Source organism: Sphingomonas sp. GW822-FHT03G08, assembly GCF_058801135.1.
On sequence record NZ_JBXAMZ010000001.1, the window covers coordinates 2468644 to 3355868 of the forward strand.

Sequence of the window (887225 nt, forward strand, 5' to 3'; positions counted from 1 at the left end):
ACCATCTCGATCCGGACGAGGCCCGTCGGGTGATCGACGATCGCGAGACCAGCTATATCTCCTGGCCCAACTATCATTCGGGCGCGAACGGCGATTTCCAGGAGATCGCGATCCTCGGCGATGCCCATCCGGTGCTGCGCGACGATGACGCCCCCGGCGGCCTGATCCGCTACCTTCCCTCGCACCCGCATGAAGGCGCCGTCGGCGCGCCCGCGGACGATCCTTCGGCCCGCGTCGTCGCGATCAGCACCAGCAAGGTCAGCGGCAACGCATTCAACATCGCCGTCGCCTTCGAGCCTTCGGATCAGGGCGGCCCCGCCTGGGCGGAATCGACCTTCCATCATTTCGCCGATTACAATTGGGATCCCGCCAAGGGCTGCCCGACCTTCGTCAGCGAGGCGCCCGGCAATGCGCTGGCCGCATCGCAGGAAGCCCAGGCGTCGGTCCGCAACTATGTGCGCAACCTGGCGCTCTGGCTGGCGGGCCAGCTGCCGATCGACGAGCGCGCCCAGCAGCTCGACCGTGAGCTCGACGAAGCACTCGAGGAAAGCTTCCCCGCAAGCGACTCCCCCGCGATCTACTGATCCGCGGTTCTGCCCGGCGGCGCGACCGCGACCAGGAACGCAACCGCGCTGCCGATGCAGAGCTGGAACGGGAAGGCAAGATGCGCCAGCGCCCCGGGCAGGCCGATCGTGCCCGCGATCTTTGGCTGGAGCAGCAGCACCACGAAGAAGCCGGCGATCAGCGCGGCGATCACCGATTCGGTAGTCCCACGCGGCGTGAAGATCGCGGTCATGTAGACGCCGATCAGCCCGGCATAGGCGAACACCATCACCGACAGCGCGAATTCGAGCAGCCCGAGCTGGGCATAATGCTGCCAGTAGAAGGACAGCACCGCGACGATCAGCATCGCCACGCCGATCACGCCCATGCCGGCGCGCCCGGCCTGGACATAGTGATGCTCGGACACTTCGCTCCGCCCCGCGCGCCACGGCCGGTAGAAGTCCTCGATCAGCACCGACGACATCGCGTTGAGCGCCGAGTTGGTCGTCGCCACCGCCGCGGCGATGATCCCGGCGGTCACCAGCCCCCGCAGGCCGGGCGGCAGCTGGGTGAGGATGTAGTGCATGAAGATGCTGATCTTCTCGCCGCCAAAGGCAAGGCTTGCGCCCGCCGTCGCACCGCCCATCAGCTCGGGCCGGTCGTAGAAGACATGGAGCAGCAGCCCGATCGTGATGAACAGCGCCACCACCGGCACCGTCGCGATCACCGACCAGTACAGGCTGCGCGCACCGGTCTTCGCGTCCTTGCAGGCAAGCAGGCGCTGGGTGGTGTCCTGGTCGAGCCCAGAGGACGCGATGTAGAGCAGCGCGATGCCGGTCACAATCGCGAGCAGAGAGAAAGGCTTGGACAAGTCGGTGGTCAGGTCGAACAGCCGCAGCTTGTTGGCGCCGTCGGGCGCATGGGCAAGCCCCTGGAGGATCTCGGCATTGGTCGCCGGGATGCCCGAACGCAGATAGACCAGCACCGCGATCGCGGATCCGACGAAGATCACGAACTGGATCAGGTCGATCCACAGCACCGACTTGAGCCCGCCGACAAAGGTCGAGAGGAAGGCTGCGGCGACAAGCAGGGTGGCGGCGATGAAGATGCCCTGCGCGCTCACCGTGCCGGTCATCACCATCGCGATGGCAATGGCGGCAAGGTAGATGCGCGCGCCGCCCGCCAGCACCCGGCCGAACAGGAACATGCCGCCCGCCCAGCGCGTCGCCAGCGGCCCGAAGCGCTGGCCGAGCAACTCGTACACCGTCGTCACCCGCGCCGCGTAGAAGCGCGGGATCAGCACATGGGCGACGAAGATCGCGCCGATCAGCCCGCCCAGATTGGTGCCGAGATAGGTGAAGTCGCCATGGTAGCCGAAATCCGGCGCGCCGAGGAATGTCGCGGCGGATTGCGTGGCGGAAAGCACCGAGATCGCAGCCAGCCAGGCGGGGACGTTGCCGCCGGCGAGGAAATACTCCTTCGCCGTGCCGGTATGGCGCGGCGTGAACAGCCAGCCCCCCGCGATCAGCACCGTCAAGTAAAGGAGGATGACGACCCAGTCGGTCAGGCTGAAAGGCAGGTGCATCGCGGTCCTCAGTACAGCAGGTAGCGCGCGCGCCGCGCCTTGAAGCGGTTCAGCTCGGCTTGCCAGCCGGCGGCGATCTTCCTCGGGTCCATGCCCGCCTTGATCTGGTCGAGCACCGCGCGGTTGCGCAGCAGCCGGTCGACCTTCTCGATCTGGAAGGTGGCGCCATAGAGTTTCCACAAGGCGGCGACTGCCTCGACGCCCAGCGCCGGCGCGTCGATCCGGTCACGGTCGAGCAGCAGCACTTCGACGCCCTGCACGCGCTGGCCGGCAAAGGGATACAGCTTGTCGTTCGCCGGCACATAGGTGACCGGCAGGAAGCGCACACCGGGGATCGCCCGCGCGTTCAGATAGGCTGCCAGCTCGGTACCCTTGATCCAGGGCGCGCCGAAGCGGAGGAACGGGACCTCGCCCGGCCCCTTGATGTTGACATTGGTACCCTCGAGCAAGGCCGTGCCGGCATAGGCCGTGGCTTGCGTTATGCTGCGCAGGTTAGGCGAGGGGTTGATCCACAGCAGCCCGGTCTGGTCGTACCAGTCGGCGCGCTTCCAGCCGGTCATCCGAACCACGGTCAGCCTGGCGCCGATCCTGTCCTCCGCGTTGAACAGGGTCGCCAGCTCGCCCATCGTCATGCCCGGGCGCATGGGCTCGCTATGGGCATTGGTGTAGTCCTCGCGCCCCGGCGTCGAGACCGGCCCCTGCACCGCCAGCCCGCCCAGCGGGTTCGGCCGGTCGAGTATGATCACTTCCACGCCGTTCGCCGCACAGGCCTGGAGGAAATATTTGGTGAGCGTCTGGAAGGTCCAGTAGCGCACGCCGGCATCCTGCAGGTCGATCACAACAGCGTCGATCCCGGCAAGCTGCGCCGCGCTTGGCCGCTTCTCGGCATCGGTGCGGCCATAGAGGCTGACGATCTCCAGGCCGCTTGCCGCATCGACCTTGTCGTCGATGTCCATGTCGTCGGTCAGCGCATTGATGCCGTGCTCGCCGCTGAACAGCTTGGCGACCACCATGCCCGGCACCGCCGCCTGCCCCTTGCTGCGCAGCACGTCGATCGTCCGCCGTCCCTCACGGTTGACGCTGATCGGATTGGCGAGGATCGCCACCCGCAGCTTGCCGCCATGCCGCGCGGCCGCTTCCCGCAGCTGCGCGAAGCCGGTCTGCTGCAACACATCGATCCCGGTACGCACCTGTGCCGCTGCCGGCATCGCCATCAGCAACGCCAGCAGGACTAGCAGCCGCCTCACTTCGCCGCATCCAGCGCCGTCAGCACGGCGGTGTGGATCGCCGGCCGCGCCTTGAAGATCTCGGCATTGTTGCGGGTCGGGTTCACCCGGTTGGTGAGCAGGATGATGAACGCATCGCGGTCCGGATCGATATAGATCGACGTGCCGGTAAAGCCGGTATGGATGATCGCGCGAGGCGAGCCCAGCGGCCCCGTGAATCCCTTCTCCGAAGGCATGTCCCAGCCCAGCGCGCGGCTGCTCCCGGCGGGCAGGCCCTGGGGCTGCATGAACAGCTTCACCGTCTCGGGCTTGAGCAATTGCCGCCCATGCCAGCGGCCGTAATTGAGATAGAGCTGCCCGATCCTGGCCAGGTCCACCGCGGTCGAGAACAGCCCGGCATGGCCCGCAACGCCGCCCATCACATAGGCATTCTCATCATGCACCTGCCCGCGCATCAGCCGGTGACGGAACTTGTCGTCCTGCTCGGTCGGCACGATCCGGGACATAAGCTTCGGCGACGGGTTGAACCCCGTGTCCTTCATGCCGAGCGGCCCGAACAGCTCCTGCTTCAGGAACCTGTCCAGCGGCTGCCCGGCGATACGCTCGACGATCTCGCCGACCAGGATCAGGTTGAAGTCCTGATAGACATAGACCGTCCCCGGCGGGCTGCCGACCGGCATGGTATGGATCTGGCGCAGGATGCCGGCGCGGTCGCTGGCATTGCCCCACAGCACCCCAGCGGGTGCCTTGAACCCCGAGCTGTGGCTGAGCAGATGCCGCACGGTGATCGCCTCGTGCCCCGGCGTGCCGGCGAATTCGGGGAGGTAGCGCTGCACCGGCGCATCGAGATCGAGCCGCCCGCGATCGTAGAGCAGCGCCGCCGCGCTGGTCGTCGCCACCACCTTGGTGAGCGACGCCAGGTCGAAGATCGCATTGCGGGGCATCGCCGGCGCGCCCGCTTCGCTGTCGATATGACCGAACGCCTTCACGGCCAGCAGCTTGCCATGCTGACCGACCGCGAGCACCGCACCGGGAAACGCCTTGCCGACCCAGGCATCGACTTCGGCAAAGGCAGGGGCCAGCTGCACATGGCGCGCGGCGGCATGGGAAGCGGGGGACGGCGCGGGATTGGCCGCACCGGGCAGGAGCAGCGCGCCGGCGGCCAGCAGCGGCCAGTATCGTCCCGTCGCGGCCATCTTCTTCTCCCCAGCGTCCCGCATTTCGCGGCAGCATGGGGTGGGTGCGGGCACGGGGTCAAGGAACCGCGCCTTGCCCGCCTATAACCAGCGGGCAAGGCGCCAGTGCATCACTGCGCGGCTTCGTCCGCGTCGATCAAGCCATTCTTGTTGGCATCGGCCCGGTCGAACTTGGCGAGGTCCTCGGCCGCCAGCTCGTCGGCGCTGACACTGCCGTCGCCATTGGTGTCGAGCCGCTTGAAGCGACGATCGACCTTGGCCTGGTCCATCGTCTCGCCGCGCTTCTCGGCTGCCTTGGTCATGAACGCCAGCAGCTCCGCCGGGCTCGCCTTGCCGTCGCCATTGGTGTCGAGGTTCTTGAACTTCTTGGCCGATGCCGCCTGCGCCTCGGCGCGGGTCTGGCCGGCCTTCTGCGCCAGCGCCTGGCCCGAGATCAGCAGCGCACCCATGGTAATCGCGATCTTCAACGTCTTCATGTCCAACTCTCCTTGGTTTTTCTTCTCGATCAGAACCGGAACCCGGCGCTCGCGCGTGCGGTCACGCCCGATCCGCCGCTACCCGTCTCCCCGCGCACGCCCATGCCCAGGACGAAGCGGCCGACATTGGTGGAAGCATCGATCCGCCCGGTCACCACCGTGCGGCCGAACTGCGTCCCGCTCGCCTCGAAACCATTGCCGGTATCGACGAACTTGAACAGCCGCCGCGCTTCCGGATCGCCCAGATAGGAGCGCCCGCCCAGGTCGCCGCTCAGCGTCACGCCGTTGATCGTCGCGGTGCCGCGCACGCCGTAATTGGCCAGCGTCGTGGTGCTGCGCGCCTTGCCGGCGACCAGCGCCGCGGCGCCGCCCCATTCCTGTACCCGGTCGAAGCTCGCCGAGCTCACGCTGGCGCCGACATAGGGGCCGACGCGCGCGCCCTTGCCCATCGGCGCCATCCAGGCGAGCTCGCCGAAGCTGGTATAGCTATGGCCATCGCCGTCCGAGGTGAGGTGATTGGCAAGCCCGCCGAACGCGATCCGGCGATCGGTCGAGAAGGTATGCGCCGAATAGCCCGCGCCGCCCGCGATGCGCAGCCCACCCCAGCTATAGCCGAAATAGGCAAAGGCCGAATTGCTCACCAGCTGGCCGTCGCTCGCCCGCGCATCGAGGCTGATGTCGTTCTTCGCATAGCGATAGGAGAAGCCGTAGCGCAGCGTAGCGCCGGTCACTTCGATGCCACCCGAGATCACCTGGCGATCCGACTCGATGCCCGCCAGGCCATCGCGTGCACGCGCCTTGAGCTGGCCGAGGTCGCCCGCGATCCAGGCGGTCTTCTTCTGCCCGCGCGGCCCGTCGATCCGCCCGATCAGCTCGCGCGCGGTGTCATGCCCGTCGCGCCCGGCGACCGTCATGCCGACCGCGAACACTTCGCCCGAAAGCTGGTCGAACGCATTCCGCGCATCACCGGCGTTGAGCCCGATCACCGCGTCGAACACCTCGCCCGAGCTCCGCGCGCCGACCGCGGCGGCAACCGCGACCTGGTTCGGCGTCTGCGCCACCGCGCCCAGGCTCACATCGTTGCGCAGCAGCCGCAGCTGCACGCTCGCCGCGCTGTAGACCAGCGACGGCGTCAGGAAGGCGAGATCGGTGATGACGCTGCCGAACGTACCGGTCACGCTCGATCCGGACAGGATAGTGTAGGTGGTGAGCGGCAGGAAGTTGGTCGCCCCGCCGGTCAGCACCGAGACCGAGCCGCCATTGATCGTCACCGCGCCCGTCGCGATGATCTGGTCCGAGATGCCGGTCGGCGACACTTCGACCTGATAGGTCGATCCCGCCGCGAAGGTCAGGCTGCCCGCCACGTTGAGCGTGCCGATCGAATTGCCCGGCGCCACCGTGCCGGTGACGCTCAGCAATCCGGTCCTGCCGGATCCGCCCAGCCGCCCGTTCGCACCGATCGTCAGCGTGCCCGTCAGCGAGCCGTTCACCACCAGCAGGCCCTCGTTGATCGTGGTCGAGCCGGTGTAGGTGCTGGCGCCGTTCAGCATCAGCGTGCCGGCACCCGACTTGACCAGCCGGCCGGTTCCCGAGAGCACGCCCGAATAGCTCGAGCTGTTCACGCTGTTCACGGTCAGCACCGCGCTGCCGAGCGCGATGTTGCCGTCACCGGCCAGCCCGCCCACGGTCGTCGCGAAGTTGGCCAGGTTGACCGCGCCCGGCGCCGTCACGGTCAGCACGCCGCTGCCGAATGCGTTGGCGATGCCAGCGGCCAGCGTGCCGCCGGTCACGGTCGTGCCGCCGGAGTAAGTGTTGGCGGCGCCAAGCGTCAGCGTGCCGGTCCCTGTCTTCACCAGGCTGCCGGTGCCGCTGATCACGCCGGTGAAGCTGCTGTTCGTGGTGCCGCCCGCGCTCAGCGATCCGCTGCCGAGCAGCACGCGTCCCGCGCCGCTCAGCGTCCCCGCAGCTACAGTACCGCCATTGACGTCGAGCGTCGCGCCGCTCGCCACGCTCAACGCACCGCCGCCGGCGATCGAGCCGCCATCCAGCCGCAGCGTGCCCGCCGAGACATTGGTGGCGCCGGTATAGCTGTTCGCTCCCGCCAGCGTGAACACGCCGCTGCCCGCCTTGGTCAGCCCGCCGCTGCCGCTGATCGTCCCGGCATAGCGCGTGTCGGTGTTGCCGCCGCCGGTGGTCAGGCTGCCGCCCGAAAGCGTCACGCTGCCTGTACCCGCAAGGCCGGCAATGGTCTGCGAGGCAGCAAGGTCGAGCGTTGCGCCTGTCGCAATGGTCACGCTGGTGCCCGTCGGCAACGCCCCGCCCACCCCGGCACGAAGGATACCGCCCGCAACAATCGTCGCGCCGGCATAGCTGTTGACGCCGGACAGGATCAGCGTGCCCGTATCGAGCTTGTTGATCCCGCCATTGCCGCCGATCCCGGCGCTGATCGTCGCGGCCACGCCCGGATCGACACGGATATTGGTCTGGGCATCAGCCAGGCTCAGCGTCCCGGTGCCCGCCGCGATCACATAGCCGCCGGTCATGAACTGCATGCCGGTGGTGCTGATCGCGCCGTCGATCGTGACGGTCCCCGCCGGCCCCTGGAACACGGCGAAGCGCCCGCCCCAGCTGTCGTTCACCGCGCCATTGGCATCGGTCCAGTTGGTTCGGGCACTGGTCCAGCTTCCCGAGCCACCGCCGACCGCGCCATTCGCGCTGGTGCCGGCACCGTCCCAGAACTGAATCTCGGGGACGATATTGTCATAGACCAGGTTGATCTGGTTCCCGACCGAGGTCTGCAGGTTGATGTGCGGGACATTGGAACCCGCCGGCAGCGCGCCGATAGCCAGGCCATTGTCGGTGAGCGCGCCCGTATAGTCGATCAGGCGATAGACGCCGACGCCGAAGCCGCCGAGATCGGTAACGTTGAGCGTGCCGTCCAGGGTCAGGTCACCATTGACCTGGATCCGGTCGCTCACGCCCGCCACGTTCGGCGCACCCAGGCCCATGTCGAGCACGGAGCCGGTGGAAAGCACCAATCCACCGGTGGTCAGCGTCCCCGCCCCGGCGCCACCTGCCGCGAGATGCGCGCCGTCGGCGATCGTCACCACGCCGCCCGCGCTGCCCGATCCGCTCAGCGTCGCGCCGCTCGCGACATTCACCGCGCCCGCGACGCTGCCATCGAGCTGCAGCGTGCCCGCATTCACCTCGGTCGCGCCGAGATAGGCATTGGCGCCGCCCAGAGTCAGCGTGCCGGTACCCGTCTTGGTCAGCCCGCCGGAACCGCTGGCCACACCGCCGAAGTTGTCATTGGCGTTGAGCCCGCCGGTGGTGAGGTTCGCGCCGAGCAGCACGCCGCCGGCGCCGTTGAGCCCGCCGATGCTCTGGTCCGCACGGATATCCAGCGTCGCGCCTGCGGCGACATTGACGTTGCTGGTCGTCGGCAAGGCCCCGCCGTTCAGCGCGACCAGTGTGCCACCCAGCACATTGGTCGCGCCGGCATAGCCGTTGGTCCCGGACAGGATCAGCGTGCCGGCATCATTCTTCACCAGCCCGCCGCTGCCGTCGATGCCGGCGCTGATCGTCGCGGTCACGCCCGGATCGACGCGGATATTGGTCAGCGGGCTGTCGGCGCTCAGCGTGCCCGTGCCGGCGGCGATCTCATAGCCATCGGTCATGAACTGCGCGCCGGTGAACAGGATTGCGTCGTCCACCGTCACCGTGCCGGCGGCGCCGCCGAACACGCCGAATGCACCGGACCAGGCGCTGTTGTTGGTCGCCGCCGCGTCGGTCCAGTTGGGGAAGCTGTTGGTCCAGCTGCCGCTACCGCCCTGTGCGATGCCGTCGCCCGAATTGTCGGTGCCATCCCAGAACTGGATCGTGGTCGCCGCCGGCGTGCCGTAGATCAGGTTCACCTGGGTCGCGACCGATGTCTGGACGGTCATCAGGCTGCCATTGGCGCCGGCCGGCACCCCGCCAATCACCAGGCCGTTGTCGGTCAACGCGCCGGTATAGTTGATCAGCCGATAGACCCCCTCGCCGAACCCGCCGACATCGGCCACGTTGAGCGTGCCGTCGAGGATCAGGTCGCCATTCACCTGGATACGGTCGCCGGTGCCGGGCGCGGCGAGATCATAGTTGAGCACCGAGCCTGCCGAAAGGACCAGCCCGCCGCTGGTCAGCGTCCCAACCCCGCCGCTGCCGGGCGCCAGGATCGCACCGGATGCGTCAAGCACCCCGTTGATCCGGCCTGCCCCGGAAAGGCTGGTGCCCGCCGCCATCGTCACATTGCCCGACCAGCGGCCGGATAGCGCCACGCCGCCGCCGTTGATCGCCAGCACGCCGCTCGCCGTATTCTGGCCCGACAGCGTCAGCGTGCCACCGCCGACCTTGGTCAGCCCGCCAAGCTGGCTGACCACGCCGGAGAAGCTGGTGTCGCCGCCGAGCCCGCCGGTGGTGAGCGTAGCGCCGCTGGTGCTGCCGGTGTTGACGAAGCCGTCCCCCGAAAGGTTGCCGATCGTCTGGTTGTACCCGATCTGGGTGTTGCTTCCCGAGCTGTTCACGCCATTCAGGTCGAGCGTGCTGGTGCCGGTGACGATCACCGCCGAATTCGCCGAGAAGGCGTTGTCGAGCAGGCCGCTGCGCAACATGCCGCCACCGCTGATGATGGTGTCGCCGGAATAGTTGTTGGCAGTGGTCAGCGTCAGGTTGCCGGTGTTGACGAGCTGGAGCCCGCCGGTGCCGCTGATCGCGCCGAAGCTCTGCAGGTTGCGGGTGCGGTTCAGGATCAGCGTGCCGTTGTTGACGATCGCGCTGCGGACCTCGCCGCCGGTCGTGGCGTCGAAATCGTCGAGCCGCAGGGTCGCGCCCGCTGCGATCGTCGTGCCGAAGCGCGGCGTCTGGGTGTTGATGATGCCCCAGGTGCCACCCTGCACATTGAGCGTGTCGAAGCCGGTGGTGGAAACCAGCGTCTGCGATCCCGTGCCGGTCAGGTTCAGTATGTCGTTGGAATTGGTGTTGGTGGTCGCCGCGATGGTGCCGTTGATCGTCGCGCCGGTCTCGATCGTCAGCGTGTTGACCGTGCCCGCGATCGGCGAACCGCCGAAATTCACCGCATAGCCATTCGCGTTGGTGCCGGTGCCGGCACTGGTGGTGCTACCCGCAGCCAGCGTCACGCTGTTCAGATAGCTGTTGTTGACGACCAGGCCGGTGGTCGAGCTGACCGAATAGCCCAGGTTGATCCGGATCGCCTCGTTGGTCCCGCTGCCACCGCCGGAGCTGGCGATCGTCCCGCGGTTGACGATCGCGGTATTGCCCGTGCCGATGATCCCGTACAGGCCGGTGATCACGCCGCCGGCCTGGTTGGTAACGTCCAGCGTGCCGGCATTGTGACCGCGTACCGCTTCTCCCTGGGTCGCCGCGGCACCGTTTCCGGTGATCGTCCCCGAATTAGTCAGGATCAGCGCACCGGTGCTGACGATGCCCTGCGATCCGGTGATCGAGCCCCCGGCGCGGTTGACGACGTTGAGCGTGACGCGCGTGGCGGCAAGATCGATGCCCCGCCCCTGCACGGTCACCGCGCCATTATAGTCGATCCCGGTGCTCAGGATCGTGCCGCTGTTGTCGATGGTGACGGTGCCGGCGCTGTACCCGGCCGTGGTCTCGGAAAAGCGGATCGCGCTGTTGCCCGATCGGATCGTGCCGCGGTTGGTGATCAGGGTGGTGCGATCGGCGAAATCGCCGCTGCTGCTGATCCCGCGGCCGTTGCTGTTGGTCGAGGTCGCACCGGTTTCGAGCGTGCCGTCATTGGTGATCACCACGCCGGTGCCGGTGCTGGTGCCGTTGACGCTGATCGCCTGGTTGCCGGTAGGCGTCGCGATCGAGCCGGTGGATGTCACCGTCACCGTGCCGGCACCGCTCACATTCACGCCGGTGGTGCGCACCGTCGAGACCGTGGTCTGGGCATAGGCCGTGCCGGGCAGCGCCACGAAGCAGGCGGAAAGCAGCAGGCGGGTGCGCAGGCTGCGCGCGCGGATCGTTCTAGTCATGAGTCATCCCCCCATCGCGGCGCGTGCCGCATGGCCAAGTCCGGCGCGGAGCCGGGTTTCGCGATTTCTGGTGGGGCATGCGCGCGGCAGCGGCCGCGTCCCTACGGCCCCTCGTTGCGTGCGCTTATCTTCGCATCCGCATCCGGCATCTCTCCCTGGCAGCGTCCGGCTTGCCCGTGCATGCGGGTGCCGCTTTTGTCCTCAGGGATAAGGCCAGACCTTCAATCCGGAGTCAATAGAATGGTTAGTCCAGATTTGGCATATTGGTTCGTATACCAGTAAACAGACCAGTACGGCCGACTTGCATGCGAAAACGCGCGCCGCGGCAGGTGCCGGGCGCGCGCTGGAGTAGCGGTATCGAAAGGAGTCCGGTCGTTCAGCTCAGCTGGGCGCTGATCAGGAAGCGGTTGCGGCTTGCCTCGGCCTTGCGGCGCAGCTCCATGATCTCACGTTCTTCCGATGCCTTGAGCATCGCCTCGAGCAGCCGGCTGAAATGCTTGCGCATCGCCGTGCGCGCCGCCACCGAGTCGCGGTTCTTCAGCGCCTCGAGCACCGCGGCGTGCTCGTCATGCCGGCTGTCCTCGTCCTTGCTGCACACCGAGGCGTGGAGCGCGCAGATCTCCGGGATCTCGGTGCGCATCCGCCACAGGGTGGTGATCACGAACATGATCGCCTGGTTGCCCGATGCCCCGGCAATGGCGAGGTGGAAGGCGCGGTCCGCCTCGGTGGCGGCGGCGCTGCCCTCCTCGGCTTCGTCCATGGCGGCCACCAGCGATTCGAGCACCTGGAGCTGCTCGTCGCTGATCGTCGGCGCGGCGAGCGCGGCCGCCTCGGACTCGAACAGCGAACGCGCCTCGGTGAGCTCGAACGCGCTCACCACCGGCAGCTGGCCGACGCTCGGCTCGTTGCGATCGCAGACATAGACGCCCGAGCCGGTCTTGATCCGCACCAGCCCCTGGGCCTGGAGCGCGATCTCCGCCTCGCGGATCGTCACCCGGCTCACCCCGAGCCGCTCCGCCATCTCGCGCTCGCCGGGCAGCCGCGAGCCGGGAGGGAAAGTGCCCTCCGCGATCATCGCCGCGATGCGTTCGGCGATATCCTGGAAGAGACGGCGTTCGGCCATTGGGTCCTCGGGTAGCTTGGTCTGACGATCAGCAATGCCCCAGGCTGCGGGATTTTGGAATAGGCAATTGGTCCGCAGCCTGCTTCCGGTCCGCCTTAACGGAGACGAACGCGGAAGCTCAGGAAATATTGCGGGCCGTAATATTCCACGTTCCGGGTGCTGCCGACGACCGGCATATACTCGACGCGCGGCTCGTTGAAGATGTTCAGCGCCTGGAAGCGGATGTCCGCCTGCTTGTTGATCTTGTAGCTCATGTTCACGTCGAAGGTGTTGTTGCCCTCGACATAGCGCAGCTGGGTGTTGTCGCTGGTGAACGACTGATAATAGCGCGAGCGATAGCGATAGATGCCCTGCAGCGAGATCGGCCCGATCTCGTAGAAGGCCTGGGCCGAGAAGACGTGCTTCGAATAGCCGCTCAGCCCCGCCGCCGGGATCAGCCCGGGGATCACGTCGCCGGTCGCGCTGTCGATGATATCCCCATAACGAATGTCCTGCGTCTTGTAGTTCGACCAGGCGTAATTGTAGCTCAGCTTAACGCCCAGCCCGTCGAGCGGATGCGGCAGCCAGCTGAACCGGTTCGACGCAGTGAACTCGACGCCGTACAGGTCGGACTTGTCCTTGCTGTTGGTCGTCTGGGTGACCGGCACCGCATAATCCTGGCCGCCGATCGTGAAATTCTCGTCGGTCGTGATCGGGATCTTCCCGCCGGTGAAGCGCTTGTAATAGGCGGTCGCGGCGAACAGCGTGTCCTTGTTGGCGTAGTATTCGTACGCGAGGTCGGCGTTCCACGACATCACCGGCTTCAGCCGCGGGCTGCCGGTGGCGATGATCGAGTTGATCGCATCGGTGACCGAGGTGAAGCCGTTGCCCACTTCCAGCGTGATGTTGCGGCCGGCACCCAGCGCGCTCGGCGCGGGGCGCGACATTGCCCGGTAGATGCCGGTGCGGATGCGCGACTTGGGGCTCAGGTCGAAGATCGCGTTGACGCTCGGCAGCCAGCGCATCGAGCCTGAGGTGATCCGGGTCGGGGTGAAGCTGCCATTGGCGCGCAGCGAGATGCTGCCGTCGCTGTTGTTGATCACGTCGAGACCCGAGCGCAGGCCCTCCGCCGTCACCTGGGTATGCACCCCGCGCACGCCGAAATTGCCGCGCACCGCCAGGCCGCCGATATGGCCCGAATAGGTCGCCATCGCATAGCCGGCCCAGGTCTCCTCGGTGACGTCCGAATTGTCGACCGAGCGCAGGTCGCCGGTATTGCCGGGATCCTCGGTGCCCAGATAGTTGCGGAACTGGCAGAGCACGTCGAAGGTCGCATAGCTGCCGACGCTCGGGCTCGGCGCGTCGCCCAGGAAGCTGCGCTCCGGGAAAGGGGTGCGGCAGGCCAGGTTGACCGCGCGGTCCACCGCGAGGTCGTTCTGCTGGATGATCAGGTCGTTGCCATAGCCGAAGAAGGTCCGCTTGGCCCAGCGCCCGCCGATGTCGATCCGCTCGATGAAGCCGTCGAGCTTGTAGCTCGCGTCCAGCCGCGCCGAATGAATCTCGTCGTCGCGCCCGTCCTGCGATCGGGTCAGCTGCGCATCGTCGCTGAACGCCGTGTAGTCCGCCGGGTTGAAGCGCGAATCATAGGTGAAGACCGGCAGGAAGCTCTGCGTGAAGTCGACATGATAGGGGATGCGCTGGTTGTTGATCGCCGTGCGCACGCCGAAGATGTCGAGCGGATCGGTGCGCAGCCGCACGGTGCGCGTGATGTCGAGCCGCTTGGTGTGCGAATAGCCGTAATCGGCGCTCACCGTCAGCCGGTCGGTCGGCTTCCATTCGACATTGCCGCCAAAGCCCAGATACTTCTCGTCGCGCAGGAACAGGCCCGACAGCGTCTGCAGCGTCGCCGATCCGTCGGCCGAGAGCATCTGGTGGTTGTCGCCGATCACGACGTTGCGCAGATTGTAGCGCCCTTCCGCCGTGCCGAAGTCGTTGCGTGCCTCGCTATACTGGCGCCGCGAATATTGCAGGTCGAGATTGACGTCGATCGTCGGGCTCGGCTGCCACTGGACCGCGCCGAACACCGCGTTGCGCAGGTCCGAGGTGGTCATCTGGCGATAGAGGTACGAGTTGGACGCGTGGTAATAGGGCGTGCCCGAATTGCCCTGCTGGCGGGTCACTTCGGTGCAGTTGGTGGTCGAGACCACCGCCGCGTTGCAGGTGAACCAGGTCGAGCTGGTATAGAAGCGCTCGACCGGATCATTCACGTCGTTGCGCTGATAGCCGATCGAGATGCCGATCTTGCCCAGGTCGCCCGCGTTGAACTGGTCGATATAGCTGATCGTCGCGCGGTAGCCGTAGGGGCTCTTGCCGCTGATCCGGTCCTGATAGGGATTGTAGTTGCCCTTGATCTCCGCCTGGATGTTGCGGCGCTTGTAGTCGAGCGGCTTGCGCGTCTCGAGCTCGATCAGGCCGGCCACGCCGCCTTCGATCAGGTCGGCCTGCTGCGTCTTGTAGATCTTGATCGCGTTGAACAGCTCGGAGGGGAACTGGCCGAAATTCACCGCGCGGTCGCCCGAGCCGTTGGTCGCCTCGCGCTTGTTGAGCGTCGTCATGCTCAGGCCCGAGCCGAGACCGCGGATCGAGACTTCGGTGGGGCCGTAATTGGCGCGGTCGATCGAGGCGCCGGTGATCGTCGCGATCACTTCGCCGACCGACTGGCCCGGCAGCTCGCCGATTTCCTTGGAGGAAACCGAGTCCACGATCGCATCGGAATCGCGCTTGGACTGGATCGAGCTCTGGATCGTCTCGCGGATCGCGGTGACGATGATCTGGTCTTCCTGCTGCGTTTCCTGCGCCACTTCCGGCGCGGTCGCTTCGGCAGGAGCCTTGCCGGCGGGCGCCGGCTGCGTGTCCTGCGCCCAGGCAGGCGCCGCCGTCAGCGCCGCGGCGATCGACACGCCGGTCAGCAGGGCCGAGCGAGCGCGCATGCGCGCACGGATGGTGCCCAAAGCCATTCGAATCCTCCCCAATCTTCTTTTTATACCAATTCTAGGTACCACAGGTCCGAAGACTGTCAATGATATCTTGATACCAATTATCCAATCCGCTTAGTGCAATGCAGCAAAGCCACAGGGGAGGATTGGATGGCAACCGGACTAACCAGCAGCGGACCAGTACGGCTGATCGGCTTTGGCGAAGTGTTGACGCGGCTCGCGACCCAGGGTCGGGTACAGCTGCCCCAGGCGCAGAGCCTCGACGTGCATATCGGCGGGGCGGAGGCCAATGTCGCCGCCGCGCTCGCGGCGCTCGGCCACCGCACCGCGATGGTCTCGGCGCTCCCCCGGGGCGGCCTGGGCGACGGCGCCTGGCGCGCGCTCGCCGCCGCCGGCGTGGACCTGACCCGGAGCTTCCGCGCGCCGGGCCGCCAGGGCCTGTATTTCCTCAGCCCGGGCGGATCGTTGCGCGCCTCGGAGATCCTCTACGACCGCGCCGGCAGCGCCTTCGCGTCGCGGGACTGGTCCGCATTCGACTGGTCCGCGGCGTTCGAAGGCGCTGAATGGCTCCATGTCTCGGGCATAACCCCGGCGCTGGGTCCCGATCTCGCCGCCGCCACCGGCGCCGCGATGACGGCTGCCCGCGCCGCCGGCCTGCGCGTGTCGTTCGACGGCAACTACCGTGCGAACCTGTGGGCGAGCTGGGACAGCGATCCGCGCACGATCCTCACCGGGCTGGTCCGCCAGGCCGACCTGTTCTTCGCCAATCACCGCGACATGGCGCTGCTGCTCGACCATCCCTTCTCCGGCGATGGCGAAGCGCGACGGCGAGAGGCTGCACTGGCCGGGTTCACCGCTTTCCCCAACCTGAAGTGGATCGCCTCGACGGCTCGCCATGTCGAGACCAGCGACTGCCATCGCCTGGCCGCGCGCATCGACACGCCCGAGGCCGGCTTCCAGACCGCCGAAGTCGCGATGCCCGGCATCATCGACCGGATCGGCGGCGGCGACGCCTTTGCCGCCGGCGTGCTGCACGGCCTGGTCGAAGGTGCCTCGATCCCGCGCACCGCCGAACTCGGCCTGGCCCTGGCCTGCCTCAAGCACAGCGTGCCGGGCGACATGGCGCTGTTCTCCCGCGCCGATGTGGAGGGCTTCTCCGGCGAAGGCGCCGACGTGAAGCGCTGAGGGCCGGCCCAAGCCATATCGTCATGCTGAACTTGTTCGGCTCCCAAGGCTCCCCGGGCGATATCGCTGGTGGAGAATTGGACCCTGGAACAAGTTCAGGGTGACGATAGCTTGCAATGTAGGATTCCGCGTGCTCGGCTCACGCGGCCGGGCCACCACCCGGCCGCTCTTTCAATCTGCAGGAAAAATAGGATCACGCGCCCGCAACAATGTTGCGAGATGCAACGCGTTACCGAGAAAACAGGGAAAATAGCGGCGGCAGAAACCCGCTCTTGGACTGTACTTCGTGTACTTTGCCGAGTGACGGCCGCCGCCAATGTTGGAGCGCTAGAACCAGCCCCAGATCGGGTTCGCCGGATCGGCCAGCAGCTTCACCGTCAGCGCCGCCGAGAGAAGCACCAGCAACGGCCGAACGCCGCGCCCGCCGAAGCGGATCGCCAGCCGCGCGCCGATCTGGTTGCCCGCCATGTTCGCCAGCGCCATCGCGATGCCCAGTCCCCAGAGCAGCTTGCCGCCGGCGATCATCGCCAGCAGCCCGGCCAGGTTGGTCGACAGGTTGAGGAACTTGGTGTTGCCGATCGCCCGCACCAGCCCGAGCCCGGCCAATGCGACCAGCGCCGTAGTAAGGAACGATCCGGTGCCCGGCCCGAAGAACCCGTCGTAGAAGCCGATGCCGGTCACGATCAGCGTCAGACCCTTCGGCCCTATCCGGGCATGCCGGTCCGCCTCGCTCATCTTCGGCGCGAGCAGGAAATAGAGGCCCATCAGGATCAGCAGTACCGGCACAAAGGCGGCAAGGAAGTGCGAGTCGATCAGCTGCAGCGTCACCGCTCCGGCCGCCGCTCCGCCAAAGGCGCCCGCGGCGGGCAGCGCGAAGCGCTTGAAGTCGACATGGCCGGCCCGGGCATAGGTGAACAGCGCGGAGCCGGTGCCGCAGGCGCTCGCCAGCTTGTTGGTCGCGATCGCCGAGACCGGCGGCACGCCCATGGCCATCAGCGCGGGCAAGGTGATCAGCCCGCCGCCACCCGCCATCGCATCGACGGTGCCGGCAAGCAGCGCCATGGTGACGAGGAAAGCGAGGATGTCGGGGGTAAGGTGCATGCGGTCCCGTTAAGGCGATGCCGCAAAATAAAAAAGGAGGCGCGGCCGAGGGAGTCGGACCGCGCCTCCAGGGACGGAGTGGGTCAGGGCAGCAGCTGGCTGCTCAATTCGGGAACCGCGATCGCCAGGTCGTAGGCGACGATCTTGGCGAAGGCCTTGGCGCCGGCTTCGCCGACATGGGTATAGTCGAACTTCTCGACGATCCGGCCGCGCGGGCCGGTCTTCGGAAGCGTCGACGTGGGCGGCGATTCCGGCGCGGGGCGCGGGCGCAGCGTGGTGCCGGCCTTGCCTGCCGCCACTTCCTCGGGAAGCGGCTCGGCCATCGCCAGCTTCATCGATTCGACTGCGCCGAGCTGCTCGACCGCCTTCGCACTGTCGCGGTTCAGCTCGATCACCGGCGCCTTCATCTCGACGCCGATCTTGCGCACCGCATCGGCCCAGGCGGCGAGCGTGTTGTTGAGCTTGCCGCCCCGGAATTCGCGGCGCGACAGCGGGGTTACCAGCACCGGCACCGCGCCGGCGGCGCGGACGTCGAGCACCATCTGCCTGAGGTTCGACTGGAAGTCGGTGTTGAGGTCGGTCCAGCGCTCGGCCTTGGTCGACTGGTCGTTATGGCCGAACTGGATCAGGACGTACTTCTTGGCATAGCCCGGAACCGCAGCCTCGCCGAGCGCGATCTTCCACGAACCCTCGGCCTGGTAGCTGCGGGTCGAGCGCCCGCCCCGGCCCATGTTGAGGCAGGCGATGTTCGACTTCACATGATAGGCGCAGAAGGCAGATGCCCAGCCGCTGCCCGGCGCCATAGTGGAGTCGCCGACCAGGATGATCTTGTAGGCGGAGATCGGCGGCGCATCGGTCCGCTTCTCGCGCTTCTCGAGCGCAGGCTGGGCCTCCGAAGTCTGGGCGAAGGCCGCCCCCGGAACCGCCAGCAACGCTGCCAGCGTGATCGCCATTTTCAGCATGTGTAACCCTCCCAGTTGCGGCCTTCTGTCCCTCGATCAGGAGAAGGCGAGGCCGCCGTTGATGTCCATGTTGACGCCCGTCAGGAACGACGAGTCGTTCGAGGCGAGGAAGACAACCGCCGACGCCACTTCGTCCGGATGGCCCTCGCGGCGCAGCGGCGTGTTGCCGGCCACCGCCTTGCGGCCCTCGGGCTTGGAGAAGGTGTCGTGGAAGCTGGTGCCGATCAGGCCCGGGCACAGCGCGTTGACGCGGATGCCCTGCGGACCCAGTTCCTTGGCGAGGCCGCGGGTGAAGGTCATCAGCGCGCCCTTGGCAGTCGCGTAGATCGACGCGCCCGGCCCGCCGCCGTCCCGCCCGGCGAGCGACGACAGGTTCACGATCGCGCTGCCCTCGCCCAGGTGCGGCAGCACCGCCTTGGTGACGAGGAAGGCGGACTTGAGGTTGAGCTCCATGACATGGTCGAAGAACGCCTCGTCCATGTCGGCCAGCGTCTTGCGGGCGACCATGCCGCCGGCCACGTTGACCAGCACGTCGACGCGCTCGCCGAACGCCGCGGTGGTCTCCTCGACCAGCTTCGCCACTTCGGCCGGCTTGGTCACATCGGCCTGGATCAGGATCGCGGTGCCCCCCGCGGCCTCGATCTCGGCGACGGTCGCCTTGGCGGCGGCTTCGTCGCTGCGATAGTTGACCGCGACCTTGGCGCCCTGCGCCGCGAGCTGCAGCGAGACCGACTTGCCGATGTCACGCCCGCCGCCGGTTACGATGGCGACCTTGTCCTTCAATTTCATGCTGGATTCCGTTCTGGGGAGGTAGTGCCCTCGGCGCGCGGAAGCCCGCGACCGAGGAGCAGGATGGAGAGGAGCGCGAGCGGGACGATCGCCGCGGCCAGCGCGAAGATCGGCGCATAGCCCTGGGTGGTCATCACCGGCACGAGCCAGGTGGTGATGAGCGTGCCGGCCACGGCGGCGGTGCCGCTGATCCCGGCGAGCGAGCCCACCGCGCCGCCGGCGAAATAGTCGCCCGGCATGGTCTGGATGTTGTTGATCGCCACCTGGAAGCCGAACAGGATCACCGCGATCAGCAGCACCGCGCTGAGCGGCGTCGAGGCCTGGGCGGTAAGCAGCAGCGCCGGCAGCATGATGACGCAGCCGATGGCGATGGCGAGCTTGCGCGCCGACAGCGCGCTCCAGCCCCGCGCGATCAGCACGCCGGAGAACCAGCCGCCGCCCAGGCTGCCGAGCATCGCGCCGACAAACGGCACCCAGCCGAACATGCCGATCTGCTTCACATCGAAGCCGAAGGTCTCGGCCAGGTAGATCGGCAGCCAGGAGACGAACAGCCACCAGACAGGATCGAGGAAGAAGCGGCTGAGCAGGATCGCCCAGCTCTGGCGGTAGCGCAGCAGCTCGAGCATGCCCGGTGCGGGTGCCTCGGCTTCGGGCGCGTCGTTGGCGGCGGGGCGCGCGTTGATATGGGCGCGCTCCTCGTCGCTCAGCCAGGGATGGCGATCGGGATCGGCGCGGTAGACGAACAGCCAGGGGATCAGCCAGACAAAGCCGAGCACGCCGACCAGCACGAAGGTCGCCCGCCACCCGAACGCCCCGTAGAGCGCGGCAACAGCAGGCGCGGCGATGATCGCGCCGATCGCGGCACCGGCATTGAAGATGCCCTGCGCGAAGGCGCGCTCCTGCGGCGGGAACCACAGTGCATTGGCCTTGACCGCGCCCGGCCAGTTGCCCGCCTCGGCCACACCCAAAGTGACGCGCAGGCCGATCAGCATGCCCAGCGAGCGGACGAGTGCGTGTGCGCCGATCGACAGCGACCAGACCGCGATCGCGATGACGAAGCCGATGCGCGTGCCGATCCGGTCGAGCAGCTTGCCGAACAGCGACTGGCCGAACGCATAGGCGACCATGAACATGGTCACGAGCAGTGCATAATCCGCCTTGTCCGCGCCAATGTCCTTAGACACCGCCGGCCACATCACGGCGAGCGCGTTGCGATCGATATAGTTGATGACGGTGACCAGCCCGATCAGGCCGATCACGAGCCAGCGAAGCCCTTTGACCCTGGTCATCGGCTCAGTTTCCCTTGCCCGCATCGAAGCGCGCAAAATGGCCCTTCCAGTCGAGCTTCCTGCCATCGACCGTCGCCGAGTGCGCCGCATTGGCATCGGCCGAGAAGGCGATGGCGAGCGTGATTGCGCGGCCATCGGCGAGCTTGATCGTCACCACATCGGCATCACCGGTGCGGACATGGGTAAAGCCCTTCACCCGGCTGTTGCTCGCGGTCGTCTTCTCCTCGCCGGCGTCGTAATTGCCGTGCGGCTCGAGCAGGTTGACGAACTGGGCGTTGGTCGCCCCGGTCACGCGCTCGATCAGCAGCGGCTCGCGGCGCAGGTTGAAGCGCGGATCGTTGGCGCCGCTCTCGCCCAGGATCACGCTGGTGCCCGCCGGCGCGAGCATCCGGTAGGTGTAGAAACGGTTGTCGTTGATCCAGGTGACCGCGCCATTCTCGGCAGTCGGCGTACCCGTCGCATCGACCCAGATGTGCTGGTAACCCGCCGCCTTGCCGAGCACCGGCCGCTCGGCGGTGTTCGACTGGAGCGGGAAACCGATCGCGGTGATCTGCCCGGCATAGTGCAGCGGCAAGTCATAGGTGGCGGGCTTGTCGCCGGTCACGTCGAGCAGGTCGACGATCATCGGGCTCTCGACGCCGTCCACCGGCAGCTGGATCAGCGTGCGGCGATAGCGGACGCCGGGATAGGCGCCGACCATCTCGGCGGTGCTGACCGTCGCCTGCGGGGTACTCGCCCAGAAGAGCTGCTTGGGCGCGAGCTTGTCGCCCACCTTCCACTTGCCGCCGAAATTGCTGGTCTCGTTCACGACCAGCGTATTGTGGGCGACGGTCTGCTTCGCCCAGCTCTCATTTTCCTTGAGGTAGCGCCCGCCGTCCTTGCTCTCGACATTGAGGAAGCGCGCCGCGCCGTAATCGGTCACGATGGCGTGGCCGTTGTCGTAGAGAATCCAGTTCAGCTTGTCGAAATGGCCATGGCCCATGCCCATCGCGGCATTCTTGGCGACCAGTACCTGGTCCTTGTCGCTCGGCCCCGAGCGCATGATCGCCAGGCCGCCCATATCGCCCTTGGGTCCGTCGCTCAGGAACTGCGAGGCGAAGGGGAAAGGCCTGGCCTTGCCGGCCGCGAGATCGCGCGCGACCATCAGCCCGTCGGGCGTCAGCACAGTGCGGCCCTGCCACTGCGCGATCGACAGCAGCGCCGGATCCTTGGTCACTTCATAGCCGATCGCCACCGACTGATAGAGCTCGTCGGTCTTCAGGCTCTTGTCGGGCATCGCATCGTTGAACGGGAAGAAGAAGCCGTCATAGGTCGTCTGGATCGAGGTCCGGATCGCCTTCAGGAGCACGCCGCCGCGATGCTCGAAGATCTTCTGCTCGGGCTGGTTCGCCTGAATGAAGCGGGCGAACAGCACGAAGGGCAGCATCGCATAGCGCTGATAATAGGGCCCTTCGACATAATAGCCGTCGGGCGAGAACAGTTGGTCGATCTGCGCCAGGAAGCCGAACTTGCCGTCACGGCGCAGGCCCTTCAGCGCCACTTCGACAAAGTCCTTGTCGCGCAACGTATAGCCGATCATCCCGACCGCAGCGCAGGCCCAGGTCGCATGGTTGTGGATCTGGTCGAACTCCTCGGCCTGGCCGGCCGACAGGAAGGTCGCCATCGGGCGGAAGACCTTGTCGTCGATCGTCGCGCGATCGGCGGCGCTCAGGCTGTCGCGGATCGCGTCATAGCCCTGCACCGCATAGACCGCCCAGACGGCGTCGTTGAGGCTCTGCCAGAAGAGCCGGCCCGGCCGCTGGTCGCTCGCCGCGGGATGGTTGCCGAGCGTCGGATAGAGCCTGGCATATTCGAGCAGCTCGGCCTTGGCGAAATCGGCATAGCGCTGGTCGCCGGTGATGCGGAACAACAGCCCGGCGCCATAGATCGCCGTGTAGTTCCGCTTGTGCTGCTCATGCGTGTAGCCGCCACCCGGATCCTTGGGCTGGGGCACGATCACGCCGGCCTTGATCGCCTTGTCGACTTCGCGGCGGACGCGCTTCAGTTCGGCGTTGAACAGAGGATAGGCCGTGGCTTCCTTGGCCGTGGCCGCCATCTCCGATGCGCGGAACAGCGTGGGCTGGGTGCCGGGCGCGGTCTGCGCCAGAGCGGGCGTGGCGAGCAGGGCGGAACCGGCTAGGAGAAAAGCGAAACGAGTCATCAATTGCTTCCCGGAAGCGGCGAGGCCGCAGGCTTGACGTACCAGGAGACACCCGTCTCCTCGCGCGTGATGGGCTTGAGCGTGCGATCGGCACCGAGCTTGGCCAGCGCCGGATCGCTCGGATAGAGCAGGCCGTTGGCGGCGCGCTTGAGCGTCACCTGGCGGCGGTCGATCTGGATCGGCAAGGCAGCGGGTCCCGGCACGGACAGGACATTGCCGGTGAATGTGATCCCGGCGATGTCCGCCTTGGCGACAAAGGGATCGCCGCGCTTCGCGTTGACGAAGAGGTTGGCCACGAAGCGCGTCGAGACCGGCGGCAGCGACAGTTCGGCGTCCGCGCCATTGCCCAAAGTCACCGTCGCCGCTTCGATCAGGCTGTTCCGCTCGATCAATGCATCCTGCACCTGCTCGTAGCGGTTGATCGGCGAGTTTGGCACGCCGTTCATCAGCGAGAGCGCGCTGTACGACCCGTCGCCGGCCAGACCCTCGAGATAGTTGTTCCGCACCACCTGGCGCCGGTTGATCACGCGGATACCGCCGGTGCGCTTCACGCCATTGCCGAAGAAGACATTGTCCTCGATCCGGTTGCCATGGCCGTGGCGCATCACAAAGGCGCCCTGGCTCTCGACCACGACATTGCGGCGCAGGATGTTCGCGCCCGACTTGATCGAGACGATCTCGACCTCGCCGTTGCAGCGCTCGAAGAAATTGTCCTCGACGATCGTGAAGGAATCGCTCTGCGATTGCTGGCTGGTGCCAATGCGAATCGTCTCGCCGCCATTTTCCCCCAGGGGAGGCCGCGGGCCGAAGTAATTATGGTCGATCCGGTGGTGGTTTTCGCTTGGGCCATAGGCGGCGCGGACCACCACGAGCATCGCCCCGCCATGGACCTTGCCGGCGAAGTGCGAGTGATCGACGCGGTTGTTGCTGCCGTAGAGCGAGACCCAGTGATCGGTCTTGGCCTGTGTCGGCGCGCCATAGCCGTCGACGACGATCCCAGTCAGGCGCGAATTCTCGGCCCAGCGTTTGGTATCGAAGCGAAAGGCGATCAGATCCTCATCGGTGCCGCGCCCGTCCCTGAACACCAGGTTGGAGACGACCAGCCAGTTGCCCGCCATGCGCAGGCTCGAGGCACCGGTCAGGACAACCTTGCCCGGCGTCTCAGCGGTAAGCGTGATCGGCCTGGCCTCGCTGCCCTGGCCCGAGAAGCGCACCGCAAAGTCGCGCCACTCGCCATTGGCGAGGATGATCCGATCGCCCGGCGACAGCGCCTTCGCGGCCGCTCCATATTCCTGCTGATTATGGACAAGGGTGTCGCGCGCCGCCGCCGGACCGGCAGCCACCGCAAGCATCCCCATCGACAGCGCCCAGAGTCGCAACGAGTCCTCCCCACCGGCTCTTTTGGCCGATGTGGATGCCTACCAGTCGCATGAATTACGTGCAAGCCAATTTGAATACCAATTCACTGGACCAGAATTGGTAGAGTGGTTCTATACCAGATCAGCCTCGCGCGCTGCCTCCGAACAGCGGTGCCAGCGTCACCGCCACCGCGCCGACCAGGATCGCCGACACCATCGGATCGAGTTCGTCGGCCAGCCAGAAATAGCCGGCAACGCCCGCCACGCCGGCCAGTCCAACCGCCGCCAGCAGCGAAGCGGCGCGCACCAATGCGCCGGCGCGGCGCGGCCAGCCGTCGATGACGTGCCGTACGCGATCGAGCATCACGGCGCTGAGCCCCGCGGCTTCCGCCCGTGCGATCTCACCCGAATCGAGCGCCGCGCCGTCGAGACGATAGAGAATGGCGAAGCGCCGCAGCGCCTCCAGCCGGGCATTGGCGAGGCCGGATACCCGGCGCGAACCGAACAGCATGGCAGCGATCCGCTCGATCCGACTCGGCCCACGCAGCGAGACGCGACCATCGGCCTGAGAAAGCTGGAGCGTGCGTAGCTCGAGCGAGGTAAGCGCGGCTTCGGCCGAGACGGTGCCGGCGAGCCCTTCGAGCAGCCCCGCCCTGGTATCGAGATACGCCATGATGTCCTCCTTTTTGCAGCCGGGCATCTAGGCGCGTCGAACGCCGTTGATTAGCCGTGCGCGTGGCATCGCAAGGTTTCCGCAACTGCACCGATCCGCAGCGATGACGTTGCGGTTGTCCCGCTTCCGCATCTCGCCCGGCCGAAACAACCGGATATCCGAAAGTATGACTAAACAGGGCTTGATACCTTATATCATCACGGCTACCGCAGCGCAGCAAGTTCCATGGTTCGGGAAGATTCGTTGATGTTGTTGCGTCCGCTGTTGCTCGCCTCCGCCGCCCTGCTCGCGCTTCCCGCGCACGCCGAAGAGACTCCGGCCAACGGCAACACCGCCCCGGCAACCAGCAGCACCGAATCCAAGGCGCCGGCCACCAGCGACCAGGATCATGACCAGCCCGGCGCGCAGATCGTCGTCACCGGCACCCGCGCCCGCAACACCGCGGACGTACTCGGCGGCACCGCAGTGCTCGCCAAGGAAGAGCTGACCCGCGACCTGCGCCCGACGATCGGCGACACGCTGGCCAACCAGCCCGGCGTCTCGGCTACGTCCTTCGGTCCCAATGCCTCGCGCCCGGTGCTGCGCGGCTTCATCGGTGCCCGCGCCCCGCTGCTCACCGACGGCATCGGCAGCATCGACGTGTCCAACACCTCGGCCGATCATGCGCCGATCATCAACCCGCTCACCGCCGACCGCATCGAAGTGCTGCGCGGCCCGACCGCGCTGATCTTCGGCCCCTCGGCGATCGGCGGCGTGGTCAACGTCATCGACAGCCGCATCCCGCGCCACATGCCCGAGGAAGTGGTCCATTTCGACGGCATCGCCAGCTATGGCAGCGCCGCCGATGAGCGCTCGGTCTCGGGCACGGCGGATGTGCCGGTGACGAGCAAGATCGTCCTCCACGCCGATGGCAGCTTCTCGCAGACCGGCGACCAGCGCACCGGCGGCTATGTCCTCAGCCGCGAGCTGCGTGCCCAGGCGGCCGCGAGCGCCGATCCCGAAATCCAGGAACTGGCCGACCTCAAGGGCAAGGTACCCAACACCGCCGGCAAGACTTGGGACGTCGCCGGCGGCGCCGCGATCATCGACGGCAACAACAATCTCGGCTTCTCGGTCAGCCATTTCGACACGCTCTACGGCGTGCCCGTCCGCTATTCGCTCGATCCATCGGTCGAGGCCGAGCAGGTGCGCCTCCACGCCCAGCAGACCCGCGTCGACGTGCGCGGCGAGGTCAATATCGGCGACGGCTTCTTCAAGCAGCTCCGCACCCGCTGGGCCGCAGCCGACTACAAGCATAGCGAGATCGCGGAAGACGGCGCCGTCGGCACCACCTTCTACAACCAGGGCTATGAGGGCCGGCTCGAGATGGTCCAGTCGGGCCGCGGCGGCTGGGACGGCCTGATCGGCGGCCAGTTCTCGCTGCGCGACATGCACGTCGTCGGCGACGAGAAGTTCCTGCCCAAGAACTCGGCGCAGCAGTTCGGCCTGTTCACGCTCCAGTCGCTCGATCTCGGCGCGTTCAAGGCTGAGGCGGCGGCGCGCTTCGAGCACAACAATGTCAGCGCCCAGGCCGATGCCGACATCGGCAACCCGGCGTATAACCGCAACTTCAACAGCTTCTCCGCCTCGCTCGGCGCCAGCTATGCGGTGGCCGACGGCATGCGCTTCGGCGTCAACGTCTCACGCGCCGAGCGTGCGCCGACCCCGGAAGAGCTGTTCGCCAACGGCCCGCACGCCGGCACCCAGGCGTTCGAGATCGGCAACCCGAATTTCGGCACCGAGAAGAGCTGGGGCGTGGAAGCCACGTTCAAGGGCTCGGGCGACGGCTTCGCCTTCTCGACCGCAGCCTATTACAACTGGTTCAAGGGCTATATCTACGACTCGCCGACCGGCGCGACCCAGGATGGCCTGCCCGTCTTCCAGTACAACCAGGCCGATGCCCGCTATTACGGCTTCGAGGCCGAGGGCTCGCTCCGCCTGGCGACGGTGAAGGACTTCACGATCAACGCCACCGCGCTGGCCGATTACGTCCATGCCGAGATCGTCGGCACCGGCCCCGCCCCGCGCATCCCGCCGCTGCGCATCAATGGCGGGCTGGAAGCGACCTCAGACGCCTTCACCCTCCGCGGCGAAGTCGAGCATGTCTTCGACCAGACCCGTATCTCGGCCTTCGAGACGCCGACGAACGGCTTCACCTTCGTCAACGCCTCGGTCTCGTGGAAGCCCTGGGGCGCCGGCTCGAACACCAGCCTGCAGCTCTCGGCGAACAACATCTTCGACGTCGAGGCCCGCCGCGCCGCCAGCGTGCTCAAGGACTATGCCCCGCTTCCTGGCCGCGACATCCGCGTGACCGCGCGCATCCAGATCTGACCTTGCACCAATCCTCCCCCTCCCTTTGCGGGGGAGGATTGGATAGGGTCGACCGATGCACGCCGCTCCCGAAGCCCCGCCAGCCTCCCGCCGCCTGCCCTGGCCGATCCTCGCCGGCGCCGGGCTCGCGCTTTTCCTCCTCGCCCTGCTATGGTTCGGCCACGAACTTGCCGAGGGCGACGGCGCGACCATCGACCGTGCGGTCATGCTGGCGATGCGCGTCCCCGGCCATCCGCTCCAGCCGATCGGCCCCGCCTGGCTCCCCTCCGCGGTGCGCGACGTGACGGCGCTCGGCAGCACCACCGTGCTGAGCTTCATCGTGCTGGTCGCTGCGATCTTCCTCGGGCTCGCCGGGCGCCTGCGCACCGCCCTGCTCGTGGTCGGCGCTTCGCTGCTCGGCTCGATCGCAGTCGAGACGATCCGCGGCTTCGTCGCCCGCCCCCGGCCGCAGCTGACCGGCCAGCTGATGGAAGTGAACTCGGCCAGCTTCCCCAGCGGCCATGCCGCGATCAGCGCGATCGTCTATCTGACGCTCGCCACCCTGCTCTTCCCGGTGCTGCCCGACCGCCGCATCCGCGCCTTCGTGCTGATCGTCGCGCTGGCGCTTACCACCTCGGTCGGCCTCAGCCGCCTCTATCTCGGCGTTCACTGGCCGAGCGACGTCCTCGCCGGCTGGGCGTTCGGCGGGGTCTGGGCAATGCTCTGGTGGCGGATCGAGCTGGAACTGCTCGGCCGCGGAAAGCGGCGCTGAACCGTCAGCCCTGGCGCTCGGCGAGCTTGCGTTCCCAGGCAAGCGCGTCCTTGACGATCCCTTCCAGGTCGTCGTGCTTCGGCCGCCACGGCAGCGCCGCCAGGATCGCGCTGTTGTCGGCAACCAGCGCATCGGGATCGCCCGCACGCCGCCCCTCGAGCTTGCGCTCGATCGTCAGGTTGGTCACCCGATCCACCGCGTCGAGCACCTGCAGCACCGAGAAGCCGCGGCCATAGCCGGCGTTCATCGTGTGGTTCTCGGTCGGCTTCGCGATCAGCAGATCGAGCGCGTCGACATGCGCGGCGGCGAGATCGCTGACATGGATATAGTCACGCACGCCGGTGCCGTCGGGCGTGTCGAAATCAGTGCCGAACACCGAGACATGGCTGCGCTTGCCGGTCGCCGCCTCGGCCGCGATCTTGATCAGGTGGGTCGCACCCGCGGTCGACTGGCCGGAGCGACCCTGCGGATCGGCGCCGGCGACGTTGAAGTAGCGCAGCGCCGCATAGTTGATCGGATGGGCGGCGGCGACGTCCTTGAGCATGATCTCGGTCATCAGCTTGGACATGCCGTACGGGTTGATCGGCTGCTTCGGGCTGTCCTCGCGCACCGGCACGACTTCGGGGATGCCATAGGTCGCCGCGGTCGAGGAGAAGATGAAGTGCTTCACGCCCTCTGCCACCGCGCTCTCGATCAGCGAGCGGCTGGCGGCGGTGTTGTTGCGGTAATATTTGAGCGGGTCGGTCACGCTCTCCGGCACCACCACCGAGCCCGCGAAGTGCATGATCGCGATCACGCCGTGCTCCCGGATCGCGGCGCGGACCTTGTCGTCATCGGCGATGTTGGCGACCACCAGCTTGGCGCGCGGATCGACGGCCCAGTCGAACCCGGTGACCAGGTTGTCGACCACCACGACCTTCCAGCCCGCATCGAGCAGCGCCAGCACCGCATGGCTGCCGATATAGCCCGCCCCGCCCGTAACCAGCACCGTGCCTTCGCGCATACCAAACTCCGCATTGTTCTTCGCGCGTCCAATCCTATCTTTGCGCCGATAGCAAGGAGTTCGCGATGAGCATTGAAACCGCTACGCTGGCCGGAGGGTGCTTCTGGTGCACCGAGGCCGTGTTCAACGATGTGATCGGCGTCCAGTCGGTCGAAAGCGGCTATATCGGGGGCACCAAGGAAAACCCGACCTACAAGGAAGTCTGCTCGGGCACGACCGGCCATGCCGAGGCGATCCGGGTGAGCTTCGATACCGACCAGATCTCGTATGGCGAGATCCTCGACATCTTCCTGGCCACCCACGATCCCACCCAGCTCAACCGCCAGGGCAACGATATCGGCACCCAGTATCGCTCGGCGATCTTCCCGCATTCGGCGGAGCAGGAGCGCGAGGCGTTGGATGCGATCGACCGCGCCCGGCCGGACTGGCCCGCGCCGATCGTCACGGCGATCGAGCCGCTGGGCGAATGGTGGTCGGCCGAGGATTACCACCAGGAATATTGGCAGGGCGAAGGCCAGCGTAACCCATACTGCCTGGCGGTGATCCCGCCCAAGCTGCGCAAGCTCCGCAAGAGCTTCGCGGCGCGCAGCAAGGAAGGCGCGACGGCAGCCTGACCCGGACAATCCTCCCCCGGCATCGCCGGGGGAGGATCCTGGCCTATTCCGCGCCTCCCGGCAGCGCCGCGCCCTCGATCGGCGGACGCTTGCCCGCTTCGGCACCGAGCGCCTTGTAGACGAAGCCGCCGAGCAGCCCGCCGACGATCGGCGCAATCCAGAACCAGAGCAGTTGCTGGAGCGCGATGCCGCCCTCGAGCAGCGCCGGCCCCGTCGAGCGCGCCGGGTTGACCGAGGTGTTGGTCACGGGGATCGAGATCAGGTGGATGAGCGTCAGCGCCAGGCCGATCGCGATCGGCGCGAACCCGGCCGGCGCGCGGCTGTCGGTCGAGCCCATGATCACCATCAGGAACATGAAGGTCAGCACGACCTCGATGACCATTCCTGCCTGGAACGAGAAATGGCCGGGCGAATGTTCGCCGAAGCCATTGGAGGCGAGGCCGCCCGCATAGCCCGGCGCGCCGCTGGCGACGTACCAGAGCAGCCCCGCGCCGATCACCGCGCCGATCACTTGCGCGATCACATAGAGGGGGATGTCCCTGGCCGGAAAGCGTCCGCCGGCCCACAGGCCGAAGGTCACCGCCGGGTTGAGATGGCAGCCCGAGATATGGCCGATCGAATAGGCCATGGTGAGCACGGTCAGGCCGAAGGCGAGGCTGACGCCTGCCAGCCCGATGCCGACCTCGGGAAATGCCGCGGCCAGCACCGCGCTGCCGCATCCACCGAAGACGAGCCAGAAAGTGCCGATGAGTTCGGCGAGACCACGTTGCACATTGCTCATGCTGTTGCCCTCCTGCTGTGTACGGTCTCCCCAGCCCCAGACCTGCACGGATTTGTAGGTCTGTGCGACGGAAAAGCAAAGCCGGGCGGATGGCGGTTGCGGCGCTGCGGCGGCTGTGGTGAGGAGAAGCCGATGAGTCTCCCCAGTCGCAGCTTCGCCGCCTTCCTGTTCGACATGGACGGGACGCTCGTGAACTCCATGGCGGTGGTCGATCGCGTCTGGCGCGCCTGGGCGGCCCGCCACGGCGTCGAGACCGATCCGTTGATGGCAGCACTCCACGGTGTGCGCGCGATCGAGACGATCCGCCGCTTCGCGCCCGCCGGCGTGGATGCCGAGGCCGAGACCGAAGCGCTGACCCAGGCCGAGATCGACGATATCGAGGGGCTGGCCGAAGTGGGCGGCGCGGCGGCCTTCCTGGCGCGGATCCCCGCCGGGCGCTGGGCACTGGTCACCTCGGCCCCGCGCGCGCTCGCGCTGCGCCGGCTGGAAGCCGCCGGCATTCCCCGGCCCGAGGTCGTCATCACCGCCGAGGATGTCGCGCACGGCAAGCCGGCGCCCGATTGCTTCCTGCTCGGGGCCGAGCGGCTTGGTGTCGAAATCGCCGATTGCCTGGTCTGGGAAGACAGCCTGGCCGGTCTGGCCGCCGCCGATGCCGCGGGGGCTGCCGCGGTGGTGATCACCGAGACGCATCACGAGGTGATGGACACGCCGCACCCGCCACGAGTCGATTATCGCGGCCTCGACGTCGAGATCGATATGCATGGCTGGCTGAAGCTGGTCGCACGCTAGTCCGCGGCGGGCGCCATGCTTGCAATGTAGGATTTCGCCTGCTCCATACTGGTGGATGCAAGCCGGCGCCTTTTCCTCTCTGGCACACCCTCGCCGCACGCCGCCGCCCCGGGGTCCGAAAACCATCCCCCGTAGCGTAGCATATGCTTCGTAAACTTCCGTGCGCTTCAGGGGGCCGGTATCGGCCTGGGCCTGGTGCTGGCAAAGCCTCGCCTAGAAGGCGGCGCGGCGCAGGCGGTCGTTGATCGCCAGGCCGATGCCGCTGGCGGGGATCGGCGCCACGGCGATGGCGAGCGCGTCGCTCGCATCGGCGCGGTGGAGCGCGTCGAACAGGTTCGCGGCGGCTTCGGTGAGGTCACCGGTCGCGGAGAGAGTCTCGGTGCCGTGGATCGGGCCGAAGCCGATGAGGTACTCGCCGTTCTTCGCCTCGGTCGCGTGGAGGCGTACCGGCTTGGACGGGGCATAGTGGCTGTCGAGCTGGCCCGGCGCGATGATGCCTTCACCGTTCCCCGGCGAAAGCCGGGGCCCAGGGGCACCGGGGAACAACTCCGCCTGGGTCAGCGGCCCGGGCCGCAGGATCTGATTGCCCATCACGATCGTCGATTCCACCCCCGCCGGGGTCGCACCATCGTCGATCACCAGCGGGATGCGCCCGGCGAGGCTCTTCGCGACATGCTCGGCGCGGGTCGGGCTGATCGAGCCGCTGGCATTGGCCGAGGGCGCTGCGAGCGGCTTGCCCGACGCTTCGAGCAGCGCCTGCATCGCGCGATGGCGCGGCACCCGGATCGCGATCGTGTCGAGCCCGGCCGTGACCAGCGATGCGATCCCGGCGTCGGGGCGTACCGGCAACACCAGGGTCAGCGGCCCCGGCCAGAAGCGCGTCGCCAGGTCTCGCGCCTGCGGATCGAACACCGCGATACGCTCCGCGGCGGCGAGGTCCGGCACATGGACGATCAGCGGATTGAAGCTCGGCCGCCCCTTGGCCGCATAGATGCCCGCGACCGCGCGCGACTCGGTGGCGTCGGCGGCCAGGCCATAGACCGTCTCGGTCGGCACCGCGACGCATTCTCCGGCGCGAATCAGTGCCGCCGCCTCGGCGATCGCGGCCGTGCCGTAGGGTAAGATTCGCGGATTTGTCGGGCTCACTTTTCGCGAGCTATACGGCGCGAAACCAGACCACAAGAGAGGCCCCATGTTCACGCCAGCCACCGCCGATCAGCGCTTCGTGCTCGAGACCATCGTCCGACTGGGCGAGATCAGCGAGGAAGCCGCCGAAATGACCGATGCGGTGCTGGAGGGCGCGGGCCAGTTCGCCGCCGGCGAATGGGCGCCGCTCGAGCGGCTCGGCGACACCGACGGGCCGAAATGGACGCCCGAGGGCGTGAAGATGCCGGCCGGCTTCGCGGCGGCCTACCAGGCCTATGTCGAGGGCGGCTGGGGCACGATCGGTTCGCCGGCCGAGCATGGCGGCCAGGGGCTGCCGGTCAGCCTGTCGATCGCGGTTCTGGAGACGTTGGGCACCGCGAACATGGGCTTCGCGCTCGCCCCGATCCTGACGGTCGGCGCGGTCGAGGCGCTGATGCATCACGGCACGCCCGAGCAGCAGGCGCTCTACCTGCCGCATCTGTCGACCGGCACCTGGACGGGCACGATGAACCTGACCGAGCCGCAAGCGGGCAGCGATGTCGGCGCACTCAAGACCCGCGCCGAGCCGGTCGGCGACGGGACCTTCCGGATCAAGGGCACCAAGATCTTCATCAGCTTCGGCGACCACGACATGGCGGAGAACATCATCCATCTCGTGCTGGCCCGCACGCCGGGCGCCCCGGCCGGGACCAAGGGCATCTCGCTGTTCCTGGTGCCCAAATACCGCCTCAACGCGGACGGCACCCCGGGCGACTTCAACGACGTCCGCACTGTCTCGATCGAGCATAAGATGGGGCTGCATGCCTCGCCGACCTGCGTGCTCTCGTTCGGCGACAATGACGATTGCATCGGCGAGCTGGTCGGCCCCGAGCTGGGCGGCATCCGCGCGATGTTCACGATGATGAACAATGCGCGCCTCAATGTCGGCCTGCAGGGCGTGCAGGTCGCCGAGCGCGCCACCCAGCGCGCGGTCGCCTATGCCCGCGAGCGCGTGCAGGGCTATCGCGGCGGCGAACAGGTCGCGATCGTCGAGCATCCCGATGTCCGCCGCATGCTGTTGCGCATGAAGGCGCAGACCCAGGCGGCACGGGCTTTGGTCTACTATGCCTTCGGCCAGCTCGATCGCGCCCGTGCCGGCGATGCCGAGGCGGAGAAGCGTGTCGAGCTGCTCACCCCGCTCGCCAAGGCGCACGGCACCGATCTCGGCAACGAAGTCGCCAGCCTGGGCGTCCAGGTCCACGGCGGCATGGGCTATATCGAGGAGACCGGCGCGGCCCAGCATTTCCGCGACGCCCGGATCACACCGATCTACGAAGGCACCAACGGCATCCAGGCCGCCGATCTGGTCGGCCGCAAGCTGAGCATGGACAATGGCGGCACGCTGCTCGGCCTGATCGGGCAGATGCGCGGAGACGCCGAGGATACCGGCCTCGTCAACCTGATCGACGCCTGCGAGCAGGTCGCGCGCAACCTGCTGTCAAGCGAGGCGGATGACCGGCTGGCGGCGAGCTATCCGTTCCTGACGATGCTCTCAACCGCCGTGTGCGGCTGGCTGATGGAAGCGAGCGGGCGCGCGGCGGCGCGCAGCGAGGGCGATCCGGCGTTCCTCAAGATGAAGCAGGCGGCTTCGCGCTTCTATGTCGCGCAGATCGTGCCCGAGGCGCTGGGCCTGATGCCGGCGGCGATGGCCAAGGCGGAAATGCTCTACGCGATCGATGCCGAGGGCTTCGCCGCGTAGAGCTTCCCCCTTTTGAAGGGGCCAGCATAACAAAAGCCGGCGGGATGCCCGCCGGCTTTTACCGCCGAAACGGCTGGAATTACGCGATTAGTTGTAGCGGTTGCCGCCCGGATCGGCGCGGAAGCCATTGTCGGCGCCGCCACCCTGGCAGCGCTGGTCCTCGGGGTGCTTCTTGCAGAGCTTGCGCAGCTCCTTGCCTTCGCGCGCTTCCTTCTCGCGCATCTTGCGGCCGTAGTTGCGGTCGGCCTCGTCCTGGCTGGTCGTCGCCCAGTCGGCCGCCTGCGCACCGGCGCGGACCGGCATGGTGGCGACATCGACCACGGTCTTGGCGATGCAGCCGCCGCTCAGCAGCGGCAAGGCAATGATGATCGGCAGCAGAAACTTGCGCATAGAAAACCCTTATCCCCCCTTGTGCGCCCCCGCCGCAGCGTCGCGCGCCTCAACCCCAATATAGGGGAAATCGGTGAAGAAACCGTCCACGCCAAGCCCGATGAAATACAGGATCTCTTCTTTCAGGCGACCATGATCGGCCGGATTTGCGCCGGAACGGTAGCTGGGCAGGAGGAAGAAGTTCTCCGCCCGGAATGTCCAGGGATGGAGCTTGAGCCCCGCGGCATGCGCGTCGGCGATCAGCGTGGTCGCCGGGCCCGTGGCCGGCTGGATCATCGTAAGCTCCGGTCCGATGCCATAGGCATAAGCGGCAACTGCCTTGAGCCCCTCGGGCGTGATCATGGCCTTGTAGCTCGGCTGCGCGCCGTCCGCCGGCGCGCCCGCACCCGCCATCAGCTGGATCAGGCGGACCCTGGTCATCGCCTTGAGCTTCTTGAGGTTGTTCACCTCGAACGACTGGATGAACACCGGCGCATCGGCGCGGTCCCAGCCCGCCGCCTTGAGCTTCTCGACCAGCCGCTGCTCGAGCGGCAGCCCGATCGAAGCGAAATAGCTGGGGTGCTTGGTCTCGGGGTAGATGCCGATCGTCCGGCCGGTCTCCTTCGACGCCTTCTTGGCCAGCGCGATGACCTCGTCGAGCGTGGGCACTTCGGCCTGGCCATCGAACTTCGTGTTGTCCGGACGCAGCTTGGGCAGGCGCTCCTTGGCGCGCAGCGTCTTCAGCTCGGCGAGGGTGAAGTCCTCGGTGAACCAGCCGGTCATCGTCTCGCCGTCGATCATCTTGGTCGCCTTGCGATCCGCGAACTCGGGATGGCTGGCGACGTCGGTGGTCTCGGTGATGTTGTTCTCGTGCCGGGCGACGAGCACGCCGTCCTTGGTCGGCACTAGGTCCGGCTCGATGAAATCCGCGCCCTGCTCGATCGCGCGCCGGTAAGAAAGCAGAGTGTGCTCGGGGCGCTCGCCCGAGGCGCCGCGATGCGCGATGACGATAGGCTTGTCGGTCTTCCCGTGCATGGCGTGATCCTGCCCCAGCGCGGCGCCCGGCACCACCATCATCAGCGACAAAGCGGCAATCAGCGATCTCGTCACGAAACTCTCCACTCGTTACGGGGTTGGGCCTAGGCTGCGGATGTGACGGTTACGAGGCGATATGGCGGATAATGACAGCGTGCTCGCGGCGGCACGCGCCTGGAGGGGCGAAAGGCTGGCGCTGGCCACCGTCGTATCGACCTGGGGGTCGGCACCGCGCCCGCGCGGCAGCCATATGCTCGTCCATGCGGACGGGCGGTTCGAGGGCTCCGTCTCTGGCGGCTGTGTCGAGACCGATATCCTGCAGGCCGCCGCCGAGGTGATCGCGGGGTCGCCCCCGGTGGTGAAGACCTATGGCGTCGCCGATCCTGCCGCCTGGGAAGTCGGGCTACCCTGTGGTGGCCAGATCTCGGTGCTGGTGCAGGCGGTCTCCGAGGCCGGCTTTCCCCCTGCCCTGTTCGACGCGATCGATGCGGCGCGGAGCCGGGGCGAGACGCTGGACGTCGGCACGGACCTGGCCAGCGGACTTTCGGCCGAGGGGCCGGGGGCGTTCGTCAACCGCTATGATCCGCCGCGCCGGCTGCTGATCGTCGGGGCGGTGCAGATCGCCCAGACGCTTGCCGGCCTTGCCCGCGAACTGGGCATCTCGACGACGGTCATCGATCCGCGCGGGAGATTTTTGACCGCTGAACGGTTTCCCGGGGTGATGCTCGACGACCGCTGGCCAGACGAAGCCGTGACCGCGCTGCAGCCGGATCCGGCCACCGCGGTGGTGACGCTCAGCCATGATCCCAAGATCGACGATGCCGCGCTCATCGCGGCCCTCCGTGCACCTACCGGCTACGTCGCGGCGCTCGGCTCGCGCCGCAGTCAGGCCGCGCGGCTGGAACGGCTTGCCGCGGCAGGAATTGCCCCCACCGATCTCGACCGTATCGAGGGGCCCGCCGGCCTCGACATCGGCGCGATCGGCCCGGCCGAGATCGCCCTTTCGATTGCCGCCGCCATGGTGAGGAGATTCCATGCTCAAGCCTGACCAGGTCGCCCTGATCCTGCTCGCCGCCGGCCGTTCGCGTCGCTTCAACGATGGCGACAAGCTCGCCGAGCCGTTCCTCGACAAGCCGCTGGCCTATCATGTCGTCACCGCGCTGGAGCGGGTGAACTTCTGCGCGCGGATCGCGGTGGTTTCGGACACCGAGCTCGACTTCGCCGCACTTGGCTATGACGTGGTCGAGAATCCCGATCCCTCGCTCGGCCAGGCGCGCTCGCTTTGCCTGGGGGTAGCGCGGGCGAAGGCGCTGGGCGCCGAGGCGGTGCTGGTGGCGCTTGCCGACATGCCGCGCGTCACCGCCGCGCATATCCGCCGGATGATGGACGCCGCCGACGGGCCCGCGACGATCGTCGCCTCGTCCGACGGTACCCAGCCAATGCCCCCAGCGCTGTTCGGCAAGGACATGTTCGATACGCTGCTCAAGCTCGAAGGCGACCAGGGCGCCCGCGACCTGATCCGGCGCGGCCGCCACGTGATCGCGCCGCCGGCCGAACTGGTCGACATCGACACGCAGGAAGACTTGCGCGAGCTGCGCGAACTCTACGGGCTGCGCACCGATGGGCTGCCCGAGCTCCCGCCCGCGCTCGTCATTCGTGACGAAGCGCGTCGATCGGATTGAGGCTTGCCGCGCGCCGTGCCGGGAAATAGCCGAACACCACGCCGATGATCGCCGAGATCGCGAAGGCGATCACGTTGATCTGCACGTCGAACAGGAAGGGCAGCGAGCCCAGCCACGACATCAGTGCGACGGCAAATTGCGCGATCAGCAGGCCGATCACGCCGCCCAGCATCGACAGCACCACCGCCTCGACCAGGAACTGCATCAGCACCTCGCTCGCCACCGCGCCGATGGCCAGACGGATGCCGATCTCGCGCGTACGCTCGGTGACCGACACCAGCATGATGTTCATGATGCCGATGCCGCCGACGATCAGGCTGATCATCGCCACGGCGGCGACGATCTGGGTGAGCAGCGTGGTTGTGCCGGTCAGCGTCTGGCTGATCTGGGCGGTATCGAAAATGTTGAAATCGTCCTGCTTGCCGCCGGTGATGTTGCGCCGTTCACGCAGCAGATCGGTGATCGAGGACTGGATCTGCGCGCTGTCATAGGCCGGATCGGTGCCGACCAGCATGAGCCGGATATCGGTGCTGCCGGTGAAGCGGCGCTGGACCTGCTTGATCGGCATGATCACGACATCGTCCTGATCGCCGCCGAACCCGGCCTGTCCCTTGGTTTTGAGCACGCCGATCACGTCGCAGGAGATACCGTTTACGCGGATGCGCGAGCCGGTTGCGGCGCCACCGCGGAAGAGGTTGGTCTGGATCGTGGTGCCGATGATGCACACGGCCTTTCCGGCCTGCTCCTCCGCCCGGGTCCAGGTGCGCCCTTCGATCAGTGGCCAGGGCGATACTTCGAAATAGCCATTGGTGGTGCCGTTGACCGTCGTCGACCAGTTGGCACCGTTGTAGATCACCGTCGCGGTGGTCTGCGCTTGGGGCGCGACCGCAGTGACGCCGGCGACCTGGTCGCGTATCGCCGTGACGTCGGCCGGCTTGAAATCGGGTGGGCGCGGGCCGCCGCCGCCGCGGCCGAAACCCTGGCCGGGACGGATCTGAAGGATGTTGGTGCCGAGCGCAGAGATCTGCTGCTGCACCGCCGCCGTCGTCGCCTTGCCCAGCGTCACCATGGTGACCACCGCGGCGACGCCGATGATGATGCCGAGCGCCGTCAGGATCGAGCGCAGCTTGTGGCGCAGGATCGATCGGATCGCGAGGACGAAGGTCGTGCCGAACATTATTCCGCCACCGCCTGACCTGCATGGTGATTGCTGTCGATCCGCTCGACCAGCCCGTCCTTGAAATGGACGATCGTGTGCGCGAACGCCGCCATGTCCGGCTCGTGCGTGACCATCAGCACGGTGATGCCGCTGGTCTTGTTGAGGTCGGTGAGCAGTTGCATGATCTCCACCGAACGCTCAGAATCGAGGTTGCCGGTCGGCTCGTCGGCGAGCAGCACGTCCGGGTTGGTAACGATCGCGCGGGCGATCGCGACGCGCTGCTGCTGGCCGCCGGAGAGCTCGGCGGGGGTATGGTCCCACCAGTCCTTCAGCCCGACCTTGTCCAGCGCCGCCATCGCCATCTCGCGGCGCTGCGCCTTGGGATCACCGCGATAGAGCAACGGCAGCTCGACATTCTCAAGCGCCGAAGTGCGCGCAAGCAGGTTGAAGCCCTGGAACACGAAGCCGAGATATTTCCGCCGCAACAGCGCGCGCTGGTCACGCTCCAGCTTCTCGACATGCACGCCCTTGAACAGGAACTCGCCCGCGGTCGGCACGTCGAGGCATCCCAGGATGTTCATCGTGGTCGACTTGCCGGAGCCCGAAGGCCCCATCACCGCGATGAAGTCTCCGGCGTTGATGTCGAGATCCACGCCCTTCAGCGCCTGGAATGCCGTCGGCCCCTCGCCAAAGGTCTTCACGATCCCGCGCAGCCGGATCAGCGGCGCATCACTGTCCGCCACGCTGGCCTCCGGCACCCGAACCGCCCTGGCCGCCGCCCTGACGACGCTGCCCGCCCGAGCGGCGCGTGGCTGAGGCGCCATTGGCGAGCTGGCCGGTGATCACCTTGTCGCCGGGCTTGAGATTGCCGCCGGTGATCTCGGTGACGGTCCCGTCGGTGCTGCCCGTGGTCACATCCACCGCCTGCGGCTTGCCGTCGGCGCCGAGGATGTAGACGGTCTTCTGGCCGCCACGATCGCTGCCCGTCGCGGTCTTCTGCTGGCCGCTATTGCCGCGTCGCGGACGGCTGGGAACCAGCGCGCCGGCAATGCCGCTGTTGGAACCGCCACTGCCCGCGCCCTGCCCTGCCGCGGTGGGCGTGAAGCGCAGCGCCGCATTGGGGACCAGCAGGACATTCTGGCGCGCCATGGTCACGATATCCGCCGTCGCCGTCATGCCTGGGCGCAGCTGCTCATCCGCATTGGAGACCGAAAGATCGGCGGCATAGGACACGACCTGGTTCGCGGTCGTGCTGGTGCTGGTCGAAGACGAGGAGCTGGCGTCCTGGACCGACAGGTTGGAGCCGACCTCCACCCGCGTGATCTTCGCCGGGAAGGTCTTGCCCGGGAAGGCATCGACCGTGAAGCTGGCGAGCTGCCCCTCGCGAACCTGGCCGACATCGGCCTCGTCGATCGCGACTTCCAGCTTCATCTGCGACAGGTCCTGCGCGATCACGAACAGGGTCGGCGTGTTGAACGAGGCGGCGACGGTCTGGCCCGGATCGACCTGGCGCGCGAGGATCACGCCGGTGACGGGGGAGCGGATGATCGCCCGGGTTCGCTGGGTCTGCGCCGAGGAAAGCTGCGCGCGTGCCGAGGTGACGTTGGCATTGGCGGCATTGAGGTTGGCAAGTGCGCGATTGCGGTCGCCGATCGCGCTGTCCATTTCGGTCTTGGCCGGCACCTTGCCGCCCGAGAGCCGGCTGACTTCCTGATAGCGCGCCAGGGTGGCGTTGCTCTGCTGCAGCGTCGCCTTGGCCTGGCCGACCGCGGCGATGTTCGCCGCCAGCGTCGCCTCGGCCTGCTTGACCTGGTCGTCGAACTGCGAGGGGTCGATCAGCGCCAACGGCTGGCCGGCGGTTACGCGGTCGTTCACGTCCGCCAGCACCTTGATGACCTGGCCCGAAAGCTGCGAGCCGACGGTCACCTGGTTGGTCGGCGCCAGCTTGCCGGTGGCCGAGACCGTGACGGTCAGGTTGCCGCGCGCGACATCGTCGGTCGCGTATTTCACTTCTTCCTTGCCGCCGAGGAAATGCCAGAGCAGCAGCACAACGAGCAGCGCGCCAAGGCCGATCAGCCCCCATTTGAGCCAGCGCCGCCACCACGGGCGCGGGGGCGTGCCGAGAAAGGCGTCGAGATTCTGGTGGGGATCAGTTGCCATTCGTCGTGCCGCCTGTCGTGGAAGTCGTGGAGACGCTGGGGGTGGTGCTGGCATCCCAGCCTCCACCCAGCGCCTGATAGAGCTGGATCAGCGCAGTCGATTCATCCGACCGGGCCGAGACCAGGCCGTTCTTCGCCGAGATCAGCGAGGACTCGGCCTGGTTTAGCGTGGTGAAATCGGTGAGGCCCGAGCGATACTGCATGCGGGCAAGCAGCGCCTGGTTGTTCGCCGCATCGAGCGCGACGGCGAATTCCTGCTCGCGGCGCTGCGCCGTCTGCATCGCGACAATCGCGTTCTCGATATCCTCGAGGCTGGTCAGCACGGTCGACTTGTAGGCGAGGAAGGCGCCGTCCGCCGCCGCCTCTGCCGAACGTACCTGGCTGCGCCGCGTGCCGCCGTCGAAGATGGTCTGGGCGATGTTGCCGAACAACCGCCCGGTGATCACATCGAACAGCGAGGACAGCGCGCTGCTGCCCGAATCGATGCTGCCGCCGATCGACAGCGAAGGATAGAGCTGGGCGGTGGCGACGCCGATATTGGCGCTGGCCGCGGCGAGGTTGCGCTCGGCCGCGCGGACATCGGGACGCTGGCGCAGCGTGTCCGCGGGAATGCCGGCCGCGACTTCCGCCGGCCCCTTGGGGATCGGCTTCACCGCTTCCATCTCGGCCTTGAGCGCGCCGGGTGCCTGGCCGGTGAGCACGCCGAGCCGCGATACCGCGCTGTTGTAGCTTGCCTCCAGCGTCGGGATCGTCGCGGCGAGCTGCGCGCGGCTGGCGCGCGCCTGTTCCTGGTCGACCGAGGAGACGAGACCGGCCTGGACGCGCCAGCCGGCGATCTCGAGATTGTCGTCCGCGATGCCCAGGCTATCGCGGGCATTGGCGATCTGCGCCTGCGCCACCCGGGCGAGCACATAGTTGCGCGCCGTCTCGGCCTCGACCGAGATCAGCACCGTCGCATAGTCGAACCCGCTCGCTTCATAGGCGGCCCGCGCATTCTCGACGCCGCGGCGTACCCCGCCGAACAGGTCGACCTGATAATTGGCATCGCCGCCGATCGTGTAGCTGGTGCTGCCGCCCTGCGAGATGCTGGTGACGGTACCGTCCGGCAGGGTGGTCGTCCGCGTGCCGCCGCGCAGCGACTCGCTGTGCGAGACCCCGCCAGAGGCGCTGATACTGGGCAAGAGGTTCGCGCGCTGCTGAACGAGCCCTTCGCGGGCCTGGCGCAGCCGGACGACCGCTTGCGCGACATCCAGGTTGGCGGCCTGGGCGCGCTGGACGAGGCTGCCGAGCATCGGATCGTCGAAGCGCGTCCACCACTGGCTGAGGTCTTCCCGCGCCTTTTGCTCGGCGGAGACCGACCAGGCATCGGGAACGCCAAGCTCGGACGCCGCGCGCGGATGATAGTCCGGGCCCACCGCACAGGCGGCAAGCGGCAGGGCGAGCAACAGGCTCAGGGTCAGCGGACGGTTTGCCATGGCACTCTAGATGTTTCCGAAGCCGTTTCGGTTCCAGAAGAATATTGTCGCAATATGTCGCGGGTCATGCCGGATCATGCGCGGAATGGAGATTCTGCGCTTGGCGTGGCGCCTTCGCTTCGGCAGAGAGGCGCCAAATCAAAACGAGGAGCCGCAGCGATGAGCGATACCGTCAGCGTACACCCCGTGCCCGAGATCTGGGCGCGCACCGCTCGGGTGGATGCTGCGGGCTATGAGAAGCTCTACGGCATGAGCCTGGCCGATCCCGGCAGCTTCTGGCTGGAGCAGGCGCGCCGGCTCGACTGGATCAAGCGCCCCGAGATCGCCGGCGACTGGTCATTCGACGAGGCCGATTTCCGGATCAACTGGTTCGCCGACGGCAAGCTCAACGTCGCCGCCAATTGCGTCGACCGCCACCTCGCCAAGCGCGGCGACACGATCGCGATCATCTGGGAACCGGACGCGCCGGACGAGGAGCCCAGGCGCTTTACCTATCGCCAGCTTCATGCCGAGGTCTGCCGCCTCGCCAATGTGCTCAAGGCGCAGGGCGTCAGGAAGGGCGACCGCGTCACCATCTACATGCCGATGATCCCCGAGGCGGCGTTCGCGCTACTCGCCTGCGCGCGGATCGGCGCGATCCATTCGGTGGTGTTCGGCGGCTTCTCGCCGGAGGCACTGGCGGGCCGGATCACCGATTGCGATTCCAGCGTGGTGATCACCGCCGACGAAGGCCGGCGCGGCGGCAAGAAGGTACCGCTCAAGACCAATGTCGATGCGGCCGCGGCGCATGTCAGCTGCCTCGAAAAGGTCATCGTGGTGAAGGCCACCGGCGGCGACATCCCGATGCAGGAAGGCCGCGACCTCTGGTATCACGAGGCCGCCGCCGAAGTTCCCGCCGACTGCCCGGCCGAGCCGATGGGCGCCGAGGACCCGCTGTTCATCCTCTACACCTCGGGATCGACCGGCAAGCCCAAGGGCGTGCTGCACTCTTCGGGCGGCTATCTGCTCTGGGCGAGCCTGACGCACGAACTGGTGTTCGATTACCGGCCCGGCCAGATCTATTGGTGCGCGGCGGACATCGGCTGGGTCACGGGCCATAGCTATATCGTCTACGGCCCGCTGGCGAACGGCGGCACCACGCTGATGTATGAAGGCGTGCCCAACTGGCCCGATGCCAGCCGCATCTGGCAGGTGGTCGACCGCCACAAGGTCGAGATCCTCTACACCGCGCCCACGGCGCTGCGTGCGCTGATGAAGGAGGGTGACAGCTACGTCACCAGCACCTCGCGCAAGTCGCTGCGGCTGCTCGGCTCGGTCGGCGAGCCGATCAACCCCGAGGCCTGGCGCTGGTACTATGATGTCGTCGGCGAAGGGCGCTGCCCGATCGTCGATACCTGGTGGCAGACCGAGACCGGCGGCCAGATGATCACCCCGCTGCCCGGCGCCACCCCGCTCAAGCCGGGCTCGGCGACCAAGCCCTTCCCCGGTGTCGATCCCCAGGTGGTCGATGCCGACGGCAATGTCCTGCATGGCGCGACCGAGGGCAATCTGGTCATCGCGCGCAGCTGGCCGGGCCAGATGCGCACCGTCTGGGGCGATCACGAGCGTTTCTTCCAGACCTATTTCAGCACCTATCGCGGCAAGTATTTCACCGGCGACGGCTGCCGCCGCGACGAGGATGGCTATTACTGGATCACCGGCCGGGTCGACGACGTCATCAACGTCTCGGGTCACCGCATGGGCACCGCCGAGGTGGAGAGTGCGCTGGTGCTGCACCCCAAGGTGGCCGAGGCCGCGGTGGTCGGCATGCCGCACGACATCAAGGGCCAGGGCATCTATGCCTATGTCACCCTCAACGCGAACTGCCAGGCCGACGACGCACTGCGCGCCGAGCTGATCAAATGGGTCCGCACCGAGATCGGCCCGATCGCCACCCCCGATGCGCTCCAGTTCGCGCCGGGCCTGCCCAAGACCCGCTCGGGCAAGATCATGCGCCGCATCCTGCGCAAGATCGCCGAGGGCGACGTCTCGTCGCTGGGCGATACCTCGACGCTCGCCGATCCGAGCGTGGTGGATGACCTGGTGAAGAACCGGGTGGGATGAGCGCGGATCGCATCCAGATCATCGAGGGGGACATTACCCGGTTCGAGGTGGATGCGATCGTCAACGCTGCCAATTCGTCGCTGCTCGGCGGCGGCGGAGTGGACGGCGCGATCCACCGCGCCGCCGGGCCGGAACTGCTCGACGAATGCCGCAAGCTCCGCTCGCTCGGCGGGTGCAAGACCGGCGATGCCAAACTGACCAAAGGCTATCGCCTGCCGGCCGGGCACATCATCCATACCGTCGGGCCGGTCTGGCAGGGCGGCGGCAAGGGCGAGCCCGAGCTGCTCGCCAGCTGCTATCGCCGCTGCTTCGAGATCGCCCGCGCCGAGAGCTTCCGCACCCTCGCCTTCCCGGCGATCAGCTGCGGCGTCTATGGCTATCCGGTCGAGGCCGCGACCGGGATCGCGGTGGCCGAGACCCGCAGGGCGCTGGCCGAGAACCCCGATCTCCGGGTGATCTTCGCGACCTTCGGCGCCGAAATCACCGCCGCCTACAGACAAGAATTGTAACCCGAATCCCGTTGCGGGCGTTACTACCCGGCGTTACACTCGCCTAATACAGTCTTACGGGGGAATCCGCATAATGAAGATGAGCAACTGGGTGCGTCTGGCCGCCGGCGTGGCGCTGGTCGCCGTTTCGCCGGCGATCGCGCAGACCGCCAAGCCGGCGCCGCGCTATGGCAGCTTCGGCGTCGACCTGTCCGCGCAGAAGCCGAGCGTGAAGCCGGGCGACGATTTCTGGAGCTTCGCGAACGGGGGCTGGAACGACCGCACCGAGATCGCCGCCGACCGCGCCTCGGCCGGCTTCGGCACCCAGCTCTCGATCGAGGCGGAAGCGAATGTCCGCGCGATTCTCGACGACATGGCGAAGAACCCGTCGGCCTATGGCGCCAGCGGCAAGCAGGTCGGCGACTTCTACGCCAGCTGGATGGACGAGGCCGCGATCGAGAAGGCCGGCACCGCGCCGCTCAAGCCCTATCTCGCCACGATCGCCGGGGTGAAGGACCTCGACGCGCTGCAGGTGCTGTTCGCCACCACCGGCTATGCTTCGCCGGTCGAGCTCGGTATCATCCCCGACCTCGCCGACCCGACCCACTATACCGCGGTCACCGGCCAGGGCGGCCTGGGCATGCCGCGCGACTATTACCTGCTGGAGGGCGCGAAGTATGACGCGTTCCGCACCGCCTATCGCGCCTATGTCCAGAAGATCCAGGAACTGGCCGGCATCCCGGATGCCGCCGCCAAGGCCGATGCGATCGTCGCGCTCGAGACCGCGATGGCCAAGGTCCAGTGGTCGCCGGCCGAGAGCCGCGACATCGCCAAGCTCAACGATCCGCAGACGCTGGCCGGGCTCAAGGCCAAGGCGCCGGACTTCAACTGGGCGCTGATGCTCAAGACCGCCGGGCTCGAGAGCTCGCCTTCGGTGCTGATGACGCAGAACACCGCCGTCACCGCGCTCGGCAAGCTGATGACCGCGACGCCGCTCGCCACCTGGAAGGACTATGTCGCCTATCGCTTCGTCAGCGATCATGCGCAGTTCCTGCCCAAGGTCTTCGACGACACCCGCTTCGGCTTCTATTCGCAGACCCTGTCGGGCGTGAAGGTGCAGCGCGAGCGCTGGAAGCGCGGCATCCAGCTGGTCAATGGCGCGCTCGGGGAAGCGGTCGGCGCAATCTATGTCGCCAAGTATTTCCCGCCGGCGGCCGAGAAGCAGATGGCCGAGCTGATCGAGAACCTGCGCGGCGCATACAAGGACCGCATCACCGCCTCGACCTGGATGGACGACGCGACCAAGCAGAAGGCACTGGCCAAGCTCGCCGCCTTCGAGCCGCGCATCGGCCACCCGGACAAATATATCGACTATTCGTCGTTCAAGGTCGTCCGCGGCGACCTGCTCGGCAATGCGATGCGCTCGGGCGAGTTCCAGCACCAGCTCGAACTGTCGCGCTTCGGCAAGCCGGTCGATCGCACGCTGTGGGACATGACCCCGCAGACGGTGAACGCCTATTACAACCCGCTGTCGAACCAGATCACCTTCCCGGCCGCGATCCTGCAGCCGCCCTTCTTCGATCCCAATGCCGATCCGGCGGTGAACTATGGCGCGATCGGCGCGATCATCGGCCATGAGATGGGCCATGGGTTCGACGACCAGGGCAGCCAGTTCGGCCCGACCGGCAAGTTCGAGAACTGGTGGACCGACAGCGCCAAGAAGGCGTTCGGCGAGCGCACCGCCGCGCTGGTCGCCCAGTATGACGGCTATGAGGCTGTTCCCGGCACCAAGATCCAGGGCAAGCTGACGCTCGGTGAGAATATCGGCGACCTTGGCGGCGTCGAGGCAGCCTATGGCGCGTTCCAGAAGTACCAGGCCGAGCATGGCAAGGCCCCGGTGATCGGCGGGCTGACCGGCGACCAGCGCTTCTTCCTGTCCTATGCCCAGGCCTGGCAGACCAAGCTGCGCGAGGACACCGCCCGCCAGTACGCGCTGATCGATCCGCACTCGCCGGCCAAGTTCCGCGTCAACGGCATCGTCCGCAATGTCGACGCCTGGTACAAGGCGTTCAACATCCAGCCGGGCGACGCGCTCTATCTCGCGCCCGAGCAGCGCGTGCATATCTGGTAAGCCTTTCCGGTCTTACCGACACGAAGCGGCCCGGCAGCGATGCCGGGCCGTTTTCGTTTCCGGCATTGCCAGCCGGGCCCGGCAAGCGCCAAAGGGGCACATGACTCCACGCGAACTCATCGATACCGCGATCGTCCCCGGCGGGGGCGAGGCGCTGCGCCTGTTCCGGCGCGGCGGCGACTTCATGATCGTGCTCGATCGCAACGAGCTGATGTCGAGCCGGATGAGCGGTTCGGAGGAAGCGCTGGCAACGATGACCTGCGAGCGGCTGAAGACGAAGGCGCCGCATCTGCTGATCGGCGGATATGGCATGGGCTTCACCCTGCGCGCGGCCCAGCAGGTGCTGGGGCCGGACGCGAAACTGACCATCGCCGAGCTGGTGCCAGAGATCATCGAATGGGCGAAGGGCCCGATGGCCGAGCTGGCCGCGGGCTGCCTCGACGATCCCCGCGTCGAAGTGGTGCTCGACGATGTCGCCGCGGTGATCGGCCGGGCGCGCGCGACCTATGACGCGATCCTGCTCGACGTCGACAACGGCCCGGACGGACTGACCCGCGATGCCAATGACCGGCTCTATTCGCCGCGCGGGCTGCAGAAGCAATGGGAAGCGCTAAAGCCCGGCGGCGTGCTGGCGGTGTGGTCGGCCGCGCCCGACAATGCCTTTGCCCGGCGAATGAAGGAAACCGGCTTCCAGGTGGAGGAAGTCGGCGTGCGAGCGCGCAGCAACGGCAAGGGTCCGCGGCACGTGATCTGGTTCGGGCGGAAGGGCTGATTGCACAAATTGCAATCCACACCCTGATTCATTGCAGTTGCAGAAAGCGCATGTCCGAACCATTTCCGTCTATGTTGCATTGCAGCAAGCAAATGCACGCAGAAGGGTTTTCCGATGTTCTCGCTTATCTCGCTCTTCCTCGCCGCACGTCGCCCGGTGATGTTTGCGGTGCCGGCACCGGTTGCCGCCGCCCCGGTTGAGGAAACGGTCGAGCTGCGCCTCGCCGCCTGATCCGGCGCCGCGCACGACCGAAAGAGGGGGAGCCGCCGCGCTCCCCTTTTTTATGCCTGCCGTTGGTGGGGTAGCCGCCCAACAAAAAGGCCGGCGCTTTCGCGGCCGGCCTTTCCGTCATCTGCAATGCGGCATCGATTACTTCACGCCGTGCATCCAGTATTTCAGCGGCCAGCTCAGCAGCAGGAGCAGCACGCCGAGGATGATCGCGGCGATCGAGATCGTCGTGAACACCTTTACATAGACATCGAGGCTGACCTTGAGATTGGTCACCTGACCACCGACCGTGTCGACGCTGGCGAACTGCGCGATCACGCCGGCGACATACTGCGCCACCGAGATCGACAGGAACCACACGCCCATCATCAGGCCGACGATGCGCGCGATCGATAGCTTGGTGATCATCGACAGGCCCACCGGCGAGATGCAGAGCTCGGCCGCAGAGTGGATGAAGTAGAGGCCGGCCAGCCACCAGATGCTCACCTTGAAGCCGGCATCGGCATAGGCCGCGCCCCAGACGAGCAGCAGGAAGCCAGCCGCCACGCCGATCAGCGCGATGCCGAACTTGACCGGGATCGACGGCTCGAGCCCGCGCTTGGCCAGCGCCCCCCACATGATCGACATGAACGGCGCGAGCAGCACGATGAAGGCGGCGTTGAAGAACTGGGTCTGGCCGGCGGTGATCGTGAACAGGCCGAAGACCGAGAGATCGGTGTTGCGGTCGGCGAACAGGGTGAGCGACGAGCCCGCCTGCTCGAACAGCGTCCAGAACACGACATTGAAGACGATCAGCACCATCGCGGCGAGCATCATCTGGAACTCGGTCCTGCTGCCGGCGACGAACGACCAGATCAGGATCGCCGGCACGCCGAGCAGGAACGAGCCGAACAGCAGCTTGCCCATCAACGGCAGCGAGGCGACATAGCCGAGGAAGCCCGAGCCCTCGGCCGGCGCGGCCGAATGCATCAGGTTGACGTAGAGCAGGTAGAAGAGCGGCACGACGCACAGCGCCGCCGCATAGATGATCCACTGCTGCGAATTGACCTTGGGCCTGGCCGGAGGCTCGCCATAGCCGTTGAGCTTGCCGCCGTTGAACTGGATCAGCGCCCAGGAGATCATCATGCCGATCGCGGCGAGGCCGAAGCCCCAGCTCCAGCCATAGGCCACGGCCAGCCAGGGGCAGAGGATCTGCGAGAAGAGCGAGCCGGTGTTGATACCCATGTAGAAGATGGTGAAGCCGCTGTCTCGGCGCCGGTCGCCCTGTTCGTAGAGCTCGCCGACCATGGTGGAGATGTTGGGCTTGAAGAAGCCGTTGCCCACCGAGACCATCGACAGCGCGATGAGCAGCACCATCACATAGAGCGGGCTGCGGTCCGCGTTCGACTCGAACTTGCCCTTCTCGACCTTGCGCTCGACGGCGCCGGCATTGAGCAGGTCGACGCTGCCGTCGTCATTGCCCTTGATCTCGAGCTTCTTGCTGCCATCGACGACATAGCGGACTTCCTTGTCCGCCTGCTTCTCGATCGACACTTCGTAGCGCTGGCCGTCGATCGTCGCATAGGGCGTCGCCGTCGGGCCGCCGAAGCAGAGGATGGCATAGCCGAGTGACATGATGATCGCGCCGAACTTCACGGCGCGCTTCGAGCCGAGATACTGGTCCGCCAGATAGCCGCCGACCAGCGGGGTGAGGTAGACCAGCGCGGTGAACCCGCCATAGATGCCCGTCGCCTCGCGGTCGCCGAACATGAAATGCTGCGTCAGGTAGAGCGTGAGCAGCGCGCGCATGCCGTAATAGCCGAAGCGTTCCCACATCTCGGTGGTGAACAGGCGCGCCAGCTGGCGGGGATGCCCGAACCACGTCGCTTCCTTCGCAGGATTGACGTGGGTGATGTCCGGCTCTGCCGGACTATCGGCGGTTGGAGTGTCTACCATGCGGTGTAATGCCCTTTGAAATCGGTTCCGGGCTCATGGGCCCGGCGCATGGGCGGCCAAACTAGACGGAATGAAGCCGCTGTAAAGCATGCGCGATTCTGCGCAGCATGGCGCCCCGACCCGCCATCCGGCGAAAGCCGGGGATCGCTTCCGATCGGTCGCCAGCTTGGCGACGCGACCCTCGCACCCTAGATGCCCGGCATGACCTTCAACGACACCACTTCCCCGCTCGCACTGCTCCGCACCCGCCGCTCCGGCAAGCCGCGTGACCTGGGCGCACCCGGCCCCAGCCCCGAGCAGCTCGACGAAATGATCGCGATCGCCGCGCGCACCCCCGACCATGGCAAGCTCTTCCCCTGGTGTTTCGTCGTGGTGCCGGACGAGGCCCGCGCCGCGCTCGGCGAGAAGCTTGCGGCGATACTGCGCAGCGAGAAGGAGGGCTGCACCGAGCGTGACGAGGAAGCGGCGATCCAGTTCGCCACCCAGGCGCCGGCGCTGGTAGTGGTGCTTTCCGCGCCGGTGGTGCCGCACAAGATCCCCGTGTGGGAGCAGGAGCTCTCTGCCGGCGCCGCCTGCATGAACCTGCTCCATGCCGCGCACGCCATGGGATTTGCCGGCGGCTGGCTTACCGGTTGGGCCGCCTATTCGGACGCGGTGCGCGATCTGTTCGGCGGCGAAGGCCAGAAGATCGCCGGATTCGTCTTCATCGGAACCCCGGAGCGGCCGCTGGAGGAGCGCCCCCGCCCCGAATTGTCCGAAATCGCACATAGGTGGAATCCCGGGTATGGACCTGCCGCCTAATTGGTGTATTATAGCACCATGACAGCGCTAGAGCACGAGGACAGCCCGGTCTACCTCAAGCTGCGCGCCAGCATCGCCGCGGCGATCCTGCGTGGGCAATACCGGGCAGGGGATCAGCTTCCGTCGGTGCGCGCGCTTGCCGCCGAACATGGCGCCAATCCGCTGACGGTGGCCAAGGCCTATCAGAGCTTCCAGGACGATGGTTATGTCGAGGTCCGTCGCGGCGTCGGCATGTTCGTGCTGCCGGGCGCGGTGGAGAAGCTGCGTATCGCCGAGCGCGAGCGCTTCCTTACCGGCTACTGGCCGCGCGTGAAGGAGCATATCGCCCTGCTCGGCCTCGACGTGCACGAACTGCTCGACCGCGAAACCGCCTGAACCCGGCAATGACGCGCTGGCCCGGCGCGGCGGCGCTGCTGTTTCTCGCCGCGCTTTCCTGGCTGTGCCTCGGCGCGCATGAGCTGATCCACCATGCGACCGGCCGCATCATCTGCGGCGCCTGGGGCGGCATGACGCTTTCAACCTTCGTCCTGCCCGACAACTGCCCGGCCTCCGCCGCATGGATCGCCGCGCTGGCCGGTCCGGCGCTGAGCTGGGCGCTGATCTATGCCGGCGTCGCGCTGCGTGGGCCGATCGGCCTGCTCCTGATCTTCGCCAATCTGCCGCTTGCGCGGGTCGTCACCGTGGCGACCGGCGGCGGCGACGAGCGGATCATCGGCCGGGCGCTGTTCGGCGAGATGCTGGGCTATCTGGCGATGCTGGCGTTCACGCTCGTGCTGGCCGCGCCTCCGCTGATCCATGCCTGGCGCCATCTGCCACAGCGCCACCGCATCCTGGGCTTCGTCGCCCTGCTGGTACTGCCGTTGCTGTGGGACCTTTTCTTCAAGCGCATGCTGATCGGCGCAATGCTGCCCGCCGAACCGGCATGGAGCGGCGTGCCGGTGGCGATCTTCGCCAGCCACGCGATCGCGCTCCTGCTGCTTGCGCTGAGCTGGCACAACACCCGAGTGGAGTAACCCATGCTGATCATCACCGGCACCTTCCGCCTGCCCCCGGCCAATCTCGATGCCGCCCGCCCGGTAATGGCGGCGATGGTGGAGGGCAGCCGCGCCGAAGCGGGGTGCATCCATTACAGCTATGGCGAGGATGTGCTCGATCCCGGGCTGATCCATGTGACCGAGCAATGGGCGGACCGCACCACGCTGGAGGCGCATTGGGCGAGCCCGCATATCCAGGCCTGGCGCACCGCCTGGCCGGAACTCGGCATCGGCGAACGCGACCTGACTTTGTTCGAGACGGACGCCGGCGCGCCCTGCTAGGCTCCGCTTCCATGGCGAAGGCCGATCAGATCCCCATCCGCTTCCGGATCGTCATCGAGCAGCCGGTCGACGGCGTGCGGCACAGCCTGCAGGCGAAGGACGACATGCCGCTCGATCCGAAGACGTCGCTGGCGGGCGAAGCGCTGCATTTCGACTTCCCAGTGCGCTTCGAGCCCGGGCCCAAATTCTTCGGCGACCAGGTGCGTCGTGAAGGACCGGAACGGCGCTTCGTCTATATCCGCATCGGCCAGGCGGCTGGCGACCATGGCTCGCCCTGGTCGCGCCGGATGAAGATCGACATCCATGATATCGAACGGGCGCTGCTGGAGCAGGCGGCGCGCGGCGGCGTCCTCGAGATCACCGTCAACGGCACCGGCAAGGACGGCACCCCGGCCTGCGCCACCGTGCGCGCGAGCGGGCGGCGCGTCGTTCCGGCCTAGGCCCAGCTTCCCAGCATCTCCGCCACGGCGCGCAACACCTTCGGCTTCATCTGGACGAAGAGATGGCTGCTGCGCACTTCGATCGCGCGGCAGGCAGCACCCTCGCCTTCGCGGCAGATCAGCCCGTTCACGAACCCGTCGCTGCGGCTCCAGATCGCGGCGGAGGGCATGGGCAGCGGCCGCGCAGCTTCCCTGAGCCGGCCGACGACGACGGGATCGGTGATCTTCTCGCCGGTGAACAGCTGGAAGGGGCGCCAGACATTGGTGGCGCTGGGCAGGCCGGCAAAAGGCGAACTGATCGTCAGCACCGCGCGCACCAGCTCGGGATGCCGATGCGCGACGATGCGGCTCATCACCCCGCCCAGCGACACGCCGACCAAGGTGACCTTCTCGCCGGTCTCGCGCTGGATCTCCTCGACCCGCGCGATCAGCCGCTCGCATTCGGGGCCGACGGTGCGCACGCCGAAATTGCGGCCGAGCTTCCAGGGATAGGGGCGGTAGCCGAGCCGGCGCAGCATGGCGCGCAGCACGAAGTTCGAGCGATCGGTGTTGCACAGACCGGGCGAGACCAGCACCGGGCGGCCATCGCCCCGAGGAAGTCCGGCGAGGCGGAAACCCACGAGCTCGGCGATGTTGAGCGCGGCGCGCGCCGGCTCGATCGCAAGCGTGAGCCTGGGCGGCGGATCGGCGGCGGTCCTCGGTATCATAGCCACAGCATCACCCCCCAGGGCAGCGGCGTCCAGACCCCCATGCGCACTCCTGCCTTGCGCAGGCCCCGCCCGGTCCACTCGTTGCAGGTGTTGATAGCGCTATAGCCGCCCTTTGCGCTGTAGAAGGCGTCGCGCCCGCCATAACCGCGCACCACCGGCCCGGCCGCGAAGGTGCCGCGGACATATTCCACCAGCCGGCGATATTCCTCCTTGCTCAGCACCAGCGCGCGGACCGGCCCGCCGACGCGCGGCTCGGGGATATGCGCGACATGGAGCACGGTCGATCCGACCCCGGCCAGCGCCTTGGCGGTGCGCCACAGGTTGAGGTCGCTCCACCGGGCGGTGTGCAGATAGAAATCGCGATTGCCCCAGCCGAACGCCATGTACGGCTCGGCGCCGTAGCGCGGATCGGCGAGATGCTCGGGCCTGGCGACATCGCGGAAGGCGGCGGCGGGCAGGATCAGATCGGTATGCGCGCCATTGTCGGCGACATAGATTCGCACGCCCGCGGCCACCGGCTCGCGCCCGCCATTCACTGCCAGTCCGGCACCAAGTCCGGCGGCCGAGAGATAGAGCACGACCACCAGCACCAGCGCTCCCGCCAGCCGCAGCAATATCCGCAACACCGCCCTCCCCATTTCACGTCCGCCCCGCACCATGCTATGTCAGATCCATGGCGCAAGACACGCATGTACTCGACCGTCCGCCCGAAGGCGCGTCGGCAGACTGGACGATCCCGCAGAACTGGCAGGCCTATACGGCCGAGGAACACGCTACCTGGGACAAGCTCTATGAGCGCCAGGCGAAGCTGCTGCCCGGCCGCGCGAGCCAGGCCTATCTCAACGGCCTGGACGCGCTGCGCCTGTCCGAATCGGGCATCCCGAATTTCGAAGAGCTGTCCGAGCGGCTGATGAAGCTGACCGGCTGGCAGGTGGTGGCGGTGCCGGGCCTGGTACCCGACAATGTGTTTTTCGATCATATGGCCAATCGCCGCTTCGTCGCCGGCAACTTCATCCGCCGGCCCGACCAGCTCGACTATATCCAGGAGCCGGACGTCTTCCACGACGTGTTCGGCCATGTGCCGATGCTCGCCGATCCGGTGTTCGCCGATTATCTCGAAGCCTATGGCCGCGGCGGCAACCGCGCGCTCGAGCTGGGCGCGTTGAAGCAGCTCGGCCGGCTCTACTGGTACACGGTGGAGTTCGGGCTGATCCGCGAGGATGACGATCTGCGCATCTACGGCGCCGGCATCGTCTCATCCTCGGCCGAAAGCGTCTTCTCGCTGGAGAGCGCCAGCCCCAACCGCATCGGCTTCGACATGAAGCGGGTGATGCAGACCGACTATCGGATCGACGACTTCCAGCAGAATTATTTCGTTATCCCCAGCTTCGGCGAGCTGTTGCGTCAGACGGTCGAGACCGATTTCGCGCCGCTCTATGACGAGATCATCGGCAAGCCGGACATTCCGATCGCAGAGATCCTGCCGGGGGACGATGTCATCACCAGTGGCACGCAGGAATATGCGAAGGGCAAGGCTGCCTGATGGTCGGTTTCCTCAGGAAGCTGTTCGGCGGCGGCAGGCCGGCGCCGGAAGCGGAGGCGCTGCCCGAGCCGGACCTGACCCTTGCCCGGGCCGAGGAGGAGCTGAAGCTCAAGACCGAGTTCGCGATGGCGACCTGGGGCCTGGGCGAGGGCGGCACCTGGGAAGCCGATCTCGATGCCGGCACGATCAGCTTCACCAACGACAAGGGCTGGGAGATCACCGCGCCGGTGCAGGTGATCGGCACGTTCAACACGCTCGACGGCAGCTGGCTATGGGGCTGGGATCACCCGTCGGTACCCGAGTCGGCCTCGCATGACGCGCGGCGCGTGCTGGAATTCGGCGAGCAATATGGGCTGGCGGCGCTGACCACGCGCAAGATTCAGACCGACGAGACCGATGCCTGGACCTTCACCGCGCTGGCCTGCCACCTGGCCGGCGCGCAGGGCGGCTATCGCGGGCCGGCGGGCAGCACGCACGTGTTCATGACCTATGGCACCGTCTCGATCCGCAAGCCGGACGGGACAGACTCCAACTAACTGCTCCCCGGCGAACGCCGGGGAACCAGAAGGAATGCAGGTAGGCTAGCGTACTACCAGCTGCCGAAGCCCGGCGCCTCGCCCTTGCCGCGGCTGAGGCGGGTCACGCGCTCGGTGCCGTAGCGCACACGCTTGGTGAGCGTCAGCGTCGGCCAGTCGCCGCGATCGGTGCGGTTGACCAGGCGAAGCCCCTGGCGGCGATAGGCCTGGGCCACGGTCTCGGCCTGGGTCCCCAGCAGCCCCGCCAGGATCAGCGTGCCGCCCTCGGCCAGCACCGCACCCAGGCTCGGCGCCAGCTCGACCAGCGGGCCAGCGAGGATATTGGCGATGACGAGATCATAGGGTGCCCGGCCGAGCAGCAGCGGATGCTCGACGCCGGCGGCGGCTGCGAGCGCCAGTGCGCCCTGCCCGCCGCCGAGCGGCACGCGGTTGATATCGGCGTTCTCGGCCGTGACCTCGACTGCGCGCGGATCGATGTCCGAGGCGGTGGCATAGGCGCGCGGCCAGAGATGCAATGCGGCGAAGGCGAGCAGCCCGGTGCCGGTGCCGACGTCGAGGATGTTCTCGAAGCGCTTGCCCTCGGCCTTGAGCCGGTCGAGCGCGATCAGGCAACCCGAGGTGGTCTCGTGGGTACCCGTGCCGAAGGCGAGGCCGGCATCGATGCGAAACGTCTTGGCCCCGGTCGGCACCTTGCCCTTGTTGGTGGCGGTGTGGACATAGAAGCGGCCGGCCTGGACCGGCTCGATCCCTGCCTGGCTGAGCGTTACCCAATCGGCGTCACGGATCTTCTCGGCGACAGCCTTCACGCCTCTGGAGCTGGGCGCCAGCGACTGCACCGCGGCAAGCGCGGCGCTGTTCGGCTTGGAGTCGAAATAGGCCTCGAGTTGCCACGCAAGCGGATCGTCCGCGATCACTTCGCTGGTGAGCAGCACCGGCGACGGCTCGATCTGGAACACCGCCTCGTCATCGGCGTCGATCGCCTCGGCCTCGGCGCGGGTGCAGGGCAGGATGAGCTTCCAGCTCGACATCAATCAATCTCCACAGGGCGCGCGACGACCACCTTGAGGGCGGGAATCTCGATCGCGCGATATTGCAACTTGCGGCCCTGGCGCATCAGCAATGCGACGCGCGTCGGGCTCTGCATCCAGATCTTGTCCACCCCATCCAGGCCGGTGAGCAGGAAGGCCTGGCGCCCGGTGGCGAGATCGCCGACCAGCACATCCTCCTTGCCGCCCTGCGCGCGGACGCGGAACAGATAGTAAGCGAAGGGCGGCTCGGGCTTCTTCTGCGCCGCGTCACCGCCGGAGGCCCCGGCAAGATACTGGCGCTCGAGGATCCGCCGGCTGTTGTCGGGCAGAATCTTCCGGCTCGCGCCGCTGGCCTTGTCGAGCAGGATAACGTTGCGATCGTCCGCGGGTTCGCCGGCCGAATAGCTCCCGCCACCCCGTCCGATCGAACGCTCGGTCGCGATCACGATCTCGGTGAGATTGATGCCGCGCAGCGGCGTGACTTCCGAGACCGCGAACACTTCGTTGGCGGCCTTGGCCTCCACCTGCGCCGGCGCTTCCCGGTGGCGGGGGCCATCGTAGAACATCGCCACGGCCATCACGATCGCCAGCAACCCGACGATCGCACCGATCATCGCCAGCGCACCGATCACCAGCGCCCCCATCTGGCCGCCGAACGACGGACGCCACGGCTTGGGGGCTTCGACCGGCGGGCTATCGGACATAGCTGGCTCCGTTGATGTCGAGCACCGATCCGGTCATCGAAGGCGGCGCGGAAAGCGCGCAGAAGCGGGCGAGCACCGCCACTTCGTCGGTATCCGCCACCCGGCCGAGCGGGATGTCGGCGAGCAGCTTCTCGCCGCCGCGGCTGGCGAGATACTCGTCGGCCATGCCGGTCATGGTGAAGCCCGGGCAGATCGCGAAGGCGAGGATGCCCTGGCGCGCATAGCCGCGCGCGATGCTCTTGGTCATGCCGACCATGCCCGCCTTGGAGGCGGCATAATGCCAGTGCGCCGGGCTGTCGCCGCGATACGCTGCACGGCTCGCCATGTTGACGATGCGGCCGGGGCGCCCCTCGGCCTGCCAGTGGCAGATGGCGAGACGGCAGAGCTCGGCCGAGGCGGTGAGGTTCACCCGCATCGTCCGCTCCCAGTTCGCCACCCAGTCGTCGTGATCGATGTCGAGCGGGTTGCTCTCGAACACGCCGGCATTGTTGATGACCACATCGATCCGGCCGTCCAGCGCATCAAGCGCCTTCGCCCAAAGTGCCTGGGGGGCGGCGGGATCGGCGAAGTCGGCGGGCATGCCGCTTCGCGTGCCCTGGCCGATCAGGCGGACATTATCGTTCTTGAAGCTCTCGGCGATCGCGGCACCGATGCCGCGGCTCGCGCCGGTGAGGAGGATATGGGTGGCCATGCGCCTGCGTAGCGCTTCGCCCGGTCCCCGTCATCCCCGCGGAGGCGGAGGTCCAGAGTAGCAAGTGCTGTCCTGCTTGCCCCTGGATCCCTGCCTTCACGGGAATGACGAAGTTCTAGGCCGCTACGCTGCTGGAGAAGCTCTCCGCGGCGGTGCGCAGCTTGTGGAGGCGGTCGTCGACTTCGGCGACGTCCTTCTGGAGCGTGTCGATCTCGTGCGTCACCGACTTGGTGTCCTCGCGGATCGCGCCGATCGTGGCGGACATCGAGTCGGCGGCTAGCGCGGTCTCGTCCACTGCCGCGGTGATCGCAGTGACGGTCTGCGCCTGGATTTCCATCGCGCCGCGGATGCGGTTGGCACTTGCCTGGACTTCGCTGACCGTCGAGCGGATCGAGGCATTGGTCTCCACCGTGCTCTTGGTCGCCGACTGGATCGCCGCGATCTTGGCGGCGATGTCGTCGGTGGCGCGGGCGGTCTGGTTGGCCAGGCTCTTCACTTCCTGCGCGACCACCGCGAAGCCACGGCCGGCATCACCGGCACGGGCCGCCTCGATCGTCGCGTTGAGCGCGAGCAGGTTGGTCTGGCCGGCAATGTCGCGGATCAGGCCGAGGATCGATTCGATCGACTTGGCGTGGTCGCTGAGCGCTTCGCTCATGCCCACCGCATCGGTCGCCTGGCTCGAAGCCCGCGTGGCGATACCCGCCGCCGCTTCCACTTCCATGCGCGCGTCCTCGATCGCGCGGATCAGGCCCGCAGCGGTCTGCGCCGCTTCGCGCATCGCCACCGCCGACTGCTCGGCCGCAGCGGCGACTTCCGACGCCTTGCCCAGCATGCCGCGCGCCGAGCCCGAGGCGCCCTGCGCCTGCACCCGGATGCGGTTGGCGAGGCCGGTGGCCCCTTCGATCGACTCGGCGATGCTCGCCTTGAACTTCTGCGAACGGTCGCGGCGCGCCTGATCGGCATAGGCCGCGTCGCGCGCACCGAGATGGCCGGCCATCAGGTCGGCCTCGGCCATCGCCATGCGCTGGACGACGTCGCAGAGACGCCCCAGCTTCTCGGCATCGCCGGGCAGCGCCTCGCGCAGCGCGCGCATCGTCGCGCTATGGGCATAGGAGAAGGCAGCCACCACCGCCGGCAGCGGAATGCCCGCGGCATAGGTCTGGGTGGCATAGGCGCACACCATCTCGACCCATTCCTCGCTGAACGGCTTCTCGAACTTCACCGTGCCGTAGCGCGTGCCGTTGGCGACCTGCGCTTCGTAGAGCGCGGGATCGTCGAACACGTCGCGCATTGCCTGGCTCGCCGGCATCGCCTTGAAATGGACCCAGAAGCCCTCGGCGATCTCGCGCTGGCGATGGCCGATCAGCGTGACGATCTCGCGGCAGCCCGCTTCGATCGCACCATCCCAGTCATATTCGCGGCGATGGTCCTCCACCGTCCGCATGCCGCCGCTCCAGCGGCCGGGTTCGCGTGCAACTACCATCATGTCCTCCCCCTCAGGCCGCGACCTTGGCGATGAAATCGCTGGCGCTGCCCTTCAGGCTGCCGAGTTGCCCCTCGAGCGCGGCAAAGCCCTGGCCGACCCGGTCGATCTCGCTCGCCACGGCTTCGGTATCCTCGCGGATCGCGCCGATCGTGGCGGACATCGAGTCGGCGGCTAGCGCCGTCTCGTCGACCGCCGCGGTGATCGCGGTCACGGTCTGCGCCTGAACTTCCATCGCGACACGGATGCGGTTGGCGCTTTCCTGCACCTCGGTCACCGTCGAGCGGATCGAGGCATTGGTCTCGACCGTGCTCTTGGTCGCCGACTGGATCGCCGCGATCTTGGCGGCGATGTCGTCGGTGGCGCGGGCGGTCTGGTTGGCCAGGCTCTTCACTTCCTGCGCGACCACCGCGAAGCCACGGCCGGCATCACCGGCACGAGCCGCCTCGATCGTCGCGTTGAGCGCGAGCAGGTTGGTCTGGCCGGCAATGTCGCGGATCAGGCCGAGGATCGATTCAATCGACTTGGCGTGGTCGCTGAGCGCTTCGCTCATGCCCACCGCATCGGTCGCCTGGCTCGAAGCGCGCGTGGCGATACCCGCCGCCGCCTCGACTTCCATGCGCGCGTCCTCGATCGCGCGGATCAGGCCCGCGGCGGTCTGTGCCGCCTCGCGCATCGCCACCGCCGACTGCTCGGCCGCAGCGGCGACTTCCGACGCCTTGCCCAGCATCCCGCGCGCCGAAGCGGAGGTGTGGCTGGCCTGGACGCGGAGCTGCTCGCCTTCGCGCGAGGCGCGCTGGACGGTGCCGCCGATCGAATCGCGGAAATCCTCGGCGAGCCGGTCGCGCGCCGCCTGGGCGCTGTGTTCGCGGTACATGTTGTAGATCTCGACCGTGATGTCGCCTTCCAGCGCCGACAGCCGCATCAGCGTGTCGATCAGCCCGGCGAGTCGCGCATTCTCGGCGCCGACGCGGCGGATCAGGATCTCGAGCGCCGCCCGGTCGCTCGCGCTGATCATCGAAAGCAGCGCCATCGGCGGCACATTGGCGGCATAGGCAGCGGCGACCGAACGCTCGATCGACTCGATCCAGGCACGGCCTTCGGGATCGAGGAAACGGTTCTTGAGGAAGACCACGCCGACATCGATCATCTTCTGCGTGTCGTCGGGCGCCCAGTTGCGCTCATCGGCGAAGCAGCGCAGCCACTGATGCCAATAGGCTTCGGAAACCGCGCGGATCTCGGGCTCCAGCGCTTCCCAGGCGGCCCGACCGGAAGCGGTGAGCGATCCTTCGATATCGAAGATGCGCAGGCGCGCGCGCTCATCGATGCGGGCGGCTACGGTGCCCGGCATGGGCAGGTCTTCGGACGAAACGGCGTTGGTCACGGAACAGTCCCCTGTGCGGCCGCGGGACGATCGGCCACTTGCTCCGCGATATGCGGGCGAACTGGTTAAGACCGGGTTAGTCAAGGCCCGATGTTGCGCATGCCAGCTTGCATCCGGCGACATGCGGACTAAGGAGACGGGCACCGACCGAGGAAGGACTTCAATCTTGGCCAATGTGCGCAACACCGCGCGACCCCTGTCGCCGCATATGTCGATCTGGAAATGGGGCCCATCGATGGCGGCCTCGATCACGCACCGCGTCACCGGCAGCGGGCTGGCGACCGTGGGGACGATCCTGTTCGTCTGGTGGCTTGTCGCGCTGGCTTCCGGCCCGGCGGCCTATGCCTGCTTCCTCGACGTGTTCACGGTGAAGTCCGGCGCGCTCAACATCGTCGGCTATGTCTTCGGAATCGGCCTTACCTACTCCTTCTTCCAGCACCTGAGCACCGGCGTGCGCCACTTCTTCCTGGACCAGGGCGCCAATTTCGAGCTCAAGGCCAACAAGACGACCGCGCTGCTGACCTATGTCGCCGCGATCCTCCTCACCATCGCCTTCTGGGGCTTCATCATCTGGGGTAAGACCAATGGGTAACGGCACCAGCATCGGCAAGGTCCGCGGCCTCGGCTCCGCCAAGGAAGGCGCGCATCACTGGTGGCACCAGCGGCTGACCGGCGGCGCCAACCTGATCCTCACTTTGTGGTTCGTGCTCAGCGTCGCGCTGCTGCCGGCTTATGATTTCGAGACGGTCCGCCACTGGCTGGCCCAGACCCAGGTCGCGGTGCCGCTGATCCTGCTCGTCATCGCCACCTTCTATCACTTCCGCCTCGGCCTGCAGGTGGTGATCGAAGACTATATCCATGACGAAGTGCACATCGTGCTGATGGTGCTGCTGAACTTCTTCACGCTGACGACCGGCACGCTCGCCATCTTCTCGATTCTCAAGATCGCCTTCACGGCAGGAGCTGCGCTCTGATGTCCGCCTACAAGATCATCGACCACACCTATGATGCCGTCGTCGTCGGCGCCGGCGGTTCGGGCCTGCGCGCCACCATGGGCTGCGCCGAGGCCGGGTTGAAGACCGCCTGCATCACCAAGGTGTTCCCCACCCGCTCGCACACCGTCGCCGCCCAGGGCGGCATCGCGGCGAGCCTCGGCAACAACACGCCCGATCACTGGTCGTGGCACATGTTCGACACCGTCAAGGGCTCCGACTGGCTCGGCGACCAGGACGCGATCGAGTACATGGTCCGCGAGGCTCCGGCCGCGGTCTATGAGCTCGAGCATGCCGGCGTGCCGTTCAGCCGCAACGACAATGGCACGATCTACCAGCGCCCGTTCGGCGGCCACATGCAGAACATGGGCGAAGGCCCGCCCGTGCAGCGCACCTGCGCCGCGGCGGACCGTACCGGCCACGCCATGCTCCACGCGCTCTACCAGCAGAGCCTGAAGTATGACGCCGACTTCTACGTCGAATATTTCGCGCTCGACCTGATCATGGAAGATGGCGCCTGCCGCGGCGTGATCGCCTTGTGCATGGAAGACGGCTCGATCCACCGCTTCCGTTCGCATGCCGTGGTGCTCGCCACCGGCGGCGGCGGCCGCGTCTACCAGTCGGCGACCTCGGCGCACACCTGCACCGGCGACGGCAACGGCATGGCGCTGCGCGCGGGTATCGCGCTGCAGGACATGGAGTTCGTCCAGTTCCACCCGACCGGCATCTACGGCGCCGGCGTCCTCATCACCGAGGGCGCGCGCGGTGAAGGCGGCTACCTGACCAACTCCGAGGGCGAGCGCTTCATGGAGCGCTATGCCCCGTCGGCCAAGGACCTTGCCAGCCGCGACGTCGTCGCGCGCTCGATGGCGATGGAAATCCGCGAGGGCCGCGGCGTCGGCAAGGAGAAGGATCACATCTTCCTTCACCTCAACCATATCGATCCGAAGATCCTGCACGAGCGCCTGCCGGGCATCACCGAGACCGGCAAGATCTTCGCCGGCGTCGACCTGACCCGCCAGCCGCTGCCGGTGGTGCCGACCGTCCACTATAATATGGGCGGCATCCCCACGAACTATCACGGCGAAGTCGTCCGCAATAAGGACGGCGATCCGGACTCGGTCGTCCCCGGCCTGTTCGCGGTCGGCGAAGCGGCCTGCGTGTCGGTCCACGGCGCCAACCGCCTCGGCTCCAACTCGCTGATCGACCTCGTCGTGTTCGGTCGCGCCACCGGTCTCCGCCTCAAGGAGCTGCTCAAGCCCGGCATGAAGCACAACGAGCTTCCCAAGGGTTCGGAGGAGTTCGCGCTCGGCCGCCTCGATCACTTCCGCAACGCCAAGGGCGAAAAGCCCACCGCGCAGATCCGCGCCGACATGCAGAAGACGATGCAGCGCCACTGCGCCGTGTTCCGCGACAGCGCGCTGCTGGCGGAAGGCGTCGAGCACATGAAGGAAGTCTATAAGGGCTTCCAGGATGTGGGCATCCAGGACCGCTCGCTGATCTGGAACACCGACCTGGTCGAGACGCTTGAGCTCGACAACCTGATCGGCCAGGCCGTCGTCACCATCGAGTGCGCCGCCAACCGCAAGGAAAGCCGCGGCGCGCACATGCACGAGGACTTCCCCGAGCGCGACGACAAGAACTGGATGAAGCACACCGTCGCCACCTTCGAGGGCTGGGGCGGCAAGGGCGGCGCGACGAACATCGATTACCGCCCGGTCCACGACTACACGCTCACCGACGAGATCGAGTACATCAAGCCGAAGAAGCGGGTGTACTGATCCCTCGACAGCGGTTTCCGAAAGGGCCCGTTCGCCAGGCGCGAGCGGGCCCTTTTCTTGTCGTCTGCACAATAGCTCCTTTTGAACGGCGATCATGCACCGCCAGACTGGCTGCGACGCAATGGAGCGCGCCGATGCAGTCTTCCCCTTCGACATCGCCGGTGCCGCTCTCGGGCGCTTGACACCGCCCAGCCCCCCACGAAAGTGAACCAACAAGGGGGCACCAATGAGCGCATTCGAATTCATCTTCAGTTTCTTCGGGCTGCTGCTCGGCCTCGCGCTTGCCGAGGGGCTTGGCGGGCTCTCCCGCGCGCTCAAGGCCAGCCACAAGGTGCGGATCGGCTGGGCGACCATCCTGCTCGGGGTCTTCGTCTCCTGCGACGTCGTGTCCTTCTGGATGTATGGCTGGGCGTTGCGCGATCTGCTGCCGCTCAACTGGCCGGTGCTGTTCTGCGGTTTCCTGGTGACCGCGGTCTATTATGTCGCCGCCTCGCTGATCTTCCCCGACGATCCCGAGGAATGGGGCGATCTCGACCTTTATTTCGACCGGCACCGCGGCAAGGTGCTGTCCGCCGTGCTGCTCTGCAATATCGCGCTGATTGCGACGACGATCGGTTTGGCCGGCACAAAGGGCATGTTCACGTTCCGGCTCTTCGTCCTCACCTGGTCCTTCTTCCCGGTGATCCTGCTCGCGATCGCGGCGCGGGACCGGCGGATCGTCATCGCCTGCCTGGCCTGGCTGATCGCGGTCTATCCGCTCACCGCCATCTGGCATTGAGGCACGGCGCTCCCCAGATGGCTTGACACCGCTCTCGCACCCGCGAGAGTGGTCGTTAACTAAATCGGGGGTTCTCGCCTGCCCATGCGTATCGCGTTCGCCATGCTTGCGGCGGTTGCCGCGCTCGCCGTCACGCCCGCCGCCGCCCAGTACAAGGCGCCCGAGCACAAGGCGGACTGGCCGGGGATGGTCTCCGGGCCCGACGGCATCGAAGGGCTCGATCCCGGCCCCGAGCTCCAGCGCGGGCGCTCGGCCAGGGCGATGCTCGCCGATACCCGCAAGCTCAACGTCGCGCTCAACGCGCTCCAGCCGCAGCGCAAGACGCTGGTCGACGCCTATGTCGTCTCGGTCGCGCTCGACAGCGATCCGGTGTTCGGGCGCGAGGCGCGCGAGGCCGGCAAGGTGCTTTCGCGCCGCTTCGATGCCGCCGGCCGGACGATCGTGCTGGGCGGCACCGCCGGCGCCATGCCGAGCGAGCTGCCGAACGGGTCGCTGACCAGCCTGACCCTCGCCCTCGCCCGCATCGCCGAGGTGATGGACAAGGAGCAGGACGTCCTCGTCCTCTACACCACGAGCCACGGCGCCAAGGTTGGCATCGCTTATCATGACGGCGACGAGGGCTATGGCATCCTCAGCCCCCGGCGGCTCGAATCCCTCCTCGACGAACTCGGCATCAAGAACCGGCTGCTGATCCTCTCGGCCTGCTATTCGGGCATCTTCGTCAGCCCGCTCTCCAGCCCCACCACCGCGCTGTTCACCGCTGCGTCGTCCGACCGGACCTCGTTCGGCTGCCAGGCGGACAATGACTGGACCTTCTTCGGCGATGCGATGATCAACCATGCGCTGCGCAAGGGCCAGCCGCTCGAAAAGGCATCGGACGAGGCGCGCATGCTGATCAACGACTGGGAAAGCATGGCGCGCGTCATGCCGTCCAACCCGCAAGTGACGATCGGCGCGGACGTCGCGACCTGGCTCGCCCCGCTCGAGGCGCGCATGCCGCAAACGGATACCCCACCCGTCGGCCGCCCGGCGACCGACATGCTCAAACGCGGCGGATAGCATGGCAGCCGAGGAAACCCTTCTGGAGCGGTTGATCCCGGGCGATCTGGAACACCAGATCCCCGCGGCGATCCAGAAGGCGCTTCCCGGCGGCTTCCGCAATCGCGTGCTCCAGGTCGGGCTCGGCCTGCTGATCACCTTCGGCTTCGCCTTCCTGGTCCGTCGCTGGGTCGAGCGGCGCGAAGCTCGGCGCCGGGTAATCGCACCCCGGCCCGCGGCCCCCACGCTTCCGCCCGCGCCACTGGAACCCGATCCGATCGCGGAAGTTACCGCGGCGATGACCGACGCGATCGACTCCCCCGCCACCCCGCAGGACGACGGCCAGGCCGCGCGCTACCCGCTGCTCGCCCGTCCGCACGTCGCCCTGTCCGGCCCGGTCGACCAGGCGATGTATGCCAGCTTCCGCGAACAGCTCGCCGCCGCCCCGCGCGAAGGCAGCCTCGTCGTCTCGCTTTCCACGCTCGGCGGCGATCCCGAAGTCGCCCGGCTGATGGGCGACGAGATCCGCCTGCTGCGCGACTATTCTGGCCGCGAGACGCTCTTCCTCGGCAAGGTCGCCGTCTACTCCGCCGGCGCGACCTTCATGGCCGCCTTCCCCGCCGACAAGCGCTTCCTCACCCGCGGCACCCGGTTGATGATCCATGAGCGCCAGATCCAGTCGACGCTCGATCTGTCCGGACCGCTGCGCATGCAGGTCGCCAGCCTCAAGGCCAAGCTGCACGAGATCGAGGAATCGGTGCGGATCGAGGAGGAGGGTTTCCGCGCCATCATTGCCGGCTCAAGCGTGCGTTTCGAATCCCTCGCCGAGCGCGCGCCGGCCAACTGGTATATCGAGGCGGAAGAGGCCCGTTCGCTCGGTCTGGTGCTTGATATCATCTGAGAGGTTGAGCCCGGCGGTTCGATTGGCTATCGCGCGGCCAAGCATAAGGAACCCCTCGATGGCCGAATTCCGCCTTCCCAAGAACAGCCGCATCTCCACCAAGGGCAAGGAGCACAAGGCGGACCCGGGCGCGAAGAACGTCAAGAAGTTCAAGATCTACCGCTACGATCCGGATTCGGGCGAGAATCCGCGCTACGACACGTTCGAGATCGACCTCGACGAATGCGGCCCGATGGTCCTCGACGCGCTCATCAAGATCAAGTCGGAGCAGGACAGCTCGCTGACCTTCCGCCGCTCGTGCCGCGAAGGCATTTGCGGCTCGTGCTCGATGAACATGGACGGGCGCAATGGCCTCGCCTGCACCACCGCGATCGAGGACATCAAGGGCGACATCCGCATCACCCCGCTGCCGCACATGGACGTGATCAAGGACCTCGTCCCTGACTTCACCCACTTCTATGCGCAGTACGCCTCGATCAAGCCGTGGCTGCAGACCGTGTCGACCACGCCCTCGGGCAAGGAGCGCCTCCAGTCGCCGGCCGACCGCGAGAAGCTCGACGGCCTGTACGAGTGCATCCTGTGCGCCTGCTGCTCGACCTCGTGCCCGAGCTACTGGTGGAACAGCGACAAGTTCCTCGGCCCGGCGATCCTGCTCCAGGCCTATCGCTGGCTGGCCGACTCGCGCGACGAGATGACCGGCGAACGCCTCGACAATCTCGAGGATCCGTTCCGCCTCTATCGCTGCCACACGATCATGAACTGCTCGAACGTCTGCCCGAAGGGCCTGAGCCCGGGCAAGGCGATCGCCGAGATCAAGAAGATGGAAGCCGAGCGCACGCTCTGATCCTGTGAACCAGCCCGGCCCCGAACATTTCTTCTACGAAGATGATCCGGACCTGCCGGGCTGGAAGCGCTGGCAGATTCTGGACCAGGGCCGGTTCAACAGCTTCATCGGCTCACTTTCGGTGAAGGCGAGCGGTGAGCGCACTGCGCTGGTCCGCCACCGCTTCGAGCGCCAGCACTCCAATTTGCGCGATCATATCCATGGCGGCGCGCTGGCCGGCTTCATCGACATGGCGCTGTTCGCCGCCGCGCGCGGGCTGGGCGTACTCGCCGGCCCCGCCTCCACCGTCGACATGTCGATCCAGTTCATCGCCGGCGGTGCGATCGGCACCGATACCGAAGCCGAGATCGACCTGCTGCGCGAGACCGGCCGGATGCTCTTCCTGCGCGGCGTGGTCCGCCAGGGCGACGTGACCGTCGCCAGCTTCCTCGGCACCATCCGCAAGAGTTCGCCCCCGCCCAGATCATGACCAGCGTAATCGAGAAATACCGTGCCCTCGTTGCCGCGGGCGAGCTTCGCCCCGACCCCGAACAGGCCGCCGCCGCCGAACGGCTGAACAGCCTCGCCGGCGAACTGGAGGCGGTGCCGAAAAAGGGCAGCATCCTGTGGCGCGCACTCGGCCGCCTGCCCGAGCCGCCGCGCGGGCTTTACATCTGGGGCAGCGTCGGCCGCGGCAAGTCGATGCTGATGGACCTTTTCTACGAGACGGTGAACATCCGCCGGAAGCGCCGCGTCCATTTCCACGAGTTCATGCTCGAAGTGCATGAGCGGCTCAACGAAGAGCGCAAGAAGGACACGCGCGATCCCGTCGTCGCGGTCGCCGATGCGATGGTCGAGGACACCCGCCTGCTCGCCTTCGACGAGATGGTGGTCAACAACCCCGCCGACGCGATGATCCTCTCGCGCCTGTTCACCGAGATGATGGGCCACGGCCTCACCATGGTCGCCACCTCAAATCGGGCGCCGCGCGATCTCTACAAGGATGGGCTCAACCGCCAGCTGTTCATCCCCTTCATCGAGCTGATCGAGGCGAAGATGGACGTGCTGACGCTGAACGGCCCGACCGACTATCGGCTCGATCGCCTGGGGCGGATGGATACCTGGCTGGTGCCGAACGGACCAGAAGCGACCAGGCAGCTCTCCGAAGCGTTCTTCCGCCTCACCGATTATCCGGTCGAGGACCGCGCCCATGTCCCGACCTGCGAGCTGCCGGTGCAGGGCGGGCGCGAGCTGCACGTGCCGAAATGCCTGAAGGGCGTCGCCGTCTTCTCGTTCAAGCGGCTGTGCGGCGAGGCGCGCGGCGCCGCCGACTATCTCGCCATCGCCCGGCGCTTCCACACGGTGATCTTGGTCGGCATCCCCAAGCTGGGGCCGGAGAACCGCAACGAGGCGGCGCGCTTCGTTACGCTGATCGACGCGCTCTACGAGCACAAGGTCAAGCTGCTCGCCGCCGCCGATGCCGAGCCACAGGACCTGTACGAGACGGGCGACGGCCGCTTCGAGTTCGACCGCACCGTCAGCCGCCTGATGGAAATGCGCTCGGATACCTACCTGGCCGAGGGCCACGGCGAGCAATAGGGCGAGCATCCGTATGCAAGCCCCCCTCCCTTCCAGGGAGGGGGGCGGAGCAGAAGCAACCAATCCCGATATATTGGTCTGGCCGAATGGCCTGACCCGCGATAGGCTCCCCGCAAAAGCAAAATAGGGAGAGACTATGCGCCTGATCGGGTTCGCGCTTGTGGCGTTACTGGCACCCATGAGCGCTTCGGCGCAGACCCTGGTCGCGGCCGACCTTCGCCCGGGCCAGAGCCTGGACGGCGCCTGGCACTGGTCGGTCGATCCCTATCGCGATGGCGTCGCGGGCTTTCATGGCGGTCCGCCTTCGGAAAGCACCGCGCGCTACCAGGACAAGATCCAGGCCGAGGAAGCCGAGAAGCGCCCGACCGCGCTGTTCGAGTTCGACATGCAGCGCTCGGCGATCACGCACCTGCCCGGCAGCTGGATCGGTCATGCCCCGGAGATGCGCTATTATCAGGGCCTGGTCTGGTACCAGCGGACTTTCGACTACACGCCGGTCACCCCGGGCAAGCGCGTCTATCTGCGCTTCGGCAGCGCTGATTACGCCGCCAGCGTGTTCCTCAACGGCAAGCCGGTCGGCAAGCATGTCGGCGCCTTCACCCCCTTCGCCTTCGACGTGACCGACAGGCTGCGCCCGGGCAGCAACCAGATCACCGTGGGCGTCGATTCCGCCCGCACCGACAGCGACGTGCCGCCGCCGGTCACCGACTGGGAGACCTATGGCGGCATCACCCGCTCGGTGCGCCTGGTCACCGTGCCCGAGACGTTCGTGGACGATGCGTTCGTACGGCTCGGCAAGGACGGCCGCATCGCAGTCTCGGCGCAACTGCTCGGGTCGCAGGCCGCGAACGCACCGATCCGCCTCGCCATCCCCGCGCTCGGCGCCACGCTCGAAGGGCGTACCGATGGCGAAGGCAGATGGAGCGCCAGCCTGCCGACGCCGCGCGGGCTGCAGCGCTGGTCTCCGGAGAATCCGAAGCTCTACGACGTCGAGATCGCCTCTGGCGCGGACCGCTTCGCCGATCGCGTCGGCTTCCGTACGATCGAAGTGCAGGGCGACCGGATCCTGCTCAACGGCAAGTCGATCTTCCTGCGCGGCATCTCGATGCACGAGGAGGAGCTCGGCAAGGATCCCGTCCGTGCGATGAGCCCCGCCGCCGCGCGGGCGCTGTTCTCCGAGATCAAGCAGGGTCTGCACGGCAATTTCGTGCGCCTGGCGCATTATCCGCATGACGAGGGCACCACCCGCCTCGCCGACGAGATGGGCCTGCTCGTATGGAGCGAAGTGCCGGTCTATTGGCGCGTCGCCTGGGGCAATGCCGATACGCTCGCGACCGCGCGCCGGATGATCGCCGAGAATATCCGCCGCGACCGCAACCGCGCTGCGATCGTGCTGTGGAGCGTCGCCAATGAAACGCCGGTATCGGACGCCCGCAACGCCTTCCTCCGCACGCTGATCGGGGATGTCCGCGCGCTCGACGACAGCCGGCTCGTCACCGCCGCGCTGCTCAGCGATCGCAAGGGCAAGGAGATGCGGATCAACGATCCGCTGGTCGGCGATCTCGATGTGATGGCGATCAACACCTACAATGGCTGGTATTCGGATGACCCGCTCGCCGCGATCCCGAGCTTCACCTGGGCCAGCCCGGTGACCAAGCCGCTGATCTTCTCCGAGTTTGGTGCCGATGCGCTCTATGGCTATCACGACGGCGCCGCGGCCCCGCACAAGTTCAGCGAGGAATATCAGGCCGAATATTATCGCCGCACCCTGGAGATGGCGGCCAAGGTGCCGTTCCTGCGCGGCCTCAGCCCCTGGATCCTCAAGGACTTCCGCTCCCCGCGCCGCCAGCACCCGGTCTATCAGCAGGGCTGGAACCGCAAGGGGCTGATCTCGGAGACCGGCCAGCGCAAGCAGGCGTTCGGCGTGCTCGCCGATGACTATGCCGCGCGAGAGAAGGCGGAGCGTTAGGCCGCCAGCGCCGCCGCCAGCTCCTGCCCCTTCCTCGTCAGCGCATAGAGCGGCAGCGGCGGGTAGCGGTCCTCGAGCCGGCGGCGGACCAGTTCCTCGTCGATCACTGCCTTGAGCGTCGTCGAGAGGGCGCGCGGGGTGACCGGGGCCAGCCGCGCCTGGAGTGCGCCGAAGCGGGTCCAGTCCGGCCCCAACCCGGCAACCAGCGGCAGCGACCAGCGCGGCAGGTCGCCCGCCCCCAGCCGCAGCCGCGCCCGCGCTTCCTCGATCCGCCCGCACAATGCCGCGACCGGGCGGCCGGCATCGCTCAGCACATATTCGGGGCGCAGCGGATGGCCATGGCCGGGGTTGGGCAGCACCCAGCCGCATTCCCTGAGATACGCCAGACAGCGCGACAGGCTGTTGTGCGGCAGGTCGAACGCGCGTGCCATCACCGCGAAGCGCGCGCCCTGCTCGCGGTGGAGCAGGGCCAGCACCGGGATCGCCCAGCGATTGGACTCCAGGGTGCGCAGCAGCTGCGCGGGATCAGGGGGAATTGACTCCATCACCAAATTCATATCGACTATATAAATGTAACCATAGAGTCGGAGAATCCAGATGGCAACCACGCTTGAAGCCCCTGCCCGCGCCGCGCTCGGCTATGATGGCGGCCTGACCTGCGCAATCAACGTCACCGATCTCGACGCCGGCATCGCCTGGTATCGCGACGTTCTGGGGATGAACCTGCTCTACCGCGTCGATGAGATCGCCTGGTGCGAGTTCGAAAGCCCGGTGGCGCGCGTCAATGTCGGCCTTGCCCAGCGCGAGAGCGTGATCCAGGGCGGCGGCGCGACGCTCACTTTCGGGGTTGTCGACATCGAAGCGGCACAGAAGGTGCTCGACTCCGCGGGCGTGCGGCAGGATGGACCGATCCAGGATATCCCGGGCATGGTCCGGCTGCTCACCTTCTACGATCCCGACGGCAATGCGCTGATGCTCTACCAGGATCTGATGCAGGGCGGCTGAGCCCGATCCGCGGGGCCGGGGAAGCGCCGCGCGCCCGCGAGCAAGGCGGCGCAACCCCTTATTGCAGTTGCGAATTAGTTGCAAAGATAATCGCGGCCCATCCTTTTTCATGGGTTGCGACTCTCCTATTATGGGCCTAAGCCGCCACCGCTTTCACCGGCACGCCGGTACGTGCGTGCTGGTGTCCGGTTGAACCAGACCCATAGGGAGTATCCATGGCCCGCAAGAAGATCGCGCTGATTGGCGCCGGCAACATCGGCGGTACGCTCGCGCACCTCGCAGCACTCAAGGGCCTGGGCGACATCGTCCTGTTCGACGTCGTCGAAGGCGTGCCCCAGGGCAAGGCGCTCGACCTGTCGCAGTGCGGCCCCGTCGAGGGCTTCGACGCCAAGATCATCGGCTCGAACGACTATGCCGACATCGCGGGCGCCGACGTGATCATCGTCACCGCCGGCGTCGCCCGCAAGCCGGGGATGAGCCGCGACGACCTGCTCGGCATCAACCTCAAGGTCATGAAGGCCGTCGGCGAGGGCATCGCCGCCCATGCGCCCGACGCTTTCGTGATCTGCATCACCAACCCGCTCGACGCGATGGTCTGGGCGCTGCGCGAATTCTCGGGCCTGCCGCACACCAAGGTGGTGGGCATGGCCGGCGTGCTCGACTCGGCGCGCTTCAGCCACTTCCTCGCCGAGGAATTCGGCGTGTCGGTCAAGGACGTGAACACCTTCGTGCTCGGCGGCCATGGCGACACCATGGTCCCGGTCCTCGAATATTCGACCGTGTCGGGCATCCCCGTCGCCGACCTGATCGAGATGGGCTTCTCGACCAAGGAAAAGATCGACGAGATCGTCAAGCGCACCCGTGGTGGCGGCGGCGAGATCGTCGCGCTGCTCAAGACCGGCTCGGCCTTCTACGCCCCGGCGACCAGCGCGATCGCGATGGCCGAGGCCTATCTCTACGACCAGAAGCGCATCCTGCCGGCTGCCGCGCACCTGACCGGCCAGTACGGCGTCGACAATCTCTACGTCGGCGTGCCGGTGCTGTTCGGCAAGGACGGCGTGGAGAAGATCGTCGAGGTCAAGCTGTCGGACGAGGCCAAGGCCAATCTGACGGTCTCGGTCGATGCGGTGAAGGAACTGCTGGTCGCCTGCAAGGCGATCGACGGCTCGCTCGCCTGATCATGACTGCGCAGCGCTCCGGCCTGCTCGCGATCGCCGCGCTTGCCTGTGCAAGCGCGGCTTCGCTGTTGCCGGCGCCCGCAATGGCCCAGGAGGCCACGCCCACGGCGCCCGCCGAGCCGGTGCCGCTGTTCCAGGCCGCCTGCATCAGCGGCGCGGTGCGGCTGAGCAAGAGCGTCGCCGAGCCGATGACCTTCGCCTCGCTGCCCGCCGCCGCGCAGCGCGCGCTCGGCGCCGGCACCGTCGCGACGCGCGCCGAGGCCGAGAAGCTGCCCGCGCCCACCGCGGCGCAGGTGCCCAACACCATCTACCGGATCTCCGGTGGCCAGCTCTATCTGCTGCCGCCCACCGCCCAGCCCAGCCACACTCCGATCGGCGATAGCTGCATCGTGCTGTGGTACGCGCTGTCCGACGAGGATTATCCCGCCGCACGCAAGCTCGTCCTGCCGAACGAGGACGCCGTGCCGCTCTCCGCACGCCCCACCGCCAGCGCGGTCGGTGCGTCGGTTGCCACTTCCGCTCGCGAGGACGTTCGCGTGACCGCCGCCGCCTATGGCGGCTGGGTCGTGCTGCGCTCCTCCTCCCTAACCGAATCCAAAGCGCCTGGAGCCCAGTGAACGCATGAGCATCCTGATCAACAAGAACACCAAGGTCATCACCCAGGGGATGACCGGTGAGACCGGCACCTTCCACACCCAGCAGGCGCTCGCCTATGGGACGCAGATGGTCGGCGGTGTGACCCCCGGCAAGGGCGGCACCCAGCATATCGGCTTGCCCGTGTTCGACACCGTCACCGAAGCCGTCACCAAGACCGGCGCCGACGCCTCGGTCATCTACGTGCCGCCGCCCTTCGCCGCCGACTCGATCCTCGAGGCGATCGACGCCGAAGTGCCGCTGATCGTCTGCATCACCGAGGGCATTCCGGTGCTCGACATGGTCAAGGTGAAGCGCGCCCTTTCGGGTTCGAAGTCGCGCCTGATCGGCCCGAACTGCCCCGGCCTGCTGACCCCGGGCGAGTGCAAGATCGGCATCATGCCGGGCTCGATCTTCTCGAAGGGCTCGGTGGGCGTCGTCTCGCGCTCGGGCACCCTCACCTATGAGGCGGTGTTCCAGACCACCAATGCCGGCCTCGGCCAGACCACCGCGGTGGGCATCGGCGGCGACCCCGTCAACGGCACCAACTTCATCGACGTGCTCGAGCTGTTCCTCGCGGACGACGAGACCAAGTCGATGATCATGATCGGCGAAATCGGCGGCTCGGCCGAAGAGGAAGCCGCGCAGTTCCTGATCGACGAGGCCAAGCGTGGCCGCAAGAAGCCGATGGCCGGCTTCATCGCGGGCCGCACGGCGCCTCCGGGCCGCCGCATGGGCCATGCCGGTGCGATCGTCTCGGGCGGCCAGGGCGGCGCCGAGGAAAAGATCGCGAAGATGGAAGAGGCGGGCATCCGCGTCGCGGCCAGCCCGTCGGAGCTCGGCTCCACGCTGGTCGAAGTGCTCAAGGGCTGAATTGTAACGTGCGCGCTCCTATCTCCTTCACGGAATGGGAGCGCTAACACAGACTGGAATTGACTATGGGCTATGAGGGCCTGGACTTCGACGAGATCGCCGGCGGTGTGAGCCCCGCCTTCGTCGAGACGATGTACCGCCGCTACAAGGCGGATCCGACCGGCGTCGAGCCGCAGTGGCAGCAGTTCTTCGATGGCCTCGAGAATGCGGCCTCGGGCCCCAGCTGGGCGAACCCGCGCTGGCCGCTCGCCGAGACAGATGCCCTCACCGCCGGGCTCGATCCCACCCAGATGGAGCCCGCGCCCAAGCCCGCCAAGGGCGGCGCTGCCCCTGCCAAGCCGGCCGGCCCGGCCGCGTCGGAAGCAGACATCGCCCGCGCTGCCGGCGATTCGATCCGCGCGATGCTGCTGATCCGCACCTACCGGGTGCGTGGCCACCTCGCCGCTTCGCTCGATCCGCTCGGTCTGGCCCGCCAGGACCTGCCTGCCGACCTGACGCCGGAATATCACGGCTTCACCGGCGCCGATCTCGATCGCCCGATCTATCTCGGCGGCACGCTCGGCCTGGAAAAGGCGACCGTGCGCGAGATCGTCGCGATCCTGCAGGCCAATTACTGCGGCAATGTCGGCCTTGAGTACATGCACATCGCCGATGTCGAGGAGCGCCGCTTCCTCCAGGATCGGATGGAGGGCAAGGACAAGGCCATCCAGTTCACCGCCGACGGCAAGAAGGCGATCCTCTCCAAGGTCATCGAGGCCGAGGAGTGGGAGAAGTTCTGCGGCAAGAAATATGTCGGCACCAAGCGCTTCGGCCTCGACGGCGGCGAAGCGATGATCCCGGCGATGGAAGCCATCATCAAGTATGGCGGCCAGCTCGGCGTGCGCGAGATCGTGTACGGCATGGCGCATCGCGGCCGGCTGAACATGCTCACCAACGTGATGTCGAAGCCGTATCGCGCGATCTTCCACGAATTCTCGGGCGGCTCGTCCAACCCGGACGACGTCGGCGGCTCGGGCGACGTGAAGTATCACCTCGGCACCAGCACCGACCGCGAGTTCGACGGCATCAGCGTCCATATGTCGCTGGTCGCCAACCCGTCGCACCTTGAAGCGGCCGATCCGGTCGTGCTCGGCAAGACCCGCGCGATCCAGACGATCGCCAACGACCTGGAAGCGCATACCGGCTCGCTGCCCGTGCTGCTGCACGGCGACGCCGCGTTCGCCGGCCAGGGCATCGTCTGGGAGTGCCTCGGCTTCTCGGGTATCCGCGGCTACAACACCGGCGGCTGCCTCCACTTCATCATCAACAACCAGATCGGCTTCACGACGAGCCCGCAGTTCGCGCGCTCCTCGCCCTATCCGTCGGACGTCGCAAAGGGCGTCCAGGCGCCGATCTTCCACGTCAATGGCGACGATCCCGAAGCGGTCACCTTCGCCTGCAAGATGGCGATCGAGTTCCGCCAGACCTTCAAGCGCGATGTCGTGATCGACATGTGGTGCTATCGCCGCTTCGGCCATAACGAAGGCGACGAGCCCTCGTTCACCCAGCCGCTGATGTACAAGGCGATCCGCCAGCATCCGTCGGTCAGCGTCGTCTATTCGAAGAAGCTGATCGCCGAAGGCACGATCGACCAGGGCTTCGTCGATGAGAAGGTGAAGCAGTTCAACCTGCTGCTCGAAGGCGAGTTCGAAGCGGGCAAGTCGTACCTCCCCAACAAGGCGGACTGGTTCGGCGGCCGCTGGTCGGGCCTGTCGGTTCCGGGCGATGCCGAGACGGCGCGCCGCTCGGTCGAGACCGGCATCGAGAAGAAACTGTTCGACAGCCTCGGCCGCACGCTGACCGAAGTCCCCTCGGACCTCGAGATCCACAAGACGCTGGGCCGCGTGCTCGATGCGAAGCGTGCGATGTTCTCGTCGGGCGAGAATTTCGACTGGGCGACCGGCGAAGCGCTGGCCTTCGGCTCGCTGCTCTCGGAAGGCTATGGCGTCCGTCTCTCGGGCCAGGACGTCGGCCGCGGCACCTTCTCGCAGCGCCACGCGGTTTGGGTCGATCAGAAGGATGAGCATCGCTACATCCCGCTCTCGACCATCCCGCACGGCACCTTCGAAGTGCTCGATTCGCCGCTCTCGGAATATGGCGTGCTCGGCTTCGAATACGGCTATGCGCTTGCCGATCCGAAGACGCTGGTACTGTGGGAAGCGCAGTTCGGCGACTTCGCCAATGGCGCGCAGATCATGATCGACCAGTTCATCGCCGCGGGCGAGGCCAAGTGGCTCCGCGCCAACGGCCTGGTGATGCTGCTGCCGCACGGCTATGAAGGCCAGGGCCCCGAGCACAGCTCGGCGCGTCCGGAGCGCTATCTGCAGCTCTGCGCGGAAGACAATATGCAGGTCGTCAACATCACGACGCCGGCAAACTACTTCCACCTGCTGCGCCGCCAGATGCACCGCACCTTCCGCAAGCCGCTGGTGCAGATGACCCCGAAGTCGCTGCTCCGCCACAAGCTGGCGGTGTCGAAGGCCGAGGAATTCCTGGGCGACAGCCACTTCATGCGCATCCTCAGCGATCCGTCGGCTCCGGCGGATACCGAGGTGAAGCGCCTGGTGCTGTGCACCGGTAAGGTCGCCTATGACCTGATCGAGGCACGTGACGCCGCCGGTGACAAGAACACCGCGATCGTCCGCATCGAGCAGCTCTATCCCTTCCCGGGCGAGGCCCTGGCCAAGCGCATCGCGCGCATGACCAACCTCGAGGAAGTGATCTGGGCGCAGGAAGAGCCGAAGAACAACGGCTACTGGTTCTTCGTCGAGCCCTTCATCGAGGCCAGCTTGGCCGAGGCGAAGTGCAAGGTGCAGCGTCCGCGCTATGCCGGCCGCGCGCCGGCCGCTGCGGTCGCCACCGGCCTGATGAAGCGCCACCAGGCCGAACAGGGCGCGCTGATCGCAGACGCGCTTGGTCACAATGTCCGCGAAGAAATTCGCCGGACCCGCAACAACTGAGATCCCCAGGGAACGAGGAAAGACAATGGCAGACGTTAAAGTCCCGGTGCTGGGTGAATCGATCACCGAAGCCACGCTTGGTGAATGGCTGAAGAACCCGGGTGACCCCGTCGCGCTCGACGAGCCGATCGCGAGCCTCGAGACCGACAAGGTCTCGGTCGAAGTCGGCAGCCCGGTTGCCGGCGTGATGGGCGATCAGCTCGTCAAGATCGGCGACACGGTCGAGGTCGGCGCGGTGATCGCCGTGGTGACCGAGGGCGGCGCCGCCGCCGCTGCTCCGGCGCCCGCCGCGGCCCCGGCTGCCGCGCCGGCTCCGGCCGCCGCGCCTGCTCCGGCAAGCTCGGAAGCCGCTGCGCTGTCGCCGTCGGTGCGCCGCGCGGTGCTCGAGACCGGCGTCGATCCGTCGACCGTGCAGGGCACCGGCAAGGACGGCCGCCTGACCAAGGACGACGTGCTGACTGCGGCGAGCAACAAGCCCGCCCCGGCCGCCGCGCCGGCACCCGCCGCTGCTCCGGCAGCTTCGGCGAGCGGCCGCAAGGAAGAGCGCGTCAAGATGACGCGTCTCCGCCAGACCGTCGCCAAGCGCCTCAAGGAAGCGCAGAACACCGCCGCGATGCTCACCACGTTCAACGACGTGGACATGACCGCGGTGATCGAGGCGCGCGCCAAGTACAAGGATTTGTTCGAGAAGAAGCACGGCGTTCGCCTCGGCTTCATGGGCTTCTTCGTGAAGGCCGCCTGCATGGCGCTCAAGGACATCCCGGGCGTCAACGGCTCGATCGAGGGTGATGAGATCGTCTATCACGACTATTGCGACATCTCGGTCGCCGTATCGGCCCCGCAGGGCCTGGTCGTCCCCGTGATCCGCGATGCCGAGACCCTGTCGGTCGCCGGCATCGAGAAGACGATCGGCGACTTCGGCAAGCGCGCCAAGGACGGCACGCTCAAGATGGAAGAGATGAAGGGCGGCACCTTCACCATCTCGAACGGCGGCGTGTTCGGCTCGCTGATGTCGACCCCGATCATCAACCCGCCGCAGTCGGCCGTGCTCGGCCTGCACCGCATCGAGGACCGCCCGGTGGTCCGCGACGGCCAGGTCGTCGTCCGCCCGATGATGTACCTCGCGCTCAGCTACGACCACCGCCTGGTCGACGGCCGCGAGGCGGTGACCTTCCTCGTCGCGCTCAAGAACGCGATCGAGGATCCGACCCGTCTGCTGATCGACCTGTAAGAACTGAAACGCATCCCTATCTTCCGTTCGTGCTGAGCTTGTCGAAGCACCGCTCTTCTCGAACGGAAGACAGGCAGCCCTTCGACAAGCTCAGGGCGAACGGAGTGAAAAATGGCTGAGTACGATTTCGACGTCCTGGTGATCGGTTCGGGCCCCGGCGGCTATGTCGCGGCGATCCGCGCGGCGCAGCTGGGCCTGCGCACCGGTTGTGTCGAGGGTCGCGAGACGCTGGGCGGCACCTGCCTCAACGTCGGCTGCATCCCGTCCAAGGCGCTGCTCAACGCGTCGGAGAAGTTCGACGAGGCCGTCAACGGCACCCTCGCCAAGCACGGCATCAAGCTGACCGGCGTCGAGCTCGACCTGGTCGGCATGATGGCCGACAAGGACAAGGCCGTGAAGGGCCTGACCGGCGGCGTCGAGTTCCTGTTCAAGAAGAACAAGGTCGAGTGGGTGAAGGGCTACGGCACCTTCGTCGACGCGCACACCGTCCAGGTCGGCGACCGCACCGTCACCGCCAAGAACATCGTCATCGCCACCGGCTCCTCGGTCACCCCGCTGCCCGGCGTCGAGATCGACCAGAAGGTCGTCGTCGATTCGACCGGCGCGATCGCGCTCGACAAGGTCCCCGGCCACATGGTCGTCATCGGCGGCGGCGTGATCGGCCTCGAGCTCGGCTCGGTCTGGCAGCGCCTCGGCGCCAAGGTGACCGTGGTCGAGTTCCTCGACCAGCTGCTCCCGGGCATGGACGGCGACGTCCGCAAGGAAGCCGCCAAGATCTTCAAGAAGCAGGGCATGGAGATCAAGCTCTCCACCAAGGTGACCGGCGTCACCGTCAACGGCGGCAAGGCCACCGTGACGGTCGAGCCCGCCGCCGGCGGCGCCGCCGAGACGCTGGAAGCCGATGCCGTGCTGGTGTCGATCGGCCGCCGTCCGAACACCGAGGGCCTTGGCCTCGACAAGATCGGCCTCGAAGTGAACAAGCGCGGCCAGGTCGAGACCGACCACAGCTTCCGCACCAAGGTCGACGGCGTCTGGGCGATCGGTGACGTGATCCCGGGCCCGATGCTCGCGCACAAGGCCGAGGACGAAGGCATCGCGGTCGCCGAGAACATCGCCGGCCTCACCGGCATCGTGAACCACGACGTGATCCCCTCGGTGGTCTATACCCACCCCGAGATCGCCGGCGTCGGCCTGACCGAGGAGCAGGCCAAGGAGCGCGGCGAGGTCAAGGTCGGCAAGTTCCCGATGGCCGGCAACAGCCGCGCCAAGGCGATCGACGACACGGTCGGCTGGGTGAAGGTGATCGCCGACGCCAAGACCGATCGCGTGCTCGGCACCTGGATCATCACCTCGGTCGCCGGCACGATGATCGCGCAGGTCGCCCAGGCGATGGAGTTCGGCGCGACGTCGGAAGACATCGCCTATACCTGCCATGCGCACCCGACGCACAGCGAGGCGATCAAGGAAGCCGCCATGGCCGTGCTGGGCAAGCCGATCCACGTCTGACGGGAAGCGTCATCCCGGTGCAAGCAGGGATGATGGACAGAAAAAGCCCCTCCCCACCCGGGAGGGGCTTTTTTCTTGTCTCAGTGCACCGCCCAGGGCCCGCTCAGCTTCGGCCGCACGCGCAGCAGCGCAAAGGCGAGCACCGCGCTGGCGATCGGCGCCAGCCACAATGCCGTCCAGCCCCAGCGGCCATGGCTCGCCGCGCCCATCACCGCGCCGGCGACGAAGCCGAGCCACAGGAACAGATAGCGCGTCCACGCCCAGCGATCGGGATCGCCCATCAGCGCGCCCGCGAGCCCCTGCCCCAGCTTGACCAGCGATCCGGTCATATAGGTCACGCCCACCGTCACTTCGCCCTCGCGGTGGAGGATGCCGTTCTCGCAGCCCATAGCCATCGCCAGGAAGATCAGCACGAGCGGCCCCGGCATCAGGCTGGCGAGCGTCGCGGCGATCACCAGCAGCAGCGTCACCAGCGCCATGATGCTCTCGCGGAAGCGCGCCTGGCGCCAGCGCGTCACCACCGCGGCGAGGATCACGCCGCTGATGAAGCTCATCACCAATGCCCCCGCCACCGCCGCGACGCCGGGCATGTCTTTGCCCAGGCCCACCGCCATGCGGGTGGTGTTCCCGCTCATGAACGAGGCGAAGAAACCGCCCAGGCTGGTAAAGGCCAGCGCATCGACGAAGCCGGCAAGCGCGGCGAGGCAGATGGCGATGACGACGAGCGGGGACTCTGTACGCTGCATGGCAGCCCTCATGCCCCAGCCGCGCATTTGACAGCAAGCCGTTCCCAGCATGAAACATTGGTCATGGAAGCCGTAGACGCCGCCGCCCGGATCGGGCCGATCCTCCCCTGGCTCGATATGCTCGGCATCGCCGTGTTCGCCGCCACCGGCGCGCTGGCCGCCGCGCACCGCGCCCAGACCTTTGTCACCGCAGCCTTCTTCGCGCTGGTCACCGGCGTCGGCGGCGGCACGATCCGCGACCTGCTGATCGGCGCCCCCGTCTTCTGGGTGCATGACGCCACCGTCGCCTCGCTGATCCTCGCGGTCGCGGTGCTGATCTGGATCACCCCGCAGCGCTGGTGGAACGATACCACCTTCGCCTGGCTCGATGCCTTCGGCCTGGCCGCCTATGCCGCGTTCGGCGCCGCCAAGGCGCTGGGCTATGGCATCCCGCCGGTGCCCGCCGCGGTGATGGGCGTGGTCACCGCCTGCGTCGGCGGCATCATCCGCGACGTGCTCGCCGGCGAGCCCTCGATCCTGATGCGCCCCGAGCTCTATGTCACCGCCGCCGCGCTCACCGGCGTGCTCCAGGTGGTGCTGGCCCTGGCCGGCCTGCCGGTCTTCGTCGCCGGGCTGCTCGCGGCGAGTGCCGGCTTCGGGCTGCGGGCGGCGGCGATCATCTGGAAGCTCGGCCTGCCGGCCTATCGGGGAAGGCGCTGATGCTGCTTTCCCTGCTCCTCCTCGCCCAGGACCCGCTCGTCCCGCTCGATTACTGGCTGGGCAAATGCTGGCGCACGACCGAGCGCGGCCGCCGCGAGTTCACCCGCGCGGAATGAGCTAGATCGTCGCTTCCGGACTCTCGTGCGCGACACAGCCGGTCATGCCCCGCTTCCTTTCCTGGAAATCGGTGCGGAACTCCTGCTCCAGCGCTTCGATCTCCGCGCGCACCCGCCGATATTCCTCGACCGCGCGCGCCAGGTCCGGCGGGTGGAAAGCGCCTGCGGCCAGCTCCTTGCCGGTCGCGTCGGTCACGCTGAACGCCCAGTTCTGGGTCCGGTAGAGCGCCTGCAGGATCGGCCCCTTCGACAGGCCACCGCTCAAGCCGAACATCTTGCCATCCTTCCCGGTCGAGCGCCGCACCTCGCGCGCGCTGAACAGGCGCTGGCTCCCGACCGGGACGCCGTCACCCCGGAAACTGACCTGCACCGGCCCGACGACCCGGGTGTGCCAGGCATAGTTGATATGCACGTAATCGGGGCCGTCGCGCAGCACTTCCGCTTCGCTGCGCCCCTTGCGCCCGTTGTCGGGCTCGTCGGCGGGAGGGCCCTCCGGACGCGGATCGATCATCCAATAGGTGCCATGCGGTTCGTGATCATAGGATTGGATGAGATAGGGGTTGATCGTCCCGGACCCCTCGAAGTCGCGCAGTATGGTGACGGTTTCCCCCTCGACTTCGAACCGGCTCCAGCAACGCCAGCCCCATTCGGGCGCCCATAACCCCGAAGATGCGAGTCCGGACTGGCGCAGGCGCTGCGCGTCGGAAGAACAGCCGCCAAGGGCGAAGACGGCGGCCACCAGCGCCAAATCGCGGATCGGATTCGCCACCCTGCATCTCCCCCATGCCAGCATCCCCAGCCAGGCTAGTTCGCCGCAACCATCCTGTCTATTTTGGCGTCTCGCGCCCCGCAGCGGGAGTTCGTGCGGGTCCCGTAAGATCCGTGCAATTGCCTGCCCCCTCCACACCCCGCATACTCCGCGCATGGAAGAGTCGAGACGCGGCCAGCAATTGCTGTCCACGGGCGAGGCCGCCCGGCGAGACGGAGACACCGAAGCGGCACGCGCCGCCTTTTCGGAAGCGCTGCTCATGTTCCGCCGGGAAGGCGACTTGTCGGGCGAGGCGCTGGCGCTCACCCGCCAGTCGCAGATCGCCCGCGACACCGGCGACCTCGACTGGGCGCTGCACGACCAGGCCGAAGCCATCGCGCTCTATCGCCGCGCGGGAGACGGGCTGGGCCTGGCCAGGGCGCTGCGCCATGCCGGCGACATTTTCCTCGAGCAACAGGCGCTGCCCCGGGCCACCGCCTATCTGCACGAGGCGCTGGACATCTACCGCGCCGATATCGACACGCCGCCGCTCGCCATGGCCAACATGATCCGCAGCGTCGCGCTGCTGGCCACCGCGCTCGGCGAGACCGAGGCGGCACGGGACTATTGGACGGACGCCCGCGAGCGCTATGCCGCGCTCGGCCCGCTCTTCCCGGACGGCAATGCCGGCGTGCGCGAAGCGGAGCAGAGGCTGGCGGCTTTGGGGTAGGGAATGCTGGCTACAGGACCTTCGCAATTCCCCTCCCTGCAAGGGAGGGGTTAGGGGTGGGTTAGAAAAGGTCGGGCTCGATGCCCGGCCTTTTCTGTTTAGGGATGCCGTCTCATTGGGCGCCTCCGGAAGACCGGAGGCGCAACCCACCCCCGACCCCTCCCTTGCAGGGAGGGGAGAAAGAGCGGAACGCCCCTAAACCTCCATCAGCCACGCGATCGCGCTCTCGCGATCGTCGAATATGCCCAGGTCCGGCCGCACCTCGCGCAGCCGCTGCGCCTGCAGCCGGGCGAGCGCGGTGCTCACCACGAACGCGATCTTGCGCGCCCACAGCTTGCGCACCTCGGGATTGTCGAGCGTGTGCTTGATCAGCTCCACCGTCTCCTGCGGCACGACATGCACGCCGCTGCCGTCATAGAGCGTCACATGCTGCCCGACATGGGGGCCGAGCGTGCGGATCGCCGCGCGCAGCTCCTCGCCGATCCAGGCGGCATCCTCGGGGCTGATCAGCCCGCCTATGCGCAGGTCGATCAGCTTGCGGTCAACATCCACATGGATGCTGTGGGAAACGGAGTGGGGCATCTGGGACCGGACCACGCGTTTACTGGGAGACCGCGCCGATAGCGGTCAGCCCCCCGCATGCTCAATCCCGGACAATCCCCATATCGGCGAATTTGCGTGGTTCCACAGGGGGTACGCGCGGTTCGTTCAGTTCGCACTGCCAGAAACCGATATCGATCCACTGGCCATGCTTGAAGCCGACTTCGCGATAGACGCCCTGGCGACGGAAGCCCACCGCCTCGTGCAGCCGGATCGAGCGGTCATTGGGCAACGCGATCGTGCCGATGGCATGGACGAAGCCCTGCGCGCGCAGCGTGTCGACCAGCGCCTCGTAGAGCAGCCGCCCCACCCCCGATCCGCTCGACGCGTCGGTCAGGTAGATCGAAGTCTCGCAGACATAGCGATAGGCCGGCCGGTCGCGGAACTTGCTGGCATAGGCATAGCCGATCACCCCGGCATCCTCGCCGTCGCCGGTGGTGGCGACAAGCCACGGATAGAGTCCGTCGCTCGATGCCATGCGCTTGCGGATCTCCGCCTTTTCGGGCGGCTCGATCTCGAAGCTGGCGGTGCCGGTGAGCACGTGCGGCGCATAGATCGCCGCGATGGCGCCGGCATCCTCCGGCGTGGCTGCGCGGATACCGATCACAGCGCGAGCCGCGCGGCGATGGCGTCGAACAGCCGGGCATCGTCCAGGCTGCCGGTGGCGGGGCCGAAGCCGCCGCACTCCAGGCAGCGTGCCTGCACCGATCCGCCGCGGGCGAGCCGGCGCGCATCGCCGATCGCCTGGATCAGCAACCCGCGCTGGGCGATCGCGGTGCGGGCGAACATGTCCGCCCCCGCCGGCTGGTCGGCCCAGTCGCCTTCCTGGTCATTGTCGCCCAGGAAGCCCTCGATCATCTTCGCCCAGCCCGACGGCTCCTTCTCGAGATAGACCGCATGGACCTTGGCCGGATCGAGCTTGGCGAGGCGCGCCGCCTCGGCGATCGCGTCGTTGATCCCGCCGAACCGGTCGACCAGCCCGAGCTGGTGCGCGGTGCCGCCGATCCAGACGCGGCCCTGCGCGATCTCGTTGACCCGCTCGGGGCTCAGCTTGCGGGCACCGGCCACCAGCCCGATGAAGCGCGCATAGCCCGCCTCGATCGCCGACTGGAGCAGCTTGTCGGTCTCTTCATTGGTGCCGCCATACAGGTCGGGCTGGCCGCTGAGCGGGGTGGTCCGCACCCCGTCCACGCCGACGCCGATCTTGGCGAGCGTCTTCTCGAAGGTCGGGATCACGCCGAAGATGCCGATCGATCCGGTGATCGTGTTCGGTTCGGCGAAGATCGTCTTGCCCGCGGTCGATACCCAATAGCCGCCGCTGGCGGCCAGGCTGCCCATCGAGACGACAACCGGCAGGCCCTGCCCCTTGGCCTGCTCGATGGCCTGGCGGATCTGCTCGGAAGCGAGCGCCGAGCCGCCGGGCGAATCGACGCGGACCACCAGCGCCTTGAGCTTCTTGCTCGCAAGGCCCTTGAGCAGCGCCGCGCTGATCGTGTCGCCCGCCGCCTTGCCGGGGCCGGCCTTGCCGTCGACGATCTCGCCGGCGACGGTCAGCACGCCGATCGCGTCGCCGCCGGTCGGCAGCGGATGCGCGGCGACGAAGTCGGCCAGCTTGATCCGGTTGAAATTGCCCGCCGGCTTGCCGCTGGCGACGCCGGCGATCTCGGCGACGCGCTTGCCGAAGGCCAGCCGGTCGCCCAGCTTGTCGACGATGCCGAGCGCGAGGTTCGACTTGGCGATGTCGCCCTTGGCACCCGCCACCACTTCGGCCGGCTTGGCGATATAGTCGGCCAGCTTGGCCTTGGGCCGCGCCTTGGCGACTTCCGCCTGCCACTGCGCCCAGATCGGCTGGTAGATCGCGAGTTCGGCTTCCTTGGCCTCGGGCGACATGTCGTCGCGCATGTACGGCTCGACCGCCGACTTGAACTTGCCGACGCGGTAGATGTGCGCGTTGACCCCCAGCTTGTCGAGCAGGCTCTTGTAGAACAGGCGGGTGCCGCCCGGGCCGGTGAACATCGCGCCGCCCAGCGGGTTGACCCAGATCTCGCTGGCATTGGCGGCCAGCGCATAGCTGTCGTCGGTATAGGCGGTCGCATAGGCGAGCACCGGCTTGCCGCTCTTGCGGACTTCGCCCACCGCGGCGGCGACTTCGCTGATCGCGGCGGGGTAGCCGCCCATGAAGCGGTCGAGGTCGAGCACCACCGCCTTGACATGATCGTCGGTCTTCGCCGCGTCGAGCGCGCGGACCACGTCGCGCAGCCGCTGCTGCTTGGCGACATCGCCGCCGCCGAGCTTGGCGAAGGGATCGGCTTCCTCGGGCTGCTCGACCAGCGCGCCGTCGAGCGAGACGAGCAGCGCGCCGTCGCGGATCGCCGCGGCGTTGGGCTTGGCGGAGAGCGCCGCGAACAGCACCGTGAAGAACAGGAGCATGAAGACCAGGACCAGAAAGTCCTTGATCCCCACCAGGATCTTCCAGGCGCCTTTGACAAGCTTCACTTCGCCGCTCTCCCATGGAAATGCCGGTTCGGGCTACTAGATATGCGCTGTGGAGTAAACGCCCGTATTAGCGGACCAACACGCCCGTTCGGGGACTCCGAAAAAACGCACTTAACGCCCGTTGACGCCGGGCAGGGGCGCACTCATATGCCGCTCCGTTGGCAGTCGGCGAGTCCGAGTGCCAGAACCATAAACCATTGCATAGAGGATCACTCGCAATGAACTTCCGTCCGTTGCACGACCGCGTGCTCGTCCGCCGCGTCGAAGCCGAGGCGAAGACCGCCGGCGGCATCATCATTCCGGACACCGCTCAGGAGAAGCCGCAGGAAGGCGAAGTCGTCGCCGTCGGTTCGGGCACCAAGAACGACAAGGGCGAGGTCACCCCGCTCGACGTCAAGGCCGGCGACCGCATCCTGTTCGGCAAGTGGTCGGGCACCGAGGTGAAGGTCAACGGTGAAGACCTCCTCATCATGAAGGAAAGCGACATCCTCGGGATCGTCGGCTGAGACTTCGAATCCCTCGCCCTAGGCGGCGAGTTCCCATTTTTCGAAAGTGAAAGGGCAGTCAAATGGCAGCCAAGGACGTAAAGTTTTCGCGCGACGCACGTGAGCGCATCCTGCGCGGCGTGGACATCCTCGCCGATGCGGTGAAGGTGACCCTGGGCCCGAAGGGCCGCAACGTCGTGATCGAGAAGAGCTTCGGCGCACCGCGCATCACCAAGGACGGCGTCAGCGTCGCCAAGGAAATCGAGCTCAAGGACAAGTTCGAGAACATGGGCGCCCAGATGGTGCGCGAAGTGGCCTCGAAGACCAACGACATCGCCGGTGACGGCACCACCACCGCGACCGTTCTCGCCCAGGCGATCGTGCGCGAGGGCATGAAGTCGGTTGCGGCCGGCATGAACCCGATGGACCTGAAGCGCGGCATCGATCTCGCCGTCACCAAGGTCGTCGAGGACATCAAGTCGCGCTCGAAGCCGGTTGCCGGCACCAATGAAGTCGCTCAGGTCGGCATCATCTCGGCGAACGGCGACACCGAAGTCGGCCAGAAGATCGCGGAAGCGATGGAAAAGGTCGGCAAGGAAGGCGTGATCACCGTCGAAGAGGCGAAGGGTCTCGAGTTCGAGCTCGACGTCGTCGAGGGCATGCAGTTCGACCGCGGCTACCTGTCGCCCTACTTCATCACCAACCCCGAGAAGATGGCCGTCGAGCTCGCCGATCCGTACATCCTGATCCACGAGAAGAAGCTGTCGAACCTCCAGTCGATGCTGCCGATCCTCGAGGCGGTGGTGCAGACCGGCCGTCCGCTGCTGATCATCGCAGAGGACATCGAGGGTGAGGCCCTGGCCACGCTCGTCGTCAACAAGCTGCGCGGCGGCCTGAAGGTCGCAGCGGTCAAGGCGCCGGGCTTCGGCGATCGCCGCAAGGCGATGCTCGAGGACATCGCCGTCCTCACCAAGGGCGAAGTCGTCTCGGAAGACCTCGGCATCAAGCTCGAGAGCGTCACCCTGGGCATGCTCGGCACCGCCAAGCGCGTCACGATCGACAAGGACAACACCACCATCGTCGATGGCGCCGGTGAAGCCGATGCGATCAAGGGCCGCACCGAGGCGATCCGCCAGCAGATCGAAGTCACCACCAGCGACTATGACCGTGAGAAGCTCCAGGAGCGTCTCGCCAAGCTCGCCGGCGGCGTGGCCGTGATCAAGGTCGGCGGTGCGACCGAGGTCGAGGTGAAGGAGCGCAAGGACCGCGTCGACGACGCGCTGCACGCGACCCGCGCAGCCGTTGAAGAAGGCATCGTCCCCGGCGGCGGCACGGCGCTGCTCTATGCCACCAAGGCGCTCGACGGCGTCACCGGTGCCAATGAGGACCAGACCCGCGGCGTCGACATCGTGCGTCGTTCGCTCTCGGCCCTGGTGCGCCAGATCGCGCAGAATGCCGGCCATGACGGCGCGGTCGTCTCGGGCAAGCTGCTCGACCAGACCGACACCTCGTTCGGCTTCAACGCGTCGACCGACACCTATGAGAACCTGGTTGCGGCCGGCGTGATCGACCCGACCAAGGTCGTCCGTACCGCGCTCCAGAACGCGGCTTCGGTCGCCGGCCTGCTCATCACCACCGAAGCGGCGGTGAGCGAGCTGCCGGAAGACAAGCCCGCCATGCCCGCCATGGGCGGCGGCATGGGCGGCATGGGCGGCATGGACTTCTAAGTCCTTCGCTCTGCGCACAAAAATGGAAGGGCCGGGGAGCGATCCCCGGCCCTTTTCATGCCCGCCGACCCGGTGCGGGCGACGTTTCGATACTTTGCCGTAACATTTCTGATTTGCGGCAAACTGAACCGATACCTGCTTGACCCTCTTCCGAGGATCAGGGAGGTAGGCGGCCATAGACCATTGGGGGTGGTTACGTGATTAATTGGATTGCCGGGCGTGCGCGTTGCATCGGAGGCCGGCACGAACGTTCCGAGAAGCATGCACAACGCATCGGCGGGGACGACAAATACGTCAGCAAGTGCCGCTATTGCGGGGTCCACATGACCCGCCGCGCCAAGCGCGACTGGATCGTCACACCCAAGGCCGCGCGCTGATCGCCGTCATCGCGGCGTTTTAGGTCCACAAAACACTTTCCCGCGTTCCGAAACCGCGACAGACTGGCGCCTCTTGCAACGGCGCCGGCCTACAGGCGCGATTTCAGGGACTGGAAATGACCGACCTTACCCGCCGCGAAGCGCTGGCTGCCGCCGCCTTTGCCAGCGCCACCGCCGCCCTGCCCGCCTGGGCCCGCCAGGCCGCCGCGCCCGCCGGCGCCGAATGGGACCTGACCGAGCTCTATCCGAACGAAGCCGCCTGGGAAGCCGCCCGCAAGCAGGCGCTCGCCGCCGTGCCGGGGATCACCAGGTACAAGGGCCGCCTTGGCGAGAGCGCCGATGTGCTGGCCGAGGCGCTGAGCCTCCAGTCCGATCTCGGTCGGACGATCGCTCGCATCTACACCTATGCCAGCCTGAAAGGCGACGAGGATGTCCGCATCTCCGCCAACCAGGAAAAGCTCGCCCAGGCCCGCGATCTTTATACCGCGTTCGGCGAGGCCAGTTCCTGGGTCGCACCCGAGCTGCTGACGCTGGGCAAGCCGAAGATCGACAGCTTCCTTGCCGCCAGCCAGGTGCTGCGCACCCGCTTCGACTTCGCGCTCGCCGATGCGCTGCGCCAGGCCGCGCACACGCTTTCGGCCGAGAGCGAGGCGATCCTCGCCAGCGCAGGCTCGCCGCTCGACGCTGTCAGCGACATCGCCGGCCAGCTGCGCTCCTCTGACATTCCCTGGCCAACCATCACCCTGTCGACCGGCAAGCAGGTCCGCCTCGATTCTCAGGGCTATTCGCTCAACCGCGACGCCCCCAACCGCGAGGACCGCAAGGCGGTGTTCAAGGCATTCTGGACCGAGCACGGCAAGTTCCAGAACTCGTTCGGCGCCACCTATGGCGGCCAGGTCCGCTCGGACATCTTCTACGCCAAGGCGCGGAAATACCCGACTTCGCTCGCCCATGCGCTGGCGGGCAATAATGTCCCCGAGGCGGTGTACCGCACGCTGGTGGCTGAGGCGAACAAGGGGCTGCCCCAGCTCCACCGCTATTTCGAGCTGCGCCGCAAGATGCTCAAGCTGCCGGATATCGGCTATTACGACATCTATCCGCCGCTCGTCTCGATGGACCGCAGCTACACGCTCGACCAGATGCGGACGACGACGCTGGAAGCGGTGAAGCCGCTCGGCGCCGACTATCAGGCGCGCATCGCCAAGGCGACAGCCGCCAAGTGGATGGATCCCTGGCCGCGCCCCGGCAAGCGCCCGGGCGCATACATGAATCCCGGCGCGTTCGACGTGCACCCCTATCTGCTGCTCAATCTGAGCGACAAATATGACGGGATGAGCACCTATGCCCATGAATGGGGCCATGCACTGCACTCGCTGCTCGCCAACTCCACCCAGGTCTATGACAAGGCGGACTATCCGATCTTCCTCGCCGAGATCGCCTCGACATTGAACGAGCAGTTGCTCGTCGCCCACCTGCTCAAGGGCGCGAAGACCAAGGAGGAGAAGCTCTTCTACCTCGGCCAGCAGATGGAGAATTATCGCGGCACCTTCTTCCGCCAGACCATGTTCGCCGAGTTCGAGCTCAAGGCGCACGACATGGCGGAAGCGGGCGAGGGCCTGTCAGGCGAGAAGTTCACCAAGGTCTATGGCGAGCTGCTGCGCACCTATCACGGCCCGAAGATGATCCTCGAGCCCGAATATGCGAACGAGTGGGCCTATATCCCGCACTTCTACAACAGCTTCTATGTCTACCAATATGCCACCTGCATCTCGGCGGCGACGTTCTTCGCCCAGTCGATCCTGAAGGGCGGCACCAAGGAGCGCGACAATTATCTTTCGGTGCTTAAGGCAGGCGGATCGGACTATCCGACCGAAATCCTGAAGCGCGCCGGCCTGGATATGGCGAGCCCGGCCCCGTACCAGGCGCTCGTCGCCGACTTCAAGAATGTACTCGACCAGGCGGAAGCGCTGATCGGCTAAGCCTGTTTCCGCCGCGTCGGCGCATGGAAATCGGGCGGCTTGTCCGCGATCCATGCGACGAAGCGGCGGATATCCTCGCGCTCAAGCAGCGCGTCGAGCGTAGGATAGATACGCGCCAGCTCGGCATTGCTCGCGCTGGCGTGGATTGTCCGGTGGCAGATGGGATGGAGCGGCACCGTCTCGCGACCGCCTTCGCTTTTCGGCAGCACATGATGCCATTCGATCCGCCGGCCAAACGGGCGGGCACAAAGCGCGCAGGCTTCGGGCGGCGCAGCACGCGTGGCGGTTTCCAGCGCCGCCGCGACCTGCTTGCGCCGGACCCGCCCGCTCATCCCGCCAGCTGGCGCAGCAGCCAGGCATTGACCACGAGGTCGATCACCAGGTGCACGCGGGCCGTGTCGCCCGCATTCGTGACGCTGTGCGGATCGGCGAGGCGGAGATACCAAGCCTCTCCCGGAGCCATCGCCACACGCTCGCCATTCAGGCGGAAGTCTACATCCGCATTGGTCACGATCGGCACATGGATCCGCGCGAAGCCGTCGGCGACGTCGAGGTCGAGATCCTCATGCTCCTTGATCACCGATCCCGCCGCCAACCGCATCAGCCGCGCGGAACGGATCGGGCAGGCAAAGGCGTCGATCACCGCCGACACCCCCGGCATGCGCGCGCGCCACACCGTATCGACGAATTCGGTGACGCCCGGCGCGGCATAGATCAGCTGGATCGGATGGGAGACACCCGCCTGCGCGCGCAACGGCAGCGCACTCCATTCCCCATCATAATTCTGCTTCACGAAATGCTCGGTCCAGTCGCCCCGCTCGAGAGCCTCCACATCGGCGACGAGCGGCGCGGGATCGAAGGCAAGCGGCAAGCGCACCCGATCGGGCCAAGCGGATTGTGTGGGTGCCGTTGCCATATTAGCCTGACTGCTCCTTTCCAGAGACCCTATCCCAGCGCCCGATGATTGCAACGCCACCAACTCCGATCGAGGCGTTCCGCGCCGCAGTCATGGCCGACCCCGCTGCGCAGGCCCAGCTGGCGGAACCCTTTGACCCGGCCGTGTTCGAGGCACGGGCGATCGCCTGGGCCGCGGCACGGGGCATCCCCCTCACCGCGCAGGATCTGGCCGGATGCGGCCGCCCCGATCCGATCGGCATGTTCCGTTTCAGCGCGGCCCCGGTCATGCAAGCCGAATGGCCGCCCCAAAGCTGGCTCCCGGTCGGCTTCGTGCGCGGACCACAGCCCGCGATCCAGTGGTTCCACTTCGCCGGCATCTCGCCCAGCACGCCCTTCTACGAGGATGCGGTGCTCGAGGCGGGCGGGCGGCCGTTCAACCGCCTGTTCCGCACCGCCACGCCGCTTGAAGGCTTTGTCGGCCGGGCGGACTTGCGCGCGCCTTCGGGCCTGATCTTCCATATGTCGCGCTGCGGCTCGACGCTGGTCTCGCAGATGCTCGGGGCCGCGCCCGGCCATGTCTCGATCTCCGAGACTTCGGTGCTGGACGCGATGATCCAGCACCCGTTCGAGGATCCCGACACGCACGCCGACGCCCTGCGCGCGCTGGTCCACGCCTATGCCCGCGCCGCCGAGCATTTGTTCCTCAAGCTCGACAGCTGGCATACGCGCGCGCTGCCGCTGCTTCGCCGCGCCTTCCCCGACACGCCCTGGATCTTCCTCTACCGCGATCCGGTGGAGGTGCTGGTATCGCAGCTGCGCCAGCGCGGCGCCCAGACGGTGCCCGGCATCGTGCCGCTGGAATGGTTCGGCCTGGCGCCCGAGGACGCCTGGCTGCCCGAGCGCAGCTTCATCGCGCGCGTGCTCGAGCGGACCTGCCAGGCCGTGATCGAGCACGGCCAGGGCCAGGGATTGCTCGTGAACTATGCCGAGTTGCCCGGTGCCTTTTTCGATCGGATCCTGCCGCATTTCGGCGTGGCGCCGGAAGGACCGGCGCGGAAAGCGATGGAAGCAGCCGCTACACGCTATTCCAAGGCGCCGGGAACCCGTTTCACCGCCGACGGAGAAGCCAAGCAACGCGAAGCCGACCCCGAACTCCGCGCTGCCGTGGATCACCATGTCGCACCGGTCTTCGCCGAGCTGGAGGCCGTCCGCGCGGCAGGCTAGCCGCTCTTCTGCATCGCCTCGATGATCTTCTTCACTTCCTGGCTGCGCCCGCGCGGCAGCACCAGCACGTCATCGCCCGAGACGACCACGATCAGGTCCTCCACGCCGACCAGGGCGACGCGCTTGCCGCCCTCGGCACGCACCAGGCAATTGCTCGATTCGATCACCACGGCATCGCCGCGCACCACATTGCCGCCGGCATCGGCATGGCTGATCGCGTGGAGCGCGTCCCAGCTGCCGACATCGCTCCAGCCCATCGTGACCGGCACCACCGCCACGCGCGGCGCCTTTTCCATCACCGCATAATCGATCGAGTCCGAAGGGCTGGCGGCGAAACTGTCCGCATCGGGCCAGATCCGTGCGCCGTCGCGCCGGCCCTTTTCCATCGCCTGCTGCGCGGCCGCGAGCATTTCCGGCGCGTAGCTCGCCAGCGCTCCCAGATAGATGTCGGCGCGGAACAGGAAGATGCCCCCGTTCCAGGTATGCCCGCCATGGGCGAGCATCTCCTCCGCCTTCTCGCGCGGCGGCTTCTCGACGAAGCGCTCGACCCGGTGGACGCCGTCGCCGATCGCTTCGCCCACCTTGATCCAGCCATAGCCGGTCTCGGGCGCATCGGGCGTGATCCCGAAGGTGACCAGCCAGCCGTCGCGGACCAGCGGCAACGCCGCCTGGATCGCGGCATGAAAGGCATCGACATCGGCGATGACGTGATCGGACGGCATCACCAGCAGCGGCTCGGCCCCGCCCCCGGCGGCAATCGCGGCGAGCGCGATCGCGGGCGCGGTGTTGCGGCCGATCGGCTCGAGCACGAGCGCACGCGCCGTGCTGTCGGCGGCCGCGAGCTGCTCCTCGACCATGTCGGCATGATGCGCATTGGCGACGACGATCGGCGGACCGAACTGCTCCCCGGCGGCGCGGCGCGCGGTGAGCTGCAGCATCGTTTCCTCGGCGGTGAGCGAAAGCAGCTGCTTCGGCTTCTCCGCCCTGGACATCGGCCACAGGCGCGTGCCCGATCCTCCCGACAGGATGACAGGGACGATCGGTTGCGAATCCGACATGAGTTACGGACCTCCTGAGAAAATCTGATGTGGTGCTTTGCCCGCACAATCAAACACATGGCTTTGACCACAGTTTCGTGACGGCCTCCAGATTTTTCATCCCGCCGGCGTAACGTCCGCCATGTCGGATTTGTTTACACTTCGCCCGTACAAAAGGCGGCATGATCCGGCTGTTCAAGCATTACGTGCCCAATGCCGTGCTGCTGCTCGGCTTTCTCGACATCGTCCTGCTGGCGATATCGGGCGAGCTTGGCTGGATGCTGCGCGCGCATCAGCTGGGCATCGGCCTGCCTCCCGTCCAGGAGCGCTGGCCCCAGCTCGTCAGCTACGCGCTGTTCCTCGAAGTCGCGATGGTCGCGGTCGGCGTCTATGGCTCGGATGCGCTCCAGTCGCTGCGCTATGCGATGGCGCGCCTGATCGTCGCCATCTCGCTCGGCGTCATCGGCCTCAGCGTCCTCTACTTCCTGATCCCCGAAATCGGCTTCTGGCGCTCCAACCTGCTCTACGCGATGGGCTGCTCGATCGGCCTGCTGATCGCGCTCCGCATCCTGCTCGGCAAGGCACTGGGCAGCCAGGCGTTCAAGCGACGCATCGTCGTACTCGGCGCAGGCGCGCGGGCGCAGCGGCTCAAGGACCTGTCCAAGGCGCCCGGCGCCGGCTTCGTCGTGGTCGGCTATGTCGCGATGAGCGAAGCCAATCGCGTGATCCCCGAGGCGATCGCGCGCGATGCGATCTACAACCTCGCCGATCACGTCGTCGTCCTCAACGCCAGCGAAGTGGTGCTGGCACTCGAGGAACGCCGCAACGCGCTGCCGCTCAAGGACCTGCTGCGCATCAAGACCACCGGCGTCCACGTCAACGAGATCTCGACCTTCCTCGAGCGCGAGACCGGCCGCGTCGACCTCGACAGCGTCAATCCGAGCTGGCTGATCTTCTCCGACGGTTTCTCGTCGGGCCGCATGTTCTCGAGCATGTTCAAGCGGCTGTTCGACATCGGCGCGAGCGCGCTGCTGCTCACGCTGATGCTGCCGATCATCCTGCTCACCGCGATCCTGGTGAAGCTGGAGAGCAAGGGCCCGGCCTTTTACCGCCAGCGCCGCGTCGGCCTCTACGGCATGGGCTTCGACGTCATCAAGCTGCGCTCGATGCGTCAGGACGCCGAAGTGAATGGCCAGGCGGTTTGGGCCGAGAAGGACGACCCGCGCATCACCCGCATCGGCCGGATCATCCGCAAGACGCGGATCGACGAGCTGCCGCAATGCTGGAGCGTGCTCAAGGGCGAGATGAGCTTTGTCGGCCCACGGCCCGAGCGCCCGCAGTTCGTCGAGGACCTCGAGACCAAGCTGCCCTATTATGCCGAGCGCCACATGGTGAAGCCGGGCATCACCGGCTGGGCGCAGATCAACTATCCCTATGGCGCCTCGATCGAGGATTCGCGCCAGAAGCTCGAGTTCGACCTCTATTACGCGAAGAACTATTCGCCGTTCCTCGACGTGCTGATCCTGCTCCAGACCATCCGCGTCGTATTGTTCCCTGAAGGCGCGCGCTGATGGCCGCCCTGCTGCTCTGGCTGCACGCCCTGGCGGCGCTGCTGTTCGGGGCGCTCGCGCTCTGGGCATGGCGCGCCGACCTGGCGGGGCTCCCGCGCCGTCCGCTTGCCATTGCGCTCGCCGCCACCGCGCTCTGGGCGCTCGCAGTCGCCGGCATCGGCACCGCCGATGTCGCCAGCTGGTTCGCCGAGACGCTGCGCAACCTTGCCTGGCTCGGCTTCATGCTGGTGCTCCATCGCCGCGACGCGCAGTCGCGCCCGCCGATCGCACTCGGCACCGTCTATGGCGTGGTCGCGCTCGTCCAGGTCGCCGCGCTGATCCTGACGCTCATCGTCTATACCAATCCCGAGCCGGAACTGGCCGTCCCGGTCGCAAACGCCGCGCTGCTGATGCGGATGCTGGTCGCGGTCGCCGCGCTGGTGCTCGTCCAGGCGCTATGGTCCGCGCTCAGCCCCGGCGCGGGTGGGGCGCTGCGCACGCTGGTGGTCGCGCTCGCGGCGATCTGGTGCACCGAATTCGCGCTGTACACCGTCGCCTATGTCGCCGCGGAGTGGCGGATCGAGCCGCTGGTCCTGCGCGGCCTTGCCTACCTCGCCGTCGCGCTCGCCATCGGCACCGCGCTCCAGCGCAAGGGCGAATGGAAGATCGAGGTGTCGCGCGCCGTTACCTACCAGTCTCTCTCGCTGGTCGCGATCGGCGCCTATTTCGCCCTGCTGGCGCTCGCCACTTCGGCCATCGCCACGATCGGCGGCGCCAATGCCCGCGTGCTGCAGACCGCCTTCGTCCTGGGCTCCACGGCGGCGATCCTCACGCTGGTCGCCAATAGCTGGCTGCGTGCCTGGCTGAAGGTGAAGCTCGCCAAGCATCTCTTCCGTCACCGCTATGACTATCGCACCGAATGGATGCGCTTCACCGAGACGCTCGGCAATCCGCAGGGCGGCGCCGCGCTCGACGAACGCATCGTCAAGGCGATCGCCGACCTGACCGAAAGCCCCGCCGGCGTGCTGCTCGTTCCCGACGCGGGCGGGCTGGGCGTCGGCGCGAGCTGGAACTGGGACCGGGCGACCCTGCCGATCGCCGGCGACACGGCGCTTGCCGAACATCTCCGGCTGACCGGCCGTATCGTCGAGCTCGATGCGATCCGCCGCAACGAGGATCATCTCGACGCCGCCGCCGTCCCGCAATGGATGCTCGACCTGCCCGAGGCCTGGGCGATCGTGCCATTGCCGCACCTCACTGAGCTCGCCGGCGCGATCCTGCTCGCCCGCCCGACGCTGGACCGCGCGCTCGACTGGGAGGATTTCGACCTCCTCAAGGTCGCCGGCCGCCAGGTCGCCTCCTATCTCGCCGAAGCCCGCGCGCAGGACGCGCTCGCCGAGGCGCAGCGCTTCGACGAGTTCAACCGCCGCTTCGCCTTCATCCTCCACGACATTAAGAACCTTGTGAGCCAGCTGACACTGACCGCCCGCAATGCCGAGCGCCATGCCGACAACCCTGAATTCCGCGCCGACATGATCGCGACGCTGCAAAGCTCGGCCGAGCGGATGAACGGGTTGCTCGCGCGCCTTTCCCAGCATCATCGCAGCCGCCCCGAGGCACCGCACGCGATCGAAGTGGTCACGCTGGTCGAGCGCGTCGCGGCACACCGCAAGGGCCAGCACCCGGTGGTGACCGCCGGCGTGCGCAACGCCATCGCCAATGCCGATCCCGCCAGCCTCGAGCAGCTGCTCGCCCATCTGCTCCAGAACGCCATCGACGCCAGCCCGGCAAACGAGCCCGTGACCCTGTCGGTTTCGGCGGACGGCGAGCGGGTGGCGATCGACGTGGTCGATCAGGGCTGCGGCATGTCGCCGGCCTTCATCCGCGACAAGTTGTTCAAGCCCTTCGTCTCGTCGAAGGAAGGTGGGTTCGGCATCGGCGCCTTCGAGGCGCGCCAGCTCGCCCATGCCATGGAGGGCCGCATTGAAGTGACCTCGCGCGAAGGCCGGGGCACCCGCTTCCGCGTGATCCTCAAGGCCGCGCATCCCGCCGATCTCGGCACCCGGGGCGACAATTGGGGGCGTGCCGCATGAGCGACAGCCGCGCCCTGCCCAAGCTGCTCATCGTCGAGGACGATGCCGGCCTCCAGCGCCAGTTGCGCTGGGCCTATGACGGCTATGAGATCTTCACCGCCTCCACCCGCGAGGAAGCGATCACCGTGCTGCGCGCCGAGGAGCCGCCGGTGGTCACGCTCGATCTCGGCCTGCCGCCCGATCCTGACGGCACCACCGAGGGGTTCGCCACGCTGGAGACGATCCTGTCGCTGCGCCCCGATACCAAGGTGATCGTCGCTTCGGGCCACGGCGCGCATGAATCGATGCTCCGCGCGATCTCGCTCGGCGCCTGGGACTTCTACCAGAAGCCGATCGACATCGACGCGCTCGGCCTGATCGTCGCCCGCGCCTTCCACGTCCATGCGCTGGAAGCCGAGAACCGCCGCCTCGCCGAGCGGGTCGAGGCGGGCGCGGTGCTGGGCGGCATGCTCACCGGCGCGCCGGAGATGCTCAAGGTCACCCGCACGATCGAGCGCGTCGCAAGCGCCGACGTGTCCGTCATGCTGCTTGGCGCCAGCGGTACCGGCAAGGAGCTGCTTGCCCGTGGGTTGCACGATCGCAGCGGACGCAAGGGCCGCTTCGTCGCGATCAACTGCGCCGCGATCCCCGAGACGTTGCTCGAATCCGAGCTGTTCGGGCACGAGAAGGGCGCCTTCACCGGGGCGGTGAAGACCACCGAAGGCAAGATCGAGCTCGCCCAGGGCGGCACGCTGTTCCTCGACGAGATCGGCGACGTGCCCTTGCCGCTCCAGGTCAAGCTGCTGCGCTTCCTGCAGGAGCGCGTAATCGAACGGGTCGGCGGGCGACAGGCGATCGCGGTGGATACCCGCATCGTCTGCGCCACCCACCAGGACATCGACGCGATGGTCGCCGACAATCGCTTCCGCGAAGACCTTTATTACCGCCTCGCCGAGATCGTCGTCCGCATCCCGAGCCTCGCGGAGCGCCCGGGTGACGCGGGGCTGCTCGCGCGCCATTTCCTGCAGAAATATGCCGCGCAGATGAACACGACCGCGCGCAGCTTCGCGCCCGACGCGCTCGCCGCGATCGATGCCTGGGGCTGGCCCGGTAACGTCCGCGAGCTCGAGAACCGGGTGAAGCGCGCGGCGATCATGGCCGAGGGCAAGCATGTCACCGCCGGGGATCTCGATCTCGAGGCCCAGGCGGAGATCGAGCCGGTCAACCTCAAGGCCGCGCGCGAGCTCGCCGATCGCAAGGCGATCCGCCATGCGCTTGCCCGCGCCGAGGGCAATATCTCCGGCACCGCGCGCCTGCTCGGGATCAGCCGCCCCACCCTCTATGACCTGATGAAGGCCTATGACCTCCAGCCCTAGGCGCCGCCGGCGCTCCTCTTCCCGGGGCATTCCGCTCCGGCGCCTGCTGGTGATCGGCGGCGCGCTCGTCGTGCTGCTCGCCGTGCTGGCCGGCGGATGGTTCGCGCTGAGTCCCGGCAGGATGGGCACGGCCGAAGCGGCGGAAGCCACCACCCGCGCCGAGGCGATGCTCAAGGCCGACAACGCCACCGGCGCGCGTAACCTTGCCGCGGAAGCGGTGCGCGGCGATCCCGACAACGAGAACGCCCATATCGTTCTTGCCCGCGCGCTGCTCGCGCTGGGCGACGGCGTGGGAGCCGAGGGCGAGATCCAGCGTGCGGTCGATGCCGGCTATGATCCCAAGGCGGTGCCGCAATGGCGCGCCGAAGCCTGGGTGCTGCAGGGCAAGACCGACAAGGCCCCGGCAGAGGCAGATAAGGCCCCCGCCGCGATGCGCCCCTACGGACTTCGAATCCGTGCCCGCGCACTCACCGCCCAGAGCGATTTCGCCGGCGCCGGTGCCGCGCTGGACGAAGCGCTGCGCCTGGCCCCGGACAATGCCGGCGTCTGGATGGACATGGGACGCTATCGCTATGCGGCGGGCGACCTGATCGGTGCCGCCCAGGCATCAGACCGCGCGGTAAGGCTCGCCCCCGGCTATATCGACGCGCTGATCCTGCGCGGCGAAATCGTGCGCAGCCAATATGGCCTGGTCGCCGCCCTGCCCTGGTTCGAGCAGGCGCTGAAGCGCGACCCCGCCCGCCACGATGTACTGATCGAATATGCCGCGACGCTCGGGGATATCGGCCGTACCGTGGATGCTGTCACCGCCACCCGCCGCGCGCTGGCGGCGCGGCCGGGCAGCCCGCAGGCATTCTATCTCCAGGCGGTGATCGCCGCGCGCGCGGGCAATTTCGACCTTTCCCGCGCTATCCTCGAAAAAACCGGCGGCGCGATCAACGATCTGCCCGGCGTGATCCTGCTCGGCGGCACGCTCGCCCTGCAGAAGGGCGACTACGAACAGGCGATCGACAAGCTGGGCGACCTGGTCGGCATGCAGCCGATGAACATCACCGCCCGCAAGCTGCTCGCCTTCGCGCTGCTCCGCACCGATCGCGCCCGCAACGCGATCGACACACTGCGCCCGGTCGTCGCCCGCGCCGATGCGGACAGCTACGCGCTCACCCTGGTCGCCCGCGGCTTCGAGCGGATCGGCGACCGGGCAAGCGCCGCCCGCTTCCTCGATCGCGCCGCCTTCCCGGCTATCGGCGAAGCGAGTGCGTTCAGCGCGGACGACAGCACCGCGACGCTCGCCGCCGATGCCGACCAGCGCCCCGACGATCCCCAGGCGACGCTGCCGCTGATCCGCGCCCTGATCGCCAGCGGCGACAAGGGCGGCGCCCTCGCCCGCGCCCAGGCCATCGCGGCGAAGAACCCCGGCGCGCCCGCCGCCCAGGTCGTGCTCGGCGACATGCTGATGCTGCTCAATCGCCCGGCCGACGCCGTCGCCGTCTACAAGCGCGCGGCCGACCTGCGCTTCGACGAGCCGACCCTGCTCCGCCTGGTCGAAGCGCTCGACCGCAGCGGCAAGCGCGAGGACGCCGCCAACGCGCTCGCGCTGTTCCTGTCGCAGAACCCGGGCAGCATCGCCGCCCAGCGCATCTCGGCGCACTGGCAGCTCGCCGCCGGCGACTATGACGCGGCGATCGACACGCTGGAGGACATCCGCGCCCGGATCGGTGACGGCGACGCCGCGCTCAACGGCGAGCTCGCCGCCGCCTATGCCGGCGCCGGCGAAACCGGCACCGCGGTCGATTTCGGCGAGGCTGCCTATGGCCTGGCCCCGGCCAATCCGGCGGTGGTCGACGCCTATGGCTGGGCGCTGTTCAAGGGTGGCGACAAGGAAGGCGGGCTGGAGCTGCTCCAGAAGGCCGTGATCCTGGCGCCGAAGCATCCGGGCCTGCGCTGGCACCTCGCCCAGATCTACGCCGCGCTTGGCCGCAAGGCGGAAGCGAAGCAGAATGCGGCGGCCGCGCTTGCCGATCCGAGCTTTACCGAGCGGGCCGAGGCCCAGGCGATGGCAAACGGGTAACGTCCACCCGGGTATCCCAGCCGAGCATCGCGACCTCGGCGACGCCCTCCAGCTCGGCCCGGCCCGCGCCATCGCGCGCCAGGATCGACATGCCGCTCTGTACCGTCTGAACGAAGCGGGCGAGCGCATCGAGATCGACAGCAGCAGGGATTTCCCCCTGCGCGACGCCACGATCGAGACGGGCGCGTAGCCGTTCGAAGGTGATCGCTCGCGCCGAGCGCACCCGCTCGCCAAGTTCGGCATTGCCTTCGCTGCCCACCGCCGAGAGCGTGACCATGCAACCGCGCGGCATATCGGCAAGGCAGCCCGTCAACGCCGCGGCGCTATCCATCAGCAGCGAGGACACCGCACCGCGCGCCGTGTCCGCCGCAAAGAAGCCTGCCCAGACAAACGCCTCGTTACTGTCGCGATAATGGCCCAGCGCTTCGGCATAGAGTGCCTCCTTCGAGCCGAAGGCGGCGTAGAGGCTTGGCGCGCCGATCTCCATCGCCTCTGTCAGGTCGGCGATCGACGTCGCGGCATAGCCCTTTTCCCAGAACAGCCGCGTCGCCCGTTCGAGCGCACGCGCGCGATCGAAGGCGCGCGGGCGCCCGCGGGATCGGGTTTGCGTCTCTTCTCCAGAATTTTGCATCGATCGTTACATAATTCCCTTGACGCCCGCCTACAAGCTTCCCAGCTATTCTGTATCGATCACTATAGAATAAGGAACGGACGAATGACTGAGCTTCTCGGCAAGCGTGCATTGGTGACCGGCGCCTCGCGCGGCATCGGTGCGGGTATTGCGCTGGCGCTGGCGGACAAGGGCGCGGATGTCGCCATCACCTATGAGCGTTCGGCCGATCGCGCGGCCGAGATCGTGCGCGCGATCGAAGCGAAGGGCCGCCGCGCCATCGCCATCCAGGCCGACAGCGCCGATCCCGAAGCAGTGAAGCGCTCGGTGACGGAAGCCGTCGCGGCATTGGGCGGGCTCGACATCCTGGTCAACAATGCCGGCATCGCCCGCTACAGTCAGGTCGTCGACCTCAACCTCGAGGAGATCGACGCACTGCTCAACGTCAATGTCCGCTCGGCAGTGATCGCCACCGGCGCGGCGATCCCGCATCTCGGCGAAGGCGGCCGGGTCATCACCATCGGATCGTGCCTGGCCGAGCGCGTGCCCTTTGCCGGCTCGACGCTCTATTCGATGACCAAGTCGGCTCTGCTTGCCTTCACGCGCGGCCTGGCGCGCGACCTGGGCCCGAACGGAATCACCGCCAATCTCGTCCAGCCCGGCCCGATCGACACCGACATGAACCCGGCGGATGGAGATTTCGCCGACACGCTGCGCGGCCTCACCGCGCTTGGCCATTACGGCAAGCCCGAGGACGTCGCGGCAGTCGTCGCGTTCCTTGCCAGCCCGGCGGCGCGGTTCGTGACCGGATCGGTTGTCACCGTCGATGGCGGCATCAACGCCTGAGGAAACCCAGGCAATAGGTGCCGATAGGCAAGTTGGGGGTGAGCCGGCGGCGGCGCCACGCTATAGCCGCCCCCATGCACGAAGAAGTCCTTGCCCGCATCGCCGACGCACTCGACCGGCTGGCTCCGCCGCCGCCCCCGCCAGCCGACCTGGAGGCACATCCGGCCTATGTATGGCGCGGGCACGGACTCTCCCCGGCACGCGTGTTCGATCCGCTGCCGATCGAGATCCTTCGCGGCGTGGACAGCCAGCGCGAGGCGCTGGTCGGCAATCTCGCACGGCTATCGCAGGGCCATGCCGCGCAGGACGTGCTGCTCTGGGGCGCACGGGGCACCGGCAAGTCGGCGCTGGTCAAGAGCGCGGTCGCAGCGGTGCAGGCCGAGGGCGGCCGGCTGGCGCTGGTCGAGGCGGTGACCACCCAGCTCGATACGCTGCCCGAGCTGTTCGCGCTGCTCAGCACCACCGACCGGCCTTTCGCGATCTTCCTCGACGATCTCGGCTTCGACGGCGTCGGCGATGCGCGGGCGCTGCGCTCGCTGCTCCAGGGCGGGGCGGAGGCGAGGCCGGACAATGCCCGGCTGCTGGTCACTTCCAACCGCCGCCATCTCGTCACCCGCGACATTGCCGAGCAGGCGAGCGCGATCAATCCCCGCGATTCGGTCGATGACGGGCTGGCGCTGGCCGATCGCTTCGGGCTGAGCCTCGGCTTCCATGCCGTTGACCAGGATACCTATGTCGACATCGTCCGCGGCTATGCCGAGACGCATGGGCTGAGCTTCGATCCGGCCGAGGCGATCGGCTGGGCGACGCGGCGCGGCAGTCGATCCGGGCGCGTCGCCTGGCAATATGTCGTCGATCTCGCGGGACGGTCCGGCCGAAACCTCTGACCAGCAGAGGGAACACCGCCCGCCGCTGCGCGTCTCCTTTCGGATTCGCAACGATGGGAGACGGCAATGCACGATTTTCGGAAACTGGCAGTGATGATCCTTGCGCCGATCGCGGCGAGTTGGGCATTGCCGGCCCAGGCGCAGACCGAGTTCAGCGGCGCGGGCGAGAATTCCGAGATCGACTGTAATGGCGGCACCGTCCAGATCGAAGGTGCCAGCAACACGCTGACGATCCGCGGCGCGTGCACCGGTCTGAACCTGACCGGCGCAGGCAACCGGATCGTGATCGACCTCGCCACCAAGTCCACGATTCGGGTGGAAGGCGCGGATAACCAGATCCGCTGGCGTGCTCCCGGCGAGGCGCGGCCACGCATCAGCATGACGGGCGCCGGCAATCGGATCATGCGCGAGAAATGACCGAGAAGCCGACACCATGTCGTTGATTCGGCTTCACATAAACTAATCTGGATCAAAGCGACCGGCGGGAATGCTTGACTCTCGCCGGTGGCCGATGCCTCCTCCCTTCATGGGGCGAATAGGCGAAACCGATCTTGCCGACCGGCTGGCGCCGAGCGGGCGCGGCGCGTTGCTGGTGCAGCTGAGCTTCGGCCTGCTCATCACCGGGCTGGCCATTGGCCTGCGCGCGCTGATCGATGCGATCGCCCCGGCCGCCGGCCCCTTCTCGCTCGGCTTCCCCGCCGTCCTGATCGCCACGCTGTTCGGCCGCTGGCAGGCGGGCTTGCTCACCGGCGCGCTGACCCTGCTCTACAGCTGGTATTTCATCCTGCCCGAGCAGCACAGCTTCCTGCTAAAGAGTCCCGACGACATGGGCCGGCTGGTGCTCGCGACGATCAACTATGCCGCGGTGCTGCTGATCGCCGAGCTGTTCCGCCGCGCCGTGCGCCGTGCCACCCAGGAGCGAGATCGGGAGCTTGCCGAACGCGACCTGTTCCTTGCCGAATTCGACCATCGCGTGAAGAACAACTTCACCCTCGTCGCGGCGCTTCTGGACATGCAGCGGCGCCGTACGAAGGATGCGGAGACGCAGGAGGCGCTGTCCTCGGCGCTGACGCGGGTAGAGAGCATAGCCCGGGCGCATCGGCATCTTTATCGCGGCGGCGCGGCTTCGCCGGGCGATGTCGACATGGCGGTGTATCTCGAGGAGCTGAGCGCGGCGCTGGCCGAGGCGCTGTTCCTGCGCGGAGCGATCACGCTCGACTGCGTGTGCGACCATGCCGCCCTGCCCCGCGACCGCGCCGTCTCGATCGGGCTGATCGTCAACGAACTCGTGACCAATGCCGCCAAGCACGCCTTTGCAGGGCGCGAGAGCGGGCGGATCGAGATACGCTTCGAAACCGCAGCGCCGGGCTGGCTGCTTTCCGTGCGCGACGACGGAGTCGGCCTGCCCGCCGAGCCGAAGCCGCGCAAGGATGGAGGGCTGGGGCAAAAGCTCGTCGACGGCTTTGTCCGCCAGGCCCGGGGCACCGCGATTACGGAGACCGGAGCACAGGGTACGAAGGTCACCGTCGCGCTGGAAGCCTGAGCCTCAGCCCAGCGCCTCGACCATCTCGGCCAGTTCCAGCCAGCGCATCTCCGCCGCGTCCTTTTCATCCCGCAGCTTGCCGATACCGTCGCTGAGCTTCGCGAACTTGTCGGGATTCTTCGTATAAAGGTCCGGATCGGCCATCGCCGCTTCGTCCTTCGCGATCTGCGCCTCGATTTCCTCGATCCGCCTGGGCAGCAGGTCGTAGTCGCGCTGGTCCTTGTAGCTGAGCTTGGTCGCCTTTTTCGGCGCCTCGGGCGCAGCGGCGGCCTTGGGCGCCGCCTTCTTCGCATCCACCTTCGGGCGACGCTTGGCTTCCCAATCGGCATAGCCGCCGACCACCACATCGACCGTGCCCGACCCGTCGAGCCCCAGCGTCACCGTCACCGTGCGATCGAGGAAGTCGCGATCGTGGCTGACGATCAGCACGGTGCCTTCATAATCGGCGATCACTTCCTGGAGCAGGTCCAGCGTCTCGAGGTCGAGATCGTTGGTCGGCTCGTCGAGCACCAGCAGGTTCGAATGGCGGGCGAACTCGCGCGCCAGCAGCAGGCGCGAACGCTCGCCGCCGGACAGCGTGCCGATCTTCGCTTCCGCGATCGACGGATCGAACAGGAATTCCTTGAGATAGCCATGGACGTGCTTGCGCACGCCGAGAACGTCGATCCAGTCGCCGCCGTCCGCCAGCACGTCACGCACCGTCTTGGCCGGATCCATCAGGCTGCGCTGCTGGTCGATGATGACGCCGTTCAGCGTATTGGAGAGCTTGACCGTGCCCTCATCCGGCTGGATTTCGCCGGTTAGCAGCTTGAGCAGGGTCGACTTGCCCGCGCCATTGGCACCGACGATGCCGATCCGGTCGCCCTTGGTGACCCGGAAGGTCAGGTCCTTGATGATCGTCCGATCTCCAAAGCGCTTGGTGACGTGCTTGGCGTCGATCACCACCTTGGTGTTACTGTCGTCAGCGGCGGTGACCAGCTTGGCGGCGCCCTGCGGCCCGATCATCGCGGCGCGGGTGGCGCGCATTTCCTTGAGCTTTTCGAGGCGACCCTGGTTGCGCCGGCGCCGGCCGGTGACGCCGCGCTGGAGCCAATGCTCCTCGATCTTCAGCTTGGCGTCGAGCCGCTGGGCGTTGCGCTCCTCCTCGGCATAGACCTGGTCGGTCCAGGCTTCGAACCCGCCAAAGCCCACTTCGGCACGGCGAATCGTCCCGCGATCGAGCCACAGCGTGGAGCGGGTGAGGCGGGTGAGGAAGGTACGGTCATGGCTGATGACGATGAACGCGCCATTGAAGCGGGTGAGCCAGTCTTCCAGCCATTCGATCGCGGCGAGATCGAGATGGTTGGTCGGCTCGTCGAGCAGCAGCACGTCCGGGTTCATCGCCAGCGCGCGGGCGATCGCGGCGCGGCGGCGCTCGCCGCCCGAGGCGGTCTTCGCCTCGCGGCTGAGATCGATGCCGAGCTGGTCGGCGATCGCCTCCGCCTCGTGCCGGGGCGGCGCATCGCTGCCCGAAAGGACATAGTCGAGCAAGGTCGGGCAGCCCTCCATGCGCGGCTCCTGCTCGAGCAGCACGACGTGGGTGCCCGGCACGATGGTGCGGCGGCCCTCGTCCCCCTCGATCGTGCCGGCGATCAGCTTGAGCAGGGTCGTCTTGCCCGCGCCGTTGCGCCCGATCAGCGCCAGCCGGTCCCGCTCGCCGACATAGAGGTTCAGCCCGCGGAACAGCCAGCCATGGCCCTGGACGAGACCGAGATTTTCAAAGGAGAGAACAGGTGCAGCCATGCGGGCCACCTAGGGGGTGGGACGATGTCCGGCAAGTTACAGCCGGCTGACTGGCACGTTCAGGGGCTATTCAATGCCCGGACCCTATGCCATCTCGCATGAAGATGTTGGTGACGCCCATCCTTTGCGCCTGCCTGGCGGCATTCGTGCCTGCCGGGGATGCGGCTGCGCAAGCGAATTGGCGCCAGGATTCGGACGGACCGCGCGCCGCCCGGCGCCAGGGCCCACCGCTCTCGGTCCGCGAGATCGAGCGCCGGGTCGTGCCGCGCCTGCCGGGTGCCCAATATCTTGGTTTCGACTTCGATCCCGCGACGGAAGTTTACACGCTGAAGTTCCTGCGCAATGGATCGGTGATCTGGGTGGACGTCGATGGCCGCACCGGCGCGATCGTCCGCAAATCGGGCAGTTAGGCCCGCCGAGGGGAAACACATGCGACTTCTGATCGTCGAGGATGAGCCGACCCTGGGGCAGCAGCTCCGCAATGCGCTGGAAGGCGCGGGCTATGCGGTGGACCTCGCCACCGATGGCGAGGAAGGGCTCTATCTCGGCTCCAACGAGCAATATGACGCGATCATCCTCGACCTCGGCCTGCCCGAGATCGACGGCCTGACCGTGCTCGATCGCTGGCGCAAGGAAGGCAAGACCACCCCGGTGCTGGTGCTGACCGCGCGCGACAGCTGGTCGGACAAGGTGGCGGGCCTCGACGCCGGCGCCGACGACTATGTCGCCAAGCCGTTCCAGACCGAGGAGCTGATCGCCCGCCTGCGCGCGCTGATCCGCCGCGCCTCGGGCAACGCCTCGGCCGAACTGATCGCAGGCGACATCCGCCTCGACACCCGCTCGGGCAAGGTCACCAAGGCCGGCGAGCCGGTGAAGCTGACCGCGCAGGAATACAAGCTGCTGTCCTACCTGCTCCATCACAAGGGCAAGGTGGTAAGCCGCACCGAGCTGATCGAGCATATCTACGACCAGGATTTCGATCGCGATTCGAACACGATCGAAGTGTTCGTCACGCGCATCCGCAAGAAGCTGGGCGCCGACGTGATCACCACCATTCGCGGGCTGGGCTACAGCCTGGACGAGCCGGCCGACGCCTGAGTTGATGTCGAAGCTCGCCCAAAAGCTAGGCGAGCTGCGCCATCGACTGTTCGGCCGTTCGCTGACCGAGCCCGAGCCGGTCGCGCCCGGCGAGCCACAGCCGCGCCACTATACCCAGTCCACCGGATCGGTGAGCCGGCGCATGCTGCTGGTCGCTACCGCCTGGATCATGATCCTGCTGATCGGCGGCGGCGTGGCGCTCGACCGGGTGCTGGTGACCACGGTCACCAAGAATTTCGACGAGCAGCTCGACTATCTGCTCAAGGCGATGATCTTCTCGGCCGAACTCGACCAGAATGGCGAGGTGATGCTCAACCGCGAGCTCGCCGACCAGCGCTTCCTCGAATATAATTCGGGTGCCTATTGGCAGATCAGCGGCAAGGGGCATGAAGTGTTCCCGTCGCGCTCGCTGTGGGACCAGAAGCTCGCGGTCGACCAGCAGCACAACGACACCAACGTCCATGTCTATGACAGCCGCCAGCTGCCCGGCCAGCTGCTGCGCGTCGCCGAGCGGGACGCGACGCTGCCGGGATCGAATGTGCGCTGGCGCTTCCAGGTGGCGCAGAGCCGCGCGACGCTCGACGCGCAGATCGCCACGCTGCGGCGTACGCTGGTGCGCAGCTTCGTGCTGCTGGGGCTCGGCCTCATCATCATGGTGGCGCTGCAGACCTGGTACGGCCTGTTGCCGCTGCGCCGGGTACGCCAGGAGATCGCCCGGCTGCGCGCAGGCGAATCGACCCGGGTCGAAGGCAAGATGCCCGCCGAAGTGGCGCCGATGGTCGAGGAGCTCAACGCGCTGGTCGAGCATAACGACCGCCAGGCCGAGGAAGCGCGACTCCATGCCGGCAACCTGGCGCATGCGCTCAAGACGCCGCTCAGCGTGATCATGAACGCCGCCGCGGCGGGCCAGCCCGACCTCGCCCAGGCGGTGATCCGCGAGGCGCGGACGATGCGCCGCCAGATCGACCACCATCTCGCCCGCGCCCGCGCTGTGGGCCGGCGTGGTTCGGCGCACAGCCGCGCGGCGGTATGGCCGTCGATCGAGGCGGTCGAGCGCGCGGTCGCGCGGCTCTATCCCAATGTCCGCATCGATATCGACGGGCAGAAGGACCTGGTCGCGCATATCGAGCGGCAGGACCTGGACGACCTGCTCGGCAACCTGGTCGAGAATGCCGCCAAATATGGCGGCGGCAGCGTGTTCATCACCGCCGGCGTGCAGGCCGGGTTCGTCGAAGTGCTGGTGGAGGATGACGGGCGCGGCATTCCCGAGGCGGACCGGATCCGCATCTTCGATCGCGGCGTGCGGCTGGACAGCGGCAAGCCGGGCACAGGCCTGGGCCTCGCCATCGTGCGCGACGTGGCCGAGATCTATGACGGTACCGTCAGCCTCGAGGAGAGCGAGGATCTCGGCGGGCTGCTCGTGCGGCTGCGGCTGCCCGCGGCGAGCTGAGCCGAACTGCAACAAACTGAAATTCTGACGCGACGAACCGGACGCAAACCGTCCGGGAACTCGCGGATTGCCCTCTTAATGTCCGTCGGGTCGCGTGGCGGCGCTGGTTCTGGGGCCAGCGTCGCCCAAACGCGAGGGTTTGAATATTATCTTTCGTTTACAATATGTTAGCACTAATCTGCTAAACTACCCGCTGGGGATTGTAGACGCAAAGGGACCAGCATGACTTCCATTTCATCGTTATCGCAGCGCCCCGATCCGCGCGCGCAGATGGATGCGCGGATCGCCGCGGCGGCATCGGCCGGCACGATCGGCAGCGACGACCAGAATGCGCTGAGCAGCGCGCTCGACACGATCGATACGAGCCTGGCTTCGGATCGCGCCAGCGGCGGCAAGCCCGGCGACATGAAGGACAGGATCAACGGGCTGATCGACAGCCAGGTCGAGAGCGGCACGCTGACCGACGACCAGGCCGAGGAGCTGAAGAGCTTCTTCGCGCAAGGCCCCGATGGCGCCCAGGGCGGGCCCGGTGGCCCGCAGGGCGCGGGCGGCCCGCCTCCCGGACCGCCGCCCTCGGGCACCAGCGATTCGGACGAGGATTCGACCAGCGATACCGACACCACCACGCAGATCAGCGAAGCGGCGGCGCGCCAGCTCGAAGCGATGACCGCTTTCCTCCAGAAGCTGCGCGACGCGGCGGCATCGGGTTCCGCCACCTATGGCAGCAACGCGGGGACGAGCAGCAATGGCAGCTCGGCGACCGGCTGGGTGATCGACCGCCAGGCCTGATCGCTCGCGCCTGTGGCGCTGAGGCGCGGCGCCGTTCCGGGGGGATCGGCGCCGCGTTTTGATTCAGAGGCCGCGCATCGCCTCGGCGGCGAGGGTGAGGCTCTTCTTGCGCGCATCGTGATCGAACATCGCGCTGGTCAGCATCAGTTCGTCGGCGCCGGTGCGGGCGATGAAGGCGGCGAGTTGCTCGCGGACCCTGCCGGGCCCGCCGATCGCGCTGGCCGACAGCACCTGGTCGAGCATCGCATTGCCGTGCCCACCCAGGCTCTCGCGATAGCCGGGCACCGGCGGCGGCAACTGGATGCCCTTGCCGGTGGTGCGGATCGCGACAAACGCCTGTTGCTGCGAGCTGGCGAGTAGCTCGGCTTCCTCGTCGGTATCGGCCGCGAAGACGTTGAACCCGAGCATCAAATGCGGCTTGTCCAGCACGTCGGACGGGCGGAAATTGCGGCGATAGACGTCGATCGCCTGATCGAGCTGGCCGGGCGCGAAATGCGAGGCGAAGGCATAGGGCAGGCCGAGCATCGCGGCGAGCTGCGCGCCGAACAGGCTGGAGCCAAGGATCCAGATATCGACCTTCGCACCGGCGCCGGGGGTCGCGCGGATGCCGGTGCGGCCGTCATCGGCGAAATAGCTCTGCAACTCCGCCACATCGCGGGGGAACTCGTTGCCGTCGCTGTCGAGCCCGCGGCGGATCGCGGCGGAGACGCGCTGGTCGGAGCCGGGCGCGCGGCCGAGACCGAGGTCGACGCGACCCGGGAAGAGCGCATCGAGCGTACCGAACTGCTCGGCAACCTGAAGCGGCGAGTGATTCGGGAGCATGATCCCGCCAGAACCGATGCGGATCGTCGAGGTCGCCTGGCCGACATGCGCGATCACCACCGCGGTGGCTGCGCTGGCGATGCCGTCCATCCCGTGATGCTCGGCTACCCAGTAGCGGGTGTAACCGAGGCCTTCGACATGCCTGGCAAGGTCGGCGGCGTTGGCAAGGGCTTGCGATGCGGTCCCGCCCTGGATGATCGGGACGAGGTCGAGCAGGGAATAGGCTGTCATGCGCCGGGAGATGGGGAGCCCAGCCGCCGACTGCCATAAAGTTTTGGTCTTCCGTGACGAAGCAATCATCCGTCGCGCTCATCATATCCGTCATCCCGCCCCACAAGCGTCATCCAGGCGAAAGCCGGGATCTCAGGCGAAGGCGGGGGAGGCACCGCACGCGCTCCCGGCTTTCGCCGGGATGACGCTATGAATAAGAAACACTTGCTTGATAGCCGCGCCCGCTGGGCCTAACCGCGCGGCCATGACCCCTGCCCTGTCGCACGTCCGCAACTGGATCTTCGATCTGGACAACACGCTCTACCCGGCGAGCGCGAACCTGTTCGCGCTGATCGATGCGCGGATCGGGCAATATGTCCAGAACCTGCTCGGTCTCGATCCGGTCGCCGCGCACAAGGTGCAGAAGGGCTATTTCCATGCGCACGGCACGACGCTGGCCGGACTGATGTCCGAGCATGGCACCGATCCGCATCACTATCTGGCGGACGTCCACGATGTCGACATGAGCGTGCTCGAAGTGAACGCGGCGCTGGTCGAGGGGCTCGCGCGGCTGCCGGGGCGCAAGCTGGTCTTCACCAATGGCGACGCGCCCTATGCGATGAAGGTGCTCGACCGGCTGGGCATGGGCGAGACCTTCGAGGCGATCCACGACGTGCACGCCACCCAATATCGCCCCAAGCCCGATCCGCTCGCCTATCAGGGGCTGTGCGAGGCCTATGACCTCGATCCCCGTGCCAGCCTGTTCGTCGAGGACATGGCGCGCAACCTCGCGCCGGCCAAGGCGATCGGCATGACCACGGTGTGGATCGACAATGGCTCCGAACAGGCGCCGGGCGACGCCGATCTTAGCTTCATCGACTATACCACCAACGACCTCGGAGCCTGGCTCCACAGCATCCTGGAGACTTCCGAATGACCGACCTGCAGACCATTATCGACGCCGCCTGGGAAGACCGCGCCAACCTCGGCTTCGGCACTGAGGGCGCCGTGCGCGAGGCCGTGGCCGAGGCGCTGAACCTGCTCGATCGCGGCGCAGCCCGTGTCGCCGAGCCCGTCGAGGGTGGCTGGCAGGTCAACCAGTGGCTCAAGAAGGCGGTGCTGCTGTCCTTCCGCCTCAATGACAATGTCGTGGTCCAGGGCCCGGGCGGCGCCAACTGGTTCGACAAGGTGCCCTCCAAGTTCGCCAACTGGGGTGAGGAAGCCTTCCGCCAGGCCGGCTTCCGCGCGGTGCCCGGCAGCGTCGTCCGCCACGGCGCGCATGTCGCCAGGGGCGCGGTGCTGATGCCGAGCTTCGTCAATATCGGCGCCTATGTCGGCGAAGGCACGATGGTCGACACTTGGGCGACCGTCGGCAGCTGCGCGCAGATCGGCCGGAACGTCCACCTCTCGGGCGGCGTCGGCATCGGCGGCGTGCTCGAGCCGCTTCAAGCCGATCCGGTCATCATCGGCGACGGCGCGTTCATCGGCGCGCGCGCCGAAGTGGCCGAGGGCGTGCGCGTGGGCGAAGGCGCGGTGCTCTCGATGGGCGTCTATCTCGGCGCCTCGACCAAGATCATCGACCGCGCCACCGGCGAAGTGCATCGCGGCCATGTGCCGCCCTATTCGGTGGTGGTGCCGGGCACGATCCCGGGCGAGGCCAGCAAGCCGGGGCTCTACTGCGCGGTGATCGTCAAGACGGTGGACGCGCAGACCCGCTCCAAGACCGGGATCAACGAACTGCTGCGCGACTGATTTAGTATCCAGCGTTACCGCTTTCATCCGGGCGGCGAGATGGCGTAGGGACGGGTCATGACCGAAAGCATGACCTATGGACGCTATCTCGCGCTCGACGAACTGCTCGCCGCCCAGCACCCGCTGTCGGATCGGCACGACGAGCTGCTGTTCATCATCATCCACCAGACCAAGGAGCTGTGGCTGAAGCAGGCGATCGCCGAGATTCGCCTGGCGCTCGACCTGGTCCGCGCCGACAAGCCGGTGGAGGCGTACAAGAGCCTCGCCCGGGTCAGCCGCATCCAGGCGGTGATGACGCTGAGCTGGGAAGTGCTGACCACGATGACGCCGAGCGACTATACCCGCTTCCGCGACGTGCTCGGCGCCAGCTCCGGCTTCCAGTCCGACCAGTTCCGCGCGGTAGAGACCTTGCTCGGCGTGCGCGGTGGCGGGGTGCCGGGGCCGCTCACCACCGAATTCTCCGCCCTGCCCAGCCTGTGGGACGAAGCCAATGCCGCGCTCGTCCGCGCCGGCTTCGACCTGCCCGCCGAGGTGCTGGCGCGCGACTGGGCCCAGCCCTATGAACCCAGTCAGGCGGTCGAGGATGCATGGGCGCAGGTCTATCGCGAGACGGACAAATATTGGGAACTGTACCAGCTCGCCGAGAAGCTGGTCGATATCGACGACGCGCTGGCGACGTGGCGGCACAAGCACGTCCTCACCGTCAGCCGGGTGATCGGGATGAAGCCGGGGACCGGCGGCACGCCTGGCGTACCCTATCTCGCCTCGACGCTGTCGAAGCGCGCCTTCCCGGAACTGTGGACACTCAGGACGCAGCTTTGAGCTACAAGCACCTCTTCCAGCGCGCCCTGGCTGCGGCGCCCGAGCGGCTGCACTTCGCGGCGCATTCGCACCATCTCTGGCCCGATGCCTCCTATCTCGGCCAGCTCGCCGCCTGGGAAGACGGGGTACGTCTTGCCGATCGAAAATGGGAGCGGGTGATGGGCGAGATCTGGCCCGCCGCCCAGCAGCACGTCGCCGCCGAGCTCAAGCTGCCTGATCCGAGCAGCATCGTCTTCGCGCCGAACACCCACGAGCTGCTGCTGCGCATCGCCTCGGCCCGCCCCGGGCCGTTGCGCATCCTTGCCAGCGACGGCGAGTTCCACAGCTTCCGCCGACAGTCGATGCGCTGGGAAGAAGCCGGCAGCGCGACCGTGGAGCGGGTGCCGCTCGAGGCGATCGTCGAGCTGGCGAAGGCCGGCGACCACGACCTGATCTTCGTCAGCCAGGTGCAGTTCGGCACCGGCCATGTGTTCGACCGGATCGCCGAGCTTGCCGCGCTGGCGGCGCCGGGCGGCCCCTGGGTGGTGATCGACGGCTATCACGCTTTCATGGCGATGGAGGTCGACCTGTCGGCCGTGGCGGACAAGGTCTTCTACCTCGCCGGCGGCTACAAATACGCGATGGCCGGGGAAGGCTGCGCCTTTCTCCACGCCCCGCCGGGTTTCGGCATGCGACCGGAGATCACCGGCTGGTATGCCGAATTCGAGGACCTGGCGCTGCCGCCTGGCAGCATCGGCTATGCGCCCGATGCACGCCGCTTCCTGGGCGCTACCTTCGATCCTTCGGGCATCTACCGCTTCGTCGGGGTGCGCGACATGCTGCGACAGGAAGAACTGACCACCGCGAAGATCGCGGCGCATGTCGACACCTTGCGCGCGCAACTGCTGGCCGAGCTACCGATCGAGGCCGAGCTGCTCAACCGGGGCAGCCCCGCGCGCTTCCTCGCGCTACGCTCGCCCGATGCCCAGCGCTGGAAGGCCGAACTGGAAGCGGAGGATGTCATCACCGACGTGCGGGGCGACGTGTTGCGCATCGGCCTGGGCCTGTACCAGGACGGCCGCGATGTGACGCGGTTGATCGAGGCGCTTTCCTGGCTCCGCTGACAAAGCGACCGGGCACGCAATGCGCGTCGCGCCCGGCCGTGAGGGAGGTCATCGACGGGCGACCTGGGTGGCGCCCCAGCGCGCAGTGAGCTGGCGGGCGACGTCGCGCTGGACGCCGTCACGGCAGCGCTTGATCGCCACCGCCTCATCGGCGCCCGCACTCGCATAGGAACCGCAGACCTGCTCGGTTGCGACGGCGAGGCGACGATTGAGCTCGATGCGGCCCGCCTCGCTCTTCAGATCGAGATCGGCATGGCGGATGGCGACGCTGCGGTCCCCGGCCAGGGCCGGCGTAGCGAACAGCGTGGCGGCGGCGAGGGCGGCGATGAACTTGCACATGGGATGGCTCCTTTCCGTGGAATGCCGGCGTCGTTGCCGGATACCTCCTGATCGCCGGAAAGCCCGCCGGGCGAGAGGATGAGGAGCCGATGAAGAGCTGATGAAATGCCGATGATTCGCCGATAGGGTGGATTTCGACACTTGTTGCGGGGATGGGGGAAAGGTGGAGAGCCGCATCGACCTTGCGCATGAACCGGTATTCCGCCTCGGGCCGATCGAGGTGCGTCCCGCCCTGCGCCAGCTTGCGCGGGAGGATGGCAGCGAGGAAGTGCTCGAACCGCGGGTGATGCAGGTGTTGGTCGCGCTCGCCCGGGCGAACGGGGCGATCGTCAGCCGCGACGACCTGACCCGCAGCTGCTGGGAAGGCCGGGTGGTGGGCGAGGACGCGATCAATCGCGTCGTCTCGCGCCTGCGCCGCGCCGCCGAGGGGATCGGCCAAGGCGGCTTCCGGATCGAGACGATCACCAAGGTCGGCTACCGGCTGCTGCGCGAGGGCGAGGGCGGCACGCCCGCACCGGCGCCCGACAGCCCGCTCGCCCAGGCCCGCGCCGAGGCCGATCGCCTCCGCCTCGATCGCCGCGCGATGCTCGCAGGAGCCGGACTTGCAGTGCTCACCACGACTGGCGCGATCGGCTGGTATCGCTGGTCGCAGCCCCACAAGACTGTGCCAGATGATGTGAAGCCGCTGCTCGATCAAGCGATGGCCTCGATACGCCAGGGCACGCCGGAAGGGCTCAGCCAGGCAACCGGCCTGTTCCGGCGTCTGACCGAGCTGCACCCCGACCAGCCCGATACCTGGGGAGCACTCGCGATCGCCTATGCGATCGGTGCGGGTGGCGGCAGCCCCCGGAACGAAGCGGCGATGCGCATGCGTGCCGAGCAGGCCGCTGCCCGCGCGCTGCAGCTCAATCCGGCCAATCCCTATGCGCGCCTTTCACGGGCGATGCTCGATGCCGCAACCGACAGCTGGCTGCGGGACGAGCGGCTTTGTCGCTCGATCCTCACCACTCGCCCCGACATCGAATTCGCCTGGGGCATGCTCAGCGGCGTGCTGCTCTCGGTCGGGCGCTGCCGCGAGGCGGCCGACACATTCGTCCAGTTCTGGGGAAAAGGGCTCCCCGATCCTTCGCGCGCCTATACCCGTGCCGTGGCGCTTTGGGCCGCCGATCGGCTCGACGAGGCGGACAAGGCGATGGAGGAAGCGATGGCGCTGTTCCCCACCCATTTCGCGGTGTGGTTCACGCGCTTCTACCTGCTGCTCTATACCGGCCGCGCCGCCGATGCGCTGGCGATGTCGCGCCGGGCCGACCAGCGGCCCACCGGTATCCCGGCCGACAATTTCGCGATGATCGAGGACGTCGCCCAGGCGATGATCACCCGCGCGCCCGCCGCCATCGACCGGGCGATGGCGAGCAACCTGGCGGCGGCGCACAAGGGTGCGGGCTTTGCCGAAAACACGATGCAGTTCGCCGCCGCGCTGGGCCGGGTCGATACCGCATTCGAAGTGGCCGAGGGCTATTATTTCGGCCGGGGCTTCGAGGTCGGAGAGCTGCGCTTCCAGCCCGAGCAGCGCGTCTGGACCCGGCGGGCCAACCGCCGCACGCGGCTGCTGTTCATGCCCTCCACCGCGGCAATGCGCAGCGACCCGCGCTTCGGCAAGCTGGTCGAGGAGATCGGGCTGGAGCGCTATTGGCGCGAGACAGGATCCGTGCCCGACTACCGCAAGACCTAGTCCTGCTCGATCGGCGCGACGCCGAGCCGCGGGATCTCGATCGCCGGGCAGCGGTCCATCACAACCTTGAGCCCGGCCGCCTCGGCACGGGCGGCCGCTTCCTCGTTGATCACGCCGAGCTGCATCCACACCGCCTTGGCGCCCGCGGCGATCGCTTCGTCCACCGCCTCGCCGGCGGCCTGGGGACGGCGGAAGATATCGACCAGGTCGACCGGCTCGATCTGCGACAGGTCGCGGAACACGAACTCGCCGTGCACATGCTCGCCGGTGATCTGCGGGTTGACCGGGAACACCCGGTAGCCATGCCGCTGGAGGAAGGCCATCACGCCGTAGCTGGGACGATCGGGCCGGTCGGACGCGCCGACCATCGCGATGGTGCGCACGCTTTCGAGCAGCACCTTGATGTCCTCGTCGCGTGTCAGCGGCATGCCTCTATCCTTATCCTTTCAGCCAGTCGTCCACCTGCCCGGCCAGTCCTGCAAACAATTCGGCCTGCGTACCGTTCCCGGCAGCCGGCGGCTCGCCCGCGTCGGATGCCGTGCGGATCGCCATTTCCAGCGGTATCCGGCCGAGGAAGGGGATGCCCAATTTTGCCGAAATATCCTGGGCGCCGCCGGTGCCGAAGGGATTCGAAACGCCCTCGCAGTGCGGGCAGACATAGCCCGACATGTTCTCGATCAGGCCGATAATCGGCACCCCGGCCTTGTTGAACAGGTCGATCGCCCGCGTCGCGTCGATCAGCGCGAGATCCTGCGGGGTCGAGACGATCACCGCGCCGGCCGGCTTGTGCTTCTGGATCATCGTCAGCTGCACATCGCCCGTCCCCGGCGGCAGATCGAGCACGAGCAGATCGGTCTCGCCCCAATCGGCATCGACCATCTGGCCGAGCGCACCACCCGCCATCGGGCCGCGCCAGGCGATCGCCTGCCCCTCGGCAACCAGCCCGCCCATCGACAGCATCGGCACGCCGAACCGGGTCTGGACCGGCAGCAACACTTTATCACGCGCCTGCGGCTTCACCCCTTCGACGCCGAGCAGGCGCGGCTGCGAGGGGCCATAGATATCGGCATCGACCAGCCCGACCCTGCGCCCGCGGCGCTGGAGCGCGATCGCCAGGTTGGCGGCCACGGTGGACTTGCCCACCCCGCCCTTGCCGCTCGCCACCGCGATCAGGCGCCGGGTGCGCCGCTCGCTGGTCATCAGCACGCGCACTTCCTCCACCCCGGGGAGCGCGCCGGCGGTGCGGCGGATATCGGCTTCCAGCTCCTCGCGGCTGGCCTCGGCCAGGCCGGTCACGTCGAGGACGATGCTGGCGCGGCCGCCTTCGAGGCGGCCGGTGGCGCGGCCGGCGGTGATCGGGGCGAGCGCGGCGTTCAGGGCTTCGGTATCGGTCATCGCGTGGCAGATAGGCGCACAATCGCCGCGCGCCACTGTAAATCCGCGCGCGCCTGCTTATAAAGGTCGAATGGCAAACCTCTTTGGCTGGCTCAACAAGGCCGGCAACTTGCAGAACGAGGCTCCGAAGAGCCCCTGGGGCTCTGGCAGCGGCGGCGGAAATGGCGGCGGCGGCTCGGGCGATGGCAAAGGTGGCTCCGGCGGATCGGGCGGCTCGGGTCCCCGCAATCCCTGGTCCTTCCCGCCCGAGGGGCGGCGTCCCCGCTCCGGCGGCGGTGGCGGCGGAAATGGCGGCGGCAACGGCCCGTTCGAGGACCTGCTGCGCCGCATGGGCGGCGGCGGCCTGCCGGTGCCCCCGGGCGGCGCCAAGCTCTGGCTGCTCGTCGTCGGCGGCCTGTTGCTGGCCTGGATGGCCTTTACCAGCTTCCACGCGATCGGCCCGCGCGAGCGCGGCGTGGTCACCACGCTCGGCCGCTATAGCGGCACGCTCGGCTCGGGCCTGCAGTTCACCCTGCCCGCACCCTTCCAGATCGTCGAGACCGTCGATGTCGGCAGCGTGCGGACGCTGAAATTCCCCGAGAGCGGCGCCAACCTGATGCTGACCGGCGACCAGAACATCGTCGATCTCGCCTATTCGGTGAACTGGTACATCTCCGACGCCGCCGACTATTCCTTCCAGATCAAGGACCCGACCGAGACGGTGAAGGACACCGCCGAAAGCGCAATGCGCGCGGTGATCGCGACCACGACGCTCAACGAGGCGATCGGCGAGGGCCAGGGCCGCATCTCGACCGATGTCCAGGCCGCGATGCAGAAGATCCTCGACGAATATCATTCGGGCATCCGCATCCAGAGCGTCGCGCTGACCAAGGCCGCCGCGCCCGAGCAGGTCGACGACGCCTTCAAGGCGGTGCAGGCCGCGCAGCAGGGCGCACAGGGCGCCCGCAACAATGCCAATGGCTATGCCCAGCAGGTGATCGCTGTGGCGCAGGGCGAGGCCGCCGAGTTCGACAAGATCTACGAGCAATACAAGACCGCTCCCGAAGTCACCCGCCGCCGCCTCTATTACGAGACGATGGAGCAGGTGCTCGCGCGCACCAACAAGACGATCGTCGAGGCGCCCGGCGTCACCCCCTATCTGCCATTGCCGGGGATCCGCCCCGATGCGGGCAAGGCCCAGCAAGGAGAGCAGAAGTGAGCTGGCTGCGTAGCCCCATCGGCATCGCGGTTTCCGCGATCCTCCTGCTCATCGTCGTGATGAGCACCGTCGCGATCGTGCCCGAGACCAAGCAGGCGGTGATCCTGCGACTCGAAAAGCCCTATCGCACGGTCAATCAGTGGCGCGCGGGCGAGCAGTTCGGCCGCACCAATGCCGGCCCGATCCTGCGCATCCCGTTCTTCGACCGGATCGTCTGGGTCGACAAGCGGGTGCTCTCGGTCGACCTGCCCAACGAGCCGGTGCTCTCGACCGACCAGCTCCGCCTGCAGATCGATGCCTATGCGCGCTTCCGCGTGACCGATCCGCTCAAGATGGTCGTCACCATCGGCACCGAGGACCGCGCGCGCGACCAGCTCCAGCCGCTGTTCCGCTCGGCACTGCGCAACGAGCTCGGCAAGCGCCCCTCGGCGATCCTGCTCAGCCCCGAGCGCGGCCAGGTGATGGACAATATCCAGAACTCGCTGCAGCAGCTCGCCGCGCAATATGGCGTGTCGATCGTCGACGTGCGGATCAAGCAGACCGAGCTGCCATCGGGCTCGCCGCTCGACAGCGCGCTCGAGCGGATGCGCACCGCGCGCAACCAGGAAGCCAAGACGATCGAGGCCCAGGGCATGAAGGATGCGCAGATCATCCGCGCCAATGCCGATGCCCAGGCGGCGCAGATCTATGCCCAGGCATTCAACAAGGATGCGGACTTCTACAATTTCTGGCGCGCGATGCGGTCCTACCGGACGACGTTCCTGAACAACGATCCGGCAAAGGGCGAAACGTCGATCATCCTGAGCCCGCAGAACAGCTATCTGAAGGAATTCATGCAGCAACGATGACGCTGTCTATCCGTTCATATTCAATCGCCGTTCAGCATTTCGGCGCAAAAATCCGTTTCGAACGCTTTTCCTTCGTCTGAGAGGACTCACTCACGTGCGTTATGCCTACGCCCTGACCACCGCCATCCTGCTGAGCGGCGCCGCCGCCACGATGACGCTCAACCAGCCCGCGGGCGCCCAGACCGCGCAGAACGAGCCGGGCGCCATCCAGGCGTCCGCGCCCCGCGCCGGCGCGCCGATGAGCTTCGCCGACATGGTCGCCAAGCTGCAGCCGGCGGTCGTCAACATCTCGACTACCCAGCGCGTCACCACCAACGCCAATCCGCTCGCCGGCACGCCGTTCGAGGCATTTGGCGGCGGCAACCAGCCGGTGACCCGCCAGGCCCAGTCGCTCGGCTCGGGCTTCATCATCTCGGCCGACGGCTATGTCGTCACCAACAACCATGTGATCGCGGCCGGCGCGCAGGGCGCCACGGTCGAATCGATCACCGTCACCCTGCCCGACAAGCGCGAGTTCAAGGCCAAGGTGATCGGCAGCGACGTCCAGTCCGACCTCGCCGTGCTCAAGATCGAGGGCGCCAACCTGCCCTTCGTGAAGTTCGGCGATTCGGCCAGCGCCCGCGTCGGCGACTGGGTCGTCGCAATCGGCAATCCCTTCGGCCTGGGCGGCTCGGTGACTGCCGGCATCGTCTCGGCACTGCACCGCGTCACCGGGTCGGGCGGCGCCTATGACCGCTTCATCCAGACCGATGCCTCGATCAATCGCGGCAATTCGGGCGGCCCGATGTTCGACCTGAACGGCAATGTGATCGGCATCAACTCGCAGATCCTGTCGCCGACCGGCGGCAATGTCGGCATCGGCTTCGCGATCCCCGCGGAAGAAGCCAAGCCGGTGATCGACACGCTGATGAAGGGCCAGAAGATCGCCCGCGGCTATCTCGGCATCCAGATGCAGGACCTGACCGACGACATCGCCGACGGCCTGGGCGTGCCCAAGGGCCGCGGCACCGTGGTCGCGCGCACCGAGCCGGGCCAGCCGGCGGACAAGGCAGGGCTCAAGCAGGGCGACGTGATCGTCAAGGTCGACGGCAAGGACGTCACCCCGGACCAGACTTTGTCCTATCTCGTGGCGAACGTGAAGCCGGGCACCAGCATCCCGCTCGAGCTCTACCGCGACGGCAAGCCGATGAAGCTGACCATCACCGTCGGCACCCGCCCGCCCGAGGAGCAGCTCGCCCAGTTCGATCCGAACGACGAGAACTCGCAGGCGCCGGGCGCCGATTCGGACACGATGGCGGCCGCCTCGCTCGGCGTGCAGGTCACGCCGCTTACCCCGCAGATCGCGCAGAGCGTCGGCGTCAATCCGAGCACGACCGGCGTGGTCGTGGTCCAGGTGAACCAGGCCAGCGACGCAGCCGGCAAGGGCCTGCAGCGCGGCGACGTGATCACCACGGTGAACCGCGTGGCCGTGGCCAATGCAGGGGACGTCGCCAAGCAGGTTGCCGCCGCCAAGGCCGCGGGCAAGACCAACGTCCTGCTCTGGGTCCAGCGCCGCGCACTCGGCCGCTTCGTCTCGGTCGGCATCAACTAAAACCACGCCCAATCGGGCTGACGGATGCCCGTTTCTCCTCTATTCCGATCTCCCAACCAAGGAGATCGGACATGGCGGGAGAGACGGGCATCTTCATTGGCGCAGGTGCCGGCGGCGCAAATCCCCAGAGCCTGGTGCTCAAGCGCGCCAACCGCCACGGGCTGATCGCCGGCGCCACCGGCACCGGCAAGACGGTGACCATCCAGGGGATCATCGAGGGCCTGTCGAACGCCGGCGTTCCCTGCTTCGTCGCCGATGTGAAGGGCGACCTTTCCGGCCTGGCCATGGCCGGCTCCCCCACTGCCAAGACGCACGAGATCTTCAAGGCGCGCGCCGCCGAGATCGGCCTGGCCGACTGGGCCTATGCCGACACCCCGGTGCAGTTCTGGGATCTCTATGGCGAGCAGGGCCATCCGATCCGCACCACCATCTCCGAGATGGGGCCGTTGCTGCTTTCGCGGCTGATGGACCTCAACGAAGTGCAGGAAGGCGTGCTCACCATCGCCTTTACCGTCGCGGACAAGGACGGGCTGCTGCTGCTCGACCTGGACGACCTGCAGTCGATGCTCGCCCACTGCGCCGAGCGCGCGGACGAGCTGACCGCGACCTATGGCAATGTCTCCAAGCAGTCGGTCGGCGCGATCCAGCGCGCGCTGCTCCAGCTGCGCAGCCAGGGGGGCGCGAACTTCTTCGGCGAGCCGGCGCTGTCGATGGAGGATTTCCTCGGGCTCGACGACAAGGGCCGCGGCGTGGTCAACATCCTGGCCGCCGACAAGCTGATGGCGAGCCCCAAGCTCTACGCCACCTTCCTGCTCTGGCTGCTCTCCGCGCTGTTCGAATCGCTTCCGGAAGTCGGCGATCCGGACAAGCCCAAGCTCGCCTTCTTCTTCGACGAGGCGCATCTGCTGTTCGACGACGCGCCCAAGGCGCTGCTCGACAAGATCGAGCAAGTCGTCCGGCTGATCCGCTCCAAGGGCGTCGGCGTCTATTTCATCACCCAGAACCCGATCGACGTGCCCGACACGATCGCCGGCCAGCTCGGCAACCGGGTACAGCATGCGCTGCGCGCCTTCACTCCGCGCGACCAGCAGGCAGTGAAGGCGGCGGCGACCACCTTCCGCGCCAATCCCGATGTCGATGTCGAAAAGGCGATCACCGAGCTGAAGGTCGGCGAGGCCCTGGTCTCGGTGCTGCAGGACGATGGCTCGCCGAGCCCGGTGCAACGCACGCTGATCCGGCCGCCGGCATCGCGCGTCGGGCCGGTCACCCCGGTGGAGCGGGGCGTGCTGGTGCAGACCGATGCGATCGGGACGAAGTACGATCAGCTGGTCGATCGCGAATCGGCGGAGGAGCTGCTTGCCGCCAAGTCGGCCGAGGCGTCCGCCGCCGCGGCCGAGGCCAAGGCGCAGGACGAAGCCGAGAAGGCCGCGGCGGCCAAGGCCAAGGAAGATGCGCGGCTCGCCAAGGAAGCCGAGCGCCAGCGACTGGCCCAGCAGCGTGACGCCGATCGCCAGGCCCGGCTCGACGCCCAGGCCCAGAAGGCAGCGGAGCGCGAGGCGGCGAACAATCCATGGAACCGGGCGATCACCTCGGCGACGCGCTCGGCCTCCTCGGCGGCGGGCCGCGCGGTGGCGAACGAAGTCTCCAAGGCGGTGTTCGGCAAGAAGAGCGGCGCGGGGGCGAGCATCCTCGGCGGGCTGGTCCGCGGGGTGCTGGGGGGATTGTTCAAGGGACGGTAGGCGCCTCGCTCCCCTTTGCTTTCGCCGGGGAGCAGTCAGGTTTCGGATAGATTCGCTGCCGCCGGCGCCAGGAACTCCCGCCACAGCATCACCAGCACCGCCATCACCGCCGGGCCGATGAACAGGCCGAGCAGGCCGAGCGTCTCGACGCCGCCGAGGATGCCGATCAGCACCCAGAGGAAGGGCAGCTGGGTCGCCCCGCCGATCATCGCCGGGCGGAGGAAATGGTCGGCGATGAAGATGATGACGAGCCCGATCGCGACCACGACGATCGCGCCGACCACCGATCCCTGGAGCAGCAGCAGTATCGCGGCGAGCACGAACAACAAGGGCGCGCCGAACGGGATCATCGCGGCGATGGCGGTGGCACCGCCGAGCAGCAGCGGGTGCGGCACGCCGGCGACCAGGTAGACGATCGCCATCAGCGCGCCGACGCCGAGGCCGACCAGCACCAGCCCGTCGATCGTGCCGCGCACCGACCGGATCGCCTGCGTCCCTACCCGCTCGCCGGCCGGACCGAACAGCCGCGACACGGCGATGCGCCCCTGCGCGATCAACGCGTCGCGGTCGCGCAGCACGAAGAACAGGGTGAGCAGGGTGAAGCCGAACACCACCGCGCGGTGCGCGACATTGGCGCCGATCGCCCGGGAGTGGGTGAGCCACTCGCTGCCGCTCAGCAGGCGCAGCTGCTCGGCAGCATCCTCGGGCCGGGCGAGATGGGTCAGCCACCAGTCGCGAACGGCCTGGCTGCCGACCGGCAGGCGGGCGACCCAGTCGGGCACCGGCACGCCCTGCGCCTGCGCCTCGGCGATCAGCCGGGTGATGTCATGCGCCTCGCGCAGCGCCTGGCCGATGCCGAAGCCGAGCGGGATCAGCACCACCAGCGCCGCGAGCAGGGTGATGATCAGCGGGATGACGATGCGGTGCGAGCCGTGCAGCATCGCGCGCAGCTTGAGATGCAGCGGATCGACCGCGATCGTCAGCACCACCGCCCAGAGCAAAGCCGCGATGAAGCCATGCGCGACCCAGAGGCCAAGGAGCAGCAATGCGCCCACCAGCGCCAGGCGTGCGGCGCGCTGCGCCGTCTCGGTTCCCGTGTTCATTTCGCCAGCGTAGCGTCGCAACGCCCGATCGTTCAAGCGAGCGCGGCGGCAACCCCCTCCAGCCGATCGAGGAACTTGCCCCAGCCGAAGCGCGCGCCGCCATAGTTGCTGGCGTTGGTGAAGCCGCTCTGCTCCATCCGCAGGCGCGTGCCGCCCGCTACCGGCTCGAGCGTCAGCGTCACCACCGATTCGAAGCGCGGCATCGCTTCCTCGCCGCCGCCGGTATCCCAGCTATACGAGAGCTGGCGCCCCGGTTCGATCTCGCGCACTTCGCAGTCAATCCGCCCGCTCCAGCCCGGCGCACCGGGGCTCTGCAGCGTGAAGCGGTGGCCCTGCTCGGCAGCGAAGTCATTGGGCAGCAGCCATTCGGCGATCAGATGCGGCTGGGTGATCGCGCGCCACAGCTTCTCCGGCGGATGCGCAAAGTCCCGCTCCATCACCAGGGTGCGCGTCTCGGTCATTGATCCATTCTCCTGAGCAGGTCCTCGAGCCGATCGAAGCTGTCGGCCCACAGCGCCTCGTGCAGGCGCATCCAGTCGAGCAGCGGCGCGAGGCCGCGGGGATTGGCGCGGTAGTGCGTCTCGCGCCCCTGTGGCCGGTCGAGCACCAGCCCCGCGCCCTTCAGCACCGCGAGATGCTTGGACACCGCCGGCTGGGAGATTCCCGCCCCCTCGGTCAGCGCCCGCACCGTCAGCTCGGATCGCGCCAGCCGCTCGAACAGCGTCCGCCGGGTCGGGTCGCCCAGCGCGCGGAACAGCGCGTCGGCGGCGGAGTGGGCTATCGGCTCCATGCGCCAATCCATAACCATGTGGTTATTCAAATCAACCCGCCGCAAAAAATGCTGTCCTCGCCGAGCCTGCGGTGCCAGTTTCCCGCGATGACCGAACCATCCACTTCCGCTCGGCCGATGGCCGAGCTCACGCTCCGCGGCATCATCCTCGGCGCGCTGATCACCATCCTGTTCACCGCGGCGAACGTCTATGCCGGCCTCAAGGTCGGCCTGACCTTCGCTACCTCGATCCCGGCCGCGGTCGTCTCGATGGCGATCCTCAAGGCGTTCAAGAGCGGCACGATCCTCGAGAACAACATCGTCCAGACGATCGCGTCCGCCGCGGGCACCCTCGCCGCGATCGTGTTCGTGCTGCCGGGCCTGATCATGGTCGGCTGGTGGTCGGGCTTCCCCTATTGGACGACCGTCGCGGTGTGCATCACCGGCGGCGTGCTCGGCGTGATGTTCTCGGTGCCGCTGCGCCGCGCGCTCGTCACCGGAACCGACCTGCCCTATCCGGAAGGCGTCGCCGCCGCCGAAGTGCTCAAGGTCGGCTCGGGATCGGGCGCGGGCGACAAGGAGAATGCGGCGGGCCTGCGCACCCTGATCGTCGGCACGATCTTCTCGGGCGTGTTCGCGCTGCTCGGCAAGATGAAGCTGGTCGCCGAGGAAGCGGGCAAGAATTTCGCGGTCGGCGGCACCGCCACCGGCTGGTCGACCAGCTGGTCGATGCTGCTGATCGGCGTCGGCCATCTCGTCGGCATCTCGGTCGGCGCGGCGATGTTCTTCGGCATGCTGATCTCCTGGACGGTGCTGGTGCCCTATTTCGCCCATGGCGGCGACATCAGCGGCGGGATCGACGCGCTGGTCGGCTCGACCTTCCGCGGCCAGGTGCGCTTTATCGGCGCCGGCACGATCGGCGTCGCGGCGATCTGGTCGCTGCTCAAGATCATCGGGCCGATCATCGCAGGCCTGCGCTCCGCCCTTGCCGCCTCGCGCGCGCGCCAGGACGGCCAGGCGCTCGACATCACCGAGCGCGACATGCCGATCGGCGTGGTCGCCCTCATCACCCTCGCCACGCTTGTCCCGATCGCCTGGCTGCTGTGGACCTTCTCGGCCGGCGGGCCGGTGCACGATCATGCCTTTGCGGTGATCGGCGGATCGCTTGCCTATGTCCTGATCGTCGGCGTGCTGATCGCGGCGATCTGCGGCTACATGGCCGGCCTGATTGGTGCGTCGAACTCGCCGGTCTCGGGCGTCGGCATCCTTGCCGTGCTCGGCGCCTCGCTGCTGCTGGTGGCGGTGTTCGGGCATGAGGCCGATCCGTCGCGCACCAACGCGCTGATCGCCTATGCGCTGTTCACCACCGCGATCATCTTCTCGATCGCGACCATCTCGAACGACAATCTCCAGGACCTCAAGACCGGCCAGCTGGTCGGCGCGACGCCGTGGAAGCAGCAGCTCGCGCTGATCCTGGGCGTGGTGTTCGGCTCGCTCGCCATTCCGCTGGTGCTCGACCTGCTCAAGAACACGCTCGGCTTTGTCGGCATGCCCGGCGCCGGCCCCAATGCGCTGTCGGCGCCGCAGGCCGCGTTGATCTCGTCGATCGCCAAGGGTGTGCTCGGCGGCGACATCGACTGGAACCTGATCGGGCTCGGCGCGCTGATCGGCGTCGGCGTGATCATCGTCGACGAAGTGCTGGGCAAGACCGGCAAGATGCGCCTGCCGCCGCTCGCCGTCGGCATGGGCATCTATCTGCCGATGGGCCTGACCCTGCTGATCCCGGTCGGCGCGCTGATCGGCCATTTCTACGATCGCTGGGCCAAGCGCCAAGCCAACCCGGAATTCGCCGAGCGGATGGGCGTGCTGGCAGCGACCGGCCTGATCGTGGGCGAGTCGCTGTTCGGCGTGGCCTTTGCCGGCATCCTTGCCTGGGCCAACCGCAACTCGCCGATCCCGCCCAACGACGCACCGCTGGCGATCATGCCCGAGAGCTTCGAGAGCGTCGCGCTGTGGATCGCGCCGCTGCTGTTCTTCGGACTGATCGCGGTGTCGTACGCGATGACGCGCAAGCTGGTCAGCAAGACGCCGACGGGCTCGGGGCCGGAGACCCCGGCGGACGATATCGCCACCTATCGCTGAGGCATGAGCGCACCCGGCCCGGCCCCTATCCCGGGCCGGGTGCCCAATCGCAGAAGTACAGAAAAGCACTGGCCAGGAGTGGACTTAACCGTTCCCCGGCGAAGGCCGCGGCCCAGTCTCGGCCCATTATCGACGGCGCCGGAACCTCACGAACGACATTGGAACTGGGCCCCGGCCTTCGCCGGGGAACTTAGAGGTGCTCCGCTCCGGCCTCAGGCCATCTGGGCGAGCATCGAGGTGATCGGCACGAAGGCGAAGGCGACCGAGCTGTCCGCCACGCCGTACGGGATGAACAGCTTGTCGCCGTGCTTGATCGCGCCGCAGGTGTAGACGACGTTGGGCACATAGCCCTCGCGGTCCTGGTCCGCCGCCGCCAGCAACGGCTCGGCCGAGCGCGCCAGCACCTTGGACGGGTCGTTCTTGTCGAGCAAAGCCGCGCCGATCGAGTATTTGCGCATCGCGCCGACGCCGTGGGTGAGGATCAGCCAGCCCTCGTCGAGCTCGATGGGCGGCCCGCAATTGCCCATCTGGACCAGCTCCCAGGGGAATTTCGGCTTGATCAGCAGCTCGCCGCCTTCCCAGCTTGTGATGTCGTCCGAGGCATGGAGGAAGATGTTCTCGCCGTCCTGGCGCCCGAGCATCATGTAGCGGCCGTTCACCGTGCGCGGGAACAGCGCCATGCCCTTGTTCCGCGAGGCGCTGCCCGACATCGGCACGAGATCGAAGGTCCGCCAGTCGCGCGTGCGCAGCAGCTCGGACTGGATCACCGAACCGTTATAGGCGGTATAAGTGCCGATCCATTCTTCCTCGCCGTCGTCATGGCGGAAATGGGTGATGCGCAGATCCTCGAGCCCGTTCGACTGCGCCTTGGTGATCGGGAAGATCACCGTGCCCGACAGGGTCGAATCGCGGTGGCGATAGACGGTGACCGGTCCCTCGGGGATATGCGCCTCGTCCTCCTCGCGCGCGTCCGCCGCGGTGGCGAAGGGCGGCTCGGGCGCCAAGGCCAAGTCGTTGCCGTCGGTGATGATGCCTTCGCGGAAGGCGACCGAGGAGATATGCCCCTCCCCGACCGCGCGCAGGCTCATCAGGATGCGCAGGCTGCCCGGCGGCATGCCGGTCTGGTCATAATGCGGCACCGCGCTGGGGTTCATCAGCGCGGCGGCGGCATAGCTGTATTCATGGCAGAAATAGGCGCCGATCAGCTGGCGCTTCTCGTCGCCGATCTGGCTGCCGTCGAGCCCGAGCATCCCCTCGATCTCGTCATAGCGCGTCATGAACACGCGGCGCGTCTGCCAGTGGCGCGCCTCGAAATCCTTGAGCACGATCTCGAGCTGGCTGCGCGCCTCGCCCGGCGACATCGCCAGCACTTCGGTCACCAGCCGCTCGCTGCGGCTCGGGCCCGACCCGTTGGAGGTCCAGGCGATATGGAAAGGGCGGACCACAACACGCGAAGGATCGGCCTTCAGGCGCAGCGCATGATTGAAAATATCGAGCATCCGGCTCCCAGCCATTGTCCCCGCACCGGCGCGAAATCGTTACGCGACGGCGGCTCGCAACGGTGTTGCCATGTTTTCGGTCGCTTTTGAAAGAGCCGAAATCGCGCAATTCGCCAGCTGGAGTGCCAGAATCGACTCGGCGCCCTGATTCCGGTTCAAGCCGTGCGGCATCAGCCCGTCGAAACAGCCGCCATCCTGGGCGCTGGCGAGCGGCAACTCCAGATCATTGGCGCCGAGATACCAGCGATAGGCGCGCACCGCTTCCTCGACCCAGCGATTCTCGCCGGTAGCCTCATGGGCGGCGACACAGGCCTCCACCGTCGCCTGCGCCTCGAGCGGCTGCTGGTCGAACTGCATCGGCGCGGCATAGGCGCGGCCGAAGCTCTCGGTGCCGACGGCGCGGAAGCGTCCCTCGGGCGAGGTCTGCTGGGCGACGATCCATTCGAGCGTCTCCAGCCCGACGCTGGTGAACTCGCTGCGCCCCAGCGCCACGCCGGCGCGCAGCAGCGCCTCGGGCAGGCGGGCATTGTCATAGGCCAGGACGATCTCGAACCAGCTCCATTCCGGACGACGATTGCCGTCGAGCAGCTCGATCAGCTCCGCGCCGAAGCGAGTGAGGATCTCGCGGCTGCGGGCGTGGCCCGGATGCGCATCGAGCATCGCGGCGGCCCCCAGCATCGCAAAGGCGCGGGCGCGCGGGCTGCCCAGCTCGAGGGCGATGCCGGCCGTGGTATCGAACAGCGCCGAGGCCCAGTCGCGATGCTTCTGCGCTCTGGCATCGCGCGCGGTGACGCCAAGCGACCAGAGCGCGCGGCCGTTCGAATCCTCGGAGCCGACATCCTCGCACCAGGTGCGATCGAAGTTCATGAAGTTGCGGAAGCGCCGGAGATCCTCGTTCCAGGCATATTGGACGAAGGCGGCATAGACGCTGGTCCATTTGTCGCGCAGCGTCTCGTCGATATCGTCGATCTTCGACATCAGGATCAGCGCGCGGGCATTATCGTCGATGCAATAGCCATGGCGGCGATCGGGCACCGAATAGATCGAATGCTGGAGCATGCCGGTGGCGTCGCTCATCCGCTCCACCGCGGCGATATCGGGCTTGAGCGGACGCAGCTCCTGCTTCGCCCGGCCGACCCGGCGCGGGCGCGCGGCGACGATCCGGACCAGCGCATCCATCGCGGTTTCGGCAAGGCGCGGCCACAGCATCGTGCGGCCGCGGGCATAGGCGCGCTCGGCCAGCGCCATGCGCGCCGGCTTGTCGGCGAGCAGGCGGCTGATCTCGCGGGCGAAGGCGTCGCTGTCGCCGAAGCCGACCAGCACGCCGTGATCGTCGGCAAGGATTTCGGTAGCGTGGATATAGGGCGTGGAGACCACCGGCTTGCCGACCGCGACCGCATAGGAAAGCGTGCCCGAGGTGATCTGCGCGGGATTGGGATAGGGCGTCGCATAGACGTCCGCCGCCTGGAGATAATCGAGCAGTTCGTCCTGCTCGACGAACCCGTCGACAAAGGCGACATGGTCGGCCACGCCCAGCTCGGCGGTGAGCGCCTTCAACCGGTCGCGATAGGCTTCGCCTTCATGCGCGACGAGATTGGGATGGGTGGCGCCGAGGATCACATAGAGCGAATCGGGCCGCGCCCGGGCGATCGCCGGCATGGCGCCGATCATCGTCTCGATGCCCTTGCTCGGCGCGAGCAGGCCGAAGGTGAGGATCACTTCGCGGCCCTGCCAGCCGAAGCGCGGCTTGAACGCCTGCGGATCGGCGAACGGGCGATCGGGCACGCCGTGCGGGATCATCGCGACCTTGCGATCGTCAACGCCGTGGACGCGCTTGAGGATCTCGCGGCCCTTCTCGGCCATCACGATCACCTGCGAGGCGCGGCGCAGCAGCGCATTCATCACCCGGCGCTGATCGGCATTGGGGTTTTCGAGCACAGTGTGCAGCGTGGCGATCACCGGGATCGACAGGCGATCGAGCAGCGCGATCAGATATTCGCCAGCGGGGCCGCCATAGATGCCATATTCATGCTGGACCCAGAGCGCCTGGGCGCCCGAGGCCTCGATCACCCGGGCCGCGCCGAGATAGGCGGCACGGTCCTGCTCGGGGATCGAGGCGGTCACGGCATCGGGATAATCATATCGGCCCGGATGATCGTCCATCGCATAGACGTCGACCTTGAGGTCCGGGAAGCGCTGCCGGAGCGCGGCATAGGTATCGGTGGTGTAGGTCGCGAGTCCGCACTTGCGCGGGAGGAAGTTGCCGATCAGCGCGATGTGCTGGATATTCGGGGCTTTCATGCGCCGATCTTTCCTTTCGCTATCGCAAACTCAATTGCGTGTTGCCCCCACGCTCACCCTTCCAAACTCACTGTTTTCAATAAGGTTTCATCATGCTGCAACGCAGCACAATACGACTATCAAGTCGTCTTGTAAATCTGGCGTTCAGCCGCGGCCGCGATAGCCCGGAACGCCCTGATCGGGCACCCAGACACCTTCCGGCGGCGTGCCGGACTGCCAGAAAACATCGATCGGGATACCACCGCGGGGATACCAGTACCCGCCGATCCTGAGCCATTCCGGTTTCATCTCGTCGAACAGGCGCTGGCCGATGCCGACGGTGCAATCCTCATGGAAGGCGCCGTGGTTGCGGAACGATCCGAGGAACAGCTTGAGCGACTTGGATTCGACGATCGTGTCGCCGGGCACATAGTCGATCACCAGATGCGCGAAATCGGGCGCGCCGGTGATCGGGCAGAGCGAGGTGAACTCAGGTGCCGCGAAGCGGATGAGATAGCGGGTGCCCTTGCGCGGATTGGGCACATAATCGAGCTCGGCTTCTTCCGGCGTGGCGGGGAGAGTCGAGGTTTTTCCGAGATGCTTGGCGTCCATCCGGGCCATGTAGGCGTTTGCGCGCCGCTTTGCATCCTCCTAGGACATCCCGCCATGGATAGCCTCGTAACGACCGAATGGCTGGCCCGGGCCGACAATGTGCTGGTGCTGGACGCGACCTATACCTCGACGATCCCCGGATCGCCGCCGCGCGATCCCCGCGCGGAGTTCGAGGCCGAGCATATCGCCGGCGCGCGCTTCCTCGATCTCGATACGCTGATCGACGAGACCAGCCCGCTGCCCTCGACCGTGCCGACCGTCGCCAAGATCGCCGAGCGGCTACGCGCGCTGGGCGCGGATACCGAGACGCAGATCGTGCTCTACGACAATGGCCCGCACCACACCTCGTGCCGGGCCTGGTGGGTGCTGCGGCTCGCCGGCGTCGATGTCGCGCTGCTCGATGGCGGCATGGCCAAGTGGAAGGCCGAGGGGCGGGTCTGCGAGGAAGGCCTGCCATGGACCGAGCCGGGCGGCTTCGTGGTCCGCCCGCCACGTTCGCGCGTCCGCACGCTCGACGAGATGAAGGCCGAGACCGGGCAGATCGCTGATGCCCGCTCGGCGGCGCGCTTCACCGGCGACGAGGTGGATCCGCGCGCTGAAGTGGCGGCCGGGCATATCCCGGGATCGCGCAACGTCCCCTATCCCAAGTTCTTCAATGCCGACGGCACCTGGAAGGCGCCCGAGCATATCCGCGCGGTGTTCGAGGAGCATGGCATCGACCTGGGCCAGCCGCTGGTGACCACCTGCGGATCGGGGATCACCGCGGCGATCCTGGCGTTCGGCGCGCACCTGCTCGACAACGAGGCCGCACTTTATGACGGCAGCTGGACCGAATGGGGTAGCCGTCCCGAGACGGCCAAGGCATTGGGCCCGGCATGAGCAGCGAAAAGCACGACAAGACCAAGGTCGTTTCCGCCGGGCGGCGCAAGGAATGGACGCAGGGCATCGTCAACCCGCCGGTGTGGCGCGCCTCGACGATCCTCTATGACGATGTCGCGCATCTGCGGGCGAGCGGCGCGCGCGATACGCATCACCGGCTGTTCTACGGCCGGCGCGGGACGCCGACCCAATGGTCGCTGGCGGACGCGCTGACCGAGCTGGAGCCGGGCGCCGAGGCCACCCTGCTCTATCCGTCGGGCGTGGCGGCGATCGTCTCGACGCTGCTCGCGCTGCTGTCGCCGGGCGATCACCTGCTGGTGCCCGACAGCGCCTATGACCCCACCCGCAACTTCGCCAACGGGCTGCTCAGGCGGATCGGGGTGGAGACGACCTATTACGACCCGCTGATCGGCGAGGGCATCGCGGCCCTGTGCCGCGAGAACACCAAGGTGATCCTGCTCGAGAGCCCCGGCAGCCTGACATTCGAGGTGCAGGACGTGCCGGCGATCGTCGCGGTGGCGAAGGATCGCGGAATCGCCACGGTGCTCGACAATACCTGGGCGACGCCGCTGCTGTTCCCGGCGATCCAGCTGGGCGTGGACTATACGATCCTGGCGGCGACCAAATATGTCGTCGGCCATTCCGACGTGATGCTGGGGTCGGTCACCGCGGCGCAGGGCAGGTACCAGGCGCTGCGCGACACGACATACCAGCTGGGCCAGACGGCAAGCCCGGACGATGCCTGGCTCGGCGCGCGCGGCCTCAGGACCATGGCGATCCGGCTCGAGCAGCATGGCCGCGCCGCGCTGCAGATCGCCGAGTGGCTCAAGACCCGGCCCGAAGTGGCGCGGGTGCTCCACCCGGCGCTGCCAGATTGCCCGGGGCACGAGATCTTCCTGCGCGATTTCCGCGGCGCGTCGGGACTGTTCTCCTTCGTGCTGGACGGCGGCGGCGAGAAGGAGCGCGCGGCGCTGATCGACACGCTCGAGCATTTCGGTATCGGCTATAGCTGGGGCGGCTATGAGAGTCTGGCGCTGCCGGTAGACCCGCAGCGCTTCCGCACCGCGACCGAGTGGAAGGCCGAGGGGCCGGTGGTCCGTCTGCAGATCGGGCTCGAGGATCCGGACGACCTGATCGCGGACCTCGACCGCGGCCTCGCCGCATTCCGGGCGGCACGCGGATGATGCAGCGCTTCGGCGACTGGCTGGCGGGGCACAATCTGCCCTCGCCACCCGAGCTCACCGAAGCGGGGGTTGCCGTCGGCCTGGTCGTCGCGGCGCTCGGACTGGGCTGGATCGCCGGGCGCAGGATCGGGCCGCGGATCGCCGAATACTGGTCGCGCGACGCCGATCACGGGCCGTTGTTCAGCGGGCGGATCTGCGAGGTACTGCGCTACGGCGTCGCCACGCTGCTGCTGGGCGTCGTCCTGGCCGGCTGGGCCTGGCACCCGCTCGCCGCACTGGGGCTGGGGCTGGTCACCGGGACGACCGCGGCGATGTTCGCGGTGGCGGTGCTGCGCGGGCTGCACATGCCGCGCTCGGTCGCCTGGACCGCGGCCGCGATCGCCTTTGCCGCGATCTTCAGCCACGCGATCGGCGGGTTCGCCGCGACGCGCGAGACGCTGGAGCGGGTCGGCATCGACATCGGCACGCGGCGGCTGACGCTGCTCTCGCTGCTCAGCATCGGGGTGACCGTGCTGACCCTGTTCGCCGGCGTGCGGCTGTTCAACCGCATCCTCACCCAGTGGATTGCCGGCGCGCGCGGCTTCGACCCAACCCAGAAGCTGCTGTTCCAGAAACTGGCGGCGATCGCGACGGTGGTGATCGCCTTCTTCGTCGGCATCGACCTGCTCGGCATCGACCTGACCGCCTTCGCGGTTTTCTCCGGCGCCTTCGGCCTCGCCATCGGCTTCGGGCTGCAGAAGACGATCGGTAACCTGATCGCCGGGATCATCCTGCTGATGGACCGCTCGATCAAGCCGGGCGACGTGATCGTGGTGGGGGACAGCTTCGGCTGGGTGAACAAGATCGGCGTGCGCGCGGTCAGCGTAGTCACCCGCGACGGCAAGGAGCATCTGATCCCGAACGAGATCCTGATGACCCAGGAAGTGGAGAACTGGTCGTATACTGACCGCAACGTCCGCGTCCGCATCCCGGTGACCGTGTCGTACGACTGCGACCTCAAGCTCGCCCAGGAGCTGATGCTGCGCGCCGCCAAGGAAAGCCCGCGCGCACTCAACGACCCGCCGACCAATGTCCGCCTCTCCGCCTTCGGCGAGAGCGGGGTGGAGCACGAGATCCTCACCTGGATCAGCGATCCCGAGAGCGGCGTTGGCAACGTGAAGAGCGACGTGCTCAACCGGCTCTGGGCGATGTTCAAGGAACACGGCATCGCGCTGGCGCTGCCACAGCGCGAGGTGCGGCTGCTCGGGCGCGACGAGAAGCAACCTTAGGCCATTGCCCTAGATGGGGGGCCGTCCCTATCTTGCCTGCGTGCCCGCCTCGTCCGTGACCGCCCGCATCGCCGATGGAGTCAGCTCGATCCTGCCGGGCGACTGGGACGCGTGTGCGGGCAACCGCAATCCCTTTGTAAGCCATGCCTTCCTGTCGATCCTTGAGCGCTCGGGATCGGTGAGCCCGCGCGCGGGCTGGCAGTCGCTGCCGATCGTGATCGAGGATGGCCAAGGCCGCCCCGCCGCGATCGCGCCCGCCTATGCCAAGAGCCACAGCCAGGGCGAATATGTGTTCGACCATGCCTGGGCCGATGCCTGGGAGCAGGCCGGCGGCCAATATTATCCCAAGCTCCAGATCGCCGTGCCCTTCACCCCGGTGCCCGGACCGCGCCTGCTGCTGCGCGACGGGGCGCTGGCGCCGGGACTGATCGCAGGCATCGAGGCAGTGACCGACCAGAACCGCCTGTCCTCGGCGCACGTGACCTTCCTCGACGACGCGCAGCTGCCGCTGTTCGAGCAGGCAGGCTGGCTGGTGCGCGCCGGCACCCAGTTCCACTGGGCGAACGAGGGCTATGCCAATTTCGATGACTTCCTCGGCGCGCTCGCCAGCCGCAAGCGCAAGGCGATCCGCAAGGAACGCGCTGCCGCGATCTACGGCCTGGAGATCCGCCACCTGAGCGGTGCCGAGATTACCGACGCGCATTGGGACGCGTTCTGGAACTTCTACCAGGACACCGGCAGCCGCAAATGGGGCCGCCCCTATCTGACTCGCAGCTTCTTCACCCTGCTCGGCCGCGAGATGGCCGACAAGGTGCTGCTGATCTTCGCCTGCCGCGACGGCGTGCCGATCGCCGGCGCGCTCAACCTGATCGGCGCCGACACGCTCTATGGCCGCTATTGGGGCTGCACCGAGGAAGTGCCCTTCCTCCATTTCGAGCTCTGCTATTACCAGGCGATCGACGCCGCGATCGAACGCGGATTGCAGCGCGTCGAGGCCGGGGCGCAGGGCGAGCACAAGCTGGCGCGCGGCTATTCGCCGGTCACCACCTGGTCGGCGCATTACCTGCCCGATCCGGGCTTCCGCCGCGCCGTGGCCGACTATCTCGAGCGCGAGCGCGAGGCCGTGGCGCAGGAACAGGAATATCTCGGCGAGATGACGCCGTTCCGGCGGGGTGCTTGAGACAAATCGAGATTCAGTCTGCCGAATAGCTATCTCGCTCCCCGGCGAGCGCCGGGGAATCGCAATGGCTGAATGCCGTATGCCCTAGTGTTTTGCCTTCTTGTGCTTCGCCGCCTTGTGCGTCGGGCTGGGCGACGGCGTAGGCTCAGGCGTCGGCACCGGCGATTCGATCGGTTCGGGCACCGGGCTCGCCTCGGGATCGGGCAGGCGGCTTTCGCCGCCATGGCCTTCGCGCAGGATGATGTCGCGTTCCCAGCGCGGCACCGGCAGCTCGCCGGGCTTGATCACCGGCGCCGGCACCGAATGATCGATCTTGAACAGCGCGCTGGCGCCGTCGCGCCATAGCGGGATCAGGCCCTGCTCGAAGCGCGGATCATAGTTCGGCGTCTCGATCATCCAGACATAGTCGAACGCATCGCGCGGGAAGCGGGCCAGCGCCCAGGCGACCGGACGCCAATATTCGCGCGGGCACTGCACGTCGGTGACGATCTGCGAGGGATCATGGGCGAAGCGCTTGGCCGCTTCGTAGCGCACAGTGAGCAACTGGCCGCCGGCCATCGACCATTGGTCGTTGGTATAGGCGAGCTTGCGCTCCAGCGCGAGCGCGGGGACGTGCTGGAGGCGGGTCTGCTTCCACTCGTAGCGGCAGGTCTCGCCGACAAAGGTGATCAGGCGGGCGCCCTGCGGCAGATGCTCGAGCGCCTTCAGTTCGCGATCATAGGTGCCGCTGTAGAGCAGGAAGCTCCAGGTCGTCGCACCGATGCGGACGCAGAAGAACGCCATGCCGAGTGCCGCGACGGTGGCGGCGCCACGGATCGACAGGCCGGGCTTGGGCCGGATCGCAAGGATGCCGATCGCCAGCAGGAACGGCACCAGGCGCATGTCCGCATAGGCCGAGCCGAACACGACGCGCGGCAGCAGCGCATAGACCAGGGTCAGGAAGATCGCGGACAGCGCGAGGTTGCGCGAATATTGGATGTTCGGATCGCGCACCGCCTTGAACAGCAGCAGGAACAGCACGCCGACCGAGGCGAGGTCGAACAGCTGCCAGCGATCGCGGAAGACCTGGGTGATCCAGAGCATCTTCGCGCGCCAGTTGAACATGTCGAAGGTCTGGCCCGAGACATGATCGCCCGAGCGCCACAGGACCATCATCACGGCGGGCGGGACGAGCACGATGCACTGCAAGCCGGCAAAGAAGCAGGGAAGGATCCAGCCGCCAACGATATCCTTGTACCAGGGCAGCTCCGGATTGCGGCGCAGATCGTGCTGGCGGATCAGCTCGGCCGAGAAGGCGAGCACGCCGAGCAGGCCCCAGCCATAGGTGTGGCAGACCCAGATCAGCACCGAGACCGGCACGAACACCAGCGTGCGGAAGGTGAACTTGCCGAGCCGCGCCAGCCGCAGCCACCAGCCGAAGGCGAGCAGCGCGAACGCCATCGACAGCGCGAAATTGACGAAGCCGAAATGGAAGGGGAAGGCATAGGCGAGCGGCAGCGCGAACAATGCGGTCGCCGGGATCCGGCCATGCACTTCGCGTGCAATCCACAGCATGCCCGCCACGGTCATCGCCGGAATCGCGACGACGATGATCTTCACCGCCAGCTCGAGCCCGAAGACATAATGGAGCGGGATGACCAGCAGGTCGACGCCCAGATTGCCCATCAGGCTCCAGCGGAAGTCGTACCATTCCTGGAGGAAGGGATATTGGTCATAGGTGAACTGGACACGGTAGCGCCCCATGTGACCCGGCAGATCGACCAGCGGAGGGATGGTCGGCCAGATCAGCGGAATAATGGCTATGAAGGTGCAGAGCGCCACGAACCATCGTGTCTGCCACCATTGCAACGCGTCGCCCCTGTCCATCGTGGCTCTTTAGGCCGAGCATGGCCGTGCCTACAAGCCAGTCTTGTCCATGAATCCGATGGGAATCAGCGGTGCACCCGGTAGAGATGGTCGGTGCCGTCGCTCCAGACCTCCGAAAGCTCGGCCAGCACGCGCGGATCATCGATCTGCGGTTCGATCAGCCAGACATAGTCGAACCGGCCGCGCGGCAGCCCGGCGAGCGCGCCGCGCAGGTCGCGCAGTCCCGCTCCCGTTGCGCAGGGCCGGTTGGTGATCATCTCCGACGGATCCACCGCATAGCCCTTCACCCCCGGGGCGATGACATGCATCAGCCCGGTCGAGCCGAGGTCGAACTGGTCATTGGCGAACGCGCCGCGGCGGACCACGACCATGCTCGGCAGGTGGTTCTTGCGGAACAGCGCCCAGGGCGGCTTGCAATTGTTGGTGACGAAGCCGGCGACGCGGCTACCATAAGGGATGTGCTCGACCGCGGCGAGGTGGCGATCCCAGTCGCGCGCCTCGATCGTCATGCTGGTGAAGGTGCCGGCGATGCGGATCAGGCAGAAGACCAGGCCGATCATCGCCATCCGGCGCAGATCGTGCCGGCCCGCCTCGGCGCGCGGCACCACCGCGAGCAGCGCCATCATCACGCCATAGGGTGCCAGCCGGGCATCGGCATAGGCGGTGCCGAACGGCATCACGACAAAGGCGGCGCACAGACCGAGCGTCACCACGCCCAGCTGCGGCGCGAACCGCCATTTGGGCGAGCGGGCGGCGTGGTAGAGCAGCAGGCCGATCGTCGCGACCGAGGCGACGTCGAACCATTCCCAGCGATCGCGCAGCACCATGCCGATCCAGCCGGGCTTGAGCCGGAAGCTCTCCAGCCAGTCGCTGGTGCCGGCGCCGTCGCCGGGGGTCCAGCGCAGCAGCATGACGAAGGGAAGTGCGAGCGGCAGGCAGTTCAGGCCGGCCCACCAGATCGCCGCGATCCAGCCGCGCCCGGCGGCACGCTCGCGCATCAGGTCGGACAGGAAGGCGAAGCAGCCGAGCACCAGCCAGCCGAACAGGTGCGCCCCCCAGATGAGCCAGGCGATCGGCACGAACAACGCGGCACGCAGGCGGAAGCGCTGCTGGCGGCCGAGGCGCAGCCACAAGGCGAAGGCGTTGAGCGCCAGCGCCATGGCCAGCGTGTAGTTCAGGAAGCCGTAGAGAAAGATCATGCTGTAGGCGAGCGGCAGCGCGAACAGCGCCGCGGGCTGCACCCGGCCATGCGCCTCGCGCGAGACCCACAATAGGCCCGCCACGGTGAGCATCGGGATGGCGGCGACGATCAGCTTCACCGCCGGCTCGAGCCCGAGCAAGGGCGCGAGCAGGTACACCAGCACATCGACGCCGAGATAGCCGATCGCGCGCCAGTGGAACTCGAACCATTGGTTGAGCGTCGCGGCGTCGGTGCCGAGCATCACCCGGTAACGGGCCATATGGCCCGGCAGGTCGAGCAGCGGCGGCGGGCTCGGCCAGAGCAGTGGCACGGCAGCAGCCAGGATCGCGGCGAGCGCGAACCAGCGGGTCTGCCACCATTCCAGTTCGGGCCGTTCCATGTCGATCAATGCCGCGTGCCGATCCGGTAGATGCGCGGTGCGTCGCCCTTGTCGAGCGGCACCAGCCATTCGGGGATTACCCCGCGGCCAAGCTGCGCGGCAAGGCTCTCGGGCTGGGCGGATTTCGCCATATGGTCGAGGTCGCCGGGGCAGAAGGCGACATAGTCGACGCCCCATGCACGGGCGATCGCTTCGGACTGGGCAGGCTGGCGCATGAAGAAGTCGTACATGGCACGGTTCCCCTGGTTGTTGCGGTGATAGGGTGCGGCGATCACGCGGTGTGGCGTCGCGGCGAGAGCATAGGCACCGAGATCGAGCGGTGTGAGCAGGCGGCCGGGCGGAAGCGCGGCGAGCCGGGCAAGCGCATCGGGCGCGGTGCAGTTCGGGCCGGGTTCGACTTTCGGCGGGAAGAGCGCGGCGGCGGCGATCGGATAGAGGATGCCGGTGGCAGCGATCCAGGCACCGGCCAGCGCCAGGGCGTTGCGCGCGCGGGCCGCGGTGATCGTCACCGCCAGCGCGGGAGCCGCGAGCAGCGCGCCGGCATAGGCGCCGCGGAGCTGGAGCAGGGTGATCGCAAGGCTGGCCAGCTGGAGCGCGGCGAGCAGCCACCAGCCCGGCGCTCGTGCTTCCCAGGCGATGCGGGCGCTGGCGAGAAGGCCGACCAGCGCAAGGCCGGCATAGGCGATGGCGCTGGCCGGAGGGGCTGCGAACAGGGGCTGCGCCTCGCCGACCTCGGCCAGCCAGAGCCGGGCAAGCAGCGGATCGACCGCGCCATAGGGATGGAGGCATTGGGGGGCGAACGCCAACATCGCGACCAGGACGAACAGGCCGGCAATACCAGTGGCGATCAACCGTGCGCGCAGGCTGCGCGGAGCGGATATGGCAAACAGAGCGAGGCCGAGCGGCGCCAGTGCGGCGCACTGGGCGGCGCGCCATAGCAGGCCGGTGAAGCCGTCACAGGCGAAAACATTCCAGCCGCTGGTGCGGAATACCACCCCCGCCCCGACCAGCGCGAGCGGCAGGACAAGGCCGAAACCAAACAGGCGGCTGCCAGCACCGGGAGCGTCCGTGACCCATAGGATCACCATTGCGGCGCCGGCCACCGCGAGCAGCGGCACCGTCTCCAAACCGACGACCAGTGATGCGGTGATCGCCAGGGCCGCGATCATGCCGGCGCGGAAGCTTCCGGTGCCGAGCAGGGCATGGACCAGCAGCAAGAGCAGCACCATCTGCAGCGCATGGTGATCGATGCGGCCGGGCATGAACAGACTGATCGCCGGATAAGCCAGGGCAGCGAGCAGGATCGCGGTGGCCGACGGCGCGCCGAGGCGCCGGGCGATCGCGCCCGTCAGCACCAGCGCGGCGAAGAACAACAGGGCGGGCGAAACGGTGAGCGCCGCCAGCGTCGCGGCGTGCGCGCCCAGCAGCGGGGTGAGCGCGAGAATCAGCGCGGCGGGCACCAGGTCGGCGAGCCGCGACCAGTGCATCTCCAGCCCGGGCGCGGCGCCTAGGCGATGCTGGGCGAGATCGGCGAATGCCTGGCCGCCGAGCCAGTCGCGAACTTGTTGGAGCCGGACCATGTCGTCGGTATCGGGCAGGCGCAGCGCGGCGAGATCCTGCCAGTCGCGCAGCGCCCAGGCCACACCCAGCACCATAGTCAGCAGCAGCGCGACGCACAGGTCGCGCCACACTGCTCGGTGCGGGCTCGTTTCCATGCCCGCACGCTAGGCCGTTTTGGTTAATCGCGCGTTAGAAGCCGCTTCCGGGCCTCACGCGATCCGCACCTTGCCGATCCGGTTGATGCCCAGCTCGCTGAACCAGATGTCGCCGTCCGGCCCCTGGACGATACGGTGCATCACCGTGCCGCGCGACGGCGCGCGATAATAGCGGATATCGACCCCGCTCAGGTCGCCCCTCTCGGCATGGAGGATGTCGGCTGAGAGGCGGACGATATAGTCGTCGGCCACCGGCCCGGTCGGCGGCTGGCTGACATATTGCTGGACCCAGAGATTGCCCTGATCGTCAAAGGCCAGCCCCGCCAGGATGGCGTTCGCCGCAGTGAGCGGCACCGGGAATTCGGTGATCGATCCGTCCGCCTCGACCCGGCCGACCTTGCCGCCGGCTTCCTCGCTGAACCACATGCGGCCATCCGGCCCCGGAACGATCGCGATCGGGCGGCTGTTGGCGGTGGGAATGGCGATCTCGACCGGCGCACCGCCCTCCGCCGGGATGCGCGCTACCCTGCTGCTGGTCAGCTCGGTGCACCACATCGCGCCGTCCGGCGCCGCGGCGAGATAGATCGGCACCGCACCGAGAGTCGGCAGCGCATAATGGCGCACTTCGAAGCTGTGCGGATCGACGCGGCCCACCGTGTTGGTGAGCTTGCCGGTAAACCAAAGCGCACCGTCCAACCCGATGCCGAGCCCGTGCGGACGCGTGTTGATCGGCGGATCGATGCCGGGGCCGTGGAGGCGGACATCGAGGAGCTGGACGATGCTGCCGTCCGGATCGATCCGGGCGAGCTGGCCATGCCCTTCGAACGTCACCCAGAGCTGCCCGTGGAGATCGAACTTGATGCCGTGCGGCAGGCTGCCCTTCGGCATGGCGAAATAGGTTGCCTGCCCGTCGAGCGTCACCCGGGCGATGTGGTCGTAATTCTGGCCCGAGACCCAGAACACCTCGCCACCATGCCGCTGGTCATAGACCAGCTCATGCGTCGAACCGCCGCCCTCGACGCAGCAATGGGTGGAATCGGCGGCGGCGCAGCCGCTGGTCGGCGCGGCCCCGGGCCAGGCCAGCGGATATTCGATCACCTGTCGGGCGACGCACGGCGTCGTATCGATCGCCGCACCGTGATCCATGTGATCCATGCCGTGATGCATCGACATGTCGTGCATAGCCGTTCCCCCTGAAAGTCGCGGAGGAAGCTATGCCTGGCCCGATGATCGCACAATGCGCGGCCATCGGGAGAAGCATCGGTTTCGGCAATATCGCGGCCGTCAGCGCGACACGATCCAACGGCCATCGCGGAAGCGATACAGATTCGGCGAGATGCAGCGCTGCTGGCTGGCGCAATCCTCGCGCACCGTCTGCTTGAACTGCTCTAGCCGGGGTCCGTCGGGCATGCGGGCGACGAAGACCATGTCGTCCGCGACGACGGTGACGAACAACTCGGGTCCGGCGACATCGGCGATGGCACGCCAGGCCTTGGTGTCGGCAAGCAACGTGGCGAGATAGGGCTGCTCCGCGAAGAGGACCGGGTTCTGCGCCATGGCGGAAGGGCTGGGCAGCGCGGGAAGCCCAGCTCGGGTCTGCTGCCAGGCGCGCGCCCAGGCCTGACCGCGGGTGAGCTTGAGCGTGCCGAGCGCCTCTGGCGGCACCGTCGATACGCTGTCCGGGGCGTTGGACACCAGCACCGCGAACAGATCCTCGCCGATCGGCTCCGCGACGATCGCCGGGACGTGCCGCACATATTGCGCGTCGCGCACAGCGATCCGCAACGATTCCGGAGTCGGCGCCGGCGGCATCGGGTTCCGCAGAACCTTGTCGAGGAATTCGGTCCGCACCGCCGTGCAATCCGCGGCCGGAGCGTGGCGGCAATAGCCATAGACGCGGTGGAAGTTCAGCGTGCTTTCGGTCCGGCCGCCACCCTTGAGCGATACCGACAGCGGATCATCGCGCTGCACGACGGTGACGCCGGGTACCCGCTGCTGAATCTGCCGGATCATCTCGGCAACGAAGCGCTGCTCGTTGCTGACCTGAGCGCTGCATCCCGTGCCGGAGAGCAGGGCGCCGCACGCCCCCAAAACCGCCGTCCGCCGCCTGATCGCCATCTCGCTTCCCCTCGAATCGATGAGAACAAAGCGATAACAGAGTGCCGCCGGAACGGACGGGAACCATGTCCGAACCGGACATAGTTACGGCGGGCGCACCAAGGCGCCCGCCGCATATTGGGATCAGCCCTCGCGGCGACCCAGCAGGCGCAGGCGGAGCGCGTTGAGCTTGATGAAGCCCGCCGCGTCGCGCTGGTCGTACGCGCCCTGGTCGTCCTCGAAGGTCACGACCTTCTCCGAGTACAGGCTGTACGGCGACTTGCGGCCGGTGACGTTCACGCTGCCCTTGTAGAGCTTGAGGCGGACGGTGCCGGTGACCTTTTCCTGGCTATAGTCGATCGCGGCCTGGAGCATCTCGCGCTCCGGCGCGAACCAGAAGCCGTTATAGATCAGCTCGGCATAGCGCGGTGCCAGCTCGTCCTTGAGGTGCGCGGCGCCGCGATCGAGGGTGATCTGCTCGATGCCACGGTGCGCGAGGTGATAGATGGTGCCGCCCGGCGTCTCGTACATGCCGCGCGACTTCATGCCGACGAAGCGGTTCTCGACCAGGTCGAGACGGCCGATGCCGTGCTTGCGGCCGAGCTCGTTGAGCGCGGTGAGCAGGGTGGCCGGGCTCATCGCCACGCCGTTCAACGCCACGCCGTCGCCACGCTCGAAATCGATCGTGATAACTTCCGGCTCGTTCGGCGCGTCTTCCGGGTTCACCGTGCGCGAATAGACATAGTCGGGCACTTCCTCCCACGGATCCTCGAGCACCTTGCCCTCGGACGAGGTGTGGAGAAGGTTCGCGTCGGTCGAGAAGGGCGATTCGCCGCGCTTGTCCTTGGCGACCGGGATCTGGTGCTTCTCGGCGAACTCGATCAGCTTGGTGCGGCTGGTCAGGTCCCACTCGCGCCAGGGCGCGATCACCTTGATGTCCGGATTGAGCGCGTAATAGCCGAGCTCGAAGCGGACCTGGTCATTGCCCTTGCCGGTGGCGCCGTGGCTGACCGCGTCGGCGTTCACCAGCTTGGCGATCTCGATCTGGCGCTTGGCGATCAGCGGGCGCGCGATCGAGGTGCCGAGGAGATACAGGCCCTCATAGAGCGCGTTGGCGCGCATCATCGGGAAGACGAAGTCCTTGACGAACTCCTCGCGCAGATCGTCAATGAAGATGTGCTCGGGCTTCACGCCGGCCATCTCGGCCTTTTTGCGCGCCGGCTCGAGCTCCTCGCCCTGGCCAAGGTCGGCCGTGAAGGTCACGACCTCGCACTGATATTCCTGCTGGAGCCATTTCAGGATCACGCTCGTGTCCAGGCCGCCCGAATAGGCGAGCACGACGCGGTTGATCTTGTCTGACATGGGCGACTCCGAAGGATGTGCGGGAAAACCGGGGCGCTCTAGGGTCCATGCGCCGCTTCCGCAAGTTTTGTGGCTGGGGCATGCTCGACGGATACGACTCGGGAGGGGAAGACGCGCCCATGGCTGTATTGCTGCCGCTGCTATTCCTGGCTGCGACGCCCTGCCCTGGCGGCGAGCGGATCATGACCTGGCAGGGCATGACGATGCGCCGCCGCGAAGCCCCCGAGGGGATGGACGGCGTCACGATTTCCTTTTGCCGCGCCGGGCGCCTCGTCCGCCGGTTCGATCAACCGGACGCCCTGCGCTGGGATGGGTTCAAGGTGCTTGACCTGGATGGCGACAGACAACCGGAGCTGGCCAGCAGCTATTGGACAGGCGGCGCGCATTGCTGCTTCACGCAGGTCGTTTTCCGCACCAACGGCAAGGGCGGTGTGATCGCGACCCGGCTGGCGCAGGAGGACTATGGGGAATCGAGCTGGCGCCGCCTTCCCGGATATCCGCGCTCGGTGATGCTGCTCTACGACTTCAGCTCGGCCTATGTCTTTGGCGGCTTCGCGGAGACCGTGACGATGCCCTATTTGGTCGAGATCGGACCGCAGGGCTTCCGCCTTGCCGCGCAATTGATGCAGGCGCGCGAGCCTGGCTGGGGACCGGCGGCATTGCGGCACGGCCCTGCGGCCTGGGCCAGTTTCCTGCGCCGCAATGATGGCAACGATACCCGGCTGGCCAGCGTCCAGGCGCCCGAGAAGCGGCTGGAAGCGCTACACCGGCTCATGAAGGATGATCCGGGCAAAGGGGTGCTGCTCCGCGCCGCCGAGGAGCATATCAAGCTCTACTGCTATTATAATGCCCGGTGCGACGTGCCGAGCCTGATCCGCGCGATCGAAGGGCCACGACCCGGCATGCTGGGTGGCTTCCCGGAGCTGGTGAAAACGATGCGGGAATCGAACATCAGCAAGCTGCGCCGTGCGCCGGCAGGCTGGCGATAGGAGACGGGCAATGGCCGAGATCAAGACCAGGGCGACGGAAGTGAAGGTGGCGGATTTCATCGCCGCGGTGCCCGATCCCGTGCGCCGCGCCGATGCGGAGACCGTCTGCGAGATGCTGCGGTGGCTGACCGGCGAGGAACCCAGAATGTGGGGGCCGACGATCATCGGCTTCGGCAGCTACCGCTACACCTATGACAGCGGCCATTCGGGCGAGATGTGCCGGATCGGCTTCTCGCCGCGCAAGGCGGAGACAGTGCTCTATGTGCTGACCGGCCAGCCCGAGCAGGAACCGTTGCTCGCCAGGCTGGGCAAGCACCGGACCGGCAAGAGCTGCCTCTATGTCCGCAAGCTCGCCGATGTGGACCTGGCGGTGCTGGAGGAGATCACCCGCACCGCCATTGCCCATATGGACGTGACCTACCCCGCCTGACCGGCCTGACGGAGGGTCACCTTGTGCGGCTCGTGCAGCGCGCGCTCGCCCTCGAACATGTAATCGCGGGTGAGCGGCAACGCGTCGCGCGAGCGCGAGAATTGCAGCTGGTAGTTGACCAGGCCGCCATATTGGAAGCTGACATGGCAGCCGGCCAGGTAGAAGCACCACATCCGGTAGAAGCGCTCGTCGTACAGGCCGACGATCGCATCACGCGAGGCGACGGCGCGCTCGTACCAGTGCCGTAGCGTCTCGGCATAATGAAGGCGCAGCACCTCCACATCGGTCATGAAGTAGCGCAGCCCCTCATAGCCCTTGGCGATCTCGGACAGCGCCGGGATATAGCCGCCGGGGAAGATGTATTTGAGCGTGAACGCATCGGTGACGCCGGGGCCGCCGGCGCGGCCGATCGTGTGGAGCAGCATCACGCCTTCCGGCGTCAGCAGCTCGCGCACCTTGCGGAAGAAGGTGCGGTAATGCGGCGTACCGACATGCTCGAACATGCCGACCGAAACGATCCGGTCGAACTGGCCGCTGAGGTTGCGATAGTCGATCAGCTCGAACTTCACCTTGTCCGCCACGCCCGCATCGAGCGCGCGCTGGCGAGCGACCTTGAGCTGTTCCTCGGACAAAGTGACGCCCAGCACCTCGGCGCCGGTCTTCTGGTGGATGTAGAGCGCCATGCCGCCCCAGCCGCAGCCGATGTCGAGCACCTTCATGCCCGGCCCGATCGCCAGCTTGGCAACGATGTGCGCCTTCTTGTCGAGCTGGGCCTGCTCGAGGCTGATGCCCGGCCCACTGAAATAGGCGCAGCTATATTGGCGATCGGTATCGAGAAAGAGATCGTAGAGCTTGCCCGACAGGTCGTAATGATGCGCGACGTTCTTCTTAGAACGGTGCTGCATGTTGATCCGCCCGATGCGGAACATCAGCTTGTCCAGCACCGCCTTGAAGGCGCTGGGCGACAGGGCCGAGCTATTGTCCTCCCAGAGATTGTTCGCGGCGAACAGCACCACCATGTCGAAGATGTCGCCATGTTCGATGACCATGTCGCCGTCCATGAACGACTCGGCGGCACCGAGCGAAGGATCGCGCAGGATGCGACGCACCGCGCGCGCTCCGAAACGGACCGTTACCGGCTTGAGTGTGGCGTCCGGTTCACCGAAAACCCGTTGCGTGCCATCCGCGTGGATGACGGTCAGTTGTCCGCGCTTGATTGCGCGTGCGAAAAAACGATCAATCAACGCCATTTAGCCGTCACCACCATCCAGGGTTAACAGCCCCCCATAAGCACCTTAGGGATGTACGGGATTTCCGCAATATTTCCGCACCTGCGAAGAATCCGACACAATCAGATGCCGGCGTACCATTCATAGCCGGCGATATCCTCCCAGAAGCCGCCCTTGCCCCGGCCGATTCCGGCCAGGCTGGCCACCGCTTCGATGCGCATGACGTATTTTGCGTGCTTGTAGCCGAGCTGGCGCTCGACCCGCAGCCGCAGCGGCGCGCCATGCCCCACGCCCAGCGCCTGGTCGTTCATCGACCAGGCGAGGATGGTCTGGGGATGGAAGGCATCGATCAGGTCGATCGATTCGTAATAGGGGATATGGCGCTGGCCGAAGACATCGGCGCAGTGGAAGACGATGTAGCGGACGCCGTCCCTGAGGCCGGCGAGGCGGAGCACCTCCTCCAGCCGCGGCCCCTGCCATTTGCCGATCGCGCTCCAGCCCTCGACACAATCGTGGCGGGTGATCTGGGCGCGCTGGGGCAGCGAGCGGAGCTGGGCGAGGCTGAGCGACAGCGGTTGCCGGACCATCCCGCCCACCTGCAGCCGCCAGTCGGCGAAGCGATTGGCGGCGAGGGCGTTGTACTCGGGCGTGTTCGGATTGTTGGTGCCGTTGGTGCGGAAGCGTGGGCTGCGCTGCTCGGGACGGAACTCGGCGGCGAGCGCGCCGCGGCCGACCACCGCGCGCTGGAGATAGCGATGCGCTTCGTCGGCATCGAGCAGCACCGGGCTGCCCGTCCAGGCATCGCAGCCGGCGAGCAGGGTCGCACCGCCGGAGACGATCAGGCCTCGCCGGGTGATCATGCCGCTTCCTCCAGGTCCTCGGGCGTCTTCCACCAGCCGGTGATCATCGAGCGAACCTCGTTGACGGGACCGGCGAGGATCACCAGCGTCAAATGCACCACCGTGAACAGGCTGAGCAGCGCCATCGCGATGAAATGGAGCGAGCGCGCCGATTGCCGGCCGCCGAACATGTCGGCCAGCCAGGGCCACATGCCGGGTGCGAGCGCGAGGCCGGTGAAGATCAACAGGGGCAGCAGGATGAAGAGCACCCCGGCATAACTGGCCTTCTGGAAGATGTTGTACGCCTTCGGATCGGCGGGATCGTGGAAGCGCAGCTGCCAGTGTGCCTCGAGATCCTGCGCGAGATGCGCCGGCGCCAGCTCGGCCCTGCGGATGCGCAGGTCTCGCTGGATGTGGCGGTTGAGCAGGCTCCAGGACAGATAGACCAGCAGCGAGAAGGCAAGCACCAGCGCGAAGGCCAGGTGCCAGTGCCGCGCGCCGGCCAGGTCATAGCTGGAAGGCAGGGTCAGCCAGCCGGGCCATTGCGGCAGCTTGAGCCAGGCATGGTCGAAGTTCGCGCCGTAATTGCCCCAGTAGAGCCGGGGATGGGCGTTGAAGATCATCAGCCCGCTGGGGATCATCACCAGCACGGCAAGCGCGTTGAGCCAGTGCCAGAGGCGCGTGATCAGCCGGTGGCGATAGACCTGCATGGTCCCTCCCTAGCGCATCATCCGTAAGCGCGCATGAAGAAGACAATGGTGGTGCCCGCGGTCACCAGCAAGGTCCATATCCGCACCAGCCGGTGCGAGAGCTTCTTGCCGACCCAGGCGCCGAGCCAGCCGCCCAGGATCCCGCCGAGCAGCATCGGCAGGCAGGCGGTCCAGCGCACCATGCCCATGCCGATGAAGATGAAGGCCGCCGCGAAATTGGCGACGGCGAGCATCAGCGTGCGGATCGAGAAGAGCGAGCGCGGGTCAGCCGCTGCCAGCAGGCCGTAGACCGCAGTGGTGATCAGCCCCACCCCGCCGCCGAAATAGCCGCCATAGACGCCCAGCAGGCTCTGCGCGGTCACCAGGGTGCGCGGGCCGATGGTGACGCGGGCGTGCAGCCAGTCAGAGGCGCGCTTGCCGAAGAGCATCACCACCAGCGCGAACAGCAGCAGCCAGGGGATGATGAGGTCGAAGGCGCGGGTGGGCGTGAGCACCAGCAGCGTGCTCCCGACCAGCCCGCCGGCAAAGGTGATCCCGGCCAGCACGCGCACCGGCATGCCGCCGACCGGGGCCAGCTCGTCGCGATAGGCCCAGGCGCTCGCGCCTGCACCGGGAAGCAGCGCGACATTCGAAGTGGCGTTGGCGATGTTCGAGGGCAGGCCGAGCGCGATCAGCGCGGGCAGGGTCGCGAAGGTACCGCCCCCCGCCAGCGCGTTCATCGCGCCACCCAGCGTGCCGGCCACGGCGGCGAGGATCAGGTCGGAAAGGTCCAGCACAGGGCCCCCTTCCCGTGACGGTCGACGCTTGTCGAGGAGTTTCTAGGGCTGGAGCGGCAGATGCCAGTGCAGCGCGTCCGCCGCCTGAGTGCGGACAAAGCCATGGCGCGCGAAGAAACGGCCCGCCTCGGGATTATCGGCCAGCGTCTCGAGGCGAAGCGCGGACAGGCCCTGTTCGCCAGCCCAGGCCCGGGCTTCGCCGAGCAGGCATTGGCCCACACCCTGGCCGCGCCGGACGCGATCGATCTCGATGCGGCGCACTTCAGCCGAATCGCCGTCGCGGGTGCAGGCGATGTAGCCCGCGACCTGGCCATCGACCCGGGCCAGCGCCAGCATCCGTGCCGCGCGGGGCACCGCGAAGGCGTTGTCGAAGGGATAGGCCCTGCCCGACGGGTCAAAGGCGAAATCGCAACCGGCAAGCCATGCCGGATCGAGCGTCGCGACCCGTTCGATCGCGACGCTGGAACTCAACCGAGCGCCGCCATCTTTTCCTCGGCCTCGCGGTCGAGCTGGGCGCGGCTCTTCTTCTCGGCCGCGGTCTTGAGCTGGCCGCAGGCGGCGTCGATGTCGCGGCCGCGCGGGGTGCGGACCGGCGCCGAGATGCCTGCCTCGAAGATGATGTTCGAGAAGGCACGGACACGCTCGGGCGTCGAGGTGTCATAGGGCGCGCCGGGCCAGGGATTGAACGGGATCAGGTTCACCTTGGCGGGCAGATCATACTTCTTGAGCAGGCGGACCAGCTCGCGCGCCTCGGCATCGCTGTCGTTCTTGTCCTTGAGCATCACATATTCGAAGGTGATGCGACGGGCATTGTTGGCGCCGGGATAATCGGCGCAGGCCTGGAGCAGCTCCTCGATGCCGTACTTCCTGTTCAGGGGCACGATCTCGTCGCGGACTTCCTTGGTGACCGCGTGGAGCGACACCGCGAGATTCACGCCGATCTCCTCGCCGGCACGGGCCATCATCGGCACCACCCCCGAGGTCGACAGGGTGATGCGGCGCTTCGACAGCGCCAGGCCGTCGCCGTCCATGACGATCGACAGGCCATCGCGGACATTGTCGAAATTGTAGAGCGGCTCGCCCATGCCCATCATCACGATATTGGTGAGCATGCGGCCCTCGGGCTGGCTCGGCCATTCGCCGAGCGCGTCGCGCGCCAGCATCACCTGGCTGACGATCTCGCCGGCGGTGAGGTTGCGCACCAGCCGCATCGTGCCGGTGTGGCAGAAGCGGCAGTTGAGCGTGCAGCCGACCTGCGAGGAGACGCAGAGCGTGCCGCGGTCCGCATCGGGGATGAAGACCATCTCGTAATCCTGGCCGTCCGCCGAGCGGAGCAGCCACTTGCGCGTGCCGTCGGTGGAGACCTGCGCCTCGACCACTTCGGGGCGGCCGATCACGAACCGCTCTTCCAGCCAGGGGTGCTGCGCCTTGGCGATATCGGTCATCACCGAGAATTCGGTGGCGCCGCGATTGTAGATCCAGTGCCAGATCTGCTTGGAGCGCAGTTTGGCCTGCTTGGGCTCGAGCCCGGCATCGGCGAGCACCGCGCGCATCTGATCGCGGGTGAGGCCGATCAAGTCGGTACGGCCGTCCTCGCGCACCACCGCGGGGCGGGGTACGGGCACGGGGTCGATGTGCCCGGGAATGGGCATGGGGGCGGCCGAGACTGTCTGCATAGGCGCGCCATGTAGTGGATTTCGGCGCGGAATTCTACCTGTGGTGGTTTACGGACCCGCGCGGCGGGCACGGAGCGCCGCCGCGTCCGCGCGGATGTGGCGCCAGACCTCGATGCCGAGCAGCAGCAGGATGGCAGCAAGCAACAGCAATTCCAAGGGCTTGCCACCGGGTATCAGCGGGCGGCTTCCCCAGATTGCGCTTGCGACGATCATGACAAAGGCCAGAACCAGCATGCCGAGCCACAGCGAACGCGTCCGGCTGCCCGGGCGGGACCAATGCCGCCCCCAGGCTATGCTGGTGACCATGATCAGGAGCAGCAGGTCGGTGACGACATCGATCATGGCCGAAGCCTATCAGCTGCACCCCAGCCCCGCCAGCGTGACCCGCAGCGATTCGACCAGATCGGTGCGGGGTTCCTCGCCGAGAAAGGCGACCAGCTCGCGATTGTCGAGGCGCATGGGGTGGCGCCAGAAGGGGCGCATCTCGAGCAGCTCGCGGATCGTCGGGTTGAAGGGGGCGGCCAGCGGAAGCAGCGCCCAGGGGAGCGGCTTCGTCTTCACCTTGCGGCCAAGCGCCATGCCGATCGCCTCGACGAAGCCCTTGCCGTCGCCGTCCCAATGACCGGCGAAATGATAGCGGGCGAAGCGGGGCAGCTCGGTCTCGCGATCGAGCAGACGGGCGAAAGTCTCCGCTACGTCAGGGAGATAGGCCCAGGCGTGCCCCGCGCCCTTGCTGCCCGGATAGGTGACTGCGCCGACCGGCTTGCCGGGGGTAATCATGCCTTGGGAAAGCCAGCCATTGCCGGGCCGGGGGCCATAATAGTCGCCGGCGCGCAGGATCAGCGCGCGCACCCCCGAATCCTCGATTCGCGCCTCCATCGCCTTGCGAATCAGCCCCTTGCGGGTGGCCGGTTCCTGGGGCGAGTCGACCCGGGCGACCGGCTGTGCCGCGGGGTCGTAATTGTAGATCGTCCCCGGCAGGGCGAGCCGTGCATCATTGACCCAGGCGGCCTCGATGCTGCTCTCGATCATCGGCAGGACCAGCTTGCCCCAGTCGCGATAGCCCGGCGGATTGACCGCATGGACCAGCGCATCGACGCCCTCCGCCGCCGCCAGCACATCGGCGCGATGCATCGCATCCCCTTCGAACCATGTGATATTCGGGTCGAGCCCGGGGCGCAGACCGCGGACCAGCCCACGCACCTTCCAGCCATGCGCGAGCAGCGCCCGGGCGGTCTCGCCGCCTACCCCACCGGTCGCGCCGAGCACCAAAGCCGTCCTGTCCATTCCGTCCTCCATTGCTGCCAATGGTTGCGGGAGTGACCGAATCGGACCTTGAAGAAAATTGTCGAACCTTTGCATGTCGCCTATATAAAATTGATGAGCGAGGTGGATTGGGAGCAGCAGCGCGCCTTTCTGGCGGTGCTGGAGACGGGGAGCCTGTCGGGCGCGGCGCGACATCTCAACGTTGCGCAACCGACGGTTCGGACGCGGATATTGGCACTGGAGGCCGCGCTGGGCACGGCGCTGTTTACCCGATCGCCCGGCGGGCTCACTCCCACGGAGAGGGGACAGGCGCTGCACGAGCATGCCCGCGCCATGGCACTCGCTTCGGACGCTTTTGTTCGCACTGCCTCCGCCGCGCCCGACGAAGTGGCCGGCACGGTGCGGATCACCGCCAGCGAAGTGATCGCGGTGGAGGTGCTTCCCGCCATCCTGCGCGAGGTGCAGCGCCAACATCCGCGGCTGGTGATTGCGCTGAGCCCCAGCAACCGCAACGAGGACGTGCTGCGCCGCGAGGCCGATGTCGCGGTGCGGATGGTGCCGCCGAAGCAGGAAGCGCTGGTCGCCAGGCGCATCGGCGCGGTGCCACTGGGTGTGCATGCCCACCCCGATTACCTGGCCGGACGCCCCTTCCCCACAGGCTTCGAGGACCTGGCCGGGCACCGGCTGATCGGCCCCGAACGCGACTCGGCGATGCTTCGCCAGGTGCAGGAAGCAAACTTCCCCGTACGAATCGCCGACTTCAGCTTCCGCGCCGAAAGCGACCATGCCCAGCTCGCCGCGATCCGCGCGGGACTGGGAATCGGGGTGTGCCAGGTACCGATCGGCGCGCGCGACGGACTGGTCCGTCTCCTTCCGGACTTCGAACTTCCCCTCGAAACCTGGGTGGTCTGCCATGAGGATCTGCGCGGGCTGGCACGGGTGCGGACGGTGTTCGACGCGCTCGTAACCGGTCTCAGGACCTATCTCGGCTAGCCCCGCACAGGCCACGACACACCGCGCTTTGCTTGCGGCCATGCATCCCGGGACCCCAGCCTTGCGTTCCTGGGGGCGAGTTCTTTGTGTGTTTGGAGTGCTGTAATGAAGCTTATCGCCACGATCCTTGCCGGCACGACGCTGGCCCTTGCGCCGGCCGCCATGGCGCAGACCGCACCGCAGACGACCCCGGCCACGCCGGACGCCCCGGCTGCACAGACGACCGCTCCGGCGGCACCGGCAGCTACCGCACCGGCAACCAATGCGACGGTGACCGACGCCGAGGTCGGCCAGTTCGCCACCGCCGCGCTCGAGATCGAGAAGATCCGCAAGGACACCGCCACGCCGGAAGCAGACAAGGGCGCCAAGATGGCGGCCGCCGCTTCCTCGGCAGGCCTGAGCTCGGAGCGCTTCAACGCGATCGGCCAGGCGATGCAGGGCGACGCAGCGCTCAACCAGCGCATCCAGAAGGCGGCGACCGACAAGCTCGCGGCCTCGGGCGGCGGCGCCGCGGCGAAGCAGCCGTAAACGATTGTCACTACGGACACTGTGGCGGATCGCTTCCTTGGGAGCGGTCCGCTTTTTTCGTTCCGTCACCCCGGCCTTGCGCCGGGATCCCGCGTCTTCTTGGTTTGGGAGCAGGTAGCGGGACCCCGGCTCAAGGCCGGGGTGACGATGGCAATTCTGGTTTCTCCAGCTCAGCCTAAGGAAACCCGTCACCCTGAACTTGTTTCAGGGTCCAACGTGCCTCAGGCGGTATCCTTGATGGAGGGTTGGATGCTGAAACAAGTTCAGCATGACAGGGGATTATTCAGCATGACGGGGGATTATGAGGCCTCCCCGGAACCCCTGCCCTACCGCCCCGCGCAGCCCAGCGCCGCCGCGTCGATCGCGGTTGCCGCGCCTTTCAGCGCATAGCTGTCGGCGAAGGGCGCGCCGTTGGCGCCGACCGTCTCGACGCTCATGCTGCGGCCCGAACGCATCGCCACGACGATCGCAGCATCGGTGCGGGCATCGGGTGCCCAGGCATCGGCGTCGCCCGCCTGGAGCTCGAAGCGGCGCTCGCCGATCGAAAGGGTGACGCGGGCATTGCCGGCACGGGTGCGGCTCAGGCGGATATGGAGCTGGTTGCGCACCCCGTCGCGCGGCCAGCTGGCGATGCTCGCAAAGGGTTTCGCCTCGCGATATTTCTCGACCGGCTGGGCGATCGCGAAGCAGCGCAGCGGCGAGGAATCGCGGAAGGCGCCCCAGCTGTCGAACGTGCCGAGCGCGGTGCGCGTCTGCGCCTGCAACAGGAGAAGGAGCGCCAGCGCGCTCATGCCGGGGCGGCGCCGCGGCCGGTGCCGAGATGCACGACGGTTTCCACCCCGCCCTCGATCCGCACCACCGAGCCCTGCGGCAGATCGCGCGCGACGGGGGCGCCGAATGCGGGCGAGACCGGCAGGCCGGTCATCACCCCGCGCAGCACCCGGCTCGACATGCCGTGCATGATCACCAGCCTATCGCCCGGGTCTTCATCAGTGTCGGCGAGCCAGGACGAAACGCGCACCGCGATACCGTCATACCATTCGCCGCCCGGCGGCGGACGGGTGTAGAGGCCGTGCTCGATGTCGAGGAAGCCGGGGGCCTCGTCCATCAGATCGGCATAATAGCGGCCGCTCCATTCGCCCATGCCGATCTCGACCAGTCGGTCGTCATGCCGGGCCTGGTGCCAGTCGAGCTCGAGATGCTCGGCGATCACCGCCAGCGTCTGCAGCGCGCGGCCGGCGCTCGACGACCATAGGGTAAGCTTCGGCTTCGGCCCGAGGATCTCGCGCAATGCGGCACCCATCGCATCGGCCTGGGCGAAGCCGGCGCGGGTGAGCGGGGTATGGGGATGATCGCCCTGCATGCGCCGGGCGATGTTGAACACGGTCTCACCGTGGCGGGCGATGAAATCGCGGCCTTTGCGCTGGGTCGTCATCACTTGCTCACAAGCCCGCATGGCAGCGGAAAGGCAAGTGCCCAATTTGCGCCCCCTTTGGTTCATCTCCCGATCAGGTGCAGTAGCCCACTACCACACCAGCCCCGGTCGGGGCGCAACGAAAAGAGGGAGGTACCATGTCCAACACAAGCGACGCATCGGTCTGACCGCGCGACAGGCGCCTGACCTGTTGCCCGTAAGTCACGCTTTTTGTTGTTTATCTGGGGTTCATGAAACAGCGCGGGCCTCCCCCGGTTTTGAACCCTGCCCATGCCGGACAGCATGGGTGCGTACCCAAGGAGTTCCGTTATGCGTACCAAGTTCATCGCCGCCGCCGCGACCCTGCTCGCCGGCACCGCCTTTGCCGCTCCCGCCTTCGCCCAGAGCACCGATGCCGGCTTCACCGGCCCGCGTGCCGAAGCCGTGGTCGGCTGGGACCATGTGAAGGGCGACAATACGGGCGGCGTCGACGGCGCGCTCTATGGCGGCCAGATCGGCTATGACTTCCAGGCCGGCAGCGCCGTGCTGGGCGTCGAAGGCGAAATCACCGGCTCGACCGCGCGCCGCACCGAGAACAACGTGATCGTGGCCGGCGACAGCGCCCGGCTGAGCACCGGCCGCGACCTCTATGTCGGCGCGCGCGCCGGCTTCACCGTGGGCGGCAACGCCCTGATCTACGCCAAGGGCGGCTACACCAACGCCAAGCTCAACAGCCGCTACACCTCCGGCACCACCGACGTCCGCTTCGACGACAATGTCGATGGCTGGCGCCTGGGCGCGGGCGCCGAAGTGAAGCTCAACGACAAGGTCTATCTGAAGGGCGAATACCGCTATTCGCAGTACAAGAATGACGATGCCGGCATCGATGCCAAGCGCCACCAGGTGCTCGGCGGCGTGGGCGTGCGCTTCTAAGATCGCTACCACGACGCATTAACTACGCATTTAAGGTGTGAACTATAGGGCCGGAGCGCTTGCTCCGGCCCTTTTTACCGTTAAGGGTATGGTCCGGAAAATTCCCGCAAGCGGGTTCAGATTCGGGCGATAGCTGCCCCGGGGGTTCTTGATGAAGGCGACGATCGAACGCGCAACTCTGTTGAGGGGCTTGAGCCACGTCCAGTCCGTGGTCGAGCGGCGCAACACGATCCCCATCCTGTCGAACGTGCTGATCGAGGCACAGCCGGGCGGCGCGCTGCGCCTGATGGCGACCGACCTCGACCTGCAGATCGACGAGACGATCTCCGCTTCGGTCGACCAGCCGGGCGCGATCACCGTGCCGGCGCACACGCTGTTCGACATCGTGCGCAAGCTGCCCGAGGGCGCGCAGGTCGAGCTGACCGCTGCCGAAGGCCGTATCACCGTCAATGCCGGGCGCGCGCGCTTCACGCTGTCGACGCTGCCGCGCGACGATTTCCCGATGATCGCCGAGGGCGAGCTGCCGACGGTGTTCGAGCTGCCGGCCGAAACGCTCAAGCAGATCATCGACAAGACCCGCTTCGCGATCTCGACCGAAGAGACGCGCTATTATCTCAACGGCATCTATCTGCATGTCGTCGACGAGGCGACGCCTGTGCTGCGCGCCGCCGCCACCGACGGCCACCGCCTCGCCCGCGTCACCGTGGCGCGTCCGGACGGCGCCGATGCGATGCCGGGCGTGATCGTGCCGCGCAAGTGCGTGGGCGAGCTGCGCAAGCTGCTCGAGGAAGTCGACGGCTCGATCGGCGTGTCGCTCTCGGCCTCGAAGATCCGCTTCGATCTGGGCCAGGCGATCCTGACCTCGAAGCTGATCGACGGTACCTTCCCGGATTACACGCGCGTGATCCCGACGGGGAACGACAAGCTGCTCAAGCTCGATCCGAAGAGCTTCATGGAAGGCGTCGACCGCGTCTCGACCATCGCGACCGAGAAGACCCGCGCGGTGAAGATGGCGCTGGAGCGCGACAAGATCATCCTCTCGGTGACCAGCCCGGAGAATGGCGCGGCGGCCGAAGAGGTCCCGGGCGACTATGCCGCCCTGCCCTTCGAGATCGGTTTCAACAGCCGCTACCTGATGGACATCCTCAACCAGATCGAAGGCGATTTGGTGGAAGTCCATCTGGCCGATGCGGCAGCACCGACGCTGATCCGCGAGAACGACAAGTCGCCGGCGCTGTACGTGCTGATGCCGATGCGCGTCTGATCGCACGGCGATTGCGGACATGAAAAAAGCCGGTGCGGGACCATCCCGCACCGGCTTTTTCGTTTCAGGCCAGACGGATCAGGCGAACATGCCCCGGCGGATCGCCGCGACGATCGACAAGACTAGATAGATCGCCGTCGAGATCGTCATCAGCGTCCACAGGCTGACCTCCGCGACCAGGCCGAGTTTGGCGAGCGCCGCCCAGCCGAACAGGCCGAGCTGGGACAGCCAGAAGCTGGCGATCGATGCCTCGGCCAGCGCGGCACGGGTGAGCTCGTCGCTGTCACGCCGGATCCGGGCATTGAGCCAGACCTGGAGCGCGAGCAGTGCGGCAAGGCCGATCGCGACCGGGATCGCCGCATCGCCGGCATAGCCGAAGCGCACGGCGAGCGGCGGGGCGAGCAGCAGCGCGGCGCCGAGGAGCAGGCCGATGCCGTTCAGCCGCAGATAGCGCAGTACCGTGCCGTCGAGCGGATCGCCCTCCTGATAATTCTCGGCCATGCGGCGATAGAGCGCGCTGCTCGACGCGGCGACAAGCGCGAACAGGCCGAGGAGCAGCAGCAGCGCGGCGAGCACGGTCGAGGCGATGTCCTCGCCCGGCATTTGCGCGATCCAGTCGAACAGGCCGAACTGCCCGGCGGCGAAGCCGAGAACGAGACCGAACACGGCGCCGACCGCGGCGCGGACGAGCCGGCGGCGGGTCCCGGAACTAGCCATTGGGGAGCTCGGGCGGGGTCCAGTCGTCGAGGAAGATGACATCGATGGGCACTCCAAAGATCTTCGAAAGCCGCATCGCCAGCGGCAGGCTCGGGTCGTATTTGTCGGTCTCGACCGCATTGATCGTCTGGCGCGAGACGCCGAGCAGCCCGGCCAGGTCGCCCTGGCTGAGGCCGGCCTCGGCCCGCAGCACGCGCAGCCGGTTCTTCATGCGCGGTGTCCAGAACTCTGTACCATATGACAAGAGTTCTTGTCATAAGCCAGCAGCGGGTGTCAAGAACTCTTGTCAGCTCGGGTTTCCGCTACGGCAGCATTGATTCCCGGACCCGACTCCTGTATTGACACTCTTGTCAGTAAGGAATCGCATATGGCCACCCAGCCCGCTCCGCAGGTCTTCAACCCCGGCATCCCGATGAAGCGGGAATGGGGCACGGCGTTCCGTGCGCTGGGGCGGCTGCTCGCCAATGGCGACGATACCGAGCAGGTCTTCCGGATCATGCGCGCGCTCAACGGCGACGCGACGCAGAAGAGCTATCGCAAGCTGCTGACCATGCCCAATGGCGGGCGGATCGCGTTCCAGCATGTCGAGATGGCCGAGCGGCTGGGCGACCGCGCCTGGATCGAAGGCTTCGCCGAGGGCACGGTGGGCGCGGCCTATCGCAACTTCCTCGATTCGACCGGCTATTCGGCCGACGGGCTGGTCGCGGTGAGCATGACCGAGGGCGCGTTCCAGAACGCCGATATCCAGCACCCCTATGCCTGGATGGGCCGGCGCGAGCGCGACATCCACGATTTGTGGCACGTGATCACCGGCTACCAGGCCGACGAGCATCTGGGCGAGGCCTGCCTGGTCGCCTTCTCCTATGCGCAGACCGGCGGGCTCGGCTGGGGCTTCATCGGCATGGGCGCGGCGCTCAAGAGCATCCGCATCACCCGCAAGCTCGATTTCTTCAAGGCCGTGATCGAGGGCTATCGCCACGGCAAGGCCGCGCAGTGGCTGCACGGCGAGGACTACGAGATCCTGCTCGCCGAGCCGCTCGACCAGGTGCGCAAGCGGCTGAACATCGGCGATCCGGTGAAGTACCGGAAGGCGCAGGCCAGCCTGGAAGCGGCCGGCCTGAAGGGGATCTAAACCCCGCGCCCTTGCTTACGGCAGGTCCTTGATCGCGCCGCCGGCGTTCGGCTTCATCAGCGCGTCCATCGCACCGAAGATCTCGTCGGCCGACGTGACCGGCGCGGGCAGCTCGAAATGCTTGGCGTCGATCTCGGCGGTGTCGAGCGACTTGAACTCGATCAGCGGGCCGTCCTGCTTGGCCGCACCTTCCTCGATCGGCGTGACGCGCAGCGGCGTGCCCTTGGCGAACAGCTCGGTCAGACGCGCGGAGAAGCCGGTCTCCTCGGGGAACATCGCACCGAAGAAGCTGTTCACCGTGTCGATCGCGCGGCGGAACACATTGCCGACGGGCGTGAGCCTGGGGTCCGCGCTGACCACCATCTCGATATGCTTCTTCTTCGAAGCCTCGTCGCCCTTGAGCATCAGCAGCTTCCACGCCTCGCCCTGCTGGCCGGCGACGACCGCGGCGGTGCCCGGCGCGATGCCGAACTGGAACTCCTTGGCCTTGGGATCCTCGCTCTTGGGGATGAAGCCCTTGACCAGATCGACCATCGCCTGGAGCTCGAAGACCTTGGTGCCTTCCTTGTCGGTGACGGCGATATAGTCGACGCCGTCGCGGTGGATGATCGTGAACTTGCCGCCGACGTCGAGCCGCGAATTGCCCCCGTCATCGACTTCGATCACCAGCTCCTTGCCGCCGGCATTGTAGCGCGCGGTGACGTCGGCCAGCGCCGGCATCGGCGCGAGCGCCAGGATCGTGGCAAGGAACAGCTTGGTACGCATGGTGGAACCCCCTTATTCGACGCCGGCGATCATCCGCGATGTCGCGCGCGGCGGCAATAGCGGCTATCGGCGGGAAATGGCAGTGTCCCGCCTCGTCCTGACCGACTTCCGCAACCATGAAGACGCCGTGCTCGTGCCCGGGCCCGGCTTCGTGGTGCTGAGCGGCGAGAATGGCGCGGGGAAGACCAATGTGCTGGAGGCGCTCTCGCTGCTCGCCCCCGGCCGGGGCCTGCGCCGCGCGCCGCTGACCGAGATGGCGCGGCAGGGCGGCAGCGGCGGGTTCGGCGTGGCGGCGCGGCTGACAGCCCCTCCCGCAATGCCCAGGAGCGGCGCACTCGGTGAGACTTCCCCCACCCCCAACCCCTCCCCTGAAGGGGAGGGGCTTGTAGATATAGGCACCGGCACGCAGGCGAGCGCGCCCGAACGGCGGCTGGTGCGGATCAACGGCGCGACCGCCGCCGCCACCAGCCTGGCCGAATGGGTGAGCGTTCTGTGGCTCACGCCGGCAATGGACCGGCTGTTCGTCGATGCGGCGGGCGAGCGGCGGCGCTTCCTCGACCGGCTGACGCTGGCGCTGAGCCCCGGCCATGCGCACCATTCGACCCGATACGAAGCCGCGATGCGCGAGCGCAATCGGCTGCTGGCGGAGGATGCCGCGCCAGACCCCGACTGGCTGACCGCGCTCGAGGCGAGGATGGCCGAGCATGGCGCGGCGATCGATGCCGCCCGGCGTGCGCTGGTCGTGGCGCTGGCCGAGCGGCTGGCGGCGCAGCCCGAGGGACCGTTCGCGCGGGCGGGGCTGGCACTGGAAGGCTGGCAAGGCGATGCCGACGCGCTCGCCCGCGAGCTGGCGGCCGGTCGCCGGCGCGACGCGGCGGCGGGCCGCACGCTGGCGGGTCCGCACCGCGCCGACCTGCTCGTCACGCATCTGGGGAAGAATCAGGCGGCGCATCTCTGCTCCACCGGCGAGCAGAAGGCGCTGCTGCTTGGGCTCGTCCTCGCCCATGCCGAGCTGGTCGCCGAGCGCGTGGCCCGCGCACCGATCCTGCTGCTCGACGAAGTCGCGGCGCATCTCGACCCGGGCCGGCGTGCGGCACTGTTCGAACGGCTGGAAGGCCGCGGGCAGGTGTGGATGACGGGGACCGAGCCGGCCTTGTTCGAGGCGGTTCCCGGGGGTGCGACGCGGTATCGGGTCAGCGATGGGGCGGTTTCGGTCGAGTAGCTGAGGATACCAGGTGCTCCCCGGCGAAGGCCGGGGCCCAGGGTCACGAGCGACACGGCAGAGAAACCCTGGGCCCCGGCCTTCGCCGGGGAGCAGGTTAATTGGATAGCGTCAGTCCTGATTGCCGAGAACTGTCACCAGCTCGAACAGGAAGGCGCGGCCCGAATAGAGCGCGTCGACCGCGAGCCGCTCGTTGAGCCCGTGGGTACCGTTTCCATCCGGGTCGGAATAAGTGCCCGGCGGGCCATAGGAGGGGATGCCGATCGCCTCGAGGAACACGCCGTCGGTAGCGCCGGTGGACATCATCGGCACCAGCGGCACGCCGGGGCGATGCTTCGCCAGCAGCTTCTCGATCGGCTTGACGATCTTCGGATCGAGCGGCACCGGCCGGGCGAGCGGGCCGCGCAGCTCGGGCAGGGTCACCGTCATCCGGGGATCGGCGATCACCCGGACCAGTTCGTCGCGCACCGCTTCCGCCGACACGCCGGGGAAGATGCGGCAATTGATGTTGGCACCGGCGCGCTGGGGCAGCGCATTGTTGGCATGGCCGCCATCGATCAAGGTCGCCACGCAGGTGGTGCGCAGCATCGAGTGGAAGGCCTTGTCGGTGTTGACGATCGCCTCGGCCGCCTTGTCGCCCGGATTGGCGGCGAGCGCGATCATCGCCTTGCCCATGTCGTCACCGCGCGCCGCGCCGGCCCGGGCGAAATAGGCCTTGGTCGTATCGGTCATCATCAGCGGGAATTCGAACTCGCGGACCTTCACCAGCGCGTCGGACAGCTCGTAGATCGCATTGTCCTTCACCGGCGCGGAGCTGTGACCGCCGGGATTGGTCGCCTCGATCCGGTAGTTGACCGCGGTCTTCTCGCCGACATGGAGGTTGGCGGTGAGCAGCTTGCCCTTGCCGTCGGTGCGGCCACCGCCGCCTTCGTTGAGCGCGAACTCGGCGGCGATCAGATCGGGCTTGTTCTCGGCCAGCCACTTGGCGCCGTTGAACGCCCAGCTGGTCTCCTCGCCGCAGGTGAGCGCCAGCTTGAGCGTGCGCTTGAGCTTCGCCTTGCCGAGCTTGAGGCGGAGCATCGTGTCGATCCAGATCGCATCCAGCGCCTTCATGTCGGCGGTGCCGCGACCCCAGAAATAGCCCTTCTCCTCGACCAGCTTGTACGGATCGCGGGTCCAGTCCTCACGCTTGGCGGCTACCACGTCGATATGGCCGAGCAGCAGGATCGGCTTCAGCGTCTTCGACGTGCCGGGCAGGACGACGACCAGCCCGCCCTCCTTGGGATGATCGGGCACCGCGAAGCGGGTGATGTCGGCATCGCCATACCCCGCCGCGCGCAGCCGCACCTCGACCTTGTCGGCCAGCGCGGTGCAGCTACCGGTGGTGATGCTGGTGTCGGTCTCGACCAGTTCCTGATAGAGCGAACGCAGCGCTTCATTGTCCTGGGCCTGGGCCGGGAAAGACGCCAGCAGCACCGCAAGTCCCACCGCCAAACGCTTCATCGACCGCCCCTTTTCCGCCCCGGAATCTCGTCCACAATTCATCATGTTTCCCCGCGCGGGCAAAGCGCCATTTTGCTTCCGTTTCGTGACGCCAATACCTATATGCTGGGCATGGCAAGCGACGACACCACTCCCGAAAATACCCCGAACCAGAACAGCTACGGCGCAGACTCGATCAAGGTCCTCAAGGGACTGGACGCAGTGCGCAAGCGCCCCGGCATGTATATCGGCGACACCGACGACGGTTCGGGCCTCCACCACATGGTGTTCGAGGTCTCGGACAACGCGATCGACGAGGCGCTGGCCGGGCATTGCGACAAGATCATCATCCAGCTGAACGCGGACGGCTCGGTCTCGGTCGAGGACAATGGCCGCGGCATCCCGACCGGCATCCACAAGGAAGAAGGCGTCTCGGCGGCCGAAGTCATCATGACCCAGCTCCATGCCGGCGGTAAGTTCGAGAACACCAGCGACGACAACGCCTACAAGGTATCGGGCGGCCTGCACGGCGTGGGCGTCTCGGTGGTCAACGCGCTTTCCGAGTGGCTCGACCTCAACATCTGGCGCGACGGCGAGGAGCATTGGATGCGCTTCGCCTATGGCGACGCGACCGCGCCGCTCAAGGTGATCGGCAAGGCCCCCGAGGGCAAGAAGGGCACGCGCGTGACCTTCCTCGCCTCGACCGAAAAGGCCCCGGGCGACGGCGGCACCTTCCGCAACCAGATCGAATATGACTTCGACAAGCTCGAGCACCGCTATCGCGAGCTGGCCTTCCTCAATTCGGGCGTGCGCCTGTTCCTGCGCGACGCGCGGCACGAGGAAGTGAAGGAAGTCGAGCTTTATTACGAGGGCGGCATCGCGGCCTTCGTGAAGTGGCTCGACCGCAACAAGCAGCCGCTGATGCCCGATCCCGTGGCGATCGCCGGCACCCGCGACGACGTGACCATCGACGTGGCGCTGGAGTGGAACGACTCCTATTATGAGAACGTCCTCTGCTTCACCAACAACATCCCGCAGCGGGATGGCGGCACCCACCTCGCGGCGTTCCGCGCGGCGCTGACCCGCACGATCAACAGCTATGCCGACAAGAGCGGCATGCTGAAGAAGGAGAAGGTGACGCTCACCGGCGACGACATGCGCGAAGGCCTGACCGCGATCGTCTCGGTCAAGCTGCCGGATCCGAAGTTCAGCTCGCAGACCAAGGACAAGCTGGTCTCGTCCGAAGTGCGCCAGCCGCTCGAGAGCCTGATGGCGGACAAGCTGGCCGAGTATCTCGAAGAGAACCCGGCCAACGCCAAGACGATCATCCAGAAGGTGATCGACGCTGCCGCCGCCCGCGAAGCCGCCAAGAAGGCGCGCGAGCTGACCCGGCGCAAGGGCGTGCTCGACATCGCCAGCCTGCCCGGCAAGCTTGCCGACTGCCAGGAGCGCGATCCGGCCAAGTCCGAACTGTTCTTCGTCGAGGGTGACTCGGCAGGCGGCTCCGCGAAGCAGGGCCGCGACCGCCAGTTCCAGGCGATCCTGCCGCTGCGCGGCAAGATCCTGAACGTCGAGCGCGCGCGCTTCGACCGGATGCTCGCCAGCCGCGAGATCGGCACGATCATCACGGCGCTGGGCACCGGCATCCGCGACGACTTCAACATCGAGAAGCTGCGCTACCACAAGATCGTCATCATGACCGACGCAGACGTGGACGGCGCGCATATCCGCACGCTGCTGCTCACCTTCTTCTACCGGCAGATGCCCGAGATCATCCAGGCCGGGCACCTCTATATCGCCCAGCCGCCGCTCTACAAGGCGACCAAGGGCCGCAGCGAAGTGTATCTGAAGGACGATACCGCGCTCGACCAGTATCTGGTCGAAGGCGGCGTGGGCCTCACCCGGCTCGAGACGCATGAAGGCCCGATCTTCGGCGAGGAGCTGATGAAGCTGGTCGACCATGCCCGACGCATGCGGACCCTGATGCGCTACGTGCCGCGCCGCTATGCACCCGACATCGTTGAGGCGCTGGCGCTGGCCGGCGCGTTCGATCCGGACGCGAGCCGCGAGCAGCGCGACGAGCGGCTGGGCGCGGTGACTCGCCGGCTCGACCAGACCGACGAGGATGCGCGCTGGAGCGCCCGCGTGACCGAGGATGGCGGTTTCCACTTCGAGCGGCTGTGGCGCGGCGTGACCGATCACCACATCATCGAGGCGGCGTTCCTGGTCTCGGCCGAAGGGCGCAAGCTCCACACGCTCGCCGCCGAGCAGGCGCAGAGCTATGCGGTGCTCGCCAAGCTGGTGCCGGCAAAGACCGCCGCGACCGAGGAGGTTGCCGCGCCGGCAGCCGAGGATGGCGAGGAACTGGTCGCCGCCGCCAAGGGCGAGACGCTGGTCGCGCGCCCGAGCGAACTGCTCGACGCGATCCTGGCGGCGGGCCGCAAGGGCCTGTCGATCCAGCGCTACAAGGGTCTTGGCGAGATGAACGCCGAGCAGCTGTGGGAAACCACGCTCGATCCGGCAAACCGCTCGATGCTGGTGGTGCAGATCGACCAGGCCGATGTCGCCGACGAGATCTTCACCCAGCTGATGGGCGACGTGGTCGAGCCGCGCCGCGACTTCATCCAGGAGAACGCACTGAGCGTGGCCAACCTGGACGTCTGATCCGGGCCGGGCGCGGGCTGGAATCGCCCGCGCCCGCCTTGTGAAAATCAGCGCTCGCGCCCGGCCTCGTCGATGGTCTCGGCGATGGGCGACAGGAGATACTGGATGATCCGGCGCTCGCCGGTCCGGATCTCCGCCTGTACGGCAAGGCCAGGGCCGATTGGCATCTCCCGGCCCCCTATCGCGATCGTGCGACGCTTCAGGCGGACGCGCACCGCGTAGATCAGGCCGCGCTTCTCGTCCTCGATGGCGTCACGGCTGATCGACGCCACTTCGCCGTCGATCAGGCCATAATCGGTGAATGGGAACGCCTCCAGCTTCACCCGCACCGGCTGCCCCTCGCGGATGAAGCCGATGTCGCGATTGAGGATCTGCGCCTCGACCTCGACTTCGTCCGCCGACGGCACGATCACCAGGAGCGGCTGGGCGGGCTGGACGACGCCGCCCACGGTGTGGATCGCCAGCTGCTGCACCACGCCGTCGACCGGCGAGCGGAGTTCCTGATATTGCCGGCGCCGCAGGGTCTTGCGGATTTCCTCGCTCGCCACAGCGCCCTTGTCCTCGGCTTCGGAAAGGTCGGAAAAGGCCGCCTTGCCGAAGGTCTCGCGCAGCCGGGCGATCTGCGCATCGGTATTGGCGATCGCCGCGCGTGCCTTGGCGGCGGTGCTGCGCTGCACCGCGATATTCTGGACATGCTCGACGCGCAGCTGCTCATATTCAAGCAGCTTGAGCCGCGAATAATAGCCCTTGTCGGTCAGGGTGCGCCGCCCTTCCAGCTGCTGGTCGACCAGCGGCAGGGTCTGCAGGAGCTTGGCGAGCTCGGCATTGGCCGCGGCGAGATCGGCACTGCTCTGCGCGCGCGCTTCCTGGAGGCTGGCGCGCTCGGCTTGATATTCGGCGACCGCGGCCCTGGCGAGGCCGGCCTGCGTCGCCGCGACCGCCGCCGGCGTCCCCTCGGGCGGGACATAGGCCAGGTGCCCGGTCGCGAGGTAGCGTACCAGCGCATCGCTGCGCGCCTGGGTGAGCCGTGCCGAGAGCAGGCCCTGGCTCGCCTGGGCATCGTCCGCGCCGGCGAGCGTCGGATCCAGCTCGATCAGCAGCTGCCCGCGCTTCACGCGCTGGCCGTTGCGGACATGAATCGCACGGACCGCGCCGATCTCGATCGGCTGGATGATCTTGATCTTCGCGGACGGCACGACCTTGCCGGTGGCGACCGCGACGGTATCGACCTTGCCGACCCACGACCAGAGCAGCGCCACGCCGAACAGCGAGCACAGCAGCAGCATCAGCCAGCGCAGGCCGGGGCTCGGCGGCTTCTCGATGATCTCGAGCGCGGCGGGCAGGAACTCATGGTCGAGCTTCGGCCGTCGCCGCGCCTTTGCCTCGCTCTCCATCCGCCAGGCGGCGCGCAGGACCTGCCAGTGATGCGCGAGATTGGGGAAGCGCGCCGCGAGGCTCACAGCGCAACTCCCATCTGCTTGGCATAGAGCTGCGCGTAGCGCCCACCCGCGCGGATCAGGCTGTCATGATCGCCATCCTCGGTGAGCGCCCCCGCCTCGACGGTCACGATCCGGTCGCACTGGCGCACCGCGGACAGGCGATGCGCGATGATGATCACGGTGCGCCCCTTGGCGATGACCCCGAGGTTGCGCTGGATGATCTCCTCGCTCTCGGCATCGAGCGCGCTGGTGGCTTCGTCGAGGATCAGGATGCGCGGATCGGTGACGAGCGCGCGGGCGATGGCGAGGCGCTGGCGCTGGCCGCCGGACAGGTTGCCGCCGCGCTCGTCGATCACGGTGTCGTAGCCGTGCGGCAACTCGAGCACGAAATCATGCGCGCCGGCCATCTGCGCGGCGGCGATAACCTGCTCCATCGGCCGGGTCGGATCGGTGAGCGCGATATTCTCGCGGACCGAACGGTTGAACAGGATGTTCTCCTGCAGCACCACGCCGATCTGGCGGCGCAGCCATGCCGGATCGACCAGCGCCAGATCGACGCCATCGACCAGGACCCTTCCCTGCTCCGGCACGTACAGCCGCTGGACGAGCTTGGTCAGGGTCGACTTGCCCGATCCGGAGGGCCCGACAATGCCCAGCGTCTGCCCCGCGGCGATCTCCAGCGCGACTCCGCGCAGCGCCTCTGGCGCGTCGGGCCGATAGCGGAAGCGCACGGCATCGAAGCGAATGTCGCCGCGGATCGCCGGCAGGCTGGCGCGATTGGGATTGTGCTCGGGCTCGGCGGGCGCGTTGAGCACGTCGCCCAGCCGATCGACCGAGATGCGCACCTGCTGGAAGTCCTGCCACAGCTGCGACAGCCGGAGGATCGGCGACGCAACCCGCCCCGACAGCATGTTGAAGGCGACGAGCGCCCCGACCGACAGGTCTCCCGCGATAACCTGCTTCGCGCCGAAATAGAGGATCGCGACGGTGGTGAGCTTGGAGACGAGCTGGATGCCGTGGCTGCCCCAATTGGCCAGCGTCATCACCGAGAAGCCGGTCTGGGTGTAGCCGGCGAACTGCCGCTCCCAGCGCGCGCGCATCTGCGGCTCCACCGCCATCGCCTTCAGCGTCCCGATCCCCGTCACGCTCTCGACGAGGAACGCCTGGTTCTCCGCACCGCGCCGGAACTTCTCGTCGAGGCGCGCCCGCAGCGTCGGCGTGATCAGGATCGAGATCGCCGCGTAGAGCGGGATCGACAGCACCACGATCAAGGTCAGGATCGGGCTGTAGAGATACATCACCGCGAAGAACACGATGGTGAAGAAGAGATCGATGACCACCGTCACCGCGTTGGAGGTGAGGAACTCGCGGATTCGCTCCAGCTCGCGTACCCGCGCCACGCTGTCGCCGACGCGGCGCGCTTCGAAATAGGAAAGCGGCAGGTTGAGCAGGTGCCGGAAGAGCCGCGAGGAGAGCTCGGCATCGACGCGATTGGTCGAATGCGCGAACAGCCAGTTGCGCAGCGCAGACAGCGCCGTCTCCCAGGTCAGCACCACCGCCAGGCCGATCGCCAGCACATCGAGGGTGGACAGCGACTGGTGCACCAGCACCTTGTCGATCACCAGCTGGAAGAAGATCGGCGAGACCAGCCCCATCAGCTGTAGGAAGAAGGAGGCGATCAGCACGTCGCGCAGCGGCTTGCGATATTTGACGAGCGCCGGGATGAACCAGCTGATGTCGAACGGCCGGCCCGTGCCCGCGATCGCCTCGCGCGTGGTCATCAGCAGCAGGCGGCCGGTGAAGCCGGCGGCGAACTGGTCCTCGCTCCAGATCTCCGGCGCCGCTGCGCCGCCGCGCTGGACGAGCAGGCGCCGCTTCTCCTCGCTCTCGTCCACCTTGAGCAGGATCACGGCCTCGCCGTCCTCAAGCTCGGCGAGCGCGGGAAGCGGGCGCTTGATCAGATCGCGGATGGCGCTGGACTGGATGCGCGCGACGATGCCGATGCGCTTGGCGGCACGCGCAAGCCCTTCAAGGCGGAAGTCCGTCCCCTGCCCCTGTTCATGGGCAATCTGCGCAGGATCGGCGGGCACCCCCAGAAAGCGGGCGACAAGCACGAATGCATCCAGCGAAGCCGACGACGCGGCTTTCTCCCCCTCGATCACAAATCCCCCCGAACGCGTTACGCGCACAACATTTGAGTAGCGTCAGCTGGTTGTTCACTGCCCCCAGCGCCCTGGAACCAGGGTACGCAGCTATTCCTTGAGCTGCGCCGCGATCGCCTCGACCAGCCGGTCTCCCGCATCCGCCTCGATCCGCTGAACGGAGCGCAAGCCCGTCTCGAGATCGGTGCGGTGGAGATTGAAGGCCTGCCCGCGCAACGGCTTGGCAATGAGATCCGCGATCATGATCTCGAGATGGCGATTGGTCGCATCGGCGAAGGGCGCGACGAGATCGACCAGCCAGAGGCGGTCTCCTTTGCTCCATTCGTCCATGGTCAGCCGGTTCTCCGGCTCGATCATGCCGCGCTGCAGCTTGGCCTCGCCCTCCGCGGTGGTCCTGGCCCATAGCGCCAGGCCCACCGGCCGATCGCCGTCGCGGAAGATGTAGAACTGCTCGTTGAGCAACGCCGGCATCACCAGCCATTCGAGATCGCCGATCGCAAGGCCGCGATGCAGCGGCGACTGGGTGAGCAGCCAGGTCATCTCGCCCAGGAGGTGGCTGACGGTAGGAGGCGTAGTCATCTGTTCCATGGTCTTCTCTGTCATGCCGCGGTCGCGGCATAGAAATCATATGCCGGCGCAATACCGGCCCGTTCGAGACGCATCTCGGCGGCCGAGCCCGCGCCGAACCCGCCCATCGCTTGTCGCATCAACGCGAGCCGCGTGTCGAGCAGATCGGCGCCATCCCCTGCTTCTTCGCGCGACAGGCCATCCGGCGCATCCAGTTCCTGCGGCCATTGCAGATTCCGCGCGGGCACCGCGGACTGCAGGTCGGCCGAGGGGGAAAAGGCAAAGGCCACGTCGCCCATCGTGCGCGTCTTGCCGTTCTGCGTGAACAACGCCGTCGACATCAGGACGTTCGAGCCCATTTTCTGGTTCGCGACGCTGGTCGCGATGCCGCTGGTGCGGATCTCGGTGATGGAGAAGTCGCTGAGCGACCGGAGCTCCCCTTCGTCGCTGCGGCCATTATAGTTCGCGTCGAACCACACCTTGAGCTCGCCGAAGCGCGCGTCCGCCGCGGTGATCTTGCCGTCCTTGTTGCTGTCGAGCGCCGCCAGCCCCTCGAGATTGGTGCGGGCACCGGCCTTCTCGCCCAGGAAGGAAAGCTCGGCCCCGCTCGTGATCAGCCCGTCATTGTCGCGGTCGATGACCAGGAAGCCGTCTCCCCGGGCGACCCAGCCGGTGTTGTCGCGCACGCCGTTGCCGTCCATGTCGAACGATGCGTCCGAATTCACCTGGTGCTCGAGATCCATCCCGTCGCCGTCGAGATCGAGGACGAACGCGCCCAGCATGCCGATCGTCTTGTCGCGAAGGTGGATATAGGTCGCCGCCGCCATCGCGCCGGCGCCCGGATCGTACATCGTCGAGGCGTTGCGCGGGCGGACGATCAGCTGTCCGTTCGCCGCGCCGATGCGGGTCTTGCCCGATTTCCAGTCGAAACTGTCCTCGGTCATCGCCGGCTTCATGCTGGTGCCGGGATCATTGCCGGCATTCTCGAAGCTGAGCCCGGCGTCGAACAGCCTGCCGACCGTTCCGTTGCTCCGCATGAAATTTCCGATGCCATAGATCACATTGCCATTGGCGCCCGCCTGATCCGCAGCCGTCGCGCTGAGGTTGATCGAGACGATATCGGCCTCGGCCAGGCTGCGGATCTCGCCGGCATCGGAAACGCCGTTCGAGTTCGTATCGAACCACAGCTTGAATTCCGCGAAGCGCGCATCGAGCGCCGTCAGCGCGCCGTCGCCATTGCTGTCGAACGCCTTGAGGCCCTCGAGGTCCGTCTTCGCCCCGGCCAGGTCCCCGACGAACGAGATTTCCGAAATGCCGGAGATCTTCCCGTCGCCGTTGCGATCGAGCGCCAGGAACGCGTCGCCCGATTCGATCCATCCGGTTCGCTCCAGCGCGCCATCGCCGTCCATGTCGAAGCGCGTCGTGCTGCCGGCCAGCGATACCAGCCCGGCACCGTCCCCGTCGAAATCGAGGATCACCGGCGCCGCGATGTCCCGCGGCTTGGACGGATCATAGACGAGGAAGACGTCACCGACGGTTCCCGTCGTCCCGTCGGCGCGCAGATACTGCGTCGTGCCGTAGATCGTGTTCTCAACCTCGCCGGGCTCTGCCCCCGTCAGGTCGAGCGACAGGTTCATCTGGACGATACCCAGCTGCGCCAGGGTGAGGAGTTCGCTCGCCTGGCTGATCCCGTCCTGGTTGGCATCGCGCCACACGCGGAATTCGCCAAAACGCGCGTCGCCTGCATCGAGGAAGCCGTTCGCGTTGCTGTCGAACGCGCGAAGCCCCTCGAGGTCGGACATGGCGCCTTCGGCATCGGATGCGAACGAAATCTCGCTGGCGTCGTCGATGATGCCATTGCCGTTGCGATCGAGCGCCAGGAAGCCATCGTCGCTGCCCACCCAGCCGGTCTGGTCGCCGATGCCGTCGAGATCCATGTCGAAATAGATCGGCGAGTCCGGCGCACTGACCAGCTCGATGCCGTCCCCGTCCAGATCGAGGACGATCGGGGGAACGCTGTTGGTGTCGTGCTTGAGGAAGGTGATGGTCAGGTCGGTGGTGCCGACGGTGCCCGAGCTGTCCGTCATGACGAGCGTGAACTTGTAATCGAGATAGAAATAGCGCCGTCCGCCGAGCACCGGATGGTCGCGCACCCCGCCTTCCCATTCGCCGTCATTGGGCACGGTGAAGGAGAGGTGTCCGTTGGAAGTCACGAAGACGTCGGGATACCCGTTGTCGACATCCTCGCTGCTGCCCGACGAGATCTCGTACTCGCGCTTGATCAGGTTGGTGAGCTGGAAGGTGATGTTGGTGCTGCCATTGTCGGGGTCATAGGCGTAGAGCCAGCCGAAATCGCCTTCCGCCTGATCGTCGCGGATGGTGAAATGGTTGGGGCCGGACAGCACCGGCGCCTCGGGCTGGTCGGTGACGGTGATCGTCGCAATCGCGTTGCTGGTGAACTGACCGTCGCTGGCCGACACCTCGAGGTTGAAGACCGCCCGCGAGGGATCATTGCCCACGAAGACCTGCTGGGACTCATAGTGCCCGCCCGCGTCGGGATCCTCCACCCAGACATCGCGCCACTCATAGACCGCGATCAGGCTCTCATAGTCGACCGAGGCGTTCTTGAGGCTGATCTTGCCCGTCGTCGGATCGATGACGAACATCCCATATGCCTCGTCGCTGCCGTCCGCGAAGGTCCAGGTGATGTTGGGCGTGGTCGCATCGACATCGCTCAGCACCAGGTCCAGCCCGGCGATCGGGACGAGCGGCCCGGGGGATGCGCCCTCGGCCAGGAAGGTGGAATCCGAGGCGACGCTGTGGGCCTCGTTCCTGTTCTTCAGGCCGATCGTCAGCGTCGAGGTGACCTGATTATATCCCGCCCCACCCTGGTTGTCGCGCACGGCAACCGTATAGACGCCGGCCGACATCGTCTCGAAGTTGAGCGCCGCCGCGGTCTTGACCATGCCGGTGACCGCATCGATCGAGAAACGGCCATCGCTCGACGTGCCGCTCGCGACGCCGTTGTTCAGGAAGTAATAGCGCTGCTGCCCCGCCACGCTCGCGGGGCCGTCGATGTCGCTCGCAACCACCTGGGCGATATCGGTACCGATGGGCTCGTTCTCGAACACGTCCATCGCCAGCGCCGACGCCACGCTGTTGGCTTCGTTGACGTCGGCCAGCGCGATCGTGACCACCGAGCTGGCCTGCCGATAGCCGGCCGCGCCCTGATTGTCGCGGGCGATCACCGTATAGGCAGTCGATACCGGCCCGGTCTCGAAGTTCATCGCGGCAACGGTCTTGATGACGCCGCTGATGGCGTCGATCGTGTAGCGGCCGTCGCTCGAGGTGCCGCTCGCGGCGCCCTGGTCGAGGAAATAATAGCGCTGCTGGCCAAAGGCGGTGCCGGCCTTGTCGACGTCATAGGCCGAGACGGTGCCGACCACCGCGCCGCCGGCGAGGTTCTCCGCCACGCTCATCGCATAGGCGCCGGGCAGGCTGTTCGCCTCATTCACGTCGACGACGCCGATCGTGACGATGGAAGTCGACTGGGTATAGCCGGGGTTGCCCAGATTATCGCGCGCCGCGACCGTATATTCGCCGCTGGGAGTGCCGAGCTCGAAATCCAGTGCGATCGCGGTCTTGATGACGCCGGTGAGCGCATCGATGGTGTAGCGCCCATCATGGGAAGTCGCGCTGACGGTGCCGTTGTTCAGGAAGTAATAGCGCTGCTGGCCGAACGCCGCGCTCGGGCGGTCCACATCGCCAGCCGCGACCGTACCGACAGTGGTGCCGATCGCGAGGTTCTCCGCCACGCTCATCGCATAGGCCAGCGGCAGGGAATTGGCTTCGTTCGCGTCGGTGACGCCGATGGTCACCGTCGCCGTCGCCTGATTGTAGCCGGCCGCCCCCTGATTGTCGCGCGCGGCGATCATGTAGGAGGTATTCGCGACCGTCTCGGTCTCGAAATCGACCGTCGCCACCGTCCGGATCACGCCCGTCACGACATCGATCGCATAGCGCCCGTCATGGGAAGTGGCGCTCACCACGCCGTCCTTGATAAAATAGTAGCGCTGCTGGCCGAACATGCTCCCCGGGGCATCCAGGTCGCCGGCCTTCACCGTCCCGACGGTCGTGCCGCTCGCGACATTCTCGGCCACGTTCATCGCGTAGTTCGACAGGCTGTTCGCCTCATTGGCGTCGGCGATGGCGATGCTGACCGTCGAGGTGACCTGATTGTACCCCGCCGCGCCCTGGTTGTCGCGGGCGGCGACAGTGTAGGCGACGTTGGTCGTCCCCGCCTCGAAGTCGAGCCCCGTCTTGACCCGGATGACGCCGCTCAGCGCATCGATCGTGTAGCGATCGTCGAACGAGGTCGCGCTCGCCACTCCCTGGTGGAGGAAATAGTAGCGCTGCTGGCCGAACGGCATGCCGCTGCCGTCGATGTCAGTGGCTGCCACGGCGCCAACAGTCGTGCCGGCCGCAGTCCCTTCGACCACGCCCATCGCGTAGCTTTCGGGAATGGCATTGGCCTCGTTCGCGTCGGTGACGCTGATGGTCACAGTCGACGTCGCCTGGTTATAGCCCGCCGCGCCCTGATTGTCGCGCGCGGCCACGATGTAGCTCCGGCTTCCCGTCTCCGTCTCGAAGTTCATGGTCACCGCGGTCCGGATGACACCGGAGACCGCATCGATCGCGTAGCGCCCGTCCCCGGACGTCGCACTCGCGACGCCGTCGTTGAGGAAATAATAGCGCTGCTGGCCGAACAGGACGCCGACCGCATCGAGATCGCTGGCCACCACCGTGCCGACGCTGGCGCCGACCGGAACATTCTCGGCCACGCTCATCGCCAGCTCCGCCGGCAGGCTGTTGGCTTCGTTGAGGTTGGTCACATCGATGGTGAGCTGCGACGACGCCTCGTTATAGGGGCCGTTCCCCTGATTATCGCGCGCGACGACCGTGTAGGTCATGCTGGCCGGGCCGCCCTCGTAATTGAGCGCCGCCGCCGTCCGGACCGCGCCGGATATCGCGTCGATCGTGTAGCGCCCATCGAAGGACGTTCCGCTCGCCACACCGTCCTTGACGAAATAATAGCGCTGCTGCCCGAACGCGGTCCCCGCGCCATCGGTATCGGTGGCGTGCACCGTATCGACGAGCGTCCCCACCGCGACATTCTCGACCACGCTCATCGCCAGGCGCGACGACAGGCTGTTGGCTTCGTTGACGTCGTTGACCGCGATCGTGAAAGTCTGCTCGACATAGGCGCCAAGCTGGTCCGTCGCGCGGATGACGATCGTGTGCGAGCCGGCATTCTCGGAGTTGAGCAGGCCGTTGTTGGCGACCCTGAGCTCGCGGCCGAACAGCGCGAAACGCCCGCCCGCATCGTCCTTCAGCTCATAGGTGATGACGTCGCCAGAGTCCGGATCGACGGCGCTTACCATCCCGACCACGGTCGCGTTCGCCGCATTCTCGCTCACCGAGCCGGTGAAGACGAGGTTCGCCGGAGAGGCATTGATGGCGACCGTCGTCTGGACGGCATCGGACACCGCCAGCGTTCCGCCCTCGGACGCACGGGCGGTCACGGTGAGCAGGAGATCCTGGCTCCACCCGGCCGGCGCGATCACCTTCAGGCCATCGGCCTGGTCCGCCGGCAGCTTCCAGACATTGTCCACCGCATCGAACGCACCGGCGCTGAGCGCCACGCCCGCCGGTACGCCAGCAACCCAGATTTCCTGGGTCTCGGATCCGTCGGTATCGGGGAAATTGACGTCGATCGTGAGAGCGATCCCGCCCTGGCCCGACGTCCCCGACCCGCCGGAGAGAAGCGCGATCGTGGGCTTGTCCGCCTTCGGCTTGATGGTGAGCTGGAACTCCTCGGTCGACGTCACGCCGCCGGCATCCTTGGCGACGATCCGGATCGTGACCGTGCCGCTGGCATAATCCTTGGGCGAGATGGTGAGGGTGCGCTGGCCCTGCGAATTGGCGAGGCCGAGGACAAGCCCCTCGGGGTCGATCAGCGACTGGGTCCCGATCGCCTCGGCGGTGACCTGCACCCCGGCATCCGGGGTGAGATCATCCGTCGCCGTTACGGTGAGGGTCAGATCGCCGCTCTCGTTCATCTCCTTGTCGGGGATGGCCTCGATCACCGGCGGCGCATTGAGGCCCCAATAGGTGGCCCATTCCACCCGATAGTTGGAATCCGCCATCAGCGCATCGCGCTGGGCCACCGTGGTCGGCTTGGTCTTGGTCGCCATCAGGGCGATCAGCCCGTCGACGTTCACCTCGCTGGTATAGCGCACATCGGCGATGATGAAGTCGATCCGGTAATTGGCCCGGCTCTGCGCATCCGAGATCAGATACCAGTCCTTGATCAGCACGCTCGTCGTGGTGCCGATCACGCTGACCCGCATGTCGTCATTGACCTGCTCGAACCAAAGATCCTTGTCCTGGATGCGCACATTGTCCTGGAAACCCAGCACGTCGATATCGTCGCCCGACGGGTCGTAGTTATAGATCGTGTCGGCTTCGGAGCTCCGCGTGACGATGTAGGTGTCGTTGTCGTCCCCGCCATTGAGGATGTCGTTGCCCGCCCCGCCATCGAGGAAATCGTCGCCGCTCTCCGCGTAGAGCGTGTCGATGCCCGCGCCGCCGAGCAGCGTATCGTTGCCGGTGCCACCCCAGATGATGTCGTCGCCGTCTTCCCCGACCAGCATGTCGTCGCCGTCATCGCCGTACAGCGTGTCGTTGCCGGTGCCGCCCCGCAATGTATCGTTGCCGCCACGGCCGCGCAGCATGTCGTCGCCGTTACGCCCCCACAGCGTGTTGCTCTGGCCGTCGCCCAGCACCGTGTCGTCGCTGTTCGTGGCCATGACCGATTCGATGCTGTCGTAGACATCCCCGGCTGCCGAGCCGGCATTGGCGGCGTTGTTCTCGAGATCGACCACCAGCCCGGGCATGTTGACCACCCAGTCGCCATATTGGGCCGTGTCGTTGCCGGCGCCGCCGAAAAACTGGTCGGCACCATTGCCGCCGGACAGGAAGTCGTTGCCCGCGCCGCCATACATTATGTCATCGCCGTCGTCGCCGAGCAGCATGTCATAGCCGTCATTGAGGTCGTTGCCGTCGACGTTCCCGCCATAGAGGATGTCATTGCCGCGGCCGCCCATCAGCTGGTCGGTACCGTCGCCGCCATACAATATGTCGTTGCCGTCCTCGCCGGCAGCCCAGTCATCGCCGGCGCCGCCTTCGATCCAGTCGTTGCCCGCGTCGCCGAAGATGGAATCGCGGCCACCGAAGCCGAATATCCGATCCGCGCCGCTCTGACCGCGCAGCGTGTCGTTGCCGGTGGTGCCCTCGAAAATATCGGGCAGGTCCGCAATCGCTATATTCCAGGAATTGGCAATCTTGAACGGACTATTCACGTCCGTGGCCAGGATGGTCAGCCGGTAGGTGTTTTCCGACTCGAAATTCATCGCCGCGCCCATCTTCAGGCGCACGACATTTCCGACGATCTCAAACCGCTCATCCAGGATCGAATAGGTGTAGCTGTTGTTGGCCCCCTCGATGTCGGGATCGGTTACCGAGAGCGTTCCGATCTCGATCGCGGGCAGGGTCGTGTTGGTGGCGACATGGTCGCGTTCGGCCAGGCTGGTGATCGAAGGCGTGAAGTGGATCGCGGTCGGCGCCTCGTTGACATCGGTGATGACGATCTTGACCTGCGAGGTCGTCAGATTGGTGACCCCGGTATCGCCGCCATGGTCCGCTGCGGCCACGGTATAGGTCCTGGGGCCGGACTCGGTTTCGTAGTTGAGCGCGTTGAACAACCGGATATTGCCCACCGCATCGATCACGTAGCGCCCATCGGACGACCACAGGCTCCGCACGCCGTTGTTGAGGAAGAAATATTCCTGCTGCGCGAATACCGACCCGCCAAGATCGCCGTCGGTTGCCACTACCGTGCCGACGATCCCCGTCTGGTTCTCCGCGAAGCGCATTTCGATGTCGGCCGGCAGCCAGTTCGGATCGTTCCGGTCTTCCACCGTGATCGTGACGGTGCTGGTGGCCTGGCTATAGGCACCCTCGCCAAGATTGTCCCGCGCCACCACGGTGTAGGAAAGCGGCTCGGGCTCGGCTTCGAAGTCGATCGCCGCCGCCGTCTTGATCGCGCCGGTGATGGCATCGATCGTATAGCGGCCGTCGAGCGACGTGCCGCTCACCTCTCCATTGTTGAGGAAATAATAGCGCTGCTGGCTTCCGGCGCTTCCGGCACCGTCCACGTCACTCGCCGAGACCTGGCCCAGCGCCGTGCCGATATCGACATTCTCGGCCACGCTCATCGCGTAGCTGCCCGGCATGCTGTTCGGCTCGTTGGCGTCGGCGATGCCGATCCGCACGGTCGAGCTGGTCTCGTTATAGCCGGCAGCGCCCTGATTGTCGCGGGCAATGACGACATAGTCCGTCGGGGCTGCCTCCGCTTCGAAATCGAACGTCGTCGCGGTCGTGATGATGCCGGATACGGCATCGATGGTGAAGCGACCGTCGAACGACGTCGCACTCGCGACCCCGTCCTTGAAGAAGTAATAGCGCTGCTGGCTGAAGGCGCTGCCGCTGTGGTCCGGATCGCTCGCGACGATGGTGCCCACCTGCTTGCCGGGCGCATTGTTCTCGGCGACGCTCAGCAGATAGTCGGCAGGCAAGCTGTTCGCTTCGTTGCCATCCGCGATGCCGATCGTGACTGTCGTCGTTACCTGGTTGAAGCCGCTCGCGCCCAGATTGTCGCGTGCCGCGACGACATATTCGCCGCTGGCCATGCCCTCGAAATCGAGGACCATCGCGGTCTTGATGCGTCCAGTGGTAGCATCGATCGTGAAGCGGCCATCGAACGACGTCGCGCTCACGACGCCCTGATGGAGGAAATAATAACGCTGCCCGCCCAACGACACGCTGCCGATATCGGTGTCGCTCGCCAGCACCTCGCCGACCACCGTGCCGATCGCCTGGTTCTCGGCCACCTGCATCGCATAGCTGGATGGCATCGCGTTGGGCTCGTTCACATCGCCGATGTTGATCGTCACCGTCACCATCGCCTGAGCAAAGCCGGGATTGCCCTGGTTGTTGCGCGCCACAACCTTGTAGGCGCTGCTGGACTCGCCTTCCTCGAAGTTGAGGGGCGTTGCCGTGCTGATCGCGCCGCTGACCGCGTCGATGACGTAACGTCCGTCCGCGGAGGTCGCATAGGCCCCGCCGGAATAGTAGAAATAATAGCGGAGCTCGTCGGATGAGCCGCCCGGGCTGTTGAGATCGATCGCGGCGACCGATCCCACGGCGGCTCCCGCCGCGAGATTCTCGTCGATATGCATCGGCTCGACGGGAGCCATCGTCACGCCTTCGTTACCGTCGAGAACCGTGACCGTGAAATTCCGCGTCACGATCGCGCCGTTCGAATCGACCACGCGAACGCCGATGGCATGCGAAGGCACGGTCTCGAAATCGAGAAGCCCGGGGTCCCGCAGGATCAGCTGGCCGTCGCCGGTGATATCGAACCGTCCGCCGGCATCGTCGGTCAGCGAGAAGGTGAGCGCATCGCCTTCGATATCCGTCGCCACGAACCGGGCGATCGGGCTGTCGACCAGTGCGCCTTCGATGACTTCAAGGACTTCGCCCGCAACGAGCCGCACGTCGCGCGGGGCGTCGTTCACTGGCCGGACGACAACGGACACCGGCACTTCGGTCGTGTTGCCGTCCGCATCCTTCACCAGGATCGAGAAGCTGTCCTTGCCGGTGAAATCCGCAACGGGCGTATAGACGAACTGGCCGGTCTGCGGATTGAGCGTGACCTGGGCTTTGGCCGGCGGCGTGCCGAGCGCATAGCTGGTGATGTTGTCGTCGTGATCCACCGCCGCGACCGAAGTGAGCGCGGAAGCGCTGTCCTCGTCGACGGTCAGCGTGATCGGCGCAGCCTGAGGCCTGGCTTTGCCGCCGGCGTGCCAATATTCCCCGAGCATCGCGACGATCGACTCCGGCATCACCGCCGGCGGGGATGCCGCGGAGATCGCAGTCATCGCGTTTACGAGCGCCTGTGCGTGGCCGAGGAAGAGCGTATGCGTCTGTGTCGACACCTCTCCCATCAGGGTCGGCCAGGAGGGTGCGAAATAGTTCTGGAGCGTGACGCGGTCCGTCGTGCCGATCACGGTGATCTGCAGGTTGTTGCCGACCCGTGCGAACCAGAGCGTCTCGAGGCTCACTTCCGCAGCGAACAGGATCCGGTTCTGGCCGCCGAAATCGATGACCGTGTCGGCACCGAAGGCCGCTTCGAAGATATAGAGATCATCGCCGTCGCCGCCGGAAAGCGTGTCCGCGCCGGCACCACCCGAGATCGTGTCGTTGCCGTTGCCGCCATCGATCCAGTCGACGCCACCGCCGCCGCTGATGTTGTCGTCATCGTCTCCGCCGTAAAGGCTGTCGCTGCCTTCGCCGCCGGTGAGCACGTCCTCGCCGGCATCGCCATAAAGGGAGTCGCCGCCGTCCCCACCGGACAGCAGGTCCTTGCCGTCGCCGCCGTTAAGGTTGTCGCCGCCATCGCCGCCAGAGATGTTGTCGTCGCCCTGATCGCCGTAGATGTTGTCGCTGCCGCTGCCGCCGATCAGGACGTCGTCGCCGCCCCGGCCATAGATGATGTTGCTGCCATCGAGCCCGTCGATCACATTGGCGCTGTCGTTGCCGGTCAGCGTATCGCCGAATGCCGAACCCGTGAGGTTCTCGATGCCGACCAGGATGTCGCCGGCGGCATCGCCCCCGGCCTGGGCGGTGGTCTTGTTCAGGTCGACCCGCACCGCCGCCGTCGAGCGTACGTACCGGGCGGTGTCTCCCCATCCCTTCACGCTCGAGGCGGAGTTGCTGCCGCCGTCGAGCAGATCGGCTCCCGCGCCGCCTTCGAGCACATCGTCGCCGTCGCCGCCACGCAGGGTGTCGGCACCCGCCCCGCCGCTCAGCACGTCGTTGCCCGCGCCGCCATCCACCAGGTCGGCCAGTGCGCCGGCCTGGCCCATCATCAGGTCGTCGCCGGCAGTGCCGGAAAGCAGGTTTCCATCTATCGCGGTCAGGATGCTGGCCAGCGACACGGACAGGCCGTCGCGGAACTGGAGCGTCTCGATCCGGCTATTGGCGGTGAAATGGTCCTTGATCGTGACCTGGCTGGTCGCCAGGCCGCCAAAGCGGACGATGAGATCGCTGCCGCTGACGAGGAAGCTCAGGTCGCTGAGGCTGATCCCCGTGCCGAATTCGAGGATATCGTCGCCCGCATCGATCGCAGTATCGAAATGCGCACGTGTTACCTGCTGGCCATTGGTCCGGGCGAAGCCGCCGAGCCAGCCGGCCTGGTGATAGCTCGCCGGCTGGGGATCAGGCTGCGTCGCGCTCGCATTGTTCGGCGCGAAGAGATCATAGTCATATACGATCTCGCCGTTCGGGCCGGTGATCTGCAGGTGCCAGTAATAGCGGTCCTCATAGCCGGGCTGCAGGATGTCGGTCGCTTCCCACAGGGTCTGGGAATAGCCGCTGGCTAGCGCGCCGGCCGCGGTAACGGCTTCCTCCATGGCGAAGCTGGCGTCGCGGATCGTGTCGGCGCCGTCCCCGACATTCCAGATATAGCTGTCGTCGCCCGCGCCGCCCCACAGCGTGTCGTCGCCCTGGCTGCCGCTGAGCTCGTTGTCGCCCGCGTCGCCGCCGAGCAGGTCGGCACCGCCGCCGCCGCTCAGATTCTCGATGCTCGAATAGCTGTCGCCGGCGGCGTCGCCGATATTGAGTTCGGCATTCGCCAGATACGCCCGGACGCCCGCTCCGGCTGAAGCATAGGAGGCGGTATCGAACCCGGCGCCTCCCACCAGCACGTCCGCGCCGGTGCCGCCGTCGAGCACGTCATTGCCCGCGCCGCCGTATAGGACATCGTCGCCGACCTCGCCCTTGAGCGTGTCGGCTCCACTATTGCCTGCAAGGATATCATTGCCGGCACCACCGGCGATCACGTCATCGCCCGCGCCGCCGGTAATCCAGTCCGCCGCGGTCGAGCCCGAGAGCGGGGTGGCGGCGACGCCGTCCGCACCGTCGGTTCCCGCGATCAGATTCGTCGCGCCCGCGGAAATGTCGAGGATGCCCGTCTGATAGAAGGCCAGTTTCTCGATCTGCCCCGGCAGCGCATACCAGTCCTTGATGGTGACGCTGTCGGCGAAGGAAGTCGCGCTCGCGAACTCGGCATTCTCGCTTGCAATGGAGATGACCAGGTCGTTCGAACCGGCCGGCCGGAACAGGATCAGGTCCTGGATATCGATGCCCGGCGCGAATTCTATCGTGTCGACGCCGCTATTGGCCACGACCGGAGCGCCCGCCGGCGGATTGAACCAGCGCAGCGTGCCCGTATCGCTGTCATAGTCGAACCGGCCGACCCATTGCAGGTCGGGGAAAGCGGCGGTGCCGACATTCTTGCGCAGATAGGTGCCGCCCGGACCGGTGACTTCACCGGTCGCCGAGACATAGGCGAAGCCAGCCGCCGCATTCCAGTTGCCGTTGCTCCAGACAACGTCCCAGTTCGCCGAGAAATCATCGAACATCATGTCCCGGCCATCGCCGCGGGCATATTTGAAGGTATCGTTGCCGGCGCCGCCGACAACCTGGTCCCCGTCGCCGCGACCGCCCGACAGGATGTCGGCATCGTCACCGCCATAGAGATCGTCGCCGCCGCCATCGCCCGACAGGGCGTCAGCGCCCTTGCCGCCGATCAGCTGATCGACGCCGAGGCCACCGACGAGCAGGTCCCGTCCCGAATGCCCGGCGATCAGATCATTGCCGGAGCCGCCGTTCCCGATATCGTCGCCGCCGAGAAGGTGCAGCTGATCGTCGCCCTCTCCTCCATAGACGAAGTCATTGCCGTCCGTGCCGATCAGCACGTCGTTGCCGGCGCTGCCGACGATGAAGCTGGTGATGTCGCCGATGCGGACTTCGTTGCCGTCCATGAAGCGCAGCCATTCGATGCGCTTGAACGGGTTGGAGAACCAGTCCTTGACCGTCAGCTGCGTGCCCGAGAAGCTCGTCACGCCATCGACCGTCTGCATCACCCGGATGACGAGGTCGTCGCTGTCGCTGCTCGAGCGGAACAGCTGGAGGTCGCCGATGTCGATATCCTTGCCGAAGACGATCGCGTCCTCGCCACCACCGATCGTCGTGCCGTTCACCCCGGCGGCGTTGCCCACCCAGTTGCGCTTGACGATGCCCGAGATCAGATCGGCGAAGCGCTGGCTGACATAGTCGCCGCCCGACTGCGCCACCGGCGCGCCCGCGGCGTCTTCCTCCAGGACGTCCACGCCGTCGCCGAGGCGGACGATATACTGATCGTTGCCCGCGCCGCCGCCCATCTGGTCGCCGTCGCCGCCACCGCCCGCCAGGATATCGTCGCCACCGCCGCCGGTCAGGATATCGGTGCCGGCGCCACCTTCGAGCCAGTCCGAGCCCTCGCGCCCGCGCAGGATGTCATTTCCATCGCCGCCGTCGAGATAATTGCCGTCACCGCCAAGCCCGCCGGCCACCGCGCCGGCATCGAGCGTGTCATCGCCGTCGTCGCCGAACAGCCAGTCGTCGAGCCGGCCGCCATAGAGCGTGTCGTTGCCCGCACCGCCGAAGACGTTGTCGCCCAGGTCCGAGGCATGGACGACGTCGTTGCCGGCGTTCGCGAAGACCACCGCGGCGATCTTGATGTCCTGCCCGCCGAACATCTCCGTTCGAAGATCGATGAAATCGCCGGTCGCCTCGTCAGTGGCGCCGTTGACGATCGTCTGCTTGTCGATGGCGATGTCGTCGGTAAGCGTCCCGCGATAGCTGCCATTGCCGTTCGCGACGAACCACTCGCGTCCATTGGTCGTGAAGTTGAAGCGCATCTCGACGGCGCTGGCGGCAACCGAGACGTCGTCGAACCGGCCGTCGTTGAGCTCGTCGAGCCAGGTCGCATAGCCGCCGATCCAGTCGGTCGCGCCGCGCCGGTCGAGATGGAGATCCGCGGCCATCGCCAGCGTGGTCGCCCAGCCCAGCGCGAAATTGCTCTGGGGATCATTCGCGATCGCCGAGGCGATGACCTTCGCGTTCTCCGCGAACATCGCATAGTCGCGCGCCGTCGAGATGACCGCCACGATCTGCTCGACGCTGAAGTTGCCGGTCGCGTCGCCCAGCTGGCCGTCCACCACGCCGTCACTGGCGTCCAGCGCGCTGAACAGGGCGCGCTTCACAAAGACGTCGCCGCCCGCGGAACTGGCGACGATGTCCTTCAGGCCCTTGGCCGCGCCATAGGCGATCAGCGCATCGGCATCATGGAATCGCGCCTCGATCGCGGATTCCGACTGGGTGGAGATCGACCGGTAGACCCAATCCTTCTTCCGCATGCCATAGTTGCCGGCCTGCACGCTCTCCGGGGCGAGCAGCTTCGACTCGGTAGCCTGCAGCACCGAATTGTAGATGTTCGCCACTGCGTCCGAAACCGACTTGGCAGCGTCCTTGCTGCCGCCTTTACGGGCATAGGCGTTCGCGACGATGAACTGGTTGTTCGAAGCGTCCCATTCCACATCGGCGCCGGAGCGCGGCGTTCCCCCGAACACCGATCCGATCAGTCCGCCGACAAGGAAGCCGACGAACGCGCCCACCAGCGCGCCGACGGGACCGCCAACCGCCGTGCCAAGCCCCAGCGCCTTGATGGCGATGGCAGAGCCCGCAATCGCACCGGCGGCTGCGCCGATCGACGATCCGAGCTGGCCGCCGATCGTATCGAATTCGGCGATTTCGGAGGCCAGCGTGCTGCCGAGCCAGGAGGCGGCGATCGAAAGCGGATCGATGCCCTTGAAGACCGCACTGAAGCTCTTCGTTCCGGCAAGGAGCTCGGGCAAGGCCTCGATGGCCGCCGACAGATAGGCGCCGCCCACCGCCTGACCGAGCGCACCCGGCACGCCGCCGATACCGATGGCATCGAAGATCTCGCTGAGCAGGAACGAGGAAAGCGCGCCGGCGCCCGCGGACTTCAGGTTCTGGAGGAACTCGCTGCCGATATCGCGAAGCGCCTCGTCGACCTTGGTCGCCGCGCTCAGCGGGGTGACCCCGTCCAGTCCATAGACGTCGTTGAGGAGATCGTCCGCCAGCTCGCCGAGATTGCCACTGACCGTCGAAAGGACCGCGCCCAGCGCGATCTGCGCCGCTACGTTGTCGCCGGCCAGGTAGCGGCCGATGTTCGAACCGAAGATCGAGCCGAATTGCTCGAGCGTGAGGATGTGGTTCTCGAACTTGATGTCGACTTTGGGATCTACTTGGTCAATGGACTCGTGCGAGGGGGCTCGTTCGCGAACATAGGTCACGGTTGCATCGTCGCCAGTCCGCGTGACCGACGAATAGACAGTCGTGTCCTGCCCCTCGAATACCGTCTGCTTGGTGACCTGAACGATACGATCCCCGACACCGGTCGTGCCGTTGTTCAAGTGGAAGGTGGTGACCGCCTCCTTGGTCCCATCGGGATTGATGCGTATCTGGTACGTCACCGGGCCGTCAGGATCGATGATGTCCTTCAAGTCTATCGGCCGGCCCTCGTCGCCGCCCATTCCAATGAGCGCGTCGGCCCGACCGAGGATGCTCGCAAGCAGCTCTGGCTCGAGGCCCGGGATGTTATTGAAATCATTGGATGCCCATTGGCCCTGATAGGCGCCGCCGCTTAGAAACAGACCTCCGGTCCGTCCGACCACGACCGGCTGATCTGGAGCCACCTCGTAGTCATGCGATACGCCATTCTGGTCCACGAAATGGACGTTGACACGCTCCCCACTCGAATCCGTCGTCGATGTCGCGGTGAGCACATCGCCGTCGAGAAAGGATATCCGATAGCCGTTCCCCGAGCGTTCGAAATTGGTGATCAATTGCGCGCTTTCGACCACCAGAAGCGTGCGATCCGCTCCGTTTACAAAGGTGACCGCAGGCGTGTCTTCGATCGAATTCGTCAGGAAGGTGACGAACTGGCCGGAATCATGATCATATTTGACTACGCGGCGCTGGCCGCTTGTCGGCGCCGGGAGGCCGCCCAGCGAGTTGCCCCCGCTGACTTCGTTCGGCGTTCCTGCGGGCACTAGGAAGATCTCATACGGCGCGAAGGTGCGATCGCCGTAAATGAGCCGTAGATGCTCCGACGGGACATGCGCGTCCATCGCCGCCTGGCTGAGCGAAGTGTTCTGATCCGAATTGAGATGAAAGCCATGGGCCTCGAGCACCCGCCGGCTGTTTGTCAGCGCGTCATTCAGAAAATCGTTTCTGGCGTTGATCAGCTTTTCGTCGCGAGGCATGACAAGACTGTTTTGCCATGCATGGATGTCTCCCAGCCGCGACTGGAGCGCACCGACAAGGTCGAGCGATGCCTGCAAGGCCTTGTCGGTGAGCGGCACGGTAAGTGGGTCACCCTGCAACGCCGGCAACACATCCAGGATGCCCATAGCCGAGCTGAGCAGGCCTGAATTGTCGGTGAGCATCTGGGAGTAGAGCAGAACGCGCGCGCGCGTCACGTCCCGCTGATAATTGCCATCGACCACCACGTTTCCGTCGGTAAGTGCCAGCTTAACGGCCGCACCAACGAAATCTCCCCTGTCGAGAAGGTTATAGAGTTCGTGCCGATAATTGTCCTTGTCCGAGTCCGACTCGGACCCCGGACCAGGCAAGAGATATCCCTGATACCCTAGATCAAAGGCGACCGCTCGCTCTATGGAAGGCAGTAGGTTCGTGTAGAGTCTGTCAATTTTCTTTTCATAATCATCATCAATTACGGAAAAAAGACTCGCCGCCTGCCCAAGAGATATTGTTTTTCCCGTAAATACATCACGCATCAATGCGTTCATATTTTCCTGGGACAAACCCGACGCATTCTTTAACCTATTCAGAAGCGTCGTGTCACTTGGCAGATCCACTCCCGCCGCGACCAAATCATTATATAGACTTGCCCGGCGCTGATATGGATCATATCCAAATCCAAGAGCAGCATTCCCCTTGCCGTCGTTAGTGGTCCATCCTTTCCCTGTTCCGGTTGCAAGAGAAAGATCTTCAAGTGTTACGAGGAGAAATTTGAACTTGTCGTAGGTAGACCACCCTAGCGGCTCTATGGTTTGAAACCATTTACTCTTATACGGCTCGGCGTTCGAACCAAGATTGACGTTGCTCAAAATAGCATCGATGAGGATCTTCAGATCCGAAAATTCGATCGTGTTCAGATCCACGAAGCTGCCGAGCTTCCCACCCGAGATTAGACGCCGGCCCATTATCTACCCCCTTTGCAGGCACGCAGCCCGACTGCATCTTTTCCGGTATCGATGGCCGCGACAAATAGCGCGGGCCTTCCAAGAGAAATCAGGATGTAAGATCCACGAATACTGATGGAGAACTTCGCGGCCGGCGAGATTCGCCTCAACGCCGCGAGAGCATCGCCATTTATCGCCTGAGCGCGCTCATATTCGGTTCCGGTGGTGCCCAGCCGCAATTCACGCGCCTTCTGCCGCGCATCGAAGCCATCGCCGCGCCCCCAGACATTCTCGCCCCGGCTCGCGAGGAAATTGAGCACGGAGATGAAATTGCGGCTGAAATTATTCCCCTTCGGAAAGGGCTGATCGACGTCGTCCGCGTCGCGGAACGGGATCCTGGCCAGGTCGAGGAAAGGGAAGGTCGCCCCCATCGCGCGCTGGTGCTTGAGCTGCCGATGCGCGGAAAAGGGGTGATCGCTTACCGCGAACGGCATGCCCCATCTATGAAACGAATAGTCGGGCGCCACCTGCTTCGCCTCGACTTCGATTTCGACGTCGCGGAAGATCGTCGCCTCGATCTCGTCATAGACGGTCGCCGCGGAGCCAGCCTCCCTCGCCCGGACCTCGGCATAGCTGCCGGACACTCTTACCGGCAGCGGGCTCTCGTAGATGAAGTCGTACGACTGGAATTTCTTGAACCGCATCTCCTGCAGTTCAGCCTCGCACACGTCGTCCAGATAGAGGTCTGAAGCAAAATCGATAGGCCTGGCCACGTCCGGGCCGGGCTTTGTCGGCTGCGTTGCCTTTTCAGGCCGCGCCGATTGCGCCGCCTGATCCGAACGTGGCTCCACCGGCCCCGCGCGACAAGCGCCCAACGCAACCGTGGCGACACTCACACACAACAGAACCGATATGTCGCGCCCGAAGCTCATCGCCGCACGCGGCCCACGCGCAGCGCAGCCGCCAGGCTTCCGCGCAACGCGCCGCCTCCCTCCTGCAAGCTTCGCATGACACCCCCGACTGCGACCACTGAGTTCGTTATCGCATAGATCTCAGCAGCCTATGCCGCACTTCGCACAAGTCAATCGGTGAGAAAGGACCAATTCGGCGCCTTCCCCGTAACCCATTGGATTGCTGTTTTCACCGCCTGTGACTGGGGCATCTTTTTCCGCTCGGGCGAGTTCCCGACGCGTGGGCGATGAGAACTTTCCCCCAGACGTAAAGCCGCCTTGGGAGCAAGACATCGAACGGAAGCGGATCGGCCCTACCGCTCCGCCGGCACACCCCAGGCCGGGACCGCGTAACCGGGCGCATACATGTTCACCTTGGCCCCCGCCGCCTCGAACCACGCCTTCCACGCGGCACGGACAGCGGGCGTCTGGAGCACACTGTTCCTGGCACTCGCGAGCTCGAAATAATTCACCGTGACACCGCGCAGCAGGTCGGACGGGGGCGACGGCAACACGATCTTTCCGCTGGTGTAGATGGACGACGCCGGCGTGTTTTCGAGGCCGTCGGTCATTAGGTTCAGGATACGCTCCTCGCCACGCCACCCGATCGTGGGATCGTTCGCCGCGCGCAGGATCTGATCGGCGATCGGAGACTGGTTGCTCTCGCGCGGAACCGCGAGCTCAGCTGCAGCCTTGCTCAAGGGGGCGACGAAGCGCGTCTCATAGTCGCGCTGGAGCCGCACCGCCCCCTCGCTCAGCGTATCGGCCTCCGCTCCCTTGCCCGGCGAGCAGATGTCGAACGCCACGGCCAGGGGCTGGCCGAGGTCGCCGCCGAACGGAACGATCGTCAGGCGACCGTTGCGCGGCAACGTATCCCGCACATGGTTGATCAGCCGGGTGAAATGCTGGCCGGCGCCCGCCGCCAGCGCGTCGGTCTGGTCGAGCAGCGTCAGCTCCGCGCGCGAGGTCGGGCCCCGCAGGAGGCACAGGGTGGCGGGATCGCGCTCCGTCGCATCCCCCTGCTGCGCACCGCTTGCATACCAAGCCGCCATGCCCAGCAGCATCACTATGATGGCAGCGCCGGCTGCGATCAGCCGCCAAGGGGAAGGCCGGTCGCCGGGGAACGCATTCCAGGAGGCCTTCGGAGCGCTGTCGAAGCGGACGGATCGAAATGCCATAACCTATCTCCCTACCTGCCGAACCGAAGTATATTGTCGCCGCGACCGCGCGGGTTGCTGCGCGCCGCTTCCTCGGCCGCCGCGCCCATCTCGCCGATCCTGGAGATGGCCTCATCGGCCGCCGTCCCGATCTCGTCGGTCATGATCGGCATGGCGTCGCGGATCTTGGCGAGGCGCGCGACAAGGGCCCCCTTCGCATTGGTCTCGCCCGGGTCGATCGCGAGGGGCACCACGGCGATGCGCGGCGGATCAGCGTTGAAGCGGGTCAAGCTGCCGCGCTTGGGATGCACCATCTCGACAATTTCGCGATATTCCTGCTCGCGCGCGATGGCCGCATCCGCGATCGCATTGGCGTCGCCGAGAAAGTCGTCACGAATTTCCTGCGCCTTCGCAGTCAGCGCATCACCCTGCTCGACATGATCCTCCGCGACCTTGAGCAGCCGGTCGACCATGTCGAGCGCAAGGCCCCGCGCGGCATTGCACTGCGCACGCGCCCGCTCCTTGGCAGCCTCGAAGCGGGCGGTCGCCGTGGCCGCCGCGCGCTCGAGGCGCTTGAGGTCCAGGAACCCCCACATGGAGATCGACTTCCAGCAGACCAGCGCGAAGCCGGCGAGGTTGAGGATCAGATAGGGCATCAGCGACGTGTCGGTGAGCGGGGCGAACGGGGCGCTAGCCATCGTTGCCTGCGCCATTGCGGCGGCATCCGCACTCTTGTCGGCCAGTGCCTCGCGATAATGGGCGATTCCCAGCATGAAGAAGCCGACAACACCCAGCGCGATGGCGAACAGGCCATGTCCACCGATCCGACGCCCAAGCTGGGGCCTCCGGAATTGCGCCCAGCCGATACCCGCGGCAATGCCGATGAGCGCGATCGCCCCGCCGACCCCGAGCGCGAAGCCGAACGCGTCGCGAAATCCCATCTCCCCCTTGAACAGGTGCGCGTTGACCACCGCCTCCGCGAGCGCCGTCGCCAGGGTCGTGGCGAACCATTCGAGCGCCGATCGAGCAGTGGGGACATCATGGACGGCATTGAGCGCCTTGAAACCCGAGAGCGCGGATTCCGTCTGCACCTTGGCGCTTGCGAGGCCGGGCAACCGCCCCGACAGGCCTGTCAGCACCTCCGCGATGCGAGACGCGAGCCCGGCCTTGATGCGCTTGAGCTCGGCATCGCTCGCATCAATGGTCATGCCAAGGAGGCTTGCAAGAATGCGCCTAACCCTCCGGTTCGCACGACGCCGGCCGACCTCGATCTCGCGCCCATGGGTCGTCCGGATATCGAGCTCGATCGCGGTCGGGCGCAAATCTTCCGGCGCCGGCAGGCCTTCGCGCGCCTGCGGTACCGCGCGCTGCGGAATCCGGAGCTTCTTGGCAAGCGCGTCGCAGGTTTGCGAGACGTTGCGCCACAGGGCGGAGATGTCGAGCGCGACCCCCGGCCCCTCGAAGACATTGTACACCACCGAGACGATGCCCATCGTTAACCCCTTCTGCCTTCCTCCCCATTTTCAAATGGGCTGCAGGTTGGCTCTCGCGACCGCATCGAGGCCATTACCTCGAGCTTGGCACTAATTTAACCAATAATTGGCGATTCTTCTATCGACTTTATTATTAGATTATCCTAGCTGGGCCGATTTTTATCGAATCAATCTTCACGCAACGATCAGGTTTCCACGCATTACTGTGCGGCAATTTGGACAGTAGTGCTTGAAACTAGGTTCGCGATGCGAACTCGGGACTTCACCATGCGCCCGACTCCGGCGTGGTTAAGAAAAATGGCGACATTGATACGATTCTGCGTAGAACCGTCCGATTAGGCGTACGGGGGAACGCAATGTTGGAAGAGGAGGATGCCCAGGCAACTGGCGCGGGTGAAGTTACGATTGACGATAAGTCACTGATGGGATTGACGACACGTATCCTGAAGGCCGTCAATTCGACGAGCGACAGAAACCGGGTGAAGAAAGACGACCTTCCTGGCCTGACGGGCCTGACGCGCTCGCAAGTGAATGCAATTCTCAATCCGGACTCACAGCGCTCGACGAAGATCTCGCTCGAATCGATCGCGAAGGTGGTCGACTTCGGCCAGAAGTTCGCCGGCAAACACCCGGACGAAGGCGTACGAAACCAGGTGTCCACCTATTGCAGCGTCATCACGCAGCGCCTTCACGGCTATCTCGAGCGAGGCGGGTTGAACCCGACCGAGCTTGCCTTCGTGGTCAATCTTCAACTCGACGATGACCACAAGCAAAGGCACTTCAGCGAGCGCCATGCCGGCGTCTACGCCCTTGTCCGCCTCGATCGGGAGGGGCACATCCTGATATCCCGCCTCGACATCTTCCCGCGGGTCAACCGGCTCTGCCGCTTCGCGACGGACAGCAAACATCCGGGGACGCGGGAGCCGACGGTGGAGGGATTCGTATTCGCCGTCGATGACGTGGTCCAGGCGGTCGGCAGGCCGGACAATTCGGGCCGTCTTCGCACATCGATCCTGCGTTCGCGCCGGCATGAGGCCTCATGGGACCTTATGGGACTGCGGCTGGGCACCTCCGACTATGACGGCGGCCCCTATGCCTATCGCATCTACTGCCGGCGGATCGCGGGAGGCGAGCATGCCGGCAAGGAGCTGCCCGACTGGGCCAGGCTCTTCGGCGCCCGCAAGTTCGAGGCGATCGAGGACATCGAGCAGCGCATCCAGGATATCGGCGAGATCCTGAAGCTGCTGAAGGAAGAGGAAGACGAGGACACGCCCTGGGGAATCCGGATCCCCACGGGCATCATGTCGGACGACAATGCAGGGGCGGCCCCGGCCAGCATCGACGAGGACTGAGCCGGCCAGCCGCTCCCTCCCCCCCAACGGCGCCGCGATCAATAGACTTCGTGCCAGTTCTCCACCGACGAGGCGCTGCTGGCCAGCCCCCAGCAGATCAGGCTCGGGCGGCTGGCCGAGGCCTTGCCCCTGACCAGCCGATATTCGAGCCGGCGGCAGCGAAAGCCGTCGACGGTCTCCTCGCGGAGCAGCGTCAGCGTGCCGACCGAGGCCCTGCCCTGCCAGCGCAGGCTCTGCCCGACCGTCCAGGTGCCGACGCGCATCGCGCGCTCGTTATACTTGCCGCTGAATTCGTCGAACTCGAACTTCGGGCGGCCGTCCAGCTCGATCCCGCCCTCGCAATCGTTGCAACTGACTTCGCCGAACTTGTTGTACCGCGTCTTCTGGGCTTCCACGTCCGCCGGGACGGCAATGTCGCCGACATAGCGAACCGCCCTGGCGGCCGCAGGCGTTGGCGCAGGCTGCTCGTTACCACCGGCGTCGCTCGCCCCGGCATTGCCTTCGGGTGCCGCCTCGGGGTTGCGCGCGCGCTTGCGGCCGGCACCGTCCACGGCGCTGGTGACGCCCTGGCGCACCTTCTGCTCCGCCTCGCTCTCGGCATGACCCACGGCGCGTTCGGCGAGACGCTTGAGGAAGCCCTGGGCCTGCGCGGCCTGGGTCGTGGCGAGAAAGGCAGCGGCGAGCGCCGCCGCACGATAGAGATGCTGCATGGTCTACTCCTGATCGATGCGGGTGATGCGCGCGGTTACCGGACCGCCTTCATGCGGCGCCGGACGTCTTCCCAGTCGGTCATGAACATCGCCGCGGCGAGACGGGAGACCGGACGCTCGGGGCTGAGCCGGTCGCTGCGCAGATCGTCATTCTCCTGGGAATAGCTTGAGACATGCACGAGCAGCGGATGCACGCCCGCCGCGCCGGGCTGGTACCAGCTGCGATCCTGCTGCAGCTGCAGCGCGAGCGGCCGCGGACCCCAGGCATATTCCGCATCGGGATCATAGTCGGGCAGACGATCGGCGAGGTAGAGGCCATAGGCGGCGCCGGTGCGGACCTGGAGGCCACCGCCCCACAGCCCCTCGGCCTGGACCCGGCGGCGGGCCATCATGTCATAGGGGTTTAGGTGCACGTTGAGCACCGCGCCCTCTTCCGAGGGCGTGACGTAGCGGCCGTCGCGCAGCACCGTGTCGGGCTTGCCGGCGATGACGCTCTTGGCGCGGATGCTGAAGATCGCCGCGACCAGCCGCACGCCGTCCAGCGTCGGCACCACCGAGATGTTGATGTCCGCCTGGAGGCTGGTGCCGCGCACGTCGCGCAGCGAAGGCTGCCGCATCAGCGCCTCGAACGCGACCATCGCGCGGCGGCGCAACAGGTCGATCTCGGCCACCGGGATCCGCGCCAGATTGGCCGGCTGGTGGACATGGATGTCGGGCGTCTTCGAGGTCCAGCCGGGCAGGCCGGTGCCCGGATCGGCTGCGCCGGCGGTCCAGCGCTGGACCAGCTTCTTCGGGGCGCGGCTGTCGACGGGCGCGGCCAGGGCCGTCGGCACCGGCGCGGCGGAGGACGCCGCGAACAGGCCGAGCATGGCAAGGTTGAACATCTGTCTCATCCGTCCGGCTTTCACAAAGGGGCTCGGCTGCGCTTCGTGCGGCGAGGCGGGGGCAACGCGCCGAAGCCATTGCCGGACTCCGGACGGCGAAGAGCCGAGAACCGCGCTCCGCTAGGTCGGGCGTCCGGTGCTTTCCATCTGGGCTCGCCCAAGCCGGTCATCGGCGCTGCGGGCGAACCGCTTCGCGACGAAGCCAGCCGCATGCGCGACCACGCCGGACATCGCGCCGCCGCGCGCATCCTTCCGCCGCATGCGGCACAGGAGCGGACGGGCAAGCCCACCCGGCTCGCATCGGGTTTCATCGCCATGGCGGCGGGCCCCATCGCGGCAGCGCCCTGCCCGTCGCGCCCGCGCCTGCCCCGGCAATTTCCGGCGCGACAGCGAGCCGCGCCGGCGACAGCTGGCCGCAGCACCAACGGGAGTTTCCGGTATGATCGTCCTACGTACCTTGCCGGCGCTGGCAGCGGGCCTGATGCTGTCGAGCGCGACCGTGCCGGCAGCCGCAGGGATGAAGGCCGCGTCGGCGAAATGCACCAGCGGCTGGGTGGGCAACGTCCAGTACAGCCGGCACATCGCCAACAGCCAGGACAAGACGGTGGCGCGCGTATCGGGCAAGGGCACGGACACGACCAGCTGGTCGATGACCTATGACTATGCCGCGCAAGTGACGGTGCGCGCGACGGACAATCCGGACATCAGCCTGGGCCGGGCGAACATCAATCTGAAGTCGATCTCGACAGAGACCAAGGCGGCGCAAGACACGGACATGTGCATGCAGCAGCGCGTGTACCGCACGGTATCGGGCAATTTCGTCTCGAAGAGCGAGACGCGCGCCAATGGCAACGGGCTCGACGCCGACGTCAATATCGGGGTGGACAGCGAAGGTACCTACCGCGTCAGCGTGCGCCTGCCCGAGATCAAGGGCGTCGTTTCCGGATCGGAATCGGGCAGCTTCCGTGGACAGTGCAAGGCGAAGGAAGGCGCCAGCCGCACCATCGCCGACCTGCCGACGACGATCGACCCGGTGCAGTTCTCCAGCGACGGATCGGATCGGGTAGATCCGCGCGAGCCCGACCGGCTGACCGGCAGCCATTCCGAGACGCTTGCCGGGGCGACCGACACGCTGAGCTGGAACCTGCGCCGCTGCGGCGGGGCGCTGCGGCTGGTCGACCTCAAGTTCGAGGACATGCGCTTCCCGACCTGGGGCGCCTGGCGGAAGATCACCGAGCAGGTTGGCACGATCGACGGCAACCTGGTGCGGATCACCGCCACCGTCGCCAATGACGGCCCCGAGGAGAAGCTGGCGACGCTCAAGCTGCGCGAGACCTACAAGGGCGACAAATGGGACGGCGCCAAGCCGGACAGCACGCTGGACGAAGGCACGCTGAGCGTGCCGGCGGGCGAGCAGCGCGACATCACCTTCGAATGGGACAGCTCGGGTTATGCCTGGTACGACGATGGCCGCCCCCGGCTGGTCCAGCGCATCCGGGCCGAGGTGGAGGACAAGGGCAAGAAGGCCGACGAGATGACGCGCAACCTGAAGGTGGCGCCGAAGCCGGTCGTGCTCGTCCACGGCCTGTGGTCGAACTGGCAGGCCTGGGAAATCTGGCAGAACATCCTGACCACCAGCCATTCCTATGACTGGAAGGCGTTCCCGGTGGGCGAGAAGCCCGATCATGGCCGGATGCGGACCGGCGACGAGCCCGGCAATTTCGCGCCGACCAACACGATCGACGAAAATGCCGCCCAGCTTTCGCGCTATGTCGAATATGCCCAGACCGATCGCAACGCCTGGCATGTAGACCTCGTCGCCCATTCGATGGGCGGCCTGATCAGCCGGCGCTATATCCATGCGGCGATGCCGATCTATCCGGACGGCAAGCCGCAGGTGGGGCACCTGGTGATGCTGGGCACGCCCAACCGGGGCAGCAGCTGCGCCGACCTGATCAGCATCCCGCTGGAGCTGGCCGGTAAATCCATGGACGCGCTGCGCGAGCTGCGGCCGGTATCGGTGCTGCGATTCAACCAGGTGAACGTCAACCGCAAGGGCGTGCCCTTCTCGATCCTGGCCGGAAACCCGCTGCCGCCGGTGTGCAGGATGCTGGCGATGAACGACGGGGTGGTCGCCGAATCCTCCGCGATCTGGACGATCGAGGACCATGCGGTGGAGCGCACCATCCACACCAGCCTGACCGGGACATCGCAATTCTCGTCCTTCGTGAAGCCGCGCCTTGCCATCGGCCCAGGCAAGCAGGGCGCGCAGGGCAAGCTTGCCGCGCTGCTGCCGGGCGGCGGTGGCGGGCGGCTGTTCGAATTCGCCCGCGCCTGCCTGGAATTCCTCGGGCTCGCCGACCCGAAGGACCCGGATGCGGGCGATTTCTCCAAGATGGCGATGCTTGCACCTGGGCAGGTGATGGAGATCGCCATTCCGGTGGAGGATGCCCGGAATTTTGGAGTCACCTTCGTCGCCGCCAGCACGGTCTCCGCGACACTGGCCGACGACAAGGGCACGGCGCTGGGCAGCAACCTGGCGGGCAAGCCCGAGGCGAGCCAGCTGTTCCGCGGCATCCTGGTAGATCGGGCGATCACCCGCGCCACCTGGAAGCTGACGCTGCGCAACGAGGACAAGGTGGAGCGCCAGGTCGTGCTCTCGACCTGGTCGAACGCGCGCTAGGCGCGGGTGCGCGGGAAGCCGGCGGCGAGGTGGTCGATCAGCGCGCGCACCGCGGGCGGCAGCCCGCGGCGGGTGGTGAAGACCAGATGGACGATCCCCTGCACCCCGCGCCATTCGGGAAGCACGCGGACGAGACGGCCGGACTCCAGCGCATCGAAGCAGACATGATCGGGCAGGATCGCGACCCCCAGCCCGTCGATCGCGGCGCTGCGCACCGCCGCCATGTCCTCGCAGCCCAGGCGCGGCTCGACGCGCAACACATGGCTGCGCCCCACCTCCGTCTCCAGGTGCCATTCGAGATCATCGGCCGCGTCACTGGTCGCGAGCGCGGGCACTTCGCCGAGCTGCTCGATCGTCTCGATCCGGTTGGCCAGCTGCGGGCTGGCGACGACAATGCGGGTCGACTTGCCGAGCGAGCGCATCGTCAGCGCGGCATCGCTGGTCAGGCTGGCGCGGACCCGCAGCGCGAGATCGACGCGCTCGGCGATCAGGTCGACCGGGCGATCGGTCGCCACCAGCTGGAGCCGGACCTTGGGATAGCGCTGCAGGAAGGACGAGATCAGGCCGGCAATCGGCTCGAGCATGCCGGTGGGGCAGCTGAAGCGGATGCGGCCATGCGGCTCGGCCTGGGCCTGCAGCACCAGCGCCTCGGCCTGTTCGGCCTCCGCCAGTATCGCCCGGCAGCGCTCGTAGAAGGCCTGGCCGGTATCGGTGACGCGGAAGCGCCGGCTCGACCGCTCGATCAGGCGCAGGCCAAGCCGCGCCTCCAGCCCGGCGATGCGGCGGCTGAGCTTCGACTTGGGCTCGCGCAATGCCCGCCCCGCCGCGGCGAACCCGCCATGCGCGACGACCTCGGCGAAATAGGCATAGTCATTGAGATCCACCCGCATCATCGTTCCTCCAATGGAACGCTAAGTGCCATATTCGCCGACTACACGCATCATCGTTCACGCTGCATCTCAGGCGGGCAACGGCGCTTTGCCGAACCGAAGGAGACAGAAGATGGCGAACAAGTTCCAGGACAAGGTGGTGGTGGTGACCGGCGGCACGAGCGGCATCGGCCTGGCCACGGCCAAGGCATTCGTGGCCGAGGGCGCATCGGTGTTCATCACCGGCCGCCGCCAGGACGCGCTCGACGCCGCGGTGAACGCGATCGGCGGGCGAGTGACCGGGGTGCGCGGCGACATGGCCCAGCTCGCCGATATCGACCGGCTCTATGACGCGGTCCAGCAGCAGCATGCGCAGATCGACGTGGTGTTCGCCAATGCCGGCGGCGGCGAGATGGCCCCGCTGGGCGCGATCAGCGAGGAGCATTACGAGAAGACCTTCTCCACCAATGTGAAGGGCGTACTGTTCACCGTGCAGAAGGCGCTGCCGCTGCTCAAGGATGGCGCCTCGGTGATCCTGACCAGCTCGACCACCAGCATCTCGGGCACGCCGGCATTCAGCGTCTATTCGGCGACCAAGGCGGCGATCCGCAACTTCGCGCGCAACTGGATCCTCGACCTCAAGGACCGCCATATCCGGGTCAACGCCGTCAGCCCCGGCGTGACCGACACCGCCGGCCTGAACGAGCTGTTCGGCGGCGGCGAGCAGGCCGAGGGCACCAAGGACTATCTGGCGAGCCTGATCCCGGCCGGCCGCGTCGGCCAGCCCGAGGAGATCGCCAGGGCGGTGCTGTTCCTCGCCTCCGACGATGCCAGCTTCGTCAACGGCGTCGAGCTGTTCGTCGATGGCGGCCAGGCACAGATCTGATGACGGAAGCTCCCCGGGGTTCTTCCCCGGGGATGTCTCTAATTGATGGAGGACGAGATGGTACCGAACAGCGAATCCGCCGATCGCATCCGCGAACTGCTGCTGCGCAACCTCGAGGAAGTCTTCGGCGAGGGCGATTCCGGGCGCCGGCGCGCCGCGATCGAGGAACTCTGGGCCGAGGACGGCGTGCTCTATGCACCGACCGGGCCGGTCACCGGCCATGCCGCGATCGACGCGTTCGCCGGCACGCTACGGGCGATGCATCCCGACTTCGCCTATGCGCCCGGCAATCCGCAGATGCTCCACAATGCCGGGCGGCTCGGCTGGGGATCGGGACCCAGGGGCGAAGCGCCCGCCTATACCGGATGGGACTTCATCCTGGTGCGCGATGGCAGGATCGCCGCGCTCTATGTGTTCCTCGACGAAGGATCGGCGGAGTCGCGGCGCATGCGGGAGGCGGCCGGGAACTGAGCCGGGCGGGGCGGCCTCTGCGGAAAGGCCGCCTTGCTCCGATCCGTGCTTGCGATTGATAGTGAATCGCAATAATTGATCGCCAACGCTTTCACGGGGGCCGATCATGCGATTTCCGAAACTGATCCTGCTGGGCGCGCTCGGCGCGATCGCGCTGGGCAGCGCCGCCCAGGCGCACATGCCCTATCTGCTCCCCACCCTGTTCGACGTGGGCAAGGGCGATCATGTGACGCTCACCTCGGCGTTCGGCGAGGATCCGTTCGTGCCCGAGATCGGCATGAAGGATGCGCCCTTCCACTTCATCAAGCCGGACGGGACGCGCGGCGAAGTCGGCAAGCCGACCTATCTGCGCGACCTGACCGTGTTCGAGGCGGACCTCTCGGCCGAGGGCACCTATCGCCTCACCACAGGCCAGCGGCTGGGCCGGATGGGCGAGATGTATTCGGTGGGCGGCAAGTGGATCATCGCCGGCGAGGATGGCGCGCCGCCGGCCGGTGCCAGGGAAGTCGCGGTGCAGAGCACGACGCTGGCGGAGGCCTATGTGACGCGGGGTGCGGCGAGCAGCGGTGCGCTCAAGCCGATCGGCACCGCGCTGGAAGTACAGGCGATCACCCATCCGAGCGAGATCAGCTCGGGCAGCGATGCAAAGTTCCGGCTGTTCTTCGACGGCAAGCCGCTGGCGAACACCGAAGTCACGCTGTTCCGCGCGGCGGGCAATTATGACGGCAGGAAGATCGTCGCCACGACGACCTCCGATCCGCAGGGCAATTTCACCCTGAAGCCGAGCGATGCCGGCATCTATCTGATGCTGGTACGCCACCGCACCGAGGCACCGGCGGGATCTGCGACTCCCTATCGCAGCTATACCTACACCCTCGCCTTCGACGCGGCCTGACTAGCGCGGCGGTTGCGCGGTTCGTCGCCGCGCAACCACCATATGCCGCAGGATCGGCTCGCCGGTGTGGATTTGTTCACCGATCGGCGGCAGGCCGGCGCCGGGGACAACTGCAAGGCGTGGGTAATGGGGGCAAGATTTGAGCGGGTGCTGGCGATTGCCATTGCGGCAATGCTGCTTTCTCCTTGCGCGATCTCCCATGCCAATGCCCCCGGACTGGCACCCGAAGCCGCGATCGCCACCGGCGAGGCCAGCTATTATGCCGACCGCTTCGCCGGCAAGCGCACCGCCAGCGGCGAGGCCTATGACCCCAGCGACTTCACCGCCGCGCATCGCAGCCTGCCCTTCGGCACGCGGGTGCGGGTGACCGATGTCGCGAGCGGGCGGAGCGTGGTGGTGCGGATCAACGATCGGGGGCCGTGGGGCAGGGATCGGCTGATCGACGTCTCGCGCGCCGCCGCCAACGAGATCGGGCTGGCCCGTCGTGGCCGGGGTACCGTTTCGATCGCGCTGGCGCAGGACGACACCGACACCGAGGCCGCCCAGGACTAACGGAACGCCCAGCGCAGGGTGCTGGCGACGCCGCGGGTGCCTATGCGCACCGCCGGGGTGGCCAGGCCGGCGCTGGAGAGGCCGTGCATCGTCCGCGCCCAATCGGGCAACAGATCGACCGCCGCACCGAAGGTCAGCGCCTGGAAGGGCTTCACCGCCATGCTCGGCGCCGGCTGGTCGAGGACCATGCGGGCAACTTCCCGGGTACGCGCATCGACCAGCAGCTCGGCACGCATTTCCGCGATAAAATTATCCGCGTCGGCCCGACGGCGAGGGATTCGAACCGCGCCCAGCGCTTCGGCGATACGGGCGAAATCGGCGAAATACCGGTCCTGATCCGCGAGACTCATGCCCGGCTCGGCATAGCGGATCCACGCATCGAGAAAGCTCACCGCCTCCGTCACATGCACCCAGGCGAGCAGGTGCGGATCGTCCGCCGCATAGGGCGTGCCGTCGGGCAGCACCCCCTTCACCCGCGTATGCACGTCGCGGACCTTGTCGATCATCTCCTGCGCCTCGGCCGCCGAGCCATAGGTCGTCACCGCGATGAAGCGCGCAGTGCGGCGCAGCCGGCCGAGCATGTCGCCGCGGAAGGTCGAATGATCCCACACGCCCGCAAGCACCGCGGGATGGAGCATCTGGAGCAGCAGCGCCGCGACGCCCCCAACCATCATCGTCGTGACGTCGCCATGCACCCGCCACACCACCGACCGGGGACCGAACAGGCTCTCGTCCGGCTTGCGCTGGACCGGCTTCTCGCCGCGCGCCTGATCATTGAACACCGCGCGCACCTGCCCGATCAGCGCGGTGCGCAGCCGGTTCGCGATGCCGTCCGCCGGAGTCATGCACCCAAGTTAGGGTGTCCCGCACGCCGTGCAACCGCCCGGTTTTCGGAACGCCTCCGTGCTGATAGGATGTCATGACGTCATTCCCCCGGGGGCCCCAGCCTTGTTCCGATCGACGCGCTTCCGCGCGCTTGCCCTCACTACCGCCACCGCCCTGCTCGCCACCGCGGGCGCCGCGCAGATGCAGCCGATCGGCGACGGCACGGTGATGGCATCGGTGGAGCGGCTGCGGCCCGGCCAGTTCCTCTGGGTGCCCGAGATCGCCCCGAAAGGCCCAATGCTGGTGGTGGTCAACATCGCGACCCAGCGCGTGGTCGCCTACCGCAATGGGGTCCCCATCGCGGTCTCCACCGTATCGACCGGCAAGGCGGGCCACCGCACCCCGACCGGGGTCTTCACCATCCTGCAAAAGGCGAAGTGGCACCGATCGAGCAAATATTCGAACGCGCCGATGCCGTTCATGCAGCGGCTGACCTGGTACGGGATCGCGCTGCACGCGGGCAATTTGCCCGGCTATCCCGCCTCGCATGGCTGCATCCGCCTGCCGCATGAATTCGCGCGGCTGCTGTTCGACGAGACCGCGCTGGGGATGACGGTGATCGTCACCAACCAGGCGCCGGCGCTGCGGATCGGCGCCCAGCCCAATATGCCCGCCCTGCCCGCCGGCCCGGCGGTGTGGCGGCCCGAACTCTCGCGCTCCGGCCCGGTCTCTATCGTGGTGAGCGGCGCGGACCGGCGGATGGTGGTGCTGCGCGGCGGCGTGGAGATCGGATCGGCGCCGGTGGCGTTCAACGGCGTGATCGAGCGCACCCAGGCCTATGTGCTGCAGGACGTGACGGCGGGCCGGTATAACTGGAAGCGGCTGGCGCTGCCCGGCGAAGGCTATGCGGGCGGCAATGGCTTTACCGCGCAGGCGGACGGCTTCCAGGGCAGCGACCCGTTCCGCCGCGCGCTGGCCGAAGTGGTCGGCCCCGGCACCACCATGGTGGTGATCCCCGATTCGCTCGGCCTCGGGCCGGATCTCGCGCCGCCGCAGGAACCGGACGCGCTGATCGAGAATGATCCGGGGGTGGCGGACTGGATGGAGGATGCCAGCGTGATCGCGCGCTGAGAGTCAGTGCGTTCCGCTCCCCGGCGAAAGCCGGGGCCCAAGGTAACAGAGCGATCCGGCGGAGAAACCCTGGGCCCCGGCTTTCGCCGGGGAACAGCTTCCGGGGAGGCCGGCCTCGGAATCCCCCCTCAAGTCGCCGCAATCCAAGCGAAGAAGCGAAACTAAACGCACCCCCAAGCGCTTTGCCGTTGACCCCGTAACGTTTCGCAGTGCAGCAACGCGCCTCATGGCTAGCCTCGCAATCGCAAATAACGAGGATGTTCGCTTCCTCGGTCGGCTCCTCGGCAACGTGATCCGTGCCTATGGCGGCGAGGAGCTGTTCAAGCGCATCGAATATATTCGATCGACCTCGGTCGACCGGGCGCGCGGCGTGGCCGGATCGGGATCGGTCGATCGCGGGCTCGACCGGCTGAGCCTGGACGAGACGCTCGATTTCACCCGCGGCTTCATGCTGTTCTCGATGCTCGCCAATCTGGCCGAGGACCGGCAGGGCGTGGCGAGCGAGAAGGATGCCGATATCGCCTCCGCGCTCAAGCGGCTGGAGAGCGAAGGCATCGGCCGCGACGCGGTGATGGCGCTGCTCGACCATGCGCTGGTCGCCCCGGTGCTGACCGCGCACCCGACCGAAGTGCGCCGCAAGTCGATGATCGACCACAAGAACCGGATCGCCGAGCTGATGCTGCTGCGCGACCAGGGCGTGGCCGAGACCGAGGACGGCGACCAGGTGGAGGAAGCGATCCTCCGCCAGATCGCACTCCTTTGGCAGACGCGCGTGCTGCGCCGCGAGAAGCTGGGCGTGGCCGACGAGGTGGAGACCGCCCTCTCCTATCTGCGCGACATCTTCCTGCCAGTGCTGCCGGCGCTCTATGCCCGCTGGGACCGGGCGCTGGGCAACCGCACCCCGAGTTTCCTGCGCCCCGGCAGCTGGATCGGCGGCGACCGCGACGGCAATCCCTTCGTCACCGCCGATTCGATGCAGTTCGCGCTGGCCCGCGCGGCCGAGGCGGTGCTCGGCTATTATCTCGACGCGGTCCACGCGCTCGGCGCCGAGCTGTCGATCTCGACCGAACATGTCGAAGTGAGCGAAGCGCTGCTCAAGCTGGCCGAGGCCAGCCATGACGAAGCGCGCAGCCGCGCCGACGAACCCTATCGCCGGGCGATCACCGGCGTGTACGCACGGCTTTCCGCTACGCATGAGAAGCTGACCGGCAAGGCGCCGCCGCGCCCGGCCGCGATCGCCGCCGAGCCCTATGCGACGCCAGCCGAGTTCCGCGACGAGCTGGTGACGATCGCCCGCGCGCTCGCCGACGAGGGTGCCGGCCCGCTCGCCACCGGCGGTGCGCTGGGCCGGCTGATCCGCGCGACCGAGACCTTCGGCTTCCACCTCGCCACGCTCGACATGCGCCAGAACAGCGCGGTGCACGAACGCGTGGTCGCCGAGCTGCTCAAGGCCGGCGGCGTGGTCGAGGATTATGCGGCGCTTTCGGAAGACGAACGCATCGCGCTGCTCCGCAAGGAGCTCGCCAATGCCCGGCCGCTGACCAGCCCCTATGCCGAATATTCGGAGGAGACCGCTTCCGAGCTGGCGATCGTCCGCGCCGCGGCGCAGGCGCATGCGAAGTACGGCCGCGCCTGCATCACCCATTACATCGTCTCGATGGCGCAGTCGGTGTCGGACCTGCTCGAGGTCCATATCCTGCTCAAGGAAGCGGGCCTCTACATCCCCGGCGACGAGCCGCAGGCGCATATCATGGCGATCCCGCTGTTCGAGACGATCGGCGATCTCGAAGCCGCGCCGCCGATCATGGAAGCCTGGCTCGGCCTGCCCGAAGTCGCGGCGATCGCGGCGAAGCGCGGCCACCAGGAAGTGATGATCGGCTATTCCGATTCGAACAAGGATGGCGGCTATCTGACTTCGACCTGGCAGCTGTCGCGCGGATCGACCGCGCTCAAACCGGTGTTCGAGAAGGCCAATCTCGGCATGCAGCTGTTCCATGGCCGCGGCGGCGCGGTGGGTCGCGGCGGCGGATCGAGCTTCGCGGCGATCCTCGCCCAGCCCCGGGGCACGGTGCAGGGCCGCATCCGGGTGACCGAGCAGGGCGAGATCATCGCGGCGAAGTACGGCACGCGCGAGAGCGCGCGGACCAACCTCGAGGCGATGGCTTCGGCGACGCTGCTTGCCAGCCTGGAACCGGAGAAGCTGAACAAGGCCGATGCGGAGCGTTTCGCGGCGGCGATGGACCAGCTCTCCGACGCCGCGTTCAAGGCCTATCGCGGGCTGGTCTATGAGACCGAGGGCTTCACCAGCTTCTTCCGCCAGGCGACGCCGATTGCCGAGATCGCCGGGCTCAAGATCGGCTCGCGCCCGGCCAGCCGCAAGAAGAGCGACGCGATCGAGGACCTGCGCGCGATTCCCTGGGTGTTCAGCTGGGCGCAGGCGCGCGTGATGCTGCCGGGCTGGTACGGCGTCGGCCAGGCGATGGAGCAGTTCGAGGACAAGGGGCTGCTGCGCGAGATGGCGACGGCCTGGCCGCTGTTCGCCTCGACGCTGGCGAACATGGAGCAGGTGCTGGCCAAGTCCGACATGGAGATCGCCGCGCACTATGCCGCGCTGGTCGAGGATGCGGGCCTGCGCGACAAGATCTTCGGGCAGATCCGCGAGGGCTGGCAGAAGACGCATGACGGGCTGCTCCAGGCGACGCGCCAGACGCGGCTGCTGGAGAAGCACCAGGCGCTGGAGACCTCGATCCGGCTGCGGCTGCCCTATATCGAGCCGCTGAACCTGCTGCAGATCGAGCTGCTCAAGCGCCACCGCGCCGGCGAGGAGGATCCGCGGATCGGCGAAGGCATCCTGCTGTCGATCAACGCGATCGCGACGGCGCTGCGGAACAGCGGGTAAGGCAGAGCGCGGTTCTACTCTCGTCATGCCCGCGAGGGCGGGGATGACGGTAATTCCGGCTTCGGAATCCCTATCCCCGTCATGCTGAACTTGTTTCAGCATCCAACGCGCCTCAGGCCATATCCTTGGTGGAGCGTTGGACCCTGAAACAAGTTCAGGGTGACGGTGGTTCTGTGGCCGCCTCAGTCCAGGAACGGCGCCGCGACTTCGGGAGGCACGCGGATCAGGCGTTGCGTCGCGCGGTCGATGATCGCCCAGGTGGTCTTGGCTTCGACCCGCACCTTCCCGTCGGCGCCGGTGAACTTCATGTGGCGATCGAAGCGCGCGCCGCGCGGAGCCTCGGGAACCCAGGTCTCGGCGGTCACCGTCTCGCCTTCGCTGACATTGCCGCGATAATCGATCTCGTGCCGGGTAACGACCCAGAAATAGGCTGCCTCATGCTCGGGCGCGGCGACGGCATACCAATGCGCCACCGCCACGTCCTGGATCCACTTCACCCAGACGGCATTGTTGACATGGCCGAGCTCGTCGATGTCTTCGGGCCCGGCGGTGATCGTCGCGGTGTAGCTGGGCATCTGTCCTTCCGGCTTGATCGGGCGAGCTTCCCCCGCTTCGCCTTGCGCTGCAAGATGCCGCTGCACCCTATTCGGGATTCCTCGTCATCCCGGCTCAAGGCCGGGATGACGGTGTAGGGGCTGAGACGGGCTCAGCCGCGAATGGCGGTGCAGGCGATCGGCGGCTGGCCCGGCGCCTCGTACGACATGGCGTCGCCCTTGCCCTGGAAGGTCACCTGGCCGTCCGAATAGCGGATGCCCGAGGCCATGACCTGCTGCTGGAGCGTGACGCTGGTGCCGGCGCGGGTGACGACGGCGCTGCCCTTGTCGGGATCGAAGCGGGCGACGATGCGGACGCCGTCCATGCAGCGGAAGCGCGCGGTGATCGCCTTGCCCGTGCCCTTCGCGGGCGCCTTGTCGAGCGGCGCGGGCGAGGCATCGGTGGTGATGTTGGTCTCTTCGGCCTGCGCGGCGTTGACCGGTGCGGCGGGCTGCTGGCTGGAGCAGGCGCCGAGCGCGAGCAGGGCGATAAGGGGTAGGCGCATCGGGGAAATCCTTGGTTCGTTCGGCAGCGTAACGAACGCCCGATGCGCCCGTTCCCGTCAATCTTCCAGGGGTCGATTTCCGACAAAGCCGAGCTTGGTGATGCCCGCGCGCTTCACGGTCGCGAGCACGCCGTCGAACCGCTCATAGCGCGCTTCGGGATCGGTCTGGAGATGCAGCGCCGCCCCCGATTGCTGGAGCGCGGTCAGCCTGGCGGGCAGCGCTGCATCGGGGAGCGCGGCGCCGTTCCAGTAGAGCGAACCCTGGCGATCGATCGCGAGCACCGCGGGCGGCTGCGGATCGACGGTGCCGTGGCCGACGGGGAGATCGACCGGCACCTTGTGGCTGGCGATCGGGATGGCGATGATGATCACGACGAGCAGGACGAGCATCACGTCGATCAGCGGCGTGATGTTGATCGCGCCGATCGGGGCGGCATCGGGAAGACGACGGACACGGATTGCACGGGCCATGGCAGCTCTCCTCGTTATGATGATATACCGTAACACAACGAAGAAGGTTGGCAAGACCGGCTTATCGCCTCAGCAATTCTCGTATTTCCAGTTGCGGCGCTTGCCCTCGCGCATCCAGGCGACGGCCTCGGCGACGCGCCTGGCCTTGGTCTCGGGCCGCTTGGCCTCGGCGATCCATTCGCAATATTCGCGGCGGCAGCCGGGCGGGAAGGCGGTGAAGGCGGCATGGGCGGCGGCGTCTCCGGCCAGCGCCTCGGCGAGCTCGGGCGGGACTTCGGCCTCGCCCTTGGGGGCGGCACGGGGACGGGCGGGCTTCGCTTCGCCGAGCCGGGCCACCGCGTCGCGGATCAGCTGCTCGACCTCCTCGGCCGGCGGCAGGTCGGCGAGCGATTCGATGCGGCCGAACTGGCCCATCGCCTCGCCTTCCCTGCCGGTTTCATTCTCCTGGCGGTTCCAGAAGCCGAAGCTCGCATGCGCCTTGAACGCGGCCATGTTGGCGAGCGGCTTGCCGCCCAGGGTGAAGAAGGGGTGCGACCATTTGATCGTCTCCTCCACCTGCGGCACCGCGACGTGGAAGCGATCGCGCAGCCAAGTGAGGATCGGCCGCGCGAACTCGGCGCGGCCCTCGATATAGGCGTCCACCCTAGGGTCCCTGGTCATGGGGCGGCATGTTCCGCCGCTCCATGCCGCAGGTCAATACGGGGTTTCAGGGCTCGAGCGAGTCCTCGTCGGCATCGTCGAGATCGTCGTCATCCTCGAGCTCGTCCTCGTCGAAATCGTCCTGGACCTCGTCCTCGGAGATGGCGCGCTCGGTCTGCTCGGCCTCGTCATCCTCCTCGCCGATCTCGTCGTCGACCATGCGGAGGTCGTCCGCGTCGTCATCGTCGTCGTCGCCGAAATCGGGGGACAGGTCGGTCAGGATATCGCCGTCGCTCGGGCCGTCATTGGTCGCCTCGAGGATCTCGGCGCGCTGGCTCTCGTCATAGCCTTCCTCGTCGAAACCGTCGTCACCCGAACCACGTCCCGGAACCTGGTAACCGCCCATTGCCTGTCCTCACGTAACGCGCCCGCCACCGCGGCGAGCCTCGTGAGTGCGAACGGCGATGGCGCCCGAGCGTTCCCTAGCCGGGGCGGAACATGCGTCCGCGCTCGGTCACCGCTACTACCACGAAAGCGATGACCCCCATAAGCAGGAATCCGGCGTAGAGCGGCACGGTGGTGCCATCGAACGCCTGGCCGATCGCCGCGCCGATCACCGCCGAGCCGAGCGTAGTGACGAAGCCCTGGAGGCTGGACGCGGTGCCGGCGATCTCGCCCATCTTCTCCATCGCCATCGCCGAGAAGTTCGAGGTGGAGAGGCCGACACAGCCCATCATCAGCGCCTGGAGCACCGTGAAGCTCCAGATCGATTCGAAGCCGGCCAGGGCGATGGCAAGGTGGACCGCGGCAAAGGCGATCATGCCCGCCAGCGCCGTGTGCGAAATCCGGCGCATGCCGACCTTCATCACCAGCCGCGAATTGAGGAAGGAGCCGAGTGCCATGGTCGAGGCGACGCAGGGGAAGACCACCGCGAGCAGCCCGGGCGCGTGGAACACGTCCTCCATCACCTGCTGCACCGAGCCGATGAAGCCGAACATGCCGCCCGAGAGCAGCATGATGCCGATCGTGTAGCCCACCGCCTGGCGATCGCGCAGCATCAGGCCGTAATCGGCGACGATGCGCGCCGGGTTGAGCGAGAGGCGGCTCTCCTGGTCCAGCGTCTCGGGCATGCGCAGCCAGAACCACAGCACCACCGCGGCCGCGACACCGCCGATCGCCCAGAAGATCAGCCGCCAGGAACCGGCGTAGAGGATCAGCTGCCCCAGGCTGGGCGCGACGATCGGCGCCGCCATGAAGACGATAAAGGCCAGGCTCATCACCCGCGCCATCGCGCGGCCGGCGAAACAGTCGCGCACCAGCGCCACCGATACGACGCGTGCACCCGCCGCCGACGCGCCCATCGCGGCGCGGGCGATCAGCAACAGGGTGAAGCTGCCCGAGGCAGCGGCGACCACGCTGGTCACCACATAGGAAGTGAGCGCGATCGCCAGCACCGGGCGGCGCCCGAAGCGATCCGACAGCGGGCCATAGGCAAGCTGGGCGACGGCGAAACCGATCAGGAAGGCCGTGATGACGTACTGGCGATGATTGGGCTCGGCCACGCCCAGGCTGTGGCCGATCGCCGGCAGGGCAGGCAGCATCGAATCGATGCCGAGCGCGGTGAGCGCCATCATCGCGGCGACGAGGCTGACGAACTCGCCGAACGCGAGCGGCGCCTTGTTCTGGGCGCTTGCTGTGAGGTGCGGCTCTTCCATAGCCGCGCAAATGGCGCATCCTCGCCGCTACGTCACCCCCTGTTGCATTGCCGGCATGCGTCCGTCCTTGCGCCCAAGGTCGCCATTCCGGCGACCAGGGGCCCGCGCCCTGCTTGGTCGATGCCAGGGCCCATAGTAGCCCGGACGAAAGGTACATCGGGATCGCCGCGGCCAATGCGCCGGCCGACGCCAGACCTACCGCGTTCGAGGGAGCCGATGAACAAGCTGCGCCTTATCCCGTCCCTGGCTTTCGGCCTGATCCTCACCAGCGCGGCGAACCCGCCGGCACCCGCCGGAACGCCAGGCGCCGCCCAATGCCCCAGAGGATGGTCGGGGTCGGTCCAATTCACGCGGAAGCAAATGAGTACGCTGTCCAAATCCGCGCCACGGATCGCCGGCAAGGGCATCCAGACCTCCAATTCGACGACGAACTATGATTATTCGGCGCGGATCAGGGTGCGCGAGACGGCCGAACGGCGCGGCTACAGCGTCGCCACAGCCAATGCGAGCTCGCTGCTCAGCTTCTCCGAAAGCCGTTCGTCTACGGATCAGGCCGTGTGCAGCGGCGAGCGCCAGCCGCGGACGATGTCAGGCTCCTTCACCACGCAACGGGAAATCCGCGCCAGCACCCCCGGCGTCGAGGCGAACGTCAGCGTCACGATGAGCGCGAACGGCGCCTATTCGATCGGCATATCCGTGCCCGCGCTGCATTCGACCACCACCGGGTCGAGCTCGAGCAGCTACAGCGGCCAGTGCTATCCCAAGAAGGGCGGCACCACCAACGTACCGCCCGTCGAAGGCCGCACCGACCCCATCTCCTTCTCCACCGACGGCTCGCACCGGGTGCCGCTCTCCAACCTCGACCATCTGTCGGGCAGCTATTCGAAGAAGTATGGCAACGTCACCGATACGCTTGTCTGGGATCTCCGGCGGTGCGGCACGCCGTTGCGCCTGGTGGACCTCAAGTTCGAGGACATGAAGTTCCCGCTCTGGGAAGCATGGCGGGAGGTGACGCCCGAAACCACAACGGTCGACGGCAACATCGTGCGGATGCGAGCGATCGTCGCCAATGACTCGGGCGAGGACCAGTCGGCCACGCTGATGTTCAAGGACAGGGATCAGCCAGGAAAGAACATGCCGGAAGGCCCGGCCAAGCTGCTGAAGCAGGTCTCTTTCAACGTCCCGGCCGGCGAGGAGAAAACCGTCGATTTCCTTTGGGATACATCGGGCCACGCCTGGTACGATGACGGCCGCCCGAAGCACCGCCAGTCGATCAAGGCCGAAATCTGGGACAACAACAAGAAGATCGACGACCTCTCACGGAATCTGAATCTGGCGCCCAGGCCGCTCGTGCTGGTCCATGGCTACTGGGCCGATTGGTCGATGTGGAGAACCTGGCCCTCCATGCTCAACGAAACGCACTATGCCGGCTGGAATGCATTCGCGGTCGGCGAGAGGCCGGGCAATGGGAAGATGGACATGGGCGAGAGCGCGACGTCGCTGAAGCCCACCAAGACGATCAGCCAGAATGCCGCGGAACTGACGCGCTATATCCGCTATGCGCAGGAATTCTCCAATGCCTGGCACGTCGATATCGTCGCGCATACGATGGGGGGTCTGGTGGCGCGGCAATATATTCACCTGTCGATGCCGATCTACCCCGATGGCAAGCCGCAGGTCGCCCACCTTTTGATGCTGGGAACGCCGAATCTGGGCAGCCCCTGCGCCGACGTGATGAGCGCGCCCCTGGAGGCCATCGGCAAGCCGGTCGAGGCGTTGCGCGAGATGCGGACGGGCGCCGTCGCGCAGTTCAACAAGCATATTGTCGAGCGCAAGGGCGTGGAGTTCTCGGCCCTCGCCGGCACCCATGGCGTTCCCAGATGCTATTCGCTGGACTTCAATGACGGCTTCACCCCGGTGCCGTCGGCGCTCTGGACGATTGCGGACACCGCCAGGATGAACATCCTGTACGACGCCATGGCCAGCGGCGGCGTGTTTTCCGACTTCGTGATGCCAAGGATCGCGAAGGGACCGGGGGTTCGGCCGGCCGGGATCAAGCTGGAAGGCCCCAAATCCCGCACCCCATAGCGCCGGGCCAACTTTCAGGAATGACTATTGGCTGGCATGGCTCTTCCATCGCCGCGCCGCAGCGCCACGCCCTGTTGCGCTGCCGGCATGCTTCCGCTAGTGTGTTGCGTAGATAATACGCTGGAGACTGGTCGATGCGTTATTTGCCGCTGCTGCTCCTTCCCCTCGCGCTTGCCGCCTGCGGCGGCGAGGGTACCTCGATCTCGATCAACGCGCATTCGGACGATGGCGACAATGCTGTGTTCGCGATGAACAACGGCGCCGTATCGGTGAAGAGCGACGGCTTCGAGGGCAGCTTCAAGGTCCCGAACATCAAGATGACCGCCGAGAATTTCGACATGGACGGCGTGAAGCTCTATCCCAATTCGACGATCACCAGCTTCAACGTCGATGCTACGGACCATGCCGGCAAGCAGAAGGACGAAGGCAAGGTGACCGCCGCCTTCTCCAGCCCCGCCGACCTTGCCAAGGTGCAGGGCTGGTTCCGCGAGAAGCTGACCGACAAGGGCTTCAAGTTCAACGAGAAGGGCAATGGCTTCGCCGGCACCACCGATGATGGCGAGAGCTTCACCATCGATCTTTCGGCGGACGGCGGGGCGAAGACCAGCGGCAAGATGGTGATTGTCGGGAGCTAGAGCTGGGCGGTTCGCCGCCTGGCTGTTCCCCGGCGAAAGCCGGGGGCCAGGGTAACAGAGCGACACGGCAGAGAAACCCTGGGCCCCGGCTTTCGCCGGGGAAGCGGGTTGGGCGCATAGCGCTTTGACCCCGCGCAATTCGCGCGGCGGCCGATCGAGTCATGGCGGCGCCGGGGCGCCTCTTGTCGCGCCGGTATCGGCGGGTCTAACTGACCGCCAAGGAGACTCGATAAAATGGCTACTATTCTCGACGAGGTGCCTCTCGTCTCGATGGCCGAGCAGGCGAACGACCCTGAGGGGTTCGCCCAGAAGTTCGGCCAGTCGTTCCGCCGCTTCGGCTTCGCGATGGTCGCCGATCACGGCGTGCCGCAGGAGCTGATCGATCGCGCCTGGGCGAAGACCAAGGAATTCTTCGCGCTGAGCGAGGAAGAGAAGCGCCAATATCATATTCCCGGCGGCGGCGGCGCGCGTGGCCTGACGCCGTTCAAGACCGAGATCGCCAAGGGCGCGACGCATGTCGACCTGAAGGAATTCTGGCATATCGGCCGCGAGCTGGCCAAGGGCCACCGCTTCGAGGAGCAGATGGCGCCGAACATCTGGCCGCACGCGCCGGAAGGCTTCAAGGAGACCTTCCTCAAGCTGTTCCAGGCGCTGGACGATGCCGGCGACCGGCTGCTCTCGGCGATCGCGGTCTATCTCGGCCTCGAGCCGCACTGGTTCGACCGCGCGGTGAAGGACGGCAATTCGGTGCTACGCCTGCTCCACTATCCGCCGGTGCCAGCCGATGCTCCCGAAGTGCGCGCCGGCGCGCATGAGGACATCAACCTGATCACGCTGCTGCTCGGCGCCGAGGAAGCAGGCCTCGAGCTGCTCGACAAGGACGGCCGCTGGCTGCCGGTCAAGCCGCCCGAAGGCGCGATGGTGGTCAATGTCGGCGACATGCTGCAGCGGCTGACCAACCATTACCTGCCCTCGACGACGCACCGCGTCGTCAACCCGCCGGTCGAGCGCCGCGGCACGCCGCGCTACTCGATGCCCTTCTTCCTGCATCCGGCGCCGGACTTCCTGATCGAGACGCTGCCGTCGACGATCACGGACGAGAATCCGAACCGCTATCCGACGCCGATCACCGCGCACGACTATCTGTTCGAGCGGCTGGTCGAGATCGGGCTGATCAAGAAATAGTATCTTGAAAGCCCCTCCCCCTCGGGGGAGGGGCTTGGGGTGGGGCCTATCCGCGGGCGCAAGTCTCTGCGAGACGTCCCCCACCCCCAACCCCTCCCCTGAAGGGGAGGGGCTTTTCTTTTCGTGAGAGAGATAGATGACCGAACCGCTTCGTATCGCACTTGCTGGCCTTGGCACCGTCGGGGCGGGCGTGATCCGCCTGATCGACGCGAATGCGGAGCTCATCGCCCGCCGCGCCGGCCGGCCGATCGAAGTGGTCGCCGTATCCGCCCGCGACCGCGCCAAGGATCGCGGCGTCGATATCACCCGCTTCGACTGGGTGGACGACACCGCCGAGCTGGCGCGCCATCCCAAGGCCGATGTCGTCGTCGAGCTGGTCGGCGGGTCGGACGGCCCGGCACTTACCCTCGCCCGCGCCTCGCTCGCCGGGGGCAAGAGCTTCGTCACCGCCAACAAGGCGATGATCGCGCATCACGGGCTCGAGCTCGCCAATGCCGCCGAGACCGCCGGGCTGGCGCTCAAGTTCGAAGCCGCGGTGGCCGGCGGCGTGCCGGTGATCAAGGGGCTGCGCGAAGGCGCCGCCGCCAACGAGATCGCCCGCGTCTACGGCATCCTCAACGGCACCTGCAATTTCATCCTGTCCAAGATGGAGGCCGAGGGCCGCGACTTCGCCGAGATCCTCGCCGAGGCGCAGCGGCTGGGCTATGCGGAAGCCGATCCGAGCTTCGACATCGACGGCGTCGATGCCGCGCACAAGCTGTCGATCCTCGCCAGCCTGGCCTTCGGCACCCAGCCGGCGTTCGACCAGGTGGCGATCACCGGCGTGCGCCATGTGCTGGCCGCCGACATCGCCGAGGCGGCGTCGCTGGGCTATCGCATCCGCCTGCTCGGCGTGGCCGATGCCGGCAGCGGCGGGCTGTTCCAGCGCGTCCACCCGCACCTCGTGCCGCTGAGCCATCCGCTGGCGCATGTGACCGGCTCGACCAACGCGGTGGTGGCCGAGGGCAATTTCGTCGGCCGGCTGCTGTTCCAGGGTGCGGGCGCGGGCGACGGCCCGACGGCAAGCGCCGTGGTCGCCGACCTGATCGACATCGCCCGCGGCGAATTCGGTCCGCCCTATGCGATGCCGGCCGCGGCGCTTGCCGCGCCGGGTGCCGCCGACACCGGCGAGCGGACCGGCCGCGCCTATGTGCGCTTCACCGTGGCGGACAAGGTGGGCGTGCTCGCCGAGATCGCCGCGGCGATGCGCGATGCCGGCGTCTCGATCGAGAGCCTGATGCAGCGCGGCGCCAATCCCGATGGCAGCGTGCTGGTGGCGATCGTCACGCATGAAGGGCCGGAACGCGCGGTGGCGCAGGCGCTCGACAAGCTGCGCGGCTCGGCCAGCCTGACCGGCGAGCCGATGTGGATGCACATCCTGGGCGGTTAATCGCTCAGGCTGGTCTTCACCAGCGCCTTCCCCTTGCTCGGGCAGACCGGCGCACCGGTGGTGCCGCACGCCATGCCGGTGTTGCGCACCGCATCGCCCTTGGCATCGGCGATCTCGGTGCTGGGCAGCGGCAGGCGGTAGCGCTGGTTGGGATCGACCTTTACGATCGGGATCGCCGCCACCGGCCGGGCGCTGGCCGGGATGCGGGTGACCCGCGTCACCCGCGCCTTGGCCCGGCGGCGCTGCGGATCGATCGCGGGCGTGGCACCGGACAGGGTGAGGGCGACGAGCAGCAGCATAACAGGACTCTCCGAAGCGGGTTCATCGCGCCCAACGCACGTCCCGCCGTCCGGGTCCCTCAGGGGGCGAGGTCGCGGCGGACATAGCGCACGCCGCGCGCGCTGACCGTGGCGGTGACGCCCACCGATCCGCAGCGCACGGTGAAGGCGCCCTGGCCGCAGGGCAGGCTGCCATCGGCGCGATCGAACAACCGGTCGAGGCGGCCCTGATCGGTGTCCGGGCCATTATAGGTCGTCTCTAGCGGCACGCGGTACCGGTCCGCCTCGCGCCGCGAGCAGACGACGATCTCGCTCTCGTCGCGGGCACGCTGGCAAGCCGGATTGGCAGACCAGCGCTCGCGGTGCATCGCCAGCACCTCGGCGGGTGTCGGGGCATGGTCCTGGGCAAGCAACAGCAACGCGATCACCAGCATCTGCACGTCCTCCGCCCCCGGATTTCGTTACGCTAGCGCCATGTTGTGGCGGAATTGGGAGCAGTGCCGGCCTGACAACGTTAGCGGCATCGACAAGCGCCACGGCGCTGCCTAATCGCCGCCCCAAGTCCAATCACCGGGGTACCCCATGACTCAGCCCAGCCACGCCCTTGACCGTGTCCTCGTCCTCGAAATGGTACGCGTGACCGAAGCGGCGGCGATCGCCGCTTCCACCCTGGTCGGGCGCGGCGACGAGAAGGCGGCCGATGCCGCCGCGGTCGAGGCGATGCGCGACGCCCTCAACAAGCTCTATCTCGACGGCACCGTGGTGATCGGCGAGGGCGAGCGCGACGAGGCGCCGATGCTGTTCATCGGCGAGAAGGTCGGCGCGGCGCAGGGCAAGGGCCCGGCGATCGACATCGCGCTCGATCCGCTCGAAGGCACCACGATCTGCGCCAAGGCCGGGCCGAACGCGCTGGCCGTGCTGGCAGTCGCCGAGAAGGGCGGCCTGCTCAACGCGCCGGACGTGTACATGGACAAGATCGCGGTCGGCCCGGGCTATCCCGAGGGCGTGATCGACCTCACCAGGACCCCGACCGAGAATGTCTGCGCGATCGCCAAGGCCAAGGGCGTGCAGCCCCACGAGATCATCGCCTGCGTGCTCGACCGCCCGCGCCACGAGAAGCTGATCGCCGAACTGCGTGACATCGGCTGCGGCGTGGTGCTGATCGGCGACGGCGACGTGGCCGGCGTGATCGCCACCACCGATCCCGAGACCACGATCGACGTCTATATGGGCCAGGGCGGCGCCCCCGAGGGCGTGCTCGCCTGCGCGGCGCTGCGCTGCGTCGGCGGCCAGTTCAAGGGCCGGCTGGTGTTCCGCAACGACGACGAGCGCCAGCGCGCGCGCAAATGGGGCATCGAGGATCTCGACAAGATCTATGACCTGACCGAGCTGGCCAAGGGCGACTGCATCTTCGCGGCGACGGGTGTCACGGACGGCTCGCTGCTCGAGGGCGTGAAGCGCTTCGCCACCAAGATGACCACCGAGAGCGTGGTAATGCGCGCGCATTCGGGCACGGTGCGCTGGGTGAAGGGCGAACACCGGCTGTAAGGGCTGGCGGTTCGGCCGGCCCCACAGCTCCCTGGCTTTCGCCGGGGAGCCGGCAGGAGTGAGTCAGGCGCTCGCCACCAGGCCCTGCGCCACTGCGAAGGGTAGCCAGCTTGCCACGGCGGCATCCGCCGGCACCGCTTGCGCGGGATCGTCCGGCAGCAGCGCCAGCCAGTCATATTGCCAGGGCTCGAGCGGCAGGCAGGAAACGCGGTAGTTCGCCCGCGCCACGGCAAGCAGCGTCGGATCGGGCCTGGGCGGAATCGGCTCGCCGCCGGCGAGCATCTCGCTGAAGTCGAAGGGCAGTGCGAGCAGGCGCATGCTGTCCGGCCGGTAGAAGTGCCGGGTACCGGCCATGGCGAGCAGCTCCGCGATCGCCGGATCGATGCCGGGCCAGGCCGGTCCTGCGCCCTCCACCCCACGCGCGCGGTGCACTTCCGCCTTGGTCCGCTCGATCCGCGCAAGCGCGCCAGGGATCGCCTCTACCGCTTGGGGATTGCCCGGTGGCCGCGCCGCTTCGAGCCAGTCGGCGAAGCGGGCGCCGAAATCGTAAAGCGTGTAGCTGTGAGATGGGTATGCCGCGATATAGCCCTGGGCGAAGAGCTGGAACGCCGTCGGCCCGGCCAGCGCGGCGAGCAGCGGATATTCGCTCTCCAGGCACTCGACCAGCCGCTGGCGATAGCTGCGAGCATAGATATGGATGCGGTCCTCGGCGGTGAGGCGGTTGTCGCCGCGGACATGGTCGCGCGCGCCCTGGTCGGACGCGGCGAGGATCGCTTCCTGCATCCAGTCCTGGAGACCGGCAAACTCGGGTTCAGGCGGCAAGCGGCAGCCCTTCGCGCACGCGCCGCGCCTTGGCCAGTTCGCCTGCGACCACGTCGAAGGCCGGGATATTGGCATCCCACTCGACCATCGTCGCGACCGGGCCGCAGCGCTCCCAGACATGCGCATAGAGCGGCCACACCGCGTCGGGCACCGGCGCATCATGCGTGTCGATCAGATGGGTGCCATGATCGCTCGGCCCGGCGAGATGGACCTGGACGACATGGTCGGCCGGGATCGCGTCGAGATATTCGAACGGATCGAGCGCGTGGTTGAAGCTCGAGACATGGACATTGTTGACGTCGAGCAGCAGCCCGCAGCCGGTGCGCTCGCACAGCCGGGCGAGGAACTCCGCCTCGGGCATCTGGCTGGCGCGGAACTCGAGATAGGTGCTGGGGTTCTCGACGATCAGCGGGCGGCCGAGGAAATCCTGCACAGCAAGCACCCGATCAGCGACATGCGCCAGCGCCGCCTCGGTCAACGGCAGGGGCAGCAGGTCGTGGCTGTTCACCCCCTGCACCCCGGTCCAGCAGAGATGATCGGAGACCCAGAGCGGCCGGAAGCGCTCGGCAAGGTCGCGCAGCTTGCCGAGATAGGCCATGTCGAGCGGCGCGGTGCTGCCGATCGACAGCGACACGCCGTGGAGCACCACCGGCCGATGCGCCGCGACATGCTCGAACACGCGCATGCCCCAGCCGTGATTGTCGAGCAGGTTCTCGGTGATCGCCTCGAACCAGTCGATGCCCCAATTCTCCGGGGGCGTCGACATCAGATGCGGAAAATGCTCCTCGCGCAGCCCCAGCCCGTCGCCGGGATTGGGCAGGCCGAGCCGGGGCTGCGTCATCCTCCTGCAGCTCCTAGGTCGAGGGCGGATAGGCGAGGCGCAGGTCGTTCGGCGGCTGCTGGACCAGCCCCTCGACCGGCTTGTCCGGATCGCCATTGACCTTGAACGCCACCACCTTGGCAAACGCCTGGAAGGCGATGTCTTCCACCTTATCGCCTTCCTTGAAGTCGATCGTGGCGATCTTCTTCGAGGAAGGCGCGCCGCAGCCCGGGGGGGTGGGCGTCGGCGAAGGTGAAGGGGTACCGCACAGATTCTTGTCGGCCTGGGCCTTGGGCGCACCGCACAGCACCGGCTTCGAACTGCCGACCAGTGCCCAGACTTCCATCGTGCCCGACTTGGGATAGAGCTGCATTGCCGAGATCGGCACTGCGCAGCCGCCGAACCCGCCGCAGATATTGTCGCTGGGCGCCGTATACATCGGCCCGCTCGGCGTCGGGGTGGGCGAAGGCGAGGGAGTCGGCGTGCCGCACAGGCCGCCATAGGTCCGGATCGTCACCGCCGAGCAGCCGCCGCCCTTGACCGTGGTCGGCGTGCCGCAGCTGCCGCTCGCCACCGGATTGGCCTTGGGCGCGTTCGAGGTCTTCGAGGCGGAACCGCACCCGCTGCTCGCCCCGCCGCAGCTGCCGCCGCCACTGGTCAGCTGGACGAAGCCGCAGCCGCCCTGGCCCTTGCACAGGTTCGAGCCGCGGCAGGTGTGGTAGATCGAAGTCTCGGCGCAGGCATTGGCGCCCCATTTCCCGCTGGTTTCCTCGACATCGAGTCCCTGGCAGGCGTGGTTGACGATGTACTTGTCCGGCTCGCCGACGCCGACCGAAAGGTCCGGCGTCTTGCCGAATACCGCCCAGGCGGTCGACATGCGGTCGCCCGATCCGGCCATTGACGGGAAGGGGAAGGACACGGTGGCGCCGGCCGGGTTCCAGTAATTGTCGAGCACGGTGGTGACGCCCTTGATCGCGCCACACACCGCCTGGCTCATCTTCTGGAAATTGGCTGCGGCGTCGCCGCCATTGTTGAGCGCATTGAGCGCGCCGGCAATCGCCTCGGGCGTGGGCAGGCCATAGGGGTTGTCGTTCGGATCATAGCCTTCGGTGGTGAGATCCGCGGCGGCCCATTTGCCGACCTTGGGAGACTGGTTCCAGGTCTCGAGCCCGCCGCTGCCGCGGATATCCTCGATCTCGCGGAAGCGGGTATAGTGATCGACACCGTCATTGTCGGCACGCGCCGCAGCATCCGACGAGGGGATCAGCTTCCCTTCCATCGAGTAGCTCGGATAATCCGAGGCGAGGGCGTCGCGGTTCGGGCAATAGCTCGGGTTGACGTCGCCCTGGACAAGCTTGGCCTTCCCGTCATTGAGCCGCTGGCCCTTCTCGTCATAGCGGGCACCGAGCGTGGCGCCTTCGCCCTGATCGGTGATCGCGTTCATCATGTTGAGCGCTTGGCGGAGCGCGATCTCCGGATCGGTCATCGCGATCGTGGTCTCGAAGCCCATGAACTCGCGCATCGGATGGCCGGGAAAGCTGAAATTGTTGAACAGGTCGTTCTGCTGGCCGCCGGGGTTCATCACATGATCCCAGAGCCGCGTGCCGTCCGCGTAGCGGATCAGCAGATAGTCGCGGTAGCACTGGTACATATAGCCGATCGAGCCGAACATGATGTTGGCATCGAGCTCGGCCACCGTGTCGTACTTGAACGGCACCTTGGGGAAATAGCGGTCCTTGTTGCGGACGATATCCTGCTCCGCCGTTTCCTGCGGCTGCTCGATCGCGAGGAACAGCTTGATCCGCTCCTCGTCGAGCGGGCCGACATTGACCTTCACGTCCTTGAACCGGTTGGTGTCGGTCAGGTCGACAATGCCGGGGATCGCGGTGAGCGACGGGCCATAGCAGGTCCAGCCATGGTCGCCGCTCTGCAGCGTGGTCGCGGTGAAGCTGGGCACGGCGCCGATGGAGGTGGCGAGGTTCGCGGCCATCTGCAGGTGGAGCATCTCCTGGATGAACACCGAGAAGACGATGTTGAACGCCTTCTTGTTGCCCCAGCCCTTCTTGCCCGGCTTGTAGTCGGTGAAGGCGCTGGTCTTGGCGCCGGGCCATTGCCGGCCCTTGTAGAAGCTGTTCCCCTGGCTGGTGATCGGGTGCATGCCGGTGATCGAGTAGAGCGACGTCATGTAGAGCGGGATGGTGAACAGCTCGACATTGACCGCGGCCTGCGCGATCCAGCGCACCACCAGCTTGTCGGTTTCGAGGAAGGAAATAGGGCGCGCGGAAAGCTCGCCTGCCTTGTGCGTCAAATGCATGACAATATCCCCCAAGCTTCACAGATTACTGCGATGCCATTGGGTTCCACCAATGCAATTGCTCCGTCAATCGACGAAAGAACCGATATAGTTGGAAGCACTATTTGTTACGGTTGCTACTCGATTTACTTTCTACTTGCGTAACTTCGAAGAACTTGCCCCGCCGCCGCCACACGCTATCCCTGTTCGCATGGGCGGAGGGGGAATGACGCACGCGCTGATCGCGCCGGCACTGCTGGCGGTGTCGCTGGCGGCGCTCGCCTGGCTCCACCGGGGCGGCCGGCGCCGCTTCGATCGCTTCCGGGGGATCGAGGACAGCGCCGATCGCCGGCACACCTATCTGCGCTGGGCAGTGCATGGCTGCCTGAGCAATCTCGGCATTCCGCTGGTCGGCCTGGCGCTGCTCGGCCGGATCGACGCGATCTGGTCCTTTCCGGAGGAATTCGCCGCGCTCGCCTGGGCGTTGCCCTATTTCTCGATGGCCGACCCGACGCTCCTTCCCATCCTGCTGATCGGGCTGCCGCTGGGAAGCCTGTTGAGCATCTGGATCGCGCTGCGCGGTCCGTCGCCCCGCGCGCGGCAAGGCTATGACCTTACCCCGATGCTGCCGCGCAACCGCGCCGAGCTGCTGGCGATCCTGCCGCTGGTGCTCAATGCCGGGATCAGCGAGGAAATCTATTTCCGGCTCTACCTGCCGCTGCTGCTGGTGCTGTTCGGGGTTCCAGCCTGGGCGGCTTTCCTGATCGCCCTTGCCATCTTCGCCGCGGTCCATCGCTACCAGGGCTGGCTGGGGATCGTGCTGACCGGTGCCGGCGGCGCGGCGTTCACCCTCTTCTATCTCGGCAGCTGGGGCCTGATGCTGCCGATCCTGCTGCACCTGATGGCGAACCTGAATGCGCTGGTGCTGCGCCCCGCCGTGCGACTGCGCTTTCGGCCGCGAACCGATTGACAGCGGCAACACACCGATTACCCCCTCCCGCATTCGAGTTTCTTGGGGAGGTTAGCATGCGGTTGGTCAGTCTCTTTGCCCTGGCGGTCGCCGCCGGCACACCACTCGCCGCGCTTCCCGCGAAGCAGACCGCACCGGCTCCTGCGGCCCAGGCCGATGACGGTGCCTTCATCGTCGAGGAAGCGATGATCCCGATGCGCGACGGGACGAAGCTCCATACCGTGATCCTGCGCCCCAGGGGCCAGACCGGGCCGCTGCCGATCCTGCTCAGCCGCACGCCCTATGGTGCCTCGGGCCGCTCGCCCAGGACCGTGCCGTTCAGCTGGGCGGCGCTGGCCAAGGACAGCTATATCTTCGTCAACCAGGACATGCGCGGCCGCTTCGCCTCGGAAGGCGGGCCCTTCACCCTCTCCACGGAGATCAAGACCGGCAAGAACGCCGTCGATGAATCGACCGACGCCTATGATTCGGTCGATTGGCTGGTGAAGAATGTGAAGCCGAACAACGGCAAGGTCGGCATGTGGGGCGTGTCCTATCCCGGCCTGACCGCCGCGATCTCGCTCGCCCGGCCGCACCCGGCGCTCAAGGCGATCAGCCCGCAGGCGGCGTGGATCGATTACTGGAAGAATGACGACCTGCACCGCTGGGGCGCGATGCGGCTGACCTATGCCAGCGACTGGGTGAACAGCCTCCAGGCCGACAAGACCAATGACGGCATCGACCTGTACGACCGCTACGACACCTATGAATGGTTCCTCAAGGCGGGCTCGCCCGCCGATATCGAGGAGAAGTATTTCAAGGGCCGGGTGCCGCTCTACAAGCAGATGATCGAGCATCCCGATTATGACGAATTCTGGAAGAAGCAGGTCTGGTCGGACACGCTGAAGAAGACCACCGTGCCGACGCTCAACGTCGCCGGATATTGGGACCAGGAAGATCCCTGGGGCAGCTGGCAGATCTTCTACAAGCAGCGCGAGAACGACCCCAACAACCTGGCGCTGATGGTCGCCGGGCCGTGGAACCATGGCAGCTGGCGCTCGCCGGGCAACGCCGTGGGCCGCATCCCGTTCGGCGTCGATAGCGGCACCCAGTTCATGCAGGAGGTGGAGGCGCCGTTCTTCGCCTATTGGCTGCACGGCAAGGGCAGCAAGCCGGACTATCGGATGAAGAGCTTCCAGTCGGGCAGCTGGCAGTGGAAGACCTACAACCAGTGGCCGCTGGCCGGTGCCAGCCAGAAGAGCCTCTATCTCCACGCCGATGGCAGCATGTCGTTCACCGCGCCGGCGCAGGGCGAGGGTTGCCGCGAATATATCTCCGATCCCGCCAACCCGGTGCCGTTCCGTGCGCGGCCGATGTCGGCGACCTATGCCACGCCCGAATGGCGCTGGTGGGAAGCCGAGGACCAGCGCTTCGTCGAGTATCGCCCGGACGTGCTGAGCTATACCAGCGCTCCGCTCGATGCCGACCTGACCGTGACCGGCGCGATCACCGCCAGCCTGATGGCGGCGACCAGCGGGACCGACAGCGACTTTGTGGTCAAGCTGATCGACGTCTTCCCCGAGGATTACGAGAAGCCGCCGACGGCCGCGGGCGCCTATGCGCGCGGCCTCAACGGCTATCAGCTGCCGATCGCGATGGAAGTGAAGCGCGGCCGCTATCTCCAGTCGTTCGAGAAGGCGACGCCGCTGGTGCCGAACCAGGTGAACGACTGGTCGATCCCGCTGCGCGACCATGATCATGTCTTCAAGAAGGGCCACCGGATCATGGTGCAAATCCAGTCGAGCTGGTTCCCGATGATCGACCGCAACCCGCAAACCTTCGTGCCGAACATCTACAAGGCGAAGCCGGCGGACTACCAGAAGGCGACGCAGAAGGTGTGCTCGGGCTCGGCGATCATGCTGCCGGTGGTCGGCAACTAGGCGAGGACGCGCTCCCGATAGTGCTCGAGCACCGCATCGAGCGCATCGGGGGAGATGGAGAGGCGCAGCCCCTGGGCGGCGCCCTCCGCCGCGACCGCCGCGCGATCGGCCATCGCGGCCTCGTAGCGCGCCACTGCTTCCCACCCCTCATTCGAGAGCAACGCCTCGGCGAGGTCGGCGGCGTCGGCGAGCGCGAGGTTTACGCCCTCGCCGCTGAACGGCGACATCACATGCGCGGCGTCGCCGAGCAGCGTGACGCCCCGGCGGGTCTCCCACCGATGGCCGATCGGCAGTGCCACCATCGGCCGTATCGCCAGTGCATCGCCTTCGGCAATCAGCGCCTGCAGCTCGGGCGACCAGCCGGCGAATTCGGCCAGCACCAGCCCGCGAACTTCCTCGATCGGCAGCGCCTGCCAGGCCTGCACGGTCGCTTCGGGGACGCGCAGCCCGGCATAGCCGCGGATATGGCCGGCGCCATTGCGCTGCGCGATCAGCAGGCGGTTGTCGCCCGCCGCGAACATCTTGCCATGGCCGGTCAGCGCATCGACCCGAGGATGGCGCTCCACGTCGAAGCCGAGCTCGAACAGGGTTGCGCCCTCATAGGCGGGCACCGCGTCGGACAGCAGCGGCCGCACCCGCGACCAGACTCCATCGGCGCCGACAACCACGTCGAAACGCTGCGCCCTGCCGTCGACAATGACCTCCCAGCCCGCGCCCGACGGCAGGATCGCCTCGACCGGGCCACCCCAGCGCACCGTTCCCGGCGCCAGAGCGGCGAGCAGGATGGTGCGCAGCGCCGTGCGATCGATCTCAGGCCGGTCATGCCCGGCACCGTCATGGTCGAACACCAGCCTGCCGGCGGAGTCATATAGCCGGTCGCCCTGATCCTCGGGCCGTGCCTCGGCCATGAATTCGGCCTCGAGCCCGGCCAGCCGCATCGCGCGCTGGCCGGTTTCGGCATGCAGGTCGAGCGAGCCGCCCTGCGGGCGCGCACCGGCATGGGAATCGCGCTCGAACACAGTGACGGCACGGCCGCCCCGTCGCAGCAGCCGCGCCAGCATCAACCCGCCGGGGCCGCCGCCGATGATCGCGATCGAAGGATTGGTTGTCATGGTGAGTCGCTCCAGTTACATAGGAGCCTATACATTAAACATAGGATGCTATGCAATGCCCATCGACTTCGCCGCCGAAACGCATATGCCGGGCCATTACTTCAGCCGGATCGCGCGGGCGATGGCGCGGATCGGTGACGCGCGGTTGAAGCCGCTGGGCTTCGCCACGGCGCAGCTGCCGGTACTGACTGCATTGCGCGACGGATCGGCGAAGCCGCAGGGCGAGCTGGCGCGCTGGGCCAAGGTCGAGCAGCCGACCATGGCGCAATTACTGGCGCGAATGGAGCGCGACGGCATCATCCGGCGCGAGCCCGATCCGCGCGACCGGCGCAGCAGCCTGGTGTCGCTGACCGAGGAAGCCCGCGCCAAGCTGCCCGCCGGACGCAAGGTCCTGGAGGAGGGCAATCGCGACGCCACCGCCGGGCTTTCCGAGGCGGAGGTGGCGACGCTGGTCGGGCTGATGCAGCGCGTGCTGGCGAACCTCGACGCACTGGAGGCCTAGGCCGCCGCCTCGCCCCTGGCCGCGAGGATCTGCACCCAGGGATTCGGCTTCGCCACGCCGACCCGGTGCAGGGTATTGCGGTCATGATGGTCGAACGGCCCCTGCCCCTTCACTTCGAGCGTGGTGTGGATGTCGTAGCTCCAGCCACCATCCTCGGCGAAGGCGATGTCGATCGTATAGGCGTCGGTGCGGAAGGCATATTCGAGGAAGTCGGTCGAGCAGATGCCATAGCTGGTCTGCCCACGCTTCGCCTCGACATGGATCGTCCTGTCGCCTGCCGCGCCCTTGCCGCTGGCAAGCAGCACCTGGCCGCGCGGGATCGCCAGCGTCTGCAGGATCAGGCCGCTGGCCGGCTCCCACAGCCAATATCCCACCTGATCGTGGAAGGTGATGTCCTCTTCCTCGGTGGTGATGTGGATATGATAGCGCAGCCCGTAGAAGAGCTGCGGCCCGTTGGCCTGCGGGTCGATCGGCACGCACTCGATCCGCTCGATGAACTCGCGCCGCTCCGGCCCCTCGGCCTTGGGGTTGAGGTCTATGCCCTTGCGCCCCTCCCAGCGACCGGCGAGCGGTGCCAGGGGGCCCAGGTTGGCGAGCGTGTGGGGATCGACGTCCTCGGGCTCGGTGAAGATATCCAGCGGGAAAGGTGTCATCAGTTCTTGAGCCTGTAGCCGGTCCGGAAGATCGTGACGATTAGACCAAGGCATAGGGCCAGGAACAGTACGACAAAGCCCAGGCTCCAGCGCACGTCGATATCGCCGACATCGCCGAAGAACGCCCAGCGGAAGCCGCTGATCAGATAGGCCACCGGATTGAACAGGCTGACCGTGCGCCACGGCTCGGGCAGGAAGCTCAGCGGATAGAAGCTGCCGCCGAGGAAGGTGAGCGGCGTGAGGATCAGCGCCGGCACCACGTTCAGCTGCTCGAAGCCCTTGGCCCAGATGCCGATGATGAAGCCGAACATCGAGAAGCTGATCGAGGTGAGCAACAGGAAGGCAAGCATCGCCAGCGGATGATCGACGCGCAGCGGCACGAACAGCCCCGAGGTGAGCAGGATGATCAGGCCGATCACCATCGACTTGGTCGCCGCAGCACCAACGAAGCCGACCACCAGCTCGACCGCCGAGATCGGCGCCGAGAGCAGCTCGAACACCGTGCCGGTGAACTTGGGGAAATAGATGCCTATCGAGGCATTGGCGACGCTCTGGGTGAGCAACGACAGCATGATCAGCCCGGGCACGATGAAGCTGCCATAGGTGACGCCGTTGATGTCGGCGATGCGGCTTCCCATGCCGGCACCGAACACGATGAAATAGAGCGAGGTGGTGATCACCGGGGTAGCGATCGACTGCCAGAGCGTGCGCAGCGTGCGCGCCATCTCGAACTTGTAGATCGCCCAGATGCCGTGGAAGTTGATGCCGGTCATGCCGCGGCTCCCTCATTGGAGGTTTCGCGCTGTTCGACCAGCCCGACGAAGATATCCTCGAGGCTCGACTTGGAGGTATCGAGATCCTTGAACGCGACGCCCATCTCGCCGAGCTTGCGCAGCAGCGAGGGAATGCCCGTGCGCTCGGCCTGGGCATCGAAGGTGTAGCGCAGCCGCGTGCCCTCATCCTCAAGGCTGAGATGCCATTCCTCCAGCCCCGCCGGGATCGTTGCCATCGGCTCGACCAGGCTGAGATCCAGTTCGCGCTTGCCGAGCTTCTTCATCAGCTCGGCCTTGTCCTCGACCAGCAGCAGCTGGCCCTTGTTGATCACGCCCACCCGGTCGGCCATTTCCTCGGCCTCCTCGATGTAATGGGTGGTCAGGATGATGGTGACGCCGCGCTCGCGCAGCTTGCCGATCATCTTCCACATGTCGCGGCGGAGCGACACGTCGACACCGGCAGTGGGCTCGTCGAGGAACAGGATGTCGGGCTCGTGCGACAGCGCTTTCGCGATCATCACGCGGCGCTTCATGCCGCCCGACAGCTCCATGATCTTGGCATCGCGCTTGTCCCACAGCGACAGGTCCTTGAGGATCTGGTCGCAATAGTCCTGGTTCGGCGCCTTGCCGAACAGGCCGCGCGAGAAACGCAGTGCGCTGCCGACAGTCGAGAACATGTCGACCGCGATCTCCTGCGGCACCAGCCCGATCCTCGATCGCGCCTCGCGCGGGGAACGGATCGCGTCATGCCCATCGACCAGAATCGTGCCGGTGCTCGGCGTGACGATACCGCAGATGATCGAGATCAGCGTGGTCTTGCCCGCGCCATTCGGCCCGAGGAGCGCGAAGATCTCGCCGCGGCGGATCTCCAGGTCGACATGATCGAGCGCCTTGTGGCCTGAGCCATAGGTCTTGCTCACGCCGTTTATCGAAAGAATGGATGTCATGATGCCCCCGGCCGGGAAAGGACCCGCTAATTAGGCACGCAGATGCGGCGCGGCAACCGGTCGGTACAAAAATCGGATGACTTTAAATCCTCCCCCAGCGAGCTCGGGAAGGATTTATATCGTTACTTCTTCCGCGCCTCGGCCACCGCCGCCGCGAGGCCGGCATAATCGCGCATGCCGTAGAGCAGCTTGCCGCCGACCACCCAGCTCGGCGTGCCGGTCATCGCCAGCTTCTGGCCGAACTTGTGGTTGGCGATGATCTCGCCCTCGACCGCTTTCGATCCGATGACCTGCCTGGCCTTGGCCATGTCGAGCCCGGCCTTCCCGGCCGCCGCCTCGACATTGGCGGCGCTCGGCCCGTCCATCGCGAACAGCGCGTCGTGGAAGGCGCGGAACTTGTCCTGCTCGGCCGCGGCCAGCGCCCAGCGCGCCGCGACCAGACTGTCCGGCCCCAGCACCGGATATTCGCGGTAGACGACCTTCACATTGGGATCGCGTTTCAGCAGTTCCTCGATCGCCGGCAGGCTGGCGCGGCAATAGCCACAGGCATAGTCCATGAAGGCGACCAGCGTGACGTCGCCGTTCGGGTTGCCCGCCCAGGCGCCGGCATAGGGCGCTTCAAGCTTCGGCCGCTCGGCGGGGAGGAGCTTTTCCGCAGCCGCTGCCGCGTCGGCCTGAGCCTTCTCGGCATTGGCGCTCTGCTTCTGGTTGTAGCGCTCGACGGATTCGAGAAGCACTTCGGGATGGGCGAGTACCCAGTCGTGAATCGCGCGTTCGCTCGCGCCCCGCGCGCCTATTCCGGGGACCAGCGCCTGGATGCCCGCGAAGATGCCCGCACCGAGCAGCGCGCACAGCACGAACGCGCCGGCCAGCGCCAGCGGCGACCGCAGAAGCCGTTCGATCATTGCCTCTATCGGTCCTTCTTCTTTTTCCGGATTTCGTCCCAGGCGGTCTGCGAGACCATGTTGAGGTCCTGCGCGCGCACCCAGTCGGCCGAGCCCTGGGGCAGGCCCGACATCGCCGCGCGCGAGCTCATCAGCGCCGTGCCGACATCGCCCATCAGATGCGCGCGCTCGGCCGTGGCCAGCGCGGTGCGCGGCTCGTCGCCCTTGCGGTCATAGACCGTGCCCAGGTTCATCCAGGCAAAGGGATTGTCATTGTCGCGCGCCACCGCCGTCTTGAGCACGCGCTCGGCTTCTTCCAGATTGGCCTTGTCCTCGGTAGCGAGCAGCGCATGGCCGAGCGTGGCGGCGATCAGCGGCTGGTTGCCGGACAGCGACGTCGCCTCGCGCAGGGGCACGATCGCGCCCCTAGGATCGCCCGATTCGAGCATGATCTGCCCTTCGAGCTCGAGGAAATAGGGATCCTTGGGCGCGGCCTTGACCAGCGCCTGGGTCTCCGCGGCCGCCTGCTCGGGATAGCCCGACTTATGATAGGCATAGGCGCGGGCATAATGCGCCTGCACCGACTGGTCGCTCGTCGGATATTTGGTCAGCGTGTCCTTGGGATCGCTGACATAGCCGCGCAGCTTGGCCTGCACGCGCTTGAAGCGGCGCTCGAGATCCTGGTCGAGCGGCTTGTTCCAGCTCGGCGCGTTCATCAGGTCGGCCTTGAGCGTCTCCACACGGTCCTGCGACATCGGGTGGGTCTGGGCGAAGGGATCGACCTCGGGATTGGTGCTGTAATAGCCGTAGCGATGCATCTGGGCGGTGAGCTTGTTGAAGAAGCTCAGCATGCCCTTGCCGCTGATCCCGGCGCTGTTGATGAACCGGGCGCCGGCGGCATCGGCCGAGCTTTCCTGGACACGGCTGAACGCGAGATACTTGCCGATCGCGGCGCGCTGGCCGGCCATCAGGATGCCGGTACCCGCCTCGCCACTGCCCGCCGCCATCGCCGCGACGCCGAGCAACAGGCTGAGGATCGAGATGTTGGTGTAGCCGCCGTCATTCTGGAACACGGCATGGCCGCCGACGATATGGCCGATTTCGTGCGCGATCACACCCTGCACTTCATTGGCGCTGTCGGCCGCGTCGATCAGCCCCGAATGGACATAGACGATCTGGCCGCCGGCCACGAAGGCGTTGATCGAGCTGTCCTGGATCAGCACGACCTTGCCATTGGCGGGCGAGAGGCCGGCCGCGAGGAACAGCGGCTTGGCCATGTCGTTGAGCAGCGCCTCGGTCTCGGCGTCGCGCAGGACCGACTGGGCGACAGCCGGCTGGATCCAGAGCAGCAAGGCGGCCGAGAGCAGGGCGAGGATGCGCTTCATGGGGCCTCGTATCCTCCGAATTCCACCGGCGATCAATGGCATTGGCCGTGCCTGCGGCTCGATGAACCGCGTGTGAAGTCATGAAAAAGGGCGCCGGTCCCTGTCGGACCGACGCCCCTTTTTCTCAGTCCCTCGGATCAGGCGCCGAAGGTGCGCTGCCACCAGCCGCGACGCGGCGTGCCGTCCTCGCCTTCACCTTCGCCTTCCGCTTCGGCATCAGCCTCTGCGACCGACTCCGCCGGCGCGGCCTGCTCGGCAACCGGGGTGGCCTCGACTGCCGGGGCGGGTTCCGCCTCGACGGTCTCGACCTTCTTCTTGCGGGTCCGCTTCGGCTTGGCCGGCGCTTCCTCGGCGACCGGCTCGGCCACGACCTCTACCGGCGCTTCGACCGCAGGCGCGGCTTCGGTTTCGACGGCCTCGACCTTCTTCTTGCGGGTCCGCTTCGGCTTGGCCGGCGCTTCCTCGGCGACCGGCTCGGCCACGACCTCTACCGGCGCTTCGACCGCAGGCGCGGCTTCGGCCTCGACAGCTTCCACCTTCTTCTTGCGGGTGCGCTTCGGCTTGGCGGGCGCGGCTTCCTCGACGGCCGGCTCCGGCGCGACTTCGGCCGGCTCGGCGACTTCGGCCGCAGCCTCGGCCACGTCTTCGCCGCCGTCCTCGGCGCCCTCGGCACCCTCGGCGCGATCGCCACGGCGACCGCCGCGACGGCCACGACGGCGACGCTTGCGGTTGCCCTCACGGCCTTCACCCTCGGCGGCAGCGGAGGCTTCCTCGCCCTCGACGACTTCGCCTTCGGCTTCGACTTCCTCGCCGGCCTCGGCTTCACCCTCGGCGCCTTCGCCTTCCTCGCGACGGCCACGACCGCGGCCACGGCGGCGGCGGCGGCGCTTGCCACGGCCCTCGCCATCCTCGTCGCGCTCGCGGCGCTCGCCGCGACCTTCGCGACGATTGCCGGCTTCGGCTTCTTCCTCGAGCTCCTCTTCCTCTTCGTCGATCTCCTCGACGTAGTCGTCGTCCTCGGGCTCTTCGATCAGCTTCTCGAACTTCGGGGCATGCGCCGGCGGCGGGCCGGAGCATTCGACCGACATGCGCGCGCCCTCGAGCTCGCCGTCCGACAGGATCTCGACGGTCACGCCGTAGCGGTCCTCGATCTCGGCGATGTCGGCGCGCTTCTTGTTGAGCACGTAGAAGGCGGCTTCCTGGCTCGCGCGCAGCGTGATCACCGAGCCGCGGCCGCGGGCAGCCTCGTCCTCGATCATGCGCAGCGCCGACAGGCCGGCCGACGAGGCGGTGCGGACCAGGCCGGTGCCTTCGCAATGCGGGCACTGCACGGTCGAGGCTTCGAGCACGCCGGTGCGCAGGCGCTGGCGGCTCATCTCCATCAGGCCGAAGGCCGAGATGCGACCGACCTGGATGCGGGCGCGATCGTTCTTCAGCGCCTCCTTCATCGCCTTCTCGACCTTACGGACGTTCGAGCCATGATCCATGTCGATGAAGTCGATCACGACCAGGCCGGCCATGTCGCGCAGGCGAAGCTGGCGGGCGATCTCGTGCGCAGCTTCGAGATTGGTCGCGGTCGCGGTCTGCTCGATATTGTGCTCGCGCGTCGAGCGACCCGAGTTGATGTCGATCGAGACGAGCGCCTCGGTCGGGTTGATCACCAGATAGCCGCCGCTCTTCAGCTGGACGACGGGATTGTACATCGCCGAGAGCTGGTCCTCGACGCCGGCACGCTGGAACAGCGGCACCGCGTCGGCATATTGCTTCACCTTCTTGGCGTGGCTCGGCATCAGGAGCTTCATGAAGTCCTTGGCCTGGCGATAGCCGTCCTCGCCCTCGACGATCACTTCGTCGATGTCGCGATTATAGATGTCGCGGATCGCGCGCTTGAGCAGATCCGAATCGCCATAGACGAGCGCCGGCGCGGTCGACTTGAGCGTCTCCTCGCGGATGCCGTCCCACAGGCGCGCCAGATAGTCGAAGTCACGCTTGATCTCGACCTTGGTGCGCTGGAGGCCCGCGGTACGGACGATGCAGCCCATCGTCGGCGGCAGCTTGAGGTCCGCCATGATGCCCTTGAGGCGCTTGCGGTCGGCAGCCGACGAGATCTTGCGCGAGATGCCGCCGCCATGCGCGGTGTTCGGCATCAGCACGCAGTAGCGGCCGGCGAGGCTGAGATAGGTGGTGAGGGCCGCGCCCTTGTTGCCGCGCTCTTCCTTGACGACCTGGACCAGCAGCACCTGGCGGCGGCGGATCACGTCCTGGATCTTGTAGCGGCGGCGCAGGTTCATGCGGCGCTGGCGCAGGGCCTCGGCCGGGCTGTCCTCGCCGCCATTGCCCTTGCCGCGGCGCTTGCGCGAACGGCCGCCCTCGCGGGCTTCCTCGCCTTCGCCGGCATCGGCTTCGCTGTCGCCTTCGCCGTCCTCGTCGTCGACCGGACGCTCGAGCACTTCCACGCCGCCTTCGTCGTCATGGTCGTGGTCGTCGTCGCCATCCTCCTCGGCGCGCAGCGCGGCTTCCTCGGCCGCATGCTCGGCTTCCTCGCGGAGCAGCGCTTCGCGATCTTCCTTGGGGATCTGGTAATAGTCGGGATGGATTTCGCTAAAGGCCAGGAAGCCGTGGCGGTTGCCACCGTAATCCACGAACGCCGCCTGGAGCGACGGCTCCACGCGGGTTACCTTGGCCAGATAGATATTGCCCTTGAGCTGCTTGCGCTCGGCGGACTCGAAATCAAACTCCTCGATTCGGCTTCCCTTGACGACGGCCACGCGGGTTTCCTCCCGGTGGCGTGCGTCGATCAGCATACGCATGGTCATTTATGATTCTCCGGGCGCGCCGGCCCCAGCCCTCTGAATCTGGATTGCGGAGGGCTCGCGCAGGCGCGCGACATACAATGCGGCCCTGGCCGGCGGGTTCGCCGGCTGCGGTCTCGCGGGTTTCGAAAACTGCTGCTGCTCGCAGGGCACGCGCGAACCGGTGGTCCGCAGGCTCCGCCGCCATCACGCGACCGGCCGGTTCGGCCAATCGGTGCAGACGTTGCGGAAATTGCCTCATGTGAGCGTCAACCTGAACTGTCGCGACAAGATGTGGCCGCGAGAAAGGTCCGGCGCAAGGGCCGGGACAATGCTGCCTAGCATTACCGTAACGGCGCGGCAACCTTGGCTAAAAGCGGCAAACAGACCGGCAAGCCCTTGCCGCCTTGCCGGCAAAAATATGCCGAATCGAAAATTAACCGCACAATTTCACGGCGATTTGAGGCGCGCCCTCTAGTCCGGTCTCGTCAGGGCAGACGCGTAACTCAGAGTATCAATCTATGGTTTTGGGCTGGACCCCCAGAGCCCCGGCGCGGCATAGCGTCAGGGTGCTGTTCCTGCTCGCCTTGCTCTCCGGCTGGTTGACCGGAGTCCCCAGCTGGGCGGGCGTCGTGCAGGAAGTGCGCGTGAAGGGCGACCGGGTGATCGTCAGGTTTGACGCACCCGTTTCCCAGGCAAGCGCTTTCATGCTCGCTGGACCACAGCGTATCGTGCTGGACGCCAAGGGCGCCGAGCCGGGTGATCGCGCCTATGCCGAAGGGCCGGTGACGAGCATCCGACAGGGCTCGCAAGGCGCCGAGGGCGCGCGCATCGTGCTCGACCTGGCACGCCCGGCGATCGTGACCGAGGGCCGCTTCGGCAACGACGGCCGCACGCTCACGCTCCAGTTGCGCACCGTAGACGACGCGCAATTCGCCCGTGCCGCCGCCGAGCGCCGGATGAGCTTCCTGCCACCCTTCTCCTATGTGCAGCCCGCTGGCCACAGCCGCTACAGCGAGACGATCGCGCTGCCCCGGCGCGCGCCGCCGGCCGCGCTGCCGCGCGTCTATGGCGAGGCGGACCGCCCGCTCGTTGTGATCGATGCCGGCCATGGCGGGCACGACCCCGGTGCGATCGGCGCGAGCGGCCTGCGCGAGAAGGACCTCACGCTCAAGACCGCGCTGGCGATCAAGGACGCGCTGCTCGCCTCCGGCCGGGTGCGCGTGGCACTCACCCGCGAGGACGATCGCTTCCTGGTCCTCCAGGAACGCTATGGCCTTGCCCGCAAGCTGGGCGCGGACCTGTTCATCTCTGTGCACTGCGACAGCGCCGGCAACGGCGATGCCTCCGGCGCGACCGTCTATACCCTGTCCGAAGTCGCATCCGACAAGGAAGCGGCACGGCTGGCGGCGCGCGAGAACAAGGCCGACATCATCGCCGGCGTCGATCTCGGCACGCAGAATCCGGATATTTCCTCGATCCTCATCGACCTCACCCAGCGCGAGACGATGAACGCATCGGCGGGCTTTGCCCGGCTGCTCGGCCGCGAGGCCCAGCCGCTGATCCCGATCAAGGCGAACTTCCACCGCATGGCTTCGCTGATGGTGCTCAAGGCACCGGACATGCCCTCGATCCTGTTCGAGACGGGCTATATCTCGAACGAATCCGACGCCGCATTCCTCGCCTCGGACGAAGGGCGCAGGAAAGTGGCGCAGAGCGTGCGCAAGGCCGTGGAAATCCACTTCGCGACGCGCATGGCGTCACGGACTTTAGCTTCTCGGTGAAACCATCTCCTCAATCCCCTTGTGCCCTCATTATAGGCGGGTACGAGGGGAAGTGGTTTCACATTGGGAATAAACCCGTTTTGGGGCAATCACGGGCAATCCCCCTCCGCAACAGGGGCGTGCGGCGAGCCGCCAGACTCCCGGCTTCCTTCCCCGGCCAATCCTGCTAAACCGCGAGCCGCATGTCCGACGGTTCCACCACTTCCAGCGTAAAGATGCGCATCAAGCGCGAGATCGGGGGCTTCAAGGGGCTGTTCGGTCGCGTCCGCCACCGCTGGTGGTTCCGGATCCTCGCGGTGCTCGCGCTGCTCTCCGGCCTGTTCGTGTTCCTCGTCTGGCTTTTCATCGCGCGCAACCTGCCGTCGGTCGACACGCTGAAGAACTACGAGCCGCCGCTGCCGACCAATGTCCGCTCGGCCGAGGGCCTGCCGATCTACAGCTATGCCCGCGAGCGCCGCGTGCAGCTGAGCTTCCCCGAATATCCGAAGCTGCTGGTCGAAGCGTACATGTCCGCCGAGGACAAGACCTTCTTCGAGCATCACGGCGTCGATTTCCCCGGCCTGGTCCGCGCGGCCTTCCAGGGTCTGGTCAGCGGCTCCACGCCGCGCGGCACCTCGACGATCACCCAGCAGGTTGCCAAGAACCTGCTGGTCGGCAACGAGACGAGTTACCTGCGCAAGGCCAAGGAGGGCATCCTCGCCTGGCGCATGGAGGACGTGCTCACCAAGCAGCAGATCATGGAGCTGTACCTCAACTCGATCGAGCTGGGGCGCAACGCCGGCGGCGTCGAGGCGGCAAGCCAGGCCTATTTCGGCAAGGAGCTCGACCAGCTGACCCTGCCGCAGATGGCCTATCTGGCGATCCTGCCCAAGGGCCCGTCCAACTATGATCCCGAACGCCACACCCAGCGCGCGCTCGATCGCCGCAACTGGGTGCTCGGGCAGATGCTCGAGAACGGCTTCATCGACCAGGCCCAGCATGATTCGGCAGTCGCCTCGCCGCTCGGCACGGTGCCGCGCCAGACGCCGAAATTCGAGCGCGTCGGCGGCTATTTCACCGAGGAAGTGCGCCGCCAGCTGATCGACAAGTTCGGCGAGACCGACGAGACCGGCCCCTACAGCGTCTATTCGGGCGGCCTGTGGGTGCGCACCTCGCTCGACCCCAAGCTGCAGGAATATGCCCAGAAGGCACTGCGCGACGGTCTGCTGCGCTATGACCGCGGCCGTGGCTGGTCCGGGCCGATCGGCCATGCGGATATCGGCAGGAGCTGGCTCCAGTCGTTCCTCAACACCAATATCGGCCTCGACTACGAGAATTGGCGCGCGGGCGTGCTGATCGATCGTACCGGCGACAGCTGGCAGATCGGCTTCGATGACGGCTCGACCGGCACGCTGCCAAAATGGGCCGCGACCATGCCGGTGCGCGGCAAGGGCGGTCAGGCATTCGATGCGTTCAAGCCGGGCGACATCGTCGCGGTGGCGCCGGAAGCCGGCGGGCAATGGGCGCTGCGCTCGGTCCCCAAGGTCTCGGGCGGCATGGTGGTCGAGGATCCGCGCACCGGGCGCATCCTCGCCATGCAGGGCGGCTTCGATTCGCGCATCCAGAGCTTCAACCGCGCCACCCAGGCGCAACGCCAGCCGGGCTCGACGATCAAGCCGATCGTCTATGCCGCCGCGCTCGAGCAGGGCATGACCCCCGCCTCGATCGTGGTCGATGGCCCGTTCTGCGTGTGGCAGGGGGCCAGCCTCGGCCAGAAGTGCTTCCGCAATTTCGGCAATGCCCGCGGCGCCGGTCCCAAGACGCTGCGCTGGGGCATCGAGCAGTCGCGCAACCTGATGACGGTGCAGATCGCCAACCAGACCGGCATGGATCACGTCGTCGACCTGATGCAGCGAATCGGCGTGTCGCGACAGAAATTCCCGCCCTATCTCAGCTATGCGCTGGGCGCGGGCGAGACGACCGTGACCCGCATGGTCAACGCCTATTCGATCCTGGTGAACCACGGCCGGGCACTCAACCCGTCGCTGATCGACTTCGTCCAGAACCGGAAGGGCGCGGTGGTGTGGCCGGAGAACTGGCGCCCGTGCGAAGGCTGCAACGCGCCCGACTGGAAGGGCGGCGCGATGCCGCGCCCGGTCACCCGCGCCAAGCAGGTGCTCGATCCGCTCTCCGCCTATCAGATGGTTCATATCGCCGAGGGCGTCGTCCAGCGCGGCACCGCCACGGTGCTGCGCGACCTGGGCCGCCCGATGATGGGCAAGACCGGCACCACCTCGGGCCCGACCGACGTCTGGTTCGTCGGCGGCACCCCGCAGATGATCGGCGGCCTCTATATCGGCTATGACACGCCAACCAACCTGGGCGGCTATGCCCAGGGCGGCTCGATCGCCGCACCGATCTTCAAGCAGTTCGCGATTCCCGCCTTCGAAGGCATGGAGAAGGTTCCCTTCACCGCGCCGCAGGGCATCCGCATGGTCCGCATCGACCGCGCCAGCGGCAAGCCGGTGACCGGCGCCTGGCCGTCGAGCGATCCGCTTTCGGGCGTGATCTGGGAAGCGTTCAAGCCCGAGACCGACCAGCGCCGCGGCCGCCGCGACCAGGAAGAACAGCCCGAGGCCAAGGCCATCGAGAAGAAGGCCGCCCCCAAGAAGCAGGAAGGCGACAGCGACTTCTTGCAACGCGAGGGCGGAATCTACTAGCGCGGCACACTATATCGTCATCCCGGCGGAAGCCGGGATCTCAGGCGACGAGCGATCGGCCTGAGGCACGAGATCCCGGCTTTCGCCGGGATGACGTAAAAGATTTGGAGTTACTGATTATGCGCGCCGAAGCGCAGGCTCATGTCGACAACATCAAGGAGTCGCTCGCGCTGCTCCGCCGGTTCCTCGATTGGGATCGCGCGCTGCGCCGGCTCGACGAGCTCAATGCGCGCGTCGAGGACCCGACCCTGTGGAACGACGCCAAGAAGGCCCAGGACGTGATGCGCGAGCGTCGCCGGCTCGACGAATCGATCACCGCTACGCGTGCGATCGAGACCGAGCTCAACGACACCGCCGAGCTGATCGAGATGGCCGAGGCCGAGGGCGACGAGGACATGGCGGTCGAAGGCACCGCCAGCCTTGCCGCGCTCGCCGCGCGCGCCGAGAAGGACAAGGTCATGGCCCTGCTCTCGGGCGAGGCCGATGCCAACGACACCTATATCGAGATCAACTCGGGCGCCGGCGGCACCGAGAGCAACGACTGGGCAGGCATGCTCCAGCGCATGTACACGCGCTGGGCGGAGCGCCACGGCCTCAAGGTCGAGCTGATCGACTATCATGCCGGCGAGCAGGCGGGCATCAAGTCGGCGACGTTGCTGGTGAAGGGCGAGAACGCCTATGGCTATGCGAAGACCGAGAGCGGCGTGCACCGCCTCGTCCGCATCAGCCCCTATGACAGCGCCGCGCGCCGTCACACCAGCTTCTCCTCGATCTGGGTCTATCCGGTGATCGACGACAATATCGTGGTCGAGATCAACGAGAGCGAGCTGCGCATCGACACCTATCGCGCCTCGGGCGCGGGCGGCCAGCACATCAACACCACCGATTCGGCGGTGCGCATCACCCACTTGCCGACCGGCATCGTGGTGCAGTGCCAGAACCAGCGCTCGCAGCACAAGAACAAGGCCGAGGCCTATAACCAGCTGCGCGCCCGCCTCTATGAGCGCGAGCTGGCCGAGCGCGAGGCCGCGGCCAACGCCACCAACGCCACCAAGACCGATATCGGCTGGGGACACCAGATCCGCTCCTATGTGCTCCAGCCATACCAGCTGGTTAAGGACCTGCGCACCGGTGTTACTTCCACCGCGCCCTCGGATGTGCTCGATGGGGACCTCGACGCGTTCATGGCCGCCGCGCTATCCCAGCGGGTGACCGGCGAGACGGTCGAAGTGGAGGATGTCGATTGAGACGCGGCCCCGCGCTGTTCCTGGGACTGATGCTGGCGGCGTGCAGCGGCGCGCCGGTGGCGATCGACAACAAGGAACAGGGCGTCCCTGCGGCCAATAGCGGCTTCCCCGCTGCCGACCGGCCGGTGGCCGGCATCCTGTCACCGCGCTGGTCGACCGAGGAAGCGCGCGATCGTCTCAACGAAGCGGGCCAGGTGATGGACCTGGCCGGCATCAAGCCGGACATGACCGTGGCGGACATCGGCGCGGGCGAGGGCTATTACACCGTCCGCCTGGCGGCACGCGTCGGCGACAAGGGCCGCGTTGTCGCCGAGGACATCGTCCCCGAAACGCGCGACTATCTCGCCACGCGCGTGCTGCGCGAGAAGCTCGACAATGTCAGCGTCCGCCTCGGCTTGCCCGCCGATCCGCGCCTGCCCGAGAACAGCTTCGACCGCGTGCTCATGGTCCATATGTACCACGAGATCGAGAGCCCCTATGAGTTCCTCTGGCGGCTGCGCCCCGCGCTCGCCCCCGGCGGCCAGGCGGTGGTGGTCGATGCCAATCGCCCGACCCAGGACCACGGCACCCCGCCCGAGCTGCTCAAATGCGAGTTCGCCGCGGTCGGCTATGTCCTGGTCTCGATGAAGCCGATGCCCTCGGCCGGCGGCTATATCGCGATCTTCGAGGCAAGGGGCGAGCGCCCCGAGCCGAGCGCGATCCGCGCGTGCAAGAGCGGCAGGACCGCGACGCCGGCGGTGCTGCCCAAGGAAGAATCAAAGGAACCCTAGGCTGCGGAAACTGGTGGTGCCCTTAGCGGCGACCACCAGATGATCGAGCAGCCGCACGCCCAGCACATCGAGCGCGCGGGCCAGCCGGTCGGTCGCCTCGCGATCGGCACGGCTGGGGGTGGGATCGCCGCTCGGATGGTTGTGCGCCATCACCACGGCAAAGGCACGGAAAGCGATCGCGTCCGCCGCGATGTCGCGGATCGGCAGGCTGAGCCGGTCGCGCCAGGCCGAGCGGGCATGGCGCATGCCCAGCACCTGCTGGCTCCGGTCAAGATAGGCGAAGGCCATCACTTCCACCCGCTCGCCCGCCAACGGGGCGAACAGCGCGCCCGCCGCTTCGCTATCGGCCAGGCGCAGGGGTGGTTTCTCGGCACCGAACAGCATCCCGCCCGGGTGCCAGTCGATACCGCCCGCCCGAAGCGCGATCCGCTCCGGAACGGACCGTGGAGGAGAGGCGCGGTTTCTCCACAATGGATATGTCTCGCCCGCTTGGCCTCGCGCGGAGGCAGGGCTAGGCTGCGGCCCATGCAGCAGTACCTCGACTTGATGGCCCGTGCGCTCAACACCGGCGCCGAGCAGATGGACCGCACCGGCACCGGCACGCTGAGCGTGTTCGGCCACCAGATGCGCTTCGATCTCAGCCAGGGCTTCCCGCTGCTCACCACCAAGAAGCTGCACCTGCGCTCGATCCTGATCGAGCTGCTGTGGTTCCTGCGCGGCGACACCAATGTGAAGTGGCTGCAGGAGCGCAAGGTCAGCATCTGGGACGAATGGGCAGACGAGAATGGCGATCTCGGCCCCGTCTACGGCAAGCAGTGGCGCGACTGGGAAGCGGCGGACGGCCGCCATATCGACCAGATCAAGGAACTGATCGAGACGCTCAGGACCAACCCGGGCTCGCGCCGCATGGTCGTCTCGGCCTGGAACCCGGGCGAACTCCACGCCATGGCGCTGGCGCCGTGCCACTGCCTGTTCCAATGCCATGTCGCCAATGGCAAGCTGAGCCTGCAGCTCTACCAGCGCTCGGCCGACATCTTCCTCGGCGTGCCGTTCAACATCGCCAGCTATGCGCTGCTCACCCATCTCCTCGCCCAGCAGGCGGGACTGGAAGTGGGCGACTTCGTGTGGACCGGCGGCGATTGCCACCTCTATTCGAATCATCTGGAGCAAGCCCGCGAGCAGCTGAGCCGCACGCCCGGCCCGACCCCGCGGCTGGAGATCCTGCGCAATCCGGGCTCGATCGATGCCTATGAATATGAGGACTTCGTGATCCACGATTACGTCGCCCAACCGCACATCAAGGCGCCGGTGGCGGTTTAGGAGAAATCGTCACCCTGAACTTGTTTCAGGGTCCAACCCTCCCCCCGGGAAGCCGTAGCGCGTTGGATGCTGAAACAAGTTCAGCATGACGGGTTCCCATGCAGGGGCGCATCTGCTTCTGTCGCCGGATGCAGGTGATTTCCTTCCATCTTGCCCGTGCCGACAATGGCGTGATCGGCGTCGACAACCAGCTGCCGTGGCGCCTGCCCGCCGATCTCAGACGCTTCAAGGCGCAGACCATGGGCAAGCCGATGATCATGGGGCGCAAGACCTTCGACAGCTTCCCCGCGCCCCTGCCCGGCCGGCGTCATATCGTGCTGACCCGTGATCGCGGCTGGCAGGCCGAAGGTGCCGAAGTCGCGCATTCGCCCGAGGAAGCGCTAGCGCTTGCCGGCCCCGGCGACGTCGCGGTGATCGGCGGAGCGGAAGTGTTCGCGCTGTTCACGCCCGACAGGATCGAGCTGACCGAAGTCCATGCCGCTCCGGAAGGGGACGCGCATGTCCCCGCTTTCGGGGTTGAATGGCGCGAGGTTGCGCGCGAGGATTTCCCGGAAGAAGCGGGGCGCCCTGCCTACAGCTTCGTGACGCTGGAGCGGACGGGATGAAGAAGAAGATCCTATGGGGCGTATTGATCGTCCTCGTGCTGGCCGCGGTCGGCTTTTTCGGCTTCGCCCCGGGGATCGTCGAAGGCAGCATGAACAAGGTGGTGCCGACGAAGCTCGCCAAGCCGAGCGACGCGGTGAAGACGCTCCACGCCTCGCTCCAGATCGCCGACATGCATGCCGACACGCTGATGTGGAACCGCAGCCTGCTCGAGCGCTCGAACACCGGCCAGGTCGACCTGCCCCGGCTGCTCGAAGGCAATGTCGCGCTCCAGGTCTTCTCCTCGGTCACCAAGACGCCGAAGCACCAGAATTACGACGCCAATTCGGGCGACACCGACAACATCACCCTGCTGACCATCGCCCAGCTCCAGCCACCCAAGACCTGGACCTCGCTGCTCGAGCGCTCGCTGTTCCATGCCCGAAAGCTCGATCGCGCCGCCGCTGGCTCGAACGGCAAGCTGCGGGTGATCCATAATCCGCAGGAGCTCGACCAGCTGCTCGCCGATCGCGCGGCAGGCAGGAAAGTCGTCGGCGGCATGCTCTCGATCGAGGGGCTGCAGGACCTGGAAGGCCAGATCGGCAATTTGGACAAGCTCCATGCCGCGGGCTTCCGCATGGCGGGCCTCGCGCATTTCTTCGACAATGACGTCGCCGGATCGATGCACGGGATGAAGAAGGGCGGGCTTACCCCGCTCGGCCGCCAGGTGCTCGCGCGGATGGAGCAGCTCGGCATGATCGTCGACATCGCCCATTCGAGCCACGAATCGGTCGCCGAGATTCTCAGGCTGGCGAAGCGCCCGGTCGTCTCCAGCCACGGCGGCGTGCAGGCGACCTGCAAGGTCAACCGCAACCTGACCGACGAAGAGATCAAGGGTGTCGCGCGCACCGGTGGCGTGGTCGGCATCGGCTATTGGGACGCGGCGGTGTGCGGCACCGAGCCGGCCAATGTCGTCCGCGCGATCCTGCATGTGCGCCAGCTGGTCGGCGTGGATCATGTCGGCCTGGGCTCGGATTTCGACGGCGCGGTGACTACCGGCTGGGATTCGTCGCAGCTGATCGCGATCACCGGCGGGCTGCTCGATGCCGGCCTCTCCCCCGACGAGATCCGCAGGGTGATGGGCGGCAATGTCCTGCGCGTGATTCGCGCGGGGATCGTGCCGGGGAAGTGAAAACTCCTTCTCCCCTTGTGGGAAGAGGAATGGGCCCGCGAGGCGAAGCCGAGTGGGAAGGATGAGGGGGAGTGAGACACACTCCCCTGCCCCCTCACCCTTCCGCCGACTGCGTCGGCTCCCTCCCTCTCCCACAAGGGGAGAGGGAGAGTAGGTCAGCATGTTGGCAGACCCAATCCCGCCCCCTATAGCCCGCCTGATGGAGCGGCTTGACGGCGGCTCGGCAGTCCCGCCCCGCTATCGGGGCGCGATCGTCGCGCTCGGCAATTTCGACGGATTTCACCTGGGGCATCAGGCGGTGGTGGGCCATGCGGTGGCGCGTGCGCGCGCCGAGGGGCGGCCGGCGATCGTCGGCACCTTCGATCCGCACCCCCAGCGCTATTTCCGCCCGGACAGCCCCTGGTTCCGCCTGACCACGATGGACCAGCGCCAGCGCCTGCTCGCCGAAGCCGGCGTCGATGCGATGCTGGTCTTTCCGTTCAACGCCGAGCTGGCGGCACTCAGCGCGCGCGGTTTTGCCGCGGAGCGGCTGGTCGAGCGGATCGGCGCCGGCGGCGTGGTCACCGGCGGCGACTTCACCTTTGGCAAGGGCCGCGAGGGCGATGTATCGACCCTCGCCGCGCTCGGCGCCGAACTCGGTTTCTCGGCCGAGACGGTGGCGCCGGTGCAGCTCGACGGCGAGACCGTCTCGTCGAGCCGCATCCGCGACCATCTCCGCGAAGGCCGGCCGGCCGAGGCCGCCCGGCTGCTCACCCGCCCCTTCGCGATCGAAGGCATTGTCCAGCACGGCGACCAGGTCGGCCGCACGCTCGGCTTCCCGACCGCGAACCTCAGCCTCGCTAACTATCTCCGCCCCGCCTATGGCATCTATGCGGTGCGCGGACGCCTGCCCGACGGGCGCGTGGTCGGCGGCGTCGCCAGCCTCGGCATCCGCCCGACCTTCGAGCCGCCGGTCGAGCTGCTCGAGCCCTATTTCTTCGATTTCTCGGGCGACCTCTACGGTCAGACCATCGAGGTCCAGCTGATCGACTATCTCCGCCCCGAGGCGAAGTTCGATTCGCTCGATGCCCTCAAGGCACAGATCGACGCCGACGCGGCAAAGGCACGGGAGCTGCTGGGCTAGCGCGAATCGCGCACCGCCAGCTGGTGCAGCCGGATCAGCCGGAAGCGCACGCGGTGCCATTTGCTGAGGTCGTCCCAGCGCGATTCGGCAGTGGCCGCGGCGATCTCCGTGTCGATCCGCGCCAGCCCCTCCGCCTCGGGTAGCAGCAGATAATGCCCGGCCAGATCGGCAATCTCGTCACCGCCTCCGGGCCCAGCGACGCTCTGGACCGGAATGTTCATGAAAAGGGGACTCGCGAACCCGCGCGGGGTTCCCCAAATTGGTGGTTAAGCGCACGCGCAACATCTGCTTTGCATGGAGCGCGGCTTCCTCTAATTCCCGCGCACTCATGAGCGACGAAAAAGACTACCGCGACACCGTCTTCCTTCCGAAGACCGAGTTCCCCATGAAGGCAGGCCTCGCCCAGAAGGAGCCTGCCATCCTCGATCGCTGGGCGAGGATCGGGCTGTACGACAAGCTGCGCACGCAGCGTGCCGGCCGCACCCGCTTCATCCTGCACGACGGCCCGCCCTATGCGAATGGCGACATTCACATGGGCCATGCGATGAACAAGGTCCTCAAGGACATCATCGTCCGCTCGCAGAGCCTGATGGGCAAGGACGCGCCCTATATCCCGGGCTGGGACTGCCACGGCCTGCCGATCGAGTGGAAGGTCGAGGAAGCCTACCGCGCCAAGAAGCTCAACAAGGATGAAGTCGATCCCGTCGCCTTCCGCGCCGAATGCCGCGCCTATGCCGAGAAATGGGTCGGCGTGCAGCGCGAGCAGTTCGAGCGGCTGGGTGTGATGGGCGACTGGACCAACCCGTATCTGACGATGAACTATGAGAGCGAGGCGATCATCGCCGGCGAGCTGCTCAAGTTCGCCGAGAGCGGCCAGCTCTATCGCGGCGCCAAGCCGGTGATGTGGTCGCCGGTCGAGAAGACCGCGCTGGCCGAGGCCGAAGTCGAATATGAGGACATCACCTCGACCCAGATCGATGTGGCGTTCGAGATCACCGAGGCGCCGAACGCCCCCGAGCTGGTCGGCGCGCATGCGGTAATCTGGACGACTACGCCGTGGACGATCCCGGTGAACCAGGCGCTCGCCTATGGGCCAGAGGTTGAGTACCTGCTCGTCAAGCGCAATGACGGATTCCAGTTCATTGTCGCGGCCGGCCCCGCAGACGCGTTGATGTATGACTGCCTTGCTCGTTTCTCCAAGGCCCTGCCGGCAGAAGAGCGCTCCTACGAGACTGTTACCCGCTTTTCGGGCTCACAGCTCGCAGGCGCCGTCGCGCGTCACCCGATGCACAAGCTCGGCGGCTTCTTCGCCAAGCCACGTCCGCTGCTCGCCGGCGACTTCGTCACCACCGATGCCGGTACCGGTCTCGTCCATATGGCGCCGGACCATGGCGAGGACGACTTCCTGCTCTGCAAGGCCAATGGCATCGATCCGGTGTTCGCGGTCGATGCGGCGGGCATGTACCGGCCGGACTGGCTGTGGCTCGGCGGCCAGGGATCGGTGATCAACAAGAAGTTCACCGCGTCGGACGGCCCGATCTGCACCGATCTGCGAGAGGCCGGCGCACTGCTCGCCGCCTCGGACGACTTCACCCACAGCTATCCGCATAGCTGGCGCTCCAAGGCCAAGGTGATCTTCCGCTGCACCCCGCAATGGTTCATCCCCATGGACCGCCCGAACGGCGCCACCCGCGACACGAGCTGGGACGACGAATCGCGCGAAGCGACCGCTTCGAACGGCGCCACTCTGCGCGGGATCGCGCTCGATGCGATCGAGAATACCCGCTGGGTGCCTGAAAAGGCGCAGAACCGCATCCGCGCGATGGTCGAGGGGCGCCCGGACTGGGTGATCAGCCGCCAGCGCGCCTGGGGCGTGCCGATCGCGCTCTATGTCCACCGCCAGACCGGCGAATATCTCCGCGATCCCGAAGTGAACGCCCGCATCCTCGAGGCCTTCACCACCGGCGGCGCCGATGCCTGGTTCCAGGCCGATCACCAGCAGCTGCTGGGCGAGAAATACGACCTCGCGTACTATGAGGTGATCACCGACATTCTCGACGTCTGGTTCGATTCGGGCTCGACCCACAGCTTCGTGATCGAGGCGCGCTACGGCGCCGGCACCCGTGCGGACCTGTATCTCGAGGGTTCGGACCAGCATCGCGGCTGGTTCCAGTCGTCGCTGCTCGAAAGCTCGGGCACGCGCGGCCGGGCGCCCTATGACGCGGTGCTGACGCATGGCTTCGCGCTCGACGGCAATGGCCGCAAGATGTCGAAGTCGCTCGGCAACGTCGTCGATCCGCTCAAGATCATCGGCGAGAGCGGCGCGGACATCCTGCGCCTCTGGGTCGCGCAGACCGATTATTTCGAGGACGTCCGCATCGGCAAGGAAGTGCTTGCCGGCACCGGCGACGCGTATCGCAAGATCCGCAACACCTTCCGCTACCTGCTCGGCGCGCTCGACGGGTTCAGCGAGGCGGAGCGCCTGCCCGTGGCCGAAATGCCCGAGCTGGAGCGCTATATCCTAGCCAAGCTGGCTGAGCTCGACAACGAGCTGCGCAGCGCCGCTGACGGTTTCGAGTTCAACCGCTACAGCCGCGCGCTGACGGACTTCATGAACGAAGACCTCTCGGCCTTCTTCTTCGATATCCGCAAGGACTGCCTCTATTGCGAGGCGGAGAGCTCGGCCAAGCGCCGTGCCTATCGCACCGTGCTCGACACGCTGTTCCACGCGCTGGTCCGCTACGCCGCGCCGATCCTCGCCTTCACGGCCGAGGAAGTGTGGCAGGCCCGCTTCCCGAGCGAGGACGAATCGGTCCACATGCTCGAATGGCCGGTGCTGCCGGAAGGTGCCTCGGTCGAGAGCGACTGGACCGCGATCCGCCAGCTCCGCCAGCAGGTGACCGAAGCGATCGAACCCTATCGCCGCGAGAAGCAGGTGCGCTCCAGCCTCGAGGCCGAAGTGACCGTGCCGGTGCTGCCGGCATCGGAAGCGGATCTCACCGAGCTGTTCATCGTCTCGAAGGTGAGCAAAGGTGATGCGGTCACGGTCGTGCCCACCCAGCGCCATAAATGCGGCCGCTGTTGGCGGCATCTCCCGGAAGTTGCGCAGGACGGCGCCTTGTGCGACCGCTGTGCCGGGGTGGTGGAATGAACGTGACTCGTGGAATCGGCTTCGCCGTGGCGGCCCTTGTTTTCGTCATCGATCAGGTGACGAAGCTGCTGGTCGTGCGCGCGCTCGGCGTCGACCTGGCGTTCGTCCAGACCCTGATCCAGCAGAAGCTTGGCCTGGACGGGCTCAACCATGTCCAGGAAGTGCTGCCGATCTTCGACCTGCGCTTCGTCGCCAATATCGGCGTGTCGCTCGGCCTGTTCGCCGCGAACAGCGATGCGACGCGCTGGATGCTGGTGGTGCTCACCGGCGCGATCGCCGCGGGCGTGATCTGGTGGATGTTCCGCGAGAAGAAGCTGCCCGATGTCTGCGCGCTCGGCATGGTGCTGGGCGGCGCGCTCGGCAACATCCTCGACCGGGCCCGGCTCGGCTTCGTCGTCGATTTCGCCGACCTGCATTTCGGGACATGGCGCCCGTTTTTGGTCTTCAACGTCGCCGATGCGGCGATTACCATCGGCGTGCTGATCCTGTTGATCCGCGCGCTCCTCGTGCGCGATAAGGCCGCAGGCGAAAGCCCGGCCGCTGTGGAGAATGAAGTCAATGCGTAAGACCGTTACCATCGTGAGCGCGATCGCGCTTGCGGCCTCGCTCTCCGCTTGCGGCAAGAAGGGTTATGACCGGGCACGCCCCGACGAGTTCGCCGTCGCGCGCCAGGCGCCGCTGGTGATCCCGCCCGATTTCGCGCTGGTGCCGCCGCAGCCGGGCGCCCCGCGTCCGCAGGAAGGCAACCCGGCCAACCAGGCGCTCGACGCGATGTTCGGCGGCTCGGCGGCGCGCAGCCCCGGCGAGCAGGCAGTCATGGACCAGTCGGGCAGCACCGGCGCCGATGTCGGCGCGCGCTCGACCGCAGGCAGCCCGGGCACCAGCGTGGTCGACAAGGGCACCACCACCCGCGACATCGTCGCGGCGCCGGAAGGCGACGGCAAGGATGCCAAGGCCAGCACGCCGCAATAAGCGGCACTGCTCCTCAAGCGCACGAAACAAGAAAGGCCGGCCTGCATCCCCCTGCAGGCCGGCCTTTCCCTATGGCGGGGAGCGCCCGGGGCGCTCCCCTTCCCCCCAACCGAATTAGAAGGCGACGCTCACCGAGCCGAGGATGCCGCCCTTGGCCGCGTCCTTGCTGCTCGGCGTGATGAAAATCGTGTCGGTGTCGACATAGTTCACACCGAAAGTGAGCGACTTGTAGGTGAAGGTCGCGCCCACGCCCCAGTCGGTATACTCGTCGGTCGGACCCGACAGCCAGCTCGGACCCCAGGTGTGGCCGAGATGGGCGGTGAGGCCGATCGGCGTCTTCGGGATCGCGACCGAAAGGTCGCCGGCCAGGTAGAAATTGTCTTCCTTCTTCAGGAGACCGGTCTGGCCCTGGTCGATCGCCAGCGCCTTCTGCTTCGGCGCATAGTTGCCGGTGACCTTCCCGGTGACCGGGCCGATCGCATAGGAGACCGAGGCATAGGGCTCGATGAAGTCCGAAGCGCTCTTGTCGCCGGTGAAGCCGGGACGCGTGCCCGGATAGACATAGTAAAGCGCGCCGACATCGACGGTGACGCCGCCGTCGAAGGCGTGCTTGTAGCCGGCGATCAGGTCGAGTTCCTGATGGGCGGTGCCGTGCACGGTGACATAGTCATCGATCGACGAGCCCCAGGCCGAGACATAGAAGCCGGATGCGTGGCTGATGGTGATGCCGCCCTGCACGGCGAAATTGCCGTCGGTCTGCGAGATGCCGCGGAACTTGTAGTCGCTGACGACGGCGACGCTGCCGCTAATCGTCACGGCGGGTGCCGGATCGGTCTGATCCTGGGCCATCGCGGGGGTGGCTGCGACAGCTGCCGCAAGAGCGGCGAGGCTGATCATGGTGTAGCGCATGGAATACCCTTCCCGTTTATTCAAAAGGGTTCCCGCCTGCTGCGCCCGGTGCGGCGTCATGCGGCTCGAGAGCCTGCGCTGCTTGCGGGTACGCCCTGTTTCTAGACGGGCGCCGCTGCACCGCACAACATTAATTGCTGTTCCGTCACGGGATCGTGACGAACTGTTGCTGACCAGCAACAGGCGGCCGCGCGCACATGAAAAAGGCCCACCCGCGCGAGCGGGCAGGCCTTATGCCAAGCTACGGTAAAATCAGCGGATCTGGACGATCGCGTCCACTTCGACCGCGGCACCAAGCGGCAGGGTGGGCACGCCCACCGCGCTGCGGGCATGCTTGCCGGCATCGCCGAACAGCGCCTGCATCAGTTCCGAAGCGCCATTGGCGACCTTGGGCTGGTCGGTGAAATCGGCCGCCGAGTTCACGAACACGCCGAGCTTCACGATTCGCTCGACCCGCGAGATGTCACCGTCCAGATACTTCTGGATCTGCGCAACGAGCATCAGGGCACAGCGCTGCGCGGCTTCGGTACCGAATGCCAGGTCGCGGTCCTCGCCCAGCCGGCCGGCCATCAGCGCGCCGTCCTTGAAGGGAAGCTGGCCCGAGATGTGGAGCAGGCCATTCGCCTCCACCACCGGCACATAGGCGGCAACCGGTGCCGCGGCTTCGGGAAGGGTGAGGCCAAGCTCTTCGAGCTTGCGGGCGACATGCGTGGTCATGCCCCTGCTCAACCACTCGCCGCGTCGGCGGTCAAGCCTGCGTCGAAGCGCGCTTCGATCCAGTCGCGTGCCACCAGCCAGTCGTCGATTCGGGCATGGGCGTGCGGCGCCGGCACGACGCTCGGCGCCAGGCTCGGCTCGGCGACCATGTGCAGGCGGAACACCTCGGGCGCATGCTTCGCCACCGATTCGTGGTGCACGGCAAGATCATCGACGAACACTGCGACGGTGGGCGCGAATTCCTCGATCAGCCGCGCGACGGGCGAGCCCTTGCCACCCTGGTTGCACTCCACCCGGTGCGCGATGCCATGAGTCGCCAGCTGGGCGACACGATGCTCGCGGCAATGATCCTGGAGGTTGGTCAGCACCACGATATTGGCGCGCTCCGAAAGCGCGGCCAGCGCCTCGCGGGCATGCGGCACCAGCGTCTGGCGCTCCATCTCGGCGGGGAAGAAGCCGTCGAGCAGACCCCACATCTCCTCGCGCTGGATCACCGACGAATCGCTGCGCCGGCGCATCGAATTGGCGAAATCCGCGCCATCGGGCGTGAAGTCTATGTCATGCGTCTCCCCCAGCCAGGTGCCGAAATGGCGGACCATGTGGAGCAGGACTTCATCGCAATCGGTGATCAGCAGCGGTTTCATGCACGTTCCAGTATCGCCCGGGCGGCGACCAGTTGTTCGGGGCTTATTTCGAGTGCCTCGGCGCAGGCGACAAGGTCGGGCTCGTATGATTCGAGGAAGGACAGGGTGGCGGCGAGCACCACCGCGTCGCCGGCACGCGCGCGCAGGTCCGAAGGTTCGAGCCCGGTCAGGTCGAGCAGGCGCCGGGCCCGCGATTCGTCGCCCAGGGTCCAGACAAGTGCCTGCAGCGCCAGCGCTTCCGCATTTGTTTCCGCGCTCGCCATAGCCTACATCGCCCAAATTGGATCCTGGGGGTAGCGCGTGGCAAAAAGGGTGCTCGTTGTCGAGGACAACGAACTCAATCTGAAGCTGTTCTGCGACCTGCTGCGCGCGCACCAGTTCGAAGCCGAGCCGGTGCGCGACGGCCGCGAGGCGGTGACGCGCGCGCGCGAGTTCGATCCGCAGCTGGTGGTGATGGACATCCAGATGCCGCACATCACCGGCCTCGAGATCATCCAGCACATGAAGCGCGATTCGCAGCTGCGCGCCATCCCGATCATGGCGGTTACCGCCTATGCGGGGCGCGAGGACGAGGAGCGGATTCGCGCGGCGGGCGCCAACGCCTATGTTTCCAAGCCGATCAGCCTGGTGCGCTTCATGGAAGAAGTGCGCGCGCTGATGCCGGCCGAAGCGCCTGCAGCCCCCACAGCGCCGGAACCCGCGCCTGAAGCACCGGAAACGGGCACAGAAGAAGCCCCGCAGCCTAAGGGCCCGGGGCTTCTCTTCTGATCAATCCCCCGCGCGAAGCGGGGGCAAGGCAGGCTTGACGCCTGGCTTACTTGATCTTGGCTTCCTTGAACTCGACATGCTTGCGCACGACCGGGTCGTACTTGCGGAACGAGAACTTCTCGGTCTGGGTACGCGGATTCTTCTTCGTGACGTAGAAGAAACCCGTGTCCGCCGTGCTGACGAGCTTGATCTTGACAGTGGTCGGCTTGGCCATGACCCGTAACCCTTGAATCTTGTAAAAGAAAAGAGCGGCACGCTGAGCGCACCGCTGCCAGACGCGGGCACCTGTGCGATTCTCCATCAAAAGTCAAGGCTGGGTGCCCATCGCCGGATGCTTCACGCGGGTTTAACCCTGGCCCGCCACAATATCCGGCGAAAGGGAAGTGCCATGGAAGCTCTGGTCCCGGCCTTCCTGCTGGCCGCCATCACCCAGCTTTGCGACAAGCCGGCGTTGCTCACCGCGATTCTCTCCGATCGTTATGGGCGGCCACTCACCGTCGCGATCGCGGCGGGGCTCGCCCATGCGACCGGCAATTTCATCGCGGCGGGCGCCGCCACCTTCATGGCGCCGATGATGACGCCCAACGCCAAGTCCCTGCTGCTGGCCCTCGCGCTGATCTTCGGCGCACTGGGTGCGATCGGATCGGGCAAGACGCCGGACCGGCTTAGCAGCTGGAAGCTCGGCTCCTTCTTCACTGCGCTGCTGGGCGTGCTGATCCTGTCCTTCGGCGAGCGCACGCCCTTCTTCACCCTGGCGCTGTCGACCGGCGGCCAGCCCTGGTTCGCCGCGGCGGGCGCCTCGATCGCCAGCTTCGCGGTCGCCTTTGTCGCCGCAGTGCTTGGCGAGCGGGTCTGGCGCGACGCGCCGCTACGCTGGCTGCGCATCCTCAGCGGCATCGCCTTCCTGGTCGCCGGATGCTGGATCGGCGTGAACGCGCTCCGTTTGACCTGATCGATTTCTGAGATCGGCAAATTGCAAGTGCATCGCACGGAGCCGTCCCTATATCCCGTTCGTTGACCCTGCGAACCGATTATCCGGGAGGAAGATATGGCTGACACGAACGCGGCGCTCCGCACCCCCACCGACCTCAACCGCAACGACACCAGGAGTGTCGCCGATGCGCTGAACAGCGCGCTGGCGGACTGCTTCGCGCTCTATTTCAAGACCAAGAACTTCCACTGGCACGTGTCGGGCCCGCATTTCCGCGACTATCACCTGCTCCTCGATGACCAGGCGGCGCAGATCTACGGCATCACCGATGCGATCGCCGAGCGCGTGCGCAAGACCGGCAACATCACGCTGCGCTCGATCGGCGACATCGCGCGCCGCCAGACGCTGACCGACAATGATGCGGATTACGTCGCGCCCGGCGACATGCTCGCCGAGCTGCGCGAGGACAATCTCAAGCTGGTCGAGAGCTTCCGCGTGGTGAAGCAGGCCGCCGAAGATGCCGGCGACAATGCGACCAGCGGGATCGTCGACGAATGGACCGACCAGGCCGAGGAGCGCGCCTGGTTCCTGTTCGAGGCTTCGCGCAAGGGCTGATCGCCCAAGGTGGCAGAATCGGAAAGGGGCCGGACTCGCGAGAGTCCGGCCCCTTTTCACGTCACTTGACCTTGGCGAGATCCGTGTCGAGCTTGGCGAGCAGCTCGTCGGTGATCTTGCCTTCGGAGAAGGGCTGCACGGCGCGGAAGCTCATCGCCTTGAACTGGTCATAGGCCGGGTGCTTCTCGACATCGCCCAGGCCGTCGGCGACCAGCACCGCCTTGGCCGCTTCGTTGGCGAACAGCGTTTCGATCGGCGTGTCGGCGCTGAACTTGGCGGCAGCAACCGGCGCCGCGGCGGGTGCCGGGGTCGTCGCGGGTGCCGGCGCGGTCTGGGCAAAGGCAGCGGCAGGCGCGCAGGCAAGCGCGGCGGCAGTAAGGATAAGCTTCATTACGGGAGTCCCCTCCGGTGGTGGAGCGGTGAGCCTAACCCGCTTTTCGTGTCGGCGCCATTGCAACTGGCACGAGTGTAAGCAGCCACAGATCGGGCGGCGCGCCGATACGCAGCGAAACCCCGCTCGCGCCGAGGCCCCCGGTGACCACAACGGTCCGCGCGCCCTCGCGTACCAGCCCGCAGCGATAGCGCGTGCCGTAGCGGCTGACCGGCGGCGCGATATTGTGACCGAACACCACGCCCTGGCCGCAATGGGTATGCCCGGCAAGCAGCAGGGGCGCATCGGCGGGCAGGCCGGGTGCGATGTCGGGCGAGTGGGTGAGCAGCACGATCGGCTTGCCCAGCGCCCGTGCCGCCCGCAGCGTCGCCACTACATCGGCATGGCCCGAGAAATCATCGCTGACCCCACCCAGTGCGATCGGCCCGCGCAATGCCGCGTCATTCTCGAGCACGGTGATCCCGGCCCTGCCGAGCTGCTCGCGCACCGCCTGCGCTCCCGTCCAATAGTCGTGATTGCCCAGCACCGCGGTGACGCCCAGCGGCGCGCGCAGCTGGCGCAGCGGCGCGATCATCGCCGGTCCGAGCTTGGCGGCGCCTTCCGGATCGTGGCCGAAGATGAAATCGCCCGCGATCACCACCAGGTCCGGCTTCAGTGCATTCACCTGGCCGACGATTCGCATCAGCCGCGCCGGGCCCATCGCGGCAGTGCCGATATGGATGTCGCTGAGCAGCACGATCTTCATCGGCCGCTCCAGCCCCGGCATCGCCACCTCGCCGCGGCGGACGATCGGATCGCGAGTCGCCTCGCGATACCCCCAGCCGGCCAGGAGGGCGATGAGCAGGGCAATGCCCGCTGCGATGCCTAGGAGAATGCGCATGCGAACATCGTAACGGGAGCGCATCGGCTGCGCTATGCGTTGGCGCATCATGCGCGCCTTTGCCGATCTTCTCGACAGCCTGATCTACACACGCTCGCGCAACGCCAAGCTCAAGCTGATCGGCGACTATCTCCGCGCCACCCCCGATCCGGACCGCGGCTGGGCAATGGCGGCGCTTACCGGCACGCTCGACCTGCCCGCGGTGAAGCCCGCCCTGCTCCGCGCGCTGATCGAGGCGCGGGTCGATCCGGTGCTCTATGCGATGAGCCGCGACTTCGTTGGCGATTCGGCCGAGACGATCGCCTTGCTCTGGCCCGAGCCGGTGCCCCCGCCCGAGGATAGCGCACCACTCACCGTCTCCCAGGTGATCGCCACGCTCGGGAGCATCTCGAAGTCCGACGCTCCCGCAGCCCTCGCCGCGATGCTCGACCGGCTGGAGGCGGACGAACGCTTCGCCCTGCTCAAGCTTGCCACCGGCGCGCTGCGCGTCGGCATCTCCGCGCGGCTCGCCAAGACCGCGCTCGCCCAGGCCTTCGGACTGGACGTCGATGCGGTGGAGGAAGTCTGGCACGGCCTGACCCCGCCCTATCAAACGCTGTTCGACTGGGCCGAGGGGCGCGGCGAACAGCCGACCACGCGCAACGTGCCGGTGTTCCGCCCCTTCATGCTCGCCCATCCGCTCGAGGCCGAGAGCGTCGATCTGGCCGACTATGCCGCCGAGTGGAAATGGGACGGCATCCGCGTCCAGCTCGTCCATGTCGCCGGCGAGACCCGGCTCTACAGCCGCGCCGGCGACGACATCACCCACAGCTTCCCCGAAGTCGCCGCCAGCTTCGCCACACCCGGCGTGCTCGACGGCGAATTGCTGGTGAAGGGCGAGTTCCAGGGCGGCGAAGCAGCCAGCTTCAACGCCCTCCAGCAGCGCCTCGGCCGCAAGGCGGTGAGCGCCAGGACGCTCGCCGACTATCCCGCCTTCGTCCGCCTCTACGACATCCTGTTCGATGGCGACGAGGACCTGCGCGAGCTTCCCTGGAGCGCGCGCCGCACCCGGCTCGAAGCCTTCGTCCCTCGTCTCGATCCCGAGCGCTCCGATCTTTCCGCGGTGATCGAGGCCGCGGACTTCGCCGCGCTGGAGGAGATTCGCGCCGGCGCCCGCGATGCCGCCATCGAAGGGGTGATGCTCAAGCGCCGCACATCGCCCTATGTCGCCGGGCGCCGCGCCGGGCTCTGGTACAAATGGAAGCGCGATCCGCTGATCGCCGATTGCGTGCTGATGTATGCCCAGCGCGGCTCGGGCAAGCGCAGCAGCTTCTATTCCGACTATACTTTCGGCGCCTGGACGCCGGAAGGCGAGCTGCTGCCCGTGGGGAAAGCCTATTTCGGCTTCACCGACGAGGAGCTGAAATGGCTCGATCGCCATGTGCGCAACCACACGGTCAACCGCTTCGGCCCGGTGCGCGAGACCGACAAGAGCCTCGTCCTCGAAGTCGCCTTCGATTCGATCCACGAATCGAAGCGGCACAAGTCCGGCCTGGCGATGCGCTTCCCCCGGATCAGCCGGATCCGCAACGACAAGCCCGCCAGCGAAGCAGATACGATCGAGACGTTGCGCAAGCTCGCCACCTGAGCCAGTCTCGCGGCATGGGGGAAGAGCAACGCATCGCGCCCGTGCCGCTGATCGTCGCCGTTCTGGCGGGGCCGGCGATCGCGTCGCTGCTGCCGGGCATCTTCGCCGCCGGATCGAACGCGGGTGACAGCTTCCTGCGCATCTGGGGCACGCTCGCGCTGTTCGGGGTCTGCTATGCCGCGATCGTCGGCGTGCCGCTTGCGCTGCTGCTCCTGCGCGACCCCGCCTTGCCCTGGCGCCGCTGGTTCGGCACCGGCCTGCTCGCCGGGCTGGTGACCGCCGCGCTGGTGCTGGGCTGGACCGCATTGTCGAGCGCGCGGCATCTGGTCGCCGGGCAATGGTCCGAAGTGCAGGTGCTCACCTTGTGGATCGTCGTGCCGCTGGTGCTGCTCTCGGCGATCGTTTCGCGAATCACCCTCGCTTTGTGGCTGGGCCGCCGCCAGATCGAATTGTGAGCCCCGAATTCCTCGCCCCGGCGATGATGATCGCCTCGGGTTCGATCCACGCGGTGGTCAACGCCATCCTCAAGGGCGGCAAGGACAAGATGACCGGCCGCGCGATCATCGACGGATCGAGCGCGCTGATCCTGCTGCCCGCCACCTTGCTGGTGCCGCTGCCGCACGGCGCCTGGGGCTGGCTCGGCCTCAGCGCCGCGATCCATTGCCTCTATCTCTACGCGGTCGTCCGCGCCTTCGAGGCCAGCGACTTCTCCGCCGCCTATCCGGTGATGCGCGGCGCCGCGCCGATGCTCACCGCCGCACTGGCGATCCTGGTCTTCGGCGAAGCCGTGCCGATGCGCGAGGCGCTGGGTATCGCGGTGATCGGCGGCGCGGTCGCCACGCTGGTGATCGGTCGTCACCTGGGCCGGGCCGGGCTCGGCTGGGCATTGCTCACCGCCGCGATGATCGGCTGCTACACCGTGGCCGACGCCCATGGCGTGCGCGCCGCGCCCCGGCCGGTCAGCTATATCGTCTGGTCCTTCGTGCTTTCCGGCGCGGCGATCGTCACCATGTTCGGCCTGGTATCGCGCGGCCGGATCTTCGCCGCCGCGCTGGCCCAGTGGAAGCCGGGCACCGCGGCGGGCGCGCTGTCGATCCTGACCTACGGCCTGGCGCTCAACGCCTTCGCGCTCGGCGCCGTCGCCCCGCTCGCCGCACTGCGCGAGACCGGCATGATCACCGCGCTGGTGATCGCTGTGGTCTTCCTGGGCGAAAAGGTGACGCTGGTCCGCGCACTCAGCGTCACCGGGATCCTGGCCGGCGCGGCGCTGATCCTGACCGCCTAGCCCCTGGGCGAAGGCGTGCTCGTCCCGTCCGCCCGCTCGATCGTCACGCCGGTTACGCCGCCCTCACCCGTGAAGCGCACGCGGGTGCGCGGATCGCCGTCCAGCGTGAACAGGTCGCCGCCCAGCGGGACCAGCACCGACTTGGGGCCACCGTCGCGCTGCCAGGTGAGTGCGCCATTCTCCAGCGCCACGGTGCGCGGCCCATAGCGTCCGGCATAGGCGGCAAGCGCCCGCGCCGGCGTCACCGGGGTCAGCCGCGCGCCATAGAGCGCCGCCGTCCATTCGAGCTCGGTCTTCTGCGGCCCCTGCGCTTTCGCGGCGAGCGTCAGTGCGGCTTCCTGCTGCGCCCGGTCCAGCGCCTTTTCGACCGGCACGGCGATCTTCGGCGCCACGCCCGTACCTTCCCAATTGCCGCCGCCCGGCAGCTCGGGGTAGCCGACCGAGACGCTGATCAGATAGCCGCCCGGCACCGCGAAGAACTCGTTGCGATAGGCGGCCCCGGCAGTGGGCGCGCCGATCAGCGTGCCGAAGCCGAGTCGCGCGACGTGGCTGACGAACTCCTCCGCCGCCGACGCGGCGCGACCGCTGGTCAGCACATAGAGCGGCAGGTTGAGCTGCCCGCCGGGAACCGCCTCGCTGGTCGACGTGGTCGGCGCGTCGCTGCGCATATGGAAGGTCACCAGCTTGGTGCCGGCAGGCACGAAATAGCTGGTCAGCCGGCGCACCGCCTCGGGGCTGCCGCCGCCATTGCCGCGCAGGTCGAGGATCGCGGCATCGCCATCGCGCAGGAACGCCATCGCCGCATCGATCGCCGCCTTGCTCTCGTCGCCGGTCCAGCCGAACCCGTCATAGCGGGCATAGCGGACATTGCCGGGCAGCAGCTTCATCTCGGTGATGCCGTGATTACCGCGACGCAGCAGCGCCTTGAAGAAAGGCGTGTTCTCGATCTCGTCGTCCTGGCTGCCGCGCTTGGCGATTTCCGCCGAAGCGCGCGGATCGAAGGACAGCCCCAGATGCTTGTCGGCGGCGACGGCGAACATATCCTCGTTGATCCGGCGGGTCAGCTCACCCGGATCCTCGACATTGTAGCGACCCGACTTGAGCCCCTTGGCGAGCGCGGCATCGAGCGGGGCACGCTTGGCGGCGAGCACATAGTTCTCGGCGATCGCCTTGCGAATGCCGGCGACGATCTCGGCCGTGCCGGCCCTGGGCGCAGCAACCGGGGCCGGGCCGGGGCCCTGCTGCGCCTGGGCGACGACGGAAAGACCGGCCGAGAGAGCCAGCGCCGTGACGAATGCGATCTTCATGGGTCATCCCCCGACTGTGTTACTTGACCAACACTCTATGATCCGAACCCCGGGCGCGTGGCGCGCAATTTCGCCTGCCTGCTTGCCAAAATCTGGCATAGTGGCGGCGATGACCAATGACGACATGGACCTGCGCATCCTCGCGCTGCTGCAAGAGGATGCACTGATGACGGCGGACCTGCTCGCCGAACGGCTGCCGCTGTCGCCCAGCGCAATCGCCCGCCGGATCCGGCGCATGCGCGGCGACGGCACGATCGCCGCGGACGTCTCGATCGTCTCCGAGGAGGTCGGCCCGTTCCTATCAGCGCTGGTCCATGTCCAGTTCGATCGGCATTCGCTCGACGCGCTGCAAGGCTTCCAGCGCCGGCTGATCGCCAGCCCGCACGTCCAGCTCGTCGCCGAAGTGACCGGCAGCTTCGACCTGGTGCTGGTGGTGAGCGCCCGCGACATGGATGCGTTCAACGCGCTGGTCGATTCGCTGCTCGGCAATGATCCGGTGGTGCGTCGCTACGAGACCAGCTTCTTCAAGCGCCGCCGCAAGTTCACCCCCGCGCTGCCCTTGCACGAGCTGCTTGGGGACTAGGTTCGCCGGCTAGGAGAAGTGATACCAGTAGATCCCTTCGCCTACCGTCCGGTAGCCGGACCTGCGCCTGGGGAGCCTGGCAGGATCGCGCGGGACCCAATAGCCCCAGCTGTCGTCGAAATAGACCTTCACGGGGATGTCCACGCCGTCTTCGTCGATCCGCACCCATTCGGGCCGGAGCGACCCGATCGTACGCGGCCAGTGCGATTCGGGGACTCGCGACGATGCATCGACGTGCGGATTGGCCATGAGCGCCCGTGCCTCGGCACGAATCGCGGCCAGCGTCGCGGGATCCTGCGCGGGGTTCGGGCTGCACCCTGGCAACACCAGCACCGCGACGCAGATCACCGCCTGCGCGCGCATCCGTCCGAACACCATGCGCCTCCCCCCAAAAGCAAAAGGGCCGGACGTTTCCGCCCGGCCCCTTTGTTTGTCTGCCTGAAGGCTGATCTCAGCCCTGCGGCGTGAGGTTCACCGCGGCATACTTGCCGCGGCGATCGACTTCGAGTTCGAACTCGAGACGGTCGCCTTCGTTGAGCGTCGGCATGCCGGCACGCTCGACGGCCGAGATGTGCACGAACGCGTCCGGCTGGCCATCATCGCGCTGGATGAAGCCGAAGCCCTTCATGGCGTTGAAGAACTTGACCGTACCGGTCGCCTTCTCGCCAGTCAGCTGACGCTGCGGGCCACCACGGTCGCCGCCGCCGAAGCCGCCACGATCGCCGCGATCTTCACGCGGTGCGCGCTCTTCGACCGGCATCGGCTCGCCGTCGATCTTCAGTTCGGTAGCCGAGATACGGCCGCCGCGATCGACAAGCGTGAAGCCAAGCGGCTGGCCTTCGGCCAGGCCGGTGAGGCCTGCCTGCTCGACCGCCGAAATGTGCACGAAGACGTCTTCGCCGCCATCATCGCGAACGACGAAGCCGAAGCCCTTCTGCGCGTTGAAGAACTTAACGACACCGGTGCCTTCGCCGATGACCTGCGGGGGCATACGGTTGCCGCCGCCGAAGCCGCCGCCACCACCGCCGCCGAAGCCGCCACCGCCGCCGCCGCGGTAACCACCGCCACCGCCGCCGCCGCCGAAGCCGCCACCGCCGCCGCGGTAACCACCGCCGCCACCGCCACCGAATCGGTCACCGCCGCCGAAACCGCCGCGATCCTCGAAACCGCCGCCGAAGCTGCTGCCGCCACCAAAATCATCGCCGCCGAAGCCATCACGCTTGTCGCGGCCACGTCCGCCGCGATCCCCACGGCGCCCTCTATCGAAACTCATGCCCTGTTCGTCTTCCCGGTTCGCCCACAAATCAAATCAAAAGCCAAGCGCCGGACGAAAAACGCAGGTCTTCCAGCGCAAAAACTTGCGCCATGGAATCGGCCATAGCCCAAAATCGTACAGCGAGCGAACGAAATTCGACTTGAAATGGCCGAACTATCGTTAATCGCAGCGCTTGCGCCACATTCCGTCGCAGGGCAGAGCTGTTCGCCATGGACGCGATCACCGAATTGCTCGCCAGTCCGGCCGCCTGGGCCGCGCTCGTCACCCTTGTCGTGATGGAGGTGGTGCTCGGCATCGACAACCTGATCTTCATCTCGATTCTCTCGAACAAATTGCCCGAGGAACAGCGTCAGCGCGCCCGCCGGGTGGGCATCTCGCTTGCCCTGGTCATGCGGCTTGCGCTGCTCACCGCGATCAGCTGGATCATCAGCCTGAAGAACACCGTGTTCAGCCTGGGGCTGACCGGCCCGCTCGACGCGCATGGCCTGCCCAGCTTCGAGACCGATTTCTCCTGGAAGGACCTGATCCTGCTCGCCGGCGGCCTGTTCCTGATGTGGAAGGCGACGACCGAGATCCATCATTCGGTCGACGCCGATGCGCCGGGCGAGGCGGACCAGCTGCTCGACAAGAAGAAGGTCGCCTCGATCACCTTCACGGCCGCGATCGTCCAGATCCTGCTGCTCGACATCGTCTTCTCGGTCGATTCGATCCTGACCGCGGTCGGCATGACCGAGCATGTCGAGATCATGTACGTCGCGGTGATCGCCGCGGTGGCGGTGATGCTGATCGCCGCCGATCCGCTGGCCAACTTCATCAACCGCAATCCCAGCGTCGTGATGCTGGCGCTCGGCTTCCTGCTGATGATCGGCATGGTGCTGATCGGCGAAGCGTTCGGGGCGCATATCCCCAAGGGCTATATCTATACCGCCATGGCCTTTTCGGCGGGTGTCGAGGGGCTCAATATCTGGGCGCGCACCAACCGCGCGCGCAGGCAGGCGGCGAAGCATGCACCTCCGGCCATTGAGCCCGGCGGCGAACAGGGCTAGGCGACCCGGATGACTGTGCATTTCCACGAAGAAGATATCCCCGAGGGCCTGTTCGCGCCGGGCGCCTCGATCGCCGTCGACACCGAGACGATGGGGCTGATCACGCCGCGCGACCGGCTGTGCGTCGTCCAGCTGTCCGACGGTTCCGGCGACGAGCATCTCGTCCGCTTCGGCCCGCGCTCCAGCTATGACGCGCCGAACCTGCGCATGCTGCTCGCCGATCCCGAGCGGCTGAAGCTCTATCATTTCGCCCGGTTCGACCTGGCGGCGATCCGCTTCTACCTCGGCGTCATCGCCGGGCCGGTCTATTGCACCAAGACCGCCTCGCGCCTGGTGCGCACCTATACCGATCGCCACGGCCTCAAGGAGCTGGTCCGCGAGCTGGTCGGCGTCGAGGTGTCGAAGCAGCAGCAGAGCTCGGACTGGGGCGGCCCCGAACTTTCCGAGGCGCAGCGTGAATACGCAGCGTCCGACGTGCGTTACCTGCACGCGATGAAGGAAGAACTCGACAAGCGCCTCGAACGCGAAGGCCGGACCGACCTCGCCCAGGCGTGTTTCGAATTCCTCCCCTGGCGCGCCGAACTCGACCTGGCCGGCTGGCCCGAAACCGACATCTTCGCGCATATCTGATGTCCGAGGTCGCCGCCCGGCTGAAATCTCAGAAGCGCGGCTGGGCGCATCCCGGCAGCGCGCACGACCGCGTCGTGCGCCTGTCGCTGATCTTCCTGCCCGTCGGCATCGGCGTGCTGTCGGCCTTCCTGATCCTCGCGCCGCTGCTCACCAAGGGCGATGTGAGCTTCGTGCTCGACAAGAACAAGGTCGACATGGCCACCGAGCGGCTCCGCCTCGAATCGGCCGTGTATCGCGGTGAGGATTCGAAGGGCCAGGCGTTCCGGCTCAATGCGGGCTCGGCGATCCAGAAGAGTTCAGCCGAGCCGATCGTGCAGCTGCGCGACCTGAACGCGGAGATCAACCTGCCCGAGGGTCCGGCGACCCTCAAGGCGGATCGGGGCCACTACGATCTCGACAAGGAACAGGTGTCGTCCGACGGGCCGATCAAGTTCCAGACGACCGACGGCTATGTCCTCGACACCACCAACGCCACCGTCGACCTGAAGACCCGCAAGATGGAAAGCGGCGGCGCAGTAACCGGCAAGACGCCGACCGGCGTGTTCAGCGCCAACAAGCTGACTGCCGACTTGGAAAACCGCACCATCTCCCTAGATGGCAATGCACGCTTGCGGATTACCCCCAAGCGCGCGAATAGGCGCTAGAACATGATCCGTGCGACTGCCCTGCTTCCGATCGGCTTCACGCTGGCATTGCTTGCCGCGTCGCCCGCGGCTGCGCAGCAGCGGCACGACAGCAACGCGCCGATCGATTTCGACGCCCAGCATATCGAGCTGCAGGACAAGGCCAACCGGGTCATCCTGTCGGGCGGCGTGCGCATCAAGCAGGCGGAGATGACGCTCACCGGCGCGCGGGTCACCCTCGCCTATACCGGCCAGATCACCGATGGCTCGCCCGAAGTGTCGCGGCTCGACGCCTCGGGCGGTGTCACCATCACCCGGCCCGACCAGAGCGCGACCGGCCAATATGCCGTCTATGACGTCAACAAGCGGATCATCACCATGGTCGGCGGCGTCACGCTCAAGCAGGGGCCGAACAACGTCTCGGGCGGTCGCCTGGTCATCAACCTCGACACCGGCCGGGCGACGATCGACGGATCGGGCGTCGGCGGATCGAGCGGCACCTCCGGCACGCCGGGCGTGCAGAGCCGCGGCGGCCGCGTGACCGGCCGCTTCTCGGTGCCCAAGCGCGCCGGCAGCGCCACCACCGCCCCCGCACCTTCCGCCACCCCGGCTCCGAAACAGTAATCGCCCTTTTTCCACGGCACGCCGCTCGGGGCTTCCCTTCCCCGCCGTCTTCATGCAGGAATCCTGCCAAACGGCTGCGGGAAACCCGTCGGTAACGCGCACCGTCCATACAGGAACCACGTATGACCGACGTCGCCACCCTCGAAACGCCCGTCGCCGATCCGGCGCCGCTGCCCGACAAGGGGCTTGCGGTCGTCTCGATCGCCAAGTCGTACGACAAGCGCGTGGTGCTGACGGACGTGTCGGTCTCGGTAGGCCGCGGCGAGGTCGTAGGCCTGCTCGGCCCCAATGGCGCCGGCAAGACCACCTGCTTCTATTCGGTGATGGGCCTGGTGAAGCCCGACAGCGGCCGCATCATGCTCGATGGCGAGGACATCACCCGCCTGCCGATGTATCGCCGCGCGATCCTCGGCCTGGGCTATCTGCCACAGGAAACCTCGATCTTCCGCGGGCTCAGCGTCGAGGGCAACATCTCCGCAGTGCTCGAGCTGGCCGAGCCCGACAAGGCGGCGCGCAAACGCAGGCTGGACGAGCTTCTCGACGAATTCGGTCTTACCCGGCTGCGCGCCGCGCCGGCGATGGCGCTGTCGGGCGGTGAGCGCCGCCGCGCCGAAATCGCCCGCGCGCTGGCCGCCGACCCGACGATCATCCTGCTCGACGAGCCGTTCGCCGGCATCGATCCGCTTTCGATCTCGGACATTCGCGACCTGATCATCCAGCTCAAGCAGCGCGGCATCGGCGTGCTGATCACCGATCACAATGTCCGCGAGACGCTCGACATCGTCGATCGCGGCTACATCATCTATGATGGCCGGGTGCTGTTCGCCGGCTCCCCGGGCGATCTCGTCCGCGACGAGAATGTCCGCCGCCTCTATCTTGGCGAGAGCTTCGAGCTCTAATCGCCGATGAGTCTCGCGCCTCGCCTCGATCTGCGCCAGTCGCAATCGCTGGTGATGACGCCGCAGCTCCAGCAGGCGATCAAGCTGCTGGCACTGTCCAACCTCGAAATCGAGACGTTCATCGCCGAGGAGCTGGAGAAGAACCCGCTGCTCGAAAGCAGCGGTACCGGCAATGACGAGCGTGACAATGAACCGGCCGATGCGCCCGAGCCCGATGGCGATTTCCAGGAACGCGACGGCCCGGCCGATGCCAGCGAGCTGATCGCCGGCGGCGGCGAGGCGGCGGGCGAGGCCGCGCTCGACGTGGATTTCGCCGCCGAAACCTTCCACCACGACAGCGGCAGCGACACGCTGGGCGGCGCGGGGATGGACGGCAGCCTGGGTCTCACCGGCGCGAGCGGCGGCGGCGCGCCCGAGGATGGGCCGGACTTCGACAATCTCGGCAGCGCCGACCTCAGCCTCGCCGATCACCTGATGGCGCAGGCGGGCGCCAGTGTGGACGGCCGCGACCTGTTCATCGCCGCGCACCTGATCGACCAGATCGACGAGGCGGGCTATCTCACCGCGCCCTTGCTCGACATCGCCAACCGGCTGAACGTGCCGCTTGCTCGGGTCGAGGGCGTGCTGGCGACGATCCAGACCTTCGACCCCACCGGCGTTGGCGCGCGCAACCTCGCCGAGTGCCTAGCGCTGCAGGCGAAGGAAGCAGATCGCTACGACCCCTGCATGGCACGGCTGATCGACAATCTCGATCTCGTCGCGCGCGGCGACCTGCCCCGCCTCAAGCGCATCTGCGACGTCGATGACGAGGACCTGGCGGACATGATCCGCGAGCTGCGCAACTATGACCCCAAGCCCGGCTGCCGCTATGGCGGCGAACCCACGCTCGCGGTTACCCCGGACATCTTCGTCGCGCGCCGCGGCATGGGCTGGGCGGTCGAGATCAATGCCGCGACCCTGCCCCGCCTGCTGGTCAACCGCGCCTATTACACCGAAGTCTCCGCCGGCCCGCAGGACAAGGCGAGCAAGGCCTGGCTGTCCGACATGCTGGCCAGCGCCAACTGGCTGGTGAAGGCGCTCGACCAGCGCCAGCGCACGATCATCAAGGTCGCATCCGAGATCGTGAAGCAGCAGGAAGCCTTTTTCCTCAAGGGCGTCGCGCACCTCAAGCCGATGACGCTGCGCCAGGTCGCCGAGGCGATCGAGATGCACGAATCGACGGTCAGCCGCGTCACCTCGAACAAATATCTCAGCTGCGCGCGCGGGCTGTTCGAGCTCAAATACTTCTTCACCTCGGCGATCCAGTCGTCCGAGGGCGGCGACGCGGTGTCGGCCGAAGCGGTGAAGAACGCGATCCGCACGCTGATCCAGGCGGAGGATCCCAAGAAGATCCTGTCCGACGACACGCTGGTCGAGTTGCTCAACGCCAAGGGCTTCGACATTGCCCGGCGCACGGTCGCGAAATATCGCGAGGCGATGGGGATCGGCAGCTCGGTGCAGCGCCGCCGGCAAAAGGCATTGGAGGGCGTGGGTTGATTCGATTCCTGTGGTTGGTGCTCGCGTTGCTCATGCCGATGGCGGTACAGGCGCAGGACAGGCTCGTCGTGATGAGCTTCAACGTCCGCCTCCCCGCCCCTTCGGACGGCGCGAACATCTGGGAAAAGCGCCGCGACCTGTTCGTCGGGACGATCGCCGCGGCAGCGCCCGACGTGATCGGCACGCAGGAGCTGTTCAAGCTCCAGGGCGATTATCTGGTCGAGCGCCTGCCCGGCTATAGCTGGTTCGGGATCGATCGCCGCGGCGGCCATGCCGACGAGCATATGGGCGTCTTCTATCGCCGCGACCGGCTCAAGCTGATCGAGCATGGCGATTTCTGGCTGTCGGACACGCCCGAGGTGCCGGCCAGCATCAGCTGGGGCAATCTCTATCCGCGCATGGTCACCTGGGGCCTGTTCGAGACCCGGGCCGGCAAGCGATTCTACCTGCTAAACACCCATTTCCCCTATCGCGCCGAGGACGAGGCGGCCCGCGAGAAATGCGCGCGGCTGCTTCAGGCACGGATCGCCGCCCTGCCCAAGGGCGTGCCGGTGGTGCTCACCGGCGACTTCAACACCGTCCCCGAATCGACCTCGCACGCGCTGCTCGGCGAGACGCTGGCCGATGCCCGCGGCGCCGTCGCCAGGCCGGTCGGCCCGGAAGCGACCTTCCACGCCTTCAAGGGCGTGCCCGATCGCCGGATCGACTGGATCTTCACCCGCGGCTTCACCGTGCGCGGCTATCGCACGATAGATACCCACAACGGCCCGCTCTATCCCTCGGATCACTATCCGGTGGTCGCGACGCTCGGATGGTCGAAGCCGGCCCGGCGCTAGGGAAGGTGCGCCTTAGGATTTTGGTAGGTGGATAACGCTATCGCAGGTGCCATGTCCGCGGATTTCACCATCGACGTCGAGCCCGAGCGCGATCTCGTCCGCATCCGGATGCGCGGCTTCTTCACGACTGAGGACATCGACGCCTTTCTCGTCGAGCGTGCCACCGCCCATGGCCGGTTGACCTGTGGGCCCAACCAGCATCTCACGCTCAATGACCTGCGCGAGATGAAGATCCAGGCGCAGGAAAGCGTCGAGACGTTCCGCACCATGCTGGCCGACCCCGCCTATCGCTCGCGGCGGCTGGCTTTCGTGATGGGCAAGACACTGGCCCGCACCCAGCTGAATCGCGCGCTCGACCAGCGCTATGCCCGCTGCTTCGAGGATGTAGCGACGGCCGAAGCCTGGCTGTTCGCCGGCACGGATCGCGCCGCCGCCTGATCAGTTCGCCGGCTTGTTGGCCCCCGCGACCATCGCATCGAAATCCTTCTTGGTCAGCGCGAGCAGCAATCCCTTGTTGTTCTTGCCGAACGCCTCGAGTGGCACCTCGACCTTGCCCGCCTCCGCGACGATCACCGCGGCGGCCATGCTGACCGACTCGACCTTGCCGAGCACCACGCCCTTCGAATCGCGCACTTCGCTGCCGGCGGTGACGTCCCCGGGCTTGGCGGGCACCGCCCGCGCCGTCTTCGGCTTCTCGGCGTCGAGGCGCGAATCGCGCACCGCCTTGTCGATCCGCGCCGCGCTGTCGTCCGGTCCCTTGAGCTCCGGCGCGTCCACCGATCCAACCAGCACCGGCATGCCCGGCCCGGTCGATCCCTGCTGCGCCTGCGCCGCGCCGGCACCCAGCGTCAGTCCCGCGGCAATCGCCGCCAGCTTCACTGCTTTCATTTGTCCCTCTCCTGTCTTTTGCCGGGAATGGTATCGGTAACAGGAGCAGTGGGCAATCAGTCGTCCTCATCCTCGAATCCGGCCAGGTCGAGCGCCCGGGCCTTGACCTGGTGGAGCCGGCACCAATGGACCAGCGCATCCTCCCGCCCATGCGTCACCCAGACTTCGCGGGGCTCCAGCTCGCGGATCGTGCGGGTCAGCTCGTCCCAATCGGCATGATCGGACAGGATCAACGGCAGCTCGACATTGCGCTGCCGGGCACGCTGGCGGACGCGCATCCAGCCCGATGCCATCGCGGTGATCGGATCGGGCAGCCGGCGTGACCAGCGATCATTGAGCGCGCCGGGCGGGCAGAGGATGATCCGCCCCTGCAATTCGGCCCTGGCGACGCCCGTGGCCGGGCGCAGCTCGCCAAGGTCTACGCCCTGCTCGACATAGAGGTCGCACAGCCGCTGCAGCGCGCCGTGCAGGTAGATCGGATCGTCGAACCCCATCACCCGCAGCTCGGAGATCACCCGCTGCGCCTTGCCCAGCGCATAGGCACCCACCAGCACGCAGCGCTCCGGATTGGCGCGGAGCGCGGCAAGCAGCTTGTCGAGCTCGTCATGCGTCTCGGGATGGCGGAAGACAGGGAGCCCGAACGTCGCCTCGGTAATGAACACGTCGCAGGGCACCGGCTCAAACGGCGCGCAAGTGGGATCCGGGCGGCGCTTGTAATCGCCCGAGACGACGATCCGTTCGCCGCGATGCTCGAGCACGATCTGCGCCGAGCCGAGGACATGGCCGGCAGGAACGAAACGGATATCGATGCCGTGCATGCTGATCCGCTCGCCATAGGCAACGGGATTGCCGCTCTGCGGCCCGTAGCGCGCTTCCATGATCGCCAGCGTCTGGGGCGTGGCCCACACCGCCTCATGGCCGCCCCGGGCGTGATCGGCATGCCCGTGGGTGACCAGCGCGCGGCGGACCGGCTGCGACGGATCGATCCAGATATCGGCCGCCGGCAGATAGATGCCGGTGGGTCTAGGATCGATCCAGTCGCCGAGCTTCGCCATCATGCCTATATGGTCGGGATGGCCGCCGGTTCCCAGCTCCCCCCAACATTGTCGAACTGGTTCGCGGCCCGTGGCTGGGCGCCGCGCCGCCACCAGCTCGAGATGCTGGAAGCGGGCCGGCGTGGCGAGCATGCGCTGCTGGTGGCGCCGACCGGCGCGGGCAAGACGCTGGCGGGCTTCCTGCCGACCCTGGCCGAGCTGATCGAAGCACCCGCCGACGGGCTGCACACACTCTATATCTCGCCGCTCAAGGCGCTGGCCGTCGATGTGCAGCGCAACCTGCTCACCCCGATCGAGGAAATGGGCGCCGCCATCCGCGTCGAGACCCGTACCGGCGACACACCCTGGGAAAAGAAGGTCCGCCAGCGCGCGCGGCCGCCGCAGATCCTGCTGACCACCCCCGAATCGCTCAGCCTGCTGCTTTCCTATGAGGACAGCCTGACGATGTTCGAGGGGTTGCGGACGGTGGTGATCGACGAGGTCCACGCCTTCGCCACCGGCAAGCGCGGCGACCTGCTCGCCCTCGCCCTGGCCCGCCTCCAGCGGCTTGCCCCAAACCTGCGCCGGGTGGCGCTATCGGCTACGGTCGCGGATCCGGACGGCTATCGCGCCTGGCTGGCCCCGCATGGCGATATCGATACGGTCACCCTGGTGCAGGGCGAGAAGGGCGCCGAGCCCAATATCGCGATCCTACTGCCCGAGGACCGGGTCCCCTGGGCCGGCCATTCGGGCGTCTATGCCATCCCCCAGGTGATGGCCGAGATCGAGACGCACCAGACGACCATCGTCTTCTGCAACACCCGCGGTCTGGCCGAACTGGTCTTCCAGCAGCTGTGGAAGGTCAACGAGCTCAAGCTGCCGATCGGCGTGCATCATGGCAGCCTGAGCCTCGAGGCCCGCCAGCGTGCCGAGCAGGCAATGGCGGACGGGCAGCTGCGCGCGCTGGTCGCCACCGCCAGCCTCGATCTCGGCGTCGACTGGGGCGATGTCGATTGCGTGATCCAGATGGGCGCGCCCAAGGGTTCGTCGCGCCTGCTCCAGCGCATCGGCCGCGCCAACCACAGGCTCGACGAGCCCTCGGAAGCCGTGCTCGTGCCCGGCAACCGCTTCGAGTATCTCGAGGCCCGCGCCGCGCTCGACGCCGTCGAGCAGGGCGAGCTCGATCCCGACGTCTTCCGCCCCGGCGCGCTCGACGTGCTGGCGCAGCATGTCATGGCCTGCGCCTGCGCGTCGCCTTTCGACCGTGACCAGTTGCTGCACGAAATCCGCGCAGCATTGCCCTATTCGGCGCTCCCCGACGAGACGTTCGATCGGGTGCTGAGCTTCATCGCCGATGGCGGCTATGCGCTGCGCGCCTATGACAAGTTCAAGCGGCTGACCAAGGGCCGGGACGGGCTGTGGCGGGTGACCACCCCGGCCTTTGTTGCGCAGCATCGCTTGAACGCCGGCATCATCGTCGAATCGCCGATGATGGAGGTGCGCTTCAAGAATGGCCGGCGGCTCGGCAAGGTCGAGGAAGCGTTCGGCACCCAGCTTTCGCCCGGCGACGCCTTCGTCTTCGCCGGGATGGCGGTGGAGGTCGAGCGCGTCGAGCTGACCGACCTGATCGTCCGCGCTACCGCCAAGCCCGCGCGCTATGTCTCGTACATGGGCGCGCGCCTCGCGATCACCGCGACGCTGTCCGAGCGGGTTCGCCATTTCCTGCACGACCGCAGCCAATGGCGGCGCTTTCCCGATGATGTCCGCGAATGGCTCGAGGTGCAGGAACGTCGTTCGGCGATCCCCGCGCCCGGCCAGCTGCTCGTCGAGACCTTCCCGCACGAGGGCAAGCACCACATGGTCGTCTACAGCTTCGAGGGCTGGAACGCGCACCAGTCGCTCGGCATGCTGGTGACTCGGCGGATGGAGGCGCTGGGGCTCAAGCCGCTCGGCTTCGTCGCCAATGACTATGCGCTTGCCGTCTACGGGCTGGAGAAGATCGAGGACCCGGCCGCCTTGTTCTCGCCCGACATCCTCGAGCATGAGTTCGTCGAATGGGTGCAGGGCTCGGCTCTGCTCAAGCGCGCCTTCCGCGAAGTGGCGATCATCGGCGGGCTGGTCGAGCGCCAGCATCCGGGGAAGAAGAAGACCGGGCGCCAGGTCACCTTCTCGACCGACCTGATCTATGACGTACTGCGCAAGTACGAGCCCGATCACCTGCTGCTGCGCGCCGCCTGGGCCGATGCGCGGGCGCGGATGACCGATGTCGGTCGGCTAGGCCATCTGCTCGATACCGCCGCCGACACGATGCTGCATGTCGATCTGCCGCGCGTGTCGCCGATGGCGGTGCCCGTCCTCATCATGATCGGCCGCGAGAATGTCGCCCAGGGCATGACCGAGGACGCGCTGCTGATGGAAGCCGAGGACATCGCGGCGGAGGCGATGCGGCTCGATTAGACACAATTCAGACAATTGCTGCGCAGCATGGATGGGTGTACCTTCACAGGCATGAACAGGCTCGCAGCGCTTCTCCTGCTCCCGCTGGCCGCAACCGCCGGAGCCCATGACCTCCAGAATCCGAGCGAGCGCACCCCGCCGCCCCAGGATCCCGAGCTGACCATGCCCAGCCCGGAGGATGTCGAGGCGACGCTGCTGGCGCTGGGCGAGCTCGACGCGCGACTGACCGTTCCGGTGGCCGTCGGGACGAGCGGCCCCTACAACTTCATCATCGACACCGGTGCCGAGCGCACGGTCGTATCGCGCGAGCTTGCCGGCTCGCTGAAGCTCGGCGCTTCCTCTCCGGTGGTGATTACCTCGATGACCGGCCGCGACACGGTCAACACCGTGCTGGTCCCCGGGCTGAGCATCAAGTCGATCGGCGAGCAGCATACCATCATCGCTCCCGCGCTGGAGGCGCGCAACCTTGGCGCGCTCGGCCTGCTCGGCATCGACACGCTGCGCAACCACCAGGTCACGATCGACTTCGAGAAGGGCGTGATGGCCGTGCGCCCCAGCACGAAGCGCAACGCCTTTTCCAAGCGCGACCGCGACGAGATCGTGGTCACGGCCAAGAGCGTGTTCGGCCAGCTGATCGTGACCGACGCCTATTACGACAATACCCGCATCCAGGTGGTGCTCGATACCGGCAGCCAGGTGACGATGGGCAACAGCGCGCTGCGCAAGCGGGTGGGTCGCGACACGCCGCGGTCGCAGAGGATCCTGCTGACCAGCGTGACCGGCGACCAGACCACGGCGGACTATACCCAGGTGCCCAATGTCACGGTCGGCCAGGTGCGCTTCGGCTCGATGCCGGTCGCCTTTGCCGACGTCACGCCCTTCGAGCGCTTCGGCCTGGTCAAGCGACCGGCATTGCTGCTCGGCATGGATGCGCTGCGCAGTTTCCGCCGGGTCGAGATCGATTTCCCCAATCGCCAGGTCCGCTTCCTGATGCCCAGGGACAACAAGCCGAAACAGGCGGGGACCGGATCGATGCTGCCGGGGGTGCGCGGCATGGGGACGATCCATACCTATTGAGCGGCGCAAAGGGCTACTGGCATTGACTTTGGCCGCCCGGGCGCGTTGACACCGGGATCATGACCAGCCTTTCGCGCGCCGCGCTCGCATCGCTTCCCGCATCCGTCACCCGGCCGGGACACGATATCGAATCCCTCCGCACCGGCGTAGTCCATTTCGGCCCCGGCGCCTTCCATCGCGCACACCAGGCCGATGTGTTCGACCGGGTGCTGGACAGCGATCCGCGGTGGGGCATTGCGGCGGTTTCGTTGCGCAGCGCGGGCACGGTCGATGCGCTCAAGGCGCAGGACGGGCTTTATACGCTTGCGGTGATCGACCGCGAGCCGAGCACCCGCATCATCGCCGCACATTCGGACGCGATCGGCCCCGGCGAAGGCGCGAAGCTGCGCACACTGCTCGCCGATCCTTCGGTCAAGATTGCGACCAGCACCGTGACCGAGAAGGGCTATTGCCTGGGCGCCGACGGTTCGCTCGACTTCAACCATCCCGACATCGTCCATGACCGCACCCGCCCCGACGAGCCGGCGAGCGTGATCGGCTGGATCGTCTCGGGCCTCGCCGATCGCCGCGCGGCGGGCGCGCCGCCCTTCGCGATGCTCTGCTGCGACAACATGACCGGCAATGGCGGCAAGCTCCGCGCCGCCTGCGTCGCGCTCGCCGGCGAATGGGACGCCAAAGCAGGTAATGGGGGTCTGGCCGACTGGATCGCGCATGAAGTCGCCTTCCCCGATTCGATGGTCGATTCGATTACCCCGGCAAGCGACCCGGCCTTCCTGGCCAAGATCGCCGAAGAACTGGGTGTGACCGATGCAGCCGCCGTGCAGCGCGAGCGCTTCACCCAGTGGGTGCTGCAGCGCTTCGATCTTGCCGACGGGCCGGACCTCGGCGCAGCCGGCGTCACCCTGACCAACGACGTGCAGGGCTATGAACAGGCCAAGCTGCGCATCCTCAACGGCGCGCATTCGAGCCTGGCCTATATCGGCCTGGCGCTCGGCCATGAGACGGTGTTCGAGGCGGTCAGCGATCCCGCCCTCGGCGCCTTTGTCGGCCGGCTGATGCATGAGGACATCGCCGGCTCGCTCAAGCCGGTCGAGGGCCTGGACGTGCAGAGCTATGCGGGCGCGGTGCAGGACCGCTTCCGCAACCCGGCAATCCGCCACCTGCTCAGCCAGATCGCCTGGGACGGCTCGCAGAAGCTGCCCTATCGCCTGCTCGACACCGTTCGCGATCGGCTGGCCGCAGGCGAGAGCGTGGAGCGGCTGGCGGTGCCGGTGGCGGCATGGATCGCCTTCCTCCACCGCAAGGCGACGCTCGGCGAGAAGATCACCGACCCGCTGGCCGAAACACTGGCCCAGGCCGCGGCCAGCGCCGATCCCGCCAGCGCGGTGCTGGCGCTGCGCCAGGTGTTCCCGGCCCAGCTCGCCGAAGATCCGCGCTTCCGCGACGCGGTGACCGATGTGGTTCCGGCATTCCTGGAAGGCCGGGCGACGGCGCTGCTGGCGCGTTGATCCTGCAGAGGCTCGACAGCGACTCGCGAAAGTACACAAAGTACAGGCCAAGCGCGGGTTTTCCGGCGCCTAAAGTTGGCATAAGTTCCCGTAAACGCGGCGCATCCCGCAATGATCTTGCGCGAGCGTGATCCTATTTCCCCTACGATCGGCAAGAGCGGCGGGGGTACCCGGCGGCATCAGGCAAGCAGGCGAAATCCTACATTGCAAGGTTGAGAGGCCGGCTCCCCGGCGAAGGCCGGGGATCAGCAAGGCGCAAGGATCAGATCGCCTGCGGCGCCCCGTCGCGCAGCACATGGGTGCAGAGCTGCGCCTCGGGCGTGTCGTCTTCCTCCAGCGCGGCGACGGTGACCCAGCCCTCGGCGCGAAGGCCCGCGCCGATGCCGGGCGGGGTGCCGAAGGGCAGGAACAGCCGGCGGCGCTCGTCCGCGCTGATCGCGGCGTCGAGGATCGGATCGGCAAACAGCGAGAAGCCGACCGCCGTCTCCTCGCGGCCGTTGCCGTGGAGGATCGTATAGGTGCCGCCGCGGCCGATCTCGGCGCGGGCGCCGTGCGCGAACAGCGAGAAGCCGAGCCAGCTCTGATATTCGAAGCCATGGCGCTCGGTGGGATCGAGGGTGAGCGCGGCCTGGCCCCGGATGCTCGCGGCAATCTCGGCAAGACCGTCGAGGCGGGTCGCGAGCGCCTTGCCGGCGTCGATCGCGCGGAGGCGCTCGATCGCGGCATCGAAGGGCCCGGCCGCCTCGATCAGCGGAAGGTAGCGCGGATCGATCGCGGCAACGCCGGCGGCGTCCTTGGCATCGAGCCGCTCGCGCAGGGTGGCGAGCTGGGCCGGCGTCAGGCTGTCGCTGGCGAGGCAATCGACCAGGTCCGGCAAGGTGAAGTCGAGCGCGATGCCCTGGACACCGGCGGCCTGCAGCGCCTCGATCGCGACGCGTACGATCTCGGTGGCGGCGGCAACGGTATCGAGGCCGATCAGCTCGGCGCCGATCTGGCGGGTGGCGCGCAGCGGATCGAGCTCCGAAGCGGAGAGCTTCATCACCGGCCCGGCATAGGAGAGGCGCACCGGACGCGGATGGTGCGCCATGCGCGTCGCGGCGATGCGGCCGATCTGGGCCGTGAGATCGGGACGGATCGCCAGCGTGCGCTGCGACACCGGATCGACGAACCGCACCGCGTCCCGCAGGCCGCTGGCGGCCTTGAGACGCGCGCTCAGCTCGTCGGCGAATTCGGCGAGCGGGGGATCGACCTGCTCATAGCCATAGCCGCGCGCGACACCGAGCACGCGGGATTCCAGCCGCGATGCCGCATCGGCCGCAGGCGGGAGACGATCGTGGAAGCCTTCGGGAAGTAAACCGCTCATCCGGCTCCCCTAGAACATTCCGCCGCCCCGGTGAAACCCGGGACGGCGGATATCGTGCATCAGAACGCCAGTGCCATCGCAGTCTTCACGCCCGGGAGCGCGCGGACCTTGGCAAGGAGCTCCTCGCTGACCTTCTCGTCGACCGAGAGCAGCAGGATGGCTTCGCCACCCGCTTCGCGGCGGCCAAGGTGGAAGGTGCCGATATTGACACCCGCCTCGCCCAGCGTGGTGCCGAGGCGGCCGATGAAGCCCGGCGCGTCCTCGTTGACGATGTAGAGCATGTTGCCGGCGAGGTCGGCTTCGACCTTGATGCCGAACAGCTCGACCAGGCGCGGTGCGGAATTGCCGAACAGCGTGCCGGCCACCGAGCGATCGCCCTGCGCGGTGCCGACGGTGACGCGGACCATGGTGTGGTAATCACCTTCGCGGTCATGGCGCACTTCGCGCACGTCGAGGCCGCGCTCCTTGGCGAGGAACGGCGCGTTGACCATGTTCACCGTGTCCGAATGGACGCGCATCAGCCCGGCGAGCACCGCGCCGACGATCGGCTTCTGGTTGAGCTCGGCTGCGGCGCCTTCGCTCTCGATCGCGATGTTCTTGAGCTCGCCATGCGAGAGCTGGCCGACCAGCGAACCCAGCTTCTCGGCAAGCGCCATGTACGGCTTGAGCCGCGGCGCTTCCTCGGCCGAGAGGCTCGGCATGTTGAGCGCGTTGGTGACGCCGCCCGAGACGAGGAAATCGGCCATCTGCTCGGCGACCTGGATCGCCACATTGACTTGCGCTTCGGTGGTCGAGGCGCCGAGGTGCGGGGTCGACACGAAGTTCGGCGTGCCGAACAGCGGGTGCTCCTTGGCGGGCTCCACTGCGAAAACGTCGAGCGCGGCGCCGGCGATATGGCCCGATTCGAGGCCCTGCTTGAGCGCAGCCTCGTCGATCAGGCCGCCGCGCGCGCAGTTGATGATGCGCACGCCGCGACGCGTCTTGGCGAGGTTCTCGGCCGAGAGGATGTTGCGGGTCTGATCGGTAAGCGGGGTGTGCAGCGTGATGAAGTCCGCACGCAGCAGCAGGTCGTCGAGCGACACCTTTTCCACGCCCATTTCGATCGCGCGCTCCGGGGTGAGGAACGGATCGAAGGCGACGACCTTCATGCGCAGGCCGAGCGCGCGATCGGCGACGATCGAGCCGATATTGCCGGCGCCGATCAGGCCGAGCGTCTTGCCGGTGAGCTCGACGCCCATGAAGCGGTTCTTCTCCCACTTGCCGGCCTGGGTCGAGGCGTCCGCTTCCGGCAACTGCCGGGCGAGCGCGAACATCAGCGCGATAGCGTGCTCGGCGGTGGTGATCGAGTTGCCGAACGGGGTGTTCATCACGACGACGCCGCGCGCCGAGGCGGCGGGGATGTCGACATTGTCGACACCGATGCCGGCGCGGCCGACGACCTTGAGGTTCGGCGCCGCGTCGAGGATCTCCTGGGTCACCTTGGTCGAGCTGCGGATGGCGAGGCCGTCATAGTTGTTGATGATCGCCTTGAGCTCTTCCGGGGTCTTGCCGGTGATCTCGTCGACCTCGACGCCGCGCTCGCGGAAGATCTGCGCGGCCTTGGGATCCATTTTGTCGGAAATCAGTACCTTGGGCATGGGATATGTTCCTGATGCTTCGGTCGTCATCCCCGCGAAGGCGGGGATCCATTGTCGCTGATGCTGCGGCTCTTTCGACGACCTGCGTGAATGGATTCCCGCCTTCGCGGGAATGACGTTCTAATTAAGCAGCCTTGGCTTCGGCGTAGGCCCAGTCGAGCCAGGGGCCGAGCGCCTCGATATCGGCGGTGTCGACCGTGGCGCCGCACCAGATGCGGAGGCCCGCCGGAGCGTCGCGATAGCCGGCGACGTCATAGGCCGCGCCTTCTTTCTCGAGCAGGCCGGCGAACTTCTTGATGAAGGCTTCGTCCGCACCCTCGACCGTGAGGCACACGCTGGTCTTCGAGCGGATGCCGTGCAGCTCGGCGAGATGACCGAGCCACGGCCGCGCCGCGACGATCTTGTTGAGCGCATCGGCATTGGCGTTCGAGCGGGCCATCAGCCCGTCGAGGCCGCCCAGGCCCTTGGCCCATTCGAGCGCGAAGATCGCGTCCTCGACGGCGAGCATCGAGGGGGTGTTGATCGTCTCGCCCTTGAACACGCCCTCGGCGAGCGCACCCTTGGAGACGAGGCGGAACACCTTTGGCAGCGGCCAGGACGGGGTATATTCGGTCAGGCGCTCGACCGCGCGCGGGCCGAGGATCAGCACGCCGTGGCCGCCCTCGCCGCCCAGCACCTTCTGCCAGGAGAAGGTGGCGACATCGATCTTGTCCCAGGGCAGGTCGTAGGCGAACACCGCCGACGTGGCGTCGGCGAAGCTCAGGCCCTCACGATCGGCGGGGATCCACTCGCCGTCCGGCACGCGCACGCCCGAGGTGGTGCCGTTCCAGGTGAACAGCACGTCGGTCGACCAGTCGAGCGCATCGAGATCGGGGAGCTGGCCGTAATCGGCGCGCACGACGTTAGGCTCAAGCTTCAGCTGCTTGACCGCATCGGTGACCCAACCTTCACCGAAGCTTTCCCAAGCGAGCGTGGTGACGCCGCGGGCGCCGAGCATCGTCCACATCGCCATCTCGAAGGCGCCGGTGTCCGAGCCGGGCACGATGCCGATACGGTGCGTATCGGGCAGGCGCAGCATCTCGCGCATCAGGTCGATGCAATATTGGAGGCGGGTCTTGCCGATCTTCGAGCGGTGCGAGCGGCCGAGCGACTCGGTGGCGAGCTTCTCGGGCGACCAGCCGGGCGGCTTGGCGCAGGGACCGGAAGAGAAATAGGGACGCGCCGGCTTGGTGGCGGGCTTTGCGACAGGCGCAATAGTGGCGTCGGCGGCAGTCGAATCAGTCATGTAGTCTCTCCTTACAGAGAGCGCGCGCGGCGTTGGGACCGCGTGGCCCGCCGACGGCCCTAGCGGCGGCCCCGTGAAAGTCAATTGCGCGCAAGCCCCGATCCGCGCACATTTCTGACGTTAACCATGTCGTACGGCTATGCTGCTAGGGTGAGGCCATGCGCGTATTCAGCCTGTTCCTGCCCCTGTTCCTCGCTGGCTGCATCTTCGGCGGCGGCGACGAGCGCCCCGCCCCGCGACCGGCATCGGGACCGATTCGCGAGCGGCCGGGTGGCCCGATCACGCTCAATGGCCCGACACCGCGCGAGACGCAGCAATGCTTCGCCGACCTGTCACGCGAAGGGGTGCGCTACAGCGGCCTGCCCGACCGTGATTTCGGCAGCGGTTGCGTGGTGACCGGCGCCGTGCAGCTGCTCGACATCGGCGTGCCGGTGACCGGGTTGAAGTCGATGAAATGCGGTCTCGCGCGCAGCTTCACCGCCTGGGTGCGCTTTGCCGTTGCGCCCGCCGCGCGGCAGATGCTGGGCAGCGACCTGGTCAGGGTCGAGACCTATGGCACCTATTCGTGCCGCGGGATCATCGGCAACAGCACGGCATCGGCGGCGCGCATGTCCGAGCATGGGCTGGCCAATGCGGTGGATGTCTCGGGCTTCGTGCTCGCGGATGGCCGCAGGGTGACGATCGAACGCGACTGGCGGACGGGCGATGGCCAGGTTCGCGCGTTCCTGGAGACGATCCACGGATCGGCCTGCAAGCGCTTCGGCACGGTGCTGAGCCCGGACTATAACGCGGCGCACTACAACCACCTGCACCTCGACATGGGAAGGGGTCCGTTTTGCCGCTGATTGCAGGGCGCCTCGGATCGGCTTAAGCCGGTCGAAATGAACGATACGAGAGTCCCGAGCCGCGTTTTCCGCCCTGCCCAGCAGGAAGTGCAGAACGCCAACACCGCCAGCGGCACGCCCCAGACCGAGCATCCCGCCTACCGCCTCGCCTTCCAGGACATGGACTTCCTGTTGCGCGATGATTTGCGGCCGATCCGTTTCCAGCTCGAGCTGCTCAAGCCGCAGCTGCTGCTCGACGAGGCGCACATCAAGTCGACCTTCGTCATCTATGGCTCGGCGCGCATCCCCGAGCCGGACAAGGCAGGCGCGCTGCTCGAGCTGGCCGAGACCCCGCAGCAGAAGAAGATCGCCGAGCGGCTGGTCGAGAAGTCGAAATATTATGACGTGGCCCGCGAGCTGGCGCAGCTCGCCTCCAACTTCCCGCTCGACGAAGCCGGCAACCGCCACTTCGTCGTGACCTCGGGCGGCGGCCCGTCGATCATGGAAGCGGCGAATCGCGGCGCGCGCGATGTCGGCGCCGACACGATCGGGCTCAACATCCTGCTGCCGCACGAACAGGCGCCGAACCCGTATGTGACCCCGGGCCTGTCGATGCAGTTCCACTATTTCGCGCTCAGGAAGATGCACTTCCTGCTGCATGCGCGCGCGGTGGCGGTGTTCCCGGGCGGCTTCGGCACGTTCGACGAATCGTTCGAGCTGCTGACCCTGATCCAGACCGGCAAGATCGAGCCGATCCCGGTGATCTTCTACGGCAAGGACTTCTGGACCCGCGTCGTCAATTTCGAGGCGCTGTGCGAGGAGGGCGTGATCTCGCCCAAGGACCTCAACCTGTTCCACTTCTGCGAGACCGCCGAAGAGGGCTGGCAGATCGTCCAGGACTTCTGGAAGGACAAGGATCACACGGTGATCGCACGGCCGCGCCCGGGCATCGACAAGCCCGAGACGGTGCTCAAGCAGGGCTAGGCAAGCGTGAGGTAAAGCTCGGCCTCGATCACCCAGTCGTCGCCGAGCTTGCGCCACTTGGCGGTGTAGGTGCCCGACGCCTGCATCGCCCCGCCCTGCGCGGCGACGCCTTCCCAATGGCCATGCTCGAAAGCGATCGGTGCGACCGGCGACACCGTGATCGCGTCGGGCATGCGCGTGTAGATGCTGCGGTCCTGCATCGCGAATTCGCGCTTCCAGGCGTGCAACTGCGCCTTGCGGCCGGTGATCAGCGCGCTGTCCGTCCCCGCGACCAGCACGACATCGTTCGCGAGCAGCGGACCGATCGCGGCAAGATCCGCCTCGGCCAGCGCGCGGTTGAACGCCGCGCGGCGGATGCGGATGTCGAGTTCGGGGGTCAGGTGCTGGGCCATGCCCATCCCTAATCAGGCCGGGCCGAAATCGTCCAGCAGCTGCGCGCGGCGCGGTTCGAAATCGGCGAGGCCCCATTTCGCCGCCATCTCCAGCCCGATGATCGGATCCGATCGCGTGGAGACGCGCTGGGGCACCAGGTCGCGCTTCGTGCCGGCGCAGCGGAAGACCGCCACATCCGGCGTTGCCGGCGAATCGGCGGGCTCGTCGATCACCACGGCGAGGCGCTGGCTTTCGAGCAGGACCAGCGCGCCGACCGGGAACACGCCGAGCAGGCTGCGGAACGCGCGCAGCACCCGCGGATCGAAATGACCGGTGGTGCCCATCATCCAGTCGAGCGCCGCACCGGGCGACCAGCTGCGCTTGTAGCTGCGGTTCGACGTCACCGCGTCGAACACGTCGCACACCGCCGCCATGCGGGCGTGGATGCTCAGCGTCTCCTGCGAGATGCCGGACGGATAGCCGCTGCCGTCGATTCGCTCGTGATGATGCAGGCAGACGTCGAGCGCGATCTCCGAGTCGATCCCCGAATCGCGCAGCAGCTCGTAGCCGCGCAGCGTGTGCGCCTGGACCCGGGCATATTCGTCGAGATCGAGCGGACCGGGCTTGTTGAGCAGGTCCGCATCGATCCGCGCCTTGCCGATATCGTGGAGCAGCCCGGCGAGGCCGATCTCCTGGGTCAATTCGGCCCCAAGCCGCAGCTCGTTGCCGAGCGCAAGCATCAACCCGCAGACCGCAACCGAATGGAGATAGGTATATTCGTCGTGCAGCTTGATCCGGGTGACGCTGGGCAAAGCCGTGGGGCTGCGCGCCACCGAGGCGGCAATCGCCGAGACGATCGGAGCGAGGTTCGCCGCCTGGATCTTCCGGCCGAAGCGGATGTCGGCAAAGGTCTCGGTGACGGTGTCCTTCGCCATGCCGACGATCTCCCGGGCACGGTCACGCTCCTGGGCGAGGCTGGCGGGGCGGGCATTGATGTGGAGCCTCGTGCTGGACAGGCGGCGCGGCGAGGGGGCCCGCGCGGCGGCTTCCGCGGCCGGCCCGGCACTGCCGAGGTCGCGCCATTCGCCCGCGTTCAGGCCATCCCGCGCGCTATCCATCCACCCGGCTCAGGCGTACGAGACGGGTGGCGCACCTGCACCTTGTTGCGACCACTTAACCCCCCCGGGCATGCGGCATTAATTCCAGGATTCACGTAATTTACCGACGGTGGGGGGATCAATCGGCCGACCCGCCGAATTGGGTCAGCCGTGCGGCTCCGCGGCCAATGCCGCAAGCGTGGCCAGCATCTGGTCGAAGTGCAGGGTGATGCGGCGATTATTGGCGATGTGGCGATCGTTGCGCAGCACCTGGGCCGGCACGAACACCCCGCCATCCTTCCACGCCACGACCTCCTCCGAGACCAATGCAGCGACCCGGCGGCGCACCGTCTCGAACGGCAGGTCGATCGCGCGGGACAGCGCGCGCAGCGAAACCGGCTCGCGCAGTGCATCGGGCGGCGGCGTGTCCTCGCTCGAATAGAGCTGCGACAGGTGGGGATCCTGGGTGACGCGGCGGACATTGATCGCGGTGATCGCCGCGACGATCGTGCCAGCGGTGACATCGCCGTACAGCTCGGTCAGCGTCTCCAGCGCCCGCAGCGAGAAGGCCAGTATCAGGCGCTCGACCACGCCCGCCGGCAGGGCGGCAACGCCGGCGCCGAGCGTCGCGATCGCCGGGGCATAGCCTGCCTCCGCCAGCCGCTGCAGCGCATGCAGCAACTCGGCCTTGTCCTCGACGGCCAAGCGCGCCAGCACGTCGCTGTCGAAGAACCCCGGCGCGACACTGAACCCGGCCGCGACGCGCATGAGCAACCCGGCATCGACCAGTTCCGCGGCGCGCCGGCGCACCGTGGTGTGCGGCAGCCGCATCGAATGGGCGATCGCAGTGGCGTTGACCGGGCGGCCGAGCGCGCGGGCATCCTCGACGCCGATCCAGCGCCCGGTTGCCGGATCGCGATGGGGATGGTGGGCGATGCTGCCGCCGAGCACGACTTCGAAGACGAAGCCCGCCAGCCGCTCCTGCGGCACCAGCGCCAGCCCGCGCCGGCTGCGCGCCAGCAGCAGTTCCGAGACCTGGCGCGCGACCAGCCGGGTGGACAGCTTGCGGGAGGGCGGTGCGGACAGGTCGGTTGCGAGCATGGGTACGAGCCAAAAAGAAAGCGCCGCGGGATGGCCCGCGGCGCCTTGTTCATTCCATCAGAGCGGAAGCGTCTTCAGACGCCCTTCTTTTCCGCCTGCGCCTTGGCGGCGGGATCCTTGCTCGGCATGCCCTCGGCCGGAGTCGCTTCGTTCGAGAGGTTGCCGCCCGCGGCATGCTCGTCGGTCGCGTTGCCCTCGGCAGGCGCGGCGCCGGCGGCCGGCGGCGCCGGCAGCGGCAGGTTCGAGCCCTGCGAATTCAGATAGGCGATCACGTTCGCGCGCTCCTGCGCATCCGGGATGCCGGCGAAGGTCATCTTGGTGCCCGAGGCGAACTTGCGCGGATTGCTCAGCCACGCGTCCATCTTGTCGAAGTCCCAGCTGCCGCCCACGGCCTTGAGGGCATCGGAGAAGGCGAAGCCGGCCTTGCCCTGGGCAATCGCCTCACCCATCGTGCCATAAAGGTTCGGGCCGATGCCGTTGGCGCCACCCGATGCGATGGTGTGGCAGGCCATGCACTTCTTGAACGAAGCCTCGCCCTTGGCGAGATCGGCGCTGGCCAGGCGGGTGGCGATCGGCGCGACCGCGACGGCACCGCCCTCACTCGCTTCCTCAACGCCTTCAATCACATAGCCCATGTGCTCGGGACGTTCGGCATGGAAATACATTCCGCTCGCGATCGAAAGCCCAAGTGCAGCAATCCCCCCTGCAAGTGCCCAGCCCGCGATCGTATTGAAGCGATTGTCCATGAAATGCCCCTGCGGATATGTTGCGCTTCTTTAAAACCGCCCTTGCAATGAAAGCAAGCGGGGCTTGCGGTGCGAAGTTCGGGCAGCTAGCGCCCGCGCACTATGGAGAATTTCGCAAGCCCGGCGAGAAAGCTCGTCGCGGAGATGACCGAGGCCGCTGCCAGGACCCCCGTTCGGGCCGTCGCCTTCCAGGGCGCGCCCGGCGCCAATTCGCACATCGCGGTGCGCGAAGTGTTCCCCGACGGCCTGCCGCTCCCCTGCTTTTCCTTCGAGGACGCGATCGACGCGGTGAAGGAAGGGCGTGCCGGCTGCGCGATGATCCCGATCGAGAATTCGCTGCACGGCCGAGTGGCGGACATCCACTTCCTGCTGCCCGAATCGGGGCTGTCGATCATCGGCGAGCATTTCCTCCCCATCCGCTACGCGCTGATGGGCCTGGGCCCGGTCGAGGGCGTCAAACAGGCGATGAGCCACCCCCAGGCACTCGGCCAGTGCCGCCACTGGCTGAAGGCGCAGGGCATCCAGCCGCTCGCCTATCCCGACACCGCCGGCGCCGCCGCGATGGTCGCCGAGGCTGCCGACCCCGCGATCGCCGCCCTCGCCCCGCCGGGCGCGGCCGAGCTGTACGGGCTGCGGACGCTCGGCTCCGACATCGCCGATGCTGCGCACAATATGACGCGATTCGTGGTACTTGCCCGTGAACCGCTGGCGGCCGAGGACAAGCCCGAGGGACCGTTCATGACCACCTTCGTCTTCGAGGTGAAGAACGTCCCCGCGTCGCTCTACAAGGCGCTGGGCGGGTTCGCGACCAACGGGGTCAACCTGACCAAGCTGGAAAGCTACCAGCGCGGCGGCAGCTTCGCGGCGACCGAGTTCTACACCGACATCGTCGGCAGCCCCGACGAGGCGCCGGTGGCGCGGGCGCTGGAGGAGCTCAAGTTCCACACCAAGTGGATGCGCGTGCTCGGCACCTACCCCCAGGCGCGCGAACGCGCCTGACCAGACGCTGAAAGTAACAAAGGTTGCGCCATAGCCGGTTTTCGCCGGCCGGCGGCGCTTGCTTGACTCATGCGACGAATCGTTGTGTATAGACAACATATCGTCGTGTGAGTCGCCATATTGCCGCAGATACACAACCGTATTGCCCTGTTCCGCACCGAACGCGGGATGAGCCGGCGCGAACTGGCCGAGGCGGCCGGGGTGAACCCCCAGACGATCGGCTATCTCGAGCGCGGCGACTATAGCCCCAGCCTGGAGCTGGGCATGAAGATCGCCCAGGTTTTCGAGGTTCCGGTGGAACTCGTCTTCTCGTTCGCCCCCTTCGAATCGGTCGCGAGCGCGCTGCGCCGCGCGGCCGAATGATGCCGGAGACCGCCATGTCCCGTTTCAACGAACGCCTGTTCGCCCGGCTCGACGCCGCGGCCGACCGCACCGGAATCCCCGCGCTGGCCCGGCAGGAAGTGAGACGCCGCCATCTCCGCTGGATCCCGATGTTTGCACTGGCTCTTGCCCTTGGCGGCTGGGGACTGGGGCTCGCCCGGCCCGATGCGTTCCCTATCGGCTATGGCCTGGTCTCGGCCGGATTCGCGCTGGGCGTGTTCCTGCCGATCTTCGGGCCGATCAAGCCCTGGGGAGCGGCGAAGCTCGTCGACGAATTCGACCGCCAGGTGCGCCAGCGCGCCTTCCTGATCGGCTTCGCCACGGTGACCTTCGCAGCCTTTCTGGGCATCTGGCTGCTGCTCGGGCTCACCCTGCTCGGCAATTGGAGCCGTGAGACGCTGATGGGGCAGCTGGCCAATTTCGCCTATATGCTGTTCGTGCTCTACCTGACCGTGCCGACGCTGCACGCCAGCTGGACGACGCAGCCGGTGGAAGAGGACTAGGCGGGCGGTTTCAGTCCCCTTCAGGAGCAGAGTTACACCTTCCCCCGTCATTCCCGCGAAGGCGGGAATCCATTACCGCCGTCAGTAGTGGATGGACCCCCGCCTTCGCGGGGATGACGGGCTGGGTGACAGCGCGATTCGGCGGAGAAACCCTGGGCCCCGCCCTTCGCCGGGGAGCAGCTAAAGGCGCTGAACCAGACGGTTCTGTGCGCTAGCCCCCCTCCACCCACGCGGTGAGCAGGGTGTGTGCAATGGCATAGGGCGGCGGTGCCACGAACGGGGCCTCCGGATCGCGGGCGAGCGCCCTGCGCACATCTTCGCGACTGAACCAGTCCGCATGCTCCAGTTCGTGCACGTCGATCCGGATGTCGTCGTTGAGCGCTTCGCCGATACAGGCGACCATCAGCGAGGCCGGGAAGGGCCAGGGCTGGCTGGCGACATAGCGGACCGCGCCGATGCGGATGCCCGATTCCTCGCAGGTCTCGCGCCGCACCGCCTCGTCGATCGATTCGCCGACTTCGAGGAAGCCCGCGAGCGCCGAGTAGCGGCCCGGGGGCCAGCTCGGCTGGCGGCCGAGCAGCGCCATGTCGCCGCGCTCGGCGAGCATGATGACCACCGGCTCGACCCGGGGGAAATGCTCGGCGCCGCAATGGGGGCAGCTCCGCCCCCAGCCGGCATGCGACACCGAAGTGTGCGTGCCGCAATTTCCGCAGAAGCGGTTGCGGCCATGCCAGAAGACCAGCCCGCGCGCCGACGCGTAATTGGCGGCATCGGCCGGCGCGAAGCGATCGAGCATCGCGAACAGCGCCGGCGAGCGGCCCATCGGCACCGGCATCCCCTCCGGCAAGGTCGAGACGAAGCGCGGCTCGCCCGCCTCGAAGCCGAGGAACAGCAGCTCGCCCTGCGCTTCGGCCAAGCTGGTCCAGGTCAGGTGGCCGTCTTCATCCAGCACCGGGTCGAGCCCGTCGAGCACCAGCAGGCGCGCGCGCGGATCGGCCAGCGCGGTGGCGAGCAGCTCGGGATCGTGGCGAACCCGGTCGGCACGATCGAGCGTGCCGCCGGTGAAACCTGGGGTAAGCGTCATTTGCTCCGATTCACTTGGCGAGATCGGCGTACACAGCCTTGGAGACCGCGCGCTTGAGCTCGGTGTCGCCGAACAGGTTGATCATCGCGACGGCGCGCAGCTTGTGGACCGGATCGACCCAGGCGATCGTGCCGGCGGCGCCACCCCAGCCGAACGTGCCCTTGCCCGGGCCGCCCGGCGCATCGGCGAGATAGACCGAGCCGCCCGCGCCGAAGCCGAGCCGGGCGCCGGTATCGCTGGTCATGTCATTGAGTGCCGAGGTGTCGGTGCCCGCCGGCAGCAGGTCCGACATGGCGAGCGCCACCGTCTCGGGCTTGAGGATGCGGGCACCGTCCAGCGCGCCGCCGTTCAGCAGCATGTGGAGGAAGCGATCATAGTCGCGCGCCGACATCACCAGCCCAGCGCCGCCATAGGGGAATTCGGGCTTCTTGAGATAGATCGAGCTGGCCGCCGGATCGGCATCAATGCGCTGGCTGCCCATGAACACATAGTTGCTGGCGAAATTGCCGACCTTGCCCGCCGGCACTGTCCAGTAGCTCTGCTTCATCTTGAGCGGCTTGAAGATGCGCGTGTTGACGAACTGATCGAACGGCATGCCGCCGGCGACTTCGATCACCCGGCCGAGGATATCGAGGCCGATCGAATAGCTCCACTTGGCACCCGGCTCGGCGATCAGCGGCAGCGAGGCCGTGCGGTTGGCGAATTCCTCGAGCGTGTCGGGCCGGGCCGGCGCCATCTGCGCTTCCATCGGCACGTTCACCTGGGCCGGATTGATGCCGAGCTTGTTATACTCGTCGAGCAGCGGTCCCTTGGTGATGATGTTGTAGCCGAGGCCGGCGGTGTGGGTGAGCAGGTTGCGCACGGTGATCGGTTTCGTCGCCGGGCGGGTGGTCAGGTCCTTGGACGGATCGACCAGCACCTTCATGTCCTTGAACGCCGGGATGAAGTCGCTGATCGGCTGGTCGAGCTTGAGCTTGCCTTCCTCGACCAGGATCATCGCGGCGATGCCGGTGATCGGCTTGGTCATCGAATAGACGCGCCACAGGCTGTCGATATCGGCCTTGTGCGCGGTGGCTTCATTGGCGACCCGGCCATTGGTGACCACCGTGACTTCGCCCTGCCCGCGGCCGGTGACGATGACGATGCCGGGCACCTTGCCTTCGGCGACATAGCGTTGGGCGAGCGCGGTCTCGGCAGTGACCTTGGCCGGTGCGGGCGGCGTGGGCGCCGTCTGCGCGAAGGCGGGCGCGGCCAGTGCCGCCATCCCGATGCCGAAACCGATCACTGCGCGCATAGCCGTCTCCTGAATGTCCGTGCCGCCTTGGCGAATACGGTGGGCAGGCCTGCCGATTCGAGATCGGCGACCGGCCACCACTCGCCTTCCACGGCGGCGCCTGCATGCGCTGCGATTGTTGCAGCCGCAAGAGCGACGTCGAGGTTGAAATGGGTGAAGCCGTGGCTGACCTGCTCGTCGAGCAGCTGCCATCCGGCGGCAATTGGGGCGCCTTCCAGGCCGGGCGGCGAATCGGTCCAGGAACCGGTGGGCAGTGCGCGCATGCCCCCCAGCAGGCCCTTGTCCGGGCGGCGGACGAGCAGCACCCGGCCATCGCGCTCGAGCCAGAACATCGTGCCGTAGCGCTGGGGCTTGGGCGGTTTCGCGCTTTTGATGGGGAAGCGTTCCGGCGTGCCGCCCGCGAAGCCGGCGCAATGCGCGCGCAACGGGCAGAGCAGGCATTTGGGCGACCGCGCGGTGCAGATTCGGCTTCCCAGATCCATCATCGCCTGGGCGAAATCGCCCGAGCGGAGTTCCGGGGTGACCGAGTCGGTGAGCGCGTAGATCCGGGCCTTGGCGCCGGGCAGCGCTTCCTCGAGAGCGAACAGCCGCGAGACGACGCGCTCGACATTGGCGTCGACCACCACCGCGCGGCGGCCAAAGGCGATCGCGGCGATCGCGGCGGCGGTATAGCCGCCGACGCCGGGGAGCTCGCGCAGGCCGGCTTCGGTGTCCGGGAACGCCCCGCGCCGCGCCACTTCGCGGGCGCAGGCGAGCAGGTTGCGGGCGCGGGCATAATAGCCAAGGCCCGCCCAGGCGGCCATCAGGTCGGCATCCGGCGAGGCGGCGAGCGCCTCCACCGTCGGCCAGGCGCGCGTGAACTTGTCGAAATAGGGGATGACGCTGGCGACCTGGGTCTGCTGGAGCATCACTTCGGACAGCCAGACGCGATAGGGATCGGGCGCATTGGCGCCGGGCCGCGCGCGCCAGGGCAGGTCGCGGGCGTTATGGTCGTACCAATGGAGCAGCGCGGGGGCGATTGCGAGGGGAACGATTGTACGGGGGGCGTTGTCGGGCACAGGGCCCTATGGCATGGGTTGGTGGAAATGACGAAGCCCCCCCGCGCCACTACCCGCCAGCCCAAGCCCGAGCCGCAGCGCGCGCTGCGCGCCCGCTCGGTCTCCGAGCTGCTGCCCGATGTCGGCGCGGCCAGCTTCCGCAAGTTCGGCTTCATCCAGCATTCGATCGTCAGCCGCTGGGGCGAGATCGTCGGCGAGCGCTATGCCCGGGTCTCGATCCCCGAATCGATCAAGTTCCCCCAGGGCAAGCGCGAGCAGGGCGTGCTGAGCCTGATCGTCTCGGGCGCCTTCGCGCCGACGATGCAGCATGTCGCGCCCGAGATCATGGACCGGGTGAACCGCTTCTTCGGCTATCCGGCGGTGGCGAAGATCGCGATCCGCCACGGGCAGGTGAAGGCGCCGGCCAAGGCCGCGCCGCCGCCCAGCCTCAAGCCGCTGAGCGAAGCGATGGGCGAGAGCCTGCGCGGGATCGCCGACCCTGAACTCAAGGCCGTGCTCGAGGCACTGGCCGCCGGTGTCGCCGCGAGCGACGAGAAGCCCAAGATCGGCCGGATCGACTGATGCGTATCGTGATGATGACTGCCGGCGCGGTTGCGCTTGCCCTGGTTGGCGGTGCCGTGGCCGGCGGCGCTTCGGCGCAACAGGCGCGCAAGCCGGCGGCGAAGCCCGCAGCCAGGCCCGCCGCCCGCCCGGCCGCCGCGCCGAACTGGACCGCGACCGTCGCGATCACGCCGGAGGGCGGCTTCCGCCAGGGCAATCCGAATGCGCCGGTGAAGCTGGTCGAATATGGCTCGCGCGGGTGCCCGACCTGCGGGCGCTTCGCCGCCGACGGCGTGCCGCCGCTGCGCAGCGACTTCATCGCCACCGGCAAGGTGAGCTATGAATATCGCGATTACCTGATCCACGGCGCGCCCGACCTGGCGATGGCGCTGGTCAACCAGTGCGTGCCGACCGCGCGCTTCTTCCCGGTGCTCGACGCGATCTACGCCAATCAGAAGACGTTCGACGACCGGCTGCACAAGCTGGTCGACGGCCAGCCCAAGCAGGTCGAGGCATGGCAGAAGCTGCCGCCGGGCCAGATGGCGACCAGATTCGCCGAGGCGATGGGGCTGATCGCCTTCATGAAGACTCAAGGGTTGCCCGAGGCCAGGACGCGCCAGTGCCTGGCCGATCCGAAGCTGATCGGGCGGATCGCCAAGACCAATGCGGACGCGGTCAACGTCTATCAGGTGGACAGCACCCCCAGTTTCATCATCAATGGGCGCAAGCTGCGCGCCTTCACCTGGGACAGATTGCTGCCCGAGCTGTGGGCCAATGGCGCCTGATCGTATCGAATACCCTGGAGAAAGCAGAGCTATGCGTATCAAATTCGCCCTGATCCCGGTGCTGGCGCTGGCCGGCCTGCTCGCGGCCTGCGGTGGCGGCGGCGAGGGCAACGTTACCGCTTCGGCCCCGGTGAAGGCGGTGACCGCGCCGGCGGGCAAGGCCTGGACCGACGTGATCGTGAAGACCACCGATGGCGGCTATCGCCAGGGCAATCCCGACGCGCCGATCAAGCTGGTCGAATATGGCTCGCGCAACTGCCCCTATTGCGGGCTGTTCGGCCGCACCGCGCCCGAGCCGCTGCGCAAGAACTATATCGCCACCGGCAAGGTCAGCTGGGAATTCCGCGACTTCCTGATCCACGGCGCACCCGATCTCGCCGCGGCTTTGCTCAACCAGTGCGTGCCCGACGAGAGCTTCTTCCCGGTGCTCGACAAGTTCTTCGAGAACCAGGACACGTTCCTGACCCGCACCGAGCAGCTGGTGAAGACCCAGCCGCAGCTGATCCAGCAGCTCCAGCAGATGCCGCCGCCCCAGGCCGCGGTCGCCTTTGCCGAGCAGCTCGGCATGATCGACTTCATGAAGCAGTACGGCGTGCCCGAAGCCAAGGCGCGCCAGTGCCTGGGCGACCAGAAGAAGATCGACGAGATCGCCAAGGTCAATGCCGACGGCGCGACCGTCTATGGCGTGAACGGCACCCCGAGCTTCTTCATCAACGGCAAGAAGGTCGAGGCCGGCAGCTGGGAGCAGCTCGAGCCGCTGCTCAAGGCAGCCGGCGCGCGCTGACGCCTAGGGGGCGGGGGACGCCGTGCAGATCAAGCGGCTGCGGCTGACAGGCTTCAAGAGCTTCGTCGACCCGGCTGATCTGCGCATCGAGCCGGGGCTGACGGGGATCGTCGGCCCCAATGGCTGCGGCAAGTCCAACCTGCTCGAAGCCTTGCGCTGGGTGATGGGCGAGACCAGCGCCAAGTCGATGCGCGGCGCCGGCATGGAAGACGTGATCTTCGCCGGCACCGCCACCCGCCCCTCGCGCGACTTCGCCGAGGTTACCATCCAGGCCGACCAGGTCGGCAGCGATGACGAGCTGGAAGTCGTCCGCCGGATCGAGCGCGGCGCGGGCTCGGCCTACCGGATCAACGGGCGCGACGTGCGCGCCAAGGACGTGGCGCTGCTGTTCGCCGATTCGGCGACGGGCGCGCATTCGCCGGCGCTGGTCAGCCAGGGACGGATCGGCGCGATCATCCAGGCCAAGCCGGGCGAGCGCCGCGCGATGCTGGAAGAAGCCGCGGGCATCGCCGGCCTGCATGTGCGCCGCAAGGACGCCGAGCAGCGGCTGCGCGCGACCGAGGCGAACCTCACCCGGCTCGACGAGGTCATCGGCGACCAGGAGACGCGCGCCGCGCAATTGAAGCGCCAGGCGCGCCAGGCCGAGCGCTACCGCGAGCTCTCCGACCGGATCCGTGTTGCAGAGGCGCGGATGATCTTCGCCCGCTGGCGCGACGCGGCGAGCGCGGCGGACGCGGCCAAGAAGGAAGCGACCGCGGCCGAGGCGCTGGTCGCCGAGCGGACCGAGGCGCATGATTCGGCGGTGGCGGTGCAGCTGGAGGCGGCGGAGAAGCTCGCCACGCTGCGCGCCGAGGCGCTGGCCGTGCGCGACAAGGCGACCGAGGCGATGCACGGACTCGCGACGCTGCGATCGGACAAGGCGGCGGTCGAGCGGCGGATCGCCGAGGTGCAGGATTCGGTGCGCCGACTGGAGGAGGATCGCGGCCGCGAAGGCGCGCTCGCCAGGGATGCCGCCGAGGCGCTGGCCCGGCTCGACGAGGAACTGAAGGCACTCGACAAGCGGATCGCCGAGGCGACGGCGCGGATGCCGAACCTTGATGCGGCGCTGGCCGATGCCGAGCGCGCGGCGCGTGATGCCGAGGTCGCGCTGGCCCAGGCGCTGGCGGCGCAGGCGAGCGAAGCGGCCGAGGCACGCGTCGCGGAGGCCGCTCTGGTGGCGGCGCGGACGCGGGTCGAGCGCTCGGAGCGTGACCGGGCGCGGATCGACGCGGAACTGAAGGCGCTGCCCGATCCCGAGCCCCTCCAGGCCGAGAAGGCACGCGCCGCCGAGGCACGGGCGCAGGCGATCCGCCAGGCGGAGAGCGCGCGGACCGGGCTGGCGCGGGCCGATGCCGAGGAACGCAGCGCGATCGAGTCGCGCAACCATGCCCAGGCCAAGCGCGCCGGCGCGCATGCCGAGCTCGCCCAGCTCGACAGCGAAGCCGCCGCGCTCGCCAAGGCGACCCGGCCTTCGGACAAAGACCGGCTGCTCGACAAGCTCAAGGTCGATGCCGGCTATGAGCGCGCGCTCGCGGCGGCTCTGGGTGACGATCTCGAAGCCGGTCTGGATACCAGCGCCGAGCGCTATTGGGCCGGTGCCGAGCCCCAGGCCGGGGATCCCGGCGCGCCTTCGGGCACCACGCCGCTCGGCCAGCATGTCCAGGCGCCGGCAGGATTGTCGCGGCGGCTGGCGCAGGTGCTGGTTGCCGAGGAGGACAAGGGCCAGCCGCTTGCCGTCGGTCAGCGGCTGGTGACGCTGGCGGGCGTGCTGCGGCGCTGGGACGGCTATGTCGCCAAGTCCGGGGGCGCCGCGGCGGCCGAGCGTCTGGTGCGGGTCAACCGGCTCGCCGCGATCGAGAAGGCGCGGCCGGCAGCGGTGCGCGCGGTCGAGAGCGCCGATGCCGAGCTCACCCGGATCGAGGAGAATATCGCCGAGGCGCGGCGCGCGGCGGCGGATTGCCGGCGGGTGCTGGAGCATGCCGACAATGCGGGCCGCGAGGCGGGGCGCGCCGAGGACCGCGCCACGGCGCAGCTGGAGCGGCTAGATTCGCAACGCGCTGATCTCGACACGCGCATCCGCCGCGTCGCCGCCGAGCAGGACGAAGCCGCGACCGAGCTGAACCGCGCCGAGGCAGCCAAGGCGGCGCTGCCCGACGGCACCGAGACGCGTGCCCGGGTGCAGGCGCTGTCGAGCGATGCCGAGGGCAAGCGTGCCGCTTCCGCCAGCGCCCGGGCCGAGCGCGGCACGCTGGAACGCGAGATCTCCGCATCGCGCGAACGCCATGCTGCTGCCGGTGCCGAGGCGAAGAGCTGGAAGTCGCGCGCCGGCGATGCGGCACGGCGCGCCAACGAGATGGACAAGCGCGCGCTCCAGCTCGCCGAGGAAAGCGAAGCACTCGCCGGCAAGCCCGCCGCGCTGGAGGCGCAGCTCGCCGAGGCCGAAGCGGCGACCGAGAAGGCACGGATCGAGAGCGCCGCCGCCCAGGCCGCCGAGCGCGACGCCGAGATCGCGGTGCGCGAGACCGAAGGCGCGGTGCGCGGCGCCAATGAAGTGCTGGCCCAAGCCCGCGAGCAGCGCGCCGGCGCGGTCGCGCGTGCCGAGAACCAGGAGATGCGCCGCATCGAGATGGGGCGGATTTCGGGGGAGCGATTCGAATGCCCGCCGCCGCTCCTGCCGCAAAAGGCCGGATTCGACGAAGCCACGGTGCGCACGCCCGAGGAGGAATCGACCGGCCATGAGAAACTCAACGCCGAGCGCGAACGGATCGGGCCGGTCAATCTGGTCGCCGAGACCGAGCTCGCCGAGCTGGAAGCCGCCTTCACCAGCAACGCCGCCGAGCGCGACGAGCTGCACCAGGCGGTCAACCAGCTGCGCGGATCGATCGGGACCTTGAATCGCGAAGGCCGGCAACGCTTGCTGGCGGCGTTCGAAGCGGTCGACCAGCATTTCCGCCGGCTGTTCTCGACGCTGTTCAACGGGGGCGCGGCACATCTCGAACTGATCGATTCGGACGATCCGCTCGAAGCCGGGCTCGAGATCATGGCGCAGCCGCCGGGCAAGAAGCTCCAGTCGCTGACCCTGCTTTCGGGCGGCGAGCAGGCGCTCACCGCCGTCGCACTGATCTTCGCGCTGTTCCTGACCAACCCGGCGCCGATCTGCGTGCTCGACGAAGTCGATGCGCCGCTCGACGACGCCAATATCGATCGATTCTGCGACCTGCTCGAGAAGATGACCGAGGAGACCGCGACGCGCTACCTGATCGTCACCCATAATGCGGCGACGATGAGCCGCATGCACCGGCTGTTCGGCGTGACCATGGTCGAGCGCGGGGTCAGCCGGCTGGTGTCGGTGGACCTGGGCGGGGCGGAGAGCCTGTTGGCGGCGGAATGAGCTTCCTGTTCGAGGGCCTGTTCGAGATCGTGCTGCAGGCGTGTGTCGAGGGCAGCGCCTGGATCATCGAGAAGCGATTTGGCGCCGCCGGCTGCCTGATCGCGATGGCCGTGATCGCGATACTCGTCGGGCTGCTGATCTGGGCGATCGCTTGAGCGGCGGGTTTTGCTGGGTGGCTTCAGTACGCATAGTCTCTCTCGTCATCCGCGCGAAGGCAGGGATGACGGCAGTATAGTTCGCATGCCGGCCAATCCTTCTGGTTGGCGCAGGCATAGCCGCTCCCTATCTCGATACCGGGGCGGCAACAGGAGGAAGTGCATGCGATCGAGCCTTTGGATCGGCCTTGCCACGGCGATGCTGGCGACCAGTCCCGCTTTTGCCCAGGACAAACAGCAGAGCACCGCGGAGCGCGCCGGCGACATTGCCGAGCAGCCGGCCAAGGATGTCGGCGCGGTGAAGACGAAGATTCCGCCGGTTCTCCAGAAGGCGGCGGCCGCGCCCTACAGCCTGTCCGGCCTGTCGAAATGCACACAGATCGCCGACGCGTTCGATGATCTCGGCGAGGCGCTGGGACCCGATTTCGTCCAGGGCGTCAATCGCAAGAAGAGCCGCAAGGTAAAGGTGACCGGCGACACCGTGGCCGGGCTGATCGTGCCGTTCCGCGGGCTGGTCCGCGAAGTGAGCGGCGCGGCTTCGGCGCAACGCGAGCTCAATGCGGCGGTCGATGCCGGCTTTGCCCGGCGCGGCTTCCTGCGCGGCGTGTATCAGACGCGCGGGTGCAAGCCGGCGCTGTAGCCCCCTCCGTCACCCCGGCGAAAGCCGGGGTCCCGTGCGGCACCTTCCCTGCGCTACGGCATGAGATCCCGGCTTTCGCCGGGATGACGATGGAGGGTATGAAAGCGCACCCTTCTTTGCTGGTGCCCTTCCGATGAACCTCGACGCCTTTTCCCGCATTGCCCTGTTCGACGCGCCGACTCCGATCCAGCGGCTGGAGCGGGTGGAGAATGCGCTGGGGCTGAAGGGCGCGCGACTGTTCGTGAAGCGCGACGATTTGATGGGGCTGGGCGGCGGCGGCAACAAGCTGCGCAAGCTGGAATATCTGCTGGGCGCCGCGATCGCCGAGGATTGCGACACCTTCATCACCACCGGCGCGCGGCAATCCAACCATGCCCGGCTGAGCGCGGCGGCGGCGGCGCGGATGGGCCTCAAGGCCGAGCTGATGCTGACCGACACGGTGCCGCGCGAGGACCCCGCCTATCTCCACAACGGCAACCAGTTGCTCGACGGGCTGTTCGGCGCGGTGGTGCATCATTTGCCGCGTGGGAGCGATTCGCTGGCGGCCGCGCAGGCGCGGGCCGAGATACTGCGGGCGGAGGGGCGCAAGGTCTATGTGGTCGGCTCGGGCGGCTCCTCGCCGGTGGGCGCGCTCGGCTATGCACGTTGCGCGGCGGAGATCGGGGCGCAGGAAAGCGAACTGGGACTGCGGTTCAGCACGGTGATCGTGGCCAATGGCAGCCACGGCACGCATGCCGGGCTTGCCGCCGGGATCGACGATCCGCGGCGCGTGTTGTCGTTCACCGTGCTGGCCGAGCTGGCGGAGGCGGAGCGCGGCACGCTGGCGCTGGCCAACGAGACGCGGGCGCTGCTCGGGCATGGGGCGCTGGGGGCGGAGCATCTCCGGATCGACGGTTCGCAGCGGGGCGAAGCCTATGGCATCCCGACCGAGGCGATGCTGTCGGCGGTGCGGCTGATGGCGCGGCAGGAAGGGCTGCTGATCGACCCGGTCTATAGCGGCAAGGCGTTTGCGGGCGTGCTGGCGGGGTTGGCCGGGGGGTCACTGACCGGCGATGTGCTGTTCGTGATGACGGGCGGGACGCCGGGGCTTTATGCGTACCAGCCGGCTTTTGGGTGACACTTAAATCCTCCCCCTCCGGGGGAGGAGTGTCAGGCGCCCAGGATGCGGCGGTAGAGCCGGATATAGTTCTCCGCCATCGCCTCGACCGAGAAATGCGCCGCCACCCGCGCGCGGCAGGCGGTGCGGTCGATGCCCTCCACCTGCCCCAGCGCGGCGATCGCCTCGCCTACCGAATCGACCAGGAAGCCCGTCTCACCATCGACGATCAGCTCGGGCATGCTGCCGCGATTGATCGCGATTACCGGCGTGCCGCACGCCATCGCCTCGATCACCGACAGGCCGAAGGGCTCGTCGAAGTTGATCAGGTGGAGCAGCGCCTGCGCCTTGCCCAGCGCGCGCAGGCGCTCCGCTCCGCCGACGGGGCCGTGATAGGCAATGCGCTCGTCGAGGAAGGGCGCGACTTCGCGGTCGAAATAGCCCTGATCCTGGATGATGCCGTAGAGGTTCAGCCGCCGCCCGGTGGCGCGGGCGAGCTGGATCGCTTCGGCGGCGCCCTTGTCCGGGTGCATGCGGCCGAAGAACAGCAGGTCCTCGCCATCCTCGGGCTCGAAGGGGAATTCCTCCAGCCGGATGCCGTGGTGGATGGTGTCGGCGTAGCGCAAGGCCGGGTGGCGATCGGCGTTGCTGATCGCGACAAAGTGCACGCGGTCCTCGAACGGCTTGTACATCGGCAGGATGCGATCCGAGGAGAAGCCGTGGATCGTCGTCACCATCGGCGTGTCGATCAGCGGGGCATAGGCATGGGCCGGGAAATCGGCCTGATTGTGGATCAGGTCGAATCGGTCCGCCTGGGCGAAGAGGTGCGACTGATGCGCGTACTCCCAGACCTTGGCGTCGATGTCGGGGCTCTCCTCATAGCCCATCGGCACCACGCCATCGAGCGTGCCGGCGGTGATCGAGTCCCGGGTGGCGAACAGGGTCACGTCGATCCCGCGCGCGACCAAAGCCTCGGTCAGCAGGCTCGTCACCAGTTCCCAGGGGCCGTAATGGCGCGGCGGCGTGCGCCACGCGATCGGCGCCAGCATCGCGATCTTCATCCCAGGATATAGCCTTCGTTCGGGGAGAGCAGCGCGGGGTCGTGGCCGCCGCGCGCGGAGGCGAGCACGGTGAAGTCCTCGGCCCATTCGGGGATGGCGAAGCCCTGGGGCGTGTCGCCGAGGTTGAGCACGACCAGCAGCCGGTCATGCGCGTAGCGCCGCTCGAAGGCGAGCAGGTCGCCGCCGGCATCGACCGGGTGGTAGTCGCCGAGCGCGAGTGCGCGGTGTTCGTGGCGAAGGAAGAGGAGCTTCTGGGTCAGGCGCCATAGCGAGGCGGGGTCGCCGCGCTGCGCCTCGACGTTGCGGGCGATCCAGTCGGGGTGGAGCGGCAGCCAGGGGTCGGCGGGGCTGAAGCCGGCGTTCGTGGTCGCGTCCCAGGCCATCGGCGTGCGCACCGGATCGCGGCCGAGCCCGATGCCGGGATCGCGGATCTCGCGCGGGTCCTGCACCAGGTGCGCGGGGATTTCGCCATCCTCCATGCCGATCTCGTCGCCATAATAAAGCGTGGGCGTGCCACGCAGGGTGAGGAGCAGCATCATCGCGACGCGGGCCTGCTCCGCGCCGACGCGGGTGGCGATGCGCGGGCGGTCGTGATTGCCGAGCACCCAGTTGGGCCAGCCCTCCGCCGGCAGCGCGGCTTCATAGTCGGCGATCATCTTCGCCAGGCCGGGCGCGTTCCACTCGGCGCCGATCAGCTGGAAGTTGAAGGGGAGGTGGACGCCGGGCTGCTCGGGCGTGCCGTAATAGCCGACCAGTTTCGGCACCGGCAGGTAGATCTCGCCGATCAGGACGCGGGCGCCATATTCGTCGGCGATCGCGCGCATCTCGCCGGCGATGCCATGGACTTCGGGCTGGTCGGTCGAGTGAAGCTGGTGGACGCGGGTGTAATCGGCCTGGCCGGGCGCCCAGTCGAGGTTCACCGGATTGTCGGGCAGGTCGACATGCTTGACCATGTGCCACAGCACATCGATGCGGAAGCCGTCGACGCCGCGCTCGAACCAGAAGCGCAGCACGTCCAGCATAGCCGAGCGCACCGCCGGGTTGCGCCAGTTGAGGTCGGGCTGCTCCTTGAGGAAGGCGTGGTAATAATATTGGCCGGTGGCTTCGTCCCACTCCCAGGCCGAGCCGCCGAAATCGCTGATCCAGTTGTTGGGCGGCGAGCCGTCGGGCCTGGCATCGCGCCAGATATACCAGTCGCGCCGGGGATCGTCCTGGGCGGAGCGGCTCTCCTGGAACCAGGGGTGCTGGTCCGAGGTGTGGTTGGGGACGAGATCGAGCAGCAGGCGGATGCCGCGTTCGTGCGCGGCTGCGAGCAGCGCGTCGAAGTCCGCCAGGGTGCCGAAGCGCGGGTCGATCCCGCAATAGTCGGCGACGTCATAGCCGAAATCGGCCATCGGCGAGGGGAAGATCGGGGAGATCCAGATCGCGTCGATCCCCAGCGCCTTGAGGTCGTCGAGGCGGCGCTCGATCCCCTGCAAATCGCCGATGCCGTCGCCGTTCGTGTCCTGGAAGGAGCGCGGATAGATCTGGTAGATTACGGCGGATTTCCACCATTCGGTCATGCGGAGAGACTCCCTCTTGTTCCCCGGCGAAAGCCGGGGTCCAGGGCCACAGGCGACACGGCGGAGAAACCCTGGGCCCCGGCTTTCGCCGGGGAGCAGAAAGGCCAGCTCACTGGAACCGCTCCTTCGACAGGCGGGTGATGCGGCAGGCGAGATCGGCCTCGCCGCTGGCCGCGATATAATGGTCGCCGGCGTCGGCCACGCCGGTGGTGAACACCACGGGGGTGGGCAGATAGAGCTGGTGCGCGATCGGATCGGTGAGTGCCGGGTTGGCCTCGATCAGCGGGGTCTCGTCCTCGAGGCGGAGGATGCGCGAGGGATCGTCCTTGTCGAGCAGCGCCCAGAAGCTGCGATAGACGCCGACCGCGCCCTGCTTCTCGACGCCGTGATAGATCAGCATCCAGCCCTGCGGCGTGAGCACCGGCTGGCTGCCCCCGCCGATCCGCTGGGTGGAGCTGGTCCCCTTGCGCGCGCGGATGCCGGGCGTGTCGAGCGGCTTCCAATGCAGGCCATCGGGCGACTGCGCCATGTTGATCGAGGGGCCGCCGAGCCAGGGGGAGTCCTCTGGATAGGCGAAATAGACTTCGCCAAGCGGGCGGGTGAGCGCCATGTACTTGCCGCCTGGCTTGCCCTCGAACAGGATCATGTCCTTGTTCTGGTGATCGAGCACCACGCCGAGCAGCTTGTAGTCGAGCCCGTTCACCGAGTGGTACATCGCGGTGCAGTGGCGCTCGGCGGAGACGCCGCACACGGTCATCCACCAGCTGCCGCCGACCAGGCTGATCCGGGCATCCTCGACGCCGTAGTCGAGGAACGACGCCGAGGGCTCGATCGCCTTGTCGTAATGGATCTTCACGATCTTGCTCGCGTCCTTGCTCAGCTCGACGGGAAGCAGCCAGGAGAGCGAGGTGAGGCCGAGCAGGCGCGGGTTGCGGTCCTTGAGCGCGAACTGGCGCGGGTCGTCCATCTGGATGCCCGCCACGGCGTGGCGATCGAGGACATAGCCCGAAGGCGTCCAGCGCACCGCCCGGGCATGCTCGCCATCGACCGGATCGCGCAGCGCTTCCGCCACGCGGACCATCAGCAGCAGGTTACCGTTGGGCAGGCGCGCGAAGCCGGGATTGAAGGCGCCGAGGACATGGGTCGGCTCGGCCACGCCCTTGCGCAGCGGGGAGCGGGACAGGTCGACATCGTCGGGGCGGAAGATCAGGAAATCATCGTCCGCCGCCACGTCTCTACCCCCTCAACAGGATGGAACCTGGCTTTCCCCGCCTTCGCGCTGGTACTTGCCATCTCTCCAGACGTATCGCTCGGCGAAGGATCGGGTTCCCTCGAACTTCACGGTGAAATCGATACCCTTTCGGATCGCCCCGATCTTGCCCCGGACCGACTGGGCATTGTCCTCGACCGCGCCGCCATTGTCATAGACGGACTGGAAGGAGGCCACTTCCTTCGGCCCCTCCGGGTTGAGCGCGACGAGCGTGGTGAAGCTGCACGTGTATCCCTGCCAGGTGCCGCCACCCTCGACATAGACCACCGGCCGGTCGAGGAACTTGTCGCTGACCGACCATTCGGCGAGGTCGCCGAAGCTGCCGCTCTCCGCCGCCTTGGGATAGGCCTTGCGCACCTTGAAGCCGGTGCCGTCCGCATCGAGATAATGGACCGCGATCGTGCCGGCATCGACATGCGCGGGATCGCGGACATGGCCGTGGCTGACCAGCACCGGGCCGAAGCCAGTATCGACCAGCTTGTTGTCGTCAAAGGTGACCGGGCCCTGGTTGACGCCTTCGGGGAAGGACGCCTTGACCGCGGCCGCAAGCCGCGCGGCGGGATCGAGCGCGGGCGTGGGGCTGGCGCTCGGCGAGGGAGACGGCGCCGGCTTCTGCGCCTGGTTGCCGCCGCAGCCCGCCAGCACCAGCGCCGGCAGCAGGAGCGCGGCGGCCCGCCTCATTTCTCGTCCCGGAGCTGCTCGTGGTGGCGGATCACTTCGTCGATGATGAAGCGCAGGAACTTCTCGGAGAATTCCGGATCGAGGTCCGCCGTCTTGGCGAGCTCGCGCAGCCGGGCGATCTGGCGGTCCTCGCGGCCGGGATCGGCGGGCGGCAGGCCCGATTCCGCCTTGTAGCGCCCCACCGCCTGGGTGACCTTGAAGCGCTCGGCGAGCAGGAACACGAGCGCGGCATCGATATTGTCGATGCTCTGGCGGTAGCGGTTGAGGGTCTCGTCGGACATCGCCATCCTCTTTGCGCAGGACGTAAGGTCACGCAAGTCTTGCCTTTGTGCGCCGCACCCGCCAGAGGCTTGGCCCATGAGCGCTACCATCCATCGCCTTGGCGGCGGCCCCGCCCCCTCGCTCGATCCGATGATGGCGCTCGTCGCCCAGGACATGAACCTCGTGAACGCAGTGATCCTCGATCGCATGCAGTCCGAGATCCCGCTGATTCCGGAGCTGGCCGGCCATCTGATCGCCGGCGGCGGCAAGCGGATGCGGCCGATGCTGACGCTCGCGGCGGCGCGCCTGCTCAACTATCCGGGCACCCGCCACCACCGGCTCGCCGCCGCGGTGGAGTTCATCCACACCGCGACGCTGCTGCACGACGATGTCGTCGACAGCTCGGACCTGCGCCGTGGCCGCCGCACCGCCAACATCATCTGGGGCAACCCGGCCAGCGTGCTGGTCGGCGACTTCCTGTTCAGCAAGTCGTTCGAGCTGATGGTCGAGAGCGAGAGCCTGAAGGCGCTGCACATCCTCAGCAACGCCAGTGCCGTGATCGCCGAGGGCGAAGTCAACCAGCTCACCGCGGTGCGCCGGCTCGACCTGGGCGAGGAACGCTATCTCGACATCATCGGCGCCAAGACCGCCGCGCTGTTCGCCGCCGCCTGCCGCATCGCCGCAGTGGTCGCCGAGCGCTCGGAAGCCGAGGAACTGGCGCTCGACGCCTATGGCCGCAACCTGGGCATCGCCTTCCAGCTGGTCGACGACGCGATCGACTATGTCTCGGACGCGGGCACGATGGGCAAGGACGCCGGCGACGACTTCCGCGAAGGCAAGATGACCCTGCCGGTGATCCTCGCCTATGCGCGCGGCGACGAGGCGGCACGCGCCTTCTGGAAGGATGCGATCGCGGGCCACCGCAATTCGGATGCCGACTTCGCCGAGGCGATCAAGCTGGTGCAGGCGAGCCGCTCGGTGGACGATACGCTCGCCCGCGCCCGCCATTACGGCCAGCGCGCGATCGATTCGCTGGGCATCTTCGCCAATGGCACCGCCAAGGATGCGATGGTCGAAGCGGTCGAGTTCGCGGTCGCCCGGGCGTATTGATTCCAGGGCACGGCAGCGGGACCCCGGCCCGGGGTGACGAAGACTATTCCTCGACGTCCTCGTCTTCATCCTCGTCGTCGTCCAGAAGATCGTCCTCGTCGGCATCGAGCACTTCCTCGATCGCCTCGACGATTAGGTCGAGCTGCTCCTCGCTGGCGGTGAACTCCAGCGTCTCGCCGTCATCATCCTCGAGATGCAGCGTGTAATCGCCGTCGCCATCGGCGGTGATCGAAAATTGAGCCAGGGTTCGCGCCATGTCCGGTCCTCCTTCGCTTGCGCGTAACACCGGCTTGGGGAAATGGTTGCAGCGCTCATGAACGATTTGCTGCCGATCCACGCCGTATTGCCCGATCTGCTCGCCGCGCTGCGCGGCGGGAGCAATGCCGTGCTGGTCGCCCCGCCGGGCGCGGGCAAGACCACGGCGGTGGCGCCGGCACTGATTGGCGAGGACTGGTGCACCGGCGAAGTGCTGCTGCTCTCCCCGCGCCGGCTCGCAGCGCGGGCGGCGGGCGAGCGGATGGCGGCGCTCGCGGGCGAGAATGTCGGCCAGACCTTCGGCTACGCGACGCGGATGGACAGCAAGCGATCGGCCGCGACGCGGGTGACGGTCGTGACCGAGGGCATCTTCGTCAATCGCATACAGGCCGATCCCGAACTCGCGGGGGTTTCCGCCGTGCTGTTCGACGAAGTCCATGAGCGCAGCCTCGACAGCGATTTCGGCCTGGCGCTGGCGCTCGACGCACAGGCGGCACTGCGCCCCGATTTGCGGCTGGTGGCGATGTCGGCAACGCTCGACGGCACGCGCTTCTCGGGATTGATGGGCGATGCGCCGGTTGTCGAGAGCGAGGGGCGGAGCTGGCCGCTGGAGTTGCGCCATATCGGCCGCGCGGCGGAGGCGCGGATCGAGGATTCGATGGCGGCGGCTTGTCGGCTCGCGCTGCGCGAGGCCGAAGGCGGCGTGCTCGCCTTCCTGCCCGGCGTCGCCGAGATCGAGCGGACCGCGGAGCGGATCGGCGAAGTGCCCGGTACGGTGGTGCACAGGTTGCACGGCAGCCTTGAGCCGGGCGCCCAGCGCGCCGCGATCGCGCCCGATCCACAGGGGCGCCGCAAGATCGTGCTGGCCACCTCGATCGCCGAGACCTCGCTGACGCTCGACGGCATCCGGGTGGTGGTCGATTCGGGGCTGGCGCGGCGGCCGCGCTATGATCGGGCGGCGGGGATGACCCGGCTGGTCACCGAGCGGGCGAGCCAGGCATCGGTCACCCAGCGCGCCGGCCGCGCCGCGCGCCAGGGGCCGGGTGTCGCCTATCGGCTGTGGGAAGAAGCGGCGACCGCCGGCCTGCCGCGCTTCGATCCGCCCGAGATACTGGAAGCCGATCTCTCGGCGTTGGTGCTCGATTGCGCACTGTGGGGGGTGAGCGATCCGCGCGACCTCAACTGGCTCGATCCGCCGCCCGAGGCTGCCGTCTCCGAAGCGCGCAAGCGGCTGGGGACGCTGGAAGCGCTCGACGAAGCCGGCCGCCCGACCGCCCATGGCAAGGCGATCGCCGGGCTGCCGCTGCCACCCCGGCTCGGCCATATGCTGGTCCGCGCCGCCGAGCGCGGCATGGCGGGGACGGCGGCGCAGATCGCGGTGCTGCTCGGCGAGCGCGGGCTGGGCGGCAATGACGCCGATCTCGAGCTTCGCCTGCGCCGCTGGCGAAGCGAGCGCGGGCCGCGGGCGGAGAATGCCCGACGGCTGGCGCAGCGTTGGGCAAAGCTGGTGGGCGATGACGGGATCGGCGATCCCGCCGCCTGCGTCGCCCTCGCCTTTCCCGATCGGATCGCCAAGCGGCGCGATGCGAGCGGCGAGACCTGGGCTTCGGCCGGCGGGCGCGGGTTCAAGCTCGACCCGACCTCCTCGCTCGCCCGCGCCGAATGGCTGGCGGTGGCGGAGACGCAGGGCATGGCGGCGGGCGCGCGCATCCTCTCCGCCGCGCCGATCGATCCGGCCGAAGTCGAATCGCTGTTCGCCGATCGGATCGAAACGCGGCGCAGCGTCCGCTTCGATCCCGCGACCGGGCGGATCGAGGCGCTGCGCGAACGCAGGCTCGGGGCGATCCGGCTGTCGAGCGGGCCCGATTCGGCGGCAAGCCCGGCAGAGATCGAGAAGGCGCTGCTGGAAGGCGTACGCGAGCATGGGCTGGCGCTGCTGCCCTGGTCGGACACCGCCCAGGCGCTGCGCACCCGCGCCGCCTATGCCGGCAATGATTCGCTGTCCGACGCGCGGCTGCTCGCCGAGCTGGACGACTGGCTGCCCGGCCTGCTCAGCGGCAAGCGGCGGCTGGATGCGGTCGAGGGGCTGACCAATGCGCTGAATAATCTGCTCGGCTGGGACGGGCAGAAGGCGCTCGACCGGCTTGCCCCCGCCCGCTTCGAGACGCCCGAGGGCTCGACCTATGCGATCGACTATGCCGCCGAGGGCGGGCCGACGGTGGAGGTGCGGGTGCAGGCGCTGTACGGGCTCGACACGCATCCGGTGCTCGGCGACGGCACGCCGCTGGTGCTGAGCCTCACCTCTCCGGCCGGCCGGCCGATCCAGACGACGCGCGACCTGCCGGGCTTCTGGAAAGGCAGCTGGGCCGCGGTCGCCAAGGAGATGCGTGGCCGTTATCCGCGCCATCCCTGGCCCGAGGATCCCGCCGCGGCATCGGCGACGCTCAGGACGAAAAAGGCAGATGCAAGGGCCGCCGGCCCGCGCTAAGGGAAATGACCATGACCAAGACCGCTCGCATTTTTCAGAAGCCCAAGAACGCCATGCAGTCCGGCCGTGCGCGCACGACCAGCTGGATCCTCGAGTTCGAGCCGGTCCGCCAGCAAAAGGCCGATCCGCTGACCGGCTGGACCGGCGGCGACGCGACCGCGACCCAGCTGCGCCTGAGCTTCGAGACGCTGGAAGCCGCCACCGCCTATGCCGAGCGCGAAGGCCTGGCCTTCCATGTGGTGCCGGCGCCGGAGCGCAAGCTGAAGCTCCAGGCGTACGCGGACAACTTCCGGTAAGCGCTTCACCGCTTCCACCGCACTTCGTCACCCTGAACTTGTTTCAGGGTCCAACTCTCCCCAGGCGGTATCGCTGGTGGGACCTTGGATGCTGAAACAAGTTCAGCATGACGAAGGTCAGATGCCGAGCAGCGCGCCCGACAGCAACAGCAACAGCTTCACATCGATCGCCAACCCCTCGGCGCGCTTCTTCGCGACGAAATCGGGGAGCCCCGCCAGCGGCACGCGGTGGACGATGATGTCCTCATCCTCCAGCCCGCCGCCTTCGCCGACCTTGGTCAGTCCGCGCGCGCGGACCAAAGTGAAGCTCTCGCTGACCAGGCCGGGCGAGGAGAAATACTCGCCCAGGTCCTCGATCTCCGCGCTGTCATAGCCGGTTTCCTCGATCAGCTCGCGGCGGGCAGCCTCGAAGGGACTGTCATTCTCGCGGCCGGCCTCATCACCGACAAGGCCGGCGGGGAGCTCGAGGCAGCGCTTGCCGAGCGGCACGCGAAACTGGTCGACAAGCAGGACATGGTCGTCGGCGTCGATCGCGACGATCACCGCGGCGCGGATACCCTTGGCGCGCGAGACATATTCCCATTTGCCGCGGCGCTTGGCGGTGATCCACTTGCCGGCCCAGGCAATCTCTTCTTCCATGTCGCTCACAGTTCGATCACCCGGTCGGGAAGTTCGTTCACATCGTCCTCGCTGCGCGGGAAATGCTCGGCGAGCACCAGCCCGATCTGGTGGACGGCCTCGGCCATGCCATCACCGGCCTTGTCCGCCTTCACGCCCTTGAGCAACGCCGCCATCGCTGCGCCCCAGACGTCGGGCGTGACTTTCGAGTGGATCGCCTCGTCGGCGATGATCTCGGCGCGGTGCTCGGCAAGGCTGAGATAGAGCAGCACGCCGGTCGAGCCGCGGGTGCGCTTCTCGGCGGCGGCGCGGAACAGTTCGAGCGCGCGGCGGTGGACGCGACGGTTCTTGGTCGCCGACGGCGTGAGGAACAGGCGGAGCGCGTCGAGCGCCAGCACGACGCGGGCGACCAGGAAGGTGACCGCCATCAGGATCAGCGCGATGGTGAGGTACCAGCGCGCCGGCACGGTCTGCGCCCAGCTGTCGATGAAGCGCGAATGGAGCCATTCGGCCGGCCAGGGCTGCCAGGCGAGCAGCGCCAGGACGAGCAGCATCGCCAGCACCGCCCAGTGCAGCGCGACGTCGTGATAGGGATCCGAGCGCCCGGCGACGACCGTGACGATCTCGCCATTGGTGGTCAGCTCGGCGGCGGTTACGGCCTGGGTGACCGCCATGCGGTCCTGATCGGTCAATCGCATCTCACCAGCTCCCCGAGGCGCCGCCGCCCCCGAACGATCCGCCGCCGCCGGAGAAGCCACCGCCGCCGCCGCCACCGCCGCCCCAGTCGCTGCCGCCGCCACCGCCCCAGCCACCGCCGCCACGGCTGGCCTGGTGGCCGATCTCGTTGGCGATCGACCAGAGGATGATCGGCAGCGCGCCGCTGTCGTCGCTGCGGTAGCGCGGCCCCCAGGGGCCGCGCCGCTTGCGCCGGCCGAGCCCGAGCATCGGCAGGATCACGAACAGCAGGATGATGCCCCAGAAGATCAGCCCGATCGGGAAGCCGCCGCCATTGCCTTGGCGGCGCTTGGCGGTCTCGCTGACCTTGGCCTGGCTCTGCTGGGCACGCTGCTCGGCGGCCTCGAGAGGCAGCTTCATCTGCTCGGCGATCGCCTGCGCGCCGGCGACGATGCCGCCGGCCATGTCGTTCTGCTTGAAGCGGGGGATGATCTTCTCGTTGATGATCTGGCTGGACAGGCCATCGGTCATGATCGGCTCGAGCCCGTAGCCGACCTCGATCCGGACCTTGCGCTCATTGGGAGCGACGATCAGCAGGATGCCGTTATTGGCGTCCTTCTGGCCGATCCCCCAGGCACGGCCGAGCTGATAGCCGTAATCCTGGATGTCATAGCCCTGGAGATCGGGAATGGTCGCGACGACGAACTGCCGGGTCGAGGCCTTCTGGACGTCCTCGGAGAGCTGGTTGAGCTGGGCGACCTGGGCGGGCGAGAGCAGATGCGCCTCGTCGACCACCCGGCCGGAGAGCTTGGGGAAAACCGGCTGCGCCTGTGCCGAGAGCGGCACCAGGACCAGCAGCAATGCGAGCAGGCTACGCAACAGACTCATTCAGTGATCTCGCGAATGATGGCTTCGCTGCCGGCGAAGATGCCGTCGGCGAACTTGCCTTCCTTGAAGCGCGGCAGGATGTCGTCGCGGATGATCGCGCCCGCTTCCTCGTCGCGCAGTGCCTTTTCGAGGCCGGTGCCGACTTCGATCCGGACCTTGCGCTCATTGGGCGCCACGATCAGCAGCACCCCGTCGTTGAAGCATTTGCGGCCGATGCCCCAGGTGCGGCCCAGGTTCACGCCATAATCGGCGATCTGGTGCCCGCCGAGGCTCTTGACCGTGACCACCACGAACTGATGCTTCGACTTCTTCTCGGCATCGACCAACTGGTTCGAAAGCCGCCGCCGTTCGCTTACCGAAAGCAGGTTGGCGGAATCGACCACCCGGCCGGTCAGCGCCGGAAAATCATAGCCGGCGGGGGCGGGCCGCGCATTGGGCACCGCCGCCCCTTTGACCGCACCGGCGACGGGCGTCGTCTCCGCCGCCGGCGTGCATCCCGCCGCAACGGCATGCGGATCGTGCGCGAGCGGCTTGCAGGCCGCCAGCGCACCGCAGAGGAGAAGCGCCCGCAGGATCAGTTGCTGTTCCCGAAGCTGACGTCGGGCATTCTCTCCGCACCCGCCTCGGCCTTGAAGGGCACGATCGGCTTGGCGCCGTAGAAGATCTTGGCGCCGATCGCGTCGGGGAAGGTGCGGATGCGGGTGTTATAGGCCTGCACCGCGGCGTTGTAGTCACGCACCGCGATGGTGATGCGATTGTTGCTGCCTTCGATCTGGTCCATCAGCGTCTTGAAGTTACCCTGGCTCTGCAGCTGCGGATAGGCTTCCTGCAGGCGCTGGAGCGACAGGGTCAGACCGGCCTGGGCCTGGTTATACGCCGACATCTTGTTCTCGTCGGTGAGGTCGTCGCCAGTCACCTGGATCTGGGTCGCCTTGGCGCGCGCCGAGACCACATCGTTCAGGATCTTGCCTTCGGACGCAGCGGCGCCCTTCACGGTGTTGACCAACGCGGGAATGGTATCCGCGCGCCGCTGATAATTGGCCTGCACATCGGCCCAGCGCGCCTTCGCATTCTCTTCGGCGGTGGGCACGCTGTTGAGGCCGCAGCCTGCGAGCAGGGCGGCGCCGGCAAGAGCAAGAAGGGCACGAAACTTCATCACGTCAGGATCCTCCGGATCGGGTTCGAAGTGTCTTATACAGTGGCAACACCTCGGTTCGAAAGCTAAATCGGAAACGCAGGCGGTTTGCGCAAGCTCCACAAGCGTGCTTCATGGCAAAGATGCCGCGCGCTGGCGGCAGGGGTTGGGAGCCGAAGCGATGTTCAAGGAATTCAAGGCGTTCATTTCGCGCGGCAACGTGCTCGATCTGGCCGTGGCGGTCATCATCGGCGCCGCGTTCAGCAAGATCGTCAGCTCGCTGACCGACGATCTGCTGATGCCGCTGATCGGCAAGATCTTCGGCGGGCTCGATTTCTCGAGCTACTTCATCGCGCTGGGGCCGATCCCCGCCGCGCTGACCGGATCGACCGACTATGCCGCGCTGAAAAAGGCCGGCGTGCCGCTGTTCGGCTATGGCGCGTTCATCACCGCGGCGGTCAATTTCGTGATCGTCGCCTTCATCATCTTCCTGCTGGTGCGCGCGGTGAACCGCGTGATCCCGAAGCCGGAGGAAGCCGCCGCCGCCGAACCGGCGGACGTGACGCTGCTGCGCGAGATCCGCGACGAGCTGAAGAAGAAGAACGCGGCCTAGGCCGCGGCAAGATCCTCGGCGGTGGCATCCGCAAGGCTGGTGCCGTCGAGGATACGCGCGGTCTCGTCCCGCACCCGCGCCATCGCGTGGCGGATCGCGCAGCTCGCCTCGTCCTTGCAGTCATTGCACGGGCGATAGGCAGTGCGGCTGACGCAGGGGACCAGCGCCAGCGGCCCCTCGATCACCCGGATGATCTCGCCGAGCGAGATCAGGTGCTTGGCGCGTGCCAGGCGATAGCCACCCGCCTTGCCGCGCGTGGACGTGAGGAAGCCCGCCTCGCGCAGATCGGCCAGGATCAGCTCAAGGAACTTGCGCGGCACATTCGCTTCGGTGGCGATGCGGTTCATCGGCGTTGGCGCACCCGCAATGGGCTGTCCGGCCAGATAGAGCATCGCACGAAGGGCGTAGCGGGAACGCTGGGTCAACATCGGTTCAAAACGTCCATGCCAATAGTTTGCGGCACTGTGAAGACCTTAGGACATCCCGCCTGACCTTTTCATTAATGAATCCCGCCCCTATATGGGTCCTGCCGGCTTCGGTCGGCTATGGGGATAAACGAAGGCGTGCAATAGGCGCAGCGGACCCGGGGGCGGTACCCGGCGGCTCCACCACCAGCTACCTGCTCAAGGCAGTTGCTGACGGGGCCGAACTAGGATCGACGTGTGTTGAAAAGCGCTATCTATCTCTCAGCGTGGGCCACTGTGACGGTCCATTACACAAGTGCCAACGATAACGAAGCACTCGCTATTGCGGCGTAACCCCAAGGCCTAACGGCTTAAGGTTACTCTAAAATGCGCGGTTGGACCCCACCGGGCAACAGAAGGGGATTCCAGCGGTACGGGGAGCACCGGGCAACAGAAGCTCCCCACTTTCCCATTTTACTTAAGCGAAATGCCGCAAGGGCGATCCCGGAACGGCGATCTCCCGAATGTCGCGCGCGCGCCGCGCATGGTTTCGTGCGCGCATGGACCGGCAGACCCACAAAGTGACGGCACTGATCGCCTTCGGGGTGATCGCCTCGGCGATGGTCGCCGAGGGTGCGCGGCCGCCGCGGCTTCCCCGCAGGGAAGCCACGGCGCCGGTGGCCGGCAGCCGGCGCCGTCGCGCCGGCTCCGGGGGAGGACGCCGGCTGGCGCCCTCAGCCTTCCTGCTTCAGTGACGCCATGTCGATGACGAAGCGGTACTTCACGTCGCTCTTCACCATCCGGTCGTAAGCCGTCTCGATCTCGTCCATGCGGATCATCTCGATGTCGGCGGTCAGCCCGTGCTGGTGGCAGAAATCGAGCATCTCCTGCGTCTCGGCGATGCCGCCGATCAGCGAGCCGGCGATCGAGCGGCGCTTGAACACCAGGTTGAAGACGTTCGGCGACGGGTGCGCATGCTCGGGCACGCCGACCAGGGTGAGCGTGCCGTCCCGCTTGAGCAGGCCGGTCAGCGCATCGAGGTCATGGCTTGCCGCCACCGTATCGAGGATGAAATCGAAGCTGTTGGCGTGCGCAGCCATCTCGTCCGCGTTGCGCGAGACGATCACTTCATGCGCGCCGAGCTTCTTCGCGTCCTCGATCTTGGCGGGCGAGGTGGTGAAGGCGACGACATGCGCGCCCATCGCCGCGGCGATCTTGATCCCCATGTGACCAAGGCCGCCGATGCCGACGATGCCGACCTTCTTGCCCGGTCCCGCATTCCAGTGGCGCAGCGGCGAATAGGTGGTGATGCCGGCGCAGAGCAACGGCGCGACCGCGGCCAGGTCCTTCTCGTCATGGCTGACCTTGAGGACGAAGCCTTCCTTCACGACGATATGATCGGAATAGCCGCCAAAGGTGTGGCCGCCGAGATGCGCGTCCGGGCCGTTATAGGTGCCGACGAAACCGGTGGTCTCGCAGAACTGCTCCTCGCTCTCCTGGCAGGACGGGCAATGGCCGCAGCTGTCGACCATGCAGCCGACGCCGACCAGGTCGCCGACCGCGAACTTGCTGACCTCGCTGCCGATGGCGCTGACGCGGCCGACGATCTCGTGGCCGGGCACGCAGGGGAAGATCGTGCCGTCCCATTCGCTGCGCGCGGTGTGCAGGTCCGAATGGCAGACGCCGCAGAACAGGATGTCGATCGAGACGTCATCGGCCAGCAGGTCGCGGCGCTCGAAGGTGAAGGGCGCGAGCGGGGTGCTCGCCGACTGGGCGGCATAGGCCTTTGCTTGGGTGGTCATGTTGGTCCTCTGTTGCTTGGTATCGGGGTTCAGGGGAGTCAGAGCGTGTAGCCGGGCGGCTTGAACAGCAGCTCGGGATGGGCAGCGATCTCGCTTCGGTAGAAGGCAGGCCAGTCGCCCGTCGCGACATCCTCGATCGCCACCGAGATGCTCTCCGGCGGCGATCCGATCGCGGCGGTGACGGCCTCGGCCAGCGCATCGGCGAGGCGCTGCTTGTCCGCGTCGGAACGGCCCGAGGCGAGCCGGAGCGTGACATGCGGCATCAGCGCGCCCCGGCCGGGCCGGCGAGATAAACGGCGTCCGGGACATGCTCGAACCACTCGACCATCTTGCCGTCCAGCGATTCCTGGATGGCGATATGCGTCATCGCGCTGCCCGGGCTGGCGCCATGCCAGTGGCGATGGCCGGGCGGGCACCAGATCACGTCGCCGGGACGGATCTCGACCACGGCCTCGCCCTCGCACTGGGTCCAGCCGAGCCCGGCGGTGACGATCAGCGTCTGGCCGAGCGGGTGGGTGTGCCAGGCGGTGCGAGCGCCGGGCTCGAAGGTGACGCTGGCGACGCCGAAGCGGGGATCCTCGGCGATGGTGAGCGGGTCGATCCGCACCGAACCGGTGAACCAGTCGGCGGGCCCTTTTTGCGACGGCTGGCTGCCGTTCCGCTGAATGCGCATCTGCTGCTCCTGTGCCTGGGCGCCTGCTGGACGCAGGCGGGGAAGACGGGAAGGAGCGATGCCGCAGCCAGGACCAGCCGTTTCATGCGATCACCCCTTTTCCCTGATGTGCGCAGAAATGGGGTGCGAGCGCTCAGCCGATTAGGGGCTATAATATGAACGCGCTTATGAGTATTTTTCAGCAATGAATCGTCAGGACCTTGCCGATCTCTCGGCCTTCGTCGCGGTGGCGCGCGAGCGCAGCTTCACGCGTGCCGCGGCGCAGCTGGGCGTCACCCCGTCCGCGCTCAGCCATTGCATGCGTTCCCTCGAGGAGCGGCTGGGCGTGCGGCTGCTCAACCGCACCACCCGCAGCGTGACGCCGACCGAGGCGGGCGAGCGGATGCTGCGCACCGTCGCCTTCCATCTCGACGAAATCGCCACGCATGTGACCGCGCTCAACGACCTGCGCGATCGGCCGGCGGGCAATATCCGGATCACCGCCGACGAATTCTCGCTGCAGACCGTGCTGTGGCCACGGCTGCGCGGCGTGCTGGCCGAGCACCCCGACATCCATGTCGAGATCGAGACCGATTACCGGCTGGTCGACCTGGTCGCCGAGAAGTTCGATGCGGGCGTGCGGCTGGGCGACATCATCGACAAGGACATGATCGCCGTGCCGATCGGCCCGCCGGTGCGGATGCTGGTGGTGGCGACCCCGGGCTATCTTGCGAAACATGGCCGCCCGCAGACCCCGCAGGACCTCGCCGAGCATAATTGCATCAACCTGCGCCTGCCGACGCTGGGCGGGCTTTACGCCTGGGAGTTCGAGCGCAATCGCCGCGAGCAGCGGGTCCGGGTCAGCGGCCAGCTGATCTTCAACAGCATCTTCCACATCCGCGATGCCACGCTGGAGGGCTTTGGCCTTTCGTACCTGATGGAAGACCTGGTACGCGACGCGCTGGCCGATGGCCGGCTGGAGGCGGTGCTGGAAGACTGGTCGCCGCCCTTTGCCGGCTACCATCTCTATTATCCCAGCCGACGCCAGCCGACGCCGGCCTTCGCGGCGATCGTCGAGGCACTGCGCTGGCGCCCGGGGCGCGAGGCCCGGTCAGGCTGACCGGGCTCCGCCTCCCCTTGCATCAACGCAGCGAATAGGCCGTGATCGTGCCCCCGGGCGCCGTGCCGTTGAGGATCGGCGTCACGATCAGCCGCCCCTCCGCGCCGATCGCCAGCGTGCCCGGCGTAGGTGCCGACCAGACGGTGGCATGCGTGTCGAGCGACACCGCATAGACCTTCGCGGAGGTGGAGAAGAGGACGAGATTGTCGGTGACAAGGATATTGCCGAGGAACGTCTCGCCTGCCGGAACCGGCCAGGACCAGCGGACCGCGCCATCCTCCTCGCCGATCGCGTCCAGCTGCCCGCGCGGATTGCTCGCGGCGAACAATACCCCCTTCGCCAGCGCCGGCGCCGGCGCGTTGCTGTAAGTGCCGGCGGTACGCCAGGCGATCTTGCCGCCCTCGATGTCGTAGCTGACCAGCGGGAAGGAAATGGGATAGATGCCCATTCCCGTGCCCGAATAGGCGATCGCGTTCTTGCGCGCGCCCAGGATCGGGCCGCCGGCATAGGAATAGCCGTTCCACACCCAGAAGGGATCGGCGATGCTCTTGACCAGCGCGCCATCCGAGCGGCGATAGACGTCGAGGCTGCCCGAGTAATAATAGACATACTGGTCGTCGGCCGCGGGCGTGGCGCCGTCCCAAACCTTCCCGGACACGCCGTTCGCCGTCCAGCGGGTGACGCCGTTGTCGAGATTGTAGCTGTAGACGACGTTGCCGTAATAGCCGGATGCCAGATACAGTTCGCGCCCGACCGCGGTGGGCTGGGCGAAGACCGACCATTGCGAGGCGAACAGCATGTTGCGCACGAACTGGCCGTTCGCGGCCGTGAGCGTGACAATCCGATTCTCGCCGGAAGAAGTGAACATGGTGACGACCTGCAGCTGGTCGCCGCTCACCGTCGGGCCGCTGCCGTCGGAGATCGGGCCCAGGTCATAGGCCCAGCGCTGCGCGCCGGTGGCGCTGTCGAGCGCGCAAACGCTCGTGCCCGCGCTCGCCTTGCGCGTCAGGAAGATCGTGCCGCCCTTGGTCGATACCGGGCGGAAGCTGCCGGCATCGGCAAAGCTCTTGTCCCACAGTTTCGCGAACTTGGCCGGATCGAAGCTGGCATGGACATAGGCGGTGTGCCCGGCCGAGCGCTGGAACATCTCCCAATCGTTGAGCTTGACGTCGAGCGTGTAGCGGAAGGTCTGGGTGGAGCCGGGATATACCTCCGCGCACGCCGTGTCGCGGCAGAGCCGGAAGGTGACATCGCCGCTGCGCGTCTCCGCGCTGAGGCCGGCAAGGCTCTTCAGCGAGACCGTGTAGCTCTTGCCCGACTGGACGATATCGCCGTCCTGCGACAGCAGTTTGTCGTCGAAGCTGATCCGGGGATAGATCGCCGTACTCGCGGTGCCGCTATAGGTGGCGACGAAGGAGAAGCTCGCCCGGCTGTCGCTCTCGATTGCCGTCTGGCTCTGCGTCGCCTTGTCGAGCGTGACCGCCAGGGTCGGGACGGGTGTGGGAGTCGGCGTCGAGACACTGCCGCCCGTGCCACCACCCCCGCCTGAACAGCCGGCGAGCAACAACATCCCGCCGAACGGCATCAACTTGCGCATGGAAATCCCCCTCTTTGCCGCGCCACCCCGTGCCATCGGCACCGCGGATGTGACAGGCTGAGGAGTGTTCAACAAGGCACTGAGAAAAGGGATTATCCCGATTCGGTGAAATCACCCGGGCAAAGAAAAGGGCCCGCGTTGCCGCGAGCCCCTCTCATGCTTTTCGGGTTTCCCCGGACGATCAGTCGTCGGCGCCGGTGAGGAACGCCGGCAGGCCGATGTCCTCGCCGCCTTCGTCCTTCGACTCCGAGCGCTCGCGGCGCGGGCCGCGATCGCCCCGGTCACCGCGCGGACCGCGATCCCGGTCGCCGCCTTCGCGACGCGGACCACGATCGCCGCCACGGCCACCATCGCGACGACGGTCACCGCGGTCGCCACGATCGCCGCGCGGCTCGCGCGGTTCGCGGGCCGGACGGGTGTCTTCCAGCTCTTCGCCGGTCTCCTGGTCGACGACGCGCATCGACAGGCGAACCTTGCCGCGCGGATCGATCTCGAGGACCTTGACCTTGACTTCCTGGCCTTCCGACAGGGCGTCCGAGACCTTCTCGACGCGCTCGTTCTTGATCTCCGAGACGTGGACGAGACCGTCCTTGCCGCCCATGAAGTTCACGAAGGCGCCGAAATCGACGAGGTTGACGACCTTGCCGGTGTAGATCTTGCCGACTTCCGCCTCTTCGACGATGCCCTTGATCCAGTTGATCGCGGCTTCGATCTGCGAGACGTCGCTCGACGAGACCTTGATCACGCCCTCGTCGTCGATGTCGACCTTGGCGCCGGTGGTGGCGACGATCTCGCGGATCACCTTGCCGCCGGTACCGATCACGTCACGGATCTTCGACTTGTCGATCGTGAAGGTCTCGATGCGCGGTGCGTGCGCCGAGAGCTCCGAACGGGTTGCCGACAGCGCCTTGTTCATCTCGCCCAGGATGTGGGCGCGACCGTCCTTGGCCTGGTTCAGCGCGGCTTCGAAGATCTCCTTGGTGATGCCGGCGATCTTGATGTCCATCTGCATCGTGGTGATGCCTTCGGACGTGCCCGCCACCTTGAAGTCCATGTCGCCGAGGTGATCTTCGTCACCCAGGATGTCCGACAGGATCGCGAAGTCCTTGCCCTCGAGGATCAGGCCCATGGCGATGCCCGAGACCGGACGCTTGATCGGCACGCCGGCGTCCATCATCGCGAGGCTGCCGCCGCAGACCGACGCCATCGACGACGAGCCGTTCGACTCGGTGATGTCGCTGGTCAGGCGGATCGTGTAGGGGAACTCTTCCTTGGTCGGCAGCACCGGATGCAGCGCGCGCCAGGCGAGCTTGCCGTGACCGACTTCGCGGCGGCCCGGGGCACCGAAGCGGCCCACTTCGCCGACCGAATAGGGCGGGAAGTTATAGTGCAGCATGAAGTTCTGGTACGACAGGCCACCCAGGCCGTCGATCATCTGCTCGGCGTCCTTGGTGCCCAGGGTCGCGGTGGCGATGGTCTGGGTCTCGCCGCGGGTGAACAGGGCCGAGCCGTGCGCACGCGGGAGGAAATGCGTCTCCGCCTCGATCGGGCGGATCTGCGTGGTGGTGCGGCCGTCGATGCGCTTGCCGTCCTTGAGGATGGCGGTGCGGACGATCTCGGCTTCCAGCTTCTTGGTCAGCTTGATGCCGGCCATGACTTCCTGGGGCGAGAGGCCGTCCTCGGCGAACTTCGCCTTCGCCTTCGCACGCGCCTCGTTGAGGGCGTTCGAGCGGGCCGACTTGTCGGTCAGCTTGTAGGCGGCCGCGATGTCCTTGCCGACCAGCTTCTTGATCGAGTCCTTGAGCTTGGCGTTGTCGTTCGACGACGCGATTTCCCAGGGATCCTTGGCGGCCTGCTCGGCGAGCTTGATGATCGCCTTGACGACTTCGCGGCACGCGTCGTGCGCGAACAGCACGGCACCGAGCATGATCTCTTCCGAAAGCTCCTTGGCTTCCGATTCGACCATCATCACCGCGTCATAGGTAGCGGCGACGACGAGATCGAGATCGCCGGCGGCGACCTGCTCGTCGGTCGGGTTCAGGATGTACTCGCCGTCGACATAGCCGACGCGCGCGGCGCCGATCGGGCCCATGAACGGCACGCCCGAGATGGTGAGCGCTGCCGAAGCGGCGACCATCGCGAGGATGTCCGGCTCGTTCTCGCCGTCATAGCTCAGGACCTGAGCGATGGCGTTGATCTCGTTGTAGAAGCCTTCCGGGAACAGCGGGCGGATCGGGCGGTCGATGAGACGCGAGACCAAAGTCTCCTTCTCGGTGGCGCCGCGCTCGCGCTTGAAGAAGCCACCCGGGATACGGCCGGCGGCCGAGAACTTTTCCTGATAGTGGACGGTCAGCGGGAAGAAGTCCTGGCCTTCCTTCACGCTCTTGGCGGCGGTCACCGCGCAGAGAACCACGGTTTCGCCGAGGGTCGCCATCACGGCGCCGTCAGCCTGGCGGGCAACCTTGCCCGTTTCGAGAGTCAGCGTCTTGCCGCCCCACTCGATCGATACAGTCTTCTTGTCGAACATTGTTTTTCCTTCACACCCGCTGCCCGATGCAGCGGGGGCCTATGGAGAGAGCCGTACGTGGCTCGTGGGACTGGCCGAATTGCCGATCCCCCGTCTGCTCCGCTGCGTGGGAGCCTGACGCCGGCACTAGCCTGCCGGGATGACAAAAAGGCGACCCGAAGGCCGCCTTTCCGGTTACTTGCGAAGACCGAGCTTCGCGATGAGGTCGGTGTAGCGACCCTCGTCCTTCTTCTTCAGATAGTCGAGGAGGCTACGGCGCTTGTTGACCAGCATGAGCAGGCCGCGACGCGAATGGTTGTCCTTGGCGTGCGTCTTGAAGTGCTCGGTCAGGTTGGCGATGCGCTCCGAGAGGATCGCGATCTGCACTTCGGGGCTGCCGGTGTCGGTGCCGCCGCGTGCGTGTTCCTTGATCAGCGCTTCCTTGCGCTCTGCAGTGATCGACATAGTCTTTCCTTCGACATCGCTTAGATATTGAAGCCGCGGACGACCCGGATTTCACCGGATAGAGCCTCCACCAGCGCGATCGGGGTATCCCCCAGGCACGCGAAATATTGGCCGTCTTCCTTGGCGATCCCGGCCAGAACCCGCCCCTGTCGGAGCAGCCCTGCCTGGTCGGGGGTGAGGGATAGAGCCGGGATGTCGTCCAGCCCCGCCCTCAATGGCAGGAGAAGTTGTTCAAGGGAGCGGCCCTTAGCGGCTTCGTCCAGTTTGTCCAGCGAAATCGCGGACTCCAGGGTGAAGGGACCGGCCTTCACCCGGCGCAGCATGGTGACATGGCCGACCGTGCCGAGCGCCAGCGCAATGTCACGCGCGAGGCTGCGGATATAGGTGCCCTTGGAGACATGGGCGGTGAGCGTGGCTTGGTCCAGCGGGCCTTGATAAGCGGGCATCAGAGCAAGCTGGTGGACCGTCACCGCACGGGTCGCCAGTTCGACGTCCTCACCCTTGCGGGCGAGATCATAGGCGCGCGCGCCATCCACCTTCAGCGCCGAATAGGCTGGTGGCACTTGCTCGATTGCCCCGGTGAATTGAGGCAGCACGGCCATCACGGCGTCGCGCGTAGGGCGGACATCGCTGGTCGCGATCGCCTTGCCTTCCAGATCGAGCGTGTCGGTCTGCACGCCGAACCCGATCGTAAAGTCGTACACCTTGTCGCTGTCGAGCATCCGCCCGGCCAGCTTGGTCGCCTCGCCCAGCGCGATCGGCAGTACCCCGGTCGCCAGCGGATCGAGCGTGCCGCCATGGCCGACCTTGAACTTGCCGTACTTGCCGTCGCGCAGCGCGCGCTTGACGGCGCTCACGCCCTGGGTCGAGCCAAGGCCCAAAGGTTTGTCGAGAATGATCCAGCCATGCATCCGCGGCGCCCTAGCGGAGCCGCGGGCGCAGAGCCAGCATCACAGGGCCGGTATCAGGCTGCCGGCTTGGCCTTCTTCGCTTTCTTCGCCTTCACCGGCGGCGGTCCGCTGTGCACGATATTGGCGATCTGGCAGCGCTCGCGCCCCGCGAAGATCGTGTCGCCGCGATCGATCTGCGAGGCGCCCGGGAAGGTCTTGAAGCCGACGCCGATCGCGAAGGGCAGGTTGTTGCAGCGACCGAAGAACGAGACGTAATACCAGTTGCGCCGGGCATCCTGGATATAGACGCCGTCGCCGCTATCGGTGGCATCGAAGGTGCGGATGTCGCTCCGGGTGAAGAACGGGATAGAGGCCTGCTCGCCCGACTTGGGCCCGGGCGTCGGGCCCGATTGCTGGGCCGAGGCGGCGGTGGCGGCGAACATCAGCGGCAGGGCACAGGCGATAACGGTCTTGCGAAACATGGATCTTCTCCTTTGCGGAGAACGAGATGGGGCGCTCCTTGCCGCGCTTGTATAATACTTAGGCTGTACGCTGCATGAAGTGGCGGCGGCACAGCGCCACATAGCGCTCATTGCCCCCCACCTCGCGCTGCTCGCCCTGCCGCACCGCGTTGCCTTCGCCATCGACGCGCAGGTTCATGATCGCCTTGCGCCCGCATTCGCAGACCGACTTGATCTCGACCAGCGAGTCCGCGAGCGCGAGCAGCTCCGCCGAGCCGGGGAACAGCGCCCCCTGGAAATCGGTGCGCAGGCCATAGCAGAGCACCGGGATGCCGACCTCGTCCGCGAGATGCGCGAGCTGGCGAACCTGGATGGGCGAGAGGAACTGCGACTCGTCGACCAGGATGCAGGCGAGCGGCGCCTCGTAATGCGCATCCTCGGCAATGCGGCGCAGATCGGTATCTTCCTCGAACGGGATCGCGCTGGCGCTGATGCCGAGCCGCGAATCGATCACGCCCTTGCCGCCGCGATCATGGATGCCCGCGGTGAACAACAGGGTGCGCATGCCGCGCTCGCGATAGTTGAAATCGGCCTGAAGCAGCGTGGTCGATTTGCCCGCGTTCATCGAGGCATAGTAGAAATAGAGCTTGGCCATGGGGCGATCTGCGCCCGCCGTCGCCACGCGGTCAATCGCCCCGCGCGCTTATCCTGTGGATGCAGGAAGCCTCAGCCCGCGGCGCCGTCCTCGTCGCCCAGGTCCTGCGCCACCTTGGGATCGCGCAGCAGCTTGTCGATATGGCTGCCCTCGTCGAAGCTCTCGTCCGCCAGGAACTTGAGCTTGGCCGCGTATTTCATCTTCACCCGGTGGGCGACTTCGCGCTGGAGATAGGCGGTGTTGGTGCGCAGCGCCTTGATCACCACTTCCTCGTCCCTGCCGAGCAGCGGCTTCACGAACACCGTCGCGTGGCGCAGGTCGGGCGACATGCGCACTTCGGTGATCGAGACCATGTGCTTGGCCAGCACCTCGTCATGCACGTCGCCGCGCTGCAGGATCTCGCTCAGCACATGACGCACCTGCTCGCCCACGCGCAGAAGGCGGACGGAACGTTCTTCGGTGGTGGTCTGCGTCTTCATGGCCTGATCTCCGCTCCCTCCCCCACCTTGCAGGCAAGGAGAGGGAGGGAAAACAGCTTAGAGCGTACGCTCGCGCATCTCGACTTCGAAGGTTTCGAGATAGTCGCCCGCCTTGATGTCGGTGAAGTTCTGGCTGAACGTCACACCGCACTCCAGGCCGGCGCGCACTTCGGGGACATCGTCCTTGAAGCGGCGCAGCGACGCGATCTCGCCCTGGTAGATGATGACATCGTCCCGGGTGATGCGCGCCTTGAGCGCCTTGCGGATCGCGCCCTCGGTGACCAGCAGACCGGCAGCCTTGCCGTGCTTGCCTGCCGAGAAGACTTCCTTGATCTCGGCGCGGCCGACGACGGTTTCGAAGGCTTCCGGACCAAGCTGGCCGGCCATGCCCGCGCGGATCTCGTCGGTCAGGTCGTAGATCACGTCATAATATTTGAACGCGACCTTGTTGCGCTCGGCGATCTCGCGCGCCTTGGCGTTCGGGCGGACGTTGAAGCCGATGATCGGGGCACCGGCGGCGCCGGCGAGCGACACGTCGCTCTCGGTGATGCCGCCCACGCCCGAATGAAGCACGCGCGCCTTGATGTCGTCGGTGCTGATCTTGTTGATCGCCGCGACGATCGCCTCGACCGTGCCCTGGGTATCCGCCTTGACGACCAGCGGATATTCCATCGCCTGCTTTTCCTTGAGCGCCGAGAACATGCTCTCGAGGCTGGCAGGAGCCTGGGTCGTGCGCTTCTGCAGCGCAACGCCCTGGCGATACTCGGCGACTTCGCGGGCACGCGCTTCGTTCTCGACGACCTGGAGCGGATCACCCGCCATCGGCACGCCGGAGAGACCGAGCACTTCGACCGGAACGGCCGGGCCGGCTTCCTTGACCTGCTGACCCTTGTCGTTGACCAGCGCGCGGACCTTGCCGCTCTCGGCGCCGACGACGAACACGTCACCGACCTTGAGCGTGCCGCGGTTGACCAGGATCGTCGCGACCGGGCCGCGGCCCTTGTCGAGCTTGGCCTCGATCACCGTGCCTTCGGCCTCGCGGTCCGGATTGGCCTTGAGGTCGAGCAGTTCGGCCTGGATCTGGATCTTGGCGATCAGGTCGTCGAGGCCGATCTTCTTGAGCGCCGAGACTTCGACGTCCTGGGTCTCGCCGCCCATCTCCTCGACGATCACTTCATGCTCGAGCAGACGCTCGCGCACGCGCTGCGGATTGGCGCTGTCGAGGTCGACCTTGTTGATCGCCACGATCATCGGCACGCCCGCCGCCTTGGTGTGATTGATCGCCTCGATCGTCTGCGGCATCAGGCCGTCATTCGCGGCGACCACCAGCACGACGATGTCGGTGATGTCGGCACCACGGGCGCGCATCTGGGTGAACGCCTCGTGGCCCGGGGTGTCGAGGAAGGTGATCTTCGACTTGTCCTTCAGCGTGACCTGATAGGCGCCGATATGCTGGGTGATGCCGCCGGCTTCGCCCTTCACCACGTCGGTGCCGCGCAGGGCATCGAGCAGCGAGGTCTTGCCGTGGTCGACGTGACCCATGATCGTCACCACCGGGGCGCGCGGCTTCAGCGTCTCGGCCGCATCGGCCTCGGCCACGTCCAGGTCGACGTCGCTCTCGCTGACGCGCTGCAGGTTGTGGCCGAATTCGGTGACCAGCAGCTCGGCGGTGTCCTGGTCGATCGTCTGCGTGATGGTGACCGGCATGCCCATCTTGAACAGCGCCTTCACCAGGTCGCTGCCCTTCTCGGCCATACGATTGGCGAGTTCCTGCACGGTGATCGCCTCGGGGACGACCACGTCGCGGACCTGCTTCTCGCGCGGCGCCGACGAGCCACCGTACGAACGACGGTGTTCCTTCTCGCGGGCGCGCTTCAGCGCGGCGAGCGAGCGGGCACGCGCGCCGTCCTCGCCACCCAGGGCGCGATTGACGGTGAGCTTGCCCGACTGGCGGCGGTCGTCGCCCTTGCGGTCGCGCTGCTGCGGACGCGCGGGCTCGGGGCCACGGCGCACCGGCGCACCGCCCGTGGGGGCGGGACGCGATGCGGGCGCACCGGCGCTGGCCGGGCGCGCGGCCTGAGTCGGGGCCGGGGCAGCAGCCTCGGGCTTCGGCTCGGGCTTGGGCTGCGGCTTGGGGATCTCGGGACGCTGCACCGGGGTGAACAGGCGCGGCGCCGGGCGGCTCGGGTCGAGCTGCAGCGCAACCGGAGCCGGCGGCGGGGCCGGAGTCGGTGCGGGTGCCGGAGCGGGCGCAGGCTTGGGCGCGGGCGCCGGAGCGGCGGCCTCCACCTTCGGCGCTTCCGGAGCGGGCGCAGGCGCGGGTGCCGGAGCAGGCGTGGGCTCGGGCGCCGGCGGCGCCTTGGCGGCCTCCGCTTCGGCACGGGCCTTTTCCTCTACGCGGCGCGCTTCGGCCTCGGCGGCCTCGGCACGTTCGCGCTCCTCGCGGCGGCGCGCTTCCTCGAGCGCCTGCATGCGCTGCTCGTCGGCCTCGCGCAGCAGACGGGCCTGGCGCTCCTGCGCGGACTCGTTCGAGACCGGCGGACGCGGGGCGGGCGGCGGAGGCGGCGGCGCGACCGGCTGCGCAGGTGCTGCGACCTGCGGTTCAGGGGCGGGCGCTTCCGCCGGGCCTTCGCCCGGCTTGCGGAAGACGCGCGCCTTCTTGGTCTCGACGATCACCGTGTTCGAGCGGCCATGGCTGAAGCTCTGCTTCACCTGGCCCGTCTCGACCGTGCGCTTGATCCCCAGCGGCGCGCGCATGCCCAGTTTCGGCTTATCGTTGTCCGTGTCGCTCATGCGGCTGCCTAAAGTCCTTCAGTCTGTCGTTCGTCTACGGACGCTTCCGACGGAAGCGCCGATGCGCCTTGCGAAGCGGTTTCGCAAGGGCGGGAGGTGGAATCGGGTCCGATAAAGTGCAGCCACCGATCGAGTGCTTCGCTCGTCCGGGCGGCTGCTTTGGCGTCGGTCAGGCCGGCATGTACCACATTTTCGCGGCCAAGCGCCAAGGACAATATGGTGCGCGGGATCGGCAATGTTAAGCCCTTGCGCCCGCTTCCTTCTTCATCGAGGCCGACGCGCCAGGCCTGGGCGAGCTTGCGCGCCCCGTCCTCGCTCGCGTCGCTCGCATGGAGCAGCAGGTGCAGGCGGCCGCTGCGCGCGGCTTCCTGGATGCGGTCGCCGCCGATCGCGACATGCCCGGCCTTGAACTCGAGACCCAGCCGGTCGAGCGCGTTGCGCTGCAGCTGCTCCTCGATCCGCGCGCCGAGATCCTCGGGAATGCGCAGCTCGGCGCCCTTGAAGGCACGCGCAAGTACGCCCCGGAGCTTCTTGCCAGACGCTTCGAGTTCCGTCCGCGTCACGCCGATCCAGGCGCCGCGGCCCGGCGCCTTGGCGCGGACATCGGGCAGCACTTCGCCATCCGGCGACAGCGCGAGTCGAATCAGCCCGTCGCGCGGGGCTTCCGCACGCGACAGCACGCAGGTGCGCACCGGATCCTTCCCCTCCCGCGCCGCGGAAGGAGTGGTCCCCTTGGCCTTTAGCCGAGCGCTATCATTGTGAGGGTTCCGCATGCGCGTCTCCCTGCACCGGCGCGGCGTTGCGGTCAGCGATCAGCTGCCCGCCCGCACCGTAATTCTCGAGGCTCAGTTCCGTGATGTTGACCTGCACGGCAGCCGCCGACTTGCCCAGGCGCGCGACCATGGAGGCCGTCACGTCAGCGACGATGCCGGCCTTCTGCTCGCGGGTAGCCGGGCCGGCCAGACGGATGTCGATGAACGGCATCAGGCATCACCCTCCGAGGCTTCGGCGGTCTCGGCCGCGGGGGCCTCGTCCTCGAACCAGTGGGCGCGGGCCGCCATGATGATCTCGTTGCCCTGCTCGTCGCTGAGGCCGTACTCGGCGAGGATCCCGCCCTTGTCCTGCTCGCGCTTCGGCGCGTCCTCGTTGCGGCGGCGCGGCTCGGCGCGCTTCTTCTGCACCAGCTCGTCGGTCGCCAGGTCGGCGAGGTCGTCGAGCGTCCGGATGCCGGCCTTGCCGAGCGTGACCAGCATCGCCTCGGTCAGATACGGCATGGTGGCGAGGTCGTCCTCGACGCCCAGCTCGCGGCGGGCGGTGCGATTGGCTTCCTCGCGGCGCTCCAGCGCTTCCTGCGCGCGGCTCTGCAGCTCCTGGCCGAGCTCCTCGTCGAAGCCCTCGATCGAAGCGATCTCGTCGAGCTCGACATAGGCGACTTCCTCGAGGCTGCTGAAGCCCTCGGCGACCAGCAGCTGGGCCAGCGTCTCATCGACGTCGAGCTCGTTCTGGAACATCTCGCTGTTCGCGACGAACTCGGCCTGGCGCTTCTCGCTGGCGTCGGTCTCGGTGAGGATGTCGATCGCCTTGGCGGTCAGCTGCGAAGCCAGGCGCACATTCTGGCCGCGACGGCCGATGGCGAGGCTGAGCTGGTCGTCGGGAACGACGACTTCGATACGATCCTCTTCCTCGTCGATCACGACGCGGCTGACATTGGCCGGCTGCAGCGCGTTGACGACGAAGGTCGCGGTGTCGGGCGACCAGGGGATGATGTCGATCTTCTCGCCCTGCATCTCCTGCACGACGGCCTGGACGCGCGAGCCCTTCATGCCGACGCAGGCGCCGACCGGATCGATCGAGCTGTCATGCGAGATGACGCCGATCTTGGCGCGCGAGCCCGGATCGCGGGCAGCGGCCTTGATCTCGATGATGCCGTCGTAGATCTCGGGCACTTCCTGCGCGAACAGCTTCTTCATGAAGTCCGGATGCGCGCGGCTGAGGAAGATCTGCGGGCCGCGGTTCTCGCGGCGGACGTTGAGGATGATCGAGCGGACGCGATCACCGACGCGAACCACTTCGCGCGGGATCTGCTGGTCGCGGCGGATCACGCCTTCGGCACGGCCCAGGTCAACGACCACATGGCCGAACTCGACGCGCTTCACCACACCGGTGATGATCTCGCCCATCCGGTCCTTGAACTCGTCGAACTGGCGCTCGCGCTCGGCGTCGCGGACCTTCTGGAAGATGATCTGCTTCGAAGCCTGGGCCTGGATGCGGCCGAACTCGATCGGGGGCAGCGGATCGACGATATAGTCGCCCACGGCCGCGCCCTTCTGGAGCTTCTGCGCCTGGTTGACGTCGACCTGCTTGAAATAGTCATCGACCAGCTCGACCACTTCGACGACGCGCCACAGGCGCAGGTCGCCGGTGTTCGGGTCGAGCTTGGCGCGGATGTCGTTCTCGACGCCGTAGCGATTCTTCGCGGCGCGCTGGATCGCGTCTTCCATCGCCTCGATGACGATGGCCTTGTCGATCAGCTTTTCCTTCGCGACCGAATCGGCGATGGCAAGCAGCTCGGCCTTGTTGGCGGAAATGGCGGTGGCCATCAGTCGTTTTCCTCTGCTTCGTATTCTTCGGCGCCCTCGGCGGAGAGCGGCACGGTTGCGGCAATGAGCTTGTCGGTCATCAGCAGCTTGGCGTCGGCGACGGCGCCGAACGGAACGCTGACCACCTTGTACTTGCGGACATCGATCGAGATCATGTCGCCCTCGGCGCCGATCAGGTCGCCGGTGAGCTGCTTGCGCCCGTCCTCGAGCGGCTCGACCAGGTTGAGGCGCGCCTCATGGCCCTTCCAGTCCTCGAAATCCTGCGCACGGGTCAGCGGCCGGTCGATGCCGGGCGAGCTGACCTCGAGGCGATAGGCATGGTCGAACGGGTCCTTGCCCGCTTCCTCCAGCGCGTCGAACACATCGGAGATGCGGCGCGACAGGTCGGCGCAATCGTCGATGGTGAGCTGGCGGGTATCCGGGCGCTCGGCCATCACCTGCAGCGTCGGATCGCTGGTCCCGCCGAACATCTTGACGCGCACCAGCACGAGCCCGAGCGCCTGTGCTTCGGGTTCGATCAGCTTGGTGAGGTCGGCAATATTCGCCACGCGGGACTCCGGTAATGGTCAAGCAGCTTCGGAGCCGGAGCCCTGCGGGCCCCGACCTCGGCATGTTTGACGATGTCGAGAAAGCACTGGCGATATACGCACTTGCCCGGTTGGGGGCAAGAGGGGTTGGGAATCAGGGGAGACACCCCCTGCTCCATCCCTCCGTCACCCCGGCCTTGTGCCGGGGGCCACCGGGAGGCAGGCGCTGGACAAGAGGTTCTTTGCCGTATTGCGCAAGGCGCAGTGGACCCCGGCACAAGGCCGGAGTGACGATCGGAAACGAAGGAAGCCGCGCCTCCGCCTACCCGGGATTATGCGCGTCGAGGAACCTGCCCACCCTCTGCAGGAAATCCGCCTCGTTCGCCGGATCGTGCATCGTGTGATCTTCGCCCGGATAGACGACGAACTCATGCGCCTTGCCCGCCCGGGTCAGCGCATCGTGCAGCCGCTCGGACTGGTCGACCGGCACTGTCTGGTCGGCGGTGCCGTGCGCGATCAGGATCGGCATGGCGAGCTGGCCGGCATAGGTGACCGGCGAGATCGATTCGAGCGACGGCGCCTTGCCCTGGATGCGGGCCCGCCAGGCACGGAAGGCGCGCTCCTCGAAGGTCTTGTGGTCATAGTCGAGCTGGGCGCGGACGTCGGAGATGCCGGCATAGCTGATCGCGCAGCGATAGGTCCGGTTGTCGCGCGCCGCCGCCCACATCGCGGCATAGCCGCCATAGGAGGCGCCCATGATGCACACCCGCTTCGCATCGATCGTGCCGCGCTTCGCCAGCCAGGCGACGCCGTCATCGACATCGTCCTGCATGCCGCGGCCCCATTCGCCGTCGCCGCGCGCGGTCATCGCCCGGCCGAATCCGGTCGAGCCGCGATAATTGGGCTGGAGCACCGCATAGCCCTTGCCCGCGAGATACTGGACCCAGGGATCATAGTCCCAGCTGTCGCGCGCGAACGGCCCGCCATGCGGCATCACGATCAGCGGCAGGTCCCTGGCCGCGCGCCCGGCCGGCAACGTCAGATAGCCGTCGATCTTCAGGCCGTCGCGCGCCGCGTAATGGATGGTCGTCACCGGCGCGAGCTGCTTGCCGTCGAGCGCCGGATTGATCGCGGCGAAGCGCCGGGCCTGGCCGTCGGCGAACAGATAATAGACGCCCGGATCGCTCGCCGAGGCGCTGTAGACCAGCAGCGCGCGCTGATCGTCGCTGGCCGAGACCACGCGGTTGACCCGCCCGGGCAGCGCCGCGTCGATCGCCGCCTGGCGGCTGCGCATCGCCCCGTCGAACCACAGCATCCGGTCGCGATCATCGGTATAGGCAACGCCGGCGGGCTTGCCGTCCGGAGTCAGCTCGAACCCGTCGAGATCGGCCTTGCCATTCTCATAGACCAGCGCCCCCAGCCGGCCGGCGCGGAAATCATAGGTGTAGAGACCGATCCGCCCGGACGGCGCCTCGGCCAGCGCATAGCCCTGGTCGCTGCCCTGGACGGGCGCGAACTGGGCGATCTCGGGATCGGTGCCGGCAACGTCATTGCCCTCGCGACTGAACCCGTCAGCCTCGCCCCGGCGATAGACCAGCCAGGCCTTGTCGTCCTTGGCGCCCACGCCGGCGCGCACCACCCCGGCGCCATCGACCACCCAGTCCTGGACATGCGGCTGGGCCGCCACCGCGAGTGTCGCCGCGCCACTGGCCAGGTCGATTCGCCACACCGAAGGCGTGTCCCGGCGGCGATCGCGCGTCTTGAGCAGCAGGAAACCGGCCTTGCGATCGACATGGAGCAGTTCCTCGCCCCTTCCGGCGACGCGTGCCTGCCCGAGCTGGGCAAGCTGGCCGCGCGCCACGTCGATCTCGACCAGCCGGGTGGTCGATTTGGCCTCGTCGCGTGTCAGGCTGGCGAGCAGCCGGCCCGGCGCCAGCCAGAAATACCATTCGAGCCGCTCGCCCTGGGGCAACGCTACGGGATACGCGGCAAGGTCAGGGCGCTTCGGGTCGAACAGCATCAACCGGCCCTCGGCCCCGATCCGGGCGACGATGCGGCTGCCATCGGGGGAAAGCTGCGGGTCCTCGATCGCCGCCGGGGCGAGCAGTTCGGCCGCGCTCGGCGGCATCGCCGGCCCGGGATCGGCCCGCGCCACGGTCATCAAAGCGAGAATGGCCGCCAATCCGGCGGCGCCTGCCCGGCGAAACTGCGTCAACGAAACCCCCACCCGAGTCCGAGGGCGAGGATGATGGGAGATCGAAAATTGCGCAATACCGTAGATTTGCGCAACTTATTGAAACGGCAGCGTTATGACCTGCAATGCGCCGGCAAGCTTGGCCTTGGCAGCGCGCCCGCGACTGCACAGAATGGCGCGGCATGCGGAGCCGGCGCCCAAACGGCGCGTTGGCCCCGCCGGAACCAAAGAGGGATCGTGGACATGAAGACGAAGCTTCGCGCGGCACTGCCCGCCATTGCCCTGCTCGCGGCATGCAATGCCGGTTCGGGCGTGTCCGCCGAGCCCCAGGCCACGCCCAGCCCGGCGCCCGATCCCGCCCTGCCCTTCACCATGACCCAGGTCGCCGATTTCGATACGCCCTGGGCACTGGCCTTCCTGCCCGACGGCCGCATGCTGGTGACCGAGAAGGCCGGCAAGATCCTGCTCGTCTCGGCGGACGGCAAGCAGTCGCAGACCATCGCGAACGTCGATGTCGTGTTCCAGGGCCAGGGCGGCCTGCTCGACGTGATCCCGGCGCCGGACTTCGCGAAGAGCCGCCAGGTCTATTACACCTATGCCGAGCCGCGCCCGGACGGCTCCAGCCTCGCGCTGGCCCGCGCCACCTTCGTCGATGGCACGACGCCCGCGCTCACCAATCCGCAGGTGCTGTGGCGCGCCGGGGCGGACGGCAAGGGCGGCCAGTTCGGTGCGGTCATCGCCTTCGCGCCCGACGGCAAGTCGCTGTTCCTCACCTCGGGCGAGCGCCAGCGCTTCACCCCCGCCCAGGATCCCAACCAGGCGCTCGGCAAGATCCTGCACCTGACGCTCGACGGCAAGCCGGCGGCCGGCAATCCCTGGGCGGGCAAGACCGGCAGCGCGACCGTGACCGTCACCGATCCGCCCAAGAACACCGAGCTCGCCAGGACCGCGCCCAGCCGCACCGTCGCGGTGGAGGGCACGAACCTGGTTCCCGCCGAGACCTGGAGCCTCGGCCATCGCAATCCCTATGGGCTGGTGTTCGATGGCGGCGGCCGGCTCTGGGAAGTCGAGATGGGCCCCAAGGGCGGCGACGAGGTCAATCTGATCGTCAAGGGCCGGAACTATGGCTGGCCCAATGTCTCCAACGGCGACAATTACGACGGCACGCCGATCCCCGATCATGCGCCGGGCGACGGCTATGAGGCGCCCAAGGTGTTCTGGAACCCCGCCATCTCGCCGGGCGGCATGGCCTATTATTCGGGCAATCTCTTCCCGCAGTGGAAGGGCTCGCTGCTGATCGGCGCGCTTTCCGGGCGCGGGCTGATCCGCGTGGCGCTCAACGGCGACAAGGCGAGCAAGGCCGACCAATGGGTGCTCAACATGCGCATCCGCGACGTCGTCCAGGGGCCGGACGGCGCGGTGTGGCTGCTCGAGGATGCCGGACGGGTTAACGGGCGGTTGTTCAAGCTGATGCCGAAGTAAGGGCTGCGGACAAACCCGTTCCCCGGCGAAAGCCGGGGCCCGGGGTTTCTCTGCCGTGTCGCTCTTTTACCCTGGGCCCCGGCCTTCGCTGGGGAACAGGCAGGCTGGGAAGCGCAAGACCGGATCGACTGCTCCCACCGCTTGCAATGCAGGATTGCGCCTGCCGGGATGATGCGGTCGGCTCCCCGGGGCCGGCCGCTGTTTGCCCCTGTAGGAAAGATAGGATCGCGTGCACGCAACAATGTTGCGAGATGCGACGCGGACCCGGGAAAGTGGGCAGAATAGCAGCCCGCCAAACCGGCTCTTGGGCCTGTACTTCGTGTACTTTCGCGGGCCTCGCCCCAGTCGGTGTAGGACGCCGCCCTAGCGCAGGATCAGGTAGTTCATCCGCGCCGCGGCGATCGGCCGGTCGGGCTCGTCCTGCCAGGCGACTGCCTCGACATTGGCGACGCGGGTGCCGAGCCGGGTGACGATGCCCCGGGCACGCGTCGGCTTGTCGCGGCCACCGCGCATGTAATCCACCGTCAGGTTGATCGGCTTGACCTGGGTCTCGTCGGTGCCGAGCGCCTGCCATAGCGCGCCGACCGCCGCCATCTCGAGCAGCCCGCCGATCGCGCCGCCATGCAGGAAGCCGGGCCGGCCGAGCACATCGGGGCCGAAGGGCATCACCAGTACCGGCGCATCCTCGCCGGGTTCGACCGTGAGGCCGAGCAGTTCGGCGTAAGGGGGCAGGATCACCGGTATCCCTCCGTCGCCATGAAGGTACCGGCGACGTGCGCGATCGGGTCGTTCGGATCGCCGTCATGCGCCTGGCCGCGCACGAACGCGATCGAGCGGGTCAGGCGGTAGCATTCACCGCGGCCGATCACCGCGCGTCCGGGCGTTGCGGGGCGCAGATAGTCGATCCGCAGGTCGAGCGTCGCCTGGGGCACGAAGGCGCCGGCACGCAGCCAGACCGAGACGGCGGTGGCCATGTCCATCAGCGCCAGGATCGGCCCCGATGCGAGCACGCCCGACGCCGGGTCGCCGATCATGTCCTCGCGGTACGGCAGCTCGAGCTCGGCCCAGTCCGGGCCATGGTCCCGGTAGCCGATGCCAAGCCGCGTGCCATGGCTGGCGAAGCGCAGCTCGAAGAAGCGCAGGGGATCGAAGGTGGAAGGGGCCGCTTGGCTCATAAGCCCGGCCCTAGCGCGGCGGCGGATGGCACGCAAATGGGGGCAATTACATGCTTGTAAGATGCACCATATCGACCCGCCCCTAGCCTCCCCTTTGTCGGGTCCTTCCCGGAAGAGGGGGAAATATGGGGTTGCTGAAGATCGATCTCGGCGAGATCGCCGAGCTGGGTACCAATGTCGCGATGCACGGCACGCTGGCCGCCGTGGATCGGGACGTCGATGACCTGTTCGAGCTGATCGTCGGCATCGCGATCCTGATCTACGAGATGGTGCCCGACTTCGCATGAACGGAATCGACGCGGCCACCCGCGCCGCGATCGTCACCGCCCGGGCCGCGGCGCCCGGCACGGTACGGGCATGGCGCGCGGGGCCTGCCTATCGCACGCTCGCCGCCCGCTTCGCCGACTGCCCCGCCGGCGATGGGGAAGCAGCAATTGCCCTTGCCGCGGAGATGCTATGCGACGCCAGCTGGGCCGAGGCGCTGCTCCGCCCGCTGGTCGAGGCGCTTGCGGCCGATCCGCTGTTCGAGCCGCCCTTCCGCGTAAGCCGCGATCCGCTGCGGATCGGCGCGGTGCTGTTCGAATGCCCGGCGGTGAAGCTCTCCGCCAGCGTCACCAGCGCGGCGGAGATACGGCGCAGGCCCCCGCCGTCCAGCTGCACCTTCACCGGCCGGCTGGCAGTGACGCGCTATGTCCGCGCGGGTGGCGCCACGCTGCGGCGCTGGCGCACGGCCCCTGCCGAGGCTGAATTCCGCGCTGATGCCGCTCCGCCCTGTTTGGAGGAAGCGCCGCTCCACCTTGCCGATGGCGCAGTGGTGGCGATCGACGGACGCAGCGAGGCGCAGTTGCTCGCCGATGCGACCCTTGACGTGGTCACGCTCGTCGCCACCGCCCGTGCCGGGGCACCGCTGATGCGCGAGCATGCGATCGCGGACGGCCGGCTGCTCTGTATCGCCAGCGGCGACGACCGCGCCTCGCGCACCGAGATGTTGCTCGCCTTCCTCCGCCTGGCCGGCCGCGCCGATGCTGGCCCCTGCTTCGAGCAGGCGACCCATGATCCGGCCTTCCACCTGCGCTGGGCGGCGATGCGCGAATGGCTGGCGCTCGACGCCCGCGCCGCCCTTCCGCGGCTGGGAGCAATGGCGGAAAGCGATCTCCATGCGGAGGTGCGCGAGGCAGCGGGCCGGACGCTGGCGGTGGTGCGCGCAAAGCTGGAAACGCCATGCCTCGCCTGATCGATCCCGGCACGGGCAACGCGATCGGCCTCTGCGATCTGGTCGAAGCGCTCGACGCCAACCCGGTCGATGCCCGCGACGAGGACGCCTTCGCCAGCTGGGGCCCGCTGCTTGCCCGACTGGGTCGAAACCCGGATTTCCTCGCCGATCTCGCCATCGCCGAGCTCAAGGCGAATTGCGCCGGGCAGGTCACAGGCAATGGCTATGGCGCCCAGGTCTTCCTGCTGCGCCCGCCCAATGGCCGCTATGTGCTGCGCGCCAATTTCTGGCCGGCACGCGAGGACCCGATCACCCGCGCCAGCGGCCCGGCGGCGTTCTTCTATGATCTGCCGCACGATCATAATTTTCCATTTCTGACATGGGGTTATCGCGGCCCGGGCTATTGGAGCGACTATTATGAGTATGATGTCGCCCCGCTCGCCGGCCTGCCGGGCGAGGATGCAGGGCTGCGCTTCGTCGAGCGATCGCGGCTCGAGCAGGGCAAGCTGATGCTCTACCGGATGCGGCGTGACATCCACGTCCAGCTGCCGCCGGACAGCATGTCGGTCTCGCTCAACATCCTCGGCGCCGATCCCGCCCAGCCCTGGCTCGACCAGTATCGCTTCGACATCGCACGCGGCACGATCGCGCAAGGCCTGACGGTGACCGCAGCCGAGGCGCTGGTCGCGATTGCCGTGCATCTCGGCAACGGCCTCGACCTGGCCGAACGCTTTGCCCGCGACCACCCCTGTTCCCGGATGCGGGTGACGGCGCTCGACGCCCTTGCCTCCGCGCTGCCGGGCGAGGCGGCGGCGCGCTTCGAAAAGGCGGTGGACGATCCCGACCGTATCGTCGCCGGTCACGCCCGGGCGCGACTGGGTCCGTAACGGACATGATCGCCACGGAAACGGAGCTATCGCCGTTACCCTCGCACCGTGACCGCCATAGTCGCCTGTAATCTGGAGATGCCCGGCCTGGCCGAAGCCGCCGCCGCACGCGGCCTTGGGCTGGTGCGGTTCGTACCCGGCGTGGCGGCGGATGCGGCGCTGGTGAGAGGAAGGCCCGAGACGATCGCGCGCATCCACGCGATCGGATGGCAGGGACCATTGCTGCTCCTGCTGGCCGACAGCGACAGCGTCGCCCTGGCGCTCGATGCCGGTGCCGAGGACGCGATGCCCGCCTCCACCAGCGTCGAGGAGATCGCCGCCCGGCTTGCCGCGCGCATCCGGCGCCGGCCCGAGATCGTGCTGGGCGAACTGCGCATCGATCAGGTGGAGCGGCGGGTGACGCGGGCGGGCCATCTCATCCGGCTGCTGCCCCGCGAATATGCGCTGCTGCTCCATCTCGTCCGGCAGGGGGAGCGGCCGAGCGGGCGGAATGAACTGCTGTCCGCGGTGTGGGGGCTGGGATTCGATCCTGGCACCAACGTTGTCGAAGTTCATGTCTCAAGACTGCGTGCAAAGCTCGATCGCGGCTTTGCGATTCCGATGCTGCGCACCGACAAGGGGCGCGGCTACCGGTTGTGCGCGGCGTGATCGCGCCGCTATCGTGGCCCCCATATAAGGGAGAGAGCCAAGCCATGACCGAGCAGCGTGTCACGATCGACATCCACGAAGGCGTCGCCGACGTAAGGCTGGCCCGGCCGGACAAGCTCAACGCGCTCGACCCGGCGATGTTCACCGGCATCATCGCCGCGATCGCCCGGCTGGAGCAGGAACCCGGCCTGCGCGCCGTCGTCCTTTCCGGCGAGGGGCGCGGCTTCTGCGCCGGGCTCGACATGGCGAGCATGGCGCAGAGCGGCCTGGGCGGCGCCAAGGACCTCGACATCGCCGCGCGCACCCACGGCCTGGCCAATGACTATCAGCAGGTCGCCTGGGGCTGGCGCACCCTCCCGGTGCCGGTGATCGCCGCGCTCCACGGCGTCGCGTTCGGCGGCGGGCTGCAGATCGCCAGCGGCGCGGACATACGCATCGCCGCATCCGGCACCCGCCTGTCGGTGATGGAGATGAAATGGGGCATCGTGCCCGACATGGCCGGCTATGCGCTGTGGCACGGCAATGTCCGCGACGACGTGCTGCGCGAGCTGGCATATACCGCCCGCGAGTTCGAGGCCGAGGAAGCCCAACGCCTGGGCTTCGTCACCCGCATCGCCGAGGATCCGCATGCCGAGGCGATGGCGCTGGCCCAGGCGATCGCCGGGCGCAACCCGCACGCGATCCGCGCCGCCAAGCGCCTCGCCAACCTGGAGGGCGACGCCGGCGACATCCTGCTCGCCGAGAGCCGCGAACAGGCCGCGCTGCTACGCACGCCGAACCAGATGGAAGCGGTGATCGCCAACATGCAGAAGCGTCCGCCAGTGTTCAAAGACTGACGTCGATCGCCTCGACCCGGTCGGGATAGAAAGCGAGATGGCCGCGGATCGCCTCGACCGCGGCATAGGGCGCCTCATAGCTCCACACCGCATTCTCCACGCCGCCGACGATCGAATAATAGGACGCGTCGCCCTTGTACGGGCAATAGCTGGCATGGGCGGTGCGGCCGAGCAGCGCCATGTCGGCATCCTCGCGCGGGATGTAGAGGACCGGCGGATAACTGGCCTCGCGCAGCTCGAGCGCGCGGCGCGTATCCGCGATCACCCTGCCGGCGGCACGGACCACGACATGCGCGTCCGAACGCGTGATCGTGATCGGATGATCGGGCCCGGGAATCAGGATCGGCTTGCTCACCATATGCCACCTCCGGCAGGCGATATGGGGCGGCGCGAGGCCATTGCAATCGCCCCGCCACGCCGCCATACCGCATCTTCGAAAAAGAACCGGGAAAGGGTGCCAGCATGCGTGAAGCAGTGATCGTCTCGACCGCGCGAACCGGGGTCGGCAAGGCGGGCCGCGGCTATTTCAACGACACCGAGGCGCCCGTTCTCGCCGCGCATGTGATGAACGCCGCGGTGGAACGCGCCGGCATCGATCCGGCGCGGATCGACGACGTGTTCTACGGCATGGGCAACCAATGGGGCACCGAGGGCGGCAACATGGCGCGGATGGCGCTGTTCGCCGCCGGGCTGCCGCACAGCGTGCCCGCCTTCAGCCTTGACCGCAAATGCGGATCGGGACTGACCGCGATTGCCCTCGCTGCGCGATCGATCATGACCGACGAGATCGACGTGGCGCTGGCCGGCGGCATGGAATCGATCAGCCTGACGATGAAGAACGCCCCGCGCTATGTGAACCAGTCGGTGATCGGCAAGGTGCCGGCGGCGTATATCCCGATGATAGAGACCGCCGAGATCGTCGCCGAGCGCTATGGCATCAGCCGCGCGGCGCAGGACGAATTCGGCGCGATGAGCCAGCAGCGTGCCGCAGCGGGGCTGGAGAACGGTGCCTTTGCCGAGGAGATCGTGCCGATCACGGTGGAAAAGGCGCTGTTCGACAAGGAAGGCAACCGCACCGGCAGCGAGACGGTGACCGTCACCCAGGACGAAGGCATCCGCGGCGGCACCACCGCCGAGGTGCTGGCCACGCTCAAGACCGTCTGGAAGGACGGGCAGTTCGTCAAGGAAGGCAAGTACATCACGGCGGGCAATGCCAGCCAGCTTTCCGACGGCGCCGCCGCCCAGATCCTGATGGAGCGGAAGACCGCCGAGGCCGAGGGCAAGGAGATCCTGGGCATCTATCGCGGCTTCCAGGCCGCCGGCTGCGAGCCCGAGGAAATGGGGATCGGCCCCGTCTTCGCGGTGCCGAAGCTGCTCAAGCGCGCAGGGCTGAAGGTCGAGGATATCGGCCTGTGGGAGATCAACGAGGCGTTCGCCAGCCAGTGCCTCTATTGCCGCGACACGCTGGGGATCGATCCCGAGAAGCTCAACGTCAATGGCGGCGCCATCGCGATCGGCCACCCGTTCGGGATGAGCGGATCGCGGCTGGTGGGCCATGCGCTGATCGAGGGGCGCAAGCGCGGGGTGCGCTATGTCGTGGTGTCGATGTGCACCGCCGGCGGGATGGGGGCCGCAGGGCTGTTCGAGCTTCCCTGACGCCCGCCTTCCTCCCTCGTCACCCCGGCCTTGTGCCGGGGTCCACCGGGAGGCGCGCGATGGGCAAGAAGCTCTTTCGTCAAAACGAGAGGCATAGTGGACCCCGGCACAAGGCCGGGGTGACGGTTAGTGGTTTTTGGCGACGGATTGATTCAGTCCAGCCCCACTGCGTCCGCCGCGCGCTTCTCGGCCGCGGCGTGCAGGTCCCAGAAACTCTCCACGGGCTCGCCGGCCAGGCGCCGCTGCAGCACTTCGAGATGGGCGCCCCAGCCGCCGCCGAAATTGCGCGCGTCCGCCGCCCCGCGCAGGCGGTTGTGGGTGAGCACCAGCCGGGTGCGGTCGGGGGCGAAGGCGAAGAGCTCGATCGTCACTTCACCGGCATCGCCATTGTCCCAGGTGAAGGCGAGGAAATGCGGCGGCTCGAAGCGCGTGATCGTCTCCGACCAGGCCTTGCCCTGATGCTGGGCGTAGCGCTCGGGATTGGGCACGTCGCCATCGGACAGGTTCTGGTGGTTGAAGGTCATGCCGAGCTTGCCGCCGACCTGCGGCTCGGTCGGACCGCCCATGAACCAGCGGGCGCGCAGCTCGGGATCGACCAGATATTGCCAGACGGTCTCGATCGGCGCGGCAAGGTCGCGCTCGAAGCGGAGCATCTGCGGGGTGATCGTGTCGGCGGCAAGCGTATCAACCATCGTGCTTCTCCGTGATACGGCCCAGGCCTTCGAGGATCATCGTCCAGCCCTTGCGGGTCTGGTCCTCATAGGCGGCCCAGGCGGGATCCATTGCGTGGGTAAGGGTGAGCGTGCAGCCGCTGTGGCTGGGCGCGATGTCAATCGAGACGCGGGTCCATTCACTTTCCTCGACCGGTCCCGCCGCGAAGAGGAAGACGAGGCGCTGCGGGCGCTCGATGACTTCGAAGCGCAGTCGATGGGGCACTTCCCCGGTGCCGCGCCGCTCGACGATCAGCCCCTCGCCACCGACTCGCGCGTCGATCTCGCAGCGGACCATCTCGCCGTCCGGCGTGGCGAAGAGGAAGCGTGCCGCATCGGCGGGATCGAGCCAGGCATCGAACACGCGCTCGGCCGGCGCGGCGAATGCGCGGGTGATGCTGAGGATCGGGGCACTCATGCCAGGTTGACCTGCCAGGAGACTCCGAACCGGTCGTTCAGCCAGCCGAAGCGGGGGCTCCAGCCATAATTGTCGGGCGGCATCAGCACGCCGCCGCCCTCGGACAGGGCCGCGAACAGCCGGTCGAACTCGGTTTCGTCCGCGACATCGAGGAAGAAGGACCAGCTCGGGGTGAAATCGAAGCCGTGCGTGATGAAGCTGTCATGGATCATCACCGCCTGGCCGGCGATCACCGCATGCGCCCGGAGGATCGTGCCTGCGGGGCCGGGCCCGTCGGGGCCGAAACGCTCGACCGACTCGATGCGGCTGCCGGGCACGGTCTCGATCCAGAAATCGAGCGCGGCCTGGGCCTTGCCGTGCTGGAACATCAGGAACGGGGTGGCCCGGGTCATGAGCGGGTCGCCTTCTGGTCCGCGGCGATGATCGCTTCGAGCGCATCGAGGCGGACGGTCCAGAACTTCTCCCATTGCTTCAGCCATTGCTCGGCTTCGGCAAGCGGCGCGGGCTTGAGTGCGCACATATAGCTGCGTCCCACCTTGCGCCGCGCGACCAGCCCCGCGCCCTCGAGCACCTTCAGGTGCTTGGACGCGCCGGCGAAGCTCATCGCGAAGGGCTCGGCGAGATCGCCGATCGATTTCTCGCCCTGGGCGAGATGGGCGAGCATGCCGCGCCGCGTCGGGTCGGCAAGGGCGTGGAAGGTGGCGTCGAGTCGATATTCAACCATGTGGTTTAATATCTGCGCGCCAGCCGGGATAGTCAACCGATTGGTTGAATAATTTTCGGCGGATTTCCGCGATTCTTCCGGAGAAATGTTGAATCTCTTGTCACGCTTACGCGCAAAGAAGGCGTCGCGCTCGGCTTCAGCCGCGGCGCGGGCTTCGGAGGTCATGGAGGGTCCGGTGGAGTCGGCCATATGCCGACCCCATCAGACAAAATCCTACATTGATAGCGTTATTTACGCCTCAGCCGGCACCGGTGCGCGGGCGGCGCGGATGCTGTCCCAGGCGTAGAGCGCGCAGCCGGCCCAGATCAGCGGGAAGGCGACCAGATGGACGGTACGCAGCGGCTCGCCCAGCGCCAGCGCGACGAAGAATTGCAGCGTCGGTGCGATGTACTGGAGCAGGCCCATCATCGACAGCGGCAGCAGCCGCGCGGCGGCGGCGAACATCAGCAAGGGCGTGGCAGTGATGACGCCGGCGGCGATGAGCAGCGCGTTCTGGCTGGTGGAGACACCGAAGCCGCTGGTCCCCTGCCCCGCCGTATAGGCCAGCCAGACAGCGGCGAAGGGAATGAGCAGGATCGTCTCGACCGTGAGCCCGCCGAGCGAATCGATCGCCACCACCTTGCGGACCAGGCCGTAGAAGCCGAAGCTCAGCGCCAGAGCGAGCGAGATCAAGATCGCCCCGCCACCCTCCAGCGCCATCACCAGCACGCCGGCCGCGGCGATGCCGATCGCCACGCCCTGCCAGCGCCGCAGCCGCTCGCCGAGCACGAGCATGCCGAGCGCGACATTGACCAGCGGATTGATGAAATAGCCGAGGCTCGCCTCGAGCACATGGCCGGTCTCGACCGACCAGATATAGACGAACCAGTTGATCGCGATCAGCGCCGCGCTGGCGCAGAGCAGGAGGAAGGTGCGGCCGCGGGCCGCGCGCCAGATGTCGCCTGCCCGGCCGAACGCGAAGACCAGCACGCCGAGCAGCAGCACCGACCAGACGATGCGGTGGGCGAGGATCTGGAGTGCCGGCACGTTCGACAGGATGTGGAAATAGATCGGCAGGAAACCCCAGATGCCATAGGCGCCGACCGCAAGCGCAAGGCCGCGATTGGCGGAAGCGCGGGCGGGATCGGCGGACGCGGGACTGCTGCTCATGCCGCCTCCTTGCGCGGACCTTCGACGGCGCGCAAGCAAGCCTCGCTTTGCCGTCGCAAAGCGATTGCACCGAAATGCTTCCTCGCTACTCTTGTCAGACAAGAGGGGGAATCATGTCTGACGAATGGGATCGGGAAGGCCCTTATGGCCATCCGGTAGTCGCGACTCTGGTGGGAGGCGCCATCCTGGTGCTGGCCGCCGTGCTGGGGCCGCATTTCTGCGAGCCCGTGCCGCTGCCGGCGCTGCTGGTGGGGGGGGCTGCCGCCGGGCTGGTGCTGTGGCTGATCGGATTCCTGGCGACGACGCGCCATGCCGGGCTGGGCTGGAAGCTGGGCTCGCTGGCGCTGCTGATCGGCGCGGGCGCCGGGGCGGCGCTGGTTGCGCATGGCCAGTTCCAGACGCGATCGCGCGCCGATGCCAGCAGCTTCGCCGACATGGAGCTGGGCACCGACGGCACGCCGTCGCTGCCCGCCGGCGCGGCATCGCGCGGGCCGGTCTCGAGCCTCTATCTTTCGTCGATCAAGGAAGATCAGGCCGCGGCGCGCGCCTATGGCGAGGCGCTGGGCAAGTTCGGCGCGGGGGCGCTGACCAGCCCCTATATGCTCCAGCAGAACCCGCAGGTGATCGGCCATTGCGGCGATATCGCGCAGGTCCGCGCGCTCGCCGCCGAGCAGAGCGTGGCGCGGCTCGCCCGGCGCAAGGCGCTGGCCGAGGCGATCGGCGGCGCGAGCCTGCCCAAGGCCGCCAAGCTGGGGATCGCGAAGATCGCCGGCGATGCGCAGGCCGACCCGCTGCTCGCCAACCAGCAGGCGATGCTCGATGCGACGGCGGAGCTCTGCACGCTGCTCGCGCGCAAGAGCTGGATCAACGCCAATGGCTATTTCGGCTTCGGCAGCGGCAGCGATACGGCGGCGTTCAAGGCAGTGAGCGCGAAGCGCCAGGCGATCGCGAAGGAGGCCGAGGCGCTCGACCGGGCCGCGCGCGAGCGGATCCTTGCCGGGCGCGAGCAGGTGCGCACCGCGCTGAGCCGCTCGATCTACGCGGGGGAGTAAGGCTCAGCCGCCGATCCGCAGCCAGAGCGCGGTCGCGTCGTCCGAGGTCTTGAAGCGCGGGAAGCGGGTGCAGGCGGCGTCGCCCTGCTCGATCGCGCGCAGCTCCTCGGCGATAGCGGCGAGGCCGCGGCTGCGGATCGCCTCGATCAGGGTCGTGTCGTCATAGGTGCCGTAGCTGTCGATCAGCGCGGCATAGCCGTCGCTCATCAGGAAGAGCTCGTCGCCCGGCGCACAGGCGATGCTGGCGCCGGCGACTTCCGACATATGCTCGGGATCGACGCTGAGCACGCGCATGCCGGGGCGGCCGCGGGTGGCGCGGAGATTGGCGAGGATCGGGGCGGAGCGCTTGGGGCTGCCCAGGCCGTGCGCGGCAAGGCTGGCGGCGCGTTCGGCCTCCGAATCGCGGATCTCGCGGACCGGGCCGAGCCGGGTGACCGGGCCGCCGGACCAGAGGAAGCCGACACAGTCGCCGAGCCAGCCGATCTCGAGCACGCCCTCGCCGAGCCGGGTGGCGAGCGAGGAGGCGAGCGGATATTCCCAGCGATCCTCGGGATCGCGGGTGCGGTCGCGCTCCCAGCCGGCGAGGATCGCATCGCCGACATCGCCGAACAGCGCTTCGATCGACGCGGCCGGGGAGACGGTGAAGGCACCGTGCGCGATGCTCGCCAGCCAGGCCGCGCCGCCCTGGCTGCCGACCAGCCCGGGCGGGCCGAGATCGGTCGCGCCGTCGATCACCCAGGCATGGCCGCGCACGAAGCCGGCGCGGTCGTCATTGGGAACGGAGACATCGCCGGCGAGGCTGATCGACTGGAGGAGATCGAAGTGCATGATCCCCTCCTAGCAGGCCGGCGTGACACCTGTCAGTCGCCTGGTGGCGGACGATGCGCGATTTCGACGAGTATCTTGCCGGGCGCGATGAAGTAGAAGGCGAAGGCGCCGCGCTGGTGGACGGGCGGATCGCCGGCCAGCCCCTCGGCCGCCAGCGCCGCGTGGAGCGCGGTCACCGCCACCTCGTCGGCCAAGTGGAAGCCGATATGGAAGCCCTCGGGGAAGCCCTGCGCGCCGCCACGCTGGAGGCGGCTGAGCACCAGCACGAGGCCGGCGCCGTCGACAAGGATCGACAGGCCGTTGTCGCCCAGGGTCTGGAGGTGGCGGAAGCCCAGCCAGCGCTCGAAAAAGGCGCGGGCCTCGGCGATGTCGGGGACGGGAAGGTCGAGATGGTTCAGGCGCATTGGTCGTTCCTCAAGTTGAGGCCCGGCGCGTGCGTGGGATCGTTCAGGTCACACCCGCCGAGCCACCGGCGCGCAACTGCGCCGGCGTCTCGTCGCGGGTCCCCTTGCGGGGTACAGGTTCTCCGCGGACAGCGGAGCGACCGGGCTTACCTATCCGGTCCATGGCCCTTTATCGACGGCAGGATTTTGCGGCTTTGCGGGCGCTCCGTCAACCGGCCGGGCGGATCATGTAGCGGGCGTCCGGGCCATAGCTGGCGAGCTTGGCGCGGAGTTCGGGGCTTTCCCGGGGCACGAAACCCTGGGCCTGCCAGAAACCGGCGGATTGGTTGACCGAGACCAGCGCGATAGGCGCATCGACCTGCGCGAACAGCAAAGCGAGCCCGGCGCGGGCATTGCCGCCGCCCCGCGCCTCGGGAAGCAGAGCGAGATCGTGGAGATACCAGCTGGCCCGGCTCTCGGGCAGCGCGCCGAGCAAGGTGTCGAGCGGGGGGATGGCTCCCTGCGGCCAGGGATAGGCGATGAGGTATCCGGCCACGCCGTCCGCGCCATCGAGCACGAAACAGCTGCCCGGCGCGAGCGCGAGCCGCTCGGCGAAACAGGCCCGCCCCTCGGGATGGTCCGGGAAGGCGATGCGGGCGACCGCGACGACACCGTCGAGATCCCCCGCCTCCATCGCCCGCCAGCGCATCAGTCGGCGAACAGCAGCACGGGGGTCTCGACCAGCTTCTTCACCGCCTGAACGAAGCTCGCCGCGTCCCAGCCATCGACCACGCGGTGGTCGCACGAGATCGACAGGTTCATCAGCTTGGCGCGGACGATCTCGTCCCCCTGGAAGATCGGGCGCTCGACGATCTTGTTCGGGCCGATGATCGCGACTTCGGGACGGTTGATCACCGGCGTCGTGGCGATGCCGCCGAGCGGGCCGAGCGAGGTCACGGTGAGGGTGGAGCCGGACAGCTCCTCGCTCTTCGCCTTGCCGGTGCGCGCGGCCTCGGCGAGGCGCGAGATCTCGCTGGCGAGCTGCCAGACATTCTTGTCCTGCGCATCGCGGATCACCGGCACCATCAGCCCGGCATCGGTCTGCGCCGCCATGCCGAGATGGACACGGCCATGGCGCGTGACCACGCCGGCCTCATCGTCATAGCGGGCGTTGATCATCGGGAAATCGGGCAGCGCCCGGCAGATCGCGACGATCAGGAACGGCAGCATGGTCAGCTTGGGGCGTGCCCCACGATTGTCGTTGAGGTCGGCGCGCATCGCCTCGAGCGCGGTGACGTCGATCTCGTCGACATAGGTGAAGTGCGGGATCGCGCGCTTCGAGGCGGCCATGTTCTCGGCGATGCGGCGGCGCATGCCGATGACCTTGATCGGCTGATCCTCACGGGCACGCGACGCATGCGGGGCGTGATAGCCCTGGGCGCTGCCGTAGCGGAGATAGGCGTCGAGATCGGCGTGGCGGACATGGTTGCCATCCGCCTTCACGCTGGCGAGATCGATGCCGAGATCCTTCGCACGCGCGCGAACCGCCGGGCTGGCGAGGACCTGCTTGTGCGGGGCCGGCTCGGGCAGGGCGACGGGCGCGGGTTCCGGAGCGGGAGCGGGCGCCGGAGCAGCCTCGGCAACTTCCTCGACGCCCGGCGTTTCCGCCTCTACCTGATCCTCGACAGGAGTCTCGGCAGCGGCAGGCGCGGCCGCTTCGGCATCGCCCTCGACTTCGATCACCATCAGCCCCGAGCCGATCGCGACCATCTCGCCGACTTCGCCGGCCAGCGCGACCACCGTGCCGGAGACGGGCGATTCCATCTCGACCGTGGCCTTGTCGGTCATCATGTCGGCGACCTGCTGGTCCTCCGAGACGCGGTCGCCGACCTTGACGTGCCAGGCGACGATCTCGGCCTCGGCAATGCCTTCGCCGATATCGGGCAGGCGGAACGTGAAGCGTGCCATGCGGATCAGTCCTTCAGGATCTTCTTGAGGGCGGTGCCGATACGGACCGGGCCGGGGAAATACGCCCATTCCAGGCTATGCGGATAGGGCGTGTCGAAGCCGGTGACGCGTTCGATCGGCGCTTCGAGATGGTAGAAGCAGCGCTCCTGCACCTGCGCCGAGAGCTCGGCGCCGAAGCCCGAGGTGCGGGTCGCTTCGTGGACGATCAGGCAGCGACCGGTCTTCTTCACCGATTCCTCGATCGTCTCGATGTCGAGCGGAACGAGGGTGCGCAGATCGACGATCTCGGCGTCGATGCCGAGTTCCTCGACCGTGTTGGCGACGACATGGACCATAGTGCCGTAGCAGAGGATCGTCACCGCCTCGCCCGGGCGGACCACCGAAGCCTTGCCCAACTCGACGCGGTAATGGCCCTCGGGCACCTGGGCGCCGGGATGATCGGCCCAGGTCTTGGCCGGGCGGTCATAATGGCCATGGAACGGGCCATTGTAGATGCGCTTGGGCTCGAGGAAGAGGACGGGATCATTGTCCTCGATCGCCGCGATCAGCAGGCCCTTGGCGTCGTACGGCGTCGAGGGGATCACCGTCTTCATGCCCGAGACATGGGTGAAGATGCCCTCGGGCGACTGGCTGTGCGTCTGGCCGCCGAAAATGCCGCCGCCATAGGGCGAGCGGATCGTGATCGGCGCGGTGAAGTCCGCCGCCGAGCGATAGCGCAGGCGCGCCGCTTCGGAGACGAGCTGGTCGAGCGCGGGATAGATGTAATCAGCGAACTGGATCTCGGGGACCGGGCGCAGGCCATAGGCGCCCATGCCGATCGCCACGCCCATGATGCCGATCTCGGTGATCGGCGTGTCGAAGGCGCGGGTCTTGCCATATTTGGCCTGGAGCCCGGCAGTCGCGCGGAAGACGCCGCCGAAATAGCCGACATCCTCGCCCATCACGACCACGTTCGGATCGCGCGCCATCATCACGTCCATGGCGGAGTTGATCGCCTGGATCATGTTCATCTGGGTGATCGCACCCATATCCGTGACCGTATCGGTCATGCCTGTGCCTTGCGAAGGGTCCAGCGGTCGCCCGCCGAAGGTTTCCATGTATCGAGCTTGAGGCGCGCGCCGGCGTCGCCCAGGCCATAGGCCTCGACGAACAGCTTCACCGGCGCCTCGGTGCGCGGGAAGCGGACGGCGTCGTCGACCAGCTGGTGATCGCCGCCCTCGACGACCAGTGCATAGGTGCCCGCCGGTGCGGTCTCCGCCGGGAAGAGATGTTCGCTCGCCGGGGTGGCATGGCCCATGACCGGCGGCAGCGCGTCCGCCGTGCCGGTCACCATCATCACCGGCACCTGGACGCTGCTATACGCACTGTCCGGAACCAGGCCGGGCTGCTTGCCGGGCGACGAGAAGCCGAGCACCGCCTTCACCGCAGGGATGCGTCCCTTGAAGTTCGGAAGCGCACCACCGAGGCACAGCGAGGTAAGCGTGCCGTAGCTGTGCCCCGCCGCGATCACCGGCAGCACGGGAAAGGCCCTGGCGGCATGGGCAGCGGTGGCGCGCATGTCGGCCAGCCGTTCGGTGAACGAGGACAGGAAGGTGAACTTCTCGCGCTCAGGATAGTGCATCGAATCGACATGCAGCGGCGCGAGCACGACAAAGCCCCCGCCAAGCAGCACCGAGATCAGCCGCGCATAGCGCTCGGGCCAGGAGCCATGGCCGGTCGAGAACAACACCACGCCCCGGGGGCTGGCGGGCTTCCAGATCAGCAGCTTGGTCGAGCGCGTCGGCGAGACGGCGAGGTCGATCGTCTCGGGATCGCCGATCGGGGCGGCGTGGAGCAGGCCGGGCGGGAGCAGCGCAAGCGCGCCGAGCGCACAAGCCCCCTTCACCAGCGCGCGGCGGGTGAGGACCAGGGTCACAGGCCGGCCGCCTTCTGCTCGTCGAGCATCTGCTGCTGCTGTTCCTTGAGGTGCCAGGGGATCGCCTCGAACACGCCTTCGAACATCGATTCGAAGGGCTGGTGCATGCCGTGGCCGAGGATGCCGTTCTTCTCGGCTTCCTTCTGCGATGCCTTGACCAGCTCGGCGAGCTCGAGGTCCTGCGCGGCGTGGCGCTCCTCGTCCCATTCGCCGAGCTTGATGAGATGCTCCTTGAGGCGGCGGATCGGATCGCCGAGCGGCCAGGCATTGGGCTCGCCGGCCGAACGGTACGCGGTCGGATCGTCCGAGGTCGAATGGCCTTCGGCGCGATAGGTGAAATGCTCGATCAGCGTCGGGCCCTGGTTGGTCCGCGCGCGCTCGGCGGCCCATTCGGTCGCGGCGTACACCGCCAGCGCGTCATTGCCGTCGACGCGAAGGCCGGCGATGCCATAGCCGATCGCGCGCGCCGCGAAAGTGGTCGCCTCGGCCCCGGCAAAGCCCGAGAAGGAGCTGATCGCCCACTGATTGTTGACGACGTTGAAGATCACCGGCGCCTTGTAGACGGTCGCGAAGGTGAGCGCCGAGTGGAAGTCGCCCTCGGCGGTCGAGCCCTCACCGCACCAGGTGGCGGAGATGCGGGTGTCGCCCTTGGCCGCGCTCGCCATCGCCCAGCCGACGGCCTGGGGATATTGCGTCGCGAGATTGCCCGAGATCGAGAAGAAGCCGAATTCCTTCGAGGAATACATGATCGGCAACTGGCGGCCCTCAAGCGGATCGGCCTTGTTCGAATAGATCTGGTTCATCATCGACACGATCGGATAGCCGCGCGTGATGAGGATCCCCTGCTGGCGATAGGAGGGGAAGCACATGTCATCGCTGGCGAGCGCGCTCGCCGCGCCGATCGACACCGCCTCCTCGCCGGTGGACTTCATGTAGAAGCTGGTCTTGCCCTGGCGCTGGGCGCGGAACATGCGCTCGTCAAACGCGCGGGTGAGTGCCATCGACCGGAGCATGCGGCGCTTGGCATCCGCATCGAGCCGCGGATCCCAGGGGCCGACGGCATTGCCTTCGTCATCGAGGACGCGGACCAGGCCATAGGCCAGCTCATGGAAGCTGTCGGCACGGTCGGCGGTGTCGGGCCGGCGGGTGGCGCCGGCGGGCGGCACCACGATGTCGCTGAAGTCCGCCTCGTCACCCGGGCGGAAGCGCGGCTCGGGCACGTGCAACGCAAGCGGGGGCAGGTTGGCGCGGTCGCGCTCGCTCACATGGACTCTCCGGACATAGGTTCCCGTTGCCAAACGCTCGGGAATCACGTTTCGCACCTTTGTTATAAAATTTCAAAGACTGACGCAAGTAGGTCAGGGGTGCTGACCTGAAATGCCGGGTGGGCCGCTGGGAATTCGAGCCCGACCGATGTTCAATACTGCTCCCCGGCTTTCGCCGGGGAAGCGGAAGGCAAGGGGTTAGGAGGCTTACGCGACCGGGAAGCCGCGCCGCTTGAACAGTGCCGACACGTCCGGATCGCGCCCGCGGAACGCGCGATAGGCGAGCTTGCGGTCGGTCTCGTTGCCGGTGGAAAGCAGGGTGGCGCGGAAGCGGTCGGCCGTGGCCTTGTCCCAGACATTGCCGGTTTCCTGGAACGCCGCCCAGGTGTCCGCGTCCATCGTCTCGGACCAGAGATAGGAATAATAGCCGGCCGAATAGGCGTCCGACGAGAAGAGGTGGCTGAACTGCGGCAACCGGTGGCGCAGCACGATCTCCCTGGGCATGCCGAGCGCGGCAAGCGCTTCCTTCTCGAACGCGGCGATGTCGGTGACCGGCACTTCGCGATCGTGGAGCTGCATGTCGAGGATCGCGCAGGCGAGATACTCGACCGTGTCGAAGCCCTGATTGAAGGTGGAGGACTTCTCGATCTTGTCGACCAGCGCCTGCGGCATCGGCGCGCCGGTCTTGTAGTGCTTGGCGTATTTGTCGAGCACGTCGCGGGTGAGCAGCCAGTTCTCGTTCACCTGGCTGGGATACTCCACGAAGTCGCGCGGCGTGCCCGCGAGCCCCGGATAGGTGATGTTCTGGAGCAGGCTGTGGATCGCATGGCCGAACTCGTGGAACAGCGTGGTCGCATCGTCGAGGCTGATCAGAGTCGGCTCGCCGGCGCCGCCCTTGACGAAATTGTTGTTGTTCGAGGCGAGCGTGTTGCGGGCGCCGCCGAACTTCTGCTGGCCGCGATAGCGCGTGGCCCAGGCGCCGGAGCGCTTGCCCGAGCGGGCATAGCCGTCGAAATAGAAGATGCCGATATTCTTGCCGGTACGCGTGTCGGTAACCTCGAAGGTGCGCACTGCCGGGTCGAACACCGGCACGTCCTTCACTTCCTTGAAGCCCAGGTCATAGAGCCGGCCGGCGGCGTAGAAGGCGCCCTGGAGGATGTTGTTCAGCTCGAGATACGGCTTCACCTCGCTCTCATCGAGGTCGTACTTCGCCTTGCGGACCTTCTCGGCATAGAAGCGATAGTCCCAGGGCTCGATGGTGATCTTCGGGCCTTCCCCCCTGGTGCCTTCGGCGTCGGCGAGCGCCTGCATGTCGGCGACTTCCTCGGCCACGCGGGCGCGGGCGGCAGGCCACACCGCCATCATCAGCTTCATCGCATTGGCCGGGGTCTCGGCCATGGTGTCGTCCATGCGATAGTATGCATGGTTCTTGAAACCGAGCAGCTTCGCACGCTGCTGGCGCAGCTTGAGGATCTCGGCGATGCCGGCCTTGTTGTCGCTGGCATTGCCATTGTCGCCGCGCGAGACGAAGGCGCGCCAGACCTTTTCGCGCAGGCCGCGGTTGGTCGAGTAGGTGAGGAAGGGCGAGACCGAGGAGCGGGTGTTGACCACCGCCCATTTGCCGGCGAGCCCGCGCTCGGTCGCGGCACTGGCGAGCGATGCCTTGAAGCTGTCCGGCAGGCCGGCGAGCTGGGCTTCGCTGTCGAGGACGATCCAGGTCTCCTCGTCGGCAAGCAGCTTGCGGCTGAAATCGGAGAAGGCGGAGGCGAGCGCCTGGTTGAGGCGGCTGACTTCGGCGCGCTCGGCATCGGAGAGCGCGGCGCCGCGGCGAACGAAGCCGCGATAGCTCCGCTCGAGCAGGCGAGTCTGCTGGGCATCGAGCTTCTGCCGGGCGCGCGTGTCATACGCCCCCTTCACCCGGGCGAAGAGCAGGGGATCGAGGAACAGCTCATCATTCGCCTTGGTGAGCTTGGGACTCCACTCGCGGTCGATCGCCTGCACCTGCTTGTCGGCGAGGTTGCTGGTGTAGACGCCCCAGGCCGACAACACGCGGTCCATCGTGTCGCCGGCCTTCTGCATCGGCTCGATCACGGTGTGGAAAGTGGAGGCGGTGCGCGCGTTGCGGATCGCGTGGATCTCCTGGCGCTGCTCGGCGACCGCGACTTCAAAAGCGGCGGGGAACATCTCGGCCTTGAACTTGTCCCAGGGGGGCACGCCGCCATAGCCGCCCGGCCAGGGCTTGAGCAAAGGCGAGGCATCGACGGGTTCGGCAGCGTGGGCCATCAGGCTCCCCAGGAAAGGCGTGGCAAGTGCGGCACTGGTGCCGAGAAGCGCCTGACGGCGGCTGAAGTTGCGGATCATCTGCGCGGGGTCCCCTGAATTCTGCGATTGCGGCCAGCTTAGGGGGCTGAGGCGGAATGGCAATTGACTCCGGACGAATAGGGAACACAATAAGAACATTCCGTTCTCCCGAGTCGTGAGGCCATGGCCGATCCTGCCGTCCTGAAGCAATTGCGCGAGAGCCTGAAAGGGCTCGAGACCGGCGGATTCCGCCGGCGCCCGGCATTGCCCTTCGGGATCCCGGAGATCGATTCGCGGCTGGCGGACGAGGGGCTGCGGCTCGACGCACTGCACGAAGTTGCGGCGGGCACCAGCGACATGGCGGATGATTGCGCGGCAACGCTGTTCCTCGCCGGCATCGCGGCGCGCGCCTGGGGGCCGGTGCTTTGGGTGGTCCGGCGGCGCGACCTGTTCGCGCCGGGGCTCGCCCAGTCGGGCCTCGATCCCAAGCGCCTGATCTATGCCGAAGCCAAGGACGATGCCGAGCTGCTCGCGGTGATGGAGGAAGGGCTGCGCCATCGTGGGCTCGGCGCGGTGATCGGCGAAGCCAAGCGCGCGGACATGACCGCGACCCGCCGCCTGCAGCTGGCGGCCGAGGGCGGGCGGACGATCGCCCTGCTGATGAAACGCGCGGCCCGCGAAGGCAGCGATCCGATCGCCATGCCATCGGCGGCGGTGACGCGCTGGCGGGTGACCTGCGCGCCCTCGACGCCCCTGCCCGTGGCCGGTGTCGGCCGACCGCGCTGGAAGCTGGCGCTGGCACGGCAAAAGGGGGGAGAAGGTTTCGAGACAATCGTGGAGGCATGCGATGCAACGGGTCGCTGCGCTCTTCCTCCCGTTATGGCCAATCGAAAGGCTGTGGCGGGCGGAACGGCGCCCCGCCGCGCAGCCTGACGCGCGCGCCCTCCCCACGCCCCAGGCGCCCTTGCGCAAGCCTGCACAGCATGCGGGGCATTGGCGGCCGGGCGCGGAATGGGCCCGGGAGGATGACTCTCTCCCTCTCCCGCTTACGAGAGAAGCTCAAGGTGAGGGTGCCTCGGACGCGGCTCGTTCACACCCTCACCCGACCTCGCTGCGCTCGGCCACCCTCTCCGACAAGCGGGAGAGGGAATTGGAATTCGCCCCGCTTATCACCACCCTGCGCAACGGCAGCCGGATCGAGATCGCCGCCGCCTGTCCCGCCGCCCAGGCGCTGGGACTGCGGCCCGGCATGGCGGTGACCCAGGCACGCGCGCAGGTCCCCGGGCTCGACATCCGCCCCGCCGATCCCGAGGGCGATCTCGCTTCGCTCAGAAGCCTCGCCATCCTCGCCGCCCGGCGCTGGTCGCCCTGCGTGGCGCTGTCGGGCGAGGACGGACTGTTCCTCGATCTCTCCGGCACCGCGCATCTGTTCGGCGGCGAAGCGAAAATGGCGCGACACATCATCCGCTTGCTCGCGCGCGCCGGCTTCACCGCGCGGATCGCGATCGCCGACACGCCCGGCGCCGCCTGGGCATTGGCACGCTATCATGGCCATTGCCTCTGCCCGCCGGGCGAACAGGCCCGTGCGCTGGCCGGGCTGCCCACGCCGGCGCTGCGCATCGACGAAGCCGCAGCGGAGCTGCTCAAGCGATTGGGAGTCGACCGGATCGGTCAACTCGCCGCCCTGCCCCGCGCACCGCTCACGCGCCGCTTCGGCGCGGCGACGGTCCTGCGGCTCGACCAGGCGCTGGGTCGTATCGCCGAGCCGCTCGATCCGGTGATACCGCCCGAAAGCATCGCCGTGCGGCAGCGCTTCGCCGAGCCGATCGCCAGCGCCGAGGCCATCGAGCATTGGCTGGGCCAGCTCACTCCGCGCCTTGCCGCCGCGCTCGAGGACGAAGGGCTGGGCGTGCAGGCGCTCGAATGCATCGCCGATCGGATCGACGGGGTGCCGCAGCGCATCCGCATCGGCCTGGCCCGGCCCAATCGCGACCCCGCGCATCTGCTCCGCCTGCTCAAGCGGCGGATCGAGGATGTCGAGCCGGGCTATGGGATCGACGCGATCACCCTGCATGTCCGCCGCGCCGCGCCGCTCGGGCCCGAACCGGTGGTCGAACGGCTCGACGAGGAAGCGGCGCCCGACATCGCCACGCTGGTGGACACGCTGGCGACCCGGATCGGCCAGGACGCGATGTGGCGGATGCGTGCCGTGGAAAGCGACATGCCCGAGCGCTCCCTGGCACGGGCGCCGGTGCTCGACCCTCCCATACGCAGCGGCGAGCGTCCGAAGGTCGACGATGTCCGCCAGCTCGATCGCAGCGCCGCGCTCCATCCCTGGCATCCGGCCTGGCCCAAGCCCGCCCGGCTGCTGCGCCGACCCGAACGGCTCGATCACGTCATCGCCGAGCTGCCCGACCAGCCCCCCCGCCGCTTCACCTGGCGCGGGCGCCCGCACCAGGTGATCCGCGCCGATGGGCCCGAGCGGGTGCAGGGCGAATGGTGGAAGCGCGATGCCGAGCGGCTGAGCGTGCGCGACTATTTCCGCGTCGAGGACGAGGCCGGCCGCCGCTACTGGCTGTTCCGCGCCGGCGATGGCGAGCGCGCGGCAACCGGCGACCTCAGCTGGTATCTCCACGGCGTGTTCGGATGACCTATGCCGAACTCCAGGTGACGACGCATTTCTCGTTCCTGCGCGGAGCGTCCTCACCCGAGGATCTGTTCCGGCAGGCCGCCCTGCTCGGCCTGCCGGCGCTCGGCATCGTCGACCGCAATTCGGTGGGCGGCGTGGTGCGCGCGCTGGTGGCCGCCGAGCAATTCAGCGCGCTCGGCGTGCCGATCCGGATGATCGCCGGCTGCCGGCTCGACCTGGTCGATGGCAGCTCGGTGCTGGTCTGGCCCGAGGATCGCACGGCGTGGAGCCGGCTCACCCGGCTGCTCACTCTCGGCAAGTCGCGCGCCGATGCGCAGAAGGGCGAAAAAGGCCAATGCTTCCTCCATTGGGACGATCTGGCCGACGCCGCACAGGGGCTGGTCGGCGCACTGGTTCCGGGGCTGGCCGATACCGGTGATCCGGTTTCACTCCGCTGGATGGCGGATATCTTCGGGGCGAGCGGCCATCTCTGCCTCACCCAGCATCGCCGCCCGGGCGACGCACTGCGACTGCACGAACTCAATCTTGCCGCCGAGCGCTTCGGGCTCACCCCGCTCGCCACCGGCGATGTCCTCTACGATACGCCGGACCGGCGGATGCTGCAGGACGTGGTCACGGCGATCCGCGAGAAATGCACGATCGACGAACTCGGCTTCCGCCGCGAGCGCAACGCCGACCGGCACTTAAAGTCGCCCGCGGAAATGGCGCGACGCTTTCGCGACTATCCGCAAGCGCTGGCGGCTTCGGAAGCGATCGCCGAACGCTGCACCTTTTCGCTGCGGGAGCTGAAGCATCAATATCCCGAGGAAGAAGTCCTCGATGGCCGCACCGCGCAGGAAGCGCTCGCCGCGCTCGCCTGGAACGGGCTCAAGCAGAAATTCGCGGGCAAGCCCTCGCAGGCGCATCAGGACCTGCTTCGGCATGAGCTCGGGCTTGTCGAGCAGATGGACTATGCGCCCTATTTCCTCACCGTGAATTCGATCGTCCAGTTCGCGCTCAGCCAGCAGATCCTCTGCCAGGGGCGGGGCAGCGCCGCCAATTCGGTGATCTGCTTCGCGCTCGGCATCACGTCGATCGATCCGATCGTCCACCAGCTGCTGTTCGAGCGCTTCATCTCGACCGAACGCAAGGAGCCGCCCGACATCGACGTCGACTTCGAGCATGAGCGACGCGAGGAAGTGATCCAGTGGATCTATGACAGCTATGGCCGTGACCATGCCGCGCTGACTGCCGTCGTCATCCGCTTCCGCTCGCGCAGTGCGCTGCGCGAAGTCGGCAAGGCGATGGGCCTTCCCGAAGACATGACCGCGGCGCTCTCCTCGCAGGTCTGGGGTTGGTCGAACGACGTCGACGACAAGCATGCCGACGCGCTCAACCTCGATCGCAGCGATCCGCGGCTGGCGCTGACGCTGGAACTGGCGCGCCAGCTGGTGAACACACCGCGCCATCTGTCGCAGCATCCGGGCGGCTTCGTGCTGACCCGCGACAAGCTGCACGACCTGATCCCGGTCGAGCCCGCGGCCATGGCCGAACGCCATGTCGTCGAATGGGAGAAGCTCGATATCGAGGAGCTGGGCTTCATGAAGGTCGATATCCTCGGCCTCGGCATGCTCGGCTGCATGCGACGCACGTTCGACCTGCTGGCGGAGCACAAGCGGACCTACCTGACATTGGCCTCGCCGAAGATGCAGGAGGAAGACCCCCTGACCTTCAAGATGATCCAGCAGGCGGACACGCTCGGCGTGTTCCAGATCGAGAGCCGCGCGCAGATGTCGATGCTGCCGCGAATGAAGCCGGTCTGCTTCTACGACATCGCCATCCAGGTCGCGATCGTCCGGCCAGGGCCGATCCAGGGCAACATGGTGCATCCCTATCTGAAACGCCGGCAGAATCCGGAGCTGGTCGATTATCCCTCGCCCAGGCTGAAAGCGGTGCTGAAGAAGACGCTGGGCGTGCCGCTGTTCCAGGAGCAGGCGATGCAGGTGGCGATCGTCGGGGCGGACTTCACGCCGAGCGAGGCCGACCGGCTGCGCCGGGCGATGGCGACCTTCAAGTCGAGCGGCGATATCGGCGAATTCGGCCCGAAGCTGATCGAAGGCATGCGCCGCAACGGCATCAACGAGACCTTCGCCGCGCAGCTGGTCGAGCAAATCAAGGGCTTCAGCAATTACGGCTTCCCCGAGAGCCACGCCGCCAGCTTCGCCAAGATCGCCTATGCCTCGAGCTGGATGAAATGCCATCATCCGGACGTGTTCTGCACCGCGCTGCTCAATGCGCAGCCGATGGGCTTCTACGCGCCCGCGCAGCTGATCCGCGATGCCCGCACCCACGGTGTCGAGGCGCGCGCCGTGTGCATCAACGACAGCGACTGGGACACGCGGATGGTACCCGAGGGCCCGAACCTGCGCGAACAGGACGCACGTTTCTGCGGCACCGAGGCGGATTGGAAGAGCCTGCAGCCGATCCGACTCGGCATGCGGATCGTGCAGGGACTGGCGCAGGAAGATGCGCGCAAGGTCCTCGACGCCCGCGCAGAAGCCCCCTTCACGTCGATCGAGGATATCTGGCGCCGCTCCCGGGTGAAGCCGGCCGCGCTGGAACGGCTCGCCCGCGCCGATGCCTTCCAGGCGCTGGGCCTCAACCGGCGCCAGGCGCTCTGGGCGATCAAGGGGCTCAGCCAGGCACCGCTCGACCTGTTCGCCGCCGCCGATGCGCGCGAGGGTGCAACCGTGGCCGAAGTGGTCGAGCCGCAGGTGGCCTTGCTGCCGCTGAGCGCCGGCCGCGAAGTGGTGGAGGATTATCGCGCGACCCAGCTCTCGTTGCGCGCCCATCCCCTCACGTTCCTGCGTGATCGCCTGGCGGCACGACGGATCGCGCAGTGCGCGGACCTGCTGAACATGAAGGATGGCCAGAGGGTGGAAGTCGCCGGACTGATCCTGGTCCGCCAGCGACCGGGCAGCGCCAAGGGCGTGGTGTTCGTGACCCTGGAGGACGAGACCGGCATCGCCAATGCCGTACTCTGGGCCGACCGGTTCGAGGCCAATCGCCGCACCGTGATGTCCGCCACGATGCTGGCGATCAAGGGCAAGGTGCAGCGCGAGGGGATCGTTATCCACCTGGTCGCCGAGCAGATCACCGACCTCACTCCGTGGCTGCGCGAAGTCGGCGAGCTCGAACTTCCCCGCATGACCATGCCCGGTGACGGCGCGACGCATGGCGGCGAGATCGATCCACGCGACCGGCTCAAGCTGCCGCGCCAGCGCGCGCTCGAAAGCTGGCCGCCCCGCCGCAGCCTCAAGACGCCGGACCTGATCCCGGTACGCTCAAGGGACTTTCACTGATGCCTGGAAACCGTTTCTTCTATGCGCTTCGTCCCTCGCCGCTCGCCCGCAACCTGATCGGGGTGCAGCGCGACCAGCTGGGGCTGGCCGAGACCATCGTCGAGAATGACCGGCTGCACATCACGCTCGGCATCACCGAGGATTATGCGCGCCAGCCCTATGCCGAAATGAAGCGGCTGATCGAGATCGGCGAGCAGGTCTCCGCCGCGCCGGTGCCGGTACGGCTCGACCGGGTGTCCGCCGGCAACGAGACGATCGCGCTCAAGCCCAGCCGCAGGATCGATGCATTGGCCGAACTGGGCCGCAAGCTGCAGGACGGGCTGCGCCACGCCGGACTGCTGCGCGGTGCCTGGGATTTCCACCCGCACGTCACTCTGCTCTACCGCAAGGGCCGGCCGTTCACGCGGACGATCGAGCCGATCGGCTGGGACGCGACCGACTTCGTGCTGATCCATTCGATCCTGGGCGCGCACCGACATATCGAACTGGGCCGCTGGCCGCTGGTCGATCGGCAGGGCGGGTTCGACTTCTAGAAGCCCAGCCCCAATTGCGGCAGGTCGCGGGTGACCACGCCGTCCCGCACCTCCACACCCTCGATCGCGAGCATCTGCGCCTTGGAATGCGAACCGCCGGGCGCCGAGAAGCCGCCGATCCGCCCGTTCGCCGCCGTCACCCGGTGGCACGGAATGATCAGCGGCACCGGATTGGCCGACATCGCCTGGCCTACATCGCGGGCGAATTCGGGGCCTGCATCGAGCAGCTTCGCGATCGCGCCATAGGTCGCCGTCTCGCCCCAGCCGAGGCGGCGGACCGCGGTGTAGACGCGATCGAAGAAGGGCTGCTGCGGCCCGAGATCGACGGGCACGGCTGCAAAGTCGACACGCTCCCCGGCAAAATAGCGCAGGGCTTGGTTGATTACCGCCTGCACCGGCGGAGACGGAACCACCGCCCTCGCGTCCGGAAGGCGCCGGAGCAGCGCGCGTTCGGCCTCGCCCGCGGTGCCCGCCGGCAACCGGAAGCTGTTGATGCCCGTGCCGTTCCAGCCGATGGCGGCGAAGCCCGCCACGGTCTCGAACACGGTATAGAAGCACTCGTCGGCCATGCGATGGAGATCGGCACTCGTTCCGCCGTTCGCAACCGGCTCAGCGCTCGTTGCGACGCCAGGGGCGGCCACGCCCGATCGCGCGCGCATCACCAAAGGGTAGCCGCGTCTCGAAGCGATCGAGCTCCAACCCGGAATCGTTGTCGCCGAGCATCTGGGCCCGCCGCAGCCACAGGCGGTAGCCGTGCAAATCCCCGATGTTGAACCGGCTCATCGCAAGATTCTGCGCGGCAAGGCACGCATAAGGGCCACCCCGCATCCACACACGCCGGTAGAGCCAGGCCGGTGTTCCCGCCCGAGACATCACGCCCAGGTCCGCCGGATCGTTGCCCTGGCTGAACAGCCCGGCCAGTTCCAGCATCGCATGCGCATGACCGCGCCGAGCGAGATGGCGGAGGATCGGCCGGTAATGGCCATTGGCCCGCCGCTGCATGATCGCGCGGGCGCGCTCGAACAGCCGATCCTCCCGCGTCATTCAGCCCCCGACGGTCTGCTCGATCACGCCGAAGATCGGGTGGTGCTTGTCGTCCTCGGCCCAAATGCGAACCGTGTCGCCCTTCTTGAGGAACGGCGTGACCGGGGCGCCGCCGCGGATCGTCTCGATCGTGCGGATCTCGGCGAGGCAGGAATAGCCGACGCCGCCTTCGCTCACCGGCTTGCCCGGGCCGCCATCCTCGCCCCGGTTCGAAACCGTGCCCGAGCCGATGATCGTGCCGGCGCCAAGCTTGCGCGTCTTGGCGGCGTGGGCGACGAGCGTGCCGAAATCGAAGGTCATGTCGACGCCGGCATCGGCCCTGCCGAAAGCCTGGCCGTTCACATCGACCATCAGCTTGCGGTGCAGCTTGCCGTCCTGCCACCAGTCGCCCAGCGAATCGGGCGTGACGAAGACCGGCGAGAAGGCGCTGGCCGGCTTGGACTGGAAGAAGCCGAAGCCCTTGGCGAGCTCGCCCGGGATCAGGTTGCGCAGGGAGACGTCGTTGGTGAGGCCGACCAGGCGGATCGCGGCGAGCGCCTCTTCGCGCGAAGCCCCGAGCGGCACGTCGCCGGTGACGACCACCACTTCGCCCTCAAGGTCGCAGCCCCAGCTCTCGTCGGCGAGCGGGATCGCGTCGCGCGGACCGAGGAAGCCGTCGCTGCCGCCCTGGTACATCAGCGGATCATGCCAGAAGCTGTCGGGCATCTCGGCATTCCGCGCCTGACGCACCAGCGCGACATGGTTCACATAGGCCGAGCCGTCCGCCCATTGGAATGCGCGCGGCAGCGGCGCTGCGGCGAGCCGCTCGTGGAAACGCTCGCGCGGGATCACCTCATGATCGAGATCGGTCGCGAGGTTGCGCAGATCGGCTTCCACCCGGTCCCAATTGTCTAGCGCCGCCTGCAGGGTCGGGGCGATCATGTCGGCACTGGCATACCAGGCCAGGTCGGTGGAAACGACGACCAGCTTGCCGTCACGGCCGCTCTTCAGGCTTGCGAGCTTCATAAGTCTCTCCTTTGCCCCATCCATAGCCGTCCGCGCGGCCAAGTCGAGTTGATCCAGTCAGTTGACTCGGCCGCGCACGCCCCGCATCGAAGGGTCATGGGGGCTGCGTTGCGCTTTCTGGATCACGAAGGCGAGATGGCGGCGCGGATTCGTGCGTTCGACTGGTCGAACCATGTGCTCGGCCCGCCCGAAACCTGGCCCGAGGCGCTGAAATTCGCGCTCGACGTGGCACTGGGCTCGACCTTCCCCACCGCGGTCTATTGGGGGCCGGAGCTCTTCCTTCTCTACAATGACGCCTGGGCGCCGATCCCGGCCGAGCGGCATCCCTGGGCATTGGGCCGGCCCGGCGGCGAGGTATGGGCGGATATCTGGGATATCGTCGGCCCGCAGATGCGCGAAGTGCTCGACACCGGCCGCGGCTTCGCGATCTACGACCAGCGCCTGATGATGGCGCGGAACGGTCGCCCCCAGGAAACCTGGTGGAACTACAGCTTCACCCCGGTGCGCGATGCCGAAGGTCGCGTCGCCGGCATGCTCAACCAGGGCAATGAGACGACGCGCACGGTGCTCGCCGAGCGTGCACGGCTCGCCGAAGTAGCGCGGCTGCGCGACCTGTTCGAGCAGGCGCCGGGGGCGATCGCGCTGCTTCACGGGCCCGAACATCGCTTCGAATTCGCCAATTCCGAATATCTCGCGCTGGTCGGCGGCCGGCCGGTGCTGGGGATGACCGTCGCCGAGGCGCTGCCCGAGGTGGTCGACCAGGGCTTCGTCTCGCTGCTCGACAGCGTCTATGTGAGCGGCGAGCCGTTTCGCGCCGACGGCATTCCGGTACTGCTCCAGCGCCAGCCCGGCGCACCACCCGAAACGCGTTTCCTCGATTTCGTCTACCAGCCGATCAAGGACGCAAACGGCAACCCGACCGACATCTTCGTTGCCGCCAATGACGTCACCGAGCGGACCACCGCCGAGGAAGCACTGCGCCGAAGCGAGGAGCGCCTGCAACTGGCGCTGAACGCCTCGCTCGGCGTCGGCACCTGGGTCTGGGACGTGCCCGCCAACCTGGTTACCGCCGATGCGCGCTTCCTGCGACTATACGGGGTGGACGAAGCGCTTGCCGGCAAAGGCACCCCGATCGAGCAGTTCTTCGTCAACGTGCACCCCAAGGATCGCCCCAGGCTCGAGGCGGGGATCGCCCGCACGCTGCAGGAGCGCATGCCGTTCAACGAGGAATATCGGCTGCTCCAGCCCGACGGTACCGCGCGCTGGGTGAGCGCGCAGGGCCGGGCGACCTTCGACGAGAATGGCGATCCGCTGCGCTTCCCCGGCGTCGCCTTCGACATCACCGAGCGCAAGCTGGCCGAGGAAGCCGCGCGCGACGCTGCCGAAGAGCTCCGCGAAGCGAACGAGGCCCAGGCATTCCTGGGCGCGTTGGCCGACCAGCAGCGCACGCTCGATACCGCCGACGCGGTGATGCGCTTCACCGCCGCCGCCCTGGGCGAGCAGATGCGGCTCGACCGGGTGAGCTTCTACCGGGTGCACGGCGCCGAAGTGCGCTTCGGCCCCTCCTGGGCCAGCGACCGGCTGGCGCCGCTTGAAGGCACGCTGGCGATCGAGGCGCTCGGCGACAATGCCCGGGCCTATCGCATCGGGCACAGCGTCGTGCTGGACGACATCGCGAGACAGGCGCCCGGCCTCGCCCATTTCGCCGGTGCCGGCGTCGGCGTCCCGCTGCTGCGCGGCGGGCAATGGGTGGCCGTGATGTCGCTCAATACCGCCGAGCCGCGCCGCTGGTCGCCGGAGGAAGTCGCGTTCATCGAAGCGGTGGCCGAGACGACCTGGGATGCAGTGGAGCGGATCGAGGCCGTCGCGGCGCTACGTGAGAGCGAGGCCAAGTTCCGCGCCATCGCCAATTCGATCGACCAGATGGTGTGGTCGACCCAACCCGACGGCTATCACGATTACTATAATGACCGCTGGTACGAATATACCGGCGTGCCGGCGGGCAGCACCGACGGCGAGGCCTGGAACGACATGTTCCATCCCGAGGACCAGGAGCGCGCCTGGGCCGTCTGGCGCCAGAGCCTGGCCACCGGCGCGCGCTACCGGATCGAATATCGGCTCAAGCATCGATCGGGCCGGTATCGCTGGGTGCTCGGCAGCGCCCAGCCGGTGCGCGACGAGCAGGGCGCGATCACCCGCTGGTTCGGCACCTGCACCGACATCCAGGACATCGTCGATGCGCGCGAAGTCCTCGCCCGGTCGCGCGAGGCGCTGGAAGCAGCGGTGCGCGAGCGGACCGAGCAGCTGATGGCGGCCGAGGCACGGTTGCGCCAGGCACAGAAGATGGAGGCGGTGGGCCAGCTCACCGGCGGCATCGCACACGACTTCAACAACATGCTCGCCGTGGTGATCGGCGCGCTCGACCTGCTCGAGCGCCGCGTGAAGCAGGGCAACCGGGACCTCGACAAATATATCAGCGCCGCCCGCGAAGGCGCCAATCGCGCCGCCACGCTCACCCAGCGGCTGCTCGCCTTCTCGCGCCAGCAACCGCTCGCCCCGATGGCGATCGATGCCAATGAGATGGTGCGCGGGATGATCGAGCTGCTCGTCCGCACGCTGGGCGACGATGTCACGGTGGAAACCGTGCTGCCCGCCGGCGTGTCGCCGCTGCTCGCCGATCCCAACCAGCTCGAGAACGTCATCCTCAACCTGTCGGTCAATGCGCGCGACGCGATGCCGCATGGCGGCAAGCTGGTGCTCGCCACCGCCAATGCCCGGTTCGAGGCGGCTGAGGCGGCGGAGCTGGAACTGCAGCCCGGCGACTATGTCGAGATCGCGGTGACCGACAGCGGCACCGGCATGACCCCCGAAGTGGCAGCGCGGGCCTTCGATCCCTTTTTCACCACCAAGGGGGTCGGCAAGGGCACCGGGCTGGGCCTGAGCCAGGTGTTCGGGTTCGTCCGCCAGTCAGGCGGCGCGGTGGGGATCGATACCGAGGAAGGGCGCGGCACCACCGTGCGGCTCTATCTGCCGGCCCATTCGGGCGCCGCGCTGCAGCCGCGCACCGAAACTCCGGCCGCTGCTCCGGCACGAGGGCATGAGGGCGAGCTGGTGCTGGTGGTCGAGGATGAGGAGCGGGTACGCAACTTCTCGCTCGAGGCGCTGCGCGAGCTTGGCTACCAGGTGGTCGGCGCCCGCGACGGGCCCGAGGCATTGCGGCTGATCGACACCGGGCTGCGCGTCTCGCTGCTGTTCAGCGACGTGGTGATGCCCGAGATGACCGGCCGCGAGCTGGCGGAGCATGCGCGCGCCAGGGTGCCGGGGCTCAAGGTGCTGCTGACCAGCGGCTATGCCCCGGAAACCGCCCGGGTGGCCGGCGAGACGATCCTCGCCAAGCCCTTCGATATGGACCGGCTTGCCGCCGCGGTGCGCACCGCGCTGGACGCATAAAGCCTTGACCGAATCGCGCATGCAGGCCATGCGCGCCGCGGCTTCGGCGCCCCGCGCCTGTGCCCCCGTAACGCCCAGCCGCCGAGTCCTGTCGAAGGGCGGCTTGTGGCCCGCCCCGGCAGGCGGAGACGTGTATCCATGGCAAATGTAGCGGTTATCGGCGCCCAATGGGGTGACGAAGGCAAGGGCAAGATCGTCGACTGGCTCGCCGAGCGTGCCGACATGGTCGTGCGCTTCCAGGGCGGCCACAATGCCGGCCACACGCTCGTCGTCGGCGAGAATGTCTACAAGCTCTCGCTGCTCCCGTCGGGCATCGTGCGTGGCACGCCTTCGGTGATCGGCAATGGCGTGGTGCTCGATCCCTGGGCGCTCAAGGCCGAGATCGAGAAGCTGCGCGGCCAGGGCGTGGAAGTGACGCCCGACACGCTGAGCATCGCCGATACCTGCCCGCTGATCCTGCCGCTGCACGGCGAGCTCGACGGTCTGCGCGAGGACGCCAGCGGCGCCGGCAAGATCGGCACCACCCGCCGCGGCATCGGCCCGGCCTATGAGGACAAGGTCGGCCGCCGTGCGATCCGCGTCTGCGACCTGGCGCATCTCGGCGAGCTGGAGCCGCAGCTCGATCGCCTGCTCGCGCATCACGACGCGCTGCGCGCCGGCTTCGGCGTCGGCCCGATCGACCGCGCCGCGCTGGTCCGGCAGCTCGAGGAAATCGCCGGTTTCGTGCTGCCCTTCGCCAAGCCGGTGTGGCGCGACCTCAATGCCGCGCGCGAGCGCGGCCGCCGCATCCTGTTCGAGGGCGCGCAGGGCGTGCTGCTCGACATCGATCACGGCACCTATCCGTTCGTCACCTCGTCGAACACGGTGGCGGGCACGGCTTCGGCCGGTTCGGGCATCGGCCCGGCGGCGGTCGGCTTCGTGCTGGGCATCGCCAAGGCCTATACCACCCGCGTCGGATCGGGTCCGTTCCCGAGCGAGCAGGACAATGAAGTGGGCGAGCGGCTCGGCACGCGCGGCCATGAGTTCGGCACCGTCACCGGGCGCAAGCGCCGCTGCGGCTGGCTCGACGCGGTGCTGCTGCGCCAGTCGGCCGCGGTCTCGGGCATCACCGGCATCGCGCTGACCAAGCTCGACGTGCTCGACGGGTTCGACGAGATCCAGGTCTGCACCGGCTACAGGCTGCACGGCGAGGAGATCGACTATTACCCGTCGAACGCCGCCGATCAGGCCGCGGTCGAAGCGGTCTACGAGACGATGCCGGGCTGGCAGGAAACCACTGCGGGTGCGCGCAGCTGGGCCGAGCTGCCGGCCGCCGCGATCAAGTATATCCGCCGTGTGGAAGAGCTGATTCGCTGCCCGGTGGCGCTGGTCTCGACCAGCCCCGAGCGCGAGGACACGATCCTGGTCCGCGATCCTTTCGCGGACTGATCTGGCCTGGTCCGCAATCCCTTCGCGGACGGATCGAACCAAGGCTATGCGCTACCCGTCCGGCCAGAGCGGGTAGCGCAACGCCCTGTGGCTTAGTTGGGCTTCTTCTTCTTGCCCTCATATTTGCGGTCCCGCTTGTCCGCTTCGTTCGATGCCGAGGCATCTTCGGCGGGAGCAGCGGGATCCGGGGCCGTCGTGGCCGTGCTGGCGTCCGGCGCAGGTGCCGGCGCAGTAGCGCTCGGATCGGGCGCCGGCGCAGGGGCGGGCGTCTCGGTCGGCGTCGTCGTGGTGGACGGATCGGTAGGAGTGGTGGTCTGGGCGAAGGCCGCCGGAGCGGCAAGCAGCGCCGCGGCGCCGATCAGGGTTTTGAGCAACATAACTGGGCAATCCTCCTTCGGTTTTTGCCGAGGACCGTTGGAGCGGTTGCGCATGTCTGGATTGTTTCCAAGCGTTTCAGCCAGCCCTGCGAGGCACACGGCTGGGCAGCGAACAGAGCCGGAAGAGAGATGGGCCGAAATGTGGCAGACAAGTAAAAGCCGGCCGAATTCGCCGATCCGGCCGGCTTTCGAAGCCTGAACTGGTTTCCGCGGTTACCGAACGAATCAGCCGACCTGGGCGCGGTGCAGCAGCTTCTGGTCGGCCAGGACCAGCGCCATCATCGCCTCGACCACCGGCACGCCGCGAATGCCGACGCACGGATCATGCCGACCCTTGGTGCGGATCTCGGCTGCCTCGCCTGCGCGGTTGATCGTCTCAACCGGCGTCAGGATCGAACTGGTCGGCTTGAACGCCGCGCGCACCCGCACCGGCTGGCCGGTCGAGATGCCGCCGGCGATGCCACCCGCATGGTTGGCAAGGAACTCGGGACCATCGGCACCGGGACGCATCGGATCAGCATTGGCCTCACCGGTCGCCAGCGCGGCGGCGAAGCCGTCGCCGATCTCGATGCCCTTCACCGCGTTGATCGACATGATCGCGGCGGCAAGCTCGCTGTCGAGCTTGGCATAGAGCGGCGCGCCCCAGCCCGCCGGCACGCCGGTCGCCTCGCAGGTGACCGTGGCACCCAGCGACGAGCCGGCCTTGCGTGCCGCGTCGACCAGCGCCTCCCACTGGGCCGCCGCTTCGGCATCGGGCGAGAAGAAGGCGTTGCGGTCGATCTCGGCGGCGTCGAAGCGCGAATAAAGGATCGGCGCATGGCCGATCGCCTCGACCCAGCCGGTGATCGTCACTTCGGGAATGACCAGCCGGGCGATCGCGCCGGCCGCCACTCGCGCCGCCGTCTCGCGCGCCGAGCTGCGCCCGCCGCCGCGATAGTCGCGGAAGCCGTATTTTGCGTCATAGGCATAATCGGCATGGCCGGGGCGATAGGCGACCGCGACTTCGGAATAGTCCTTGGAGCGCTGGTCGACATTCTCGATCATCAGGCTGATCGGCGTTCCCGTCGTCCGCCCTTCGAACACGCCGGAGAGGATGCGGACCTGGTCCGGCTCCTGCCGCTGGGTGGTGAAGCGCGACTGGCCGGGACGGCGCTTGTCGAGATAGGGCTGGATATCGGCTTCGGACAGCGCGATCCCCGGCGGGCACCCGTCGACGACGACGCCCAGCGCCGGGCCATGGCTCTCGCCCCAGGTGGTGAAGCGGAAGACGCGTCCGAAGGTATTGTAGCTCATCGCCTTGCTACTGTCCGATCCCACAAGGTTTTGAAAGCGAGAAGCACGGGGATGGCGACCACCAAAGAGAGCGCGAAAACGCCAAAGCCGGCCAGTGAGAAGAAGGAAAGATCGAGCAAGTTCAAGGCGGCCCAAGGGAAGAGGACCAGAATATACAATCCAGGCAGCCCTCTCGCGGCCTGCAGCAAGGCCGGCCCTGTCGGCACCCGTGATTTGCGGCTCACGACCAACCGATCCACCCCCCACGAGAGCGGCAAGACAAACAGAAAGAGATTGGCGTTCAGCTCAAACATCGCGGCCCAGCTCTGCGAACGCCGATGCATGCGTCGCGGCGCCGCGCACCCCGCACGGCATGGCGCCGCCCTGGAGCGGCAACGCCATCAGATACTCACCGGCATAGGGCGAGGCAAATCCCTGCGCCCATTCGGCCACGAAACCAAAACGCTCATAATAGCCCGGCTCGCCCAGCACGAAGCAGAGCATCGCGCCGGCCGCCTGCAGCTGCGCGATCCCGGCCTGGACCAGCGCCTCGCCGACACCCTGCTGGCGCCAGGCCTTTTCCACCGCCAGCGGCGCCAGTGCGACTGCCGCGATCGGCTTGTCCGCGATGGTGACGTCCATCCGGCTGAACGCGACCATGCCGGCAAGCGCGCCGGTTTCCTCGTCGTCGGCCACCAGCGTCAGCACCATGTCGCCGTCGATGCACAGCCGCTGGACCAGCCGCGCCTCGTCCTCCGCCGGGAAGGAACGGCGCAGCAGCGCGTCGATCGCCGCCACGTCCCCGCCGGTAGCGGGGCGCACGACGATGCTCACGAGAGCGCGATGTCCGGCGCGTCCTCGGCCTTCATGCCGATCACATTGTAGCCCGCATCCACATGGTGGATTTCGCCGGTCACGCCAGCGGAGAGATTCGAAAGCAGGTACAGGCCCGCGCCGCCAACGTCCTCGATCGTCACCGTACGGCGCAAAGGCGAGTTCAGCTCGTTCCACTTGAGGATATAGTTGAAGTCGCCGATGCCGCGCGCCGCCAGCGTCTGGATCGGGCCGGCCGAGATCGCGTTCACCCGGATATTCTCCGGACCCATGTCGACCGCGAGATACTTCACGCTGGTCTCCAGCGCGGCCTTGGCGACGCCCATCACGTTATAGTGCGGGATCACCTTCTCGGCGCCGTAATAGGTCAGCGTGAGGATCGAGCCGCCCTCCGGCATCATCGCGCGCGCGCGCTTGGCGACGGCGACGAGGCTGTAGGCCGAGATGTTCATCGTCATCAGGAAGTTGTCGAGCGTGGTATCGTAGAACTTGCCGCGCAGCTGCGACTTGTCCGAGAAGCCGATCGCATGGACGACGAAGTCGATCGTCGGCCACTTCGCCTTGAGCGTGTCGAACGCCACATCGAGCGCGTCCATGTCCGACACGTCGCAATCGATCAGCGTGTCCGAGCCCAGCTGCTCGGCCAGCGGCTTCACGCGCTTCAGCAGCGCATCGCCCTGATAGCTGAACGCCAGCTCGGCGCCCTGCTCGCGCAACTGCTTTGCGATGCCCCAGGCGAGGCTCTTGTCATTGGCGAGGCCCATGATCAGCCCACGCTTGCCCTGCATCAATCCGGTCACGACGCACTATTCTCCATTCTTACGCGGCTCCTCTAGACCCGTTTCGGGCGTTTCCGCCAGAGCCGCGTTCAACTCGGCGCCGACTACCAGCCCCAGCCCAACGAGGAAGAAGAAGATCAGTGCGATCATCACGCCTGCAAGGCTTCCATAGGTCAGATCGTAATTTCCCAGCGTACCGAGGATTTTGGGCAACAGGGCGGTAACCAGCAGCCACCAGGCCGCCGTGAACAGCGCGCCCGGCCATTTCGGGCATTTGCTCTTCCGGTATCGGCTGGGGGTGAGCGAGTAGAACAGGATGTAGAGCGCGCCGAACAGCGCGATCGCCGGGGCGATCTTGCTGAGCGAGACGATGCGCTGCGCCTCGGACGCCCAGGGGAAGATATTGTAGAGGAACTGCTCGACGCCGGTGAGGATCACCTGGAAGCTGAACGCCGCCATGGTGATGATCACCGAGGCGATGATCATCCCGATCGCCCCCAGCCGATATTGCCAGAAGGGCGTGCTCGAGCGGACACCATAGGCCTGGCGCAGGATGCCGCGGATCGTCTCGATGAAGCCGGCCACGGTCCACAGCCCGACGATCGCGCCGAACCAGAGCAGATTGCCCGTCCGCGCCATCAGCACGTCGGACACCGGCTTGCGCAGCAGGTCCGCCACGTCGGGCGGCACGGTGTGGAGAAAGGCCTCGAGCGTGTGGATCCCCTCCGAGCTGCGGCCGAACAGCTGGGCGATCGCCGCCGCGACGATGAAGAAGGGGAAGAGCGTTACCAGGCTGAGATAGGCAAGGTTGCCGGCATAGGTGAAGCCGTCGTTGAACGTGCCGATCACCACCCGCTTGGTGACATGCCAGAATTTGGGTCCCAGGCCGATGCGGGCGAGCAGGCCGAGGATGCGGGATCCAAGCCCCGGCTTCGCCTGTGCGGCGCCCGTATCTTCCCCTGTCGTCACAAGGCGTTAGACGCCCATGCGGCCACGCGGGTTCCCCTTGTCGGTCCAGCCCTGGGCGAACTCGATCAGCGCATCGTCATTTACCGGCAGCTCGACCATCAGCGTGACGAGGAGGTCGCCGCGGCCGCCACCGGTTCCTGGCGCCTTCTTGTGGAAGCCGCGGCCCTTGAGACGGAGCACCTTGCCCGAGGACGAGCCCTTGGGAACCTTGAGCATCACCGCGCCGTCCGGCGTCGGCACCCGCACTTCGGCGCCGAGCACGGCTTCCGACAGCGTGACCGGCAGGTCGAGCCGGATATCGTCGCCCTGGCGCTCGTAGAAACGGTGCGGCTGTATCTCGATCGTGACGATCGCATCGCCGGGCTCGCCGGCACCTTCCTCGCCCTTGCCGGCGAGGCGCATCTGGGTGCCGGTCTCGACGCCGGCGGGCAGCTTGAGGTCGAGCGTCTTGCCGTCGCGCAGCGTGATCCGCTGCGGCGCCAGTTTCGCCGCATCCTCGAACGACACCGCGAGGCGATAGGCCACGTTCGCGCCCTTGGGCGCCGCGCGCCGGCCGAAATCGCCGAAGCCGCCCGAGAAGCCGCCGCCACCGCGCCGGCCGCCCATGCCGCCGAACAGCCCCTCGAAGATGTCGCCGAAGCCACCGCCATCGCCGCCGCCGAAATCGGCGCGGAAACCGCCCTGGCCGGCGCCGGGATTGCCCCCGCCAAAGCCACCGCCGAAGCCGGCCCCGAACGGGTTCACGGGATTGCCCTCGCCATCGATCTCGCCGCGATCGAAGCGGGCGCGCTTGTCCTTGTCGGTCAGCAGGTCATAGGCCTGAGTGACCTGGCTGAACTTCTCCGCCGCCTTGGGATTGTCCTTGTTGCGGTCCGGATGCAGCTCCTTGGCGAGCTTGCGATAGGCCTTCTTGATATCGGCCTCGCTCGCGCCACGTGCGACATTCAGGACGGAATACGGATCAGCAGCCATCAAAACCCCTTTGGACGCGCCGTATTTCGGCGTGTCTGGTTCCTAACGCAAGAGTTGCGGATAAAACTCCCGCCCGCGAGAAAGCCGACTGTTCCAGTGCTTCCCCGGCGAAAGCCGGGGCCCAGGGCCGCAAGGGACATGGCTCTGTTACCCTGGACCCCGGCCTTCGCCGGGGAGCAGAGAAAGGGAGGGGAATTAGGTGCCCGCTTCCTCAAGCGGCTCGACATCGACGGACACATGCATGTCCTGCGCGCCCGAGCCGAGCACGATGCCGTCGATCGGGGCGATCTCGGCATAGTCGCGGCCAATCGCCATCACGACATGATCCTCGGCCATCCAGATGCCGTTGGTGGGATCGACGCCGACCCAGCCGAGATCGGGCCCGGCCCAGACCAGCACCCAGGCATGAGTGGCATCGGCGCCGACCAGCCGGGGCTGGCCCGGCGGCGGCAGGGTGCGCAGATAGCCCGAGACATAGGCGGCGGGCAGCCCGGCGGCACGCAGGCCCGAGATCATGATCTGGGCGAAGTCCTGGCAGACCCCCCGGCGCTTGTCGAAGGCGGCGCGCGGCGGCGTATCGACCAGGGTCGCGCTGGGATCGAAATCGAATTCGCGCTGGATGCGGGTGGCGAGCGCATAGGCGGCTTCGAGCACGCCGCGATCCGGCGACAGGTCGGGCGCGCACCATTCGGCGATCGCGCCGTCGAGCGGGATCTGCGGCGAGGGGAAGAGATAGGATGCCGGGCTGGCCGGCGAGGCATCGCGGCTCTCCCGCGCCAGCCGCGCGATCCCGGCCAGCGTCGGATCGGACGGCGACGGCACCGGGATCGGGCGCTCGACCCGGATGCGCGCGCTGCTCTCGATCGTCAGCGTGCTGGTGGCGTTCTCCATAACCAGCCGCACGACATTGGCGAGCCCGGCTTCGGCGCGCGCCGGAAAGGTGCGCCCGCCCGGCTCGACCGACAGCGCATAGTCGAGCACTTCCTGGCCCGACCACAGGATCGGCTTGAGCCGCAGATTGCAGCGCGCGAAGCCGACCGGCTGCGCATAGTCGAACCGGGTGACGTGGCGGATGCGGTAGAGCATCAGGCGAGGACGAGCCCGGCGGCGCGCAGCGGCTCCGACCCTTGCAGGAAATAGCGGCGCGCGATCGCGTCCGACAGACTGGCGAGGCGCTGCTCGAGCACGGCGAGCAGCGCGTCGTCGGTGCGCATCGCGTTCGACGTCACCAGGATGGCGGCCAGTTCGCGCGCCTGCTCCTGCTGCGGCTCGGCCAGGCCATCATCGGACAGCACCGGCAGCTTGTTGAGATGGCCCGAGATCGCCGCGACCTGATAGGCGATGCCGCGCGGATTGCCCGGATCGAGCGTGACGAGATCGAGCACCGGCACACGGGCGATCCCGGTCAGATAGCGCTGGCGATAGCTGATCTGGCTGTCCGCCAGGTCGAGCAGCGTGCCGAGATCGTCGCTGGTCGCATCCGCCCGGCCAAAGGCGCGCAGGAACGCGAGCGTCGCCACCGCCCGCTCGACGCGGCGCCCCATATCGTGGAATCGCCAGGCATCGGTACGGCCCATATGCTCGGCGGCGAGCCCGGCCAGCGCCGAATAGCGCCGCTGCAGCGAGCCGGCCTTTTCGAGCAGCGTGCCGCGCGTCGGGAAGGGCGCGTCGAGCAGCCGGACCATGTCGGCGGCCAGGCGATCGCGCGAGACCTGGCCGATCAGCCGCGCCTGGGCGTTGATCGACGCGACGCTGTACCAGCCCTCGCCATCCTCCAGCGCCGTCCGGGCAAGCTGGGTGAGATCGGAGCGCTTGAGGCCGCCCGGCACCGGCGCGGCGTTGCTGCGGACCAGGATGTCGATCAGCTTGCGCACCGTATCGGCGGCGAGCGCGGCGCCGGTATCCGCGCTGATCGAATTGCCGAGCAGCACCCGGATCACCCCGAGCTGCGCCTCGCCGCGCTCGAGATAGCGGCCGAGCCAGAACATGTTGTCCGCCACCTGGCTGGGCAGGGTGCCGGGGTTGCGGCGCAGCTGGGTCGAATCGCCCGAAGGCAGCAGCGACACCGGCTCGACCGGATCGGGCCCATGGACGCAGACATCGGCGGACCACATGCCCTCGCCCATCACCGCGGCACGGGCATCGGCATGCTCGCCGATCCGGGCGAAGCCGCCGGGCAGCACCGTCCAGGCGCCATCGGGTCCACGCGCGGCGAACACGCGCAGGGTGAAGGGCCGCGCGGCGAGCCGGTCCTCGGCGACCACCGGCATGGTCGAGAGATGGACGACTTCCTGCCCGACATAATCCTGCGGCCGGCGCGCCATGTCGGCGAGCAGCGCGGCGCGCGCCTCGCCCTGCAGCGCCGAGCCCAGCACCGCCTTGGCGCCGGGCAGGCCGAGCGGCGGGACGCCGAAGGCGGACTTGACCAGCAGCCGGTCGAGTTCCGCCTCGACATGCGCCCGGGCATCGTCCTGCCCGCACCACCAGGTCGCGATATTGGGCAGCCTGAGCCCTTCGCCGGTCAGCAGCTCGGCGAGCCGCGGAAGGAAGGCGGCGAAGGCGGGCGCCTCGAGCAGCCCGGCGCCCGGCGCATTGGCGATGACGACATTGCCCGCGACCATCGCATCGACCAGCCCCGGCACTCCGATCGTCGAATGGCTGTCGAGCGCGAGCGGATCGAGCAGGCGCGGATCGAGCCGGCGCCACAGCGCGTCGACGCGCTTCAATCCGGCGATGGTGCGGACATAGAGCTTGTCGTCGAGCACCGCGAGATCGGCGCCCTCGACCAGCAGCCAGCCGAGATAGCGGGCGAGATGCGCCTGCTCGGCATAGCTCGGGTTGAGCCGGCCGGGGGTGAGCAAGGCGATGCGCGGCTCGGCGCGGCGGCAGCGTGCGGCCAGCCCCTCGCGGAAGGCCGCGAAGAAAGGCGCGTGGCGGGCGATGTTGAGCCGGGTCTGGAGCCCGTCCAGCGTCTGCGCCATCGCCAGCCGGTTCTCCAGCGCATAGCCGGCGCCGGCGGGCGCGCGCAGGTGATCGGCGAGCACGCGCCATTCGCCGTTGGGCCCGCGGCACAGGTCGATCGCCAGCGCCTGGAGATGATAGCCGCCCGGCGGCACCGAATTGGTGAGCGGGCGCAGGAAGAAGGGGCTGCCGGTGACGAGCGCGGCGGGGACATGCCCGTCGGCGACCAGCCTGCCCGGGCCGTAGAGATCGGCGAGCACCTGCTCCATCACCTCGGCGCGCTGGGCGATGCCGGTAGCGATGCCGTCCCATTCGGCCTGGGGGATCAGCAGCGGGATCGGCGAGAGCGGCCAGGGGCGCTCCTCGCCCTCGCCGGCGATGCGGAAGCCGGTGCCGATATCCTCGGCATGGCGATGCGCGCGTTCGCGGGCGGTCTCGAGATTGTCGCCGGCGAGCCCGGCCAGTTCCTCGAACACGGCGGACCAGGCATCTCCGGCGGCGGCGCGCGCGCAGAGCACGTCGTCGCGCGGGGCGGACGCGCAATAGTCCGCGATCCACCGATCGGCGATCGTTCCCGCGTCGAACAGAGGTGCGGCGCTGCTCGCCAAGCTTTCGTCCCCAGCTATACGGGGCGACTAGTGGGGCAATCGCTGCTGCGTGGCAACATGGGATGCGTACGTACGGCCATGCCGTGCACGCATCCCGTTGCGGTTCAGCGGACGAAGGTGAGCGTCGAGATGTGCATCACGCTGGCCACGTCCTGGCCGCCGAGCTTCGCCGGGGCGGTCTCGGTGTGCGAGGCGCTGACCAGGTAGCGGCCGGCGCCGAGCTGCGGCACGGTGATGCGACCCGCGGCATCGGTGACGAAGCTCTTCTGCCAGCGATCGGGAGTGATGATCGACAGCTTGGCGTCGGCAAGCGGCTTGCCGCGGAAGAACAGGGTGAACTGGTCGCTGTTCGCCGCCACCGGCACCAGCTCGAGATCGAGCTTGTGGCTGGTCTCGCTGCGGCCGGCGCGGGCGTAGAAGATCGCGCCCTGCTTCGCCTCGCCCGCCTGCCAGGGCTCGAACACCGCATCGTCGCGCACGCGGACATCGCCGGTGCCCGGGATCGCGGCCTCGATATGGTTGGCGCGGCGGGTGAGCGCCCCCATGCTGCCGACCAGCTGCGGCTTTTGCAGCTTGGGGAATTCGGGGTCGCCCTGGGCGGGCACCGCTTCGTTGGGCTCGCCCAGATAGATGCGCGCCGGGCCCTTGCCGTCATGCTCGACCCAGATCTCGTGCGCGGCGGCCGGGGCGGCGATCAGCATCGCGGCGGCGGCAAGCAGAAGCTTCTTCATCGTCACTCTCCTCGCTTGGGACGAGGGAGGCGCCGGACACGCCTCCCTGCCCCCTTATCAAAAGCGGTAGCTGGCGCCGACCGTGAAGTTGCGCGGCGCGCCGTAGCGATACTGGCTGAACGTGCCCATCTGGCTGTAATAGGTCTTGTCGAGCAGGTTCTCGACATTGGCCTGGACCGACAGATTGTCGCTCACCGCATAGCGCGCCATCAGGTTGACCAGCGCGAACCCGCCCTGCTCGAAGCGGAACGGCGCGGCGGTGACCGGGTTGGCTGCGACGGTATAGGCTTCGCTGCGATAGTTGACGCCGCCGCCGAAGGTCAAGCGATCGAGCGTGTAGGTGGTGAACAGCTTGAGCAGGCGGCGCGGCTGCTCGGTATTGGCGGCGACGCCGTCGCGGTCCTCGGCCTTGAACTGGCTATAGCCGAAATTGATGTTCCAGCCGGGCAGCAGCTTGCCGGTCGCCTCGATCTCGAAGCCCTGGCTGGTCACGCCCTGCGCGGCGACATAGGTCTGCTGCGGCAGACCCCCGCCCGGCGGGGTGACCATGATGTCGGGCTGGCCGACATTGTCCTGCTCGATGCGGAACAGCGCGACCGAGGTCTGCAGCGCATCGTTGAAGAAGGCGCTCTTGAGGCCGACCTCATAGGCCTTGCCCTCGAGCGGCGCGATCAGCTCGAGCGTGCGGGTGCGCAGGTTCTGCGGCTGGAAGATCCGGGTGTAGCTCGCATAGAGCCGGTGGTTCGAAGTGATGTCGAGCAGCGCGCCGACATAGGGGATGAACTCGTCGCTCTTGCCATAGTTGCTCGAGCCGCTCCACGCGAAGCCGCGCTGGTGCCAGCTGGCGAGGCGGCCGCCGGCGATGATCTTGAGCGGATCGGCGATGTTGAGGCGGACCGCGCCATAATAGCCGGTCTGCTCGATCCGCTCCTGCTCGTTGCGCACCGCCGTGGTGCCGAATACCGGCTCGGGGAAGAGCGCGCCTTCGCGGCCCAGGACGGGCACGTTGGTGGCCCAGGAGTTCAGCCCGGTGCCCCAGGCCGGGTTATTCTCGGTATAGGGCGCCACGAAATTGTCGGTGTAGCGGTTGAGCACGCTGTGCAGCGCGCCGAGCACGACTTCGTGATCGCGGCCGAACAGCTTGACGCTGCCCTTGATCTGCCCGTCGAAGCTTTCCTGCGTGCTCACGCCCTTCGACTTGTAGGGGTTGCTGCTGGCGATCGTGCCGGTCGCGCGATCGGCAGTGCCGTACATGTAGAGCAGCTGGGTATCGCCGGTGTTGCGCAGCTGGTTGTAGTTGGCGGTGATGCTCCAGCGATCGCCGATCTCCTGGCGGATCGTGGCGAAGATGTTGCGGTTGGTCGAGTTCCAATAGGTCCAGTCGGCCGCGGTGGTCTGCGAGCGGTCCAGGTCGGTGGTGACCGATCCGTCATTGTAGAAGGTCGGCAGCGCACCCCAGGTCGCGCCCTTGGGCTTGGTGTCCTGATAGCTGATGCCCGCGCGGACCAGCGTGGTGTCGGTCACATCGGCATCGACCACGCCGTAGAGCACGTACTTCTTGGTGTGCAGCAGATCGGTGAAGTTCTTGCCATTCTCGTAGCGGCCCACCGCGCGAACGCGGATGCGACCATCCGCGTCGAGCGCGCCGCCGACATCGGCCGAGACGCGATAGGTGTTCCAGCTGCCGGCGCTGGCGTCGACATAGCCGGTCCATTCCTTCGCATCGGCATGCTTGCGGACAAGGTTGACCGAGGCCGAGGGATCGCCGGCGCCCGAGAGCAGGCCGGTCGCGCCGCGCACGATCTCGACGCGCTCATAGATCGACATGTCGATGCTGGTCTCGCCATTACCGCCGGCGAGCGTCCAGGCGGCCGGAACGCCGTCCACCTGGGTATTCCGGATCTCGAAGCCGCGCGCGTAGAAGGTGTTGCGGACGTCATCGACTTCGTTGACCGCGACGCCGACCGCGTTGTTGATGACATCGGCGACGCTGATCAGATTCTGGTCTAGGATGCGCTGGGCGGTGACGATGCTCACCGATTGCGGCGTCTCGCGCACGGTAAGGCCCAGCCCGGTCGCGGTGTCGATCTTGTCGGGGATCGTATAGCGGCCGCTGACGACGATCTCCCCATCCTCCGCCGGCTTCTGCGCGTCCGCCGTCTGGGCGAAGGCGGGCGTAGCGAGCGCGCACAGCGCGGCACCGAGCGAGAGGGTAAGCTTGAACGTCAAGATTGCGGATGCCTTTTCCTGCGGATGGTGCGTCACGCTTCCGGCGACGTCGCGCAGGGCCCTAATACTATTGAGAATCGTTTGCAATACATCTTCACTTCCTCGTGAATGCGCGTTGCGCAAGCGCGGTTGCGCGGCGGCAAACCTTTGGATGATTGGGAAGACCGGTTTCCGGGCGCATATCCGCGAGCATCCCGCCCTCCATTGGAGTTGCGCCCCATGCCCCCGATCCCGCTCGACCGCCGCGGCTTTTCCCGTGCCGCCCTTGCTTCGCTTGCCGTAACGCTGGCCGGCCCTGCGCTCGCTCGCCCCGCGCCCGTGAAGGCGCGCAACGTGGTGCTCGTCCACGGCCTGTTCGCCGATGGCTCGTCCTGGTCCGAAGTGATCCCGCTGCTCCAGGATCGCGGGCTCAACGTCACCTCGGTGCAGAACCCGCTGACCAGCCTGCCCGACGCGGTGGCCGAGGCGACGCGGGTGCTCGATCGCCAGGACGGGCCGACCGTGCTGGCCGGGCACAGCTTCTCGGGCATGATCGTCACCGAGGCGGGCATGCATCCGAACGTGTCGTCGCTGGTCTATGTCGCCGCACGCGCGCCCGATGCCGGCGAGGATTATGCGGCGCTCGCCGCGAAATACCCGACGCCGCCGGCGAGCGCCGGCATCGTCTATGACGGCGACGAGGGCCGGCTGGGCGAAACGGCGTTCCTGCGCGATTTCGCCGGCGACCTGCCGCCCCGCAAGGCGAAGGCGCTCTTCGCGGTGCAGCAGCCCTTCCACAAGCTGCTGCTGACCGGCCGAACCACCCAGGCGGCGTGGCGCAGCAAGCCGAGCTGGTATGCCGTCTCGACCGAGGACCGCACGATCAGCCCCGATCTCGAGCGCTTCATGGCGAAGCGAATGGGCGCGACGACGATCGAGCTCAAGTCGAGCCATGTCTCGCTGATCTCGCATCCCCAGGCGATCACGCGCCTGATCCTGGAGGCGGCGGGGCAGGTTTAGGAGACATCGACGTTCAGGGGCTGTGGCGAGCGATTTCCGCAAATACCGCGTCACCCCGGCCTTGTGCCGGGGTCCACCGGGAGGCAGGTGCTGGACAGGAGGCTCGCCCGGCAGAGCGGGAGACTTGGTGGACCCCGGCACAAGGCCGGGGTGACGGTGGGCGTCTGAGCCCGGCGGCAATCGGGCTTGCGGTTTTCATCGAACCCCGACACCAATCCGCACAAACAGGGCGGAGAGGCTAGTGACGGAACGCGCAGGAACGCCGGCGGCAGGGGATGCCGCCGCGACCATCGACACGGAAACCCCCGACCGGACCGCCACCGGCAAGGAACATTTCGAAGTCCTGGACGGCCTGCGCGGGACCGCCGCGCTGATCGTGGTGATCTTCCACATCCAGGGCATCACCGTGATGTGGGACGGCGCCAAGGTGGTGCTGCACCACGCCCCGCTCGCGGTGGATTTCTTCTTCGCGCTGTCGGGCTTCGTGATCGGCTATGCCTATGACGATCGCTGGGAGCGGATGACCACCGGCCGCTTCATCGCGCTACGGCTGATCCGGCTGCACCCGCTGGTGATCCTCGGCGCCTTGCTCGGGCTGGCGAGCTATCTGTTCGATCCCTTTGCCGGCAAATTGCAGGCGGTGCCGCTGGCCTCGGTGCTGGGCGCCTTTGCGCTGTGCCTGTTCGCGCTGCCGAGCTGGCCGCTGGCCAATCGCTGGACCGACACCCACCCGCTCAATGGGCCGATCTGGACGCTGTTCCAGGAGTATATCGGCAACCTCGCCTATGCACTGGTGCTGCGCCGGCTGCGCGCGCGCTGGCTCGCGCTGCTGGCGGTGGCGAGCGGCGTGGTGCTGGCGGTCGGGGCGACGCTGCACGGCACGATCGACCAGGGCTCCTATTGGGAGACCTTCTGGATGGCGCCGGTACGGCTGTTCTTCCCGTTCCTCACCGGACTGTGGCTGTACCGGGTGCGCGACCGGCTGCCCGACATAAGGATCGGCTGGCTGCCGCTGTCGATCGCGATGCTCGCCGCGATCGCCGCGCCGACGCTGCCGCCGGTGGGCGGGATCAAGATCAACGGGCTCTACGAGGCGCTGGTGGTCATCCTGATCTTTCCCGCGATCCTCGTCGCGGGCCGCCATTCCGAGGCGGGGCGCGGCATGCTCTGGCTATGCAAGGCGAGCGGGCGCATCTCCTACCCGATCTACATCACCCATTTCCCATTCCTCTATCTCTGGATGAACTTCGTCGCGACGGGGCATGCATCGACGGGCCAGCTGCTCGCGATCGGCACCGCGCTGGTGCCGTTGCTGCTGCTGGTGGCCTGGCTGGCCTATCGCTTCTGGGACGTGCCGATCCGCACCCGGCTGGGGGTCTGGCTGCGCGCGCGGGGCTGAGGATCGGCGACCCCCGGCCCCGCGCACCGGTTCAGCGCGTGGCCGGCGTCGCCACCGCAGCGGCGGGAGCGGGCGCCGGCGCCGCGACCGGCTGGGGCGGCAGCTCGGGCAGGTCCTCGACCCCGGGCAGGTCCCAGCGATCCATGGTCATCGCCGAGCAGCTATAGGTGGCGCGGTCGCGTAGCGGCGCGGGCTTCAGCGATGCGGCAAGCGCGGGCTGGCCGGCGCTCAGCACGCCGCGCGCATCCTCGATATGCGAGGTCCAGGCCATGGCGTTGAGCCATTCGCCATTCGCCAGCCCCACGCCCATATAGGGCACGAAATCGCCCAGATAGACGGTGTCGCCCGCCTCGACATGGAAGGTCGGCGCGCCGAAGCAATAGGTGTTCGAGCTCGGCAGATTGCCCGCCGCGCTCGACGAGATCACATAATCGCCCGGCGTGATCCGCATCGCATGCACCTCGTACAGCGCCTTGCGATCCCTGCTCCTGGCGTTCAGCGTATAGGTCGTCGTGTCGCCGGTCTTCTTCCAGTCCCTGGGCCGGTAGAGCAGGTCGCGGACGTTCACGTCGTAGCGGGTGATCGAGAAATTGCCCGACTTGCCGGCACTGCCCTCGTCGGGGCGGCGGAAGCCGAAGACCAGCACCGCCTCGCCCGGCGCGACCACCACGGGCACCTTGGGATCCGCCTTCTTGCCCAGATAGAGCGTGCCCGGCCCGGTCAGCGGCGCATCGAGCTTGAGCTTGCGATCGGGGCCCACCGTGAAGCTGGTGCGCTCGGTGATCCCGCCCATCACCTGCTGGGCGCCGACGATCGAGTTGAAATAGTCGTTGCGCTGGGCATCGGTCATCGCGCCGACCTTCGCGGCGGTGTCCGAGGGCACGTCGATCAGCCGCCAGCCCTTGATCAGCAGGCAGGCGCGGCGATTGGCGCGGCGCTGCTTGCCCTGCGAGATCGCGCTGCCGATCAGCCCGCCGATCAGCCCGCCCGCACCCGCCGCGACCGGCGAGATGATCTGCGGATTGTAATAGACCGGGATCATGCCGCCCGGCGTGCGCGATCCCCGCGCGATCAGCCGGCAATCCTGCCAGTCGGCGTCATATTGCGCGCGCGTGGCGCCGGGCTTGTTGTAGAAGCGGGTATCCTTGAGGTCGCGCGCCGCATCCTCGGCGATTTCCTCGGGCGTGTCGTCGGTGGCGGCCGGCTTTTGCGCCACCGGCGCGGGCTTGACCTCGTCGATATGGGCATAGGTCACTGCCTGGCCATGGGCCGATTGCACGGTGAACGCCGCGGCGACGGCCGCGGTCATAAGAAGCCTGGAGCGCATACATCCCCCTATTTGCGCATTTTGGAATAGGGAGGATTAACCAGCTTTGGGACCTCGTCCAGACGGAGTTTCAACCAGTTGCGGGCTATCTCAAACGTCCGGCAGCACCTGCTCGGCAAGCCCCCAGCCCTGCAGCGCGCGGCCGGTGGCGCGCGCCAGCAGCTCGGCACTGTCCCGGATCGAGAAATGCCTGGGGCTGTCGATGTCGCGCAGCTCGCTCCACGTCACCGGCGCCGCCACCGGCGCGCCTTCGCGGGCGCGGGCGACATAGGGCAGCACCGCCGTGCTGCCACGCTGGTTGCGCAGGTAGTCGATGAAGATCTTGCCCTTGCGGCTCGCTTTCTTGAGGTTGGCGGTGAAGCGCTCGGGCTCCGCCTCCGCCAGCGCGCGGGAGAAACGCTCGCAGAAGCTCTTCGCCGCGGGCCATTCGGCTTTAGGGGTCAGCGGCACCACCACATGCACGCCCTTGCCGCCCGAAAGCAGCGGCCAGCTGGTCAGCCCGAGCTCGGCGAGATGCTCCTTGATGTCGGCCGCCGCCTTCTTCACGTCCTCGAAGCCCAGCCCCTCGTCGGGATCGAGGTCGAACACCAGCCGGTCGGGCTTCTCGACATCGGCGACCAGGCTGCCCCAGCCGTGGAACTCGATCGTCCCCATCTGGACGCAGGCCATGATCCCGTCGGCGTCGTCGAGATAGAGATAGGGTTCGACCGAGCCGTCCTTCTCGCGGATATCGACATGGTGGACATGGTCGCCGAAGCTGCCGGCGTCGTGCTTCTGGAAGAAGCATTGCCGCGCCCGGCCCTGCGGGCAGCGCACCAGGCTGATCGGCCGGTTGGCGAGCCAGGGCAAAGTGATCGGCGCGGTGGCGAGATAATAGTCGGCAAGGTCGCCCTTGGTGAGATCGTCGCCGGGGAAGATCACCCGCTCGCGGCTGCTGATCTTCACGGCGGAAGCGGGCGTTTCCGGTAGCTTGGCGGGCCTCTCCGCCACCACGTCCTTCACCTTCTTGTCCTCGCGCAGGCCGATGAAGCTGGCATGGCGCACGACATTCTCGGCGGTGAATTCGGCAAAGGCGATCTCGGCGACCAGCTTTGGCTGCACCCAATGCGCGCCGCGCGCTTCGGCTTTCGGCACCTTGGCGGCCGGCTTGTCGGCGGCGATCCCGTCGAGCCGCTCGCGCAGGGCATGCAGCGTGTCGGTGCTGAACCCGGTGCCGACCTTGCCGGCATAGACGAGCCCGTCCGGCCCGTTTAGCCCGAGCAGCAGCGAGCGGAAGCCGCGTCCCTTCGCGCTCGACGGCAGCCAGCCGAGGATCACGAACTCCTGGCGGCGGATGCACTTGGTCTTGAGCCAGGCCCTGGTCCGGGTGCCGCGATAGGGCGCGTCGGCGCGCTTGGAGACGACGCCCTCATAGCCTTCGCGGCACATCGTCTCGAACAGCTTCTCGCCGCTGCCCAGCACATGCTCGGAGAAGTGGATGCGGGCATCCGCCCCCTCCAGCAGCGCGCGCAGCCGTTCCTTGCGGGCGAGCTGGGGGAGCTTGCCCAGGTCCTCGCCGCCCGCTTCCAGCAGGTCGAAGGCGAACATCACCAGCCCCTCGCCGCCATGGGACAAAGCTTCCTGGAGCGAGGAGAAATCGGGCTTTCCGTCCTTCAGCGCGACGATCTCGCCGTCGATCAGCGCCGGGCCGGGCAGGCTGGCCGCGGCTTCGGCGATGCCGGGGAAGCGATCGGTCCAGTCGAGCCCGGTGCGGGTGTAGATCTTCGGGCCGCCCGCGCCGATGCTGAGCAGCGCACGATAGCCGTCATATTTCACCTCGTGCAGCCACTGGTTGCCGGCGGGCACGGTGTCGACCAGCGTCGCTAGCTGGGGCTTCTGGAATGCGGGCGACTTCATTCCTCCCCGAGCTTTGCTCGGGGAGGGGGACCGACGCGAAGCGGCGGTGGAGGGGCCGGCGCGCTTCGCGCCGGTTACACCGTCGCGCCCCTCCACCCCCGGCCTTCGGCCGGCGGCCCCCCTCCCCGAAGCAAGCTCGGGGAGGATTTTAGAGGGCTTCCCCTCCGCGATCTCCTGCATCGTCCGCCCGGTCTTCACGCTGGTGAGCGCGGTCTCGACCAGCGCGTCGGTGGCGCCGGCATATTCGTCGTCGATCTTGCGCAGCAGCCAGTTCTCGGACTTCTCCTTGCCGCGCGGCTTGAGCCGGATCAGCAGCCATTCGCCCCGCATCCGGTCGCCGTCGAGGGTGAAGTGGAGATGGCCCTTCTCCAGGTCCTTTTCGCTCTTGCCCTTGATCGGTGCCCAGGTCCCCTCATCCCACAGCATCACCGTGCCGCCGCCATATTCGCCCTTGGGGATCACGCCTTCGAAATCGGCATAGGAAAGCGGATGGTCCTCGGTGCGCACCGCCAGCCGCTTCTCGTCCGGATCGAGGCTCGGCCCGCGCGTCACCGCCCAGCTCTTGAGCACGCCGTCGATCTCCAGCCGGAAGTCCCAGTGGAGCCGGGTCGCGTCGTGCTTCTGCACCATGAAACGGTGCCCGCCGCCCTTGGCCAGCTTGCCCGCCGGCTCCGCCGTCTTCGCGAAGTCGCGCTTGGCGTTGTATTTGGCGAGGAGATCGGGGGACTTGGCCATCAATCCGTCATCCCGGCGAAAGCCGGGATCTCCCTGTTATGGAGCGAACGCCTGCCGCACGAGATCCCGGCTTTCGCCGGGGTGACGAGGAACATCCTCACGCCCGCTTCTTCGCCGGGGCCTTGGCCGCCGGCTTGGCCTTCGCCGCCCGGCTCGCCTTCGCCTCGGGCTTCTCCAGCGATTTCTTGAGCGCCGCCATCAGGTCGACCACGTTCGAGCCGCGGCTCTCCTTGCCGTCGCCCGCATCCTCGATGATCTTCCTGCCCTTCGCCTTCTGCTTGCGCGCGATCAGGTCCTTGAGCGCATCGACATAGCGATCGTGGAATTTCTTCGGATCGAAGGCCGCGACCTTCTTCTCGATCAGGCTTTCGGCCAGCCCGAGCAGCTCGGGATCGGGCGCGTCGTCGGGAATGTCGCGGAAATAGCCCTGCGCCTTGTTGACCTCATCGGCATAGCGCAGCGTCTCCAGCACCATCCCGCGCCCGCACGGCTTGAGGCTGACGACATATTCCCGCCCGCGCATCGCCAGCTGGCCCAGCCCCACCTTGCGGGTGCGCCGCAACGCCTCGCGCAGCACGATGAACGCTTCCTCGGCCAGGTCGTCGGCGGGCACGACGAAATAGGGGCGTTCGTAATAGAGCACGTCGATCTCGTCGGCATCGACGAACTGGGTGAGCTCGAGCGTCTTCTTCGATTCGAGCTTCACCGCATCGATCTCGTCCTGCTCGAGCAGGACATATTCGCCCTTCTCGACCTCGAACCCCTTCACGATCTCCTCGGGCTCGACCGCGCCGACGCCAGGGGCGACCTTCTCATATTTGATGCGCTTGCCGCTCGGCTCGTGGATCTGGTGGAAGCTGATCTGCGCGCCCGATTTGGTCGCGGTGTAGATCTCCACCGGGATCGACACGAGCGCCAGCCGTATCTGTCCCTGCCAATAGGCGCGCGCCGCCATCTCGCTCTCCTCGTTGCGAAGCCGATTCAATGTGCCAGCAAAGGAGTCGTTCCTCGACACCCGTTCGGGGGAGGCGTAGAGCCCCGGGCCATGAGCACCGATCCGTTCGAACTGTTCGACAGCTGGTACCGGGAAGCGCGGGAAAGCGAGCCCAACGACTCCAATGCGATGACGCTGGCGACCGTGAGCGCGGACGGCCAGCCTTCCGCCCGCATCGTCCTGTTGAAGGGCCACGGACCGGACGGCTTCGTCTTCTATACCAACCGCGAAAGCCGCAAGGCGCAGGAGCTGCACGAAGGCGCGAAGGTCGCCCTGCTCTTCCACTGGAAGTCGCTGCGCCGCCAGATCCGCATCGAGGGCGGCGTCAGCTTCGCCACCGATGCCGAGAGCGACGCCTATTTCGCCAGCCGCGCGCGCGATTCCCAGCTCGGCGCCTGGGCATCGGACCAGTCCCACCCGCTCGACAGCCGCGAGACGTTCGAAGCCCGTTTCGAGGACGTGAAGGCACGGTTCGCGGGCCAGGACGTGCCCCGCCCGCCGCACTGGGGCGGCTACCGCGTCACTCCGACGCGAATCGAGTTCTGGCAGGACCGTGCCCACCGGCTGCACGAGCGCCGGCTGTTCACCCGCGCCGGCGCCGGCTGGTCCGAGGGCCTGCTATATCCATGAGCTCCTGGCGATGAACAACCTCGCCCGCCGCGCCGCGCTCGCCAGCGTCTGCTCCGCGATCCTGCTGGGCGCGCTCAAGGCATGGGCCGCCTGGACGACCGGGTCGGTCGCCGTGCTCGCCAGCCTGGCGGATTCGGTGCTCGACCTGTTTGCCTCGCTGGTCACGCTGGGCGGCGTCCACTGGGCCTCGCAGCCGGCCGACGAGAATCACCGCTTCGGGCATGGCAAGGCCGAGGCACTGGCCGCGCTCTTCCAGGTCGTGGTCGTCGCCATCTCGGCGCTCGCCATCCTGATCCGCGCGATCGAGCGGCTGCAGACCGGCGATGTCTCGGCTTCGCCCGAATCGGGCATCATCGTCAGCATGATCGCGATCGTCGTCACGCTCGCGCTCACCCGCTATCAGCAGCATGTGATCGACCAGACCGGCTCGGTCGCGATCGGCGCGGACCGGATCCACTATACCTCGGACCTGATGCTCAACGCCGCGGTGATCGCCGCGCTCGCGCTCGATGCCTGGGGCCTGCGCGGCGCGGACCCGGTGTTCGGCATCGCCATCGCCTTCTGGCTGCTGTTTGGCGCCTGGCGCGCCAGCGAAGCCGCGATCGACCAGCTGATGGACAAGGAATGGCCCGAGGAGCGCCGCCGCGCCTTTGTCGAGGTCGCGGCGCGCAATCCGGCGCTCCGGAGCCTGCACGACCTGCGCACCCGCTCCAGCGGCAATCGCGACTTCGTCCAGTTCCACATCTCGATGAACCCGGCGATGACGATCCTCCAGGCGCATGACGTGGTCGAGGCGCTGGAGACCGAGTTGGGCGCGGCCTTTCCGGGCACCGAGATCCTGATCCATGTCGACCCGGACGGCCATGTCGACGAACCCGAAAACCCGATGACCGAAGCCAATTTGTTGAAGGACGCCGAGTGACCCTGCCTTTCGCCCAGATCGATGCCTTTGCCGACCGTCCCTTCACCGGCAACCAGGCCGCGGTGATGCCGCTGGAGGCCTGGCTGCCCGACGAGACGCTCCTGGCGATCGCGGCGGAGAACAACCTCGCCGAGACGGCGTTCATCATTCCCGATGCGAGCGGCGAGGCCGATTTCGAGCTGCGCTGGTTCACCCCCGCCGTCGAAGTCGCGCTGTGCGGCCATGCCACGCTGGCGAGCGGCCATTTCGTGCTGTCGGCCGATCCGGCGCGCGAGCGCGTGACCTTCCGCACCCGCAAGGCCGGCATCCTCGAAGTGCGCCGTGACGGCGATTCCTATGCGATGGCGCTGCCCGCCTATCCGCCCGAGCCCGCCGAGGTGCCCGGCCTGCTCGAAGCGCTGGGCGTCGGCATCGGCGAGACGCTGCGCCATCCCAATGGCTATGACCTGACCGTGCTGGAAAGCGCCGAGGCGGTGCTCGCGCTCAAGCCCGATTTCCGCAAGCTCGCCGCGATCGGCGACACGCTCAACATCGTGACCGCGCCGGGCACCGATACCGACGTGGTCAGCCGCGTCTTCGCGCCGGCGGCGGGGATCGACGAGGATCCGGTCACCGGCTCGGCGCATTCGGTGCTGACGCCCTATTGGGCCGGGCGCCTCGGCCGCGACACGTTCAGCGCCTATCAGGCCTCGGCGCGCGGCGGCCATATCGCCTGCGGGCTCGCCGGCGACCGGGTGATCCTGGGCGGCAAGTGCGTGACCGTGATCGTCGGCGAATTCGCGCTCGAGGGCGCCGGCTAGGGCCTAGCGCTTGCGCACGAACTCGGCGCGCAGGACCAGGCCCTTGATGCCTTCATACTTGCAGTCGATCTCCTGCGCGTCGCCGGTCAGGCGGATCGACTTGATCAGCGTGCCGCGCTTGAGCGTCTGCCCGGCGCCCTTGACGGTCAGGTCCTTGATCAGCGTGACCTGATCGCCATCTTGCAGCAGGTTGCCGACCGAATCGCGGACCTCGACCGTCTCGGCCGCATTGGCCTTGGCAGCGGCCTCGGCGGCGGGGATCCACTCCCCGCTCGCCTCGTCGTAGATATACGCGTCGTCGCTCACTTGAAGGCCCGCGCGATCAGGTCCTCGGTCGAGGGATCGAATCCCTCCCCACCCGCACCCGCCGCCTTGGCCATTTCCTTGCCGAGCTCGACGCCGAACTGATCAAACGCGTTGATGCCGAGCAGCACCGCGTTCACGAAGGTGCGCTGTTCGTAGAATGCGAGGATCGCGCCGAGCGTACGCGGATCGACGGTGTCGAGCAGCAGCGTGGCCGACGGGCGGTCGCCCGGATAGTCGCGCGCCAGATCGTCATTCTTGCGGCCGGCCATCAGCGCCGCGCCCTGCGCGAACATGTTGAGCAGCAGCTGGCGGTGATGCTCCTCGGCCAGGCCATCGCCCGGCTCGATCGAGCCGATGAACTCGAGCGGCACCAGGCGGGTGCCCTGGTGGAGCAGCTGGAACACCGCATGCTGGGCATCGGTGCCGACGCCGCCCCAGGTGATCGGCGCGGTCGGATAGGTCACCGGCTCGCCCTTGGCGGTCACGCGCTTGCCGTTCGATTCCATCTCGAGCTGCTGGAGATAGCTCGGCAGCAGCGCAAGGCGCTCATCATAGGCGAAGGTGGCGCGCGTCTCGCAGCCGCGGACCTGCGTGTAATAGAGATCGGCAAAGGCGGCGAGGACCGGGGCATTCGCCTCGAACGGGGCGAGGCGGAAGTGGCGGTCCATCTCGGCCGCGCCTTCGAGCAGTTCCTCGAACGCGTCCCAGCCCAGCGCCAGCGCTGCCGGGAAGCCGATCGACGACCAAAGCGAATAGCGCCCGCCAACGGATTCGTTGAAGGGCAGCACACGCGTCTCGTCGATGCCAAAGGCAATCGCCTTTTCCGGCGCCGCGGTGAGCGCGACGAGCTTGCCGTACGGATCGGCGACCCCGCCCTGCATCAGCCAGGAGATCGCGCTCTCGGCGTTGAGCATCGTCTCGGTGGTGGTGAAGGTCTTCGAGGCGATCGCGATCAGCGTGGTGGCAGGATCGAAGCGATCGAGCGCGGTCTCCAACGCGACGCCGTCGACGTTCGAGACCACCGCGACTTCATAGCGATCGGCGTCGCGGCCGAGCGCGTCGACCAGCAGGTCCGGGCCCAAAGCCGAGCCGCCGATGCCGATATGGATGATGCTGCGCACCGGGCCGAACGCCTCGGCCTCGATCGCGTCGATCAACGCACGCATGCGGGCGTGATAGGCCTGGGCACGGGCGACGCTGTCGGGCGAGCCTTCGCCGCGCTCGGCGGTGTGCTCGACCGCGCGGCCTTCGGTGACGTTGATCTTCTCGCCGGCGAACAGCGCGTCGCGCTTGGCGACCAGGCCCATGTCGGCGGCAATCTTCGAGAAGGCGCCGATCAGCTCGGGCGTCAGGTGCGTCTTCGACCAGTCGAAGTGGATGCCGGCGACGTCGGCGGAAAGCTTGGCGACACGATCGGCGTCGCGCGCGAACAGCTCGGTCAGCGTCGAGGCTTCGAGCGATTTAACGGCGGACCAGTCGGGCAAGCTCATGTTCATCTCCAATTGCGACAAGTTGCCCCTATCGTCCCATTCTCTCCACCGCCACTCCATTCATCGGCTTGACCTCACCGCCCGGCCCAAGCAGAGCAGCACCCCATGGAAAACACGCCTGCCGATTCCCTCGACGACAAGCCCGCCACCCCCGCCAAGGCGGCCGTGGAGGACAAGCCCAAGAACGAGTGGAAGGAGCTTGGCGTCTTCCTCGTCAAGCTGGCGCTGATCGTGTTCGTGGTGCGCAGCTTCATCTTCTCGCCCTTCTCGATCCCGTCGGAATCGATGATGCCGCGGCTGCTGATCGGCGACTATCTGTTCATCACCAAGTGGAACTACGGCTATTCCAAGCACTCGCTGCCGTGGAGCCTGCCGCTGATCCCGGGCCGCATCTTCCCGGGCACGCCGGCACGCGGCGACGTGGTGGTGTTCAAGGCGCCGGGCCATAATGGCGAGGACTGGATCAAGCGCGTCGTCGGCCTGCCGGGCGACAGCGTCCAGGTGGTCAACGGCCAGGTGATCCTGAACGGCAAGGCGGTGCCCAAGCAGAAGGTCGCCGATCTCGAGCTGCCGATCACGCCGAACTTCACCAACTGCCCCACCCTGTTCCAGAGCGTGAGCGCCAAGGGCGACGCGGTCTGCAAGCTGCCGCGCTTCCGCGAGACACTGCCGGGCGGCAAGAGTTATGATGTGCTCGACCAGGGGCTCACCCCGCAGGACAATACCGAGGTCTATCATGTGCCCGCCGGCCATGTGTTCCTGATGGGCGACAATCGCGACAATTCGACCGACAGCCGCTTCTCGCAGCCGCCCGAGGGCCAGGGCATCTCCTATGTCCCGCTCGAGAATATCGAGGGCAAAGCGGTACTGAGCTTCTGGTCGACCGACGGCAGCGCCAACTGGTTCCTGCCCTGGACCTGGTTCACCGCCGCGCGCTGGAGCCGCATCGGGGAAGGCTTTTGAGCGCTCCCGACCTCGGGGAGTGGATCGCGAAGACTTTCGGCCAGCGCCCTTCTGACCTGGCCCCTTATCAGCGTGCGCTGACGCATGGCAGCCAGGCGGCGGAGAATTACGAGCGGCTCGAGTTCCTGGGCGACCGGGTGCTCGGCCTCGCCATCGCCGAATGGCTGTACGAGCGCTTCGCCAGCGAACCCGAGGGCGCGTTGTCGCGGCGGCTGAACGCGCTGGTGACGGGTGCGATGTGCGCCGACGTCGCGCGCGAGGTCGGCGTGCCGCCGCTGCTCCGTCTCGGCAAGCAGGCGCGCGGCGACGGTGCCGCGGACAGCGACAATGTGCTGGGCGACGCGATGGAGGCGCTGATCGGCGCGCTCTATCTCGAGTTCGGCTTCGCACCGGCGCGCGACTTCGTCCGCAAGGCCTGGGCCAGGCATATCGACGCGCACGCCAGCGCGCCGCGGCATCCCAAGTCTGCGCTGCAGGAATGGGCGGCCGCGAACAATCGCCGCCCGCCCGAATATGTGGTGACCGACCGCTCGGGCCCCAACCACGCGCCGCGCTTCACCGTGAAAGTGTCGATCGGCAGCTTCGCCGACGCAGAGGCGCAGGGCACGAGCAAGCAGGACGCGGAAACCGCGGCCGCGGCGGCACTGCTGGCGAAGCTCAAGGCTTGATCTCCCCTGCACAATGCAGGCGCATTGGAAAACGATATGACTGATACCCCCGAAACCCAGCACTGCGGCCTGATCGCGATCGTCGGCGCGCCGAACGCCGGCAAGTCCACGCTGGTGAACGCACTGGTCGGCCAGAAGGTCGCGATCGTCAGCCCCAAGGCGCAGACCACGCGCACCCGGGTGATGGGCATCGCGATCGAGGAGGCGACGCAGCTGATCCTGGTCGACACGCCGGGCATCTTCACCCCCGAGCGCCGGCTCGACCGGGCGATGGTCGCCGCCGCCTGGGAAGGCGCCGAGGGTGCGGACCTGATCGCGCTGATCGTCGATGGCAAGGGCGGCATCGGCCCCAAGGTCCAGACCGTGATCGAGAGCCTGAAGGGCCGGCGCGAGCGCAAGATCCTGATCCTCAACAAGGTCGATGTCGCCGACAAGCCGCGCCTGCTCGGCCATGCGGCGAAGCTCAACGAGCTGCTGCCGTTCGACGAGACCTATTTCGTCTCGGCCCAGACCGGCGACGGCGTGCCCGAGCTGAAGGCAGCGCTCGCCGCCGCGATGCCCGAATGCCCCTGGCACTTCCCCGAGGACCAGGTGAGCGACGCCACCGACCGCATGCTCGCCGCCGAAGTGACCCGCGAGCAGCTCTATCTCCAGCTCCACCAGGAGCTGCCCTATTCCTCCGCGATCGAAACCGAGCAGTACAAGGAGCGCGAGGACGGGTCGGTCGAGATCCACCAGCAGATCCTGGTCGAGCGCGAGACCCAGCGCGCGATCGTGCTCGGCAAGGGCGGCACCCGGATCAAGGAAATCGGCGCCCGGGCCCGCGCGGAGCTCTCCCGTCTCATGGGCGTAAAGGTTCATCTCTATCTTCACGTGAAAGTAAGGCCGGAATGGCAGGAAGACCGTTCGCTTTACCGTGAGATCGGGTTGGACTGGGTCGAGTGACGAAGAAGCTCAAGGTCGCCATCGTACAGGATTCGCCGGTTCCCTTCGCCATCGGCGCGGGGCTGGACAGGGCTATCGCGAAAGCACGCGAGGCGATCGAGAAGGGTGCGCGCGTCGTCGCGTTCGGCGAAGGCTTTCTCGGCGGCTATCCGGCCTGGCTCGATCAGGTCGCCCCGGCGCGGCTCTGGGACCATCCCGGCACGCGCGAGTTGCACGGCCTGCTGCTCGACCAGGCGGTCCGCGGCGAGGACCCGCGCTTCCAGCCGCTGCAATGGACCGTGGACATCGCCGATGTGGCCGTCTCGATCGGCGGCTATGAGCGCGTCCGCCAGAGCCTCTACGCTACCCAGTTCCTCTTCCGCCCCAAGGCGCCGGTGCTGCGCCATCGCAAGCTGATCCTCTCGCCGGCCGAGAAGCTGATGCTCGGCCAGGGCGACGGCTCGACCATGGGTCTGCACGAGGCGAAATGGGGCAGGATCGGCCAGCTCGCCTCCACCGAGCACTGGATGCCGCTCGCCCGCGCGGCAATGCATCACGAAGGCGAGACGGTGCACGTCGCCGCCTGGCCCGAAGTGGGCGACATCGCGATGCTCGCCTCGGCCCATTATGCCTTTGAAGGCCGCGCCTTCGTGCTGGCGGCGGGCACCATCCAGTACAAGCAGGAACTGGTCGCCGGCTATGAGAAGGCAGGTGGGGACGGATCGGCGCGCAAGCTGCTCGACCGGCTGCCCGATGGCCAGATCCAGCACGGCCACAGCGCGATCATCGCACCCGACGGCGTGGTGATCGCCCAGGCAGGCACCGCACCCGAGATCCTGATGGCCGAGATCGACCTGGACGAAGTCGGCCGCGGCCTGGCGACGATGGACGTCGATGGCGCCCAGGCGCGGCATGACGTGTTCGAGTTGTCGGTCGATCGCCGCACCCGTGCCGGCATCATCGAGAAGGGCGACAGCGAGGCGGCCTGATCAGGCCAGCATCGCATCCACCCATTCCGGCACCAGCGTACCCGCCGGCCCCAGCCGCGTTTCGCCGAACCAGTGACTGCCGGCGCTCGGGTCGAGGTTGAGTTCCAGTGTCTGCGCCCCGTGATAGCGCGCCGTCTGGACAAACCCTGCCGCCGGATAGACCGCGCCCGACGTGCCGATCGAGACGAACAGGTCCGCATCCGCCAGCGCCGCCTCGATCACGTCCATGTGATAGGGCATCTCTCCGAAGAAGACGATGTCGGGCCGAAGCGCCGGCGTGCCGCAATTGGGGCATTCGGTGCCGGGCGGCAGGCTGTCTTCCCACTCCACATTGTCCCCGCACGCCGCGCACAGCGCCGACTTCAGCTCGCCATGCATGTGGAGCATCCGGTTGGCGCCGGCGCGCTCGTGCAGATCGTCGACATTCTGGGTGACGATCAGCAGCTGCCCGGGCCACTCCGCATCGAGCCGGGCCAGCGCGACATGCGCCGGATTGGGCGCGACCTCGGCAAGCTTGGCCCGCCGCGCATCGTAGAAGCGATGGACCAGCTCGGGATCGTGCGCGAGCGCCTCCGGTGTGCAGACATCCTCCACCCGATGCCCTTCCCATAGCCCGCCAGGGCCTCGGAAAGTGGCGATCCCGCTCTCCGCCGAAAGCCCGGCGCCGGTGAGAATGACGATGTTCTGGATGTCACGCATGACGGCAGGATAGGAGCGAAGTGCCCTGGCCGCTACCGGCTCAGCGCTGGTGCGATGCCTTGAACGTCTCGTCGAGCGCGCGGTGCAACGCAATGGCAGCGGAGCTCCAGCAGCCATAGTCCTGCGGCACCGCCCATGTGCCGGCGCCACTGGTCAGCACCATGATCGGCGTGCCGCCATTGCTGACGATGATATCGCCACGCTTGCCGGCGCGGCAGGCATCAAGGCCCTCTTCCTGCGCGCGGCCATAGGCTTCGCGGATGGCCGAAAGGCGCGCCGCATCGACCTGGCCATGCTCGATCGGACGCACCAGCTTCGGATCGCGGCACACTGCGCGCGCCGCCCGCGGGGTGAGCGTGTAATCTCCCGTGCGCAGATCGACCTGGACATTGCCGGCGGGACACCATTCGGAATGGCCGATAGTAGCGAAGATCGCGGGGATACCAGCGATATAGTCTGCGGGAGCGGGAGCCGGCGACGGCGCCAGGAGGAGCAAAGCTGCGGGAAGTCCCATCATGTGGAAATCCTCCCATCCCCAACCCGATTCGGCAACGCCGCCGCGCGGCCCGATTGTTCCGATCCCGTGCATTTGCCCCAAGCTCGCCGCAAATCGGGGTTTACCTTCCGCCCATGCTCGCAGCTCTCCTTCTCGTCGCCTTCGCTGCGCAGGATCGCGCGCCGATCTTCCCCAGCCCCGATGATGCGGGCGCCGCCGCGATGGTACCGAAACGCCCCTGCCGACCGGGCGGCGATACGATCATCGTGTGCGGCAACGCCAACGGCAGCCGCCTCCCCACACTCGATGAGGCGCGCTGGGCGGAGAAGCCGCTACGCCCGGACTTCCGCCTGCCGGGCGGCGGCAAGGGTACGGTCGAAGCAGTATCCCGCCCGGTCGGGCCGGGCGTCATCGTGCCATCGGTGATGGTCACCGCCACCATCCCGCTCGGCAGGAAGCCGAAAAAGCCGGACGAAGGCGCGCAATAATCCATCGCGCTCAGGGCCAGCCTGTGCCAGAGGGACGGGCATGACCAGCATCGGCATTTACGGCAGCCTCGGCCGGATGGGGCAGGCGATCGCGGCGGTGGCGCCGGAACTGAACGCGAAGGTCGCCGGCGGTGCCGATGCGCAGGACGATCCCGCGGCGATCGCGGCGCGAGCGGACGTGCTGATCGACTTCTCCGCCCCCCAGGCGCTCGAAGCACATCTCGCCGCCGCGCGCGCGGCGGGCAAGCCGATCGTGGTGGGGACTACCGGCCTCTCGCCCCAGCATCACGCGCTGATCGATGAAGCCGCCAGGGACATCGCGGTGCTCCAGACCGGCAACACCTCGCTCGGCATCGGCCTGCTCCAGCGGCTGGTGCGCGAGGCGGCGGCGCAACTCGGGCCCGACTGGGACATCGAGATCGTCGAGATGCATCATCGCCACAAGGTCGATGCGCCCTCGGGCACCGCGCTGATGCTCGGCAAAGCTGCGGCGGCGGGCATGGGTACGACGCTGGCCGAAGCCGAAGTCACCGATCGCGCCGGCACGGTGGGCGCCCGCGCCTCGGGCACGATCGGGCTGGCGAGCCTGCGTGGTGGTTCGGTGGTGGGCGATCACAGCGTGGTGTTCGCCACCCAGGGCGAGCGGATCGAGCTCACGCACCGTGCGGACGACCGCGCGATCTTCGCACGTGGCGCGGTGAAGGCGGCGCTGTGGCTCGCCGGCAAGCCCGCCGGCCGCTATTCGATGGACCAGGTGCTGGGCGGGTGAAGCGCGAAGACGTCTTCGAGTTCTTCTCGCGCCTCGCCGCGGACAATCCGCATCCCGAGACCGAGCTCGAATATGTCAACGACTTCACGCTGCTGGTCGCGGTGGTGCTCTCGGCCCAGGCGACCGATGCCGGGGTGAACAAGGCGACGCGCGCGCTGTTCCGCGAAGTCGATACGCCGGACAAGATGGTCGCGCTCGGCGAGGATGGCCTCAAGCAGCACATCAAGACGATCGGGCTGTTCAACACCAAGGCGAAGAACGTCATCGCCCTGTCCGAAGCGCTGATCCGCGATCACGGCGGCACGGTGCCGGCGGACCGCGATGCGCTGGAGGCGCTTCCGGGCGTCGGCCGCAAGACCGCGAATGTGGTGATGAACACGGCGTTCGGCGCGGAGACCTTCGCCGTCGACACGCATATCTTCCGCGTCGGCAACCGGACCAGGCTTGCGCCGGGCAAAACGGTGCTCGCGGTGGAGAAGAAGCTGGAGAAGGTGGTTCCCCAGCCTTTTCGCCTGCACGCGCATCACTGGCTTATCCTGCACGGCCGCTACACCTGCAAGGCACGCACCCCCGAATGCTGGCGCTGCGTCGTCGAGGACCTTTGTCCCTACAAGCCCAAGACCACCGCGCCAAGGAAGCCGAAGACGGCACCCGCGCATTGAGGGGCTGGCGCCGCCGCAAAGGCTTTGCTAGGCGCCCTGTTCCAGGCACCCGTAGCTCAGCTGGATAGAGCGCTGCCCTCCGAAGGCAGAGGCCACAGGTTCGAATCCTGTCGGGTGCGCCATTTTCTCCGAGAACTGACTCCTTCCGTCGTTAGCCCGTCAGGCGCGCTGGATCGACCACGACGTGGCGAATCCGCCGCCGGTTCCAGGTATAGGTGATGTGCACTAGCCCGTCGGCCGACTGGATCACCGCCGGATAGGCATAGCCATCGGGCAGCGGCTCGGTTTCCAGCGTCAATGCCGGGCTCCAGTGCACGCCGTCGCGCGATATCGCGATGTTGAGCGGGTAGCGCTTGCCCTTGCCGGGCGTCTCGGGCCGATGGGCGGAGTGATTGTAGACGATCAGCTGGCGCCCGTCCTGCAGCGTAACCGCATCGGTCCCCGAATTGGGGTTGGGGAGGTCGACCGCGAACAGCTTGCCCCAGCTCTTGCCGTCATCGGCCGACTGGGTTGCCGCCAGCACGCCCTGGCGGGTGCGGGCGATCGCCTCCAGCTTGCCATCGGGCAGGAACAGGATGCTGGGCTGGATGGCATCGAAACCCGCCTCGGAATCGACGGGAACCGGTGCAGTTGCCGTCCAGCTCCTGCCGGCGTCCTCGCTGCGCTCGAAGTGCAGCTTCCACGCCCAGCTGGTGCCATCCTCGGTGCTCGACGGCGAAAGCCAGGCACCGCTCTTCAGCACCACCGGCTTGTTCTTGATCGGGCCGAGGATGCCATCCGCCAGCCGCCGCGGCTTGCCCCAGCTCCGCCCGCCATCGGTGGAGGTGACGACCATGCCCCACCATGTCTGCGGGCTCGGGCCCAGCTTGTAGTAGAGATGCAGCGGCCCCGCCGGATCCTGGAACAGGACCGGGTTCCAGGTCGGCAGGCGCGTGCCGTCCGGCTGGATGCCATTGGCGACCGATTTCGGCGTCTCCCACCCCTTCGCGCCACGTCGGGCAAACCAGATTTCCACATCCGGATTGCGCTCATGCGTGCCGCCGAACCAGGCGGCGGCGATCGCGCCATCCCGGGTCTGGACGATCGTCGAGGCATGGCTCTGGGGATAGGGCGCGCTCTCATAGATGAACTCGCGCAGCAGCACGGCACCCTGCTGATCAGCCGCTTCCCGGGAAGCGGCGGGAAGCGTCGCTGGAATCGACAGTGCCAGGGCAAGCATCAGGACGCGGATCATCGGGGAACTACCTTTATGCGAGCTACAGGAGGCCTGTTCAGCATGGCACGGCAGCGCGGGGCAAGCCTTTTGGGCTCAATTAATCACATCAATCGGATGGTGAAGTGCAGCGCACGCACGGAACAGGCGCCTACCGCTACGGGTTCTGCCGTGCGGAGGCACATATGGCGACGACGTTGCAGAAAGGGATGATCGCATTTGCCGGGATCGCCGTGATCGGCGGCGGACTGGCGGGTATGGGCCTGGCCAGCTTTGCCCAGAGCGGCGCATTCGAATTCTACAAGCAGACGCTGCCGCCGGCGCAAGGCGATATCGCCGCCGCTCCGGTGCGCGACGGCTATTATTCGGCCGCCAGTCCGGCGCCGGCCTATCCAGAGAATCCCTATCCGCCGCGCCCGCTGACGATTGCCCGACCGGCCGAACCGATCGACTATCAGCGTGCCGGGCGGATCGATCCCGAGCCTGTTGTCGCCGAAGAGCAGGCCGCCTTGCCCGAACCGGGCCCGGTGATCACGCCACGCCGTGGCTCCTGGACGGCACCGATGGAGGACGAGCCCCTTCCCGAGACCGACACCGCTGCGGACGAAGGCGCGTCCTGAGCGGCTTGCCCCGTTTCGTCCACAGGCGTAGCGCTGCCCCATGACCGACTCCACCAAGCCGCTCGACTATGTCGAGGCACATATCGATGACGCCCTGGACCGCCTTTTCGCGCTGATGCGCGTCCCCTCGGTCTCGACCGATCCGGCCTATGCCGAGCAATGCCAGCATGCCGCGCGGCTGCTGTCCGACGAGCTGAACGACCTGGGTTTCACCGCCCGTGTCGCGCCGACGCCCGGGCATCCCATGGTCGTCGCACATCATGACGGCGATGGGCCGCACATCCTGTTCTATGGCCATTACGATGTGCAGCCGGTCGATCCGATCGAGCTGTGGCGGCGCGATCCGTTCGATCCGGTGATCGAGACGCGAGCCGATGGCGCGAAGCAGATCGTCGGCCGCGGCGCGTCGGACGACAAGGGCCAGCTGCGCACCTTTGTCGAGGCATGCCGCGCCTGGAAGGAAACCGAAGGCCGCCTGCCCTGCAAGGTGACGATCCTGTTCGAGGGCGAGGAAGAATCGGGTTCGAAGAGCCTCGAACCCTTCCTCCACGCCAATGCCGAAGAGCTGAAGGCGGACTTCGCGCTGATCTGCGACACGCTGATGTGGGATACCGAGACGCCGGGCCTCACCATCGGCCTGCGCGGCATGGCCGCCGGCCAGGTGACGATCCGTGCGGCATCGCGCGATCTCCATTCGGGCCTCTATGGCGGCGCGGCGCGCAATCCGATCCAGCTGCTCTGCACGATCCTGGGCGAGATGAAGGATGCCGATGGCCGGGTGACGCTGGACGGCTTCTATGACGGCGTGCCCGAGCTCGATCCCGCCGTGCGCCGGAGCTGGGACGCGCTGGGCTTCGATCCGGCCGAGTTCCTCGGTGAGATCGGCCTGAGCGTGCCGGCCGGCGAGAAGGGCCATGACGTGCTCGAGCAGATCTGGTCGCGCCCGACCGCCGAGGTCAACGGCATCTGGGGCGGCTATACCGGCGAGGGCTTCAAGACGGTGATCCCGGCCGAAGCGCACGCAAAGGTGAGCTTCCGCCTGACCGGCAACCAGGACCCGACCAAGGTCTGGGCATCGTTCGAGGAACATGTCCGCTCGCGCCTGCCCGCCGATTGCGCGGTCGAGTTCACCGGCCGCGGCCCGGGCAGCCCGGCCGTCAGCGTTTCCAGCGACAGCCCGCCGCTGGAAGCCACCCGCGCGGCGCTCGATGCCGAATGGGGCAAGGCCGCGCTGATCGGCTGCGGCGGCGGCATCCCGGTGGTCACGTCGATCTCGAAGATCCTCGGCATGGACACAGTGCTGGTCGGCTTCGCGCTGACCGACGACAATATCCATTCGCCCAACGAGAAATACGACCTCAAGAGCTTCCACAAGGGCATCCGCTCCTGGGTGCGCATCCTCGCGAAGATCGGCGAAATGGCAAAGGTGCCGGCCTGATCCCGCTGGCCCGAATCGGCCGGCTGGGCTAGATTCGGGCGATGCGGACAGGGGTTCATATCATCGCGATGATGCTTGGCGGCGCGGCGCTGACGGCGTGCCAGCCCGATGCGGCCAAACCGGTGCAGAAAGCCGAGGCGCATGATGCCCCGGCATCGACACCGGCCGCACTCAAGGTCGCCACCGCGGATGCGCCGCTGCACGACTGGCTGGTCGGCAGCTGGTCGTTCGAGAGCAGCTGCGCCAGCGACTTCATCGCCCACTATGCGGCGGACGGCAGCCTCGACAATAGCGGCGAGATGGGCGGCTGGGCGCTGGCCGGCAACACCGTGACGGAGACGATCCGCGAGCGCTACGACAGCGCGGCAAGCGACGGCGCCGAGAAGGTGAACCCGCCCGAGACCCGCAGCTACACGATCGAGCGCGCCGACAAGGATCACGGCACGATCACCTATCAGGGCCGCAAGGTGCCGATGCTGCGCTGTTGACGGCGCGGCCGCGAGGATCGATAGCGGAGCCATGGTTCCCCTTTCGTTCGCCGGCCATGACCTGATGGCGCTGCCCGAGGGCGCGCTCTACTGGCCGGCGCGCGAGGCGCTGCTGGTGGCCGACCTGCATTTCGAGAAGGGGAGCTGGTTCGCGACGCGCGGGCAGATGCTGCCGCCCTATGATTCGATCGCGACGCTCCACGCGGTGGCGGCGCTGGCCGAGCGCACCCGGGCGCGCGAGCTCTGGTGCCTGGGCGACAGTTTCCATGATTCGGAAGGCTGCGAGCGGCTGCCCGCCGATGCCCGCGCGCTGCTGACCGACCTGACCACCCGGCTCGACTGGCGCTGGATCACCGGCAATCACGATAGCCTGCTGATCGACCCTTTTGGCGGCACGATCCTCGAGGAAGCCGTGGTGGACGGGCTGGTGCTGCGCCACGAAGCCGAGCCGGGCGATCCCCGGCCCGAGCTTTCCGGCCATTTCCATCCCAAGCTGCGCCTTCGGGTACGCGGCCGGCAGGTGGCGCGGCGCTGCTTCGTGGCTTCCGCGACCAAGTTGATCCTGCCGGCATTCGGCGCGCTGACCGGCGGCCTCGACGCGCATCATCCCGAGATCGTCCGCGCGGTGGGCAGCAAGGCCCAGGCGCTGATCGCACTGGAGGACCGGCTGCTGCGCTTCCCGCTCGCCGCCTAGTCGACCCGGGTCGGCTCCAGGTCGGCGCATTCCACAGGCCCCTGGCCGATCACCGTGCATTTGGCGTTGCCTAGCACGCGCACCACACCGCTCGACGTCGCGTTGATCCGGGCATTGTAGCGCACGTTCATCGCCAGCATCCCACTGCTGCCCGAGATGAGCTGGGCATCCGCCGTGGTGAAGCCGGTCGCATCGAGATTGCTCGCGCCATAGAGCCGCACCCGGGTGTGCAGCGCGGTGCCGGCCAGCGTGATCGTCCCCGAACCGGCGAGCGTCACGCCGATATCCTGCGCATCGACGGCGGCGAGCTCGATCCGCCCGTCGCCATTCTGCGACACGTCGAGCCGGTCGCCGCGCATCTCGGCGATCCGCAATTGCGTGCCGCCATTGGTCTGCACCACGCGCAGCCCCGGCACGGTCACGCGGATCCGCGCGCCGCCGGCCAGCTTGCCGGCTGTCGATTCCCAGCTGTTCAGGCCGGAGTTTAGGATCAGCGTGCCCGCCTGGACGCGGACGCCGACCGCGTCGATCGCCGCGCGGTCGCCGCTGATCGTCACGCCGGCCGACCCCGGCACCACCTCCACCGCGAACGGGCCGTCCACGCGGAGCCGATCGAAGCCGGTGACCATGACGACCCGCTCGTCGCCCGGCGCGGTGGCGCCGAGCAGGAGCAGCATTGGAGCGAGGGCGAGCCGGTGCATGGCCCCACCCTCGCGCGGGTTCAACGCCGAGGCAAGCTCAGGAGCAATGCGCCTCGCCCGGACCGGTCGCGCTGATCGCGCATTTGGCGCCGCCGGTCAGATCCACATCGCCAGGGCCCGCGATCGAAATCGATGCGCCGCCACTGACATTGCCCTTCAGGCTGCCCGGCCCGAGGATCGAGATGCTGGCGCTCTTTGCTGCGAATTTCGCTGCGTCGATGTCGCCGGTGCCGCGGATCGAGGCATTCAGCCGGTTGCCGCTTCCCGCAACGGTGATGTTGCCGGTACCGGTGATCGAGAGGTCCGTATCGGTGGCAGCGAGCGCGGCGATGTCGATATCACCGGTGCCGGTGATCGCGCCGTGGAAATCGCCTTCCGCCTTGTCGATCTTGATGTCGCCGGTGCCGGTGAGGTTCACGGCCGTGAGGCTGGGCAGGGTGACGCGCACCTTCACGCCATGATCCTCGTGATTGCCCCACGAGAACCCGTGCCGGTCCTTGCGCGAGACGAGCAGCGTGCCGTTCTCGACCCGGACCACAAGCTGGTCGAGCGCCGCGGTGTCGCCTTCGGCCGAGACGGCGAACTGCGCGCCATTGGTCACGTCGATATCGTCGGGGCCGCGCAGCTCGATCTTGGTGAAGCCGCTCGCATCGTAGCTGCGCTTGGCGATCACCCCGCTCGGCTTGGTATCATGCCCTTCCTTGCCGTCCTTCTCCCAGCTGGCGTGGCAGGCGGCGGTGCCGGTGAGCGGCAACAGGGCCAGGGCGATCAGGGCTGCACGCATCGAAACTTCCTCCCGAAACCATGTGTATTGCACAACCAATACACTATCGATCAGACAAGGAAAAGGGGCGGTTTTCAAGGCCGCCCCTCTCCATGGTTCAATGCCTGAAAGCGATCAGGCCGGAACCTTGTCCTTGTTGTGGATAGCCGCGGCCTTGCGCAGGATATCCAGGATCTTCTCGAGCGCGGCCGGCTCGTCGATCTCTTCCATCGCCGCGAGCTCGCGGGCGAGGCGGCTTGCGGCCGCTTCGAAGATCTGACGTTCCGAATAGCTCTGCTCGGGCTGGTCGTCGGCGCGGAACAGGTCGCGGACCACTTCGGCGATCGACACCAGGTCGCCCGAATTGATCTTCGCTTCATATTCCTGGGCGCGGCGCGACCACATGGTGCGCTTCACCTTGGGCTTGCCCTTGAGCGTGTCGAGCGCTTCCTTGAGCGTCTTGTCGCTCGAAAGCTTGCGCATGCCCACGCTCTCCGCCTTGTTGGTCGGGACGCGCAGGGTCATCTTCTCTTTTTCGAAACGCAGGACATAGAGCTCGAGCTGCATGCCCGCGATTTCAGACTTCTGGAGCTCGATTACACGGCCAACGCCGTGCTTGGGGTAAACGACATAATCGCCGACATCGAAGGACAGCGCCTTAGCAGCCATGTGCGAGGAACCTTTCGTGATAACCGGCCCCGACGGGCTCGGCGTCCACCCCGGCGAATGCAGGGCAGGCAGATCGGGGCGACTTCTCTTTGCTTCTCCGGGCGGAGGTGAGTCTTCCTCCGTCGCGCCCCATTTAACACGCTTGCAATAAAATTACCAGCCAAACGTCACCGTTTGTCTGCGCAAAAATGCGATTTCTCGCAGATTTCTGAGGATTTGGCGGCCGGGGCCGCCAAATCGGGTAAGCCTAGCTGCCCGAACCGGGCTCCGCCGAGAAGAACTGCTCGAACTTGTCCGGCACGTCCTTCATCGCATCCGCATCGGCGGGCACATCGCCCTTCTGCGTGATGTTCGGCCAGGATTCGGAATAGGTCCGGTTCAGCTCAAGCCACTTCTCGAGGCCGTTCTCGGTATCGGGCAGGATCGCCTCGGCCGGGCACTCGGGCTCGCAGACGCCGCAATCAATGCACTCGTTCGGATTGATGACGAGCATGTTCTCGCCCTCGTAGAAGCAATCGACCGGACACACCTCGACACAATCCATGTACTTGCACCGGATGCAATTGTCGGTGACGACATAGGTCATGGAAACGGCCCCTTGGAACGGAAAACTGCCGGTCCTGCTATGCCTGTGGTTTCGCTGCGTCAATCATATGGCGCTTCCTGCGAGACGTTCGCAGCGACACTGAGGTCCTGATAGCAGGCGCGCCCTTCCGCTGGCGGGCCGCGCCGGGAGGGCAGTTGCTCCACCCGGACGACACGCACCTTGCCGTAGAGCGGAAAGGCGATGACGCAGCCGACACGCACACAGGCGGAGCTGCGCTCGATCCGACGCCCGTCGATGCGCAGCGTGCCCTTCTCGGCGATCGCCTGTGCCGCCGAGCGGGTGCCGGCGAGGCGCGCCCACCACAGGAAGCGATCGACCCGCATGGTGCCCGCATCAGCCATGCTTGAGCTCCGCGAGCACGGCAAAGGCGTTGTCGCGCGGCGGCGCCTTGGGCTTGGGCGGTGCGACCAGCCCCTGCCAGATCCAGCGCTGCGGCTCGCCTTCCGGACCACGCGCCGTCCGGAAGCCGAGCTGCGCCATCAGCCGGCCGAGCGTTTCCGCAGTGAGGCCCATCGACGTGGCAAGCGCCGGATCGGGCGCGAAGGGCTTGCGCCCCTTGCGGCTGTCATGCGCGGCACGGGCGATGCGCTCGACCAGATCGACGCGGACGGCCTGGGCGCCGAGCGGGCGATAGCCATGGACGAGATCGGCGCCGGGCGCGGTGCGCGGCAGCACCGCCGCGCCGTCGCGTGGGGCATCGGCCAGGCCCATCAGCTCGCGGCGCCGGGCGGCCGAGCCGGGCTTGAGCAGGGCCGGCGCGAAGATGTCGAGCGTGCCGATCGTGACGCCGATCTTGCGCAGCCGCTGGCGCGCCGGCGGATCGAGCGCCTCCACCAGCTGAGCCGCGGCACGGCGCGGGAGCAGGCCGCCAGCCTCCAGCAGCGCATTGGCGAGGGCGCGGAGCGGCGAGCCGGCCTGCGGATCGCGCGTGACTTCGTCGAGCTTGCCGAGCACGGTCAGGCGCTTGCCGATCTGCTCCGCGAACCAGCGATCGAGGCGTGCCTGAACGGCGGCCCTTGCTTGCGGGTCGAGCACATCAAGCGAACGGTCGAGCCGGATGCGCGGTCGGGCGATATTGGCACCGGGCTCCAGCGTCGCCACCCCGACGCCGCTCCAGGCAAGCACCGAACCGGCGAGCGTGATTGCGCCATCCTCCGCCTCGGCCAGCGCCGCGCCACGCTTCCTGAACTCGCCGCCCAGCCGTTTCTCCGCCGCCGCGAGCAGCATGCGCTTGTCGGCCGCCCGCGCCTCGGGCGCGACAGTGAAGCGGAAGCCGGTGAGCGTGCCCAGCGCATGCTCCTCGACGCTCACTTCGCCCTCTGGCCCGATCGTCACCGGCAGGTTCGAGGCATCGGCGCCGATCTGGCGGAGCAGCACCGTGGTGCGCTTGTCGACAAAGCGCTGGGTGAGGCTGGCATGGAGCGCATCCGAGAGCTTCTCCTCCACCGCGCGGGTGCGCTCGGCCCAGTGGATCGGATCCTCCAGCCAGTCGGCGCGGTGGGCGATATAGGCCCAACTCCGCGCCGCCGCGATGCGCCCCGCCAGCGTTTCGACATCGCCGCCCATATTGTCGAGCCGCTGGATCTCGTCGGCGAACCACTGGTGCGGGACATGGCCGCGCCCCTCGGACAGATGCCCGAACAACCGGCCGACGAAGCGGCTGTGCGGCTCGGCACCGAGCTTGCGGAAATCGGGCAGGCCGCAGGCCGCCCAGAGCCGCCTGACCATCGCCGGCGCGCGCACCCGCTGGCGCACCCAATCCTCTTCGGACAGCCGCTTGAGCACGGCCAGGTCCACCGCTTCGGGCGCGGCGCGCAGCACTTCGCTGGTCGGTTTCGCCTCGAGGCTGGCGATCAGCGCCTCGACGCTGGCGAAGTCGGGCTCGCCCTGGCGCCAGAACAGCTTCTCGAGCGGCGGCACCCGGTGCGCCTCGATCGCGAGCACTTCCTCGGGAGTGAAGGCATTGGGGCCGTCGTCGTGGAGTGCGCCGAAGGTACCGTCGCGCTGGTGGCGCCCCGCGCGCCCGGCGATCTGCGCCATCTCCGCCACGGTCAGCCGGCGCTGGCGGCGGCCGTCGAACTTGGTGAGCGAGGCGAAGGCGACATGGTGGACGTCCATGTTGAGCCCCATGCCGATCGCATCGGTGGCGACGAGATAGTCGACTTCGCCCGCCTGGAACATCGCGACCTGGGCGTTGCGGGTGCGGGGGGACAAGGCTCCCATCACCACCGCCGCACCGCCGCGCAGGCGGCGCAGCGCCTCGGCCACCGCATAGACTTCCTCGGCGCTGAACGCGACGATCGCGCTGCGCCGGGGGAGGCGCGACAGCTTCTTGGCGCCGGCATAGCTGAGCGTCGAGAAGCGCGGCCGGCCGATAATCTCGGCATCGGGCACCAGCGCCTTGAGCATCGGTTTCAGGCTGTCCGAGCCGAGGATCATGGTTTCCGCAAAGCCGCGGGCGCGCAGCAGCCGATCGGTGAAGACATGGCCGCGCTCGGGGTCGGCGCCGAGCTGCGCCTCGTCCAGCCCGACGAACGCCACCTCGCGCTCCAGCGGCATCGATTCCGCCGTGCACAGGAACCAGCGCGCCTTGGGCGGGCAGATCTTCTCCTCGCCGGTGATCAGCGCCACCTCGGCATCGCTGCCCTTCATTTTCACAACGCGATCATAGACTTCGCGGGCGAGCAGGCGCAGCGGGAAGCCGATCATGCCGCTGGCATGACCCGCCATCCGCTCGACTGCGAGATGCGTCTTGCCGGTGTTGGTGGGGCCCAGCACGGCAGTGATCGGAGAACGCGCGAAACGACTCATTGCGGCCCCCAAGATCGTTCCGAGTCGCCCCTTAAGCAACTCCCCCGAGTTTGCGAATCGCCTTAACCATGTTGGAAACACTGGCGATTATAGTGAATGCCTCGCTTCATCCGCGCGGCGCCACAGCTCGCCGCACGATGCGGCCCCCAACAGGGTACTTAATTTGACTTTAAGTCCTGCCTTGCACACTGATTTCGTCGGTAGCCGGGGGTTTACGGCACGACATCGACGACCTTTTGGGGGGCGTTACGCCTTGTACCTGCGTAGTGACCATGGAGAGGGCCTGACCGGCGGCGGCGCATCCGCGCTTGCCAAGGCACCCGCACATGGCTTCGCAGCACGGTTGAGCGAGAAGCTCGCCGACTTCGAATTCGCCCCCGATCTCGGCTCGCGCATCGGCTCGCTGACCTGGTATCGCGGCGCCGCGACCTGCGTCGCCCTGATCACCGCGACGCTGCTGCTGGCCCCCGGCTTCGAGAACCCGATCTACGGTTCGGTCCCCGCCCCGGTCTCCGGCGCGGAGTTCGAGGCGACCCAGGCCCAGGCGATCAAGCCGCTAGGCATGGGCTCGACCACCGGCACGCGCATGGCCGCGACCGGGCTGGTCGCCCCGCTGACCGATACGCCCGAACGCCCGATCATCGAGCTCGACACCAAATATACCGGCTCGCTGCTCGGCTCGCTGCTGCGCTCCGGCGTGGGCAAGACCGACGCCAACATGGTCGAGCAGCTCGTCACCAAGGCGGTGGCCAGCGGCGACCTGCAACCCGGCACGATGCTCGACCTGACGCTGGGCCGCCGCACCGACAAGTCGCAGCCGCGCCCGCTCGAGAAGCTGGCGATGCGCGCGCGCTTCGACCTGGCGATCGAAGTCGCCCGCAACGGTGGCGCGCTCAGCCTCAAGCAGATCCCGATCGCGATCGACCGCACGCCGCTGCGCATCCAGGGCACGATCGGCTCGTCGCTCTATCGCTCGGCCCGCGCCGCCGGCGCCCCGGCCAAGGCGGTGGAGAGCTATATCAAGACGCTGGCGACGCGCACCGCGGTGTCGCGGCTCGGTTCGGACTGCAAGTTCGACATCATCGTCGGCCAGGCCCGCGCCGCGACCGGCGAGGTCCAGCTCGGCAGCCTGATGTATGCCGGCGTGAACGGCTGCGCCAGCAAGGTGCAGCTCGCGCCGTTCGAGCAGGGCGGCAAGACCAGCTGGTTCGACGGCGCCGGCAAGGGCAACTCGACCGGCGCGATGGCGATGCCGGCCAATGGCCGCTTCTCCTCGGGCTTCGGCATGCGCCGCCACCCGATCCTGGGCTATACCCGCATGCACAAGGGCGTGGACATCGCCGCACCCTGGGGCTCGCCGGTGTTCGCCGCGAGCGACGGCGTCGTCCAGGTTGCCGGGCGCAGCAGCGGCTATGGCAACTTCATCAAGATCGGCCACGGCAATGGCTATGGCACCGGCTATGGCCATCTGAGCCGCATCTATGTCCGCAATGGCGAGCGTGTCCGCCGCGGCCAGCGGATCGGCGCGGTGGGCAATACCGGCCTGTCGACCGGCCCGCACCTCCATTACGAGCTCTATCGCAACGGCGTGGCGGTGAACCCGCGCTCGGTGTCGTTCACCTCGACCCAGCAACTCACCGGCGGCGACCTTGGCGAGTTCAAGGCACAGCTCGGCCGCCTGCTCGCGGTGCCCGTGGGGCATGGCGCGGTGAAGGACGCCGAAGACTGAGGAGGCGCCGGCGTCCGGCCAATGCCGGCGTCCCGCGCGTTCCAACAGCGGATCCGGGAAAACTCGCGAAAGTACACGAAGTACAGGCCAAGAGCGGGTTTTAGCCGCCGGAATTTTGACCTTCCCGACGGAAACGCGCCGCATCCCGTAACATTGTTGCGCGCGCGTGATCCTATTTTCCCTACAGGTTGAAGGAGCGGCCGGGTGGCGGCCCGGCAGCGCGAGCCAAGCAGGCGAAATCCTACATTGCAACCGCGCCGATCCTCCGGACGCGGATCGAGATGGCTTTTGCACTGCACCGCAAACGCGGTATCGCTGGCGCACAATGGATCTCTACCTCCCGATCGCCAACCTGTCGGTCAATGCGCTGGTCATCGTCGCGCTCGGCTTCGGTGTCGGGCTGCTTTCGGGCATGTTCGGCGTGGGCGGCGGATTCCTGACCACGCCGCTGCTGATCTTCTACGGTATTCCGCCCACCGTCGCTGCCGCCTCTGCCGCGAGCCAGGTGACCGGTGCCAGCGTCTCGGGCGTGCTCGCCCATTTCCGGCGCGGCGGGGTGGACGTGCATATGGGCGCGGTGCTGGTGGTGGGCGGCGTGATCGGCAGCATCGCCGGCGCGGGGCTGTTCACCCTGCTCCAGAAAAGCGGCCAGATCGATGTGGTGATCGGCATACTCTATGTGCTGATGCTCGGCTCGATCGGCGGGTTGATGCTGCACGAATCGGTGCAGGCGATCCGGGTGACGCGCGGCGCCCGGCCGCCGCGCGCGCGCAAGCGCCGCCACCATCCGCTCGTCGCGATGCTCCCCCTGCGCTGGCGCTTCTATTCCTCCGGCCTCTACATCTCGCCGCTCGCGCCGCTGCTGCTCGGCTTCTTCACCGGCATCCTTACCGTGCTGCTCGGCGTCGGCGGCGGATTCATCCTGGTGCCGGCGATGCTCTACCTGCTCGGCATGGGCACCCAGGTCGTGGTCGGTACCTCGCTGTTCCAGATCCTGTTCGTCACCGCCGCGGCGACCATGGTCCACGCGACCACCACCAAGGCGGTGGACATCGTCCTCGCCGCCCTGCTCCTCCTCGGCTCGGTGATCGGCGCGCAGATGGGTGCGCGCTTCGCGCTGGCGGTGAAGCCCGAATATCTGCGCTTCATCCTTGCGGTGATCGTGCTGCTGGTGGCGATCCGCATGCTGCTCGGCCTCGCCTGGCAGCCGGACGAGATCTACTCGGTCGAGCTGCTGTGAGGCGATTGCTCCTCCTGGCACTCGCGCCGCTGCTGATGGGCCAGGCCAAGCCCAGGCTGGTGCCCGATGTTTCGCAGCGCGATATCGAGATCGCCTATTCGTTCACCGGTGCCGAGCTGCTGCTGTTCGGTGCGATCCTCTATCCCGGCGGCCGCGCGCCGGGGCAGGACGAGAAGCCGGCCGACATCGTCGTGGTGGTGAAGGGTCCCACCCAATCGGTGCAGGTGCGCGAGAAGGAAAAGGTGGCCGGCATCTGGGTGAATGCCGAACGCATGCGCTATCGTTCGGCCCCGAGCTTCTACGCCATCGCCTCGTCGCGGCCGATCGACAGGATCGTCGATGAGCGCACGCGCGCGATCTACGAACTCGGCGTCGAGAGCCTGCAGCTCTCCCCGGCATCCAGCGCCGCCCCCGAAGTCCAGACGCGCTTCGACAAGGGACTGGAGGACCTGCGCGCGCGGGCCGGCCTCTATTACCAGGCGCCCGGTGCGGTGGAGATCACCGACGGCGTGCTCTACCGCGCCCGGCTCAAGATCCCGGCGCGCGTGCCGATCGGCAAGTTCACCGCCGAGACCTTCCTGATTCGCGACGGCCGCGTGCTCGCCGCCGCGGTGCGCCCCATCGAAATCCGCAAATCCGGCTTCGAGCGCTTCGTCGCCCATTCGGCAGATCACTATTCGGTGCTCTACGGCATCGTCGCCGTCGCCCTCTCCATCCTGTTCGGCTGGGGCGCCGGGGCGGTGTGGAAACGCTTCTGAAAGCTTCGGGACTCACCCAATATTTACCTCCCCGCGCGCATAGTTGGGAGCGGTAACGGGGAGCAGCCGAATGGACGGCCAGTTTGGCGCGCGCGGGTTCGATGGCGCGGCGTCGGTTTCATCTTCCGAGGGCATGCCCTCGCGGGCGCCGGTCGAGCCGATCGGCGCGGTGCTCGAGATCGCCGGCTCGTCGAGCCAGGTGCTGATCGATCCCGAAGCGCTGCACGCGCTCGAAGGCAATCCCGATCCCACCGTCGCCAATGCCGGCCAGGTCGGCAGCCAGGTGAAGGTGCGTGTCAGCGCGACCTGGCTGATCGCGAACGTCCGCTCGCTCAAGCTGCAGGGCGACCACATCGCCGCCTATATCGACTTCCTCGGCGAGGGGGACGAGGAGCGGCTGACCGGCAAGCTCTACAAGTTCCGCCGCGGCGTGACGCGCTACCCGACCCCGGGCGCACCCGTCTTCCCGGTCTCGACCGCCGACCTTAAGCAGATCTACGCCGCCGAGGACCGTGCCCATATCGAGATCGGCAATGTCTATCCGACCAAGGATATCCGCGCCGCGCTCTATGTCGATTCGATGCTCGGCAAGCATTTCGCGCTGCTCGGCTCGACCGGTACCGGCAAGTCGACCGCGGCCGCGTTGATCCTCCACCGCATCTGCGAGCTCGCGCCGCAGGGCCATGTCGTGATGGTCGATCCGCACGGCGAATATGCCAGCGCGTTCAAGGCCACCGGCGCGCTCTACGACGTCAGCAACCTGCAGATGCCGTACTGGCTGATGAACTTCGAGGAGCATTGCGAAGTGTTCCTGACCAGCTCCGGCTCCGACCGGCAGATGGACGCGGACATCCTTGCCAAGTGCGTGCTCGCCGCCAAGCAGAAGAACCGGCTGGCCGCCGAGATCGGCAAGCTCACCGTCGATGCGCCGATCCCCTATCTGCTGAGCGACCTGACCCAGATCCTGCAGCTCGAGATGGGCAAGATGGACAAGGCGACCGACACGGCGCCGTTCCTGCGCATCCGCTCCAAGATCGACGAGATCAAGGGCGACCCGCGCTACGCCTTCATGTTCTCGGGCATGCTGGTGGCGGACACGATGGCGAGCTTCCTGGCGCGCGTCTTCCGCCTGCCGGGCGACGGCAAGCCGATCTCGATCATCGACGTGTCGGGCGTGCCGAGCGAAATCACGTCGGTGGTGGTCGCGGTGCTCAGCCGGATGGTCTTCGACTTCGCGATCTGGTCGCGCGGCGAGAGCAAGCGGCCGATCCTGCTCGTCTGCGAGGAAGCGCACCGCTATGTCCCCAACGAGCGCAATGCCGATGGCTCCTCGGTCGGCCGCATCCTCAGCCGTATCGCCAAGGAAGGCCGTAAATATGGCGTGTCGCTGGGCCTGATCACCCAGCGCCCGTCGGACCTGGCCGAAGGCGTGCTTTCCCAGTGCGGCACGATCCTGTCGATGCGCCTGAACAACGAGCGCGACCAGGCCTTTGTGAAAGCGGCGATGCCCGAAGGCGCGCGCGGTTTCCTCGATTCGATCCCGGCGCTCCGGAATCGGGAATGCATCGCGGTGGGCGAAGGCGTCGCGACGCCGATCCGCCTGCTGTTCGACAGCCTCGAGGACAACAAGCGCCCGGCTTCGGACGATCCGCTGTTCTCCGAACTGTGGCGCGATACCGGCGGCGAGGAGCAGATCCTCGAGCGCACGATCCGGCGCTGGCGCGCCCAGGGGAAGTAAGCCTCAGAAGTCGGCACCCAAGGTGAGCGCGAGACCGGATCCCGGCCTTGCCTCGCCCGCCACGCGCTGGCGCCAGTCGAGCGCCAGCCGCAGGTTGCGCACGGCCAGCGTCGCCGAGGGGCCAATATCGAGCCGCCGCGCATCGCGCTGCGCCGCGCCCCAGGCACCGGCGCCCAGCCCCAGCCGCACGGGCCCGCTCGTCTCGACCGTTCGCGTGCCGCGCGCGGCACCATCGGCATAGGGATCGGCGCGCCGCCGCAGCACCGCGCCGGCCTGGCCATAGGCTTCCAGCCGGAAGCCGCGCCATTCGGTATCCAAGCCGGTAATCAGGCCGAGCCCGGTGCCGCCCGGATTGCCCTCGAGCCCGAAACGACGTTCGGCGATCAGCCGCACCGGCGCGCGTGACGGCTGCCATTCGAGACCCAGCGCCGCTTCGCGTCCGCTGCCGGACAGAGGCGTGGTGATCCGGCCATAGGCAGCGAGGCGATGCCGCGGCGATACCAGCCACGCGACCCGCGCACCCGCCTGCCCGCCGCCGATCTGCCCGCCGGGGGCCGCGCCGCTGCCGCCCGCGCCGCGCGCTACCATCCACGCACTCAGCGACCAGCGATCGGGCAGAGGATCGAGGCGCTCGGGGGCGGCCGCGACGCTTGCCACGGAGCGGCCCGGCAGGGTGAGGAGCGGCGGCGGGACCGCATAGGCCTCGCCATATTGGGCAAGCGCCATCAGCGCGAGCTGCACCCTGGGGTTATCGTCCCCCAGAGGCGTGCGATATGCCGGCAGGGGTGCTGTTATTGCCGGACGCAGCGACACCTCGAAATGCCGGGCGGTCGGCTTGGGTACCATGGGAGCGCCGGCGGGGGCGGCACGCGCGATCGGGATTGCCGCCTCGATCGCCGCCGGCAAGGACCCGGTCTGCGGCCACAGGATCGCAACGCGCGCGCCCACCCAGGCGACCGCTACCATCGCCAGGAAGCGCAGCGGCCGGCCCCGGCCGTTCATCCGCCGCTGGCCGGGGCGAGATCGGGAAACTGGTGCGCGGTCTTGTCCCAGCGCGGCGGTGCCCCGCGCAGCATCCGCACATAGGCGAACAGCGCCCGCCGTGCCGCGAGCAACGCGACCGCGTTGCTCGTCAGCACCCGTGGCATCGACCACAGCGCCTCGCACCAGCCATAGGCCCGCCGGACAAAGGCGGCGCGTACCGCAAGCCGCCAGACCAGCAGCGCGAGGTTCACCCACAGAACCGCCTGCATCAGCACGGAAGGCGTAACCGGCGTGGTGCCCGCCAGCAGATGCCCGCCAAGCGAGGCTGCCCAGCCTAGGATCGAGAGATAGGCGAGCGCCAGTACCGGTATTTCCAGCGTTGCCCGCCGGTCGCGCATCCGCATCCAGTTGTCGCCGATCTGGCGCCAGCCGCCCCAGCCGGTGCGGTCCCAGCCGGCCAGGGCGATCCCGATCATCCAGCGCGACTTCTGGCGCACGGCCGCATCGAGCGTGGCCGGGAAATAGGCCCGCACCGCAACCAGCGGACCGCCCGGTGCCTCGGCGATCCGGAGCAGATGCGCCGGCGCGCCCATCGCCGCGAGGGTGAGGCCGAGCTCGTAATCCTCGACCAGGCTCTCGGCATCGAACGGCCCGCCACCGCGCAGATCCGCCAGCCGCGCCAGCATGTCGCGCCGGATCGCGCAGCCCACCCCGGCAAAGGGCAGGCCCGCACCCACGGTCTGCCGCACGACCAGCGCCCGGCCATGGGCTTCCGCGAATTCGTCCAGGTAATGCCCGGCGAAGAAGCGCGAATGGGCGTGCGCCAGCGGCAGCACGGGCAGCTGCACGGCGGCATGCGCGATCAGCCCATGCGCATAGGCGCGCAACTCGAGTGGATGGACGACATCCTCGGCATCGTGGAGCACGATCGCGCTGGCGGTGAAACCCTCGGCTTCCTCGTCCCGCAGCAGGGCCCGCCACAGGGTGTTGAGGCAATCCGCCTTGGTCGTCCCCCCCGGCCGCGGGCCGATCACCAGCCGGATGCGCGCATCCTCGAGCGCGACGCCGGCGACTGCCGCGATCGTCGCCGGATCATTGGGATAGGCGCCGACATAGATCCGGTAATCGGGATGATCGAAGCGCGCGAGCGCCGCCCGCAGCATCGCCCCGATCACTGCCGCTTCATCCCAGGCCGGCACGAAAACCACGATCCGCCCCGGTGGCACCGGCCCGCCCAGCGCGGGAAGCCTCGCCGGGGGTCCCCGCAGGCGCTGCGCGAGATAGATCAGGTCGACGAGCAGGTCATCGAGGCCGCCCACCACGAACCATAGCGCAGCGAACAATGTCGTCTCACGCGCGACCGCATCGATCGCAATGAGCAGCCCTTCCCCCACCGGCGCAGTATCCCCCTCCGATTCGGACGGGGAATTTAGCCGTGCCGCCCTCGGAACGATCAAGGGCAATGGTGCATTTCCCTCCGAAACGGAGGCGGTTAATTCGTCGCTGGACTTGGCAAGGGTCACGGCTATCGTGCGCCCGCTGCCTGAGGGGGAAGTCATCATGAAGCTTGTTGCCCGGCTTGGCGTATTGGCTCTGGTGCTGGCACCGATCGGCGCAGTCACCGCATTCGGCGACAATGGCCCCCAGGTGGAAATGGCGACGCCCGGCGTCGGCGACGGCGCGATCGAGCGCTTCACCGCCCGGTTCAACGTTCCCATGGTACCGCTGGGCGACCCCCGCGCCGAATCCCCCTTCAAGGTCGAATGCCCGGTCGGCGGCCAGGGCCGCTGGGTCGACCAGCAGACCTTCGTCCATGAATTCGCCTCGCCGCTCCCCGGCGGCGTCACCTGCAAGTTCGTGCTGCGCGACGGGATCAAGAGCCTGTCGGGCTACAACCTGCAGGGCCAGAAGGAATTCACCGTCGATTCGGGCGGCCCGATCGCCCGCGCGGTGCTGCCAAACCGCTATGGCAGCGAGATCGAGGAGGACCAGGTGTTCGTCGTGGCGGCGAACCTGGCGCCCGATCGCGCCTCGGTCGGCGCCAATGCCTATTGCTCGGTGGACGGGCTGGGCGAGAAGATCCCGGTCGATGTCCTCCCCGCCGATGTCGCGCCCAAGCTGCTTGCAGATCTCGGCACCGATCGCTGGGAAGTGCAGAGCTTCCTGAGCGAGGCCGGCCTGCCCCAGTCGCTCCCCGCCAAGGCGGAGGACCGGGCCAAGTCGCTCGCCAGCGTCGTCGCGGTGAAATGCCGCCGCCCGCTGCCCGCCGGGCGCGACATGGCGCTGGTCTGGGGCAAGGACATCAAGAGCGCCTCGGGCCGCACCGCCGGCACCGACCAGCGCTTCGACTTCTCGGTACGCAAGGAATTCAGCGCCCGCTTCGAATGCTCGCGCGTAAATCCCACTGCCGGCTGCAGCCCCGTGCAGGACGCCTGGGTGCGCTTCTCCGCGCCGATCCCCAAGGCGCAGGCGGAAGCGATCCGCATCAAGACCGCCGACGGCAAGGAACTCGCGCCGATCTTCGGCGATGACGACAAGAACAAGGCGGCGGTCGCCGACCTCAAGTTCAAGGCGCCGCTGCCGGCCGAGACCACCGCCAAGGTCGTCTTCCCCGCCAACATCACCGACGAGAGCGGCCGCAAGCTCGCCAATGCCGAGCGCTTCCCGCTCGACGTCAAGTTCGACGCGCCGCCGCCGCTGGTGAAGTTCGCCGGCAATTTCGGCATCCTCGAAGCGAAGGAAGGCGGCGTCCTTCCGGTCAGCGTCCGCAATGTCGAGCCCGATCTCCAGGGCAGCCAGATGGCGGTCAACGGCCAGAGCCTCAAGGTCGAGGGCGGCGACGGCGAGATCGCCAAGTGGTTCCGCGCGCTCGCCGATGCGGCCGAGGACAAGTCGGACGAGATCAAGCGCGGCGACGAGACGATCCGGATCAACCAGACCGGCGCCAAGCCACTGCTCACCCCCGCGGTCGGCAAGCCGCTCAAGATCGGTTTGCCTGGCAAGGGGAAGGAATTCGAGGTTGTCGGCATCCCGCTCGGCAAACCGGGCTTCTACATCGTCGAACTGGCCAGTCCGCGGCTCGGCGAGGCACTGCTCGGCCGCAAGGCGCCGCGTTACGTCGCCGCCGGCGCCCTCGTCACCAACATGAGCGTCCATTTCAAATGGGGCCGCGACCAGTCGCTGGTCTGGGTCACCGCGCTCGACAGCGGCAAGGGCGTCGGCGATGCCGAGGTGCGCGTCACCGACAGCTGCACCGGCCAGCTGCTCGCCAAGGGCAAGACCGATGCCTCGGGCCGCCTCGGCGTCCCCGCCGGCCTGCCCGAGCCCGAGACCTATTCGAGCTGCGAAAACGGCAATTCGAGCCCGCTGATGATCTCGGCGCGCAAGGCCGACGACTTCAGCTTCACGCTCACCCAGTGGGGCGACGGCATCCGGCCGTACGACTTCGACCTCAACTATGGCTGGTCGGCGCCGGAGGAGAAGTTCCACACCGTGTTCGACCGCTCGCTCGTCCGCCAGGGCGAGACGGTGCACATGAAGCACATCGTGCGCACCCCGGTGGCGGCGGGCTTCACCGCTTCGCCGGCGTTCAGCGGCACGCTGCGCCTGAGCCATCGCGGCTCGGACACCCAGTATGACCTGCCGCTCAGCATCGACCAGAATGGCGTCGGCGAGACCGAATGGACCGCGCCGCAGGGCGCCAAGATGGGCGATTACGACCTGACCGTCCTGACCAAGGACGGCGAGGGCAAGGAGCGGACGATCTGGACCGGCCAGTCGTTCAAGGTCGACGAATACAAGCTGCCGACGATGAAGGCATCGGTCGCCGGGCCCAAGGACGCCGCGGTACGCCCCTCGGCGCTGCCGCTCGACCTGTTCGTCGGCTATCTCTCCGGCGGCGGCGCGGCCAGCCTGCCGGTCGAGACGCGGATCGGCTATTTCGCCGACTTCAAGACCCCCGACGGCTATGACGGCTACACCTTCGGCGGCCGGGCGATGACCGAAGGCACCAAGCCGATGAACGGCGAGGGCGAGGACGAGCAGGTCCAGCTGCCGCCGACCCAGACCCTGCCCGCCACGCTCGGCGCCGACGGCACCAGCCGGATCAATGCCGAAGTGCCCCAGTCGCTCGAGCAGAACACGACGATGCTGGTCGAGATGGACTATCAGGATGCCAACGGCCAGGTGCTGACCTCGTCGCGGCGTATCCCGATCTTCACGTCGGCGGTGCAGCTCGGCGTCAAGAGCGACGGCTGGCTGATGAAGCAGGACGACCTGCGCCTGCGCTTCGTCGCGCTCGACACTGCGGGCAAGCCGCTCGCCAACCAGGCGATCTCGGTCGAGCTCTACAGCCGCGAGATCCTGACCGCGCGGCGCCGGTTGATCGGCGGCTTCTACGCCTATGACAACCAGATGAAGACGACCAAGCTGGGCGCCACCTGCTCGGCGACCACGGATGCGCAGGGCCTGGCGAGCTGCCAGCTGAACCCGGGTGTGTCGGGCGAAGTCTATGCCGTCGCCACCACCAAGGATGCCAATGGCAATGTCGCCCGCGCGACCAAGTCGGTGTGGCTGGTCGGCGATGACGACTGGTGGTTCGGCGGCGACAATGGCGACCGCATGGACGTCATCCCCGAGAAGCAGGAATACAAGGCGGGCGAGACCGCCAAGTTCCAGGTGCGCATGCCGTTCCGCGACGCGACCGCGCTGGTCACGGTGGAGCGCGAGGGCGTGCTCTCCAGCTTCGTCGTCGGGCTGACCGGCAAGGATCCGGTGATCGAAGTGCCGATGCCGGGCGACTATGCGCCGGACGTGTTCGTATCGGTGATGGCGGTGCGCGGACGCGTGTCCGGCTGGCAGAACTGGCGATCGAACATGGCGCGCGAATGGGGCGCGCCCTGGTCGAAGGACGGCGGCGAGCCGACCGCGACCGTGGACCTCGCCAAGCCCGCCTATCGCCTGGGCATCGCCAAGGTGAAGGTCGGCTGGGAAGGCCATAAGCTCGACGTGGCGGTGAAGGCCGACAAGCCGAGCTATGCCGCGCGCGACGTGGCCCAGGTCGATGTCACGGTGAAGAGCCCCGACGGCAAGCCTGCCGCCTCGGCCGATGTCGCCTTCGTCGCGGTGGACGAGGCGCTGCTCCAGCTCTCGCCGAATGACAGCTGGGACGTGCTGACCGCGATGATGGGCGACAGGCCCATCTCGGTGCTGACCTCGACCGCGCAGACCCAGGTGGTCGGCAAGCGCCACTATGGCAAGAAGGCGGTGGAAGCCGGCGGCGGTGGCGGCGGCGGGGACCTTTCGGGCCTCAACCGCGAGAATTTCCAGCCGGTCCTGCTCTGGAAGGGCAAGGTCGCGCTCGACGCCAATGGCCATGCCCGGGTGCCGGTGACGCTCAACGACGCGCTGACCTCGTTCAAGCTGGTTGCGGTCGCCACCTCGGGCCCGCAGCTGTTCGGCACCGGCAGCGCGAGCATCCGCTCGTCGCAGGACCTGACCATCTATGCCGGCGTGCCGCAGCTGGTGCGCACCGGCGACCAGTTCGGCGCGATGTTCACGCTGCGCAACGGCTCGAGCAAGCCGATGAAGGTGACCGCGACGGTGGCGCTGAGCCCGGCCTATGCGACCGGCAAGCCGCTGACCGTCGAGATCCCGGCGGGCGGCGCCGCGCCGGTGGTATGGAACCTCACCGCGCCGCCCAAGGACGGCAAGCTGAGCTGGACGGTCACGGCGAAGACCACCGACGGCAAGTCGAGCGACCGGATCACCGTCGCCCAGCAGGTGGCACCGGCGGTGCCGGTCGAGACCTGGGCGGCGACGCTCGGCCGGGTCGGCACCGGCACCCAGTTCGTCATCGCTCCGCCGGCGGGCGCGCTGCCCGGCTTCGGCGCGGTCGAAGTGAGCCTGACCGACAGCCTCGCCCCGCCGCTCTCCGGCGTGCGCGAATATATGTCCGACTACCCGTATAACTGCCTCGAGCAGCGCACCTCGCGGGCAATCGCGCTGGGCGACACGGGCATGTGGAACCTGATCGCCAGCGACATGCCGGCCTATCAGGACGGCGACGGGCTGCTGCGCTACTGGCCGGGCGACTGGCCCGGCTCGGAAGCGCTGACCGCCTATATCCTTTCGGCCAGCGGCGAGGCGGGCCTGCCGCTGCCCGAAGGCCCCAAGGCCAAGATGCTCGAGGCGATGAAGGCCGTGCTCGACGGGCGGCTTCGTCATGAGGATTATGGCGATGTCCGCCTGCAGCGCGTCGCCGCCTTCACCGCGCTGGCGCGGCAGGGCGCGGCGACCTCGGCGATGCTCGGCCAGATCGGCATGGCCCCGGCCGAGATGCCGACTTCGACGCTCTCCGACTATGCGATGGCGCTCGGCAAGGTGCAGGGCCTGGCCAATGGCCAGCAGCTCCGCGTCACTGCCGAGCAGGAACTGCGCAAGCGCCTGGTCTATGAGGGCACCCGCGTCGATATCTCCGACAAGGGCCATATGGCCTGGTGGCTGATGTCGTCGGACGACGAAGCGGCGATCAAGGCACTGCTCGCCACGCTCGGCCGCCCCGGCTGGGAGAATGACTCGGCCAAGCTGATGGTCGGCATCGCATCGCGCCAGCAGCGCGGGCACTGGGACACCACCACCGCCAATGCCTGGGGCACGATCCTGGCGCGGCGCTTCATGGGGATGTACCCGGCCGAGGCGGTCGCGGGCGTCACCACGGCGAGCTTCTCGAGCTTCAGCCCGGTGAGCCTCAGCTGGCCGCTGGCCGAGCCGCAGCGCCAGTTCAGCTTCCCGCTGCCTGCCGCAACCACCCCGCTGGTGATGAACCAGGCGGGCGGCTCGGGCCCCTGGGCGTTCGTCCGGGTGAAGGCGGCCGTGCCGCTCACCCAGCCGCTGATGGCCGGCTACAAGGCGACCAAGAAGGTCGAGGCGGTCAAGCAGGCCGTCCCCGGCAGCTGGTCGCGCGGCGACGTGGTCAAGGTGACGATCAGCGTCGAGGCTTCGGCCGAGCGCAACTGGGTGGTGGTCAACGATCCGATCCCGGCGGGCGCGACGATCGTCGGCAATCTCGGCGGCCAGTCCGAGATGCTCGCCAAGGACGCCGGCACCAGCGAAGGCGTCTCGCCCAGCTATATCGAGCGCGGCAATGACAGCTGGCGCGCCTTTTACGGCTGGGTGCCGCGCGGCAGCTTCACCGTGTCCTACGTGATGCGGCTGGATGCGGCGGGCAGGTTCAACCTGCCCTCCACCCGGATCGAGGCGATGTATTCGCCCGAGATCCGCGCGCAGCTGCCCAATGCCGTGATGACCGTGGCGCAGCGGTGACGGCGAAGGAGGCTTTCGACCACCTCCTCGCCTTCGCCCGCCGCTGGACGAAGCGCATCGATGATGCGCCCGAGGCGCTGCATGCCTGGGCGGGCCGCGAGCGGGCGGCGTGGAAGGAAAGCGGGTGGCGCGGAATCGTCACGCCGCCTCGCGTCACCGGCACGCTGCTAACGCTGCTGCTGGCCGGCTCGGCCGGCTTCTGGTGGGTGACGCGCCCGCCCGCGCTGCCCGATTACGGTGCCGTCCGCGCCGGCTGGCATCCGTCCGAGGCCTGGCTCTACGATCGGCACGGCGTGCTGATCGATTCGAGCCGCATCGATTTTCAGGCCCGGCGTCTCGCCTGGACCCGGCTCAACGACATATCCCCGGTGGCCCGCGACATCCTTGTCGCCGCCGAGGACCGGCGCTTCCGCGAGCATGGCGGCGTCGACTGGATGGCGCTGAGCGGCGCGGCGCGCGACCGGATCGAAGGCAAGCGCGGACGCGGCGCCTCGACCTTGTCGATGCAGGTCGCCGCCTATCTCGCGCCGGATCTCGCCGCGCCCGGCAGCCGCGGGATGCGCGAGAAATTGCGCCAGATGCGCGCGGCGTGGTCCCTCGAATCGCGCTGGACCAAGGACCAGATCCTCGAGGCCTATCTCAACCTGGCCGGGTTCCGCGGCGAGGCGCAGGGGATCGGCGCCGCCGCGCTCGGCCTGTTCGGCAAGACCCCGGCGACGCTCACCCGCGACGACGCGCTGCTGCTCGCGGCGCTGCTGCCCAATCCGCAGGCCAGCCCAAGCGAAGTCGCCCGGCGTGCCTGTGCGCTCAGCCGCGACCAGGATTGCACGCGCTTCGCCGGTGCGGCCGCCTCGATGCTCGGCCCGGCGCGCAGCCTCGCGCTCGATCCCGGGCTCGCCCCGCATCTCTCCGCCGCCTTGCTGACCAAGCCGGGCGCCAGGATCACCACCACGCTCGATGCCCGCATCCAGCGCGTCGCGATCACGGCGCTCAAGCGCCAGCTCCAGGGGCTGGGCGGCAGCCGTGCCCGCGACGGCGCGGTGGTGGTGGTGGACAATCAGAGCGGCGAGGTGCTGGCCTATGTCGGTGGGATCGGCGGCGAGAGCACCGCGCCCGCGGTGGACGGCGCCTCTTCCTATCGCCAGGCCGGATCGACGCTGAAGCCGTTCCTCTACGCGATGGGCATCGAGAAGGGCTATCTCACCGCCGCCTCGATCCTCGACGATTCGCCGGTCCAGCTCGACACCGCCTCGGGCCTCTATGTCCCGCAGAATTACGACAAGGCGTTCAAGGGCCCTGTCTCCGCGCGCATCGCGCTGGCTGGGTCGCTCAACGTGCCGGCGGTGCGCACGCTGCTGCTCACTGGCGTCGACGCGTTTCGCGACCGGCTATGGGACACCGGCTATCGCGGGCTGGTCGAGGACGGTCAGTACTATGGCTATTCGCTGGCGCTCGGCTCGGCCGAAGTGACGCTGATGGAGCAGGTCGCCGCCTATCGCAGCCTCGCGCTCGAAGGCCGGTGGAGTCCGCTGCGGCTGACGCTGGACGCGAAGACCGACGCGCTTCGCCGCACCACCAGCCCCCAGGCCGCCTGGATCGTCGCGGACATGCTGGCCGACCCCAATGCGCGGGCCGGCACCTTCGGCGTCGATTCGGCGCTGCGCCTGCCCTTCTGGGCCGCGGTGAAGACCGGCACATCGAAGGCGATGCGCGACAATTGGTGCGTCGGCTTCACCGATCGCTTCACCGTGGGCGTGTGGGTCGGCAATCTCGAGGGCGATCCGATGCGCGCGGTATCGGGCACCAGCGGCGCGGCGCCGGTGTGGCGCGACGTGATGCTGGCGCTCAACGAAGCGAATCCCGGCAAGGCGCCGCCGCGTCCTGAGGGCGTGGAGGAACGCCAGATCCGCTTCGCCGCCGGCATGGAGCAGCCGCGCCGCGAGTATTTCCTGAAAGGGACGGGCATGGACCGCATCGCCTATGCCCCCGCCGAATCGCGACGGCCGCGCATCACCAATCCGGTGGCGGGCAGCGTCTATGCGCTCGATCCCGATATCCCGGTGGACAATCAGCGGCTGGCGATTTCGGTATCCGGCCAGGCGCTTGGCCACCGGCTGATCCTCGACAAGCGCGACCTGGGCACTGCCGATTCGAGGCCCCTGATCCTGGCGCCGCCGGGCAAGCATCGCCTCGCGCTGGTCGACCTCGACGGCAAGGTGATCGACCAGGTGCTGTTCACCATAAGATAGCGCGAAAACGGGTGAACGGTTCGGGACCGAAACGCTGGTTTGTGCGTTTCACCCGGCGGTCCCAACCCCTTTCGGGGCCGTGTCTACGGGCACCGGCCGCGCGGCCTGAAAGGGCAGCGCGGCCGAAGCCTTTGATCTGGCGCGATTACCAGTAGAAGCTCGGGATCGTGCGGATCACAATGCCGCGACGGGTGTCGATCAACAGCACGTCGTTATAGTGGCGCACCCAGCTCTGGTAGCGGCCGGCGCGCGGCAGGTGATAGCGCCACGGATCGGCGATCACATAGCGCGGGCCGTAATAGCTCGGCCCGATCCGGCCGCCGACGCGGAACGAAGTGTAGCGGAACGGCGCGTTCCAGTTGCCGCGGCCATAGAGCGCGCGGTTGCGGTCGCGGTTGAAGCGCCAGTCGTCGTGGCCCCAGGCGCGGTCACGGTCGCGCAGGTCCTCGCGATATTCGCGGTGCGCATCGCGCACGTCGCGGCGCTCGTCCCGGATGTCGCGGCGATCACCGCGGCGCTGGGCGTCGCGCAGCTCGCGCTCCTCGTGGCGGATGTCCTGGCGGTCGCGGCGCAGCTCCTGGCGCGACTGGGCGCTGGCCGCGCTCGGGATCGCCACTGCGGGCAGCGCGACGGCGGCGAGCAGCAGGGCGGTTGTGAACTTCTTCATGTCTTCCTCCAAACCACTGTCCGGACTTGTCTTCCGGTAGAGCGCCTGTTTGGAGCAGCCACGCTGAACGGCCCGGGAACGGGGCCGTCAGCGAAATGAAAGGCTGGAAAAGCCCGCCCGGAGACTAGGGGCCGTTGCCGCCGCCGCCGCCCGGACCGCCGGTGCCCGGCGCGCCGACCGTGCCGATATTGCCGAACAGATCCTCGAAGAAGCCGCGCTTGTGGCCCAGCGTCGGGGTGGTCTTGCCGTACGGATCGACCGAGGCGATCAGCTCCTTGCCCATGCGATCGACCGCCGCGACATTGCCCTTCGCATCGAAGGTGATGCGCAGCGTCGTCTGGTCCTTGGCCTTGAGCGACTGGTAGCCGAGGTTCGCGCTCTGGCGGGAGATGTAATACCACTCGCCTTCGTTGAACTGGCTGGTGAAGGTCGGACGGCCGAGCGTCTGGAGCACCGATTCGCGCGTGTCGATGCCGGGCTGCACCGAATCGACCAGTTCCTTGTCGATGATATAGCCCTGGTGCGTGCGCACGGGCACGCAGGCGGTGGTGCCAAGCGCGGCTGCCAGCAGGGCGGCGCCAAGCGCACGGGCGGGAATCGGCATTCTGGTCTCCAGGCAAACGCGTACCGGCGCCCGATGCACTTGGTTGCATCGCGGGCCGTTCGCCTCAATATGCGGCAAAATGCGGCCAAACAAGGTCGCGACCCCATATTGCCAGAACCATAGCAGGACCGAACCGGCACATGCGCTTGCTCAAGCGGCTTTTCCAGGCGCCCGACCGCGGCACCGCCCCCCTTCTCTACGCCGCGATCGTCGCGCGCGGCCGCCAGCCCCATTGGTATGAGGCGGGCGCGGTGCCCGACACGATCGACGGCCGGTTCGACATGATCGCCGCGGTGATGAGCCTCGTCCTCCTGCGCCTCGAGCAGGACGAGGCGGCGGTGCCGTTCAGCACCCATCTCACCGAAGTGTTCATCGACGACATGGACGGGCAACTCCGCCAGATCGGCATCGGCGACATCGTCGTCGGCAAGCATGTCGGCAAGATGATGGGTATGCTCGGCGGGCGCCTGGGCGCCTATCGGACCGCGCTGGCGGACGACACGCTGGGCGACGCGCTGGTGCGCAACCTCTATCGCGGCGAGGCGCCCGGGCCGCAGGCGCTCGCCCATGTCGAGAACGAGCTCCGCGCGCTGCATGCGAAGCTGGGCGACACCCCGATCGCGACCTTGCTCGCCGGAGACCTCGCATGATCCAGAGCGAATTCAACCGCCCCCAGCGGCTCGACACGATCGGCGCCGGCGAGAGCCAGGTCCAGGTGCAGGCCGAGCCGAACGAGCGGATCGCGCTGGCCGAGCGGTTCGGCCTCAAGTCGATCGACAGCCTGGCCGCCGACTATCGCATCCGCCGCGACGCGCAGGGCATCATCGCCACCGGCCACCTTTCGGCCAGGGTCGTCCAGGCCTGCGTGATCACCGACGAGCCAGTACCCGCGAAGATCGAGGAGGATTTCGCGATCCGCTTCCTCCCCGAGAGCGACGGCGATGCCGGCGAGGAAGAAATGGAGCTGAGCGAGGACGAGTGCGACATCGTCTTCTATTCGGGCGGCGCGATCGACCTGGGCGAGGCTGCGGCGGAAACGCTGGCGCTGGCACTCGATCCCTATCCGCGCAGCGCCAGCGCCGAGGGGGCGCTGCGCGACGCCGGGGTTATCAGCGAGGAAGAGGCAAAGCGCCTGGCCGAGGAAAGCGGCCCATTCGGCGGGCTTGCCGGGCTACGGGACAAGCTGGGCAAGGGCTGATGCGCGTCGCTATTTGATACGCTGCAGTTCCCCGGCGAAGGCCGGGGCCCAGGGTTTCCGTGCCGTATCGCTCGTGACTATGGACCCCGGCTTTCGCCGGGGAACAGCCAGGAACTCGCAGGCGATATAGTCAGGCGTGCCCCACCACATGCAGATGCGGCGCGCGGCTGTTTACCCACACCTCTTCGCGCGCCACCGGCGACCAGGGCAGCCAGCGGAACCAGGTGTAGATCGTCCGCCACACCGCATCCTCGCCATTCCCTTCGGCGCGCTGGAGCAATGTCTTGTAGGGGCGCGCCGCGCGCGGCCAGTAGAACAGGTGCAGGCGGATCTCCCCCTCGACCAGCCCGTCGAACGTCTCGATGAACTTGGTCTCCGCGTCGGCATCGGCGTCGAGATGGAATTCGGCGGTGAACAGATCGCTGCGGATCATCAGCAGGTCGCGCGACCAGACCAGCTTGAGCGCGATGCGCAGCCCATATTGGACGGGCAGCTCGAGCGCGAGATAGTCCGGGCCGGCATCGGCGCCGCGCATGCGCAGCGCATGCCGTTCGGCCAGCACCGTGAACAGCGCCCGTGCCCGCGCAACATGCCAGTCGCTGAAATCCATGCCCCCTAGATGCGGTACCGATGGCCGCACCGCAATGGTACGCGCCTTGCGTTATCGTATTAGCCGAGCAATACACCGTGCCTAAACCGCGATCCGGGGAAAACATCTTGGGAAAATCCGCCCGCCTGCCCTTCAGCGTCCTGCTGGTGGTAGCGATACTGGTCCTGTCGCAGCAGGTGCGCGATCTCGCCAGGGCGATCGGCCACCCGATCCCGGCGCTCAAGATCCCCTATGGCGGCGCGATCCTCGACAATGGGCTCGCCGTGCTGATCGTGCTGGTCGCGGGCCTGCTGATGCTGCGCGGAGCCGGACTGTTCGACCGGATGGGCCTGCGGTCGAACGGCTGGCGCGGACCGGTCCTGGTCGCGGTGGCGACGATCCCCGCCTGGGTGGGGCTCTTCATGCTCGGCGGGCTGTCGCATGACTGGCGCTGGCTCGATCTGGCGATGCTCGCCCTCGCCTTCCCGCTGGCCGAGGAGATCGTGTTCCGCGGCTTCGGCTTCCTCTTCACCCACCGCGCGCTCGGCTGGCCGCTATGGCTCGCGGTCGGCGCGCAGGCGCTGCTGTTCGGCCTGGTCCATTGGTGGGGCATGGGCGGACCGGCGGGTGGCGACATGGCACTGCAGGTGCTGACGATCACCGGCATCGGCGGCGTGGTGATGGCATTGCTCGACCGGCTCGACGGCAACACGATCTGGAGCGGGCTGCTGCTCCATGTCTCGCTCAACGCGGCGTGGAACGTCTTCAAGGTGCCCGACGAAGCGATGTTCGGCTGGACCGGCAATGCGCTGCGCATCGGCGCCGCGGTGCTCGCGCTGCTGCTGGTCTGGGGTTTTGGCTCGACGACACGCGGGCGGCGCTAGATTTCTTGCCGTCATCCCCGCGCAGGCGGGGATGACAGGAATAACCGGCCGGATCCGCCCTACGCCCCAGTCCCGATCCCGCGCGCCAGCATCTGCGCGACGATATCGGCGATCGCCTCGGGATCCACGTCCTCCTGCCACACGCTGTAGCGCAGGCCGAGGAACACGTTCATCCCCATGATCGCCCAGGCATGGACCTCGTTGACGTCCTCGCGCACCTCGCCGCGCGCCGCCGCCGCCTGGAGCCGCTTGGCGATGCGCTCGGCCGTGCTCGCATAATGGAGCCGGAAGCTCTCGGGATCGACGAACTCGGCTTCGTCGATGATCCGATAGATCTCCTTGTGCGCCCGGGCGAAGCGGATGAAGGCGAGCAGCGCCGCCTGCTCCGCCGCGATCTGGCCGCCGGTCGCGCCCTTGATCGCCGGGGCGACATGCTCGCGCACCTGGTCGCTCATGTCGCGCACCAGTGCGCGGAACACGTCGTCCTTCGAATCGAAATAGGTGTAGAAGCTGCCCAGCGCGACGCCGGCCCGCCTTGTGATCCCGCTGATCGAGCCTTCGTGGAATCCCTTGGCGCCGAACTCCTCCGCCGCCGCATCCAGGATCAGGCGCAAGGTGCGCCGCCCGCGCGCGGTGCGCGGTTCCTTGCCGGCGCTCGCTTCGCTGCCGCCGATTCCCGGTGCTGTGGCGCTCATGCCACGCCCCTCCGCCATTCTGGTTCCTCTTCCCATTTATCCAAGTTGAAACCCGGTTCAGGTTTCAGTATAGCCTCGGACGACCACGTGCAACCCGCGTTGAATGACGGGTTAGACTGATGGGGAGGAAGTCTGGATGTCACGCCTGAATTGTGCCCGTTCGATTCTGTTCGCGGGCGCTGCGCTCGCCGCACTCACCACCAATTCCGCCTTCGCGCAGGAAGCTGCCGCGCCGGCCGCGCCCGAGGCGCAGGATAGCGCACTCGACAATACCGGCGAAATCGTCGTCACGGCCCGCCGCCGCGAGGAGAAGCTGCTCGACGTGCCGACCGCGGTCACCGCGCTCACCTCGGCCCAGCTCGACCAGGCCGGTGCGGTGGATCTCACCGATCTCCAGATCGCGTCGCCGAACACCACGCTGAAGGATGCGCGCGGCACCAACTCGACGCTTGCCGCCTTCATCCGCGGCGTCGGCCAGCAGGATCCGGTCCCGGGCTTCGAGGCCGGCATCGGCATCTATCTCGACGACGTCTATCTCAACCGCCCCCAGGCATCGGTGCTCGACATCTATGACGTGGAGCGGATCGAAGTGCTGCGCGGCCCGCAGGGCACGCTCTATGGTCGCAACACGATCGGCGGCGCTGTGAAATATGTCACCAAGAAGCTCGACGATCGCCCGACGGTGTCGGTGCGCGGCAATTACGGCTCGTACAACCAGGCCGATGTTATCGTCAGCGCATCGACCCCGATCGGCTCGATGTTCAAGATCGGTTTCTCCGGCGCCCGCCTCACCCGCGATGGCTTCGGAGAGAACCGCAATCTCCATATCGAGAACTACAACAAGAATGTCTGGGCCGCGCGCGGCACGCTCGAGTTCGAGACGCCGGACAGCCGCATGTCGATCCGCATCACCGGCGACTATACCCATGACAAGTCGAACGCGCGCAACGGCCACCGCCTGTTCGCCGGCCTGCTCACCGGCTCGCCGGTGCTGTCCAATGTCTATGACACCAATGCGGGCCTCGCGAACCCGAAGAACGATGTCGAGGCCGGCGGCATCTCGATGACGATCAACGCCGATGTGAGCGACCACATCACGCTGCGCAGCATCAGCGCGTACCGCGAGGACACCTCCTGGACGCCGATCGACTTCGATTCGACCCCGTCGGTCGATGTCGACGTGCCCGCCTATTACAAGAACAACCAGACCAGCCAGGAATTCCAGGCGCTGATCCATGGCGATAAGCTCAACGGCATTGTCGGCTTCTACTATCTGGGCGCCAAGGCGACGACGGGCTTCGGCGTGCTGCTGTCGACCACGCTGCCGGGCTTCAACGCCTATACCGCCGGTGATGTGCGCACCGAGACCAGCTCGATCTATGGCGACTTCACCTTCGACTTCACCCCGCAGCTTAGCCTGACGCTCGGCGGCCGCTACACCTGGGATCAGCGCAAGAGCTATGTCTTCAAGGCGAGCTATCTCGGCCTGACCCCGGATTTCGGCGGCACCCCGGTGCCCGTGGGTGCGCCTTCCACCGATTTCCGCGGCACCGCCAATTTCAAGCGCTTCACCCCGCGCGCGACGCTCAGCTTCAAGCCGAGCGCGGACCACATGGTCTATGCCTCCTATTCGGAAGGCTTCAAGGGCGGCGGCTTCGATCCGCGCGGCTCGGGCACCTCGGCACCGATCAGCAATCCGTCGGCCGGGCGCACCTATCTCGACATCTACAACTATCTCTCCTTCGATCCGGAAACGGTGAAGAGCTATGAAGTGGGTTGGAAGGGCGCGGCGTTCGATCGTCGCCTGAACTGGTCGCTCGCCGGCTTCTATTCGGACTATTCCAACGTCCAGATCCCGGGCTCGGTCGGCTGCCTGATCAACAACGTCCAGAGCTTCTGCGGCATCACCACCAACGCGGCGAAGGCCGACATCAAGGGCATCGAGCTCGAGACCAACGCCGTGCTGGCGCGCGGCTTTGCCGGCCCGGGCTCGAGCTTCTTCTTCAACGGCGCGCTCGGCTATATCGACGCCAAGTACAAGCGCTTCATCGGCCCGACCGGCGTCGATGTCTCGGCGGTCCGCGTCTTCCAGAACACGCCGGACTGGACGCTGGCCGGCACGCTCGGCGCCACGCTGCCGGTGGCGAGCGGCGATCTCTCGGCGACCACCACCGTGTCCTATCGCGGCCTGACCCACCAGTTCGAGACGGCCAGCCCGTTCCTCGACCAGCCGGGCTACACGCTGCTCGACGCGCACCTCGTCTACACCTTCGGCGACGGGCGCTACTCGATCGGCATCCACGGCAAGAACCTGACCAATGTCCACTACAAGACCGCCGGCTATCAGTATATCAGCAGCCGGATCGACGGCACGCCGATCCTGACCCCGGCGGGCGGCTACACGCCGACCCTGGGCAAGGAAGGCGTCGCCACGGCCTTCTACGGCAATCCGCGCCAGATCTTCGGGTCGTTCAGCCTCAAATTCTGAGTATGGTGCACTGCACCTAAATTACCGAGCCGGGCGTCCCTTGACGTCCGGCTCTTTTGATGTCGAGGTACGGCCATGAACGCTTCCGCTTCAAACCCCGCGACCCGCCCCGGCTATCGCGGCGTGGTGCTGGCGATGCTCCTGCTCGTCTACACCTTCAACTTCCTCGATCGGCAGATCCTTGGCATCCTCGCCAAGCCGATCATGGAGGACCTGCACCTCACCCGCACCGAATTCGGCGCGATCGGCGGGCTCGCCTTCGCGGTGCTCTATTCGGTGCTCGGCGTGCCGCTCGCCTATCTCGCCGACCGCACCAGCCGTTCGGGGGTGATCGCCGGGGCGCTGGCGGTGTGGAGCCTGTTCACCGGGCTGTGCGGGGTCGCCACCGGCTATTGGCAGCTCTTCCTGTTCCGCCTCGGTGTCGGCGTCGGCGAGGCGGGCGGCGTCGCGCCTTCCTATGCGGTGATCGCCGATTACTTCCCGCCCGAGAAACGCGCCCGCGCGCTCGCCATCTATTCGCTCGGCATCCCGATCGGCCTGGCGCTCGGCACCCTGCTCGGCGCCTATATCGCCGCCCTGGTGAACTGGCGCGCGGCGTTCATCACCATGGGCGTGATCGGCATCCTGATCGCGCCGATATTCCGCTGGGTGGTCCGCGACGTGCCCCGGCCCGCCGTCGCCAGGGGCGACGCCGCCCCGGTGAGCGCGGTGTTCGGCATCCTCGCCGGCAAGCCCGCCTTCTGGCTGCTTGCCTTCGGCGCCTCGTGCAGCTCGCTGTGCGGCTATGGCCTGGCGCTGTGGACGCCGCTGGTGCTGATGGGCAATTTCGGCTTCGACCTGGTGACCACCGGCCAGTTCATGGCCTCGCTGCTGCTGATCGGCGGCACCGCGGGCGTGTTCGCCGGCGGCTGGTTCGCCGACCGGCTCGGCAAGGGCGACCGCGCCTGGTACGCTTGGCTGCCCGCGATCGCCTGGCTGATCACCGCGCCGCTTTTCGCGGTCGGCTTCCTCACCTCCAATCCCTGGATCGCCTGGCCGCTGCTGGTGATTCCCAACGGGCTCAACATCCTGTGGCTCGGCCCGGTGACCACCGCCGTGCAGCACATGGTGCCGCAGCACATGCGCGCCACGGCCTCCGGCAGCTTCCTGATGATCAACAACCTGATCGGCATGGGCCTCGGCCCGCTGCTGATGGGCTTCCTCGGCGAAGAGCTGAAGGCCAGCTACGGCGCCGAGGCGCTGCGCTACGGCGCGGTCTTCTGCCTCGGCTTCTACGTGCTCGCCGGCATCCTCGCGCTGTTCGCGGCCAAGCATGTCCGCAGCGGCTGGGTGGAGCAGACGGCCTAGGTAGTTTCCCGACTCGGCGCTTTCCTGAATCGCGAACGAGTCGCAAATCGGCGAAAAGCAACGCGCGTTCCGAGGGGAAGCCTTACCGGGACGGCCGGGCGGGGATGGGACCGCCCGGCCACCCCTCGGGTCTGCGCTCAGCGCTCGCGTGTCGCCGCGAACTTCACCCTGGGATAGCGATCGGCAACATAGCCGACCTCCCAGCTCGACTTGGCCATGAACACCGGATTGTCGTCGCGGTCCTTGGCCATGGCGCCCCGATTCAGGCTCATGAACTCCGCCAGGTCCTTGGGATCCTCGGCCGAGATCCACCGCGCCGTCTCGAACGGAGCCATCTCCAGCCCCGCCGCCACCTTGTACTCGGCATCGAGCCGCGAGATCAGCACGTCGAGCTGCAGCTGGCCGACCACGCCGATGATCCAGTTCGAGCCGATCTCCGGATAGAAGACCTGGGTCACGCCTTCCTCGGCCATGTCGTCCAGCGCCTTGCGCAGCTGCTTGGTCTTGGTCGGGTCCTTCAGGGCGACGCGGCGCAGGATTTCCGGCGCGAAGTTCGGCAGCCCGGTGAAGCGCACATCCGCCTTCTCGCTCAGCGTGTCGCCCACCCGCAGCACGCCATGGTTGGGGATGCCGATGATGTCGCCCGGGAACGCCTCGTCGGCCAGTTCACGCTGCTGCGCGAAGAACAGGATCGGCGAGTGGATCGCGATCGGCTTGCCATGCCCGGTCGGCGTCAGCTTCATGCCGCGCTTGAAGGTGCCCGAGACCAGCCGCATGAACGCGATCCGGTCGCGGTGGTTGGGATCCATGTTCGCCTGGACCTTGAACACGAAACCGGTGACCTGGCCCGCATCGGGCGCGACCGGCGCCGGCTCGGCCGGCAGCGCGTGCGGCGGCGGGGCGTGCGTCGCGATCGCCTCGATCAGCGAATCGACGCCGAACTCCTTGAGCGCCGAGCCGAAATAGACCGGGGTCAGGTCGCCGTGGCGATAGGCCTCGCCGTCGAACGCCGGATAGCCCGCCTGGGCCAGCTCGACATCCTCGCGCAGCTTGGCGAGGTTCTCGGGCGAGATGATCTGGTCGAGTTGCGGATCGTCGAGCCCGGAAGTCTGCACCACCTTGCCATGGAACTCGCGGCTGTCGCCCTCGGGCAGCAGCAGGCGGTTGGTGGCGAGGTCGAAGATCCCCTCGAAGGTACCGCCCATGCCGACCGGCCAGGTCATCGGGCACACGTCGAGCGCGAGCAGGTCGGCGATCTCGTCGAGCGTCTCGAACACGTGGCGGCCTTCGCGGTCGACCTTGTTGACGAAGGTGATGATCGGCACGTTGCGCAGCCGGCAGACCTCGAACAATTTCCGGGTCTGGCTCTCGATGCCCTTGGCGACGTCGATCACCATCACCGCCGAATCGACCGCGGTGAGCGTGCGATAGGTATCTTCCGAGAAGTCCTCGTGGCCTGGCGTGTCGAGCAGGTTGAAGGTCACCCCGTTCCGCTCGAACGTCATCACGCTCGACGTCACCGAGATGCCGCGCTGCTGCTCGATCTTCATCCAGTCCGAGCGCGCACGCCGCGCCTGGCCGCGCGCCTTCACTTCGCCGGCGAGATGGATCGCGCCGCCGAACAGCAGCAGCTTTTCGGTGAGCGTGGTCTTGCCCGCGTCAGGGTGCGAGATGATCGCGAAGGTACGGCGGTCGGAGGGAGAAGGCATCGCGGCCCTCTAGTCGTCGCGCAGCCTCTCGGCAACGCCTGCGATTTCTCGCACCTGTACTAAACTGCTCCCCCAGGCGATCCGCCCTAGACCCGGAGCGAAACCCGCATCGTGAAGGTCCGCGCCTCGCCCGGCGCGAAGCGCAGCATCAGCGGCTTGTCCCAGATCTCGCCGGTGAAGCCGTACGGATCGGCGATGCCGTGCCAGGGCTCGATGCACAGATAGCGCGCGCCCGGCTTCATCCACAGCCCCAGCGCCGGCGTATCGGGGAAATCGCAGACCAGCTGCGGCCCGCCCAGCGCGCCATAGCTGAGCGACTGGCTGCGCACCGGATTCCACACCAGCGCATCGCGCTCGAACAGCTCGTCATACAGCTCGAGCATCCGGTCCTCGACCGGGCTCTCCCAGCTGTCGGCGTCCATCCAGCCGCCCTTGACGATCGCCGCCAGTTCGCCGGGCTCCTCGTCGGCGAAGACGATCTGGTGCTCCTCCTTGCTCGAGCCATAGGGCAGCGGCCAGGCAAAGGCCGGGTGGAAGCCGAAGCTCGCCGGCATATCGACATCACCGGTGTTGGTCACCGTGATCTCCATCAGCAGCGAAGCGTCGATCAGCGTGAACGCCGCATCGAGCGCGAAGGCGAACGGGTAGACCGCGCGCGTCTCCGCATTGTCGACCAGCCGGAACACCGCCCGGTCCGGCGCCTGCTCGACCAGCGCGAAATCCTGCTTACGGGCGAAGCCGTGCTGGGGCAGCGTGTATTCCTTGCCGTCCAACCGATATTTGTCGTCCATCAGCCGCCCGACGATCGGGAAGAGCAACGGCGCCCGTCCGCTCCAGAAGGCGGGATCCGCATCGGTCATCAGCTCGCGGCCATCCGCATCCCGCAGCGAGGAGAGCTCGGCGCCGAACGGATTGATCGCGGCGGACAGCGACTCGGACTGAATAGAGATCATTCTGGACCTAATAGATCATGGGGAAGACGGCGGCGGATACTATAATCCGGCGACACAGGGGCAAGAGGGGGCAGCCTGAAGGCCAGGCCGCCCGGGAGGAGACACCATGAACAGTCAGACAATCGATGTCATCGGCGATCCCGCGCTGATCGCGGCGATCGCGGCGCTTGCACGGCAGGAGGGCCATGCCGCCTCCGAGCCGATGCTGACCGAATCGATCAGCGACGCGCTGGACGCGCCGTTCGGCGTCGACGAGATCCGCCAGGTCTGCGAAGTCGTCACGATCATGATGGGAGCCGGCACCTCGGTCGTCGGCTTCCTCGCCGCGGTAAAGGCGCTGCTCAAGCGCAGCGAGCCAAAGGGCGGCGGCGAGACCGCGGTGATCGTCAACGATACCCAAAGCCAGGCCCGGATCACCAGGCTGACACCCGATACCGACATCAGCCAGATCGGCGGCTAGCCATGCTCCCCATCATCCAGTTCGATCCGGCCACGATGTCGTTGTTGTACGACGCCCAGCTGATCGGCGGACTGGATGGCGGCGGGCCGATCCAGCAGGCGGTCGCCGCGGTCACCCAGGGCAGATCCGACGAGGCGATCGCCATTCTGGCATCCATCGACGACGACAGGACCTTCAACCGCGGCCTGCAGATGGTGTCGGCGATCTGGCACGAGAAGCGCCATTTCCTCGATTTCGTGTTCAGCAATTACGGCGCGTTCCGCTTCCGCCAGTTCGTCGAAATGTACGCGAACATGCCCCTCATCCTTCGCGAGGGGCAGGAGGCGGGGAAGATCCATGTCCCCCTCGAAATCTATGCCGATCCCGTTCGCAGCGCGGTCGCGAAGGTCGAGAACCCATCCGCCCACTTAGCCACCCTGGCATCGGTACTGACCCGTCGGCGAAAGATGATCGAGAGGGACCGGGCGCAGGAACAGACGCGCTTCGGGAGGCTCGAGCTGGGCGGCGAGGCACAGCTCGAATGCATGGCCTTCCTGGCGCAGCTCGATTTTGTCGGTACCTATTTCGGCGAGGAGGGCATGCGGCGCTTCTACGGCTCGCTGTTCGATGCCGGGCAATTCGCCGCCAAATATCTCTCGCTGATCGAAACCGCCGGGCGGCTGGGGGTGGTGCAGGGAGATGTCACGGCCGAGGATGCGATCACGATCGACCCGTCGCTGCTCGAATGCATCCTGTTCGCATCGCTGCAGACCGACTATTTCGGCGCCTCTGCCCCCGGCTATGCGGCCACCTCCTACCCGGCGGAACGCTTTGCCGCGATCTCGGTGGAACTCACCCAATCCGGCAAGCTGCCGCAACACGGCGCACCGCCGCTCACGCCCGAGGATTGCTGGGAACTCGTCGATCAGGCGTGCCGCACCATATTTGGCGAAAGCATCGAGGGGGCCATCGCCAGGGATCTTGACCTGTTCCGTGCGCAGACCGTCGACAAGATGCGGGGAAACATCCCGCCGGCGCTCGAGACGATGTTGGAGGACTATCTCGGCCTGCGCGAACGCATGCTCGAGGAATTTCGCGAAGACCCCGGCAAGTTCATCTTCTCGGCAAGATTCACCTCGGATCTCGCCGATCGCCTGCAACCGAATTACGTGATGGCGGCAAGCGGCGGAGATCTCGGCGATCCGCCGCCCGGCTACCATCTCATCATGGGCTATGATCATGAGAAGGGAACGGCGGGCGGCCAGGACCTTCCCTATCGCAAATGGTGGTGGGCCTGCGCGCCGACGCATCAGGCGGCAGGCGCAGCGCCGGACCGGCTGGGATTTGCCAACCCCTCGGTCTGGTACTCGGTGATGGACTTCTACGCCCCCACCGCCAAGCTTCTCATGAACGGACGCCGGCTCAGGACGCTCATCGGGCCCGAACTGCTCTTCGCTCAGCAGCGGCTGACGAATGATTTCCAGATCGAAATCGAGATATATCCGAGCTTCGCCTTTCCGGACGAGACGTTGCCGGTGGAGGTTTTCTACTATTACTACGGCACCGACCGGCTGAAATGCGACATGTCCTCCGTCCCGCTCACGCGCCCGGAAGGCGTGGCGATAAACCCCTGGACGCTACGGCGATGGCCGGGGCTCGCCCGGCACATGATCGCCACGCTCGGGGATCATGACTTCGCCTATTTCACCTTTGTTCGCGACTGGTCGCCCTGGGTGATATCCAGCGCCGCCTATGACGAGATCCGGCCCTTGATGGCGTGAGCGCGCTCAGCCCTCGCGGTGGATCGCGAAGGCCTGCCAGCTCTGGTTGACCGGCATCAGCTCGAGGCTGTTGATGTTCAGGTGCGGCGGCAGCGTCGCCACCCACAGGATCGTCTCGGCGATGTCCTCGGCGGTCATCGGGTTCACGCCGCCATAGAGCTTGTCCGAGGTTTCCTGGCTGCCGGTGCGCACCAGGGTGAACTCGGTCTCGACCATGCCGGGCTCGATCGAGGTGACGCGCACCCCGGTGCCGTGCAGGTCGGCGCGCAGGTCGAGGCTCAGCTGGCGGACGAACGCCTTGGTCGCCGCGTACACATTGCCGCCCGGATAGGGATAGGTCGCCGCCACCGACGACAGGTTGATGATCGCGCCCTTGCGCGCCACCAGCATCGGCAGCAGCTTGTGGGTGATCGAGACGAGCGCGGTCACGTTCGTGTCGATCATCGTCTTCCACTTGGTGAGCGACGCCGCCTGCGCGGGCTCGAGGCCCAGCGCCAGCCCGGCATTGTTCACCAGCAGGTCGAATTCGCGGAAGCCCTCGGGCAGCGAGTCCAGCGCCGCGTCGCGGGCTTCCTCGTCGCGGATGTCGAAGGCGAGGGTGCGGACATTGTCGCGCTCCAGCGGCGCCAGCCGCTCCGCCCGCCGCCCGGTCGCGACGACATTCCACCCCGCATCGGCAAAGGCCAGCACACAGGCCTCGCCAATCCCCGAAGTGGCGCCGGTGATGAGTGCGGTGGGCATGGGCTGGCTCCTTGTGCTGCGGTGCCGCGGCTATGCGGCGCGCGAAGCGGCAAGGCAACCGGCTCTCGCCCCAATCCGTCACCCTGAACTTGTTTCAGGGTCCAACTCTCCACGAACGATATCGCTCGCGGCACATTGGATGCTGAAACAAGTTCAGCATGACGAAATGGGACCCCATCCTCCCGTCAAGGGAGGTGCCGGTCAGCCCCGCAGCACCGCGCCCTGCTTGGCCGCGGCGGCAACCACCTTGTCGGCGACCGCCTTCAGCTCCTCGTCGGTGAAGCTCTTCTCGCCCGGCTGGAGCGTGACTTCGATGGCCAGGCTCTTCTGCCCTTCCGGCACGCCGGTGCCGGTGAAGACGTCGAACAGCCGCGCATCGACGATGGTCGTCTTGTCCGCGCCCTTGACGCTGCGGACCAGGTCCCCTGCCGCCAGCGTCGCCGGCACCAGGAAGGCGAAGTCGCGCGTCACGGCCTGCAGCGCGGGCGGCGTATAGGCCGTGCGCATGAAGCCGGTGCCGCCGCGCTTGCCGGGCAGCGCATCGAGATAGAGCTCGACCGCGGCGACATCGCCGTCGAGGTCGAACGCCTTGAGCACGCTCGGGTGGACCATGCCGAATGCCGCGAGCACCGTCTTGGGCCCCAGGCGCAGCGTCGCCGACTGGCCCGGGTGCCAGACCTCGCCGGCCTCGCCCATCACCTGCAGGTTCGCCACCGGCGCGCCGGCGGCCTCGAGCAGCGCCAGCGCTTCGGCCTTGGCATCGAAGGCGGTGAAGGGCTGCGCCTTGCCACCCTGCCAGCCGCGCGGCGTCTTCGCGCCCGCCAGCAGCACGCCGAGCGTCACCCGCTCACCGTCCGCCAGGTAGCGCCGCCCCAGCTCGAACAGGCGCACCGAGGTCGCGCCGCGCTTGAGGTTGCGCTCGGCAGCCCCCAGCAGGCCCGGCAGCAGCGACGGGCGCATGACCTTCATGTCCTCGCTGATCGGGTTGGCCAGCGTCCAGGCACCGCCGCCGAAGGGCGCCGCCTCGCTCTCCGAGACGAAGCTCCAGGTCACCGCCTCGTTGAGCCCCCGCGCCGCCGCCGTGCGGCGCAGCTTGCGCTCCAGCTTCTGCTCGGGCGTCGCGGTCGGCTTCGCCACGCCCGGCACCCGCGAGAGCGGCGTGGACGGCACATTGTCGATACCCTCGATCCGGATCACTTCCTCGACCAGATCGGCCGGGCCATCCACATCGCGGCGCCAGCTCGGCGCGGTGACGCGCAGCGCGTCGAAGCCCGCATCCAGCTCGACCGGATCGCCATTGCCGTCGAGCGGCTGGACCGTGAAGCCCAGGCTCTCGAGGATCTCGACCTGCCGCGCCGCCGGCACCGCCAGCCCGCCCAGCGTCTCGGCCAGCTTCGGATCATAGCCCGTGGTCACGCCCACCTTGGGCAGCACCCCCGCGCGCGTAACCTCGCTCGCCGTGCCGCCGCACAGCTGGATCACCAGCCGCGTCGCGATCGCGATGCCGTCCTCGAGGAACTGCGGATCGACGCCCCGCTCGAAGCGCGAGCGCGCATCGCTGGTCAGGTTGAGCTTCTGCCCCGCCCGCGCGATATGCTCCGGCTCGAAATAGGCGCATTCGATCACCACGTCGGTGGTGGTTTCGGACACGCCAGTGTCCTCCCCGCCCATGATCCCGCCGATATCGTGCACGCCGTTGGCGTCGGCGATCACGGTGATCGTCTCGTCTAGCGTATAGGTCTTCTCGTTGAGCGCCAGCACCTGCTCGCCGGCCGTCGCCTTGCGCACGGTCAGCGCGCCCGACAGCTTGGCCTTGTCGTACACATGCAGCGGGCGGCCGAGATCGATCATCACATAGTTGGTGATGTCGACCAAAGCCGAGATCGGCCGCTGCCCGATCGCCTTGAGCCGGCGCTGCATCCACTCCGGCGACGCGCCGTTGGTCACGCCCGAGACGGTCTGGCCATAATAGGCCGGGCACCCCTCGGGCGCCTCGATCCTCACCTCGGGGCCCGCGCCCGCAACCGCAACCGGCTCGGCATCGAGCGGCTTGAGCGTACCAAGCCCCGCCGCCGCCAGGTCGCGCGCGATCCCGCGCACGCCCATGCAGTCCTGGCGGTTCGGGGTGATCGAGATGTCGAACACCGGGTCGTTGAGATCGGCATAGTCGGCGAACGCCGTGCCCACCGGCGCATCGGCCGGCAGCTCGATGATCCCGTCATGATCCTCGCCCAGCTCGAGCTCGCGGGTCGAGCACATCATGCCGTTCGATTCGACCCCGCGCACCGCGGCGACCTTGAGCGCCATGCCGTTCGCCGGCACCACCGCGCCCGGCGTCCCGAGCACGCCGACCAGCCCCGCGCGCGCATTGGGCGCGCCGCAGACCACCTGCAGCACCTGCTCGCCGGTATCCACCGTCAGCACCTGCAGCTTGTCCGCCTGGGGATGCCGCTCGGCGGTCAGCACCTTGGCGACGCGGAAGCCGTTCAGCTTCTCGCCCGGATTCTCCACGCCTTCCACTTCGAGGCCGACGCGGGTCAGCGCCTCCTCGATGTCGGTCAGCGAGGCGTCGGTGTCGAGATGCTCCTTGAGCCAGCTCAGGGTGAACTTCATGCGCCCACTCCCCCGCTCAGCGTGGGCACGTCGAGTGCCGAGAAGCCGTAATGCTTGAGCCAGCGCAGATCGCCGTCGAAGAAGGCGCGCAAGTCGTCCATCCCATATTTGAGCATCGCCAGCCGGTCGACACCGGTGCCGAAGGCGAAGCCCTGCCATTCGTTCGGATCGAGGCCGCAGCTCTCGATCACCTTGCGGTGGACCATCCCGGAACCGAGCACTTCCATCCAGCCGCCATTGTCGCTCTTGCGCGGATCGCCGCCGATCACGCGCTTGCCGTTCTGCCAGGTGAAGCCGACATCGACCTCGGCCGAAGGCTCGGTGAACGGGAAGTAGCTCGGGCGCAGCCGCAGCACGATGTCGTCGCGCTCGAAGAACGCCTTGAGGAAGGTCTCCAGCGTCCATTTCAGGTGGCCGAGCGTGATCCCCTTGTCGATCACCAGCCCCTCGATCTGGTGGAACATCGGCGTGTGCGTCGCATCGCTGTCCGAGCGATAGACGCGGCCCGGCGCGATGATCCGGATCGGCGGCTTGTCCTTGACCATCGTGCGAATCTGCACCGGCGAGGTGTGGGTGCGCAGCAGATACTTCTGGCTGCCGTCTTCCTCGCGCGGGAAATAGAAAGTGTCGTGCATCGCCCGCGCCGGATGCGTCTCGGGGATGTTGAGCGCGGTGAAATTATGCCAGTCGTCCTCGATCTCGGGACCGGTGGCGACCGCGAAGCCGAGATCGGCGAAGATCTCCGCCAGCTCGTCCATCACCTGGCTCACCGGATGCACCGAGCCGGCGGCCACGCCGTCGACCGGCAGCGTCATGTCGAGCGTCTCGCTGGCCAGGCGCGCATCGAGCGCCGCCTTCTCCAGCGTGCCCTTCCGCGTCGCCAATGCCTCGGTCACTGCCTCGCGCAGCGAATGGATGCGCGGGCCCTGCTCCTGGCGCTCCTCGGGAGTCATCCCGCCCAGGGTCTTGAGCAGGCCGGTGATCGCCCCCTGCTTGCCAAGCGCATGCACGCGCACGGCCTCGACGGCGTCGAGCCCCGCCGCTGCATCGATCGCGCCGAGCAGGTCGGTGCGGAGCTGGTCCAGATCGGTCGTCATCAAATCCTCACTTCGTCGAGGGAGCCTCTAGCGGGGGTGGGCACAAAGAAAAAGGGCGCCGGTGTTGCCACCGGCGCCCCATTTTCTCGTACTCGCGCAGGTCGCCTTAGGCGGCCTGGGGCAGAGCCGCCTTCGCCTGCGCGATGATGGCGGTAAAGGCTTCGCCTTCGTTCATGGCGATATCGGCCAGGACCTTGCGGTCCAGCTCGATGCCGGCGAGCTTCAGCCCGTGCATGAACTGCGAATAGGTCAGGCCTTCGGCGCGGACACCGGCGTTGATGCGCTGGATCCACAGACCACGGAAGGTCCGCTTCTTAACCTTGCGGTCGCGATACGCGTACTGGCCGGCCTTTTCGACGGCCTGACGGGCGATGCGGATCGTGTTCTTGCGACGACCGCGATAGCCCTTTGCCTGCTCAAGAATGTTCTTGTGCTTGGCCTTGGTGGTTACACCACGCTTAACTCGTGCCATTTGTCAGGCCCTCCTTACTTCAGACCGTAGGGCGCCCACGCCTTGATGTGTGCAACATCGGCGTCGGCGAGCACGGAGGTGCCGCGGTTCTGGCGGATATACTTCGCGTTGTGCGAAATCAGGCGGTGGCGCTTGCCGGCGACTCCATGCTTCACCTTGCCAGTGGCGGTGAACTTGAAGCGCTTCTTTACGCCGCTCTTCGTCTTGAGCTTGGGCATTTTCGTCTCCTTATAGTTCGACGATTGCGGACACGCGCGGCAGCCCATTCAGCCGGCGCATCCCTACGATCGCGGAAAGCGGGGCCCCTAGCCGAAGAGTCGGGAGAGCGCAAGGTGAGTCTCTGGACTCCCCTCCACCCTACCTCGTCATCCCCGCGAAGGCGGGGATCCGTTGGCACTGAAGCCGGATGGAGCCGCACCGCCAGCCAGAATGGATTCCCGCCTTCGCGGGAATGACGAGGGATAGTCTGGGATGCCGGCAAATCCCCCGAATCGGAACCCCTTGGCATCGCCGGGCTTTCTCCCAGCATGGCCGATCGCGAAGCCCCGATAACCGCAGCCGACCCGGCACCAGCGCCCGCCGACGCGCCCGCGCGCCCGATTCGTGCCCTCGGCACGCCCCTCGCCAGCGTCATCGCGGTCGCCGCCACGCTCCTCGGCCTGGTCGTCCTCGCCTGGACGATCCTGTTCGTCACCAAGGGCCGCTTCCTCAAGCACAGCTTCGAACGCATCGTCGCCCAGCAGACCCACCGCGAGGTGAAGGTCGCCGGCGACTTCCAGCTCTATCTCAACCCGCTCAACGTGAAGTTCGTCGCCGAGGGGATGACGATCTCCAACCCCGCCTGGGCCGGCAAGGGCAATTTCTTCGAAGCGAAGCGCATCGATTCGCGCATCTCCACCTGGGGCCTGATCACCGGCCGCCGGCGGATCAACTGGCTCGGCCTTGAGGACGGCCGGATCGACCTGCGCTGGGACAAGGACGGCAAGCGCAACAGCTGGACGTTCAGCGAGGAAAAGGGCGAGCCGCTCGACCTGCCGGTCATCCGCCGCGCGCTCGTCCAGGGCACGATGATCCGCTACATCGATCCGCGCATGCGGATCGAAGCCGGGATCCGCATCCACACGGTGGAAGCGAAGGACACCCAGTTCGCTTCGTCGATCGGCTTTGACGGCGCCGGCACGGTGCGCGGCACCCGCTTCGTCATGAACGGCGCGCTGCTCACCCCCAACGCCACCGTGTCGGGCGGCAGGAACCAGCTCAAGCTCCATGCCGAGGCGGTGCGCACCCAGGTCGATGTCTCGGGCACGCTCCCCGGCGCCACCGAGATCGAGGGCGCCGACCTCCACATGAATGTCCGCGGGGCGAACCTGGCGGACGTCTTCATGCTCGCCGGCATCGCCGTGCCCGACACACGCAGCTATCGCCTCACCTCGGCGCTCACCAAGCGCGGCGACGAATGGCGCTTCACCGGGCTCAAGGGCCGCTTCGGCGACTCCGACCTTGCCGGCAAGATGACCGTGAAGATGACGCGCCCGCGCATGCTGCTCACCGCGCAGCTCGCCACCGACACGCTCGACATCGTCGATGCCGGCCCGTTCATCGGCTACAATCCGAACACGCTGGCGGCGAAGGGCGCCGCCGGCGCGATCACCCAGGTCTCCGGCACGCCGCGCCTGCTGCCCGATGCGAAGCTCCGCATAGACGCACTTCGCAACTTCGACGCGAAGGTCCACTGGACGGTGCGCGACGTCCGCGCGCCGAGCATGCCGGTGTCGAACATCGAGCTGGGGCTCGATCTCGACAACATGCTGCTCAAGCTCAGCCCGCTCAATTTCAGCATGGCGCGCGGCACGGTCAGCTCGGACATCAGCATCAACGCGCGCAAGCAGCCGGTCTCCACCGATTACGACATCCGCCTGTCGCCCACCCCGATGGGCACGTTGCTCGCCGGCTGGGGCGTCGAGCAGAGCGGCACCAGCGGCACGGTCAAGGCGCGGGTGCAGATGACCGGCCTCGGCGACAGCGTGCGCGAATCGCTGGCCAATTCGAACGGCCGCATCGCGATCATCCTGCCGCGCGGCTCGCTATGGACGCGCAACGTCCAGCTGTCCGAGATCGATATCGGCACCTTCGTCCAGAAGATGTTCGAGAAGAAATTGAAGGAGCCGGTGCAGATCAATTGCGGGCTGATCGGCTTCACGGTGCGGAACGGCGTGGCCGCGGCGGATCCGATCCTGATCGACACGCAGAAGAACGTCATCCTCGGCCGCGGCGGCTTCAGCTTCCGCAACGAGAGCATCGACCTGGCGGTGCGCGCCGACAGCAAGAAGTTCAGCCTGTTCTCCGGCCAGTCCCCGGTCGGCCTGAACGGCTATTTCGCCCGGCCGGGCCTGAACGTGATCTCGCCCGAGCTGGTCGCCCGCGCCGGCGTCGGCTTGGGGCTGGGCGTCGTCGCCAGCCCGTTCGCGGCGATCATCGCGTTCGTCGATGTCGGCGATGCCAAGGCGGCCGCCTGCGGCCCCGTCCTGGAAGGCGCCCGCGCCGCGGCCCAGCGCACCACCAAGGGCAAGCCCCGCGACGATGTCGGCAGGGGCACGACGAGCAAGTCGGAGAATGGCGGGCGCGGGCGGGATTAGGGAACGCCCTGAAATACCACCGGCATCCCCGGCGAAGGCCGGGGCCCAGTCCCGGCGCACTATCGAAGGCACCGGAACCTCGCGAGCGACATCGCGGCTGGACCCCGGCCTTCGCCGGGGAGCGGCATCCACCCATATCGGTTCGCAAACCCGATTGACGCCACCTCCGCGATGCCGGACCCTCTCCCCACAAACCATCGGAAGGGGAACGATGCGCATCCACCTGCTGCTCGCCGCGACTGCCGGCCTGGCCCTGGCCAACATACCACCCGCCACGCCCGAGGCACGCGCGTCCACCGTGCCCTTCTGCGGCACCGGCCTGGTAGCCGGATTGGCGATCTGCCTCAGCTGGAACATCAAGCGCTCGGAATATCGAACCCTGGTAGCGCGGGCCAATGCCGGCGACCGGGATGCCGCGCTCACCCTCGCGCAGTTCGAAGACGAACGCGACGATATCCAGTCCGATGGCCGCAAATGGTGGGCTCGCGCCGCACAGCTCGGCGAATGCCAGGCCATCCGCAAACTTCGCGATGATGCCGCAAGTGCCGGCAATGCCCGCCTCGCCGCGCATTGGCGGAAACAGGTGGACCGGTATCGTTGCACGGTTCGCGTTTACGGCGAGCGTTGGATGGGTTCGCGCTGGCTGCTCGGAAAGCAATAGCCACGCCCCGACCTGCCCGGCTTGCAAAATAGGATTTCGCCTGCTGGGCTTCCGCAGCGGGCTTCGGCCCGCCGCTATTTCAACCGTCGGAAATCGCTCAATGGTCGTGGTGGTGATGGCCCTGCCCGCGGCAGGCCAGCGCCTCGAGGATCTCCTCGATCCGCGCCGGGTCGCCGGCGGCGATCACTTCGCCGTTGCTGCCGGCGTGGAGGGGATCGCCCTGCCAGTCGCACATCCGCCCGCCGGCGCCCTCGACGATCGGCACCAGCGCGGCGAAGTCGTGGAGCTTGAGGCCGGCCTCGACGACGATGTCGAGCCAGCCGCTGGCGACGCAGCCGTAATTATAGCAGTCGCCGCCCAGCACCACGCTCGCCACGGCGCTGTCGAGATGCTCGAAGGCGTGGAGCTGGTCGTCGTCGAACAGGGCCGGGCTGGTCGTGGCGAGGATCGCGTCCTTGAGGTCGCGGCAGCGGCGCGCCTCGGCGGGCTTGCCGTTGAACAGCGTCGGGCGGCCGGCGACGCCGAGCCAGCGCTCTTTTGTCACCGGCTGGTCGATGATGCCGAGCAGCGGCCAGCCGTCCTCGATCAGCGCGATCAGCGTGCCGAAGATCGGGCGGCCGGCGATGAACGCGCGGGTGCCGTCGATAGGGTCGAGAACCCAGGTCTTTCCGCTGCTCCCCTCCCGCGTTCCGAATTCCTCCCCCTGCACGCCGTCCATGGGCCTTTCGGCGATGATCAGCTTGCGCATAGCCTCTTCCGCAGCCCGATCGGCCAGGGTTACCGGGGACTGATCCTCCTTGGCCTCCATGCCATGGGCACCCCGGAAATAGGGCAGGATGGCGGCGCCGGCCACATCGGCAAGGCGTTCGGCAAGGGCGATATCGGCAGCAGTCACGGGCATGGGGAAGCCCTAGCGTTCCGATTTTGACTCGCCAAGGTCACAAACCTTTGTCACTCCACCCGCCGATGCGCCGCCTGCTGATCCCGATCGCGTTCCTCGCCGCCACCCCCGCCGCCGCGCAGACCTTGCGCGCCGTGCCCGCCCAGCCCGCTTCCGAAGCCGATGCGCTGCGCGGGGTCGAGGTGTTCCTGGTCAATGAAGGCGAAGCGCCGGTCACCGATTCCGGCCCACGCCAGATCGAGATCACTGCGGTCGATGGCACCCGCCTGGTCCTGGAGCGCGCGCCGGGTCCGCTGCCGACGGTCGCTCCGCACGGCTTCGCCAAGGCACGCTATGTGCCGGTGGGCATCGCCGGCCGCGCGGTTCCGCCGAGCGAGCAGCACGCCGCCGCCGACATGCCCGAAGGCGAGACCGTAGTGCAGAGCTCGACGGGCAGCTCGGGCGCCTTTGTCGAGCGATTCGAACCGCACGAGCCGGTCTATGGCGCATTCGGGCTAAAAGACGCCGGCGGCAAGCTTCAGGTCAGCCTTGCCTTCCGCCCGTTCAGCGAGAATGCCCCGCTCAAGCTCGGCAACCTGCGCTTCGCCTATACCCAGACGATGTTCTGGGCGCTGAACCAGCCCTCGGGCCCGTTCCGCTCGACCAACTACAGCCCCGAAATCTACGCCGACATTCCCCTGGACGAGACCACCAGGGTCGCGCTCGGCTACCGGCACGATTCGAACGGGCGCGGCGCGCTGGATTCGGTCGACCTCAACCGCGTCTACCTCCGCGCCGAGAAAACCTTCGACCTGGGCGGAGACTGGCATGTCGATATCGCCCCCCAGGCCTGGTTCTATGTCGGCCAGATCCGCACCGCGCCCGACGTGAAGGACTATTTCGGCTATACCAGCCTTACCGCCGCGATCGGCCAGCGGGACGGAATCAAGCTCTCGCTCACCGGCCGCGGCAATTTCGAGACCGGCAAGGGCGCCGCCGAATTGTTCGTCTCCTACCCGCTCGCGCGGATTGCGAAGGGCGTGGGCTTCTATATCTTCGGCCAGGCCTTCACCGGCTATGGCGAGGCACTGGACGACTATCGCAAGAACGACACCCATGCCCGGATCGGCATCGCACTGACGCGGTAGGCCGGGGAGAGGATCTAAGGAGGATCGCCATGCGCAAATTGCTGATCACTGCCGCCGCCGCCCTGTCGCTCGCCATGCCGGCCACCGCCGCGCTCCAGACCGGCCAGGTCGCGCCCGACTTCACCGCGCCCGGCGCGATGGCGGGCAAGCCCTTCACGGTGAACCTCAAGGCCGCGCTCAAGAAGGGCCCGGTCGTCCTCTATTTCTTCCCCGCCGCCTTCACCGCCGGCTGCAACGCTGAGGCCCATGCATTCGCCGAGGCACTGCCCGACTTCCAGAAGGCCGGCGCCACGGTGATCGGCATGACCGCCGGCAATGTCGAGAAGCTCGAGGCCTTCTCGGCCGAGAAGTGCGCCGGCAAGTTCGCCGTCGCCGCAGCCAGCCCGGAGATCATCAAGGGCTATGACGTGCTGCTCACCGGCAAGGACGGCAAGCCGACGACGATCACCAGCCGCACCTCCTATGTGATCGCGCCGAACGGCAAGGTGCTGTTCGTCCATTCGGACATGAGCCCCGCCGATCACATCCGCCTGTCGCTCGCCGCGGTCCAGAAGTACAAGGCCTCGCACAAGCATTGATCCGCGGCCTCGACATTTTCACGATTCCGCATGCTTTGCTCACCGGATGTTAGCAGTTGCACCGTAATTCCGTGTCCAGACGGCATTGAGGGTTGATGCCGTCGGACCAATTTTCTGGTGAGGCATTGAAGCAGATGGGCGCGGCGAAGGCCGTTCGGGTGGCAAGCGGGTCCCAGGCCGCGCGTAACCTGTACGACCGAATCGGTGAGTTCCTGGTGGATCAGCGGCTCGACCCTGATCCCGCGAACTATGCCTTTGCCTATCAGTTGCTCGCCAATCCCGACGGGCCGCTCGCGCGGGCGGTGCATGCGCTCACCGATGGCGGCGTCCGCCTCACCCGGCGCGACATCGAGACGCTGGGCTGCGACACGCAGCCCGTCGCCGGCAATCCGACCGCGACGATCGAAAAGGCCCAGGGCCTGGTCGCCCAGACCCAGATGCAGGTCGAGGGCTTTCAGGACATGGTCACCGCGATCCATGCCGAGACCGTCGATTTCGGCCGCGACCTGGCCGCCAGCGCGCGCGCGATGCGCAGCTCCGGCGCCGACAATGTCGAGGTCGAGCGCCTTACCGCGACGATGCTCGAGCGCGTGCGCTCCGCCGAGGAGCGACTGGAAAGCGCCAACCGCGAAGCGAACGAGCTGCGCACCAAGCTGGAAGAAGCACGCGACAACGCCCGCAAGGATCCGCTGACCGGCCTGCCCAATCGCCGTGCGTTCGAGGAAGCCTATGCCGCCCAGGCCGCGGCGGGCACCCGGATCTGCATGGCGGTGTGCGACGTCGATCACTTCAAGTCGGTCAATGACCGGTTCGGCCATGTCGTGGGCGATCGGGTGCTCAAGGCGCTCGGCGAAGCGCTGTCGGACACCTGCAAGGGCCATCTCGTCGCCCGCTATGGCGGCGAGGAATTCGTCGTGCTGTTCAGCGGCGTGGACATCCGGACTGCCCGCGAGATACTCGATCGCGCCCGCATCGCCGTGTCGGCCAAGCGCTACCGCCTGCGCGAGACCGATGCCCCGCTTGGCGAGATCACCTTCTCCGCCGGCCTGAGCGCCGCGGCGGAAGGCGAAATGTTCGGCACCGTGTTCCACCGCGCCGACCAGCTCTGCTACGCCGCCAAGAATGGCGGCCGGAACTGCATCCGCCTCGATTGACCGGAATCGGACAGTGACTGTCCGCCTTTGATTGGGAAAATGCACCATTGCTTGGCGTGAAATTTCCCAACTGCGCGTAACTTTCTATCGCGCTCCTAATGAAATCAATCACTTAGAAAATTGGCACGCTCCCTGCAACTCATCTGGCATCGGCAAGGCCGGATGGTCCGGCAACCGAAACACAGGGAGTAAGTTAAAATGGCCGTACGTATCAGCTCGTTCCAGCACAGCGTTGCAGTCATCGGCGCCGTCGTTCTCAGCTATGGCATCCTGCTCTTCTCGTCGTCCGCGCTTCCGATCGCATGATCGGCGCCGGACACGACGGAAGGGAGAGGATAAGCATGACGCGTAGCCTGATGATCGGTGCGGCATCATTCGCCATCACCGCAATGACGATCGCCACGGTCGGCCTGCAGGGTTTCAGCCACTTCGGCTGAACCCTGCGAGCCGCCCGGCGGCGGCCACCACCAGGCGGAAGCTCGGTCCGCCCAAACACCCGAGACTCAGCGGCCCGGACAGGGCCTCCAGCCCGGCGGCGGCACCATCCGGAAGGGATGGAACACCCCCGGCTTCAAGATATCCTCGTCGTACAGCATCGCCAGGAATGCCTCATGGCGGACATAGCGGCGAAAGGCGTGAAACGGCTCCGGCTCGCGGAAGCCATAGCCGAGCATCCCGCAATAGCGGCCCTCATCCCGAACGGCTTCGCCCACCTCCGGCTTCAGCCCGAAATCGGTGGGATTGAGCTTGCCGCTCAACCCGATGAACTTGTCGAGCACCGGATCGCCGCGGTTGACCGTGTAGCGCAGGCTCGCCAGCTGCGGCCCGAGATCCCGCAGCTTGCCGCAGGGCTGCCTGTCCACAATCGCCGCCTGCTGACCCTGATCGCAGAAATCGATCCGGCCGATCGCCGGCGCCAGCATCAGCGCATGGATGCGATTGCCCCCGTCCGGCAAGGGCGGTGGCGTGAGCAATGCCGAATAATCGCCATGCCAGCGCGCCGCGACTTCGCGCGCCCTGGCAATGAAATCGCGATGATAGACCGGATTGCCCAGCGCGCTCAGGATCACCGATGCGCCGCGGCTATGGCTGATCAGATAGACCTGCTTGCCCTTGATCCGCGCCAGCACCCGGCGCAACCCGCGCGAACCGGCAAGCTGGCTGGTCGCCGTGGCACGGAACCAGATCTTGCCCGCACCGAGCAGCTTGCCGGTAAGCCCATCCCAGTTGAAGCGGATCACGCCGTCGTCCGGCCCGAGATCGAGCTGCGCCTCGATCGTGTCGAAGGGCGGCTCGCTGTCGTCGATCTCGCTGTTGAAGCCATGGATCAGCACGAAGATCCGTTTCTTGCCCCGTGCGAAGGCCTCGATATCGGCAAGCTGCCGGGATTCCTCGCGCGCGATCAGGGCGTCCAGCCCGGGCTTGCCCAGCGCTTCGTCGAGCAGGCTGCCAGCCTTCAGCTTGCCGCGATCGGCATAGCTGCGCCAGCCGTCGGGATAGAAGGTGCCGTTCATATCGACGAACAGCTCGGCACGCCTGGCCGCAGCCGGATCGAGATCGGCCGGTGCTAGGAAGCGCTCGCGCTGCGGATAGGCATGCGACCAGCAGCCGCCCAGCAGGACGGCAAGCGCCAATAGAAATGCGCGCGCAAACCCTTGTCGCATGATGCTCCCCGCGAGGCGAGCATCAGGTGGCAGGCGGGCGCGATCGCGGCAAGCGGCTTTCGAGCAGGGCCGCTATCAGGCGGTGGCGCTTGCCCCGACCGGGCCGATCGGCGCTTCCTCGCCGCGGGAATAGGTGCCGGTGAGCAGCCCCGCGGCGATCACCCTGCCTTCCATCGCCCGCAGCACGGCGCCACGGCCCGGATTCTCGCCCGGGTCAGGTCCTTCAGTCAGCGCGAAGATCTGAAAGGCGTAGTTATGCTCGCCATGCCCATTGGGCGGATCGGGCGGCAGCCAGCCCTCGACGAACACGCTGTTGCGCCCAACATCCTCGCCCTCGGCACCGCCGGCGCCATCGGGCGCGATCTCGCCCTCCTTGAGGTTGCCGTCGATGGGCAGGCCCCAGACGATCCCGTGCACCACCGGCTGCGGCGTCGGCGCATCGGGATCCTCGACGATCAGCACCAGCCGCGCCGTTCCCTCGGGCACCCCGGTCCAGAACAAAGGCGGCGACACGCCCTCGCCATCGGCGGTGAAGCGATCGGGCAGGCGCCCGTCATTGGCGAAGGCCGGGCTGGCAAGGTGGATCACGCCTTCGCCGGCCAGCTCGGGCCGGACGATCGCCAGCTTGTCGGCACCGGCACGAAACGGGCTCAGCGCCTTGCCGAGCCAATGGGGAAGATGTTCGAGCATCGCTTTCTCCTCGGCAGCTGAACCGATGAGAAAGCGGGAGGCTCCCATCTGTCACGTCATCCCGGCCCCGAGCCGGGATCCCGCTTCTCCTTCGCCAGCCTGAGGCAGCGGGACCCCGGCTCAAGGCCGGGGTGACGATGAGAGCTACAGGTCGAGCTTCTCGTAATCGGCGGGGGGCGGGATGCCTTCCATCCGCTCGCTGAGCAGCGGGCGGAAGCTCGGGCGGCTCTTCATGCGGATGTACCAGCCCTTGGCCTGCTCATGGCTCTTCCAGTCGATGCCGCCGAGATAATCGGCGATCGAGATCTGCGCGGCTGCCGCCAGATCGGCCAGGCTCATCGTCGGGCCGGCCAGCCAGGTGCGGTGATCGAGCAGATAATCGATGTAATCGAGATGGTTGACCGCCGCCTTCATCGCATTGCGCAGCGCCTGGCCATCGGGCGACTGCTTGTAGACGATGCGCTTGAGCATCCGCTCGTGGAGCAGGGGCGCGGTGATCTCGGCATAGAAATTGGTGTCGAACCAGATCGCCAGGCGGCGGATCTCCGCGCGATCGGTGGCGGTGCCGTTGAGCATCGGCGCCTTGTTCACCGTCTCCTCGAAGAACTCGCAGATCACCTGCGAATCGATCAGCGTCACGCCGCGCTCGTCATCGACCATCACCGGCACCTGCCCGGTCGGGTTCAGGTCGAGAAACTCGTCGCGCCGCAGCCAGGGCGATTCCCGCACCGGCTCATAGCCTACGCCCTTCTCGCCCAGCAGCAGCCGGACCTTGCGCGAGAAGGGACAGAGCGGGAATTGGTAAAGCTGCCACATCCAGTCGCTTTAGGACTCGGTACGCGCCCGCGTAAAGCGATTGCCGGGCAAAAGCGCTTATTTGGTCGTAAGCGCCCCACGCAGCGGCGCCAGCGCGGCGCGCAGGCGGGCGGCGGTCTGGTCGAGCGAGTCCTGCATCTGCAGCGCGCCCTCGGTCAGCTTGCCGGCAATCACGACGGCGCTGCGGGCGTCGTTATGGAAGTTCTTCTCGAAATTGGGATCGCGGCGGCGCTGGATATCGCGCAGCGTATCCTGCTCGCCGATCGTCGGGTCGATATAGCGCGCGGCGGGGCCGACGCGGGTATCGAGCACGATGCCGGCCAGGTTGGTGAGCATCGCCGCAGCGCCTTCCTGCACCATCGGATTGTTGAGCGCGCGGGCGAGCGCCTCGGTCTTGTCGCGGGTGCTGGGCTCGGGCTGGGACTGGGCAAGCGCCGGCGTGGCGGCGGCGCAGAGCAGGGCGGCGGTCAGGGCAAGACGCATGTTACGCTCCGGAGGGCGGACTCGGATATGCGCGCTTTATATCACAAAGGCTTGGCAGATATGCAGGGGCTTGCGACGAGCCGTTCAGCGCGGATTGCCGCCGCAGGAATCCGCCTTCAGCGCCCAGGCGAACTTGCCGCGATCATTCTGGTATCGCGTGAGGGCAACCGTATCGCCGCGACGGCACCGATCGAGCAGGCCCGGATCGCCGGTGAAGCGCTGCACGCCGCCGCCCGGCATCGTGACTTCGATCACGGCGATCGGTCCGTGCGCCAGCGTGTACTTGCCTCCCGACGGCACGCCTTGCCGAAGGTCACGGATGGTACCCGTTCCCACGATCTGCGTGCCCTCGCGGCGCGGCAGCCCTTCCCAGCTCGGCCAGGCGAAGAATGCCCCGACCGCGAGCAGCACCAATGCCGCGACACCTTCGCGCCAGTAATCCCGGATGGGATGCCGGGCGGGCCGGGCCGTCACCTCATTCCGCCGCCACGGCCTCGGCGGCGTCGTCGTTGAGCGGCACCGGCAGGCGGGTCAGCATTTCCTTCGGCACGACCTGCCAGAAACTGCCGAGCACACGGTCCCAGTCCTCGAGCAGTCCAGCCGCCCATTTGCTGTCGGTCGCCGCGACATGCGCCTCGACCAGCGCGCGCAGCCTGGCTTCCCAGTGCGCCGACGAAAGCCGCTGCCAGATGATGCTTTCCGGATTGGCACGCGAGGCGAAGCTGTCGTCCGGATCATAGACGAAGGCCATGCCGCCGGTCATGCCCGCACCGAAGTTCATGCCAACATCGCCGAGCAGCACCGCGGTGCCACCGGTCATGTACTCGCAGCCGTTCGCGCCGCAGCCCTCGACCACCACTTCGGCGCCCGAGTTGCGCACCGCGAAGCGCTCGCCCGCCTGGCCGGCGGCGAACAGCGTGCCGGAGGTCGCGCCGTAGAGCACGGTGTTGCCGATGATCGTGTTCTTCCAGCTCTCCACCGGCGAGCTGACCAGCGGACGCACCACGATGGTGCCGCCCGACAGGCCCTTGCCGACATAGTCGTTGCTGTCGCCGAACACTTCGAGCGTCACGCCCTTGCACAGGAAGGCGCCGAGCGACTGGCCGGCCGAGCCGCGCAGGCGGACATGAACATGGCCGTCCGCCAGCGTCGACATGCCGTACAGGCGCGTGATCTCGGACGACAGGCGCGTGCCGACCGCGCGGTGGGTGTTCCGCACATTGTACGTCAGCTGCATCTTCTCGCGCCGCGCGAAGACCGGGGCGGCATCCTTGATCATCTGCGCATCGAGGCTGTCGGGCACTTCGTTGCGGAAGGTCGACAGGCTGAAGCGACGCTCGGCGTCGTCGGCATCGACCTTGGCGAGGATCGGGTTGAGATCGAGATCGTCGAGATGCTCGGCGCCGCGGCTGACCTGGCGGAGCAGCTCGGTGCGGCCGATCACTTCGTCGAGGCTCTTGAAGCCCAGCCGCGCAAGGATCTCGCGGACTTCCTCGGCGATGAAGGTCATCAGGTTGATGACCTTCTCCGGCGTGCCGACGAACTTGGCGCGCAGCTTCTCGTCCTGGGTGCAGACGCCCACCGGGCAGGTGTTCGAATGGCACTGGCGGACCATGATGCAGCCCATCGCAACCAGGCTGAGCGTGCCGATGCCGAACTCCTCGGCGCCCAGGATCGCGGCGACGACGATGTCGCGCCCGGTCTTGAGGCCGCCATCGGTGCGCAGCTTCACCCGGCCGCGCAGGCCGTTGAGCGTCAGCGTCTGGTTGACTTCGGTCAGGCCCATTTCCCAGGGCGTGCCGGCATATTTGACGCTGGTCTGGGGCGAAGCGCCGGTGCCGCCGACATGGCCGGCGACCAGAATGACGTCCGCATGCGCCTTGGCGACGCCTGCCGCCACGGTGCCGATGCCGGCCGAGCTGACCAGCTTGACGCAGACACGCGCGCGCGGGTTGATCATCTTCAGGTCATAGATGAGCTGCGCCAGATCCTCGATCGAATAGATGTCGTGGTGCGGCGGCGGCGAGATCAGCGTGACCCCCGGCGTCGCGTGGCGCAGCTTGGCGATGAACTCGGTAACCTTGAAGCCGGGCAGCTGCCCGCCCTCGCCGGGCTTGGCGCCCTGCGCGACCTTGATCTCGATCTCGTCACAGGCGTTGAGATATTCGGCGGTGACGCCGAACCGGCCCGAGGCGATCTGCTTGATCGTCGAGTTGGCGTTGTCGCCATTCTCGTAAGGCGTGTAGCGCGCCTTGTCCTCGCCGCCCTCGCCTGACACCGCCTTGGCGCCAATGCGATTCATCGCGATCGCCAGCGTCTCATGCGCCTCGGGGCTCAATGCACCCAGCGACATGCCCGGCGTGACGAAACGCTTGCGGATCTCGGTGATCGCCTCGACCTGGTCGATCGGCACGCCCTGATCCGGGAAATTGAACTCGAGCAGGTCGCGCAGATAGACCGGCGGCAGGTCGCGCACGCCGCGCGAGAAGGCCATGTAGGACGAGTAGCTGTCGGTCGATACCGCCGTCTGCAGCAGGTGCATCAGTTGCGCCGAATAGGCATGCGTCTCGCCGCCATGGCGCTGGCGATAGAAGCCGCCGATCGGCAGCGTCGCGACGCCGCGGTCATAGGCCAGCTCGTGGCGCATCATCGCCGAGAGGTGGAGCGAGGCATAGCCCTCGCCCGAGATCTTGGCGGGCATGCCCGGGAACAGGTCGTTGACCAGCGCGCGGCTGAGACCGACCGCCTCGAAGTTGTAGCCGCCGCGATAGGAGGAGATCACTGCGATCCCCATCTTCGACATGATCTTGAGCAGGCCCTCGTCGATCGCCTTGCGATGGCGCTTGAGGCACTCCTCGATGCTGATGTCGCCGAACAGGCCGCGGCCGTGGCGATCCGCGATCGAGGCTTCAGTCAGATAGGCGTTCACCGTGGTCGCGCCGACGCCGATCAGCACCGCGTAATAATGGGTGTCGAGGCATTCGGCCGAACGGACATTGACGCTGGCATAGGAGCGCAGGCCGCGGCGGACGAGATGCGTGTGCACCGCCGCCGCCGCCAGCACGCCGGCGATCGCCGCGCGATCGGCCGAGACATGCTCATCGGTGAGGAACAGCTCGGTGCAGCCGGCGCGGACCGCCTGCTCGGCTTCATAGCGGATGCGCTTGATCGCCTCGCGCAGGTCCTCCGGGCTGCCGCCCGCCGGGAAGGTGCAGTCGATCTCGGCCGACTGGCTGCCGAAATGGGCGCGCAGCCGCTCCCAGTCGCCATTGGTCAGCACCGGGCTTTCGAGCACCAGCACCTTCGAGCCCCCGCCATCGGCATCGAGAATGTTGGCCAGGTTCCCGAAGCGCGTCTTGAGCGTCATCACCTGGCGCTCGCGAAGGCTGTCGATCGGCGGGTTGGTGACCTGCGAGAAATTCTGGCGGAAGAACTGGCTGATCAGCCGTGGCTTGTCCGAGATGACCGCCAGCGGCGTATCGTCGCCCATCGAGCCGATCGCTTCCTTGGCGGTCTCGACCATCGGAGCAAGGATCAACTCCATGTCCTCGAGCGTCTGCCCTGCCGCAACCTGGCGGCGCGTCAGCTCGGCACGGTCGAAGCGCAGCGGCGCTGCCTCCGGCTCGGGCAGGTCCGCCACGGTCATGAACTCGCCGATCATGCCGGCATAGTCATGCTCGCCGGCGACCTGGTCCTTGATCGCCTTGTCAAAGAGCAGCACGCCCTGATCGAGATCGACGGCGATCATCTGGCCCGGACCCATCCGGCCCTTGGCGACCACGGTCGATTCGGGAATCTGGACCATGCCGGTCTCGGAGCCGACGATCAGCAGTCCATCGCTGGTCTGGGTGTAGCGCAGCGGACGCAGCGCATTGCGGTCGACGCCGGCAACCGCCCAGCGACCATCGGTCATCGCCAGCGCGGCCGGACCGTCCCACGGCTCCATCACCGAGGCGAGATACTTGTACATCGCCCGGTGCCCCTCGGGCGTCGTATCGTCCCATGCCTCGGGCACCAGCATCAGCTTGGCGGTCGGCGCGTCGCGGCCCGAGCGGCAGATCGCCTCGAACACCGCGTCGAGCGCGGCGGTGTCCGATGCGCCCGCCGGGATCACCGGCTTGATGTCTTCGCTGCGCTCGCCGAACGCGATGCTCGCCATCTTGATCTCGTGGCTGCGCATCCAGTTCTTGTTGCCGCGGATCGTGTTGATCTCGCCGTTATGGGCAAGGCAACGGAACGGCTGCGCCAGCCACCATTGCGGGAAGGTGTTGGTCGAATAGCGCTGGTGGAAGATCGCGACGCGGCTGGTGAAGCGCTCGTCCTTGAGGTCCGGATAGAAGTCCGACAGGCTCTCGGCGAGGAACAGCCCCTTGTAGATGATCGAGCGGGTCGACAGCGAGCAGATGTAGAAGCCGCTGATCTGCGCGGCGATCACCGCCTTCTCGATCCGGCGGCGCACCAGATAGAGCTCCTTCTCGAACTCGGCGGCGTCCATCGCGTCCGGCTGCGGACCGGCGATCATGATCTGCTCGATCTCGGGGCGCGTCGCCTGCGCCTTCATGCCGATGACCGAGACATCGACCGGCACCTGGCGCCAGCCATAGATGGTGTAGCCCGCCTCAATGATCTCGGACTCGACGATCGTACGGCACGCTTCCTGCGCGCCCAGATCGGTGCGCGGCAGGAACACCATGCCCACGGCCAGCCGGTTCGGCAGCACGCGGTGCCCGCCCGCGGCGATCGCATCGTCGAAGAAGCGCACCGGCAGGTCGACATGCAGGCCTGCACCGTCGCCCGTCTTGCCATCAGCATCGACCGCGCCGCGGTGCCACACCGCCTTCAGCGCATCGATCGCCGACTGGACGACGCGGCGCGAGGGCTGCCCGTCGGTCGCGGCAACCATGCCGACGCCGCAGGCATCGCCCTCGAACTCGGGACGGTACATGCCCTCGCGAGCCAGCCGCTCACGTTCGGTGGAAAGGGTGCTGATCATTGCTGCCTCGAACTGCTCGTTGCCGTGCGTACTGCCTGCCGCACCTTGGGAAGAATTGCCTGGGCCACGCGCTGCCCGGTTGTGACGCTGTTGTTGACCACCGCGGTCGCCAGCGCCCCGGTGAGCGCATGTTCCTTCGTGCCGACGGGCGATGCCCGATAGGCCACCACCACGGGATCCGCCTTGGCCGCGGCCACTTCGGCGGCGCCGCCCGGCGAGGAGAAGCTGCGGATCACGCGCGCCGATTGCGGACTGGCATAATAGCGCTCGATCTCGACCAGCTCGGCGAGCGAGAAATGCTCCCGATAGAATGCCGCGACGGTATCGGTCAGCGCCGGTGCGAAGGCCGCGTCATATTGCTCGCCGGCGCCCTGCTGGGCCGCGCGCAGCGCCGCATCGCGTGCCGCCGGGTGCTGCTTGAAAAGTGCCCGGCTCCCCGCGTCACTCTCAAGCCCCTCGGCGAACTTCTTCACAAAGGAATCGACAAATGCCTGCCGTGCGTCAGCACTGGGCGCGAAGGTGAGGTTCGCGATACGCTTCGCGAGCGCGGCAGCGGGCGATGCCTCGGCCACGCCCTGCGCGAGCAGCGGCGCCGGCGCCAGGAGCGGCGCGAGCAGCAGCGTCGCGGCAAGGCGCCACGCCTTCACTGGCCGCCCTTCTTCTTCGCCAGATACTCCGCCGCAGCGCGGGTCGCGAAACCTTCCATCTGCGGGCGATTGGCGGCGACCAGCTTGAGCGCCCAAGCCTGGCTGGCCGCGGCGATCTTCGGGTTGAGGCTGCCCATCTTCTGCGCCGCGGTGCTGCCGGCGAACGCCATCAGCGCCGGATAATCCTCGGGCGTCATCTTCGCCATCACCGCCGCCATTGCCGCCTGCTGCATTTCCTGCGGCGACTGGCCCGGCGCGTTGCCCATCGCCTCATAGACTTCGGTGCGCACCTTCTGGCCCGTCGGGCTGGCGAAGAAGGTCAGCGTGTCGGCGATCTCGCCCGGGGTGAGCTCGGCCTTGAGGATGGTCTCGATCTCGCCGCGCAGCGACGGCAAAGCCGCGACCAGGATGCGCGTGAACTGGCCGCGCAGCTGCCCGCCGACCTGCTCGCGCAGCCCGGGATTGGCGTCATAGGCCGCCTTCATCTTCGGGTCGGCGGCCAGCTGCTGGTCCATGCCGAGGTCGAAGGCGCGGCCGGCGATGCGCCCGATCGAATCCTCGGGCGCCATCAGCGCGACGAGCTTCTGGAGATCACCTTCGGCCGCAGGCGCGCTCACCGGCGCGGCGGCAAAGGCCGAGGCCGGGAGGGCGGCGACACCAAGGGCAAGGGCGGCAAGCAAGGGCTTCATCGGGACGACTTCCTCAGGCAGCCCGCGCGGTATCGGCACGGGCGCGCATCCAGGCATGCATGTGCGCCGCGACATCGCGGCCGTCGCGAATCGCCCAGACGACGAGACTCGCGCCGCGGACAATATCGCCCGCTGCGAAAACGCCGTCGAGGCTGGTCATCATCGTGCGCCCGTCGGTGCGCAGCGTGCCCCAGCGGGTGACGCCCAGTTCCTCGGCACCGAACATCCGCGGCAGGTCCTCGGGCTCGAAGCCGAGCGCCTTGATGACGAGATCGGCCTTGAGCTGGAACGCGCCGCCCGGATCGACTTCCGGCGCACGGCGGCCCGAGGCGTCGGGCGCACCGAGGCGCATGCGGCTGGCGCGCACGCCGGTGACCGTGTCGACGCCGTCAAAGGCTTCGGGGGCGGAAAGCCAGACGAACTCGACGCCTTCCTCCTCGGCATTGGCGGTCTCGCGCTGCGAGCCCGGCATGTTGGCGCGGTCGCGGCGATAGAGGCACTTCACCGAGGTGGCACCCTGGCGCACGGCGGTGCGCACGCAGTCCATCGCGGTGTCGCCGCCGCCGATCACCACGACATGCTTACCGTTGGCATCGAGGCTGCCATCATCGAACGCGGGCACGGCATCGCCGAAGCCCTTGCGGTTCGACGCGGTGAGATAGTCGAGCGCCTCGACGATTCCCTTGGCGCCGACGCCGGGCGCCTGGATGCCGCGCGCCTTGTAGACGCCGGTGGCGATCAGCAGCGTGGTGTGGCGCTTGCGCAGTTCGTCGAGATTGGCTTCGCGGCCGACTTCGAAACCGAGATGGAAGACCACGCCGCCCTGCTCGAGCCGCTCGATGCGGCGCATGACGACATGCTTTTCCAGCTTGAAGCCGGGGATGCCATAGGTGAGCAGCCCGCCGGCGCGGTCATGCCGGTCATAGACATGCACGTCATAGCCATATTCGCGAAGGTATTCGGCGGCGGCGAGCCCGGCCGGACCCGCACCGATGATGCCGACCGACTGGCCGCGCGCCGGGCCGACCGCGACCGGTTCCACCCAGCCTTCTTCCCAGGCGGTGTCGGTGATGAACTTCTCGACCGAGCCGATGGTGACCGCACCATGCCCCGAGAACTCGATCACGCAATTGCCTTCGCACAGCCGGTCCTGCGGGCAGATGCGGCCGCAGATCTCGGGCATGGTCGAGGTGCTGTTCGACAGCTGATAGGCTTCGCGCAGCCGCCCCTCGGCGGTCAGGCGCAGCCAGTCCGGGATATGGTTGTGGAGCGGGCAGTGCACCGAGCAATAGGGCACGCCGCATTGCGAGCAGCGGCTCGACTGTTCCTCGGCGCTGGGCACCGCATAGCGATCCGCGATCTCGCGGAAATCCTCCGCACGCAGTTCCGCCTCGCGCTTGCCGGGATAAGCCTGCGCCGTTCCAACGAATTTGAGCATCGTTTCCGCCATGCAGCGCGCCTAACGCCGCAAGCGAGTCGATAAAAGTCAGTAAAGCTGACATATATTGTGTTTTTCGGCGGTTTTGGCGCAAATTTGGAAGATTATTGCGCCATTTTATGGCCGATCCGGACCTTATCGCATCGAGAGCCAGGCGATCGCACCGATGCCGGCGATGATTCGGTACCAGGCAAAGGGTGCGAAGCCGTGCTTGGAGACGATGCCGACGAACAGCTTGATGACCACGATCGCGACGAGGAAGGCCGTGACGAAGCCGATCCCGATCTCGTCCCAGCCGACCCGGGCCGATGCGATCGCGTCGCGATTCTTGGCGAGCTCGAGCACGGTCGCACCGAGCATGGTCGGGATGGCGAGGAAGAAGCTGAACTCGGCTGCGGTGCGCCGCTCGACGCCCAGGCTGAGCGCGCCCATGATCGTTGCGCCCGAGCGGCTGACGCCCGGGATCATCGCGATGCACTGGATGAAGCCGATGCCGATCGTGCGGACCAGCGGGATCTCGGCAATGCCGTGGATCGTGGCGGTCTTCGCCAGCCGCTCGATCACCAGGATGGCGATACCGCCGATTACAAGCGCCCAGGCCACCACCATCGGCTGGCCAAGCAGCGCCTCGATATACTTGTGGAGCGCGAGGCCGATCACCGCCGCCGGGATGAAGGCGATCAGCAGGTTGCGCACGAAGCGGATCGAGACCGGGTTCAGCTTGATGAGCCCTTCAGCCACTGCCCAGAAGGTCCTCCAGTAGAGCACGACCACCGCCAGGATCGCGCCGAGCTGGATGACGACGTTGAACATCCCCCAGGTCGCGGAATCATAGCCCATCAGCTCGGAAGCGAGGATCAGATGCCCGGTCGACGAGACCGGCAGGAATTCGGTGATCCCCTCGACAATGCCGAGGAGGATCGCGACGAGGGTTTCGCTCATGCGAGATCAGGCTCCGATGCGCCGACGGGCGCGGATAGAAAGGGTCAGGCGGCGAGCTTGCCGAAGCGGCCATGGCGCCGGTAGCGCACCAGCCAGGCCGGTGCGGCGGTGGCGAGCGGCGTCGGCACCACGCCCAGCGCGGCGAGCCCGGGCAGGTCGCCCGCGACATTGTCCGCCTGGAGCATGCGCCACTGGTCGCGCGTGATCGGCGTGCCCGGCAGTGCCGCGATCAGCGCGCCGATCGCATCGGGCAGCTCGACAAAGGTCGGGTTGTGGCCCGTCGCCCCTGCCAGCCAGCGGAACAGGCCCGCCATGGTCAGCGTGTCGGCACCGGCCAGCGCATAGGTCTTGCCCGCATGCGCTTCCGGATCGGCGAGCGCGGCGGCGACTGCCCTGGCGACGTCGACGACATAGACCGGCTGGAAGCGCACGTCCGCGCGCAGCACCGGCACCACCGGCCCCATGCCGACCATCGCGGCGAAGCGATTGGTGAACTGGTCCTCGCGGCCGAAGATGAAGGACGGGCGCAGGAGGATCGCGTCCGGGAACGCCTGGCGCACCGCCGCCTCGCCCGCCGCCTTGGTCCGGCCATAGGCGGAGGCGGAATCCGCCTCGGCGCCCAGCGCGGAGAAATGGATCAGCGTCCCGACACCGGCCGCCCTGGCGGCTTCGGCGACATTGCGCGCGCCACCGGCGTTGACGGCATCGAAATCGCCCTTGAGCACGCCGACCAGGTTGATGACGGCGTCGGCGCCGGCCACCGCGGCGACGACCGAATCGGGCCGGGTCACGTCGGCGGCGACGAACTGGGTCTGGCCGAGATCGCCGAGCGGCTTGAGGAACCAGGCGTCGCGCGGACGGCGCTGCGCGATGCGCACCCGGGCGCCCGCGGCAAGCAGTTCCTGGGCAACATAGCGGCCGACGAAACCGCCGCCGCCGATCAGCACTACGAGTTTGTCCTTCATGCCCTTTTCCCGGCTTCCCGCCTTGTAGAATATGCCTCGCGGCAGACCCCTATCCCATGCCCCGCACCGGGCGGGGAGGCAAGCACCACATGGTTTGGGTGCGCCATGCCTGCGACCGGCGGTGGCCTAGACTTTCCGCGAGACGCAGCGAAAGCCGATATGGCTGGTCGCGCTATCGATCTGCTGGGGATGGCGCGCCGCCGGCCGGTAGCGCTGGCAATAATTGACCGCGCACAGATGCGAGCCGCCCTTGAGCACCCGCCGCCCGATCTTCGCTCCCGGCGCATGCGACTCGAAACTGTCGCCGATCGTGGCGCCGCGCGGGTTCACCGCCTCGCAGCAGCTGCCCTTGCCCGGCTGCGGCGCGCCATACCAGTCGCGCGTCCACTCCCAGACATTGCCGATCATGTCGGAAAGGCCATAGCCATTGGCCGGGAAGCTGCCGGCCGCCGTCGTGCGATACTGGTCGTCGGGCTTGAGCGTCGCGAAGGGGAACATGCCCTGCCAGTAATTGGCGAGGATCGCGCCGCCCGGCGCCAGCTCGTCGCCCCAGGCATATTCCTTGTCGACCAGTCCGCCGCGCGCCGCGAACTCCCATTCGGCCTCGGTCGGCAGCGCCTTGCCCGCCCATTTGGCATAGGCATAGGCATCCTCGAACGCGACATGGACGACCGGATGGTCCTCGATCCCCGCGATGCTGCTGTCCGGACCGGTTGGATGCCGCCAGTCGGCACCGGGCACGAACGCCCACCACTGGCCATGATCGTCGAGCGATACCGGCTGGGGCGTGCGCTGGAAGACCAGCGAACCCGGCACCGCCAGCGCCGGGTCCATCCCCGGATAGTCCTTCGGATCGGGAGCCTTCTCGACAAAGGTCCGGTATCCGGTCGCGTCGATGAACGCGGCAAACTGCGCGTTGGTGACCGGCGTCGCATCGATCCAGAAGCTGTCCACCCGCACCCGGCGGAGCGGGCGCTCCTCCTCGTAGAATTGCTCCGATCCCATCATGAAGCTGCCGCCAGGGATCAGCTTCATGCCCTGGTGCGAGACCGGGCGGGCGGCGGAGCGGGGCGCGACCTTCTTCATCGCCCTTCCTATGCGGGTCCGCCGCCCCGCCGATCAAGCCCGCGCGTCAGCCGCCCGTCGATCAACCGATCGTCATCAGGCTGGCATTGCCGCCGGCCGCGGTGGTGTTGATCGAGATCGACACTTCCTCGAGCAGCAGGTCGAGCGGATAGCCCGAGGCACCGGCCGCGAAGAGCGAGACGATCGGTCCCTCGCGCCCGGCCAGCTCGGCGGCCAGCGGCCCGGCCTCACCCTCGACCAGCGCAGCGGCAAGCGGCTCGGCGGCATCTGGCGCAAAGGCAGCGGCGACATCCGCCGGCAGGCCTTGCGGCAGCGGTACGCCCTCAATCGTGCCGCGATTGCCGGTCGCCAGCACCGCCGCCATCTGCTCGTACAACCCCGCCGGCGTCTCCGCCCGCAGCAGCACCCGGCCACGCGGATGGAGTGCATAGAGGTTGCGCTCGCCCACCGGCCCTGGCAGCTCGCGCTCCAGCCCCAGCGCCGATTCCGCGCCATAGCGCCGCGCGGTCGCCGCCGCCCTGTCCTCGCCCTGCGCATCGAGCCAGCCGATGAACCCGGCGAGCAGCGTCGGCGCCGCACTGGTCGATTCGACCGCGACCGGCGCATCCGCGACCATCCGCCCCAGATAGAGCGGCCCGCCTGCCTTGGGCCCGGTGCCCGAAAGCCCGCGCCCGCCGAACGGCTGCACGCCGACGATCGCGCCGATCACATTGCGGTTCACATAGAGATTGCCCGCCTTCACCCGCGCCGTGACTTCGGCGACGGTCTCGTCGAGCCGGGTGTGCAGGCCGAAGGTCAGGCCATAGCCGGTCGCGTTGATCGCATCGATCAGCTCGCCCAGATCGTCACGGGCGTAGCGCAGCACGTGCAACACCGGACCGAACACTTCGCGCTCGACATCGGCGATGGCATCGATCTCGATGATCGTCGGCGGCACGAAGGTGCCATGCCCGGCGGCGGCCGGCAGGTCCTGCTGTTCGATCCGATGGCCGCGCGACCGCATCTGCGCAATGTGGTTCTCGATATTGCCGCGCGCCTCGGCAGTGATCACCGGGCCCGTATCGACATTGAGCGCATCGGTCCGCCCGATGCGCAGTTCCTTGAGCGCGCCCTTGAGCATCGCCAGCGTGCGATCGGCGACTTCCTCCTGCAGGCACAGGATGCGCAGCGCAGAACAACGCTGGCCGGCGCTGTCAAACGCCGAGGCGATGACGTCCGCCACCACCTGTTCGGCCAGCGCCGAGCTGTCGACGATCATCGCATTCTGCCCGCCCGTCTCGGCGACCAGCGGGATCGGCTTGCCGGCGGGCGACAGGCGGGTGGCAAGCTGGCGCTGGATCAGCCGGGCGACTTCGGTCGAACCGGTGAACATCACCCCCGCCGTCTCCGCCGCGCCCACCAAAGCCGCGCCGATCGGGCCGTCGCCCGGCACGAGCTGCAGCGCATCCGCCGGCACGCCCGCGTCATGGAGCAGCGCCACCGCCTGGGCGGCGATCAGCGGCGTCTCCTCGGCCGGCTTGGCGAGCACCGGATTGCCCGCGACCAGCGCCGCGGCAACCTGGCCGGTGAAGATCGCCAGCGGGAAGTTCCACGGGCTGATGCAGACCACCGGACCCAGCGGCACTTGCCCGGCCCCGAAGGTTGCCCGCACCTGCGCCGCATAATAGCGCAGGAAATCGATCGCCTCGCGCACTTCGGCGATCGCATTGGGCAGCGACTTGCCCGCCTCGCGCACGATCAGCCCGAGCAGCACCGGCATCCGCGCCTGCATCGCATCGGCGGCACGCTCGAGCATCGCGGCACGCTCGGCGACCGGGGTGGACGCCCAGTCCGACGCGGCCGCGCGTGCGACCGCGGCCGTCGCAGCCTCGGGCGAGACCTCGACCACCACGCCGACTTCGTCGCGATGATCGGCCGGGTTCAGCACCGTGCGTTCCGTGCCCAGGCCATCTGCCGGCGCCGAACGCCAGTCGATCGCGGCGCTCTCGCGCAGCGCCTCGCTCAGCGCCGCCAGCGCATCTTCATCGCTCAGGTCGAGCCCGTCCGAGTTACGGCGATCGGGATAGAGCGCATGCGGCAGCGCGATCTGGTCGTGCGGCGCACCCGGCTTCGCCATCGCCAGCACCTGCTCGACCGGATCGGCGACCAGCTCGGAAACCGGGATCTCCGGATCCGCGATCCGGTTCACGAAGGAGGAGTTGGCGCCATTCTCCAGCAGGCGGCGCACCAGATAGGCAAGCAAGGTCTCATGCGTGCCGACCGGCGCATAGATGCGGCACGGCCGGTTGAGCTTCGCGCTACCCACCACCTGCTCGTAAAGCGGTTCACCCATGCCGTGCAGGCACTGGAACTCGTACTTGCCGACCGCGAAGTCCGGGCCGGCGAGCTGGTAGATCGTCGCCAGAGTCTGGGCATTATGGGTGGCGAATTGCGGGAACACCCGGTCGGTCGCCGCCAGCAGCTTGCGGGCGCACGCCACATAGGCGACGTCGGTGTGGCGCTTGCGGGTATAGACCGGGAAGCCGCGAAGCCCGTCGACCTGGGCGCGCTTGATCTCCGCATCCCAATACGCGCCCTTGACGAGGCGCACCATGATCCGGCGGTGTGCGCGGCCGGCCAGTTCGATGATCCAGTCGAGCACGAAGGGGCAGCGCTTGCCATAGGCCTGGACGACGAAGCCGAGCCCGTCCCAATTGGCCAGGTCCGGATCGAGCGCCAGGCTCTCGAGCAAGTCGAGCGACAGCTCCAGCCGGTCGGCTTCCTCGGCATCGATGTTGAGGCCGATATCGTAGTGGCGCGCCAGCGCTGCCAGCGTCTTCACCCGGGGCAGCAGCTCGCTCATCACCCGGTCGGCCTGGGCGCGGCTGTAGCGCGGATGCAGTGCCGACAGCTTGATCGAGATGCCCGGTCCTTCATAGATGCCGCGCCCGGCGGACGCCTTGCCGATCGCATGGATGGCATTCTCGTAATCGCGGTAATAGCGCTCTGCGTCCGCGCCGGTCGTCGCTGCCTCGCCAAGCATGTCATAGCTGTAGCGGAAGCCCTTGGCCTCTTCGTGCCGCGCGCGCTTCAATGCCTCGGCGATCGTCTCGCCGGTAACGAACTGCTCGCCCATCATCCGCATCGCCAGGTCGATCGCCTTGCGGATCACCGGCTCGCCGGCGCGCGCGACCACCCGCATCAGCGCGGCGCCCAGCCCGCGATCATCGGCGCTGTCGACCAGCTTGCCCGTCACCACCAGCGCCCAGGTCGCCGCGTTGACGAACAGCGACTTGCCGCCGAGATGCGCGCGCCAGTCGCCATCGGCCAGCTTGTCGCGGATCAGCGCGTCACGGGTGGCGTCGTCGGGGATGCGCAGGAGCGCCTCGGCCAGGCACATCAGCGCCACACCTTCCTCGCTCGACAGCGCATATTCCTGGACCAGCGATTCGACCGCGCCGCTGCGCTTGCGGGCGCGCAGCCCGGTGACGAGCTGCGTAGCGGTTGCACGGATCGCGGCGCGGGTGCCCTCATCAAGCGTCGCCGCCGCGATCAGCGGGGCCAGCGCCTCGGCCTCATCACGCCGATAGGCGGCGGTGATCGCCTGGCGGAGCGGAGTCGGCTCGCGGACGGGTGGAGCAAAGGCAGCGAAGGGCGCGGGCTGGGTCATAGGCACAATATAATCGCTTCGCGCAGGTCGATCCGACTTATCAGCGCCACTTCGCAGGCGGGATCGCCATATTATCGCGCATCTGCTAGGCGGAAATCATGAAAAAACCCGCCCTCGCAGTCGAATTGGACGATTTCGACCGCAAGATCCTCGCCGCCCTGGCTGAAGATGGCCGGATGACGGTCACCGAGCTCGCCAGGCGGGTGGGGCTGTCCAAGACCCCGGCGCAGGTTCGCCTGAAGAGGCTGACCGACAGCGGCGTGATCCGCGGCTTCCGCGCGATCATCGATCCGGCAAGACTGGGGCTCGATCATATCGCCTTCACCGAGGTGAAGCTGGCCGATACCCGCGAAAAAGCGCTGCAGGAGTTCAACGCCGCCGTCCGGCGCATCCCCGAGGTCGAGGAATGCCACATGCTGGCGAGCAATTTCGACTATCTGCTCAAGGTCCGCACCGCCGATATCCGCCGATATCGGATCGTGCTCGGCGAGAAGATCTCCAGCCTGCCGCACGTCGCCAGCACCTCCACCTATGTGGCGATGGAGACCGTCAAGGATTGAGGCGAGTGCCCTTGGCGCCGAAGTTCAGCCGCCGCGTGACGTTATAATCGAGCACCGCCATCACGAAATACGCCGCCGCCTGCTTGATCCGCATCCAGGGGCCGGTGCGCGCCTTGTAGAGCTCGGGGGTGATCCGCTCTGACTGCGCGATCTCGCCGTCGATGAAGCCGCGGATATAGGCAGCGAACGCCCTGTCCTCGATCCGGAACATCAGCTCGAGGTTGAGGAACATCGAGCGGATGTCGAAATTGGCCGAGCCGATGTTCACCACGTCGTCGATCAGGAACAGCTTCGCGTGCAGCTTGGTCGGCTGATACTCGTAGATCTGCACGCGCTTGCGCAGCAGGCCCGCATAGGTGAAGCGCGCCGCCCAGATCGCCGCGCCGTGATCGAGCTTGGAGGGCAGCACCAGCCGCACCTCGCCGCGCTTGCCCGCCCGGTCGAGCCGGCGGAGCATCGCCGGATTGGGGGCGAAATAGGCGGCGATGATGTCGATCGACCTAGCCTGCTCCATGTCGCGCTTGACCACCCGCGCCCAGGGCGAGAGCCGCCGCATCGGCCCGCCGAGCAGCCAGCGGGTCTTGCCCTCAGGCTCGCTCCAGGCACGCAAGGTGCGGCCGAGCCGGCGCAGCGACGGCCGCGGCTGCTTGGCCCAGTTCGACAGCGAATCGAAATAGCCGACCAGCCGCCGCGCCGCCGGCCCCTCGACCAGCAGGCCGAGGTCGCGCCATGCTTCCTCGGCGATCGTGCCGAAATAGCTGTCCTCGATGTTGAACCCGCCGACGATCACCCGCTCCTCGTCGGCCAGCGCCAGCTTCTGGTGGTTGCGCAGCAGGTAGCGCCGCCCCCAGCGCGGCACGAAGCGGCACACCTCCACCCCCGCCTCGTGCAGCGGGTCGAAGAAGCGCCGGCTCTGGGCATGCTCGCTGCCCAGCCCGTCGACGATAAGGCTGACCTTCACGCCGCGCGCCGCCGCGTCGATCAGCGCCTGGCGCACTGCGGCACCGGCCTCGTCATCGACATAGATGTAGTAGAGCACGCGCAGCGACCGTTCGGCGCGGCGCATCAGGTCGAGCAGCGCTTCCAGCCGCTCGGGGCCGTCGGGCAGCAGCGTCAGCCGGTTGCCCTCGACCTCGAAGCTCGGCTGGGAAAATTCCATCGGGCCGTGATGCGGGAGCGGCGGGACGGGGGCAAGGGGGGCGAGCGCTTCCATGCGGTTCCACTGAACGTTGCGACAGCGTTCCCAACGCGCCGCACCCGATTCGGTTCGGCAGCCGGGGCCGCAAGCCCATTTTCTTGACTTTTCCGCAGCCGGGCCCTAGATCGCCGCCTTTCCCGGACACTCCGTTTTTCAAGGAAGCGTAGATGGCGCGCGTCACTGTCGAAGATTGCGTCGACAAGGTTCCCAACCGTTTCGATCTCGTGCTGTTCGCGGCGCAGCGTGCCCGCCAGATCTCGGGCGGCGCCGAGCTGACCCTCGATCGCGACCGCGATAAAAACCCGGTCGTCGCGCTGCGCGAAATCGCCGAAGAGACCGTGCGCCCGACGCACCTGGAAGAAGCCGTGGTGTCGAGCCTGCAGCGCGTCCAGATCGACGACGAGGAAGCACCGGACGAAGTCGGCTCGATCGCCGCGTCGGCCGAGGCGCTCCGCCTCACCGCCGCTGCCCCGCCGCGCAACCAGAATCTGGGCGGCGACTACGACGGCTGAGCATGCGGCCCGAGGCCAGCGCAAGCTGGCCCAGGACAAGCCGCATGCCGGCCGGCGGGCATCGCCCGATCGACGGCGTGGCTTTGCCGCGACGGGCAAGAGATAGAGAAGGGCCGGGGGCAACTCCGGCCCTTTTGCTTTGTTTGGCTATTCCCGGTCGAAGCCGGCGAAGGGGCTGAACACTACCCCGTCTTCCGCGAGGTGCGCGGCGATCTCGTCCTGAGAAGGGAATTCTTCGCTGAATTCAGGCCACGCTTGGGCAACATATTCACCCCAGCCGGCCAGTGGCAGCATCAGGCCTTCGGGCAACACATCTTCGAAATCATAGCCCATGGCCTGAAGCGCGCGGACACTCTTTACCACCGCTTCACGCGGCTCGGCGGCAACCGAGAAAGCCGTAACATAGGCCGCGATCAAAGGGCTGGGCAGAGGCTGCGTTCCAGGGCGGACCTTCAGCCGAATGCCATGGATCGTGACGTCCTCACGCTTGCGGCCGGACAGTTTCACGCCCCGTCCGGCTCCGCCTTCCGCCCCTTGAAGCCCTGCGCCACCACGAACCACTCGACCGACCCCTTGCGGCTCGACGGCGGCTTGGCGTGCTTCACGGTGGCGAAGCTGCGCTTCATCGCGGCGACGAACTGCGAATCGGCACCACCGGCAAACACCTTGGCGACGAAATCGCCGCCCGGCTCGAGCACCTGGATCGCGAAGTCGAACGCGGCCTCGACCAGGCCCATGGTCCGCAGCGCGTCGGTCTGCGGATGGCCGACGGTGTTGGCCGCCATGTCCGAGATGATGAGGTCGGGATTGCCGCCCAGTTCCTCGATCAGCCGGTCGGGCGCGGCATCGTCCATGAAGTCCATCTGGAGGATGATCGCGCCATCGATCGGATCGACGGGCAGCAGGTCGATGCCGACCACCGGCGCCTTGGGCAGGCGCCGCCGCACCACCTGGGTCCAGCCGCCCGGCGCGATGCCGAGGTCGAGCACCCGCTTCTTGCCCTTGAGGAACCCGAACTTCTCGTCGAGCTCGATCAGCTTGTAGGCCGCGCGGCTGCGATAGCCCTCGGCCTTGGCGCGCTTGACGTACGGATCGTTGAGCTGGCGTTCGAGCCAGCGGGTCGATTGCGCGGTGCGCTTGCGCGCAGTCAGCACGCGGGTATGGCCGCGTCCGCCGCCTCTGCTCACAAGATTCTCCCGTTGATCAGGCGGCGGAGGATTCCCTCGCGAATGCCGCGGTCGGCGATCCCTAGCCGCTCTGCGGGCCAAAGGTCGAGGATCGTTTCGAGAATCGCGCAGCCGGCGACGACCAGATCGGCGCGTTCCGATCCGATGCACGGCACCTGGCTGCGCTCGGCCATGCTCATGCCCGAGATTCGCTGGCTCACTTCGCGCATCGCCGGCGCGGGCACGATCAGGCCGTCGACCACCGAGCGATCATAGGCCGCAAGCCCCAGATGCACGCTGGCAAGCGTGGTGACGGTGCCGGAGGTACCCAGCAGCCGCCGGGTGCCGCGCGGGGTGCGAAGGCGGCTGGCGAAGGGCGCGAAGCTCTCCGCCACCCGTGCCCGCATGCTCGCATAGAGCGCGGCCCGGTCTTCGGCGGTCTCGGCGCTGCCCGATGCCTCGGTAAGCGAGACGACGCCCCAAGGCGCGCTGTGCCAGTCGAGGATGCGGGGCACGTCGCCGCCGCGCGAATCGACCAGCACCAGCTCGGTCGAGCCGCCGCCGATGTCGAACACCAGCGCCGGGCCATCGCCGGGCTCGAGCAGCGCATGGCAGCCGAGCACGGCAAGCCGCGCCTCTTCCTCGGCGGTGATGATGTCGAGCGCGATGCCCGTCTCGCGGTAGACCCGCTCGATGAACGCCGATCCGTTCGAAGCCTGGCGGCACGCCTCGGTCGCCACCGATCGGGCCAGGATCACATGGCGGCGCTTGAGCTTCTCGGCGCAGATGCGCAGCGCCGCGATCGTACGTTCGATCGCGGCATCGGAAAGCTTGCCGCTGGTGGCGAGCCCCTCGCCCAGCCGGACGATCCGCGAAAAGGCATCTACCACCGCGAAACCCGCCCCCTGCGGACGCGCGATCAGCAGCCGGCAATTATTGGTGCCCAGATCGAGCGCCGCATAGTGGCGCGCTTCTCCCGGTCGGCCGCGCACCGGGCGTTCCCGGGGCCGCTCCATCGGCGGCGGTGCCCTCCGGATTTTTCCGGAACCACGGCCGCGGGGCATCTTGGCGGTGCCATCCCCCATCATATCACTCGCTTATGTTCTGTTCCGTCACGGCTTTTCTGCCGCCGGTGCTTGAAAGCGAGGCTAGCGGAGAGCGGAGGCGGGAGCAAGAAGCCGACGGTACCGGGCCCGTTGACAGCGCCGGATCAGCACCGTATTGCGCCCCGCCTGCCGGCAGTGATGCCGCGTGATGCCCCGTCGTCTAAAGGTAAGACTACGGACTCTGACTCCGTCAATTGAGGTTCGAATCCTCACGGGGCATCCAATTTTCCTTCTGAATGAAGATCTTGCGCGAGAATGCGCTCTGCATCCGATGGCATCGGTGCCGACGGAAGCGCATGCAATATTCCGCAATCGTCAGAATAAATCCGAGACGGGCAAATAATCCTCAAGGATATTTTGGCGATTCCGCCGAGAAGGCTATTCATTCTTCTCATACATCCATAGCCAAGCTTCAGAATACTTCAGGCACCCTTGGCAAGATTCGGCACACCGTTCTGCCGGCATCTTGCATATGCTGAACTGACTTTTGCCCTGCTCGTCGCAAAACCCGCCGGAATGACCGACTTGGTCTTCTGGATAGCCGCCTATGTCGCAAAATGCGGGCCGCATCGCGCCCGAGCCCCCACCGGAAACACCGCCGAGCCGCGTCCGCGCCCGGCCATCCGAACCAGTAAAGAGGGGCTTATCTCGTGAAATCGACCCACAGCTTGAAGAATCGCACGTCCGCGCGCCGGTTTCAGGGTCGCGCGGGGCTCCTCCTGGGCAGCGCATTGCTGCCGCTCATCCTGGCCGGGGCCGCGCACGCCCAGAGCACCGAACCGGTGATTCTCGAGGAAGGCCAGGCCCCGCGCGAAGTGCATCTGGGCACCGGCGACGACCGGGTCGTTGCCGATATCGGCCGAGTCAACGCGGATACCGGTGTGCTCGACCTGAGCGGCCTCGTAACCGGCACGCTCACCGATGCCGGCGGCCTCGACACCCTGTGGCTGCGCGCTACCGGTAGCCGGACCGCAAATCTGGTCTTCACCACGCCGGCGAGCGGTACGGGCAGGCAATTCGTCACGGCGGACGGCACCCCGTTCGATGGCGGTATCGTCTATGAAGCCTCGGGAAACGACACGGAACTGCGCCTCGAGAATCGCTCGCGTTCGGATCCGCCCGGCGCCAATGCCAAGATGAAGCTCAATCACGAGCCGGTGCGGCTTGCCGGTGACGGCACGATCTTCGTCGGCGCCAGCCTCGATGCCCAGGACCAGGGCGGTGCCGCCGCAACCGATCAGAAGGCCATCTATGTGGAGCCTGGCTCCACCCTGGCCCAGCAGGGCGGCGATGGCGACGCGCTGCTGACAGTCGTGATCGCCGCCGACATGGACGGGCGACGCTCGGATACCGGTCTTGTCGATGTTGCCTATGCCCAGGAGCTCCGGCTCATCGACAGCGCCCGCGTGCGCTTCCAGCAGGGCCTCGGCATCGCCGGTGGATCCGCCGACATCTTCCTGGAAGCGAACACCACTATCGCCTCGACCGACCCGGAGATGGGGGACGTCCGGCTGATCCAGAGCAGCGGACGAGTCTTCAATTCGACCAAGATCACAGTGGGTTCGGTGAATGGCGGTACGACCGCCGGCGGTGTCGGCGTCGAGCTGATCGGCGGCAAGCTCTACAATACGCTCACCGAGAACAGCACGCGCAGCGGCGTGGCGAGTGGCGGTCTCGGCATCGTGCTTGCCAGCGGCAACGCGGTGCTCGCCAGCGAGGGCGCGAATTATATCGAGAATGTCGGCCGGCTCGAATCGGTGGTCGATGCCACGATCCGCAACGAGGGCCAGGTGCTGGTCACCCGCAACGCGATCAGGCAGTTCGCCAATGGCGGCTCGCAGGCGGGCGTGATCGTCGGTGGCACGCGATACATCCCCCTGACGGGATCCCTCGCTCCGACCGATAAGCTCGCCTATCAGGGCACCGGCTACGCGACCGACGTCCTAGTCAATTCGGGGACGATCGAAGGCGACGTCCAGTTCGCCGACGGCGAGAGCATGTTCCTCTACACCGGCGCCACCAATGGGGTGAACGGCCAGATCGACGGCGGCTATGGGATCGACGGCTATGGCAAGTCGTTCGGCGCCTCGGCGACCTACACCGCCAGCAACGCCATCCTGAGCCAGCCCGGCATCATCAATTTCGAGATGCACGGCATCGAGGCTAATGGTGCAGATACGGTTGTCACCGTCGCGAGCGCGGAGACGCTCGGCAATGGCCTGATGGCCATTGGTGACGGCACCGTGGTGAACAGCGCCAATATCGACACCGACGGCTTCGGTGTCTGGATCCGCGATATCGAGGGCGTCGGCAACAATATCGACTTCGTCAATCGAGGTAACATCCGGTCCGGCGAGGAGAGGGGCGTCTACGCGGAAACCCTGTCCAGCTTCCGCAACGAAGGCTCTATCCGAACGGAGACCTCGCTCGCGGTTCTGGTCAATGCCTTTGCCAACGGGCCCGGGCCGACCTTCCGGTTCACCAACACCGGCCTGATCGAGAACAGCAGCGCCTATGAATCGGCCGCGCTGGTTCTGTTCGAGGAACAGGCGACTACCGAATTGATGGGCGACATCGTCAATTCGGGCACGATTCGCACCACGGGCCATGTCGGCCCCACCGGTGATGCGCAGTACGCGCTCGCGGTGCAGAACCGCATGCCTTACGGCCTCGGCACCAATTATCTGATTCGGGTGACCAATAGCGGCACGCTCGAAGCCACGGGCCAGGGCTATTCGGGCCTGCTGCTGTCCGGGCACAAGATGGAAGTGGTCAACGACAGCCTGATCCGCGGTACCAACGCGGCCAGCGGCGGCGTTCGTTTTGCCACTGGTACCGACGGCCCGCGTCCGCGTACCGCCGCCTCGCTGACCAATCGCGGCACGATCAGCGGCGGCTCGGGCGCGGTCAGGGACGACGAGTTCGGCACCACGATCTCCTATGGCGCGCTGTTCGATTTCGGCGCGGCAACCGCAGGGGCGAATGCCAACGTCGTCAACCTGGGCACGATCGAAGTCGGCGCCGAAGGCGTCGCGATCGGCGTCGATGGTGGCAACGACCTGGAAGCGACCTTCACCCTCGACAATCGTGGCACGATCCGCGGCGGCGCGGGCTACACGCTTGGCGAGGAAGACTTCCTGGCAACCGCGCGCCTGCTGGACGATGGCGAGTACACGATCGCCGGTGCGATCCACACCCGGAACTCCACCGATCTGATCACCAATAGCGGCACGATCATCGGCAACATCCACCTCGGCGATCTTGGGGATTCCTTCGCCAATTACGGCACGCTCAACGGCGACCTCAATCTCGGCGGTGACCATGACTATTACGTCACGGGCTCAGGCGCCCAGATCATCGGCAGCGTCGATGGCGGCGACGGCATCGACGGGATCGCAGTCGATCTGACCGGCAGCGATGCCAAGAAGCTCGACATGAGCCAGTTCCGCAACTTCGAGGGGCTGACCAAACTGCAGAACAGCTTTGGCACCGGCACGGTCTCGCTCTTCGGCTCGATCGACCAGATGTCGATGCGCCTGAGCGACATCGCGCTGCGGATCGATGCCGGCGACACGATCGGCTCAGCCTCGGGCAGCACGGGATACACCTTCGACAATGCCGGTGCGGACAGCGTCGAATCGCTGACCAACAATGGCACGATCACCGGTGGCGTCGCACTCGGCGGCGGGGGCGATACGCTCGTCAACACCGGTACCATCGGCTTCGACGTCGACATGGGCGACGGCGATGACAATGTCGTCAACTCCGGCACCATCCATGGCAACCTGAACCTTGGCGCCGGCAACGACCGCTATGAGGCACTTGGCGGCGGCCTGGTCACCGGCGCGATCGACGGCGGCGACGGTACCGACACGTTCGTCTTCCGGATGCACGGCAACAGCGGCTCCATCCCCGGCGGCTTCACCAATTTCGAGTCGTTCGGCGCTTATGGCCCCGGTACCCTCACCCTCGGCCTCGACCGCAATTATGAGACGATCGAACTGTGGGAGCAGGCCAACCTCACCCTGCTCGACGGAACCGGCACGGTCGACCTGATCAAGGGCGACGACACCGCGCAGGTGGTGACGATCCAGGATGCCGACTTCACCGGCGGCGTGTCGCTGGGCGGGGGTGACGATACGCTGTCGATCGCGCTTTCCGGCGTGCTGCGCGGCGCGCTGGACGGCGGCTCGGGCACCGACACGCTCAACCTCAACCTGACCGGAGCCGCGTCGATCAACGACCTGTTCGGCTTCGAGATCGTCAATGCCGCGGGCGCCGCGCCGCTGACGCTCACCGGGCATCTCGGCGCAGGCCAGCAGATGAACTTCGACGGCGAGGACAGCCACTTCATCATCGACACCGGCGCAGTGTTCGAAGGCAGCGCCAATGGCGGCGATGGCACCGACACACTCGAGATCAACACCGGCACGGCGAGCAGCCGCACGATCGTGGCAGGACAGCTCACTTCGTTCGAAAAGCTGGTGGCCGGTGGTGCAGGCACGCTCTCGCTCCAGGGCGAAGCCTATCATTTCCAGACCGCGCAGGTTGAGGGCAACCTCTCGATCGGAAACGGGGCCTCGCTCACCGCGACGGACGGCGTGCATTTCGGCGCCGGCGACAATCGCCTGACGCTGCACGGCACCGGCACGGTCGGCAGCCCGGTCGATGGTGGTGGCGGCACCAACACGCTCGCCTTCGAGCTCGATGCCAACAACAGCCGCAACCTGAGCACAGCCGGCACCTTCACCAATTTCCAGCAACTGTCGACTTCAGGCACGGGCGCGCTGGTGGTCGACAAGGACGCGACCTACCAGCAGGTTCTGCTCGAAGGCGGCAACCTGAACATTGCCGGCGGCGCGACGCTCACCGCGCCGGTACTCGGCAATGCGCAGGTCGACAGGCTCGGCCTTGCAGCGGGTGCCACGCTGAACGGTTCGGTCAATCTCGGCGGCGGTGACGATACGGTGAACAATGCCGGCACGATCCACGGCGACGTGCTGCTCGGCGACGGCGACGACCGCTATATCGCCCGCTCGGGCAGCACGGTCACCGGCACGATCGACGGCGGCACGGGGAACAACACCTTCGTCTTCAACCTCGCCGGCGCGGACGGCAGCATTCCGGGCTCGGTCACCAACTTCAATTCGTTCGGCGTCTATGGCCCGGGCACGCTGACGGTGAACCTCGACCACGGCCAGACCTATCACAATATCGAGATCCTGGAGAGCGCGAACCTGGTGCTTTCCGGCACCAACGGCTCGGTCGCCAATGTCATTGGCAGCGACGACAGCCAGCTGGTCACGATCGACGGCAGGCTGACGGGCGGCGTCTCGCTGGGCGGCGGGGACGACAGCCTGACCATGCACCTGTCGGGCCTGCTCCAGGGCGCGCTCGATGGCGGCGCGGGCACCGATACGCTCAACCTGACGCTCGACGGCGCCTCGTCGATCGCCGGCATGTTCGGCTTCGAAGTGGCGAATATCGCCGGCACAGCGCCGCTGACGCTGGCTGGAGACCTGGGCGCCAACCAGCGGGTGAACTTCACCGGCAACACCGACAACGAGCTCATCATCGCGGCCGGCGTGAAGTTCCAGGGCAGGGTCGATGGCGGCGCGGGCAATAACACGCTGCGCGTCCAATCCGGCACGGCGGACAGCCGCACCGTGGTGGCATCGCAGATCGTCTCGTTCGAGAAGCTGATCTCCGAGGGCGCCGGATCGCTTGCGCTCACCGGCGGCGACTACAGCTTCGATTCGGTGACCGTGACCGGCGGCAATTTCGAACTGGGCGCCAACACCCGACTCAGCACCGCGACCGGCGTGACCTTCGACGGGGCGGACAATCGCTTCACGCTGGGCGCCGGCGCGACCGTGGCCGGCGGCGTGGATGGCGGCGCGGGCAATGACACGCTCGTGCTGCACCAGGCCGACAATACGGTTCGCCTGCTCAGCTCCGTACATCAGACCGGTTTCGAACGGCTGGAAGCATCGGGCGGCATCTCGGGCGAGCTGAGGATCGACCAGAATGCCAGCTTCGCCAACGGCGTCGGCATCGATGGCGGTGTGTTCAACGTGACGGCGGGCAACACCCTAACCGCCAACGTGGCCGGTGGCGCGAACCGTGACATCGTAACCGTATCCGGCCGGATCGAAGGCAATCTCGACCTGGGCGCGGGCCATGACTTCCTGACCATCTCGGGCGCGGGCACGATCACCGGCGCGCGGAACGGTGGGGATGGCACCGACACGCTGATCTTCAACACCAGCGGCACCTATGCGGCACCGACGCTGCTCGATCCCAACGCCTATACCGGCTTCGAGGCGCTCAACGTCGATGGCGGCGTGATCTCGACCACCGGCACCAGCAGCTGGGCCGCGATCACCCTCACCGGAGGACGGCTGATCGGACAGGCGGGCAGCGTGATCACCGCGACCAGCGGCGTCCTGATCGCCCGTGGCGCCACTTTCGGTACCGCCGGCACGGTGAACGGCAACATCCTGGTCGAGGGCACCCTCTCACCGGGCGCATCGCCGGGCACGATGACGGTGAATGGCGACGTCCATTTCTTCAGCGGCTCGAACCTGCTGCTCGAGCTCTCGCCGACGGCGAGCGACCTGCTCAACATCTCGGGCAAGCTGGTTATCGCCAATGGCGCCGGGATCGACATCACCGGCACGCTCCGCAACGCACCTGGCGCACGGCTCGACCTGGTGGTTGCGCAGGGCGGCATCACCGGCCGCTTCACGACGATCAACAAGTCGAACGACATCTTCGGCTTCGTTGTCGTCAACGGCAACCGGCTGCAGCTCCAGAGCGAGTTCCAGAACAGCGACACCTATCCACTCAACACTCGCGCGAGCATCGCCTACGCCAATGCCACGCTGGGCGCAGGCAAGAGCGTGCAGACCTATACGGCGGCGCTGCCGGCGCTGGTCAGCGCTACTGGCAGCGTGAATGAGCAGGCCTTTGCCCAGCTGACACCGGAAGCCTATGCCTCGGTCATCCAGCTCGGCATCGAGAACAGCCTGTCGCTGTTCGACAGCGTATCGGCGGACAGCGCCGCCAATGCCGGGCGCCGCGGCTTCTTCGCCTTTGGCCGCTTCACCGGCGGCACTGCGGATGTGGGCGGCGATTCCTACACGGGCGCCGTGAAGACTCATGGCTCGAGCCACGGTTTCCAGGGTGGGTTCGGCTATGGCCTTGACGAGGATATCCAGGTTGGCGCCTTCTTCGGCGGCGGCAGCAGCCGGCAGACCATGGCCTGGCTCGGCGCGCGTACCGATTGGGATCAGCTCTCGGGCGGCATCTTCGCCGATGCGCGACTGGGCGGGTTCGGACTGCACGGCGTCGCTGCACTCAGCAGCGGCACGGCGGAAACGAAGCGCCAGCTGCTCGCCGCGCCGACTGCGGTGAAGTCGAGCTACAATCTCAAGAGCTGGCTGGCTGCAGGCGGCGTCGATTACCGCCTGCGTTTCGGCAAGCTCGCGATCACGCCGCGGGCCGACCTGATCTACATCCATGCCGGACGCGAGGGGCTGAGCGAGCAGGGCGGCAACGGCTTCGCGCTCAACGTCGCGCGGCTCAACAAGAACAGCCTGTTCGGACGCGCGTCGCTCGCCGTTTCGGGCGGCTTCCAGGCCGGCGGCGTCGGGATCACGCCCTATGCCGAACTCGGTGTGCAGCAGCGGCTCGGCAGCGGCTCGCTGTCCGCCTGGGGCGGGCTGCAGGACACGACCGAGGGCTTGTACGCCTTTGGCGTCGAGCGGAAAGCGACCGCGGGCCGGGCCGCACTGGGGCTTGGGCTGGACGTCACGCCGGGCGTGCGCGTGCAGGGCGGCTATACGGTCGAGTTCTCCGGCACCAAGCGCCAGAGCTTCACCGGTGGCCTCTCGATCCGCTTCTGATCCGCGACGCGTTCACGCGGCATCGGAAAGGGGGGCGGTCCGGATTGTCCGGGCCGCCCCTTTTCGTTTCAGGTCAGTAGAAGGCGCCGCGGATCACGTCGACGACGCGGCGGGTGCGGATGTTCACCAGCAGCAGGTCCGGACCGTAGCGCACCCAGCGATAGCCCGGGGGCGGCGCGCCGAGGCCGAGATCGTACCAGCTGTCATAATAATAGTTGTTCGACAGGAAGAGCAGCGGCAGCAGCCCGCCGATCGACCAGCGCTGGTAGCGATAGCCCGGCGGATAGCGGAAGGGCGGACGGTGGATCGGCCGGAACTGGGGCGGGCGGCCTGCACCGGGACGGTGCGGCGGGCGAGCGACCGGCGGACGCGGCGAAGGCGGACGCACCACCGGCGGGCGCGGCGCGGGCGGACGAGTTCCCGGATGCCCGGGATTGGGCCGGCCAGGACCACCCGGTCCACCGGGACCACCGGGGCCGCCATGATTGCCTCCCGAAGGCGGGCGCTGGCCTGATTGGCCAGGGCGATCGCCGCCCGGACGGTGCTGCTGCGCCTCGGCAAGCGCCGGGGCCAGGAGTATCGCCATTGCGGCGAGGGAAGTCAGCTTCTTCATGCTTGCTCTCCGACTTCGAGAAAACCCACCCCCGAAACGATCCGCCCCCGGAAAAGCTGCGCCGATCAGCCCTTCTGCCGGCTCTTCATCAGCGGCTGGATGCGCGTGCCGAAATTCTCGACGCCCTCGAGGAAATCGTCGAAGGTCAGCAGCACGCCCCCGGTGTTGGGCACTTCCGCCATCTCGTCGAGCATCCGCGCGACGCTTTCATAGCTGCCGACCAGCGTCCCCATGTTGATGTTCACCGCCCCCTCAGGCGCGGCGAGCTGGCGGACATTGGTCGTCGGATTGTTCTTGTCGGCCGCGCCCTGGTCGATCAGCCAGCGTACCGCATCGATATCCAGGCCGTCGCGGTACGACTGCCACTTGGCCATCGCCGCCTCGTCGGTCTCGTCGGCGATCACCATGATCAGCACGAACACCTTCACGTCGCGCCCGGTCTTGGCGGTCGCCTCCGCCAGTCGCTCATTGTTGAAGGCGAAGGCCTTGGGCGTGTTGACGCCCTTGCCGAGGCAGAAGGCATAGTCCGCCCATTTCGCCGAGAAGGCGAGACCCTCGTCCGACGAGCCGGCGCAGATGATCTTCATCTCGCCCTGCGGCGTGGGGCGGACGAGGCAATCGTCCATCTGGTAATATTCGCCCTTCAGGTCGCTACGCCCGGTCTCCCACAGCTCGCGCAGGATCTGGGCGTACTCGTCGAGCATCTGGTAGCGGTTGCGGAAATGCTCGTCGCCCGGCCACAGGCCCATCTGGCTGTATTCAGGGCGCTGCCAGCCAGTGATCAGGTTCAGGCCGAAGCGGCCATGGCTGATCGAATCGATCGTGTTGCACATCCGCGCAGCAAAGGCCGGCGGGATGATCAGCGTGGGGCAGGTGGCGTAGATCTTGATCTTCTCGGTGACCGCGGCGAGGCCGGCCATCAGCGTGAAGCTCTCCAGCCCATATTCCCAGAACTCGGTCTTGCCGCCGAACCCGCGCAGCTTGATCATCGAGAGCAGGAAATCGAGGCCATGCTCCTCGGCCTTCAGGGCGATCGCCTTGTTCATGTCGAAGCTCGGCATGTACTGGGGCGCGTTCTCGCTGATCAGCCAGCCATTGTTGTTGATGGGAACGAAGACGCCGACTTCCATGTGATTAGCTCCCCAGAAATGCGAGCACGCGGGCTTCGAAGCCCGTCGGATCGGTAACGTTGCAGGCGTGCCCTCCCCAGGGCATCCGGACAAGTTGCGCCCCCGGAATGGCTTGCGCAAGCACTTGCGAGCAGGCTGGCGGGACCAGCGCATCATCGTCGCTGGCGAGCAGCAGCACCGGCGTCTCGAGCGGCGTCGCTTCCAGCCGACCGATCAGGTCGAACGCGAGCGCTTCGAGGATGCGCGCCTCGACCATCTCGACCGGGAAGCCGGCGACATGGTGCCTGGCCTCTTCGTCCAGCCGGTCGCTATTCTCGGAGATCCACTGCGGCGGGAACAGAAAGATCGGCTGGGCATCAACATATTTGCCGGCGCCATAGGCGCGCAGCAGCGCCAGCCGGGCATCGAAGCAGCGCCTGGTATAGGGATCGAGCCGGCCCCAGCCATTGACCACCACCAGCCTGTCGACCCGCTCCGGCGTGTCGAGCGCCAGGCTCAGTCCGCCCATGCCGCCGATCGCATGGCCGAGGATCGAGGCCTTCTCGATCCCGAGTTCGTCCATCAGCAGCCGGATATCGTCGCCGATGCTTTCCAGCCGCGGGGTGACCGTCCGGTCCGAGCGGGCGGTGCCGCGGTGATCGTAGAGAATAAGGCGGTAATGCTCGGCAAGCGCGGGCAGGTTGGGCCGCCAGTAATTGCCGGAACCGCCCATGCCGGCGGAGAGGATCAGCGGCGGTCCGCTGCCATGTTCCTCATAGTAAAGGCCCGCCGCCTCGGGCATCAGCCGATATGCGCCACCGAGGCGATCTCGACCAGGCAATCGGGCTTCACCAGATCCGCCTTGATGCAATAGCGCGCCGGCTTGGCGCCGGGGAAATACTCGGCATAGATCTGGTTGAAGACGGGGTAATCGGCGAAATCCTTGAGGAAGATGTGGTTCATCGCCACGTCCTCCAGCGTCGCGCCGGCCGCCTCGAGCGTGGTCTTGATGACTTCGAGGATGTGCCGGGTCTGGCCCGCGGCATCGCCGACATGGAGGACGATACCCCCCTCGCCGAGCGCCAGCACGCCCGAGACATAGACGGTGTTGCCCGCCTTCGCCCCGGCCGAATAGGGCGCGATCGGGGTAGGGAACTGGGGCGGGTTGATCGGTTCGAAGGGCATTGCTTACTCCCGGGGCAATTGGCCGAAGCTGCCGCAGAAATCGGCGGTGGTGGAGACCCAGCCGAAGAACTTCTCGACATTGTAGACCGTGGCTTCCTGCATCATCGGCGGGCCGAGATGATGCGTCGCGTCCTCGAGCATCACCCCGAAATATTCGAGGTGGAAGCCGTCGCGCAGCGTGCTCTCGACGCAGACATTGGTGGCGATGCCGACGAAGACGATGTTGCGGATGCCCCGCGCGCGCAGCGTCGAATCGAGCTGCGAGTTGAAGAAGGCGCTGTAGCGGGTCTTGTGGAGGCGGATGTCGCCGGGCTTCGGCGCCAGCGCATCGACCAGCTCATAATCCCAGGTACCGCGCGCCAGCAGCTTGCCGCTGAGCTCGGGCCGGGCGCGCATAGTCTTCAGTGCATTGGACTTGTGCCAGTTGGGCGAGCCGGGGCCGCCCGCCTCGACATAATCGGCATCCCAGCCATTCTGCAGATAGATGACCGGCATGCCGGCGGCGCGGGCGGTATCGAGCACCGCGGCGATCTTGCCGATCGTCCCGGCCGAACCGGAGATGTCGAAGCCGGCCTGGTCGACATAGCCGCCGGGCGAGGCATAGGCGTTCTGCATGTCGATCACGACGATCGCCGTTTCATCGGCATGCACGCGGATCGGCTCGGGCCGGGCGGGAAGCGTGACGATGCGCGGCCCCTGGAGGTCGCGCCCGACGGTAGGTTCGCCTGTCATTTCGGGGAGTGTTCCCGAGAATGGCGCGGGGCACAAGCCCCCTACATCAGGGGCCGGCCCGACTCGCCAAAGTACACGAAGTACAGGCCAAAGCGGATTTTGCGGGCCGCTATTTTCCCTATTTCCTCGGGAAAGCGCCACATCTCGCACGATCGTTGCGCGCGGCTGATCCTATCTTTCCTACAGCGTCAAAGAGCGACGGCCCGGGGAGCCGGGCGCTCGAGCCGAGCAGGCGAAATCCTACATTGCAAGGTGCAGCATGCCGTTTGGTTTCCCCGGCGAAAGCCGGGGGCCAGAACCAAAAGCGATACGGCAGAGAAACCCTGGGCCCCGGCTTTCGCCGGGGAAGCGGGGAGGGGCAATCCTAGCGCGCCTCGGCGAGCAGGGCCGCCGCCTTGGCACCCGCCCAGTCCATCTCGCCCGACAGGCGCCAGACTTCCTTGCCGGCCGAATCATAGAGGATGGTGGTAGGCAGGTTGGCGTTCATGCCGAGGCTGAACGCCATGTCCGGATCGGTCCAGGGCTTGAGGTTCTTGAACCCCGCCTTGGCGAAATAGGGATCGACCAACTCGCGGCCCTTCATGTCCTGGCTCAAGGTGATCACCGGCAACGCATCGCCCTTTTGCCCGGCGAGCGTGTCGAGCGTCGGCATCTCGGCGCGGCAGGGAATGCACCAGGTCGCCCAGAGGTTGACGAGCACCGGCTTGCCCTTGAACGCGGCCAGCGTGACCTTCTTGCCCGCCGGATCGACGAACGCGAAGTCCGGCGCGGCCTCGCCCTTGTGGCTGCGATCGAGCTGCCCCTTGTCGGCGACGGCAGCGGCCGACGCCGCATCCGATGCCGCATTAGCCGCGGAGATAGTTTCGTTTGCTTGGCTTCCGGGCCCGGAGCGCTTATCGCACCCCGCGATCATCAGGGTGCCGAGCAGGAGAAGTGAGATAGCCGAGCGCAAGGACAGCTCCAATGCCATGTGGGGTGGGCGCTTCGCCGAAGGCCCGTCTGCAGTCATGCGCGAGATTAACGCATCCATTCCCTTCGACAAGCGGATGTGGCGCCAGGATCTGCGCGGGAGCCAGGCTCATGTGACCATGCTGGGTGCGCAGGGCATCGTCGCGGCCGAGGACGCAGCGGCGATCCACGCGGGCCTGAGCGAAGTCGCGGCCGATTTCGAAGCCGGGGGCGTGCCCGAGGACCTGGCGCTCGAAGACATCCACATGCTCGCCGAATCGCGGCTGGCGCAGAAGATCGGCCCGACCGCGGGCCGCCTGCACACCGCCCGCTCGCGCAACGACCAGGTGGCGACCGATTTCCGCCTGTGGGTGCGCGACGCGGTCGACCAGGCCGAGGCGGCACTGGGCGCGCTGCAGGATGCGCTGCTGGCGCGTGCGGAGGAACATGCCGACAGCGTGATGCCGGGCTTCACCCATCTCCAGGTGGCCCAGCCGGTGACGCTCGGCCATCATCTGATGGCCTATTTCGAGATGTTCGCGCGCGACCGCTCGCGGCTTCGCGATGCCCGTACGCGCCTCAATCTCTGCCCGCTCGGCTCGGCGGCGCTGGCCGGCACCGGCTTCAACCTCGACCGCGAAGCGACGGCAAAGGCGCTCGGCTTTGACGGGCCGACGCGCAACTCGCTCGATTCGGTTTCCGACCGCGACTTCGCGATCGAGTATCTCACTGCCGCGTCACAGGCAGCGCTGCATCTCAGCCGCCTGGCCGAGGAGTTCGTGATCTGGGCAAGCCAGCCCTTCGGCTTCGTGTCGCTGAGCGATCAATGGTCGACCGGCAGCTCGATCATGCCGCAGAAGCGCAATCCCGACGCCGCCGAACTGGTGCGCGGGCACAGCGGCCGAATCACCGGCGCGCTCGTCTCGCTGATGATCACGATGAAGGGCCTGCCGCTCGCCTATTCGAAGGACATGCAGGACGACAAGCCGCCGGTGTTCGAGGCGCATGACCTACTCGGCCTAAGCATCGCGGCGATGACCGGCATGGTGGAAAGTGCGACTTTCCGGCTCGACCGGATGCGCGCCGCCGCCGAGGCCGGTTTCTCGACCGCCACCGACCTGGCCGACTGGCTGGTGCGCGAAGGCGGCATCCCATTCCGCGAGGCACACCACATCACCGGACGCGCGGTGGCGGCAGCGGAAGCGGCAAGCATCCGTCTCGATCAGCTATCGATCACCCAACTCAAGGAAATCGACGCACGGATCGATGAACGCGTATATGACGTTCTGAGCGTCGATGCCTCGGTATCGAGCCGGACGAGCTTTGGCGGCACTTCGCCGAAGCGCGTACGGGAAGCCATCGCGGCGGCGCGCAAGAGCCGCGAGGAGGAAGCGTGATGAAGCGACTGGTGCTGCTGACCCTGGCCCTGGTGGGCGGACTTGCCCTGGCGAGCTGCGGCAACCGTTCGGCGCTCAAACCCGCGGCGACGGCGTCGCTGCCGGCAGCGCCCTATGGCGCGACTGCGACGCCGTCGCCCGGAGACCTGCTTAACCCGCCCGTCCAGACGCGCCCGGCACGTAGCGACGACCTTATCCAGAGTTCGGACCAGCGGCGCAGCGACGCCTACGACCTACCGCCGCGCTAAGCCCAATAGGAAGTTTTCCCGTGTCTCATTTCGAAGTGATCGGCGGCACCCTGCACGCCGAGAATGTTCCGCTCGCCCGCATCGCCGAAGCAATCGGCACCCCCGTCTATGTCTATTCGACCGAGGCCTTTCGCGAGGCCGCCCGCGCCTTCCGCAAGGGGCTGGAGCCGGTCGGTCGGCACCATGTCGCCTTCGCGGTGAAGGCCAATCCGAACCTCGCGGTGCTGCGCCTGCTCGCCAATGAGGGCTTCGGCGCCGATGTCGTCTCGGGCGGCGAGCTGTCGCGTGCGCTCGCGGCCGGCATCCCGGCGAAGGACGTGGTGTTCTCCGGCGTCGGCAAGACCCGCAAGGAGCTCCACCAGGCGCTCGACGCCGGGATCGGCCAGTTCAACCTCGAACTCGAGGAAGAAGGCGTCGTCCTTGCCGAGATCGCGCATGCCAAGGGCATGGTCGCGCCGGCGGCGCTGCGCGTGAACCCGGACGTCGATGCCGGCACGCACGAGAAGATCTCGACCGGCAAGGCCGAGAACAAGTTCGGCCTGCCGATCGACCAGGCCCCGGCGATCTTCGACCGTCTGGCCAAGCTGGAAGGCATCAACCTGCGCGGCGTCGCCGTGCATATCGGCAGCCAGCTGCTCAGCCTGGCGCCGCTGGAAGCCGCGTTCGAGCGCGTCGGCAAGCTCGTCGCCGAGCTGCGCGCCGCCGGCCACACGATCACCCATGTCGACCTGGGCGGCGGCCTGGGCGTGGCCTACAAGCCGGAGGACGTGCCGCCGACCTCGGCAGCGTTCGGCGAGATGGTCGCGCGGGTGACGAAGGACTGGGATGTCGAGCTGATGTTCGAGCCCGGCCGCCATATCTCGGCCAATGCCGGCGTGCTGCTCACCGAAGTGCTGTGGGTGAAGCCGGGCGTGACCAATCCCTGGGTGGTAGTCGACGCGGCGATGAACGACCTGCAGCGCGTCGCGCTGTACGACGCCTATCATGGCTTTGCCTCGGTGACGCCGAGCGGCGAGACCATGGTCGCCAATGTCTGCGGCCCGGTGTGCGAGAGCAGCGACGTGTTCCTGAAGAATCGCGAGATCGACGCACTGAAGAGCGGCGACCTGGCGGTGCTGCAGAGCGCCGGCGCCTATGGCGCGACCATGGCGAGCACCTACAACAGCCGCGCGCTGGTGCCCGAGGTGCTGGTGTCGGGGGAGCGATTCGAACTGGTCGCGGGGCGGATCACCGCCGAGACGATCATGGGCGAAGAACAGGTTCCGGACTGGCTGAAGTAAGATGACGCTGACCGCCCTGCCGATCTTCGTGAAGCTGGCAGGGCGGCCGGTGATCCTGATCGGCAGCGGCGAGGCGGCGGAGGCCAAGCGCCGGCTGCTCGAACGCGCGGGCGCCGAGATCGTCGACGAGGCGGCGCAGGCCTCGCTGGCGATCGTCGCGACGGACGAGCCCGAACCGATTGTCGCGCGGCTGCGTTCTCGCGGCGTGCTCGTGAACACCGTCGACCGCCCGGACCTGTGCGACTTCACCCTGCCCGCGATCGTCGAACGCGATCCGGTGCTGGTGGCGATCGGCACCGGCGGCGTCTCGGCCGGGCTCGCCGCGGCGCTGCGCCAGAAGCTGGAGGCCGAGCTTCCCGCCGACCTGGGCGAGACCGCAAAGGCGCTCCATGCGGCGCGCACGGAGCTGCGCGCACGCTTTCCCGACATCGCCGACCGCCGCCGCGCGATCGGCGCGGCGCTGGCGGAAGGACTCGGCAGCGACGTGGTTGCGCGCATGCGGGCGCCGGAAGATGCCCGGCTGGTGCGCATCACGCTTGCCTCGGACGACCCCGACGATCTGACGCTGCGCCAGGCGCGCGCGCTTGCGCAGGCCGAGCGGGTGTACCATTTTCCCGGCGTGCCGACTGCCATCCTGAACCGCGCCCGCGCCGATGCGCCGCGCATCGCCTGCTCCGCCCCACCCGAAGTGCCCGGCCCCGGGCTCTCGATCTGGCTGGAGCCCGGCGCATGAGCGGCTTTGCCTATATCGTCCATGACGGGAAGGTGGAGCAGCCCATCCTGAAGGAAGCGCTGGGCAAGGATGCCGCGCTGAGCTGGATCCATCTCAATACCAATGACGAGCGCGCCCAGCTCTGGCTGAGCGGCGAGGCCAAGCTCGCCCAGCCGGTGATCGAAGCGCTGACCGCGATGGAGACGCGCCCGCGCTGCGACCTGTTCGGCCCGGCGGCGCTGATCAACCTGCGCGGCATGTCCTCCGACGCGCTCGACACCTCCGATCCGCTCGCCTCGATCCGGATGTACGCGCATGGCGGCTGCGTCTTCTCGGTCTCGCGCAAGCAGCTCAACGCGGTCCAGCCGGTGCGCAAGCTGGTCGAGGACGGCAAGGTCCTCGATCCGGGCGACCTGATCGCCGCGATCGCCCAGGCGATCACCGAGGAGCTGGACCCGATGGTCGCCGAGCTGGGCGATTCGCTCGACGATTGCGAGGAGCAGATCTCCCGCCACCGCGCCTTCGACCTGCGCCGGCTGGTCAACGAGACCCGGGTGAAGGCGATCGGGCTGCGCCGCTTCCTCTATCCGCAGCGCGCCGCGCTGGAGAAACTCGCGGGCCTGCCGGTGGAATGGCTGGCCGAGGACGACCGGCTCCACCTCGCCGCCGCCGCCGACCGGGCCGCGCGCATGGCGGAAGAGCTGGAGAGCATCCGCGAGCGCGCCGCGCTGACGCACGAGACGCTGACCGACCTGCGTTCGGAACTGATCGACCAGCGCTCGCTGATGATCGCGGTAGTGGCGATGGTGTTCCTGCCGCTCACCTTCATCACCGGCCTGCTCGGCATGAACGTGGCCGGCATTCCCTGGGCGCATGAGCCTTGGGCGTTCTGGGGCGTGGTGGCGCTGTGCGTGGCGGTCGCGGTGCTGATCACCGGCTATTTCCTCCGCCGGCACTGGTTCGAACGCTAGGCGCTCAGGCGCGCTGGAGGCGATCCAGCTCTGCGCGGGCGGCGGCAAGCTCGCCGCGTGCCTCGCCCAGTTCGATCGCGCGCGCGGCGATGCGGGCATCGAGCGCCAGGTTCGACCGCTTGAGCTCTTCCATCCGGTCCGAACGCGCCATCGTGCGCTCGATACGGGCGGCCAGCTCCTCGAAGCTGTAGGGCTTGGCGAGATAATCGTCGGCGCCGGCCTGCAGCGCCTCGACCGCGCCGGCGGGATCGTCCTGGCTGGTGACGACGATCACCGGCAGGTCCGACGTGTCACGCGTGCCGCGGATCTCCTGCAGCACGTGCAGGCCGGAGACTTCGGGCATCACCCGATCGACCAGCACCATGTCGAAACCGCGTGCCGAGATCAGCTCGAGCGCCTGGGTGCCGCTGTCCGCCAGCACGACGAGATAGCCGAGCTGGCCGAGCCGATGCGCGAGGACATGCAGGTTGGTCCGGCTGTCGTCGACCGCCAGAATGGTGCGCGTGGCACGTCGGCGATTGCCAATGCCTTCCTGTGCCGAAGCCTCGTCCATGGCCGGCAGCATAGCGCTGCAACAATCACGAAACAGTTAAGCGGCGCGCAACCAGCCCGATCAGCGATCGAGGAAGCTGAAGATCTGGCCGACCATCACGTCCATCGGGCCGCTGCACTTGTCGAGCGCGTCGCCCGGCTCGATCGTGTTGATCGCCAGGCCCATCGGCGTCGGCCAGCCACGCAGCGCATGGGTGATGGTGCGGAGCGCCTGCAGCGTCGAGACCGCCGCCTGCCAGCCTGCCGCGGTGGCGATCAGGCCGACCGGCAGCCCGTCGAAATAGGGGCGATCGTCCTTGCTCATCGCCTCGACATAATCGAGCGCGGTCTTGACCAGGCCCGAAAGCGTGCCGTGATAGCCGGGCGAGCCGACGATCACCGCATCGGCCGAGCGCAGCGCCTCGAGATAGCGCATCACCGCCGGATTGCCCTCGACATTGCCCGGCTCGTAATGCGGAAAGGCGATCGCCTCGCCGGTGAGCAAGGTGGTGCGGGCGCCGCGCGCCTCGGCCTTGGCGAGCGTGGCCGCGAGCAGGCGTCCGGTGGCGGATTCGGGTCGCAGGGTGCCGCCCAATGCGACGATATGAGGTGCCGACATGGCTTCCCGCTAGCCCAAAGGCTCGGCAAGCGCCAGCGTGGACCTGAGGTGCGGGCTGCGGCTATGCATCGGCAGAATCGCGCATGGGGGAGCCAAATGGTCGCAGCAACGCACGGTCCGCTGGCGGGGCTGCGCATCGTCGAACTCGATATGCCGGGCACGGTGCTGTTCGCCGGCATGCTGCTTGCCGACCTGGGCTGCGACGTGATCCGGATCCGCCGGCCGGGCAGCGAGGGCAGCGCCGTGGCCGCGCCGCTCTATCGCGGCCGATCGCAGGTGCTGCTCGACCTCAGCCAGGCGGCGGGGCGCGAGCAGGCGCTGTCGCTGATCGCCGAGGCCGACGGGGTGATCGAGGGCTATCGCCCCGGCGTGGCCGAGCAGATCGGCCTCGATCCGGCGCGCTGCCTCGCGCTCAATCCCCGGCTGGTCTATGCCCGCACCAGCGGCTGGGGCCGCGAGGGGCCGCTTGCCGGCACGCCCGGCAACGACATCAACCACCTTGCCTTGTCCGGCGCGCTCCATGCGATCGGCCCGGCCGCCGCGCCGGTGCCGCCGCTCAACCTGATCGGCGAATATGCCGGCGGCGCGCTGTATCTCGCGCTCGGGCTGGTCTCCGGCATCCTCGCCGCCCAGGCCACCGGGCGCGGCCAGGTGATCGAGGCATCGCAGATCGACGGCGTGGCATCGATGATGTCGCTCTATTATGCGCTCCACGCCTCGGGCCGCTGGGTCGATGCCCGCACCGCCAACATGGTCGATGGCGGCGCGCCCTATTATCGCTGCTATGCCTGTGCCGATGGCCGCCATGTCGCGGTCGGTGCGCTCGAGCCCCAGGCCTTTCGCGCGCTGTGCGCCGGGCTGGGGATCGCGGCGGACCGGTTCGACCCATATGACCGCGCCGCCTGGCCGGCGCTGACCGAAGTCCTCGCCGCCGCCTTTGCTTCGCGGGGGCGCGACGAATGGGCGGCGCTGTTCGAGAGCGGCGATGGCTGCGTGACACCGGTGCTGTCGCTGACCGAGGCACCGCTCCATCCGCAGAACCGCGCGCGCGGCACCTTCGCGGCGCGGGACGGCGGCGTGCAGCCCGTGCCGACGCCGCGCTTCTCGGCGACGCCCGCCGAGGCACTGCCGCCGGTGGACGAAAGCGTGGAGGATGTGCTGGCGCGCTGGGGCGGCGCTTAATTCAGGATGCTGCGTTTGGGTTAGCTGTTCCCCGGCTAAAGCCGGGTAACTGAAATTGGCGCCTAAGCCGCAGGAGGCGCGCTCTTCAGGCTGCTCCAGGCGCGGGCGATCTCGTCGAGGCTGTTCGCCGCGTCGCGGAACGGTGCGGGATCGGTGCCGACGGCGGCCTGCAGGATCTGGCCGCGCAGGCCGTGATAGAAGGTGGCGAGCGTCTTCGAGACATCGCCGCCCTTCTCGAAATCGAGCCCGGCCTCGAGCGCGAACAGGATCGCCGTCGCCCGCGCGACCCGCTCGCCGCGCACGGCATAATTGCCACGCTCGACCGCCCAGGCGGCCGTGCGCAGCGCGGCGACGCCTTCCTCGTAGAGCAGGCCGACCAGCGCGTGCGGATCGCCACCGGCGGCACGGCCGACGATGTCGATCTGGCGATAGGTTTCCGCGGGGTTGGCGGCGAGGGCCGAGGCGTAGCGCATCAGCTGCCGCTGCTGTTCCAGGCGGCGATCTGCTGCGTCAGGAAGCTCTGGGTCGACTTGTAGGCAGCGACCTTGGCATCCATCGCGGCGAATTGCTGCGTCATCCGATCGCGCATGTTGGCGGTGTCGGTGACGACCTTGTCCTGTTGCTCGGAGAGCTTGTCCATCTGCTTGGTGTAGGTCTTGTTGCTCGACGTGAGCCCCGTCTCCTTGCCCGGCGTGCTGCTGCCGATCGCGGTGGCGACCAGGCTGGACAGCGCCTTGCTGATCCCCGCGCCTTCCGCGAAGATCGCCTCGACATCGTCGGGATAGGTGGACAGCACCTTGGACAGGCGGGCGCTGTCGACCGAGAGCGTGCCGTCGCGATTGGTCTTCACGCCGATATCGGCGAGCTTGTGCGGCACATCGTCGGTGGCGCCCGGCACCAGCTCGGCGAGCGACAGGCTCTTGAGCTGGCGCAGCAGGTCCTTCGCCGCCGGATCGGTGCGCAAGGGGCCGGTGATCGGATCGGTGGCGTCCTGCACCGACTTCAGCACCTGGTTATAGGTGTCGACGAAGTTGGTGACCGCCTGGCTGATCGCCGCGGTGGGCGTGGCGGCGCCGATCGCCACCTTGGTGCCGACCTGCGCCGCGACGAGATCGAGCCGCGCGCCGGGGATCAGGCCCGAGATGCTGTTGGTCGGGTATTTCGCCTCGACGCCGTCCATCGCGACGCGAGCGTCCTGCGCGACCTGATTGACCGACGAACTCGCGCCGACGCCGACATTGAGCGCCGACAGGTCGCCGGTGCCGCTCAGCGTGAAGGCCTGCGACGCGCCGGTCGCGCTCTTCAGCACCAGCCGCGCGCCATTGTTGTCGCTGAGGATCGAGGCGGTGACACCCGCCTTCTTGGCGTTGATCGCGTCGGCGATGCCCTTGAGCGTCGAATTGCCCGAGCCGACCGTGATGTCGATCGAGGCAGCGGGACCCTGGGTGAAATCGGTCATCGCGCCGTCGGTGACGGTGGCGGTGCCGAAGCTGAGCGTGAGCGTGCCGGTGCCGATCGCCGTCGCGCTGCCGCCCGAGAAGAGCTGCGAGCTGGTCACCTGGCCCTGGGCGAGCTGGCGTACCTCGACGGTGGCGCTTAGCCCCGACAGGTCGGCGCCGGGCAGCCGGGTGATGTTGAGGATGCCGGTGTTCGAGCTGGTCGGCTGGGTCGACAGCGAGCCCGAGCCGGTCAGCGAAGTGAGCGCCGCCGAGAAGTCGCTGATATTGCTCTTGATCGTGCTGATCTGCGAAATCTGCGCGGTCAGCGCGTCATTCTTCTGGGTGAGCATCGCGTTCTTGTTGGTGAACGCGTTGGTGACCAGCGAATTGACCAGCGCGGTGATGTCGATCCCCGATCCCGTACCAAGGGTGGTGGCGATCGAAGGCGTCGGAGTCGCAGTGGTGGCCGTTGTCGTGGTCATGTCTACCTCTCCCCCGGTAAACGGCCGGTGCCGCGCCGATTTTAGTGCGCGCGTGCCTGTTTGCGGCCGTTTTCGTCGAAAAGTGCGGTGTCGGGCACGGTGACCGGCGGCATCACCGCATTGGCCCGCTTGCTGAGCTGGAAGACGAAGGCGAGCACGGTGGCGACCGCCATGTAGAGATCGTCGCGGATCTCCTGGTTTTCCTTGCTGGTGTAATAGACGGCGCGGGCGAGCTGCGGGATTTCGAGGATCGGCACGTCGAGCTCGCCGGCGAGCTCGCGGATCGCCAGCGCGGTAGCGCCGCGGCCCTTGGCGACGAGCACCGGCACCTGGTCCTTGCCCTGTTCGTAGCGCAAGGCCACCGCGAAATGGGTCGGGTTGGTGATGACCACGTTTGCGGTGGCCACTGCCTTGCGGAAGCCGCCCTTGAGGATCTGGCGCTGGCGCTGGCGCTGGGCCGCCTTGGCCTCGGGCGAGCCTTCGCTCTCCTTGTGCTCGTCGCGGACTTCCTGCTTGGTCATGCGCAGCTTGGCCATGTGGCGCAGGATCTGGATCGGCAGGTCGACGCCGGCGATCAGCAGCAGTCCGCCGGCCATGACGAAGAGCAGGGTGAGAAACTCGCCGCCCATCGCCCCGATCGCGCCGTGCAGGTCCGCCTCGACCAGGCCGAGCGAGCGGCGCGTCATCGACCACAGCAGCCAGGTGCCGATGCTGCCGAGCAGCACGACCTTGAGCAGGCCCTTGCCGAGCTCGATCCAGCCATTGGGACCGAAGATCCGCGCAAGGCCGGAAGCCGGGTTGATCCGCGAGGCCTTGGGCGCGAACAGCTTGGAGTTCCAGCGGATGCCGGCCAGCCCGGCATGGCTGAGGATCGCGCCGATCACCGCGAGCAGCAGCAGCGCGAGCATCGGGGTGGCGAGCTTCCAGCCCGCCTCGGCGATCGGACGCCAGGGCTCGAAATCCTCGACATCGGCAACCCCGAAGGTGAAGCTGCCGACCATCACTTCCTTGCAGGCGCGTACCAGCGAGGGGCCGAAGAACATCATCCAGCTGCAGCCGAGCAGCACGATCAGCGCGGTGCCGAAATCCTTCGAGCTGAGTATTTGCCCGTCGTCTATCGCCTTGCGCTTGCGCTTGGCTGTTGGGGCTTCTGTCTTTTCGCCGCCGGACTCCGACATCAGCCGAGCACCAGCTGCGGCATCATCGTGAGCGATTCGCGGACGATGACGACGAGGTAGTCCCCCATGGCAGGGAGCGCGAGCAGCATCGCGACGACGCCGAAGAGCAGGCTGGCGGGCAGCCCCACCGCGAACAGGTTGAGCGCCGGCGCGGCGCGGCTGAGCATGCCGACGATCAGGTTGAGGCAGAGCAGCAGGAAGCCGATCGGCAGCGAGAGCAGCAGCCCGGCGAGGAAGGTGTAGCCGCCGAACATCGCGATGCCGAGCAGCCGATCGGGTGCGATCCAGGCGCCGGGGGGCATGACGTCATAGCTGCGCACCACCAGCTCGACGAGGACGAGGTGCCCGTCGAGCGACAGGAAGATCAGGGTGAGCATCAGCGACAGGAAGGTGCCGATCGCCGGGGTTGCGTGGCCGCTATTGGGATCGACCGTGTTGGCGAAGCCCAGGCCCATCGACATGGAGATGACTTCGCTGGCCACCATCGGCGCGGAGAATGCGACCTGCAGGACAAAGCCCATCGCGAGCCCGGTCAGCGCTTCGGCGGCGATCGCGAGGAAAGTGGTGAGCGAGAAGATCTCGGCCGGCGGGGTGACGTGCGCGACGTTGAGCACGAGCACGCCGATCGCGCCGGTGAGCGCGATGCGCGCGGGCAGCGGGATCGCCATTGCGCTGAACACCGGCGCCGCGATGAAGGCCGCGCCGATCCGCACCATGGCGAACAGCAGGGCCCAGAGCTGCGGCTCGATAGAGAGGCCGAAGCCCATCAGCATGGCGGCGTTACTTCACCAGATCCGGAATGCGCTCGAAGATGCTGACGGTGAAATCGCCGAGCAGCCCGAGGATCATCGAGCCGAAGATGATCAGGCTGACGCCGACCACGATCAGCTTGGGCACGAAGGTGAGCGTCTGCTCCTGGATCGACGTTGCGGCCTGGACCATGCCGAGGACGAGGCCGGCGAGCAGCGCGGGCACCAGGATCGGGGTGGCGGCGAGCGCCAGCACCCACATCGCCTCGCGCCCGATGGTGAGGAAGTAATCGGCGTCCATCGTGCTAACTCACGAAGCTGGAGGCGAGCGAGCCCATCGTCAGCGCCCAGCCGTCGACCAGGACGAAGAGCAGCAGCTTGAAGGGCAGCGAGATGATCGTCGGCGACATCATCATCATGCCGAGCGCCATCAGCACGGTGGCGACGACGAGATCGATGACGATGAAGGGCAGGAAGATCAGGAAACCGATCTGGAAGGCAGTCTTGAGCTCCGAGGTGACGAAGGCCGGCAGCAGCACCGAGAAGGGCACGTCCTGCGGCTTGGCATAGGGACCGCTCTTGGCGAGCCCGGCGAACAGGGTGACGTCCTTGGTGCGGGTCTGCTTGATCATGAAGCCATGCAGCGCCTCGCCCGACTTGGAGATCATCTCGGTCGCGCCGATCTTGCCGGCGGAATAGGGCTGGATGGCAGTCGTGTTCATCGTGTTGAGCGTCGGCGCCATCACGAAGAAGCTGAGGAACATCGCCAGGCCGATCAGCACCTGGTTGGGCGGAGTCTGCTGGAGACCCAGAGCCTGACGCAGGAGCGCCAGCACGATGATGATCCGGGTGAAGCTGGTCATCATCAGCAGGATGCCCGGCAGCACCGTGAGCAGGCCCATGATGATGAGGACCTGCAGCGACAGGCTGAGCGGGGCATTGCCGCCACCCAGATCGCCCAGCGCGCGATCGACCGCATCGCCCACGCCCGGAGTCGCCACCGGCGTCGGCACAGCCGGCGCCGCGCCCTGCGCGAAGGCCGGGAAGGCGAACAGCACCAGGAAGGCGAGGATGCCGATGAACAGCGCGGCGCGCCCGCCCATCGTGCGGGGGGCATGGACGATCGCGCGGGTCATTGCTGCTTGTCCACCAGGGTGACGCCGCTGCGGCTCACCGAGACGAGCAGCTTCTGGCCTTCGAACTCGATGACGGCAAGGCGCAGGCCCGGGGAGAGCATCATCGTCTCCTTGAGCTGCACCATCCGGGTCGTCTGGTTCTTGGGCAGGCGCGATTCGAGCTTGCGCCAGGCATAGAGGCAACCGACCAGCAGACCGCAGACGAGCGGCAGCAGCACGATCAGCTTGATGATGTACCAGGTCATGGGATCAACGCGCCGCGCGCTTGTCCGGGCTGACCAGCTCGGTCATCCGCACGCCGAACTTCTCGCCGACCGTGACCACTTCGCCGCGGCCGATCAACGTACCGTTGACGAACACGTCGAGCAGCTCATTGGCTTCGCGATCGAGCTCGATCACGCTGCTTTCGCCGAGCGCGAGCAGCTCGCGCAGGGTCAGCCGGGTCGAACCGATCTCGACGGTGAGCTTGACGTCGACATCCTGCAGCAGCCGGAAATTGGCGGCGACGGCAGTATCGACCTGAAGGGAGGCCGTCATGTCGTTCATTGGAAGTCCTCTGCGTTGAGCGGTTCGAGCGAAGTGAGGCGGACCGCGGCGCGGCCGTTGGCGGTGCCGACAAGGCCGGTGCCGAGGCGGCGCTTCGCCACCATCACCGGAACCTCGGGGCCGAAATCGATCGGGATGACGTCGCCTTCCTTGAGCTCGAGCAGGCGGCCGAGCGGCATGATCGGTTCGGCAAGGACCGAGCGCACGGGCAGCGTCACCGCCATCACCGCGCGGGTGAGGCCGGAACGCCATTCGGGCTCCACCTCGTCCTTGTTGCCGTGGACCTTGACCATCAGCGCGGCGCCATGCGGCTTCAAAGCGGCAACGGGATAGAGAATGTCGAAGAAATGCGGGCGGTCCTCGCCGGCCGCGAGGCCGAAGCGCGTGACCACCACCGGGTCGTCGGCGCCGAGATCGGGCGCGGCGGCGAGATTGGATGCGCCCTCGGCCCGGAAGGCGATGCGCGACAGCGGCTCCCAGGCCTTGTCGAGCAGCAGCGCGCTGGACTGGGCGAGCCGGGCAACCAGGGCTTCAGCCGCGGGCGTGAACTCATTCGGCAGCGGATTGGGTGCTTCACCGTCGCCGCCGAAGAATGCATCGAGCATCTCGAAGACCAGCCCGGCCTCGAGCACGAACTGGGCGCGGGCACGGGCATTGCCCATCACCATCGGCTGCCAGGCGGAAAGCATTCCGCCCCGCTCGGCCTTATAGTCGGCAAAGCGCTGGACGGAGAGCGGCTCTGCCCAGGCACGCAGGTCCTTGCGCAGCAGCCCTTCGAAACTGCCCTTCAGGGACTTGGCCAGGCGCGCGCTGAGATGCTGCAGCGTGACCAGGTCGCCGAACGGATTCAGGTTGGCCGTCCCCAGCACCGGCGCGTGTTCCGCGCTGGTCCGGGGGCGTTCCCGCCGATCGGCCGAGCCGTCTGGTGAAGGGCTGTTAACCATGCCCGTTCACTGAACGATGAAATTGGTAAAGTAGACGTTACTAACCCCGCCAAAACCTTCCTTTTCCTTCAAAACGCCGTTGATTGCCTTGGCCAGCCGGTCCTGGATGTGGCGCTTGCCCTCGGCCGTGAACACCTCGTCCTCGGTCGTCTCGCCCAGCGCCATCAGCACCGCCGAGCGAATCGCGATCTCATGCGTCTTGATGTTCTCGAGGACGCGCTCGTCATAGGGCGTCGACACCGCGATGCCGACCTGGACGAAATGGACGCTGTCCTGGAGGTTGGAGGTGAACTCCTTCTCCATCGGATAATAGCTCGACGCGTACTTATCGCCGCCTTCGCCCTTGGGCGTCGGCTTGCCGCCATGGCCAGGGGCCTCGCCGCCCTCTTCACCGCCATGGCCGCCCTCGCCGCCTTCCTTCATCGAGGCGCGCTTCTCGTCGCTCTTGGGCACGAGATGCGGCTCATCCTTCTCCTCGGCATGCGCCGCAGCGCTGAACCAGCCCGCCTGCATGCCGTAGAAGGCCGCGCCACCGCCGCCGCCGAGCAGCACGACCGGCAGGCCGACGAGCAGCAGCAGGTTCTTCTTTTTCTTCTTCGGCGCCTCGGTGGCGCCCGCATCCTTGATATCGGCCATCATCTATCTCCGCGGGCCTCAGGCGACCCGTTCATCCTGACTGGTGGAAGAGGAAGCCTCGCGCCACTGACCGGGCAGCGGCGCCGAAGGCTGGTTGCGCTGGGGCTGCGCATCCTGGCGCTGGCCCTGATTCATCTGCGAGCTGGCGGTGTTCGTACCGGTGCCGCCGCCATTGGAGCCGGCCGCATTGGTATCGACGCTGGTCGAGCCGATACGGATGCCGCGCTCCTGCGCGATCTCGGCAAGCTTGGGCTGGGCGTCGGCGATCAGCTGGCGCGCCGACTGGGTATCGGTGCTGAACTGGACATGCAGCCCGGCATCGTCCTGGCGGATCGCGATATCGACCTTGCCGAGCCCTTCGGGCATCAGGCTGATCTTGGTCTCGCGGACGGGCGCGGCATCGCGCAGCGCCTCGATCCGATCGAGCATCTTCGCGGTCCATTCCTGATGCTGCGTGTCGAGCGGCGCATCCTGTGCCTGACCGGCGGCTGCAACGGCGGAAGTGGTCTGGGTACCGGTCGTCGGCGCGGCGAGCGTGGAAAGCGCGGATTGCGGATCGCCTGCGGCGGTCGCACTGCCCTGCGTGCGCGGGCGATCGAAGGCGGCGAAGATCTGATCCGCGACCGACGGCGACGCGATAGCAGCGCCTTGCGCCTCAGCCGGTGTGACATCGGCGATCGACAGCTTCTGCGGCACCGCCGGCTTGTCGAGCGTGATCCGCACTACCGGCGCCTCTGCCGCGGCCTGGCGCAGCTCGCGCGGGGCCTGGGGCAGCGGAGCCTGGGATACCGGCCCGGCATCGGCGGCCGCGTCCGCAAACGTGGTCGTCACGGCAGTGGCCATGGCAGCTTCGACGGCGGGATCGACCGGCACGGCGCGCGCAGCTTGCACGGCGGGACCCGTAGCAGGCGAGGGCCCTGAAGCGACGACAGCGTCGGCTACGGGCTGGCGCGGCGCAGGCACGGCGGGACCCGCTTCGGCCACCGGCTTCGCTTGCGGCACCGCCGGCGCGGCGACCTGCGGGGCGGCCGCCTCGGCACTGGTCGCCTTTGTCGGCGCATCGACGGCCGGCATTTCCGGCAGCGCAACCTCGGCCCGGGCATGGCGCTTGCCGCCTCCCTCGACGGTGACCGCCGACGCGACCTCGGCCTGCGCCTCGGGTTCGACTGCCGGCGTGGCTGCGGTGGCGAACCAGGCGAAAGGCGGGGGTGGCGCGTCCTCGGCACTCGCATCCTTGTCGCCGCCATCGGCCTCGGCGCCAGCCTGCTCCTCGCTGCGCCCCTCCAGGCCCAGCACGGCATCCGGCAATTCCTTGCCGCCCTCGGCAACATCCTGCCGGCCCGGCACCAGGACCGCCGCTTCGCCCGGCTTGCCCTGGGGAGCGGCGACAGGCGCGGCGATCTTGGGCATCAACGCTCCCAGGGCCAGCGCAAAGCCGCTCACATCCGCGGAAATCGCGGCATTCGGCTTGACGGGCCCTACGGTTACAGTGGGAAGCGCGGTGGCGAGCTGGATCAACTTCTGGTCCCCGTGAAACTGGTTCACGGAGTACTCAGCAAATATCGTGCCGATTTTTGCCCATGGGCGGAAGCTGCTCGAGCTCGCGCAATGCCTTGAGCGCGGCATCGGCTTCGGCACGGGTAATCAGCTTCTCGATGGCGTTCTGGTCGCGTCGCGCCTCACGCGTGGCGGCACGGGCCATTTCCAGGCTCTGCTCGGCGACTTCGACCCGCTTGTCGGCGGCAAAGGCGGACTGGTGGAGGCGGTCGCGGAAATGCGCGGCGGCGGCGAGGCTCGACGCCGATTCGGAAGCGCTGGGCGCGGGCGCGACGTTCGCCGCGAGATTGGCGATGCGCTCGCGAAGCTTCGCTTCCTGATCGACCTTGGCGAGCGCACGAACCTCGTCGGCGCGCACCAGATCGAGCTGGAGCGTGCGGACGCGGAGCAACCGGTCGAGCTTCTTGACCGACCTAGCCATGACCGAAGACGCCGACCAGCTCGGTCACGGCATCGGGCAGCGAGACGATCTCGTCGGATGCCTGGCGGATATATTCCATCACCGCCGGGTGGCAGGCGATCGCCGCGTCGATCTCGGGATCGGCGCCGGCGCGATAGGCACCCATCAGGACGAGGTCGCGATTCTCTTCATAGGTCGCGAGATGGCGGCGCAGCACGCGGGCGGCGGCGACATGATCCCTGGGCACGATATCGGTCATCACGCGGCTGACCGAGGGGCCGAGATCGATCGCGGGATAGACGCCGCGTTCGGCAAGCGCGCGGCTGAGCACGATATGGCCGTCGAGGATCGAGCGGGCCGAATCGACCACCGGATCATTGCCGTCATCACCATCCGCCAGCACCGTGTAGATCGCAGTGATCGATCCGCCGGTATGGACGTCGGTGCCGGCGCGCTCGATCAGGCTGGGCAGCATCGCGATGGCCGAGGGCGGATAGCCGCGCGCGGATGCCGGCTCGCCCAGCGCCAGGCCGATCTCGCGGCCGGCATGGGCGACGCGGGTGAGCGAATCCATGATGAGCAGCACCTTCTTGCCCTCGGCGCGGAACGCCTCGGCAATGGCAGTGGCGCGCAAGGCACCGCGAATGCGGAGCACCGGCGAATGATTGGCGGGCACCGCGACGACCACCGAGCGCGCACGGGCGGCGCCGGCGACCTTGGTCTCGAGGAAATCGGCGACTTCACGGCTACGCTCGCCGATCAGGCCGATGACGATCACGTCGGCCTGGGCGGCGCGGACCATCATGCCGAGCAGCACCGACTTGCCCACGCCCGAGCCGGCCATGATGCCGACACGCTGGCCCTGGCCGATGGTGAGCAGCCCGTTGATCGCGCGCACGCCGACATCGAGCGGCTGGAGCACGCGGCCACGGTCCAGGGGCGACTGGAGCTTGCCGGCGAGCGGCCAGCTACCCGCGCCGCGGATCGGGCCGAGCCCGTCGATCGGCTTGCCCGAGCCATCGACGACACGGCCGAGCATCGCCGCACCGACTTCCGCTTCGCCCGGCGCGCCGATCGGGCGGACCGGGGCGTTGGGGAGCAGGGCGGCGGGGCCACCAAGGTTCATCAGCAAGGTCTTGCCGGCGCGGAAGCCGATCACCTCGGCTTCGACCCGACTGTCGCCATCGCCGATCGCGCAGACCGTGCCGACGGGAAGCTGGAGGCCGACCGCCTCCATCAGCAGCCCGTCATAGGAGGACAGGCGTCCGGAGATGCGCGGGCGCGGGGCGAAATCGCTGCCGCCCAACCCCTGCAGATAGTCTTCGGCGAACAGGTTCAGCATGCGGGCGGAATCGGCACGCGGTCGATCGCCTGGGCGAGCTGTTCGAGCCACAGATCGGGGCCGTCCTCGACGATGGTCGAGGCGCTTTCGATGACGAAGCCGCCGCGCTGGACATGCGGATCGCCGACCGGGAAGACGCTGGCGGGCAGCTTGCCCTGGACGAAGGCGACATCGTCGGGATTCAGGCGAAGCAGCGCGGATTCGGCGCTGTCGGCGAGCAGGTCGACCGCGGCGTTGATCCGGGTGGCGAGGACATCGGGCGCGACGCCGACTTCGCCGACCAGCCTGGTGACCAGGTGGAGCACGGTCTGGCGGAGCTGGCCGGCCATGCGATCGCGATCGAAATGGGCACCGCTGGCGAGCGCGGCCGAGACCTGATCGAGCAAGGCCGTCTCGCGCGCGCGGACGGCATCGGCCTCTACCAGTGCGGCGGCATGGCCTTCCGCGAAACCGGCATCATGCGCGGCGGCGATCGGATCGATGAACGGGCCCGGCTCGACATGGTGCTGCGTGTCGGCGGCGAAGGGATCCCAGCCTTCGGTGGGATTGGCCTGGGGATTGGCAGGCGCGAAGTGGCGCGGCTGGGCCGGCGCTTCCTCGAACACACGGCGGCCGATCCGGTCGACCTCCGACGGCGCGAAGCCGACCCCGTCGCCAAAGGCGCGGGCCAGGACATGTTCGGCGGCGCGGATCCGCCCGGAAAAGCCCGGTGCGAACTCAGACATAGTCGTCGTCCCCGCCCTTTGACGGCATCTGCAGCGTGCCGTCCTTCACCAGGCCGCGCGCGATGGCGATCATCGCCTTCTGCGCATCGAGGACATCGGCCATCTTCATGGGCCCAAGCGATTCCATCTCGTCGCGGATGCCATCGGCGGCACGGCTCGACATGCAGCCCAGGAAGCGTTCGCGCACCTCTTCCTCAACGCCCTTGAGCGACTTGACCAGGATCGTGGTGTCGATGTTGCGGATGAGCGTCGACAGGTTCTTGTCGTCCAGCTCGAGCAGGTTGTCGAAGACGAACATCGCCTCCTCGATCGCACGGGCGACCTCGCGGTCGATCTTGGCGAGCTTGGGCATGACGCGCTGCTCGGTGATCTTGCGGGCGCCGGACAGGATCTTGGCCGCTTCGCGCGTGCCGCCGAGCTGGAGTCCGCCGCTCGACTTGCGGCCGCCCATGCCGGCACGGCCCTGGAGCATCGTCTTGAGGGTCTCGATCGCCTCGGGCGGGATCGGGCCGAGCTTCGCGATGCGGCGCAGGATCTGCGGCTGCGCGGCTTCGGGCAGATGCTCGAAAACCTTGGCGGCGATATCGGGATCGAGATTGGCGAGCAGCACCGCGGCGATCTGCGGATGCTCGTTCTCGATCATCCCGGCGATCTCCTCGGGCTCGAACCAGTCGAGCCATTCGATCGAGGCGGCCTGGCTGGCGGGCATGACGCGGGCGAGCACGCCCGAGGCACGCTCGGGGCCGAGCGCCTTGTTCATGATGCTCTCGATCCGGGGTGCCGGATCGAAGGTGACGCCGGTGCGCTCGCGTGCCTTGAACACGAAATCGTCGAGGACGATCTCGACCTCGGCTTCGCTGACATCGGCGACGTTGAACATCGCCTTGCCGAGCGAACGCACCTCTTCCGGGTCCAGCTTCTGGAGGATGGCGGCAGCCTCCTCCTCACCGACCAGCATCATCAGGACCGCGGCGCGCTCGACGCCGTTGAAGCTGCGGATGGCGTTCATTGCGCGTCTGCCTTGATCATGTCGCGCACCGCCAGAGCGGCGCGGGCCGGATTATCGCGCGTGAAGCCGCGGACCAGGCCGACGCGCTCGTCATAGCTGTTGCCGGCGCTCTCGAGCATGTCGATCGAGACCGGCGGGGCGCCCGGGCCGGCTTCCTCGCCGGACGGACCGCTCATCGACAGCGCCGGACGGTTGCCGGCGCCGGCAGGCTCCTCGCGCTTCTTGAGCAACGCCTTGGTGAGCGGGCGGACGCCGAGGAAGAGGACGAGCAGCGCGATTACCAGCGCAGTGGCGTTGCGCGCGGCGAGCGGAACCCAGGGCGCGTCATACCAGGCCGGCCCCTTGTCGGCGGCATCGGCAGTGGTGGTGAACTTGCGGCTGATCACGGTGACCTGATCGGCGCGGCCCTGATTATAGCCGACCGCGGCCTGGACCAGCTGGGTGACCTGCTGGATCTCGACCTGCGAGCGCGGCTTGCCCGATTCCTCGCGCAGCAGCACCGCGACCGAGAGGCGCTTGATGCCGCCCGGGGCCTGGCGGGTGACCGAGACCTGCTTGCCGGTCTCATAGGTGCGGGTGAAGCTGTCGCTCTGCTTCTGCGGCGTCGCCTGGCTGGCGCCGGTGGCAGTGGTGGCACCGGGCGCGGCAGCGGCGCCGGGCGTCGGCTGGGCGTTGGGCGCGGTGATCGTGCTGGCGGGCGGCGGCGTGTTGGAGAGCGCGCCGGGAATGCCGCCGGGAGCCTGGCCATCCTTGGAGCCGGTCCAGGCGCCCTGCTCGGCGGCGAGGACGGCGCCTTCCTTGTCATAGCTTTCGCGGGTCGCCTGGTTCTCGTCCAGGTCGACATCGGCCTGGACTTCGGCGGTGAAGTTGCCTGCGCCGACCAGCGGGGTCAGCAGCTGGACGAGCTGCTCGCGATACTTGTCCTCGATGCGGCGCTGATAGTCGATGCGGGCGTCGCTGGCCGAATTGGCGTCGCCGCCCTTCTTCGAGAGCAGGGCACCCATCTGGTCGACGATGGTGACACCCTCCGGCGCCATGCCGGGGACCGACGAGGCGACGAGGTTGACGATCGCGCGGGTCTGCGCGTCGCCGAGCGCGCGGCCGGGTTGGAGCTTGAGGATCACCGAAGCGGTGGGCTGCGCCTTGTCGCGCACGAAGACGCTGGCCTCGGGGGTGGCGAGGTGGACGCGGGCCTCGGCGACCGAATCGATCTCCTCGATCGAGCGGGCGAGCTCGGTCTCGCGGGCCTGGCGCAGGCGCTCGCCCTCGACGGCGCGGGAAACGCCCATCGGGAGCTGGTCGAGGATCTGGTAGCCGCCGGGCGCTGCCTTGGGCAGGTTCTGGCTGGCGAGCAGCATCCGGGCCTTGTGGAAATCATCCTCGGCGACGGTGATCGAGCCCGAGCTGTCGATGCTCGACTTGATGCTGGCGCCGTCGAGTGCGGTGGTGATCGCCGCCTTGTCGGCATCGGTCACGTTGGCGAACAGGATCCGCTGCGGCGGGGTCGAGACCAGCGACCAGGCGAGGAAGCCGGCGGCGACCAGGCCGATCAGGAAGATCAGCGGCATCGCGCGCTTCACGGCGGGCTGGGCGAGGATGCCGCGCATCTGGGCGAGCGGCGCGCCGAAACGGCCCGCGGAGGCAGGCAGGAGGGGCGCATCGGTGGAGGTGAGGGCGTTGCTCATGGATTACACCGGCATGCTCATGATGTCCTTGTAAGCGGACAGGAGTTTGTTGCGGACCTGCAGGGTCGCCTCGAAGCCGACCGAGGCTTGCTGGCGGGCGAGCATCACCTTGGCGATGTCCACGGTCTCGCCGCGTTCATAGGCCTCGGACAGTGCACCGGCCTGGGCCTGGGACTGGTTGACCTGCTTGAACGCCTCTTCCATCGACGAGGTGAAGCTGGTCGACTTGGTGCCCGAGGCGCCGGTGATCGTGCCGGCGGGCGTCTCGTTGGCCTTGGCGAGCGCGGCGTTGCGCTCGAGGATCTGGGCTCGGAGCGCCATGACCCGATCGACGCTCATCGCGCCGCCGCCGATACCGTCAACGCCGCTCATGCCGAAGCCCTCGCCTTACCGAAGTCGATGCTCTCGCCCTGCTCGCGCGCCTTGGCGAGGCGGTAGCGCAGGGTGCGCTCGGAGATGCCGAGCCGCTTCGCCGTCTCGATCCGGCTGCCGCCGCATTCGGCGAGCACGTCGCGGATCGCCGCGAATTCGTGGATCTGGACGATGTTCGACAGCGTGCCCGCAGTCTCGACCTCGATATGGCGCGCCACGGGGCGGTCGAAGATCAGGTGCTCGGGATCGATGGTGCGGCCGCCGCAGAGCAGCAGCGCGCGCTGGATGACATTCTCGAGCTCGCGGACATTGCCGGGCCAGTCATGGCCAAGAAGCGCGTCGAGCGCGGCGTTCGAGATCCACGGCATCGCGCCGCGGCCGCCGGCGTGGCGCACGACCATCGCGGCCGACAGCGCGGCGATGTCGCCGGGGCGATCGGCGAGCGCGCGGGTGGCGAGCGGGAAGACCGAGAGGCGATAGTACAAGTCGGCGCGGAAGCGGCCGGCGGTGACTTCGCCCTGCAGATCGCGGTTGGCGCAGGCGATGACGCGGACGTCGACCTTCTCCGGCATGGTCCCGCCGATCGGCACGACTTCGCGCTCCTGCAGCACGCGGAGCAGCTTGGCCTGAAGGTTGAGCGGCATCTCGGCGATCTCGTCGAGCAGCAGGGTGCCGCCATGCGCGGCGCGGAAGAAGCCCTGGCCGCCCGAGGAGGCACCGGTGAACGCGCCCTTCTGGTGGCCGAACAGCATCGCCTCGAGCATAGTCTCGGGCAGCGCCGCGCAGTTGATCGCCACGAACGGCCCGTCCTTGCGGGCGGAGTTGTGGTGGATCGCGCGGGCCAGCACTTCCTTGCCGGTGCCCGTCGGGCCGTTGATCAGCACGGTGATGTCGGATGCGGCGACGCGCTCGGCCAGCGCGAGCAGCGCCAGGCTCTCGGGGTCGGCGGCGACGGGCTCGTGCGGGCCGCGCAGCAGCGCGGTCGCGAAGCCGGCACCGACCGCGGCGTCGTCCGAGGTATAGGAAAGGCGGGCGGGGTTGCCGTCGCCGAACGCGATCGCCTGGCGGCCTTCGTCGCCGAGGATCAGCGTGCGCGCGGCGGCCGGGGGCACTTCGCCTTCCGCCACCAGGAACAGGTCATGCGCGCTCGCGCGGCCGTCCTCGCCCGCGCCGATCGCAAAGCCCTGGGCCCGCAGCGACGAGACGAGCGCATATTTCTGGCGAAGCACGGCGGCCGACGGAAGGATGGATCGCATTGTTACCCCCTGAGACACATCCCCTTTTGAGACTAATCTGGTTAACGACGCGTAAAATTGCCCATTTCGAGACCGCTTTGGTCCGGGCGCGTCTACGCGTGCGCACGTAGAGCCGAAATTTTTAGCTTAAGCCGGGCGAAAGCCGGCCGTTCCTTGCCTTGGCGGCTCCGAGCTCCCGTTCAGGGGGGTACGCGGGAAGCCGACGAGCATGGAGTAACGAACATGACTGTTATCGCGACCAACACCGCGGCGCTGCGCGCCGCCAATGCTTCGAGCGGCGCCAACAAGGCGCTGAGCACTGCCATGGAGCGCCTGTCGACCGGCAAGCGCATCAACAGCGCGAAGGACGACGCCGCCGGCCTGGCGATCGCCAACACCATGACCGCGTCGATCCGCGGCATGAACCAGGGCATCCGCAACGCCAATGACGGCATCTCGATGGCGCAGACCGCAGAAGGCGCTCTGAGCGAAGTCACCAACATGCTGCAGCGTATCCGCGAGCTGGCCGTCCAGTCGGCTTCGGGCACCTATTCGGACGACGACCGCAGCAACCTGCAGACCGAAGTGACCGCGCTCACCACGCAGATCACCAACATCCTGAGCAACACCACCTTCAACGGCGTCGCCCTGTTCGACGGCACTGCGGGTGATTCGGGCTCGGTCACCATCCAGGCCGGCGCCAACGCCGCCGACAAGGTGACCCTGGACTTCAGCGACATCGACCTCGACGACGCCGTCGCGGTCGACATCTCGGACGCGGACGGTGCGGAAGACGCGCAGACCACGATCGACGACGCTCTGAAGACCGTGAACACCGCCCGCGCCAGCCTCGGCGCCGGCCAGAGCCAGCTCGAGTCGGTGGTGAACAACCTGCAGTCGAACGTGGCGAACCTTAGCGACGCCCGCAGCCGGATCGAGGACACCGACTTCTCGACCGAAACCGCGGCGCTCGCCAAGGCACAGATCCTCTCGCAGGCTTCGACGGCGATGCTCGCCCAGGCGAACCAGAGCCAGCAGACGGTTCTTTCGCTTCTCCGATAAGCGCGTGCCGGTCGGGGTGTCACCCCCCTGACAGGCGCCGCGGCCGGTCACCCCTTGCCATACCAAGGGGGCGCATGGGGAACCCCGGTGGTCGCGTACCACCGGGGTTTTTCTTTGCGCATGTTCCCGTGCGCTCCACGCGGACCGGAATGTCGAGATGGATCGGCCGGTTCCCGGCGAAGGCCGGGGCCCAGTTGCAATGTCGTTCGAGAGGTTCCAGCGCCGACGATAGGGCGCTGGGGAACCGTAAAGCCGATGAACGCCCGGGCTTACTTCTTCTCCGGCCGGCCGCCCGGCTTCCATTCAGGCTTGGCGGCGCTGTTGGCCAGCGACTGGAGCGGCGCAACCAGCGACTGGATCGCGCGGGTCATGAACGCGATGTCGAGATTCTCCAGCGTGTCCTGCGCGGTGTGATAGTTGGGCGTGACCGCCCAGCCCGAGATGGTGTGCGCCACCACCCCGCGCACCGCGAGCGAATAATTGTCCGAACGCTCGAAGAAATGCTGGTCCGGATAGGGATCGGAAGTGACCAGCGCGCCATGCGCCTTGAGCGTCTCGCCCAGGGTCGAGCGCTCGAAGCCGGTCATCATCATCGTGCCGGCGGGAAGCTTGGGATCCTGCGCGCCGATCATCTCGATCTCGATATTGGCGACGATCTGGTCGAGTGGCACCGGCGGGTGATCGCCGAAATAGCTGGAGCCATAGCCGCCGATCTCCTCGCTGCCATAGGCGACGAACAGCAGACCGCGCTTGGTCTGCTTTGCCGCGGCCATGGCGCGGGCGAGCTCGAGCACCGCAGTGGTTCCCGAGGCATCGTCATTGGCGCCGTGCATGATCGTGCCGTCGGGCCGCACGCCGAGGTGATCGAGATGCGCGCTGACCAGGATCACGCCCGCCTTGGGATCGCTGCCCGGCAGCCAGCCGATCGCATTGGTGGTGATAGCTTCTTCCTTCACCACCGGCAGCACGAAGCTGACGGGCGCGCCGGCCTGGGCGATCGCCTTGTCGAAATCGGCCGAGGGCAAAGTCGCGAGCGCGGCGTAGCTCGGCGGCGCCTTGCCCTCGAGCCCGGCGGGCAGGCGCGGCTTGCCGCCCAGGCCCTTGACCATGTTCTGGGTCATCTCGCTCTCGCGGACGATGACCAGCTTGACGCCCGCGGCAGTGGCGGCGCGAACCAGCGCCATCGGCGAGCCCTTGCCGCCGGTGACGAACAGCACGTCGACATGCGGGACCTTGGCGGGATCCTCGCCGTCGAACACCGCCGAAGTGCCCGAGACCGGATCGACCGAGCCGACCAGCACGGTAGGCGCTGCCGCCGGCTTGCCGCCGATCGTCAGCGTCGCCGGGCCGCCGGCCGCATAGCGGATGATCTTCGCGGGCTGCAGATAACCGGGCATGCCCGGCGCCGGCTTGAGCCCATAGCCTTCGAACTGCGAGGCGACATAAGCGGCGGCGATCGCCTCATCGCGGGTGGCGCTGCCGCGGCCCTGCAACGCATCGCTGGCAAGGAAGCTCTCATGCGCGCGGACCCATTCGGGGCGGACGGTCCATTTGTCCTGCGCGAGCGCCGGCGAGGCCGTCATTGCGAACGCCAGCGCGCCGGCCAGGAACAGATGCTTGGTCACGTGAAATCCCCCGAATTGTTCGGGGCGGATGTGTGCGGCATGCGCCGGGGCCGCGCAAGCGGGGCGCGGGCGGAAAGTTTCGAAAGTTACGATTTGGCGCCGCAGCACAGTTATCCCGGCGAAAGCCGGGATAACGGATTATGTCAGCCTTCGCGCGAGGCCCTTTTTCAGCTTCGCATGCGCCGAGGCCTTGATCTGGCAGATGCGCGCGGCGCCGACGCCGAGCACCTGGCCGATCTCCTCGAGGTTCAGTTCCTCGACATAATAGAGCTGGATCACCTGCTGCTCGCGCTCGGGGAGTTCGGTGATCGCAGCGATCAGTGCCTGGCGCTGGTCGCTTTCGGCGAGCTGGTCGAAGGCATTGGGCTCGTCGGACATGAACCAGGGGCTCTCGTCCGAATAGGTGTCGTCGATCGAATCGAAGCGCACCGCCTCGGCATTGGCATAGTCGGTGCGCAGCTTCTCGGTCGTGACGCCGAGCCTGGCCGCGACCTGGTCGTCATCGGGCGCATGGCCCAGCTCCTGGGTCAGCACCGATACCGCCTCCTGATAGGCCTTGCGCCGGCGCATCGCCCCGCGCGTGGTCGTCGCCTGGCGGCGCAGCTCGTCGATCATCGCGCCGCGCAGCCGGGTGGCGAGATATTGCTCGAAGGTCACCTGCCCGCGATCCTCGAAGCTCCCCGCCGCCTCGATCAGCGCGACCAGCCCGACCTGGATCAGGTCCTCGACCTCGACCAGCGAGCTCATCGAACCATGGATGTGCCAGGCGATGCGGCGGACCAGCGGCAGGTGCTTGCGCACCAGCGCCTCCGGATCGCGATGCGGCGTGGTCGGCGTATAGACTAGGGGCGAGAGAGCCAGTGATGCCATGGCGTCAAGTTTCCCTGGGGTGAAAGCATTCATGCGGGCAGCGCCTCCGGCGCACCGATCACGGCGATGACTTCGACGGCCTTGTCCTCGGGCACTTCGAAGAAGCTCATCACCGGCGTGTCGGGCAGGACGTTGCGGACGAGCTTGCGGATCGCGATGCGGATCGAAGGCTGGACGACAAGCGCGAAGGGCTTGGCCTCGGCGATTAGCGGCTGGGCGGCGCGCTGGAGCGCATCGGCGATGCGGCGGCCGAGATCGGGCTCGATCGTGTGGCGGCGCGACGGATCGGAACGAACCGCCTGGCCGAGCAGCGCTTCGAGCTGGCCTTCGAGTGTCATCACCCGCAGCGGCTCGCGCACGCCGCACAGGCGCTGGATGATCAGCGGGCCGAGCTCGGGACGGATCAGCTCGATCAGCTCCTCGGCATCGAGCGTGCGCTGGGCGGCGACGGCGATGGCGGCGGCGATGCGACGGAATTCCTTGAGCGGGATGCTCTCGGCGAGCAGGCCGCGCAGGATCTGGGTGAGCGTGGTGAGCGGCACCGGCGCCGGGGTGAGCGCCGCGACCAGCTGGGGCGAGCGCTCCTTGAGCCCTTCGAGCAGCGACTGGACCTCATCGGCGCCGAGCAGATCGGACGCGTTCTGGATCAGGCACTGGTTGAGGTGCGTGGCGATCACCGTGCCCGGATCGACGACGAGATAGCCAAGGCCGATCGCAGCATCCGAATCGCCTTGGGCGATCCACATCGCGTCGAGCCCGAAGGTCGGGTCCTTGACCTGCTTGCCCTGGAGGCGGCCGGCGGCCTGGCCGGTGTCGATCGCCAGCACCTCGTCGGGCGAGACATTGTCCTCGGCCATGACGACGCCGCCGATGACGATGCGATAGGTGAAGGGCGCGAGGTTGATGTCGTCGCGCACGCGCACCTGCGGGACGACGAAGCCGAGCTCCTTGGAGAGCTGGCGGCGCACCCCGGTGATCCGGCCCATCAGCGGGCCGCCGCGACGCTCGTCGACCAGCGGCACCAGGCCGTAGCCGATGTCGAGCATCACCTGCATGTTGTCGGTGACTTCGTCCCAGCCGATCTTCGACAGGTCGGTCGGCTCGGCCGGGGGCGCGGCGACAATCTTCGGACGGAGCGAAACCTTGCGGAGGTGCCAGGCGGCGAAGCCCGCGCCCGCGGCGGCCGGCAGCATCAGGAAATGCGGCATGCCCGGGAAGACGCCGAGCAGGCCGAGGATGACCGCGACCGGGGTCCAGGTCTTGTGGCTGGCGAACTGGCTGCCGATCTGGCCAGCGAGATCGTCGCTCGACTTGACGCGGGTGACGATGGCGGCGGCCGCGATCGAGAGCAGCAGCGCCGGAACCTGGGCGACCAGCGCGTCACCGATGGCGAGCAGGACATAGGTCGAGGCTGCCTCGCCCACCGCCATCTGGTGGCTGGCGACGCCGAGGATCAGGCCGCCGACCACGTTGATCGCGAGGATCAGCAGGCCGGCGATCGCATCGCCCTTCACGAACTTGGACGAACCGTCCATCGCGCCGTAGAAATCGGCTTCGGTCGAGACTTCGAGGCGCTTGGCGCGGGCATCGTCGGGAGTGATCAGGCCGGCATTGAGATCGGCGTCGATCGCCATCTGCTTGCCGGGCAGGGCATCGAGGGTGAAGCGGGCCGACACTTCGGAGACGCGGCCGGCGCCCTTGGTCACCACGATCATGTTGATGATGACGATGACGGCGAACACGACCAGACCGACGACATAGTCGCCGCCGATCATGAAGGTGCCGAACGCCTCGATCACATGGCCGGCGGCGCTTTCGCCCTCATGGCCATGGACCAGCACGACGCGGGTCGAGGCAACGTTGAGACCGAGGCGGAACAGCGTGGCGAACAGCAGCACGGTGGGGAAGGCGGAGAAGTCGAGCGGCTTCTGCGCGTTCAGCGCCACCATCAGCACCGCGAGGCTGATCATGATGTTGAGGATGAAGAAGGCGTCGAGCAGGAAGGCCGGGATCGGCACCACCATCAGCGCGACGAGCAACAGGATCGCGCCGGGCAGCGCGAAGCTCTTGGCGGCGGGCACTGCGCCCGCGGGAAGCGACATGGCAGACACTAGGGGTTACGCTCCCAGGTTCGCGAGCATGAGATAGGCGAGGCGGGCGTTTTCCGGCGTCGGGCGCAGCGGATCGATGCGGCGGCCGAGCGGATCGCTGGCATTGGCGCCCTGCGAGACATTGAGCTGGGCGAGTGTGTTCTGCACCCAGTGCCGGTCGCTATCGACCGCGCCGTTGCCGAGCACGACTTCATTGTCGCCATCGCTCCAGGCGCGGGCGGCGGCGCTGAAACTGCCATCCAGGCCGTCCGAGGCGAGGCCGCTGGCACCGCCTGCGGCAGCGCCCTGGTCGAGCTTGCCGGCGAAGCGGCTGTAGATCTCCGAAAGCGTGCGCGGCTGGCCGTTCGAAGCGTAGAACACGCTGCGATTGGCGCGTGCGGCGGCGGGGAACATGCTGGCGCCGGTGCGGCCCGGGCTCTCCGCCATCGCGCTCAGGAACTTGTCGGCGCCGCCCAGGCCCAGAAAGTGCGCCATATAAAGGTCGGTGCCGGTGGCCGGGCGGCCAAGGCTGTCCTCGAGCGACGCCTTGTTGTCGGCGGCATGCTCGGCGGCCATCAGCGAGGCGGTCTGCGGATCGCTGCGCAGGTTGAGGATCGCGCTGCGGGCGGCGGGATCACTCACCACATAGCGCCCGGTGCTGGTCTGCTTGATGCTGTCGGCGGCCCAGGACAGGCCGTGCTCGGCGCCGTGCTGCTTGACCACGCCGAGCCAGCTCTGCTCGATGAACTGGTAGAGGCCGGTCGCCGAGGAGGTGCCGGCGCGCGCGTCCGCCTTCAACCCGCTCTCGACCTGTGCCTGGCCGAGCAGATAGTTGAAGTCGATGCCGGTCTTGCGGCTCGCCGCGGCGATCGCCGTCTGGACGCTTGCCCTGGTATTGACCGAAGTGACGCTCATCTGGTCCTGATCCGGATTGCCCTTATTCGGGGCTATCGGAGCAAGTACCGTGCCAGTTCTGGTTAATGCGGGTTAGGGACGCCCGCTCAGGCGAGGGCGTAGCCGCCGGCCTTGTAGGAAGGCGCCTGCTGACCGGAAAGGATTTGCAGGCGGCGGCGAACATTTGCCGCCATCAGGTTCACATAGATGCGGCAGGTCTCGTTGAGCTTGTGCGCTTCCGCCGCCAGCTCGCGGATCTCGGGGCCCGGAGCCTCGCCGTCATAGAGTGCCACCGTGTCGATCGCGGCAAGCTTGGCCTGGGTGGCCTTTTCCAATCCGGCGACATCGCTCGCCTTCAGCGCCGCAATCTCGGCATGGAGGCATTCGATCACCTGGATGAGCGCGTCGCGCCGGGTCATTGGTTCGGCTTCCATTCGAGCTTGTACGCGAGCAGGCGGTCGGCGATCTCGGCCGGATAGAGCGGGAAGCGCTTCTCCTGGATCGCCTTGCGGATCCGGGCGACGCGCTCGGCATCGACCGGCGGCTGGGCCGCCTCGCTGCTCGCTATATCCGCCGCGGCGCTCTGCACCGCCGGCGTGTCGCTTGCCACCGGACGCACCGAAGCGACCCGGGCAGCGGGTTCAACGGGCACAGTGCGACGGTCGGTAACCGCGCCTGCCTTCGTGCCGATTGATTCCACCATTGCCTGCAATCCTCGCTATGCCTGCAGCCCTTCAAACGGCCGCCGCACGCGAAACTTTACCGAAAAATTTCAGCCACCCTCGGCATAGCCCGGCAGGCGCGCGCGGCCGGGCTCGATCGCGATCGCCTGGATCGGCGGCTGCTTGTCGTCGACCTTCACACTGATCCGGCCGCCGGCGGGCGCGTCGTTCACCGCGACGCCCTGGCGCGAGATCGAGAAGCCCTCCGACCCCGCCTCGACCGTGACGGCATCGCCGCGCTTGATCACCGGCTCGGCCTTCACCGCCACCGGCGGGCGGACGACGATATTGGCGGGCATCGGCGCGGGCAGGGCAGCCTTGGGCCGGGGCACGGCCGCGACCGGAACGAAGATCTTCCAGGCCGGCGCCATGCAGCGGACCACGACCGCGTCATGACCCTCGCTGCGCCATTCGAGCTGCGGCGCGGCGCAGCGGGTGAGCTTCAGGCGCGCATCGATCGGCGCGATCGCCCCACCCTGCTCGCCGACCGACTTGCCGGTAAACTGCGCGACGACGGTATCGAGCACCGCAGTCGACTGGAAATCCTGCGCGCCGGCGGGCGCGGCGGCGATCATGGCAATGGCGAGGAGCATCTTCTTCTCCTTGTGGAAAGAGCGGCAAGGGGCGGCAATTGCCGGACGGCAAATCATTGCCGCCCCCCTTCAAAGCCGAGGGCGAGGACGGCGCGGCGCTGGCCGCGCCCGGTGGAAATCACGATGCGCGACGGATCGATCGCATGCTCGCGGATGAGCAGCGCGGCGACCGCACGGGCACGATCGGCAGCCAGGATCGGCCCGCTGCCGGTGGCCGGATCGACGTCCTGCGCCGACCCATCGACTTCGCCGGTGATGCGCAGGCGGGTACGCGGATCGCGCGCAGCACTGCGTGCCCATTCGAGCGCTGAGGCCGTATCGACCGGCACGGCCGAGCCCGGTGCGAAGCCGGTTGCAGTGGCGATATCGACCGGCATCGGCGCCGGCACTGCCACGCTTTCACTCGCGCCGAAGCCCGAACGGATGCCCGCGGCGAGCTTCATCGGATCGACCTGGCTGGCCTGGAGGAAGACGAAGAAGCCGACGAGCAGCAGCGACAGATCGGCCAGGGTGACCAGCCAGGGCGCGCGCGTGGGCTCCTCGTCGTCGAACACGGTCACGCCGCGATCTCCTTGAGCGTACCGCTGCCCGGCTCGATCCCGGCAAGCGTGGCCAGTGCCGGCTGGAGGCGGAGCCGCTCCTGCGCCTCATGCCGGGCACGGCGCTTGAGCCGCGTTGCGACGGGCAGCAGTGCAAGATTCGCGAGCAGCGCGCCATAGAGCGTCGCGAGCAGCGCCACGGCCATCGCGCCGCCGATCGCCTGGGGGTCCTTCATCGCGGCGAACATGCCGACCAGGCCGATCAGCGTGCCGACCATGCCCATCGCCGGCGCAAGCTCGGCAGCGCCCGACCAGACTTCCCAGCCGCCACGATGCCGCTCGAACCGGGCGCAGCGGCGCTGCTCGAGCAGGGTCTCGACGTCCTTGGCACTCGCGCCATCGACGATCGCGGCGACCGCGACGGCGATGTCCGGATCCTCGATCTTCGAGCGATCGAGCGCGATCACGCCGTGGCGCCGCGCGATCCGGCCGAGCGCCGAGACCTGGGCGACCAGCGGCTCGACATCGAAGCGGCGACGCGGCAACTGGCCCAGCGCGACAACACCGCGGGCAAGATCGCCCGACGCGTTGCGCAGCACGGTGCCCGCCACCACGCCCCCGCCGACAATGGCGAGCGCGAGCGGATCGAGGAAAGTCCCGAGCGCGGGAAGCACATTCATATCCATGCCCGCATGGGTGCAAGAGGCGGGCCAATTGCGTGCGCCTCAGAGCCCGGCAACCTGCCCCGCCCCGACCGGCAACCCCGTGCCGACACACCGGCAAAACCTTGCCGCCCCTTGCCGTTCCTGAGGGGAATAGCGGTTTTTTCGCCCTTCCGGGCAATTTGGCACGACGGTTGCAGGGACCCCGCCGAACTTTTGTGCGGGAGACGTGCAATGCCCAATGACAACCTCTTCGGCGTACATGGCACAGCGCTCGCCGTGCGCTCGCAGCGCATGGGCATGCTGGCATCGAACATCGCGAATGCATCGACGCCGGGCTACAAGGCCAAGGACGTGGACTTCCGCGCCGCGCTCAACAGCGCGACCAGCGGTACCGGCTCGATCGATACCGCGATCGACGCCAACACGCTCTACCGCGTGCCGCTCCAGCCCTCGGCCGACGGCAATACCGTCGAGCTGACCACCGAGCAGACCGCCTTCGCCGAAAACGCCGTCGCCTATCAGACGACGCTGTCGTTCCTGAACGGCCGCATCGGCCAGATCACGCGCGCGCTGAAGGGAGAATAAGAAATGGGCGACCAGCCGCTTTCGATCTTCCAGGTCTCCGGCCGCGCGATGAGCGCGCAGCTGGTGCGGATGAACACCACGGCTTCGAACCTGGCCAATGTCGGCACGGTCTCGTCGAGTGCCGAAGCCGCCTATCGCACGATCAAGCCGGTGTTCCGCACCGCCTTCGACCAGGCGAGCGGGATGTCGACCGTCGATGTCGAGCAGGTGGTCACCGCGGGCTCCGAGCCGACCAAGCGCTACGATCCCGGCAACCCGATGGCCGACAAGGACGGCAATGTCTGGGAAGCCGCCGTGGATGAGACCCGGGAGCTGGTCGACATGATGGAGACCGCCCGGAACTACCAGAACAACGTCGAGGTGATGCAGACCGCCAAGTCGCTGATCATCGACACCCTCAAGCTGGGCCGCTGATCATGAGTGATTTCGATACTACCCTCGCCGGACTGGGCATCTCGCGGTACAACACCACGAGCACCACGAGCGGCACCACGCTCGACACCAAGGACACCTCCAACCTCGGCAAGACCGACATGGACGTATCCGACTTCCTGGCGCTGATGACGGCCCAGCTGAAGAACCAGGATCCGTTCGAGCCGGTCGATAACAGCCAGATGGTCGCCCAGATGGCGCAGTTCTCGTCGCTCTCCGGCATCACCGAGATGAGCTCGACGCTGAAGTCGATCTCCAGCCAGCTGAGCACCTCCACGCTCAACGACGCGATCGGCTATGTCGGCAAGACCGTGCTGGTCCAGGGCTCGACCGCCTATCCGCGCACCACCGGCGGCCTCGCCGGCGCCGTCGCGCTGGAGAAGGACGCGACCAACGTCACGGTGTCGATCAAGGATGCCAACGGCAACGCGGTCAAGACGATCGAGATGGGCAAGGAGACCAAGGGCGCGGTCGCCTGGGACTGGGACGGCAAGACCGATGCCGGCGAAGATGCCGGCGACGGCCCGTTCACCGTCAGCGTCACCGCCACCGACGGCACCGGCAACGTCAAGGCCTATCCGCTGGTCTGGGCGCCCGTCACCGCCGTCTCGATGGGATCCGACGGCAAGCCGCTCTTGACGCTTCCGGGCATCGGCAACGTTTCCACCGACGCCGTCTGGCAGGTCGGCTGAACCAGTTTTTCCAAGGAGTAACGGAAAATGTCCTTCTTCACTTCGCTCTCCGGCCTGCAGGCAGCGCAGACCGACATGTCGACGATCTCGCACAATCTCGCGAACGTGCAGACCAACGGCTTCAAGAAGAGCACCACCCAGTTCGCCGACGTCATCGCGTCGACCGCCAACATGAACCCGACCCAGATGGTCGGTTCGGGCGTGGTCGTGAAGGCAGTGCGCCAGCAGTTCGGCCAGGGTGGCTTCACCCAGTCGTCCTCGGCGCTCGACGTCGCGATCTCGGGTGACGGCTTCTTCATCGTCAAGGGCGACGAGAAGAGCGGCAACGGCGTTGCGTACACCCGCAACGGCAGCTTCCAGGTCGATGCCGACCGCTATGTGGTCGACGCCCAGGGCAACAAGCTGCAGGTCTATCCGGTGGACGGCTCGGGCGCGGTGGTCGCGACCGGTCTTTCCTCGACCGTCAGCCTGCGCCTGCCGCAGACCAGCGGCACGCCGCAGGCCACCGAGAACGTCAAGCTCGGCCTCAACCTCAACGCCGGCTCGGCGCTCCCGGCTGACAACGTCAAGTTCGACAGCACCGAATACAAGTTCGACCGCTTCGACCCGACGACCTACAACCAGTCGGTCCAGACCACGGTCTATGACGCGAACGGCAACGCGCTGACGCTGACCAACTATTTCGTCCGCGAGACCAAGCCGAGCGACACCGACGCGACCAGCAGCTGGAAGGTCTATTCGTTCGTCGGCGACCAGCAGCTGAACGCCGGCGATGATCCCAACACGATCTCGCAGTTCGAGCTGAAGTTCGACAGCACCGGCAAGCTCTCCGAGCCCACCACCCCCGTGACCTTCATGGGCTTCCTGGCGCCGGGCGCGACTTCGGAGCAGGTACTCAAGCTCGACCTGACCCAGGGCACCACCCAGGTCAGTTCGCCGTTCAGCCTCAACTCGACCAAGCAGGACGGTTCGCCCGTCGGCCAGATCGAAGGCGTGACCATCGGCGACGACGGCACCGTGACCGCGAGCTTCTCGAACGGCGACACCCAGGCACTGGGCAAGGTCGTGCTGGCCAGCTTCACCAACAATGCGGGCCTGCGCCAGCTCGGCAACTCGACCTGGGCCGCCACCGGCTTCTCGGGCGATGCGCGCCTTGGCGAGCCGGGCACCAACGGGTTCGGCGGGCTGATGTCGGGCGCGATCGAGCGCTCGAACGTCGACATCACCGAGGAGCTGGTCAATCTGATCGCGGCGCAGCGCAACTTCCAGGCGAATGCCAAGGCGCTCGATACCGCCAGCCAGATGTCCCAGACCATCTTCAACATCCGCAGCTGATCTGATCGGCTGAGGAGGAGCAACCCATGGACCGGCTTGTCTATACCGCGATGTCTGGGCTCAGGAGCCAGATGCAGTCGCAGGCGACGATCGCGAACAACATCGCGAACGCCTCGACCATCGGCTTCCGCGCCGAGCGCGTCAGCTTCGACCGGCTGGTCCTCCAGGGTACGGGCATGGATTCGCGCCAGCTGGCGGCGGAAGAAGTCAACGACATCGACCGCACCAAGGGCACGATCGTCCAGACCGGCAACCCGCTCGATGTTGCCGTGAACGGCGATGCCTGGATGACCGTCCAGGCGACCGACGGCAGCGAAGCCTATACGAGGCGCGGCGATCTGAAGATCGCGCCCTCGGGCGTGCTGGAAACCGGCGACGGTTTCCCGGTGATGGGGTCGGGGGGCCCCATCACCGTGCCGCCCGCCGACAAGGTTTCGATCTCCGAGGACGGCACCGTCTCGATCGTGCCGCGTGGCGGCGATCCGACGCAGCCGCAGGTGGTCGACAAGATCAAGCTGGTCAGCACCGACGGTTCGCAGACCGTCAAGGGGCTGGACAATCTCCTCCATGTGAAGGGCGGCGGCGTGCTGCCCGAGGACATGGACGCCAAGGTGACCTCGGGTTCGCTCGAGCAGTCGAACGTCAATCTGACACAGGCGCTGGTCGACATGATCGAGAACCAGCGCGCCTACGAAGTGCAGGCCAACCTGCTCAAGGAAGCGAAGAACATGGACGAGAGCACCGCATCGCTGATGCGGATGCCGTCCTGATAGGGAGTAAGACCGATGGGTTCGGCAGCATTGCACATCGCGCGCACGGGTCTCGACGCCCAGGATACGCGCATGCGGGTCATCTCGAACAACCTCGCGAACGTGAACACGACCGCGTTCAAGAAGGACCGCGCCAGCTTCCAGACGCTCGCCTATCAGGTGGTCACGGCGCCTGGCGCCGCCTCGACGGCTGAGACCAAGTACGCGACCGGCCTCAACCTCGGCACCGGCGTGCGCGTGCAGGGCACGCAGCGGCTGGAGACCCAGGGATCGCTGCAGACGACCGGCAACGGCCTCGACATGGCGATCGACGGCAATGGCTATTTCCAGATCCAGCTGCCCGGCGGCGGCCTGGGCTATACCCGCGCGGGCAATTTCTCGCGCTCGGCGGAAGGCCAGCTGGTCACCTCCGAGGGCTATCAGGTGATGCCGGGCGTCACCATTCCCGAGGGCGCGATCTCGGTCACCGTCGGCACCGACGGCACCGTCTCGGCGCAGATGCCGAACCAGACCGACCTCACCCAGATCGGCCAGATCCAGATCGCCAGCTTCCCCAATCCGGCGGGCCTGCAGGCGGTGGGCGACAACTATCTGATCGAGACGCCGGCAAGCGGCACGGTCGCGCTCGGCAATGCCGGCGTCGATGGCCGCGGCACGATCCGCCAGGGCATGCTCGAAGGCTCGAACGTCAACGTCGTCGAGGAGCTGGTCGACATGATCGAGACCCAGCGCGCCTATGAGGTGAACTCGAAGATGATCTCGGCGACCGACGAGATGCTCAAATACGTCAACCAGAACATCTGAGGCGACGGATCATGACGCATCTCACCCGCATCGCCGCCGCCGCACTGACCGCCGCCGGGCTCGCCTTCGCCGCGACGCCGGCCCAGGCCCAGTTCCTCGGGATCGGCAAGAAGAAGCCAAAGGAGGATTTCTCCGTGACGCTTCCCAGCGCCGCACCCGCGACGCCGGCGCCGGCCAATGGCGGCATCTTCCAGGTGAACGACGGCTATGCCGCGCTCTACGAAGGCCAGCGCGCGCGCCGCGTGGGTGACCCGCTGTCGATTCTGCTGGTCGAGAAGACCGCAGCGTCCAAGTCGGCCGGCACCAAGCTCGACAGCTCGGGCGGCTTCGGCCTGACCCCGCCGAGCACCGGTGCGCTGTCGCTGTTCAAGGAAAGCGACGCCAGCGTGAGCGGCAAGCGCAACTTCAACGGCACCGGCACCGCCGACCAGGCCAATGCGCTGTCGGGCGAGATCAGCGTCACGGTTGCCGCGGTCTATCCGAACGGCACGATGCTGGTGCAGGGCCAGAAGCGCGTGACGCTCAACCGCGGCGACGAGTTCGTCCAGATCAAGGGTATCGTGCGCGTGGCGGACATCGACGCGAACAACCGCGTGCTTTCCACGCGCGTCGCCGATGCCCGCATCGCCTATACCGGCAAGGGCGATGTCGCCCGCGCCAGCCGCCAGGGCTGGCTGAGCCGGTTCTTCTCCGTGATCAGCCCCTTCTAAGCCGGAGCAGACCGATGATCCGCCGCTTCCTCGCGCTCGCCGCCCTCGCCCTTCTCGCAACTGCCCCGGCACACGCCCAGCGCGTGAAGGACCTGGGTGGGTTCCAGGGCATCCGTACCAACCAGCTGACCGGCTATGGCGTGGTCGTGGGCCTTCCCGGCACGGGCGACGACAATCTGGAATATACCGTCCAGTCGATGAAGGGCGTCACCTCGCGCTTCGGCCTGCAGCTGCCCCAGGGCGTGGCGCCGGGCCTGAAGAACGCGGCGGTAGTGATGATAACCGCCGAGCTGCCCGCCTTCGCCAAGCCGGGCCAGAAGCTCGACATCACCGTCTCGTCGATGGGCAAGGCCAAGTCGCTGCGCGGCGGTACGCTGATCCTCACGCCGCTCCAGGGCGCCGACGGCCAGATCTATGCGATGGCGCAGGGCAACCTTGCCGTGGGCGGGCTCGGCGCCGAGGGTGCCGACGGCTCGAAGATCGTGGTCAACACGCCGAGCTCCGGCCGCATCCCGGAAGGTGCCACCGTCGAGCGCAGCGTCGATACCGGCTTCGACAAGTCGCCCTTCATCACCTTCAACCTCGCCCGTGCCGACTTCACCACGGCGCAGCGGGTGCAGGACGCGATCAACCTTCGCTTCGGCCCCGGCCGCGCCCGCGCGATCGACGGCGTGTCGATCGCCATCCAGGCCCCCGAGGGCCGCGACGTGCGCGCCGAGCTGATGAGCGAAGTCGAGAACCTCAAGGTCGAGGCGGCCGAGGCCGCTGCCCGGGTGATCGTCAACGCGCGCACCGGCACCGTCGTGATCAACTCCGCCGTCCGGGTCAGCCCCGCTGCGGTAACACATGGTAAACTGACCGTTCGTATTGATGAGAACCAGCGCACCAGCCAGCCCGCGCCGTTCAGCAAGGGCGAGACGCGCACCGAGCAGCACAGCACGGTCGGCGTCGAAGAGGAGAAGCACCCCATGTTCCTGATGGACCCGGGCCCCAAGCTCTCGGACGTCGTCAAGGCGGTGAACGCGATCGGCGCGTCGCCGGCGGACCTGGTCGCCATCCTCGAGGCACTCAAGGAAGCCGGCGCGCTCAAGGCGGAGCTGATCATCCTGTGAGCAACGTGCTTGGCCCCATCGGCAGCCCGTCGGGCGGCGTGTCGACCGACACGTCGCGCCTGGCGAACAAGGAGAATCTCGAAGCCGCCGGCCAGCGCTTCGAGGCCGTCTTCACAGGCATGATGCTGAAGTCGATGCGCCAGGCCAAGCTCGGCGACGGGCTGTTCGACAGCAAGGGCGAGGACCAGTTCCGCGACATGCAGGACCAGCAGCTCGCCCAGAGCATGGCCGTGCACGCTCCGATCGGCATCGGTAAGGCGATGACCGCCTTCCTGGCCAAGAGCATGAAGACCGAGACGGCAGCCGAACCCGGCACCGCGCCCACCGCGACAGAAGGAGGCACCGTCAAATGACCGACCTGCTTTCGATCGGCGCCAGCGGCGCACGCGCCTACCAGTCGGCACTCGCCACCACGTCGGACAATATCGCCAATGCGGCGACCACCGGCTATTCGCGCCGCGTCGCCACGGTGCGCGAAGTCGTCGCCACCGGCGGCAACACCAGCGCGATCAATTCGGGCCTGGGCGCCAATGTCGGCGGCGTTATTCGCGCGGCGGATGCCTTCAAGGCGACCGAAGTGCGCACCGCGAGCTCGGACCTTGCCCGCACCCTCACCGGCGCGACCTGGCTGGGCCGCATCGATACCGGCCTGACCCAGAACCAATTGGGCAGCCAGCTGACCGCCTTCTTCACCTCCGCCAAGGCCGTGGCGGCGGACCCGACCGCGTTGCCCGCGCGCGCAACGATGCTCGAGAATGCCGCCGGCGTCGCCGCCGCCTTCAATGCGACCGGCAAGGCGCTCGACGGCGCGATGACCGACCTCAAGGCCTCGGCCGACACGGCGGTGACCCAGCTCAACAATCTTTCCGCGAGCCTCGCCAAGGTGAATGCCGGGCTTGCCCGCGCGACCGACGGCACTGCCGGCCAGGCCGCGCTGCTCGACCAGCGCGACCAGATGCTCGAGCAGATGAGCGCGCTCACCGATGTGAACGTCAGCTTCGATGCCTATGGCCGCGCTTCGGTGCGCGCCGGTAGCAGCTCGGGCCCGGCGCTCGTCGACGGCGCGCAGGCAGCGATCGTTTCGCAGACCAGCAACGACGAAGGCGCCTTTGCCTTCTCGGTACGCCAGCCGACCGGCGAAGTGCAGATCATGTCCCCGAACGGCGGCGCGATGGCCGGCATTGCCGAGAGCGGCAGCCGCATCGCGACGGCGCGCGACCAGATCAGCCAGATGGCGCAGGATTTCGCCGAGGGCGTCAACGCCGTCCAGGCGGCGGGCAGCGACCTGCAGGGCAATGCCGGCCAGCCGATCTTCGCGGTCGGCGATCCCGCCTATCAGCTGACCGCGGTGATGAGCGATCCGCGCGGCATCGCGGCCGCTGCGGCCGGTGGCGGCACCCGCGACAACAGCAATCTCGCCGGGCTCGAAGCGCTGCGCACCAGCGGCAATTTCGAGCAGGGCGTCACCGATCTCACCGCCGCCAACGGCGCGGCGCTCGCGGGCCGCAACAGCGTCGCCGATGCCCAGTCGTCGATCCGGGACGCCGCCGTTTCGGCGCGCGATTCGATCAGCGGGGTGAACATCGACGAGGAGGCCGTCGATCTGATGCGCTTCCAGCAGGCCTATCAGGCGTCTACCCGCGTGATCCAGGTCGCGCGCGAAACGCTCCAGTCGATCCTCGATATCAGGTAAACGATTATGCGCATCTCCACTTCGCAGATGTACAGCCGCCCAGTGTCGCTGATGACTCAGCTCACCGCCGAGGCCGACAAGACCCAGACCCAGATCGCCACGACCAAGCTGGGCGTGACCGCGGTCTCGGACGCGGCCGCCTATGTGAAGCTGCAGCAGATCCAGCGCGCCACCACGGGCGATTCGACCTACAAGGCCAACATCAACGTCGCACAGGGCGTGATCGCGCAGACCGACCAGACGCTCGACAGCGTCGAGACGCAGCTCCAGCGCGCGCTCGAGCTTGCCACCCGCGCCGCCAACGACACGCTGTCGGATTCGGACCGTGCCGCGATCGGCGAAGAGCTGAGCGCGATCCGCGACACGCTCTACGGCCTGGCCAACACCAAGGACGACATCCGCGGCCAGCCGCTGTTCGGCGGCGCGGCCGGCGATACCGCCTATGTGAAGAACGCCGACGGCTCGATCAGCTTCGCTGGCACCGGCGATCCTTCGGGCATCCCGGTGGCCGATGGCGAGAGCATCCAGCCGACGATCAGCGGCGCGCGTGTTTTCACCACCGGCGATGTCGATATGTTCAAGACGATCGGCGACCTGGCCGATGCGCTCAAATCAGGCACCAATGTCCATGCCGCCGGCGACACCGCGCTGGCCGGCATCAACGCCTCGCTCGACCAGGTGACGCTGGCGCGCGCTTCGGTGGGCGCACGGGCGGCGCGGCTCGATCTCGAGGCTGACCGGCTGACCGCCGTCGCCGAGACGCGCGAGAGCACCCGATCGGGAATCGAGGACACCGATATCCCGACCGCGGTCGCCAATCTGCAGAAGACGCTGACCGTGCTGCAGGCGACCCAGGCCAGCTTTACCAAGCTGACCAGCGTCTCGCTGTTCGACTACCTCAAGTAAACTACCGGGAAGACGCGATTTTCCGGCCGCTAGACGGCGTGCGCGCAAATCCAAAGCGAAAGCGCGAAATAATTGGCGCCGGTAACGAATTAACCATGTTTTTCCGCTGAATATCACGGCGAAACGGTCGTTAACCGAGACGACAAATCGGGGGTTTCGCGCACATGTTTCCGGCAATCGGCCTCGTCATCCTGCTGGCAATGGTCTTCGGTGGTTTCGCGATCACCGGCGGCGCGCTGGGCCCCGTGCTCGAAGCCATCCCGCACGAGATGCTGATCATCGGCGGCGCCGCCGCCGGCGCGCTCGTCATCGGCAACTCCACCAAGGAGCTGAAGGCGCTCGGCGGCGGCCTGGCCAAGGTGCTCAAGGGCCCGAAATACAAGAAGCAGGACTATCTCGACACGATCTTCCTGGTCTCGAAGCTGATGAAGATGCTGCGGACCGAAGGCCCGATCGCGCTCGAGCCACATGTCGAGGATCCCAAGTCCAGTGCGATCTTCGCCGAATATCCGCGCCTGCTCGCCGATCACACGCTGATCAACCTGATCACGGACACGCTGCGCCTCGTCGTCGTCTCGTCCGGCACGCTCGACGTGCATGCGGTCGAGGAAGTGATGGATAACTCGATCAAGACCCATCATCACGAAGTGCAGGGCCCGCAGACCACGCTCCAGTCGCTCGGCGACGCACTGCCGGCACTCGGCATCGTCGCCGCCGTGCTCGGCGTGGTGAAGACGATGGGCTCGATCGACAAGCCGCCGAGCATCCTCGGCGCGATGATCGGTTCGGCGCTGGTCGGCACCTTCATGGGCGTGCTGCTGGCGTACGGCATCGTCGCGCCGCTCGCCGGCCGCCTGCAGCAGGTGATCGATGCCGATGCGGCGATCTATCACGTCGTGAAGCAGATCATCATCGCTTCGCTCCACGGCCATCCGCAGCCGCTGGTGATCGAAGCGGCGCGCTCCAGCATCGCGCACGCCAACCAGCCGGGCTTCGGCGAAGTGTTCGACGGGCTGAGGGGCCGGTAAGTGGCCGCGCAGCGCGCACCCCATGGAAACCAGCTCCAGCCGAAGATCATCGTCAAGAAGATCATCGTCGAGGGGCATGGCGGCCATCACGGCGGCGCCTGGAAGGTGGCCTATGCCGACTTCGTGACCGCGATGATGGCGTTCTTCCTGCTGCTGTGGATCCTCGGCGCCACCACCGAGAAGCAGCGCAAGGCGCTTGCCGACTATTTCGCGCCGACCCTTGTCGAGCTCAAGCAGAACAGCGCCGGCTCGAACGGCCTGTTCGGCGGCGAGGCGATCAACCAGCGCGACAATTATCCCGGCAAGGCATCGCAGACCGGCACCAAGTCGCTGACCGTGCCGGTGGGCGGCGCCGGCGGCAAGGATGTCGGCACCGGCAGCAAGGGTACGCTCAAGGACCAGCGCGCGCTGACTCAGCAGGACCAGAAGAATTTCGAGGAAACCGCCAAGCGCATCCGCCAGCGCATGCGGATGACTCCGGCGCTTTCGAAGCTCGCCAACCATGTCCGCTTCGTGCCGACGCGCGACGGCATGCGGATCGACCTGCTCGACGATGCGAACTATTCGATGTTCAACCTGGGCACGACTGCGCTGGTGCCGGAGGCGAGCGCGCTGATCAGCACGATCGCCGAATCGATCAAGGGCATGGAAAACCCGATCATGATCCGCGGCCATACCGACAGTCTCGGCTATGGCGATCCGCTGGCGATGAACAACTGGATGCTCTCCAGCGGCCGCGCCGAAGCCACGCGCCGGCGCCTGCTGTCAGGCAGCGTTACCGAAACGCGCTTCGAGCGGATCGAGGGCGTGGCCGACCGTGAGCCGCTGATCGTCGAGAATCCCGCCGACCCGCGCAACCGCCGCGTCTCGATCACCCTGCTCTATCGCCGGATCATGGACCAGGATCAGCAGGGCCGCTTCCGTCCCGGCCTGCGCGCCAGCCGCGAAGCCGGCGCGCCGCTGGAGCATTAAACCAGCGCGCCGAAACGCGCCGGCGCGTTTCCTCAGAAGAACTGCTTGCGGAAGGTCAGCTTGACCGTGCGGCCGAGAGGATCGCGCAGGTTCGGCGCATAGGCCGCCGGCGTCAGGCCATTCTGGTCGGTCACCCGCTGGCGGGCATTGAAGATGTTATCGACGCGCAGCTGGATCCGCGAGCCCCGGAACCAGGGATGCTTGAGCAGGAAATCGATGTCCTGGCCCGGGTTGTACTCGGCGAGCAGGTTCAGCTTGGCGAGGCTGCCGAAGTTGAGCTCGCTGATGCTGCCCGGGATCGCCGCGCTGCCGGTGCTGGTATGCGTGCCGCTGGTCCAGTTGCCGTTGAGCTGGACGAGCATCGCGTCGCGCTTCACGCCCGCGGTGATGTCGATGCGGTGCGCGGCAATCGATTGGGCGCTGTCACCGCTCAGCCGGTCGATCACGGGCAGGCCTGGACGGATCTGGATCTCATCCTTGAGCACCCAGGTGTGATAGGCGCTGAAGATCAGGCGGTTGCCGCCACCCCCGCCGCCAAAGCCGCCACGGCCGCCGCCCGGACCGCCACCAAAGCGCGGACCGCCGCCCTGACCGCCGCCACCGGCACCCGGCCCCTGGCCCGGCGCATCGGTCTGAACCCGGCCCTGGCCCTGCTCCTGCCCCTGGGGCTGCGGCTGGTTCTGGCCCTGCTGCCCTTCAGGGCGCGGGCCGCGGAACTGCTGGCTCATCGTGCCGCCGAACAGGCTCGATTGCTGGCCGAAGCGGCGGAACTGCTCGAACATCGCGGTCATCTCGGCCGGCATGGGCTGGCCGGTGCGGCGCGATTCCTCGCGGGCCTTCTGGAAGGCCTCGCGCCGCGCCTGCATCCGCTTCTGCTGCGGCGAGGCGATCGGCAGGAACAGGTTGAAGCCCCAGCGCAGTTCCGAATGCTCGGTCCGGTCATAGTTCACCGGGCGCGAATCGATGCTGAGCAGCCGGCCGGCGCCGTCGCGGACAAAGCGATCGGGGAACGCCGCCTCGACTTCGGCCGAAGCGCCGGGGAAGCTCTGGATCGCGTTGCGGAAGCGCGAATTGGTGTAGTTCACCACGATGCCGAGATTGGTCTCGGTGAGCGGCCGGATGTTGAGCCCGGCGCGGAACACGTGCCGGCTGTCGGCGCTCAGCAGCGCGTTGCCGCCGGTGATCTGGCTGATGTTGACGCTTTCGCCGCGCACGAAGTCATAGACGGTCACATTGGGCGTGGTGATCACCGGATTGCCGAGCTGGCCCGGCGTCGGCGCGTTGCTGTCGTCGATGACGCTGACGATCGCCTGGACCTGGGTGATCGGCGACCAGTTGAAGCCATAGCCGGTGGTGGTCAGCCGGCCGAAGTCCGAGAGCTGCTCGACTTCGATATTGGCGTTGATCGAGAAGTCGCCGATCGCATCGAGCACCGCGCGGCGGCGGCTGGCGATCGGCACGCTGATGTTGCCGCGGATGCTGCCGGTGTCGCGCGAGATGTCGCTGTTGCTGAACACCCCCGAGCGGAAGGAGCGGCCCGAAAGATCGTTGGTGCGCCCGGCCACGCGGATGCTGGTGGTGACGTCGCCCGCCGGCAGCTTGAACAGCGCGCCGTTGGTGAGGAACTCGACATTGCCGACCTTCGTGGTCGATTCGGTCCAGTCGTTCGGCCGGATGACGAGCGCGCTGTAGGGCAGTTCGCCGAACGGGTTGAAGCTCGCGTCATTGGCGTTGAGCAGCGCCTGCATCCGCGAGGGATCGATGCCGCGGGTCGTGGTCGAATCGCTGCCCGTCTGCTGGTAATTGGCGTTGAGCGACCAGCGCCAGCTCTTGATCCAGGGTGCCGAATCGCCGTTGATCGTCACTTCGCCGCGCAGCGCCTGGCTGCCGCCCGAGCGGGTGAGCGGGTTGAGATTGTCGTAATAGCGCAGCAGCTGGACGTTCTGGCTGAATGGCGACCAGCGATTGCCCGCCGGCAGGGTCAGCGTCGCGCTGGGCAGGCCGAGCCAGGATTCATTCTCGGTAACGTCGAGATTGATCGTCGCGGTCGCGCTCACCTTGGGCGAAAGCGCACGATTGTAGATGCCGCTGACGTTCAGCGTCTTCGCCGGGCCGATCAGGGTGCGATAGGGCGTGAGATCGGTGACGTTGGGATCGTTGGCATTGGCCGCATAGGCCGAAAGCGGCAGCAGGCCATTGGCTGCGTTCGCCGGCACGCCGGCGACGGTGACGGACGACCCGACCAGCGCGCTCAGCGCCGGATCGATCTGCGCACCGCCGATGCCGGTGATGTTGCCGGTGGTGTCGAACAGCGAATTGCCCGCGCGGGTTACCCCGCGCTCGCTCTCGAGGAGCGCGGAATTCTGGTTGTACTTCACATCCAGCGTCACCCGCCCGTCGCGGTTGAGCTTGAGGATGTTGACGTTGCCGCTGCCGGTGAAGTTGCCGCCGGCGGTGGGCATCTGCCCTTCCAGCACGGTGGTGAGCGCCTGAAAGCGCCGGCGCAGCACGAAGTTGATCACCTTCTGCGTGGCCGCATAGCCATATTGCAGCGCGACTTCCTCGGGCAGGATGTCGATCCGCTCGATCGCCTCGGTCGGCAGGTCGCGGACTTCATTCATGCTCGAGCGGCGACCGCTGATCAGGATCACCGGCTGCTCGTCGCCGCGGCCCGAACCGCTGCCGAGCTGCGCCTGGAGCGCCGTGATCAGCTCCGACACGTTCGAGGCGCCATAGGCACGGATATCGGCGGGGTTGAGCTGCACCTCCGGCTTCACATCGGTCTTCACCGCACCCGGAAGCACGCCGTTGACGACGATCGCGCCTTCATCCCCCATCTCGTCGCTGCCGCTGTCCTGCGACGCCGCCGGCCGGGCCGGCTGCTGCGGACGGTCCTGCGCGGGCGTGGGTGTGGGCTGCTGCTGCGCCTGGGCCAGTGCGGCTCCCGGCATGGCGCCGACAAGCAACCCCGCAATAGCAGACCCAAGCATCAACGTAGAACGCATGAATTCCCCACCCTTTTCGAAAACCCCGGCAGTGCAGTGACACCGCTCGCATGAACAAGGCGTGGCTAAGCGCGACTTGTCGCAGAAGTTTGCCCGGTTCTCGAAAAAATTGCGGCACCGCGGCGATGTCGCCGGGTGCCTGCATTTTTCACTGGTGCGGTCGAGAAGACTCGAACTTCCACGGCCTTTCGGCCACAACGACCTCAACGTTGCGCGTCTACCAGTTCCGCCACGACCGCACGTGAAATCCGCTGGTTGGGATACCAACGGCTGGTAAGGCAGCGGCCCCTAGCAATGCGTTTCGGACATTGCAAGCGGTTCCGCCACGCTTTTCCAAACGAAGCGAAATCCGCTAAGCGCGCCCTCCCATGCGCCTCTCCCCCGATCTTTCCGCCGAGATGCGCCGAATCCTGTCGCTGGCATGGCCGGTGGCGCTGACCAGCCTCAACTGGACGATCCTCCACGTCACCGATGTCGTCGTGGTCGGCTTCACCGGCACCGAGCAGGTCGCGGCGCTGGGCGCGAGCCGCGCGCTGACCTTCCCGGGCATCGTGATGGGGCTCGGGGCGCTGACCGGCGTGCTCGTCCATGTCTCGCGCGCCGACGGCGCCAGGGACCTGCCCGGCACCGGCCGCGCGCTGCACCAGGGGCTGCTGCTCGCGATCGTCCTTGGCCTGCTCAGCGCCTTGCTGCTCTTCGCCTTTGCCGAGCCGATGCTGCTCGGCATCGGTGTGGCGAGGGAAGTCGCGCCGCTTGCCGCCGATGTCGTGCGGGTGATGGCGCTCGCCTATCCCTTCCAGCTGCTGATCATCGCCGCGAGCTTCTTCCTCGAAGGCGTGAGCCGTCCGCAACGCGTCACGGTGGTCAACCTGGCGATCCTGCCGATCAACGCGCTGCTCGCCTGGGCATTGTCTGCCGGGCATCTCGGCCTGCCCGCGATGGGCGCGACCGGCGCGGCGCTGGCTACTGCGATTGCCTCTGCCCTCGGCGCGGCCGGAATGGTCGGCGCGGCCTGGACGCTGCCCCGCGCCCGCCAGCGCGGCGTACAGGACCTGGCGCATCTGTTCAGCCGCGATTCGCTGACCGGCGCGCTTGGCCTCGCCAAGTTCGGGCTGGTGCCCGCCATCGCCTCGGGCCTCGAGCTGGTAGGCTTCTCGATCCTGATCGCGCTTTCGACCGAACTGGGCGACGTGACCACCCACGCCTTCCAGATCGTCTTCTCGATCCACAACGTCACTTTCTCGGTCGCGCTGGGGCTGGGATCGGCGGCAGGGGTACGCGTAGGCAATGCGGTGGGCGAAGGCGCCCCCCAGGCCGCGGCGCGGCGTGCGGCGATCGCCGCTGCGCTGGCCGCGCTGGCGACGGGGCTGCTCGCCGTGCTGCTGGTACTGGCGCCCCACCCCTTTGTCGCGCTGTTCCCGGCGGTGGCCGAGGTGCGGACGCTCGCACTAATGATGCTGCCGGTCTGGGCCCCCTTCATCCTGTTCGACGGGGTGCAAGTGGTATTCGTCTATGCGCTGCGCTCGCTCGGCGACCAGGTGGTGGCCGGGATCAACTCGGTGATCGCCTTCTTCCTCGTCACGGGCGGCGCAGGCCTGCTGCTCGTCCGCACGCTGGATCTGGGCGCGACCGGATTGGCGCTGGCATCGGGCATGGGCATGGTGGTCGCCGCGACCTTGCACGGCACCCGGCTCTGGTGGGTCAGCCGCCGATTTCGGTAGCGAAGGTCAGCCGGGCCGAGCGCGCGCTGCGCGGCGGATCGACCTGGGCCGAGTTGAAATCGATCACCTGCTTCGGGCCAAGCTCGCGCACCTGCGGGGTGACCCGCCAGCTATAGACCAGCCGGTTCTGCTCGTCCTTCAGCTCGATGCGGATATCGGGCACATGCTGCTTGTCGGCCGTGGGATTGGCCACCTTGCCCGAGATGATGAACAGCTCGCTCCCGTTGGTCTGGGTGCGCAGCTCGACATTCTTCTCGGTGAACACCAGCGGCGTCTCGACTTCGCCGCCCAAGCCAAGACCGATCCCGAGCTGGGCGGCAAGGCCGGGCGCGCCCGAATAGAGGATCGCACCGGTGCCGAGCAGCATCGAGAAGCCCGCGACGAACGCCGCGGCAGTCCAGCGCCGGGCCGGATTCCGGCGGGGCTTGAACGGCGGCTGCGGCGCGAAGGGATCATAGTCGGGCGTGGCGCCGGCAGCGGCCATGATCGAGGCATCGTCGAACACGCGCGGCGCGGCGGGCGCTTCCCGCTTCGGTACCTCGGCCTCGCGCTTGGGCGCCTGGGTGACCGGACCGTCCGACGCCGTGGCACGGGTGGTCAGGTCGAGCGCGACCGGGGCCTGGAACCAGCTATGCTTGCAGCTCGCGCAGCGCACGGTGCGGCCGTCGGCGCCAATGGCGCTGTCGGGCACCAGATAGCGGGTTCGGCACTGGCTGCATTCGAGGATCATTACGCGCGGCTCACGACACGGGGGCCTGTCGCCCGATTGTCACGATTCTAGACCCATCGATTCGCGGCCACAAGAGTCCCCGTCCCGAGTATCCCCAGCTTCTTGAGCGGGGCGGGTCTCTGTGCGATGGCAGGTGCAAGGGAAGCGCCGGGAGCCTGATGGCCAGCATCGTTCAATTCGAGAATGTCGGCCTGCGCTATGGTTCGGGCGACGAGACTCTCTCGGACGTCAGCTTTTCGCTGAACACCGGCAGTTTCTATTTCCTCACCGGTCCGTCCGGCGCGGGCAAGACCTCGCTGCTTAAATTACTCTACCTTGCGCAGCGGCCGAGCCGCGGCACGGTGCGGCTGTTCGGCGAGGATGCCGGCGCCCTGCCCCGCACCCGGCTGCCCGGCTTCCGCCGGCGGATCGGCGTGGTGTTCCAGGACTTCCGCCTGGTTCCGCACCTTTCCGCCTATGACAATATCGCGCTCCCCCTCCGGGTCGCCGGCGTGTCCGAGAGCGATATCGAGGCGCCGGTGCGCGAGATGCTCGCTTGGGTGGGCCTCACCGATCGCGGCCGCGCCAAGCCGCCGACACTTTCGGGCGGCGAGCAGCAGCGCATCGCCATTGCCCGCGCCGTGATCGGCCGCCCCGAGCTGCTCGTCGCCGACGAGCCGACCGGCAATGTCGACCCCGACATGGCCGAGCGGCTGCTGCACCTGTTCGACAGCCTCAACCGCCTCGGCACCACCGTGGTGGTGGCGACGCACGACTTCCACCTGCTCAACCGCATCCCCAACGCGCATATGATGCGGCTGGAAAAAGGCCGGCTGAACGACCCCACCGGCGCGCTGCGCAACCCGCCGCCGGGGCGCGCATGAAGCTGAGCCTCAATCCCAATGCGCCCGACCGCCGCCTGCTCGACGAGAGCCGGCGGACGCGCGCCATGACCTGGATCATGGCGATCATGCTGTTCCTCACCGTGCTGGCCGGCGCGTTGGGGCTGGGCATGTTCGCCGCGACGGCGCAGCTCGATCGCCAGCTGGCCGGCCGGATGACGATCCAGGTCGTCGAGCCCAATGCCGCCACCCGTGACAGCGAAGTGAAGGCACTGCGCGCCGCACTGCCCCGCGTGGCCGGCGTAACCCGTGTCGCCGAAGTCGATCGGCAGCGGCTGGCCGAACTGCTCAAGCCCTGGCTGGGCGATACCGGGCTCGATCCCGACCTGCCGATGCCGGCGATGATCGATGTGGAGACGCGCGGCGGCAACAGCGCCGCCGTCGAGCAGACCGCCAGGGCGATCGCGCCGAACGCCCGGATCGACCGGCACGCCCAGTGGCTCTCGCCCGTGCGCAGCTTCATGACCACGATGAGCTGGCTCGCCGTCGGGCTGATGCTGCTGATCGCCACCGCCACCGCCGCGGTGGTGCTGCTTGCCGCGCGTTCGGGGCTGGACACGCACCGTGACACCATCGATGTGCTCCACATGCTCGGCTCCACCGATGTCCAGATCGCCCGCCTGTTCCAGCGGCGGATCGCGTTCGACACGCTGCTCGGCGGCCTGATCGGCACGCTGGCGGCGCTGGGGCTCGTCTGGTTCCTCCAGTCGCGCATGGCGCTGGTCGGCTCGGAGATGCTGAGCGGTGTGGCGTTGCAGCAGCGCGACTGGTTCCTGCTCCTGCTGCTGCCGCTCGGCTTCGCGCTGCTCGCCACCTTCGCCGCACGCAAGACCGTGCTGCGCGCGCTGGGCCGCACGCTGTGATCCTGCGGCTGATTGCCCTGGTCGTGATCGCCTGGCTGCTCGGCTTCGCCGCGTTCATGCTCTCGCTCGGCCATCCGCTCGAGGGCCGCAAGACCGATGCGATCGTGGTGCTGACCGGCGGGCCGAAGCGGATCGACCGCGCGCTTGCCGTGCTGCGCGCCGGCGATGCGGAACGGCTGCTGGTCAGCGGGGTCGACCCCGATGTGCGCCCGGGCGAGTTCGCGGCGGAGTACAAGATCGATCGCAAGCTGATGCGCTGCTGCGTCGACCTGGGCTGGCAGGCGGTCGATACCCGCTCGAACGCCGAAGAGACGGCGGAATGGGTGAAGGAGCATGGCTACAAGACCGTGCGCCTCGTCACTTCCGACTGGCACATGCCGCGGGCGCGGCTCGAGCTTTCGCATGCGCTGAAGGGCGTCGAGTTGGTCGGCGATCCGGTGCGCAGCCAGCCCGGCTTCGCCATGCTGTTCCGCGAATATCACAAATATCTGGTGCGGCGGATCGCGCTGCTGATGGGCGCCAATTGATGAACCTGCTGCGCACGCTGATCTTCTCGATCTTCTTCTACGGCCTGTCGATCCTCCTGGTGCTGCTGGTGCCGCTGGTCGCGCTGCTCGGCGGCGATGCGCTGCGCACCTATGCGATGGCCTGGGTGGCGCTGATGACCTGGTCCGCCCGCTGGATCCTGGGCATAAGGGTGCAGATCGAGGGCGAGATCCCGAAAGGCCCGGTGCTGTTCGCCGGCAAGCATGAATCGCTGTTCGAGGCGCTGGAGCTGAGCCGGCTGCTCGGCTCCCCTGCCACGGTGATGAAGCGCGAGCTGGCCCAGATCCCGCTCTGGGGCTGGGCGGCGCGGCGCTACGGCGTGATCATCGTCAACCGCACCGCCAATGCCGCGGCGCTGCGTTCGATGATGAAGGACGCCAAGGCCGCGCTGGCGCAGGGCCGCTCGGTGCTCATCTTCCCCGAAGGCACGCGCGTGAAGCCGGGCGAGGCGCCCGAGCTGCGATCGGGCTTTGCCGGGCTCTACCGGATGCTCGAGCTGCCGGTGGTGCCGATCGCGGTGAAGAGCGGCCATGTCTGGCCCAAGCACGGCATCAAGAAGCCGGGCGTCATCACCTTCCGCTTCCTCGACCCGATCCCGCCGGGCCTGCCCCGCGCGGAGGCCGAGGCGAAGGTCCATGCCGGGATCAATGCGCTGAACGGCTGAGCGCGCTCCAGCAGGGCCTGCGCGGCGACTCGCCAAAGTACACGAAGTACAGGCCAAGAACGGGTTTTTGTCGGCGCTATTTTCCCCATCTTCTCCGGCAACGCGCCGCATCCCGCAACGATCTTGCGCGGGCGTGATCCTATTTCCCCAACGGATTCAAGGCGCGACCGGCCGCAAAGCCGACCGCCCAAGGCAAGCAGGCGAAATCCTACATTGCAAGCCCGTTGGAGGTCTCAGTCGTGAACTGTTCCCCGGCGAAAGCCGGGGTGCAGATATCGCGGGAGGGCGACGCGCTATTTGTGCGCGCGGCCGAAGTCCGGGGCGGCATCGTCCTGGCCCTGCTCGATGATCGAGCGGCGGATCGTGCGGGTGCGGCTGAACAACTCGAACAGCTCGTCGCCCTTGCCCCAGCGGATCGCGCGCTGGAGCGCGGTCAGGTCCTCGGAGAAGCGCTGGAGCATGTCGAGCACCGCTTCCTTGTTGGCCAGGAACACGTCGCGCCACATGGTCGGGTCCGAGGCGGCGATGCGAGTGAAGTCGCGAAAGCCGCCGGCCGAATATTTGATCACCTCGGACTGGGTGACTTCCTCCATGTCCGATGCGGTGCCGACGATCGTATAGGCGATCAGGTGGGGCAGGTGGCTGGTGACGGCGAGAACGCGGTCGTGATGATCGGGCGCCATCGTCTCGACCTGGGCCCCCAGGCGGCGCCAGAACTCCAGCACGCGCTCGACGGCGAAGGGCGCGGTGCCCTCGACCGGCGTGATGATGCACCAGCGGCCCTGGAACAGCGAGGCGAAGCCGGCTTCGGGCCCGCTATTCTCGGTGCCCGCCACCGGGTGCGCCGGCACGAACACGGCGCCGGGCAATGCGGCATGCACCGCCTCGACCACGCTTTCCTTGCACGAGCCGACATCGCTGACGATCGCGTCCGCGGGCAGGTCCACCGCGATCTCCGCCGCCGCCGCGCCCATCGCGCCGACCGGGACGCAGAGGATGACGAGGTCCGCGTCGATCACCGAGGTGCCGGCGGTGTCCGCGATATCGTCGCACAGGTCGATGCGCACCGCCGTCTCGCGCACCGCCGGATCGGCATCATAGCCGGTCACGCGCACGCTTGGCATGTGCTGGCGGATGCCGCGCGCGATCGACGAGCCGATCAGGCCCAGCCCGATGATGGTGATGCGCGCGAAGGGCAGCATCAGTCCTCGCCAGCCATCTTGCGGAGCGAGGCCATCACGCCGCGCGTCTCATCCTCGGTGCCGATGGTGATGCGCAGGCCATGCGGCAGGCCCTGGCCGGGCAGCCAGCGGACGATATAGCCGTCTTCCATCAGGCCCTTGTACGCCGCCTCGGCGGTGAGCTGGCCTTCGAACAGCACCAGCACGAAATTCGCCTGGCTCGGCACGGCGCGCAGGCCCTTGTTGCCCAGCTTGGCGATCTCGGCGGAGAACCAGCGGCGCCACTGCGCATTATGCGCCTTGGTGTGATCGACGAAATCGGTATCGCCCAGCGCCGCGACCGCCGCCGCGGTGCCCGCGATGGTGATCGAGAAGGGCAGGCGGATGCGGTGCATCGCCTCGATGATCGGCGCCGAGGCATAGCCCCAGCCGATCCGCTCGGCGGCAAGGCCGTACATCTTGGAGAAGGTGCGCGTCACCAGCACGTTCGGCGCGCTGCGGGCCAGCTCCATGCCGCCATCATCGTCGTCGCCTTCGATATATTCGGCATAGGCATGGTCGAGCACGAGCAGCACGGTGCTCGGCAGGCCGGCGTGCAGGCGCAGGATCTCCGAGCGCGGCGCATAGGTGCCGGTCGGGTTGTTGGGATTGGCGACGAAGACGACCTTGGTCTTGTCGGTCACCGAGGCGAGGATCGCGTCGACATCGGTCGCGTAATCCTTGTCGGGTGCCACCACCGGGATCGCACCGACGCGGCGAGTCGCGATCGGGTACACGGTGAAGCCGTAATGGACGTAGATGATCTCGTCGCCCGGACCGGCGAACGCACCGGCGGCGAGGTGGAGCACTTCGTCCGAGCCGTTGCCGTAGATGATCCGCGCGGGATCGAGGCCATATTTGGCCGCGATCGTCTCGCGCAGCTCGACGGCGCTGGCGTCGGGATAGCGCTCGAGGCTGGTCGCGGCGGTGAGGAAAGCCTCACGCGCCTTTTGCGAAGTGCCGAGCGGATTCTCGTTGGACGAGAGCTTGGTCACCTTGCGGCCGTCATCGGTGGTGGAGCGCCCCGGCACATAGGGGGCGATTTCCATGATCCAGGGCTTGGGAACGGGTGCGGTCATGGTCGCGCGGCTTGGCGGAATGGTTACCGGATGGCAAGGGTCCGGCGCTAGGGCTTCATGGTTAAGCAGGAGCCGAGGAGGGGCAATGCGGGGGAACAGCATCGTCTGGCGCGCACTGGAAGCGGCGCGACGACGAAATCTGGAAGCGGCGGGCGAGGCCATGCCGATCAAGGGCGCGAGCGGCGCGACACGGCGCGCGGTGCTGCAGGCAATGGCCGCTGGCGGCGTCGCCACTGCCCTGCCCCGCCCGGCCATGGCGCGCTCTGCCGGCCGGGTGGCGATCATCGGCGGCGGCATCGCGGGCCTGACCGCGCTGCATCACCTGCGCGAGGCGGGCGTCGATGCGTTCCTCTATGAGGGGCGCAACCGCACCGGCGGGCGGATGTACACGCACAGATCGGGCGACTGGACGTTCGAAGTGGGCGGGCAGCTGGTCAATACCGACCATTATGACATGCACGGGCTGCTCAAGCGCTTCGGCGTGGCGCTGCTCGATCGCAAGAGCGAGCCGCACGACACGCTGATCCTGGCGAATGGTCGCCTGATTACCGACACCGAACTGGCCGAAGCGCTGCGCCCGATCGCGGCGCAGATCGCCAGGGATGCCGACCGACTCGACAAGGACCAGGCACGAGTCGCGCCCGATCTCGATCGGATGTCGATCCACGACTATCTCGACAGGCATGCCGCGCTGATTCGCCAGCCCTGGCTGCGCCAGCTGCTCGAGGCGACCAGCCGCACCGAATATGGCGTGGAACCGAAGCGCGCATCGGCGATCGAGCTGATCTTCAACCTGCCCACTGTCGATGGCGCGCGCGCCGAGGTGCTGGGCGGCGCCGACGAACGCTATGTGATCGAGGGCGGCAGCTCGGCATTGGTCGAGGCGATGAGCGCGCATTATGCCGATCGCATCGCCACCGGAAAGCGCCTGCTCCGCGTCGAATCGGGGCTCAGGCTCCATTTCCTGGACGGCTCGACAGAGGCCGCCGATACGCTGATCGTCGCGGTGCCCGGCCCCCTCACCCGCCAGATCGATTTCCGCGTGCCGCTGCCCGCCGCCTGGCGTGCGTTCATCGGCGAGATGGAGCTGGGGCTAAACGAGAAGGTCCAGTCGGGCACCAACGCGACGCCGTGGCGCCAGCCGATGGGCGTGGGCGGCGAGCTGTGGCAGACCGATGCCGATGCCGGCTGGGCACTCGGCTGGGACGGCAGCGTCCACCGCAAGGATGGCATCTCGCCGGTCTGGACCTGGTTCCTGGGCGGCGACGAAGTGCTGCGCGCCGAGAGCGAGGCGCCTTCCGCGCTGGCCAGGCGCTTCGCCGCCAGCGCCGCGCCGGCGATCCCCGGGCTGATCGAAGCGGCGACCGGCCCCTTCACCCGGACCAACTGGCATGCCCAGGCGCTCACCCTCGGCGCCTATTGCAACTATGCCCCCGGCCAGCTCACCCGCTTCTCGAAGCTGCTCTGCGTCGAGGACGAGGGCGGCAACCAGGTGCCCCATGCCGGGCGGATCTGGTTCGCCGGCGAGCATCTCTCCGATGCGTTCCCCGGCTATATGAACGGCGCGGCGCAGACCGGGCGGATGGCGGCGGGCGCGATCCTGGGCAAGCGGATCGAGGCGAAGGCGGCATAAGCTACGCGATCTGAAACCTTCATCGTCACCCTGAACTTGTTTCAGGGTCCAACCTTCCACGGACCATATCGCGGGTGGAAAGTTGGATGCTGAAACAAGTTCAGCATGACGCCGTATGGGGAACAGTTGCGTCGAACCAACACACCTCCTACCAGCCTCGCATGTCCGACGATCCGCGCTATGGCACTGGCCGCTCGGTGACGCTGCCGGGGCCGTTGCGTCTCGACGGTGGCGTGCTGCTGTCGCCGGTCGACATCGGCTACGAGACCTATGGCACCCTCGCCCCCGATGGCGGCAATGCGATCCTGGTCTGCCATGCGCTGACCGGCGACCAGCATGTCGCCTCCGAGCATCCGCGCACCGGCAAGCCCGGCTGGTGGACGCGCATGGTCGGCCCCGGCAAGCCGATCGATACCGACCGCTATTTCGTGATCTGTTCGAACGTGCTCGGTTCGTGCCTGGGCTCATCGGGCCCGGCGACGATCAACCCGGCCACCGGCAAGCCCTGGGGGATGAGCTTCCCGGTGATCACCATCCGCGACATGGTGCGCGCGCAGGCGATGCTGCTCGACCATCTGGGGGTGGGAAAACTGTTCGCGGTCGTCGGCGGATCGATGGGCGGGATGCAGGCGCTAAGCTGGGCGGCGACCTTCCCCGAGCGCGTTGCCTCGGCCGTGGTCATCGCCAGCGCGGCGCGGCATTCGGCGCAGAACATCGCCTTCCACGAAGTCGGCCGCCAGGCGGTGATGGCCGACCCCAAATGGCGCGGCGGCGACTATTACGAGGACAATGATCCGCCCGTCGCCGGCCTGGCCGTGGCGCGGATGGCGGCGCACATCACCTATCTCTCCGAGGCCGGGCTCACCGCCAAGTTCGGGCGCAAGCTGCAGAGCCGCGAGACCAAGACCTTCGGCTTCGACGCCGATTTCCAGGTGGAAAGCTATCTGCGCCACCAGGGGCTGGCGTTCGTCGACCGGTTCGATGCCAACTCCTATCTCTATATCACCCGCGCGCTCGACTATTTCGACCTGGCCGAGGAGCATGGCGGGCTGCTCGCCGATGCCTTCAGGGGCGCCGACACGCGCTTCTGCGTGGTGAGCTTCGATACCGACTGGCTCTACCCGACCAGCGAATCGCGCTCGGTCGTGCACGCACTGAACGCGGCAGGCGCGCGGGCGAGCTTCGTCGAGCTGAAATCCCCCTTCGGCCATGACGCTTTCCTGCTCGAAAGCCCCGAGCTCGACAGGGTGGTGCGCGGTTTCCTGCAGGCGGGGGTGGCATGAACGACTATCGCATCTCGTTCGACAAGGCCGAGCTCGACCTCGACCTGATCCATGCGTTCCTGAGCGGCTCCTATTGGGCCAAGGGGATTCCGCGGCACATCGTCGAGACGTCGATCAGGAACAGCTTCTGCGCCGCCGTGTTCGCCAAGGACGAGGCGGGGCAGGACGAGCAGGTCGGCTTTGCCCGGCTGATCACCGACTTCGCGACCTTCGCCTATCTGGCCGATGTGTTCGTGCTGCCGGCGCATCGCGGCAAGGGCGCGGCCATGCAGATGCTCGAGGCGGTGCAGGCGCATCCCGAACTGACCGGGCTGCGGCGCTGGCTGCTGTTCACCCGCGACATGCAGCCGCTCTACGCCAGGCTGGGCTGGACGCCGATCCCGCATCCCGAGCGCTGCATGGAGCGGCACGACGTGGACCTCTACACGCGATGAGCCTGCGGCCCGACCTTGCGATCATCGCGGCGAATGTCGCGGCGGGCAGCCGCGTGCTCGATGTCGGCTGCGGCGACGGCGCGCTGATGGCGGCGCTGCGCGACACGCGCCAGGTCGATGCGCGCGGGCTCGAGCTCGATGCGGGCGACGTGGCTGCGGCGGTCGGGCGCGGGCTCTCGGTGGTGCAGGGCGATGCCGATACCGATCTGGCCGACTATCCCGACAACAGCTTCGACTATGCGATATTGAGCCAGACGCTGCAGACCACGCGCCATCCGGATCTGGTGCTGGAGAACCTGCTGCGGATCGGCAAGCACGCCTTCGTCTCCTTCCCCAACTTCGCGCATTGGCGGGTGCGCGCCTCGCTGCTGTTCGGCGGGCGGATGCCGGTGACCCGGCTGCTGCCGATCGAATGGTACGCGACGCCGAACATCCACCATGTCACCGTCGATGACTTCCGGGCGTTCGTCCGCAACCGGGGGATCACGCTCGAGGGCAGCTGGTTCCTGTCGGGTGACCAGCACACCGGGTCGGCGATGGCGAACCTGTTCGCCGAACATGCCGTGTTCCTGCTGAGGAGATAGGGCGATGCGAACGGTGAAGCGGCTGCATCCGGCCTTTCGCGACGATATCGGCGACCTGATCACGCGTCGCCCGGTGCCGGGGCCGGCGATCGGCCATGTCGGCGCGTTCCTGTTCCTCAACCATCATGGGCCGCAAAGCTATCCGCCGAACAATCGCGGCTTGCCCTTCGGCCCGCACCCGCATCGCGGCTTCGAGACGGTGACCTTCATCCTCGAGGGAGAGCTGGCGCATACCGACAGCGCCGGGCATGCGAGCATTATCCGCGCCGGCGGCATCCAGTGGATGACCGCGGGCAGCGGCATCGTCCATGCCGAGGTCTCGCCCGCCGATTTCAGGCGCGATGGCGGGCCGATGGAGATCCTCCAGCTTTGGGTGAACCTGCCCGCCCGGCTGAAGATGACCGCGCCCCGCTATGTCGGGGCACAGGCCGGGGCGATCCCGGCGGCGACCGCGGACGGCGCGACCGTGCACCTGATCTCGGGTGCGTTCGGCGGCGCGAAAGGCGTGGTCGATTCGCTGACCGGCGTGTTCCTGAGCTGGGTCGAGATCGAAGCGGGGGGCAGCGTGACCTTCGATGGGCTCGAGGGGCGCGACGTGTTCCTCTATGGCGCGCGAGGCGTGTTCCACGTGGAAGCCACCGCGGTGCCGCACTTCCACCTCGCCGAGCTGACCCCGGGCGACGGCGTGACGATCACCGCGACCGAGCCGGCGCTGTTCCTGTTCGGCCATGCCGCGCCGATCGACGAGCCGATCGTGGCGCACGGCCCCTTCGTGATGAACAGCGAAGCGGAGATCCGCCAGGCCTTCCACGACTACCAGGCCGGCAAGTTCGGCGTGGCGGAGATCGTGGAAGCCTAGTTCTTCACGCCCCAGTTCACCGTGACATTGGTACGCGCGGTGCCCGATTCGGCCATCACCCGCAGCGTGCGCGCATCGCCCTGGGCCGCGCTGAACGACTTGCCGTCCTCGATGCTGAGCGCCAGGCCCGACGCCATCGCCTGCTGCTTCGACCAGGTGAGGATCGAGGAAGGCGTGGCGAAATCGGTGTAGATCACCGTGCCGCTGCGCTTGCCGGTGACCGCGACATCGCCGCTGGTGCAGCTGATGATTTTCGCTTCCTTGTAGATCGGCACCCAATCGGGCTTGTCCGCGCAGGTACCCGCCGCAACCGCGGCGGGTGTGCCCTTGGACGCGGCATCGATCACATTCTGCGCGGCGGGATCGTCGGTGGTCTTGGGGCCGCCACAGGCAGTCGCCAGAAAAACCAATCCAATTGCAGCGCCGCGCATGGCAATCCTTTCACCGATCAGAACGGGACGTCGTCGTCCAGATCATCAGGGAACCCGCCACCGAAGCTATTGTTGCCGCCACCGCCGGCGGCACCGCCCGAGCGCTGACCGCCGCTGTTGAAGTTGCCGCCGCCCCGGCTGGAGGACTGGCCGGCGAACTCGTCGCCACCGCCGCCCCAATCGTCACCGCCGCCCGAGGAACGACCGCCGCCGAAGCCGCCGCCCGCGCCACCGCCGCCACCCGGCGCGCCGTCGAGCATGGTCAGCACCGAGTTGAAGCCCTGGAGCACGATCTCGGTCGAATAGCGGTCCTGCCCCTGCGCGTCCTGCCACTTGCGGGTGGTCAGCGCGCCTTCGATGTAGACCTTGCTGCCCTTGCGCAGATAGCGCTCGGCGACATTGGCGAGGCCTTCGTTGAAGACCTTGACCGTGTGCCACTCGGTCTTTTCCTTGCGCTCGCCCGAGTTGCGGTCCTTCCAGCTTTCGGACGTGGCGATGCGCAGCTCGACGACCTTGCCGCCGTTCTGGAAGCTGCGGCTCTCGGGATCGCGCCCGAGATTGCCCACCAGGATCACTTTGTTGACGCTGCCCGCCATGGAAACTCCGCTTCGAATTCTGTAGATGCTTGAGGCAAGGATATGGCCGAGATCATCAACCTGAACAAGGCGCGCAAGGCCAAGGCACAGGCCGACAAGGCAGTTCGTGCACAGGAAAATCGCGCGCGCTTCGGACGCAGCAAGGTCGAGAAGCAGGCCGAAGCCGCCGAAAAGGCCCGGATCGCCAGGACGCTGGACGACGCCAAGCGCGATTGAGCGTCTCGATCCCGTTCCCCGGCGAAAGCCGGGGCCCAGGGTCACAAGCGACACGGCGGAGAAATCCTGGGCCCCGGCTTTCGCCGGGGAGCAGGTTAGAGGCAGCCGCTACAACCCCAGCGCCACCGCGCTCCAATAGGTGAGCCCCGCCGCGACATAGGCCAGCGCGAAGAGATAGCCGATCATGAACATCGGCCATTTCCAGCCATTGGTCTCGCGCCGCGTCACCGCGATCGTCGAGATGCACTGGGGCGCGAAGACGAACCACATCAGGAAGGCGAGCGCGGTCGGCAGCGTCCAGCGGGCGCGCAGATTCTCGGTGATCGTCGCCTCGCCCCGCGCATCCTCGGGATTGTCGACCGCATAGACGGTGCCGATGGCCGCCACCGCCGCCTCGCGCGCCGCCATCGCGGGGAGCAGCGCCAGCGAGATGTCGTGGTTGAAGCCGATCGGCTTGACCACGACCTCGATCCCGCTCGCGATGCGGCCGGCGATCGAATATTCGCTCTGCTTCTGCCCGGCGGGCGCCTGGGGGAAGGTGGCGAGCAGCCAGAGGATCGCCACGGTCGCGGCAATGGTGGTGCCGGCGCGCTTGAGGAAGATCATCGCGCGCTGCCACAGGCCGAGCAACACGTCGCCGATGCGCGGCGCCTGGTATTTCGGCATCTCCATCATGAAGCCCGACGTCGCGCCCTTGGTCACCGTGCGGCGAAGCAGCAGCGCCGCGCCGAACGCGCCGGCGATGCCGAGGATATAGAGGCCGAACAGCACCAGCCCCTGCAGGCCTATACCCGGGAGGATCGCACGATCGGGGATCAGCGCGCCGATGATGATCGCATAGACCGGCAGGCGGGCCGAGCAGGTCATCAGCGGCGCGATCAGGATCGTGGTGAGCCGGTCCTTCTCGTCGGCGATGGTCCGCGTCGCCATGATGCCGGGCACGGCGCAGGCGAAGCTGGAAAGCAGCGGGATGAAGGCGCGGCCCGACAGGCCGACGCTGGACATCACCCGGTCCATCAGCATCGCGGCGCGGACCATGTAGCCGGTCGCCTCGAGCACCAGGATGAAGGCGAACAGGATCAGGATCTGCGGCAGGAACACCACGACCGCGCCGACGCCGGCGATCAGGCCCTGGGTGAGGAAATCGCGGACGAAGCCGGCGGGCAGCGCGCCCGAAACCGCGTCCTCGATCCAGGCCATGCCGGCCTCGATCCAGCCCATCGGCGCCTCGGCCCAGGCGAAGACCGACTGGAACATGACGAACATCAGCGCGAGCAGGATGATCGGCCCGGCGACCGGATGGAGCACGATCGCGTCGATCCGGTGCGTCCAGCGGCGCGCGGCGGTCTCGGAGATGGTGACCGCGGTGGCGATCTGGCGGGCGCGGCGCTGGAGCACGACCATCTCGTGCTGGACGCCGTCGCTCGTGCGCAGCTTGTGGTCACCGCGGACCACATCGCCCAGCCGCTCCTTGAGCATGTCGAGCCCACGCTTGCGCACCGCGACGGTGGCGACCACCGGCACGCCGAGCTCGCGCTCGAGCGCCTGGGGATCGAGGATCAGCCCGTCGCGCTCGGCCATGTCGACCATGTTGAGCGCGACCACCACCGGCAGGCCCAGCGCGATCAGCTGGAGCGTGAAGCGCAGGTGGTTGTCGAGATTGGTGGCATCGACGACGACGATGATCGCGTCGGGCAGCCGCTCGCCTTCCTGCTTGCCGACCAGCACGTCGCGGGTGACCTGCTCGTCGGGGCTCGAGGGATCGAGGCTGTAGGTGCCGGGCAGGTCGAGCAGCTCGACCGGGCGGCCATCGGGCAGCGAGAAGCGGCCGGCATGGCGCTCCACGGTGACGCCGGGATAGTTGCCGACCTTCTGGCGAGCGCCGGTAAGGGCATTGAACAGGGCGCTCTTGCCGGCATTGGGATTGCCGACCAGCGCAACCAGCGGGGCCGCGTTCATGACCGGGGGCTGACCTGGATCGCCGAGGCGACGTGACGGCGCAGCGCGACGGTCATCCGGCCGATGCGGCAGGCGATCGGCCCGCCGCCGAGCAGGCCGGACTTGTGGAGCAGCTCGACTTCCACGCCCTCATCGAGCCCCAGCTCGCGCAGGCGCCTGCCCTCGGGCTCGCTCAGCTTGCTCCAGTCGACAGTGGCGACGGCACCGGGCTTGTGGCGGGGCAGGCTGGCAAGCGGAATGGGCACGGGAATCGCAGCGGGGGCATTCATGCTGCGAGTCATTATCAATTGCGCCCGGGATGCGCCAGTGCGGTTTTATACGGCGGGATAGCGCAGCCGTCCGATGAAGCGCGACAGGCTGAAATGATGCTCGGGCGGGGTCAGCCACTTCGCCTTGGTCCGCTCGAACTGCATGATGTTCTCGATGCGGCGGGCAAGGAAGGCGCGGGTATCGGCCTGGCCTTCGCTCTCATCGTCGAGGAACACCGCGATCGTCGAGCCATAGACGGCGCCGAGCGTCATGCGCTTGGTATAATGGTTATAGTCGGTGGCGGTATCGCCCGCGGCACGCCAGATCGCATCGGCGGCGCGCCAGCCGAGCTTCGCGCCGCGCGCGGCGTTCTGCGGCATGGCGAGGATGGCGAGCGCCCGGCGCAGCGCCTCGCGGTGCGGAGCGGCGAGATCGAGCCGGGCCTCGACCAGGGCGGTGATGCGGGCGCGGATCTTCATCGCCGCCAGCTGCTCGGGCGTGAAACGGGCGAGCATCGCGGCATCGATATGGGCGAACCAGGCGTCGATCATCGCGACCGGGCCATCGGTGAAGGCGAGATGCGCGACATCGCGGTCGACGCCGAGCGTATCGGCGGCGGCGTCCAGCGCGCGGTTGTTCCAGCCGTCGAACGCCGCATTGGCCGCCACTTGCGGGGCAAGCGCGGCGCGCAGTTCGTCGAGAGTCGCGTCCTTCAGGTCCATCATTGCGATTTAACCCCCTCAGCTTCCGGCGCAAGCCGCGAGCCGCCGCTGCGCACCAGCACGAGCGCGATCGCGACGAGGACGGCACCGATGAAATCGGCCAGGCCGAGCTTCTCGCCATAGGCACTCCAGCCGACGATCCCGGCGACGATCGGCTGGGAGAGCAGGCCGATGCCGACCACCAGCGGCGGGAGATGGCCGATCGCGTAGATCATCAGCCCCTGCCCCACCACCTGGCTGGCCAGCGCGAGGCCGACCAGGATTCCCCAATGCTGGGGCCAAAAGGTCTCGCCCATCAGATGGGCCGCGAGCGCCAGCGGCAGGATGCCGGCGAGCGTGGAGAGCGCAAGCGCCGGGATCGGCGCCATCGCCTCGCGCGCCTTGCTCATCAGCACGAAATAGACGGTGTAGAGCGTGCCGGCGAGCAGGCAGAGCAGGTCGCCGACAAGATGATCGGGCGATAGCTGGTAGGAGCGCCCGAGCAGCAGCCCGGCGCCGGCGGCGGCGAGCGCGAGTGCGAGGCCCTGGGTCCGCGTCGGCCACATGCGGGCGACGAGGAAGCCATAGATCGGGTACATCAGGGTCGCCGAATTGCCGAACAGCGTGGCGTTGGCGAGCGTGGTCTGCAGGATGCCGACATGCCAGCTCGCCAGATCGGCGGCGAAGGCGATGCCGCCCAGCGCGATCGCCGGCCACAGGCCGCCTGCCGCGGCGAAGGGGCGCTTCTGCCCGGCAAAGGCCAGCGCGATCAGGATCGGCGCGGCGATGGCGAGGCGCCAGAAACCGGCGGATACCGGCCCGACATCGGCCAGACGCACGAACCACGGCCCGAAGGCGAGCGCGATGTTGCCGGCAAGCAAGGCGAGGATCGGCAACGCAGAGCCGGTTTGCGGCGACGAAGCTTTTCTTGAAGGGGCGGGCCGATGCATGCGCCCCCTTAGCCACCTATTTGGCCGTCGTCACAGTCGTTAGGGAATTTGCGACGATGCCGAACCTGTTCGATCCGATCCAGCTGGGCGCGATCCATGCGCCGAACCGCCTGTTCATGGCGCCGCTGACGCGCGGCCGCGCGACGCGCGAGCATGTGCCGACGCCGATCATGGCCGATTACTATGCCCAGCGCGCCAGCGCCGGCCTCATCATCTCCGAAGCCACCGGCATCAGCCAGCAGGGCCTCGGCTGGGCCTATGCCCCGGGCCTGTGGAGCGACGCGCAGACCGATGCGTGGAAGCCGGTGGTCGAGGCGGTGCACGCAGCCGGCGGCCGCATCGTCGCCCAGCTGTGGCACATGGGCCGGCTGGTCCATCCCGATTTCCTCGGCGGCGAAGCCCCGGTCTCGGCCTCGGCGAACACCGCGCCGGGCAGCGTCCGCACCTATCCGGCCGAGGAGAGCGGCGAGATCAAGCGCCCCTATGCCCAGGCCCGGCCGCTGCGCACCGACGAGATCCCCGGATTGCTCGACGACTATGCCCGCGCCGCCCGCAACGCGATCCGCGCCGGCTTCGACGGGGTGCAGGTCCATGCCGCCAATGGCTATCTGATCGACAGCTTCCTGCGCGACAATTCGAACTTCCGCGAAGACCAGTATGGCGGCTCGATCCCCAATCGGGTGCGGCTGCTCAGGGAAGTCACCCAGCGCGTGGTCGACACGATCGGCGGCGATCGCACCGGCGTGCGGCTCTCGCCCAATGGCGAAGTGCAGGGCATCAACGACAGCAACCCGGCGCCACTGTTCGAAGCGGCGGCGGCGACGCTCGACGAGATCGGCATCGCCTTTCTCGAGATGCGCGAGCCGCGCCCGGGCGGCACGCGCGGCCTGCCCGATCATCCGCCGGTCCATCCGGGGATGCGCAAGGTCTTCAAGGGGCCGCTGATCCTCAACGCCGATTATCACCTCGACGACGCCCAGGCCGCGCTCGATGCGGGCGAGGCCGATGCGATCGCCTATGGCCGCACCTTCCTGGCCAATCCGGACCTGCCGCTGCGCCTGCGTGAGCGCCTGCCGCTCAACCCGCAGCGCGAGGAGCTGTTCTATATCGGCGGGAGCGAGGGCTATACCGACTATCCCGCCTGGGAAGCCAGGGCCGCCTAGGGCTGCTTGATGTCGATGCGCATCTCGTAGCTGGACGCGCCGAGCGGCTTGAACCTGCCCGTGAAGCTGTCGACCCAGGGGCCGCTGCCGCCGTCACGGACGAGCAGCTGGCGGCCCTGGTGGCGGACGCTGACCCGATAATCGTCGAACGGCACGCCCGTCGCCACCCAGCCCTCCCCGGTCTGGCGCAGGCGGCGGGTGAGCGGTGCGCCGCCCTTTGAGGGGACCAGCGTCACTTCGACTTCGCCGAGCGGAGTGAAGTCCATCACCGCGGTCTGCACCAGCACGATGCCGCCGACCCCGTAGCTGCTCTCGCCGCTGCCTTCGGTATAGCCGAGCCGGAAGTTGCGCACCGTCGCGGCGGTGCTGGCGAAGTTCGCTTCATTGGTGGGGATCAGCTTTACCTGGATCCGCTGTCCGTTGACGTTGAGCGTGGCATAGCCGGAGACGCTGTATTCGCCCGGCGCCATGTCGGCGACGCGGATGCTGTAGGTGCCGTTGGGACCGGTCCGGGTCCCGCGCTGGTGGCTGGCGCCATATTGCATCGCCCGACCGCCGCCGAAGGACTGGTAGTTCACATAGATCTCGGCGCCGGCGACCGGCCTGCCCTGGCCGTCGACCACCCGGCCGCTCACGCTGCCCCTTTGTGCCTGGGCCTGACTGGGCGAAGGCGCGCAGGCACAGCCGAGCGAGATCAGGGCAAAGGCAATGGCATAGCGGAACATGGATCCCTCCCGAAGGTGTCCCGCGCGGGCTGCCGCGCGGGAGGATCGGGAGCAATCGAACCGCGACGGGCGCGGACCATGTCTCGACGGAGCTATTGCGGCCGGTCGATCGCGGTCAGCCAGGTAGCGCCGGCGGTGCGCAGGCCGGCGCGGGTCTTGGGATTGAACGCCAGGAAGCCGAGCACCAGCAGGATCGGCCAGCCGATCAGCGTGACGAAGAAGCCCAGGACGACAAGACCGATCAGCAGCACCGCAACAAGCTGCGTGACTCCGTCCTGGTCGAGCCGGATACGCCGCGGCCCCTCGCCATCATACCAGCGCGCGCTGACGAAACTGAATCCCTCCCCTCCAGCATAGCGCCCAAGGGGTTCGGGCGAGCCTGACGGGCGGGGTGGGGATTGAACCTGTGATTGCGGTCGCGGTGCTTCCATGGCGCGCCGCCGGTCCGCAAATAGTTCGGGCCTGGATACGACAACAGGCGCGGAGGAAGACCGCCCCGCCTGCGTATCGATCACGATCAGGCGACGCCCCTGCTCCACTACACGGTAGCGGGTCGGGGGCATGTCCATCGGATCAGCCGAACTTGCTCTTGAGCGCCAGCATCGCCAGCGCCGCCTTAGCAGCCTCGCCGCCCTTGTCCTTCTCGTCCGGCTTGGCGCGGGTGAGCGCCTGGGCCTCGTTCTCGACAGTGAGGATGCCGTTGCCGATCGGCAGCGAATCCATCGCCAGCGCCATCAGGCCGCGGGCGCTTTCGTTCGAAACGACCTCGAAGTGATAGGTCTCGCCGCGGATCACCACGCCAAGCGCGACGAACGCGTCGTAGCGGCCGCTCTCCGCCGCCATCGCCACCGCGCCGGGAATCTCGAGCGCGCCGGGGACGGTGATGGTCTCGTGGCTGTGGCCCGCTCCCTCGATCGCGGCGCGCGCGCCTTCGAGCAGCAGGTCATTCAGATGCGCGTAGAAACGCGCTTCGACGATCAGGACACGTGCCAAGTCATTCTCCGGTATCGATGGGACGCTCGCCGACGATCGACAGGCCATAGCCGTCGAGTCCCACGAGCGTGTGGTGCGTATTGGTGAGCAGGACCATGTCCTGCACGCCGAGTTCGGTGAGGATCGTCGCGCCGACGCCATAGTCGCGCAGCTCGTCCATGTCCTTTTCCTCGAGCGTGCCGGCGCGTGCCTGGAGCGCGACGGTGAACTGATCGGGGCGCGGCTTGTTGATCACCACGACCACGCCAGAACCCTCCTCGGCAATGAGCTCCATCGACCGGCGCAGCAGACCGCCGCGCGCACCGCCCTCGCCGAAGATGTCAGAGAAGGGCGACAGCGCGTGCATGCGGACGAGCGTGGGCTTGGCGGGATCGATCTTGCCCTTGACCAGCGCGACCTGCTCGCTCTCGGTTGCCTTGTTCCAGAAAGTCAGCGCGGTCCACTCGCCGCCCCACTCGCTCTCGAACCGCGTCTCGGCACGCTTCTCGACGAGATGGTCGTGGCGGCGGCGATAGGCGATCAGGTCGCGGATCGTGCCGAGCTTGAGATTGTGGAACTGGGCGAAGGCGATGAGATCGTCGAGACGGGCCATGGTGCCGTCGTCCTTCATGATCTCGCAGATCACACCCGACGGATTGAGCCCGGCAAGCCGCGCCAGATCGACCGCAGCCTCGGTATGGCCGGTGCGGACGAGAACACCGCCGTCCTTGGCGATCAACGGGAAGACATGGCCGGGCGAGGTGATCGCATCCGGACCGTTGGTCGCATCGATCGCCACCGCGACGGTGCGCGCACGATCGGCGGCGGAGATACCGGTCGAGATGCCTTCCTTCGCCTCGATGGAGACAGTGAAGGCGGTGCCCAGCGGGGTGCCGTTGATGCGTGCCATCGGCTCCAGCTGAAGCTGTCGGCCGCGCTCGGCGGTAAGCGCCAGGCAGATCAGGCCACGGCCGAAGCGCGCCATGAAATTGACCGCGTCGGGCGTCGCCATCTGGGCGGGGATGACGAGGTCGCCCTCATTCTCACGGTCCTCGTCATCGACGAGGATAACCATGCGGCCGTTACGGGCCTCGTCGATCAGCTCCTCGGGCGAGGAGAGGAAACCATGCTTCAGGCGGGCGAGTTCAGGCTTTGCCACGGAGCGCCTCCATGCGCTGCAGGTAACGGGCGAGCACGTCGATCTCGAGATTGACGGCCTGCCCTGCTTCAAGTGCGCCGAACGTGGTAACGGCGGCGGTGTGCGGAATGATGTTGAGGTCGAACTCGACGCCGGCATCGGTGTCGCGCACCGCATTGACGGTGAGCGAGACGCCATCGACGGTGATCGAGCCCTTGGGCGCGACATAGGGCGCGAGCTCGGGGCCGGCGGCGATCACGATGTGATGCGAGCCGCCGATCTCCTCGATCGACTTGACCGTGCCGATGCCATCGACATGGCCGGTGACGATATGGCCGCCCAGCTCGTCGCCGAGCTTGAGCGCGCGCTCCAGGTTGAGCTTGCGGCCCGAGGTCCACATGCCCTCGGCCGTGCGGCTGATCGTCTCGCCCGACACGTCGAACGCGACCCAGGCCGGGCCCTTGTCGACCACGGTCAGGCAGACGCCCGAGCAGGAGATGGACGCACCGAGATCGATGCCCCCGGTTTCATAGGCGGTGGAGACGCGGACATGCAGGTCGCCCTGCTTCTCGGTTGCCTCGACGGTGCCGATATCGGTGACGATTCCAGTAAACATCAGGCGCGCTCGTAGGCCTCCATCCTGTCCTTGCCAAGCATGCGGCTTTCTACCAGCCGCCAGCGATCCTGGGCATCGCCCAGCCGGGTGAGACCAATATCCCCAAGCGCCGGCCGCCCGTCGCCGCCGATCAGGATCGGCGCGCGGTAGAGCAGCAGCCGATCGACCAGGTCGGCGCGCAGGAAGGACGCTGCGGTCTCGGCCCCGCCCTCGACGAACAGATGGTTGATGCCCTCCAGCTTCGCAATGTCCGCCGGGGATTTCAGTTCACCGGCAGCAGAAAGCACCAGCCTGCGCGGCGAACGATCCTCGAGGCCGGGCAGGCGGACGTCGAGCCGGGGGGTGTCGATCTCCATCGTCCGCCGGCCGACCAGGATCGCCTCGTGCCGGGCACGCTCGAGATGGGTATGCGCCCGCGCCTGTTCACCGGTGATCCATTTGCTCTCGCCCGAAGCAAGCGCGATGCGGCCGTCGAGCGAGGTGGCGAGCTTGAGCGTGACGAACGGGCGCCCCCGCTCCAGCCGGGTGAGGAAACCGGCCATCGAACGCCGCGCCTCTTCGGTGCGGACGCCTTCGGTCACTTCGATTCCGGCGGCACGCAGGCGGGCGGTCCCTGCCCCATTGGTGCGTGGATCTGGATCGCCAAGTGCGATTACCACGCGGGCGACGTCGGCAGCGGCCAGCAGGTTGGAGCAGGCCGGTCCGCGCACCGACTCATGCGCGCAGGGTTCGAGCGTGACGTAGGCAGTTGCGCCGCGCGACTTCTTGCCGGCCTGCGCCAGTGCCATCGCTTCGGCATGCGGCCGGCCGCCGGGTTGGGTCCAGCCGCGTCCGACGGCGATTCCATCGCGCACGATCACGCAGCCGACATTGGGATTGGGCGCAGTCCGCCCCCTGCCCCGCTCCGCCAGCGCGAGCGCAGCCCCCATCCAGCGCGTGTCGCTCAGAAGCCGTGCTGGGTCAGCCAATCGTCATATTTCTTGAATTCGGCCTGACGCTTCTTCTGCGCCGCCTCATATTCGGCCTTGCGCTTCAGCTCCTCGGGCAGGTCCTTGGCCTGCTGCGCCTTGATATCGGCGTCGCTGCGATCGAGGCGCCATTGCTGCACATAGATGATGTCGCGCTTGTAGGGCGCCTCGACGGCCGAATCCTTCACGAACATGTAGAGGATCACCAGCGTGACCACCATGGCGAGCATCATGAACCACAGCTCATAGGTCTTGCGGGTGGCAAGCCAGCGCCTGAAATCGCCAAAGGCGAGCAGCGGGTTGAATCTCTTGAGGTAGTCCATCTTGGTGCCGAAGATAGGAGCGCGGGGGCCCGAGAGCCAGCCCCCGCGCTATCAAGAACGTCCCGTTACTGGTCCTTGATCTCGAAGGTGACGCTGAGCGTCATCCAACTTTCCTCCGCGACGCCGCCGCGCGTCGCCGGCTTGAAGCGCCATTTGGACAGTGCCTGGCGCTTGGTCGCGTCGAAGAAGGCGGCGCTGGTGGCACTGACCTGCTCGACCGATTTCACTCGACCATCGGCGCCGACCAGCACCCGGACCGAGACGCGTCCGTCGCGCTGGGCACGCAGTTCGGAGGCGGGATAGGCGGGCTGGAAGTCCTCGGCGTAGCGCGGGTCACGGCGCGCGCCGACCAAAGGCAGCACCGCGGGCTCGACGCGCGGTTCCGGCTTGAACACCGGGCCAGTTTCGACCGGCTTGCTGTTGTCCGGTGTGACCGACGGGATATCCGGCGTGGTTTCGATCCTGTTGTCGGTGGGCATGGTCTTGATGACCGGATCGGGCGCAGTGACGGGCGGCTGCATTGCCGGCTTGGGATCGGGCTTGGGCTGTTCCTTGGGTTTCTCGACCGGCGGCGGCAGCCGCTCCTCGACCGGATAGGTGGTGAGGGTGGTGTCCCTGATGATCCGGACGAAGTTGGGCGAGGAATAGATCATCCCGATGATGATCGCCCCGCTGAAGAGCAGCGACGCCCCGATACTGACGGTGCGCGATTGCTGGGGCCGGTAGCGAGTTTCAGCGTACATGGCGTTGCACTCCATCTCCATTGCCGGACTGAGCCGACTCCAGTGATGATACAACATTACATTTTGCGTGCAAATGTTTTTGCGATCATGTGCCGCGCAGGCGCTCCAGGGCAGCATCCTTGCCGATCAGCGGGAGCAAAGCCGCCATGTCCGGGCCATGCTCGCGGCCGGTAAGGGCGAGGCGCAGGGGCAGGAACAGCGCGCGGCCCTTGCGGCCGGTCGCTTCCTTGAGCGCGCCGGTGAGCGCCGGCCAGGGGTCTGCCCAGTCGAGCCCGGTGGCGATCCCGGCGGCCTGGGCGAGGAAGGCGCGGTCCTCCTCGGCGATCTCGGCATGCACCGGGCCTTCGACCACCTGCCACCAGTCGGCGGCTTCGGCGACAGTGGAGAGGTTGGGGCGGATCGCGTCCCAGCCTGCTTCGCTCATGCCGGCGGGCAGGCGATCCTGCACGGCTGCATAGCCGAGCTGGTGGACGATGCGGGCGTTGAGCTGGGCCAGTTCCTCCTCGTCGAACCGCGCGGGCGCGCGGCCGAACCGGGCGAAGTCGAAGCTTTCGACCAGCGGCGCCGAATCGACAAAGGGCTCGACGGGATCGCTGGTGCCGAGTCTGGCTAGCAGGGCGCGCAGGGCCTGGGATTCGATCCCTGCTCCGCGGAAATGATCCAACCCGAGCGAACCGAGCCGTTTGGAGAGCTTGCCTTCGCTGCCGGTGAGCAGGGCCTCATGGGCAAAGCGGGGCGGCTCGGCACCGAGCGCGGCGAACATCTGGAGCTGGGTCGCGGTATTCGAGACATGATCCTCGCCCCGCACGACATGGCTGATGCCCATATCGATATCGTCGATCACCGAGGGGAGCAGATAGAGCCAGCTGCCGTCGGCGCGGCGCACCACCGGATCGCTCATCGTCTTCGGATCGAAGCGCTGCGGGCCGCGGACCATGTCGTCCCACTCGATCATGGCGTCATGGTCGAGCTTGAAGCGCCAGTGCGGGCGGACGCCCTCGGCCTCCAGCTTCGCCTTGTCCGCATCGCTCAGCGCCAGCGCAGCGCGGTCATAGACCGGCGGCAGGCCGCGCCCGAGCAGCACCTTGCGCTTGAGCTCCAGCTCCTGCGCCGTCTCGTACGCCGGATAGACCCGCCCCGCGGCCGCCAGCTCGGCCAGCCGCGCCTCGTAGCGATCGAACCGGGCCGACTGGCGTTCCTCGCCATCGGGATGCAGCCCCAGCCAGGCGAGATCAGCGCGGATCGCCGCGACGAAGCGCTCCTCCGAGCGCTCGCCATCGGTATCGTCGATCCGCAGCAGGAACCGCCCGCCATGCCGCTTCGCGAACATCCAGTTGTGGAGCGCGGTGCGGATATTGCCGACATGGAGCGTGCCGGTGGGGCTCGGCGCGAAGCGGGTGGTGACGGTCATGTGCTGCCCTTAGCCGTGCCGTGAAAGCCACGCCACCGATGCATTAGCCGTGTATAAGCACTTCCCCGTCTTGCCCCGCCGGGAATCGGCTGACAAAGGGGCGCAACGGGACACGCTGGAGATTTTCGATGAAATTGTTGGCCGGCAATTCGAACGCGCCGCTCGCCAAGGCGATCGCCGAGTATCTCGAGATTCCGCTGACCCAGGCGAATGTCCGCCGCTTCGCGGATGAGGAGATCTTCGTCGAGATCCTCGAGAATGTCCGCGGCGAGGACGTCTTCGTGCTCCAGTCGACCAGCTATCCGGCGAACGACAACCTGATGGAGATGCTGATCATGATCGATGCGCTGAAGCGCGCATCGGCCAAGCGCATCACCGCGGTGCTCCCCTATTTCGGCTATGCCCGCCAGGACCGTAAGCCGGGTCCGCGCACCCCGATCTCGGCCAAGCTGGTCGCCAACCTGGTGACCACCGCCGGCGCCGACCGTGTCCTCTCGGTCGATCTGCATGCCGGGCAGATCCAGGGCTTCTTCGACATTCCGACCGACAATCTCTTCGCCGCACCGGTGATGAGCGCCGACATCCACAGCCGCTTCCCCGACAAGAAGTGGATGGTGGTCTCGCCCGACGTGGGCGGCGTGGTCCGCGCCCGCGCGCTGGCCAAGCGGCTGGAGAACGCTCCGCTCGCCATCGTCGACAAGCGCCGCGAGCGCCCGGGCGAATCGGAAGTGATGAACATCATCGGCAATGTCGAAGGGCGCTTCTGCATCCTGATCGACGACATCGTCGATTCGGCGGGTACGCTGTGCAACGCCGCCGCCGCGCTCAAGGCGGCGGGCGCCGAGGACGTGGTCGCCTATTGCACGCACGGCGTGCTTTCGGGCGGTGCCGTCGCCCGGGTCGATGGTTCGGCGCTGGCCGAGCTGGTCATCACCGACTCGATCGGCAACCACGCCGTGATCGCCGAGAGCAGCAAGATCCGCCACCTGACGATCGCGCCGCTGCTTGCCGAAGCGGTCAAGCGCATCGCGGACGAGAGCTCGGTCTCCAGCCTGTTCGACTGATCTGCTTCCCCTCCCTGGAAGGGAGGGGAGTTCAGCGAAGCGCCTCGGCGACGAGGGCGATGCCGACTGCGATCATCAGCACATAGATCGCGGTGTAGAAGCGCGCCGCATCGACCTTGCGCACCAGCCAGACGCCGGCAACGGTGGAGACCAGCGCGAGCGGCAGCAGCGCGGCCGAGGTCATGAGGTTGGCCCGGGTGAACTGGCCGAGCGCGAGATAGGCCGGCACCTTGATCCAGTTGGTCGCGGCGAAGAAGATCGCGGTGGTGCCGACAAGCACATCGCGCGGCAGGTTGCGCGGCAGCACCCAGAGCTGGAAGGGCGGCTGGCCGGCATGGGCGATCTGGCTGGTGAAGCCCGAGGCGATTCCGAACAGCGATCCGATCCAGTCCGGCCAGCGGGCAGTGTCCTTCGGCGTCGCGTTGCGGGCGGCCCAGAGCCGATAGGCGCCGAACAGGATCGAGATCGCCCCGACCATCGCCATCACCGCCGCGGAGGGAACGCTGGCTGCGAACCAGTAGCCGAGCGCGATGCCGAGCATCGAGCCGGGCAGCATCCAGCCGAGCAGTTTCCAATCGACGGTGCGGCGGAACGCCCAGACACCGACCACATCCTGCGCGATCAGGATCGGCAGGGTGATCGCGGCGGCGCGGACCGGATCGATCGCGAAGGCGAGCAGGGGCAAGGAGAGGGCGCCCATCCCGGCGAACCCGCCCTTGGAAAGGCCGAGCAGGATCACCGCGGGCACGGCGAACGCGTAGAAATGCCAATCGGTGATCATGGCGCAGGCGCTACGGGCAAATGCCGGCAAGCGAAAGTGGGGGCCGCCATCCTCCTTCGTCATGCTGAACTTGTTTCAGCATCCAAGGCGCCGCGAGGGATATCGCCGGTGGAGAGTTGGACCCTGAAACAAGTTCAGGGTGACGGGGGAGTTGTGGGCAGCGCTGCCCTTCGGCGCCATCGGAGCTCGGCGCGGGGCGGCGTCATGCGCCTTCGCCTGAGACCCCGGCTTTCGCCGGGGTGACGGTTAGGTTAGGGGCAGGGTCCATGGCAGAGGATCGCAGCGGGCAAACCGTCGTCATGTTCATTTCCGAGCGCACCGGCACGGACCCGGCGGGCTATGCGGAGGCCGCGGCGCGGATGGATGCGCTGGCGGCGCAGCAGCCGGGCTATCGCGGCGTCGATCATGTCGGCAACGACCAGGCCCAGGCGATCACGCTCAGCTATTGGGCCGACGAAGCCAGCGCCGTGGCCTGGCGCCAGCATCCCGAACATGCCGAGACGCGCGAGGCCGGGCGCGGGCGCTGGTATAGCTGGTACATGCTCCATGTCGCCGAGATCGGGCGCAGCTATAGCTGGCAGCGGCCGTGAAGTTCCGGCGGGTCGACGGCACCTTCGGGCTGCTGTTCACCGTCATGCTCGTCATCGCGGCGGGCAATACCGCGCTGCAATCGGTGCTGCCGGCGCTCGGCCGTTCGCTCCATGCGCCCGACAGCGCCGTCGCCGCGGTCTTCTCGGTCTCCGCCCTGCTCTGGGTGATCTCCGCCCCCTTCTGGGCCAACCGGTCCGACCGGCATGGCCGCCGCCTGATGGTGCTGATCGGCATCGCCGGCTTCACCGTGTCGCTGGGCCTGTGCGGCCTGTGCCTGGCGCTGGGGATCAATGGCTGGCTGGGGCCGGTGGCGACCTTCATCGCCTTTGTCGCCGGACGGGTGATCTACGGGACCTTCGGATCGGCGGCGCCGCCGGCGGTGCAGGCGATCGTCGCCGGGCGGACCAGCCGCGAGGAGCGGACCCAGGCGCTGACCCTGCTCGCGTCCGCCTTCGGACTCGGCACGATCCTGGGCCCGGCGATCGCACCCTATCTTGTGATGGGGCATCTCTGGCCGGGAGGACCCTTGATAGGGCTCGCCGGCCCCGCCTTTGCCGCCAGCGCGATCGGCGCGGTGATCTGGATCGCCGCCGCCCGGGGCCTGCCCAAGGACGAGGGCCATGCCCATGGCGCCGCGATCTCCTATCCCTCGATCGGCGGGCAAGGCACCGGCGCCACGGTGACCGCCGCCACCGCCGAGGAGACCAGCGAGAATGTCCGCTATTTCGATCCGCGCATCCGCGCCTGGATCGTCGCGGGCCTGATCATCGGCCATGCCCAGGCGATGACCGGCCAGGCGATCGGCTTCCTGGTGATCGACCGGATGCAATTGCCCCCGGTGGAAGCGCTGCACCCGACCGGGCTGGTGCTGATGATCGGTGCCGGCGCGTCGCTGCTCGCGCAATGGGGACTGATCCCGATGCTCGACCTGCGCCCGCGCGCGCTGATCCTGACGGGTGCCGCGCTGGGGCTGCTCGGCTGCGTGGCGACCGGCACCGCGACGACGCTGTACGGCATCGCGATGGGCTATGCGCTGATCTCGCTGGGGATGGGCTTCGCCCGGCCGGGATTCACCGCTGGTGCCTCGCTGGGGGTAGGCGCGGAATCGCAGGGTTCGGTGGCGGGCAAGGTCACGTCGGTGAACGGCGCGGCGTTCGTGCTCGGGCCATCGATCGGGGTGGGGCTATACGAGGTGTGGCGGCCGCTGCCGTACCTGACCGCGGCGGGGGCGCTGGGGTGTCTGCTGGTCTATGCCTGGGTGGCGACGCGGCGGGCATGAACGCGCCTCCCCTCCCTTCCAGGGAGGGGATCGAGGGGTGGGTAGAGGCCTGGCAATACGGATGCCGCATCGCCAGGCCATTCCGGAACGCGAGCACTCCACCCACCCCCAGCCCCTCCCTTGCAGGGAGGGGAGCGATAGTGGTCAGTCCGCACCCTTCGGGCCGCGGCCCTGGAGCATGCCGGGAGCGATGAACCCCAGCGGCTGGATCGCCGAGGCCTGCTGCTTCAGCCGGCCCGACATCGCCTGGTACTCATTCTCCATCTCGGGCGTGACCGTGGCGCGCGAATCGGCGAGTGCCTCGTCGAAATGCGCCTGCGTCACTTCCTTGGTCTGGAGCGACTGGCGCAGCGCGACCAGGCCGGCGCGGCGGACCACATCCTCCAGATCGGCACCGGTATAGCGCTCGGTCTGCTCGGCGATCGCCTTGAGATCGACGTCGCCGGCGAGCGGCATCTTCTCGGTCTGGATGCGCAGGATCCGTTCCCGTCCGGCCGCATCGGGCACGCCGACATAGATCAGCTCGTCGAACCGTCCGGGACGCAGCAGCGCCGGGTCGATCAGGTTCGGCCGGTTGGTCGCCCCGATCACCACCACAGACTGCAGCTCCTCGAGCCCGTCCATCTCGGACAGGATCGTATTGACCACGCGCTCGGTCGCCTGGGGCTCGCCCAGGCCGCCGCCACGCGCCGGCACCAGCGAATCGAGCTCGTCGATGAAGATCACGCAGGGCGCGACCTGGCGGGCACGGGCGAACAGGCGCGCAATCTGCTGCTCCGATTCGCCATACCATTTGCTGAGCAGGTCGCTCGACTTGGTGGCGATGAAGTTCGCCTCCGCCTCGCGCGCGACGGCCTTGGCGAGCAGGGTCTTGCCGGTGCCCGGAGGCCCATAGAGCAGGAAGCCCTTGGCCGGGCGGATGCCGAGGCGGCGGAACGCGTCGGGATCCTTCAAGGGCAGCTCGACGCCTTCCTTGAGCCGCATCTGGGCATCGTCGAGCCCGCCGACATCCTCCCAGCGGACGCGCGGCGCCTCGACCATCACTTCGCGCATCGCCGAAGGCTGGACGCGCTTGAGCGCCTCGAGGAAGTCCTCGCGGGTGACGGCAAGGGTATCGAGCACCTCGGGCGGGATCGTGCCCTTCTCCAGATCGAGCTTCGGCATGATCCGGCGCACCGCCTCGATCGCCGCCTCGCGGGCGAGCGCCGACAGGTCGGCGCCGACAAAGCCGAAGGTGGTGCGGGCGAGCTCGCCGAGATCGACCTTGTCGCCGAGCGGCATGCCGCGGGTGTGGATGCCGAGAATCTCGCGGCGGCCCCGCTCGTCCGGCACGCCGACGACGATCTCGCGGTCGAACCGGCCCGGCCGGCGCAGCGCCTCGTCGATCGCATCGGGGCGATTGGTCGCGGCGATGACGACGATGTTGGCGCGCGCCTCGAGCCCGTCCATCAGCGTGAGCAGCTGGGCGACGAGGCGCTTCTCCGCCTCGCCCGAAACCTGGCCGCGCTTGGGCGCGATCGAATCGATCTCGTCGATGAAGACGATCGACGGCGCCGCCTTGGCCGCTTCCTCGAAGATCTGGCGCAGGCGCCCCTCCGATTCGCCATAGGCCGAGCCCATGATCTCGGGCCCGTTGATCAGGAAGAACTGCGCGTCCGACTCGTTGGCGACGGCGCGGGCGAGCCGCGTCTTGCCGGTGCCGGGCGGGCCATGGAGGAGCACGCCCTTGGGCGGATCGACGCCCAGGCGCTGGAAGAGCTCGGGATAGCGCAAGGGAAGCTCGACCATTTCGCGGAGCTGGTCGATCGTGCCGGCCATGCCGCCGATATCGTCATAGGTGACGTCGGCGCGGCGGCCGTCGCCGCCGACCTCCTCATATTCGGGGCGCAGCTCGACCTCGGTATTCTCGTCGATATGGACGATGCCCTTGGGGCTGGCCGAGACGACGTTGAGGCGAATCTCCTGCAGCGCATAGGCGGGCGCGCGGAGGAACTGGGCGACCTGGGGCGGGATGTCCGCGCGCTGCTGGGCGTTCGTGTTGACGACATCGCCCTGGGCCAGCGGGCGCTGGAAGAAGACGCGCTTGAGCGCCTCGCCGCTGCCCTGGAGGCGGAGATTCTGCTGGGCAGGCGCGAACACCACGCGAGTCGCGGGCTTGGACACCGCCTTGCGCACCTCGACGAAATCGCCCGAGCCGACACCGGCATTGGCGCGCTGGAGGCCGTCGATGCGCAGGATCTCGAGGCCCTCGTCCTCGGCATAGGGCAGCACGGCAAGCGCCGGGGTGGCGCGCTTGCCGACGATCTCGATCACATCGCCTTCGGTGAGGCCGAGCCGCGCCATCAGGGCGCGCGGCAGATGCGCGAGGCCACGGCCGCTGTCCTCGGGCCGGGCATTGGCAACTTGCAGCTTGATCGGCTGCGCTTCTTCGTCCGCCATGTTTCTGTTCTCCGCAGGCGTTGTGCGGGGAACATGGGGTGCGGATTTCGCCGCCGCAACGGCGGAGGCGGCAGCGCCCGGCACCGGGCATGGCCCGGCGCGAATCGCGCGGCCAAAAAAAAGGCCGATCTCGAGGACCGGCCGGGAAAGTTTTAGGAGAGGATGCCTGAAAGGCACGTGCTTTGTGCAGTGCGGCCGGTTTTTGTGCAAGTGCGAAAAGAAACATTAACGCGTGCACAACTTGCAATCGGTGATAACAAAGGTGATATATGGCTAACACCCAAAAGGGCATTGGCGTGGAGCAAAACCCACGCCAAGGATAATGACGCAGCGCAACAAAAAGAGAGCGAGATGCGACGACTTCCTCCCCTGACGGCAATCGAGGCGTTCGTGCAGGTCGCGCGACTGGGATCGATCAAGGCTGCCGCCGAGGAGCTGGCGCTTTCCTCGCCGGCACTGAGCCGCCGCGTCCAGGCGCTCGAGCGCTTCATCGGCAAGCCGCTGTTCGAGCGGCGCCACCAGGCGCTCAAGCTCAACGACGATGGCGACCGGCTGCTCGGCATGATCGCCCCGGCGCTCGATACCATGGCCGATGCGGTGGAGACGATGACCAGCGGCACCGAGCTGCTGCGCCTGCGCCTCGGCCTGTTGCCGCTGTTCGCGACCCAGCGGCTGATGCCGCACATGGGCGACCTCAAGCGCAAGCATCCCGAGCTCCACCTCGACGTCGACACCGGCGGCCATGCGGTGGCGCGGCTGGGCGACGGGCTCGACGCGGCGATCGTGGTGGCGCGCGACATCGACCCGACGCTCTACGCCAAGCGGCTCGACCGCAACCGCGTCTATGTGATCGGCGCGCGCTCGCTGCTGGAAGGTGCCGACCCGATCACCCGGCCGGAGCAATTGTCGAAGCTGACCGCGCTGGTCCACCGCGACATGGCGGACACGTTCACGGCATGGCGCGCGGCGGCGGGGCTCTCGGAGCAGGAAATCGAGCCGGCCGCGATCGACCATTTCGATTCGGGCACGCTGATGCTCGAGGCGGCCGCGCAGGGCCTTGGCGTCGCCTTCATGCTCGAATCGCATTTCGAGGCGGCGCGCGACGACCGGCTGGTCCAGCTCTTCGACCTGACCGTGGAGAGCGATTACAGCTACTGGTTCGTCTGCCGCCCGCGCGCGCTGACCACGCGGCCGGTGAAGCTGTTCCACGACTGGCTGATCGACGTGCTCGAAGCAGATCGCGTCGCCTAGATACAAAAAGCCCCTCCGGATCGGGAGGGGCTCTTCGTTCGATCAGGCCTCGGTACGGGCCTTGACGATCTTGCCCGGCTCGCGCGGCGGCTCGCCCTTGGGAAGCGCATCGACATGCTCCATGCCCTCGGTGACCACACCCCAGACGGTGTACTGGCCGTCGAGGAAGGTCGCGTCGTCGAGGCAGATGAAGAACTGCGAGTTGGCGCTGTTCGGATCCATCGTGCGCGCCATCGAGCAGACGCCGCGGACATGCGGCTCGCGGCTGAACTCGGCGGGCAGGTTGGGCAGCTTCGAGCCGCTCATGCCGGTGCCGGTGGGATCGCCGCCCTGCGCCATGAAGCCGTCGATCACGCGGTGGAAGATCACGCCGTCATAGAAGCCTTCGTCGGCAAGGGTAGCGATGCGCTCGACATGCTTGGGAGCGAGATCGGGACGCAGCTGGATGTGCACGTCGCCGGTATCGAGGGTCATGACGAGCTTGGTGGGTTCGGACACGCAGATTACTCCTGAGAAGGATTTGCACTGCACCTAGTAGCGCGCGGGGCGACTTGCAAATCACGGCCGGCAATGGCAGCGGCGAAGGAGGGGCGAACAAGGGAGGTCGAACCGTGAGCGAGACCGAACTTCAGGCGGACAACAGCGCGCCCGAGCCCCAGCTCGACGAGGATGATCGGCTGCGCCCCGAGTTCGTCGATGCGGTGCTCGACGCGGTCCATGACGGCGATGCCGCGCGCGCGCACGAACTGGCCGAGCCGCTCCACCCCGCCGACATCGCCGACCTGGTCGAGCTTGCGCCGTCCGAGGAACGCCCCGCGCTCGTCGCCGCCATTGCCGACCTGATCGACGGCGACGTGCTGGCCGAGATGAACGACTGGGTCCGCGAAGCGCTGGTCGAGTCGCTCACCGCCACCCAGGTCGCCGACATCGCGGCCGAGCTCGATACCGACGATGCCGTCGCGATCATCGAGGACATGGATGTCGAGGACCAGCGCGAGGTGCTGCGCGCGCTGGACCCCGACGACCGCGCCGCGATCGAGGAAGCGCTCTCCTATCCGGAGGAATCCGCCGGCCGCCTGATGCAGCGCGAGCTGATCGCGGTGCCCGAGCATTGGAGCGTGGGCGACGTCCTCGACTATCTCCGCAAGAACGAGGACCTCACCACCGATTTCTGGGAGATCTTCGTGGTCGACCCGGGCCACAAGCCGGTCGGCACCTGCCAGCTCTCCTGGGTGCTGCGCACGCCGCGCGTCGTCTCGATGGGCGATGTGATGAAGCGCGAGCAGACGCTGATCCCGGTCGACATGGACCAGGAGGAAGTGGCGCTGCGCTTCCAGAAATACGCGCTGATCTCCGCCGCCGTGGTCGATCCGAGCGGCCGCCTGGTCGGCATGATCACGGTGGACGACATCGTCCACATCATCTCCGAGGAAGCCGGCGAGGACGCGTTGCTGCTCTCCGGCGCCGGCGAAGGCGACATCAACGAGCCGGTGATCGACTCGTACAAGGGCCGCGTCCGCTGGCTGCTGACCAACCTGCTCACCGCGCTGGTGGCTGCGACGATCATCAGCCTGTTCGAAGGCACGATCCAGAAGATGGTCGCGCTGGCGGCGCTGATGCCGATCGTCGCCGGCGTGGGCGGCAATGCCGGCACCCAGACCATGGCGGTGACGGTGCGCGCACTCGCCACCAACCAGCTGACCCAGTCGAACACGCTGCGCGCGATCCAGCGCGAGATCTCGATCGCGCTGCTCAACGGCGTGACCGTCGCCTGTGTGATCGGCACGGCGGTGGGGCTGTTCTATCACCATGCGGCGCTGGGCGGGGTGATCGCGGCGGCGATGATGACCAACATCTTCATCGCGGGGCTTGCCGGCGTGGTCGTCCCGGTCACGCTCGACCGGCTCAAGGCCGATCCCGCGGTGGCCAGCTCGATCTTCGTGACGATGACCACCGACTCGATGGGGTTCCTCGCCTTTCTGGGCCTGGCCAGCGCGAGCGGGCTGGTCGGTTGATTGGGGCGGGCCGAACGCCCAGATTAGCGCCGTGCCACTCCATCTGACCAAGGTCGCCTTTGGCTGCGACTCCGTAGACTATCTCGCCCAGCGCCTCGCTTCGCGCGGCGACGTCTGGGGGCTGACCACCCGCTACCTGCCCAAGCGCCATGAGGAGATCGGCGGCGAGGGATCGCTGTTCTGGATCCTCAAGCACCAGCTGGTCGGCCGCACCCCGATCGTCGGATTCGGCGAAGCCGAAGGCGGGCGCACCGCGATCCTGATGGAACCGCGGCTGATCCTGGTCGCCAACCGCCCCAAGCGTGCCCACCAGGGCTGGCGCTATCTCGAAGGGACGGACGCGCCACCCGACCTGGGCGAGGCCGGGGCAGGGATGGAGGAACTTCCGCCGGCACTGATGGGCCAGCTGGCGGGGCTGGGGCTGATCTAGTTCGTGATCTTCTCGCAGGCGGCGAGCGCTTCGCCGGCGAGGTCGTCCAGAAGCGGCATGTCCGAAGGCTCCGCCCATATGCGGAGATCCCCGATCAGCGAGGGGTGCGCGCACAGCAGCGCGGCCTCGAGCATCGGCGCGCACACGCTTTCCCCGCCGAGCGCCTCCTGCACCAGCGGCAGGGCGATCTCGGGATCGCGGATCGCCAGACCGAGCATGGCCTCTCCGCGAATCACATCCTCCTCGTCCGACGCAGCGCGGAACAGCGCCTCGCGAACGGCCGGCGTATCGATCTCCTCCTGGGCGAGCAGCATGGTCGCCCAGTCGCGGTTCGATGCATCGTCATCGCGGGTCAGTGCGATGACCTGTTCGAGATTGGCATCGTCGGCAAGCGCCTGCTCCTCGGCGAGGATCGCCTTGAGCAGGGCGGACGAAGGCTCGTAGCGCTCGCCCTTCGCCATCTCAGTTCACCAGCAGCGGATAGGCGTTGCGGAACGCCGCCACTTTCGGCTTGTCCCAGCGCACGATGTAGGGGTGCGTCGGGTTCCGCCAGAAGAAGTCCTGGTGATAGGCTTCGGCCGGATAGAAAGTGCCCGTCTCCAGCTTCGTGACGATCGGCCGGGCGAAGGACCTGGCCTTGGTCAGCTGGTCGATATAGGCGGCGGCGACGCGGCGCTGGTCCTCGTCCTGCGGGAAGATCGCCGAGCGATAGCTGGGGCCGCGATCCGGGCCCTGGCGGTTGAGCTGGGTCGGATCGTGCGCCACCGAGAAATAGACGCGCAGCAGCGTGCCGTAGCTGACCTTGCGCGGATCATAGGCGATGCGCACCGCCTCGGCATGGCCGGTGCGCTCGGTCGACACCTGGCGATAGGTCGCGGTCTGCGCGGTGCCGCCCGCATAGCCGTTGGTCACCGAATGGACGCCCTTCACCGACTGGAAGACCGCTTCCATGCCCCAGAAGCAGCCGCCCGCCAGCACCGCGACCTGTTCGCCCTTGCTTGGTTTCACGTCGAGCGTGGGGACCGGTACGGGAACGGCACGCTCGACGACGCCCGCCGTCGAAAGCGCAGGGGCAACGAACAGCGCGGCTCCAAGGAGCGCGGCAGCGGGAAGCGACCATTTCAGCATGACCGCAATGTCGGGCTTGTTCGCCCTCAGCGCAAGGCCGCGCACGCTTCCTGGATTCGGCCGCACGCCTCGGTGAGCAGCGCGTCCGACGTCGCGTAGCTGATCCGCAGCGCCGGCGAGAAGCCGAAGGCCGCGCCGTGCACCGCCGCGACCCGCGCCTCGGTGAGCAGATAGCCGACCATTTCCTCGTCGGTGGTGATCACCTGGCCCTTGGGCGTGGTCTTGCCGATCAGCTGGCTGAACTCGGGATAGACGTAGAAGGCGCCTTCCGGACGCGGGCAGGTCATGCCGTTGATCTGGTTGAGCATCGACACGACGAGATCGCGGCGGCCCTGGAAGGCGGCGACGCGGTCCTTGAGGAAGCTCTGATCCCCGTTCAGCGCCGCTACCGAAGCCGCCTGCGAGATGCTGCACGGGTTGGAGGTCGACTGGGACTGGAGCTTGCCCATGGCCTTGATCAGCCATGCCGGACCGCCCGCATAGCCGATGCGCCAGCCGGTCATCGCATAGGCCTTGGACACGCCGTTGGCGGTCAGCACGCGATCGTAGAGCGACGGGCAGACCTGCGCGATCGTGGCGAATTCGAAGCCGTCGTAGAGGATGTGCTCATACATGTCGTCGGCATAGATCAGCACATGCGGGTGCCGCTCGAGCACCTCGCCGATCGCGCGAAGCTCGGCCGCGCTGTACGCAGCGCCGGTCGGGTTCGACGGCGAGTTGAGCACGACCCACTTGGTCCTGGCGGTGATCGCCGCATCGAGCTGCTCGGGCTTGATCTTGTAGCCCTGCTCGGCGCCGGCCGAGATGAAGACCGGCTTGCCGCCGGCGAACTCGACCACGTCGGGATAGCTGACCCAATAGGGCGCCGGGATCACGACTTCGTCGCCCGCGTCAATCGTCGCGCAGAAGGCGTTGAACAGGGTGTGCTTGCCGCCCGAGTTCACGCTGATCTGGTTCTCGGCATAGGCGAGGCCGTTGTCGCGGCCGTACTTTGCGATGATCGCCTGCTTCAGCTCGGGCGTGCCATCGACATTGGTATATTTGGTCTTGCCCGCGCGGATCGCTTCGATCGCGGCTTCCTTGACGAAATCGGGCGTATCGAAATCGGGCTCGCCGGCGCCGAGGCCAATCACGTCGATCCCCTGGCGCTTCAGCTCGAACACCTTGCTCGTCATCGCGAGCGTGGCGGAGGGCTGGATACGATTGAGCGCGGCCGAGGTCTGCATGAATGGCGCCTTTTCCGGGAGGGGAGACGCCGGGCCTATAGGACCGCGTTCTAGGCTTTCGCAACCGTTACGGCTGAAACCAATCCGCGCAGCGCATTGCCGACATAGAAGCCGCCCTGGAGATCGGCCGGGGTGAGATCCCCCTCGACCGCGCGGCCGCTCTCGATCAGCTCGGCGCGCAGCACCCCCGGCAGCAGGCCGCGGGCGAGCGGCGGGGTGACCAGCATGTCGCCGCGCTCGACGAAGATCGAGGTGAAGCTGCCCTCGGTCAGGAAGCCCTGGTCGTCGGTGAACACCACTTCCCAGGCACCGGATTCGCGCCGCGCATCGTCATAGAAGCCGCGGCGGCTGGTCTTGTGGGCCAGGCGGAAGTCGTCCCGCGCGACTTTGCGGGGCTGAATCGCCACCTGCACCGGGGTGGCGGGCGCTTCGGGCAGCGGCGCGATGCCGATCGCGATGGCGCCCGACGGCGCGAGCAGCAGCCGCACCCGCGCCGGCGCGCGCAGGCGGAAGGTCGCCGCCTGCAGCTCGTTGCGCGCCTCGTGCCGGTCGAACTCGAAACCGAAGACGCGGGCGCTCTCCTTCATCCGCGCCAGATGCCGCTCGAGCAGCACCAGCCCGGCAAGCGGATCGAATCGCATCGTCTCGATCAGGTCGAAGGGCTGTTCGCCGGCCGTGACGAAGGCGCCCTTGGCGAGGCACTCGTCCCATTCCTCCAGGGCGTTCGAATCAGCGACCACGCCCGATCCTAACCCGAGCACCGCGCTTGTCGCCCCCTGATCTATCGTCAATGTGCGGATAGCCACGTTGAAACTGGCGTCGCCGTCCGACGCGATCGCGCCGATCGCCCCGGTATAGATGCCGCGCGGCCCCTGCTCGACCTCGGCGATCACCTGCATCGCGCGCAGCTTGGGCGCGCCGGTGACCGAGCCACAGGGGAAGAGCCCCGCCAGCACCTCGACCGGCCCGGCATCGCCCGAGGGATAGGCGGTGACGGTGGAAACCATCTGGTGGACGGTCGGGTAGCGCTCGACCTGGAACAGCGACGGCACCTTCACCGTGCCCGGCTGGGCGAGGCGCGTGAGATCGTTGCGCATCAGATCGACGATCATCAGATTCTCGGCGCGCTGCTTGGGATCGGCGGCCAGCGCGGCGGCGATCGCGTCGTCCTCGGCCGGAGTCGCGCCGCGCCGCGCGGTGCCCTTCATCGGACGTACGGTGATGCCGTCCCCGTCCTCATTATACTCGAAGAACAGCTCGGGCGAGAAGGACAGCACCCACTCGCTGCCGGTGAAGACCAGCGCGCTGTGCCCGGCGGCGGCGCGGCGGCGGATCAGCGCGTAGAGCGCGGCCGGGTGGCCGGCGAAGGGCACATCGGCGCGGAAGGTGAGGTTGGCCTGATAGATATCGCCCGCCTGGATATAGTCGGCGACGCGATCGAACTGGCCGCGATAGGCGGCACTGTCGATCCGCGGCACCGGTGCCCCCGCCCAGGCCCCCGCCGGATCGGGAAGCAAAGCTTCGGCATCGACGCGCTCGGCATGCGGGAAGATGCCGAACCACATGCACGGCCCTTCGCCGCGCTGGACCCGGGCGTGCGGCTCGATCCCCGGCGAGGCTTCGTAGGAACAGAAGCCGGCGAGATGGAAGCCGTGATCGAACCAGAGCTGCATCTGCTGGAAGGCGCGCTTCACCTCCTCCGGCGAATCGGCGCGCACCGCGCCCTGCGGCGTGTGGAACAGCCGGGCGCCGGCGCCACCGGGCCGGGCATCGTCGAGCAGGACGAAAGGAGTATCGGGCAGGGTCATGCCGTGCCCCGCATGCAGCCGCTTCGCACCGACGGCAAGCCCGTGTTGCGGCGCGGGGCACCGCGGCCTATCTCCGCGCCATGGCAAATCCCCCGATGCGCGCCGCGGTGATCCCGGTCACCCCGCTCCAGCAGAATTGCACGCTCCTGTGGTGCACCGAGACGATGCGCGGCGCATTCGTCGATCCGGGCGGCGACCTGGACAAGCTGCGCGCGGCAGCGAAGCAGGCGGGGGTGACGATCGAGAAGATCCTCGTCACGCACGGCCATATCGATCATTGCGGCGCGGCCGGCGAGTTCGCCAAGGAACTGGGCGTGCCGCTGGAAGGGCCGCACGAGGCCGACCGCTTCTGGATCGCGCGGCTCGACGAGGATGGCCGGAAATACGGCATCCGCGGCACCGTGTTCGAGCCGGACCGCTGGCTGGAGCAGGGCGACCAGGTGACGGTCGGCAACCTGACCCTCGACGTCTATCACTGCCCCGGCCACACGCCGGGCCATGTCGTGTTCCACCACCCCGAATCGAAGTTCGCGACGGTGGGCGACGTGCTGTTCCAGGGATCGATCGGTCGCACCGACTTCCCGCTGGGCAACCACCAGGACCTGCTCGACGCGATCGTGCAGCGGCTGTGGCCGCTGGGGGACGACACCACCTTCGTCCCCGGCCACGGGCCGCTGAGCAATTTCGGGCACGAACGAAAGACGAATCCGTTCGTGGCCGATTCGGTGCTGGCACGAGGGTGATCCAAAATCCTTCGTCACCCTGAACGCGCTTCAGGATGACGAAGCAGAAAGGCTCAGCTCTTCGGACCGACCTTGAACACGGTCACCGGCGCTTCGCGGTACTGGCTACCGATATAGATGCCGTAGCCGGCGAGGCCGAGCATGGTCAGCAGGGTGAGTACGATGCCGATTCGGCGGCCCAGGCCCCAGCCGTCCATGCCGAAGGCGTGGAGGACGCGGCCGAGAATCAGCGCGAAGCCGACACCCCACAGCCAGATGCTGGGGCCACTCGCCAGCTCGACCAGCGCGAGCAGGACGAGAATCAGCGGGACATATTCGGCGAAATTGAGCTGGGCGCGCATGCGGCGGACGAGCCGATCGTCGCCGCCATCGCCGATGAAGACCTTTTCTGCGAGTCGCAGCCGGCTGATTCGCAGCGCGAGCCAGAAATTGACCACGGCGGCGGCACCGGCGGTGCAGAGCGTAACGGGCAGGATGATCATATAAGGTGTCCCCTCCAGAGGGTTCCTCCTACACTCCCTTGCGTCGCCCGCAAGAATCGCTATAGGCGCGCACTCGCTTTCGTGACCGTCCGCTGGTCCGGCGAGCGCCGGAGCTTCCGTCGCTTGCCCGCTGGGCCGTGCGGGCGTATCGCGATTTTGACTTTTGTTTCGTTAGAAGGTGCCGAAATGGCCGTTCCCAAGAGAAAGACTACGCCGTCGCGGCGTGGCATGCGTCGCTCTCATGACGCTCTGGTTCCGCAGGCGTTCCAGGAATGCCCGAACTGTGGCGAGCTGAAGCGTCCGCACGTGCTGTGCGGTTCGTGCGGCCACTATAACGGCCGTGAGATCGTCTCGGCCGAAGACTGATCGGCAACGATCGGGCTGAGATGCGCGGGGGCATGCGGGTATGACGAATTCCTCTCGAATCGCCGTCGATGCGATGGGCGGTGACGAGGGAATTGCGGTCATGCTCGCCGGTGTCGCGCGCGCGCGCCGCCGATTCGAGGGCATGGAGTTCATCCTCGTCGGAGACGAGGCGCAGATCCGCGAGGGTCTGAAGAACCACCCGAACCTGACGGCCGCCTCCGAAATCGTCCATGCACCGGACGTCGTCGCCTCGGAAGAGAAGCCGAGCGCGTCGATTCGGCGTGCCAAGACCACCTCGATGGGAATCGCCATCGACCTGGTGAAGAAGGGGCAGGCGGGCGCCGCCGTCTCTTCGGGCAATACCGGCGCGCTGATGGCGATGGCCAAGCTCTCCCTGCGCACCATGCCGGGGATCGACCGGCCGGCACTCGCCGCGCTGATGCCGACTCTGGGCGAGAACGACACGGTGATGCTCGACCTGGGCGCCAACACCGAAGTCGACGCCCGCAACCTCGTCCAGTTCGCCGTGATGGGTGCCGCCTATGCGCGCACCGCGCTCGACCTGCAGAACCCGCGGGTCGCGCTGCTCAACATCGGCACCGAGGACATGAAGGGCACCGACTCGATCCGCGAAGCCGCGGCCGAGCTGCGCAAGGCCGATCATCTCCGCCTCGATTTCCAGGGCTTCATCGAAGGCAACAAGCTTTCGCGCGGTGATGTCGACGTGATCGTCTGCGACGGTTTCTCGGGCAACATCGCGCTGAAGACGGTGGAAGGCACCGCCCGATTCGTCGCGGACTTGCTCAAGCGCGCCTTTTCCAGCTCGACCCGCTCGAAGATCGGCTTCCTGATCTCCAAGCCGGCGACCGAGCTGCTGCGCACGCACCTCGATCCCAACAATCATAATGGCGCGGTCTTCCTCGGCCTGAACGGCATCGTCGTGAAGAGCCATGGCAGCGCCAACGAACTCGGCGTCGATACCGCGATCGGCTTCGCGGCGAAGATGCTGCGCGACGATCTCAACCGGCGCATCGCCGAGGATCTCGGGAACTTCGAAGCAAAGGCGGCGTAGACACAACAAGATGACCCTGCGTTCCGTCATCATCGGCACTGGCTCCGCCCTGCCGCCCCGCCGCGTTTCCAACGCCGAACTCGCCCAGGAAGTGGATACGAGCGACGAGTGGATCGTCGAGCGCACCGGCATCCGCTTCCGCCATATCGCGGCACCCGACGAAACCACCGGCACGCTGGCGGCCGAGGCGAGCAAGGCCGCGCTGGCCAGCGCCGGCATCGCCGCCGCCGATATCGACCTGATCGTGCTCGCCACCGCGACGCCGGACCAGACCTTCCCCGCCACCGCCACCAAGGTGCAGGCGCTTCTGGCGATCGACGATTGCGTGGCGTTCGACGTCGCCGCCGTCTGCTCTGGCTTCCTTTATGCGGTGCAGGTCGCCGATTCGATGCTGCGCGCCGGCGTCCACAAGCGGGCGCTGGTGATCGGCGCCGAGACGTTCAGCCGCATCCTCGACTGGGAAGACCGCGCGACGTGCGTGCTGTTCGGCGACGGCGCCGGCGCGATCGTGCTCGAGGCGCAGGACAGCGCCGACGAGGGCGGGCGCGGCATCCTGGCGACCAAGCTCCATGCCGATGGCCGCTACAACGACATGCTCTATGTCGATGGCGGGCCCTCGACCACCCAGACCGTGGGCAAGCTGCGGATGAAGGGGCGCGAGGTGTTCCGCCACGCCGTGGTCAACCTCGCGTCGGTGATGCAGGAATCGCTGGCGCTGGCCGGGCTCAAGCCGAGCGACGTCGACTGGGTAGTGCCGCACCAGGCCAATGCCCGCATCCTCGATGCGACCGCGCGCAAGCTCGACCTGCCGGCCGAGAAGGTGATCGTCACGGTCGACCAGCATGCCAATACCTCCGCCGCTTCGGTTCCGCTCGCGCTTGACACCGCGGTGCGCGACGGGCGTATTCGCCAAGGAGACCTGCTGGTTCTGGAAGCGATGGGCGGTGGCTTTACCTGGGGCGCGGCGGTCGTCCGTTTCTGATAGCTGCGAAAAATCGCAGATATTCGTTGCGGAACCTCAATGTTCCCGTTTGCTGTGTCGAAACAATCTGATAGGACAGACTCGACAGAGATCAACTCAAGGGGGAGTTGCCGAATGACGGCCGCGGGAACGCTGACCAGAGCCGATCTAGCCGAATCGCTGCACCGGGAGGTGGGCCTTTCGCGCGCCGATGCCGCGCGCCTCGTCGAGCAGATCCTCAGCCATATGTGCGAGGCGCTGGCCGAGGGGCAGAACGTCAAGATCTCGGGCTTCGGCAGCTTCATTCTGCGTGACAAGGGCGAGCGCGTCGGTCGCAACCCCAAGACCGGCGTCGAAGTGCCGATCGCGCCGCGCCGAGTCCTCACCTTCCGTGCAAGCCAGATGATGCGCGACCGCATCGTCTCGGCGAGCTGAGGGGGATTAGCCCATGCCGGGGGCCGAAAAGGCTGCTGGCGCGCTACGGACGATAGGGGAGCTCGCCCAGGAAATCGGGCGCCCCCAACACATCCTTCGCTACTGGGAAACGCGCTTCCCCCAGCTCCGCCCGCTCACCCGGGCGGGCAATCGCCGTTACTACCGCGCCGAGGATGTCGCGCTGGTGCGACGGATCCACGACCTGCTCTCCAACCAGGGCTATACGATCCGCGGCGTGCAGAAGCTGCTCGCGGCGGAGAAGGGCACCAAGGTAGCGCGGGCCGCCGCCGGCACCGCCACGCCGGGCGCCACCGTCGACAAGCAGGGGTTGAAGGCCGTGCGCGATTCGCTCAGCCAGGCGCTGGACGAGGACGGCAGCTAGAAGCTCAGTTGTAATCCGGCCCCAGGGTCGGATCGAGGTCGCGCGGACGGGTGAAGCGGACCAGCGCGCCTTTGCCGGGCTTCACATCGCCCCAGTCCGCCACGTCGAAGCGCATCTCGGCCAGGGTCGCCGTGGGGTATTTCTGCTCGACCGAAAGGCGCAGATCACTATCGGCCGAGAGCAGCAGCACCAGCTCCTCCAGCCCCGGATTATGGCCTGAGACCAGAACCGAATCGGCGCCGGCGGGCAGCTCGTGGACGAGATCCAGCAGCGTCGCCGCCGAGGCGAGGTAGAGGCGCTGGTCCCAGTGCGGGGCGAGATCGCTGCCATAGCCGGTGGCGACCTGCGCCAGCGTCTCGACAACCCGCACCGCAGGCGAGGCGAGGACATGGTCGAAGGCCAGCCCCTCGGCCCTGAGGTGCCGGCCCATCATCGCGGCGGCGCGCTGGCCCTTGGGATTGAGCGGCCGATCGAAATCGCGGGCGACCGGATCGTCCCATCCGGACTTGGCATGGCGGAGCAGCGTGAGCGTCTTCATGGATTCCCCGTCAGGCGTTCGCGGGGGCCTCTTGCCCCAGCTTTGACGCCAAGGAAAGCCGGACGCGATCAACTGCCTGATCCAGCGTGGCGCGCGTCACCCGCGTGCCCGGCGGAAAGGCATCGAGCAGGCGCGACGGGCTGGCGGCGGAGAGCAGCACGAAGGTGCCGCGATCGTCCGCGCGGCGAATCAGCCGGCCGAACGCCTGGGCGAGGCGCGCACGCACGATACGGTCGTCATAGGCGGTGCCGCCCCCGGCGAGGCGCCGCGCGGCATGGAGTACGCTCGGCTTGGGCCAGGGAATCCCCTCCATCACCACCAGCCGCAGCGAATCGCCGGGCACGTCCACCCCATCGCGCAGCGCATCGGTGCCGAGCAGCGAGGCACGCGGATCGTCGCGAAAGATATCGACCAGCGTGCCCGTATCGATCGGATCGACATGCTGGGCGAGCAAAGGCAGCCCCTCGCGCGCCAGCCGGTCGGCGATGCGGGCATGAACGGCGCGCAGGCGCCGGATCGCGGTGAACAGCCCGAGCGTGCCGCCCTCGGCCGCGACCACTAGCCGGGCATAGGCATTGGCGAGCGCGGCGGTGTCGCCCCGCTTCACATCGGTGACGATCAGCACTTCGGCCTGGTCGGCATAGTTGAACGGGCTGACCGCCGAGAAGCGCTGAGGCGGACGGATCAGATGGACCGCACCCGACCGGGCCTCGGCCACGTCCCAGTCGCCCCCGGCACGCAGCGTCGCCGAGGTGATCAGCGCGCCATGCGCCTGCTTGAGCACCGTCTCGGCAAAGGGCTTGGAGGGATCGAGCCAGTGGCGGTGCAGGCCGATATCATATTCGCGCCCCTCGACCCGATCGACCGCCAGCCAGTCGACAAAGGCCGAATCGGCAGGGCCGCCGATCCGGGCGATCAGCGCGAGCCAGGCGCCGACAGTGTCGGCACGCCAGCCGAGCGACGCGACCGCGCCTTCGATCCGGGCACGCGCCGGGCCATCCATCCAGTCGGGCGCCTCGGTAAGCACCGCTTCGAGCCGGCGACCGAGATGGACGAGCGGGCGAAGCAGCGCGTCGAGCGCTTCGCCGGCAGGACCTGCAGCCTCGACCAGCGCCGCATCGGGCTCGGCCAGTTCGGTCTCCAGGCCATAGCCCGCTTCGGCCGCGCCATTGACGTCCCGCGCATAGACCAGCCCGCGCACCGCGGCGAGGAGATGCTCGACCGGGCCGAAGGGCTCGCCCTCGTTCAGGCGCTGCAGCCAGCCGTCGCTGGGCAGCGCCTGCGCGGCATTGACCGCCTCGGCAATCGCGCGCCCGCCTTCCTCGTCATAGCCGGCAACGTCGGAAAGGCGGGCGGCGAGACCCCGGCGCCGGCCGCGCGAACCCGATTCGGGACCGGTCACCCATCGGCGGATCTCGATCGCTTCCTGCCCCGTCAGCGCGGCGGCGAACATCGCGTCGGCCGCATCGAACAGATGATGTCCCTCGTCGAAGACATAGCGGGTCGGGCGGCTCGCCGTCTCGCGGCCGCGCGCCGCGTTGACCATCACCAGCGCATGGTTGGCGATGACGATGTCCGCGTCCGCCGAGGCGCGGGCGGCGCGCTCGATGAAGCATTTCCGGTAATGCGGGCAACCGGCATAGATGCATTCGCCGCGCCGATCGGTGAGCGCGGTCGAGCCGTTGCGGCGGAACAGGGTGGGAAGCCAGCCCGGCAAGTCGCCGCCGACCATGTCGCCATCGGCGGTATAGGCCGCCCAGCGCGCGACCAGCTGCGCGAGGATCGCCGCACGGCCCGCGAATCCGCCCTGCAGCGCATCCTCGAGATTGAGCAGGCAGACGTAGTTCTCGCGCCCTTTTCGGGTGACGATCTTCTTCTTGCGTTGCTCGGGATCAGCGACCAGCCGCTCGCCCTCATGGCCGAGCTGGCGTTGCAGCGCCTTGGTGAAGGTGGAGACCCAGACCGCGCCACCGGCCTGCTCGGCCCAGAGCGAGGCGGGGGCGAGATAGCCGAGCGTCTTGCCGATGCCAGTGCCCGCTTCGGCCAGCACCAGATTCGGCGATTCGCGCATGTCGCGCGGAGCGAAGGCGCCGGCCGCGGCGGCGGCATAGTCGCGCTGGCCCTGGCGCTGCTCGGCACCGCTGCCCGTAAGACGCGCCAGGCGGTCGGCGACGTCCGAATCGCTGAGCGTGACGGTGCGCGGCGCGACGCGGGGCGGCTGCTCGGTCCATTCGGGCAGCCTGGAGAACAGCCAGCGCTCGGCCTGGGCGGGCTTGGCCAGCCGCTGGCTGAGCGCGGGCGCCCAGGGCCAGCGCAGCCGGAACAACGACTGCACTGCGTTCCAGGCGCCTTCGCGCTCGGGCCAATCGCCTTCGGTGACCGCCAGCAGCTTCGCCGCCGCGGCGCGCAGGAAGGGGGCGATGTCGGCGTCATTCATGGGCGCTTCGAGCCCGGAGGCGCGCGCCAGCCCCTTGGGCGTGGGCACCATGAAGCGTGCGGGATGGAGAAAGGCGAACAGCTCGAGCAGATCGAGGCCGGACAGATCGGCATAGCCGAGCCGCTGGCCGATCAGCGGGGCGTTGAGCAGGATCACCGGCGTATCGGCGGCGATGCGGATCGCCTCGCCCCGGCTGATCGCGCGGCAATCACCGTCGGGCGTCGCGATCCAGACGCCGCCATGGCTGGCGTGGAGGGCGGGATAGGGCAGGGTCATTGCGCGCCCGGCCGCAACACGGCGAGGAAGCGATCGGCATCGGGCAGGCCGCGCAGATCCTCGTGGCGCACGTCATCCCTGGTGCGGATGGTGAGCGCGACCCAGGCGCGGCGGCCTTTGCGCTCGACGATCGCGGCCTCGATCAGCTCGGCAAAGGCGAGATCGCGGTAGAAGTGCCCGGACAGGGGAACCGCCCAGGCGATGCGGCGATCGGTCACCACCACCGTGCCGAACAGGTCGAAGAACCAGGCGCGCAGCCGCTCATGAAAGACAGCGAGCACATAGAGCGCGAGATAGCCGAACAGGCAGAATGTCATGCAGGAGAAGAACAGGCCGACGATCACCATGGGCTCCGCGCTCCAGATCATCCATTGCGCGCCAAGGAAGAAGAGCAGCGGCAGGCAAACCGCGAACAGCAGGAAGGCACGGCCGGTATCGAACGAGGCGAGGCCGGGCCGCCCGCGCCATCGCACCGACTCGCCGGGGAGGAGCGTGTCGATTTCGGCGGGCTGCTCGATCGCATCGAGCGCACCGCATTCGACGCCCAGCCCGCGCAACGCGGTCAGCACCCGCGCGGCGTCGCGGCTGCCGAGCAGCATGAGAATCCGCTGCCGGTTGCTGCCGACAATGCGCACCCGGTGCCAGGCGCCATAGCCGTGCACGATGACACGGCGGATATCGGCGATCGCGATCCGATCGGTCATGCCATCGAAACGGCTTTCCGCCGCCTGCCCATCGACGCGGTAGAGCTGGTTGCCACTCCGTACGATCGTCAACAGGATCGCCCCAAGGGCAAGCCCCAGGACCAGCAGGACGAGCCCAATGGCACCCCAGCTGACCGCGGCGGCGGTTTGATCGTCGAGCGGGAAGCTTTGCCCGCCGATCTGCAACTGCGAAGTGCCGGGAATCCGCGGCATGAGCCCGGCAGCCAGCCAGCCGCCGGCGAACAGCCCCAGCGCGATGAACGGCGGCAACCAGAACGCCAGCGCGGCGCTGCGCGAGCTGTGCCCCTCCCAAAGGGCCGGCCCGGGCAGATCGTCGCCATGGCTGGCCGGAAGGGCGGGTTGCGCGGTCATGTACGCCTTTCGTTCTAGCGCCGCTTGCCCGCCAAAGTGAAGGGAGCGCGGCATATTCTTTTCGCTCCGCTCTCGCGGGGACGCGCCGGAGCGGATGCCGGCACGGAGTTTTCAGTAAATGCTCGGATAACTTCGAATATTTTTCCAGTCAGTTCCATATGGGACTGCGGCAATGCTTCGAAATTCGATTAGCGATCGACAGTCGCAAACCGCCGGAGATTCGGATTCCGGCGCTCCCACAAAAGAAAAGATTCAACCATCCTTTCATCGTGGAGACTTGTCATGCCTGATACACTTCCCGCGTTCCCGACCATCGACAGCCTGAACTGGTCGCCGCCTTCGCAGACCGACCCCGTCGAAATGGTCCGGTCCACGCGCAACCTGATCATCTATGCAGATGCGGACAACGCCGACTATCAGGACAATGTCTGGGACCAGGAAAGCGGCGACGGCGCGCCGCGGCTCAACAATTGGTGGGACGGCAGCGCGCCGGTGGCGCGCCAGTTCGTGCTGCGCAAATATTGGAAGATGGTGCCCGGCACCTTCACCCATCTCTCCCCCGGCACCCAGCTGCAGAAGAGCTGGGAATATGACCATGGCATCTCGACCACCGACACCGAATCGATCACCGCGCAGATGGGCTTTTCGGGCGGCGGGCTCAGCGCCAGCCTGAGCGCGACGCTTTCGCATTCGGTGACGATCAACGACCTGCAAAAGACCACCACCCAGTTCACCATCCAGCCGCCCGCCTCGGGCACCCGGGTGTGGCTGCTATGGGACCTGATGTACCAGTTCATGATCGTCCGCAGCGACAGCAACGACCCGATCCCGCAGGGTACCTATCGCGGCGACGTCGATTTCAGCAACGATGACCATTATTCCGGCGCCTATCTCAACTATCGCTGGACGAACCTGACCGTGTCGGCGGGCATATTGTGCCCGCAGGACCGGGTCTTCGCCTGAAGGCGCTTCCGGCCTCTTCCCTAGCGGAGAGGCCGGATTTGCGGCCTCGTGCTCCCAGGAAACTTGCAAAAACCCGCCCGTTCGCGCACGCGCGACCCATCATGACAGACGATGCTATCCTGCGCGCAGCTGCGCTCGAGTCCAAGGCCTGGCCCTACGAAGAAGCGCGCAAGCTGGTGAAACGCTATCCGCAGGGCAAGCCCGACGGTTCGCCCGTGCTGTTCGAGACCGGCTACGGCCCCTCGGGCCTGCCGCATATCGGCACCTTCCAGGAAGTGCTGCGCACCACCATGGTGCGCCACGCCTATGAGGAGATGACCGGCAACAAGACGCGGCTGATCGCGTTCAGCGACGACATGGACGGCCTGCGCAAGGTGCCGGACAATGTGCCGAACCAGGCGCTGCTCGCCGAGCATCTCGGCAAGCCGCTGTCGCGCATCCCGGATCCGTTCGAGAAGTTCGAAAGCTTCGCCGCGCACAACAACGCGATGCTGCGCGAATTCCTCGATCGCTTCGGCTTCGAGTATGAATTCGCGTCCTCGACCGACTATTATGGCTCGGGCCGCTTCGACGAGACGCTGCGCAAGGTGCTGCGCAACTACCAGGCGATCATGGACGTGATGCTGCCGACGCTGCGCGCCGAGCGCCAGGCGACCTATTCGCCGGTGCTGCCGGTGAGCCCGAAAAGCGGCGTCGTGCTGCAGGTGCCGGTGGAAGTGATCGATGCCGAGGCCGGCATCATCCGCTTCGAGGATGAAGGCGAGACGATCGAGCAGTCGATCTTCGGCGGCCAGGCCAAGCTTCAGTGGAAGCCCGACTGGGGCATGCGCTGGGCGGCTCTCGGCGTTGATTATGAGATGTACGGCAAGGATCTGATCGACAGCGGCGTGCAGAGCGGCAAGATCACCCAGGTGCTGGGCGGCAGGCGCCCCGAGGGGCTGATCTACGAGCTGTTCCTCGACGCCAAGGGCGAGAAGATCTCCAAGTCGAAGGGCAACGGTCTCTCCATTGAGGAATGGCTGACCTACGGGCCGGACGAGAGCCTGGCCTTCTACATCTATCGCGAGCCCAAGAAGGCGAAGTCGCTGCACCTGGGGCTGATCCCGCGCGCGATCGAGGAATATTGGCAGTTCCGCGCCAACTATCCGACCCAGGAGATCGCGCAGAAGCTGGGCAACCCGGTCCACCATATCCATGGAGGCAAGGTGCCGGCCGAAACGCTGCCGGTGACCTTCGGGCTGCTGCTCAACCTGGTCAGCCTGCCGGGCGTGGGCAATCGCGAGACGATCTGGGGCTTCCTGCGCCGCTATTCGCCGGACCTGTCGCCGGAGAGCCATCCCGAGCTCGACCGTATGGTCGGCTATGCGATCCGCTACGCGAAGGACTTCGTCGAGCCTACGCTGCTGCGCCGCGCGCCGAGCGAAGCCGAAGCGGGTGCGCTGCGCCAGCTCGACGCGCAGCTTGCCGAACTGCCCGAGGACGCCTCGGCCGAGGATATCCAGAACATCGTCTACGAGATCGGCAAGACCGATGCGTTCGAGAACCTCCGCGACTGGTTCAAGGCGCTCTACGAGACGCTGCTGGGCAGCGAGCAGGGGCCGCGCATGGGCAGCTTCATCGCGCTCTACGGGATCGAGAACAGCCGCAAGCTGATCACCGAGGCGCTGGCCAAGGCATGAGCCGCATCGCCGCCGCCACACGCGCCTTCATCGCGAGCGAGGCGGCGGGCGGCGTGGTGCTGATGGCGGCATCGGCGTGCGCGCTGATCGTCGCCAATTCGCCGCTGGCAGCGGATTATTTCCATGTGCTCCACGTGGAACTGGGGCCGCTCAGCCTGCATGGCTGGGTGAACGACGCGCTGATGGCGGTGTTCTTCCTGCTCGTTGGCCTGGAGATCAAGGCGGAGATCACCGAGGGCCAGCTCGCCAGTTGGTCACAGCGCACCCTGCCGGTGATCGCGGCGGCGAGCGGCATGGCAGTGCCGGCGCTGGTCTATATCGCCGTCACGGCCTCCGCGCCCGGACTGACGCGCGGCTGGGCGATTCCGGCGGCAACCGACATCGCCTTTGCGATGGGGCTGCTCGGGCTGCTCGGCAAGCGCGCGCCGGCATCGCTCAAGCTCCTGCTCACCACCATCGCGATCGTCGACGACATGGGCGCGGTGATCATCATCGCGCTGGCCTATACCGCCAAGCTCAACCTGGTCGCGCTGGCCGGCGCGGGCGTGGTGCTGGCAGCGATGCTCGCCTGCAGCCGCATGCGGGTGACACGGCTCGGGCCCTATCTGGTGCTGGCGGCGCTGCTGTGGCTCTGCGTCTTCGCCTCCGGCGTGCATGCGACCATCGCGGGCGTGGCGGCGGCGCTGGCGATCCCCCGCGCCGCCGGACTAAAGCTCGAACATGCGCTCAACCCCTGGGTGGCGTTCGGAATCGTGCCGCTGTTCGGCTTCGCCAATGCGGGCGTGGCGCTGCCCGGATGGGAGGCACTGCTGGCGCCGCTGCCGCTCGCCGTCGCGCTCGGGCTGTTCGCCGGCAAGCAGGTCGGCGTGTTCGGAAGCATATGGCTGGCGGTGAAGGCCGGCATCGCCCCTAAGCCACATGCGCGCTGGGGGCAAATCTATGGCATGGCGCTGCTCGCCGGCATCGGCTTCACGATGAGCCTGTTCATCGGCGGGCTGGCCTTCCCGGGCAACGCCGTGCTGACCGACCAGGTGAAGATCGGCGTGCTCGCCGGATCGCTCCTGTCGGCGCTGGCCGGTTACCTGGTCCTGCGCTCGACCAGCACCGCTACCACCAGCACCATGAACCCGCCGAGCGAGAGCAGCGCACCGACCCAGCCGGTCGACGTCCAGCCATAGCCGGCGGCGATCGCAAGACCGCCCAGCCAGGGGCCGAGCGCATTGGCGGTGTTGAAAGCGGAGTGGTTGAGCGAAGCTGCGAGCCCCTGGGCTTCGCCGGCCACGTCCATCAACCGGGTCTGCAGCACCGCGCCGAGCGCGCCGAGGAACCCTATCGCGAAGATATCGAGCGCGATGCTCCATAGCTGATGCGCGGCGAGCGGATAGAAGGCGAGCGCAACCGCGCTGCCGAGCAGCAGCACCGCGGCAGTGGGCATCAGCGCCCGGTCGGCGAACTTGGGCACGATGATGCTGCCCAGCGTCGCGCCCATGCCGAAGATCGCCAGCACCAGTGGGATCATCGCCGGCGACGCCTTGGTCACCTCGAGCATGGTCGAAGCGACATAGGTGTAGACGCAGAACATGCCGCCAAAACCGATCGCGCTGATGCCGAGCGTGAGCCACACTTGGCCATTGGCGAGCGCGCCGAGCTCCTTGAGCGGGCTCGCGCCATGCTGGGGCGGATCGCGCGGGGCGAGCGCCGCGACCAGCACCACCGTCGCCAGTGCCAGCACACCGACCACGACAAAGCCCCAGCGCCAGCCGACTGCCTGGCCCAGCCAGTTGGCGAGCGGCACGCCGAGGATCGTCGCCACCGTGAGGCCGAGCATCATCCTGCCAACTGCCTGCGACCGCTTGTTCATCGGCACCAGCGAAGCGGCGACCAGTGCGGCGATGCCGAAATAGGCACCGTGCGGCAGGCCGGAGAGGAAGCGGAACAGCAGCAGCCAGTGATAATTGGGCGCCGCCGCGCTCAGCGTGTTGAACAGGGCGAAGGCGCCCATCAGCAGGAGCAGCGTGAAACGGCGCGACAGCTTGGCCGCACCCACCGCAATCAGCGGCGCGCCAACCACCACGCCCAGCGCATAGGCGCTGATGACATGGCCGGCCGAAGGCGCGTCGATGCCGAGCCCCTGCGCCATGTACGGCACCAGGCTCATCGTTGCGAACTCGGTGGTGCCGATGGCAAAGCCGCCCATCGCGAGCGCGAAATGGACGAGGCCGACATTATGGGTCGGTGCGCTGGTGCTGGTGGGGGCGTGCATTGGCGCCCAAGTGGCCATGCTGCACTGCAGCGTCAATGCCTGTAGGGCGCAACATACGAATGCAGAAACTGCATTTGTCCAGGCCGGCTTCAACGAGCCACCGCATCCCCTCGCCAAGCTTGCCCTATAAGGAAGGGTAACTGCGAAAAATACAGGTGCGCCGTGCACTTGAGAGGCGCAGGCGCGTTGGCGGACGATGACTGAAACTGGCGGCTATTCCCGTGGCACTCCCGGATACAGGCGCCTGACGCTCGCGATGCTGTTCGCCGGCTTCTCGACCTTCTCGCTGCTCTATTCCGCCCAGCCGCTGCTGCCGCTCTTCGCCAGCGAATTCCATCTGAGCGCCGAGGTCGCCAGCCTCGCCATCTCGCTCGCGACCGGACCGCTCGCGGTGGCGATCGTCGTTGCCGGCATGCTCTCCGATAAGCTCGGGCGGAGGCCGCTGATGGTAGGCGCAATGTTCGGCGCGGGGTTGCTGACCATGCTGACCGGCCTGGCGCCGGGCTGGGACGCGCTGCTGGCCTTGCGCTTCCTCACTGGCATCGCGCTGGCCGGCATGCCGGCGGTCGCCATGGCCTATGTCAGCGAGGAGATCGAGCCGCGCTCGGTGGGGCCGGCAATGGGCCTCTATATCGCGGGCAGCGGGATCGGCGGCATGGCCGGACGCCTGGGCGTGAGCCTCATCACCGAACTGGTCGACTGGCGCTGGGGGCTGATCGGAGTGGGGCTGGCCGGGCTGGCAATGGCCGAGGGCTTTCGCCGTCTCGCCCCGCGCTCGCGCCGCTTCGTGGCGCAGGAAGTCCATCCCAGCGCCGTGATCGCCGCCGGGCGCGACCTGTTCCGCGACCGCGCCATGCCGCTGCTCTATACCGAGGCGTTCCTGCTGATGGGCGTGTTCGTCACCATCTACAATTATGTCGGCTTCCGCCTGCTCGCGCCGCCGTTCGGGCTGAGCCATGCGGCGATCGGCGCGATCTTCCTGCTCTATCTGCTCGGCTCGGTAAGCTCGACCTGGTTCGGACATTTGGCAGAGAAGCGCGGACGCCGGCTGATCTTCTGGATCCCGACTGCGATGCTGCTGGTCGGCGTGGCGCTGACTGCCTCGACCTGGCTGGCCCTGGTGGTGGCGGGGATCGGCATCGTCACTATCGGCTTTTTCGGCGCCCATTCGATCGCCTCGAGCTGGGTCGGCAGGCGCGCGCGGGCCAGCCGGGGGCAAGCAGCGGCCTTCTACCTGTTCTTCTATTATCTGGGATCGAGCGTGCTCGGCTCGGCGGGAGGCTTTGCCTGGACCGGCTGGGGCTGGGGCGGCGTGGCCCTCTATTGCGGGGTGCTGACGGTGCTCGCGCTGGCCATTGCTGCCAAGCTCTCGACCATCCCACCGCTGCCGTTGCCCGAGGTCACGCCGCCGCGAGCGATGGGAACGGACTAGGCATCGAAATCCCCTTCCGCCTTCAACACCACCAGCGGCTCCAGGCACGCCGAAGGATTGCCGCCTTCTCGGCCGATCTCGCGCGAAAGGCAGGCACCGGCAGCCTGCACCAACCTGATCCGCTCGGCATAGCGCCGCGCCTCGCAGATCGCCGCGAAGCTGCCCGATGACGGACCATTGGCACCGGTCATGACCCCGACCAGCCCGCATTCGCGCTGGATATAGCCACGCCAGCCGGCGAGCAGCGCGGCGACGCTTTCGGCGGGAAAGGCATTGCCGTGCGAGGGCGGAAGCTGCGCGACCTGGCGCAGCAGCACGGCATCGGCGCGATCGAGTTGTTTCGCCGCCTTCACCGCCTCCATCTGGTCGCGGCGCAATTCGTCGATCGACTGGGCCCGCACCGGCAGGACCGGGAACAGCGCCAGAGCAGCAAGCAGGGGAGCAAGTCGTCCTATCATGGGGGACGACTATGCCGGGACCTGAACAAAACAAAAGGGGGCGTTCCGGCGAGGAACACCCCCTATATTGTTCGCCCGAGAAGGGATCAGAGCTTCTCGGTCAGCTCCGGGACGATCTTGAACAGGTCGCCGACCAGGCCGATGTCCGCGACCTGGAAGATCGGGGCATCCTCGTCCTTGTTGATCGCGATGATCGTCTTGGAGTCCTTCATGCCGGCGAGGTGCTGGATCGCACCCGAGATGCCGATCGCGACATAGACTTCCGGAGCGACGATCTTGCCGGTCTGGCCGACCTGATAGTCGTTCGGGGCATAGCCCGCGTCCACCGCGGCGCGCGAGGCGCCGACGGCGGCGCCGAGCTTGTCCGCCAGCGGATCGATCTGCGCGTGGAACTGCTCCGACGAGCCGAGCGCGCGGCCGCCCGAGACGATCACCTTGGCGCTGGTCAGCTCCGGACGCTCCGACTTGGCGATCTCGGCACCCGCGAAGGTGGAGAGGCCCTTGTCGCCTTCGCCCGATACGGCTTCGATCGCGCCCGAACCGCCGGTGGCCGCCGCCTTGGGGAAGGCGGTGCCGCGCACGGTGATCACCAGCTTCTTGTCGCTGGTCTGCACGGTGGCGATCGCGTTGCCGGCGTAGATCGGACGGGTGAAGGTGTCGGCACCCTCGACCGAGAGGATATCCGAGATCTGCATCACGTCGAGCGCGGCAGCCACGCGCGGCGCGATGTTCTTGCCGGTGGTGGTCGCCGGGAAGAGGACCGCGTCGTGCGTGCCCATCAGCGACACGATCAGCGGCGCGATGTTCTCTGCCAGGAAATGCTCATAAGCCGCGTCATCGGCGACATGGACCTTGCCCACGCCTTCGATCGCCGCCGCCGCCTGGGCAACGCCATCGACGCCCTTGCCGGCGACGAGGAGATGGACTTCACCGAGCTTCGCCGCAGCGGTGACCGCCGAGAGGGTGGCGTCCTTCAGGCTCTGATTGTCGTGCTCGACCCAAACCAGCGTCTTCATTTCGCGACTCCCAGACCCTTGAGCTTTTCGACCAGCTCGTCGACCGAGCCCACCTTGATGCCGGCCGTGCGCTTGGCCGGCTCGACGACCTTGAGCGTCTTGAGGCGCGGGGTGACATCGACGCCGTAATCCGCGACGGTCTTCTTCGCGACCGGCTTGGACTTGGCCTTCATGATGTTCGGCAGCGTGGCGTAGCGCGGCTCGTTGAGGCGAAGATCGGTGGTGACGATCGCCGGCAGCTTGAGATCCACGGTCTCGAGGCCACCATCGACTTCGCGGGTGACCTGTACGCCGTTGCCGCCCAGCTCGACCTTCGAGGCGAAGGTGCCCTGGGGCCAGCCGAGCAGCGCGGCGAGCATCTGGCCGGTCTGGTTGCTGTCGTCGTCGATCGCCTGCTTGCCGAGGATGATCAGCCCGGGCTGCTCTTCTTTGGCGACCTTGGCGAGGAGCTTGGCGACGGCCAGCGGCTCGATTTCGTCATCGGTCTGGATCAGGATGCCGCGATCGGCGCCCATGGCGCGTGCGGTGAGCAGCACATCGGTCTCCGCCTTGGCGACGCCGATGGTGACGACGACCACCTCGGTCGCGGCGCCCTTTTCCTTGAGGCGCACGGCTTCCTCGATCGCGATCTCGTCGAACGGGTTCATGCTCATCTTGACGTTGGCGAGATCGACCCCCGTCCCATCCGCCTTCACGCGGGGCTTCACATTGTAGTCAAGCACGCGCTTGACCGGCACCAGAACTTTCATCGAAATCCTCTCCATCGCTGGAAGAACGGCAATGCCAACCGCTAATGCCCGAGATTCCGGCCAAGTCCACCCCAAACAGTGATAGGGCATACCCAATCATCGAAAAATCGGTGCGGATGGCCGTTTTGCCGAGGCACCGCGAGTTCACCCGAAATTCAGACGCGAACATGCAGCTTCGTGAAGAAAGGGAGAGGACAGATGGGGAAGTACCAGCTGATCATCGGAGCAGCGCTGGCCGCAAGCGTCGCCACCGCGCCCGCGCTTGCGCAGGATGCGCCGGTTTCCGCCAAGGAGAAGAAGCCGCCCGCAACCATCGCCAGGCCGGGCGGCGCGGTCTCGTCGAGCTATGCGCGCTGCGCGCCCGGCAGCCCGATCGGCGGCATCGTGGTGAAGGGCGGGGTGAACCCGACCAGGCGGGAGGGCGCGGCCGAGCCGGAATGCCAGTCCACGACGGGCGGCGAAGCGGTGGAGGGCCGAACCTATACCGGCGGCCGGCGCAACGAGGACGCGCCCGCAGCTGCGGTTGAGGCGACGGCGGCCGGGGACATGTCTGCGCGCCTGTCGATGACGCCGACCACGGCCAAGGCGGTCACGCCATCCGCGCCGGCGGGCAAGAGCATCAGCGAGAAGGGCTTGCCCGCATCGAAGCCGCACTGAACGAAAAGGGCGGGAGAGACCCGGTCTCTCCCGCCCCTTCGATCCAGGACGACTGTCAGCCAGTCAGGTCGCTCAGGCGGCGACCTTCTTGACCTCGGCCACGATCTTCTTGGCGGCGTCGCCCAGATCGTTGGCGGGGACGATCGCCAGGCCCGAATTGGCCAGGATGTCCTTGCCCTGCTGGACGTTGGTGCCCTCGAGGCGCACGACCAGCGGTACCGAGAGGTTCACTTCCTTCGCCGCGGCGACAATGCCCTCGGCGATGATGTCGCAGCGCATGATGCCGCCGAAGATGTTGACCAGGATGCCCTTCACCGCCGGATCGCTCAGGATGATCTTGAACGCCGCGGTGACCTTCTCCTTGTTGGCGCCACCGCCCACGTCGAGGAAGTTGGCCGGGAACATGCCGTTGAGCTTGATGATGTCCATCGTGGCCATCGCCAGGCCAGCGCCGTTGACCATGCAGCCGATGTCGCCGTCGAGCTTGATGTAGGCGAGGTCGTACTTCGACGCCTCGAGCTCCATCGGATCCTCCTCCGACTCGTCGCGCAGGTCGGCGAGGTCCTTGTGGCGGAACATCGCGTTCGAATCGAAGCCGACCTTGGCGTCGAGGACGAGGAGGTTGCCCTGCTCGGTCAGCGCGAGCGGGTTGACTTCGATCTGCGCGGCATCGGTCGCCAGGAAGGCGGCGAACAGCGACGACGCGACCTTGGCGGCCTGCTTGCCCTGGTCGCCGGTCAGGCCCAGCGCGGCAGCGACGGCGCGGCCGTGGTGCGGCATGAAGCCGGTCGCGGGATCGACGTCGAAAGTGTGGATCTTCTCGGGAGTCGAATGCGCGACTTCCTCGATGTCCATGCCGCCCTCGGTCGAGACGACAAAGGCGACGCGGCCGGTGACGCGGTCGACGAGGAGCGCGAGGTAGAACTCCTTCGCGATGTCGGCGCCGTCGGTGATGTAGAGGCGGTTGACCTGCTTGCCATGCTCACCGGTCTGGATCGTCACCAGCGTGTTGCCGAGCATGTCGGTGGCGTGGGCACGGACCTCGTCCAGCGAGAAGGCGAGGCGGACGCCGCCCTTCGCATCGGGGCCGAGCTCCTTGAACTTGCCCTTGCCGCGGCCGCCGGCATGGATCTGCGACTTCACGACGAAGAGCGGTCCGGGCAGCTTCTTGGCGGCCTCGACGGCCTCCTCGACGGTGAACGCGGCGAAGCCGGCAGCGATCGGCGCGCCATACTTGGCGAGCAGTTCCTTGGCCTGATATTCATGGATGTTCATGGGACGCGCCCTCGTCTTTTGTGGCGGGAAGGAGTTTGCGGGTGCCTTAAGCACGGCGCGCGCGCGAATCCAAATCTTTTCGCAGTAAATGCGATTGCGACAAACTTGCAATAAGTCGTCGTAAAGCCGGTATGGCGGGAAGTGCCGCCCACCGCTAGGAAATCGCCATGACCCTCGTCCTTGCCGCTGCACTGCTGCTCTCGCCCTCTGCCGAACCTGGTGTTGCCCATCAGGCGCTCGACCGGCTCATCGGGTGCTGGGACGCGCCGGGCGAAGTGATGGGCAAGCGCGTCGCGACTCGGGTGCGGGCCGCGTGGCGGCTGGGCGGGCGCTACCTGCTGCTGGAATCGCACGGCCTCGATCCGGCCGATCCCTATGACGCGGCGATCATGATCGGTGACCATGACGGGGACAGGCTAAGCGCGTGGTGGATGGACAGTTTCGGCGCGGGCTACAGCGCCGCCGGCAAGGGCCAGGCCGACAAGGCCGGCGCCATCGCGATCGACTATGCCTATCCCGATGCGCTCTACGCCAATCGGCTGACGCCGCAGGGCAAGGGCTGGCGCTGGACGATCACCGAGCGCAAGCTCGACGGCAGCGAGAAGCCCTTTGCCAGCTATACGCTGAGCCCGGCCAAATGCGACGGCACGGCCTTCGCCTTCTGAGCCGGAACGCCTATCTAATGCTCATGTCGCCCTGGATCGGCCTTGCCCTGTTCCTTGCCACGCTCGCCGGGATGGAGCTGTTCGCCTGGGCGATGCACCGCTGGGTGATGCACGGCCCGGGCTGGTTCCTGCACGAGAGCCACCACCGTGCCCGCACCGGCTGGTTCGAGTGGAACGACCTCTACGCGGTGATCTTCGCGGTGCCCTCGATCATCCTGATCTATGGCGGCGTACAGGCGGGCTGGTGGCCTGGTTCCACGTGGATCGGTGCCGGAATCGCAGGCTATGGCGCGATCTATTTCGGCTTCCACGACGTGATCGTCCACCAGCGGGTGCGCCATCGCTATGTCCCGCGCTCGCGCTACATGAAGCGGATCGTCCAGGCGCACCGACTGCATCACGCGGTCGAATCCAGGCAAGGCGCGGTCAGCTTCGGCTTCCTCTGGGCCGCGCCCGCCGACGAGCTGAAGCGCCAGCTCAAGGCTCGTGGCAGTTCGGCCCGCATCCGCACGAACCCGGATTGACGACTGATCCAGTGCCGGACACATGCTTGTGTCCATGGAGCATCTGAACCTCCCCGAGTCCGAATGGCGCAAGCGCCTCAACCCGGAACAGTTTCACGTGCTGCGAGAGGCCGGGACCGAACCCGCCTTTTCCGGCCGCTTTACCGACAACAAGGCCGATGGCCTGTATCTCTGTGCCGGCTGCAAGCTCGAGTTGTTCGACAGCGCCGACAAATATGATTCGGGATCGGGCTGGCCCAGCTTCACCCGGCCGCTCGATTCGGAGAACGTCACCGAGCATGCCGATGTCAGCCATGGCATGCGCCGCGTCGAACTGCGCTGCGCCCGTTGCGACGGGCATCAGGGCCATGTCTTTCCCGACGGGCCGCCGCCGACCGGCCTGCGCTACTGCATCAACTCGGCCAGCCTCGATTTTCGTTCACGTGGTGGCAACCACAATGCCGCTAGCGACCGGGCTTGAGCGCCTGATCCTTGTGAGCGGGCCGAATAGGGCTTAATCGCACTCCCCCGATGCCATCGAAAAACCTGCCAGCCGTGATCCGCACGCCCAAATGGCGTGACCTTGCCTTCTGGAAGCGCCTTGCCTTCTGGACTCTGATCAGCGGGGGCAGCCTGGCGCTGCTTGCATTCATCGCGCTGCTGATCGCGGTCTATTCGACCAAGTCGACGCTGCCGAGCTTCGACGAACTCAAGTCGTCGCCCAACGGCCAGATGATCCGCGTCCATGCCGCCGACGGCACCGTGCTGGTCTCGCTCGGGCCGAGCTATGGCGAGTGGATCAAGTACGACCAGATCCCGCAGGTGATGAAGGACGCGATCATCGCCACCGAGGATCGCCGCTTCGAATCGCACTGGGGCGTCGATCCGGTCGGTGTCGCCCGCATGTTCTGGCGCGCCAAGCAGCTGCATGACGAAGGCCGGCGCCTCCAGGGCGGCTCGACCATCACCCAGCAGGTGGCACGCACCATCTTCCTGTCGAACAAGTACGACCTCGGCCGCAAGGTGCGCGAAGGCATCATCGCGCTGTCGATGGAGCGCAAGTTCACCAAGAACGAGATTCTCGAGCTCTATCTCAACAAGGTCTATTTCGGCGGCGGCGCCTATGGGATCGACGCGGCGAGCCGGAAGTTCTTCGGCCATCCGGCGACGAATCTGAGCCTGGCCGAGGCGGCGGTGATCGCCGGCCTGGTCAAGGCGCCGTCGCATTATTCGCCCACCGCCGACGCCGACGCTGCGATCGGCCGCGCCAGCGTAGTGCTCGACCTGATGGCCGAGACCGGCAAGATCACCGAGGCGCAGGCCAAGGGCACCGATCCGCGCACCGTGGCACTTGCGCCCGAACCCAAGCAGAACAGCGTACGCTACTTCACCGACTGGGCGCTGCCCCAGCTCGAAGTGCTGATCGACGAGACCGAAGCGCCGCTCGAGGTGTGGACCACGCTCGACCTGGGCATGCAGCGCGCCGCCGACGATGCGATCCGCGCCAACGCCCCGAAAAACGCGCAGGGTGCGCTGGTCAGCCTCGACCGCGACGGCGCCGTCCGCGCGATGGTCGGCGGCAAGGACTATGTCGCCTCGATCTACAACCGCGCGACCCAGGCGACGCGCCAGCCGGGCTCGGCGTTCAAGCTGTTCGTCTATCTCGCCGCGCTGGAATCGGGCCACAAGCCCGACGACCTGGTGGTCGACGAGCCGGTGACGATCAATGGCTGGAGCCCCCGCAACAGCTCGGGCGCGTTCCGCGGCGAGATGAACATCCGCACCGCCTTCGCCTATTCGGTCAATACGATCGCGGCGAAGCTCGGCCAGGAGGTCGGCTTCGGCGCGATCGCCGACATGGCGCGCCGCTTCGGCATCACCACGCCGGTGGACACGCATCCGGCGATGGTGCTCGGCACTTCGGACGTGCGCCTGATCGACATGACCCGCGCCTTCGCCTCGGTGGCGAACAAGGGCGTGGCGGTGACGCCCTATGGCATCACTCGGGTGACTGCGAACGGCGCGGTGATCTACCAACACGAGGTGGACACCAGCCATGTGCTCGTCGCGCCTTATGTCGCGGCGCAAATGACCGACCTGATGCAGACCGCGGTCGCCACCGGCACCGGCCGCGCCGCGCAGATCGGCCGCCCGGTCGCAGGCAAGACCGGCACCACCACTTCGAACAAGGACGGCTGGTTCGTCGGCTTCTCCTCGGGCCTTACCACGGGCGTTTGGATGGGCCGCGACGATGCCAGGGTCGTCCCCGGCCTGCAGGGCGGCACCGCCCCGGCGCGTGCCTTCCATGACTTCATGATCAAGGCCGTGGCCAAGCGCCCGGTCGAGCAGTTCGACACCCAGGTGACCCTGCCCGAGTACCAGCTCGACGAAGAGAACGCCGCCTATGGCGAGCCCGACAATGGCGTGTTCGTCGATGAGGACGGCAATCCGGTGCCCGAAGACCAGCAGCCGCGCAGCGACGGCACCGAACAGGTCCAGCCGATTCCCGGCCAGCAGGGCGGCCAGGGCGACGAGCAGCTCGACCAGGACTGGATCGACCGGATGACCGGCCGCCGTCCCTCGGCGCCTGCGCAGCCACAGCGCGATCCCCGGGACACACCGCGCGACGCGCCGCGGCAGCAAGCGCCCCAGCCGCGGGACGCGGCGCCTCGCGGCGAACAGCAATAACACTTTGTGAGCCCCCTCCCGGAAGGGAGGGGAAGTATCACCGCCCGTACCAGTGCAGCCCGGCGCCGTTGCGCTTGAGCCAGGCCCGGGCCCGCTCGGGATCGCCCTCGTAGAGCTCGGCCACCACCCGGTGGAACGCCGGCGAATGGTTCATATGGATGCGGTGCGCCACTTCATGCGCCACCGTGGAGCGGCGGACGAAACTCGGGGCGAGCAGCAGCCGCCAGCTGTAGCGAATCTGGCCCGACGAAGCGCAGCTGCCCCAGCGGCCGCGCGGATCGCCGATCGATACCTTGGTGACCGTCACCCCGGCACGCTCGGCATATTCGGCGGTTTCCTCGCTCAGCAGATCGAGCGCCGCCTGGCGGAGCCAGCGCTCGATGCGCTTCTTCAACCCCTCGCGCGGGCCACCGCAGAGCAGCTGGTCGCCGATCAGGCGCGGGGTGCGGCCGGCACCGGTCGCGGGCCAGACGATCTCCACTTCGGCATCGCCGATCGGAATCCGCGCGCCCGGCTCGAACGGCCGTGCCTCGGGCATCTTGGCCTGCTGCGCCGCAATCCAGCCCTGATGCTCACGCGCCCAGTCCATCGCCTTCTTGAGCGAAGCGCGTGGCGGCAAAGTGAGCTTTATCCGGCCACTGCGCGGATCGACCGAGAGCCGCATCCGCCGCGAGCGGGCGTTGCGGACCACCTCGATCTCGGGGTCGCTCAAAGCTCGCGGTCCACCAGGTGATGCTCGAAGTCGATCACGTCGTCCTCGCTGACCGTCCAGCCGCGAGTCGATTCACCGGCCTTGTGGACGGCTTCGGGATCGCCGCTCACCAGATAGTGCCAGTCGGGCAGCGGCTTGCCCTCGCTGCGCAGGCGATAGGCACAGGTGGAGGGAAGCCACTCGATCTCGGGCACGTTGCGCACCGTCAGCCGCACGCATTCGGGGACATAGGCGTGGCGGTGCTTGTAGTCCGAACAGCGCCCCATCCGCCGATCGAGCAGGCGGCAGGCGACGTTGGTGGCGTGCAGCTCACCCGTCTCCTCATCCTCCAGCTTGTGGATGCAGCATTTGCCGCAGCCGTCGCAAAGGGCTTCCCATTGCGCACGGTCGAGCTTTTCCAGCGGCAGGTCTTCCCAGAATTTCCCGGTCATTTCACCCAGTGTTCGAGCTCCGCCACAAGGGCCGGAGCATCCTTCTCGATCGGCAGCGACGTGATTGGCTTGCCGTCCCGGTCCATCAGATAGGCAATCTGGCTGTGTCCTACCAGATAGGCGCCGCCCGGACCGGGTGCTTCCTTCTTGGCATAGACCGCATATTGCCTGGTAACCGCCTGGATCGCCGCCGGAGTGCCGGTGAGCCCGACGATCCGGTCGTCGAAATTGCGGACGAACTCGCCGACCACCTTGGGCGTGTCGCGCTCGGGATCGACGGTGATGAAGATCGGCACGATCGCCTTCGCCTTGTCCGGCGCCTGCTTGTCGAGCGTCTTCATCGCCTGGCCGATCTTGAGCATGTCGTTCGGGCAGATGTCCGGGCACCAGGTGTACCCGAAATAGACGATGCGATATTTGCCGGCGAAATCGCCGTCGCGAACCGTCTTGCCCGCGGGATCGGTGAGCGCGAACGGCCCGCCGATCCGCGCCCCGGCCAGCGGGGGCTCATCGGCCGCGCCGCCGCTGCAGCCTGAGACGATCAGTAGCAAAGGCGCAAAGGCCTGAAATATCCTGCTCATGGTATCGCCAGCCATGATCTGATAGTTCGGGGCTTGCAAGCACTGCCGCTATGGGGTTTGGGCAAACACATGATCGTACGCGTAATGGGCGCCGCCGGCGCCGCCCTGCTGATGCTCGCCGCCGTGCCGGCATCGGCCCAGCAATTCTCGGACAGCTACAACTTCCTCAACGCCATCCGCGAGACGGATGGCGCCAAGGTGAACAAGTATCTCGAGAACAAGTCGCTCCGCATCGTCAACGCGAAGGATCGCACGACCGGCGAGGGCGCGCTGCACATCGTGACCAAGCGCAATGACGCGACCTATCTGCGCGTGCTGCTCCAGCAGGACGATATCAACGCCAACCTGCCGGACGGCCGCGGCAACACCGCGCTGATCATCGCCGCCGAGCGGGGCTGGGGCGAGGGCGTGCAGATCCTGATCAAGTACGGCGCCAATGTGAACATGGCGAACAGCAGCGGCGAGACCCCGCTGATCCGCGCCGTGCAGGTCCATGACATCGACGTGGTCCGGCAGCTGCTCGATGCCGGCGCCAATCCGGACCGCACCGACAATGTCACCGGCAAGTCCGCCCGCGACTATGCCCATGACGAGACCCGCTACCCGCAGATCGCCAAGCTGCTCAACGAAGCACCCAAGGGCGGCAAGAGCAGCGGCGCTGCCGCGCCGGCAGGCCCGAAGCTCTAAGCCCCGGCACGGAAGCCGGGCCCTTCCCGGCTTCCCCCCTCGAACATCGAAGCTGCGGCCCGGCGCCAAAGTACACGAAGTACAGGCCAAGAGCGGGTTTGTGCGCCTTTCGACGGCCCGGCACCGGCCGGAAGCGCGCCCCAAGCAGCCCTATTGCGCGCGCGGGATCCTATTCTTCCAACAGGCCTAGAACGCCGCCTCCGCATCGGGATCCAGCATCTGGATCACCCGGCGCGCGGCGCGGCGGGCGAAGGCGAGCGTAGTCTTCTTGCGGGTGGGTGCCGGCAGCGGCACCGTCGCCGCTTCACGCATCACCGCCGCGTCATAGCGATCGGCGACGATCAGCCCGGCGCGCGCCGGCAGGAAGCCTTCCTGCTCGAAGGGCCGCAGGTCGAAGCCTTCCGGCACCGCCCAGAAGAAACGGTCGCAATGCGCGAGATAATCGGTCCATTTGCCGTCACCGAGCAGATCGGCGCGCGAGACCTTGATCTCGACGATGACGATGTTGCCGCGGGAATCGATCGCCATCAGATCGGCGCGACGGCCGCCCTCGAGCGGCACTTCGGCCAGCGCGACGCAATCATGGCGCAGCAGCAGGCGCGTTACCCCGCGCGCCACATCGGCGGCGATCAGGGGGCCATCTGGCAGCGGATCTTCCGAAAGCGAAACGGCCGGGGAGGTCATCCCCGGCCGTTTAGAACATTAAGCGAACGCGGGGAACCCCGCGACTCGGCTCAACGATAGAAAACATGGTTGCCGACCGAGCCGACACGGGCGCGCTTCCAGCTCGGCTTCACGTAGCGGGCATGGAAATACAGCGCTTCCGGCACCGGCGAATCCCACTGGTCCTTCATTGCGACCTGGGCGACTGCGAGCGCCTTCTTCCACTGGCCGTTCGACGGCGGGGTCGGCAGCTTGCCGCCGCGCACGAAGGAGAACTGGCCGCGCTGGGTGACGACGCCGCACACCGAAGTGGGGAAACGGCCCGACTCGGTGCGGTTGAGGATCACATCGGCAACCGCGAGCTGGCCCGAAAGGGGCTCGCCCTTGGCTTCGTAATAGATGCTGACGGCAAGGCAGTTGAGCTCGCGGTCGAGCGACGCGGGCGCATCCTGCGCAGCCACGGCATCAGACAGCGAAGCGAAATCTTCGTCCGCATCCACATTGGGGATCGGCTGGACGATTTCCGTCTTTTCCTGGACCGGAGTCGGCGCGGCCTGGGGGGCCGGCGCGGGAACCTGCTGGAGGTTCTGGACGTTGACCTGATGAACCGGCGCATCCTGCACGGTGTTGGTCACGTCGAGCGTGGCGGCATTCGCAAGTGCGCCAGCGCAAAAAGTCACGGCCGCGAAACCCGCGGCGCGATGGATGAACTTCATTAGGGTTCGTTACTGTGCGGTTGGTGCGCGGCCGGCCCTGTTTCTCATATGGGCCGCCGGGCTTCCCCCCCGACTGCGTAACCGACCGACTTCACACCCCGGCAGGCACAACGCGATTGAAAGTGGTCGGCCCTTTCGCCGCGCGCGAGGCTTATGTCAATTCAATGTCATCGTTTCAGCGGCGAACCGTTCGCCGTCTGCGATATCCAGTTCAATCACCCAAAGATCTGAATCGCGCGCTCGACGCCGCTGCCAATAGGCGGTGACTTCGCCGTCGTCGGCAAATAACTGGGGTCCCGAGCGAATTAGGGCGGCGCCCCCATCAGGACCAAGGCCACGCTCGAAGAAGCGCGGATTGGCGCCGCGTTCGACCAGCAGCAACAGCACCGCTCCGGCCGTCGCGTCCCCCTTGGCCAGCACCATCGCGCTGCCGCCGGCACCCTCGGCACGGCGGATCAGCGCGTTGACCAGCACGCCGGTGGCGAGCCGCGCCATCAGCCCTGCGCGTAGCCGGGAAGCGTGGCGAGCGGGATACGCGAGCGCATGAAGGTGCCGGTGCCGCGCGCCGCTTCCTCGCCGGTCGCATCGATCAGCCGCGCCTCGCCCACGAACACGCGACGCTGCCCGCTAACCCAGCGCCCCTCCGCCACCACAGGGCCAGGCCCCAGAGGCTTGGTGAGCAGCAGGTTGAACTGGGTGGTCAGCACGAAGCGATCGGTGACCAGGCTGTTCACCGCGTAAAAGGCGGCGTCGTCGAGCATCTTGAAATAGCTCGTGCCATGCGCCGCGCCGGCGGCATGGAAATAGCGTTCGTCGATATTGAAGCGGATGCGCGCGACGCCGGGTTCCGGGATCTCGAGCACGGACTCGAACAGCCGGTTGATCGGCGCCGCGGCATAAAGGGATTCGAGCGCACGGAAATGCGCCTCCGCCCCCGTGGGAGACTCAGGCTGCGTCACGCGTCTCCACGCCAGCGAGCAGGGCATAGAGCGCATCGCGCGAGCCCGCGCCGCGCAGCTTGGCGGCGATGGTCTTGTCGCGCAGCAGCCGCGAGACACAGGCCAGCGCCTTGAGATGCTCGGCACCCGCGCCGACCGGCGAGAGCAGCATGAACACCAGGTCGACCGGCAGTTCGTCCACCGCGCCGAAATCGACGGGTTTGTCGAGCCGGACGAATATGCCGCAGACGCGGCGGATGGATTCGAGCTTGCCGTGCGGGATGGCGATACCGGCGCCAAAACCGGTCGAACCGAGCTTCTCGCGCTCGGAAAGCGTTTCGGCCACACCGCGGGCGTCGAGGCCGTAAGCCTCGGCCGCCGCGGCCCCCAGCGCCGCGAACAGCGCCTTCTTGCTGGCAACACTCACGCCGGAGAGCACTGCCTCCGGCACGAGCAAATCACTGATCGTCGTCATCGAAATTCCAGTTGAGGTCCGCCCCCCGGGGCCTGCCTAATACTCAGGCGGCGCGATTGGGTTCCACCCATCCGATCGTCCCGTCGCCGCGCCGATACACCATGTTATGGGCGCCCGTCGCGCTGTTTTTGAACAGCAGCGCGTTGGTATTCCGCAGGTCGAGCATCATAACTGCGTCCGAAACGGTGGCATCCGGCACATCGACGCGGGTCTCCGCGATGATCAGCGGCGCATCCGACGCCTCGTCCTCATCCACGCTTTCCTGGAACAGCGTGTAGCCGGCATTGTTGTCATAGGATCCGTTGTCATAGGCGCCATTCTCGGCGAAGGCGTTGACCACGCCATTCTGCCGATCCTTGAGCCGGCGGGTATAGCGGCGAAGCTGCTTGTCGATCCGGTCGGCCGCGCCGTCGAACGCGCCATGTGCCTCCATGCCCTTGTTGGTCGCCTTGAGGACCAGGCCCTGCATCACGTGCATCACGATGTCGCAGGTGAAGCCGTTATCGTGCGGCCCCTTGCCGAAGGTCGCCTGGGAGGAGAGGGCGCGCGAGAAATATTTGTCGGCGATCCCCTGGAGTCGTTCGGTCACCTGCTCCTTGAGCGCGGCGCCAGTCTCGACCTGATGCCCAGAAACCCGAATGTCCATCGTTCACCTCCACTTTTATGAGGACCCTAGCTGGGGCGGGGTCCGGACCGATTGACCGCGGTCAACTACCGGGATCAACTGGTCGGGGCGGTGCCCCAGAGCGGCTCCTCCATCTTGGAAAGAAAGGCTGCGTGGCGTTCGAGTTCCGCCGGACTCGCAGCAAATTGTCGTGCGGGACGCACATGTACCCGTGTCGGCGCTTCGGCGGCGGTCTCGCGGACCACCGGCGCGTCCACCGCCAGGCCAAGCGTGATCTGCCGGCCGCCGGTCAGCTCGACATAGACCTGCGCCAGCAGCGAGGCGTCGATCAGCGCGCCGTGCAGCGTGCGCTGTGTCAGATCGATGCCATAGCGCGAGCAGAGCGCATCGAGCGTATGCTTGGCGCCGGGATGCTTCACCCGCGCAATCGCCAGCGTATCGACCATGCGGCTGAGGTCGACGATGGGCCGGCCGCTGCGGATCAGCTCGCCATTGATGAAGCCGAAGTCGAAATTGGCGTTGTGCGCGATCATCGGGCTGTCGCCGATGAACTCGAGCATGTCCTCGACCACATCCTCGAACAGCGGCTTGTCCGAGAGGAACACGTCCGACAGGCCGTGGACGTTGAACGCCTCGATCGGCATCGGCCGCTGGGGATTGATATAGACGTGGAAATTGCGCCCGGTGAGCACGCGATTGACCAGCTCGACACAGCCGATCTCGACCAGCCGGTCGCCACCAGAGAAGCTGAGCCCGGTGGTTTCGGTGTCGAACACGATTTCACGCATTGCGACCTTATCCTCCCGCGCGGCCCGCTAGGCAAGCGATGACATTACGTACCACCGCGCGCGTCTCCCCGATCGTCCCGCCGGTGGGGATGACGAAGTCCGCGCGGTCGCGCTTTTCCGAGTCGGGCAGCTGGCGGGCGAGGATCGCTTCGAATCGCGCCTCGGTCATGCCCGGCCGGGCCAGCACGCGCTCGCGCTGCACTTCGGCGGGTGCGGAGACCACGGCGATCTTGTCGACATGGCGCCAGCCGCCCGCTTCGAACAGCAAGGGTATGTCGAGCACCACCAGCGGCGCATCGCGATTCGCCTGGAGAAAGGCCTCGCGCTTGTCGGCGACAGCGGGGTGGAGGATCGCTTCCAGCCGGGCAAAGGCAGTGGGATCGGCCATCACCGCCTCGCGCAGCAGCGTGCGGTTCACCCCGAGTTCGCTGGTGGTGTCGGGAAACTCGGCCTCGATCGCGGCGACGGCCTCGCCGTCCGGGCCCTGGAGCTTGTGGACCTCGGCATCGGCATCGAACACCGGCACGCCGTCTTCGGCGAACATCGCCGCCACGGTCGACTTGCCCATGCCGATCGACCCGGTGAGGCCCAGCGTGACCGGACGATCGCTCATTTCAGCAGCAGCGCGCGCAGTTCGTCGTCGCGGTCGCGCGGAGGCTCGGCGCCGAAGAACAGCTCGAAGGCGAGCGCGGCCTGGCCGACCAGCATCTCGAGCCCATCTACCGTATCGAGATCGCGGTCGCGCGCCTGGGCGAGCAGCTCGGTCTCGAGCGGGGCATAGACCGCGTCATAGACCACCGCATCCTCGGGCAGCGGCGACAGGTCGATCTCGAGCGGCGGCTGGCCGACCATGCCGAGCGCACTGGCATTCACCAGCAGCGCGGCCGGGGGCAGCTTGGCGGTGAGCGGCAGCGCCTCGCCCCTGATCCCGAAGCTGGAGAGCAGGGCCGCGCCCTTCAGCACGTTGCGGTTGAGCAAGGTGACCTTGCCGACGCCGACACGCGACAGCGCGAACAGGATCGCGCGGGCGGCACCACCCGCACCGATGACCACGACATGCTGGCCCTCGAGATCGAACCCGGCGATCGGCGCATAGAAGCCGCCGGCATCGGTGTTGGTGCCGATCAGCGCACCATCCTCGGCGCGGACCACCGTGTTGATCGCGCCGATCGAATCGCGGACGCCGCCGCGATCCTCGACGAACTCGAGCGACGCCTGCTTATGGGGCAGGGTGATGTTGCAGCCGCGCCAGTCCGGATCCGCCTTCCGCGACTCGAAATAGCCGGCAAGCTCCTCGGGCTTCACATGCGCGCGGCGATATTCGGCTTCGATGCCGAGCTGCTCCAGCCAGAAGCCATGGATCAGCGGCGACTTGGACTGGGCGATGGGGTCGCCGATCACCTCGGCATATGCAGTCATGACGTCAGAACCCCGCGGGTGCGCAGATAGGAAAGGATCGGCAGCAACGGCATGCCGAGGATGGTGAACTGGCTGCCGTCGGTGCGGCTGAACAGCTGGACGCCCGGCCCCTCGATCCGGAAGCAGCCGACGCACCCGGCGATCGCAGGCCATTCGACATCGAGATATTCCTCGATGAATTCCTCGGACAGCGGCCGGACATGGAGCTTGGCGCGATCGACAAACCGCCACACTGCACGGCCACCCTCGGCGATCACCGCGGCGCTGTAGATGTCGTGCGTCTTGCCCGACATGCGGCGGAGATGGTCGGCCGCCTGCTCGCGGCTCTCCGGTTTGTCGAGCAGCGAGCCGTCGTCGAGCGCGACCAGCGAGTCGCCGCCGAGTACCAGCGCCGTGGGGACAAGGCCGGAGACCTTGAGCGCCTTCAGCTCGGCCAGCGCATCCGCCAGGTCGCGCGGCGCGATGCCGCTCGCGAGCAAAGATTCCTTGGCCGAGGCTTCGTCGACCTGTGCCGTCACGGCTTCATGCGGCACGCCGGCATCGTTGAGCATCGCGCGGCGCGAGGCGCTTTGCGAAGCGAGTACGAGTTTCATGCTTTTCCTTTTTCGAGCGTCCGCTCGTTGCACAGCTGGATGATCGCCGCCGCGGTTTCCTCGATCGAACGCCTTGTGACGTCGATCACCGGCCAGCCATTGTCGGCGAACATCCGCCGCGCATAGGCGACTTCGCGGGTCACCGCATCCTGCTCGACATAGCTCGTCTCGGTGGCCTGGTTGAGCGAGAGCAGGCGGTTGCGACGGATCTGGATCAGCCGGTCGGCGCTGGTGGTGAGGCCGACGATCAGCGGATGCTTGAGCTTGTAGAGCTCGGGCGGCGGCGGCGATTCCACCACGATCGGGATGTTAGCGGTCTTGTAGCCGCGGTTCGCCAGGTAGATCGAAGTCGGCGTCTTGGACGAACGCGAGACGCCGGCGAGGAGGATGTCCGCCTCTTCCCAATCCTCGGCAAGCAGCCCGTCATCATGCGCGATGGTGAACTGGATCGCATCGACACGGGCGAAATAGGCGGCATCCAGCGTATGTTGCCGGCCCGGCCGCGCCTTGGCTTCCTGGCCGAGCAGGTTGGACAGTGCGTGGTTGACCGGATCGAGCGGCGCGATCGCCGGCAGGCCCATCGCGCGGCAGCGGCTCTCCAGCGTGCGGCGGATCTCCGGGTTCACCAGCGTGTAGAGCACCAGCCCCGGATTCTGGGCGATCTCCTGAAGGATCCGCTCGAGATGCGCTTCGCTGCGCACCATCGGCCAGAAGTGGCGGAGCGTTTCGACATCGTCATATTGGGCGAGTGCCGCCTTGGCGATGTTCTCCAGCGTCTCGCCGGTGGAATCGGAGAGGAGGTGGAGGTGAAGCCGCATCAGTGACCCTTGTGGAAGGCGCGGAGCGCCGCTGGGTGTGAATCTGTGGATAACATGGCTGACAGCCACTAGCGCAACCCGGCGGATGAACCAATCGGGTCAGTTTGATGACTCCCACTGGTGATTCGTCCACAGCCGCGTCCCCAACTTGTGATTCCAATCCACAGCCTGTTGAAAACGGGGACGGCGTGCGCGAATCCGAGGACTCCCGAGGGGCCGCCAGAGTCAAACTGTTGGCAACTCGCGGACGAGTGCATAAGCCCCGGCTTTCACGCGCCAACAGACTCCAACAATCTCTAGATTCATTCTTTATTGTTTTAGGAACGAGGCCCTGACCGACTCCCATTCCAAGCCGCTGCTCGAGACGCTCCAGGGTGTTCGACAGGAGACTCCGCCCGTCTGGCTGATGCGTCAGGCCGGTCGCTATCTGCCCGAATATCGCGCGCTCCGGGCCGAGAAGGGCGGATTCCTCGAACTCGCGCTCGACCCTGAAGCTGCGGCCGAGATCACCCTCCAGCCGATCCGCCGCTTCGGCATGGACGGCGCGATCCTGTTCTCCGACATCCTGATGGTGCCGATGGCGCTGGGCCAGAAACTCTGGTTCGAAACCGGCGAAGGTCCCCGCCTCGCGCCGACCGTGACGGCCCGTCAGATCCTGGATGGCCTTGAATCGCGTCCTGAGGCCCTGCAGCCGGTCTATGAGACCGTTCGGCAGGTACGGGCCGCCCTCGACCCGCGAACCACCTTCCTGGGCTTCGCAGGCAGCCCCTGGACCGTCGCCACCTATATGATCGCCGGACAGGGGAGTCGCGAGCAGGCCGAGGCGCGCAGACTCGCTTATGGCGATCCCGGACTCATGCAGGCGCTGGTCGATCGCATCGCCGACTGCACGATCGACTATCTGGCGGCACAGATCGATGCCGGCGTCGAAGCCGTACAACTGTTCGACAGCTGGGCCGGCAGCCTTTCGCCCGAGCAGTTCGAGCGCTGGGTGATCGCGCCGACCGCCCGCATCGCCGCGGCGGTGAAGGGCAAGGCACCGGTGATCGGATTCCCCAAGGGCGCCGGTGGCAAGCTGCCCGCCTATGCGCGCGAGACCGGCGTCGATGCGATCGGACTCGACGAGACGGTCGATCCGGCCTGGGCCGACACCGTGCTGCCGGAAGGGCTGCCGGTGCAGGGCAATCTCGATCCGCTCGCGCTGATCGCCGGCGGCGATACGCTCGATCGCGCGGTCGACCGGATCCTTTCGGCCTTCCCAACCCGTCCGCATGTGTTCAATCTCGGGCACGGCATCCAGCAGGACACGCCGATCGAGCATGTCGAGCGGCTGCTGGCGCGGATCAGGGGGTAGAGATGGCGGGATTCCTCGGTGGGGCGTATCTTTGGGTCAAGGCGTTCCACATCATCTTCGTGATCTTCTGGATGGCCGGCCTGTTCCTGCTGCCGCGCTATCTCGTCCATCACCAGGAAGCGCTGGGCACGCCCGAGGCAGCCGCCTGGGAAAAGCGCGAGGCGCTGCTCCGTCGAATGATCCTCACGCCCTCGATCGGGATCGTCTGGCTGCTCGGCCTGATGCTCGCCGCCAATCTCGGCCTGTTCGAAGGCGGAGCAGGGCTCGGTTGGCTCCATGCCAAGCTGCTGATCGTGTTCCTGCTTTCCGGCTATCACGGCTGGGCGGTCGGCTATTCGAAGAAGCTGGCGAAGGGGCAGGGTGCGATCGCGCCGCGGACGCTGCGGATGGTCGGCGAAGTGCCGGCGCTGGCGGTGATCCTCATCGTTATCCTCGCGGTGGTGAAGCCCTTCTGAGCGTTGGCGTAATTTAGTTGCGCCATTTCGGTTTGTCGCCGCAACTTACCGCTTGCCGCAAAAGCGCATACCAGACCGCGGAGACCGGTTGACTTGGGGGTAGGCCACTCCTAATTCGGCGCTGTGGACCGGGTCACCGGGCCATCCCTCCTCCAAGCATCGTTATTCGCGCGCGACTCTACCCGCCGACCGACGCTCCCCCCAGCATCCAAGCACCCGGACTCCCAATGCATCTCAAGGACCTCAAGAAGAAAGCCCCCGCCGAACTGGTCTCGATGGCCGAGGAGCTCGGCGTGGAGAGCGCTTCGACGCTGCGCAAGCAGGACCTGCTGTTCGGCATCCTCAAGGCAGAGGCCGAGAATGGCGAGCAGATCCTGGGCCTGGGCACGATCGAGGTGCTGCCGGACGGCTTCGGCTTCCTGCGCAGCCCCGAGGCGAACTATCTCGCCGGCCCGGACGACATCTATGTCTCGCCCAACCAGGTCCGCAAGTTCGGCCTGCGCACCGGCGATACGGTGGAAGGCGAGATCCGCGCGCCCAAGGATGGCGAGCGCTATTTCGCCCTGGTGCGCCTGGTCTCGGTCAATTTCGATGATCCCGACGCGGTCCGTCACCGCGTCAACTTCGACAACCTCACCCCGCTCTATCCCGAGAGCAAGCTGACGCTCGACCAGCTCGACCCGACCCAGAAGGACAAGTCGGCCCGCGTCATCGACATCGTCTCGCCGCAGGGCAAGGGCCAGCGCACGCTGATCGTCGCGCCGCCGCGCGTCGGCAAGACGGTGATGCTGCAGAACATCGCCAAGGCGATCACCGACAACCATCCCGAAGTCTTCCTGATCGTGCTGCTCATCGACGAGCGCCCCGAGGAAGTCACCGACATGCAGCGCTCGGTGAAGGGCGAGGTGATCTCCTCGACCTTCGACGAGCCGGCCCAGCGCCACGTGCAAGTCTCTGAAATGGTTATCGAAAAGGCAAAGCGCCTGGTCGAGCACAAGAAGGATGTGGTCATCCTGCTCGATTCGATCACTCGTCTTGGCCGCGCCTACAACACCGTGGTGCCTTCGTCGGGCAAGGTGCTGACCGGCGGTGTCGACGCCAACGCCCTGCAGCGCCCGAAGCGCTTCTTCGGCGCCGCGCGCAACATCGAAGAGGGCGGTTCGCTCTCGATCATTGCCACTGCGCTGATCGACACTGGCAGCCGCATGGACGAAGTCATCTTCGAAGAGTTCAAGGGCACCGGTAACTCGGAAATCGTCCTCGACCGCAAGGTGGCGGACAAGCGCATCTTCCCGGCGCTCGACGTCGGCAAGTCGGGCACCCGCAAGGAAGAGCTGCTGGTCGACAAGGCCAAGCTCACCAAGATGTGGGTGCTGCGCCGCATCCTCATGCAGATGGGCACCGTCGATGCGATGGAGTTCCTGCTCGACAAGATGAAGGACTCGAAGACCAACGAGGATTTCTTCGACTCGATGAACCAGTAAGCTGTCCCACGCTCCACGTGGAACAGGACGAAAAGGCCGGGCCCAGCGCCCGGCCTTTTTCGTTTTGATGCTGGATGCGCCCGACGCTTGCATGCCGCTGCAAGCGCGTTAGGGCTTAGCCGATGCTCGACATGCTCTTCAGCGCCGCCGCAGCCGGAATCGGCTCTCCTGCCGATATCTGGCAGCATATCCTCGCCGATTTCTCGAACCTGGGCGATCCGTCCGCGCTCGCCGCATTCGGCTCGGTGCTGATGATCGATCTGGTGCTGGCGGGCGACAATGCGATCGTTGTCGGTGCGCTTGCCGCGGGGCTGCCCGCCGAGCAGCGCAAGAAGGTCATCCTGATCGGCATCGGCGCCGCGCTGGTCCTGCGCATCGCCTTTGCGCTGATCGTCAGCTGGCTGATGGGCATTGTCGGCCTGATCTTCGCCGGTGGCCTGCTGCTGCTCTGGGTGAGCTGGAAGTTCTGGCGCGAGATCCGCGAGGGTGGCCCGCATGCCGATGAGGTGGAATCGGGCCTGAAGCCGGCCAGGAGCTTCGCCGCGGCCGCCTGGGCGGTTGCGGTTGCCGACGTCTCGATGAGCCTCGACAATGTCCTGGCGGTCGCCGGCGCGGCCCGCGAGCATCCCGGTATCCTCGTCGTCGGGCTGCTGCTCTCGGTGGCGCTGATGGGCATCGCGGCAAACCTGATCGCCAAGCTGATCAACCGCTATCCCTGGATCGCCTATATCGGCCTGATCGTGATCGTCTTCGTGGCGTTCCGCATGATCTATGAAGGCTGGGTGGGCACGCACGAGACGCCGGGGATCACCAGCTTCTTCTGAAGATGATTACCAGGTCTCCCGTGCTTGCGGGAGGAGAGGGAAGGCCGGGCATTGCCCGGCCTTTTCCGTTTCACAGGCTAGTGCGACCTAATGCGCCACTGCCTTGGAAAACAGGTTCATCACCACCACACCGGCGATGATCAGTCCCAGCCCAAGCATTGCCGGCATATCGAGCTTCTGCCCCTGGAAAATCCAGGCGATCGCCGTGATCAACACGATCCCCACGCCGGACCAGATCGCATAGGCGATTCCCGTCGGGATCGTCCGCAGGGTGAGCGACAGGCAGTAAAAGGCAGCCGCATAGGCAATGACCGTGACCAGGCTCGGCACCAGGCGGGTGAAGCCTTCGGACTGTTTCATGAAGCTGGTGCCGAGTACTTCGGCGGCGATGGCGATACTCAGGAAGAGATAGTTCATGGCGGACTCCGATTGGGTTCGGAGCCGCAGGCCATGCGTCGCGCCGAACCGGGTTCGTTGGACGCCGAGGCTGAGAAGAACCCGCGTGCGGGCGCAGGAGCCACCACCCTGCTGCTCTATTTTCGACGGCTCGAACTCTAGGCTGATGCGATCCGCCTGTCACGTCGCCGGCAGGAGCGAAAGGCGGCGCGCTCACAGGAACACGCCGCCTTCAAAACAACTTATCCCAGGTTCTTCGCAAAGAACTCGGCAGTGCGAGCGTCGGCCAGCCTGGCAGCTTCATCCGAGCGTCGCTTGCCGAAGGTGTCGGCGAAGCCGTGATCCTCGCCGGCATAGTCGTACAGCGTGACCTTGGGGTGATCGTCCAGGCCGGCATGCATCGCCGCCTGGGCTTCCGGGGTCACGAAGTGATCGGCTTGGGGAATATGCATGAGCACCGGGCGCGAGATGCCGTGCTTCTCGCCGAGCAGATTGTCGATGCCCACGCCATAATAGCCGACGCTCGCATCGCTGTCGGTCCGCGTCGCGCTCATGAATGCCAGGCGCCCGCCCAGGCAGAAACCGACCACGCCGACCTTGCCGCCCTCGCCGAGCTGGGCACGCGCCGCGCGGATCGTTGCCTCGATATCGCGGATCCCGGCGTCCTGGTTGAACTTGCCCATCAGCGCGAGCGCCTGCTGGAACTGCTCGGGCACATCGGCATCGAGCTGGATGCCCGGCTCGAGGCGCCAGAACAGATCGGGCGCGAGGCTGAGATAGCCCTTCGCCGCCCAGTCGTCGCACTTTTGGCGGATGCCCGGGTTCACGCCGAAGATCTCCTGGATCACGATCACCGCTGCCTTGGGCGTGCCCTCGGGCCGGGCGACATAGGCCTGGAAGCTGCCGCTGTCGTCGATCGTGTCGATGCTGATCATCTCGCTCACAATAAGGTCCTTCCGGAATAGCGCCGCTCATGATCGAGCAGCCAGGATTTGGTCTTGGGCCCGTCGCCGCCCGAATAATTGCCGAGGCAGCCGCCATCGGCGAGCACGCGGTGGCAGGGGACGAGGATGGGAAAGGGATTGCGCGAGCAAAGCTGACCGATCGCCCGCGCGCTCGATCCGGTCCGGCGCGCGAGTTCGCCATAGCTTAGCGTCTCACCGTAACCGATGCCGATCATCGCGGCGCGCAACTCCGTTCCACGTGAAGTCGGCAGGCGTTCGAGCGGCAGGTTAAAGTCATGCCGCGCACCGGCGAACCAGGATTCGAGTTGCTCGAGCGCGCTGCGGACCGCAGTTGCGCCGGCAGGGCACGGCGATTCTGCGCCACCGATCGTCACCGAAACCAGCATGTCTTCGCCGCCATCCACCCGCACCGGGCCGATGGGCGTTGCGATCACACCATGGTCGCGCGCATACATGGTTCCGAACTAGCAGCCGCATCGCGGCGCGCGCAACGGAGATAGCCATGAAGATCAACGTCGAGGTGGATTGCACGCCCGAGGAAGCGCGCCGGGCGATGGGCCTGCCCGACCTGGGGCCGGTCCATGAGCGCTATGTTTCGATGATGGTCGATGCGATCAACAAGCATGGCAGCCCCGAGGCCTTCCAGCAGATGCTGCAGAGCTGGTCGCCGATGGGCGAGGCGGGGATGGGTTTCTGGCGCGCGATGTTCGATGCAGGCACCGGGAGCAAGACCGACAAGTAATGGATACGATCTACGCGGTTTCCAGCGGCGCTCCGCCCGCCGCGATCGCAGTGCTGCGGGTGAGCGGTCCGCATGCTTTTGAAATGGTGCGGGCGTTCGCCGGCGATCTGCCGAAGCCGCGCCGCGCTGCGGTGCGCGCGTTGCGGGATCCCGCGGATGGCGCGCTGCTCGATCGTGCGATCGTGCTCTGCTTTCCGGGGCCGAACACCGCGACGGGCGAGGACCTGGCCGAATTCCATCTCCATGGTGGCCGCGCCGTGGTCCGCGCGGTCGAGGCGGCGCTGGCTGCCCGGCCGGGGCTCCGGTCGGCCGAGCCGGGCGAGTTCACCCGGCGCGCGCTGATCCATGGCCGGATCGACCTGAGCGAAGCCGAGGGGCTGGGCGACCTGCTGATGGCCGAAACCGAGGCCCAGCGCCGGTCGGCGATCCGGTCGGCGGAAGGCGCGGTGCGTCGCGCCGTCGAGGATTGGACGGATCGGTTGCTCGGGCTTGCCGCCCGGGTCGAGGCCGAGCTCGATCATAGCGATGAGGATGACGTCGCCGACGCAGCGCTGCTCCCGGTGATCCGATCGGGTGCGGCTTCCCTGGCGGCGGATATCGAAGCGATTGCCGATCGCCCGCCGGTCGAGCGGTTGCGCGACGGCATAAGGGTCGTGCTCGCCGGACCGCCCAATGCCGGCAAGTCGTCGTTGCTCAATGCCATGGCGGGTCGTGATGCGGCGATCGTCTCGCCGATCTCGGGTACCACGCGCGATCGGATCGAGGCGCCCGTGGTGCGTGGCGGGATCGCCTGGCTGCTGATCGACACTGCCGGCCTGGCGGCGCTGCCCGGCGACGAGATCGAAGCGATCGGCATCGCCCGCGCCCAGGCAGCCCAGGCGGAGGCAGACATCCTGCTCTGGCTTGGCGACGAGACCCCGCCCGCGCACGATCATCTGCTTTGGCTGAATCCTCGCGCCGATCTGCCGGGGCGGGGAGCAAGCGAGGGGCGGCTATCGCTGTCCTCGCGAACGGGCGAGGGCATGGATGCGCTCTGGCATGCCCTGGCGAGGCTTGCGGGCGATCTGCTGCCACCACCCGATCAGATGGCACTCAATGCTCGTCAGCGGGAGCTGTCCCTAGGTGCGGCGGCCGCGCTGCGGGCGATTGAGTGGGAAAATGACCTGCTGCTGATCGCGGAGCATCTTCGTTCCGCCATGCGTGCCTTCGACGCGATCACGGGCCGGGCGGGGGTGGAGGCGATGCTCGATGCGCTGTTCGGGCGTTTCTGCATAGGTAAATAGATGTTCCACGTGGAACGCTTTTGACGCGGCGCGTGCGATTCTGTAGCGCGCGGGCAATGGATTTCGACGTCATCGTCATTGGCGGCGGGCACGCCGGCACCGAAGCGGCCGCTGCCTCGGCCCGCCGCGGCGCGCGCACCGCCCTGCTCAGCTTCGACCTGTCCAAGCTCGGGGCGATGTCGTGCAACCCCGCAATCGGCGGCTTGGGCAAGGGCCATCTGGTTCGCGAAGTCGATGCGTTCGACGGGCTGATGGGTCGCGCGACCGATGCCGCCGGCATCCACTACCGCATGCTCAACCGGTCCAAGGGCACTGCCGTCCAGGGTCCGCGCGTCCAGGCGGATCGCGTCCGCTATGCCGCCGCGATCCAGAAGATGCTCGGCGAGCAGCCCAATCTGCATCTCGTCGCTGGCGAGGCCGAGGCGCTGGAGCTGGTCAACGGCGCGGTCGCCGGCGTCCGCCTCGCCGATGGTAGCCTGCTCGAATGCCGCGCCGTGGTCCTCGCCACCGGCACCTTTCTCGGCGGCCGCATCTTCCGCGGCGAGGAGCGCGAGACTGGCGGCCGCGTCGGCGAGGGCTCGGCCATCCGCCTGGCCGGGCAGCTTCGCGAACTGAACCTGCCGATGGCGCGTCTCAAGACCGGCACCCCGCCGCGTCTCGACGGCCGTACGATCGACTGGGCGCGGATCGAGGAGCAGCCTTCCGACGGCGATCCCTGGACCATGTCGCCGCTCACCCCGGGCCGCGTCCTGCCCCAGCTTCATTGCGGCGTCACCCGCACCACCCAGGTCACGCATGACGCGATCCGCTCGGGTCTCGATCGCTCGCCGCTGTTCACCGGCGCGATCGATGCGCAGGGGCCGCGCTATTGCCCGTCGATCGAGGACAAGATCCACCGCTTCGGCGATCGCGACGGCCACCAGATCTTCCTCGAGCCCGAGGGCTTGGACACCCATCTGATCTACCCGAACGGCATGTCGACTTCGCTGCCGGTCGATATCCAGGTGGCGATGGTCAATTCGATCCCGGGGCTGGAGCGGACGGAGATCGTCACGCCCGGCTATGCGGTCGAGTATGACCATATCGATCCGCGTGCGCTCGATGCCACGCTGGGGCTTCCCGCGATTCCGGGTGTCTGGTGCGCCGGGCAGATCAACGGCACTACCGGCTATGAGGAGGCAGCGGGGCAGGGGCTTGTCGCGGGCCTCAACGCCGCCGCCTACGCCTGCGATCTCGCGCCGCTGATCCTTGATCGTGCGACGTCCTACCTCGGCGTGATGGTCGACGACCTGGTGCTGCAGGGCGTCACCGAGCCCTATCGCATGCTGACCGCCCGTGCCGAGTTCCGCCTCCGCCTGCGCGCCGACAATGCCGGCACCCGGCTGGGCCCGATCGCGGCTGAGCTGGGTTGCCTCGGCGCCCAGCGTCTCGCCTGGCTCGTGGCGCGGGCAGAGGGCAGGGCAGCGCTCGACCGGGTCTTTACCGCCGAACGTACCGCCAGCGCCCTGGCAGCTCGTGGCGCTTCGGTCGCCCAGGACGGCGCCAGGCGTCCCGCCCGCGAATGGCTGCGCTTCCCCGGGATCGAGCTGCACCATCTCGATGTCCATCCGGATGCCGATCCGGACCTGCTCGCCGAGTATGTAGAGGACGCCCGCTACGCGCCCTATCTCGAGCGCCAGGAAGCCGAAGTCGCACAGCTCCGCGCCAATGACGCGGTAAGGCTCCCCGCGACCATGGACTTTGCCGCAATCGCCGGGCTCTCCAACGAGATGATCGAGAAGCTCACCGCCTCGCGCCCCGAGACGATCGGCGCCGCGGCACGCATCCGCGGCATCACGCCGGCGGCATTGTCCGCCATCCTCCTTCACGCGAAACGGCGCGCCGCATGACCGAAGACGAAGCACGCGACTGGATCCGTGCACATTTCAATGTTTCACGTGAAACGCAGCTACAGCGCTTCGGCGAGATCCTCCGCGAGGAGTCCGCGCGGCAGAACCTGATCTCGGCCGCATCGTTCGACGAGCTCTGGACCCGCCACTTCGTCGATTCCGCCCAGTTGATCCCGCTGGCGGCGGAAGCCGGGGAGGGCGCCTGGGTCGATGTCGGCACGGGTGCCGGCATGCCCGGGCTGGTCGTTGCGATCCTGATCGATCGCCCGGTGGTGATGGTCGAGCCGCGCATCCGCCGGGTGGAGTTCCTCCGCGCTGCGGCGGAGCAGCTGGGCATCACCGACCGCGCCACCGTCGTCCATGGCAAGATCGAAAGCTATCAGCCGGAGCAGAAGGCGGCGATCGTCTCGGCCCGGGCCGTTGCCGCTTTGCCCGATTTGTTCAAGACAACCGCGCATTGCACCGACTCTTCCACAATATGGTTGCTCCCAAAGGGCCGAAGCGTGCAATCGGAGGTGGAAGCGGCGCGCGCGAAATGGCAGGGTGCGTTTCACGTGGAACCCAGCATCACGTCGCCGGAATCGGGGATCGTGGTCGCGCGAAAGGTACGCCCCAAATGATCTGCATCGCTATCGCCAATCAGAAGGGCGGGGTGGGTAAGACCACCACGGCGATCAATGTCGGCACCGCACTTGCGGCGACTGGCCAGCGCGTCCTGCTGATCGATCTCGATCCGCAGGGCAATGCCTCGACCGGCCTGGGCATCAGCCGGGCCGAGCGCGAGCATTCGAGCTACGACCTGCTCGTCACCGATGTCGACCTGGTCGATGTCGCAACGCCGACCAAGGTCCCCGGGCTCGACATCGTCCCGGCAACGCAGGACCTGTCGGGCGCCGAGATCGAGCTGATCGAGTTCGATGCGCGCACCCACCGGCTCGACAGCGCGATCGCGCGCCATCATGCCCAGCGCTGGGACGTGATCCTGATCGATTGCCCGCCCTCGCTCGGCCTGCTGACGGTCAATGCGATGGTCGCCGCGCACGCGCTGCTGGTGCCGCTCCAGTGCGAATTCTTCGCGCTGGAAGGCCTTGGTCAGCTGCTCAATACGGTCGAGCGCATTCGTGGCCGGTTCAACCCAGGCCTGTCGATCCTCGGCGTGGTGCTCACCATGTATGATCGCCGCAATCGCCTGACCGACCAGGTTTCGGACGATGTCCGCGCGGTGCTCGGCCGGGTCGTGTTCGACACCGTCATCCCGCGCAACGTGCGTCTCTCCGAAGCGCCCAGCCACGGCCTGCCGGCGCTGATCTACGATCATCGCTGCCCGGGCTCCGAAGCCTATATCGCGCTCGCACGTGAAGTGATCGATCGCCTGCCCAAGCTCAAGAAAGCCGCATGACCGAACCCACCCGCAAGCCTCGCCCCGGCCTTGGCCGCGGGCTGTCCTCGCTGCTCGGCGAAAATGTTCCCGAAGCACCGGTCTCCGGCACGCCTGATGTCGCCTCGGGCCTGCGCATGCTGCCGGTCAGCTCGCTGGTGCCCCACCCGGACCAGCCGCGCCGCCATTTCGACGAGGAGGCGCTGGAAGAACTGGCCCAGTCGCTCAAGCTGCGCGGGCTGATCCAACCGATCGTCGTCCGCCCGACCGGCCATAATTACCAGATCGTCGCCGGCGAGCGCCGCTGGCGCGCGGCGCAGCGCGCCCGGCTGCACGAGGTCCCGGTCATCGTCCGCGACTTCAACGAAGCCGAGACGATGGAAATCGCGCTGGTCGAGAATATCCAGCGCCAGGACCTCAACGCGATCGAAGAGGCCGAGGCCTATGCCCGGCTGATCCGCGAGTTCGGCCATAGCCAGGAAGCGCTGGGCAAGCTCGTTCACAAGTCGCGCAGCCATATCGCCAACCTGCTCCGCCTGCTCGATCTGCCCGAGGGCGTGCGCAACATGGTGGTGGTCGGCGAGCTCGACATGGGCCATGCCCGCGCGTTGATCGGCGCGCCGGAGGCGGAGAGGCTCGCGCGCGAAGTTGCGACCAAGGGGCTTTCGGTGCGCGAGACCGAGAAGCTCGCCCGCCACGCCAAGCCCAACAGCAAGCGCAAGCCCGAGCCGAAGATCCGCGACGCCGATATCTCGGCGCTCGAGCATCAGCTGGGCGACGTACTGGGCCTCAACGTCCGCATCGCCCACGGTGCCAAGGGCGGCACGCTGACGCTTTCCTATTCGACGCTCGATCAGCTCGACATGGTCTGCCAGCGGCTGAGCGGCGAGCGGATCTGACGACCTAGCCTAGCGAGAAGCAACGCATTGCGCTTTCCCGGCGAAAGCCGGGGCCCAGGGTTTCTATGCGGTCCCGCTTGTGACTCTGGGCCCCCGGCAGGCCGTGGCCTCAGCCCTTCGCCCGTGCCGCCTGGCGGGCGATCGTCACCGCCTCGGCTTCCGCCAGAACTTCCCCCGCGCTGCCCGAATGCATCATCGCCCGCTCGGCCGCGCGCACCCGGTCGATCGCGCGAATCAACTGGGCGCCATTCCAGCGGCGCAGGGCGCGGCCGGTGGCGGCCTTCTCGCGGAAAAAAACGCGATGCTTTTCAAGTACTTCGTCCATATCGCCGCCGCGGTCCAGGTCGATCCGCATCTCGGCCATCGCCTGTAGCCGCCGGGCGAGCTGGCGCATCAGCGGCACGCCGATGCCTTCGCCCAGCCGAGCCAGCTCGAATCCAACATCGCCAACCCGGCCATCGACCACGGCGGTGATCGCATCGCTCAGGTCCGAATCCCCCAGGTCCGCGCCGATCGCGTCCAAAGCGGCGCTGTCGGCGTCCCTGGGGCGATCCGGCGCCGCATCGAGGAAAAGGGCCAGCTTCTCGATTTCGCGCGCCAGGATGGCCCTGTCGCCGCCCGTAGCGGCTGCCAGGCGCTGGGGCACGTCGCCCATCAGCCGCAGGCCATGCTCGCGTGCGACATTGGAGGCGAGCCGGGTCGCATCCACGCCCTCGGGTACGTAGCAGGCATGGGCATAGGCGTTCTGCGCGGCGATCACCGACTTCACCAGCTTGCCGCTCGCCTTGAGCCCCGGGCCGATCGCCACCACCGGGTTGCCGGCCTTTTCGGCGGTCAGCAACAGCCCGATCGCCTCGGCCGCGCCTTCCTCGACGCCGAGCACGCGGACATAGCGGGTGCCGCCGAACAGCGAGAGCGAGGCCGCTTCATCGGCGAGCCGGCCCGGCTGCTCGCGCAGGGCCTTCATGTCGAGGTCGATGCGTTCCGCCTCGGGGCCCAGCGTCTTGCCGAGCTTCGATGCCAGGTCCGCGGCGCCCGCTTCATCGGGGCCGTGGAACAGATAGAGCCGCGTATCGGGGTTGAGCTTCTCGATCGCGGCGCGGATCTGCGTCGCGTTGGCCTTCACTGGCCGCCCGCCCCGGGCGCGGTCTGCGCATAGCGGGCGACGCGCGCGACGATCTGGTCGGCGACGATGCCCGAAAGCCGCTCGAGCGCGCTCTTCTCGGCCGCGATCGTCGCATATTCGCTGCCGACCACGTCGATACCGGCATCGGAGCCGGCAGTGGCGTCGAGCACGACATTGCCGTTGCTCAGGTCGATCAGCTGGTATCGGGCGCGCAACGTGCGGCGCTCACGCGCCACCGAATCGTCGCGCTTCACGCCCAGGCCCGAGATCTGGTCGTCCAGCTTCACTTCCAGCCGGAAGCGGGCAGGCACGTCATTATGGTCGAGCCGGTCCTTGAGCGCATTGGCGACCAGCCAGCCCGACTGGCCCTGGATCGGCGCGACTTCGACCGCGGAAAGCGTGGAGCGCACCGCACCGTCCGGCCCGCCGCCATAGAGCGGACGCAGGCCACAGCCCGACAAGGAGCCGGAAAGCGCCAGGGCGCCGGCGACGAGGAGCGCGACATGCTTCATGCGACGATGTTCACCAGACGATCGGGCACCACGATCACCTTCTTCGGTTGCTTGCCTTCGAGCGATCGAACGATCTTGTCGCTGGCAAGTGCCGCGGCCTCGACGATATCCTTGGCCGCGCCCTTCGGCATTAGCAGCGTATCGCGCAGCTTGCCATTCACCTGGACGGCGATGGTGACCTCGTCATCGACGAGCAGCGCGCTGTCCACGGCGGGCCATTCGGCGTCGGCGATCAGCCCGCTTTGGCCCATATCGGCCCAGGCCTGCTCGGCGATATGCGGCACCATCGGCGCGACGACGCGCGCGAGCGTACGGATGGCGTCGGTTCTGGACGCGGAAGGTTGCGCCTTCTCGATGGCGCCGACCAGTTCGTAGAGCTTGGCGACCGACTTGTTGAAGGTCAGCGCCTCGATATCCTCGGCCACGCCGGCGATCGTGCGGTGCAGGCGCTTGTCGAGGTCGCGATCCTCGCCCGTGCCAGCTTCGCCGTCTGCAACGCTATGGAACAGCCTCCAGAGACGGTTCACGAAGCGCCAGGCGCCCTCGATGCCGTTCTCGCTCCACTCCAGGTCGCGCTCGGGGGGGCTGTCGGAGAGCATGAACCAGCGCACCGCGTCGGCGCCATATTGGTCTACGATCGGCTCGGGATCGACCGTGTTCTTCTTCGACTTGGACATCTTCTCGATGCGGCCGATCTCGATCGGCTCGCCCGAGGCGAGTTCCACCGCGCCGGCGCTGTCCTTGCGGATTTCCTGCGGGGAGAGCCAGCGGCCGTCGAGGCTCTTGTAGGTCTCGTGCGTCACCATGCCCTGGGTGAACAGGCCCTGGAACGGCTCGGCCACGTCGAGCTTGCCGATATGGCGCAGCGCCCGGGTGAAGAAGCGGGCATAGAGCAGGTGCAGGATCGCATGCTCGACGCCGCCGATATACTGGCCGACCGGCAGCCACTGCTCGGCCACTGCCTTGTCGAACGGCTTGTCCGTGGGCTGGCTGGCGAAGCGGATGAAATACCAGGAGGAATCGACGAAGGTGTCGAGCGTGTCGGTCTCGCGGCGCGCGGATGATCCGCACTTCGGGCAGTCGACATGCTTCCAGCTCGGGTGCCGGTCGAGCGGGTTGCCGGGCACGTCGAAGCTGACGTCCTCGGGCAGCACCACCGGCAGCTGGTCGCGCGGCACCGGCTGGGCGCCGCAGCTCTCGCAATGGATGATCGGGATCGGCGTGCCCCAATAGCGCTGGCGGCTGACGCCCCAGTCACGCAGGCGCCACACCGTCTGGCCCTTGCCCCAGCCGCCTTCCTCGGCGCGCTGGATGACGGCGCGCTTGGCGTCGGCCACGTCCATCCCGTCGAGGAAGTGCGAGTTCACCAGCGTGCCCGGGCCGGTATAGGCCTCGGCATCGTGGAATTCGGGCGCGGTCTTGTCGCCTTCGGAGACGACACGCCGGATCGGAAGCGAATATTTGCTTGCGAACTCGAAGTCGCGCTGGTCGTGCGCGGGCACGCCGAACACCGCGCCGGTGCCATAGTCCATCAGCACGAAATTGGCGATGTAGACCGGAACTTGCCAGGCGTTATCAAAGGGATGCGTCGCGGTGAGGCCGGTGTCGAAGCCCAGCTTCTCCTGCGTCTCCAGTTCGGCCGCGGTGGTGCCGCCCTGCTTGCACAGCTCGATGAACGCGCCAACTTCCGCGTTCGAAGCGGCCAGTTTCTGCGCGATCGGGTGATCCGCCGCCACCGCGATGAAGCTCGCCCCGAAGATCGTGTCCGGCCGGGTCGTGTAGACTTCGATGCTTTCGCCGTCTGAAAGCGTCCAGTTGAACTGCAGGCCCTCGGACTTGCCGATCCAGTTCTCCTGCATCAGCTTGACCTTGTCGGGCCAGTGCTCGAGGCCCTGGACGCCGGTCAGCAGGTCGTCGGCGAATTCGGTGATCTTGAGGAACCACTGGCTCAGCTTGCGCCGCTCGACCAGCGCGCCCGAGCGCCAGCCGCGACCGTCGATCACCTGCTCATTGGCGAGCACGGTCATGTCGACCGGGTCCCAGTTGACCGCCGATTCCTTGCGGTAGACTAGGCCATTCTCGAAGAAATCGAGGAAGATAGCCTGTTCGTGGCCATAATAGTCCGGCTCGCAGGTGGCGAGCTCGCGGGTCCAGTCGAGCGCGAAGCCGAGCCGCTTCAGCTGCGCTTTCATCGTCGCGATATTGGCGCGGGTCCAGCTGCCCGGATGGACCTTCTTCTCCATCGCGGCATTCTCGGCCGGCATGCCGAACGCGTCCCAGCCCATCGGGTGGAGCACTTCCATGCCCTTCATCCGCCGGAAGCGCGCGAGCACGTCGCCCATCGTGTAGTTGCGGACATGCCCCATATGGATGCGCCCCGAGGGATAGGGGAACATCTCGAGGACGAAGCTCTTGGGCTTGGGCGAATCGTCACGCGCGGCGAAAGTGCGGTTCTCTTCCCACACCTTCTGCCACGCGGCGTCCGCCTTCAACGGGTTGAAGCGAGACAAAGTCAGTTCCTGCAATCTTCTCGCGGCTCCGGCCTGCTTCGCCGGGCGGAGGAGCAGGCTGGAACCGACACTAGGGGATTAGTCGTTGGTCACCGCAGCACGGCGAAGGTCGCGGGCGCGGGTGAGGATGATGTCCTCGAGCTTCTGCACCGTCGCGGCCTGCACGGGCGCTGCGACCCAGGCGCCGTTGCGATTGACTTCGCGCAGGGCGGCGACACGCAGCGCATCGGCGCGCAGATCCTGGTCGAGGATCGTCACGGTCACCTTCATGCGCTCGGTCTGCACGTTCGGGTTCACATACCAGTCGGTGACGATGACGCCGCCGTTGGAGTCCGTCTGCAGCAGCGGCATGAAGCTCAGCGTGTCGAGGCTGGCGCGCCACAGATAGGAGTTCACGCCGATCGTGGTGATCTTCGACGCCGCGAGATCCGCCTCGGGGCGCTTGTTGTGACCGCCGCACGCGGTGATCGAAAGAGCAAGCGACCCCAGGATCGCAGTGCGCAACAGGCGGTTCATCGTCACATTCCTAGCAGGCGAGAAAAGTCGGGGAGCATCTATAGTGGCGCATGTGGCGGGAGCAAGGCGGGAAGCCATGCCCCGATTCGCACGATTGAAACACTTCTCGTTAATGGCCCCGCAAGCAGATTCTGTGGGTCTGATGCAACACCGTCACGAAATTTGTGCCACCGGTGGAACCTCGCTTCGGAATCATGGTAGTCGGACCTATCTAGGGAATCATGACGATGCGAGTCGGACGGATCAGGACGGGAATTGCACTGGGGGCGCTTGGCGCTGCCGGTCTCCTGCTTGCGCCGTCGATTCAGGCCCAGACCAGCAAGGCCGAGCGCGTTGCGGCGGCCAAGCGCGCGGCGATGCCGGCGCGCGGTGGCATGGGCATCTTCACCCCTGCCGCGGCGGATCCCAAGCTCGCCGCCGTACTCGCCCGTTCGGGCCTGCCCGAGGGCAGCTTCCGCTTCACCCCGGCCGAATCGCGCGGCAATGCCCGCGGTGTGACGGTCGCGGTCCGTGCCAGCTCGAGCCGCGCGCTGCGCAGCCGCGACGTGACGCGGGACGTCGCTGCGGCGGCCACCCCGGTCAGCCTGGCCCCGATCTCGTACAATCTCGGCGTCTCGGTCGGCTGGAAGCGTCTGGCCGTCTCGGGTGACGTCACCCGCGTCGAGCTGGTCGACCAGCCGGGCAGCCGCGAGCGCGCCGATATCGGTGTCAGCTACACCGGCAAGCGCCTGAGCGGCCGCGTCACCGCCACCTCGGATCGTCCGCTGAACAACACCCCGGTGCTGATCGGCGACAAGCCGAGCTACTCGATCGACGTCGGCGGCAGCTATTCGCTGACCCGCAACCTCGATGTGACTGCCGGCGTGCGCTATCGCAGCGAGGAAGATCGCCTGCCCAAGCTCAACGAGAGCCGCCGCGAGAGCCAGGCGGTCTATGTGGGCACCGCCTTCCGCTTCTGACGGTGCAGCCGTCATCCCGATGAAAGTCGGGATCTCGGGCAGCTAGTCCTACGCCTTCGTCCACGCGTCGATTGCCGCCCATCCATATATCCCGAACGGCCTGAGGCTCGCCGCCTTGCGCGCGTCCATGCCGCCCAGCGCGATCACCGGCACGCCAAGCCCGCGCACCAGCATTCCGAAGCGGGCCCGTCCCAATGCCCGCGCGCCAGGGTGCGAGCGGGTAGGGAAGGCGGGCGAGACGAACAGCGCATCGGCACCGGCCCGGATTGCGGCGACCGCTTCGCGTCGATCATGCGCCGGCGCGGTGCGGAGCCCGTGGCCGCGCCGGCCATGTACGCCCGCCTCGCCACGCAGCGGTTCGATTCCGGCTCGGACCAGCACCAGCCCCCGCCGCCGCGCTACCTTCCGCACCCGGGCAAACAGCGCCCGGCGCTCGGCCACCGGCAGGCCATAATGCCGGAACACCACGCCCGATCCCCGCGGCAACCGCTCCAGCGCCTCCCAAAGCGCATCGCCCATGCGCTCGTCGGTCATCAGCCAAAGGCGCGGGAGGGGGTGGCGGCGGCGCATTGCCCTGCCTATAGCGCGCTTCATGCCGATAGACGAAGCCAGCCAGCGCCTTGCCGATGTGCGCGCCCGGATCGTGCGTTCCGCCAAGATCGCAGGCCGCAAGCCCGACAGCATCACCCTGATCGCCATCTCCAAGACGCAGGATGCCGAGGCGATCGCCCCGCTGATCGCCGCCGGCCAGCGCGTGTTCGGCGAGAACCGTGTCCAGGAAGCCGAGGCCAAATGGCCGAAGTTGCGCGAGACGACTCCCGATATCGCGCTCCACCTCGTCGGCCAGCTCCAGTCGAACAAGGCCGAGGATGCGGTCGCGCTGTTCGATGCGATCCATTCGGTCGACCGCCCCTCGCTGGTGGGCGCACTGGCCAAGGCGATGGACAAGGCCGGCAGGCGCCCCGCCTGCTTCCTCCAGGTCAATATCGGCGACGAGGAGCAGAAGGGCGGCTGCCCGGTGCTCGAGCTGCCGGCGCTGCTCAGGGAAGCACAAGCGGCTGACTTGCCGGTCCAGGGCCTGATGTGCGTGCCGCCGCTTGAGCTGGAGCCGGCGCCCTATTTCGCGCTGCTCGCCAAGATCGCCCGCGATCACGGGCTCGAGGGCCTGTCGATGGGCATGTCTGGCGATTTCGAAACCGCCGTGACGATCGGCGCCACCCATGTCCGCGTCGGTACCGCGCTGTTCGGCGCCCGCGCATGAAGTACGACGCCATATTGTTCGACTTCGACGGCGTGCTGCTGGAGAGCGAAGCGGCCGGCAATCGCCAGATCGCCGCCTATCTCACCAGCATCGGCCACCCGACTTCGCCTGAGGATTCGATGGCGAACTTCATGGGCCTGGCCGGTGCCGATTTCCTGGGCGCGATCGAGAACTGGATCGGCCGGGCAATCCCCGACGACTTCCACGCCGTGCGGGCGGAGGAAGACGCGCGCGTGCTCGAAGAGGGGCTTCCAGCCGTGGCCGGGGCCATACGCTTCGTCGAGGACCTGCCCAGGTCGCTGCCCCGCGCGATCGCCTCGTCCAGCCGCACCGAATGGATCGACCGGCATCTGCGCCATCTCGGCATCCGCGATTGCTTCGGTGACCATATCTATAGCGGCCGCGAGCATGTGACGCGCGGCAAGCCGGCGCCGGACCTCTATCTCCATGCGGCTGCGGCGATCGGCGTGCCGATCGAACGCTGCGTGATCCTCGAGGATTCGCCGGTGGGCGTCACCGGCGCGGTTGCCTCGGGCGCAGACGTCATCGGCCTGTGCGCCGGCTCGCACTGCGCGCCCGACCATGCCGAGCGCCTCCGCGCGCTGGGCGTGAAGCTCATCGCCCATGATTTCGACGAAGTGGCCCGGCTGGTCGCCTGACTCTTCCTTCTTCGTCATCCCCGCGAAGGCGAGGATCCAGAGTTGCGAAGGACTTGGCGCTACTACCATGGATCGCCGCCTTCGCGGGATAGCGGGAGGGGCCTAGAACCCTCGCGCTTCCCTCGCGAGCAGGTATTCCCGCAACGCCATGGCGTCACTCAGCGCATTGTGCGGCCGCCGGCTCAGCGCCGCGCTGTCGAAGCCGAAGGCGTCGCACAGCTCGAAGCGGATGCGGTCGATCGGATAGCGGTGCCCCGGCGCGACGATCAGCAGCTGCGCGGCATGGGCGATGTCCTCGGGCCAGTCGGCGACCAGCACGGGATCGGGATCATTGCCCAGATAGGCGGCAAAGCCATGCCCCATCGCCGCGCGGCTGATCGGCGCCACATCGAGCGCCGGCAGGATATGCTCCGCCACCCAGGGCGTCGGATCGGGGCAGGGGAGCGCGGCGTAAAAGGGCGCGCCGCTATCCTCCGGCACCAGCGCCAGCGAGATCAGCGGCCCGCCGAACCCGTTGAACTCGGTGTCGAGGAAATACCTCAGAGCTGGTGCCCGGTCCGGTCGCGCTTGGTCGCGAGATAGCGTTCGTTGTGCGGGTTGGGCGGCAGGAAGTGGGGGACGCGTTCGGTCACCGTCACACCTGCGGCTTCGAGTGCCGCTACCTTGTCGGGATTGTTGGTGAGCAGCCGGATGCGGTGCTGGCCGAGCAGCGACAGCATCTTCGCCGCCGTGGCGAAGTTGCGCGCGTCCACCGCGAAGCCCAGCCGGGTGTTGGCGTCGACCGTGTCGAAGCCCTGGTCCTGCAGCGCATAGGCGCGCAGCTTGTTGATCAACCCGATCCCGCGCCCTTCCTGGCGGAGGTAGAGCAATATGCCCCAGCCGCTTTCCCGGATCGCCCGGATCGCCGCCTGAAGCTGCGGTCCGCAATCGCATTTGAGCGAGCCCAGTACGTCGCCGGTCAGGCATTCGCTGTGCAGGCGAACGAGCGGCGGATTGCCGTTGGGCTCGCCGATCAGCAGCGCGACATGCTCGCCGGGCATCTCGTCGGTGCGAAACGCGACGATCTCGCTGTCCTCGGCGTCGAGCACGGGGAGGCGCGCGCGTGCGACGATGCGCAGGCGATCGGCATCCTCATGCGCGTCGATATCGGTGGCGGTGATCGTCTGCTCGCCGGCAGCCTTGCGGACGAAGAAGGCCGGCAGCAGCCCCGCCACCCGGGCAAGGCGCAGCGCGGCGGCGGAAAGCGCGGGCTCGGCCAGTGGGATCGCCCGGAAGGGGCCCTTGAGCGGCGTGGCGAGGTCGAATTGCGGGTCGGCAAGCGCGGTCGCGGTGTCGAAATCGAGCCAGGGCGCGCGCTGGACCAGCACCGGGGCGTCGGGCGTCGCGGCATCGCGCTGGTTGGCAAGCTTCAGCGTCGCCGCGCGGCCGGCGGAGAGCAGCAGATCGGCCTCGCCGCCCGCGTCGAACGCCGCCAGTCGCGGCGCGTCGGCGGTCTCAACCGCGAGCAGCGCCAGGTCGCCGATCGCGATCGGCCATCCCCGGCGCAGCGCGTCGACCGCGCGAGCAGCGTCATGCGCGCTCAAAAGTCGAACTCCGTGATGATCGGCACATGGTCCGAAGGCTTGAGCCAGGAGCGGCAGGGCTCGCACACCTTGTGGCTGGTCGCCTTCGCGGCGACGTCTGGGCTTGCCCACATATGGTCGAGCCGGCGCCCGCGATCCGATGCGGCCCAGTCCTTCGCGCGGTAGCTCCACCAGCTGTAGTAGCGCGCCGGGGCAGGCACGAAGTGGCGGCCAAGATCGACCCAGTCGTTCGCCGCCTGCAGTCGGCCGAGCGTCTCGACTTCGATCGGGGTGTGGCTGACCACGTCGAGCAGCTGCTTGTGGCTCCACACATCGCTTTCCAGCGGTGCGACGTTGAAGTCGCCGGTCAGGATCGAGGGGACGCTGAGGTCCTTGGACCAGGCGATCATCCGCTCGAGAAAGTCGAGCTTCTGGCCGAACTTGGGGTTGAGCTCGCGGTTCGGAATGTCGCCGCCGGCGGGCACATAGACATTCTCGAGCCGCACGCCGCCCGGCAGCCGCACGCCGACATGGCGCGCCTCGCCATTGGCCTGCCAGTCGAACCGGTCGTCCTCGACCACCGGTACCCTGGCAATGATCGCCACGCCGTGGTGCATGCGCTGGCCGTGCTTGATGACGTGGTCATAGCCGAGCGCGCGGAAGGCGCCTTCGGGGAAGTCGCCGTCGATGACCTTGGTTTCCTGCAGGCAGAGCACGTCGGGCGCTTCCTCGCGCAGGAACTGCTCGACGATCTCGATGCGGAAGCGGACGGAGTTGATGTTCCAGGAGGCGATCTTCATCGCGCCGGATTTAGGGAGTGTTTCGGCTCCGCACCAGTGGGGGAGCGCCAGACATGGAAAGGCCCTCGTCCCGGGGGCAATGGAACGAGGGCCGACCTAGCGTTCGTCACGCAGGCGGGAAGTGGAAATCCCGGGTAACAGGGGGAAAATCCCGGGTACGCCCCACATCCGCAAGACTGGTTCTAGGGCAGGCAACCTGTCGCCAGCATGAACGATGTTCAGTTTCAGCGCGGGCCCTGGCGCCGCGGGTCGTTCCAGCGGAACGTTCCGTCGCTCACATTGGTGTTGAACTGCTGGTTCGACAGCCGGATCGAGGTCCGGTTGTTCTGCGAATCCAGCGCCACCCAGCCCTGGAGCATCAGCCCGGCCGGGGCCGAGGCGTTCTTCTGGAAGATCAAGGTGATCCGGCCATATTCAGGGTGCTTCGAATCATAGACCTCGACCGAGACGACCTGGTCGCTTCCGGTCGGGATTACCTTGGCGAAGCCGGCGATGTCCTTTTTCGGGTTGAGCAGCACGGCAAGCGGCGAGTTGCCGATCGGCCAGCGCTCGACCTGGCGGACCTGGTAGTCGATAAAATAGAGGCTGCGCCCGTCCGCGACGATCAGCTGGGGCACGCCCTTCTGATACTGGAAACGGATCTTGCCCGGGCGCTTGAGCGTCATCGTGCCGGTCAGCGTGCGGCCGTTGCGATCGGTCTGCGCGAAGCCGGCGACCATCGAGTTCACCGCCTGGAGATGCTGCTGCACCTGGGCGAGTTCATTGGCCGGGGCGGGCGCCGCGGCCGAGACCAGCGCCGGCGCCGTAGCCGAGATCAGCGCTGGCGCGCCAAGGGCGAGGCTGAGAGCGAGGGGCCGTGCAAACACGTGTCGTTTCTCCAAATTGCGGGGAAATGCCCTGGAAGGCGGGGCTTGAATGTCCCCTGAACCCCCAGGCCCTGCGATTCGATCCCGTTACAATTGCCGGCCGTCGGTATCCATCAGCACTTCGCGGCGGCCGACATGGTCGGGGCGCGAGACCAGCTCGTCCTTCTCCATCCGCTCGATCAGCCGCGCGGCGGAGTTGTAGCCCACGCGCAGCTGGCGCTGCAGCCACGAGGTCGATGCCTTCTGGCTCTCCGCCACCAGCTGGATCGCGCGGCGATAGAGCTGGTCCTCCGGCGAATCGTCGCCCTCGGGCGCGCCGTCGAGGCTGAACCCGCCATCCTCGGGCTCCTCGGTGACTGCCGAGATATAGTCCGGCGTCCCCTGCGAGCGCCAGAAATCGGCGACGCCCTGCACTTCGTCGTCGCTGACGAAGGGCCCGTGCACGCGGACCAGCTGCTTGCCGCCCGGCATGTAGAGCATGTCGCCCTTGCCCAGCAGCTGCTCGGCGCCCTGCTCGCCCAGGATGGTGCGCGAATCGATCTTGCTGGCGACGTAGAAGGACAGGCGGGTCGGCAGGTTCGCCTTGATCACGCCGGTGATGACGTCGACCGAGGGGCGCTGCGTCGCCATGATCAGGTGGATGCCCGCGGCGCGCGCCTTCTGCGCCAGCCGCTGGATCAGGAATTCGACTTCCTTGCCCGCGGTCATCATCAGGTCGGCGAGCTCGTCGACGATCACCACGATCTGCGGCAGCGGCTGCAGCTCGAGCGCTTCCTCCTCGTACATCGGCTTGCCGGTGTCGGGGTCATAGCCCACCTGCACCTTGCGCCCGAGCTTCTGGCCCTTCGCCTTGGCCTGGCGCACCTTGTCGTTGAACGAGGCGAGGCTGCGGACATTGGCATGCGCCATCATCCGGTAGCGGTCTTCCATCTGCTCCACCGCCCATTTGAGCGCGCGCACCGCCTTGGCCGGCTCGGTGACGACGTCGGCGAGCAGGTGGGGGATGTCCTTGTACATGCTCAGCTCGAGCATCTTCGGATCGATCATGATCATCCGGCACTGCTCGGGCGTCAGCCGGTAGAGCAGCGACAGGATCATGCAGTTGAGGCCGACCGACTTGCCCGAGCCGGTGGTACCCGCGACGAGCAGGTGGGGCATCGGCGCCAGGTCGGCGATCACCGCGTCGCCGGCGATGTTCTTGCCGAGCACCAGCGGCAGCGTCGCGCCCTGGTCCTCGAAGCTCTGGCTGCCGATCAGCTCGTGCAGATTGACCGATTCGCGCACCGCATTGGGCAGCTCGATGCCGATCACGCTGCGCCCCGGGATCGTCGCGATGCGCGCCGAGGTGGCGGACATGTTGCGCGCCACGTCGTCGGCGAGCTGGATCACGCGGCTCGCCTTGATGCCGGCGGCCGGCTCGAACTCGTACATGGTGACGACCGGACCCGGCCGTACCTCGACGATCTGGCCCTTCACGTTGAAATCGTCGAGCACGCTCTCCAGCAGCCGGGCGTTGCGCTCCAGCGCTGCCTTGTCGATTCCCGCATTCTTGTTAACCGGCGGCGCCTTGAGCAGGTCGATCGAGGGCAGCTGGTAGCTGTCCTTGAAGTCGAGGCTGGTCTGGGTCGGCGGCTTGGTCCGCGCCGGCGAGGGCGTGACGTTGCGGTCGGCGATCACCGGGCCCGGGCGATTGTCGGGCACCACCGTCTTGCGCGGCTCGCGGCCGTCGCGGATCTTCGGCTCGGCGAATTCGCGGTCGTCGAACACTTCCTTCTGCGGCGCGCCGAGCAAAGGCGCCTTGGCCGGGCCCTTCAGGTTCGGGATGCTCGGCAGAATCACCCGCTCGGGCAGCGAGAAGTCGAGGCTGCGCCACCAGATGAACAGGCCGATCAGCCCGCAGACCAGGCCGAGCCCGCGCGCCGCCCACCAGCTGATCGCCGGATCCCCGGTGAAGCCGATCAGCCAGTTGAAGAAGCTGGCGATGCTCAGGCCGACCACACCGCCCCAGCCGCCGGTAAGCGACAGCAGCGCATCGCTGGAGAAAAACGCGAGGGCGGTGGCGATGAACACCACGCCGATCGCGACGCCGCGCGTCATCGGCCCCCAATTGCCGACGGGCCGGTCCTTGAGCAGCCGCATCGCGACGATCAGCCCTACCGGCAGGAACAGCCACACCGCGGGGCCGAGCAGCGCATAGAGCAGGTCGGCGATCCACGCGCCGGGATCGCCCATCCAGTTGCGCGCGGGCCCTGCCGCGGCAGTGTTCATCGACGGATCGGTGGGGTGATAGCTGCCCAGCGCCACGCCGAGCGCCAGCACGCCCAGGAACAGGGCTGCTCCGCCGATAACCGCGCCGCTGCGGCGCGCGCCGGCCTTCATGGTTTCGCGCCAAAGCGGCGCTTGTGCCCGGGACGCCATGCCCAGCCTCCAGATTTTCAGGGGTGCGAACCGGTTAATCGCGCGAGCGGACTCCGCCGTCAAGCGTTCCCGCCACGTTCCGCCGCATTGGGGTACGCCCTCGCCCCTTCATTCTTCCTCGTCATCCCCGCCTTCGCGGGGATGACGGGAAGGAGTGGGGATGACGGGAGGAAAGCGAGGCGCTACGGCACGCCAATGGATCGCGCAGATGTCCTCATTCTCGGCGGCGGGCTGGTCGGCTCGGCGCTGGCCACCGCGCTCGATGCGCATGGCATTTCCTCGATCGTGGTCGATCCGGCCGATCCGGAGCAGATCCTCGCCGCAAGGCACGATGGCCGCGCCTCGGCGATCGCCAGCGCGCCGATGCGCATGTTCGAAGCGATCGGTGTGGCCGATCGGCTGGCGGGAAAGGGTTGCCCGATCCAGGGCATCCGCGTCTCGGACGGGCTCGAACCCGGCAAGCTCGATTTCGCCCCCGGCGAAGGCGACGGCGCGCTCGGCCACATGTTCGAGAACCGCATCCTGCGCACCGCGCTTTACGAGGCCGCGGTCGCCGCGCCGCTCGCGGATGTCCGCATGCAGACCCGCGCGCTTCACGTGGAACGTGGCGAATTCGGCGTCACCGCGACGCTCAGCGACGGCAAGCAGGTTTCCGCCCAGCTGCTGATCGGTGCCGAGGGCCGCAACTCGCCCACCCGCGAGGCCGCCGGGCTCAACACGGCGCGCTGGAGCTATGACCATGCCGCCATGGTCGCCACGCTCGGCCACGAGCACAGCCACGAGAATATCGCCTTCGAGATCTTCTATCCCGAGGGTCCCTTCGCGATCCTGCCGCTGCTCGACGACGAGAACGGCCATCGCTCGGCGGTGGTGTGGACGGTCAATGCGCGCGACGCCGCCGGCATGATGAAGATTTCCGAGCGCGCCTATCTCGCCGAGGCGGAGAAGCGGATGGGCGGCTTCCTGGGCAAGCTCGGGCCGCTTACCGCGCGCTTCAGCCACCCGCTCGGCTTCCACCACGCCGCCTGGATCACCAGCGACCGGCTTGCGCTGGTCGGCGACGCCGCGCACGGCATCCATCCGATCGCGGGGCAGGGCGTCAATGTCGGCTTCCGCGATGTCGCCACGCTGGTCGAGGTGCTGGTCGACGGCAAGCGTCTCGGGCTCGACATGGGCGATCCCCAGCTGCTCGCGCGCTACCAGCGCTGGCGCGGGCTTGACACCTTCATGGTCGCCGCCGCCACCGATGGGCTCACCCGGCTGTTCGGCATCCCCGGCAGGACCGCGAGCGCGGTTCGTCGCTTCGGTCTTTCCGCGGTCGACCGCCTGCCGCCATTGAAGCACTGGTTCATGGCCGAGGCGCGCGGCGAAAGCGGCGATGTGCCGAAGCTGCTGCAGGGAATCACGGCTTAGAATTCGCACTTGCTCCCCGGCGAAGGCCGGGGCCCAGTTGCAATGTCATTCGAGAGTTCCCTGCGCCGTCGACAGTGCGCGGAGCCTGGGCCCCGGCCTTCGCCGGGAAGGAGCTGAAAGGGACCCATATGCCGGTGCTGCCGTTCGCATTGCTGTTGCTGCTCCAGGACGCTCCCGCGCCGATCGCCGCCGAACTGGTCGAAGTCGCCCCCGGCCCGAAGCGCTATTTCCACGCCGGCGATGAGCGGGAAGGGTGCCCGGCACCCAGCGCCGCCTGCCGCCGCAAGGGCTATGTCGTCGCCGGAGACAGGCTGGTCGCCTGGGAAGCCAGCGGAGCGCTCACTCGCGTCACCTATCTTGCCCCAGGCAGCACCCGTCCGAGTGAAGGCTGGGTCGAGACTGCCGCGCTGCGCCGGGTGGCGCCGGCCCCGCCGAAAGCCAGTGACTGGATCGGCGGCTGGAGCGGCTGGGAATCGGAGATCGACATCACCCGGGGGGCGAAACCCGGCACTTTCCATCTCGGCGGCAACGCCACCTGGGGGGCGCATGATCCCGAGCGGGTGAAGCGCGGGGGTGTGAACTCCGGCATGTTCAGCGCCGATCTGCCCGAACCCAAGGGCGGCAGCCTCGCATTCGCCGATTCGGAAGAGCCCGCTTGCCGCATCACCCTCCGCCTGCTTGGTCCCTATCTGCTCGCTCGCGACAATGGCCAGTGCGGCGGGATGAATGTGACCTTCAGCGGCATCTACCGGAAATGAGCGATCGGCTCATCGCCCTGCCGAACTGGCAGTTCGCCCTGCTGCCCGCGGCACAACTCCTGGTCTGCCTGTTTGGCTGGCAGCTCCTGCTCGGCTCGCTGCTGTGCAACAGCTCACCCTGGACGTCGCTCAGCGTGGCGGCGGACCTTCTCTGGTGCCTGGCCGCGGCGTCGTTGCCGCTCGGCTTTGTCGCGATCGGGCTGCGCCAGTTCCGGCTGAGCTATCTGGTGCTGGTCGTGCTGGGAACGGTGACGCTGGCGGCACAGCAGCTGCTGATCGGCCAGGGCCTGCTGCGCTGCAACTGGTTCTAGCGCGCCGGAGAATCCCGCGGCGTGCCGTTGCGCACCATGCGCAGGGGATCGCAGCCGCTTCCCGACGTTCGCTGATTATTGCAGCGTGACCTCGTCGTCCCCGTCGTGGCGGCCGTAGAATTGCATCAGCTGCACCACCAGCTCGCTGCGCTCGGCCAGCGTGTCCGCCTCGAGCAGCGCCTGTTTCGATGCCGCGTCGAACGGCGCGATCTGGGCGATGCCGTTGACCAGCGATTCGTCGTCGAGCCGGCTCACCGATTCCCAGTCGACCGCATAGCCGAGCACGTCGGCGAAGCGGCGCGATTCGATCTCCAGCGCGGCGCGCTCGGCCATCGCGAGCACTTCGATGTCGCCCACCGCCTCCAGCTCGGCTTCGACCTGGCGGAACGGCGTCGTGACGTCGAGCTCGCGCCGGATGATGAAGCGTGCCAGCCCCTCGAGCACGATGTCGAAGCGCCCGTCGTCGAGCGCCTCCACCTCGGCGATGCGGCCGACACAGCCGATCTCGAACAGGCCGGGCGGGTTGGCGGCGTCGCGCGGCTGGATCATCCCGATGCGCCGGTCGCGGACCAGCGCGTCGGAGACCATCGCCCGATAGCGCGGCTCGAAGATGTGCAGCGGCAGGTGCATCCGCGGGAAGAGCAGCGCGCCGGCCAGCGGGAATACCGACAGCCGCGTGATCTTCCCCGAAGGCGTCATCCGAACAGGATCGCCGAAAGCTTGCGGCGCTGGGCGGATACCCAGGGATCTTCCAGGCCGACTGCCTCGAACAGCTTGAGCAGCCGCTGGCGGGCGGCGCCTTCGTTCCATTCGCGGTCGTCTCGCACCATGGCGAGCAGCGTCTCGGCGGCGCCGTCGCGGTCGCCCGAGGCCATCTGGCCGCCGGCGAGTTCGTAGCGCGCTTCCATGTCGCCGGTGGCGGCCTGGGCGGCGAGGCCCGACAGGTCCTCTACCGGCTGGGCTTCCTTGGCGAGTGCGATCGCGGCGCGGGCCTGCTCGATCTCGGCACCCTTGGCGTCCTCGGGCAGGGCCGCGAGCACCGATTCGGCTTCCTCGGCGCGGCCCAGCGCCAGCAGGGCGCGGGCGCGGCCGGCGGCGACCACGGGATGCTCGGGCACCAGCTCGGCGATCTGCTCGAAGATCGACAGGGCGCGTTCCGGATCATTCTCGGCCAGCGACTGCTCGCCCATCTCGATCAGCGGCTCCAGCTCGGCTTCGGCCTGGGCCTCGGTGCTCTGCACCGGCAGCTGGCGCAGCAGTTGGTCGAGCATGGTGCGCAGCTGCGATTCGGTGCGTGCCGAACTCAGGTCGGCGACCAGCTGGCCCTGAAACATCGCATAGACGGTCGGGATCGAGCGGACCTGGAACTGGTTGGCGATGAACTGGTTCGCGTCGACATCGACCTTGGCGAGGATCACGCCCTTGCCGGCATAGTCGGTCGCCACCTTTTCCAGGATCGGAGTCAGCGCCTTGCAGGGGCCGCACCATTCCGCCCAGAAATCGATCATGACGAGGCTGGTCATCGAGGGCTCGACGACGTCCCGGCGGAAGCCGTCCACGGCTTCCTTTTCCGCGGGGGTGAGTCCAAGCGTGGCCAAGGTGTCTGCTCCTGAAAAAGATGCGCTTCGGTTCGTCGCGATATGTGGGCTTTCAGGGGCGATGCGCCAAGCCTTTAAAAAAACTGTGGCGATAGGGGTTGCGGACCCAAAAAGCCGGTGCTAGTGGCCGCGCCTCACCCAGCCCGGTGGCGCTTCGCTGCCCCGGACTAGAACGCCAGAGCGGGCGTAGCTCAGGGGTAGAGCACGACCTTGCCAAGGTCGGGGTCGAGGGTTCGAATCCCTTCGCCCGCTCCAGCGTTTCCCACCGGATTTCCGGTGCCTGGGAAACGAACTTCAGAAAATCTGTCACCTTCCGCCGGCGTTCGACGATTCGATCCGCGCCTAGCCTATCGGATGGCTTGCGCGGGCCCGGGGTCGGATGACAAAGTGTTGCCGATGATCGCACGGCTCGCTCTGGCGCTTGGCGCCGCTCTTCTCGCTTCCGCCGCTTCCCCGCCCGACGGGATCGAGGGCGTATGGCGCAACCCGCACAACAGCGTCCACATCCGCTACGAGCCCTGCGGCAAGGGCGCGATCTGCGGTACCGTCGTCTGGGCCAGCGACAAGGCGATCGCGGATGCCAGGCGCGGCGGCACCGAGAACCTGATCGGCACCCCGATCTTCCGCAATCTCTACAGGAACGGCCCGAATCGCTGGAAGGGCAGCGTGTTCGTGCCCGATATCCGCAAGACCTTCTCGGGCACCGTGACGATCGACGGCGACCAGATGATCGGCCGGGGATGCCTGGTGCTCGGCGTCGGCTGCAAGTCGCAGACCTGGTCGCGAATCACCGAGTGATTCGGAACGCTGGGTTTCCGTAAGCAGCCTTGTTCGAGGGGGCCGGGCTTTCCACTTCAGCGGGCATACAGGTTCCAACCGCAAGAAGCCCCGCCATGTTCGGAAAAGTCCTTCGGGCGATTCTGCCCGCATTCGTGCTGTTCTCGCTCGCCACCCCCGCATCGGCAGGTTCGCCGCCTGACGCGCCGATCGCCAGCGAGTGGCGCAATCCCAGCAACAGCGTCCACATCCGCATCGACAATTGCGGCGGCGCGGTCTGCGGCACGATCACCTGGGCCAGCGACAAGGCGATCGCCGACGCCAGGCGCGGCGGCACCACCCAGCTGGTCGGCACCCGGCTGTTCCGCGACCTCAAGCCCGCCGGCCAGGGCAAGTGGAGCGGCAAGGTGTTCGTCCCCGACATCCGCCAGACCTTCTCGGGCACGATCCAGTTCCAGGACGGCGACAAGATGGTCGGCAAGGGCTGCGTGCTGTTCGGCATCATCTGCAAGGCCCAGACCTGGTCGCGGGTGCGCTAAGCGGGTTTGACCGCCAGCTTCGGGCTGGCGGCCTCCCGGCAAGCGGCTAGGGTGCGCGACATGAGCAGTGCACCCATTCGAGTCGGCATCGGCGGCTGGACCTTCGAGCCCTGGCGCGGGACCTTCTATCCGGAGAAGCTCTCGCAGAAGAAGGAGCTGGAATACGCCTCGCGCCAGCTCACCGCGATCGAGATCAACGGCACCTATTATTCGAGCTTCAAGCCCGCCACCTTCGAGGGCTGGGCGAAGACCGTGCCCGACGGCTTCGTCTTCGCGGTCAAGGGCTCGCGCTTCTGCACCAATCGCAAGGTGCTGGCGGACGCCGGCGAATCGGTCGCCAGGTTCGTCGGCCAGGGCGTGGTCGAGCTCGGCGACCGGCTCGGCCCGCTGATGTGGCAGTTCATGGCCACCAAGAAGTTCGACGCCCAGGATTTCGGCGCGTTCCTCGACCTGCTCCCGCGCACCCATGAAGGCGTAAAGCTCCGCCACGCCGTCCAGGTGCGGCACGAGAGCTTCGCGGTGCCCGAGTTCGTCACCCTCTGCCGCAAGGCCGGCGTGGCGATCGTCTATGCCGATTCGCCGCAATATCCGGCGATCGCCGACATCACCGGCGACTTCGTCTATGCCCGGCTCGAGGCGGGCGAGGACGACAATCCCCATTGCTATCCCGACGCCGAGTTGCCGCGCTGGACCGAGGCGGCACGGACCTGGGCCTCGGGCGGCCGCCCGGCCGGTCTCCCCTATGTCGAGGACCAGGACCCGCCCGCGGCGCGACGCGAAACCTTCATCTTCTTCATCCATGGCGGCAAGGTCCGCGCACCCGCGGCGGCGCAGGAGCTGATCCGCCGGCTCGACGAGTCGAGCCAAGCCTGACGTCAAACCGTCGGCCCCGGTCGCGAGACTGCCCGAATCCGTCGCAATTCCGCCGTTTTCTCGCGGCGGGCGCGCATTTGCGAAATGCCACGGAAACAACCCAGTAAAAATGCGTGCCTTTCGGGATACAGCCGATTGGCAAAGCGCAACTTTATACCAACCGCCGCTTTACGCGCGAAACACCCGGTTTCATCCAGCGCACCGCACATGCCGTTTCAGGCGGTTTGAGCCAGTTCGTACCCACGCAATGTGCGCGTGGGGCAGTATGAAAAGGGTACCATGTTTACGCGTAACATCGCTCGCACGCTGCGTGCAGGCACCGCCTTGTCGGCGCTGACCCTGGCCACCAGCCTCCTCGCCGTCCCCGCCTTCGCGCAGGACACCGCTCCCACCCCCACCGCCGACCAGACCGCTCCGGCGGCCGACGAAGCCCCCGAAATCGTCGTCACCGGCTCGCTCTTCGCGACCAAGGTCACCACCTCGCCGGTGACCACCGTCACCGCCGACACGCTCGATGCCAAGGGCATCACCACCGTGCAGGACGGCCTGCAGCGCCTCGCCGCCAATAACGGCCCGACGCTCACCAACAGCTTCTCGGCAAACGGCGCGTTCGCCGGCGGCGCCTCGGCGATCTCGCTGCGCGGCCTGTCGACCAACTCGACGCTGGTGCTGTTCGACGGCATGCGCGCGGCCTATTATCCGCTCGCCGACGACGCGACCCGCAACTTCGTCGATCTGAACACGATTCCGGACGACATCATCGACCGCGTCGAAGTGCTCAAGGACGGCGCTTCGTCGAGCTACGGCGCCGATGCGATCGCGGGCGTGGTCAACATCATCACCAAGCGCAGCTTCCAGGGCGTCTCGGCCCGCGCCGAAGCCGGCGTCTCGCAGGACGGCATCGCCGCCAGCCAGCGCTTCTCGGTCACCGCCGGCACCGGCGATCTCGATCGTGACGGCTTCAACGCGTACATCAGCGGCTTCTATTTCCACTCGGACGCAGTCTACACCAAGGACCTGCGCGCGCCGTTCAACTCGGACGACCAGACCAGCATCGGCGGACCGAACAACCTCGTGAACGGCGACAATTTCGCACCGACCTATGCCGGTTCGAACATCTATGCCGCGCCGGGTTCGGGCGGTCGCTACCAGCTGCTCCAGTCGGGCTGCGCCAATGGCAACCTGACCCAGACGACCGCCGCCCAGCAGGCGGCCAGCGGCCTGCTGCCGACCTCGATCTGCCAGCAGGACCTGACCAACCAGTATGGCGTGGTCGCGCCGCAGGTCGATCGCTTCGGCGTCTCGGCGCATGTCGCCAAGACCTTCGGCGATTCGACGGAAGCCTATCTCGAAGTGAACTTCCAGCAGTCGCGCAGCCAGTATAGCGGCGCTGCCTCGTCGATCTACGCCAACGCGCCGGCCGGCATCTACTATGCGCCGTTCTCGACGCGTGGCACCGGCGCCGCCTTCGCACCCGGCTCGGGCGCGCTGACCCTCCCGGTCTATGTCTGCGCCGCGCGCGTGAACTGCACCGCGGCCAACGGCACGCTCAACCCGAACAACCCGTTCGCGGCTTCGGGCCAGACGGCGACGATCATCGGCGCGATGCCGAACCTGACCCGCCAGGACGAGACGCGCAGCCGCGTGTACCGTGCCGCTGCGGGCATCAAGGGCACCTTCGGCGACGACTGGAACTACAAGGTCGACGCGACGGCGATGCACACCGACCTGCGTCGCACGATGAACGGCTATGTCTATATCCAGCACCTGCTGGATGTGATCGCCGACGGTTCGTACAACTTCGTGAACCCGGCGGCGAACAGCCAGGCGACGCTGAACTATCTGGCGCCGGAACTGAACGTCGATGCGTCCTCGGATCTCTACCAGGTCCAGGCGAGCGTCAACAAGTCGCTGTTCGAGCTGCCGGGTGGCCCGGCGCAGCTCGGCTTCGGCGGTTCGTTCTTCTACGAAGCGGTCGATTCGCCCTCGGCGAACAGCGACATCAACGGTCCGACCCAGCGCTACTTCACGATCAACGCGTTCGGCACCAAGGGCAACCGCACGGTCACCTCGGGCTTCGGCGAGCTGAGCCTGCCGATCCTCCAGCAGGTCGAGCTCAACCTGTCGGGTCGCTATGACCATTACTCGACCGGTCAGGGCTATTTCTCGCCCAAGGTCGGCGCGAAGATCACCCCGATCGACATGCTGACGGTGCGCGGCACCTGGTCGCGTGGTTTCCGTATCCCGTCCTTCGGCGAGTCGAACGCACTCCCGACGACCGGCTACGTGACCAACTCGGCCGGCCTGTTCAACGATGCGTACCTGGCCCAGTATGGCTGCTCGGTCGCGACGTTCAGCACCGCCTGCCCGCAGTATCTGCGTACCGCGAGCTACGGCCAGACCACGCTCGCTTCGCCGGATCTGAAGCCGGAGAAGTCGCGCAGCATCACGCTGGGCGCGGTGTTCACGCCGATGCGCAACGTGTCGCTCTCGGTTGACTACTTCAACATCAAGAAGACCGACGCGATCACCTCGCTGTCGTCGGCCGCGGCCCTCCAGGCCTATTATTCCGGTCAGGCGATCCCGGCTGGCTACACGGTCATCCCGGATGCGGTGGATCCGGCCAACCCGTCGGCGCTGCCGCGCGTTGCCTATGTCCAGTCGCACTATGTCAACGCCAACACCCAGAAGGCGGAAGGCATCGACTTCGGAGCGAACGCTCGCTTCAACGTCGGCGCGGTGACCTGGACGAGCAACCTCGACGCCACGCTCATGCTCGAGCTCAGCACCACGCTGGCAGACGGCACGCGCGAGACCTATGTCGACACGCTCGGCAACTACAACCTCACCGCGGGTTCGGGCACCTTCCGCTGGAAGGGCAGCTGGATGAACAGCTTCGCGATCGGCAACTACACGGTTACCGGTACGGCCAACTACACCTCGGGCTATGACCTCTCGGCCATGGACCAGGGCAATGCGTACAAGGATTGCGGCCTTGCGCCGTCGCCCGCGTACACCGGTTGCCGCGTGAAGAGCTACTTCACCTTCGACCTCAACATGACCGCCAAGGTCGCGGACAAGTTCACGATCTACGCGAACGTGCTGAACCTGTTCGATCGCCTGCCGGACTATGATCCGGTCACCTATGGCGCGTATCTCTACAACCCGGTCCAGGCCGGCGACGGCATCTATGGCCGCCGCTTCTCGGTCGGCGCGAAGGTCAATTTCTGATCTTTCGTCAGGACTGATACGAAAGAGGGCGGTCCCGAAAGGGGCCGCCCTTCTTCTTTGGGAAGGCGGCTGTCCCTATCGCGCGCTCCCATCGCTCCCAGTAATCCGCCGCCCTGTCACTCCGTCGCCATGCTACTCCGTCATCCCCGCCTGCGCAGGGATGACGATGGAATGCTTTCCAGCGTTACCGTTCCCCGGCGAAGGCCGGGGCCCAGTTTCGGCGCAGCATCGATGGCGCAGGAACTCTCGAACGACGTTGCGACTGGGGCCCGGCCTTCGCCGGGGAACAGTCAGGCGGTGACGGGTGAATCCGACTGCAATCCTCCCCCGGGGGAGGATTGCACGCGTGTCCTATATCGCCCCCTAAGGCCGCTTCGGGCTCGCCCGGTCCGCCACCATCCGCTCGCCGTCGATCGTGATAGGCGAGGCGATGCCCGGCAGCCCGTCGCGCTCGATCCTCATGCCGCGCGCCACCACTTGCGGATCGGCGAACACTTCGCCGACATTGTTGATCGGCCCGGCCGGCACGCCCTCGGCCTCCAGTGCCTCGTACAGGTCGGCCTTGGCCCATTGCCGGATCGCCGCGTCGAGCAGCGGGATCAGCGTATCGCGATTCATCACCCGCGCCGGATTGGTCGCGAAGCGCGGGTCGCTGCCATAGTCGAGCCCCAGCACCCCGCAGAGCTTGCGGAACTGCGAGTCATTGCCCACCGCGATGATCAACGCGCCGTCGCGGGTGTCGAACGCCTGATAGGGCACCAGGTTCGCATGGCCGTTGCCCATCCGCCCCGGCACCTTGGCCGGGTTGGCCATCCAGTTGAGCGCCTGGTTGGCGAGTACGCCCACCTGGGTGTCGAGCAGCGCCATGTCGATATGCGCGCCTTGCCCGGTGGCGTCACGGCGTCGCAGCGCCGCGAGGATCGCCACCGCCGAATAGACGCCGGTGAAGATGTCGGCATAGGCGATGCCGGCCTTTTGCGGCGCGCCGTCGGGCTCGCCGGTCAGGCTCATCGCGCCGCCCATGCCCTGGATGATGAAGTCGTATCCCGCGCGCGGTGCATAGGGGCCGGTCTGGCCGAAGCCGGTGATCGAGCAGACCACCAGCCGCGGGTTGAGCGCGCGCAGGCTCGCGGCGTCGAGCCCGTATTTGACCAGCCCGCCGACCTTGTAGTTCTCGATGACGACGTCCGCCTCGGCCACCAGCGCGCGCACCGCCGCCTGCCCCTCCGGGGTGGCGATGTCGATCGCCCGGCTCTCCTTGCCGCGGTTGCAGGCATGGAAATAGGCGGCGTCAAGAGTCGAGCCGTCCGCGTCGTGCAGGAAGGGCGGGCCCCAATGGCGGGTATCGTCGCCTTCGCCCGGCCGCTCGATCTTGATCACCTCGGCGCCCAGGTCGGCGAGCAGCTGCCCGCACCAGGGTCCCGCGAGGATCCGCGCCAGCTCGACGACCCTGATCCCCTCCAGCGGCTTCACGGCCGGTGGATCTCGTAGATCAGGTGCGGCTTCATCTCGCCGGCCATCAGCCGGTCGACAATGCCCGGCCGCGCGGTGCCGCCGATCTTCTCCATGGCCTTGCGCGAACGCACATTGTCCACGCCGACGGTGAACACCGCGGTGCGCACATAGCGGTGGATATGATTGAGCATCAGCCGCTTGATCTCGCGGTTGTACGTCCCGCCCCAGAATGCGCGGGCGAGATAGGTCCAGCCGATCTCGATCTCGTCGGCCTCGGGCTCCCAATTGTCGAAGCGCGACGATCCGATCACCTGGCCGCTGGCCTTGTCGATGATCGTCAGCGCGCCGCCACTGGCCAGGCCGGCGTCGAAATAGGCGCGGAACACCGGCTCCTGCCAGCGGTCATGCGCCGGGTGGACTTCCCAGACGAGCGGATCGCTCGCCACCGCGTAGAGCGCGTTCCAGTCCTCCGGCGTGCTGGGACGCAGCGTCACCAGCGCGCCTTCGAGGGTCGGCTGCCGGTCGGGCGTCATCAGAACGCCGCGATCCCGGTGATCGCGCGGCCGAGGATCAGCCCGTGCACGTCGTGCGTGCCCTCGTAGGTGTTGACCGTCTCGAGGTTGATCGCATGGCGCAGCACATGGAATTCGGCCGAGATGCCGTTGCCGCCATGCATGTCGCGGGCGATGCGGGCGATGTCGAGCGCCTTGCCGCAATTGTTGCGCTTGATGATGCTGATCGCCTCGGGCGCGAGCGTGCCCTCGTCGAACATGCGTCCGGCCCGCAGCGCCGCCTGCAGGCCGAGCGCGATCTCGGTCTCCATGTTGGCGAGCTTGAGCTGGACCAGCTGGTTGGCGGCGAGCGGCTTGCCGAACTGGGCGCGGTCGAGCGTGTATTGCCGCGCGGCGTGGAAGCAGGCCTCGGCGGCGCCCATGCTGCCCCAGGCGATGCCGTAGCGCGCGCGGTTGAGGCAGCCGAACGGCCCCTTGAGCCCCTGCACCTCGGGCAGCAGCGCGTCCTCGCTCACTTCGACGCCGTCCATCACGATCTCGCCGGTGATCGACGCGCGGAGCGACAGCTTGCCCTCGATCTTCGGCGCGGAGAGCCCCTTCATGCCCTTTTCGAGCACGAATCCCTTGATCCCGCCGCCATGCGCCTCGCTCTTCGCCCAGACGACGAACACGTCGGCGATCGGCGAGTTGGTGATCCACATCTTCGAGCCGGTGAGGCGGTAGCCGCCGTCGATCTTCGCCGCGCGGGTACGCATGCCGCCCGGGTCCGAGCCCGCATCCGGCTCGGTCAGCCCGAAACAGCCGATCCATTCGCCGGTCGCCAGCTTGGGGAGGTATTTCCGCTTCTGTTCCTCGGTGCCGTATGCGTTGATCGGGTGCATCACGAGCGAGCTCTGCACCGACATCGCCGAGCGATAGCCCGAATCGACCCGCTCGACCTCGCGCGCCACCAGCCCGTAGGACACATAGCCCAGCCCCGCGCCGCCATAGGCCTCGGGGATCGTCGCGCCGAGCAGCCCCAGCGCGCCCATCTCGGACATGATCTCGCGGTCGAAATGCTCGTCGAGATAGGCCCGCGTCACTCGCGGCAGCAGCTCGCCCTGCGCGTAATCCCGCGCGGCATCGCGGACCATCCGCTCCTCATCGGTCAGCTGCGCATCGAGCCCGAAGGGATCCGCCCAGTCGAACCGGCCCATCTCCGCCATTTCCTCGTCCTTCTCTAGTTCTCGGCCGTCCTAACGGCTCCGCATCCCGCTGCGTGTCGGGATGGCTTCATGGGGTATAGGATGCGGCTATCCCGCCGGGGGCGCAGGCGGCGGCGTATCCATCGCCGCCCGCTCGATATCGGTGAGCGCCACCCGCGCCGCGACATAGCGCCGCGCCGCCGCGGTCCAGCTCTCGGCGCTCGACACGCCCGGCATGTGCGCCACTTCCGCCAGCGCCGCCTCGACATCGCCGCGATCGAGCGCGCGCCGCGCCCGGCGCAGCCGCTCGGCCGGCAGCGGGCTCGGCGTATCGGCCTGGCGCAGCACCACCAGGTTGCCGAGCATCCGCCGCACCTTGTTCCACAAACTGTCGTTGGGATCGTTCGCCAGCCGCACCGCCAGCGTATCGAGCGCGAGCCGCAAATCCTCCAGCGTCACCGGCTGTGCCGCCGCGCGCAGGATCGCGGCGACCGATTCGCCGTTTCGCTCGCCGAAGCGCTGCTTGAGCTGCCCCTCGAGCGGCCCCAGCGGCTGGCCGCGCTCGATCGCGCGCCGCGTCGCAAAGGCCACCAGGATCCGTTCCGCCCGCGTCGCATAGGCCGCGGCCCCCCGCGAGCTCGCCTCCGAATCGCGGATGCGCAGCTCGATCTGGTCGAGCTTGCCCGCCAGCATCGTCTCGCGCGCCGCCAGCGTCGCCAGATCGGTGCCCGGCGGCAGCGCCGGCACGGACACGCTGGCAGGCGCGGGCAGCGGCGCGGGCGCCGGCGCGCGCGGGGAAAATCCGCCGGCCAGGCCGACCGCGCCGATGCTCACGCCGATGCCGGCGGTAAAGGCGATGGTGCCGATCAGGCTGGCGCTCCGCCACCACGGCACGCGCGGCTGGGGCGCGAGGGTCTCGTCGCTCATATGCCCTTAATCGCTGCCCGCACCCGCCCGGTCAATCGGCGAGGTGCAGCGCAAGCGCGATCAGCGTGTCCGGCCGCATGTCGCCGGCGACTTCGACCCGCCGCCACCCGGTGCCCGCCGCCGCGGCCGCCCGCGCGCTGATCGCGGCGATGCTGGTGATCGCGCGGTGGTCGGGCGCCACCAGCTCGGCGAGCCGCGCCCCGGCCCGCGCCGACTGGACCAGCGCCACACTGCCGCGCAGCCGCACCGCCTGCCCGGGCGCAACGTCGAGCGGCGCGCTGGCATAGACGGGGATCGCCCGCGTCACGACGCCGCCCGCCTGCAACACCGCCTCGCGCCCGCCCAGCCACAGCGCCCGCGTCACCCCCGCCGCCTCGGCCGCGGCGACCAGCGCGTCCGCGCCGCCTTCGCCGACATGCGCCACCCGGAAGCCCGCCCGCGCCGCGGCCTCGGCGGTTACCCGCCCCACCGCATATACCGGCAGCCCGAGCAGCCCGCCCAGCTGGCCGCCCCCGTGGCGCAGCGCATTGGCGCTGGTCAGCAGCAGCGCGTCGAACCCGGCCGGATCGGGCGCGTCCCACGCCACCGGCGCCGCCGCGAACAGCGGCAGCCGGATCGCCGTCCGCCCCGCCGCCTCGATCGCCGCCGCGGTCACGCGGTTGCCGGGCTCGGGCCGGAGCACGGCGATCGGCCGGCTCATCCCTCGAACAGGCGGCGCACCGTTTCGGGCGCGCGCTCGAGCAGGTCGCGCGCCAGTGCCGCCGGCAGGTCATGGTCGAGCGGCGCGCCTTCGATCGCGCCATGGACATGCGCGGTGCCATCCTCGCTCAGCAGCTCGGCCTCGAGCGTCAATATGCCGCCCTCGATGGTCGCCAGCGCCGCCACCGGCGAATGGCAATCGGCCTTCAACGCCGCGAGCAGCGCCCGCTCGGCGGAGACGCAGCCATGCGTCACCGCATCGTCGATCGCGCCTACCAGCTCGCGGGCATGCGCGTCGTCGGCGCGGATTTCCACGCCCACCGCGCCCTGTGCCGGTGCCGGCAGCATCACATTGGTGGGGATCTCGACGCCGACGTCATGACGTCCCAGCCGCGCCAGCCCCGCCGCCGCCAGCAGCGTCGCATCGGCCTCGCCGGCGGCCAGCCTGGCCAGCCGCGTATCGACATTGCCGCGGAACAGCACCGTCCTGAGGTCCGGCCGCAGTTTCCGCACCTGGGCGGCGCGGCGTGGCGAGCTGGTGCCGAGCACGCCGCCCTGCGGGATCGCGTCGATCGATTCGGCCCCCACCAGCCGGTCGCGCACATCGGCGCGCGGCAGCATCGCGGCGATCGCGATCATGTCGGTGCGGAAGGTCTCGACATCCTTCATCGAATGGACGCAGGCATCGATCTCGCCGGCGAGCAGCGCCCGGTCGAGTTCCTTGGTCCACAGCGCCTTGCCGCCGATCTCGGCGAGCGCGCGGTCCTGCACCTTGTCGCCGGTGGTCTTGATCACGACGATCTCGAAGGCGGCATCGGGCAGGCCATGCGTCGCCATCAGCGCATCGCGCACCATGTTCGCCTGCGCCAGCGCCAGCGGCGAACCCCGCGTCCCGAGTTTGAAAACGGTCATGCGAAATGCCTTACCGGCTGATGCGCCGCTTGTCGAAGCGGCTGCTCCAAACTGCTTCCCCGGCTGATATTGAAGCGTATACCCCTCCACCGTCATCCCCGCGCAGGCGGGGATCCATTCTGGCTGGCCGCAGTGAGATTCACCGAACGCAGCGGCAATCGGATCCCCGCCTGCGCGGGGATGACGATCGCTGCGGACAAGACGCCCCACACCCACCAAAATCCCCCCGCCACTTCGACAATCGCCCCGCGACACCCTAGATGCGCAACCAACGGAGCATGAAGAGAACACAATGGCCCTGATCCTCGGCCTCGAATCGAGTTGCGATGAAACCGCCGCCGCCCTGGTCACCACCGATCGGCAGGTGCTGGCGCACAAGCTTGCGCGCCAGGAAGCCGCGCATCGTCCCTATGGCGGCGTCGTCCCCGAAATCGCGGCGCGCGCGCATGTCGAGGCGATCGGCCCGCTGATCCAGGGCGCGTTCGAGGAAGCCGGCGTCACCCTCGCCAATGTCGATGCGATCGCCGCCACCGCCGGTCCCGGGCTGATCGGTGGCGTCATGGTTGGCCTGGTCACCGGCAAGGCGCTGGCGCTCGCCGGCAACAAGCCGCTGATCGCGGTCAACCATCTCGAAGGGCACGGCCTGTCGCCGCGCCTCACCGATCCCGATCTCCACTTCCCCTATCTGCTGCTGCTCGTCTCGGGCGGCCATTGCCAGCTGCTGCTGGTCGAGGGCGTCGGCAAATATCAGCGCCTCGCCACCACGATCGACGATGCCGCCGGCGAAGCCTTTGACAAGACCGCCAAGATGCTCGGCCTCGGCTTTCCCGGCGGCCCGGCGGTCGAAGCCGCGGCGGCGCTCGGCAACCCGAAGGCGGTGCCGCTTCCGCGTCCGCTGCTCGGCTCGGCCGAGCCGCATTTCTCCTTCGCCGGCCTCAAGAGCGACGTCGCCCGCAAGGTCGGCCTCTACAGCGCCGAGGATATCGCCGCTTCCTTCCAGCAGGCGGTGGTCGATTGCCTGATCGATCGCACCCGCCGCGCCATCGACAAGGTCGACGCGACCGCGCTGGTCGTCGCCGGCGGGGTCGCCGCCAACAAGGCGGTGCGCGCCGCGCTCGAGCAGCTTGCCGCCGAAAGGAACCTCCGCTTCGTCGCGCCGCCGCTCTGGCTGTGCACCGATAATGCGGCGATGATCGGCTGGGCGGGAGCCGAGCGCTTCCTGGCGGGTTTCACCGATCCGCTCGATGTGGCGGCGCGGCCGCGCTGGCCGCTCGATCCGGATGCGGAAAAGGTCCGTGGTGCGGGAGTGAAGGCATGAAGATTGGCGTCATCGGCGGCGGTGCCTGGGGCACGGCGCTCGCCCAGGTCGCGGCACGCGGCGAACAGGACGTGTTGCTCTGGGCGCGCGAGCCGGAAGTGGTCGAGAGCGTCAACGCCCGCCACAGCAACGATCTGTTCCTGGCGAACGTCCCGCTCAGCCCGAGCATCCGGGCCACCGGCAACCTCGCCGATCTGGCCGGCATGGAAGCGCTGCTGGTCGTCGCCCCCGCCCAGCATGTCCGCGCGGTCCTGTCCGAAACCCCGGTCGGCAACACGCTGCTGGTGCTCTGCGCCAAGGGGATCGAGGCCGGCACCAAGCTGCTGGTCGGCGAAGTCGCGCACCAGGTCGCGCCCGATGCCCCGCTCGCGGTGCTCTCCGGCCCCACCTTCGCGCACGAGGTCGCCGCCGGTAAGCCCACTGCCGTCACGCTCGCCTGCGAGCATGAGGCGCTGCGCACGCGCCTGTCCGATCGCCTCGCCGGCCCGGCCTTCCGCACCTATGGCTCGGACGATGTCGTCGGCGCGGAGATTGGCGGCGCGGTCAAGAACGTCCTCGCGATTGCCTGCGGCGTGGTCGAGGGTGCCGGGCTCGGGCTCAACGCCCGCGCCGCGCTGATCGCGCGCGGCTTTGCCGAGATGACGCGCTTCGGCATGGCCCGCGGTGCCCAGGCGGAAACGCTCACCGGCCTGTCGGGCCTGGGCGATCTCGTCCTCACCTGCTCCTCCACCAATTCGCGCAACTTCTCGCTCGGCCTCGGGCTGGGGCAGGGCCGGAGCGCCGCCGAGTTGATGGCCGATCGCAAGACCGTGGCCGAAGGTGCCTTCACCGCGCCCGTCCTCCGCGAAGCCGCCCGCGATGCCGGAGTCGATATGCCGGTCACCGAAGCGGTCAACGCGCTGCTCGAAGGCGCGCCGGTGGCCAAGGTGGTCGAAGCCTTGCTCAGCCGCCCCTTGCGGGAGGAAAAGCTGTGAAATGGGCGGCGATGCTGCGGGGGATCAACCTCGGCAAGCGCCAGCTCAAATCGGCGGAGTTGAAGGCCGTGGTCGAGGGGCTCGGCTTCACCCAGGTGAAGACGATCCTCGCCTCGGGCAATGTCGTGTTCGAAGCGGGGGACGCCACGCCTGAGGCACTCGAGCGCGATCTCCATGCCGCGCTGGAAAAGGCGACCGGGCTCAAGTCCGATGTCTATGTCCGCAATCGCGCCGATCTGGAGAAGCTGGTCGCGGCCAACCCCTTCCCGAAGGAAGCCGAGGAGCGCCCGAGCTTTCTCGTCGTCACCTTCCACCGCGAACCGCCAAGCCAGGCGGCGATCGACAAGCTCCTCGAAAGCCATGACGGCCCCGAGCGGATGGTGATCCTCGGCCGCGAGCTGTTCACCGATTTCCCCGAAGGCCAGGCCCGCTCGAACCTGATTCCCGCGATGCAGAAGGCCAAGCTCGCCCACGCCAATACCGGCCGCAACTGGAACACGGTGCTCAAGCTGCTGACGGCGCTGGGGGAGTAACCTTCCTCAATTGCTTCCCAATTCCGTCATTCCCGCGAAGGCGGGAATCCATTCTGGCTGGTTTTGGTGAGACTCACTGCATTCAGCGGCAATGGATCCCCGCCTTCGCGGGAATAACGAGGAAGAAGAGGAAGAAGAAGTTCTGGGTCAGCCACCACCCAGTTCCCCGGCCCAGTTCCCCGGCGAAGGCCGGGGCCCAGTCTCGGCGCACTGTCGATGGCGCGGGAACCTCTCGAACGACATGGCAACGGGACCCCGGCCTTCGCCGGGGAACATGCTAGAAGTCGACGGCGATACCCTTGCGCTCCCAATCGCCATAGCGAGTCGGGTCGAGCGCATCGGGCTCCTTCTCCGCCGGCGCGGGCTTGGGCACGGGCGGGCTGGGCGTCAGATACGCAGGCGGTTTCACATTTGCGGGGCGCTGGGCCATAGGCTGCAGATCGTCCTTCCAATCCACGAGGTCAAGTGAAGCCCCCACGTCGCCCCAATCCCCGCCAGTCCGCGCCCGATGGCCCCGGCGTCCCCACCCGTCGCGCGGCGCTGAAGCTGCTCGATGCGGTGCTCCGGCGCGGGCTGGCGCTGGAGCAGGCGCTCGATTCGGCGGCGCAGGGTCTCGCGCCCAATGATCGCGGGCTTGCCCATGCGATTGCCGCCGAAGTGCTGCGCCGCTTGCCCGATCTCGATGCGCTGATCGATTCGGCGACCAAGCAGGCGCTGCCCGAGGATGCCAAGGCGCGCTTCGCCTTGCGCATCGCTTTGGTGCAGGCGCTGGCGCTCGGCACGCCGGGCCATGCCGCGATCTCCACCGTGCTGCCCTTGGTCGATGGCGGTCCGCGCAAGCTGGTCCATGGCGTGTTCGGCACTTTGGTCCGCCAGGGCGTGACCCTGCCCGAGCCGCCGGCGCTGCCCGATGCGGTGGCGCTGCGCTGGCACGCCGCCTGGGGCGACCAGATGATCGAGGATGCCGAGCGCGCGATTGCGGTGCCGCCGCCGCTCGACCTGACGCTGCGCGATCCCGCGGTCGTGCCCGATCTGCCCGGCACCAGCCTGATCGCCGGCCAGCTCCGCCTCGACGAGAAGGGGCCGGTGGCGATGCTGCCCGGCTATGCCGAGGGCGACTGGTGGGTGCAGGATCTCGCCGCCTCGATGCCGGCGCGGCTTTTGGGCAAGGGCGCGGGCACGGTGCTCGACCTGTGCGCGGCGCCGGGGGGCAAGACGCTGCAATTGGCGGCGGCGGGCTGGCAGGTGACGTCCGTGGACGTGTCGGAAAGTCGTCTGGCGCGACTTCACGAGAATCTGGAGCGCACCGGTCTTGAAGCGCAGGTGGTCGAGGCCGATCTCCTGAAATGGGCGCCTTCGGGGCCGGTGGATGCGATCCTGCTCGATGCGCCGTGCAGCGCGACGGGCATCTTCCGCCGCCATCCCGATGTGCTCCACCGGGTACGGCCCAGCCTGATCCGCGAGATGGCCGAGCTGCAGGGCAAATTGCTCGCCCGCGCGGCCGATTGGGTAAGGCCCGGCGGCACGCTGGTATACGCGACTTGCTCGCTGGAACCGTCGGAGGGCGAAGAGCAGCTCGAATCCTTCCTCCTGCGCGACCCGCGATATAAAATTGCGCCGATCGCGTCGGAGGAGCTGCCTCAGGGCGTGCATGCGAAGGAAGATGGAACGCTGCGGTTGCTGCCGGGAATGCTGGCGGATGCCGGCGGGCTGGACGGCTTCTTCATCGCGCGGCTGGTCCGCATGGCCTGATAAGGTTGCGCGCGAATCGCGGGGTGCCTAAGGCTTTGTCATGGCCGTCCGCATCGCACCTTCGATCCTCTCCGCCGATTTCGCCAAATTGGGCGAGGAAGTCCGCGCCATCGACGCCGCCGGCGCCGACTGGATCCATGTCGACGTGATGGACGGGCATTTCGTCCCCAACATTACGATCGGCCCGGCGGTGATCAAGGCGCTCCGCCCGCACACCGCGAAGCCGTTCGACGTCCACCTGATGATCGCGCCGGTCGATCCGATGCTCCAGGCCTTCGCCGATGCCGGCGCCGACTGCATCTCGGTGCATCCCGAGTCAGGCCCGCACCTCCACCGCACGCTCCAGACCATCAAGGGCCTGGGCAAGCGCGCCGGCGTGGTGCTCAATCCGTCCACGCCGGTGGAGTCGGTCGACTATGTCATGGACATGATCGACCTGATCCTGGTGATGAGCGTCAACCCCGGCTTCGGCGGGCAGAAGTTCATCGAGAGCCAGCTCGGCAAGATCGCCGAGTTGCGCAAGCGGATCGATGCCAGCGGCCGCGCGATCGACCTCGAGGTCGATGGCGGCATCGATCGCGAGACCGCACCGCGCGCGATCGCGGCAGGTGCCGACGCACTCGTCGCCGGCACCGCGACCTTCACCGGCGGGCCGGGTCAGTACGCGGCGAACATCGCCGCGCTACGAGGCGGGTGAATGACCAACCGATCGACTCCGGGGCCGACGGAGTCGAGCAGGGCAAGCGGCTCATCCGCACCGGCGGCGAGCGCGGCCTCAGCCTCGCCGAGCGGCTGTCCGAACATTTCCAGCGCCTCGCCTGGCGGAGCCCGCTCCACAATATGCGCCTGAAGGGCCGGCACCCCCTCAAGCTGATCGCGGTTGGCGAAGACCCGTTCTTCGGCGATGTCGAGCGCGGCAATGCCCTGCTCGACGGTGCCGTCTGCTTCCGCGGCGAGCAGCGTTCGATCGCCAGTCTCGATTTCGCCCGGCCGGACTGGTCGGTGGCGATGGGCGAGTATCTCCACGGCTTTGGCTGGCTGCGCGACCTGTCGAGCGTCACCACCCGCGTCACCGCCGCGCCGATCGCCGAGGCGCTGATGCAGCGCTGGCTGTCGGCACATGGCGACAAGGTTTCCGAGCCGGCATGGCGGGCCGATCTGGTCGGCCGGCGCATCCTCGCCTGGACGGCGCATGCGCCGCTGATCCTCTCGGCCAACGACCTCGTCTATCGCTCCTCGGTGCTCCACGCGCTCGCCAAGGGCGCGCGCCACCTCGACCGCGCCGCCGATCGCGTCGCCCCTGGACCGGGGCGGATCGCGGCCTGGTGCGGCGTGCTCGTCGCCGGGCTGATGATCCCGGGCGGCGATCCGCGCCGCTCCTTCGGCGAGACCGGGCTCAAGCGCGCGCTCGAACAGTCGATGTTCGACGATGGCGGCACCGTCGGCCGCTCGCCCTGGGGCCAGCTCGACGCGGTGCAGCTGCTGGCGATCCTGTCCAACGCCTATGAAGCGCGCCGGCTCGAGCCGCCCGCCTTTGTCGCCTCGGCGCTGAACCGCATGGTCACCGCGCTGCTCGGCGTCTGCCATGGCGACAAGGGGCTGGGCAGCTGGCAGGGCTGCGCCCCGGTTTCCGGCGCGATGATCGAGCAGGTCGTGGAGGCGACCGGTGTGCGTACCCGCCCGCTCAAGCAGGCGCGCGAATGGGGCTATCAGCGGCTGAACGCCGGCAGCACCGTGCTGATCATCGATGCGGCCCCGCCGCCGCTCGCCCGGCTTGCCGCCGGCGGTTGCGCCTCGACGCTTGCCTTCGAGCTTTCCGACGGACCGCACCGGATCGTGGTCAATTGCGGTGGCGCGAACATGGCGACGGCTTCGTTGCCGAACGCGCTCACCGAAGGGCTGCGGACCACTGCCGCGCACTCCACGCTGGTGCTCGCCGACAGCAACTCCACCGCGATTCATCCCGATGGCTCGCTTGGCCGCGGCGTCGTCGAAGTCGAGCTGGCGCGTACCGAGAGCGAGAATGGCAGCCGGGTCGAGGCCAGCCATGACGGTTATGTTCGCCGCCTCGGCTTCACCCATCGCCGGTTGATCGCGCTGGGCGGCGACGGGCGCGACGTGCGCGGCGAGGACATGCTGCTCCCCGCCGACAAGCGGAAGCGCAAGGCCAACACGCCCTTCGCGATCCGCTTCCACCTCGCCCCCCAGGTCGAGATCTCGCCGACTGCGGACGGGCAGGCCGCGATCCTGCGCCTGCCGAGCGGCCATCTCTGGCAGTTCCGCTGCAAGGGCGGTTCGCTGGCGTTCGAGGATTCGATCTGGATCGACGGCGCCGGCAAGCCGATGGCGACCAAGCAGCTCGTCATTACCGGTGAATCGCTGGCGGGCGGCGCCAATGTGAGCTGGCTGTTTCACAGGGCGAAATAGGTGGCGCGGGTCGAGATATTCCAGGGCAAGGACGACCTTGAGCCGTTCCTCACCAGCGAATTCGGCTTTCTTCCCCGTATCGGCGAATATCTTGCGATCGAGGCCGATGGCTATTTCCATCACTATAACGTCGTCGAAATCTGGCACCGCCGCGATGAGGGCGGGGGCGACTTTATCCCCTGCATCCGCGTCGAACTTGACGACTAGGGGTTGCCAGCACCGCCTTGATCCGTAGAGGGGCATGCCGCATGGACCAGATCAAGATCAGCCGTGCGCTACTCTCCGTCTCCGACAAGACCGGGATCGTCGAACTCGCAACCGCGCTTGCCGCACAGGGTGTCGAGCTAGTCTCGACCGGCGGCACCGCCACTGCCCTGCGCGATGCCGGGCTGGCCGTTCGCGACATCTCTGATCTCACCGGCTTTCCCGAGATGATGGACGGTCGGGTGAAGACGTTGCACCCCAAGGTCCATGGCGGCCTGCTCGCGGTGCGCGGCAATGCCGAGCACGAGGCCTCGATGGCCGAGCATGAAATCGGCGCGATCGATCTCGTCGTGGTGAACCTTTATCCCTTCGCCCAGACCGTGGCGCGCGGCGCCGATCGCGAGACGATTATCGAGAATATCGATATCGGCGGCCCGTCGATGGTCCGCTCGGCCGCGAAGAACCATGAGAGCGTCGTGATCCTCACCGATCCGGCCGATTATCCGCTGGTGCACGGTGCCACGACGACGCTCGAGCAGCGCCGCAAGTTCGCCGCCAAGGCCTATGCCGCCACCGCCGCCTATGACTCGATGATCTCGAGCTGGTTCGCCTTCGCCGATCAGGGCGAGGCCTTCCCCGAGATGCTCAACCTCAGCCTCAAGCGCGGCGCGGCGCTCCGCTATGGCGAGAACCCGCACCAGTCGGCCGCCTTCTATGCCGCGACCGGCCCGGCGGCGCAGGGCATCGGCCAGGCGCGCCAGGTGCAGGGCAAGGAGCTGAGCTACAACAATTACAACGACGCCGACGCGGCGCTAGAGCTGATCAGCGAATTCCGTGATGGCCCGCCGAGCGTGGTGATCGTCAAGCACGCCAATCCCTGCGGCGTGGCGAGCGCGGACACGCTGGCCGAGGCCTATGCGGCTGCCTTTGCCTGCGACACCGTCTCGGCGTTCGGCGGCATCATCGCGGTCAACCGCCCGCTCGATCGCGCTACGGCCGAGCAGATCACCTCGATCTTCACCGAAGTCGTGGTCGCGCCGGGGGCCGATGAGGAGGCGCTCGCGCTGTTCGCCGCCAAGAAGAACCTGCGCCTGCTGCTCACCGGCGGCCTGCCCGATCCGAAGCGCCCGGGCCTGATGGCCAAGTCGATCACCGGCGGCTGGCTGGTCCAGAGCCGCGACAATGGCGGGATCGACGCGGGCGACCTCAAGGTCGTTACCAAGCGCCAGCCGACCGAGCAGGAACTCGCCGACTGCCTGTTCGCCTGGACGGTGGCCAAGCACGTCAAGTCGAACGCGATCGTCTATGCCAAGGGCGGCTCGACCGCGGGCGTCGGTGCCGGCCAGATGAACCGTCTGGAAAGCGCCCGCATCGCAGCCTGGAAGGCCAAGGACGCCGCCGAGAAGGCAGGCTGGGACGAAAGCCGCACGATCGGCTCGGCCGTAGCCTCGGACGCCTTCTTCCCCTTCGCCGACGGCCTGCTGGCCGCGGTGGAAGCCGGTGCGACCGCGGTGATCCAGCCGGGTGGCTCGATCCGCGACGACGAAGTGATCGCCGCTGCCGACGAAGCCGGCCTCGCGATGATCTTCACCGGCATGCGCCACTTCCGGCACTGATCCGATCTCCCCCCTCCCTTTCGGGGGAGGGGGCTTACAGTTTCTCTTCGGTCGGCAGCGTCGCTTCGCCCGCGCGCGGCATCTTGCGGAACAGCGCCTTGTCCTCGGGGCCGAAGCCGAACTTGATGATCACGAACAGATAGGTGATCAGGATCGCCGGCATGCCGAAGCTCAGCTCGGCCCATTCGGCGCTTTTGGGCAACGAAGTGAACGCGCCGCCGACCAGGCAGGCGATCGCGATCGCCGCGAAGAAACTCGGCCGGATGGATACGACCGGCGCACCCGTAAGGCGGTAGAGCAGGGCGGCCTTCACCGCCGATCCGATGGTGAGCGACACCGCCAGCGCCAATGCGGGACCGGCGGCCTGGATCGGCTCGGACCAGCCCTCTTCGCGGGCCACCACCACGAACACGAAGCTCAGCACGATCTGCAGCAGCAGCACGCAGACCGAGATCGCCAGGTTCTTGTGCCGGGCGATATAGACCAGCCCGGTCTCGCAGACCGCGCCGGTCGAGGCGAGCACCTCGGCGACGAGCAGGATGCACAGGGCACCCGCGCCGATCACGAACTCCTTGCCGATCAGCCCCATCACGCCCTCGGCGGGGATCGAGAACATCACGGCGAGTGCCGCCTGCGCGCTGGTTACCCAGAAGCCGACCTGGCGGACCTGCTTGGCCACCGCCACCTTGTCGTCCTCGGCCAGCGCCTTGGTGACGACCGGCCCCAGGATCGGATCGAAGCTCGACTTGAGCCGCTGCGGCACCGAGGCGACCTGCTGCGCCATGTAATAGACGCCGACCACCGCCGGGCTGAACAGCAGCGCGAGGATGAAGCGATCGACATTGCGCGTCGCCCATTCGATCGCGTCGGCTCCGGCGAGCGGGGCGTTGGCGCGCGCCAGCCCCCAGATCGAGGAGGGCCGCGGACGCCAGCCATGCGGCAGGCCGTAATCCTTGACGAACGGCACGATCGAGGCACCAAGCGCGGCGATCATCGACAGCGCATAGGCGTAAAGCAGCCCATCGCGTGCCGAGACATAGGAGAAGCCCCAGGCGGCGATGCTGATCGTCCAGGGCTCGATGATTGCCCGCGCGGTCACCGCGGCGCCGATATTGTGGCGATAGGCGCAGGCCGAGAGCGCCACGTCGGACAGGGCCGGGCACAGCACCACCAGCGCGAGCAGCGGCTCGAGCCCGGTCACCGGGCTGTTGGGGAACATCGCCTGGGGGAAGAGGACCAGCACTCCGCTGGCGATCAGCGAGGCGATCAGCGCCACCACCATCGCGTCCCATACGACATGGGCATGGGGCCGGTCGGTGCGGGCCAGCGCCTGGGCCAGTCCGCGCTTGAGGCCGAGCGTGGCGAGCAGCGCGGCGACTTCGATCACCAGCACCGCGATCGCGTAGCGGCCGACAATGTCCGGGCCATAGGCGCGGCCCGCGATGAACAGGAAGGGCAGGCGCGCGACCAGCCGGATGATGAAGCCCAGCATGTTGGTCCGCCCGCCCTTGGCGAGCGCATTGATGTCCTCACCGCCCGAAGGCGCGATCACGGCCTCGCTCAATGCGCCGCGCCCCAGCTCGGGCCCACGCCGATCTCGACGCCGAGCGGCACGGTCAGCTTCACCGCCGGCTCGGCCGCGGTCGCCATCACCCGCTGGATGACCGGCTTGGCGGCCTCCACATCCCCCTCGGGCAGCTCGAACACCAGTTCGTCATGCACCTGGAGCAGCATCTTCACATTGGGCAGCCCCGCTTCGAGCAGGGCCGGGCCCATCCGCGCCATGGCGCGCTTGATGATGTCGGCGCTGGTGCCCTGGATCGGTGCATTGATCGCCGCGCGCTCGCTGCCGGCGCGCTCGTTCGGGTTGGAGGCCTTGAGCCGCGGAAAGTGCGTCTTCCGGCCGAACAAAGTGGTGGTGTAGCCGCGCTCCTTGGCGAGGCTCAGCGTGTCGGCGATGTAGCGGTTGATCCCCGGGAAGCGCTCGAAATAGCGGTTGATCATCGCCTGCGCCTCGTCGGGCGTTACGTCGAGCCGCCCGGCCAGGCCCCAGCGCGAGATGCCGTAGAGGATCGCGAAGTTGATCGTCTTGGCGCGGCCGCGGGTGTCGCGGTTCACTTCGCCGAACAGCTCCATCGCGGTACGGTTGTGGATGTCCTCGCCCTGCTCGAAGGCTTCGCGCAGCGCCGGCACGTCGGCGATATGCGCGGCCAGCCGCAGTTCGATCTGCGAATAGTCGGCCGAGAGGATGACATTGCCCGGCTCCGCCACAAAGGCATCGCGGATCTGCCGCCCGGTCTCGGTGCGGATCGGGATGTTCTGGAGATTGGGGTCGGTCGAGCTCAATCGCCCGGTCTGCGCGCCGGTGAGCGAATAGCTCGTATGCACGCGGCCGGTCGCCGGATTGATCTGCGCCTGCAGCGCATCGGTGTAGGTCGACTTGAGCTTGGTGAGCTGGCGCCAGTCGAGCACCTTGAGCACCATCTCGCGGCCCGGCGAATCCTTGTCCGCCGCGATCCGCTCGAGCTCGTTGACGTCCGTCGAATAGACGCCGGACTTGCCCTTGCGCCCGCCCTTGATCCCCATCTTGTCGAAGAGGACGTCGCCGAGCTGCTTCGGGCTGCCGATGGTGAACTTGAACCCGGCAATGCCGTGGATCTCTTCCTCCAGCGCCGCGATCTGGTGCGAGAAGTCGGTCGAGAGCTTGTGGAGGACCTGCGCATCCACCTTGATGCCCTCGCGCTCCATGCCGGCGATCACCGATACCAGCGGCCGGTCGACCATCTCATAGACGCGGGTCGAGCCTTCATAGGCCAGCCGCGGCTTGAAGCGCCGCCACAGCCGCAGCGTGACGTCGGCATCCTCGGCGGCGTAGCGGGTGGCGGCCTTGAGATCGACCTGGCCGAAGCCGAGCTGGTTCTTCCCCGTGCCGACCACGTCCTTGTAGGCGATGCAGCTGTGCGAAAGGTGCGTCGCCGCCAGCTCGTCCATGCCGTGGCCGTGCAGGCCGGCATCGAGGTCGAAGCTCATCACGATCGTGTCGTCATAGGGCGCGACATCGATCCCGACACGGCCCAGCACGATCATGTCGTACTTCAGATTGTGCCCGATCTTGAGGACCGCGGGGTCCTCGAGCAGCGGCTTCAGCCTGGCGATCGCCACCGAGCGATCGATCTGCACCGGCTTCTCGGCGAACATGTCGGTACCGCCATGGCCGAGCGGAATATAGCAGGCGAGGTTGGGGTGCAGCGCCATCGACACGCCGACCAGCTCGGCGCGCGTCGCATCGACGCCGGTCGTCTCGGTATCGATCGCGACCCAGCCCTGATGCCTGGCGATGGTGATCCAGCGATCGAGCGCGGTCTCGTCGGTGACCGTCTCATAGCCGTCGTGATTGCAGGGCGGGTCTTCCTCCAGCCCCGGCGTCTCATGCGTCTCGACCGGCGCCTCGGCCACCGCCGACAGCCGGTTGAGCAGGGTGCGGAAGCCGTGATGCTCGAGGAAGGCGCGCAGCGGCGCATCCGGGATGCCCTGCAGCGCGAAATCCTCGAGCGGCTCGGGCAGCGGCACGTCGCTCGCGAGCTGCACCAGCTGGTGCGACAGCCGCGCCATATCGGCATGCTCGATCAGATTGTCGCGCATCTTGGACGGCTTCATCGCCGGTGCCGCCTCCAGCACCGCCTCGACCGTGCCGAACTCCTGGATTAGCTTGGCGGCGGTCTTGGGGCCGATGCCCTTCACGCCGGGAACATTGTCGACACTGTCGCCCATCAGCGCCAGCACTTCGCCCAGCTTCTCGGGGCCGACGCCGAACTTCTCCTCGGTGTCCGCCGGGCCCAGCCGCCGGTTGTTCATCGTGTCGAGCATGTCGACCGACGGATCGGTCATCAGCTGCATCAGGTCCTTGTCGGAGCTGACGATGGTCACCTGCCAGCCCTGGGCCAGCGCCGCCTTGGTATAGCTGGCGATCAAATCGTCGGCTTCCCAGCCGGCTTCCTCGATGCAGGGCAGCGAGAAGGCGCGCGTCGCGTCGCGGATCATCGGGAACTGGGGCACGAGATCCTCGGGCGCCGGCGGGCGGTGCGCCTTGTACTGGTCGTACAGCTCGTTGCGGAAGGTGTGCTCGCTCTTGTCGAGCACCACCGCCATGTGAGTCGGGCCGTCGGCCTTGTTCAGCGTGTCGACCAGCTTCCACAGCATGGTCGTATAGCCATAGACGGCACCCACCGGCTCGCCATGCTTGTTGGTGAGCGGCGGCAGCCGATGATAGGCGCGGAAGATATAGCCGGAGCCATCGACGAGATAGAGATGAGGCATTGCCGCGCCGGGATAGCCGAGCCGGTGCGCCGAACAAAGCCCCTCAGGCCATTACGATATTTTGCAGGGTGAACTGGAAGGGCGAGGCCTCGTCGCCCGGGCCGCTGCCGGTCATCACGATATCGGCGCTGGCGATGCCGAGCAGCGAGATCTCGCTATTGTCCTGCGCCACGCTGATCGGAACCGGCGAATCCGCCGGCGTCATATGGGAGAAGGTGCCGATCCAGAGCCGGGGTTCCAGCACGAACTCGGCCCTTGCCCCCGGATGGATGACGGCACCGCCCGAATATAGCCTGCCGTCCTTGTAGATCTGCGCGGTGATCGCTCCGCTCGGCAGGGTATTGATCAGCTCGATTGCCTGGGGGTTGCTCGCCGGACCAGTCATCTGGATCGTGTCACCGGCATTGGTGAAGGTCGCTGTGAAGCTCTGGCCGGGCTCGGCCGGCAGGCGCGGCGTGTAATTGCCGTCGCTGTCGAGATAGCTGATCTGCGAAGCCGCCGGAACGGTGAAGGGGTGATTGCTGCCCGGCCCGCAATTGCGAATCACCTTCCAGGCGGCTGCGGGACCCGCTTGGGCAGGGGGCAGGTTCTCCGAATAGAACAGTACCTGCGTGTTGTGGGTGTCGTTCGATCTGTTGATGAAGTTGAGCCGGATATCCACGCGACGAGCTCCCCCGGAAGTTTCAGGGACTATCCGGCGCTTTCGTTACGCTGGCGAGTCGAGATTACACCGAATCATGGAATATCACCCCGAGTACATGCCGATGCCCGGCGCGGATTTCGCTGACGCCATGACGCATCGCCACGCGGTAATCGCCCCGGCTGCCGCGCACTGGGCGCTGGTTGACCGCGAAGACCACCGCATCGCCCTGGCGTAGCGGCACCACAGAGACACGCGATTGCATGCGCGGGCGTTGCTCGGTCAGCACGAACTCGCCGCCGGTAAAGTCTTCACCCGGCGCGGAGAGCAGCACCGCGAGCTGGAGCGGGAAAACATGTTCGCCATACAGGTCCTGGTGCAGGCAGTTGTAATCGCCCGGACCATAGCGAAGCAGCAACGGGGTAGGGCGGCGCTGCCCCGCTTCGTGGCAGCGCGCGAGAAAATCTCCATGCGCCGGCGGGAAACGCTGCTCGATTCCCATCCGGTGGTTCCAGAGATTGGCGATCGCGGCGAGCGGCGGATAGAGCCCGGTCCGCAGCTGCGCGACGATGTCCGGCAGCGGATAGGCGAAATAGCGATATTCGCCGCGGCCAAAGCCGTGCCGCGCCATCACCACCCGGCTGCGGAAGCCGGCTTCCGCATCGTAGAACGCGGCGGTTCCGGCGCATTCGGCGGGAGAGAGCAGGCCGGACAGCACGGCCCAGCCCTGTGTGTCGAGCGATGCGGCGATCGCGGTCCAGTCGAAACGGTCAAGCATGGCGCCGGGTAGCGGGTTGCGGCCCCGCGCGCCTTCCGCTGCTTGCGCCCGAACTTACTTGCCGCTGGTGAAGGCCTTCCACGCCGGATCGGCAGTGTCCTGCACCGGCGGCGTGCTGCCATGATGCGCGACGATCGCCTGCGCCACCTGCTGCATCAGCATCTGGCGCTCGCGGATCGGGCGGCGAGTGTCGCCGATCATCACGGCCAGCGCATAGGAAGTGCCGTCCGGCGCGGTGAGGATGCCGACATCGTTGAAGCCCGCGGTGCGCGAACCAAGGTCCTGGCCTGTCCCGGTCTTGTGGCCATAGACCCAGCCGGCGGGCACCGCGCCATGCACGCGGTAGCGCCCGGTCTTGGCGCCATCCATCGTCCGGATCAGCCAGGCGGTCGAGGCCGGCGACAGCAGTTCGCCGCGCTTCAGCCGGGCGAGTGCCACCGAGATGCCGGCAGCCGCCGCGCCATCGGGCGGATTCTTCACATAGGATTCGTAGGCCGCGAGCCGGACTGCCGGCGACAGGCGCGAGCGGGCGACCATGAAGGCGTTGCCCATCGAATATTCCTGCTTCCACTCCAGCCCGGCAGTGCCTGCCTGGAGCAGGCGCTCGCCGGGGCCGAAGCGCACGCCGGTGATGCCCTTGCGCGCCAGGAAGGCGCGGATGGCGTCCGGCCCGCCGACCAGCCGGAGCAGCTTGTCGTTGCAGGTGTTGTCGCTCATCTGCATCGCGCGGCGCACGATCTCGCCGACCGTGGTGGTATAGCCCTGGTCGCCCTTGACCAGCGCGGCGATCGGCTGGTGGAACAGGGTGAAGTCGGCCTTGGTGATGGTGATCGGGTCTTCGAGGCGGATCTTGCCCTGGTCGATCTGGTCGAGCACCGTCATGGTGACCCAGAGCTTCGACACGCTCTGCTGCGGCATCGGCCGCGCGGCGTCGTTCGAGGTGACGATCCAGCCGTCCCGCACATTGGTCACCGCCACGCCGACCAGGCCGTCGAAATTGCGGGTGATGCCGTCGATCGCGCTGACCAGCCCCTGCGGTGCGGGCCTGCTCGGCTTCCAGGTGGCTGCGGTCGGCTTGGCGCTGCCTTCCCAGGGGAAGGCCAGGCTCACGCCGTAGCTGGCGGGCGCGAAGGTCGCGAGCGAGGGATCCCCGTGCACCGTGCAGCCGACCAACATCGCCGGGCCAAGGCCCGCGATCGTCACTGCCCGTTGAAATCTCGAGAAGTCCTCGAACTTAAACACTTTTACCCGACCCTTTACCCGTTCGGAATCATGTAGCGGATGTGCGTATCGCGAAAGGCCGCGCTATCCCGGGTTGCGACGAATGCCAGTCTTGTAGCGGTGAAGCGTGAACATCGCGGAAACCGGACGCACTTTTTGGCCAGAACGCAGGGAAAATCCTGAGGTTTCAATTGCCGCCGGCGGCGAGCCAGGCGTTGAGACTGGTCGCGGCCGGATCCGGCGTGCAGCTGCCGATGCGCCGCGCGACGCAGCCCGGCGCATCGGTGATGCCCGGCGCGGCACAGCTTTCGAGGCGATATTGGCGGGGCAGCTCGGCGACATGCGTACGCGGTGCAACCACTACGTCGAATGCATCGGCGCGCCGCCGGGCTTCCGCCGGCGTCCCGATCACATAGATCGGGGTATCGCGCCGATACAGCGCATAGGCGCCGGCGACCGTGTCGCGCGGGCGATAGAGCGCGAGGCCGCAGGTCGCGGGCGGCCGGCCGGCGCGCTCCAGTGCGGCGGCGAGATCGGCTTCCATCGTCCAGTTCGGCCGGAAATGCCCCATGGCCAGCGCCGCCGAGGTCCCGCCCCACAGCAAGAGCGTGCCGGCGGTGGCCAGCGCCAGCCGGCGGCGGGGCACGCGGCGCAACAGGTCGGCGCTGCCGATCGCCGCCAGGATCACCAGCAGCGCGGTGCTCGCCAGCACGAAGCGATATTCCTTGTGGCCGATCAGCGAGTGGAAACCGAGATGGACCAGCGCGATCCAGAGCAGCGCCGGGTAGCGCTTCGCCCCGACCCAGGCGAGCAGCAGGATCGGCGCCGCGGCGAGGGTCCAGTACCAGGTGATCAGCGCGAAATAGCCGGTGACCGGCATCGTGCCATAGGCCTTGGCGCGTCCTTCGACGATGTTGATCCGCGCCGCCTCGATCATCCAGCGGAAGGGGACGGCGCCCATGGCGAGATTGGCCAGCGCATCCACTGCCAGCGCGCCGCAGCCGCCCGCGATCATTGGCAGCCAGGCGCCGCGCCCGTCCCCGCGCGCGGTCAGGATCGCCAGGGTGAGCAGGGCAGGGGCGTACTGGATACGCGCGACGAAGCAGAGCCCCATCAGCAGCCCGGCAAGGGCGAACTGGCGAGGTCCCAGCCGGTCCCGCGCGAGCAGCAGCCAGACCGCGCCCATCAGCAGCGCCAGCCCGATCGGCTCCGAGAGCGCACGGGGGGCGAAGAAGACCAGCTCGAACCAGGTCGCCGCGACGAACCCTGCGACTATCCCGTGCAATCGCGACAGCCTGAGCCCGAGCGCCACCGCCGCGCCCACGATCACCAGCGAGAGCGCCGCCAGGGTGAACCGCACCAGCAACAGGTGCAGCGTCGTATCGGGGGACAGTGCGTGCCCCAGCCCCATCGGCAGGCTGAGCAGCTCGGGAATCAGCCAGCTGCGCAGGCCGGCGCGATAGTCCCAGGTCTGCACCCAGGGCCCGGCGACCAGATGCCAGGCGGGCTCGAGATATTGCCAGATCTCGTCGAACCAGCCGACGATGAAGGGAATGGCGGCAACGGCACGCAGCAGCGCCGCCAGCGCGATCGCCCCCCAGAAGATCCTTCTGGCGCTCAGGGCACCAGCACCGTGTCGACCGCCTGCGGCAGCGTCTCGGGATAGTCGAGGTTGTAGTGCAGCCCGCGGCTCTCCTTGCGGTGGAGCGCCGAGCGCACGATCAGGTCGGCGCTTTCCAGCAGGTTGCGCAGCTCGATCAGGTCGGGCGTCACCCGGAAATGGCCGTAATAGTCCGCCACTTCCTCGCGCAGCATCTTGATCCGGTGCGCCGCGCGCTCGAGCCGCTTGGTGGTGCGCACGATGCCGACATAGTTCCACATGAAGCGCCGGATCTCGGTCCAGTTTTGCTTGATCACCACTTCCTCGTCGGAATCGGTGACCCGGCTCTCGTCCCAGGGCCGGATCGCCGGCACCGGGTGCAGCGCGTCCCAGTGCGCGGTGATGTGGCGGGCCACCGCCTCGCCGAACACGAAGCATTCCAGCAGCGAGTTCGACGCCAGGCGATTGGCGCCGTGCAGTCCGGACTGGGTGACTTCGCCCGCCGCATAGAGATTGGGCAGGTCGGTGCGCCCGTCGCGGTCCACCATCACGCCGCCGCAGGTGTAATGCTGGGCGGGGACGACCGGGATCGGCTCCCGCGTCATGTCGATATCGAGATCGAGCAGCCGCGCATGGATCGTCGGGAAGTGATGCTTCACGAACTCGGCGCCCATATGGCTGATGTCGAGATGGACATAGTCGAGGCCGAGCCGCTTGATCTCATGGTCGATCGCCCGCGCCACGATGTCGCGCGGCGCCAGCTCGGCTCTGGGATCGAACTCCGGCATGAAGCGCTTGCCCGCTTCCTCGCCGGCATCGGGGGGCAGCAGCAGCCGCCCGCCCTCGCCGCGCACCGCCTCGGTGATCAGGAAGTTCTTGACCTCGAGATTGTAGAGGCAGGTCGGGTGGAACTGCATCATCTCCATGTTCGAGATGCGGCAGCCCGCGCGCCACGCCATGGCGATGCCGTCCCCGGTCGCGCCCCTCGGCGCGGTCGAGAACAGATAGGTCCGCCCCGCGCCGCCGGTCGCCAGCACGGTCGCCCGCGCGGTGAACAGCTCCACGCGGTTCGTCGCCCGGTTGAAGGCATAGACGCCCCAGACATTGCCCGCGCCCGAATAGCGCTCCTCATGCCGGCTGGTCGCCAGGTCGATCACCACCTGGTCGGGCACCAGGGTGATGTTCGGATGGGCCTGCGCCGCCTTCAGCAGCGCCGTCTGCACCGCCAGGCCGGTGGCGTCGTCGACATGGACGATGCGGCGATGGCTGTGCCCGCCCTCGCGAGTCAGATGCAGCGCGCCGCCCTCGGTGTTGAACGGCACCCCCAGCTCGGCCAGCCGACGGATCGCCGCCGGTGCGTTCTCGACCACCATCTCCACCGTGGCGCGGTCGTTCAGCCCCGCGCCGGCGATCATCGTGTCCTCGATATGGCTCTCGAACGTGTCGCCGGGCTCGAGCACCGCGGCGATCCCGCCCTGCGCCCAGGCGGTCGAGCCCTCGGCGAACCCGCCCTTGGCGAGCACGGTAACCTTGAAACGCTGGGCCAGGTTGAGCGCGGCGGTGAGCCCCGCCGCACCCGATCCGATCACAAGAACGTCGCTGCTATGGGGATCGTCCGACATGTCTCTTCCGCTGGTTCCTGCCCGGACTAGGCGTTAGGCAGGGGTGCTGCAACGGGAGAGAGACATGCGCCGCCAAAGCCTGGGTTTAGTCATGGCCGCCCTGGCCGCCTTCGGCGCGGCCCCCGCGGCCGCCAAGGGCTGCACGCTCGGTGCCGTCGGCCAGACGGTGCAGCTGCGCATCGGCGACACCGGCCGCGCCGCGATGCTCCATCTCCCCACCGGCTTCTCCCGCGCCCGTCCGGCGCCGCTGGTCCTGCTGCTCCATGGCAGCGGCGGCACGGGTGCCGCGATGCTGGAGAATTCGAAGCTCGCCACCGCGGCCGACGCGCATGGCTTCATCGTCCTCGCCCCCGATGCCGGCATCCCGCTGGAAAAGGGCTATGTCTGGAACATTCCCGGCGTCCCCACCGTCTCGGGCAGGATCCCCGGCCCGGGCGATGCTGATGACGTCGCCTTTCTCGGCAAGGCGATCGACTGGCTCGCCGCCAATCGCTGCATCGATACCAGCCGCGTCTATGCCACCGGCCTGTCGGGCGGCGGCCGGATGACCAGCTGGCTCGGCTGCGTCGCCGCCGCGCGCTTCGCCGCGATCGCCCCGGTGGTCGGCCTGCGCGCCGGCAATCCGCTGGCGAGCGACAAGCGCGTCCCCGATCCCGCCACCTGCCAGCCGTCCCGGCCGATGCCGGTGATCGCCTTTGCCGGCGATGCCGACGGCACCAATCCGATCCAGGGCGGTGGTGCCGGCTATTGGCAATATACGATGGCGACGGCGCTGCGCCGCTGGGCCGATCTCGACCTGTGCCGCACCGGCCCGGTCCAGCGCGACCTGACCGACAAGCTCTACGAGGTCCGCTATGCGAACTGCCGCGCCGGCACCGAAGTCGCCGGCCGGATCACGCGTGGCGCCGGCCATGTCTGGGCGGCGGACAATGACGCGATGTGGGCCTTCTTCGCCCGGTACCGGCGCCGCTGATGGACGAGGCGAAGCGCCGCGAGATCGCCGCCCGGCGCGAGGCGATGCGCGGGCGGATCAGCCGCGAGGAACAGCGCGCCGCCCTATGGGGCGATGACGAGAAGCTCGCCGCCGCCGGCACCCCCTTCCGCCTGCGCTACCGCGACGACGAGGACCGGCCGGACTGGCGCGGCGACCTCGTTCCCGCCGGTATGTTCCATCTCGACTGGAGCGCGATCCCGCACATTCACGAAACCATATTCGAGCACGAGCGCCCCGATTTCGCCCGCGCCGCGCTCGCCGCGCGGATCGGCCCCGACGACTTGCTCTGGGTCGTCCCCGGCAACGGCCTCGCCCCGATCATCGAGATCAGCCGTGCCGGCTTCGACCTCCATGCCGGTATGCTGATGGAGCTGGGCTCGGAAATGTGGCTGTCCGGCGCACCCGACTGGCTGATCGAGTTCCGGAAATGGGACGTGCGGATTGCCGGTTAGAAGCAATCCCGCTCCCCGGCGAAAGCCGGGGCCCAGGGTTTCTCTGCCTTCCCGCTTGTGAGCCTGGGCCCCGGCGTTCGCCGGGGAACAGGGGCGAAGCCTCACCCATTCGCCGCCCGGGTCAGGTTCAGGAACCCGTCAGATACGCCTCCCGCATCCAGGCGTCGACGATGCCCAGCCCGGCTCTCTGCATCCGGCCGCGTATCGCCGGATTGAGCAACTCGAAAATAGATATGGAATCGTCTGCTGTGGGGGGTGTATTATGCGGAAGCAGCTTAGGCGAAATGCTTCTGCTGTTTTCCAAAAATAAGCAAAGGACTTGCTTATGTATTATGCGAGGTGTTCAGATGACTATTTGTGTTTCTATTGCGGTCGCGCTTGGTAGTTTTAGTTATAAGTGGTTCTTGGGTAGCGTTCTTCTGGTCTTGCTGAGGTGGAGTCTTGACCGGATTACCGGCGGCGGGAAGTAATTGACCATCGGCATGCCGGGGCGGGACGCCGCTTTCGGCATATGGCTGCCGCGGCAAGGCGCGGGAGGCGGGCGGACTGGCCCGTTGCCGGGCAGAGGCCCTGCAACGGGCCTCGCGCACGAAGGCGGCGTCAGCCGTTCGCCGCCCGGGTCAGGTTCAGGAACACGTCCTCCAGGTCCGCCTCACGCGTCGAGACATCGACGATGCCGAGACCCGCGCCCTGCACCGCGCCCAGCACTTCGCCGGCATTCGCCTGGTCCTTGCGGTAGGTGATGACCAGGGTGCGCTCGCCCTTCATCTCCACCTTCTGGAAACAGGCATTGTCCGGCACCGTCGCCACGTCGCGGTCGACGGTGACTTCGACCACCTTTTCCTGCGCCATGCCCACCAGCTCGCGGGTCGGCTTGTTGGCGATCAGCTTGCCGTGGTTGATGATCGCGATCCGGTCGCACAGCTGCTCGGCTTCCTCGAGATAATGGGTGGTCAGCACCACCGTCACGCCGCGCTGGTTGAGCTCGCGGACATAGGCCCAGAGCTGCTGGCGAAGCTCGACGTCGACACCGGCGGTCGGCTCGTCGAGGACGAGCACGGGTGGCGAGTGCACCATCGCCTTGGCGACCATCAGCCGGCGCTTCATCCCGCCCGAGAGCGTGCGCGAATAGGCGTCGGCCTTGTCCTCGAGGTGGACGGCGCGCAGCAGCGCCATCGCGTCGAACTTGTCCCGGGGCACACCGTAGAGCCCGGCCTGGATCTCCAGCGTCTCCTTCGGCGTGAAGAAGGGATCGAAGATGATCTCCTGGTTGACGATGCCGATGCTCGCCTTGGCGTTGCGCGGGTGCGCATCGATGTCGAAGCCCCAGATCGACACGGTGCCGCCGGTCTTGTTGACCAGCCCCGCCAGGATGTTGATCAGCGTCGACTTGCCCGCACCATTGGGGCCGAGCAATCCGAAGATCTGCCCGCGCGGCACGTCGAAGGTCACGCCGTCGAGCGCGCGCTTGCCGCCCTGATAGGTCTTGCAGAGAGAGTCGATCGCAATGGCCGCCTGAGTCATGCCCGCCGCATAGACGCTTGCGCGCCCGCGGCAAAGGTCAGGCGGCGTGGACCGCTGCGTTTGCCTCGGCCAGCGGCAGCCGGATCGTCGCGCGATAGCCCTGCTCGATCGGCGCCCCGTCCAGCCGGGCGGCGGCGCCATAGAGCATGCCCAGCCGCGCCCTGGTGTTGGCCAGGCCGATGCCATGGCCGGGGCGGGAAGGGGGGCGCCGGGGGCCGGCGCCGCGATTCTCCACGATCAGCAGCAGCGCATCGCCCTCGCGCCGCGCCGCGATGTCGAGCGTCGAATCGCCAGCGGTGGCTTCCACGCCGTGCTTGATCGCATTCTCGACCAGCGGCTGGAGCAGGAAGCTCGGCACCTGCTGGCCCAGCATCCCCGGCTCGGCGGCGATCGACACCTGGAGCCGGCTGCCGAAGCGCGCGCCCTCCAGCTCCAGATAGCGTTCCACCGTCTCCAGCTCGTCGGCCAGCGGTACCATGCCGGTATCGAGGTCCATCGTCGCGCGCAGGAAGCCGCTCAGCCCTTCCACCATCTGGTTCGCCTCGCCGATACGCTCGGTGAGGATCAGGCTGGAGATGGCGTTGAGCGAGTTGCACAGGAAATGCGGGTTGAGCTGCAGGCGCAGCAGGTTGAGCTCGCTTTCCAGCCCGGCGACGCGGGCGGCGGCGAGCTCCTGCTCGCGCAGCCGGATACGGCGCACCGTGCCCAGGATCACGAACAGCGCGGCGGTGCAGCCGTCGATCAGGAAATAGATCACCGTCACCAGCAGCAGCGATTGCGGCGAATGATCGGGCACGCGCGTGTCCATGAAGGCATGGACGAAGAACTGGCCGCCGAAATCGGCCGCCATCTGGAGCAGCGCGGTGACCAGCAAGGCGGCGAGGCCCAGCGGCAGCGCGATCCACAAGGGCCGGCCGCTCGCCCAGCGCAGCGCGAGATAGATCAGCGATGCGAGCAGGATCGCCGCCAGCGTGCCCCAGATCAGCGTGATCCATTCGCCCAGGCCCGCCATCTGGCCGGAAACCGCGATGCCCGGCACGATCACCGACAGGGCGGCGGCCCAGAGCACGATGGTAAGCTGCGCCGCCTCGCGGGGCGCGGGCGCGACGATCTCCAGGGTAGGGGACATACCTCTTCCGTTTCTCGACGCGGGGGTGCCTATAGGGGATAAGCCACCACGCTGTCATCCCGCCGGGTCATGCTGTGCGTTGCGAGCGGCGATGCGCGGCGTTATAGGCGCGGCATGACCGCGCACCTGCCCGAGCTTATCCGCACCGCTTCCGCCCGCGTCGCCTGTGACGGCACCGGCCCCGGCCTGCCCGCCGCCCTTGGCCATCCGCGCGTGTTCCTCCAGATCGACGAGCATGGCTATGTCGATTGCGGCTATTGCGATCGCCGCTTCGTGCTGATCGGCGGCCCGGCCGACGGCGCCGACCAGAGCCAGCTTCCCGATCACCCGGCTGGCGCGAGCGTCTAAGCACAAATCCGGCGCATTGTTGTTTCAGCTGTTCCCCGGCGAAGGCCGGGGCCCAGCTGCAATGCGCGTTGTGAGGGCGGACCGTGCTCTCGATTGGCGTCGAGACTGGGCCCCGGCCGTCGCCGGGGAACCTAAGGGGCGCACTATGTTGCACTCTCGCCGACGTGACTCTTCGCCGAAGCGACCTATATTCCCCGGATGAGCATCCCGACCGATCCGCGCAGCTATATCTATCGCGACAGCCTCGATCCCGAGACGGCCGCGAAGCTCACCGCCGAGGCGCTGGCCAGCGCCGAGGATGGCGAGCTCTATCTCCAGTATCGCAAGACCGAGGCGTTCGGCTTCGACGATGGCCGGCTGAAGACCGCGTCGTTCGATACCCAGTCGGGCTTCGGCCTGCGCGCGGTGTCGGGCGAGACCACGGCCTTTGCGCACGCCAACGAGATCACGCCCGCCGCGATCCGCCGCGCGGCGGAGACGATGGCGCTGATCGAGCCGGGCAAGGCCGGCAAGGCGCCGCCGCCCCAGGGCAATAACCGCCATCTCTACACGCATCAGGATCCGCTCGATCTGGTGCCCTTCGCCGACAAGGTGAACCTCTGCCAGTCGATCGACGCGGCGGCGCGGGCGCGCGATCCGCGGGTGCAGCAGGTCTCGGTCGGGCTCACCGGTTCGTGGAGCGTGGTCGAGATCGTCCGGCCGGACGGCTTCATCGCCACCGATATCCGTCCGCTGGTGCGGCTCAATGTGAGCATCGTGGTCGAACAGAATGGCCGGCGCGAGACGGGCAGCTTCGGGCTGGGCGGGCGCACGCTCTACGACAACCTCTTCCAGCCGGAGACCTGGAACCGCGCGATCGACGAGGCGCTGGCCCAGGCGCTGGTCAATCTCGACGCGGTCGATGCGCCGGCGGGCGACATGACCGTGCTGTGCGGTCCCGGCTGGCCGGGCGTGCTGCTGCACGAGGCGGTCGGGCACGGGCTCGAGGGCGATTTCAACCGCAAGGGCACCTCCGCCTTTTCGGGACGGATCGGCGAGCGGGTTGCGGCGCGGGGCGTGACGGTGGTCGATGACGGTTCGCTGACGGATCGTCGCGGTTCGCTGTCGATCGACGACGAGGGCACGCCGACGCGCGAGACGATCCTGATCGAGGACGGCATCCTCAAAGGCTATATGCAGGACCGTTTGAACGCGCGTTTGATGGGGGTTTCGCCCACCGGCAACGGGCGTCGTGAATCCTTCCAGCACGCCCCGATGCCCCGCATGACGAACACGTTCATGAAGGGCGGCAAGGACGATCCCGCCGAGCTGCTGAGCCGCGTGAAGAAGGGCATCTTCGCCAAGTCGTTCGGTGGCGGGCAGGTCGATATCGTCTCGGGGAAGTTCGTCTTCTCCTGCACCGAGGCCTATCTGATCGAGAACGGCAAGCTCGGCGCGCCGATCAAGGGCGCGACGCTGATCGGCGACGGGCCGACGGTGCTCAACAAGGTCACCGGCATCGGCAACGATTTCGCGCTCGATGAAGGCGTCGGCATGTGCGGCAAGGGCGGGCAGAGCGTTCCGGCCGGTGTCGGCCAGCCGACGCTGCTGGTGGACGGGCTGACGGTGGGCGGCACCGCGGCGTGATCCGGGCCGGGCGTCGCCTCCACGCGGCGCTCGTCACCTGGCCGGATGCGCGTGGCTGGCGTGCAGTGGGGCGGGAGTTGCTCTGGGGGCTGCCCCTCATCGCACTGCTCGCCTTCGCCACCGGCCTCGCCCATTTCGATCCGATGCCCTTCGGCCTTCCTTGGCTGGGCGTCTTCTTCACCCTGATGCTGGTTCCGGCATTGGGCGAGGAGCTGGTTTTCCGCGGCCTGATCGTCCCGCCGCCGGATCGCCCTTTCCCGCTATGGCAGGCGGCACTGGCGGTCGGCATGTTCGTCCTCTGGCACCCCTTCCAGGCACTGACCTTCGGCCCGCCCTGGTCGGCGATATTCCTCGATTCGCGCTTCCTGATGATCGTCGCGGTGCTCGGCGCTCTGCTCGTGCGCCTCTACCGCGCGACCGGCAGCATCTGGCCCTGCGTCTGCACGCATTGGCTTATCGTCGCGGGGTGGAAGCTGTTGTTCGCCGGGCCGATCGGATAGGAAATGGGCATGAACCAGGCGCTTCCCGAACTCGACTGGACCAGCTGGCGCGGTACCGCGCAGCACCTTCACCTGATCACCCAGATCATCGGCAAGGTCCGCCTCGCGCATACCCCCTGGCTCAACCATAGCTGGCATGTCGTGCTTTATCCGATGGCCTGGGGTCTGACGACCGGGCCGATCCCGTGCGACGATGCCACGCTGCAGCTCGATCTCGACCTGCTCGAAAGCGAGCTCCGGCTTACGACTGACAGCGGCGGCGAGGCGAGCATCCCGCTCGGGCCCGGAAGCGTCGCCGATTTCCACGCCGCGCTGGTCGCCGCGCTGGCCGCGCTGGGCACGCCGGTGGCGTTCAATGGCGTCCCGAGCGAAGTCCCCGATCCGGTGCCCTTTGTCGAGGACACCGCGGAGCGCCCCTGGAATGGCGGAGCGGTGCGCGACTTCCACCGGGTGCTGCTCTGGATCGACCGGGTCTTCCGGCAGTTCCGCACCGGTTTCCTCGGCAAGGCCAGCCCGGTCCATTTCTTCTGGGGCAGCTTCGACCTCGCGGTCACCCGCTTCTCGGGCCGCACCGCGCCGAAGCACCCGGGCGGATTCCCCGGCCTGCCCGATGCGGTGACCTGCGAAGCCTATAGCCATGAGGAAGCCAGCGCCGGTTTCTGGCCGGGGAGCGACGCGTTTCCGAAACCAGCCTTCTACGCCTATGGCTATCCGGCGCCCGAGGGTTATGCCGATGCCGAAGTGCCGGCCCCGGCCTATTTCGACAACGGCCTCGGCGAATGGCTGCTCGACTATGACGCCGTCCGTACCGCGGAGGACCCGCGTGCGATGCTGCTCGGCTTTCTCCAGTCGACCTATGATGCCGCGGCCGATCTCGGCAAATGGGATCGTGCGCATCTGGAGTGCTCGCCGGGTGTTCCCCGCAAACCGCGGATCGTCTAGAAACGCGGCATGGCCGAGTTCTTCGATGCGCTCACCGACGATCACTGCGCCTTCATCGCGCGCCAGCCGATGTTCTTCGTCGCGACGGCGGCGCCTGAAAGCCGGGTGAACCTCAGCCCCAAGGGCATGGACTGTTTCCGCGTGCTGGGACCCAACCGCGTCGCCTATCTCGACGTTGCCGGCTCGGGCAACGAGACGCATGCGCACCTGATCGCCGATGGCCGCATCACCATCATGTTCTGCGCCTTTGACAGTCCCGCGCTGATCCTGCGCCTCTATGGCCATGGCAAGCCCGTGCTGCCCCAGGATCCGGAATGGGCCGAGCTGGCCGCGCATTTCGCGCTGTTGCCCGGTACCCGCCAGATCTTCGATGTCAGCGTGGACGGCGCGCAGAGCAGCTGCGGCTGGGCAGTGCCGCACATGACGTTCGATCGGGAGCGCGAGACGCTCAGCAGATATCATGTCAAGCACGGCGCCTCGGCGCGCTTCGCCAAATATGCGGTGCGCACCCACAGCATCGACGGCCTGCCGGTACGCAATCCCAGCGAGGAACCCGTCTGATGGCGCTTGTCGAGATCGGCCGGTTCGACCGGCAGGAAGCTTTCATCGTCCAGGGCCGGCTGGAGGACGAGGACATCCCCAGCTTCGTGTTCGATGCCGGCACCAGCATCGCCGATGGCTCGTACCTGCTGATCCCGGTTCGGGTGATGGTCGACGACGAGGATGTCGAGCGCGCGCGCGCGATTCTGGACGCCGCAGTCTAGCCGAGCAGCAGTGCCGTCGCCTTCTTGGCGATCCGGATCAGTTCCTCGCGCGGCGTGCCGGCGCGGGCTCGGGTGCTCAGCGAATGGATCACCGAGGAGGCGATCTGCGCATCGCCCAGCGGATCCGCGCTGCCGGCCTGCGCCATCAGCTTCTCGATCCAGCCATCCTGCAATGCGACAAACGCCGCCAGGGCCGCGCGGATGTCCGGATCGGTCACCGCCTCGGTCGCGGCCGTATTCACCGCGATGCAGCCCGAGGGGCCGTCCTCGCCGGTCAGGAACCCCTCGATCGCGCCAATGAACAGTGCCTTGAGCATCTTCTCGGGCGGATAGGCAGCTTCATGGAGCGCCCGGAAGGTCGCGTCGACGCTGGCATGGGTGCGCGCCAGGCCGGCGAGATACAGCGCCTTCTTGTCGCCGAAGGTGGCGTAGAGGCTCGGCCGGTTCACTCCCGTCGCCTCGGCCAGGTCGTCGAGCGATGTGTTCGAATAGCCGAGCGTGCGGAAGCGCTGGAGCGCGGCGCGCAGCACCGCTTCCTCGTCGAACTTGCGCGGCCTTCCACGGCCCCGGCTGGCTATTTTTGTATCGGTTCGCATTAAATTCCTTGACCCGATTATTTTTGTGCGAGATCGTACAAAAATACAAGGGAGACTCGTCATGAAGCTCTATTTCACCCCCTTCGCCTGTTCGCTGGCGGCGCGCATCGCGCTGGAAGAAGCCGGGCTCGACGCCGATTATGTCCAGGTGCCCCGGGATTTGCGCCTGGCCGATGGCAGGGACTTCACCGAGATTTCGCCGATGGGCTATGTTCCGGCGATCGAGACCGGCACCGGTTTCGTCCTCACCGAAGGGCCGGCGGTGCTCACCTATATCGCCGAGCTGGCGCCCGAGGGTGCGCTCAGCTTCACCGGCTTTTCCGACGCACATTACCGGATGCTCGCCTGGCTGAACTTCGTCAGCACCGAGCTGCACAAGGCGGTGTACATGCCGATCCTTGGCAAGGGCTATTCGGAGGCCGAGCAGGCGGCGGCGCGCGCCCGCCACGCCCGGCCCTTCACCGTGCTGTCGAAGCATCTGGAAGGCCGCGAATTCCTCCAAGATCGCTTCACCGTCGCCGATGCCTATCTGGTCGCGGTGCTCAACTGGTCGGAGTTCAGCAAGGTGCCGCTCGCCGACTGGCCGGTGCTTGCCGCCTATCGCGAGCGGATGCGCGCCCGGCCCGCGGTCGCCCGGGCGATGGCTGCCGAATGGCCGCTGCTCAAGGCCGCCTGACACCCTTCCGCGCTCCGGGCGTGGCCGCATCGCGGTCGCTCCCACCACACCTGCCCCTTCCGTCGCGTGCGGGAGGGGCATTTTTGTTGGAATCGGGCGAATCGCTGGGTTAGGCCTGTGTCATGCCCGCAACGATCAACTGCGACGTGGCGATTGTCGGCGGGGGACTTGCCGGCGGCCTGATCGCGCTCGCGCTGCGCCGGCGGCGGCCCGATGTCGATGTCCGCATCGTCGAGGGCGGCAGCCGGATCGGGGGCAACCATCTCTGGTCCTTCTTCGCCAGCGATGTCGCGCCGGCCGATCGCTGGCTGACCGCGCCGCTGATCTGCCATGGCTGGCGCAGCTATGACGTCGCCTTTCCCGCGGTCTCGCGGACGCTGCGCACCGGCTATTATTCGATCGAATCGCGCCGGTTCGACCAGGTCGTCCGCGGCGATTTGCCTGAGCAGGCGGTGATGACCCGGCGCGACGTCGCCGAAGTCACGCCCACCGCCGTCCTCCTCGCCGATGGCGACCGGATCGAGGCGAAAGGGGTGATCGATTGCCGTGGCCCCGGCGATCTCTCGATGCTCCATTGCGGCTGGCAGAAATTCTACGGCCGCGAGCTGGAATTGCGCGGCGAGCATCATCTCGAGCGCCCGGTGGTGATGGACGCGACGGTCGAGCAGCTCGATGGCTATCGCTTCCTCTACGCCTTGCCCTTCTCGACTACCGGTGTCTTCGCCGAGGATACCTATTACAGCGACACGCCCGATATCGATCCTGTGCTGCTCGGCAGCCGGCTTGATGCCTATGCGGAGGGGCGCGGCTGGAAGGTCGATCGTATCGTCCGGGAGGAAGGCGGCGTGCTGCCGGTGGTGATGGGCGGCAGTTTCGAGGCGTATTGGCGTGCCGGCGGAGACAAGGTCGCCAAGGCAGGCTCTCGCGCCGGTCTCTTCCATCCGCTGACCAGCTACAGCCTGCCCGATGCGGTGCGCACCGCCACGCTGGTCGCGGCGGCGAGTGATCTCGGTGGCGCCGCACTGCACAATCTTCTTCATGATTTCGCGCGATCGACATGGCGCCGCCGCCATTTCTACCGCATGCTGGCCGCCATGTTGTTCAAGGCCGCCGAACCCGAGGAGCGTTACCGCGTGCTGCAGCGCTTCTATCGTCTCGATCCCCAGCTGATCGGCCGCTTCTATGCCGGCCATTCGACCCTGCTCGACCGGCTGCGCATCGTCTCGGGCAAACCGCCGGTGCCGGTCGGCCGCGCGCTGTCGGCGATCCGGGAATCGTACCGGTGAAGCGCGCCGCGGTGGTGGGTGCCGGGCTCGGCGGGCTGGCCCTGGCGATCCGGCTGCAATCGGCGGGTGTCGAGACCGTGGTGCTGGAAGCGCGCGACAAGCCCGGTGGCCGCGCCTATTTCTGGGAGCGCGACGGCTTCACCTTCGATGCGGGCCCCACTGTCATCACCGCGCCGGAAGTGCTGGAGGAGCTCTGGCAGCTCTCCGGTCGCCGCATGGCCGATGACGTCAGGCTCATGCCGGTCACGCCCTTCTACCGGCTGTTCTGGCCCGATGGCACGCGCTTCGACTATTCCAACGACGATCATGCGCTTGCCGCCGAGATCGCCCGACTCGAGCCGCAGGATGTCGCCGGCTATGGCCGTTTCCTCGAATATTCCGCCGGCGTGTACGAGGAAGGCTATGTGAAGCTCGGCCATGTCGCGTTCCAGGACTTCATGTCGATGGTCCGCGCCGCGCCCGCGCTCGCAAAATACGGCGCCTGGCGGTCGGTCTACGCCAAGGTCGCGAGCTTCATCCGCAACGAGAAGCTGCGCCAGGCATTTTCCTTCCACACGCTGCTCGTCGGCGGCAATCCGATGACTGCCAGCTCTATCTACGCGCTGATCCACCAGCTGGAGCGCAAGAGCGGGGTCTGGTGGGCCGAAGGCGGTACCAATCAGCTGGTCGCCGCGATGGTTCGCCATTTCGAACGGCTTGGCGGCACGATCCGGCTCGGCGATCCGGTCGCGCGGATCGAGACGCTCGGCGATCTCGTCACCGGGGTGCGGACGATGAGCGGCTATGAGCTGCAGGTCGATGCCGTGGCCTGCAACGCGGACGTGGTCCACAGCTATCGCGACCTGCTCAAGGGCTCGCGTTCCAGCCAGCGCGCGGCGCAGCGCCTGCAGCGCAAGCGCTTCTCGCCTTCGCTGTTCGTCGTCCATTTCGGGGTGCGCGGGACCTTTCCGGACATCCCGCACCACTCGATCCTGTTCGGCCCGCGCTACCAGGGGCTGCTCGAGGACATTTTCGAGCATGGCGTGCTGAGCGAGGACTTTTCGCTCTATCTCCATCATCCCAGCGCCAGCGATCCGGCGATGGCGCCGGAGGGGCATGCGACCTTCTACGCACTCGCTCCGGTGCCCCATCTCGGCAAGTTCCCGGCCAATTGGGACGAGATCGCCCCGATCCTCGAGGAGCGCATCCTCGCTGAGATCCAGCGTCGGCTGATCCCCGACCTCAAGGATCGGATCGTAACGAAGTTCAGCTACGCGCCGCCCGATTTCCGCGACGATCTCGGTGCGCATATGGGCTCGGCCTTCAGCCTCGAGCCGATCCTCACCCAGAGCGCCTGGTTCCGTACCCACAATCGCGACGATGCGATCCACAATCTCTTCTTCGTCGGCGCCGGCACCCATCCGGGCGCGGGCATCCCGGGCGTGGTCGGCAGCGCCAAGGCGACCGCGGCGCTGATGCTGGGGGACGGGAAGTGACTCTGATCGACTTGCCCCGAAGCGCGTTCTGGCCGAATGCGGGGCGATCCATGACTTTCGGAAAGACCAGAATATGAAGCGCGTCGCAGTCTATTGCGGTTCGGCCAGCCCGGCCGATCCCGTCTATATCGAGGCCGCGCGCCATGTCGGGCGCACGCTGGCGGAGCGCAACATCGGCATCGTCTATGGCGGCGGCAAGCTCGGCCTGATGGGCGCTGTGGCGGATTCGGCGCTGGAGGCGGGCGGTGAAGTGATCGGCGTGATCCCCGAGCTGCTGGTCAATGCCGAAGTCGCGCATCGCGGCTGCACCGAGCTGCACGTCGTCGCTACCATGCACGAGCGCAAGGCGCGCTTCACCGACATCGCCGACGGTTTCATCAACCTGCCCGGCGGCACCGGCACGATGGACGAGCTGTGGGAAGCGCTCAGCTGGGCGCAGCTCGGCTATCACACCGATCCGGTCGGCCTGCTCAACATCGCCGGCTATTATGACAAGCTCGTCGAGTTCTGGGAGCATATGGGCCAGGTCGGCTTCGTCCGCCCGCAGCACCAGAACATGCTGATCGTCGACAGCACGCTCGAAGGGCTGCTCGACAAGATGGTCGCGGCCAAGCCGGTCGAGACGATCGTGCAGATGCGACGCGGCGATCTGTGAGTTCCACGCTTCCTTCGCGTGCCGCGCTCGTCGCGACCGCGCAGGAATCGATCGCGCGCGGTTCGGGCAGCTTCTCGGCCGCCAGCCGGCTGTTCGACCGCAGGACGCGTGAGCGCGCCTGGCTGCTCTATGCCTGGTGCCGCGCTTGTGACGATCTTGCCGACGGCCAGGATCATGGCCACGGCGCCAGCGAAAGCGACAGGCAGGCGGGGCTCGCCCGTATCCGCCTGCTCACGCAAGCGGCGCTGGATGGGCAGTGGATCGGTGATCCGGCGTTCGACGCACTGCGCATCGTCGTGGCCGAGGCCGGCATCCCGCACCGTTTCGTCTGGGACCTGGTAGAGGGCTTCGCGCTCGACGCCGACGAGTGGCATCCCCGGCACGAGGTGGATCTCTATCGCTATTGCTATCATGTCGCGGGCTCGGTCGGCTGCATGATGGCGATCATCATGGGCGTGTCGCCCGCCGACGACGCGACACTTGATCGCGCCTGTGATCTCGGCATCGCCTTCCAGCTCGCCAATATCGCCCGCGATATCGAGGCGGACGACCGGATCGCGCGCTGCTATCTGCCCGATGACTGGCTGGTCGAGATGGATATCCCGCCCGGCCAGCACATGAAGCCGCCCTTCCGCCAGCGCCTTGCCGTGTTGGCCGGGCGGCTGGCGCGGGGAGCGGAGGACTATGCCGCGAGCGCCCGTGTCGGCACCCCGAAGCTCGGCTTTCGCTCGGCCTGGGCGGTGCTCGCCGCGACCGGCATCTATGGCGCGATTGCCGAGAAGGTTGCCGCACGCGGGGAACATGCATGGGATCACCGGGTCTCCACGTCGGGCTTCGAGAAGCTCGGCTGGATCGCCCGGTCCTGGTGGCAGGCGCTGCGCCGCCGGGATCTCTATCCCGCTGCACCGCGCGATCCCGATCTCTGGACCCGCTCGCGTCCCGATTGAACGCGGCCGCCGCCGGCTTGGTCGCGGGACGGAAGACGAACGCCCGCGGATGGGGGAACCCGCTCGCCATGCGTATCCTCCTTTTCCCGCTCGCTTGCCTGGCGCTTGTCGCTGCGCAGGATGCGCCCCAGGGAGCTTCCGAACTGGCCGGGCAATGGGATCAGACGTCCACGCGCACCCAGCTGGTGCGCGTGCCGGTGCTCCGCGATCGGCCGACTGCTTCGCTTGCCGGCCGCGGCATGGTCACCGGGCGGGGGCCGGTGACCAGCACCGTGCTGCGCGACGAGGAAGTGCCGATGCAGGTCCATTATATGGTCCGCCTGCGCATCCAGCCCGATGGCCGGTTCAAATGGACCACCGAGAAGCGCCGCACCGCTTCGCCGACCAATGACTGCGAGATCCGCGAAGGCACGCGCCGCGACGGCATGGCCGGCTATGCCGATGGCCGGCTGGTGCTGAAGAGCGAGTCCGTCCGGGCGCTCAGCCTCGATTGCGACGGCACGGGCGATGAGACGCGCGAAGCCGGGCGTGTCGACGTCTATGCGGTGCGCCGCCAGGGCAATATGCTGGTCCTCCAGTCCGCCGACGGAGAAGTCTGGCAGCTCCAGCGGGTCGGAGGCTAGGCCGGCCGCGCGATTCCGGAGACGATGGCGCCTGCGAGCAGCGGTGCCGCAACTGCTGCGAACTGCATCCAGAGCGGATGGGGCGCGATCAGGCTCTGGATCAGCGCGAAGCCGATCGCCAGCAGCGCGACGATCCAGCCGCTTGCTGGGGTGCCGGCGATCCGCACCGCCGCCACGCCGCCTGCCAGCGCGCCGAGCGCCCAGCTGCCGACGGTGATCGTCTGCGGAGATGGGTTCATGCCGGGCATGAAATCCTCGGGGATCGCATAATGCATCCCGATCCAGCGCAGCCCCAGGATCACCCCAATCCCCACGGCAAGTCCCACCACGACACCAAGCAGCTGCTTCATTCCGTTTCCCCCGAAACAGTTTCGCATCTGCAACATAAATGAAACGGGAAGGCGGTGCTAGCGGCCTTTGCCGTCCAGTTTCGGGGCGCCCTGGCGTGCCATTTCCGGCGTCTGGCGCTGGCAGGCGCCGGCGATTACCGGGTAATCGAGGTCGGTATTGCGGCGCAAAGCATCGGCCACCGCCTCCTGGCAACGCGCAAAGCTGGTGTAGCGCGCGGGCTCGATCCGCGCCTGCCGGCAGTCGAGATTGTCGTCGCTGCAACCCATGATCGCGAGCAGATAGAAGACCTGGTCCATCGCCGCCTCCTTCAAAGGTTAACAACGGCTCGCGCGTCCAACCGTTGCATCGCGGCGCCGAGCGCCCCAAATCACGCGTGATGGCTTCCAATTCCGATGCACCCGCCGGCGAGCGCCCGATGCTCGCCACGCTGCGGCGTTTCCTTCCCTATCTCTGGCCCAGGAACGCGGCCGGCTTGCGCGTGCGCATCGTCATCGCGCTCGGGCTCGTCGTCATCTCCAAGCTGGTCCAGGTCTATGGCGCGCCCTTCGCGCTGCAGGGGGCGATCGACCGGATGGCGGGCGGGTCACGCGACGCGGTCTGGCTCGTGGTGGCGCTGGTTACCGGCTATGCGCTCGCCCGTTTCGGCACGGTGCTGTTCGACAATCTCCGCAACGCGGTGTTCGAGAAGGTGGGGCAGGATGCCACGCGCCGCCTCGCTGCCGATGTGTTCCGGCATCTGCACCAGCTGAGTCTGCGCTTCCATCTCGAGCGGCGCACCGGCGCGATCACCAAGGTGGTCGAGCGCGGCACCAAGAGCATCGACACGATGCTCTATTTCCTCCTGTTCAACATCGCCCCGACGATCCTCGAACTCGCGCTCGTGGTCGGCATCTTCTGGACGCGCTACGGCGTGTGGCTGGTCGCGGGCACCATGGCGATGGTCGTGCTCTACATCGCCTTCACCCGCTGGGTGACCGATTGGCGCTCGAAGCTGCGCGAGAAGATGAACGATCTCGATACCGGCGCGGTCGCCCATGCCGTCGATTCGCTGCTCAACTTCGAGACGGTGAAGTATTTCAACGCCGAGGAGCGCGAGGCGCGGCGCTACGAGAATGCCGTCACCGCCTATGCCCGCGCGGCGACCACCAGCGAGAACAGTCTGGCCTGGCTCAATATCGGTCAGGCGCTGATCACCAACACCATGCTCGGCGCGGGCATGGCGCTGGTCGTCTTCGGCTGGTCCTCGGGCAAGTTCACCGCGGGCGACGTGGTGCTGGTCTCGACGCTGCTCAGCCAGCTCTTCCGCCCGCTCGACATGCTGGGCTGGGTCTATCGCACGATCCGCCAGGGTGTGATCGACATGGGATCGATGTTCGACCTGCTCGACAGCGCCGCCGAGGTGAAGGACGCGCCGAACGCGGTGCCGCTCGCCATCGCCAGCGGCCATGTCCGCTTCGAAGGCGTGCATTTCGGCTATGATCCGGACCGCGAGATCCTGAAGGGCGTCGATCTCGACATTCCGGCCGGCGCCACCGTTGCGGTGGTCGGCCCCTCGGGCGCCGGCAAGTCGACGCTCGCACGGCTGATGTACCGCTTCTATGACGTCACCGGCGGCCGCATCACCATCGATGGGCAGGATATCCGCGACGTGACTCAGTCGTCGCTGCGCGGTTCGATCGGCATCGTCCCGCAGGACACGGTGCTGTTCAACGACACGATCGGCTACAACATCGCCTATGGCCGCGAGGGTGCGACTCCCGACGAAATCGCCGCCGCGGCGCGCGGTGCCGCGATCGCCGGCTTCATCCAGTCGCTGCCCGACGGTTTCGAGACGCGGGTCGGTGAACGCGGGCTCAAGCTTTCCGGCGGCGAGAAGCAGCGCGTCGCCATTGCACGCACGCTGGTGAAGAACCCGCCGATCCTGATCCTCGACGAAGCGACCAGCGCACTCGACAGCCGTACCGAGGCGGATATCCAGGCGACGCTCGAGGCGATCGAGCATGGCCGCACCACCATCGTCATCGCGCACCGGCTTTCCACGGTCGTACATGCCGACCGGATCATCGTGCTCGAGGCAGGCCGGGTGGCCGAGCAGGGCACGCATGCCCAGCTCTTGCGCAAAAACGGTCTCTATGCCGAAATGTGGGCGCGGCAGGCGCAGGAGCGTGAGGCCGAGGGCGGAGAGGAAGTCCCCGCCGAATAGGAGGGGCGATGATCTGGTTCCTGGTTGCGCTGGCGGTGGTGATCGCTGCGCTCGTTCTCTGGTCCGGCTATGTCGCGCGCGGGGTCGAGCGCTGGGTGCCGATGGACGGCCGCCAGGTCGAAGTGCCCGGCGTGCGCATGCATGTCGTCGAGATGGGCCCGGCCGATGCCCCGGTGATCGTAATGATCCACGGCATCATGAGCCAGCTGCGCGTCTTCACCTATGCGCTCGCCGGCCGCCTCGCCGCCGATCACCACGTCATCGTGATGGATCGTCCGGGCTGGGGCTATTCCACGCTCACCGGCCCGCGCCTCGACCTGAACGCACAGGCCGATGCCGTCGCCGCGGCGATCGCGAAGCTCGGGCTGGAAAAGCCCTTGCTGGTCGGTCATTCGATGGGCGGTGCGGTCAGCCTGGCGCTGGCGCTGCGCCATCCGCAGGCGGTGCGCGGCCTAGGCCTGATCGCCCCGCTCACCCAGCCAATCGATGAAGCACCCGCGCCGCTCAAGGGGCTGGTGATACCAGCGCCGCTTCGCCCGCTGATCGCCTGGACGATCGCGGTGCCGCTCTCAATGCGCACCGGCAAGGCCAAGACGACGGCCGTCTTCGCTCCCGATCCGCTGCCCGAGGATTTCCCGGTCAAGGCCGGCGGCGCGCTCGCCATCCGCCCGGCGAGCTTCCAGATGGGTTGTTTCGAGATCGATCATGCACCCGGGGCAATGCAGGTCCAGGCGCCGCGCTATGGCGAAATCGCGATTCCGGTCTCGATCCTTTACGGCCGGCAGGACGCGCTGCTCGATCCCGAGTTGCACGGCCGCAAGACCGCGTCGGATGTCCAGAACGGTACGGTCGCGCTGCTCGACGGCGGCCATATGCTCCCGGTGACGCATGTCGACGCAACCGAAGCCTGGCTGCGCGGGCTCTAGCTGCTGCCGATCTCCGCCGGCTGGGTGGTCCAGCCCAGTCGCGGGATGGTGATCGAGCGCTTGCCCGACAGGTCGGTGCGCGTCACGAACAGCTCCTTGCTCTCGATATATTGGAGCAGGCGGCGGACGCGGCCGAGCGAGCTGGTGCCATAGGTCGCCGCGATCTCCGTGTCGCTCGGGCACGGTGCGCCCTCGCGCGCGGCACGCGCCACCAGCAGGAATGGGCCGAGCATGTCGTCGGGCAGTGCCCGCGCCGCTTCGAGCGCCTGCGCCCAGTCGTCGTCGGGGTCGCCGTGAATGCCGGCCCGTGCCGCCGAGAGCCGGCGCACGAAGCTGGACAGATCGAGCGGCGGTCGTGCGAGCCCGACCATCCGGCAGCGGACCAGGAAGTCCTGGTACAGCACGGACGGCGAACGATAGGTGCTTTCCTCGTCGGCGGTGATGTCGCGCAGCACCTCGGCGATCTTCTGCGCCGCTTCCTCCGGATCGACGTCCGGGATTTCCTCGCGCGCCGGCGTCGAGCGGGCGAGCGCCTCGAGCAGGCGATCGCTGGCGAGCTGGGGCGGGGCGGAAGGAGCCGGGGGCGTCGGCGGCGTCCATTCGGGCTCGGCGGGCGCCAGCAGCAGGTCCTTGAGCTCGGCGGAGGGGGCCTCGGGCAGCGGAGTCAGCTTGGGGCTGCCGCTGCGCGCGCTGGTCTCGACCGGGCCGATCTGCACCGAGATCGGCCGGCGCGATACCGCGGGGCCAAGCGCCAGGAAATGCCCGCGGGCCAGGTCGCGGATCGCCTCGGCCTGGCGGCGCTCCATGCCGAGCAGGTCGGCGGCGCGGGCCATGTCGATATCGAGGAAGGTGCGCCCCATCAGGAAGTTCGAAGCCTCGGCCGCGACGTTCTTGGCGAGCTTGGCCAGGCGCTGGGTGGCGATCACGCCGGCAAGGCCGCGCTTGCGCCCGCGGCACATCAGGTTGGTCATCGCGCTCAACGAGGCGCGGCGCACATCTTCGGCAACCTCGCCGCCGCCCGAAGGTGCGAACAGCTGAGCCTCATCGACCACCACCAACGCCGGGTACCAATGGTCGCGCGGGGCATCGAACATCGCGTTGAGGAATGCCGCGGCGCATTTCATCTGCCCCTCGGCCTCCAGCCCCTCCAGGCTGAGTACCACCGACGCCCGATGCTCGCGGATGCGGGTGGCGAAGCGGGCGATCTCGCGCTCGCTGTAATCGGCGGCCTCGATCGAGATATGGCCATATCGGTCGCTCAGGGTGACGAAATCGCCCTCGGGATCGATGATCACCTGCTGGACATGGCCGGCGCTCTTCTCGAGCAGGCGGCGCAGCAGGTGCGATTTGCCAGACCCCGAATTGCCCTGGACGAGCAAGCGCGTCGCCAGCAGCTCCTCGAGATCCATGGCGACGGCATCACCCTTGCCGTCCTGCCCCATGTCCACGCGTACCGTCATCCCATCCGCTTTGGCGCATGGAGAGGGATGGGGGCAAGCGGCATCGGTGGAAAAGCTGTGAGCGATACGCCTGCGTCTCAATCATCACCCCGGCCTTGAGCCGGGGTCCCGCTTCTGGCGGCGATATAGGGCAGCGGGACCCCGGGTCAGGCCCGGGATGACGAGGTAGAAGGTCAGCGCTTGAACCCCAGCAGCACATTCCCCTCGGTCGAGAGATAGTTCTTCCGGTAATCGAAGCGGCGGCAATCGGAGAAGATCAGCCAGTAATATTTCATCTGCTCCGACCACCAGTAGCCCGGGCAATGGTCCGCCTGCGCCTTGGTGGTGACATCCGCCATGGTCGCATAGCCGAACGCGGCCTTGTTCCACTGCTGCATCGCCCGGAAATGCCGGGCGACCAGCGCGCGCCATTCCTCCTTGCGGTCGAGCAGCCAGTGGTTGAACGCGGCATCGGCCAGCTCGGGGCGCAGCGCGTTGGTCTTGGTGGTCGGCGTGCCCTTTTCGGCGTCATAGCCCTCGGGCAGGATGCCGAACTTCGCCTGCACCTTGTCCCAGCTGCGGGTATAGGCTTCGCCAGCGGCGGTATCGCCGCCCTGGGCGAGCAGCCCGCCATAGAAGGACGAAAGCTCGTCCTGCGCCCAGTTGATCCGCTTGCCAGTCTCGAAATCGACATCGACGAACCAGGTATCGCCGTTCAGCTCGACCTTCTGGTTCTCCAAGATCGCCGCGGTGCAGCTCTTGTACATCACCAGGAACTCGCGGTCGCCGAACAGCTGCCAGCCGTCCCACAGATATTCGTAGTAGCTGTCCGAAGGCGGGCCGATCGTCGCGCGGCGGCTCTTCCACTCGCCGGTCATGCAGTCGAACGAATCCGGCATCAGCCCGATCTCCGATCGCCGACCGAACAGCGCGACCATCGCGCGCTTGGCCGCCTTGTGATAGCGCGGATCGCCGGTCAGCCGGCTCAGCGTGCCGAACTCGGTGATGCAGCTGCCCACTTCGGCCGGATTGGTGATGGGATCGCGCAGCGCACCCGTCTTCAGGTTGATGAAGCGGTGCGGCAGCCCGATCGGCGAATGATCGAAACTCGGCATCAGCCGGTCGGCCAGATCCCTGGCCTTGGCGAGCAGCAGCTTGTCGCCGCTGGCGAGATGCGCCGATAGCAGCCCGCCGACCAGCCGGATGATCGTCTCGAACACCGAGACTTCGCCGTCCACGTCGAAATCGAGATTGGCGTGGATCCAGTCCACCCCGTCCTTGAACTCGGCGTCCAGCTCCATCAGCCACAGCGTGTCGAGCGCCTCGATCAGGCTGAGCCCGACATGCTTCCCCTTGATCGAGAAGCTCTCGGACCCGCCCGAGACCGGCATGATCTGGTCCTTGCCCCAGGCTTTCTCGCGGTAGTTCCGCCAGGCCCAGCGCATGCTCTCGCGCACTTCGCCGGCCAGCGCGCGCCAGTCCTCCTTGGCCGTGGCGGGCAGGGGAAGCAGCGCGGCGGCGCCACCGGCGATCAGGCCGCGACGGCCGATGCGAAAGCTGGACATGGCGTCAGGCTAGCGCGCGCCCGTGCCGGTGCAAACCCTGCTTGCCGGTGCCTGGCGGCTGACGGATAGTTGCGCGGAAACAGGGGGAGGACAGGGCGATGCGCGGCACGTCATGGATATTGGGCACTGCAATGATGGTGGTGGCGAGCCCCGCCGCGGCGCAGGGCGTAAAGCTTGCGATCGGCGACGAAGTCACCTTCACGCTCGACAGCGGCAAGCCGGTCGCGCCCCGGAAGGCACCGGCGATACCCACCCGGTTCGAAACTGCGGTCGGCGCGCATTTCCTGGGGCTGGAGCCGCCCAAGGCGCCTGTCACCGAAGGCCAGGCATTTCCGGAAGATCTCGAACTGCCTGCCCCGCCGGTGCCGGATGCCGGCAAGATCCGTTTCCGTTTCCTGGGCGTAGCCGGCTCCGACCATGCGATGCTGGTCGTCCATAACGGCTATGCTCAGGCGCTCGTCTATCGCGCCAGGATCACCGCCCGGGGCCAGGCCGCTCCCACCGATGTCTGTCTGGTGATGCCGGGCAAGCCGAGCATCGAGCATTGGCCCTATGCGATCAGCGCGATCGAAGTGAGCGACTTCACGCTGCTCCCTTGGAAGCCCGAGGACGGAGTTCCGTGCGAATAGCCTCGACTTTCCGGGCCCTCGCCCGCTAACCGGGCGCGATGGTCCCCACCGATACGCTCCGCCGGGTCTTCGGCTTCGACGCCTTTCGTGGCGTGCAGGAGCAGGTGGTCGCCCGCGTTCTCGCCGGCGAACGCACCCTGGCGGTGATGCCTACCGGTGCGGGCAAGTCGCTCACCTATCAGCTGCCCTCGGTGATGCTGGAGGGTACCTGCGTCGTCGTCAGTCCGCTGATCGCGCTGATGCACGACCAGCTGCGCGCCGCCGAAGCGGTGGGTATCCGCGCCGCCACGCTGACCAGCGTCGACGAGAACCGCGCCGAGACGATCGAGCGGTTCCGCGCGGGCGAGCTCGACCTGCTCTATGTCGCGCCGGAGCGCGCCTCGAACGAGTATTTCCGCAACCTGCTCACCCAGGCCAAGCTCAGCCTGTTCGCGATCGACGAGGCGCATTGCGTCTCCGAATGGGGGCATGATTTCCGTCCCGATTACCGGCTGCTGCGCCCGCTGCTCGATCGCTTCCCGGAGGTGCCGCGTCTCGCGCTAACCGCGACCGCCGATGCGCATACCCGCGCCGATATCCTCGAGCAGCTCGGGCTGCCGCAGGACGGGCTGATCGTCGCCGGCTTCGACCGGCCGAACATCCGCTATGCGATCGCCCCGCGCGAGAACACCACGCGGCAGGTGATCGACCTGATCGCCGAGACGCCCGGCCCCGGCATCGTCTATGCCCAGACGCGCGCCGGGGTGGAGAAGCTCGCCGAGAAGCTCGCCGCCGAGACCGGCCGCCCGGTGCTGCCCTATCATGCCGGGCTCGATCCCGATGTCCGCCGTCGCAACCAGGCGGCGTTCGTGGCGAGCGAGGACATGGTGGTGGTCGCCACCGTCGCCTTTGGCATGGGCATCGACAAGCCGGACGTGCGCTTCGTCGCCCATGCCGGCCTGCCCAAGTCGATCGAGGCCTATTACCAGGAAACCGGCCGTGCCGGCCGCGATGGCGATCCGGCGGTGGCGCATCTCTTCTGGGGTGCCGATGATTTCGCCCGCGCCCGCCAGCGCATCGGCGAAGTCGAGCCCTCGCGCCAGGCCGGTGAGCGGGCGCGGCTGACGTCGCTCGGCGCACTGGTCGAGACCGCAACCTGCCGTCGCCGCATCCTGCTGCGCCATTTCGGCGAGGAGCCGCAGGAGAGCTGCGGCAATTGCGACAATTGCCTGAGCCCGCCCGCCGCGATCGACGCGACGGTGACCGCGCAGAAATTCCTCTCGGCGGTGTTCCGCACCGGCATGATGTTCGGGGTGGGCTATATCGAGAGCATATTGCTCGGCCAGTCGAGCGATCGCAGCATCTCCAACGGGCATGAGAGCCTGTCGGTGTTCGGTATCGTCGATGGCGAGGAAGCCGCGCTGATCAAGCCCGTCGCCCGCGCGCTGCTGCTGCGCGATGCCCTGCGCGCCAATGACCATGGCGGGCTCGAGTTCGGGCCCGAGGCCAAGGCGATTCTCAAGGGCGGCGCGACGGTCTCGTTCGTGCTGCCCCCGAAGCGCGAGCGCCGCCGGCGCGGTGGCAGCCGGGCGGGCGGGGACAATCCGGTCGGCAACCCGCTGTTCGAGGCGCTGCGCGCCAAGCGCCGCGAGATCGCGCAGGAAACCGGGCTGCCGCCCTATGTCATCTTCCACGATTCGGTGCTGCGCGACATGGCGCTGCTCCGCCCGGAGAGCATAGCCGCGATGGGCAACATCTCGGGCGTTGGCGCGCGCAAGCTCGACGCTTATGGTGATGCCTTCCTGCAAGTGATCCGCGAGGCCGCGTGAGAGTCTTCTTCGCCCTTCCGCTGTTGCTCGCTGCCTGTGCCCCCGCCGCGCCGGTCGCGACGACCGCGCCCGCGCTGTCGAGCATCGCGATGGATCGCAACAGCTGGGGCCGCCCGGTCTCGCGCTGGACGATCGATGCAGCGGGGAAGGGCAGCTACACCGTGCCCGAGCCCGACGTGTTCAACGCCGAGCGGCTGGTGACGCGCGGCTTTGCCGCGGGCCCCGAGGGTTTCGCCGAAATCCGCCGCCTGCTCGCAATCGGCGAGGTGCATGCCGGCCGCGAGCTGGTCTGCGGCGCTCGGATCACCGATCAATATTATGGCACGGTCCATTGGGGCGATGCGCGCCTAGTCTATGACATGGGCTGCCAGGACAAGGCGACCGAGGAAGTGCTCAAGGGCATCACCGCCGCCGAGCGCAAGGTCGCTGCCTGGGCCGCCAACCAACCGATCCTCGAAACCCAGAAGGTGGAACGCCAATGAACCTGCGCCGCGTCGATGACAGCATCTCGGTCGCCCCCCAGATTGCTGCAGAGGACATTGCCCTGCTAGCCGAGCAGGGCTTCAGCTTCGTGGTGAACAACCGCCCCGACGAGGAAGAGATGGGCCAGCCCGAGGGCGAGGCGATCCGCGCCGCGGCCGAGGCCGCCGGGCTCGGCTATGCCGCGATTCCGGTGACGCATGCCGGATTCTCCTCCGCCCAGGTCGAGGCGATGGCCGCAGCGCTCGCAGAAGCAAAGGGCCCGGTGCTCGCCTATTGCCGCTCGGGCACGCGCTCGTGCAATCTCTGGGCGCTGGCCGAAGCCTCGCGCGGCGGCGATCCCGCCGAGATCACCGCCAAGGCCGCCCAGGCCGGCTATGACATCTCAGGCATCCGCCCGCTGCTCGACCAGCTCTCGGGCAGGGCGTGAACCAGCTTTACGTCTCCCTGGGCTCGATCGGCGCCATCCTGGTGATGACGCTGGTGGCCTGGGCGCTGGGGCTCGGTCGTGGCGCCGCGATCGCCAGCGCCGAGGAAGCGCGGGAGACGGCGGAGGGGATGATCTCCGGCTTCGACGCCGGAGAGGCACTGCTCGGCAGCGACGGCAGGGCCGCGCTCGTCCATGGCAAGGCCGGCGATGTCGCGCTGCTGAAAATGCACGGCGCGCGTGTTGCGGCGCGGCATCTGCGGCTGCCGCTCACCAGCCAGGCGACCCCCGATGGCCTCCGTGTCGACAGCGGCGACAAGCGCTTCGGGGTCGTGCTGCTGCGCGGCGTGACAGGTTACTGACAACAGGGTAAGCAAGCGCCATGCTGGTGCCCCATCTCCCCGATCCGGTGACCTATGCCATTCCCGGCTTCGTCATCCTGATCCTGGCGGAGATGGTCATTGCCCGCATCCGCGATCGCCGCCGCTTCTGCCCCAGGGATACGCTGACCAGCCTCGCGCTCGGCTTCGGCAGCACCGTCGCTGGGCTGCTCACCACCGGCCTCGTCTATGCGCTGGCGATGTGGCTATACCAGTTCCGCCTCTTCACCATCGGCTTCGCCTGGTACTGGTTCGTCCTCGCCTTCGTGCTCGACGACCTGGCCTATTACGCCTTCCACCGCGCCGCCCACCGGGTGCGCTGGTTCTGGGCGAGCCATGTCATCCACCATTCGAGCCAGCATTATAACCTGACCACGGCGCTGCGGCAGACCTGGACCGGGTTCATCAGCGTGAGCTTCGCTTTCCGGCTGCCGCTGTTCCTGATCGGCTTCCACCCGGCGATGATCTTCTTCTGTGCCGGCATCAATCTGATCTACCAGTTCTGGATCCACACCGAGATGGTCGGTCGGATGCCGCGCTGGTTCGAGGCGGTGATGAACACGCCGTCGCACCACCGCGTCCACCACGCGACCAACCCGCGCTATCTCGACAAGAACTATGCCGGCGTCTTCATCATCTGGGACCGCATGTTCGGCACCTTTGTCGAGGAGCGCGCAGACGACCGGCCGCGTTACGGGATCGTCAAGGACCTGGGCAGCTTCAACGTCCTCTGGGCCGCCTTCCACGAATGGATCGGCATCGCCAAGGACGTGTGGGCGGCTCCGGACTGGAAGTCCCGAATTGGCTATATGATCGCGCCGCCGGGCTGGAGCCACGATGGCAGCCGCGATACATCCGAGACCATAAAGGCGCGCTGGGAGGCGCGGGAGCAGCTACGGGGGGATTCGTGGAAGCAGCCGATATCGTCGTCATCGGTGGGGGATCCGGCGGGAGCGCCGTCGCGGGCCGCCTGAGCGAAGGCGGCAAGTACAGCGTCGCGGTGCTCGAGGCGGGTGGCCTCAACACCAGCATCAAGACCCGCATGCCCGGGATGATGCCGTTCCAGCGCCCCGGCGCCAACTGGGCGTTCGAGACGGTGCCGCAGCGCGGGCTCAACGGCCGGCGCGGCTACCAGCCGCGCGGGCGCGGCCTTGGCGGCTCGAGCGCGATCAACGCGATGCTCTATGTCCGCGGCCACCATAGGGACTATGATGAGTGGCGCGACCTCGGCTGCCCCGGCTGGGGCTGGGACGACATGCTGCCCTGGTTCAAAAAGGCCGAGCACAATGTCCGCGGCGCCAGCGACTATCATGGCGACAAGGGTCCGCTCTGGGTCAGCGACCAGCTCTGGGCGCACCCGGGCTCCGAGGCGTTCATCGACGCGTGCGGCGAGCTCCAGATCCCGCGCAATGACGATTTCAACGGCGCCGGGCAATCGGGCGCCGGCCTGTTCCAGGTCACGCAAAGGAATGGCGAGCGCTGGACCGCCGCGCGCGCCTATCTCGATCGCCGCGACAATCTCGAGATCATCACCGATGCGATGGTCGAACGCGTGCTGTTCGAGGAAGGCCGTGTCTGGGGCGTCGCCTATCAGCGTGACGGCCAGGCTCGCGAGATCCGCGCCCGCCGCGCCGTGGTCCTCGCTGCCGGTGCCTTCCAGACGCCGCAGCTGCTGATGCTCTCCGGCATCGGCCCGGGCGAGCATCTGCGCGAGACGGGCCTGTCGGTGCGGATCGATCGCCCCGCGGTCGGCGGCAACCTCCAGGACCATGTCGACTATGTCGCCGCCTTCGAGACCGAGGGCAGCTTCTTCCTCGGCCGCTCGGCGGCGGGCACGCTCAAGTCGCTCGGGTCGATCGGCCGCTGGATGGTCAGCCGCAAGGGGCGGATGACCACCCCCTATGCCGAGGCCGGCGCGTTCCTGCGCAGCGATCCGGCGCTGGAGCGGCCCGATCTCCAGCTCCATTTCCTGATCGCCATCGTCGAGGATCATGGCCGCACCGCCGTGCCCGGGCACGGCTTCAGCTGCCATGCCTGCGTGCTGCGGCCGGAAAGCCGGGGCACCGTCCGGCTCCAGTCGCTCGATCCGCGCGCCGCGCCGCTGATCGATCCGGACTTCCTGGGCGATCCGCGCGACCTGGAGCTGCTCAAAAAGGGCACGCGGGCGATGTACCGCGTGCTCGAGGCACCACAGCTTGCGCAGTATCGCGGCCGCGATCGCTATCCGATCGATCTCGACGACGATGCCGCGCTCGAGCGGCTGATCCGCGCGCGCGCCGACACGATCTACCATCCGGTCGGCACCGCGCGCATGGGCTCGGACGAAGGCGCGGTGGTCACCCCACGGCTCAAGGTCCGCGGGGTCGAGGGGCTCTATATCGCCGACGCCTCGATCATGCCCCGGCTGGTCGGCGGCAACACCAATGCCCCCAGCATCGTGATCGGCGAGCGCTGCGCCCAGTTCATCAAGGAAGATCTGGCCTGATCCGCTCCCGGAGGCGGGAGAGGGAACTCCGAACATAAAAAAAGGGCCGATGGTCGAAACCACCGGCCCAGTCGTCCGCAGGAGGAACCTCGGTTGGGCGCCGCGCTAAGGAGAGGTGTGCGCGGCGCCCGATCTCGTCAGTAGTTGTAGGCGCGCTCGCCGTGCGCGTTGATGTCGAGACCTTCCATCTCGACTTCGACGCTCGGGCGGATGCCGATCGTGTACTTCAGCGCCAGGAACAGGACCGCCGACACGCCGCCCGAGAGCAGCAGCGTCACGCCCACGCCCGTCGCCTGGGTGACCAGCTGCGACGCCATGTCGTACTTGCCGGCAACCGCCGGGATCACGGTGAAGTCGATCCAGCCCTGGCCGCCCAGCGCCGGGTCGGCGACGACGGCCGTGCCGATCGCGCCGATGATGCCGCCGATGCAGTGCACGCCGAACACGTCGAGCGTGTCGTCATAGCCCAGCGCGTTCTTCACCGTGGTGACGAAGAAGAAGCAGCCGATCGAAGCGACGATGCCGAGCACCACCGACGTCATCGGGGCGGCGAAGCCGGCGGCCGGGGTGATCGCGACCAGGCCGGCGACCACGCCTGAGGCCGCGCCGAGCAGCGAAGGCTTGCCGTGCACCACCTGCTCGATGATCGCCCAGGCGGCACCCGCGGCGGCGGTGGCCACCATGGTGTTGATGAAGGCGAGCGAAGCGAACTTGTTGGCTTCGAGGTTGGAGCCGGCGTTGAAGCCGAACCAGCCCACCCAGAGCAGCGAGGCGCCGATCATGGTCATGGTCAGCGAGTGCGGCGCCATCGGCTCCTGCTTGTAGCCGGTGCGCTTGCCGATCACGAGGCAGCCGACCAGGCCGGCGATACCGGCGTTGATGTGCACCACGGTGCCGCCCGCGAAGTCGAGCGCGCCCTTGCCCCACAGGAAGCCATGGTCGTCGGGCAGGCCGGCGGTGAAGTCCGGACCCGGCCAGTACCAGACCATATGGGCCATCGGGTAATAGACGAGGATCGACCAGATCACGACGAAGAGGATCAGCGGCGTGAACTTCACGCGCTCGGCAAAGGCGCCGACGATCAGCGCCGGGGTGATCATCGCGAAGGTCATCTGGAAGACGACGAAGGTCGTCTCGGGCAGATAGACGCCGTTCGAGAAGGTCGCGGCGAAGGTGTTGGCGTCAACGCCCTGCATCAGCGCCTTGGAGAAGCCGCCGACGAACAGGTTGAGCGCGCCGCCATTGGTGAAGGCCATCGAATAGCCGATGGTGACCCAGAGCAGGCCGGCGACGCAGACGATGGTGAGCACCTGCATCAGCACCGAGAGCATGTTCTTGGTGCGGACCAGGCCGCCATAGAAGAGCGCGAGGCCGGGTACCGACATCATCAGCACCAGCGCGGCCGAGACGAGCATCCAGGAGACGTCGCCCTTGTTGACCATCGCGTCGGTCGGCACGACCGGCGCTGCGGCGGCAGGCGCCTGCGCGAGGGCAGGCATCGCGGCGAACAGGGCGCCGAGCCCCGCTCCCGCGGCAATCTTCATCGCAAGTTTCATCTGGACCCCCATCTTACAGCGCCGTCTCGTCGGTTTCGCCCGTGCGGATGCGCACGGCCTGGCCGACATCGAGGACGAAAATCTTGCCATCGCCGATCGCGCCGGTGCTGGCGGCGGCCTGGATCGCTTCCACGGCGCGGTCGGCCAGATCGGCTCCCACCACGACCTCGATCTTGATCTTGGGCACCATGTTGGTGCTGTATTCCGCGCCGCGATAGATTTCGGTCTGGCCCTTCTGGCGGCCGAAACCCTTCACTTCCGACACGGTCATCCCCGCGACCCCGACACCCGTGAGCGCCTCGCGGACCTCGTCCAGCTTGAACGGTTTTATGATGGCGATGATGAGCTTCATGTCGCCCCCTCGTTGGCGGTTATCCCGAGGGGGTTCGTCGCAAACAGCGTGCCAAGCGCAAGAATCCCACGATTCCGTGGGGTTTGGGCGCAATCAAATATTACCCATGGGTAAATTTTTGTGCAGATGCGAAGGTCTGCTCAAAAAACGGGCAGGATTCGTTACGCATCCGAAGCTGTGCTGCACAATTAATTCGCCCCCGCGCGCCTTCGGCCGGAAAATGCGGTAAGCCCTTGCCCATGATGCTTGCCATCGCCCTCTCCGCGCTCGCGATGACGCTGATCGTCGGCGTGCGCTATCTGCTGGCGAGCGGCGGCTTCGCCCTGGCGACGCGGGTGAAGCATCCCGGCCTCTATACCGGGCTCGACCGGCAGATCCGCCGCGAGATCGGCTGGAGCCTTGCCAGCGCCGCCATCTACGGCGTGCCCGCCGGTGTGGTCGCCTGGGGCTGGCAGAATCATGGCTGGACGCGGATCTACACCGATGTTTACGCCTTCCCGCTCTGGTACCTGCCGGTCTCGGTGCTGCTCTATCTGCTGGCGCACGATGCCTGGTTCTACTGGACGCATCGCTGGATGCACCGCCCGGCGCTGTTCCGCCGGATGCATGCGGTCCATCATGCCAGCCGGCCGCCCACCGCCTGGGCCGCGATGAGCTTTCATCCCTGGGAAGCGGTCACCGGTGCGGTGGTGATCCCGGCGCTGGTGTTCCTGATCCCGATCCATGTCGGCGCGCTCGGCCTGGTACTGACGATCATGACTGTGATGGGCGTAACCAATCACATGGGCTGGGAGATCTGGCCCCGCTTCGTCTGGCAGGGGCCGCTCGGAGCCTGGCTGATCACCGCCAGCCATCACCAGCGTCACCACGAACATTATGGGTGCAATTTTGGACTGTATTTCCGCCACTGGGACCGGCTTTGCGGCACCGACAAGGGCCTTGGGGATTTCGATCGCGGCCATGCTGCTGCTCGGCGCCGGATCGCCCGCGGCTGAGACCGGCGGTCCGCTCGAGATCGAGATGACCGGACTGCGCTCGGCCAAGGGCGTCGTGCGGCTCTGCCTCGTCCAGGATCCGGGCGACTTTCCCGATTGCCGCGACGGCAGGGGCGCGCTCAAGCGCACGCTCCCGGCCGCCAATCCGCGCATCCGGCTCGAGGGCCTGCCGGTCGGTGACTATGCGATTGCCGTGATCCATGATGCCAATGGCAATTCGAAGCTCGATACGATGCTCGGCATTCCGCGCGAGGGTTTCGGCTTCTCGCGCAACCCCGCGATCCGTTTCGGCCCGCCCCGCTACAAGGATGCGCGCTTCACCCTGGGCGCTGATGCACAGCGGCAACAGGTTCGAATTCGCTATCTGTTATAGGAACTTGGGCGCTCCGGGCGGCGTTCTCGCGCCTGCAACATGACAGAGGGTGCCCCATGATCCGACTTTGCGGTGCGCTTGCCGCCTCGTTCCTCGCCATTGCCCCGGCCTGCGCGCAGGACCAGGCCGCGCCGCAATCGGCCGAAGTGGCCGAGGCCGCCAGCGAAGGCGCCGCGCGGCTTACCCTGGGCGTCGGCGCGGCCTATTTCCCGGACTATGAAGGCTCCAGCCACAATCGCTGGACGCCGATCCCGGTCGCCAACGGCACGGTGGCGGGGATGAGCTTCACCCTGGTCGGCAACCGCGCCCAGCTCGACGTGATCCCGAACGGCACCGGCCCTGGCTGGGATATCCAGCTCGGGCCCGTCGCGGTCTACAACATGAACCGCTCCAACCGCGATTCCATCCGCGATCCCCGCGTCCGCGCGCTCGGCGAAGTCGATTCCGCGCTCGAGGTCGGCGGCTATTTCGGCATCGGCCGCACCGGGCTGATAACCAGCGATTTCGACAAGCTCTCGGTCACGATCTCCTATCGCCGCGACGTCACCCGGGTGCACAAGGCCGGCATCTGGAACCCGGTGGTCACCTATTCGACGCCGCTCAGCACCAAGGCGATGGTCAGCCTCTCCGCCTCGGCGGAGATCGTCGAGGATCGCTATGCCCGCACCTATTTCGGCGTCACCCCGGCGCAGAGCATCGCCAGCGGGCTCCCCATCTTCCGCCCCGAGGGCGGGCAGAAGGACATCACCTTTGGCGGCTATTTCGCCTATGCGCTCACCGGCAACCTCACCAAGGGCCTGTCGCTGGTCGCCGGCGGTACCTATCGCAAGCTGGTCAACGATTTCGCAGACAGCCCGCTGGTCAGCATCGCCGGCGACCGCAACCAGTGGACCGGCGCGGCGGGGCTGGCGCTCACCTTCTGAGTGCTGGACCTCGCTTCCCCAAGCGCCTAAGACACGGCCATCCCCGGGGGACCGCTTCGTCGCGGTTGAGAGGGAGGCCGCAGCCTCCGACCCGCTGAACCTGATCCGGTTGAGACCGGCGTAGGGAGGGAGCGGCCGCCACCATACGACCGTCCTCTCCCGATTTGGAGAAGTGACGAATGGCCGACATCCCCGCCAAGACCGAACTCGCCGTCACCACCGGCGCGATCCGCGGTTCGAAGAAGATCCATGTCGGCCCGCTGAAGGTCGCGATGCGCGAGATTTATCTCGAGCCGTCGTCGGGCGAACCGCCGGTCCGCGTCTACGACACCTCCGGCCCCTATACCGATCCCGAGGCCCGGATCGACATCATGGCCGGCCTGCCCGAGCTGCGCCGCGACTGGATCCGCGCCCGCGGTGATGTCGAGGAAGTCGCCCAGCGCGAAGTCCGTCCCGAGGATAACGGCCAGCTCGGCCCGGACCGCAGCGGCGGCGTCCAGCCCTTCCCGAACGTCCGCAAGAAGGTGCTGCGCGCCAAGCCCGGCGCCAACGTCTCGCAGATGTACTATGCCCGCCGCGGCATCATCACGCCCGAGATGGAATATGTCGCCGAGCGCGAGAATCTCGGCCGCGCCCGCCTCGCCGAGTACAAGCGCGACGGCCAGGACTGGGGCGCCGCCATCCCCGATTACGTGACGCCCGAATTCGTCCGCGACGAGGTCGCCCGCGGCCGCGCGATCATCCCGAACAACATCAACCACCCGGAATCGGAGCCGATGGCGATCGGCCGCAACTTCCTGGTCAAGATCAACGCCAATATCGGCAACTCCGCCGTCGCCTCGAACGTGGCGCAGGAAGTCGACAAGATGGTCTGGGCGATCCGCTGGGGCGCCGACACGATCATGGACCTGTCGACCGGCCGCAACATCCACGACACCCGCGAATGGATCATGCGCAACGCGCCGGTGCCGGTTGGCACCGTGCCGATCTACCAGGCGCTGGAGAAGGTCGGCGGCATCGCCGAGGACCTGACCTGGGAAATCTTCCGCGACACGCTGATCGAGCAGGCCGAGCAGGGCGTCGACTATTTCACCATCCATGCCGGCGTCCGCCTGCCGTACGTGCCGCTCACCGCCAAGCGCGTCACCGGCATCGTCTCGCGTGGCGGCTCGATCATGGCGAAATGGTGCCTGGCGCACCACAAGGAGAGCTTCCTCTACGAGAAGTTCGACGAGATCACCGAGATCATGAAGGCGTATGACATCGCCTATTCGCTCGGCGATGGTCTCCGCCCCGGCTCGATCGCCGACGCCAATGACGAAGCCCAGTTCGCCGAGCTCTACACGCTGGGCGAGCTCACCAAGCGCGCCTGGCAGCAGGACGTCCAGGTGATGATCGAAGGCCCCGGCCATGTGCCGATGCACAAGATCAAGGAGAATATGGACAAGCAGCTCGAGGCGTGCGGCGAGGCACCCTTCTACACGCTCGGGCCGCTCACCACCGATATCGCGCCGGGCTATGACCATATCACCAGCGGCATCGGCGCCGCGATGATCGGTTGGTACGGCACGGCGATGCTCTGCTACGTCACGCCCAAGGAGCATCTGGGGCTCCCGGACCGTGACGACGTCAAGGTCGGCGTGGTCACCTACAAGCTCGCCGCGCATGCCGCCGATCTCGCCAAGGGCCATCCCGCGGCCAAGGTCCGCGACGATGCGCTGAGCCGCGCCCGTTTCGAGTTCCGCTGGCGCGACCAGTTCAACCTGTCGCTCGATCCCGATACGGCGGAGAAGTATCACGACCAGACGCTGCCGGCCGAAGGCGCCAAGACCGCGCATTTCTGCTCGATGTGCGGCCCGAAGTTCTGCTCGATGAAGATCACCCAGGAAGTGCGCGACTTCGCCGCCAAGCAGAATGCCCCGGTCGAGGGCTTCCTCGCGGCGGAAGATGCCGAGGCCGGCATGGCCGCGATGTCGCAGCTCTACAACGAGACCGGCCGCGAGCTCTATATGGGCCAGGGCGACCGCGAGCACGACTGATGCGAAAAGGGGCGGCCGTGCGCGTTTCGGCCGCCCCCTTCGTCCGGCTCAGTGCCAGTGGCCGCTGCCGCCGCCGATCCCGCCCACGGTCGAGATCGATCCGGCCTGGAAGCTGCCCAGCGTGTTGCCGCTGTCGTCCATGAAGATGAAGCTGGTATAGACCGGCGTCGCCACCAGCGTGAAGCTGGAGGTCTTCGCGTACAGCTTGTTGATGTCGTCGGTATAGACGTCGCCCTTGAGCGCGCCGCCGCCGGGGAAGGTCACGCCCCAGGCCGAGCCGTCAAAGGTCTTGCCGCCGTTCAGGATCGTGCACTGGCACTTGGTGTAGACGATCAGCGAGGCGACGCTGCCATTGGCGGGATAGGCCGTCGTCGCCGCCGCCCTGGGCGCGCTCTCCAGATGCGCCACGGCATTGTCGATCGCTTCCTGCGGCAGATGATCCGCAAGCAGTTTCCTGAAGTCGCTGGCGATCTGGTCGCGATCGATTTCGGTAACGGTGTCCGTCATGTGAAGTCCTCCCCACGTGGATCGGTCAAATCGAAGCGAGGATCGCCTCGATGATCCAAGGCTGATCTTGTCCCGGGCCGCACACAACCATGGCTTGGGTCGGATCGGAGCATAACCATTTCGGCTGTTTCATCGCCGACTCGCCGGGATTGCTGGCATTTCGGACCGCTGGTGGCCCGGTGCGCGCCGGAATGGCTCCGGAGCGGATCAGCCTTGCACCGCAGCCGGCGATCAGGACCAGCTGCCGGTGCCGCCATAGCTGCCCGAAACCGTCCCGAGCGCGCGGCCCTGGAAGCTGCCCAGCGCATTGCCGCTGTCGTCGAGGAAGATCAGGCTGACATAGACCGGCGTTGCGACCAGCATGAAACTGGTCGACTGGCTGTAGAGCCGCTCGGGATCGTCGGTGTAGATCGATCCGGGCGACCGGGTGGCGGGCGCGCCGCCCCAGAAATGCCCGAGGAAGGTCGGCCCGTCATCGACCACGCACTGGAGCTGGCCGGTGATCCCGCCGGTGATGATCAGGGTGGCGTCGCCGCTGCTGGCGGCGACCAGCGGGCGGCTTTCGAGATGGGCCCGGGCCGAATCCAGCACCTGCTGCGGCACCTTGCCGTCGAACAGCTGCTGGAGATCGGCGGCCTGCCGGCCGGGCTCGACGGTCTGCGTATCGGTGGTCATGAGGGCTTCCCCTGGAAGTGTGCGCCGCTCGGCGCATCGGGCCGGAGATCGACTCGACCCGCCAAGGCTCCGCCGCGCCGCCCCGATCGGCAATCGCGGCATGGGCCGCTTCGGAGCAGAGCCGTTTCGGGGCCAAATCGCGCCAAGCCACGGAGGTAGGGGCCTTTTCGCCGGGGTTCCGCGACGCCGCGCCGGAGACATGTCCGAAACGGACGCGCCTGCTGCCAAAGCGGATGCGTCACGCGATAGCCTTGCGCGCATCATCCAGGACGGGGAGGCGGCAATGGCGGGCATATGGCAGGGACTGGCCGGGGCATTGCTGCTGTTCGGCTCGCTGGCACTCGCACCTGCCGCGACGGCGCAGAAGACGGGGCAGGTGGCCAATGGCCCGGACTTTTCGGACATCACCAGCAAGGCGGCGGCAAACCGGCTGGTCCGCGAAGGCCGGCTGGTGAAGATCCACATCTTCCCGAAGGAACTGGGCGGGCCGAACGACCCGCACAACTTCGTCTATATCCCGCCCGCCGTGGAAGAGGCCCGCCAGCTCCTGATCGGCACCCTGCGCCGCTTCACCGAGGAAGATCTGATCGACAAGCTCGACGTGCAGGCGGAATACAAGGGCACCAGCATCATCCCCAGCCGCATCCACTACACGGCGACGCACAGCCGGGGCGGCCCGCCCTTCGAGGCGGTGGTGGAGGTTTGGTAGCCTCTTCGGGTTCGTTGTAATTCCCCGTGGCAGAGGGTTATGGCAATGGTCGTGGCCGACCGCATGCCCATGAATCTGACATGACGGGGGAAGAATGCAGATAGTATTGGGAACCCTGCTGGGTCTGTTATTGGCGGCTATTTCGGCTCTGATAATCTATGGGTCCGGGTATCGTTTGGCGCCAAAAACCCTTCGGCTCGGCTTCATGGATTTCGATGCGAAGAGTTTTGCTGCACTCTCACCAGTGCAGGTGTTTGCAGTCCTCAGCAGGGCGATCATAGCGCCGTCATCGGACGCAAGTGATTGGCTCTCCGCCCAACAGAACCTGCTCAAGCCGGTACTGCTGATTCACCTTGGATGGAGATTGGTTTGCGATACCTTCGTCGAGCGCTACACGCTTTATCCGACTGAGGATAACGTCCGGGCGAAGATTTCCGACCTGGGTGCACAGAACGTCGAATTTATCCTCGTGTTCGAGCGGGTCCACGCGGTTGCCGTCCGAGACAGCGACGCAATCGATGCCGAACTCGCGAAGGAATATTTTCTGCGAGCTCCATCGCTCGCGCAGCGCATCCATCCTGATCGCGATATGGAGCCCTCGAATGATATGTTCGAGCGTGTCTACCAGGCTATCGCGCTCTTGAATCGCTGACGAGGCACCGTGGTTCAATACCTAGCCCACATCGCCCTGATCGTCCGCGACTATGACGAAGCGCTCGCCTTCTACATCGGCAAGCTCGGCTTCACGCTGGTCGAGGACAGCTACCAGCCCGAGCAGGACAAGCGCTGGGTCACGATCCGCCCGCCCGGCGCGCCGGAGAACGCCACCACCATTCTCCTCGCCCGCGCGGTCGGTCCCGAGCAGGAGGCGGCGATTGGCAATCAGGCGGCGGGCCGGGTTTTCCTGTTCCTCGCCACCGATGATTTCGAGCGGGACTTCGCGGCCTATAGCGCGGCCGGCGTCCGGTTCGTCCGGCCGCCGGCGAGCCAGCCCTATGGCAAGGTCGCGGTGTTCGAGGATCTCTACGGCAATCGCTGGGACCTGATCGAGTTCGCCGCGCATCGGTGATAGGGTTCCGCGCAAAGGAAGCCCCGATGCCCGACGAACCCCACCCCCTCTTCACCCCGCAGACCGCGCGCGCCACGCTGCGCGCCGGGAAGTTCGTGATGGAGGCGGAGGCGCGGGCCACGCCGATCGGGCTGCTCGCCATTGGCGGGATGGTCGCGGCGATCCTGTTGTCGGTCCCGCCGATCCTCCATGCCGGCCGCGCCCGCAAGGCGCTGCCGCCGCCCCGCGACTGACGCGACGGGGCTCGCGATCCTGATGGATGCCCGCGCGCAACACCCGCCGGGAATCGGTCCTACACCTCTCGCAATGTAGGATTTCGCCTGTTTCCCTCGCGCCATGGAACAGCTGGACCATCGCATCGCTTTCGATCCCGCGCTCTCCGCCGGCATCGATCCCGTCAACCTTCCCGCCGTCACCCAGGGCGGTGCCGTTGCGCCGCCGGATGCGCGGCCGCTGACGCCGCTCGATGAGCACGGCCATTACCCGGACGACTATGAATGGGTGCCCGTGCGCCGGAAACATCGGCATGATGGCTGGTCCCCCGAGCGCCAGCGCGACTTCATCGAGGCGCTGGCCGACCGCGGCTCGGTGACCGAGGCGGCGCGGCAGGTCGGCATGTCGGTCGGCAGTGCCTACAAGCTGCGGCGCTCGCCTGGCGGCGAGAATTTCGCCCGCGCCTGGGAAATCGCCATCCACCACGCTGCGAACCATTTGGCAGACCTCGCTTTCGATCGCGCGATCCATGGCAGCGACGAGCCCGTTTTCGACAAGGAAGGCCGCCGCGTCGGCCGTCGCATGCGGGTCAACGACCGGCTGCTGATGTTCCTGCTGCGCGCGCATCTGCCCGAACGCTATGCCCATGCGCACCGTGACACGCTGCCGGCCGGCGCCGTGCCCTATGCGCCGCCGATGCCGCTCGCCGATGCGCTGGCCGCGCTCGCGCCGGTCCAGCCGGCCGATCCTGCCGCCGGGCTTTCGGCGGAGGAGCTGGAGTACAAGCTCGAGATTGCCGACCTTGCCGGCGACAAGCTGCCGCGCTGGCTCTACGAAAAGTCGGAGGAGGAACAGGATACGCCCTCGGCGGCGCAGCTGGCCATCGATGCGCATTTCGATGCGGAGCTGGATCGGATACGCGGCGAGGGGACGATCTGATCCGCCGAAAAACGCGCTCTTGGCGTGTACTTCGTGTACTTTGGACTGGTAACGCCGCCGCTTAGAGCCCGCGGCGGCGCTTCCAGTCGAGCGTCACGCCGATGCGCTTGTCCCAGCTGCCGTCCCAATGGGTGGCCAGGCCATGCGCCTCGAGCTCGGCGACGATGTCGCGGGCGACCGCCAGGGCGGCGTCCTCGCCTTCGGCGCAGGCGCCATAGTTGAGGTAGAGCCCGCCGCCGTCCACCGCACCCTCGGTGTCCTGCATGTGGTAAAAGGCATAGCCGCGGATCTCGGCGCCGGTCTCCTCGACGGCGCGGACCTCGTCCCAGATCTCGGTCGCGCCGCAATTGCCGCAGCAGCTGAAGTTCTGGCGGGCGATCACGCCGCTCTCCTCGAGCGCGGCGAAGGCGGCGTCGAGCCGGTCGCAATCGGTCTCGTCGGGCCAGTGGCGCTCGGCGACGCGCTGCTCGGCCAGCGCCTCGCGCAGCGCCTGCTGGGCCATCGGGCGGAGCTCGTCAGGGGTCAGGTCGTCGGCAAAGGCGTCGGCCGCGTTGGTCAGGATCGCGTCCTCGTCATAGAAGCCGCTCGCCACGTCGCGGCGGATCTGGTCGCGGACCCATTCGGCCTTTTCGTCAGGCGGGGCCGCAGCAGGCGCCAGCTCCATCTGCTCCGGAGCGCGCTTGCCGAACAGGCGGCCGAACAGCGACTTCATCATTTCCTCCATCGTCCGGAGGGCAAGATAGCAAGCCGCGGCGCCCGCGCCTATGCCGGGCGCCGCAAAATCGGGTCAGAACATGCCGGGCACGTCGCGCTGCGGCACGGTCGGGGCCTGCGGGCTCAGCAGTTCCTGGGCGCTCGGGCTGCCGGTCTCGCCGGCGGTGCGGGCACTGGCGCTGGCGCCGCTGACCGCGCTGATCGCGGTGCAGCTCTTGCCCTGGATGAAGTCGAGCGCGGCGCGGGTGGAGGCCTCGCGCGGGTCGCCCATCGGATAGGCGATGTCGTCCGACGCGCGGCAGCTCGCCTTCACGATGCTGGAGAGGCCGGTGAAATAGGCGCCCTGGTGGTCGCGATTCTCGAGCGCGAAGGCGATGATCCGGAAGCGGTCGTCGCAGGCGCTCTTGTCCACCGCGATCTGGCCGACCGGCTTGCCATAGGTGTTGGTGCCGACCAGCGCCATGTTGGTGCCGAGATAGGGCAGCATGCCCGCGGCGACGAGCTCGCTGGCCGAGGCGGTGCTGGAGGTGCCGATGAATGCGAAGCGGGTCGGCGCGATCGACTGGGTCTGCGGCGCGAAGAAGGCGGTGCTGTTCTGCGCCGACTTGCTGGCGCGGAAGGTCATATAGTCGAACACGTCGGAGGTGCTGCGGTTGGCGCCCAGCAGATTGCCCATCAGCTCGGCGATCGAGACCAGGCCGCCGCCATTGTAGCGCACGTCGACGATGACTTCGGTCACCCCCGCCGCCTTGAACTGGGCGAAGGCGGCGCGCAGCGGGGAATCGGCGGTGTTGATGAAGGTGCGCAGATTGACATAGCCGACGCGGTGGCCGCCATCGTCGATGATCTTGGCGCCGTAGCGGCTGGAGACCGGGTCGAGCGTATAGTCGGTCTTGGCGATGGTCACCACGCGGGTGCCCGCCACCGTGTCGGTCACGCGGAAGCTGCGGGTTGTGCCCGCGGTGTTGGGGCCGAGCGCCTCGGTCAGCCCGGCGCTGCCGCTGCTCGCCAGGATGTCGCTGACGGTGCGCAGGTTGGCGGTGGTGGTGCCCACCGCGAGGATCTCGGTGCCGCGGTCGATGCCGGCACCCAGTGCGGTCGTGCCCTCGAAGGTCTCGGCCGAGAACAGCCGGTTGCCGCTCAGGTACAGGCGGAAGCCGAAGCCCGCGGTCGCGCCGGAATTGTAATAGGCATTCTCCTCGGCGATCGAGGTGACATAGGTGAAGTAGCGGTCGCGGCCCTGCGAGCGCGCGGTGGCGGTCAGCGCGTCGACATAGTCGCCGACATTGGAATAGGGCGCCGGGTCGAGGCTGGTCGGCAGCGTCTCGGGGAAGAGATACCATTCGTTGAGCTGCGCCGCGGCCCAGAGCTGGCGCTCGCGCAGCGTGCAGCCCGCCGTGGTCGGGGTCGGCGTGGTGGTCGGCGTCGGCGTGACGCTGCCCGTCGAACCGCCGCCCGCCGATACGGAACCGCCGCCACCGCCGCTGCAGGCGGAAAGGGAAAGCGCGATCAGGGCAGTAAGGGTACGACGCATGCCAGGTCTCCGAAGAGTTTCTGGAGCCAGCCTAAGTCAAGCCGCGAGACAAGTCATCCTGTTGTATTTGCGCCACTTCGGCGCTGTTGTTCAGCGCTGCAATGGCGGCAGTGCCCAGTCGATCGGCTTCTGGCCGACATGCTCCAGAAACGCGTTGGCCTTGGAGAAATGGCGCGATCCGAAAAAGCCCGAATGGGCGGAAAGCGGCGAGGGGTGGGGGGCCTTGAGCACCAGGTGGCGCCCGCCCTTGTCGATCGAATCGACGAACGCCGCCTTCTTCTGGGCATGGCTGCCCCAGAGCAGGAACACCACCGGCTCTTCCCGGGCATTGACCAGCCGGATCACCGCGTCGGTGAAGCGCTCCCAGCCGCGACCCTGATGCGATGCGGCCATGCCCATCTGCACGGTCAGCACCGCGTTGAGCAGCAGCACGCCCTGCTCGGCCCAATGCTCGAGGAAGCCGTGCTGGGCGCGCGGGATGCCCAGGTCGGTCTCCATCTCCTTGTAGATGTTGACCAGGCTGGGCGGGGTGCGGACGCCGGGCTTCACCGAGAAGCACAGGCCGTGCGCCTGGCCCTCGCCATGATAGGGGTCCTGGCCCAGGATGACGACGCGCACCTTGTCGAGCGGGGTCAGGTCGAGCGCGCGGAACCATTCGCCGCCCGCCGGGAAGATGCGCTTGCCCGCCGCCTTCTCGCCGACGAGGAACTGGCGCAGCTGCGCCATGTAGGGATCGGCGAACTCGCCCTGCAGCGGTTCAAGCCAGCTCGGATGGAGTTTCACCTCGGCCATGGCTTCCTGTCCGGGAGCATGCGCGTGCTGTCAATCGCTGCGCGCGCGGCAATCGGTCCGAAGCGGGCAGCGGGCGCAGTCGGTGCCGTCGAACCGGCACAGCGTCTGGCCGAGCTTCTTGGTGCCGATATGGAAGTCGAGAAAGTCGTCGCCCCGCCATTCGGGCATCGCCGCGGTCACCGCTTCGCTCGCGTCGCGCCCCTCCGCGCCGCGCCGCACGAAGCCGGTGCGCTGGAGCACGCGCAGCACATGGCCGTCGACGATCAGCACAGGCCGGTCGAGCGTGCTGCCGTTGAGCGTTGCGGCGGCGACCTTGCGGCCGACGCCGGGCAGCCGCTCGAGCCAGGCCAGTGCCTCGCCCAGCGGCAGCGTGCCGAGAAAGCCCAAGTCGAAGCCCTTGCGCTCGGCCGCGATCCGGCCGAGCGCGCCGATCAGGTAGCGCGCCTTGTCCTCGGCATGGGTAACCGCGCCGATGCAGCGAAGCACTTCGGCCGGTCCCGCCGCCAGCACCTGTCCGGGGGTGCCGAAGCGCGCGACCAGCCGGTCATAGGCGGCGAGCGAAACCGGGTCCTTCGTCCGCCCGCTGATCATCGACTTGACCAGCGCCCCGATCGGCGAGCGCCGCGCCAGCGGTCCGGCAAGCGCCCGCATCGGCTCCAGCGCTTGCTGCCAGCGGATTATGTCGTCATGCCCGTAAAAGCCGAAGCCCGATTGCATGGTCCCGGTATAGAACATAATAAGAACACGAACAATGGGGTGGCCCATGCGTTGCCCCGAAAACGATAAAAGAATGCAGGATAGGGAGGAGCCGATGCCGTTCACCGGAAGCTGCCATTGCGGCGCGATCGCCTTTGTCGTGCAGGAGGATCCACCCACCCGGGCGATGCAGTGCAACTGCTCGATCTGCCGCCGCAAGGCGCCGCTCCACCATTTCACCACGCCCGAGCGCTTCACCCTGCAGACGCCGATCGACGCGGTGGCGACCTATCGCTTCAACCATCACATCATCGCGCATCATTTCTGCCCGGTCTGCGGCGTCGCGCCGTTCGCGGAGGGGCAGGGGCCGGACGGGCCGATGGTCGAGATCAACCTGCGCTGTGCCGACGGGATCGATCTCGATGCGCTGCAGGTGCAGTTCTACGACGGCGCCAGCCGCTGATACTGGCGGGCTCGGCGACGGGATGGCATGGGGTGGCCCATGCACATGAACCACGATCCCGCCGCCGAGCCTGCCGAGACGATCGGCTTCGACCAGTTCCTCGCGGTCGATATCCGGGTCGGCACGATCTTGGAGGCGGAGGCCTTCCCGGAAGCGCGCAAGCCTGCCTACAAGCTGCTGATCGATTTCGGCCCGACGATCGGCCGCAAGCGCTCCTCGGCGCAGATCACCGAGCACTATGCGCTGGAGGATCTGCCAGGCATGCAGGTGGCTGCCGTGGTTAATTTCCCGCCGCGTCAGATCGGCAAGATGATGTCCGAAGTGCTGACGCTCGGCTTTCCCGATGAAGACGGCAAGGTGGTGCTGTTCCACCCTTCGGTGCCGGTGCCGAACGGTGGCCGGCTCTTCTGATTGTCGGCCAGAAGATACCGCTAACATTTTCGTTGAAACAAACCGGACACAGGCATAGCCTCCCCGCAAAATAACGAGGGGAGGAACTGATGACCAAGCGACTGGCGCTCGCCGCCATGGCACTCGCAATCCCGGCGGGGCTCGCATTCGCCCCGCTCGCCGCGCAGACGGCGGCGGCGGAGCCCGAAGTGCTCAACAATGCCAATCCCGACAGTTTCCAGGTCTATGGCCTGCCGGGCGGGGCCAAGCCGACCCCGATCAAGGACGCGAAGGTCCAGTTCGGCAAGGCGATCCGGGTCGATACGCCGGGGGGCGGCAATCCGTGGAGCATCGGCGTCAACTCGCCGCTCCAGCTCGGTGTGAAGAAGGGCGACAAGGTCGTGATCGCCTTCTACGCCCGGGTCGAGAAGCCGGCCGAGGGCGCGACCACCGCAACCATCGCCAACGTCCAGATCCAGCTCGCCTCGGCGCCCTACACCAGGGTGTTCGGCAATCCGGTGACGGTCGGCCCCGAGTGGAAGCTCTACACCGCCGCCGGCCATGCCGATCGCGACTATGCCAAGGGCGAACTCGCCGCCGCGCTCCACATCAACACGGCGAAGCAGACGCTCGATATCGGCGCGCTGGCGGTACTCAACTACGGGCAGAAGCCCTGACGTTTACAGTCTGAATAGCTCCACGGGCTTTCGCCGGGGAGCCGCATTCGTCAGGCCCGTACCACCGTAACCAGATAGTTCAGCGCCTCGCCGGTGCCGGTCACGAAGCCGCGCGCCGGCGAGAAGCCCAGGCCGGTGCGGTCGCTCACCTTCAGCCCGGCGGCGACCAGCAGCTCTTCCAGTTCCTCGGGGCGCAGGAACTTGCTCCAGTCGTGCGTGCCCTCGGGGATCGCGCCGGTACCTTCGGCCAGCGTGATCATCGCGATGCGCGAAGCCAGCGTGCGGTTCGGCGTGGAAAGCACCATCAGGCCGCCCTCGGCGAGCGCACCCGCCAGCGCGCCGACAAATGCCGCCGGATCCGTGACGTGCTCGATCACTTCCATCGACGTGACCAGGTCGAAGGTCCGGCCCGGCAAATTCTCGATCCCGCCGGCGATATATTCGATGTCGAGGCCCGTCGCGGCGGCATGGGCGCGGGCTGCGCCGATATTCTCGGGCGCGGCGTCGATCCCGGTCATCCGGGCGCCCAGCCTTGCAAGCGGCTCGACCAGCAGCCCGGCGCCGCAGCCGACATCGATCGCGGTCTTGCCCGCAAGCGGCGCAAAGCCCGCCGAGTCGCCGCCCCAGTGCAGGTCGATCGCCTGGCGGATATAGCCGAGCCGGGCCGGGTTCAGCCGGTGGAGCATCGCGGAGCTACCCTTCGGATTCCACCAGTCCGCGGCGAGCTTGCCGAAATGCTCAGCTTCACGCGGGTCAATCGTAGCTTTGGTTGCGCTTCCCATGAGCCGCTCCTATCAGGGCGCCCCATTATCGTCATCCCCGTGCAGGCGGGGACCAAAGGCCCGCAAAGCAGACAGGCTCATTCCATGGCGCGTATCGTGATGAAGTTCGGCGGCACCTCGATGGCAGGCATCGAGCGCATCCGGAGCGTCGCGGCGCGAGTCAAACGCGAATGGGAAGCCGGCAACCAGGTCGCGGTCGTCGTCTCGGCGATGGCCGGCGAGACCGACCGGCTGGTCAATTTCTGCCGCGAGGCGAGCTCGCTCTACGATCCGCGCGAATATGACGTGGTGGTGTCGAGCGGCGAGCAGATCACTTCGGGCCTGCTTGCGGTCGCGCTCCAGGCACTTGGCGTGCCGGCGCGTTCCTGGCTGGGTTCGCAGGTCGCGATCCATACCGACGCGGCGCACGCCAAGGCACGTATCCAGTCGATCGATTCGGCCGGGCTGGAAGAAGGCTGGTCGCGCGGCGAAGTCGCGGTGATCCCGGGCTTCCAGGGCGTCACCAATGACGGCAGCAATCGCGTCACCACGCTCGGCCGCGGCGGCTCGGACACCTCGGCGGTGGCGGTGGCGGCGGCGGTCAAGGCCGACCGCTGCGACATTTATACTGACGTGGACGGTGTCTACACCACCGATCCGCGCATCGTCCCCCGGGCCCGCAAGCTCAAGAAGGTGACGTATGAGGAGATGCTGGAGCTCGCCAGCGTCGGGGCCAAGGTGCTCCAGACGCGCTCGGTGGGTCTGGCGATGAAGGAACAGGTCCGCGTTCAGGTGCTGTCGTCGTTCACCGGCGACGATGCCCCGATGGCGGACACGCTGCCCGGTACGATGATCGTGGGCGAAGAGGAGATTCAGGACGTGGAAAGCCAGCTCATCACCGGCATCGCGCACGACAAGAACGAAGCGAAGATCACCCTCACCGCGGTGCCGGACAAGCCCGGCGCGGTGGCGACGATCTTCAACCCGCTGGCCGAGGCCAATATCAACGTCGACATGATCATCCAGAACATCGCGCACCAGAGCGCGGGTTCGGCGAGCGCGACCGACGTGACCTTCACCGTGCCGGCGGCGGACCTTGCCCGCTCGATCGAGACGCTGAACCAGGCCAAGGGCTCGATCGGCTTCGCGGATCTGCTCCAGGATACGCGCGTCGCCAAGATCTCGGTGGTCGGCGTCGGCATGCGCAGCCATGCGGGCGTGGCGGCGACGATGTTCAAGACGCTCGGCGAGCGTGGGATCAACATCCAGGCGATCACCACCTCGGAGATCAAGGTCTCGGTCCTGATCAACGAGGACGAGACCGAACTGGCGGTGCGCATCCTCCACACCGCCTATGGGCTCGACGCGACCGACGAGGCCGCGTGATCGCTTCCTGACCGTCGGCTGCAACGAACCGTAACATGCGGCTGGATGCTGCCATGTTTCGGTCGCGGTGCCGCCGTGCGGGCGTGGTTGGGGGAAGTTCGTGATGCGGTGGCCTTCCCGTCTCTTTGCTGATTCGGGACTGCTCCGCAGGCGCGGCGCTGCCTTGCTCATCGCGCTCGTCATCGAGCTGCTGCTGATGGCGCTCCTGCTGTTCTTCGTGCCGCCCTTGCCGGGCCGCAAGCAGGGCAACAGCCTCAATACCTTCGGGATCGAGGCGTCGAAGGGCGAGGAGAGCCCCGACAAGAAGCCTGCTGAGAAGCAGCAAAAAAAGGCCGCGCCGAAGCAGCAGGCGCAGTCCCGGACCCAGCCGCCGCCCCCGGTGCCGACTCCGGTCGAGAGCCCTGTCCCCATCGGCCCGCCGACCTTCCTCAAGCTCAGCCGCAACGATTACCAGCAGGGCGACATCGCCAAGGTGCCTTCGCGTGCGCCCGCCGACGCCCCGGACGGCGCCACCGCCGATGCGGGCGGCGGCGGCGGTGCCAACGACACGCCGGTGGCGGGCCGCAAGGGCCGGCATGGCGAGACGCTTTATGTCGCCGAATGGGTGCGCGAGCCGCGCGATGCCGAGCTCTCGCCCTATATCAACGAGAACCGCGCCCGCTTCCCCGGCTTCGGCCTCGTCGCCTGCCGCACCGTGGCGCGCAACCGGGTCGAGGATTGCTACGAGCTCGACGAGACGCGTGGCACCGGCTTCGCCGGATCGGTCCGCCAGGCCGCCTTCCAGTTCCTGGTCCGTCCGCCGCGGGTGAACGACAAGCTGATGGTCGGCGAATGGGTGATGATCCGCATCGACTATCGCCGCGTGACGCGCCAACCCTGAGCGATCTCTTGCCGGGAGCCCCCTGCCGAGGCTAGGCGAGGGCGATGACCAATGCATCTTCCGTCGGCGCCGAGCGCCTGGCCCGCCGCATGGCCCGCGGCCGCGAATTCCTGGGCAGCGAAACCGCGATCATCTCGGGCGCCATGTCCTGGGTGTCCGAGCGCAACCTCGTCGCCGCCATCTCCAACGCCGGCGGCTTCGGCGTGATCGCCTGCGGCGCGATGACGCCCGAGCTGCTCGACGCGGAGATCGCCGGGACCAAGGGGCTCACCTCGAAGCCCTTCGGCGTCAACCTGATCACCATGCACCCGCAGCTCTTCGATCTGATCGAGGTCTGCAAGAAGCATGAGGTCGGCCATGTCGTCCTCGCCGGCGGCCTGCCGCCCGCGGGCTCGCTCGACGCGATCAAGGCGAACGGCGCCAAGCTGATCTGCTTCGCCCCGGCGCTCAGCCTCGCCAAGAAGCTGATCCGGTCGGGCGTCGACGCGCTGGTGGTCGAGGGCATGGAAGCCGGCGGCCATATCGGCCCTGTCTCGACCAGCGTGCTCGCGCAGGAAATCCTTCCCGAAGTCTCCGAGCAGGTGCCCGTCTTCGTCGCCGGCGGCATCGGCCGGGGCGAGGCGATCGCCGGCTATCTCGACATGGGCGCGGCCGGCGTCCAGCTCGGCACCCGCTTCGCCGCGGCGACCGAGAGCATCGCGCATCCGAACTTCAAGAAGGCGTTCATCCGCGCCTCGGCCCGCGATGCCGTCGCCAGCGTCCAGATCGATCCCCGGCTTCCCGTCATTCCGGTTCGCGCGCTCAAGAACGCGGGTGGCGAGCTGTTCACCGCCAAGCAGCGCGAAGTTGCCCAGTCGCTCGACGAGGGCAAGATCGAGATGATGGAAGCCCAGCTTCAGATCGAGCATTACTGGGCCGGCGCGCTCCGCCGCGCAGTGATCGACGGCGATGTCGAACATGGCAGCGTGATGGCGGGCCAGTCGGTCGGCATGGTGACCAGGGAAGAGCCGGTCGCCGAGATCATCGCCACGCTAATGGCAGAGGCGGCGCACGCGCTGGAGAAACGCGCGGCTTGATCCCTGCATAGGGAGCGCCTCAGCGGCGCTCCCGGTACAGCTGGTAGAGTTCCTTCGCGCACTGGAACGCCGTCACTGCGGCGATCACGATCACTGCGATCTCCAGGCTCTTGTCGAGGCTCTCCTGGATCCGCGCGGCCTTCACCGTGTCGGTGCCGACGACGGTGACGATCTGCCCGGCTTCGTGCAGGATCTTGGCGATCCACAGCGTGCCCGCGGTGCAGCCGAGGATCAGCGCGGCGCGCATCGGCTTCCAGTGGGGGCGCAGGAAGCCGATCAGGCTCAGCGCGATCCGCGCCCAGACCAGCGCCACCACCGGCCAGTAGAGCCCCTGCCACACCGCAGCGCCGGTGATCCGTACATCGGCGTCATGTGGTGCGAGCGGCACGGTGAAGCCACCCGCCCACCACACCAGGAAGGCGATGCCGAAGCCGATCTCGAACAGCGGCTCCCAGCGCTTCTTCGGCGGCAGGTCGAGGCGCAGCTTGCCCAGGTCGGGCAGCTCCTCGGGCTTCCACTTGGCGAGATAGGCATCGAGCCAGCCGAGCCGCTCGATCACCGCGAAGGCAAGCGTCACCAGCGCGGCATTGTAGAGCAGCGCATGGACCAGCGCGCCCGATCCATGCGCCAGGGCGCGGGCGAAATCGCCGGTCACCACCAGCCCGCCTCCGATCTGCACCAGCTCGATCACCGCGACGATCGCCAGCACCACCTTGAGCACGAACCAGTAGAAGGGGAACACTTCCGCCCCGATCAGCGCACGCTGATCGCCATATTGCCCGGCCACCGCCAGCGGATGCCCGAACTCGCGCAGCACCTGGCTCACCTCGCTCTTGTCGAGCGGTCGGCCGAGCATTTCCTCGCGATCCTCGACGCGGGCGGTGATCAGGTCGGCCAGCTCGGCGATGATGTCGTCGGCCTTGGCGGCGGGCAGGTTCCAGCGCACGGCGCCGAGATAGCGTTCGATGAGGTCCATCACTTGTCTCCCTCGGTAAGGCGGAGGATCGATTCCGATATCGCGTTCCATTCGGCGAGCAGCTGGCCAAGCACGTGCAGGCCGTCGGCGTTCAGCCGATAGAAGCGCTTGTTGCGCTTGCCTTCCTCGCGCCATTCGCTGGTCAGCAGCCCCTGGGTCTCCAGCCGGCGGAGCAGCGGATAGAGCGCGCCTTCGTCGATCGGCAGCCCCGCTTCCTCCAGGCTGGTGCGCAGCGTGTAGCCATAGCGTTCCTCGCGCAGCGCCCCGAGTACCGCCAGCACCAGCGATCCGCGCCGCAGCTCGACGCGCAGTTTCTCGAACAGGTCTTCCTCGACCGGCATCGTCCTGTGCCTCATATCGTGTATGACACATACTATGTAGCACACAGTATATATCGCGACAAGGGGTCCGTCCGATCGTTACGCAAGTGATTGGAATATGCGACGAATCGAAGCGGTAACCAGCTGATTCACAAAGATTCTTCAGGACGGATTCAGCGCGTCGCGAGAAGCTGACAGCGGGGATAGAGACCGGGGGGTTTCACACATGAAGAAGGTAATCTGGGGTGCTGCGGCGCTTGTTGGAATCGCGTGCGCAGTTCCGGCGCAGGCGCAATATCGGGGGGATTCGCGGCCGCTGCCGCCGGCTGGGGCGACGTTCAACCAGCTGATCCCGGCCATCGCTGCCGATGGCCGGTACGACACCGTCAATCACCATATCTCGCGCGAGCAGACTGCCTGGCATGTCCGCGCCGCTCTCAATGTGGCGGCGCTCGGCTGTCGGGACGAAGCGGAACGCGAGACGGTCGCGGCCTATAACGCGATGCTCGGCCGCCACCGGGCCTCGCTGGCCGCGGCCGATACGGCGGTGAAGGCGCAATATCGGGCACGCTACGGGGCGGGCTGGGATTCGCGTCATGATCGCGACATGACCCGCGTCTACAATTTCTTCGCCCAGCCGCCCGCCCAGACCGGCTTCTGCCGCGTCGCGCGCGACGTGCTGGCCGAAGTGGGGCAGGTGCGGCCCGAGGCGTTCGCGGCCTTCGCGGCCGAAGCGCTGCCACGGCTCGAGGCGCCGTTCACCGATTTCTACCGCGACTATGACGCCTGGCGGATTGCCGATCGCGCCTGGGGCAGCCGCCTGGCCAGCCTCCAGCGCTAAAAACCTTCGCAGCCGTAACGGTTTGTGTTCGTCGGCGCATGGCGCGGGCGAACACAATCTGTTAGCGCCTTGTTCATGCCCGTTTCCGCCGCCGCCTCGGCCCGCGAAATCCTGACGCGCCTCCACGACGTGATGGCGTCGCGCAACCCGGCGCAATCGAAGCTTAATTCGGTCGTCAACATCATCGGCGAGGCGCTGTCGAGCGAAGTCTGTTCGATCTACCTGCTGCGCGAAGGGTTGCTCGAGCTGTTCGCAACCCGCGGCCTGGCGCAGGAAGCCGTGCACGTCACCAAGCTCGCGCTCGGCGAGGGCCTGGTCGGCACGATCGCCCAGAATGTCGAGACGCTGAACCTTGACGAGGCCGAGATGCATCCGGCCTTCGCCTATCGCCCGGAGACGGGGGAAGAGGCGTTCCACAGCTTCGCCGGCGTGCCGATCATCCGGCGCGAGCGCTCGGTCGGCGTGCTCGCCGTCCAGCATGCCGAATCGCGGCGCTATGCGAGCGAGGAGATCGAGGCGCTGCAGACGGTGGCGATGGTGCTCTCGGAGTTGATCGCCAATGCCGATCTGATCGATCCGGCGAGCGCCGGTGGCTCCACCCGGCTCCAGTCGACCGCGCCCGAGCTCGGCCACGGCTTCAAGCTGGTCGATGGCATGGCCGCCGGTGTCGCGGTCTTCCATCAGCCGCGCATCACCATCGAGCATACCGTCGCCGAGGATACCGAGGCGGAGCGTCACCGCGTCTATGCCGCGTTCGACAAGATGCGCGAGCAGATCGACCGGATGGCCAGCCAGGCCGAGTTCGGCGTCGGCGGCGAGCAGGACGAGATTCTCGCGACCTACAAGATGTTCGCGTACGATGAAGGCTGGTCGCGCCGGATCAACGAGGCGATCGATTCCGGCCTGACCGCGGAGGCGGCGATCGAGCGCGTCCAGCAGCGCACCCGCCAGCGCATGCGCGAGATCGACGATCCCCTTCTTCGGGATCGCATGCACGATCTGGAGGACCTGGCGAACCGGCTGCTCCGCATCGTCTCGGGCCAGCTCGGCACTGCCGCGCAGATGGGCCTGCGCCAGGATTCGATCCTGATCGCCAAGAATCTGGGTCCTGCCGAGCTGCTCGAATATGATCGCCGTCGTCTCAAGGGCGTGGTGCTCGAGGAAGGCTCGCTCACCGCGCATGTCACCATCGTCGCCCGCGCCATGGGCGTGCCGGTGCTCGGTCGCGTCCGCAACATCCGTCAGCTGATCGCCGAAGGCGACATGATGCTCCTCGACACCGCCGAGGAGAGCCTGTTCGTCCGCCCGACCCAGGCGATGCTGGAGGCGTTCGAGGCGAAGCTCGAGCTCAGCCAGAAGCGCCGCGCCGCCTTTGCCCAGATGCGGAACGTGGCGCCGGTCACGGCCGATGGCCACCGGGTCGCGGTGATGATCAACGCGGGTCTGCGCGACGACATGGCCGCGCTGGACCTGACCGGTGCCGACGGCATCGGCCTGTTCCGCACCGAATTCCAGTTCCTCGTCTCGGCCACCTTGCCCCAGCGCGAGATGCAGCGCCGGCTCTACAAGGATGTGCTCGACGCGGCGGGCGACCGCCCCGTCACTTTCCGCACCGTCGATATCGGCGGCGACAAGGCGCTGCCCTATCTCAATCACGACGAGGACGGCGAGGAAGAGAACCCCGCGATGGGCTGGCGGGCGCTGCGTCTCGCGCTCGATCGCGATGGCCTGATGAAGGCGCAGGCGCGCGCGCTGATCGAGGCGGGTGCCGGCCGCCCGCTCAACATCATGTTCCCGATGGTCTCCGAACCCTGGGAGTTCGACGAGGCGCGCGAGCTGTTCGAGGCGCAGCGCGCCTGGCTTGCCGCGCGCGGCCGCAAGATGCCGACCGAGATCCGCTACGGCGCGATGCTCGAAGTACCCGCCCTGGCGGAAGTGCTCGACCTGCTGCTGCCCAAGCTCGATTTCCTGTCGATCGGCACCAACGACCTCACCCAGTTCCTGTTCGCCGCCGATCGCGCGCATCCCAAGCTGGCGCTGCGTTATGACTGGCTCAGCCCGTCGATCCTGCGTTTCCTCAAGCGTGTCGCCGATCAGTGCGCGGTGGCGGGAGTGCCGGTGGGCGTGTGCGGCGAGATGGGTGGGCGTCCGCTGGAGGCACTGGCGCTGCTCGGGCTCGGCATCGATCGCCTGTCGATCACCCCGGCGGCGGTCGGGCCGATCAAGGCGATGGTCCGCTCGCTCGATCGCGCCGCGCTGATCGATGCGATGGGCGCGATGCTGGCCGAACCGGGGCGTTCGCTGCGCGATCAGCTCGAAGCCTGGGCAAGCGAACATTCCGTCGAACTGGCTTGATCTGCCGGTAAAATACCCCCTGTCGGCGTTGACAGGGGCGGCTTGGTGAACGACAGCTTCAGCCGTGGCGGGAGCTCCGGGCGCAACCCTTCCGCTACGGAGAGTATGGATGGAAGGCGAAGCCGCCGAAGACCCGACCCTGTTCCCCACCACGGTGGGCGAGAAGCTTCGTGCCGCGCGTGAAGCGCAGGGGCTCGATCTTCCCGAAGTAGCGGCGCGTACCCGAATTCCCCAGCGGCATCTCGAAGCGATCGAGAAGGGCAATTACGCCGGGCTTCCCTCGATCACCTATGCGCTGGGTTTCGCCAAGGCCTATGCCCGCGCGGTCGGTGCCGATGAAGTGGTGATCGCTCGCGAGCTGCGCACCGAGCTGCACCGCAATCCCGAGCGCGCCGCGCCAGTGCCCGCCTATGAAACCAGCGATCCCGCGCGCGTCCCGCCGCGCGGCCTGGCGATCTTCGGCGTCATCCTCGCGCTGGTGCTGATCGCCGGCGCCATCGTCTATTACGGCACCGATCTGTTCCGCGGAAGCGCGCCGGCGCCCGAGACGCTGACCACCGAGGAGCCGGTGGCCAACACCGCCGACAATGGCGTGGTGGCCAATGCCGCGACGCCGGTGGTGCCGAATGGCGGCCAGGTCTCGCTGGTCGCGCTCGACACGGTCTGGATCCGTGTCACCGACGCCAAGGGCCAGAAGCTGGTCGAGAAGGAGCTTGCACCGGGCGAGCGCTATGACGTGCCGGCCGATGCCGATCATCCGCGCATCCGCACCGGCGGGCCGGAGAAGATCCAGGTCACGCTCAACGGCTCGAACATCGATCCGCTCGGCCGCGCCGGCACGACGGTGGATGTCGAGGTGAGCGCCGACGCGCTGCGCAACCGCAACCAGCCGGGTGCCGGGCCGATCGCCGGATCGTCGCCCACCGCTGCTGCCCCGGCCGCTGCGCGTCGCGAACGCCCGGCTGCGCGCCTCTCGGTGAGCACGCCGACCCCGGCACCGGTCGAGCCGGCTGCGACGAGCGCTGGCAACAGCACGCCATAAGGATTTCCCCCGGGACTGGCGGGAAGTGCCTTCTGGCGGTTATAGCGAATTTCCGTTCACCTTGTTTGACCTGCACCGGGGGGTGTGATCGATGCGTTTTCTTCTCGCTGCAACGGCAATGGCCGTAGTCTTCGGTGCCGCCGGCACTGCCCAGGCCCAGGATTCCGCCATCTCTGGTCGTGTCGACCGGCTTGAGCGCGAGATGCGCGCCGTGCAGCGCAAGGTCTTCCCGGGCGGCGCCGGCCAGACGGTCGAGCCCCAGATCACGCCCGAGACCAGCACCACCGTGCCGGGCATGCCCTCCAGCTCGCCGCTCAGCGACCTCACCCAGCGCGTGACCGCGCTCGAGGAGCAGCAGCGCACGCTCACCGGCCAGGTCGAGCAGGGCCAGTATCGCCTGCGCCAGCTCGAGGACGCCTTTGCCGCCTATAAGCGGCTCGCCGACAATCGCCTCAAGGCGCTTGAGGATCGCTCGACCGCCACTGCCGCGCTGGGCGGCGAGGACACTACCGTGCCCGCCGACACTGCCGGCGCCGCGATCCGTCCGCCCGCCCCGATCGGCACGCGCCCGAGCATCCCGGCGCCGTCTGCCGGCACCACGCCTGCCACGCCCAAGCCGACCGGCACGCGCGCGCAGCAGGTCGCCGCGATCGAGAAGCCCGCCACCGGTGATCCGGCCGAGGACGGCTACACCTATGGCTTCCGCCTGTGGCAGGCCAAGCTCTATCCGGAAGCGCGCCGCGAGCTCGAGACCGTCGCGACCAAATACCCGACGCATCGCCGCGCCAGCTATTCGCAGAACCTGCTTGGCCGCGCCTATCTCGATAGTGGCGCGCCCAGCCTCGCGGCGGTCGCCTTCTACGAGAACTACAAGAAGAACCCCAAGGGCGAGCGGGCGCCCGACAGCCTCTATTATCTCGCCCAGGCGCTCATCAAGCTGAAGAAGCCCGCCAGCGAAGTCTGCAAGGTCTATACCGAGCTCGACCAGCTTTACGGCGACAAGCTGTCGACCGAGATGAAGGCCGGCGTGGCCGAGGGCCGTGCAAGCCAGAAGTGCAAGTGACCGGCTGACGCTCGACCGCGACCAGGTCGAGCGTTTCCGCCGGGACTGTGTGGCGCTCACCGGCGCCGCGCCTTCCCCCGACAATGTCCTGGCGCTCGCCGTCTCGGGCGGGCCGGACAGTCTCGCGCTGCTTCTCCTCGCCCATGCGGCCTTTCCCGGTGCGGTGATCGCCGCCACCGTCGATCACGGCCTGCGTCCCGAGGCGGTGGAGGAGGCGGCGCTGGTCCGCCGCCTGTGCAACCAGCTCGACGTGCCGCACGAGACGCTCGCCGGAACCGTACCCGCCGCGGGCAATCTCCAGCAGGGCGCACGGGCGCTGCGCTACGCGCTGCTCGCCGACTGGGCGATGGGCCGCGCCGCCTGGGTCGCCACTGCGCACCAGCAGGACGATGTCGCCGAGACTTTCCTGATGCGCGCGCGCCGCGGGGCCGGGGCAGGGGGGCTGGCGGCGATGGCGGCCGCACGGCCGCTCGGTCCCATCCAGCTTATCCGCCCGCTGCTCGGATGGACGCGTGCCGAGCTGGAGGCGCTGGTCGAGGGCGCCGGCATCGCTCCGGTCCGCGACCCCTCCAACCAGGATCCCCGTTTCGACCGCGCCCGCATCCGCGCGCTGCTTGCCGAGGCCGGGGACCTGCCCGCCGATCGCCTCGCCGCCGCGGCGCGCAACCTGCGCGACGCCGAGGATGCGCTTGCCTGGATCGCTGATCGCGAATGGCAGGCGCGGGCGGTGGTCGCCGGCGGCAAGGTCGCGCTCGATCCCGCCGGGCTGCCCCGCGAACTTCGCCGCCGCCTCGCCGAACGCGCCGTCGCCACCGTCCGCGAAGCGCATGGCCTCAGTCCCGAATGGCGCGAGACCGGCCTCGAGCCGCTGCTCGCCGCGCTCGATTCGGGGGGCACCGGTACTCTTGCGGAAGTGATCGGGCGAACCAAAGCCGCTATCTGGCGTTTCGAGCTGGCACCACCCCGTCGATCACACTGATCGACGCTGTTCCATTGCCATTAACTTGGCCATGCCTATCTTGGGGCGTGAAAGGTACCGATTCCGCATGAGCGACAACGACAAGCAGCCGCAGGGTCCCGAGAATGGGGGCAACCCCTGGATGAAGAGCCTGTTGATCTGGGTGGGCATCCTGGCGGGCCTCGCCCTGTTCGTGACCTTCTTCGACAATCGCAGCGCGCCGGCCACTGGCGACGCGATCCCTTATTCGCAGTTCATCGCCAAGGTGAACAATGGCGAGGTGAAGTCGGTCAACGTCTCGCGCACCACCGGGCTTGTCAGCGGCGAGCTCACGGGCGGCGGCAAGTTCCGCACCAACGCGCCCGACGATCCCAAGATGATCGAGACGCTGCTCGCCAAGAACGTCCAGGTCTCGGCGCGCCCTGAGGAAGGGCCGAATATCTGGATCTACCTGCTCTACCAGTCGCTGCCGTTCCTGCTCATGCTCGGCATCGCCTTTTTCGTGATCCGCCAGATGCAGAAGGGCTCCGGCTCGGGTGCGATGGGCTTCGGCAAGTCGCGCGCGCGCCTGCTCACCCAGAAGGAAGGCAAGGTTACCTTCGACGACGTGGCGGGCATCGACGAGGCGCGCGAGGAGCTGCAGGAGATAGTCGAGTTCCTCAAGGACCCGACCAAGTTCGCCCGTCTCGGCGGCAAGATCCCCAAGGGCGCGCTGCTGGTCGGCTCGCCGGGTACCGGCAAGACTTTGCTCGCCCGTGCCATCGCGGGTGAGGCGGGCGTGCCCTTCTTCACCATCTCGGGCTCGGACTTCGTCGAGATGTTCGTCGGCGTCGGCGCGAGCCGCGTGCGCGACATGTTCGAGCAGGCCAAGAAGTCTGCGCCCTGCATCGTCTTCATCGACGAAATCGACGCCGTTGGCCGTTCGCGCGGCGCCGGCCTCGGCAACCAGAATGACGAGCGCGAGCAGACGCTCAACCAGCTGCTCGTCGAGATGGACGGCTTCGAGGCGAATGAGGGCATCATCATCGTCGCGGCGACCAACCGCCCCGACGTGCTCGATCCCGCGCTGCTCCGTCCGGGCCGGTTCGACCGTCAGGTCCAGGTGCCCCGTCCGGACATCGAAGGCCGTGTGAAGATCCTCCAGGTCCATATGAAGAAGGTGCCGCTGGCGCCCGACGTCGATCCGCGCGTCATCGCGCGCGGCACGCCGGGCTTCTCGGGTGCCGATCTCGCCAACCTGGTCAACGAAGCGGCCCTGCTCGCGGCGCGTCGCGGCAAGCGGCTGGTCGCGGCGCAGGAGTTCGACGACGCGCGCGACAAGGTGCTGATGGGCGCCGAGCGCCGCTCGATGGTGATGACCGACGACGAGAAGCGGATGACCGCCTATCACGAAGCCGGCCACGCCCTGGTTTTCGCGCACGAGCCGACCGCCGATCCGATCCACAAGGCGACGATCATCCCGCGCGGCTTTGCCCTCGGCATGGTCCAGCCGCTGCCGGAGCGTGACAGCTACTCCTATCACCGCGACAAGATGCACGCCGATATCGCCGTGGCGTTCGGCGGCCGCGTCGCCGAAGAGCTGATCTTCGGCTATGACAAGGTGTCGTCGGGTGCCTCGAACGACATCATGCAGGCGACGCGCCTCGCCCGCGCGATGGTCACCAAATGGGGCCTGTCGGACAATGTCGGCCCGCTCGACTTCTCCGAGAGTGACGAGGCGTACGGCTATTCGATGGCGCGCTCCAAGCCGATGTCGGACGAGACCGCGCGGCTGATCGACAGCGAAGTGAAGGCGTTCGTCGAGCGCGGCCTCGGCCGTGCCCGCCAGCTGCTGAGCGACCATATCGACCAGCTCCATACCATCGCCCAGGCGCTGCTCGAGTACGAGACGCTGACCGGCGAGGAGATCAAGCGGCTGATCGCCGGCGAGGATCTCGGCCGCGAGGATCCGGGCGCCAGCGCTCGGCCGACCGCGGTCGCAGGCACCTCGATCCCGAAGATCCGCAAGCCCAAGGGTCCGTTCGGCCAGCCGACGCCGCAAGGCGCCTGATCCGGCGGAAACGCCGCCGACACGGATGTGAATTAGCCCTTCCCGGCAACCTTGCTGGGGAGGGCTTTTTCGTGCGCTTTCTGATCCCGCTTGCACTGCTGTCGGCCGCCGCTGCGCAGGAGGCGCCGAACCTGACCATCGCCGATTTCCTGGGCGAGTGGCGTGTCGCGCAAGCCGAGACCGATCGCGGGGAGAAAGTCGCCAAGTTCAGCCGGCTTGCCGAGCGCCTCGCGCCGAGCTTCAGTCGCTACAAGGCGCTGCTCGATGCGGACAAGGCCGCCGGACGTCCGCCGCGTGCCTGCCCCGCCAAGGGCAGCAAGGCGACGGTCGATATCAACGCGCTCGTCGCGGATCTGGAAAAACTGTCCGAGGCACAACGCGCCGCCCCGATGGATGCAGCGATCTTCGCTCAGCTCGATCGGCGCTTCCCTTGCCCGACGGCATGAAGCCTCATCCGAACATCCCCAGCGCCACCAGGATCAGCACGAACAACACCAGGATCCAGCTGATGAAGAAGGTCAGCACCCAGGCCCGCATGAACGCGGAGAACCAGCCGATGTCATAGGCCTGCTTCAGTTGCCGGGTGATGTGGATGAAGGGCACCAGTACCGCCACCATCCCCAGCGGCCCGCTGCGCAGGCCGATCGCGGCGGCGATCGCCACCACGATGTAGAAGAGCGACATGAACGAGATCGAGTAGATGATGAAGATCGTGTGGTCGTACAGCTTGTACTGGCGCTTCCAGAAGAACAGCGACCACAGGAAGGGCAGCGACAGCGGGATCAGCAGCCAGGAGAATTTGTAGCTGGCCGACTGGAGCTTGTAGAGCATCAGTGCAGGGTTCTTCTGCCACTTCTCGATGCCGTGATCGAGCGCATGCCAGCCGGTATGTGCCTCCGAAGTGGTCACATCCAGGTTGCCCTCGGCCAGCGACTTGGCGGCCTTGTCGAGCCCGGCAAGGTCGTTCTGCGCATCGGTGATGCGCTCGCGGTATCTTTGCTTGTCGTCCTCGTCCTTCGCGGTGGCCAGCTTCTTCTGTGCCTTCTCCAGCTTCTCGCGCGCGTCCTTCTTGGCATAGTCGATCGCCGCCACCGGCTTCAGATTGCTGCCGTTGAATTCGGTCGGCGCCGAGATGCCGACCCAGGAGAAGACCGCGAACATCGCGAAGACCGAGAACAGGAAGATCGCCATCGGCGAGACGAAGCGCGCGCGCTCGCCGGCGATATAGCGCTTGGTCAGCTCGCCCGGGCGCCAGGCCAGCATCGGCAGAGTGCGCCAGAACTTGCCTTCGAAATGGAAGACGCCGTGGAGGATGTCGTGCCCGATCGCGTGCAGCGAGCGGTGGACATGCCCCGCCTGCCCGCAATTATGGCAATGCGATCCGATCAGCGCGGTCCCGCAATTGAGGCATAGGCCATGGCCCTCGCCATGCCCTTCGCCTGCCCCCGGCTCGACCGCACGGCCAAGCAACGCCCCAGTCGCCAGTTCCCCGGCTGCTTCGATTTCCCCCGACATGCGGCCTTGGCTACCAGCTTCATGCTGCACGTGCTAGCGGGTGGAATCATGACTGACGCAGCAACCCTGATTGCCGAAATGGCCGCCCGCGCCCGCCTCGCCGCCACGAAGCTTGCCGCGATGCCGACCCCGGCCAAGGCGGCTGCGCTGCGCGCCGCCGCCGCCGCGATTCGCGCGGACGCCGCTGCGATCCAGGCCGCCAATGCCGAGGATATGACCGCCGCCGAGGCGAATGGCCTGTCCGGTGCGCTGCTCGATCGGCTCAAGCTCGACCAGAAGCGAATCGAGAGCATGGCCGCCGGCGTCGAGGCGGTGGCCGGGCTCGCCGATCCGGTCGGCGACGTCTTCGATCGGGTCGAGCGGCCCAATGGCCTGGTCCTCACTCGGGTCAGGGTGCCGATCGGCGTGATCGGCATCATCTATGAGAGCCGGCCCAACGTTACCGCCGATGCCGGAGCGCTTTGCGCGATGGCGGGCAATGCCGCGGTCCTGCGCGGCGGCTCCGAAGCGATCCGTTCGAATCGTGCGATCCACGCGGCGCTGGCTCGCGGCCTGGCCGAAGGCGGCATGCCCGAGGATGCGGTGCAGCTCGTGCCCATCACCGATCGCGCCGCGGTCGGCGCGATGCTGACGGCCGAGGGGGCGATCGACATGGTCGTGCCGCGCGGCGGCAAGGGCCTCGTCGCCCGTGTCCAGGCTGAGGCGCGGGTGCCTGTGCTCGCGCATCTCGACGGGCTCAACCACACCTATATCGATGGCGCCGCCGATCCGGCGATGGCGAAGGAACTGGCGCTCAACGCCAAGATGCGCCGCACCGGCATCTGCGGGGCGACCGAGACGCTGCTGATCGATCGCGCCTTTGGCGATCCCGCGCCGATCCTCGCCGCGTTGGCCGATGCCGGCTGCGAGCTGCGCGGCGATAATGATCTCCAGGCGCTCGAGCCCCGCATGGTCGCGGCGAGCGATGAGGACTGGGATACCGAATATCTCGATTCGATCCTGTCGGTGAAGCGGGTCGACGGCGTCGATGATGCGATGGCGCATATCGCCGCGCACGGCTCGCACCATACCGATGCGATAGTTACGGCGGATGAAGCGGTGGCCGAGAAATTCCTCGCCCAGGTCGATAGCGCGATCGTGGTGTGGAACGCCTCGACCCAGTTCGCCGATGGCGGCGAGTTCGGGCTGGGCGCCGAGATCGGCATCTCGACCGGCCGGCTGCATGCGCGCGGCCCGGTCGCGCTCGAAGGGCTGACGACCTATAAATGGGTGGTCCGCGGCACGGGGCAGGCGCGCCCTTGAAGCGCATCGGCCTGCTCGGCGGCTCGTTCAATCCGGCGCACAAGGGGCATCGCAAGCTCTCGATCCACGCGATCCGCGCGCTGGGGCTCGACGAGGTGTGGTGGCTGGTCTCGCCCGGCAATCCGCTCAAGGACAAGGCGGGCATGGCGCCGTTCAAGCTGCGCATGGCCTCGGCCCAGCGCATGGCCCGCCACGCGCCGATCCGGGTGTCGGACATCGAGAAGCGGATCAAGACGCGCTACACCGCCGATACCGTCCGCAAGCTGCCCCGGCTGTTCCCCCAGCATCGCTTCATCTGGCTGATGGGCGCCGACAATCTCGCCCAGTTCCACAAATGGGAACGCTGGCGTGACATTGCCGAGCAGGTTCCGATTGCGGTGATCGCCCGTCCGGGATATGATCGCGGCGCCCATGCAAGTCCTGCAATGGGTTGGCTGCGGCGCGCTGTGTGGCCCGCAGGCCAGGCGAAGAACTGGACGCGTTGGAGATTGCCGGCCCTCGTGCTGTTGCGCTTCCGCCCCGATCCTACTTCGGCGACGAGCCTTCGGGCCGCCGATCCCGCCTGGCACCGGCGTTACGTTGCGTCGTCTCCATCCCAACACCACACAGGTTTGTTGCAACCCTAGGAGGCCCCTTGGCCACATCGCCCAATGTTCTGCGTTCCTCCGATGCCAATGGTGGCGTCGAGGCGCTGCACCAGCTCGTGATGGCGTCGCTCGACGACGATCAGGCGGTCGAGACGGTCTCGATCCCGCTCGCCGGCAAGAGCAGCATCGCCGACTATATGGTCGTGGCTTCGGGCCGCTCGACGCGCCAGGTCGCGTCGATGGCGGTGAAGCTCGCCGACAAGATCAAGGCCGAGTTCGGCCGCACCCCGCGCGTGGAGGGCCTGCCCACCGCCGATTGGGTGCTGATCGATGCCGGTGACGTGATCGTCCACCTGTTCCGTCCCGAAGTGCGCAGCTTCTACAATCTTGAGCGCATGTGGTCGTTCGGCGAAGCCGGCCAGGCCTGATTCGGTAAAGGGCCGCGCGGGCGATGCAGCTACACATCGTCGCGCGCGGCAAGATCGGGCGCAGTCCCGAGGCCGAGCTGGTCGATCGCTATCTCAAGCGCATCCAGTGGCCGACGCGGGTTACCGAGCTGCCCGATACCGGCGGCAGGATCCCTGACATTTCCGGCACCACCCGAATCGTCATGCTCGACGAGCTGGGCGAGAACCTGCCGTCCAAGGCGATCGCCGAGCGGCTCGGCAGCTGGCGTGACGACGGGGTGCGCGAGGCGCGATTCCTGATCGGCGCGGCGGACGGCTTTGACGATGCGGCTCGAGCCCAGGCCGACGTGCTGATCAGCTTCGGCCGCGCCACCTGGCCGCACATGATGGCCCGCGCGATGCTCGCCGAGCAGCTGTGGCGCGCCACCTCGATCCTTGCCAACCACCCCTATCATCGCGAAGGCTAGCGGCATGCTCCGCCCGCTCGCCATCCTTGCCGGCACCGTCGCGATCCTCGCCAGCGGCAGTTTCGCCGCCGCGCAGGCGCCGGGTCTGGCCGAGCAGCAGGGCAGGTTGCGCGACGCCACTGCCCAGTCCCAGGCCGCCCAGGCGCGTAGCGCCGCGCTCGAGCGCCAGGCCGCCTCGGAGCGCGACCAGGCCCTGCGCGCCCGCGCCCAGGAAGCCGCCGCCGCCGAGCGGATCAAGGCTGCCGAGGCCGATATCGCCGCTGCCCGCGCCCGTATCGGTATCGTCGATCGCCAGCTGGCCGAGCAGCGCACCCGCGTCGCCGAGCGCCAGGGCCCGATCCTCCGCCTGATCGCCGCGCTCCAGTCGATGGCCCGCCGCCCCGCGGTGCTCGGCCTCGTCCAGCCGGGCTCGACCGCCGACATGGTCCATGTCCGCGCCGTGCTCGGCACCGTGATGCCCGTGGTCGAGGCGCGTACCCGCGACGTCCGCGCCGAACTCTCTCGCATCCGTGCACTGCGTGCCGATGCCCTGGCCGCGGTCAACAGCTTCCGCGAGGCCCGGCAGCGCATCGAGAATGAGCGGACCGCGCTGGTCAGGCTCGAGGCCGATCACCGCGCCCGCTCGGCCCAGCTCGCCTCCAGCGCGCTGGTCGAATCGGACCGCGCCATTGCCCTCGGCGAGCGCGCCCGCGAGATCGTCGACCAGATGGAGACGGCGGGCGAAGCGGCGGAGATCCAGTCCGGTCTCGCAGCCCTTCCCGGACCGCTGCCCCGCCCGGGCAGCGCCGCACCGGCACCGGCCCGCAAGCTCGGCGCACCCTATGTGCTGCCCGTCGCCGGAGCCGTCGTCACCGGCATGGGCGAGCTTTCGCTCACCGGCGTGCGCGCCCGCGGCGTGACTCTCGCCTGCGCCGCCAATAGTGATGCCGTCGCGCCCGCCGCCGGCCGTATCCTCTATGCCGGCGCGTTCCGCGACTATGGCGGGGTCGTCATCATCGATCACGGCAATGGCTGGACCAGCTCGGTCACCGGCCTAGGCGGCATCGCGGTGCGCGTCGGCCAGCAGATCAGCCAGGGCACCCGCATCGGCCGCGCCCCGGCAAGCGACGCCCCCCGCGTCACCGTAGAGCTGCGCCGCCGCGGCGAACCCATGGACCTTGCGCGCCTGCTCGGCTGATTGTGCCGTGCAATTGCCGCGATCCCGGCCTAGATTGTCCCTCGAACGCGTTTCCGGAAAGTAGTTGTTGATGCTCCGTTCGTTCCTTCAGGTCACCGCCGCCGTCGGCGCGCTGGCGCTCGTTCCCGTCGCCTCGGGCGCGATGGCCGGCGTCGATACGTCGAGCTTCAAGGAGCTCGACACCTTCATGGAAGTCTACAGCCAGGTGAAGGCGAACTATGTCGACAAGGTCGACGACGCCACGCTGATGAAGGGCGCGATCCAGGGCATGCTCGCCGCATTGGATCCGCACTCCAGCTTCGCCGACGGGCTCGATTTCGACAATCTCAAGATCCAGACCGACGGCAATTATGGCGGTCTCGGCCTCACCGTCACCCAGCAGGACGGCGCGGTTAAGGTCGTCGCCCCGACCGAGGATACGCCGGCCGCCCGCGCGGGCATGAAGTCGGGCGACTTCATCACCCATATCGACGGCAAGTTCATCGTCGGCGGCAGCCTCGACGAAGCGATCGAGCAGATGCGCGGCAAGCCGGGCACCTCGGTCACGCTCACCGTGGTCCGCCCGGGCGCCGACAAGCCGCTCACCTTCACCATGAAGCGCGAGATCATCGTGCAGAAGCCGGTGAAGTGGGAGGTCAAGGACGGTGTCGGCATCATCAACATCAACACCTTCACCGCCCAGACCGGCGCGGACACGGTCAAGGCGATCCAGGAGATCGACAAGAAGCTCGGGCACAAGCCGCTCGGCTATATCGTCGATCTGCGCGAGAATGGCGGCGGCCTGCTCAGCCAGGCGATCGAAGTCTCCGACGTGTTCCTGTCGCACGGCGAGATCGTCTCGCAGCGCGGCCGCGAGAAGAGCGATATCGAGCGCTGGTATGCCGATGTGAACGAGCCCGGCATCACCTCGATCCCGGGCGACCTCGCCAAGGGGCTGCCGGTCGTCGTGCTGATCGACGCGGGCACCGCCTCGGCCTCGGAGATCGTCGCCGGCGCGCTCCAGGATCATCACCGCGCGCTCGTCATGGGCGTGCGCAGCTTCGGCAAGGGCTCGGTCCAGTCGATCCTGCCGATGGGCCCGCGCGCCGCGCTGCGCCTCACCACCGCGCGCTACTACACGCCGTCGGGCCGCTCGGTGCAGGAAGGCGGCATCAAGCCCGATCTGCTCGTGCCGCAGCTCACCGATCCCGACTACAAGAGCCGCCCCTCGATCCGCGAGGCGGACCTGCGCGCGCACCTGATCAACAACGACAAGGTCGATGATTCGGTGCTCGAGGATGATCAGCGCACCGATCCGCGCTTCGCCAAGACGGCGGATCAGCTGAAGAAGGAAGGCGTGGAAGACTTCCAGCTCCACTACGCCCTCCAGACCATCTCCCGCCTTGGTCCCAAGACCCAGGTCGCCGCTGCCAAGAGCAAGTAAGCCATGCGTATCGACACTTTCTGCGCCGCCCGCTGGCTCGCGCTCCTGCTGCCGCTCGCTCTGGTCGGCGGCGCGCACACCACCGAGTATTTCGGGCTGGTTCCGTGCGAGATGTGCTGGTGGCAGCGCTATCCGCATTATGCCGCGATCCTGATCGCGCTCTCGGCCTTCCTGGTGAAGGATCGCCGCGCCCAGCTCGGGCTCGTCCTGCTCGCCGGCCTTGCCGTGGCGATCAGCGGCGGCATCGGCGTGTTCCATGCCGGGGTCGAGTATAAATGGTGGCAGGGCATCACCGCCTGCACCGCCCAGGTGCACGGCGCCAACCCGATGGACATGCTGACCGACGCGCTGCGCCGTCCGCTGATCCGCTGCGACGTGCCGCAATGGACCCTGTTCGGCATCAGCCTGGCCGGGTTCAACGCGATCTTCTCGCTCACCGGCGCCGCCGCGATCTTCGCGCTGGCCCTGCGGAAGGGCCGCGCATGAGCTGGAAGCCCGGCGATCGGCGCGAGGGGACGTCCTCGATGGTCCGCGTCGATCAGGCGGGCGAATATGGCGCGACGCGCATCTATGCCGGCCAGCTGGCGGTGATGGGCGATCGCACCCCGATGGCGCGGATGATCGCCGGCATGGCGATCCAGGAGGAACGCCACCGCGCATTCTTCGATTCGATGATCGCGCGGCGCGGCGTGCGCCCGACGGCGCTCCAGCCCTTCTGGAACGTCGCCGGCTTCGCGCTCGGCGCGGTCACCGCGGCGATGGGTCCCGAGGCGGCGATGGCCTGCACCGCCGCGATCGAGACGGAGATCGATCTTCACTACCAGCAGCAGCTCGAGGAGCTGGGCACGGGCGATCCCGAGCTCAGCGAAGCGGTCGCGAAGTTCCGCGACGAGGAGCTTGAGCACCGCGATACGGCACTGGAGCATGGCGCGGAACAGGCCCCGGCCTATCCGCTGCTCTCCACCCTGATCCGCGCCGGTTGCTGGGCTGCCATTGCGGTATCGAAACGGATATAAAGCGTCTGTTCAGCCGTTGTCCCCGATGCACGGCATAGAGGAGTAAGCCGATGTTGAACCGGATCCTGATCGCGGGCGCGCTCGCCGCCGTCCCGATGCTGATGCCCGCCGCTGCCCATGCGCAGAGTTCGGCGCAGAACAGCGTGCTGATCATCTATGGCAACGACAAGTGCCCGACGAACAGCAACGGCGAAGAGATCGTGGTCTGCAAGCGCCTCGACGAGGCCGAGCGCTTCCGTATCCCGTCGAACCTGCGCGACCAGGGTGGGCCGCCGCAGAAGACCGAGAGCTGGGCGGTGCGCTCGCAGGACGCGGTGACCGCGGGCAATTTCGGTACCGGCAGCTGCACCTCTGTGGGCGCCAACGGCAGCACCGGCTGCTTCGTCAAGCGCGCCACCGCCGCCCGCGCCGAAACCCGCGCCCGCCGCAAGGCCGAACAGAACCTGCCGCTGCCTTGAGCTGATCGAATCGTCATCCCCGCGAAGGCGGGGATCCATTCAGGCTGGCCGAAAAGAGTCTCATCAAAGCCGACGCCAATGGATTCCCGCCTTCGCGGGAAGGACAATGGAAATGGCGGACCCGCGCTACCCCCGAACCGGCCAGCGCCCTACCCATTCCGGCGGCTCCCGGCGCAGGCAATCCATGATGATCCACAGCATCACCGCCCCGCGCGCCGCGGCCGCCCAGGCGATGTCAATCGTGCTGGCCGCCGGCCACACGCCGTCCATCCCGGCGAAATACCAGAATTCGGCGAAATAGGCGGCGATCCCCGCCAGCGCGAACAGCGCCACCGGCAACAGGCGCGGCGCGGTCATCACCAGCAGCGGCCACAGCCACAGGTCGAATTGCGGCGAATAGACCTTGTTGGTCAGCATGAACCAGGCAAGCACGGGCGTCGCCAGCAGCCACAGCCGGTCGCGGTGCCGCTGCCACCCCAGCGCTACGATCGCCGCCGCCCCGATCGCGAAGGCCAGGGTCGCGTAGAGGTTCTTGTCCTCGATGCTCAGCGGCAGCCAGCCGAGATTGCCGAGCACGTCCCAGGTCCCCGCCGCAGTGCCGCTGCGCGATTGCGAGAACAGATAGAATTCGCTCCAGTTGCGCGGTGCGAGCAGTGCGATGGGCAGGTTCACCGCTGCCCAGGCAGCGATCGCCGCCAGCGTCACCAGCGCAGCGCGGCGCAGGCGCTGCACCCAGTCCTTGCCGCGCTCGAACAGGGCGGAGAGCCCGATCAGCGGCAGGATCACGATCGGGAACAGCTTGGCCGCCACGCCCAGCCCCGCCGCCGCCGCCGCGCGCACCAGCCGGTTCTCGCGTGCCTGGAGCAGCGCCGCCACCGCCAGCGTCACCGCGATCATGTCCCAGTTGTGCCCGACATAAAGCACCAGCGGCGGTGCTGCCGCCCACCACCAGAGCCGCTTGCGGTCGACCCCCGCGCGCCACAACATCCACAGCACCAGGAAGGCGAGGGCGATGTTCACCGCCGTCACCACGCCCAGGAACTTGGCGTCATTGGCGCGGGCGCCGAAGAACAGGTGCGTCGCTGCGCCTTCGATCCAGATCGCCGCCCCGGTCAGCACCGGATATTCGATCGGGGTCTGCAGGTACGGGATCCTGCCCTTGTCCACTTCGCGCGCGGTCCAGAAGGGCACCGCGTCGCTGTAGCAGCCGGTGATATACTGCTCGGAATCGGTCCAGCCGCCGGGCATGCAATGCTGCTTGAAGCTGAAGCCGAGCAGGCAGGTGACCGCCAGGCCGATCAGCAGGATCCTGAATTGCCGGTCGATCGTCAGCCGCATCCCGCGCTCCCTTCGCCGCGCCTCCTCCCACAACCCACTGGACACTGCAATATCAGGAACATAGAAGGAACAAATGTCGCAGCTCGATCTCCGCGCAAAGCTCGCCATCCTGGCCGATGCCGCCAAATATGATGCGAGCTGCGCGTCCTCCGGCACGACGAAACGCAACGCGGCGAGCGGTCCCAAGGGCGGGATCGGCTCGACCGAGGGGATGGGCATCTGCCACGCCTATGCGCCCGATGGCCGCTGCATCTCGCTCTTGAAGATCCTGCTGACCAACAGCTGCATCTTCGACTGCCATTATTGCATCAACCGCAAGAGCTCGAACGTCCGCCGCGCCCGCTTCACGCCCGAGGAAGTCGTCGACCTCACGCTCAATTTCTACCGGCGCAACTATATCGAGGGGCTGTTCCTCTCCTCGGGCATCATCCGCTCGTCCGACTATACGATGGAACAGATCGTCCGCGTCGCCCGGCTGCTGCGCGAGGAACATGATTTCCGCGGCTATATCCACTTGAAGACCATCCCCGATGCCGATCCCGAGCTGGTCCGTCAGGCGGGCCTTTATGCCGATCGCGTCTCGATCAATGTCGAGCTGCCGACGGTCGCCGGCCTCACCCGGCTCGCGCCCGAGAAATCGGCCCCGCGCATCGAAGGCGCCATGCGGGATGTCCGCGCCGCGATCGACGACACCACGGACGCCGGCAAGCGCTACAAGTCCGCGCCCAAATTCGCCCCCGCCGGCCAGTCGACCCAGATGATCGTCGGCGCCGATGCCGCTACCGATGGCGACATCATCACCCGCGCCGCCGGGCTCTATGACCGCTTCCAGCTCCGCCGCGTCTATTATTCGGCGTTCAGCCCGATCCCCGATGCCAGCGCGGTCCTGCCGCTCCAGCGCCCGCCCTTGATGCGCGAGCACCGGCTCTACCAGTCCGACTGGCTGATGCGCTTCTACGAGTATCAGCCCAGGGAAGTCGCGGCGGCGGCCGACCCCGCCACCGGAATGCTCCCGCTCGATATCGATCCCAAGCTCGCCTGGGCGCTCAAGTTCCGCGAGTCCTTCCCGGTCGACGTCAACCGCGCCCCGCGCGAGCTGCTGCTGCGTGTCCCCGGTCTCGGCGTAAAAGCCGTCGATGCGATTCTCTCCGCTCGCCGCATGCGCCGCCTCCAGCTCGCCGATGTCGCGCGGCTGACGGCCTCGATCGCCAAGGTCCGCCCGTTCCTTGTCGCTGCCGACTGGCGCCCGGTCGCCTTGTCCGATCGCGCCGACCTGCGCAGCCTCGTCGCGCCGAAACGCGAGCAGTTAGAACTATTTGCGGCCTGATCGGTTCTGACTCCCCGACCAAGGGAGAGAGTAGAATGGCCGACGCACGCATCTTCGCCGATCTGATTGCCGACCATGACCGCCAGCGCGACCTGCTCGAGCGGGTGGGGGAGACCTCGGGCGACAGCAAGGACCGCCGCGAGCTGTTCGAGCAGCTTCGCCTCGAGCTGCAGGCCCATGCGGCCGCCGAGGAAGAGGCACTCTACGCGACGATGCTCGCCGATCCCGAGCTGCGCGAGGACGCCCGGCATTCGGTGTCGGAGCACAAGGAAGTCGACGACTATCTCGGCGAACTGATGGACACCGACATGTCCTCGCCCGGCTGGCTGGTGAAGTTCAAGGAGATGCGCCACCGCTATCTCCACCATATCGACGAGGAAGAGGAAGAGATGTTTCCCACCGCCGCGAAGCATCTCAGCGCGGCACAGGAAGAAGCGCTCGGCAAGCTGTTCGAGAAGCGCAAGCCCAGGGAACTGGCGCGCGCCGAGGCCAATCCCCCCGGCGACGCGCGCGAATAGCTAGTCGGGAATCGGCACGACCAGCCCGCGCTTGCCCACCCCCAGCGCGACATTGGTAGTGAAGCGGCGGACATTGGGATTGTCCGCCATCAGCCGGCTCATCAGCGCGTCATAGGCGCCGACATCGGACGCGACGACGACCAGCACGAAATCGGCGGTGCCGGTGACGTAATAGACCTGCTGGATCTGCTCCTCCGCGGCCATCCACTGGCGCAGCCGGGCGATCAGCTCGGGCCGTTCGCGCTCGATCTCGAGCGCCGCCAGGAAGAAATTGGGCTTCCCCACCTTGAGTGGGTCGACCACCGCGACTTCGCTGACGATCACCCCGGTCGCGCGCAGCCGCTTCAGCCGGCGCTGCACCGCCGATGCCGACAGTCCGACCTGCGCGGCCAGCGCCTCGGCGGTCTGGCCGGCGTCGCGCTGGACGAGGACGAGGAGCTTGCGGTCGAAGCGGTCGAGATCGGATCGGGCCATCGCCGGCATCCTAGCGGGCAAATGCGCCGAAATCCGGCGATTTGATCCCCGCCTTCGCGGAAAGGCCGCGCCGCGCGGCCTTATTCCTCAGCACGAAGGAGAGTTTCATGATCGACCATATCGAGATCCGCACCGCCCGCCTCGCCGAGAGCCTGGCCTTCTACGCCGATACCCTCGCCCCGCTCGGCTACAGCCAGAAGGTCGACGGACCGGCCAAGGGTTTCGGCAACCACGCCGCGCTCGACCTGTTCCTGGTCGAGGGCGAAGTGCCGTCGGACCTTCATTTCGCCTTCGCCGCACCCGATCGCGCCACCGTGGATCGAATCTATGCCGCAGGCCGCGCCGCCGGCCATGTCCTCGATCGCGCGCCCGCGCTCGCGCCTCATATCCACCCTGATTATTATGCCGGCTATCTGCGCGATCCCGACGGGCGGCTGATCGAGTTCGTCTGCCACCACCCCGAGCCGGCCTAACTGACAGGACTGTCAATTCGTCCTGATCGGCGTATCATCCTCCCAAAAATAGGGAGAGAGGGATGCTTCGACTCTGTGCGCCCGCCGCGTTCGCCTGCGCGATGCTTGTCGCGACTCCGGCCCTGGCGAAGGACATCATCGTCGAGGCGGGCCCCAATGCCCAGGAACGCCTCCAGTCCGCCCTGCTCGACGCGAAGCCAGGTGACACCGTCCGCATCGGCGCCGGCCGCTTCGAGCTGACCGACGGCCTCAGCCTCGACGTGGGCGGCGTCACGGTGCGCGGCGCCGGGCAGGACAGGACGGTGCTCAGCTTCAAGGGCCAGCTCGGGGCGGGCGAGGGGCTGCTCGTCACGTCCGACGACGTTGTACTCCGCGATTTCGCGGTCGAGGATTCGAAGGGCGACGGCATCAAGTCCAAGGGTGCTGACCGGATCGTCTACAAGAACATCCGCGTCGAATGGACTGGCGGCCCCAAGGCGACCAACGGCGCCTATGGCGTCTACCCGGTCGAGAGCAGCGACGTGCTGATCGACGGCGTGACGGTCATGGGCGCATCGGATGCCGGCATCTATGTCGGCCAGTCCAACCGCATCATCGTCCGCAACTCGGTGGCGAAATACAATGTCGCCGGCATCGAGATCGAGAATAGCGGCTTCGCAGAGGTCACCAACAACCTCGCCACCCACAATACCGGCGGCATCCTGGTGTTCGACCTGCCCGCCTTGCCGAAGCGCGGCGCCGGCTGGGTCAATGTCACCGGCAACAAGGTGGTCGACAACGACACCCCCAATTTCGCTCCGCCCGGCAACATCGTCGCCACCGTGCCCACCGGTACCGGCGTGCTGGTGATGGCCGAGAACGACGTGACCGTGACGGCCAACGATCTCAGCGGCAACGGTACCGCCAACATCATGGTCGTCGCCTATCGCAAGCCGTTCGAGGACAAGGGCTATGATCCCTATCCCCGCAACATCCGCCTTGCCGGCAACAAGCATGGCCGCGCCGGCTTCGCCCCCGCCATGCCCGGCGGCGCGCTGCTTGCCAGGATGCTCGGCGGCACGCTTCCGCCGGTCTTCTGGGACGGCACCGGTGGCGACCAGGTCAAGCTCACCGGCGATGACGGTCCGGTGCTCACCCTTGCGCTCGCCCTCGGTGCCCCGCTCGACACCGCCAAGCCGCAGCTGATCAAGCTCGACAACGAGATCCCGCCGCCCTGGCAGACCTTCAAGCTGCCGGCATCGATGGAGGCCGCCGCCAAATGAAGGCGCTGTTCGGCGCGGCCGCTTTGTTCGCCGCCGCGCTGCTCGGCCGTCCAACGGGCGTGAACGACGCCGCGATCACCGCCGAAGGCTGGCCCGCGCACCTCTCCGACTACGCCTTCTTCACCGATCTCAAGGCCCGCACCCCCGCCCCGCGGCTGATGGCCTATACCCTCGAAACCCCGCTCTTCTCCGACTATGCCGAGAAGGAGCGCTACCTCTATCTGCCCGAAGGCAGCCGGGCGACATACGACCCCGACAAGCCGCTCGACCTCCCCGTCGGCGCCGCGCTGATCAAGACCTTCGGCTACCGGACGAACGGCGTGTTCAAGCCGATCGAGACGCGCGTCCTGCTCCACCGCGCCAGCGGCTGGACCCCGATTCCCTATGTCTGGAACGCCGAGGGCACCGACGCCGACGTGAAGCGCGCCGGCACGCGCATCCCCGTCACCTTCACCGACCCCTCCGGCGAGCGGCACAGCATCTCCTATGCCGTCCCCAACCAGAACCAGTGCAAGGACTGCCACGGCCTTGCCGGCCAGGTCGTCCTGATCGGGATCAAGGCGCGCTATCTCAACCATGGCGGCCAGCTCGAGCAGATGCTCGCCGCCGGCATGCTCGACCGGCTCCCCGCCGACGCCCCGAAGGTCGCCCGCTGGAACGACACCGCCGCGCCGCTCGACCAGCGCGCGCGCGCCTGGCTCGAGATCAACTGCGCCCATTGCCACAACCCCCAGGGCGCCGCGTCCAACTCGGGCCTGTTCCTCGATCTCGGGCGCGCCGATCCCGAGCAGCGCGGCCTGTTCAAGCGCCCCACCGCCGCCGGCCGGGGGGCGGGCACCCGCGACTTCGACATCGTCCCCGGCGATCCGGAAGCCTCGATCCTGCTCTACCGCATGCAATCGACCGACCCCGGCATCGCCATGCCCGAGCTCGGCCGCGCGACGGTCCACAAGGAAGGCGTCGCGCTGGTCCGCGACTGGATCGAATCGATGCCGAAATCCGATTCAGCGCGTTAAACCGCCTTCATCGTCATCCCCGCCTGCGCGGGGATGACGGTTTTGGAGGCAAGCGTTGCGCGTAGTTACTTTGGCAAGCGAGGATGATTTCGAGGGCTGGCGCGATGCCGCGCGCGGCCTCGCCCAGGCCGGCGTCCCCGCATCCGAGATCCTCTGGCAGGTCGGCGAAACCCCGGTCGACCTGTTCGCCGATGAAGCGGTGCTGCCCCCCGCCGCCCCGCGCCCGCTCAAGGTCCCCCGCGCGTTCCTCGACCTCGCCCAGTCGGCGATCCTCCATTCGGACCCCGAGCGCTTCGCCCTGCTCTACGCGCTGCTCGCGGGCGATCCCCACCGCGTCGCCGACGCGGCCGATCCGCTGGTCCGCCGGCTCGAGGGCATGGCCCGCGAGGTCCGCCGCGACATCCACAAGATGCGCGCCTTTGTCCGCTTCCGCGAAGTCGAGGACGCGCAACCCTTTCCCGGCACCGGCGAGCCCAACACGCGCTATGTCGCCTGGTTCGAGCCGATCCACCACATCGTCCGCGCCAATGCCCGCTTCTTCGTCGAGCGCTTCACCTCGATGCGCTGGTCGATCCTCACCCCCGAGCTCTCGCTTCACTGGGATACCGAAACGCTCTCCGAAGGTCCCGGCGCAACCGCCGCCGATGCCCCGGGCGAGGACCCGGTCGAGGATATCTGGAAGACCTATTACGCGTCGATCTTCAACCCGGCCCGTCTCAAGACCGGCGCGATGCTCAAGGAGATGCCGCGCAAATATTGGAAAAACATGCCCGAGACCGCGTTGGTCAAGGAGTTGGTCGCCACCGCGCGCCAGCGGGAGACAGCGATGGTTGCGACCCAGCCCAGGCCGGGCGGCAATGTCGAGCATGCCTGGGACGCCCTGCGCGAGGAAGCCGCGCACTGCACCCGCTGCGACCTCTACAGGCACGCCACCCAGACCGTGTTCGGCGAAGGCCCGGCCGATGCCCGGATGATGATCGTCGGCGAGCAGCCCGGCGACCAGGAGGACTTGGCCGGCCACCCGTTCGTCGGCCCCGCCGGCGAAGTCTTCGACCGGGCGATGGCGCAGGCCGGGATCGACCGCGCGAGTGTCTACGTCACCAACGCGGTCAAGCACTTCAAGTTCGAGCCGCGCGGCAAGCGTCGCATCCATTCGAAGCCCGATGCCGGCGAGATCCAGGCATGCCGTTGGTGGTATGAGCAGGAGCGCCTGCTGGTGAGGCCCGAACTCACGATCGCGCTGGGCGCCACCGCCGCCCGCCAGATGCTCGGCAAGACGGTGACGATCGGCGCGGTGCGGGGCCGGGCGCTCGACCTGCCCGATGGCGGCCGCGGCTGGGTGACGGTCCACCCGAGCTACCTCCTCCGCCTGCCGGACCGCGCGAAAGCGGAGGACGAGTTCGCCGCGTTCGTCGAGGACCTCAAGGGCGCGGCGAAGGCGATGGCCTGAATCAATTCCTCCCCGAGCTTGCTCGGGGAGGGGGACCATTCGCGTAGCGAATGGTGGAGGGGCCGCCGTCGCAGACGGCGGTGTACCACCGCCGCCCCTCCCCCCAGACAAGCTGGGGGAGGATTTGCGCGCTAGAACCCCAGCCGCTCCGCAATCCCCTTCACCTTCTCCGCCCGCCCGGGCGCGAACTTCTCCACCATCGCCCGGTAGCGCGCCACCGTCTCTGCCCCGGCCCGCTCCGGCGATCCGGCATCGAACGGCGGCGCCGGATCATATTCCAGGCTCAGCTGCACGAACCGCGCATGGTCCTCGCCCCGGATCGCCGCGGTCAGCGCCAGCGCGAAGTCGATCCCCGCGGTCACCCCGCCACCGCTCACCCGATTGCGATCGAACACCACCCGCTCCGGCACCGGCTCGGCGCCGAACCAGGCGAGCTGCTCGCGCGATCCCCAATGGCAGGCCGATCGGTATCCGCGCAGCAGCCCCGCCGCGCCGAGCAGCAGCGATCCGGTGCACACGCTGGTCACCCAGGTCGCTTCCTCCGCAACCTGCCGCAACCAGCCCAAGGTCTCGGCATCCTCCATCGCCGCCACCGTGCCGAACCCGCCCGGCACGCAGAGCAGGTCCGCGCGCGGCACCTCGGCGAAAGTGGCGGTCGGATGCAGGTCGAACAGCGCATCGGTGCGCACCGGATCGCGGGTCTTCGCCACCAGGTCGAGCGTCACATTCCCCATGCGCGACAGCACCTGCGCCGGCCCGGTCAGGTCGAGCTGGGTCACGTCGGGGAACAGCAGGAAAGCGATATGCAGCGGTTCGGGCATCAGGATCCTCCAATCTCGAAGGGGTGCCCAGGCGATGCGGCGTTAGCATTCGCGCTTCCCGATGGTGCTCCATCCAGTCGCCAGTCACGCGAACAGCGGGAACCTACGCCGGTGATGCGCGTCTGTCACGCAGCACTGTCCCACCTGATCCCCGGCGAAAGCCGGGGGCCCAGGGTAACGGGCGATCCGGCAGAGAAACCCTGGGCCCCGGCTTCCGCCGGGGAGCAAAACAGGGAACCCGCCAGCAAACCCTTGCTTCACATCCGTGCATCCAATATTAGTTCGTTCGAACGAACAAGATTCGGTGCGATGACCAGCCAGATCCTGATCGACACGGCAATCGAGCAGTTCGGCCGCCACGGCTATGAAGGGGCGAGCACGCGCGAGATCGCCCGTGCCTCGGGCACGGCGATGTCGTCGATCACCTATCATTTCGGCGGCAAGCACGGCCTTTATCTCGCCGCCGCCGATCACATCGCCGCCAGCGTCAAGACCATCCAGGGGCCGGCCCTCGAAGCCGCCCGCGCCGTCGCCGAGAAGGGCAGCCGCGAGGAAGCGATCGAGGCGCTGCTTGCCGTGCTCGACGGCTTCGCGCTGATGATGCTCAGCCCACAGACCGAAGCCTGGGCGCTGTTCATCACCCGCGAGCAGCAGAACCCCACCGAAGCGTTCGACCGGCTCTATACCGGGGTGATGCAGGGCGTGGTCGAGACCTTCGTCGCCACGCTCAAGCGCGTCCGCACCGATCTCGGCGAGCGCGAGGTGCTGGCGATGGGGATCCTGCTGTTCGGCCAGTCGCTGGTGCTCCGCGTCGCCCGAGCCGCGGTCACCCGCATCCTTTCGGTCGAGACGATCGACGAGCCCACCCAGAAACTGCTCCGCGCCCGCCTGCGCGCCAACGCCCTCTGCATCCTGTCGGAGAATCCCGCATGAACCGTCGCCGCATCGCGATCCTCGTCGTCATCGTCGTGCTGGTGATCGCCGCGATCGCCACCAGCGGCTTCGGCCTGTTCCGCGCGAAGGATGACGGCGCGCTCAAGTTGAACGGCAATGTCGATATCCGCGAAGTCGATCTCGGCTTCCGGGTCAATGGTCGGATCTCGGGCATCACGGTGGAGGAGGGGGCCAAGGTCAGGCAGGGCCAGCTGCTCGCCACGCTCGATGCCGCCACGCTCGACAGCCGCATCGCCCAGGCCGATGCGAAGGTCTCGCAGGCCGAGGCCCAGCTCGCCAAGCTCCGCAACGGCAACCGCGCGCAGGATATCGCCCAGGCCCGTGCCCGGGTCGCCGCCGCCGCCGCGGTCGCCCAGGATGCCGATCGCGACTATGCCCGCCGCCAGCCCCTGGTCGAGCCCGGCGCGATCAGCCGCGACATCTGGGAGCAGACCGTCGCCACCCGCGACAAGGCCCGCGCCGATCTCGCCCAGGCCCAGCAGGCGCTGTCGCTGATGAACGCCGGCAGCCGCAAGGAAGACGTGGCCGCCGCCGCCGCCGATGTCCGCGCGGCGACCGCCGCCCGCCAGAGCGCCGCCACCGATCTCGGCGACGCCCGCCTGCTCGCGTCCACCGACGGCACCGTCGTCACCCGCGCCCGCGAGCCCGGCGCGATCGTCCAGCCCGGCGAGACGGTGCTGACGCTCGCGATCATGCGGCCGCTGCGGGTGCGTGCCTATGTCGCGGAAAGCGATCTCTCGCGGATCGGCCCAGGGATGAAGGTGGTGGTCACCGCCGACGGCAACCCGAAGCGCTACAACGGCACGATCGGCTATATCTCGCCCCGCGCCGAGTTCACGCCCAAGACGGTCGAGACCGAGAACCTCCGCACCGATCTCGTCTACCAGCTCCGCATCATCATCGACGATCCCGACGACGGCCTGCGCCAGGGCCAGCCGGTCAGCGTCTCGGTGCCGGGCGCGCGGCCCAAGCACAAGGATTGAGGAGGTGGCGTCGCTGCCCCCTCTTCTTCGTCATGCTGAACTCGTTTCAGCATCCAACGCTCCCCCGGCGATATCGCTTGAGGCGCGTTGGACCCTGAAACAAGTTCAGGGTGACGCGGGAACTTGGCTGAGGGCGAAATGACCCAACCCCTCGCCAGCACCACCGCCCTCGTAAAAACCTTCGACGCCACCACCGCGCTCGACGGTGTCTCGATGGCGATCGAGCCCGGCCGCATCACCGGCCTGGTCGGGCCGGACGGCGCGGGCAAGACCACGCTCATCCGCATCCTCGCCGGACTGATGGCGCCCACTTCGGGGACTGTTTCGGTCCTGGGGGGTAAGCCGGGGGAAAAGCTCGAAACGCTCGGCTATATGCCCCAGCGTTTCGGGCTCTACGAAGACCTCTCCGTCCTCGAGAACCTCAAACTATACGCCGAAGTGCGCGGGCTGCCCCGAAGCGAGCAGCAGGATAGTTTCGACAGGCTGCTCGCGTTCACCGATCTCGCCCGTTTCCAGGACCGGCTGGCCGGCAAGCTGTCGGGCGGCATGAAGCAGAAACTGGGGCTTGCCTGTGCCTTGGTGAAGACTCCCAAGGTGTTGCTGCTCGACGAGCCCGGGGTCGGCGTCGATCCGATCAGCCGGCGCGAGCTTTGGGCTATGGTGGGGGATCTTACCGAACAGGGCATCGGCGTGCTCTGGTCGACCGCCTATCTCGACGAGGCGGAGAAGTGCGACACCGTCTATTTGCTCAATGAAGGCAAGCTGTTGTTCGACGGTCCTCCCGCCGAGCTGACCGGCCATGTGCGGGACCGGGTGATCCGGGTGAGCGGCTTCGAGGCGCGCCGCCGCCAGTTCCTCACCCGCGCGCTCGACCGTGACGACGTGATCGACGGCACGATCCAGGGCCGCTCGGTGCGTCTGCTGGTCGCCGACGGCAAGCCGGTGCCCGATGCCCAGGCGCTTGCGGCCGGACCAGACACCGAAGTTCACACCGCCGACCCGCGCTTCGAGGACGGCTTCATCGAGCGGCTGGGCGGCGGGCCCAAGGGCACTTCCGCTCTCGCCGAACGCTACCGGACGATCCCCGAGACCACGGACTGCGCGATCGAGGCGAACGGGCTCACCAAGGTCTTCGGCGCGTTCACCGCGGCCAGGGATATGAACTTCCGCATCCCAAGGGGACAGATATTCGGTCTGCTCGGACCCAATGGCGCTGGCAAGTCGACCACCTTCAAGATGCTCTGCGGGCTACTTTCGCCAACTTCGGGGACTGGTGCGGTCGCCGGCAAGTCGCTCCGCAAGTCCGCCGCCGCCGCCCGGGCGTCGCTGGGCTATATGGCCCAGAAATTCTCCCTCTATGGCGACCTCTCGGTCCGCCAGAATCTCGATTTCTTTGCAGGGGCTTACGACCTGCCGCGCGACAAGGCGCAGCGTGCGATCGAGGCGATGATCGAGATATTCGAACTGCACGACAAGCTCGACGTCAACGCCGGCACCTTGCCTCTGGGCTTCAAGCAGCGCCTGGCGCTGGCCTGCGCGGTGATGCACGAGCCCCCGGTGCTCTTCCTCGACGAACCCACCTCGGGCGTCGATCCGGTGACGCGCCGGGAATTCTGGATGCACATCAACGGCTTGGTCGAGAAGGGGGTGACCGTATTGGTCACCACCCACTTCATGGACGAAGCCGAATATTGCGACCGCGCGACCCTGATCTATCGCGCCGAGCAGATCGCTACCGGCACCCCGGACGAGCTCAAGGCCGAAGCCGCCCGCCTCACCGGTGCCCCCGATCCGACGATGGAAGACGCCTTCATCGCCCTGATCGAGGCGTTCGACCGCAAGCGCGAGGCGCGCGAGGCCGCATGAGGTTCCGCTTCGATCTCAGGCGCTTGGCCGCATTGGTCCGCAAGGAGGCCGCGCAGATCCTGCGCGATCCATCGACCTTCCTGATCGCCTTCGTGCTGCCGATGATCCTGCTCTTCCTGTTCGGCTATGCCGTATCGCTCGACAGCACCCGCACCCGCGTCGGCCTGGTGATCCAGGACAGCAGCGCACCCGCGCTCCGCCTGGCGCAAGCCTATAGGAACTCGCGCTATTTCGAAGTGACCGAGGCCCGCACGGTGGCGCAGGTGCGCGACAAGCTGGTCGATGGCGAGCTGCGCGCGCTGATCGTCATCCCCCAGGATTTCGGCGCCGGGATCAAGCGCGGGCACATGCCGCCGATCCAGATCGTCACCGACGGCTCCCAGCCCAATACCGCCAATTTCGCAGCGGCTTACGGGGAGGGCGTGCGGGCGAGCTGGGCCGCAGCCGAAGGACTGGAGCGCAATCCCGGTGCCCGCGAGGCCCCGGTGATCGTCTCGGCGCGCTACTGGTACAACCCTGAACTCAAGAGCAAATTCTTCCTCGTTCCCGGTTCGATCGCCAATGTCATGACCATGGTCGGCACGCTGCTGACCGCGCTGGTGGTCGCCCGTGAATGGGAGCGTGGGACGATGGAAGCTATGATGGCCACGCCGATCTCGATGGCCGAGTTCATCGCCTCCAAGGTCATCCCCTATTTCTTCCTGGCGCAGGCCTCGATGACGCTTTGCGCGGTGATCGGGGTTTGGGTGTTCGGGGTGCCGTTCCGCGGCTCGATCTTCGCGCTCTATGCCATTTCCTCGGCGTTCCTGATGCCTGCGCTGGGCCTCGGCCTGTTCATCTCGGCGGCGACCAAGAACCAGTTCGTCGCCAGCCAGGTGGCGCTGCTCTCGGCCTTCCTCCCCACCTTCCTGCTCTCGGGCTTCATCTTCGAGATCGGCTCGATGCCCTGGCCGATCCAGGCGCTGACCTATATCGTCCCCGCGCGCTACCTGATCCCCAGCCTCGAGACGGTGTTCCTCGCCGGCGACCAATGGGGGCTGCTGCTGCCCAATATCGGCATCATGCTGTTGTTCGGCATGGTGTTTTTCACGCTCTCCTTCCGCGTCACCCGCCGGAGCCTCGACTGATGCGGCGGCTCCTTGAAGGCGCCGGCTTGCGCCGGTTGGTCGCCATGATGGTCAAGGAGATGTGGGCGGTGCTGCGCGATCCGCAGTCGCGGCTGGTGCTGTTCGTGCCGCCGCTGATGCAGCTGTTCATCTTCACCTATGCGACCACGCTCGACGTCAAGAATGTCGATATCGGCATCCTCGATCGCAGCTCGGGCGCGCATTCGGTCGAGCTGGTCCAGCGCATCGCCGGCAGCCCGAACTTCCGCCATATCAGGCGCTTGGCGACCCCCGCCGAGCTCAAATCGGCGATCGACAACCAGAAGGTGATCGCCGCCCTGGTGATCGACGAGGATTTCGACCGGCAGCTCGCCCGCGGCCGGAGCGCGACGATCGGCCTGGTGCTCGACGGCCGCCGCTCCAACGCCGCCCAGATCGTCACCGGCTATATCACCAATATCGCCGGCACCCTGGGTGCCGAGCTCGCCCCGCCCCAGCTGCGCGGGGCAGCGGGCGGCAGCGTGGTGACCAACTGGTACAACCCCGCGCTCGACTATATCTGGTTCACCTTACCCTCGCTGGTCGCGATCATCACCTCGGTGGCGGGGCTTGCCGTCACTTCGCAATCGGTCGCGCGCGAGCGGGAACTGGGCACGTTCGACCAGCTGATGGTCTCGCCGCTGCGCGTCCATGAGATCCTGATCGGCAAGATGGTGCCGCCCTTCATCATCGGCATGATCAACGGCAGCGTCTATCTGGTGGTTGCGCCCCTGGTCTTCGGCGTGCCCTTCACCGGATCGCTGCTGCTCTTCTTCCTGTCGCTCGGCATGTACCTGCTCGCGCTGATCGGGCTGGGCATGCTGATCTCCGCAGCCTCGCAGACCCAGCAACAGGCGTTCCTCGGCGTGTTCCTCGTCACCACGCCGCTGATCCTGCTTTCCGGCTATGCCAGCCCGATCGACAACATGCCGGACTGGCTGCAGACGATCACCTATCTCGATCCCGCCCGCTATTTCCTTACCATCGTCCAGGGGCTGTTCCTCAAGGCGATGCCGGCGGCGGCGGTGTTCCACCAGCTCTGGCCGCTGGCGCTGATCGCCTGCGTGACGCTTTCCGCCTCGGCCTGGCTCTTCCGTGCGCGCATGGAGTAACAAGATGACCCGTTCGCTCCCGCTGTTCCTGCTGCCGATGCTGCTGGCTTCCGCCTGCACGGTCGGCCCGGACTATCATGCGCCCGAGACAAAGGCCGCGCCCGACTGGCTTGAGGCAGGCGCGCCCGGCCAGGTCGATCTGCAATGGTGGGACCGGTTCGGCGATCCCCAACTCTCGGCGCTGGTCCGGCGCGCAGTGACCTCCAGCCCCGACCTCCGGGAAGCCCAGGCCCGGCTGGCCGAGGCCCGCGCCAATCGCGAGGCGATCGCCGGCGGCCGCCTGCCCAGCGTCACTGCCAAGGGCTCGGCGACCGAGAATGTGCTGAGCAACAATGGCCAGCTGCCGATCGGCAACATCCCGTTCCCCGGCTTCTCGCGCGATTTCCCGCTCTACGACCTCGGCTTCGATGCGAGCTGGGAAGTCGATCTCTGGGGCCGCCGCACTCGCCAGATGCAAGGCGCAACCGCGCGCGAGGAAAGCGCCGAATATGCCCGGCGCGATGTGATGCTCACGCTGATCGCCGAAGTCGTCCGCGGTTATATGGACCTGCGCGCCGCCCAGGCCGATGGCGCTACTGCCGAGGCGCAGGCCTCCTCGGATGCCGAGCTCGCGCGTCTCACAAAGCTCCGCTTCGACCATGGCGAAGCCTCGCGGCTCGAGCTCGACCGTGCCGACAGCGCCGCCAGGGCGAGTGCGGCAGCCGTGCCCAACGCCCGCGCCCAGGCCAGCGCCGCCGCCTATCGCATCGCCACTCTGGCCGGCGTGCCGCCCGAGCAGCTGGTGCCGGAATTGCAAATGGCGGGTCCGTTGCCGGCCAGCCCCGACGCGATCCTGATCGGCCTGCGCTCCCAGTTGCTCGAGCGGCGCCCCGATGTCCGCCGCGCCGAACGCGAGCTTGCGGCGGCGACCGCCGATATCGGTGTCGCCACCGCTGATCTCTTCCCGCGCTTCAGCCTGCTCGGCAGCATCGGCCAGCAGGCGCGCAAGCCCGGCGATCTCGTCTCGGGCGATTCCTTCCGGCTCCAGATCGGGCCGAGCTTCTCCTGGCCGATCTTCCAGGGCGGCACGATCCGCGCCCAGATCCGCGCCGCCGATGCCCGCGCGGATGCCGCTGCGGCGCGTTACGAAAAGGCCGTGGTCGGCGCGCTCTCGGACAGCGAGGTGGCGATCAACCGCTTCCTCAACGCCCGCGCCGCCGCGGAGGACGCCGCGGTGTCGCTGGAACGCGAGCAGAGTGCGTTCTCGCTTGCCCAGAAACGCGCGGATCGCGGCGAGGACGATCGGCTGACGCTCGAACGTGCCCGGCAGTCGCTGCTCGCCGCCACCCGCCGCGACCAGCAGGCCCGCGCCGCCAAGGCGCAGGCGGCGACCGCGCTCTACAAGGCGCTCGGCGGCGGCTGGAGCTGAGCGCGCCCGGAAAGCTAGCAATGTAGGATTTCGCCTGCTCCAACTGGCGGATGCAGGCCGGCTTCCTTCCCTTCGCAGATCGCGTTTGCCCGGCGCAGCAGCGCAAAATCGGTCGGGCAGATCTAGACGGCCGGCACGCGAATTTCGAAACACGTCCCGGTTTCCGCCGTTCCCAGCGCGATCGTGCCGCCATGCGAGGCGAGCAGCGAGCGCGCGATCGGCAGGCCCAGGCCGGTACCCCCGGTGGCGCGGCGGCTGGTGAAGAAGGGCTCGAAGATGCGCGCGCGATCGGCCTCGGGAATGCCGGGGCCGTCATCGGCGATGGTCAGCAGGATCTCGCCAGCCGCCTGCATCGCCGCCATCCGAACCCGAGTTGCGCCGGCCTGGCGGCTGTTCTCGACCAGACTCTCGACGATCGCCTCCAGCATGGTGCTGGGTAGCGCCGCGCGGGGCAGGGCCTCGGGCAGGTCGAGCGTGATCGCCAGTCCGCGATCCGTCCAGGCATCGGCGATCCGGCGCAGCGGCAGGGCGACATCGGTGGCGGCGTCCGCATCGGCCTCGGCCATGTCCGCCCGCGCCAGTTCCAGCAAGCGAGTGACCAGCTGGGCCAGGCGATCCGCATCGGCGCCGGCATTGGCGAGGAAGCGGCGGCGGTCCGCCTCGTCCATGTCGGCATGATGGTCTTCGAGGATCTCGATCGCGCCGCGAATGCCGGCGAGCGGAGTCTTGAACTCGTGGCTCACCGCATGGGCGAAGTCGCGCAGATAGCGCGAACGCCGGTCGATGGCGTCCGCCATCGTCGCGAAATCGCTGTAGAGCGCCTGGATCTCGATCGCGGCGGTACGCGGCGCCTCGGGCACGGTGCCGCCGCCGCGCGCCACGTCGCGGGTCGCCTGGCTCAATATCTCGATCGGCCGCGCGATGCCGCGCGAGAGCAGGCCGCTCAATACCACCAGGGTCGCGAAGATCGCGCCGATGCCGAACAGGATCTTGCCGCGATCCTCGTAAAGGCCGCGGAACAGCGCGCGTGGTGAGCGGGAGAGCAGCAATACCGCGACCATCTTGCCGTTCACCAGCACCGGCCGGGCATGGTGGATGCGCAGGCCCGAGGCGCGGCTCAGCCATTCAAAGGCATATTCGGGACGATAGTCGCCGCGCCGGCGCAGCATCGTTTGGGGGTGGCCGGCACGCGCCGAGGCCAGCTCGGGCAGGCCGGCCAGGCTCTTGCCCGCATCCTTGCCGATCAGGATGCGGCCATCGGGGGCGAGCAGCAGGATCGAGGCGAGCGTGCCGTCCGCCGTCGTCTCTACCAGCGGTGCGAGCCGGGCGGCGGCGGCGAGCGCATCGGGGTTGGCGCTGCCGGGCACGGCCACCGGTTCGGGACGCTCGGGGCCAGGGGCGTTGCCCAGGTCGATGGTCGAGAGCGGCCCGCCCGCCATCCCGCGCGAGGCGCGCGGCGGCTCGCGGATCAGCTCGGGGCCGCTCGATCCCGGCCATTCGGCGCTGGCAACTGCCGCCAGGGCCGTCCCTTGCGCGATCAGCTCCGCCTCGGTCTGGCGGACCAGCGTGTTCTCGTAGACGCGCAGGAACAGCGCGCCGACGCCGGGCAGAGCCGCCACGAACACGAAGGTGACGAGCAGGATCGTCCGCAGCCTCAGCCGCGGCCAGAAGCGCCGGATCGGCGCCTTGATCGCTTCGGTCAGCCTTCCGAACATGCGCCGATGCGATAGCCGATGCCGGGGCGCGTCTCGATCAGGTCCTGCGCGCCCGCCTGGGCGAACTTGGCGCGCATGTTGCGGATATGGCTGTCGATCGTACGGTCGGTCAGCGCGAAGCCGGGGCCGCGCAGCCGGTCGATCAGCGCGTCGCGGCTGAACACCTTGGAGGGCATGCCCGCCAAGGTGCGGAGAATGCCGAACTCGGTGACGGTAAGCGGCACCGGCGCGCCTGCCCAGCGCGCTTCCCAGCTCTCGGTATCGAGGGCCAGCCTGCCATGGCGGATCGGCGGGGCGGCGCGATCGACATCGGGCGCGTGGGCGGCGGTGCGACGGAGCACCGCCATCACCCGGGCAACCACTTCGCGAGGGGAGAAGGGCTTGGTGACATAATCGTCCGCGCCCAGCTCGATGCCGATGATCCGGTCGATCTCGTCGTCGCGGGAGGAGAGGAACAGGATCGGCAGCCCGCCCTCGGCGCGCAGGCGGCGGCAGACCTCCAGCCCATCCATGCGCGGCATGTTTATGTCGAGCACGATCAGATCGGGCGCCTGGGTCTCGGCGATCTTCAGCGCCTCCTCGCCATCGGCTGCCTCGAGCGTCTCGAGCCCGGCCTTGGCGAGGGCGAAGACGAGCAGCTGGCGGATATGGGGATCGTCATCGGCGACAAGGATGGTGCGGGGCATGGGGCATTGGATCATCGCGACGCTGCTCCGGTCAATGGCGGAGTGGCATTGGCCGTGGCGTTGGCGACCGCGGCCTCGGTCGCCTGGGCCGCTGCCTCCGCCGCGCTGGCAGCGGTTGTCGGAGCGGGTTCGGGTTGGCTCGGCGGGGCCGGCAGCTGAATCGAGCCGTCGCAATCGCGGAAGGCGCCGGGCGGCAGGGCTGCGGGCTTGGGCGGGTTGGCGCCGAGCATGTGGCGGGCAGTGGCCAGCCGCTGGGCACCGCGCCAGGTCCAGCTGCGCCAGTCGGCTTGGGCGTCGGCGAGCATCCGGAATTGAAGGTCGCGGACGAAGCGCACCCGGTCGCGGAAGCCGGGCTGGAGCGGGCGGCGCTCGAGCTCGACCAGCGAAACCAGCGACGAGGAACCGCTGCGCGACAGGTAGCAGAGGTCCAGTTCCACCCCGCGTCCGCCGACTTCGCGGGCATGGCGGACATTCCAGGCGGCCGCACTCGCGTCGAGATCGACGACGCTCGCGGCACTCAGCACCAGTACGGCCATCAGCGCATTGGCGTTGATCAGCCAGGCGGCGCTCTTGCCCGCAAGCATCCGCCAGCAGATCAGCGCCAGCCCGATCGCCACCAGCCCCATCCAGGCCAGCGCGGCGATGCGGAAAGCAGTGAGCGAATAGGCCTCGACATAGTCGAGCGTGCGCAGGATCGACGAGGCGACGAGCAGCAGGTTCTGCGCTACCCACAGCACCACCAGCCGCCGGATCGCGGGGTTGGCGGCGCTCGCCGAGCCGGGCCGCAGCGCGATCAGTACGAACAGCCCGGCGAGCAGGGCCGTGGCGATCAGCGGATAGGCGCCGCGATGGGCATAGTCGGCCAGCGTCATACCCTTGGGCAGCGCCGCGCCGCTCCACAGGAAGGCGAGATCGAGCCCGTTCTGGACCGCGAATACCAGGTTGAAGAGGAGCAGCGACAGGAGCAGCGACGCGGCGGGAATGCTCGGCAGCGGCATCTCGGCGCGCGGCAGCAGCGTGGCGATGCGGGTTGCCCAGCGCGCGGGACGCAGGCTGGGCCAGACCACCACCAAAGTCATGCCCCAGAAGAGAACCTCCCCGAACCAGGGCAGGCGGACCTGGCCGAGCGTCTCGGCGATGATCGGATTGGCGCTGGCGAACAGCGCGACGAACAGCCCGGTCATCGCCAGCGGTAGGACGAGCAACGTCAGCAGGTTCGACGGAGTGCGCCCGCCGCGCTGCGGGCGCCGGCGCGACAGGCGGGCCAGGTCGAGCAACGGGGTAAGCGGGCCGCTCAATCCATGCGCGAGCAGGCGCAGGCCCCAGCGTCCGGCATCGTCGAACCGCCCGATTCGCGGCATCAGCGCGGCGATCGACAGCGCGCTCCAGAACAATGCCCAGCCGAGCGGCCACGGATCATAGGCCAGCACCAGCGCGAAGCCGGCCGCGATTGCCAGGGCGATCAGGCTCGCGGGGCGGCGCAGCGCCGGGCGGACGGCGAGCAGCAGGCCGATCCAGCCGAGCGCCAGCCCGCCGAACCAGGATCCCATCTCGCCGTTCAGCAGCAGCTGGTCGGCGGCGACGATCAGCAGGATCGCGGCGGGGATCTTGAGCAGGAAAAGGTAACGATGCGCCATGCGGGTCTCCCAGGTTCGGGGGTGCTGATCGCGCATCGCCGTCCAGCCCGGATGCCGAAGCCGGTGGAGAGGCTGTGCAGATAGTGTGCAGGGCGATAGAGGCGCCCGACCATGACTCAGCTTCCCGCCCTTGGCTTCGATTTCGGCACCACCAATTCCGTCGCGGCGCTCGCTGTCGATGGCCGCTCCGAGCTGGTCCAGCTTGCCGGGCCGGAGCGTGCCGATCCGGTGTTCCGATCGGCCCTGTGCTTCTGGCAGGACGAGGATGTGCGCGGCGGGCTGGCGGTGGCTGCCGGCCCCTGGGCGATCGCCGAATATCTCGAGTTCCCGGAGGGCAGCCGCTTCCTCCAGTCGTTCAAGTCGGTCGCGGCGAGCGCGAGTTTCGAGCATGCGATCGTCTTCGAAAAGCGCCTGCGCTTCGAGGAGCTGGGCCGCACCTTTCTCGGGCTGATGGCGGCACGGGCGGGCGGCGCGCTGGACGGCGGCGCACGCCGCGTCGTGGTCGGCCGGCCGGTCGAATATGCCGGCAGCCGGCCCGACGACGCGCTGGCCCGCCAGCGCTATGACATGATGTTCGCGGGCTTCGGGGCCGAGATCCATTATGTCTATGAGCCGCTGGGCGCCGCGTTCAGCTATGCCTCGCGGATCGAGGAGCCGGCGACGGTGCTGGTCGCCGATTTCGGCGGCGGCACCAGCGATTTCTCGGTGGTGCGGATCGAGGCACCGGGCGCGGCGCGGCGCTGCGTGCCGCTGGCCCATGCCGGCGTCGGCATCGCCGGAGACCGGTTCGACCAGCGCATCGTCGAGCATCTGGTGCTGCCGCTGCTCGGCAAGGGCGGCAGCTATCGCTCGTTCGACAAGGTCCTCGACATCCCCGGCGGCTGGTTCACCGACTTTTCGGACTGGTCGCGCCTCGCGCTGATGCGCAACCGCAAGACGCTGGCCGAGCTCGAGAAGCTCAAGCGCGCCGCGCTCGATCCCGAGGCGATCGGGCGGATGATCGCGGTGATCGAAGGCGAGCTTGGCTATCAGCTCTACCACGCGATCGGCGCGCTCAAGCGGGCGCTCTCCTCGGACGAGGCGGCGCACTTCCATTTCGAGGGCGGTGAGCTGGCGATCGAGGCCGATGTGACCCGCGCCGAGTTCGAGGACTGGATCGCGCCCGATATCGCCCGGATCGAAGCGGCGGTGGACCGCGCGCTGACCATGGCCGGCACCGAGCCCCAGGCGATCGACCGGGTGTTCCTGACCGGCGGCACCTCGCTGACCCCGCGTGTCCGCCGGCTGTTCGCCGAGCGCTTCGGCACCGAGAAGCTGGCGACGGGCGGCGAGCTCACCTCGATCGCGCATGGCCTGGCGCTGATCGGGCAGGAGCCGGACATCGCCGCCTGGACGGCGTGATCCAACATCCCGGGCGACGGCGACTCGCCAAAGTACACGAAGTACAGGCCAGGAGCGGGTTTTCCGGCCCGCAATTTTGACCTTGTCTACGGGAACGCGCCGCATCCCGCACGATCGTTGCGCGCGGCGGATCCTATCTTTCCTGCAGCTTCAAGGAGCGGCTGACCCCGGGTCGGCCGCGCAAGCCGAGCAGGCGAAATCCTACATTGCAAGGCTCGCCCACCCCCGAATCTTCGCTTTCAATCTTTCCAAGCTCTTGCTTGTATGCTTTAGCGCTAATTCTGCTTTGGGAATCCAGGGCGGCGACAAGCAGAATGGAGAGGGCGCGCGTGGTCACGGGATCGATTTCGGAAGAAGCAGGCGCAAAATCGGGCTGGATGCCGGCCAAGGGCGCCAGCGCGCAGGAAATCGATGCACTGGTGACGCGGGTGCTCGCCGAGCTGACCCTCGACGAGAAGGTCACGATGATGTCCGGCAAGGGCTTCTTCGATGCGCTCGCCGAGGACGATCGGATCTGGGGCGCGCGGCCCTATCGCGCCGGCGGCGGCGCCGAGCGGCTGGGCATCCCGCCGCTGATGTTCACCGATGGTCCGCGTGGCGTCACCCGGGTCGGCTCCACCTGCTTCCCCTGCACCATGGCGCGCGGCGCCACCTTCGATGCGGCGCTGGAGCGGCGCGTCGGCGAAGTGATGGGCGTGGAGGCGCGCGCGCAGGATTGCAGCTTCTCGGGCGCGGTCTGCATCAACCTGCTGCGCCACCCCGCCTGGGGCCGCGCGCAGGAGACCTATGGCGAGGATCCCTGGCATCTCGGCGTGATGGGCGCTGCGATGGGCACCGGCATCCAGGCGCATAACGTGATCGCCACGGTGAAGCATTTCGCGCTGAACTCCATGGAAAACGCACGCTTCAAGGTGAACGTGACCGCCGACGAGCGCGCGATGCACGAAGTCTATCTGCCGCACTTCAGGCATTGCCTCGACGCCGGCGTGGCGACGGTGATGACCGCATACAACAAGGTGAATGGCGAGTTCTGCGGCCAGAGCCGCGCGCTGCTGACCGATGTGCTGCGCGGCGAATGGGGCTTTGAAGGGTTCGTCCATTCGGACTGGGTGCGCGGCGTCCACAAGGTGTACGGCGCCGCCGCCGGGCTCGACGTGGAGAATCCCGAGCCGCTTGTGTTCGGCGAGAAGCTGGTCGCCGCGGTCGAGGCCGGGACGATCGAGCCCGAGGTGATCGACCAGGCATGCCGCCGCATCCTCACCACCCAGTTCCGCTTCGCCGCGCAGGAAGACCCGCTGGAGGATTACTCGAAGGACCTGATCGCGCAGGACAGCCATCGTGCGCTGGCCCGCGAAGTGGCCGAGAAATGCGCGGTGCTGCTCGAGAATGACGGGACCCTGCCGCTCGATCGCGCCAAGGTGCGCAAGCTCGCGGTGCTGGGTAGCCTCGCCGATATGGAGAATACCGGCGACAACGGATCGAGCCGGGTGCGCACGCCCTATGTCATCACCCCGCTCCAGGGCCTGCGCGCGCTGCTTGGTGACGATGCCGTGGCCTATGCCAGCGGCGAGGACCTGGGTGCCGCGACGCAGCTGGCGCGCGAGGCCGATGCCGTGGTCGTGGTCGCCGGCTTCACTGCCAAGGAAGAAGGCGAGTACATCATCGGCGACATCGCGCTCGGCGCCGATGGCAAGCCGGGCCGTCCGAGCATCTCGAAGGAGCCGATCGGCGGCGACCGGTTGTCGCTGGGCCTGCCCGAAGCGCAGGTCGCGCTGATCCGCGCGGCGGCGGCGAGCGGCAAGCCGGTGGTCGTCGTGTTGGTCGTCGGCTCGGCCGTACTGGTCGAGGAATGGCGCGAGGATGCCAGCGCGATCCTGATGAGCTTCTATGCCGGCATGGAAGGCGGTCATGCGCTGGCCAGCCTGTTGTTCGGCGAGGTCAGCCCCTCGGGCAAGCTGCCCTTCACCGTGGCGCGCGATGCGGGGGACTATCCGTTCTTCGACCGCGATGCCGATGCGATCGAGTATGACCGCTGGCACGGCTATACCAAGCTCGACCGCGACCAGGTGACGCCGCGCTACGCCTTCGGCCATGGCCTGTCCTATGCGCGCTTCGCCTATCGTGGGCTTACCGCGCGTGCGGTGGATGGTGCGATCGAAGTTTCGGTCGCGGTGCGCAATGACGGCGAGATGGCCGCCGAGGAAGTCGTGCAATGCTATATCGGCGCACCGGGCATCGACGCCGAGCAGCCTCTCAAGCTGCTCCGCGCCTTCGACCGTGTCGCGCTGGCGCCGGGCGAGACCGGGATCGTGCAGCTATTCGTCAGCCTCGAGAGTCTCTGCTGGCGCGATCCGGCGACGCATGGCTGGCGGCTGGAGGCAGGCGACTATCGCGTGCTGGTCGGCGGTGCGTCCGACCAGCTGATCGAGACGCGCGTTACGCTCTGATCTCGGCCAGCCAGCGATCGACGATGCGGGCAGTGGTGATGCTGTCCGCCGCGTCGAGGCCGGGCTGGGCGAACTCGCGGCTGCCCGACCGGATCGCCCGGTTCGCGGCTTCGAACTGGAAGCTGTAGAGGTGGCGCGGTTCCTCGACCGCAAAGTCCTCGCGGCTGCCGTCCGGGCGGATCAGGCGCATGGTGTTCACCCCACCGGTCTTGCCGCCGGCGAACCAGAACTGATCGACCTCGAGCCGGCCGGTGGTACCCATCACATGCAGCACATTCTCCTGGCGCACGCTGATCGAACAGGAGAGATCGGCGGTGATCCCGCCGGGGAAGCGGAGCAGCGCCGAGGTCCATTCATCGACACCGCTCGGGCCGATATGGCCGATTGCCCGGATCATATTGGGCATCGGGATGGCACCGCCGGTCCGGGCACCGGCGATCAGCCCGGCCATCGATACCGGATAGCCGGCCAGGTCGAGGATCGCGCCGCCGCCGAGCTCGGGCTTGAACAGCCGGTGGCCGGCCCGCGCTTCCTCGGGCACCGCGAAGCCGAAGCTCGAGCGGATCATCCGGATCGCGCCGATCGCGTCGGCACGGATCAGTTCGGCGATGCGGGTGGCAAGCGGGTGGAAGCGGTACATGAAGGCTTCGCCGAGGAAGGTGCCCGCGGTACGGGCGGCGAGGAACATCGCTTCGGTCTCGGCGGCGCAGACGCCCATCGGCTTCTCGCACAGCACATGCTTGCCGGCCTGCGCGGCGGCGATTGCCCAGTGCGCGTGATGGCTGTGTGGGGTGGCGATATAGATCGCGTCGATCCCCGGATCGGCGATCAGCGCCTCATAGCCGGTGACGGTGCGGATGCCGGGGAAATGCGCGGCGAGCTCGGGCCGGTTCGGGTTGCGGGTGCCGAGCGCGGCGATCGTCCCGGTGGTCGAGCCCGCGGCACCTGCCAGGAAGTCGCGGGCGATGTTGCCGGGGCCGAGGATGCCCCAGCGCACGGGTGCGGCGCTCATGCCTGGGCCTCCTGGTGCGCCTTCAATGCGGCGAGCGCGTCGACGGCGTAGCGATGATCCTCCTCCTGGGCGAGGCCGCTGATCGCGACCGCGCCGATCACCCCGGTGCCGGCGATCCGGATCGGCACCGCCCCGCCGGCGGCGACATGGGTGCCAAGGTTCAGGCCGAAGCGATCGAAAGCGCCCGGCGGCGCGGCATCGAACTTCAGGCGCATCGCATAGCTGGAACGCTCGAAGCGCATCACCAGCGCGATCTTGCGGTCGATCCAGCCGAGATTGTCGGCCGTGGCGCCGGGCAGCAGCGCGCTGAACAGCTTTGTGCCGGCGCGGCGGATCTCGATCGCGATCGGGGCACTGGCTGCCGCCCCGCGCTTGCGCAGATGGCAGCCGAGCCACCAGGCGTCGTCGGCGTCGAAGCGCTGCAGCAGGAGTGATTGCTCCTCGCGGTCGATTGCTTCCAGCTCCATTGCCCGCTCTCCGATTATGATTTAATTTAGCGCTAAATCTACCAGGTCCCGATCAATGTCAAATAGCGGAGAGGCACGCACATGACGACGATTTCCAAGGCGCCCCCGGGGGCCAATCCCGCGCACGGACCGTTCCGCCCGCTGCTGCCGGGGCAGGTATCGCAGGTGCGGATCATAAACCGCGACGGCAGCGAGGACCGGCTGGTGCTGGAGGCTGACCGGCTGCTCGAAGCGCCGAACTGGACGCCCGATGGCAGCGCGCTGATCGTCAATGGCGGAGGGCATCTGTTCCGCCTGAAGCTGGCGGGTGCGCCCGAGCTGGAGCCGATCGCGATCCACGGCATCGACGATGCCAACAACGACCATCTGCTCTCGCCCGATGGCCGGACGCTCTACATCACGGCCGCGCGCAAGGTGCATGCGGTGCCGGTGACCGGCGGCACGCCGCGCCAGGTGAGTCCGGAGGATGGTCTCGCCTATTATCTCCACGGCATCGCGCCCGATGGCAGCGAGCTCGCCTGTGCGACGATCCGGCCGGGCGACACGCTGCACTGGGGCATCGCGATCGTGCCCGAAGCCGGCGGCCCGGCGCGGCAATTGCTCGAAGGACCGGCGCCGGTCGACGGGCCCGAATGGTCGCCCGATGGCGCGTGGATCTGGTTCAATGGCGAGCTGGAAGCCAGCGTGCCCGGCGATGCCAGCCTGTTCCGGATGCGGCCCGATGGCAGCGAGATCGAGCGGCGGAGCGAAGGCAATCGGGTCGACTGGTTCCCGCATCCCGATCCCGCCGGCGAGACGATCGCCTATATCAGCTTCCCCGAGGGGACGGAGGGGCATCCGCCCAATTTGCCGGTCGAGCTGCGGACGATGCCGGCCGAGGGCGGCGCGGTGCGGACGATTGCCCGCTTCTTTGGCGGGCAGGGATCGATCAACGTCAACAGCTGGTCGCCGGATGGGGAATGGCTGGCCTATGTGGCGTATCCGGTGGGGTAGGGTGCTTCAGTTGGGTCGAAGTCCGAAACCGGCAGTCTGCTCTCGGCCCAGTTGCGGACGTTCGCCGCTTCGCTACAATCACGGCTGCGTGGGGAGAGTTGCCGTGTTTTGGAGGAAGTCGCAGAAGGAAGCCAACCACGGTCTCGCGGGGCGGTGGGCTGTTGATCCGACCGACGCGACGACGATTGGAGAGCTTGGCGACGCTGTCCTTCAGTTCGATCCCGACGGCAGGCTCACCTACACAATCAGGTTACCGGACAAAGACCAGATTATGCTGCTGACCTACCGGGTTCAGGGCAACATAATCATTACCGATCAGCCATCCCACCCGGACGAGCAGAGGAGCGAGTTCGAGGTCACCGAGGACAAGCTGATGGTTGCGTTCGGCGGGCAGCGATCTCATTTCGTACGGCTCTAACGTCAGCTTCTCACCCAAAGTCGGCCGTTCAGTATCGGGCCTAAAGTAGCCATTGGGGCTTCACCCCCTTGTTCCCCGGCGAAGGCCGGGGCCCAGTCTCGGCGCAATTAGAGAGGGCAGTCGAACCTCTCGAACGACGTGGCAACTGGGCCCCGGCCTTCGCCGGGGAGCAGGGTTTCCCTTAGACGCCGATGCCATCCAGCAGCCCGAGCAGGCGGATTGCCGTCTCGATCTGCCCACCATCCCCGGTGCCTTCGGTCAGCCGCACGTGCAGCGCTCGCCACGAGGCGCGAAGGCCGCCTTCGTAGCGCGGGAGCGCGGTGCGGGTGCCGGTGGCGTCGAACAGGCGGACTTCGGCCGGGGTGGAGACGGCGATGTCGTTGATGACGATCTCGCGCCGCAGCGTGCGGGAGACGGTTTCCAGCGCATAGCGGGTGCGGAAGCTGCGCCGGGCGCTGACCCGGGTGCCGTTCCAGCTGCCGGCGCTGTCGATCACCAGCGCGATCTCGTTTGGCGTGGTTGCGAGCAGGCGCAGGCCATCGGCATGGCAGCCGAGCGTGTCGAGCAGCATCAACAGCTCGAACAAGGCGGCGCGAAGCGACCCGGTGGTCTCGGCGGCGGCATCGACGATCAGCGGCACGTCCTCGGCCTGGGCGCGGATGCTGTCCCGCGCCGCTTCGGGCAGCGCGGCGGCGGCGGCAAGCGCCAGCCCGATCGGGCGGCCGGTGGCGGCCAGGCTGCGCAGCGCTTGTGCCGAGGCGAGGCCGGGCGCGACGATCATCACCGCGCCGTTGCCGGCATCGGGAAGCGCGTCGCCGCGGACAGTGTGGACGTCCGCGCCCGCCGCATCGATCACGAAGCGATTGGGCAGGGTGGCGAGCACGGCCTGCTGGTCGGCCGGCGTCACATGGAGCTGCTTCACGACACGATCTCCATCACTTCGGCGGCGGCGTCGGCAAGGTCGAGCGCGAAGGCGAGATCCTCGACCGCGACATCGAACGGCGTGTCGAGCGGTACGCCGCGCGTCACCACGTCATGCAGGTGGCGCCACTGCGCCGCATAGCCGTTGTCGGCATGGCTGAAGCCATAGCTGCCGCGCGCATCGCTGAGCGTCGCGCGGCCCGAGCCGGCGGAGATGTAGGACGGGCCGAAATCGACATGGAGCCGGCGCTCGGCGTTCGATGCCTCGAAGCTCCAGGAGGGCGGCCATTGGCCGGGCATCACTGCGAGCAGCTCGGCGATCTGGTCGCCATTCCGCATCAGCACCGAATAGCCGAAGGGCGGATGGCGGCGCGCCTCCACCACTTCGCCGAGCTGCGGATAGAGCCGCCGGATCAGCGGGACGTGGTGGATGGCGAGGCCGAGGATGGTCTGGCGCAGGCGCTCGCGCTGGAATTCGGGCGGCTGGTCGGCGGGTGGTGCGGGCGGCGGCGGGGAGGGGAAGGCTTCCTCGGTCGCTGCGTTCACGAACTGGGCGTTGGGCGGCACGAAGATCGCCGAGCGGATGCGGGTGGCGCGCTGGCCCTCGGCTTCCCAGGCGGCAAGCCCGGCGCGAAAGCCCGGATCATACCAGTGCATCGTGCCGACCAGCACGGTCATGCCGGTCTCGGCGACGACGCGGCCGACTTCTTCCGCCTGTTCGCGGCTGACCGCGAGCGGCTTCTCGACCAGCGCGGCGCGCTTGCCGGCGCGGGCGGCGGCGACGAGCTGCTCGGCATGGAAGGCATGCGGGCTGCAGATCGCGACCACGTCGATCGCCGGATCCTCGATCACCGATGCGGGATCGGTGACACCGATGGCGCCGCAGCGCGCCGCGACGATGTCTGCCACCTCTGCGTTGACGTCCATCACCTTTCCGACCCGCCACAGCTCGGGCATCCGGGCCAGCGTCGGCAGGTGGATCGCCTGGGTGACGGGGCCGGCGCCGAAGAAGCCGATGGTCAGCGGCGCGCTCATGCGAGTGCCGTCCAGCCGGCGCGATCGGCACTGGCCCGCACCGCCGTCTCGACGAAGCGCATCGTGCGCACGCCGTCCTCGATGCCGGGCAGGACGGTGCCGATCAGCGCGGTGTCGCCGTCGATCGCCTTGGCGAAGTCGCGATACTGGACCGCGAAGCCGGCAAGGATCGAGCCGCCGAAGCCGGGCGGCAGCGGCTCGCGGACCAGCAGGCCGGGCGACATCGGGCTGAGCAGCGACACCGCGCCGTCGGCCGCGACGAAGCGCAGCGTCTCGGGCGCCTCGGCATGCCAGTGGAGCGCGCCCTTCTCGCCGAACACCTGCAGCGTGAAGCCGAGACGCTCGCCGACCGCCACCTGCGACGAAGCCAGCACGCCCGAGGCGCCGCCGGCGAAACGCATCAGGATATTGGCGTCGTCATCGAGCGCGCGGCCGGGGACGTGCGTGCGGACATCGGCGACGATCTCGCTGACCGTGTCGCCGGTGACATATTCGGCAAGGTGGAAGGCATGGGTGCCGATGTCCGAGATGCAGCCGCCCACGCCCGAGCGCGACGGATCCATCCGCCAGGCGGCGCGGGGATTGCCGGCCTGCTCCAGCGCGTTCGCCAGCCAGCCCTGGTTGAAGGTGACGACTACCTTGCGCACCGCGCCGATCATGCCCGCGGCAATGCGGGCGCGGGCCTCGCGGATGATCGGGAAGCCCGAATAGGTGAAGGTGAGCGCGTAGAGGCTGGTGCCGGCGGCGAGCGCGTCGCGCAGCTGTTCGGCTTCGGCGAGCGTCGCGGTGGCGGGCTTGTCCGACATCACATGGAGCCCGGCCTCGATCGCGGCCAGCGCGGCAGGCAGGTGGAGATGGTTGGGGGTGGCGATCGCCAGCACCTGGATGCCGTCGGGGCGGGCAGCTTCCGCGGCGATCATCTCGGTGTGGCCGGCATAGCAGCGATCGGGCGCCACGCCATAATTCGTTCCTGCTGCGCGCGCGCGCTCGGGATCGCTGGAAAAGGCGCCGGCGACCAGTTCGAACCGCCCGCTCAGCTGCGCGCCCAGCTGATGCATCGGGCCGATGAAGGAGCCGATGCCGCCGCCCACCATGCCCAGCCTGATCTTCGCCATCACGCGACTCTCCCTTCTATGTGTTCTGATTAAGTTTAGCGCTAAACTAGAATGGGAAACTTTGTCAACCGTGGCGGGGCTAGCTTGTTGTGATACAGAGGTCGGAAACAGGGTCGCGATGCCAACCGGGAATCAGGAACGGAGCAGGATGGCGCGGCGACGCGGCAGTACAGGCGTAACAATCCAGGCGGTGGCGGAGCGTGCCGGCACCTCGACGATGACGGTGTCGAATTTCCTCAACGGCACCGGCAAGATGGGCGAGGCGACGCGGGAGCGGGTGCGCGAGGCGGTCGACGCGCTCGGCTACAAGCCCAATGCGGCGGCGCGCGCGCTGGCGAGCTCGGGCGCCGCGCGGATCGGGCTGGTCTATGCCAATCCCCAGAATGCGTTCCTCAGCGCGATGCTTGTCGGCACCCTGCATGCGGCGGCGACGCGCGGAGCGCAGCTGATGGTCCAGCATGGCGGCAACGCCGCCGACTATGAGACGCTGGCCGAATCGCTGCGCGCGCTGGTGCGCAGCGGGGCCAACGCGCTGCTGCTGCCGCCGCCCTATTCGGAAGTCGTCGCCGGGCGGCCGATCCTGGCCGAGCTCGGCGTGCCGGTCGCGGTGGTGGCGGCCGGCCGGCCGATGCCGGGCATGGTCACGGTGCGGGTCGATGATCGCGCGGCGGCGCAGGTGATGACCAATCTGCTGATCGAGCAGGGGCATCGCCGGATCGGCTTTATCGGCGGCCCGGAGAGCCACGGCTCCACGGCGGGCCGGCGCCAGGGCTATCGCGATGCGTTGCGCGCGCACGGGCTGGCCGAAGAGCCCGAGCTGATGGTCGATGGCGACTTCACCTTCGAATCGGCATTGGATGCCGGCGAGCAGCTGCTCGAGCTTCCCAACCCGCCGAGCGCGATCTTCGCGGCGAATGACGACATGGCCGCCGCGGTCATCTCGCTCGCGCACCGGCGTGGCCTGCGCATTCCCGAGAAGCTGGCCATTGCCGGGTTCGACGATACGCCGATCGCGGTGAAGTCCTGGCCGCCGCTGACCACGATCCGCCAGCCGATCGCCGAGATGGCCGAGCGGGCGACGCTGGCGCTGGTCACGCGACTCGCGGGCGGCGACTCGGCCGGGGACGACGATGTGCTGGTCGATTTCACGCTGGTCGAGCGGGGAACTACGGGCTTTCTTCCCGATCGCGAATAGGTCCAGGCTGCCGCGCCCGGAGCCGGGATGCGGCCAAAATGGCACAATCCGGACAGTGAATGCCCAATCCGCATTGGGCAATGCATTCCACCATTGACAATGGCGTTGGAAAGTTTCAGCACAGGCTAGATTTAGCGCTAAGGCAACTTGCCGAAGCGACTGAACGGGAGCTTGGTCGCACGGTCGCGTCGCTCCTTAGGAGAACAAGGCGAGCCGCATAGCGGTCGCTGCTGTGGGAGGAACTGATGAGCGTCTCTAACATGAAGCTTAAGTGCGGCATCAGCGCTACGGCCCTGGTCGCGGCGGCTATGCTGCTGCCGGGCACGGCGTTCGCGCAGGAAGCTGCCGCACCGGCCGAGGCCACGCAGGAAGCGCCCGCCGCCGACATCTCTTCGGAAGGCGAGATCATCGTCACCGCGAACAAGCGCAGCGAGCGCCTGGTCGAAGTGCCGGTCGCCGTCACCGCGGTCAGCGCCGATACGCTGTCGAGCGCGCAGATCAACGACACCGCCAGCCTCACCCGCGCGGTGCCGTCGCTCCAGTTCCAGCAGGGCAACAACCCCGGCAACAGCGGCTTCCGCATCCGCGGCGTCGGCACCCAGCTGTTCAGCCTCGGCGTTGAATCGGCCGTCGCGGTCGTGGTCGACGGCGTGGTCGCGCCGCGCCAAGCCCAGGGCTTCAGCGATCTCGCCGATCTCGAGCGCGTCGAAGTGCTGCGCGGCCCGCAGGGCACGCTGTTCGGCAAGAACGCGACCGCCGGCGTGATCAACATCATCACCGCACGCCCGTCCAAGACCTTTGGCGGCAATGTCGAGGCGACGATCGCCGAGCACAACGAGTATCGCGTGAAGGGGTCGATCAGCGGCCCGATCAGCGACACGCTGCGCGCCCGGGTGAGCGGCTTCTACAACCACATCGGCGGCTACATCTACAACGCCGCCCAGGACAAGATGGTCAACGGCAACGAAAGCTGGGGCGCGCGCGGCAAGCTCGAATGGGATGCCGCTTCGAACCTCACCTTCCTGCTGACCGGCGACTATCGCGAGAACAACGCCGATTGCTGCTCGCGCGTGCCCGTCTCGATCGTAACCCCGGCGATGAAGACGCTGCTCGGCTCCTCGGTGGTCGCTTCCCCCGAGAACCGCACCATCTCGAACGACGATCTGAGCTACTACCACACCAAGTCGTCGGTGGTGTCGCTGCAGGGCGACTGGGACCTCGGCGCGGCGACGCTGACCTCGATCACTGCCTGGCAATATTATCGCCAGAACGACCAGTTCGAGCCCGACCAGATCGCGTCGAACCCGGTGCGCTATGTCGGCGCCTTCCCCTATTCGCAGTGGAACAACAACTCCACGCACCTGGGCTATAACAACTATTCGCAGGAGCTGCGCCTCGGCTCGAACGGCAGCCGCGACTTCACCTATGTCATCGGCGCCTTCTACAACCATCTCGATCTCGACCGCTCGCTGGCGCGCCGTCGCCTGCGCTGCGCCGCCGGCACGCTGGGCCAGCCCTGCACCCAGACCAGCGCCGACTCCTCGGGCTTCGAGGGCAATTTCAAGAGCGACAACTATGCGCTGTTCGGCCAGGTCGACTGGCGCGTGGCGGGCGGACTGCATGTGATCGCCGGCCTGCGCGGCCAGTATGAGAAGCAGACCGTCACCGGCCGCGTCTTCGGCCCGCTGGTCGCCGGCGACGCGCTGTTCCCCGGCATCACCGTCAACAGCGGCACCCGTTCGCGCGACGACACCGCGCTCACCGGCAAGGCGGGCCTGCGCTACGAGTTCAACCGCAACCTGCAGGTCTATGGCAGCTATACGCGCGGCTATAAGGCCTTCGCGCTCGACATCGACGCGCAGACCCGGTTCGACACGCAGAACGGCATCGCGCCCGAGCATGTCGATGCCTATGAACTCGGCGCCAAGTGGATCGCGCCGGGCGGCAAGTTCGACATCAACGCGGCACTTTTCCGCTCGGACTTCACCAATCTGCAGATCCAGTCGCTGGTGAGCGATCCGGCCGCGGGCACGTTCATCACCGTGCTCGGCAATGCCGGCAAGTCGCGTTCGCAGGGCTTTGAGGTGGAAGCGAACTTCCATCCTTCGAGCGAGCTTTCGATCGCCGCGAACTTCACGCTGGTCGATGCCACGATCGACGTGCCGGGGCAGAGCTGCCCGATCCAGACGGTGTCGACCGGCACCTATGCGTCGAACTTCCCGGTCAACCAATGCTATGTCCGCAGCACCACGGTGAACGGCACGACGACGCTGTCGAGCGCGATCATCGACGTGGTCGGCGGCAACCTGCCCGCCACCCCGCGCTACCGCGTCGGCGTCTCGCCGCGCTACGAGCATGACTTTGGCGGCATCGCCGGCTTCGCCCAGGTCAGCCTGAACTATCAGAGCAAGACCGGGTTCGCGCTCAACCAGGACCCGCTGCTCACCCAGCAAGGCTATGCGATCGTCGACGCGAGCGTGGGCATCCACACCAGCGACAACAAATATGGGCTGACGGTGTTCGTTCGCAACCTGTTCGACCAGACCTATTACACCCAGCTCAACCATGGGACGATCCTGGCGAATGCCGCGAACCCCTATGACCTGTGGGCCAATGTCAGCAAGGACGCCGACCGTTACTTCGGCGCGACCTTCAGCGCCCGCTTCTAAGAGCCCCTCCTATCGGGCGGACCGTCCCCTCCGGTCCGCCCACCCTTTTGTTTCTATCCCGCGTGACTGAGGACTGGCCGATGCTTCCCTTCGCCCTCCTCCTGCTTTCCGCCCAGGCGGCGCCGGCGATCCCCGCCGCGGCTGCCCCCGCCGAGCGTCCGCGCGTGATCGTGCTCAGCGACATCGGCAACGAGCCCGACGATTCGGAATCGCTCGTCCGCTTCCTGCTCTACACCGACAGCTTCGACGTCGAGGGGCTGGTCGCCACCACCTCGGTCTGGCAGCGCGACAAGGTCCAGCCGCAGCTGATGCGCGAACGGATCGATGCGTATGAAACCGTGCGGCCGAACCTGCTGCGCCACTCGCCGAATTATCCCACCGCCGATGCCTTGCGTGGCGTGTTGCGCTCTGGCCAGCCGAGCTACGGCATGGGCGGTGTCGGCAGGGGCAAGGACAGCGAAGCCTCGAAGCTGATCGTCCAGTCCGTCGACCGCGCCGACACGCGCCCGGTCTGGGTGCTGCTATGGGGCGGAGCAGTCGATCTGGCCCAGGCACTCTGGCACGTCCGCGCCACCCGCAGCCCGGCGCAGGTGCAGACGTTCCTCAAGAAGCTGCGCGTCTATTCGATCTCCGACCAGGATGATGCCGGTCCCTGGGCGCGGCGGAATTTCCCGTCGTTGTTCTGGATCGCCAGCATCCATGGCTGGGGGCAGTACAATATGGCGACCTGGGCCGGCATCTCGAGCGACCGGCGCAATGCCGAGCAGTTTCCCGATCGCGAGATGGTCACCGATGGCTGGCTGTCGCAGCATATCCGGCGGGGGCCGCTCGGCGCGCGCTACCCGCTGCCCGAATTCATCATGGAAGGCGATACGCCCTCCTTCCTGCACCTGATCCCCAACGGGCTGAACGACCCCGAACATCCCGAGCAGGGCGGCTGGGGCGGGCGCTACATGCATGCCGCGCCGGATGGCGCCGGGCCGTTCGCCGACGTGAAGGACGTCTTCACCCGCGACGGGCGCACCTGGTCGGGCAACCAGGCGTCGGTATATCGCTGGCGTGCAGCTTTCCAGAACGACTTCGCCGCGCGGATGGCGTGGAGCGTCGATGCCAGGGCGAACCACGCGCCGGTGATGGTGGCGCAGGGCGTGGCCGGGCTCGCGCCGGTGCGGATCAGGGCGAAGCCGGGCGAGACGGTGACGCTCGATGCCGCCGGCACAAGCGATCCCGACGGCGATGCGCTCGACTATCGCTGGTGGCAGTACCGCGAAGTGGGCGGCATTCCCGGACAGCCGGCAGTCGAGATCGCCGATGCCGGGACACTCCGTGCGCGCTTCGTCGCGCCGGCGGTCAAGGCGCCGACCGCGCTGCACCTGATCCTCGAAGTGCGCGACCGGGGCACCCCGCCGATCACTCGCTATCGCCGCGTCATCGTGGAGGTATCGCCGCAATGAAATCGTCCCGCCGCCAGCTGATCGGCGCCTTGTTCGCGACCAGCGCGCTCGCCGCCGCCACGCCGGGCCAGGCCAGCAAGCGCAAGCCGCCGAACATCGTGCTGATCGTGCTCGACGACACCGGCTATTCGGACTTCGGCTGTTTCGGGTCTGAGATCCGCACGCCGAACATCGATGCGCTCGCCGCCGACGGCCAGCGCTTCAACCATTTCGAGAGCAAGGCGATCTGCACCGCGACGCGGGCGGCGCTGCTCACCGGCCGCAACAACCACAGTTTGGGTCTGGCCGATCTGCCCTCGGGCAGGTTCCAGCCGCCCGGCACCGGCAAGGACGCCGGCGATCTCGCCGCCAATGTCCAGCTGCTGCCCGAGGCGCTGCGCGCGGGCGGCTATGCGACGCTGGCGATCGGCAAATGGCATCTCGCCACCGAATTCCAGGACGGCAGCCCGGGCAACAACGCGTCCTGGCCGCGCCAGCGCGGGTTCGACTATTATTACGGCTTCATCAGCGGCTGGGCCGACCAGTATCGCCCCGACCTGGTCGAGAACAACGCGAAGATCGGCAAGCCGTCCGACCCGAACTATCATTTCTCCGCCGACATCACCGATCGCGCGATCGCCAGGCTGGCCGAGAGCAAGGCGGCCTCGCCCGGGAAGCCGCGCTTTCTCTATCTTGCGTTCGGCGCCACCCATGCGCCGATCCAGGTGCCCAGGCCCTATATCGATGCGTATGCCGGTCAATATGACAAGGGCTGGGACGCCATCCGTGCCGCGCGCTTCGCCCGGCAAAAGACGATGGGAATCGTGCCGCCGGGTACGACGCTGCCGCCCGCCAATTCCGGGGACGATGCATGGGAGCCGCTCGATCCGGTCAGGAAGCGGGTCTATGCGCGGTTCATGGAAGCCTATGCCGGCTTCCTGACGCATACCGACGAGCAGATCGGCCGGCTGGTCGCGGCACTCAAGGCGAGCGGCGACTATGACAACACGGTGTTCGTGCTGCTCTCGGACAATGGCGCCAGCGCCGAGCATGGCCAGACCGGCTCGATCGGCCAGCTCTATCCGCCCGCGCATCTCGATGCCGCCGAGCTGGCGACGCACATGCAGGATATCGGCACCGCGCAGATCGGCATGCAACGTCCCTGGGGCATGGCGAGCAACACGCCGTTCCGCCGCTACAAATCCTGGCCCAATGCCGGCGGGGTGCGCACCCCGCTGATTGTCAGCTGGCCGGGGCACCTGCCGAACAAGGGCGCGATCCGCCGCCAGCGCATCGACGCGGTCGATATCGCACCGACCCTGGTCGAGCTGGCCGGTGCGCGCTTCGATGCGGTGGTGGACGGCAAGCCGATGATCCCGGTCGCAGGCGCCTCGTTCCGCAACGCCCTGTTCTCCGCGAGCGCGCCCGATCCGCGGCCGGTGCAGTTCTTCGAGCTGCGCGGCAACCGCGCGGTGCGCGCGGGCAAGTGGCGCGCGGTGGCGATCCACAAGCTCGGCACCCCGTTCGAGCAGGATCACTGGGCGCTCTACGACACGGAAGCTGATTTCGCCGAAGCAGAAGACCTCTCGGGTCGCAATCCGAACAAGGTCTCGGAGCTCAAGGCGATATGGCAGCGGGAGGCTAGCCGGTACGGCGCCCTCCCGCTGTCCGAGGGGCCGGACTATGTCCGCAAGCTCGACCGCTACCGCGACGCGTTCCTGAAGGACTGACGACCATGGGCAAGCTCCGCCGCATCATCCTGTCCGGCTGCGCCGCCATGGCGAGCGTGGCGCTGGCGGTGCCTGCCGTGTCGGGCCCGACCGGTGTGACGGCCCCGCAGACACAGGAAGCCCAGCAGCCTAACATCATCTTCGTGCTGGTCGACGATCTGCGCTTCGACATGATGGGCTTCCTCAACCCGGGCCTGAAGACGCCGAACATCGATTTCCTGGCGAAGAACGGCACCTATTTCCCCAATGCCGTGGTCACATCCTCGCTGTGCAGCCCGAGCCGCGCGACGATCCTCACCGGTCAGACCGCGCGCAACCACGGCGTGGTCGACAACAACAACAGCTCGGAAGACGGGCTGATCTTCTTCCCCGCCTACCTCCAGAAGGCCGGCTACCAGACCGCCTTTTTCGGCAAATGGCACATGGGCTTCGACACCGATGCCCCGCGGCCCGGTTTTGACAAATGGGTGAGCTTCAAGGGGCAGGGCACCTATTTCCCGACCGAGCGGCTGAGCCCGGCGCAATTGGCTGCCGGAGCGCGCCAGATGCTCAATGTCGATGGCCGCGAAGTGAAGCGCACCGGCTATATCACCGACGAGCTGACCGACTACACGATGGACTGGCTGGAAAAGGGCCGGGACAAGTCGAAGCCCTTCTTCGTCTATCTCAGCCACAAGGCCGTGCATTCGGATGCGCTGCCGCCCGAGCGCTACAAGGACCAGTACAAGGATCTGGAGATCCGGCTGCCCGATACGCTGGCGAACACGCCGGAGAACAATGCGGGCAAGCCGCTCTGGGTGCAGAACCAGCGCAACAGCTGGCACGGCGCCGACAATCCGTACACCGGCAAGCCCGACCTCAAGGAGCGGGTGCGCGACATCTACCGCACGCTCTCGCCGGTGGACGACAGCCTCGGGCGGATCCTCGCCTATCTGAGGAAGAACAGGCTCGAGAAGAACACGATGATCGTGTTCTATTCGGACAATGGCTTCCTGATCGGCGACCATGGCCTGATCGACAAGCGCAACGCCTATGAGCCGTCAGTGCGCGTTCCCATGGTCGTCTATGCGCCGGGGATGGGCGTGGCGAAGGGGGCGATCAACCCTGCGCTGGTCCGCAACCTCGATCTCGCGCCAACCTTTCTCGACGCCGCGCATGTCGCGAAGCCACAGCAGATGGAGGGATCGAGCTTCCTTGGCCTCGCCGAGGGCAAGGTGAAACTGGCCGGCTGGAAGCCCAGCGACTTCATCTACGAATATTATTGGGAATGGACCTTCCCGCAGACGCCGACGACCTTCGCGATCGAACGCGATCGGGTGAAGTACATCCAGTATCACGGGGTCTGGGACACCGAGGAGCTGTACGACCTCGCAAAGGACCCCGAGGAACGCCGCAACCTGATCGACGACCCGGCCTATTTCGATGCCAAGGTCACGCTGCGCAAGGCGTTGTTCGACCAGCTGGCGAACAACAAGGGCCAGCATGTCGTGCCCTATACCGAGAAGACCAGCCCCGGCGTGGTCTATAGGGTCGAGGGCGGCACGCACGCCGCGGACTTCCCGGCCGGCTGGTACAAGCCCGCCGATCTGCCGACCAAGATGAACGACATCTTCCCCGACAGCCCCGCCAAGACCAAGGCAGGGCAAGCGGGCAAGCCCTATTTCCCCCAGAAGCCGGAATGACCATGACCGCAGCAACCGCCGCCGCCGACACCACGCCCTGGCCGGCCAGAACCACCGCCTGGTACGTCGCGATCCTGCTGATGCTGGCGAACACGCTGGCGTTCGTCGATCGCCAGGCGATGGCGCTGCTGGTGCAGCCGATCAAGGCCGACCTGCAGATCAACGATACCGCGATCAGCCTGCTCTACGGGCTGAGCTTCACCCTGTTCTACGTCGCGGTGGGCATTCCGATCGCGCGGATCGCCGATCGCTCGAACCGGCGCAACATCATCGCGGGCGCGATCTTCGTGTGGAGCATCGCGACCAGCCTGTGCGGCCTCGCGCGCTCCTTCGCCGGGCTGTTCGCGGCGCGCGTGATGGTCGGCGCGGGCGAGGGCGGGCTGACCCCGGCGGCCTATTCGCTGCTCTCCGACTATTTCCCCAAGGAGAAGCTGCCGGCGGCGATGGGGGTCTATCAGATCGGCCTCTATCTGGGCGGCGCCTCGGCACTGATCATCGGCGGGCTGATCTCGACCGCGATCCCGCCTTCCTCGACGGTGATCGTGCCGATCTTCGGGGCGATGAAGGGCTGGCAGATCGTCTTCCTGCTGCTCGGCCTGCCCGGCGTGGTGCTCACCGGCCTGATGCTGACGGTGCGCGAGCCGCTGCGCCGGGGCGCTGCGGTGGCGCAGGAGAAGGTGCCGCTGTCCGAGCTGTTCGCGCATATTGGCGCGCGCAAGGGCGCCTATATCGGCATCACCCTGGGCTTTGCGCTGATGATCTTCATCGGCAACGGCACTTCGGTGTGGATCCCCGCCTTCCTCCAGCGGACCTTCGGCTGGACCACCGCGCAGGTCGGCAGCCATTACGGGCCGATCGTGTTCCTGTGCGGCACCAGCGGCGCGCTGGTCGGCGGGTTCGTCGCGTCGAAGCTGCGCGCGGCGGGGCGCTCGGGGGCGAGCCTCAAGGCGTCGCTGTTCGGCTTCGTCGCGCTGGTGCCGATCACCATCGCCTTCCCGCTGATGCCGACCGCCACCGGCGCGCTGGCGCTGATCGGGCTCATGAACTTCTTCGCGGGGTTCAACTTCGGCGGGGGGCTCGCGACGCTGCTCGAGATGACGCCCAACCGGATGCGGGCGCTGGTCTCGGCCTTCTACATGCTCACGATCAACCTGATCGGCGCGGCGCTTGGTCCCACGGCGATTGCGCTGTGCACCGATTACTGGTTCGCCGATCCGCAGAAGCTGCCGGAGGCGATCGCGTTGGTCGCCGGCGTGGCTTCGCCGCTTTCCGTGCTTGCCCTGTGGCTTGGCATGCGGTGCTATCGCGCGCAGACGGGGCGGGACGCCGGATAAGGGAGCGAGCAGGGGGTAGATGGCACGGGCACGACGCAAGGGGACGGGCGTCACCATCCAGACGGTGGCCGAGCATGCCGGCGTATCGGCGATGACGGTGTCCTATGTCGTCAACGGCACGGGCCGGGTGAGCGCGGCGACGCGCGAGAGCGTGCTCGAATCGGTGCGCGCGCTGGGCTACCAGCCCAATGTCGCGGCGCGCTCGCTGGCCAGCGCCGCCACCTGCCGGATCGGCATCGTCTACCAGAATTCGCAGAACGCCTTCCTCAGCGCGATGCTGGTCGGCGCGCTCAACGCGACCTCGCGGCTGGGCGCGGAACTGATGATCGGCAAGGTCGAGGCGCCGGTGATGGCCGATACCGAGGCGGCGATGCGGCTGCTGGTGCGCGGCGGGGCGAACGCGATCCTGCTGGCGCCGCCCTATGGCGAGCTGGTCAGCGGCTCCGGGCTGATCGCCGAGCTCGGCGTGCCGGTCGCCGCGGTGGCGCATGGCGGCGAGCTGCCCGACATGGCGACGATCGGGGTCGACGACCGCGCCGCGACGCGGGCGATGGCCGAGCGGCTGATCGCGCGCGGGCATCGCCGGATCGGCTTCGTCACCGGCCCGCCCAGCCATGATTCGAGCCCCTTGCGCCTCGTCGGATTCCGCGATGCGGTGGCCGCGGCGGGGCTTCCCTGGGAAGAGGGCCTGGTCCAGCAGGGGCGCTTCACCTTCGAATCCGGGCTGGAGGCTGGCGAGGCGCTGCTGGCATTGTCCAGGCCGCCGACCGCGATCTTCGCCTCGAACGACGACATGGCCTCGGGCGTCTCCGCCGTGGTCCATCGCCGCGGGCTGCGCATTCCGGAGGATATCGCGGTCGCGGGGTTCGACGACGCGCCGATCGCGGTGAAGATCTGGCCGTCGCTCTCCACCGTCCGCCAGCCTGTCGAGCTGATCGGCGAGCGGGCGACCGAGCTGCTCGTCGCGCGCGTCACCGGGCGCGACGATTTCGGGGATACCCAGTCGATCCGCATGCCCTTCGACGTGATCGAGCGCGAATCGACGGCTTTCGATCGCTGATTGCCGCCCCTAGAGTGCCCCGATGACGGAAAGCACAGAGGGCGAGGCCGACAAGCGTCGGCGGGGGATTCAATCGGTCGAGATCGGGCTGGGGGTGCTCGAGGCGCTCGCCGCGCTGGGCGAGGCGTCGACGCTGGGCGCGATCGCCCAGGCGAGCGGCCTCTCCGGCCCGCAGACGCACCGCTATCTCGCCAGCCTGACCGCGGCGGGGATGACCCAGCAGGACCGCACCACCGGCCGCTACGATTTGGGCCCCGCCGCGCTCAAGCTCGGGCTGAGCGCGCTCGCCCGCACCGATGCCTTCCGTGTCGCCGATACCGCGATCGAGGCGTTCGTCCGCGAGACCGGCCGCACGGTGCAGGTCGCCGCGCTCGGTCCGCAGGGGCCGACGGTGGTGCGCTGGCACATGGGCCGCCCGGCGGTGATGACCTCGTTCGGCGTCGGCGCGGTGCTGCCTTTGCTCTACTCCGCCACCGGGCACATCTTCCTGAGCTTCGTGCCCGAGGTCGAGACCGATCCGCTGCTGGCGCGCGAACTGGCTGACAGCGAGATGACCGCGGCGGATGTCGCGGCGATCCGCAAGCGGGTCCGCGCGGACGGCCGTGCCTATGTCGAGGGTACGGTGATCCCGGGGCTGCGCGCCGCCGCCTTCCCGATCTTCGACATGCAGGGCCGCGCGATCCTCAGCGCCACCGCGCTGGTGCCCGGCGCCTACAAGGCGGACGACAGCGGCGCGGTGCTCGACAAGCTCGCCGCTTCCTGTCGCGAGGTCAGCGAAAGGCTCGGCTGGAGCGGATAATTCGTTTGACATAGGACAATCAATTGCCCGATGGATAACGGGTGCGGCGCCCCCTACTCTGCGCCGCACACCCCATTTCGTGAGTATCGGGCATGACTCTCGCCAACGACCAGCGGACCCAGCTTGAAGCGCTGTACGAGGAGATGGCGCCCGCGCATCTGACGCCGCTGTGGGAATCGCTCGCCGAGCTGGTCCGCCCGCAGCCCAAGTCGCCGGCGCAGGTCCACCGCTGGTCCTATGCCGAAGCGCGCGACTATCTGCTGCGCGCCGGCGACCTGATCTCCGCCGAACAGGCCGAGCGCCGCGTGCTGATCCTCGAGAACCCCGGGCTGGAAGGCCAGTCGGCGATCGTGCCGAGCCTCTATGCCGGGCTCCAGCTGATCCTGCCGGGCGAAGTCGCCCCGGCGCACCGCCACGCCCAGTCGGCGCTGCGCTTCGTGATGGAAGGCGACGGCGCCTTCACCGCGGTCGACGGCGAAAAGGCGATCATGCGCCCGTTCGATCTGGTGCTGACCCCCGGCTGGCAATGGCACGACCATGGCAACCCCACCGACAAGCCGATGATCTGGCTCGACGGGCTCGACATCCCGACCGTCCGCCATTTCGATGCGAGCTTCGCCGAGAAGGGCGAGGAGAAGGTCTATCCCGAGACGGTGAAGCCCGGCGACACGCTGGCGCGCTATGGCCACAACATGCGGCCGCTGCGCGGATCTCTGGCCGATCGCCGCCCGTCGCACCAGCCGCTGTTCCACTATCCCTATGCCGAGTGGCGCCCCGCACTCGATGCCATGGCCGCCTCGGCCGAGATCGATCCGCATCTTGGCCACGCCCTGGAGTTCCTCAATCCGGCCAATGGCGGCCCGGTGATGTCGACCATCGCCGCGCATGTCCGCCTGCTGCCCGCAGGCTTCGAGACGCGGCCGCGCCGCAGCACCGACGGCACCGTGTTCGTCGTGGTCGAAGGCAGCGGCACCGCGGTGATCGAGGGCAAGGAAATCGCGCTCAATCCGCGTGACATCTTCACCGTGCCGTCGTGGCACGAGCTTCGCCTGCGGGCCGGGAGCACGCTGGTGCTGTTCGGTTATTCGGACAAGGCCGCGCAGGAGAAGCTGAACCTCTACAAGGAGCAGAATTCGTGACGACCCTATTCGCCCCCCAGGATCCGGTGCTCGCCGCGACCACCGACGGCAACCAGTTTCCGGTCCGCCGCGTCTTCTGCATCGGCCGCAACTATGCCGCCCATGCCCGCGAGATGGGCCGCGATCCGGACCGCGAGCCGCCCTTCTTCTTCACGAAGTGGGCCGAGACCGTGGTGCCGACCGGCACGACCGTGGCCTATCCCAGCGAGACGGCCAATTTCCATTATGAAGCCGAGCTGGTGCTCGCGATCGGCAAGGGCGGGCGCAACATCGCCGCCGCCGATGCGCTGGATCACATCTATGGCTATGCCACCGGCCTCGACATGACCCGCCGCGACTTGCAGCTCGAAGCGCGCGAAAAGGGCCGTCCGTGGAGCACCGGCAAGAATGTCGAGCAGTCCTCGCCGCTCGGCCTGATCCATCCGGCCAGCGAGACCGGCACGTTCGACAGCGGCAGCATCAAGCTGACGGTGAACGGCGTGGTGAAGCAGGATGCCGATCTCAACGAGTTGATCTGGGACGTGCCCGATGTGATCGCCTATGTCTCGCGCTTCTACCGGCTGGAGCCGGGCGACCTGATCTATACCGGCACCCCGGCGGGCGTCGGCGCGGTGGTAGAGGGCGACGAGGTCGTCGTGTCGATCGCCGGCCTCAGCGATTGCGTGATCAAGGTGGGAGCGCCGGCACGTGACTGATGCGGTGACCCTGCACGGCTATTTCCGCTCGGGCGCATCCTACCGGGTGCGCATCGCGCTCAACCTGAAGGGCATCGGATATGCCGATGCCTTCCACCATCTGCGCAAGGGCGAGCAAAACGCGCCGGAATATCGCGCGATCAATCCGCAAGGACTGCTGCCGGCGTTGGAGATCGACGGGGCGGTGCTCACCCAGAGCCTGGCGATCTGCGAATATCTGGATGAAGTGCGTCCGGAACCGGCGCTGCTGCCGGCCGAGCCGATTGCCCGCGCCAAGGTCCGCGCCTTCGCCCAGGTGATCGCCTGCGACACCCATCCGGTGCAGAACCTCAAGGTGCTCGCCAATCTGCGCGCGCTCGGGCTCGACGAGGCCCAGGTCAATGGCTGGGCGGCGAAGGTGATCGAGGACGGCTTCGATGCCTGCAACGCGCTGATCGCCGATACGGCCGGCACCTATTGCTTTGGTGACAGCGTGACCCTGGCGGACCTGTTCCTGGTGCCGCAGCTGGTCAATGCGCGGCGCTTCGGGGTGGATCTGCAGCGCTGGCCCAAGCTGCTCGAGATCGAGCGCGCCTGCCTGGCGCTCGACGCGTTTTCAAAGGCGGCGCCGGAGAACCAGCCCGACGCCGAATGAGCCGACCCGAATACGGGCGGATAGAAGGAGGACAGGATGACCGGATTTCCGATGCATCGCCGCGCCCTGATCGGCGCGGCCGGATCGACCTTTCTGGCGAGCCTCGCCGCCCGCGCGCGGGTGCCGGGTGGGTCGCGGCCCAATCTGATCCTGTTCTTCCCCGACGAGATGCGGGCGGATTCGCTGGCCTGTTACGGCAATCCGGTCACCCGCACCCCGGCGTTCGACCTGCTGGCGAAGCAGGGTACGCGCTTCGCCAATTGTCATATCCAGACGCCGATATGTGCAGCCTCGCGCTGCTCGATGCTCACCGGGCTGCCGACCAGCGCGACCGGGCATCGCGGCTTCGGCTATCTGCTCCAGCCAGACGAGCCCAACCTGTTCCGCACGCTGCGCGAGGGCGGCTACGACACCTATTTCTTCGGCAAGAACGATGTGCTCGCGCCCGAGACCTTCGCGCGCAGCCTGACCGATTGGGCCGATCCGCCCGCCCCGGGCGCGGCACCGGGCGATCATGCTCCGGGCGCGCGCCGCGGCAAGCTCGACGGGCCGACGACGATGCTGCTGCCCGCCACCGGCGATCGCCGCGCGACCAGCGATTACGGCATCCTTCGCCGCGCGATCCAGGTGATCGAGCGGCGCGAGCAGGACCGGCCCTTCTGCCTGTTCCTCCCCGTCTTCCAGCCGCATCCGCCCTATCATGCGCCTGACGGCTTCCAGGACATGTACAAGCCCGGCGACCTGCCGCCGCTGATCCCGCCGGGGACGAAGGGGCGGCCGGCCTATCATGCTGCGATCCGCGACAAATACCGTCTGAACGAAGTCGATGATGCGGTGCTGCGCCAGGTGCGCGCTACCTATTACGGCCAGGTTTCCTATACCGACTGGCTGCTCGGCGAGCTGATGGAGGCGCTGGAGCGCACCGGCCGCGACAAGGATACCGCGCTGCTCGTCAGCTCGGATCATGGCGATTATGCCGGCGATTACGGGCTGGTCGAGAAATGGCATGGCGGGCTCGAGACCTGCCTCACCCATGTGCCGATGATCGGCCGCATGCCCGGCGGCGTCGCCGGCAACGTCGCGACGGGCATGACCGAGCTGTACGATGTGCTGCCGACCTTCCTCGATCTCGCCGGCCTGTCCTCCACCCACACCAATTTCGCCCGCTCGATGATGCCGCAATTGCGCGGCGGGCAGGGCGATCCGAACCGTGCCGCCTTCACCGAGGCGGGGATGAACATCTACGAGCCCCAGGCCTTCGATTCGCCCTCGGGCGGGCTCTATGCGCGCAAGTCCGAACTGGCGGCGGAGCAGCCGGCCTTGGTCGGCCGCGCGGCATCGGTGCGCACCCAGCGCTACACCTTCGTCCAGCGCCCGCAGGGGCTGAGCGAGCTCTATGATCGCCAGGCCGATCCGCAGGAGCTCAACAACCTGATCGGCCAGCGCAGCCATGCCAGGGTGCAGGACGCGCTCGAGCGCCGCCTGCTCGATTGGTACATCAACACCACCGGCGTTCCCGCCGATCTGCGCAACAGCCGCGACGTGCCCAATTTCACTGCGCCGCTCGCTCCCAAGGGCGATGCTGCCGCCGCGAACGCTATCCTGGATAAGTGAGGCCGAAGATGACCAAGCCCCTGCGCCTTCTCGCGCTCCCGCTCATGGCAGCGTTGTCGGCGGCCGCCGCGCCGAACGATCCGGCGCGCGTCACCATCGCCTCGGGTCCGATCGAGGGCAGTGTGGAGGGCGCGGTGATTGCGTTCCGCGGCATTCCCTATGCGACCGCTCCGGTCGCGGATCTTCGCTGGCGTGCCCCGCAGCCGGTTTCGCCCTGGACCACGGTGAGGGAAACCAAGGATTTCGCGCCCGTCTGCATGCAGCAGATGATCCCGATGGACGAGCCGCAGTCAACTTCGGCGTCCGAAGACTGTCTGTTTGTGAACGTTTGGAAGCCTGTGTCTGTTTCGGCCCGGCTTCGTCCGGTGGTGGTCTGGATCCATGGCGGCGGCCTGATGAACGGCGGCAGTGCCTCCAGGATCTTCGACGGCGCAACCTTTGCCAACAACGGCATCGTGACCGTTACGTTGAACTACCGCCTCGGCCGCTTCGGCTTCTTCGCCCACCCGGCCCTGACCCAGGCCAAGGAGGGGCCGACCGGCAATTTCGGCTTCATGGACCAGATCGCCGCGCTCAAATGGGTGCAGGCCAATATCGCCAAATTCGGCGGCGATCCCAGGCAGGTAACCGTGGTCGGTGAATCGGCCGGCGGCATCTCGATCCTCACCCTGATGGGCTCGCCCGCGGCCAGGGGGCTGTTCGCCCGCGCGGTGGTGATGTCCGGCGGAGGCCGCAATCTGCTCGCCCCCAAGACGCTGCCCGAGGCCGAGCGCTTCGGCGAGAATTTCGCCCGTAGCGCAGGCATTTCCGCCTCGGGCCCGGCGGCGTTGGCGCAGCTGCGGGCCTTGCCGGCGGCGACGGTGTCGGAGGGCGTGTTCATGGCGATCGGCAAGGTGCCGGGCGGCGACACCTATGTCGGCGGCGGCATGATCGACGGCACGATCATCACCGGCGCCACCGAGGATATCTTCCGCGCCGGCAAGCAGGCGAAAGTGCCGCTGATCGTCGGCGCGACCTCCGACGACGCCCCGATCGGCGCCCGCCCGGGCGACAAGGACACGCTGTTCGCAGCCTTCGGCGCGGCGCAGGCGGCGGCGCGCGCAGCCTATGACCCCTACGGCACGCTCGATGCCGATGTCGTCCGCCGTGCAATGGCCCGCGACCGCGCCTTCCTCGAGCCGTCGCGCTTCATCGCGACTTCGGTCGCACGGACCGGCCAGCCGGTCTGGTTCTACCGCTTCTCCTATGTCGCCCAGTCGCTGCTGCCGTCGCCGGGTGCACGCCATGCCAGCGACGTGCCCTACATGTTCGGCACGGTGGCGGCGCGTTACGGCGACAAGCTGGCCCCGCGCGACGTGCAGCTTTCGGATGCCTTCCACGCCTATGTCGAGAATTTCGCGCGGACCGGGAATCCCAACGGAGCGGGCCGTCCGGCATGGGCACTGTTCCGGGCGGGGGAAAAGGTGCTGATGGACCTGGCGGCGGACGGCCAGGCGCGGATGACCCGCGATCCGTTCGCGGCGCGGCTCGACGTTGCCGAGGAGCTGTCCGGCAGTCGCTGAGCCGCTGCTATTGGAGACGGGAGGCGAGGTCCTGCCGGAACGCCAGCCGCCCGGTCTCCAGTATCCGCTTGGGTGCCACCGGTCCCGCCGTCGCCGTGAGGTCGCGCACCCAGGCCCCGACCCGCGACGTGCCATGGGCCGCCTCCAGGCTGGCGAAGACACGCCATGCCGCTTCATAGCGTGCGGCGGTGTTGCTTTCGTCGCTGACCATGTCGTCCGGCTTGAAGTTGAACGGGCCGGCGGGCGCATAATGCGGGTCCGCCTTGATCTTCTCCCGCTCCTCGGCGCTCACCTGGCGCAGGATCGCCTCGGGCTTCACCTGCATGCCGCCCCAGCGGGCAAGCGCTACCGGCTCGGTCGAAACCTGGAGCGCGCGGGCGCCCTCGAGCGCGTCCGCGCGGGCTTCGGCGGGCGCCAGGACCGCGACGACCTTGCGGCTGATCCATACGGCGTGCCCCTCATGGAACCAGCGCGGCGTGTCCGCGCCGGCGCGCTGCTGAAAGGCATGGACCTGCTCATGCGGCATGACCACGACCGCCATCTTCTGCCCGGCGGGGGTAAGCGTGCCGTCCGGCGCGGTGGCGATCGTCCAGCGCTTCTCGGAGGTATCGCGCGGCGGGATATAGTCGGCGCGCGGCGTGAAGACCACGGAGGACCAGTGGGCATTGCGCCAGACCCTGCGGGTCTCGGCATGGAGCAACCGGATCTGCGCGCCCAGGCAAGCCGCCCGCGCCCAGGCAGCCGGTTGCGCGGCGGGATCGTAATAGGCGTTCATGCGGCCGCCGCTCTCGCGATCGGTGATGCGCAGATAGGGGAGGTCGCCGCCGCGCGCGGCGATCGCCTCGACCTCGATCCCCTGCAGCTGCGGGCGGGTGCCGGCGGGGGCAGCGCAGGCGGCGCGCGCCTGGGCATCGAAGCTGGCGGAAGGCGCCGATAGCGCGAGGGCAAGCGTCAGCAAGGGCATCGATCGACTCCGATGGGTGGATTTCAGGCCGGAATAGGCAGCGGTGCAGCGGGGTCGACCAGCCCGGCCGCGCGCAGATCGCGCCAGAAATCGGCGGGGATGCTTTCCTCGAGCGCGGCGCGGTCCTCGGCGATCCGGCCGGGGCGACTGGCGCCCGGGATCACCGCGGCGACGGCGGGATTGGCGAGCGCGAACTGCAGCCCGGCCGCCTTCACGCTGATGCCGTACCGGTCGGCGAGCGCCTTGATCCGCGCCACCTTGTCGAGGATGGCGGGCGTGGCCGGGGCATATTCGAAATTCGGGCCGCCGACGAGCGCGCCGGAGCTGTACGGCCCGCCGACAACGATGCCGAGCCCGCGCTCCGCCACCCTGGGCATCAGGCGCTGCAGCGCGCGGCCATGGTCGAGCAACGTGTAGCGGCCGGCGAGCAGCGAGCCGTCGGGGCGGGGGCCGTCGAGATCGAGCAGCAGCTCGATCGGCTCGACGCGATTGACGCCCAGGCCCCAGGCCCTGATCACGCCCTCGTCGCGCAGCCGGTCGAGCACCCTGAACGCACCGGTCCGCGCGGTCTCGAACATCGCCAGCCAATCGTCGCCGTAAAAGTCCTGGGCGATGTCGTGCACCCAGACGATGTCGATGCGGTCGGTCCGCAGGCGCTTCAGGCTGTCCTCGATCGAGCGGAGCGTGGCGTCGGCCGAATAGTCGTTGATCACCTTGTTCGGGCGGCCATGCGCGAAGACGGCGCCTTTCTCGCCATTGTCGCGCGGGCCGTCTTCCAGCGCTTCGAGCACGACGCGCCCGACCTTGGTGCTGATCACATAGTGATCGCGCGGCTTGCCCTGTAGCGCCGCGCCCATGCGGAGCTCGGCCAGGCCGGCGCCGTAGAAGGGGGCGTTGTCGTAATAGCGTATGCCGTCGTTCCACGCCGCCTCGACGGTGGCCAGCGCCTCGTCTTCGGGGATGTCACGGAACATGTTGCCGAGCGGCGCCGCGCCGAAGCCGAGCCTGCTGCCGATGATGTCATGGAGTGCCATGGCTTCATTGCCCTCGCTTGGCCGCGCCGCCCTGCGCCGCTTCCTCGATCACCGCGGCGACTGCCTCGGGCTTCGACACGAAGACCGCATGGCTGCCGGAGACTTCACGGAGCGTCGCCCGGGCGCGCTGCGCCATGCCGCGCTGGCCGGCGGGCGGGATGATGTGATCGTCCTTCGGCACGACGAACCAGCTCGGCCTGCTCTTCCAGGCCGGCACGGTGATCTTGCCCTCCAGCGCCTTCGCACCCCAGGGCTGCTGCGAATCCGCCATGAACCGTGCCGTCTCCGGCGCCACATCGCCGGCGAAGAGCGCGGGGAATTGCGCCTTGTCGAGCGTCAGCGTGCCGTCGGGACTCGGGATGATCGGCAGCGGGGGTGCGCCCGGCGGGGCGCTGGCGACGATCGAGGAAACCGACTCTCCCTGGTCCGGCGCGAAGGCGGCGACATAGACGAGCGCGGTGACCTTGGGATCCGATCCGGCTTCGGTGATGATCACCCCGCCATAGCTATGGCCGACCAGCACCACCTTGCCCTTGATCGTCGCGAGCGCGCGCCGGGTGGCCGCGACATCGTCCTCGAGCGAGGTGGTCGGGTTCTGCAGAACGACCACCTCATAGCCGTCCTTGCGCAGGATATTGTACACGCCCGCCCAGCCCGACCCGTCGACGAAGGCGCCGTGGATGAGGACGATGGTCGGGTGTCCGGCATCATCGCCGGCAAGGGCGGGTGCGGCGCTGGTGGCGAGGCTCGCGGACGCGAGCGCGGCAATGGCCTTGTTCATCTGGGTATCTCCTATTTCGGGGGGGTCAGGGGCGGTTGTTGAGGATCTGCATCCGCATGGCCTTGACCGGGCCGTCGGCGAGCTCTGGCAGGCGCGCGAACCAGGCCTGGACGTGCGGCGTGCGGTTGTGCGCTTCGAAATCCGCCTGCGTGGCGAAGATCTCGTAGAAGATGAAATGGCCGGGCCGCTCGCGATCCTCCTGGAGGAAATAGAGCAGGTTGTTGGGTTCGGCGCGGACCTTGGCGACGAGCGGCAACGTTGCCTGGCGCAGCGCGTCCTCCTTGCCGGGCTTGGCCTGGATCTCGGCGACCACGGCATAGGCGGCGGCGGGGATTTCGGCATAGCGAATGCCGGCGTGATCCTGTGCTAGCGCCGGTGCGGCAGGCGCTGCCGTACCGATCAGCATGGCGAGCACGAAGCGTGTGGAAAGGCGCATCTTGCATCTCCTCTGGAAGAACGGGGTCAGCCGGCGATCCAATTGCCGTGGAAGCCGGGCGGGACGATGTGCGGCACGCGGATGCGGGCGAGGGGCGGTGCCTCGAATTCCCGGGCATCGAGGATCGCCAGGTCGGTGGTCCCGGCGGCCGCGTCGATCACGAAGCCCATCAGCCAGCCTTCATCCTCTCCGGCATCGGCGTGCGCCGGTACGAAGATGAATTCGCAGGGGTGACGGTCCGGACCGAAGTCGTGCACCTGGCGCGTGCCGGTGGCGAGGTCGTGCTTGAACAGGCCGGTGCCGAGGAACGGATCGACCATCGCCATGGTATAGGCATAGCGATAGGCCTGGCCGAGCCGTCGCTCGTCGCAGCGTGGGAACTCCTGCGGTGCCGGATCGAGCGTGGTGCGCCGGACCGCTCGCGCAACCGGATCGAGCGTCCAGCGCTCCAGGCTGCAATGCTCGGAATCGGGGCCCGAGGTTCGCCGCCAGAACATCCGGTCATGGACGACGAGGTCGAGGACCACGTTGCCGTCGGCCGAGTCATGCGCGTTGACGGCGTGGAAGACGAAGCAGGGATCGACCGGGCACCAGATCACGTCGTCGGCCTCGCCGTCGCGCGGCAGCAGACCGATGCGCGGCTTGTGGCCGGCATTCCAGCGATAGGGGAATTGATAGCCCGCGATCGCCGCGGTGAGCGAGAAGGTGACCGGCAGGTCGAACAGGATCGCGAACCGGCCGGTAAAGGCGAAGTCGTGGATCATCGGGCCGTGGCGCACGGGCACCTTCACTTCGCGCCGTACCTCGCCCTCGGGGCCGATCGCCAGGTAGCGGATCGCGCTCCACTTCGCCGCGTCATAGCTGACGGCGAGCATCTCGCCGGTCAGCGGATCGACATGCGGATGCGCGCTGAGCCCGCCGTGCAGCGTGCCGGCGAAATCGGTGTAGCGCTCGGTCTCCAGCGTCTTTCCGATCACCACCGGCGTGCTGCCCGCCTCGATCAGCCCGAAGGTCTCGCCGCCATAGCCGACGACGTTGGTGTTGACCGTGTCGAACAGATGCCGCGGGCCCGGTGTCCGTTCCTCGCCGAGCGCGTCGCTCACCGCGTTGGAGCGGATCCAGCGATTGCGGTACCAGAGCGCCCGGCCATCCTCGATGCGGATGCCATGGATCATGCCGTCGCCGGCGAACCAGTGATGCTTGCCCGGATTGGGGTGCATCGGATTGGGGCCCATGCGCAGGTAACGCCCACGGAGAGCCAGCGGAATTGTGCCGAAGACCTGGAGGTCCTCGATCGTCAGCTCCTCGCGCATCGGGGTGTTGACGCCGGTGATGTAGGGCGTGTCCTGCGCGGTGGCGGGGCGGCGCCCGAGTAGCGAACCGAACATGGGCTGATCCTTCGCGATGGAGGATTAGGGGCGCGCCACCAGGCGCTGCCGCGCGGCGCGGGCGTTGTCGAAGACCTGCTTGACCGGTCCGAGCGCCTGGACGAACTCGAGCTGCTCGCCCTCCGGCCCCTTGCAGTAGATCAGCCGCCAGCCGTTCGACTTGCCTTCGGTGATCGGATTGGAATTGGCCTGCAGCGGCGCTGCCTGGCGCTGGGCCTCGGTGGTGACGGTCAGCACGCGATTGGCGCGGACCTGAGCCATGCCGCGTCGGGTCGATTCCGCTTCCAGGTCATGGATGAACTGGTTGAAGTCGACATCGTCGCGGATGTGAAAGCAGATGTGCATCATCCGCGGAAAGGCCGGGCTCATATGGTCGAGCGGCTCGGCGAAGCTGCGCGGTCCGCCCAGCGGCTGGTCGGCGTCGCGATATTGCAGCAGCTCGAGCACGACATTGTCGAACTGGATGAAGCGCACGTCGAGCCGCTGGGAACCGCCCTTGAGATCGGGCACGCCCATCGTGCGCGGATTGACGCCGCGCACCCGCGCCTCGATCTCCTGGTCGGTCAGCAGCGTGTTGTGGATGCGCTCGCCCTGGAAATCGCCGTCGCGCATCACTTCGGTGCCACCGAGAACCTCGGTGTAGAAGGTGAAGGCGCGTTCCATGTTCTGGACCGTCAACCCGAAATGCTGGACGCCCTGCAGCCGCATCCCGAGCGCACTGGCGCCCGCTTCTTCGGCGCTGGCGGGCACGATCCCGCCGGTTGCCAGCAAGCCCGCCATCGCGGCGCCGCCACCCGTCTGCAGCAGCTCGCGCCGATCGATTCCGGAGCGTCCCATCTCGTCGGTCATCGCCTGTCTCCTTCGTTCGATGTCATCGCCGGTCCTGCGCCGGCCGCTTCAGGTGAAATCGCGTGGAACGGCGCTCCGCCATGGGGGAAGGGTTGTCCGGGGGCGCGCCGTTCCTGCCTGGCGTTCATTGCGCCAGATATCCGCCGTCGATCGCGAGCTCGGTGCCGGTGACGTAGCTGGCCTCGTCGCTGGCCAGGTACAGGCAGCCATAGGCGACCTCGCTCGGCTGGCCGCCGCGCCGCATCGGCGTCGCGTCGATCACCGCCTCGTTGAGCGCTGCGTCCTGTGCATCGGTGAGCGGCGTGCGGATGAAGCCCGGCAGCACCGCGTTCACGCGAATGCCGTCGCCGACATAGGTGATCGCTGCGTTCCTGGTCATCTGGAGCACCGCGCCCTTGGCGGCGTGATAGCTGTGTGCGCCGGCAACCGCCGCACTGCCCCAGATCGATGCGACGTTCACGATGGCGCCCGCCTGTTGCAGCCGCATCACCCGCACCGCTTCGCGCATGCCCAGGAACACGCCGGTCTGGTCGACCGCGACCATCCTGAGCCAGGCTTCCAGGCCGAGTGCGTGGAGCGGCTCGTACGCGATGATCCCGGCATTGTTGACCATTATGTCCAGCCCGCCCGCCTGTTCGACCACCCGGTCCACCGCGCGGGTCCAGTCGGCTTCGCTCGTCACGTCGAGCGTCAATGGCGTGACCCCGTCCAGATAAGGCCGGGCCGGCGGCGCGATATCGGCGGCGAACACCACGGCGCCTTCGCGAACGAACAGGTCGGATATGGCTTGGCCGATGCCGCTGGCGGTGCCGGTGACGAGGGCAACTTTCCCTGTAAGCCGCATGGCGATCGCTCCCGCTCGACGATGTGTTGATCGCTGTCTGGCGGATCCGGCGCCGCGCTTCGATGTCGTACGGGGTAGCCCGCAGCCACACTTTCGAGGGAAGCCGGAACGGGGCGAGGGACCCGGGCACGGCGCGAAATGGCCGCTTCCCGGGGCTGATCCTCAAACGGGGGAAAAGCTGCTACGCCCTTTGGTGCCGACAGGCTCGGCATGCCGCGACAGGCCTGGATGACGAAGGCGAGGGGGGAACGCCGGTGCGCATGCTGATTGCCGCTTGCCGGGGATTGCTCGCCGCGTTTCTCGCGGTTGCGGCCTTTGGTGCCGTCCCTGCCGCCGGACAGGAAATTCCACCCCGTCTCGAGCAATTCCGGCACGATCGCTGGATGACCTATGAAGGCGCGCCTGCCGGCATGGCCCGGATCGCGCAGACGCCGGATGGCTGGATATGGATATCCGCCGCCGAGGGCCTGTTTCGCTTCGACGGACTCACCTTCGAGCGGATCCCGGTGGAGATGGGCTCGCCCCTGGAACGTGCCTCCGCCGGGCCGCTGCTGGTGACTCGCTCGGGGGAACTATGGGTCGGCTATGGCCAGAGTGCCGGCGTTGCGGTCTATCGTGGCGGCAAACTCCGCCATGTGCCGATGCCCAGCCCGCCGGCGACGATCAGCTATCTGGCGCAAACCCCGGACGGAGCGATCTGGGCGGTGGCCGGCTATCGCAACTTCGCCAGTGAGCGGCTGTTCCGGTTCGCCAACGGCCGCTGGGAGAATGCCGAGGCGCGGTACGGGGTAGCGGACGGCTATCTGAGCGAGCCGTGCGTAACGGCGGACGGAACGATGTGGATCACCCGCTCCGATACCCGGAGATCGATCCTCCTGTTTCTCCGCCCCGGCGCGACGCGGTTTCAGGCCAGTGGCTTTCCGCTTACCGGATCCCGCTGCTTTACGGATCGATGGGGCCGGTTATGGGTCCCCGGCAAGCGCCTGGTGATGCTGGCCGGGCGGGATGGCAAGCTGTTCGATCACCCGCCCGGCCTGCGGCAAGCCGCGACCGCGCCGCCGATATTGTGGGCCTTCGGCGCCGATGGCGGCCTGTGGGGCCTGGCGCTGCGCAAGGGCGTCTATTATGCGCCCGGCGTGGCGCAAGCCGGGCGCGGTGCCAGCGATCAACCCGGGCTGTTCTCGGTCGCCGACGGGCTGACCTCGGAAAGCATCGCCGATCTCTTCATCGATCGCGACGGCAACATATGGGTTGCCACGCAATTGGGGCTCGACCGGTTTCGGCGCGCCACCGCGGTGCGCGAGCCGTTCGTCACGGGCAATTTTTCCTACGGCCTCGCCATGAGCCAGAGCGGTTCGGAAGTCTATGTCAGCTCCGACCAGGGGGTGTTCCAGCTTTCGACCGGCCAGCCGCGCAAGCTTCTGAACGATTGGCCGGACGGGCAATGCCCGGCGCACGGCAAGGGGCTCTGGCTGATCTACGGGACGCGGATCGTCCGGCTCCAGCAGGGGCGCCAGGTCGCGATCCCCCGGCCCATGGACGAGGGTCTGACTTCCGTCTGTGCCGAGGATCGCTTCGGCCGCCTCTGGGTCGGGACCGTCAGGAATGAACTCAGATGGCATGATGCGCGCGGTTGGCACGTGCCGGGGCGGCAGCTCCCCAAGCCGCAATCCGCGGATCTCGTGATCACCGCGGCCGGGGACCTGGCCTATACGACCGGCAAGGAGCTGGTGCAGGTGATTGGCGAAAAGGTCAGCATCACGCCGCTTGGCAAGCATGACCCCGGGGTGATCACCCATTTGTCGGCTGGCCTTGATGCCCTGTTCCTGAGCGGAAGCAACGGCCTGTTGCGGATACGCGGAAACAGGATCGATCGCCTGGACTGGCGGCGCGTGCCCTGGGCCGCGCAGCTGCGGGATCTGCTGCAGACGCCGGCGGGCGACACATGGCTGATGCGTCGCGACGTCATCTCCAGGGTCTCCACCCGGGATCTCGAGCACGCCTTTGACAATCCGGGCGCAGCGCTGGAGCGTGTTGCGCTCGACCTGCGGGACGGTGTCCGGATTTCCCAGAACCTTGCCTTTGCCGGTCCCCAAATGGCGTTCGGGGCTGACGGCCGGGTGTGGCAGCTCAACAATAATGGCGTCGCGTTCATCGATCCGGCCCAGCTTCTGCGAAGGGCGGTCCGCCCGCCCGTCACGATCCGGGCGCTGACGAGTGCTGGCGCCGTCCATCGCGATCCGGCCGCGCTGGTCCTTTCGCCGGGGACCCATGCCTTCGATATCGACTATACCGCGCTCTCCTACGCCCATCCCGAGCGGCTGCGGTTCCGCTATCGCCTGGAGGGTGTCGATGCCGACTGGGTCGATGCCGGCAGCCGTCGCCTGGCGTCCTACGCCAATCTCGGCCCGGGTTCGTATCGCTTCCGTGTCATCGCCTCGGACAATCGGCAGGACTGGAGCGATCCGGGCGCGACGCTCGACATCGTCATCAAGCCGACCTTCGTGCAGGGCTGGCCGTTCAAGCTGCTCTGCGCGATCCTTCTGCTCGGCCTGCTCTGGCTCGCTTACGCGCTGCGCCTGCGTGCCGTCGCCAACCGCATCCAGCTGCGCATGGCGGACCGGATGGCCGAGCGCGAGCGCATCGCCCGGGAGCTGCACGACACGCTGCTCCAGGGCATCCAGGGGCTGATGATGCGCTTCCAGGTGGTGGCCGACCGGATCACCGATCCCGTCACCCGGCAATCGCTCGACCGCGCGCTGGACAGCGCCGATGCTGTGGTGATCGAGGGGCGCGAGCGGGTGCGTGACTTGCGCTGTGTGCCGGAAGCGGGAGAACTCGGGCACAAGATCGATGCGCTGGTGGAGACGATGGCCGAGGGGGACGGTCCGCGGATCCGCCTGTCGGTCAGTGGTGGGCAGCGTCCGCTGCGTGCGCTGGTGACCACCGAGGCGCTGCGCATCGTCGAGGAGGCGCTCCGCAACGCCCTGCACCATGCGGCGGCGCAATCGATCTCGATCGGACTGGAATATGGCCACCGGCAGTTCGTCCTGAGTATCCGCGATACGGGTGCCGGCATTCCCGAAGAGATACTCGCCGCGGGCAGCCGTTCGGGGCATTATGGTCTGATCGGCATGCGCGAGCGTGCTAGCCGGATCGGTGGGAGGCTCGATATCGTGGGCAGGAAAGGCGACGGGACGGAGGTCGTGCTGCGCGTGCCCGCGCGCGCCGCTTATGCCGGGCGACGCCGTGTTGCCGGCTGGCTGCAGGCGATCCTCGGAGGAGTGCGGGACGCGTGACCGCGGGCAATCCCATCCGTGTGCTGGCGGTTGACGATCATGCGGTGTTCCGTGACGGCATCGCCGCCATCCTCGCGCCCGAGCCGGACATGGTCCTGGTCGGCGAGGCGACCAATGGCGTCGAGGCTGTCGATGCGTTCCAGAATCTGCGCCCGGACGTCACGCTGATGGACCTCCAGATGCCGGTGCGCAGCGGCATGCAGGCGATCGCCGAGATCCGGGCGCAGGCCCCCGCGGCGCGCATCGTCGTGCTCACCACCTATGACGGCGACGTCCAGGCGGTGCGTGCGCTCAAGGCCGGCGCGTGCGGCTATCTGCTGAAGAGCTCGCTCCGCAAGGAATTGCTCGAGACGATCCGCATCGTCCACGCCGGCGGGCGCTACGTCCCCGCCGCGCTGGCGCAGCAGATCGCCATCCATTCGGCCGAAGAGCCGCTCAGCGTTCGCGAGGTGGCGATCCTCCAGCACGTGGCGGCCGGCAAGCCGAACAAGGTGATCGCCTGGGAACTGTCCCTGTCCGAAGAAACGGTGAAAGCGCATCTGCGCAGCGTTTATTCCAAGCTCGACGTCAACGACCGCACCCAGGCGGTTACCGTCGCCTTGCGGCGCGGCATCATCGCCTTGTGAAATGATAGAGGCCGCGCACGGCAGGAACCCGGTCCTGGCGGCCCGTGAGTACAATTTAAGTAATTGATATTATTGGAATAATGGCGGAGCGGGAGGGATTCGAACCCTCGATACGGTTTTGCCGTATACTCACTTTCCAGGCGAGCGCCTTCGACCACTCGGCCACCGCTCCGCATGTCCCGGAAGTTGCGTGCCCTAACGATTGACGGGGGCGGAGGCAAGCAGCAGTCTTGCGCCATGCTGAAGCCCTTCCTCGCGCTTGCCGCGCTCGCCGCCATTCCGACCGCAACTGCCCAGACCGCGCCGTCGCCGGCCGATCCGGCGCCCGAGGACTGGAAGGCGGTTCCCGACAACGAGATACTGGTGATGACGCTGCAGGGCGGCCACCAGGTCTATATCCGCCTCGCCCCGCGCTACGCCCCCGCGCACGTCGCCAATATCCGCAAGCTCGCCGAGGCGCATTGGTGGGACGCCACCAGCGTCTACCGGGTGCAGGACAATTACGTGACCCAATGGGGTGGCGGCGACGACAAGACGGCGCTCCCGCCCGGCGTGATCGAGAACCCGCCGGCGGAATATGAATGGCCGGGCTTCGACGCGGTGAAGAGCGTCACCTTCGCCAAGCCGGACAGCTATGCGGCCAAGACCGGCCTCAGCGCCGATGGCTGGCCGCTCGCAAATTACGGCGCGGTGAGCTCGCTGACCCATTGCTACTCGATGGTCGGCGTCGCGCGCGACCTGGCGCCGTCGACCGGCAGTGGCGCCGAGCTCTACACCGTGATCGGTCACGCCCCGCGCCCGCTCGACCGCAACATTGCGATCATCGGCCGGGTGATCGAGGGCATGCAATGGCTGTCCAGCCTGCCGCGCGGCACTGCGCAACTGGGTGTCTATGCCAAGGACCAGACGCCCACGCCGATCCTCTCGGTCCGCCTCGCCAGCCAGCTGCCCGAGGACGAGCGTCCGCATTTCCAGTATCGCAGCACTGATAACCCGCGCTTCGCCGCCTGGACCAAGGCGCGCGAGAATCGCGACGGCGCGTTCTTCACCGTGCCGATGGGCGGCGTGGACGTGTGCAACGCGCTGCCGGCGGTGCGGCGGGCGCAATAGGATTGAGATACGCTGGCCGTTCCCCGGCTCGCGCCGGGGATCCGTTCAGGGAGTGCGGCTGTTACTTGCCCACCCAGTCCGAAACTTCGACCGCGACCTGATTCGCGGCCTTGTTGAGCGCCTCGGCGACCAGCTCGGGCTTCACTTCGGCTAGCGGTGCGCGCGCTTCGAAGCGGCGCTTCTGGAACTTGGTGGCATCGTCACCCTGCACCAGCAGCGCGTCATAGATCACCACCGCCTCGTTGGTATCGGCATCGACGCCGAAGCTGCGCAGCTCGCCCGACAGGGTAGCCCCCGGATCGACCTGCGACTGGCGATAGCTCAGCACCGGGCGGCCGGTGCGCGCCGAGATGGTGTCGCCGAGCAGCCGGGCAAACAGGCGCGGCGGCGCCTCCACCCACTGCGCATCCTTCACATAGGCGACGGCATTGCCGCCCTGACGGACGGGCACGCGCGTCGTCGCGAGTTCGTGCGGGACCACCGGGAACAGCACGGTGACCGTCGAGCCCGAAGCCGGGGTCTGCACGTCGCCGGGCTTGACCTGCTCGGCGGCGCGGATCGTCATGAACGGCACCTTGGGCGGCTTGCCGCCGAACGAGATGCAGCCGGAGAGCATCGCGGCGAGCGGGGCGGCCAGCAGGAGCGGGGCGAGCTTCTTCATCGCGTCTCTCACTTCTTGGGCTTGTAGTCGGGGAGCTTGGGGCTGCCGACCAGGCTGGACGCGCCGCCCTGGTCGAGCTTCTCGGAGACCGAGGAAAGCGACTGTGCCATGATCCGCAGATCCTGGATCAGCTGGCCGATCTCGGGCACGGTCTTCTTGGAGAAGGCCTGCACGCCCGGCCGCGCATCGCCGAGCATCGCCTCGAGCGCATCCATGCTCTTCTTGGCGGACGCGATGGTCTTGTTGAGATTGGCGATCGTCGGCTTCACGTCATCGGCGACGACGCCATTGGCGGTCTGCGCCAGCTGGCCGATCTGCTCGGTGGCAACGCCGAACTTCTGGATGGCGACCCGCGTCTCGGCCAGCGTCGCCGCGATCTCCGGTCCGCGATCGGCGAGAGCATCGGTCAGGCGATTGGTGTTCGCCAGGATGCCGGCGATCGAGGCCTGGTTCTTGTCGCTCATCAGCTCGGTCAGCCGCTCGGTGAGCGTGGTCAGCCGCTCGAGCAGCTTCGGCGCCGAGGAGAAGATCGCGCCCAGACCGCCCGGCTTGGTCGGGATCACCGGCACGCCGAGCGGGCAGGCCGCCTTGGGGTTCTCGTGCGGGCACTTGATCTCGGGCGCACCCTTTACCGCGCCTTCGAGCTGGATGGTGCTCGGGCCGGTGAAGCTGCTCTGGATCGTCGCGGTGGTGCCTTCGAGGATCGGCACCTCGTCCTTCACGGTGATGCGCACGCGCACCAGCTGAGGATCGGGCTTCCAGAACTCGATCGCCTTCACCTGGCCCGAGGGCACGCCGGAAAAGGCCACTGCCGAGCCCGGATTGAGCCCATCGACCGCCTGGCGGAAGAAGATGTCGTATTCGCGCTCATTGCCGCCGGAGAGGCGGGCGAGCCAGACGATGAACAGGGCCAGCACCGCGAGCAGGATCAGCACGACGGCGCCCACCAGCACGTGATTCGAACGCGTTTCCATCAGCCCCTGTCCTCAGTCGCGTGCCCGGCATTTGCCTTGACGCTGCTGACCGCGGCGCGTCCGCGCGGTCCGTTGAAATATTCCTGGATCCACGGATGGTCCAAGGCGAGCAGCTCGGGAATCGTTCCCACTGCGATGACCTTCCTGTCCGCCAGCACCGCGACGCGATCACAGATCGCATAGAGCGTGTCGAGGTCATGGGTGATCAGGAACACGGTGAGCCCCAGCGTCTTCTGGAGCGAGGCGGTGAGTTCGTCGAACGCCGCCGCGCCGATCGGGTCGAGCCCGGCGGTCGGCTCGTCGAGGAACAGCAGCTCGGGATCGAGCGCGAGCGCACGGGCCAAGCCGGCGCGCTTCTTCATGCCGCCCGAAAGCTCGGCGGGAAATTTGGGCGCGGCCTCGGGGGGCAGGCCGGTCATCACCACCTTGTAGGCGGCGATTTCCTCGAGCAGCGCCTGGTCGAGCCTGGGGTAATATTCCTTGAGCGGGACCTGGACATTCTCCGACACGGTGAGCGTGGAGAAGAGCGCGCCGCCCTGGAACAATATGCCCCAGCGCTTGCGGATCTCGGTTGCCTCGGTCTCGTCGCGCCCGATCGTGTTCTCGCCGAACACCTGGATCTCGCCTTCGATCGGGGTCTGCAGGCCGATGATCGAGCGCATCAGCACCGACTTGCCGGTGCCCGAGCCGCCGACCACGCCGAGGATCTCGCCGCGGCGCACGTCGAGATCGAGATCCTCGTGCACCACCTGCTCGCCGAAGCAGTTCTTCAGCCCGCGGACGCAGATGACGACATCGTCGTCATGGGGAAGGGTGGGCGCGGTCATATCCAGCCAACCTGGGTGAAGAACACCGCGAAAAAGGCATCGAGCACGATCACCAGGAAGATCGCCTGGACGACGGCGATGGTGGTGCGGCGGCCGACCTGTTCGGCATCCGCCTCCACCTGCATGCCCTGGAAACAACCGGCGATCGCGATGATCGCGCCGAATACCGGCGCCTTGACCAGCCCGACCCAGAGATCGGTGAGGGGCACGACCTCGCGGATACGCTGGACAAAGGTTACCGGCGGGATGTCGAGCTGCACCCAGCAGAGCAGCCCGCCGCCGATGATTCCGATCAGCGCCGAATAGAAGCCGAGCAGCGGCAGCATCATCACCACCGCCAGCACGCGCGGAACGACCAAAGCTTCCATCGGCGAGACGCCGATCGTGCGCATCGCGTCGATCTCCTCGGTCAGCTTCATCGTGCCGATCTGCGCGGCGAAAGCCGAGCCCGAACGCCCGGCGACCATGATCGCCGTCATCAGGATGCCGAGCTCGCGCAGGGTGATGCGGCCGAGCAGGTTGATCGTATAGACTTCCGCGCCGAACTGGCGGAGCTGCACCGCGCCCTGCTGGGCGATGACGATGCCGATCAGGAAGCTCATCAGCCCGATGATGCCGAGCGCCGAGACGCCGACCACTTCGAAGCGGTGGACGGTGGCGTTGAAGCGGAAACGGCTGGGATGCCTGGCGACGTTCCAGAAGGCGATCAGCGTCGCGCCGAAGAAGCCGAGCAGGCCGTAGAGCGTGTGGAAGGCGGTGAGCACCGCATCGCCGACTTCGGAGAGCAGGTGGACGAACGGGCTGGCCGGCTTGCGCGGCAGCTCGATCGGATGCTCGGCAGCGACGACCTGGTCGAACAGATGCTGGCTTGCCGGCTGAAGCCCCTCGACCGGCGCTTCCTTGTCGCGTGCGAAGCGGTGGACCACCCAGGCGCCGACCGTGTCGATCCGCTCGACCTGCGACAGGTCGATGCGGCTGACATCGCCTTCGACCGCATCGAGCCGGTCGGGCAGGTCGCCCAGGCTGGCGAGCGACAAATTGCCGGTGAAGCGGAGGACTGCGCCGCCGCTGCCGGAATCAACCCGTTCGAAATCGGCCAAAGCGCTCATCGCGCGCACCTTTCGGCGATTCGGGCTGGATCGGCAAGCGCCTCCGCTCGTAGATGCATCAATGCACTGTCTCGCAATCTACGACATGGACAAGACCATCACCGCCGCGCCGACCTGGACGCGCTTCCTGGTGGCGGCGGCAAAGGCGCGGGCGCCGTGGCGGCTGGCGCTGTTCCCGGCGGTGGCCGTGGCCGGGATCGGCTATCTGCTCAAGCAGGTCGATCGCGCGGGCCTCAAGCAATTCTCGCAGCGGCTGCTGCTCGGCGGCGCGCTCACGCCGGAGGAGATGGCGAAGGTCGCGGAAGCGTTTGCCGAGCATGAAGTGACCCACGGCGTGCTCCACGGCGCGCGCGAACGGATCGCGGCGGACCGGGCCGAGGGCTACCGGATCGTCATGGCGACCGCCTCGCACGGCTATTATGCCGCGGCGATCGCCCGGCGCCTGGGCATCGAGGACGTGATCGCAACCGAGGCTAAGCGCGATGGGCAAGGCCGAATTCTCTCCCTGATTGAAGGCGATAACTGTTACGGGCCCGTAAAGCTCCATAGAATCGAGAGCTGGATGGCGGGGCAGGCGATTCCGCGCGGTAGCGCCCATGTCCGCGCCTATTCGGACCATGTCTCCGACGCGCCGATGCTCGACTGGGCGGACGAGGGCTATGCGGTCAACGCGCATGGCCCGCTGCGCAGGCTCGCCGCGGATAAGGGCTGGCCGATCCTCGACTGGAGATAATAGCCACGGCGTTCGTTCTTCCCTCCGCACACAAGATGCGGAGAGGATCATGGCCAAGACGCTGGAACAACTGGCGGAAATGATGAAGGACGTCGATTTCGCGATGCTCTCGACGCATAGCGAAGGCGGCACCATTGCAGCCCGCCCGATGAGCAACAATCGCGACGTCGACTATGACGGCGACAACTGGTTCTTCGCCTGCGAGGACACGCGGCTGATCGCGGACCTGAAGGCGAATGCGCAGGTGGGCCTCGCCTTTCACGGCAAGGCCGGGCTGCTCGGCATGAAGCCGGTATTCGTCCATGTCGAAGGCGTCGCCGAGTTGATCAACGACAAGGCGGCGTTCGAGGACCATTGGACCAAGGGGCTTTCGCTCTGGTTCAAGGAAGGTGTCGATACGCCGGGACTGGTGCTGATCAAGGTGCACGGCGTCCGGGCGCATTACTGGGACGGCGAGGACCAGGGCGAGATCGTGCTGGAAGGCGTTGCTGTCTGAGGCAGGATGGGCCCAATGCGTCCGTCATCCCGGCGTTGAGCCGGGATCCCGCTTCTTCTTCTGCGGGGCAAGGCAGCGGGATGACAGCCCAAGGCCGGGTGACGAAGGGCGCAGCTACAGCAGCGTATCCACCGTGTGGATCAGCACGCCGACCAGGCCGCCGACCAGCGTGCCGTTGATGCGGATATATTGCAGGTCGCGGCCCACGGCATTCTCCAGCCGGCCGGTGATGGTCTGCGCATCCCAGCCCTTGATCGTGTCCGAGACCAGCCGGACGATGCCATCGCCATAATCGGTCGCGGCCCCCACGGCGCTGCGGCGCGCGAAGCGGTTGATCGTGTCGGCGAGCTTGCGGTCCTCCTGCAGGGTGACGCCGAACTGGCGCAGCGTCTCGCCCATCTTGCCGCCCAGCGCCTTGCCGGGGTCGCGCGCCAGGCGGAGCAGCGCGGTGCGGCTGGTTTCCCACAGCCCGTCGATCCAGCGCTGGAAGGCCTGGTTCTCGAGCATCTCGAGCTTGAAGGCTTCGACGCGCTCGCGCAGCTCGGGCTTGTGCTGGAGGTCGTATGCGAGCCGCTCGAGCCCTTCCTCGGCCTTGAGGCGCAGGGGGTGGCCGGGGTCCTCGTTCATTTCGACGAGCAGCTTCTCCAGCCCCTCGATGATCTTGTTGGCCAGCGTCTCGTCGAGCCCGGTCCAGCGCATGATGCTGCCGGCGCGGCTATGGACCATCTCGCGGATCAGGTGCTCGTTGGCGTCGAGCGCGCGGGCGGCCCAGCGGGTCATGCCGTCGAGCAGGGGCAAGTGGCGGTCCTTGGCGATCGCGGCGCCGAGCGCCTGGCCGAGCAGCGGGGCGATGTCGATCGCGCGCAGCCGCGCGGCGATCGCGCCCTTGGCCATGCCGCCGAGGCGCTCCTGGTCGAGCGATTCGAGGAAGTCGGCGGCGAGCCGGCTGGCGCCGCGGCCGATGCGGCCGTCGCCATGCACCGGATTGGCGAGCCAGCGGCCGGCGGCGGCGGCGATGTCGAGGCGCTGCATGCGCCGGGCGACGACCTTGGGGGTCAGGAAATTGTCGCGCAGGAACTGGGCGAGGGTGGAGGCGATCCGGTCCTTGTTGCGCGGGATGATCGCGGTGTGGGGGATGGGAAGGTGGAGCGGGTGGCGGAACAGTGCCGTCACCGCGAACCAGTCGGCGAGGCCGCCGACCATCGCCGCCTCGGCAAAGGCGCGCACATAGCCCAGTGCCGGGTGGAGATGGTCGAAGGCGCGGGCGAGCAGGAAGATCGCGGCCATCGCCACGAGCAGCCCGGTGGCGACCAGCCGCATCCGGCGCAGCGGCGTCGGCACGGCCTCGGATGAAGAAAGGGGAGCGCGCAACTTCGTCACACGCTCTCCAATACATCAGACGCGATCAAGTTCACTCCGCCGGTTGCGGTGCATCGTCCCCGGGCTTGTGCTCGATCGTGCCGCCGCCATGGCCATGGCCGATCACGCGGCTGCCGTCATCGCCCGGCCGGAAGGTGAGCAGGCGGCGCGACAGCTTCGGTCCGAGCCAGTGCTCGAGGCCGACCGCGAGGCTGAACAATGCGGGGACCATCACCAGGGTGAGCACCGTCGACAGGATCAGGCCGCCGATCACGGTCATGCCCATCGGCGCGCGCCACGATCCGTCGCCGTTGAGCGACAGCGCGGTCGGCACCATGCCGGCGACCATCGCCACCGTGGTCATCACGATCGGCTGGGCGCGCTTGTGCCCGGCATCGACGATCGCGGTGAACTTGTCGACGCCCTTGGCCATCTCCTCCAGCGCGAAGTCGACCAGCAGGATCGAGTTCTTCGCGACGATGCCGAACAGCATCAGCATGCCGATGAACACCGGGAGCGATAGCGGCTGGCCGGCGATCCACAGCGCGATCAGCCCGCCCAGCGGCGCGTTGAGCAGCGAACCCATGTTCACCAGCGGCGACATGAAGCGGCGATACAGCAGCACCAGCACCGCGAAGACGAGGAAGATGCCCGTCGCCAGCGCGATGAAGAAGTTGTTGAGCATCTCCGCCTGCCACTTGGCGTTGCCGACGGTCATTTCCGCCACGCCGATCGGCAGGTTCTTCATGATCGGCAGCTGGTGGATCTTCTGCAGCGCCAGGCCCGAGACGATCGCCTTGCCGGTCTTCGGATCGGTCGCCAGGTCTGCGCCGATGACGACGCGGCGCTGGAGGTTCAGGCGCTCGATCTTGGTCGGGCCCGTGCCGAATCCGATATCGGCGACGACGTCGAGCGGCACCGAACCGCCGGTCTGGGTCTGCACCGGCAGGTTCTGGATCGTCGATAGCTTGGCGCGCGCATCTTCCTGCAGCGCCACGCGGATCGGGATCTGGCGATCGGACAGCGAGAACTTCGCGCTGTTCTGATCGATGTCGCCCAGCGTCGCGATGCGGATCGCGTTCGACAGCGCGGCCGTGGTCACGCCCAGGTTCGCCGCCAGGTCGAGGCGCGGCTTGATTACGATCTCGGGGCGGTTGAGGTCGCCGGCGATGCGCGGAGCCACCACTTCGGGCATCTTCTGCATCTGGTCGACCAGGGTGAGCGCGGTCTTGGTGAGCAGCTCGGGATCCTCGCCGCCCAGCGTCACGGTCAGCGCGCGGCCGCTCGAGCCCCAGCCGCCCTGTGCGCGGAAGCCGACACGGGCATCGGGGATGGCGAGCAGGTCCGGCGTGATCCGCCGGGTGAACTCGTCGCTGGTCTCCTTGCGATCGTCCTTGAGCATCGCGGTCACGCGGCCGCTGCCGACGAACGCACGCTCATAGACGTTCTGGACGTCGGGCTCCTGGCGCAGGCGCGCCGCCACGCGGCGCACCACGGCGTCGGTCTGCTCGAGCGTGGTGCCCGGCACCATCTCGACATTGGCGGTGACCTGGTCCTCGTCCTGGGTCGGCTGGAAGGTCATCGGCAGCATCGCGAAGAACACCACGGTGAGCGCCAGCGAACCGACAAAGCCGGCGATCGCCGACCAGCGATGGTGCAGCGTCCAGCGCAGCAGCTTCACATAGCCGTCCATGATCCGGCCTTCGCCGTGCGAGGCATGGCCGTGCGCCTTGAGGAAATAGGCCGCGATCATCGGAGTGACGAGACGTGCCACCGCAAGGCTCATCAGCACCGAGGCGACGACGGTGAGGCCGAAGTTCTTGAAGAACTGGCCCGACACGCCCGGCATCAGGCCGACCGGCAGGAACACCGCGACGATCGACATGGTGGTGGCGAGCACCGCGATGCCGATCTCGTCGGCCGCGTCGATCGCCGCCTGATAGGCCGATTTGCCCATGCGCATGTGGCGGACGATGTTCTCGATCTCCACGATCGCGTCATCGACCAGCACGCCGGCGACCAGGCTGAGCGCGAGCAGCGTCATCTGGTTGAGCGTGAAGCCCAGCATGTCCATGAACCAGAAGCTGGGGATCGCCGAGAGCGGGATCGCCAGTGCCGAGATGAACGTCGCGCGCCAGTCGCGCAGGAACAGCAGCACCACGATGACCGCGAGCACGGCGCCCTCGATCATCGCTTCCATTGCCGAGTGATATTGCTGCTCGGCATATTTGGACCAGTTCGACAGCAGCTCGAAATGGACCTTGGCGTTGTTCTTCTCGAGCTGCTGGAGCTTCTTCTCCGCCTCGTGGAAGATCGCGACGTCCGACGCGCCCTTGGCGCGCTGGATGTCGAACGAGATCACCGCATGGCCGTTGAAGCGCGCGGCGCTGCGCAGTTCGGCATAGCTGTCGGTCACCGTCGCGATGTCGGCGAGGCGCACGGTGCGGCCATTGCCGGTCGAGATCTGGGTCTGGCCGAGCGCATAGGCGTTCTTGGCGTTGCCGAGCACGCGGACCGACTGTTCATAGCCCGAGATCTCGGCGCGGCCGCCGGCGGCGTTCATGTTCACCGCGCGCAGCTGCTGGTTCACCTGGCTGGCGGTGAGCCCATAGGACTGAAGCCTGGCCGGATCGATCTGGACGCGAATCTCGCGGTTGACGCCGCCATTGCGGTTCACCGCCGACATGCCGGTGATCGAGAGCAGGCTCTTCGCCACCGTGTTGTCGATATACCAGCTCAGCTGCTCGACGGTCATGTCGGGCGCGATCGCGGTGAAGCTGGCGATGTCGTTGTCGCTCGCCGAATCGACACGGCCGATCTGCGGCTCGAGGATGCCGTCGGGCAGGTTGCCGCGGATCTGCTGGACCGCGCTGCGCACGTCCTCCACCGCGCGATCGATCGGGGTGCCGATCGCGAGCTGGACGACGGTCTGCGACTGGCCCTCGGTCACCGTCGAGTTGATCTCGTCGATGCCCTGCAGGCTGCGAACGGCGCTTTCCACCTGCTGGGTGATCTGCGTCTCGAGTTCGCTGGGCGCGGCGCCCGGCTGGCTGATCGCAATCCAGACGATCGGGAAATCGATGTCCGGATTGTTGTTAACGTCCATCCGGTTGAAGCTCATCAGGCCCGCAACCGTGAGGAACAGGAACAGGACGATCGGCGGAATCGGATTCCGGATCGACCAGGCCGAGATGTTCCGGAAGCTCATCGCTTGGATCTCACTTCTTCAGGAGCTGGGGGATGACCTTCTGGCCCGGGTTCAGGAACGCGCCGGCGGTCATCACCACGCGCTCGTTGCCGGTCAGGCCCTGCGTCACAGAGACGCCCGAATCGGTCACCGCGCCGGTGACGACGGGCGTGCGGACCGCCTTGTTGTCGCGGTCGAGAGTGTAGACATAATTGCCCTGCGCATCGCTCTGGATCGCCGACTGGGGCAGGATCACGGCGTTCTCGGCGCCGGTGATGATCTGCGCGCTGGCGAAGCCGCCCGGGCGGAGCGCCGGGTTATAGGCGAGCTGGATGCGGGCAATGCCCTGGCGGGTGTTCGGATCGATCACCGGCGAGACCTGCCACACCGTGCCGCTGAACACCTGGGTGCTGCCGGTCGGCGTGATCTGCGCGGTCGAGCCGACGCGGGTACGCAGGAGGTCTGCCTCGGCGAGCTGCGCGCGCAGCTCCATCTGGCCGCCCATCGCCATGCGGAACAGCACGCCCGAACCGCCGCTGACGATCTGGCCCGGCTCGACCTGGCGGGTGAGCACCAGGCCGGCTTCCGGCGCGCGGATGTCGAGGCGGTGGTTGCGTGCCTGGGTCTCCGCGAGCTGGGCGCGGGCGACGCGGACGCGGGCCGAGGCCTGGTCGCGCGCGGCAGTCAGCCGGTCGATGTCTGCCTTGGACACGAAGCCGTTCGAGACGAGGCTCTGGGCGCGGTCTAGATTGGCCTGGGCGAGCTTGGCGTCCGCTTCGGCGACGCGCACCGACGCGGCGAGCGAATCGGCGGTCTGGACCTGGACCGAGCGATCGACAGTGGCGAGGACCTGCCCCTTGCCGACCCAGGTGCCCGGCTCGACCAGGACGCGGGTGACCAGGCCACCTTCGCCGACGACGCCAACCGGCATCTCGCGCTTGGCGGCAAGGCTGCCGGTGCCGCTGATCACGGTCTGCACGGCCTGGCGGCCGGGCGTGGTGACCGTGACGGTCGGCATCTGCGACTGGTTGCCGCCGGACTTGCTGGCCGCCTTGGTGGCGCCGGCGTCCTGCGTGCCGCTCATGAACTTGCCCATGGTGAAGAAGCCGGCGACGACGATCGCGAGGACGATCAGCGTAATCCAAAGCCACCGCCGCGACTTCGGCGCATCCCCACTATATTCCAGCCGCTCCTGTCGTCCGAACATCCCTGCCTCGTAATTCATGTGCGACATTCCGATCCGGCCGAAATCGGCCGCTGCCCCCAAGTTGATCGCACTGTATTAGATGAATAAGGCACCGGCTACAAGAGCCGTTTCGCGTGGCCGGGCAAATGCCCGTTCCGGCCATTTTCCGCAAGTATCCGGGATGTTTCCAGAACCGTTTCCGTCAAGAAACAGTTGCAATGAAGTCGCACTAGCGCGACCTTCCGCGCGGCTCGGGGGAGACGGGCCGAATCGAGGAGGGAATTCATGCCGCACGGGATTATTGGGTGGCTGCTCATCGGCCTGGTGGCCGGTGTGCTGGGCAAGCTGATCATGCCGGGCAAGGATCCGGGCGGGGTGATCGTGACGATCCTGCTGGGCATCGCGGGGGCGCTGCTGGCCTTTTACCTGACGCCGATGCTGGGTCTCGAAGTGCGCGACAGCACCTGGCAGGCCTATGCCGCCGCCACCGCCGGTTCGGTGGTGCTGCTGGCGCTCTACCGGCTGATCATGGTGCGCCGGGCGTAATTTCTTCGGGACGCGGGCCTGCGCCGGCCCGTGCCCGATTTCCGTTCAGCTTCCATTTGTCCCGCGCGCGGCATGGCTGTGTGCGGGACAATCATGTTGGAGTGAATGATGATTCGACTGGCTCTTGCCGCTTCTGCTGCCGCGATCACCGTCGCGGCGCTTCCCGCTGCCGCGCAGAGCGACGCGCGCCCGGTGCTGATCGACGGCACCGTGCTCGATGTGAGCGCGACCGGCACCAGCACGCGCGTGCCCGATCTCGCGGTGATCGAGGCGGGCGTGGTCACCCAGGCGAGCACCGCCGCGGTGGCGATGCAGCAGAACAATGCGCAGATGACCAAGGTCCTGGCCGCGCTGCGCAAGTCGGGCGTAGCCGAGCGCGACATCCAGACCGCGACGATCAACCTCAGCCCGCAATATCGCTATGCCCAGAACGAGCCGCCGGTGATCACCGGCTACCAGGCATCGAACCAGGTATCGATTCGCTTCCGCGATATCGCGAAGAGCGGCACGATCCTCGATACGCTGGTGCGCGAGGGTGCCAACAACATCTCGGGCCCAAACCTGACGGTCGACAAGCCCGAGGGCGCGCTCGACGAGGCGCGGACCGATGCGATCAAGAAGGCGCGGGCGCGGGCCGAGCTCTATGCCCAGGCGGCGGGGCTCAAGGTCGATCGCATCCTGGCGATCTCCGAGGGCGGATCGCTGCCGATGCCGCCGGTGCCGATGATGGCGATGCGGGCCAGTGCCGGGATGGTTGCCGACAAGCTCGAGGTCGTGGCGGGCGAGCGCGAGCTGAACGTTACCGTCTCTGTGCGCTTCCTGCTCAAGTAATTCGCGCATGAAAAAGGGGCCGTCCCTCGCGGGGCGGCCCCTTTTGAATCCTGGATCCGGTTAGCGCAGCGAACCGCGACGGACCAGATTGACCAGCGCGAGCAGAACGATCGCGCCTACCAGCGACACCAGGAACGTGGTCGGGTTGATCACGCCGCTGTTGATGTCACCGCTGCCGAACAGCCAGCCGCCGATAAAGGCGCCGACGATGCCGACAATCACGTTCAGGAAAATGCCCTGCTGGGCATCGGTACGCATCACGATGCTGGCGAGCCAGCCGACGACACCGCCGATGACCAGCCAAACGATAAGGCTCACCATAAGTCCCTCCGTTATCTAGGCCCGCGGACCGGGCGACGAAGGAAAAATGAGCGGGCGCTCATGTTGGTTCCGTTCCGATATTTTGCACGGAAACGGGAACTTTTCCCGAGAACCATAAAGAAAAAGGCCCACCCCGGGCGTGCCGGGGCGGGCCGATGCCTGCTCTTCGAGGAAGAGATCAGTATTTCTGCTGGCGCTCGTAGAGCGAGCGATAATGCTGGATGCGCGTGACGCGCAGGCCCGGCATGCCCGAACGGTCGATCGCGCGCTGCCAGCCCGCGAATTCCTCGACGGTGAGGCCATAGCGCTCGCAAACCTCATCGACACTGAGCAGCCCGCCATTGACGGCGGCGACCACCTCGGCCTTGCGGCGGACCACCCAGCGGGTGGTGTCCGCCGGCGGCAGCGTCTCGAGGGTAAGCGGCTCGCCGAGCGGGCCGATCACTTTCGCGGGACGGATCTTCTGGTTCTCAATCATCTACTCGCCTTTCGGGGCGGGGGGCCCCCGCTACGCAAACTGAACACACCCACCGATATTCGTCGCTCTTTGAACATCGGCTAAAACGCCTCGGTAAATTCGCTCTTCATTCTTCCTGACGACGGGTTAGCGCGCGCGCCGCGAGGCGGTGGAATGCCCCGTGCGCAGGTGCGAGAAGCTGCTCGACCGGCGCGATCAGCGCCAACCGGGCCTGCGCGCGTGCCGTGGGACTCGCCGCCTGGCGCGCCGCCACGCCGACCAGCAGTACCGCCAGTTCGGTCGGCATGGCGGTGATCGCCACGTCGCGTTCCAGTCTGGCAAAACTCAGGTCCACGCGCTCTTCTACCCATCCGACAAGTTGAACTCGGATTTGGGCTTTCTACCCAAAAGTCTTGAAGGGTCCGTAAAGCAGGTGAAAACGAGCGCTTAACCAGCGTTACCGGAATCCAACCGGGGTGGCGCGGGGAACTACGAGTGCCTAAATGCGCGCGATCATGATCGCAGGAGACTTCCAGCTCGAGGCGCCATTGAAGGCGCGCCGCATCGTCGTCGCCATGTCGGGCGGGGTCGATTCCTCGGTCGTGGCCGGGCTTGCCGCGGCCACCGGCGCCGAGACGATCGGCGTGACGCTGCAGCTCTATGATCATGGCGAAGCGGTTGGCCGCGCCGGCTCGTGCTGTGCCGGTCGCGACATCCGTGATGCCCGCGCGGTCTGCGACAAGCTCGGCATCGCGCACTATGTCTTCGACCATGCGTCGAGCTTCAAAAGCGAAGTGATCGACGATTTCGCCGACGAATATCTCGCCGGGCGCACGCCGATTCCCTGTGTGAAGTGCAACATGGGGCCGAAATTCACCGATCTGTTCGCACTCGCCCGCGACCTGGGTGCCGATTGCCTGGCGACCGGCCATTATGTCCAGCGGGTGATGGGGGCAGAAGGCGCCGAGTTGCACCGTGCGTACGACCCGGCGCGCGACCAGAGCTATTTCCTGTTCGCGACCACCGCGGCCCAGCTCGATTTCCTGCGCTTTCCGCTGGGCGGCATGCCCAAGCCGCAGGTGCGCGAACTCGCGGCGCAGCTCGGGCTGGCCGTGGCGGGCAAGCCCGACAGCCAGGACATCTGCTTCGTGCCCGACGGCGACTATGCCACGCTGGTCAAGAAGCTGCGGCCCGAGGCGGAGACCCAGGGCGAGATCGTCGACGAATCGGGCAAGCTGCTCGGCCGCCACAAGGGGCTGATCCACTTCACCGTCGGCCAGCGCCGCGGGCTCGAGATCGGCGGCGCGCCCGAGCCCTATTATGTGCTGCGGCTCGATCCGGTCACCAGGCAGGTGATCGTCGGTCCCAAGCGGGCGCTGGCGGTGCGCGCGGCGCGGATCGAGGGGATCAACTGGCTGGGCGGCTCTTATGCGGGCCCGATGACCGCCAAGGTGCGCAGCCTCGCCAAGCCGGTACCCGCACGGCTCGAGGATGGCCGCGTGGTGTTCGAGACGCCGGAATATGGCGTCGCCCCGGGCCAGGCCGCGGTGCTCTATGCCGGCGAGCGCGTGCTCGGTGGCGGCTGGATCGCCGAGACCGAGCGGGCGGAGCTGGTGCCCGCCTGACAGGCGGTTGCCGGACCCGTGCCGATGTGTATTATGCAAATAACACACATCGGAGACCCGCATGTTCCTCGCCGCCGCGCTTTCGCTAACCTTGCTGCAGTCCGCGTCTGATCCGGCGCTCCTCGCCGAAGTGAAGGCGGCGGATGCGGCGCTGTTCGAGACCTTCTTCGAGCGCTGCGATCCGGCGCGGCTTGCCTCGCAGGTCACGCCTGATTTCGAGATGTACCACGACAAGGACGGGGTGGTGGCGACCAGCGGGGACGCTTTCGTCGCGCTCTATGCAAAGGGGTGCGAGGCGAAGAAGGCGCCCGATGCCTGGCGCAGTCGCCGCGCGCTGCTGCCCGAGACGCTACGGGTCGATCCGGTGCCCGGCTATGGCGCGATCGAGGAAGGCGACCATGTCTTCTACGAGCGCCAGGGCGACGGGCCGGAGAAGCTGGTCGGCAAGGCGCATTTCGTCCAGCTGTGGAAGAAGGGGCCGGACGGCTGGCGTGTGGCGCGAATCCTCAGCTACGCGCACCAGGCAGTGCGATAGACTGGTTTCCGCTGCTTCGGCGGCCGTGCCCCGCATTGGCATCGGCGCCCCCACGCCCTATCTCCCGGCCTCGAATTGAGTGGGAAGGATTAGCGCGTGGCCGAATACGATTATGATCTCTTCGTGATCGGTGCAGGTTCAGGCGGCGTCCGCGCCTCGCGCGTCTCGGCTGCCTATGGCGCCAGGGTCGCGGTGGCCGAGGAATATCGCATCGGCGGCACCTGCGTGATCCGCGGCTGCGTGCCCAAGAAGCTGCTCGTCTACGGCGCGCATTTCGCCGAGGACCTGAAGGACGCCCGCCGCTTCGGCTGGAACGTGCCCGAATGCGATTTCGACTGGGCGGTGCTGCGCGACAATGTGCTGGCCGATGTCGATCGCCTCAACGGCCTCTACACGCAGACGCTGCACAACAACCAGGTCGAGACCTTTCTCGAGCGCGCCACCGTCACCGGCCCGCACGAAGTGACGCTGGCGAGCGGGCGCAAGGTCACGGCCAAGTACATCCTCGTCGCCACCGGCGCGCATCCGCATGTGCCGGAATTCCCGGGCAGCGATCTCGGCATCACCTCGAACGAGGTCTTCCACCTCGACACGCTGCCCAAGCGCGTGCTGATCGCCGGCGGCGGCTATATCGCCAACGAGTTCGCCGGCATCTTCAACGAGTTCGGCAGCCATGTGACCCTGGTCAACCGCACCGATGTCATCCTGCGCGGCTATGACCATTCGATGCGCGACCGGCTGCTCCAGATCTCGTTGATGAAGGGCATCGATTTCCGCTTCCATTGCGAGTTCAAGTCGATCGAGAAGCTGGAGAGCGGCGCGCTCAAGGTGACGCTCAGCAAGCACGAGCCGATCGAAGTCGATTGCGTGATCTTCGCCACCGGCCGGGTGCCCAATACGACGGGGCTTGGCCTTGAGGATGTCGGCGTGCAGCTCGACGCCAAGGGCGCGGTGCAGGTCGATGCCGACAACATGTCGTCGGTCGATTCGATCTATGCGGTGGGCGACGTGACCAACCGGGTGCAGCTCACGCCGATCGCGATCCGCGAGGGGCAGGCCTTCGCCGACACGATCTTCGGCGGCAAGCCGCACCAGGTCGATTATTCCTGCATCCCGAGCGCCGTGTTCAGCCACCCGCCGATGGCCGGCGTCGGCATGACCGAGAGCGAGGCGCGCAACAAGCTCGGCTCGATCGCGGTCTATCAGAGCGATTTCCGCGCGATGAAGAATGTCCTCGCCGATCGCAACGAGCGCTCTCTCTACAAGATGATCTGCGACGGCACGACCGGCCGGGTCGTCGGCCTCCACATGATCGGGCCGGACGCGCCGGAGATTCTCCAGGCGGCGGCGGTGGCGGTGAAGGCGGGCCTGACCAAGGACGCCTTCGACCAGACCGTGGCGCTGCACCCGACCATGTCGGAAGAGCTTGTGCTGATGAAGTGATCGGGAAGTTCATGCCGAAGGCGTGAACCGGAGGCTGCGGGGCAGGCTCCGCCGATCACTTCCCCGGAGGAAGGGGGCGGCCGGGCGATCCCTCGACGGTACTCTTGGCAAACCGCCCGGCCGCCAACCGCGCCAGCGTCGGCCCCAGCGCCAGCACCGCGAGGAACCGCAGCGCCTGCATCGCCATCACGAAGGGCTGGTCCACCGGCACCGAGGTCGCGATGATCGCCACCGAATCGAGCCCGCCCGGGCTCACCGCCAGATAGGCGCTCACCGGGTCGATGCCGGTCAGCCTGGACAGCAGCAGCGAGAGCGCGGCGGAGAAGCCGATCAGCGTGAAAGTGGCGAGCAGCACGCGCGGCAATGCCCGGCCGGCAACCGTGAGCGTCTCGCGGGTAAAGGCCAGGCCGATCCGCCAGCCGACCAGCGCATAGCTTACCGCCAGCACCGGCTCGGGCAGGGTCATCCGCAACATGCCGAGCGCGTGCAGCGTGATCCCCGCCGCCATCGGCACCAGCAGCGCGCCGGCCGGGATGCGCAGCTTCAGGCCGACGAACGCGCCGATCCCTGCAACGGACAAGGTCGCCAGCGAGGGGATCAGCGGTGCGGGGGCCAGCATCGTCACCAGCCAGTCGCCGCCATGATGCGCGCCGAGCGCCGCTGCGAGGATCGAGGCCACCGCCGCGACCGAGACCACACGGGTATAGGTCATGAACGCCACCAGCCGCGCGTCCGCGCCGAAGGCATCGGCCATCACCACCATGGCCGAGGCGGCGCCCGGCATCGATCCCCAGATCGCGGTGCTGCCGGGCAGCACCTGCCAGCGGCTGAGCAGATAGCCGAGCAGGCTACTCGCGCCGAGCGTAACCGCGGTAACCCCCAGGAACAGTGGCCACTCTGCCATCACCCGCGAAAAGGCGCCGACAACGAGCGTGCCGGCGATCAGGCAGCCGATCACGGCCTGGGCACAGACGAACAGCGGCCTGGGCAGGCTCAGCCGGGCGCCGCGCGCGGAAAAGGCGATCGCCGCCAGCATCGGCCCGAGCAGCAGCCCCGCCGAAAGCCCGATCCATTCCAGGATCGCCGTGCCCACTGCCGAAGCCGCGAGCAGGCCGAGCCATGCCCCCGCCTGGCGCCCGCTCAACTGTCGTGGGCGAGGATCGCGTCAGCCTCGTCCAGCGGCACCTTGCCGGCGCGGCGCGACAGCCAGGTCGTCGCGGCGATGTCCCAGGTGACGTTGCCGACGGTGCGCATGATGTCGGGCAGCGTCTCGACCGCGACGAGCAGGCCGAGCGGGCTCACCGGCGCGCCGATCGTTGCCGCCACCGGGGCGATCGCGCTGACATAGCTGACCGTGCCGGGCAGGCTGACCGAGCCGAGCGAAGTGAGGGTGGCGACGACCACGCCCACCGCCAGCGTGGCGGGGCTGAGCGGCACGCCGAACCATTCGGCGACATAGATGGCCACCGCGAAGTTCATCGCCGGGCCGGTCGCGCGGAAAATCGCCACGGCGAGCGGCAGCGTCACGCCCGATACGGCCACCGGCACGCCGAGCTTGCCCGAGCCCTCGATCATCACCGGCAGGGTCGCCAGCGAGCTCTGGGTGCTCAGCGCCACCGCCTGGCTGGGCAGCGCGGCGCGGGTATAGGCGCCCAGGCGCACCCGCCCGCCGAACACCGCGACCGGATAGGCGAAGATCGTCACCGCCAGGCCGACGCCCGCGACGATCAGGATGTAATGGATCAGCGCGCCGAACGCGCCGGTGCCGGCCTTGGCGCCGACAACCAGTGCCAGCGCGAACACGCCGACCGGTCCGACCCACAGCACCCAGTCGATCACCACCAGCATCACGTCGCGGAGTGCCTTGAAGAAGTCGGTGAGCAGCTTCTGCGCCTCGCCGCCCACCCGGGTCATCGCGAAGGCGAAGATCAGCGAGAAGATGATCAGCGACAGGAACGCGTTCTCGGCCGCGGCCTTGACGATGTTGGCCGGGATGATCGCCGCCAGGAAATCGCCGATCGGCGGCACCGGGCCGATCTTCTCGGCGCCGGCCAGCGCGCCGCGCAGCGCGGTGGCGGATTCGTGCGGCAGCGGGGCGAAATGGAGGAACAGCGGGGTCAGGATCGCGGCGGCGGTCGCCGACAGCGCCAGCACGATGACGTATAGCGCGATGGCGCGGGCAGCCAGCCGCCCGGCCTGGGCGGCCTCAGCGGTGGCGGCGACGCCGGTGATCAGCAGCGCCACGACCAGCGGCACGATCGTCATCTGCAGGCCGTTGAGCCAGGCCTGGCCGATCGGCTGGGCCCAGTCGGCCGCGATCGTCGCACCGGACGGCGCGTACGCGGCGAGCAGCGCGCCGACGACCAGTCCGGCAATAAGCGACAATAGAATACGAGTTGGTTGCGACATGCTCGCCCTTTTGGAGTTTCCGCGCTAATCCGGTGGCGGTTGAGGGCCTGCAAGGTCGCGAGAAAACGGCACATGGCAAGAAAATATTTCGGGACGGACGGAATCCGGGGGGCGACGAACCTGTCGCCGATGACCGCGGCGATGGCGATGAAGGTCGGCATGGCGGCAGGCGCGCACTTCCGGCGCGGCGATCACCGCCACCGGGTGGTGATCGGCAAGGACACGCGGCTTTCGGGCTACATGCTCGAGAACGCGCTGGTCGCCGGCTTCACGAGCGTCGGCATGGACGTGGTGCTGCTCGGGCCGATGCCGACTCCGGCGGTGGCGATGCTCACCCATTCGATGCGCGCCGACATGGGCGTGATGATCTCGGCGAGCCACAATCCCTATGCCGACAACGGCATCAAGCTGTTCGGGCCCGACGGCTTCAAGCTTTCGGACGAGGACGAGCTGGCGATCGAGGCGCTGATCGACGGGGAGGTGCCGCTCGCGGCTTCGGCCGATATCGGTCGTGCCCGGCGCGTCGAGGATGCGCGCGGCCGCTACATCCACTTCGCCAAGTCGACTTTCCCCGAGGAGCTGACGCTCGACGGGCTCAAGATCGTCGTCGATTGCGCCAATGGCGCGGCATACCAGGTCGCGCCCTCGGCGCTGTGGGAGCTCGGCGCCGAAGTGATCGCGATCGGCGTCACCCCCAACGGCAAGAACATCAATGACGGCGTCGGCTCGACCGCGCCCGACACGCTGTGCGAGACCGTGGTCGGCTCCGGCGCGCATATCGGCATCGCGCTCGATGGCGATGCGGATCGCCTCATCGTGGTCGACGAGCAGGGCAAGGTGGTCGATGGCGACCAGCTGATGGCGACGATCGCCGGCGGCTGGGCGCGGCAGGGCCGGCTTGCCGGGGGCGGCCTGGTCGCCACCGTCATGTCGAACCTCGGGCTCGAGCGGCACCTCTCGGCGCAGGGCCTCGGTCTGATCCGCACCTCGGTGGGCGATCGCTACGTCCTCGAGAAGATGCGCGCGTCGGGCTATAATGTCGGCGGCGAGCAGTCGGGGCACATCATCCTGTCCGACTATGCCACGACGGGCGATGGTCTGGTCGCGGCGCTCCAGGTGCTGGCCGAGCTGGTTCGCGCCGGCGCGCCGGCCAGCGAAGTGCTCCATCGCTTCGATCCGCTGCCCCAGCTGCTCAAGAATGTCCGCTTCAAGGGCGGCAAGCCGCTGGAGGATTCGCGCGTGAAGGACGTGATCGCCGCGGCCGAAGCGGAGCTGGACGGCAAGGGCCGCCTCGTCATCCGCGCGTCGGGCACCGAGCCGGTGATCCGGGTGATGGCCGAGGGCGACGACAAGGCGCAGGTGGAAGCGGTGGTCGACCGCATCTGCGACGTGGTGCGCGAGGCTGCTGCCTGATGCTCGAGATGCGCCCCGATTGCGAGCGCTGCGGCGCCGATCTGCCGGCGGACGAGGGCGGCGCCTTCATCTGCTCGTTCGAGTGCACCTTCTGCGCCGATTGCACCGATGCACTCGACGAACGCTGCCCCAATTGCGGCGGCGAACTGTTGGACCGGCCGGCGCGTGTCGGTAAGGCGCTGGCGAACAATCCGGCGAGCACGGAGCGCCGGTACAAGGGTTGAAACCCAGGGGCTGAGGATATGACACCGCGCATCCTGATCATCGCCGGCTCGGATTCCGGCGGCGGCGCCGGCATCCAGGCGGACATCAAGACCGTCACCATGCTCGGTGGCCATGCGATGACCGCGATCACCGCGATCACCGCGCAGAACACCTTGGGCGTCACCGGCGTGCATCCGGTGCCGACCGAGATGGTGCTGGCGCAGATCGATGCCTGTGTGGCGGACATCGGCGTCGATGCGATCAAGATCGGCATGATCGGCTCGGCCCGCACCGCGCTGGCGGTGGCCGGGAAGCTTGCCGAGCTGCCCGGCATCCCGGTGGTGTTCGATCCGGTGATGATCGCTTCGAGCGGCGCCACCCTGGCGGATGATACGACCATCGCCGCGTTCGAGCGGCTGATGGACCGCGCCACCGTCGTCACCCCCAATATCCCCGAGCTGGCGGCGCTGGGCGGCGATGCCCGCGCGCTGGTCGAGGCGCATCGCTGCGCCGTGCTGGTCAAGGGCGGGCATGTCGAGGGGCCCGTGGTCACCGATCGGCTCTATTCCGCCGATCCCGAGGATCCGCCCGAGATCGAGTGGAGCAATCCGCGCATCGACAGCGACAACACCCATGGCACCGGCTGTACCCTGTCCTCCGCCATCGCCTGCGGGCTCGCGGTCGAATGGGACCTGCCCGAGGCGATCCGCCGCGCCCGCCGCTTCGTCCGCATCGCGATGCGCGAGGCGCCCGGGCTCGGCCGCGGCCATGGCCCGATGGGGCAGCAGGCGGTGCGGCTCGACCTCAACATGAGCTTCTTCGAGCCGATGCTGAACCAGGTGACCGTGCCCGCCGCCGATCTTGCGGCGAGCGAGCGCTTCTACCGGCTGCTCGGCCTGCGCCAGGTCGTCCGCGCGAGCCCGCGCTATGCCCGGTTCGAGACCGAGGGCGGCGCCACCTTCAGCATCGCCACCGATCCCGGCTACACCGCCCCGGTCGTCTATTTCGAATGCGGCGACCTCGACGTCACCGTCGCCTATCTCCAGCAGCAGGGAATCGTCTTCGAGCAGGATCCCAAGGACGAGAATTGGGGCTGGCGCGAAGCCCGGCTGCGCGATCCGGCCGGCAATTCGGTTCGTCTCTACCAGGCTGGCGAGATGCGCCGCTATCCGCCATGGCGGGTGGGCGATGCCTGATCTCAAGTTCGAGCGGAAATATGGAAAGCTGCACGGCGGCCCGGTCGCCGGGGTGGACGAGGCCGGCCGCGGCCCGCTCGCCGGCCCGGTGGTCGCCGCCGCGGTCATCCTCGATCCCAAGTGCATTCCCGAGGGCGTCGACGATTCCAAGGCGCTGACCGCGCTCAAGCGCGAGCGGCTCTGCGCCGAGATCCTCGCCTGCGCCCAGGTCGGCCTCGGCATCGCCACGGTCGAGGAGATCGACAGCCTCAACATCTTCTGGGCGACGATGCTGGCGATGACCCGCGCGGTCGAGGCGCTCGGCCCGGCGCCCGCCTTCGTGCTGGTCGACGGCAATCGCTGCCCGGACTGGACGCACCGGAGCCATGCCGTGGTCGGCGGCGACGCGCTCTGCCTGTCGATCGCCGCCGCCTCGATCGTCGCCAAGCATCGCCGCGACACGATGATGATCGAGCTCGACGCGCTCCACCCCGGCTATGGCTGGGCGAGCAACAAGGGCTATGGCGCGAAGGTCCACCAGGAAGCGCTGCGCACTCTCGGCCCGACGCCGCACCACCGCAGGAGCTTCGCGCCGGTCGCCCAGGCGCATTTCGACTTCGGGATCCCGGCCGCCGAATGATTCGGCGATCTCCAGCTTGCTATGCCTTGGGGCGGCGCTGGCCGAATCATTGATTCGGGCGATCCCGGTCCTTCCGCCGCGCCGTCATCCGCTTCCGGTTCCGGCGAGCGCACGACAGGCGAAATGAGTCTTTTTCGCCACACCCCATATCTTGTGCCTGTGGATAACTTTGCGACTCAGCATGTGGATAAGTTCGTGGAGCGTTCTACAAGTTAACGGAATCGCAGGTTTTTTCGTTAACCAATCAGCGCTTGACGCGAGGCCATTCGCCGACAGAAACCGCCTCTCCAACAAGGGGAAAGAGGTTAATGGGGGTTCTCGAAAAGGGCAGACTCAAGCCGGCAACGGTGCGTTCATGGGTCGATGTGTTGCCCTACGATACGATCCTGCAGCAGGACTGCATCGAGGCGATGCGCGCTTTGCCCGCAAAGTCGGTCGACTGCATCTTCGCCGATCCGCCCTATAATCTGCAGCTCGGTGGCGACCTGAACCGTCCGGACGGCAGCGCCGTCGACGCGGTCACCGACGAATGGGACAAGTTCGACAGCCTGGCCGCCTATGACGCGTTCACCCGCGAATGGCTGGCCGAGGCGCGCCGCATCCTGAAGGACGACGGCACGATCTGGGTGATCGGCAGCTATCACAACATCTTCAAGGTCGGCTCGGCGATCCAGGACCTCGGCTTCTGGATCCTCAACGACATCATCTGGCGCAAGGCCAACCCGATGCCCAATTTCAAGGGCACCCGGTTCACCAACGCGCACGAGACGCTGATCTGGGCGAGCACCGGCGAGAAGGCGAAATACACCTTCAACTATCGCTCGATGAAGACGCTCAACGACGAGATCCAGATGCGCTCGGATTGGGAATTCCCGATCTGCGGCGGCCAGGAGCGTCTCAAGAAGGGCGGCACCAAGGTCCACCCGACCCAGAAGCCCGAAGCATTGCTCTATCGGATCATGCTCGCCAGCACCAAGCCGGGCGACGTCGTGCTCGATCCCTTCTTCGGCACCGGCACCACCGGCGCGGTCGCCAAGCGGCTTGGCCGCCGCTGGATCGGCATCGAGCGCGAGACCGCCTATGTCGAAGCCGCCAGGGAGCGCATCGAAGCGGCGCTGCCGCTCGACGAATCGGCGCTCAAGACGATGCAGGCGCCCAAGAGCCAGCCGCGCGTCGCCTTCGGCCAGCTGGTCGAGAACGGCTTCCTGAAGCCCGGTACCGTGCTGACCGACGGCAAGCGCCGCTGGAAGGCCGTGGTCGGCGCGGACGGTTCGCTCAGCTGCGACGGCCAGGCCGGCTCGATCCACAAGCTTGGCGCGACGCTGCAGAACGCGCCGTCGTGCAATGGCTGGACCTTCTGGAACTATGAAGCCGCCGACGGCCTCAAGCCGATCGACGCGCTGCGCCAGAACTACTTGCTGGCGACCCAGCCGTAAGCCTCTCTAGCCCCTCCCCTTCAGGGGAGGGGCTCAAGAAGTTTCCCCTTCCCATGCGGGATCACCTCTGGAACGGTCGCCGCATGACCTTCGATCTCCCCGCAACCGCGCGGCTCTATCTCCGCCCCGTCCAGCTCGCCGATTCGCCGGTCAGCCGCGACGGCGAAATCGTCCGCCTCGCCGGCGGGCTCAGCTGGTGCTCGGCCTTCGAGCTGATCGCGCGGGAAGGCGGCAAGCGCGTGTTCCAGCGTACGATCGCGGTCGCCGATCTGCCGGACGATCCCCGCGTCGCCACGATCCTCCAGCGCATCACCGCCCCGCGCGCGTCGCTGAAGCTTGGCGAGCGCGTCGTCCGGCTCGACCAGCCCCAGGTGATGGCGATCCTCAACCGCACGCCCGACAGCTTCTCCGATTCGCGTGCGCTCAGCGAGGATGTCGATGCGGCCGCCGGCGTGGGCGTCGACATGGCCGCGGCGGGCGCCGCGATCCTAGACATCGGCGGCGAATCGACCCGGCCCGGCGCCGCCGAGGTGTGGGAGGGCGAGGAGATCGAGCGCGTCGTTCCCGTGATCCGCAAGCTCGCCGCCGGTGGTGCCGCGATCTCCGTCGATACCCGCCGCGCCGCGGTGATGGCGGCGGCGCTTCAGGCCGGGGCGCATATCGTCAACGATGTCGCGGCGCTGCTCTACGATCCCCAGGCGCTGGAAGTGGTCGTGAATGCCGGTTGCCCGGTCGTGCTGATGCATTCGCCCGAGCCGGAAAAGGGCCCGCACGGCGGCGATGGCTATGGGGACGTGCTGCTCGACGTCTATGACTGGCTGGAGAAGCGGGTCGAGGACGTGGCCGCGGCCGGTGTCGATCGGGCGAAGATCCTGGTCGATCCGGGCATCGGCTTCGGCAAGTCGCTGCAGGACAATCTCGTGCTGATGAACGGCCTCGCGCTGTTCCACGGGATTGGTTGCGGGCTGCTGCTCGGCGCCAGCCGCAAGCGGATGATCGGCGCGCTGTCGAACGAGGCGCTGGCGGATCAGCGGCTCGGCGGCAGCCTGGCGCTTGCGCTCAAGGGTGCCGATGCCGGGGCGCAACTCATCCGTGTTCATGATGTATTCGAGACGGTTCAGGCGTTGAGGGTCTGGCGTGGCCTGCGCGATTCGGCGCTGATCGCCCGCTAGAGAAACGGAGAAGAACCATGCGTCTCGCCCTTGCCCTCGCCCTGGTCGCCGCGCCGATGCCGGCACTTGCCCGGGAGCCGGGCCCGCAGGATGCCCGCGATACGGTCCAGGCCTATTACGCTGCGATCGAACGCGGCGATTTCCGCACCGCTTATGGTCTGTGGGATCGCGGTGGCCAGGCCAGCGGCAAGAGCTTCGCCGCGTTCCGCCAGGGCTTCGCCGCGACGGCGCACAGCCGGGTCGAGACGCGCAATCCGATCAACGCCGATGCGGGCATGAGCCAGCGCTGGATCACCGTGCCGGTCGATGTCTATGCCACGCTCAAGAACGGCAAGCGCCAGCATTTCCGCGGCAGCTACACGCTCCACCGCGTCGTTGCCGGGGTGAGCGCCAATCCGGCCGATGTGAACTGGCACCTCTCCAGGGCGAAGCTGGTCGCGGTCCGCTAGGGCGGCTTGCAATGTAGGATTTCGCCTGCTCGTCTCGGGCGGCCGGTCCCTGGCCGGCCGCTCTCTGAGGCTGCAGGAAAATAGGATCACGCGCGCGCAACAATATTGCGGGATGCGCGCCTAACCCGGGGAATCAGGGAAGATTGCGGGCCGTAAAACCGGCTCTTGGCCTGTACTTTGTGTACTTTGGCGAGTCGCGGTCTCCGCCGTGTTGGAGCGCCTAGAACCAGCCCGCGGCTTCCAGCCCCGGTGCCTGCGCGCGCGCCACCGGCGCCTCGATCCCGCCGGTCAGCAGCAGCCGGACATTGCGTCCGTCGCGCCGGGTGCCGGTCACTGCTTCGCGCGCCACCCACCAGCTGCGATGGACCAGCGCGCCCGGCATGCCGTCCAGCTCGGCCACGGCATCGCGCATCCGCATCAGCAACAGGGTTGAGCCGTGCCGCGTGTGGACGCGGACATAATGGTCCTCCATCTCGAGCGCGATCGGTGCCGCGCGCAGGTGCGGGGGCAGGCGCTCGGCCAGCCGGGGCAGGCCGGGCTCGCTGGTCGGCGCTTCCGGTTCGGGCGCCGGCGCGATCCTGGCAAGGCGCCGCTGGCGGGTGAACCAGAACAGCGTGCAGACCAGCCCGGCCAGCAATGCCACGTTGAAATAATGCGCGATCCATTGCTCTAGGGGCAGCCAACGCCCCGGATGCCAGATCAGATTGGCGGCCCAGACCACCACGCTCATCGGCACGCTCGCAAGTACGCAGGCTGCCGCCCATAGCGACCATTCGGGCAGGTCGAGCCGAGGCGCAAAGATGCTCGCCGCCCGCATCGCCGGGAAATAGAGGAAGTAGCCGGCATAGCTCATCGCCAGCCAGTAGAGCAGCCTGAGGCCGAACGGCGCCGCGAAGCTCCCGAACGGGCCGATCAGCGCCAGCACCACGCCCACGCCCAGAATGATCGTGCAGTCGATCAGGATTCGCCGTGCGCTGCCCAAACCCGTTCGTCCCCCGTCCCGTTCGCGCTTCGCCAAATGGCAGCGCCCAGAGCATCGCTGCCCGCCCACGCAGCAATCGGCCCGGCGGCGCAGACGCGGTTGTCCGGCCGTCGCCGCCGGCCATGCTGGTCCCGCCAATAGCGTCGGGAGGCAAGCAATGGCCAGCCATGCAGGAGTTCGGGAAGGTGCGATGGGCGGGACGAAGGATCTGTCGGGTTTCGCCAAGGGGGCGATGCTCGCAGTCGCCACGGTGCTGGCGGGCGCGACGATCGTCGCGGTGGCGCGGGTGCTGATCGGGGTGACGCCGTCGACCTATGAAGCGAAGCAGGTCGCGGTGCTGATCCATATGTCGAGCGTGCTGCCGGCGATCCCGCTAGGCCTATGGGTGCTGCTGGCGCGCAAGGGCGACGCGACGCACAAGCTGCTCGGGCGGATCTGGGGTGTGCTGATGCTGGTCGCGGCGGGCTCGGCGATCTTCATCCGCAACATGAACCATGGCCAGTTCGGCTGGATCCATCTGTTCGTGCCACTGGTATTCGTCACTCTTTACCGCGCGGTCCGCGCCGCACGGGCCGGCGACATCGCCGCGCACAAGCGGCACATGTGGGGCATGTATGCGGGCGCGCTGCTGCTGCCGGGGCTGTTCGCCTTCCTGCCCGGCCGGCTGCTCTGGCACTGGCTGATGCTCTAGCCGAGCCCGGCCTTCCGCCTGGCTGCCGGCCTCGCCAGGTCGCGTGCCGCGTCCCGCCCGATCCAGCGTGCGGCGGGAAGCGGCGCGGCGGAGAGCCGCTCGGCGAGTTCGCCGGCCGAGCGGTGCAGGGCGGGGTTGCGCATGCCGATCGCCCGCAGCGCCCAGCTCACCCCCTTCTTGACGAAGTTGCGGTCGTCGCCGGCCTGGGCCTCGATCAGGGGCAGCGCCTCGAGGAACGGGGCGTCCGGCAGCTTCTTCGCGTGCAACGCCAGCCCGGCGAGCAGCGCGAAGGCGCCGCGGCGGACGAATTCGCGCTCGTCGCCAGCCCAGCGGTACACGGCGTCCCAGGCCAGCGGGCTCTTGTCGAACAGGTCGAAACAGGCGGTGTCGCAGGTCGCCCAATTGTCGAAACCCGCTGCCCAGCGGTCCATGCCTTCGGCAGTGAGGGTCTTGGGCTCGCCGACGAAGCAGGCGAGCAGCCGCGCTTCGTAAATGCCGGCATCCCAGAGCTGCTCGGCGAGTGCCTGGTTCCGGCCGAGCGTCCTGGCGAGGCCGCGGAGGGTGCCGACCCTGATGCCGATCACGCGGTCCGCCGTGGCGATGCCGAAGCGCGGCATGCCTTCGGCCACCCCCGGTTCGGCGGCCCGTTCGAGCAAGTGGAGCGCCTCGGCCAGCATGGCCGCAGGCTAGGCTCAGGCGGCGCTCTGGTCGATCCCCAGCTCGCCGAGCTTGCGGTAGAGCGTCGAGCGCCCGATCCCGAGCCGGCGGGCCACCTCGGTCATCCGTCCGCGATAATGGCCGATCGCCAGGCGGATCACATCGGCCTCGATCTCGTCCAATGCACGCAGGTTGCCGTCGGGGCGGAACAGGGTGACACCGGCATTGTTCGCGCCGGGCGCCTGATGGCCATTGCCCATGGGGCGGCCGGCGGCGAGCTGGGCGATCTGCGGGAAATCGGCGCGGGTCAGCCCGTCATTGTCGCAAAGCACCGAGGCGCGGAACAGGGCGTTCTGGAGCTGGCGGACATTGCCCGGCCAGTCATAGCTGCCCAGCAGCTGGAGCGCGTCGTCGGTGATGCCGAGCTCGCGCAGGCCCGGCTGGTCGGCGATGCGGGCGAGCAGGTGGCGGGCAAGCGCAGGGATGTCGCCGGTGCGTTCGCGCAGCGGCGGGATCGTCACCTGGACGACATTGAGCCGGTAATACAGGTCCTCGCGGAAGCGTCCGGCCTCGACTTCGGCCTGCAGCGTCTTGTTGGTCGCGGCGATCACCCGGACATCGACTTCGCGGGCATGGCGCGCGCCGATCGGCTGGATCTCGCCCGACTGGAGCACGCGCAGCAGCTTGACCTGCGCGTCGAGCGGCATCTCGCCGATCTCGTCGAGGAAGATGGTGCCGCCATCGGCGTCGGCGAATCGGCCGATCTTGCGCTCGAAGGCGCCGGTAAAGGCGCCCTTCTCGTGCCCGAACAGCTCGCTCTCGACCAGGTTGGCGGGGATCGCCCCGCAGTTGATCGAGATCATTTCCTTCTTGTTGCGCGGCGAGGCGGCGTGGATCGCCTCGGCAACCACTTCCTTGCCGACGCCGCTCTCGCCCTCGATCAGCACGGGCACGCGGGCACGGGCAGCTTTGGCCGCGATGGCCAGGGCCGCGCGGAACTGCGGCGCGCTGCCGACGATCTCGTCGAAGGCGAGCGGGGCGGAGAGCTTTTCGGTGAGCGGGCGCAGTTCGCCCGCGGTCTTGCCGCCGACGGCCGCTTCCAGCGCGGCGAGCAGGCGCTCGGCGGCGAGCGGCTTGACCAGGAAGTCGGTCGCGCCGGCACGCATCGCGTTGACGGCGTTGGCGACCGAACCATTGGCGGTGAGCATCAGGATCGGCAGCTGGGGCCGGCGCTCGCGCAGCTCGGCGATCAGCGCCGCCGCATCGGCGTCGGGCGATGCATGGTCGAGGATGATCGCGTCGAGCGCCATCCCGTCGGGCGTGCCCAGCGTGGCGATGCCGGTCTCGGCCTCGCTCGCGAAGATCGTCTTCCAGCCGCGGCGCGCGGCAATTGCTGCGACGAGGCGGCGCTGGGCCGGCTCATCGTCGATCAGCATCAGGAGGCGCTGGCCGTTGCGCGTCATCGCTCTTCCATGTCCCTACTGTCCCGTTTCAGGCCGACCGTGATAAAGCAGATGGGTAAAGGCGGGCTTAAGCTTGCTGAAGCTGCGGCGGGGTTGAGGGAGCCGGCGCTGGGGGCTACAGTCGCTGCATAAAGTTTCAGGGGAGAGACGAATGGCTGACACCGGTGACAATGCCGCGCAGCTCAAGGCGCACGAGCAGACGTGGAATGGTTTCAAGGCGATGATGACCTGGGGCACCGTCGGTGTTGCCCTGATCGCTGCACTCGTCGTCTTCCTGATCTCCGCCAAGTGAAGATCGCGGTTCTGAAGGAAGCCGCCGCCGGCGAGCGGCGTGTTTCCGCGACTCCGGAAACGGTGAAGAAGTTCGTCGGGCTCGGTGCCGAAGTGTCGGTCGAGGCCGGTGCGGGCGCGGATGCATCGATCGCCGACCAGGCCTATGCCGATGCCGGCGCCACCGTTGGCGCGCGGGCGGCGACGCTCAAGGATGCCGATATCGTGCTCGGCGTGCAGGGGCCGGATCCGGCCGGCCTTGCCGGCGCGAAGCCCGGTGCCTGGATCGTCGCGGGGTTGAACCCGTTCGGCGAACGCGCCCGGGTCGATGCCTATGCCTCGGCCGGGTTCGAGGCGCTGGCGATGGAGTTCATGCCGCGCATCACGCGCGCGCAGTCGATGGACATCCTGTCCTCGCAGTCGAACCTGTCGGGCTACAAGGCAGTGCTCGACGCCGCGGCCGAATATGGCCGCGCCTTCCCGATGATGATGACCGCGGCAGGCACCGTTTCGGCCGCCAAGGTCTTCGTCATGGGCGTGGGCGTCGCCGGCCTGCAGGCGATCGCCACCGCGCGTCGCCTCGGTGCGCAGGTCTCAGCGACCGACGTCCGCGCGGCGACCAAGGAGCAGATCCTGTCGCTCGGCGCCAAGCCGATCTTCGTCGAAGCGGTGAAGGGCATCGAGGGCGAAGGCACCGGCGGCTATGCCACCGAGATGAGCGACGAGTACAAGGCCGCCCAGGCCGAGCTCGTCTCCTCGCATATCGCCAAGCAGGACATCGTCATCACTACCGCGCTGATCCCGGGGCGCCCCGCGCCGCGGCTGATCAGCGATGCCCAGATCGCCACGATGAAGCCGGGCAGCGTGATCGTCGACCTCGCGGTCGAGGCCGGCGGCAATGTCGAAGGCGCGGTCGCCGGCGAGATCGTGACGATCCACGGCGTGAAGATCGTCGGGCACAGGAACGTGCCGTCGCGTCTCGCCGCCGACAGCTCGGCGCTGTTCGCGCGCAACCTGTTCAACTTCCTATCCGCCTTCTGGGACAAGGAGCAGGGCAAGCCGGTCCTCGACGAGGAAATCGGCAACGCCATCCGCCTCACCCGGGGCGGCAAGGTAGTGAACGAACGGCTGCTCGCCGCAGGTTGATAACTCCGTCCCGCATGGCGCCGAAGGTTAGCCTCGGCGCGGGGACGGCGAACAAGGCTTCCGCGATCAGTTGCTGCGCGTGGAAGCTTCGTGAAGTTTGGAAGGCTCAAGACATGGACTTCATCTCGATCCTGTCGATCTTCGTACTGGCCTGCTTCGTCGGCTATTACGTGGTCTGGTCGGTCACGCCGGCACTGCACACGCCGCTGATGGCGGTGACCAACGCGATTTCCTCGGTGATCATCGTCGGCGCGCTGATCGCGTCGGCTGCAACCGGTTCGGAGGTTGCCAAGTGGCTCGGCCTTGTCGCCGTGGCGCTGGCATCCGTGAACATCTTCGGCGGCTTTGCCGTCACCGAGCGCATGCTCGCCATGTACAAGAAGAAGGGCTGAGCCGATGCACGAGGGGGCAGCAATCAATCCCTGGGTCGCCTTTGCCTATCTGGTGGCGGGCATCTGTTTCATCCTCGCGCTGCGCGGGCTCTCCAGCCCGGCGAGCAGCCGGCGGGGCAACCGGCTCGGCATGCTCGGCATGGGCATCGCCGTGATCACCACGCTGATCACGCACGAGATCGCCAGCCCGATCGAACTGGGCGCGGCGATCGCGATCGGCGGCATTATCGGCTTCGTGACGGCACGCCGGATCGCGATGACCGCGATGCCGCAGCTCGTCGCCGCCTTCCACTCGCTGGTCGGCATGGCGGCGGTGCTGGTCGCGGCGGCGGCGTTCCTCAATCCTGCCGCCTTCGGTATCCTGGGTGCGGACGGCGAAATCCTAAGCGTCAGCCGGGTCGAGATGGGCCTGGGCGTGGCGATCGGCGCGATCACCTTCTCGGGTTCGGTGATCGCCTTCCTCAAGCTCAACGGCAACATGTCTGGCAAGCCGATCCTGCTGCCGGGGCGCCATGTCATCAACCTGGCCGTGCTGGCCGGCATTCTCGGTCTGGTCGGCTATTTCGTCACCGACCAGAGCCCTTGGGTCTTCTGGACCGTTACTGCGCTCAGCTTCGTGATCGGCTTCCTGCTGATCGTGCCGATCGGCGGTGCGGACATGCCGGTCGTGGTGTCGATGCTCAACAGCTATTCGGGCTGGGCAGCGGCGGCGATGGGCTTCACCCTGCACAACACGGCGATGATCATCACCGGAGCGCTGGTCGGCTCCTCGGGTGCGATCCTGAGCTACATCATGTGCCGCGCGATGAACCGCAGCTTCATCAGCGTGATCGCCGGCGGCTTCGGCGCGACGGCGGACGCGGGCGGTGGTGCGGCGGCGATCGACCGGCCGTGGAAGCGCGGCTCCGCGGAGGACGCGGCCTTCCTGATGAGCCAGGCCGAGCAGGTCATCATCGTGCCCGGTTACGGCATGGCGGTCGCTCAGGCACAGCATGCGCTGCGTGAGATGGGCGACAAGCTCAAGGAGCACGGTGTCCGCGTGAAATACGCGATCCATCCGGTTGCGGGACGCATGCCGGGCCATATGAACGTGCTGCTCGCCGAAGCGAACGTGCCCTATGACGAAGTGTTCGAGCTGGAGGACATCAACAGCGAGTTCGCTCAGACCGACGTCGCCTTCGTCATCGGCGCCAACGACGTGACCAACCCGGCCGCCAAGACCGACAAGTCGTCGCCAATCTACGGCATGCCGGTGCTCGATGTCGAAAAAGCCAAGACGGTGCTTTTCGTCAAGCGCTCGATGGGCGGCGTCGGCTATGCCGGTGTGGACAACGAGCTGTTCTACCGCGACAACACGATGATGCTGCTGGCCGACGCGAAGAAGATGGTCGAGGAGATCGTTAAGAGCCTCGACTGACGCGGATGCCGGGAACGAATGGGGGACTTGGCATGGCGAGCGTTGGTTCGATTCTGGGTGGGGCGTTCGGGCTGCTGCGCGAACGCCCCGGCTCGGTGGCGATCTGGGCAGTGACTTATTGTGTCGGCGCGCTCGCGATCTCGCTGGTGATGGGCTTCGTGGTTGCCGGCACGGTCATGCCCATATCCGCGGATCCAAGCACGGCGATGTCGGTATGGGCAGGGCCGATGTTCAGCCTCATGCTGCTCATGAACCTGTTGCTGCTATTCCTCGTCGTGGTGCTGATGAACGCGGTGTTCCGCGTGATGCTGCGCCCGCAGGAGGGCGGCCTCGCCTTCATGCGGATCGGGATGGACGAGTTCCGCATGTTTGGGCTGGTCATCATGGTCTGCGTCGCCGCCTTTGCCGCGATCCTGGTGGGTGAGCTGCTGCTGCTGCTGGTCATCACGGTGCTCGGCTTCGCGCTGGGCACGGGCATGATCACGGGGGCGATCTCGTTCCTGCTGTTCCTCGCCTTTGTCTGCGCGGTGGTCTGGGCGGAGGTGCGCATCTCGCTGATCTTCCCGCTTACCTTCCATCGCCGGCGGATCAGCGTCGATGCTGCCTGGGAGCTGACCCGTGGCCGCTTCTGGATGCTTTTCGCCTGTTATTTCCTGATCACGCTGATCTTCGCTGTTGCGATCGGCATCGTGGTGTCCTTCGTGATGGGGGATTATTTCGCCGCGCTGATCGCCGCCAATGGCGATCAGGAGCAGATGCGGGCTGCCGCCGAAGCATTTGCTGCCCGGCAATTCGCCATGCCGCTGGCCACCCAGATCCTGTTCGGCGTGGTGGGCGCGGTGTTCTTCGCCGCGGGGCTTGCGCTGGGCCCGGGGCTGCTTGCCAGCGCGACCCGGGAACTTCTCGGCGATGAGAGCGAAGCTTCGGTATTTGCAGCCGAATCCGACGGATCAGTCATGGACTGATCCGGAACGGACAGGCAATGATTCGGTCGCCTGTCTGGGTCGCGCCACAAGCTCCGAAACGGAGCGGATAGAGCAATCCGTTTCGGAGGTTGGGCCTCTCCGGGACATTCTACCCGAGCAGGCGATGGCGAACCCCTCCGCGGCCCCTTTCCCGACCCGCGACACGCTGGCGCAGGCGTTCAACGCGCTGCTCGTTACGGGCGCGGGCAGTGCCGAGTTGGTGGAGGCAGCGACCACGGCGGGAATCCGGATCCGCGACATGGTTGATCCAGACGGTGCCCTGCCGCTGCTCGACGCGGCGCGGCTCGACCTTGTCCTGCTCGATGCACGCGCGGTTGCGGAAGCCCCGTTGTTGTCGCTGCTCGATACCCTGGCGGCGCGCGATGGCCAGGCCGGACCGGCGCTTGTCGCGATCTTCTCGGCGGATCGGATCGACCTCGCCGGCCCCTTGCTCGGTGTCCCGCGCACCCAGCTTCTCTGCGATCCGAGCGCATCCGAACTGCTCGCCGCGCTGGTGCTGGCGCGTGCACGGGGCGAAGCGACGCCGCACGCTTCGTGGACTGATGTCACCCGCGATTCGGAGACCGCGCGCCTGCGCCGGCTCAACGAGGAAGTCGCGCGGATCGCCGATGCGCTGGCACGGCTGACGCGAGGCGAACTTGCCGAAGAGGACGAGATCGAACGACGGACGGGCGTCCGCGCGCCGGACCTGGGCTATCGCGGGCCGGACGAGCCGGGCCCCGATATCGCCTCGGCGGAGATCCGGGCCGTGATCCGGTCACGCCGCCTGCGCGGGCAATATTTCGAAGCGGAGCTGTTCGCCGATCCTGCCTGGGACATGCTGCTCGACCTGTTTGCGGCCAGTCTCGAGCGCCGGCGCGTATCCGTTTCCAGCCTGTGCATCGCGGCTGCGGTGCCGCCGACCACGGCGTTGCGCTGGATCGGTACCATGCACGAGGCCGGCTTGTTTGGCCGCGAGGCGGATCCGGGCGATCGCCGCCGTGCCTATATCGTGCTGAGCGAAAAGGCGCTTGCGGGCATGCGCGCCTATGTCGGCGCGGTGCGCCGCGCGGGGCTCGGTCTGGTCTAGCCCGGCACTGGGGGCTTGCCCCGAGGCCCGGGCTTTGGCATCGGGGCGCCACCGGCATCATGCCCGGGCGCTTAGCTCAGTTGGTAGAGCATCTCGTTTACACCGAGAGGACTTAGCGCCTTTCCGCTCGACAGCGGTCCATTCGGCCATCGAACATCGCGGGAACGAACGGCAAACAGAACGTGTTTTGCTGTCCATTTGCGGGCCACCACGCAGCCGTAATCCGCGCTCCGGCCTTGCGCTGCAACGTGTCAACCATTAATTGATTAGCGGTCAATAGAACGTGCAGCGGATTCGCGGCCGGTGCGTTGGCCTATAATACTCATGACCAAGGAGGGTCAGATGGTTGCACTTCGATCGACCCGAAAGGGTTTCTTGGGGTTCTTCGCTGGTGGCAAGCCGGCGAAGCCGACCGCGCGGGGAAACGCGGCGGCGTTCAAGGCGGGGGCACGTTCGTACAAGGCGAATAAGGGGCCAACGCCCGGCCTTCTTCGCGTTGTGAAGCTATCGCTAGAGAACGACGTCTCGTTGAAGAAATAATTGGCGGCGGCGTCACTGCCCGCCATCGAGTTTGTGCCGATGAGTCGGATGACAAACTCGAGGGGCTTTGGCTGTGCCAGCAGAGAGATAAACGGGTGGTTCCGAGCGAAAGCTTGGAAGGAGCATTCGTCCGGCGCTGTTAAGGTGACGTGCGCAGTTGAACCCGGAAAGCCACATCGCCCCTACGGCTTGTATGCCCTTGCCACCGTCGTGGAGGAGGTATGCAACCTTGGGGGCGTTTATCACCGTTTCCGCTCTGGCGATCATTTTTCGGCGCTGCAGCTGGTCTGGCTGGCGACCGACAGGGCTTTCGAGGGACAAGGCCTTGGTAGCACGATGGTTGGTAACGTGATCCGCACGTTCGCCCAGGTGGGGCCGCAGATCGGCCTCCCACATTTGATTGTGGTTCCCGATCCTGATGATCACGAGCGCCTGACGACGTTTTACGGCAATCTAGGCTTTGCGACCTACCGTGACGGTGAGGCGATGTTTCTTGACCTCAGGTCCGCAGTCGAGGCTGTCGAACGCCTTGAAGCAGAAGCCGCCGCTGCAGCCATCCCGGAGCCCCTTGGGAACGTGGGAACGGTCGAACCGAAGGAGGGCGAATAGATGGCGCTCTACAAGGATGGGGCAAGATTAGTCCAATCGAGCGACCCGTTGTTCGACATGCTTCATCATCCGGGAACCGCAGCACCTCGATCCGGGATTTATATCTGTATGGGCTGCGGCCACGAAGCGGTTTCGACCGAGGGGCATCCGCTCCCTCCTCAGAACCATCATCAGCACCCTAAAGGCGGGCCAATCCTATGGAGGCTGCTAGTCTACGCTGATCATCGGCACTGGTCGGGGCACTGAGGGAAACCTAACCGGGAGGCTTTGGCAAGATTTCCAGGTCAAGCCCCTGCCTTCGGAGGACAAGGAATGTGGCTGAAACCCGCAGAAAACTGCGATAGCCGCTTACCGTAGTCAGCGGAACAAGTGCAGAGCATAACGGGAAACGAGCAGGTTTGCACCGGAGCTGCACCGGGGCAATTCCAGCACATGCGAGCTGACCAGAAAGCACGAAAGCGGATCTTGTTACTCTACCTGTTTGCGAAGGCGCCCACGACCGTTACCCATGTCTCGGGGGTGATAGATGAAATTGAAGGACCTGAGTCGAAAGCTGCCGGATGAAGATGAGCTGAAGGCCGTCTGGGAACTTATGATCACGGAAAAAGATCGTGCTGCAGCATTGCTTGCCAGCAGTTTCCTGGAGGCCGGCTTACAAATGACCATCTCAACATGGGTGGTCGATCAGCCTGGTGTACTCGACAAATTATTCAACGAGCCGAACGCGCCACTTGGCACATTTTCAGCCAAGATAAAGGTTGGAAGAGCGTTGGGGATATATGGCAAGGAAACCGAGCGATTGCTCGATCAAGTCCGAGAGATAAGGAATGTCTTCGCGCATGCCCTGCGCCCCGTCGACTTCACGAGCCCGCCGATCGTGAGTGTCGTCCGCTCAATGAGTTCACAGCCTATGCCAACCGGCACGAAGCACGCGCCGGCGCGAGTCCGCTACCTCTCGGTCGTGAACGATGTTTTTCGTAGGCTGTATGAGGTGGCCACCAAACAGGGTGGCCGTCAAATCGTGATCGAGTTGCCATGAATTCGGCGGATCAGCAGGTCCTTGCTGCCTGGGTGTCAGCCGGCGCCGCGGTTATCCAGGCGGTCGCAGCCGGATTCGCGATTTGGTATTCTGGCAAGCTGGCACGCGACAGCGCGGCGCGGGAGAAAGCGGCCGACGAAGCTAACGCTAGGCGCATCGAGGAAGCGAACGCGGCTGCAATTGAGCAGCGCCGCCTCGATCGTGAGGCGGCACAACGCAGGTCCCGCCAGGCCGACGATGCCGAGTATAACAGGCCGATTGAGCGGTTGCTCCGTACCGGAGAACTCATCTTGGACGAATGGCGAGAGCGGGCGAGGCAAGCCGAGAAGGACTATGCGGCAAATACCGGCACGGTGAGCGGGAAATTAGCCCACGAGTCGCTCGAGGAAATGATGGCGGCGGCGAAGCGACTGCAGCTCGCCTCGACGGAGAGCGCACTGGTTGGGGCGCTTGCAGACCTGCGAGAAATCGAACGAAGCTTGGATGTCAGGGGCAATGGGGGCCCCGATTATGCCGCGAAGCTATTCGCCAAGGCCGACGAGTTCTCTGTCAAACTAGAGAAGCTCCGCGAATTGCTCCGGCACGACGCCATTGAAACGACCGCCTAGGTATGACTGGCCACGGCACAATGGCAGGGCCAACCTCTGGGAGTCGATTAGAATGGCAGAACGGTACGAGGCGCTTGGTGAGGAGCTGTTGAACATGCTCCGCCCTGGTTTTGGAGGGCGCGCTGCCCCGGAATTCGTGATGCGCGTTCGCGCTAAGGCCAACGAAATGCTGCGCATACACTCCGACGCCTATGTGAGGCAGAAGGTGTCTAGCATGATGGAGTGGGTGGGTATTGCGTGTTCGCCGCGAAAGCATGCCCCGTGGGGCCTCTCTCGGGTAGAAGGCTTCGCATATGACGATGCCTACACCATTGCGAACGCTCGCCTGACCTAGGGGGGGGGCTGGCGAGCGGCAAGCGTAACACACGTCTGTCATTGTTGCGGTAGCGGGGAAGCCACATGGACCTTGGCCTGGGATCACTTGTCACGAAATTTGAGGAGTACTTTGGCCGAAAGGCGACCGGCGTGCTGTTGTTTTTAGCATACGTGGCCGTCGGGGCGGGCGCGGTCTCACTGATATGGAGTCTGTTGATAAAGCCCGTGGCGCTCTTCGCGGCCCCTTATGTCCCTGCCTGGCTACACCTTGCCAGCGGTGTGAGTATCGGTGGCGCGGCGGTCTCCATCATTGGCGCAATGGGTGCTGGGTCGGTCGCGCTTGACGCATACCGTCGGCGGATCGCGACCGACGCTTTGGAAGACTTGATTCCACGAGCCCAGGAGGCAGCGGACCGTTCCAGCCGCCGCTTGGCTGAGCTCGAGGAAACCATCAAGCGCGCAGACCTAACAGTGGAGGAATCCAGGAAGACCTTCGAAGCGAGTAAGTCGATTTATGACCTTTCTCGAATGACGCTCGACGAGGTCCTTCAGCACGCTGTCAACTCCGGCAAAATGACGGAAGCGGAGGTCGCCGATCTACGCAGCCTGTCGCCCGAGATTAAGCCCTCTGACCCAGCGGCACTCGATTAACAGTCGAGTGGAAAGCCTTATTTTTCAACGTTCGTTTCTACATATTCCCGATCTGTTCCCTAACGGTATTCCGCGGGCTCCAGCGATTTGTCAAAACGCCAGAACGTCCCTATGTTCTACCAATGTTCTGCACCCTTGTCACCCATAGGTCGCAATGATGCTTCTGCTTCCCGATGAACGACGCGCTCGCCTGGGCGAGCTGGTGCGGCAGCACAAGGCAAACCGGCGGGACCTCTCCCGCTTCATGGGGCGAGGGGACAGCTATCTTTCCGATTATCTGACCCGCAGCGTGCCCTACGACCTTGTCGAGCGAGATCGTGATTTGCTCGCCAGGTTATTCGGCGTCGACAAGGACACCCTCCGCCCGGTTCCGGAAAAGCCGCGCTCGCGGGGCAACCATGGTCGCCGCCGCTATTGGTGACGACGGCCGGCTGGGCCGCTATTCCTCCCGAATGAGAGATCGGCACCAGACGGCGCTGCGCATGCGCGAGGAAGGAGCGACCTTCAAGATGATCGGCGATGCGCTCGGCGTCAGCCCGAGCCGGGCGAACGTCATCTACCAGCGCGCGGTGGTGGTGCAGATGGAAGAGGCGGCCGGGCTGGGATCTCAGTCGATCCGGATCGTGCGGAACTATCGAGGATGCCTCACCGAGCTGGCGGCAAGCGCCGAGCAGGATCCGGACGGCGCGATCGTCGCCCTGATCCAGGAGCCGAACTGCTTGCGCCGCCACGCGCTGGAGATCATCGCCTGGCTTGCCGCTGGCAACCGCGAGAAGCCCTGATTACGCGCCCCAGTCGGGCGCCGGTTCATCGGGGTAAAAGTCCGGCTCGGGATCGCCCGGCGCGGCGCGCTGGGGAAGGGTAGGAGCGCCGCCGCCGAACCGGACACGAATCGCCGCCGCAGTGGGCATCAGCTCCTGAAAGACTGCCTCAGCTGGGCTCACCGGATCGCAGCTTGCCGCGCATCCACGGGGCGCGCTCGGCCGTGAGGTAGCCGAGCTGGGCGCCACGAATGCTGAACACCGCGACGGCATATTCGTCGTGCTTGTTCTTCGGCTCCGGCCGGAGCTCTACGGGCTCGCCAGGAACGCAGAGCTGGCACTCGAACCGGCGGTTGCCGTCGTCGGCGTTCGCGTAGCCGATGCCGACGGCGGCCAAGCTCAACTCGCGTTCTGTGGTCAATTCGAGGTCTCCTCACCTGCGCGGGCCCGAAATAGGCTAGAGGGCCCGGATCTGCTGCATACGAAGGTGAAGGGTCTCGCCGCCACCGCCGGGCCGCAACGAGACACGTTACTATAGCCTCACCGCTTGCCTTGTAGGAAATCGCGCGTTTCTATCCCCCTGTCGCCGGCGCTCTCCGTTAGATTCGCTCTCTTATGCTGGGCGTCCGCGAGGTCTCCCTACGACTAAGCCCCGGTCCTTTCGCAAGGACCGGGGCGCTGGTTCAGCGAAGATTTCGGAGCGCAATATCTGGCCCGCCCACACCTAATTGCGTTAGGTGACGTGGTTCTGGGGGCCTTTCGGGAAAATCGCGACCGAATGGGCTTCGCCGATGGTTTCGGGTGCGGCCCCCCTGAATGAGGCTACGACACATATTTCCGTTTCGTGATGTTTGTCGAAAATATCTTGATATAGAACAAGGCAATAGACGAAGAGATCAATCTTCCGCCCGATGAAATCGTCGAATTCAGTACCAGAAATGAAGACGGGCTGGCTGTGGACGACTTGGCCAGGACCAACGGACGCGAGTGGTCCAGGATATAGATCAGGAGCGATGGCTGGGGGCTCTGAACCGAACTCCCCAATTTCATATTTGGTCACGATACCGCAGCGGACAGCGGGGCTCTGGCCTGTGTTTTTTATTCCTAAGGCTATGTGGAAACCCATTATTTTAGGATCAGCACTCGACTTATCCAGCACTGTTCCCGAAAGCGGGGTTTCGAATGTCATCCATGCTCGGATCGCTCTCAACGTTTGTTCCGCTGCGTCTGCGGCCCTCTTGGCCTCTCCAGAACCTGTCTCCGTGTGCTTGGCGGCGTCCTTCGCATAGACGCCGGCACGGATAGCCGCGAACATGGTTATGGCGCCTATTAACGCGCCAACGCCACCTAGAACCCAGGCCGCGGCTGCGGAAGACAGCGCAGCGTCTGCGGCCTTCCATTGAGCGCACAGTTCAGAACTGCGATCTTCGTTGCCGCCCTGACATCCGCGATCAGCCGACTGGGTTGTCGCCTGCTGTTTAGGGAGGCCAGCGGTTCGTTCAGGTATCTTGCCCGAACGTTCTTGAGAAACGGGCGGTTGCGGAACATTGTTCTGCTTTAGTGGCGCGGTTGCGGATAACATGAGCCATCCGATGGCGGTCACAGACAAGTACCTGAAGATGTTGAGCATTTGATGTATAGAGCCGCTTTGATTTCCCCGACTGCTATTGTTCATGATATTGTACGATGAGTCCATGCCATGATGCGGTGCGCGAGCGCGGTAGGATTGACTATACTCGACACATCGCTGCTCCAGTTATTGGCTACCAGTGTTCGCTCGCTCTTTTGTCTGATGAAGGAACCCGACTCGCCCGCCACGCGTAGCACCAGGCGCAACACGCTCCGCTGTTCCCCGGTCTCCGCGCCATAGGCGACGCCATCCAGGATCTCGAGCGACAGTTTAATGAGTGAGAGCTGAAAGGCACGGCCCATAGGGGCGGAACATAGTTAGAACATTCGAGTCGGTGCAATGCGGAGAATCATCGGCTACTCTTGGGTTGCCTGAGCGAGCACGTTGCAAAAAGATGAACATGCAAACTGACAACACGGAGTCGGCCATGTTCCTGATCCCGACCCTTCGCCCTCAAGATGCGCCGATGCTGATGAGGATTGAGTTGCCGGAAGAATTCCAGGAAGTCGCGCACAGCTTGTGGCTCCATCTCAGTCAGATGAAACAACACTGCCTGGAGTTTTCATCTAGCGTGGCATTGGCCGATTACACTGCGGCGAATCTGGATCGTGCGCGAGCAGATTACAAGCGGACTAGGAAGATCGGGGACCCACCCTTCCCGGAGCATGAATGTCTCTGGACACAGTGGAATTTCGCTGCGGGGCGATCAGGGGGATTGGCGCTGCGGAATTACGTCACCGCCCTCGATGCGGTGCAAGGTTTGGCCGGGAGCGTCGGTCCGTGGCGCGATGTTGTCGACACCGGCAAAATCAAGCAAAGCCGCAAGAGTTTCGACAGTCGCTTCCCTGGCATACATAAAATTCGGCACGCCATCGCGCATCCTGAGTTCTTTCCGAACCCAAATAAGAAAATGGCGCACAAATCCGATTTTGAGGTGAAGTCTGGAGATTTCGTTGCGATCAAGGGTGAGGCGGGCGGATCAATACAGAACGCCATGATATACGGGACATTCTCGACCACATTCGAGGGCGAGATGTACACTTATGATTTCAACAAGGACGCTGCTGAATTCGTAGTAGTTAACATGGCGCAAGTTTTCGACAGCTTTGACGCCGTTGCGGCCTTTTCTGGCGCGCAGAATAGGGAACGCGCCAAGCAGCTACCCTGAGGATCGGAGCTCCGCCTGCAGAGCGTCATGCGCTTTGTTGCTACGGTCGATGGCATTCTCCAGCGGAACCCTGTCCGCTGGATCGAGAGCATCGCTCGAAGGATGGGTCAGCCGGGCAGCCATCAGCGCTTCAAACGCGGCGCGGTCGCCGAGGGCCACCTTGCTTCGTGTCGCACTATCGAGCGCGCCAGCACCGAACGAAGCAAGCTCGGCCGTGACCGCGTAGCCCGTCTCGATGCCGACGGCGCGATCGGCCGCCTGGGCGATAACCGCTTCGGTTGGCGGCCGGACCTCGAATGCAGCGCACGCAGAAAGGCTCGCCGCCAGGCGAGTGCCAGGATCATCTTCATGATCGTCTCCTTGGAATTTGCCGCGAAGCCGCGCGGCGCGGATGGCTTCAGATCGAGAAGGGCTTGCCCTGATAGGCTGCGGCTTCGGCCGCGCGCCGGCGAGTGAGTCCCGCCATGACCTTTCCGTTCGCCTTGTTCCAGCGCGCGAACTGCGCCGCGGCGCCGATATGGTCCCCGGCGCGGTGAAGTTTGAGCAGCGTGCTCGAATGGAAGTTGCCCACGCCGATGTTGTAGGCGAGGCTTACCATTGCGTCGAATTGACCGGCATTGGTCGGCACAGTGCCGAGCAACGCTGCGATCTGGGCGGCGAACGCCACCAGGTCGCGCTCGAAACGGGCATCGCATTGGGCCTGCGACCAGACGGTCCCGCGCTTGATGTCCGGACCGGTAGAACCCCATCCGATCGTCCAGGGCGCACCGCCCGTTGCTGGATCGGGATACGCCAGGAACGTGCCGTTCGGCTGTCGTTTCTCGCAGCCCTCGAACCCCTTGATAATGGCGCGAGCCTTCGCCCCCGCCTGAAGCGTGGTTGCCATGCTGGTACTCCTTTCGATGCAGCTATTTTGGGGGGATGGTAGCCTGCGGGTGCGGCTTGAGCGCAGCATACTGGTCAGGGGCACGCCCATCGATCGTGTCGGCGACGATCGCTTCCCCGGAGCGGGTTATCTGCACTTCCTGTCGAACGACCCCGATCGTCTCTTCGGCGAGCACCCGCACTTCGCTATCCACCTTGGCCACGAAGCGATCGGCGTACAGCTTCACCAACCGATCGGCACCCACGGCGCAAAGCGCGCTCACCAGCGCCGCCGGTTCCCCCTGGATGCCCGCCTGCTTGGCCAAGGTGTAGGCGATCAATATTACCGTGGGCAGCAACAGCACGTCAGACAGCACCATCCACGCCCGGATCTTAACGCCCTTCTTGAGCAGGAGCGCGTAGCGCGCGGCCAGTCCACAGGTCACGCCAAGCAGAATCCACCCGTACTTCGCCGCGACCCCCTCAAACACTGGCGTCATCGTCCGCCCCCTTTCAAATGCGATAGTCATGATCATGCCTGCGGAGCGGACGCTGCGAGCAGGAACATGGCCAGTTCCTCGTAGCGGATGCCCCAGCGCTCGAGCTGGTTGCCGGCCTTGTCGAGGACTGGCACCGCCCTGGTCACCGGCTGCTCGATCGTCACCATGACCGGCTCCAGGTGTACGGCCTGCTGCATGATGGGAGCGCCCTCCGCATCCTCGCCGATCCGCAGCATGACGGCCACGCCCTGCCCATCGACGAGCGGGATCTCTTCGAACACTGGCCGCACGTCATTGACTGTGCGCTCCAGCGCTCGCGCGACGCCGTCCTCCACTACGATGGTGGTTTCGGTGCGCTCGTAGGGCTCGGTCTTCTGCACGCGGACCTGCTCCATCACCTCCACTTCCTCCATGAGAGGGTCTCGGCACAGGAAGGCGTAAGCGAAGGGATCTTCGATGCCGGCCGCCAAGCCGGCGGCATGCACATCCTGAGCGAGAACGCCGAAGTGCAGCCGGGCACCTTCGCCCTTCGCCGCGATCGCGTCGTTGAAGCGATAGGGGAGGATGCGGATCGCGCGGGCCCAGGTGATCTCTTCGGGCGTCAGCTCGCCCTCACCCCGAACGGTCTTGAGCGCCGCATCCGACGTGTTGATGGTAGAGGTTGCGGCATAGACCGTCCCAAAGCGGCGGGACGCGGACCCGAGATTACGTGCATTGTCAGCACCGGGGATAATGCTGCCCGACGTGTCACAGCGGAAGGCTTCTGTCGTGCCAGCGACCTGGACGATCATCGCGCCGGCATTCTGAACGAGGCGCCCGGAATAGGAGGTGTCCGCCAACTGGATCGTCGCGCCGACGCCGGCAGTGTTCTCGAGCGCCAGCAGCGAAGTACCTCCCTGCCGGGCATTGATGCGCCATCCGCCGGGGTTGGTGGTGCCCAAGCCAAGGTTCCCGGACTCGTCCAGTCGAGCACTCTCCACCATGGTCGCGGTCGCGCCGGCAGTACCGATGGCGGCCGTCAGGAAGATGTGTCGACCCGCGCTCTGCTGATAGGCCGAGCCGGCGGCGCCCGTCTTCCGGTACTGGAAGGTGCCGGCAAAGCCGCCGGTTGGCCGATCCAGGTTGTTCAGAATGTAGAACCGCTCGTCGTTGGTATCGACGGATTGATGAAGCAGGGTTGGGTGTGCGCCGCCCTGGCTGACGGTGAGCGATCGGCCATATCCGTCAATCGGCGTGCCCCCCCAGCCGAAATTGGCCGCTGCGGTGATGATCGGGAGGGTGCCAGTGTAACGGTAGGGAACGCCGGCGCGCACAAGGACGAGGCCGTCTGTCGCCGCGATGGTGGTGGTCGCGGCTAGCGCGGAATAGTCGGTATCGGCCACGGTCAGCTCTCCGGTTCGGTGGGGGGAAGCGGCGGGCTGACCGGTTCCGTCGGGTAGCCCGCAGTGATATCAATTTCGAATATCTCGGCCGCGCCGGCGCCCGCATCGAGAGCCGCACCGATCGCGCTACGCGCGCTCTGGCGAGCGGCGTAGACCGCGCCGAGGAATGCGCGGACCACCCGGTTGATCATCAAGATCTCCGGAATGGTGACCGGCACCTTGATGTTGTCGCGGTTCAGGAACTCGGTTGCCCAGCCAGGCTCGCCATCCGCGAGCCGATCGCGCGCTTCCTCGACCAGCAGGCGGATCGCCGTCAGGCTTTTCTCATCAGTCTGAATCGGCCCGATGCCGATGAGCGTGAATCCGGCAACCGCGACTGCATCGCTATGCGCCTTTGCTCGCTCCCACATCTCGGCCGCTGCCTCAGCCGGGCTGGCGCGCAACACGACTGCGCCGGCATCCCAGTCCCAGCGTTCGCGCGCCAGGTCTGGCTCGCGGTCCAGCTCGGCAACCTCAAACAGATCGCCGTCATAGTGCGGGTGCAACCCATCGCAGCTGACGAGTTGCTCCTCGCTCGTGGCGCGATCGCGGATCATCCACCAGGTCACGAGCCGGTCCCCGCGAAGGTGCCGGAAAACGACATCGTCTGGCCGCTGGTGCCGGATGCCTTTCGGAAGGTCAGGCGGAACTCATAGGTGCTGCCCGCCGTCAGCCCGGTCTTCGTCACATTGACGTCTAGCGTGGTGTCCGTCGGGCCGTTGGTCTTGTCGTAGCTCGCCGGACCGTTGCTGAGGTACTCTGAACCGACGTCCGCCCAGCTGCCGCCCGGCACTCGCCATTGGGGCTTCGCGTAACCCGACTGCGAATAGACCCCGCTCGGCGCGTAAAGCGAAACGGTGAGCGAGGTGCTGAGCGCGACCTGGCCAGCGGTGCCGGCGACGCAGGTGAATGATCCGCTGTCCGCCCCGCCATAACTGGTCGAAGTGCTGGACGCGCTTGCGTTGACCGATCCGGAGGTGCCCGGATTGCCGGTGCTGCCCGTGTTGACCGGCGCCGCGGCGCGGGACCGCTGGACGATGACAGGGAAGTCGCGAGTCACGCCATTGTAGATCGAGCGGATCGTGAAGCTGGCCGAGTCCTTGCTGACGGCCGTGATGTTCGCCACGCCGTCGCCCGCGCCGATCGTCAGCGTCACCCCGTCCGCAGCGATGATCGACCAGGCGGTCGCCGTCGTCACATCGGTCGAACCCTGGAGACGCTTGTAGGGGAAATCCTTCGGCACCGCGCCCGCGTCGAGCACGCCGAGATAGTTGGCGCTGAAGCTGAGTGGCGTCGGCCCGGTGACGGAAGGCTGCACGAGCGCGGTGTTGTCGGCTGTCGAGATCCAGTCGGCACCGTTCCAGCGCGCAAGGACGCCGGTGCTGCCATTGTACCAGAGATCGCCGACCGCAGTCGCCGGCGGTACACCGGTTCCGGTGAAGGTGGTGACCTTGCCGTCGGCAGTGCCCTGAGCGCCGGCCGCCGCAGCGATCGCGGTGGCGATGCCAGTATCGCGCACCAGCACCCAGGCTCCTCCGGCCGCTGAGTTGGCCGATGCGCGGTACAGCTTGTTGCCATCGTCGGTGTCGGTCCAGAAGTCGCCCTCGCCGAACACAGCGGGTGCGCCGGGCTGATAGAAGGAGTCGATCTTGCCGTCGGCGGTTGCCTGCGCATTGGCCGCGTCGGATAGCGCCTGAGTGATCTGAGCAATTTGCGCCGGGGTGGCGCCCACAGTCGCCACTTCCGACCAGGAGGTGCCGTTCCAGCGCTTCAGCGACTTGGTGCTCGGCTGATACCAAAGGTCGCCGAAGCTCTCGGCGGTGGGCGTGGCCTCCTGGTTGAAGGTGGCGACCTTGCCGTCAGCGGTCGCCTGGGCGCCCGCCGCGTCGGTGAGCGCTTGAGCAATGCGCTGATCAGGCGCCGGTGCCCAAGGCGGATAGACGATCGCAGCACCACCGAAGGTGACCACGGTGCCGCCGATCGAGAGCCGACCGCTGCCAGGGAGGCGCCGATATTCGAAGTTGCCCGCATCGGTATCGACCCAGCGATCATTCTCGGCGCTCTCTGCGGCGGTCGGCGGCGATACCTGATAGAAGATGGTGCTTTTGCCGCTGGCGAGATCCTGCGCCGCTTCGGCAAGGTCGAGCGCGGCAGCCGCGTTGTCCGCAGCGGTGTCCGCGGTGGTGACTTCCGGCCCCAGAATGCGCCGACCGCCCAGAACCCCGCGCGATCGATAGCTGACCGCGACTTCGTAGGCAGTGGAAGGAAGAACCCCCGCGATTTCCTTGCGCGCAGTCGTGACCGGCTCGACGCCGGCCACGCTCCAATTGGCGTCGGCCGCCTGCCCGTTGACGAACCGCCGGTATTCGAAAGCCACGCTTTCTGCGGATCCGGCATCGACGGCGCCCGTAACCACGAGAGCCGGGAAGGTCACGCCGTCCTTCGTCAGGCCCGTCTCGGAGAGATCCCAAGCGGCCGCGCCGGGCACTGGCACCAGCGGCGGGCCGGAGAGGGCGGGCGTCGACGGTGGCGTAGTGGTCTGGCCGAGCGCGAAAGGATGCTTGCCCGGCGTTTCGCTCCGCGCCGTCATCGTCGCGATACCAGAGCCGGGATCGAGGTCGCGGTTCAGCAGCAGGATCGTCTGGCCGTTGAGGCCCATCTCCGGCAGCTGCGCGGTTACACAGTCGCCGGGTTTGAAGCCCATCCAGAACAACTTGAGCGGCAGCACGATCGGGCCGAACTCACGCGCGTTCTCGATGTCGTAGCGGACCGCCGTGGCGACCTGGTTCGCGTCCTGGATGAACGCATAGTCGAGCACCTTCGATCGCTTGCCGCGATCGGCCGCGACATATTCGGGCACAGAGATCGGAGGCCCCGGTAGCAGCTGCCAGTTGTTCGCCTCGAGGCGGTAGCGTGGCGTCACCGTGTTGATGCGCGCGCGGCGCGGCTGCGTTGCCGCAACCGATGCCTCGCCGACGACGTCATCGATGGTGATCGTGGCCAGGCTGACCTTCGGCGCGTTCACCAGGCAGCTGATCTTGGCGCCGAGAGCGAGGGGTTCGCCCATGCCAGCCTGCAGGAGCTTCTTCAGGCTATCCCACTTGTTGTCACCCGAGAAGATGACCCCGCCGACCTTCCAGCCATTCGCCTGCGCGATGTTCGCTCCATCCACGAACGATGCGACATCGATCCCCGCCCAGGGAGCGCCCATGCCCATGATGCGCTGGTACTTCGACGTCGGATCGGTTCGATCGCGCTGCCAGATGCCGTGCACCCACTTGAGGCCATGAAGATACGGGTCCTCGGAATATTCCCAGGTCGCCACGGCAGCATCGTACGCTGCGGTGTCCGCGGGGTCGGCCATGCGGTGGGGACCGCTCCCGCCGGGATAGGTGCTATCCTTGCGTGGATCGTAGCAAAGGCCGCCTTCGACCACCCACATCGGGGCGGGAACGCCATTTTGAAATAGCTTGGCCTTGGTGTCGAAGCGCAGGGTCCAGGCGGCAGCGGCGAGGCCTGAGAGCTTGTGGGCGGCTGACCATCCGGGCGGCGTGCCGGCTCCCATGCCGAAGCCGAGCGCCGTCGGCTGCGGCAACAGGCCGAGCTGCGTCGTCATCCACATGAAACCGGCAAAGGTGCCGATGGCCTGGCCGACGCCGTTGAACGAAACGGCGGTGCGATCGGCGGTGAACCCGCCCACCGACTTCACAGGCCCGACTGAAAGCACCGACACAAAGGACTGCCGGTCATTGTCGCCGGCGTCGGTGGTGTTGAAGCCTTTGCGCAGCACGATGTTGCCCGCCGACCCCGTCCTGCCAACCACATAGGGGAGGCCGGCGTCGGGATCGGCGCTGAAGCTTGTTTGCGACCCTGTCGCCTGCGCGGATGGTGGCTTTGCTGTCAGCCTCGCGGCGAGTGACAATCCGGCTGCGGCTATCGTGGCGACCGAGGCTACGGTCGCGGTCGCGGCAGCCGACAGGCCAATGGCGGTGCCGACCCCGGGGATTGCGAGTGTAAGCGCCACCACCGACACCACGATGGCGGCAGTCTTCAAGACTTTGCTCAAAGGAAGCCTCCTGGCGGAAGAAGGAATGCCGGTGCGATTGGAATCGGGGGTTCGATCCCGCAGGCTCGGTCTGATCGCCGCCTACTGGGATGCAAATGTCCACTGGTCAGGTCTGCGCCAGCTAGGCCGTAGACTTGTTAAAGCGGCCTGTCGGCAAGCGCCCCATTTGCAGACATTGCGCTGTCGTGGGATGACCCGGGCATGGCTCTGATCGCGCGGCTCAAATTAGGGGAGACATTGGGCGATCGCGTTATGAAAGTCGACCACGCCGGGGAGCATGGCGCGGTCTGCGTTTATCGGGCTCAGCGATGGTTTGCCAGATGGCGCGCGCCCGAGATTGTCTCCGAGCTAGATGAGTTCCTAGCACATGAGCGCGGTCATCGCGCGCAATTTGAAGCAGAACTGCATCGTCGCAACAAGCCGCGCTGTCGGAGTTACGCGCTGTGTGCAGCCGGCGGATTTTTCCTGGGCACGCTGACGGGGCTGGCTGGTCGCCAAGCTATCGCCGCCACCACAGTGGCAATCGAGCGCGTAGTGCTTCGACACATGCATGAACAGATTCAGGCGCTCGACGGTGTCGATCCTCGGGCCGCTGACACTTTGCGCCGGATCATTGTCGAGGAGCAGGAGCACCATGATCGCTCGGCCGCTCAAAGTCGCAATGGATATTGGGCAAGGATGATTGATCCGCTGGTCACATATTCCACAGAGGCCGTAATATGGCTGGGCATGCGCATATAGAAGCCGGATGGCAGCTTCCCACCCATCCGCCGTTTCGGTCCAAATTGGAGCGGCCAACAGCGGCCCAGCCGCTGACGCCCCAATTGCCGACATTCTGCGAGCGTGGCACGCTTGGCCTGATAAGCAGGGAAAGGCGTGATGCGGTTACCCATACGCAACAAGGGCGAGAACCCGCTGACAGTGTTCGTCGAGCTGCAATGCGAGCAGTTCGAAATTCCGGTCGGCGGGGAGGCGATTGTTCGGCTGGCGGAAGGTCGCCCACACTCAATTGATGTAGATCGTGATTGGGTCACAATATGGGACGAAGGTGGTGACGCATCAGTCGAGGTCATCTCCAACAGCGATAAGCGCGTTGATGACGCACTGATGCTTGCCCGGGTCTGGCTTCATAGGCTGGGAGCTGAAGCTGATGCGTTGCTTCTCGACAACACCGTGGAAAGTCTCGAACTGACGATCGGCTATCTCGCCGCACGACACCGCGTGTTTAAAGCTTTCTATGCCGGATTTTCGGGCCACGACGTCCAGTCCCAGTGGGATGAAACAATCGTCGCAGTTTGGCGCGCCGGGGGGACTGCTGCCCGTCTCAATGAGGCAGCTCGCAAGGCGCAGCCTTTCCCCGAGCTGAGCGCGGCCCCCTTCGACACCGACACCGCTCGCGCGGCTTTCAATCGAGCCTTGGGCAACGCCAGCTAACCACCGATAGTCGGCCATTCGGCGGTGGGACGGCCGACCCAAAAGCGGTCAGGCTGCAAACGCCCCATTTGCAGTCATTCGCCAGAGCGTTAAGGTCGCCGCATGGCCGAAGTCACTGACGTCCTGCCCGAGCTCCAGAAATGGAATGAGGGAGCCGGTATCTCGCCCGACGATTGGATTTATATCGAAGGGCGAGCCGATCACGCCCTCGGGTTCTGCTCGCTGTTTTGGCCGGATTTCATCGAGTTCGACGGCTATGTTCTACGCGCTCCGTTCGATTTGGAACGGCTGAGGGATTGGGAGCGAGCCGGGCATTCGCGGCAGCAGGTCGAGACAGCCATGAACGCTTTCCTTTTTGACCACATGTTCCCGGACGATGAAACTGAAGCGAGCCTGAAGAGCGTTCAACTTATCCGTCTTGCTACCATCATGGCTGACATGCTCGCGACTAAGCTGAACCGCGAATTTCCTGACCGCCGTTTCTCCACCTGCGTGCTGGAGCAAGCCGATTTCGGGTTATCTTTTCACCAAATCTAGCGTCCGCTCTGCCGTCCGAGCGGTGCCAGGCCGATCCGAAAGCGGTCAGGCTGCAAACGCCCCAATTATTGCCGTTCCGGGCCGCGAGGAGAGTGCCCGATTGCGGACGCTACTAATCGATCGGCGTAACCGATATGAGCTTGTCGATGACTATCTCGTGAGCAGACACACCGAGATGACCGTGGTGACCGGGAAACAGCGTTCGCCTGCCAACGAACTCGATAGCGTAAGTCTTTCCTGTGATTGTTTTTCCACTCGGCCGAACGTCACCTGGGAAGGTGATCCAGATATGCCCGTCCTTACCATCGTCTTGACACGATTGGGCAGGTGCCGGGCAGAAGCGTTGCCCTTCAAACGCATCTAACCACAATCCTCGCCATCTTTGAGGCTTGGTCATGGCAAAGCATTGATCGGTGCGCTCTGGCATCGCGTCGATACCGCCGAACCGTATTGCTTTTAGACAGCCCGCTGTCATCCCCGGTGACTCAAGGCTGATCCTCCGCATAATCTCGTCTGAGACCTTCGGCTTTGGACGATGGCAGGAACTTGCACCGACAAGGGCCAAGGTCGCCGCAACAGCTGTGAGGACTTTCGAGTGCACATTGGAAGCGTGGCCGCTGTCCGGAAAGTTGGCAAGTTCGCTAATCGGTTGTTCCGCCTACAGGCGGCCGTTCCGCTTCCCACCGAATATCAGCCGATCGACCGGGTACGCCAAAGCGGTCGTTTATGGGTCCACGACCTAGCTCCGCGGCGGAGCCCTCCACGCATCAACATATTCGAGTGGCTGAATAACCTGGACGCCCCCAGCGACGTCCTCGTGGTAAGCTGCTGCGCGACCGTTCCCGAGAGCGATAGCGAACGCCCCGAGGCCATCAACTGCCGGCAATTCCAGGATATCGCCAACGATGGCAGCCGCCGGCGCGATCCGCTCCAAGCCCAAATCATCGAGCGCGGCTCCCACTGATGAGAACCCCGCTGCGCGAAGCGCTTTCGTCGCGCTCGCCACAGTGCGGTAGGATCCTGACGGCGGCAGCTTCACCTTATAGCCGAGCTTCCGCAGGTGCGCCGCGATCATGCGGACACAGTCGTTGGTGCCCAGTCGAAGCGGCCTCGCCTTCCAGGCATCGAGGATCTGCTGCGCGGCATCGCGGCGGCGCACGAGAGGGTCTGTCATTCGCGGTACTCGAGGCTGCCGTCTTCGAACTTGTAGAATTTGCCGAACCCGTTCTGCACCACTGCCGACGGGTTGCCGGCCACTCCCCAGTAAACCGGCTCTGCAACACCGGTTACGTATTCGAGGCCAAACTCGTTCGGGAAGATGCTGCGGTGGAAGCCGTCCGAAAGGCGGGCGCTCTCGTCATCCTCGAACAGGCGCTCGAAAACGCTGACCACCTCGTAATCCAGCCGGCGGCCGTCGCCGGACGAGATCAGCGACGGAACGTCCAGCTCCCCCAGGAACAGGAGGTGAGGGTCAGGGATCACCAACCCGGTAAGCGGATTGATTGCCCCGAACCAGACGCGCACCTGAGACCCCTGCATGTCTGGTGCGGCGAGCGCCGCGGCGGCGGCGTCGCCGCTCGGCAGAATGGTCAGCGAGAATGCTGGCGCGCTGTCGCCGGTGCCGTCGGTGATGTCCTCGACATCGGAAAGCACCCCATAGGTTGCGTCCTCGCCGACATAGGTGCGGCCACCGAAGGAAAGGAGGCCGGCGCCATCAAGCAGGTTGACCTGAGCGGCGGGGAGATCGATCGAGACCGCGCCGAAAACGGTCGGCGCGTCAGCGCGGAGGGCGCTGTCGAGAGCGGGGGTGAGCGCGGTCATGGTCAGGCGCGCTCGGTGATGGTGATGGTCGGCACGTGCATTTTGGCGATGCTCAGTTCGACATCGATGCTCTGTCCGCCAACGATGCCCTCAATATAGGGCTTTGCGAACTCGCAGATTGCCCCGTTCGACGGCGGCACGCGCAGCATCGGGTGGATGCTCAATGTCACCTTGCCATCGCCGCCGGCTACCGCGTCTGCGCTCGCACAGTGCAGGTAGCGCCGGCCACCCTGGATGATGCTGAAGAACTGGCCCTCACGCACCTGGTAACCCGCGGTGAAGCCGCGCAGCAGGATCGCAGATCCTGCCTGCCCACCGCCGTCCACCACCGGATTGCCGGGCGCCCCGACCGAAAGCCCTGGCTGGGGAACCGGGAATAGTGCACCCTCTGTCTTCGCCCGGCGAAGGCGACTTGCGAGGATTCTGCCGTCAGGCTCCGGCTTGAGACGGGGATAGGAAATGTCGAGGGCGAAGCGATTCCCAAGTCGATTGAGGCGCTGATACGCGCCACCCTGAGGAGCCTTCTGGTCAGCCCCCCAGTCGAGCAATCTGGGGACCGCGACCTTGGGAAGGCGCGGTTGAGGCAGTTCTATTGCCATGTCAGCCTCCCACCAGGCGGCGGCGCGCGCGGCGCGCCTGCTGCGCGCCGGCGAGCGTGGCTGCACCGGCTGCGATATGAGGCGCAGCAGCCTCCAACTGAGCACCCGAGATGCTGGCAACCTTCGCGTCAAAATAGTCGTTCGCAGCCACCTCGACCAACACCTTGACCGGCTGCTGACTCGCGCTGAGCAGACGGCGGGTCTCACCCGCCGGCGTTACGGCGGAGCCGCGCGGCATGCTGACGATCTCCGGGCCGTTCTCGCCGACGAGCGACATGCCGCCCGACCAATACTCGGTGCCCGCGGCGTTATGACCGATCTCATGCACCAGGTTTAGGCCGGACCCGCCGCCTCCAAACAGCTTGCTGACGCTGCTGAACAGGGAAGTGACGGTCGGCAGGGCATCATTGCCATTGATCAGATTCTTGAGTGGGTTGAGCAGGGCGAGCTTGATGAATTCGTCGCCGATCATCTTGATGATGGTCTTGCCGGCATTGCCCCAGCTCGACCAGGTGTCCTCGCTCAGCACGGTGTCGACGAAATCGACGCCGAAACCGCGCAATTCCTCCATGGAGGCCGTGGCGATGTCGATCTGATGATTGAGCGCGCCGATCTGCTCGATACGCCGCATCAGCCCTTCGACCTCGGTCTGGTCGACGTCGCCGAACATGCGGCGGATTTCCAGCGACTTGCGCAGCTTCTCCAGCTCGATGTCGCGGTAATTGTCGTTGGCACCCGCCAGCTCAAGCTCGCGCTGCGCCAGGGTGATGCTGTCCTGCTGACCCTGCAGCGCGTCGAGGAAATACTTGGCCTGGTTGGCGCGATAGTTCTCCTGCGCCTCGCTCAGGCGCTGCCCGACCAGTGCGAGGCGATCCCAGCCATTGAAGTTGCCGGCATCGGCCTCGGCATTCGCCGCGCGTCGCGCGGCCTCGAGCGCCTGATCCTGCGGCGACTTGCCGAGGTCGGCCGTTGCTGCGCGCGTGTCCGCGATGCGGCGCTTGGTCGCATCGATCGCCAGCGCGGCAGCACCGCGCGCCTCTTCGGCGTGGGCGTCGGCCAGCGCGGCGCGATAGCGCGCGATTTCCTTGGTCAGGATTTCCAACTGCTCGCCTTGAGCCACCATCTGCAGCTTTAGAAGCGGGCGAAGTGCCGCTTCGTCGGCCATGGCGCGGTTCATCTGGCCAATGGGCAGCCCGCCGGCGAGAACCTGCGCGTTGAGCGCACGGCGCGAAGCGGTTTCCTCTTCCAGCTGCGCGATCGACTTCGCACCGTTCACCAGCTGATCGCCGATCATGATGTCGAGCTGGCGGCGCACCTGTGCCTCTCCGTCGATGCCCTTGCGGGTCGCGTCGGTGAGGCCCTTGCGGGCTGCCTCCGCGCGGATCGCGGCATCTCCGCCGACCAAATAGGCCTTGGCCAGGTCGAGCGCAGCGGAGGCGCTCACCTGCATCGCGGTGGCCTGCCGGCCTAGCGACTGGGCATGCTTGTCGCCGGTCTTGCGATTGGCGTCCTGCGCGACGTTCAGCGCATGCTCGGCGGCGGTCCGGGCCGCAAGCAGCTTCGCTTTGTCCGCGTCGGTCTTCTTGCTCTTCTCGAACGCCTCACCGGCCTCGCGGATCGAGATGGTATACTGCGCCTGCGCCCGATCCATTGCTGTCGTCGCGCCGGCAAGCTTGGCCCTCGCCTCGATCATGGCCTTGTCGTTGCCAAGGCCCTCAGTGGTAGCGGCAACCAGGCGCTTCTGCGCATCGGTCGCGGTGCCGGCGGTGACGGCGATGCGCGCGAGGTTAACCTGGAAATCCCTGGACTTGTTCGAGGCGTCGTTCACCTTGAACGATAGCTGCTCGATCGTCTTGACGGCCTCCCGCATCGACGGGTCGTTCTTCGCGGCTGCCTGCAGGTTCCTGACGAGCGTTTCGGCGTTGATGCCGCCGCCATAACCCCCGTTGTAGCGGGACAGCTCGCGGTCGATCGTCGCGCGACCGCTGGCGGACACACCATCGACCCAGTGGCCGCCGGCGTCATCAGGCACGAACAACTGCCCGGCGCTCCGCCCGTTCACCTGCAGGTTCCGGCGCGCCGATTGATAATCGTCCTTTGCTGCCGACGCCTTTGCCTCCGCATCGCGGGCACCGGCCAGGATCGACAGCCAGGTAACCTGCTCCTTCACCTTGCCGGTGGTGCGGTCGAGTTCCCCGGCCAGCGCCGATTGGCGCTTGCTGAGATCATCCGACGCCTCGCCGGAGGCGAACAGGCTGCTCGTAAGCATCCCGAGCAGTATGAGGCCGCCCTGGATCGCGAGACCGACCGGGCTCATCATCACCTGCGCGAACTTCCCCGCCGCGCCCTCCATGTAGACCATTTGGCTGGCTGCCTGGCCGATCTGGATTGCGAGCACGGGAAAGATGTTCGCGCCCATGCTCGCCTGAGTCAGAATGTCCTGCAGCTGGGGCGCGAGCGCGGCCATGGCGGTCCCGTTTCGCCGATGCCCCTCGGCGCTTTCATTCAGCGCCGCGCGCTCGATGCGCAATTTGGCGACATATTCGTCGAGCGATATCTTGCCGGCCGCAATCAGCGTGCGCGCCTCCGCCATCTCTGCATTGAAGCGGTCCTGCGCGGCCGCAGCTGGATCGATCGCAGCGCGGAGAGCAGCAGCTCCGGCCTCAAGGCGCTGCTGCTCGGCGAAGAGCTCGCGGAACGCGGCAGCGGACTGGCGTGCCGATCCTTCCCACTGGCCGAAACCGGTGCTGTTCGCGTCGTTGACGCGCATCTGCATTTGGGACTGCGGCATGATCATCGCCAGCTTCGCGGCGGCGTTCGCCTGGCGCTGCATAGCCGCCTGCACATCGTCACCGGCCCGCTCGAACGAGCGTGCCCAACGCTTTGCTACGGCATCCCCGCTGTCTGCGATTTCGCCGAGATCCGCGCGCACCTGCGCCTTGCCTTCGGTACCGAGGCGGATGGAGATGTTGCGCGCCATCTGTGTCGCCTCCTATTCCTCGGGCCCGTCGTCGGAGAGGCCATGGATGATTGCGCGCTCTGCGGCGGGAAGGACGTCCGCCAGCATTTCAAGGTCGGCATCCAAGGCTGCGCCGACCGCCATCACGGCCGCATAGTCCAACGCATAGGGCTGTCCCATGCCGGCCACCCGAAGTTGCCCATCGCAGATGGTCAGGACTTCCCAGGCCCCTTCGGCATCGTCGTCTTCGGGCGTTTCGACCTGGTATGGGCAGGCTTCGCAGCGCGTGCCTTGCGCGGCCGCGCATGAGAGCTGGCAGTACCTTTGGCCGGCATCGCCGCCACCCCAGTGCCACGCGGCGAGGCGGCGAAGCCGTTTTTTGAGCGCTCCCGCGCGGCAAACGGCGCGACATAGACGCGGTCGAACTCCGCAAAGACGATGGCGTCGCTCAGCGTGATGGCGAGGTTCTCCGCCGAAAATTCGAGCGGATCGAAGATCGCGTTTCCTTCGCCGTCGAGAATCTCTTCGCCATCATCTCCCAGGCGCTGCTGCACGACATCACGCCAGTCCTTTGCGCCTTCCATGATGAGCGCTTCGCTCAAGGCGTCGCCCAGGTCCTCCAGCTGCTGGACAGCATCGTCCTCGGTGGCTGCAACGTCGGTGCGGCCGAGCGCCTTGAGGGCTGCCCGGCGGGCGCGGCGAAGCATAGGACGATCAATGGGTGCGAACAGGACCTCCGCACCCATGACCTTGAGCCATTCGGGGCCCTTCGGCTTCCGGGAGGCGACCAGCATCAGTAGGTCGCCACGTCGTTCGCGAGGGTGACCACGCAGCAGTGCCCACCCACCGGCGCGCTGGCCTGGAAGTTGTACTGCGCCTGGATGCCGTTCGGGCCGGTGATCGGGCGCTTCGCCTTCGGCAGGAACAGCCGCTCGACGCGGAACACCAGCGAGAAGTCGCCGTTCGACCAACCGAACTCGACATCGATCGGCTCGCCGGCCGACGCTGCGGCGAGCAGGGCGGTGTTGGCGAATTTCACCGTGATCGAGCCGGAAATCTGCGACATGCCGGGGTCGCTGTCTTCGATCCGGCCGTCCTCCTGGATCGTCTCCACCTTCTCGAGGTTGTTGGAATAGGTGAGGTCCGCGGCGACCACGCTGCCGAGCGGAGCGCCGTCCTTATTCACAAAGCCCGTGGCCTGCGCGAAGCGCGTGACCGGAAGAGATGCCGGGCCGACGGGCCCGACCGTAGCGTTCACGGGATTCGTCTCACCGATGCAGATCAGGCTGCAGGTCGCATTGAGCAGTCCCGAGCGGGCCATGGAGATGCGCATCTGATTGCCGCGCGCACCGCGATTGACCGTGTAGGCGGGGACTTCGGGCGAACCGATCTCGATCGACATCGAGGGAAGCGCAGCCGCGCCGGAGGCGAAGACATGCTCATAGCCGTCGTCGACGTCGCCGGTCGTGGTGGGAGCGCCGAAGTAGAGCTTCAACCAACGGCCGAAATTGCGGACGTCGACCGGCACGACGATGTCGCCGTCGTTGGTCGCGACGTCGGTGATCGGATCCTGCATTTCCCGGCCCTGCCCAAGCAGGTCGCTCTCGATGAGAGGTCGCTCCTCGCCGAGCGAGTGACTGACAAGCGGGATCGTGCCCCAGCCGGCATTGTTGGCGGGGACGGTGCCCGGGGTGGTTTCGAAGCACCCGATGACCTTGGCGTTCGAGCCGCGGGCGCGAGTGGTGGGCGTCAAAGCCATGACGAACTCCTTCAGGTCAGGGGATTGGTGGTGACGTAACTGGCGATGATCATGAGCTCGCAGCCGCGCTGGGCGGCGGCATTGTCGGCGGCGATCTCTTCGGTTTCGGGTGCGATCGGCTCCAGCCAATCGCACAGGCCGCCCAGCGTGCGGTCCTCCTCCACAGCGGTGCCGATCGCGACAAGCATCGCGTCAAGCATCGCCTCATCTTTGGCGAGCAGCTCGACCGGCACGCGGTGGCTGTAATTGTAGGCGAGAGGGCTCAGATCAACATCGGGTTCGCCCGGATCGCCGCTGCGGATGATCGCGCGGCCACCGGGGTAGATCCGCGCCGGCGGGCTGGCCTCGTTGTCGAGGCCTAGCACGTCCGCATTCGGCAGCGCGCCTGCGATCAGTGCCTTGAGGGCGGAGAGAACATCGAGACGACGACTCATCTTGCCCCCAATCGAAACAGGAACCGGGCCTCGAAGTTCGCGGCCCAGCTGGCGGCGACTTCATCGATGTCGAGCAGCTTCGGCATGCGGATCGTCGGGACCAGCGTGAACATCAGGATGCGGTCGAGCTGGCGCCCCTGCGCCAGACGCCCTTTGGTACCTGGCCGATAGCCGCGGCGATTGCGGGACCGCACCGCCTCGATGAAGGCGAGGACCCGGCCGTTCTTGCCGCGCAGGAAGGTGAGGTCCTGGTTGAAGGCGTTCTCCACCTCGAACGGCGTCATGCGCTTCGCGCCCCGGCGGCGTGGCACATTGTCGCTGGGGATGGCGAGGTATCGGCGACCAGCAAGCGGCACGATCTGGGCACCTCGACCGAAGGCGTCGATGATGTCCGGGGCGTTCGACCAGATGTACCCGCTGGGGTTCATGCTGCGCCGCTTCTCGGGATAGACACGATCGCGCCAGGTGTTCGCAAGGCGCTGGCCGAGGCCGGCCGACACCACTTGGCGCCTGAGGGTGAGCAGGGCTTTGTAGGTGGTTTCCCGCATAGCCTCGGTCGCAGCACCAGCGACATCGCCCTCGATATCGTCGGCGAGGAGACGGAGGTCGCCGAAGCCGGCGGTGACGCGCATCAGATCGGCTCGGCGCCGCAATTCCAGGTCAGCCCCTCCGCGTCGATCATCGGATCCCCGGCGAGACGCAGCCGATCAGTGATCAAACCGGACGCCTGCGGGAATTCCTGACCTGGGATGGTCAGCTCCGCGCCCGCAATCGGCGCGTAGATCTCTGATTTTCGGATACTGACTTCATAGGTCGCCTGAACGATCCGAGATCCTCGAAAGGTCGCGGTTTCATCGGGACGCGCTAGCAAGACACGGATGGTGGGAAAATCTCCGGTGGAATGCTGGTACGATGCCGCCAGCGAGCCGGGTCCATTGAACATGGCATCGAGGGCAGCCTGAAACGGATCCATGCGCACCTCCCGATGGGTGCGGGCGGCAGGCATCGGCCCGCCGCCCGCGAAATCGCCTATCAGGCGATCTGGCCGGTGATCATCGCGCGCCCGACGGCATCGCCGGCGGCCTGGGCCTGAGCTGCGGCGCCCACCAGCGTGTTGCCGGCGGCCGTGGTGGTCAGCTTCTTGGCGGTATTGTCCCAGTAGAGCTTCTGGCCCTGGGTCCATGCCTCGCCGGTGGTCTTGGCGACGTCCATGACGCCACGGCGGCGGCCCTGACCGCCCTTGCCGGTGAGCACCGCCGCGATGGCGACGAGGAAGATGGCGCCGACCAGCACGCCGCCGCCCGCGGCGACGTCATAGGGCGCGACGAAGGGGAGGGTGTCCCCGTCCTGGATATAACCCTTCACTTGGAAGTCTCCTTCTTCGGCTTCGGCGCCTCGCCCGCGGCTGCGGGTTCGGTCGCCGGAATGTTGGCCTGGTGGTCGGTGGCGTCGGCCGCGAGCAGGACGGCCGCCGGCACCGGATCGGCGGCGCTGGGCTCGACAGGCATGGTCTCGCGCTGTTCGGCTGTGAAATCGGCGGTCACATCGACGGCCTCCTTGCCGTTGATGAGGCGGTCAGCCTCGCCATCCTCAAGGTGCCGAGGCCCCTCGTGCGGATGTCGCATGACGCCGTTCACGTAGGCGGCTGCGACAGTGAGCATCACGATTTTGGACATGGGAATTCTCCCGATGTGCGGGAGCGGCACGCGGCGCCGCCCCGCCGGTTGAGGTGGGATTAGGCGCCGGCGTTCTTGGCAGCGGAGGCGGGGTTTACGCCGGCAACGCCGTAATCGAGGCGCACCTTGTGCTCCGTCCCGTCGACCTTCCAGCCTTCCTCGCTGTCGAGGAAGGGCTCCTCCACGCCGTCGAGGAAGCCGACCACGATGGCCGGGGCGACGCCCGGATCCGCGAAGGTGTACCAGGGCGTGCCCGTGAGCCGCGCGGTATCGACAATGTCGTCGAAGATGCCGAGCGCGATGTTGGTGCGCTGCAGCTTGTTGGCTGCATCCGGATCGTACTGGCTGCCGTTGGTGACGCGCGCCTGACCGCCGAGCGACAGCGGGCCCAGGAAGATCGACGGATCGATTTCGAGGAACTCGTTGCCACTGATGTCCTTCTGCGACGCCATCAGCTGGCGCATCGCATCTACCTCGGCAACCGTCGGCGGACCGCCGGCGGCGCGCAGGTTGCCGTGCGCAGCCGAGAAGAACTGCTGGCCGTCGCCGGTGTTCGGGTTCGAGTTGATGTAGGCGAACACATCGACCTCGATGGTTAGCTTGGCGGCGCGCCCGAGATCGACTGCGAGGTCGGAGAACGCGCCGAGGTCGTCGTTGATCATCGCCTGGCGCGAAATCGTGATGATGTTGCCCTTGGTCGATGCGATCAGCTGCTCGCGAGCGCCATCGGGGATCGGCTTCTGCTTGAACTCGCCATTCTCATCGACGGCGTCCAGCACTCCGAAAGTGCCGCGGCGATACAGGTTGTGCGCGCGGAAGTCGGTGACCGTGGTCTTGCCGCAGAAGCGCGACCACTTGTCCGGCGTGACCTGGTACGACGCGATCAGCACCTTGTGCAGCGCCTGCTCGAGCAGCAGCGGGAAGTCGCCGGTGCCCTGGGTGATCGCGTTACGGGCGGTGAAGGCCTGGCCCATGATCTCGCGCGGCGCACGCGAGGTCATGCGCGTCCCGGCCAGCACCAGCGATTCACGCGCGAGATCGACCATGCTGACGCCGCGGAACTCGCCCGGGTCGATCTTCACGGTTTCGCCGCGCGCCTTGGCGGCCTTCTCGACCAGGTTAGCGACACCGGCGCGCACCAGGATCCAGTTCTGAGCGCCTTCGGAGAACTTGTCGCGCTCGTCCTTGGTGATGCGGGCGCTCGGGCCGCTGTGCCCGATGCCCTGGGCGTCGTCGCGCTCGGCGAGCTTGTCGAGGATCTTCTCGCCGGCCGCCGCGACGGCGCTGCCGCCATCGACGAGCTCGTCGATGAATTCGTCGGCCATGCCGTGCTTCTTGCCCAGCGCGCGGATCGACGAAACGCGGGTGCGCTCCGCCGCGACAGCGTTCTGCACGTCGGTGGTGCTGAGCGCTGCCGGGGCGGTGGCCTCGGGAGCGATGGGGTTGGCAGCAATGAGCGCGAGCGGGCCACTGGCGGGCAGGGCATCCATCGCGTCAAGCGCGACTGCGGAGGTGCGGATCTTGCTGATTTCTTCCGGCGTACCGGGCGGGATGAATGCAGCGATGGCGGCCACCAGCGCCACGCGGGTCGTGAAAAGGTTCATGATCGTGTCCTTGGGTTGAGGCGCGGGCGCGGGCGCCCTTTTGTTGCTCATCGCCATCGCGGAAATGAGCGGGCTATCGGGGGCCTTGCGGAACCCGAATGGCTTGATGTTCGACGCGGCGACCGTGAGGCCCTCCGACACCGACGTGATGAATTTCTTGTCGAGCGCATCGGCCGCGGAGAACCACGTCTCCTCGTCCATCATCGCGACGAGTTCGTCCGCTGCGAGGCCGGTGCGCTTGGCGTAGATGCCGACGATCTGATCGCGCAGGCGGTCGAGCTGGTCTGCAGCGCGGCGCAACTCGTTGGCGTCGCCGCAGGCACAATCCCAGGGGTTGTGGATCATCACGAGCGCGTTGTCCGCCATGATGACTTCGCTGCCGGCCATGGCGATAACCGAGGCCATCGACGCTGCTAGGCCGTCGATATGGGTGGTGACCTTGCGACCGGAGGCGGCCGCCCGGATCATGGCGTTGTAGATCGCCAGGCCCTCCATGACGTAACCGCCCGGCGAGTTGATCCGGATATCGAGGTCGTCGTTGCCCTCGGTAATGAGCGGCACAAGCGTCGCCGCATCGAGACCGTCCCAGCTGTCGCCGACGATCCCGTAGATCAGGACTTCCGTCATCTACTTGCCTTTCGAATTGTCGGGCTTGGCGGGGGTCACAGCGTTGCCGACCGAGGTGACCTTGCGCGGGTCGCTGTCGAAGGTGAGGTTGAGCGCATCGAGGCGATCGGCATCCGCCTTCCATTCGGCGAGGAACTTGTCCGGATCTTCCCCGCGCTTCCGGGCCTCTGCCGAGATCGTGGAGAGGCCGGCGCGGATCGCGTCGCGGATCGCCGGCACTTCCTGCGAGGGGTCGAGCATCTCGACCGGAGGAGGTGTCCATTCCATGTGAACGCCCGCAGTATCCTCACCGATCGCCTCGAGCGCGTCGAGGAACCACCGCTCCACCGATCCGCAGAACTGCGGAATGAACATGAGCCACTGCCAAGTGGCGATGTCCCGGCGGAACGACAGCCGGCCGAGGCGGCCCGAGATGAAGCTGACGTTCGAAAGGTCGCCGCTCAGCTCCTCATATGGGAGACCGAGGCCAACGGAGATCGCGCGGATCGAAACCTTGGAATAGTCGGGATACCCATCCACCTTGGGCGGAGTAGAGAAGGTGACCGTCTCTCCGTCTCGAGCATATTGGAATGTGCCCGGCTCGATGTAGTCGAGCTGCTCCCGCTCGCCACCATCCGTGCCAACGCCGTCATAGTCTTCATCCCCCGGGGTGGCGACGCCCGGTACGCGCGCCTCAGGGTCATTGCCGGTGACCACGCCGACGAATGCCGAGGCAATCTTCTGGCGGGTGAGCTCGGCGTCCTCGAAGTCGGCGAAGTCCTTCATGCGGACGATCACCGGGGCGAACCAGGTCGCGCCGTGCTCCTGCTCGGGCCGGTCTGCGCGGAAGATATGCGCGACGTCGGCCGCCGATACGAATGTGGAGCCCATCCGCCCCGTTACGAGGCTGCCCGGATGGGCATTATGGAGCCAATAGCCTTCGCGCTTGCCGACCGGGCTGAACTGGACACCATAAACAGAGTAGCCGGCAACCGCCCCGGGCGCCGCCGCCATCGGGCCATGGCGCGTTGGGTCGATGTAGTCGGCCTCGAGGACCTGCAGCTGGAAAGGCACGGGTAGCCGATCGGTCACCCGGCGCCACCGGCGACGGAGGATCGCACCGCCGCCCTCGACGATCGCGCGGGCCGCCTGCAGCTGCAGGCCATACAGATCATGTCGACCAGCCGCGTCGCATGCCGTAGTGTCGAAGTGGTTGCGGGCAATGGCGTTCAGCCGATCATCCACGACTCCGTTGCGGTACACTTGGAAGGTGATGCCGGTGCCAACGATGTTGCCCGCGATCGATGCCAGTCCTCGCGCCGCAAACGGATTGTTACGCACCAGGTCGCGTGCGGTCGAACGAAGCAGGCGCTGGGCACGCGGCGTGAGCTCGCCGTTGGCGTCCCTCACCGATCGGCGCCATCCCGCGGCGCGGTGCCCTTCCGTTGCACCGTCATACTGGGCACGCGGGCGACCCATCAGGATCCGCTTCGGCGCCGGTTCAGCTTGGACAACCGGCACATTCCGGCCAAGCAGCCGGTCGATGATGGTCCTGCGCGGCATGGTTACAGGCCGCTCTTGTAATATGGCACTCGGCGCCGTCGGACGCCGCTACCCGATGTGGTCTGCATGACCAGCGCGGCCGCGATCACCTTCTCGGCGGCGATGAGCTGATCGAGCGACTGGTACTCGTGGGAGCGACCGTCAGCGAATGTCACCTTGCGCGTGCCGGCGGCGATTGCGGCGCGGATGGTAGCGAGGTCGGCGTCTTCCCAGGCCATACTTACCTCCCTCGCGACGTGAACGGGTTCGGCCGCTTCCGCTTGGGCGGTGCTGGCCTGGGCGATGCCGCCGACTTGGGCGGAGGGTTTTCGGCAGACGGCTGCGCCGCTGCTTGCTTCGCCGGCTTGGGCGCTTCGCCGCGGATCTTCTTCCAGTGCGCGGCGGTCCATCGATCGACGCCGAGGCTGATCGCGACGGCGCGCGCATAGACCGCGTTGTCGAGTGCTTCGTTTCGGTCCCGGGTTTTGTGCCACTCGCGCCGCACGCCGCCGGCGCGCGTGCGGTGGAAGCGAAGCTCCTCGGCGACCAGCTGCTTGATCCACTCGTCCGAGGTTCCGTCCGGCAGATAGACGTAGCCGTCAGGATAGGGTTCGCCATCGACTGGCTTGTCGAGGCCGAGGGCGCCGAACAGCTCCATCTTCAACATGGAGGTGCCGACATTCCACAGCTGGACGCCCTTCTTGATTTTCTTCCCGCCGACCGTGACGTCCTGCCAGTTCGGCGATCCGATGGCTTGGTGTGCGGCGATGCTCTGGCGGCCCTTCACCGCCATGACGAAACCAGGGTGACGGCGGGCCCACCGATAGACCTCCATCGTGTTCTCGCCGTCGCCAGTGTCGATGACGACGCGCGCGAGCCGCATCCGGTTTCCGCTGGCGGTGGTCCACTCTCGGGCAACCACGGCATCGAGCTTCTTCCAGGTGTCTGCGCTGGCGATCGGCCCAAAGATTTCGATGCGCTCAACGAACGCTCGCGCGCGGTTAGGGCCGAATGCCCAGATATCGAGGTCGATGCGTCCACCGCCTCCGCGCTGGACGTCTGCTGATCCGACGAGAATTCCGGCCCAATCCGGTGGTACGCCGAGCTGCATCGTCACCTCGCGCCGCTCGTAGAGGCGCTCCCATTCGGGAGCTTCGCCCTTCTCGGCGAAGGCTAGGCCGAGCACCTGATTGACGAAGGTTTTGAGGAGGTTGGGGTCCTTGTAGACCTCCGTGAATTCCTTCGCGATCTCCAGCCAGGACGCCCCAGCGAACTGGCTATAGGCCGCCCAGATATGGAACGAGCGGTGCCGCGGACCAGCATCGGGATTGTGCGCCCGCCATTCGCCGTTCTCGTCCATCCACGGCTTTTCGGCCTCGTCGATGTCGCAGTTGTTCTCGCATTTGTACCACGCGCGGGTCGGCTTCTTTTTCGGCTCCCAGCGGATGCCGGCGCCAGTTCCGTCGCCGAACACCAGCACCTGCATATGGCCGCAGTGCGGGCAGGGGACGTAGCGATGCTCCTGCGTGCCCTGTTCGAACAGCGCGTCGATCCGGCTCCAGCCCTTGATCTTCGGCGTGGAGCCGGCCGCGCTGAAGCGGCGCGGCGAGGTCAGGTTGCGCTTGTAGGCGAGGCGGGCGGGGTCGCCTTCTTCCTTCGCCGACCAAGGATATCCGTCCGGCTCCTCCAGCAGCACGCTGTCGGCCGTGACGCGCCGGAATTCCTTCGGGCTGTTGGCGCCCTTGATCTGGATCCAGCCCCCCTTGAACCGCTTCGCCCGGATTTGGTTGTCGCGATGCCGGGGCTTGAAGGTCGCGACCTTCCTCACGGCGGGCCATTGCAGAACGGGCTCCAGGTCGTCCTTGCTGTAATTCTCAGCGTCGTCGATCGTCGGCTGATAGATCAGCAGCCGGCGCGGATCGCACTCGATGCTGTAGCCGATATAGCCCTGAACGATGGTCGAGTAGCCGATGCGGCTGCTTTTGCGCACCGTGACCTGGGCGGTCTCGGGATCGGTGAAGGCGTCGGCGATTCCGTTCTGGAACGGGAAAGCCCGAAACCGGGCACCGTCATCGAGCCGTGATTTCTCGGCCATCCACTTCGACAGCGGCACCCGCTTGCGCGGCTTGAAGCTGGTAAGGCATTCCCGCAGCGCTTCTGCGATCTGGGCGGTGGCGACGCTAAGCGGGTTATCGCTCGTCGTCGGGGGCGAGGTCATCTTCCTCATCAATGACCTCGCCCATCGCTTCCTCGACGCGCGTCATGCTCAATTCTTCGAGTGCGTCGGTCATCGCAGTTTCGATCCGCTCCCGGAGCCTGGCGTCACCCCTCGCGACAATGTCGGGGACGAGTTGGAGGCGAGAGACCGCCAAGGCGATCAGGCTCGCAACGGCTAGTGTCATGTCGGGGCGGGAGACCAGTTCAAGCCGGCGTTCGGCATTGTCCATCGCCTTGGAATCGGCCTGCTCTCGTGCGAGGCGCGCTTGCTCCTGCTCCTTGTTGAGGAGCTCGCCCCCGTCCTTGGTCAGCTTGCCAATGCGAAATTCTAGGTACGCCTCGACATACTCCTCGGCGGTGGCGCCCGGCCTGGGCAGCTCACCCGCCTGCATCCGGTCGCGAACCCAGCTGTCGGACATACCGAGCAGCCACGCCACGTCGGCACGCGTCAGGTTGTGGTCGCTGATCCGCAAAATGCCGCTCCGATCTGCCGAAAGTGTCCGGAAACTGCGGCGAAATGGCCTCAGGCGGCGGCACTAAGGGCATCTCGTGGCTAGAAATCTTCTGCGCCTTCGCCCCCCGCATTACCCTCAGGCCCCGGAAGGACCCAAGGGAGGGGTGTGCTGCCGATGCATCACACCCCTTGGACGCCCCGGGCGGGCCGCTCGCGGTGGTATTGAAAGCGGGTCGATCAGACTCATGCCAATCCGCGGAAGCATCGCTCTGCAACGGCTGAGCGCTTAACTTAAGTTACGGTTGGCACTGCCATCCAGTTGTATGATTGGACCGAGCACCGGGGGCGCATGGAGCTCGAGATGACGACCGAGAAGGAGATCGAATATCTTAGCAGAAGAATAGAGGAGGAGCGCGACAAGGCAGAGCATGCCAGCGATCCATCCAGCTATCGCGCCCATACCGAGTTTGCCCGCGCATATGAGCGCAAACTCCAGGCGCTGATCGCATCCAGTCCAAAGCCGCAGCTTATGAATGACCATGGTCTCTCGTAAGCGCGAGAGATCGCGGGATCAGGCGGTCGAAATGCAGATCGCGAGAGCCTTGCGATGGGTCAGGCTTCGTGAGCAGCAGAGGCGCGGGGCCAGGACTGCGCCCCGCTGGCTGGCGCGCCTTTTCAAGCGCTAATTGAGCCGGAGCTCGGCTCCGTTGAGCTTAGGCGAAGTCTCTTTCCAAGAGAGAATAACAAAAGCGCCCGGCCACCGATGCGGTGCGGGCGCAGTTCCAATGACGTCAGAAGTGCCATATCTGCTGCCCCGGCGCAAGAGAAACAGCAGGCCAGCGATGGCAATTTCCTGCCGGTGCTACAAGGCCGCAAAAGCGGCCAGTCTGCAAACGCCCCAAAGCCAGACATCCAAGCGCCTAGAGTTTACGATCAATAGCGGACATCATGCTTCCCGCCGAGCCACCAACTATTCCCGTCTGGGTTCTGGCGGCACAAAGAAGTAAATTCTTGCCCGCTAACGAACAGATCGTAATCGTCATCCAGCACATAATCCGCACAATGTGCCAGATTGGTCAGTGCCGCGCGTAGGTGCTCAACTGACTTATAGTGCACGACGTAAACATGCACCTGTTGGCCCAAACCTTTAAGATGTAAGAGCTTCTCTGGATCATCCTCCCAATCGGTGAGATCTGTTCCCGCCGGTTCGATGCGAATTCGACGGCTAGGGGCATCAATGTCGAGATGAAAGGTGCCATCCGCACCAACAAATAGCGACATTCCGATCGCTGCCGCGGCCTGAGACACGCAATCTTTGGACAGCGGCTCTTTCGTGATCACCAAGACATACAACATGCCTCATGATACGTCGTGCGGCGTCCGCGACAATCCATCTCGATAGCGAGCGACAGCTTTCGTACTTTTTGGTGTCGGAAGCAGAAAGTCAGCTTCCCACCCAGTTGCGGACGTTCGATATCCATGCGAGCCTCAGACTATGCGAAGTCTCGCGGCGATCCTTCTAATCTGGGCAAGTGGCTTTTCTGCCTTTGCGGCTGCGGCGTACGCGAACATTAAACCGCCATATGCCTCGAACGAAGAGCTTGTGATAACGGCAGTGTCTGCCGACCCTACAGCACCATCCGGTGTATTGGCTATGGCTGTAGAGATTTCAGCGAATAGCAATGGCTTAGCGGCGACCTACTACGTCCCCTTCATGGCGAGTGGACAAGCTAAGCCTCGGGTCGGCCAAACCTGCAAGGTAAGTTGGCGATGGCATAATGACTTCGACTGGGCCACGGTAAGAGGCAGCGTTCGAGGCGTCCGGATGGTGACGAAATTTGCGTGTGAAGGCGGACCCGAAGCGAGTTTTTAGCACCTCCTCAATGTCCGCTAACCACCCACTTGCCGACATTGGGGGGCGAGCATAAACCGGCTGCATGAGCAACCTAACAGTTCAGCAGTTCATCCGCGAGCTTGAGGCCAACAATACGCATTATGCGCTCACGTCAGTCCGCGAGGGCGCTGTCATGGTGATCGTCACACTTCCTGGCGAGCGATGGGAGATTGAGTTCTTCGATGATCGCGACCCCGACGTCGAAGTGTTTCGCAGCGAGGGGAGTATCTTCGGCGTCGAGAAGCTTGCGGAGCTTGGCGTTCAGCCAACCTGATAACGGCAGCTTCCCACCCATTCTCAGCCGTTCCGGATCAAATCGCCGGCATCGAGAGCGGCCTGGCTGCAAACGCCCCAATACCGGACGTTCGCTCTCAGAATTTTCGTGCTCCGGGCTCAGCCACAAGTTGGTGCTGATCCTGCCAAATGATGTGCCCGGGGTCGCGGGTCGTAAGAACATCCACGTGAACGCCACACGCCTCCAAAGCGAGCTTCAGCTGGTGCATCTGGCGTATGTGTTCGACAGCGACAGGCTTGAACCAGGAGAGGCCTGGTTGCCCCCGGCCCTTCCAACCACCCCGCGAAAATTGCGCGGGAACTGCCAAGTTCCTTTTGAACCAGCCATATATCTCACCAATCTGAGCCAAGGCCCAAGACGGCGCGAAGTCACATTCGCGAGCCTCATCCAACGCCTGAAACAGGCCCAGACGCTGCCGCTGTGATTCCACCAACTGATAGCAAACGAAACGGACGTATACGGACTCGGGCTTTGCCATCGGTTCGACTTCAACCCCTTGGTGACCCGAGGTTCTTATCGCGCCGGCGCAAAGCTGTCAGTCCGCTTTACACCCAACTTCCGACGTCAAGGCGGCGACGGGACGATCCAAAAGGCGGTCAGACCGCAAAAGCCCACTGGTACCAACCGAACCACGCGCCAGGGGCTTAGGAATAGCTGACGTTGATTGTACGCGGGGTGGTATGCAATCAAGCACCCACTTGGCGTCATTGGGACGCCTGCTGCTAATGAGGAATGATATGACGCCGTTGCATCTGATCTCATCTTTTGCCGCGCTGTCCGTCTCTTTGGCAATGCCGGCCCAGCAGAGCTGGCAACGTTACACCCAACCGACTGCGCTCTCTGCAGAGCTTCCAGGTGAGGCCGAGCGCGTCGATGTGCGCAATGAGCAAATCAAGAGCCGCGTAATCCAGCTCAACTATACGGGCCGCAACGCCTCCGGCGATTTCAGGTCCTTTTATTTCCTCCAAGCCGTAATTGCTGACACTCCATTTAATGTAGATGCGAAGATTGCCGAAGACATCGCCGAGGCGAAAAGTGGCGGTGATGCGGCAGTAGGCAAGACGTTCATCAGCCAGCGTCCACTCAAACCGTCGGAGATGCCCTTGCCCGGCATGCGCGGTACCGAGCTGGTCTATGCCTACAGCGGCTTTGGCGCGGACGGCCGGCAGATCGAGACTTCCCGCAATATGTATGTCGGAAACAAGTGGCTGTCCGTCTCGGTCCGTCATTTCGAGAAGGATCAAAGCTGGCCCAAGGAGCGCTTTTTCAATTCGGTCACCTGGCGCCCCTAGAATCTGGATCACCTAGTAACCGGATCGAGCGTCGGCTACTTGGTAGCCGCCAGTCCGCTTCCACCCAATAGCCGACTCAGTCGTTCGGTCCGATCGCGGTCCCTGTAGACCAGTGAGCAGCCAGCGGGTTGTTGCGCGCGATCTCATCGTGTATTGCGCGTGCAATACACTAGGGGATGCGTGATGTTGTGGCGCGCAGGTCTGCTGATTGCGATTCTCGTCGAAGTCCTCGGATCAAATGCGGCCGTCGCGCAGCCTGTAACGGCGTCGCCTGCATCGGGTGAGCAAGCCGTCCGGAACGCCGATGATGCGTTCTGGGGCGCCTTCAACGCGTGCAACGAAGCTTCAATGGCGAACTTCTTTGCCGACGACGTGGAATTCTATCACGACATCACCGGCCTGACGCGCTCCCGCCGTGCGGCGGTCGCGTCCCTCGTCAAGGGGCCTTGCGGAACACCCGGGCTTCACGTGCGGCGCGAGCTGGTCCCAAAGAGCGTGCGCTATCAAGCGATCCCAGGATACGGCGCCATGCTGACGGGCGAGCATCTCTTCTATGCGCGCGAGGGAACTGCACCCGAGCGGCCTGCCACGCTTGCCAGGTTCCTGGTGATCTGGAAGCCCCAATCAGGTGGCTGGGTGATGACCCGGATCGTCAGCTTTGATCACCGCCCGGCACCTTACGTCCCGTCTTCCACGGCGGTCCCCGTCCCCCGTGAAAAGTTGAAGCGCTATGTCGGGCGCTACCGCACGAAGGCCTCAGGCGATATCGACATCTCTCTCGACAACGATGTGCTCGTTCTACGCTCCGGTGGTTTGAGACTTACGCTCGCAGCGAGCGCTCCGGACCACTTCTTCGCGCCGGAAAAGGATCTGCGCATCAGCTTTTCGGGCGACCCCGACATTTCCGGAATCGAGATTGAGGAGAACGGCGCCGTTGTCGCCCGCGGTATACGCGTTGGACCTCGCCGACCGACTGATTGAAAGGAGCCCGTGCGGCAAGTCTCCGCTCAGAGGGGTCGATGGCACACTCAGAATCGATCATCTTGAGGGCCTCAGCCGCCATGCCGGCATCTCCGTCGCCCGAAGGGCGGCAACCACCTATTTGCAGGCGTTCGTCTGAGTAGCCGAAAGCGGCTACCTGACGGGTTCTCGACCTTTTCGGCGTCTGGGTTTCGCCCGCCAGGTCACGCCAACCTTCTCCATTGCGATTCCGCAGTGGCGGCACGAGCTCTCCAAGTGGTCGATGTTATGAACCACTTGGCGCGACCGTTCGTGTCTACCGAATAGGCAATTGGAAAGGCCGCTGGTCGTCATCGCGATCGCGGATAGCATTTCTCAAGTCATACCCGGAATAGCCTCCAGGTTCTCTTCAGATAAATTATGGATGTTATAGTTTGCCATCCCTCCGACGGAGCCACCAATGAGCGAGCAACGCATCGAAGAGGTCTGGAACGAGATCATGCAGCAGGCCGCTGGGGAGAAGGACCTTGAACTCGAGGCGGCGGTGCTAGGTATAGCCCTGACGATTGCGTCGGCCGAGTTCGACGATCCCGAGACGCGCGAACTGCTGATCAGGGGAGCGGCCATCGTCTGGCGTCACACTGAGCGCTTCAAAGCCGGCGAAGCGCCCCTGATGAACTGAGGTGAGGATCGCACCCCACATGTTCCACCCTTGTGCCTAGTGGCACGTCGGCATTTGGAACCCATCGCCATCGTGGTATTTATTGCGGGCGTATTTCCCTTCGAACCATGCTGCGGCTATCTCGATGGACAACTCTCTCCCTCTGACCCTTCGCACTCTTGCTCGACTCGATCCCCCCCTGCGCACGAACCAGCGCCTAGAGTTCCTCCTCAGTTCTTGCCGCCATATCGAACAGACGATCGCGGCTCAGCACGACGCGGGCGAAGCCGTGTTACGCACCCACTGGATCGAAGCTTCCGACGGCGTCGTCGATGCGTTGGCCAATGCCGGACCGTCCGAGCCTAGGTGGAACTCCGTTCCGTGGCCTTGCGGACTGCCTTTGCCCGACGAAAACGGCGATCGTGCATGCCAGCGAGAAAACCTCGGGCGGGTGACCGGTGCTATGTACTATTTCGACGGATTCGAAGGCGGGCTGGAGTTCATAGACGAAGAGGGGCGGCACCTGCCGGACCTCGTATGCGCACGCAACACGGCGTTGAATGCAATTCGCGATATCCTGGCAGAGCAAGTCCGCAGAGGGCATCTCTCCCTTGATGGAAGATTGCGGATCCGGGACGCATCAGGCGCGTGCCTCCTGGAGGTCGGCTATGCGGAAGCGCTCACGCTCGGAAATAAGCTTACCATCTAGCTGAGCGCCGCCGCACTGCGCACGGTGAACGGCTCATCAGCCGTGGAAAGCGCTATTTCTATTCCGACATCACGAGCGGCAATTGATCGTTGCTAACCGGCCGTACGTCGAGATATTCGGGTCGAAAATGGCCCGCCTTCGCCAGGTCCTGCCAGCTGGGAATATTTGCCACCTTGCCAGCCACAATTAGAAGACCCTCGTCGCGTAAGGCTTTCAATACCCTGTTGACGTGTACGGCCGTAAGGCCAGTGATGTCAGCGAGCTGCTCCTGAGTGAGTGGCATATGGAACGAGAGGCCTATGCCTCGTGCGCGAGCTCCTAAGCGCAGCGCGAGTTCGCAAAATAGGTGCGCCAGGCGCGCCTTTGCATCTCGTCTCCCGATATTGATAAGCCATCGGATCACGATCTCGGAATCGATAGCAGCCTCTAGCCAGAACGCCTCTGTGATTGCCGGGAACCGCGCAGCGAGCTGCACGATACTCGTTATTGGTACCCGGGCCAGGGTGGTGGGCGTTAGCGCCACATGCGCGGATCGCGATACCGGTTGCACCACAGAACGAGGATTGGCCGCTTCACCAGGAAAATGAAGAGCGGTTATTTGACGAGCGCCGTGGCATGTAAGGTCACTGCGCGCGGCGACGCCATCAAGGATAACATCCACGTATTCAGCTGTCGCACCCGCGTCTATGAAGTCTTGATTTTGAGACACATGACGGATGACGGGGGTCAGGCTGAAGAGGGCCTCGGCCTCCTCATCTGTCAAGTTCGCGCGTGCTGATAAGCGCTCGATAAAAGCCTCTATCGGCGATTGAAACACTCAGTCCTCCGACGGAATGATTTTGGCCGCCTAACACAGGTGAGACCCAATAGTTCCCCCCGCCCTGGTGCCGTCGCCGGGCAGGGTGAACGCGAACGCTCGGGGACTTGCTCCTCGAGAGCTGAAAGGCCGCCTTCCACCCGGACGGGCGTGAGGTCCTCACGCGGCACGTTCCCGGATGATCTGCGCGATCTCGCTCCATTCGCGAAAGTGCCCGCTTTCGTTGAGAAACGCGGAATCCACAGCAGCTTTTTCCGGGAGCGTCATCTCAGGCAGGTGCGCATTCGCTTCCGGATCCTGATCAAGCGGCGAAGGCGCGCGGAGCAGTTCCGCGGTGCTGCTGGACAGAATGCGCACCGCCGCGACCAGGCGCTTGAGACCAAGCAGGAACTCCTGGCGGATGGTCTCGCGGTGCCGGCCTGACTTGGGCACGATCTTCTCGACGAACGCCGCCTTGCCGCCCTTCCGCTTTCCCGTGGGCTGTTGGATCCAGCTCTGCTTGCGGCTGCCCCAGCGAGCAATAGCCAGGTCCGAATAGCTCAGGTCCTCGATCGCGACGCTGCGGACCGTATCAGCGACGGTGCCCATGGCCTGCTCCAGGCGCTCGAGCGTCCGCGCAGCGCCGATCCCGATCGGCATGTGCTGGTCGATCCCGCGCGGGAGCGGCGCGGAGGCGCCGCCGCCGCGGCCCTGCACGTCCAGGGCGCAGCGTGTCAGTGACTTCTCGGTCTCCTCGAACCGAGCGCGATAGAAGCGGAGCGCACGCAGCGCCTCGCCGTCGATGCCCGAGCGTTGATCCTTGGCGAGGGTCTCGAAAAGCGGTTCGCGGCGATAGGCCTTGCCGATGTTGATCGTCACGCCGTTGGCGGCTTTGTCTATCACGTCACCGAGCTGGTAGATGCTATGCCGCCGCTGCTCGGGCGTCGGCCCCATACGCTCCAGTGCGACCGCCCTAGGCGGCACGCTTGCCGCGACACTAGCTAGCATTCTCCGCCCGGCTTTCCCGTTCCCGCTCACTCAGTGAGTCCTCTTCGCAATGGATTTGAGATGTTCGCTCTCGCGGAGCCAGGCGTCGTGGTAATCGCGCACTCCTCCGTCCAGGTATCTGAACCCGCTGATAGCGTTGCCGCGACCGCGTTCCCGGGCGGCGACGGCCTTCGCGCCTTCGACGATGTGCCAGTCGAAGTTGAAGCCGGCATCCAGCCACCCGCGCATCACGTCCCGGTCGGCCGGGCCGACGGGCCGGGTCAGCCCGATGATATCGGCCACGGCACGACATCGCAGCTCGAACTCGCTCGGCGTCCTCGGCGCGCGCGCGGTTCTAGATACTGACTTATCTTCTATTCTTTCTGGTATCTGGTATCTGGTATGGCTTGAGCCCGGCTTAAGCCGGGCTTGGTCACTTTCGTTGTTTTCATTGGCGTTTTTGGTGATCTCGGCACTTTTTCGACCGCCGTTCGATCCGTTTTCAGCGTGTTTTCGGCTCGTTTTCAGCTGATTTTCGATCTCTTTTTCCGCGCGAGAATTGGTGATCTCGCCCTTGTCGGTGACCTGGATTTTGCCCTTGGCGATCAAGTCGTCGCGCAAGCTGCGCCACTTCCGAACGGTGCATCCCATATACCCGGCGATCAGGCGCTCGTTGTCCGGGATCGGGCCGCCGCGATCGTAGATCATGTCGAGGAGCGTCTGGTACGCGCCGCGCTCTTCCAAGGTGAGCGACATGAAGCCCGCCAGGGCATCGCTGTGGTAGCGTTTGTGATAGTGGCGCGCGCTCATTACCGCCCCCAGTCGAGTGACCGAACCGCCTGGTAGGCGGCGAGATACTGGCAGGTCGCGTTGCCGACGCGACCGTTGCGACGCTTCGCGAGGATCAGGGTCATAAGGCCCGCTGCATCGCTCTTCGCGCGCTCGTGAAGGTCCTCATTGCCGGCCTTGGGCTTGGCTCGATCAAGGTAATATTCCTCTCGATAGAGAAACAGCACGGCGTCGGCGTCCTGCTCGATCTGGCCGCTGTCGCGGAGGTCGGAGAGCTGGGGGCGCTTGTCCTCGCGCTGCTCCACGGCGCGGCTCAATTGGGCCAGCGCAATCACCGCAACCTCTAGCTCCTTCGCCAATGCCTTGAGGCCGCGACTGATCTGCGACACCGCCTCGTAAGCGGATGCGCCCGGATTGTCGGCGTGGAGTAACTGTAGGTAATCGACGATGACCACCTCGAGTTTTCCCCCCTTCGCCGCCATCTGGCGCTTCGCGCGCCGGACCGACAGCGACAGGCGCGCGAGCGTTGCCGCACTGAAGTCGCGGATGCGTACCGGCAGGGCGCGGAACTCGTCGCGCGCAGTCCGCAGCTGCCGGAACTGCTCATCGGTCACGTCGCCGTTCACGATCGCCTTGAACGGGACCCATTGGCCGATGCCCCGACAGCAAAGGTCGGAGACCATGCGCATGCCAAGTTCCTCGCTGCGCATCTCAAGGCTGAAGAACTGGACGCCGTGCCCACGGCTGCCGTAGCCGGTGGCCAGGCTGCACGCCAAGGCGGTCTTACCCATGCCGGGGCGCGCACCGACGATGATAAGTTGCCCGGGCTCGACACCGCCGAGAAGGTCGTCGAGATCCGCGATGCCCGATGTGGCGCCGATACAGCCATCGTTCGCTTGGATCTGTTCGATGCGGTCCAGGGCGCGGCCGATGCTCGTATAGAGCGTATCATCGGTGCTGGCCTCGCGCTTCTCGATCGATGCGACCAGGGCGGCATCGACATCATCGACCAGCTGCGAGACCGAGCGATCCGGATCGGAAGCGGTACCTATGATCTCGCGTGCGGTATCGACGAGGCGCCGGCGGGCCGCCCGTTCCGTGATGACGGCGGCTTGATCCTTAGCCCTCACCAGCATGAACGCGGCGGCGGATCCGCCGGTAAGTTGGGCGAGCATCGCCGTGCCGCCTGAGTCTTCCCATGCCACGTCCTGCTCGAGGAGCGGCTTCAGGGTGATCGGGTTCGCCTGCTGCCCTGCGGCGACGAGCTCGCACACGCGACCGTAGACCCTGCCGAGGTAGGGCACCGAAAAGTCTTCGGCGCGGAGGATGTCCGCGACCTGATCGACGCGACGGTTGTCGGAGAGTAGCATTGCCAGCATTCCCAGCTCACCATCTTCTGTGAGGAGTTCGGGTGGGTACTCGGGGACCGCGGTGGGCGCTTTTGGTCCGGCCATCAGTCGGCGCCGCGCTCGCTGGCGATCATCTCGAGCCACACCGCTGTGAGCGTATGGACGCGGCGGATTAGGGCTTCATGCGGGACGAGCTCGTGAGCCTCGGTCAGATTGTCCGCCTCGACCTCGATGATCGCGGGAAGGAGGGAGGCGAGGGTGAGGGCGGCCTTCTCGTCGCTGGTGCAATACGCGCCCGACTCAGCCCATTTGCCGCCAACCAGGCTGAGCAGAGGATCTGCGAAACGCCCACCCCATTCGTGGCAGCCGGCGAGGAAGGTCGGAAGATCGATCGCCGCGGCCGTGTTCGCGTAGGCAGCGGCGCGGTCCTCGGACTTGCCGAGGGCGCGGCCGATGTCGGCCCAGGTCGCACCGTCTTCCGTCTTGATCGCGGTGAGGATCGCATTCTGCGTATCGACCGCGCCTGACGCGGTTAGCGTGCGCCTGCGCCCGTGGAAGTGCGGTGCGTTCACAGCGTACCTCCGGCAGCATGGCGAGAGACAAGAAATCGAGGGCGATGGGCTACATGACGCTGAGCGCAATCGGGGTTTCGCTCGGTGCGATCATCGACGCGTTGCGCGCAGCGAACGTGCCGAACGACGTGACGCACTACTTCCTCGATCGATTGGAGGACGGGTTTGAGGAGGTGCTCCGAGGCGAGGCGCAGGCGATTATGCTCGGGCTGGTGCTCGTGCTGCGCGGGGGCATTCCGGACAATGATTGAGCGACGCTCTCGCTTGCTCAGCATGGGTCGAGGTGCTCCTCATCAAGTCCGATCAATGCTGCTGGGCTGATTTCAATTCCGGAGTCTCGAGCGCAAAGGTAGACTTGCGTCAGGTGTCGCGCGGGGATGCAGCGCCGCTTAGACCAGCCTTGCACGGTCGTATGGCTTGCGTGGCCTAGGGCTCGCGCCATAGGACGTATTCCGCCGAACAGGCCAACAATTGACTGAGCATCCATACGCATAATGTACGCATTGCGTTTACGTGGTCAACGGGGTAAATGATGAGCGAAGGCGCAGAGACGTTGGGGGCGGCCTTGGGAAGGCTGAAGGAGCGAAGCGGTTTGTCACTCGCTCGTTTGGCAAGCTTGGCTAATTACGGCTCGGCGTCTGCTATCCAGCGCTTCTTTGAGCCAACCTACGATCCGAAGAAGCCAAATATTGAAACCGGTCGGCGCCTAGCGATGGCTCTGACGGGTAGGGGCGCGCCGCGCATTGAGGCGGAAGAGGTGTTATCGCTTTTTGGCGATTCGGTCGACGTTCTCAAGGAATCTCATGCAGTAGTTGCCGCGGTTGCTGAGCGCGGAAATAGTACTATTCCACTTACCAATACCCAGCGTTTGGCGGAGCGGATTGAAGCGCAAAGTGGTGGCAGTATCGAGTGCTTTACCCGAAGCTGGAATGCGCGCGCCATACCTACGCCAGATCACCTCCGTCACTTAAGCTTGTTTGGATTTTATTGCCCAGTCACTAATTTGTGGCCTAAAATCGAAGCTGGTGAATTCGTGGTATTCAAGGGGCAAGAGCCACCTAAATCCGGTGATTATATCCTGGGAGCTCTGGTCGAAGGAAATCCGCCGGGGTCGATTCACATTGTTGCTCGGCTGCAGAAGATTGTGGGGGATCATGTCTATGTTGAGCAATTTAATCCCCAAAGTGAATTGGTCTTCGCGCTTACTGACTTCCAATACTTGCTGCCTTTGGCGACGGTGCAGGAGTTGCTCCCGGCCGTAGTTTTCTCAGATGGGGGTTGATATGCGTATACGCAATGCGTACAAGGGTGCATCACCCACTTCCTGAGAGAGAGGGTGATCCGTAGGACACGAGGCCGAGGCTTCGATCTTTCTGCGGTAACCCTTGCAGGAGGTAGGCTCATGGCCACCAGCTTTGCTTCGATCGACCAAAGGAATCCCGCACCTCATAGCCACGCGTCGGCCCCGCCCGCCGCCCCATCGCGGATATGGATCTACGTACCGGGCAAGGATGTGCCCGACTGGATCGCGGAGCGCATGACGACGGGCGAATTCGATGCCGATAGCAAGTTCGAATTCGAGGCTTCCGATGGGCCAGTCACCGTCAGGCCGGGGTTCGCGGTTTTCGAGTTCGCCGACCGGGTGTTCGCGTGCCCGCCGAAAGAAGTGCAAGAGAAGCTTACGAGCGCAGTGGGCGCGGAGAATCAGGTCGTCGTTCAGCTCGTGCAGCGAGGTGAGAACGAGCGCGAGCGTCGCGCGTTGCAGCACAAGGCGGGGCGCCAGGCTCCTGCCGCTAAGACGTCTGGACAGAAACCGCTCAAGCTCAAGCCGATGATCGGCCAGCCTCCCAGCCCGCAGTTCTGGGGCGTGGACGATCTCCATGTGGACGACACCTATCAGCGGTCGATCGAGGGAGGCGCTTCGCAGAAGCTCATCACCAAGATCGCGGAGAATTGGGATTGGCGCCTCTGCCTCCCGCTTCTTGTATCGCGTCGTGACGGCAAGCTCTTCGTCATCGACGGCCAGCACCGCCTGGAGGCCGCTCGGCTGCGCGGCGACATCGTTCACATGCCGATCGTCGTGTTCGACTTCAACGATCCCCGCGCTGAGGCGGAGTTGTTCGTAGCCGCGAACCGAAGCCGCCGGGCGATGAGCAAGCTCGACGATTTTCATGCGGCGATTGTGGCCGGCGATCCCAAAGCTACCGCTGTGCATGATGTCGTGACCGAGGCCGGCCTGACGGTAGGCCGCATCCAGGCTTGGCAGTATTGGAAGCCGGGCGAGGTTGTGTTCGTGACCGCGATCCAGCGAGCGCTTCATAGCCAGGGCAAGGGCACGGTTGCCCGCGCTCTCGGGATCATCGCGCGCGCGTTCGATGGGCTGGTGCTGACTGGCGTGGGCTCGGTGTTCGAAGGGCTCTGCACCATGATCCGCGAGCGCGAGGCCGCCGGCAGTCCGATCAATGACGCATTGATGGAGACGGTACTCGCCGAGGTCGGCATCCCCGGCTGGAAGGAGGCAGTCGACGGCGCCGAAAGTGGCCAGGAACGCATGGAGCGGATGCTTCGCGCAATGGCCGACGCCTACAGCGAAGCGGAGGGCGAAGAGTGATGCACCTCCAGAGCGAAACCGAAAAGATGCTCGCCCATGCGCTTTACAGTGCGGGGCAGACCGACCGCGAGATCGCGGATGCCTCCCACACCAGCGTTAACAACGTCGTCTGGTGGCGCAAGGAGCAAGGCCTGCCCGAGAACCAGTCGGCAGAGGCCAAGGTCCGCGCCGATGAGGCGCGCTATTCTTCACCCGTTCGGCGCGAAGCCCCCCGTCGCGCCGGATCAGCCGCGGCTTCCGTTGCCTCTCCCTCTCCGGTGACGGAGCCGCGGCTGATTACCCCTCAGGAAGCACAGAGGGCATTTGTCGCGCCGGTCGAGCCCGTCGGCGATAATGCCATCGAGATCGGAACCAGCGCCGGCGCGAAGGTCTTCGTCGATCTGGAGGAGTTGCTGACCACCCGCCTGTTGATCCAGGGCAACAGCGGAAGCGGCAAGACGCACCTCTTGCGTCGCCTTCTCGAGGAATGCGCGGGGATCGTTCAGCAGCTGATTATCGATCCGGAGGGGGACTTCGTCAGCTTTGGCGACGTGTTCGGTCACACAGTTATCGAGGCCAAGGACACACCTGCCGCACGCATCGCAAAGATCGGCGCGAAGGCGCGCTCCTTGCGCGGCTCGGTCGTGCTGAGCCTCGAAGGTATGGAGATCGAACAACAGATGGAAGCGGCGACCGCTTTCCTCAATGCGCTGTTCGATGCCGGTCCTGAGCATTGGCATCCAGCGATCGTCGCGGTGGATGAGGCACACCTGTTCGCGCCGACTGGCGACAATGGCGAGGACAGGGAGACCCGGAAGCTCAGTCAGCAAGCGATGGCGAACCTGATGTGCCGAGGGCGTAAACGCGGTCTGGCCGGCATAATCGCCACTCAGCGACTGTCCAAGCTGCACAAGTCCGTTGCCGCAGAAGCCAGCAACTACCTTATGGGGCGGACCTTCCTCGACATCGACATCGCCCGCGTCGCCGAATCACTCGGCCTCCGGGGTCACGACACCGAGCAGGTCCGAAATCTCGTTCGCGGCGATTTCCTTGGCCTCGGTCCGGCGATCGCGAGGCGTACTCTCAAGGTCAGCGTCGGCCCGGTTCAGACGCAGGGCAAGGCGGGTATCGAGAAGGGCATCACGCCGCTGCCGATGCTCAAGCCAGAGGAAATGCGAAGCGCGCTGTTGGCGGAAGACGATGACGAGTCAGAAGTCGATGCGGTCGTCGTTCCTTTTGCTGCGAGGTCAAAGTGATGGGTCAGCGTCAATGGACTGGCACGAACGCCGGCTGCACCACGAAGGTGGCGCCAGAAGTGTTGGCTCTAATGATCGAACTTCTACCGACGATCAGTAGCCTCCGCGATCTATGCGCAGTGACGGGTCTGCGCTTGGACGTGGTGCGGCGTGAGACCGCGCCATTCCTCGCGATCATGAAGCTGAATGGGACGCACCCGCAATGCGGCTGCGGCAAGGACCGGTTCCACCCCTACGGCTGCGCGGACAGCTACGCCAAGGGATGGCCGAGCGATTGCCTGCCTGGGCACACACGGGCTGAATCTGCCGTCTTGCTCGAGCGTCGCCGTCAGGTCGTTCAGATGCTCGTGGCGGGCGACCGCTTCTGCGACATCGACCGCAGCTTCGGCATGTCGAAGGGTGGAGCACGAAGCTACCTCCGCTTCCTCGATTCCGACCAGCTCACCGAACGGGCGCGACGCCAAGCCTCTCTCAACACCACCGAACAGCCATGGAGAAAAGCAGCATGATCCGCACGCAGGTCGTCAACGGCCCGTTCTGCGTCAGCAAGGCCGAACCCGCCCGGCCGCGTCGTCAACACGGCACGTTCGAAGCGGCGGAGGCTGAAGCTCGCCGGCTCATCCTCGCGAACCCTGGCGATTCGTTCGTCATCGCCCAGGAAGTCGCGAGGGTCGAGGCCTCGCCTTGCGAAAGGCAGGCTGCGTGAGCCGCTCGACCTGCGAGCACTTTCTCAGCCGGGGCGCGATTTGCGCCTCGGCTGTTCTCCCGCCCGCCAAGGCGGGCATGCACCGCAGCGCCTACCGTCACTATCCACACTGCAGGTCCGTGAACGGCCTACGCGCTCGCCGGGAAGGAGGGATTCCATGTTAGACGAACGAACCTGCGCCAGCTGCGCTTGGTGGCAGCGATCGGCGCCGAAGCTCGCCAACGCCACGCGCGACCCATCCGCTGCCAGCGATGTTGGCATCTGCCACCTGCGGGCTCCCGTGGTTATACAGGTCAATGCCGCCTTTCCGGTGTCGCTCTATCCCGAGACCCACGAAAGCAGATTCTGCGGGGATTGGAGCGACCCTTCGGACGGTCCAGGCGGCGGTGAGCGGAAGGTCCTCCCGTTCAAGCCGCGGGATGCTGCGTGATGGAAGGGCTACCCGGCCTTGCCAGCCTCAATCGCAAATACAAGCGCGCCCTTCGCAACGAAACCGGCGCGAAGTTCAGCCGTGATGAGCTGCGTGCCCTCGCTGATGCGGGTGTGCTCGACATTCTGCAGCGCGCCGAGAGCGAGGAGCTAAAGGCCAAATGGGCCGCGAAACTTCCCCATACATCGTCGGAGACTTCTGGCTCGACAAGCGTCGCGACGGGCGATCTCCCGACATCTGGCAGATCGCCAGTTACGACCCCAACACTCGATCGATCTGCTATCGCAGCACTCGCCGCACGAGCCTAGAAGACGCGAAGGGGGTCATCCACGCGCACGTTGAGGCGATCCGCGCCAGGAGCGAGCAGCCGGCCGACCAGGCGAAGGTGATCCCCCTGCTGTTCCTGTACTGGGATGAGCACGGCAAGCATGTGGTCTCGCCCGACCAGATCGCCAGCTCGCTCCGGCGGTTCATCGCCTTTCTCATGCAGGACGAAGTCACCGCCAATGCAACGGTCGCAGATCTCAAGCCGCAGGCGTTCGCGCGGTTTGTCCGGTGGGTCATGGGCCCGCACAGCTGGGACGTGCCTTGGGGCGAGAAGGATTACAAAGGCACCTCTAAGGGCGTCAACGGCGAGAGCGCGAACCGCTTCCTCGACGATGTTCGGGCCTCACTGGGCCATCATGCCACCGAAGGGCGCCTCCCGTACAAGCCGGTCGTGCCGCCGGTGAAGGCGGAACTGCGGTCCGCGGCGCGCGACCGCGTGCTGACGATGGAGGAGCTCGGCGCGATCGTCGGGTTCACGCGCGAAGACGTGGCCACCCACCGCTGGGTGCTGCTGATGCTGATGAGCGCAGTGCGGCCCGAGGCCGGCAACGCATTTGATCCGCGCAAGCAATGGCACAAGGATCTGCAGGTGGTCGACCTGCATCCGCCGGCATGGCCACGGACGAAGAAGCACAACCCCGTCGTACCGGTGATCGGCGATATGATCCCCGTGCTCGAGGCGTGGGCGAAGGAGAAGCCCGCGCCGGTCAACTCGCGGAAGACCGCCTGGCGCACAATGCGCCGCGCGCTGGGCCTCGGCGACGACGTGATCCCGAAAACAATTCGCCACACGGTCGCCACCCGCCTGCGCACGATGCGCGTGCCGGGCGATGAAGTCGAGACGCTGCTCGGCCACCGCGTGCTGAAACGCACAACAGCTGTTTACGCGAAGTACGATCCGGCTTATCTGGCCCGCACGCGGGAGGCGCTGGCCACCATCTTCGCCGAAGTCATGGCCGAAGCCGACCGCTGGAGTGCGGGCCACTTGCGGGCCAAGATGGGAAATCGTTCCATCATGGTTCTCAAGCGAGGTACTCCGGAAGCGGCGGATTTCCTCGCCTCCAAGAAGGGTCCGGGCGCTTAGCTCAGTTGGTAGAGCATCTCGTTTACACCGAGAGGGTCGGCGGTTCGAGCCCGTCAGCGCCCACCATCCCCCGATATCGCAGCCGATGCGCGGTTCAATGTACCGGCGCGGGAGCAGTGCCCGAGCCTGTGGTGACCGGGGGCGTGGCGGTGCCTGTTGCAGTTCCTGAGCCGCTGCCGGTTCCCGATCCGCTCGTCGGCGGCGGTGCGGTGCCGGACGCCGGCGGGGGTGGCGTCGAGGTGCCGCCGCCTGTGGTTCCGGTTCCGCGTGGCGTAATCGGCGCGAGCGCGGGCGGCGTCACTGTCTGGGAGGGGGCGAGGCTCGATGCCCCGCCCGTGGGCGCCGGTGTCGGCGGGTTGGCGGCGCCATTGGCGGTGATGCGGGCGCGATCGGTCTCCGCCGCGATGGCCGCCTCGCGTTCCGGATTGAGCGTGTTGAGCCGCAGCCGCTCCACGGTGTTCTGCGAGGCGATCCGGTCGAGCGGCACCTGATCGGTGCGGAAATGCAGTTCCACCGAACTGTCGAGATCGGCCGAGACATTGGTGCTCTCGTTGGTGGTGACATCGTCGGTGCGGACATAGCCGATCGTCGAATTGACCGATGCCGATGCGCTCCAGAAGCCGAACCCGCCCGAAGCGCTCGCGCCCACCGTGGTTCGCGTGTCGAAGCCGCTGTGCTCCTGCTCGCGCGCGGCGGATTGCGCATCGATGTGGAAGCGCATCGAGGCGGCGATGCGGCCCGAATCGATCACGATCCGCTGCATGCCCATCTGCACCATCGTCGCCAGCATCTGCTGGCGGTTGCGCGCCAGGCTGCTGCGCACGAACGGGATCAGCTGCTGGGCATCGGTGCCGGGGATCGCGGTGTCGGGCTCGAGGTTGAGGGCTGCGCGCACCGCATCGACTGTGGGCGGGGCGCCGACCGGGATCAGGCGGACCGGATCGGGGGTGTCCTCGGGATCGGGGATGTCGCGGGGGTCGGGGGCTTCGGGTTCCTCGATGCGAAAACTCTGGGGGAACTGGTCGGCGAGCCAGCGCTTGGCGGGATCGTCGCTTGAGCCGCCGGTGGAGGCGAAGCCGTCCAGGGACTGGGAGACGCCGCGGACCAGCTCGATATATTGCTGGAGCTGCTGCTGGTTGGTGTCGACCATCGCGCGGAAGATTCCGTTGACCAGTTCCGCGACGAATCGCGGGAAGCTGATGGCCCGCAAAACGGCGTGGGTGGTACCCGCCACGCCGGCTACCGCGGTGCCGGAATAATGTTCGCCGGCGCTCATTCCGGCGGCGACTGCCGGCCCCCCTTTTCTCGGCGCTGCCTCGGCTTCGAAGAGCTGGGCGGCATGGGCTATCCGCACCAGCGCGTTCGCGATTTCGCGCTGGTCGGCGGTGGGGAGGGATTCGAAACCCTCGGCGCCGACCAGCGAATCGCGGACCGCGCCGCGGACTTCCGGCGGTGGATTGGCCAGCGCCACCGCCATCGTTCAGCTCCCCAGGTCGCGCCAGCTGGGGCTCGCACCAGCAGCGGGAGGACCGCCATTCTGACCGCGGACGATCGACAGCGTCTCATCGACCCAGTCGACTGCCGAATCGACCACCGGATCATTGGGCTGGACCAGGGCCCCGCCCGCCGTCTCGATCGTATCGACATGCTCGGCCAGCCAGGCGAGCACCGCCATCCCGGCACGGCCTCGCCGGAGCAGGGTAAGCGTCGGCCGCGGCGTGCGGCGGAACTTGCGATCGATCGCCCCCACCGCATCCCAGAGCGTCCGCGCATGCAGCAGCGTGCGCACCTGCCCGTTATTTAGGATCGCGATCGCCTGAGACAATGTGTCGAGGATCTGGCGGGCGAGCATCAGCACCATGCCGCTAGCCGCGCCCGAGACATTCTCGGCGACCTGGATCACCGCCTGGCGCGCGCGCCCCTGGCTGCCGCCGTCCGCCGCCTTCATGATCGAATCGCACAGATTGAGCAGCAGCTCCTCGAACTCGCCATTGGCCCGCGCACTGGCATCCTCCGGACCCGTCGGCGCCCCGAACAGCCGGCCGAACAGCGACAGCCGCTCGGCCTCGTTCGGCCGCTCGTCGCGGCTCTGCCAGAAGCGCTCGACCGCCGGCGCGGCATCGCCGATCTCGCCGTCGAGCGCGCCGGTGCGCATCAGCCGGGTGAAGTCGTCCGCCGCCTGGATCAGCCCCGCCATCTCCAATGTCGAGGCGAGATAGAGGCTGGCGATCGCGCGGATCTGCGTCGCATCGGCGCGGGCGGCCGGCGGCAGCTCGATATCGCCGAGCTCGGCGAGCATCGTCGCATGGGCATGGGCCGCGAGCAGCAGCCGCTCGGCATCGTCCACCGCGCGGACCAGGCCGAGCGGCACCGAAGTCTCGGCTTCGAGCGCCAGGGCAAGGGCATTGGTGTGCAGCATCGCTCAGGGTCCTGCCGGGGCGGGGGTGGGCGTGGGCGCCGCGGCGCCGGGCGCGGGCGGGCGTGCGGCACCGCCGCGCGGCGGCGGCGGGATCGAATTGCCCTGGATCGCGCCGATCATCTCGGGCGTCGCCATCTTCTCGAGCGGCAGATAGTCCGACTTGAAGTTGACCCGCACCTCGCCCTGCATCTTGGCGGCAAGCTCGAGCTGCGACTCGCTCGTCTCGTTGACGGCGGTGCTCACGGTGGCGACATGCGACTGCTCGTTGACGTTCACCGAGCCGCCGCCAAAGCCGAGGAAGCTGCCGCCGAACGCGCTGACATTGCGGTTGCGGCTCGACTGGCGGTCATAGGCCGAGGCGCGATAGTCGCGCTTGGCCTGGTCGGTCGCCCGCATGTCGAACTTCACCTTGGCGGTGATCGAGCCGTCGGTCACCACGATCCGGTTGATCCCCAGCATCACCATCGAGGCAAGCAGCTGCTGGCGCGACTTGGCCATGACGATGCGCGCGGCGTTGACGAAGCCGATCTCGGCCTCCTCCTCGCTCAGGTCCGACGGAGCCGGGCCGCTCATGCCGAGCGTCGCGTGGATTTCGCTCAGCGCGGCTTCCTCGTCCTCCCCGGTGACGCGCAGCTTCGACTTGCCGCTGTCCTCGTCGACATCGAGCGCGAGCAGGTCGGGGAAGCGATCGACCATGTAATCGCGGCCCTGACCCATGCCGATATTCTCGGCCATATACTCCTCCGCGGTCTTGGCGACGGCGGAGATCAGCTCGGCATAGGCGCGCATCTGCTCGATCGTGGTCTCGACGATCGACTTGAAGACATTGTTGATGAGCCCGCCAACAAATGCAGGAAAATCAACATTATGGACGAGATTCGTGAACTGTTCCGTCCCCTGCGCGGCGGCACCGGCGACGAAGTCCTTGCCCGCGAAGCCGGGAGACTTGGAGAGGTTCTGGCGGGTCTGCTCATTGGCATCGGCCAGCCCGCGCGCCGGCGCGGCCATCGCACCTGCCGCGGGTGGCGGGGCCCCCAGCGCCGTGTCCTCGACCACTCCGGCGGGATCATCGATATAGGCAAGCACCTTGACCATGTCGTTGGCGAGCTTGGCCTGTTCGAGGCTGCTCAGCATCGCGAAGGCCGGGATGCCGGTGAGCATCGCCTGCACCTTGGGGCGGACCCGGGCGATCGCGGCGGGCGTCATGCCGCCAGGGCCGCCGTACAGCGCCGGTGCCTGCGGATCGGGCTCGGAGGCGAGGGCCTGTGCCATGGCTCAGGCGTGCGCCGGTGCGGGCGCCGGCGTGGCGGCGGGCGCGGGCGCCGCCGGGGCCGGTCCCGGCGTATATTGCGGCTTGTTGTGATCGACCGGCTTGGAGCGCATCTGGATCGCCGCGATCATCTCCGGCGTCGCCATCTTCTCGAGCGGGAGATAGTCCGACTTGAAGTTGACATCGACCAGGCCGGCCAGGCTGGCCTTGGCGCTGATCTGGTCGGTGCTCTGGTCGCTTGCCACCGCCTGGGCGGTCATCACCGGCTTCTGCGAATATTTGTATTTGCCCTTGGTGTAGTAATCGGAATCGTAGTTGCCGCTGTAGCTCGACTTCCCGCTCTGATAGCTGCCGCTGTAATCGCCCTTGCTGGTGCCGCCGCGCTCGCTCTCGCCTTCGCCGTCGGTGGTGACGGCGAGGTTGCCCGAGGCGTCGCGGGCATAGTCGCGGGCCATGGCGGTGCGCGACAGGGTGCGCTGGCTCGACGCGTTGAAGTCGTAGAGGATCTTCGCCTGGATCTTGCCGTTGGTGACGACGATGCGCGACAGCCCCATCATCACCATGGTGGCGAGCAGCTGCTGGCGCGACGTGGCGATCTGGCCGCGCGCCGCCTTGATCAGCGTTTCCTGCACCTCGGGATCGGTGACGTCGATCGAATCGATTTCCTTGTCGGCATGGCTGCCCAGCGTGTCGCGGACGCGCTGGAGCCCGGCATCGAGATCGGCGCCGTCCTTGACCCGCAGCTGCGCGGCGCCGCCGCCGGAGAAAGCATCGGCGCCGATATCGAACAGATCGGGGAACTGCTCGCAGAGCTGGTCCTTGCCGTCATCCGAGGTGGTGTTGTCGTCGCGGAACTGGTTGAGCGACTTGGACACGTCGGAGACCATCTTCGAATAGGCCTCCATCTGCTGGATGTTCGAGGTGATGATGGAGTTGAAGACTCCGTCGATAAGCCCCGAAACAAACTCGACAAAATTCACTTGCCGCATGAATTCGCCGGCGGCCTGGGCGCCCGCCATCAGCGATCCGGCGGAGAATTCCTCCTTGCCGATATCGTCGACCGCCTGCTTGTTCGATTCCCACTGGCTCTTTTCCGCCATCGGCTGCGCGGTGACCGACTGGGTGCCGGCCTCGGCCTGGCCGACCAGCGCATCGGCGATCATCGCGGTGTCGCGCGCCACCTGCATCTGCGTGTCCGGTGGCAGCTGGTGGAAGGACGGGGTGGCGGCGAGCATCTCGCGCACCTTGGCGCGCACCTCGGGCCGGGGCGTCGCCTCCGGGGCGACAATAGCGGGAGCGTTCATCTCTTCGATCCTCGACTGGCCGGCCGGAGCCGGCACATCCTGTCTCAGGCAGCGGCGGGCATCGGCGCGCCGACCAGCGACGCCGCCGGGCTGATCTCGAACTCCACCGGGCGGAGATAGAGCTTCACCTTGGGCGGGCCGCTTGGGCCGATGCGGATGCCCAGGATGGTGAAGCGCCCGGGCCAGACATCGTCGGCCGGGGTGAAGGCTTCGAGGAAGCGCTCGAGCGCCGCCAGCTCGCGCGGCCGCTCGCGCAGGTTCATCGTCAGCAGCTGGAGGAAGTTGGGCGGCACGTCCGGGATCGCATCGAGCATGATCTGCAGGTCGAGCTCGACGCCCTGCGGACTGCGCCCGAACGCGACCAAGGCCGCGCCGTCGGGCACGTCGAAGCGCCCGCCGAGCGCGACGCCGACGATCTGCAGGATGCTGCCCAGCCGCTCGCCCAGGCCAAGCTCGTCGAGCATCGGCCGCATGTCGGTGATGCGGAAGCGGTTGGTGAGCAGGAAGGTCACCCATTGGCTGCCATAGTCGCGGCCGGCCACCAGCGTGGTGAACACCGGGCGCAGGCCGGGCATCGCCGCCATCGCCTGGCCGATCAGCCGGGCGAGCGCGGGATTGACCTCGTTCATCGGATTGCCGTTGCCGCCCTCATAGGTGACGGTGGCGCTTTCCAGCCCGCCCTGATCGAAGCTCGATCCGAAAAAGGCGCCGTAGCGCAGGCCGCCGGCGCGCGTGAGGCCGCGCTGGCTCTCGCTCGCGCCGTCGAACCAGTGCAGCGCCTCGCGGCCGAAATTGTCGCCGACCAGCCGCCGCATCTCGCGGCTGGCCATGTCGCGCCGCTCGCAGCCCGACGCCTCGGGACCGAGCGGCTCCATGTGGAAGGCGAGCGCGCGGCTCTGGTTCGATCCGAACACCGGCTCGATCGGCGCGGAGCCCGGGACCAGCGCATTGGCGGCATAGCGCGGATCGCCCATCGGCAGATCGAAGCTGTCCTCGAGCATGCGCCCGACGAAGCTCAGGGGGTTGGCGGTGCGCAAGGTGCGCGAGGCGCTGAACAGCCGCCCCTTCACCTGCGTGCTCAGTGGCTCATAGCCCATGGCGATGCTCCTTCCGCCCGGGGGTCAATAGCCATAGCCGTTGCGGGCATGGCCGTTGGATTGCGCCGACTGGGCATAGCCCATGCCCATGCCGAGCCCGGCGCTGTCGAGCAGGTCGCGCGCGATCGACGGGATCTGGATCGGCCGGCTCGTCATGTTCGGGGCTTCGCGCGGCTGCGACATCTGCTCGATGCGGCCTTCGTCCATCGCCGAATCGGCGAGCCACATCTCGCAGGCATTGACCAGGTCATAGTCGTTCGGGTGCGACACCGCCGACTGGCCGCGCGGCCGGGTGGGCGGATTGCTGACCACGCCGAGATCGATCATCGGCGAAGTGGGATCGCGCAGCCGGTCGTTGTTGTTGGCGATCCAGCTGCTGATGATCGCGCCGCTGGTGGCCAGCATCCGGTATTTGGAGCTGTTGCGCGCGCCGCCGAGCTCGGTCTGGGCGACCTGGTCGATCACGCCCCACATGTCCTTCTGCCCGATGGCGAGGAGCAGTTCCTTGTCCTGGAGCAGGCTGATCATGTCGTTGATCTGCTTCTGCAGGTCGGCGGCGGCATAGAAGGCCATGCCATAGCCGTGCAGCGACATGTTGGTGGCCAGGTCGCGCGCGGCCTTCTTCACCTGCTGCTGATTGACCGCCATCGGCGTCGCGGCGCGGATCAGCGCATCGACCCGGGCCTCGCGCACCAGGGTGGAGACCGAGGAGACGAAGCGCAGCCACAGGTCCTGGAACTCGACATTGACCTTCACGCCGGGCTGGCCGGTCGGCAGGCCGAGCATCATCGCGTAGAAGCCCTGGCGCTCGCTCTCGCTCATCCGGTTCGGCGCCTCGCGCCAGTAATTGTAGAGCTGGGTGCCGGCCGGTCCCTTGATCAGCGCGAGGTCGCCGCGCTGCGACATCTCGACCAGCTTGTCGACCACCTGGAAGGCCTTCAGCTCCTCGAAGGCCGAGGCGAAGATGAACGAGCCCATCAGCTTGCAATGGCTGGCGACGACTTCGAAGGCGGTGGTCGCCTCGAGATCGGGCAGGTCGATCAGCACGTCGTGCATCGCCTGGTCGTCGCCGAGCGCCTGGACCCTGTCGAACTGGTCCTCGACCAACCGCTTGAGGTTGACGTCATGGGCAGTGACGCCGCGACCGACCAGCCCCTCGAACACCTTGGCATATTCGGCGCTGGAGACGCCGGGCTCCTTGCGGTCGCCCTGGATGTTCACCGCGGCGCCGACCTGCTTGAGGGTCCGCTCGGCCAGCTCGATGCGGCCGGCGATGCGGCCGACGGCGCGGAACAGGCCCTCGCCGAACTCGGCGGTGTTGGGATCCTCGGGATCGGGCTGCGGGGTCTTGCCCGAGACGACCAGCCGGGGCAGCGCGGTGCCGTTATACTGGAGCAGGCCGAGGATCAGGCCGACCCGGGCGACTTCGGCGTCGCGCTCGGCCTCGGTGGCCTTGTCGCCCGCCATCTCGGGGAATTGCAGCACGCCCTGCTCATGCTCGACGGCGCGCGGGCGCAGGCCGCTCTCGGCGGACTTGAGCGCGGCGCGGGCGGTGGCGAAGAGCGGGTCGAAGTAGAATTTGCCCTTGTCGCTGTCGATCAGCGCCTTGAGCTCGCGGACGCGGGCGAGCTCGGCGGCGTCGGTCTGGCTGAGCTGGCCCAGCTTGGCGAGGCGCGCGGTGAGGTTGTCAAAGCTGCTGGTGATCGCTTCGCGGGCGGCCTTTTCACGGGCGGCGATATCGACGAAGCGGATGGTCGGGATCAGGATGTCGGCCATTTGCAGGGTTCCTTTCGAAAATCTTGGTCCATCTCGGGGAGGGCGCGGGGCGCCTAGGGAGCGGGGCGGGCTCTAGCCGTCATCGGCGCCTCCCAATTCGGTGGTGTCGTCGGCGTCGATCGCGCGATCGAGCAGTTCGAGCGCGCGGGCGGCGTCCAGGATGCCGGCGCCATTGCCGGCGGCGAGATCGGGGCGGTGCGGCTGGGCGCTGGCGACCAGGAGCTTCTTGATCGTCTCGGGGTCGATCGCGGCGGCGCGCTCCTGGGCGCGGGCGACGAGCAAGGCGGCGGCGCCGGCGACGAAGGGGGCGGCGAAGCTGGTGCCGGTGGCGCGCTGATAGCCGTCGAGGTCGGCGGTGCGGATGTTCACACCGGGGGCGCAGAGCGCGACATGGTCGCCGCTGGTCGAGAAGCCGGCCATGCGGCGATCGGCATCGACGGCGCCGACCGCGACGACCTGGGGGAAGGCGGCGGGCCAGTAGACGCGCTTGTCGCCGCTGTTGCCCGAGGCCGCGACCAGGGTGCAGCCGCGCTCGGTGGCATAGGCGACGGCTTCGCTGTGCGGCTTGGGCATGCCGGGCTCGATCGCCTCGTCATCGGTGCCGAAGCTGCAGTTGATGACGTGCGCGCCGAGCTGGGCGGCCATGACCAGCCCCATGTCGAGGTCGCTGATCGCGCCGATGCCGACGGGCTTGTGGTCGGGCGGCTGGGCGGCGCCGAGCGAGCGGATCGGCAGCAGGCGGCAGGCGCCGGCGAGGCCGGGCGGGATGCCGGCGCCGCTGCCGCCGATGATCGCGGCGCAGGCGGTGCCGTGCCCGACATAACGGTCGGTCGGGTCGGTATCGGCGCCGCGATTGTCGCCGAGCAGCTTGATGCCGGTGGCGAGCTGGCCCTCGCTGAGCTGGACGGTGTCATAGCCGCGGCGCAGCCGGTCGCCGGTATCGAGCGCCTGGCTGGAGAATTCGGGGTGGCGCAGGTTGATGCCGCTGTCGACCACCGCGACGATCACCCCGCCATCGCCGGCGCAATAGGACAAGGCGCGCCGGGCATTGACCATGTCGCGCGGGTCCCAGCCGGCATTGTCGTCGTCCTCGTCGCGGCGGGGGTGCCGGTCGGGACCGTCGAGGCCGATCGTGCAGAGGTAATTGGGCATGGCGGACTCGACGATGTCGAGCTGCATCAGCGACACCGCGAGCGAGCCGATATGGGTGTCGGGCTCGACGTCGAAGCGGAGCACCCGGGCGATGCCGCTGATCTCCTCGGCCTCGCTATAGCCCCGGTTGCGCGCGCCGATCGTGTGGAGCGCCTGGGCGGCGGCGTGGAGGCGCGAGACACGGACCGTGCCGCCGAAGGACTTCACCACGCGGTCGAGGATCTGGTGCTGCGTCGTCTCGGCGGGCGTCGCGGCCTTGCGGCGGATGTCGAGCGCGGCGGGGATGCCGGCGGGCACTTCGCCGAGCTTCAGCCGGACGAGCAGGCTGCCCGGCGCGGCATAGGCGCCGGCGCGGTGCGCCCAGGGCTGGACGAGGCGGCCGAGCCGGGCGGTCATGGCTGGGCTCCGTCGAAGCCGTTGACCGGCGTCGCGGGCAAGGGCCGGCGCGGCTGCTGGTCGAACCACAATTCGGTCGGCGCACGGGGATCGTGCGTCAGGCTCATCTGCCCGGCGAGCTGGTCGTGATCGGGCGCCAGGACGAGCTCATTGTCATGCGCCTGGACGACATTGACCGGCCGGCCGGCGATCATCACCTGGGGCGGCATCCCGCCGCGCAGCAGGTTGCGGCCCTTGACCCGCAGCCGCTGGCGCAGCTCGTCGGTCTGGTCGCCCGCATCGGTGCCGTCGCGGCTGACATCGTCGACCATCGGGCGCGAGGCGCGGGCGAGCACCTGCTCGAGCTTGTCAGGCGCGAGGCGGGTGATCCGGCCGACCGAGCCCGAGATGCCGCGCCGCTCCATCTCGTTGAGCTTCTCGACGGTGCGCACGCCGATCCCCTCGAGCCGGCGGCGCTCGGCGGGATCGAACTCGTCGCCCAGCGCCGAAAGCGGCACTTCGTTCTTGTCGTCGATCGACATGGGGACCGCATTCTCCTCGATCATCGGCTTGGTGATCGCGGTGAAGACGAGATGGAGGACGGTCGGGTCCTTGTCGCTCGGTCCGGCCGGACGGATGCGCAGCTCGCCCTGGTTGAGCTCGAGATGCGCCTTCAAATCCATCGAGATGTCGCGGATCGCGAAGGTGAGCGGCAGCCGGTCGTTCTGCGCCTTCAGCGTCATGCGCGCCTGGGCCGTATCGAGCTGCGACTGCACCGCCTGGATGAAGTCCTCGAGCGCCACCGCTTCGCCGGTATCGCCGTTCATTGCACCTCCTCCACCGGCAGCGTGCCGATGTTGAGCGAGAGGCGGCCGACCGGCCGGTCGAACCAGGTGCGGGTGCGCGTGCGCGGGACATCGGCGCGGACCATCGGCCCGGTGGGACCGGCCTCGACCGTCGCCTCGATCGGCAGGTCGAACGCGACGCTGGTCGCGCGCAGCCCCGCCGCCGGCAGCGCGGTGACGCCGTCGAGCAATTCGCCGATCAGGTCCTCGAGCGGGCGGCGGGCGGCGTCGGTCATGCAGCACCTCCGGGCGGAACCGGCAGCGGCGCGGGCGAGGCGGGTGCCGCCGGCGATGCAGGCGCGGCGACGGCGGGGACCGGGGCGGGCAGGGCGGCGGGGGCCGGCGCCCGTGCCGGCATCTGGGCCGGGCGCGCGGCGCGTTCGAGCAACGTGCGCCGGGCATCGTCGACGAACCGGTCGAGCGGCAGCGTCTCGCTGGCGAAGTTGATCTTCACTTCGCCGAACAGCTCGGCATTGAGCTGGCTGTCGGTCTGGGCGTTGACCCCGACGGTCGACACCTTGGTGACCGGCGCCTGATAGGAGGTGCTGCCGCGCGTCGACCAGCTGCCCGACGGCGTGGTGTTGCCGGGATCGTCGCTCACCGCATAATCGACCGCGGTCTTGTCGGACGCCGCGGCGCGGAAGCGCAGCCGGGCGGTGATCGAGCCGTCCTTCACGACGATCCGGTTCATGCCCATCATCACCAGCGTCGCCAGCGTCTGCATCCGGTCTCCGGCGAGCCGGTCGCGCGCGGCGGGGACGAGCTGCTCCTCGATCAGCTCGGAGGTCAGCTCCTGCCCGCCAAGACCATAGTCGGAGAGCCAGGTCGGCGAGTTGCTCTCCCCGGAATCGCCGCCAGCGCTGCCACTGCCCCCGCGCGGCACCAGCGTGCCTTCGCTCTCGCCGCGCGCCAGCCCGATATCGCCGGGATATTGCGCCATCAGCCAGTCGCGCGCCTGGTTGGCGGTGACATTCTCGTCGCGGAACTGGGAGAGCGGCTTGGAGATCGCGGCGACCAGATCGGCATAGCTGTCCATCTGGCGGATCGATGAATCGACCATCGCATCCCAGGTTCCATGAATCAGCGAAGCCACAAAATCGGGAAAGTTCAGTTCATCCGAAAGTGCGCCGGCACGCCGGCCGATCGTCTCGGTGGCGGGCGGCGCCTTGCCGCCCGACGCACCCGAGCCGGCACCCGGCGCGGTCAGCTCGTCCTGCTGGGCAGGCTGTTGCTGCGCGCCCTCACTGCCCCAGAACGAGCCCGCCATCGCGTGCGAGGGCACGGCATGGCTCGCCTGGCGCGAGGTGGCCGCCGGGGGCGGCGGAAGGTAGCGATCACCCGACATGGATCACGCCAGAGCGAGCGGGCGGGGTGCGTTGGTCGGGTTGCCGCCCCCGGGCCGCGAATGCTGCACCCAGCGGCTCTCGATATCGTGAGTGCCGTCGGCGTAGAGCGTGATGCGGGAGTTGGCGACCTGATCGTCGGCGATCACCTCGTCGAACGTGTAGGTGATGTTGATGTGGAGCGCGGGCACCTGCGCCGCTCCGGGCGCGCTGGCATGCGAGCTGCGCGCATAGAGGCGGGCATCGTCCTCGATCGTCGCATTGACGGTGAGGCCCCAGCCCGCGGCATCGTCATGGCCGATATCGTCGATATAGATATGGCCGAGCGAGGTGCCGTTATACTGCCAGCGGATCCGCAGCCAGCAATAGATGTCGTCCATCCCGAAGGTGCCGCCGACCACCGGCCAGTCGCGCAGCTCGATGGCGCCGTCGAGGAAGGCGGCGGAGCGGGAGGGCGCGCGGTCGTTCGGGTGCTTGATCCCGCCCCAGCTCGCCAGGTTGGTGTGAATGTCGCCGCTGTTCTGGGCGATGATCTGCACCGCGGTGCCGGCGATCGTGGCGGCGGCGCCGAGATCGAGCGCGCGGCTGCGGGCGACCGGGGGCTCGGGCAGGGTGCGCGGCGCGGCCATGGCAAAGCCGGCGGGCGCGGTGGTGCTCCGGTTGATCTGGCGGCCGGCGGGCACGCCGGCGCTGAAGATCTGGACGTTCGCCGGATTGCCCGTCGCGGCCATCTCGTACTCGGTCTGGAAGTCCTCGTAGCGCAGGATGTAGCGGCTGCCATGATCGTGCGTCGCGGTGTGGCGGCCGGGATTGCCCGGCGTGCCGACCGGCCGGTCCCAGGGATCGGCGACGCGGACATAATATTGGCCGCCGCTCGAATACATGCCGACGACGAGCACCGCATGGCCCGAGCGATCGGCCGAGCTGGCCATCTTGCCGACATAGAGCGGGCCGTGGTTCTCGATCAGCTGGGCGAAGCCGTCGGTCGAATAGCATTGCGGAGCATGGGCGGTGAGGCCGAGCTGGACCGCGGTGGCGGCGTGATCGACCCAGGGCAGGATATTCTCGATGTTCCTGCCGCAGCGCGCGCCGATTGATTCCGGGGTGATGCTCTGCTGGTTGCGCCAGCCTAGCATCATCGCGATCGTCGTCGCCCAGCAGCCATTGTCGGTGGGCTGCGCGACCAGCTGGACATTGTCCCAGTTGATCGACCAGTCGGGTGCCGACATCGCGCTGCTGGTACGCGGCGCGGCCATCGCATAGCCGGCCGGCGGCGTGGTGCCGCTGTTGATCTGGCGGCCCGCGGGCACGCCGGCGCTCAGGATCTGGACGTTCACCGGATTGCTGCCCGATGCGGCCATCTCATATTCGGCCTGGAACGCTTCGTAGCGCATGATGTAGCGGCTGCCGTGATCGTGGCTGTCCGGATAGGCGCCGGGCTTGCCGGGGGTGCCGACCGGACGATCCCAGGGATCGGCGATGCGGACGAAATACTGGCCGCCGCTCGAATACATGCCGACGACGAGCACGGCATGGCCCGACAGGCCGCTCGAGGTCGCCATCTTGCTCACATAGAGCGGGCCGTTGTTCTGGATCAGCTGAGCGAAGCCGTCGGTCGAATAGCATTGCGGGGCATGCGCGGTGAGGCCCAGCCGGGCCGCTGCGGCGGCATGATCGTCCCAGGGCAGGCCCTGCTCGATATCGTTGCCGGCACGCTGCGCGATCGATTGCGGGGTGATGCTGCGCTCGTCGCGCCAGCCGAGCATCATCGCGATGGTCGTCGCCCAGCAGCCATTGTCGGTGGGCTGGGCGACCAGCTGGACGCCGTCCCAGTTGATCGACCAGTCGGGCGCGGACATCGCGCTGCTGGTGCGCGGCGCCGCCATCGCGAAGCCGGCCGGCGCGGAGGTGCCGGTGTTGGGCTGGCGGCCGGCGGGGATGCCGGCATAGATGATCTGGACATAGGCGGGGGTACCGTCCGCCGCCATTTCATATTCCTGGGCGAAATCCTCGTAGCGCAGGATGTAGCGGCTACCGCGATCATGGGTGCTGGCATAGGCGCCCGGTGCGCCCGGCGTGCCGACCGAGCGATCCCAGGGATCGACGACGCGGACATAATATTGGCCGCCATCCTCATACATGCCGACGACGAGCACGGCATGGCCCGACAGGTTGGTCGCGCTCGCCATCTTGCCGACATAGAGCGGGCCGTGGCGCTCGATCAGGCTGAAGAAGCCCTCGGGCGTGTAGCATTGCGGCTGGAGCGTCCCCAGGCCGAGCGCGGCGGCGACGGTGGCGCGCTGGTCCCAGGGCAGGCCATGGTTGATGTCGCGGCCGCAACGCTGGGCGATCGTCGCCGGCTCATAGCATTGCTGGTCCTTCCAGCCGATCAGCATCGCCAGCGTGGTCGCCCAGCAGCTATCGTCGGTGGGCTGGGCGATCCAGTCGACGCCGTCCCAGTTGATGCTGCGGCTTGCCGCCTGGGCGCGGGCATAGGCGAGCGGCACCGGCCGGGCGCTCCCCTCGAGCTTCTCGAACAGCGGGTTGAGCGCGGTCTCGGCCAGGCCGAGGTCGAGCGCTTCGCCGATACGGGTGGCGAACTGCCCGCCGATGCGGGTGGCGCGATCGCGCGCGCCGCTGCCGGGCAGGCTGGGCGGCACATAGGCGGCCGCTTCCTGGCCGAACTGCAGCGCGAAGCCCGCGCCGATCGACACGGCGCCGCCCAGGCCCTGATTGGCGCCGTCGAGCCACAGCTCGGCGCCGACCACCAGCTCCTCGCCGGCATTGATCGCGGCGACCTTGCGCAGGCTGGCGAAGCCGTCGATCCCGCGGGCATTGTAGCCGAGCTTGAACTTCGCCTGGAGCGCGAGCTTGAGATGCTCGATGAAATCGCTGACGCCCTGGGCATCGAAGCTGGAATCGGCGGTGCCGAACAGGGCGGCCTGGCCGTCGGGCGCGAAGACCGCGCCGACACCGGCGCCGAATACCGGCGTATCGAGCGCCGGGCCGACCGAGATGGTCACGCCGCTGCGCGCGGCGAGCTGGGGCAGGGCGGCGAGGAAGGCGTTGAGCGGGTTGATCAGCCCGGTGATCCCGAACCCGGCCTGCCAGGCGGCGACGAAGGTGCTGCTTGCCGCGCCGAAGCGATAGAGGCTGGGCGGGTTGACGTCGCTGCCCGCCGCCGCCGCCGCGCCGCGGACCTTCTCCATCAGCCAGGCGAGTGCGTCGTTCGCGCTCAGGCCCGAGCTCATGTTGAGCGCGACCTGGCCGCGCGATCCGGCCGACATCGGGCCTGAGCGGGCGAGGCCGGCGGCCTTTGCAGGAATGTCGGGCATCGGGCCGAAGCCGTCGTCATAGGTGCCGCCGCCGCCCGGTGCGGGGGCCGTGGTGACCGGGGCGGGGGCGGCGGGGGTCGCCGGCCGGCTGCCGGGAGTCGGCACGTCGCCGGCCCATTCGAGCACCGGCGCGGTGCGCGACGCGGTGTAGCTGCGGCGCAGGCTGCGGCCGGTGAAGCTGTTGAGCGCGACATAGGGGCTGCCCTCGCGCGGCAAGGCATCGACGCTCAGCCCGCCCACGCCGGTCGCCAGCCCGAAATAGAGCTTCTGCGCGCCGATGAAACGGGCGAGCACTTCGGGCGGCACGACGAACACGCCGTCGCCGCGCGGCACGCTGAGGCGGCCCTGCTCGTCACTGCAGTAGAAATTGGCGGCGGTGCGACGCGGCTTGTTCGCCCCGTCGAACAGGGTGACGTCGGTCGCCAGCACCACCTGTGCCTCGACATTGGGCTGGTCGACGCGGACGGCGAACCCCAGCATCGGGAACCGATCGCTGACCTCCATGCGGTTGGGACGGATCTGAGCAGTCATGGATCACCTGTCGTTGCTGGAAGGGGAGTTGCGGCCGGCATCGTCGCTGCCGGGGGCGGAATCGGGTCGGGTGCGGGCGGCGCGCAGCGCGCGGGCGCGCTCCTCGAAGTCGCCGAGCGAGGAGAGGACGATGTCGAAGGGGGAGCTGTCCTGGCCGATCTGCGCGATCGGGCCGTTCTCGCGCTCATGCTCGTGCACCGAGCGGGCGAGCAGCTCGGAGAGCATCTTGGCGTAGGAGGGGGTGAGCACCAGGCGGGTGTGGATGCCGATCGTGCCGACGCCCTCATGGCCGCTAGGATAATATTGGCCGAGGTCGATCAGGAATTCGAAGGGGTTCTGGCCGAGCTCGAAATAGTTGACGTAGCTGGCGGGCGCGCGGCTGGCGTCGCGCATCGCCATGTCGGTCTCCACATCTGCCAAGCCGCCCTGACTCATCCGGCACGCCTCCTGCCGGACAGAGGAGCAAGCGCTGTGCCAGCTTGTGAAAAGCTTGCGAATCAGCGGGTTGGGTGATCGGGCTAGGGGATAGTACGTAACATTGCGGCAGCGCGGGCGTAGCGATGTTACGCGCGGCTGTTACAGGATCGGGCCGTCCTCCGCACCCTCCGGGCCGCCACGGGTCATCTCGTACTTGGTCATCTTGCGATAGAGCGTCATGCGCGACCAGCTGAGCGAGCGGGCGGCCTCGGCGCGGTTCCAGTCGGTGCGGTCGAGCGCGGCGCGGATGCGGGCGCGCTCGTCCTTGCCCGAGCAGTCGAAGCTGCGCTGCAGCCGCACGAAGGCGTCGGGGATATGGTCGAGCCGGATCGCGCCGCGCGGCGGATCGATGAAGATCGCCTCGACGAAGTTGCGCACCTCGCGGATGTTGCCCGGCCAGTCATAATGGAGCAGCACGTCGAGCAGCTCGTCGTCGGGCGCGGTGACCTGGCAGCCGCAGCGGCGATTGAAGCCCTCGACGAAATGGCGGATGTAGAGGGCGATGTCCTCGGCGCGCTCGGACAGGTCGGGCAGGGTCAGGCGGGCGACGTTGAGGCGGTAGTAGAGATCGGGGCGGAAGCTGCCCTGCTCGACCTGCTGCTCGACGTCGCGATTGGTCGCGGCGATCACGCGCAGGTCGACCTTGACCGGCTTCTCGCGCCCGATCGGCTGGACTTCCTTCTCCTCGAGCAGCCGCAACAGCTTGACCTGGCTGAAGGGGGAGAGCTCGCCGACCTCGTCGAGGAACAGGGTACCGCCGGCGCCGGCGATCACCGCCTTGCCGGTCTGGCTGCGCACCGCCCCGGTGAAGCTGCCCCGCTCGAAGCCGAACAGCTCCGCTTCGAACAGATTGTCGGGCACCGCGCCGCAATTGATCGCGACGAAGGGACCGTCGTGCCGTTCGCTGAGCGCATGGATGGTGCGGGCGCAATGCTCCTTGCCGGTGCCGGTGGAGCCGGTGATTAGCGTGGGCGCATCGCTGCGCGCGATCTTGGGCACGATGCTGCGCAGGCGCACCATCGCGTCACTGTCGCCCAGAAGCCTGGTCTCGAGATCGTCCACCCGCTCACCCGACAGCATCCCGCGCCCGCTCCGGAGGATCCGGAGCAGTTGCGTCACGTGAACACGAAGAAGCGCGCGATGCGCCTCTTTCGGAAATGGTCATGTACTTGTGAGGCGGCCGCGATCGAATGGCGGCCATGATATCTAAGGCGACTCGACGGGCCTGTGGATAACTTTAACAGACCGGACAGTCGACTCCATTTAATGGTGGACGTTTCGTCTACTTTTAGACTGTGCGGGAATTGGCGAGTCGAAACCGCTCGACTCGAATAGACGCCACCGATCCGGACCTGATTTGGATCAATCTCCTTCCGCGCCATGCCGGACAAGCAAATGGCGGAGAGCCGGATGGGCTCCCCGCCATGCGGGTTGCGATGCGGTACGAACTCAGTTCGCGGTGAAGGTCGGTGCGCCGGCCGCGCTGTACTTCACCGTGACATAGCTGTTGTCGCACACGTTGATGGCGGTCCACACGCCGCTGCTGCTGTCGGCGAAGTTGAGCTTCACGTCGTATTTGCAGCCGGCGCCCTTGTCGAAATGCACGGTCATCCGCGCACCCGGCTTCACCGTGGCATCTTCCTTCTTGAAATCGGGATCGACCTTGTTGGGCTGCCAGGTGGTGGTTCCCGTCGGCGCGATCTCGACCGTCTTGATCGCCTTGCCGCTATTGTTGATCAGCACGAAATCCCAATCGTCCGCCATTGCCGGCGCGGCGATCGAGAGCGCGGCGATTGCCGCAAGACTCAGTTTCAGCATGACATGCCCCTCCTGCTTTTCCGGCAAAATGCGCCTGTCCGGAGCGCTCCGCAAGGAGATTTCAGAGAGGGCGGACCAGCCGGATCGCCTCGGCGATCCAGGGCGGATCGGCGACCACCTGCTGGCGTGCACCGGCGCCGAAAGGGAGGAGATGCAGCCGCTCGCCCTCGCGCCCGATCAGCCGGGCGAACAGGAAGCGGCCGGCGGGCCGCGGCACCAGCACATCGCGGTTGAGCGCGCCGCCAAACCCCTCCGGCGCGAGCGTGCGGCACCAGATCTCGTCGCCGGTGCGATAGTCGCCAACCCCGGCGGTCACCACTACTGCGACCATCCCGGGTTCGGCATGCGGAGGCACGATCGTGGCGGTGTTGCGCGGCGCCTGGGCGGCCCCGGCTTCCAGCAGCGCGGCCACGGGGATCTCCGGACGCTCGGGCAGCTTGACCAGATCGGCGGCATCGACGCCCAGCGCGGCGGCAATGCGATTGAGCCAGCCGACCGAGACGGTGCGGGTGCCCATCTCGAGCCGGCCGACGGTCTGCGCCGTGGTCGGCGGCACGCAGCGCGCCGCGACTTCCTCCAGCGTGAGCCCCTTTGCCCGGCGCACTTCGCGGATGGCAGTAATCATCGCAGCCTCCAGATAACCAAATCGGTTTCTCTCTTTCCTACAATCGATCCCACATGGCAAGAGGAGCGAATCGGAATAAAAGGAGATCGTCATGCGGGAACTGGTGGAGCGCGTGGTCGAGGATACTGCGGGGCTGAAGCGTCGTGTCACCGTCAACCTGGCGGAGTCGCCGCTCGCCTGGCTGGCGTCGCGCGGCCATGTCAGCACGAGGCAGCTCGAAGCGGGAGAGCGGCTGCGCAGCGATTACGAGATGGCGGCACTGGGCCCGCGCGTAACGATGCGCTGGGATCCGGCACCGGTGGCCCGTACGCCGGGTGGCGTCGCCGAGCGGCTGGATCCGACGCTGGCGCAGATCTCGGCGCGGCGCCGCTTCGATGGCGCGGTGGAGGCAGCGGGGCCGGGGCTGGCCGACATCCTGTGGCGCGTCGTCTGCGCCGGCGAGGGTATCGGCCCGGCGGAGAAGGCGCTGGGCTGGCCGAGCCGCGCGGGCAAGCTGGTGCTCTGCTTCGCGCTCGACCGCGTCGCCGATTTCTACGGGCTCAAATAGCGGGTTCGGGCTCGACGGCGCCCTTGCCGACGAACCGGCCATAGGCCCAGCCGATCCCGATCAGCGCTAGGCCCAGGCCGAGGAAGGAGAGGATGCGGAGCACCCCGTCGAGCGCGGCGGCGTCGACCAGGAAGACCTTGAAGGTGGTGGCGGTGAGCAAGGCGAGGCCGAAGATGCGCAGGTCGCGGCTGCCGCCGGCAATGCCGCGCCACAGCCAGAACAGCGCCAGCGCCAGCATCGCCGCGCTGTAGCCGCCATTCTCGGCCGTGCCGATCGATCCGGTGAGCAGGTCGCCATGTGCTGCCTGGCGCACGGCGGCGAGCAGGGCGAGGAGCACAAGCAGCGCCGCACCCGGTCGCCAGCGCACCGGCAGGGTCCATAGCCAGAAGCTTGCCAGCCCGAGATGCAGCACGGCGGCATTGAGGAGCGGCAGCGGGCCGACGGATTGCTGCTCGAGCAGGGGGCTCAACAGGAACAGGTCGAACCAGGCGATGCGGAACAGGCCGAGCGCGAGCAGCGCATGGCCGATCGTCGTGGCCTTGCCCTGGCGGAGCAGCCACCAGCCGGCGGCAAGGCTCGCCTGACTCAGCACCGCGCGCTCGATAAAGCCCCAGGCGAGGAAGCGCGGCAGCGTGGCGATGGCGAGAGGCTGCTTGGCGATCGCATAGAGGAGCAGCACGCCCAGCGCGATTGCCGCGATCGACATGGTGCGGCGGAGGCGGCCGAACAGGGCGGGATCGAACAGCAGCGCGATGGCCAGCGCGACGGGCAAGGCGAGTTCGCGCAGAAGCTCGGCCGGCGACGGCAGCAGCGGATAGGTGAGCCGCTCGCCGGAGAGCGAAGCGAGGATCAGCTCGCTGAGCGCACCGAGCGGCAGCGCGGCGGCGACCAGTGCCGCGGCGAGCGGATAGGCGGGCAGCGCGTAGAGGCGCGGGGCACGGAGCCTGCGCGCCCACCAGGCCAGTGCCGCGGCGACCAGGGTGAGCGGCAGCGACAGCCAGTCGCCGGGGACGAACTGGCCCAGCCCCAGCCCGGCGAGGAATGCCGCCAGTGCGGTGGCAGCGACCAGCATGGGATTGCCGGTCTCCGATCGGATCCGCCAGGCGAGGCTGAACGTCGCGATCGCAGCAAGCAGCTCGACAATGCCCCAGGCCTCGGCGGGAAGCAGCGCGGGTGCGCGCAGATGGGCGACGAGGAGCGGTCCGGCAGTGCCGAGCAGCGCGATCGCTACCCAGATTGGTTGGCGGCGCGCGAGGACATGGCCGGGAAGCGCGAAGAGCGCGGTGGCCAGGATTGCCGCGATGGGCGTGAAGCCGCGGTCGGGCAGGCCGATCGCCAGCATCTCCAGAACGAGCAGCAGGGCAAGGGCAGCGAGCGCGCCGGGCAGGTAGACGGCGTCCCGCCAGGCGAGGATCAGCGCCGCGCCGGCCAGGACGAGGTAGAAGCTCCAGGGCAGCCAGCCGAAGTCGAGCGCCGGAGCAAGGATCGCGAGCTGCAGGCAGCCGGCCACGAGCGGCGCGAGGCGGAGCCAGCGATTGCCGGCGCCCGTGGCGGGCAGCGCGGCGCTCGCGCCGATGGCGAGCAGCATGGTGAAGCCGCCGACCGCGGAGAGATCGTCGCTGCGAGCCACCAGCATCGCGATCAGGAAGTTGATCCAGGCAAAGCCCGCAATGCAGGCGGCGAGCGCCAGCCAGGCCCAGCCGCGATGGATGGCGAGGCCGAACAGCGCGGCGGTGAACAGCCCGAGATAGACGAGCAGCGGCCCGATCCCCGCGGCGTCGAAGCCGGCGACCATGGGGGCCGCGAAGCCGCCGACCAGCGCCATCACCGCGGTTGGCGGGCCATGGCGCAAGGCCAGTGCGAGCGCGCCTCCGGTGACCAGCAGGACGAGCAGGAAGGCGGTGAGGGGCGCGATCAGGTGGTAGAGCGCGGCCGCCATGTAGAGCGTGCCGTAGAGGCTGGCGATGCCGGCCCCGGCGAGCGCCTGGGCAACGCGCGGATCGTCCGCAGTGGCGGGCAGCCGCCGGGTCGCTTCGCTGCCCGCGATCAAGGCTAGGCCGAACAGGGCGGCGAGCAACGTCCGTGTCGAGGGGCCGAGCAGGCCGCTCTCGATCGAGTAGCGGACCAGGAAGAAGCCCGCGAGTACCAGTGCCGCGCCGCCGATCCAGATCGGCAGCTTGCCACCGATCAGCGTCTCCAGGCTGAACTGCGGGAGTTGACGGGATTCGGAAATGGGCCGCCGTGGCTCGGGTTCAGTCCTGGCCGCACGCTCCGGGGGCGGCTCGGCGGCCATGACCGACGCTTCGGCCATTTGGTGCTGTGCGGCCGCGGGCGAGGCCGGGCGGGCGGAGGGCTCGCGCCCGTCTTCCTCGAGAGCAACGATCCGCGATTCGACACGGCGCAGTTCTTGTTCCAGAAAGGCCATGCGCCGCAGCACGATATAAAAGGCCGCAGCCGCGCCCAGCGCGAGGAGAAGGGTGAGACCAGTCACTCACCCGATCCTCGCACAGTGGAGCGCACCTGTCGCGCACAACCCGGTTGCCCCGTGCAACCGATCGGATAGGCCTTTTTGCCAAAAGCCTGGGAGAGGTTGGCATGATCGTGTTTGGTTCGACGCTTTCGCCCTATGTGCGTAAGGTCATGGTGTTCGGTGCCGAGAAGGGCCTGGAACTCGAGTTGCAGCCCGCCGGGATGGGGCGGGGGAGCCCGGAATTCATGGCTGCCAGCCCGTTCGGCAAGATGCCGGGCTTCAAGGACGGCGATTTCCTGATCTCGGACAGTTCGGCGATCGTCGCCTATCTCGATGCCAAATATCCCGAGCCCAATCTGATCCCTGCCGAGCCGCAGGCCCGCGCCCGCACGATCTGGTTCGACGAGCTCGCCGACACGATCATGATGGCGGCCGGGAGCGCGATCTTCGGCCAGCGCTTCGTGCGCCCGCGCGTGCTCAAGATGGAATGCGACCATGCGGCGGCCGATGCCGCCGAGCGCGACCTGATGCCGCCGATCCTGGCGTATCTGGAGGGCGCGATCCCCGCGAGCGGGTTCCTGGTCGACGATCGGCTGACGCTGGCGGACATCGCCGTGGCGAGCCCGCTGGCGACGCTGGGCTGCATCGGCGTGACTGTCGATTCGGCACGCTATCCGCGGCTCGCCGCCTGGGTTGCCTCGATGCATGCCCGGCCGAGCTTCGCGGCGATCATCACGCGTGACCGCGCCATGGTCGATGCAATGGGCGGGCCGGTGGCGCGCGAGGCGGTTGCCGGCTAGGGTTGGACCTAGCCAGCACCGCGCGGCGCGCCTATCTGGGCGCCATGCGGTTCGCCTTCATCAAATGCCATGGCTCGGGGAACGACTTTCCCCTGATCGACGCACGCGCGCTCACCCTGTCCGACGCGGACTGGGCGGGCGTGGCGCGGGCGCTGGCCGATCGTGCCGGGCCGGTGGGCGGCGACGGGCTGCTGCTGCTCACCGCGGGCGACGATGCCGGGCATGATTTCGGCATGCGCATGTTCAATTCGGACGGATCGGAGGCGGAGACCTGCCTCAACGGCCTGCGCTGCACCGCGCGGCTGGGCTTCGAGCTGCTCGGGCTCGACCATGCCCGGGTGCGGCTGAAGACCAGCAGCGCGGAGGTCGCGCGCGCCGAGCCGCTGGCGCCCGGCGTGGTGACGATCCGCGAGACGGCCGGGCCGGCTTCGACGCGCACCGCCGATGTCGGGCTGCGCGTAGACGCAGCGGAGATCATCGACGCGCCGATCCCCGGCCTGCCGAGCGCGCGCGCCTTCACCGCGATCGCGATGCCCAACCCGCATCTCGTCACATTTGTTGAATCGGTTGATGAGGCCGAGCTGGTCGCGCTCGGCGACTGGTGCGAGGCAGGCCCCGAACTGATCCCGGCCCGCGCGAATGTCTCCTTCGTCGAAGTGCGCGGGCAGGACCTGTTCGTACGCACCTATGAGCGCGGCGTAGGGCTGACCGACAGCTGCGGCAGCGCCATGGCCTCCTCGGTCTATGCCGCGGGCCGCACCGGACGGGTGCCCTTCGGCACGGTGATGAAGGTGTTCAACAAGGGCGGGCTGGTGATGGGATCGTCCGATGCGGACGGCATGGTCACCATTCGCGGCAACGCGACCTTCCTCTACGACGCGACGATCGCCGTCGATCCGGCGGCGGGCATTGCGGAGACGCCGCTGGTCCATGCCCGGCGCGAGGACGAGGTCGTGGCCTGGGCCGCGGCGATCCCGGCCTAGGCTTCGACGAACCCCGCCAGGTTGGCGAGCGAGGATTTCAGTCCCTGGACATGGTCCTGCTTGCCGATCCCCTGCGGGACGTCCTCGCAGGTGATCGCGACGCGGGTGGCGCCGTCGGCCGGCTCCAGCGTCCAGGTCATGCGCATCGTGCCGGCAAAGGCCGGGTCTTCCGAATCGAACACCGCCGCCTGGACGATGCTCCGGCCCGGGTTCAGCGCGGTGAAGCGCACCTCGACGACATCAGCATGTTCGGAGGTCTTGCCCGGCGCGTCATGCTCGGGATCGTCGTACGACAGCGCCATGCGGTAGCCGCCGCCCGGCCGCGCATCGAATGCCAGCATCTCGCCGGTCATCCCTTCGGGCGGGAGCCAGCGCACCAGCTCCGCGGGATCGATGAAGGCGCGCCAGATCCGGCTGGCCGGCGCCTTGACGAGCCGGGAGGCGCGATCGGTGCGCGAGACCGTCCTCACCCGAACTCCACGGCCTCGAAGCGCACGGGGCGGCCGATCGCCCGGTTGGCGAGCTCGGCTTCCCACATCACCCGGTTGCCGCGCACGATCGTGCCGATCGGCTTGCCGGTCAGCTGCTTGCCGGTGAAGGGCGACCAGCCACAACGCGAGGCAAGCCAGCTCTCCTCGATCGTCCAGCGTGCCTTGAGATCGACCACGGTGAAATCGGCGTCATAGCCGACCGCGATCCGGCCCTTGCCGGCGATGCCGAAGATGCGCTGCGGGCCGGCGCTGGTCAGGTCGATCACCCGCTGCAGCGTGGTGCGGCCCTCGGCGACATGGTTGAGCATCAGCGGCAGCAGCGTCTGCACGCCGGGCATGCCGCTGGGGCTGTCGGGATAGGGCTTCGCCTTTTCCTCGCGGGTGTGCGGCGCGTGATCCGAGCCGAGCACATCGGGCACGCCCTGGTTGAGCCAGTGCCACAGCCCGTCGCGATGCGCCGCCGAGCGGATCGGCGGGTTCATCTGCGCGAAGGTGCCAATCGTGGGATAGGCCTCCTCGCCCGCCAGCGTCAGGTGCTGCGGGGTGACTTCGCAAGTGGCGATGTCCTTGTGCTGGCCCAGCAGCTCCAGCTCGGCGGGGGTGGTGACGTGGAGCACATGGATCCGCCGCCGCGCCGCGCGGGCGAGGCCGAGGATGCGGCGGGTGGCCAGCATCGCGCTCTCGTCGTCGCGCCATACCGGGTGGCTCGAAGGATCGCCGGGGACGCGTTCGCCCAGGCGGTCCTGCATGCGGAACTCGTCTTCGGCATGGATCGCGACGCGGCGATGGCCCGAGGCGAGCACGCGCGCGAGGTTGGCGTCGTCCGACACGAGCAGGTCGCCGGTCGAGGCGCCCATGAAGATCTTCACGCCCGCGGTGCCGGGCAGGCGCTCGAGCTCGGCGAGATGCTCGGCATTGTTGTTGGTCGCGCCGACATAGAAGGCGTGGTCGCACCACATGCGATCCTTCGCCCGGGCGAGCTTGTCCTGCACCGCCTCGGCCGAATCGGTGTTGGGCTTGGTGTTCGGCATCTCGAATACCGCGGTCACGCCGCCGAGCACCGCCGCGCGCGCGCCGCTTTCCAGGTCTTCCTTGGCCTCGAGGCCGGGCTCGCGGAAATGGACCTGACTGTCGATCACGCCGGGCAGCACGTCGAGGCCGGTACAGTCGATCGTCTCGCCAGCTTCCAGCACGCCGCCGATCGCGACGATGCGGCCATCCTTCACGCCCACATCGGTTTCGGCAGGGCCACCGGGTAGGTGCACGCGACCGCCCTTGAGCTTCAGATCGACAATCATATTCCGCGCCTCTTCCGTCGCCCCCGGCCACCCCCTACCTGTTCGGCATGACCGATACCAGCACCAGACTAGCCGACCGCGCCCTGATCCGCATTTCGGGCGAGGATGTTCGTGGATTCCTCCAGGGGCTGGTGACGCAGGACATGGCGGGTGTCACGCCGGAGACGCCGCAATGGGCAGCCTTGCTGACGCCGCAGGGCAAGGCGCTGTTCGATTTCATTCTCTGGGCGGACGGTGATTCGATCCTGGTCGATTGCGAAGCGACGCAGCGCGAGGCGCTGGTGCGGCGGTTGAGCATCTACCGGCTGCGCCGCCCGATAACGATCGAGCCGGTGGAGGGTGGGGTGCATTGGTCGCCGAATGCGGGGCAGGGCGTCCCCGATCCGCGCCTCGCGGCGCTCGGCCATCGCTGGCTGGGCTCGGCGGAGGGTGATGAAGCGAATGGTTGGCGGGGACATCGCCTGCGCCTCGGTGTCACCGAAGGCGTTGAGGAACTGGGCCAGGACAAGACGCTCTGGCTCGAATGCAATGCCGGCGAGCTCGGCGGTGTCAGCTTCACCAAGGGCTGCTATGTCGGCCAGGAGAACACCGCGCGCATGCATTATCGCGCCAAGGTCAATCGCCGGCTTGTGGTCGCGCCGCTGGGCGAGCCGGGCGACCGGACGCGTATCGCCTATCCGGATCTTGGCCTGATGGTGGAATTGCGTCGGGTGGAATCGCTTGGCGATGCACTGATGCCGAAGTGGCTGGCGGCAGCGCTGCAGGCGGAGGCGAGCTAGATTCCCAGCCAGCCCAGCCTGCCGGGCAGCGCGGTTGCGGCGTAGTCGATCTGCAGCACGCGGCGGCGTTTCGGTCGCGTGGCGGCATTCGAGGCATGAAGGATCGGCGTCGCATACGCCCAGACATCGCCTGCCTCGGCCAGGCAGGCATGGATGCCACAGGCTGCCACCGTCCGTTCGATGTCGCTCTCCGCAACCAGGGTTCGATGTGATCCGGGCGCAATCAGCAAAGGGGCGTTGTCGAGCGGTACCGGATCCAGGTGGACGCGCAGCGTCAGCATTCCGGCGAGCAACGCGAATGGTGGCGCGACATGGTGCATGCCGTGCTTGATCGTCCATGGGCCGAAACCGGCCACATCGCAGCGTGCGGTGACGGCAATGGTGCGATCCTGATGCCAGCCCAGGGCCCAGTTGGTCCGGTCGTTCTTGTCGAACAGGATGGCGCGCACGGGCCGGGCATCCGGACCGAGGCGTCGAGCGGCGATTCGCCCGATCGTGCCTTGCGCTTCGAGCAGGTCCGGCAGGTCCGTTACCTCGCGAAGGCGTAACCCGGGACGATCGGCGGGCAGGCCGGCAAGCGCGGCCTCGATTCCGTTCCGTGCTGCCAGCGCCGCAGCGCGCAAATGCTCGGCGCCATCGCGCTCCAGGGACAGCGGCATCGTCGAATCGATCATCCGGATCGGGCTAGTGCGGCTCATGCCCGGAGCGCAACTGCCCAAAGAAAAAGGGAGGCCGGTTTCCCGACCTCCCCAATTCTGTCAGTCCCTTGGGACCGGTCTGGCTTAGTAGCCCGAACCCGGACCGTAGGTGACTTCCACGCGGCGGTTCTGCAGCTCGCGAACGCCGTCGGCAGTCTCGACGCGCGGCTTGCTCTCACCGAATGCTTCGGTCGAGATCGCACCGGCACCGATGCCACGAGCGGTCAGGTAAGCCTTCACCGAGTCAGCGCGACGCTGCGACAGGCCAACGTTGTAGCTGGCCGAGCCCGAGCGGTCGGCGTGGCCGGCCAGCATCACCTGTGCGTTGCCGCAGTTCTGGTAGTTGCTGATGGCGTTGTCGAGGATGCTCGCGGCTTCCGGCGTGATGTCCGACTTATCCCAGTCGAAGAACACGATGTACGGTCCCGGGGTGCAGACGACGGTCGGCGTCGGGGTCGGTTCCGGAGTCGGGGTCCAGGTCGGCGTCGGAGTGGGCTCCGGCGTCGGCGTCGGGGTCGGCTCGGGGGCCGGCGCACCGAAGTTGAAGGTCAGACCGCCGAGGATCGAGTGCGAACGGAACCGACCGTTGAGGGTGCGGCCCGAAGCATCCACCAGCGCGGTGGTCGAGCTGTTGAAGAAGCGATACTTCAGCGACACGTCGATCGAGTCCGACAGCGGAGCGCGAATGCCGGCGAGAGCCTGCCACGCGAACACGGTGTCCGAATCGTTCAGCGAGTCCTGGTAGCTGTTCAGAGCGAGCTTGCTCTTGACGCGCGCGACACCGACACCAGCGCCGACGAAGCCCTGAAGGCCATCATCGTCACCGAAGTCGAGCAGGCCGTTCACCATGAAGCTCAGGGCCGAAGTGCGGCCACCGGCATAGGCGTAGTTGCCCGGAGCGGCGTTGACGGCAGCGCCGGCAGCGGTGCGAACCGGCATCGTCACGGTGCTGACGATACGATTGACCGAAGCCTCGCGATAGCCAACTTCGGCTTCCGCACGGAACGGACCGAAGTCGTAACCGACGGTTGCGTCAGCGTCCCAGCCAGCCTTGTGGTGCGCAGTTACGACATCCTTGGCAGCGCCGATGTCGAACTTGATGTCTTCGACGAGCATAGCGCCGCCTTCGACACCCACATACCACGCATCGTCGCGGGCGAGGGCGGGCGTGCTCAGCGCGGTGGTCGCAAGTGCCAGAATTACGGCAAGCTTCCGCATCTTAATCCCCTTTCATGATTGTCACTACGGACAGCGAAAAACTCAGTACCGAAACGAAAGTTTCTGCGCAAGCGCACAAATC

At 67.2% G+C, this 887225-nt stretch carries 856 protein-coding genes, 6 tRNA genes, 1 other RNA gene, 1 pseudogene and 2 riboswitches (1 of these 866 running past the window's edge); of the genes and pseudogenes, 416 read left to right on the forward strand and 448 right to left on the reverse strand.

The annotated features are described in order from the left end of the window. Positions 1-584 carry the 3' portion of a hypothetical protein gene (locus AC1RJ5_RS11390; protein WP_269573791.1) on the forward strand. Its footprint begins 385 nt before the window's first position, so only the last 584 of its 969 coding nucleotides appear in the window; its start codon lies off the left edge, out of view; it ends in the stop codon at positions 582-584. Here AC1RJ5_RS11390 and AC1RJ5_RS11395 read toward each other — a convergent pair. From AC1RJ5_RS11395 to AC1RJ5_RS11425, 7 genes are all read right to left on the reverse strand, one after another. After that, the gene (locus AC1RJ5_RS11395; RefSeq protein ID WP_269573790.1) at positions 578-2128 is read right to left on the reverse strand and encodes a sodium:solute symporter; all 1551 of its coding nucleotides are present in this window, start codon (positions 2126-2128) and stop codon (positions 578-580) included. The two genes, AC1RJ5_RS11390 and AC1RJ5_RS11395, sit on opposite strands and share 7 nt — an antisense overlap. An 8-nt stretch (positions 2129-2136) precedes the next feature. Next, positions 2137-3375 carry an exo-beta-N-acetylmuramidase NamZ family protein gene (locus AC1RJ5_RS11400; RefSeq protein ID WP_493113393.1) on the reverse strand — a complete coding sequence of 413 codons (1239 nt, stop codon included), beginning with the start codon at positions 3373-3375 and terminating at the stop codon, positions 2137-2139. Then, complete coding sequence (locus AC1RJ5_RS11405) at positions 3372-4550, reverse strand: serine hydrolase domain-containing protein (RefSeq protein ID WP_493113395.1); 1179 nt, start codon at positions 4548-4550, stop codon at positions 3372-3374. The genes AC1RJ5_RS11400 and AC1RJ5_RS11405 overlap by 4 nt, the downstream gene beginning before the upstream one ends. A gap of 110 nt (positions 4551-4660) precedes the next feature. Beyond that, positions 4661-5026, reverse strand: coding sequence for an EF-hand domain-containing protein (locus AC1RJ5_RS11410; protein ID WP_493113397.1), 366 nt, complete (start codon positions 5024-5026; stop codon positions 4661-4663). A 29-nt stretch (positions 5027-5055) separates the two neighbouring features. Next, positions 5056-11073: an autotransporter-associated beta strand repeat-containing protein gene (locus AC1RJ5_RS11415; protein ID WP_493113399.1), complete on the reverse strand. Its 6018-nt coding sequence runs from the start codon at positions 11071-11073 to the stop codon at positions 5056-5058. Between the two features lie 376 nt (positions 11074-11449). Then, positions 11450-12196, reverse strand: a complete 747-nt coding sequence (locus AC1RJ5_RS11420) for a FadR/GntR family transcriptional regulator (protein WP_269573785.1) — start codon at positions 12194-12196, stop codon at positions 11450-11452. Positions 12197-12291: 95 nt separating this feature from the next. Then, on the reverse strand, positions 12292-15192 hold the full coding sequence (locus tag AC1RJ5_RS11425; protein WP_493113401.1) for a TonB-dependent receptor: 2901 nt from the start codon (positions 15190-15192) through the stop codon (positions 12292-12294). A 129-nt stretch (positions 15193-15321) separates the two neighbouring features. Here AC1RJ5_RS11425 and AC1RJ5_RS11430 point away from each other — a divergent pair, with 129 nt between their 5' ends. After that, positions 15322-16356, forward strand: coding sequence for a PfkB family carbohydrate kinase (locus AC1RJ5_RS11430; protein ID WP_493113403.1), 1035 nt, complete (start codon positions 15322-15324; stop codon positions 16354-16356). A gap of 327 nt (positions 16357-16683) precedes the next feature. Here the strand turns inward: AC1RJ5_RS11430 and AC1RJ5_RS11435 are convergent, their stop codons facing one another. From AC1RJ5_RS11435 to AC1RJ5_RS11465, 7 genes are all read right to left on the reverse strand, one after another. Beyond that, complete coding sequence (locus tag AC1RJ5_RS11435) at positions 16684-17457, reverse strand: TSUP family transporter (protein ID WP_493113405.1); 774 nt, start codon at positions 17455-17457, stop codon at positions 16684-16686. Between the two features lie 83 nt (positions 17458-17540). Next, positions 17541-18419, reverse strand: coding sequence for a rhamnogalacturonan acetylesterase (locus AC1RJ5_RS11440; RefSeq protein ID WP_493113406.1), 879 nt, complete (start codon positions 18417-18419; stop codon positions 17541-17543). Positions 18420-18455: 36 nt separating this feature from the next. Next, positions 18456-19208, reverse strand: coding sequence for an SDR family NAD(P)-dependent oxidoreductase (locus AC1RJ5_RS11445; protein WP_269573780.1), 753 nt, complete (start codon positions 19206-19208; stop codon positions 18456-18458). Further along, entirely contained in the window at positions 19205-20497 is a 1293-nt protein-coding gene (locus AC1RJ5_RS11450; protein WP_342248861.1) for an MFS transporter, read from the reverse strand. Before AC1RJ5_RS11450 ends, AC1RJ5_RS11445 begins: the two co-directional genes overlap by 4 nt. A 4-nt stretch (positions 20498-20501) precedes the next feature. Beyond that, complete coding sequence (locus AC1RJ5_RS11455; RefSeq protein WP_493113407.1) at positions 20502-22697, reverse strand: alginate lyase family protein; 2196 nt, start codon at positions 22695-22697, stop codon at positions 20502-20504. Next, a complete protein-coding gene (locus AC1RJ5_RS11460) occupies positions 22697-24076 on the reverse strand; it encodes a polysaccharide lyase 6 family protein (RefSeq protein ID WP_342248863.1) in 1380 nt (459 codons plus the stop codon). The genes AC1RJ5_RS11455 and AC1RJ5_RS11460 overlap by 1 nt, the downstream gene beginning before the upstream one ends. Positions 24077-24197: 121 nt before the next feature. Then, the gene (locus AC1RJ5_RS11465) at positions 24198-24728 is read right to left on the reverse strand and encodes a hypothetical protein (protein ID WP_493113408.1); all 531 of its coding nucleotides are present in this window, start codon (positions 24726-24728) and stop codon (positions 24198-24200) included. A gap of 246 nt (positions 24729-24974) precedes the next feature. On the opposite strand from AC1RJ5_RS11465, the gene AC1RJ5_RS11470 reads away from it, so the two are divergent. Both AC1RJ5_RS11470 and AC1RJ5_RS11475 read left to right on the forward strand, forming a co-directional pair. Continuing rightward, positions 24975-27098: a TonB-dependent receptor gene (locus AC1RJ5_RS11470; protein WP_493113409.1), complete on the forward strand. Its 2124-nt coding sequence runs from the start codon at positions 24975-24977 to the stop codon at positions 27096-27098. 55 nt (positions 27099-27153) lie between these two features. Then, positions 27154-27849 carry a phosphatase PAP2 family protein gene (locus AC1RJ5_RS11475; RefSeq protein WP_493113410.1) on the forward strand — a complete coding sequence of 232 codons (696 nt, stop codon included), beginning with the start codon at positions 27154-27156 and terminating at the stop codon, positions 27847-27849. A 4-nt stretch (positions 27850-27853) separates the two neighbouring features. On the opposite strand, the gene galE is transcribed toward AC1RJ5_RS11475, so the two are convergent. After that, the gene (gene galE / locus AC1RJ5_RS11480; protein ID WP_269573773.1) at positions 27854-28852 is read right to left on the reverse strand and encodes a UDP-glucose 4-epimerase GalE; all 999 of its coding nucleotides are present in this window, start codon (positions 28850-28852) and stop codon (positions 27854-27856) included. A 65-nt stretch (positions 28853-28917) separates the two neighbouring features. Here galE and msrA (AC1RJ5_RS11485) point away from each other — a divergent pair, with 65 nt between their 5' ends. Then, a complete protein-coding gene (gene msrA / locus AC1RJ5_RS11485) occupies positions 28918-29466 on the forward strand; it encodes a peptide-methionine (S)-S-oxide reductase MsrA (protein ID WP_269573772.1) in 549 nt (182 codons plus the stop codon). 43 nt (positions 29467-29509) lie between these two features. Here msrA (AC1RJ5_RS11485) and aqpZ read toward each other — a convergent pair whose 3' ends face one another. Then, positions 29510-30247 (reverse strand): aquaporin Z, encoded by a 738-nt coding sequence (aqpZ, locus tag AC1RJ5_RS11490; protein WP_269573771.1) that lies wholly within the window; start codon positions 30245-30247, stop codon positions 29510-29512. A 132-nt stretch (positions 30248-30379) separates the two neighbouring features. Between aqpZ and AC1RJ5_RS11495 the strand changes: the two genes are divergently transcribed. Further along, positions 30380-31036, forward strand: coding sequence for an HAD-IA family hydrolase (locus AC1RJ5_RS11495; protein WP_269573770.1), 657 nt, complete (start codon positions 30380-30382; stop codon positions 31034-31036). A 213-nt stretch (positions 31037-31249) separates the two neighbouring features. Here the strand turns inward: AC1RJ5_RS11495 and AC1RJ5_RS11500 are convergent, their stop codons facing one another. Beyond that, positions 31250-32230 carry an L-threonylcarbamoyladenylate synthase gene (locus AC1RJ5_RS11500; protein WP_493113411.1) on the reverse strand — a complete coding sequence of 327 codons (981 nt, stop codon included), beginning with the start codon at positions 32228-32230 and terminating at the stop codon, positions 31250-31252. On the opposite strand from AC1RJ5_RS11500, the gene AC1RJ5_RS11505 reads away from it, so the two are divergent. Next, positions 32229-33920 (forward strand): acyl-CoA dehydrogenase family protein, encoded by a 1692-nt coding sequence (locus AC1RJ5_RS11505; RefSeq protein ID WP_342248869.1) that lies wholly within the window; start codon positions 32229-32231, stop codon positions 33918-33920. The genes AC1RJ5_RS11500 and AC1RJ5_RS11505 overlap by 2 nt on opposite strands. A gap of 87 nt (positions 33921-34007) precedes the next feature. Here AC1RJ5_RS11505 and AC1RJ5_RS11510 read toward each other — a convergent pair whose 3' ends face one another. Then, positions 34008-34310 (reverse strand): hypothetical protein, encoded by a 303-nt coding sequence (locus AC1RJ5_RS11510; RefSeq protein WP_342248870.1) that lies wholly within the window; start codon positions 34308-34310, stop codon positions 34008-34010. A 9-nt stretch (positions 34311-34319) separates the two neighbouring features. After that, positions 34320-35363 carry a glycerophosphodiester phosphodiesterase gene (locus tag AC1RJ5_RS11515; RefSeq protein WP_493114673.1) on the reverse strand — a complete coding sequence of 348 codons (1044 nt, stop codon included), beginning with the start codon at positions 35361-35363 and terminating at the stop codon, positions 34320-34322. Between the two features lie 97 nt (positions 35364-35460). Between AC1RJ5_RS11515 and AC1RJ5_RS11520 the strand changes: the two genes are divergently transcribed. After that, entirely contained in the window at positions 35461-36372 is a 912-nt protein-coding gene (locus AC1RJ5_RS11520; protein WP_342248871.1) for an XdhC family protein, read from the forward strand. After that, a complete protein-coding gene (locus AC1RJ5_RS11525) occupies positions 36359-37006 on the forward strand; it encodes a nucleotidyltransferase family protein (protein WP_269573765.1) in 648 nt (215 codons plus the stop codon). The genes AC1RJ5_RS11520 and AC1RJ5_RS11525 overlap by 14 nt, the downstream gene beginning before the upstream one ends. Here the strand turns inward: AC1RJ5_RS11525 and AC1RJ5_RS11530 are convergent. From AC1RJ5_RS11530 to AC1RJ5_RS11545, 4 genes are read right to left on the reverse strand one after another with little or no spacing between them, the layout of a single operon-like run. After that, positions 36975-38183, reverse strand: a complete 1209-nt coding sequence (locus AC1RJ5_RS11530) for an ABC transporter permease (RefSeq protein ID WP_269573764.1) — start codon at positions 38181-38183, stop codon at positions 36975-36977. The genes AC1RJ5_RS11525 and AC1RJ5_RS11530 overlap by 32 nt on opposite strands. Further along, positions 38183-38989 carry an ABC transporter ATP-binding protein gene (locus AC1RJ5_RS11535; protein WP_493113412.1) on the reverse strand — a complete coding sequence of 269 codons (807 nt, stop codon included), beginning with the start codon at positions 38987-38989 and terminating at the stop codon, positions 38183-38185. The genes AC1RJ5_RS11530 and AC1RJ5_RS11535 overlap by 1 nt, the downstream gene beginning before the upstream one ends. Then, on the reverse strand, positions 38895-40325 hold the full coding sequence (locus AC1RJ5_RS11540) for an efflux RND transporter periplasmic adaptor subunit (RefSeq protein WP_493113413.1): 1431 nt from the start codon (positions 40323-40325) through the stop codon (positions 38895-38897). The genes AC1RJ5_RS11535 and AC1RJ5_RS11540 overlap by 95 nt, the downstream gene beginning before the upstream one ends. Continuing rightward, the gene (locus AC1RJ5_RS11545; protein WP_493113414.1) at positions 40315-41799 is read right to left on the reverse strand and encodes an efflux transporter outer membrane subunit; all 1485 of its coding nucleotides are present in this window, start codon (positions 41797-41799) and stop codon (positions 40315-40317) included. The genes AC1RJ5_RS11540 and AC1RJ5_RS11545 overlap by 11 nt, the downstream gene beginning before the upstream one ends. A 159-nt stretch (positions 41800-41958) precedes the next feature. Between AC1RJ5_RS11545 and acs the strand changes: the two genes are divergently transcribed. The 4 genes from acs (at position 41959) to AC1RJ5_RS11565 (ending at position 47293) form a co-directional block, all read left to right on the forward strand. Further along, a complete protein-coding gene (acs, locus tag AC1RJ5_RS11550) occupies positions 41959-43902 on the forward strand; it encodes an acetate--CoA ligase (RefSeq protein ID WP_493113415.1) in 1944 nt (647 codons plus the stop codon). After that, positions 43899-44411, forward strand: a complete 513-nt coding sequence (locus AC1RJ5_RS11555) for an O-acetyl-ADP-ribose deacetylase (RefSeq protein WP_493113416.1) — start codon at positions 43899-43901, stop codon at positions 44409-44411. Before acs ends, AC1RJ5_RS11555 begins: the two co-directional genes overlap by 4 nt. A 73-nt stretch (positions 44412-44484) precedes the next feature. Then, the gene (locus AC1RJ5_RS11560) at positions 44485-46521 is read left to right on the forward strand and encodes a M13 family metallopeptidase (protein WP_493113417.1); all 2037 of its coding nucleotides are present in this window, start codon (positions 44485-44487) and stop codon (positions 46519-46521) included. Positions 46522-46621: 100 nt separating this feature from the next. Then, the gene (locus tag AC1RJ5_RS11565; RefSeq protein WP_184161873.1) at positions 46622-47293 is read left to right on the forward strand and encodes a spermidine synthase; all 672 of its coding nucleotides are present in this window, start codon (positions 46622-46624) and stop codon (positions 47291-47293) included. Between the two features lie 369 nt (positions 47294-47662). Here AC1RJ5_RS11565 and AC1RJ5_RS11570 read toward each other — a convergent pair whose 3' ends face one another. Beyond that, positions 47663-49456: a peptide MFS transporter gene (locus tag AC1RJ5_RS11570; RefSeq protein WP_493113418.1), complete on the reverse strand. Its 1794-nt coding sequence runs from the start codon at positions 49454-49456 to the stop codon at positions 47663-47665. Between the two features lie 201 nt (positions 49457-49657). Between AC1RJ5_RS11570 and AC1RJ5_RS11575 the strand changes: the two genes are divergently transcribed. Genes AC1RJ5_RS11575 through AC1RJ5_RS11595 form a run of 5 tightly spaced genes read left to right on the forward strand, consistent with a single transcriptional unit; the run spans position 49658 to position 52013 of the window. After that, a complete protein-coding gene (locus AC1RJ5_RS11575) occupies positions 49658-50257 on the forward strand; it encodes a nitroreductase family protein (RefSeq protein ID WP_493113419.1) in 600 nt (199 codons plus the stop codon). 18 nt (positions 50258-50275) lie between these two features. Then, positions 50276-50632: a GntR family transcriptional regulator gene (locus AC1RJ5_RS11580; RefSeq protein ID WP_116840148.1), complete on the forward strand. Its 357-nt coding sequence runs from the start codon at positions 50276-50278 to the stop codon at positions 50630-50632. A gap of 8 nt (positions 50633-50640) precedes the next feature. Continuing rightward, entirely contained in the window at positions 50641-51270 is a 630-nt protein-coding gene (locus AC1RJ5_RS11585) for a hypothetical protein (RefSeq protein ID WP_269573754.1), read from the forward strand. Between the two features lie 3 nt (positions 51271-51273). Continuing rightward, positions 51274-51573 (forward strand): putative quinol monooxygenase, encoded by a 300-nt coding sequence (locus AC1RJ5_RS11590; RefSeq protein ID WP_493113420.1) that lies wholly within the window; start codon positions 51274-51276, stop codon positions 51571-51573. Positions 51574-51584: 11 nt separating this feature from the next. Then, a complete protein-coding gene (locus tag AC1RJ5_RS11595) occupies positions 51585-52013 on the forward strand; it encodes a DUF5990 family protein (protein ID WP_493113421.1) in 429 nt (142 codons plus the stop codon). On the opposite strand, the gene AC1RJ5_RS11600 is transcribed toward AC1RJ5_RS11595, so the two are convergent. After that, the gene (locus AC1RJ5_RS11600; RefSeq protein ID WP_269576556.1) at positions 52010-52720 is read right to left on the reverse strand and encodes an esterase/lipase family protein; all 711 of its coding nucleotides are present in this window, start codon (positions 52718-52720) and stop codon (positions 52010-52012) included. The genes AC1RJ5_RS11595 and AC1RJ5_RS11600 overlap by 4 nt on opposite strands. Further along, complete coding sequence (locus tag AC1RJ5_RS11605) at positions 52717-53346, reverse strand: TIGR02117 family protein (protein ID WP_269573751.1); 630 nt, start codon at positions 53344-53346, stop codon at positions 52717-52719. The genes AC1RJ5_RS11600 and AC1RJ5_RS11605 overlap by 4 nt, the downstream gene beginning before the upstream one ends. 50 nt (positions 53347-53396) lie before the next feature. Here AC1RJ5_RS11605 and phhA point away from each other — a divergent pair, with 50 nt between their 5' ends. Next, positions 53397-54266: a phenylalanine 4-monooxygenase gene (gene phhA / locus AC1RJ5_RS11610; RefSeq protein WP_493113422.1), complete on the forward strand. Its 870-nt coding sequence runs from the start codon at positions 53397-53399 to the stop codon at positions 54264-54266. Beyond that, on the forward strand, positions 54266-54802 hold the full coding sequence (locus AC1RJ5_RS11615) for a DUF6882 domain-containing protein (protein ID WP_493113423.1): 537 nt from the start codon (positions 54266-54268) through the stop codon (positions 54800-54802). Before phhA ends, AC1RJ5_RS11615 begins: the two co-directional genes overlap by 1 nt. Positions 54803-54855: 53 nt before the next feature. On the opposite strand, the gene AC1RJ5_RS11620 is transcribed toward AC1RJ5_RS11615, so the two are convergent. The 5 genes from AC1RJ5_RS11620 to AC1RJ5_RS11640 form a co-directional block, all read right to left on the reverse strand. Further along, on the reverse strand, positions 54856-55830 hold the full coding sequence (locus AC1RJ5_RS11620; protein WP_493113424.1) for a 50S ribosomal protein L11 methyltransferase: 975 nt from the start codon (positions 55828-55830) through the stop codon (positions 54856-54858). Then, on the reverse strand, positions 55830-56534 hold the full coding sequence (locus AC1RJ5_RS11625; protein ID WP_493113425.1) for a hypothetical protein: 705 nt from the start codon (positions 56532-56534) through the stop codon (positions 55830-55832). Before AC1RJ5_RS11625 ends, AC1RJ5_RS11620 begins: the two co-directional genes overlap by 1 nt. After that, positions 56524-57225, reverse strand: coding sequence for an SDR family NAD(P)-dependent oxidoreductase (locus AC1RJ5_RS11630; RefSeq protein ID WP_493113426.1), 702 nt, complete (start codon positions 57223-57225; stop codon positions 56524-56526). The genes AC1RJ5_RS11625 and AC1RJ5_RS11630 overlap by 11 nt, the downstream gene beginning before the upstream one ends. Positions 57226-57340: 115 nt before the next feature. Continuing rightward, positions 57341-58711, reverse strand: a complete 1371-nt coding sequence (locus AC1RJ5_RS11635; protein ID WP_269573745.1) for a methyl-accepting chemotaxis protein — start codon at positions 58709-58711, stop codon at positions 57341-57343. A gap of 10 nt (positions 58712-58721) precedes the next feature. Next, positions 58722-60065, reverse strand: coding sequence for a methyl-accepting chemotaxis protein (locus tag AC1RJ5_RS11640; protein ID WP_493114676.1), 1344 nt, complete (start codon positions 60063-60065; stop codon positions 58722-58724). A gap of 235 nt (positions 60066-60300) precedes the next feature. On the opposite strand from AC1RJ5_RS11640, the gene sdhC reads away from it, so the two are divergent. The 10 genes from sdhC to AC1RJ5_RS11690 all read left to right on the forward strand — a co-directional run bounded on the left by sdhC (position 60301) and on the right by AC1RJ5_RS11690 (position 69973). Beyond that, complete coding sequence (gene sdhC / locus AC1RJ5_RS11645) at positions 60301-60684, forward strand: succinate dehydrogenase, cytochrome b556 subunit (RefSeq protein WP_446745940.1); 384 nt, start codon at positions 60301-60303, stop codon at positions 60682-60684. Then, positions 60677-61066, forward strand: coding sequence for a succinate dehydrogenase, hydrophobic membrane anchor protein (gene sdhD, locus AC1RJ5_RS11650; RefSeq protein WP_269573743.1), 390 nt, complete (start codon positions 60677-60679; stop codon positions 61064-61066). Before sdhC ends, sdhD begins: the two co-directional genes overlap by 8 nt. Next, positions 61063-62865, forward strand: coding sequence for a succinate dehydrogenase flavoprotein subunit (sdhA, locus tag AC1RJ5_RS11655; RefSeq protein WP_493114678.1), 1803 nt, complete (start codon positions 61063-61065; stop codon positions 62863-62865). Before sdhD ends, sdhA begins: the two co-directional genes overlap by 4 nt. Positions 62866-63091: 226 nt before the next feature. Then, positions 63092-63643, forward strand: a complete 552-nt coding sequence (locus AC1RJ5_RS11660) for a hypothetical protein (RefSeq protein ID WP_269573742.1) — start codon at positions 63092-63094, stop codon at positions 63641-63643. Positions 63644-63727: 84 nt separating this feature from the next. Beyond that, positions 63728-64702 (forward strand): C13 family peptidase, encoded by a 975-nt coding sequence (locus tag AC1RJ5_RS11665; RefSeq protein WP_269573741.1) that lies wholly within the window; start codon positions 63728-63730, stop codon positions 64700-64702. 277 nt (positions 64703-64979) lie between these two features. Beyond that, the gene (locus AC1RJ5_RS11670; RefSeq protein WP_269576554.1) at positions 64980-65582 is read left to right on the forward strand and encodes an ATP-dependent Clp protease proteolytic subunit; all 603 of its coding nucleotides are present in this window, start codon (positions 64980-64982) and stop codon (positions 65580-65582) included. Between the two features lie 58 nt (positions 65583-65640). Next, positions 65641-66426, forward strand: a complete 786-nt coding sequence (locus AC1RJ5_RS11675; RefSeq protein WP_184161923.1) for a succinate dehydrogenase iron-sulfur subunit — start codon at positions 65641-65643, stop codon at positions 66424-66426. Positions 66427-66430: 4 nt separating this feature from the next. Continuing rightward, on the forward strand, positions 66431-66895 hold the full coding sequence (locus AC1RJ5_RS11680) for a PaaI family thioesterase (protein WP_269573740.1): 465 nt from the start codon (positions 66431-66433) through the stop codon (positions 66893-66895). Beyond that, complete coding sequence (zapE, locus tag AC1RJ5_RS11685; protein WP_269573739.1) at positions 66892-68004, forward strand: cell division protein ZapE; 1113 nt, start codon at positions 66892-66894, stop codon at positions 68002-68004. The genes AC1RJ5_RS11680 and zapE overlap by 4 nt, the downstream gene beginning before the upstream one ends. Before the next feature lie 178 nt (positions 68005-68182). Then, positions 68183-69973 (forward strand): glycoside hydrolase family 2 protein, encoded by a 1791-nt coding sequence (locus AC1RJ5_RS11690; RefSeq protein ID WP_493113427.1) that lies wholly within the window; start codon positions 68183-68185, stop codon positions 69971-69973. Here the strand turns inward: AC1RJ5_RS11690 and AC1RJ5_RS11695 are convergent. Further along, positions 69970-70518: a winged helix-turn-helix transcriptional regulator gene (locus AC1RJ5_RS11695; protein ID WP_269573737.1), complete on the reverse strand. Its 549-nt coding sequence runs from the start codon at positions 70516-70518 to the stop codon at positions 69970-69972. The two genes, AC1RJ5_RS11690 and AC1RJ5_RS11695, sit on opposite strands and share 4 nt — an antisense overlap. Before the next feature lie 52 nt (positions 70519-70570). Here AC1RJ5_RS11695 and AC1RJ5_RS11700 point away from each other — a divergent pair, with 52 nt between their 5' ends. The 7 genes from AC1RJ5_RS11700 to lpdA all read left to right on the forward strand — a co-directional run bounded on the left by AC1RJ5_RS11700 (position 70571) and on the right by lpdA (position 79398). Then, positions 70571-70978, forward strand: a complete 408-nt coding sequence (locus AC1RJ5_RS11700) for a VOC family protein (protein WP_269573736.1) — start codon at positions 70571-70573, stop codon at positions 70976-70978. A gap of 215 nt (positions 70979-71193) precedes the next feature. Continuing rightward, positions 71194-72156 carry a malate dehydrogenase gene (mdh, locus tag AC1RJ5_RS11705; protein ID WP_184161941.1) on the forward strand — a complete coding sequence of 321 codons (963 nt, stop codon included), beginning with the start codon at positions 71194-71196 and terminating at the stop codon, positions 72154-72156. 2 nt (positions 72157-72158) lie between these two features. Continuing rightward, positions 72159-72773: a hypothetical protein gene (locus AC1RJ5_RS11710; RefSeq protein ID WP_269573735.1), complete on the forward strand. Its 615-nt coding sequence runs from the start codon at positions 72159-72161 to the stop codon at positions 72771-72773. 4 nt (positions 72774-72777) lie between these two features. After that, positions 72778-73662: a succinate--CoA ligase subunit alpha gene (gene sucD, locus AC1RJ5_RS11715; protein ID WP_493113428.1), complete on the forward strand. Its 885-nt coding sequence runs from the start codon at positions 72778-72780 to the stop codon at positions 73660-73662. A 65-nt stretch (positions 73663-73727) separates the two neighbouring features. Further along, a complete protein-coding gene (locus AC1RJ5_RS11720) occupies positions 73728-76661 on the forward strand; it encodes a 2-oxoglutarate dehydrogenase E1 component (protein ID WP_493113429.1) in 2934 nt (977 codons plus the stop codon). Positions 76662-76686: 25 nt separating this feature from the next. Further along, positions 76687-77892 carry a 2-oxoglutarate dehydrogenase complex dihydrolipoyllysine-residue succinyltransferase gene (gene odhB, locus AC1RJ5_RS11725; protein ID WP_269573733.1) on the forward strand — a complete coding sequence of 402 codons (1206 nt, stop codon included), beginning with the start codon at positions 76687-76689 and terminating at the stop codon, positions 77890-77892. 111 nt (positions 77893-78003) lie between these two features. Beyond that, complete coding sequence (lpdA, locus tag AC1RJ5_RS11730; protein ID WP_269573732.1) at positions 78004-79398, forward strand: dihydrolipoyl dehydrogenase; 1395 nt, start codon at positions 78004-78006, stop codon at positions 79396-79398. Positions 79399-79478: 80 nt separating this feature from the next. Here the strand turns inward: lpdA and AC1RJ5_RS11735 are convergent, their stop codons facing one another. After that, complete coding sequence (locus AC1RJ5_RS11735; protein WP_493113430.1) at positions 79479-80144, reverse strand: YoaK family protein; 666 nt, start codon at positions 80142-80144, stop codon at positions 79479-79481. Between the two features lie 63 nt (positions 80145-80207). On the opposite strand from AC1RJ5_RS11735, the gene AC1RJ5_RS11740 reads away from it, so the two are divergent. Further along, the gene (locus tag AC1RJ5_RS11740) at positions 80208-80843 is read left to right on the forward strand and encodes a trimeric intracellular cation channel family protein (RefSeq protein ID WP_493113431.1); all 636 of its coding nucleotides are present in this window, start codon (positions 80208-80210) and stop codon (positions 80841-80843) included. A 117-nt stretch (positions 80844-80960) separates the two neighbouring features. On the opposite strand, the gene AC1RJ5_RS11745 is transcribed toward AC1RJ5_RS11740, so the two are convergent. Next, positions 80961-81728 carry a hypothetical protein gene (locus AC1RJ5_RS11745; protein ID WP_493113432.1) on the reverse strand — a complete coding sequence of 256 codons (768 nt, stop codon included), beginning with the start codon at positions 81726-81728 and terminating at the stop codon, positions 80961-80963. 154 nt (positions 81729-81882) lie between these two features. Here AC1RJ5_RS11745 and AC1RJ5_RS11750 point away from each other — a divergent pair, with 154 nt between their 5' ends. Continuing rightward, positions 81883-82437, forward strand: coding sequence for a hypothetical protein (locus AC1RJ5_RS11750; RefSeq protein WP_493113433.1), 555 nt, complete (start codon positions 81883-81885; stop codon positions 82435-82437). Positions 82438-82632: 195 nt separating this feature from the next. Here AC1RJ5_RS11750 and AC1RJ5_RS11755 read toward each other — a convergent pair whose 3' ends face one another. From AC1RJ5_RS11755 to sppA, 3 genes are all read right to left on the reverse strand, one after another. Beyond that, complete coding sequence (locus AC1RJ5_RS11755) at positions 82633-82989, reverse strand: hypothetical protein (protein WP_184161975.1); 357 nt, start codon at positions 82987-82989, stop codon at positions 82633-82635. A 91-nt stretch (positions 82990-83080) separates the two neighbouring features. Next, positions 83081-83644, reverse strand: a complete 564-nt coding sequence (locus tag AC1RJ5_RS11760; protein WP_184161979.1) for a GNAT family N-acetyltransferase — start codon at positions 83642-83644, stop codon at positions 83081-83083. Further along, positions 83641-85533, reverse strand: coding sequence for a signal peptide peptidase SppA (sppA, locus tag AC1RJ5_RS11765; protein ID WP_269573727.1), 1893 nt, complete (start codon positions 85531-85533; stop codon positions 83641-83643). Before sppA ends, AC1RJ5_RS11760 begins: the two co-directional genes overlap by 4 nt. Before the next feature lie 218 nt (positions 85534-85751). On the opposite strand from sppA, the gene groES reads away from it, so the two are divergent. From groES to pepF, 4 genes are all read left to right on the forward strand, one after another. After that, on the forward strand, positions 85752-86039 hold the full coding sequence (gene groES / locus AC1RJ5_RS11770; protein ID WP_184161985.1) for a co-chaperone GroES: 288 nt from the start codon (positions 85752-85754) through the stop codon (positions 86037-86039). A 62-nt stretch (positions 86040-86101) separates the two neighbouring features. After that, positions 86102-87745, forward strand: a complete 1644-nt coding sequence (gene groL, locus AC1RJ5_RS11775) for a chaperonin GroEL (RefSeq protein ID WP_269573726.1) — start codon at positions 86102-86104, stop codon at positions 87743-87745. A 197-nt stretch (positions 87746-87942) separates the two neighbouring features. After that, positions 87943-88122, forward strand: coding sequence for a hypothetical protein (locus tag AC1RJ5_RS11780; RefSeq protein WP_269573725.1), 180 nt, complete (start codon positions 87943-87945; stop codon positions 88120-88122). Between the two features lie 116 nt (positions 88123-88238). Further along, positions 88239-90101 (forward strand): oligoendopeptidase F, encoded by a 1863-nt coding sequence (gene pepF, locus AC1RJ5_RS11785; RefSeq protein WP_342248891.1) that lies wholly within the window; start codon positions 88239-88241, stop codon positions 90099-90101. On the opposite strand, the gene AC1RJ5_RS11790 is transcribed toward pepF, so the two are convergent. Further along, complete coding sequence (locus AC1RJ5_RS11790; protein ID WP_342248892.1) at positions 90098-90433, reverse strand: HNH endonuclease signature motif containing protein; 336 nt, start codon at positions 90431-90433, stop codon at positions 90098-90100. The genes pepF and AC1RJ5_RS11790 overlap by 4 nt on opposite strands. Next, on the reverse strand, positions 90430-90972 hold the full coding sequence (locus AC1RJ5_RS11795; RefSeq protein WP_269573723.1) for an aspartyl/asparaginyl beta-hydroxylase domain-containing protein: 543 nt from the start codon (positions 90970-90972) through the stop codon (positions 90430-90432). The genes AC1RJ5_RS11790 and AC1RJ5_RS11795 overlap by 4 nt, the downstream gene beginning before the upstream one ends. An 89-nt stretch (positions 90973-91061) precedes the next feature. Between AC1RJ5_RS11795 and AC1RJ5_RS11800 the strand changes: the two genes are divergently transcribed. Next, positions 91062-92222, forward strand: coding sequence for a sulfotransferase family protein (locus AC1RJ5_RS11800; RefSeq protein WP_493113434.1), 1161 nt, complete (start codon positions 91062-91064; stop codon positions 92220-92222). On the opposite strand, the gene AC1RJ5_RS11805 is transcribed toward AC1RJ5_RS11800, so the two are convergent. After that, positions 92219-93280, reverse strand: a complete 1062-nt coding sequence (locus AC1RJ5_RS11805) for a mannose-1-phosphate guanylyltransferase/mannose-6-phosphate isomerase (protein ID WP_342248895.1) — start codon at positions 93278-93280, stop codon at positions 92219-92221. The genes AC1RJ5_RS11800 and AC1RJ5_RS11805 overlap by 4 nt on opposite strands. Before the next feature lie 161 nt (positions 93281-93441). On the opposite strand from AC1RJ5_RS11805, the gene AC1RJ5_RS11810 reads away from it, so the two are divergent. The 4 genes from AC1RJ5_RS11810 to AC1RJ5_RS11825 are packed head-to-tail and all read left to right on the forward strand — an operon-like array spanning position 93442 to position 100328. Continuing rightward, positions 93442-94830 (forward strand): TIGR03013 family XrtA/PEP-CTERM system glycosyltransferase, encoded by a 1389-nt coding sequence (locus AC1RJ5_RS11810; RefSeq protein ID WP_269573720.1) that lies wholly within the window; start codon positions 93442-93444, stop codon positions 94828-94830. Then, positions 94830-96902: an XrtA/PEP-CTERM system histidine kinase PrsK gene (gene prsK, locus AC1RJ5_RS11815; protein WP_493113435.1), complete on the forward strand. Its 2073-nt coding sequence runs from the start codon at positions 94830-94832 to the stop codon at positions 96900-96902. The genes AC1RJ5_RS11810 and prsK overlap by 1 nt, the downstream gene beginning before the upstream one ends. Next, the gene (gene prsR / locus AC1RJ5_RS11820; protein ID WP_184162015.1) at positions 96899-98257 is read left to right on the forward strand and encodes a PEP-CTERM-box response regulator transcription factor; all 1359 of its coding nucleotides are present in this window, start codon (positions 96899-96901) and stop codon (positions 98255-98257) included. Before prsK ends, prsR begins: the two co-directional genes overlap by 4 nt. A gap of 49 nt (positions 98258-98306) precedes the next feature. Next, positions 98307-100328, forward strand: coding sequence for a tetratricopeptide repeat protein (locus AC1RJ5_RS11825; protein WP_493113436.1), 2022 nt, complete (start codon positions 98307-98309; stop codon positions 100326-100328). Here AC1RJ5_RS11825 and AC1RJ5_RS11830 read toward each other — a convergent pair. Next, positions 100288-100959, reverse strand: coding sequence for a TetR/AcrR family transcriptional regulator (locus AC1RJ5_RS11830; protein WP_493113437.1), 672 nt, complete (start codon positions 100957-100959; stop codon positions 100288-100290). The two genes, AC1RJ5_RS11825 and AC1RJ5_RS11830, sit on opposite strands and share 41 nt — an antisense overlap. A gap of 84 nt (positions 100960-101043) precedes the next feature. Here AC1RJ5_RS11830 and AC1RJ5_RS11835 point away from each other — a divergent pair, with 84 nt between their 5' ends. The 4 genes from AC1RJ5_RS11835 (at position 101044) to AC1RJ5_RS11850 (ending at position 104214) form a co-directional block, all read left to right on the forward strand. Next, positions 101044-101784: a 3-oxoacyl-ACP reductase family protein gene (locus tag AC1RJ5_RS11835; protein WP_184162024.1), complete on the forward strand. Its 741-nt coding sequence runs from the start codon at positions 101044-101046 to the stop codon at positions 101782-101784. Positions 101785-101858: 74 nt separating this feature from the next. Continuing rightward, positions 101859-102671: an ATP-binding protein gene (locus AC1RJ5_RS11840; RefSeq protein ID WP_269573716.1), complete on the forward strand. Its 813-nt coding sequence runs from the start codon at positions 101859-101861 to the stop codon at positions 102669-102671. 66 nt (positions 102672-102737) lie between these two features. Further along, positions 102738-103088: a DUF3060 domain-containing protein gene (locus AC1RJ5_RS11845; protein WP_493113438.1), complete on the forward strand. Its 351-nt coding sequence runs from the start codon at positions 102738-102740 to the stop codon at positions 103086-103088. Positions 103089-103197: 109 nt separating this feature from the next. Further along, positions 103198-104214 (forward strand): sensor histidine kinase, encoded by a 1017-nt coding sequence (locus AC1RJ5_RS11850; RefSeq protein ID WP_493113439.1) that lies wholly within the window; start codon positions 103198-103200, stop codon positions 104212-104214. A 3-nt stretch (positions 104215-104217) separates the two neighbouring features. On the opposite strand, the gene AC1RJ5_RS11855 is transcribed toward AC1RJ5_RS11850, so the two are convergent. Further along, positions 104218-105996, reverse strand: coding sequence for an ABC-F family ATP-binding cassette domain-containing protein (locus tag AC1RJ5_RS11855; RefSeq protein WP_493113440.1), 1779 nt, complete (start codon positions 105994-105996; stop codon positions 104218-104220). Positions 105997-106094: 98 nt separating this feature from the next. On the opposite strand from AC1RJ5_RS11855, the gene AC1RJ5_RS11860 reads away from it, so the two are divergent. The 4 genes from AC1RJ5_RS11860 (at position 106095) to AC1RJ5_RS11875 (ending at position 109333) form a co-directional block, all read left to right on the forward strand. Further along, positions 106095-106406, forward strand: a complete 312-nt coding sequence (locus tag AC1RJ5_RS11860) for a hypothetical protein (RefSeq protein ID WP_269573712.1) — start codon at positions 106095-106097, stop codon at positions 106404-106406. Between the two features lie 19 nt (positions 106407-106425). Further along, positions 106426-107094, forward strand: a complete 669-nt coding sequence (locus AC1RJ5_RS11865) for a response regulator transcription factor (protein ID WP_184162042.1) — start codon at positions 106426-106428, stop codon at positions 107092-107094. 142 nt (positions 107095-107236) lie between these two features. Next, positions 107237-108544: a sensor histidine kinase gene (locus AC1RJ5_RS11870; RefSeq protein WP_184164921.1), complete on the forward strand. Its 1308-nt coding sequence runs from the start codon at positions 107237-107239 to the stop codon at positions 108542-108544. Positions 108545-108766: 222 nt separating this feature from the next. After that, positions 108767-109333, forward strand: a complete 567-nt coding sequence (locus AC1RJ5_RS11875) for a hypothetical protein (protein ID WP_269573711.1) — start codon at positions 108767-108769, stop codon at positions 109331-109333. Positions 109334-109396: 63 nt separating this feature from the next. On the opposite strand, the gene AC1RJ5_RS11880 is transcribed toward AC1RJ5_RS11875, so the two are convergent. Then, the gene (locus AC1RJ5_RS11880; RefSeq protein WP_342248902.1) at positions 109397-110386 is read right to left on the reverse strand and encodes an LLM class flavin-dependent oxidoreductase; all 990 of its coding nucleotides are present in this window, start codon (positions 110384-110386) and stop codon (positions 109397-109399) included. Positions 110387-110630: 244 nt separating this feature from the next. Between AC1RJ5_RS11880 and AC1RJ5_RS11885 the strand changes: the two genes are divergently transcribed. The 4 genes from AC1RJ5_RS11885 to AC1RJ5_RS11900 are packed head-to-tail and all read left to right on the forward strand — an operon-like array spanning position 110631 to position 114042. Then, positions 110631-111302 carry a pyrimidine 5'-nucleotidase gene (locus AC1RJ5_RS11885; protein ID WP_342248903.1) on the forward strand — a complete coding sequence of 224 codons (672 nt, stop codon included), beginning with the start codon at positions 110631-110633 and terminating at the stop codon, positions 111300-111302. Continuing rightward, positions 111299-112117: a 2,3,4,5-tetrahydropyridine-2,6-dicarboxylate N-succinyltransferase gene (dapD, locus tag AC1RJ5_RS11890; RefSeq protein ID WP_493113443.1), complete on the forward strand. Its 819-nt coding sequence runs from the start codon at positions 111299-111301 to the stop codon at positions 112115-112117. The genes AC1RJ5_RS11885 and dapD overlap by 4 nt, the downstream gene beginning before the upstream one ends. Positions 112118-112174: 57 nt before the next feature. Further along, positions 112175-112939: a tryptophan 2,3-dioxygenase gene (locus AC1RJ5_RS11895; RefSeq protein WP_493113445.1), complete on the forward strand. Its 765-nt coding sequence runs from the start codon at positions 112175-112177 to the stop codon at positions 112937-112939. Next, on the forward strand, positions 112936-114042 hold the full coding sequence (locus AC1RJ5_RS11900) for an aminotransferase class V-fold PLP-dependent enzyme (RefSeq protein WP_493113447.1): 1107 nt from the start codon (positions 112936-112938) through the stop codon (positions 114040-114042). The genes AC1RJ5_RS11895 and AC1RJ5_RS11900 overlap by 4 nt, the downstream gene beginning before the upstream one ends. A gap of 48 nt (positions 114043-114090) precedes the next feature. On the opposite strand, the gene AC1RJ5_RS11905 is transcribed toward AC1RJ5_RS11900, so the two are convergent. After that, complete coding sequence (locus AC1RJ5_RS11905) at positions 114091-114381, reverse strand: UrcA family protein (RefSeq protein WP_342248906.1); 291 nt, start codon at positions 114379-114381, stop codon at positions 114091-114093. Positions 114382-114544: 163 nt separating this feature from the next. On the opposite strand from AC1RJ5_RS11905, the gene AC1RJ5_RS11910 reads away from it, so the two are divergent. Further along, complete coding sequence (locus tag AC1RJ5_RS11910; RefSeq protein ID WP_493113449.1) at positions 114545-116113, forward strand: winged helix-turn-helix domain-containing protein; 1569 nt, start codon at positions 114545-114547, stop codon at positions 116111-116113. Here the strand turns inward: AC1RJ5_RS11910 and AC1RJ5_RS11915 are convergent. Both AC1RJ5_RS11915 and AC1RJ5_RS11920 read right to left on the reverse strand, forming a co-directional pair. Further along, complete coding sequence (locus AC1RJ5_RS11915) at positions 116110-116541, reverse strand: CoA-binding protein (RefSeq protein ID WP_493113451.1); 432 nt, start codon at positions 116539-116541, stop codon at positions 116110-116112. The two genes, AC1RJ5_RS11910 and AC1RJ5_RS11915, sit on opposite strands and share 4 nt — an antisense overlap. A 10-nt stretch (positions 116542-116551) precedes the next feature. After that, positions 116552-117508, reverse strand: a complete 957-nt coding sequence (locus tag AC1RJ5_RS11920; RefSeq protein WP_269573703.1) for a P-loop NTPase — start codon at positions 117506-117508, stop codon at positions 116552-116554. Positions 117509-117578: 70 nt separating this feature from the next. Between AC1RJ5_RS11920 and hflK the strand changes: the two genes are divergently transcribed. The 4 genes from hflK to AC1RJ5_RS11940 all read left to right on the forward strand — a co-directional run bounded on the left by hflK (position 117579) and on the right by AC1RJ5_RS11940 (position 122884). After that, complete coding sequence (hflK, locus tag AC1RJ5_RS11925; protein WP_269573702.1) at positions 117579-118706, forward strand: protease modulator HflK; 1128 nt, start codon at positions 117579-117581, stop codon at positions 118704-118706. A 59-nt stretch (positions 118707-118765) separates the two neighbouring features. Beyond that, positions 118766-119554 (forward strand): protease modulator HflC, encoded by a 789-nt coding sequence (hflC, locus tag AC1RJ5_RS11930; RefSeq protein WP_269576552.1) that lies wholly within the window; start codon positions 118766-118768, stop codon positions 119552-119554. A 94-nt stretch (positions 119555-119648) separates the two neighbouring features. Beyond that, positions 119649-121145 carry a Do family serine endopeptidase gene (locus AC1RJ5_RS11935; RefSeq protein WP_269573701.1) on the forward strand — a complete coding sequence of 499 codons (1497 nt, stop codon included), beginning with the start codon at positions 119649-119651 and terminating at the stop codon, positions 121143-121145. Positions 121146-121216: 71 nt separating this feature from the next. After that, on the forward strand, positions 121217-122884 hold the full coding sequence (locus AC1RJ5_RS11940; RefSeq protein ID WP_493113454.1) for a helicase HerA-like domain-containing protein: 1668 nt from the start codon (positions 121217-121219) through the stop codon (positions 122882-122884). Positions 122885-122919: 35 nt separating this feature from the next. On the opposite strand, the gene AC1RJ5_RS11945 is transcribed toward AC1RJ5_RS11940, so the two are convergent. The 3 genes from AC1RJ5_RS11945 to AC1RJ5_RS11955 are packed head-to-tail and all read right to left on the reverse strand — an operon-like array spanning position 122920 to position 124777. Continuing rightward, positions 122920-123987, reverse strand: a complete 1068-nt coding sequence (locus AC1RJ5_RS11945; RefSeq protein ID WP_342248908.1) for an AI-2E family transporter — start codon at positions 123985-123987, stop codon at positions 122920-122922. A 32-nt stretch (positions 123988-124019) separates the two neighbouring features. Then, positions 124020-124448 carry an SRPBCC family protein gene (locus AC1RJ5_RS11950; protein WP_493113457.1) on the reverse strand — a complete coding sequence of 143 codons (429 nt, stop codon included), beginning with the start codon at positions 124446-124448 and terminating at the stop codon, positions 124020-124022. Beyond that, positions 124445-124777, reverse strand: coding sequence for an ArsR/SmtB family transcription factor (locus AC1RJ5_RS11955; protein ID WP_269573698.1), 333 nt, complete (start codon positions 124775-124777; stop codon positions 124445-124447). The genes AC1RJ5_RS11950 and AC1RJ5_RS11955 overlap by 4 nt, the downstream gene beginning before the upstream one ends. 87 nt (positions 124778-124864) lie before the next feature. Between AC1RJ5_RS11955 and AC1RJ5_RS11960 the strand changes: the two genes are divergently transcribed. Further along, positions 124865-126898 (forward strand): OPT family oligopeptide transporter, encoded by a 2034-nt coding sequence (locus AC1RJ5_RS11960; protein WP_493113460.1) that lies wholly within the window; start codon positions 124865-124867, stop codon positions 126896-126898. Between the two features lie 212 nt (positions 126899-127110). Here the strand turns inward: AC1RJ5_RS11960 and AC1RJ5_RS11965 are convergent, their stop codons facing one another. From AC1RJ5_RS11965 to queF, 3 genes are all read right to left on the reverse strand, one after another. Next, positions 127111-128397, reverse strand: coding sequence for a glycoside hydrolase family 130 protein (locus AC1RJ5_RS11965; protein ID WP_269573696.1), 1287 nt, complete (start codon positions 128395-128397; stop codon positions 127111-127113). A 39-nt stretch (positions 128398-128436) separates the two neighbouring features. Beyond that, positions 128437-130698: a glycosyltransferase family 4 protein gene (locus AC1RJ5_RS11970; RefSeq protein WP_493113462.1), complete on the reverse strand. Its 2262-nt coding sequence runs from the start codon at positions 130696-130698 to the stop codon at positions 128437-128439. A gap of 144 nt (positions 130699-130842) precedes the next feature. After that, entirely contained in the window at positions 130843-131289 is a 447-nt protein-coding gene (queF, locus tag AC1RJ5_RS11975) for a preQ(1) synthase (protein ID WP_269573695.1), read from the reverse strand. 54 nt (positions 131290-131343) lie between these two features. Between queF and AC1RJ5_RS11980 the strand changes: the two genes are divergently transcribed. Genes AC1RJ5_RS11980 through AC1RJ5_RS11995 form a run of 4 tightly spaced genes read left to right on the forward strand, consistent with a single transcriptional unit; the run spans position 131344 to position 135800 of the window. Continuing rightward, the gene (locus AC1RJ5_RS11980) at positions 131344-132168 is read left to right on the forward strand and encodes a sulfurtransferase (protein WP_493113464.1); all 825 of its coding nucleotides are present in this window, start codon (positions 131344-131346) and stop codon (positions 132166-132168) included. Continuing rightward, positions 132165-133352 (forward strand): cystathionine beta-lyase, encoded by a 1188-nt coding sequence (metC, locus tag AC1RJ5_RS11985; RefSeq protein WP_269573693.1) that lies wholly within the window; start codon positions 132165-132167, stop codon positions 133350-133352. Before AC1RJ5_RS11980 ends, metC begins: the two co-directional genes overlap by 4 nt. Beyond that, positions 133349-134620: a mechanosensitive ion channel family protein gene (locus AC1RJ5_RS11990; RefSeq protein ID WP_493113466.1), complete on the forward strand. Its 1272-nt coding sequence runs from the start codon at positions 133349-133351 to the stop codon at positions 134618-134620. Before metC ends, AC1RJ5_RS11990 begins: the two co-directional genes overlap by 4 nt. A 13-nt stretch (positions 134621-134633) precedes the next feature. Continuing rightward, positions 134634-135800: a GNAT family N-acetyltransferase gene (locus AC1RJ5_RS11995; protein WP_493113468.1), complete on the forward strand. Its 1167-nt coding sequence runs from the start codon at positions 134634-134636 to the stop codon at positions 135798-135800. Positions 135801-135884: 84 nt separating this feature from the next. Here the strand turns inward: AC1RJ5_RS11995 and AC1RJ5_RS12000 are convergent, their stop codons facing one another. The 6 genes from AC1RJ5_RS12000 to AC1RJ5_RS12025 all read right to left on the reverse strand — a co-directional run bounded on the left by AC1RJ5_RS12000 (position 135885) and on the right by AC1RJ5_RS12025 (position 144420). Beyond that, complete coding sequence (locus AC1RJ5_RS12000; protein WP_269573690.1) at positions 135885-137666, reverse strand: hypothetical protein; 1782 nt, start codon at positions 137664-137666, stop codon at positions 135885-135887. A gap of 65 nt (positions 137667-137731) precedes the next feature. Further along, entirely contained in the window at positions 137732-139246 is a 1515-nt protein-coding gene (locus AC1RJ5_RS12005; protein WP_493113470.1) for a hypothetical protein, read from the reverse strand. Positions 139247-139251: 5 nt separating this feature from the next. Then, positions 139252-140961, reverse strand: a complete 1710-nt coding sequence (locus AC1RJ5_RS12010) for a hypothetical protein (RefSeq protein ID WP_493113472.1) — start codon at positions 140959-140961, stop codon at positions 139252-139254. Positions 140962-141015: 54 nt separating this feature from the next. Continuing rightward, positions 141016-142143 (reverse strand): Vgb family protein, encoded by a 1128-nt coding sequence (locus tag AC1RJ5_RS12015; protein ID WP_493113474.1) that lies wholly within the window; start codon positions 142141-142143, stop codon positions 141016-141018. Positions 142144-142245: 102 nt separating this feature from the next. Then, a complete protein-coding gene (locus tag AC1RJ5_RS12020) occupies positions 142246-143079 on the reverse strand; it encodes a hypothetical protein (protein WP_342248915.1) in 834 nt (277 codons plus the stop codon). Between the two features lie 123 nt (positions 143080-143202). Then, positions 143203-144420, reverse strand: a complete 1218-nt coding sequence (locus AC1RJ5_RS12025; RefSeq protein ID WP_184162124.1) for an argininosuccinate synthase — start codon at positions 144418-144420, stop codon at positions 143203-143205. 119 nt (positions 144421-144539) lie between these two features. Between AC1RJ5_RS12025 and AC1RJ5_RS12030 the strand changes: the two genes are divergently transcribed. Together AC1RJ5_RS12030 and AC1RJ5_RS12035 are read left to right on the forward strand one after the other, a co-directional pair. Continuing rightward, a complete protein-coding gene (locus AC1RJ5_RS12030) occupies positions 144540-145409 on the forward strand; it encodes a hypothetical protein (protein WP_493113476.1) in 870 nt (289 codons plus the stop codon). 10 nt (positions 145410-145419) lie between these two features. Then, complete coding sequence (locus tag AC1RJ5_RS12035) at positions 145420-145839, forward strand: DUF1801 domain-containing protein (RefSeq protein WP_269573684.1); 420 nt, start codon at positions 145420-145422, stop codon at positions 145837-145839. On the opposite strand, the gene AC1RJ5_RS12040 is transcribed toward AC1RJ5_RS12035, so the two are convergent. From AC1RJ5_RS12040 to AC1RJ5_RS12075, 8 genes are all read right to left on the reverse strand, one after another. After that, entirely contained in the window at positions 145827-147089 is a 1263-nt protein-coding gene (locus AC1RJ5_RS12040) for a class I SAM-dependent methyltransferase (protein ID WP_493113478.1), read from the reverse strand. The genes AC1RJ5_RS12035 and AC1RJ5_RS12040 overlap by 13 nt on opposite strands. 101 nt (positions 147090-147190) lie before the next feature. Further along, positions 147191-147928, reverse strand: a complete 738-nt coding sequence (locus AC1RJ5_RS12045; protein WP_342248919.1) for a molybdopterin-dependent oxidoreductase — start codon at positions 147926-147928, stop codon at positions 147191-147193. Beyond that, complete coding sequence (locus tag AC1RJ5_RS12050; RefSeq protein WP_269573681.1) at positions 147925-148617, reverse strand: cytochrome b/b6 domain-containing protein; 693 nt, start codon at positions 148615-148617, stop codon at positions 147925-147927. The genes AC1RJ5_RS12045 and AC1RJ5_RS12050 overlap by 4 nt, the downstream gene beginning before the upstream one ends. A 17-nt stretch (positions 148618-148634) precedes the next feature. Then, a complete protein-coding gene (locus tag AC1RJ5_RS12055; protein WP_342248920.1) occupies positions 148635-149393 on the reverse strand; it encodes a sulfite exporter TauE/SafE family protein in 759 nt (252 codons plus the stop codon). A gap of 42 nt (positions 149394-149435) precedes the next feature. Further along, positions 149436-149864, reverse strand: a complete 429-nt coding sequence (locus tag AC1RJ5_RS12060) for a GNAT family N-acetyltransferase (protein ID WP_269573679.1) — start codon at positions 149862-149864, stop codon at positions 149436-149438. Beyond that, entirely contained in the window at positions 149861-151045 is a 1185-nt protein-coding gene (gene rlmN / locus AC1RJ5_RS12065; protein ID WP_493113481.1) for a dual-specificity RNA methyltransferase RlmN, read from the reverse strand. Before rlmN ends, AC1RJ5_RS12060 begins: the two co-directional genes overlap by 4 nt. 72 nt (positions 151046-151117) lie before the next feature. Beyond that, the gene (locus tag AC1RJ5_RS12070) at positions 151118-151411 is read right to left on the reverse strand and encodes a hypothetical protein (protein WP_493113483.1); all 294 of its coding nucleotides are present in this window, start codon (positions 151409-151411) and stop codon (positions 151118-151120) included. Positions 151412-151423: 12 nt separating this feature from the next. After that, complete coding sequence (locus AC1RJ5_RS12075) at positions 151424-152356, reverse strand: NAD-dependent epimerase/dehydratase family protein (RefSeq protein WP_493113485.1); 933 nt, start codon at positions 152354-152356, stop codon at positions 151424-151426. A 93-nt stretch (positions 152357-152449) separates the two neighbouring features. On the opposite strand from AC1RJ5_RS12075, the gene AC1RJ5_RS12080 reads away from it, so the two are divergent. Continuing rightward, complete coding sequence (locus tag AC1RJ5_RS12080; RefSeq protein WP_342248923.1) at positions 152450-153328, forward strand: LysR family transcriptional regulator; 879 nt, start codon at positions 152450-152452, stop codon at positions 153326-153328. Positions 153329-153433: 105 nt separating this feature from the next. Then, positions 153434-153856, forward strand: a complete 423-nt coding sequence (locus AC1RJ5_RS12085; protein ID WP_342248924.1) for a DUF4168 domain-containing protein — start codon at positions 153434-153436, stop codon at positions 153854-153856. A gap of 326 nt (positions 153857-154182) precedes the next feature. Here the strand turns inward: AC1RJ5_RS12085 and AC1RJ5_RS12090 are convergent, their stop codons facing one another. Next, complete coding sequence (locus AC1RJ5_RS12090; RefSeq protein WP_493113488.1) at positions 154183-154647, reverse strand: invasion associated locus B family protein; 465 nt, start codon at positions 154645-154647, stop codon at positions 154183-154185. Further along, a complete protein-coding gene (locus AC1RJ5_RS12095) occupies positions 154644-155291 on the reverse strand; it encodes a histidine phosphatase family protein (RefSeq protein WP_269573673.1) in 648 nt (215 codons plus the stop codon). The genes AC1RJ5_RS12090 and AC1RJ5_RS12095 overlap by 4 nt, the downstream gene beginning before the upstream one ends. Before the next feature lie 309 nt (positions 155292-155600). Between AC1RJ5_RS12095 and AC1RJ5_RS12100 the strand changes: the two genes are divergently transcribed. Both AC1RJ5_RS12100 and dnaN read left to right on the forward strand, forming a co-directional pair. Then, positions 155601-156203: an outer membrane protein gene (locus AC1RJ5_RS12100; protein ID WP_269573672.1), complete on the forward strand. Its 603-nt coding sequence runs from the start codon at positions 155601-155603 to the stop codon at positions 156201-156203. Between the two features lie 151 nt (positions 156204-156354). Next, the gene (dnaN, locus tag AC1RJ5_RS12105) at positions 156355-157467 is read left to right on the forward strand and encodes a DNA polymerase III subunit beta (RefSeq protein ID WP_269573671.1); all 1113 of its coding nucleotides are present in this window, start codon (positions 156355-156357) and stop codon (positions 157465-157467) included. A gap of 78 nt (positions 157468-157545) precedes the next feature. Here dnaN and AC1RJ5_RS12110 read toward each other — a convergent pair whose 3' ends face one another. Then, positions 157546-158184 (reverse strand): hypothetical protein, encoded by a 639-nt coding sequence (locus AC1RJ5_RS12110; protein ID WP_493113491.1) that lies wholly within the window; start codon positions 158182-158184, stop codon positions 157546-157548. Next, positions 158177-158395 (reverse strand): helix-turn-helix transcriptional regulator, encoded by a 219-nt coding sequence (locus AC1RJ5_RS12115; RefSeq protein WP_184162158.1) that lies wholly within the window; start codon positions 158393-158395, stop codon positions 158177-158179. Before AC1RJ5_RS12115 ends, AC1RJ5_RS12110 begins: the two co-directional genes overlap by 8 nt. A 156-nt stretch (positions 158396-158551) precedes the next feature. Between AC1RJ5_RS12115 and AC1RJ5_RS12120 the strand changes: the two genes are divergently transcribed. Beyond that, positions 158552-159316, forward strand: a complete 765-nt coding sequence (locus AC1RJ5_RS12120) for a Coq4 family protein (RefSeq protein WP_493113493.1) — start codon at positions 158552-158554, stop codon at positions 159314-159316. A 15-nt stretch (positions 159317-159331) separates the two neighbouring features. Here the strand turns inward: AC1RJ5_RS12120 and AC1RJ5_RS12125 are convergent, their stop codons facing one another. Next, complete coding sequence (locus AC1RJ5_RS12125) at positions 159332-160081, reverse strand: hypothetical protein (protein ID WP_184162164.1); 750 nt, start codon at positions 160079-160081, stop codon at positions 159332-159334. Between the two features lie 76 nt (positions 160082-160157). On the opposite strand from AC1RJ5_RS12125, the gene recF reads away from it, so the two are divergent. Further along, positions 160158-161303 carry a DNA replication/repair protein RecF gene (gene recF, locus AC1RJ5_RS12130; RefSeq protein WP_493114681.1) on the forward strand — a complete coding sequence of 382 codons (1146 nt, stop codon included), beginning with the start codon at positions 160158-160160 and terminating at the stop codon, positions 161301-161303. Between the two features lie 111 nt (positions 161304-161414). Here the strand turns inward: recF and AC1RJ5_RS12135 are convergent, their stop codons facing one another. Continuing rightward, entirely contained in the window at positions 161415-162806 is a 1392-nt protein-coding gene (locus AC1RJ5_RS12135) for a M20/M25/M40 family metallo-hydrolase (protein WP_184162168.1), read from the reverse strand. A 111-nt stretch (positions 162807-162917) separates the two neighbouring features. Between AC1RJ5_RS12135 and gyrB the strand changes: the two genes are divergently transcribed. Further along, a complete protein-coding gene (gene gyrB / locus AC1RJ5_RS12140; protein ID WP_409372581.1) occupies positions 162918-165449 on the forward strand; it encodes a DNA topoisomerase (ATP-hydrolyzing) subunit B in 2532 nt (843 codons plus the stop codon). Positions 165450-165496: 47 nt separating this feature from the next. Here gyrB and AC1RJ5_RS12145 read toward each other — a convergent pair whose 3' ends face one another. The 7 genes from AC1RJ5_RS12145 to AC1RJ5_RS12175 all read right to left on the reverse strand — a co-directional run bounded on the left by AC1RJ5_RS12145 (position 165497) and on the right by AC1RJ5_RS12175 (position 190514). Further along, on the reverse strand, positions 165497-166909 hold the full coding sequence (locus tag AC1RJ5_RS12145) for an HlyD family type I secretion periplasmic adaptor subunit (protein ID WP_493113496.1): 1413 nt from the start codon (positions 166907-166909) through the stop codon (positions 165497-165499). Continuing rightward, complete coding sequence (locus AC1RJ5_RS12150; RefSeq protein WP_269573666.1) at positions 166906-169002, reverse strand: type I secretion system permease/ATPase; 2097 nt, start codon at positions 169000-169002, stop codon at positions 166906-166908. The genes AC1RJ5_RS12145 and AC1RJ5_RS12150 overlap by 4 nt, the downstream gene beginning before the upstream one ends. Positions 169003-169140: 138 nt before the next feature. Then, positions 169141-169638 (reverse strand): toxin-activating lysine-acyltransferase, encoded by a 498-nt coding sequence (locus AC1RJ5_RS12155; protein WP_493113499.1) that lies wholly within the window; start codon positions 169636-169638, stop codon positions 169141-169143. A gap of 11 nt (positions 169639-169649) precedes the next feature. Further along, positions 169650-186341 (reverse strand): SPM autocatalytic domain-containing protein, encoded by a 16692-nt coding sequence (locus AC1RJ5_RS12160; protein ID WP_493113501.1) that lies wholly within the window; start codon positions 186339-186341, stop codon positions 169650-169652. Positions 186342-186934: 593 nt separating this feature from the next. After that, a complete protein-coding gene (locus tag AC1RJ5_RS12165; RefSeq protein ID WP_493113503.1) occupies positions 186935-187846 on the reverse strand; it encodes a hypothetical protein in 912 nt (303 codons plus the stop codon). 332 nt (positions 187847-188178) lie between these two features. Continuing rightward, positions 188179-189042: a hypothetical protein gene (locus AC1RJ5_RS12170; protein ID WP_493113505.1), complete on the reverse strand. Its 864-nt coding sequence runs from the start codon at positions 189040-189042 to the stop codon at positions 188179-188181. Between the two features lie 11 nt (positions 189043-189053). Further along, positions 189054-190514 carry a hypothetical protein gene (locus tag AC1RJ5_RS12175; RefSeq protein ID WP_493113507.1) on the reverse strand — a complete coding sequence of 487 codons (1461 nt, stop codon included), beginning with the start codon at positions 190512-190514 and terminating at the stop codon, positions 189054-189056. Between the two features lie 356 nt (positions 190515-190870). Between AC1RJ5_RS12175 and AC1RJ5_RS12180 the strand changes: the two genes are divergently transcribed. Further along, positions 190871-191866 (forward strand): hypothetical protein, encoded by a 996-nt coding sequence (locus AC1RJ5_RS12180; protein ID WP_269573660.1) that lies wholly within the window; start codon positions 190871-190873, stop codon positions 191864-191866. Positions 191867-191904: 38 nt separating this feature from the next. Here the strand turns inward: AC1RJ5_RS12180 and AC1RJ5_RS12185 are convergent, their stop codons facing one another. The 3 genes from AC1RJ5_RS12185 to AC1RJ5_RS12195 form a co-directional block, all read right to left on the reverse strand. Further along, entirely contained in the window at positions 191905-192576 is a 672-nt protein-coding gene (locus AC1RJ5_RS12185) for a hypothetical protein (protein WP_493113509.1), read from the reverse strand. Between the two features lie 35 nt (positions 192577-192611). After that, a complete protein-coding gene (locus tag AC1RJ5_RS12190) occupies positions 192612-193460 on the reverse strand; it encodes a hypothetical protein (protein WP_493113511.1) in 849 nt (282 codons plus the stop codon). 120 nt (positions 193461-193580) lie between these two features. Beyond that, complete coding sequence (locus AC1RJ5_RS12195) at positions 193581-193721, reverse strand: hypothetical protein (protein ID WP_493113513.1); 141 nt, start codon at positions 193719-193721, stop codon at positions 193581-193583. A 178-nt stretch (positions 193722-193899) separates the two neighbouring features. Here AC1RJ5_RS12195 and AC1RJ5_RS12200 point away from each other — a divergent pair, with 178 nt between their 5' ends. Next, complete coding sequence (locus AC1RJ5_RS12200; protein WP_493113515.1) at positions 193900-196143, forward strand: esterase/lipase family protein; 2244 nt, start codon at positions 193900-193902, stop codon at positions 196141-196143. Here AC1RJ5_RS12200 and AC1RJ5_RS12205 read toward each other — a convergent pair. After that, positions 196140-197033, reverse strand: a complete 894-nt coding sequence (locus tag AC1RJ5_RS12205; RefSeq protein WP_493113517.1) for a LysR family transcriptional regulator — start codon at positions 197031-197033, stop codon at positions 196140-196142. The genes AC1RJ5_RS12200 and AC1RJ5_RS12205 overlap by 4 nt on opposite strands. 112 nt (positions 197034-197145) lie before the next feature. Here AC1RJ5_RS12205 and AC1RJ5_RS12210 point away from each other — a divergent pair, with 112 nt between their 5' ends. The 4 genes from AC1RJ5_RS12210 (at position 197146) to AC1RJ5_RS12225 (ending at position 199816) form a co-directional block, all read left to right on the forward strand. Further along, positions 197146-197898 (forward strand): SDR family NAD(P)-dependent oxidoreductase, encoded by a 753-nt coding sequence (locus AC1RJ5_RS12210; protein ID WP_493113519.1) that lies wholly within the window; start codon positions 197146-197148, stop codon positions 197896-197898. A gap of 57 nt (positions 197899-197955) precedes the next feature. Next, positions 197956-198369: a nuclear transport factor 2 family protein gene (locus AC1RJ5_RS12215; protein WP_342250896.1), complete on the forward strand. Its 414-nt coding sequence runs from the start codon at positions 197956-197958 to the stop codon at positions 198367-198369. 106 nt (positions 198370-198475) lie between these two features. Beyond that, entirely contained in the window at positions 198476-199264 is a 789-nt protein-coding gene (locus AC1RJ5_RS12220) for a DUF4198 domain-containing protein (protein ID WP_493113521.1), read from the forward strand. Positions 199265-199390: 126 nt separating this feature from the next. Beyond that, positions 199391-199816, forward strand: coding sequence for a septal ring lytic transglycosylase RlpA family protein (locus AC1RJ5_RS12225; RefSeq protein ID WP_493113523.1), 426 nt, complete (start codon positions 199391-199393; stop codon positions 199814-199816). On the opposite strand, the gene AC1RJ5_RS12230 is transcribed toward AC1RJ5_RS12225, so the two are convergent. Further along, positions 199813-200661 (reverse strand): oxygenase MpaB family protein, encoded by an 849-nt coding sequence (locus AC1RJ5_RS12230; protein WP_493113525.1) that lies wholly within the window; start codon positions 200659-200661, stop codon positions 199813-199815. The two genes, AC1RJ5_RS12225 and AC1RJ5_RS12230, sit on opposite strands and share 4 nt — an antisense overlap. A gap of 103 nt (positions 200662-200764) precedes the next feature. Between AC1RJ5_RS12230 and AC1RJ5_RS12235 the strand changes: the two genes are divergently transcribed. Further along, the gene (locus AC1RJ5_RS12235) at positions 200765-201772 is read left to right on the forward strand and encodes a L,D-transpeptidase (RefSeq protein ID WP_493113527.1); all 1008 of its coding nucleotides are present in this window, start codon (positions 200765-200767) and stop codon (positions 201770-201772) included. Positions 201773-201998: 226 nt separating this feature from the next. Beyond that, a complete protein-coding gene (gene ppc, locus AC1RJ5_RS12240) occupies positions 201999-204671 on the forward strand; it encodes a phosphoenolpyruvate carboxylase (protein ID WP_493113529.1) in 2673 nt (890 codons plus the stop codon). A gap of 182 nt (positions 204672-204853) precedes the next feature. Here the strand turns inward: ppc and AC1RJ5_RS12245 are convergent, their stop codons facing one another. The 6 genes from AC1RJ5_RS12245 to AC1RJ5_RS12270 all read right to left on the reverse strand — a co-directional run bounded on the left by AC1RJ5_RS12245 (position 204854) and on the right by AC1RJ5_RS12270 (position 208595). Then, positions 204854-205246: an acyl-CoA thioesterase gene (locus AC1RJ5_RS12245; RefSeq protein ID WP_493113531.1), complete on the reverse strand. Its 393-nt coding sequence runs from the start codon at positions 205244-205246 to the stop codon at positions 204854-204856. A 131-nt stretch (positions 205247-205377) separates the two neighbouring features. Next, positions 205378-205770 carry an MliC family protein gene (locus AC1RJ5_RS12250; RefSeq protein ID WP_342251572.1) on the reverse strand — a complete coding sequence of 131 codons (393 nt, stop codon included), beginning with the start codon at positions 205768-205770 and terminating at the stop codon, positions 205378-205380. A 57-nt stretch (positions 205771-205827) separates the two neighbouring features. Continuing rightward, positions 205828-206241 (reverse strand): ExbD/TolR family protein, encoded by a 414-nt coding sequence (locus AC1RJ5_RS12255; protein WP_269573646.1) that lies wholly within the window; start codon positions 206239-206241, stop codon positions 205828-205830. A gap of 69 nt (positions 206242-206310) precedes the next feature. Further along, positions 206311-206901: a YdeI/OmpD-associated family protein gene (locus AC1RJ5_RS12260; RefSeq protein ID WP_493113534.1), complete on the reverse strand. Its 591-nt coding sequence runs from the start codon at positions 206899-206901 to the stop codon at positions 206311-206313. Between the two features lie 46 nt (positions 206902-206947). Next, positions 206948-207286 (reverse strand): DNA primase, encoded by a 339-nt coding sequence (locus AC1RJ5_RS12265; RefSeq protein WP_269573644.1) that lies wholly within the window; start codon positions 207284-207286, stop codon positions 206948-206950. 76 nt (positions 207287-207362) lie between these two features. After that, on the reverse strand, positions 207363-208595 hold the full coding sequence (locus AC1RJ5_RS12270; protein ID WP_269573643.1) for a multidrug effflux MFS transporter: 1233 nt from the start codon (positions 208593-208595) through the stop codon (positions 207363-207365). Positions 208596-208811: 216 nt separating this feature from the next. Here AC1RJ5_RS12270 and AC1RJ5_RS12275 point away from each other — a divergent pair, with 216 nt between their 5' ends. The 4 genes from AC1RJ5_RS12275 to AC1RJ5_RS12290 all read left to right on the forward strand — a co-directional run bounded on the left by AC1RJ5_RS12275 (position 208812) and on the right by AC1RJ5_RS12290 (position 213932). Continuing rightward, complete coding sequence (locus AC1RJ5_RS12275; RefSeq protein WP_493113537.1) at positions 208812-210683, forward strand: esterase/lipase family protein; 1872 nt, start codon at positions 208812-208814, stop codon at positions 210681-210683. A 134-nt stretch (positions 210684-210817) separates the two neighbouring features. After that, a complete protein-coding gene (locus AC1RJ5_RS12280) occupies positions 210818-211318 on the forward strand; it encodes a hypothetical protein (protein WP_342251575.1) in 501 nt (166 codons plus the stop codon). A gap of 234 nt (positions 211319-211552) precedes the next feature. After that, positions 211553-212503, forward strand: a complete 951-nt coding sequence (locus tag AC1RJ5_RS12285; RefSeq protein WP_493113539.1) for an isopenicillin N synthase family dioxygenase — start codon at positions 211553-211555, stop codon at positions 212501-212503. 136 nt (positions 212504-212639) lie between these two features. After that, positions 212640-213932, forward strand: coding sequence for a homoserine dehydrogenase (locus AC1RJ5_RS12290; RefSeq protein WP_269573639.1), 1293 nt, complete (start codon positions 212640-212642; stop codon positions 213930-213932). On the opposite strand, the gene AC1RJ5_RS12295 is transcribed toward AC1RJ5_RS12290, so the two are convergent. Next, positions 213929-214231 (reverse strand): hypothetical protein, encoded by a 303-nt coding sequence (locus tag AC1RJ5_RS12295; RefSeq protein ID WP_269573638.1) that lies wholly within the window; start codon positions 214229-214231, stop codon positions 213929-213931. The genes AC1RJ5_RS12290 and AC1RJ5_RS12295 overlap by 4 nt on opposite strands. A gap of 59 nt (positions 214232-214290) precedes the next feature. Next, complete coding sequence (locus AC1RJ5_RS12300; RefSeq protein WP_493113542.1) at positions 214291-214644, reverse strand: hypothetical protein; 354 nt, start codon at positions 214642-214644, stop codon at positions 214291-214293. Positions 214645-214792: 148 nt separating this feature from the next. Here AC1RJ5_RS12300 and glpX point away from each other — a divergent pair, with 148 nt between their 5' ends. Beyond that, the gene (glpX, locus tag AC1RJ5_RS12305) at positions 214793-215758 is read left to right on the forward strand and encodes a class II fructose-bisphosphatase (protein ID WP_269573636.1); all 966 of its coding nucleotides are present in this window, start codon (positions 214793-214795) and stop codon (positions 215756-215758) included. 63 nt (positions 215759-215821) lie between these two features. On the opposite strand, the gene AC1RJ5_RS12310 is transcribed toward glpX, so the two are convergent. Genes AC1RJ5_RS12310 through AC1RJ5_RS12320 form a run of 3 tightly spaced genes read right to left on the reverse strand, consistent with a single transcriptional unit; the run spans position 215822 to position 219714 of the window. After that, entirely contained in the window at positions 215822-216580 is a 759-nt protein-coding gene (locus AC1RJ5_RS12310; protein WP_493113545.1) for an HvfC/BufC N-terminal domain-containing protein, read from the reverse strand. Continuing rightward, positions 216570-217421 (reverse strand): MNIO family bufferin maturase, encoded by an 852-nt coding sequence (bufB, locus tag AC1RJ5_RS12315; protein ID WP_493113547.1) that lies wholly within the window; start codon positions 217419-217421, stop codon positions 216570-216572. Before bufB ends, AC1RJ5_RS12310 begins: the two co-directional genes overlap by 11 nt. A gap of 13 nt (positions 217422-217434) precedes the next feature. Continuing rightward, entirely contained in the window at positions 217435-219714 is a 2280-nt protein-coding gene (locus tag AC1RJ5_RS12320; RefSeq protein ID WP_493113549.1) for a ferritin-like domain-containing protein, read from the reverse strand. Positions 219715-219919: 205 nt separating this feature from the next. On the opposite strand from AC1RJ5_RS12320, the gene AC1RJ5_RS12325 reads away from it, so the two are divergent. Further along, the gene (locus AC1RJ5_RS12325; protein ID WP_493113551.1) at positions 219920-220663 is read left to right on the forward strand and encodes a CPBP family intramembrane glutamic endopeptidase; all 744 of its coding nucleotides are present in this window, start codon (positions 219920-219922) and stop codon (positions 220661-220663) included. A gap of 56 nt (positions 220664-220719) precedes the next feature. Beyond that, positions 220720-222582 (forward strand): CocE/NonD family hydrolase, encoded by a 1863-nt coding sequence (locus AC1RJ5_RS12330; RefSeq protein ID WP_493113553.1) that lies wholly within the window; start codon positions 220720-220722, stop codon positions 222580-222582. On the opposite strand, the gene AC1RJ5_RS12335 is transcribed toward AC1RJ5_RS12330, so the two are convergent. Continuing rightward, positions 222579-223694: an FAD-dependent oxidoreductase gene (locus tag AC1RJ5_RS12335; RefSeq protein WP_493113555.1), complete on the reverse strand. Its 1116-nt coding sequence runs from the start codon at positions 223692-223694 to the stop codon at positions 222579-222581. The genes AC1RJ5_RS12330 and AC1RJ5_RS12335 overlap by 4 nt on opposite strands. Before the next feature lie 55 nt (positions 223695-223749). Between AC1RJ5_RS12335 and AC1RJ5_RS12340 the strand changes: the two genes are divergently transcribed. Beyond that, positions 223750-224196: a MarR family winged helix-turn-helix transcriptional regulator gene (locus tag AC1RJ5_RS12340; RefSeq protein WP_493113557.1), complete on the forward strand. Its 447-nt coding sequence runs from the start codon at positions 223750-223752 to the stop codon at positions 224194-224196. Here AC1RJ5_RS12340 and AC1RJ5_RS12345 read toward each other — a convergent pair. The 6 genes from AC1RJ5_RS12345 to AC1RJ5_RS12370 all read right to left on the reverse strand — a co-directional run bounded on the left by AC1RJ5_RS12345 (position 224193) and on the right by AC1RJ5_RS12370 (position 231654). Next, positions 224193-224849 carry an FABP family protein gene (locus AC1RJ5_RS12345; RefSeq protein ID WP_493113559.1) on the reverse strand — a complete coding sequence of 219 codons (657 nt, stop codon included), beginning with the start codon at positions 224847-224849 and terminating at the stop codon, positions 224193-224195. The two genes, AC1RJ5_RS12340 and AC1RJ5_RS12345, sit on opposite strands and share 4 nt — an antisense overlap. Further along, positions 224849-225622 carry an ABC transporter permease gene (locus AC1RJ5_RS12350; RefSeq protein WP_269573627.1) on the reverse strand — a complete coding sequence of 258 codons (774 nt, stop codon included), beginning with the start codon at positions 225620-225622 and terminating at the stop codon, positions 224849-224851. The genes AC1RJ5_RS12345 and AC1RJ5_RS12350 overlap by 1 nt, the downstream gene beginning before the upstream one ends. Beyond that, on the reverse strand, positions 225619-226569 hold the full coding sequence (locus AC1RJ5_RS12355; protein WP_269573626.1) for an ABC transporter ATP-binding protein: 951 nt from the start codon (positions 226567-226569) through the stop codon (positions 225619-225621). The genes AC1RJ5_RS12350 and AC1RJ5_RS12355 overlap by 4 nt, the downstream gene beginning before the upstream one ends. 122 nt (positions 226570-226691) lie before the next feature. Beyond that, positions 226692-227474, reverse strand: coding sequence for a DsbA family protein (locus tag AC1RJ5_RS12360; protein WP_493113562.1), 783 nt, complete (start codon positions 227472-227474; stop codon positions 226692-226694). Positions 227475-227479: 5 nt separating this feature from the next. Continuing rightward, a complete protein-coding gene (locus tag AC1RJ5_RS12365; protein WP_269573624.1) occupies positions 227480-228838 on the reverse strand; it encodes a M48 family metalloprotease in 1359 nt (452 codons plus the stop codon). 137 nt (positions 228839-228975) lie between these two features. After that, the gene (locus tag AC1RJ5_RS12370; RefSeq protein ID WP_493113564.1) at positions 228976-231654 is read right to left on the reverse strand and encodes an Rne/Rng family ribonuclease; all 2679 of its coding nucleotides are present in this window, start codon (positions 231652-231654) and stop codon (positions 228976-228978) included. 497 nt (positions 231655-232151) lie between these two features. Here AC1RJ5_RS12370 and AC1RJ5_RS12375 point away from each other — a divergent pair, with 497 nt between their 5' ends. The 4 genes from AC1RJ5_RS12375 (at position 232152) to AC1RJ5_RS12390 (ending at position 238130) form a co-directional block, all read left to right on the forward strand. Further along, positions 232152-233414: an N-acetylmuramoyl-L-alanine amidase gene (locus AC1RJ5_RS12375; protein WP_184162305.1), complete on the forward strand. Its 1263-nt coding sequence runs from the start codon at positions 232152-232154 to the stop codon at positions 233412-233414. Between the two features lie 182 nt (positions 233415-233596). After that, positions 233597-236113: a penicillin-binding protein 1A gene (locus AC1RJ5_RS12380; protein ID WP_342251275.1), complete on the forward strand. Its 2517-nt coding sequence runs from the start codon at positions 233597-233599 to the stop codon at positions 236111-236113. 119 nt (positions 236114-236232) lie between these two features. Beyond that, positions 236233-237360 carry a peptide chain release factor 2 gene (prfB, locus tag AC1RJ5_RS12385; protein WP_184162311.1) on the forward strand — a complete coding sequence of 376 codons (1128 nt, stop codon included), beginning with the start codon at positions 236233-236235 and terminating at the stop codon, positions 237358-237360. Between the two features lie 29 nt (positions 237361-237389). Next, positions 237390-238130, forward strand: coding sequence for a class I SAM-dependent methyltransferase (locus tag AC1RJ5_RS12390; protein WP_493114683.1), 741 nt, complete (start codon positions 237390-237392; stop codon positions 238128-238130). On the opposite strand, the gene AC1RJ5_RS12395 is transcribed toward AC1RJ5_RS12390, so the two are convergent. Beyond that, a complete protein-coding gene (locus AC1RJ5_RS12395) occupies positions 238116-238514 on the reverse strand; it encodes a JAB domain-containing protein (RefSeq protein WP_269573619.1) in 399 nt (132 codons plus the stop codon). The genes AC1RJ5_RS12390 and AC1RJ5_RS12395 overlap by 15 nt on opposite strands. A 141-nt stretch (positions 238515-238655) precedes the next feature. Between AC1RJ5_RS12395 and AC1RJ5_RS12400 the strand changes: the two genes are divergently transcribed. The 4 genes from AC1RJ5_RS12400 (at position 238656) to AC1RJ5_RS12415 (ending at position 242347) form a co-directional block, all read left to right on the forward strand. Next, positions 238656-239450, forward strand: a complete 795-nt coding sequence (locus tag AC1RJ5_RS12400) for a thymidylate synthase (protein WP_493113567.1) — start codon at positions 238656-238658, stop codon at positions 239448-239450. Positions 239451-239584: 134 nt separating this feature from the next. After that, the gene (locus tag AC1RJ5_RS12405) at positions 239585-240055 is read left to right on the forward strand and encodes a dihydrofolate reductase (protein ID WP_493114685.1); all 471 of its coding nucleotides are present in this window, start codon (positions 239585-239587) and stop codon (positions 240053-240055) included. Next, positions 240052-241224 (forward strand): dipeptidase, encoded by a 1173-nt coding sequence (locus AC1RJ5_RS12410; RefSeq protein ID WP_493113569.1) that lies wholly within the window; start codon positions 240052-240054, stop codon positions 241222-241224. Before AC1RJ5_RS12405 ends, AC1RJ5_RS12410 begins: the two co-directional genes overlap by 4 nt. Positions 241225-241423: 199 nt before the next feature. Beyond that, positions 241424-242347, forward strand: coding sequence for a bifunctional riboflavin kinase/FAD synthetase (locus AC1RJ5_RS12415; RefSeq protein WP_493113571.1), 924 nt, complete (start codon positions 241424-241426; stop codon positions 242345-242347). On the opposite strand, the gene AC1RJ5_RS12420 is transcribed toward AC1RJ5_RS12415, so the two are convergent. Continuing rightward, positions 242344-242568 carry a hypothetical protein gene (locus AC1RJ5_RS12420; protein WP_269573615.1) on the reverse strand — a complete coding sequence of 75 codons (225 nt, stop codon included), beginning with the start codon at positions 242566-242568 and terminating at the stop codon, positions 242344-242346. The two genes, AC1RJ5_RS12415 and AC1RJ5_RS12420, sit on opposite strands and share 4 nt — an antisense overlap. A 107-nt stretch (positions 242569-242675) precedes the next feature. Here AC1RJ5_RS12420 and ileS point away from each other — a divergent pair, with 107 nt between their 5' ends. Genes ileS through AC1RJ5_RS12435 form a run of 3 tightly spaced genes read left to right on the forward strand, consistent with a single transcriptional unit; the run spans position 242676 to position 246470 of the window. Then, positions 242676-245498: an isoleucine--tRNA ligase gene (gene ileS / locus AC1RJ5_RS12425; RefSeq protein WP_493113573.1), complete on the forward strand. Its 2823-nt coding sequence runs from the start codon at positions 242676-242678 to the stop codon at positions 245496-245498. Continuing rightward, positions 245495-246064, forward strand: a complete 570-nt coding sequence (lspA, locus tag AC1RJ5_RS12430; RefSeq protein WP_342251563.1) for a signal peptidase II — start codon at positions 245495-245497, stop codon at positions 246062-246064. Before ileS ends, lspA begins: the two co-directional genes overlap by 4 nt. Further along, the gene (locus AC1RJ5_RS12435) at positions 246057-246470 is read left to right on the forward strand and encodes a DUF3035 domain-containing protein (protein WP_184162338.1); all 414 of its coding nucleotides are present in this window, start codon (positions 246057-246059) and stop codon (positions 246468-246470) included. The genes lspA and AC1RJ5_RS12435 overlap by 8 nt, the downstream gene beginning before the upstream one ends. A gap of 114 nt (positions 246471-246584) precedes the next feature. Here AC1RJ5_RS12435 and AC1RJ5_RS12440 read toward each other — a convergent pair whose 3' ends face one another. The 4 genes from AC1RJ5_RS12440 to AC1RJ5_RS12455 form a co-directional block, all read right to left on the reverse strand. Beyond that, positions 246585-247379: a TorF family putative porin gene (locus tag AC1RJ5_RS12440; RefSeq protein WP_493113576.1), complete on the reverse strand. Its 795-nt coding sequence runs from the start codon at positions 247377-247379 to the stop codon at positions 246585-246587. A gap of 252 nt (positions 247380-247631) precedes the next feature. Further along, positions 247632-248096 carry a RidA family protein gene (locus AC1RJ5_RS12445; protein WP_269573612.1) on the reverse strand — a complete coding sequence of 155 codons (465 nt, stop codon included), beginning with the start codon at positions 248094-248096 and terminating at the stop codon, positions 247632-247634. Positions 248097-248104: 8 nt separating this feature from the next. Beyond that, a complete protein-coding gene (locus tag AC1RJ5_RS12450; protein ID WP_493113579.1) occupies positions 248105-248740 on the reverse strand; it encodes an HAD family hydrolase in 636 nt (211 codons plus the stop codon). After that, positions 248737-249003, reverse strand: coding sequence for a DUF3572 domain-containing protein (locus AC1RJ5_RS12455; protein WP_184162350.1), 267 nt, complete (start codon positions 249001-249003; stop codon positions 248737-248739). Before AC1RJ5_RS12455 ends, AC1RJ5_RS12450 begins: the two co-directional genes overlap by 4 nt. A gap of 37 nt (positions 249004-249040) precedes the next feature. Here AC1RJ5_RS12455 and AC1RJ5_RS12460 point away from each other — a divergent pair. Next, positions 249041-249400, forward strand: a pseudogene (locus AC1RJ5_RS12460) (response regulator); the annotation flags it as partial. Between the two features lie 154 nt (positions 249401-249554). On the opposite strand, the gene rpmG reads toward AC1RJ5_RS12460, so the two are convergent. Beyond that, on the reverse strand, positions 249555-249722 hold the full coding sequence (rpmG, locus tag AC1RJ5_RS12465; RefSeq protein WP_025560997.1) for a 50S ribosomal protein L33: 168 nt from the start codon (positions 249720-249722) through the stop codon (positions 249555-249557). Positions 249723-249896: 174 nt separating this feature from the next. Here rpmG and AC1RJ5_RS12470 point away from each other — a divergent pair, with 174 nt between their 5' ends. Then, entirely contained in the window at positions 249897-250460 is a 564-nt protein-coding gene (locus tag AC1RJ5_RS12470; protein ID WP_269573610.1) for a TMEM165/GDT1 family protein, read from the forward strand. Between the two features lie 96 nt (positions 250461-250556). Continuing rightward, the gene (locus tag AC1RJ5_RS12475) at positions 250557-251054 is read left to right on the forward strand and encodes a Dps family protein (protein WP_184162360.1); all 498 of its coding nucleotides are present in this window, start codon (positions 250557-250559) and stop codon (positions 251052-251054) included. Between the two features lie 61 nt (positions 251055-251115). Here AC1RJ5_RS12475 and AC1RJ5_RS12480 read toward each other — a convergent pair whose 3' ends face one another. Both AC1RJ5_RS12480 and AC1RJ5_RS12485 read right to left on the reverse strand, forming a co-directional pair. Beyond that, on the reverse strand, positions 251116-251445 hold the full coding sequence (locus tag AC1RJ5_RS12480; RefSeq protein ID WP_269573609.1) for a hypothetical protein: 330 nt from the start codon (positions 251443-251445) through the stop codon (positions 251116-251118). A gap of 34 nt (positions 251446-251479) precedes the next feature. Continuing rightward, on the reverse strand, positions 251480-252325 hold the full coding sequence (locus tag AC1RJ5_RS12485) for a metallophosphoesterase (protein WP_493113583.1): 846 nt from the start codon (positions 252323-252325) through the stop codon (positions 251480-251482). Positions 252326-252374: 49 nt separating this feature from the next. Here AC1RJ5_RS12485 and AC1RJ5_RS12490 point away from each other — a divergent pair, with 49 nt between their 5' ends. The 3 genes from AC1RJ5_RS12490 to AC1RJ5_RS12500 are packed head-to-tail and all read left to right on the forward strand — an operon-like array spanning position 252375 to position 255237. After that, positions 252375-253952: a cisplatin damage response ATP-dependent DNA ligase gene (locus AC1RJ5_RS12490; RefSeq protein ID WP_493114687.1), complete on the forward strand. Its 1578-nt coding sequence runs from the start codon at positions 252375-252377 to the stop codon at positions 253950-253952. Between the two features lie 14 nt (positions 253953-253966). Further along, on the forward strand, positions 253967-254407 hold the full coding sequence (locus AC1RJ5_RS12495; RefSeq protein ID WP_269573607.1) for a hypothetical protein: 441 nt from the start codon (positions 253967-253969) through the stop codon (positions 254405-254407). Continuing rightward, the gene (locus AC1RJ5_RS12500) at positions 254404-255237 is read left to right on the forward strand and encodes a DMT family transporter (protein WP_269573606.1); all 834 of its coding nucleotides are present in this window, start codon (positions 254404-254406) and stop codon (positions 255235-255237) included. Before AC1RJ5_RS12495 ends, AC1RJ5_RS12500 begins: the two co-directional genes overlap by 4 nt. Here the strand turns inward: AC1RJ5_RS12500 and AC1RJ5_RS12505 are convergent. After that, complete coding sequence (locus AC1RJ5_RS12505; RefSeq protein WP_493113586.1) at positions 255234-256544, reverse strand: S41 family peptidase; 1311 nt, start codon at positions 256542-256544, stop codon at positions 255234-255236. The genes AC1RJ5_RS12500 and AC1RJ5_RS12505 overlap by 4 nt on opposite strands. Before the next feature lie 109 nt (positions 256545-256653). Here AC1RJ5_RS12505 and AC1RJ5_RS12510 point away from each other — a divergent pair, with 109 nt between their 5' ends. Continuing rightward, positions 256654-257127, forward strand: coding sequence for an Lrp/AsnC family transcriptional regulator (locus tag AC1RJ5_RS12510; RefSeq protein WP_269573604.1), 474 nt, complete (start codon positions 256654-256656; stop codon positions 257125-257127). A gap of 9 nt (positions 257128-257136) precedes the next feature. Here AC1RJ5_RS12510 and AC1RJ5_RS12515 read toward each other — a convergent pair whose 3' ends face one another. Continuing rightward, positions 257137-257505, reverse strand: coding sequence for a hypothetical protein (locus AC1RJ5_RS12515; protein WP_493113588.1), 369 nt, complete (start codon positions 257503-257505; stop codon positions 257137-257139). Positions 257506-257578: 73 nt separating this feature from the next. Further along, on the reverse strand, positions 257579-258400 hold the full coding sequence (locus tag AC1RJ5_RS12520) for a cold-shock protein (protein ID WP_269573602.1): 822 nt from the start codon (positions 258398-258400) through the stop codon (positions 257579-257581). 212 nt (positions 258401-258612) lie between these two features. On the opposite strand from AC1RJ5_RS12520, the gene AC1RJ5_RS12525 reads away from it, so the two are divergent. The 8 genes from AC1RJ5_RS12525 to AC1RJ5_RS12560 all read left to right on the forward strand — a co-directional run bounded on the left by AC1RJ5_RS12525 (position 258613) and on the right by AC1RJ5_RS12560 (position 265035). After that, a complete protein-coding gene (locus AC1RJ5_RS12525) occupies positions 258613-259449 on the forward strand; it encodes a TerC family protein (protein WP_269573601.1) in 837 nt (278 codons plus the stop codon). 9 nt (positions 259450-259458) lie between these two features. Then, positions 259459-260079, forward strand: coding sequence for a ribonuclease D (locus AC1RJ5_RS12530; RefSeq protein WP_184162382.1), 621 nt, complete (start codon positions 259459-259461; stop codon positions 260077-260079). Next, positions 260079-260723 (forward strand): LPS export ABC transporter periplasmic protein LptC, encoded by a 645-nt coding sequence (gene lptC / locus AC1RJ5_RS12535; protein WP_269573600.1) that lies wholly within the window; start codon positions 260079-260081, stop codon positions 260721-260723. Before AC1RJ5_RS12530 ends, lptC begins: the two co-directional genes overlap by 1 nt. A gap of 3 nt (positions 260724-260726) precedes the next feature. Continuing rightward, entirely contained in the window at positions 260727-261326 is a 600-nt protein-coding gene (locus AC1RJ5_RS12540) for an LptA/OstA family protein (protein WP_493113592.1), read from the forward strand. Positions 261327-261448: 122 nt separating this feature from the next. After that, on the forward strand, positions 261449-262225 hold the full coding sequence (lptB, locus tag AC1RJ5_RS12545) for an LPS export ABC transporter ATP-binding protein (RefSeq protein WP_269573598.1): 777 nt from the start codon (positions 261449-261451) through the stop codon (positions 262223-262225). Positions 262226-262231: 6 nt separating this feature from the next. Next, positions 262232-263761, forward strand: a complete 1530-nt coding sequence (gene rpoN, locus AC1RJ5_RS12550) for an RNA polymerase factor sigma-54 (RefSeq protein WP_493113594.1) — start codon at positions 262232-262234, stop codon at positions 263759-263761. Between the two features lie 17 nt (positions 263762-263778). Continuing rightward, entirely contained in the window at positions 263779-264597 is an 819-nt protein-coding gene (locus AC1RJ5_RS12555; protein ID WP_493113596.1) for an endonuclease/exonuclease/phosphatase family protein, read from the forward strand. 51 nt (positions 264598-264648) lie between these two features. Then, on the forward strand, positions 264649-265035 hold the full coding sequence (locus AC1RJ5_RS12560) for a hypothetical protein (protein ID WP_184162399.1): 387 nt from the start codon (positions 264649-264651) through the stop codon (positions 265033-265035). On the opposite strand, the gene AC1RJ5_RS12565 is transcribed toward AC1RJ5_RS12560, so the two are convergent. Together AC1RJ5_RS12565 and AC1RJ5_RS12570 are read right to left on the reverse strand one after the other, a co-directional pair. Then, positions 265036-265485, reverse strand: a complete 450-nt coding sequence (locus AC1RJ5_RS12565; protein WP_184162401.1) for a hypothetical protein — start codon at positions 265483-265485, stop codon at positions 265036-265038. Positions 265486-265541: 56 nt separating this feature from the next. Beyond that, positions 265542-266540 (reverse strand): ligase-associated DNA damage response exonuclease, encoded by a 999-nt coding sequence (locus AC1RJ5_RS12570; RefSeq protein WP_184162403.1) that lies wholly within the window; start codon positions 266538-266540, stop codon positions 265542-265544. A gap of 18 nt (positions 266541-266558) precedes the next feature. On the opposite strand from AC1RJ5_RS12570, the gene AC1RJ5_RS12575 reads away from it, so the two are divergent. From AC1RJ5_RS12575 to AC1RJ5_RS12585, 3 genes are read left to right on the forward strand one after another with little or no spacing between them, the layout of a single operon-like run. Next, the gene (locus AC1RJ5_RS12575) at positions 266559-268976 is read left to right on the forward strand and encodes a ligase-associated DNA damage response DEXH box helicase (protein WP_493113599.1); all 2418 of its coding nucleotides are present in this window, start codon (positions 266559-266561) and stop codon (positions 268974-268976) included. 51 nt (positions 268977-269027) lie between these two features. Continuing rightward, on the forward strand, positions 269028-270053 hold the full coding sequence (locus AC1RJ5_RS12580) for a retroviral-like aspartic protease family protein (protein WP_269573593.1): 1026 nt from the start codon (positions 269028-269030) through the stop codon (positions 270051-270053). Positions 270054-270112: 59 nt separating this feature from the next. Next, positions 270113-271561 carry a mannitol dehydrogenase family protein gene (locus AC1RJ5_RS12585; RefSeq protein ID WP_493113601.1) on the forward strand — a complete coding sequence of 483 codons (1449 nt, stop codon included), beginning with the start codon at positions 270113-270115 and terminating at the stop codon, positions 271559-271561. A 262-nt stretch (positions 271562-271823) separates the two neighbouring features. Here AC1RJ5_RS12585 and AC1RJ5_RS12590 read toward each other — a convergent pair whose 3' ends face one another. The 3 genes from AC1RJ5_RS12590 to AC1RJ5_RS12600 form a co-directional block, all read right to left on the reverse strand. Further along, entirely contained in the window at positions 271824-272924 is a 1101-nt protein-coding gene (locus tag AC1RJ5_RS12590; protein ID WP_342250923.1) for an ATP phosphoribosyltransferase regulatory subunit, read from the reverse strand. A gap of 59 nt (positions 272925-272983) precedes the next feature. Further along, entirely contained in the window at positions 272984-274561 is a 1578-nt protein-coding gene (gene serA / locus AC1RJ5_RS12595; protein WP_269573590.1) for a phosphoglycerate dehydrogenase, read from the reverse strand. Positions 274562-274685: 124 nt separating this feature from the next. Next, positions 274686-275846, reverse strand: a complete 1161-nt coding sequence (locus tag AC1RJ5_RS12600) for a phosphoserine transaminase (protein WP_269573589.1) — start codon at positions 275844-275846, stop codon at positions 274686-274688. A 158-nt stretch (positions 275847-276004) separates the two neighbouring features. Between AC1RJ5_RS12600 and AC1RJ5_RS12605 the strand changes: the two genes are divergently transcribed. Then, on the forward strand, positions 276005-276691 hold the full coding sequence (locus AC1RJ5_RS12605; RefSeq protein ID WP_493113604.1) for an extensin family protein: 687 nt from the start codon (positions 276005-276007) through the stop codon (positions 276689-276691). 36 nt (positions 276692-276727) lie between these two features. Further along, positions 276728-277654 (forward strand): LOG family protein, encoded by a 927-nt coding sequence (locus AC1RJ5_RS12610; protein ID WP_184162415.1) that lies wholly within the window; start codon positions 276728-276730, stop codon positions 277652-277654. Here AC1RJ5_RS12610 and AC1RJ5_RS12615 read toward each other — a convergent pair. The 4 genes from AC1RJ5_RS12615 to AC1RJ5_RS12630 form a co-directional block, all read right to left on the reverse strand. Beyond that, positions 277651-278046: a YybH family protein gene (locus AC1RJ5_RS12615; protein ID WP_342250920.1), complete on the reverse strand. Its 396-nt coding sequence runs from the start codon at positions 278044-278046 to the stop codon at positions 277651-277653. The two genes, AC1RJ5_RS12610 and AC1RJ5_RS12615, sit on opposite strands and share 4 nt — an antisense overlap. A 12-nt stretch (positions 278047-278058) precedes the next feature. Then, complete coding sequence (locus tag AC1RJ5_RS12620; RefSeq protein WP_493113607.1) at positions 278059-279144, reverse strand: HD-GYP domain-containing protein; 1086 nt, start codon at positions 279142-279144, stop codon at positions 278059-278061. A 144-nt stretch (positions 279145-279288) separates the two neighbouring features. Next, positions 279289-280224 carry a hypothetical protein gene (locus tag AC1RJ5_RS12625; protein WP_493113609.1) on the reverse strand — a complete coding sequence of 312 codons (936 nt, stop codon included), beginning with the start codon at positions 280222-280224 and terminating at the stop codon, positions 279289-279291. A 74-nt stretch (positions 280225-280298) separates the two neighbouring features. Then, positions 280299-280970, reverse strand: coding sequence for a c-type cytochrome (locus AC1RJ5_RS12630; RefSeq protein ID WP_269573584.1), 672 nt, complete (start codon positions 280968-280970; stop codon positions 280299-280301). Between the two features lie 102 nt (positions 280971-281072). Between AC1RJ5_RS12630 and AC1RJ5_RS12635 the strand changes: the two genes are divergently transcribed. The 3 genes from AC1RJ5_RS12635 to AC1RJ5_RS12645 all read left to right on the forward strand — a co-directional run bounded on the left by AC1RJ5_RS12635 (position 281073) and on the right by AC1RJ5_RS12645 (position 282853). Beyond that, entirely contained in the window at positions 281073-281969 is an 897-nt protein-coding gene (locus tag AC1RJ5_RS12635; protein WP_269573583.1) for a prephenate dehydratase, read from the forward strand. Positions 281970-282089: 120 nt separating this feature from the next. Continuing rightward, positions 282090-282332, forward strand: coding sequence for a helix-turn-helix transcriptional regulator (locus tag AC1RJ5_RS12640; protein ID WP_342250917.1), 243 nt, complete (start codon positions 282090-282092; stop codon positions 282330-282332). A 14-nt stretch (positions 282333-282346) separates the two neighbouring features. Next, complete coding sequence (locus AC1RJ5_RS12645) at positions 282347-282853, forward strand: hypothetical protein (RefSeq protein ID WP_269573581.1); 507 nt, start codon at positions 282347-282349, stop codon at positions 282851-282853. A gap of 211 nt (positions 282854-283064) precedes the next feature. Here the strand turns inward: AC1RJ5_RS12645 and nudC are convergent, their stop codons facing one another. The 3 genes from nudC to AC1RJ5_RS12660 are packed head-to-tail and all read right to left on the reverse strand — an operon-like array spanning position 283065 to position 286289. Further along, a complete protein-coding gene (gene nudC, locus AC1RJ5_RS12650; protein WP_269573580.1) occupies positions 283065-283937 on the reverse strand; it encodes an NAD(+) diphosphatase in 873 nt (290 codons plus the stop codon). Positions 283938-283947: 10 nt separating this feature from the next. Beyond that, on the reverse strand, positions 283948-285231 hold the full coding sequence (locus tag AC1RJ5_RS12655) for a serine hydrolase domain-containing protein (RefSeq protein WP_269573579.1): 1284 nt from the start codon (positions 285229-285231) through the stop codon (positions 283948-283950). Next, positions 285219-286289 (reverse strand): A/G-specific adenine glycosylase, encoded by a 1071-nt coding sequence (locus AC1RJ5_RS12660; RefSeq protein WP_493113613.1) that lies wholly within the window; start codon positions 286287-286289, stop codon positions 285219-285221. The genes AC1RJ5_RS12655 and AC1RJ5_RS12660 overlap by 13 nt, the downstream gene beginning before the upstream one ends. Before the next feature lie 27 nt (positions 286290-286316). Between AC1RJ5_RS12660 and AC1RJ5_RS12665 the strand changes: the two genes are divergently transcribed. From AC1RJ5_RS12665 to AC1RJ5_RS12695, 7 genes are all read left to right on the forward strand, one after another. Next, entirely contained in the window at positions 286317-286850 is a 534-nt protein-coding gene (locus AC1RJ5_RS12665; RefSeq protein ID WP_269573578.1) for a DUF721 domain-containing protein, read from the forward strand. Further along, positions 286850-287614 carry a thioredoxin domain-containing protein gene (locus AC1RJ5_RS12670; protein WP_342250915.1) on the forward strand — a complete coding sequence of 255 codons (765 nt, stop codon included), beginning with the start codon at positions 286850-286852 and terminating at the stop codon, positions 287612-287614. Before AC1RJ5_RS12665 ends, AC1RJ5_RS12670 begins: the two co-directional genes overlap by 1 nt. Before the next feature lie 31 nt (positions 287615-287645). Further along, positions 287646-288398: a DsbA family protein gene (locus AC1RJ5_RS12675; RefSeq protein WP_269573576.1), complete on the forward strand. Its 753-nt coding sequence runs from the start codon at positions 287646-287648 to the stop codon at positions 288396-288398. 22 nt (positions 288399-288420) lie between these two features. After that, positions 288421-291828, forward strand: a complete 3408-nt coding sequence (gene smc / locus AC1RJ5_RS12680) for a chromosome segregation protein SMC (protein WP_493113616.1) — start codon at positions 288421-288423, stop codon at positions 291826-291828. Further along, the gene (locus AC1RJ5_RS12685) at positions 291825-291983 is read left to right on the forward strand and encodes a hypothetical protein (RefSeq protein WP_342250913.1); all 159 of its coding nucleotides are present in this window, start codon (positions 291825-291827) and stop codon (positions 291981-291983) included. Before smc ends, AC1RJ5_RS12685 begins: the two co-directional genes overlap by 4 nt. Positions 291984-292146: 163 nt before the next feature. After that, complete coding sequence (locus tag AC1RJ5_RS12690; RefSeq protein WP_269573573.1) at positions 292147-292623, forward strand: hypothetical protein; 477 nt, start codon at positions 292147-292149, stop codon at positions 292621-292623. Between the two features lie 133 nt (positions 292624-292756). Continuing rightward, the gene (locus AC1RJ5_RS12695) at positions 292757-293740 is read left to right on the forward strand and encodes a D-cysteine desulfhydrase family protein (RefSeq protein ID WP_493113619.1); all 984 of its coding nucleotides are present in this window, start codon (positions 292757-292759) and stop codon (positions 293738-293740) included. Positions 293741-293772: 32 nt separating this feature from the next. Here the strand turns inward: AC1RJ5_RS12695 and AC1RJ5_RS12700 are convergent, their stop codons facing one another. The 5 genes from AC1RJ5_RS12700 to AC1RJ5_RS12720 form a co-directional block, all read right to left on the reverse strand. Continuing rightward, the gene (locus AC1RJ5_RS12700; protein ID WP_493113621.1) at positions 293773-294780 is read right to left on the reverse strand and encodes a glycosyltransferase family 4 protein; all 1008 of its coding nucleotides are present in this window, start codon (positions 294778-294780) and stop codon (positions 293773-293775) included. Next, positions 294777-296342 carry an alpha-amylase family glycosyl hydrolase gene (locus AC1RJ5_RS12705; protein ID WP_493113623.1) on the reverse strand — a complete coding sequence of 522 codons (1566 nt, stop codon included), beginning with the start codon at positions 296340-296342 and terminating at the stop codon, positions 294777-294779. Before AC1RJ5_RS12705 ends, AC1RJ5_RS12700 begins: the two co-directional genes overlap by 4 nt. A gap of 109 nt (positions 296343-296451) precedes the next feature. Next, positions 296452-297573, reverse strand: a complete 1122-nt coding sequence (locus AC1RJ5_RS12710; protein WP_493113625.1) for a glycoside hydrolase family 130 protein — start codon at positions 297571-297573, stop codon at positions 296452-296454. A gap of 12 nt (positions 297574-297585) precedes the next feature. Continuing rightward, positions 297586-298293, reverse strand: coding sequence for a hypothetical protein (locus tag AC1RJ5_RS12715; protein ID WP_493113627.1), 708 nt, complete (start codon positions 298291-298293; stop codon positions 297586-297588). Beyond that, positions 298290-298574 (reverse strand): chorismate mutase, encoded by a 285-nt coding sequence (locus AC1RJ5_RS12720; protein ID WP_184162469.1) that lies wholly within the window; start codon positions 298572-298574, stop codon positions 298290-298292. Before AC1RJ5_RS12720 ends, AC1RJ5_RS12715 begins: the two co-directional genes overlap by 4 nt. A 76-nt stretch (positions 298575-298650) precedes the next feature. On the opposite strand from AC1RJ5_RS12720, the gene AC1RJ5_RS12725 reads away from it, so the two are divergent. Further along, entirely contained in the window at positions 298651-299664 is a 1014-nt protein-coding gene (locus tag AC1RJ5_RS12725; RefSeq protein ID WP_269573567.1) for a polyprenyl synthetase family protein, read from the forward strand. 43 nt (positions 299665-299707) lie between these two features. Here AC1RJ5_RS12725 and AC1RJ5_RS12730 read toward each other — a convergent pair whose 3' ends face one another. Then, positions 299708-299920 (reverse strand): hypothetical protein, encoded by a 213-nt coding sequence (locus AC1RJ5_RS12730; RefSeq protein ID WP_269573566.1) that lies wholly within the window; start codon positions 299918-299920, stop codon positions 299708-299710. Between the two features lie 57 nt (positions 299921-299977). Here AC1RJ5_RS12730 and hrpB point away from each other — a divergent pair, with 57 nt between their 5' ends. Next, complete coding sequence (gene hrpB, locus AC1RJ5_RS12735) at positions 299978-302407, forward strand: ATP-dependent helicase HrpB (protein WP_493113631.1); 2430 nt, start codon at positions 299978-299980, stop codon at positions 302405-302407. 11 nt (positions 302408-302418) lie between these two features. Further along, positions 302419-302703: an ETC complex I subunit gene (locus tag AC1RJ5_RS12740; RefSeq protein WP_269573564.1), complete on the forward strand. Its 285-nt coding sequence runs from the start codon at positions 302419-302421 to the stop codon at positions 302701-302703. A gap of 117 nt (positions 302704-302820) precedes the next feature. On the opposite strand, the gene AC1RJ5_RS12745 is transcribed toward AC1RJ5_RS12740, so the two are convergent. The 5 genes from AC1RJ5_RS12745 to AC1RJ5_RS12765 form a co-directional block, all read right to left on the reverse strand. Next, complete coding sequence (locus tag AC1RJ5_RS12745) at positions 302821-303342, reverse strand: NUDIX hydrolase (RefSeq protein WP_269576546.1); 522 nt, start codon at positions 303340-303342, stop codon at positions 302821-302823. Positions 303343-303347: 5 nt separating this feature from the next. Beyond that, positions 303348-304019: a TPM domain-containing protein gene (locus tag AC1RJ5_RS12750; RefSeq protein ID WP_493113634.1), complete on the reverse strand. Its 672-nt coding sequence runs from the start codon at positions 304017-304019 to the stop codon at positions 303348-303350. Between the two features lies 1 nt (position 304020). Beyond that, positions 304021-304884, reverse strand: coding sequence for a TPM domain-containing protein (locus tag AC1RJ5_RS12755; protein ID WP_493113636.1), 864 nt, complete (start codon positions 304882-304884; stop codon positions 304021-304023). Beyond that, positions 304881-305324 (reverse strand): TPM domain-containing protein, encoded by a 444-nt coding sequence (locus AC1RJ5_RS12760; RefSeq protein ID WP_269573561.1) that lies wholly within the window; start codon positions 305322-305324, stop codon positions 304881-304883. The genes AC1RJ5_RS12755 and AC1RJ5_RS12760 overlap by 4 nt, the downstream gene beginning before the upstream one ends. Positions 305325-305458: 134 nt before the next feature. Next, positions 305459-306040: a LemA family protein gene (locus tag AC1RJ5_RS12765; RefSeq protein ID WP_269573560.1), complete on the reverse strand. Its 582-nt coding sequence runs from the start codon at positions 306038-306040 to the stop codon at positions 305459-305461. A gap of 160 nt (positions 306041-306200) precedes the next feature. On the opposite strand from AC1RJ5_RS12765, the gene mscL reads away from it, so the two are divergent. Beyond that, complete coding sequence (gene mscL, locus AC1RJ5_RS12770; protein ID WP_342250030.1) at positions 306201-306632, forward strand: large conductance mechanosensitive channel protein MscL; 432 nt, start codon at positions 306201-306203, stop codon at positions 306630-306632. Here the strand turns inward: mscL and AC1RJ5_RS12775 are convergent. Next, the gene (locus AC1RJ5_RS12775) at positions 306629-307060 is read right to left on the reverse strand and encodes an RrF2 family transcriptional regulator (protein WP_269573558.1); all 432 of its coding nucleotides are present in this window, start codon (positions 307058-307060) and stop codon (positions 306629-306631) included. The two genes, mscL and AC1RJ5_RS12775, sit on opposite strands and share 4 nt — an antisense overlap. Positions 307061-307121: 61 nt before the next feature. Between AC1RJ5_RS12775 and ssrA the strand changes: the two genes are divergently transcribed. Both ssrA and AC1RJ5_RS12785 read left to right on the forward strand, forming a co-directional pair. Further along, positions 307122-307463: a transfer-messenger RNA gene (ssrA, locus tag AC1RJ5_RS12780) on the forward strand. Between the two features lie 133 nt (positions 307464-307596). After that, entirely contained in the window at positions 307597-307791 is a 195-nt protein-coding gene (locus AC1RJ5_RS12785; RefSeq protein WP_269573557.1) for a hypothetical protein, read from the forward strand. Here the strand turns inward: AC1RJ5_RS12785 and AC1RJ5_RS12790 are convergent. From AC1RJ5_RS12790 to AC1RJ5_RS12800, 3 genes are read right to left on the reverse strand one after another with little or no spacing between them, the layout of a single operon-like run. Then, positions 307771-308838 (reverse strand): NAD(P)-dependent alcohol dehydrogenase, encoded by a 1068-nt coding sequence (locus AC1RJ5_RS12790; RefSeq protein ID WP_269573556.1) that lies wholly within the window; start codon positions 308836-308838, stop codon positions 307771-307773. The two genes, AC1RJ5_RS12785 and AC1RJ5_RS12790, sit on opposite strands and share 21 nt — an antisense overlap. 38 nt (positions 308839-308876) lie before the next feature. Next, complete coding sequence (locus tag AC1RJ5_RS12795) at positions 308877-309101, reverse strand: tautomerase family protein (protein WP_269573555.1); 225 nt, start codon at positions 309099-309101, stop codon at positions 308877-308879. Then, on the reverse strand, positions 309101-309511 hold the full coding sequence (locus tag AC1RJ5_RS12800) for a (R)-mandelonitrile lyase (RefSeq protein WP_493113640.1): 411 nt from the start codon (positions 309509-309511) through the stop codon (positions 309101-309103). Before AC1RJ5_RS12800 ends, AC1RJ5_RS12795 begins: the two co-directional genes overlap by 1 nt. A gap of 184 nt (positions 309512-309695) precedes the next feature. On the opposite strand from AC1RJ5_RS12800, the gene AC1RJ5_RS12805 reads away from it, so the two are divergent. Continuing rightward, a complete protein-coding gene (locus tag AC1RJ5_RS12805) occupies positions 309696-310610 on the forward strand; it encodes a LysR family transcriptional regulator (protein WP_342250026.1) in 915 nt (304 codons plus the stop codon). Positions 310611-310632: 22 nt separating this feature from the next. Here the strand turns inward: AC1RJ5_RS12805 and AC1RJ5_RS12810 are convergent, their stop codons facing one another. The 13 genes from AC1RJ5_RS12810 to AC1RJ5_RS12870 all read right to left on the reverse strand — a co-directional run bounded on the left by AC1RJ5_RS12810 (position 310633) and on the right by AC1RJ5_RS12870 (position 325744). Then, positions 310633-312207, reverse strand: coding sequence for an outer membrane protein assembly factor BamB family protein (locus AC1RJ5_RS12810; protein ID WP_493113643.1), 1575 nt, complete (start codon positions 312205-312207; stop codon positions 310633-310635). 181 nt (positions 312208-312388) lie between these two features. Further along, positions 312389-314734, reverse strand: coding sequence for a polyribonucleotide nucleotidyltransferase (gene pnp, locus AC1RJ5_RS12815; protein WP_269573552.1), 2346 nt, complete (start codon positions 314732-314734; stop codon positions 312389-312391). A gap of 174 nt (positions 314735-314908) precedes the next feature. Then, positions 314909-315178 carry a 30S ribosomal protein S15 gene (rpsO, locus tag AC1RJ5_RS12820; protein ID WP_116839282.1) on the reverse strand — a complete coding sequence of 90 codons (270 nt, stop codon included), beginning with the start codon at positions 315176-315178 and terminating at the stop codon, positions 314909-314911. Between the two features lie 20 nt (positions 315179-315198). Further along, positions 315199-316089 carry a tRNA pseudouridine(55) synthase TruB gene (gene truB, locus AC1RJ5_RS12825; protein ID WP_493113646.1) on the reverse strand — a complete coding sequence of 297 codons (891 nt, stop codon included), beginning with the start codon at positions 316087-316089 and terminating at the stop codon, positions 315199-315201. 53 nt (positions 316090-316142) lie between these two features. Next, complete coding sequence (locus AC1RJ5_RS12830; protein ID WP_269573550.1) at positions 316143-316550, reverse strand: DUF6491 family protein; 408 nt, start codon at positions 316548-316550, stop codon at positions 316143-316145. A gap of 58 nt (positions 316551-316608) precedes the next feature. Next, complete coding sequence (locus tag AC1RJ5_RS12835; RefSeq protein ID WP_184162526.1) at positions 316609-317184, reverse strand: thymidine kinase; 576 nt, start codon at positions 317182-317184, stop codon at positions 316609-316611. A 71-nt stretch (positions 317185-317255) separates the two neighbouring features. Then, complete coding sequence (gene rbfA / locus AC1RJ5_RS12840) at positions 317256-317663, reverse strand: 30S ribosome-binding factor RbfA (RefSeq protein ID WP_493113649.1); 408 nt, start codon at positions 317661-317663, stop codon at positions 317256-317258. A gap of 57 nt (positions 317664-317720) precedes the next feature. Then, the gene (gene infB / locus AC1RJ5_RS12845) at positions 317721-320456 is read right to left on the reverse strand and encodes a translation initiation factor IF-2 (RefSeq protein WP_269573548.1); all 2736 of its coding nucleotides are present in this window, start codon (positions 320454-320456) and stop codon (positions 317721-317723) included. 8 nt (positions 320457-320464) lie between these two features. Beyond that, positions 320465-321229: a DUF448 domain-containing protein gene (locus tag AC1RJ5_RS12850; protein ID WP_269573547.1), complete on the reverse strand. Its 765-nt coding sequence runs from the start codon at positions 321227-321229 to the stop codon at positions 320465-320467. Then, entirely contained in the window at positions 321210-321440 is a 231-nt protein-coding gene (locus AC1RJ5_RS12855) for a tautomerase family protein (protein WP_493113652.1), read from the reverse strand. The genes AC1RJ5_RS12850 and AC1RJ5_RS12855 overlap by 20 nt, the downstream gene beginning before the upstream one ends. Further along, complete coding sequence (nusA, locus tag AC1RJ5_RS12860) at positions 321440-323056, reverse strand: transcription termination factor NusA (protein WP_269573546.1); 1617 nt, start codon at positions 323054-323056, stop codon at positions 321440-321442. Before nusA ends, AC1RJ5_RS12855 begins: the two co-directional genes overlap by 1 nt. Then, positions 323056-323604 carry a ribosome maturation protein RimP gene (rimP, locus tag AC1RJ5_RS12865; protein WP_342250021.1) on the reverse strand — a complete coding sequence of 183 codons (549 nt, stop codon included), beginning with the start codon at positions 323602-323604 and terminating at the stop codon, positions 323056-323058. The genes nusA and rimP overlap by 1 nt, the downstream gene beginning before the upstream one ends. Positions 323605-323905: 301 nt before the next feature. Continuing rightward, complete coding sequence (locus tag AC1RJ5_RS12870) at positions 323906-325744, reverse strand: alpha/beta hydrolase family protein (protein WP_493113655.1); 1839 nt, start codon at positions 325742-325744, stop codon at positions 323906-323908. A 276-nt stretch (positions 325745-326020) separates the two neighbouring features. Here AC1RJ5_RS12870 and AC1RJ5_RS12875 point away from each other — a divergent pair, with 276 nt between their 5' ends. Continuing rightward, positions 326021-327259: a PQQ-dependent sugar dehydrogenase gene (locus AC1RJ5_RS12875; RefSeq protein ID WP_493113657.1), complete on the forward strand. Its 1239-nt coding sequence runs from the start codon at positions 326021-326023 to the stop codon at positions 327257-327259. A gap of 363 nt (positions 327260-327622) precedes the next feature. Here AC1RJ5_RS12875 and AC1RJ5_RS12880 read toward each other — a convergent pair whose 3' ends face one another. Together AC1RJ5_RS12880 and AC1RJ5_RS12885 are read right to left on the reverse strand one after the other, a co-directional pair. Next, positions 327623-327997 carry a PaaI family thioesterase gene (locus tag AC1RJ5_RS12880; protein WP_269573542.1) on the reverse strand — a complete coding sequence of 125 codons (375 nt, stop codon included), beginning with the start codon at positions 327995-327997 and terminating at the stop codon, positions 327623-327625. Then, entirely contained in the window at positions 327994-328434 is a 441-nt protein-coding gene (locus AC1RJ5_RS12885; protein ID WP_493113660.1) for a PaaI family thioesterase, read from the reverse strand. Before AC1RJ5_RS12885 ends, AC1RJ5_RS12880 begins: the two co-directional genes overlap by 4 nt. A gap of 125 nt (positions 328435-328559) precedes the next feature. Here AC1RJ5_RS12885 and AC1RJ5_RS12890 point away from each other — a divergent pair, with 125 nt between their 5' ends. From AC1RJ5_RS12890 to AC1RJ5_RS12910, 5 genes are read left to right on the forward strand one after another with little or no spacing between them, the layout of a single operon-like run. Beyond that, entirely contained in the window at positions 328560-328721 is a 162-nt protein-coding gene (locus tag AC1RJ5_RS12890) for a hypothetical protein (protein WP_184162555.1), read from the forward strand. Then, positions 328718-329668, forward strand: coding sequence for a hypothetical protein (locus tag AC1RJ5_RS12895; protein ID WP_493113662.1), 951 nt, complete (start codon positions 328718-328720; stop codon positions 329666-329668). The genes AC1RJ5_RS12890 and AC1RJ5_RS12895 overlap by 4 nt, the downstream gene beginning before the upstream one ends. Continuing rightward, positions 329656-330534, forward strand: a complete 879-nt coding sequence (locus AC1RJ5_RS12900; protein ID WP_493113664.1) for a transposase — start codon at positions 329656-329658, stop codon at positions 330532-330534. The genes AC1RJ5_RS12895 and AC1RJ5_RS12900 overlap by 13 nt, the downstream gene beginning before the upstream one ends. Positions 330535-330582: 48 nt before the next feature. Continuing rightward, the gene (locus AC1RJ5_RS12905; RefSeq protein ID WP_493113666.1) at positions 330583-331182 is read left to right on the forward strand and encodes a winged helix-turn-helix domain-containing protein; all 600 of its coding nucleotides are present in this window, start codon (positions 330583-330585) and stop codon (positions 331180-331182) included. Positions 331183-331226: 44 nt separating this feature from the next. Continuing rightward, complete coding sequence (locus AC1RJ5_RS12910; RefSeq protein WP_269573537.1) at positions 331227-332018, forward strand: crotonase/enoyl-CoA hydratase family protein; 792 nt, start codon at positions 331227-331229, stop codon at positions 332016-332018. Here AC1RJ5_RS12910 and AC1RJ5_RS12915 read toward each other — a convergent pair. After that, positions 332008-332376, reverse strand: coding sequence for a DUF427 domain-containing protein (locus AC1RJ5_RS12915; RefSeq protein ID WP_493113670.1), 369 nt, complete (start codon positions 332374-332376; stop codon positions 332008-332010). The two genes, AC1RJ5_RS12910 and AC1RJ5_RS12915, sit on opposite strands and share 11 nt — an antisense overlap. Positions 332377-332480: 104 nt before the next feature. Between AC1RJ5_RS12915 and AC1RJ5_RS12920 the strand changes: the two genes are divergently transcribed. Further along, positions 332481-333674, forward strand: coding sequence for a thiolase family protein (locus AC1RJ5_RS12920; RefSeq protein WP_493113672.1), 1194 nt, complete (start codon positions 332481-332483; stop codon positions 333672-333674). Positions 333675-333826: 152 nt separating this feature from the next. Here AC1RJ5_RS12920 and AC1RJ5_RS12925 read toward each other — a convergent pair whose 3' ends face one another. The 5 genes from AC1RJ5_RS12925 to rarD all read right to left on the reverse strand — a co-directional run bounded on the left by AC1RJ5_RS12925 (position 333827) and on the right by rarD (position 336675). Further along, entirely contained in the window at positions 333827-334366 is a 540-nt protein-coding gene (locus AC1RJ5_RS12925; protein WP_269573534.1) for an SRPBCC family protein, read from the reverse strand. Further along, a complete protein-coding gene (locus AC1RJ5_RS12930; protein WP_269573533.1) occupies positions 334359-334802 on the reverse strand; it encodes an SRPBCC family protein in 444 nt (147 codons plus the stop codon). The genes AC1RJ5_RS12925 and AC1RJ5_RS12930 overlap by 8 nt, the downstream gene beginning before the upstream one ends. Then, positions 334799-335194: a VOC family protein gene (locus tag AC1RJ5_RS12935; protein WP_269573532.1), complete on the reverse strand. Its 396-nt coding sequence runs from the start codon at positions 335192-335194 to the stop codon at positions 334799-334801. The genes AC1RJ5_RS12930 and AC1RJ5_RS12935 overlap by 4 nt, the downstream gene beginning before the upstream one ends. After that, entirely contained in the window at positions 335191-335526 is a 336-nt protein-coding gene (locus tag AC1RJ5_RS12940) for an ArsR/SmtB family transcription factor (RefSeq protein ID WP_493113675.1), read from the reverse strand. Before AC1RJ5_RS12940 ends, AC1RJ5_RS12935 begins: the two co-directional genes overlap by 4 nt. A gap of 231 nt (positions 335527-335757) precedes the next feature. Then, positions 335758-336675, reverse strand: coding sequence for an EamA family transporter RarD (rarD, locus tag AC1RJ5_RS12945; RefSeq protein ID WP_493113677.1), 918 nt, complete (start codon positions 336673-336675; stop codon positions 335758-335760). 113 nt (positions 336676-336788) lie between these two features. Here rarD and AC1RJ5_RS12950 point away from each other — a divergent pair, with 113 nt between their 5' ends. Next, positions 336789-337727 carry a hypothetical protein gene (locus AC1RJ5_RS12950; protein WP_493113679.1) on the forward strand — a complete coding sequence of 313 codons (939 nt, stop codon included), beginning with the start codon at positions 336789-336791 and terminating at the stop codon, positions 337725-337727. A gap of 3 nt (positions 337728-337730) precedes the next feature. Here the strand turns inward: AC1RJ5_RS12950 and AC1RJ5_RS12955 are convergent, their stop codons facing one another. From AC1RJ5_RS12955 to AC1RJ5_RS12990, 8 genes are all read right to left on the reverse strand, one after another. Continuing rightward, positions 337731-338555 carry a hypothetical protein gene (locus AC1RJ5_RS12955; protein WP_493113681.1) on the reverse strand — a complete coding sequence of 275 codons (825 nt, stop codon included), beginning with the start codon at positions 338553-338555 and terminating at the stop codon, positions 337731-337733. 32 nt (positions 338556-338587) lie between these two features. Next, the gene (locus AC1RJ5_RS12960) at positions 338588-338959 is read right to left on the reverse strand and encodes a VOC family protein (protein WP_342250009.1); all 372 of its coding nucleotides are present in this window, start codon (positions 338957-338959) and stop codon (positions 338588-338590) included. Between the two features lie 208 nt (positions 338960-339167). After that, positions 339168-339647 (reverse strand): GNAT family N-acetyltransferase, encoded by a 480-nt coding sequence (locus AC1RJ5_RS12965; RefSeq protein ID WP_493113684.1) that lies wholly within the window; start codon positions 339645-339647, stop codon positions 339168-339170. Continuing rightward, positions 339647-340906 (reverse strand): dihydrolipoamide acetyltransferase family protein, encoded by a 1260-nt coding sequence (locus AC1RJ5_RS12970; protein WP_493113686.1) that lies wholly within the window; start codon positions 340904-340906, stop codon positions 339647-339649. Before AC1RJ5_RS12970 ends, AC1RJ5_RS12965 begins: the two co-directional genes overlap by 1 nt. Positions 340907-340911: 5 nt before the next feature. Beyond that, positions 340912-341916 carry an alpha-ketoacid dehydrogenase subunit beta gene (locus AC1RJ5_RS12975; protein WP_184164977.1) on the reverse strand — a complete coding sequence of 335 codons (1005 nt, stop codon included), beginning with the start codon at positions 341914-341916 and terminating at the stop codon, positions 340912-340914. A gap of 35 nt (positions 341917-341951) precedes the next feature. Next, complete coding sequence (locus AC1RJ5_RS12980; protein WP_493113688.1) at positions 341952-342821, reverse strand: alpha/beta hydrolase; 870 nt, start codon at positions 342819-342821, stop codon at positions 341952-341954. Then, positions 342818-344086, reverse strand: a complete 1269-nt coding sequence (locus tag AC1RJ5_RS12985; RefSeq protein ID WP_493113690.1) for a 3-methyl-2-oxobutanoate dehydrogenase (2-methylpropanoyl-transferring) subunit alpha — start codon at positions 344084-344086, stop codon at positions 342818-342820. The genes AC1RJ5_RS12980 and AC1RJ5_RS12985 overlap by 4 nt, the downstream gene beginning before the upstream one ends. Positions 344087-344293: 207 nt before the next feature. Next, positions 344294-346447, reverse strand: a complete 2154-nt coding sequence (locus tag AC1RJ5_RS12990; protein WP_493113692.1) for a M3 family metallopeptidase — start codon at positions 346445-346447, stop codon at positions 344294-344296. A 123-nt stretch (positions 346448-346570) separates the two neighbouring features. Here AC1RJ5_RS12990 and AC1RJ5_RS12995 point away from each other — a divergent pair, with 123 nt between their 5' ends. The 4 genes from AC1RJ5_RS12995 to AC1RJ5_RS13010 are packed head-to-tail and all read left to right on the forward strand — an operon-like array spanning position 346571 to position 352911. Further along, a complete protein-coding gene (locus AC1RJ5_RS12995) occupies positions 346571-347320 on the forward strand; it encodes an ImuA family protein (RefSeq protein ID WP_269573521.1) in 750 nt (249 codons plus the stop codon). Then, positions 347235-349037 (forward strand): Y-family DNA polymerase, encoded by a 1803-nt coding sequence (locus AC1RJ5_RS13000; protein ID WP_493113695.1) that lies wholly within the window; start codon positions 347235-347237, stop codon positions 349035-349037. The genes AC1RJ5_RS12995 and AC1RJ5_RS13000 overlap by 86 nt, the downstream gene beginning before the upstream one ends. Next, positions 349034-352378, forward strand: a complete 3345-nt coding sequence (locus AC1RJ5_RS13005) for an error-prone DNA polymerase (RefSeq protein ID WP_269573519.1) — start codon at positions 349034-349036, stop codon at positions 352376-352378. The genes AC1RJ5_RS13000 and AC1RJ5_RS13005 overlap by 4 nt, the downstream gene beginning before the upstream one ends. Further along, a complete protein-coding gene (locus AC1RJ5_RS13010) occupies positions 352378-352911 on the forward strand; it encodes a 2'-5' RNA ligase family protein (protein ID WP_493113697.1) in 534 nt (177 codons plus the stop codon). The genes AC1RJ5_RS13005 and AC1RJ5_RS13010 overlap by 1 nt, the downstream gene beginning before the upstream one ends. Here AC1RJ5_RS13010 and AC1RJ5_RS13015 read toward each other — a convergent pair. The 3 genes from AC1RJ5_RS13015 to AC1RJ5_RS13025 are packed head-to-tail and all read right to left on the reverse strand — an operon-like array spanning position 352908 to position 354960. Beyond that, positions 352908-353480: a methylated-DNA--[protein]-cysteine S-methyltransferase gene (locus AC1RJ5_RS13015; protein WP_493113699.1), complete on the reverse strand. Its 573-nt coding sequence runs from the start codon at positions 353478-353480 to the stop codon at positions 352908-352910. The two genes, AC1RJ5_RS13010 and AC1RJ5_RS13015, sit on opposite strands and share 4 nt — an antisense overlap. A gap of 40 nt (positions 353481-353520) precedes the next feature. Then, positions 353521-353955, reverse strand: a complete 435-nt coding sequence (locus AC1RJ5_RS13020) for a hypothetical protein (RefSeq protein WP_184162622.1) — start codon at positions 353953-353955, stop codon at positions 353521-353523. Beyond that, the gene (locus AC1RJ5_RS13025; RefSeq protein ID WP_184162625.1) at positions 353956-354960 is read right to left on the reverse strand and encodes a fumarylacetoacetate hydrolase family protein; all 1005 of its coding nucleotides are present in this window, start codon (positions 354958-354960) and stop codon (positions 353956-353958) included. Positions 354961-355068: 108 nt separating this feature from the next. On the opposite strand from AC1RJ5_RS13025, the gene AC1RJ5_RS13030 reads away from it, so the two are divergent. Continuing rightward, positions 355069-358410 carry a PAS domain-containing protein gene (locus AC1RJ5_RS13030; protein WP_493113701.1) on the forward strand — a complete coding sequence of 1114 codons (3342 nt, stop codon included), beginning with the start codon at positions 355069-355071 and terminating at the stop codon, positions 358408-358410. A gap of 138 nt (positions 358411-358548) precedes the next feature. Further along, complete coding sequence (locus AC1RJ5_RS13035) at positions 358549-359838, forward strand: adenylosuccinate synthase (RefSeq protein WP_269573514.1); 1290 nt, start codon at positions 358549-358551, stop codon at positions 359836-359838. 92 nt (positions 359839-359930) lie between these two features. Here AC1RJ5_RS13035 and AC1RJ5_RS13040 read toward each other — a convergent pair whose 3' ends face one another. The 11 genes from AC1RJ5_RS13040 to AC1RJ5_RS13090 all read right to left on the reverse strand — a co-directional run bounded on the left by AC1RJ5_RS13040 (position 359931) and on the right by AC1RJ5_RS13090 (position 371570). After that, positions 359931-360215, reverse strand: a complete 285-nt coding sequence (locus tag AC1RJ5_RS13040; protein ID WP_269573513.1) for a hypothetical protein — start codon at positions 360213-360215, stop codon at positions 359931-359933. Positions 360216-360440: 225 nt separating this feature from the next. Beyond that, positions 360441-361508 carry a chorismate synthase gene (gene aroC / locus AC1RJ5_RS13045; RefSeq protein ID WP_342249995.1) on the reverse strand — a complete coding sequence of 356 codons (1068 nt, stop codon included), beginning with the start codon at positions 361506-361508 and terminating at the stop codon, positions 360441-360443. After that, positions 361505-361801, reverse strand: coding sequence for a hypothetical protein (locus tag AC1RJ5_RS13050; RefSeq protein ID WP_269573512.1), 297 nt, complete (start codon positions 361799-361801; stop codon positions 361505-361507). The genes aroC and AC1RJ5_RS13050 overlap by 4 nt, the downstream gene beginning before the upstream one ends. Next, positions 361794-362321, reverse strand: a complete 528-nt coding sequence (locus AC1RJ5_RS13055) for a GNAT family N-acetyltransferase (RefSeq protein ID WP_269573511.1) — start codon at positions 362319-362321, stop codon at positions 361794-361796. The genes AC1RJ5_RS13050 and AC1RJ5_RS13055 overlap by 8 nt, the downstream gene beginning before the upstream one ends. Beyond that, positions 362318-363121 carry an enoyl-ACP reductase FabI gene (fabI, locus tag AC1RJ5_RS13060; protein WP_269573510.1) on the reverse strand — a complete coding sequence of 268 codons (804 nt, stop codon included), beginning with the start codon at positions 363119-363121 and terminating at the stop codon, positions 362318-362320. Before fabI ends, AC1RJ5_RS13055 begins: the two co-directional genes overlap by 4 nt. A 6-nt stretch (positions 363122-363127) precedes the next feature. Further along, positions 363128-364012, reverse strand: a complete 885-nt coding sequence (locus tag AC1RJ5_RS13065; RefSeq protein WP_446745984.1) for a YihY/virulence factor BrkB family protein — start codon at positions 364010-364012, stop codon at positions 363128-363130. Positions 364013-364075: 63 nt separating this feature from the next. Next, a complete protein-coding gene (locus tag AC1RJ5_RS13070; protein WP_184162646.1) occupies positions 364076-365041 on the reverse strand; it encodes a DnaJ C-terminal domain-containing protein in 966 nt (321 codons plus the stop codon). Between the two features lie 195 nt (positions 365042-365236). After that, on the reverse strand, positions 365237-366127 hold the full coding sequence (locus AC1RJ5_RS13075) for a transglutaminase family protein (RefSeq protein WP_342249633.1): 891 nt from the start codon (positions 366125-366127) through the stop codon (positions 365237-365239). Next, complete coding sequence (locus AC1RJ5_RS13080) at positions 366127-368610, reverse strand: circularly permuted type 2 ATP-grasp protein (RefSeq protein ID WP_493113706.1); 2484 nt, start codon at positions 368608-368610, stop codon at positions 366127-366129. The genes AC1RJ5_RS13075 and AC1RJ5_RS13080 overlap by 1 nt, the downstream gene beginning before the upstream one ends. 104 nt (positions 368611-368714) lie before the next feature. After that, positions 368715-369341 (reverse strand): DUF4198 domain-containing protein, encoded by a 627-nt coding sequence (locus AC1RJ5_RS13085; RefSeq protein WP_269573505.1) that lies wholly within the window; start codon positions 369339-369341, stop codon positions 368715-368717. 57 nt (positions 369342-369398) lie between these two features. Next, on the reverse strand, positions 369399-371570 hold the full coding sequence (locus AC1RJ5_RS13090) for a TonB-dependent siderophore receptor (RefSeq protein ID WP_269573504.1): 2172 nt from the start codon (positions 371568-371570) through the stop codon (positions 369399-369401). Between the two features lie 219 nt (positions 371571-371789). Between AC1RJ5_RS13090 and AC1RJ5_RS13095 the strand changes: the two genes are divergently transcribed. Both AC1RJ5_RS13095 and AC1RJ5_RS13100 read left to right on the forward strand, forming a co-directional pair. Continuing rightward, a complete protein-coding gene (locus AC1RJ5_RS13095) occupies positions 371790-372569 on the forward strand; it encodes an alpha/beta fold hydrolase (RefSeq protein WP_493113709.1) in 780 nt (259 codons plus the stop codon). 241 nt (positions 372570-372810) lie between these two features. Next, positions 372811-373968, forward strand: a complete 1158-nt coding sequence (locus AC1RJ5_RS13100) for an acyltransferase family protein (protein ID WP_493113711.1) — start codon at positions 372811-372813, stop codon at positions 373966-373968. Between the two features lie 31 nt (positions 373969-373999). Here AC1RJ5_RS13100 and AC1RJ5_RS13105 read toward each other — a convergent pair whose 3' ends face one another. The 3 genes from AC1RJ5_RS13105 to ku form a co-directional block, all read right to left on the reverse strand. Beyond that, complete coding sequence (locus AC1RJ5_RS13105) at positions 374000-375277, reverse strand: hypothetical protein (protein ID WP_493113713.1); 1278 nt, start codon at positions 375275-375277, stop codon at positions 374000-374002. Between the two features lie 108 nt (positions 375278-375385). After that, the gene (gene ligD, locus AC1RJ5_RS13110; protein WP_493113715.1) at positions 375386-377926 is read right to left on the reverse strand and encodes a DNA ligase D; all 2541 of its coding nucleotides are present in this window, start codon (positions 377924-377926) and stop codon (positions 375386-375388) included. Positions 377927-378023: 97 nt separating this feature from the next. Then, a complete protein-coding gene (ku, locus tag AC1RJ5_RS13115; protein ID WP_269576544.1) occupies positions 378024-378881 on the reverse strand; it encodes a non-homologous end joining protein Ku in 858 nt (285 codons plus the stop codon). A 24-nt stretch (positions 378882-378905) separates the two neighbouring features. Between ku and pdxH the strand changes: the two genes are divergently transcribed. Genes pdxH through AC1RJ5_RS13130 form a run of 3 tightly spaced genes read left to right on the forward strand, consistent with a single transcriptional unit; the run spans position 378906 to position 381272 of the window. Then, positions 378906-379550: a pyridoxamine 5'-phosphate oxidase gene (gene pdxH, locus AC1RJ5_RS13120; protein WP_446745971.1), complete on the forward strand. Its 645-nt coding sequence runs from the start codon at positions 378906-378908 to the stop codon at positions 379548-379550. A gap of 10 nt (positions 379551-379560) precedes the next feature. Then, the gene (locus AC1RJ5_RS13125; protein ID WP_269573498.1) at positions 379561-380472 is read left to right on the forward strand and encodes a cation diffusion facilitator family transporter; all 912 of its coding nucleotides are present in this window, start codon (positions 379561-379563) and stop codon (positions 380470-380472) included. Beyond that, positions 380469-381272: a PhzF family phenazine biosynthesis protein gene (locus AC1RJ5_RS13130; protein WP_269573497.1), complete on the forward strand. Its 804-nt coding sequence runs from the start codon at positions 380469-380471 to the stop codon at positions 381270-381272. Before AC1RJ5_RS13125 ends, AC1RJ5_RS13130 begins: the two co-directional genes overlap by 4 nt. A gap of 3 nt (positions 381273-381275) precedes the next feature. On the opposite strand, the gene AC1RJ5_RS13135 is transcribed toward AC1RJ5_RS13130, so the two are convergent. Together AC1RJ5_RS13135 and pgi are read right to left on the reverse strand one after the other, a co-directional pair. Further along, complete coding sequence (locus tag AC1RJ5_RS13135; protein ID WP_269573496.1) at positions 381276-381578, reverse strand: alkylphosphonate utilization protein; 303 nt, start codon at positions 381576-381578, stop codon at positions 381276-381278. Continuing rightward, positions 381575-383068 carry a glucose-6-phosphate isomerase gene (pgi, locus tag AC1RJ5_RS13140; RefSeq protein ID WP_493113718.1) on the reverse strand — a complete coding sequence of 498 codons (1494 nt, stop codon included), beginning with the start codon at positions 383066-383068 and terminating at the stop codon, positions 381575-381577. Before pgi ends, AC1RJ5_RS13135 begins: the two co-directional genes overlap by 4 nt. Before the next feature lie 105 nt (positions 383069-383173). Here pgi and lepB point away from each other — a divergent pair, with 105 nt between their 5' ends. From lepB to AC1RJ5_RS13160, 4 genes are read left to right on the forward strand one after another with little or no spacing between them, the layout of a single operon-like run. Next, complete coding sequence (gene lepB / locus AC1RJ5_RS13145) at positions 383174-384031, forward strand: signal peptidase I (RefSeq protein WP_342249645.1); 858 nt, start codon at positions 383174-383176, stop codon at positions 384029-384031. Further along, positions 384028-384699 carry a ribonuclease III gene (gene rnc, locus AC1RJ5_RS13150; RefSeq protein ID WP_269573493.1) on the forward strand — a complete coding sequence of 224 codons (672 nt, stop codon included), beginning with the start codon at positions 384028-384030 and terminating at the stop codon, positions 384697-384699. Before lepB ends, rnc begins: the two co-directional genes overlap by 4 nt. A gap of 36 nt (positions 384700-384735) precedes the next feature. Beyond that, positions 384736-385644, forward strand: a complete 909-nt coding sequence (era, locus tag AC1RJ5_RS13155) for a GTPase Era (protein ID WP_269573492.1) — start codon at positions 384736-384738, stop codon at positions 385642-385644. After that, positions 385641-386612 (forward strand): nitrilase-related carbon-nitrogen hydrolase, encoded by a 972-nt coding sequence (locus tag AC1RJ5_RS13160; RefSeq protein WP_342249646.1) that lies wholly within the window; start codon positions 385641-385643, stop codon positions 386610-386612. The genes era and AC1RJ5_RS13160 overlap by 4 nt, the downstream gene beginning before the upstream one ends. Here the strand turns inward: AC1RJ5_RS13160 and AC1RJ5_RS13165 are convergent, their stop codons facing one another. After that, positions 386613-387311, reverse strand: coding sequence for an NAD-dependent deacylase (locus AC1RJ5_RS13165; protein ID WP_269573490.1), 699 nt, complete (start codon positions 387309-387311; stop codon positions 386613-386615). 40 nt (positions 387312-387351) lie between these two features. Beyond that, on the reverse strand, positions 387352-387828 hold the full coding sequence (locus AC1RJ5_RS13170) for a hypothetical protein (protein ID WP_493113722.1): 477 nt from the start codon (positions 387826-387828) through the stop codon (positions 387352-387354). Between the two features lie 113 nt (positions 387829-387941). Here AC1RJ5_RS13170 and AC1RJ5_RS13175 point away from each other — a divergent pair, with 113 nt between their 5' ends. The 4 genes from AC1RJ5_RS13175 to AC1RJ5_RS13190 all read left to right on the forward strand — a co-directional run bounded on the left by AC1RJ5_RS13175 (position 387942) and on the right by AC1RJ5_RS13190 (position 389848). Then, the gene (locus AC1RJ5_RS13175) at positions 387942-388295 is read left to right on the forward strand and encodes a hypothetical protein (RefSeq protein WP_342249648.1); all 354 of its coding nucleotides are present in this window, start codon (positions 387942-387944) and stop codon (positions 388293-388295) included. 40 nt (positions 388296-388335) lie between these two features. Next, positions 388336-389064, forward strand: coding sequence for a 4-hydroxy-tetrahydrodipicolinate reductase (dapB, locus tag AC1RJ5_RS13180; RefSeq protein WP_269573487.1), 729 nt, complete (start codon positions 388336-388338; stop codon positions 389062-389064). Next, entirely contained in the window at positions 389061-389726 is a 666-nt protein-coding gene (gene nth / locus AC1RJ5_RS13185; protein ID WP_269573486.1) for an endonuclease III, read from the forward strand. Before dapB ends, nth begins: the two co-directional genes overlap by 4 nt. A 45-nt stretch (positions 389727-389771) precedes the next feature. Then, a tRNA-Arg gene (locus AC1RJ5_RS13190) sits at positions 389772-389848 on the forward strand. A 29-nt stretch (positions 389849-389877) separates the two neighbouring features. Here AC1RJ5_RS13190 and AC1RJ5_RS13195 read toward each other — a convergent pair. Continuing rightward, positions 389878-390960, reverse strand: coding sequence for a sialidase family protein (locus tag AC1RJ5_RS13195; RefSeq protein ID WP_342249678.1), 1083 nt, complete (start codon positions 390958-390960; stop codon positions 389878-389880). A gap of 164 nt (positions 390961-391124) precedes the next feature. On the opposite strand from AC1RJ5_RS13195, the gene AC1RJ5_RS13200 reads away from it, so the two are divergent. Genes AC1RJ5_RS13200 through pdeM form a run of 4 tightly spaced genes read left to right on the forward strand, consistent with a single transcriptional unit; the run spans position 391125 to position 394179 of the window. Further along, on the forward strand, positions 391125-391559 hold the full coding sequence (locus AC1RJ5_RS13200; RefSeq protein WP_493113726.1) for a hypothetical protein: 435 nt from the start codon (positions 391125-391127) through the stop codon (positions 391557-391559). Positions 391560-391599: 40 nt separating this feature from the next. Beyond that, on the forward strand, positions 391600-392997 hold the full coding sequence (locus tag AC1RJ5_RS13205; protein ID WP_269573483.1) for a M20/M25/M40 family metallo-hydrolase: 1398 nt from the start codon (positions 391600-391602) through the stop codon (positions 392995-392997). Positions 392998-393038: 41 nt separating this feature from the next. After that, on the forward strand, positions 393039-393485 hold the full coding sequence (locus AC1RJ5_RS13210; protein WP_269573482.1) for a hypothetical protein: 447 nt from the start codon (positions 393039-393041) through the stop codon (positions 393483-393485). Positions 393486-393516: 31 nt separating this feature from the next. Beyond that, a complete protein-coding gene (gene pdeM, locus AC1RJ5_RS13215; RefSeq protein ID WP_342249682.1) occupies positions 393517-394179 on the forward strand; it encodes a ligase-associated DNA damage response endonuclease PdeM in 663 nt (220 codons plus the stop codon). On the opposite strand, the gene AC1RJ5_RS13220 is transcribed toward pdeM, so the two are convergent. From AC1RJ5_RS13220 to AC1RJ5_RS13245, 6 genes are all read right to left on the reverse strand, one after another. Beyond that, positions 394176-394880 (reverse strand): GIN domain-containing protein, encoded by a 705-nt coding sequence (locus tag AC1RJ5_RS13220; protein ID WP_269573480.1) that lies wholly within the window; start codon positions 394878-394880, stop codon positions 394176-394178. The two genes, pdeM and AC1RJ5_RS13220, sit on opposite strands and share 4 nt — an antisense overlap. A 37-nt stretch (positions 394881-394917) precedes the next feature. Continuing rightward, the gene (locus tag AC1RJ5_RS13225) at positions 394918-395664 is read right to left on the reverse strand and encodes a head GIN domain-containing protein (RefSeq protein WP_493113729.1); all 747 of its coding nucleotides are present in this window, start codon (positions 395662-395664) and stop codon (positions 394918-394920) included. A 114-nt stretch (positions 395665-395778) separates the two neighbouring features. Continuing rightward, positions 395779-396312, reverse strand: a complete 534-nt coding sequence (locus tag AC1RJ5_RS13230; RefSeq protein WP_269573478.1) for a CarD family transcriptional regulator — start codon at positions 396310-396312, stop codon at positions 395779-395781. Between the two features lie 247 nt (positions 396313-396559). Then, a complete protein-coding gene (fdxA, locus tag AC1RJ5_RS13235) occupies positions 396560-396898 on the reverse strand; it encodes a ferredoxin FdxA (RefSeq protein ID WP_269573477.1) in 339 nt (112 codons plus the stop codon). A gap of 59 nt (positions 396899-396957) precedes the next feature. Next, the gene (locus AC1RJ5_RS13240) at positions 396958-397260 is read right to left on the reverse strand and encodes a S4 domain-containing protein (protein ID WP_184162822.1); all 303 of its coding nucleotides are present in this window, start codon (positions 397258-397260) and stop codon (positions 396958-396960) included. Further along, complete coding sequence (locus AC1RJ5_RS13245; RefSeq protein ID WP_493113732.1) at positions 397253-399730, reverse strand: helicase-related protein; 2478 nt, start codon at positions 399728-399730, stop codon at positions 397253-397255. Before AC1RJ5_RS13245 ends, AC1RJ5_RS13240 begins: the two co-directional genes overlap by 8 nt. A 253-nt stretch (positions 399731-399983) precedes the next feature. Here AC1RJ5_RS13245 and AC1RJ5_RS13250 point away from each other — a divergent pair, with 253 nt between their 5' ends. The 4 genes from AC1RJ5_RS13250 (at position 399984) to AC1RJ5_RS13265 (ending at position 405195) form a co-directional block, all read left to right on the forward strand. Beyond that, positions 399984-401459: a M23 family metallopeptidase gene (locus AC1RJ5_RS13250; protein WP_269573475.1), complete on the forward strand. Its 1476-nt coding sequence runs from the start codon at positions 399984-399986 to the stop codon at positions 401457-401459. 325 nt (positions 401460-401784) lie between these two features. Continuing rightward, positions 401785-402699 (forward strand): sulfite exporter TauE/SafE family protein, encoded by a 915-nt coding sequence (locus AC1RJ5_RS13255; RefSeq protein ID WP_269573474.1) that lies wholly within the window; start codon positions 401785-401787, stop codon positions 402697-402699. A 35-nt stretch (positions 402700-402734) separates the two neighbouring features. Further along, the gene (locus AC1RJ5_RS13260; RefSeq protein WP_493114691.1) at positions 402735-403457 is read left to right on the forward strand and encodes a TIGR02186 family protein; all 723 of its coding nucleotides are present in this window, start codon (positions 402735-402737) and stop codon (positions 403455-403457) included. 133 nt (positions 403458-403590) lie between these two features. Continuing rightward, positions 403591-405195, forward strand: a complete 1605-nt coding sequence (locus AC1RJ5_RS13265; RefSeq protein WP_493114693.1) for an ATP-binding protein — start codon at positions 403591-403593, stop codon at positions 405193-405195. Positions 405196-405198: 3 nt separating this feature from the next. Here the strand turns inward: AC1RJ5_RS13265 and AC1RJ5_RS13270 are convergent, their stop codons facing one another. Together AC1RJ5_RS13270 and AC1RJ5_RS13275 are read right to left on the reverse strand one after the other, a co-directional pair. Further along, on the reverse strand, positions 405199-406197 hold the full coding sequence (locus AC1RJ5_RS13270; protein WP_493113735.1) for a hypothetical protein: 999 nt from the start codon (positions 406195-406197) through the stop codon (positions 405199-405201). Then, complete coding sequence (locus tag AC1RJ5_RS13275; RefSeq protein ID WP_493113737.1) at positions 406194-407573, reverse strand: glycosyl transferase family protein; 1380 nt, start codon at positions 407571-407573, stop codon at positions 406194-406196. Before AC1RJ5_RS13275 ends, AC1RJ5_RS13270 begins: the two co-directional genes overlap by 4 nt. 166 nt (positions 407574-407739) lie before the next feature. Here AC1RJ5_RS13275 and AC1RJ5_RS13280 point away from each other — a divergent pair, with 166 nt between their 5' ends. Next, positions 407740-413502, forward strand: coding sequence for an alpha-2-macroglobulin family protein (locus AC1RJ5_RS13280; protein WP_493113739.1), 5763 nt, complete (start codon positions 407740-407742; stop codon positions 413500-413502). Positions 413503-413666: 164 nt separating this feature from the next. Then, a complete protein-coding gene (gene pbpC, locus AC1RJ5_RS13285) occupies positions 413667-415751 on the forward strand; it encodes a penicillin-binding protein 1C (protein WP_493114695.1) in 2085 nt (694 codons plus the stop codon). A 145-nt stretch (positions 415752-415896) separates the two neighbouring features. Here pbpC and AC1RJ5_RS13290 read toward each other — a convergent pair whose 3' ends face one another. Together AC1RJ5_RS13290 and AC1RJ5_RS13295 are read right to left on the reverse strand one after the other, a co-directional pair. Continuing rightward, positions 415897-416418, reverse strand: coding sequence for an RcnB family protein (locus tag AC1RJ5_RS13290; RefSeq protein ID WP_493113741.1), 522 nt, complete (start codon positions 416416-416418; stop codon positions 415897-415899). Positions 416419-416542: 124 nt separating this feature from the next. Then, the gene (locus AC1RJ5_RS13295) at positions 416543-417022 is read right to left on the reverse strand and encodes an outer membrane protein assembly factor BamE (RefSeq protein WP_269573468.1); all 480 of its coding nucleotides are present in this window, start codon (positions 417020-417022) and stop codon (positions 416543-416545) included. Positions 417023-417162: 140 nt separating this feature from the next. Between AC1RJ5_RS13295 and AC1RJ5_RS13300 the strand changes: the two genes are divergently transcribed. Together AC1RJ5_RS13300 and AC1RJ5_RS13305 are read left to right on the forward strand one after the other, a co-directional pair. Continuing rightward, positions 417163-417672 (forward strand): ubiquinol-cytochrome C chaperone family protein, encoded by a 510-nt coding sequence (locus tag AC1RJ5_RS13300; RefSeq protein ID WP_342249689.1) that lies wholly within the window; start codon positions 417163-417165, stop codon positions 417670-417672. Next, a complete protein-coding gene (locus AC1RJ5_RS13305) occupies positions 417669-418220 on the forward strand; it encodes a YceD family protein (RefSeq protein ID WP_342249690.1) in 552 nt (183 codons plus the stop codon). The genes AC1RJ5_RS13300 and AC1RJ5_RS13305 overlap by 4 nt, the downstream gene beginning before the upstream one ends. Positions 418221-418350: 130 nt before the next feature. On the opposite strand, the gene AC1RJ5_RS13310 is transcribed toward AC1RJ5_RS13305, so the two are convergent. Continuing rightward, positions 418351-418830: a hypothetical protein gene (locus AC1RJ5_RS13310; protein ID WP_269573465.1), complete on the reverse strand. Its 480-nt coding sequence runs from the start codon at positions 418828-418830 to the stop codon at positions 418351-418353. A 107-nt stretch (positions 418831-418937) separates the two neighbouring features. Here AC1RJ5_RS13310 and AC1RJ5_RS13315 point away from each other — a divergent pair, with 107 nt between their 5' ends. Next, positions 418938-419693, forward strand: a complete 756-nt coding sequence (locus tag AC1RJ5_RS13315) for a CPBP family glutamic-type intramembrane protease (RefSeq protein WP_342249691.1) — start codon at positions 418938-418940, stop codon at positions 419691-419693. A gap of 59 nt (positions 419694-419752) precedes the next feature. On the opposite strand, the gene AC1RJ5_RS13320 is transcribed toward AC1RJ5_RS13315, so the two are convergent. Beyond that, complete coding sequence (locus AC1RJ5_RS13320; RefSeq protein WP_269573463.1) at positions 419753-420388, reverse strand: TetR/AcrR family transcriptional regulator; 636 nt, start codon at positions 420386-420388, stop codon at positions 419753-419755. A 136-nt stretch (positions 420389-420524) separates the two neighbouring features. Between AC1RJ5_RS13320 and AC1RJ5_RS13325 the strand changes: the two genes are divergently transcribed. Both AC1RJ5_RS13325 and AC1RJ5_RS13330 read left to right on the forward strand, forming a co-directional pair. Beyond that, on the forward strand, positions 420525-422876 hold the full coding sequence (locus AC1RJ5_RS13325) for a TonB-dependent receptor (protein ID WP_269573462.1): 2352 nt from the start codon (positions 420525-420527) through the stop codon (positions 422874-422876). 75 nt (positions 422877-422951) lie between these two features. Continuing rightward, positions 422952-424223 (forward strand): spinster family MFS transporter, encoded by a 1272-nt coding sequence (locus tag AC1RJ5_RS13330; protein WP_493113745.1) that lies wholly within the window; start codon positions 422952-422954, stop codon positions 424221-424223. Between the two features lie 137 nt (positions 424224-424360). Here AC1RJ5_RS13330 and AC1RJ5_RS13335 read toward each other — a convergent pair whose 3' ends face one another. Further along, a complete protein-coding gene (locus AC1RJ5_RS13335) occupies positions 424361-425932 on the reverse strand; it encodes a peptide chain release factor 3 (RefSeq protein ID WP_269573460.1) in 1572 nt (523 codons plus the stop codon). Positions 425933-426018: 86 nt separating this feature from the next. Then, complete coding sequence (locus tag AC1RJ5_RS13340) at positions 426019-426885, reverse strand: aldose 1-epimerase family protein (protein ID WP_269573459.1); 867 nt, start codon at positions 426883-426885, stop codon at positions 426019-426021. Between the two features lie 106 nt (positions 426886-426991). Here AC1RJ5_RS13340 and AC1RJ5_RS13345 point away from each other — a divergent pair, with 106 nt between their 5' ends. After that, a complete protein-coding gene (locus tag AC1RJ5_RS13345) occupies positions 426992-427345 on the forward strand; it encodes a hypothetical protein (RefSeq protein ID WP_269573458.1) in 354 nt (117 codons plus the stop codon). A 2-nt stretch (positions 427346-427347) separates the two neighbouring features. Beyond that, complete coding sequence (locus AC1RJ5_RS13350) at positions 427348-429105, forward strand: hypothetical protein (protein WP_493113748.1); 1758 nt, start codon at positions 427348-427350, stop codon at positions 429103-429105. Positions 429106-429111: 6 nt separating this feature from the next. On the opposite strand, the gene AC1RJ5_RS13355 is transcribed toward AC1RJ5_RS13350, so the two are convergent. The 5 genes from AC1RJ5_RS13355 to rpmI all read right to left on the reverse strand — a co-directional run bounded on the left by AC1RJ5_RS13355 (position 429112) and on the right by rpmI (position 434246). Next, positions 429112-429846 carry an SDR family NAD(P)-dependent oxidoreductase gene (locus tag AC1RJ5_RS13355; RefSeq protein ID WP_184162884.1) on the reverse strand — a complete coding sequence of 245 codons (735 nt, stop codon included), beginning with the start codon at positions 429844-429846 and terminating at the stop codon, positions 429112-429114. 201 nt (positions 429847-430047) lie between these two features. Continuing rightward, positions 430048-432459 (reverse strand): phenylalanine--tRNA ligase subunit beta, encoded by a 2412-nt coding sequence (gene pheT / locus AC1RJ5_RS13360; protein WP_493113750.1) that lies wholly within the window; start codon positions 432457-432459, stop codon positions 430048-430050. Continuing rightward, a complete protein-coding gene (gene pheS, locus AC1RJ5_RS13365; protein ID WP_493113752.1) occupies positions 432456-433556 on the reverse strand; it encodes a phenylalanine--tRNA ligase subunit alpha in 1101 nt (366 codons plus the stop codon). The genes pheT and pheS overlap by 4 nt, the downstream gene beginning before the upstream one ends. Before the next feature lie 106 nt (positions 433557-433662). Then, positions 433663-434028, reverse strand: coding sequence for a 50S ribosomal protein L20 (gene rplT / locus AC1RJ5_RS13370; protein ID WP_116839693.1), 366 nt, complete (start codon positions 434026-434028; stop codon positions 433663-433665). 14 nt (positions 434029-434042) lie between these two features. After that, the gene (rpmI, locus tag AC1RJ5_RS13375; protein WP_184162896.1) at positions 434043-434246 is read right to left on the reverse strand and encodes a 50S ribosomal protein L35; all 204 of its coding nucleotides are present in this window, start codon (positions 434244-434246) and stop codon (positions 434043-434045) included. Between the two features lie 309 nt (positions 434247-434555). Between rpmI and AC1RJ5_RS13380 the strand changes: the two genes are divergently transcribed. Then, the gene (locus AC1RJ5_RS13380; protein WP_493113755.1) at positions 434556-436664 is read left to right on the forward strand and encodes an AsmA family protein; all 2109 of its coding nucleotides are present in this window, start codon (positions 434556-434558) and stop codon (positions 436662-436664) included. A gap of 211 nt (positions 436665-436875) precedes the next feature. Then, entirely contained in the window at positions 436876-437325 is a 450-nt protein-coding gene (locus AC1RJ5_RS13385) for a hypothetical protein (RefSeq protein ID WP_493113757.1), read from the forward strand. A 97-nt stretch (positions 437326-437422) separates the two neighbouring features. Here the strand turns inward: AC1RJ5_RS13385 and hisN are convergent, their stop codons facing one another. Further along, positions 437423-438226, reverse strand: coding sequence for a histidinol-phosphatase (hisN, locus tag AC1RJ5_RS13390; RefSeq protein WP_269573451.1), 804 nt, complete (start codon positions 438224-438226; stop codon positions 437423-437425). A 65-nt stretch (positions 438227-438291) separates the two neighbouring features. Here hisN and AC1RJ5_RS13395 point away from each other — a divergent pair, with 65 nt between their 5' ends. The 3 genes from AC1RJ5_RS13395 to AC1RJ5_RS13405 all read left to right on the forward strand — a co-directional run bounded on the left by AC1RJ5_RS13395 (position 438292) and on the right by AC1RJ5_RS13405 (position 441085). Next, positions 438292-439353, forward strand: coding sequence for a phospholipase A (locus AC1RJ5_RS13395; RefSeq protein WP_493113759.1), 1062 nt, complete (start codon positions 438292-438294; stop codon positions 439351-439353). A 29-nt stretch (positions 439354-439382) separates the two neighbouring features. Then, positions 439383-439931: a peroxiredoxin gene (locus AC1RJ5_RS13400; RefSeq protein ID WP_342250435.1), complete on the forward strand. Its 549-nt coding sequence runs from the start codon at positions 439383-439385 to the stop codon at positions 439929-439931. 158 nt (positions 439932-440089) lie between these two features. Next, entirely contained in the window at positions 440090-441085 is a 996-nt protein-coding gene (locus tag AC1RJ5_RS13405) for a GGDEF domain-containing protein (RefSeq protein ID WP_353739200.1), read from the forward strand. Positions 441086-441588: 503 nt separating this feature from the next. On the opposite strand, the gene AC1RJ5_RS13410 is transcribed toward AC1RJ5_RS13405, so the two are convergent. From AC1RJ5_RS13410 to putA, 13 genes are all read right to left on the reverse strand, one after another. Then, entirely contained in the window at positions 441589-442749 is a 1161-nt protein-coding gene (locus tag AC1RJ5_RS13410) for an alpha/beta hydrolase (RefSeq protein ID WP_493113762.1), read from the reverse strand. Between the two features lie 75 nt (positions 442750-442824). Then, positions 442825-443439 (reverse strand): YbhB/YbcL family Raf kinase inhibitor-like protein, encoded by a 615-nt coding sequence (locus AC1RJ5_RS13415; RefSeq protein ID WP_493113764.1) that lies wholly within the window; start codon positions 443437-443439, stop codon positions 442825-442827. 144 nt (positions 443440-443583) lie between these two features. Further along, complete coding sequence (locus AC1RJ5_RS13420; RefSeq protein ID WP_086127617.1) at positions 443584-444255, reverse strand: glutathione S-transferase family protein; 672 nt, start codon at positions 444253-444255, stop codon at positions 443584-443586. Positions 444256-444312: 57 nt separating this feature from the next. Further along, positions 444313-444738 carry a hypothetical protein gene (locus AC1RJ5_RS13425; RefSeq protein ID WP_269573446.1) on the reverse strand — a complete coding sequence of 142 codons (426 nt, stop codon included), beginning with the start codon at positions 444736-444738 and terminating at the stop codon, positions 444313-444315. An 84-nt stretch (positions 444739-444822) separates the two neighbouring features. After that, on the reverse strand, positions 444823-445212 hold the full coding sequence (locus AC1RJ5_RS13430; RefSeq protein ID WP_269573445.1) for a hypothetical protein: 390 nt from the start codon (positions 445210-445212) through the stop codon (positions 444823-444825). 1 nt (position 445213) lies between these two features. Further along, positions 445214-449731 carry a glutamate synthase large subunit gene (gltB, locus tag AC1RJ5_RS13435; protein WP_493113767.1) on the reverse strand — a complete coding sequence of 1506 codons (4518 nt, stop codon included), beginning with the start codon at positions 449729-449731 and terminating at the stop codon, positions 445214-445216. Further along, positions 449728-450378 (reverse strand): hypothetical protein, encoded by a 651-nt coding sequence (locus AC1RJ5_RS13440; RefSeq protein ID WP_269573443.1) that lies wholly within the window; start codon positions 450376-450378, stop codon positions 449728-449730. Before AC1RJ5_RS13440 ends, gltB begins: the two co-directional genes overlap by 4 nt. Beyond that, positions 450375-451067: a DUF2059 domain-containing protein gene (locus AC1RJ5_RS13445; protein WP_493113769.1), complete on the reverse strand. Its 693-nt coding sequence runs from the start codon at positions 451065-451067 to the stop codon at positions 450375-450377. Before AC1RJ5_RS13445 ends, AC1RJ5_RS13440 begins: the two co-directional genes overlap by 4 nt. A gap of 13 nt (positions 451068-451080) precedes the next feature. Next, complete coding sequence (locus AC1RJ5_RS13450) at positions 451081-452517, reverse strand: NAD(P)-dependent oxidoreductase (RefSeq protein WP_493113771.1); 1437 nt, start codon at positions 452515-452517, stop codon at positions 451081-451083. A gap of 123 nt (positions 452518-452640) precedes the next feature. Beyond that, complete coding sequence (locus AC1RJ5_RS13455) at positions 452641-453447, reverse strand: undecaprenyl-diphosphate phosphatase (RefSeq protein WP_493113772.1); 807 nt, start codon at positions 453445-453447, stop codon at positions 452641-452643. Positions 453448-453491: 44 nt separating this feature from the next. After that, a complete protein-coding gene (locus AC1RJ5_RS13460; protein ID WP_342250429.1) occupies positions 453492-454412 on the reverse strand; it encodes a complex I NDUFA9 subunit family protein in 921 nt (306 codons plus the stop codon). Positions 454413-454538: 126 nt separating this feature from the next. After that, entirely contained in the window at positions 454539-455498 is a 960-nt protein-coding gene (locus tag AC1RJ5_RS13465; protein ID WP_493113773.1) for a formylglycine-generating enzyme family protein, read from the reverse strand. A 61-nt stretch (positions 455499-455559) separates the two neighbouring features. Next, positions 455560-459147 carry a trifunctional transcriptional regulator/proline dehydrogenase/L-glutamate gamma-semialdehyde dehydrogenase gene (gene putA, locus AC1RJ5_RS13470; protein WP_493113775.1) on the reverse strand — a complete coding sequence of 1196 codons (3588 nt, stop codon included), beginning with the start codon at positions 459145-459147 and terminating at the stop codon, positions 455560-455562. A 98-nt stretch (positions 459148-459245) separates the two neighbouring features. Here putA and AC1RJ5_RS13475 point away from each other — a divergent pair, with 98 nt between their 5' ends. Then, on the forward strand, positions 459246-459707 hold the full coding sequence (locus AC1RJ5_RS13475; protein ID WP_342250427.1) for an Lrp/AsnC family transcriptional regulator: 462 nt from the start codon (positions 459246-459248) through the stop codon (positions 459705-459707). On the opposite strand, the gene AC1RJ5_RS13480 is transcribed toward AC1RJ5_RS13475, so the two are convergent. Then, on the reverse strand, positions 459697-460866 hold the full coding sequence (locus AC1RJ5_RS13480) for a phospholipase D-like domain-containing protein (protein ID WP_493113777.1): 1170 nt from the start codon (positions 460864-460866) through the stop codon (positions 459697-459699). The two genes, AC1RJ5_RS13475 and AC1RJ5_RS13480, sit on opposite strands and share 11 nt — an antisense overlap. Positions 460867-461072: 206 nt before the next feature. Here AC1RJ5_RS13480 and rpoZ point away from each other — a divergent pair, with 206 nt between their 5' ends. Next, complete coding sequence (gene rpoZ / locus AC1RJ5_RS13485) at positions 461073-461417, forward strand: DNA-directed RNA polymerase subunit omega (RefSeq protein ID WP_184162953.1); 345 nt, start codon at positions 461073-461075, stop codon at positions 461415-461417. Positions 461418-461564: 147 nt separating this feature from the next. On the opposite strand, the gene AC1RJ5_RS13490 is transcribed toward rpoZ, so the two are convergent. The 3 genes from AC1RJ5_RS13490 to AC1RJ5_RS13500 are packed head-to-tail and all read right to left on the reverse strand — an operon-like array spanning position 461565 to position 463599. Beyond that, complete coding sequence (locus AC1RJ5_RS13490) at positions 461565-461924, reverse strand: hypothetical protein (protein ID WP_493113779.1); 360 nt, start codon at positions 461922-461924, stop codon at positions 461565-461567. Next, a complete protein-coding gene (locus tag AC1RJ5_RS13495; protein ID WP_269573434.1) occupies positions 461921-462604 on the reverse strand; it encodes an RlmE family RNA methyltransferase in 684 nt (227 codons plus the stop codon). The genes AC1RJ5_RS13490 and AC1RJ5_RS13495 overlap by 4 nt, the downstream gene beginning before the upstream one ends. Further along, positions 462601-463599 (reverse strand): Ppx/GppA phosphatase family protein, encoded by a 999-nt coding sequence (locus AC1RJ5_RS13500; protein WP_260395907.1) that lies wholly within the window; start codon positions 463597-463599, stop codon positions 462601-462603. The genes AC1RJ5_RS13495 and AC1RJ5_RS13500 overlap by 4 nt, the downstream gene beginning before the upstream one ends. 239 nt (positions 463600-463838) lie before the next feature. Between AC1RJ5_RS13500 and AC1RJ5_RS13505 the strand changes: the two genes are divergently transcribed. Together AC1RJ5_RS13505 and AC1RJ5_RS13510 are read left to right on the forward strand one after the other, a co-directional pair. Next, positions 463839-463912: transfer RNA gene (locus tag AC1RJ5_RS13505), tRNA-Gln, on the forward strand. Positions 463913-464420: 508 nt separating this feature from the next. Beyond that, positions 464421-471596 (forward strand): hypothetical protein, encoded by a 7176-nt coding sequence (locus tag AC1RJ5_RS13510; protein WP_493113782.1) that lies wholly within the window; start codon positions 464421-464423, stop codon positions 471594-471596. 73 nt (positions 471597-471669) lie between these two features. On the opposite strand, the gene AC1RJ5_RS13515 is transcribed toward AC1RJ5_RS13510, so the two are convergent. The 6 genes from AC1RJ5_RS13515 to AC1RJ5_RS13540 all read right to left on the reverse strand — a co-directional run bounded on the left by AC1RJ5_RS13515 (position 471670) and on the right by AC1RJ5_RS13540 (position 476187). Then, positions 471670-472209, reverse strand: coding sequence for an RcnB family protein (locus AC1RJ5_RS13515; protein ID WP_493113784.1), 540 nt, complete (start codon positions 472207-472209; stop codon positions 471670-471672). Positions 472210-472274: 65 nt separating this feature from the next. Beyond that, positions 472275-473339, reverse strand: a complete 1065-nt coding sequence (gene rutA / locus AC1RJ5_RS13520) for a pyrimidine utilization protein A (protein WP_269573431.1) — start codon at positions 473337-473339, stop codon at positions 472275-472277. A gap of 4 nt (positions 473340-473343) precedes the next feature. After that, positions 473344-474120, reverse strand: a complete 777-nt coding sequence (gene rutD, locus AC1RJ5_RS13525) for a pyrimidine utilization protein D (protein WP_342250421.1) — start codon at positions 474118-474120, stop codon at positions 473344-473346. Further along, positions 474120-474503: a pyrimidine utilization protein C gene (rutC, locus tag AC1RJ5_RS13530; RefSeq protein ID WP_184162974.1), complete on the reverse strand. Its 384-nt coding sequence runs from the start codon at positions 474501-474503 to the stop codon at positions 474120-474122. Before rutC ends, rutD begins: the two co-directional genes overlap by 1 nt. Positions 474504-474506: 3 nt before the next feature. Next, on the reverse strand, positions 474507-475235 hold the full coding sequence (rutB, locus tag AC1RJ5_RS13535) for a pyrimidine utilization protein B (RefSeq protein ID WP_342250420.1): 729 nt from the start codon (positions 475233-475235) through the stop codon (positions 474507-474509). Positions 475236-475599: 364 nt separating this feature from the next. Beyond that, a complete protein-coding gene (locus tag AC1RJ5_RS13540; protein ID WP_493113787.1) occupies positions 475600-476187 on the reverse strand; it encodes a TlpA family protein disulfide reductase in 588 nt (195 codons plus the stop codon). Between the two features lie 16 nt (positions 476188-476203). Here AC1RJ5_RS13540 and argH point away from each other — a divergent pair, with 16 nt between their 5' ends. From argH to AC1RJ5_RS13565, 5 genes are read left to right on the forward strand one after another with little or no spacing between them, the layout of a single operon-like run. Then, positions 476204-477580, forward strand: a complete 1377-nt coding sequence (gene argH, locus AC1RJ5_RS13545; RefSeq protein WP_493113789.1) for an argininosuccinate lyase — start codon at positions 476204-476206, stop codon at positions 477578-477580. Further along, positions 477580-477828 carry a hypothetical protein gene (locus AC1RJ5_RS13550; protein ID WP_184162983.1) on the forward strand — a complete coding sequence of 83 codons (249 nt, stop codon included), beginning with the start codon at positions 477580-477582 and terminating at the stop codon, positions 477826-477828. The genes argH and AC1RJ5_RS13550 overlap by 1 nt, the downstream gene beginning before the upstream one ends. Before the next feature lie 20 nt (positions 477829-477848). Further along, positions 477849-479108 (forward strand): diaminopimelate decarboxylase, encoded by a 1260-nt coding sequence (lysA, locus tag AC1RJ5_RS13555; RefSeq protein ID WP_493113791.1) that lies wholly within the window; start codon positions 477849-477851, stop codon positions 479106-479108. A 1-nt stretch (position 479109) separates the two neighbouring features. Then, positions 479110-479841, forward strand: a complete 732-nt coding sequence (locus AC1RJ5_RS13560; protein ID WP_493113793.1) for a precorrin-2 dehydrogenase/sirohydrochlorin ferrochelatase family protein — start codon at positions 479110-479112, stop codon at positions 479839-479841. Continuing rightward, positions 479838-480791: a CorA family divalent cation transporter gene (locus AC1RJ5_RS13565; RefSeq protein ID WP_184162991.1), complete on the forward strand. Its 954-nt coding sequence runs from the start codon at positions 479838-479840 to the stop codon at positions 480789-480791. Before AC1RJ5_RS13560 ends, AC1RJ5_RS13565 begins: the two co-directional genes overlap by 4 nt. Before the next feature lie 4 nt (positions 480792-480795). Here AC1RJ5_RS13565 and AC1RJ5_RS13570 read toward each other — a convergent pair whose 3' ends face one another. Together AC1RJ5_RS13570 and AC1RJ5_RS13575 are read right to left on the reverse strand one after the other, a co-directional pair. After that, positions 480796-481344 (reverse strand): response regulator transcription factor, encoded by a 549-nt coding sequence (locus AC1RJ5_RS13570; protein WP_269573425.1) that lies wholly within the window; start codon positions 481342-481344, stop codon positions 480796-480798. A gap of 60 nt (positions 481345-481404) precedes the next feature. After that, positions 481405-481941, reverse strand: coding sequence for an NADPH-dependent FMN reductase (locus tag AC1RJ5_RS13575; RefSeq protein WP_342250265.1), 537 nt, complete (start codon positions 481939-481941; stop codon positions 481405-481407). A gap of 96 nt (positions 481942-482037) precedes the next feature. On the opposite strand from AC1RJ5_RS13575, the gene AC1RJ5_RS13580 reads away from it, so the two are divergent. Further along, positions 482038-483123, forward strand: a complete 1086-nt coding sequence (locus AC1RJ5_RS13580) for a CaiB/BaiF CoA transferase family protein (protein ID WP_493113796.1) — start codon at positions 482038-482040, stop codon at positions 483121-483123. A 62-nt stretch (positions 483124-483185) separates the two neighbouring features. Here the strand turns inward: AC1RJ5_RS13580 and AC1RJ5_RS13585 are convergent, their stop codons facing one another. The 18 genes from AC1RJ5_RS13585 to AC1RJ5_RS13670 all read right to left on the reverse strand — a co-directional run bounded on the left by AC1RJ5_RS13585 (position 483186) and on the right by AC1RJ5_RS13670 (position 498579). Next, complete coding sequence (locus AC1RJ5_RS13585; RefSeq protein WP_493113798.1) at positions 483186-483596, reverse strand: flagellar export chaperone FliS; 411 nt, start codon at positions 483594-483596, stop codon at positions 483186-483188. Continuing rightward, entirely contained in the window at positions 483596-485044 is a 1449-nt protein-coding gene (gene fliD, locus AC1RJ5_RS13590; RefSeq protein WP_269573422.1) for a flagellar filament capping protein FliD, read from the reverse strand. Before fliD ends, AC1RJ5_RS13585 begins: the two co-directional genes overlap by 1 nt. 41 nt (positions 485045-485085) lie before the next feature. Next, positions 485086-486222, reverse strand: coding sequence for a flagellar type III secretion system protein FlhB (gene flhB, locus AC1RJ5_RS13595; protein ID WP_184163006.1), 1137 nt, complete (start codon positions 486220-486222; stop codon positions 485086-485088). Then, positions 486222-486995 (reverse strand): flagellar biosynthetic protein FliR, encoded by a 774-nt coding sequence (gene fliR, locus AC1RJ5_RS13600; RefSeq protein ID WP_342250268.1) that lies wholly within the window; start codon positions 486993-486995, stop codon positions 486222-486224. The genes flhB and fliR overlap by 1 nt, the downstream gene beginning before the upstream one ends. Positions 486996-487002: 7 nt before the next feature. Beyond that, the gene (gene fliQ, locus AC1RJ5_RS13605; protein WP_493113802.1) at positions 487003-487272 is read right to left on the reverse strand and encodes a flagellar biosynthesis protein FliQ; all 270 of its coding nucleotides are present in this window, start codon (positions 487270-487272) and stop codon (positions 487003-487005) included. Between the two features lie 4 nt (positions 487273-487276). Next, the gene (fliP, locus tag AC1RJ5_RS13610; RefSeq protein WP_446745987.1) at positions 487277-488107 is read right to left on the reverse strand and encodes a flagellar type III secretion system pore protein FliP; all 831 of its coding nucleotides are present in this window, start codon (positions 488105-488107) and stop codon (positions 487277-487279) included. Continuing rightward, positions 488104-488352, reverse strand: coding sequence for a flagellar biosynthetic protein FliO (locus tag AC1RJ5_RS13615; protein ID WP_184163017.1), 249 nt, complete (start codon positions 488350-488352; stop codon positions 488104-488106). Before AC1RJ5_RS13615 ends, fliP begins: the two co-directional genes overlap by 4 nt. A gap of 4 nt (positions 488353-488356) precedes the next feature. Then, positions 488357-488653 (reverse strand): flagellar motor switch protein FliN, encoded by a 297-nt coding sequence (gene fliN, locus AC1RJ5_RS13620; protein ID WP_184163020.1) that lies wholly within the window; start codon positions 488651-488653, stop codon positions 488357-488359. After that, positions 488650-489522 (reverse strand): flagellar motor switch protein FliM, encoded by an 873-nt coding sequence (locus AC1RJ5_RS13625; protein ID WP_269573419.1) that lies wholly within the window; start codon positions 489520-489522, stop codon positions 488650-488652. The genes fliN and AC1RJ5_RS13625 overlap by 4 nt, the downstream gene beginning before the upstream one ends. Before the next feature lie 81 nt (positions 489523-489603). Further along, on the reverse strand, positions 489604-490233 hold the full coding sequence (locus tag AC1RJ5_RS13630; protein ID WP_269573418.1) for a flagellar basal body-associated FliL family protein: 630 nt from the start codon (positions 490231-490233) through the stop codon (positions 489604-489606). Positions 490234-490251: 18 nt separating this feature from the next. Then, on the reverse strand, positions 490252-491778 hold the full coding sequence (locus AC1RJ5_RS13635; protein WP_493113806.1) for a flagellar hook-length control protein FliK: 1527 nt from the start codon (positions 491776-491778) through the stop codon (positions 490252-490254). A gap of 7 nt (positions 491779-491785) precedes the next feature. Continuing rightward, positions 491786-492211 carry a hypothetical protein gene (locus AC1RJ5_RS13640; RefSeq protein WP_269573416.1) on the reverse strand — a complete coding sequence of 142 codons (426 nt, stop codon included), beginning with the start codon at positions 492209-492211 and terminating at the stop codon, positions 491786-491788. Further along, on the reverse strand, positions 492204-493532 hold the full coding sequence (locus AC1RJ5_RS13645; protein WP_269573415.1) for a FliI/YscN family ATPase: 1329 nt from the start codon (positions 493530-493532) through the stop codon (positions 492204-492206). The genes AC1RJ5_RS13640 and AC1RJ5_RS13645 overlap by 8 nt, the downstream gene beginning before the upstream one ends. Next, positions 493526-494257 (reverse strand): FliH/SctL family protein, encoded by a 732-nt coding sequence (locus AC1RJ5_RS13650; protein ID WP_269573414.1) that lies wholly within the window; start codon positions 494255-494257, stop codon positions 493526-493528. The genes AC1RJ5_RS13645 and AC1RJ5_RS13650 overlap by 7 nt, the downstream gene beginning before the upstream one ends. Beyond that, positions 494250-495266, reverse strand: coding sequence for a flagellar motor switch protein FliG (gene fliG, locus AC1RJ5_RS13655; protein WP_184163042.1), 1017 nt, complete (start codon positions 495264-495266; stop codon positions 494250-494252). The genes AC1RJ5_RS13650 and fliG overlap by 8 nt, the downstream gene beginning before the upstream one ends. Further along, on the reverse strand, positions 495263-496951 hold the full coding sequence (gene fliF / locus AC1RJ5_RS13660; RefSeq protein WP_342250270.1) for a flagellar basal-body MS-ring/collar protein FliF: 1689 nt from the start codon (positions 496949-496951) through the stop codon (positions 495263-495265). The genes fliG and fliF overlap by 4 nt, the downstream gene beginning before the upstream one ends. Before the next feature lie 3 nt (positions 496952-496954). Beyond that, positions 496955-497323 carry a flagellar hook-basal body complex protein FliE gene (gene fliE / locus AC1RJ5_RS13665; RefSeq protein WP_184163048.1) on the reverse strand — a complete coding sequence of 123 codons (369 nt, stop codon included), beginning with the start codon at positions 497321-497323 and terminating at the stop codon, positions 496955-496957. After that, a complete protein-coding gene (locus AC1RJ5_RS13670) occupies positions 497320-498579 on the reverse strand; it encodes a sigma-54 interaction domain-containing protein (RefSeq protein ID WP_493113810.1) in 1260 nt (419 codons plus the stop codon). The genes fliE and AC1RJ5_RS13670 overlap by 4 nt, the downstream gene beginning before the upstream one ends. A gap of 222 nt (positions 498580-498801) precedes the next feature. Here AC1RJ5_RS13670 and AC1RJ5_RS13675 point away from each other — a divergent pair, with 222 nt between their 5' ends. Next, the gene (locus tag AC1RJ5_RS13675; RefSeq protein WP_269573411.1) at positions 498802-499620 is read left to right on the forward strand and encodes a flagellin N-terminal helical domain-containing protein; all 819 of its coding nucleotides are present in this window, start codon (positions 498802-498804) and stop codon (positions 499618-499620) included. 269 nt (positions 499621-499889) lie between these two features. On the opposite strand, the gene AC1RJ5_RS13680 is transcribed toward AC1RJ5_RS13675, so the two are convergent. The 9 genes from AC1RJ5_RS13680 to AC1RJ5_RS13720 all read right to left on the reverse strand — a co-directional run bounded on the left by AC1RJ5_RS13680 (position 499890) and on the right by AC1RJ5_RS13720 (position 507633). Beyond that, positions 499890-501245, reverse strand: coding sequence for a M28 family metallopeptidase (locus AC1RJ5_RS13680; protein WP_493113813.1), 1356 nt, complete (start codon positions 501243-501245; stop codon positions 499890-499892). A 138-nt stretch (positions 501246-501383) separates the two neighbouring features. Further along, positions 501384-502115 carry a sigma-70 family RNA polymerase sigma factor gene (locus AC1RJ5_RS13685; protein ID WP_269573409.1) on the reverse strand — a complete coding sequence of 244 codons (732 nt, stop codon included), beginning with the start codon at positions 502113-502115 and terminating at the stop codon, positions 501384-501386. A 29-nt stretch (positions 502116-502144) separates the two neighbouring features. Beyond that, entirely contained in the window at positions 502145-504217 is a 2073-nt protein-coding gene (gene flhA / locus AC1RJ5_RS13690) for a flagellar biosynthesis protein FlhA (RefSeq protein WP_269573408.1), read from the reverse strand. 15 nt (positions 504218-504232) lie between these two features. Beyond that, the gene (locus tag AC1RJ5_RS13695) at positions 504233-505120 is read right to left on the reverse strand and encodes a lytic transglycosylase domain-containing protein (RefSeq protein ID WP_269573407.1); all 888 of its coding nucleotides are present in this window, start codon (positions 505118-505120) and stop codon (positions 504233-504235) included. 86 nt (positions 505121-505206) lie between these two features. Then, complete coding sequence (locus AC1RJ5_RS13700) at positions 505207-505518, reverse strand: flagellar protein FlgN (protein ID WP_269573406.1); 312 nt, start codon at positions 505516-505518, stop codon at positions 505207-505209. Further along, positions 505515-505802 carry a flagellar biosynthesis anti-sigma factor FlgM gene (gene flgM, locus AC1RJ5_RS13705; RefSeq protein ID WP_342250272.1) on the reverse strand — a complete coding sequence of 96 codons (288 nt, stop codon included), beginning with the start codon at positions 505800-505802 and terminating at the stop codon, positions 505515-505517. Before flgM ends, AC1RJ5_RS13700 begins: the two co-directional genes overlap by 4 nt. 69 nt (positions 505803-505871) lie before the next feature. Further along, entirely contained in the window at positions 505872-506414 is a 543-nt protein-coding gene (locus tag AC1RJ5_RS13710; protein ID WP_342250273.1) for a flagella basal body P-ring formation protein FlgA, read from the reverse strand. A gap of 53 nt (positions 506415-506467) precedes the next feature. Then, a complete protein-coding gene (locus tag AC1RJ5_RS13715) occupies positions 506468-506974 on the reverse strand; it encodes a flagellar motor protein MotB (RefSeq protein ID WP_342250274.1) in 507 nt (168 codons plus the stop codon). Next, the gene (locus tag AC1RJ5_RS13720) at positions 506971-507633 is read right to left on the reverse strand and encodes a motility protein A (RefSeq protein ID WP_269573402.1); all 663 of its coding nucleotides are present in this window, start codon (positions 507631-507633) and stop codon (positions 506971-506973) included. The genes AC1RJ5_RS13715 and AC1RJ5_RS13720 overlap by 4 nt, the downstream gene beginning before the upstream one ends. A 216-nt stretch (positions 507634-507849) precedes the next feature. Here AC1RJ5_RS13720 and flgB point away from each other — a divergent pair, with 216 nt between their 5' ends. The 13 genes from flgB (at position 507850) to AC1RJ5_RS13785 (ending at position 518657) form a co-directional block, all read left to right on the forward strand. Then, positions 507850-508203: a flagellar basal body rod protein FlgB gene (gene flgB / locus AC1RJ5_RS13725; protein WP_269573401.1), complete on the forward strand. Its 354-nt coding sequence runs from the start codon at positions 507850-507852 to the stop codon at positions 508201-508203. Positions 508204-508206: 3 nt separating this feature from the next. Then, positions 508207-508617 carry a flagellar basal body rod protein FlgC gene (flgC, locus tag AC1RJ5_RS13730; protein ID WP_269573400.1) on the forward strand — a complete coding sequence of 137 codons (411 nt, stop codon included), beginning with the start codon at positions 508207-508209 and terminating at the stop codon, positions 508615-508617. 2 nt (positions 508618-508619) lie between these two features. Next, the gene (locus tag AC1RJ5_RS13735; RefSeq protein ID WP_269573399.1) at positions 508620-509327 is read left to right on the forward strand and encodes a flagellar hook assembly protein FlgD; all 708 of its coding nucleotides are present in this window, start codon (positions 508620-508622) and stop codon (positions 509325-509327) included. A 27-nt stretch (positions 509328-509354) separates the two neighbouring features. After that, positions 509355-510662, forward strand: coding sequence for a flagellar hook protein FlgE (locus AC1RJ5_RS13740; RefSeq protein ID WP_269573398.1), 1308 nt, complete (start codon positions 509355-509357; stop codon positions 510660-510662). A gap of 26 nt (positions 510663-510688) precedes the next feature. Beyond that, positions 510689-511432, forward strand: a complete 744-nt coding sequence (gene flgF / locus AC1RJ5_RS13745; RefSeq protein ID WP_184163088.1) for a flagellar basal-body rod protein FlgF — start codon at positions 510689-510691, stop codon at positions 511430-511432. Positions 511433-511447: 15 nt separating this feature from the next. Next, a complete protein-coding gene (gene flgG / locus AC1RJ5_RS13750) occupies positions 511448-512236 on the forward strand; it encodes a flagellar basal-body rod protein FlgG (protein ID WP_184163091.1) in 789 nt (262 codons plus the stop codon). 11 nt (positions 512237-512247) lie between these two features. Beyond that, positions 512248-512946: a flagellar basal body L-ring protein FlgH gene (locus AC1RJ5_RS13755; protein WP_269573397.1), complete on the forward strand. Its 699-nt coding sequence runs from the start codon at positions 512248-512250 to the stop codon at positions 512944-512946. Between the two features lie 14 nt (positions 512947-512960). Beyond that, positions 512961-514058: a flagellar basal body P-ring protein FlgI gene (locus tag AC1RJ5_RS13760; RefSeq protein WP_269573396.1), complete on the forward strand. Its 1098-nt coding sequence runs from the start codon at positions 512961-512963 to the stop codon at positions 514056-514058. Beyond that, positions 514055-514411, forward strand: coding sequence for a rod-binding protein (locus AC1RJ5_RS13765; protein ID WP_269573395.1), 357 nt, complete (start codon positions 514055-514057; stop codon positions 514409-514411). The genes AC1RJ5_RS13760 and AC1RJ5_RS13765 overlap by 4 nt, the downstream gene beginning before the upstream one ends. Then, the gene (gene flgK, locus AC1RJ5_RS13770) at positions 514408-515751 is read left to right on the forward strand and encodes a flagellar hook-associated protein FlgK (RefSeq protein WP_493113821.1); all 1344 of its coding nucleotides are present in this window, start codon (positions 514408-514410) and stop codon (positions 515749-515751) included. Before AC1RJ5_RS13765 ends, flgK begins: the two co-directional genes overlap by 4 nt. Before the next feature lie 6 nt (positions 515752-515757). Next, positions 515758-516657 carry a flagellin N-terminal helical domain-containing protein gene (locus AC1RJ5_RS13775; RefSeq protein WP_269573393.1) on the forward strand — a complete coding sequence of 300 codons (900 nt, stop codon included), beginning with the start codon at positions 515758-515760 and terminating at the stop codon, positions 516655-516657. 164 nt (positions 516658-516821) lie between these two features. Next, positions 516822-517685, forward strand: coding sequence for a flagellar motor stator protein MotA (gene motA / locus AC1RJ5_RS13780; RefSeq protein ID WP_184163112.1), 864 nt, complete (start codon positions 516822-516824; stop codon positions 517683-517685). After that, positions 517686-518657, forward strand: coding sequence for a flagellar motor protein MotB (locus AC1RJ5_RS13785; RefSeq protein ID WP_342250277.1), 972 nt, complete (start codon positions 517686-517688; stop codon positions 518655-518657). It abuts the gene before it with no gap. A gap of 32 nt (positions 518658-518689) precedes the next feature. Here the strand turns inward: AC1RJ5_RS13785 and AC1RJ5_RS13790 are convergent, their stop codons facing one another. Then, a complete protein-coding gene (locus AC1RJ5_RS13790; protein ID WP_493113824.1) occupies positions 518690-521608 on the reverse strand; it encodes a TonB-dependent receptor in 2919 nt (972 codons plus the stop codon). 206 nt (positions 521609-521814) lie between these two features. Continuing rightward, a tRNA-Leu gene (locus AC1RJ5_RS13795) sits at positions 521815-521901 on the reverse strand. A 129-nt stretch (positions 521902-522030) separates the two neighbouring features. Here AC1RJ5_RS13795 and AC1RJ5_RS13800 point away from each other — a divergent pair. Next, complete coding sequence (locus tag AC1RJ5_RS13800; RefSeq protein WP_342250279.1) at positions 522031-523383, forward strand: MATE family efflux transporter; 1353 nt, start codon at positions 522031-522033, stop codon at positions 523381-523383. Here AC1RJ5_RS13800 and AC1RJ5_RS13805 read toward each other — a convergent pair. After that, complete coding sequence (locus tag AC1RJ5_RS13805; RefSeq protein WP_342250280.1) at positions 523364-524113, reverse strand: MJ0042-type zinc finger domain-containing protein; 750 nt, start codon at positions 524111-524113, stop codon at positions 523364-523366. The genes AC1RJ5_RS13800 and AC1RJ5_RS13805 overlap by 20 nt on opposite strands. 158 nt (positions 524114-524271) lie before the next feature. Between AC1RJ5_RS13805 and ftsE the strand changes: the two genes are divergently transcribed. Genes ftsE through AC1RJ5_RS13825 form a run of 4 tightly spaced genes read left to right on the forward strand, consistent with a single transcriptional unit; the run spans position 524272 to position 527067 of the window. After that, positions 524272-524976, forward strand: a complete 705-nt coding sequence (gene ftsE, locus AC1RJ5_RS13810; protein WP_184163127.1) for a cell division ATP-binding protein FtsE — start codon at positions 524272-524274, stop codon at positions 524974-524976. Continuing rightward, the gene (locus AC1RJ5_RS13815; RefSeq protein ID WP_184163131.1) at positions 524973-525857 is read left to right on the forward strand and encodes a cell division protein FtsX; all 885 of its coding nucleotides are present in this window, start codon (positions 524973-524975) and stop codon (positions 525855-525857) included. Before ftsE ends, AC1RJ5_RS13815 begins: the two co-directional genes overlap by 4 nt. Continuing rightward, positions 525854-526384 (forward strand): YdcF family protein, encoded by a 531-nt coding sequence (locus tag AC1RJ5_RS13820; protein WP_342250281.1) that lies wholly within the window; start codon positions 525854-525856, stop codon positions 526382-526384. The genes AC1RJ5_RS13815 and AC1RJ5_RS13820 overlap by 4 nt, the downstream gene beginning before the upstream one ends. Continuing rightward, positions 526384-527067 (forward strand): lysophospholipid acyltransferase family protein, encoded by a 684-nt coding sequence (locus tag AC1RJ5_RS13825; protein WP_493113828.1) that lies wholly within the window; start codon positions 526384-526386, stop codon positions 527065-527067. The genes AC1RJ5_RS13820 and AC1RJ5_RS13825 overlap by 1 nt, the downstream gene beginning before the upstream one ends. 293 nt (positions 527068-527360) lie before the next feature. Here AC1RJ5_RS13825 and AC1RJ5_RS13830 read toward each other — a convergent pair whose 3' ends face one another. Beyond that, a complete protein-coding gene (locus AC1RJ5_RS13830) occupies positions 527361-528269 on the reverse strand; it encodes a prephenate/arogenate dehydrogenase family protein (RefSeq protein WP_269573387.1) in 909 nt (302 codons plus the stop codon). Beyond that, positions 528269-529366 carry a histidinol-phosphate transaminase gene (hisC, locus tag AC1RJ5_RS13835; protein WP_342250283.1) on the reverse strand — a complete coding sequence of 366 codons (1098 nt, stop codon included), beginning with the start codon at positions 529364-529366 and terminating at the stop codon, positions 528269-528271. Before hisC ends, AC1RJ5_RS13830 begins: the two co-directional genes overlap by 1 nt. An 85-nt stretch (positions 529367-529451) precedes the next feature. Between hisC and AC1RJ5_RS13840 the strand changes: the two genes are divergently transcribed. The 5 genes from AC1RJ5_RS13840 (at position 529452) to AC1RJ5_RS13860 (ending at position 534159) form a co-directional block, all read left to right on the forward strand. After that, positions 529452-530999 (forward strand): flavin monoamine oxidase family protein, encoded by a 1548-nt coding sequence (locus AC1RJ5_RS13840; RefSeq protein ID WP_493113831.1) that lies wholly within the window; start codon positions 529452-529454, stop codon positions 530997-530999. A 161-nt stretch (positions 531000-531160) separates the two neighbouring features. Further along, positions 531161-532282, forward strand: coding sequence for a homoserine O-acetyltransferase MetX (gene metX / locus AC1RJ5_RS13845; protein WP_342251651.1), 1122 nt, complete (start codon positions 531161-531163; stop codon positions 532280-532282). Beyond that, positions 532279-532716: a GNAT family N-acetyltransferase gene (locus AC1RJ5_RS13850; protein WP_493113834.1), complete on the forward strand. Its 438-nt coding sequence runs from the start codon at positions 532279-532281 to the stop codon at positions 532714-532716. The genes metX and AC1RJ5_RS13850 overlap by 4 nt, the downstream gene beginning before the upstream one ends. After that, entirely contained in the window at positions 532713-533300 is a 588-nt protein-coding gene (metW, locus tag AC1RJ5_RS13855; RefSeq protein WP_269573382.1) for a methionine biosynthesis protein MetW, read from the forward strand. The genes AC1RJ5_RS13850 and metW overlap by 4 nt, the downstream gene beginning before the upstream one ends. Positions 533301-533304: 4 nt before the next feature. Further along, the gene (locus AC1RJ5_RS13860; RefSeq protein ID WP_493113836.1) at positions 533305-534159 is read left to right on the forward strand and encodes a pirin family protein; all 855 of its coding nucleotides are present in this window, start codon (positions 533305-533307) and stop codon (positions 534157-534159) included. Here AC1RJ5_RS13860 and AC1RJ5_RS13865 read toward each other — a convergent pair. Beyond that, positions 534156-534569, reverse strand: coding sequence for a hypothetical protein (locus tag AC1RJ5_RS13865; protein ID WP_342251653.1), 414 nt, complete (start codon positions 534567-534569; stop codon positions 534156-534158). The two genes, AC1RJ5_RS13860 and AC1RJ5_RS13865, sit on opposite strands and share 4 nt — an antisense overlap. A gap of 38 nt (positions 534570-534607) precedes the next feature. Beyond that, entirely contained in the window at positions 534608-535186 is a 579-nt protein-coding gene (gene ssb, locus AC1RJ5_RS13870; RefSeq protein WP_493113838.1) for a single-stranded DNA-binding protein, read from the reverse strand. 42 nt (positions 535187-535228) lie between these two features. Between ssb and AC1RJ5_RS13875 the strand changes: the two genes are divergently transcribed. Beyond that, positions 535229-535402 (forward strand): DUF4169 family protein, encoded by a 174-nt coding sequence (locus AC1RJ5_RS13875; protein ID WP_493113840.1) that lies wholly within the window; start codon positions 535229-535231, stop codon positions 535400-535402. Between the two features lie 108 nt (positions 535403-535510). On the opposite strand, the gene feoB is transcribed toward AC1RJ5_RS13875, so the two are convergent. From feoB to AC1RJ5_RS13895, 4 genes are read right to left on the reverse strand one after another with little or no spacing between them, the layout of a single operon-like run. Beyond that, positions 535511-537361: a ferrous iron transporter B gene (feoB, locus tag AC1RJ5_RS13880; protein WP_493113842.1), complete on the reverse strand. Its 1851-nt coding sequence runs from the start codon at positions 537359-537361 to the stop codon at positions 535511-535513. Next, the gene (locus tag AC1RJ5_RS13885) at positions 537358-537642 is read right to left on the reverse strand and encodes a FeoA family protein (RefSeq protein WP_493113844.1); all 285 of its coding nucleotides are present in this window, start codon (positions 537640-537642) and stop codon (positions 537358-537360) included. Before AC1RJ5_RS13885 ends, feoB begins: the two co-directional genes overlap by 4 nt. 33 nt (positions 537643-537675) lie before the next feature. Continuing rightward, positions 537676-538335, reverse strand: a complete 660-nt coding sequence (locus AC1RJ5_RS13890; protein WP_446745952.1) for a COQ9 family protein — start codon at positions 538333-538335, stop codon at positions 537676-537678. Next, positions 538332-539261, reverse strand: coding sequence for a DMT family transporter (locus AC1RJ5_RS13895; protein WP_269573376.1), 930 nt, complete (start codon positions 539259-539261; stop codon positions 538332-538334). Before AC1RJ5_RS13895 ends, AC1RJ5_RS13890 begins: the two co-directional genes overlap by 4 nt. A gap of 56 nt (positions 539262-539317) precedes the next feature. On the opposite strand from AC1RJ5_RS13895, the gene AC1RJ5_RS13900 reads away from it, so the two are divergent. Beyond that, entirely contained in the window at positions 539318-540424 is a 1107-nt protein-coding gene (locus AC1RJ5_RS13900) for an alkene reductase (RefSeq protein ID WP_493113847.1), read from the forward strand. On the opposite strand, the gene AC1RJ5_RS13905 is transcribed toward AC1RJ5_RS13900, so the two are convergent. From AC1RJ5_RS13905 to gltX, 9 genes are all read right to left on the reverse strand, one after another. Further along, positions 540421-541149 (reverse strand): carboxypeptidase-like regulatory domain-containing protein, encoded by a 729-nt coding sequence (locus AC1RJ5_RS13905; protein ID WP_493113849.1) that lies wholly within the window; start codon positions 541147-541149, stop codon positions 540421-540423. The genes AC1RJ5_RS13900 and AC1RJ5_RS13905 overlap by 4 nt on opposite strands. Before the next feature lie 92 nt (positions 541150-541241). After that, a complete protein-coding gene (locus tag AC1RJ5_RS13910) occupies positions 541242-541400 on the reverse strand; it encodes a hypothetical protein (protein ID WP_269573373.1) in 159 nt (52 codons plus the stop codon). Between the two features lie 322 nt (positions 541401-541722). Then, positions 541723-542142, reverse strand: a complete 420-nt coding sequence (gene ribH, locus AC1RJ5_RS13915) for a 6,7-dimethyl-8-ribityllumazine synthase (protein WP_493113851.1) — start codon at positions 542140-542142, stop codon at positions 541723-541725. Between the two features lies 1 nt (position 542143). Further along, complete coding sequence (gene ribB / locus AC1RJ5_RS13920; RefSeq protein ID WP_269573372.1) at positions 542144-543280, reverse strand: 3,4-dihydroxy-2-butanone-4-phosphate synthase; 1137 nt, start codon at positions 543278-543280, stop codon at positions 542144-542146. Next, positions 543267-543875 carry a riboflavin synthase gene (locus tag AC1RJ5_RS13925; RefSeq protein WP_269573371.1) on the reverse strand — a complete coding sequence of 203 codons (609 nt, stop codon included), beginning with the start codon at positions 543873-543875 and terminating at the stop codon, positions 543267-543269. The genes ribB and AC1RJ5_RS13925 overlap by 14 nt, the downstream gene beginning before the upstream one ends. Continuing rightward, positions 543875-544804 carry a bifunctional diaminohydroxyphosphoribosylaminopyrimidine deaminase/5-amino-6-(5-phosphoribosylamino)uracil reductase RibD gene (gene ribD / locus AC1RJ5_RS13930; protein ID WP_342249281.1) on the reverse strand — a complete coding sequence of 310 codons (930 nt, stop codon included), beginning with the start codon at positions 544802-544804 and terminating at the stop codon, positions 543875-543877. Before ribD ends, AC1RJ5_RS13925 begins: the two co-directional genes overlap by 1 nt. 14 nt (positions 544805-544818) lie before the next feature. Beyond that, complete coding sequence (locus tag AC1RJ5_RS13935; RefSeq protein ID WP_184163191.1) at positions 544819-545166, reverse strand: hypothetical protein; 348 nt, start codon at positions 545164-545166, stop codon at positions 544819-544821. 65 nt (positions 545167-545231) lie between these two features. Then, positions 545232-545909 carry an energy transducer TonB gene (locus AC1RJ5_RS13940; RefSeq protein WP_342249230.1) on the reverse strand — a complete coding sequence of 226 codons (678 nt, stop codon included), beginning with the start codon at positions 545907-545909 and terminating at the stop codon, positions 545232-545234. Positions 545910-545994: 85 nt separating this feature from the next. Next, a complete protein-coding gene (gene gltX / locus AC1RJ5_RS13945) occupies positions 545995-547320 on the reverse strand; it encodes a glutamate--tRNA ligase (RefSeq protein ID WP_269573368.1) in 1326 nt (441 codons plus the stop codon). A 128-nt stretch (positions 547321-547448) separates the two neighbouring features. Between gltX and AC1RJ5_RS13950 the strand changes: the two genes are divergently transcribed. Next, positions 547449-548384 carry a ribose-phosphate pyrophosphokinase gene (locus AC1RJ5_RS13950; RefSeq protein ID WP_184163198.1) on the forward strand — a complete coding sequence of 312 codons (936 nt, stop codon included), beginning with the start codon at positions 547449-547451 and terminating at the stop codon, positions 548382-548384. A gap of 31 nt (positions 548385-548415) precedes the next feature. Here AC1RJ5_RS13950 and AC1RJ5_RS13955 read toward each other — a convergent pair whose 3' ends face one another. Continuing rightward, on the reverse strand, positions 548416-549165 hold the full coding sequence (locus AC1RJ5_RS13955; RefSeq protein WP_493113855.1) for a sulfite exporter TauE/SafE family protein: 750 nt from the start codon (positions 549163-549165) through the stop codon (positions 548416-548418). A gap of 266 nt (positions 549166-549431) precedes the next feature. On the opposite strand from AC1RJ5_RS13955, the gene AC1RJ5_RS13960 reads away from it, so the two are divergent. Together AC1RJ5_RS13960 and AC1RJ5_RS13965 are read left to right on the forward strand one after the other, a co-directional pair. Continuing rightward, positions 549432-549755, forward strand: a complete 324-nt coding sequence (locus AC1RJ5_RS13960; protein ID WP_493113857.1) for an antibiotic biosynthesis monooxygenase family protein — start codon at positions 549432-549434, stop codon at positions 549753-549755. Positions 549756-549799: 44 nt separating this feature from the next. After that, a complete protein-coding gene (locus tag AC1RJ5_RS13965; RefSeq protein ID WP_493114697.1) occupies positions 549800-551035 on the forward strand; it encodes an MFS transporter in 1236 nt (411 codons plus the stop codon). Positions 551036-551179: 144 nt separating this feature from the next. Here AC1RJ5_RS13965 and AC1RJ5_RS13970 read toward each other — a convergent pair whose 3' ends face one another. Further along, a complete protein-coding gene (locus AC1RJ5_RS13970; RefSeq protein ID WP_342249233.1) occupies positions 551180-553474 on the reverse strand; it encodes a CDC48 family AAA ATPase in 2295 nt (764 codons plus the stop codon). A gap of 351 nt (positions 553475-553825) precedes the next feature. Here AC1RJ5_RS13970 and AC1RJ5_RS13975 point away from each other — a divergent pair, with 351 nt between their 5' ends. After that, on the forward strand, positions 553826-554725 hold the full coding sequence (locus AC1RJ5_RS13975; RefSeq protein ID WP_184163206.1) for a LysR substrate-binding domain-containing protein: 900 nt from the start codon (positions 553826-553828) through the stop codon (positions 554723-554725). 42 nt (positions 554726-554767) lie between these two features. Here AC1RJ5_RS13975 and AC1RJ5_RS13980 read toward each other — a convergent pair whose 3' ends face one another. After that, positions 554768-555199 carry a peptidylprolyl isomerase gene (locus AC1RJ5_RS13980; protein ID WP_221416155.1) on the reverse strand — a complete coding sequence of 144 codons (432 nt, stop codon included), beginning with the start codon at positions 555197-555199 and terminating at the stop codon, positions 554768-554770. A 137-nt stretch (positions 555200-555336) separates the two neighbouring features. Between AC1RJ5_RS13980 and mgtE the strand changes: the two genes are divergently transcribed. Both mgtE and AC1RJ5_RS13990 read left to right on the forward strand, forming a co-directional pair. Then, positions 555337-556740 (forward strand): magnesium transporter, encoded by a 1404-nt coding sequence (gene mgtE, locus AC1RJ5_RS13985; RefSeq protein WP_269573364.1) that lies wholly within the window; start codon positions 555337-555339, stop codon positions 556738-556740. 31 nt (positions 556741-556771) lie between these two features. After that, entirely contained in the window at positions 556772-557170 is a 399-nt protein-coding gene (locus tag AC1RJ5_RS13990; protein ID WP_269573363.1) for a DUF1489 family protein, read from the forward strand. On the opposite strand, the gene AC1RJ5_RS13995 is transcribed toward AC1RJ5_RS13990, so the two are convergent. Genes AC1RJ5_RS13995 through pabB form a run of 4 tightly spaced genes read right to left on the reverse strand, consistent with a single transcriptional unit; the run spans position 557167 to position 561332 of the window. Further along, positions 557167-557631, reverse strand: coding sequence for a HEAT repeat domain-containing protein (locus AC1RJ5_RS13995; protein WP_269573362.1), 465 nt, complete (start codon positions 557629-557631; stop codon positions 557167-557169). The genes AC1RJ5_RS13990 and AC1RJ5_RS13995 overlap by 4 nt on opposite strands. 1 nt (position 557632) lies before the next feature. Continuing rightward, a complete protein-coding gene (gene msrA, locus AC1RJ5_RS14000) occupies positions 557633-558298 on the reverse strand; it encodes a peptide-methionine (S)-S-oxide reductase MsrA (protein ID WP_184163216.1) in 666 nt (221 codons plus the stop codon). Positions 558299-558324: 26 nt separating this feature from the next. Continuing rightward, complete coding sequence (locus AC1RJ5_RS14005; RefSeq protein ID WP_493113861.1) at positions 558325-559524, reverse strand: pyridoxal phosphate-dependent aminotransferase; 1200 nt, start codon at positions 559522-559524, stop codon at positions 558325-558327. 50 nt (positions 559525-559574) lie between these two features. Then, the gene (gene pabB, locus AC1RJ5_RS14010; RefSeq protein ID WP_493113863.1) at positions 559575-561332 is read right to left on the reverse strand and encodes an aminodeoxychorismate synthase component I; all 1758 of its coding nucleotides are present in this window, start codon (positions 561330-561332) and stop codon (positions 559575-559577) included. Between the two features lie 80 nt (positions 561333-561412). Between pabB and AC1RJ5_RS14015 the strand changes: the two genes are divergently transcribed. Further along, a complete protein-coding gene (locus AC1RJ5_RS14015; protein ID WP_269573359.1) occupies positions 561413-562075 on the forward strand; it encodes an MBL fold metallo-hydrolase in 663 nt (220 codons plus the stop codon). A 53-nt stretch (positions 562076-562128) separates the two neighbouring features. Here the strand turns inward: AC1RJ5_RS14015 and AC1RJ5_RS14020 are convergent, their stop codons facing one another. Further along, positions 562129-562557 (reverse strand): MAPEG family protein, encoded by a 429-nt coding sequence (locus AC1RJ5_RS14020; RefSeq protein WP_269573358.1) that lies wholly within the window; start codon positions 562555-562557, stop codon positions 562129-562131. Between the two features lie 186 nt (positions 562558-562743). Here AC1RJ5_RS14020 and rpmF point away from each other — a divergent pair, with 186 nt between their 5' ends. The 5 genes from rpmF to AC1RJ5_RS14045 are packed head-to-tail and all read left to right on the forward strand — an operon-like array spanning position 562744 to position 565773. Next, positions 562744-562923 (forward strand): 50S ribosomal protein L32, encoded by a 180-nt coding sequence (gene rpmF / locus AC1RJ5_RS14025; protein ID WP_184163223.1) that lies wholly within the window; start codon positions 562744-562746, stop codon positions 562921-562923. Between the two features lie 40 nt (positions 562924-562963). Next, positions 562964-563995 carry a phosphate acyltransferase PlsX gene (gene plsX / locus AC1RJ5_RS14030; RefSeq protein WP_269573357.1) on the forward strand — a complete coding sequence of 344 codons (1032 nt, stop codon included), beginning with the start codon at positions 562964-562966 and terminating at the stop codon, positions 563993-563995. Between the two features lie 10 nt (positions 563996-564005). After that, the gene (locus tag AC1RJ5_RS14035; RefSeq protein ID WP_342249237.1) at positions 564006-564977 is read left to right on the forward strand and encodes a beta-ketoacyl-ACP synthase III; all 972 of its coding nucleotides are present in this window, start codon (positions 564006-564008) and stop codon (positions 564975-564977) included. Positions 564978-565016: 39 nt separating this feature from the next. Continuing rightward, positions 565017-565391, forward strand: a complete 375-nt coding sequence (locus tag AC1RJ5_RS14040; protein WP_184163232.1) for an integration host factor subunit alpha — start codon at positions 565017-565019, stop codon at positions 565389-565391. A 13-nt stretch (positions 565392-565404) separates the two neighbouring features. Continuing rightward, complete coding sequence (locus AC1RJ5_RS14045; RefSeq protein ID WP_184163235.1) at positions 565405-565773, forward strand: MerR family transcriptional regulator; 369 nt, start codon at positions 565405-565407, stop codon at positions 565771-565773. A 4-nt stretch (positions 565774-565777) separates the two neighbouring features. On the opposite strand, the gene AC1RJ5_RS14050 is transcribed toward AC1RJ5_RS14045, so the two are convergent. From AC1RJ5_RS14050 to AC1RJ5_RS14060, 3 genes are read right to left on the reverse strand one after another with little or no spacing between them, the layout of a single operon-like run. Next, positions 565778-566311: a SixA phosphatase family protein gene (locus AC1RJ5_RS14050; RefSeq protein ID WP_269573355.1), complete on the reverse strand. Its 534-nt coding sequence runs from the start codon at positions 566309-566311 to the stop codon at positions 565778-565780. A gap of 10 nt (positions 566312-566321) precedes the next feature. Beyond that, entirely contained in the window at positions 566322-569024 is a 2703-nt protein-coding gene (locus tag AC1RJ5_RS14055) for an ATP-dependent DNA helicase (protein ID WP_493113868.1), read from the reverse strand. After that, positions 569021-570100: a hypothetical protein gene (locus tag AC1RJ5_RS14060; protein ID WP_342249240.1), complete on the reverse strand. Its 1080-nt coding sequence runs from the start codon at positions 570098-570100 to the stop codon at positions 569021-569023. The genes AC1RJ5_RS14055 and AC1RJ5_RS14060 overlap by 4 nt, the downstream gene beginning before the upstream one ends. A 282-nt stretch (positions 570101-570382) precedes the next feature. On the opposite strand from AC1RJ5_RS14060, the gene AC1RJ5_RS14065 reads away from it, so the two are divergent. The 3 genes from AC1RJ5_RS14065 (at position 570383) to nhaA (ending at position 573920) form a co-directional block, all read left to right on the forward strand. Next, positions 570383-571063 carry a hypothetical protein gene (locus AC1RJ5_RS14065; RefSeq protein ID WP_493113870.1) on the forward strand — a complete coding sequence of 227 codons (681 nt, stop codon included), beginning with the start codon at positions 570383-570385 and terminating at the stop codon, positions 571061-571063. Positions 571064-571164: 101 nt separating this feature from the next. Beyond that, positions 571165-572742, forward strand: coding sequence for a lysine--tRNA ligase (locus tag AC1RJ5_RS14070; protein ID WP_493113872.1), 1578 nt, complete (start codon positions 571165-571167; stop codon positions 572740-572742). Beyond that, complete coding sequence (nhaA, locus tag AC1RJ5_RS14075) at positions 572739-573920, forward strand: Na+/H+ antiporter NhaA (RefSeq protein WP_493113874.1); 1182 nt, start codon at positions 572739-572741, stop codon at positions 573918-573920. Before AC1RJ5_RS14070 ends, nhaA begins: the two co-directional genes overlap by 4 nt. On the opposite strand, the gene AC1RJ5_RS14080 is transcribed toward nhaA, so the two are convergent. Beyond that, positions 573821-575005 carry an MFS transporter gene (locus AC1RJ5_RS14080; protein ID WP_269573349.1) on the reverse strand — a complete coding sequence of 395 codons (1185 nt, stop codon included), beginning with the start codon at positions 575003-575005 and terminating at the stop codon, positions 573821-573823. The two genes, nhaA and AC1RJ5_RS14080, sit on opposite strands and share 100 nt — an antisense overlap. Positions 575006-575201: 196 nt before the next feature. Here AC1RJ5_RS14080 and AC1RJ5_RS14085 point away from each other — a divergent pair, with 196 nt between their 5' ends. After that, a complete protein-coding gene (locus tag AC1RJ5_RS14085) occupies positions 575202-576437 on the forward strand; it encodes an MFS transporter (protein WP_493113877.1) in 1236 nt (411 codons plus the stop codon). Here AC1RJ5_RS14085 and AC1RJ5_RS14090 read toward each other — a convergent pair. From AC1RJ5_RS14090 to AC1RJ5_RS14100, 3 genes are all read right to left on the reverse strand, one after another. Beyond that, complete coding sequence (locus AC1RJ5_RS14090) at positions 576434-576895, reverse strand: hypothetical protein (protein ID WP_342249245.1); 462 nt, start codon at positions 576893-576895, stop codon at positions 576434-576436. The genes AC1RJ5_RS14085 and AC1RJ5_RS14090 overlap by 4 nt on opposite strands. A gap of 86 nt (positions 576896-576981) precedes the next feature. Then, complete coding sequence (locus AC1RJ5_RS14095; RefSeq protein WP_269573345.1) at positions 576982-577911, reverse strand: electron transfer flavoprotein subunit alpha/FixB family protein; 930 nt, start codon at positions 577909-577911, stop codon at positions 576982-576984. Next, entirely contained in the window at positions 577908-578660 is a 753-nt protein-coding gene (locus AC1RJ5_RS14100; RefSeq protein WP_493113880.1) for an electron transfer flavoprotein subunit beta/FixA family protein, read from the reverse strand. Before AC1RJ5_RS14100 ends, AC1RJ5_RS14095 begins: the two co-directional genes overlap by 4 nt. Positions 578661-578858: 198 nt before the next feature. Here AC1RJ5_RS14100 and AC1RJ5_RS14105 point away from each other — a divergent pair, with 198 nt between their 5' ends. Next, the gene (locus tag AC1RJ5_RS14105) at positions 578859-579317 is read left to right on the forward strand and encodes a hypothetical protein (protein ID WP_493113882.1); all 459 of its coding nucleotides are present in this window, start codon (positions 578859-578861) and stop codon (positions 579315-579317) included. A gap of 72 nt (positions 579318-579389) precedes the next feature. Here AC1RJ5_RS14105 and sucC read toward each other — a convergent pair whose 3' ends face one another. After that, positions 579390-580592, reverse strand: coding sequence for an ADP-forming succinate--CoA ligase subunit beta (sucC, locus tag AC1RJ5_RS14110; protein ID WP_493113884.1), 1203 nt, complete (start codon positions 580590-580592; stop codon positions 579390-579392). Positions 580593-580759: 167 nt separating this feature from the next. Between sucC and AC1RJ5_RS14115 the strand changes: the two genes are divergently transcribed. The 4 genes from AC1RJ5_RS14115 to AC1RJ5_RS14130 are packed head-to-tail and all read left to right on the forward strand — an operon-like array spanning position 580760 to position 584448. After that, the gene (locus AC1RJ5_RS14115) at positions 580760-581257 is read left to right on the forward strand and encodes a hypothetical protein (RefSeq protein WP_493113886.1); all 498 of its coding nucleotides are present in this window, start codon (positions 580760-580762) and stop codon (positions 581255-581257) included. A gap of 23 nt (positions 581258-581280) precedes the next feature. Then, entirely contained in the window at positions 581281-581781 is a 501-nt protein-coding gene (locus AC1RJ5_RS14120; protein WP_342249249.1) for a sterol desaturase family protein, read from the forward strand. Positions 581782-581815: 34 nt separating this feature from the next. Next, the gene (gene msrB, locus AC1RJ5_RS14125) at positions 581816-582241 is read left to right on the forward strand and encodes a peptide-methionine (R)-S-oxide reductase MsrB (protein ID WP_184163282.1); all 426 of its coding nucleotides are present in this window, start codon (positions 581816-581818) and stop codon (positions 582239-582241) included. 50 nt (positions 582242-582291) lie between these two features. Further along, on the forward strand, positions 582292-584448 hold the full coding sequence (locus tag AC1RJ5_RS14130) for a transglycosylase domain-containing protein (RefSeq protein ID WP_493113888.1): 2157 nt from the start codon (positions 582292-582294) through the stop codon (positions 584446-584448). 37 nt (positions 584449-584485) lie between these two features. Here AC1RJ5_RS14130 and AC1RJ5_RS14135 read toward each other — a convergent pair whose 3' ends face one another. From AC1RJ5_RS14135 to AC1RJ5_RS14145, 3 genes are read right to left on the reverse strand one after another with little or no spacing between them, the layout of a single operon-like run. Continuing rightward, positions 584486-585112: a M48 family metallopeptidase gene (locus AC1RJ5_RS14135; protein WP_493114700.1), complete on the reverse strand. Its 627-nt coding sequence runs from the start codon at positions 585110-585112 to the stop codon at positions 584486-584488. 44 nt (positions 585113-585156) lie between these two features. Continuing rightward, positions 585157-585591 carry a YcgN family cysteine cluster protein gene (locus AC1RJ5_RS14140; protein ID WP_184163288.1) on the reverse strand — a complete coding sequence of 145 codons (435 nt, stop codon included), beginning with the start codon at positions 585589-585591 and terminating at the stop codon, positions 585157-585159. Further along, positions 585588-586172: an SCO family protein gene (locus tag AC1RJ5_RS14145; RefSeq protein WP_269573337.1), complete on the reverse strand. Its 585-nt coding sequence runs from the start codon at positions 586170-586172 to the stop codon at positions 585588-585590. The genes AC1RJ5_RS14140 and AC1RJ5_RS14145 overlap by 4 nt, the downstream gene beginning before the upstream one ends. Positions 586173-586241: 69 nt before the next feature. On the opposite strand from AC1RJ5_RS14145, the gene AC1RJ5_RS14150 reads away from it, so the two are divergent. Further along, complete coding sequence (locus AC1RJ5_RS14150) at positions 586242-586859, forward strand: ankyrin repeat domain-containing protein (protein ID WP_269573336.1); 618 nt, start codon at positions 586242-586244, stop codon at positions 586857-586859. A gap of 186 nt (positions 586860-587045) precedes the next feature. Here AC1RJ5_RS14150 and AC1RJ5_RS14155 read toward each other — a convergent pair whose 3' ends face one another. From AC1RJ5_RS14155 to AC1RJ5_RS14205, 11 genes are all read right to left on the reverse strand, one after another. Beyond that, complete coding sequence (locus AC1RJ5_RS14155; protein WP_269573335.1) at positions 587046-587543, reverse strand: MmcB family DNA repair protein; 498 nt, start codon at positions 587541-587543, stop codon at positions 587046-587048. A 50-nt stretch (positions 587544-587593) separates the two neighbouring features. Continuing rightward, positions 587594-588202, reverse strand: a complete 609-nt coding sequence (locus AC1RJ5_RS14160; protein WP_269573334.1) for a cell wall hydrolase — start codon at positions 588200-588202, stop codon at positions 587594-587596. A 192-nt stretch (positions 588203-588394) separates the two neighbouring features. Next, the gene (locus AC1RJ5_RS14165) at positions 588395-588733 is read right to left on the reverse strand and encodes a DUF1491 family protein (RefSeq protein ID WP_446745953.1); all 339 of its coding nucleotides are present in this window, start codon (positions 588731-588733) and stop codon (positions 588395-588397) included. Continuing rightward, complete coding sequence (locus AC1RJ5_RS14170) at positions 588733-589224, reverse strand: PaaI family thioesterase (RefSeq protein ID WP_269576531.1); 492 nt, start codon at positions 589222-589224, stop codon at positions 588733-588735. Before AC1RJ5_RS14170 ends, AC1RJ5_RS14165 begins: the two co-directional genes overlap by 1 nt. After that, positions 589184-589651 carry a PTS sugar transporter subunit IIA gene (locus tag AC1RJ5_RS14175; protein ID WP_184163303.1) on the reverse strand — a complete coding sequence of 156 codons (468 nt, stop codon included), beginning with the start codon at positions 589649-589651 and terminating at the stop codon, positions 589184-589186. The genes AC1RJ5_RS14170 and AC1RJ5_RS14175 overlap by 41 nt, the downstream gene beginning before the upstream one ends. Before the next feature lie 43 nt (positions 589652-589694). Next, positions 589695-590297, reverse strand: coding sequence for a ribosome hibernation-promoting factor, HPF/YfiA family (hpf, locus tag AC1RJ5_RS14180; protein ID WP_184163307.1), 603 nt, complete (start codon positions 590295-590297; stop codon positions 589695-589697). A 74-nt stretch (positions 590298-590371) separates the two neighbouring features. After that, on the reverse strand, positions 590372-591064 hold the full coding sequence (gene dnaQ / locus AC1RJ5_RS14185) for a DNA polymerase III subunit epsilon (protein WP_269573333.1): 693 nt from the start codon (positions 591062-591064) through the stop codon (positions 590372-590374). 7 nt (positions 591065-591071) lie between these two features. After that, complete coding sequence (gene coaE / locus AC1RJ5_RS14190) at positions 591072-591677, reverse strand: dephospho-CoA kinase (RefSeq protein ID WP_493113893.1); 606 nt, start codon at positions 591675-591677, stop codon at positions 591072-591074. Next, positions 591674-592483 (reverse strand): shikimate dehydrogenase, encoded by an 810-nt coding sequence (gene aroE, locus AC1RJ5_RS14195; RefSeq protein ID WP_493113895.1) that lies wholly within the window; start codon positions 592481-592483, stop codon positions 591674-591676. Before aroE ends, coaE begins: the two co-directional genes overlap by 4 nt. Continuing rightward, entirely contained in the window at positions 592480-593034 is a 555-nt protein-coding gene (locus AC1RJ5_RS14200) for a Maf family protein (protein WP_269576530.1), read from the reverse strand. Before AC1RJ5_RS14200 ends, aroE begins: the two co-directional genes overlap by 4 nt. Positions 593035-593072: 38 nt before the next feature. After that, positions 593073-593897 carry a pyruvate, water dikinase regulatory protein gene (locus AC1RJ5_RS14205; RefSeq protein WP_269576529.1) on the reverse strand — a complete coding sequence of 275 codons (825 nt, stop codon included), beginning with the start codon at positions 593895-593897 and terminating at the stop codon, positions 593073-593075. Between the two features lie 301 nt (positions 593898-594198). On the opposite strand from AC1RJ5_RS14205, the gene hemE reads away from it, so the two are divergent. The 4 genes from hemE to AC1RJ5_RS14225 all read left to right on the forward strand — a co-directional run bounded on the left by hemE (position 594199) and on the right by AC1RJ5_RS14225 (position 598011). After that, positions 594199-595248 (forward strand): uroporphyrinogen decarboxylase, encoded by a 1050-nt coding sequence (gene hemE, locus AC1RJ5_RS14210; protein ID WP_493114703.1) that lies wholly within the window; start codon positions 594199-594201, stop codon positions 595246-595248. 2 nt (positions 595249-595250) lie between these two features. Then, a complete protein-coding gene (locus AC1RJ5_RS14215) occupies positions 595251-595703 on the forward strand; it encodes a CopD family protein (protein ID WP_493113897.1) in 453 nt (150 codons plus the stop codon). 227 nt (positions 595704-595930) lie between these two features. After that, a complete protein-coding gene (gene rho, locus AC1RJ5_RS14220) occupies positions 595931-597187 on the forward strand; it encodes a transcription termination factor Rho (RefSeq protein WP_184163328.1) in 1257 nt (418 codons plus the stop codon). A 122-nt stretch (positions 597188-597309) separates the two neighbouring features. Continuing rightward, positions 597310-598011, forward strand: coding sequence for a TerC family protein (locus tag AC1RJ5_RS14225; RefSeq protein WP_493113899.1), 702 nt, complete (start codon positions 597310-597312; stop codon positions 598009-598011). An 87-nt stretch (positions 598012-598098) separates the two neighbouring features. Here the strand turns inward: AC1RJ5_RS14225 and AC1RJ5_RS14230 are convergent, their stop codons facing one another. From AC1RJ5_RS14230 to AC1RJ5_RS14240, 3 genes are all read right to left on the reverse strand, one after another. Next, complete coding sequence (locus AC1RJ5_RS14230) at positions 598099-598428, reverse strand: SMR family transporter (protein WP_269573327.1); 330 nt, start codon at positions 598426-598428, stop codon at positions 598099-598101. A 221-nt stretch (positions 598429-598649) separates the two neighbouring features. Next, entirely contained in the window at positions 598650-599351 is a 702-nt protein-coding gene (locus tag AC1RJ5_RS14235; protein WP_493113901.1) for a dienelactone hydrolase family protein, read from the reverse strand. Then, a complete protein-coding gene (locus AC1RJ5_RS14240) occupies positions 599348-599827 on the reverse strand; it encodes a methylated-DNA--[protein]-cysteine S-methyltransferase (protein ID WP_493113903.1) in 480 nt (159 codons plus the stop codon). Before AC1RJ5_RS14240 ends, AC1RJ5_RS14235 begins: the two co-directional genes overlap by 4 nt. Before the next feature lie 47 nt (positions 599828-599874). On the opposite strand from AC1RJ5_RS14240, the gene AC1RJ5_RS14245 reads away from it, so the two are divergent. The 6 genes from AC1RJ5_RS14245 to AC1RJ5_RS14270 are packed head-to-tail and all read left to right on the forward strand — an operon-like array spanning position 599875 to position 605563. After that, positions 599875-600114: a DUF6489 family protein gene (locus tag AC1RJ5_RS14245; protein WP_184163342.1), complete on the forward strand. Its 240-nt coding sequence runs from the start codon at positions 599875-599877 to the stop codon at positions 600112-600114. Further along, the gene (gene mnmE, locus AC1RJ5_RS14250; protein WP_493113905.1) at positions 600114-601397 is read left to right on the forward strand and encodes a tRNA uridine-5-carboxymethylaminomethyl(34) synthesis GTPase MnmE; all 1284 of its coding nucleotides are present in this window, start codon (positions 600114-600116) and stop codon (positions 601395-601397) included. Before AC1RJ5_RS14245 ends, mnmE begins: the two co-directional genes overlap by 1 nt. A 56-nt stretch (positions 601398-601453) precedes the next feature. Next, positions 601454-603286 carry a tRNA uridine-5-carboxymethylaminomethyl(34) synthesis enzyme MnmG gene (gene mnmG, locus AC1RJ5_RS14255; RefSeq protein ID WP_493113907.1) on the forward strand — a complete coding sequence of 611 codons (1833 nt, stop codon included), beginning with the start codon at positions 601454-601456 and terminating at the stop codon, positions 603284-603286. Beyond that, positions 603283-603906, forward strand: a complete 624-nt coding sequence (rsmG, locus tag AC1RJ5_RS14260; RefSeq protein ID WP_493113909.1) for a 16S rRNA (guanine(527)-N(7))-methyltransferase RsmG — start codon at positions 603283-603285, stop codon at positions 603904-603906. The genes mnmG and rsmG overlap by 4 nt, the downstream gene beginning before the upstream one ends. Continuing rightward, positions 603903-604685 carry a ParA family protein gene (locus AC1RJ5_RS14265; protein WP_269573321.1) on the forward strand — a complete coding sequence of 261 codons (783 nt, stop codon included), beginning with the start codon at positions 603903-603905 and terminating at the stop codon, positions 604683-604685. Before rsmG ends, AC1RJ5_RS14265 begins: the two co-directional genes overlap by 4 nt. After that, positions 604682-605563, forward strand: coding sequence for a ParB/RepB/Spo0J family partition protein (locus AC1RJ5_RS14270; RefSeq protein WP_269573320.1), 882 nt, complete (start codon positions 604682-604684; stop codon positions 605561-605563). Before AC1RJ5_RS14265 ends, AC1RJ5_RS14270 begins: the two co-directional genes overlap by 4 nt. Before the next feature lie 109 nt (positions 605564-605672). On the opposite strand, the gene holA is transcribed toward AC1RJ5_RS14270, so the two are convergent. The 4 genes from holA to AC1RJ5_RS14290 form a co-directional block, all read right to left on the reverse strand. Next, positions 605673-606689: a DNA polymerase III subunit delta gene (gene holA / locus AC1RJ5_RS14275; protein ID WP_269573319.1), complete on the reverse strand. Its 1017-nt coding sequence runs from the start codon at positions 606687-606689 to the stop codon at positions 605673-605675. Further along, positions 606686-607201 carry an LPS assembly lipoprotein LptE gene (lptE, locus tag AC1RJ5_RS14280; RefSeq protein WP_269573318.1) on the reverse strand — a complete coding sequence of 172 codons (516 nt, stop codon included), beginning with the start codon at positions 607199-607201 and terminating at the stop codon, positions 606686-606688. The genes holA and lptE overlap by 4 nt, the downstream gene beginning before the upstream one ends. After that, entirely contained in the window at positions 607198-609711 is a 2514-nt protein-coding gene (leuS, locus tag AC1RJ5_RS14285; protein WP_493113913.1) for a leucine--tRNA ligase, read from the reverse strand. The genes lptE and leuS overlap by 4 nt, the downstream gene beginning before the upstream one ends. 78 nt (positions 609712-609789) lie before the next feature. Next, positions 609790-610227, reverse strand: coding sequence for a DUF3576 domain-containing protein (locus AC1RJ5_RS14290; protein WP_184163369.1), 438 nt, complete (start codon positions 610225-610227; stop codon positions 609790-609792). Positions 610228-610448: 221 nt separating this feature from the next. Here AC1RJ5_RS14290 and AC1RJ5_RS14295 point away from each other — a divergent pair, with 221 nt between their 5' ends. Continuing rightward, a complete protein-coding gene (locus AC1RJ5_RS14295; protein WP_269573316.1) occupies positions 610449-611186 on the forward strand; it encodes a hypothetical protein in 738 nt (245 codons plus the stop codon). Positions 611187-611234: 48 nt separating this feature from the next. Here AC1RJ5_RS14295 and AC1RJ5_RS14300 read toward each other — a convergent pair whose 3' ends face one another. After that, positions 611235-611756, reverse strand: coding sequence for a thiamine phosphate synthase (locus AC1RJ5_RS14300; RefSeq protein ID WP_493113916.1), 522 nt, complete (start codon positions 611754-611756; stop codon positions 611235-611237). 22 nt (positions 611757-611778) lie between these two features. On the opposite strand from AC1RJ5_RS14300, the gene AC1RJ5_RS14305 reads away from it, so the two are divergent. Continuing rightward, positions 611779-612447, forward strand: coding sequence for a YggS family pyridoxal phosphate-dependent enzyme (locus AC1RJ5_RS14305; RefSeq protein WP_269573314.1), 669 nt, complete (start codon positions 611779-611781; stop codon positions 612445-612447). Further along, on the forward strand, positions 612444-613106 hold the full coding sequence (locus AC1RJ5_RS14310; protein ID WP_269573313.1) for an HAD family hydrolase: 663 nt from the start codon (positions 612444-612446) through the stop codon (positions 613104-613106). Before AC1RJ5_RS14305 ends, AC1RJ5_RS14310 begins: the two co-directional genes overlap by 4 nt. Before the next feature lie 102 nt (positions 613107-613208). Here the strand turns inward: AC1RJ5_RS14310 and AC1RJ5_RS14315 are convergent, their stop codons facing one another. The 5 genes from AC1RJ5_RS14315 to AC1RJ5_RS14335 all read right to left on the reverse strand — a co-directional run bounded on the left by AC1RJ5_RS14315 (position 613209) and on the right by AC1RJ5_RS14335 (position 618752). Next, positions 613209-613586, reverse strand: coding sequence for a hypothetical protein (locus AC1RJ5_RS14315; protein ID WP_342249263.1), 378 nt, complete (start codon positions 613584-613586; stop codon positions 613209-613211). Between the two features lie 59 nt (positions 613587-613645). Further along, on the reverse strand, positions 613646-614689 hold the full coding sequence (gene ribA, locus AC1RJ5_RS14320) for a GTP cyclohydrolase II (protein ID WP_269573312.1): 1044 nt from the start codon (positions 614687-614689) through the stop codon (positions 613646-613648). Then, complete coding sequence (locus tag AC1RJ5_RS14325; protein WP_493113919.1) at positions 614686-615468, reverse strand: exodeoxyribonuclease III; 783 nt, start codon at positions 615466-615468, stop codon at positions 614686-614688. Before AC1RJ5_RS14325 ends, ribA begins: the two co-directional genes overlap by 4 nt. Positions 615469-615692: 224 nt before the next feature. Continuing rightward, positions 615693-616334: a LolA family protein gene (locus tag AC1RJ5_RS14330; protein WP_269573311.1), complete on the reverse strand. Its 642-nt coding sequence runs from the start codon at positions 616332-616334 to the stop codon at positions 615693-615695. 87 nt (positions 616335-616421) lie between these two features. Further along, on the reverse strand, positions 616422-618752 hold the full coding sequence (locus tag AC1RJ5_RS14335) for a DNA translocase FtsK (protein WP_269573310.1): 2331 nt from the start codon (positions 618750-618752) through the stop codon (positions 616422-616424). Between the two features lie 195 nt (positions 618753-618947). Here AC1RJ5_RS14335 and AC1RJ5_RS14340 point away from each other — a divergent pair, with 195 nt between their 5' ends. The 3 genes from AC1RJ5_RS14340 to AC1RJ5_RS14350 all read left to right on the forward strand — a co-directional run bounded on the left by AC1RJ5_RS14340 (position 618948) and on the right by AC1RJ5_RS14350 (position 621234). Further along, positions 618948-620165 (forward strand): UbiH/UbiF/VisC/COQ6 family ubiquinone biosynthesis hydroxylase, encoded by a 1218-nt coding sequence (locus tag AC1RJ5_RS14340; RefSeq protein ID WP_269573309.1) that lies wholly within the window; start codon positions 618948-618950, stop codon positions 620163-620165. Between the two features lie 128 nt (positions 620166-620293). Beyond that, on the forward strand, positions 620294-620923 hold the full coding sequence (locus AC1RJ5_RS14345) for a hypothetical protein (RefSeq protein ID WP_342249265.1): 630 nt from the start codon (positions 620294-620296) through the stop codon (positions 620921-620923). Beyond that, entirely contained in the window at positions 620920-621234 is a 315-nt protein-coding gene (locus tag AC1RJ5_RS14350; RefSeq protein WP_493113922.1) for a hypothetical protein, read from the forward strand. The genes AC1RJ5_RS14345 and AC1RJ5_RS14350 overlap by 4 nt, the downstream gene beginning before the upstream one ends. A gap of 75 nt (positions 621235-621309) precedes the next feature. On the opposite strand, the gene AC1RJ5_RS14355 is transcribed toward AC1RJ5_RS14350, so the two are convergent. Beyond that, entirely contained in the window at positions 621310-621933 is a 624-nt protein-coding gene (locus AC1RJ5_RS14355) for an LON peptidase substrate-binding domain-containing protein (protein ID WP_269573306.1), read from the reverse strand. Beyond that, on the reverse strand, positions 621930-622832 hold the full coding sequence (locus AC1RJ5_RS14360) for a tetratricopeptide repeat protein (protein WP_184163407.1): 903 nt from the start codon (positions 622830-622832) through the stop codon (positions 621930-621932). Before AC1RJ5_RS14360 ends, AC1RJ5_RS14355 begins: the two co-directional genes overlap by 4 nt. 180 nt (positions 622833-623012) lie before the next feature. On the opposite strand from AC1RJ5_RS14360, the gene AC1RJ5_RS14365 reads away from it, so the two are divergent. From AC1RJ5_RS14365 to AC1RJ5_RS14385, 5 genes are all read left to right on the forward strand, one after another. Further along, positions 623013-623087, forward strand: a tRNA-Gly gene (locus AC1RJ5_RS14365). Positions 623088-623228: 141 nt separating this feature from the next. Beyond that, positions 623229-623630 carry a DUF2147 domain-containing protein gene (locus AC1RJ5_RS14370; RefSeq protein WP_269573305.1) on the forward strand — a complete coding sequence of 134 codons (402 nt, stop codon included), beginning with the start codon at positions 623229-623231 and terminating at the stop codon, positions 623628-623630. Between the two features lie 95 nt (positions 623631-623725). Continuing rightward, entirely contained in the window at positions 623726-624148 is a 423-nt protein-coding gene (locus AC1RJ5_RS14375; protein ID WP_269573304.1) for a DUF2147 domain-containing protein, read from the forward strand. A 60-nt stretch (positions 624149-624208) separates the two neighbouring features. Then, positions 624209-625021, forward strand: coding sequence for a DUF72 domain-containing protein (locus AC1RJ5_RS14380; protein WP_493113925.1), 813 nt, complete (start codon positions 624209-624211; stop codon positions 625019-625021). Between the two features lie 279 nt (positions 625022-625300). Beyond that, a complete protein-coding gene (locus AC1RJ5_RS14385; protein ID WP_342249267.1) occupies positions 625301-628252 on the forward strand; it encodes a TonB-dependent receptor domain-containing protein in 2952 nt (983 codons plus the stop codon). 363 nt (positions 628253-628615) lie between these two features. Here AC1RJ5_RS14385 and AC1RJ5_RS14390 read toward each other — a convergent pair whose 3' ends face one another. The 6 genes from AC1RJ5_RS14390 to hemC form a co-directional block, all read right to left on the reverse strand. After that, positions 628616-629725, reverse strand: a complete 1110-nt coding sequence (locus AC1RJ5_RS14390) for a CaiB/BaiF CoA transferase family protein (protein WP_269573301.1) — start codon at positions 629723-629725, stop codon at positions 628616-628618. Continuing rightward, entirely contained in the window at positions 629722-630240 is a 519-nt protein-coding gene (locus tag AC1RJ5_RS14395; protein WP_269573300.1) for a GNAT family N-acetyltransferase, read from the reverse strand. Before AC1RJ5_RS14395 ends, AC1RJ5_RS14390 begins: the two co-directional genes overlap by 4 nt. Beyond that, on the reverse strand, positions 630240-631424 hold the full coding sequence (locus tag AC1RJ5_RS14400) for an acyl-CoA dehydrogenase (RefSeq protein WP_493113928.1): 1185 nt from the start codon (positions 631422-631424) through the stop codon (positions 630240-630242). The genes AC1RJ5_RS14395 and AC1RJ5_RS14400 overlap by 1 nt, the downstream gene beginning before the upstream one ends. An 87-nt stretch (positions 631425-631511) precedes the next feature. Continuing rightward, positions 631512-632330 (reverse strand): hypothetical protein, encoded by an 819-nt coding sequence (locus AC1RJ5_RS14405; protein ID WP_269573298.1) that lies wholly within the window; start codon positions 632328-632330, stop codon positions 631512-631514. 31 nt (positions 632331-632361) lie between these two features. Next, positions 632362-633030 (reverse strand): uroporphyrinogen-III synthase, encoded by a 669-nt coding sequence (locus AC1RJ5_RS14410; RefSeq protein WP_493113930.1) that lies wholly within the window; start codon positions 633028-633030, stop codon positions 632362-632364. After that, the gene (gene hemC, locus AC1RJ5_RS14415) at positions 633027-633941 is read right to left on the reverse strand and encodes a hydroxymethylbilane synthase (RefSeq protein WP_269573296.1); all 915 of its coding nucleotides are present in this window, start codon (positions 633939-633941) and stop codon (positions 633027-633029) included. The genes AC1RJ5_RS14410 and hemC overlap by 4 nt, the downstream gene beginning before the upstream one ends. A 292-nt stretch (positions 633942-634233) precedes the next feature. On the opposite strand from hemC, the gene tsaD reads away from it, so the two are divergent. The 3 genes from tsaD to AC1RJ5_RS14430 are packed head-to-tail and all read left to right on the forward strand — an operon-like array spanning position 634234 to position 636766. Continuing rightward, positions 634234-635259 (forward strand): tRNA (adenosine(37)-N6)-threonylcarbamoyltransferase complex transferase subunit TsaD, encoded by a 1026-nt coding sequence (gene tsaD, locus AC1RJ5_RS14420; RefSeq protein ID WP_493113932.1) that lies wholly within the window; start codon positions 634234-634236, stop codon positions 635257-635259. Continuing rightward, positions 635256-636233 (forward strand): NAD(P)H-dependent glycerol-3-phosphate dehydrogenase, encoded by a 978-nt coding sequence (locus AC1RJ5_RS14425; RefSeq protein WP_269573294.1) that lies wholly within the window; start codon positions 635256-635258, stop codon positions 636231-636233. Before tsaD ends, AC1RJ5_RS14425 begins: the two co-directional genes overlap by 4 nt. Further along, complete coding sequence (locus AC1RJ5_RS14430) at positions 636230-636766, forward strand: DUF1697 domain-containing protein (RefSeq protein WP_493113934.1); 537 nt, start codon at positions 636230-636232, stop codon at positions 636764-636766. The genes AC1RJ5_RS14425 and AC1RJ5_RS14430 overlap by 4 nt, the downstream gene beginning before the upstream one ends. Before the next feature lie 277 nt (positions 636767-637043). On the opposite strand, the gene AC1RJ5_RS14435 is transcribed toward AC1RJ5_RS14430, so the two are convergent. Then, positions 637044-637196 carry a DUF1674 domain-containing protein gene (locus AC1RJ5_RS14435; protein ID WP_184163449.1) on the reverse strand — a complete coding sequence of 51 codons (153 nt, stop codon included), beginning with the start codon at positions 637194-637196 and terminating at the stop codon, positions 637044-637046. 35 nt (positions 637197-637231) lie between these two features. Here AC1RJ5_RS14435 and AC1RJ5_RS14440 point away from each other — a divergent pair, with 35 nt between their 5' ends. Genes AC1RJ5_RS14440 through purH form a run of 5 tightly spaced genes read left to right on the forward strand, consistent with a single transcriptional unit; the run spans position 637232 to position 642765 of the window. Next, the gene (locus AC1RJ5_RS14440) at positions 637232-638518 is read left to right on the forward strand and encodes an RsmB/NOP family class I SAM-dependent RNA methyltransferase (RefSeq protein ID WP_493113937.1); all 1287 of its coding nucleotides are present in this window, start codon (positions 637232-637234) and stop codon (positions 638516-638518) included. A gap of 40 nt (positions 638519-638558) precedes the next feature. Continuing rightward, positions 638559-639215, forward strand: a complete 657-nt coding sequence (gene rpe, locus AC1RJ5_RS14445; protein ID WP_269573291.1) for a ribulose-phosphate 3-epimerase — start codon at positions 638559-638561, stop codon at positions 639213-639215. Next, positions 639212-640945 (forward strand): heparinase II/III family protein, encoded by a 1734-nt coding sequence (locus AC1RJ5_RS14450; RefSeq protein ID WP_342249272.1) that lies wholly within the window; start codon positions 639212-639214, stop codon positions 640943-640945. Before rpe ends, AC1RJ5_RS14450 begins: the two co-directional genes overlap by 4 nt. Beyond that, positions 640946-641152 (forward strand): hypothetical protein, encoded by a 207-nt coding sequence (locus AC1RJ5_RS14455; RefSeq protein WP_269573289.1) that lies wholly within the window; start codon positions 640946-640948, stop codon positions 641150-641152. Positions 641153-641193: 41 nt separating this feature from the next. After that, entirely contained in the window at positions 641194-642765 is a 1572-nt protein-coding gene (purH, locus tag AC1RJ5_RS14460) for a bifunctional phosphoribosylaminoimidazolecarboxamide formyltransferase/IMP cyclohydrolase (protein ID WP_493113940.1), read from the forward strand. A 34-nt stretch (positions 642766-642799) separates the two neighbouring features. Here the strand turns inward: purH and AC1RJ5_RS14465 are convergent, their stop codons facing one another. From AC1RJ5_RS14465 to nadB, 7 genes are all read right to left on the reverse strand, one after another. After that, positions 642800-644257 (reverse strand): lipopolysaccharide biosynthesis protein, encoded by a 1458-nt coding sequence (locus AC1RJ5_RS14465; RefSeq protein ID WP_493114705.1) that lies wholly within the window; start codon positions 644255-644257, stop codon positions 642800-642802. Between the two features lie 68 nt (positions 644258-644325). Continuing rightward, a complete protein-coding gene (gene polA, locus AC1RJ5_RS14470) occupies positions 644326-647082 on the reverse strand; it encodes a DNA polymerase I (protein ID WP_184163466.1) in 2757 nt (918 codons plus the stop codon). 43 nt (positions 647083-647125) lie between these two features. Further along, positions 647126-647743 (reverse strand): hypothetical protein, encoded by a 618-nt coding sequence (locus tag AC1RJ5_RS14475; RefSeq protein WP_269573287.1) that lies wholly within the window; start codon positions 647741-647743, stop codon positions 647126-647128. A gap of 64 nt (positions 647744-647807) precedes the next feature. Further along, a complete protein-coding gene (locus tag AC1RJ5_RS14480; protein ID WP_269573286.1) occupies positions 647808-648500 on the reverse strand; it encodes a 2OG-Fe(II) oxygenase in 693 nt (230 codons plus the stop codon). Between the two features lie 54 nt (positions 648501-648554). Beyond that, positions 648555-649676, reverse strand: coding sequence for a serine hydrolase (locus AC1RJ5_RS14485; RefSeq protein WP_446745958.1), 1122 nt, complete (start codon positions 649674-649676; stop codon positions 648555-648557). 232 nt (positions 649677-649908) lie between these two features. Continuing rightward, positions 649909-651342, reverse strand: a complete 1434-nt coding sequence (locus AC1RJ5_RS14490) for a glycosyltransferase family protein (protein ID WP_493114707.1) — start codon at positions 651340-651342, stop codon at positions 649909-649911. Then, on the reverse strand, positions 651339-652943 hold the full coding sequence (gene nadB / locus AC1RJ5_RS14495) for an L-aspartate oxidase (RefSeq protein WP_269573283.1): 1605 nt from the start codon (positions 652941-652943) through the stop codon (positions 651339-651341). The genes AC1RJ5_RS14490 and nadB overlap by 4 nt, the downstream gene beginning before the upstream one ends. Before the next feature lie 64 nt (positions 652944-653007). Here nadB and AC1RJ5_RS14500 point away from each other — a divergent pair, with 64 nt between their 5' ends. Next, positions 653008-653916, forward strand: coding sequence for a CE1 family esterase (locus tag AC1RJ5_RS14500; RefSeq protein ID WP_269573282.1), 909 nt, complete (start codon positions 653008-653010; stop codon positions 653914-653916). Next, positions 653883-654389 (forward strand): hypothetical protein, encoded by a 507-nt coding sequence (locus AC1RJ5_RS14505; RefSeq protein WP_493113944.1) that lies wholly within the window; start codon positions 653883-653885, stop codon positions 654387-654389. The genes AC1RJ5_RS14500 and AC1RJ5_RS14505 overlap by 34 nt, the downstream gene beginning before the upstream one ends. Before the next feature lie 600 nt (positions 654390-654989). Here AC1RJ5_RS14505 and AC1RJ5_RS14510 read toward each other — a convergent pair. Both AC1RJ5_RS14510 and AC1RJ5_RS14515 read right to left on the reverse strand, forming a co-directional pair. Then, complete coding sequence (locus tag AC1RJ5_RS14510; protein WP_493113946.1) at positions 654990-655913, reverse strand: ABC transporter ATP-binding protein; 924 nt, start codon at positions 655911-655913, stop codon at positions 654990-654992. 37 nt (positions 655914-655950) lie between these two features. After that, positions 655951-657042 carry a sensor histidine kinase gene (locus tag AC1RJ5_RS14515; protein WP_269573279.1) on the reverse strand — a complete coding sequence of 364 codons (1092 nt, stop codon included), beginning with the start codon at positions 657040-657042 and terminating at the stop codon, positions 655951-655953. A gap of 114 nt (positions 657043-657156) precedes the next feature. Here AC1RJ5_RS14515 and AC1RJ5_RS14520 point away from each other — a divergent pair, with 114 nt between their 5' ends. The 6 genes from AC1RJ5_RS14520 (at position 657157) to AC1RJ5_RS14545 (ending at position 661222) form a co-directional block, all read left to right on the forward strand. Continuing rightward, complete coding sequence (locus AC1RJ5_RS14520) at positions 657157-657390, forward strand: zinc-finger domain-containing protein (protein ID WP_269573278.1); 234 nt, start codon at positions 657157-657159, stop codon at positions 657388-657390. A gap of 198 nt (positions 657391-657588) precedes the next feature. Further along, positions 657589-659016 (forward strand): metalloprotease TldD, encoded by a 1428-nt coding sequence (gene tldD / locus AC1RJ5_RS14525; RefSeq protein WP_493113949.1) that lies wholly within the window; start codon positions 657589-657591, stop codon positions 659014-659016. Next, on the forward strand, positions 659013-659516 hold the full coding sequence (locus AC1RJ5_RS14530) for a CPBP family glutamic-type intramembrane protease (protein ID WP_493113951.1): 504 nt from the start codon (positions 659013-659015) through the stop codon (positions 659514-659516). The genes tldD and AC1RJ5_RS14530 overlap by 4 nt, the downstream gene beginning before the upstream one ends. 9 nt (positions 659517-659525) lie before the next feature. Then, a complete protein-coding gene (locus AC1RJ5_RS14535; RefSeq protein WP_493113953.1) occupies positions 659526-660458 on the forward strand; it encodes a DUF5996 family protein in 933 nt (310 codons plus the stop codon). 9 nt (positions 660459-660467) lie between these two features. Beyond that, positions 660468-661019 (forward strand): pyridoxamine 5'-phosphate oxidase family protein, encoded by a 552-nt coding sequence (locus tag AC1RJ5_RS14540; protein WP_493113955.1) that lies wholly within the window; start codon positions 660468-660470, stop codon positions 661017-661019. Continuing rightward, positions 661019-661222 (forward strand): putative signal transducing protein, encoded by a 204-nt coding sequence (locus AC1RJ5_RS14545; RefSeq protein WP_269573273.1) that lies wholly within the window; start codon positions 661019-661021, stop codon positions 661220-661222. Before AC1RJ5_RS14540 ends, AC1RJ5_RS14545 begins: the two co-directional genes overlap by 1 nt. Here AC1RJ5_RS14545 and AC1RJ5_RS14550 read toward each other — a convergent pair. Continuing rightward, on the reverse strand, positions 661219-661818 hold the full coding sequence (locus AC1RJ5_RS14550; RefSeq protein ID WP_269573272.1) for a TetR/AcrR family transcriptional regulator: 600 nt from the start codon (positions 661816-661818) through the stop codon (positions 661219-661221). The two genes, AC1RJ5_RS14545 and AC1RJ5_RS14550, sit on opposite strands and share 4 nt — an antisense overlap. A gap of 61 nt (positions 661819-661879) precedes the next feature. On the opposite strand from AC1RJ5_RS14550, the gene AC1RJ5_RS14555 reads away from it, so the two are divergent. The 6 genes from AC1RJ5_RS14555 to AC1RJ5_RS14580 all read left to right on the forward strand — a co-directional run bounded on the left by AC1RJ5_RS14555 (position 661880) and on the right by AC1RJ5_RS14580 (position 667480). Further along, positions 661880-662494, forward strand: a complete 615-nt coding sequence (locus tag AC1RJ5_RS14555) for a glutathione binding-like protein (protein ID WP_493113958.1) — start codon at positions 661880-661882, stop codon at positions 662492-662494. A 122-nt stretch (positions 662495-662616) separates the two neighbouring features. Continuing rightward, positions 662617-663780 (forward strand): lycopene beta-cyclase CrtY, encoded by a 1164-nt coding sequence (crtY, locus tag AC1RJ5_RS14560; RefSeq protein WP_493113960.1) that lies wholly within the window; start codon positions 662617-662619, stop codon positions 663778-663780. Further along, on the forward strand, positions 663777-665255 hold the full coding sequence (locus tag AC1RJ5_RS14565) for a phytoene desaturase (RefSeq protein WP_269573269.1): 1479 nt from the start codon (positions 663777-663779) through the stop codon (positions 665253-665255). The genes crtY and AC1RJ5_RS14565 overlap by 4 nt, the downstream gene beginning before the upstream one ends. 73 nt (positions 665256-665328) lie before the next feature. After that, complete coding sequence (locus AC1RJ5_RS14570) at positions 665329-665910, forward strand: LOG family protein (RefSeq protein WP_269573268.1); 582 nt, start codon at positions 665329-665331, stop codon at positions 665908-665910. Continuing rightward, entirely contained in the window at positions 665907-666857 is a 951-nt protein-coding gene (locus tag AC1RJ5_RS14575) for a phytoene/squalene synthase family protein (protein WP_493113963.1), read from the forward strand. Before AC1RJ5_RS14570 ends, AC1RJ5_RS14575 begins: the two co-directional genes overlap by 4 nt. A gap of 68 nt (positions 666858-666925) precedes the next feature. Then, positions 666926-667480 carry a hypothetical protein gene (locus AC1RJ5_RS14580; RefSeq protein ID WP_269573266.1) on the forward strand — a complete coding sequence of 185 codons (555 nt, stop codon included), beginning with the start codon at positions 666926-666928 and terminating at the stop codon, positions 667478-667480. Here the strand turns inward: AC1RJ5_RS14580 and AC1RJ5_RS14585 are convergent. Both AC1RJ5_RS14585 and AC1RJ5_RS14590 read right to left on the reverse strand, forming a co-directional pair. Next, entirely contained in the window at positions 667477-667830 is a 354-nt protein-coding gene (locus tag AC1RJ5_RS14585) for a hypothetical protein (protein WP_342250878.1), read from the reverse strand. The two genes, AC1RJ5_RS14580 and AC1RJ5_RS14585, sit on opposite strands and share 4 nt — an antisense overlap. A 57-nt stretch (positions 667831-667887) precedes the next feature. After that, a complete protein-coding gene (locus AC1RJ5_RS14590) occupies positions 667888-668127 on the reverse strand; it encodes a hypothetical protein (RefSeq protein WP_269573264.1) in 240 nt (79 codons plus the stop codon). Positions 668128-668207: 80 nt separating this feature from the next. Between AC1RJ5_RS14590 and AC1RJ5_RS14595 the strand changes: the two genes are divergently transcribed. Both AC1RJ5_RS14595 and AC1RJ5_RS14600 read left to right on the forward strand, forming a co-directional pair. After that, the gene (locus AC1RJ5_RS14595) at positions 668208-670034 is read left to right on the forward strand and encodes an ABCB family ABC transporter ATP-binding protein/permease (protein WP_269573263.1); all 1827 of its coding nucleotides are present in this window, start codon (positions 668208-668210) and stop codon (positions 670032-670034) included. Positions 670035-670042: 8 nt separating this feature from the next. Continuing rightward, the gene (locus tag AC1RJ5_RS14600; protein WP_493113966.1) at positions 670043-670960 is read left to right on the forward strand and encodes an alpha/beta fold hydrolase; all 918 of its coding nucleotides are present in this window, start codon (positions 670043-670045) and stop codon (positions 670958-670960) included. Here AC1RJ5_RS14600 and AC1RJ5_RS14605 read toward each other — a convergent pair. Together AC1RJ5_RS14605 and AC1RJ5_RS14610 are read right to left on the reverse strand one after the other, a co-directional pair. Continuing rightward, complete coding sequence (locus AC1RJ5_RS14605) at positions 670957-672420, reverse strand: helicase HerA domain-containing protein (RefSeq protein ID WP_342250881.1); 1464 nt, start codon at positions 672418-672420, stop codon at positions 670957-670959. The two genes, AC1RJ5_RS14600 and AC1RJ5_RS14605, sit on opposite strands and share 4 nt — an antisense overlap. 173 nt (positions 672421-672593) lie before the next feature. Further along, positions 672594-673964, reverse strand: a complete 1371-nt coding sequence (locus AC1RJ5_RS14610) for a glycoside hydrolase family 47 protein (RefSeq protein WP_493113967.1) — start codon at positions 673962-673964, stop codon at positions 672594-672596. 98 nt (positions 673965-674062) lie between these two features. Here AC1RJ5_RS14610 and AC1RJ5_RS14615 point away from each other — a divergent pair, with 98 nt between their 5' ends. From AC1RJ5_RS14615 to AC1RJ5_RS14645, 7 genes are read left to right on the forward strand one after another with little or no spacing between them, the layout of a single operon-like run. Next, positions 674063-674593, forward strand: coding sequence for a hypothetical protein (locus AC1RJ5_RS14615; RefSeq protein ID WP_493113968.1), 531 nt, complete (start codon positions 674063-674065; stop codon positions 674591-674593). 38 nt (positions 674594-674631) lie between these two features. After that, entirely contained in the window at positions 674632-676401 is a 1770-nt protein-coding gene (gene recQ / locus AC1RJ5_RS14620) for a DNA helicase RecQ (RefSeq protein ID WP_269573258.1), read from the forward strand. Next, positions 676398-676883, forward strand: coding sequence for a hypothetical protein (locus AC1RJ5_RS14625; protein ID WP_493113969.1), 486 nt, complete (start codon positions 676398-676400; stop codon positions 676881-676883). The genes recQ and AC1RJ5_RS14625 overlap by 4 nt, the downstream gene beginning before the upstream one ends. Beyond that, positions 676880-677311: a protein tyrosine phosphatase family protein gene (locus AC1RJ5_RS14630; protein WP_493113970.1), complete on the forward strand. Its 432-nt coding sequence runs from the start codon at positions 676880-676882 to the stop codon at positions 677309-677311. Before AC1RJ5_RS14625 ends, AC1RJ5_RS14630 begins: the two co-directional genes overlap by 4 nt. Further along, a complete protein-coding gene (locus tag AC1RJ5_RS14635) occupies positions 677308-677670 on the forward strand; it encodes a hypothetical protein (RefSeq protein ID WP_269573255.1) in 363 nt (120 codons plus the stop codon). Before AC1RJ5_RS14630 ends, AC1RJ5_RS14635 begins: the two co-directional genes overlap by 4 nt. Before the next feature lie 20 nt (positions 677671-677690). Continuing rightward, positions 677691-678662, forward strand: a complete 972-nt coding sequence (locus tag AC1RJ5_RS14640) for a sterol desaturase family protein (protein WP_269573254.1) — start codon at positions 677691-677693, stop codon at positions 678660-678662. Next, a complete protein-coding gene (locus AC1RJ5_RS14645; protein ID WP_493113971.1) occupies positions 678596-680173 on the forward strand; it encodes a GMC family oxidoreductase in 1578 nt (525 codons plus the stop codon). Before AC1RJ5_RS14640 ends, AC1RJ5_RS14645 begins: the two co-directional genes overlap by 67 nt. A 137-nt stretch (positions 680174-680310) precedes the next feature. Here the strand turns inward: AC1RJ5_RS14645 and AC1RJ5_RS14650 are convergent, their stop codons facing one another. The 3 genes from AC1RJ5_RS14650 to AC1RJ5_RS14660 form a co-directional block, all read right to left on the reverse strand. Next, entirely contained in the window at positions 680311-681729 is a 1419-nt protein-coding gene (locus AC1RJ5_RS14650) for an ammonium transporter (RefSeq protein WP_493113972.1), read from the reverse strand. Positions 681730-681742: 13 nt separating this feature from the next. Further along, positions 681743-682081 carry a P-II family nitrogen regulator gene (locus AC1RJ5_RS14655; RefSeq protein WP_086127851.1) on the reverse strand — a complete coding sequence of 113 codons (339 nt, stop codon included), beginning with the start codon at positions 682079-682081 and terminating at the stop codon, positions 681743-681745. A gap of 100 nt (positions 682082-682181) precedes the next feature. Further along, on the reverse strand, positions 682182-682334 hold the full coding sequence (locus AC1RJ5_RS14660; protein ID WP_269573252.1) for a hypothetical protein: 153 nt from the start codon (positions 682332-682334) through the stop codon (positions 682182-682184). Between AC1RJ5_RS14660 and AC1RJ5_RS14665 the strand changes: the two genes are divergently transcribed. The 4 genes from AC1RJ5_RS14665 to thiC all read left to right on the forward strand — a co-directional run bounded on the left by AC1RJ5_RS14665 (position 682321) and on the right by thiC (position 686411). Further along, a complete protein-coding gene (locus AC1RJ5_RS14665) occupies positions 682321-683076 on the forward strand; it encodes a sterol desaturase family protein (RefSeq protein ID WP_493113976.1) in 756 nt (251 codons plus the stop codon). The genes AC1RJ5_RS14660 and AC1RJ5_RS14665 overlap by 14 nt on opposite strands. Beyond that, positions 683042-683449 carry a DUF2141 domain-containing protein gene (locus tag AC1RJ5_RS14670; protein ID WP_184163574.1) on the forward strand — a complete coding sequence of 136 codons (408 nt, stop codon included), beginning with the start codon at positions 683042-683044 and terminating at the stop codon, positions 683447-683449. Before AC1RJ5_RS14665 ends, AC1RJ5_RS14670 begins: the two co-directional genes overlap by 35 nt. A gap of 56 nt (positions 683450-683505) precedes the next feature. Beyond that, positions 683506-684372, forward strand: a complete 867-nt coding sequence (locus tag AC1RJ5_RS14675; RefSeq protein WP_269573249.1) for a MipA/OmpV family protein — start codon at positions 683506-683508, stop codon at positions 684370-684372. Positions 684373-684406: 34 nt separating this feature from the next. After that, positions 684407-684516, forward strand: a riboswitch (TPP riboswitch). A 35-nt stretch (positions 684517-684551) separates the two neighbouring features. Then, a complete protein-coding gene (gene thiC, locus AC1RJ5_RS14680) occupies positions 684552-686411 on the forward strand; it encodes a phosphomethylpyrimidine synthase ThiC (protein WP_493113979.1) in 1860 nt (619 codons plus the stop codon). A gap of 48 nt (positions 686412-686459) precedes the next feature. On the opposite strand, the gene AC1RJ5_RS14685 is transcribed toward thiC, so the two are convergent. After that, complete coding sequence (locus AC1RJ5_RS14685; RefSeq protein ID WP_184163586.1) at positions 686460-686918, reverse strand: VapA/VapB family virulence-associated protein; 459 nt, start codon at positions 686916-686918, stop codon at positions 686460-686462. A gap of 231 nt (positions 686919-687149) precedes the next feature. After that, positions 687150-687593, reverse strand: a complete 444-nt coding sequence (locus AC1RJ5_RS14690) for a VapA/VapB family virulence-associated protein (protein ID WP_269573247.1) — start codon at positions 687591-687593, stop codon at positions 687150-687152. 283 nt (positions 687594-687876) lie between these two features. On the opposite strand from AC1RJ5_RS14690, the gene AC1RJ5_RS14695 reads away from it, so the two are divergent. The 5 genes from AC1RJ5_RS14695 to AC1RJ5_RS14715 all read left to right on the forward strand — a co-directional run bounded on the left by AC1RJ5_RS14695 (position 687877) and on the right by AC1RJ5_RS14715 (position 690523). After that, positions 687877-688302, forward strand: a complete 426-nt coding sequence (locus AC1RJ5_RS14695; protein WP_269573246.1) for a hypothetical protein — start codon at positions 687877-687879, stop codon at positions 688300-688302. 94 nt (positions 688303-688396) lie between these two features. Further along, the gene (locus AC1RJ5_RS14700) at positions 688397-688954 is read left to right on the forward strand and encodes a hypothetical protein (protein WP_269573245.1); all 558 of its coding nucleotides are present in this window, start codon (positions 688397-688399) and stop codon (positions 688952-688954) included. Between the two features lie 9 nt (positions 688955-688963). Then, a complete protein-coding gene (locus tag AC1RJ5_RS14705) occupies positions 688964-689371 on the forward strand; it encodes a VOC family protein (protein WP_269573244.1) in 408 nt (135 codons plus the stop codon). Between the two features lie 26 nt (positions 689372-689397). Then, positions 689398-689604 (forward strand): hypothetical protein, encoded by a 207-nt coding sequence (locus AC1RJ5_RS14710; RefSeq protein WP_269573243.1) that lies wholly within the window; start codon positions 689398-689400, stop codon positions 689602-689604. 103 nt (positions 689605-689707) lie between these two features. After that, complete coding sequence (locus AC1RJ5_RS14715; RefSeq protein ID WP_269573242.1) at positions 689708-690523, forward strand: hypothetical protein; 816 nt, start codon at positions 689708-689710, stop codon at positions 690521-690523. A 61-nt stretch (positions 690524-690584) separates the two neighbouring features. Here the strand turns inward: AC1RJ5_RS14715 and AC1RJ5_RS14720 are convergent, their stop codons facing one another. From AC1RJ5_RS14720 to AC1RJ5_RS14735, 4 genes are all read right to left on the reverse strand, one after another. Further along, entirely contained in the window at positions 690585-691235 is a 651-nt protein-coding gene (locus AC1RJ5_RS14720; RefSeq protein WP_493113984.1) for a DUF6891 domain-containing protein, read from the reverse strand. Positions 691236-691310: 75 nt separating this feature from the next. Next, the gene (locus AC1RJ5_RS14725) at positions 691311-692771 is read right to left on the reverse strand and encodes a S41 family peptidase (RefSeq protein ID WP_493113986.1); all 1461 of its coding nucleotides are present in this window, start codon (positions 692769-692771) and stop codon (positions 691311-691313) included. A 90-nt stretch (positions 692772-692861) separates the two neighbouring features. Further along, positions 692862-693563: a uracil-DNA glycosylase gene (ung, locus tag AC1RJ5_RS14730; RefSeq protein WP_342248715.1), complete on the reverse strand. Its 702-nt coding sequence runs from the start codon at positions 693561-693563 to the stop codon at positions 692862-692864. Between the two features lie 30 nt (positions 693564-693593). Then, on the reverse strand, positions 693594-694280 hold the full coding sequence (locus AC1RJ5_RS14735) for an endonuclease III domain-containing protein (RefSeq protein ID WP_493113988.1): 687 nt from the start codon (positions 694278-694280) through the stop codon (positions 693594-693596). A 94-nt stretch (positions 694281-694374) separates the two neighbouring features. Between AC1RJ5_RS14735 and AC1RJ5_RS14740 the strand changes: the two genes are divergently transcribed. The 3 genes from AC1RJ5_RS14740 (at position 694375) to AC1RJ5_RS14750 (ending at position 695789) form a co-directional block, all read left to right on the forward strand. After that, positions 694375-694722 carry a GFA family protein gene (locus AC1RJ5_RS14740; RefSeq protein WP_269573237.1) on the forward strand — a complete coding sequence of 116 codons (348 nt, stop codon included), beginning with the start codon at positions 694375-694377 and terminating at the stop codon, positions 694720-694722. Positions 694723-694761: 39 nt separating this feature from the next. Then, positions 694762-695133, forward strand: coding sequence for a tRNA-binding protein (locus AC1RJ5_RS14745; RefSeq protein WP_269573236.1), 372 nt, complete (start codon positions 694762-694764; stop codon positions 695131-695133). A gap of 89 nt (positions 695134-695222) precedes the next feature. Continuing rightward, positions 695223-695789 (forward strand): carbohydrate binding domain-containing protein, encoded by a 567-nt coding sequence (locus tag AC1RJ5_RS14750; protein ID WP_269573235.1) that lies wholly within the window; start codon positions 695223-695225, stop codon positions 695787-695789. Positions 695790-695839: 50 nt separating this feature from the next. On the opposite strand, the gene ubiG is transcribed toward AC1RJ5_RS14750, so the two are convergent. Next, positions 695840-696571: a bifunctional 2-polyprenyl-6-hydroxyphenol methylase/3-demethylubiquinol 3-O-methyltransferase UbiG gene (ubiG, locus tag AC1RJ5_RS14755; protein WP_493113991.1), complete on the reverse strand. Its 732-nt coding sequence runs from the start codon at positions 696569-696571 to the stop codon at positions 695840-695842. A gap of 84 nt (positions 696572-696655) precedes the next feature. Between ubiG and AC1RJ5_RS14760 the strand changes: the two genes are divergently transcribed. The 3 genes from AC1RJ5_RS14760 to AC1RJ5_RS14770 all read left to right on the forward strand — a co-directional run bounded on the left by AC1RJ5_RS14760 (position 696656) and on the right by AC1RJ5_RS14770 (position 699892). Further along, positions 696656-697936: an aspartate kinase gene (locus AC1RJ5_RS14760; RefSeq protein WP_269573233.1), complete on the forward strand. Its 1281-nt coding sequence runs from the start codon at positions 696656-696658 to the stop codon at positions 697934-697936. 163 nt (positions 697937-698099) lie between these two features. Continuing rightward, on the forward strand, positions 698100-698816 hold the full coding sequence (locus AC1RJ5_RS14765; protein ID WP_493113994.1) for a hypothetical protein: 717 nt from the start codon (positions 698100-698102) through the stop codon (positions 698814-698816). A gap of 44 nt (positions 698817-698860) precedes the next feature. Then, positions 698861-699892, forward strand: a complete 1032-nt coding sequence (locus AC1RJ5_RS14770; RefSeq protein WP_493113996.1) for an NAD(P)H-dependent flavin oxidoreductase — start codon at positions 698861-698863, stop codon at positions 699890-699892. A gap of 19 nt (positions 699893-699911) precedes the next feature. On the opposite strand, the gene AC1RJ5_RS14775 is transcribed toward AC1RJ5_RS14770, so the two are convergent. Further along, positions 699912-700868: a hypothetical protein gene (locus tag AC1RJ5_RS14775; RefSeq protein WP_493113998.1), complete on the reverse strand. Its 957-nt coding sequence runs from the start codon at positions 700866-700868 to the stop codon at positions 699912-699914. Beyond that, positions 700868-701224 carry a PadR family transcriptional regulator gene (locus AC1RJ5_RS14780; protein WP_342248708.1) on the reverse strand — a complete coding sequence of 119 codons (357 nt, stop codon included), beginning with the start codon at positions 701222-701224 and terminating at the stop codon, positions 700868-700870. Before AC1RJ5_RS14780 ends, AC1RJ5_RS14775 begins: the two co-directional genes overlap by 1 nt. A 190-nt stretch (positions 701225-701414) precedes the next feature. On the opposite strand from AC1RJ5_RS14780, the gene AC1RJ5_RS14785 reads away from it, so the two are divergent. The 7 genes from AC1RJ5_RS14785 (at position 701415) to AC1RJ5_RS14815 (ending at position 709943) form a co-directional block, all read left to right on the forward strand. Next, positions 701415-702029 carry a hypothetical protein gene (locus AC1RJ5_RS14785; protein ID WP_342248707.1) on the forward strand — a complete coding sequence of 205 codons (615 nt, stop codon included), beginning with the start codon at positions 701415-701417 and terminating at the stop codon, positions 702027-702029. Positions 702030-702104: 75 nt separating this feature from the next. Then, positions 702105-704384 carry a phosphoenolpyruvate--protein phosphotransferase gene (gene ptsP / locus AC1RJ5_RS14790; RefSeq protein WP_269573228.1) on the forward strand — a complete coding sequence of 760 codons (2280 nt, stop codon included), beginning with the start codon at positions 702105-702107 and terminating at the stop codon, positions 704382-704384. 109 nt (positions 704385-704493) lie between these two features. After that, on the forward strand, positions 704494-705426 hold the full coding sequence (locus tag AC1RJ5_RS14795) for a helix-turn-helix domain-containing protein (RefSeq protein ID WP_269573227.1): 933 nt from the start codon (positions 704494-704496) through the stop codon (positions 705424-705426). Positions 705427-705517: 91 nt separating this feature from the next. Further along, positions 705518-706489: a tetratricopeptide repeat protein gene (locus AC1RJ5_RS14800; protein ID WP_493114001.1), complete on the forward strand. Its 972-nt coding sequence runs from the start codon at positions 705518-705520 to the stop codon at positions 706487-706489. Further along, on the forward strand, positions 706467-707468 hold the full coding sequence (gene tilS, locus AC1RJ5_RS14805) for a tRNA lysidine(34) synthetase TilS (RefSeq protein WP_493114003.1): 1002 nt from the start codon (positions 706467-706469) through the stop codon (positions 707466-707468). The genes AC1RJ5_RS14800 and tilS overlap by 23 nt, the downstream gene beginning before the upstream one ends. Before the next feature lie 67 nt (positions 707469-707535). Next, the gene (gene ftsH / locus AC1RJ5_RS14810; RefSeq protein WP_184163653.1) at positions 707536-709497 is read left to right on the forward strand and encodes an ATP-dependent zinc metalloprotease FtsH; all 1962 of its coding nucleotides are present in this window, start codon (positions 707536-707538) and stop codon (positions 709495-709497) included. A gap of 71 nt (positions 709498-709568) precedes the next feature. Continuing rightward, positions 709569-709943: a hypothetical protein gene (locus AC1RJ5_RS14815; RefSeq protein ID WP_493114006.1), complete on the forward strand. Its 375-nt coding sequence runs from the start codon at positions 709569-709571 to the stop codon at positions 709941-709943. Between the two features lie 4 nt (positions 709944-709947). On the opposite strand, the gene AC1RJ5_RS14820 is transcribed toward AC1RJ5_RS14815, so the two are convergent. Further along, the gene (locus tag AC1RJ5_RS14820; protein WP_269573223.1) at positions 709948-711012 is read right to left on the reverse strand and encodes a DUF3667 domain-containing protein; all 1065 of its coding nucleotides are present in this window, start codon (positions 711010-711012) and stop codon (positions 709948-709950) included. A 48-nt stretch (positions 711013-711060) separates the two neighbouring features. Here AC1RJ5_RS14820 and AC1RJ5_RS14825 point away from each other — a divergent pair, with 48 nt between their 5' ends. From AC1RJ5_RS14825 to AC1RJ5_RS14865, 9 genes are all read left to right on the forward strand, one after another. Further along, positions 711061-712314 carry a glutamate-5-semialdehyde dehydrogenase gene (locus AC1RJ5_RS14825; protein ID WP_493114008.1) on the forward strand — a complete coding sequence of 418 codons (1254 nt, stop codon included), beginning with the start codon at positions 711061-711063 and terminating at the stop codon, positions 712312-712314. Further along, positions 712278-712940, forward strand: coding sequence for a nicotinate-nucleotide adenylyltransferase (locus tag AC1RJ5_RS14830; RefSeq protein WP_493114010.1), 663 nt, complete (start codon positions 712278-712280; stop codon positions 712938-712940). The genes AC1RJ5_RS14825 and AC1RJ5_RS14830 overlap by 37 nt, the downstream gene beginning before the upstream one ends. 8 nt (positions 712941-712948) lie before the next feature. Beyond that, positions 712949-713329 (forward strand): ribosome silencing factor, encoded by a 381-nt coding sequence (rsfS, locus tag AC1RJ5_RS14835; RefSeq protein WP_493114012.1) that lies wholly within the window; start codon positions 712949-712951, stop codon positions 713327-713329. Positions 713330-713352: 23 nt separating this feature from the next. After that, the gene (locus AC1RJ5_RS14840) at positions 713353-713775 is read left to right on the forward strand and encodes a 23S rRNA (pseudouridine(1915)-N(3))-methyltransferase RlmH (protein WP_493114014.1); all 423 of its coding nucleotides are present in this window, start codon (positions 713353-713355) and stop codon (positions 713773-713775) included. Positions 713776-713779: 4 nt separating this feature from the next. Beyond that, positions 713780-714952, forward strand: a complete 1173-nt coding sequence (locus AC1RJ5_RS14845; RefSeq protein WP_493114016.1) for a murein hydrolase activator EnvC family protein — start codon at positions 713780-713782, stop codon at positions 714950-714952. 70 nt (positions 714953-715022) lie between these two features. Then, a complete protein-coding gene (locus AC1RJ5_RS14850; protein ID WP_269573218.1) occupies positions 715023-716375 on the forward strand; it encodes a S41 family peptidase in 1353 nt (450 codons plus the stop codon). A gap of 3 nt (positions 716376-716378) precedes the next feature. After that, the gene (locus AC1RJ5_RS14855; protein WP_269573217.1) at positions 716379-716861 is read left to right on the forward strand and encodes a disulfide bond formation protein B; all 483 of its coding nucleotides are present in this window, start codon (positions 716379-716381) and stop codon (positions 716859-716861) included. Then, positions 716858-717391, forward strand: coding sequence for a demethoxyubiquinone hydroxylase family protein (locus AC1RJ5_RS14860; RefSeq protein ID WP_493114018.1), 534 nt, complete (start codon positions 716858-716860; stop codon positions 717389-717391). The genes AC1RJ5_RS14855 and AC1RJ5_RS14860 overlap by 4 nt, the downstream gene beginning before the upstream one ends. A 50-nt stretch (positions 717392-717441) precedes the next feature. After that, positions 717442-717849, forward strand: coding sequence for a hypothetical protein (locus AC1RJ5_RS14865; protein WP_184163682.1), 408 nt, complete (start codon positions 717442-717444; stop codon positions 717847-717849). Positions 717850-717975: 126 nt separating this feature from the next. Here AC1RJ5_RS14865 and AC1RJ5_RS14870 read toward each other — a convergent pair whose 3' ends face one another. After that, the gene (locus AC1RJ5_RS14870) at positions 717976-719187 is read right to left on the reverse strand and encodes a hypothetical protein (protein ID WP_493114021.1); all 1212 of its coding nucleotides are present in this window, start codon (positions 719185-719187) and stop codon (positions 717976-717978) included. Between the two features lie 73 nt (positions 719188-719260). Between AC1RJ5_RS14870 and AC1RJ5_RS14875 the strand changes: the two genes are divergently transcribed. Continuing rightward, on the forward strand, positions 719261-720514 hold the full coding sequence (locus AC1RJ5_RS14875) for a putative DNA modification/repair radical SAM protein (protein WP_493114023.1): 1254 nt from the start codon (positions 719261-719263) through the stop codon (positions 720512-720514). Between the two features lie 35 nt (positions 720515-720549). Further along, complete coding sequence (locus tag AC1RJ5_RS14880) at positions 720550-721032, forward strand: hemerythrin domain-containing protein (RefSeq protein ID WP_269573214.1); 483 nt, start codon at positions 720550-720552, stop codon at positions 721030-721032. Here the strand turns inward: AC1RJ5_RS14880 and AC1RJ5_RS14885 are convergent, their stop codons facing one another. Next, positions 721033-721506 carry an Lrp/AsnC family transcriptional regulator gene (locus AC1RJ5_RS14885; RefSeq protein WP_269573213.1) on the reverse strand — a complete coding sequence of 158 codons (474 nt, stop codon included), beginning with the start codon at positions 721504-721506 and terminating at the stop codon, positions 721033-721035. A gap of 107 nt (positions 721507-721613) precedes the next feature. Here AC1RJ5_RS14885 and AC1RJ5_RS14890 point away from each other — a divergent pair, with 107 nt between their 5' ends. The 4 genes from AC1RJ5_RS14890 to AC1RJ5_RS14905 all read left to right on the forward strand — a co-directional run bounded on the left by AC1RJ5_RS14890 (position 721614) and on the right by AC1RJ5_RS14905 (position 725707). Next, a complete protein-coding gene (locus AC1RJ5_RS14890; protein WP_493114026.1) occupies positions 721614-721979 on the forward strand; it encodes a VOC family protein in 366 nt (121 codons plus the stop codon). 62 nt (positions 721980-722041) lie between these two features. After that, positions 722042-723241: a parallel beta-helix domain-containing protein gene (locus AC1RJ5_RS14895; RefSeq protein WP_493114028.1), complete on the forward strand. Its 1200-nt coding sequence runs from the start codon at positions 722042-722044 to the stop codon at positions 723239-723241. Continuing rightward, positions 723238-724257, forward strand: coding sequence for an SO2930 family diheme c-type cytochrome (locus AC1RJ5_RS14900; RefSeq protein WP_493114030.1), 1020 nt, complete (start codon positions 723238-723240; stop codon positions 724255-724257). Before AC1RJ5_RS14895 ends, AC1RJ5_RS14900 begins: the two co-directional genes overlap by 4 nt. Positions 724258-724312: 55 nt before the next feature. After that, positions 724313-725707, forward strand: coding sequence for a UdgX family uracil-DNA binding protein (locus tag AC1RJ5_RS14905; protein WP_493114032.1), 1395 nt, complete (start codon positions 724313-724315; stop codon positions 725705-725707). 131 nt (positions 725708-725838) lie between these two features. On the opposite strand, the gene AC1RJ5_RS14910 is transcribed toward AC1RJ5_RS14905, so the two are convergent. Beyond that, a complete protein-coding gene (locus AC1RJ5_RS14910) occupies positions 725839-726528 on the reverse strand; it encodes a DJ-1/PfpI family protein (RefSeq protein ID WP_493114034.1) in 690 nt (229 codons plus the stop codon). 18 nt (positions 726529-726546) lie between these two features. Then, a riboswitch (ZMP/ZTP riboswitch) is annotated at positions 726547-726626 on the reverse strand. 211 nt (positions 726627-726837) lie between these two features. On the opposite strand from AC1RJ5_RS14910, the gene AC1RJ5_RS14915 reads away from it, so the two are divergent. The 6 genes from AC1RJ5_RS14915 (at position 726838) to AC1RJ5_RS14940 (ending at position 733996) form a co-directional block, all read left to right on the forward strand. Then, the gene (locus AC1RJ5_RS14915) at positions 726838-727461 is read left to right on the forward strand and encodes a CerR family C-terminal domain-containing protein (protein WP_493114036.1); all 624 of its coding nucleotides are present in this window, start codon (positions 726838-726840) and stop codon (positions 727459-727461) included. Then, positions 727458-728465: an HlyD family secretion protein gene (locus AC1RJ5_RS14920; RefSeq protein ID WP_493114038.1), complete on the forward strand. Its 1008-nt coding sequence runs from the start codon at positions 727458-727460 to the stop codon at positions 728463-728465. The genes AC1RJ5_RS14915 and AC1RJ5_RS14920 overlap by 4 nt, the downstream gene beginning before the upstream one ends. A gap of 138 nt (positions 728466-728603) precedes the next feature. Next, positions 728604-730331 (forward strand): ATP-binding cassette domain-containing protein, encoded by a 1728-nt coding sequence (locus AC1RJ5_RS14925; RefSeq protein ID WP_493114040.1) that lies wholly within the window; start codon positions 728604-728606, stop codon positions 730329-730331. Further along, positions 730328-731458: an ABC transporter permease gene (locus AC1RJ5_RS14930; protein ID WP_184163716.1), complete on the forward strand. Its 1131-nt coding sequence runs from the start codon at positions 730328-730330 to the stop codon at positions 731456-731458. Before AC1RJ5_RS14925 ends, AC1RJ5_RS14930 begins: the two co-directional genes overlap by 4 nt. Next, positions 731458-732588 (forward strand): ABC transporter permease, encoded by a 1131-nt coding sequence (locus AC1RJ5_RS14935; RefSeq protein WP_269573204.1) that lies wholly within the window; start codon positions 731458-731460, stop codon positions 732586-732588. Before AC1RJ5_RS14930 ends, AC1RJ5_RS14935 begins: the two co-directional genes overlap by 1 nt. Before the next feature lie 4 nt (positions 732589-732592). Further along, complete coding sequence (locus AC1RJ5_RS14940; RefSeq protein ID WP_493114043.1) at positions 732593-733996, forward strand: efflux transporter outer membrane subunit; 1404 nt, start codon at positions 732593-732595, stop codon at positions 733994-733996. A gap of 122 nt (positions 733997-734118) precedes the next feature. Here the strand turns inward: AC1RJ5_RS14940 and AC1RJ5_RS14945 are convergent, their stop codons facing one another. From AC1RJ5_RS14945 to AC1RJ5_RS14955, 3 genes are read right to left on the reverse strand one after another with little or no spacing between them, the layout of a single operon-like run. Continuing rightward, positions 734119-735711, reverse strand: a complete 1593-nt coding sequence (locus tag AC1RJ5_RS14945) for a sensor histidine kinase (protein WP_493114045.1) — start codon at positions 735709-735711, stop codon at positions 734119-734121. Then, positions 735696-736397, reverse strand: a complete 702-nt coding sequence (locus tag AC1RJ5_RS14950; protein WP_269573201.1) for a response regulator transcription factor — start codon at positions 736395-736397, stop codon at positions 735696-735698. Before AC1RJ5_RS14950 ends, AC1RJ5_RS14945 begins: the two co-directional genes overlap by 16 nt. Positions 736398-736408: 11 nt before the next feature. Then, positions 736409-738034, reverse strand: coding sequence for a DUF4153 domain-containing protein (locus AC1RJ5_RS14955; protein ID WP_493114048.1), 1626 nt, complete (start codon positions 738032-738034; stop codon positions 736409-736411). A gap of 111 nt (positions 738035-738145) precedes the next feature. On the opposite strand from AC1RJ5_RS14955, the gene AC1RJ5_RS14960 reads away from it, so the two are divergent. Continuing rightward, a complete protein-coding gene (locus AC1RJ5_RS14960; RefSeq protein WP_493114050.1) occupies positions 738146-739435 on the forward strand; it encodes an Hsp70 family protein in 1290 nt (429 codons plus the stop codon). 377 nt (positions 739436-739812) lie between these two features. Then, on the forward strand, positions 739813-741882 hold the full coding sequence (locus tag AC1RJ5_RS14965) for a beta-glucosidase (protein WP_493114051.1): 2070 nt from the start codon (positions 739813-739815) through the stop codon (positions 741880-741882). Here the strand turns inward: AC1RJ5_RS14965 and AC1RJ5_RS14970 are convergent. Further along, entirely contained in the window at positions 741872-742894 is a 1023-nt protein-coding gene (locus AC1RJ5_RS14970) for a Gfo/Idh/MocA family protein (protein ID WP_493114052.1), read from the reverse strand. The two genes, AC1RJ5_RS14965 and AC1RJ5_RS14970, sit on opposite strands and share 11 nt — an antisense overlap. Then, on the reverse strand, positions 742891-743361 hold the full coding sequence (locus tag AC1RJ5_RS14975; RefSeq protein WP_342248682.1) for a heme-degrading domain-containing protein: 471 nt from the start codon (positions 743359-743361) through the stop codon (positions 742891-742893). Before AC1RJ5_RS14975 ends, AC1RJ5_RS14970 begins: the two co-directional genes overlap by 4 nt. 81 nt (positions 743362-743442) lie before the next feature. Here AC1RJ5_RS14975 and AC1RJ5_RS14980 point away from each other — a divergent pair, with 81 nt between their 5' ends. Then, on the forward strand, positions 743443-744354 hold the full coding sequence (locus AC1RJ5_RS14980) for a TolB family protein (protein WP_342248681.1): 912 nt from the start codon (positions 743443-743445) through the stop codon (positions 744352-744354). An 88-nt stretch (positions 744355-744442) separates the two neighbouring features. After that, positions 744443-744772 carry a hypothetical protein gene (locus AC1RJ5_RS14985; RefSeq protein WP_493114055.1) on the forward strand — a complete coding sequence of 110 codons (330 nt, stop codon included), beginning with the start codon at positions 744443-744445 and terminating at the stop codon, positions 744770-744772. Between the two features lie 181 nt (positions 744773-744953). Here AC1RJ5_RS14985 and AC1RJ5_RS14990 read toward each other — a convergent pair whose 3' ends face one another. From AC1RJ5_RS14990 to AC1RJ5_RS15000, 3 genes are read right to left on the reverse strand one after another with little or no spacing between them, the layout of a single operon-like run. After that, positions 744954-745694, reverse strand: coding sequence for a hypothetical protein (locus AC1RJ5_RS14990; RefSeq protein WP_493114057.1), 741 nt, complete (start codon positions 745692-745694; stop codon positions 744954-744956). Next, complete coding sequence (locus AC1RJ5_RS14995) at positions 745691-746728, reverse strand: Gfo/Idh/MocA family protein (RefSeq protein WP_493114059.1); 1038 nt, start codon at positions 746726-746728, stop codon at positions 745691-745693. The genes AC1RJ5_RS14990 and AC1RJ5_RS14995 overlap by 4 nt, the downstream gene beginning before the upstream one ends. Then, positions 746725-747843: a Gfo/Idh/MocA family protein gene (locus tag AC1RJ5_RS15000; protein ID WP_493114061.1), complete on the reverse strand. Its 1119-nt coding sequence runs from the start codon at positions 747841-747843 to the stop codon at positions 746725-746727. The genes AC1RJ5_RS14995 and AC1RJ5_RS15000 overlap by 4 nt, the downstream gene beginning before the upstream one ends. 148 nt (positions 747844-747991) lie before the next feature. On the opposite strand from AC1RJ5_RS15000, the gene AC1RJ5_RS15005 reads away from it, so the two are divergent. From AC1RJ5_RS15005 to AC1RJ5_RS15065, 13 genes are all read left to right on the forward strand, one after another. Next, entirely contained in the window at positions 747992-749038 is a 1047-nt protein-coding gene (locus AC1RJ5_RS15005) for a LacI family DNA-binding transcriptional regulator (RefSeq protein WP_269573191.1), read from the forward strand. Between the two features lie 245 nt (positions 749039-749283). Further along, positions 749284-751707: a TonB-dependent receptor gene (locus AC1RJ5_RS15010; RefSeq protein WP_493114064.1), complete on the forward strand. Its 2424-nt coding sequence runs from the start codon at positions 749284-749286 to the stop codon at positions 751705-751707. Between the two features lie 80 nt (positions 751708-751787). Continuing rightward, positions 751788-753161, forward strand: coding sequence for a DUF1593 domain-containing protein (locus tag AC1RJ5_RS15015; protein WP_493114066.1), 1374 nt, complete (start codon positions 751788-751790; stop codon positions 753159-753161). Further along, on the forward strand, positions 753158-754870 hold the full coding sequence (locus AC1RJ5_RS15020) for an arylsulfatase (RefSeq protein ID WP_493114067.1): 1713 nt from the start codon (positions 753158-753160) through the stop codon (positions 754868-754870). Before AC1RJ5_RS15015 ends, AC1RJ5_RS15020 begins: the two co-directional genes overlap by 4 nt. 5 nt (positions 754871-754875) lie before the next feature. Then, entirely contained in the window at positions 754876-756552 is a 1677-nt protein-coding gene (locus AC1RJ5_RS15025; RefSeq protein ID WP_493114069.1) for a sulfatase family protein, read from the forward strand. Between the two features lie 2 nt (positions 756553-756554). After that, entirely contained in the window at positions 756555-757886 is a 1332-nt protein-coding gene (locus AC1RJ5_RS15030) for an MFS transporter (RefSeq protein ID WP_269573186.1), read from the forward strand. A gap of 19 nt (positions 757887-757905) precedes the next feature. Then, a complete protein-coding gene (locus AC1RJ5_RS15035; protein WP_493114072.1) occupies positions 757906-758946 on the forward strand; it encodes a LacI family DNA-binding transcriptional regulator in 1041 nt (346 codons plus the stop codon). A gap of 22 nt (positions 758947-758968) precedes the next feature. Continuing rightward, the gene (locus AC1RJ5_RS15040; protein ID WP_269573184.1) at positions 758969-759745 is read left to right on the forward strand and encodes an IclR family transcriptional regulator; all 777 of its coding nucleotides are present in this window, start codon (positions 758969-758971) and stop codon (positions 759743-759745) included. A 92-nt stretch (positions 759746-759837) separates the two neighbouring features. After that, positions 759838-760884, forward strand: a complete 1047-nt coding sequence (gene gtdA / locus AC1RJ5_RS15045) for a gentisate 1,2-dioxygenase (RefSeq protein WP_493114074.1) — start codon at positions 759838-759840, stop codon at positions 760882-760884. Next, the gene (locus tag AC1RJ5_RS15050) at positions 760881-761579 is read left to right on the forward strand and encodes a fumarylacetoacetate hydrolase family protein (RefSeq protein WP_493114076.1); all 699 of its coding nucleotides are present in this window, start codon (positions 760881-760883) and stop codon (positions 761577-761579) included. The genes gtdA and AC1RJ5_RS15050 overlap by 4 nt, the downstream gene beginning before the upstream one ends. Further along, entirely contained in the window at positions 761572-762213 is a 642-nt protein-coding gene (gene maiA / locus AC1RJ5_RS15055) for a maleylacetoacetate isomerase (protein ID WP_269573181.1), read from the forward strand. Before AC1RJ5_RS15050 ends, maiA begins: the two co-directional genes overlap by 8 nt. Positions 762214-762249: 36 nt before the next feature. After that, complete coding sequence (locus AC1RJ5_RS15060) at positions 762250-763827, forward strand: sulfatase family protein (RefSeq protein WP_493114079.1); 1578 nt, start codon at positions 762250-762252, stop codon at positions 763825-763827. 8 nt (positions 763828-763835) lie between these two features. Continuing rightward, complete coding sequence (locus AC1RJ5_RS15065) at positions 763836-765389, forward strand: carboxylesterase/lipase family protein (protein ID WP_493114081.1); 1554 nt, start codon at positions 763836-763838, stop codon at positions 765387-765389. Between the two features lie 7 nt (positions 765390-765396). Here the strand turns inward: AC1RJ5_RS15065 and AC1RJ5_RS15070 are convergent, their stop codons facing one another. The 7 genes from AC1RJ5_RS15070 to AC1RJ5_RS15100 all read right to left on the reverse strand — a co-directional run bounded on the left by AC1RJ5_RS15070 (position 765397) and on the right by AC1RJ5_RS15100 (position 771685). Beyond that, positions 765397-766353 (reverse strand): hypothetical protein, encoded by a 957-nt coding sequence (locus tag AC1RJ5_RS15070; RefSeq protein ID WP_493114083.1) that lies wholly within the window; start codon positions 766351-766353, stop codon positions 765397-765399. 23 nt (positions 766354-766376) lie between these two features. Continuing rightward, on the reverse strand, positions 766377-767387 hold the full coding sequence (locus tag AC1RJ5_RS15075) for an aldo/keto reductase (RefSeq protein ID WP_493114085.1): 1011 nt from the start codon (positions 767385-767387) through the stop codon (positions 766377-766379). A 4-nt stretch (positions 767388-767391) separates the two neighbouring features. After that, entirely contained in the window at positions 767392-768168 is a 777-nt protein-coding gene (locus tag AC1RJ5_RS15080; protein WP_269573176.1) for an alpha/beta fold hydrolase, read from the reverse strand. Positions 768169-768193: 25 nt separating this feature from the next. After that, positions 768194-768604, reverse strand: coding sequence for a putative quinol monooxygenase (locus AC1RJ5_RS15085; RefSeq protein WP_493114088.1), 411 nt, complete (start codon positions 768602-768604; stop codon positions 768194-768196). Positions 768605-768630: 26 nt separating this feature from the next. Then, positions 768631-769992, reverse strand: a complete 1362-nt coding sequence (locus AC1RJ5_RS15090; RefSeq protein WP_493114090.1) for an 8'-apo-carotenoid 13,14-cleaving dioxygenase — start codon at positions 769990-769992, stop codon at positions 768631-768633. A 24-nt stretch (positions 769993-770016) separates the two neighbouring features. After that, entirely contained in the window at positions 770017-770841 is an 825-nt protein-coding gene (locus AC1RJ5_RS15095; RefSeq protein WP_342248664.1) for a VOC family protein, read from the reverse strand. A 124-nt stretch (positions 770842-770965) separates the two neighbouring features. After that, entirely contained in the window at positions 770966-771685 is a 720-nt protein-coding gene (locus AC1RJ5_RS15100) for an SDR family NAD(P)-dependent oxidoreductase (protein WP_493114093.1), read from the reverse strand. Between the two features lie 26 nt (positions 771686-771711). Here AC1RJ5_RS15100 and AC1RJ5_RS15105 point away from each other — a divergent pair, with 26 nt between their 5' ends. After that, positions 771712-774984 (forward strand): sensor histidine kinase, encoded by a 3273-nt coding sequence (locus tag AC1RJ5_RS15105; protein ID WP_493114095.1) that lies wholly within the window; start codon positions 771712-771714, stop codon positions 774982-774984. Continuing rightward, on the forward strand, positions 774981-775610 hold the full coding sequence (locus AC1RJ5_RS15110; protein ID WP_184163811.1) for a response regulator: 630 nt from the start codon (positions 774981-774983) through the stop codon (positions 775608-775610). Before AC1RJ5_RS15105 ends, AC1RJ5_RS15110 begins: the two co-directional genes overlap by 4 nt. Before the next feature lie 81 nt (positions 775611-775691). On the opposite strand, the gene AC1RJ5_RS15115 is transcribed toward AC1RJ5_RS15110, so the two are convergent. Beyond that, positions 775692-775782, reverse strand: a tRNA-Ser gene (locus AC1RJ5_RS15115). Between the two features lie 65 nt (positions 775783-775847). On the opposite strand from AC1RJ5_RS15115, the gene AC1RJ5_RS15120 reads away from it, so the two are divergent. Further along, positions 775848-776720, forward strand: coding sequence for a peptidylprolyl isomerase (locus tag AC1RJ5_RS15120; protein ID WP_493114098.1), 873 nt, complete (start codon positions 775848-775850; stop codon positions 776718-776720). A gap of 61 nt (positions 776721-776781) precedes the next feature. On the opposite strand, the gene AC1RJ5_RS15125 is transcribed toward AC1RJ5_RS15120, so the two are convergent. From AC1RJ5_RS15125 to AC1RJ5_RS15140, 4 genes are read right to left on the reverse strand one after another with little or no spacing between them, the layout of a single operon-like run. Then, positions 776782-777381, reverse strand: a complete 600-nt coding sequence (locus tag AC1RJ5_RS15125; protein WP_493114100.1) for an ABC-type transport auxiliary lipoprotein family protein — start codon at positions 777379-777381, stop codon at positions 776782-776784. 8 nt (positions 777382-777389) lie between these two features. After that, the gene (locus tag AC1RJ5_RS15130; RefSeq protein ID WP_269573168.1) at positions 777390-778355 is read right to left on the reverse strand and encodes an MlaD family protein; all 966 of its coding nucleotides are present in this window, start codon (positions 778353-778355) and stop codon (positions 777390-777392) included. Beyond that, positions 778355-779182: an ABC transporter ATP-binding protein gene (locus tag AC1RJ5_RS15135; RefSeq protein WP_269573167.1), complete on the reverse strand. Its 828-nt coding sequence runs from the start codon at positions 779180-779182 to the stop codon at positions 778355-778357. Before AC1RJ5_RS15135 ends, AC1RJ5_RS15130 begins: the two co-directional genes overlap by 1 nt. Further along, the gene (locus AC1RJ5_RS15140; RefSeq protein ID WP_184163824.1) at positions 779179-780291 is read right to left on the reverse strand and encodes an ABC transporter permease; all 1113 of its coding nucleotides are present in this window, start codon (positions 780289-780291) and stop codon (positions 779179-779181) included. Before AC1RJ5_RS15140 ends, AC1RJ5_RS15135 begins: the two co-directional genes overlap by 4 nt. Positions 780292-780352: 61 nt before the next feature. Here AC1RJ5_RS15140 and AC1RJ5_RS15145 point away from each other — a divergent pair, with 61 nt between their 5' ends. After that, positions 780353-781024: an HAD family hydrolase gene (locus AC1RJ5_RS15145; RefSeq protein WP_493114102.1), complete on the forward strand. Its 672-nt coding sequence runs from the start codon at positions 780353-780355 to the stop codon at positions 781022-781024. 49 nt (positions 781025-781073) lie between these two features. Next, the gene (locus tag AC1RJ5_RS15150; protein WP_493114104.1) at positions 781074-781520 is read left to right on the forward strand and encodes a pyridoxamine 5'-phosphate oxidase family protein; all 447 of its coding nucleotides are present in this window, start codon (positions 781074-781076) and stop codon (positions 781518-781520) included. 114 nt (positions 781521-781634) lie between these two features. Here AC1RJ5_RS15150 and AC1RJ5_RS15155 read toward each other — a convergent pair whose 3' ends face one another. From AC1RJ5_RS15155 to AC1RJ5_RS15165, 3 genes are all read right to left on the reverse strand, one after another. Continuing rightward, a complete protein-coding gene (locus AC1RJ5_RS15155; protein WP_269576525.1) occupies positions 781635-782840 on the reverse strand; it encodes a DUF445 domain-containing protein in 1206 nt (401 codons plus the stop codon). A 91-nt stretch (positions 782841-782931) separates the two neighbouring features. After that, positions 782932-786087, reverse strand: coding sequence for an efflux RND transporter permease subunit (locus AC1RJ5_RS15160; RefSeq protein ID WP_269573164.1), 3156 nt, complete (start codon positions 786085-786087; stop codon positions 782932-782934). Between the two features lie 10 nt (positions 786088-786097). After that, positions 786098-787291 carry an efflux RND transporter periplasmic adaptor subunit gene (locus AC1RJ5_RS15165; RefSeq protein ID WP_269576524.1) on the reverse strand — a complete coding sequence of 398 codons (1194 nt, stop codon included), beginning with the start codon at positions 787289-787291 and terminating at the stop codon, positions 786098-786100. Positions 787292-787537: 246 nt separating this feature from the next. Here AC1RJ5_RS15165 and AC1RJ5_RS15170 point away from each other — a divergent pair, with 246 nt between their 5' ends. Together AC1RJ5_RS15170 and AC1RJ5_RS15175 are read left to right on the forward strand one after the other, a co-directional pair. Beyond that, complete coding sequence (locus AC1RJ5_RS15170; protein WP_184163839.1) at positions 787538-787798, forward strand: GlsB/YeaQ/YmgE family stress response membrane protein; 261 nt, start codon at positions 787538-787540, stop codon at positions 787796-787798. A 105-nt stretch (positions 787799-787903) separates the two neighbouring features. Continuing rightward, entirely contained in the window at positions 787904-788629 is a 726-nt protein-coding gene (locus AC1RJ5_RS15175) for an SIMPL domain-containing protein (RefSeq protein WP_269573163.1), read from the forward strand. A 60-nt stretch (positions 788630-788689) separates the two neighbouring features. Here AC1RJ5_RS15175 and AC1RJ5_RS15180 read toward each other — a convergent pair whose 3' ends face one another. The 3 genes from AC1RJ5_RS15180 to AC1RJ5_RS15190 all read right to left on the reverse strand — a co-directional run bounded on the left by AC1RJ5_RS15180 (position 788690) and on the right by AC1RJ5_RS15190 (position 789762). Then, on the reverse strand, positions 788690-788947 hold the full coding sequence (locus AC1RJ5_RS15180; RefSeq protein ID WP_116840180.1) for a GlsB/YeaQ/YmgE family stress response membrane protein: 258 nt from the start codon (positions 788945-788947) through the stop codon (positions 788690-788692). Between the two features lie 181 nt (positions 788948-789128). Next, complete coding sequence (gene sciP / locus AC1RJ5_RS15185; RefSeq protein WP_184163844.1) at positions 789129-789428, reverse strand: CtrA inhibitor SciP; 300 nt, start codon at positions 789426-789428, stop codon at positions 789129-789131. Between the two features lie 106 nt (positions 789429-789534). Further along, on the reverse strand, positions 789535-789762 hold the full coding sequence (locus AC1RJ5_RS15190) for a hypothetical protein (protein WP_269573162.1): 228 nt from the start codon (positions 789760-789762) through the stop codon (positions 789535-789537). Positions 789763-789922: 160 nt separating this feature from the next. Here AC1RJ5_RS15190 and mnmA point away from each other — a divergent pair, with 160 nt between their 5' ends. From mnmA to gorA, 3 genes are all read left to right on the forward strand, one after another. Then, a complete protein-coding gene (gene mnmA / locus AC1RJ5_RS15195; protein ID WP_342248727.1) occupies positions 789923-791032 on the forward strand; it encodes a tRNA 2-thiouridine(34) synthase MnmA in 1110 nt (369 codons plus the stop codon). Between the two features lie 61 nt (positions 791033-791093). Next, positions 791094-791567 carry a nuclear transport factor 2 family protein gene (locus AC1RJ5_RS15200; RefSeq protein ID WP_269573160.1) on the forward strand — a complete coding sequence of 158 codons (474 nt, stop codon included), beginning with the start codon at positions 791094-791096 and terminating at the stop codon, positions 791565-791567. 96 nt (positions 791568-791663) lie between these two features. Next, positions 791664-793010: a glutathione-disulfide reductase gene (gene gorA, locus AC1RJ5_RS15205; RefSeq protein ID WP_269573159.1), complete on the forward strand. Its 1347-nt coding sequence runs from the start codon at positions 791664-791666 to the stop codon at positions 793008-793010. Positions 793011-793065: 55 nt separating this feature from the next. Here gorA and AC1RJ5_RS15210 read toward each other — a convergent pair whose 3' ends face one another. Then, complete coding sequence (locus tag AC1RJ5_RS15210) at positions 793066-794154, reverse strand: AbrB family transcriptional regulator (protein WP_493114110.1); 1089 nt, start codon at positions 794152-794154, stop codon at positions 793066-793068. After that, a complete protein-coding gene (locus AC1RJ5_RS15215; RefSeq protein WP_184163853.1) occupies positions 794151-795419 on the reverse strand; it encodes a dicarboxylate/amino acid:cation symporter in 1269 nt (422 codons plus the stop codon). The genes AC1RJ5_RS15210 and AC1RJ5_RS15215 overlap by 4 nt, the downstream gene beginning before the upstream one ends. 72 nt (positions 795420-795491) lie before the next feature. Here AC1RJ5_RS15215 and glmM point away from each other — a divergent pair, with 72 nt between their 5' ends. The 7 genes from glmM (at position 795492) to AC1RJ5_RS15250 (ending at position 801908) form a co-directional block, all read left to right on the forward strand. After that, positions 795492-796832: a phosphoglucosamine mutase gene (gene glmM / locus AC1RJ5_RS15220; RefSeq protein WP_342248656.1), complete on the forward strand. Its 1341-nt coding sequence runs from the start codon at positions 795492-795494 to the stop codon at positions 796830-796832. After that, the gene (locus tag AC1RJ5_RS15225; RefSeq protein ID WP_184163858.1) at positions 796832-797056 is read left to right on the forward strand and encodes a DUF1272 domain-containing protein; all 225 of its coding nucleotides are present in this window, start codon (positions 796832-796834) and stop codon (positions 797054-797056) included. Before glmM ends, AC1RJ5_RS15225 begins: the two co-directional genes overlap by 1 nt. An 18-nt stretch (positions 797057-797074) precedes the next feature. Further along, positions 797075-798232, forward strand: a complete 1158-nt coding sequence (gene thiD / locus AC1RJ5_RS15230; RefSeq protein WP_342248655.1) for a bifunctional hydroxymethylpyrimidine kinase/phosphomethylpyrimidine kinase — start codon at positions 797075-797077, stop codon at positions 798230-798232. Beyond that, positions 798225-798851, forward strand: a complete 627-nt coding sequence (gene rnhB / locus AC1RJ5_RS15235; RefSeq protein ID WP_493114114.1) for a ribonuclease HII — start codon at positions 798225-798227, stop codon at positions 798849-798851. Before thiD ends, rnhB begins: the two co-directional genes overlap by 8 nt. Positions 798852-799159: 308 nt before the next feature. Beyond that, entirely contained in the window at positions 799160-800287 is a 1128-nt protein-coding gene (locus tag AC1RJ5_RS15240) for a site-specific DNA-methyltransferase (protein WP_269573154.1), read from the forward strand. Between the two features lie 83 nt (positions 800288-800370). Continuing rightward, a complete protein-coding gene (folP, locus tag AC1RJ5_RS15245; protein WP_493114116.1) occupies positions 800371-801459 on the forward strand; it encodes a dihydropteroate synthase in 1089 nt (362 codons plus the stop codon). Between the two features lie 17 nt (positions 801460-801476). After that, positions 801477-801908: a hypothetical protein gene (locus tag AC1RJ5_RS15250; protein WP_493114118.1), complete on the forward strand. Its 432-nt coding sequence runs from the start codon at positions 801477-801479 to the stop codon at positions 801906-801908. A 220-nt stretch (positions 801909-802128) separates the two neighbouring features. Here the strand turns inward: AC1RJ5_RS15250 and AC1RJ5_RS15255 are convergent, their stop codons facing one another. Continuing rightward, positions 802129-802890 carry a LytTR family DNA-binding domain-containing protein gene (locus AC1RJ5_RS15255; RefSeq protein ID WP_342248651.1) on the reverse strand — a complete coding sequence of 254 codons (762 nt, stop codon included), beginning with the start codon at positions 802888-802890 and terminating at the stop codon, positions 802129-802131. A 157-nt stretch (positions 802891-803047) separates the two neighbouring features. Between AC1RJ5_RS15255 and AC1RJ5_RS15260 the strand changes: the two genes are divergently transcribed. Further along, positions 803048-803581 (forward strand): DUF2306 domain-containing protein, encoded by a 534-nt coding sequence (locus AC1RJ5_RS15260; protein WP_493114120.1) that lies wholly within the window; start codon positions 803048-803050, stop codon positions 803579-803581. On the opposite strand, the gene AC1RJ5_RS15265 is transcribed toward AC1RJ5_RS15260, so the two are convergent. After that, a complete protein-coding gene (locus tag AC1RJ5_RS15265; protein WP_493114122.1) occupies positions 803578-804258 on the reverse strand; it encodes a DNA alkylation repair protein in 681 nt (226 codons plus the stop codon). The genes AC1RJ5_RS15260 and AC1RJ5_RS15265 overlap by 4 nt on opposite strands. Positions 804259-804273: 15 nt before the next feature. Beyond that, the gene (locus AC1RJ5_RS15270; RefSeq protein ID WP_184163883.1) at positions 804274-805701 is read right to left on the reverse strand and encodes a sigma-54-dependent transcriptional regulator; all 1428 of its coding nucleotides are present in this window, start codon (positions 805699-805701) and stop codon (positions 804274-804276) included. A 151-nt stretch (positions 805702-805852) separates the two neighbouring features. Between AC1RJ5_RS15270 and AC1RJ5_RS15275 the strand changes: the two genes are divergently transcribed. The 12 genes from AC1RJ5_RS15275 to AC1RJ5_RS15330 all read left to right on the forward strand — a co-directional run bounded on the left by AC1RJ5_RS15275 (position 805853) and on the right by AC1RJ5_RS15330 (position 815525). Then, positions 805853-805993: an aa3-type cytochrome c oxidase subunit IV gene (locus tag AC1RJ5_RS15275; RefSeq protein ID WP_184163885.1), complete on the forward strand. Its 141-nt coding sequence runs from the start codon at positions 805853-805855 to the stop codon at positions 805991-805993. Next, entirely contained in the window at positions 805990-807117 is a 1128-nt protein-coding gene (locus AC1RJ5_RS15280) for an NAD(P) transhydrogenase subunit alpha (protein ID WP_493114125.1), read from the forward strand. The genes AC1RJ5_RS15275 and AC1RJ5_RS15280 overlap by 4 nt, the downstream gene beginning before the upstream one ends. Positions 807118-807230: 113 nt before the next feature. Beyond that, positions 807231-807509, forward strand: a complete 279-nt coding sequence (locus AC1RJ5_RS15285) for an NAD(P) transhydrogenase subunit alpha part 2 (RefSeq protein ID WP_184163892.1) — start codon at positions 807231-807233, stop codon at positions 807507-807509. Between the two features lie 4 nt (positions 807510-807513). Next, positions 807514-808926: an NAD(P)(+) transhydrogenase (Re/Si-specific) subunit beta gene (locus AC1RJ5_RS15290; RefSeq protein WP_342248647.1), complete on the forward strand. Its 1413-nt coding sequence runs from the start codon at positions 807514-807516 to the stop codon at positions 808924-808926. A 32-nt stretch (positions 808927-808958) separates the two neighbouring features. Then, entirely contained in the window at positions 808959-809891 is a 933-nt protein-coding gene (locus tag AC1RJ5_RS15295) for a hypothetical protein (protein WP_493114128.1), read from the forward strand. Between the two features lie 124 nt (positions 809892-810015). After that, positions 810016-810981, forward strand: a complete 966-nt coding sequence (locus AC1RJ5_RS15300; RefSeq protein ID WP_269573145.1) for a helix-turn-helix domain-containing protein — start codon at positions 810016-810018, stop codon at positions 810979-810981. A 729-nt stretch (positions 810982-811710) separates the two neighbouring features. Then, entirely contained in the window at positions 811711-812130 is a 420-nt protein-coding gene (locus AC1RJ5_RS15305; RefSeq protein WP_493114130.1) for a GNAT family N-acetyltransferase, read from the forward strand. A 526-nt stretch (positions 812131-812656) separates the two neighbouring features. Beyond that, positions 812657-813169 (forward strand): DUF4145 domain-containing protein, encoded by a 513-nt coding sequence (locus tag AC1RJ5_RS15310; RefSeq protein WP_493114132.1) that lies wholly within the window; start codon positions 812657-812659, stop codon positions 813167-813169. Next, positions 813166-813777, forward strand: a complete 612-nt coding sequence (locus AC1RJ5_RS15315; RefSeq protein ID WP_493114134.1) for a hypothetical protein — start codon at positions 813166-813168, stop codon at positions 813775-813777. Before AC1RJ5_RS15310 ends, AC1RJ5_RS15315 begins: the two co-directional genes overlap by 4 nt. 399 nt (positions 813778-814176) lie before the next feature. Further along, a complete protein-coding gene (locus AC1RJ5_RS15320) occupies positions 814177-814743 on the forward strand; it encodes a hypothetical protein (protein ID WP_493114136.1) in 567 nt (188 codons plus the stop codon). 154 nt (positions 814744-814897) lie between these two features. Beyond that, positions 814898-815164 (forward strand): hypothetical protein, encoded by a 267-nt coding sequence (locus AC1RJ5_RS15325; RefSeq protein WP_493114138.1) that lies wholly within the window; start codon positions 814898-814900, stop codon positions 815162-815164. A gap of 31 nt (positions 815165-815195) precedes the next feature. Continuing rightward, positions 815196-815525, forward strand: coding sequence for a hypothetical protein (locus AC1RJ5_RS15330; RefSeq protein WP_493114140.1), 330 nt, complete (start codon positions 815196-815198; stop codon positions 815523-815525). Positions 815526-815673: 148 nt separating this feature from the next. Here the strand turns inward: AC1RJ5_RS15330 and AC1RJ5_RS15335 are convergent, their stop codons facing one another. Both AC1RJ5_RS15335 and AC1RJ5_RS15340 read right to left on the reverse strand, forming a co-directional pair. Beyond that, complete coding sequence (locus tag AC1RJ5_RS15335; RefSeq protein WP_493114142.1) at positions 815674-815925, reverse strand: HIRAN domain-containing protein; 252 nt, start codon at positions 815923-815925, stop codon at positions 815674-815676. 312 nt (positions 815926-816237) lie between these two features. Next, complete coding sequence (locus AC1RJ5_RS15340; protein WP_493114144.1) at positions 816238-817134, reverse strand: hypothetical protein; 897 nt, start codon at positions 817132-817134, stop codon at positions 816238-816240. Between the two features lie 427 nt (positions 817135-817561). Here AC1RJ5_RS15340 and AC1RJ5_RS15345 point away from each other — a divergent pair, with 427 nt between their 5' ends. Next, positions 817562-818302, forward strand: coding sequence for a hypothetical protein (locus tag AC1RJ5_RS15345; RefSeq protein WP_493114146.1), 741 nt, complete (start codon positions 817562-817564; stop codon positions 818300-818302). 27 nt (positions 818303-818329) lie between these two features. Continuing rightward, on the forward strand, positions 818330-818758 hold the full coding sequence (locus AC1RJ5_RS15350; protein ID WP_493114148.1) for a hypothetical protein: 429 nt from the start codon (positions 818330-818332) through the stop codon (positions 818756-818758). On the opposite strand, the gene AC1RJ5_RS15355 is transcribed toward AC1RJ5_RS15350, so the two are convergent. Genes AC1RJ5_RS15355 through AC1RJ5_RS15375 form a run of 5 tightly spaced genes read right to left on the reverse strand, consistent with a single transcriptional unit; the run spans position 818700 to position 825153 of the window. After that, positions 818700-819188, reverse strand: coding sequence for a lysozyme (locus AC1RJ5_RS15355; protein ID WP_493114150.1), 489 nt, complete (start codon positions 819186-819188; stop codon positions 818700-818702). The two genes, AC1RJ5_RS15350 and AC1RJ5_RS15355, sit on opposite strands and share 59 nt — an antisense overlap. A gap of 22 nt (positions 819189-819210) precedes the next feature. Beyond that, entirely contained in the window at positions 819211-819666 is a 456-nt protein-coding gene (locus tag AC1RJ5_RS15360) for a hypothetical protein (protein WP_493114152.1), read from the reverse strand. Positions 819667-819698: 32 nt separating this feature from the next. After that, a complete protein-coding gene (locus AC1RJ5_RS15365) occupies positions 819699-821048 on the reverse strand; it encodes a tail fiber domain-containing protein (RefSeq protein ID WP_493114154.1) in 1350 nt (449 codons plus the stop codon). Positions 821049-821050: 2 nt separating this feature from the next. Next, positions 821051-821656 carry a DUF4376 domain-containing protein gene (locus AC1RJ5_RS15370; protein ID WP_493114156.1) on the reverse strand — a complete coding sequence of 202 codons (606 nt, stop codon included), beginning with the start codon at positions 821654-821656 and terminating at the stop codon, positions 821051-821053. Further along, positions 821653-825153, reverse strand: a complete 3501-nt coding sequence (locus tag AC1RJ5_RS15375) for a hypothetical protein (protein ID WP_493114158.1) — start codon at positions 825151-825153, stop codon at positions 821653-821655. Before AC1RJ5_RS15375 ends, AC1RJ5_RS15370 begins: the two co-directional genes overlap by 4 nt. A 201-nt stretch (positions 825154-825354) precedes the next feature. Here AC1RJ5_RS15375 and AC1RJ5_RS15380 point away from each other — a divergent pair, with 201 nt between their 5' ends. From AC1RJ5_RS15380 to AC1RJ5_RS15390, 3 genes are all read left to right on the forward strand, one after another. Next, entirely contained in the window at positions 825355-825894 is a 540-nt protein-coding gene (locus AC1RJ5_RS15380; protein WP_493114160.1) for a demethoxyubiquinone hydroxylase family protein, read from the forward strand. A 138-nt stretch (positions 825895-826032) separates the two neighbouring features. Continuing rightward, the gene (locus AC1RJ5_RS15385) at positions 826033-826587 is read left to right on the forward strand and encodes a hypothetical protein (RefSeq protein WP_493114162.1); all 555 of its coding nucleotides are present in this window, start codon (positions 826033-826035) and stop codon (positions 826585-826587) included. Positions 826588-826689: 102 nt separating this feature from the next. Continuing rightward, complete coding sequence (locus tag AC1RJ5_RS15390) at positions 826690-827124, forward strand: hypothetical protein (RefSeq protein ID WP_493114164.1); 435 nt, start codon at positions 826690-826692, stop codon at positions 827122-827124. Positions 827125-827863: 739 nt separating this feature from the next. On the opposite strand, the gene AC1RJ5_RS15395 is transcribed toward AC1RJ5_RS15390, so the two are convergent. Genes AC1RJ5_RS15395 through AC1RJ5_RS15475 form a run of 17 tightly spaced genes read right to left on the reverse strand, consistent with a single transcriptional unit; the run spans position 827864 to position 842814 of the window. Beyond that, positions 827864-828298 (reverse strand): DUF6950 family protein, encoded by a 435-nt coding sequence (locus tag AC1RJ5_RS15395; RefSeq protein ID WP_493114166.1) that lies wholly within the window; start codon positions 828296-828298, stop codon positions 827864-827866. Further along, a complete protein-coding gene (locus AC1RJ5_RS15400; RefSeq protein ID WP_493114168.1) occupies positions 828295-828945 on the reverse strand; it encodes a hypothetical protein in 651 nt (216 codons plus the stop codon). Before AC1RJ5_RS15400 ends, AC1RJ5_RS15395 begins: the two co-directional genes overlap by 4 nt. Positions 828946-828947: 2 nt before the next feature. Further along, entirely contained in the window at positions 828948-829544 is a 597-nt protein-coding gene (locus AC1RJ5_RS15405; protein ID WP_493114170.1) for a hypothetical protein, read from the reverse strand. 1 nt (position 829545) lies between these two features. Beyond that, positions 829546-832524 (reverse strand): coiled-coil domain-containing protein, encoded by a 2979-nt coding sequence (locus tag AC1RJ5_RS15410; RefSeq protein WP_493114172.1) that lies wholly within the window; start codon positions 832522-832524, stop codon positions 829546-829548. A 12-nt stretch (positions 832525-832536) separates the two neighbouring features. Continuing rightward, positions 832537-832683, reverse strand: coding sequence for a DUF7697 family protein (locus tag AC1RJ5_RS15415; protein ID WP_493114174.1), 147 nt, complete (start codon positions 832681-832683; stop codon positions 832537-832539). Positions 832684-832715: 32 nt separating this feature from the next. Further along, entirely contained in the window at positions 832716-833297 is a 582-nt protein-coding gene (locus AC1RJ5_RS15420) for a hypothetical protein (RefSeq protein WP_493114176.1), read from the reverse strand. Further along, the gene (locus tag AC1RJ5_RS15425; protein ID WP_493114178.1) at positions 833297-834262 is read right to left on the reverse strand and encodes a phage tail tube protein; all 966 of its coding nucleotides are present in this window, start codon (positions 834260-834262) and stop codon (positions 833297-833299) included. Before AC1RJ5_RS15425 ends, AC1RJ5_RS15420 begins: the two co-directional genes overlap by 1 nt. 11 nt (positions 834263-834273) lie before the next feature. Then, positions 834274-834696 (reverse strand): hypothetical protein, encoded by a 423-nt coding sequence (locus AC1RJ5_RS15430; protein ID WP_493114180.1) that lies wholly within the window; start codon positions 834694-834696, stop codon positions 834274-834276. Next, complete coding sequence (locus AC1RJ5_RS15435) at positions 834693-835328, reverse strand: DUF6441 family protein (protein WP_493114182.1); 636 nt, start codon at positions 835326-835328, stop codon at positions 834693-834695. Before AC1RJ5_RS15435 ends, AC1RJ5_RS15430 begins: the two co-directional genes overlap by 4 nt. Then, the gene (locus AC1RJ5_RS15440; protein WP_493114184.1) at positions 835328-835669 is read right to left on the reverse strand and encodes a head-tail joining protein; all 342 of its coding nucleotides are present in this window, start codon (positions 835667-835669) and stop codon (positions 835328-835330) included. Before AC1RJ5_RS15440 ends, AC1RJ5_RS15435 begins: the two co-directional genes overlap by 1 nt. Positions 835670-835728: 59 nt before the next feature. Next, complete coding sequence (locus AC1RJ5_RS15445; RefSeq protein ID WP_493114186.1) at positions 835729-836061, reverse strand: DUF2190 family protein; 333 nt, start codon at positions 836059-836061, stop codon at positions 835729-835731. Next, on the reverse strand, positions 836058-836372 hold the full coding sequence (locus AC1RJ5_RS15450) for a hypothetical protein (RefSeq protein WP_493114188.1): 315 nt from the start codon (positions 836370-836372) through the stop codon (positions 836058-836060). The genes AC1RJ5_RS15445 and AC1RJ5_RS15450 overlap by 4 nt, the downstream gene beginning before the upstream one ends. Before the next feature lie 59 nt (positions 836373-836431). Continuing rightward, positions 836432-838603 (reverse strand): ClpP-like prohead protease/major capsid protein fusion protein, encoded by a 2172-nt coding sequence (locus tag AC1RJ5_RS15455; RefSeq protein ID WP_493114190.1) that lies wholly within the window; start codon positions 838601-838603, stop codon positions 836432-836434. Continuing rightward, complete coding sequence (locus AC1RJ5_RS15460; RefSeq protein WP_493114192.1) at positions 838604-840145, reverse strand: phage portal protein; 1542 nt, start codon at positions 840143-840145, stop codon at positions 838604-838606. Positions 840146-840147: 2 nt separating this feature from the next. Next, a complete protein-coding gene (locus tag AC1RJ5_RS15465; RefSeq protein ID WP_493114194.1) occupies positions 840148-840363 on the reverse strand; it encodes a phage head-tail joining protein in 216 nt (71 codons plus the stop codon). A 2-nt stretch (positions 840364-840365) separates the two neighbouring features. Further along, on the reverse strand, positions 840366-842351 hold the full coding sequence (locus tag AC1RJ5_RS15470; protein WP_493114196.1) for a phage terminase large subunit family protein: 1986 nt from the start codon (positions 842349-842351) through the stop codon (positions 840366-840368). Continuing rightward, positions 842314-842814 (reverse strand): terminase, encoded by a 501-nt coding sequence (locus tag AC1RJ5_RS15475; RefSeq protein WP_493114198.1) that lies wholly within the window; start codon positions 842812-842814, stop codon positions 842314-842316. The genes AC1RJ5_RS15470 and AC1RJ5_RS15475 overlap by 38 nt, the downstream gene beginning before the upstream one ends. Positions 842815-843156: 342 nt before the next feature. Here AC1RJ5_RS15475 and AC1RJ5_RS15480 point away from each other — a divergent pair, with 342 nt between their 5' ends. Continuing rightward, positions 843157-843348 (forward strand): hypothetical protein, encoded by a 192-nt coding sequence (locus AC1RJ5_RS15480; protein ID WP_493114200.1) that lies wholly within the window; start codon positions 843157-843159, stop codon positions 843346-843348. 380 nt (positions 843349-843728) lie between these two features. Here AC1RJ5_RS15480 and AC1RJ5_RS15485 read toward each other — a convergent pair whose 3' ends face one another. Then, the gene (locus AC1RJ5_RS15485) at positions 843729-844151 is read right to left on the reverse strand and encodes a hypothetical protein (RefSeq protein WP_493114202.1); all 423 of its coding nucleotides are present in this window, start codon (positions 844149-844151) and stop codon (positions 843729-843731) included. 581 nt (positions 844152-844732) lie between these two features. Here AC1RJ5_RS15485 and AC1RJ5_RS15490 point away from each other — a divergent pair. From AC1RJ5_RS15490 to AC1RJ5_RS15515, 6 genes are all read left to right on the forward strand, one after another. After that, a complete protein-coding gene (locus AC1RJ5_RS15490) occupies positions 844733-844963 on the forward strand; it encodes a hypothetical protein (protein ID WP_493114204.1) in 231 nt (76 codons plus the stop codon). Between the two features lie 130 nt (positions 844964-845093). Then, a complete protein-coding gene (locus AC1RJ5_RS15495) occupies positions 845094-845408 on the forward strand; it encodes a hypothetical protein (protein ID WP_493114206.1) in 315 nt (104 codons plus the stop codon). A gap of 313 nt (positions 845409-845721) precedes the next feature. Then, positions 845722-846276, forward strand: a complete 555-nt coding sequence (locus tag AC1RJ5_RS15500; protein WP_493114208.1) for a hypothetical protein — start codon at positions 845722-845724, stop codon at positions 846274-846276. Between the two features lie 183 nt (positions 846277-846459). Then, on the forward strand, positions 846460-847257 hold the full coding sequence (locus AC1RJ5_RS15505; protein WP_493114210.1) for a nuclear transport factor 2 family protein: 798 nt from the start codon (positions 846460-846462) through the stop codon (positions 847255-847257). Positions 847258-847696: 439 nt separating this feature from the next. Then, positions 847697-847918, forward strand: coding sequence for a hypothetical protein (locus tag AC1RJ5_RS15510; RefSeq protein WP_493114212.1), 222 nt, complete (start codon positions 847697-847699; stop codon positions 847916-847918). A 124-nt stretch (positions 847919-848042) separates the two neighbouring features. Beyond that, positions 848043-848606, forward strand: coding sequence for a DUF6894 family protein (locus AC1RJ5_RS15515; protein WP_493114214.1), 564 nt, complete (start codon positions 848043-848045; stop codon positions 848604-848606). A gap of 58 nt (positions 848607-848664) precedes the next feature. Here AC1RJ5_RS15515 and AC1RJ5_RS15520 read toward each other — a convergent pair whose 3' ends face one another. The 5 genes from AC1RJ5_RS15520 to AC1RJ5_RS15540 form a co-directional block, all read right to left on the reverse strand. Beyond that, positions 848665-849423 (reverse strand): Crp/Fnr family transcriptional regulator, encoded by a 759-nt coding sequence (locus AC1RJ5_RS15520; protein ID WP_493114216.1) that lies wholly within the window; start codon positions 849421-849423, stop codon positions 848665-848667. A 159-nt stretch (positions 849424-849582) separates the two neighbouring features. Next, positions 849583-850356, reverse strand: a complete 774-nt coding sequence (locus AC1RJ5_RS15525) for a hypothetical protein (RefSeq protein ID WP_493114218.1) — start codon at positions 850354-850356, stop codon at positions 849583-849585. A gap of 84 nt (positions 850357-850440) precedes the next feature. After that, a complete protein-coding gene (locus AC1RJ5_RS15530; RefSeq protein ID WP_493114220.1) occupies positions 850441-851199 on the reverse strand; it encodes a DUF1376 domain-containing protein in 759 nt (252 codons plus the stop codon). Next, positions 851199-852548, reverse strand: coding sequence for a replicative DNA helicase (locus tag AC1RJ5_RS15535; protein WP_493114222.1), 1350 nt, complete (start codon positions 852546-852548; stop codon positions 851199-851201). The genes AC1RJ5_RS15530 and AC1RJ5_RS15535 overlap by 1 nt, the downstream gene beginning before the upstream one ends. An 83-nt stretch (positions 852549-852631) precedes the next feature. Beyond that, complete coding sequence (locus AC1RJ5_RS15540; protein WP_493114224.1) at positions 852632-853099, reverse strand: hypothetical protein; 468 nt, start codon at positions 853097-853099, stop codon at positions 852632-852634. 44 nt (positions 853100-853143) lie between these two features. On the opposite strand from AC1RJ5_RS15540, the gene AC1RJ5_RS15545 reads away from it, so the two are divergent. Continuing rightward, positions 853144-853350: a hypothetical protein gene (locus AC1RJ5_RS15545; protein WP_493114226.1), complete on the forward strand. Its 207-nt coding sequence runs from the start codon at positions 853144-853146 to the stop codon at positions 853348-853350. Between the two features lie 17 nt (positions 853351-853367). On the opposite strand, the gene AC1RJ5_RS15550 is transcribed toward AC1RJ5_RS15545, so the two are convergent. Continuing rightward, positions 853368-853592, reverse strand: a complete 225-nt coding sequence (locus AC1RJ5_RS15550) for a carph-isopro domain-containing protein (protein WP_493114228.1) — start codon at positions 853590-853592, stop codon at positions 853368-853370. A gap of 39 nt (positions 853593-853631) precedes the next feature. Here AC1RJ5_RS15550 and AC1RJ5_RS15555 point away from each other — a divergent pair, with 39 nt between their 5' ends. The 7 genes from AC1RJ5_RS15555 (at position 853632) to AC1RJ5_RS15585 (ending at position 859558) form a co-directional block, all read left to right on the forward strand. Continuing rightward, a complete protein-coding gene (locus tag AC1RJ5_RS15555; protein WP_493114230.1) occupies positions 853632-854381 on the forward strand; it encodes a hypothetical protein in 750 nt (249 codons plus the stop codon). Between the two features lie 120 nt (positions 854382-854501). After that, complete coding sequence (locus AC1RJ5_RS15560) at positions 854502-855710, forward strand: DUF6551 family protein (protein WP_493114231.1); 1209 nt, start codon at positions 854502-854504, stop codon at positions 855708-855710. Further along, a complete protein-coding gene (locus tag AC1RJ5_RS15565) occupies positions 855710-856945 on the forward strand; it encodes a helicase HerA domain-containing protein (protein ID WP_493114232.1) in 1236 nt (411 codons plus the stop codon). Before AC1RJ5_RS15560 ends, AC1RJ5_RS15565 begins: the two co-directional genes overlap by 1 nt. Before the next feature lie 119 nt (positions 856946-857064). Then, the gene (locus AC1RJ5_RS15570; protein ID WP_493114234.1) at positions 857065-857454 is read left to right on the forward strand and encodes a hypothetical protein; all 390 of its coding nucleotides are present in this window, start codon (positions 857065-857067) and stop codon (positions 857452-857454) included. Next, positions 857451-857651: a hypothetical protein gene (locus AC1RJ5_RS15575; protein ID WP_493114236.1), complete on the forward strand. Its 201-nt coding sequence runs from the start codon at positions 857451-857453 to the stop codon at positions 857649-857651. The genes AC1RJ5_RS15570 and AC1RJ5_RS15575 overlap by 4 nt, the downstream gene beginning before the upstream one ends. A 590-nt stretch (positions 857652-858241) precedes the next feature. After that, positions 858242-859492 carry a tyrosine-type recombinase/integrase gene (locus tag AC1RJ5_RS15580; RefSeq protein ID WP_493114238.1) on the forward strand — a complete coding sequence of 417 codons (1251 nt, stop codon included), beginning with the start codon at positions 858242-858244 and terminating at the stop codon, positions 859490-859492. Further along, positions 859483-859558: transfer RNA gene (locus AC1RJ5_RS15585), tRNA-Val, on the forward strand. Before AC1RJ5_RS15580 ends, AC1RJ5_RS15585 begins: the two co-directional genes overlap by 10 nt. A gap of 28 nt (positions 859559-859586) precedes the next feature. Here AC1RJ5_RS15585 and AC1RJ5_RS15590 read toward each other — a convergent pair. From AC1RJ5_RS15590 to AC1RJ5_RS15660, 15 genes are all read right to left on the reverse strand, one after another. Next, a complete protein-coding gene (locus AC1RJ5_RS15590; protein WP_493114240.1) occupies positions 859587-860969 on the reverse strand; it encodes a hypothetical protein in 1383 nt (460 codons plus the stop codon). 3 nt (positions 860970-860972) lie between these two features. Further along, positions 860973-861911 carry a hypothetical protein gene (locus tag AC1RJ5_RS15595; RefSeq protein WP_342248587.1) on the reverse strand — a complete coding sequence of 313 codons (939 nt, stop codon included), beginning with the start codon at positions 861909-861911 and terminating at the stop codon, positions 860973-860975. Between the two features lie 3 nt (positions 861912-861914). Then, complete coding sequence (locus AC1RJ5_RS15600) at positions 861915-863183, reverse strand: hypothetical protein (RefSeq protein WP_269573142.1); 1269 nt, start codon at positions 863181-863183, stop codon at positions 861915-861917. A gap of 3 nt (positions 863184-863186) precedes the next feature. Then, a complete protein-coding gene (locus AC1RJ5_RS15605) occupies positions 863187-864485 on the reverse strand; it encodes a hypothetical protein (RefSeq protein ID WP_493114243.1) in 1299 nt (432 codons plus the stop codon). A 44-nt stretch (positions 864486-864529) separates the two neighbouring features. Next, positions 864530-865582 carry a hypothetical protein gene (locus AC1RJ5_RS15610; RefSeq protein ID WP_269573140.1) on the reverse strand — a complete coding sequence of 351 codons (1053 nt, stop codon included), beginning with the start codon at positions 865580-865582 and terminating at the stop codon, positions 864530-864532. A 24-nt stretch (positions 865583-865606) separates the two neighbouring features. After that, complete coding sequence (locus AC1RJ5_RS15615; RefSeq protein ID WP_493114245.1) at positions 865607-867358, reverse strand: hypothetical protein; 1752 nt, start codon at positions 867356-867358, stop codon at positions 865607-865609. 72 nt (positions 867359-867430) lie between these two features. Beyond that, positions 867431-868906, reverse strand: coding sequence for a S8 family peptidase (locus tag AC1RJ5_RS15620; RefSeq protein ID WP_342248582.1), 1476 nt, complete (start codon positions 868904-868906; stop codon positions 867431-867433). Then, positions 868903-869712 (reverse strand): hypothetical protein, encoded by an 810-nt coding sequence (locus tag AC1RJ5_RS15625; protein WP_342248581.1) that lies wholly within the window; start codon positions 869710-869712, stop codon positions 868903-868905. The genes AC1RJ5_RS15620 and AC1RJ5_RS15625 overlap by 4 nt, the downstream gene beginning before the upstream one ends. Then, positions 869709-869966: a hypothetical protein gene (locus AC1RJ5_RS15630; protein WP_184163927.1), complete on the reverse strand. Its 258-nt coding sequence runs from the start codon at positions 869964-869966 to the stop codon at positions 869709-869711. The genes AC1RJ5_RS15625 and AC1RJ5_RS15630 overlap by 4 nt, the downstream gene beginning before the upstream one ends. Continuing rightward, positions 869963-871075 (reverse strand): hypothetical protein, encoded by a 1113-nt coding sequence (locus AC1RJ5_RS15635; protein WP_493114248.1) that lies wholly within the window; start codon positions 871073-871075, stop codon positions 869963-869965. Before AC1RJ5_RS15635 ends, AC1RJ5_RS15630 begins: the two co-directional genes overlap by 4 nt. 3 nt (positions 871076-871078) lie before the next feature. Continuing rightward, the gene (locus tag AC1RJ5_RS15640; protein ID WP_493114250.1) at positions 871079-874939 is read right to left on the reverse strand and encodes a papain-like cysteine protease family protein; all 3861 of its coding nucleotides are present in this window, start codon (positions 874937-874939) and stop codon (positions 871079-871081) included. 3 nt (positions 874940-874942) lie between these two features. After that, complete coding sequence (locus tag AC1RJ5_RS15645) at positions 874943-875374, reverse strand: DUF3467 domain-containing protein (RefSeq protein WP_269573135.1); 432 nt, start codon at positions 875372-875374, stop codon at positions 874943-874945. 141 nt (positions 875375-875515) lie between these two features. After that, a complete protein-coding gene (locus AC1RJ5_RS15650) occupies positions 875516-876535 on the reverse strand; it encodes a sigma-54 interaction domain-containing protein (RefSeq protein WP_269573134.1) in 1020 nt (339 codons plus the stop codon). A gap of 330 nt (positions 876536-876865) precedes the next feature. Further along, positions 876866-877234 carry a hypothetical protein gene (locus tag AC1RJ5_RS15655; RefSeq protein WP_269573133.1) on the reverse strand — a complete coding sequence of 123 codons (369 nt, stop codon included), beginning with the start codon at positions 877232-877234 and terminating at the stop codon, positions 876866-876868. 61 nt (positions 877235-877295) lie between these two features. Beyond that, positions 877296-877859 carry a helix-turn-helix domain-containing protein gene (locus tag AC1RJ5_RS15660; RefSeq protein WP_493114253.1) on the reverse strand — a complete coding sequence of 188 codons (564 nt, stop codon included), beginning with the start codon at positions 877857-877859 and terminating at the stop codon, positions 877296-877298. Between the two features lie 91 nt (positions 877860-877950). Between AC1RJ5_RS15660 and AC1RJ5_RS15665 the strand changes: the two genes are divergently transcribed. Then, positions 877951-878406 carry a DUF6456 domain-containing protein gene (locus tag AC1RJ5_RS15665; protein WP_269573131.1) on the forward strand — a complete coding sequence of 152 codons (456 nt, stop codon included), beginning with the start codon at positions 877951-877953 and terminating at the stop codon, positions 878404-878406. Here AC1RJ5_RS15665 and AC1RJ5_RS15670 read toward each other — a convergent pair. Continuing rightward, positions 878399-880897, reverse strand: a complete 2499-nt coding sequence (locus tag AC1RJ5_RS15670; RefSeq protein ID WP_493114256.1) for a DUF2339 domain-containing protein — start codon at positions 880895-880897, stop codon at positions 878399-878401. The two genes, AC1RJ5_RS15665 and AC1RJ5_RS15670, sit on opposite strands and share 8 nt — an antisense overlap. 104 nt (positions 880898-881001) lie before the next feature. Between AC1RJ5_RS15670 and AC1RJ5_RS15675 the strand changes: the two genes are divergently transcribed. Beyond that, a complete protein-coding gene (locus AC1RJ5_RS15675) occupies positions 881002-881676 on the forward strand; it encodes a glutathione S-transferase family protein (RefSeq protein ID WP_269573129.1) in 675 nt (224 codons plus the stop codon). 44 nt (positions 881677-881720) lie between these two features. Further along, on the forward strand, positions 881721-882659 hold the full coding sequence (dapF, locus tag AC1RJ5_RS15680; RefSeq protein ID WP_269573128.1) for a diaminopimelate epimerase: 939 nt from the start codon (positions 881721-881723) through the stop codon (positions 882657-882659). On the opposite strand, the gene AC1RJ5_RS15685 is transcribed toward dapF, so the two are convergent. Together AC1RJ5_RS15685 and AC1RJ5_RS15690 are read right to left on the reverse strand one after the other, a co-directional pair. Then, positions 882656-883129, reverse strand: coding sequence for an SRPBCC family protein (locus tag AC1RJ5_RS15685; protein ID WP_269573127.1), 474 nt, complete (start codon positions 883127-883129; stop codon positions 882656-882658). The genes dapF and AC1RJ5_RS15685 overlap by 4 nt on opposite strands. Next, positions 883126-884448 (reverse strand): dihydroorotase, encoded by a 1323-nt coding sequence (locus AC1RJ5_RS15690; RefSeq protein ID WP_269573126.1) that lies wholly within the window; start codon positions 884446-884448, stop codon positions 883126-883128. Before AC1RJ5_RS15690 ends, AC1RJ5_RS15685 begins: the two co-directional genes overlap by 4 nt. Positions 884449-884495: 47 nt before the next feature. On the opposite strand from AC1RJ5_RS15690, the gene ygfZ reads away from it, so the two are divergent. Next, entirely contained in the window at positions 884496-885227 is a 732-nt protein-coding gene (gene ygfZ, locus AC1RJ5_RS15695; protein WP_493114259.1) for a CAF17-like 4Fe-4S cluster assembly/insertion protein YgfZ, read from the forward strand. Here the strand turns inward: ygfZ and AC1RJ5_RS15700 are convergent. Continuing rightward, a complete protein-coding gene (locus tag AC1RJ5_RS15700; protein WP_342248576.1) occupies positions 885224-885901 on the reverse strand; it encodes a phytanoyl-CoA dioxygenase family protein in 678 nt (225 codons plus the stop codon). The genes ygfZ and AC1RJ5_RS15700 overlap by 4 nt on opposite strands. 108 nt (positions 885902-886009) lie before the next feature. Beyond that, on the reverse strand, positions 886010-887143 hold the full coding sequence (locus AC1RJ5_RS15705) for an OmpA family protein (protein WP_269573123.1): 1134 nt from the start codon (positions 887141-887143) through the stop codon (positions 886010-886012). Positions 887144-887225 lie beyond the last annotated feature (82 nt).

What these genes read in the sequence shown, in the direction of transcription:
- AC1RJ5_RS11395 (WP_269573790.1), bottom strand. Translation starts at nt 2,128, where the DNA reads ATGCACCTGCCTTTCAGCCTGACCGACTGGGTCGTCATCCTCCTTTAC.
- AC1RJ5_RS11405 (WP_493113395.1), bottom strand. Translation starts at nt 4,550, where the DNA reads ATGGCCGCGACGGGACGATACTGGCCGCTGCTGGCCGCCGGCGCGCTG.
- AC1RJ5_RS11410 (WP_493113397.1), bottom strand. Translation starts at nt 5,026, where the DNA reads ATGAAGACGTTGAAGATCGCGATTACCATGGGTGCGCTGCTGATCTCG.
- AC1RJ5_RS11415 (WP_493113399.1), bottom strand. Translation starts at nt 11,073, where the DNA reads ATGACTAGAACGATCCGCGCGCGCAGCCTGCGCACCCGCCTGCTGCTT.
- AC1RJ5_RS11420 (WP_269573785.1), bottom strand. Translation starts at nt 12,196, where the DNA reads ATGGCCGAACGCCGTCTCTTCCAGGATATCGCCGAACGCATCGCGGCG.
- AC1RJ5_RS11425 (WP_493113401.1), bottom strand. Translation starts at nt 15,192, where the DNA reads ATGGCTTTGGGCACCATCCGTGCGCGCATGCGCGCTCGCTCGGCCCTG.
- AC1RJ5_RS11430 (WP_493113403.1), top strand. Translation starts at nt 15,322, where the DNA reads ATGGCAACCGGACTAACCAGCAGCGGACCAGTACGGCTGATCGGCTTT.
- AC1RJ5_RS11435 (WP_493113405.1), bottom strand. Translation starts at nt 17,457, where the DNA reads ATGCACCTTACCCCCGACATCCTCGCTTTCCTCGTCACCATGGCGCTG.
- AC1RJ5_RS11440 (WP_493113406.1), bottom strand. Translation starts at nt 18,419, where the DNA reads ATGCTGAAAATGGCGATCACGCTGGCAGCGTTGCTGGCGGTTCCGGGG.
- AC1RJ5_RS11445 (WP_269573780.1), bottom strand. Translation starts at nt 19,208, where the DNA reads ATGAAATTGAAGGACAAGGTCGCCATCGTAACCGGCGGCGGGCGTGAC.
- AC1RJ5_RS11450 (WP_342248861.1), bottom strand. Translation starts at nt 20,497, where the DNA reads ATGACCAGGGTCAAAGGGCTTCGCTGGCTCGTGATCGGCCTGATCGGG.
- AC1RJ5_RS11455 (WP_493113407.1), bottom strand. Translation starts at nt 22,697, where the DNA reads ATGACTCGTTTCGCTTTTCTCCTAGCCGGTTCCGCCCTGCTCGCCACG.
- AC1RJ5_RS11465 (WP_493113408.1), bottom strand. Translation starts at nt 24,728, where the DNA reads ATGGCGTATCTCGATACCAGGGCGGGGCTGCTCGAAGGGCTCGCCGGC.
- AC1RJ5_RS11470 (WP_493113409.1), top strand. Translation starts at nt 24,975, where the DNA reads ATGTTGTTGCGTCCGCTGTTGCTCGCCTCCGCCGCCCTGCTCGCGCTT.
- AC1RJ5_RS11475 (WP_493113410.1), top strand. Translation starts at nt 27,154, where the DNA reads ATGCACGCCGCTCCCGAAGCCCCGCCAGCCTCCCGCCGCCTGCCCTGG.
- galE (WP_269573773.1), bottom strand. Translation starts at nt 28,852, where the DNA reads ATGCGCGAAGGCACGGTGCTGGTTACGGGCGGGGCGGGCTATATCGGC.
- msrA (WP_269573772.1), top strand. Translation starts at nt 28,918, where the DNA reads ATGAGCATTGAAACCGCTACGCTGGCCGGAGGGTGCTTCTGGTGCACC.
- aqpZ (WP_269573771.1), bottom strand. Translation starts at nt 30,247, where the DNA reads ATGAGCAATGTGCAACGTGGTCTCGCCGAACTCATCGGCACTTTCTGG.
- AC1RJ5_RS11495 (WP_269573770.1), top strand. Translation starts at nt 30,380, where the DNA reads ATGAGTCTCCCCAGTCGCAGCTTCGCCGCCTTCCTGTTCGACATGGAC.
- AC1RJ5_RS11505 (WP_342248869.1), top strand. Translation starts at nt 32,229, where the DNA reads ATGTTCACGCCAGCCACCGCCGATCAGCGCTTCGTGCTCGAGACCATC.
- AC1RJ5_RS11500 (WP_493113411.1), bottom strand. Translation starts at nt 32,230, where the DNA reads ATGGGGCCTCTCTTGTGGTCTGGTTTCGCGCCGTATAGCTCGCGAAAA.
- AC1RJ5_RS11510 (WP_342248870.1), bottom strand. Translation starts at nt 34,310, where the DNA reads ATGCGCAAGTTTCTGCTGCCGATCATCATTGCCTTGCCGCTGCTGAGC.
- AC1RJ5_RS11515 (WP_493114673.1), bottom strand. Translation starts at nt 35,363, where the DNA reads ATGGTGGTGCCGGGCGCCGCGCTGGGGCAGGATCACGCCATGCACGGG.
- AC1RJ5_RS11520 (WP_342248871.1), top strand. Translation starts at nt 35,461, where the DNA reads ATGGCGGATAATGACAGCGTGCTCGCGGCGGCACGCGCCTGGAGGGGC.
- AC1RJ5_RS11525 (WP_269573765.1), top strand. Translation starts at nt 36,359, where the DNA reads ATGCTCAAGCCTGACCAGGTCGCCCTGATCCTGCTCGCCGCCGGCCGT.
- AC1RJ5_RS11530 (WP_269573764.1), bottom strand. Translation starts at nt 38,183, where the DNA reads ATGTTCGGCACGACCTTCGTCCTCGCGATCCGATCGATCCTGCGCCAC.
- AC1RJ5_RS11535 (WP_493113412.1), bottom strand. Translation starts at nt 38,989, where the DNA reads ATGGCGCCTCAGCCACGCGCCGCTCGGGCGGGCAGCGTCGTCAGGGCG.
- AC1RJ5_RS11540 (WP_493113413.1), bottom strand. Translation starts at nt 40,325, where the DNA reads ATGGCAACTGATCCCCACCAGAATCTCGACGCCTTTCTCGGCACGCCC.
- AC1RJ5_RS11545 (WP_493113414.1), bottom strand. Translation starts at nt 41,799, where the DNA reads ATGGCAAACCGTCCGCTGACCCTGAGCCTGTTGCTCGCCCTGCCGCTT.
- acs (WP_493113415.1), top strand. Translation starts at nt 41,959, where the DNA reads ATGAGCGATACCGTCAGCGTACACCCCGTGCCCGAGATCTGGGCGCGC.
- AC1RJ5_RS11555 (WP_493113416.1), top strand. Translation starts at nt 43,899, where the DNA reads ATGAGCGCGGATCGCATCCAGATCATCGAGGGGGACATTACCCGGTTC.
- AC1RJ5_RS11560 (WP_493113417.1), top strand. Translation starts at nt 44,485, where the DNA reads ATGAAGATGAGCAACTGGGTGCGTCTGGCCGCCGGCGTGGCGCTGGTC.
- AC1RJ5_RS11565 (WP_184161873.1), top strand. Translation starts at nt 46,622, where the DNA reads ATGACTCCACGCGAACTCATCGATACCGCGATCGTCCCCGGCGGGGGC.
- AC1RJ5_RS11570 (WP_493113418.1), bottom strand. Translation starts at nt 49,456, where the DNA reads ATGGTAGACACTCCAACCGCCGATAGTCCGGCAGAGCCGGACATCACC.
- AC1RJ5_RS11575 (WP_493113419.1), top strand. Translation starts at nt 49,658, where the DNA reads ATGACCTTCAACGACACCACTTCCCCGCTCGCACTGCTCCGCACCCGC.
- AC1RJ5_RS11580 (WP_116840148.1), top strand. Translation starts at nt 50,276, where the DNA reads ATGACAGCGCTAGAGCACGAGGACAGCCCGGTCTACCTCAAGCTGCGC.
- AC1RJ5_RS11585 (WP_269573754.1), top strand. Translation starts at nt 50,641, where the DNA reads ATGACGCGCTGGCCCGGCGCGGCGGCGCTGCTGTTTCTCGCCGCGCTT.
- AC1RJ5_RS11590 (WP_493113420.1), top strand. Translation starts at nt 51,274, where the DNA reads ATGCTGATCATCACCGGCACCTTCCGCCTGCCCCCGGCCAATCTCGAT.
- AC1RJ5_RS11595 (WP_493113421.1), top strand. Translation starts at nt 51,585, where the DNA reads ATGGCGAAGGCCGATCAGATCCCCATCCGCTTCCGGATCGTCATCGAG.
- AC1RJ5_RS11600 (WP_269576556.1), bottom strand. Translation starts at nt 52,720, where the DNA reads ATGATACCGAGGACCGCCGCCGATCCGCCGCCCAGGCTCACGCTTGCG.
- phhA (WP_493113422.1), top strand. Translation starts at nt 53,397, where the DNA reads ATGGCGCAAGACACGCATGTACTCGACCGTCCGCCCGAAGGCGCGTCG.
- AC1RJ5_RS11615 (WP_493113423.1), top strand. Translation starts at nt 54,266, where the DNA reads ATGGTCGGTTTCCTCAGGAAGCTGTTCGGCGGCGGCAGGCCGGCGCCG.
- AC1RJ5_RS11620 (WP_493113424.1), bottom strand. Translation starts at nt 55,830, where the DNA reads ATGTCGAGCTGGAAGCTCATCCTGCCCTGCACCCGCGCCGAGGCCGAG.
- AC1RJ5_RS11625 (WP_493113425.1), bottom strand. Translation starts at nt 56,534, where the DNA reads ATGTCCGATAGCCCGCCGGTCGAAGCCCCCAAGCCGTGGCGTCCGTCG.
- AC1RJ5_RS11630 (WP_493113426.1), bottom strand. Translation starts at nt 57,225, where the DNA reads ATGGCCACCCATATCCTCCTCACCGGCGCGAGCCGCGGCATCGGTGCC.
- AC1RJ5_RS11635 (WP_269573745.1), bottom strand. Translation starts at nt 58,711, where the DNA reads ATGATGGTAGTTGCACGCGAACCCGGCCGCTGGAGCGGCGGCATGCGG.
- sdhC (WP_446745940.1), top strand. Translation starts at nt 60,301, where the DNA reads ATGTCGATCTGGAAATGGGGCCCATCGATGGCGGCCTCGATCACGCAC.
- sdhD (WP_269573743.1), top strand. Translation starts at nt 60,677, where the DNA reads ATGGGTAACGGCACCAGCATCGGCAAGGTCCGCGGCCTCGGCTCCGCC.
- AC1RJ5_RS11660 (WP_269573742.1), top strand. Translation starts at nt 63,092, where the DNA reads ATGAGCGCATTCGAATTCATCTTCAGTTTCTTCGGGCTGCTGCTCGGC.
- AC1RJ5_RS11665 (WP_269573741.1), top strand. Translation starts at nt 63,728, where the DNA reads ATGCGTATCGCGTTCGCCATGCTTGCGGCGGTTGCCGCGCTCGCCGTC.
- AC1RJ5_RS11670 (WP_269576554.1), top strand. Translation starts at nt 64,980, where the DNA reads ATGACCGACGCGATCGACTCCCCCGCCACCCCGCAGGACGACGGCCAG.
- AC1RJ5_RS11675 (WP_184161923.1), top strand. Translation starts at nt 65,641, where the DNA reads ATGGCCGAATTCCGCCTTCCCAAGAACAGCCGCATCTCCACCAAGGGC.
- zapE (WP_269573739.1), top strand. Translation starts at nt 66,892, where the DNA reads ATGACCAGCGTAATCGAGAAATACCGTGCCCTCGTTGCCGCGGGCGAG.
- AC1RJ5_RS11690 (WP_493113427.1), top strand. Translation starts at nt 68,183, where the DNA reads ATGAGCGCTTCGGCGCAGACCCTGGTCGCGGCCGACCTTCGCCCGGGC.
- AC1RJ5_RS11695 (WP_269573737.1), bottom strand. Translation starts at nt 70,518, where the DNA reads ATGGAGTCAATTCCCCCTGATCCCGCGCAGCTGCTGCGCACCCTGGAG.
- AC1RJ5_RS11700 (WP_269573736.1), top strand. Translation starts at nt 70,571, where the DNA reads ATGGCAACCACGCTTGAAGCCCCTGCCCGCGCCGCGCTCGGCTATGAT.
- mdh (WP_184161941.1), top strand. Translation starts at nt 71,194, where the DNA reads ATGGCCCGCAAGAAGATCGCGCTGATTGGCGCCGGCAACATCGGCGGT.
- AC1RJ5_RS11710 (WP_269573735.1), top strand. Translation starts at nt 72,159, where the DNA reads ATGACTGCGCAGCGCTCCGGCCTGCTCGCGATCGCCGCGCTTGCCTGT.
- sucD (WP_493113428.1), top strand. Translation starts at nt 72,778, where the DNA reads ATGAGCATCCTGATCAACAAGAACACCAAGGTCATCACCCAGGGGATG.
- AC1RJ5_RS11720 (WP_493113429.1), top strand. Translation starts at nt 73,728, where the DNA reads ATGGGCTATGAGGGCCTGGACTTCGACGAGATCGCCGGCGGTGTGAGC.
- odhB (WP_269573733.1), top strand. Translation starts at nt 76,687, where the DNA reads ATGGCAGACGTTAAAGTCCCGGTGCTGGGTGAATCGATCACCGAAGCC.
- lpdA (WP_269573732.1), top strand. Translation starts at nt 78,004, where the DNA reads ATGGCTGAGTACGATTTCGACGTCCTGGTGATCGGTTCGGGCCCCGGC.
- AC1RJ5_RS11735 (WP_493113430.1), bottom strand. Translation starts at nt 80,144, where the DNA reads ATGCAGCGTACAGAGTCCCCGCTCGTCGTCATCGCCATCTGCCTCGCC.
- AC1RJ5_RS11740 (WP_493113431.1), top strand. Translation starts at nt 80,208, where the DNA reads ATGGAAGCCGTAGACGCCGCCGCCCGGATCGGGCCGATCCTCCCCTGG.
- AC1RJ5_RS11750 (WP_493113433.1), top strand. Translation starts at nt 81,883, where the DNA reads ATGGAAGAGTCGAGACGCGGCCAGCAATTGCTGTCCACGGGCGAGGCC.
- groES (WP_184161985.1), top strand. Translation starts at nt 85,752, where the DNA reads ATGAACTTCCGTCCGTTGCACGACCGCGTGCTCGTCCGCCGCGTCGAA.
- groL (WP_269573726.1), top strand. Translation starts at nt 86,102, where the DNA reads ATGGCAGCCAAGGACGTAAAGTTTTCGCGCGACGCACGTGAGCGCATC.
- pepF (WP_342248891.1), top strand. Translation starts at nt 88,239, where the DNA reads ATGACCGACCTTACCCGCCGCGAAGCGCTGGCTGCCGCCGCCTTTGCC.
- AC1RJ5_RS11790 (WP_342248892.1), bottom strand. Translation starts at nt 90,433, where the DNA reads ATGAGCGGGCGGGTCCGGCGCAAGCAGGTCGCGGCGGCGCTGGAAACC.
- AC1RJ5_RS11800 (WP_493113434.1), top strand. Translation starts at nt 91,062, where the DNA reads ATGATTGCAACGCCACCAACTCCGATCGAGGCGTTCCGCGCCGCAGTC.
- AC1RJ5_RS11805 (WP_342248895.1), bottom strand. Translation starts at nt 93,280, where the DNA reads ATGTCGGATTCGCAACCGATCGTCCCTGTCATCCTGTCGGGAGGATCG.
- AC1RJ5_RS11810 (WP_269573720.1), top strand. Translation starts at nt 93,442, where the DNA reads ATGATCCGGCTGTTCAAGCATTACGTGCCCAATGCCGTGCTGCTGCTC.
- prsK (WP_493113435.1), top strand. Translation starts at nt 94,830, where the DNA reads ATGGCCGCCCTGCTGCTCTGGCTGCACGCCCTGGCGGCGCTGCTGTTC.
- prsR (WP_184162015.1), top strand. Translation starts at nt 96,899, where the DNA reads ATGAGCGACAGCCGCGCCCTGCCCAAGCTGCTCATCGTCGAGGACGAT.
- AC1RJ5_RS11830 (WP_493113437.1), bottom strand. Translation starts at nt 100,959, where the DNA reads ATGCAAAATTCTGGAGAAGAGACGCAAACCCGATCCCGCGGGCGCCCG.
- AC1RJ5_RS11835 (WP_184162024.1), top strand. Translation starts at nt 101,044, where the DNA reads ATGACTGAGCTTCTCGGCAAGCGTGCATTGGTGACCGGCGCCTCGCGC.
- AC1RJ5_RS11840 (WP_269573716.1), top strand. Translation starts at nt 101,859, where the DNA reads ATGCACGAAGAAGTCCTTGCCCGCATCGCCGACGCACTCGACCGGCTG.
- AC1RJ5_RS11845 (WP_493113438.1), top strand. Translation starts at nt 102,738, where the DNA reads ATGCACGATTTTCGGAAACTGGCAGTGATGATCCTTGCGCCGATCGCG.
- AC1RJ5_RS11850 (WP_493113439.1), top strand. Translation starts at nt 103,198, where the DNA reads ATGGGGCGAATAGGCGAAACCGATCTTGCCGACCGGCTGGCGCCGAGC.
- AC1RJ5_RS11855 (WP_493113440.1), bottom strand. Translation starts at nt 105,996, where the DNA reads ATGGCTGCACCTGTTCTCTCCTTTGAAAATCTCGGTCTCGTCCAGGGC.
- AC1RJ5_RS11860 (WP_269573712.1), top strand. Translation starts at nt 106,095, where the DNA reads ATGAAGATGTTGGTGACGCCCATCCTTTGCGCCTGCCTGGCGGCATTC.
- AC1RJ5_RS11865 (WP_184162042.1), top strand. Translation starts at nt 106,426, where the DNA reads ATGCGACTTCTGATCGTCGAGGATGAGCCGACCCTGGGGCAGCAGCTC.
- AC1RJ5_RS11870 (WP_184164921.1), top strand. Translation starts at nt 107,237, where the DNA reads ATGCTGCTGGTCGCTACCGCCTGGATCATGATCCTGCTGATCGGCGGC.
- AC1RJ5_RS11875 (WP_269573711.1), top strand. Translation starts at nt 108,767, where the DNA reads ATGACTTCCATTTCATCGTTATCGCAGCGCCCCGATCCGCGCGCGCAG.
- AC1RJ5_RS11880 (WP_342248902.1), bottom strand. Translation starts at nt 110,386, where the DNA reads ATGACAGCCTATTCCCTGCTCGACCTCGTCCCGATCATCCAGGGCGGG.
- AC1RJ5_RS11885 (WP_342248903.1), top strand. Translation starts at nt 110,631, where the DNA reads ATGACCCCTGCCCTGTCGCACGTCCGCAACTGGATCTTCGATCTGGAC.
- dapD (WP_493113443.1), top strand. Translation starts at nt 111,299, where the DNA reads ATGACCGACCTGCAGACCATTATCGACGCCGCCTGGGAAGACCGCGCC.
- AC1RJ5_RS11895 (WP_493113445.1), top strand. Translation starts at nt 112,175, where the DNA reads ATGACCGAAAGCATGACCTATGGACGCTATCTCGCGCTCGACGAACTG.
- AC1RJ5_RS11905 (WP_342248906.1), bottom strand. Translation starts at nt 114,381, where the DNA reads ATGTGCAAGTTCATCGCCGCCCTCGCCGCCGCCACGCTGTTCGCTACG.
- AC1RJ5_RS11915 (WP_493113451.1), bottom strand. Translation starts at nt 116,541, where the DNA reads ATGCCGCTGACACGCGACGAGGACATCAAGGTGCTGCTCGAAAGCGTG.
- AC1RJ5_RS11920 (WP_269573703.1), bottom strand. Translation starts at nt 117,508, where the DNA reads ATGACCGATACCGAAGCCCTGAACGCCGCGCTCGCCCCGATCACCGCC.
- hflK (WP_269573702.1), top strand. Translation starts at nt 117,579, where the DNA reads ATGGCAAACCTCTTTGGCTGGCTCAACAAGGCCGGCAACTTGCAGAAC.
- hflC (WP_269576552.1), top strand. Translation starts at nt 118,766, where the DNA reads ATGAGCACCGTCGCGATCGTGCCCGAGACCAAGCAGGCGGTGATCCTG.
- AC1RJ5_RS11940 (WP_493113454.1), top strand. Translation starts at nt 121,217, where the DNA reads ATGGCGGGAGAGACGGGCATCTTCATTGGCGCAGGTGCCGGCGGCGCA.
- AC1RJ5_RS11945 (WP_342248908.1), bottom strand. Translation starts at nt 123,987, where the DNA reads ATGAACACGGGAACCGAGACGGCGCAGCGCGCCGCACGCCTGGCGCTG.
- AC1RJ5_RS11950 (WP_493113457.1), bottom strand. Translation starts at nt 124,448, where the DNA reads ATGACCGAGACGCGCACCCTGGTGATGGAGCGGGACTTTGCGCATCCG.
- AC1RJ5_RS11955 (WP_269573698.1), bottom strand. Translation starts at nt 124,777, where the DNA reads ATGGAGCCGATAGCCCACTCCGCCGCCGACGCGCTGTTCCGCGCGCTG.
- AC1RJ5_RS11960 (WP_493113460.1), top strand. Translation starts at nt 124,865, where the DNA reads ATGACCGAACCATCCACTTCCGCTCGGCCGATGGCCGAGCTCACGCTC.
- AC1RJ5_RS11965 (WP_269573696.1), bottom strand. Translation starts at nt 128,397, where the DNA reads ATGCTCGATATTTTCAATCATGCGCTGCGCCTGAAGGCCGATCCTTCG.
- AC1RJ5_RS11970 (WP_493113462.1), bottom strand. Translation starts at nt 130,698, where the DNA reads ATGAAAGCCCCGAATATCCAGCACATCGCGCTGATCGGCAACTTCCTC.
- queF (WP_269573695.1), bottom strand. Translation starts at nt 131,289, where the DNA reads ATGGACGCCAAGCATCTCGGAAAAACCTCGACTCTCCCCGCCACGCCG.
- AC1RJ5_RS11980 (WP_493113464.1), top strand. Translation starts at nt 131,344, where the DNA reads ATGGATAGCCTCGTAACGACCGAATGGCTGGCCCGGGCCGACAATGTG.
- metC (WP_269573693.1), top strand. Translation starts at nt 132,165, where the DNA reads ATGAGCAGCGAAAAGCACGACAAGACCAAGGTCGTTTCCGCCGGGCGG.
- AC1RJ5_RS11990 (WP_493113466.1), top strand. Translation starts at nt 133,349, where the DNA reads ATGATGCAGCGCTTCGGCGACTGGCTGGCGGGGCACAATCTGCCCTCG.
- AC1RJ5_RS11995 (WP_493113468.1), top strand. Translation starts at nt 134,634, where the DNA reads ATGGGGGGCCGTCCCTATCTTGCCTGCGTGCCCGCCTCGTCCGTGACC.
- AC1RJ5_RS12000 (WP_269573690.1), bottom strand. Translation starts at nt 137,666, where the DNA reads ATGGACAGGGGCGACGCGTTGCAATGGTGGCAGACACGATGGTTCGTG.
- AC1RJ5_RS12005 (WP_493113470.1), bottom strand. Translation starts at nt 139,246, where the DNA reads ATGGAACGGCCCGAACTGGAATGGTGGCAGACCCGCTGGTTCGCGCTC.
- AC1RJ5_RS12010 (WP_493113472.1), bottom strand. Translation starts at nt 140,961, where the DNA reads ATGGAAACGAGCCCGCACCGAGCAGTGTGGCGCGACCTGTGCGTCGCG.
- AC1RJ5_RS12015 (WP_493113474.1), bottom strand. Translation starts at nt 142,143, where the DNA reads ATGCACGACATGTCGATGCATCACGGCATGGATCACATGGATCACGGT.
- AC1RJ5_RS12020 (WP_342248915.1), bottom strand. Translation starts at nt 143,079, where the DNA reads ATGGCGATCAGGCGGCGGACGGCGGTTTTGGGGGCGTGCGGCGCCCTG.
- AC1RJ5_RS12025 (WP_184162124.1), bottom strand. Translation starts at nt 144,420, where the DNA reads ATGTCAGACAAGATCAACCGCGTCGTGCTCGCCTATTCGGGCGGCCTG.
- AC1RJ5_RS12030 (WP_493113476.1), top strand. Translation starts at nt 144,540, where the DNA reads ATGGCTGTATTGCTGCCGCTGCTATTCCTGGCTGCGACGCCCTGCCCT.
- AC1RJ5_RS12035 (WP_269573684.1), top strand. Translation starts at nt 145,420, where the DNA reads ATGGCCGAGATCAAGACCAGGGCGACGGAAGTGAAGGTGGCGGATTTC.
- AC1RJ5_RS12040 (WP_493113478.1), bottom strand. Translation starts at nt 147,089, where the DNA reads ATGGCGTTGATTGATCGTTTTTTCGCACGCGCAATCAAGCGCGGACAA.
- AC1RJ5_RS12045 (WP_342248919.1), bottom strand. Translation starts at nt 147,928, where the DNA reads ATGATCACCCGGCGAGGCCTGATCGTCTCCGGCGGTGCGACCCTGCTC.
- AC1RJ5_RS12050 (WP_269573681.1), bottom strand. Translation starts at nt 148,617, where the DNA reads ATGCAGGTCTATCGCCACCGGCTGATCACGCGCCTCTGGCACTGGCTC.
- rlmN (WP_493113481.1), bottom strand. Translation starts at nt 151,045, where the DNA reads ATGCCCATTCCCGGGCACATCGACCCCGTGCCCGTACCCCGCCCCGCG.
- AC1RJ5_RS12070 (WP_493113483.1), bottom strand. Translation starts at nt 151,411, where the DNA reads ATGATCGATGTCGTCACCGACCTGCTGCTCCTGATCATGGTCACCAGC.
- AC1RJ5_RS12075 (WP_493113485.1), bottom strand. Translation starts at nt 152,356, where the DNA reads ATGGACAGGACGGCTTTGGTGCTCGGCGCGACCGGTGGGGTAGGCGGC.
- AC1RJ5_RS12080 (WP_342248923.1), top strand. Translation starts at nt 152,450, where the DNA reads ATGAGCGAGGTGGATTGGGAGCAGCAGCGCGCCTTTCTGGCGGTGCTG.
- AC1RJ5_RS12085 (WP_342248924.1), top strand. Translation starts at nt 153,434, where the DNA reads ATGAAGCTTATCGCCACGATCCTTGCCGGCACGACGCTGGCCCTTGCG.
- AC1RJ5_RS12090 (WP_493113488.1), bottom strand. Translation starts at nt 154,647, where the DNA reads ATGAGCGCGCTGGCGCTCCTTCTCCTGTTGCAGGCGCAGACGCGCACC.
- AC1RJ5_RS12095 (WP_269573673.1), bottom strand. Translation starts at nt 155,291, where the DNA reads ATGACGACCCAGCGCAAAGGCCGCGATTTCATCGCCCGCCACGGTGAG.
- AC1RJ5_RS12100 (WP_269573672.1), top strand. Translation starts at nt 155,601, where the DNA reads ATGCGTACCAAGTTCATCGCCGCCGCCGCGACCCTGCTCGCCGGCACC.
- dnaN (WP_269573671.1), top strand. Translation starts at nt 156,355, where the DNA reads ATGAAGGCGACGATCGAACGCGCAACTCTGTTGAGGGGCTTGAGCCAC.
- AC1RJ5_RS12110 (WP_493113491.1), bottom strand. Translation starts at nt 158,184, where the DNA reads ATGGCTAGTTCCGGGACCCGCCGCCGGCTCGTCCGCGCCGCGGTCGGC.
- AC1RJ5_RS12115 (WP_184162158.1), bottom strand. Translation starts at nt 158,395, where the DNA reads ATGAAGAACCGGCTGCGCGTGCTGCGGGCCGAGGCCGGCCTCAGCCAG.
- AC1RJ5_RS12120 (WP_493113493.1), top strand. Translation starts at nt 158,552, where the DNA reads ATGGCCACCCAGCCCGCTCCGCAGGTCTTCAACCCCGGCATCCCGATG.
- AC1RJ5_RS12125 (WP_184162164.1), bottom strand. Translation starts at nt 160,081, where the DNA reads ATGCGTACCAAGCTGTTCCTTGCCACGATCCTGGCGCTCGCGCCGATG.
- recF (WP_493114681.1), top strand. Translation starts at nt 160,158, where the DNA reads ATGGCAGTGTCCCGCCTCGTCCTGACCGACTTCCGCAACCATGAAGAC.
- AC1RJ5_RS12135 (WP_184162168.1), bottom strand. Translation starts at nt 162,806, where the DNA reads ATGAAGCGTTTGGCGGTGGGACTTGCGGTGCTGCTGGCGTCTTTCCCG.
- gyrB (WP_409372581.1), top strand. Translation starts at nt 162,918, where the DNA reads ATGGCAAGCGACGACACCACTCCCGAAAATACCCCGAACCAGAACAGC.
- AC1RJ5_RS12155 (WP_493113499.1), bottom strand. Translation starts at nt 169,638, where the DNA reads ATGGAACAGATGACTACGCCTCCTACCGTCAGCCACCTCCTGGGCGAG.
- AC1RJ5_RS12165 (WP_493113503.1), bottom strand. Translation starts at nt 187,846, where the DNA reads ATGAGCTTCGGGCGCGACATATCGGTTCTGTTGTGTGTGAGTGTCGCC.
- AC1RJ5_RS12170 (WP_493113505.1), bottom strand. Translation starts at nt 189,042, where the DNA reads ATGGCATTTCGATCCGTCCGCTTCGACAGCGCTCCGAAGGCCTCCTGG.
- AC1RJ5_RS12175 (WP_493113507.1), bottom strand. Translation starts at nt 190,514, where the DNA reads ATGGGCATCGTCTCGGTGGTGTACAATGTCTTCGAGGGGCCGGGGGTC.
- AC1RJ5_RS12180 (WP_269573660.1), top strand. Translation starts at nt 190,871, where the DNA reads ATGTTGGAAGAGGAGGATGCCCAGGCAACTGGCGCGGGTGAAGTTACG.
- AC1RJ5_RS12185 (WP_493113509.1), bottom strand. Translation starts at nt 192,576, where the DNA reads ATGCAGCATCTCTATCGTGCGGCGGCGCTCGCCGCTGCCTTTCTCGCC.
- AC1RJ5_RS12190 (WP_493113511.1), bottom strand. Translation starts at nt 193,460, where the DNA reads ATGTTCAACCTTGCCATGCTCGGCCTGTTCGCGGCGTCCTCCGCCGCG.
- AC1RJ5_RS12195 (WP_493113513.1), bottom strand. Translation starts at nt 193,721, where the DNA reads ATGCGGCGGAAGGATGCGCGCGGCGGCGCGATGTCCGGCGTGGTCGCG.
- AC1RJ5_RS12200 (WP_493113515.1), top strand. Translation starts at nt 193,900, where the DNA reads ATGATCGTCCTACGTACCTTGCCGGCGCTGGCAGCGGGCCTGATGCTG.
- AC1RJ5_RS12205 (WP_493113517.1), bottom strand. Translation starts at nt 197,033, where the DNA reads ATGCGGGTGGATCTCAATGACTATGCCTATTTCGCCGAGGTCGTCGCG.
- AC1RJ5_RS12210 (WP_493113519.1), top strand. Translation starts at nt 197,146, where the DNA reads ATGGCGAACAAGTTCCAGGACAAGGTGGTGGTGGTGACCGGCGGCACG.
- AC1RJ5_RS12215 (WP_342250896.1), top strand. Translation starts at nt 197,956, where the DNA reads ATGGTACCGAACAGCGAATCCGCCGATCGCATCCGCGAACTGCTGCTG.
- AC1RJ5_RS12220 (WP_493113521.1), top strand. Translation starts at nt 198,476, where the DNA reads ATGCGATTTCCGAAACTGATCCTGCTGGGCGCGCTCGGCGCGATCGCG.
- AC1RJ5_RS12225 (WP_493113523.1), top strand. Translation starts at nt 199,391, where the DNA reads ATGGGGGCAAGATTTGAGCGGGTGCTGGCGATTGCCATTGCGGCAATG.
- AC1RJ5_RS12230 (WP_493113525.1), bottom strand. Translation starts at nt 200,661, where the DNA reads ATGACTCCGGCGGACGGCATCGCGAACCGGCTGCGCACCGCGCTGATC.
- ppc (WP_493113529.1), top strand. Translation starts at nt 201,999, where the DNA reads ATGGCTAGCCTCGCAATCGCAAATAACGAGGATGTTCGCTTCCTCGGT.
- AC1RJ5_RS12245 (WP_493113531.1), bottom strand. Translation starts at nt 205,246, where the DNA reads ATGCCCAGCTACACCGCGACGATCACCGCCGGGCCCGAAGACATCGAC.
- AC1RJ5_RS12250 (WP_342251572.1), bottom strand. Translation starts at nt 205,770, where the DNA reads ATGCGCCTACCCCTTATCGCCCTGCTCGCGCTCGGCGCCTGCTCCAGC.
- AC1RJ5_RS12255 (WP_269573646.1), bottom strand. Translation starts at nt 206,241, where the DNA reads ATGGCCCGTGCAATCCGTGTCCGTCGTCTTCCCGATGCCGCCCCGATC.
- AC1RJ5_RS12260 (WP_493113534.1), bottom strand. Translation starts at nt 206,901, where the DNA reads ATGACCAGGGACCCTAGGGTGGACGCCTATATCGAGGGCCGCGCCGAG.
- AC1RJ5_RS12265 (WP_269573644.1), bottom strand. Translation starts at nt 207,286, where the DNA reads ATGGGCGGTTACCAGGTTCCGGGACGTGGTTCGGGTGACGACGGTTTC.
- AC1RJ5_RS12270 (WP_269573643.1), bottom strand. Translation starts at nt 208,595, where the DNA reads ATGGAAGAGCCGCACCTCACAGCAAGCGCCCAGAACAAGGCGCCGCTC.
- AC1RJ5_RS12275 (WP_493113537.1), top strand. Translation starts at nt 208,812, where the DNA reads ATGAACAAGCTGCGCCTTATCCCGTCCCTGGCTTTCGGCCTGATCCTC.
- AC1RJ5_RS12280 (WP_342251575.1), top strand. Translation starts at nt 210,818, where the DNA reads ATGCGTTATTTGCCGCTGCTGCTCCTTCCCCTCGCGCTTGCCGCCTGC.
- AC1RJ5_RS12285 (WP_493113539.1), top strand. Translation starts at nt 211,553, where the DNA reads ATGGCTACTATTCTCGACGAGGTGCCTCTCGTCTCGATGGCCGAGCAG.
- AC1RJ5_RS12290 (WP_269573639.1), top strand. Translation starts at nt 212,640, where the DNA reads ATGACCGAACCGCTTCGTATCGCACTTGCTGGCCTTGGCACCGTCGGG.
- AC1RJ5_RS12295 (WP_269573638.1), bottom strand. Translation starts at nt 214,231, where the DNA reads ATGCTGCTGCTCGTCGCCCTCACCCTGTCCGGTGCCACGCCCGCGATC.
- AC1RJ5_RS12300 (WP_493113542.1), bottom strand. Translation starts at nt 214,644, where the DNA reads ATGCTGGTGATCGCGTTGCTGTTGCTTGCCCAGGACCATGCCCCGACA.
- glpX (WP_269573636.1), top strand. Translation starts at nt 214,793, where the DNA reads ATGACTCAGCCCAGCCACGCCCTTGACCGTGTCCTCGTCCTCGAAATG.
- bufB (WP_493113547.1), bottom strand. Translation starts at nt 217,421, where the DNA reads ATGACGCAGCCCCGGCTCGGCCTGCCCAATCCCGGCGACGGGCTGGGG.
- AC1RJ5_RS12320 (WP_493113549.1), bottom strand. Translation starts at nt 219,714, where the DNA reads ATGCATTTGACGCACAAGGCAGGCGAGCTTTCCGCGCGCCCTATTTCC.
- AC1RJ5_RS12325 (WP_493113551.1), top strand. Translation starts at nt 219,920, where the DNA reads ATGACGCACGCGCTGATCGCGCCGGCACTGCTGGCGGTGTCGCTGGCG.
- AC1RJ5_RS12330 (WP_493113553.1), top strand. Translation starts at nt 220,720, where the DNA reads ATGCGGTTGGTCAGTCTCTTTGCCCTGGCGGTCGCCGCCGGCACACCA.
- AC1RJ5_RS12335 (WP_493113555.1), bottom strand. Translation starts at nt 223,694, where the DNA reads ATGACAACCAATCCTTCGATCGCGATCATCGGCGGCGGCCCCGGCGGG.
- AC1RJ5_RS12340 (WP_493113557.1), top strand. Translation starts at nt 223,750, where the DNA reads ATGCCCATCGACTTCGCCGCCGAAACGCATATGCCGGGCCATTACTTC.
- AC1RJ5_RS12345 (WP_493113559.1), bottom strand. Translation starts at nt 224,849, where the DNA reads ATGACACCTTTCCCGCTGGATATCTTCACCGAGCCCGAGGACGTCGAT.
- AC1RJ5_RS12350 (WP_269573627.1), bottom strand. Translation starts at nt 225,622, where the DNA reads ATGACCGGCATCAACTTCCACGGCATCTGGGCGATCTACAAGTTCGAG.
- AC1RJ5_RS12355 (WP_269573626.1), bottom strand. Translation starts at nt 226,569, where the DNA reads ATGACATCCATTCTTTCGATAAACGGCGTGAGCAAGACCTATGGCTCA.
- AC1RJ5_RS12360 (WP_493113562.1), bottom strand. Translation starts at nt 227,474, where the DNA reads ATGATCGAACGGCTTCTGCGGTCGCCGCTGGCGCTGGCCGGCGCGTTC.
- AC1RJ5_RS12365 (WP_269573624.1), bottom strand. Translation starts at nt 228,838, where the DNA reads ATGAAGCGCATCCTCGCCCTGCTCTCGGCCGCCTTGCTGCTCTGGATC.
- AC1RJ5_RS12370 (WP_493113564.1), bottom strand. Translation starts at nt 231,654, where the DNA reads ATGACCATGCGTATGCTGATCGACGCACGCCACCGGGAGGAAACCCGC.
- AC1RJ5_RS12375 (WP_184162305.1), top strand. Translation starts at nt 232,152, where the DNA reads ATGGTTTTGGGCTGGACCCCCAGAGCCCCGGCGCGGCATAGCGTCAGG.
- AC1RJ5_RS12380 (WP_342251275.1), top strand. Translation starts at nt 233,597, where the DNA reads ATGTCCGACGGTTCCACCACTTCCAGCGTAAAGATGCGCATCAAGCGC.
- prfB (WP_184162311.1), top strand. Translation starts at nt 236,233, where the DNA reads ATGCGCGCCGAAGCGCAGGCTCATGTCGACAACATCAAGGAGTCGCTC.
- AC1RJ5_RS12390 (WP_493114683.1), top strand. Translation starts at nt 237,390, where the DNA reads ATGCTGGCGGCGTGCAGCGGCGCGCCGGTGGCGATCGACAACAAGGAA.
- AC1RJ5_RS12395 (WP_269573619.1), bottom strand. Translation starts at nt 238,514, where the DNA reads ATGCTGTTCGGTGCCGAGAAACCACCCCTGCGCCTGGCCGATAGCGAA.
- AC1RJ5_RS12400 (WP_493113567.1), top strand. Translation starts at nt 238,656, where the DNA reads ATGCAGCAGTACCTCGACTTGATGGCCCGTGCGCTCAACACCGGCGCC.
- AC1RJ5_RS12410 (WP_493113569.1), top strand. Translation starts at nt 240,052, where the DNA reads ATGAAGAAGAAGATCCTATGGGGCGTATTGATCGTCCTCGTGCTGGCC.
- AC1RJ5_RS12415 (WP_493113571.1), top strand. Translation starts at nt 241,424, where the DNA reads ATGGAGCGGCTTGACGGCGGCTCGGCAGTCCCGCCCCGCTATCGGGGC.
- AC1RJ5_RS12420 (WP_269573615.1), bottom strand. Translation starts at nt 242,568, where the DNA reads ATGAACATTCCGGTCCAGAGCGTCGCTGGGCCCGGAGGCGGTGACGAG.
- ileS (WP_493113573.1), top strand. Translation starts at nt 242,676, where the DNA reads ATGAGCGACGAAAAAGACTACCGCGACACCGTCTTCCTTCCGAAGACC.
- lspA (WP_342251563.1), top strand. Translation starts at nt 245,495, where the DNA reads ATGAACGTGACTCGTGGAATCGGCTTCGCCGTGGCGGCCCTTGTTTTC.
- AC1RJ5_RS12435 (WP_184162338.1), top strand. Translation starts at nt 246,057, where the DNA reads ATGCGTAAGACCGTTACCATCGTGAGCGCGATCGCGCTTGCGGCCTCG.
- AC1RJ5_RS12440 (WP_493113576.1), bottom strand. Translation starts at nt 247,379, where the DNA reads ATGCGCTACACCATGATCAGCCTCGCCGCTCTTGCGGCAGCTGTCGCA.
- AC1RJ5_RS12445 (WP_269573612.1), bottom strand. Translation starts at nt 248,096, where the DNA reads ATGACCACGCATGTCGCCCGCAAGCTCGAAGAGCTTGGCCTCACCCTT.
- AC1RJ5_RS12450 (WP_493113579.1), bottom strand. Translation starts at nt 248,740, where the DNA reads ATGAAACCGCTGCTGATCACCGATTGCGATGAAGTCCTGCTCCACATG.
- AC1RJ5_RS12455 (WP_184162350.1), bottom strand. Translation starts at nt 249,003, where the DNA reads ATGGCGAGCGCGGAAACAAATGCGGAAGCGCTGGCGCTGCAGGCACTT.
- rpmG (WP_025560997.1), bottom strand. Translation starts at nt 249,722, where the DNA reads ATGGCCAAGCCGACCACTGTCAAGATCAAGCTCGTCAGCACGGCGGAC.
- AC1RJ5_RS12470 (WP_269573610.1), top strand. Translation starts at nt 249,897, where the DNA reads ATGGAAGCTCTGGTCCCGGCCTTCCTGCTGGCCGCCATCACCCAGCTT.
- AC1RJ5_RS12475 (WP_184162360.1), top strand. Translation starts at nt 250,557, where the DNA reads ATGGCTGACACGAACGCGGCGCTCCGCACCCCCACCGACCTCAACCGC.
- AC1RJ5_RS12480 (WP_269573609.1), bottom strand. Translation starts at nt 251,445, where the DNA reads ATGAAGCTTATCCTTACTGCCGCCGCGCTTGCCTGCGCGCCTGCCGCT.
- AC1RJ5_RS12485 (WP_493113583.1), bottom strand. Translation starts at nt 252,325, where the DNA reads ATGCGCATTCTCCTAGGCATCGCAGCGGGCATTGCCCTGCTCATCGCC.
- AC1RJ5_RS12490 (WP_493114687.1), top strand. Translation starts at nt 252,375, where the DNA reads ATGCGCGCCTTTGCCGATCTTCTCGACAGCCTGATCTACACACGCTCG.
- AC1RJ5_RS12495 (WP_269573607.1), top strand. Translation starts at nt 253,967, where the DNA reads ATGGGGGAAGAGCAACGCATCGCGCCCGTGCCGCTGATCGTCGCCGTT.
- AC1RJ5_RS12505 (WP_493113586.1), bottom strand. Translation starts at nt 256,544, where the DNA reads ATGAAGATCGCATTCGTCACGGCGCTGGCTCTCTCGGCCGGTCTTTCC.
- AC1RJ5_RS12510 (WP_269573604.1), top strand. Translation starts at nt 256,654, where the DNA reads ATGACCAATGACGACATGGACCTGCGCATCCTCGCGCTGCTGCAAGAG.
- AC1RJ5_RS12515 (WP_493113588.1), bottom strand. Translation starts at nt 257,505, where the DNA reads ATGGTGTTCGGACGGATGCGCGCGCAGGCGGTGATCTGCGTCGCGGTG.
- AC1RJ5_RS12520 (WP_269573602.1), bottom strand. Translation starts at nt 258,400, where the DNA reads ATGAGTTTCGATAGAGGGCGCCGTGGGGATCGCGGCGGACGTGGCCGC.
- AC1RJ5_RS12525 (WP_269573601.1), top strand. Translation starts at nt 258,613, where the DNA reads ATGGACGCGATCACCGAATTGCTCGCCAGTCCGGCCGCCTGGGCCGCG.
- AC1RJ5_RS12530 (WP_184162382.1), top strand. Translation starts at nt 259,459, where the DNA reads ATGACTGTGCATTTCCACGAAGAAGATATCCCCGAGGGCCTGTTCGCG.
- lptC (WP_269573600.1), top strand. Translation starts at nt 260,079, where the DNA reads ATGTCCGAGGTCGCCGCCCGGCTGAAATCTCAGAAGCGCGGCTGGGCG.
- AC1RJ5_RS12540 (WP_493113592.1), top strand. Translation starts at nt 260,727, where the DNA reads ATGATCCGTGCGACTGCCCTGCTTCCGATCGGCTTCACGCTGGCATTG.
- lptB (WP_269573598.1), top strand. Translation starts at nt 261,449, where the DNA reads ATGACCGACGTCGCCACCCTCGAAACGCCCGTCGCCGATCCGGCGCCG.
- rpoN (WP_493113594.1), top strand. Translation starts at nt 262,232, where the DNA reads ATGAGTCTCGCGCCTCGCCTCGATCTGCGCCAGTCGCAATCGCTGGTG.
- AC1RJ5_RS12560 (WP_184162399.1), top strand. Translation starts at nt 264,649, where the DNA reads ATGTCCGCGGATTTCACCATCGACGTCGAGCCCGAGCGCGATCTCGTC.
- AC1RJ5_RS12565 (WP_184162401.1), bottom strand. Translation starts at nt 265,485, where the DNA reads ATGAAAGCAGTGAAGCTGGCGGCGATTGCCGCGGGACTGACGCTGGGT.
- AC1RJ5_RS12570 (WP_184162403.1), bottom strand. Translation starts at nt 266,540, where the DNA reads ATGGCGAAGCTCGGCGACTGGATCGATCCTAGACCCACCGGCATCTAT.
- AC1RJ5_RS12575 (WP_493113599.1), top strand. Translation starts at nt 266,559, where the DNA reads ATGGCCGCCGGTTCCCAGCTCCCCCCAACATTGTCGAACTGGTTCGCG.
- AC1RJ5_RS12580 (WP_269573593.1), top strand. Translation starts at nt 269,028, where the DNA reads ATGAACAGGCTCGCAGCGCTTCTCCTGCTCCCGCTGGCCGCAACCGCC.
- AC1RJ5_RS12585 (WP_493113601.1), top strand. Translation starts at nt 270,113, where the DNA reads ATGACCAGCCTTTCGCGCGCCGCGCTCGCATCGCTTCCCGCATCCGTC.
- AC1RJ5_RS12590 (WP_342250923.1), bottom strand. Translation starts at nt 272,924, where the DNA reads ATGAGCGGTTTACTTCCCGAAGGCTTCCACGATCGTCTCCCGCCTGCG.
- serA (WP_269573590.1), bottom strand. Translation starts at nt 274,561, where the DNA reads ATGCCCAAGGTACTGATTTCCGACAAAATGGATCCCAAGGCCGCGCAG.
- AC1RJ5_RS12600 (WP_269573589.1), bottom strand. Translation starts at nt 275,846, where the DNA reads ATGACTGATTCGACTGCCGCCGACGCCACTATTGCGCCTGTCGCAAAG.
- AC1RJ5_RS12605 (WP_493113604.1), top strand. Translation starts at nt 276,005, where the DNA reads ATGCGCGTATTCAGCCTGTTCCTGCCCCTGTTCCTCGCTGGCTGCATC.
- AC1RJ5_RS12610 (WP_184162415.1), top strand. Translation starts at nt 276,728, where the DNA reads ATGAACGATACGAGAGTCCCGAGCCGCGTTTTCCGCCCTGCCCAGCAG.
- AC1RJ5_RS12615 (WP_342250920.1), bottom strand. Translation starts at nt 278,046, where the DNA reads ATGGCCCAGCACCTGACCCCCGAACTCGACATCCGCATCCGCCGCGCG.
- AC1RJ5_RS12620 (WP_493113607.1), bottom strand. Translation starts at nt 279,144, where the DNA reads ATGGATAGCGCGCGGGATGGCCTGAACGCGGGCGAATGGCGCGACCTC.
- AC1RJ5_RS12625 (WP_493113609.1), bottom strand. Translation starts at nt 280,224, where the DNA reads ATGCTCGCAACCGACCTGTCCGCACCGCCCTCCCGCAAGCTGTCCACC.
- AC1RJ5_RS12630 (WP_269573584.1), bottom strand. Translation starts at nt 280,970, where the DNA reads ATGGACAATCGCTTCAATACGATCGCGGGCTGGGCACTTGCAGGGGGG.
- AC1RJ5_RS12635 (WP_269573583.1), top strand. Translation starts at nt 281,073, where the DNA reads ATGGAGAATTTCGCAAGCCCGGCGAGAAAGCTCGTCGCGGAGATGACC.
- AC1RJ5_RS12645 (WP_269573581.1), top strand. Translation starts at nt 282,347, where the DNA reads ATGTCCCGTTTCAACGAACGCCTGTTCGCCCGGCTCGACGCCGCGGCC.
- nudC (WP_269573580.1), bottom strand. Translation starts at nt 283,937, where the DNA reads ATGACGCTTACCCCAGGTTTCACCGGCGGCACGCTCGATCGTGCCGAC.
- AC1RJ5_RS12655 (WP_269573579.1), bottom strand. Translation starts at nt 285,231, where the DNA reads ATGCGCGCAGTGATCGGTTTCGGCATCGGGATGGCGGCACTGGCCGCG.
- AC1RJ5_RS12665 (WP_269573578.1), top strand. Translation starts at nt 286,317, where the DNA reads ATGACGAAGCCCCCCCGCGCCACTACCCGCCAGCCCAAGCCCGAGCCG.
- AC1RJ5_RS12670 (WP_342250915.1), top strand. Translation starts at nt 286,850, where the DNA reads ATGCGTATCGTGATGATGACTGCCGGCGCGGTTGCGCTTGCCCTGGTT.
- AC1RJ5_RS12675 (WP_269573576.1), top strand. Translation starts at nt 287,646, where the DNA reads ATGCGTATCAAATTCGCCCTGATCCCGGTGCTGGCGCTGGCCGGCCTG.
- AC1RJ5_RS12685 (WP_342250913.1), top strand. Translation starts at nt 291,825, where the DNA reads ATGAGCTTCCTGTTCGAGGGCCTGTTCGAGATCGTGCTGCAGGCGTGT.
- AC1RJ5_RS12690 (WP_269573573.1), top strand. Translation starts at nt 292,147, where the DNA reads ATGCGATCGAGCCTTTGGATCGGCCTTGCCACGGCGATGCTGGCGACC.
- AC1RJ5_RS12695 (WP_493113619.1), top strand. Translation starts at nt 292,757, where the DNA reads ATGAACCTCGACGCCTTTTCCCGCATTGCCCTGTTCGACGCGCCGACT.
- AC1RJ5_RS12700 (WP_493113621.1), bottom strand. Translation starts at nt 294,780, where the DNA reads ATGAAGATCGCGATGCTGGCGCCGATCGCGTGGCGCACGCCGCCGCGC.
- AC1RJ5_RS12705 (WP_493113623.1), bottom strand. Translation starts at nt 296,342, where the DNA reads ATGACCGAATGGTGGAAATCCGCCGTAATCTACCAGATCTATCCGCGC.
- AC1RJ5_RS12715 (WP_493113627.1), bottom strand. Translation starts at nt 298,293, where the DNA reads ATGAGGCGGGCCGCCGCGCTCCTGCTGCCGGCGCTGGTGCTGGCGGGC.
- AC1RJ5_RS12720 (WP_184162469.1), bottom strand. Translation starts at nt 298,574, where the DNA reads ATGTCCGACGAGACCCTCAACCGCTACCGCCAGAGCATCGACAATATC.
- AC1RJ5_RS12725 (WP_269573567.1), top strand. Translation starts at nt 298,651, where the DNA reads ATGAGCGCTACCATCCATCGCCTTGGCGGCGGCCCCGCCCCCTCGCTC.
- AC1RJ5_RS12730 (WP_269573566.1), bottom strand. Translation starts at nt 299,920, where the DNA reads ATGGCGCGAACCCTGGCTCAATTTTCGATCACCGCCGATGGCGACGGC.
- hrpB (WP_493113631.1), top strand. Translation starts at nt 299,978, where the DNA reads ATGAACGATTTGCTGCCGATCCACGCCGTATTGCCCGATCTGCTCGCC.
- AC1RJ5_RS12740 (WP_269573564.1), top strand. Translation starts at nt 302,419, where the DNA reads ATGACCAAGACCGCTCGCATTTTTCAGAAGCCCAAGAACGCCATGCAG.
- AC1RJ5_RS12745 (WP_269576546.1), bottom strand. Translation starts at nt 303,342, where the DNA reads ATGGAAGAAGAGATTGCCTGGGCCGGCAAGTGGATCACCGCCAAGCGC.
- AC1RJ5_RS12750 (WP_493113634.1), bottom strand. Translation starts at nt 304,019, where the DNA reads ATGCGATTGACCGATCAGGACCGCATGGCGGTCACCCAGGCCGTAACC.
- AC1RJ5_RS12755 (WP_493113636.1), bottom strand. Translation starts at nt 304,884, where the DNA reads ATGAGTCTGTTGCGTAGCCTGCTCGCATTGCTGCTGGTCCTGGTGCCG.
- AC1RJ5_RS12765 (WP_269573560.1), bottom strand. Translation starts at nt 306,040, where the DNA reads ATGAAGTTTCGTGCCCTTCTTGCTCTTGCCGGCGCCGCCCTGCTCGCA.
- mscL (WP_342250030.1), top strand. Translation starts at nt 306,201, where the DNA reads ATGTTCAAGGAATTCAAGGCGTTCATTTCGCGCGGCAACGTGCTCGAT.
- AC1RJ5_RS12775 (WP_269573558.1), bottom strand. Translation starts at nt 307,060, where the DNA reads ATGTTGACCCAGCGTTCCCGCTACGCCCTTCGTGCGATGCTCTATCTG.
- AC1RJ5_RS12785 (WP_269573557.1), top strand. Translation starts at nt 307,597, where the DNA reads ATGGACCGGCAGACCCACAAAGTGACGGCACTGATCGCCTTCGGGGTG.
- AC1RJ5_RS12790 (WP_269573556.1), bottom strand. Translation starts at nt 308,838, where the DNA reads ATGACCACCCAAGCAAAGGCCTATGCCGCCCAGTCGGCGAGCACCCCG.
- AC1RJ5_RS12795 (WP_269573555.1), bottom strand. Translation starts at nt 309,101, where the DNA reads ATGCCGCATGTCACGCTCCGGCTCGCCTCGGGCCGTTCCGACGCGGAC.
- AC1RJ5_RS12800 (WP_493113640.1), bottom strand. Translation starts at nt 309,511, where the DNA reads ATGCGCATTCAGCGGAACGGCAGCCAGCCGTCGCAAAAAGGGCCCGCC.
- AC1RJ5_RS12805 (WP_342250026.1), top strand. Translation starts at nt 309,696, where the DNA reads ATGAATCGTCAGGACCTTGCCGATCTCTCGGCCTTCGTCGCGGTGGCG.
- AC1RJ5_RS12810 (WP_493113643.1), bottom strand. Translation starts at nt 312,207, where the DNA reads ATGCGCAAGTTGATGCCGTTCGGCGGGATGTTGTTGCTCGCCGGCTGT.
- pnp (WP_269573552.1), bottom strand. Translation starts at nt 314,734, where the DNA reads ATGTTCGACAAGAAGACTGTATCGATCGAGTGGGGCGGCAAGACGCTG.
- rpsO (WP_116839282.1), bottom strand. Translation starts at nt 315,178, where the DNA reads ATGTCGATCACTGCAGAGCGCAAGGAAGCGCTGATCAAGGAACACGCA.
- truB (WP_493113646.1), bottom strand. Translation starts at nt 316,089, where the DNA reads ATGCATGGCTGGATCATTCTCGACAAACCTTTGGGCCTTGGCTCGACC.
- AC1RJ5_RS12830 (WP_269573550.1), bottom strand. Translation starts at nt 316,550, where the DNA reads ATGTTTCGCAAGACCGTTATCGCCTGTGCCCTGCCGCTGATGTTCGCC.
- AC1RJ5_RS12835 (WP_184162526.1), bottom strand. Translation starts at nt 317,184, where the DNA reads ATGGCCAAGCTCTATTTCTACTATGCCTCGATGAACGCGGGCAAATCG.
- rbfA (WP_493113649.1), bottom strand. Translation starts at nt 317,663, where the DNA reads ATGAAGACGCAGACCACCACCGAAGAACGTTCCGTCCGCCTTCTGCGC.
- infB (WP_269573548.1), bottom strand. Translation starts at nt 320,456, where the DNA reads ATGAGCGACACGGACAACGATAAGCCGAAACTGGGCATGCGCGCGCCG.
- AC1RJ5_RS12850 (WP_269573547.1), bottom strand. Translation starts at nt 321,229, where the DNA reads ATGCGGAACCCTCACAATGATAGCGCTCGGCTAAAGGCCAAGGGGACC.
- AC1RJ5_RS12855 (WP_493113652.1), bottom strand. Translation starts at nt 321,440, where the DNA reads ATGCCGTTCATCGACATCCGTCTGGCCGGCCCGGCTACCCGCGAGCAG.
- nusA (WP_269573546.1), bottom strand. Translation starts at nt 323,056, where the DNA reads ATGGCCACCGCCATTTCCGCCAACAAGGCCGAGCTGCTTGCCATCGCC.
- AC1RJ5_RS12870 (WP_493113655.1), bottom strand. Translation starts at nt 325,744, where the DNA reads ATGACCGTGGCGCGGGCCGATCCCGGGCCGGCGATGCCGCCGAGCGCG.
- AC1RJ5_RS12875 (WP_493113657.1), top strand. Translation starts at nt 326,021, where the DNA reads ATGAAGACGAAGCTTCGCGCGGCACTGCCCGCCATTGCCCTGCTCGCG.
- AC1RJ5_RS12885 (WP_493113660.1), bottom strand. Translation starts at nt 328,434, where the DNA reads ATGAGCCAAGCGGCCCCTTCCACCTTCGATCCCCTGCGCTTCTTCGAG.
- AC1RJ5_RS12890 (WP_184162555.1), top strand. Translation starts at nt 328,560, where the DNA reads ATGGGGTTGCTGAAGATCGATCTCGGCGAGATCGCCGAGCTGGGTACC.
- AC1RJ5_RS12895 (WP_493113662.1), top strand. Translation starts at nt 328,718, where the DNA reads ATGAACGGAATCGACGCGGCCACCCGCGCCGCGATCGTCACCGCCCGG.
- AC1RJ5_RS12900 (WP_493113664.1), top strand. Translation starts at nt 329,656, where the DNA reads ATGCCTCGCCTGATCGATCCCGGCACGGGCAACGCGATCGGCCTCTGC.
- AC1RJ5_RS12910 (WP_269573537.1), top strand. Translation starts at nt 331,227, where the DNA reads ATGACCGAGCAGCGTGTCACGATCGACATCCACGAAGGCGTCGCCGAC.
- AC1RJ5_RS12915 (WP_493113670.1), bottom strand. Translation starts at nt 332,376, where the DNA reads ATGGTGAGCAAGCCGATCCTGATTCCCGGGCCCGATCATCCGATCACG.
- AC1RJ5_RS12920 (WP_493113672.1), top strand. Translation starts at nt 332,481, where the DNA reads ATGCGTGAAGCAGTGATCGTCTCGACCGCGCGAACCGGGGTCGGCAAG.
- AC1RJ5_RS12925 (WP_269573534.1), bottom strand. Translation starts at nt 334,366, where the DNA reads ATGGTTGATACGCTTGCCGCCGACACGATCACCCCGCAGATGCTCCGC.
- AC1RJ5_RS12930 (WP_269573533.1), bottom strand. Translation starts at nt 334,802, where the DNA reads ATGAGTGCCCCGATCCTCAGCATCACCCGCGCATTCGCCGCGCCGGCC.
- AC1RJ5_RS12935 (WP_269573532.1), bottom strand. Translation starts at nt 335,194, where the DNA reads ATGACCCGGGCCACCCCGTTCCTGATGTTCCAGCACGGCAAGGCCCAG.
- AC1RJ5_RS12940 (WP_493113675.1), bottom strand. Translation starts at nt 335,526, where the DNA reads ATGGTTGAATATCGACTCGACGCCACCTTCCACGCCCTTGCCGACCCG.
- rarD (WP_493113677.1), bottom strand. Translation starts at nt 336,675, where the DNA reads ATGAGCAGCAGTCCCGCGTCCGCCGATCCCGCCCGCGCTTCCGCCAAT.
- AC1RJ5_RS12950 (WP_493113679.1), top strand. Translation starts at nt 336,789, where the DNA reads ATGTCTGACGAATGGGATCGGGAAGGCCCTTATGGCCATCCGGTAGTC.
- AC1RJ5_RS12955 (WP_493113681.1), bottom strand. Translation starts at nt 338,555, where the DNA reads ATGCACTTCGATCTCCTCCAGTCGATCAGCCTCGCCGGCGATGTCTCC.
- AC1RJ5_RS12960 (WP_342250009.1), bottom strand. Translation starts at nt 338,959, where the DNA reads ATGCGCCTGAACCATCTCGACCTTCCCGTCCCCGACATCGCCGAGGCC.
- AC1RJ5_RS12965 (WP_493113684.1), bottom strand. Translation starts at nt 339,647, where the DNA reads ATGCGCTGGCGGGCGATGGAGGCGGGGGATCTCGACGGTGTCGTCGCG.
- AC1RJ5_RS12970 (WP_493113686.1), bottom strand. Translation starts at nt 340,906, where the DNA reads ATGGCACGCTTCACGTTCCGCCTGCCCGATATCGGCGAAGGCATTGCC.
- AC1RJ5_RS12975 (WP_184164977.1), bottom strand. Translation starts at nt 341,916, where the DNA reads ATGAACATGATCCAGGCGATCAACTCCGCCATGGACGTGATGATGGCG.
- AC1RJ5_RS12990 (WP_493113692.1), bottom strand. Translation starts at nt 346,447, where the DNA reads ATGATCCGCAACTTCAGCCGCCGTCAGGCGCTTCTCGGCACCAGTGCC.
- AC1RJ5_RS12995 (WP_269573521.1), top strand. Translation starts at nt 346,571, where the DNA reads ATGGCCGATCCTGCCGTCCTGAAGCAATTGCGCGAGAGCCTGAAAGGG.
- AC1RJ5_RS13000 (WP_493113695.1), top strand. Translation starts at nt 347,235, where the DNA reads ATGCAACGGGTCGCTGCGCTCTTCCTCCCGTTATGGCCAATCGAAAGG.
- AC1RJ5_RS13005 (WP_269573519.1), top strand. Translation starts at nt 349,034, where the DNA reads ATGACCTATGCCGAACTCCAGGTGACGACGCATTTCTCGTTCCTGCGC.
- AC1RJ5_RS13010 (WP_493113697.1), top strand. Translation starts at nt 352,378, where the DNA reads ATGCCTGGAAACCGTTTCTTCTATGCGCTTCGTCCCTCGCCGCTCGCC.
- AC1RJ5_RS13015 (WP_493113699.1), bottom strand. Translation starts at nt 353,480, where the DNA reads ATGGCCGACGAGTGCTTCTATACCGTGTTCGAGACCGTGGCGGGCTTC.
- AC1RJ5_RS13020 (WP_184162622.1), bottom strand. Translation starts at nt 353,955, where the DNA reads ATGACGCGGGAGGATCGGCTGTTCGAGCGCGCCCGCGCGATCATGCAG.
- AC1RJ5_RS13025 (WP_184162625.1), bottom strand. Translation starts at nt 354,960, where the DNA reads ATGAAGCTCGCAAGCCTGAAGAGCGGCCGTGACGGCAAGCTGGTCGTC.
- AC1RJ5_RS13035 (WP_269573514.1), top strand. Translation starts at nt 358,549, where the DNA reads ATGGCAAATGTAGCGGTTATCGGCGCCCAATGGGGTGACGAAGGCAAG.
- AC1RJ5_RS13040 (WP_269573513.1), bottom strand. Translation starts at nt 360,215, where the DNA reads ATGTTGCTCAAAACCCTGATCGGCGCCGCGGCGCTGCTTGCCGCTCCG.
- aroC (WP_342249995.1), bottom strand. Translation starts at nt 361,508, where the DNA reads ATGAGCTACAATACCTTCGGACGCGTCTTCCGCTTCACCACCTGGGGC.
- AC1RJ5_RS13050 (WP_269573512.1), bottom strand. Translation starts at nt 361,801, where the DNA reads ATGTTTGAGCTGAACGCCAATCTCTTTCTGTTTGTCTTGCCGCTCTCG.
- AC1RJ5_RS13070 (WP_184162646.1), bottom strand. Translation starts at nt 365,041, where the DNA reads ATGGCTGCTGATCCGTATTCCGTCCTGAATGTCGCACGTGGCGCGAGC.
- AC1RJ5_RS13075 (WP_342249633.1), bottom strand. Translation starts at nt 366,127, where the DNA reads ATGCTCTACCGCATCCGCCACGTCACCCGGTTCGACTATGCGCAGCCG.
- AC1RJ5_RS13085 (WP_269573505.1), bottom strand. Translation starts at nt 369,341, where the DNA reads ATGAAGAAGCTTCTGCTTGCCGCCGCCGCGATGCTGATCGCCGCCCCG.
- AC1RJ5_RS13095 (WP_493113709.1), top strand. Translation starts at nt 371,790, where the DNA reads ATGCCCCCGATCCCGCTCGACCGCCGCGGCTTTTCCCGTGCCGCCCTT.
- AC1RJ5_RS13105 (WP_493113713.1), bottom strand. Translation starts at nt 375,277, where the DNA reads ATGACCGCGGCCGTCGCCGCGGCGTTCACCGTGCAATCGGCCCATGGC.
- ligD (WP_493113715.1), bottom strand. Translation starts at nt 377,926, where the DNA reads ATGGCCAAGTCCCCCGATCTCCTCGCCAAATACAACGCCAAGCGCGAC.
- ku (WP_269576544.1), bottom strand. Translation starts at nt 378,881, where the DNA reads ATGGCGGCGCGCGCCTATTGGCAGGGACAGATACGGCTGGCGCTCGTG.
- AC1RJ5_RS13125 (WP_269573498.1), top strand. Translation starts at nt 379,561, where the DNA reads ATGAACAACCTCGCCCGCCGCGCCGCGCTCGCCAGCGTCTGCTCCGCG.
- pgi (WP_493113718.1), bottom strand. Translation starts at nt 383,068, where the DNA reads ATGAGCTTGCCCGACTGGTCCGCCGTTAAATCGCTCGAAGCCTCGACG.
- lepB (WP_342249645.1), top strand. Translation starts at nt 383,174, where the DNA reads ATGGAAAACACGCCTGCCGATTCCCTCGACGACAAGCCCGCCACCCCC.
- era (WP_269573492.1), top strand. Translation starts at nt 384,736, where the DNA reads ATGACTGATACCCCCGAAACCCAGCACTGCGGCCTGATCGCGATCGTC.
- AC1RJ5_RS13165 (WP_269573490.1), bottom strand. Translation starts at nt 387,311, where the DNA reads ATGCGTGACATCCAGAACATCGTCATTCTCACCGGCGCCGGGCTTTCG.
- AC1RJ5_RS13170 (WP_493113722.1), bottom strand. Translation starts at nt 387,828, where the DNA reads ATGATGGGACTTCCCGCAGCTTTGCTCCTCCTGGCGCCGTCGCCGGCT.
- AC1RJ5_RS13175 (WP_342249648.1), top strand. Translation starts at nt 387,942, where the DNA reads ATGCTCGCAGCTCTCCTTCTCGTCGCCTTCGCTGCGCAGGATCGCGCG.
- dapB (WP_269573487.1), top strand. Translation starts at nt 388,336, where the DNA reads ATGACCAGCATCGGCATTTACGGCAGCCTCGGCCGGATGGGGCAGGCG.
- AC1RJ5_RS13195 (WP_342249678.1), bottom strand. Translation starts at nt 390,960, where the DNA reads ATGATCCGCGTCCTGATGCTTGCCCTGGCACTGTCGATTCCAGCGACG.
- AC1RJ5_RS13200 (WP_493113726.1), top strand. Translation starts at nt 391,125, where the DNA reads ATGGCGACGACGTTGCAGAAAGGGATGATCGCATTTGCCGGGATCGCC.
- AC1RJ5_RS13205 (WP_269573483.1), top strand. Translation starts at nt 391,600, where the DNA reads ATGACCGACTCCACCAAGCCGCTCGACTATGTCGAGGCACATATCGAT.
- AC1RJ5_RS13210 (WP_269573482.1), top strand. Translation starts at nt 393,039, where the DNA reads ATGCGGACAGGGGTTCATATCATCGCGATGATGCTTGGCGGCGCGGCG.
- pdeM (WP_342249682.1), top strand. Translation starts at nt 393,517, where the DNA reads ATGGTTCCCCTTTCGTTCGCCGGCCATGACCTGATGGCGCTGCCCGAG.
- AC1RJ5_RS13220 (WP_269573480.1), bottom strand. Translation starts at nt 394,880, where the DNA reads ATGCACCGGCTCGCCCTCGCTCCAATGCTGCTCCTGCTCGGCGCCACC.
- AC1RJ5_RS13225 (WP_493113729.1), bottom strand. Translation starts at nt 395,664, where the DNA reads ATGCGTGCAGCCCTGATCGCCCTGGCCCTGTTGCCGCTCACCGGCACC.
- AC1RJ5_RS13230 (WP_269573478.1), bottom strand. Translation starts at nt 396,312, where the DNA reads ATGGCTGCTAAGGCGCTGTCCTTCGATGTCGGCGATTATGTCGTTTAC.
- fdxA (WP_269573477.1), bottom strand. Translation starts at nt 396,898, where the DNA reads ATGACCTATGTCGTCACCGACAATTGCATCCGGTGCAAGTACATGGAT.
- AC1RJ5_RS13240 (WP_184162822.1), bottom strand. Translation starts at nt 397,260, where the DNA reads ATGGCTGATGCGGGCACCATGCGGGTCGATCGCTTCCTGTGGTGGGCG.
- AC1RJ5_RS13245 (WP_493113732.1), bottom strand. Translation starts at nt 399,730, where the DNA reads ATGAGTCGTTTCGCGCGTTCTCCGATCACTGCCGTGCTGGGCCCCACC.
- AC1RJ5_RS13255 (WP_269573474.1), top strand. Translation starts at nt 401,785, where the DNA reads ATGGATCTCTACCTCCCGATCGCCAACCTGTCGGTCAATGCGCTGGTC.
- AC1RJ5_RS13260 (WP_493114691.1), top strand. Translation starts at nt 402,735, where the DNA reads ATGGGCCAGGCCAAGCCCAGGCTGGTGCCCGATGTTTCGCAGCGCGAT.
- AC1RJ5_RS13265 (WP_493114693.1), top strand. Translation starts at nt 403,591, where the DNA reads ATGCCCTCGCGGGCGCCGGTCGAGCCGATCGGCGCGGTGCTCGAGATC.
- AC1RJ5_RS13270 (WP_493113735.1), bottom strand. Translation starts at nt 406,197, where the DNA reads ATGAACGGCCGGGGCCGGCCGCTGCGCTTCCTGGCGATGGTAGCGGTC.
- AC1RJ5_RS13280 (WP_493113739.1), top strand. Translation starts at nt 407,740, where the DNA reads ATGAAGCTTGTTGCCCGGCTTGGCGTATTGGCTCTGGTGCTGGCACCG.
- AC1RJ5_RS13290 (WP_493113741.1), bottom strand. Translation starts at nt 416,418, where the DNA reads ATGAAGAAGTTCACAACCGCCCTGCTGCTCGCCGCCGTCGCGCTGCCC.
- AC1RJ5_RS13295 (WP_269573468.1), bottom strand. Translation starts at nt 417,022, where the DNA reads ATGCCGATTCCCGCCCGTGCGCTTGGCGCCGCCCTGCTGGCAGCCGCG.
- AC1RJ5_RS13300 (WP_342249689.1), top strand. Translation starts at nt 417,163, where the DNA reads ATGCGCTTGCTCAAGCGGCTTTTCCAGGCGCCCGACCGCGGCACCGCC.
- AC1RJ5_RS13305 (WP_342249690.1), top strand. Translation starts at nt 417,669, where the DNA reads ATGATCCAGAGCGAATTCAACCGCCCCCAGCGGCTCGACACGATCGGC.
- AC1RJ5_RS13310 (WP_269573465.1), bottom strand. Translation starts at nt 418,830, where the DNA reads ATGGATTTCAGCGACTGGCATGTTGCGCGGGCACGGGCGCTGTTCACG.
- AC1RJ5_RS13320 (WP_269573463.1), bottom strand. Translation starts at nt 420,388, where the DNA reads ATGAGCGCCACAGCACCGGGAATCGGCGGCAGCGAAGCGAGCGCCGGC.
- AC1RJ5_RS13325 (WP_269573462.1), top strand. Translation starts at nt 420,525, where the DNA reads ATGTCACGCCTGAATTGTGCCCGTTCGATTCTGTTCGCGGGCGCTGCG.
- AC1RJ5_RS13330 (WP_493113745.1), top strand. Translation starts at nt 422,952, where the DNA reads ATGAACGCTTCCGCTTCAAACCCCGCGACCCGCCCCGGCTATCGCGGC.
- AC1RJ5_RS13335 (WP_269573460.1), bottom strand. Translation starts at nt 425,932, where the DNA reads ATGCCTTCTCCCTCCGACCGCCGTACCTTCGCGATCATCTCGCACCCT.
- AC1RJ5_RS13340 (WP_269573459.1), bottom strand. Translation starts at nt 426,885, where the DNA reads ATGATCTCTATTCAGTCCGAGTCGCTGTCCGCCGCGATCAATCCGTTC.
- AC1RJ5_RS13345 (WP_269573458.1), top strand. Translation starts at nt 426,992, where the DNA reads ATGAACAGTCAGACAATCGATGTCATCGGCGATCCCGCGCTGATCGCG.
- AC1RJ5_RS13350 (WP_493113748.1), top strand. Translation starts at nt 427,348, where the DNA reads ATGCTCCCCATCATCCAGTTCGATCCGGCCACGATGTCGTTGTTGTAC.
- AC1RJ5_RS13355 (WP_184162884.1), bottom strand. Translation starts at nt 429,846, where the DNA reads ATGCCCACCGCACTCATCACCGGCGCCACTTCGGGGATTGGCGAGGCC.
- pheT (WP_493113750.1), bottom strand. Translation starts at nt 432,459, where the DNA reads ATGAAGTTCACCCTGAGCTGGCTCAAGGAGCATCTCGACACCGACGCC.
- pheS (WP_493113752.1), bottom strand. Translation starts at nt 433,556, where the DNA reads ATGACGACCGATCTGGACCAGCTCCGCACCGACCTGCTCGGCGCGATC.
- rplT (WP_116839693.1), bottom strand. Translation starts at nt 434,028, where the DNA reads ATGGCACGAGTTAAGCGTGGTGTAACCACCAAGGCCAAGCACAAGAAC.
- rpmI (WP_184162896.1), bottom strand. Translation starts at nt 434,246, where the DNA reads ATGCCCAAGCTCAAGACGAAGAGCGGCGTAAAGAAGCGCTTCAAGTTC.
- AC1RJ5_RS13380 (WP_493113755.1), top strand. Translation starts at nt 434,556, where the DNA reads ATGGCCGATCGCGAAGCCCCGATAACCGCAGCCGACCCGGCACCAGCG.
- AC1RJ5_RS13385 (WP_493113757.1), top strand. Translation starts at nt 436,876, where the DNA reads ATGCGCATCCACCTGCTGCTCGCCGCGACTGCCGGCCTGGCCCTGGCC.
- hisN (WP_269573451.1), bottom strand. Translation starts at nt 438,226, where the DNA reads ATGCCCGTGACTGCTGCCGATATCGCCCTTGCCGAACGCCTTGCCGAT.
- AC1RJ5_RS13395 (WP_493113759.1), top strand. Translation starts at nt 438,292, where the DNA reads ATGCGCCGCCTGCTGATCCCGATCGCGTTCCTCGCCGCCACCCCCGCC.
- AC1RJ5_RS13400 (WP_342250435.1), top strand. Translation starts at nt 439,383, where the DNA reads ATGCGCAAATTGCTGATCACTGCCGCCGCCGCCCTGTCGCTCGCCATG.
- AC1RJ5_RS13410 (WP_493113762.1), bottom strand. Translation starts at nt 442,749, where the DNA reads ATGCGACAAGGGTTTGCGCGCGCATTTCTATTGGCGCTTGCCGTCCTG.
- AC1RJ5_RS13415 (WP_493113764.1), bottom strand. Translation starts at nt 443,439, where the DNA reads ATGCTCGAACATCTTCCCCATTGGCTCGGCAAGGCGCTGAGCCCGTTT.
- AC1RJ5_RS13420 (WP_086127617.1), bottom strand. Translation starts at nt 444,255, where the DNA reads ATGTGGCAGCTTTACCAATTCCCGCTCTGTCCCTTCTCGCGCAAGGTC.
- AC1RJ5_RS13425 (WP_269573446.1), bottom strand. Translation starts at nt 444,738, where the DNA reads ATGCGTCTTGCCCTGACCGCCGCCCTGCTCTGCGCCGCCGCCACGCCG.
- gltB (WP_493113767.1), bottom strand. Translation starts at nt 449,731, where the DNA reads ATGATCAGCACCCTTTCCACCGAACGTGAGCGGCTGGCTCGCGAGGGC.
- AC1RJ5_RS13445 (WP_493113769.1), bottom strand. Translation starts at nt 451,067, where the DNA reads ATGAAGCCCTTGCTTGCCGCCCTTGCCCTTGGTGTCGCCGCCCTCCCG.
- AC1RJ5_RS13450 (WP_493113771.1), bottom strand. Translation starts at nt 452,517, where the DNA reads ATGGCGGAAACGATGCTCAAATTCGTTGGAACGGCGCAGGCTTATCCC.
- AC1RJ5_RS13455 (WP_493113772.1), bottom strand. Translation starts at nt 453,447, where the DNA reads ATGAGCGAAACCCTCGTCGCGATCCTCCTCGGCATTGTCGAGGGGATC.
- AC1RJ5_RS13460 (WP_342250429.1), bottom strand. Translation starts at nt 454,412, where the DNA reads ATGAAGGACAAACTCGTAGTGCTGATCGGCGGCGGCGGTTTCGTCGGC.
- AC1RJ5_RS13465 (WP_493113773.1), bottom strand. Translation starts at nt 455,498, where the DNA reads ATGAAGAAGGTCGCGCCCCGCTCCGCCGCCCGCCCGGTCTCGCACCAG.
- putA (WP_493113775.1), bottom strand. Translation starts at nt 459,147, where the DNA reads ATGACCCAGCCCGCGCCCTTCGCTGCCTTTGCTCCACCCGTCCGCGAG.
- AC1RJ5_RS13475 (WP_342250427.1), top strand. Translation starts at nt 459,246, where the DNA reads ATGAAAAAACCCGCCCTCGCAGTCGAATTGGACGATTTCGACCGCAAG.
- AC1RJ5_RS13480 (WP_493113777.1), bottom strand. Translation starts at nt 460,866, where the DNA reads ATGGAATTTTCCCAGCCGAGCTTCGAGGTCGAGGGCAACCGGCTGACG.
- rpoZ (WP_184162953.1), top strand. Translation starts at nt 461,073, where the DNA reads ATGGCGCGCGTCACTGTCGAAGATTGCGTCGACAAGGTTCCCAACCGT.
- AC1RJ5_RS13500 (WP_260395907.1), bottom strand. Translation starts at nt 463,599, where the DNA reads ATGGAGCGGCCCCGGGAACGCCCGGTGCGCGGCCGACCGGGAGAAGCG.
- AC1RJ5_RS13515 (WP_493113784.1), bottom strand. Translation starts at nt 472,209, where the DNA reads ATGAAGAAGCTGACTTCCCTCGCCGCAATGGCGATACTCCTGGCCCCG.
- rutA (WP_269573431.1), bottom strand. Translation starts at nt 473,339, where the DNA reads ATGGAAGTCGGCGTCTTCGTTCCCATCAACAACAATGGCTGGCTGATC.
- rutD (WP_342250421.1), bottom strand. Translation starts at nt 474,120, where the DNA reads ATGCCCGAGGCGGCGGGCCTTTACTATGAGGAACATGGCAGCGGACCG.
- rutC (WP_184162974.1), bottom strand. Translation starts at nt 474,503, where the DNA reads ATGCCCTTCGAACCGATCAACCCGCCCCAGTTCCCTACCCCGATCGCG.
- rutB (WP_342250420.1), bottom strand. Translation starts at nt 475,235, where the DNA reads ATGACAGGCGAACCTACCGTCGGGCGCGACCTCCAGGGGCCGCGCATC.
- argH (WP_493113789.1), top strand. Translation starts at nt 476,204, where the DNA reads ATGTGGGGTGGGCGCTTCGCCGAAGGCCCGTCTGCAGTCATGCGCGAG.
- AC1RJ5_RS13550 (WP_184162983.1), top strand. Translation starts at nt 477,580, where the DNA reads ATGAAGCGACTGGTGCTGCTGACCCTGGCCCTGGTGGGCGGACTTGCC.
- AC1RJ5_RS13560 (WP_493113793.1), top strand. Translation starts at nt 479,110, where the DNA reads ATGACGCTGACCGCCCTGCCGATCTTCGTGAAGCTGGCAGGGCGGCCG.
- AC1RJ5_RS13565 (WP_184162991.1), top strand. Translation starts at nt 479,838, where the DNA reads ATGAGCGGCTTTGCCTATATCGTCCATGACGGGAAGGTGGAGCAGCCC.
- AC1RJ5_RS13570 (WP_269573425.1), bottom strand. Translation starts at nt 481,344, where the DNA reads ATGGACGAGGCTTCGGCACAGGAAGGCATTGGCAATCGCCGACGTGCC.
- AC1RJ5_RS13575 (WP_342250265.1), bottom strand. Translation starts at nt 481,941, where the DNA reads ATGTCGGCACCTCATATCGTCGCATTGGGCGGCACCCTGCGACCCGAA.
- AC1RJ5_RS13580 (WP_493113796.1), top strand. Translation starts at nt 482,038, where the DNA reads ATGGTCGCAGCAACGCACGGTCCGCTGGCGGGGCTGCGCATCGTCGAA.
- AC1RJ5_RS13585 (WP_493113798.1), bottom strand. Translation starts at nt 483,596, where the DNA reads ATGCGCTACGCCTCGGCCCTCGCCGCCAACCCCGCGGAAACCTATCGC.
- fliD (WP_269573422.1), bottom strand. Translation starts at nt 485,044, where the DNA reads ATGACCACGACAACGGCCACCACTGCGACTCCGACGCCTTCGATCGCC.
- flhB (WP_184163006.1), bottom strand. Translation starts at nt 486,222, where the DNA reads ATGTCGGAGTCCGGCGGCGAAAAGACAGAAGCCCCAACAGCCAAGCGC.
- fliR (WP_342250268.1), bottom strand. Translation starts at nt 486,995, where the DNA reads ATGCTGATGGGCTTCGGCCTCTCTATCGAGCCGCAGCTCTGGGCCCTG.
- fliQ (WP_493113802.1), bottom strand. Translation starts at nt 487,272, where the DNA reads ATGGACGCCGATTACTTCCTCACCATCGGGCGCGAGGCGATGTGGGTG.
- fliP (WP_446745987.1), bottom strand. Translation starts at nt 488,107, where the DNA reads ATGACCCGCGCGATCGTCCATGCCCCCCGCACGATGGGCGGGCGCGCC.
- AC1RJ5_RS13615 (WP_184163017.1), bottom strand. Translation starts at nt 488,352, where the DNA reads ATGACCTGGTACATCATCAAGCTGATCGTGCTGCTGCCGCTCGTCTGC.
- fliN (WP_184163020.1), bottom strand. Translation starts at nt 488,653, where the DNA reads ATGAACGACATGACGGCCTCCCTTCAGGTCGATACTGCCGTCGCCGCC.
- AC1RJ5_RS13630 (WP_269573418.1), bottom strand. Translation starts at nt 490,233, where the DNA reads ATGGCCGATATCAAGGATGCGGGCGCCACCGAGGCGCCGAAGAAGAAA.
- AC1RJ5_RS13640 (WP_269573416.1), bottom strand. Translation starts at nt 492,211, where the DNA reads ATGGCTAGGTCGGTCAAGAAGCTCGACCGGTTGCTCCGCGTCCGCACG.
- AC1RJ5_RS13645 (WP_269573415.1), bottom strand. Translation starts at nt 493,532, where the DNA reads ATGCTGAACCTGTTCGCCGAAGACTATCTGCAGGGGTTGGGCGGCAGC.
- AC1RJ5_RS13650 (WP_269573414.1), bottom strand. Translation starts at nt 494,257, where the DNA reads ATGTCTGAGTTCGCACCGGGCTTTTCCGGGCGGATCCGCGCCGCCGAA.
- fliG (WP_184163042.1), bottom strand. Translation starts at nt 495,266, where the DNA reads ATGAACGCCATCCGCAGCTTCAACGGCGTCGAGCGCGCCGCGGTCCTG.
- fliF (WP_342250270.1), bottom strand. Translation starts at nt 496,951, where the DNA reads ATGAGCAACGCCCTCACCTCCACCGATGCGCCCCTCCTGCCTGCCTCC.
- fliE (WP_184163048.1), bottom strand. Translation starts at nt 497,323, where the DNA reads ATGAGCGGCGTTGACGGTATCGGCGGCGGCGCGATGAGCGTCGATCGG.
- AC1RJ5_RS13670 (WP_493113810.1), bottom strand. Translation starts at nt 498,579, where the DNA reads ATGCGATCCATCCTTCCGTCGGCCGCCGTGCTTCGCCAGAAATATGCG.
- AC1RJ5_RS13675 (WP_269573411.1), top strand. Translation starts at nt 498,802, where the DNA reads ATGACTGTTATCGCGACCAACACCGCGGCGCTGCGCGCCGCCAATGCT.
- AC1RJ5_RS13685 (WP_269573409.1), bottom strand. Translation starts at nt 502,115, where the DNA reads ATGGCATCACTGGCTCTCTCGCCCCTAGTCTATACGCCGACCACGCCG.
- flhA (WP_269573408.1), bottom strand. Translation starts at nt 504,217, where the DNA reads ATGTCGCTTCCCGCGGGCGCAGTGCCCGCCGCCAAGAGCTTCGCGCTG.
- AC1RJ5_RS13695 (WP_269573407.1), bottom strand. Translation starts at nt 505,120, where the DNA reads ATGAGCGTCACTTCGGTCAATACCAGGGCAAGCGTCCAGACGGCGATC.
- AC1RJ5_RS13700 (WP_269573406.1), bottom strand. Translation starts at nt 505,518, where the DNA reads ATGACCCGGCGCGACGCGCTCATCCAGGTGATCGAATGCCTCCATGCC.
- flgM (WP_342250272.1), bottom strand. Translation starts at nt 505,802, where the DNA reads ATGGTGGAATCAATCGGCACGAAGGCAGGCGCGGTTACCGACCGTCGC.
- AC1RJ5_RS13710 (WP_342250273.1), bottom strand. Translation starts at nt 506,414, where the DNA reads ATGCTCCTCGCCATTGCCATGATCGCCGCCGCGCCCGCCGGCGCGCAG.
- AC1RJ5_RS13720 (WP_269573402.1), bottom strand. Translation starts at nt 507,633, where the DNA reads ATGAATGTGCTTCCCGCGCTCGGGACTTTCCTCGATCCGCTCGCGCTC.
- flgB (WP_269573401.1), top strand. Translation starts at nt 507,850, where the DNA reads ATGCCCAATGACAACCTCTTCGGCGTACATGGCACAGCGCTCGCCGTG.
- flgC (WP_269573400.1), top strand. Translation starts at nt 508,207, where the DNA reads ATGGGCGACCAGCCGCTTTCGATCTTCCAGGTCTCCGGCCGCGCGATG.
- AC1RJ5_RS13735 (WP_269573399.1), top strand. Translation starts at nt 508,620, where the DNA reads ATGAGTGATTTCGATACTACCCTCGCCGGACTGGGCATCTCGCGGTAC.
- AC1RJ5_RS13740 (WP_269573398.1), top strand. Translation starts at nt 509,355, where the DNA reads ATGTCCTTCTTCACTTCGCTCTCCGGCCTGCAGGCAGCGCAGACCGAC.
- flgF (WP_184163088.1), top strand. Translation starts at nt 510,689, where the DNA reads ATGGACCGGCTTGTCTATACCGCGATGTCTGGGCTCAGGAGCCAGATG.
- flgG (WP_184163091.1), top strand. Translation starts at nt 511,448, where the DNA reads ATGGGTTCGGCAGCATTGCACATCGCGCGCACGGGTCTCGACGCCCAG.
- AC1RJ5_RS13755 (WP_269573397.1), top strand. Translation starts at nt 512,248, where the DNA reads ATGACGCATCTCACCCGCATCGCCGCCGCCGCACTGACCGCCGCCGGG.
- AC1RJ5_RS13760 (WP_269573396.1), top strand. Translation starts at nt 512,961, where the DNA reads ATGATCCGCCGCTTCCTCGCGCTCGCCGCCCTCGCCCTTCTCGCAACT.
- flgK (WP_493113821.1), top strand. Translation starts at nt 514,408, where the DNA reads ATGACCGACCTGCTTTCGATCGGCGCCAGCGGCGCACGCGCCTACCAG.
- AC1RJ5_RS13775 (WP_269573393.1), top strand. Translation starts at nt 515,758, where the DNA reads ATGCGCATCTCCACTTCGCAGATGTACAGCCGCCCAGTGTCGCTGATG.
- motA (WP_184163112.1), top strand. Translation starts at nt 516,822, where the DNA reads ATGTTTCCGGCAATCGGCCTCGTCATCCTGCTGGCAATGGTCTTCGGT.
- AC1RJ5_RS13790 (WP_493113824.1), bottom strand. Translation starts at nt 521,608, where the DNA reads ATGCCGGGAGCCGCACTGGCCCAGGCGCAGCAGCAGCCCACACCCACG.
- AC1RJ5_RS13800 (WP_342250279.1), top strand. Translation starts at nt 522,031, where the DNA reads ATGCGCCTCTCCCCCGATCTTTCCGCCGAGATGCGCCGAATCCTGTCG.
- AC1RJ5_RS13805 (WP_342250280.1), bottom strand. Translation starts at nt 524,113, where the DNA reads ATGATCCTCGAATGCAGCCAGTGCCGAACCCGCTATCTGGTGCCCGAC.
- ftsE (WP_184163127.1), top strand. Translation starts at nt 524,272, where the DNA reads ATGGCCAGCATCGTTCAATTCGAGAATGTCGGCCTGCGCTATGGTTCG.
- AC1RJ5_RS13815 (WP_184163131.1), top strand. Translation starts at nt 524,973, where the DNA reads ATGAAGCTGAGCCTCAATCCCAATGCGCCCGACCGCCGCCTGCTCGAC.
- AC1RJ5_RS13825 (WP_493113828.1), top strand. Translation starts at nt 526,384, where the DNA reads ATGAACCTGCTGCGCACGCTGATCTTCTCGATCTTCTTCTACGGCCTG.
- AC1RJ5_RS13830 (WP_269573387.1), bottom strand. Translation starts at nt 528,269, where the DNA reads ATGCTGCCCTTCGCGCGCATCACCATCATCGGGCTGGGCCTGATCGGC.
- hisC (WP_342250283.1), bottom strand. Translation starts at nt 529,366, where the DNA reads ATGACCGCACCCGTTCCCAAGCCCTGGATCATGGAAATCGCCCCCTAT.
- AC1RJ5_RS13840 (WP_493113831.1), top strand. Translation starts at nt 529,452, where the DNA reads ATGCGGGGGAACAGCATCGTCTGGCGCGCACTGGAAGCGGCGCGACGA.
- metX (WP_342251651.1), top strand. Translation starts at nt 531,161, where the DNA reads ATGTCCGACGATCCGCGCTATGGCACTGGCCGCTCGGTGACGCTGCCG.
- AC1RJ5_RS13850 (WP_493113834.1), top strand. Translation starts at nt 532,279, where the DNA reads ATGAACGACTATCGCATCTCGTTCGACAAGGCCGAGCTCGACCTCGAC.
- metW (WP_269573382.1), top strand. Translation starts at nt 532,713, where the DNA reads ATGAGCCTGCGGCCCGACCTTGCGATCATCGCGGCGAATGTCGCGGCG.
- AC1RJ5_RS13860 (WP_493113836.1), top strand. Translation starts at nt 533,305, where the DNA reads ATGCGAACGGTGAAGCGGCTGCATCCGGCCTTTCGCGACGATATCGGC.
- ssb (WP_493113838.1), bottom strand. Translation starts at nt 535,186, where the DNA reads ATGGCGGGCAGCGTCAACAAAGTGATCCTGGTGGGCAATCTCGGGCGC.
- AC1RJ5_RS13875 (WP_493113840.1), top strand. Translation starts at nt 535,229, where the DNA reads ATGGCCGAGATCATCAACCTGAACAAGGCGCGCAAGGCCAAGGCACAG.
- feoB (WP_493113842.1), bottom strand. Translation starts at nt 537,361, where the DNA reads ATGAACGCGGCCCCGCTGGTTGCGCTGGTCGGCAATCCCAATGCCGGC.
- AC1RJ5_RS13885 (WP_493113844.1), bottom strand. Translation starts at nt 537,642, where the DNA reads ATGACTCGCAGCATGAATGCCCCCGCTGCGATTCCCGTGCCCATTCCG.
- AC1RJ5_RS13890 (WP_446745952.1), bottom strand. Translation starts at nt 538,335, where the DNA reads ATGATGGACCTGAAGGACGCGACTCTCGACGAACTGCGCGCCGCGCTT.
- AC1RJ5_RS13895 (WP_269573376.1), bottom strand. Translation starts at nt 539,261, where the DNA reads ATGCATCGGCCCGCCCCTTCAAGAAAAGCTTCGTCGCCGCAAACCGGC.
- AC1RJ5_RS13900 (WP_493113847.1), top strand. Translation starts at nt 539,318, where the DNA reads ATGCCGAACCTGTTCGATCCGATCCAGCTGGGCGCGATCCATGCGCCG.
- AC1RJ5_RS13905 (WP_493113849.1), bottom strand. Translation starts at nt 541,149, where the DNA reads ATGTTCCGCTATGCCATTGCCTTTGCCCTGATCTCGCTCGGCTGTGCC.
- AC1RJ5_RS13925 (WP_269573371.1), bottom strand. Translation starts at nt 543,875, where the DNA reads ATGTTTACTGGAATCGTCACCGATATCGGCACCGTCGAGGCAACCGAG.
- ribD (WP_342249281.1), bottom strand. Translation starts at nt 544,804, where the DNA reads ATGGGGGCTGCGCTCGCGCTGGCGGAGCGGGGCAGGGGGCGGACTGCG.
- AC1RJ5_RS13935 (WP_184163191.1), bottom strand. Translation starts at nt 545,166, where the DNA reads ATGGACTACCTCAAGAGATTCAACCCGCTGCTCGCCTTTGGCGATTTC.
- AC1RJ5_RS13940 (WP_342249230.1), bottom strand. Translation starts at nt 545,909, where the DNA reads ATGTACGCTGAAACTCGCTACCGGCCCCAGCAATCGCGCACCGTCAGT.
- gltX (WP_269573368.1), bottom strand. Translation starts at nt 547,320, where the DNA reads ATGACCGTCACCACCCGCTTCGCGCCGAGCCCCACCGGCACGCTCCAT.
- AC1RJ5_RS13950 (WP_184163198.1), top strand. Translation starts at nt 547,449, where the DNA reads ATGAAATTGTTGGCCGGCAATTCGAACGCGCCGCTCGCCAAGGCGATC.
- AC1RJ5_RS13955 (WP_493113855.1), bottom strand. Translation starts at nt 549,165, where the DNA reads ATGATCACCGATTGGCATTTCTACGCGTTCGCCGTGCCCGCGGTGATC.
- AC1RJ5_RS13960 (WP_493113857.1), top strand. Translation starts at nt 549,432, where the DNA reads ATGGCAGAGGATCGCAGCGGGCAAACCGTCGTCATGTTCATTTCCGAG.
- AC1RJ5_RS13965 (WP_493114697.1), top strand. Translation starts at nt 549,800, where the DNA reads ATGCTCGTCATCGCGGCGGGCAATACCGCGCTGCAATCGGTGCTGCCG.
- AC1RJ5_RS13970 (WP_342249233.1), bottom strand. Translation starts at nt 553,474, where the DNA reads ATGGCGGACGAAGAAGCGCAGCCGATCAAGCTGCAAGTTGCCAATGCC.
- AC1RJ5_RS13975 (WP_184163206.1), top strand. Translation starts at nt 553,826, where the DNA reads ATGCGACGACTTCCTCCCCTGACGGCAATCGAGGCGTTCGTGCAGGTC.
- AC1RJ5_RS13980 (WP_221416155.1), bottom strand. Translation starts at nt 555,199, where the DNA reads ATGACCCTCGATACCGGCGACGTGCACATCCAGCTGCGTCCCGATCTC.
- AC1RJ5_RS13995 (WP_269573362.1), bottom strand. Translation starts at nt 557,631, where the DNA reads ATGGCGAAGGGCGAGCGCTACGAGCCTTCGTCCGCCCTGCTCAAGGCG.
- msrA (WP_184163216.1), bottom strand. Translation starts at nt 558,298, where the DNA reads ATGCTGAAATGGTCGCTTCCCGCTGCCGCGCTCCTTGGAGCCGCGCTG.
- AC1RJ5_RS14005 (WP_493113861.1), bottom strand. Translation starts at nt 559,524, where the DNA reads ATGCAGACCTCGGCCGCGCTCAATCGTATCCAGCCCTCCGCCACGCTC.
- pabB (WP_493113863.1), bottom strand. Translation starts at nt 561,332, where the DNA reads ATGACCCTGCCCGATACTCCTTTCGTCCTGCTCGACGATGCCCGGCCC.
- AC1RJ5_RS14015 (WP_269573359.1), top strand. Translation starts at nt 561,413, where the DNA reads ATGGCAAATCCCCCGATGCGCGCCGCGGTGATCCCGGTCACCCCGCTC.
- AC1RJ5_RS14020 (WP_269573358.1), bottom strand. Translation starts at nt 562,557, where the DNA reads ATGATCATCCTGCCCGTTACGCTCTGCACCGCCGGTGCCGCCGCCGTG.
- rpmF (WP_184163223.1), top strand. Translation starts at nt 562,744, where the DNA reads ATGGCCGTTCCCAAGAGAAAGACTACGCCGTCGCGGCGTGGCATGCGT.
- plsX (WP_269573357.1), top strand. Translation starts at nt 562,964, where the DNA reads ATGACGAATTCCTCTCGAATCGCCGTCGATGCGATGGGCGGTGACGAG.
- AC1RJ5_RS14035 (WP_342249237.1), top strand. Translation starts at nt 564,006, where the DNA reads ATGACCCTGCGTTCCGTCATCATCGGCACTGGCTCCGCCCTGCCGCCC.
- AC1RJ5_RS14040 (WP_184163232.1), top strand. Translation starts at nt 565,017, where the DNA reads ATGTTCCCGTTTGCTGTGTCGAAACAATCTGATAGGACAGACTCGACA.
- AC1RJ5_RS14045 (WP_184163235.1), top strand. Translation starts at nt 565,405, where the DNA reads ATGCCGGGGGCCGAAAAGGCTGCTGGCGCGCTACGGACGATAGGGGAG.
- AC1RJ5_RS14050 (WP_269573355.1), bottom strand. Translation starts at nt 566,311, where the DNA reads ATGAAGACGCTCACGCTGCTCCGCCATGCCAAGTCCGGATGGGACGAT.
- AC1RJ5_RS14055 (WP_493113868.1), bottom strand. Translation starts at nt 569,024, where the DNA reads ATGACCCTGCCCTATCCCGCCCTCCACGCCAGCCATGGCGGCGTCTGG.
- AC1RJ5_RS14060 (WP_342249240.1), bottom strand. Translation starts at nt 570,100, where the DNA reads ATGACCGCGCAACCCGCCCTTCCGGCCAGCCATGGCGACGATCTGCCC.
- AC1RJ5_RS14065 (WP_493113870.1), top strand. Translation starts at nt 570,383, where the DNA reads ATGCCTGATACACTTCCCGCGTTCCCGACCATCGACAGCCTGAACTGG.
- AC1RJ5_RS14070 (WP_493113872.1), top strand. Translation starts at nt 571,165, where the DNA reads ATGACAGACGATGCTATCCTGCGCGCAGCTGCGCTCGAGTCCAAGGCC.
- nhaA (WP_493113874.1), top strand. Translation starts at nt 572,739, where the DNA reads ATGAGCCGCATCGCCGCCGCCACACGCGCCTTCATCGCGAGCGAGGCG.
- AC1RJ5_RS14080 (WP_269573349.1), bottom strand. Translation starts at nt 575,005, where the DNA reads ATGCACGCCCCCACCAGCACCAGCGCACCGACCCATAATGTCGGCCTC.
- AC1RJ5_RS14085 (WP_493113877.1), top strand. Translation starts at nt 575,202, where the DNA reads ATGACTGAAACTGGCGGCTATTCCCGTGGCACTCCCGGATACAGGCGC.
- AC1RJ5_RS14090 (WP_342249245.1), bottom strand. Translation starts at nt 576,895, where the DNA reads ATGATAGGACGACTTGCTCCCCTGCTTGCTGCTCTGGCGCTGTTCCCG.
- AC1RJ5_RS14095 (WP_269573345.1), bottom strand. Translation starts at nt 577,911, where the DNA reads ATGAAGACGCTGGTTTGGGTCGAGCACGACAATCAGAGCCTGAAGGAC.
- AC1RJ5_RS14100 (WP_493113880.1), bottom strand. Translation starts at nt 578,660, where the DNA reads ATGAAAGTTCTGGTGCCGGTCAAGCGCGTGCTTGACTACAATGTGAAG.
- AC1RJ5_RS14105 (WP_493113882.1), top strand. Translation starts at nt 578,859, where the DNA reads ATGGGGAAGTACCAGCTGATCATCGGAGCAGCGCTGGCCGCAAGCGTC.
- sucC (WP_493113884.1), bottom strand. Translation starts at nt 580,592, where the DNA reads ATGAACATCCATGAATATCAGGCCAAGGAACTGCTCGCCAAGTATGGC.
- AC1RJ5_RS14115 (WP_493113886.1), top strand. Translation starts at nt 580,760, where the DNA reads ATGACCCTCGTCCTTGCCGCTGCACTGCTGCTCTCGCCCTCTGCCGAA.
- AC1RJ5_RS14120 (WP_342249249.1), top strand. Translation starts at nt 581,281, where the DNA reads ATGTCGCCCTGGATCGGCCTTGCCCTGTTCCTTGCCACGCTCGCCGGG.
- msrB (WP_184163282.1), top strand. Translation starts at nt 581,816, where the DNA reads ATGGAGCATCTGAACCTCCCCGAGTCCGAATGGCGCAAGCGCCTCAAC.
- AC1RJ5_RS14130 (WP_493113888.1), top strand. Translation starts at nt 582,292, where the DNA reads ATGCCATCGAAAAACCTGCCAGCCGTGATCCGCACGCCCAAATGGCGT.
- AC1RJ5_RS14135 (WP_493114700.1), bottom strand. Translation starts at nt 585,112, where the DNA reads ATGCGGCTCTCGGTCGATCCGCGCAGTGGCCGGATAAAGCTCACTTTG.
- AC1RJ5_RS14140 (WP_184163288.1), bottom strand. Translation starts at nt 585,591, where the DNA reads ATGACCGGGAAATTCTGGGAAGACCTGCCGCTGGAAAAGCTCGACCGT.
- AC1RJ5_RS14145 (WP_269573337.1), bottom strand. Translation starts at nt 586,172, where the DNA reads ATGAGCAGGATATTTCAGGCCTTTGCGCCTTTGCTACTGATCGTCTCA.
- AC1RJ5_RS14150 (WP_269573336.1), top strand. Translation starts at nt 586,242, where the DNA reads ATGATCGTACGCGTAATGGGCGCCGCCGGCGCCGCCCTGCTGATGCTC.
- AC1RJ5_RS14155 (WP_269573335.1), bottom strand. Translation starts at nt 587,543, where the DNA reads ATGACCTCCCCGGCCGTTTCGCTTTCGGAAGATCCGCTGCCAGATGGC.
- AC1RJ5_RS14165 (WP_446745953.1), bottom strand. Translation starts at nt 588,733, where the DNA reads ATGGCGCGGCTCGCCACCGGCGTGCTGGTCAACGCGCTGATCCGCCGT.
- AC1RJ5_RS14170 (WP_269576531.1), bottom strand. Translation starts at nt 589,224, where the DNA reads ATGCCCTGCTCGCTGGCGTGGAGACGCGTGACGCAGCCTGAGTCTCCC.
- AC1RJ5_RS14175 (WP_184163303.1), bottom strand. Translation starts at nt 589,651, where the DNA reads ATGACGACGATCAGTGATTTGCTCGTGCCGGAGGCAGTGCTCTCCGGC.
- hpf (WP_184163307.1), bottom strand. Translation starts at nt 590,297, where the DNA reads ATGGACATTCGGGTTTCTGGGCATCAGGTCGAGACTGGCGCCGCGCTC.
- dnaQ (WP_269573333.1), bottom strand. Translation starts at nt 591,064, where the DNA reads ATGCGTGAAATCGTGTTCGACACCGAAACCACCGGGCTCAGCTTCTCT.
- coaE (WP_493113893.1), bottom strand. Translation starts at nt 591,677, where the DNA reads ATGAGCGATCGTCCGGTCACGCTGGGCCTCACCGGGTCGATCGGCATG.
- aroE (WP_493113895.1), bottom strand. Translation starts at nt 592,483, where the DNA reads ATGACTGCATATGCCGAGGTGATCGGCGACCCCATCGCCCAGTCCAAG.
- AC1RJ5_RS14200 (WP_269576530.1), bottom strand. Translation starts at nt 593,034, where the DNA reads ATGCTCAACGATGCCGGCGTGCCGCATGAAGCCGTGACGGCACAGGTC.
- AC1RJ5_RS14215 (WP_493113897.1), top strand. Translation starts at nt 595,251, where the DNA reads ATGGCGGGATTCCTCGGTGGGGCGTATCTTTGGGTCAAGGCGTTCCAC.
- rho (WP_184163328.1), top strand. Translation starts at nt 595,931, where the DNA reads ATGCATCTCAAGGACCTCAAGAAGAAAGCCCCCGCCGAACTGGTCTCG.
- AC1RJ5_RS14225 (WP_493113899.1), top strand. Translation starts at nt 597,310, where the DNA reads ATGCTCGACATGCTCTTCAGCGCCGCCGCAGCCGGAATCGGCTCTCCT.
- AC1RJ5_RS14230 (WP_269573327.1), bottom strand. Translation starts at nt 598,428, where the DNA reads ATGAACTATCTCTTCCTGAGTATCGCCATCGCCGCCGAAGTACTCGGC.
- AC1RJ5_RS14240 (WP_493113903.1), bottom strand. Translation starts at nt 599,827, where the DNA reads ATGTATGCGCGCGACCATGGTGTGATCGCAACGCCCATCGGCCCGGTG.
- AC1RJ5_RS14245 (WP_184163342.1), top strand. Translation starts at nt 599,875, where the DNA reads ATGAAGATCAACGTCGAGGTGGATTGCACGCCCGAGGAAGCGCGCCGG.
- mnmE (WP_493113905.1), top strand. Translation starts at nt 600,114, where the DNA reads ATGGATACGATCTACGCGGTTTCCAGCGGCGCTCCGCCCGCCGCGATC.
- mnmG (WP_493113907.1), top strand. Translation starts at nt 601,454, where the DNA reads ATGGATTTCGACGTCATCGTCATTGGCGGCGGGCACGCCGGCACCGAA.
- rsmG (WP_493113909.1), top strand. Translation starts at nt 603,283, where the DNA reads ATGACCGAAGACGAAGCACGCGACTGGATCCGTGCACATTTCAATGTT.
- AC1RJ5_RS14265 (WP_269573321.1), top strand. Translation starts at nt 603,903, where the DNA reads ATGATCTGCATCGCTATCGCCAATCAGAAGGGCGGGGTGGGTAAGACC.
- AC1RJ5_RS14270 (WP_269573320.1), top strand. Translation starts at nt 604,682, where the DNA reads ATGACCGAACCCACCCGCAAGCCTCGCCCCGGCCTTGGCCGCGGGCTG.
- lptE (WP_269573318.1), bottom strand. Translation starts at nt 607,201, where the DNA reads ATGAAGCATGTCGCGCTCCTCGTCGCCGGCGCCCTGGCGCTTTCCGGC.
- AC1RJ5_RS14290 (WP_184163369.1), bottom strand. Translation starts at nt 610,227, where the DNA reads ATGAACCGCCTGTTGCGCACTGCGATCCTGGGGTCGCTTGCTCTTTCG.
- AC1RJ5_RS14295 (WP_269573316.1), top strand. Translation starts at nt 610,449, where the DNA reads ATGACGATGCGAGTCGGACGGATCAGGACGGGAATTGCACTGGGGGCG.
- AC1RJ5_RS14300 (WP_493113916.1), bottom strand. Translation starts at nt 611,756, where the DNA reads ATGCGCCGCCGCCACCCCCTCCCGCGCCTTTGGCTGATGACCGACGAG.
- AC1RJ5_RS14305 (WP_269573314.1), top strand. Translation starts at nt 611,779, where the DNA reads ATGCCGATAGACGAAGCCAGCCAGCGCCTTGCCGATGTGCGCGCCCGG.
- AC1RJ5_RS14310 (WP_269573313.1), top strand. Translation starts at nt 612,444, where the DNA reads ATGAAGTACGACGCCATATTGTTCGACTTCGACGGCGTGCTGCTGGAG.
- AC1RJ5_RS14325 (WP_493113919.1), bottom strand. Translation starts at nt 615,468, where the DNA reads ATGAAGATCGCCTCCTGGAACATCAACTCCGTCCGCTTCCGCATCGAG.
- AC1RJ5_RS14335 (WP_269573310.1), bottom strand. Translation starts at nt 618,752, where the DNA reads ATGGCGTCCCGGGCACAAGCGCCGCTTTGGCGCGAAACCATGAAGGCC.
- AC1RJ5_RS14340 (WP_269573309.1), top strand. Translation starts at nt 618,948, where the DNA reads ATGGATCGCGCAGATGTCCTCATTCTCGGCGGCGGGCTGGTCGGCTCG.
- AC1RJ5_RS14345 (WP_342249265.1), top strand. Translation starts at nt 620,294, where the DNA reads ATGCCGGTGCTGCCGTTCGCATTGCTGTTGCTGCTCCAGGACGCTCCC.
- AC1RJ5_RS14350 (WP_493113922.1), top strand. Translation starts at nt 620,920, where the DNA reads ATGAGCGATCGGCTCATCGCCCTGCCGAACTGGCAGTTCGCCCTGCTG.
- AC1RJ5_RS14355 (WP_269573306.1), bottom strand. Translation starts at nt 621,933, where the DNA reads ATGACGCCTTCGGGGAAGATCACGCGGCTGTCGGTATTCCCGCTGGCC.
- AC1RJ5_RS14370 (WP_269573305.1), top strand. Translation starts at nt 623,229, where the DNA reads ATGATCGCACGGCTCGCTCTGGCGCTTGGCGCCGCTCTTCTCGCTTCC.
- AC1RJ5_RS14375 (WP_269573304.1), top strand. Translation starts at nt 623,726, where the DNA reads ATGTTCGGAAAAGTCCTTCGGGCGATTCTGCCCGCATTCGTGCTGTTC.
- AC1RJ5_RS14380 (WP_493113925.1), top strand. Translation starts at nt 624,209, where the DNA reads ATGAGCAGTGCACCCATTCGAGTCGGCATCGGCGGCTGGACCTTCGAG.
- AC1RJ5_RS14385 (WP_342249267.1), top strand. Translation starts at nt 625,301, where the DNA reads ATGTTTACGCGTAACATCGCTCGCACGCTGCGTGCAGGCACCGCCTTG.
- AC1RJ5_RS14395 (WP_269573300.1), bottom strand. Translation starts at nt 630,240, where the DNA reads ATGACGCCCGACCGGCAGCCGACCCTCGAAGGCGCGCTGGTGACGCTG.
- AC1RJ5_RS14400 (WP_493113928.1), bottom strand. Translation starts at nt 631,424, where the DNA reads ATGGCGGAGATGGGCCGGTTCGACTGGGCGGATCCCTTCGGGCTCGAT.
- AC1RJ5_RS14405 (WP_269573298.1), bottom strand. Translation starts at nt 632,330, where the DNA reads ATGAGCGACGAGACCCTCGCGCCCCAGCCGCGCGTGCCGTGGTGGCGG.
- AC1RJ5_RS14410 (WP_493113930.1), bottom strand. Translation starts at nt 633,030, where the DNA reads ATGAGCCGGCCGATCGCCGTGCTCCGGCCCGAGCCCGGCAACCGCGTG.
- hemC (WP_269573296.1), bottom strand. Translation starts at nt 633,941, where the DNA reads ATGACCGTTTTCAAACTCGGGACGCGGGGTTCGCCGCTGGCGCTGGCG.
- tsaD (WP_493113932.1), top strand. Translation starts at nt 634,234, where the DNA reads ATGGCCCTGATCCTCGGCCTCGAATCGAGTTGCGATGAAACCGCCGCC.
- AC1RJ5_RS14425 (WP_269573294.1), top strand. Translation starts at nt 635,256, where the DNA reads ATGAAGATTGGCGTCATCGGCGGCGGTGCCTGGGGCACGGCGCTCGCC.
- AC1RJ5_RS14435 (WP_184163449.1), bottom strand. Translation starts at nt 637,196, where the DNA reads ATGGCCCAGCGCCCCGCAAATGTGAAACCGCCTGCGTATCTGACGCCC.
- rpe (WP_269573291.1), top strand. Translation starts at nt 638,559, where the DNA reads ATGGCCGTCCGCATCGCACCTTCGATCCTCTCCGCCGATTTCGCCAAA.
- purH (WP_493113940.1), top strand. Translation starts at nt 641,194, where the DNA reads ATGGACCAGATCAAGATCAGCCGTGCGCTACTCTCCGTCTCCGACAAG.
- AC1RJ5_RS14465 (WP_493114705.1), bottom strand. Translation starts at nt 644,257, where the DNA reads ATGCTGGGCTTCATCATCCGGCTGGTCGCGCGCCTGCCCTTCCTGTTC.
- polA (WP_184163466.1), bottom strand. Translation starts at nt 647,082, where the DNA reads ATGCCTCATCTCTATCTCGTCGATGGCTCCGGCTATATCTTCCGCGCC.
- AC1RJ5_RS14480 (WP_269573286.1), bottom strand. Translation starts at nt 648,500, where the DNA reads ATGCTTGACCGTTTCGACTGGACCGCGATCGCCGCATCGCTCGACACA.
- AC1RJ5_RS14485 (WP_446745958.1), bottom strand. Translation starts at nt 649,676, where the DNA reads ATGTTGGTCGGCTGCACGGTGCACGGGGATCCCTCGCTCGCGACCTTC.
- nadB (WP_269573283.1), bottom strand. Translation starts at nt 652,943, where the DNA reads ATGTCGGACGATCCCCATAGCAGCGACGTTCTTGTGATCGGATCGGGT.
- AC1RJ5_RS14500 (WP_269573282.1), top strand. Translation starts at nt 653,008, where the DNA reads ATGCGCCGCCAAAGCCTGGGTTTAGTCATGGCCGCCCTGGCCGCCTTC.
- AC1RJ5_RS14510 (WP_493113946.1), bottom strand. Translation starts at nt 655,913, where the DNA reads ATGACTCAGGCGGCCATTGCGATCGACTCTCTCTGCAAGACCTATCAG.
- AC1RJ5_RS14515 (WP_269573279.1), bottom strand. Translation starts at nt 657,042, where the DNA reads ATGTCCCCTACCCTGGAGATCGTCGCGCCCGCGCCCCGCGAGGCGGCG.
- AC1RJ5_RS14520 (WP_269573278.1), top strand. Translation starts at nt 657,157, where the DNA reads ATGACCGCGCACCTGCCCGAGCTTATCCGCACCGCTTCCGCCCGCGTC.
- tldD (WP_493113949.1), top strand. Translation starts at nt 657,589, where the DNA reads ATGAGCATCCCGACCGATCCGCGCAGCTATATCTATCGCGACAGCCTC.
- AC1RJ5_RS14535 (WP_493113953.1), top strand. Translation starts at nt 659,526, where the DNA reads ATGAACCAGGCGCTTCCCGAACTCGACTGGACCAGCTGGCGCGGTACC.
- AC1RJ5_RS14540 (WP_493113955.1), top strand. Translation starts at nt 660,468, where the DNA reads ATGGCCGAGTTCTTCGATGCGCTCACCGACGATCACTGCGCCTTCATC.
- AC1RJ5_RS14545 (WP_269573273.1), top strand. Translation starts at nt 661,019, where the DNA reads ATGGCGCTTGTCGAGATCGGCCGGTTCGACCGGCAGGAAGCTTTCATC.
- AC1RJ5_RS14550 (WP_269573272.1), bottom strand. Translation starts at nt 661,818, where the DNA reads ATGCGAACCGATACAAAAATAGCCAGCCGGGGCCGTGGAAGGCCGCGC.
- AC1RJ5_RS14555 (WP_493113958.1), top strand. Translation starts at nt 661,880, where the DNA reads ATGAAGCTCTATTTCACCCCCTTCGCCTGTTCGCTGGCGGCGCGCATC.
- crtY (WP_493113960.1), top strand. Translation starts at nt 662,617, where the DNA reads ATGCCCGCAACGATCAACTGCGACGTGGCGATTGTCGGCGGGGGACTT.
- AC1RJ5_RS14570 (WP_269573268.1), top strand. Translation starts at nt 665,329, where the DNA reads ATGAAGCGCGTCGCAGTCTATTGCGGTTCGGCCAGCCCGGCCGATCCC.
- AC1RJ5_RS14580 (WP_269573266.1), top strand. Translation starts at nt 666,926, where the DNA reads ATGCGTATCCTCCTTTTCCCGCTCGCTTGCCTGGCGCTTGTCGCTGCG.
- AC1RJ5_RS14585 (WP_342250878.1), bottom strand. Translation starts at nt 667,830, where the DNA reads ATGAAGCAGCTGCTTGGTGTCGTGGTGGGACTTGCCGTGGGGATTGGG.
- AC1RJ5_RS14590 (WP_269573264.1), bottom strand. Translation starts at nt 668,127, where the DNA reads ATGGACCAGGTCTTCTATCTGCTCGCGATCATGGGTTGCAGCGACGAC.
- AC1RJ5_RS14595 (WP_269573263.1), top strand. Translation starts at nt 668,208, where the DNA reads ATGGCTTCCAATTCCGATGCACCCGCCGGCGAGCGCCCGATGCTCGCC.
- AC1RJ5_RS14600 (WP_493113966.1), top strand. Translation starts at nt 670,043, where the DNA reads ATGATCTGGTTCCTGGTTGCGCTGGCGGTGGTGATCGCTGCGCTCGTT.
- AC1RJ5_RS14605 (WP_342250881.1), bottom strand. Translation starts at nt 672,420, where the DNA reads ATGACGGTACGCGTGGACATGGGGCAGGACGGCAAGGGTGATGCCGTC.
- AC1RJ5_RS14610 (WP_493113967.1), bottom strand. Translation starts at nt 673,964, where the DNA reads ATGTCCAGCTTTCGCATCGGCCGTCGCGGCCTGATCGCCGGTGGCGCC.
- AC1RJ5_RS14615 (WP_493113968.1), top strand. Translation starts at nt 674,063, where the DNA reads ATGCGCGGCACGTCATGGATATTGGGCACTGCAATGATGGTGGTGGCG.
- recQ (WP_269573258.1), top strand. Translation starts at nt 674,632, where the DNA reads ATGGTCCCCACCGATACGCTCCGCCGGGTCTTCGGCTTCGACGCCTTT.
- AC1RJ5_RS14630 (WP_493113970.1), top strand. Translation starts at nt 676,880, where the DNA reads ATGAACCTGCGCCGCGTCGATGACAGCATCTCGGTCGCCCCCCAGATT.
- AC1RJ5_RS14640 (WP_269573254.1), top strand. Translation starts at nt 677,691, where the DNA reads ATGCTGGTGCCCCATCTCCCCGATCCGGTGACCTATGCCATTCCCGGC.
- AC1RJ5_RS14650 (WP_493113972.1), bottom strand. Translation starts at nt 681,729, where the DNA reads ATGAAACTTGCGATGAAGATTGCCGCGGGAGCGGGGCTCGGCGCCCTG.
- AC1RJ5_RS14655 (WP_086127851.1), bottom strand. Translation starts at nt 682,081, where the DNA reads ATGAAGCTCATCATCGCCATCATAAAACCGTTCAAGCTGGACGAGGTC.
- AC1RJ5_RS14665 (WP_493113976.1), top strand. Translation starts at nt 682,321, where the DNA reads ATGATGCTTGCCATCGCCCTCTCCGCGCTCGCGATGACGCTGATCGTC.
- AC1RJ5_RS14660 (WP_269573252.1), bottom strand. Translation starts at nt 682,334, where the DNA reads ATGGCAAGCATCATGGGCAAGGGCTTACCGCATTTTCCGGCCGAAGGC.
- AC1RJ5_RS14670 (WP_184163574.1), top strand. Translation starts at nt 683,042, where the DNA reads ATGCTGCTGCTCGGCGCCGGATCGCCCGCGGCTGAGACCGGCGGTCCG.
- AC1RJ5_RS14675 (WP_269573249.1), top strand. Translation starts at nt 683,506, where the DNA reads ATGATCCGACTTTGCGGTGCGCTTGCCGCCTCGTTCCTCGCCATTGCC.
- thiC (WP_493113979.1), top strand. Translation starts at nt 684,552, where the DNA reads ATGGCCGACATCCCCGCCAAGACCGAACTCGCCGTCACCACCGGCGCG.
- AC1RJ5_RS14685 (WP_184163586.1), bottom strand. Translation starts at nt 686,918, where the DNA reads ATGACGGACACCGTTACCGAAATCGATCGCGACCAGATCGCCAGCGAC.
- AC1RJ5_RS14690 (WP_269573247.1), bottom strand. Translation starts at nt 687,593, where the DNA reads ATGACCACCGATACGCAGACCGTCGAGCCCGGCCGGCAGGCCGCCGAT.
- AC1RJ5_RS14695 (WP_269573246.1), top strand. Translation starts at nt 687,877, where the DNA reads ATGGCGGGCATATGGCAGGGACTGGCCGGGGCATTGCTGCTGTTCGGC.
- AC1RJ5_RS14700 (WP_269573245.1), top strand. Translation starts at nt 688,397, where the DNA reads ATGCAGATAGTATTGGGAACCCTGCTGGGTCTGTTATTGGCGGCTATT.
- AC1RJ5_RS14710 (WP_269573243.1), top strand. Translation starts at nt 689,398, where the DNA reads ATGCCCGACGAACCCCACCCCCTCTTCACCCCGCAGACCGCGCGCGCC.
- AC1RJ5_RS14715 (WP_269573242.1), top strand. Translation starts at nt 689,708, where the DNA reads ATGGAACAGCTGGACCATCGCATCGCTTTCGATCCCGCGCTCTCCGCC.
- AC1RJ5_RS14720 (WP_493113984.1), bottom strand. Translation starts at nt 691,235, where the DNA reads ATGAAGTCGCTGTTCGGCCGCCTGTTCGGCAAGCGCGCTCCGGAGCAG.
- AC1RJ5_RS14725 (WP_493113986.1), bottom strand. Translation starts at nt 692,771, where the DNA reads ATGCGTCGTACCCTTACTGCCCTGATCGCGCTTTCCCTTTCCGCCTGC.
- ung (WP_342248715.1), bottom strand. Translation starts at nt 693,563, where the DNA reads ATGGCCGAGGTGAAACTCCATCCGAGCTGGCTTGAACCGCTGCAGGGC.
- AC1RJ5_RS14735 (WP_493113988.1), bottom strand. Translation starts at nt 694,280, where the DNA reads ATGCAATCGGGCTTCGGCTTTTACGGGCATGACGACATAATCCGCTGG.
- AC1RJ5_RS14740 (WP_269573237.1), top strand. Translation starts at nt 694,375, where the DNA reads ATGCCGTTCACCGGAAGCTGCCATTGCGGCGCGATCGCCTTTGTCGTG.
- AC1RJ5_RS14745 (WP_269573236.1), top strand. Translation starts at nt 694,762, where the DNA reads ATGCACATGAACCACGATCCCGCCGCCGAGCCTGCCGAGACGATCGGC.
- AC1RJ5_RS14750 (WP_269573235.1), top strand. Translation starts at nt 695,223, where the DNA reads ATGACCAAGCGACTGGCGCTCGCCGCCATGGCACTCGCAATCCCGGCG.
- ubiG (WP_493113991.1), bottom strand. Translation starts at nt 696,571, where the DNA reads ATGGGAAGCGCAACCAAAGCTACGATTGACCCGCGTGAAGCTGAGCAT.
- AC1RJ5_RS14760 (WP_269573233.1), top strand. Translation starts at nt 696,656, where the DNA reads ATGGCGCGTATCGTGATGAAGTTCGGCGGCACCTCGATGGCAGGCATC.
- AC1RJ5_RS14770 (WP_493113996.1), top strand. Translation starts at nt 698,861, where the DNA reads ATGACCAATGCATCTTCCGTCGGCGCCGAGCGCCTGGCCCGCCGCATG.
- AC1RJ5_RS14775 (WP_493113998.1), bottom strand. Translation starts at nt 700,868, where the DNA reads ATGGACCTCATCGAACGCTATCTCGGCGCCGTGCGCTGGAACCTGCCC.
- AC1RJ5_RS14780 (WP_342248708.1), bottom strand. Translation starts at nt 701,224, where the DNA reads ATGAGGCACAGGACGATGCCGGTCGAGGAAGACCTGTTCGAGAAACTG.
- AC1RJ5_RS14785 (WP_342248707.1), top strand. Translation starts at nt 701,415, where the DNA reads ATGAAGAAGGTAATCTGGGGTGCTGCGGCGCTTGTTGGAATCGCGTGC.
- ptsP (WP_269573228.1), top strand. Translation starts at nt 702,105, where the DNA reads ATGCCCGTTTCCGCCGCCGCCTCGGCCCGCGAAATCCTGACGCGCCTC.
- AC1RJ5_RS14795 (WP_269573227.1), top strand. Translation starts at nt 704,494, where the DNA reads ATGGAAGGCGAAGCCGCCGAAGACCCGACCCTGTTCCCCACCACGGTG.
- AC1RJ5_RS14800 (WP_493114001.1), top strand. Translation starts at nt 705,518, where the DNA reads ATGCGTTTTCTTCTCGCTGCAACGGCAATGGCCGTAGTCTTCGGTGCC.
- ftsH (WP_184163653.1), top strand. Translation starts at nt 707,536, where the DNA reads ATGAGCGACAACGACAAGCAGCCGCAGGGTCCCGAGAATGGGGGCAAC.
- AC1RJ5_RS14820 (WP_269573223.1), bottom strand. Translation starts at nt 711,012, where the DNA reads ATGTCGGGGGAAATCGAAGCAGCCGGGGAACTGGCGACTGGGGCGTTG.
- AC1RJ5_RS14825 (WP_493114008.1), top strand. Translation starts at nt 711,061, where the DNA reads ATGACTGACGCAGCAACCCTGATTGCCGAAATGGCCGCCCGCGCCCGC.
- AC1RJ5_RS14830 (WP_493114010.1), top strand. Translation starts at nt 712,278, where the DNA reads ATGGGTGGTCCGCGGCACGGGGCAGGCGCGCCCTTGAAGCGCATCGGC.
- AC1RJ5_RS14840 (WP_493114014.1), top strand. Translation starts at nt 713,353, where the DNA reads ATGCAGCTACACATCGTCGCGCGCGGCAAGATCGGGCGCAGTCCCGAG.
- AC1RJ5_RS14845 (WP_493114016.1), top strand. Translation starts at nt 713,780, where the DNA reads ATGCTCCGCCCGCTCGCCATCCTTGCCGGCACCGTCGCGATCCTCGCC.
- AC1RJ5_RS14850 (WP_269573218.1), top strand. Translation starts at nt 715,023, where the DNA reads ATGCTCCGTTCGTTCCTTCAGGTCACCGCCGCCGTCGGCGCGCTGGCG.
- AC1RJ5_RS14855 (WP_269573217.1), top strand. Translation starts at nt 716,379, where the DNA reads ATGCGTATCGACACTTTCTGCGCCGCCCGCTGGCTCGCGCTCCTGCTG.
- AC1RJ5_RS14860 (WP_493114018.1), top strand. Translation starts at nt 716,858, where the DNA reads ATGAGCTGGAAGCCCGGCGATCGGCGCGAGGGGACGTCCTCGATGGTC.
- AC1RJ5_RS14865 (WP_184163682.1), top strand. Translation starts at nt 717,442, where the DNA reads ATGTTGAACCGGATCCTGATCGCGGGCGCGCTCGCCGCCGTCCCGATG.
- AC1RJ5_RS14870 (WP_493114021.1), bottom strand. Translation starts at nt 719,187, where the DNA reads ATGCGGCTGACGATCGACCGGCAATTCAGGATCCTGCTGATCGGCCTG.
- AC1RJ5_RS14875 (WP_493114023.1), top strand. Translation starts at nt 719,261, where the DNA reads ATGTCGCAGCTCGATCTCCGCGCAAAGCTCGCCATCCTGGCCGATGCC.
- AC1RJ5_RS14880 (WP_269573214.1), top strand. Translation starts at nt 720,550, where the DNA reads ATGGCCGACGCACGCATCTTCGCCGATCTGATTGCCGACCATGACCGC.
- AC1RJ5_RS14885 (WP_269573213.1), bottom strand. Translation starts at nt 721,506, where the DNA reads ATGGCCCGATCCGATCTCGACCGCTTCGACCGCAAGCTCCTCGTCCTC.
- AC1RJ5_RS14890 (WP_493114026.1), top strand. Translation starts at nt 721,614, where the DNA reads ATGATCGACCATATCGAGATCCGCACCGCCCGCCTCGCCGAGAGCCTG.
- AC1RJ5_RS14895 (WP_493114028.1), top strand. Translation starts at nt 722,042, where the DNA reads ATGCTTCGACTCTGTGCGCCCGCCGCGTTCGCCTGCGCGATGCTTGTC.
- AC1RJ5_RS14900 (WP_493114030.1), top strand. Translation starts at nt 723,238, where the DNA reads ATGAAGGCGCTGTTCGGCGCGGCCGCTTTGTTCGCCGCCGCGCTGCTC.
- AC1RJ5_RS14910 (WP_493114034.1), bottom strand. Translation starts at nt 726,528, where the DNA reads ATGCCCGAACCGCTGCATATCGCTTTCCTGCTGTTCCCCGACGTGACC.
- AC1RJ5_RS14915 (WP_493114036.1), top strand. Translation starts at nt 726,838, where the DNA reads ATGACCAGCCAGATCCTGATCGACACGGCAATCGAGCAGTTCGGCCGC.
- AC1RJ5_RS14920 (WP_493114038.1), top strand. Translation starts at nt 727,458, where the DNA reads ATGAACCGTCGCCGCATCGCGATCCTCGTCGTCATCGTCGTGCTGGTG.
- AC1RJ5_RS14925 (WP_493114040.1), top strand. Translation starts at nt 728,604, where the DNA reads ATGACCCAACCCCTCGCCAGCACCACCGCCCTCGTAAAAACCTTCGAC.
- AC1RJ5_RS14930 (WP_184163716.1), top strand. Translation starts at nt 730,328, where the DNA reads ATGAGGTTCCGCTTCGATCTCAGGCGCTTGGCCGCATTGGTCCGCAAG.
- AC1RJ5_RS14935 (WP_269573204.1), top strand. Translation starts at nt 731,458, where the DNA reads ATGCGGCGGCTCCTTGAAGGCGCCGGCTTGCGCCGGTTGGTCGCCATG.
- AC1RJ5_RS14940 (WP_493114043.1), top strand. Translation starts at nt 732,593, where the DNA reads ATGACCCGTTCGCTCCCGCTGTTCCTGCTGCCGATGCTGCTGGCTTCC.
- AC1RJ5_RS14945 (WP_493114045.1), bottom strand. Translation starts at nt 735,711, where the DNA reads ATGTTCGGAAGGCTGACCGAAGCGATCAAGGCGCCGATCCGGCGCTTC.
- AC1RJ5_RS14950 (WP_269573201.1), bottom strand. Translation starts at nt 736,397, where the DNA reads ATGCCCCGCACCATCCTTGTCGCCGATGACGATCCCCATATCCGCCAG.
- AC1RJ5_RS14955 (WP_493114048.1), bottom strand. Translation starts at nt 738,034, where the DNA reads ATGGCGCATCGTTACCTTTTCCTGCTCAAGATCCCCGCCGCGATCCTG.
- AC1RJ5_RS14960 (WP_493114050.1), top strand. Translation starts at nt 738,146, where the DNA reads ATGACTCAGCTTCCCGCCCTTGGCTTCGATTTCGGCACCACCAATTCC.
- AC1RJ5_RS14965 (WP_493114051.1), top strand. Translation starts at nt 739,813, where the DNA reads ATGCCGGCCAAGGGCGCCAGCGCGCAGGAAATCGATGCACTGGTGACG.
- AC1RJ5_RS14970 (WP_493114052.1), bottom strand. Translation starts at nt 742,894, where the DNA reads ATGAGCGCCGCACCCGTGCGCTGGGGCATCCTCGGCCCCGGCAACATC.
- AC1RJ5_RS14975 (WP_342248682.1), bottom strand. Translation starts at nt 743,361, where the DNA reads ATGGAGCTGGAAGCAATCGACCGCGAGGAGCAATCACTCCTGCTGCAG.
- AC1RJ5_RS14980 (WP_342248681.1), top strand. Translation starts at nt 743,443, where the DNA reads ATGACGACGATTTCCAAGGCGCCCCCGGGGGCCAATCCCGCGCACGGA.
- AC1RJ5_RS14995 (WP_493114059.1), bottom strand. Translation starts at nt 746,728, where the DNA reads ATGAGCGCGCCGCTGACCATCGGCTTCTTCGGCGCCGGCCCCGTCACC.
- AC1RJ5_RS15000 (WP_493114061.1), bottom strand. Translation starts at nt 747,843, where the DNA reads ATGGCGAAGATCAGGCTGGGCATGGTGGGCGGCGGCATCGGCTCCTTC.
- AC1RJ5_RS15005 (WP_269573191.1), top strand. Translation starts at nt 747,992, where the DNA reads ATGGCGCGGCGACGCGGCAGTACAGGCGTAACAATCCAGGCGGTGGCG.
- AC1RJ5_RS15010 (WP_493114064.1), top strand. Translation starts at nt 749,284, where the DNA reads ATGAGCGTCTCTAACATGAAGCTTAAGTGCGGCATCAGCGCTACGGCC.
- AC1RJ5_RS15015 (WP_493114066.1), top strand. Translation starts at nt 751,788, where the DNA reads ATGCTTCCCTTCGCCCTCCTCCTGCTTTCCGCCCAGGCGGCGCCGGCG.
- AC1RJ5_RS15020 (WP_493114067.1), top strand. Translation starts at nt 753,158, where the DNA reads ATGAAATCGTCCCGCCGCCAGCTGATCGGCGCCTTGTTCGCGACCAGC.
- AC1RJ5_RS15025 (WP_493114069.1), top strand. Translation starts at nt 754,876, where the DNA reads ATGGGCAAGCTCCGCCGCATCATCCTGTCCGGCTGCGCCGCCATGGCG.
- AC1RJ5_RS15030 (WP_269573186.1), top strand. Translation starts at nt 756,555, where the DNA reads ATGACCGCAGCAACCGCCGCCGCCGACACCACGCCCTGGCCGGCCAGA.
- AC1RJ5_RS15035 (WP_493114072.1), top strand. Translation starts at nt 757,906, where the DNA reads ATGGCACGGGCACGACGCAAGGGGACGGGCGTCACCATCCAGACGGTG.
- AC1RJ5_RS15040 (WP_269573184.1), top strand. Translation starts at nt 758,969, where the DNA reads ATGACGGAAAGCACAGAGGGCGAGGCCGACAAGCGTCGGCGGGGGATT.
- gtdA (WP_493114074.1), top strand. Translation starts at nt 759,838, where the DNA reads ATGACTCTCGCCAACGACCAGCGGACCCAGCTTGAAGCGCTGTACGAG.
- AC1RJ5_RS15060 (WP_493114079.1), top strand. Translation starts at nt 762,250, where the DNA reads ATGACCGGATTTCCGATGCATCGCCGCGCCCTGATCGGCGCGGCCGGA.
- AC1RJ5_RS15065 (WP_493114081.1), top strand. Translation starts at nt 763,836, where the DNA reads ATGACCAAGCCCCTGCGCCTTCTCGCGCTCCCGCTCATGGCAGCGTTG.
- AC1RJ5_RS15070 (WP_493114083.1), bottom strand. Translation starts at nt 766,353, where the DNA reads ATGCCCTTGCTGACGCTTGCCCTCGCGCTATCGGCGCCTTCCGCCAGC.
- AC1RJ5_RS15075 (WP_493114085.1), bottom strand. Translation starts at nt 767,387, where the DNA reads ATGGCACTCCATGACATCATCGGCAGCAGGCTCGGCTTCGGCGCGGCG.
- AC1RJ5_RS15080 (WP_269573176.1), bottom strand. Translation starts at nt 768,168, where the DNA reads ATGAACAAGGCCATTGCCGCGCTCGCGTCCGCGAGCCTCGCCACCAGC.
- AC1RJ5_RS15085 (WP_493114088.1), bottom strand. Translation starts at nt 768,604, where the DNA reads ATGCGCCTTTCCACACGCTTCGTGCTCGCCATGCTGATCGGTACGGCA.
- AC1RJ5_RS15090 (WP_493114090.1), bottom strand. Translation starts at nt 769,992, where the DNA reads ATGTTCGGTTCGCTACTCGGGCGCCGCCCCGCCACCGCGCAGGACACG.
- AC1RJ5_RS15095 (WP_342248664.1), bottom strand. Translation starts at nt 770,841, where the DNA reads ATGACCGACGAGATGGGACGCTCCGGAATCGATCGGCGCGAGCTGCTG.
- AC1RJ5_RS15100 (WP_493114093.1), bottom strand. Translation starts at nt 771,685, where the DNA reads ATGCGGCTTACAGGGAAAGTTGCCCTCGTCACCGGCACCGCCAGCGGC.
- AC1RJ5_RS15120 (WP_493114098.1), top strand. Translation starts at nt 775,848, where the DNA reads ATGCTGAAGCCCTTCCTCGCGCTTGCCGCGCTCGCCGCCATTCCGACC.
- AC1RJ5_RS15125 (WP_493114100.1), bottom strand. Translation starts at nt 777,381, where the DNA reads ATGAAGAAGCTCGCCCCGCTCCTGCTGGCCGCCCCGCTCGCCGCGATG.
- AC1RJ5_RS15130 (WP_269573168.1), bottom strand. Translation starts at nt 778,355, where the DNA reads ATGGAAACGCGTTCGAATCACGTGCTGGTGGGCGCCGTCGTGCTGATC.
- AC1RJ5_RS15135 (WP_269573167.1), bottom strand. Translation starts at nt 779,182, where the DNA reads ATGACCGCGCCCACCCTTCCCCATGACGACGATGTCGTCATCTGCGTC.
- AC1RJ5_RS15140 (WP_184163824.1), bottom strand. Translation starts at nt 780,291, where the DNA reads ATGAGCGCTTTGGCCGATTTCGAACGGGTTGATTCCGGCAGCGGCGGC.
- AC1RJ5_RS15145 (WP_493114102.1), top strand. Translation starts at nt 780,353, where the DNA reads ATGCACTGTCTCGCAATCTACGACATGGACAAGACCATCACCGCCGCG.
- AC1RJ5_RS15150 (WP_493114104.1), top strand. Translation starts at nt 781,074, where the DNA reads ATGGCCAAGACGCTGGAACAACTGGCGGAAATGATGAAGGACGTCGAT.
- AC1RJ5_RS15155 (WP_269576525.1), bottom strand. Translation starts at nt 782,840, where the DNA reads ATGCGGCTGGTCGCCACCGGGCTGCTCGTGGCGATGGCCGCGATCTTC.
- AC1RJ5_RS15160 (WP_269573164.1), bottom strand. Translation starts at nt 786,087, where the DNA reads ATGAGCTTCCGGAACATCTCGGCCTGGTCGATCCGGAATCCGATTCCG.
- AC1RJ5_RS15165 (WP_269576524.1), bottom strand. Translation starts at nt 787,291, where the DNA reads ATGAATTACGAGGCAGGGATGTTCGGACGACAGGAGCGGCTGGAATAT.
- AC1RJ5_RS15170 (WP_184163839.1), top strand. Translation starts at nt 787,538, where the DNA reads ATGCCGCACGGGATTATTGGGTGGCTGCTCATCGGCCTGGTGGCCGGT.
- AC1RJ5_RS15175 (WP_269573163.1), top strand. Translation starts at nt 787,904, where the DNA reads ATGATGATTCGACTGGCTCTTGCCGCTTCTGCTGCCGCGATCACCGTC.
- sciP (WP_184163844.1), bottom strand. Translation starts at nt 789,428, where the DNA reads ATGATTGAGAACCAGAAGATCCGTCCCGCGAAAGTGATCGGCCCGCTC.
- mnmA (WP_342248727.1), top strand. Translation starts at nt 789,923, where the DNA reads ATGATCGCAGGAGACTTCCAGCTCGAGGCGCCATTGAAGGCGCGCCGC.
- AC1RJ5_RS15200 (WP_269573160.1), top strand. Translation starts at nt 791,094, where the DNA reads ATGTTCCTCGCCGCCGCGCTTTCGCTAACCTTGCTGCAGTCCGCGTCT.
- AC1RJ5_RS15215 (WP_184163853.1), bottom strand. Translation starts at nt 795,419, where the DNA reads ATGTCGCAACCAACTCGTATTCTATTGTCGCTTATTGCCGGACTGGTC.
- glmM (WP_342248656.1), top strand. Translation starts at nt 795,492, where the DNA reads ATGGCAAGAAAATATTTCGGGACGGACGGAATCCGGGGGGCGACGAAC.
- AC1RJ5_RS15225 (WP_184163858.1), top strand. Translation starts at nt 796,832, where the DNA reads ATGCTCGAGATGCGCCCCGATTGCGAGCGCTGCGGCGCCGATCTGCCG.
- thiD (WP_342248655.1), top strand. Translation starts at nt 797,075, where the DNA reads ATGACACCGCGCATCCTGATCATCGCCGGCTCGGATTCCGGCGGCGGC.
- rnhB (WP_493114114.1), top strand. Translation starts at nt 798,225, where the DNA reads ATGCCTGATCTCAAGTTCGAGCGGAAATATGGAAAGCTGCACGGCGGC.
- AC1RJ5_RS15240 (WP_269573154.1), top strand. Translation starts at nt 799,160, where the DNA reads ATGGGGGTTCTCGAAAAGGGCAGACTCAAGCCGGCAACGGTGCGTTCA.
- folP (WP_493114116.1), top strand. Translation starts at nt 800,371, where the DNA reads ATGACCTTCGATCTCCCCGCAACCGCGCGGCTCTATCTCCGCCCCGTC.
- AC1RJ5_RS15250 (WP_493114118.1), top strand. Translation starts at nt 801,477, where the DNA reads ATGCGTCTCGCCCTTGCCCTCGCCCTGGTCGCCGCGCCGATGCCGGCA.
- AC1RJ5_RS15260 (WP_493114120.1), top strand. Translation starts at nt 803,048, where the DNA reads ATGGCCAGCCATGCAGGAGTTCGGGAAGGTGCGATGGGCGGGACGAAG.
- AC1RJ5_RS15265 (WP_493114122.1), bottom strand. Translation starts at nt 804,258, where the DNA reads ATGCTGGCCGAGGCGCTCCACTTGCTCGAACGGGCCGCCGAACCGGGG.
- AC1RJ5_RS15270 (WP_184163883.1), bottom strand. Translation starts at nt 805,701, where the DNA reads ATGACGCGCAACGGCCAGCGCCTCCTGATGCTGATCGACGATGAGCCG.
- AC1RJ5_RS15275 (WP_184163885.1), top strand. Translation starts at nt 805,853, where the DNA reads ATGGCTGACACCGGTGACAATGCCGCGCAGCTCAAGGCGCACGAGCAG.
- AC1RJ5_RS15285 (WP_184163892.1), top strand. Translation starts at nt 807,231, where the DNA reads ATGGACTTCATCTCGATCCTGTCGATCTTCGTACTGGCCTGCTTCGTC.
- AC1RJ5_RS15290 (WP_342248647.1), top strand. Translation starts at nt 807,514, where the DNA reads ATGCACGAGGGGGCAGCAATCAATCCCTGGGTCGCCTTTGCCTATCTG.
- AC1RJ5_RS15295 (WP_493114128.1), top strand. Translation starts at nt 808,959, where the DNA reads ATGGCGAGCGTTGGTTCGATTCTGGGTGGGGCGTTCGGGCTGCTGCGC.
- AC1RJ5_RS15300 (WP_269573145.1), top strand. Translation starts at nt 810,016, where the DNA reads ATGGCGAACCCCTCCGCGGCCCCTTTCCCGACCCGCGACACGCTGGCG.
- AC1RJ5_RS15310 (WP_493114132.1), top strand. Translation starts at nt 812,657, where the DNA reads ATGAAATTGAAGGACCTGAGTCGAAAGCTGCCGGATGAAGATGAGCTG.
- AC1RJ5_RS15315 (WP_493114134.1), top strand. Translation starts at nt 813,166, where the DNA reads ATGAATTCGGCGGATCAGCAGGTCCTTGCTGCCTGGGTGTCAGCCGGC.
- AC1RJ5_RS15320 (WP_493114136.1), top strand. Translation starts at nt 814,177, where the DNA reads ATGGACCTTGGCCTGGGATCACTTGTCACGAAATTTGAGGAGTACTTT.
- AC1RJ5_RS15325 (WP_493114138.1), top strand. Translation starts at nt 814,898, where the DNA reads ATGATGCTTCTGCTTCCCGATGAACGACGCGCTCGCCTGGGCGAGCTG.
- AC1RJ5_RS15330 (WP_493114140.1), top strand. Translation starts at nt 815,196, where the DNA reads ATGAGAGATCGGCACCAGACGGCGCTGCGCATGCGCGAGGAAGGAGCG.
- AC1RJ5_RS15340 (WP_493114144.1), bottom strand. Translation starts at nt 817,134, where the DNA reads ATGCTCAACATCTTCAGGTACTTGTCTGTGACCGCCATCGGATGGCTC.
- AC1RJ5_RS15345 (WP_493114146.1), top strand. Translation starts at nt 817,562, where the DNA reads ATGTTCCTGATCCCGACCCTTCGCCCTCAAGATGCGCCGATGCTGATG.
- AC1RJ5_RS15350 (WP_493114148.1), top strand. Translation starts at nt 818,330, where the DNA reads ATGCGCTTTGTTGCTACGGTCGATGGCATTCTCCAGCGGAACCCTGTC.
- AC1RJ5_RS15355 (WP_493114150.1), bottom strand. Translation starts at nt 819,188, where the DNA reads ATGGCAACCACGCTTCAGGCGGGGGCGAAGGCTCGCGCCATTATCAAG.
- AC1RJ5_RS15360 (WP_493114152.1), bottom strand. Translation starts at nt 819,666, where the DNA reads ATGACGCCAGTGTTTGAGGGGGTCGCGGCGAAGTACGGGTGGATTCTG.
- AC1RJ5_RS15380 (WP_493114160.1), top strand. Translation starts at nt 825,355, where the DNA reads ATGGCTCTGATCGCGCGGCTCAAATTAGGGGAGACATTGGGCGATCGC.
- AC1RJ5_RS15385 (WP_493114162.1), top strand. Translation starts at nt 826,033, where the DNA reads ATGCGGTTACCCATACGCAACAAGGGCGAGAACCCGCTGACAGTGTTC.
- AC1RJ5_RS15390 (WP_493114164.1), top strand. Translation starts at nt 826,690, where the DNA reads ATGGCCGAAGTCACTGACGTCCTGCCCGAGCTCCAGAAATGGAATGAG.
- AC1RJ5_RS15395 (WP_493114166.1), bottom strand. Translation starts at nt 828,298, where the DNA reads ATGACAGACCCTCTCGTGCGCCGCCGCGATGCCGCGCAGCAGATCCTC.
- AC1RJ5_RS15400 (WP_493114168.1), bottom strand. Translation starts at nt 828,945, where the DNA reads ATGACCGCGCTCACCCCCGCTCTCGACAGCGCCCTCCGCGCTGACGCG.
- AC1RJ5_RS15405 (WP_493114170.1), bottom strand. Translation starts at nt 829,544, where the DNA reads ATGGCAATAGAACTGCCTCAACCGCGCCTTCCCAAGGTCGCGGTCCCC.
- AC1RJ5_RS15410 (WP_493114172.1), bottom strand. Translation starts at nt 832,524, where the DNA reads ATGGCGCGCAACATCTCCATCCGCCTCGGTACCGAAGGCAAGGCGCAG.
- AC1RJ5_RS15415 (WP_493114174.1), bottom strand. Translation starts at nt 832,683, where the DNA reads ATGGGACAGCCCTATGCGTTGGACTATGCGGCCGTGATGGCGGTCGGC.
- AC1RJ5_RS15420 (WP_493114176.1), bottom strand. Translation starts at nt 833,297, where the DNA reads ATGCTGGTCGCCTCCCGGAAGCCGAAGGGCCCCGAATGGCTCAAGGTC.
- AC1RJ5_RS15425 (WP_493114178.1), bottom strand. Translation starts at nt 834,262, where the DNA reads ATGGCTTTGACGCCCACCACTCGCGCCCGCGGCTCGAACGCCAAGGTC.
- AC1RJ5_RS15430 (WP_493114180.1), bottom strand. Translation starts at nt 834,696, where the DNA reads ATGAGTCGTCGTCTCGATGTTCTCTCCGCCCTCAAGGCACTGATCGCA.
- AC1RJ5_RS15435 (WP_493114182.1), bottom strand. Translation starts at nt 835,328, where the DNA reads ATGCGCGTCACCGCCGGCTTCGGCGACCTCCGTCTCCTCGCCGACGAT.
- AC1RJ5_RS15440 (WP_493114184.1), bottom strand. Translation starts at nt 835,669, where the DNA reads ATGGATCCGTTTCAGGCTGCCCTCGATGCCATGTTCAATGGACCCGGC.
- AC1RJ5_RS15450 (WP_493114188.1), bottom strand. Translation starts at nt 836,372, where the DNA reads ATGTCCAAAATCGTGATGCTCACTGTCGCAGCCGCCTACGTGAACGGC.
- AC1RJ5_RS15455 (WP_493114190.1), bottom strand. Translation starts at nt 838,603, where the DNA reads ATGACGGAAGTCCTGATCTACGGGATCGTCGGCGACAGCTGGGACGGT.
- AC1RJ5_RS15460 (WP_493114192.1), bottom strand. Translation starts at nt 840,145, where the DNA reads ATGCCGCGCAGGACCATCATCGACCGGCTGCTTGGCCGGAATGTGCCG.
- AC1RJ5_RS15465 (WP_493114194.1), bottom strand. Translation starts at nt 840,363, where the DNA reads ATGGCCTGGGAAGACGCCGACCTCGCTACCATCCGCGCCGCAATCGCC.
- AC1RJ5_RS15470 (WP_493114196.1), bottom strand. Translation starts at nt 842,351, where the DNA reads ATGAGGAAGATGACCTCGCCCCCGACGACGAGCGATAACCCGCTTAGC.
- AC1RJ5_RS15480 (WP_493114200.1), top strand. Translation starts at nt 843,157, where the DNA reads ATGACGACCGAGAAGGAGATCGAATATCTTAGCAGAAGAATAGAGGAG.
- AC1RJ5_RS15485 (WP_493114202.1), bottom strand. Translation starts at nt 844,151, where the DNA reads ATGTTGTATGTCTTGGTGATCACGAAAGAGCCGCTGTCCAAAGATTGC.
- AC1RJ5_RS15490 (WP_493114204.1), top strand. Translation starts at nt 844,733, where the DNA reads ATGAGCAACCTAACAGTTCAGCAGTTCATCCGCGAGCTTGAGGCCAAC.
- AC1RJ5_RS15500 (WP_493114208.1), top strand. Translation starts at nt 845,722, where the DNA reads ATGACGCCGTTGCATCTGATCTCATCTTTTGCCGCGCTGTCCGTCTCT.
- AC1RJ5_RS15505 (WP_493114210.1), top strand. Translation starts at nt 846,460, where the DNA reads ATGTTGTGGCGCGCAGGTCTGCTGATTGCGATTCTCGTCGAAGTCCTC.
- AC1RJ5_RS15510 (WP_493114212.1), top strand. Translation starts at nt 847,697, where the DNA reads ATGAGCGAGCAACGCATCGAAGAGGTCTGGAACGAGATCATGCAGCAG.
- AC1RJ5_RS15515 (WP_493114214.1), top strand. Translation starts at nt 848,043, where the DNA reads ATGGACAACTCTCTCCCTCTGACCCTTCGCACTCTTGCTCGACTCGAT.
- AC1RJ5_RS15525 (WP_493114218.1), bottom strand. Translation starts at nt 850,356, where the DNA reads ATGGGGCCGACGCCCGAGCAGCGGCGGCATAGCATCTACCAGCTCGGT.
- AC1RJ5_RS15530 (WP_493114220.1), bottom strand. Translation starts at nt 851,199, where the DNA reads ATGAGCGCGCGCCACTATCACAAACGCTACCACAGCGATGCCCTGGCG.
- AC1RJ5_RS15535 (WP_493114222.1), bottom strand. Translation starts at nt 852,548, where the DNA reads ATGCTACTCTCCGACAACCGTCGCGTCGATCAGGTCGCGGACATCCTC.
- AC1RJ5_RS15545 (WP_493114226.1), top strand. Translation starts at nt 853,144, where the DNA reads ATGGGCTACATGACGCTGAGCGCAATCGGGGTTTCGCTCGGTGCGATC.
- AC1RJ5_RS15550 (WP_493114228.1), bottom strand. Translation starts at nt 853,592, where the DNA reads ATGCGTATGGATGCTCAGTCAATTGTTGGCCTGTTCGGCGGAATACGT.
- AC1RJ5_RS15555 (WP_493114230.1), top strand. Translation starts at nt 853,632, where the DNA reads ATGAGCGAAGGCGCAGAGACGTTGGGGGCGGCCTTGGGAAGGCTGAAG.
- AC1RJ5_RS15560 (WP_493114231.1), top strand. Translation starts at nt 854,502, where the DNA reads ATGGCCACCAGCTTTGCTTCGATCGACCAAAGGAATCCCGCACCTCAT.
- AC1RJ5_RS15565 (WP_493114232.1), top strand. Translation starts at nt 855,710, where the DNA reads ATGCACCTCCAGAGCGAAACCGAAAAGATGCTCGCCCATGCGCTTTAC.
- AC1RJ5_RS15575 (WP_493114236.1), top strand. Translation starts at nt 857,451, where the DNA reads ATGATCCGCACGCAGGTCGTCAACGGCCCGTTCTGCGTCAGCAAGGCC.
- AC1RJ5_RS15580 (WP_493114238.1), top strand. Translation starts at nt 858,242, where the DNA reads ATGGGCCGCGAAACTTCCCCATACATCGTCGGAGACTTCTGGCTCGAC.
- AC1RJ5_RS15590 (WP_493114240.1), bottom strand. Translation starts at nt 860,969, where the DNA reads ATGGCGGTGGCGCTGGCCAATCCACCGCCGGAAGTCCGCGGCGCGGTC.
- AC1RJ5_RS15595 (WP_342248587.1), bottom strand. Translation starts at nt 861,911, where the DNA reads ATGCTGCACACCAATGCCCTTGCCCTGGCGCTCGAAGCCGAGACTTCG.
- AC1RJ5_RS15600 (WP_269573142.1), bottom strand. Translation starts at nt 863,183, where the DNA reads ATGGCACAGGCCCTCGCCTCCGAGCCCGATCCGCAGGCACCGGCGCTG.
- AC1RJ5_RS15605 (WP_493114243.1), bottom strand. Translation starts at nt 864,485, where the DNA reads ATGAACGCTCCCGCTATTGTCGCCCCGGAGGCGACGCCCCGGCCCGAG.
- AC1RJ5_RS15610 (WP_269573140.1), bottom strand. Translation starts at nt 865,582, where the DNA reads ATGGGCTATGAGCCACTGAGCACGCAGGTGAAGGGGCGGCTGTTCAGC.
- AC1RJ5_RS15615 (WP_493114245.1), bottom strand. Translation starts at nt 867,358, where the DNA reads ATGGCCGACATCCTGATCCCGACCATCCGCTTCGTCGATATCGCCGCC.
- AC1RJ5_RS15620 (WP_342248582.1), bottom strand. Translation starts at nt 868,906, where the DNA reads ATGACCGCCCGGCTCGGCCGCCTCGTCCAGCCCTGGGCGCACCGCGCC.
- AC1RJ5_RS15625 (WP_342248581.1), bottom strand. Translation starts at nt 869,712, where the DNA reads ATGAACGGCGATACCGGCGAAGCGGTGGCGCTCGAGGACTTCATCCAG.
- AC1RJ5_RS15630 (WP_184163927.1), bottom strand. Translation starts at nt 869,966, where the DNA reads ATGACCGACGCCGCCCGCCGCCCGCTCGAGGACCTGATCGGCGAATTG.
- AC1RJ5_RS15635 (WP_493114248.1), bottom strand. Translation starts at nt 871,075, where the DNA reads ATGTCGGGTGATCGCTACCTTCCGCCGCCCCCGGCGGCCACCTCGCGC.
- AC1RJ5_RS15640 (WP_493114250.1), bottom strand. Translation starts at nt 874,939, where the DNA reads ATGACTGCTCAGATCCGTCCCAACCGCATGGAGGTCAGCGATCGGTTC.
- AC1RJ5_RS15645 (WP_269573135.1), bottom strand. Translation starts at nt 875,374, where the DNA reads ATGAGTCAGGGCGGCTTGGCAGATGTGGAGACCGACATGGCGATGCGC.
- AC1RJ5_RS15655 (WP_269573133.1), bottom strand. Translation starts at nt 877,234, where the DNA reads ATGCTGAAACTGAGTCTTGCGGCAATCGCCGCGCTCTCGATCGCCGCG.
- AC1RJ5_RS15660 (WP_493114253.1), bottom strand. Translation starts at nt 877,859, where the DNA reads ATGATTACTGCCATCCGCGAAGTGCGCCGGGCAAAGGGGCTCACGCTG.
- AC1RJ5_RS15665 (WP_269573131.1), top strand. Translation starts at nt 877,951, where the DNA reads ATGCGGGAACTGGTGGAGCGCGTGGTCGAGGATACTGCGGGGCTGAAG.
- AC1RJ5_RS15675 (WP_269573129.1), top strand. Translation starts at nt 881,002, where the DNA reads ATGATCGTGTTTGGTTCGACGCTTTCGCCCTATGTGCGTAAGGTCATG.
- dapF (WP_269573128.1), top strand. Translation starts at nt 881,721, where the DNA reads ATGCGGTTCGCCTTCATCAAATGCCATGGCTCGGGGAACGACTTTCCC.
- AC1RJ5_RS15690 (WP_269573126.1), bottom strand. Translation starts at nt 884,448, where the DNA reads ATGATTGTCGATCTGAAGCTCAAGGGCGGTCGCGTGCACCTACCCGGT.
- ygfZ (WP_493114259.1), top strand. Translation starts at nt 884,496, where the DNA reads ATGACCGATACCAGCACCAGACTAGCCGACCGCGCCCTGATCCGCATT.
- AC1RJ5_RS15700 (WP_342248576.1), bottom strand. Translation starts at nt 885,901, where the DNA reads ATGATCGATTCGACGATGCCGCTGTCCCTGGAGCGCGATGGCGCCGAG.
- AC1RJ5_RS15705 (WP_269573123.1), bottom strand. Translation starts at nt 887,143, where the DNA reads ATGCGGAAGCTTGCCGTAATTCTGGCACTTGCGACCACCGCGCTGAGC.